General features: G+C 31.5%; 857 protein-coding genes, 15 tRNA genes, 9 rRNA genes, 1 other RNA gene and 2 riboswitches (2 of these 884 running past the window's edge). Of the genes, 394 read left to right on the top strand and 488 right to left on the bottom strand.

What is annotated here, in order from left to right; all coding sequences use genetic code 11:
- Positions 1-565, top strand: the 3' portion of a protein-coding gene (gene aroC / locus KQS_RS07035) for a chorismate synthase (RefSeq protein ID WP_014388501.1). Its footprint begins 497 nt before the window's first position; only the last 565 of its 1,062 coding nucleotides appear in the window; its start codon lies off the left edge, out of view; it ends in the stop codon at positions 563-565.
- A gap of 112 nt (positions 566-677) precedes the next feature.
- Here aroC and KQS_RS07030 read toward each other — a convergent pair.
- From KQS_RS07030 to porX, 5 genes are all read right to left on the bottom strand, one after another.
- Positions 678-752: transfer RNA gene (locus KQS_RS07030), tRNA-Val, on the bottom strand.
- Between the two features lie 83 nt (positions 753-835).
- Positions 836-1,222 carry a DUF4258 domain-containing protein gene (locus KQS_RS07025; RefSeq protein ID WP_014388500.1) on the bottom strand — a complete coding sequence of 129 codons (387 nt, stop codon included), beginning with the start codon at positions 1,220-1,222 and terminating at the stop codon, positions 836-838.
- A gap of 44 nt (positions 1,223-1,266) precedes the next feature.
- Positions 1,267-2,463 carry an alanine dehydrogenase gene (locus KQS_RS07020; RefSeq protein ID WP_014388499.1) on the bottom strand — a complete coding sequence of 399 codons (1,197 nt, stop codon included), beginning with the start codon at positions 2,461-2,463 and terminating at the stop codon, positions 1,267-1,269.
- Positions 2,464-2,517: 54 nt separating this feature from the next.
- Complete coding sequence (gene tsaE, locus KQS_RS07015; RefSeq protein WP_014388498.1) at positions 2,518-2,934, bottom strand: tRNA (adenosine(37)-N6)-threonylcarbamoyltransferase complex ATPase subunit type 1 TsaE; 417 nt, start codon at positions 2,932-2,934, stop codon at positions 2,518-2,520.
- 15 nt (positions 2,935-2,949) lie between these two features.
- Positions 2,950-4,530, bottom strand: a complete 1,581-nt coding sequence (gene porX, locus KQS_RS07010; RefSeq protein WP_014388497.1) for a T9SS response regulator signal transducer PorX — start codon at positions 4,528-4,530, stop codon at positions 2,950-2,952.
- A 99-nt stretch (positions 4,531-4,629) separates the two neighbouring features.
- Here porX and KQS_RS07005 point away from each other — a divergent pair, with 99 nt between their 5' ends.
- The 9 genes from KQS_RS07005 to KQS_RS06965 all read left to right on the top strand — a co-directional run bounded on the left by KQS_RS07005 (position 4,630) and on the right by KQS_RS06965 (position 12,510).
- Positions 4,630-5,856 (top strand): HD domain-containing protein, encoded by a 1,227-nt coding sequence (locus KQS_RS07005; RefSeq protein ID WP_014388496.1) that lies wholly within the window; start codon positions 4,630-4,632, stop codon positions 5,854-5,856.
- Positions 5,857-5,892: 36 nt separating this feature from the next.
- Complete coding sequence (lpxD, locus tag KQS_RS07000) at positions 5,893-6,909, top strand: UDP-3-O-(3-hydroxymyristoyl)glucosamine N-acyltransferase (RefSeq protein WP_014388495.1); 1,017 nt, start codon at positions 5,893-5,895, stop codon at positions 6,907-6,909.
- 14 nt (positions 6,910-6,923) lie between these two features.
- Positions 6,924-8,318, top strand: a complete 1,395-nt coding sequence (locus KQS_RS06995) for a bifunctional UDP-3-O-[3-hydroxymyristoyl] N-acetylglucosamine deacetylase/3-hydroxyacyl-ACP dehydratase (protein ID WP_014388494.1) — start codon at positions 6,924-6,926, stop codon at positions 8,316-8,318.
- Positions 8,319-8,320: 2 nt separating this feature from the next.
- Positions 8,321-9,109 carry an acyl-ACP--UDP-N-acetylglucosamine O-acyltransferase gene (lpxA, locus tag KQS_RS06990; RefSeq protein WP_014388493.1) on the top strand — a complete coding sequence of 263 codons (789 nt, stop codon included), beginning with the start codon at positions 8,321-8,323 and terminating at the stop codon, positions 9,107-9,109.
- Between the two features lie 31 nt (positions 9,110-9,140).
- On the top strand, positions 9,141-9,701 hold the full coding sequence (gene efp, locus KQS_RS06985; RefSeq protein ID WP_014388492.1) for an elongation factor P: 561 nt from the start codon (positions 9,141-9,143) through the stop codon (positions 9,699-9,701).
- 72 nt (positions 9,702-9,773) lie between these two features.
- A complete protein-coding gene (locus KQS_RS06980; protein ID WP_014388491.1) occupies positions 9,774-10,703 on the top strand; it encodes a UDP-3-O-(3-hydroxymyristoyl)glucosamine N-acyltransferase in 930 nt (309 codons plus the stop codon).
- On the top strand, positions 10,703-11,065 hold the full coding sequence (locus KQS_RS06975; RefSeq protein ID WP_014388490.1) for a hypothetical protein: 363 nt from the start codon (positions 10,703-10,705) through the stop codon (positions 11,063-11,065). The genes KQS_RS06980 and KQS_RS06975 overlap by 1 nt, the downstream gene beginning before the upstream one ends.
- Positions 11,066-11,139: 74 nt before the next feature.
- On the top strand, positions 11,140-12,012 hold the full coding sequence (gene sucD, locus KQS_RS06970) for a succinate--CoA ligase subunit alpha (protein ID WP_014388489.1): 873 nt from the start codon (positions 11,140-11,142) through the stop codon (positions 12,010-12,012).
- A gap of 72 nt (positions 12,013-12,084) precedes the next feature.
- Positions 12,085-12,510 (top strand): hypothetical protein, encoded by a 426-nt coding sequence (locus KQS_RS06965; protein WP_014388488.1) that lies wholly within the window; start codon positions 12,085-12,087, stop codon positions 12,508-12,510.
- 46 nt (positions 12,511-12,556) lie between these two features.
- Here the strand turns inward: KQS_RS06965 and KQS_RS06960 are convergent, their stop codons facing one another.
- Complete coding sequence (locus tag KQS_RS06960) at positions 12,557-13,759, bottom strand: cytochrome-c peroxidase (protein WP_014388487.1); 1,203 nt, start codon at positions 13,757-13,759, stop codon at positions 12,557-12,559.
- 170 nt (positions 13,760-13,929) lie between these two features.
- Between KQS_RS06960 and fabG the strand changes: the two genes are divergently transcribed.
- Together fabG and KQS_RS06950 are read left to right on the top strand one after the other, a co-directional pair.
- Entirely contained in the window at positions 13,930-14,676 is a 747-nt protein-coding gene (fabG, locus tag KQS_RS06955) for a 3-oxoacyl-[acyl-carrier-protein] reductase (protein ID WP_014388486.1), read from the top strand.
- 19 nt (positions 14,677-14,695) lie between these two features.
- Positions 14,696-16,723, top strand: a complete 2,028-nt coding sequence (locus tag KQS_RS06950) for a hypothetical protein (protein WP_014388485.1) — start codon at positions 14,696-14,698, stop codon at positions 16,721-16,723.
- 7 nt (positions 16,724-16,730) lie between these two features.
- Here the strand turns inward: KQS_RS06950 and KQS_RS06945 are convergent, their stop codons facing one another.
- The gene (locus tag KQS_RS06945; RefSeq protein WP_014388484.1) at positions 16,731-18,824 is read right to left on the bottom strand and encodes an LTA synthase family protein; all 2,094 of its coding nucleotides are present in this window, start codon (positions 18,822-18,824) and stop codon (positions 16,731-16,733) included.
- A gap of 72 nt (positions 18,825-18,896) precedes the next feature.
- On the opposite strand from KQS_RS06945, the gene KQS_RS06940 reads away from it, so the two are divergent.
- From KQS_RS06940 to KQS_RS06885, 12 genes are all read left to right on the top strand, one after another.
- Positions 18,897-19,397: a DUF2231 domain-containing protein gene (locus KQS_RS06940; protein WP_014388483.1), complete on the top strand. Its 501-nt coding sequence runs from the start codon at positions 18,897-18,899 to the stop codon at positions 19,395-19,397.
- 266 nt (positions 19,398-19,663) lie between these two features.
- On the top strand, positions 19,664-20,521 hold the full coding sequence (hisG, locus tag KQS_RS06935) for an ATP phosphoribosyltransferase (protein ID WP_014388482.1): 858 nt from the start codon (positions 19,664-19,666) through the stop codon (positions 20,519-20,521).
- 14 nt (positions 20,522-20,535) lie between these two features.
- On the top strand, positions 20,536-21,819 hold the full coding sequence (gene hisD / locus KQS_RS06930; protein WP_014388481.1) for a histidinol dehydrogenase: 1,284 nt from the start codon (positions 20,536-20,538) through the stop codon (positions 21,817-21,819).
- The gene (gene hisC / locus KQS_RS06925; protein ID WP_014388480.1) at positions 21,816-22,856 is read left to right on the top strand and encodes a histidinol-phosphate transaminase; all 1,041 of its coding nucleotides are present in this window, start codon (positions 21,816-21,818) and stop codon (positions 22,854-22,856) included. The genes hisD and hisC overlap by 4 nt, the downstream gene beginning before the upstream one ends.
- A complete protein-coding gene (gene hisB, locus KQS_RS06920) occupies positions 22,856-23,995 on the top strand; it encodes a bifunctional histidinol-phosphatase/imidazoleglycerol-phosphate dehydratase HisB (protein ID WP_014388479.1) in 1,140 nt (379 codons plus the stop codon). Before hisC ends, hisB begins: the two co-directional genes overlap by 1 nt.
- Positions 23,992-24,573 (top strand): imidazole glycerol phosphate synthase subunit HisH, encoded by a 582-nt coding sequence (gene hisH / locus KQS_RS06915; RefSeq protein ID WP_014388478.1) that lies wholly within the window; start codon positions 23,992-23,994, stop codon positions 24,571-24,573. Before hisB ends, hisH begins: the two co-directional genes overlap by 4 nt.
- Positions 24,574-24,575: 2 nt before the next feature.
- On the top strand, positions 24,576-25,298 hold the full coding sequence (gene hisA / locus KQS_RS06910) for a 1-(5-phosphoribosyl)-5-[(5-phosphoribosylamino)methylideneamino]imidazole-4-carboxamide isomerase (RefSeq protein ID WP_014388477.1): 723 nt from the start codon (positions 24,576-24,578) through the stop codon (positions 25,296-25,298).
- 43 nt (positions 25,299-25,341) lie between these two features.
- A complete protein-coding gene (gene hisF, locus KQS_RS06905; protein ID WP_014388476.1) occupies positions 25,342-26,097 on the top strand; it encodes an imidazole glycerol phosphate synthase subunit HisF in 756 nt (251 codons plus the stop codon).
- A 4-nt stretch (positions 26,098-26,101) separates the two neighbouring features.
- Positions 26,102-26,722 carry a bifunctional phosphoribosyl-AMP cyclohydrolase/phosphoribosyl-ATP diphosphatase HisIE gene (gene hisIE, locus KQS_RS06900; protein WP_014388475.1) on the top strand — a complete coding sequence of 207 codons (621 nt, stop codon included), beginning with the start codon at positions 26,102-26,104 and terminating at the stop codon, positions 26,720-26,722.
- 77 nt (positions 26,723-26,799) lie between these two features.
- Entirely contained in the window at positions 26,800-27,195 is a 396-nt protein-coding gene (locus tag KQS_RS06895) for an acyl-CoA thioesterase (protein ID WP_014388474.1), read from the top strand.
- Positions 27,196-27,322: 127 nt separating this feature from the next.
- A complete protein-coding gene (locus KQS_RS06890; RefSeq protein WP_014388473.1) occupies positions 27,323-28,339 on the top strand; it encodes a dipeptide epimerase in 1,017 nt (338 codons plus the stop codon).
- Between the two features lie 78 nt (positions 28,340-28,417).
- Complete coding sequence (locus tag KQS_RS06885; RefSeq protein ID WP_394332337.1) at positions 28,418-29,092, top strand: DUF2461 domain-containing protein; 675 nt, start codon at positions 28,418-28,420, stop codon at positions 29,090-29,092.
- An 82-nt stretch (positions 29,093-29,174) separates the two neighbouring features.
- On the opposite strand, the gene KQS_RS06880 is transcribed toward KQS_RS06885, so the two are convergent.
- Positions 29,175-29,567: a hypothetical protein gene (locus KQS_RS06880; protein WP_014388471.1), complete on the bottom strand. Its 393-nt coding sequence runs from the start codon at positions 29,565-29,567 to the stop codon at positions 29,175-29,177.
- A 32-nt stretch (positions 29,568-29,599) separates the two neighbouring features.
- Here KQS_RS06880 and KQS_RS06875 point away from each other — a divergent pair, with 32 nt between their 5' ends.
- Complete coding sequence (locus tag KQS_RS06875) at positions 29,600-30,010, top strand: NUDIX domain-containing protein (protein ID WP_014388470.1); 411 nt, start codon at positions 29,600-29,602, stop codon at positions 30,008-30,010.
- Here the strand turns inward: KQS_RS06875 and KQS_RS06870 are convergent.
- The 3 genes from KQS_RS06870 to KQS_RS06860 form a co-directional block, all read right to left on the bottom strand.
- Positions 30,000-31,250, bottom strand: a complete 1,251-nt coding sequence (locus KQS_RS06870; protein ID WP_014388469.1) for a mechanosensitive ion channel family protein — start codon at positions 31,248-31,250, stop codon at positions 30,000-30,002. The genes KQS_RS06875 and KQS_RS06870 overlap by 11 nt on opposite strands.
- 1 nt (position 31,251) lies before the next feature.
- Entirely contained in the window at positions 31,252-31,539 is a 288-nt protein-coding gene (locus KQS_RS06865; protein WP_014388468.1) for a DUF3817 domain-containing protein, read from the bottom strand.
- Between the two features lie 194 nt (positions 31,540-31,733).
- Complete coding sequence (locus tag KQS_RS06860) at positions 31,734-32,096, bottom strand: hypothetical protein (protein ID WP_014388467.1); 363 nt, start codon at positions 32,094-32,096, stop codon at positions 31,734-31,736.
- 181 nt (positions 32,097-32,277) lie between these two features.
- Between KQS_RS06860 and KQS_RS06855 the strand changes: the two genes are divergently transcribed.
- Together KQS_RS06855 and KQS_RS06850 are read left to right on the top strand one after the other, a co-directional pair.
- The gene (locus tag KQS_RS06855) at positions 32,278-34,191 is read left to right on the top strand and encodes a DUF294 nucleotidyltransferase-like domain-containing protein (protein ID WP_014388466.1); all 1,914 of its coding nucleotides are present in this window, start codon (positions 32,278-32,280) and stop codon (positions 34,189-34,191) included.
- A 3-nt stretch (positions 34,192-34,194) separates the two neighbouring features.
- Positions 34,195-34,788 carry a 3'-5' exonuclease gene (locus tag KQS_RS06850; protein ID WP_014388465.1) on the top strand — a complete coding sequence of 198 codons (594 nt, stop codon included), beginning with the start codon at positions 34,195-34,197 and terminating at the stop codon, positions 34,786-34,788.
- Positions 34,789-34,848: 60 nt separating this feature from the next.
- Here the strand turns inward: KQS_RS06850 and acs are convergent, their stop codons facing one another.
- The 10 genes from acs to KQS_RS06800 form a co-directional block, all read right to left on the bottom strand.
- The gene (acs, locus tag KQS_RS06845) at positions 34,849-36,756 is read right to left on the bottom strand and encodes an acetate--CoA ligase (RefSeq protein ID WP_014388464.1); all 1,908 of its coding nucleotides are present in this window, start codon (positions 36,754-36,756) and stop codon (positions 34,849-34,851) included.
- Positions 36,757-36,838: 82 nt separating this feature from the next.
- The gene (locus tag KQS_RS06840) at positions 36,839-38,731 is read right to left on the bottom strand and encodes an acetate--CoA ligase (protein WP_014388463.1); all 1,893 of its coding nucleotides are present in this window, start codon (positions 38,729-38,731) and stop codon (positions 36,839-36,841) included.
- A 27-nt stretch (positions 38,732-38,758) separates the two neighbouring features.
- Complete coding sequence (locus tag KQS_RS06835) at positions 38,759-39,127, bottom strand: response regulator transcription factor (protein ID WP_041252243.1); 369 nt, start codon at positions 39,125-39,127, stop codon at positions 38,759-38,761.
- A 14-nt stretch (positions 39,128-39,141) separates the two neighbouring features.
- Positions 39,142-41,829, bottom strand: coding sequence for an ATP-binding protein (locus KQS_RS06830; RefSeq protein WP_014388461.1), 2,688 nt, complete (start codon positions 41,827-41,829; stop codon positions 39,142-39,144).
- A gap of 345 nt (positions 41,830-42,174) precedes the next feature.
- Positions 42,175-42,390 (bottom strand): DUF6814 family protein, encoded by a 216-nt coding sequence (locus KQS_RS06825; protein ID WP_014388459.1) that lies wholly within the window; start codon positions 42,388-42,390, stop codon positions 42,175-42,177.
- A gap of 13 nt (positions 42,391-42,403) precedes the next feature.
- Entirely contained in the window at positions 42,404-43,942 is a 1,539-nt protein-coding gene (locus KQS_RS06820; RefSeq protein WP_014388458.1) for an MFS transporter, read from the bottom strand.
- 28 nt (positions 43,943-43,970) lie between these two features.
- Positions 43,971-45,347 (bottom strand): hypothetical protein, encoded by a 1,377-nt coding sequence (locus KQS_RS06815; RefSeq protein WP_014388457.1) that lies wholly within the window; start codon positions 45,345-45,347, stop codon positions 43,971-43,973.
- 99 nt (positions 45,348-45,446) lie between these two features.
- Complete coding sequence (locus KQS_RS06810) at positions 45,447-45,866, bottom strand: IS1/IS1595 family N-terminal zinc-binding domain-containing protein (RefSeq protein ID WP_014388456.1); 420 nt, start codon at positions 45,864-45,866, stop codon at positions 45,447-45,449.
- A gap of 280 nt (positions 45,867-46,146) precedes the next feature.
- Positions 46,147-46,785, bottom strand: coding sequence for an archaemetzincin (locus KQS_RS13985; protein WP_014388455.1), 639 nt, complete (start codon positions 46,783-46,785; stop codon positions 46,147-46,149).
- A 67-nt stretch (positions 46,786-46,852) separates the two neighbouring features.
- The gene (locus tag KQS_RS06800) at positions 46,853-48,829 is read right to left on the bottom strand and encodes an alpha-ketoacid dehydrogenase subunit alpha/beta (protein WP_014388454.1); all 1,977 of its coding nucleotides are present in this window, start codon (positions 48,827-48,829) and stop codon (positions 46,853-46,855) included.
- A gap of 191 nt (positions 48,830-49,020) precedes the next feature.
- On the opposite strand from KQS_RS06800, the gene KQS_RS06795 reads away from it, so the two are divergent.
- The 7 genes from KQS_RS06795 to KQS_RS06765 all read left to right on the top strand — a co-directional run bounded on the left by KQS_RS06795 (position 49,021) and on the right by KQS_RS06765 (position 53,883).
- Positions 49,021-49,974: an isopenicillin N synthase family dioxygenase gene (locus KQS_RS06795; protein ID WP_014388453.1), complete on the top strand. Its 954-nt coding sequence runs from the start codon at positions 49,021-49,023 to the stop codon at positions 49,972-49,974.
- Positions 49,975-50,057: 83 nt separating this feature from the next.
- The gene (locus KQS_RS06790) at positions 50,058-50,390 is read left to right on the top strand and encodes a translation initiation factor (protein WP_014388452.1); all 333 of its coding nucleotides are present in this window, start codon (positions 50,058-50,060) and stop codon (positions 50,388-50,390) included.
- Between the two features lie 50 nt (positions 50,391-50,440).
- Entirely contained in the window at positions 50,441-51,307 is an 867-nt protein-coding gene (locus tag KQS_RS06785) for a nucleoside phosphorylase (RefSeq protein WP_014388451.1), read from the top strand.
- Positions 51,308-51,544 (top strand): hypothetical protein, encoded by a 237-nt coding sequence (locus tag KQS_RS06780; protein WP_014388450.1) that lies wholly within the window; start codon positions 51,308-51,310, stop codon positions 51,542-51,544. It begins immediately after the preceding gene.
- Positions 51,541-52,086, top strand: a complete 546-nt coding sequence (locus KQS_RS06775; RefSeq protein ID WP_014388449.1) for a GNAT family N-acetyltransferase — start codon at positions 51,541-51,543, stop codon at positions 52,084-52,086. The genes KQS_RS06780 and KQS_RS06775 overlap by 4 nt, the downstream gene beginning before the upstream one ends.
- Complete coding sequence (locus tag KQS_RS06770) at positions 52,083-52,928, top strand: substrate-binding domain-containing protein (RefSeq protein ID WP_014388448.1); 846 nt, start codon at positions 52,083-52,085, stop codon at positions 52,926-52,928. The genes KQS_RS06775 and KQS_RS06770 overlap by 4 nt, the downstream gene beginning before the upstream one ends.
- A 25-nt stretch (positions 52,929-52,953) precedes the next feature.
- Positions 52,954-53,883 (top strand): transglutaminase-like domain-containing protein, encoded by a 930-nt coding sequence (locus KQS_RS06765; protein WP_041252032.1) that lies wholly within the window; start codon positions 52,954-52,956, stop codon positions 53,881-53,883.
- Here the strand turns inward: KQS_RS06765 and ung are convergent, their stop codons facing one another.
- Complete coding sequence (gene ung, locus KQS_RS06760; protein WP_014388446.1) at positions 53,884-54,555, bottom strand: uracil-DNA glycosylase; 672 nt, start codon at positions 54,553-54,555, stop codon at positions 53,884-53,886.
- A 66-nt stretch (positions 54,556-54,621) separates the two neighbouring features.
- On the opposite strand from ung, the gene KQS_RS06755 reads away from it, so the two are divergent.
- From KQS_RS06755 to KQS_RS14675, 4 genes are all read left to right on the top strand, one after another.
- Entirely contained in the window at positions 54,622-56,790 is a 2,169-nt protein-coding gene (locus KQS_RS06755; RefSeq protein ID WP_014388445.1) for an endonuclease MutS2, read from the top strand.
- A 57-nt stretch (positions 56,791-56,847) separates the two neighbouring features.
- Positions 56,848-57,258: a thiol-disulfide oxidoreductase DCC family protein gene (locus tag KQS_RS06750; RefSeq protein ID WP_014388444.1), complete on the top strand. Its 411-nt coding sequence runs from the start codon at positions 56,848-56,850 to the stop codon at positions 57,256-57,258.
- Positions 57,255-58,172, top strand: coding sequence for an SGNH/GDSL hydrolase family protein (locus tag KQS_RS06745; RefSeq protein WP_014388443.1), 918 nt, complete (start codon positions 57,255-57,257; stop codon positions 58,170-58,172). The genes KQS_RS06750 and KQS_RS06745 overlap by 4 nt, the downstream gene beginning before the upstream one ends.
- 63 nt (positions 58,173-58,235) lie before the next feature.
- Positions 58,236-58,370, top strand: a complete 135-nt coding sequence (locus KQS_RS14675; protein ID WP_014388442.1) for a hypothetical protein — start codon at positions 58,236-58,238, stop codon at positions 58,368-58,370.
- A 26-nt stretch (positions 58,371-58,396) separates the two neighbouring features.
- Here KQS_RS14675 and KQS_RS06740 read toward each other — a convergent pair whose 3' ends face one another.
- Positions 58,397-59,566, bottom strand: a complete 1,170-nt coding sequence (locus tag KQS_RS06740; protein WP_014388441.1) for a proline dehydrogenase family protein — start codon at positions 59,564-59,566, stop codon at positions 58,397-58,399.
- A gap of 98 nt (positions 59,567-59,664) precedes the next feature.
- Between KQS_RS06740 and aroB the strand changes: the two genes are divergently transcribed.
- From aroB to KQS_RS06715, 6 genes are all read left to right on the top strand, one after another.
- Positions 59,665-60,735 carry a 3-dehydroquinate synthase gene (aroB, locus tag KQS_RS06735; RefSeq protein WP_014388440.1) on the top strand — a complete coding sequence of 357 codons (1,071 nt, stop codon included), beginning with the start codon at positions 59,665-59,667 and terminating at the stop codon, positions 60,733-60,735.
- 54 nt (positions 60,736-60,789) lie between these two features.
- Positions 60,790-60,963 (top strand): hypothetical protein, encoded by a 174-nt coding sequence (locus tag KQS_RS14375; RefSeq protein WP_157868401.1) that lies wholly within the window; start codon positions 60,790-60,792, stop codon positions 60,961-60,963.
- Between the two features lie 56 nt (positions 60,964-61,019).
- Complete coding sequence (locus tag KQS_RS06730) at positions 61,020-62,426, top strand: type III PLP-dependent enzyme domain-containing protein (RefSeq protein WP_014388439.1); 1,407 nt, start codon at positions 61,020-61,022, stop codon at positions 62,424-62,426.
- Between the two features lie 52 nt (positions 62,427-62,478).
- Complete coding sequence (locus KQS_RS06725) at positions 62,479-63,453, top strand: deoxyhypusine synthase family protein (protein WP_014388438.1); 975 nt, start codon at positions 62,479-62,481, stop codon at positions 63,451-63,453.
- An 88-nt stretch (positions 63,454-63,541) separates the two neighbouring features.
- Positions 63,542-63,907, top strand: a complete 366-nt coding sequence (locus KQS_RS06720; protein WP_014388437.1) for a hypothetical protein — start codon at positions 63,542-63,544, stop codon at positions 63,905-63,907.
- A gap of 184 nt (positions 63,908-64,091) precedes the next feature.
- A complete protein-coding gene (locus KQS_RS06715) occupies positions 64,092-64,529 on the top strand; it encodes a hypothetical protein (protein WP_157868400.1) in 438 nt (145 codons plus the stop codon).
- Between the two features lies 1 nt (position 64,530).
- Here KQS_RS06715 and KQS_RS06710 read toward each other — a convergent pair whose 3' ends face one another.
- The 3 genes from KQS_RS06710 to KQS_RS06700 are packed head-to-tail and all read right to left on the bottom strand — an operon-like array spanning position 64,531 to position 66,751.
- Positions 64,531-65,040 carry a DinB family protein gene (locus KQS_RS06710; protein WP_014388435.1) on the bottom strand — a complete coding sequence of 170 codons (510 nt, stop codon included), beginning with the start codon at positions 65,038-65,040 and terminating at the stop codon, positions 64,531-64,533.
- A 52-nt stretch (positions 65,041-65,092) separates the two neighbouring features.
- Positions 65,093-65,572: an Lrp/AsnC family transcriptional regulator gene (locus tag KQS_RS06705; RefSeq protein WP_014388434.1), complete on the bottom strand. Its 480-nt coding sequence runs from the start codon at positions 65,570-65,572 to the stop codon at positions 65,093-65,095.
- Positions 65,573-65,596: 24 nt separating this feature from the next.
- Entirely contained in the window at positions 65,597-66,751 is a 1,155-nt protein-coding gene (locus KQS_RS06700; protein WP_014388433.1) for a M14 family metallopeptidase, read from the bottom strand.
- 278 nt (positions 66,752-67,029) lie between these two features.
- Here KQS_RS06700 and KQS_RS06695 point away from each other — a divergent pair, with 278 nt between their 5' ends.
- Entirely contained in the window at positions 67,030-67,488 is a 459-nt protein-coding gene (locus KQS_RS06695) for a helix-turn-helix domain-containing protein (RefSeq protein WP_014388432.1), read from the top strand.
- A 56-nt stretch (positions 67,489-67,544) separates the two neighbouring features.
- Here the strand turns inward: KQS_RS06695 and KQS_RS06690 are convergent, their stop codons facing one another.
- On the bottom strand, positions 67,545-68,561 hold the full coding sequence (locus tag KQS_RS06690; protein WP_014388431.1) for a hypothetical protein: 1,017 nt from the start codon (positions 68,559-68,561) through the stop codon (positions 67,545-67,547).
- 55 nt (positions 68,562-68,616) lie between these two features.
- Positions 68,617-69,174, bottom strand: coding sequence for a 1-acyl-sn-glycerol-3-phosphate acyltransferase (locus KQS_RS06685; RefSeq protein ID WP_014388430.1), 558 nt, complete (start codon positions 69,172-69,174; stop codon positions 68,617-68,619).
- Between the two features lie 55 nt (positions 69,175-69,229).
- Between KQS_RS06685 and KQS_RS06680 the strand changes: the two genes are divergently transcribed.
- Entirely contained in the window at positions 69,230-69,895 is a 666-nt protein-coding gene (locus tag KQS_RS06680; protein WP_014388429.1) for a spermidine synthase, read from the top strand.
- Positions 69,896-69,924: 29 nt separating this feature from the next.
- Positions 69,925-70,641, top strand: coding sequence for a potassium channel family protein (locus KQS_RS06675; protein WP_014388428.1), 717 nt, complete (start codon positions 69,925-69,927; stop codon positions 70,639-70,641).
- Here the strand turns inward: KQS_RS06675 and KQS_RS06670 are convergent.
- The 3 genes from KQS_RS06670 to KQS_RS06660 all read right to left on the bottom strand — a co-directional run bounded on the left by KQS_RS06670 (position 70,638) and on the right by KQS_RS06660 (position 73,885).
- Positions 70,638-71,612, bottom strand: a complete 975-nt coding sequence (locus KQS_RS06670) for a YitT family protein (RefSeq protein WP_014388427.1) — start codon at positions 71,610-71,612, stop codon at positions 70,638-70,640. The two genes, KQS_RS06675 and KQS_RS06670, sit on opposite strands and share 4 nt — an antisense overlap.
- Positions 71,613-71,695: 83 nt before the next feature.
- The gene (gene kdsB, locus KQS_RS06665) at positions 71,696-72,424 is read right to left on the bottom strand and encodes a 3-deoxy-manno-octulosonate cytidylyltransferase (RefSeq protein ID WP_014388426.1); all 729 of its coding nucleotides are present in this window, start codon (positions 72,422-72,424) and stop codon (positions 71,696-71,698) included.
- Positions 72,425-72,460: 36 nt separating this feature from the next.
- Positions 72,461-73,885, bottom strand: a complete 1,425-nt coding sequence (locus KQS_RS06660) for an ATP-dependent DNA helicase (protein WP_014388425.1) — start codon at positions 73,883-73,885, stop codon at positions 72,461-72,463.
- A gap of 88 nt (positions 73,886-73,973) precedes the next feature.
- On the opposite strand from KQS_RS06660, the gene KQS_RS06655 reads away from it, so the two are divergent.
- From KQS_RS06655 to KQS_RS06645, 3 genes are all read left to right on the top strand, one after another.
- Positions 73,974-74,777 (top strand): DUF3822 family protein, encoded by an 804-nt coding sequence (locus KQS_RS06655; RefSeq protein ID WP_014388424.1) that lies wholly within the window; start codon positions 73,974-73,976, stop codon positions 74,775-74,777.
- Positions 74,774-75,397, top strand: a complete 624-nt coding sequence (gene rsmD, locus KQS_RS06650; RefSeq protein WP_014388423.1) for a 16S rRNA (guanine(966)-N(2))-methyltransferase RsmD — start codon at positions 74,774-74,776, stop codon at positions 75,395-75,397. Before KQS_RS06655 ends, rsmD begins: the two co-directional genes overlap by 4 nt.
- 75 nt (positions 75,398-75,472) lie before the next feature.
- Entirely contained in the window at positions 75,473-75,862 is a 390-nt protein-coding gene (locus tag KQS_RS06645; protein WP_014388422.1) for a DUF1801 domain-containing protein, read from the top strand.
- Positions 75,863-76,235: 373 nt separating this feature from the next.
- Here the strand turns inward: KQS_RS06645 and KQS_RS06635 are convergent, their stop codons facing one another.
- The 7 genes from KQS_RS06635 to KQS_RS06605 all read right to left on the bottom strand — a co-directional run bounded on the left by KQS_RS06635 (position 76,236) and on the right by KQS_RS06605 (position 86,879).
- Complete coding sequence (locus KQS_RS06635; RefSeq protein WP_014388420.1) at positions 76,236-76,619, bottom strand: methylglyoxal synthase; 384 nt, start codon at positions 76,617-76,619, stop codon at positions 76,236-76,238.
- Positions 76,619-77,770, bottom strand: a complete 1,152-nt coding sequence (gene nhaA / locus KQS_RS06630) for a Na+/H+ antiporter NhaA (protein ID WP_014388419.1) — start codon at positions 77,768-77,770, stop codon at positions 76,619-76,621. The genes KQS_RS06635 and nhaA overlap by 1 nt, the downstream gene beginning before the upstream one ends.
- 49 nt (positions 77,771-77,819) lie before the next feature.
- Entirely contained in the window at positions 77,820-79,091 is a 1,272-nt protein-coding gene (locus KQS_RS06625; protein ID WP_014388418.1) for a TIGR00341 family protein, read from the bottom strand.
- A 103-nt stretch (positions 79,092-79,194) separates the two neighbouring features.
- Entirely contained in the window at positions 79,195-80,046 is an 852-nt protein-coding gene (locus KQS_RS06620) for a hypothetical protein (RefSeq protein WP_014388417.1), read from the bottom strand.
- A 110-nt stretch (positions 80,047-80,156) separates the two neighbouring features.
- Positions 80,157-81,167 (bottom strand): type I glyceraldehyde-3-phosphate dehydrogenase, encoded by a 1,011-nt coding sequence (gene gap / locus KQS_RS06615; RefSeq protein ID WP_014388416.1) that lies wholly within the window; start codon positions 81,165-81,167, stop codon positions 80,157-80,159.
- 22 nt (positions 81,168-81,189) lie between these two features.
- On the bottom strand, positions 81,190-82,176 hold the full coding sequence (gene pfkA, locus KQS_RS06610) for a 6-phosphofructokinase (RefSeq protein ID WP_014388415.1): 987 nt from the start codon (positions 82,174-82,176) through the stop codon (positions 81,190-81,192).
- Positions 82,177-82,316: 140 nt separating this feature from the next.
- Positions 82,317-86,879: a translocation/assembly module TamB domain-containing protein gene (locus KQS_RS06605; RefSeq protein WP_449404062.1), complete on the bottom strand. Its 4,563-nt coding sequence runs from the start codon at positions 86,877-86,879 to the stop codon at positions 82,317-82,319.
- Between the two features lie 47 nt (positions 86,880-86,926).
- Here KQS_RS06605 and tsaD point away from each other — a divergent pair, with 47 nt between their 5' ends.
- The 8 genes from tsaD (at position 86,927) to KQS_RS06565 (ending at position 93,996) form a co-directional block, all read left to right on the top strand.
- Entirely contained in the window at positions 86,927-87,952 is a 1,026-nt protein-coding gene (tsaD, locus tag KQS_RS06600; protein ID WP_014388413.1) for a tRNA (adenosine(37)-N6)-threonylcarbamoyltransferase complex transferase subunit TsaD, read from the top strand.
- Between the two features lie 76 nt (positions 87,953-88,028).
- Positions 88,029-88,658, top strand: a complete 630-nt coding sequence (locus tag KQS_RS06595) for a 16S rRNA (uracil(1498)-N(3))-methyltransferase (RefSeq protein ID WP_316929968.1) — start codon at positions 88,029-88,031, stop codon at positions 88,656-88,658.
- A 3-nt stretch (positions 88,659-88,661) separates the two neighbouring features.
- Positions 88,662-89,303 carry a DUF4159 domain-containing protein gene (locus KQS_RS06590; RefSeq protein ID WP_014388412.1) on the top strand — a complete coding sequence of 214 codons (642 nt, stop codon included), beginning with the start codon at positions 88,662-88,664 and terminating at the stop codon, positions 89,301-89,303.
- Complete coding sequence (locus KQS_RS06585; RefSeq protein ID WP_014388411.1) at positions 89,303-89,803, top strand: TrmH family RNA methyltransferase; 501 nt, start codon at positions 89,303-89,305, stop codon at positions 89,801-89,803. Before KQS_RS06590 ends, KQS_RS06585 begins: the two co-directional genes overlap by 1 nt.
- 294 nt (positions 89,804-90,097) lie before the next feature.
- Entirely contained in the window at positions 90,098-91,066 is a 969-nt protein-coding gene (locus tag KQS_RS06580) for a zinc metalloprotease (RefSeq protein ID WP_014388410.1), read from the top strand.
- Positions 91,067-91,153: 87 nt separating this feature from the next.
- Positions 91,154-92,242, top strand: coding sequence for an AI-2E family transporter (locus tag KQS_RS06575; protein ID WP_014388409.1), 1,089 nt, complete (start codon positions 91,154-91,156; stop codon positions 92,240-92,242).
- Positions 92,242-93,417, top strand: coding sequence for a THUMP-like domain-containing protein (locus tag KQS_RS06570; RefSeq protein WP_014388408.1), 1,176 nt, complete (start codon positions 92,242-92,244; stop codon positions 93,415-93,417). The genes KQS_RS06575 and KQS_RS06570 overlap by 1 nt, the downstream gene beginning before the upstream one ends.
- Before the next feature lie 3 nt (positions 93,418-93,420).
- Positions 93,421-93,996 (top strand): hypothetical protein, encoded by a 576-nt coding sequence (locus tag KQS_RS06565; RefSeq protein ID WP_014388407.1) that lies wholly within the window; start codon positions 93,421-93,423, stop codon positions 93,994-93,996.
- 36 nt (positions 93,997-94,032) lie between these two features.
- On the opposite strand, the gene KQS_RS06560 is transcribed toward KQS_RS06565, so the two are convergent.
- The 3 genes from KQS_RS06560 to KQS_RS06550 are packed head-to-tail and all read right to left on the bottom strand — an operon-like array spanning position 94,033 to position 97,522.
- Positions 94,033-94,923, bottom strand: coding sequence for a Ppx/GppA phosphatase family protein (locus KQS_RS06560; RefSeq protein ID WP_014388406.1), 891 nt, complete (start codon positions 94,921-94,923; stop codon positions 94,033-94,035).
- Positions 94,924-94,929: 6 nt separating this feature from the next.
- Complete coding sequence (ppk1, locus tag KQS_RS06555) at positions 94,930-97,026, bottom strand: polyphosphate kinase 1 (protein WP_014388405.1); 2,097 nt, start codon at positions 97,024-97,026, stop codon at positions 94,930-94,932.
- Positions 97,010-97,522 (bottom strand): SixA phosphatase family protein, encoded by a 513-nt coding sequence (locus KQS_RS06550; protein ID WP_014388404.1) that lies wholly within the window; start codon positions 97,520-97,522, stop codon positions 97,010-97,012. Before KQS_RS06550 ends, ppk1 begins: the two co-directional genes overlap by 17 nt.
- 323 nt (positions 97,523-97,845) lie before the next feature.
- Between KQS_RS06550 and KQS_RS14670 the strand changes: the two genes are divergently transcribed.
- The 4 genes from KQS_RS14670 (at position 97,846) to KQS_RS06530 (ending at position 108,100) form a co-directional block, all read left to right on the top strand.
- On the top strand, positions 97,846-101,628 hold the full coding sequence (locus KQS_RS14670; protein ID WP_014388403.1) for a PKD domain-containing protein: 3,783 nt from the start codon (positions 97,846-97,848) through the stop codon (positions 101,626-101,628).
- A 183-nt stretch (positions 101,629-101,811) separates the two neighbouring features.
- Complete coding sequence (locus KQS_RS06540) at positions 101,812-105,270, top strand: gliding motility-associated C-terminal domain-containing protein (RefSeq protein ID WP_014388402.1); 3,459 nt, start codon at positions 101,812-101,814, stop codon at positions 105,268-105,270.
- Positions 105,271-105,272: 2 nt separating this feature from the next.
- Positions 105,273-106,178 (top strand): PorP/SprF family type IX secretion system membrane protein, encoded by a 906-nt coding sequence (locus KQS_RS06535; protein WP_014388401.1) that lies wholly within the window; start codon positions 105,273-105,275, stop codon positions 106,176-106,178.
- Positions 106,179-106,189: 11 nt separating this feature from the next.
- Positions 106,190-108,100: an OmpA family protein gene (locus KQS_RS06530; protein WP_014388400.1), complete on the top strand. Its 1,911-nt coding sequence runs from the start codon at positions 106,190-106,192 to the stop codon at positions 108,098-108,100.
- Positions 108,101-108,152: 52 nt separating this feature from the next.
- Here KQS_RS06530 and KQS_RS06525 read toward each other — a convergent pair whose 3' ends face one another.
- The 22 genes from KQS_RS06525 to KQS_RS06420 all read right to left on the bottom strand — a co-directional run bounded on the left by KQS_RS06525 (position 108,153) and on the right by KQS_RS06420 (position 135,353).
- Positions 108,153-109,688 carry a YifB family Mg chelatase-like AAA ATPase gene (locus KQS_RS06525; protein ID WP_014388399.1) on the bottom strand — a complete coding sequence of 512 codons (1,536 nt, stop codon included), beginning with the start codon at positions 109,686-109,688 and terminating at the stop codon, positions 108,153-108,155.
- Positions 109,689-109,929: 241 nt separating this feature from the next.
- The gene (locus KQS_RS06520) at positions 109,930-111,954 is read right to left on the bottom strand and encodes a protein-disulfide reductase DsbD family protein (RefSeq protein WP_014388398.1); all 2,025 of its coding nucleotides are present in this window, start codon (positions 111,952-111,954) and stop codon (positions 109,930-109,932) included.
- The gene (gene tilS / locus KQS_RS06515) at positions 111,951-113,264 is read right to left on the bottom strand and encodes a tRNA lysidine(34) synthetase TilS (protein WP_316929967.1); all 1,314 of its coding nucleotides are present in this window, start codon (positions 113,262-113,264) and stop codon (positions 111,951-111,953) included. Before tilS ends, KQS_RS06520 begins: the two co-directional genes overlap by 4 nt.
- The gene (locus KQS_RS06510) at positions 113,248-114,555 is read right to left on the bottom strand and encodes an anthranilate synthase component I family protein (protein ID WP_014388396.1); all 1,308 of its coding nucleotides are present in this window, start codon (positions 114,553-114,555) and stop codon (positions 113,248-113,250) included. The genes tilS and KQS_RS06510 overlap by 17 nt, the downstream gene beginning before the upstream one ends.
- Before the next feature lie 2 nt (positions 114,556-114,557).
- Positions 114,558-114,971, bottom strand: coding sequence for a hypothetical protein (locus tag KQS_RS06505; RefSeq protein WP_041252030.1), 414 nt, complete (start codon positions 114,969-114,971; stop codon positions 114,558-114,560).
- Positions 114,972-114,982: 11 nt separating this feature from the next.
- A complete protein-coding gene (locus tag KQS_RS06500; RefSeq protein WP_014388394.1) occupies positions 114,983-115,927 on the bottom strand; it encodes an NAD(P)H-dependent flavin oxidoreductase in 945 nt (314 codons plus the stop codon).
- Between the two features lie 21 nt (positions 115,928-115,948).
- A complete protein-coding gene (locus KQS_RS06495; protein WP_014388393.1) occupies positions 115,949-117,568 on the bottom strand; it encodes a S8 family serine peptidase in 1,620 nt (539 codons plus the stop codon).
- 29 nt (positions 117,569-117,597) lie between these two features.
- On the bottom strand, positions 117,598-118,785 hold the full coding sequence (mnmA, locus tag KQS_RS06490) for a tRNA 2-thiouridine(34) synthase MnmA (RefSeq protein ID WP_014388392.1): 1,188 nt from the start codon (positions 118,783-118,785) through the stop codon (positions 117,598-117,600).
- 1 nt (position 118,786) lies between these two features.
- Positions 118,787-119,533 carry a toxin-antitoxin system YwqK family antitoxin gene (locus tag KQS_RS06485; RefSeq protein ID WP_014388391.1) on the bottom strand — a complete coding sequence of 249 codons (747 nt, stop codon included), beginning with the start codon at positions 119,531-119,533 and terminating at the stop codon, positions 118,787-118,789.
- A 24-nt stretch (positions 119,534-119,557) separates the two neighbouring features.
- Positions 119,558-120,376 carry a pyrroline-5-carboxylate reductase gene (proC, locus tag KQS_RS06480; protein WP_014388390.1) on the bottom strand — a complete coding sequence of 273 codons (819 nt, stop codon included), beginning with the start codon at positions 120,374-120,376 and terminating at the stop codon, positions 119,558-119,560.
- Positions 120,377-120,435: 59 nt separating this feature from the next.
- Positions 120,436-122,316: a membrane protein insertase YidC gene (gene yidC / locus KQS_RS06475; protein ID WP_014388389.1), complete on the bottom strand. Its 1,881-nt coding sequence runs from the start codon at positions 122,314-122,316 to the stop codon at positions 120,436-120,438.
- A 63-nt stretch (positions 122,317-122,379) separates the two neighbouring features.
- Entirely contained in the window at positions 122,380-123,987 is a 1,608-nt protein-coding gene (locus tag KQS_RS06470; protein WP_014388388.1) for a CTP synthase, read from the bottom strand.
- Between the two features lie 122 nt (positions 123,988-124,109).
- The gene (locus tag KQS_RS06465; protein WP_014388387.1) at positions 124,110-124,334 is read right to left on the bottom strand and encodes a DUF3820 family protein; all 225 of its coding nucleotides are present in this window, start codon (positions 124,332-124,334) and stop codon (positions 124,110-124,112) included.
- Between the two features lie 3 nt (positions 124,335-124,337).
- Positions 124,338-124,742, bottom strand: a complete 405-nt coding sequence (locus tag KQS_RS06460; protein ID WP_014388386.1) for an OsmC family protein — start codon at positions 124,740-124,742, stop codon at positions 124,338-124,340.
- A gap of 1 nt (position 124,743) precedes the next feature.
- Positions 124,744-126,666, bottom strand: coding sequence for a LysM peptidoglycan-binding domain-containing protein (locus KQS_RS06455; RefSeq protein WP_014388385.1), 1,923 nt, complete (start codon positions 126,664-126,666; stop codon positions 124,744-124,746).
- Between the two features lie 100 nt (positions 126,667-126,766).
- The gene (gene guaA / locus KQS_RS06450) at positions 126,767-128,296 is read right to left on the bottom strand and encodes a glutamine-hydrolyzing GMP synthase (RefSeq protein WP_014388384.1); all 1,530 of its coding nucleotides are present in this window, start codon (positions 128,294-128,296) and stop codon (positions 126,767-126,769) included.
- Between the two features lie 59 nt (positions 128,297-128,355).
- A complete protein-coding gene (locus KQS_RS06445) occupies positions 128,356-129,534 on the bottom strand; it encodes an AIR synthase related protein (RefSeq protein ID WP_014388383.1) in 1,179 nt (392 codons plus the stop codon).
- A 126-nt stretch (positions 129,535-129,660) separates the two neighbouring features.
- Positions 129,661-130,512: an OmpA family protein gene (locus KQS_RS06440; RefSeq protein ID WP_014388382.1), complete on the bottom strand. Its 852-nt coding sequence runs from the start codon at positions 130,510-130,512 to the stop codon at positions 129,661-129,663.
- Between the two features lie 40 nt (positions 130,513-130,552).
- Positions 130,553-131,314 carry an OmpA family protein gene (locus KQS_RS13980; protein ID WP_014388381.1) on the bottom strand — a complete coding sequence of 254 codons (762 nt, stop codon included), beginning with the start codon at positions 131,312-131,314 and terminating at the stop codon, positions 130,553-130,555.
- A gap of 56 nt (positions 131,315-131,370) precedes the next feature.
- Positions 131,371-132,222, bottom strand: a complete 852-nt coding sequence (locus tag KQS_RS06430) for an OmpA family protein (RefSeq protein ID WP_014388380.1) — start codon at positions 132,220-132,222, stop codon at positions 131,371-131,373.
- 4 nt (positions 132,223-132,226) lie between these two features.
- On the bottom strand, positions 132,227-133,039 hold the full coding sequence (locus KQS_RS06425) for an OmpA family protein (RefSeq protein WP_041252028.1): 813 nt from the start codon (positions 133,037-133,039) through the stop codon (positions 132,227-132,229).
- Between the two features lie 124 nt (positions 133,040-133,163).
- Positions 133,164-135,353, bottom strand: coding sequence for a glutamine synthetase III family protein (locus KQS_RS06420; RefSeq protein WP_014388378.1), 2,190 nt, complete (start codon positions 135,351-135,353; stop codon positions 133,164-133,166).
- Positions 135,354-135,474: 121 nt separating this feature from the next.
- Between KQS_RS06420 and KQS_RS06415 the strand changes: the two genes are divergently transcribed.
- From KQS_RS06415 to KQS_RS06385, 7 genes are all read left to right on the top strand, one after another.
- Positions 135,475-136,041 carry a DUF1543 domain-containing protein gene (locus KQS_RS06415; RefSeq protein WP_014388377.1) on the top strand — a complete coding sequence of 189 codons (567 nt, stop codon included), beginning with the start codon at positions 135,475-135,477 and terminating at the stop codon, positions 136,039-136,041.
- A 43-nt stretch (positions 136,042-136,084) separates the two neighbouring features.
- Positions 136,085-137,023 (top strand): TerC family protein, encoded by a 939-nt coding sequence (locus KQS_RS06410; protein ID WP_014388376.1) that lies wholly within the window; start codon positions 136,085-136,087, stop codon positions 137,021-137,023.
- A 9-nt stretch (positions 137,024-137,032) separates the two neighbouring features.
- Positions 137,033-137,611, top strand: coding sequence for a cob(I)yrinic acid a,c-diamide adenosyltransferase (locus KQS_RS06405; RefSeq protein ID WP_014388375.1), 579 nt, complete (start codon positions 137,033-137,035; stop codon positions 137,609-137,611).
- Between the two features lie 121 nt (positions 137,612-137,732).
- Complete coding sequence (locus tag KQS_RS06400) at positions 137,733-137,954, top strand: DUF2795 domain-containing protein (RefSeq protein ID WP_002986941.1); 222 nt, start codon at positions 137,733-137,735, stop codon at positions 137,952-137,954.
- Positions 137,955-138,058: 104 nt separating this feature from the next.
- A complete protein-coding gene (gene secA, locus KQS_RS06395; RefSeq protein ID WP_014388374.1) occupies positions 138,059-141,406 on the top strand; it encodes a preprotein translocase subunit SecA in 3,348 nt (1,115 codons plus the stop codon).
- A 74-nt stretch (positions 141,407-141,480) separates the two neighbouring features.
- On the top strand, positions 141,481-141,861 hold the full coding sequence (locus KQS_RS06390; RefSeq protein ID WP_014388373.1) for a hypothetical protein: 381 nt from the start codon (positions 141,481-141,483) through the stop codon (positions 141,859-141,861).
- A 30-nt stretch (positions 141,862-141,891) separates the two neighbouring features.
- The gene (locus KQS_RS06385) at positions 141,892-142,467 is read left to right on the top strand and encodes a hypothetical protein (RefSeq protein WP_014388372.1); all 576 of its coding nucleotides are present in this window, start codon (positions 141,892-141,894) and stop codon (positions 142,465-142,467) included.
- Positions 142,468-142,504: 37 nt separating this feature from the next.
- Here KQS_RS06385 and KQS_RS06380 read toward each other — a convergent pair whose 3' ends face one another.
- Positions 142,505-143,905: an FAD-binding oxidoreductase gene (locus KQS_RS06380; protein WP_014388371.1), complete on the bottom strand. Its 1,401-nt coding sequence runs from the start codon at positions 143,903-143,905 to the stop codon at positions 142,505-142,507.
- Between the two features lie 7 nt (positions 143,906-143,912).
- On the bottom strand, positions 143,913-144,818 hold the full coding sequence (locus KQS_RS06375) for an AEC family transporter (RefSeq protein ID WP_014388370.1): 906 nt from the start codon (positions 144,816-144,818) through the stop codon (positions 143,913-143,915).
- 75 nt (positions 144,819-144,893) lie between these two features.
- On the opposite strand from KQS_RS06375, the gene meaB reads away from it, so the two are divergent.
- Positions 144,894-145,979 carry a methylmalonyl Co-A mutase-associated GTPase MeaB gene (meaB, locus tag KQS_RS06370; RefSeq protein ID WP_014388369.1) on the top strand — a complete coding sequence of 362 codons (1,086 nt, stop codon included), beginning with the start codon at positions 144,894-144,896 and terminating at the stop codon, positions 145,977-145,979.
- Here the strand turns inward: meaB and KQS_RS06365 are convergent.
- On the bottom strand, positions 145,976-147,322 hold the full coding sequence (locus KQS_RS06365; RefSeq protein WP_014388368.1) for an ammonium transporter: 1,347 nt from the start codon (positions 147,320-147,322) through the stop codon (positions 145,976-145,978). The two genes, meaB and KQS_RS06365, sit on opposite strands and share 4 nt — an antisense overlap.
- 221 nt (positions 147,323-147,543) lie before the next feature.
- On the opposite strand from KQS_RS06365, the gene KQS_RS06360 reads away from it, so the two are divergent.
- A complete protein-coding gene (locus tag KQS_RS06360; RefSeq protein ID WP_014388367.1) occupies positions 147,544-147,987 on the top strand; it encodes a GreA/GreB family elongation factor in 444 nt (147 codons plus the stop codon).
- A 45-nt stretch (positions 147,988-148,032) separates the two neighbouring features.
- Here KQS_RS06360 and KQS_RS06355 read toward each other — a convergent pair whose 3' ends face one another.
- Positions 148,033-151,506 (bottom strand): methylmalonyl-CoA mutase family protein, encoded by a 3,474-nt coding sequence (locus KQS_RS06355; protein ID WP_014388366.1) that lies wholly within the window; start codon positions 151,504-151,506, stop codon positions 148,033-148,035.
- 200 nt (positions 151,507-151,706) lie between these two features.
- Here KQS_RS06355 and KQS_RS06350 point away from each other — a divergent pair, with 200 nt between their 5' ends.
- Both KQS_RS06350 and KQS_RS06345 read left to right on the top strand, forming a co-directional pair.
- Positions 151,707-152,210 carry a hypothetical protein gene (locus KQS_RS06350; RefSeq protein ID WP_014388365.1) on the top strand — a complete coding sequence of 168 codons (504 nt, stop codon included), beginning with the start codon at positions 151,707-151,709 and terminating at the stop codon, positions 152,208-152,210.
- A 59-nt stretch (positions 152,211-152,269) separates the two neighbouring features.
- The gene (locus tag KQS_RS06345; RefSeq protein WP_014388364.1) at positions 152,270-154,492 is read left to right on the top strand and encodes a TonB-dependent receptor plug domain-containing protein; all 2,223 of its coding nucleotides are present in this window, start codon (positions 152,270-152,272) and stop codon (positions 154,490-154,492) included.
- A 45-nt stretch (positions 154,493-154,537) separates the two neighbouring features.
- On the opposite strand, the gene KQS_RS06340 is transcribed toward KQS_RS06345, so the two are convergent.
- Both KQS_RS06340 and KQS_RS06335 read right to left on the bottom strand, forming a co-directional pair.
- Positions 154,538-155,572: an RluA family pseudouridine synthase gene (locus KQS_RS06340; protein WP_014388363.1), complete on the bottom strand. Its 1,035-nt coding sequence runs from the start codon at positions 155,570-155,572 to the stop codon at positions 154,538-154,540.
- A 5-nt stretch (positions 155,573-155,577) separates the two neighbouring features.
- The gene (locus KQS_RS06335) at positions 155,578-156,192 is read right to left on the bottom strand and encodes a PASTA domain-containing protein (protein ID WP_014388362.1); all 615 of its coding nucleotides are present in this window, start codon (positions 156,190-156,192) and stop codon (positions 155,578-155,580) included.
- A gap of 153 nt (positions 156,193-156,345) precedes the next feature.
- On the opposite strand from KQS_RS06335, the gene KQS_RS06330 reads away from it, so the two are divergent.
- From KQS_RS06330 to KQS_RS06315, 4 genes are read left to right on the top strand one after another with little or no spacing between them, the layout of a single operon-like run.
- On the top strand, positions 156,346-157,320 hold the full coding sequence (locus KQS_RS06330) for a D-alanine--D-alanine ligase (protein WP_014388361.1): 975 nt from the start codon (positions 156,346-156,348) through the stop codon (positions 157,318-157,320).
- Between the two features lie 3 nt (positions 157,321-157,323).
- The gene (locus KQS_RS06325; RefSeq protein ID WP_014388360.1) at positions 157,324-157,797 is read left to right on the top strand and encodes a hypothetical protein; all 474 of its coding nucleotides are present in this window, start codon (positions 157,324-157,326) and stop codon (positions 157,795-157,797) included.
- A complete protein-coding gene (gene coaD / locus KQS_RS06320; protein ID WP_014388359.1) occupies positions 157,794-158,249 on the top strand; it encodes a pantetheine-phosphate adenylyltransferase in 456 nt (151 codons plus the stop codon). Before KQS_RS06325 ends, coaD begins: the two co-directional genes overlap by 4 nt.
- 50 nt (positions 158,250-158,299) lie before the next feature.
- Positions 158,300-160,009 carry a M14 family zinc carboxypeptidase gene (locus KQS_RS06315; RefSeq protein WP_014388358.1) on the top strand — a complete coding sequence of 570 codons (1,710 nt, stop codon included), beginning with the start codon at positions 158,300-158,302 and terminating at the stop codon, positions 160,007-160,009.
- Here KQS_RS06315 and KQS_RS06310 read toward each other — a convergent pair.
- From KQS_RS06310 to KQS_RS06285, 6 genes are all read right to left on the bottom strand, one after another.
- Complete coding sequence (locus KQS_RS06310) at positions 160,001-160,855, bottom strand: patatin-like phospholipase family protein (RefSeq protein ID WP_014388357.1); 855 nt, start codon at positions 160,853-160,855, stop codon at positions 160,001-160,003. The two genes, KQS_RS06315 and KQS_RS06310, sit on opposite strands and share 9 nt — an antisense overlap.
- A gap of 79 nt (positions 160,856-160,934) precedes the next feature.
- Entirely contained in the window at positions 160,935-162,368 is a 1,434-nt protein-coding gene (locus KQS_RS06305; protein WP_014388356.1) for a TolC family protein, read from the bottom strand.
- Entirely contained in the window at positions 162,355-165,564 is a 3,210-nt protein-coding gene (locus KQS_RS06300; RefSeq protein WP_014388355.1) for an efflux RND transporter permease subunit, read from the bottom strand. Before KQS_RS06300 ends, KQS_RS06305 begins: the two co-directional genes overlap by 14 nt.
- A gap of 21 nt (positions 165,565-165,585) precedes the next feature.
- Positions 165,586-166,674, bottom strand: coding sequence for an efflux RND transporter periplasmic adaptor subunit (locus tag KQS_RS06295; protein ID WP_014388354.1), 1,089 nt, complete (start codon positions 166,672-166,674; stop codon positions 165,586-165,588).
- Between the two features lie 80 nt (positions 166,675-166,754).
- On the bottom strand, positions 166,755-167,153 hold the full coding sequence (locus KQS_RS06290) for a hypothetical protein (RefSeq protein ID WP_014388353.1): 399 nt from the start codon (positions 167,151-167,153) through the stop codon (positions 166,755-166,757).
- 99 nt (positions 167,154-167,252) lie between these two features.
- Positions 167,253-167,849 carry an NUDIX hydrolase gene (locus tag KQS_RS06285; protein ID WP_014388352.1) on the bottom strand — a complete coding sequence of 199 codons (597 nt, stop codon included), beginning with the start codon at positions 167,847-167,849 and terminating at the stop codon, positions 167,253-167,255.
- Between the two features lie 7 nt (positions 167,850-167,856).
- Here KQS_RS06285 and pyrE point away from each other — a divergent pair, with 7 nt between their 5' ends.
- The 4 genes from pyrE (at position 167,857) to KQS_RS06265 (ending at position 170,325) form a co-directional block, all read left to right on the top strand.
- Positions 167,857-168,507 carry an orotate phosphoribosyltransferase gene (pyrE, locus tag KQS_RS06280; protein WP_014388351.1) on the top strand — a complete coding sequence of 217 codons (651 nt, stop codon included), beginning with the start codon at positions 167,857-167,859 and terminating at the stop codon, positions 168,505-168,507.
- A 25-nt stretch (positions 168,508-168,532) separates the two neighbouring features.
- Entirely contained in the window at positions 168,533-168,925 is a 393-nt protein-coding gene (locus KQS_RS06275) for a hypothetical protein (RefSeq protein WP_014388350.1), read from the top strand.
- Positions 168,926-168,940: 15 nt separating this feature from the next.
- Entirely contained in the window at positions 168,941-169,792 is an 852-nt protein-coding gene (locus tag KQS_RS06270; RefSeq protein WP_014388349.1) for a hypothetical protein, read from the top strand.
- A gap of 65 nt (positions 169,793-169,857) precedes the next feature.
- Entirely contained in the window at positions 169,858-170,325 is a 468-nt protein-coding gene (locus KQS_RS06265; RefSeq protein ID WP_084642309.1) for a nuclear transport factor 2 family protein, read from the top strand.
- 4 nt (positions 170,326-170,329) lie between these two features.
- On the opposite strand, the gene KQS_RS06260 is transcribed toward KQS_RS06265, so the two are convergent.
- The 8 genes from KQS_RS06260 to KQS_RS06225 form a co-directional block, all read right to left on the bottom strand.
- On the bottom strand, positions 170,330-171,364 hold the full coding sequence (locus tag KQS_RS06260; RefSeq protein WP_014388347.1) for an o-succinylbenzoate synthase: 1,035 nt from the start codon (positions 171,362-171,364) through the stop codon (positions 170,330-170,332).
- A gap of 101 nt (positions 171,365-171,465) precedes the next feature.
- Positions 171,466-172,656 (bottom strand): tetratricopeptide repeat protein, encoded by a 1,191-nt coding sequence (locus KQS_RS06255; protein ID WP_014388346.1) that lies wholly within the window; start codon positions 172,654-172,656, stop codon positions 171,466-171,468.
- Between the two features lie 74 nt (positions 172,657-172,730).
- Positions 172,731-173,408, bottom strand: a complete 678-nt coding sequence (locus tag KQS_RS06250) for a metal-dependent hydrolase (RefSeq protein ID WP_014388345.1) — start codon at positions 173,406-173,408, stop codon at positions 172,731-172,733.
- A 10-nt stretch (positions 173,409-173,418) separates the two neighbouring features.
- Entirely contained in the window at positions 173,419-174,312 is an 894-nt protein-coding gene (menA, locus tag KQS_RS06245) for a 1,4-dihydroxy-2-naphthoate octaprenyltransferase (protein ID WP_014388344.1), read from the bottom strand.
- 3 nt (positions 174,313-174,315) lie between these two features.
- Positions 174,316-174,708 carry a hypothetical protein gene (locus KQS_RS06240; RefSeq protein ID WP_041252026.1) on the bottom strand — a complete coding sequence of 131 codons (393 nt, stop codon included), beginning with the start codon at positions 174,706-174,708 and terminating at the stop codon, positions 174,316-174,318.
- Positions 174,699-176,201, bottom strand: coding sequence for a PH domain-containing protein (locus KQS_RS06235; RefSeq protein ID WP_014388342.1), 1,503 nt, complete (start codon positions 176,199-176,201; stop codon positions 174,699-174,701). Before KQS_RS06235 ends, KQS_RS06240 begins: the two co-directional genes overlap by 10 nt.
- Positions 176,194-176,745: a PH domain-containing protein gene (locus tag KQS_RS06230; RefSeq protein WP_014388341.1), complete on the bottom strand. Its 552-nt coding sequence runs from the start codon at positions 176,743-176,745 to the stop codon at positions 176,194-176,196. The genes KQS_RS06235 and KQS_RS06230 overlap by 8 nt, the downstream gene beginning before the upstream one ends.
- A gap of 6 nt (positions 176,746-176,751) precedes the next feature.
- Positions 176,752-177,591: a 1,4-dihydroxy-2-naphthoyl-CoA synthase gene (locus KQS_RS06225; protein WP_014388340.1), complete on the bottom strand. Its 840-nt coding sequence runs from the start codon at positions 177,589-177,591 to the stop codon at positions 176,752-176,754.
- A 121-nt stretch (positions 177,592-177,712) separates the two neighbouring features.
- Between KQS_RS06225 and KQS_RS13975 the strand changes: the two genes are divergently transcribed.
- The 4 genes from KQS_RS13975 (at position 177,713) to KQS_RS06205 (ending at position 180,666) form a co-directional block, all read left to right on the top strand.
- Complete coding sequence (locus KQS_RS13975; protein WP_014388339.1) at positions 177,713-178,150, top strand: PH domain-containing protein; 438 nt, start codon at positions 177,713-177,715, stop codon at positions 178,148-178,150.
- Positions 178,151-178,172: 22 nt separating this feature from the next.
- Positions 178,173-179,372 (top strand): serine hydrolase domain-containing protein, encoded by a 1,200-nt coding sequence (locus KQS_RS06215; protein WP_014388338.1) that lies wholly within the window; start codon positions 178,173-178,175, stop codon positions 179,370-179,372.
- Between the two features lie 3 nt (positions 179,373-179,375).
- Positions 179,376-179,954: an HPP family protein gene (locus KQS_RS06210; RefSeq protein WP_014388337.1), complete on the top strand. Its 579-nt coding sequence runs from the start codon at positions 179,376-179,378 to the stop codon at positions 179,952-179,954.
- A 67-nt stretch (positions 179,955-180,021) separates the two neighbouring features.
- A complete protein-coding gene (locus KQS_RS06205; protein ID WP_014388336.1) occupies positions 180,022-180,666 on the top strand; it encodes a hypothetical protein in 645 nt (214 codons plus the stop codon).
- On the opposite strand, the gene KQS_RS06200 is transcribed toward KQS_RS06205, so the two are convergent.
- The 3 genes from KQS_RS06200 to KQS_RS06190 are packed head-to-tail and all read right to left on the bottom strand — an operon-like array spanning position 180,663 to position 184,059.
- Positions 180,663-181,490, bottom strand: coding sequence for a CvfB family protein (locus KQS_RS06200; RefSeq protein WP_014388335.1), 828 nt, complete (start codon positions 181,488-181,490; stop codon positions 180,663-180,665). The genes KQS_RS06205 and KQS_RS06200 overlap by 4 nt on opposite strands.
- Positions 181,491-181,494: 4 nt before the next feature.
- Entirely contained in the window at positions 181,495-183,732 is a 2,238-nt protein-coding gene (locus tag KQS_RS06195; protein WP_014388334.1) for a cation:proton antiporter, read from the bottom strand.
- A gap of 21 nt (positions 183,733-183,753) precedes the next feature.
- The gene (locus KQS_RS06190; RefSeq protein WP_014388333.1) at positions 183,754-184,059 is read right to left on the bottom strand and encodes a rhodanese-like domain-containing protein; all 306 of its coding nucleotides are present in this window, start codon (positions 184,057-184,059) and stop codon (positions 183,754-183,756) included.
- Positions 184,060-184,184: 125 nt separating this feature from the next.
- On the opposite strand from KQS_RS06190, the gene KQS_RS06185 reads away from it, so the two are divergent.
- Genes KQS_RS06185 through KQS_RS06175 form a run of 3 tightly spaced genes read left to right on the top strand, consistent with a single transcriptional unit; the run spans position 184,185 to position 185,865 of the window.
- Positions 184,185-184,637, top strand: a complete 453-nt coding sequence (locus KQS_RS06185; protein ID WP_014388332.1) for a MarR family winged helix-turn-helix transcriptional regulator — start codon at positions 184,185-184,187, stop codon at positions 184,635-184,637.
- Positions 184,638-184,646: 9 nt separating this feature from the next.
- A complete protein-coding gene (locus KQS_RS06180; RefSeq protein WP_014388331.1) occupies positions 184,647-185,279 on the top strand; it encodes an NAD(P)H-dependent oxidoreductase in 633 nt (210 codons plus the stop codon).
- 22 nt (positions 185,280-185,301) lie between these two features.
- Positions 185,302-185,865 (top strand): YceI family protein, encoded by a 564-nt coding sequence (locus KQS_RS06175; protein WP_014388330.1) that lies wholly within the window; start codon positions 185,302-185,304, stop codon positions 185,863-185,865.
- Between the two features lie 124 nt (positions 185,866-185,989).
- Here KQS_RS06175 and KQS_RS06170 read toward each other — a convergent pair.
- From KQS_RS06170 to KQS_RS06160, 3 genes are all read right to left on the bottom strand, one after another.
- A tRNA-Arg gene (locus KQS_RS06170) sits at positions 185,990-186,063 on the bottom strand.
- 41 nt (positions 186,064-186,104) lie between these two features.
- Positions 186,105-186,179: transfer RNA gene (locus tag KQS_RS06165), tRNA-Pro, on the bottom strand.
- 14 nt (positions 186,180-186,193) lie between these two features.
- A tRNA-Ser gene (locus tag KQS_RS06160) sits at positions 186,194-186,277 on the bottom strand.
- Between the two features lie 257 nt (positions 186,278-186,534).
- Between KQS_RS06160 and KQS_RS06155 the strand changes: the two genes are divergently transcribed.
- Complete coding sequence (locus tag KQS_RS06155) at positions 186,535-187,713, top strand: acetyl-CoA C-acyltransferase (protein WP_014388329.1); 1,179 nt, start codon at positions 186,535-186,537, stop codon at positions 187,711-187,713.
- A 64-nt stretch (positions 187,714-187,777) separates the two neighbouring features.
- A complete protein-coding gene (locus KQS_RS06150) occupies positions 187,778-188,539 on the top strand; it encodes a C40 family peptidase (RefSeq protein ID WP_014388328.1) in 762 nt (253 codons plus the stop codon).
- A 36-nt stretch (positions 188,540-188,575) separates the two neighbouring features.
- Here KQS_RS06150 and KQS_RS06145 read toward each other — a convergent pair whose 3' ends face one another.
- Both KQS_RS06145 and KQS_RS06140 read right to left on the bottom strand, forming a co-directional pair.
- Complete coding sequence (locus KQS_RS06145) at positions 188,576-189,016, bottom strand: hypothetical protein (RefSeq protein ID WP_014388327.1); 441 nt, start codon at positions 189,014-189,016, stop codon at positions 188,576-188,578.
- A 1-nt stretch (position 189,017) separates the two neighbouring features.
- Positions 189,018-189,512: a DUF4920 domain-containing protein gene (locus tag KQS_RS06140; RefSeq protein ID WP_014388326.1), complete on the bottom strand. Its 495-nt coding sequence runs from the start codon at positions 189,510-189,512 to the stop codon at positions 189,018-189,020.
- A 168-nt stretch (positions 189,513-189,680) separates the two neighbouring features.
- Between KQS_RS06140 and KQS_RS06135 the strand changes: the two genes are divergently transcribed.
- Positions 189,681-190,745 (top strand): branched-chain amino acid aminotransferase, encoded by a 1,065-nt coding sequence (locus KQS_RS06135; RefSeq protein ID WP_014388325.1) that lies wholly within the window; start codon positions 189,681-189,683, stop codon positions 190,743-190,745.
- Positions 190,746-190,799: 54 nt separating this feature from the next.
- Here the strand turns inward: KQS_RS06135 and KQS_RS06130 are convergent, their stop codons facing one another.
- Positions 190,800-191,183: a pyrophosphohydrolase domain-containing protein gene (locus KQS_RS06130; protein ID WP_014388324.1), complete on the bottom strand. Its 384-nt coding sequence runs from the start codon at positions 191,181-191,183 to the stop codon at positions 190,800-190,802.
- A 300-nt stretch (positions 191,184-191,483) separates the two neighbouring features.
- On the opposite strand from KQS_RS06130, the gene KQS_RS06120 reads away from it, so the two are divergent.
- Positions 191,484-192,566: a hypothetical protein gene (locus KQS_RS06120; RefSeq protein ID WP_014388322.1), complete on the top strand. Its 1,083-nt coding sequence runs from the start codon at positions 191,484-191,486 to the stop codon at positions 192,564-192,566.
- 2 nt (positions 192,567-192,568) lie between these two features.
- On the opposite strand, the gene KQS_RS06115 is transcribed toward KQS_RS06120, so the two are convergent.
- The 3 genes from KQS_RS06115 to KQS_RS06105 form a co-directional block, all read right to left on the bottom strand.
- The gene (locus KQS_RS06115) at positions 192,569-193,081 is read right to left on the bottom strand and encodes a hypothetical protein (protein ID WP_014388321.1); all 513 of its coding nucleotides are present in this window, start codon (positions 193,079-193,081) and stop codon (positions 192,569-192,571) included.
- 49 nt (positions 193,082-193,130) lie between these two features.
- Positions 193,131-193,436, bottom strand: coding sequence for a c-type cytochrome (locus tag KQS_RS13970; protein ID WP_014388320.1), 306 nt, complete (start codon positions 193,434-193,436; stop codon positions 193,131-193,133).
- A 93-nt stretch (positions 193,437-193,529) separates the two neighbouring features.
- The gene (locus KQS_RS06105; RefSeq protein WP_014388319.1) at positions 193,530-194,462 is read right to left on the bottom strand and encodes a peptidylprolyl isomerase; all 933 of its coding nucleotides are present in this window, start codon (positions 194,460-194,462) and stop codon (positions 193,530-193,532) included.
- Between the two features lie 238 nt (positions 194,463-194,700).
- Here KQS_RS06105 and KQS_RS06100 point away from each other — a divergent pair, with 238 nt between their 5' ends.
- On the top strand, positions 194,701-195,492 hold the full coding sequence (locus KQS_RS06100; RefSeq protein ID WP_014388318.1) for a class I SAM-dependent methyltransferase: 792 nt from the start codon (positions 194,701-194,703) through the stop codon (positions 195,490-195,492).
- Here the strand turns inward: KQS_RS06100 and KQS_RS06095 are convergent.
- Entirely contained in the window at positions 195,489-196,226 is a 738-nt protein-coding gene (locus tag KQS_RS06095; protein ID WP_014388317.1) for a hypothetical protein, read from the bottom strand. The two genes, KQS_RS06100 and KQS_RS06095, sit on opposite strands and share 4 nt — an antisense overlap.
- Positions 196,223-197,851 carry a class I SAM-dependent methyltransferase gene (locus tag KQS_RS06090; protein ID WP_242400780.1) on the bottom strand — a complete coding sequence of 543 codons (1,629 nt, stop codon included), beginning with the start codon at positions 197,849-197,851 and terminating at the stop codon, positions 196,223-196,225. Before KQS_RS06090 ends, KQS_RS06095 begins: the two co-directional genes overlap by 4 nt.
- A gap of 136 nt (positions 197,852-197,987) precedes the next feature.
- Here KQS_RS06090 and KQS_RS06085 point away from each other — a divergent pair, with 136 nt between their 5' ends.
- Positions 197,988-198,344, top strand: coding sequence for a DUF1569 domain-containing protein (locus tag KQS_RS06085; RefSeq protein WP_041252024.1), 357 nt, complete (start codon positions 197,988-197,990; stop codon positions 198,342-198,344).
- Positions 198,345-198,412: 68 nt separating this feature from the next.
- A complete protein-coding gene (gene trmD, locus KQS_RS06080; protein ID WP_014388315.1) occupies positions 198,413-199,090 on the top strand; it encodes a tRNA (guanosine(37)-N1)-methyltransferase TrmD in 678 nt (225 codons plus the stop codon).
- Positions 199,091-199,263: 173 nt separating this feature from the next.
- On the opposite strand, the gene KQS_RS06075 is transcribed toward trmD, so the two are convergent.
- Positions 199,264-200,880 carry an ABC-F family ATP-binding cassette domain-containing protein gene (locus tag KQS_RS06075; RefSeq protein WP_014388314.1) on the bottom strand — a complete coding sequence of 539 codons (1,617 nt, stop codon included), beginning with the start codon at positions 200,878-200,880 and terminating at the stop codon, positions 199,264-199,266.
- Positions 200,881-201,033: 153 nt separating this feature from the next.
- Here KQS_RS06075 and KQS_RS06070 point away from each other — a divergent pair, with 153 nt between their 5' ends.
- A complete protein-coding gene (locus KQS_RS06070) occupies positions 201,034-202,440 on the top strand; it encodes a TlpA family protein disulfide reductase (protein ID WP_014388313.1) in 1,407 nt (468 codons plus the stop codon).
- A 73-nt stretch (positions 202,441-202,513) separates the two neighbouring features.
- Here the strand turns inward: KQS_RS06070 and fsa are convergent, their stop codons facing one another.
- From fsa to KQS_RS06050, 4 genes are all read right to left on the bottom strand, one after another.
- Positions 202,514-203,170 carry a fructose-6-phosphate aldolase gene (gene fsa, locus KQS_RS06065; protein WP_014388312.1) on the bottom strand — a complete coding sequence of 219 codons (657 nt, stop codon included), beginning with the start codon at positions 203,168-203,170 and terminating at the stop codon, positions 202,514-202,516.
- Positions 203,171-203,261: 91 nt separating this feature from the next.
- Positions 203,262-204,065, bottom strand: coding sequence for an SDR family oxidoreductase (locus tag KQS_RS06060; RefSeq protein ID WP_014388311.1), 804 nt, complete (start codon positions 204,063-204,065; stop codon positions 203,262-203,264).
- Between the two features lie 3 nt (positions 204,066-204,068).
- Positions 204,069-204,947: a DUF3667 domain-containing protein gene (locus KQS_RS06055; protein WP_014388310.1), complete on the bottom strand. Its 879-nt coding sequence runs from the start codon at positions 204,945-204,947 to the stop codon at positions 204,069-204,071.
- Between the two features lie 82 nt (positions 204,948-205,029).
- Positions 205,030-205,893: an SDR family oxidoreductase gene (locus KQS_RS06050; protein WP_014388309.1), complete on the bottom strand. Its 864-nt coding sequence runs from the start codon at positions 205,891-205,893 to the stop codon at positions 205,030-205,032.
- Positions 205,894-206,007: 114 nt separating this feature from the next.
- Here KQS_RS06050 and KQS_RS06045 point away from each other — a divergent pair, with 114 nt between their 5' ends.
- The gene (locus tag KQS_RS06045) at positions 206,008-206,370 is read left to right on the top strand and encodes a winged helix-turn-helix transcriptional regulator (RefSeq protein WP_014388308.1); all 363 of its coding nucleotides are present in this window, start codon (positions 206,008-206,010) and stop codon (positions 206,368-206,370) included.
- A 5-nt stretch (positions 206,371-206,375) separates the two neighbouring features.
- Complete coding sequence (locus tag KQS_RS06040; protein WP_014388307.1) at positions 206,376-207,083, top strand: DsbA family oxidoreductase; 708 nt, start codon at positions 206,376-206,378, stop codon at positions 207,081-207,083.
- A gap of 155 nt (positions 207,084-207,238) precedes the next feature.
- On the opposite strand, the gene KQS_RS06035 is transcribed toward KQS_RS06040, so the two are convergent.
- The 19 genes from KQS_RS06035 to KQS_RS05945 form a co-directional block, all read right to left on the bottom strand.
- Positions 207,239-207,934 carry a hypothetical protein gene (locus tag KQS_RS06035; protein WP_014388306.1) on the bottom strand — a complete coding sequence of 232 codons (696 nt, stop codon included), beginning with the start codon at positions 207,932-207,934 and terminating at the stop codon, positions 207,239-207,241.
- A gap of 96 nt (positions 207,935-208,030) precedes the next feature.
- Positions 208,031-208,582, bottom strand: coding sequence for a hypothetical protein (locus KQS_RS06030; RefSeq protein ID WP_157868399.1), 552 nt, complete (start codon positions 208,580-208,582; stop codon positions 208,031-208,033).
- A gap of 438 nt (positions 208,583-209,020) precedes the next feature.
- Positions 209,021-209,608 carry a hypothetical protein gene (locus tag KQS_RS06025; RefSeq protein ID WP_014388304.1) on the bottom strand — a complete coding sequence of 196 codons (588 nt, stop codon included), beginning with the start codon at positions 209,606-209,608 and terminating at the stop codon, positions 209,021-209,023.
- Positions 209,609-209,765: 157 nt separating this feature from the next.
- Positions 209,766-210,257 carry a hypothetical protein gene (locus tag KQS_RS06020; protein ID WP_157868398.1) on the bottom strand — a complete coding sequence of 164 codons (492 nt, stop codon included), beginning with the start codon at positions 210,255-210,257 and terminating at the stop codon, positions 209,766-209,768.
- Between the two features lie 213 nt (positions 210,258-210,470).
- On the bottom strand, positions 210,471-210,995 hold the full coding sequence (locus KQS_RS06015; protein ID WP_014388302.1) for a hypothetical protein: 525 nt from the start codon (positions 210,993-210,995) through the stop codon (positions 210,471-210,473).
- 229 nt (positions 210,996-211,224) lie between these two features.
- Positions 211,225-212,271, bottom strand: a complete 1,047-nt coding sequence (locus KQS_RS06010) for a hypothetical protein (RefSeq protein WP_014388301.1) — start codon at positions 212,269-212,271, stop codon at positions 211,225-211,227.
- Between the two features lie 240 nt (positions 212,272-212,511).
- Entirely contained in the window at positions 212,512-213,129 is a 618-nt protein-coding gene (locus KQS_RS06005) for a hypothetical protein (RefSeq protein WP_014388300.1), read from the bottom strand.
- 219 nt (positions 213,130-213,348) lie between these two features.
- Positions 213,349-214,002 (bottom strand): DUF4253 domain-containing protein, encoded by a 654-nt coding sequence (locus KQS_RS06000; RefSeq protein ID WP_014388299.1) that lies wholly within the window; start codon positions 214,000-214,002, stop codon positions 213,349-213,351.
- A 261-nt stretch (positions 214,003-214,263) separates the two neighbouring features.
- Positions 214,264-214,836: a hypothetical protein gene (locus KQS_RS05995; RefSeq protein ID WP_014388298.1), complete on the bottom strand. Its 573-nt coding sequence runs from the start codon at positions 214,834-214,836 to the stop codon at positions 214,264-214,266.
- A gap of 269 nt (positions 214,837-215,105) precedes the next feature.
- Positions 215,106-215,405: a hypothetical protein gene (locus KQS_RS05990; protein WP_014388297.1), complete on the bottom strand. Its 300-nt coding sequence runs from the start codon at positions 215,403-215,405 to the stop codon at positions 215,106-215,108.
- 277 nt (positions 215,406-215,682) lie between these two features.
- The gene (locus tag KQS_RS05985) at positions 215,683-216,201 is read right to left on the bottom strand and encodes a hypothetical protein (protein ID WP_014388296.1); all 519 of its coding nucleotides are present in this window, start codon (positions 216,199-216,201) and stop codon (positions 215,683-215,685) included.
- A 389-nt stretch (positions 216,202-216,590) separates the two neighbouring features.
- Positions 216,591-217,775 (bottom strand): erythromycin esterase family protein, encoded by a 1,185-nt coding sequence (locus KQS_RS05980; protein WP_014388295.1) that lies wholly within the window; start codon positions 217,773-217,775, stop codon positions 216,591-216,593.
- A gap of 458 nt (positions 217,776-218,233) precedes the next feature.
- Positions 218,234-218,440, bottom strand: a complete 207-nt coding sequence (locus KQS_RS05975) for a hypothetical protein (RefSeq protein WP_014388294.1) — start codon at positions 218,438-218,440, stop codon at positions 218,234-218,236.
- Positions 218,430-218,735 (bottom strand): hypothetical protein, encoded by a 306-nt coding sequence (locus KQS_RS05970; RefSeq protein ID WP_014388293.1) that lies wholly within the window; start codon positions 218,733-218,735, stop codon positions 218,430-218,432. The genes KQS_RS05975 and KQS_RS05970 overlap by 11 nt, the downstream gene beginning before the upstream one ends.
- 258 nt (positions 218,736-218,993) lie before the next feature.
- On the bottom strand, positions 218,994-219,641 hold the full coding sequence (locus KQS_RS05965; RefSeq protein ID WP_157868397.1) for a hypothetical protein: 648 nt from the start codon (positions 219,639-219,641) through the stop codon (positions 218,994-218,996).
- Positions 219,642-219,890: 249 nt separating this feature from the next.
- Complete coding sequence (locus KQS_RS05960) at positions 219,891-221,516, bottom strand: WG repeat-containing protein (protein ID WP_014388291.1); 1,626 nt, start codon at positions 221,514-221,516, stop codon at positions 219,891-219,893.
- Between the two features lie 284 nt (positions 221,517-221,800).
- A complete protein-coding gene (locus KQS_RS05955) occupies positions 221,801-222,481 on the bottom strand; it encodes a hypothetical protein (RefSeq protein WP_014388290.1) in 681 nt (226 codons plus the stop codon).
- Between the two features lie 241 nt (positions 222,482-222,722).
- Positions 222,723-222,971, bottom strand: coding sequence for a hypothetical protein (locus KQS_RS05950; protein WP_014388289.1), 249 nt, complete (start codon positions 222,969-222,971; stop codon positions 222,723-222,725).
- Positions 222,958-223,653: a hypothetical protein gene (locus KQS_RS05945; protein ID WP_014388288.1), complete on the bottom strand. Its 696-nt coding sequence runs from the start codon at positions 223,651-223,653 to the stop codon at positions 222,958-222,960. Before KQS_RS05945 ends, KQS_RS05950 begins: the two co-directional genes overlap by 14 nt.
- A 156-nt stretch (positions 223,654-223,809) precedes the next feature.
- On the opposite strand from KQS_RS05945, the gene KQS_RS14665 reads away from it, so the two are divergent.
- Positions 223,810-223,935, top strand: a complete 126-nt coding sequence (locus tag KQS_RS14665; RefSeq protein ID WP_262487932.1) for a hypothetical protein — start codon at positions 223,810-223,812, stop codon at positions 223,933-223,935.
- Positions 223,936-224,019: 84 nt separating this feature from the next.
- Here the strand turns inward: KQS_RS14665 and KQS_RS05940 are convergent, their stop codons facing one another.
- From KQS_RS05940 to KQS_RS05830, 21 genes are all read right to left on the bottom strand, one after another.
- Positions 224,020-224,415, bottom strand: a complete 396-nt coding sequence (locus KQS_RS05940) for a hypothetical protein (protein WP_014388287.1) — start codon at positions 224,413-224,415, stop codon at positions 224,020-224,022.
- Positions 224,416-224,567: 152 nt separating this feature from the next.
- Positions 224,568-225,239 carry a hypothetical protein gene (locus tag KQS_RS05935; RefSeq protein WP_014388286.1) on the bottom strand — a complete coding sequence of 224 codons (672 nt, stop codon included), beginning with the start codon at positions 225,237-225,239 and terminating at the stop codon, positions 224,568-224,570.
- 684 nt (positions 225,240-225,923) lie between these two features.
- Positions 225,924-226,745, bottom strand: a complete 822-nt coding sequence (locus tag KQS_RS05930; RefSeq protein WP_014388285.1) for an alpha/beta hydrolase — start codon at positions 226,743-226,745, stop codon at positions 225,924-225,926.
- Between the two features lie 242 nt (positions 226,746-226,987).
- Positions 226,988-227,380 carry a DUF1398 domain-containing protein gene (locus KQS_RS05925; protein ID WP_242400779.1) on the bottom strand — a complete coding sequence of 131 codons (393 nt, stop codon included), beginning with the start codon at positions 227,378-227,380 and terminating at the stop codon, positions 226,988-226,990.
- Between the two features lie 287 nt (positions 227,381-227,667).
- A complete protein-coding gene (locus tag KQS_RS05920) occupies positions 227,668-228,468 on the bottom strand; it encodes an alpha/beta fold hydrolase (RefSeq protein ID WP_014388283.1) in 801 nt (266 codons plus the stop codon).
- A gap of 339 nt (positions 228,469-228,807) precedes the next feature.
- Positions 228,808-229,941: a transglutaminase-like domain-containing protein gene (locus KQS_RS05915; protein WP_014388282.1), complete on the bottom strand. Its 1,134-nt coding sequence runs from the start codon at positions 229,939-229,941 to the stop codon at positions 228,808-228,810.
- A 276-nt stretch (positions 229,942-230,217) separates the two neighbouring features.
- Positions 230,218-231,282, bottom strand: coding sequence for a ligand-binding sensor domain-containing protein (locus tag KQS_RS05910; protein WP_014388281.1), 1,065 nt, complete (start codon positions 231,280-231,282; stop codon positions 230,218-230,220).
- A gap of 235 nt (positions 231,283-231,517) precedes the next feature.
- Positions 231,518-231,934, bottom strand: coding sequence for a hypothetical protein (locus KQS_RS05905; RefSeq protein WP_014388280.1), 417 nt, complete (start codon positions 231,932-231,934; stop codon positions 231,518-231,520).
- Positions 231,935-232,244: 310 nt separating this feature from the next.
- Complete coding sequence (locus KQS_RS05900; protein ID WP_014388279.1) at positions 232,245-233,003, bottom strand: hypothetical protein; 759 nt, start codon at positions 233,001-233,003, stop codon at positions 232,245-232,247.
- 266 nt (positions 233,004-233,269) lie between these two features.
- Positions 233,270-233,866, bottom strand: a complete 597-nt coding sequence (locus KQS_RS05895) for a hypothetical protein (RefSeq protein ID WP_014388278.1) — start codon at positions 233,864-233,866, stop codon at positions 233,270-233,272.
- A 248-nt stretch (positions 233,867-234,114) separates the two neighbouring features.
- Positions 234,115-234,771, bottom strand: coding sequence for a hypothetical protein (locus KQS_RS05890; RefSeq protein ID WP_014388277.1), 657 nt, complete (start codon positions 234,769-234,771; stop codon positions 234,115-234,117).
- A gap of 465 nt (positions 234,772-235,236) precedes the next feature.
- Positions 235,237-236,235, bottom strand: a complete 999-nt coding sequence (locus KQS_RS05880) for a PD-(D/E)XK nuclease domain-containing protein (protein ID WP_014388276.1) — start codon at positions 236,233-236,235, stop codon at positions 235,237-235,239.
- Positions 236,232-236,681 (bottom strand): response regulator, encoded by a 450-nt coding sequence (locus KQS_RS05875; protein ID WP_014388275.1) that lies wholly within the window; start codon positions 236,679-236,681, stop codon positions 236,232-236,234. Before KQS_RS05875 ends, KQS_RS05880 begins: the two co-directional genes overlap by 4 nt.
- Positions 236,678-240,202, bottom strand: a complete 3,525-nt coding sequence (locus KQS_RS05870) for a hypothetical protein (RefSeq protein WP_014388274.1) — start codon at positions 240,200-240,202, stop codon at positions 236,678-236,680. The genes KQS_RS05875 and KQS_RS05870 overlap by 4 nt, the downstream gene beginning before the upstream one ends.
- 10 nt (positions 240,203-240,212) lie before the next feature.
- Positions 240,213-241,148 carry a BsuBI/PstI family type II restriction endonuclease gene (locus tag KQS_RS05865; RefSeq protein ID WP_014388273.1) on the bottom strand — a complete coding sequence of 312 codons (936 nt, stop codon included), beginning with the start codon at positions 241,146-241,148 and terminating at the stop codon, positions 240,213-240,215.
- A gap of 1 nt (position 241,149) precedes the next feature.
- Positions 241,150-242,748: an Eco57I restriction-modification methylase domain-containing protein gene (locus tag KQS_RS05860; protein ID WP_014388272.1), complete on the bottom strand. Its 1,599-nt coding sequence runs from the start codon at positions 242,746-242,748 to the stop codon at positions 241,150-241,152.
- Positions 242,741-243,064: a helix-turn-helix domain-containing protein gene (locus tag KQS_RS05855; protein ID WP_014388271.1), complete on the bottom strand. Its 324-nt coding sequence runs from the start codon at positions 243,062-243,064 to the stop codon at positions 242,741-242,743. The genes KQS_RS05860 and KQS_RS05855 overlap by 8 nt, the downstream gene beginning before the upstream one ends.
- Before the next feature lie 595 nt (positions 243,065-243,659).
- Positions 243,660-244,097: a hypothetical protein gene (locus tag KQS_RS05845; protein WP_014388269.1), complete on the bottom strand. Its 438-nt coding sequence runs from the start codon at positions 244,095-244,097 to the stop codon at positions 243,660-243,662.
- A 273-nt stretch (positions 244,098-244,370) separates the two neighbouring features.
- Positions 244,371-244,922 carry a hypothetical protein gene (locus KQS_RS05840; RefSeq protein WP_014388268.1) on the bottom strand — a complete coding sequence of 184 codons (552 nt, stop codon included), beginning with the start codon at positions 244,920-244,922 and terminating at the stop codon, positions 244,371-244,373.
- 477 nt (positions 244,923-245,399) lie between these two features.
- Complete coding sequence (locus KQS_RS05835; RefSeq protein ID WP_014388267.1) at positions 245,400-245,951, bottom strand: DUF6642 family protein; 552 nt, start codon at positions 245,949-245,951, stop codon at positions 245,400-245,402.
- The gene (locus tag KQS_RS05830; protein WP_014388266.1) at positions 245,952-247,220 is read right to left on the bottom strand and encodes a DUF2130 domain-containing protein; all 1,269 of its coding nucleotides are present in this window, start codon (positions 247,218-247,220) and stop codon (positions 245,952-245,954) included.
- Between the two features lie 215 nt (positions 247,221-247,435).
- Here KQS_RS05830 and KQS_RS05825 point away from each other — a divergent pair, with 215 nt between their 5' ends.
- On the top strand, positions 247,436-250,144 hold the full coding sequence (locus KQS_RS05825; RefSeq protein WP_014388265.1) for a DUF7619 domain-containing protein: 2,709 nt from the start codon (positions 247,436-247,438) through the stop codon (positions 250,142-250,144).
- 486 nt (positions 250,145-250,630) lie between these two features.
- A complete protein-coding gene (gene hemN / locus KQS_RS05815; protein WP_014388263.1) occupies positions 250,631-251,995 on the top strand; it encodes an oxygen-independent coproporphyrinogen III oxidase in 1,365 nt (454 codons plus the stop codon).
- Here hemN and KQS_RS14525 read toward each other — a convergent pair.
- The 13 genes from KQS_RS14525 to KQS_RS05740 form a co-directional block, all read right to left on the bottom strand.
- Positions 251,992-252,708, bottom strand: a complete 717-nt coding sequence (locus tag KQS_RS14525; RefSeq protein WP_193790210.1) for a hypothetical protein — start codon at positions 252,706-252,708, stop codon at positions 251,992-251,994. The genes hemN and KQS_RS14525 overlap by 4 nt on opposite strands.
- Positions 252,698-252,844 (bottom strand): hypothetical protein, encoded by a 147-nt coding sequence (locus KQS_RS14365; RefSeq protein WP_157868396.1) that lies wholly within the window; start codon positions 252,842-252,844, stop codon positions 252,698-252,700. The genes KQS_RS14525 and KQS_RS14365 overlap by 11 nt, the downstream gene beginning before the upstream one ends.
- A 14-nt stretch (positions 252,845-252,858) precedes the next feature.
- A complete protein-coding gene (ilvA, locus tag KQS_RS05790; RefSeq protein ID WP_084642283.1) occupies positions 252,859-254,142 on the bottom strand; it encodes a threonine ammonia-lyase IlvA in 1,284 nt (427 codons plus the stop codon).
- Positions 254,097-255,140: a ketol-acid reductoisomerase gene (ilvC, locus tag KQS_RS05785; RefSeq protein ID WP_014388259.1), complete on the bottom strand. Its 1,044-nt coding sequence runs from the start codon at positions 255,138-255,140 to the stop codon at positions 254,097-254,099. Before ilvC ends, ilvA begins: the two co-directional genes overlap by 46 nt.
- Positions 255,141-255,152: 12 nt before the next feature.
- Positions 255,153-255,740: an acetolactate synthase small subunit gene (gene ilvN / locus KQS_RS05780; RefSeq protein ID WP_014388258.1), complete on the bottom strand. Its 588-nt coding sequence runs from the start codon at positions 255,738-255,740 to the stop codon at positions 255,153-255,155.
- A gap of 62 nt (positions 255,741-255,802) precedes the next feature.
- On the bottom strand, positions 255,803-257,554 hold the full coding sequence (ilvB, locus tag KQS_RS05775) for a biosynthetic-type acetolactate synthase large subunit (RefSeq protein ID WP_014388257.1): 1,752 nt from the start codon (positions 257,552-257,554) through the stop codon (positions 255,803-255,805).
- Positions 257,555-257,558: 4 nt separating this feature from the next.
- Positions 257,559-259,232 carry a dihydroxy-acid dehydratase gene (ilvD, locus tag KQS_RS05770; RefSeq protein WP_014388256.1) on the bottom strand — a complete coding sequence of 558 codons (1,674 nt, stop codon included), beginning with the start codon at positions 259,230-259,232 and terminating at the stop codon, positions 257,559-257,561.
- A complete protein-coding gene (locus KQS_RS05765; RefSeq protein ID WP_014388255.1) occupies positions 259,232-260,119 on the bottom strand; it encodes a branched-chain amino acid transaminase in 888 nt (295 codons plus the stop codon). Before KQS_RS05765 ends, ilvD begins: the two co-directional genes overlap by 1 nt.
- A gap of 306 nt (positions 260,120-260,425) precedes the next feature.
- Positions 260,426-266,353 (bottom strand): T9SS type B sorting domain-containing protein, encoded by a 5,928-nt coding sequence (locus tag KQS_RS05760; RefSeq protein ID WP_014388254.1) that lies wholly within the window; start codon positions 266,351-266,353, stop codon positions 260,426-260,428.
- 382 nt (positions 266,354-266,735) lie between these two features.
- Positions 266,736-268,601, bottom strand: coding sequence for an OmpA family protein (locus KQS_RS05755; protein ID WP_014388253.1), 1,866 nt, complete (start codon positions 268,599-268,601; stop codon positions 266,736-266,738).
- Positions 268,602-268,622: 21 nt separating this feature from the next.
- The gene (locus KQS_RS05750) at positions 268,623-269,543 is read right to left on the bottom strand and encodes a PorP/SprF family type IX secretion system membrane protein (RefSeq protein ID WP_014387399.1); all 921 of its coding nucleotides are present in this window, start codon (positions 269,541-269,543) and stop codon (positions 268,623-268,625) included.
- Positions 269,544-269,606: 63 nt separating this feature from the next.
- Positions 269,607-274,115 (bottom strand): choice-of-anchor L domain-containing protein, encoded by a 4,509-nt coding sequence (locus KQS_RS05745; protein ID WP_014388252.1) that lies wholly within the window; start codon positions 274,113-274,115, stop codon positions 269,607-269,609.
- Positions 274,116-274,117: 2 nt separating this feature from the next.
- The gene (locus tag KQS_RS05740; protein ID WP_014388251.1) at positions 274,118-277,162 is read right to left on the bottom strand and encodes a T9SS type A sorting domain-containing protein; all 3,045 of its coding nucleotides are present in this window, start codon (positions 277,160-277,162) and stop codon (positions 274,118-274,120) included.
- 126 nt (positions 277,163-277,288) lie between these two features.
- On the opposite strand from KQS_RS05740, the gene KQS_RS05735 reads away from it, so the two are divergent.
- Positions 277,289-278,758, top strand: a complete 1,470-nt coding sequence (locus KQS_RS05735; protein ID WP_014388250.1) for a hypothetical protein — start codon at positions 277,289-277,291, stop codon at positions 278,756-278,758.
- 38 nt (positions 278,759-278,796) lie between these two features.
- Here KQS_RS05735 and KQS_RS05730 read toward each other — a convergent pair whose 3' ends face one another.
- The 8 genes from KQS_RS05730 to KQS_RS05700 all read right to left on the bottom strand — a co-directional run bounded on the left by KQS_RS05730 (position 278,797) and on the right by KQS_RS05700 (position 287,572).
- On the bottom strand, positions 278,797-279,498 hold the full coding sequence (locus KQS_RS05730) for a sulfite exporter TauE/SafE family protein (protein WP_014388249.1): 702 nt from the start codon (positions 279,496-279,498) through the stop codon (positions 278,797-278,799).
- A 123-nt stretch (positions 279,499-279,621) separates the two neighbouring features.
- Positions 279,622-280,068, bottom strand: a complete 447-nt coding sequence (locus KQS_RS05725) for a FixH family protein (RefSeq protein WP_014388248.1) — start codon at positions 280,066-280,068, stop codon at positions 279,622-279,624.
- A gap of 22 nt (positions 280,069-280,090) precedes the next feature.
- Positions 280,091-281,512 (bottom strand): cytochrome c oxidase accessory protein CcoG, encoded by a 1,422-nt coding sequence (gene ccoG / locus KQS_RS05720; RefSeq protein ID WP_014388247.1) that lies wholly within the window; start codon positions 281,510-281,512, stop codon positions 280,091-280,093.
- Between the two features lie 91 nt (positions 281,513-281,603).
- The gene (locus KQS_RS05715) at positions 281,604-282,551 is read right to left on the bottom strand and encodes a cbb3-type cytochrome c oxidase N-terminal domain-containing protein (RefSeq protein ID WP_014388246.1); all 948 of its coding nucleotides are present in this window, start codon (positions 282,549-282,551) and stop codon (positions 281,604-281,606) included.
- Positions 282,552-282,562: 11 nt separating this feature from the next.
- Positions 282,563-282,730 carry a cytochrome c oxidase subunit IV gene (locus KQS_RS14175; protein WP_014388245.1) on the bottom strand — a complete coding sequence of 56 codons (168 nt, stop codon included), beginning with the start codon at positions 282,728-282,730 and terminating at the stop codon, positions 282,563-282,565.
- A 5-nt stretch (positions 282,731-282,735) separates the two neighbouring features.
- Positions 282,736-284,913 carry a cytochrome-c oxidase, cbb3-type subunit I gene (gene ccoN, locus KQS_RS05710; protein ID WP_014388244.1) on the bottom strand — a complete coding sequence of 726 codons (2,178 nt, stop codon included), beginning with the start codon at positions 284,911-284,913 and terminating at the stop codon, positions 282,736-282,738.
- A 13-nt stretch (positions 284,914-284,926) separates the two neighbouring features.
- Complete coding sequence (ccoS, locus tag KQS_RS05705) at positions 284,927-285,097, bottom strand: cbb3-type cytochrome oxidase assembly protein CcoS (RefSeq protein WP_014388243.1); 171 nt, start codon at positions 285,095-285,097, stop codon at positions 284,927-284,929.
- An 84-nt stretch (positions 285,098-285,181) separates the two neighbouring features.
- Positions 285,182-287,572: a heavy metal translocating P-type ATPase gene (locus tag KQS_RS05700; protein WP_014388242.1), complete on the bottom strand. Its 2,391-nt coding sequence runs from the start codon at positions 287,570-287,572 to the stop codon at positions 285,182-285,184.
- 173 nt (positions 287,573-287,745) lie between these two features.
- On the opposite strand from KQS_RS05700, the gene KQS_RS05695 reads away from it, so the two are divergent.
- Positions 287,746-288,429: a Crp/Fnr family transcriptional regulator gene (locus tag KQS_RS05695; RefSeq protein WP_014388241.1), complete on the top strand. Its 684-nt coding sequence runs from the start codon at positions 287,746-287,748 to the stop codon at positions 288,427-288,429.
- A gap of 437 nt (positions 288,430-288,866) precedes the next feature.
- Here KQS_RS05695 and KQS_RS05690 read toward each other — a convergent pair whose 3' ends face one another.
- From KQS_RS05690 to clpB, 10 genes are all read right to left on the bottom strand, one after another.
- Positions 288,867-289,718: an aldose 1-epimerase family protein gene (locus KQS_RS05690; RefSeq protein ID WP_014388240.1), complete on the bottom strand. Its 852-nt coding sequence runs from the start codon at positions 289,716-289,718 to the stop codon at positions 288,867-288,869.
- 3 nt (positions 289,719-289,721) lie between these two features.
- Positions 289,722-291,239 carry a hypothetical protein gene (locus KQS_RS05685; RefSeq protein ID WP_014388239.1) on the bottom strand — a complete coding sequence of 506 codons (1,518 nt, stop codon included), beginning with the start codon at positions 291,237-291,239 and terminating at the stop codon, positions 289,722-289,724.
- A gap of 9 nt (positions 291,240-291,248) precedes the next feature.
- Positions 291,249-292,388, bottom strand: a complete 1,140-nt coding sequence (locus KQS_RS05680; protein WP_014388238.1) for an ABC transporter ATP-binding protein — start codon at positions 292,386-292,388, stop codon at positions 291,249-291,251.
- An 11-nt stretch (positions 292,389-292,399) separates the two neighbouring features.
- Positions 292,400-292,966, bottom strand: a complete 567-nt coding sequence (locus KQS_RS05675; RefSeq protein WP_014388237.1) for a GNAT family N-acetyltransferase — start codon at positions 292,964-292,966, stop codon at positions 292,400-292,402.
- 6 nt (positions 292,967-292,972) lie between these two features.
- The gene (locus tag KQS_RS05670; protein WP_014388236.1) at positions 292,973-293,581 is read right to left on the bottom strand and encodes a DUF2238 domain-containing protein; all 609 of its coding nucleotides are present in this window, start codon (positions 293,579-293,581) and stop codon (positions 292,973-292,975) included.
- 17 nt (positions 293,582-293,598) lie between these two features.
- Positions 293,599-295,173, bottom strand: coding sequence for a S41 family peptidase (locus tag KQS_RS05665; RefSeq protein ID WP_014388235.1), 1,575 nt, complete (start codon positions 295,171-295,173; stop codon positions 293,599-293,601).
- A gap of 62 nt (positions 295,174-295,235) precedes the next feature.
- A complete protein-coding gene (locus KQS_RS05660) occupies positions 295,236-296,030 on the bottom strand; it encodes a sulfite exporter TauE/SafE family protein (protein ID WP_014388234.1) in 795 nt (264 codons plus the stop codon).
- A gap of 2 nt (positions 296,031-296,032) precedes the next feature.
- Complete coding sequence (locus KQS_RS05655; RefSeq protein ID WP_014388233.1) at positions 296,033-296,539, bottom strand: DUF4199 domain-containing protein; 507 nt, start codon at positions 296,537-296,539, stop codon at positions 296,033-296,035.
- Positions 296,540-296,555: 16 nt separating this feature from the next.
- On the bottom strand, positions 296,556-297,395 hold the full coding sequence (locus tag KQS_RS05650) for an energy transducer TonB (protein ID WP_014388232.1): 840 nt from the start codon (positions 297,393-297,395) through the stop codon (positions 296,556-296,558).
- Positions 297,396-297,498: 103 nt separating this feature from the next.
- Positions 297,499-300,090, bottom strand: a complete 2,592-nt coding sequence (gene clpB / locus KQS_RS05645) for an ATP-dependent chaperone ClpB (RefSeq protein ID WP_014388231.1) — start codon at positions 300,088-300,090, stop codon at positions 297,499-297,501.
- 157 nt (positions 300,091-300,247) lie between these two features.
- Between clpB and ytxJ the strand changes: the two genes are divergently transcribed.
- Complete coding sequence (gene ytxJ / locus KQS_RS05640; RefSeq protein ID WP_014388230.1) at positions 300,248-300,634, top strand: bacillithiol system redox-active protein YtxJ; 387 nt, start codon at positions 300,248-300,250, stop codon at positions 300,632-300,634.
- Between the two features lie 44 nt (positions 300,635-300,678).
- Here the strand turns inward: ytxJ and KQS_RS05635 are convergent, their stop codons facing one another.
- From KQS_RS05635 to fahA, 4 genes are all read right to left on the bottom strand, one after another.
- A complete protein-coding gene (locus KQS_RS05635) occupies positions 300,679-302,673 on the bottom strand; it encodes an N-acetylmuramoyl-L-alanine amidase (RefSeq protein WP_014388229.1) in 1,995 nt (664 codons plus the stop codon).
- 5 nt (positions 302,674-302,678) lie between these two features.
- On the bottom strand, positions 302,679-303,539 hold the full coding sequence (locus KQS_RS05630; RefSeq protein WP_014388228.1) for a hypothetical protein: 861 nt from the start codon (positions 303,537-303,539) through the stop codon (positions 302,679-302,681).
- A gap of 134 nt (positions 303,540-303,673) precedes the next feature.
- Positions 303,674-304,855 carry a hypothetical protein gene (locus KQS_RS05625; protein WP_014388227.1) on the bottom strand — a complete coding sequence of 394 codons (1,182 nt, stop codon included), beginning with the start codon at positions 304,853-304,855 and terminating at the stop codon, positions 303,674-303,676.
- A 50-nt stretch (positions 304,856-304,905) separates the two neighbouring features.
- Positions 304,906-306,192, bottom strand: coding sequence for a fumarylacetoacetase (fahA, locus tag KQS_RS05620; protein WP_014388226.1), 1,287 nt, complete (start codon positions 306,190-306,192; stop codon positions 304,906-304,908).
- Between the two features lie 112 nt (positions 306,193-306,304).
- Here fahA and glyA point away from each other — a divergent pair, with 112 nt between their 5' ends.
- The 4 genes from glyA to KQS_RS05600 all read left to right on the top strand — a co-directional run bounded on the left by glyA (position 306,305) and on the right by KQS_RS05600 (position 310,916).
- On the top strand, positions 306,305-307,579 hold the full coding sequence (glyA, locus tag KQS_RS05615) for a serine hydroxymethyltransferase (RefSeq protein ID WP_014388225.1): 1,275 nt from the start codon (positions 306,305-306,307) through the stop codon (positions 307,577-307,579).
- 84 nt (positions 307,580-307,663) lie between these two features.
- Positions 307,664-308,251 (top strand): tRNA-(ms[2]io[6]A)-hydroxylase, encoded by a 588-nt coding sequence (miaE, locus tag KQS_RS05610; RefSeq protein ID WP_014388224.1) that lies wholly within the window; start codon positions 307,664-307,666, stop codon positions 308,249-308,251.
- A gap of 30 nt (positions 308,252-308,281) precedes the next feature.
- The gene (locus tag KQS_RS05605) at positions 308,282-310,498 is read left to right on the top strand and encodes a M20/M25/M40 family metallo-hydrolase (RefSeq protein WP_014388223.1); all 2,217 of its coding nucleotides are present in this window, start codon (positions 308,282-308,284) and stop codon (positions 310,496-310,498) included.
- Between the two features lie 37 nt (positions 310,499-310,535).
- A complete protein-coding gene (locus tag KQS_RS05600) occupies positions 310,536-310,916 on the top strand; it encodes a VOC family protein (protein WP_014388222.1) in 381 nt (126 codons plus the stop codon).
- 27 nt (positions 310,917-310,943) lie between these two features.
- On the opposite strand, the gene msrA is transcribed toward KQS_RS05600, so the two are convergent.
- A complete protein-coding gene (msrA, locus tag KQS_RS05595) occupies positions 310,944-311,591 on the bottom strand; it encodes a peptide-methionine (S)-S-oxide reductase MsrA (RefSeq protein WP_014388221.1) in 648 nt (215 codons plus the stop codon).
- A gap of 113 nt (positions 311,592-311,704) precedes the next feature.
- Here msrA and KQS_RS05590 point away from each other — a divergent pair, with 113 nt between their 5' ends.
- Both KQS_RS05590 and KQS_RS05585 read left to right on the top strand, forming a co-directional pair.
- Entirely contained in the window at positions 311,705-312,388 is a 684-nt protein-coding gene (locus KQS_RS05590; RefSeq protein WP_014388220.1) for an ABC transporter ATP-binding protein, read from the top strand.
- Positions 312,389-312,472: 84 nt separating this feature from the next.
- Entirely contained in the window at positions 312,473-313,237 is a 765-nt protein-coding gene (locus KQS_RS05585; protein ID WP_014388219.1) for a TIGR02757 family protein, read from the top strand.
- Positions 313,238-313,256: 19 nt separating this feature from the next.
- On the opposite strand, the gene KQS_RS05580 is transcribed toward KQS_RS05585, so the two are convergent.
- A tRNA-Ala gene (locus KQS_RS05580) sits at positions 313,257-313,330 on the bottom strand.
- Between the two features lie 96 nt (positions 313,331-313,426).
- Positions 313,427-314,620 carry an ADP-forming succinate--CoA ligase subunit beta gene (gene sucC / locus KQS_RS05575; protein WP_014388218.1) on the bottom strand — a complete coding sequence of 398 codons (1,194 nt, stop codon included), beginning with the start codon at positions 314,618-314,620 and terminating at the stop codon, positions 313,427-313,429.
- 210 nt (positions 314,621-314,830) lie between these two features.
- Here sucC and lysA point away from each other — a divergent pair, with 210 nt between their 5' ends.
- On the top strand, positions 314,831-316,036 hold the full coding sequence (gene lysA, locus KQS_RS05570) for a diaminopimelate decarboxylase (RefSeq protein ID WP_014388217.1): 1,206 nt from the start codon (positions 314,831-314,833) through the stop codon (positions 316,034-316,036).
- Between the two features lie 61 nt (positions 316,037-316,097).
- Here lysA and pafA read toward each other — a convergent pair whose 3' ends face one another.
- Positions 316,098-317,711, bottom strand: coding sequence for an alkaline phosphatase PafA (gene pafA, locus KQS_RS05565; RefSeq protein ID WP_014388216.1), 1,614 nt, complete (start codon positions 317,709-317,711; stop codon positions 316,098-316,100).
- Positions 317,712-317,718: 7 nt separating this feature from the next.
- The gene (locus KQS_RS05560) at positions 317,719-318,360 is read right to left on the bottom strand and encodes a protein-L-isoaspartate(D-aspartate) O-methyltransferase (protein WP_014388215.1); all 642 of its coding nucleotides are present in this window, start codon (positions 318,358-318,360) and stop codon (positions 317,719-317,721) included.
- A 133-nt stretch (positions 318,361-318,493) separates the two neighbouring features.
- Between KQS_RS05560 and KQS_RS05555 the strand changes: the two genes are divergently transcribed.
- The 7 genes from KQS_RS05555 (at position 318,494) to KQS_RS05520 (ending at position 325,879) form a co-directional block, all read left to right on the top strand.
- Complete coding sequence (locus KQS_RS05555; protein ID WP_014388214.1) at positions 318,494-319,459, top strand: Gfo/Idh/MocA family protein; 966 nt, start codon at positions 318,494-318,496, stop codon at positions 319,457-319,459.
- A 28-nt stretch (positions 319,460-319,487) separates the two neighbouring features.
- Entirely contained in the window at positions 319,488-320,378 is an 891-nt protein-coding gene (locus tag KQS_RS05550; RefSeq protein WP_014388213.1) for a 3-hydroxyacyl-CoA dehydrogenase family protein, read from the top strand.
- A 67-nt stretch (positions 320,379-320,445) separates the two neighbouring features.
- Complete coding sequence (locus tag KQS_RS05545; protein WP_014388212.1) at positions 320,446-321,666, top strand: DUF1015 domain-containing protein; 1,221 nt, start codon at positions 320,446-320,448, stop codon at positions 321,664-321,666.
- 295 nt (positions 321,667-321,961) lie between these two features.
- The gene (locus KQS_RS05535; RefSeq protein ID WP_014388210.1) at positions 321,962-322,654 is read left to right on the top strand and encodes a YggS family pyridoxal phosphate-dependent enzyme; all 693 of its coding nucleotides are present in this window, start codon (positions 321,962-321,964) and stop codon (positions 322,652-322,654) included.
- A 134-nt stretch (positions 322,655-322,788) separates the two neighbouring features.
- Positions 322,789-324,150: an exonuclease domain-containing protein gene (locus KQS_RS05530; RefSeq protein WP_014388209.1), complete on the top strand. Its 1,362-nt coding sequence runs from the start codon at positions 322,789-322,791 to the stop codon at positions 324,148-324,150.
- A 59-nt stretch (positions 324,151-324,209) separates the two neighbouring features.
- On the top strand, positions 324,210-325,145 hold the full coding sequence (gene miaA / locus KQS_RS05525; RefSeq protein WP_014388208.1) for a tRNA (adenosine(37)-N6)-dimethylallyltransferase MiaA: 936 nt from the start codon (positions 324,210-324,212) through the stop codon (positions 325,143-325,145).
- Complete coding sequence (locus KQS_RS05520) at positions 325,145-325,879, top strand: acyl-[acyl-carrier-protein] thioesterase (protein WP_014388207.1); 735 nt, start codon at positions 325,145-325,147, stop codon at positions 325,877-325,879. Before miaA ends, KQS_RS05520 begins: the two co-directional genes overlap by 1 nt.
- Before the next feature lie 43 nt (positions 325,880-325,922).
- Here KQS_RS05520 and KQS_RS05515 read toward each other — a convergent pair whose 3' ends face one another.
- On the bottom strand, positions 325,923-326,948 hold the full coding sequence (locus KQS_RS05515; RefSeq protein WP_014388206.1) for a threonine aldolase family protein: 1,026 nt from the start codon (positions 326,946-326,948) through the stop codon (positions 325,923-325,925).
- 46 nt (positions 326,949-326,994) lie between these two features.
- Between KQS_RS05515 and prfB the strand changes: the two genes are divergently transcribed.
- A protein-coding gene (gene prfB / locus KQS_RS05510; RefSeq protein WP_157868395.1) for a peptide chain release factor 2 occupies positions 326,995-328,093 on the top strand; the annotation gives its coding sequence in 2 pieces (ribosomal slippage) (positions 326,995-327,057 and positions 327,059-328,093; 1,098 coding nt in all).
- Positions 328,094-328,124: 31 nt separating this feature from the next.
- Here prfB and KQS_RS05505 read toward each other — a convergent pair.
- From KQS_RS05505 to rnpB, 4 genes are all read right to left on the bottom strand, one after another.
- A complete protein-coding gene (locus KQS_RS05505; RefSeq protein WP_014388204.1) occupies positions 328,125-329,321 on the bottom strand; it encodes a porin in 1,197 nt (398 codons plus the stop codon).
- A gap of 194 nt (positions 329,322-329,515) precedes the next feature.
- A complete protein-coding gene (locus KQS_RS05500) occupies positions 329,516-331,141 on the bottom strand; it encodes an inorganic phosphate transporter (RefSeq protein WP_014388203.1) in 1,626 nt (541 codons plus the stop codon).
- Positions 331,142-331,159: 18 nt separating this feature from the next.
- The gene (locus tag KQS_RS05495) at positions 331,160-331,804 is read right to left on the bottom strand and encodes a DUF47 domain-containing protein (protein WP_014388202.1); all 645 of its coding nucleotides are present in this window, start codon (positions 331,802-331,804) and stop codon (positions 331,160-331,162) included.
- A 111-nt stretch (positions 331,805-331,915) separates the two neighbouring features.
- Positions 331,916-332,233: RNase P RNA component class A (rnpB, locus tag KQS_RS14130), an RNA gene on the bottom strand.
- 94 nt (positions 332,234-332,327) lie between these two features.
- Between rnpB and dnaX the strand changes: the two genes are divergently transcribed.
- The 7 genes from dnaX (at position 332,328) to KQS_RS05450 (ending at position 342,560) form a co-directional block, all read left to right on the top strand.
- Positions 332,328-333,413 (top strand): DNA polymerase III subunit gamma/tau, encoded by a 1,086-nt coding sequence (dnaX, locus tag KQS_RS05485; RefSeq protein WP_014388201.1) that lies wholly within the window; start codon positions 332,328-332,330, stop codon positions 333,411-333,413.
- A 338-nt stretch (positions 333,414-333,751) separates the two neighbouring features.
- Complete coding sequence (locus KQS_RS14170) at positions 333,752-334,030, top strand: hypothetical protein (protein ID WP_157868394.1); 279 nt, start codon at positions 333,752-333,754, stop codon at positions 334,028-334,030.
- 19 nt (positions 334,031-334,049) lie between these two features.
- The gene (locus KQS_RS05475; protein ID WP_014388200.1) at positions 334,050-335,678 is read left to right on the top strand and encodes an acyl-CoA carboxylase subunit beta; all 1,629 of its coding nucleotides are present in this window, start codon (positions 334,050-334,052) and stop codon (positions 335,676-335,678) included.
- A 184-nt stretch (positions 335,679-335,862) separates the two neighbouring features.
- On the top strand, positions 335,863-336,513 hold the full coding sequence (locus KQS_RS05470) for a phage tail protein (RefSeq protein ID WP_014388199.1): 651 nt from the start codon (positions 335,863-335,865) through the stop codon (positions 336,511-336,513).
- Between the two features lie 71 nt (positions 336,514-336,584).
- Positions 336,585-340,340 carry a T9SS type A sorting domain-containing protein gene (locus KQS_RS13965; RefSeq protein ID WP_014388198.1) on the top strand — a complete coding sequence of 1,252 codons (3,756 nt, stop codon included), beginning with the start codon at positions 336,585-336,587 and terminating at the stop codon, positions 340,338-340,340.
- A 110-nt stretch (positions 340,341-340,450) separates the two neighbouring features.
- Complete coding sequence (locus KQS_RS05455; RefSeq protein WP_014388197.1) at positions 340,451-342,070, top strand: M1 family metallopeptidase; 1,620 nt, start codon at positions 340,451-340,453, stop codon at positions 342,068-342,070.
- 67 nt (positions 342,071-342,137) lie between these two features.
- Entirely contained in the window at positions 342,138-342,560 is a 423-nt protein-coding gene (locus KQS_RS05450) for a DoxX family protein (protein ID WP_014388196.1), read from the top strand.
- Positions 342,561-342,750: 190 nt separating this feature from the next.
- Here the strand turns inward: KQS_RS05450 and KQS_RS05445 are convergent, their stop codons facing one another.
- Complete coding sequence (locus KQS_RS05445; RefSeq protein WP_014388195.1) at positions 342,751-343,791, bottom strand: AMP-binding protein; 1,041 nt, start codon at positions 343,789-343,791, stop codon at positions 342,751-342,753.
- Positions 343,792-343,793: 2 nt separating this feature from the next.
- On the bottom strand, positions 343,794-344,693 hold the full coding sequence (locus tag KQS_RS05440; RefSeq protein ID WP_014388194.1) for a CPBP family intramembrane glutamic endopeptidase: 900 nt from the start codon (positions 344,691-344,693) through the stop codon (positions 343,794-343,796).
- 58 nt (positions 344,694-344,751) lie between these two features.
- Between KQS_RS05440 and arsC the strand changes: the two genes are divergently transcribed.
- Both arsC and KQS_RS05430 read left to right on the top strand, forming a co-directional pair.
- Positions 344,752-345,093 carry an arsenate reductase (glutaredoxin) gene (arsC, locus tag KQS_RS05435; protein WP_014388193.1) on the top strand — a complete coding sequence of 114 codons (342 nt, stop codon included), beginning with the start codon at positions 344,752-344,754 and terminating at the stop codon, positions 345,091-345,093.
- Positions 345,094-345,164: 71 nt separating this feature from the next.
- Positions 345,165-347,618 carry an outer membrane beta-barrel family protein gene (locus KQS_RS05430; RefSeq protein ID WP_014388192.1) on the top strand — a complete coding sequence of 818 codons (2,454 nt, stop codon included), beginning with the start codon at positions 345,165-345,167 and terminating at the stop codon, positions 347,616-347,618.
- Between the two features lie 59 nt (positions 347,619-347,677).
- On the opposite strand, the gene KQS_RS14505 is transcribed toward KQS_RS05430, so the two are convergent.
- Positions 347,678-347,848, bottom strand: coding sequence for a hypothetical protein (locus KQS_RS14505; RefSeq protein ID WP_014388191.1), 171 nt, complete (start codon positions 347,846-347,848; stop codon positions 347,678-347,680).
- 163 nt (positions 347,849-348,011) lie between these two features.
- Between KQS_RS14505 and KQS_RS05420 the strand changes: the two genes are divergently transcribed.
- Both KQS_RS05420 and ypfJ read left to right on the top strand, forming a co-directional pair.
- Positions 348,012-349,361, top strand: a complete 1,350-nt coding sequence (locus tag KQS_RS05420) for a DUF5723 family protein (RefSeq protein ID WP_014388190.1) — start codon at positions 348,012-348,014, stop codon at positions 349,359-349,361.
- A 26-nt stretch (positions 349,362-349,387) separates the two neighbouring features.
- Entirely contained in the window at positions 349,388-350,242 is an 855-nt protein-coding gene (gene ypfJ / locus KQS_RS05415; protein WP_014388189.1) for a KPN_02809 family neutral zinc metallopeptidase, read from the top strand.
- A 23-nt stretch (positions 350,243-350,265) separates the two neighbouring features.
- Here the strand turns inward: ypfJ and KQS_RS05410 are convergent, their stop codons facing one another.
- Positions 350,266-350,748: a glutathione peroxidase gene (locus KQS_RS05410; RefSeq protein WP_014388188.1), complete on the bottom strand. Its 483-nt coding sequence runs from the start codon at positions 350,746-350,748 to the stop codon at positions 350,266-350,268.
- Positions 350,749-350,805: 57 nt separating this feature from the next.
- Here KQS_RS05410 and KQS_RS05405 point away from each other — a divergent pair, with 57 nt between their 5' ends.
- The gene (locus KQS_RS05405) at positions 350,806-351,522 is read left to right on the top strand and encodes a DUF4197 domain-containing protein (RefSeq protein WP_014388187.1); all 717 of its coding nucleotides are present in this window, start codon (positions 350,806-350,808) and stop codon (positions 351,520-351,522) included.
- A gap of 161 nt (positions 351,523-351,683) precedes the next feature.
- Here KQS_RS05405 and KQS_RS05400 read toward each other — a convergent pair whose 3' ends face one another.
- Together KQS_RS05400 and pyrF are read right to left on the bottom strand one after the other, a co-directional pair.
- Entirely contained in the window at positions 351,684-352,490 is an 807-nt protein-coding gene (locus KQS_RS05400; protein WP_014388186.1) for an ABC transporter substrate-binding protein, read from the bottom strand.
- A 99-nt stretch (positions 352,491-352,589) separates the two neighbouring features.
- On the bottom strand, positions 352,590-353,417 hold the full coding sequence (pyrF, locus tag KQS_RS05395) for an orotidine-5'-phosphate decarboxylase (protein WP_014388185.1): 828 nt from the start codon (positions 353,415-353,417) through the stop codon (positions 352,590-352,592).
- A 127-nt stretch (positions 353,418-353,544) separates the two neighbouring features.
- On the opposite strand from pyrF, the gene KQS_RS05390 reads away from it, so the two are divergent.
- From KQS_RS05390 to can, 4 genes are read left to right on the top strand one after another with little or no spacing between them, the layout of a single operon-like run.
- A complete protein-coding gene (locus tag KQS_RS05390; RefSeq protein ID WP_014388184.1) occupies positions 353,545-353,841 on the top strand; it encodes a hypothetical protein in 297 nt (98 codons plus the stop codon).
- Between the two features lie 42 nt (positions 353,842-353,883).
- Positions 353,884-355,458, top strand: coding sequence for a SulP family inorganic anion transporter (locus KQS_RS05385; protein ID WP_014388183.1), 1,575 nt, complete (start codon positions 353,884-353,886; stop codon positions 355,456-355,458).
- A gap of 27 nt (positions 355,459-355,485) precedes the next feature.
- On the top strand, positions 355,486-356,169 hold the full coding sequence (locus KQS_RS05380; RefSeq protein WP_014388182.1) for a carbonic anhydrase family protein: 684 nt from the start codon (positions 355,486-355,488) through the stop codon (positions 356,167-356,169).
- A gap of 2 nt (positions 356,170-356,171) precedes the next feature.
- On the top strand, positions 356,172-356,807 hold the full coding sequence (gene can, locus KQS_RS05375; RefSeq protein ID WP_014388181.1) for a carbonate dehydratase: 636 nt from the start codon (positions 356,172-356,174) through the stop codon (positions 356,805-356,807).
- Here can and KQS_RS05370 read toward each other — a convergent pair.
- Together KQS_RS05370 and KQS_RS05365 are read right to left on the bottom strand one after the other, a co-directional pair.
- Positions 356,804-357,997: an LETM1-related biofilm-associated protein gene (locus KQS_RS05370; protein ID WP_014388180.1), complete on the bottom strand. Its 1,194-nt coding sequence runs from the start codon at positions 357,995-357,997 to the stop codon at positions 356,804-356,806. The two genes, can and KQS_RS05370, sit on opposite strands and share 4 nt — an antisense overlap.
- Position 357,998: 1 nt before the next feature.
- Positions 357,999-359,015, bottom strand: a complete 1,017-nt coding sequence (locus KQS_RS05365) for a DUF3810 domain-containing protein (RefSeq protein ID WP_242400778.1) — start codon at positions 359,013-359,015, stop codon at positions 357,999-358,001.
- Positions 359,016-359,172: 157 nt separating this feature from the next.
- Between KQS_RS05365 and KQS_RS05360 the strand changes: the two genes are divergently transcribed.
- The 7 genes from KQS_RS05360 (at position 359,173) to KQS_RS05330 (ending at position 367,781) form a co-directional block, all read left to right on the top strand.
- Entirely contained in the window at positions 359,173-360,633 is a 1,461-nt protein-coding gene (locus tag KQS_RS05360; protein ID WP_014388178.1) for an aminoacyl-histidine dipeptidase, read from the top strand.
- A gap of 234 nt (positions 360,634-360,867) precedes the next feature.
- Positions 360,868-361,437 (top strand): hypothetical protein, encoded by a 570-nt coding sequence (locus KQS_RS13960; RefSeq protein WP_014388115.1) that lies wholly within the window; start codon positions 360,868-360,870, stop codon positions 361,435-361,437.
- 176 nt (positions 361,438-361,613) lie between these two features.
- The gene (locus KQS_RS05350) at positions 361,614-363,383 is read left to right on the top strand and encodes a DUF4209 domain-containing protein (protein WP_014388177.1); all 1,770 of its coding nucleotides are present in this window, start codon (positions 361,614-361,616) and stop codon (positions 363,381-363,383) included.
- 183 nt (positions 363,384-363,566) lie between these two features.
- Positions 363,567-364,619 (top strand): ligand-binding sensor domain-containing protein, encoded by a 1,053-nt coding sequence (locus tag KQS_RS05345; protein ID WP_014388176.1) that lies wholly within the window; start codon positions 363,567-363,569, stop codon positions 364,617-364,619.
- A gap of 140 nt (positions 364,620-364,759) precedes the next feature.
- Positions 364,760-365,512: a phosphatase PAP2 family protein gene (locus KQS_RS05340; protein ID WP_041252008.1), complete on the top strand. Its 753-nt coding sequence runs from the start codon at positions 364,760-364,762 to the stop codon at positions 365,510-365,512.
- A gap of 91 nt (positions 365,513-365,603) precedes the next feature.
- Complete coding sequence (gene prfA, locus KQS_RS05335) at positions 365,604-366,677, top strand: peptide chain release factor 1 (RefSeq protein ID WP_014388174.1); 1,074 nt, start codon at positions 365,604-365,606, stop codon at positions 366,675-366,677.
- A gap of 171 nt (positions 366,678-366,848) precedes the next feature.
- The gene (locus tag KQS_RS05330) at positions 366,849-367,781 is read left to right on the top strand and encodes a LysR substrate-binding domain-containing protein (RefSeq protein WP_014388173.1); all 933 of its coding nucleotides are present in this window, start codon (positions 366,849-366,851) and stop codon (positions 367,779-367,781) included.
- Positions 367,782-367,842: 61 nt separating this feature from the next.
- Here KQS_RS05330 and KQS_RS05325 read toward each other — a convergent pair whose 3' ends face one another.
- The 6 genes from KQS_RS05325 to KQS_RS05300 all read right to left on the bottom strand — a co-directional run bounded on the left by KQS_RS05325 (position 367,843) and on the right by KQS_RS05300 (position 374,745).
- Positions 367,843-368,556, bottom strand: coding sequence for a LytR/AlgR family response regulator transcription factor (locus tag KQS_RS05325; RefSeq protein ID WP_014388172.1), 714 nt, complete (start codon positions 368,554-368,556; stop codon positions 367,843-367,845).
- Positions 368,546-369,388, bottom strand: coding sequence for a sensor histidine kinase (locus KQS_RS05320; RefSeq protein ID WP_162141185.1), 843 nt, complete (start codon positions 369,386-369,388; stop codon positions 368,546-368,548). Before KQS_RS05320 ends, KQS_RS05325 begins: the two co-directional genes overlap by 11 nt.
- A gap of 624 nt (positions 369,389-370,012) precedes the next feature.
- Positions 370,013-370,633 carry an L-threonylcarbamoyladenylate synthase gene (locus KQS_RS05315; RefSeq protein WP_014388170.1) on the bottom strand — a complete coding sequence of 207 codons (621 nt, stop codon included), beginning with the start codon at positions 370,631-370,633 and terminating at the stop codon, positions 370,013-370,015.
- A gap of 38 nt (positions 370,634-370,671) precedes the next feature.
- Positions 370,672-371,130: a hypothetical protein gene (locus KQS_RS05310; RefSeq protein WP_014388169.1), complete on the bottom strand. Its 459-nt coding sequence runs from the start codon at positions 371,128-371,130 to the stop codon at positions 370,672-370,674.
- 37 nt (positions 371,131-371,167) lie between these two features.
- The gene (locus tag KQS_RS05305; RefSeq protein WP_014388168.1) at positions 371,168-373,501 is read right to left on the bottom strand and encodes an ATP-dependent helicase; all 2,334 of its coding nucleotides are present in this window, start codon (positions 373,499-373,501) and stop codon (positions 371,168-371,170) included.
- Between the two features lie 47 nt (positions 373,502-373,548).
- Positions 373,549-374,745 (bottom strand): hypothetical protein, encoded by a 1,197-nt coding sequence (locus tag KQS_RS05300; protein WP_014388167.1) that lies wholly within the window; start codon positions 374,743-374,745, stop codon positions 373,549-373,551.
- Positions 374,746-374,850: 105 nt separating this feature from the next.
- Between KQS_RS05300 and KQS_RS05295 the strand changes: the two genes are divergently transcribed.
- Positions 374,851-375,375, top strand: a complete 525-nt coding sequence (locus tag KQS_RS05295) for a DUF7935 family protein (protein WP_014388166.1) — start codon at positions 374,851-374,853, stop codon at positions 375,373-375,375.
- Between the two features lie 59 nt (positions 375,376-375,434).
- Here the strand turns inward: KQS_RS05295 and KQS_RS05290 are convergent, their stop codons facing one another.
- Complete coding sequence (locus KQS_RS05290; protein ID WP_041252217.1) at positions 375,435-377,534, bottom strand: M1 family metallopeptidase; 2,100 nt, start codon at positions 377,532-377,534, stop codon at positions 375,435-375,437.
- A 121-nt stretch (positions 377,535-377,655) separates the two neighbouring features.
- Here KQS_RS05290 and KQS_RS05285 point away from each other — a divergent pair, with 121 nt between their 5' ends.
- The 5 genes from KQS_RS05285 (at position 377,656) to KQS_RS05265 (ending at position 384,076) form a co-directional block, all read left to right on the top strand.
- On the top strand, positions 377,656-378,372 hold the full coding sequence (locus KQS_RS05285) for a Dph6-related ATP pyrophosphatase (RefSeq protein ID WP_014388164.1): 717 nt from the start codon (positions 377,656-377,658) through the stop codon (positions 378,370-378,372).
- Positions 378,373-378,454: 82 nt separating this feature from the next.
- Positions 378,455-380,989 (top strand): DUF559 domain-containing protein, encoded by a 2,535-nt coding sequence (locus KQS_RS05280; RefSeq protein WP_014388163.1) that lies wholly within the window; start codon positions 378,455-378,457, stop codon positions 380,987-380,989.
- Positions 380,990-381,195: 206 nt separating this feature from the next.
- Positions 381,196-382,059, top strand: a complete 864-nt coding sequence (locus KQS_RS05275; protein WP_014388162.1) for a bestrophin family protein — start codon at positions 381,196-381,198, stop codon at positions 382,057-382,059.
- A 24-nt stretch (positions 382,060-382,083) separates the two neighbouring features.
- Entirely contained in the window at positions 382,084-383,091 is a 1,008-nt protein-coding gene (locus KQS_RS05270; RefSeq protein WP_014388161.1) for a proline iminopeptidase-family hydrolase, read from the top strand.
- 61 nt (positions 383,092-383,152) lie between these two features.
- On the top strand, positions 383,153-384,076 hold the full coding sequence (locus KQS_RS05265) for an AraC family transcriptional regulator (protein WP_014388160.1): 924 nt from the start codon (positions 383,153-383,155) through the stop codon (positions 384,074-384,076).
- Here the strand turns inward: KQS_RS05265 and KQS_RS05260 are convergent.
- From KQS_RS05260 to KQS_RS05250, 3 genes are all read right to left on the bottom strand, one after another.
- Complete coding sequence (locus KQS_RS05260) at positions 384,073-384,450, bottom strand: DUF779 domain-containing protein (protein ID WP_014388159.1); 378 nt, start codon at positions 384,448-384,450, stop codon at positions 384,073-384,075. The two genes, KQS_RS05265 and KQS_RS05260, sit on opposite strands and share 4 nt — an antisense overlap.
- A gap of 86 nt (positions 384,451-384,536) precedes the next feature.
- Positions 384,537-386,042, bottom strand: a complete 1,506-nt coding sequence (locus KQS_RS05255; protein ID WP_014388158.1) for an aldehyde dehydrogenase family protein — start codon at positions 386,040-386,042, stop codon at positions 384,537-384,539.
- A 231-nt stretch (positions 386,043-386,273) separates the two neighbouring features.
- Positions 386,274-388,223, bottom strand: a complete 1,950-nt coding sequence (locus tag KQS_RS05250; RefSeq protein WP_014388157.1) for a KUP/HAK/KT family potassium transporter — start codon at positions 388,221-388,223, stop codon at positions 386,274-386,276.
- A gap of 167 nt (positions 388,224-388,390) precedes the next feature.
- On the opposite strand from KQS_RS05250, the gene pheT reads away from it, so the two are divergent.
- On the top strand, positions 388,391-390,823 hold the full coding sequence (pheT, locus tag KQS_RS05245; protein ID WP_014388156.1) for a phenylalanine--tRNA ligase subunit beta: 2,433 nt from the start codon (positions 388,391-388,393) through the stop codon (positions 390,821-390,823).
- 75 nt (positions 390,824-390,898) lie between these two features.
- Here pheT and KQS_RS05240 read toward each other — a convergent pair whose 3' ends face one another.
- The 8 genes from KQS_RS05240 to KQS_RS05205 all read right to left on the bottom strand — a co-directional run bounded on the left by KQS_RS05240 (position 390,899) and on the right by KQS_RS05205 (position 401,096).
- Entirely contained in the window at positions 390,899-391,465 is a 567-nt protein-coding gene (locus KQS_RS05240; protein ID WP_014388155.1) for a fasciclin domain-containing protein, read from the bottom strand.
- Positions 391,466-391,588: 123 nt separating this feature from the next.
- A complete protein-coding gene (rpsA, locus tag KQS_RS05235; RefSeq protein WP_014388154.1) occupies positions 391,589-393,355 on the bottom strand; it encodes a 30S ribosomal protein S1 in 1,767 nt (588 codons plus the stop codon).
- A gap of 211 nt (positions 393,356-393,566) precedes the next feature.
- Entirely contained in the window at positions 393,567-394,256 is a 690-nt protein-coding gene (gene cmk, locus KQS_RS05230; RefSeq protein WP_014388153.1) for a (d)CMP kinase, read from the bottom strand.
- A 39-nt stretch (positions 394,257-394,295) separates the two neighbouring features.
- Complete coding sequence (porQ, locus tag KQS_RS05225) at positions 394,296-395,312, bottom strand: type IX secretion system protein PorQ (protein WP_014388152.1); 1,017 nt, start codon at positions 395,310-395,312, stop codon at positions 394,296-394,298.
- Positions 395,313-395,440: 128 nt separating this feature from the next.
- A complete protein-coding gene (lon, locus tag KQS_RS05220; protein WP_014388151.1) occupies positions 395,441-397,912 on the bottom strand; it encodes an endopeptidase La in 2,472 nt (823 codons plus the stop codon).
- Positions 397,913-398,102: 190 nt separating this feature from the next.
- Positions 398,103-398,897: a hypothetical protein gene (locus KQS_RS05215; protein WP_014388150.1), complete on the bottom strand. Its 795-nt coding sequence runs from the start codon at positions 398,895-398,897 to the stop codon at positions 398,103-398,105.
- A gap of 32 nt (positions 398,898-398,929) precedes the next feature.
- Positions 398,930-400,222, bottom strand: a complete 1,293-nt coding sequence (locus KQS_RS05210) for an MFS transporter (protein ID WP_014388149.1) — start codon at positions 400,220-400,222, stop codon at positions 398,930-398,932.
- A gap of 61 nt (positions 400,223-400,283) precedes the next feature.
- On the bottom strand, positions 400,284-401,096 hold the full coding sequence (locus tag KQS_RS05205; protein WP_014388148.1) for a M48 family metallopeptidase: 813 nt from the start codon (positions 401,094-401,096) through the stop codon (positions 400,284-400,286).
- A 133-nt stretch (positions 401,097-401,229) separates the two neighbouring features.
- On the opposite strand from KQS_RS05205, the gene KQS_RS05200 reads away from it, so the two are divergent.
- The 4 genes from KQS_RS05200 (at position 401,230) to msrB (ending at position 404,677) form a co-directional block, all read left to right on the top strand.
- Positions 401,230-402,090, top strand: a complete 861-nt coding sequence (locus KQS_RS05200; protein WP_014388147.1) for an alpha/beta fold hydrolase — start codon at positions 401,230-401,232, stop codon at positions 402,088-402,090.
- 58 nt (positions 402,091-402,148) lie between these two features.
- On the top strand, positions 402,149-402,997 hold the full coding sequence (locus tag KQS_RS05195; protein ID WP_014388146.1) for a transketolase: 849 nt from the start codon (positions 402,149-402,151) through the stop codon (positions 402,995-402,997).
- A 48-nt stretch (positions 402,998-403,045) separates the two neighbouring features.
- Entirely contained in the window at positions 403,046-403,999 is a 954-nt protein-coding gene (locus KQS_RS05190; protein ID WP_014388145.1) for a transketolase family protein, read from the top strand.
- A gap of 135 nt (positions 404,000-404,134) precedes the next feature.
- On the top strand, positions 404,135-404,677 hold the full coding sequence (gene msrB / locus KQS_RS05185; RefSeq protein ID WP_014388144.1) for a peptide-methionine (R)-S-oxide reductase MsrB: 543 nt from the start codon (positions 404,135-404,137) through the stop codon (positions 404,675-404,677).
- A gap of 74 nt (positions 404,678-404,751) precedes the next feature.
- On the opposite strand, the gene KQS_RS05180 is transcribed toward msrB, so the two are convergent.
- The gene (locus KQS_RS05180) at positions 404,752-405,462 is read right to left on the bottom strand and encodes a glycosyltransferase family 2 protein (protein ID WP_014388143.1); all 711 of its coding nucleotides are present in this window, start codon (positions 405,460-405,462) and stop codon (positions 404,752-404,754) included.
- Between the two features lie 67 nt (positions 405,463-405,529).
- On the opposite strand from KQS_RS05180, the gene KQS_RS05175 reads away from it, so the two are divergent.
- The gene (locus tag KQS_RS05175; protein ID WP_014388142.1) at positions 405,530-406,750 is read left to right on the top strand and encodes a hypothetical protein; all 1,221 of its coding nucleotides are present in this window, start codon (positions 405,530-405,532) and stop codon (positions 406,748-406,750) included.
- On the opposite strand, the gene KQS_RS05170 is transcribed toward KQS_RS05175, so the two are convergent.
- Both KQS_RS05170 and KQS_RS05165 read right to left on the bottom strand, forming a co-directional pair.
- A complete protein-coding gene (locus tag KQS_RS05170; RefSeq protein ID WP_157868392.1) occupies positions 406,710-407,954 on the bottom strand; it encodes an O-antigen translocase in 1,245 nt (414 codons plus the stop codon). The genes KQS_RS05175 and KQS_RS05170 overlap by 41 nt on opposite strands.
- A 56-nt stretch (positions 407,955-408,010) precedes the next feature.
- Positions 408,011-408,997, bottom strand: coding sequence for a GNAT family N-acetyltransferase (locus KQS_RS05165; protein ID WP_014388140.1), 987 nt, complete (start codon positions 408,995-408,997; stop codon positions 408,011-408,013).
- Positions 408,998-409,091: 94 nt separating this feature from the next.
- Between KQS_RS05165 and KQS_RS05160 the strand changes: the two genes are divergently transcribed.
- The 39 genes from KQS_RS05160 to KQS_RS05010 all read left to right on the top strand — a co-directional run bounded on the left by KQS_RS05160 (position 409,092) and on the right by KQS_RS05010 (position 448,551).
- Positions 409,092-410,861: a gliding motility-associated C-terminal domain-containing protein gene (locus KQS_RS05160; protein WP_014388139.1), complete on the top strand. Its 1,770-nt coding sequence runs from the start codon at positions 409,092-409,094 to the stop codon at positions 410,859-410,861.
- Position 410,862: 1 nt separating this feature from the next.
- The gene (locus KQS_RS05155; protein WP_014388138.1) at positions 410,863-411,804 is read left to right on the top strand and encodes a hypothetical protein; all 942 of its coding nucleotides are present in this window, start codon (positions 410,863-410,865) and stop codon (positions 411,802-411,804) included.
- A 44-nt stretch (positions 411,805-411,848) separates the two neighbouring features.
- Positions 411,849-414,872, top strand: coding sequence for an amidohydrolase family protein (locus tag KQS_RS05150; RefSeq protein ID WP_014388137.1), 3,024 nt, complete (start codon positions 411,849-411,851; stop codon positions 414,870-414,872).
- A 118-nt stretch (positions 414,873-414,990) separates the two neighbouring features.
- Positions 414,991-416,280, top strand: a complete 1,290-nt coding sequence (locus tag KQS_RS05145; RefSeq protein ID WP_014388136.1) for an amidohydrolase family protein — start codon at positions 414,991-414,993, stop codon at positions 416,278-416,280.
- A gap of 77 nt (positions 416,281-416,357) precedes the next feature.
- A complete protein-coding gene (locus tag KQS_RS05140) occupies positions 416,358-417,146 on the top strand; it encodes a TrmH family RNA methyltransferase (RefSeq protein ID WP_014388135.1) in 789 nt (262 codons plus the stop codon).
- A gap of 46 nt (positions 417,147-417,192) precedes the next feature.
- Positions 417,193-418,731 (top strand): serine hydrolase, encoded by a 1,539-nt coding sequence (locus KQS_RS05135; protein WP_014388134.1) that lies wholly within the window; start codon positions 417,193-417,195, stop codon positions 418,729-418,731.
- 93 nt (positions 418,732-418,824) lie between these two features.
- Positions 418,825-421,047 (top strand): RelA/SpoT family protein, encoded by a 2,223-nt coding sequence (locus KQS_RS05130; protein WP_014388133.1) that lies wholly within the window; start codon positions 418,825-418,827, stop codon positions 421,045-421,047.
- 97 nt (positions 421,048-421,144) lie between these two features.
- On the top strand, positions 421,145-421,582 hold the full coding sequence (locus tag KQS_RS05125) for a Fur family transcriptional regulator (protein ID WP_014388132.1): 438 nt from the start codon (positions 421,145-421,147) through the stop codon (positions 421,580-421,582).
- Positions 421,583-421,606: 24 nt separating this feature from the next.
- Complete coding sequence (locus KQS_RS05120; protein ID WP_014388131.1) at positions 421,607-422,878, top strand: adenylosuccinate synthase; 1,272 nt, start codon at positions 421,607-421,609, stop codon at positions 422,876-422,878.
- 143 nt (positions 422,879-423,021) lie between these two features.
- A complete protein-coding gene (locus tag KQS_RS05115; protein WP_014388130.1) occupies positions 423,022-425,343 on the top strand; it encodes a DUF7619 domain-containing protein in 2,322 nt (773 codons plus the stop codon).
- A 102-nt stretch (positions 425,344-425,445) separates the two neighbouring features.
- Positions 425,446-427,203 carry an OstA-like protein gene (locus tag KQS_RS05110; RefSeq protein ID WP_316929961.1) on the top strand — a complete coding sequence of 586 codons (1,758 nt, stop codon included), beginning with the start codon at positions 425,446-425,448 and terminating at the stop codon, positions 427,201-427,203.
- 38 nt (positions 427,204-427,241) lie between these two features.
- A complete protein-coding gene (locus KQS_RS05105; RefSeq protein ID WP_014388128.1) occupies positions 427,242-428,435 on the top strand; it encodes an aspartate aminotransferase family protein in 1,194 nt (397 codons plus the stop codon).
- A 162-nt stretch (positions 428,436-428,597) separates the two neighbouring features.
- A complete protein-coding gene (locus tag KQS_RS05100; RefSeq protein WP_014388127.1) occupies positions 428,598-429,992 on the top strand; it encodes a tetratricopeptide repeat protein in 1,395 nt (464 codons plus the stop codon).
- An 8-nt stretch (positions 429,993-430,000) separates the two neighbouring features.
- The gene (locus KQS_RS05095) at positions 430,001-430,645 is read left to right on the top strand and encodes a VTT domain-containing protein (RefSeq protein WP_014388126.1); all 645 of its coding nucleotides are present in this window, start codon (positions 430,001-430,003) and stop codon (positions 430,643-430,645) included.
- The gene (locus KQS_RS05090) at positions 430,642-431,073 is read left to right on the top strand and encodes a leucine-rich repeat domain-containing protein (protein ID WP_014388125.1); all 432 of its coding nucleotides are present in this window, start codon (positions 430,642-430,644) and stop codon (positions 431,071-431,073) included. Before KQS_RS05095 ends, KQS_RS05090 begins: the two co-directional genes overlap by 4 nt.
- A gap of 27 nt (positions 431,074-431,100) precedes the next feature.
- Entirely contained in the window at positions 431,101-431,859 is a 759-nt protein-coding gene (locus KQS_RS05085; protein WP_014388124.1) for a shikimate dehydrogenase family protein, read from the top strand.
- Positions 431,860-431,948: 89 nt separating this feature from the next.
- Complete coding sequence (locus KQS_RS05080; RefSeq protein WP_014388123.1) at positions 431,949-433,823, top strand: DUF349 domain-containing protein; 1,875 nt, start codon at positions 431,949-431,951, stop codon at positions 433,821-433,823.
- Positions 433,824-434,040: 217 nt separating this feature from the next.
- Positions 434,041-434,781, top strand: coding sequence for an HNH endonuclease (locus KQS_RS05075; RefSeq protein WP_014388122.1), 741 nt, complete (start codon positions 434,041-434,043; stop codon positions 434,779-434,781).
- A gap of 151 nt (positions 434,782-434,932) precedes the next feature.
- On the top strand, positions 434,933-435,409 hold the full coding sequence (locus tag KQS_RS05070; RefSeq protein WP_014388121.1) for a hypothetical protein: 477 nt from the start codon (positions 434,933-434,935) through the stop codon (positions 435,407-435,409).
- Between the two features lie 163 nt (positions 435,410-435,572).
- A complete protein-coding gene (locus KQS_RS05065) occupies positions 435,573-435,911 on the top strand; it encodes a hypothetical protein (RefSeq protein WP_014387421.1) in 339 nt (112 codons plus the stop codon).
- Positions 435,912-436,093: 182 nt separating this feature from the next.
- Positions 436,094-436,261: a hypothetical protein gene (locus KQS_RS14355; RefSeq protein WP_014387424.1), complete on the top strand. Its 168-nt coding sequence runs from the start codon at positions 436,094-436,096 to the stop codon at positions 436,259-436,261.
- 76 nt (positions 436,262-436,337) lie between these two features.
- Complete coding sequence (locus KQS_RS14350) at positions 436,338-436,487, top strand: hypothetical protein (RefSeq protein WP_157868379.1); 150 nt, start codon at positions 436,338-436,340, stop codon at positions 436,485-436,487.
- 162 nt (positions 436,488-436,649) lie between these two features.
- The gene (locus tag KQS_RS05060; protein ID WP_014388120.1) at positions 436,650-437,039 is read left to right on the top strand and encodes a hypothetical protein; all 390 of its coding nucleotides are present in this window, start codon (positions 436,650-436,652) and stop codon (positions 437,037-437,039) included.
- A 181-nt stretch (positions 437,040-437,220) separates the two neighbouring features.
- Entirely contained in the window at positions 437,221-438,684 is a 1,464-nt protein-coding gene (locus KQS_RS14345; protein WP_014387409.1) for a ligand-binding sensor domain-containing protein, read from the top strand.
- A 303-nt stretch (positions 438,685-438,987) separates the two neighbouring features.
- On the top strand, positions 438,988-439,440 hold the full coding sequence (locus tag KQS_RS05050) for a hypothetical protein (RefSeq protein WP_157868391.1): 453 nt from the start codon (positions 438,988-438,990) through the stop codon (positions 439,438-439,440).
- 184 nt (positions 439,441-439,624) lie between these two features.
- Positions 439,625-440,425: a hypothetical protein gene (locus KQS_RS05045; RefSeq protein ID WP_041251999.1), complete on the top strand. Its 801-nt coding sequence runs from the start codon at positions 439,625-439,627 to the stop codon at positions 440,423-440,425.
- Positions 440,426-440,611: 186 nt separating this feature from the next.
- Positions 440,612-441,283, top strand: a complete 672-nt coding sequence (locus KQS_RS05040) for a hypothetical protein (RefSeq protein ID WP_014388286.1) — start codon at positions 440,612-440,614, stop codon at positions 441,281-441,283.
- Between the two features lie 186 nt (positions 441,284-441,469).
- Positions 441,470-441,637, top strand: a complete 168-nt coding sequence (locus KQS_RS14340) for a hypothetical protein (protein ID WP_014387424.1) — start codon at positions 441,470-441,472, stop codon at positions 441,635-441,637.
- 76 nt (positions 441,638-441,713) lie between these two features.
- Positions 441,714-441,863: a hypothetical protein gene (locus KQS_RS14335; protein WP_157868379.1), complete on the top strand. Its 150-nt coding sequence runs from the start codon at positions 441,714-441,716 to the stop codon at positions 441,861-441,863.
- 165 nt (positions 441,864-442,028) lie between these two features.
- Positions 442,029-443,516, top strand: a complete 1,488-nt coding sequence (locus KQS_RS05035) for a hypothetical protein (RefSeq protein ID WP_014388117.1) — start codon at positions 442,029-442,031, stop codon at positions 443,514-443,516.
- Between the two features lie 163 nt (positions 443,517-443,679).
- Positions 443,680-444,210, top strand: a complete 531-nt coding sequence (locus KQS_RS05030) for a hypothetical protein (protein WP_014387423.1) — start codon at positions 443,680-443,682, stop codon at positions 444,208-444,210.
- 179 nt (positions 444,211-444,389) lie between these two features.
- Positions 444,390-444,557 carry a hypothetical protein gene (locus KQS_RS14330; RefSeq protein ID WP_014387424.1) on the top strand — a complete coding sequence of 56 codons (168 nt, stop codon included), beginning with the start codon at positions 444,390-444,392 and terminating at the stop codon, positions 444,555-444,557.
- Between the two features lie 76 nt (positions 444,558-444,633).
- Positions 444,634-444,783, top strand: a complete 150-nt coding sequence (locus KQS_RS14325) for a hypothetical protein (protein ID WP_157868379.1) — start codon at positions 444,634-444,636, stop codon at positions 444,781-444,783.
- 164 nt (positions 444,784-444,947) lie between these two features.
- Complete coding sequence (locus KQS_RS05025) at positions 444,948-445,658, top strand: hypothetical protein (protein WP_014387418.1); 711 nt, start codon at positions 444,948-444,950, stop codon at positions 445,656-445,658.
- 189 nt (positions 445,659-445,847) lie between these two features.
- On the top strand, positions 445,848-446,015 hold the full coding sequence (locus KQS_RS14320; protein WP_014387424.1) for a hypothetical protein: 168 nt from the start codon (positions 445,848-445,850) through the stop codon (positions 446,013-446,015).
- Between the two features lie 76 nt (positions 446,016-446,091).
- The gene (locus tag KQS_RS14315) at positions 446,092-446,241 is read left to right on the top strand and encodes a hypothetical protein (RefSeq protein ID WP_157868379.1); all 150 of its coding nucleotides are present in this window, start codon (positions 446,092-446,094) and stop codon (positions 446,239-446,241) included.
- Positions 446,242-446,415: 174 nt separating this feature from the next.
- On the top strand, positions 446,416-446,985 hold the full coding sequence (locus tag KQS_RS13950; protein WP_014388115.1) for a hypothetical protein: 570 nt from the start codon (positions 446,416-446,418) through the stop codon (positions 446,983-446,985).
- Between the two features lie 147 nt (positions 446,986-447,132).
- Positions 447,133-447,663 carry a hypothetical protein gene (locus tag KQS_RS05015; protein ID WP_014387423.1) on the top strand — a complete coding sequence of 177 codons (531 nt, stop codon included), beginning with the start codon at positions 447,133-447,135 and terminating at the stop codon, positions 447,661-447,663.
- A gap of 156 nt (positions 447,664-447,819) precedes the next feature.
- Positions 447,820-448,551 (top strand): hypothetical protein, encoded by a 732-nt coding sequence (locus tag KQS_RS05010; protein ID WP_014388114.1) that lies wholly within the window; start codon positions 447,820-447,822, stop codon positions 448,549-448,551.
- 51 nt (positions 448,552-448,602) lie between these two features.
- Here the strand turns inward: KQS_RS05010 and KQS_RS05005 are convergent, their stop codons facing one another.
- Positions 448,603-449,577 (bottom strand): IS110 family transposase, encoded by a 975-nt coding sequence (locus tag KQS_RS05005; protein ID WP_014388093.1) that lies wholly within the window; start codon positions 449,575-449,577, stop codon positions 448,603-448,605.
- A 385-nt stretch (positions 449,578-449,962) separates the two neighbouring features.
- Here KQS_RS05005 and KQS_RS05000 point away from each other — a divergent pair, with 385 nt between their 5' ends.
- The 5 genes from KQS_RS05000 (at position 449,963) to KQS_RS04980 (ending at position 453,459) form a co-directional block, all read left to right on the top strand.
- Positions 449,963-450,478: a hypothetical protein gene (locus KQS_RS05000; protein WP_014388113.1), complete on the top strand. Its 516-nt coding sequence runs from the start codon at positions 449,963-449,965 to the stop codon at positions 450,476-450,478.
- Between the two features lie 229 nt (positions 450,479-450,707).
- A riboswitch (Fluoride riboswitch) is annotated at positions 450,708-450,774 on the top strand.
- A 28-nt stretch (positions 450,775-450,802) separates the two neighbouring features.
- Entirely contained in the window at positions 450,803-452,110 is a 1,308-nt protein-coding gene (locus KQS_RS04995) for a voltage-gated chloride channel family protein (RefSeq protein ID WP_014388112.1), read from the top strand.
- 1 nt (position 452,111) lies between these two features.
- Positions 452,112-452,474 (top strand): DUF190 domain-containing protein, encoded by a 363-nt coding sequence (locus tag KQS_RS04990; RefSeq protein ID WP_014388111.1) that lies wholly within the window; start codon positions 452,112-452,114, stop codon positions 452,472-452,474.
- A complete protein-coding gene (locus KQS_RS04985; protein WP_014388110.1) occupies positions 452,468-453,037 on the top strand; it encodes a phosphatase PAP2 family protein in 570 nt (189 codons plus the stop codon). Before KQS_RS04990 ends, KQS_RS04985 begins: the two co-directional genes overlap by 7 nt.
- Entirely contained in the window at positions 453,037-453,459 is a 423-nt protein-coding gene (locus tag KQS_RS04980) for an EamA family transporter (RefSeq protein WP_014388109.1), read from the top strand. The genes KQS_RS04985 and KQS_RS04980 overlap by 1 nt, the downstream gene beginning before the upstream one ends.
- Positions 453,460-453,551: 92 nt before the next feature.
- On the opposite strand, the gene KQS_RS04975 is transcribed toward KQS_RS04980, so the two are convergent.
- Positions 453,552-454,526 carry an IS110 family transposase gene (locus KQS_RS04975; RefSeq protein ID WP_014388093.1) on the bottom strand — a complete coding sequence of 325 codons (975 nt, stop codon included), beginning with the start codon at positions 454,524-454,526 and terminating at the stop codon, positions 453,552-453,554.
- Positions 454,527-455,145: 619 nt separating this feature from the next.
- On the opposite strand from KQS_RS04975, the gene KQS_RS04970 reads away from it, so the two are divergent.
- The 15 genes from KQS_RS04970 to KQS_RS04890 all read left to right on the top strand — a co-directional run bounded on the left by KQS_RS04970 (position 455,146) and on the right by KQS_RS04890 (position 469,559).
- A complete protein-coding gene (locus KQS_RS04970; protein ID WP_014388108.1) occupies positions 455,146-455,829 on the top strand; it encodes a response regulator transcription factor in 684 nt (227 codons plus the stop codon).
- Positions 455,829-457,196 (top strand): HAMP domain-containing sensor histidine kinase, encoded by a 1,368-nt coding sequence (locus tag KQS_RS04965; protein ID WP_014388107.1) that lies wholly within the window; start codon positions 455,829-455,831, stop codon positions 457,194-457,196. Before KQS_RS04970 ends, KQS_RS04965 begins: the two co-directional genes overlap by 1 nt.
- A 103-nt stretch (positions 457,197-457,299) precedes the next feature.
- Entirely contained in the window at positions 457,300-458,559 is a 1,260-nt protein-coding gene (locus KQS_RS04960; RefSeq protein WP_014388106.1) for a TolC family protein, read from the top strand.
- On the top strand, positions 458,559-459,563 hold the full coding sequence (locus tag KQS_RS04955; protein WP_041252001.1) for an efflux RND transporter periplasmic adaptor subunit: 1,005 nt from the start codon (positions 458,559-458,561) through the stop codon (positions 459,561-459,563). Before KQS_RS04960 ends, KQS_RS04955 begins: the two co-directional genes overlap by 1 nt.
- Before the next feature lie 11 nt (positions 459,564-459,574).
- The gene (locus tag KQS_RS04950) at positions 459,575-459,874 is read left to right on the top strand and encodes a DUF190 domain-containing protein (RefSeq protein ID WP_014388104.1); all 300 of its coding nucleotides are present in this window, start codon (positions 459,575-459,577) and stop codon (positions 459,872-459,874) included.
- A 3-nt stretch (positions 459,875-459,877) separates the two neighbouring features.
- Complete coding sequence (locus tag KQS_RS04945; RefSeq protein WP_014388103.1) at positions 459,878-463,006, top strand: efflux RND transporter permease subunit; 3,129 nt, start codon at positions 459,878-459,880, stop codon at positions 463,004-463,006.
- A gap of 415 nt (positions 463,007-463,421) precedes the next feature.
- Complete coding sequence (locus KQS_RS04940; RefSeq protein WP_014388102.1) at positions 463,422-463,862, top strand: hypothetical protein; 441 nt, start codon at positions 463,422-463,424, stop codon at positions 463,860-463,862.
- Between the two features lie 196 nt (positions 463,863-464,058).
- Positions 464,059-465,099, top strand: coding sequence for a hypothetical protein (locus tag KQS_RS04930; RefSeq protein WP_014388101.1), 1,041 nt, complete (start codon positions 464,059-464,061; stop codon positions 465,097-465,099).
- 3 nt (positions 465,100-465,102) lie between these two features.
- Positions 465,103-465,531 (top strand): STAS-like domain-containing protein, encoded by a 429-nt coding sequence (locus tag KQS_RS04925; protein WP_014388100.1) that lies wholly within the window; start codon positions 465,103-465,105, stop codon positions 465,529-465,531.
- On the top strand, positions 465,507-466,007 hold the full coding sequence (locus KQS_RS04920) for a hypothetical protein (RefSeq protein ID WP_014388099.1): 501 nt from the start codon (positions 465,507-465,509) through the stop codon (positions 466,005-466,007). Before KQS_RS04925 ends, KQS_RS04920 begins: the two co-directional genes overlap by 25 nt.
- A 187-nt stretch (positions 466,008-466,194) precedes the next feature.
- Positions 466,195-466,995: a hypothetical protein gene (locus KQS_RS04915; protein WP_041251999.1), complete on the top strand. Its 801-nt coding sequence runs from the start codon at positions 466,195-466,197 to the stop codon at positions 466,993-466,995.
- A gap of 170 nt (positions 466,996-467,165) precedes the next feature.
- Positions 467,166-467,771, top strand: a complete 606-nt coding sequence (locus tag KQS_RS04910; RefSeq protein WP_014388097.1) for an ankyrin repeat domain-containing protein — start codon at positions 467,166-467,168, stop codon at positions 467,769-467,771.
- A gap of 175 nt (positions 467,772-467,946) precedes the next feature.
- Positions 467,947-468,285, top strand: a complete 339-nt coding sequence (locus KQS_RS04905) for a hypothetical protein (RefSeq protein WP_014387421.1) — start codon at positions 467,947-467,949, stop codon at positions 468,283-468,285.
- 167 nt (positions 468,286-468,452) lie between these two features.
- Complete coding sequence (locus KQS_RS04900) at positions 468,453-469,022, top strand: hypothetical protein (RefSeq protein WP_157868390.1); 570 nt, start codon at positions 468,453-468,455, stop codon at positions 469,020-469,022.
- Between the two features lie 192 nt (positions 469,023-469,214).
- Positions 469,215-469,559 (top strand): hypothetical protein, encoded by a 345-nt coding sequence (locus tag KQS_RS04890; RefSeq protein WP_014388094.1) that lies wholly within the window; start codon positions 469,215-469,217, stop codon positions 469,557-469,559.
- 54 nt (positions 469,560-469,613) lie between these two features.
- Here KQS_RS04890 and KQS_RS04885 read toward each other — a convergent pair whose 3' ends face one another.
- Positions 469,614-470,588 carry an IS110 family transposase gene (locus KQS_RS04885; RefSeq protein WP_014388093.1) on the bottom strand — a complete coding sequence of 325 codons (975 nt, stop codon included), beginning with the start codon at positions 470,586-470,588 and terminating at the stop codon, positions 469,614-469,616.
- A 361-nt stretch (positions 470,589-470,949) separates the two neighbouring features.
- Between KQS_RS04885 and KQS_RS04880 the strand changes: the two genes are divergently transcribed.
- The 3 genes from KQS_RS04880 to KQS_RS04870 all read left to right on the top strand — a co-directional run bounded on the left by KQS_RS04880 (position 470,950) and on the right by KQS_RS04870 (position 472,951).
- The gene (locus KQS_RS04880; RefSeq protein WP_014388092.1) at positions 470,950-471,312 is read left to right on the top strand and encodes a hypothetical protein; all 363 of its coding nucleotides are present in this window, start codon (positions 470,950-470,952) and stop codon (positions 471,310-471,312) included.
- A gap of 171 nt (positions 471,313-471,483) precedes the next feature.
- Positions 471,484-472,341 carry a hypothetical protein gene (locus KQS_RS14520; protein ID WP_193790208.1) on the top strand — a complete coding sequence of 286 codons (858 nt, stop codon included), beginning with the start codon at positions 471,484-471,486 and terminating at the stop codon, positions 472,339-472,341.
- 169 nt (positions 472,342-472,510) lie between these two features.
- On the top strand, positions 472,511-472,951 hold the full coding sequence (locus KQS_RS04870; protein WP_014388090.1) for a hypothetical protein: 441 nt from the start codon (positions 472,511-472,513) through the stop codon (positions 472,949-472,951).
- Between the two features lie 153 nt (positions 472,952-473,104).
- Here KQS_RS04870 and KQS_RS04865 read toward each other — a convergent pair whose 3' ends face one another.
- Entirely contained in the window at positions 473,105-474,100 is a 996-nt protein-coding gene (locus tag KQS_RS04865; RefSeq protein WP_014388089.1) for an IS110 family RNA-guided transposase, read from the bottom strand.
- A gap of 236 nt (positions 474,101-474,336) precedes the next feature.
- Between KQS_RS04865 and KQS_RS04860 the strand changes: the two genes are divergently transcribed.
- The 16 genes from KQS_RS04860 to KQS_RS04785 all read left to right on the top strand — a co-directional run bounded on the left by KQS_RS04860 (position 474,337) and on the right by KQS_RS04785 (position 486,646).
- Entirely contained in the window at positions 474,337-474,822 is a 486-nt protein-coding gene (locus tag KQS_RS04860) for a hypothetical protein (protein WP_014388088.1), read from the top strand.
- A gap of 168 nt (positions 474,823-474,990) precedes the next feature.
- Positions 474,991-475,395, top strand: a complete 405-nt coding sequence (locus KQS_RS04855) for a hypothetical protein (RefSeq protein ID WP_014388087.1) — start codon at positions 474,991-474,993, stop codon at positions 475,393-475,395.
- Positions 475,396-475,775: 380 nt separating this feature from the next.
- Complete coding sequence (locus KQS_RS04850) at positions 475,776-476,309, top strand: hypothetical protein (protein WP_157868389.1); 534 nt, start codon at positions 475,776-475,778, stop codon at positions 476,307-476,309.
- Positions 476,310-476,450: 141 nt separating this feature from the next.
- The gene (locus KQS_RS04845) at positions 476,451-477,080 is read left to right on the top strand and encodes a hypothetical protein (protein ID WP_014388085.1); all 630 of its coding nucleotides are present in this window, start codon (positions 476,451-476,453) and stop codon (positions 477,078-477,080) included.
- Between the two features lie 385 nt (positions 477,081-477,465).
- Positions 477,466-478,419: a Fic family protein gene (locus KQS_RS04840; RefSeq protein ID WP_014388084.1), complete on the top strand. Its 954-nt coding sequence runs from the start codon at positions 477,466-477,468 to the stop codon at positions 478,417-478,419.
- Positions 478,420-478,802: 383 nt separating this feature from the next.
- A complete protein-coding gene (locus tag KQS_RS04835; protein WP_014388083.1) occupies positions 478,803-479,183 on the top strand; it encodes a hypothetical protein in 381 nt (126 codons plus the stop codon).
- A gap of 128 nt (positions 479,184-479,311) precedes the next feature.
- Positions 479,312-479,761, top strand: a complete 450-nt coding sequence (locus tag KQS_RS04830) for a hypothetical protein (RefSeq protein ID WP_157868388.1) — start codon at positions 479,312-479,314, stop codon at positions 479,759-479,761.
- 224 nt (positions 479,762-479,985) lie between these two features.
- A complete protein-coding gene (locus KQS_RS04825; protein WP_014388081.1) occupies positions 479,986-481,284 on the top strand; it encodes a T9SS type A sorting domain-containing protein in 1,299 nt (432 codons plus the stop codon).
- 380 nt (positions 481,285-481,664) lie between these two features.
- Positions 481,665-482,288, top strand: a complete 624-nt coding sequence (locus KQS_RS04820) for a hypothetical protein (RefSeq protein ID WP_014388080.1) — start codon at positions 481,665-481,667, stop codon at positions 482,286-482,288.
- Positions 482,289-482,301: 13 nt separating this feature from the next.
- Positions 482,302-483,633, top strand: a complete 1,332-nt coding sequence (locus KQS_RS04815) for a 2TM domain-containing protein (RefSeq protein WP_014388079.1) — start codon at positions 482,302-482,304, stop codon at positions 483,631-483,633.
- A gap of 1 nt (position 483,634) precedes the next feature.
- Entirely contained in the window at positions 483,635-483,949 is a 315-nt protein-coding gene (locus KQS_RS04810; RefSeq protein WP_014388078.1) for a 2TM domain-containing protein, read from the top strand.
- A 2-nt stretch (positions 483,950-483,951) separates the two neighbouring features.
- Positions 483,952-484,254, top strand: a complete 303-nt coding sequence (locus KQS_RS04805) for a 2TM domain-containing protein (RefSeq protein ID WP_014388077.1) — start codon at positions 483,952-483,954, stop codon at positions 484,252-484,254.
- Positions 484,247-484,615 carry a 2TM domain-containing protein gene (locus KQS_RS04800; RefSeq protein WP_014388076.1) on the top strand — a complete coding sequence of 123 codons (369 nt, stop codon included), beginning with the start codon at positions 484,247-484,249 and terminating at the stop codon, positions 484,613-484,615. The genes KQS_RS04805 and KQS_RS04800 overlap by 8 nt, the downstream gene beginning before the upstream one ends.
- 126 nt (positions 484,616-484,741) lie before the next feature.
- Positions 484,742-485,497 (top strand): LytR/AlgR family response regulator transcription factor, encoded by a 756-nt coding sequence (locus KQS_RS04795; protein WP_014388075.1) that lies wholly within the window; start codon positions 484,742-484,744, stop codon positions 485,495-485,497.
- Between the two features lie 63 nt (positions 485,498-485,560).
- Entirely contained in the window at positions 485,561-486,043 is a 483-nt protein-coding gene (locus KQS_RS04790) for a TlpA family protein disulfide reductase (RefSeq protein ID WP_014388074.1), read from the top strand.
- A 3-nt stretch (positions 486,044-486,046) separates the two neighbouring features.
- A complete protein-coding gene (locus KQS_RS04785; protein ID WP_014388073.1) occupies positions 486,047-486,646 on the top strand; it encodes a thioredoxin family protein in 600 nt (199 codons plus the stop codon).
- 38 nt (positions 486,647-486,684) lie between these two features.
- On the opposite strand, the gene KQS_RS04780 is transcribed toward KQS_RS04785, so the two are convergent.
- The 3 genes from KQS_RS04780 to KQS_RS04770 form a co-directional block, all read right to left on the bottom strand.
- Complete coding sequence (locus KQS_RS04780) at positions 486,685-487,710, bottom strand: COX15/CtaA family protein (RefSeq protein ID WP_014388072.1); 1,026 nt, start codon at positions 487,708-487,710, stop codon at positions 486,685-486,687.
- A 71-nt stretch (positions 487,711-487,781) separates the two neighbouring features.
- Positions 487,782-489,197, bottom strand: coding sequence for a CCA tRNA nucleotidyltransferase (locus KQS_RS04775; RefSeq protein ID WP_014388071.1), 1,416 nt, complete (start codon positions 489,195-489,197; stop codon positions 487,782-487,784).
- A 68-nt stretch (positions 489,198-489,265) separates the two neighbouring features.
- Positions 489,266-489,832 (bottom strand): L-threonylcarbamoyladenylate synthase, encoded by a 567-nt coding sequence (locus tag KQS_RS04770; protein ID WP_014388070.1) that lies wholly within the window; start codon positions 489,830-489,832, stop codon positions 489,266-489,268.
- Positions 489,833-490,073: 241 nt separating this feature from the next.
- Here KQS_RS04770 and pseB point away from each other — a divergent pair, with 241 nt between their 5' ends.
- From pseB to KQS_RS04695, 15 genes are all read left to right on the top strand, one after another.
- Positions 490,074-490,946 (top strand): UDP-N-acetylglucosamine 4,6-dehydratase (inverting), encoded by an 873-nt coding sequence (gene pseB, locus KQS_RS04765; RefSeq protein WP_242400776.1) that lies wholly within the window; start codon positions 490,074-490,076, stop codon positions 490,944-490,946.
- A gap of 1 nt (position 490,947) precedes the next feature.
- Positions 490,948-492,138 carry a UDP-4-amino-4,6-dideoxy-N-acetyl-beta-L-altrosamine transaminase gene (pseC, locus tag KQS_RS04760; RefSeq protein WP_014388069.1) on the top strand — a complete coding sequence of 397 codons (1,191 nt, stop codon included), beginning with the start codon at positions 490,948-490,950 and terminating at the stop codon, positions 492,136-492,138.
- A gap of 80 nt (positions 492,139-492,218) precedes the next feature.
- Positions 492,219-493,157 carry a phytanoyl-CoA dioxygenase family protein gene (locus KQS_RS04755; protein ID WP_157868387.1) on the top strand — a complete coding sequence of 313 codons (939 nt, stop codon included), beginning with the start codon at positions 492,219-492,221 and terminating at the stop codon, positions 493,155-493,157.
- Complete coding sequence (gene pseF, locus KQS_RS04750; protein ID WP_014388067.1) at positions 493,158-493,859, top strand: pseudaminic acid cytidylyltransferase; 702 nt, start codon at positions 493,158-493,160, stop codon at positions 493,857-493,859.
- Positions 493,846-494,868: a GNAT family N-acetyltransferase gene (locus tag KQS_RS14165; RefSeq protein ID WP_014388066.1), complete on the top strand. Its 1,023-nt coding sequence runs from the start codon at positions 493,846-493,848 to the stop codon at positions 494,866-494,868. The genes pseF and KQS_RS14165 overlap by 14 nt, the downstream gene beginning before the upstream one ends.
- On the top strand, positions 494,855-495,880 hold the full coding sequence (gene pseI / locus KQS_RS04740; RefSeq protein ID WP_014388065.1) for a pseudaminic acid synthase: 1,026 nt from the start codon (positions 494,855-494,857) through the stop codon (positions 495,878-495,880). Before KQS_RS14165 ends, pseI begins: the two co-directional genes overlap by 14 nt.
- Positions 495,881-495,889: 9 nt before the next feature.
- The gene (locus KQS_RS04735) at positions 495,890-497,476 is read left to right on the top strand and encodes a hypothetical protein (RefSeq protein WP_041251993.1); all 1,587 of its coding nucleotides are present in this window, start codon (positions 495,890-495,892) and stop codon (positions 497,474-497,476) included.
- Positions 497,477-497,480: 4 nt separating this feature from the next.
- On the top strand, positions 497,481-498,458 hold the full coding sequence (locus KQS_RS04730; RefSeq protein ID WP_014388063.1) for a glycosyltransferase family protein: 978 nt from the start codon (positions 497,481-497,483) through the stop codon (positions 498,456-498,458).
- 7 nt (positions 498,459-498,465) lie between these two features.
- Positions 498,466-499,494 carry a glycosyltransferase family protein gene (locus KQS_RS04725; RefSeq protein ID WP_014388062.1) on the top strand — a complete coding sequence of 343 codons (1,029 nt, stop codon included), beginning with the start codon at positions 498,466-498,468 and terminating at the stop codon, positions 499,492-499,494.
- Complete coding sequence (locus KQS_RS04720) at positions 499,487-499,852, top strand: sugar 3,4-ketoisomerase (RefSeq protein WP_014388061.1); 366 nt, start codon at positions 499,487-499,489, stop codon at positions 499,850-499,852. Before KQS_RS04725 ends, KQS_RS04720 begins: the two co-directional genes overlap by 8 nt.
- Complete coding sequence (locus KQS_RS04715) at positions 499,836-500,945, top strand: DegT/DnrJ/EryC1/StrS family aminotransferase (RefSeq protein ID WP_014388060.1); 1,110 nt, start codon at positions 499,836-499,838, stop codon at positions 500,943-500,945. The genes KQS_RS04720 and KQS_RS04715 overlap by 17 nt, the downstream gene beginning before the upstream one ends.
- Before the next feature lie 10 nt (positions 500,946-500,955).
- The gene (gmd, locus tag KQS_RS04710; RefSeq protein ID WP_014388059.1) at positions 500,956-502,044 is read left to right on the top strand and encodes a GDP-mannose 4,6-dehydratase; all 1,089 of its coding nucleotides are present in this window, start codon (positions 500,956-500,958) and stop codon (positions 502,042-502,044) included.
- Positions 502,044-502,967: a GDP-L-fucose synthase family protein gene (locus KQS_RS04705; protein WP_014388058.1), complete on the top strand. Its 924-nt coding sequence runs from the start codon at positions 502,044-502,046 to the stop codon at positions 502,965-502,967. The genes gmd and KQS_RS04705 overlap by 1 nt, the downstream gene beginning before the upstream one ends.
- A gap of 1 nt (position 502,968) precedes the next feature.
- Positions 502,969-503,787, top strand: coding sequence for a glycosyltransferase family 2 protein (locus KQS_RS04700; RefSeq protein ID WP_014388057.1), 819 nt, complete (start codon positions 502,969-502,971; stop codon positions 503,785-503,787).
- Positions 503,784-504,689, top strand: coding sequence for a hypothetical protein (locus KQS_RS04695; RefSeq protein WP_014388056.1), 906 nt, complete (start codon positions 503,784-503,786; stop codon positions 504,687-504,689). The genes KQS_RS04700 and KQS_RS04695 overlap by 4 nt, the downstream gene beginning before the upstream one ends.
- On the opposite strand, the gene KQS_RS04690 is transcribed toward KQS_RS04695, so the two are convergent.
- Entirely contained in the window at positions 504,682-505,740 is a 1,059-nt protein-coding gene (locus KQS_RS04690) for a glycosyltransferase family 4 protein (protein ID WP_014388055.1), read from the bottom strand. The two genes, KQS_RS04695 and KQS_RS04690, sit on opposite strands and share 8 nt — an antisense overlap.
- Positions 505,741-505,812: 72 nt before the next feature.
- On the opposite strand from KQS_RS04690, the gene KQS_RS04685 reads away from it, so the two are divergent.
- Positions 505,813-506,577, top strand: coding sequence for a lipopolysaccharide kinase InaA family protein (locus KQS_RS04685; protein ID WP_014388054.1), 765 nt, complete (start codon positions 505,813-505,815; stop codon positions 506,575-506,577).
- A 24-nt stretch (positions 506,578-506,601) separates the two neighbouring features.
- Positions 506,602-507,417, top strand: coding sequence for a glycosyltransferase family 2 protein (locus KQS_RS04680; RefSeq protein ID WP_014388053.1), 816 nt, complete (start codon positions 506,602-506,604; stop codon positions 507,415-507,417).
- Between the two features lie 4 nt (positions 507,418-507,421).
- Here the strand turns inward: KQS_RS04680 and KQS_RS04675 are convergent, their stop codons facing one another.
- The gene (locus tag KQS_RS04675) at positions 507,422-508,486 is read right to left on the bottom strand and encodes a glycosyltransferase family 9 protein (protein ID WP_014388052.1); all 1,065 of its coding nucleotides are present in this window, start codon (positions 508,484-508,486) and stop codon (positions 507,422-507,424) included.
- 97 nt (positions 508,487-508,583) lie between these two features.
- Between KQS_RS04675 and KQS_RS04670 the strand changes: the two genes are divergently transcribed.
- Positions 508,584-509,345, top strand: coding sequence for a glycosyltransferase family 2 protein (locus KQS_RS04670; protein ID WP_014388051.1), 762 nt, complete (start codon positions 508,584-508,586; stop codon positions 509,343-509,345).
- On the opposite strand, the gene KQS_RS04665 is transcribed toward KQS_RS04670, so the two are convergent.
- From KQS_RS04665 to KQS_RS04655, 3 genes are all read right to left on the bottom strand, one after another.
- The gene (locus tag KQS_RS04665) at positions 509,331-511,205 is read right to left on the bottom strand and encodes an LTA synthase family protein (RefSeq protein WP_014388050.1); all 1,875 of its coding nucleotides are present in this window, start codon (positions 511,203-511,205) and stop codon (positions 509,331-509,333) included. The two genes, KQS_RS04670 and KQS_RS04665, sit on opposite strands and share 15 nt — an antisense overlap.
- 27 nt (positions 511,206-511,232) lie before the next feature.
- Positions 511,233-512,048, bottom strand: coding sequence for a 2,3,4,5-tetrahydropyridine-2,6-dicarboxylate N-succinyltransferase (locus tag KQS_RS04660; RefSeq protein WP_014388049.1), 816 nt, complete (start codon positions 512,046-512,048; stop codon positions 511,233-511,235).
- 111 nt (positions 512,049-512,159) lie between these two features.
- Entirely contained in the window at positions 512,160-513,062 is a 903-nt protein-coding gene (locus KQS_RS04655) for an FKBP-type peptidyl-prolyl cis-trans isomerase (protein ID WP_014388048.1), read from the bottom strand.
- Positions 513,063-513,150: 88 nt separating this feature from the next.
- On the opposite strand from KQS_RS04655, the gene KQS_RS04650 reads away from it, so the two are divergent.
- The 3 genes from KQS_RS04650 to KQS_RS04640 are packed head-to-tail and all read left to right on the top strand — an operon-like array spanning position 513,151 to position 514,610.
- Complete coding sequence (locus KQS_RS04650; RefSeq protein ID WP_014388047.1) at positions 513,151-513,537, top strand: RNA-binding S4 domain-containing protein; 387 nt, start codon at positions 513,151-513,153, stop codon at positions 513,535-513,537.
- The gene (locus KQS_RS04645) at positions 513,524-514,105 is read left to right on the top strand and encodes a class I SAM-dependent methyltransferase (protein WP_394332335.1); all 582 of its coding nucleotides are present in this window, start codon (positions 513,524-513,526) and stop codon (positions 514,103-514,105) included. The genes KQS_RS04650 and KQS_RS04645 overlap by 14 nt, the downstream gene beginning before the upstream one ends.
- Before the next feature lie 7 nt (positions 514,106-514,112).
- Positions 514,113-514,610: a phosphoribosyltransferase family protein gene (locus tag KQS_RS04640; RefSeq protein WP_014388045.1), complete on the top strand. Its 498-nt coding sequence runs from the start codon at positions 514,113-514,115 to the stop codon at positions 514,608-514,610.
- Here the strand turns inward: KQS_RS04640 and KQS_RS04635 are convergent.
- Entirely contained in the window at positions 514,602-515,120 is a 519-nt protein-coding gene (locus KQS_RS04635) for a shikimate kinase (RefSeq protein WP_014388044.1), read from the bottom strand. The genes KQS_RS04640 and KQS_RS04635 overlap by 9 nt on opposite strands.
- 205 nt (positions 515,121-515,325) lie before the next feature.
- On the opposite strand from KQS_RS04635, the gene KQS_RS04630 reads away from it, so the two are divergent.
- From KQS_RS04630 to KQS_RS04600, 7 genes are all read left to right on the top strand, one after another.
- Positions 515,326-515,398 (top strand) — tRNA-Lys (locus tag KQS_RS04630).
- Between the two features lie 28 nt (positions 515,399-515,426).
- Positions 515,427-515,499, top strand: a tRNA-Lys gene (locus KQS_RS04625).
- A gap of 39 nt (positions 515,500-515,538) precedes the next feature.
- Positions 515,539-515,620, top strand: a tRNA-Leu gene (locus KQS_RS04620).
- 110 nt (positions 515,621-515,730) lie between these two features.
- Positions 515,731-516,633, top strand: a complete 903-nt coding sequence (locus KQS_RS04615; protein ID WP_014388043.1) for a MerR family transcriptional regulator — start codon at positions 515,731-515,733, stop codon at positions 516,631-516,633.
- A 6-nt stretch (positions 516,634-516,639) separates the two neighbouring features.
- Complete coding sequence (locus KQS_RS04610; protein WP_014388042.1) at positions 516,640-518,103, top strand: phytoene desaturase family protein; 1,464 nt, start codon at positions 516,640-516,642, stop codon at positions 518,101-518,103.
- Positions 518,100-518,939: a phytoene/squalene synthase family protein gene (locus KQS_RS04605; RefSeq protein WP_014388041.1), complete on the top strand. Its 840-nt coding sequence runs from the start codon at positions 518,100-518,102 to the stop codon at positions 518,937-518,939. Before KQS_RS04610 ends, KQS_RS04605 begins: the two co-directional genes overlap by 4 nt.
- A 7-nt stretch (positions 518,940-518,946) precedes the next feature.
- Complete coding sequence (locus KQS_RS04600) at positions 518,947-519,393, top strand: sterol desaturase family protein (protein WP_041251991.1); 447 nt, start codon at positions 518,947-518,949, stop codon at positions 519,391-519,393.
- Between the two features lie 27 nt (positions 519,394-519,420).
- Here KQS_RS04600 and KQS_RS04595 read toward each other — a convergent pair whose 3' ends face one another.
- The 11 genes from KQS_RS04595 to KQS_RS04550 all read right to left on the bottom strand — a co-directional run bounded on the left by KQS_RS04595 (position 519,421) and on the right by KQS_RS04550 (position 528,558).
- Entirely contained in the window at positions 519,421-519,957 is a 537-nt protein-coding gene (locus KQS_RS04595) for a DUF4252 domain-containing protein (RefSeq protein ID WP_014388039.1), read from the bottom strand.
- 6 nt (positions 519,958-519,963) lie between these two features.
- A complete protein-coding gene (locus KQS_RS04590; RefSeq protein ID WP_014388038.1) occupies positions 519,964-520,485 on the bottom strand; it encodes a DUF4252 domain-containing protein in 522 nt (173 codons plus the stop codon).
- 140 nt (positions 520,486-520,625) lie between these two features.
- Positions 520,626-522,539, bottom strand: a complete 1,914-nt coding sequence (locus KQS_RS04585; RefSeq protein WP_014388037.1) for a TonB-dependent receptor plug domain-containing protein — start codon at positions 522,537-522,539, stop codon at positions 520,626-520,628.
- 80 nt (positions 522,540-522,619) lie between these two features.
- Positions 522,620-522,827: riboswitch (cobalamin riboswitch) on the bottom strand.
- A gap of 26 nt (positions 522,828-522,853) precedes the next feature.
- The gene (locus KQS_RS14660; RefSeq protein ID WP_262487931.1) at positions 522,854-522,982 is read right to left on the bottom strand and encodes a hypothetical protein; all 129 of its coding nucleotides are present in this window, start codon (positions 522,980-522,982) and stop codon (positions 522,854-522,856) included.
- 51 nt (positions 522,983-523,033) lie between these two features.
- Complete coding sequence (gene cobC / locus KQS_RS04580; protein ID WP_041251990.1) at positions 523,034-523,552, bottom strand: alpha-ribazole phosphatase; 519 nt, start codon at positions 523,550-523,552, stop codon at positions 523,034-523,036.
- On the bottom strand, positions 523,537-524,334 hold the full coding sequence (locus KQS_RS04575) for an adenosylcobinamide-GDP ribazoletransferase (protein ID WP_041251989.1): 798 nt from the start codon (positions 524,332-524,334) through the stop codon (positions 523,537-523,539). The genes cobC and KQS_RS04575 overlap by 16 nt, the downstream gene beginning before the upstream one ends.
- A 65-nt stretch (positions 524,335-524,399) precedes the next feature.
- The gene (locus KQS_RS04570; RefSeq protein WP_014388034.1) at positions 524,400-525,152 is read right to left on the bottom strand and encodes a hypothetical protein; all 753 of its coding nucleotides are present in this window, start codon (positions 525,150-525,152) and stop codon (positions 524,400-524,402) included.
- A 31-nt stretch (positions 525,153-525,183) separates the two neighbouring features.
- Positions 525,184-526,860, bottom strand: a complete 1,677-nt coding sequence (gene cobT / locus KQS_RS04565) for a nicotinate-nucleotide--dimethylbenzimidazole phosphoribosyltransferase (RefSeq protein ID WP_014388033.1) — start codon at positions 526,858-526,860, stop codon at positions 525,184-525,186.
- Positions 526,861-526,965: 105 nt separating this feature from the next.
- On the bottom strand, positions 526,966-527,610 hold the full coding sequence (locus KQS_RS04560) for a Dph6-related ATP pyrophosphatase (RefSeq protein WP_014388032.1): 645 nt from the start codon (positions 527,608-527,610) through the stop codon (positions 526,966-526,968).
- Positions 527,610-528,116: a bifunctional adenosylcobinamide kinase/adenosylcobinamide-phosphate guanylyltransferase gene (locus KQS_RS04555; protein WP_014388031.1), complete on the bottom strand. Its 507-nt coding sequence runs from the start codon at positions 528,114-528,116 to the stop codon at positions 527,610-527,612. The genes KQS_RS04560 and KQS_RS04555 overlap by 1 nt, the downstream gene beginning before the upstream one ends.
- A gap of 76 nt (positions 528,117-528,192) precedes the next feature.
- On the bottom strand, positions 528,193-528,558 hold the full coding sequence (locus KQS_RS04550; protein ID WP_014388030.1) for a cysteine-rich CWC family protein: 366 nt from the start codon (positions 528,556-528,558) through the stop codon (positions 528,193-528,195).
- A gap of 77 nt (positions 528,559-528,635) precedes the next feature.
- On the opposite strand from KQS_RS04550, the gene KQS_RS04545 reads away from it, so the two are divergent.
- The 6 genes from KQS_RS04545 to KQS_RS04530 all read left to right on the top strand — a co-directional run bounded on the left by KQS_RS04545 (position 528,636) and on the right by KQS_RS04530 (position 532,595).
- Positions 528,636-529,766 (top strand): ABC transporter substrate-binding protein, encoded by a 1,131-nt coding sequence (locus KQS_RS04545; protein ID WP_014388029.1) that lies wholly within the window; start codon positions 528,636-528,638, stop codon positions 529,764-529,766.
- Positions 529,767-530,795 carry an iron ABC transporter permease gene (locus KQS_RS04540; RefSeq protein ID WP_041251987.1) on the top strand — a complete coding sequence of 343 codons (1,029 nt, stop codon included), beginning with the start codon at positions 529,767-529,769 and terminating at the stop codon, positions 530,793-530,795. It begins immediately after the preceding gene.
- A 93-nt stretch (positions 530,796-530,888) separates the two neighbouring features.
- The gene (locus KQS_RS14590) at positions 530,889-530,999 is read left to right on the top strand and encodes a GxxExxY protein (RefSeq protein WP_242400775.1); all 111 of its coding nucleotides are present in this window, start codon (positions 530,889-530,891) and stop codon (positions 530,997-530,999) included.
- Between the two features lie 105 nt (positions 531,000-531,104).
- Positions 531,105-531,215, top strand: coding sequence for a GxxExxY protein (locus KQS_RS14585; RefSeq protein ID WP_162141184.1), 111 nt, complete (start codon positions 531,105-531,107; stop codon positions 531,213-531,215).
- Between the two features lie 104 nt (positions 531,216-531,319).
- Positions 531,320-531,730 carry a GxxExxY protein gene (locus KQS_RS04535; protein ID WP_014388027.1) on the top strand — a complete coding sequence of 137 codons (411 nt, stop codon included), beginning with the start codon at positions 531,320-531,322 and terminating at the stop codon, positions 531,728-531,730.
- Positions 531,731-531,815: 85 nt separating this feature from the next.
- Positions 531,816-532,595 carry an ABC transporter ATP-binding protein gene (locus KQS_RS04530; protein ID WP_014388026.1) on the top strand — a complete coding sequence of 260 codons (780 nt, stop codon included), beginning with the start codon at positions 531,816-531,818 and terminating at the stop codon, positions 532,593-532,595.
- Here the strand turns inward: KQS_RS04530 and KQS_RS04525 are convergent.
- On the bottom strand, positions 532,582-533,163 hold the full coding sequence (locus tag KQS_RS04525; protein WP_014388025.1) for a pseudouridine synthase: 582 nt from the start codon (positions 533,161-533,163) through the stop codon (positions 532,582-532,584). The genes KQS_RS04530 and KQS_RS04525 overlap by 14 nt on opposite strands.
- A 69-nt stretch (positions 533,164-533,232) precedes the next feature.
- On the opposite strand from KQS_RS04525, the gene rmuC reads away from it, so the two are divergent.
- Genes rmuC through KQS_RS04510 form a run of 3 tightly spaced genes read left to right on the top strand, consistent with a single transcriptional unit; the run spans position 533,233 to position 535,475 of the window.
- Positions 533,233-534,531 carry a DNA recombination protein RmuC gene (gene rmuC, locus KQS_RS04520; protein ID WP_014388024.1) on the top strand — a complete coding sequence of 433 codons (1,299 nt, stop codon included), beginning with the start codon at positions 533,233-533,235 and terminating at the stop codon, positions 534,529-534,531.
- 23 nt (positions 534,532-534,554) lie between these two features.
- Positions 534,555-534,932, top strand: coding sequence for a hypothetical protein (locus tag KQS_RS04515; RefSeq protein WP_014388023.1), 378 nt, complete (start codon positions 534,555-534,557; stop codon positions 534,930-534,932).
- Positions 534,933-535,475, top strand: a complete 543-nt coding sequence (locus tag KQS_RS04510) for an acyl-CoA thioesterase (RefSeq protein ID WP_014388022.1) — start codon at positions 534,933-534,935, stop codon at positions 535,473-535,475.
- Between the two features lie 340 nt (positions 535,476-535,815).
- Here the strand turns inward: KQS_RS04510 and KQS_RS04505 are convergent, their stop codons facing one another.
- Positions 535,816-536,766, bottom strand: coding sequence for an ion channel (locus KQS_RS04505; protein ID WP_014388021.1), 951 nt, complete (start codon positions 536,764-536,766; stop codon positions 535,816-535,818).
- A 216-nt stretch (positions 536,767-536,982) separates the two neighbouring features.
- Between KQS_RS04505 and KQS_RS04500 the strand changes: the two genes are divergently transcribed.
- On the top strand, positions 536,983-537,711 hold the full coding sequence (locus tag KQS_RS04500) for a DUF4412 domain-containing protein (RefSeq protein WP_014388020.1): 729 nt from the start codon (positions 536,983-536,985) through the stop codon (positions 537,709-537,711).
- A gap of 63 nt (positions 537,712-537,774) precedes the next feature.
- Here KQS_RS04500 and carB read toward each other — a convergent pair whose 3' ends face one another.
- Positions 537,775-540,630: a carbamoyl-phosphate synthase large subunit gene (gene carB / locus KQS_RS04495; protein ID WP_014388019.1), complete on the bottom strand. Its 2,856-nt coding sequence runs from the start codon at positions 540,628-540,630 to the stop codon at positions 537,775-537,777.
- A 106-nt stretch (positions 540,631-540,736) separates the two neighbouring features.
- The gene (gene rpmH / locus KQS_RS04490) at positions 540,737-540,898 is read right to left on the bottom strand and encodes a 50S ribosomal protein L34 (RefSeq protein ID WP_008464848.1); all 162 of its coding nucleotides are present in this window, start codon (positions 540,896-540,898) and stop codon (positions 540,737-540,739) included.
- Between the two features lie 166 nt (positions 540,899-541,064).
- Between rpmH and KQS_RS04485 the strand changes: the two genes are divergently transcribed.
- Positions 541,065-541,580, top strand: coding sequence for a hypothetical protein (locus KQS_RS04485; protein WP_014388018.1), 516 nt, complete (start codon positions 541,065-541,067; stop codon positions 541,578-541,580).
- Between the two features lie 797 nt (positions 541,581-542,377).
- On the opposite strand, the gene rrf (KQS_RS04480) is transcribed toward KQS_RS04485, so the two are convergent.
- The 5 genes from rrf (KQS_RS04480) to KQS_RS04460 all read right to left on the bottom strand — a co-directional run bounded on the left by rrf (KQS_RS04480) (position 542,378) and on the right by KQS_RS04460 (position 547,474).
- Positions 542,378-542,487: ribosomal RNA gene (gene rrf / locus KQS_RS04480) — 5S ribosomal RNA — on the bottom strand.
- A 140-nt stretch (positions 542,488-542,627) separates the two neighbouring features.
- Positions 542,628-545,505, bottom strand: a 23S ribosomal RNA gene (locus KQS_RS04475).
- 122 nt (positions 545,506-545,627) lie between these two features.
- A tRNA-Ala gene (locus tag KQS_RS04470) sits at positions 545,628-545,704 on the bottom strand.
- A gap of 90 nt (positions 545,705-545,794) precedes the next feature.
- Positions 545,795-545,868, bottom strand: a tRNA-Ile gene (locus tag KQS_RS04465).
- 90 nt (positions 545,869-545,958) lie between these two features.
- Positions 545,959-547,474, bottom strand: a 16S ribosomal RNA gene (locus KQS_RS04460).
- The 16S, 23S and 5S rRNA genes sit together here with 2 tRNA genes alongside, the layout of an rRNA operon.
- Positions 547,475-548,290: 816 nt before the next feature.
- Here KQS_RS04460 and thrS point away from each other — a divergent pair.
- The 6 genes from thrS to rlmF all read left to right on the top strand — a co-directional run bounded on the left by thrS (position 548,291) and on the right by rlmF (position 553,385).
- On the top strand, positions 548,291-550,231 hold the full coding sequence (gene thrS / locus KQS_RS04455; protein WP_014388017.1) for a threonine--tRNA ligase: 1,941 nt from the start codon (positions 548,291-548,293) through the stop codon (positions 550,229-550,231).
- 44 nt (positions 550,232-550,275) lie between these two features.
- Positions 550,276-550,827 carry a translation initiation factor IF-3 gene (gene infC, locus KQS_RS04450; RefSeq protein ID WP_084642275.1) on the top strand — a complete coding sequence of 184 codons (552 nt, stop codon included), beginning with the start codon at positions 550,276-550,278 and terminating at the stop codon, positions 550,825-550,827.
- A 66-nt stretch (positions 550,828-550,893) separates the two neighbouring features.
- Positions 550,894-551,091, top strand: a complete 198-nt coding sequence (gene rpmI / locus KQS_RS04445) for a 50S ribosomal protein L35 (RefSeq protein ID WP_014388015.1) — start codon at positions 550,894-550,896, stop codon at positions 551,089-551,091.
- Positions 551,092-551,244: 153 nt separating this feature from the next.
- Positions 551,245-551,589 (top strand): 50S ribosomal protein L20, encoded by a 345-nt coding sequence (gene rplT, locus KQS_RS04440; protein ID WP_014388014.1) that lies wholly within the window; start codon positions 551,245-551,247, stop codon positions 551,587-551,589.
- Positions 551,590-551,674: 85 nt separating this feature from the next.
- Positions 551,675-552,472 carry an HAD family hydrolase gene (locus tag KQS_RS04435; RefSeq protein WP_014388013.1) on the top strand — a complete coding sequence of 266 codons (798 nt, stop codon included), beginning with the start codon at positions 551,675-551,677 and terminating at the stop codon, positions 552,470-552,472.
- A gap of 28 nt (positions 552,473-552,500) precedes the next feature.
- Positions 552,501-553,385, top strand: coding sequence for a 23S rRNA (adenine(1618)-N(6))-methyltransferase RlmF (rlmF, locus tag KQS_RS04430; RefSeq protein ID WP_014388012.1), 885 nt, complete (start codon positions 552,501-552,503; stop codon positions 553,383-553,385).
- 212 nt (positions 553,386-553,597) lie between these two features.
- On the opposite strand, the gene KQS_RS04425 is transcribed toward rlmF, so the two are convergent.
- Positions 553,598-554,509, bottom strand: a complete 912-nt coding sequence (locus tag KQS_RS04425) for a glutaminase (RefSeq protein ID WP_014388011.1) — start codon at positions 554,507-554,509, stop codon at positions 553,598-553,600.
- Positions 554,509-555,702 (bottom strand): asparagine synthetase B, encoded by a 1,194-nt coding sequence (locus tag KQS_RS04420; protein WP_242400783.1) that lies wholly within the window; start codon positions 555,700-555,702, stop codon positions 554,509-554,511. Before KQS_RS04420 ends, KQS_RS04425 begins: the two co-directional genes overlap by 1 nt.
- A 224-nt stretch (positions 555,703-555,926) precedes the next feature.
- Here KQS_RS04420 and KQS_RS14655 point away from each other — a divergent pair, with 224 nt between their 5' ends.
- Positions 555,927-556,052, top strand: a complete 126-nt coding sequence (locus KQS_RS14655) for a hypothetical protein (protein WP_262487930.1) — start codon at positions 555,927-555,929, stop codon at positions 556,050-556,052.
- Between the two features lie 107 nt (positions 556,053-556,159).
- Here the strand turns inward: KQS_RS14655 and KQS_RS04415 are convergent, their stop codons facing one another.
- The 10 genes from KQS_RS04415 to tgt form a co-directional block, all read right to left on the bottom strand.
- On the bottom strand, positions 556,160-556,837 hold the full coding sequence (locus KQS_RS04415) for a response regulator transcription factor (protein WP_014388009.1): 678 nt from the start codon (positions 556,835-556,837) through the stop codon (positions 556,160-556,162).
- An 83-nt stretch (positions 556,838-556,920) separates the two neighbouring features.
- Entirely contained in the window at positions 556,921-557,238 is a 318-nt protein-coding gene (locus KQS_RS14580) for a sensor histidine kinase (protein ID WP_242400774.1), read from the bottom strand.
- Positions 557,239-557,328: 90 nt separating this feature from the next.
- Positions 557,329-557,640, bottom strand: coding sequence for a histidine kinase (locus tag KQS_RS14575; RefSeq protein WP_242400773.1), 312 nt, complete (start codon positions 557,638-557,640; stop codon positions 557,329-557,331).
- A gap of 1 nt (position 557,641) precedes the next feature.
- On the bottom strand, positions 557,642-558,070 hold the full coding sequence (locus tag KQS_RS04405; RefSeq protein ID WP_041251986.1) for a hypothetical protein: 429 nt from the start codon (positions 558,068-558,070) through the stop codon (positions 557,642-557,644).
- A gap of 217 nt (positions 558,071-558,287) precedes the next feature.
- On the bottom strand, positions 558,288-558,602 hold the full coding sequence (locus KQS_RS04400; protein ID WP_014388007.1) for a hypothetical protein: 315 nt from the start codon (positions 558,600-558,602) through the stop codon (positions 558,288-558,290).
- Positions 558,603-558,651: 49 nt separating this feature from the next.
- Complete coding sequence (gene dnaB / locus KQS_RS04395; protein WP_014388006.1) at positions 558,652-560,211, bottom strand: replicative DNA helicase; 1,560 nt, start codon at positions 560,209-560,211, stop codon at positions 558,652-558,654.
- A 145-nt stretch (positions 560,212-560,356) separates the two neighbouring features.
- Positions 560,357-561,310: an acetyl-CoA carboxylase carboxyltransferase subunit alpha gene (locus tag KQS_RS04390; RefSeq protein ID WP_014388005.1), complete on the bottom strand. Its 954-nt coding sequence runs from the start codon at positions 561,308-561,310 to the stop codon at positions 560,357-560,359.
- Between the two features lie 78 nt (positions 561,311-561,388).
- On the bottom strand, positions 561,389-562,309 hold the full coding sequence (locus tag KQS_RS04385) for a DMT family transporter (protein ID WP_014388004.1): 921 nt from the start codon (positions 562,307-562,309) through the stop codon (positions 561,389-561,391).
- Positions 562,296-563,372, bottom strand: coding sequence for an LptF/LptG family permease (locus KQS_RS04380; protein WP_014388003.1), 1,077 nt, complete (start codon positions 563,370-563,372; stop codon positions 562,296-562,298). The genes KQS_RS04385 and KQS_RS04380 overlap by 14 nt, the downstream gene beginning before the upstream one ends.
- A 43-nt stretch (positions 563,373-563,415) precedes the next feature.
- Positions 563,416-564,546, bottom strand: a complete 1,131-nt coding sequence (gene tgt / locus KQS_RS04375) for a tRNA guanosine(34) transglycosylase Tgt (RefSeq protein ID WP_014388002.1) — start codon at positions 564,544-564,546, stop codon at positions 563,416-563,418.
- Between the two features lie 221 nt (positions 564,547-564,767).
- Here tgt and rplS point away from each other — a divergent pair, with 221 nt between their 5' ends.
- The 9 genes from rplS (at position 564,768) to KQS_RS04330 (ending at position 574,528) form a co-directional block, all read left to right on the top strand.
- Positions 564,768-565,118, top strand: a complete 351-nt coding sequence (rplS, locus tag KQS_RS04370; RefSeq protein ID WP_014388001.1) for a 50S ribosomal protein L19 — start codon at positions 564,768-564,770, stop codon at positions 565,116-565,118.
- Positions 565,119-565,323: 205 nt separating this feature from the next.
- A complete protein-coding gene (locus tag KQS_RS04365; RefSeq protein WP_014388000.1) occupies positions 565,324-567,540 on the top strand; it encodes an NADP-dependent isocitrate dehydrogenase in 2,217 nt (738 codons plus the stop codon).
- Between the two features lie 120 nt (positions 567,541-567,660).
- A complete protein-coding gene (locus tag KQS_RS04360) occupies positions 567,661-570,042 on the top strand; it encodes a TonB-dependent receptor (RefSeq protein WP_014387999.1) in 2,382 nt (793 codons plus the stop codon).
- Positions 570,043-570,045: 3 nt separating this feature from the next.
- A complete protein-coding gene (locus KQS_RS04355) occupies positions 570,046-570,867 on the top strand; it encodes a DUF4249 domain-containing protein (RefSeq protein ID WP_014387998.1) in 822 nt (273 codons plus the stop codon).
- A gap of 115 nt (positions 570,868-570,982) precedes the next feature.
- Entirely contained in the window at positions 570,983-571,645 is a 663-nt protein-coding gene (locus KQS_RS04350) for a thiamine diphosphokinase (protein ID WP_014387997.1), read from the top strand.
- A gap of 96 nt (positions 571,646-571,741) precedes the next feature.
- Positions 571,742-572,164, top strand: a complete 423-nt coding sequence (locus KQS_RS04345; protein ID WP_014387996.1) for a thioredoxin family protein — start codon at positions 571,742-571,744, stop codon at positions 572,162-572,164.
- Entirely contained in the window at positions 572,164-573,084 is a 921-nt protein-coding gene (locus KQS_RS04340) for an FAD:protein FMN transferase (protein WP_014387995.1), read from the top strand. The genes KQS_RS04345 and KQS_RS04340 overlap by 1 nt, the downstream gene beginning before the upstream one ends.
- 2 nt (positions 573,085-573,086) lie before the next feature.
- Entirely contained in the window at positions 573,087-573,293 is a 207-nt protein-coding gene (locus KQS_RS04335; protein WP_014387994.1) for a DUF4266 domain-containing protein, read from the top strand.
- Positions 573,294-573,304: 11 nt separating this feature from the next.
- Positions 573,305-574,528, top strand: coding sequence for a DUF3570 domain-containing protein (locus tag KQS_RS04330; protein ID WP_014387993.1), 1,224 nt, complete (start codon positions 573,305-573,307; stop codon positions 574,526-574,528).
- Between the two features lie 74 nt (positions 574,529-574,602).
- Here the strand turns inward: KQS_RS04330 and KQS_RS04325 are convergent, their stop codons facing one another.
- Positions 574,603-575,472, bottom strand: coding sequence for a PPK2 family polyphosphate kinase (locus tag KQS_RS04325; protein WP_014387992.1), 870 nt, complete (start codon positions 575,470-575,472; stop codon positions 574,603-574,605).
- 132 nt (positions 575,473-575,604) lie between these two features.
- On the opposite strand from KQS_RS04325, the gene KQS_RS04320 reads away from it, so the two are divergent.
- The 4 genes from KQS_RS04320 (at position 575,605) to KQS_RS04305 (ending at position 580,413) form a co-directional block, all read left to right on the top strand.
- The gene (locus tag KQS_RS04320; RefSeq protein ID WP_014387991.1) at positions 575,605-576,426 is read left to right on the top strand and encodes a DUF6929 family protein; all 822 of its coding nucleotides are present in this window, start codon (positions 575,605-575,607) and stop codon (positions 576,424-576,426) included.
- Positions 576,427-576,610: 184 nt separating this feature from the next.
- Entirely contained in the window at positions 576,611-577,156 is a 546-nt protein-coding gene (locus KQS_RS04315; RefSeq protein WP_014387990.1) for an RNA polymerase sigma factor, read from the top strand.
- Positions 577,157-577,214: 58 nt separating this feature from the next.
- Complete coding sequence (locus KQS_RS04310) at positions 577,215-578,162, top strand: hypothetical protein (RefSeq protein WP_014387989.1); 948 nt, start codon at positions 577,215-577,217, stop codon at positions 578,160-578,162.
- A 28-nt stretch (positions 578,163-578,190) separates the two neighbouring features.
- Complete coding sequence (locus tag KQS_RS04305) at positions 578,191-580,413, top strand: VWA domain-containing protein (protein WP_014387988.1); 2,223 nt, start codon at positions 578,191-578,193, stop codon at positions 580,411-580,413.
- Between the two features lie 37 nt (positions 580,414-580,450).
- Here the strand turns inward: KQS_RS04305 and KQS_RS04300 are convergent, their stop codons facing one another.
- The 11 genes from KQS_RS04300 to KQS_RS04245 form a co-directional block, all read right to left on the bottom strand.
- Positions 580,451-582,637 (bottom strand): tetratricopeptide repeat-containing hybrid sensor histidine kinase/response regulator, encoded by a 2,187-nt coding sequence (locus KQS_RS04300; protein WP_014387987.1) that lies wholly within the window; start codon positions 582,635-582,637, stop codon positions 580,451-580,453.
- Between the two features lie 194 nt (positions 582,638-582,831).
- Positions 582,832-586,341, bottom strand: coding sequence for a T9SS type A sorting domain-containing protein (locus KQS_RS04295; RefSeq protein ID WP_014387986.1), 3,510 nt, complete (start codon positions 586,339-586,341; stop codon positions 582,832-582,834).
- A gap of 17 nt (positions 586,342-586,358) precedes the next feature.
- Positions 586,359-587,993, bottom strand: a complete 1,635-nt coding sequence (locus KQS_RS04290) for an ABC-F family ATP-binding cassette domain-containing protein (RefSeq protein WP_014387985.1) — start codon at positions 587,991-587,993, stop codon at positions 586,359-586,361.
- A 289-nt stretch (positions 587,994-588,282) separates the two neighbouring features.
- Positions 588,283-588,891, bottom strand: coding sequence for a DEAD/DEAH box helicase (locus KQS_RS04285; protein ID WP_014387984.1), 609 nt, complete (start codon positions 588,889-588,891; stop codon positions 588,283-588,285).
- A 125-nt stretch (positions 588,892-589,016) separates the two neighbouring features.
- The gene (locus KQS_RS04280; protein WP_014387983.1) at positions 589,017-590,180 is read right to left on the bottom strand and encodes a sigma-54-dependent transcriptional regulator; all 1,164 of its coding nucleotides are present in this window, start codon (positions 590,178-590,180) and stop codon (positions 589,017-589,019) included.
- A gap of 464 nt (positions 590,181-590,644) precedes the next feature.
- Positions 590,645-591,943: an ABC transporter permease gene (locus tag KQS_RS04270; protein ID WP_014387981.1), complete on the bottom strand. Its 1,299-nt coding sequence runs from the start codon at positions 591,941-591,943 to the stop codon at positions 590,645-590,647.
- A gap of 32 nt (positions 591,944-591,975) precedes the next feature.
- Complete coding sequence (locus KQS_RS04265) at positions 591,976-592,908, bottom strand: ABC transporter ATP-binding protein (RefSeq protein WP_014387980.1); 933 nt, start codon at positions 592,906-592,908, stop codon at positions 591,976-591,978.
- Between the two features lie 155 nt (positions 592,909-593,063).
- The gene (gene dnaJ / locus KQS_RS04260) at positions 593,064-594,188 is read right to left on the bottom strand and encodes a molecular chaperone DnaJ (RefSeq protein ID WP_014387979.1); all 1,125 of its coding nucleotides are present in this window, start codon (positions 594,186-594,188) and stop codon (positions 593,064-593,066) included.
- A 72-nt stretch (positions 594,189-594,260) separates the two neighbouring features.
- Positions 594,261-594,800, bottom strand: a complete 540-nt coding sequence (locus KQS_RS04255; RefSeq protein ID WP_014387978.1) for a nucleotide exchange factor GrpE — start codon at positions 594,798-594,800, stop codon at positions 594,261-594,263.
- Positions 594,801-595,001: 201 nt separating this feature from the next.
- A complete protein-coding gene (locus KQS_RS04250) occupies positions 595,002-595,907 on the bottom strand; it encodes a TIGR01777 family oxidoreductase (protein WP_014387977.1) in 906 nt (301 codons plus the stop codon).
- Between the two features lie 81 nt (positions 595,908-595,988).
- Positions 595,989-596,453 carry a DUF4442 domain-containing protein gene (locus KQS_RS04245; protein ID WP_014387976.1) on the bottom strand — a complete coding sequence of 155 codons (465 nt, stop codon included), beginning with the start codon at positions 596,451-596,453 and terminating at the stop codon, positions 595,989-595,991.
- A gap of 213 nt (positions 596,454-596,666) precedes the next feature.
- On the opposite strand from KQS_RS04245, the gene KQS_RS04240 reads away from it, so the two are divergent.
- From KQS_RS04240 to KQS_RS04220, 5 genes are all read left to right on the top strand, one after another.
- On the top strand, positions 596,667-596,996 hold the full coding sequence (locus KQS_RS04240; RefSeq protein WP_014387975.1) for a PadR family transcriptional regulator: 330 nt from the start codon (positions 596,667-596,669) through the stop codon (positions 596,994-596,996).
- Between the two features lie 6 nt (positions 596,997-597,002).
- Positions 597,003-598,733, top strand: coding sequence for a PspC domain-containing protein (locus KQS_RS04235; protein WP_014387974.1), 1,731 nt, complete (start codon positions 597,003-597,005; stop codon positions 598,731-598,733).
- A 243-nt stretch (positions 598,734-598,976) separates the two neighbouring features.
- The gene (locus tag KQS_RS04230) at positions 598,977-599,810 is read left to right on the top strand and encodes a GIN domain-containing protein (protein ID WP_014387973.1); all 834 of its coding nucleotides are present in this window, start codon (positions 598,977-598,979) and stop codon (positions 599,808-599,810) included.
- Complete coding sequence (locus KQS_RS04225) at positions 599,810-600,217, top strand: hypothetical protein (protein ID WP_014387972.1); 408 nt, start codon at positions 599,810-599,812, stop codon at positions 600,215-600,217. The genes KQS_RS04230 and KQS_RS04225 overlap by 1 nt, the downstream gene beginning before the upstream one ends.
- Before the next feature lie 61 nt (positions 600,218-600,278).
- A complete protein-coding gene (locus KQS_RS04220; protein WP_014387971.1) occupies positions 600,279-603,122 on the top strand; it encodes a GH92 family glycosyl hydrolase in 2,844 nt (947 codons plus the stop codon).
- 82 nt (positions 603,123-603,204) lie between these two features.
- On the opposite strand, the gene KQS_RS04215 is transcribed toward KQS_RS04220, so the two are convergent.
- From KQS_RS04215 to KQS_RS04205, 3 genes are all read right to left on the bottom strand, one after another.
- On the bottom strand, positions 603,205-603,462 hold the full coding sequence (locus tag KQS_RS04215) for a DUF6952 family protein (RefSeq protein WP_014387970.1): 258 nt from the start codon (positions 603,460-603,462) through the stop codon (positions 603,205-603,207).
- An 11-nt stretch (positions 603,463-603,473) separates the two neighbouring features.
- Complete coding sequence (locus KQS_RS04210; protein ID WP_014387969.1) at positions 603,474-603,782, bottom strand: thioredoxin family protein; 309 nt, start codon at positions 603,780-603,782, stop codon at positions 603,474-603,476.
- Positions 603,783-603,860: 78 nt separating this feature from the next.
- A complete protein-coding gene (locus KQS_RS04205; RefSeq protein ID WP_014387968.1) occupies positions 603,861-604,496 on the bottom strand; it encodes a peroxiredoxin in 636 nt (211 codons plus the stop codon).
- Between the two features lie 331 nt (positions 604,497-604,827).
- Between KQS_RS04205 and KQS_RS04200 the strand changes: the two genes are divergently transcribed.
- Positions 604,828-606,486 (top strand): amino acid permease, encoded by a 1,659-nt coding sequence (locus KQS_RS04200; RefSeq protein WP_014387967.1) that lies wholly within the window; start codon positions 604,828-604,830, stop codon positions 606,484-606,486.
- Between the two features lie 37 nt (positions 606,487-606,523).
- Here KQS_RS04200 and KQS_RS04195 read toward each other — a convergent pair whose 3' ends face one another.
- Together KQS_RS04195 and KQS_RS04190 are read right to left on the bottom strand one after the other, a co-directional pair.
- Positions 606,524-607,444, bottom strand: coding sequence for a DUF4349 domain-containing protein (locus tag KQS_RS04195; protein ID WP_014387966.1), 921 nt, complete (start codon positions 607,442-607,444; stop codon positions 606,524-606,526).
- Positions 607,445-607,579: 135 nt separating this feature from the next.
- Positions 607,580-610,123, bottom strand: coding sequence for an ATP-dependent Clp protease ATP-binding subunit (locus tag KQS_RS04190; RefSeq protein ID WP_014387965.1), 2,544 nt, complete (start codon positions 610,121-610,123; stop codon positions 607,580-607,582).
- A gap of 239 nt (positions 610,124-610,362) precedes the next feature.
- Here KQS_RS04190 and gyrA point away from each other — a divergent pair, with 239 nt between their 5' ends.
- Both gyrA and KQS_RS04180 read left to right on the top strand, forming a co-directional pair.
- Positions 610,363-612,906 carry a DNA gyrase subunit A gene (gene gyrA / locus KQS_RS04185; protein WP_014387964.1) on the top strand — a complete coding sequence of 848 codons (2,544 nt, stop codon included), beginning with the start codon at positions 610,363-610,365 and terminating at the stop codon, positions 612,904-612,906.
- A 48-nt stretch (positions 612,907-612,954) separates the two neighbouring features.
- Positions 612,955-614,034 (top strand): tetratricopeptide repeat protein, encoded by a 1,080-nt coding sequence (locus tag KQS_RS04180; protein WP_014387963.1) that lies wholly within the window; start codon positions 612,955-612,957, stop codon positions 614,032-614,034.
- A 212-nt stretch (positions 614,035-614,246) separates the two neighbouring features.
- Here the strand turns inward: KQS_RS04180 and arsB are convergent, their stop codons facing one another.
- The 6 genes from arsB to corA form a co-directional block, all read right to left on the bottom strand.
- Positions 614,247-615,275 (bottom strand): ACR3 family arsenite efflux transporter, encoded by a 1,029-nt coding sequence (gene arsB, locus KQS_RS04175; protein WP_014387962.1) that lies wholly within the window; start codon positions 615,273-615,275, stop codon positions 614,247-614,249.
- Positions 615,272-615,892 carry an arsenate-mycothiol transferase ArsC gene (locus KQS_RS04170; protein WP_014387961.1) on the bottom strand — a complete coding sequence of 207 codons (621 nt, stop codon included), beginning with the start codon at positions 615,890-615,892 and terminating at the stop codon, positions 615,272-615,274. The genes arsB and KQS_RS04170 overlap by 4 nt, the downstream gene beginning before the upstream one ends.
- Positions 615,885-616,511 (bottom strand): class I SAM-dependent methyltransferase, encoded by a 627-nt coding sequence (locus KQS_RS04165; RefSeq protein WP_014387960.1) that lies wholly within the window; start codon positions 616,509-616,511, stop codon positions 615,885-615,887. Before KQS_RS04165 ends, KQS_RS04170 begins: the two co-directional genes overlap by 8 nt.
- Positions 616,511-616,984, bottom strand: a complete 474-nt coding sequence (locus KQS_RS04160; protein ID WP_014387959.1) for a DUF6428 family protein — start codon at positions 616,982-616,984, stop codon at positions 616,511-616,513. The genes KQS_RS04165 and KQS_RS04160 overlap by 1 nt, the downstream gene beginning before the upstream one ends.
- A gap of 120 nt (positions 616,985-617,104) precedes the next feature.
- A complete protein-coding gene (locus KQS_RS04155; protein WP_014387958.1) occupies positions 617,105-617,428 on the bottom strand; it encodes an ArsR/SmtB family transcription factor in 324 nt (107 codons plus the stop codon).
- A 122-nt stretch (positions 617,429-617,550) separates the two neighbouring features.
- Positions 617,551-618,621 (bottom strand): magnesium/cobalt transporter CorA, encoded by a 1,071-nt coding sequence (gene corA / locus KQS_RS04150; RefSeq protein WP_014387957.1) that lies wholly within the window; start codon positions 618,619-618,621, stop codon positions 617,551-617,553.
- Between the two features lie 48 nt (positions 618,622-618,669).
- Between corA and hutI the strand changes: the two genes are divergently transcribed.
- Entirely contained in the window at positions 618,670-619,917 is a 1,248-nt protein-coding gene (gene hutI, locus KQS_RS04145; RefSeq protein ID WP_014387956.1) for an imidazolonepropionase, read from the top strand.
- Between the two features lie 347 nt (positions 619,918-620,264).
- Here the strand turns inward: hutI and KQS_RS04135 are convergent, their stop codons facing one another.
- The 3 genes from KQS_RS04135 to KQS_RS04125 form a co-directional block, all read right to left on the bottom strand.
- Positions 620,265-621,938 carry an RluA family pseudouridine synthase gene (locus KQS_RS04135; RefSeq protein WP_014387954.1) on the bottom strand — a complete coding sequence of 558 codons (1,674 nt, stop codon included), beginning with the start codon at positions 621,936-621,938 and terminating at the stop codon, positions 620,265-620,267.
- 247 nt (positions 621,939-622,185) lie between these two features.
- Positions 622,186-624,354, bottom strand: a complete 2,169-nt coding sequence (locus tag KQS_RS04130; protein WP_014387953.1) for a S9 family peptidase — start codon at positions 624,352-624,354, stop codon at positions 622,186-622,188.
- Between the two features lie 111 nt (positions 624,355-624,465).
- Positions 624,466-625,668, bottom strand: coding sequence for an aminotransferase class I/II-fold pyridoxal phosphate-dependent enzyme (locus KQS_RS04125; RefSeq protein ID WP_014387952.1), 1,203 nt, complete (start codon positions 625,666-625,668; stop codon positions 624,466-624,468).
- Between the two features lie 190 nt (positions 625,669-625,858).
- Between KQS_RS04125 and KQS_RS04120 the strand changes: the two genes are divergently transcribed.
- Positions 625,859-626,323, top strand: coding sequence for an Lrp/AsnC family transcriptional regulator (locus KQS_RS04120; protein ID WP_014387951.1), 465 nt, complete (start codon positions 625,859-625,861; stop codon positions 626,321-626,323).
- Positions 626,324-626,420: 97 nt separating this feature from the next.
- Positions 626,421-627,824, top strand: a complete 1,404-nt coding sequence (gene lpdA / locus KQS_RS04115) for a dihydrolipoyl dehydrogenase (RefSeq protein WP_014387950.1) — start codon at positions 626,421-626,423, stop codon at positions 627,822-627,824.
- Between the two features lie 51 nt (positions 627,825-627,875).
- Here lpdA and KQS_RS04110 read toward each other — a convergent pair whose 3' ends face one another.
- Entirely contained in the window at positions 627,876-628,262 is a 387-nt protein-coding gene (locus tag KQS_RS04110) for a DoxX family membrane protein (protein WP_014387949.1), read from the bottom strand.
- An 84-nt stretch (positions 628,263-628,346) separates the two neighbouring features.
- Here KQS_RS04110 and rimK point away from each other — a divergent pair, with 84 nt between their 5' ends.
- Genes rimK through KQS_RS04085 form a run of 5 tightly spaced genes read left to right on the top strand, consistent with a single transcriptional unit; the run spans position 628,347 to position 630,955 of the window.
- A complete protein-coding gene (gene rimK / locus KQS_RS04105) occupies positions 628,347-629,714 on the top strand; it encodes a 30S ribosomal protein S6--L-glutamate ligase (protein WP_014387948.1) in 1,368 nt (455 codons plus the stop codon).
- Entirely contained in the window at positions 629,711-630,220 is a 510-nt protein-coding gene (locus KQS_RS04100; RefSeq protein ID WP_014387947.1) for a DUF421 domain-containing protein, read from the top strand. The genes rimK and KQS_RS04100 overlap by 4 nt, the downstream gene beginning before the upstream one ends.
- Positions 630,221-630,406 (top strand): hypothetical protein, encoded by a 186-nt coding sequence (locus tag KQS_RS04095; RefSeq protein ID WP_014387946.1) that lies wholly within the window; start codon positions 630,221-630,223, stop codon positions 630,404-630,406.
- Positions 630,407-630,414: 8 nt separating this feature from the next.
- A complete protein-coding gene (locus KQS_RS14720; protein ID WP_014387945.1) occupies positions 630,415-630,603 on the top strand; it encodes a GldL-related protein in 189 nt (62 codons plus the stop codon).
- Positions 630,590-630,955: a DUF1304 domain-containing protein gene (locus KQS_RS04085; RefSeq protein ID WP_014387944.1), complete on the top strand. Its 366-nt coding sequence runs from the start codon at positions 630,590-630,592 to the stop codon at positions 630,953-630,955. Before KQS_RS14720 ends, KQS_RS04085 begins: the two co-directional genes overlap by 14 nt.
- 37 nt (positions 630,956-630,992) lie before the next feature.
- Here KQS_RS04085 and hutH read toward each other — a convergent pair whose 3' ends face one another.
- Positions 630,993-632,489 (bottom strand): histidine ammonia-lyase, encoded by a 1,497-nt coding sequence (gene hutH, locus KQS_RS04080; protein WP_014387943.1) that lies wholly within the window; start codon positions 632,487-632,489, stop codon positions 630,993-630,995.
- 166 nt (positions 632,490-632,655) lie between these two features.
- Here hutH and gcvT point away from each other — a divergent pair, with 166 nt between their 5' ends.
- Positions 632,656-633,738, top strand: a complete 1,083-nt coding sequence (gene gcvT / locus KQS_RS04075; RefSeq protein WP_014387942.1) for a glycine cleavage system aminomethyltransferase GcvT — start codon at positions 632,656-632,658, stop codon at positions 633,736-633,738.
- A 9-nt stretch (positions 633,739-633,747) separates the two neighbouring features.
- Here the strand turns inward: gcvT and KQS_RS04070 are convergent, their stop codons facing one another.
- Positions 633,748-634,635 carry a hypothetical protein gene (locus tag KQS_RS04070; protein ID WP_014387941.1) on the bottom strand — a complete coding sequence of 296 codons (888 nt, stop codon included), beginning with the start codon at positions 634,633-634,635 and terminating at the stop codon, positions 633,748-633,750.
- A gap of 53 nt (positions 634,636-634,688) precedes the next feature.
- Here KQS_RS04070 and KQS_RS04065 point away from each other — a divergent pair, with 53 nt between their 5' ends.
- The 4 genes from KQS_RS04065 (at position 634,689) to rlmH (ending at position 636,762) form a co-directional block, all read left to right on the top strand.
- Positions 634,689-635,048 (top strand): TM2 domain-containing protein, encoded by a 360-nt coding sequence (locus KQS_RS04065; protein ID WP_041251983.1) that lies wholly within the window; start codon positions 634,689-634,691, stop codon positions 635,046-635,048.
- Positions 635,049-635,057: 9 nt separating this feature from the next.
- Entirely contained in the window at positions 635,058-635,393 is a 336-nt protein-coding gene (locus KQS_RS04060; RefSeq protein ID WP_014387939.1) for a DUF2752 domain-containing protein, read from the top strand.
- A gap of 82 nt (positions 635,394-635,475) precedes the next feature.
- The gene (locus tag KQS_RS04055) at positions 635,476-636,186 is read left to right on the top strand and encodes a YebC/PmpR family DNA-binding transcriptional regulator (protein ID WP_014387938.1); all 711 of its coding nucleotides are present in this window, start codon (positions 635,476-635,478) and stop codon (positions 636,184-636,186) included.
- Between the two features lie 102 nt (positions 636,187-636,288).
- On the top strand, positions 636,289-636,762 hold the full coding sequence (gene rlmH / locus KQS_RS04050) for a 23S rRNA (pseudouridine(1915)-N(3))-methyltransferase RlmH (protein ID WP_014387937.1): 474 nt from the start codon (positions 636,289-636,291) through the stop codon (positions 636,760-636,762).
- A gap of 12 nt (positions 636,763-636,774) precedes the next feature.
- On the opposite strand, the gene folP is transcribed toward rlmH, so the two are convergent.
- Positions 636,775-637,602 (bottom strand): dihydropteroate synthase, encoded by an 828-nt coding sequence (folP, locus tag KQS_RS04045; protein WP_041251982.1) that lies wholly within the window; start codon positions 637,600-637,602, stop codon positions 636,775-636,777.
- A 45-nt stretch (positions 637,603-637,647) separates the two neighbouring features.
- Here folP and KQS_RS04040 point away from each other — a divergent pair, with 45 nt between their 5' ends.
- The 5 genes from KQS_RS04040 (at position 637,648) to KQS_RS04020 (ending at position 641,477) form a co-directional block, all read left to right on the top strand.
- Positions 637,648-638,187 (top strand): DUF1599 domain-containing protein, encoded by a 540-nt coding sequence (locus tag KQS_RS04040; RefSeq protein ID WP_014387935.1) that lies wholly within the window; start codon positions 637,648-637,650, stop codon positions 638,185-638,187.
- Positions 638,188-638,251: 64 nt separating this feature from the next.
- Positions 638,252-639,364: a TlpA family protein disulfide reductase gene (locus KQS_RS04035; RefSeq protein ID WP_014387934.1), complete on the top strand. Its 1,113-nt coding sequence runs from the start codon at positions 638,252-638,254 to the stop codon at positions 639,362-639,364.
- A gap of 28 nt (positions 639,365-639,392) precedes the next feature.
- Positions 639,393-639,884: a TlpA family protein disulfide reductase gene (locus KQS_RS04030; RefSeq protein WP_014387933.1), complete on the top strand. Its 492-nt coding sequence runs from the start codon at positions 639,393-639,395 to the stop codon at positions 639,882-639,884.
- A 2-nt stretch (positions 639,885-639,886) separates the two neighbouring features.
- Entirely contained in the window at positions 639,887-640,636 is a 750-nt protein-coding gene (gene tpiA, locus KQS_RS04025; protein WP_014387932.1) for a triose-phosphate isomerase, read from the top strand.
- A 67-nt stretch (positions 640,637-640,703) separates the two neighbouring features.
- Positions 640,704-641,477: a sulfite exporter TauE/SafE family protein gene (locus KQS_RS04020; RefSeq protein WP_014387931.1), complete on the top strand. Its 774-nt coding sequence runs from the start codon at positions 640,704-640,706 to the stop codon at positions 641,475-641,477.
- A gap of 30 nt (positions 641,478-641,507) precedes the next feature.
- On the opposite strand, the gene KQS_RS04015 is transcribed toward KQS_RS04020, so the two are convergent.
- Complete coding sequence (locus KQS_RS04015) at positions 641,508-642,083, bottom strand: dual specificity protein phosphatase family protein (protein WP_014387930.1); 576 nt, start codon at positions 642,081-642,083, stop codon at positions 641,508-641,510.
- 7 nt (positions 642,084-642,090) lie between these two features.
- On the bottom strand, positions 642,091-644,028 hold the full coding sequence (locus KQS_RS04010) for an LTA synthase family protein (protein WP_084642307.1): 1,938 nt from the start codon (positions 644,026-644,028) through the stop codon (positions 642,091-642,093).
- A 115-nt stretch (positions 644,029-644,143) separates the two neighbouring features.
- Here KQS_RS04010 and KQS_RS04005 point away from each other — a divergent pair, with 115 nt between their 5' ends.
- The 5 genes from KQS_RS04005 (at position 644,144) to KQS_RS03985 (ending at position 651,924) form a co-directional block, all read left to right on the top strand.
- Positions 644,144-645,925, top strand: coding sequence for an AMP-dependent synthetase/ligase (locus KQS_RS04005; RefSeq protein ID WP_014387928.1), 1,782 nt, complete (start codon positions 644,144-644,146; stop codon positions 645,923-645,925).
- Between the two features lie 135 nt (positions 645,926-646,060).
- Positions 646,061-646,501: a MarR family winged helix-turn-helix transcriptional regulator gene (locus KQS_RS04000; protein ID WP_014387927.1), complete on the top strand. Its 441-nt coding sequence runs from the start codon at positions 646,061-646,063 to the stop codon at positions 646,499-646,501.
- Positions 646,502-646,529: 28 nt separating this feature from the next.
- Positions 646,530-648,920 (top strand): 3-hydroxyacyl-CoA dehydrogenase/enoyl-CoA hydratase family protein, encoded by a 2,391-nt coding sequence (locus KQS_RS03995; RefSeq protein ID WP_014387926.1) that lies wholly within the window; start codon positions 646,530-646,532, stop codon positions 648,918-648,920.
- A gap of 2 nt (positions 648,921-648,922) precedes the next feature.
- A complete protein-coding gene (locus tag KQS_RS03990) occupies positions 648,923-650,104 on the top strand; it encodes an acetyl-CoA C-acyltransferase (RefSeq protein WP_014387925.1) in 1,182 nt (393 codons plus the stop codon).
- A 23-nt stretch (positions 650,105-650,127) separates the two neighbouring features.
- A complete protein-coding gene (locus tag KQS_RS03985) occupies positions 650,128-651,924 on the top strand; it encodes an acyl-CoA dehydrogenase family protein (RefSeq protein WP_014387924.1) in 1,797 nt (598 codons plus the stop codon).
- Positions 651,925-652,027: 103 nt separating this feature from the next.
- Here KQS_RS03985 and KQS_RS03980 read toward each other — a convergent pair whose 3' ends face one another.
- The 3 genes from KQS_RS03980 to KQS_RS03970 form a co-directional block, all read right to left on the bottom strand.
- Positions 652,028-658,633: a T9SS type B sorting domain-containing protein gene (locus tag KQS_RS03980; RefSeq protein ID WP_014387923.1), complete on the bottom strand. Its 6,606-nt coding sequence runs from the start codon at positions 658,631-658,633 to the stop codon at positions 652,028-652,030.
- Between the two features lie 8 nt (positions 658,634-658,641).
- Entirely contained in the window at positions 658,642-659,034 is a 393-nt protein-coding gene (locus KQS_RS03975) for a hypothetical protein (protein WP_014387922.1), read from the bottom strand.
- A gap of 179 nt (positions 659,035-659,213) precedes the next feature.
- On the bottom strand, positions 659,214-665,801 hold the full coding sequence (locus KQS_RS03970) for a PKD-like domain-containing protein (RefSeq protein ID WP_014387921.1): 6,588 nt from the start codon (positions 665,799-665,801) through the stop codon (positions 659,214-659,216).
- A gap of 158 nt (positions 665,802-665,959) precedes the next feature.
- Here KQS_RS03970 and folE point away from each other — a divergent pair, with 158 nt between their 5' ends.
- Positions 665,960-666,631 (top strand): GTP cyclohydrolase I FolE, encoded by a 672-nt coding sequence (gene folE / locus KQS_RS03965; RefSeq protein WP_014387920.1) that lies wholly within the window; start codon positions 665,960-665,962, stop codon positions 666,629-666,631.
- Positions 666,632-666,676: 45 nt separating this feature from the next.
- A complete protein-coding gene (gene cysS, locus KQS_RS03960) occupies positions 666,677-668,158 on the top strand; it encodes a cysteine--tRNA ligase (RefSeq protein ID WP_014387919.1) in 1,482 nt (493 codons plus the stop codon).
- A 141-nt stretch (positions 668,159-668,299) separates the two neighbouring features.
- Here cysS and KQS_RS03955 read toward each other — a convergent pair whose 3' ends face one another.
- Positions 668,300-668,917, bottom strand: a complete 618-nt coding sequence (locus tag KQS_RS03955; protein ID WP_014387918.1) for a hypothetical protein — start codon at positions 668,915-668,917, stop codon at positions 668,300-668,302.
- A gap of 152 nt (positions 668,918-669,069) precedes the next feature.
- On the opposite strand from KQS_RS03955, the gene yidD reads away from it, so the two are divergent.
- The 3 genes from yidD to KQS_RS03940 all read left to right on the top strand — a co-directional run bounded on the left by yidD (position 669,070) and on the right by KQS_RS03940 (position 671,234).
- Positions 669,070-669,297 (top strand): membrane protein insertion efficiency factor YidD, encoded by a 228-nt coding sequence (gene yidD, locus KQS_RS03950; RefSeq protein WP_014387917.1) that lies wholly within the window; start codon positions 669,070-669,072, stop codon positions 669,295-669,297.
- A 28-nt stretch (positions 669,298-669,325) separates the two neighbouring features.
- Positions 669,326-670,252: a prolipoprotein diacylglyceryl transferase gene (lgt, locus tag KQS_RS03945; RefSeq protein WP_014387916.1), complete on the top strand. Its 927-nt coding sequence runs from the start codon at positions 669,326-669,328 to the stop codon at positions 670,250-670,252.
- Positions 670,253-670,385: 133 nt separating this feature from the next.
- Positions 670,386-671,234, top strand: coding sequence for a dienelactone hydrolase family protein (locus KQS_RS03940; protein ID WP_014387915.1), 849 nt, complete (start codon positions 670,386-670,388; stop codon positions 671,232-671,234).
- 11 nt (positions 671,235-671,245) lie between these two features.
- On the opposite strand, the gene KQS_RS03935 is transcribed toward KQS_RS03940, so the two are convergent.
- Positions 671,246-671,698: a hypothetical protein gene (locus tag KQS_RS03935; RefSeq protein ID WP_014387914.1), complete on the bottom strand. Its 453-nt coding sequence runs from the start codon at positions 671,696-671,698 to the stop codon at positions 671,246-671,248.
- Positions 671,699-671,773: 75 nt separating this feature from the next.
- On the opposite strand from KQS_RS03935, the gene ruvX reads away from it, so the two are divergent.
- The 7 genes from ruvX to KQS_RS03900 all read left to right on the top strand — a co-directional run bounded on the left by ruvX (position 671,774) and on the right by KQS_RS03900 (position 677,551).
- Positions 671,774-672,190, top strand: a complete 417-nt coding sequence (gene ruvX / locus KQS_RS03930) for a Holliday junction resolvase RuvX (protein ID WP_014387913.1) — start codon at positions 671,774-671,776, stop codon at positions 672,188-672,190.
- 45 nt (positions 672,191-672,235) lie between these two features.
- Positions 672,236-672,823, top strand: coding sequence for a peptide deformylase (gene def / locus KQS_RS03925; RefSeq protein ID WP_014387912.1), 588 nt, complete (start codon positions 672,236-672,238; stop codon positions 672,821-672,823).
- 80 nt (positions 672,824-672,903) lie between these two features.
- The gene (locus KQS_RS03920; RefSeq protein WP_014387911.1) at positions 672,904-673,332 is read left to right on the top strand and encodes a DUF5606 family protein; all 429 of its coding nucleotides are present in this window, start codon (positions 672,904-672,906) and stop codon (positions 673,330-673,332) included.
- A gap of 220 nt (positions 673,333-673,552) precedes the next feature.
- On the top strand, positions 673,553-674,440 hold the full coding sequence (locus KQS_RS03915; protein ID WP_014387910.1) for a hypothetical protein: 888 nt from the start codon (positions 673,553-673,555) through the stop codon (positions 674,438-674,440).
- 91 nt (positions 674,441-674,531) lie between these two features.
- The gene (pepT, locus tag KQS_RS03910) at positions 674,532-675,770 is read left to right on the top strand and encodes a peptidase T (protein WP_014387909.1); all 1,239 of its coding nucleotides are present in this window, start codon (positions 674,532-674,534) and stop codon (positions 675,768-675,770) included.
- 144 nt (positions 675,771-675,914) lie between these two features.
- Complete coding sequence (locus KQS_RS03905; protein WP_014387908.1) at positions 675,915-676,580, top strand: response regulator; 666 nt, start codon at positions 675,915-675,917, stop codon at positions 676,578-676,580.
- Between the two features lie 269 nt (positions 676,581-676,849).
- Positions 676,850-677,551, top strand: a complete 702-nt coding sequence (locus KQS_RS03900) for a hypothetical protein (protein ID WP_014387907.1) — start codon at positions 676,850-676,852, stop codon at positions 677,549-677,551.
- 107 nt (positions 677,552-677,658) lie between these two features.
- Here the strand turns inward: KQS_RS03900 and yajC are convergent, their stop codons facing one another.
- From yajC to KQS_RS03880, 4 genes are all read right to left on the bottom strand, one after another.
- Positions 677,659-677,934: a preprotein translocase subunit YajC gene (gene yajC, locus KQS_RS03895; RefSeq protein WP_014387906.1), complete on the bottom strand. Its 276-nt coding sequence runs from the start codon at positions 677,932-677,934 to the stop codon at positions 677,659-677,661.
- Between the two features lie 3 nt (positions 677,935-677,937).
- Complete coding sequence (locus KQS_RS03890; protein WP_014387905.1) at positions 677,938-678,384, bottom strand: DUF1573 domain-containing protein; 447 nt, start codon at positions 678,382-678,384, stop codon at positions 677,938-677,940.
- Positions 678,385-678,395: 11 nt separating this feature from the next.
- Entirely contained in the window at positions 678,396-679,337 is a 942-nt protein-coding gene (nusB, locus tag KQS_RS03885; RefSeq protein WP_014387904.1) for a transcription antitermination factor NusB, read from the bottom strand.
- A gap of 81 nt (positions 679,338-679,418) precedes the next feature.
- Positions 679,419-680,525: a Glu/Leu/Phe/Val family dehydrogenase gene (locus tag KQS_RS03880; RefSeq protein WP_014387903.1), complete on the bottom strand. Its 1,107-nt coding sequence runs from the start codon at positions 680,523-680,525 to the stop codon at positions 679,419-679,421.
- A 176-nt stretch (positions 680,526-680,701) separates the two neighbouring features.
- Between KQS_RS03880 and KQS_RS03875 the strand changes: the two genes are divergently transcribed.
- Positions 680,702-682,462: an ABC transporter ATP-binding protein gene (locus tag KQS_RS03875; RefSeq protein WP_014387902.1), complete on the top strand. Its 1,761-nt coding sequence runs from the start codon at positions 680,702-680,704 to the stop codon at positions 682,460-682,462.
- Between the two features lie 70 nt (positions 682,463-682,532).
- A complete protein-coding gene (locus KQS_RS03870; protein WP_014387901.1) occupies positions 682,533-682,904 on the top strand; it encodes a PUR family DNA/RNA-binding protein in 372 nt (123 codons plus the stop codon).
- A 781-nt stretch (positions 682,905-683,685) separates the two neighbouring features.
- Here KQS_RS03870 and rrf (KQS_RS03865) read toward each other — a convergent pair.
- From rrf (KQS_RS03865) to KQS_RS03840, 6 genes are all read right to left on the bottom strand, one after another.
- Positions 683,686-683,795, bottom strand: a 5S ribosomal RNA gene (gene rrf, locus KQS_RS03865).
- Between the two features lie 140 nt (positions 683,796-683,935).
- A 23S ribosomal RNA gene (locus KQS_RS03860) occupies positions 683,936-686,813 on the bottom strand.
- A gap of 122 nt (positions 686,814-686,935) precedes the next feature.
- Positions 686,936-687,012 (bottom strand) — tRNA-Ala (locus KQS_RS03855).
- Positions 687,013-687,102: 90 nt separating this feature from the next.
- Positions 687,103-687,176, bottom strand: a tRNA-Ile gene (locus KQS_RS03850).
- Between the two features lie 90 nt (positions 687,177-687,266).
- Positions 687,267-688,782: ribosomal RNA gene (locus KQS_RS03845) — 16S ribosomal RNA — on the bottom strand.
- 696 nt (positions 688,783-689,478) lie between these two features.
- Positions 689,479-690,183 (bottom strand): DUF4294 domain-containing protein, encoded by a 705-nt coding sequence (locus tag KQS_RS03840; protein WP_014387900.1) that lies wholly within the window; start codon positions 690,181-690,183, stop codon positions 689,479-689,481.
- 87 nt (positions 690,184-690,270) lie between these two features.
- On the opposite strand from KQS_RS03840, the gene KQS_RS03835 reads away from it, so the two are divergent.
- Positions 690,271-691,362 (top strand): M42 family metallopeptidase, encoded by a 1,092-nt coding sequence (locus KQS_RS03835; protein WP_014387899.1) that lies wholly within the window; start codon positions 690,271-690,273, stop codon positions 691,360-691,362.
- Positions 691,363-691,434: 72 nt separating this feature from the next.
- Positions 691,435-691,797 (top strand): nuclear transport factor 2 family protein, encoded by a 363-nt coding sequence (locus KQS_RS03830; protein WP_014387898.1) that lies wholly within the window; start codon positions 691,435-691,437, stop codon positions 691,795-691,797.
- 71 nt (positions 691,798-691,868) lie between these two features.
- Here the strand turns inward: KQS_RS03830 and KQS_RS03825 are convergent, their stop codons facing one another.
- From KQS_RS03825 to KQS_RS03810, 4 genes are read right to left on the bottom strand one after another with little or no spacing between them, the layout of a single operon-like run.
- Positions 691,869-692,429 carry a chalcone isomerase family protein gene (locus KQS_RS03825; RefSeq protein WP_014387897.1) on the bottom strand — a complete coding sequence of 187 codons (561 nt, stop codon included), beginning with the start codon at positions 692,427-692,429 and terminating at the stop codon, positions 691,869-691,871.
- A 30-nt stretch (positions 692,430-692,459) separates the two neighbouring features.
- Complete coding sequence (locus KQS_RS03820; protein ID WP_014387896.1) at positions 692,460-693,380, bottom strand: YihY/virulence factor BrkB family protein; 921 nt, start codon at positions 693,378-693,380, stop codon at positions 692,460-692,462.
- Complete coding sequence (gene nadC / locus KQS_RS03815; RefSeq protein ID WP_014387895.1) at positions 693,380-694,237, bottom strand: carboxylating nicotinate-nucleotide diphosphorylase; 858 nt, start codon at positions 694,235-694,237, stop codon at positions 693,380-693,382. The genes KQS_RS03820 and nadC overlap by 1 nt, the downstream gene beginning before the upstream one ends.
- A 55-nt stretch (positions 694,238-694,292) precedes the next feature.
- Complete coding sequence (locus tag KQS_RS03810; protein WP_014387894.1) at positions 694,293-695,600, bottom strand: NAD(P)/FAD-dependent oxidoreductase; 1,308 nt, start codon at positions 695,598-695,600, stop codon at positions 694,293-694,295.
- A gap of 137 nt (positions 695,601-695,737) precedes the next feature.
- Here KQS_RS03810 and KQS_RS03805 point away from each other — a divergent pair, with 137 nt between their 5' ends.
- Positions 695,738-696,232 carry an RNA polymerase sigma factor gene (locus tag KQS_RS03805; RefSeq protein WP_014387893.1) on the top strand — a complete coding sequence of 165 codons (495 nt, stop codon included), beginning with the start codon at positions 695,738-695,740 and terminating at the stop codon, positions 696,230-696,232.
- A gap of 3 nt (positions 696,233-696,235) precedes the next feature.
- The gene (locus KQS_RS03800; RefSeq protein ID WP_014387892.1) at positions 696,236-696,853 is read left to right on the top strand and encodes a hypothetical protein; all 618 of its coding nucleotides are present in this window, start codon (positions 696,236-696,238) and stop codon (positions 696,851-696,853) included.
- A gap of 25 nt (positions 696,854-696,878) precedes the next feature.
- On the opposite strand, the gene KQS_RS03795 is transcribed toward KQS_RS03800, so the two are convergent.
- Positions 696,879-697,682 carry a lysophospholipid acyltransferase family protein gene (locus tag KQS_RS03795; RefSeq protein WP_014387891.1) on the bottom strand — a complete coding sequence of 268 codons (804 nt, stop codon included), beginning with the start codon at positions 697,680-697,682 and terminating at the stop codon, positions 696,879-696,881.
- 39 nt (positions 697,683-697,721) lie between these two features.
- Complete coding sequence (locus KQS_RS03790) at positions 697,722-698,366, bottom strand: NUDIX hydrolase (protein ID WP_014387890.1); 645 nt, start codon at positions 698,364-698,366, stop codon at positions 697,722-697,724.
- A gap of 41 nt (positions 698,367-698,407) precedes the next feature.
- Here KQS_RS03790 and KQS_RS03785 point away from each other — a divergent pair, with 41 nt between their 5' ends.
- On the top strand, positions 698,408-698,851 hold the full coding sequence (locus KQS_RS03785) for a DUF4268 domain-containing protein (RefSeq protein ID WP_014387889.1): 444 nt from the start codon (positions 698,408-698,410) through the stop codon (positions 698,849-698,851).
- Between the two features lie 202 nt (positions 698,852-699,053).
- Here the strand turns inward: KQS_RS03785 and KQS_RS03780 are convergent, their stop codons facing one another.
- From KQS_RS03780 to KQS_RS03770, 3 genes are all read right to left on the bottom strand, one after another.
- On the bottom strand, positions 699,054-699,605 hold the full coding sequence (locus KQS_RS03780) for a hypothetical protein (protein WP_014387888.1): 552 nt from the start codon (positions 699,603-699,605) through the stop codon (positions 699,054-699,056).
- A gap of 215 nt (positions 699,606-699,820) precedes the next feature.
- Positions 699,821-702,802: a protein translocase subunit SecDF gene (gene secDF / locus KQS_RS03775; protein ID WP_014387887.1), complete on the bottom strand. Its 2,982-nt coding sequence runs from the start codon at positions 702,800-702,802 to the stop codon at positions 699,821-699,823.
- 205 nt (positions 702,803-703,007) lie between these two features.
- Positions 703,008-704,267 (bottom strand): aminotransferase class I/II-fold pyridoxal phosphate-dependent enzyme, encoded by a 1,260-nt coding sequence (locus KQS_RS03770; protein ID WP_014387886.1) that lies wholly within the window; start codon positions 704,265-704,267, stop codon positions 703,008-703,010.
- Positions 704,268-704,467: 200 nt separating this feature from the next.
- Here KQS_RS03770 and KQS_RS03765 point away from each other — a divergent pair, with 200 nt between their 5' ends.
- Together KQS_RS03765 and guaB are read left to right on the top strand one after the other, a co-directional pair.
- Complete coding sequence (locus KQS_RS03765) at positions 704,468-705,331, top strand: hydroxymethylglutaryl-CoA lyase (protein ID WP_014387885.1); 864 nt, start codon at positions 704,468-704,470, stop codon at positions 705,329-705,331.
- Between the two features lie 62 nt (positions 705,332-705,393).
- Positions 705,394-706,866 carry an IMP dehydrogenase gene (guaB, locus tag KQS_RS03760; protein WP_014387884.1) on the top strand — a complete coding sequence of 491 codons (1,473 nt, stop codon included), beginning with the start codon at positions 705,394-705,396 and terminating at the stop codon, positions 706,864-706,866.
- Positions 706,867-706,918: 52 nt separating this feature from the next.
- On the opposite strand, the gene KQS_RS03755 is transcribed toward guaB, so the two are convergent.
- From KQS_RS03755 to KQS_RS03735, 5 genes are all read right to left on the bottom strand, one after another.
- Positions 706,919-707,689, bottom strand: coding sequence for a polysaccharide deacetylase family protein (locus KQS_RS03755; protein ID WP_014387883.1), 771 nt, complete (start codon positions 707,687-707,689; stop codon positions 706,919-706,921).
- Positions 707,690-707,792: 103 nt separating this feature from the next.
- Positions 707,793-709,136 carry an adenylosuccinate lyase gene (gene purB / locus KQS_RS03750; protein WP_014387882.1) on the bottom strand — a complete coding sequence of 448 codons (1,344 nt, stop codon included), beginning with the start codon at positions 709,134-709,136 and terminating at the stop codon, positions 707,793-707,795.
- Between the two features lie 77 nt (positions 709,137-709,213).
- Positions 709,214-709,870 (bottom strand): Sir2 family NAD-dependent protein deacetylase, encoded by a 657-nt coding sequence (locus tag KQS_RS03745; protein WP_242400772.1) that lies wholly within the window; start codon positions 709,868-709,870, stop codon positions 709,214-709,216.
- An 87-nt stretch (positions 709,871-709,957) separates the two neighbouring features.
- A complete protein-coding gene (locus KQS_RS03740; RefSeq protein ID WP_014387880.1) occupies positions 709,958-710,746 on the bottom strand; it encodes an anti-sigma factor in 789 nt (262 codons plus the stop codon).
- Positions 710,739-711,269 (bottom strand): RNA polymerase sigma factor, encoded by a 531-nt coding sequence (locus tag KQS_RS03735; RefSeq protein WP_014387879.1) that lies wholly within the window; start codon positions 711,267-711,269, stop codon positions 710,739-710,741. Before KQS_RS03735 ends, KQS_RS03740 begins: the two co-directional genes overlap by 8 nt.
- Before the next feature lie 45 nt (positions 711,270-711,314).
- Here KQS_RS03735 and KQS_RS03730 point away from each other — a divergent pair, with 45 nt between their 5' ends.
- Positions 711,315-711,986, top strand: a complete 672-nt coding sequence (locus KQS_RS03730; protein ID WP_014387878.1) for a TrmH family RNA methyltransferase — start codon at positions 711,315-711,317, stop codon at positions 711,984-711,986.
- On the opposite strand, the gene KQS_RS03725 is transcribed toward KQS_RS03730, so the two are convergent.
- The 3 genes from KQS_RS03725 to KQS_RS03715 all read right to left on the bottom strand — a co-directional run bounded on the left by KQS_RS03725 (position 711,976) and on the right by KQS_RS03715 (position 715,875).
- On the bottom strand, positions 711,976-713,121 hold the full coding sequence (locus tag KQS_RS03725) for a WG repeat-containing protein (protein ID WP_014387877.1): 1,146 nt from the start codon (positions 713,119-713,121) through the stop codon (positions 711,976-711,978). The genes KQS_RS03730 and KQS_RS03725 overlap by 11 nt on opposite strands.
- A 2-nt stretch (positions 713,122-713,123) precedes the next feature.
- Positions 713,124-713,891 carry a carboxypeptidase-like regulatory domain-containing protein gene (locus KQS_RS03720; RefSeq protein ID WP_014387876.1) on the bottom strand — a complete coding sequence of 256 codons (768 nt, stop codon included), beginning with the start codon at positions 713,889-713,891 and terminating at the stop codon, positions 713,124-713,126.
- Between the two features lie 103 nt (positions 713,892-713,994).
- Positions 713,995-715,875 (bottom strand): DEAD/DEAH box helicase, encoded by a 1,881-nt coding sequence (locus tag KQS_RS03715; RefSeq protein ID WP_014387875.1) that lies wholly within the window; start codon positions 715,873-715,875, stop codon positions 713,995-713,997.
- 228 nt (positions 715,876-716,103) lie between these two features.
- On the opposite strand from KQS_RS03715, the gene KQS_RS03710 reads away from it, so the two are divergent.
- The gene (locus KQS_RS03710) at positions 716,104-716,706 is read left to right on the top strand and encodes a trimeric intracellular cation channel family protein (protein ID WP_041251979.1); all 603 of its coding nucleotides are present in this window, start codon (positions 716,104-716,106) and stop codon (positions 716,704-716,706) included.
- Here KQS_RS03710 and KQS_RS03705 read toward each other — a convergent pair whose 3' ends face one another.
- From KQS_RS03705 to KQS_RS03695, 3 genes are all read right to left on the bottom strand, one after another.
- Positions 716,707-717,285, bottom strand: a complete 579-nt coding sequence (locus KQS_RS03705) for a non-canonical purine NTP diphosphatase (protein ID WP_014387873.1) — start codon at positions 717,283-717,285, stop codon at positions 716,707-716,709.
- 63 nt (positions 717,286-717,348) lie between these two features.
- Positions 717,349-717,639: a hypothetical protein gene (locus KQS_RS14310; RefSeq protein ID WP_157868386.1), complete on the bottom strand. Its 291-nt coding sequence runs from the start codon at positions 717,637-717,639 to the stop codon at positions 717,349-717,351.
- Between the two features lie 265 nt (positions 717,640-717,904).
- A complete protein-coding gene (locus KQS_RS03695) occupies positions 717,905-718,945 on the bottom strand; it encodes a quinone-dependent dihydroorotate dehydrogenase (RefSeq protein ID WP_014387871.1) in 1,041 nt (346 codons plus the stop codon).
- Positions 718,946-719,193: 248 nt separating this feature from the next.
- On the opposite strand from KQS_RS03695, the gene ygiD reads away from it, so the two are divergent.
- Complete coding sequence (gene ygiD, locus KQS_RS03690) at positions 719,194-720,024, top strand: 4,5-DOPA-extradiol-dioxygenase (protein ID WP_041252199.1); 831 nt, start codon at positions 719,194-719,196, stop codon at positions 720,022-720,024.
- A 97-nt stretch (positions 720,025-720,121) separates the two neighbouring features.
- Here the strand turns inward: ygiD and KQS_RS03685 are convergent, their stop codons facing one another.
- The gene (locus KQS_RS03685) at positions 720,122-720,517 is read right to left on the bottom strand and encodes an ExbD/TolR family protein (RefSeq protein ID WP_014387869.1); all 396 of its coding nucleotides are present in this window, start codon (positions 720,515-720,517) and stop codon (positions 720,122-720,124) included.
- On the bottom strand, positions 720,507-721,223 hold the full coding sequence (locus tag KQS_RS03680; RefSeq protein WP_014387868.1) for a MotA/TolQ/ExbB proton channel family protein: 717 nt from the start codon (positions 721,221-721,223) through the stop codon (positions 720,507-720,509). Before KQS_RS03680 ends, KQS_RS03685 begins: the two co-directional genes overlap by 11 nt.
- Before the next feature lie 125 nt (positions 721,224-721,348).
- On the opposite strand from KQS_RS03680, the gene KQS_RS03675 reads away from it, so the two are divergent.
- The 5 genes from KQS_RS03675 to KQS_RS03655 all read left to right on the top strand — a co-directional run bounded on the left by KQS_RS03675 (position 721,349) and on the right by KQS_RS03655 (position 725,710).
- The gene (locus tag KQS_RS03675; RefSeq protein ID WP_014387867.1) at positions 721,349-722,563 is read left to right on the top strand and encodes a bifunctional folylpolyglutamate synthase/dihydrofolate synthase; all 1,215 of its coding nucleotides are present in this window, start codon (positions 721,349-721,351) and stop codon (positions 722,561-722,563) included.
- 138 nt (positions 722,564-722,701) lie between these two features.
- Positions 722,702-722,776, top strand: a tRNA-Val gene (locus KQS_RS03670).
- A gap of 325 nt (positions 722,777-723,101) precedes the next feature.
- The gene (locus KQS_RS03665; protein ID WP_014387866.1) at positions 723,102-723,716 is read left to right on the top strand and encodes an outer membrane protein; all 615 of its coding nucleotides are present in this window, start codon (positions 723,102-723,104) and stop codon (positions 723,714-723,716) included.
- A gap of 92 nt (positions 723,717-723,808) precedes the next feature.
- Positions 723,809-724,582 (top strand): nucleoside triphosphate pyrophosphohydrolase, encoded by a 774-nt coding sequence (gene mazG / locus KQS_RS03660; RefSeq protein WP_014387865.1) that lies wholly within the window; start codon positions 723,809-723,811, stop codon positions 724,580-724,582.
- A gap of 57 nt (positions 724,583-724,639) precedes the next feature.
- The gene (locus tag KQS_RS03655; protein ID WP_014387864.1) at positions 724,640-725,710 is read left to right on the top strand and encodes a serine hydrolase domain-containing protein; all 1,071 of its coding nucleotides are present in this window, start codon (positions 724,640-724,642) and stop codon (positions 725,708-725,710) included.
- A gap of 41 nt (positions 725,711-725,751) precedes the next feature.
- Here the strand turns inward: KQS_RS03655 and KQS_RS03650 are convergent, their stop codons facing one another.
- From KQS_RS03650 to hisS, 6 genes are all read right to left on the bottom strand, one after another.
- Complete coding sequence (locus KQS_RS03650) at positions 725,752-726,909, bottom strand: FtsX-like permease family protein (protein WP_014387863.1); 1,158 nt, start codon at positions 726,907-726,909, stop codon at positions 725,752-725,754.
- Positions 726,910-726,939: 30 nt separating this feature from the next.
- On the bottom strand, positions 726,940-727,590 hold the full coding sequence (locus KQS_RS03645) for an ATP-binding cassette domain-containing protein (RefSeq protein ID WP_014387862.1): 651 nt from the start codon (positions 727,588-727,590) through the stop codon (positions 726,940-726,942).
- On the bottom strand, positions 727,583-729,061 hold the full coding sequence (locus tag KQS_RS03640) for a hypothetical protein (RefSeq protein ID WP_014387861.1): 1,479 nt from the start codon (positions 729,059-729,061) through the stop codon (positions 727,583-727,585). Before KQS_RS03640 ends, KQS_RS03645 begins: the two co-directional genes overlap by 8 nt.
- A 14-nt stretch (positions 729,062-729,075) precedes the next feature.
- Entirely contained in the window at positions 729,076-729,303 is a 228-nt protein-coding gene (locus KQS_RS03635; protein WP_014387860.1) for a hypothetical protein, read from the bottom strand.
- A gap of 44 nt (positions 729,304-729,347) precedes the next feature.
- Positions 729,348-730,706: an MATE family efflux transporter gene (locus KQS_RS03630; protein WP_014387859.1), complete on the bottom strand. Its 1,359-nt coding sequence runs from the start codon at positions 730,704-730,706 to the stop codon at positions 729,348-729,350.
- A gap of 63 nt (positions 730,707-730,769) precedes the next feature.
- Positions 730,770-732,140, bottom strand: a complete 1,371-nt coding sequence (hisS, locus tag KQS_RS03625) for a histidine--tRNA ligase (RefSeq protein WP_014387858.1) — start codon at positions 732,138-732,140, stop codon at positions 730,770-730,772.
- 263 nt (positions 732,141-732,403) lie between these two features.
- Between hisS and KQS_RS03620 the strand changes: the two genes are divergently transcribed.
- Positions 732,404-733,645, top strand: coding sequence for an ABC transporter permease (locus KQS_RS03620; protein ID WP_014387857.1), 1,242 nt, complete (start codon positions 732,404-732,406; stop codon positions 733,643-733,645).
- Between the two features lie 59 nt (positions 733,646-733,704).
- On the opposite strand, the gene prmC is transcribed toward KQS_RS03620, so the two are convergent.
- Both prmC and KQS_RS03610 read right to left on the bottom strand, forming a co-directional pair.
- On the bottom strand, positions 733,705-734,619 hold the full coding sequence (prmC, locus tag KQS_RS03615) for a peptide chain release factor N(5)-glutamine methyltransferase (protein WP_014387856.1): 915 nt from the start codon (positions 734,617-734,619) through the stop codon (positions 733,705-733,707).
- Between the two features lie 2 nt (positions 734,620-734,621).
- Positions 734,622-735,104 (bottom strand): GNAT family N-acetyltransferase, encoded by a 483-nt coding sequence (locus KQS_RS03610; RefSeq protein WP_014387855.1) that lies wholly within the window; start codon positions 735,102-735,104, stop codon positions 734,622-734,624.
- A 37-nt stretch (positions 735,105-735,141) separates the two neighbouring features.
- Between KQS_RS03610 and ribD the strand changes: the two genes are divergently transcribed.
- From ribD to KQS_RS03595, 3 genes are read left to right on the top strand one after another with little or no spacing between them, the layout of a single operon-like run.
- On the top strand, positions 735,142-736,182 hold the full coding sequence (gene ribD / locus KQS_RS03605) for a bifunctional diaminohydroxyphosphoribosylaminopyrimidine deaminase/5-amino-6-(5-phosphoribosylamino)uracil reductase RibD (RefSeq protein WP_014387854.1): 1,041 nt from the start codon (positions 735,142-735,144) through the stop codon (positions 736,180-736,182).
- Positions 736,179-736,775, top strand: coding sequence for an HAD-IA family hydrolase (locus KQS_RS03600; protein WP_014387853.1), 597 nt, complete (start codon positions 736,179-736,181; stop codon positions 736,773-736,775). Before ribD ends, KQS_RS03600 begins: the two co-directional genes overlap by 4 nt.
- Before the next feature lie 49 nt (positions 736,776-736,824).
- Complete coding sequence (locus KQS_RS03595) at positions 736,825-737,433, top strand: IMPACT family protein (protein ID WP_014387852.1); 609 nt, start codon at positions 736,825-736,827, stop codon at positions 737,431-737,433.
- On the opposite strand, the gene KQS_RS03590 is transcribed toward KQS_RS03595, so the two are convergent.
- Positions 737,428-737,829 carry an acyl-CoA thioesterase gene (locus KQS_RS03590; protein ID WP_014387851.1) on the bottom strand — a complete coding sequence of 134 codons (402 nt, stop codon included), beginning with the start codon at positions 737,827-737,829 and terminating at the stop codon, positions 737,428-737,430. The two genes, KQS_RS03595 and KQS_RS03590, sit on opposite strands and share 6 nt — an antisense overlap.
- Before the next feature lie 269 nt (positions 737,830-738,098).
- Here KQS_RS03590 and dnaA point away from each other — a divergent pair, with 269 nt between their 5' ends.
- Genes dnaA through KQS_RS03575 form a run of 3 tightly spaced genes read left to right on the top strand, consistent with a single transcriptional unit; the run spans position 738,099 to position 740,787 of the window.
- Positions 738,099-739,529 carry a chromosomal replication initiator protein DnaA gene (gene dnaA, locus KQS_RS03585; RefSeq protein WP_014387850.1) on the top strand — a complete coding sequence of 477 codons (1,431 nt, stop codon included), beginning with the start codon at positions 738,099-738,101 and terminating at the stop codon, positions 739,527-739,529.
- Entirely contained in the window at positions 739,529-739,987 is a 459-nt protein-coding gene (locus KQS_RS03580) for a low molecular weight protein-tyrosine-phosphatase (protein WP_014387849.1), read from the top strand. Before dnaA ends, KQS_RS03580 begins: the two co-directional genes overlap by 1 nt.
- Before the next feature lie 59 nt (positions 739,988-740,046).
- Positions 740,047-740,787 carry an SAM-dependent methyltransferase gene (locus tag KQS_RS03575; protein WP_014387848.1) on the top strand — a complete coding sequence of 247 codons (741 nt, stop codon included), beginning with the start codon at positions 740,047-740,049 and terminating at the stop codon, positions 740,785-740,787.
- Here the strand turns inward: KQS_RS03575 and KQS_RS03570 are convergent.
- From KQS_RS03570 to KQS_RS03550, 5 genes are all read right to left on the bottom strand, one after another.
- Entirely contained in the window at positions 740,784-741,416 is a 633-nt protein-coding gene (locus KQS_RS03570) for a hypothetical protein (RefSeq protein WP_014387847.1), read from the bottom strand. The genes KQS_RS03575 and KQS_RS03570 overlap by 4 nt on opposite strands.
- A 289-nt stretch (positions 741,417-741,705) precedes the next feature.
- Positions 741,706-742,740 (bottom strand): endolytic transglycosylase MltG, encoded by a 1,035-nt coding sequence (gene mltG, locus KQS_RS03565; protein ID WP_014387846.1) that lies wholly within the window; start codon positions 742,738-742,740, stop codon positions 741,706-741,708.
- Between the two features lie 3 nt (positions 742,741-742,743).
- The gene (locus KQS_RS03560) at positions 742,744-743,268 is read right to left on the bottom strand and encodes a GNAT family N-acetyltransferase (RefSeq protein ID WP_014387845.1); all 525 of its coding nucleotides are present in this window, start codon (positions 743,266-743,268) and stop codon (positions 742,744-742,746) included.
- On the bottom strand, positions 743,265-744,824 hold the full coding sequence (locus KQS_RS03555; protein WP_014387844.1) for an NAD(P)/FAD-dependent oxidoreductase: 1,560 nt from the start codon (positions 744,822-744,824) through the stop codon (positions 743,265-743,267). Before KQS_RS03555 ends, KQS_RS03560 begins: the two co-directional genes overlap by 4 nt.
- A gap of 65 nt (positions 744,825-744,889) precedes the next feature.
- The gene (locus KQS_RS03550; RefSeq protein WP_014387843.1) at positions 744,890-746,548 is read right to left on the bottom strand and encodes a GLPGLI family protein; all 1,659 of its coding nucleotides are present in this window, start codon (positions 746,546-746,548) and stop codon (positions 744,890-744,892) included.
- Between the two features lie 68 nt (positions 746,549-746,616).
- Between KQS_RS03550 and KQS_RS03545 the strand changes: the two genes are divergently transcribed.
- Positions 746,617-746,853 (top strand): hypothetical protein, encoded by a 237-nt coding sequence (locus tag KQS_RS03545; protein ID WP_014387842.1) that lies wholly within the window; start codon positions 746,617-746,619, stop codon positions 746,851-746,853.
- 44 nt (positions 746,854-746,897) lie between these two features.
- Here KQS_RS03545 and KQS_RS03540 read toward each other — a convergent pair whose 3' ends face one another.
- Complete coding sequence (locus tag KQS_RS03540) at positions 746,898-747,863, bottom strand: fasciclin domain-containing protein (protein WP_014387841.1); 966 nt, start codon at positions 747,861-747,863, stop codon at positions 746,898-746,900.
- A 230-nt stretch (positions 747,864-748,093) separates the two neighbouring features.
- On the bottom strand, positions 748,094-750,289 hold the full coding sequence (recQ, locus tag KQS_RS03535; protein ID WP_014387840.1) for a DNA helicase RecQ: 2,196 nt from the start codon (positions 750,287-750,289) through the stop codon (positions 748,094-748,096).
- 121 nt (positions 750,290-750,410) lie between these two features.
- On the opposite strand from recQ, the gene KQS_RS03530 reads away from it, so the two are divergent.
- The 5 genes from KQS_RS03530 to KQS_RS03510 all read left to right on the top strand — a co-directional run bounded on the left by KQS_RS03530 (position 750,411) and on the right by KQS_RS03510 (position 753,682).
- Complete coding sequence (locus tag KQS_RS03530) at positions 750,411-751,376, top strand: KpsF/GutQ family sugar-phosphate isomerase (protein WP_014387839.1); 966 nt, start codon at positions 750,411-750,413, stop codon at positions 751,374-751,376.
- Between the two features lie 4 nt (positions 751,377-751,380).
- Positions 751,381-752,202 carry a twin-arginine translocase subunit TatC gene (tatC, locus tag KQS_RS03525; RefSeq protein ID WP_014387838.1) on the top strand — a complete coding sequence of 274 codons (822 nt, stop codon included), beginning with the start codon at positions 751,381-751,383 and terminating at the stop codon, positions 752,200-752,202.
- Complete coding sequence (locus KQS_RS03520) at positions 752,199-752,555, top strand: carboxymuconolactone decarboxylase family protein (RefSeq protein WP_014387837.1); 357 nt, start codon at positions 752,199-752,201, stop codon at positions 752,553-752,555. The genes tatC and KQS_RS03520 overlap by 4 nt, the downstream gene beginning before the upstream one ends.
- Before the next feature lie 137 nt (positions 752,556-752,692).
- Positions 752,693-753,451 (top strand): LPS export ABC transporter ATP-binding protein, encoded by a 759-nt coding sequence (gene lptB / locus KQS_RS03515; protein WP_014387836.1) that lies wholly within the window; start codon positions 752,693-752,695, stop codon positions 753,449-753,451.
- 6 nt (positions 753,452-753,457) lie between these two features.
- Positions 753,458-753,682 carry a DUF5808 domain-containing protein gene (locus KQS_RS03510; RefSeq protein WP_014387835.1) on the top strand — a complete coding sequence of 75 codons (225 nt, stop codon included), beginning with the start codon at positions 753,458-753,460 and terminating at the stop codon, positions 753,680-753,682.
- Here the strand turns inward: KQS_RS03510 and KQS_RS03505 are convergent, their stop codons facing one another.
- Together KQS_RS03505 and KQS_RS03500 are read right to left on the bottom strand one after the other, a co-directional pair.
- Positions 753,683-754,540, bottom strand: coding sequence for a GH25 family lysozyme (locus KQS_RS03505; protein WP_014387834.1), 858 nt, complete (start codon positions 754,538-754,540; stop codon positions 753,683-753,685).
- On the bottom strand, positions 754,540-755,283 hold the full coding sequence (locus KQS_RS03500) for a CDP-alcohol phosphatidyltransferase family protein (protein WP_014387833.1): 744 nt from the start codon (positions 755,281-755,283) through the stop codon (positions 754,540-754,542). Before KQS_RS03500 ends, KQS_RS03505 begins: the two co-directional genes overlap by 1 nt.
- 108 nt (positions 755,284-755,391) lie before the next feature.
- On the opposite strand from KQS_RS03500, the gene KQS_RS03495 reads away from it, so the two are divergent.
- Positions 755,392-756,462: a putative type IX sorting system protein PorV2 gene (locus KQS_RS03495; RefSeq protein ID WP_014387832.1), complete on the top strand. Its 1,071-nt coding sequence runs from the start codon at positions 755,392-755,394 to the stop codon at positions 756,460-756,462.
- A 6-nt stretch (positions 756,463-756,468) separates the two neighbouring features.
- Positions 756,469-757,572, top strand: coding sequence for a lipoprotein N-acyltransferase Lnb domain-containing protein (locus tag KQS_RS03490; protein WP_014387831.1), 1,104 nt, complete (start codon positions 756,469-756,471; stop codon positions 757,570-757,572).
- Here KQS_RS03490 and KQS_RS03485 read toward each other — a convergent pair.
- From KQS_RS03485 to KQS_RS03450, 8 genes are all read right to left on the bottom strand, one after another.
- Positions 757,559-758,938 carry an exopolysaccharide biosynthesis polyprenyl glycosylphosphotransferase gene (locus KQS_RS03485; RefSeq protein WP_014387830.1) on the bottom strand — a complete coding sequence of 460 codons (1,380 nt, stop codon included), beginning with the start codon at positions 758,936-758,938 and terminating at the stop codon, positions 757,559-757,561. The genes KQS_RS03490 and KQS_RS03485 overlap by 14 nt on opposite strands.
- A 43-nt stretch (positions 758,939-758,981) precedes the next feature.
- Entirely contained in the window at positions 758,982-759,989 is a 1,008-nt protein-coding gene (locus KQS_RS03480; RefSeq protein ID WP_041251977.1) for a glycosyltransferase family 4 protein, read from the bottom strand.
- A complete protein-coding gene (locus tag KQS_RS03475) occupies positions 759,961-761,340 on the bottom strand; it encodes an O-antigen ligase family protein (protein WP_157868385.1) in 1,380 nt (459 codons plus the stop codon). Before KQS_RS03475 ends, KQS_RS03480 begins: the two co-directional genes overlap by 29 nt.
- 4 nt (positions 761,341-761,344) lie before the next feature.
- Positions 761,345-762,409 carry a glycosyltransferase gene (locus KQS_RS03470; RefSeq protein ID WP_014387827.1) on the bottom strand — a complete coding sequence of 355 codons (1,065 nt, stop codon included), beginning with the start codon at positions 762,407-762,409 and terminating at the stop codon, positions 761,345-761,347.
- Entirely contained in the window at positions 762,387-763,529 is a 1,143-nt protein-coding gene (locus KQS_RS03465; protein WP_014387826.1) for a glycosyltransferase, read from the bottom strand. The genes KQS_RS03470 and KQS_RS03465 overlap by 23 nt, the downstream gene beginning before the upstream one ends.
- Complete coding sequence (locus KQS_RS03460; RefSeq protein ID WP_014387825.1) at positions 763,529-764,530, bottom strand: glycosyltransferase family 2 protein; 1,002 nt, start codon at positions 764,528-764,530, stop codon at positions 763,529-763,531. Before KQS_RS03460 ends, KQS_RS03465 begins: the two co-directional genes overlap by 1 nt.
- A 6-nt stretch (positions 764,531-764,536) precedes the next feature.
- A complete protein-coding gene (locus KQS_RS03455; protein WP_242400771.1) occupies positions 764,537-765,232 on the bottom strand; it encodes a class I SAM-dependent methyltransferase in 696 nt (231 codons plus the stop codon).
- 167 nt (positions 765,233-765,399) lie between these two features.
- A complete protein-coding gene (locus KQS_RS03450; RefSeq protein WP_014387823.1) occupies positions 765,400-766,413 on the bottom strand; it encodes an exostosin domain-containing protein in 1,014 nt (337 codons plus the stop codon).
- An 88-nt stretch (positions 766,414-766,501) separates the two neighbouring features.
- Between KQS_RS03450 and KQS_RS03445 the strand changes: the two genes are divergently transcribed.
- Complete coding sequence (locus KQS_RS03445; RefSeq protein WP_014387822.1) at positions 766,502-768,427, top strand: tail fiber domain-containing protein; 1,926 nt, start codon at positions 766,502-766,504, stop codon at positions 768,425-768,427.
- Between the two features lie 33 nt (positions 768,428-768,460).
- Here KQS_RS03445 and KQS_RS03440 read toward each other — a convergent pair whose 3' ends face one another.
- The 20 genes from KQS_RS03440 to KQS_RS03345 form a co-directional block, all read right to left on the bottom strand.
- A complete protein-coding gene (locus KQS_RS03440; protein ID WP_014387821.1) occupies positions 768,461-769,990 on the bottom strand; it encodes a glycosyltransferase family 2 protein in 1,530 nt (509 codons plus the stop codon).
- Positions 769,983-771,143, bottom strand: coding sequence for a glycosyltransferase family 4 protein (locus KQS_RS03435; RefSeq protein WP_014387820.1), 1,161 nt, complete (start codon positions 771,141-771,143; stop codon positions 769,983-769,985). Before KQS_RS03435 ends, KQS_RS03440 begins: the two co-directional genes overlap by 8 nt.
- A gap of 12 nt (positions 771,144-771,155) precedes the next feature.
- A complete protein-coding gene (rffA, locus tag KQS_RS03430; RefSeq protein ID WP_014387819.1) occupies positions 771,156-772,280 on the bottom strand; it encodes a dTDP-4-amino-4,6-dideoxygalactose transaminase in 1,125 nt (374 codons plus the stop codon).
- Positions 772,281-772,282: 2 nt separating this feature from the next.
- The gene (locus tag KQS_RS03425) at positions 772,283-772,915 is read right to left on the bottom strand and encodes an acetyltransferase (RefSeq protein ID WP_014387818.1); all 633 of its coding nucleotides are present in this window, start codon (positions 772,913-772,915) and stop codon (positions 772,283-772,285) included.
- Positions 772,908-773,834: a glycosyltransferase family 2 protein gene (locus KQS_RS03420; protein ID WP_014387817.1), complete on the bottom strand. Its 927-nt coding sequence runs from the start codon at positions 773,832-773,834 to the stop codon at positions 772,908-772,910. The genes KQS_RS03425 and KQS_RS03420 overlap by 8 nt, the downstream gene beginning before the upstream one ends.
- A gap of 25 nt (positions 773,835-773,859) precedes the next feature.
- Positions 773,860-774,969: an ATP-grasp domain-containing protein gene (locus KQS_RS03415; protein ID WP_014387816.1), complete on the bottom strand. Its 1,110-nt coding sequence runs from the start codon at positions 774,967-774,969 to the stop codon at positions 773,860-773,862.
- Complete coding sequence (locus KQS_RS14715; RefSeq protein WP_394332334.1) at positions 774,969-775,736, bottom strand: hypothetical protein; 768 nt, start codon at positions 775,734-775,736, stop codon at positions 774,969-774,971. The genes KQS_RS03415 and KQS_RS14715 overlap by 1 nt, the downstream gene beginning before the upstream one ends.
- Before the next feature lie 498 nt (positions 775,737-776,234).
- Complete coding sequence (locus KQS_RS03405) at positions 776,235-777,104, bottom strand: hypothetical protein (protein ID WP_014387814.1); 870 nt, start codon at positions 777,102-777,104, stop codon at positions 776,235-776,237.
- Positions 777,104-777,979, bottom strand: a complete 876-nt coding sequence (locus KQS_RS03400) for a hypothetical protein (protein ID WP_014387813.1) — start codon at positions 777,977-777,979, stop codon at positions 777,104-777,106. Before KQS_RS03400 ends, KQS_RS03405 begins: the two co-directional genes overlap by 1 nt.
- Positions 777,979-779,412 carry an MBOAT family O-acyltransferase gene (locus tag KQS_RS03395; RefSeq protein WP_014387812.1) on the bottom strand — a complete coding sequence of 478 codons (1,434 nt, stop codon included), beginning with the start codon at positions 779,410-779,412 and terminating at the stop codon, positions 777,979-777,981. The genes KQS_RS03400 and KQS_RS03395 overlap by 1 nt, the downstream gene beginning before the upstream one ends.
- 3 nt (positions 779,413-779,415) lie before the next feature.
- Positions 779,416-780,798: a hypothetical protein gene (locus KQS_RS03390; RefSeq protein WP_014387811.1), complete on the bottom strand. Its 1,383-nt coding sequence runs from the start codon at positions 780,796-780,798 to the stop codon at positions 779,416-779,418.
- Positions 780,798-782,507 carry an asparagine synthase (glutamine-hydrolyzing) gene (gene asnB, locus KQS_RS03385; RefSeq protein WP_014387810.1) on the bottom strand — a complete coding sequence of 570 codons (1,710 nt, stop codon included), beginning with the start codon at positions 782,505-782,507 and terminating at the stop codon, positions 780,798-780,800. Before asnB ends, KQS_RS03390 begins: the two co-directional genes overlap by 1 nt.
- A complete protein-coding gene (locus KQS_RS03380) occupies positions 782,507-783,208 on the bottom strand; it encodes an acylneuraminate cytidylyltransferase family protein (RefSeq protein ID WP_014387809.1) in 702 nt (233 codons plus the stop codon). Before KQS_RS03380 ends, asnB begins: the two co-directional genes overlap by 1 nt.
- Positions 783,208-784,368, bottom strand: coding sequence for a UDP-N-acetylglucosamine 2-epimerase (gene neuC, locus KQS_RS03375; RefSeq protein WP_014387808.1), 1,161 nt, complete (start codon positions 784,366-784,368; stop codon positions 783,208-783,210). The genes KQS_RS03380 and neuC overlap by 1 nt, the downstream gene beginning before the upstream one ends.
- Positions 784,361-785,371 (bottom strand): N-acetylneuraminate synthase family protein, encoded by a 1,011-nt coding sequence (locus KQS_RS03370; RefSeq protein WP_014387807.1) that lies wholly within the window; start codon positions 785,369-785,371, stop codon positions 784,361-784,363. The genes neuC and KQS_RS03370 overlap by 8 nt, the downstream gene beginning before the upstream one ends.
- A 7-nt stretch (positions 785,372-785,378) precedes the next feature.
- Entirely contained in the window at positions 785,379-786,182 is an 804-nt protein-coding gene (locus KQS_RS03365) for a polysaccharide pyruvyl transferase family protein (RefSeq protein ID WP_014387806.1), read from the bottom strand.
- Between the two features lie 9 nt (positions 786,183-786,191).
- Positions 786,192-787,784 carry a hypothetical protein gene (locus KQS_RS03360; RefSeq protein ID WP_014387805.1) on the bottom strand — a complete coding sequence of 531 codons (1,593 nt, stop codon included), beginning with the start codon at positions 787,782-787,784 and terminating at the stop codon, positions 786,192-786,194.
- A 4-nt stretch (positions 787,785-787,788) separates the two neighbouring features.
- The gene (locus tag KQS_RS03355) at positions 787,789-788,412 is read right to left on the bottom strand and encodes a methyltransferase domain-containing protein (RefSeq protein WP_014387804.1); all 624 of its coding nucleotides are present in this window, start codon (positions 788,410-788,412) and stop codon (positions 787,789-787,791) included.
- Complete coding sequence (locus tag KQS_RS03350) at positions 788,413-789,483, bottom strand: glycosyltransferase family 2 protein (protein WP_014387803.1); 1,071 nt, start codon at positions 789,481-789,483, stop codon at positions 788,413-788,415.
- A gap of 1 nt (position 789,484) precedes the next feature.
- Positions 789,485-791,287, bottom strand: a complete 1,803-nt coding sequence (locus tag KQS_RS03345; protein ID WP_014387802.1) for an ABC transporter ATP-binding protein — start codon at positions 791,285-791,287, stop codon at positions 789,485-789,487.
- Positions 791,288-791,393: 106 nt separating this feature from the next.
- On the opposite strand from KQS_RS03345, the gene KQS_RS03340 reads away from it, so the two are divergent.
- Positions 791,394-792,128 carry a tyrosine-protein phosphatase gene (locus KQS_RS03340; RefSeq protein WP_014387801.1) on the top strand — a complete coding sequence of 245 codons (735 nt, stop codon included), beginning with the start codon at positions 791,394-791,396 and terminating at the stop codon, positions 792,126-792,128.
- Between the two features lie 84 nt (positions 792,129-792,212).
- On the opposite strand, the gene KQS_RS03335 is transcribed toward KQS_RS03340, so the two are convergent.
- From KQS_RS03335 to KQS_RS03225, 23 genes are all read right to left on the bottom strand, one after another.
- Positions 792,213-794,597, bottom strand: coding sequence for a GumC family protein (locus tag KQS_RS03335; RefSeq protein ID WP_014387800.1), 2,385 nt, complete (start codon positions 794,595-794,597; stop codon positions 792,213-792,215).
- Position 794,598: 1 nt separating this feature from the next.
- Positions 794,599-795,357, bottom strand: coding sequence for a polysaccharide biosynthesis/export family protein (locus KQS_RS03330; RefSeq protein ID WP_014387799.1), 759 nt, complete (start codon positions 795,355-795,357; stop codon positions 794,599-794,601).
- 52 nt (positions 795,358-795,409) lie between these two features.
- Entirely contained in the window at positions 795,410-797,353 is a 1,944-nt protein-coding gene (locus KQS_RS03325) for a polysaccharide biosynthesis protein (protein WP_014387798.1), read from the bottom strand.
- 50 nt (positions 797,354-797,403) lie between these two features.
- Positions 797,404-798,534: a DegT/DnrJ/EryC1/StrS family aminotransferase gene (locus KQS_RS03320; protein WP_014387797.1), complete on the bottom strand. Its 1,131-nt coding sequence runs from the start codon at positions 798,532-798,534 to the stop codon at positions 797,404-797,406.
- A complete protein-coding gene (locus KQS_RS03315; RefSeq protein WP_014387796.1) occupies positions 798,534-799,178 on the bottom strand; it encodes an acetyltransferase in 645 nt (214 codons plus the stop codon). The genes KQS_RS03320 and KQS_RS03315 overlap by 1 nt, the downstream gene beginning before the upstream one ends.
- 6 nt (positions 799,179-799,184) lie before the next feature.
- Positions 799,185-799,787, bottom strand: a complete 603-nt coding sequence (locus KQS_RS03310; protein WP_041251975.1) for a sugar transferase — start codon at positions 799,785-799,787, stop codon at positions 799,185-799,187.
- A 13-nt stretch (positions 799,788-799,800) separates the two neighbouring features.
- Complete coding sequence (locus KQS_RS03305; protein WP_157868384.1) at positions 799,801-801,006, bottom strand: glycosyltransferase family 4 protein; 1,206 nt, start codon at positions 801,004-801,006, stop codon at positions 799,801-799,803.
- 81 nt (positions 801,007-801,087) lie between these two features.
- Positions 801,088-802,224 carry a non-hydrolyzing UDP-N-acetylglucosamine 2-epimerase gene (wecB, locus tag KQS_RS03300; RefSeq protein ID WP_014387793.1) on the bottom strand — a complete coding sequence of 379 codons (1,137 nt, stop codon included), beginning with the start codon at positions 802,222-802,224 and terminating at the stop codon, positions 801,088-801,090.
- Positions 802,225-803,101: 877 nt separating this feature from the next.
- Positions 803,102-803,488, bottom strand: coding sequence for a GxxExxY protein (locus KQS_RS03295; protein WP_014387792.1), 387 nt, complete (start codon positions 803,486-803,488; stop codon positions 803,102-803,104).
- 119 nt (positions 803,489-803,607) lie between these two features.
- The gene (locus tag KQS_RS03290) at positions 803,608-804,726 is read right to left on the bottom strand and encodes a polysaccharide biosynthesis C-terminal domain-containing protein (protein ID WP_014387791.1); all 1,119 of its coding nucleotides are present in this window, start codon (positions 804,724-804,726) and stop codon (positions 803,608-803,610) included.
- On the bottom strand, positions 804,723-805,841 hold the full coding sequence (locus KQS_RS03285) for a glycosyltransferase (RefSeq protein ID WP_014387790.1): 1,119 nt from the start codon (positions 805,839-805,841) through the stop codon (positions 804,723-804,725). Before KQS_RS03285 ends, KQS_RS03290 begins: the two co-directional genes overlap by 4 nt.
- Entirely contained in the window at positions 805,838-807,106 is a 1,269-nt protein-coding gene (locus KQS_RS03280) for a hypothetical protein (protein ID WP_014387789.1), read from the bottom strand. The genes KQS_RS03285 and KQS_RS03280 overlap by 4 nt, the downstream gene beginning before the upstream one ends.
- On the bottom strand, positions 807,103-808,239 hold the full coding sequence (locus KQS_RS03275; RefSeq protein ID WP_014387788.1) for a glycosyltransferase family 4 protein: 1,137 nt from the start codon (positions 808,237-808,239) through the stop codon (positions 807,103-807,105). The genes KQS_RS03280 and KQS_RS03275 overlap by 4 nt, the downstream gene beginning before the upstream one ends.
- Positions 808,240-809,448: a glycosyltransferase family 4 protein gene (locus KQS_RS13945; protein WP_014387787.1), complete on the bottom strand. Its 1,209-nt coding sequence runs from the start codon at positions 809,446-809,448 to the stop codon at positions 808,240-808,242. It lies immediately after the preceding gene.
- Complete coding sequence (locus tag KQS_RS03265; RefSeq protein WP_041251974.1) at positions 809,432-810,181, bottom strand: FkbM family methyltransferase; 750 nt, start codon at positions 810,179-810,181, stop codon at positions 809,432-809,434. Before KQS_RS03265 ends, KQS_RS13945 begins: the two co-directional genes overlap by 17 nt.
- Complete coding sequence (locus tag KQS_RS03260) at positions 810,150-811,466, bottom strand: O-antigen translocase (RefSeq protein ID WP_014387785.1); 1,317 nt, start codon at positions 811,464-811,466, stop codon at positions 810,150-810,152. The genes KQS_RS03265 and KQS_RS03260 overlap by 32 nt, the downstream gene beginning before the upstream one ends.
- 10 nt (positions 811,467-811,476) lie before the next feature.
- Positions 811,477-812,763, bottom strand: coding sequence for a nucleotide sugar dehydrogenase (locus tag KQS_RS03255; protein ID WP_014387784.1), 1,287 nt, complete (start codon positions 812,761-812,763; stop codon positions 811,477-811,479).
- Between the two features lies 1 nt (position 812,764).
- Complete coding sequence (locus tag KQS_RS03250; protein ID WP_014387783.1) at positions 812,765-814,153, bottom strand: UDP-glucose 6-dehydrogenase; 1,389 nt, start codon at positions 814,151-814,153, stop codon at positions 812,765-812,767.
- 1 nt (position 814,154) lies between these two features.
- The gene (locus KQS_RS03245; protein WP_014387782.1) at positions 814,155-815,141 is read right to left on the bottom strand and encodes an SDR family oxidoreductase; all 987 of its coding nucleotides are present in this window, start codon (positions 815,139-815,141) and stop codon (positions 814,155-814,157) included.
- A gap of 1 nt (position 815,142) precedes the next feature.
- Positions 815,143-817,614 carry a polysaccharide biosynthesis tyrosine autokinase gene (locus KQS_RS03240; RefSeq protein WP_014387781.1) on the bottom strand — a complete coding sequence of 824 codons (2,472 nt, stop codon included), beginning with the start codon at positions 817,612-817,614 and terminating at the stop codon, positions 815,143-815,145.
- 2 nt (positions 817,615-817,616) lie between these two features.
- Complete coding sequence (locus tag KQS_RS03235; RefSeq protein WP_014387780.1) at positions 817,617-818,414, bottom strand: polysaccharide biosynthesis/export family protein; 798 nt, start codon at positions 818,412-818,414, stop codon at positions 817,617-817,619.
- Between the two features lie 54 nt (positions 818,415-818,468).
- Positions 818,469-819,089 carry a recombination mediator RecR gene (gene recR / locus KQS_RS03230; protein ID WP_014387779.1) on the bottom strand — a complete coding sequence of 207 codons (621 nt, stop codon included), beginning with the start codon at positions 819,087-819,089 and terminating at the stop codon, positions 818,469-818,471.
- Positions 819,090-819,160: 71 nt separating this feature from the next.
- Entirely contained in the window at positions 819,161-819,655 is a 495-nt protein-coding gene (locus KQS_RS03225) for a hypothetical protein (protein ID WP_014387778.1), read from the bottom strand.
- Between the two features lie 100 nt (positions 819,656-819,755).
- On the opposite strand from KQS_RS03225, the gene KQS_RS03220 reads away from it, so the two are divergent.
- Positions 819,756-821,261 carry a sodium:solute symporter gene (locus KQS_RS03220; RefSeq protein WP_041251973.1) on the top strand — a complete coding sequence of 502 codons (1,506 nt, stop codon included), beginning with the start codon at positions 819,756-819,758 and terminating at the stop codon, positions 821,259-821,261.
- Here the strand turns inward: KQS_RS03220 and KQS_RS03215 are convergent.
- Positions 821,248-821,604, bottom strand: coding sequence for a CoA-binding protein (locus KQS_RS03215; RefSeq protein WP_014387776.1), 357 nt, complete (start codon positions 821,602-821,604; stop codon positions 821,248-821,250). The two genes, KQS_RS03220 and KQS_RS03215, sit on opposite strands and share 14 nt — an antisense overlap.
- Positions 821,605-821,711: 107 nt before the next feature.
- Between KQS_RS03215 and KQS_RS03210 the strand changes: the two genes are divergently transcribed.
- Entirely contained in the window at positions 821,712-822,353 is a 642-nt protein-coding gene (locus KQS_RS03210; RefSeq protein ID WP_014387775.1) for a MarC family NAAT transporter, read from the top strand.
- Between the two features lie 58 nt (positions 822,354-822,411).
- On the opposite strand, the gene ctlX is transcribed toward KQS_RS03210, so the two are convergent.
- Both ctlX and KQS_RS03200 read right to left on the bottom strand, forming a co-directional pair.
- Positions 822,412-823,356 (bottom strand): citrulline utilization hydrolase CtlX, encoded by a 945-nt coding sequence (gene ctlX, locus KQS_RS03205; RefSeq protein WP_041251972.1) that lies wholly within the window; start codon positions 823,354-823,356, stop codon positions 822,412-822,414.
- A 15-nt stretch (positions 823,357-823,371) separates the two neighbouring features.
- Positions 823,372-824,286, bottom strand: coding sequence for a dimethylarginine dimethylaminohydrolase family protein (locus KQS_RS03200; protein WP_014387773.1), 915 nt, complete (start codon positions 824,284-824,286; stop codon positions 823,372-823,374).
- A 152-nt stretch (positions 824,287-824,438) separates the two neighbouring features.
- Between KQS_RS03200 and KQS_RS03195 the strand changes: the two genes are divergently transcribed.
- The gene (locus KQS_RS03195) at positions 824,439-824,888 is read left to right on the top strand and encodes a hypothetical protein (RefSeq protein WP_014387772.1); all 450 of its coding nucleotides are present in this window, start codon (positions 824,439-824,441) and stop codon (positions 824,886-824,888) included.
- A gap of 28 nt (positions 824,889-824,916) precedes the next feature.
- On the opposite strand, the gene KQS_RS03190 is transcribed toward KQS_RS03195, so the two are convergent.
- The 9 genes from KQS_RS03190 to porU form a co-directional block, all read right to left on the bottom strand.
- Positions 824,917-825,975 carry a mannose-1-phosphate guanylyltransferase gene (locus KQS_RS03190; RefSeq protein WP_014387771.1) on the bottom strand — a complete coding sequence of 353 codons (1,059 nt, stop codon included), beginning with the start codon at positions 825,973-825,975 and terminating at the stop codon, positions 824,917-824,919.
- 19 nt (positions 825,976-825,994) lie between these two features.
- Positions 825,995-826,597, bottom strand: coding sequence for a SprT-like domain-containing protein (locus KQS_RS03185; protein ID WP_014387770.1), 603 nt, complete (start codon positions 826,595-826,597; stop codon positions 825,995-825,997).
- Positions 826,597-827,286, bottom strand: coding sequence for an SDR family NAD(P)-dependent oxidoreductase (locus KQS_RS03180; RefSeq protein WP_014387769.1), 690 nt, complete (start codon positions 827,284-827,286; stop codon positions 826,597-826,599). Before KQS_RS03180 ends, KQS_RS03185 begins: the two co-directional genes overlap by 1 nt.
- Entirely contained in the window at positions 827,273-828,244 is a 972-nt protein-coding gene (locus KQS_RS03175) for a M20/M25/M40 family metallo-hydrolase (protein WP_014387768.1), read from the bottom strand. The genes KQS_RS03180 and KQS_RS03175 overlap by 14 nt, the downstream gene beginning before the upstream one ends.
- Positions 828,245-828,318: 74 nt before the next feature.
- Positions 828,319-829,929: a pyruvate dehydrogenase complex dihydrolipoamide acetyltransferase gene (locus KQS_RS03170; RefSeq protein WP_014387767.1), complete on the bottom strand. Its 1,611-nt coding sequence runs from the start codon at positions 829,927-829,929 to the stop codon at positions 828,319-828,321.
- A gap of 8 nt (positions 829,930-829,937) precedes the next feature.
- Positions 829,938-830,936, bottom strand: coding sequence for a pyruvate dehydrogenase (acetyl-transferring) E1 component subunit alpha (gene pdhA / locus KQS_RS03165; protein ID WP_014387766.1), 999 nt, complete (start codon positions 830,934-830,936; stop codon positions 829,938-829,940).
- Between the two features lie 135 nt (positions 830,937-831,071).
- Positions 831,072-831,554 carry a cytidine deaminase gene (cdd, locus tag KQS_RS03160; RefSeq protein ID WP_014387765.1) on the bottom strand — a complete coding sequence of 161 codons (483 nt, stop codon included), beginning with the start codon at positions 831,552-831,554 and terminating at the stop codon, positions 831,072-831,074.
- An 81-nt stretch (positions 831,555-831,635) separates the two neighbouring features.
- Positions 831,636-832,805, bottom strand: coding sequence for a type IX secretion system outer membrane channel protein PorV (gene porV, locus KQS_RS03155; protein ID WP_014387764.1), 1,170 nt, complete (start codon positions 832,803-832,805; stop codon positions 831,636-831,638).
- Between the two features lie 84 nt (positions 832,806-832,889).
- A complete protein-coding gene (gene porU / locus KQS_RS03150) occupies positions 832,890-836,810 on the bottom strand; it encodes a type IX secretion system sortase PorU (protein ID WP_014387763.1) in 3,921 nt (1,306 codons plus the stop codon).
- 190 nt (positions 836,811-837,000) lie between these two features.
- Between porU and gldJ the strand changes: the two genes are divergently transcribed.
- Both gldJ and KQS_RS03140 read left to right on the top strand, forming a co-directional pair.
- A complete protein-coding gene (gene gldJ, locus KQS_RS03145) occupies positions 837,001-838,710 on the top strand; it encodes a gliding motility lipoprotein GldJ (protein WP_014387762.1) in 1,710 nt (569 codons plus the stop codon).
- A 67-nt stretch (positions 838,711-838,777) separates the two neighbouring features.
- A complete protein-coding gene (locus tag KQS_RS03140) occupies positions 838,778-840,064 on the top strand; it encodes a UDP-N-acetylmuramoyl-tripeptide--D-alanyl-D-alanine ligase (RefSeq protein ID WP_014387761.1) in 1,287 nt (428 codons plus the stop codon).
- Between the two features lie 50 nt (positions 840,065-840,114).
- Here KQS_RS03140 and KQS_RS03135 read toward each other — a convergent pair whose 3' ends face one another.
- Positions 840,115-841,254 carry an acyl-CoA dehydrogenase gene (locus KQS_RS03135; RefSeq protein WP_014387760.1) on the bottom strand — a complete coding sequence of 380 codons (1,140 nt, stop codon included), beginning with the start codon at positions 841,252-841,254 and terminating at the stop codon, positions 840,115-840,117.
- 96 nt (positions 841,255-841,350) lie between these two features.
- Here KQS_RS03135 and KQS_RS03130 point away from each other — a divergent pair, with 96 nt between their 5' ends.
- Both KQS_RS03130 and KQS_RS03125 read left to right on the top strand, forming a co-directional pair.
- Positions 841,351-842,421 carry an anhydro-N-acetylmuramic acid kinase gene (locus KQS_RS03130; protein WP_014387759.1) on the top strand — a complete coding sequence of 357 codons (1,071 nt, stop codon included), beginning with the start codon at positions 841,351-841,353 and terminating at the stop codon, positions 842,419-842,421.
- A 68-nt stretch (positions 842,422-842,489) separates the two neighbouring features.
- Positions 842,490-843,716 (top strand): Glu/Leu/Phe/Val dehydrogenase dimerization domain-containing protein, encoded by a 1,227-nt coding sequence (locus KQS_RS03125; RefSeq protein ID WP_014387758.1) that lies wholly within the window; start codon positions 842,490-842,492, stop codon positions 843,714-843,716.
- Positions 843,717-843,789: 73 nt separating this feature from the next.
- Here the strand turns inward: KQS_RS03125 and rocD are convergent, their stop codons facing one another.
- From rocD to KQS_RS03110, 3 genes are all read right to left on the bottom strand, one after another.
- The gene (rocD, locus tag KQS_RS03120; RefSeq protein ID WP_014387757.1) at positions 843,790-845,034 is read right to left on the bottom strand and encodes an ornithine--oxo-acid transaminase; all 1,245 of its coding nucleotides are present in this window, start codon (positions 845,032-845,034) and stop codon (positions 843,790-843,792) included.
- Positions 845,035-845,127: 93 nt separating this feature from the next.
- Entirely contained in the window at positions 845,128-845,829 is a 702-nt protein-coding gene (locus KQS_RS03115) for a DUF1003 domain-containing protein (RefSeq protein WP_041252189.1), read from the bottom strand.
- Positions 845,830-845,833: 4 nt separating this feature from the next.
- Positions 845,834-846,379 carry a DUF1697 domain-containing protein gene (locus tag KQS_RS03110; protein ID WP_014387755.1) on the bottom strand — a complete coding sequence of 182 codons (546 nt, stop codon included), beginning with the start codon at positions 846,377-846,379 and terminating at the stop codon, positions 845,834-845,836.
- Between the two features lie 68 nt (positions 846,380-846,447).
- Here KQS_RS03110 and rlmD point away from each other — a divergent pair, with 68 nt between their 5' ends.
- From rlmD to KQS_RS03095, 3 genes are read left to right on the top strand one after another with little or no spacing between them, the layout of a single operon-like run.
- A complete protein-coding gene (gene rlmD, locus KQS_RS03105) occupies positions 846,448-847,860 on the top strand; it encodes a 23S rRNA (uracil(1939)-C(5))-methyltransferase RlmD (protein ID WP_014387754.1) in 1,413 nt (470 codons plus the stop codon).
- Positions 847,861-847,866: 6 nt separating this feature from the next.
- Positions 847,867-848,367, top strand: coding sequence for a DUF6452 family protein (locus KQS_RS03100; RefSeq protein ID WP_014387753.1), 501 nt, complete (start codon positions 847,867-847,869; stop codon positions 848,365-848,367).
- On the top strand, positions 848,339-849,049 hold the full coding sequence (locus KQS_RS03095) for a DUF6048 family protein (RefSeq protein WP_041252188.1): 711 nt from the start codon (positions 848,339-848,341) through the stop codon (positions 849,047-849,049). The genes KQS_RS03100 and KQS_RS03095 overlap by 29 nt, the downstream gene beginning before the upstream one ends.
- Before the next feature lie 24 nt (positions 849,050-849,073).
- Here KQS_RS03095 and KQS_RS03090 read toward each other — a convergent pair whose 3' ends face one another.
- From KQS_RS03090 to KQS_RS03080, 3 genes are read right to left on the bottom strand one after another with little or no spacing between them, the layout of a single operon-like run.
- Positions 849,074-849,310 (bottom strand): hypothetical protein, encoded by a 237-nt coding sequence (locus KQS_RS03090; RefSeq protein ID WP_014387751.1) that lies wholly within the window; start codon positions 849,308-849,310, stop codon positions 849,074-849,076.
- A gap of 2 nt (positions 849,311-849,312) precedes the next feature.
- The gene (locus tag KQS_RS03085) at positions 849,313-849,840 is read right to left on the bottom strand and encodes a hypothetical protein (protein WP_014387750.1); all 528 of its coding nucleotides are present in this window, start codon (positions 849,838-849,840) and stop codon (positions 849,313-849,315) included.
- Between the two features lie 38 nt (positions 849,841-849,878).
- Complete coding sequence (locus KQS_RS03080; RefSeq protein ID WP_014387749.1) at positions 849,879-851,048, bottom strand: THUMP domain-containing class I SAM-dependent RNA methyltransferase; 1,170 nt, start codon at positions 851,046-851,048, stop codon at positions 849,879-849,881.
- Positions 851,049-851,128: 80 nt separating this feature from the next.
- On the opposite strand from KQS_RS03080, the gene KQS_RS03075 reads away from it, so the two are divergent.
- From KQS_RS03075 to KQS_RS03065, 3 genes are all read left to right on the top strand, one after another.
- Positions 851,129-851,872, top strand: coding sequence for a class I SAM-dependent methyltransferase (locus KQS_RS03075; RefSeq protein ID WP_014387748.1), 744 nt, complete (start codon positions 851,129-851,131; stop codon positions 851,870-851,872).
- A 6-nt stretch (positions 851,873-851,878) separates the two neighbouring features.
- On the top strand, positions 851,879-852,595 hold the full coding sequence (locus tag KQS_RS03070) for a ZIP family metal transporter (protein WP_014387747.1): 717 nt from the start codon (positions 851,879-851,881) through the stop codon (positions 852,593-852,595).
- An 80-nt stretch (positions 852,596-852,675) separates the two neighbouring features.
- A complete protein-coding gene (locus tag KQS_RS03065) occupies positions 852,676-853,146 on the top strand; it encodes a Dps family protein (protein ID WP_014387746.1) in 471 nt (156 codons plus the stop codon).
- Positions 853,147-853,726: 580 nt separating this feature from the next.
- On the opposite strand, the gene rrf (KQS_RS03060) is transcribed toward KQS_RS03065, so the two are convergent.
- The 6 genes from rrf (KQS_RS03060) to KQS_RS03035 form a co-directional block, all read right to left on the bottom strand.
- Positions 853,727-853,836 (bottom strand): 5S ribosomal RNA (rrf, locus tag KQS_RS03060).
- Between the two features lie 141 nt (positions 853,837-853,977).
- Positions 853,978-856,855, bottom strand: a 23S ribosomal RNA gene (locus tag KQS_RS03055).
- A 122-nt stretch (positions 856,856-856,977) separates the two neighbouring features.
- Positions 856,978-857,054: transfer RNA gene (locus KQS_RS03050), tRNA-Ala, on the bottom strand.
- Positions 857,055-857,144: 90 nt separating this feature from the next.
- A tRNA-Ile gene (locus KQS_RS03045) sits at positions 857,145-857,218 on the bottom strand.
- A gap of 90 nt (positions 857,219-857,308) precedes the next feature.
- A 16S ribosomal RNA gene (locus tag KQS_RS03040) occupies positions 857,309-858,824 on the bottom strand.
- A gap of 708 nt (positions 858,825-859,532) precedes the next feature.
- Complete coding sequence (locus tag KQS_RS03035; protein WP_014387745.1) at positions 859,533-860,765, bottom strand: ABC transporter permease; 1,233 nt, start codon at positions 860,763-860,765, stop codon at positions 859,533-859,535.
- 13 nt (positions 860,766-860,778) lie between these two features.
- On the opposite strand from KQS_RS03035, the gene KQS_RS03030 reads away from it, so the two are divergent.
- Positions 860,779-862,044, top strand: a complete 1,266-nt coding sequence (locus KQS_RS03030; RefSeq protein ID WP_014387744.1) for an exo-beta-N-acetylmuramidase NamZ family protein — start codon at positions 860,779-860,781, stop codon at positions 862,042-862,044.
- Here the strand turns inward: KQS_RS03030 and KQS_RS03025 are convergent, their stop codons facing one another.
- A complete protein-coding gene (locus KQS_RS03025; protein ID WP_014387743.1) occupies positions 862,045-862,542 on the bottom strand; it encodes a YkgJ family cysteine cluster protein in 498 nt (165 codons plus the stop codon).
- A 90-nt stretch (positions 862,543-862,632) separates the two neighbouring features.
- Here KQS_RS03025 and KQS_RS03020 point away from each other — a divergent pair, with 90 nt between their 5' ends.
- Entirely contained in the window at positions 862,633-863,343 is a 711-nt protein-coding gene (locus KQS_RS03020) for a class I SAM-dependent methyltransferase (protein ID WP_014387742.1), read from the top strand.
- A gap of 62 nt (positions 863,344-863,405) precedes the next feature.
- Here the strand turns inward: KQS_RS03020 and KQS_RS03015 are convergent, their stop codons facing one another.
- The 7 genes from KQS_RS03015 to KQS_RS02980 form a co-directional block, all read right to left on the bottom strand.
- Complete coding sequence (locus tag KQS_RS03015) at positions 863,406-864,038, bottom strand: 7-carboxy-7-deazaguanine synthase QueE (protein ID WP_041251971.1); 633 nt, start codon at positions 864,036-864,038, stop codon at positions 863,406-863,408.
- 92 nt (positions 864,039-864,130) lie between these two features.
- On the bottom strand, positions 864,131-865,822 hold the full coding sequence (locus KQS_RS03010; protein WP_014387740.1) for a tetratricopeptide repeat protein: 1,692 nt from the start codon (positions 865,820-865,822) through the stop codon (positions 864,131-864,133).
- Between the two features lie 11 nt (positions 865,823-865,833).
- Positions 865,834-866,721, bottom strand: coding sequence for a PstS family phosphate ABC transporter substrate-binding protein (locus KQS_RS03005; RefSeq protein WP_014387739.1), 888 nt, complete (start codon positions 866,719-866,721; stop codon positions 865,834-865,836).
- Positions 866,722-867,148: 427 nt separating this feature from the next.
- A complete protein-coding gene (locus KQS_RS02995) occupies positions 867,149-867,991 on the bottom strand; it encodes an energy transducer TonB (protein ID WP_014387737.1) in 843 nt (280 codons plus the stop codon).
- 23 nt (positions 867,992-868,014) lie between these two features.
- Entirely contained in the window at positions 868,015-868,566 is a 552-nt protein-coding gene (locus tag KQS_RS02990) for an ExbD/TolR family protein (protein ID WP_014387736.1), read from the bottom strand.
- 20 nt (positions 868,567-868,586) lie between these two features.
- Entirely contained in the window at positions 868,587-869,216 is a 630-nt protein-coding gene (locus KQS_RS02985) for a biopolymer transporter ExbD (protein WP_041251970.1), read from the bottom strand.
- A 40-nt stretch (positions 869,217-869,256) separates the two neighbouring features.
- On the bottom strand, positions 869,257-870,087 hold the full coding sequence (locus tag KQS_RS02980; RefSeq protein ID WP_014387734.1) for a MotA/TolQ/ExbB proton channel family protein: 831 nt from the start codon (positions 870,085-870,087) through the stop codon (positions 869,257-869,259).
- Between the two features lie 215 nt (positions 870,088-870,302).
- On the opposite strand from KQS_RS02980, the gene KQS_RS02975 reads away from it, so the two are divergent.
- Genes KQS_RS02975 through KQS_RS02965 form a run of 3 tightly spaced genes read left to right on the top strand, consistent with a single transcriptional unit; the run spans position 870,303 to position 872,560 of the window.
- On the top strand, positions 870,303-871,814 hold the full coding sequence (locus tag KQS_RS02975) for a helicase HerA-like domain-containing protein (protein ID WP_014387733.1): 1,512 nt from the start codon (positions 870,303-870,305) through the stop codon (positions 871,812-871,814).
- On the top strand, positions 871,814-872,182 hold the full coding sequence (locus tag KQS_RS02970) for a DMT family protein (protein WP_014387732.1): 369 nt from the start codon (positions 871,814-871,816) through the stop codon (positions 872,180-872,182). Before KQS_RS02975 ends, KQS_RS02970 begins: the two co-directional genes overlap by 1 nt.
- A 12-nt stretch (positions 872,183-872,194) precedes the next feature.
- On the top strand, positions 872,195-872,560 hold the full coding sequence (locus KQS_RS02965) for a cupin domain-containing protein (RefSeq protein WP_014387731.1): 366 nt from the start codon (positions 872,195-872,197) through the stop codon (positions 872,558-872,560).
- A 26-nt stretch (positions 872,561-872,586) separates the two neighbouring features.
- Here the strand turns inward: KQS_RS02965 and KQS_RS02960 are convergent, their stop codons facing one another.
- The 40 genes from KQS_RS02960 to rpsL form a co-directional block, all read right to left on the bottom strand.
- Entirely contained in the window at positions 872,587-873,927 is a 1,341-nt protein-coding gene (locus KQS_RS02960) for an FAD-dependent oxidoreductase (RefSeq protein WP_014387730.1), read from the bottom strand.
- Positions 873,928-874,005: 78 nt separating this feature from the next.
- Positions 874,006-874,419, bottom strand: coding sequence for a glycine zipper family protein (locus tag KQS_RS02955; RefSeq protein ID WP_014387729.1), 414 nt, complete (start codon positions 874,417-874,419; stop codon positions 874,006-874,008).
- Between the two features lie 127 nt (positions 874,420-874,546).
- Entirely contained in the window at positions 874,547-875,626 is a 1,080-nt protein-coding gene (locus KQS_RS02950) for an agmatinase family protein (RefSeq protein ID WP_014387728.1), read from the bottom strand.
- A 13-nt stretch (positions 875,627-875,639) separates the two neighbouring features.
- Complete coding sequence (kynU, locus tag KQS_RS02945) at positions 875,640-876,929, bottom strand: kynureninase (protein ID WP_014387727.1); 1,290 nt, start codon at positions 876,927-876,929, stop codon at positions 875,640-875,642.
- Between the two features lie 124 nt (positions 876,930-877,053).
- On the bottom strand, positions 877,054-878,103 hold the full coding sequence (queA, locus tag KQS_RS02940; RefSeq protein ID WP_014387726.1) for a tRNA preQ1(34) S-adenosylmethionine ribosyltransferase-isomerase QueA: 1,050 nt from the start codon (positions 878,101-878,103) through the stop codon (positions 877,054-877,056).
- Positions 878,104-878,371: 268 nt separating this feature from the next.
- Positions 878,372-879,655 (bottom strand): citrate synthase, encoded by a 1,284-nt coding sequence (locus tag KQS_RS02935; RefSeq protein WP_014387725.1) that lies wholly within the window; start codon positions 879,653-879,655, stop codon positions 878,372-878,374.
- A 213-nt stretch (positions 879,656-879,868) separates the two neighbouring features.
- On the bottom strand, positions 879,869-881,161 hold the full coding sequence (gene eno / locus KQS_RS02930; RefSeq protein WP_014387724.1) for a phosphopyruvate hydratase: 1,293 nt from the start codon (positions 881,159-881,161) through the stop codon (positions 879,869-879,871).
- A 92-nt stretch (positions 881,162-881,253) separates the two neighbouring features.
- Positions 881,254-882,363, bottom strand: coding sequence for a glutamine-hydrolyzing carbamoyl-phosphate synthase small subunit (carA, locus tag KQS_RS02925; protein WP_014387723.1), 1,110 nt, complete (start codon positions 882,361-882,363; stop codon positions 881,254-881,256).
- Between the two features lie 104 nt (positions 882,364-882,467).
- Positions 882,468-882,956, bottom strand: coding sequence for a 50S ribosomal protein L17 (gene rplQ, locus KQS_RS02920; protein WP_014387722.1), 489 nt, complete (start codon positions 882,954-882,956; stop codon positions 882,468-882,470).
- 62 nt (positions 882,957-883,018) lie between these two features.
- The gene (locus KQS_RS02915) at positions 883,019-884,011 is read right to left on the bottom strand and encodes a DNA-directed RNA polymerase subunit alpha (RefSeq protein WP_014387721.1); all 993 of its coding nucleotides are present in this window, start codon (positions 884,009-884,011) and stop codon (positions 883,019-883,021) included.
- 17 nt (positions 884,012-884,028) lie between these two features.
- A complete protein-coding gene (gene rpsD / locus KQS_RS02910) occupies positions 884,029-884,634 on the bottom strand; it encodes a 30S ribosomal protein S4 (RefSeq protein ID WP_014387720.1) in 606 nt (201 codons plus the stop codon).
- Between the two features lie 87 nt (positions 884,635-884,721).
- On the bottom strand, positions 884,722-885,105 hold the full coding sequence (gene rpsK, locus KQS_RS02905) for a 30S ribosomal protein S11 (protein WP_014387719.1): 384 nt from the start codon (positions 885,103-885,105) through the stop codon (positions 884,722-884,724).
- A gap of 12 nt (positions 885,106-885,117) precedes the next feature.
- Positions 885,118-885,492 (bottom strand): 30S ribosomal protein S13, encoded by a 375-nt coding sequence (gene rpsM / locus KQS_RS02900; RefSeq protein ID WP_014387718.1) that lies wholly within the window; start codon positions 885,490-885,492, stop codon positions 885,118-885,120.
- Between the two features lie 2 nt (positions 885,493-885,494).
- Entirely contained in the window at positions 885,495-885,611 is a 117-nt protein-coding gene (gene ykgO / locus KQS_RS14160) for a type B 50S ribosomal protein L36 (protein WP_002987490.1), read from the bottom strand.
- 11 nt (positions 885,612-885,622) lie between these two features.
- Entirely contained in the window at positions 885,623-885,838 is a 216-nt protein-coding gene (gene infA, locus KQS_RS02895; protein WP_014387717.1) for a translation initiation factor IF-1, read from the bottom strand.
- Positions 885,839-885,842: 4 nt separating this feature from the next.
- Positions 885,843-887,189 (bottom strand): preprotein translocase subunit SecY, encoded by a 1,347-nt coding sequence (gene secY, locus KQS_RS02890; protein ID WP_014387716.1) that lies wholly within the window; start codon positions 887,187-887,189, stop codon positions 885,843-885,845.
- 13 nt (positions 887,190-887,202) lie between these two features.
- Positions 887,203-887,655: a 50S ribosomal protein L15 gene (rplO, locus tag KQS_RS02885; RefSeq protein ID WP_014387715.1), complete on the bottom strand. Its 453-nt coding sequence runs from the start codon at positions 887,653-887,655 to the stop codon at positions 887,203-887,205.
- Between the two features lie 11 nt (positions 887,656-887,666).
- Entirely contained in the window at positions 887,667-887,849 is a 183-nt protein-coding gene (gene rpmD, locus KQS_RS02880) for a 50S ribosomal protein L30 (RefSeq protein WP_014387714.1), read from the bottom strand.
- A gap of 14 nt (positions 887,850-887,863) precedes the next feature.
- Complete coding sequence (rpsE, locus tag KQS_RS02875; RefSeq protein WP_014387713.1) at positions 887,864-888,388, bottom strand: 30S ribosomal protein S5; 525 nt, start codon at positions 888,386-888,388, stop codon at positions 887,864-887,866.
- A gap of 7 nt (positions 888,389-888,395) precedes the next feature.
- Positions 888,396-888,746, bottom strand: coding sequence for a 50S ribosomal protein L18 (rplR, locus tag KQS_RS02870; protein ID WP_014387712.1), 351 nt, complete (start codon positions 888,744-888,746; stop codon positions 888,396-888,398).
- A gap of 11 nt (positions 888,747-888,757) precedes the next feature.
- On the bottom strand, positions 888,758-889,300 hold the full coding sequence (rplF, locus tag KQS_RS02865) for a 50S ribosomal protein L6 (RefSeq protein WP_014387711.1): 543 nt from the start codon (positions 889,298-889,300) through the stop codon (positions 888,758-888,760).
- Positions 889,301-889,316: 16 nt separating this feature from the next.
- On the bottom strand, positions 889,317-889,715 hold the full coding sequence (gene rpsH, locus KQS_RS02860; RefSeq protein ID WP_014387710.1) for a 30S ribosomal protein S8: 399 nt from the start codon (positions 889,713-889,715) through the stop codon (positions 889,317-889,319).
- 77 nt (positions 889,716-889,792) lie between these two features.
- Positions 889,793-890,062 (bottom strand): 30S ribosomal protein S14, encoded by a 270-nt coding sequence (gene rpsN / locus KQS_RS02855; RefSeq protein ID WP_014387709.1) that lies wholly within the window; start codon positions 890,060-890,062, stop codon positions 889,793-889,795.
- Positions 890,063-890,065: 3 nt separating this feature from the next.
- A complete protein-coding gene (gene rplE, locus KQS_RS02850) occupies positions 890,066-890,617 on the bottom strand; it encodes a 50S ribosomal protein L5 (protein WP_014387708.1) in 552 nt (183 codons plus the stop codon).
- 2 nt (positions 890,618-890,619) lie between these two features.
- Entirely contained in the window at positions 890,620-890,934 is a 315-nt protein-coding gene (gene rplX, locus KQS_RS02845) for a 50S ribosomal protein L24 (RefSeq protein WP_041251969.1), read from the bottom strand.
- A gap of 12 nt (positions 890,935-890,946) precedes the next feature.
- Entirely contained in the window at positions 890,947-891,315 is a 369-nt protein-coding gene (rplN, locus tag KQS_RS02840; RefSeq protein ID WP_007803649.1) for a 50S ribosomal protein L14, read from the bottom strand.
- A gap of 2 nt (positions 891,316-891,317) precedes the next feature.
- Positions 891,318-891,575: a 30S ribosomal protein S17 gene (gene rpsQ / locus KQS_RS02835; protein WP_014387706.1), complete on the bottom strand. Its 258-nt coding sequence runs from the start codon at positions 891,573-891,575 to the stop codon at positions 891,318-891,320.
- Positions 891,576-891,599: 24 nt separating this feature from the next.
- Positions 891,600-891,782 (bottom strand): 50S ribosomal protein L29, encoded by a 183-nt coding sequence (gene rpmC, locus KQS_RS02830; protein ID WP_014387705.1) that lies wholly within the window; start codon positions 891,780-891,782, stop codon positions 891,600-891,602.
- Between the two features lie 12 nt (positions 891,783-891,794).
- A complete protein-coding gene (rplP, locus tag KQS_RS02825; protein WP_014387704.1) occupies positions 891,795-892,214 on the bottom strand; it encodes a 50S ribosomal protein L16 in 420 nt (139 codons plus the stop codon).
- A gap of 20 nt (positions 892,215-892,234) precedes the next feature.
- Positions 892,235-892,966 carry a 30S ribosomal protein S3 gene (gene rpsC, locus KQS_RS02820; protein WP_014387703.1) on the bottom strand — a complete coding sequence of 244 codons (732 nt, stop codon included), beginning with the start codon at positions 892,964-892,966 and terminating at the stop codon, positions 892,235-892,237.
- Between the two features lie 11 nt (positions 892,967-892,977).
- Entirely contained in the window at positions 892,978-893,385 is a 408-nt protein-coding gene (gene rplV, locus KQS_RS02815) for a 50S ribosomal protein L22 (protein ID WP_014387702.1), read from the bottom strand.
- Between the two features lie 9 nt (positions 893,386-893,394).
- On the bottom strand, positions 893,395-893,673 hold the full coding sequence (gene rpsS / locus KQS_RS02810; protein WP_014387701.1) for a 30S ribosomal protein S19: 279 nt from the start codon (positions 893,671-893,673) through the stop codon (positions 893,395-893,397).
- Between the two features lie 12 nt (positions 893,674-893,685).
- The gene (gene rplB / locus KQS_RS02805) at positions 893,686-894,510 is read right to left on the bottom strand and encodes a 50S ribosomal protein L2 (protein WP_014387700.1); all 825 of its coding nucleotides are present in this window, start codon (positions 894,508-894,510) and stop codon (positions 893,686-893,688) included.
- 6 nt (positions 894,511-894,516) lie between these two features.
- Positions 894,517-894,807 carry a 50S ribosomal protein L23 gene (gene rplW, locus KQS_RS02800; RefSeq protein WP_014387699.1) on the bottom strand — a complete coding sequence of 97 codons (291 nt, stop codon included), beginning with the start codon at positions 894,805-894,807 and terminating at the stop codon, positions 894,517-894,519.
- Between the two features lie 8 nt (positions 894,808-894,815).
- Positions 894,816-895,445: a 50S ribosomal protein L4 gene (rplD, locus tag KQS_RS02795; protein ID WP_014387698.1), complete on the bottom strand. Its 630-nt coding sequence runs from the start codon at positions 895,443-895,445 to the stop codon at positions 894,816-894,818.
- Complete coding sequence (gene rplC, locus KQS_RS02790) at positions 895,445-896,062, bottom strand: 50S ribosomal protein L3 (RefSeq protein WP_014387697.1); 618 nt, start codon at positions 896,060-896,062, stop codon at positions 895,445-895,447. The genes rplD and rplC overlap by 1 nt, the downstream gene beginning before the upstream one ends.
- A 196-nt stretch (positions 896,063-896,258) precedes the next feature.
- Positions 896,259-896,564: a 30S ribosomal protein S10 gene (gene rpsJ / locus KQS_RS02785; RefSeq protein ID WP_014387696.1), complete on the bottom strand. Its 306-nt coding sequence runs from the start codon at positions 896,562-896,564 to the stop codon at positions 896,259-896,261.
- An 11-nt stretch (positions 896,565-896,575) separates the two neighbouring features.
- Positions 896,576-898,720: an elongation factor G gene (fusA, locus tag KQS_RS02780; protein ID WP_014387695.1), complete on the bottom strand. Its 2,145-nt coding sequence runs from the start codon at positions 898,718-898,720 to the stop codon at positions 896,576-896,578.
- Positions 898,721-898,731: 11 nt separating this feature from the next.
- Positions 898,732-899,208, bottom strand: coding sequence for a 30S ribosomal protein S7 (rpsG, locus tag KQS_RS02775; RefSeq protein ID WP_014387694.1), 477 nt, complete (start codon positions 899,206-899,208; stop codon positions 898,732-898,734).
- Between the two features lie 33 nt (positions 899,209-899,241).
- Complete coding sequence (rpsL, locus tag KQS_RS02770; RefSeq protein WP_014387693.1) at positions 899,242-899,625, bottom strand: 30S ribosomal protein S12; 384 nt, start codon at positions 899,623-899,625, stop codon at positions 899,242-899,244.
- A 226-nt stretch (positions 899,626-899,851) separates the two neighbouring features.
- On the opposite strand from rpsL, the gene KQS_RS02765 reads away from it, so the two are divergent.
- Entirely contained in the window at positions 899,852-901,510 is a 1,659-nt protein-coding gene (locus KQS_RS02765; RefSeq protein ID WP_014387692.1) for a BamA/TamA family outer membrane protein, read from the top strand.
- 63 nt (positions 901,511-901,573) lie between these two features.
- Positions 901,574-902,308: a 23S rRNA (guanosine(2251)-2'-O)-methyltransferase RlmB gene (gene rlmB, locus KQS_RS02760; protein WP_014387691.1), complete on the top strand. Its 735-nt coding sequence runs from the start codon at positions 901,574-901,576 to the stop codon at positions 902,306-902,308.
- Positions 902,309-902,366: 58 nt separating this feature from the next.
- Here rlmB and KQS_RS14305 read toward each other — a convergent pair whose 3' ends face one another.
- Genes KQS_RS14305 through KQS_RS02750 form a run of 3 tightly spaced genes read right to left on the bottom strand, consistent with a single transcriptional unit; the run spans position 902,367 to position 903,915 of the window.
- Entirely contained in the window at positions 902,367-902,543 is a 177-nt protein-coding gene (locus KQS_RS14305) for a hypothetical protein (protein WP_014387690.1), read from the bottom strand.
- Complete coding sequence (locus KQS_RS02755; RefSeq protein ID WP_014387689.1) at positions 902,536-903,093, bottom strand: hypothetical protein; 558 nt, start codon at positions 903,091-903,093, stop codon at positions 902,536-902,538. The genes KQS_RS14305 and KQS_RS02755 overlap by 8 nt, the downstream gene beginning before the upstream one ends.
- A gap of 36 nt (positions 903,094-903,129) precedes the next feature.
- Complete coding sequence (locus tag KQS_RS02750; RefSeq protein WP_014387688.1) at positions 903,130-903,915, bottom strand: rhomboid family intramembrane serine protease; 786 nt, start codon at positions 903,913-903,915, stop codon at positions 903,130-903,132.
- A 108-nt stretch (positions 903,916-904,023) separates the two neighbouring features.
- On the opposite strand from KQS_RS02750, the gene KQS_RS02745 reads away from it, so the two are divergent.
- Positions 904,024-905,301: a replication-associated recombination protein A gene (locus KQS_RS02745; protein WP_014387687.1), complete on the top strand. Its 1,278-nt coding sequence runs from the start codon at positions 904,024-904,026 to the stop codon at positions 905,299-905,301.
- A gap of 14 nt (positions 905,302-905,315) precedes the next feature.
- Here the strand turns inward: KQS_RS02745 and KQS_RS02740 are convergent, their stop codons facing one another.
- From KQS_RS02740 to radC, 6 genes are all read right to left on the bottom strand, one after another.
- The gene (locus KQS_RS02740) at positions 905,316-906,017 is read right to left on the bottom strand and encodes a hypothetical protein (protein ID WP_014387686.1); all 702 of its coding nucleotides are present in this window, start codon (positions 906,015-906,017) and stop codon (positions 905,316-905,318) included.
- A 2-nt stretch (positions 906,018-906,019) separates the two neighbouring features.
- Positions 906,020-906,703: a YjjG family noncanonical pyrimidine nucleotidase gene (locus tag KQS_RS02735; RefSeq protein WP_014387685.1), complete on the bottom strand. Its 684-nt coding sequence runs from the start codon at positions 906,701-906,703 to the stop codon at positions 906,020-906,022.
- A 2-nt stretch (positions 906,704-906,705) separates the two neighbouring features.
- Positions 906,706-907,194, bottom strand: a complete 489-nt coding sequence (locus KQS_RS02730; RefSeq protein WP_014387684.1) for a hypothetical protein — start codon at positions 907,192-907,194, stop codon at positions 906,706-906,708.
- A complete protein-coding gene (locus tag KQS_RS02725) occupies positions 907,187-908,485 on the bottom strand; it encodes an ABC transporter permease (protein ID WP_014387683.1) in 1,299 nt (432 codons plus the stop codon). The genes KQS_RS02730 and KQS_RS02725 overlap by 8 nt, the downstream gene beginning before the upstream one ends.
- Complete coding sequence (locus tag KQS_RS02720; RefSeq protein ID WP_014387682.1) at positions 908,482-909,111, bottom strand: ABC transporter ATP-binding protein; 630 nt, start codon at positions 909,109-909,111, stop codon at positions 908,482-908,484. Before KQS_RS02720 ends, KQS_RS02725 begins: the two co-directional genes overlap by 4 nt.
- A 76-nt stretch (positions 909,112-909,187) precedes the next feature.
- On the bottom strand, positions 909,188-909,871 hold the full coding sequence (gene radC / locus KQS_RS02715; RefSeq protein ID WP_014387681.1) for a RadC family protein: 684 nt from the start codon (positions 909,869-909,871) through the stop codon (positions 909,188-909,190).
- Positions 909,872-909,960: 89 nt separating this feature from the next.
- Here radC and KQS_RS02710 point away from each other — a divergent pair, with 89 nt between their 5' ends.
- Positions 909,961-910,611: a DUF1287 domain-containing protein gene (locus KQS_RS02710; protein ID WP_014387680.1), complete on the top strand. Its 651-nt coding sequence runs from the start codon at positions 909,961-909,963 to the stop codon at positions 910,609-910,611.
- 65 nt (positions 910,612-910,676) lie between these two features.
- Here the strand turns inward: KQS_RS02710 and KQS_RS02705 are convergent, their stop codons facing one another.
- The 7 genes from KQS_RS02705 to hpt all read right to left on the bottom strand — a co-directional run bounded on the left by KQS_RS02705 (position 910,677) and on the right by hpt (position 918,785).
- Positions 910,677-912,032: a UDP-N-acetylmuramate--L-alanine ligase gene (locus KQS_RS02705; RefSeq protein ID WP_014387679.1), complete on the bottom strand. Its 1,356-nt coding sequence runs from the start codon at positions 912,030-912,032 to the stop codon at positions 910,677-910,679.
- Positions 912,033-912,072: 40 nt separating this feature from the next.
- Positions 912,073-912,693: a tetratricopeptide repeat protein gene (locus KQS_RS02700; RefSeq protein WP_014387678.1), complete on the bottom strand. Its 621-nt coding sequence runs from the start codon at positions 912,691-912,693 to the stop codon at positions 912,073-912,075.
- Positions 912,694-912,850: 157 nt separating this feature from the next.
- Positions 912,851-915,001, bottom strand: coding sequence for a S46 family peptidase (locus KQS_RS02695; protein ID WP_014387677.1), 2,151 nt, complete (start codon positions 914,999-915,001; stop codon positions 912,851-912,853).
- Between the two features lie 156 nt (positions 915,002-915,157).
- Entirely contained in the window at positions 915,158-916,159 is a 1,002-nt protein-coding gene (gene obgE / locus KQS_RS02690) for a GTPase ObgE (RefSeq protein WP_014387676.1), read from the bottom strand.
- A gap of 177 nt (positions 916,160-916,336) precedes the next feature.
- The gene (locus KQS_RS02685) at positions 916,337-917,611 is read right to left on the bottom strand and encodes a hemolysin family protein (RefSeq protein ID WP_084642271.1); all 1,275 of its coding nucleotides are present in this window, start codon (positions 917,609-917,611) and stop codon (positions 916,337-916,339) included.
- Positions 917,612-917,643: 32 nt separating this feature from the next.
- Positions 917,644-918,216 carry an adenylate kinase gene (locus KQS_RS02680; RefSeq protein WP_014387674.1) on the bottom strand — a complete coding sequence of 191 codons (573 nt, stop codon included), beginning with the start codon at positions 918,214-918,216 and terminating at the stop codon, positions 917,644-917,646.
- A gap of 38 nt (positions 918,217-918,254) precedes the next feature.
- The gene (hpt, locus tag KQS_RS02675; RefSeq protein WP_014387673.1) at positions 918,255-918,785 is read right to left on the bottom strand and encodes a hypoxanthine phosphoribosyltransferase; all 531 of its coding nucleotides are present in this window, start codon (positions 918,783-918,785) and stop codon (positions 918,255-918,257) included.
- Between the two features lie 113 nt (positions 918,786-918,898).
- On the opposite strand from hpt, the gene KQS_RS02670 reads away from it, so the two are divergent.
- From KQS_RS02670 to KQS_RS02655, 4 genes are all read left to right on the top strand, one after another.
- Positions 918,899-919,441 (top strand): hypothetical protein, encoded by a 543-nt coding sequence (locus KQS_RS02670; RefSeq protein WP_014387672.1) that lies wholly within the window; start codon positions 918,899-918,901, stop codon positions 919,439-919,441.
- Between the two features lie 76 nt (positions 919,442-919,517).
- Positions 919,518-920,669 (top strand): 5-(carboxyamino)imidazole ribonucleotide synthase, encoded by a 1,152-nt coding sequence (locus KQS_RS02665; RefSeq protein WP_014387671.1) that lies wholly within the window; start codon positions 919,518-919,520, stop codon positions 920,667-920,669.
- Positions 920,670-921,031: 362 nt separating this feature from the next.
- The gene (purE, locus tag KQS_RS02660) at positions 921,032-921,514 is read left to right on the top strand and encodes a 5-(carboxyamino)imidazole ribonucleotide mutase (protein WP_014387669.1); all 483 of its coding nucleotides are present in this window, start codon (positions 921,032-921,034) and stop codon (positions 921,512-921,514) included.
- A 169-nt stretch (positions 921,515-921,683) separates the two neighbouring features.
- On the top strand, positions 921,684-922,746 hold the 5' portion of the coding sequence (locus tag KQS_RS02655; protein WP_014387668.1) for a M3 family metallopeptidase. The gene runs 962 nt beyond the window's last position; the window shows 1,063 of its 2,025 coding nt (coding positions 1-1,063); it begins with the start codon at positions 921,684-921,686; the stop codon falls past the right edge of the window.

Raw genomic sequence — 922,746 nt, 5'->3', positions numbered from 1 at the left:
AGATTTAGATTTTAATTTAATTGAAAGTAATCCAGTTAGATGTCCAGATATTATTACCGCTAATAAAATGGAAGAATTAATTGCTTCTGTTAAAAAAGAAGGTGATACTATTGGAGGTACTATAACTTGTGTTGTTCAAAATGTGCCTGTAGGTCTAGGCGAACCCATTTTTGACAAACTGCATGCTGAATTAGGTAAGGCAATGTTGTCAATTAATGCTGTTAAAGGTTTTGAGTATGGTTCAGGATTTGAAAGTGCAAAAATGAAAGGAAGTGAACATAATGATTTGTTTAATGAAGACGGAACGACTAAAACAAATTTTTCAGGAGGAATACAAGGTGGGATTTCTAATGGAATGGATATTTATTTTAAAGTTGCTTTTAAACCAGTGGCCACATTATTACAAAAACAAAATGTATTAACCAATAAAGGAGAAATCATTGAACAACAGGGAAAAGGCAGACACGATCCTTGTGTGGTTCCAAGAGCAGTTCCAATTGTTGAAGCATTAACTGCTATTGTATTAGTAGATAATTTTCTAAAGAATAAAGTAAATAGTTTATAATTATTATAATTCTTTAACTATTCAAAATTATAATATAATGTAGATTTTATTTTTATTCAATTTGCATTATTTTGTAATAAAAAAAAGCACCTCAATTGAGGTGCTTTTTTTGTGGGCGATAAGGGATTCGAACCCCTGACCCCCTCGGTGTAAACGAGGTGCTCTGAACCAGCTGAGCTAATCGCCCTTTATTTTGCAGTGCTTATTTCGTCATTGCGAGTGCAAATATACTACTGTTTTTTATATCTGCAAATTTTTTTAATAAAAATATTAATTAAATTTTATTTCTTCAAGTACGGCTTTGTTGCTGTAATTTATAATTGTTAATACAACTTTCTTGTTTTTAGGTAAATAGGTTTCAATAATGTATTTTTTACCTTTTTTATAAGAAACATTACTCTGTGAAAAATCAACATCTCCATTATCTAAAGCTTCGTTAATCTCGTTTATTGATGTAATTTTTTTGGCAAAAATACTATCAACAGCCGCGGAAGTCTGAAATGGTTTACTTTTAATATCTTTAATAACTCTACAGTTTGGAAAATAACAAAATTCTACACCTTTTGCTTTTGCTTTTGCTCCTAAAAACTCTCCAACAAAATAAAATCCAATCGTTAATCCAAGTAAGTAAAAAGCTAATCTGTATCTCAGTGACATAATTTATTTTTTTGCAAAGGTAAAACTAAATTAAATTGTTTTAGTTAAAACACTAATAAATTTATATCTCTATGTTCCAAATTGAACCAATCGGCAATTGGTTTATTGGTTAAAATTCCATGGTAATTGTAAATTCCATTTTTTAAACCTTTATTGCATCGTATAGCCGATTCAATTCCGCCATCTTCAGCGATGTGAATTAAAATAGGAGAGATGATATTGCTTATAGAAATACTTGCGGTTTTTGAATATCTTGAAGGTATATTAGGCACACAATAATGAATTACATTGTTTTTGATGAATGTTGGTCTTTCATGGGTAGTGACTTCTGAAGTTTCAAAACATCCACCGGTATCAATGCTTACATCTACAATAACAGCTCCTTTTTTCATGTGCTCTACCATGGTTTCAGAAACTACAATTGGAGTACGGTTTTTACCACGCATAGCCCCAATGGCAACATCACATCTTCTTAAGGCTTTTAATAAGGCTTTATCGTGAATGGTTGAAGTAAAAATTCGTTGATTTAATGTATTTTGTAAACGTCTTAATTTGGTTATTGAATTATCAAAAACTTTTACATTTGCTCCTAAGCTTAATGCAGTTCGAACGGCATATTCTGCAACTGTACCAGCACCTAATATTACAACTTCTGTAGGAGGAACTCCAGTTATATTTCCAAATAGTAGACCTTTTCCATCATTATTGTTAATCATTAATTCTGCCGCAATTAAAACAGAGGCAGTTCCGGCTATTTCACTTAATGATTTTACTGCGGGATATGAACCATCATCGTCTTTAATAAATTCAAAAGCAAGTGCGGTGATTTTTTTTGTACTTAATGCTTCAAAAAAGTCCTTTTTTTGTGTTTTTAATTGGATGGCGGATATCAATATTGCTTCATGGTTCATCATAGCAATCTCTTGTAAAGTAGGCGGTTCTACTTTTAAAATAATAGGGCAACTAAAAACTTTTGCAGTATCATTGGTTACTTCTGCTCCAGCTTCTGAATAATCTTTGTCGGAATAACTCGAATTGACTCCAGCGCCTGATTCTATCATAACTTGATGCCCGTGTGATACTAATGAACTTACGGCATCAGGCGTTAAACAAATCCTTCTCTCTTGATAGGAAGTTTCTTTAGGTATTCCAATAAAAAGCTGACTTTTATGTTTTTGCACCTCTAGTTTTTCTTCTTGAGGTAGTAATTGTTTAGCCGAAAAAGGACTGTAAATTGCCATATTAAACAAAATTTGAAGCCAAGTTAGTCAATTTTTACTTAAAAAGAAATCTGATTATTCATTTTTTAATACTAATTCTCTTTTTCCATTTGGTAATAAATTAATAATAATAGCAGCGTGGTCTAAAGGAATTAGATGTGGAATTTTCTCGGGCCATTCAATAAAACACCAATTACCAGAATAAAAGTATTCGTCAATTCCTATATCATAGGCTTCTAATTCATTGTTTATTCTGTATAAATCAAAATGGTAGATTGCTTCTCCTGTTTTTGATTCATATTCATTTACTAGAGAGAATGTTGGGCTACTTGAATTGTTAGTAACTCCTAATTGTTTTGCTAATTCTTTTATTAAAGTAGTTTTTCCAACACCCATATTGGCATGAAAAGTAATTACTTTTTTTAAATTAGAAGTGGCCAAAATTTCTTTAGCCACTTCACTTATTTCTTCTAAACTAAAAATTTTTGTCATTATTAATGATATATTTTATTTAGGATTCAAAACTATACAAGGAATAATCATCTCTTCTAATGAAATCCCTCCATGTTGGTAGGTATTTCTGTAATAACTCACATAGTGATTAAAATTATTTACATAAGCTAAGAAATAATCACTTTTAGCAAAAATAAAGGAACTTGTCATATTTATGGAAGGTAATCCAATTTTTTTAGGATCTTTAACGACATAAACATCTTTTTCTTCATACGTTAAGCTTCTTCCTGTTTTATAACGAAGATTTAAACTGGTATTTTTATCTCCTATTACTTTTGATGGGTTTTTACAATTAATTGTACCGTGGTCGGTTGTAATGATTAATTTAAAACCGTGTTGTTGTCCTAATTGAATCAATTCTAAAAGGGGGGAGTTTTTAAACCAACTTAAGGTTAAAGAACGATAGGCTTTGTCGTTTGAAGCTAATTCTTTCACTACATCCATTTCAGTTTTAGCATGTGAAATCATGTCTACAAAATTGTAAACAATAGTTGTTAAATCGTTGTTTTTTAATGATTTAAAATTCTCAACTAATTTTCTACCGTCTCGTTGATTGACAATTTTATAATATTCATGTTTAATGTTTAAACCTAATCGTTTTAATTGTTCAGTAAGGAAATCGGCTTCATGCAAGTTTTTTCCACCCTCATCGGTGTCGTTTTTCCAATATTGAGGGTATTTTTTTTCCATTTCTACTGGTAATAATCCGGAAAAAATGGCATTTCTAGCATATTGTGTAGCAGTTGGTAGTATTGAAAAATAACTTACTTCTTTTTCAGGTTTGTAATGATTGTAAACTATGTTTTCAAAAGCTTTCCACTGATCATAACGCAGGTTGTCAATAACTACAAACAAGATTGGCTTATCTTTTTTACGAATTTCTGGAGCAACTAATTCGCCAAATAATTTATGTGAAAGTATTGGTTTATCTGCTTTTTCTTCAGCTGAACCTTGACGAACAGATGTGTCAAACCAATCTTCATAATTACGCTCAATAAATTTTCCAAATTGTAAATTTGCTTCTGTTTTTTGACTCTCCAATATTGAAATCATATTTTGATCTTCAATATTTTCTAATTCAATTTCCCAATACAATAATTTTTTATACAATTCAATCCAATCCTCAAAAGAATTTACCATAGCTAAATCCATAGCTATTTTACGGAATTCTTTTTGATAATCTAAGGTTGTTTTTTCAGAAACTAAGCGAGAATGATCTAAGTTTTTCTTTAAACTTAAAAGAATTTGATTTGGATTTACAGGTTTAATTAAGTAATCTGCAATTTTACTTCCTATGGCTTCTTCCATGATGTATTCTTCCTCACTCTTAGTAATCATAATTACAGGTGTGGTCGATTTAAATTCTTTCATTTCAGAAAGCGTTTCTAAACCAGATAAACCAGGCATGTTCTCATCTAAAAAAACAATATCAAAGTTATGTTCTTTATATAAATCAATGGCGTCTTGTCCATTATTGCATGTTGTTACTTCATAATTTTTCTTTTCTAAAAAAAGAATGTGTGGCTTTAATAAATCAATTTCGTCGTCTACCCAAAGGATTTTAATTGTATTCATGGTTTTTATAATTTAATTAAGTGCAAGTTACTACAGTCAAACGTAAATTTTCTTAAAAATTGTGTAAAAGTTTTATATTTGTTTACAAAAAATAATCTTGTGAGCCAGATAAATAAACTTAAAATACTTAACGACCCAATTTATGGATTCGTAACTATTCCGAATACTTTAATTTATGATTTAATTCAACATCCTTATTTTCAACGATTAAGGCGTATTTCTCAAATGGGAATGTCGTATTTGGTTTATCCTGGCGCACATCATACCCGTTTCCATCATGCACTTGGATGTATGCATATTATGCAAAAAGCGGTTCAAACATTACGCTTTAAAGGGGTTTCGATTTCTAATGAAGAAGAAAATGCATTGTATGTTACGATTTTATTGCACGATATAGGGCATGGACCTTTTAGTCACGCGTTGGAACACAGTGTTATAGAAGTACATCATGAAGAACTTTCTTTGCTTTTTATGGAGCAATTAAATAAAGAATTTGATGGAAAATTAAGTTTAGCAATTCAAATTTTTAAAGGAGAGTACCACAGAAAATTCATGTTGCAATTGATATCTAGTCAATTAGACATGGATCGAATGGATTATTTGAAAAGAGATAGCTTTTATACGGGTGTAAACGAAGGAAATGTCAATAGTGAGCGTTTAATACAAATGTTAAATGTTAAGGATGATTTCTTAGTAATGGAGGAGAAAGGAATTTATTCTATTGAAAAATTTTTAATGGCCAGAAGATTAATGTATTGGCAGGCTTATTTGCATAAAACAAGTGTTGTGGCAGAATTAATTTTAACCAAAATATTAAAAAGAGCAAAAGAGTTGGTTGTAAAAGGGGAAGAATTATTTGGAAGCTCATTTTTAATAAACTTCATGAAAAATAAATTTGAATTACAAGATGTAAATAAAGAAGTTTTGGATCAATTTTCAAATTTAGATGATTATGATGTTCTTGGAGCAATTAAACAATGGCAATTTCATAATGATTTTGTATTGAGTAGTTTGTGTAAAATGCTTATCAATAGACATCTACTTAAAATTGAAATAACAGAAGATAAAATAGATAAAATCAAATACTTAGAATTAAAAGAAAAATATATTTCAGAATACAACTTGTTGGAAAAAGATATAGAGTATTTTGTTTTTAAAGGCAAACTTAAAAATGAAGCATACAGTAAATCAAGCGAGCCTATACGTATTTTGAAAAAAGATGGAACAATTGAAAATGTTGTAGAGGCATCGGACCAAATGCATTTAAAAGCATTGTCAAAACCTGTGACTAAATATTTTATTTGTTATCCAAAAGTAATTGATTAATTTAGAGTTTCATTTTATTTTTATATTTTTGCCGAGATGAAGTTTACAGCGCAACAAATTGCAGGCATTTTGGAAGGTGAAGTAATAGGTAACCCAAATGCTGAAGTATATAAATTAGCTAAAATTGAAGAAGGAACTCCGGGTTCATTAACCTTTTTAGCCAATCCAAAATATATAAATTACATTTATTCAACTGCAGCAACTATTGCTATAGTAAATAAATCTTTTGAACCAGAACAAGAAGTTTCAACTACACTTATTAAGGTAGACGATGCTTATAAGTCTTTTTCAAAATTATTGGAATATTACAACCAAATTAAATTAATGAAGTCCGGTATTGAACAACCTTCAGTTATTTCAGAAGGCACAACTTATGGGGACGATTTATATTTAGGAAGTTTTTGCTATGTTGGGCAAAACGTAAAAATTGGAAATAACGTAAAGATTTATCCTAATAGTTTTATTGGTGATAATGTTGAAATTGGTGATAATTGCATACTCTTTGCTGGAGTTCGTGTTTATTCAGAAACAGTTTTAGGTAAAAGTGTTACTATTCATTCTGGTACTGTAGTTGGTTCAGATGGTTTTGGATTTGCTCCACAAGAGGACGGTTCGTATAAAAAAGTTCCTCAAATTGGAAATGTAATTATAGAGGATGATGTAGAAATTGGTTCATGTTCTACAATCGACAGAGCCACTTTAGGTTCTACAATAATTAGAAAAGGAGTGAAGCTTGATAATCATATTCAAATTGCACACAATGTTGAAATTGGTGAAAATACGGTAATTGCCTCTCAAACGGGAATTGCGGGTTCAACAAAAGTTGGAAAAAATTGTATGATTGGAGGACAAGTAGGAATTGTTGGTCACATTACAATTGGTGATAATGTAAAAATACAAGCACAATCCGGAATTGCAAAAAGCTTAAAGGATGGGGAAGTAGTTCAAGGAAGTCCCGCTTTTAATTACGGTGATTTTGCAAAATCATTCGTGCATTTCAAAAATTTACCTTCAATAGTAAAAGATTTAGAAAATTTAAAAAAGGAAAAATAATTTATAAATAAACCATGGTCAAGCAAACTACCATAGCACAAGAAATTTCATTAACTGGTGTAGGATTACATACGGGACAAAATGTTGTTATGACTTTTAAACCAGCACCAGTAAATAACGGTATTACATTCGTAAGAGTTGATTTAGAAGGTCAACCTATTATTGAAGCAGACGCAAATTATGTAGTTAATACACAACGAGGCACTAATTTAGAAAAATTAGGTGTTATGATTCAAACTCCTGAGCATGTTTTAGCAGCAGTTGTTGGTTGTGATGTTGACAATGTTATCATTGAACTTAATGCGTCAGAATTACCAATTATGGATGGTTCTTCTAAATATTTTGTTGAAGCTCTAGAAAAAGTTGGTATAGTTGAACAAGAAGCACAAAGAAAAATATATGTTGTAAAAGATGTTATTTCTTATACAGATGAAGCAACTGGCAGTGAAATTACAGTAATTCCTAGTGATCACTATTGTGTAACTGCTATGGTCGATTTTGGTACTAAAGTTTTAGGTACTCAAAATGCAACTATGAAAAATATTGCTGAATTTAAAACGGAAATTGCAGATAGTAGAACTTTTAGTTTTTTACATGAATTAGAAGCTTTGTTAAATAATGGATTAATTAAAGGAGGTGATTTAAATAATGCAATTGTTTATGTTGATAAAGAAATTTCACCAGAAACAATGGAAAATTTGAAAAAAGCTTTTAATAAGGATGAAATTTCAGTAAAACCAAATGGAATTTTAGATAATCTTACTTTACATTATCCAAATGAAGCTGCTCGTCATAAATTATTAGACGTAATAGGAGATTTGTCGTTGATTGGAACTAGAATTCAAGGAAAAGTTATCGCAAATAAACCGGGTCATTTTGTAAATACTCAATTTGCAAAAAAAATAGCAAAAATTATTAAAATTGAAGAGCGTAACCAAGTTCCAACGTATGATTTAAATAAAGAACCATTGTTGGATATTCACGGGATTATGAATCTTTTACCTCATAGACCACCTTTTTTATTAGTAGATAAAATATTAGAATTGTCTGAAACACATGTTGTTGGTTTAAAAAATGTTACAATGAATGAACCATTCTTTGTTGGACATTTCCCTGGGGCTCCTGTAATGCCGGGTGTTTTGCAAATAGAGGCAATGGCTCAAACAGGCGGAATTTTAATTTTAAGTACGGTTCCAGATCCAGAAAATTATTTAACATACTTCATGAAAATTGATAATGTGAAGTTTAAAAATAAAGTTTTACCAGGAGATACATTAATTTTTAAATGTGATTTAATTTCGCCAATAAGAAGAGGTGTTTGTCACATGCAAGCGTATGCGTATGCTAATGGAAAATTAGTTTCAGAAGCAGAATTAATGGCTCAAATTGTAAAAGTTAAAAACGATTAATTATGAATCAACCTTTAGCATATGTTCATCCTGGTGCAAAAATTGCACGTAATGTTGTAATTGACCCATTTACAACTATTCACAGTAATGTAGAAATAGGAGAGGGTACTTGGATTGGATCCAATGTTACTATCATGGAAGGAGCAAGAATTGGTAAAAATTGTAATATTTTCCCTGGAGCTGTTATTTCAGCTGTACCTCAAGATTTAAAATTTGGAGGAGAAGAGTCCTTAGCTATTATTGGTGATAACACAACTATTAGAGAGTGTGTTACAATTAATCGCGGAACAGTAGCTTCTGGAAAAACAGTAATTGGTAAAAATTGTTTAATCATGGCTACGGCTCACATTGCACATGATTGTCATATTGGTGATAATGCTATTATTGTTAATGGCGTTGCTTTAGCTGGACACGTTACTGTTGGTGATTTTGCTGTAATTGGTGGTTTAGCTGCTGTACATCAATTTATTTCAATTGGCGATCATGCTATGATTTCTGGTGGAAGTTTAGTTAGAAAAGATGTACCTCCATTTACGAAAGCTGCAAAAGAACCACTTTCTTATGTTGGAATTAATTCAGTTGGTTTGAGAAGAAGAGGATTTTCAACAGAAAAAATTAGAGAAATTCAAGATATATACAGAATTTTGTATCAAAAAAATTATAATACCACGCAAGCTTTAAGTATTATTGAAGCAGAAATGGAAGCTACTCCTGAAAGAGATGATATCATTCAATTTATTAGAAATTCTTCTCGAGGTATTATGAAAGGTTATACAGGAAGTACACTATAATAGAAAATATTAAACTAAATAATTTTTAAAAATGGCTACAACAGCAGATATTAAAAACGGGTTATGTATTAAATTTAACCATGATATTTATAAAATTGTTGAATTCTTACACGTTAAACCTGGAAAAGGACCAGCTTTCGTTAGAACTAAATTAAAGTCTTTAACAAATGGAAAAGTGTTGGATAATACATTCTCAGCTGGTCACAAAATTGAAACAGTTCGTGTAGAAACACATACTTTTCAATATTTATATAATGAAGGTGTAGATTTTCATTTTATGAACACTGAAACATTTGAGCAAATTACCCTAAATAGAGATGTTCTAGATGCTCCGGATTTATTAAAAGAAGGAACTAATGTAATGGTACAAATCAACACTGAAACAGATATGCCTTTAGCAGTTGATATGCCTGCCAATATTATTTTAGAAGTAACTTATGCAGAACCAGGAGTAAAAGGTAATACAGCTACAAATGCTACTAAACCTGCAACTGTAGAAACTGGAGCAACAGTAAACGTTCCTTTATTTATTAATGAAGGTGATAAAATTAAAATTGATACTGCCACAGGTAAGTATATGGAAAGAGTATAATTTTGTACTTGTGAAATAGTGAATAGTTTTTAAAATTATTCACTATTTTATTTTGTACTCATAAAAATATAAATGAAGTTTTATAAAAAATATAGTTTAAAAGAAATCTCGGAAATAATTTCATGTAAATATATTGGAGATCCTAATTTTCCTGTTCTAGGTATGAATGAAATTCATGTGGTAGAACCTGGAGATATTGTATTTGTAGATCATCCAAAATATTATGATAAAGCTTTACAATCAGCCGCTACTATTGTTTTAATAAATAAAGAAGTTGAATGTCCAGAAGGAAAGGCTTTGCTGATTTCTGATGATCCTTTTAGAGACTTCAATAAATTAACACAATACTTTAGACCTTTTACAAATGCTGCTGTCTCAATTTCTTCAACAGCAACAATTGGAGAAGGAACCATTATTCAACCAAATTGTTTTATTGGTAATCATGTAGTTATTGGTAAAAATTGTATTATTCATTCAAATGTTTCTATTTATGACCATTGTGTTTTAGGTGATAATGTAATTATTCAAGCAGGGACAATTATAGGTGCAGATGCTTTTTATTATAAAAAACGTCCTGAAGGATTTGATCAATTATTATCTGGAGGTAGAGTAGTTATAGAGGATTGTGTTGGTATAGGTGCTCTCTGTACTATTGATAGAGGAGTTACAGGTGATACAACAATTGGTGAAGGTACTAAAATAGACAACCAAGTGCATGTTGGTCATGATACTTTAATTGGTAAAAAATGTTTAATAGCGGCTCAAACTGGTATTGCGGGTTGTGTAGTTATTGAAGATGAAGTTACTTTATGGGGACAGGTGGGAACAACTAGTGGCATCACAATTGGTGAAAAAGCTGTTGTTTTAGGTCAAACAGGTGTAACAAAATCAATAGAAGGAGGAAAAACGTACTTTGGAACTCCAATTGAAGAATCTAGAGAAAAATTAAAACAACTAGCAAATATTAAAAAAATTCCTGATATTATTGAAAAATTAAAGTAATGACAAATAAAGAAATTATCCTTGAAATTTATCAGAATGATGGATTAAGAAATCGTGATTTTTTAAATGAAGTGTTATTGCCACAATTTGAAATGGAATGGCAAAGCTCTTCTGATTTAACAATTCTTGATAAAAATCAAATATTAAACCTTGCAGATGAATTAAAAGGTAATTATGCAACTTCAAATATTGATATTAACTATCTAATTGAAGAAGAAAATAAAATTTGTATTGCTTATAAACATTTTGCTACAACAATTGAAAATACTAGGGATTTTCAATTAATTGCACGTTTTATTACAATTTGGGAGTTTGAAAATGGTAAAATTTTAAAAGGATATCAAATTAGCAAACCTACCTAAAAAAAAGATAGAAAAAATTAAAATATTTCTATCAAAAAACTTACTTTTGCTCAACATTAAAAAAAAATAACATCATGAGTGTTTTAGTTAATAAAAATTCAAAAATAATCGTTCAAGGTTTTACAGGAAGTGAAGGAACTTTCCACGCTTCTCAAATGATTGAATATGGAACAAACGTTGTAGGTGGTGTAACTCCAGGTAAAGGTGGTTCTACTCACTTAGATAGACCTGTATTTAACACTGTTAAAGATGCTGTAGTTCAAGCTGGTGCTGATACATCAATTATTTTTGTTCCACCTGCATTTGCAGCGGATGCTATTATGGAAGCTGCGGATGCTGGAATTAAAGTAATCATTTGTATTACAGAAGGTATTCCTGTAGCAGATATGATTAAAGCTTATGATTATATTAAAGGAAAAGACTGCCGTTTAGTAGGTCCTAACTGCCCAGGAGTAATCACTCCAGAAGAAGCTAAAGTTGGTATTATGCCAGGTTTCGTTTTCAAAAAAGGTACAGTTGGAATCGTTTCTAAATCAGGTACTTTAACATACGAAGCTGCTGATCAAGTTGTTCGTCAAGGATTCGGAATTACTACAGCTATTGGAATTGGTGGAGATCCAATTATTGGAACTACAACAAAAGAGGCAGTTGAATTATTAATGAACGACCCTGAAACTGAGCTAATTATCATGATTGGTGAAATCGGAGGACAATTAGAAGCGGATGCAGCTAAATGGATCAAAGCTGATGGTAATAAAAAACCAGTAGTTGGATTTATTGCAGGTGAAACTGCTCCTAAAGGTAGAACAATGGGTCACGCGGGTGCTATTGTTGGTGGTGCTGATGATACAGCAGAAGCTAAAAAACGCATCATGAGAGAAAACGGAATTCATGTTGTAGATTCTCCTGCTGAAATTGGTAAAAAAGTAAAAGAGATTTTAGGATAATAATCTTAAAAAAATAGTAATAGTAAAGCTCCATCAGTTTTCACTTGATGGAGCTTTTTAATTTTATAAAATATGTTTAAAGAATTAGAAAAATTTAAAAATAGCAATAGTTTTGGTTATACAACGAATGATAATTTGGAAATCGTTTGTAATGCTCCTGAAAATGCAGTCGGTGTGTTTTTAGTTTTTGATGTTAAGGACAATGAAAAAGAACTAATCATGGTAGGTTCAACTGGAACAGTGCAAAATAATGGTGAACTAAAGATTAAAAGTAATTTGTTTGATAAAATTGTAAATGGAAGTCAATTTACAAAATCGGCCAGAAAATTCTCATGGCCAACACAAATGAAGAAAGAAGATATTACACAATTAGAAGTAGTTTGGTATGTTACTTTTAATGATGAAATTAAATGTATTCCAACCTATATTGAAGGGTATTTGCTTCAAAATCATTTTGAAGAAAATGGTAAACTTCCAAGATGGAATGTAGCATTCTAAAATAAGTTACTAAAAAAAATCCCAATACTATGTATTGGGATTTTTTTTAATTTGGAAATGGATTGCTCCACTTTGCATTGGTATAAACGTCAGTTCCTGAGAGTGTTCTTAAGAAAGCAATTACCGCATCTACTTCATTCTGTGTTAAATTTAATTGTTGACCTACTCCGTTTGGTGTTAATCTTGGATCTAAATTGGTATTTCCCGGGGCAATTGTAATTGTGCCATAATGACCAATCGCAGCTTGTAAACTTGTAATGACTCCAGTATGCATGAGTTGTCCATTTAAAGTACCGTCATTTCTAACTAAATTTCTAAGAGATGGTGCTTTTGTATTGGTTACATCTATTCCTGTACCAGCAATTGTACCAATAATGCCATTATTTTTTGAATTTGGATCAATGTCAAATTCTGGTGCTCTATGACATCCAGCACAACCTAAGCCTCCGCCAGTTCTTGATCCACTTGCATTAAATGTTGGTGGGGTTAAAAAAAGATTTTTACCCTGATTTTCTTGTTGTGTGAAATTAGAAAAAGGTACACCATCATTTGGCGCTAAAGCTCTTCCTGTATCATATTTGGAGTCAAATGATTGTATACTTCTAATAAATTGAGCAAGTGCAGTTTGAATTTTAATTTCTGTAATTTCTTGATTGCCATAAGCAAATTGGAATAATTCTTTGTAATAATTTTTAGCACTTAACTTTACTAATAAATCATTAAAAGACAAATCACCATTTAAACCACTAAAGCCCATTTCTCCATGATCTTTAATAGGCATAGTTGTTTGTTGTTCTAAAGTTAAAGCTCTTTCATCCCAAAAAAAATGAGTTTCTGTAGCAAATCTAGAATTTACTAATCGCATAGAATGTCTTCCTGTAGTACCATTGACTCCTGTACTTGCTACCACATTATCTCCAAATGCAAACTCTTGTTTATGACATGAAGCACAAGAAATAGAATTGTTAGAAGATAAATTTTTGTCGTAAAATAAAACTCTTCCTAAGGTAGCTATTTTATCATTAATGCTATTTCCAGCAGAATTATCTTTTGTTATATAGCTTGGAATCGTTTGATTTGCATAATTGTACAAATGATCTAAGTCTAAATTAGTACCAAAAGTTGCTACTACATTGGGATAAGAATTAGAATATGATGAAGATGGAATTGATTCGTAATCGTCATCATTATTGCAACTAATAAATGCAATACAACATATCAATCCTAAGAGATTTGTTAGTTTTTTCATAAGGTAGAAATTAAGTTAGTTGTTAATAAGACTATAAAATTTAGAAAAGGTTTAAAAGTGCTTTTTAATTACTTTAAAATATTACTATATTTGACTTCATTTTAAACAAAACAAACAAAACCATAATTAGAGTTGTTTTAAATTACAACTTTTAAAATTTGATTATTATTATGAAATTATTAGAAGGAAAAGTAGCAATTATTACTGGCGCAAGTAGAGGTATTGGAAAAGGAATTGCTGAAGTTTTTGCTAAAAATGGTGCAAATGTTGCATTTACGTATAGTTCATCTGCTGAATCAGCTATGGCTTTAGAAAATGAATTAACAGCATTAGGCGTAAAAGCTAAAGGCTATAAATCAAATGCTGCTGATTTTAATGAAGCTCAAAAATTAGTTGACGATGTGATTGCTGAATTTGGTACGGTTGATATATTAATAAATAATGCGGGTGTTACTAAAGACAATTTGTTGATGCGTATGTCGGAAGAAGATTTTGATTCGGTTATTGATATTAACTTGAAATCAGTTTTTAATATGACAAAAGCTGTGCAAAAAATTATGTTGAAAAATAGAGCAGGTTCTATCATTAATATGAGTAGTGTGGTAGGGGTGAAAGGAAATGCAGGTCAAGCAAATTATGCTGCCTCTAAAGCAGGTATGATTGGATTTACTAAATCAATTGCATTAGAATTAGGTTCAAGAAATATTCGTTGTAATGCTATAGCACCTGGATTTATTGAAACAGAAATGACTGCCAAGTTAAATGAAGATGTCGTAAAAGGATGGAGAGAATCTATTCCATTGAAACGCGGTGGATCTCCTGAAGATATTGCAAATGTGTGTGTGTTTTTAGCATCAAACATGAGTGCCTATGTAACAGGACAAGTTCTTAATGTTGATGGCGGAATGTTAACCTAATTATAATTAAAAAAAACAAATGACAACAAGCACAGTACTATTACTTTTACTTTCAGTTTTAATTGCAAGTGCTGTTTCATTTTATCATTATTTATATAAAGCCGATAAACAATTGAAAATCAATTGGATATTGGCTTTATTGCGTTTTACATCAATTTTCTTATTGTTATTGCTGCTTATAAATCCTGTAATCTCCAGTAAATCCACGGAAATAAACAAAATTCCGTTAGCAATAGTAACAGATAATTCTTCTTCTATAAAAGAATTAAAAGCAGATCAAAAAGCATTGGAATTAACCCAAATTTTAAAGAATAATGCTGAATTGAAAAATAAGTTTGATATTCAACATTATTCATTTGATGCGGATTTTAATTCTAATACAAATCTAGATTTTAAAGGGAAACAATCCAATATTGATTTAGCGGCTCAAAATTTAAAACAATTAAATAAAAATATTTTCTATCCTGTAATTTTGTTATCAGATGGTAATCAAACGGTTGGAAATGATTATGTGTATAGTTTTCAAGAATCAGCTACAGTTTATCCAGTAGTTTTGGGTGATACTACAACTAATTTTGATATTAAGATAAATCAATTGAATGCCAATAAGTATGCCTTTTTAAAAAATAAATTTCCAGTTGAAGTTTTTGTACAATACAACGGTACTAAAAATGTTTCAGCAAACTTTATGATTGAAAAAGGAAATACAAAAGTTCATTCACAAACGATATCTTTTACAAATGCTTCTAAAGTGCAATCTTTTCAGGTATTATTAGAAGCCGATAAAGTTGGAATTCAAAAATATAAAGCATCCATTCGTTCTTCCAATCAAGAACAAAATTTGTATAATAATGTTAAGAATTTTGCAGTTGAAGTTATTGATCAAAGAAAAGAAATTGCAATTATTTCAGACATCACTCATCCAGATTTAAGTGCTCTAAAACGCGCTATTGAGTCTAATGAACAACGTAAAGTAACTTTTATTAAACCTAATGAAGTCAATGATTTACAAAAATACAATCTGTTGATTTTGTATCAACCAACAAGTTTGTTTAAATCAATAATTGATAAAAATAAAAATCTTAAAATAAATACTTTTATTATATCTGGACTTAGCACTGATTTTAATTTTTTAAATCAAATACAATCCGATTTAGATTTTAAAATGTCACAGCAAAAAGAAGATTTTAGTGCTACATTTGAATCTAATTTCAACTTATTTGCTCAAAAAGATATTCAATTTAGTAGTTTGCCTCCATTACAAAATAAATTTGGGAAAATCATCGAGAAGTCAAGCGTTGCAACATTATTGAAAGCGCAAGTAAATGGAGTGTCTTTTGAAAATCCAATTTTAACCTTTTCTGAAAAAGGAGCTAATAGAACAGCGTATTTATTAGGTGAGAATATTTGGAAATGGCGATTAGAAAGTCATCTAAACAATCAGTCATTTGAAGATTTTGATCAATTTATAGATAAAATAATTCAATATTTAGCAACTAATTCATCAAAAAAGTCACTTATTGTTGAACATGAAAGTTTTTATAATTCAGGTGAAACAATTGGTATCTTTGCTCAATATTTTAATAAAAATTATGAATTAGATGAAACTGCTAATTTATCTATTCAATTAATCAATAATAGAACAAAAAAAGTTAAAAATTACAGTTTTTCAAAAGCAAATCAAGGATTTGAAGTGAATTTTGACGGACTTGAACATGGAAATTATAGTTTTAAAGTAAAGGAAAATAACAGTAATGCTTCTTATTCAGGATCTTTTGAAGTATTAGATTTTGATGTAGAAAAGCAATTTGTTAATCCAGATAAAGAAAGATTAGAACAACTCGCACTTCAAAATAAAGGTCAGCTTTTCTTTCCTAATCAAATAGATCAACTAATTCAAAAATTAACTGAAAAAGGTACCTATTTACCTATTGAAAAATCGGTTGTAAAGACCACTCCTTTAATTGAATGGTTAACTTTGCTTATTTTATTAATTGCTTCTTTAGCCTCGGAATGGTTTGTTAGAAAGTATAATGGATTATTATAATTATTGATTATTTTGTTCCATGAATTGCTTGATATTTATGATTTTTAAGAAGTAAAGCAGCCTCTTCATAAAATGCAATTGTTTCAAATTCTAGTTTTTTATTAATTTTAGTATTTGCTAATTCATCAAAATGAATTTCATAATTTGAATTTGATTTAGGTTTCAAAACAAATTGTTTTACTCGTTTTACCGGTGAAATAATAGTTAAATAATTATCTTTTATATAGCCTAAATCCTGATATGTAGCAATAAATGCTCTTGGTGTATAAGTAGGATTAAAAATGTTTTCACCGAAAAATTTACTTCTATATTTAAAATTTAATAGACCTAAAGCTGTAGGCATTAAATCGATTTGCGACATAAGCGTATTACATTTTTGTGATTTTATGAAGCCTGGGGCGTAAATCATCGCTGGAATTCTATATTTTTCCAATGGTAATTCAACTTTTCCAGAACTTGATGCACAATGATCTGCAACAATTACGAAAACAGTATTTTTAAACCAAGGTTGTTTTTCAGCAAGTGCAAAAAATTGCTTCAAAGCATAATCGGTATATTTTACACCACCATTTCTTGATTTTGAATTTGCTGGAATATCAATTTTACCATCAGGATAGGTAAATGGCCTATGATTACTAACAGTCATCCAATGGTTAAAAAAAGGTTTTCCTGTTTGGTATTCAGCATTCATTACCTTAATTGCCTTTTTAGCCATATCTTCATCACAAACGCCCCAAATATTCGAAAAACTTATTTCGTTAGGTTTTAAACTGGATTTATCAACAATATCATAGCCATTACCCTTATAAAAATCTTGCATGTTATCAAAAAAGGCATCTCCACCATATAAGTATTTTATTTGATAACCTTTACTTTTAAATATACAACCCGTGCTGAATTTGTTTTTATTATCTTTTCTTTTCACAACACTTTCGCCTGGTGTTGGAGGTAAACATAAAGTTACTGCTTCTAAACCACGAACGGTTCGGTTACCTGTAGCATATAAATTGGTGAAAAATAAACTTTTATCTGCTAATTCATCTAAGAAAGGGGTGATGTTTTCAGTATTTCCATAGTGTTTCATAAATTCAGCACTCATGCTCTCAATAGTAATCAACACAACATTTTTATGTATTTCTTTTTCAGTGGGTTGAATATGAACGGTGTTTTGATTCAACTTGATATGTGTTGTGTTTTCAAAATTAGCTAATTCATTCTCAGGTAGGGTGTCATAAAATTTCATAAAATCTAATTCACTATTCATGAATGCTAAATAGAATTTATAAAGACCGTTACTTTGTAATTCATTAGTGAAAACATTGGAAGAATCTTCTTTTTTAGCAAGATTTGGAATGGTAAATAAAGCTAAAGCAATTAAAGCAAGTTGACCTAAAACAATGCTAATCTTAGCTTTTATATTAGGAATTTCATCTAAATATTTTTTAGATTTTTGAATAATAAAATAGGTAGATAAAACTGATACAATTCCAATTATTGAAAATAAAGGAACTACAGGATAAGATTCCATAATATTTCCAATTACGGTATTCGTGTATACTAAATAATCTACAGCAATAAAATTATACCGTACCCCAAATTCATTCCAAAAAAAGAACTCGCTTACAGCGTTTTGGATAATTAATAAAACAAATAGAAAAATGGTAAAAGAAAATAATACAAAACGAATTTTTTTTCTATTCTTTTCAAAAAATAATAATAGAGCAAACAAAATTGTTTTAAGTCCTACAAAAGCTAATCCTATTTCAGGAAGTACGCCACCATATTCACTTAAAATACTTTTTCCTGAAGCTATATAGAGTAGTGTACATACAAATATTCCTAAAATAAGGTATCCGTAGGGTTTTTTAAATTTTGAATCAGATATGAAAATTAAATATAACCACAATATAAAGCCAATAAGTACAAAGACAAATAAATCATTTAAAATTCCAAATGAAAAAATTTTTAGATAATCTACAAATGAAAAATGACTTTGTGTTATGGGATGAATTAATAAAATTACACGAGTTAGTAGACTTACAATTAAATAAAACAAGGCAATATTTTTATAAACAACGTGGTGTTTAAGTAAATTTTTCATAAATTTGATTAAATATATTCAAATATATTAAAAAAAGAATTATAATAATTTTAGAAACAATATAAATTAGCTATGAATGAAGCGCATATACACATGTTGGTAAACCATTTCCCTATCATTGGATTATTTTTTGGTTTGGGGTTAGTATTGTTTGGTTTAGTAAAAAAGAATTCAGTTTTAAAATCGGCCGCTTTTGTTATATTAATTATCTGTGTCATTTCTGGTCAATTAGCCATGATGACAGGGGATAAAGCTGAGCATTTTGTTGAAGATTTACCTGGTTTTTCGCATGAGGTTATTCATGAACATGAAGAAGCAGCAGAGGCATTTATGATTCCTATGTATATTTTAGGAGTTGCTTCAATTGTTGGATTATATGCTCAGTCAAAAAAGCTTTCTTTTGAAAAATGGATTTCCTATTTAGTTCTAGTTTTAGGAGTAGTTTGTGTATTTTTATCAAAAAATGCAGGTACAACAGGAGGAGAAATTCGTCACACTGAAATTCGTGAAAATGATTCAACGTTTTCTAATTCAAACACTTCCAATCAAGTAGAAGAAGAAAAAAATGAATAATTTTAAATAATTATAAAAAATATTTGTTTTTTAAATTCTAATTCAATTAAATTTGCAAAATCAAATAACAAAGAAAATATGTTTTTAAATCAATTACATCATCATCATCATTTATTCCACGCTCAAGCGAGGTAGTGATGCTATGATTGTAATCTAAATATAACTACTAACCCGTTTGAGTTCATCAGGCGGGTTTTTTATTTTAGTTAAGTTAATTTCTCCCTCCCGTCTGGTGTTTCTCAAATAAATTTAAAATTAAATTTAACATGAACACCTTAAAAATTGCTATTCAAAAATCGGGTCGACTTAATGAAGACAGCCTTAAAATTTTAAAAGATTGCGGAATTTCTGTGGATAATGGAAATGACCAATTGAAAGCAACCGCTTCAAATTTTCCATTGGAGATTTTATTTTTACGTAATTCGGATATTCCTCAATATTTAATTGATGGGGTGGCAGATATTGCTATTGTCGGAGATAATCTTTTAGTTGAAAAAGGAGGCGCTATTGAAGTTGTTGAAAAATTAGGTTTTTCAAAATGTAAAGTTTCGATAGCTGTTCCTAAAACAGTGAACTACAATTCAATTGAAGATTTAGATGGGAAGCGCATTGCTACTTCATACCCCAACACGGTTTTAAATTATTTTAAATCTAAAAATGTCAATGTAGAGATTCACCAAATATCAGGTTCAGTTGAAATTGCACCGAATATTGGTTTGTCAGATGCTATCGTAGATATTGTTTCTACAGGGAGCACGCTTTTTAAAAATAATTTAAAAGAAGTGGAAGTAATCTTGAAAAGTGAAGCAGTTCTAGCTGCATCTCCAAATTTATCAGAAGAGAAGAAAGTACTTTTGGATAAATTAATTTTCAGAATTCAATCGGTTTTAAAAGCAAGAAAATCAAAGTATATTTTGATGAATGTACCAAATGATAAAATTGCAGAAATTAGCTCAATTCTTCCCGTATTAAAAAGTCCGACGGTATTGCCTTTAGCAGAAGCAGGCTGGAGTAGTGTACATTCTGTAATTAATGACGATCAGTTTTGGGAAGTTATTGATCAATTAAAAAATGCAGGAGCCGAAGGAATATTAATTTGTCCAATTGAAAAAATGGTATTATAACAACACAATACATTATGAAAGTTTATCTAAACCCAAGTCAAAATGATTGGTCTGAATTACTTAAAAGACCAACAGATTCAATAGCTGATTTACAAAATACAGTTACGGATATTTTTAAAGAAGTTCAACAAAAAGGTGATAAAGCAGTAGATAAGTACACCTCTTTTTTTGATGGTGTAATTTTAAATTCAATTGAAGTAACGAGTGTTGAAATTCAAGAAGCTATTGAACAAGTACCCATTGAATTAAAAGAAGCAATTCAATTAGCCCAGTCAAATATTGAAAAATTTCACCAGGCACAAAAAACAGAAAAGGTTGCAGTTGAAACCGCTAAGGGTGTAATTTGTTGGCAAGAAAAAAGACCTATTCAGAAAATTGGATTGTATATTCCTGGAGGTTCGGCGCCTTTATTTTCAACCGTTTTAATGTTAGCGATTCCAGCTAAATTGGCGGGGTGTAAAGAGATTGTATTGTGTTCTCCTCCTAACAAAGAAGGCAAAATCAATCCGGCTATTTTATATGCGGCTCAATTATGTGGCGTGACTAAAATTTTTAAGGTTGGAGGCATTCAAGCAATAGCGGCATTGACATTTGGAACAAAAACAATTCCTCAAGTATCTAAAATATTTGGACCAGGAAATCAATATGTAACAGTAGCGAAACAAATAGCAACCAATTACGGTATCGCTATTGATATGCCAGCTGGTCCGTCTGAGTTATTGGTTTTAGCTGATGAAACGGCAAATGCTTCTTATATTGCTTCAGATTTATTGAGTCAGGCTGAACATGGTGCGGATAGTCAGGTGGTTTTAGTAACTACTGATTCAAATTTAATTTCAGCTGTTCAACAAGAAATTGAGCTACAAATTAAAAAGTTACCCCGTAAATCTATAGCTGAAAAAGCAATTTTGAATTCCCGCTTTATTTATTTCAAAGATAAAGAATCGGCTATGGAATTTGTGAATGAATATGCTCCTGAACACTTAATTATTGTTTCAAAAGAGGAAGATTTTTATTTAGATAATTTGCAAAATGCTGGTTCAGTATTTCTTGGTAATTATACTCCAGAAAGTGCAGGAGATTATGCTTCAGGTACAAATCATACATTACCTACGAATGGCTATGCTAAAAATTATAGTGGTGTAAATCTAGATAGTTTTATGAAAGCCATGACGTTTCAAAAAATTTCAAAAGAAGGCATACAAAATATTGGTAAAGCCATAGAAATAATGGCAGAAGCTGAAGGGCTTCAAGCGCACAAAAATGCCGTAACATTGCGATTAAAAGATTTAGTATGAGTTATAATATCCTGGATTTAGTCCGACCAAACATTAAAAAAATGCAACCTTATTCCTCTGCTCGTGATGAGTTTAAAGAGGGTAGTGAGTCGTTTATTTTTTTAGATGCCAATGAGTCGCCTGTCGATAATGGAATCAATAGATATCCAGATCCACAGCAAAAAAAGTTAAAAGAAGTAATTTCAAAAAGAAAAGGAATTGATAGCAATCAACTGTTGTTGGGTAATGGTAGTGATGAAGTATTAGACTTAATTTTTAGAGCATTTTGCGAGCCTAATATTGATAATGTCATTACGTTGCCACCGACTTATGGAATGTATGCAGTTTTAGCAAATTTGAACGCTGTTGAAAATAGAGAAGTGTTGCTCGATTCAAATTTTGAACCCAATGTTGACAGTATTTTGAAAACAATCGATGACCGAACTAAAATTGTCTTCCTATGTTCTCCAAATAACCCAACGGGAAATACATTTTCATCAGAGCGAATTGAAAAAATTCTATCTTCATTCGGTGGATTGGTTGTAATTGATGAAGCATATATAGATTTTTCAGAAAAGAAGAGTTGGTTGTCGGAATTAGAATTGTATCCCAATTTAATCATTTGCCAAACACTATCAAAAGCGTATGGGATGGCCGGATTACGAATTGGTAGTTTGTTTGCTTCTGCGGATATCATATCAATTCTGAACAAAATTAAACCGCCGTATAATATTAATGTTTTATCACAAGAAAAAGCATTTGAAGAATTGCTGAATATAAATAAATTAAAAAATACAATTATTAGTATTAAAGAAGAAAAAGAGAGATTAATTAAAGTATTACTTGAAGTTAATTTTGTGAAAAAAGTTTATCCATCTGACACCAATTATTTATTAGTTGAAGTCGATAATGCTCTAAAACGTTATGATCAATTGCTTAAAAATGGAATAGTGGTTCGTAACCGCTCTTCACAGCCCTTATGTAGCAATTGTTTGAGAATTTCAATTGGAACTTCAGAAGAAAATGACAAATTAATTCAAATTATAAAACAACTCTAATGGCACAAAAAATATTATTTATAGATCGAGACGGGACTTTAGTTTTAGAGCCTGAAAATTATCAATTGGATGATTTATCTAAAGTAGAATTTTACCCAAACGTATTTAATTGTCTGAATAAAATCGTAAATGAATTGGACTATGAATTAGTAATGGTTACTAATCAAGACGGTTTAGGAACAGTTAGTTTTCCAGAGGAAACTTTTTGGCCTACGCATAATTTTATTATAAAAGCTTTTGAAAATGAAGGTATTGTGTTTAAAGAGGTTTGTATTGACAAAAGTTTTCCTGAAGAATTAGCACCTACTCGAAAACCTAGAACGGGGATGTTAACGAATTATTTTGACAGTGATAAATATGATTTAGCAAATTCATTTGTAATTGGAGATCGAATGACAGATGTTGAATTGGCTAAAAATTTAGGTTTAAAAGCCATTTATATCAAAAATGATGCTCAATTAGGTATCAATGAATTAGCTAATGACAACACAACTTTAGAAGAGTCAATTGCCTTGCAAACCACCCAATGGCAAGATATATATGAATTTTTAAAATTAGAAAAGCGAAGTGCCACGATTCATCGCAAAACAAATGAAACGGATATTTTTATTTCATTACAATTAGATGGAACTGGAAAAAGTAGAATTGAAACAGGATTACCCTTTTTTAATCATATGTTAGACCAAATTGCGCGTCACGGTCAAATGGATTTAGAAATTAACGTTAAAGGCGATTTAGAAGTGGATGAACACCATACAATTGAAGATACTGCAATAGCTTTGGGTGAAGTATTTGCTTCTGCATTGGGAAATAAATTAGGTATTGAGCGTTATGGATTCTGTTTGCCTATGGATGATTGCTTAGCTCAAGTGGCGATTGACTTTGGGGGTAGAAATTGGTTGGTTTGGGAAGCCGTTTTTAAACGTGAAATGATTGGTCAATTGCCAACAGAAATGTTTTTTCACTTTTTCAAATCCTTTACAGATGGGGCTAAAGCGAATTTGAATATAAAAGCGGAAGGAACTAATGAACATCATAAAATTGAAGCTATTTTTAAAGCTTTTGCTAAAGCAATTAAAGTAGCCGTAAAAAGAGATCCAAACAAAATGATTTTACCAAGTACAAAAGGAATGTTATGAAAATTGCACTAATAGATTATGGTGCCGGTAATGTGCAAAGTGTGCTTTTTGCACTCGAACGTTTAGGGTATCAAGCAACAGTCACAGATGATCCAAATACAATTAAAAAAGCAGATAAAGTTATTTTTCCTGGTGTTGGAGAAGCGAGCAGTGCTATGCAAATGATTCATAATAAAAAATTAGATACAATTATTCCTGCCTTAACCCAACCTGTTTTAGGGATTTGTTTAGGAATGCAATTGCTTTGTAGCTCTTCGGAAGAAGGAAATGCAAAGGGATTAGGAATATTTGATATTCAAATTAAACGTTTTTCAAACCAATTGAAAGTGCCTCAAATGGGTTGGAATACGATTACTAATTTGAAGACAGAATTATTTAAAGGCATAAATGAAGAAGAATACATGTATTTGGTTCATAGTTATTATGCACCCGTCAATACGTATTGTATTGCAACTACGAATTACGGTATTAATTATGCCACAGCCATTCAAAAAGATAATTTCTATGGAGTACAATTTCACCCTGAGAAAAGCGGTAAAGCGGGTGAACAAATCTTGTTTAATTTTTTAACTATTTAACAATGAGAATTATACCTGCAATCGATATCATTGATGGAAAATGTGTACGATTATCTAAAGGAGATTATTCAACACAAAAAATATATAATGAAAACCCTTTAGAAGTAGCTAAAGAATTTGAAGCACACGGAATTCAATATTTGCATTTAGTGGATTTAGATGGGGCTAAATCCAACCGTATTATCAATTATAAAATTTTAGATCAAATAGCGACTAAAACAACTTTAAAAATTGATTTTGGCGGAGGATTAAAATCAGATGAAGATTTAAAAATTGCTTTTGAATGTGGTGCAAATCAAATTACGGGAGGTAGTATTGCAATTAAAAATCCGACTGTTTTTGAAAATTGGATTCAGAAATATGGTGCGGATAAAATTATTTTAGGTGCTGATGCAAATAATAAAAAAATAGCAATTTCAGGTTGGTTAGAAGAATCAACGCAAGAGGTTATTCCTTTTATTAAAAATTATCAAAGTAAAGGAATTGAATATGTTATCTGTACAGATATTGCTAAAGACGGCATGTTAGAAGGTCCGAGTTTTGATTTATATCAAGAAATTTTATCTGAAACAACTAATTGTAAATTGATTGCATCTGGAGGAATTTCAACATTTGATGAATTACCAAAATTAGCTGAGCTTGGTTGTGAAGGAACGATCATTGGTAAAGCAATTTACGAAGGAAGAATTAGTTTAAAACAACTAGAAAACTATATTATTAATTAAACCACCCTTGAAGGGTCTAACCCTTCAAGGGTAATTATTCCATATGCTTACAAAAAGAATAATCCCTTGCCTTGACATTAAAAACGGTCGAACCGTTAAAGGTGTCAACTTTTTAGAACTTCGAGATGCTGGAGATCCGGTAGAATTAGCCAAAAAATATGCCGATACTGGGGCTGATGAATTAGTCTTTTTAGATATTTCAGCAACCGAAGAACGCAGAAAAACATTAATTGATTTAGTTCGAAAAGTCGCTGCAAGTATTAACATACCTTTCACTGTTGGTGGGGGTATTTCTTCTGTTGAAGATGTTGATTTTTTACTGCGCAACGGTGCTGATAAAGTTTCCATTAATTCTTCTGCGGTACAAAATCCCGATTTAATTAATCAAATTGCAGCAAAATATGGAAGTCAATGTACAGTAGTTGCTGTGGACGCCAAAGAAATTAATGGAGAATGGATGGTGCATTTGGTTGGGGGTAAAGTTCCAACCGAAATTAAACTTTTTGATTGGGTTGTAGAAGTTGAAAAAAGAGGCGCAGGTGAAATTTTATTTACATCAATGAATAATGATGGTACTAAAAACGGATTTGCCAATGAAGCATTAGCTCAAATTTCACAATTGGTAAATATTCCCATTATTGCCAGTGGAGGCGCAGGAACCATGCAACATTTTGCAGATGCATTTACACATGGTAAAGCAGATGCCGCCTTAGCAGCTAGTGTTTTTCATTACAATGAAATTGCTATTCCAGATCTTAAACAGTTTTTAAAACAACAAAATATTGAAATTAGAATTTAAAAAAATGAATATAGATTTTACTAAAAATACGAATGGATTAATTCCTGCCATCATTCAAGATGTTGAAACTAAAAATGTCTTGATGTTGGGATACATGAATCAAGAAGCATTTGATACAACACTTTCAACCAATAAAGTTACATTTTTTAGCAGAACTAAAAACCGATTATGGACAAAAGGTGAGGAAAGTGGTAACTTTTTAAACCTAGTTTCTTTTGCTTTGGATTGTGATAATGATACGTTATTAATTCAAGTTAAGCCTGTCGGACCAACATGTCACAAAGGAACAGCTACGTGTTGGAACCAAAACAATAGTCAAAATTACGGATTCATCACAAAATTAGAAAATACGATTCGTGAACGTAAGGAACTTTCGGAATTAAGTTCTGACCTACGTCAGAATAACAATAGTTATGTAGTTTCTTTGTTTGAAAAAGGCATTAATAAAATTGCTCAAAAAGTGGGTGAAGAAGCAGTAGAAGTAGTTATTGAAGCTAAAGATTCTAATGATGATTTGTTTTTGTCTGAAAGTGCTGATTTGTTGTTTCACTATTTAATATTATTACAAGCCAAAGGCTATCAATTGAATGATGTGGTGAATGTATTGAAAAATAGAGAAAAGTAATAGTTGTATTAATAAAAGCAACTACTTAACCTTTCTAAGTTCTATGGTTTTTTATAATTTTATGAAAAATAAAAATTATGAGATTTCATACACGAAAATGGGTAAAACCAGAAGATTTAAATGCCAACGGAACACTTTTTGGAGGAAAATTATTGGCATGGATAGACGAAGAAGCAGCATTATATTCTATTGTACAGTTAGAAAATCCAAAAGTGGTTACTAAATACATGAGTGAAATTAATTTCATGAGTGCAGCTAAACAAGGCGATATAGTCGAAATTGGCATTGATGTTGTGAAGTTTGGAACTTCTTCATTAGTGCTTCGTTCAGAGGTTAGAAACATGATGACACGTGAAAAAATAATTACTATTGAAAATATTACAATGGTAAATTTAGACGAACAAGGCAAACCAAAACCACATGGAAAAACACAAATTGAATTTGTAGAAGATCGTTTAGGAAATGTTGAATAATTTTAAACATATAAGTAATTTAAGTTTTTTTCTTTTCTTTGTTAAGCTAACTTATATTGAACTTAAAAGTAGTTAAGGATATAACTACCTATAAATTTAGCTCATATGACTTATATGTTAAAAAAATATGCAAGTAAAACTTCATCATTACAACTTAAAGTTAAAAGACAATTTTAAAATCTCACGATTGTCTTTTGATGTCAAACCGTCTTTAATTGTTGAACTAATTAGTGATGGATTTTCGGGTTATGGTGAAGCGACTGAAAATGCTTATTATCATTTAGATACGTTTCAAATTGCGGAAGATATTCTCATAAATAAAGCGTTTATTGAATCACAGATAGGTTTGAAACCAGAAGAATTTTGGACTAATTTACAACCACTATTTAAAGATAATCTTTTTGCTTTATGCGCTTTAGATGAAGCGTACCACGATTTATATACTAAAAAATTAGGTGTAAAATTATACGAGTATTGGAAGCTTCAACCTAAAAATTTACCCTTAACGAATTACACAATTGGTATTGCAGAAATCCCGAAAATGATAGAGAAAATGAGGGCTATGCCTTGGCCTTTGTATAAAATCAAATTAGGTACAGCTGATGATATAGAAATAATTAAAGCCTTACGAAAAGAAACCAATGCTATTTTTCGTGTGGATGCTAATTGTGGTTGGACGGTTGAGGAAACCATTGAAAACTCGAAAATTTTTAAAGATTTAGGTGTCGAATTTATCGAACAACCTTTAAAAGCAGACGATTGGGAAGGTTGTAAGGATGTTATGAAACATTCGGTTTTACCCATTATTGCTGATGAAAGTTGTATTGAAGAAGAAGATGTTGTGAAATGTTTCAATCATTTTCATGGGGTAAATATTAAATTGATGAAATGTGGCGGATTAACACCTGGTTTGCGAATGATTAAAAAAGCAAAAGAATTAGGATTGAAAACTATGGTAGGCTGTATGACTGAATCTACAGTCGGAATTTCAGCCATTGCACATTTGTTGCCTTTATTAGATTTTGTGGATATGGATGGGGCTTTATTGTTGGAAAAAGATATTGCAACGGGTGTTTCCATTGATTTTGGAAAAACGATATATAGCAATGAAAATGGAACAGGAGCTAAATTAATGTGCCAATAAGTCAATTTGAATATGTAACCATAAAAAATAGTTGATTTTATAAAACTTAATGTAAATTTGTGTAAATCGTGTTAACAAATAACTATGCTTACAAATTCCACTTTCGAATACTTAGATTTATTAAAGAAAAATAACAATCGTGACTGGTTTACCGATAATAAAAAACGATTTGAGGTTGAAAATAAAAATGCAAAAAACTTTTTTACTGAGGTATTGGCTGATTTAGAGAAAATAGATAGTATTGAAAGGATGCAAGTTTTTAGAATTTATCGTGATGTTCGTTTTTCTAAAGATAAAACGCCTTATAAAACTCATTTTTCAGTCGGATTCACAAGAACTAAACCTTTGTTACGAGGTGGAATGTATTTACATATTGAAGATGGCGGTAGCTTTGTTGGTGGTGGTTTTTGGGAACCAAATAATGAAGATTTGTATCGTATTCGAAAAGAATTAGAATTAGATGCGTCTGATTTAAAAGAACTTTTGAATGATGAAAAATTCAAATTTTATTTTAAAAATGGATTAGAAGGGGAAGAATTGAAAACGGCACCTAAAAATTTTGATAAGAATCATCCGGATATTCATTTAATACGAAAAAAACAATTTTTACTAACGCGTCAATTTAGCAATAAAGAAGTTTTAGCGCCTCAATTTAAGGAAGAAGTTATTGCTACATTTGCAGCTATGCGTCCATTTTTCGATTATATGAGTGATGTGTTAACAACCGATTTAAATGGTGAAAGTCTTTATTAATTTACTTGTTGTCAGGTTTTAGTATCTAAATAAGATATTGAAAATATATAATTCATTTGAATTGAAACAAATCATACAAGGGTCATTGATTTAGTAACATAACCTGACTTTTCAGGCGTTCAATCAATAAATTCATCATTCTTTTGTTTAAATTAGATGAGTTTTTAATGTATTCTTGGTATTCCTCTACACTAAATAAACCAATAATCATTCCTTTCAACGAATTTCTAAATTTCAAGTCTTTTTGAATGGCATTTTCAATATATTTTTCTTTCTTTTCTGGACTAAGATCAAAGAAAGTATTTTTTTGTTTCGTTGCATAATTCTTAAAAACTTCAATTAATAATTCATTTTGAAGTTTAAGAATGGGTCTAAGTGTATTGTTTTGAAAATATTCTTCACTTAAAGATTCTATGTTTTCATTTCCAAAGCGAACTGTTTTCAGGGGCAGTAAAAATTGACTTCTCTCAATCATTTTTTTATTTTAAATTTACAAAAAAAATAGCCATGAGTACCTATACTTCAAAAATTTTTGTAACAGTTGATATATTAGTTATTAACAATGAAACGGAAGAAATTCTTTTAATTAAACGATTAAATGAACCCTTTAAAGATTGTTGGGCTTTACCAGGAGGTTTTGTAGATGAAAATGAAGATTTAGAAGCAGCAGCTCATCGAGAATTAAAAGAAGAAACCAACTTAGAAGTAGAAGAATTATACCAAATTGGTGCTTTTGGAACACCAGGAAGAGATCCAAGAGGACACATGATTTCAATAGCATATTTGGGTTACTCAAACGATACAGAAAATACTAAAGCAATGGATGATGCAAAAGAGTTAAAATGGTTTAATATCAATAATTTACCAAAATTAGCATTTGATCATAGAGAAATTATTGAAATGGCAATTACAGAGTAAAATCGTCTTGATTTTTGGCGGGTTGTAATTCAAATAATTCCAAATCAAAATATTTGATTGAGGCAATTACATGATCAAAAATGTCGGCCATTATATATTCGTAGTTTTCCCATTTTTTATCTTTACTAAAACAATAGATTTCTAATGGGATTCCTTTTTCAGTAGGTTGTAAATAACGTACCATCAACAACATATCTTTATTTATTCCAGGATGAGAAAGAATATATTGTTGAATATATTTTCTAAATAAACCAAGATTGGTAAGATTACGACCATTGATTGATAAAGACTTATCTATTTGGTTACTACTATTAAACTTGTCAATATCCTGTTTTCTCTTATCAATATAGGTTGAAATAAATTGAATTCGTTTTAAGTGTTCTAATTCCTCATCTTTTAAAAAACGTACCGATCCACCTTTAATTAAAATATGACGTTTAATTCTTCTACCATCAGAATTAATCATACCGCGCCAATTTCTAAAACTATCGGAAATTAGACTATACGTAGGAATTGTAGAAGTGGTATTATCAAAATTACGAACCTTTACTGTAGCTAAATTTATTTCTTCAACATCACCATCAGCGCCATATTTTTCAACGGTTATCCAATCGCCAATTCTAACCATATCATTTACAGTTACTTGAATACTTGCTACAAAACCAAGAATCGTATCTCTAAAAATTAAAATAATAACGGCAGAGACCGAACCAAAGGTGGTTAATAAAGTCGTTTTTGTAGTATCAAATAAAATTAAAATGAACGAAATGAAAGCATAAATCCACATCGTAATCATGATCACTTGAACATAACTGTCAATAGGTTTGTCTTTATATTTAGGTTGCAATTTTAAATAATCACGTAAAGCGTTTAAAATACTACGTAAAATTAAAATGGATAAAATAATGATATTGAATTTGACCAATTTTGTAAAAAGTGATTCCCAATACACAAATTTGTCTAATACTAGCGGCACTTTTTTACTAATGTAATACAAAGGAACCAAGTGCGCCATATACTTGGCGGTTTTGTTGGCAACCAAAAAATCATCAAAACTCGATTTCGTTCGAATAGCCACCACTGCCAAACACACAATTAATATTTTTTTAAAAACATAATCGAGTATATAAGCAATTATACCTAGAATGATTAAATTAACTACTAAATTTATATATAAAGATAGTGTTGGACTAACTTCTAAGTTTTTTAAAATGGGTTCAGCTATATCGTATAACTTCATGTTAATTTGTTGATTTTAAGTATTTTGAATCAATATAAAAAGTTCCAAAAGGAAGTAGGGAAGCCCCAAGAATGATTGCAAAGTCTTTTTTATTCCAGTTTTTTTCTTCTTTTAAAAGAAAAGCTAAAATTACATATAAAATAAATAACACACCATGAGCCATACCAATAGGTTTCAATAGTGTCTTATATAATTCTAGATTATTTGGTTTGATTATTAACATATTAGCTAATAAAACTAAATAAGAAACTCCTTCAAAAAGTGCGGTATATTTAAATATTTTTAACATATATTTTGGTTGAAATTATACTGCAAAAATAGGAAATACTTCAGTCTAAAACTAATTATGAATAGTTGGCAGTGCTTAAAATAGTGTTAAAAATAAAAAAGCCAATTGATCAATTTAACCAACTATCATTGAAAAGTAAGTAGATAAGTAGTTAAACTAATTAATTAGCTTAATATTATGTAAAATAGAAAATACTAAAAAGCTAAAAATGCTTTGTTGTATTCTCTTAAATCTAAGATGTTATTTTTCTTTTCTAAATCTAAAAGTAAAGAAATAAAATATTCAAAACTTTCTAGATCATTTGTTTCTGAAAAATTAAATTCTTTTTCTGAATCATCAATAGGTTCATCCATTGGAATTCCAATTAAAAATGCGCCATTAGTTTCTAAATGTTCATAAGCTAATCGTAATGCTTTAGTTAAAACCGGATTTTGATCATCAAATGAATATTCACGTAACTTTTTTAAATTTTCAATTGTAGAAGAACAATCAAATTTATCTAATAATAATTCTTTTTGAATTTTCTCAATTAACGAAAGTGCGTATTTATTTTTCAAAGTGTGTAATTTTAAGTTGCAAAAATAATTTAATATTTGTGTATTACCAACTTTTTAGCAAAATCTATTAAAGTATTTTGAACTATAATATACATTATGTAAAATAGAATATTTTTAAAAGTATTCTTCATCTATTTAATGAATTAATTGTATTTTTGATTTGTAATTTCTACTCTACATCATGAAGAATACTTTTGCAGAAAATATAGTTGACTTCTTAAAACAACATGACCCTTTTAAAAATATAGATTATTCAGATTTATTAGATATTGCTTCTCAATCTGAAATTATATATCTAGAAAAAAATAAAAGATTATTTAAGGTTAATGATGAATTGCATACTAATTTTTATATAGTTAATTCAGGTATAATTCATTTAACAAAAATTATAGATGCTCAAGAAACATTAATCACTAAATGTTATTCTGGTTCTATTTTTGGTTTGCGTCCCTTTTTTGCAAAAAATAATTATGCCTTAAACTCCATAGCAAACGAAGACGCGATTATTTATGCTATTCCTATTGCATTATTTAAACCAATATTATCTAAGTATGCTTCCGTTTTAGATTATTTTTTAGAACATTTTTCAGATCAATCAAAATCGACTGGCGAAAATTATCAAAATTTAAAATCTATTTCTGAAATTAATTCAGATTCAGAAACTACGGATTTCTCCTATTTTCAAGAATTAGAATATGATAAAAATCCATTATTAGTACCATTAACAACCACTATTTCAACAGTTGCCAAAAAAATGGTTGATGGTAATAAATCGTATGCTATTGTAACTAATAATGCCCGAATTACAGGATTAATTACAGATAGTGATTTTAGAAGAAAAATTGCTTTTGGTTTTATCAATTTAGATGCTGATATTACTACTATAATGCAAACTAAATTCACAATTGTTGATTCTTCAATTTCAGTTGCAGAAGCTCAATTATTATTATTAAAAAACGATACTGCTTTTCTTTGTGTAACTGAGGATGGTTCCGACAATTCAAGAATTAAAGGTATAATTTCTGAACGCGACATTATAAAATCGCAATCCAATAATCCTGGAGTTTTAATTGATGAAATTAGAAATTCAAGAGATTTTGAAGAATTAAAATATGTTCACTCCAAGTATTTGTTCATCATTCAAAATTCGTTCACAAAAAATATTCCTATTTTCCATATTAATAATACAGCAGGTGAAATTTTACATTCCATAATTCATCAATGTATAAAATTATCTATAGAGCAACACGGTACACCTCCTGCCCGTTTTGTTTGGCTTGCATTAGGAAGTCAAGGTAGAAAAGAGCAATTGGTTCTTAGCGATCAAGATAATATGATTGTATATGAAGATGTGGGGCCAGAAAAACATAGAGATGTTAAATTTTATTTTGTTCAATTGGCAAAAACGGTGATTCAAAAGATGGAATCATTAGGGTACAAACCGTGTCCAAATGAACATTTAGCGAGTAATATAAAATGGTGTAAATCAATGTCAGATTTTACAAGTATTTATACCAATTGGATAAAATCACCAGGAGAAAATATGTCCGATTTTAGTGGAATATTTTTTGATTTTGAATACATTTATGGTGAAAATAAAATAAAAGATAGCTTAGAAATTGCTATCTATCAAAGTTTGAGAAATAATAAATTGTTTTTTGATTACATTGGCAATCAATTATTGAAAACACCACAACCATTGTCTTTCTTTAAAAAGTTCAATTTAGATGAAAATGGTAGTACCAAAGACTTATTTAATTTAAAATTAAAAGGCATTCAGTTTTTTGTTGATGCTGCGCGAATTTTTGCTTTAAGTCATAATTTAAAAGGAATCAATAATACCTATTTACGATTTAAACAAATGGCAATAACTGATCTAAAAAATAAGGAATTATATTTAGATTTTGCCGAAAATTATCTTGAATTACAACGTTTTAGAGCACAAGAAGGAATATTGAATGATAATGATGGTTCTTATTTAAATACTTCTAAAATGAGTAAAATAGATAAAGAAGAATTAAAGAAAGCATTGCAAACAATTGATGAAATTGTTCGTTTAATAAAAGAAAAATATCAATTAACAAGATTTTCATAAAGAATGTTAGGCATTTCAAATATATTTAATAAAGATTATCCGGAATTTTGGAAAAAATATACAGAATCTTTCAAATTTAAAGCAACAAAATATGTTGTTATTAGTCTAGAAACTTCTGGTATTGATCCTGAGAAAGATGTAATTATGGCAATTGCAGCAACATCTGTAATTGGAAATCGAATTATTATCAAAGATTCATTTGAACTATTTATTCAACGAATCAATGAAAATTCTTCTGAACTTACCAATGAATTTATTACAGTCAATAAATTTGAAAAGATTTCTGAAAATGATGCCATTGTTACCTTATTAAATTATTTATCTAATTCAATTATAATAGGACATAGAGTTAATTTTGATATTGAAATGTTAGATAAATGTTTAAGTAGAATGAAGTTGGGTAAAATTAGAAATGAAGCTTATGATATTGAAGCTATGTTTAATAAGCTTCAAGAAACGAACGATAAAAGTTATTCCCTAGAACACATGGGAAAAGCATTAAAGATAAACCTGAGTGATAGAAATTCTGTATCAGATGATGCTTATTCCATTGCTTTACTTTTCCTTAAATTAAAAGATAAATTAGGAATTCAATAAAAAAGCCTACCAATTGGTAGGCTTTTTGTTTAAATAAACATAACCAAAAGTAAATTTAAACTAAATTTTACCTTCTTTAATTTCGTCAACAATTTCTGGATTAAGAAGCGTAGATGTATCTCCAAAGTTAGAGAAATCACCTTCAGCTATTTTTCTTAAAATTCTTCTCATGATTTTTCCAGAACGAGTTTTTGGTAAACCGTTAACAAACTGAATTTTATCTAATTTAGCAATAGGGCCTACTTGATCAGAAATTAGTTGATTAATTTCTTTTCTTAAGTTATCGTGATTACGGTATTCCCCACTTTCTTTTAAAATAACATAACCGTATAAGGCATTTCCTTTAATATCATGTGGGAATCCAACAATCGCACTTTCAGCAACAGCAGGGTGTTCATTTATTGCATCTTCAATTGGTGCAGTTCCTAAATTATGTCCTGATACAATGATTACATCATCAACTCTTCCTGTAATTCTATAATAACCAACTTCATCTCTTAAAGCTCCATCACCTGTAAAATATTTTCCTGGAAAAGCTTTAAAATAGGTGTCAATATATCTTTGATGATCGCCCCAAATGGTTCTAGCAATAGACGGCCATGGGAATTTAATACACAAACTACCCGTAACTTGATTACCTTCAATTTCATTTCGCAATTCGTCCATTAAAACAGGTTGAATTCCAGGTAAAGGTAATGATGCATAAGTAGGTTTTGTAGGTGTGATAAACGGCAGTGGTGAAACCATTATACCACCAGTTTCTGTTTGCCACCAAGTGTCTACTAAAGGACATCGCTTCCCTCCTACATGGTCGTTATACCAGTGCCATGCTTCTTCATTAATTGGCTCACCTACAGAACCAATCACTTTTAAAGAACTTAAAGGGAATTTTTGTACATAATCAATACTTTCTTTAGCTAATGCACGAATAGCAGTTGGTGCTGTATAAAATTGATTAACTTGATGTTTTTCAATTACTTCCCAAAATCTACTAAAATCAGGATATGATGGAACTCCTTCAAAAATTACAGTTGTAGCCCCATTTAAAAGCGGTCCATAAAGAATATATGAATGGCCAGTAATCCAACCGATATCAGCTGTACACCAATACACATCATTCTCTTCATAATTAAATACATTTTTAAATGTATACGCTGTATAAACCATGTATCCAGCGGTTGTATGAACCATTCCTTTTGGTTTACCTGTAGAACCCGAAGTATATAAAATAAACAGCGGGTCTTCAGCATCCATAATTTCTGCAACATTATTATCCATTGCAGCATCTAATAACGGTTGCGCCCAAATATCTCGTCCGTCTTTCATAGAAACATTTTCATTTGTACGCTTAACCACTAAAACTTTTTCTACAGAAGGACATTTTTCAAGTGCTTCATCAACAATACTTTTTAAATTTATTGTTTTATCTCCACGATAAGCACCGTCCGATGTAATGACCATTTTACAATCACTATCCGTAATTCTAGCCTCTAAAGCACCAGCTGAGAAACCTGCAAAAACAACAGAGTGAATGGCACCAATTCGAGCACATGCTAATACAGCAATAGCTAAATCGGGTATCATTGGTAAATAAATACAAACTCTATCACCTTTTTTTATTCCTAAATCTCTCAGAACATTTGCCATTTTTGAAACACGAACATACAATTCATTATATGAAATATGTTGTGCTGCTTCACTTGGATTATTTGGTTCAAAAATTATAGCTGTTTTATCCCCTCTTTTAGCTAAATGTCTATCAATACAGTTTTTAGTAATATTAACTTTTGCGTTTAGAAACCATTTAAATTGAGCTTCTTGCATATCGTATTCAAAAACTTTATCCCATCTTTGATACCAAACAAAGTTTTCATCAGCAATTCGATCCCAGAATTTTCTAGGTTCTCTTACTGATTTTTTATACATTTTAAAGTAATTTTCTAAATCCTTAACTTTATAGTAACTCATTTTGTTAATTTTTTAATAATGTAAATATAATCAAAGAAACAATTCAGTTTTTGAAAATCGTGCTAAATAGATATATATAAATCTATTTCTTTCCAAAACCATATTGCTCTAAATCTGTCTGAATTTCATCTATTATTGCTACATCATCAATAGTTGATGGAATCTGAAATTCGGTTTTATCAGCTATACTTCTCAATAATTTTCTTAAAATTTTACCTGAACGTGTTTTAGGCAAACGCTGTACGATAACAACATTACGTAAGCTTGCCACTGCTCCAATTTTTTCACGTACCAATTGTACTACTTCGTGTTCTAATTGAAAATGTTCCATTTCAATACCCGACTTAATAACAACAAAGGCTAAAGGAATTTGTCCTTTTAAATCATCATTGGCTCCAACTACAGCACATTCTGCAACACTTGGATGCGAAGCAACGATTTCTTCCATTTCTGCAGTAGATAATCGGTGTCCAGCAACGTTTATAACATCATCTACTCTACCCGTAATATAAATATAATCTTCTTCATCTTTAAAACCACCATCACCTGAGAAATAATAGCCTTCAAATTTATTTAAGTATCCAGATTTAAATCGTTCATTATCTTTCCATAAATCTAATAAAGTACCCGGAGGCAATGGTAATTTAATAACTACATATCCTTCTTCATTGGGTCCTAATTCTTGTCCGTTTTCACCTAGAATTCTAATATCATAACCTGCAACAGCTTTACCTGCTGAACCTGGTTTTACAGGTAAATATTCAACTCCCATCATGTTCGCTATCATTGGCCAACCTGATTCTGTTTGCCACCAATGATCTATAGCTGGCACAGGAATATGTTCATTGTACCATTCTAAAGTTGCAACATCACAGCGTTCACCTGCTAAAAATTGCGTTTTTAAACATGTTAAATCATATTGTTTAATAAAATCTCCATTTGGATCTTCTTTTTTAATAGCACGTATTGCAGTTGGTGCAGTAAACATGGTGCTTACTTTATGTTCTGAAATAATTCTCCAAAATGTAGAGGCATCTGGCGTTTTTATTGGTTTACCTTCAAACACGATGGTTGCATTTCTATTAATTAATGGTCCATACGTAATAAAACTATGTCCAACTACCCAACCAACATCAGAAGCTGCCCAGAAAACTTCATCGGGTTTAACACCATAAATATGCGTCATTGAAAACTTTAATGCCGTTACATAACCACCTGTATCTCTAACAATTCCTTTTGGTTTACCCGTTGTTCCAGAAGTGTATAAAACATATAATGGATGAGTAGCATTTACGGGTACACAAGGTATTTCTTCCGAACCGTATACTAAAGCGTCATAATCAATATCGTATTTTTTAAATGGTATCTTAGCTCCTAATTTTCTATTTAATATAACAACATTCTGTGGTTTATGTTCTGCTAATTCAATTGCTTCATCTACTAAAGGTTTATAAGCAATTAAACGTTCAACTTCTATACCCGATGATGCTGTTAAAATTACTTTAGGTTTACAATCATCAATTCTGATGGCTAACTCATGTGGTGCAAAACCACCAAAAACCACGGAATGCGTAACTCCAATTCGAGCACAAGCTAACATGGCAAATAAAGCTTGAGGAATCATGGGCATATAAATAACGGTTGTATCCCCTTTTTGCAACCCTAATGATTGTAACCCACCTGCTAATTTTGCAACTTCTGATTTTACTTCACTAAATGTAAATTTTCTTATTGTCTGTGTTACAGGGGAATCATAGATTAGGGCTATATTATCGCCAAAACCATCTTGTATATGTTTATCAATAGCTAAATAGCAGGCGTTTAACTCACCATCTTCAAACCATAATGGATAATCATTTTTGTCTTTAGATAAAATTATACTGGGTTTAGAAAACCATTCTATTTGTTGAGCTTGCTGTTCCCAAAAAGCTTGAGGATTTTCAATACTTTCGGTGTATATTTCATTATAATTCATAGTGTTTTTAATAGTTATATTATATTGTTAAATTTCTTCTAAAAGTTCATTTATTTTTTCTACTAATTTTTTAATAGAAAATGGTTTTGTCATATAGGCATTGGCACCTAAATTTATTCCTTTCTCGATATCACTTTCTTTATTTTTTGCTGAAAGGAAAACTATTTTACAGTGATTTAATTTTTCATTTTTTTTAATTTCAGTAATTGTAGCATATCCGTCTACATTAGGCATCATTACATCAAGAATGATAGCATCTGGGATTTCAGATTCTAAAATATCCAATGCTTCTTGTCCATCACGTGCAATAAAAACTTGAAAATTACTTTTCTTGAAAGTATATTCTAAAGACATGATGATATTGGGTTCGTCGTCAACTATTAAAATTTTCTTCATATTCATGGTTCTTACTATTCATTAATTGGGAGTGTAAAATAAAAACAAGCGCCTCCGTTTTTACTATTTTCAGCCCAAATTTTTCCTTTATGATGTTCTATGATTTGTTTACAAATGGCTAAACCTAAACCACTTCCGATTGGTTTTTTTATATTTTGATTACTAGATTGATAAAATTTATCAAAAATAACTTCGAAATCATTAGGGTGAATTCCTTTTCCGTTATCTTGAATTGAAGTTTGAATATAACCTTCTTTCTCTTTAATTTGTATAGTGATTAAACCTTCTAATTCAGGACAAAATTTTATTGCATTTGAAACTAAATTTGTAATTACTTGTATAATTCTTTCTTCATCGTAATAGGCATAAACGGGCCTGTTATTTTCTAGAAATAAAGTCACATTTTTGTTTTTCATTAATTGTTGAAGAGGCTCTATTGTTTTGTCTATAGTTTCAATTAAATTATATTTAGCGGGATGGATTTTTTGTTTTCCAGTTTCAAATTTTTCTAAATCCAATATTTTGTCAATTAAGCGATTCAACCGGTCTGATTCTGAAATAATATTTTGTAAAAATTGTTTTTTCATTTCATCAGGAATCTCGTCGTCATCGAATAAAATTTCGCTCGCAGCTCTAATTGCTGTAATTGGAGTCCTTAATTCATGTGTTACCGTATCTAAAAACTCATCTTTTTGCTTGTCTTTTAATACCAAAGTTTCATTTGCTTGCTGTAGTTGAGTTGTGATCTTTTTTAATTCATTTGAAGTTTCCGTTAACTTTTTATTTATAATGATATTTTCATTAGATTCTTCTAGAATTTTTAAGACCTCTGCAAGTGTAACTTTCTCTTCTTTAACAACACTAGAAATCAAAATTTTTGCTGATGCCGTACCAATATGTCCCGTTAATAAATTTTCAGCAAATTTTATTAATCTAGCATCAGCAAGTTCAGAATCAGTATCTACTTTATATTTTAAATTAAAAATTGTTAATGCTCTTTTTGTTCTTACTTCACCCAAAAATTTAATTAAAACTTTTTCTATATCACTAGTATAAGCTGTTCCTTTCCATACAAATGCATTTTCATGATTGTTACTATATTTATCAATATCAATGTACATTTCAGCATAATTTCTTTCTCGATAATTTCCTTTAAAACTTACAGATACACCAAAATAAATGATACAATTGAATAATAAACTCCAAAAAAAGGCGTGCGGAACAGGTTGTAGGTAGTCAAGGCCAAATAATTGAAAAGGTTTTAAAATTGAAATATTGAACAAACCATTGTTAATAAAATTTGTTTCAGTACTTGAAATTCCTATGGCATACGGAATAAGCAGCGTGTAACAACAAATAATTACTCCTACAATTAAACCCCATGTAGCTCCTTGTTTTGAACCTCTTCTCCAAAATAAAGCACCAAAAAATGAAGGCGCTAATTGCGCTATTATTGCAAAAGAGACTAATCCGATTGAAACTAAATTATAATTCAGAGCAAAATAGCGGTAAATTAGATAAGAAAGTACAATTAAAGTAAAAATTCCAATTCTTCTAATTTTTATAATTTGTTTATTATTAATTACTTGCACTTCATTACTTAATTTTCCAAGAAAAGTATAAGGAATTAATAAGTTATTACTCAACATGGTAGATAAACTTATACAAGCAACAATAATCATTGAGATTGCTGCTGAAAATCCACCCAAAAAAACAATAATTGTTAAAAATTTATTATTAAATAACTGTGGAATTAATAAGGAATAAGAATCAGCATTAACAGATTGACCTTCAAATAAAATATTACCTCCCCAAGCTATTGGAAATACGAAAATATTAAATAGCAATAGGTATAAAGGGAACAACCAAATTGCAGTTTTTAAATGTCTCTCTCTATTGTTTTCAACTACAGAAACTTGAAATTGTCTTGGTAACAAAAAAACAGCAAAAAGCGACATTAAAATTAAGAAAAACCAATTTATACCTTGACTTAATCCACCAATTTGGTTTCTTTCTTTAAAAAAAGGAAGTTTCGATGCTTTACTATAAATGTCTTCAAAGCCATCAAAAACAAAAAATGTTACATATATACCAATAAAAATAAAAAATACTAACTTTAAAATACTTTCTACTGCAACTGCTGTAACAATACCTCTTCTTTTTTCAGAGGCGTCTACATATTTTGAACCGTAATAAGAAGCAAACATGGCTAATGCTATCGAAACATAGGTAGTAGTGTCATCAAATATGTTAAAACTCGATTCTGTTTCAGATACTATATGAAATGATTCCGAAATTGCTTTTAATTGTAGTGCTATATAAGGTAAGATTGCAATTAAGCAAACAAGTGTCACTAAGGCGCCTAAAAATCTACTATTCCCATATCGCAAAGAAATAAAATCTGCAATACTTGAAATTTTGTTTACTGTAGAAATTCTAATAATTCTTCTAAGTATTATTATCCAAGCAGGAATAATAATTATGGGACCAAGATAAATGGGTAAATATTCTAATCCTGATTTTGCAGCTACTCCAATACTTCCATAATAAGTCCAAGCTGTACAATAAACTGCTAAAGATAATGAGTATACGTAAGGATTATTACTCCATTTAACATTTTCTTTTTTCTCTGACCAATGTGCAACAAAAAAAAGAAAACCTAAATAAATTAATAAAACTATTATTAGAGTAATACTATTCATAATATCTTTTCAAAATTAGATAGGAAAGAATAACTGAAAAAAACCAGATGGAAAACACATAAATATAAATTACTGGAATTCCGAAAATAAATGAAGACTGATCAAACAGTAAAATAATAGGCAAATTGAACCCTACCAAAAGGATAAATGAAAGCACTACTAATTTTTGCTGATGTCTTTTTTTCATTTTTAATAATTATCTATTGATTTTAAAATTAATTTCTTAAAAATATAACATTTATTTTAGATGTTAAAAAACATTTTGCTAAATTAATATAGTTATAGAAATAAAATAAAGCTCTTGAATTTCAAGAGCTTTACAGGTGTTATAAAAGTATTATTTACTTAATCTTCATATTCATCTGTTATTGCATAGTAACCGAAAATTGCTAATCCAGTAACGACTAATGGCAATAAAATGAAGAAGATAATGATTCCAAAAACTAGATCGTCTTGTTTACCAGAAGTTAATTTACTTCCAAAGATTCCAATACTAAAGTAGGCTACTGCAACAGCAAGTAAAATCCATACTACTCCTAAATATTTTTTTAATGCATTCATATCTTTAAGTTTATTATTCGTGTAATGTGTTAATTTTTCTATCAATGTATATCATACCAATTATAAATGATATACCAGCAATAATGATTGGATACCATAATCCTTCTAAATAAAACTCTGGATCTCCTGCATCTTTTGCTGTTGTAACAAAATAAGTTGAAATTGCAGGTAATAAACCACCAAAAATTCCATTTCCTACGTGATACGGTAAAGACATTGACGTGTATCTAATTTTTACTGGGAACATTTCAACTAAGAAAGCAGCAATTGGACCATACACCATAGTTACAAATATTACCTGAACAAATACTAAGAAAATTAGTAAAGCCATATCAGAAGAATTGATTTTTTTTGTAATTTTTGTTTCAATTTTTTCTTTTCCTTTCTCATCTAAGATAACTTTTCCGTTTTCTAAATGTACTGTTTTTACTTCTTCTAATAAAGTTCCGTCTGAATATTCTTTGTTAGTTGTGTAAATTGAATCAATTTTTGTTGCATCAATTTCTTTCATTGATGGTACCATTTTTGTTTTTTCAACAATCTCTGTTTTAAGAGTAACATCTGTAGTTTTGTACATCATTTTATAAATAGGTCTGTATAATAAAATAGCTACTAACATTCCCACCATCATGATGTTTTTTCTACCAATTTTATCACTTAACCAACCAAAAACTATGAAGAAAGGTGTTCCTAAAACTAAAGCAATTCCTAATAACGTTTCTACTTGTGAAGCATCTACCATTTGGACAGTTTTTAAGAAATTCATTGCATAGAATTGCCCTGTATACCAAACTACTCCTTGTCCCATAGTTGCTCCAAATAAAGCAAGTAAAACAAATTTTAAGTTGTATTTATTTCCAAAACTTTCTTTTAATGGATTGGTAGCTGTTTTACCTTCTGCTTTAGCTTTTGCAAATTCTGGCGATTCATGCATGTTTTTTCTGATTTGTACTGAAACAAATACCATTAAAATTGAAACCCAGAAAGGTACTCTCCATCCCCAATCATCAAACTGTTCTTTTGACAATAATGATTTAGTTGCAAGAATAACTAACAGAGACACAAATAAACCAACCGTTGCTGTAGTTTGAATCCATGCAGTCCAATATCCTTTTTCTCCTTTTGGAGCATGTTCAGCTACGTATGTGGCAGCACCACCATATTCACCTCCTAAAGCTAAACCTTGTAATAAACGTAATACTAATACTAAAACCGGTGCAGCATATCCAATAGTTTCATAACTAGGAACACAGCCAATTACAAAAGTGGCACCACCCATTAATAATAGTGTAACCATAAAGGTGTATTTTCTACCAATTAAGTCGCCTAATCTTCCAAAAAATAAAGCTCCAAATGGTCTAACTACGAATCCCGCAGCAAAAGTGGCTAATGTTGATAAAAATGCTGCTGTTGGATTGTCTGAAGGGAAAAATTTTGTAGATAAAACTACTGCTAAACTTCCAAAAATATAGAAGTCATACCATTCAATCATTGTTCCCATAGAGGAAGCAGAAATCACTTTCCAAATTCCTTTTTTATTGTTATCGCTCATAATTATATATTTAGTTTGTTTTTTGTTATTATAAATATACTTGTAATTGTAATAAGAATTCTCCTTTATAACCATCTATATTATCTACTGCAGTATAAATGGGTCTATTAGAATATTGTGCTGTTAATTTAGCATGATGACCATCTAAGAATAAGTTAGTTCCTAAATCAAATTGATTACTTCCAGTCTTTAATGCATCAAAATTTTTATTTGTATAAGCAACATAAGGTTGAATTCTTACTTTAGGTTTTTCATTTTTATTTGGTAATAAAAATCCGGCCTGAGTATACCAAATTGAACCAGTACCAATCATTGGTTGTAAATTTCCAGGACCTGCTAATGCTTTATTCCCTGTGAATGTTGGATCAACAACTCCTTCATTCATAATACCAATGTTTCTAAGATATTTTGGTCCAAAATCATAATTATAATAGACACTATAAGCAGTTAAAGCCATTTTCTTTTCTTTAGCTCCTAAAGGCATGTCTAAGAAAATATCTCCAGAAAATAAGTTTATAGGATGTTTTTCAACTACTCCGTTCACAGAAGTTTTAGTTGAACTTGGAGCAGTGTAGAACCCAGCACCTATATTAAAAACTTTTTTTGTACCTAAATAAGTCCCCACTTTAAAAGGCAAAAGGTTTGCTTCTTTGTCTAAGAATTGATATTCAACATATCCAGCTTTTGACCATCTTGCATTTCCATTGTTATCAACAGCTACAGCCGCAGATGCATCAGTTACATTAGTAGGTGCTATAGAAGTAGCAAAAGGTTTGTTTAAGCTGAATCGGTACTCTAATTTATTGTATTTTCCTTTGGCAAAAATACCAACCTGACGAGCAAATTGATCTGAATTATCAATTAAAGGCCAGTTGAAAATAGGTGCATCAATTGTTAAAAAATTTAAAGTTGAAGCCATAGTCATTCTAGACAATCCCATATAGTAATGTAGCCCACCTCCTATTGATAAACTAAAAGGTTTACCTTCTTTTGGCAAAACTACTGCATATTCATTCCATGCATCATGAAAAAACAAACCTGGTTTTTTTCCTGCACCGTAACCACCAGTCCCAGCAGTACCTGCAGCACCACCATTTGTAAAAGTTTGATTGTTGATACCGAAATGTGTTACAATCATGTAACGCGGCGATATTTGAGCATAAGCTAAAATTCTAAGTCTTCGTAATCCAATATCTTCTTGTGCAGATGCTGAAGCATCGCCAATCATTGTTCCTGGATTCATTTGTGAGGAGCGCATCCAAACTTGATTCCAAGCAATAAATCGGATGTACTTATTCCCTTCTGGATTAAGGTTTAATTTTAAACCACCACCATAGTCAGGAGATCCTTGACCAAAGGAGATTGCTGATAACAAAGATGCAGCAGCGATTAAAATTTTTTTCATAATGATTAATTTGGTTAGTAATCGATTTTCGTTTGACCAAATTCTAAAAAATCACAATTGAAAAAAATTGTTATATATATTTATGTTAAGTTATATAGATTAATCTTTAAAACGTTCCCATTTGATAAGCATAAATTTGTCACCCAATTCAGTGATAATCATACCTGCGCCTGATAATTGATCTTTGTTCTTTAAAAACTCAACCAATTCAGCATGCTTAAAAATTTTATAGGTTGGATGGTAATTTGGATGTGGTGGTTTTTTAATTTTAAATTCCTTTACCCAATTACTGATTGATACATGTGATACCCCTATAATTCGTTCAATTTCTCTATAACTTAATCCTTCTAAATACAACTGTAATGCCTTTGTAACATAGTAATCATCTATCTTTTTACCAAGTTTATTTACGGTAAAATAATAATTGCATTTTTTACACAAATAACGTTGTCGATCTTTAATGATTCCACTTTTTACAACAGTTGTATTTTGACATTTCGGGCAACTTAAAACATCCATATATATAAATTTTGCATAAATATACTAATTTAGCAACAATATACAAATATTATTCTTAATTATTATTCAATATTATTTTATATAATTAAAAAAAAAGTTTTATTTATTGAATAATATTTAATAATTAGTCTAATTTACTAAATCAACACATTAATAACATGCAATTTCAGCTATTTTTTTGATATATATGCAATGAACTTTAATTTTTCACATATTTTTATTGAATAAATAAAAAAAATAATTAAAAAATTAAGTTTGTATAATTATTATAGTATAAATTTTAATTTATTTTATTTTTACAAGACTTGCAAAGTGCTAAATTTTCATTATCAATTGTGGAGATTTTTTCTGCTGCAGCCGTCATAACACATTTTTTATTTGGACAATGAGGTAATCCTAAATTATGACCAAATTCATGAATGGTAACTTTCTTAAAACGTGTAAAGGCTAATTTTTTGTTTTTATGTTTTAATCTAAATGTTGAAATAATGGCACTATTTCCCGGTCTGTAAGCTAATCCCATAACACCAAAATCGGAATATTTCCATGTTGGTTTTTCAATATTCCCTTTTGTATCATGTTTTGTTGTAGAAATATCTGAATTGGTCACTCCCACTATATAATCAACATGAGAAGGAATTGTTCTATTTTGAAATCTAATAATGCTGTCAGCTCTATATCTTGGAGATTTTATAGAAATAAATGATTTTTTATCATGTTTAATTGGGGGTAAAACAATGGATTTACATCCATAAAAACTATCTAATGCTTGTGCTATTTTTTTAGTTTCTGCTATAGAAATATTTTCATAGGGTTGAATTCCAACAATTCTTTTTTTAAGAGTAGTTTTTACAGACTCATTTTTTGATGTACAAGATAAAAGTATAAGGATAAAAGTAAAGTAGAAGTTTGATTTCATTTGTTTGGTTTTAAAAAAAAAAGCATCAAATTTGATGCCTTTTTTAAATAATTTTATTTAAAAATTATTAATATGCCAATAATTCTTTCAATTCTTTTTCAAATCTTCCTTTAGGTAAATATTGGTCTTCTAGTGCTTTCATAAATGGAATTGCCGATTCAATACTACCCACTCTTTTTACAGGCGCATCTAAATATTCAAAACAATTTTCCATGATCATAGATGAAATATCACTTGCAATTCCACCAAATAAAGTATCTTCTTGTAAAATGATTACTCTATTTGTTTTCTTTACAGAAGCATAAATAGTTTCCCAGTCTAAAGGTTGTAATGATCTTAAATCAATTAAATCTGCTGAAATCTCCGGATTGTTTTTCAATGTTTCTAATGCCCAGTGTACACCTGCACCAAAAGAAATTATTGTTACTTCATTACCTTCATTTAAAACAGCTGCTTTTCCAAATGGTATAGTGTAATAATCTTTTGGTACCTCTTGATAAACACTTCTATAGAGTTGTTTGTGTTCAAAATACATTACAGGATTTGGGTCATTTATTGCTGTATTCAGTAAACCTTTTGCATCGTATGGAAAGGCCGGATAAACAACTTTTAATCCTGGGGTTTTAGTAAACCAAGCTTCATTAGTTTGCGAATGGAATGGTCCAGCTTGAGTTCCACCTCCACAAGGCATACGAACTACTACATCTGAATTCTCACCCCAGCGGTAGTGTTGTTTGGCTAATAAATTAACAATTGGATTAAATCCAGAAGATACAAAATCGGCAAACTGCATTTCTACAACAGCCTTATGTCCGTTAATCGATAATCCATTTGCTGCAGAAACAATAACACTTTCACAAATTGGCGTATTTCGAACTCTCTCTTTTCCAAATTTGTCAACAAAACCTTCTGTAATTTTAAAGGCTCCACCATATTCTGCAATATCTTGTCCCATAATTACTAAGTTTTCATGACGCTCCATAGACTGACTTAACGCCGATGAAATCGCATCTATAACTCGAATGTTTTCTGTTTCTTCTGAATGATTGAACGATTCAAATTCATAAGGTCTGTAAACATCATTTAATTCTTCATCTAAATTAGCCACTAATTCAGGTTCAGCTTGAGTAATAGCCCAATTTTCATCTATTTCTTTCTTAATTTCAGCACGAATTTCTTCATCCAATGCTTCTGATAGTACGGCTGTTAATTTTAAATAGTTTCTAAAATTTTCAATCGGATCTTTTTCAGCCCATACATCCATCAATTCTTGAGGAACATATTTGGTACCACTTGCTTCTTCATGACCACGCATTCTAAACGTTTTAAATTCTAATAAAACAGGACGTGGATTTTCTATCATGGAAGCTTTTAAAGCTTTAATTTTAGTGTAAACTTCTAAAATATTATTTCCGTCAATAATGTGACTTTCCATTCCATATCCAACACCTCTATCGGCTAAATTTTCACATTTATACTGCTCATTTGTAGGTGTTGATAAGCCATATCCATTATTTTCAATAACAAATAATACTGGTAAATCCCATACAGAAGCCACGTTCAAAGCTTCGTGAAAATCCCCTTCAGATGTTGCACCTTCACCAGTAAATACTGCCGTTACTTTGCCATTCTTCTTTAATTTATTGGCTAAAGCTATTCCATCAGCCACACCCATTTGCGGACCTAAATGGGAAATCATACCAATAATATTAAATTCTTGTGTTCCAAAGTGAAAACTTCGATCTCTTCCTTTAGTAAATCCCGATTTTTTTCCTTGCCATTGAGAAAATAAACGATGCAAAGGAATTTCTCTAGTTGTGAATACACCTAAATTTCTGTGCATGGGTAAAATATATTCATCTTTATCCAAAGCCGCAGTAATTCCAACAGAAATTGCCTCTTGACCTATACCTGAAAACCATTTTGAAACTTTACCTTGTCTCAAAAGGATTAACATTTTTTCTTCAATTAATCTTGGTTTAGTTAGTTTTTTATATAAACTAATTAATTCTTCGTTGCTTAAATTTTGTCGTTCAAAAATCATGAATGTTGTGGATTCTTTGTTTGTGCTCCAAAATTAATAAAAATAACATTTTAAACAGCTTTTGTTATAAATAGTTTCAATAGGGAAATGTTAAATGTTAATAACTTTTCAAAATATATAAAAAAAATATTCTATACATTTGTAATACAAAGTGATTGTAAACTTTGTAGTTATTAACAAATAATTTTTAAATGCAAAAAATTCCAAGTGTAGACTTGCGTGATTTCCTATCGGATGATCCGGTACGCAAACAAAAATTTGTAAATGAAATCGGGAAAGCTTATTCTGAAATAGGCTTTGTAGCATTAAAAGGTCATTTCTTAGATGACAAATTAGTTGAAAATTTGTATGCTGAAGTGCGTAATTTTTTCAATTTACCTTTAGAGGTAAAATCAAAGTATGAAATCCCTGGTATTGGCGGACAAAGAGGTTATGTTTCTTTTGGAAAAGAACATGCAAAAGGTCGTTCTGCTGGTGATTTAAAAGAATTCTGGCATTTTGGTCAGTATGTTTCAGAAGGTTCAAAATGGGCTGGTGAATATCCTGACAATGTGGAAGTAAAGGAATTACCTAATTTCAATTCTGTAGGTAAAGAAGCGTATCAAATGCTAGAAAAAACAGGAGTTTATGTATTAAGAGCTTTGGCTTTATACATTGGCTTAGATGAGTTTTATTTTGATAATTTTATCAAAGATGGAAACAGTATTTTAAGACCTATTCACTACCCTCCTATCACTGATGAGCCGAAAGATGGTGCTGTACGTGCAGCCGCTCATGGCGACATTAATTTAATTACTTTATTAATGGGGGCTCAAGGAAAAGGATTACAAGTACAAAATCATGATGGTGAATGGATTGATGCTATGGCAGAACCAGATGAATTAATGATTAATGTGGGTGATATGTTGTCTAGACATACCAATAACAAATTAAAATCTACGATCCATCAAGTAGTTAATCCACCAAGAGAATTGTGGGGAACTTCTCGTTTCTCTATTCCATTTTTTATGCATCCAGTAAGCGACATGTCGTTAAACTGTTTGCCTGAATGTATTGATGAAAATAATCCAAAGTTATATGAAGATATCACAGCTGGTGAATTCTTAACTGAAAGATTAATAGAATTAGGATTGATTAAAAAATAATAATACAATCTTTTTAACAGATTCCAAATTCCTGACATTTATGTTTTGGAATTTGGAATTTGTTTTTTGTAACTTTACACATTATGGATTTACAAGAACAACTTAAGAAACTTTTTCCAGATCATATACCCTCTAAAGAACCAGAAACTTCTGAAGAAATGGTTCATGAATTGTACATTCAAAAAGAGCCGATGATTTGTAAATATGAAAAACGAAATGGTAAGCCTACAACGATTATTTCTGGATATGAAGGTGAACCTGAAGATTTCAAACTTTTAGCCAAAGAAATTAAAACAAAATTTGCTGTTGGTGGAGGAATTAAAGACGGTGAAATTGTTTTACAAGGCGATTATAGAGAAAAAATTATGCAATTTTTAAAAGATAAAGGGTTTAAAACTAAACGAGTTGGCGGATAAACAACAACAGCACAACTGAAAACAAGTTCAATTTTTAAACAAACTAAATTATGATACAAAGTTCAGAATTAATATTAAACCCAGACGGAAGTGTTTATCACATCAATTTAAAACCAGAGCAAATTGCAAAAGATATCATTTTTGTTGGTGACCAAAATAGAGTTGAAAAAATCACAAAACATTTCGATTCTATCGAGTTTAATACTCAAAAACGTGAATTTAAAACGCAAACCGGTACTTATAAAGGGAAAAGAATTACAGTAATGTCTACGGGAATTGGTCCTGATAATATTGACATTGTTATGAATGAATTAGACGCTCTTGTCAATATCGATTTGAATACAAGAACAGTTAAAGATGAATTAACGTCTTTAAATATTGTACGTGTTGGAACTTCGGGGTCTTTACAAGCGGATATTCCAGTAGATTCAATGGTTATGAGTGCTTATGGATTGGGATTAGATAATATGTTACGTTCTTACCTTATTGATAGTATTTCTGAAAAAGAAATGGAAGAAGCTTTCATAGCTCAAACCAATTGGGATTTGAAAAAAGGGCGCCCTTATGTTATTGCTGGAAGTGATGCTTTAATTAAAAAATTTGAAAGTAATCAAATCTTTAAAGGTTTTACCGGAACTGCAGGTGGATTTTATGGTCCTCAAGGTCGTGTTTTACGTTTAAATATTCAAGATCCTGAATTAAATACCAAAATGGATGCTTTTAATTTTAATGGAACTAGAATGACTAATTTAGAAATGGAAACCGGAGCTATTTATGGTTTAGGGAAATTATTAGGACATCAATGTTTGTCGTTAAATGCAATTATTGCCAATAGAGCAAATGGTACATTTAGTGAAGATCCATATAAAACTGTCGATCAATTAATTGAATATACATTGATGAAGTTGGTTGAATAAATGGGGTATTTATTACAACAATTTGTTTATGGATTTGGTGGAGTTTTACGATGGCTATATTTTCAAATTTTGAATTTTCCATTAAATGATAAGTTTCAAAAAAATATAAATTATTATTTAGATATTGATTCAGATGAAAAAGACAATAATGGTTTTACTGTAAGAACTAAAAATGGTTTTACTTTTTTAATTACAATTTTTATACTTATAATTTATATTGAAAAAACTAACAAATGATTTTAAATATTGAAACACCACGATTAATACTTCGACCTTTGGAAATTTCTGATGCAGAAGCGATGTTTGCTATGGATAATAATCCGAATGTACATCAATATTTATGGCAAAATCCAACAAAGGATATTTCAGAAACAATTCAGATTATTGAATTTGTTCAAAAACAATATGTAGATAATGGTATAGGAAGATTTGCAACTGTATTGAAGGAAACCGGAGAATTTGTAGGTTGGACGGGTTTAAAATTTGTAACTGATCATGTAGAAAATGGAAATACTAATTTCTATGATTATGGCTATCGATTAAATGAAAAATTTTGGAATAAAGGAATTGCAACTGAAGCATCTTTAGCTTGGTTAAATTATGCTTTTCAAACAATGCGTATTGACGAACTTAATGCATACACACATGCTCAAAATGGTGCGTCTAATCAGGTATTAAATAAAGTTGGATTTAACTTTAAAGAAGAATATCCAGATAAAGAAGGCGTTATTTGGAAATGGTGGCAATTGTTACAATCAGATTATAAAAATAAAATATGAAAACAATCAGAATAGCTGGTGTTCCAGAGCATTTCAATTTACCTTGGCATTTGTGTATTGAAAGTGGCGAATTTGAAGAAGTTGGTTTGGATGTTCAATGGACTGATGTTCCTGAAGGTACTGGGAAAATGTGTCAAATGCTTCGAAATAATGAGACCGATTTAGCTATAATTTTAACAGAAGGTATTGTTAAAGACATTACTGATGGCAATGAGAGTAGTATTATTCAACAATATGTGCAATCTCCATTGATTTGGGGAATTCATGTTGATAAAAATGCTTCCTATTCCACTGTTTCAGATTTAGAAAATACTAAAGTGGCTATAAGTAGACCAGGCTCTGGTTCCCATTTAATGGCGGTTGTTAATGCCGAGAAACAAAATTGGAATACAGCAAATTTAGAATTTGAAATTGTGAATAATGTTGATGGGGCAATTGATGCACTTTCAACAGGAAAAGCGGCTTATTTCATGTGGGAAAAATTCACCACTAAACCATTGGTAGATAATGGAATATTTAAAAGAATTGGAGAATGCCCTACTCCATGGCCGTGTTTTGTAATTGCGGTTCGAAATGAATTCCTAGCTAACAATAAGACAATAGTTGAACAAATTTTAGACATAATTAATACTACAACTGAAGAATTTAAATTCATTCCAAGTATTGATCGAAATTTAGCGGAACGCTACGGCCAAAAGTTGGAAGATATTCAATTATGGTTATCTAAAACCCATTGGTCCCAAAAACAATTAGATGAAAAAACATTTAATGTAATTCAAAATCAACTTTTTAAATTAAATTTGATAAAAAATAAATTAGAATATGCAAAAGTGGTATCTTAATTGATACCTTTTTCTTTTTAAAAACATGAGTAAATTGCTAATGAAATTAAATCAATGGCAGACGACGATTTATGAAAATAAATGGTGGTCTACTGCTATTGTAATTGTACTTTCATTTTTAATTTCAATTCCGGTTTTTGTTTTTTTTAGGAAAAATATTTTTGATTTAAATTGGGAAATTCCAATTGATAAAATAGTACTTTTTTTGTTAATTTTTTCTGTTTTTTTCTATTTAGTTTATAAATTTAGAAAAAAATTAATACTTTCATTTTTAATTTATTTGTCTACTTTTATTATAGCATCACTTGAAGGTAATTATTCTTTTTTCAAGGTTGTTGATGCTTATAGAATAATCGTTTATAATGCAGATGATAATTATGAAAATGAAGCTGTAAAACCAAATACCTTGCTTCCGTTTCCAAATAAAAAACGGGTTGAAGAAAGTGTCGATTATTTGAATCCAAAAGTTAGAAATTTTGCTTTGTATTGTGTAAATAAACATTTTAAAAAAGAGGCTAAACTTCAACCAGAAAACAGAAAATATATTCAATATTTTGCTGTATTTACTGAAATTAATTCGAGATGGAATTATGTTAATGATCCTAAAACAGACGAATATTTTGCCAATGCTAGCGAAAGTTTAACTTATTTTTCAGGAGATTGTGATGATCATGCAATTTTAATGGCTGCAACAATAAAATCTATTGGTGGAACCATGCGTTTAATTCATACGGGACGACATATGTATCCTGAACTATTAATTGGAAAAGCCAAAGATTTAGAACAAGTAGTTTACATTATCAAAAACGAACTATTTAAAAATTTAACTAAAGGAAAAGTGTTGTTTATTCATAGAGATGAAGATGATAAAATTTGGCTTAACATGGATTATACCGCACATTACCCTGGTGGGCCATTTTTAGGTGAGGAAATTTTAGGAATTCTTAGATTATAATCACCATTCTATTTCGGGTTTTCCTTGTTTTTTAAGTATTTCGTTAGTCAGGTTAAAATGATTGTTACCAAACCACAACCCTCTATTAGCGCTTAAGGGTGATGGATGTCCACTTTCTAAAACAACATGTTTAGTCGTATCTATTAATTTTTTCTTTTTTTGAGCAAAACTTCCCCAAAGCAAAAAAATAATATCTTCTTTCTCCTTTGAAATGTATTCAATCACGCGATCAGTAAATTGTTGCCAAGGAATATGTTTATGACTATTTGCAAGATCTTTTCGAACCGTTAAAGTTGCATTCAACAATAAAACACCTTGTTTGGCCCAGTGTTCTAAATTTCCCGAAGTTGGAAAAAACACAGCGTTTTGTGAATTTTGAATTTCAATGAATATATTTTTTAAACTGGGAGGAATAGCAATTCCTTCGAGAACTGAAAAGGCTAATCCATGTGCCTCTCCTGTTCCATGATAAGGATCTTGCCCTAGTATGACAACTTTTAAATTAGATAAATCACATTGATGGAAGGCATTGAAAATTAATTCTTTTGGCGGAAAACAAATGTGATTTTCATATTCAGAAAGTACATTTTGTTCTATTTTTTTAAAATAATCTTTTGGGGTTTCTGTATCAAAAAATGATTTCCAAGAATTTTCAATGGTACAATCTAACATAAAAGTAGTTTCTTTATTTTTTACAAAGATAATTACTTTGTAAATTTGATTTTTATTTTATTAAAAATGATTGCTATAAACGAAAAGACCTTAAAAGATTTAGAATTTAATACCATTTTACAAACCATTTCAGAACGATGCAATACTGAACTTGGTAGTGAAAAAGCACTTCAAATTCAACCTTTTAAAAACAAAGAAGAATTACTTGCCGAATTAGACTATACCAACGAATATTTAGCTTCTTTTTCAAACAATAATGCTTTGCCTAACCACGGCTTTGAAACCATTACAAACGATTTGAAATTGTTAGCAATTGAAGATAGTTTTTTAGAATTAGCCAGTATTCGAAAAATCTATCAAATTAATAAAACGGCCAATCAATACATTCTATTTTTAAAAAAATTTAAAGAATATTACCCACAACTTTTTCAAAAATCACTTCAAATTGAATTTACAACTGTCATAGCTCGTGCCATTGATGAAGTAGTTGATAAGTATGGTGAGATTAAAGATGATGCTTCGCCAGATTTAGTAAATATTCGAAGAAATATTCAATTGGTTCGTGGTAAAATCAATCAGAGTTTCGGTATGGCATTGTCGCATTATAACGCACTAGGTTATTTGGATGAAATTAAAGAAACTATTGTTGATAATCGTAGAGTTTTAGCAGTTTCAGCCATGTATCGTAAAAAAGTAAAAGGTACTATTTTAGGTAATTCTAAAACAGGAAGTATTGCTTATATTGAGCCTGAAACGACTTTGAAATATTCTCGTGAATTAAATAATTTGGAATACGAAGAACGTGAAGAAATTATTAAGATTTTAAGAAATCTATCAACGTCTATTCGACCATTTGTCAGTACTTTAAATGAGTATCAAGATTTTTTAAGTGATATGGATGTCATTGCTTCTAAAGCAAAATATGCACATAAAATCAATGCGATTTTACCTGAAATCACTGAAGAAAAGCATTTGTTCTTTAGAGAAGCTTTCCATCCTATCCTCTATTTAAAAAACAAAGAAGAAGGAAAAGTAACTTATCCACAAACCATTGATTTAGATAATGAAAATCGCATAATTGTAATTTCCGGTCCCAATGCTGGGGGTAAAACCATATCTTTAAAAACAGTGGGATTATTACAATTGATGTTGCAATCCGGAATGTTAATTCCTGTTCATGAGCGAAGTACAACTTTCTTGTTCGATCGAATTTTAACAGATATAGGTGACAATCAATCCATAGAAAATCATTTAAGCACGTATAGCTATCGATTAAAAAATATGAATTACTTTTTGAAAAAATGTAATGCTAAAACCTTATTTTTAATTGATGAATTTGGAACCGGTTCTGATCCAGAATTGGGCGGTGCTTTGGCTGAAACATTTTTAGAGGAATTTTATGCCCGAGAGGCATTTGGTATTATTACAACACATTATACAAATTTAAAAATTTTAGCAAATGAATTGCCTTTTGCGAGTAATGCCAATATGTTATTTGATGAAAAATCACTGGAGCCCATGTTTAAATTACATTTAGGTCAACCAGGTAGTTCATTTACTTTTGAAGTTGCTCAGAAAAACGGAATTCCTTATGGATTGATTAATCGTGCAAAGAAGAAAATTGAAAATACAAAAGTTCGATTTGATAAAACCATTGCAACTTTACAAAAAGAACGTTCCAAATTAGAAAAAACTTCTACTATTTTAAAAGAAGAAGAATCTAAAGCTCGTGAGGAAAGTCAGAAAATGGAAAAAATCAATGCCAAAATTCAAGAAAAATTAGAACGCTATCAAGAAATGTATGATGCCAATCAGCGTTTGATTTATATGGGGCAAAAAATTGATGATATTTCGGAAAAATATTTTAACAATAAAGACAAAAAATCTTTAATTGGTGAATTTTTAAAGATGGTTGAAATTGAAAATTCAAAACGAAAAAAACTATCGGCTAAAGAGAAAAAACAAAAAGAAATTGTTGAAAAACAAGTAGAAGCTGAAGTGCAAGTTAAAGTAGAAGAAATCCGTAAAGAGAAAAAAGAAAAGAAAATAAAAGCTCAGAAAGCGGAAGAAAATAAACCAAAAGTTGTGTTGAAAGTGGGTGATAGAGTACGTATGAAAGACGGAAAATCGATTGGTACTATTGACAAAATTGAAAAAAACAAAGCAACCGTAAATTACGGAATATTTACTTCCAAAGTTGCACTTGAAGAATTAGAATGGATTCAGCCTCTGTAAAAAATTTAGAAATTGTTTTTTGAATTTGATTTTTAAACTTATAATGGATATTAAGTAATGGATTTTCCAAAGGATAAAAAAATAATACTGTTTGATGGTGTATGCAATTATTGCAATGCTAAAATTAATTTCATTATAAAACACGACAATAAAGATGTATTCCGATTTGTTGCGTTACAAAGTGATAAAGGAAAAGAAATTATAAAATATTTGGGGATTTCCAATACTATAGACAGTATTGTATTGTATGAACCTGGAGTTGCTTATTATATTAAATCTCAAGCCGTTTTTTCTATTTTAAAAGAACTCAAAACAGGCTATCAATGGGTGTTGCTTTTAAATTTTATTCCAAATTCAATTAAAGATTTGGTTTATGATTATATTGCAAGGAATAGATACAAATGGTATGGTAAAAAAGAGGCTTGTATGATTCCAAATGAAGAAATTAGAAATAAATTTTTGTCTTGAAAAATCAAGTAATTCGATATGTACAATTTCTTTTCATTCAAACTTTACCGTTTGTTGTATTTTTAATTCTATTTGAATTATTACTACGTTCAATACCCAATGATTACCAATTAAAAAGACAATACTTAATTAAAAATGCTTCTGAAATTGAAGTGTTGTATCTAGGAAATTCACATACGTTCTATGGTATTCGTCCAGAATATTGTTCTAAAAAAGCATATAATTTAGGCCATATTTCACAATCCTTAAATATAGACTATGCATTTCTGAAAAAATATGAGTCGAAATGGAAAAAATTAAAATATGTGATTATTCCGTTGGATTATTTTTCTTTATTTGAAGAGTTAAACCATTCAGACGAAGATTGGCGAATTAAAAACTACAAAATTTACCACCACTTATCTATAAGAAACAAATTTCAAGATAATTTTGAGTGTTTCAATGTTGATTTTAAATCCAATTGTAAACGAATAATAAAAAATTACCTATTACGTCAAAATGAAGTTACAGCAACTAAATTAGGATATGGAACGGCTTTTCAGTCAAGTTCAAATTTAGATTTAAAAACAACCGGAATTGAAGCTGCTAAACGACATTTTGCCCAATCTGATTCACTTTACAAAAACAATTATAAATCATTGATTGCTATTTTGAATTTTACAAGAAAATACAACATCAAGCCTATTTTAGTCTCTTTTCCAACCTACGCTACTTATTATCAAAATTTGGATAAAAACCAACTCTTGAAAACTATTCAAACGGCTTATAAATTAAAGACAAAATATTCTTCTTTACTTTACTTTAATTTGTTGGATTCAAATTACTTTACCAAAGAGGATTTTCATGATGGTGATCATTTAAATGAAATTGGAGCCAAAAAATTAACCCTATTTTTAAATATAGCCTTAAACTGATAATTGTCATAAAATAATCCTTAAATTAGATTTAAATTTGAATCAATTTTAAATCTAACTCCTATGAAAAATTTAATTGTGCCATTATATTCTTGGAGTAACGGTGCTATAATTATGACTATTGTTTTTGGTTTAGTAATACTAGCTTTAGTCGGTGCCGTTTTTTTTATGATGAATAACAATGAAAAAAAAGACTAAGCTTGGCTTAGTCTTTTTTGTTTAGATTATTTTAATTTTCTTCTATTTCTTTCTGAGATAATTAAGGATAACTCCCTACCCGTTTGCCCAGCTACAGAAGTATTTTCTTGTGCGCGTCTAATCAAATATGGCATAACGTCTCGTACGGGACCAAATGGTAAATATTTTGCAATATTATAACCTGCAGCGGCTAAATTATAACTTATATTATCACTCATACCATATAATTGGCCAAACCAAATTCTTGGATCGTTTTTTGCTAATCCTTTTTCGGCCATCAATTGCATGACTAAATAAGAACTGTCTTCATTATGTGTTCCAGCAAAAATAGCCATTGTATCAATATGTTCCATCATGTATGCAACTCCAGCATTAAAATTAGCATCGGTTGCTTGCTTTGATGGGCAAATTGGATTCTTGTATCCTTTTTCCTCTGCACGTTTAGCTTCTTTTTCCATGTAAGCTCCGCGAACTAATTTCATCCCAATATGAAATCCTTTTACTTTTGCCCTTTCGTGTAACCCTTTTAAATAATCTAAACGGTCCCAACGATACATTTGTAACGTATTAAAAATCAATGCTCTGTTAACATTGAATTTTTCCATCATTTTTTCAACTAAATCATCAGCAGCATCTTGCATCCATGATTCTTCAGCATCAATTAAAATGGTAACATCTTTATCATATGCGTATTGACATACTTTTTCAAAACGAGCCACTACTCTATTCCATTCGTTTTGTTCGGAAGAACTTAAAGGCAATTGAGCACCAATTTTTTCATATAAATCAATGCGTCCTAAACCAGTTGGTTTAAAAACTGCAAAAGGGATAGCCTGACTTTCTTTAGCAAAATCAATAGTTCTAATTGTCATTGCTAAAGCCGCGTCAAATTGCTCTTCTTCTTCTTTACCTTCAACAGAATAATCAAGAACAGAAGACACGCCTTTGGTGTACATTTTATCAACAACTTTAAGGCAGTCTTGTTCATTTACACCACCACAAAAATGATCAAAAACTGTTTTTCTAATCAATCCTTCCACAGGTAAATGTAAGCCAAGCGCGAAATTTGTTAATGAAGTACCTATTTTTACTAAAGTAGGATTGCCAATCATTTTAAATAAAAAATAAGCTCTATTTAACTCATTATCTGATTTTAAAATGAATGCATTTTCTGTATTATTAAATATTTTTTCCATGCAAAATAATAGCTTCTTTCGGAATGCAAATATACTTAATGAAACGCTGTTTTTTTGAATTATTTTGATTTATTTTGCATGAAATTTATAATTCTTCAATGAACGCAATTCAAGCAAATAATTATCAGATAGTTTTCAATGAAAATAGTTTTGAATATTTGAGTCAAATTTTAATTCCAACGAATTATTCAAAAGCTATTATTCTGGTTGACGAACACACCAATGAATATTGTTTACCCTCTTTTATTTCAAATATAGCTACAAAAGTAGAAATTGAAATCATTGAAATTGAAGCAGGTGAAGGAGTGAAAAACATTGCAACCTGTATTGAACTTTGGGAAACTTTAATTGAATTAGGTGCTGATAGAAAAAGTATTATTCTAAATTTAGGTGGAGGAGTCATTACTGACTTGGGAGGTTTTGTTGCTTGTACCTTTAAAAGAGGTATTGATTTCATTAATATACCTACTACTCTACTTTCTATGGTAGATGCATCTATAGGTGGAAAAAACGGCATTGATTTAGGTAAGTTGAAAAATCAAATTGGTATTATAAAAGAGCCGAAAGCGGTACTAATTAATTCTAGTTTTCTAAGTACTTTGCCAGCTAAAGAAATGCGTTCTGGATTGGCTGAAATGTTAAAACACGGTTTGATATTTGATAAAACTTATTGGGATAAATTTAAAAATATAAGTAACTTAAATACAGATGATTTAGACGATTTAATTAAACAATCTATTGTAATTAAAAATACTATAGTTTCACAAGATTTAACCGAAAATGGAATCCGAAAATCATTAAATTTTGGTCACACCTTAGGTCATGCAATTGAAAGCTATTTCCTTGAAAATGAAGAAAAAACAACTTTACTTCATGGTGAAGCAATTGCTGTTGGAATGATCTTAGAAAGCTATATTTCATTAGAATTAAATTTACTTACTAAAGAAGAATATGCTGAAATAAAGTATATCATTACTGATATTTTTGAAAAAATAGATTTTAATAATTCTGATATTGAAAAGATAATTGAACTGTTGATTTTTGACAAGAAAAATGAATTTGGAAAAGTTCAATTTGCATTATTAAACGGAATTGGAAATATTAAAATAGATCAAATTGTAGATAATTCATTGATTTACAAAGCATTTAATGATTACAAAAGGGTGTGATTTTTTTAAAAAAAGTAATTGAAATTCGTAATTTTATTTGTTAAATTTGCATCAATGAAAACAGCAAACACGAATACTTATATATTTAAAGAAACAGAACTTTCTTTTACTTGTAATTTCTCAAGTTTAATTAGGCCTTTTTCGTATTCACATTTCGTGGATTTGTTTACTATTTCAAAAGCTTACAACGAAAAATTACTGATTGTATTTGCAAATATTAGAGTTTGAAAATTACCTAGTAAAAACGGGTTTATTTTTTCTAACTTAAATAATTTTCAAAACAAATGAAAACAAATTATTTCGATTTAATTAATCAGACTTTTTATTTCCCTCAAGAAGAATTTACTTTAAATAAAGACAATTTACAATTTCACGGCATTGATTTAATGAAATTGGTTGAAGAATACGGTACTCCTCTAAAATTTACCTATTTACCTAAGATTTCACAAAATATAAATCGTGCTAAAATGTGGTTTCGTAATTCCATGGAAAAACATGGTTATGAAGCTAAATATTATTATTGCTACTGTACAAAAAGTTCGCATTTTGAATTTATTCTTAATGAGGCTTTAAAAAACAACATCCACATTGAAACTTCTTCTGCATTTGACATTAACATAGTTGAAAAATTAATGGAAAATGGTAAAATCAACAAAAATACTTTTGTAGTTTGTAATGGTTTTAAACGTGGCAAATATGTTGAAAATATTGCTCGTATCATTAATAACGGACATAAAAATACCATTCCTGTAATCGATAATTTTGAAGAATTAGATTTGTTACAAGAACAAATTGAAGGTAAATTTAAAATTGGTATTCGTATTGCAGCTGAAGAAGAACCAAAATTTGAGTTTTATACTTCAAGATTAGGAATTGGCTACAAAGACATTGTTCCCTTCTACAGAAAGCAAATTCAAGAAAATAAAAAAGTGGAACTAAAAATGCTTCACTTCTTTATTAATACTGGAATTCGAGATACCGCCTATTATTGGAACGAATTATTAAAATGTATGAAGGTATATATAGCTTTGAAAAAAGAATGTCCTTCATTAGATAGTTTAAATATTGGTGGAGGTTTTCCAATTAAGAGCTCGCTGGCTTTTGATTATGATTATGAATACATGATTGATGAGATCTTAAATCAAATCAAGATTGCTTGTGATGATGCTGAAATTGATGTACCTCATATTTTTACAGAATTTGGTTCTTATACCGTTGGTGAGTCTGGCGGTGCGGTATATCAAGTTTTATATCAGAAAAAACAAAATGATAGAGAAAACTGGAACATGATTGACTCGTCATTTATTACCACATTACCCGATACATGGGCCATTAACAAACGATTTGTTATGTTAGCTGTGAATCGCTGGAACGACACCTATGAACGCGTACTTTTAGGTGGTTTAACTTGTGATTCAGATGATTATTATAATTCTGAACAGCACATGAATGCCGTGTATTTACCAAAATACAATAAAGAGAAACCATTATATATAGGTTTCTTTAATACGGGTGCTTATCAAGAAACAATTGGTGGTTTTGGAGGGTTGCACCACTGCATTTTACCACAGCCTAAACATATTTTGATTGATAAGGACAAAAATGGTATAATTGCGACTGAAATATTTTCAGAAGAGCAGCAAGCAGAAGATGTATTAAATATTTTAGGATACAATAAAAATAAAGAATAATTGAGAAGCGGATTAATTCCGCTTTTTAAACGTAAATAAAAAACAAACAAAAATGAGTAAAGGACCAATTAGTCAATTCGTAGAAAAGCATTATTTACATTTTAATGCTGCTGCTTTAGTAGATGCTGCTAAAGGATATGAAGAACATTTATTAGATAATGGTAAAATGATGGTTACCCTGGCTGGTGCAATGTCTACTGCAGAATTAGGTAAATCATTAGCAGAAATGATTCGTCAAGATAAAATTCACATTATTTCTTGTACTGGTGCTAACCTAGAAGAAGATATTATGAATTTAGTAGCTCATAATTCTTATAAAAGAGTACCTAATTATAGAGATTTATCACCTCAAGAAGAATGGGATTTATTAGAAAATCACTATAATAGAGTAACAGATACTTGTATTCCAGAAGAAGAAGCATTTAGAAGACTACAATCGCATTTATTTGATATTTGGAATAATGCAGATTCAAAAGGAGAAAGATATTTTCCACATGAATTTATGTATCAAATGATCAATTCAGGAGTTTTAGAACAATATTACGAAATAGACCCTAAAGATTCTTGGATGGTAGCTGCAGCAGAAAAGAATTTACCAATTGTTGTTCCTGGATGGGAAGACAGTACTATGGGTAATATTTTTGCTTCTTATTGTATTAAAGGAGAGTTTAAAGCTACTACAATGAAAAGTGGAATTGAGTACATGATGTGGTTGGCTGATTGGTATAAAGAAAATTGTGCAGGAAAAGGTATTGGATTCTTCCAAATTGGTGGTGGTATCGCAGGTGACTTCCCTATTTGTGTTGTTCCAATGTTATATCAAGATATGGAGATGCACGATGTGCCGTTTTGGGCCTATTTCTGCCAGATTTCAGATTCAACTACAAGTTATGGATCTTATTCAGGTGCAGTGCCCAACGAAAAAATCACTTGGGGTAAATTAGACATAACTACTCCTAAATTTATTGTTGAGTCTGATGCTACAATAGTTGCCCCATTAATTTTTGCCTATATTTTAGGGTGGTAATTATGTAAAAAAATTAAAAGAAAAAAATTTGATTTTTAATTTTTCAATATTACATTTGACAAACTAAACTTGATTAAGCATAACCCAAATGAAAAGAGTAATTGTTGATTACGCCAAGCTAACAAACGAAATCTTAAGCCTTTTGGTTGAAAAATTCCCTGACGGATATGATGAGTCAGATATTATTCGATTTAAAAATGCTAAAAATGAGACTATTGAAGCGGTAGAAGTAAGAACTGAAGATACTATTTACTTGGTAAAAGTAAGTACTAAACTTTCTGATAGAATTGAAAACTATGATGAAGATGATGATTTCGATGCACCAGATGAAAGTTTAGATGCATTAAAAGAATTAGAAATCGACGACAATTCTGATGATGACGATGATGATAAAGTAGATTCAGATGTTGATAGTACTGAAGCTGACGAGGACGAAGACGAAGACGAAGATTAATTTTATAAAAAAACCTGTAATTAATTACAGGTTTTTTTTGTATATTTGATTTAATATTAGTTCACACAATTAAATTTACTTCTCTAAATACTATTTGTTTCACTTTCAATTTAGTATTATGAGTTTTACAAAATTTTCTTTTTCTGCTTTTTTACTTTCTTTTGTGTCTTATAAATTGTACTACATGCTAGTAAAATTTATTATCACTTATTTTTTATTAGAAAATACAAATTCAATCAATTTAGAATTTGAAGATTTTCCATTATTGCATAATACTTCTTTACAAGCTTGTGTTATAGGAGTAATTTTTATGTCTTTTCTATTTTTAATTAAGAATTATCAAATAAAACAAGAATTTTTTATTCAAGCACTAGAGATTCTATTTTTATCAAAAATTTCCGTTGGTATATTAGGATTTATCTATGCAAAATATCAAATCGAAAGTTCAATGGTTCAACTTCAAAAGAGTCAAGAAGTTTCCTATTGTTTACAGCAATTCTATAATTACAATTTAATTGGAGTAGTACTTGCGTTTTTTTTAATTTATGTAATTTTTAATACAATTAGAATTTCTTTTGTAAATAAATACGAAACAATAGATACACCAATAGCTAACAATTAAATCACAAATAACGCTCTTTAATTACATTTAGGTGATGTATTTCATGACCGGGTAAAATATAACCAATTGCTCTAACTGAAATTTCAGTATGATTTGCTACACCTATTTGTTGCAACATGTCTAAATCAAAACTTTTAAATAACATAATAGTAGCTTGTTTAACCAATTTATATTCTTCAATTAAATCGATAATAGCTCTATTTGAAGCATTCGCTTTAGCGGCAAAATCATTTTCATCATAACCTGGAAGCTGTGTTTTATCATTTCTGGCAAAACATAAAGCTCTATAGGTAAAAATTCTTTCTGTATCGATAATGTGTTGAAGAATATCTTTTGGTGTCCATTTCCCTTTTTCATATTGATAATCCAATTTTTCAGCAGTAATTGAATTAAAAAACGAAATTGTTTCATTCATTTGATTTTCTAATCCTTCTAAAATGGATTCAGCAGGATTTAACTTTATATAATAGCCGTAATATTCCGAGTATTCATATTCAAATAAATTTTTCATAAAATAAAAATTAAGAATAAAAAAAAGCCCTACAGAGAGCTTTTAAATTTTATTATAAATCTTTGAAGATTGTATGCATTAATCGTTTTTTATCGTTAATGCTTTCCTCTAACGAAATCATGGTTTCTGTTCTGTAAACGCCATCAATATCGTCAATTTGGAAGATAACTTCTTTAGCATGACTTGTATCTCTTGCTCTAATTTTACAAAAGATATTAAATTTTCCTGTTGTAACAGAAGCTACAGTTACAAATGGGATTTCATTAATACGTTCTAATACAAATTTAGTTTGCGATGTACTTTGTAAAAAGATACCCACGTAAGCAATAAATGAATAACCTAATTTTTCATAATCTAACGTCAACGATGAACCTTGAATGATTCCAGCGTCTTCCATTTTCTTAACTCTTACGTGAACAGTTCCGGCAGAAATCAATAGTTTTTTAGCAATATCAGTAAATGGGATTCGGGTATTATCAATTAACATGTCTAAAATTTGATGATCTACTTCATCTAAACGAAACTTACTCATAATAATCTATTTATATATATATATTTAATCAACTAACTTTCCATTAACAAATTGGTTTTCACCGATATAAAAATCAGCTTTTTCACCAATTTGCGGTACTTCACCATAAGATGAAGAAAACAATTCACCTAAACCATCGTATTCCCTATGTCCAAATAAAGATGATAGAATATCCACTTCATAAATTCGTGCTTCAAAATCTATACCATTATTTTTTAATACTTCAGTAAATTGTACTGCAAAGTTAATGTTTTTTTCTACATTATTCTCAATAATTTTCACATTTTTAAAAATAATATCAACAAAACATTTATTATTTTGAAAAATATTCAAATAATTTTCCAAAACATTCTTAACTACATCGTTTTCGTTAATGTGGTAAATTGCTGATTGTAAAGAAATAAAAACGTATTTTCTCACTATATCTCTTTCATAATCATCTTTAAAATGGCCGGCTTCAAATAAAATTGTAGGTATACCTTTGTTTGTGAAGTAATCTCCTGTACAATTTAAATTAAAAGTATCATCAAATCGTCCAATTTGACCAGGAATAAATTCCTCAAGATTTTTAACAATACCATTAATAACCTGCGCTGCTTTAATTCTAGTAGTATTAAACTCCCTAGATTCATTGTATGCAGCTGTTAAAAATGACATTGTAGCTGGCTTTTTAGTTTCAATTATTCCGAATATGGTTCGTTGATCATGAAGATTGAAACAAAAATCAGGTTTAAAGATTTCAACCAGATTTCTCAAAACTTTACTTTCCGCTTGAGAGCAATTTAGAGCATCACGATTTAAATCAACTTTATTAGCATTTTCTCGGGTGTATAATTGTGCACCATCTGGATTTAACATTGGAACTATAGCAAAAGTGAAATTGGAACATAAAAATTGGAAATAAGTAGTATCCTTATTACAATAGTTCAAAAAATCAATTAATCCTTTTGTAGTCGTTGATTCATTGCCATGCATTTGAGACCATATTAAAATCTTAGTTGTTCCATGACCAAAAGTTATACTAGAAATTTTATTCCCTAATTCTGATTTACCTATTTCTTGAATTGTAAATCCTTCATGTAATGTATTTAGAAATACTTCAATTTGTTCTAAAATTAAATACCTTCCTTTTATTGAATGGTATAAAAAATCATTGGCTAATTGTAAACTATTTTTCATGTTACAAATGTAAAAATAAATAAATTTACAAATGTAAATTAACAAATACTACATATCGATTACAATTGTAAACAAGAAATACCTACTAAGTATTACAAATGTTATAATGTAAGTTATTTAATTTTTAAAATATGCATTTTCAGTGTTTTATATTATTTTAATTGAAGCTTTTGTTTTAATTAATACTTCTTTATTTTAGAATTTACATTAATATAATTTAAGAATTAAGAAATATTTGTTACATTTGTAAACTAAAATAAATTAATAACAATTACATTATGCAATCAGAAGAATTTATTAAGAGATTAGAAAAGGTTTTTGACTATTATGGAATGTCTGCTTCTTCGTTTGCTGATAAAATTCAGGTACAACGTTCTAGTATTTCTCATCTCCTATCTGGTAGGAATAAACCAAGTTTAGATTTTATTTTAAAAATAGTGGAACATTTTTCAGAAGTTGATATCATGTGGTTATTAAAAGGCTATGGTGATTTTCCAAAAAATAACAATGAAAAAGACGTTACTACTACTCTATCATCGCCTGAAATTAATAACATAAAAACACCACTTCAACAAGATTTATTTACGACGGAACATGAATTTTCAAAAAATGAGCTGTTTAAAAATACTATTGAAACAAAACCAACAATGTCAAAAATAGAAAAAAATGAAAAAGAGAACGAAATTGAGCAGATTGTAGTATTTTATAAAGATGGTAGTTTTAAATTATATAAATAAAAAATCCCAGCTACAACCACAATAGCTGGGAAACCAAAACTAACTAAAAAATTAAATTACTTTCTTAGTAAATAAACAGAAGTAGCACCAGGCTCCATTCTTGTATTAATAGGAGTTGCATCTGCTGAAACAGTTGGTAAATTAAAAGTCAAAATTTTACCTCCGCCGTTTAATCTTTCTGCAACATAAATCTTGTCTGTTACACTATCATAAGCACAATCTACCGGATTACCTAATGTAGAATTTGCCCCAAAAATTCTTTTTTGACTGTTCATTGCAATTGTTCCATTGTTTGGAGTTCCAGCAATAATAACACTAAAGTTATTAATTACTACAATTCCACCATCTGTATCAGAAGTAGCACTTCCAACATCAGTCAAAACCATTCTGTCTTTTGTACTTGAATACGTTATACCATGTGTTCTAACTAATCCTTCAATAGTTACCCTTTTTGTTGGAGTTAAAGCACCATTCGGATTTGAGAAGAAATTATCATAAACAACTAAATCACTTGTTAAATCTACTATAGCATATAATTTGGTACCTTCAATATGAATCCCCCAAACTTTAAATCCTGTTGTATAGGTATTTAATAAAGTAAAACCAGTGGCTGTTTTTTGATATACGAGTAATTTATTAACATTACTATTTGCAGCATTTTGATCTTGCGTAACAATTACTTTATCTCCCATTACTGCAATTTCTCTTGCATTGTTAAAATCAGACGTACTTGAATATTTTAACATTAAATTGTCCATGTTAGTTGATACAGCATTTTTTAATCCTGTATATAATTCAAGACGGTTATTGGTTCTTGAAGCAATAATTAATTCATCTGTTTCACTATTATAGTATGAGCCATCTGCATCCATACTTTGAATAGTTAGTGATTTTGCAGTTGCAGTTGAGCTTAATAAATCTAAATAAGATACTTTTCCTGTAGTATTGCTTGTTGTAATAAGCTTGGCTTCTGGAGTTGGTGTAGGGTTAGACATCATCGTATCATCATCATCATTTGAACAAGAGGAAAGGATGATTGACAATAAAGTTAAAGAATAAAATAATTTTTTCATAATTCTAAGTTTATAGTTATACTGCCATTTACGACAAAACTTAGATTATGGTTTTTTATTTTTTTAATTTATAACTAAATTCTTTTTTCTTACCGATGACTCCTTCAAAATTTTTCTCTAATATTTTAACATCTTCCTCATAATTTGAAGTCGAGTAGAATGGTTCTGAAACAATAATAGTTTTTCTTCCCCAATCAAAAGCCACAGGTACAATTGGCACATTAGCTTTTTGTGCTATATAATAAAATCCAGATTTCCATTGTTCTACTTTTTTTCGAGTACCCTCCGGTGCAATAGCTAAACGAAAAGCTTCTTTTTGATGAAAAATCTTAGCAATAGAATCTACTTTATTTTCATTTTTTTGTCTATTTAAAGGCGTCCCTCCCATCCATGAAAAATAATAATTAAATGGGAAAATGAACAATTCTTTTTTACCAACCCAATTAATATCTATTCCTAAAACGCCACGAGTCATAACTCCTATAAAGAAATCATACCAACTTGTATGAGGTACTACAATAAACACACATTTTTTTAAATTTTTATCGAAAGTTCCTTCTTGTTTCCAGCCCAGTAAGGTAAAGAAAATAAATTGATATATTTTTTGTTTCATTTCTAGTAAATAAGTCGGTAAATTTAAATTATATTTACCAAGTTTCTCTTTTATTATGTTAAAAAAAATTCTTAGTTACTTTTATCCCATCACTATTTATAAAGAAAAATCCGCTTTAAGTGATGAATTAAAAATTATTTTATACAATGGTAATTATTTATTAGACACTACCAATACGAATTACTCCTACGGTAGCTTGCAAAAAGTATTAAAAAAAGGCTTACTAAAAATTGGCAAGACTCAAATTAAAGAAATGAGTGAAATACTACTTTTAGGAGTCGCTGGAGGAAGTGTTGTAAAAACGTTAGTTCAAGAATTTGAATTTAAAAATAGTATAACCGGAATTGAACTGGATGCTAATATCATTAGATTAGCTAATAAATATTTTGGATTAGATAAAATTACAAATTTTAATTGTATACTTGAAAATGCAGAAGATTTTATTGCCCATTCTAATCAAAATTTTGATTTAATAATTATAGATATTTTTGAAGATAAAAATATGCCCGAATTTTTATTTGATGAAACTTTTATTTCAAATTATAAAAAGTTGCTAAAGCCAAAGGGTTATATAATTTTTAATTTTATGTGGATTGGTAAAGAAAAAGCCACTAAAATACAACAATATCTATCTAACTTTAATGAAAATGATTTTATAGTTACGCACTTTAAAAACGTTGAACATTATAATGATTTATTTGTTATTCAAAAACTAAATTAAATTTTGTAATTTTATATAAATATTCCATAATGAAATCGTTTTTCAAGAAATTATTTTTAGGTAAAGTTTCTATCAATGACAAGAGAAGTCGTCATATAAGCCCTATTCAAAAAAGGATATTGAATATTCGTTCCATTTGGAATAATGATCATCAAGATGATAATGGAATTGAAAAATTATTTCGGTTGTTTTTAGCAATTTCACAATTACTATTTCCAGGAGTTTATATTAAACAATTAGCCAATAAATACGGTCCAGAATATCAAGATTTAGCCATGGATGGTTACATACTAATTAAACTGAGTTTACCCTATTTTATTTTAATCAATCATTGGCAAAACTATACTCCTTTAGTTGTTTTAATGACTTATTTTTTACTAGAAACTGCACTGTATATTCCGATGCTTATTTTTGCATCAGACATGTTATCGAGGCCTCGATCCTATAAACGTTCAATGATGATGTTGTTTTTAAACTATGTAGAAATTGTATCTGCTTTTGCTGTACTTTACACCTTAGGAGATAATATGAATAAACCATTTACACATTGGTTTGATGCAATTTATTTTAGCGTAATCACTTCAAATTCTTTAGGTTATGGCGATTTCCACCCAGTTAGTTTATTTGGAAAAGTGTTAGCCAGTATTCAAACGATGTTCTTTTTGTCTTTTTTAGTTTTGTTTATTAATTTCTTTTCAAATAATGTTAAAACCAAAGGTTATTTTGATCACGAAAACAATAATTAGTGTAAAGGTTTTTTCTTAATCATTCCGCCTTTTGTATCCTTTACGCTGTTCATAACAATAAAAGCATTGGGTTCAATTTTTTCAATTTCTGTATTCAAACGATTTAATTCTAAACGCGTTACAACAGTATATAATATGTCTGTTTCTTTAGTTTCACCACGTTTTCCGTATCCTTTTTTACCACTATAAACGGTTACACCTCGTCCCATTTTATCAATAATCATTTGTCTGATTTCTTCATTATTAGAAGATATAATTGTTACGCCAATATATTCATCAATACCTTCAACAATAAAATCTAACGTTTTAGATGCAGATAAATAAGTAATCATTGAATAAAGTGCCACTTCAATTCCTAGGAAGTAAGCTGCTGTAGAAAAGATAATTACATTAATAACAATTATAACATCACCAATTGTAGTCCCAAACTTTCTACTTAAATAAATAGCCAAAACTTCTGTTCCATCAATTACGGCACCACCTCTCACTGCAAAACCTATACCTGCTCCTAAAAAAAATCCTCCAAAAATGGCTACTAATAAATTGTCATTGGTAACATTTGGAAAAGTAACTGTTGCTAATACTACTGAAAGTCCAGCAATAGCTATTGCTGTTTTTATTGCAAATTTTTGACTAACAACTTTATAACCCATTAAAACAAAAGGAATATTTACTACGATTATTAAAATTGGTAATGGAATTTTTGTAATTGCAGAAACTAATAGAGAAATTCCTGTTGCACCCCCATCAATAAAATGATTGGTCAATAGAAAACCTTTAAAACCAAAAGCAGCTGAAAAAATACCCAACGTAATTAGAAAAAAATCTTTTCCAGCTCTTTTTACTAAAATCAATAAAATGCGATAGGCTTTAGCTAATTGATAATCAGAAATTTTTTTTGTATTTTGTTGAGTAGTTTTTTTATTTCTTAAAATGGTATGGGCTAATATGTTTTTTAAAAATGTTCTCATTTATTATTGATTTTGGCTTGGATTACAAGTTACAAAAACAATTTAAAAAGGGAAAATTTTATAAAGTATTAACGTTGATTTAACTATTTTAATAGTTGTCTGGCTTTTTCCAAATCTTCTAGAGTATCAATTCCTATACTTCCGTGGATAGTTTCAATCATTTTAATGCGTTTCCCGTATTCTAAATAGCGAAGTTGTTCTAATTTTTCAGAAGCTTCCAAAGACAACATTGGTAATCTATAAAAATCCATTAAAGCTTCTTTTCTAAAGGCATATATACCCACATGTTTCATGTAACGAACCCCTACATTTTTTTCTCTTGGATAAGGAATAACTGAGCGTGAAAAATATAAAGCAAATCCTTGTTGATCTACAATAACTTTAACATTATTAGGATTCGTAATTTCCTCTTCTTCTTTAATTTCAAACATTAATGAAGCTAAATCTATTTTCTTATCCGAATCTTGTTTAAAAGCTTCAATGATTTGCTTTAAAGGGGTTGCGTTAATAAATGGTTCATCACCTTGTACATTAATAACAATATCAACATCCATAAATTCAACAGCCTCAGCAATGCGGTCACTTCCACTCTCATGTTCTTTTTTACTCATTAGGGCTTTTCCCCCATTTGAGACAATATTTTCAAAAATTAAATCCGAATCGGTTACAACAAATACATCATCAAATAATTGTGTAGCTATTGCCGCTTCATACGTTCTTAAAATGACCGTTTTACCTCCTAAATCTTGCATTAATTTGGCAGGGAAACGAGTTGAAGCATAACGAGCGGGAATAACAGCGATGATTTTCATAACTAATAATTTTACACAAAAATATACTTTAAAAATTTAACTTTCAAAAAACTCGTCTTTAAATCCAATTAAATACAATTTGTCTTTTGCTCGTGTGATGGCTGTATACAACCAACGAATGTATTCAACATCAATACCGTCGGGCAAATAGGGTTGTTCTACAAAAACGGTTTGCCACTGCCCTCCCTGTGATTTATGACAAGTAATAGCATACGAAAATTTGACTTGTAAGGCATTAAAATAGGGATTTGCCTTTACTTTTTGTAATTTTTTGTATTGATAAGGTTCGTCTGCATAATCTAACAACACTTCATGATACAATCGGTTTGATTCATCGTAAGTTAATGAGGGGGATTCACTGGTTATAGTATCTAATAAAACTACCGTATCAAATGGTTCTTGATTGGGATAATCAATCATACGAACTGTTACTTCAGCAAATCGAAAACTGTACAATTCTTTGATTTTTCTTATGGCTAAAACTTCTATAATATCGCCATTAGCAATAAAACCAGCCTCTGATTTTTCGGATAACCAAAAATAATTATTCTTTACAACCATTAATAAATCGCCTGCTGTCAATTCGCTTTCTTTACCTAAAATTTTGGTTCTAATTTGTTGGTTGTATTGATTGGCTCTTTTGTTTGAACGTACAATAAAGGCGGTATCTTCTACACTATAATTATAATAGGCTTGATGAATAGCATCTTCTATTTCATAACCATCTTGTAAACGAATGATGTCTTTAAATTTCCCTAATTTAAATTCAAAACCTGGTATAAATTGTTTTTTTAATAACGATCGTAGTGCCGTTGCATTGTATAAAATTCCCGATTTTTCAGATTGGCGCATCACTTCATCTAATTCAATATGATGTACTTCTTTCTGATAATTGAGAGCCAAAGAATCTATCTCTAATGCCAGACTTATTGCAGAATTTACAGGAGGTAACTGCGCCGTATCACCAACTAAAATAATACGACAATTATGACCCGCATAAACATAAAACAATAAATCATCTAAAAGTGAACCATTTTCATACCGACTCATTTCATTTTGAGCATCTGAAATCATGGAAGCTTCATCAACTATAAAAACAGTATCTTTAAATTTATTAGCCTGCATTACAAAGCCCATGCCGCCATTTTTATTTTTTTTAGGAAAATAAATGCGTTTATGAATGGTAAAAGCGGGTTTGTCGGCGTAACTTGCCATTACTTTAGCGGCTCTTCCCGTTGGGGCTAATAAAACTGCTTTTTGACCGATTACATTCAAATAATTTACTAAAACTGAAATTAATGTTGTTTTACCTGTACCCGCATACCCTTTTAAAACAAAAATATCGTTATCACCAGAAAACAATAAATATTCTGTAATTTTTTGAAAGAAAATTTGCTGTTGTAACGTTGGTTCAAAAGGAAAATTATCTAAAAGAGTTTTATAAAATTGGGAAGGCGACATTAAATATAGTAAAGGATTAGTAATTCGAATTCAATTGAAATTTGAACATCAAACAAAATTATGTAAATTTGCTCAATAAACCTATTTCATGCATTTAGATATTACACAAAAAACATATAAAAAATTGAGTTTTGAAGTGGCTCCAACAGGCCTTTCATTTTGTGTAATTGATATGCTATCCCAACAAATAGTAGTCTATAAAAACTATGAAATAGATACTAAACAAGTAGTAGAAGAAGCACTTTGGAAAATTTTTGTTGAAAATCCAATTTTGGCCGAACGTTATGATGAAATTGTGGTGTTGCACAATTCTAATATAAATACATTTGTGCCTACTTCACTATTTGATCCAAATCATTTGGGCAGTTACATTCAATATGATTGTAAGGTATTTGAAACGGATTATTTTGCTTATGACTATTTAGATACTTATGAATTAAATAATGTTTTTATTCCTTATACAGAAATAAATAATTATCTTTTAGATCATTACGATACATTTGACTATAAAAATTGTAATTCCATTTTTGTAAAGAAAGCATTAGATTATTCAAAAAATAAAGATTTTAAGCAAGTTTGGGTACATTTTCAAAAGGACCGATTTGAAATTGTGGTAACTAAAAACCAACAATTATTGCTTTTCAACACCTTTTTGTATCAAACTTTAGAAGATTTTATTTATTACTTATTATTTACTTTTGAGCAATTACAATTAAATCCAGAAGTTGTTCCCCTACAATTTGTTGGAGCAATTTCTGAAGAAAACGAATTCTTTAAAATTGCTTACCGATACATAAGAAATTGTTCCATTTTAGATGTTGGACAGTTAGCAGCAACTTTAAAAGTTGAAGAAAAAGACATTTTACGTCATTTTATTTTATTTCATTCATGAGAATTATTTCTGGAAAATATAAAGGCAAACGCCTACAAGCTCCCAAGAACTTACCTGTTCGACCTACAACTGATATGGCTAAAGAAGCCTTATTCAATATTTTAAACAATCATTTTAATTTTCAAGAACTGAAAATATTAGATTTATTTACTGGTACAGGGAATATAAGTTATGAATTTGCTTCAAGAGGTGCAGCGCCTATTTTGTGTGTGGATGCCGATTTTGGATGTGTGAATTACATTAAAAAGATTTCATCCGAATTGGATTTTGATATTACAGCAATTAAAAGTGATGTATTTAAATTTCTTGAAAAGAACAACAGTACTTACGACATTATTTTTGCAGATCCTCCGTATCATTTAGATCAAAAAGATTTTGAAAAAATTGTTCATTTGGTTTTTGAAAGGCAGTTACTTGATGAAGTTGGTATGTTAATAATTGAGCATTCAAAAGACACCAAATTAGAACATTTAGATCATTGTGCATTTGCACGCAGTTATGGCGGAACTACTTTTACTTTTTTTGAATTAGAAGGCGCCGACGAAGATGTAGAAGATGACGAAGATGATTATGACGAAGACGATTGGAACGACGATGAATTAGAAGATGATAATGAATAATAGAATCCCGATTATTTCGGGATTTTTTTATTTTCAATTTCATTAAATTGTATATTTGATAATACATTATTTATTATGTTGGCAGAAATTCAAAATTATCATTCCACTTTTTCACTGGAAGAACAAGTGATTGCAGCTTTAATTTACCAAATTATTTCTAAAAACTTAATTGAAGCGGAACATAAAATTTGGCATCGTCATCCTGTTTGGTTTATAGAAGGAAATCCAATTGTGGGTTACAGTAAACAAAAGAAAGGAATTCGATTAATGTTTTGGAGTGGCGCTGATTTTGAAGAAAAAGATTTAAATATTTTAGGTGAGAAATTTAAAGATGCTTCTATATTTTACAATTCCTATTCAGAAATTAATGAAAATGATATTGTAAGATGGTTGGAAAAATCAAAGAAAATCCAATGGGATTATAAAAATTTAGTTAAACGCAAAGGTCAATTGGTTAGATTGTAATGAATCGTTTAAAGTTGTTTATTATAGGCTTTTTATTAACCTCTCTTTTTGGTTATACTGAATGGGGGAACAATCAATCCATGTTTATATTTCAAATGGAATTTGATTTGTTTTTTGGTTCAAAAGGTTCGATTAATAGTTTTACACATCCATTAATTGCAATACCGTTAATTGGACAACTTATTTTGCTATTTCAATTATTCTATAAGCATCCGAAAAAAACTTGGATTTCAATTGGTGCAAGTTGTATTGCTCTATTATTTTTACTTTTTTTTGCAATCGGATTGTTAACTATTAACTTTAAAATTTTAGGATCATCACTTCCTTACGTATTAATTTTTATACTTTTTATTTTAAAAATAAAACGCGTTAACTAATCCAAAGTCAATGCGTTGAGTAACAATTGAGCAGTTGCTTCATTGGTAGCTAAGGGAATATTATGAACATCACAAATTCGAATAAGCATATTAATATCCGGTTCATGTGGATGACTACTCATTGGATCTTTAAAAAAAAGGACCATTTTACATTTACCTTCAGCTACTCTTGCTGCAATTTGAGCATCGCCACCCAGAGGACCACTTAACATTTTTTTTACTTTAATTCCAGCAGCTTCAGCTTTTCCTCCAGTAGTTCCCGTTGCAATAATTTTAATATTTTCTTTATGTAAAATAGCTTGATTTTTATTCAAAAATTGAACTAAATCTGCTTTTTTACCATCGTGTGCAATAACTGCAATTTCAAATTTTTTATCCATTATTCTTCGGTATATTTTTGTTTTAAAATAGACTGTAAAAATACATATCCAATAAATCCTGCTATTAATGAGGATAATAAAATAATCAGTTTGGCTTGATTTATTATTACCTCATTTTCAAATGCTAAAAGTGTGATGAAAATTGACATGGTAAACCCGATTCCGCCTAAAAATCCAACACCAAAAATAGCTTTCCAATTTAATTCATCAGGTAATTTACAAATTCCTATTTTAACTGCTACAAGCGAGAGAAGAAATATTCCCACTGGTTTACCAATTATTAAACCAAATGCAATTCCAATGCTATAAGGTTCTTGAATCATTTGAATTAAAGAGCCCGACATGTGTATAGCCGTATTCGCCAAAGCAAAAATTGGTAAAATTAAAAATGCTACAGGTTTATGTAAAAAATGTTGTAATAGATAAGATGTAGACGACTCATCTCCTTTTCCATAAGGTATTGCAAAAGCTAAAAGTACGCCTGTAATGGTAGCATGTACACCAGAATTTAACATAAAATACCACATAGCTACACCTCCAATTAAATAAGGAATTAAATTTCTAATTTTAAACACTTTACCCATCACATATAACAGAACAAAAATACCTAATGATAAAAATAAATTCATCCAAACTAGATTTTTGGTATAAAAAAGGGCAATTACTAAAATAGCTCCTAAATCATCAATCACCGCCAAAGCCGTTAAAAAAACTTTTAAAGAAGTAGGAACTCTATTTCCTAATAATGATAAAATACCAAGAGCAAAAGCAATATCTGTAGCCATAGGGATTCCGGCACCAGATTGAGAAGGTGTTCCCAAATTGAAAAACAAATAAATTCCAGCAGGTACTAACATACCACCAATGGCAGCAAAAATAGGCAACAAGGCATCTTTAATGTTTGATAATTCTCCTTGATATATTTCACGTTCTAATTCTAAACCAATTAATAAAAAGAAAATAGTCATTAATCCGTCGTTAATCCAATATTCTAAAGGTTGTCCAGCTAAGGAAGTCATCCAAAAATGATGGTAGGCATCACCCAGAGAAGAGTTTGCAATTCCTAAAGACAATGCGGTACAACAAATTAGCAGTACCCCTCCTATCTTCTCACTGTGAAAAAAATCGTTAAATAGTTGAGTAATTTTCATAAATAATATTTTAAATGCTTATAACTAGTTTATACTTGTGGTGTTTAAATTATTGAATAATAAATTTTATAGTTTTTTTATCATACAAAGTAGAGATCCAGTTTTTAAATTTTTCAGTACTAAAAACACTTTGTTTTTTTGGGTCTAATTCAATAATACAAAGATACAATTTTTCTGTAGTATCCTTTTTCAGTAAGTTTCCTTTTGTCATTACAAAAGATTTTACTTCAGGAAACAACACTTGAATTTGTTTAAATACGGCTTCATTTTTTAAATTAAATTCTTGATCAAGAGTTATTTTATCTTGATATTCTTTTAAAAGCAAATCTGATGGGCTTGTTTCTTTACTATTTAATTCGTTTGATAATGAAAAACCTTCTTTAATAATTAGTTTTGAATTAATTAAGTTGTATTTATTTAAGTCTTTATTTAATTCAATAATTTTTAAACTGTCTATTTTTTTTCCACCAATTACCAACTCAATTAATTTATTTTTATAATCAATATTTTTAGATATTATAAAGTTATCATTCGTTTTAACTTCTTCTGAAATAAAAACATTAGCTTGTGATTTAAACTTAATTTCTTTAGTAAATTCATATCCAAAATAAATACTTGGTACTAATGTAATTAATACAATTAGCCCCATCCAATTGTGAACTTTCTTTTTAGTTGTAACATTTATGAATTCTTTATTAGGAAATTTTAAAAAACGAACAGTTAAAAAAGTAGATAATGCAATAAAAACTGTATTAATGAAAAACAAATAAAGTGCCCCTGAAAAAAAAGATAAATTTCCACTTGCTAACCCATAACCTGCAGTACAAAGTGGCGGCATCAATGCAGTTGCAATAGCAACACCAGGAATGACATTTCCTTTTAATTTACTAGAAGTTGCTAAGATACCAGCTAAACCACCAAAAAACGCAATTAAAACATCATATATATTTGGTGAAGTTCTTGCAAGTATTTCTGAGTGGGCTTCATTTAAAGGCGAAATATAAAAATAAAAAGTAGAAGTTATTAAACAAATTGATACAGCAAAAGCAAAATTATTAGCTGATTTTTTAAGCAATTTAAAATCATTAATACCCATTGCTAATCCTAAACCCATTATTGGCCCCATTAAAGGTGAGACTAACATAGCCCCTATGATTACTGCAGTTGAGTTAACATTTAATCCGAGTGATGCAATAAATATAGCAAAAATTAATATCCATAAATTAGTACCTTTAAAAACTACACCTTGTTCTATGGCAGTAATAACATTAGAATATTCTTCTTTTTCATGTAGTAAACTAAATCGATCTAAAAATTTCATTTGTAACAATTGTTTTTTTCAATTTACAAATAAAAAAAGCTAAAAACAAGTGAATAAATAAAAAAGCCTACTGCATTTAAAACAACAGGCTTAAATTTTGTTATTACTTATTGGCAATATGAAATTCTATCAAACCATCAATAGGTCTTCGCAATACATTACCAAGTGTAATTCCGTATTCTTTTAAAATAGATTCTAATTCATCTTTTAAATAAAAAGCAATGGAACCTATGAAATGAACTGGAACTTCTTTATAATTTTCAAATTGCATGATATAATTTTCAACAAAGGCAGTCATTTCTTCTCTTATAAAATCTTGAAAAAGAGCTTCTTCTTTATTTTTAATTAGAAATTCAGCAAATGTGGCTAAATATGCATTAGGATTAGGTTCTTTATAAAAGTTTTGCTTAATAACATCCGCATCTAAGTCGTATTCTTTTTCAAATTTTTCAGCTAATTTTTTTGGCATTTTATTAAAATAATAAGCCCTAATTAAATGTCTACCCAATCGATTTCCACTTGCATCATCCATAGCAATATAACCTAACGATTGCACTTTTTGATGTAACACATGCCCATCAAAATAACTACAATTGGAACCGGTACCTAAAATACAGACAATTGCTTGCTCGTTCTTTGGAGTTGTTGCAAATACGGCTGCGTAAGTATCTTCATATACAGAAACAATTGCATTTGTGAAATATTCTTGAAAAACCATCGTTAAAAAATTTTTCATTCGATCTGTTCCACAACCTGCTCCATAAAAGAATAAATGTGTTACCTTTTCTTTATTATGAGAAACATCAAATTTATCATTTAATCTAAAAAGGATTTCATCTTTTGTTAAAACCTCTGGATTTAAACCTAAAGTTTGTGTTGTAAATAGAACTTTTCCATTATCATCAATGGCAATCCAATCGGCTTTAGTAGAACCGCTATCAACTAATAGTTTCATTTGTAGTTATAAAGTTTATTTTTAGTTTTCGAATGTACTTCTATTTTTTTAAAACGTAAAAAAATAGCACTCAAAAACCAATCTTGAATGCTATAAAAAATAAATTTGAATTATTTTACTGAGTGAATATGAACTGCTAAATCAATTAATTTTGATGAATATCCGTATTCATTATCATACCATGAAACAAATTTAAAAAAGGTACTATTCAGGCCAATTCCAGCCCCTGCGTCTACTATCGATGTTCTTGAATCGGATACAAAGTCTTGCGAAACTACAGCATCTTCTGTGAAACCTAATATTCCTTTCATAGTTGTTTCAGAAGCTGATTTTAAAACCGACATCACTTCGTCATATGTAGTTTCTTTGCTTAATTTTACCGTCAAATCCACCACAGATACATCTGCAGTAGGAACACGCATAGACATACCCGTTAATTTTCCATTCAATTCAGGAATAACTTTTCCGACCGCTTTGGCAGCACCTGTAGTCGCTGGAATGATATTTATTAAAGCTGATCTACCTCCTCTAAAATCTTTTTTAGACGGACCATCTACCGTTAATTGAGTTGCCGTTGTTGCGTGAATTGTAGTCATTAATCCTTCAACTATTCCAAAATGATCATTAATTACTTTTGCCAAAGGTGCTAAACAATTGGTTGTACATGAAGCATTAGATACTATTGTATCTTCAGGTGTTACATTAGTATGATTTACTCCCATTACAAACATTGGCGCATCAGCAGAAGGTGCTGAAATAACCACTTTTTTAGCTCCTCCTTTTATATGTGCGTTAGCAGTTTCTAATGTTGTAAAAATACCAGTACATTCTGCAACGATATCAACATCAACAGCTGCGTCATCCCATTTAATTAATGTAGGGTCTTTTTCTGCAGTTACACGAATGTATTTATCGTTTACGTATAATTCCCCATCAATTACTTCAACTTTTCCATTAAATTTTCCGTGAACCGAATCATATTTTAACAAATAGGCTAAGTGGTCTACGGCTAATAAATCATTTATTGCTACTACTTCTACATTATCTCTATTAAACGTTTCTCTAAAAACAATTCTTCCAATTCTTCCGAAACCGTTTATTCCTAATTTTACTTTTGACATATTTTTATTTTTAGTTTGTTTATTAAATAGAGATGATATCAGAAACTTTAACCAGTTCTGCATCAACTCTTGATTGTCCTTTAATTGCTTGTTCTAAAGGAGTTAACACTACTTTATCAGCTAATAATCCTACCATATAATTTGTTTTTCCTTCTAGTAAAACTTCTACTGCTTTTACACCTAATCTAGAAGCTAAAACACGATCAAAACAAGAAGGAGCACCCCCTCTTTGCATGTGACCAAGAACTGAGACACGAACATCATAATCAGGCATATTTTCTTCTACATAATCTTTCAATTCAAAAACATTTTTCCCAATTTTATCTCCTTCAGCAACTACTACAATGGAAGATGTTTTTCCAGAATCTTTACTTTTCCTTAAGGATTCAACTAATCGATCTAGTCCTAAATTTTCTTCTGGAATTAAAATTTCTTCTGCTCCACCTCCAATTCCAGCATTCAAAGCAATATGTCCGGCATCTCTACCCATAACTTCTACAAAAAATAGTCGGTTATGCGAATTAGCCGTATCACGAATTTTATCAATTGCTTCTACAACAGTGTTTAAAGCCGTATCGTAACCTAAAGTATGAGAAGTACCATAAATATCATTATCAATAGTTCCTGGTATACCAATAATTGGAAATTGAAATTCATTATTAAAAATTTCTGCACCTGTAAATGTTCCATCACCTCCAATAACCACTAAAGCATCTACTCCACTTTCTTTTAAATGATTGTAGGCTTGTAGACGACCTTCTGTAGTCATAAAATCTTTAGAACGTGCTGATTTTAATATAGTCCCTCCTTTATTAATAATGTTTTTTACTGTACGCGGCCCCATTTCTTTGAAGTCACCTTCAATCATCCCTTGGTAACCTCTATAAATACCAATACATTCTACATTGTAATAGGCACAAGCTCTAACTACTGCACGAATAGCCGCATTCATTCCTGGAGCATCTCCACCAGAAGTTAAAACTCCTATTTTTTTGATTGTTGATGTCATAATAAATATTATTGTATTGTAAAATTAAGAAAGGAAATTATTAAAAAAGCTATTAAAATGTAAAACTTTTGCGAAATTCTCAGTTTCAAACGATTTCGTTGATAAAATTTATAAAAACAGCAAATAGAAGAGTCTGTTCACTATTCAATCTCAGGTACAATTGGCTTTTCTATTTTCTTTTTAGGTTCATTGTTTTGACGTTTTCTCGTCTCTTCAATGAAATTAATCATATCTGGTGATAGTTCAGAATCAGGCATATGATCCACAGGATTATCAGGATTATTACTTTTATTTTTTTGAGATTTAAATAATTTATGAAGTAATTCTTTAAAATCATCAAAATCTACACTATATGATAATCCTATTCCTTGAGTATATCCTGTATTTTGACCAATTGAGTAGTAATTCACATCATTTTCTTTATTGAAAACGTGCGCTGTTAAAGTACCATCGTCATTTAATTTTAATTCAACTTCTACATTACCTACTACATAAGATTGATTTACACCGCCAACTGGAACTCCTACATTTCCGTTGATACTCAGTTTATCATTGATTTGAGTAGATAAGGTAACTAAAGCTCTATCTGAAATTTCTCTTTGTCTGTCTCCCACTTGATAATCTACACCGAACTGCATTTTGTTTTCTCCATCCGATAAAACTTCACCAAATATACCTTTTGCTGTCTCTAAGAAAGAACCATACCACGCCGCTGTACTATTTGCTGTAACAAAATTCCCTGTAGCAAGTAATCCAAATGCTTGTCGTTGACGCGTATCCTTATCTTGTAAACGATAATCTATTTCACTCTTTAAAGAAGTTTGTACTGTTGGAAAATTAATATTAAAATCGGATTGTGGATTACTTAAATCTCCATTGATTGCAATTACAACTTCAGTTGGTACTTTTTTATTAATCGTTGAACTTTCTACTAATATTCCTGGGTTGGCTTGTGTAACATAAACTGCCTCCAAATCAAGTACTGCACCCATTGGATCACCATCCCAACGAATAGTCCCTCCTTTTTTAACTTTAAAATTTTTATTAATTAAATTTCCATATCGGAATAAATACTCCCCTTCTAAAACTTGGAAATCTCCCGTCATATTAAATTTACCAAGCGTGTTAATATTCATAAACATAGAACCCTCACCTATTCCTTTCATAGAATGTCCGGTTTCTCTATTTAATATAACTTCAATTTCAGCGTCTCTTGTGATATCGAAATCAAATTTTAAATCAATACCTTGATAAGTTTTAGTTGGTTTATTTCCTTTTTTAACACCAAATTTTTCTTCTTCAGTTAAAAAATGCAAATATGAATTATCTCCAACCGATTCTGAATCATTTACTGGGATTTTAATAGATGTTCCTTTGGCCGATTTACCTTCAGCATCAATTACTAAAGATTCTACAGGTCCACTTATAGTAGCAAATCCATCGAAATAGGCTTTTCCAAAATAATAGGCATCGTCTGAATCTTTTGTATCTAATACTAACAATCTTTTTGAAGCAATTTTTAGATTTAATTCCCAATCTTCAAATTTTTTGTGTTTGATAGTGCCACTTAATACGCCTCTAGTTTTTTCATTTACATCTTCAACATCAATATTTCTAAATATAAATTGCTCTTCAGTTAAATCAATAATTGAGTTTTTATCAAAATTGTAATCTACATTTAAATAAGGAACTTTTAAACCTGCGTTATTTAAATATAAAACACCATCAATTTCTGGATCTTCAAGAGGACCAACAATATTGGCTCTTCCGGAAGCAAAACCTCTTACATTATCAACAATACCTTTCAAAAATCCACCGATTGGTTGGATGTTAAAATTTTGAAAACCAGCATCGAGTGATAAAATAGGTTTTTTATTTACGAATTCAACAATTCCTGTAGTATAAAAAGTTTCATTTTCTTCATGTAATAGACTGGCATTAACATTAAATTTTCTAAAATTTTCGTCACCGGAAACATTTAATTTTAAATCACCTAATGCAACTTCATTAACAACTAAGCTATCTACTTTTAAGTCGGTAGATGGTTCAAAGAAATTGTTATTTTGTTTGTAATTTACAGTACCATTTACTTGACCTCCAAAAGTAAGATCTTCTAATTCAGGTGTTACTTTAGATAAGTCGACATTATCAAAAGTTAAAGTAAAATCTTTGAAAGTTGAATCTTTCATAACACCATGAAAATCAATATATTGATTATTATGAGATAACGTTAATTTATTAAAATTAAAATCTTTAAATTTCTTGTCAAATGTTATTTTATTGTCATCAGTATCGTTTTCATTAATAAACCATTGGTATTTTTTGAAAGTAATATCAGATTTTTTAAATCCAACAACCGATTGTTTGTTTTCGTCAATCGTGTGGTATAAATTCAAATCATACGTATCTTGTTTTTTAGTCCCTCCTTTAAATTCGGTACGTACAAAAAGAGTATCATTCATTGTCAGATTAATTAAATTAAAATCAGCAATGGTATACCCTTTCGTATTTATACTATCTAACTGTATATAGGTGTTGTAAAGTGGATTTTTATTATCAATATCGATATTGATATTATTAAATTTATTACCGAAAGCATCAATTAATGGTGATTTAAAATCAAATTGAAATAAACCCGCATCAGCATTAATTTTTCCTTTTGCTCTTGTGTTTTCAGCAATAACAACATCTGGATAAAATACTTCTAAAATTTTATTGTAAACTGTAAAATCAAATTCTAAAAATTGATTTTTTTGCAATTTATGTGGAGAATAATTGGCATATAAACTTCCAACAGCATTTTCCACAATTTTCTTAATTTGATTAATTTTATATTTTCCTACTACTTTTCCATTAATCATATCTGAAGAGGACAAATTGATAGTTCTTACATTTTCTTCATCAAATGTTGAAGAAATAAAAGCGTTGTCAAAATAATAGTTATCCTTTTGATTACTGTAAGATATATTTTCTAAATTAATTATTCCGGCTAAATCATCAAAGGAATTTCCTTTTGCTTGCATTTTAATATGACCTGAAAATACAGACAAAGAATCTTTTTTATAAAGATTTATTTTTCTCAAATTAGCATAGTCAATTTGAGCATCAAAATCATATTCTCGTTTCTTTTTACTTAAATCAATTAATCCATTAAAGGTCATTTTTAAGTTTGGATCATTACTATCAAAATACCCTTTAAAATAAGGCATTTTCATTGTTCCATCAATTTCAATATCTTTATAAGTATAATTATTATAACGAATTGCTCCTATTTTACCGATTAACTTTGTATTTAAATATTTTTTTGAAAAGCCTTTTCCTAGTACTTCCATATCAGCAGAAGTTTTTCCTAAATCTTTTTCATCAAGGAATGAACCCAAATCAAAATTATCTAAAACAAATTGACCTTCATAATCAGCTTGGTCAATTTTATGCATATTATTTAATACAAAATCAGCATCAACATGTCCTAGTTTAGAATACAAATTAACATTAGCATCAATCCATTTTTCAGTTAATTCAACATCACCTTTTAAATCAACCATACCTAACTTTTGCAATTGTTTAGGTAAATTTTTACCTAAAAGTCTTGGTAGTACTTTACTAACACTTTCTTGACTAGCTGAAAATCGATCAAAATTTCCTTTTAAATAAAATTCTTGATTTTCTCTACCAAAAATGTTTTTCAATTGAAGCTTACCTACAATTTCATTACCATTTAAATCATTTAATTTAAGATTTGTAAAAATAAGATTGTTTAAAGTTCCTTTAATATAAGAGTCAATGTAAAACTTTTGATTTTTACCAAATTCAGGATAAAAATAATTTAGATCGTTACTCGATATTTTACCTTCTTTAATATCTAAATTAAAAATAACTTTATTGTTAAAATCTTTAAAATCCTTTCTATCATATAATAATTCTGTTCTACCTTTAAATGAAGAATTTTCAGTTACCAACTCTAATTCATTTAATAAAATATTCTTTTTAGTGTATGTGAAATCAGTAGTTAAATTTTTCATTACCAAACCTCTGTGGTCCTTAAATGATAATTTATATGCATAGGCTGTTACATTCGAACCTTTGATATAAAAATCATCCAATTGACCATTTAAATTAGTAAAATCAATAACTTTAGGTGTTTTTAAATTTTCATCGATGTAACGAAATCTAGAATTATTCAATTGTATTGAATTTATTCTCATTCTAAATCTACCAGAGGATTTTTTTCCATCATCAAAAGCAGCAACAAAACGGTCTAGATTAGTGTCATTTTCACCTTTATACTGTTTTATTTTAAAATTTAATTCATCTGCTTGTAATGCTCCAAAAAAAGGATGCCCTTTTTCATATAGTTTAGAAAAACTTAAAATAGAAGTATTGATTCTTTTAAAATGAGCAAGCGTATCTTGATGATGATCTTTAATTAAAACTCCGTTTAGTTTTACCCCTCCAAATGGAGTAATAGCCACTCTTTCAACTTTAATATCGACACCAAAGTCTTCTTTTAATAAGTCAGTAGCATAGGCACCTAATCGAGTTTGAACAAATGGCAAAGAAAGTAAGATGCATAACAACAGAAGTAAAATAATTACTCCTAGTATGATACGAAATGCTATTTTTCTAACTTTTTTGATAGGCGAAAATTTAGTTTTTATTAAAAAGAATGTTTTTTTCTTGCTATTAGCAACAAAAATAAGCAATTTTGTAGGACATTACAAAGTAAGTATACCAAATTTCATGCCTATTTATGACAGAAAGTAAAAAAATATACACTTTAGCGATTGAAAGTTCGTGTGACGATACTTCAGCTGCAGTACTATGCAATGATAAAGTACTATCAAATATAGTAGCAAGACAAAGTGTACACGAGGAATATGGCGGAGTTGTTCCTGAATTAGCTTCAAGAGCGCATCAACAAAATATTGTACCAGTAGTAGATGTAGCGCTAAAAAAAGCAGGAATTACAAAAGACGATTTACATTGCATTGCTTTTACTCAAGGACCTGGGTTAATGGGCTCGCTCCTTGTTGGGGGAAGTTTTGCTAAATCGTTGAGTCAAGGTCTTCAAATTCCATTAATTGCTGTAAATCACATGAAAGCTCATATACTTGCGCATTTTATACAGGAAGAAGGCTTTGAAAAACCTAAATTTCCTTTTTTAGCAATGACTATATCGGGAGGCCATACACAAATTGTAAAAGTAACTAGTTTTTTTAACATGGAAATTATTGGTGAAACTACTGATGATGCCGTTGGTGAAGCTTTTGATAAAAGTGCTAAAATATTAGGTCTACCCTATCCAGGTGGCCCATTAATAGATAAATATGCTCAGGAAGGAAATCCCAAAACCTATTCATTTACCAAACCTAAAGTAGACGGTTTGAATTTTAGTTTTAGTGGATTAAAAACACAAATTTTATATTTTATTCAAAAAAATACAGCCTTAAACCCCAACTTTGTAGAAGAAAATAAGGCAGATATTTGTGCTTCAATTCAGTATACAATTATTGAAATTTTGATGGACAAAATAAAAATAGCTGTAAAAGAAACTGGAATCAATCAAGTTGCTATTGGCGGAGGAGTTTCTGCAAATTCAGGAATAAGAACAACTTTAAAAGAAGCTGAAAAAAAATATGGTTGGAAAACATTTATCCCTAAATTTGAATATACAACAGATAATGCTGCTATGATTGGAATTGTAGGCTATTACAATTTTTTAGAAAATAATTTTAGTGATACAAGTGTTGTTTCTAAAGCCAGAATAGAATTTTAATTATGCAATTATTTTACAATTCAGATATAAAAATTTCAGATAAAAACTTTTTTTTGATAAAGAAGAAAGTAAACATATTGTTAAAGTTTTACGTAAAAAAGAAGGTGATAATATTTACATAACTAATGGTTTAGGTAATTTATTTATATCCGAAATTGTTTTCGCGTCTGAAAAAAAATGTGAGGTTAAGATTATTGATATTAATACATTTGAGCCTACTCCTTATTATATTCATATTGCTGTAGCACCTACTAAAATGAATGATCGAATGGAATGGTTTTTAGAGAAAGCCACAGAAATTGGAATTCATGAAATTACACCCATACTCTGTGAGCATTCCGAGAGGAAAGTATATAAAATTGACAGAGCAGAAAAAATAATTCAATCTGCATTAAAACAATCCAATCAATATTTTTTACCAAAAATAAATGAGCCTGTACCGTTTTCTAATTTTGTAAAAACAGCCTTTGATGGGCAGAAATTTATTGCTCATTGCGAAGAAACAGCTAAAAGATCGTTTAAAAATGAAATTAAACTAAATTCAAAAATTTTAATATTAATTGGCCCAGAAGGAGATTTTAGTACAAAAGAAATTAATTTAGCAATAGAAAATAAGTTTGTTCCTGTTACTTTAGGCAATACTAGATTAAGAACAGAAACAGCTGCTTTAGTTGCCTGTCATACTGTTGCACTAACAAATGAATAAATCATGAAAAAGATTACTTTATTTGCATTGCTATTGTGTTTGAATTTAAATTATGCACAAGAAATAGCATTATTAAAATATAATGGAGGAGGTGATTGGTATGCTAACCCTACCTCTCTTCCTAATTTGGTTAAGTTTTGCAATCAAAATATTAACACTAAACTGAATCCTAAAATTGCTACTGTTGAACCAGGAAGTGCCGAACTATTTTTATATCCTTTTGTACATATGACAGGACATGGAAATGTAATTTTTAGTGCAAATGATATTCAAAACTTAAGAAACTATCTTACTTCTGGTGGTTTTTTACATATTGATGATAATTATGGAATGGATACATACATTAGGAAAGAAATTAAAAAATTATTTCCAGAAAACCCGTTGACTGAAATTCCGAAATCACACCCAATATTTCAAGGTCCTTATCCATTTACAAATGGATTACCTAAAATCCATGAACATGACAACAAACAACCGCAAGCCTTTGGAATATTTATAGAAGGAAGATTAGCATTATTATATACTTATGAATGTGATTTAGGTGATGGTTGGGAAAACCAAGAAGTTCATAACGATCCGATTTCTGTTAGAGAAAAAGCTTTAAAAATGGGTGCAAATATTATTAATTACGTATTCAAAAACTAATGCAATTACAGCACAACAATACCAACTTTGAAAAACAACAATTTCCTATAACTGTAATTTGTGATGGAATTTATTTTCAAGAAAATATAGGTTCTGTGTTTCGTTTGTGCGATGCATTTGGAGTAAAAGACATTGTGCTATCAGGTAAAAATTTAATATTTTCAGAACGTAAAATAAATAAAACTTCTAGGAGTACACATAAAACTGTTCCTTACACTATAATTTATGATAAAGAAAAATTAATTTCTTTTATCAAATCAAATTTCGAACAGATACTTGGAATCGAGATAACAAACAACAGTATACCGTTAAACAAATTTGAATTTGACTCTTCTAAAAAAACAGCTCTAATAATTGGTAGTGAAGTAGTTGGTATTTCAGATGAGCTATTAAATTGTTGTCAAAATACTATTCATATTCCAATGCACGGAATCAATAGCAGCATGAATGTCACCCATGCCCTTTCAATTGTTTTATACACATTTACGCAGAAATTTTAGAATTTTTCATCTGAAAATTCAATTTTGCATTTAAAATCTTATCTATTTTTTACGGTTTTATAACATAAACGTTACGGTTTATTATTTTTTTTACATTTTATTATATTATTTAAAAAAATATAACAAATTTTCTAATCCCTTGAAAAACAAGGAGTTTTAAAAGTTTTGTTTTATGATTTATATTCATATTATTGGTATATTTTTTAAATTATATTTAATTTTAACAATTGTATATTGAATATATCACAAAAAAATAGTAATATTGCTTTACTATTAACCAAACAATTTATTTAAATGAAAAAATTATTAATGACACTTGCTGTTGCAAGTTTGTTGATTTCTTGTAACAAAGAGGATTCAACTTCAGTTAATGAAAGTTCTAATCAAACAGCTTCATTAGCTGGACACAGAGGTTGTTATTCACATGAACATTTAGAAGAGCAACTAAAAGCTGATCCAACTTTAGCACAAAGAATGAACGACATTGAAGTTCACACTGCTAAGACGGCTGCAGCTATTGAAACTGGAAGAATTGTAAATGGAGTTTTAGAAATTCCAGTAGTTGTAAATGTATTATACAGAACTACTGCGGAAAATATTTCTCAAGCTCAAATTCAATCTCAAATTGATGTATTAAATAAAGACTTTAATGCTCAAAACTCTGATTATAACACTGCTAACAACCCTTATTCAAGTGTAAGAGCAAATGTTGGAATTCGTTTTGTTTTAGATGCAGTGTATAGAAAATCAACAACTAAAACTTCATGGGGTACAAATGATGCCATGAAAAAGTCTACTCAAGGAGGTTTAAATCCTACTTCTCCAACTACTAAATTAAACCTTTGGGTTTGTACAATTGGAGGTGGTATTTTAGGATATGCTCAATTCCCAGGTGGATCTTCGGCTACTGACGGTGTGGTTATCGATTCGAAATATTTTGGAACAACAGGTACTGCAACGTATCCATTTAACTTAGGAAGAACAGCTACACATGAAGTTGGACACTGGATGAATTTACGTCACATTTGGGGAGATGCAACTTGTGGATCTGACTTAGTTTCTGATACACCAGTTCACAATGCTGCAAACTACGGTGTTCCTGCTGTAGGTCACAGAAGTACTTGTACTGGTACTCCACTTGAAATGTATATGAACTATATGGACTATACAGATGACAGAGGAATGTACATGTTCTCTAACGGTCAAAAATCAAGAATGTTAGCTATTTTCCAAGTAGGAGGATCAAGAGCATCATTTAGATAAGATTTTTAAAAAAAATATTTTAACCCGATTAGCTAATTAATCGGGTTTTTTTATTCCTTTTTTTGTAAGTTTGAAATAAAATTATTTATGAGAAGTACCGAAATATCAAATGCCATATTAAGAACTATTTTTATTCTTATTGGTATAGCACTTGGATTGTATTTGATATATTCAATTTCAGCCATAATAATTTATGTTATTTGTGCTTTGTTACTCAGCTTTGTAGCACAACCTATTGCCGATTTTTTACAAAAACGCTTACGTTTTAAGCCATTATTAGCCATTACAACATCTTTAACATTTTTTGTACTACTTTCAGTTGGAATTTTAATGCTATTTATCCCTTTAATTTTAACTCAAAGCAAGAAATTATCTTTACTAGATGTCAATTCACTTGAAAAAAATTATTCGCTATTCATTATCAATATTGATAATTGGTTATTGTCTCACAATATTGATTACAATAAGTACATTGATATTCAAAAAATATCTGAATCATTAAATTTAAATTTCATTACTGATATTGTTAATTCAATTATTGGATCTATTGGTAATTTTGGAATGGCTTTATTTTCTACTTTTTTTATTGCCTTCTTTTTTATGAAAGACCAAGATCTTGTAACTAAAAATTTAAAGTTCATTTTACCTGCCAAACAAAAATGGCGCATTTTAGCATCGCTTTTAAAAATAAAAAATATGTTGGCTAAATATGCAATTGGTTTAGTAGTACAATTATTCATTGTATTTGTACTTTATTTAATTGTTTTATTAATTTTTAAAGTTGAAAACGCATTTATTATTGCATTTCTTGGAGCTATACTAAATATTGTTCCTTATGTTGGTCCAATTATTGCTTCAATAATGACGGCTTTTTTAACCATGTTAAGCACTATTAATCAAGATTTTAATACTGTAATTGTACCAACTACATTGTATGTTTTAATTGGATACATAATTGTTCAAGTTATTGATAACAATATTAGTCAGCCTATGATTGCTTCAAAAAGTACCAATTCACATCCGTTAGAAATTTTTATTGTTATTTCAATTGCTGGAATATTAATGGGAATAACAGGTATGATAATAGCAATTCCACTTTATACTTCAATTAAAGTTGTTCTTAAAGAATTTTTTCCAAAGAATAAGTTGATACATATTCTAACTAGAAGTTTATAATGAATAAAGAAATATTGTCACAAGAAATTCAGGAGTTTATTACTGTTTCTTTAGATACTAATATAGCGAAACTTGCCTTGTCAAAAAATCCATTTCCAAATGTAGAATGGAAAGAAATAATAAATCAAATTGTTTCAAAAAATAAATCTAAAAATAAATTACCAACTTGGTTCAATTGTGAAAACATCTATTATCCTCAAAGTATTTCTATTGAACAAACGTCTTCTGAACAAACCGCAAAATATAAATCTGATTTAATTACAGGTACTTCTATTATTGATTTAACAGGAGGATTTGGAGTAGATTGCTATTATTTTTCAAAATCATTCCATCAAGTTACACATTGTGAACTAAATGAAGAACTATCCAAAATTGTAGATTATAATTTTAAACGTTTAAATATTACAAACATTTTATGCGTATCCAAAAATAGTACTGATTTTTTAAACGAAAACAATACGTTTTATGATTACATATATATTGATCCAAGTAGGAGAAGCAACAGTAAAGGAAAAGTTTTTTTATTAAAAGATTGTTTGCCTAATGTACCTGAAAACTTAGAATTTTACTTTACTAAGACAAATCACATTCTTATTAAAACAGCTCCTATTCTTGACATTTCGGCCGGTATCAATGAATTATCGCATATTAAATCCATACACATAATAGCATTAGAAAATGAAGTAAAAGAACTCCTTTGGGTACTTGATAAAAATTATGCAGCCTCAATAGAGATAAAAGCTGTAAATATTCAAAAAGAAAAAACAGATATTCAAACATTTGAAATAGGAAAAACTAATGAAGCTCAATTTTCGTTACCTAAAAAATATATTTATGAACCAAATGCAGCTATTTTAAAATCAGGATGTGTCGATGATTTATGCAACCAATTGCATTTGGAAAAATTACAACAACATTCGCACTTATTTACAAGTAACGAATTAGTAGAATTCCCTGGTAGAAGATTTAAAATTGAAGAAATTTTACCTTTCCAAAAAGCAGAAATTAAAAAACACCTACAAGGTAAAAAAATGAATATTACAATACGAAATTTTCCTTTGACTGTTGAAGAAATCAGAAAGAAATATAAAATTTTAGATGGTGGTTCTATTTATTCCTTTTTTACAACTAATAGAAATGAAGAAAAAATTGTTTTAATTTGCACAAAACTTTAAAAAATGAAAAAGATATTTTTTTTATTCTTATTTATATCAAGTTTTTCATTTGCACAAAATAAGGATTGTGAATTTGAAATTAACGAAGAAACAGATTCTACTTATACCAAAGTATTACCTGAAAAATTTGTATATGAATCAGTTTTTGGTTCAACAACACGTTTCTTAAGTTTTAAATTGTACAATATAGATGGTGTTTTAGGTTTAAATATACAGTTCATACAAAAAAGCAGTAGTTTTTTAACTCCAACCTGCATTGATAAAAATACTAAAATATTTTTACAATTGTCAAACGGTAAAGAAGTTAAACTTATCAATGCGATTGATCAAGAAAATTGTACTACATTGAATTATGATCCTGAAACTAAAAACAATATTAGAGTTTTAAACGGATACTTCAATTTTACGAAAGAAAATTTTGAATTCCTCAAAACAGAAAAAGTATATTTGGTTAGAATTGTAACCATAACTGGTGAAGAAAATTTCATATTAAACCCAGAATTAAAATCAGAGATAAATAAAGAGACTTCTCAACCCGATAGTTTTTTTATTAAATACCTACCGTGTTTTGGAATATAAGAAAGGAATTCAAATTGAACTCCTTTTTAATTTTATTTAAATTGTATTATAATACATTGCTTTGACAATACCATCTGACAAACCAATCTTAGGAACGTAAATATTTTTAGCACCACTCCATCTCATAGCTCTAAGATAAATTGTAAGTGCTGGAATAATAACATCTGCACGATCGGTATTTAAACCTAATTCAGCTATTCGTTGCTCGTAGGTAAGTGCGTTTAAATAGTCAAACTGACTTTTTAAGTATTTGTAAGAAAGTGGCTTCTCTTGTGCTTTACCTGATAATTTAAACGTTTTATTGATATTTCCTCCGGAACCAATTAATATAATATTTTCAATTCCTTCTGTATTTAATTTTATCCATTTCTCAATTTCTTGCCAAACAATATCATTTACCATATTATTTAACAAACGAACGGTTCCATTTTTAAAAGATTTGGAAACAACCATTTTACCATTTGAGAAAAGAGAAAATTCTGTGCTTCCACCACCTACATCTACATAAAGATAATTCTCATTTGTTTTAATAAATTGATGCAAATCGGATGATGCGATAATGGCAGCTTCTTTCTTCCCATCGATAATATCAATTTTTATATCTGCTTTTTTCTTAATAATTTCTACAACTTCTTTACCGTTGTAGGCTTCTCGCATAGCAGAAGTAGCACATGCCATATATTTTTCAACTTTGTAAACTTTCATTAATAGTTTAAAAGCTTTCATAGCATCGACCATTCTTTCAATGTTTTCTTCCGAAATTTCACCCACTGTAAAGGCATCTTGTCCTAAGCGAATAGGTACTCTTATCAAAGCACTTTTATTAAATTGAGCTTCTTTATCTTTTTGTTCTACAATATTTGTTATGAGCAATCGCATGGCATTAGAACCAATATCAATTGCTGCATATTTTTTAATTTGAATCATGAAAATTTATATAATTTCTGAAATAACTTCAATTTTATTTTGATAGTATTTATACATTTCTTGTTGCGCTCTAAACATTTTTTCCTCTCCTCTTTTTCTATATTTATTTTCAAAATTTTGAGAATGAAATCTGGCTTTTACATTTGCTTTCCAATTAATTTCAAATGAATCAATTAAATTCTTTTTAATTTCTTCATCATAAATTGGACAGCTTACTTCTACCCTTGCATCTATATTTCTAGTCATAAAATCAGCCGAAGAAATAAAGACCTCTGGATTTGAATCGTTACAGAAGATATAAATTCGTGAATGTTCTAAATAATGATCTACAATACTTATTGCTTCTATATTTTCACTTAAACCTACAACACCAGGAATTAAACAACAAATTCCTCGAATCACCAATTGTATTTTTACACCGGCTTTACTTGCTTCATATAATTTATCAATCATTTTATAATCTGATAAACTATTCATTTTCAGTTTAATATAAGCTTCCCTACCTTCTTCAGCATTTTTAATTTCTCTATCAATTAATTTCATAAATCTACTTCTAGTATAATGCGGAGAAACTATTAAATGTTTGTATCGATGAACCCTGTAATTTACTTCAAAGAAATCAAAAACTTTTGAAGCATCTTTTAATATTCGATTATCACTTGTAAACAAAGTAACATCAGTATAAATTCGGGCCGAATTTTCATTAAAATTTCCAGTTGAAATAAAACCGTACCTCTTAACGACATCATTTTCAACTCTTTCAACTACACATAGTTTACTATGAACTTTCAATCCTTTTACTCCAAAAATCAAATGTATGCCTTCTTCTTGCATTTGCTGAGCATAAGAAATGTTACTTGCTTCGTCAAATCGGGCTTGTAATTCAATTTGAACAATAACTTTTTTACCATTTTTTGCGGCATTAATCAAGGAGCTCACAATTTGTGAATTACTAGCTAATCGATATAAAGTGATACTAATAGATTGAACATGTGGGTCAAGTGCTGCCTCTCTTAAAAATCGAATGACATAGGAAAAAGATTGGTATGGAGTATGCAAAAGATAATCTTTTTCACTGATACTTTTTAACATACTTCCTTCTAAACTTAGTCCCGGAATTGTTAACGGAACATTTTGTTTCTGCAGTAAATCATACCTGCCGAGATTTGGGAAATCCATATAATCTCGTCGATTATGATACCTTCCTCCTGGAATTATAGAATCAGTACTATCAATTTTCATTCGTGTTAAAAAGAACTCTAAGGTATCCTTGTCAATAGATTGATCATAAACAAAACGAACCGGTTCTCCTACCCTTCTTTCTTTGACACTATATGAAATTTTTTCGATAAAACTTTTACTTAAATCACTATCAAATTCTAATTGTGCATCTCTAGTAATTTTAATCATATGTGCAGAGATACTTTCGTATTCAAAAATATTAAAAATGCTGTGCAGATTATAGCGAATTACATCATCTAAAAGTATAATGTATTGTTTTTCATTTGATGAAGGTAAAACTACAAATCGATTAATTGTTTTTGGAATTTCAACAATTGCATATCTTATTTCTTTTGATGTTAAAAATTTAGATATGATATTGTTTGATGTAGGCTTCATAACCAATTTAACTGCTAAATAACCCGATGTATCCTTTATTAGAGGAAATTCATTTAAGTCATTTAACATGATGGTAACTAACGCAGGGCTTACTTTTTGATGAAAAAACTCTTTAATAAATGTTTTCTGTTCTTTATTAATTTGTTTTTCATTTATTATAAATATTCCTTCTCTTTCTAATTTTTTTTCAATGTCATTTAGGATTCGTAAACTTTCTGATTGTTGTTCAATTACAATTTCAGTTATATCTTTTAGTAATTGCTCAGCAGTAATATTACCTAGAATGTTTTTTGTATCAACACCTTCATGACTCATTCTTCTAATAGCAGCATATCTGACACGAAAAAATTCATCTAAATTGTTAGAAAAAATACCTAAAAAACGTAATCTATCTAATAACGGTACTGATTGATCTGCTGCTTCTTGTAATACTCGGGCATTAAATGTTAGCCAACTTTTCTCTCTATCAATGTATGTATTCATTTTTATTTTCAGCTCTTATTGATTTTGGAAAGAGCATATGTAATGTAGTACCTTTACTAATATCAGACCATTTTTGTTCCTGAAAACCTATTTGTACAACACCAGATGTAGGCACATTATCAATATTTCTATTTCCAAATTTATTCACAAATTTAGTAATTGCATCATTATGTCCAAAAAGAATAATAGTATCAATTCTATCCTCACAAGATTGAATTGATTGCAATAAATCTTTATAATCAAATGTATACAAATCCTCTCTAAAGATAATATTTTCTATTGGAAATACTAAATTTTGAGCAAAAATATATGAGGTTTCTTTAGTTCTTCTTGCTATACTACTCCAAACTATAAACTTTTTTGGAAGTATGTTTTGCATCGCTACTGATACTAATAAAGCATCTTGAATTCCTCTTTGAGAAATTGGTCTATCAATATCACTTAAAGGAAAATCCCAACTCGATTTTGCATGTCTTATTAAAAATAAATTTTTCATAGTTCAAGTAATTAACTGTTAAAATTTGATTTCTAAATTTATTAATAATTTTTAACTATTTAATCATCAATAATTTACACTTTGAAGATTTTAACTTACAGATGAACGATTTTTTATTCAAAAAGAAATTTAACTACTTAATTTTAACTCCCGAATCAATCATACTCCATTTATAAGCTACTTTTTCTAAAAAAGTTCAGTTTAATTTTTATTCAATCTCCAAATGATGTTTACATTAAATTTCTACCCCAAATTTAAGTAACTAACACATTTATTTTCAGGTATATTTTTTAACGGATTGTTAAATCTAACAAACAATGTACATGAAAACCAAAATTACCCCTTTAATTTTATCCTTATGTTTTTGGATAAGTTTTACTTATGGCCAATTCACGACGGATAAACCTGATTTAAGAAATTGTGGAAGTGCACCAAATTATTATTTGGACTACTTCAATTGTACTTCTAACAATTATACCTTAGATAATGTTTATTTGAGTATTTCTAGTTCTTCAGGAGTTCCAATTACTACCCCTTGTACTCCTCCAAATATTCAAAATGTATATTTATGGTTGAATTACACTTCAAATTCAAATAGTGCAATTCATCAAACAAGAATTTTTGCTGATATATTAGTAAAAGATCAAAATGGGAATTTAATTCAAACACTTCAAATTAATAGCTATTTAGGAGTGGTCAACCCAGGATCTGGATTAAGGCTATTGAATATTCCAGGTTTTCCCTCAGGTTTTCCTTGGACTTGTGGATATGAATTGTCTTTGTCTCGTATATTGATTGTTTGGAAAACTAATGGAAATACTGCTGACCCAGAACTTTCCTCTTATACTTGTAATACATTCAGTAAATCGCAATGTGAATTACCCAATAGTTTAATTGTATCTGCTCCTTTAGCTGTTCAATTCGATTACACTTATTGTACAACGGGTAGTACTACAACAGTAAACTTTGACGATGACACAAATGGAGGTAAGAAACCTTATTCCTATTTGTGGAACTTTGGCGATGGTACAACTTCTACTCAACAAAGCCCTTCTCATACTTATCCCTTTCCAGGCGGACCGTATACAGTCACTTTACAAGTTACCGATTCAAGTAGCCCGCCTCAAATTAGTACCAGTACTCAAACGATAACCCTTCCTGATCCAATTCAAATTACAGGATTAGTCAATTCTTCACCTTGTTCATCTGGAAATACGGGCTCAATTGATCTTTCAGTTTCAGGTGGTACACCTCCTTACACCTATTCATGGAGTAATGGTGCAACATCCCAAGATTTATCTAATCTTGCTAATGGTTCCTATACAGTAACTGTTACTGATAAATTTAATTGTACAGCTACTAAAACGTTTATAATCAATGGCGGTGATGTTACGCCACCTGTAGTAGTAGCTCCAAGTAATAAAATTATTGAAGGATGTTCAACTAATTCTATAGATGAAAATGGAAATTTAGCCTATTCATCATCTCTTATTACAATATCAGAAAGTCAATTTATTTCTGCCGGAGGTTCAATAAACGATACTTCTTCAATTGCATCTATAACGTATATTGATTCCGTTTCTGGTACTTGTCCAATAATAGTTTCAAGAGTTTATACTATAAAAGATGCTTGTAATAATACAACACAAGTTACGCAAACCTTCACCATTCAAGATACAACGGCACCAGCGATTGCCATTCAAGCGGCAAACCAAACTGTGGAATGTGATGGTAACGGCAATACAGCTGCATTAAATGCGTGGTTGGCTTCTAACGGTGGTGCTTCAGCTACGGATGCTTGTTCGAATGTGACTTGGACTAATAACTTTAGTTCGGTTTCAGATACGTGTGGTGCAACAGGTTCGGCTACTGTTACTTTTACAGCGACTGATAATTGTGGAAACAGTACTTCTTCTACTGCAACATTCACGATTCAAGATACAACGGCACCAGTGATTGCGATTCAAGCGGCGAATCAAACCGTAGAATGTGATGGTAATGGAAACACCACTGCTTTAAATGCTTGGTTGGCTTCTAACGGTGGTGCTTCAGCTACCGATGCCTGTTCGAATGTGACTTGGACGAATAATTTCTCTTCCGTTTCTGATACGTGTGGTGCTACGGGTTCGGCTACTGTTACTTTTACAGCAACTGACAATTGTGGAAATAGTTCGACTTCAACCGCTACTTTTACTATTCAAGATACAACGGCACCAGTAATTGCCATTCAAGCGGCGAATCAAACCGTAGAATGTGATGGTAATGGTAATACAACTGCATTAAATGCTTGGTTGGCTTCAAATGGTGGAGCTTCAGCTACCGATGCGTGTTCGAATGTGACTTGGACCAATAACTTTAGTTCGGTTTCAGATACGTGTGGTGCTACGGGTTCGGCTACTGTTACTTTTACAGCAACTGACAATTGTGGAAACAGTACTTCTACTACTGCTACATTTACGATTCAAGATACTACAGCGCCAGTGATTGCCATTCAAGCGGCAAATCAAACCGTGGAATGTGATGGTAATGGAAACTCAACTGCTTTGAATGCATGGTTGGCTTCTAACGGTGGTGCTTCAGCTACGGATGCTTGTTCGAATGTGACTTGGACGAATAACTTTACTTCACTTTCAGATACTTGCGGTGCTACGGGTTCGGCTACTGTAACTTTTACAGCGACTGATACTTGTGGAAACAGTACTTCTTCTACTGCTACATTCACTATTCAAGATACAACGGCGCCAGTCATTGCCATTCAAGCGGCGAATCAAACCGTAGAATGTGATGGTAATGGAAACTCAACTGCTTTGAATGCATGGTTGGCTTCTAACGGTGGTGCTTCAGCTACGGATGCTTGTTCGAATGTGACTTGGACGAATAACTTTACTTCACTTTCAGATACGTGTGGTGCTACGGGTTCGGCAACGGTAACTTTTACAGCAACTGACAATTGTGGAAACAGTACTTCTACTACTGCTACATTTACGATTCAAGATACTACAGCGCCAGTGATTGCCATTCAAGCGGCAAATCAAACCGTGGAATGTGATGGTAATGGAAACTCAACTGCTTTGAATGCATGGTTGGCTTCTAACGGTGGTGCTTCAGCTACGGATGCTTGTTCGAATGTGACTTGGACGAATAACTTTACTTCACTTTCAGATACGTGTGGTGCTACGGGTTCGGCAACGGTAACTTTTACAGCAACTGATACTTGTGGAAACAGTACTTCTACTACTGCTACATTTACGATTCAAGATACTACAGCGCCAGTGATTGCCATTCAAGCGGCAAATCAAACCGTGGAATGTGATGGTAATGGAAACTCAACTGCTTTGAATGCATGGTTGGCTTCTAACGGTGGTGCTTCAGCTACGGATGCTTGTTCGAATGTGACTTGGACGAATAACTTTACTTCACTTTCAGATACGTGTGGTGCTACGGGTTCGGCAACGGTAACTTTTACAGCAACTGATACTTGTGGAAACAGTACTTCTACTACTGCTACATTTACGATTCAAGATACTACAGCGCCAGTGATTGCCATTCAAGCGGCAAATCAAACCGTGGAATGTGATGGTAATGGAAACTCAACTGCTTTGAATGCATGGTTGGCTTCTAACGGTGGTGCTTCAGCTACGGATGCTTGTTCGAATGTGACTTGGACAAATAACTTTAGTTCACTTTCAGATACGTGTGGCGCTACGGGTTCGGCAACGGTAACTTTTACAGCGACTGATACTTGTGGAAACAGTTCTTCGTCAACTGCAACATTTACTATTCAAGATACAACGGCGCCAGTGATTGCCATTCAAGCGGCAAACCAAACCGTGGAATGTGATGGTAATGGAAACTCAACTGCTTTGAATGCATGGTTGGCTTCTAACGGTGGTGCTTCAGCTAGTGATGCGTGTTCTTCAGTGACTTGGACGAATAACTTTAATTCACTTTCGGATACGTGTGGTGCTACGGGTTCGGCAACCGTTACTTTTACAGCGACTGATAACTGCGGAAACAGTGCGTCTTCTACTGCAACATTCACTATTCAAGATACTACAGCGCCAGTCATTTGCGATTCAAGCGGCAAATCAAACTGTGGAATGTGATGGTAATGGAAACTCAACTGCCTTAAATGCTTGGTTGGCTTCTAACGGTGGGTGCTTCAGCTAGTGATGGGTGTTCAAATGTGACTTGGGAGAATAACTTTACTTCACTTTTCAGATACGTGTGGCGGTACGGGTTCGGCAACGGTAACTTTTACAGCGACTGATAATTGTGGAAACAGTTTTTTGTCAACCGCTACTTTTACCATTCAAGACACTACGGCACCCGTGATTGCTATTCAGGCTACAAACCAAACCGTGGAATGTGATGGTAATGGAAACTCAACTGCTTTGAATGCCTGGTTGGCTTCTAACGGTGGTGCTTCAGCTACCGATGCGTGTTCGAATGTGACTTGGACGAATAACTTTACTTCACTTTCAGATACGTGTGGTGCAACAGGTTCGGCAACCGTTACTTTTACAGCAACTGACAATTGTGGAAATAGTACTTCTTCAACTGCAACATTTACTATTCAAGATACAACGGCACCAGTAATTGCCATTCAAGCAGCGAATCAAACCGTAGAATGTGATGGTAACGGCAATACAACTGCGTTGAATGCATGGTTGGCTTCAAATGGTGGTGCTTCAGCTACGGATGCCTGTTCAAATGTGACTTGGACGAATAACTTCTCTTCCGTTTCTGATACGTGTGGTGCTACGGGTTCGGCTACTGTAACTTTTACAGCGACTGATACTTGTGGAAACAGTTCTTCGTCAACTGCAACATTTACGATTCAAGATACAACGGCACCAGTAATTGCCATTCAAGCGGCGAATCAAACCGTAGAATGTGATGGTAATGGCAATACAGCTGCATTAAATGCGTGGTTGGCTTCCAACGGTGGTGCTTCAGCTACCGATGCGTGTTCGAATGTGACTTGGACGAATAACTTTACTTCACTTTCAGATACTTGTGGTGCTACGGGTTCGGCAACGGTAACTTTTACAGCGACTGACAATTGTGGAAACAGTTCTTCGTCAACTGCAACATTTACTATTCAAGATACAACGGCACCAGTAATTGCGATTCAGGCTGCAAATCAAACCGTGGAATGTGATGGTAATGGAAACTCAACTGCTTTGAATGCATGGTTAGCTTCTAACGGTGGTGCTTCGGCTAGTGATACTTGTTCGAATGTGACTTGGACGAATAATTTTAGTTCACTTTCAGATACTTGCGGTGCTACGGGTTCGGCTACTGTAACTTTTACAGCGACTGATAATTGTGGAAATAGTACTTCTTCTACTGCAACATTTACGATTCAAGATACAACGGCACCCGTGATTGCTATTCAGGCTACAAACCAAACTGTAGAATGTGATGGTAACGGCAATACAGCTGCGTTGAATGCGTGGTTAGCTTCTAACGGTGGTGCTTCAGCTACCGATGCGTGTTCGAATGTGACTTGGACCAATAACTTTAGTTCGGTTTCAGATACGTGTGGTGCAACAGGTTCGGCAACCGTTACTTTTACAGCGACTGATACTTGTGGAAATAGTACTTCTTCTACTGCAACATTTACTATTCAAGATACAACGGCACCAGTGATTGCGATTCAGGCTGCAAATCAAACCGTGGAATGTGATGGTAATGGAAACTCAACTACTTTGAATGCATGGTTGGCTTCTAACGGTGGTGCTTCAGCTAGTGATGCGTGTTCTTCAGTGACTTGGACGAATAACTTTACTTCACTTTCAGATACTTGCGGTGCTACGGGTTCGGCTACTGTAACTTTTACAGCGACTGATTCATGTGGTAACAGTACTTCTTCTACTGCAACATTCACTATTCAAGATACAACTGCACCGGTAATTGCCATTCAAGCGGCTAATCAAACCGTAGAATGTGATGGTAATGGAAATACAACTGCCTTAAATGCCTGGTTGGCCTCTAACGGTGGTGCTTCAGCTAGTGATGCGTGTTCGAATGTGACTTGGACGAATAACTTTACTTCACTTTCAGATACTTGTGGCGCTACAGGTTCGGCTACTGTTACTTTTACAGCGACTGATACTTGTGGAAATAGTTCGACTTCAATCGCTACTTTTACCATTCAAGATACTACGGCACCCGTGATTGCCATTCAAGCGGCAAACCAAACTGTGGAATGTGATGGTAACGGCAATACAACAGCTTTGAATGCATGGTTAGCAGCTAACGGTGGTGCTTCAGCTTCTGATGTTTGTTCGAATGTGACATGGACGAATAATTTTAGTTCACTTTCAGATACTTGCGGTGCTACGGGTTCGGCTACTGTAACTTTTACAGCGACTGATTCATGTGGTAACAGTACTTCTTCTACTGCAACATTCACTATTCAAGATACAACTGCACCGGTAATTGCCATTCAAGCGGCTAATCAAACCGTAGAATGTGATGGTAATGGAAACTCAACTGCTTTGAATGCATGGTTGGCTTCTAACGGTGGTGCTTCAGCTACCGATGCGTGTTCTTCAGTGACTTGGACTAATAACTTTAGTTCCGTTTCTGATACGTGTGGTGCTACGGGTTCGGCTACTGTTACTTTTACAGCAACTGACAATTGCGGAAATAGTTCGACTTCAACCGCTACTTTTACTATTCAAGATACTACAGCGCCAGTGATTACATCGACATTACCTGAAAATATTAGTGTATCATGTGATGCTATTCCACAACCGGTTACTATGACATCATCTGATGCTTGTGACAATGAAATCTCTATAACAGTCAATGATGTAATCAACACTGAAGAATCAAATTGCGCAGGAAATTATATAATTTATAGAACTTGGACATTTGCAGATGATTGTCAAAATGTAACTACATATACACAAACAATAACAGTATTTGATACTTCCCCTCCTACTTTAGTTGGAGAAATCCAAACAGATATAAATGCAAATTGTGACGCCATTCCAACAGTTCCTAATTTACAATTTATAGATAATTGTTATGGAATTGGAACTATAACATTTAATGAAACAACCTCTATAATTTCAATTTATCAATACAATATTATAAGAGAGTGGATAGTATCCGATAATTGTGGAAATGAAGCTACATTTACACAAACAATACACGTTACTGTTGAACAACCATTTGATGCAATTCCTTATACTATATGTCAGGATGAAACACCAATAGATTTATTTACATTATTAAATGATAATGTCCCAATAACAGGTACATGGGTTGAAGATAATACATCCGGTGCATTAAATGGAAGTATATTTGATCCTTCAGGTTTAGTATTTGGATACTATACTATTAAATATATAGTAAATGTTGATGATGATAGTTGTCCTATGATTTTTGAAGTGTATATTCATGTCGATGATTGTGGAGTTTTAGCAAACTGTGAAATTAATGTCTATAACGCAGTATCACCCAATGGAGATGGTCTTAATGATGTTTTCATAATTGATGGAATTACATGTTATCCTAATAATACCGTTGAAATATACAACAGATGGGGTATTTTAGTTTATGACACTTCTGGATACAACAATAGCAGTATAGCATTTAAGGGATATTCTGAAAATAAATTAACAGTTGGTGATGCTAGATTACCAGGAGATACTTATTTTTATATTTTGAAATATAAAGACGCACAGAACAACTCATTTGAAAAAACAGGTTATTTATATTTAAAATACTAGCCATGAAAAAGTTAACAATTATATTATTCAGTCTATATTGTTTTGTAAGTACTGCTCAGCAAGATTCACAATTCACACAATATATGTATAACACCATTAATATAAATCCTGCTTATGCTGGTACAAGAGAAACTTTTAGTGCCTTTGTATTGCATAGAAATCAATGGGTTGGATTAGACGGTGCTCCAGTGACAAACACTGCTTCTATAAATACAAATGTAGGAGAAAGTAGATTAGGTTTTGGTTTATCATTTATTAACGATAATATTGGTCCCACACAAGAAAACGGAATTTCGGCAGATATTGCATACATCATCCCATTAAATGGTGATTATAAACTTTCATTTGGTGTAAAAGGAACTGCTAATTTATATAGTTTAGATGTAAATAAATTGAATATCTACCAAGCAAATGATCCAGAATTTCAAAGTTTAAATGGAAAATTATCTCCGAATATAGGAACTGGTGTTTATTATTATTCGGATAAATTTTATACAGGATTATCTGTTCCAAACTTTGTAAAAACTAAATATTATAATGATAATGAAATTTCAATTAATAAAAAATCAATACATTATTATTTCATTGCGGGTTATGTTTTTGATTTAAATGAGTCCGTTAAATTTAAACCATCATTTATTTCAAAGATTACGGATGGCGCACCATTCCAATTAGATGTTAATGCAAATTTTATGTTTAATGAAAAATTTGTTTTAGGCGGTTCTTATCGACTAGGTTCAGCAGTAAGTGCTTTAGCAGGATTTCAAATTTCAAACTCATGGTTTTTGGGTTATGGGTATGATTTAGAAACAACCAAATTATCAAAATATAATTCGGGATCTCATGAAATATTTTTGAGATATGAATTATTTAAAAACAACCGAATTTCAACACCACGTTTCTTCTAAAATTTAGTCCTATGAAAAAAGTTGTCTTACTATTGCTATTCGCTGTTACTTGTAGCCAAGCTCAACAAATACAGTTAAAAAAAGCAGATAAAAGTTATGATACTTATGCTTATGTGAACGCTATTGATGTATATGAAAAAGTAGTTAAAAAAGGATATGCTTCTGCTGATTTATATGAAAAATTAGGAAATTCTTATTATTTGAATGGCCAATATGAAAAAGCGGCACAATATTACAAAGCATTACTATCAATGGGGTCACCATCAGATAATGAAGTATATTTCAGATATTCACACTGCCTAAAAGCTTTAAATCAGTATGAAGAAGCCGATAAAATGATGGCCAACTATTTTGATGCAAATACTGAAAATTCTCAGAAAAAAGAATTAAAATATTATCTGAAAGAAATCAAAAATAATTCAAAAAACTATCTCATTAAAAGTACAGCTATCAATACAAGTTTTTCAGATTATAGTCCTTACTATTACAATAATCAGGTATTTTATACTTCTGCTATGGATTCCACAGCGGTTCGAAAATTAACACATAAATGGACGGGACAAAATTATACTGATATTTATGTGGCCAAAGTGAATAAGGATACTACTTTATCTTATGGTGGAAATTTCTCTAATAAAGTAAATACGAAATTTAATGAAGCTTCGGCTATTTTTACAAAAGACGGCAAAACTGCGTTTTTTACAAGAAATAACTTTTTAGATGGAAAAAAAGGAAAAAGTTCAGACAAAAGTACCTTTGTTAAAATATACAAAGCAACATTAGTTGATAATCAATGGGATAATATTACAGAACTTTCTTTTAATACTAATGAATCTAGTTTTGCACATCCGGCCTTATCGCCTGATGAAAAAACACTGTACTTTGCCTCTGATATGTCTGGTACAAATGGTTATTCTGATATTTATAAAGTTAAAATTAATCCTGATGGAAGCTTTGGTGTTCCTGAAAACCTTGGTACTACAATAAATACAAAAGGTAGAGAATCTTTCCCAAGTATTGATCAAAATGGCAACTTATATTTTGCTTCTGATGGACTTCTTGGTTTAGGTGGATTAGATTTATTTGTTGCTAAAGCTAAACCAGGTGGGACATTTGAAAAACCAATAAACTTAGGTGATAAAATCAATACTGCTTTTGATGATTTCGGAATGACATTTATTAATCCAACTACTGGCTTTTTTACATCTAATCGTGAAGGTGGTAAAGGATATGATGACATTTACTTCTTTAAAGAATTGATTTGTTCGCAAAAAGCAAATGGAATTGTATATGATGCTCAAACCAATCAACCATTACGTGCGGCACAAGTATTAATATTTGATGAGAACATGAAAGAAGTAAATAAATTAGAAACCACAGAAAATGGATTTTATGAATTTAGTATAGATTGTTCTAAAAAATATTACATCAGAGGAATAAAAGACGAATATGAACCGGCTGAAGTGAAACTAATATCAAATAATGAAAATGAAAAAACTTTCAAAAACGATATCTTTTTAAATAAAAAACAAATACCAGTTGATAAAGGAACTGATTTAGCTAAACTGTTTAATATCAGTAAAATATATTTTGATTTAGACAAATGGAATATTCGTCCGGATGCAGAAGTGCATTTACAAAAAGTGATTGAAGTTTTAAAACAATATCCATCCATGACAATTGATATTCGTTCTCACACAGACAGTAGACAAACTCATAAATACAACGAAATTTTGTCTGACAAAAGAGCAAAATCTACTTTAGAATACATGGTAAAAAACGGAATTGCCAGAGAACGCTTAACTGCTAAAGGCTATGGAGAAACCCAACTAATCAATGGTTGCGCGGATGGCGTGAAATGTTCTGAAGAAGAACACCAACAAAACCGTCGTAGTGAATTTATTATCACAAAAGTGGAGTAGTATTTTGCGATAGTAAGTTCTGAAAAGTCCCGATGTATTCGGGACTTTTTGTTTATCCTAACCATCCTTCTCGATCCAAGCTTCTGTACTGAATGGCTTCAGCAATATGATGAGATTGAATCGAATAACTTTGCTCTAAATCGGCAATAGTTCTTGAAACTTTTAATATTCTATCATAAGCACGTGCCGATAAATTTAATCGTTCCATCGCTGTTTTTAATAAATTCAAAGACATTTCATCTAGCGCACAATACTCCCGTATTAATTTACTGCTCATTTGTGCATTATAATGAATATGCTCAAAATCTTTATAACGTTCTGTTTGAATGATTCGAGCTTGTGTAACGCGTTTTCTTATCTCAACACTACTTTCTGCTTTTCTTGTTTCTGCTAATTTTTCAAACGGAACGGGTGTAACTTCAATATGAATATCAATTCTATCTAATAATGGTCCCGATATTTTATTCATGTAACGTTGCATCTCTGCTGGTGAGGTACTTATAGGTGCATCTGGATCATTGAAATACCCACCCGGACTTGGATTCATACTCGCCACTAACATAAATGAAGACGGATAAGTAATTGTAAATTTTGCTCTAGAAATCGTTACTTCTCTATCTTCCAAAGGCTGACGCATAACTTCTAATACTTCTCTTTTAAATTCTGGCAATTCATCTAAAAACAAGACACCATTATGAGCTAAGGAAATCTCACCTGGTTGTGGATAACTCCCCCCGCCTACTAATGAAACCGATGAAGCGGTATGATGTGGAGAACGAAAAGGCCGTTGCGTAAGCAATCCTGCTTCTTTTATTTTACCTGCTACAGAATGTATTTTAGTTGTCTCTAAGGCTTCTTGCATGGACATAGGGGGTAAAATACTGGGCAATCTTTTTGCAAGCATAGTTTTTCCAGCTCCTGGAGGGCCAATTAAAATTATATTATGACCACCCGCTGCAGCAATTTCCATACAACGTTTAATTGATTCCTGTCCTTTTACATCCGAAAAATCAAATTCAGGAAATTCCAAACTTTTATTAAACTCTTCTTTTGAATCAATTTTAGTTGGCTGAATTTCCTCTTTTCCTTCAAAAAAATTAATCACTTGAACAATATTTTCAACTCCATAAACGTCAAGTCCTTCAACTATTGCAGCTTCTTTAACATTTTGAAAAGGTAAAATAATCCCTTTGAAACCTTCTTCTTTAGCTTTTATTGCAATGGACAAAGCCCCTTTAATAGGCTGCAAACCACCATCTAATGATAATTCACCCATAATAATGTAATTATTAATTTCTTCTGACTTTAGTTGACCTGAAGCCGCTAAAATTCCAACAGCAATAGATAAATCATAGGCAGAACCTTCCTTTCTCAAATCGGCAGGAGCCATATTGATGATGATTTTTTTTCCGGGATAATGATAATTATTATTTTTAAGAGCAGCAGCAATTCTAAAACTACTTTCTTTTATGGCAGAATCTGGTAAACCTACCAAGTGGTAGCCGATTCCTTTTTCCATATTCACTTCTACTGTTATAGTAGTTGCATCCACACCAAAAACGGCGCTTCCAAAGACTTTTACTAACATGGCGTATACAATTTTAATGGCTTATAATACTGCAAATATATAATTTATTTTAAATAAACGACAATTTTTCTTATTTTTTTGAAGCAGGAATAAATAGCATTCATTCACGATCCTTCCCGCTGTTTGCGCTACACGGTAGCTTGCTTCCATCGGGGCTAAAAAAGAAATAGTACTTTTCAGAACAAAAAAACCTGTTCTATAAAGAACAGGTTGGATTGAAAATTAAAAATAACCTCCGTTTTTATTTTGAATTGGCCGCTTTAATTCCAGCTTCTAGCCAATTTTTATATTCTAGAATATCTGTTGTGTATGCAATTGGTTTAGAAACATCCTCTCCATTATTATTTAAAATAACATACAAGGGTTGGGCATTACTATTGTATCTCGTAATTTGAAAATCGGTCCATTTATTACCAATAGTAACGACTTCTTTACCAGTAGTTTTAGAAACATATTGTTTCTCTTTAGATAATTCCACTTTACGATCACAGTATAGAGAAATTAAAACTAATTTATCTTTAATCAGAGATAATATTTCTGGTTTTGACCATACTTTATCTTCCATTAATCTACAATTAGCACAATTATCACCCGTAAAATCTAATAATACAGGTTTGTTTACTTTTTTAGCATAAGCTAAACCTTCTTCATAATCTTCAAAAGCAATAATTCCATGTGGACCTAAATGTGCATGTTCTGGTAAATCTGATTTTGCCATACCTTGCGCATTGCCATGTATTCCTTGAGGAATTTCACTGTAAGTTGAAGGTGGTGTTAATCCACTTAATATCTTTAGAGGTGCACCCCATAAACCTGGAACCATATAAACAGTAAATGTTGTTACCAAAATTGCCATGATTAATCGACCTACTCCTATTTTATCTGCTTTTTCATAATCGTGTGGTAACATATATTTTCCAAAAAGATACAGTGCCCAAGCCGTAAAAATTGCAATCCAAATCGCAATGAATAATTCTCTTTCTAACAGATGTTTTTGATAAGCTAAATCGGCATTTGACAAGAATTTAAAAGCAAAAGCCAATTCTAAAAACCCTAATGAAACTTTCACCGTATTTAACCAACCACCCGATTTTGGCATCGAGTTTAACCAGCCAGGGAACATAGCAAATAACATAAAAGGTAGCGCTATGGCTAATGAAAATCCAAACATCCCAACAACAGGAGCAATTCCACCATTTCTAGAAGATTCTACTAAAAGTGTACCAACAATTGGACCTGTACATGAAAATGAAACCACCGCCAAGGCCAAAGCCATAAACACAATTCCGATTATCCCTCCCTTATCTGCTTGTGAATCTAACTTAGTTGCCCATGAACTTGGTAACATGATTTCAAAAGCACCTAAAAACGACATCGCAAAAACAACTAACAAAGCAAAAAATACTAAGTTAAATGTGGCACTAGTAGATAATTCATTTAATGCTTCAGCTCCAAAGATTGCAGTAATAATAGAACCTAAAAGAACATAAATTACTATAATTGACAATCCATAAACTATTGCATTTTTAATTCCAGCAGCTCTTGATTTACTTTGTTTTGTAAAAAAAGAAACCGTCATTGGAATCATTGGAAAGATACACGGCATTAATATTGCTGCAAATCCTCCCAAAAATGATAAAATAAAAATGGTCCAAAGACTTTTTTCTTCTTTAGCTTTTGAATCAACTGGAGTTGATTTTGCAGTCGTATCTGTCTCTTTTACCTCATTATTAACTGATGAATAATCTTTCACAGATGCAGAAGAATCCACTTTGGTACTTTCTTCTAATGTTTTTGCTACTTCTTCTGTTACTTTAATTTCAGGCAATTTAAAATTTAAATTCGCTTCAGTTTGTGTACATCGTCCATCAATACAAGCTTGACCTTGAACTGAAACAGGAATGGATTGAAGCTTTGGATTTAAAATTTTAATTCTTTGAGTAAAACTTGCTGTACCAGAAAAGAAATATTCATCAATTTCAAAAATATCATTAAAAGCTTTTTTATATTTACCTTCTTTGGTCTTTCCAACTAATTGATAATTTCCTTTTTGGTTTTTGTAATTAAATACCAAAGGCTGCGCTCCTCCATCTGGAGTAAATTGTGAATACAAATGCCATTCATCTTCAATGACAGCTGTAGTCACTAAATCTAATTCCGTTTCAGATACTTTAACAACTTTAGAAGACCATTTTACGGGTTCAACAATTTGCGCTTGAGTATATAACCCAACAAAAGCAGTTAAGATTAAAATTATTTTTTTCATTTTAAAAATTCAATTTTTATAGTAGTTTGTGTTGTTTCGTTTATTTTAAATCGGTCGTCTTGTCGATAACCAATTATCCAAATAATGTTGTTGTTACTTTCTAAAATCCAAGTGTTTTGCTTATCAAAAAGCGAAAATTTTTCATCTTTAAAAAACTTACTTACTTTTTTAGAACCGTTCATACCTAACGGATAAAAAACATCACCTTCTTTCCATTTTCTTACAATTAATGGAAATTGAATTTTATCAGCGTCAACAAATATACTATTCTTATTTTGTTCATTTATGTAACTTAGGTTACACAAAGTTAATTTTAACGGAAATTTAAGTTCTTCGTCGATTGAAGGAATGAAGTAAATAGCATCATTTGGTTTTGATATGCTACTCAAAATTAATTCATCTCTATTTTTAACCAAAATATGCGTTGGAGAATAAATTTGTTTTCCTGTTTGTGCTTGTATTAATTGATAAATATCCTTCCAAGCGGTAAATCCATATTCTTTTAACCATTGGTAAAGATAAAAGGTATAATCATTAATTTTACTTAATTCTGAAATTTTTATAAATTCTTTATTATCTTTTACTTGAATTAATTTATTTAATGTTTCAATTGAATATTTATTTACTATTTGTTCCGTAGTTTTTAAATGGATTAAAGTGTTTTTAAAAGATTCTAAAAAATTCGGATTTAATTCTTTCAAAACAGGTATTACCTGATGACGTATTTTGTTTCTAAAATATTTATCTGAGGCATTACTACTATCTTCTTTCCATTGTAAATTATTTTCAGTTGCATAATTTAAAATTGCTTCTCTTGAAAACGGTAATAAAACTCGAATAATATTATTGTTAATTGCAGGAATTCCTGTTAAACCCTCAATTCCTGTGCCTCTAGTGAAATTAATTAAAAAAGTTTCTACTTGATCATCTAAATGATGTCCCGTTAGTAAAAAATCAAAATTATTTTCTTTCATTACTAAATTAAACCAATCATAGCGTAATTCACGGGCAGCAAGTTGAATCGATAATTTATTTTGAATGGCGTATTCCTTGGTTGCAAATCTTTTTACAAAAAGGTGTATTTGATGTTCTTCACAATATGTTTTTACGAAATTTTCTTCCTCCTTACTTTCTTCTGCTCTGAGTTGAAAATTACAATGAGCAACACTAATGTTTAAATTAATTTTATCTAAAAGATGAAGTAAAACCATACTGTCTACTCCTCCACTTACCGCAATAAGTAAATTACTTTTCAACAGAAAAGGAAAATTGGATTCAATATGATCTTTAAAATTAATAAACATCTTCATTCGTTAAAACCTCAAACATGGCTTTCGCTTTGAGCAAACATTCTTTATATTCTTCTTCGGGAGTAGCTTTTGCTGTTATGGCACTTCCTACTGAAAAAGAAAGATATTCTGTTTTAGCATTGTATAAAATACTTCTTATCACCACATTAAAATCAAAATCGCCTGTAGGAGTAAAATACCCAACTGATCCACTGTATAAACCGCGCTTAGTTTCTTCCAACTCTTCTATAATTTTCATTGCAGAAATTTTGGGCGCACCGGTCATACTGCCCATAGGAAATGTAGTTCGTAATACTTCTATTGGTGAGGTTGTATTTTCAATAGTAGAAGTAATCGTAGAAATCATTTGATGCACTTGTTTGAAAGTATATACTTGACATAATTCTTCTACTCGAACACTACCTTTTTTTGCGGTATGCGACAAATCATTTCGAACTAAATCAACAATCATGATATTTTCAGATTGTTCTTTTATGTTATCTTTTAATTGTTTTTTTAATTTATCGTCTTCAATTACATCCGCACTTCTTTTTGCAGTTCCTTTTATCGGTTGGGATACAATAGTCGTATCTTTTTTTAACAAATAGCGTTCAGGTGAGGCCGAAAGTAAATAATGTTGATTATTTTTTAAATATACCGCAAAAGGTGGCGACGAAATGGCGTTTAATTTTTGAAAAGTTGAATACGAATCAATACGTGCATTTTCAGAAAAAAATTCCATACAAAAATTAGCTTCATAAATATCACCTCTGTGAATATTGGCTAACATTGAAGACACTTTTTCTAAATAACTTTCTTTAGAAATTCGTTGTTGTATCGTTAATTTTTCTGGTTTTTGTAATTGTATTTCCTGATGAATTATGGATTCAAAATCAGATTCTAATTCATCATCACATAAATGTAAATACTGAATTTCTAATTGGTTTTCATTTAGAAGGAAAATTTTTTTAGGCTGAAAGAAAAACAATTCTGGAAATTCTAATCCATCAAAATTTGCAGATGCTAATTGTTCAGTATCATTTTTTAAATCATAAGATAAATAGCCAAACAACCAATCCTTACATTTAGACTGGTATTGGTATAAATCTTCAAAAGCTTTTTCATAATCCGTTGTAATAGAGGTAAATGCTTCAACTGCAACAATTAAATCATAATTTTGATACAATTGATTAGTATTTTGATTTCTGTTACTATCAAGATACACCACTTCTCTGAACTGATTGGCCCAATACAAAAGTTGCTCTTTAAAAAGAGCAACATCTGAAATATATTTTGTTGTTTTAAATCGCAATGTTATTTATTTTCTCCTAAATAAACTAAATCATATTCTATCATCATTTCTTCATTAGCAATATAAATTTGCTTTCTTGAAGACCCATCTTTTGGTGCAACAATTGTTATAACTGTATCTAAACCTTCGTTATCTACACAAAAATAACGATTCGTTGTTTCTTTGTCTGTCTCTTTTTTATCTTCGTATTTATAGATATTATAGAGTTGTATAATTTCTGAATACACAACAAATCTATTTTTACTTCTATCCAAATTGATTAATAATTCGGTTGGCTGTGTTTTAGTCCATGCAGTCCATTCACCCGATTTTTTCTTTTGAGAAACTGAAAAACCAGTGGTTTTAAATTTATAAGTTTGTGCACTTCCAAACTGGAAAAAAAACATCATAACGATGATTGCTATTACTCTATTCATTTTCATTCAATTTAAAAAGTTAACTGACTCATTTCTTTTTTAGCTAATTCAAATTCTGAAATAACATTATTAATAATAGTTTCAACAGGTAAAATGTCGTGAATTAAACCTGCAATTTGTCCAATTTCTAATTCCCCTTCTACTAAATCTCCTTCAAACATACCACGTTTTGCTCGTGCTCTACCTAAAAGTGTTTTTAAATCATCTACTGTTGCACATTTTGAATATGCGTCTTGTACATCATTAAAAAATTTATTTTTAATTAAACGAACAGGGGCTAATTCTTTTAAAGTGACCAATGTATCTCCTTCATTTGTTTCCACTATTGTTTTTTTAAAAGCATCATGCGCACTAGATTCAGTCGAAGCCGCAAATCGACTTCCCATTTGCACACCATCTGCTCCTAATGTCATGGCGGCTAACATACCTTTACCGGTTGCTATACCACCCGCAGCAATTAAAGGTATACTTATGTTTTCTTTAACCATAGGAATTAAAGTTAATGTAGTGGTTTCTTCTCTCCCATTATGGCCACCAGCTTCAAAACCTTCAGCAACAACAGCATCTACACCAGCTTCTTGCGCCTTTAAAGCAAATTTAGAACTACTCACTACATGCACCACAGTTATGCCATGTTCTTTTAAAAAAGAGGTCCACGTTTTAGGATTTCCAGCTGAAGTAAAAACAATTTTAACGCCTTCTTCCACTAAAATGTTCATGATTTCTTCCACATTGGGATACAACATTGGAACATTTACACCAAAAGGTTTGTCTGTAGCTTTTTTACATTTTTGAATATGTTCTCTAAGTACATCTGGATACATTGATCCTGCACCTATTAAACCTAAACCACCAGCATTACTAACGGCACTTGCTAATTTGTATCCGCTATTCCAAATCATTCCGCCTTGAATAATTGGATATTGTATTCCAAATAATTGAGTAATTCTATTCATATTTTGTGAAACTCCTGTTTCTTATTTTTTAATTATTTTACCTTTAAAATTTTGTGTTGATTCAAAATTATAATAATATAAACCATTACTTAAATTTTGAACATCAATTGAATTATTTTCTTTGGTTAATCGTATTTCTAATATTATTTGTCCAAGTGCATTAAATAAACTCAATTTTCCTTCATTTATTGTTGACCCAAAATTAAATTTTAAATCATTTTCTACTGGATTAGCAACTAAAGTAAAATTAGATTCAGTAGTAAAACTTGTTGTATGCAATGCATTATTTAAAGCCAATTGAAAATCAGGTATTCCATATCCTTTTTGAGGTGTTGGAGTTGTGTATTGGTCTGCAGATTGTCTAATAAAATTAACGACTTGAGTTGCTGTTAATGTTGGAACAGCTGACCAAAATGTTGCTACCATTCCCGCCATAATTGGACCCGAAAAAGAAGTGCCATTAGCCGTAACAATAGTGCCTGAAGTATTTGAAACTGTTGCAGCCTGACCTTTTGCACAAACATCTGGTTTTACACGCCCATCATAAGAAGGTCCTATAGAACTAAAAGCAGCATAGGATTCATTACTTTGAACAGCACCAATGGTCAATGCCCCAAAAGCATCAGCAGGAGTTGCTATATGTGGTTCGGCTGTTGCCCCTGAATTACCTGCACTAACTACTACAACAATTCCTTTTGAAAAGGCCATATTAGCCCCACGAGAAGCAAAAGTTTTAGTTCCGATCATGTCATCATATTGATGGGAATAGTTGGGATTGTCGTAATCAAAATATCCTAAAGATGAATTAATTACATCTACTCCATAATAATCAGCTAATTCAGCTCCTTCTACCCAATACGATTCTTCAACTGGATTTTCAGAATTGACATCTTCAGTGATAAATAAGTAATAACTAGCATTGGGTGCAGTACCCACTAATTGTCCGTCAGCATAGCCACCCATGGTTGACAATACCATGGTGCCATGATTATGTCTTGTATAAATATTTGAATTACCGTCAGGAAAATTATACCCTCCTAATATTTGACTATTATTAATTAGATTTTGAAAAGGAGCAACTGAATTTACACCAATAAAACCAGAATCTAAAACAGCAATAATTTTTCCTTGACCCGTATAATTCTGTTGATGCAATAAATGTCCATTTAACATTTCAATTTGATTTGTAGAACCACCATAATTGTAATTAATCAATGCATCTAAATTTTTATTAACTGCTCCAACTCGAGTAGTACTTCCGCTTAATCTACCCCCAGGATTTAAAGAATGATTTGCAAAAGTAATATGATTTACAAAACTTAATCCAGTTAAGGCCTGAATATCTGCCTGCGTACCACGAATATGTAAAGCGTTTAACCATTTTGATTTTGCCATAACCGTAATTCCAGTTGAAGAGGCAATCTGAGAGATATAGGTTGGCTCAATTGGAACATCGGTGACATCAATTGAAATTCCTTGGGCTGTTCTACGATCAATTGAACGTTGGGTTAACATGGACAAGGGATTCGCTAAATAAGTTGCAGCATTTGGTTTATCATTAAAATATACCCAGGCATCTTCAATTTGAGCAAAGCCCAGTTGAATGATAAAAATAAAGAATAAAAAGAAGTTTTTTTTCATTGCTCTAATTTTTACCAAATATAGTAATTTTAAGAAATAACTCCACTACCTAATAATTCATCACCTTCATGCCAAGCCACAAATTGCCCTTCTGTTATAGCAGATTGTGGTTCCTCAAAACGAACATACATTCCATTATCAAATTGATATAAAGTCGCTTTTTGTAACGGTTGTCTGTATCTGATTCGAGCTAAAACTTCTTTAGATTCACCAGATTTTAATCGTAAATCCTCTCGAATCCAATGTACTTCTGAATTTTGTATGAACAAAGTCTTTTTGAATAATCCAGGATGATTATTTCCTTGACCAGTATAAATAATATTTTTTTCAACATCCGTTTCAATAACGAACAAAGGTTCTTTAGTACCGCCTACATTTAATCCTTTGCGTTGACCTTTTGTAAAATAATGTGCGCCTTGATGTTTCGCTTTAACAATTCCGTCTGAATTGGAATAATCTTTATTTTGCGCTTCATAAGCTAACTCACTTTCCAAATTTTCAAATCTTGGAATGGATTGGTTATATATGGCAGCATCAGCAGGAATTTCGATAATTACACCTTCTTTTGGCTGTAATTTTTGTTGTAAAAATTCAGGCAAACGAACTTTACCAATAAAACACAACCCTTGAGAATCTTTTTTCTCAGCTGTAATTAAATCAGCTTTTGCTGCAATTTCCCTAACTTCTGGTTTGGTTAATTCTCCAATAGGAAATAAGGCCTTACTTAATTGTTCTTGAGACAATTGACATAAAAAATACGATTGATCTTTATTATTATCTTTACCAGCTACTAATTGATGAACGGGTTTACCCTCAACTTCAATTGTGTTTTTTCTACAGTAATGTCCCGTTGCTACAAAATCTGCACCTAAAGAAAGAGCAATTTTCATAAACACATCAAATTTTATTTCACGGTTACAAAGCACATCTGGGTTAGGTGTTCTTCCTTTTTCATATTCATTGAACATATAATCTACAATACGTTCTTTATACTGTTCTGACAAATCAACGGTTTGAAAAGGGATACCTAATTTTTCAGCTACCAAAAGTGCATCGTTACTATCCTCTAACCAAGGACATTCATTAGAAATGGTCACGGTGTCATCATGCCAATTTTTCATGAATAAACCAATGACTTCATATCCTTGTTCTTTAAGTAAATAGGCAGCTACACTAGAATCAACCCCGCCTGATAAACCTACTACTACTCTTTGCATATTATTTTTTTCCTTCTTTTTGTGTATTTGCTAATGCTTTCATTCTTTTTTCTTCATACTTGGCTAATTCTTTTGAAAACTTTTCAGCCTTCACCTCTTTAACCACTTTTCCATTTTCATAAAATTTCCAATTACCAACCTTAGCTCCACCTTTATTATTTCCTTCATATAATTTTGATCCCGTTCCATCATAATACACCGCTTTTCCTTCAAGTTTATCATTAACGAAATTTAAATCTTCAATTAATTTTCCATTTTCATTATAGGTTTTACAAATACCATTTTTTAATCCGTCTTTATAGACTACTTCTTCAGCTAAAGTCTTATTTTTATAATAAACCTTTCTTGTTCCATTAAGTTTTCCTGCTTTATAGAATTCAATTGTCATTATATCTTTAGATTCTTTATGATAGTATTTCCATTCTCCTTCATATACCTTATTTACAACAAGACCTTCGCTAACTTTATTTCCTTTTTGATCGAAAACAACTGTATAACAAGAACCATCACCTTTTGAAAAATCGCGAGTTGCAATTACTGTTCCAGCTTTGGTATCATCAAAATATTTAAAAACACCTTTTTCCTTACCGTGTTCAAAAGTACCTTCGTATCGTGGACGTTTAGATTCATCATGATACCCTTTCCACACACCATGGCGTAAACCTTTTTCATCAAATTGATTGATTTTATCTTGAGCAAAAAGTGCACTCGAAAAAACGAAAAGAGTCAGTATTAAAAATTTCTTCATTTTGAATAAGTATAAATTTATTTCTTATTTAGTTGTATCAATAATTTTGCCAAGTTCGATGGCTCTGTCATTTGCTGCAAAAATAGCTTGTTCAATTGAGCTATTTAAATCAAAAGTATTAAAAATTGTTAAAGCGGCTTCAGTTGTACCTCCTTTTGAAGCCACTTTAGTGATCCATTCCTTATTTGACAATTTACTTCTGTTTTGCAATTGTGAAGAACCCATGAATGTTTGTTGTACTAAAAATTCAGCTTCCGACTTGGAAAAACCAATTTTTTGCGCTGCTTCAATCAGGGCGTTCATAAAGTAAAACACATAGGCTGGGCCACTTCCAGATATGGCAGTTGCCGCATTTAACATGTCTTCTTTTTCAATAAAAAGTGACTTTCCTGTGGTATTAATTAAATTTTGAATGATGAACAACTCTTTTCTATCAACTTCATTTGAAGCACAAAAAACCGTCATCCCTTGTCCGATTTGTGTCGGAATATTAGGCATTGAACGAACAATTTTTTCAATTCCCAATTGCGATTTCATTCTTTCCATTGAAATACCTGCCATAACCGACAAAACTAAATGATCCTTTGTTAAAAATGATTTCAATTCAAAAGCTAAAGCATCAAAATCTTGAGGCTTTACTGCAATAATAACGATATCTACTTCTAAAAATTGTTTAGTTGGACTATCAAAAAAATTTTCTTTTGGAATAGCGTATCTTTTTTCAACAGTTGCTAAAGTCCGAGTGAACACAAATACTTCATTCGGATTAACAAAACCAGAGCTAACAAAGCTCTTAGCATATGTTTGTCCCATGTTACCATATCCTATAATTGCAATTTTCATCAGTTGTAAAATTTTAAATTAAATAAAAAAACCTGTTCAAATGAACAGGTTTTTAGCAATTATTTTTTCTTTTGCGCAGCTTTTTGGGCTTCTGCCTGTTCCATCATTTCACGCATTTTCTTCTGAAATTTAGATTCAGATTTTGGTTTTGTTTTATTTTCTTGAATTTGAGCATGAATTTTATCATTATCAATAATATAGTACTTGATTACTAACATAATACCAATAGTAATTAAGTTAGACATAAAGTAATACAAACTCATTCCAGATCCATAACTATTAAAGAAGAACAACATCATAATAGGTGATACATAAATCATCACTTTCATGATTTTACCCATATCTGGCATACCTTCTTGTTGAGGCGCTTGCATTGCTTGATCTCCCGTTGTCATTTTCATATAGAAGAAAATCGCTAGGGAAGCAAGAATAGGAAATAAACTAACGTGATCACCATATAACGGAATATGGAAAGGTAATTTAAATATGCTATCATAAGATGATAAATCATCTGCCCACAAGAACGATTGTTGTCTTAAATCAAATAAAGCTGGGAAGAAATAAATCAATGCATACAATACAGGCATTTGTAACAATGCAGGAATACAACCTGCCATAGGATTCACGCCTGCTTTTGAATATAATGACATTGTTTCTTGCTGTCTTTTCATTGGATTATCTTTGAATTTCTCATTGATTTCAGCAATTTCAGGACGTAATACCTTCATTTTAGCCTGAGAAACAAACGATTTATAAGTAACAGGAGACAATACAATTTTTACCAAAACAGTAAGGAATATAATAGCTAAACCGTACGGTAAAAATCCAGATAACAATCCAAATACTGGAATAAATACATATTTATTAATCCAACCGAAGATACCCCAACCTAATGAAAATATTTCATCTAAGTTTTTATTGTAACCATTTAATATTTCATATTTAGCAGGACCATAATACATATTCATCGTATAAGATAAAGCTCCATTTTTAAATTCTAAAGGCATTTTAGCACTAAAGTTTTTTGTAAAAACAGTATCTTTTTTCTCATCATCTACTAAATTGTCCGATTTTAAATCAGCCGTTTTAAAAGGAGTATCCGTTAATAAGATAGAAGTAAACAAATGTTGTTTAAATGCAATATAACTCACATTTTCTACTTGTTCTTCATCATCTTTAGCTGCACTTAAATAATCATCTTTATCACCTTCATATTCGTAAACTAATTCAGTATATCTATTTTCATACGATACACTTTTTTCATTTCGGTAAGTTTTTAAATTCCACTCTAATTCAGAAGGTTTTGAAGTATTCAATACATTTTCTAATCCTTGTGTACGAATTGAAAAATCCAACATATATTGTTTTGGTTTCAAAACGTAACGATATTCTAAAAACTGATTGTCACCCGTTTTTAATTGCATCGTTAAAACTTGATTTTCACCTTCTTTACTTACTTTTGGCTCAAAATATAAATCCTTAGTATTTAATACTTTATTATCTTTAGTTGAAAGAACTAAGTTAAGATTAGCATTGTTTTTTTTAATTAATTGAACTAATTCTTTAGAACCTTTTTTAATTGCTTCAAATCCTAAAATGGTCGCTTCTTCAATATAACCACCTTTGTTAGCAATTTTTAAACTTAATACATCATTTTTAATTTCAGTAACATTTTCTTTTGCTGAAGGTAAAGTTGCTGCAAAGGCAAAAGCACCATATTTAGCTTTTAACTCTGGTGATGTTACAGAATCTGTTGAAGCAACAGAATTTGTAATGGATTGAGGTTTTTCTGTTTTAGCTGCTTTTTCTGCTAATTCTTTTTTCTTTTGTTCAGCTAATTCTTCTTTTGTGGGTTGATTGTTATACATCATCCACATTAAGATTCCAAAAATTAATGTAAATCCAATAAATGATTTAAAATCAAACTTTTTTTCTTCCATTTTTAGTGTTTCAAATATTTGCGTCTTCAGTTAGTCGCATTATTCTATCAAATGATACAATAATTACTTATTTTTAACAGCTGCACTTACCAATCCTACAAATAGTGGGTGTGGATTTACAACTGTACTTTTATATTCTGGGTGATATTGTACACCAATAAAAAACGGATGATTTGGCAATTCAATTACTTCAACTAAACCTGTATCTGGGTTTAATCCAGAAGCAACTAATCCTGCTGATTCCATTTCTTTTAGGTAATCACCATTAAATTCATAGCGATGACGGTGGCGTTCTAAAATAGCTGTTTTTCCATATATTTTGTGCGCTAACGTACTTTCCTTTAATTGACATTTCCATGCTCCTAAACGCATAGTTCCACCTTTGTCCGTAACTGTTTTTTGTTCTTCCATCAAACTAATTACAGGCGCAGCAGTTGACGCGTTCATTTCAGTTGAATTGGCATCTTTTAATCCCAATACATTTCTAGCAAATTCGATAACCGCCATTTGCATTCCTAAACAAATTCCTAAGAAAGGTAACTTGTTTTCTCTAGCATAACGAACCGTTTCTATTTTACCTTCGATTCCTCTTTCACCAAATCCAGGAGCCACCAAAACGGCATCTAAACCTTTTAATTTGTCTGCTACATTCGATTTATCCAAAAACTCAGAATGAATACTGACAACATTTACTTTTGTTTCTTGAGAAGCACCTGCATGAATAAAGGCTTCTAAAATAGACTTATACGAATCTTGTAACTCTACATATTTACCTACTAAACCAATATTTACTTCATGCTTAGGGTTTTTATGTTTATGTAAAAACTCATTCCATTGTTTTAAATCTGGAGCCGCCTTTTCAGGTAAATTTAATTTCTTTAAAGCTACCTTATCAAGACCTTCTTCTAACATTAAATTAGGAACGTCGTAAATGGTAGAAGCATCAATCGATTGGATAACCGCTTCTTTTTTCACATTACAGAATAATGCTAATTTTTGTCGTAAATCAGTAGACAATTCATGTTCTGTTCTACAAACTAAAATATCCGCTTTAATTCCACTCTCCATCAATGTTTTTACTGAATGCTGCGTAGGTTTCGTTTTTAATTCACCTGCAGCAGATAAATAAGGCACTAATGTTAAATGAATCACAATTCCATTATCTTCACCTAGTTCCCACAATAATTGACGAACCGATTCAATATAAGGCAACGATTCAATATCACCAACGGTACCACCAATTTCAGTAATTACAATATCATAATCGCCAGATTTACCTAGCAATTGCATTCTTTCTTTAATTTCATTGGTAATATGTGGAACCACTTGAACCGTTTTCCCTAAAAACTCGCCACGTCTTTCCTTTTCAATTACCGATAAATAAATTCGACCTGTTGTTACATTATTAGCTTGAGAAGTGGGTACATTTAAAAATCGTTCATAATGACCTAAATCTAAATCTGTTTCAGCGCCATCATCCGTTACATAACATTCTCCATGTTCGTAAGGATTCAATGTTCCTGGATCGACGTTAATATACGGGTCAAATTTTTGTATAGTTGCTCTATACCCTCTTGCTTGTAATAATTTTGCTAATGATGCTGCAATAATTCCTTTTCCTAAAGAAGAAGTTACACCACCAGTAACGAAAATATACTTGGTCTGATTCATTTTGTGTTGTTTATTTTAGTTGTGTGTTGTTGTGTTCTTTACAAAAAACGTGCAAAGATAATACTAATTAGTCAATGTGCCAATTAATAAACATGTCATTTACTTTTAATTTTTTGTAAACTTTAAGGACGAGGAAATTGATTGCGAATATTTCGAATTAAATCTTCTAACCCATTTAATTTTAATTCGTAGATCAGTTGTAATTGTTGACCTAATTCTCCTTTCGGAAAACCTTTATTTTTATACCAAACAATATATGGTTCGGGTAAGTCAATAAGAAAACGCCCTTCGAATTTTCCGAAAGGCATTTTGGTATGTGCTAGTTTAATCAGTTGTTCTTTTTCCAAGTTTTATTTCCAATTAAAACGTATATCTTTTTTAATATCGGGATGTAAACTATAAAAAACCGGACAAGTCATCGCTGTGCGTTCTAAAATGGTTTGCGTTTTTTCATCTACTGCAATTGACATGTTAAATGTAACCTGAATTTCGGTTATTCTTCTTGGATCCGTTCCCATAATCTTGGTTACTTCCGCCGTTGAATTAGAAAAATCAACATTCATTTCTCTTGCTTTTATTCCCATAACTGTAAACATACAGCTGGCTAAAGCATTAACTACTGTATCTGTAGGTGAAAACGCTTCTCCTTTCCCATTATTATCTAACGGAGCATCGGAAATAATTTCACTACCTGAATTGATATGTATAGAAGAAGTGCGTAATTCTCCTAAATATGTTACTTTTGATGTTGGCATTTTATTGAGCTTGTTTTATAGTTAAATCATCATTATAATACATCATGTAAACCCCTCTATTGTTATTATTTACATAATTAAACTGACTTTCAATTTGTTCGGTTTGAATCTCACTTATTGTATCTAAAAATCCATTGTCCTGACACATTCTTAAAATAGCATCAAAAGTTACATCAAAACCTCTTGTGGCATATTGATTAGGCATTACTTTGTTATCTTTACGATAAGCCATAGCAAAGTATTGGGCTTCTTTAGAGTCATTTTCTTTTATTGCTGATGGGTAAAGCAATTTTAAAGAAGCTAATTTTTTAACTGTAACATCTTCAAAATCAAAGGCATCATTAAATTCAGTAATAACCAGTTGAATATCAAATTCTTTTTTTAATGAAATTAAATTATTCACAACCGAAAGTACTTGCATAATTTTATCTGAATCTAAAATCACAAAATTCTTTTTACCTTTTACCAATTGCGTTTTGAATGTTGCAAAATCAAAGGTTCCTTTTTCATTAAAAGAAAACGATTTAATTCCAGTTGTTTTATTCGCTATGTAGGCACATAATGAAGTGCGCGCAGAAGAATGGATTGAAAAAATAGCATCGGATTTTGATTTCAAATAAGCTATTAATTCTTCACGTTGAATGTCTTCAGAAGGCATAGCATAAAAAACATTTTTACCCCCTTTACCAGCATCTTTCATTAAAGGAGAAATAATTGGAATATTTTTATCTGACAAAACTTCCCCGGCTGACTCAACAAATGCATTAGTAAAAGGTCCAATAACTACATCAACATTTGAAAAATTATTGTTTTTAATAATGGAAGTTACATTAGAGGAATATTTAGAAGATTCTGCATCATAAACTTTCACTTTTATGGGTAAACCCAACACTTTAGCCGAGTCAATAGCTTTTAAAGCACCCGCATAAAAATCTAAGGTAATGTTTAAAAATTTATCTGATTTTAAATATTCTAGTTTTGTTTTTGAAGAATCATTTTCAATTCTATTAATGTTAAAAGGCATCAACAAAACTAAATTACGTTCCTTCGTTTTATTTACCGTCGCTAACAGATTCAATTTTTTTTTTACCCCATTTACAGAATCACTCTGAATGGTTGCGTCTATTTCTTTTTTCTCAGGTAAGACTAGAATAGTACCCGAAGTTAATCCTTGTAATGCATTGGGGTTTCTTTTGGTTATTTCTTCAACTGAAATACCAAATTTTCTTGAAATTGCATATAAAGTTTCTCCTTGTTGTACGGTATAATTCATCGTTTTACCTGAATTAATCACAACATTTTCAGAAGTTGCGGTATTTGATTTAGGCAATGAAACATTTTTATTCAATCGGATTTGCATGCCAATTTCAAAGGCATTTTTGATATGTGGATTTAACTCTTCTAATTCAGCAATTGACACTCCAAATTTCTTTGAAACACTATATTTAGTTTCCTCAGCTTGAATGGTGTATAAAGAAGGTAAATCTTTTTTAACTGAAGTTAAGGTTTCAGTTGAAACATATTTCTTAACTGCAGAATAAGTTAACGATTGTCCAGCAGAAATACCGTCTTTTGCAGTTGGATTATTCTTCAATAATTCATCCACTGAAACATTTAATTTACGAGAAATTGAATAAAGTGTCTCTCCTTGCTGCACTACATATTCAAATTTATTTAAAACAGGTTTTGTAGCAATAGTATTAGAGCTAACATTCTTATTTGCAGAAGGAATTACTAAAACAGAATTTTCTTTTACCCCATCTTTCACCTCTGGATTTAATTTAATAAGATCTTCTGGAGTTACTTTATATTTTTTTGAAATACTATATAAAGTTTCTCCTTTAACAACCGTATGTTTCGCCTGAGCAAAACCAGCAATTCCTAAAGTAAATGTAAAAATTCCAGTAAAAAGTAATTTTCTCATAAATAAAAAATTAAAAAGGGCAATTTCGAAAATTCAATTCAAAAATACTAATTCTAAATTGAAAATTGATATTACCCTTAAATATATTAAAAATATTTTATTATTCCCACTCAATTGTTGCAGGTGGTTTAGAGCTAATATCGTATACCACTCTATTTACACCTTTAACTTTGTTGATAATTTCATTCGAAATTTTCATTAAAAATTCATAAGGTAAATGAACCCAATCAGCAGTCATTCCATCTGTAGACTCAACGGCTCTTAGCGCTACAACTTTTTCATAAGTACGCTCGTCGCCCATTACCCCTACACTGTTTACAGGTAATAAAATTGCTCCTGCTTGCCATACTTTATTGTATAAACCATGTTCTTTTAGACCGTTGATAAAAATAGCATCAACTTCTTGAAGAATACTCACTTTTTCTGGTGTAATATCACCTAAAATACGAATCGCTAATCCAGGACCTGGGAAAGGGTGACGACCTAATAATTCATCATCAATACCTAAAGTTTTACCAACTCTTCGCACTTCATCTTTAAACAACATACGTAACGGTTCTACCACTTGTAACTTCATAAAATCGGGTAAACCACCAACATTATGATGCGATTTTATTGTAGCAGAAGGACCTTTTACAGATATTGATTCAATTACATCTGGGTAAATAGTTCCTTGACCTAACCATTTCACATCAGTTAACAAATGGGCTTCATCATCAAATACTTCAATGAACACACGACCGATAATCTTGCGTTTCGTTTCAGGATCATCTTGTCCGGCTAATTCATTCAAAAAGCGTGCCGAAGCATCTACTCCTTTTACATTTAACCCCATTCCTTTGTATTGGTTTAAAACATTTTCAAATTCATTTTTACGTAATAAACCATTATTTACAAAAATACAATATAAGTTTTCTCCAATTGCTTTATTCAATAAAACTGCAGCTACTGTAGAATCAACTCCACCAGACAAACCTAACACTACTTTATCTGAACCTATTTTAGCTTTCATTTCAGCTACAATTTCGTCAACAAAAGCATTTGGTGTGAAATTTTGTTCTACTTCAGCAATTCGAACCAAGAAATTTTCTAACATTTGTTTACCGTCTTCCGAGTGGTAAACTTCTGGATGAAATTGAATCGCATAAGTAGTTTCACCTTCAATACGATACGCCGCATTTTCTACATCTTTAGTGCTGGCTAATTTAACACCATTAGTTGGTAATTTTTTGATGGTGTCTGAATGACTCATCCAAACTTGACTGTTAATATTTACTTGATCGAAAAATAATTCGTCGTCTTTAATAAAAGTCAAATTAGCACGACCGTATTCTCTAATATTTGATGGCGCCACTTCTCCACCTGAAAAATGGGCTAAATATTGTGCACCATAACAAACTGCTAGTAATGGTTTTTTACCTCTAATTTGAGATAAATCAGGGTGTGGAGCATCTTCAGCTCGCACAGAAAAAGGACTTCCAGAAAGAATTACAGCTTTGTAGCTTTCTAAATCTTCCGGAATATTATTATATGGGAAAATTTCACAAAAAATATTTAATTCTCTAACTCTTCTTGCAATTAATTGCGTGTATTGAGAACCAAAATCTAAAATTAAAACGTTGTGTTGCATTGTTTATTTATTTGGAATTAAATTTTTGAAATTGAATTCAAAAAATAACTCGTTGATGATTAATATTTAAAAGTTCCGTATTCACTAGTGATAGTCAACTCAGCCTTATCACTCGCTTCAACTCTACCTACGATTTGTGCGTCGATATTGAAAGATTTAGAAATTGCAATAATATCATTTGCAATATGAGCAGGAACATATAATTCCATTCTGTGTCCACAATTAAACACTTGGTACATTTCTTTCCAATCTGTTTTAGATTGTTCTTGAATTAATTGGAATAAAGGTGGAACTGGAAATAAATTATCTTTTATTACATGAACATTAGTTACAAAATGAAGTACTTTAGTTTGTGCCCCACCACTACAATGTACCATGCCATGTATCTCTTTAGAAGTATATTTTTCTAAAATTTTTTTAATTACCGGAGCGTAAGTTCTAGTTGGTGATAAAACCAATTGCCCTGCATCAATAGGACTATTTTCTACTTTATCCGTTAATGCAACTTGTCCAGAATACACTAAATCATTGGGAACAGAAACATCATAACTTTCGGGATACTTTTCAGCTAGGTATTTTGCAAAAACATCATGGCGAGCAGAAGTTAAACCATTACTTCCCATTCCACCATTATAAGACGATTCATAAGTAGCTTGTCCGAAAGATGCTAAACCAACAATTACATCTCCCGATTGAATATTGGCGTTATCGATAACATCTGAACGTTTCATTCGAGCTGTTACAGTAGAATCAACGATTATTGTTCTAACCAAATCCCCTACATCTGCAGTTTCACCACCTGTAGAATGAATCGTAACTCCATGTCTTTTTAGTTCAGTAATTAATTCTTCTGTACCATTAATGATTGCCGAAATTACTTCGGCTGGAATTAAATTTTTATTACGCCCGATGGTACTTGATAATAAAATATTATCGGTAGCACCTACACATAATAAATCATCAATATTCATGATTAAGGCATCTTGTGCAATTCCTTTCCAAACCGATAAATCACCCGTTTCTTTCCAATACATATAGGCTAAAGATGATTTTGTACCTGCTCCATCAGCATGCATAATCACACAATAGTTTTCATCATTTGTTAAGTAATCGGGGATAATTTTACAAAAGGCTTTAGGAAATAAACCTTTATCGATGTTTTTGATGGCATTATGTACATCTTCTTTCGATGCAGAAACACCTCTAAGGTTGTAACGTTGACTTGCTTCAGCGCTCATTATGTTGTGTTGTTGTTGTTTGCGCAAAAATATAAAAAAAATGTCAATTAGACAATATTATAAATATGTCCAAATGTCAATTTATTTAAAGTTAACCCATTAAAAAAATTACCTTGGTAAACTTTATTACTTTTGTAAAATCATGATTTCAACACGTCTGTTTGCAGCCGCTTGTTCTTCTGTAGCTTCTGGAATTGAAAATTTTGGTTTAGTAACTCCATAACCTTTAACCACCACTCTATCTTGTCTTATACTGTTCATTACCAATACACGACGCACTTGCTTAGCTCTTTCCAAAGACAAATTATTATGGTCTTTAGTTACACAACAAATATGCCCTTGAATTTCAATTCTTAAATTCGGATTTTTATCCATAATATAGATCAATTCATCAATGGATTTTTTTGAAATAGGCATAATTCCAAATGAATTTTTATAGAATTGAATTTCTGGTAAAACAATTAAGGTTCCGGGTTTCGACAAAGAAACTTTTTCTTCTAAGGTTGCTCCAACAGGAAAATGCATATCTACTTCTTCTATGGGAACAATTTCACCATTGGATTCAACTTTTGGTTTAATTCCTAAAATTTCATTTTCTTTTGCTAAATCTTTTTCTAAAAGATAATGAATTATTGCCTTTCTATTTTCCGCTTTAACTTTAGACTTTGCTCCTTTTTCTCCTAATGAAATACTTTTAAAATCTTCTCTAATTTTCACTTTTCCTTTAATCTGATTAAATATAAAAGTGACTCTTTTTTGTGAAAGCGTATCATTATAACCCGAAGTTCCCACTTCATCCGTCATACCTGTAATTGAAAGTATCTTAGAAGTCTTATTTTCAGCAATCCATTTGTTCAATTTAGCCAATTCTATTTTATTCAAATCTGATTTATTATTATCAAAATAAAATGCAATTTGTTCTTGACTGTAAAGTGTAGAAAGAATAAAAGAAAAGAATAAAAAGAAATAGGTTTTCATGAATTTGTTTTTTACAAATATAACTTAAAAAGTATGCCAATTATTTTTCGAGTATTAAAATTTCTATTCTTCTGTTGGCTTTTTTTTCATCTTCATTTTTTTCAGGAATTTTATATAGAGGTTTAGTCGCATCAAAACTTTTATACTTCAATCTTGATTTTTCTATTCCATTTGATACCAGATAATTATAGGTACTTAAGCATCGTTTTAAAGCAATTTCTTCTTCATCCTTTCCAGGTGTACAACAAATATGCCCTTGTATTTCAATCTTTAATTTTGGATTATCTTTTAGTACTTGAAGTAATTCTTCTCTAATTTCTTCGGATTCTGGATAAATTACATCTGAGCAATCATAGAAATTATAATTTTTTAACACTAATAAATCACCAATTTTAGCTTTCTTAATTTGATTTGCCAATTCATTTTTTTTAATCGGTGTACTTTGAATGATAAAATGAATTTCAACTTTTCGAGTCAAATTTAAAACCTTCTCTTTATTGAAATTTTCTCCTTTATAACTCACTTCAAAATTCTGATAAGGCATGGCTAATTTTATGAATCCGGCAATAAGATTGGCTCTTTTATTGGCTAAAGTATCATTATATATTTCAAAAGAACGCAAATCGCAAAACCCAATTACTTTTTGAATCTTTACATCTTTTACTCTAATTAAGTCGTTTAATTTTTTAAATTCAGTTGGACTTAAATCTGAGGAATTAGCTTCGTAATACAACGTTACTTTCCTTTGAGCATTACCAATTGAAAGAAATAATAATAAAAATGAAATAAAAAAAACTCTCATAAAACTATAAAGTTTATTTTGAGAGTTAGTATACTATTGATTAAAATTGTAACAACTTATTTTTCTAAAATTACAATTTCTACTCTTCGATTCATTAATGCTTCATAACCATTTTTTTCAGGAATTTTATATTTTGGACGAGAAGAACCAAAGCCTATATAATGCATTCTATCTTCTGAAATGCCTCTACTAATAAAATATTTCATAACCGATTTTGCTCGTTGTGATGATAATAAAATTTCGTCTTTAGGAATACAACAAATGTGTCCTTGAATCACTATTTTCATTTGAGGATTTTCATTTAATACTGTCAACCAATTATCTAATTCAATTTTGGCAGATTTCATTAGTTCAGCAGAATCAAACTGAAATTGTATATCTTCTAAAGTAAATAAAGTTCCAACAGGTGCTTTTTTTATTACCGCCTCTATTGCTAACTTAGGAGAAAAATTTAATTTCTCAACAGAAACAATAGTAATAGAATCTAATTTTTTTAGAACCGTTAAATCATTAATAATGAATTCTTCCAAGTGAAGTTTTGTTTTACTTAAAAAATAAATAGTCACTTTTCTATTTTCAGCATCTATAGAAGATGAAATTTTCGACTCTCCTAAACCTACTTTCTTAAAATCTGCTCTTACTTGAATTTTATTATTAATTTTCTGTACAATATAATCTACTCGCTTAACTGATAAAACTTCATTATAAGTTGTTGTTCCATTTGCATCTGCTTCTCCAATAATGGAAATAATTTTAGAATCAGTATTATTTTCAATCCATTTATTTAAAAGTGATACTTGCTCCTGTTCTAATTCAAATTTATCAGATTGAAAATAAAAAGAAACTTGTTCTTGAGCCAAAGAAAAATAAAAAGACAACCCAAAAAATATAAAAAACCGCAACTGCATACTCTTATTTTTCTAAAATCATAATTTCTACACGTCTGTTGGCTTTTCGTTCTTCTTCATTTTTTTCAGGTAAAGGAAAAATGGGTTTTGTAGCATCGAAACCTACATAAGTCATTCGATCTTCTGCTATACCACTATCCACTAAAAAATTATAAACGGCAATACAACGTCTAAGAGAAAACTCTTCTAAATCGCGACCAGGAGTACAACAAATATGCCCTTGAATTTCAACTTTCATGTTGGGATTTTTTTCCAACACTTCATATAAATCGACTAAAACAGGAATAGATTCAGGATAAAACTCATCACTTCTAACGTAAAAATTTAAATTACTTAAAAGTATTTTATCACCCACATTGGCATTTATAATTTTCTTTTGTAATTCTGAAGGATATTCATCTACAATTGGTTCTATTGTATGTATACTTAGGGGTTGCGGCTCAGCAACTACTTCTTCTTTTGTCACCGTTTCTTCTAAAGGAATAAATTTTTCATATTCAATTTCTACTCTTCTATTTTTCCAAAGAGCAGCATTTTGTTTGAAATCTTCCCCTTTTGAAACTACTGAAATTAAAGCTTTATCTTCAATTGGTAATTGGTCTAATATATTATTTGCTCTATTTAAACCTAGTTGGTAGTTATAGGCATTACTTGCTCTGAAATCGCAAAATCCTGTTACTTTTTTAAATACAACTTGATTATTTCTTAAAAAATTTTCTAATTGTTTTGATTGTTCAGGCGTTAAAACATATTTATCTGTATCGAAGTAAACAGCAAACTTCTCCTGAGAATAAGCAGTTGAAGTTAGTGCTAACATTAACAAAAAATAGCGCATAGTTGGTTTGGGTTTATAGCTGTCGAAAAATAGAACATTTTATTGTATTGACCAAAAAAAAAGCCTATCAATTACGATAGGCTTTCAAACTTTAAAGTAAAAATGATTATTTTACAAATAATAATTCTCTGTATTTCGTTAATGTCCACATTTCATCATCAACTAACAATTCTAATTTATCAGAATGTTCTCTAATGATTTCAAAATAAGGTTTAACTTTATCACAATAAGCTTCAGCCATTTTTTCAGCACTGTTTAAATTGTTTGCTTTTTTACGCTCTTCAATCATGGCATCAATATTTCTATTGATTCCTTCAATGTGTTCTGAAATTTCTTTAATTAAGCCAATTTGTTCTTTAGCAATTTTTTCAAAATCTTTTCCGAAAATTTCTTTCAAACCTTTCACGTTTTCGATCAACGTATTTTGGTATTTAATAGCCGTAGGAATTACGTGATTACGAGCAATATCACCTAAAACTCTACCTTCGATTTGGATTTTTTTAGTGTATTCTTCTAATTCAATTTCATAACGAGCTTCTACTTCCACATGATTCATTACACCTAATTCTTCGAACAACTTCACTGCTTCTTTTGAAACTTTTGCTTTCAAAGCTTTTGGAGTTGTTTTATGATTACTTAAACCACGTTTTTTAGCTTCTTTTTCCCACGCCTCACTATATCCATCTCCTTCGAATAAAATATTCTTCGTTTCTTTGATATATTCTCTTAAGATATTGAAAATTGCTTCGTCTTTTTTCAAATCTTTTTTCTCAACTAAAGCATCAACTTCTTTTTTGAAATCAATTAATTGTTTAGCCACAATAGAATTTAAAGTAGTCATTGAAACAGCACAATTTGCCGATGAACCAACTGCTCTAAATTCAAATTTATTACCTGTAAAAGCAAATGGAGAAGTTCTATTTCTGTCGGTATTATCTAATAAAACATCGGGTAATTTACCAACAACATTTAATTTTAAATCTGTTTTTTCTTTTGGAGATAACTTACCTTTAGTAACACCTTCTAATTCCGCCAACACTTTAGTCAATTGTTGCCCAATAAAAACAGAAATAATTGCTGGAGGTGCTTCATTAGCTCCTAAGCGATGATCATTACTCGCTGAAGCAATTGACGCTCTTAATAATTCCTCATAATTATTAACAGCTTTAATTGTATTAATAAAGAACGTTAAGAATTGTAAATTACTCATTGGCGTTTTACCTGGCGATAATAAATTAACTCCTGTATCCGTAGCTAAAGACCAGTTATTGTGTTTTCCAGATCCATTAACTCCTTTAAAAGGTTTTTCATGGAATAAAACTTTAAAATCATGACGTTCTGCTACTTTTTGCATAACATCCATCAATAAAGAGTTGTGATCTACTGCTAAATTTGTTTCTTCAAAAATAGGAGCTAATTCAAACTGACCTGGCGCTACTTCATTGTGACGTGTTTTTACAGGAATACCTAATAACATACACTCATACTCCAATTCTCTCATGTATTGTAAAACACGCGTTGGAATAGAACCAAAATAATGGTCATCCAACTGTTGTCCTTTAGAAGAAGTATGTCCTAATAACGTTCTTCCTGTAGCTAAAATATCTGGTCTTGAATTGGCTAAAGCTGCATCGACTAAGAAATATTCTTGTTCCCAACCTAACGTTGGCGTTACTTTTTTTACATTTTTATCAAAATATTTTGCAACTTCAGTAGCAGCCGCATCAATAGCACTTAAAGCTCTTAATAAAGGCGTTTTGTTATCTAAAGCTTCACCAGTATACGAAACAAAAACAGTTGGAATACACAAAGTACTACCAAAAATAAACGCTGGTGAGGTTGGATCCCAAGCAGTATAACCACGTGCTTCAAAAGTATTTCTAATTCCTCCATTTGGAAAAGAAGAAGCGTCTGGTTCTTGTTGCACTAATTGACTTCCACCAAATTTTTCAACTGGATCTGAACCATCGAAAGAGGTTTCAAAAAAAGCGTCATGCTTTTCAGCAGTTGTCCCAGTTAAAGGTTGGAACCAGTGTGTATAATGTGTCACATTTTTTGTCAATGCCCATTCTTTCATTCCCATGGCTACATAATCTGCAATTTTTCTATCGATTTTTGTCCCATGTTCAATTGCACTCTTAACGGCTTTGTATGCGTCTGGAGTTAAAAACTGTCGCATGGCTTTATCGTTAAAAACATTAGAACCAAAAATTTCAGATTTTTTGTTAGTTTCTTCGAACGAAACTGGTTTTCTACTACTTGCTTTTCCTAAAGCTTGAAAACGAAATGTTGACATAAAAGTTGTGTTTTTAAAATTATACCTCTAATTTTACACGACAAAAATACAAAAAAAATTAAAACATTTAACTTTACCCCCTATTTTTTTAGGGGTATCATTAAAATAATTTTAAATAACTATGAAAGAAATGAATTTGTTTATGATTCTAATCGGTTGTACCCCCAAAAATAGACTCATTGAACAGCATGATATGTTTTTTGGAATTGCAAATGAATTAAAAAACTTAATTCCTTCCATTAACAACTTTTGGCCAGAAGCTAATGGTGTTTTCCATATTGATTGTTGGAGAAAAGTAACTAGAGTTGGAAATTACAATATTGAAGTTATTGAAAAAACTAATTTTAAAAATAATTTTCAATTGTTCTTCATTAATCTTGGCGGGTATTTACCGAATGAATTTGAAGAATACCATCATAAACAATTAATCGTAGCTAAATCAAAAGCAGAAGCGATAAAAAAAGTCAAAGAAACTGAGTTTTATAAAAAATTTAGTTTCAAAGGAGCTCAATCGCATATTGATGATTATTATGGTGTTGCTGTAGATGAAATATTTAATGTTCAAGATATTCTATATCCCGAATTCAAAGAAAAATACCAACTAAAAATTACTGAAGCTACTGAAAACAAATTAGATAAAAATAATATAGGGTATTTAAATATTCAAAAAATGTTAAAGGAAAAATAAAATCATTTTTTAACCTTATATTTGTCGAAAAACAAATAATATCATGACTGTTTGGATAATATTTTTATGCGCTATTGCCATTTTTTTAGCTTTAGATTTAGGTGTATTTAACAAAAACCCACATGTTATTAGCTCTAAAGAAGCTTCTCAATGGACGGTACTTTGGGTTACATTATCATTCTTATTTTCTGGAGTTCTCTATTTATTATACAAACACGAATACATAGCAAATCCGACTAATTTAACTCCATACCAAGCTTCATTAAAATACATTACCGGATATTTAATTGAATTATCATTAAGTGCAGATAATATATTTGTTATAGCCATTATTTTTTCATCATTCAAAATTCCACAAAAATTTCAACATAGGGTTTTGTTTTGGGGAATTCTAGGTGCCATTTTCTTTAGAGGACTAATGATTTTCTTGGGAGTAGCACTAATTAATAAATTTGATTGGATTACTTATGTTTTTGGTGCATTTTTAATTTTTACTGCTTTAAAAATGTTATTCACAAACGAAGAAGAAGAATTCGACCCTAAAGATTCAAAAGTCTACAAATTAATTGGTAAAATTTTCCCAATTAAACATGAAATTCATGGACAAAAATTCTTCATTCGTGAACATGGAATTAATTATGTTACACCATTATTTATTGCTCTAATTGTTATTGAATTAATGGATGTTCTTTTTGCAGTTGATAGTGTACCTGCAATCTTAGCAATTACAGCTGATCCGTTTATTGTTTTTAGCTCAAATATATTTGCAATATTAGGTTTACGTTCCATGTATTTCTTCTTGGCAAATATGCTTGAAAAATTCAGTTATATTGAGTACAGTTTAATTGCAATTTTGACTTTTGTTGGCGTAAAAATGCTATTAGTTCATCATTTTAAATTCCCTGAGTGGGCTTCACTCGGATTTATAGCTGTTGCTTTAACTGCTGGTGTTTTAGTTTCTTTAAAAAAACAAGATAAATAATTGTATCCGATGAAAGTTTACACGAAAACAGGCGACAAAGGTACTACTTCATTATTTGGAGGCACACGAGTTCCAAAACACCATGTCCGTATTGAAAGCTATGGAACTGTTGATGAATTAAATTCTTATATTGGGTTAATTCGTGACCAAGATATTAATCCCGAATACAAAGCAATTCTTATTGAAATTCAAGATCGATTGTTCACCGTTGGCGCGATTATGGCAACTCCACCCGAAAAAGAAGTATTAAAAAATGGCCAACCACGATTAAATATTAATAGAATTTCAAATCAAGATATTGAATTATTAGAAACTCAAATTGATAGTATGGATGCGGAACTACCACCTATGACGCATTTTGTATTACCAGGCGGTCATACTACTGTGTCATATTGTCATGTAACCCGTTGTGTATGCAGACGCGCTGAACGTTTAGCTACCCATTTAAACGAGATTGAACCTATAGATGAACAGGTTTTAACCTATTTAAACCGACTTTCTGACTACTTATTTGTATTGGCACGAAAGTTGTCACATGATTTGCACGCTGAGGAAGTGAAGTGGATTCCTAGAAAAAACGAAAGCTAAATTTCTCAGTTTGAAATAATAAAATATACGTTCTTAAAAATAAATAAAAAATATTTCAAAAAAAACTTGACTTTTTGAGTTAAAAAATTATTTTTGCATAAAACTAAAAATCTAATTAAAGATGTATTGGACGTTAGAATTAGCATCCTATTTAAGTGATGCGCCTTGGCCAGCAACAAAAGACGAGTTAATCGACTATGCTATTAGAACAGGAGCTCCATTAGAAGTTGTAGAAAACTTGCAGTCTATCGAAGATGAAGGAGAAATCTACGAATCAATGGAAGAAATATGGCCAGATTATCCAACTGACGAAGACTATCTTTGGAACGAGGATGAATATTAAAAAAATAATAACACAACTAAAAAGTCTCCAAGTGAGACTTTTTTTTTGGTTAATTTTACAATTAAAAAATCACCCCACAAAGGGTAACCTATAAATAATAAATTATGAGTATTATAAATTCAATTTTAAAAATATTTGTTGGAGATAAATCTGCCAATGATATTAAAGCCATTCAGCCAATTGTAAATAAAATTAAATCATTTGAAGGTGCCTTACAACAGCTTTCAAATGATGATTTACGTGCAAAAACAACTTACTTTAAATCTAAAATTAAAGAAGCAAGAGCTGGTATTGATGCTAAAATTGAACAATTAAAAGTGGAAGCTGAAAATACAGCTGATATTGATGCAAGAGAAAATATTTATAATGAAATTGACAAGCTTGAAAAAGAAGCTTATGAAATTTCAGAAAAAGTATTGAATGAAATATTACCTGAAGCTTTTGCTGTTGTTAAAGAAACTGCTCGTCGTTTCAAAGAGAATTCAAATGTTGTAGTTACTGCAACTGCAAAAGACAGAGAATTTTCTGCTACAAAACCATACATTACCATTGAAGGAGATAATGCTATTTGGGCTAATTCTTGGGATGCTGCAGGAAAAGCTATTACTTGGGATATGATTCACTATGATGTACAGTTAATTGGTGGTATTGTATTACATCAAGGTAAAATTGCAGAAATGCAAACGGGTGAAGGTAAAACGTTAGTAGCAACTTTACCAATATACTTAAATGCATTAACGGGTAATGGTGTACACTTAGTTACGGTGAATGACTACTTAGCTCGACGTGACAGTACTTGGAAAGCACCTTTATTTGAATTCCATGGATTATCTGTTGACTGTATTGACAACCACCAACCTAACACAGAAGCAAGAAGAAAAGCGTATAATGCAGATATCACTTATGGTACAAATAATGAGTTTGGTTTCGATTACTTAAGAGACAATATGGCTCATTCACCAGAAGATTTAGTTCAAAGAAAACACAACTTTGCAATTGTAGATGAGGTGGATTCTGTATTAATTGATGATGCGCGTACACCATTAATTATTTCTGGTCCGGTTGCAGATGGTGATCGTCATGAATTTTTAGAATTAAAACCAAAAGTTGAAAACTTATTCAATTTACAAAAGAAAATAGCAACGGATTGTTTAACTGAAGCAAAACGTTTAATCAAAGAAGGAAACACTAAAGATGGTGGGTTCCAATTATTACGTTCACACAGAGCCTTACCTAAAAACAAAGCATTAATTAAGTTTTTATCAGAAGAAGGTGTAAAACAAATTCTTCAAAAAACAGAAAATCAATACATGCAAGACAATAGTCGTGAAATGCATAAAATTGATGAAGCACTTTACTTTGTAATTGAAGAAAAAAACAATCAAGTTGAATTAACAGATAATGGTATTAAATTCCTTTCACAAGATACAGATGAAAATTTCTTCGTTTTACCTGATATCGGAATGGAAATTGCAGCCATTGAAAAGCAAAATTTAGAAAAAGAAGCTGAAGCTGAATTAAAAGAAAGTTTATTCAGAGATTTCTCTGTTAAATCTGAAAGAATCCATACGTTAACACAATTATTAAAAGCATATGCCCTATTTGAAAAAGATACGGAATATGTAATTATGGATAATAAAATTTTAATTGTTGATGAACAAACAGGTCGTATTATGGACGGACGTCGTTATTCTGACGGTTTACATCAAGCAATAGAAGCAAAAGAAAATGTAAAAATTGAAGCTGCTACACAAACGTTTGCTACAATTACATTACAAAATTACTTCCGTATGTACAATAAATTAGGCGGTATGACAGGTACTGCTGTTACGGAAGCTGGTGAATTTTGGGAAATCTATAAATTAGATGTAGTTGAAATTCCAACCAACAAACCTATTTCTCGTATTGACCGTGATGATTTAATTTATCGTTCAGTACGTGAAAAATTCAATGCTGTTATAGAAGATGTTGTGAAATTATCCGAAGCAGGAAGACCTGTATTAATTGGAACAACTTCTGTAGAAATATCGGAATTATTAAGCCGTATGCTTAAAATGAGAGGTATTAACCACAATGTATTGAATGCAAAAATGCATAAGAGTGAAGCTGAAATTGTAGCAGAAGCAGGTAAACCAGGAGTGGTAACGATTGCAACAAATATGGCGGGTCGTGGAACCGATATCAAAATCTCTGAAGAAGTTCGTGCAGCGGGCGGTTTAGCTATTATTGGTACTGAACGTCACGATTCTCGTCGAGTTGACCGTCAGTTAAGAGGTCGTTCTGGTCGTCAAGGTGATGTAGGTAGTTCTCAATTCTACGTTTCATTAGAAGATAATTTAATGCGTTTATTCGGTTCTGAACGAGTAGCAAAAGTGATGGACAGAATGGGCTTGAAAGAAGGTGAAGTTATTCAACACTCGATGATGACTAAGTCAATTGAAAGAGCTCAAAAACGTGTAGAAGAAAACAATTTTGGTGTTCGTAAACGTTTATTAGAATATGATGATGTAATGAATTCTCAACGTGAAGTGGTTTACAAACGTCGTCGTCATGCTTTAGAAGGAGAGCGTTTAAAAGTAGATATTGTTAACATGATTTATGAAACATGTGAAGCAATTGTAGAAAATAATAAAACATTTAACGATTTTAAAAACTTTGAATTTGAATTAATCCGAATATTATCGATTAGTTCACCAGTAACTGAAGCAGAGTTTTCTAAATTAAATGTGAATCAAATTACTGCACAAGTATATCAAGCGGCTTATGCTTATTATGATGAAAAAGTAAAACGTGATGCTCACCAAGCTTTTCCAGTAATTAAAGATGTTTACGAAAATAATAACGGTCAATATGAACGTATTGTTGTGCCGTTTACGGACGGTATTAAAACATTGAATGTGGTAACTAATTTAGAAAAAGCTTATCAAACTGAAGGTAAATCGTTAATTACCGATTTTGAAAAGAATATTACATTAGCCATTGTAGATGAATCTTGGAAAAAACATTTACGTAAAATGGATGAATTAAAACAATCGGTTCAATTAGCAGTTCACGAACAAAAAGATCCATTATTGATTTATAAATTTGAAGCTTTTGAATTATTCAAAAAAATGATTATTCAAGTAAATAAAGATGTGATTTCATTCTTATTTAAAGGTGAATTACCATCTAACAACCCTTCAAATATACATGAAGCGCCTGCAGAAGAAGTACATGAACATTATATTGAGTCGAAAGAAGAATTTGGAGGAAATAATTCAACTTCATCTACTCAACCTCAAGTTCAAGAAAGACCTGCAGTAACTGAAACCATTGTACGTGATCAACCTAAAATCAATCGTAATGATAATGTAACAATTAAACACATTATGAGTGGTAAAAGTGAGACCATGAAATTCAAAAAAGCGGAGCCTATGCTAGCTTCTGGTGAATGGGTTTTAGTAAATGAATAAAAAAATTAAATTACTGATAAGATCCTCTGCAACTTTGTAGAGGATTTTTTTTATATTTACTCAATATAATTATAATGAATATACCAACCTATTTAGATTTTTTTAATTTAGCATTAGATAGTATTGCTGATAAAACATTTGCCAAACTTACATTAGCTAAAACAATTGGAAAACCTGAATTGCAAAATATATATGTAAGAATTACCAAAATTGAAAATGAATTCAAACTTTCGGTGATTTTTAAAATTTACAAAGATGGTTTACAAGAAATTGAAAAAACAGTGGAATTAAATGATTTAGCAAATGAATTAATTCCTTATATGAACAACCCTTTTATGTCAGCCATTTTATTTACAACTGAAAAAGACGTAGTTTTAAAATTAAATAAAAAACGAGTGGCAACTATCACAGAAATGAATCCCACTTTTAAAAATGCTGACCCTAATTTATTTTAAAAAAAATATATTCACTCAATAATAACAATTATGAAAAAACCAATTACTTTATTTTTAGTATTAGCAAGTTTTATTTTCGGATTTGCTCAAAATTTAAAAGCATTACAAACTGATGCTCAAATTATGTATGATAATGCTATTACATTAGATTTAGATAAAATTTTAGACCAAACCTATCCTAAAGTTTTTGAAATTGCTTCAAGAGAACAAATGAAAGATGTATTGAATGAAGCATTTAATAATGAGGCTATGACCATTAGATTGGTTAAAATAGATCCTAAATTTACTTTTGGAGAAATTAAAAAAATAGGAAATCAAACATTCTGTGTTTTTGAACACGAGAATAAAATGACAATGGCTTTTAAAGAAGATATGGGAGAGTCGGCAGAAATGATGTTAGAAATGATAAAAGAAAGTATGGGGGCTTCTGAAGCCACTTACGATGACAAAACTTTTACTTTCACTATACAAAAAAGAGCTAAAGTACTTGCTGTAAGCGATGAATTAACAAACAATACATGGAAATTTGTGAATATTGAGAAAGACGGTTCTTTAATTCAGATGTTATTCGATGAAACAATAATAAAACAGTTAGGTTTAAATTAAAATAAAATTAAAAAATGATTCCAATTGGAATCATTTTTTAGTTTATATTGTCAGGTAATATTTTTCCAGGATTCAAAATATTATTAGGATCAAAGAGTTGTTTAATCCCTTGCAACAAATTAAGCTGTACAGTATTAAAAGCGATATTCATGTAATTTTTCTGAACATAACCAATGCCATGTTCTCCAGATAATGTTCCTTTCAAACCAACCGTTAGTTCAAAAATTTCACGTATCCCTTTTGGTACTTCTGTTTTCCAATTTTCATCGGACATGTTTCCTTTAATGATATTTACATGTAAATTACCATCGCCTGCATGACCATAACAAACGGATTGAAAACCATATTTTGAACCTATTTCCTTAATACCTTTTAATAATACCGGTAATTCGTATCTTGGTACAACAGTATCTTCTTCTTTATAAATTGAATTCGCTTTAACTGCTTCGGCTACTCCCCTACGCATTTTCCACAATGCATTTTTTTGCTCTTCGGAATCTGCAAATAAAACTTCATCAATTTCAAATTGTTCAACAACTTCTAAAATTTTTTCAGCTTCTTGCATTAAAATTTCAGGGTAATTTCCATCTACTTCAATTAATAAATGAGCTTGGTGATTTTCTTTCACTTCTACGCTTATTCCATCTACATATTGCAACGACCAATCAATTGCATCTCGCTCCATAAACTCCAAAGCACTTGGAATAATTCCAGCTCTAAAAATGGCAGAAACCGCTTCGCAAGCTTGTTCCGCTTTAAAAAATGGAACTAATAATAAAACATTATGCTTATATAATGGAAGTAGTTTAAGTACAATCTTAGTAACAATTCCTAAAGTCCCTTCACTACCTACCATCAATTGGGTTAAATTATAAGCAGTTGAATTTTTTAACGTATTGGCTCCGGTCCAGATAATTTCACCATTGGGTAACACAACTTCTAAATTTAGCACGTAATCTTTAGTAACTCCATATTTTACTGCTCTGGCTCCACCCGAATTTTCAGCAATATTACCACCAATAAAGCAACTTCCCATGCTACTCGGATCAACAGGATAAAACAAGCCTTTTTCAGCTACTGTTTCTCTTAAAACTTGGGTAATTACTGCGGGTTCTGTTATCACTTGTAAATTTTTTTCATCAATTTCAATGATTCGATTTAACCGTTCCATTGAAAGTCCAATTCCTCCATGAATGGCTAAAGCTCCACCACTTAATCCCGTTTGTCCTCCAATGGGAACTACAGGAATTTTAAATTCATTTGCCAATTTCAATATGGAAGCAATTTCTTCAACAGAGGAGGGTTTAACAACTACATTGGGAGGAAAAATAAAATCTTCAGTTTCATCATGCCCATATTTTTTCAGATTTTCTTCATCTGTAAAAACATAGGATGTTCCTACTATTTCTTGTAGTTTTATTAGAATTGTTGTGTTCAAAATTTATTTATTTTAATATAAAATACCATAGTACTAAAGTAATAAAAGATAATGGAATTCCAATACCAACCATCATACTACTTAACTTGGGTTTTAATCCATAAGTCGACGCTAAAATTGCCCCAGTAATCATGGGAGCCATAGCCGATTCCATTATAGAAACATTAATAATTAATCCATTTGCACCCAAAATAACTTTATAAAACAAGTAAAAGAACAAGGGTGTGATTATTAATTTAAAGATAAGACCTAAAGATAAAAATTTCCAATGTTTACTTCTTTTTTCAATTTTTAATTGTAACCCAACTGCTACTAAAGCAATAGGTGAAACCGTAGCTGCAAGTCTTTGAAATACAGATTGTAACGATTCAGGAAAATCAACCTCAAAAATGTTTAAAATTACTGCCATAACAAACATGATAAACGGAGGAAAAAAGAATATTTTTTTGGCTATAATGGAAATTGACGGTTGTTCTTTAGAATACAACATGGCAACTAAAACACCTAATGTAGATAAAACTACAAAAGAACCTGGTTGATCTACAATAATTGCTGTTTCAATCGCCTCTTTTCCATACATAGCTTCTAATACTGGAAATCCAACAAAAGAGGTATTTCCTAATCCGGCAACAATAATAAGACAACCTGTTAGTTTATTGGACCATTTAAAAATTTTACCTAAGGCATAAAAAAACAAAAATGATATTAAAAATCCAATCCAGGCAATTCCGACTGGAAACAACAGAGATTCATCAATTTTTATTTTTGGAATATAGTACAATGCCATTGCAGGAATTGATACATTGAGCACAAATTGATTCAAAGCTAAATGTGCATTTTTTGGAAAACTATTTACATTTTGAAAAACAATTCCTAAAAGTAAGCACAAAAATAGCAGTATGATAGTATCCATATTTTGAGGAAAATTAGGCTCATAAAATAAAAGCCAATTTAAAAAAATTGTATTTTTACACAAATATATTGCCTTTTGGAACCAAAAAAAAATACATCCGCATTAAATGAAAGAGACGGTGTGACTCAACCTGAAACTCTGAGTACACAAGTTGCTAAATCAATTCAACAGTTTAGAAGAAAAACTATTTCTTCTGATGAATTGATTTCAAAGATTTTAAAAGGTGATAAGGTGGCATTGAGTAGGGCAATTACTTTAATTGAAAGCACCAATCCAACACATTTATCCAAAGCTAATGAAGTCATTAATGGTTGTCTACCACATGCCAATAATTCAATTCGTATTGGAATTACGGGTGTCCCGGGAGTTGGAAAAAGCACCTTCATTGAAGCGTTTGGAAAACATTTAACTTCATTAGGTAAAAAAGTAGCCGTTTTAGCTATTGATCCAAGTAGCTCGTTAAGTCATGGCAGTATTCTAGGAGATAAAACGAGAATGGAAGAATTAGTAAAAGATGAAAATGCTTATATTCGACCGAGTGCTTCTGGAGACAGTTTAGGTGGTGTTGCCAGAAAAACACGAGAAGCAATAATACTTTGTGAAGCCTGTGGTTTTGATACAATCATTATTGAAACCGTTGGTGTAGGCCAAAGTGAAACTGCAGTTCATAGTATGGTTGATTTTTTCTTATTATTAAAAATTGCAGGAGCTGGTGATGAATTACAAGGCATAAAAAGAGGAATTATGGAAATGGCGGATGCTATTGTAATTAATAAAGCTGATGGTGATAATATCAGAAAAGCTAATTTAGCCAAAGTAGAATTCAATCGAGCCTTACATTTATTTCCCTTAAAAAATTCGGGTTGGAATCCAAAAGTAACAACGTGTAGTGCAATAACAAAAGAAGGCATTGCTTCCATTTGGAATACTATTAACGAATATGAAATACTAACAAAATCAAATGATTATTTTAATCATAGACGTGAAGAACAAAATCAATATTGGATGTTAGAAACTATTAATGAACAATTAAAAAATCAATTTTACAATCATCCAGAGATAATTAAAGCTTTAGAAATTACCAAACAAAAAGTACTTACACATCAAATATCTCCTTTTACTGGTGCTATAGAGTTATTAGAACTATATAAAAAGCTTTAAAATTTTTCTCCATGTTGAGATAAATCAAGACCAACTATTTCTGATTCTACGGTAACGCGAATTGGAATTAAATAATTAGTAATTTTATATAATATAAAAGCACCAAAAAATGTAAAAACAGATACAAGAACTAATGCAATAATATGATGTAAAAACACCTCCCACCCTCCATGTAATAAACTTGCATCCTTACCATGAGCAAAAATAGCTGTTAAAATCATCCCCATGATTCCTCCTACTCCATGACAAGCAAAAACATCTAATGTATCATCAATTTGTTTTAATTTTGACCAATACATCATTTTGTTGGAAACTATTGCTCCAATAAAACCAAAGAAAATACTCTCTGGAACAGAAACATATCCTGCAGCAGGAGTTATTACAACTAACCCAACTACTGCACCAATACAGGCGCCTAACGCAGATACTCTTCTTCCATTTATGCGATCAAAAAATACCCATGTCATCATTGCTGAAGCAGAAGCAATTGTAGTAGTTGCAAAAGCCATAGCAGCTGTAGCGTTTGCTGCAAGAGCAGAACCAGCATTAAATCCAAACCAACCAAACCACAAGAGTCCAGTTCCTAAAATAACAAAAGGTATATTAGTTGGAATATGGTCTTTATGTTGTCTTTTGCCAAGTACTAAAACACCCGCTAAAGCAGCAAAACCTGCACTCATATGTACCACTGTGCCACCAGCAAAATCTTTAACTTTAAAATAAGAGGCCAATAATCCATCAGGATGCCAAACCATGTGACACAGCGGTGCATAAATAACTAAAGTAAATAAACTTATGAATAATAAGAAAGAAACAAAACGAATTCGCTCTGCTAAAGCTCCAGTAATTATAGCCGGAGTAATTATAGCAAATTTCATTTGGAATAAAGCAAATAAAATAAATGGAATCGACGATGCTAATGTTTTATGAGGAAATATTTCTACTGCATCAAAAAACATATAATCAAAAGGATTTCCTATAATTCCATATTCGTTACCATTTATTGTTATTCCAATACTTGTACCAAAAGATAAACTAAAACCTACAACAACCCAAATTATACTAATTACCCCTAAACAAATAAAACTTTTTAACATGGTTGATATTACATTTTTTTTTCCAACCATACCTCCATAAAAAAAAGCCAATCCTGGTGTCATTACTAAAACAAGACAAGAGGCCGTTAACAACCATGCAACATCTGCAACATTAATAGTATCAATTGAGTTAAATTCAAATTTATTTTCTGCAGCTTGATGTTTCCAAAATAGAGAAACAAAAGAAACAACAGCTATTACCCCAAAAAAAACATACCAATAGCTATCTTTTTTATTATTTTTCATAATACACCCCTATTTATTTTAGAGTAAAATTATAAAATAATACATTCTAAAAAACATTTACTTTTATTTTTACAGATAAATTAAAAAATAATGTCCAATAAAATGATAATAGAAATTAATGCAGTCAAATTTAAGAATCATTTATTTTTCAAAGTAATTATGATAATTCTCATATTGATAATTAAAAAATGAACGTAACTTTAACATATAAAAATCACTATATGAATAAGACAAATATTTTACAGCAAATTATAGCGGAACAAGATAAAACTATCAATAACTTATCTTCTTCTATAGAAAAATATAAAATGGCTTCAGATTTAGACGAAAATAACACTTTAGACCCTGAAGATTTTTCTCATCAAGGTGAAGCAATGGATATGAAAATGCGTTTGGAGCAATTATTAGTAAAGGAAACTAGAAACAAAGAGATAATTGAAAAATGTTTAAATCTTGATAATAAAGTAGTAGAATTAGGTGCTTTAGTTGATTTAGACATAAAGTATTTATTTGTTGGAGCTTCAACGCATACACTTAAAGCAGATGATAAAGAAATATATACAATTTCGGAAGATGCTCCAATATACCATTCTATAAAAGGAAAAAAAGTAGGTGATAAAATAGAGTTAGGAAATTTACACTTTGTTATAAAAGATATAAAATAAAAAGACCTTTCAAATGAAAGGTCTTTTTTATAATTAAAGATTTTTTTACATGTTTCTTCTATATTGTCCACCCACTTCAAATAAAGCTGAAGTAATTTGGCCTAACGAACACACTTTTGCAGCCTCCATTAATTTTTCAAAAATATTATGGTTTTGAATTGCTGCCTCTTGAATAATTGAGATTTGATTTTCAACTTCTTTAGCTTTAGCTTGATGTAAATTCTCTAAGGTTTTAATTTGGAATTGTTTCTCCTCTTCCGTTGCACGAATTACTTCTGCTGGAATCACTGTCGGAGAACCTTTTGAACTCAAGAATGTATTTACACCAATGATTGGGAATTCTCCTGTATGTTTCAAAGTTTCGTAATACAATGATTCTTCTTGAATTTTACTTCTTTGGTACATGGTTTCCATAGCACCCAAAACGCCTCCTCTTTCTGTGATTCTATCAAATTCAGCTAAAACCGCTTCTTCCACTAAATCGGTTAATTCTTCAATAATGAACGAACCTTGGATTGGATTTTCGTTTTTCGCTAAACCTAATTCTTTATTAATAATCAACTGAATGGCCATTGCACGACGCACTGATTCTTCTGTTGGAGTCGTAATTGCCTCATCATAAGCATTCGTATGTAACGAGTTACAGTTATCGTAAATCGCGTACAACGCTTGTAAAGTCGTACGAATATCATTGAAATCAATCTCTTGCGCGTGTAACGAACGACCAGAGGTTTGAATGTGATATTTCAACATTTGCGCTCTTTCGTTAGCTCCGTATTTGTTTTTCATGGCTTTTGCCCAAATCTTACGTGCTACACGACCGATTACAGCATATTCAGGATCAATTCCGTTTGAGAAGAAGAACGATAAATTCGGACCGAAGTCGTTGATGTTCATTCCTCTACTTAAATAATATTCCACATAAGTGAAACCATTAGCTAAAGTAAACGCTAACTGTGTTATTGGATTCGCTCCAGCTTCAGCAATATGATAACCTGAAATCGAAACCGAATAGAAGTTACGCACATTTTGCTTGATGAAATATTCTTGAACGTCTCCCATCAAACGCAACGCAAACTCCGTTGAGAAAATACAAGTGTTTTGTGCTTGATCTTCTTTTAAAATATCCGCTTGAACCGTTCCACGGACTTGTGCTAACGTCTTCACTTTGATATCTTGGTAAACATCCGCAGGCAATACTTGATCTCCCGTTACTCCTAAAAGCAATAAACCTAAACCATCATTTCCTTCTGGTAATTCACCATTATATCTTGGTCTTTCTAAACCTTTATCGTCGTATAGTTCTTTTTTCTTTTTCTCAACCTCTGCTTCTAAACCGTGTTCTTTGATGTATTTTTCACAGTTTTGGTCGATAGCAGCATTCATAAAAAATCCTAACAACATGGGTGCTGGACCGTTAATGGTCATAGAAACTGAAGTCGCAGGGTGACTCAAATCGAAACCTGAGTATAACTTTTTAGCATCGTCTAAACAACAAATAGAAACTCCCGCATTACCAATTTTTCCGTAAATATCAGGTCTGTGGTCTGGGTCATTTCCGTATAATGTTACCGAGTCAAAGGCGGTAGATAAACGTTTTGCTGGCATTCCCAAAGAAACATAATGGAAACGACGATTTGTTCTTTCTGGACCCCCTTCTCCTGCAAACATACGCGTTGGATCTTCTCCCTCACGCTTGAATGGATACAATCCAGATGCAAAAGGAAATTCTCCAGGTACGTTTTCTTGTAAATTCCATTTTAAGATATCACCCCAAGCTTGGTATTTAGGTAAGGCAACTTTTGGAATTTGAGAATGAGACAACGATTCGGTATGCGTTTCAATTTTGATTTCTTTATCACGAACTTTAAACGAATACACTGGATTTTTGTATTTGTTTACTTTTTCTTCCCAAGTCAACAAAATTTCCCAATTGTATGGGTCTAAATTCATTTTTACGCGGTCGAATTCTTTTAATAATAAGTCTAAGAAAACTGATTTATCTTTGTCATTCTGAACTTGTTTCAGAATCTCATCTTGATTTAACCCCGATTTAATTATCAAGCTATTTTCAATTGCTCGAGAATTTATATTTGCAACTGAACAAATCGTTTTGAAAATTCCGTATAATTTTTGCGCTACTTCTACTTGTGTTAGCGCCGTTTCATCGTATTTTCTGTTGTTTTCTGCAATTTCCGATAAATAACGCGTTCTGTGAGGAGGAATTACGAAGATTTTCTCGCTCATTTCACGTGTAATTTCGAAAGTCGATTGTAAATCCGCTCCCGTTTTGGCAACAATCTTATCCATGATAGATTTGTAAAGGGTATTCATACCAGGATCGTTGAATTGAGAAGCGATAGTGCCAAATACAGGCATTTTATCTGGATCTACATCCCATAAATTATGATTGCGTTGGTATTGTTTTTTCACATCACGAATGGCATCTAAAGCGCCACGTTTATCGAATTTATTTAACGCTACTAAATCCGCAAAATCTAACATATCGATTTTCTCTAACTGTGTTGCTGCACCGAATTCAGGTGTCATTACGTATAAAGAAACATCAGAGTGATCAAGAATTTCAGTATCGGATTGTCCAATTCCAGAAGTTTCTAGAATGATTAAATCATATTTTGCCGCTTTCAACACTTGAATCGCTTCCGCTACATATTTCGATAAGGCTAAATTCGATTGACGAGTTGCTAACGAACGCATGTAAACACGAGAATTGTTAATAGCATTCATACGAATTCTATCACCCAATAAAGCACCACCTGTTTTACGTTTTGATGGGTCAACCGAAATTAATCCGATAGTTTTTTCAGGGAAATCGATTAAGAAACGACGTACTAATTCATCTACTAATGATGATTTTCCAGCACCACCTGTTCCGGTGATACCTAAAACTGGAACAGCCCCCCCCGCCCCCGAAGGGGGAGCTACTAATGATTTCGTAAAAATTTCATAGAAATTATCAGGATTGTTTTCAGCAAGTGAAATTAATCGTGAAATTGTATTGACTTCTTTTTCTTTAAGATTTTCCACAATTTTGGAAGCTCCCCCATCGGGGGTTGGGGGGCAAAAATCGGATTTTTGAACTAAATCATTAATCATTCCTTGTAAACCTAATGCACGCCCGTCATCTGGAGAATAAATTTTAGTGATACCGTAAGCATGTAACTCTTCAATCTCAGAAGGAAGAATTACACCGCCACCGCCACCAAATATTTTAATATGTCCTGCTCCTTTTTCATTCAGCAAATCGTACATATATTTGAAATATTCGTTGTGACCTCCTTGGTAAGATGTCATCGCGATTGCATTTGCATCTTCTTGAATAGCAGTATTTACTACTTCTTCCACACTTCTATCATGTCCAAGGTGAATGACTTCAACGCCAGTAGCTTGAATAATTCTACGCATGATATTAATTGCAGCATCATGACCGTCAAATAAGGACGCGGCTGTTACAATTCGAACTTTATTTTTTGGTTGGTAAGGTTGTACTTGTTCCATTTTTAATTAGCGATAAAAAGTCATGCAATTTAGGGAATTATTAAAAAAAAGGAAAATTAAAAATGATTTTTAATGAATTCATTTAAAAAGTAAGTTTTTACAAAAAAATACTTAAAATATCAGAATAAATATTGAAGAAAAAATTAATCCACTACAAAAGATATTTTTTATATTTACACTACTAAATTTAGCTAATCAAAATGTCAAAAAAAATCACATTACTATTCCTTATATTAGTACTGTTAAGTAGTGTTATTGGCATTCATGTTATTCAATTATATAAAGTACATAAATCAAAAATTGATTTTATAGAAAACAACCCCAATATTAAAGTTCAATTTGAAGTAAACAAAATAGACTTTAGCAAATTTGTTTGGCTAAAAAAAAATAAAGAATTTAAATATAAAGGGAACCTGTATGACATAACTAAAATTATTGAAACCAAAAACGGTAAAAAATACATTTGTATTAATGACAGTTATGAAAAAAAAATTGAGCAGTTGTTTTACAAATTACACAAAGAAAAAAAGGAAAACAAAAAGAAACTCAATACTTACGGATATTACCTTCCTATTCTAATAACAAATCAAGATATTATAATTTTTAAAAGAAAGAAGACTAAAATTAGGTCATTAAATTCTCAACTTTCAACTATTTATTTAGACATCCCCTATTCTCCACCAAAAAACAATTTACTTTCTTAAACAAATAACTCAATTCGTATGAAATACGGAATTTGAAACTAACTTAATTTAAATTTAAAATGAAAGTAAAAATTATACTACTTGCCTTTATGGGAAGCATATCTTCATGGTCTCAAACCAAACAAGATACTATTAAAACTCAAAATATTGAAGAAATAAAGATTCACAGTGAAAAAATAAATGTGAATAAACAACAAAACTCCTCTCAAGTTGAAATTATCACGAAAGAAAAAATTGAATTTCAAAATTTTCAAAACACAGCTGATATGTTATCTAACAGTGGAGCACTATTTGTACAAAAATCTCAACAAGGTGGCGGTTCTCCCGTAATTAGAGGATTTGAAGCAAGTAGAGTCTTACTACTAGTAGATGGAGTAAGAATGAATAACCTAATTTTTAGAGCAGGACATTTACAAAATGTAATAACTGTTGATGAAAATTTATTGGAAAACACATTAATACAATATGGTCCAACCTCTACTTTGTATGGAAGTGATGCTTTAGGTGGAGCTGTAAATATGTTAACCAAAAAACCAACATTTGGAAGTGGTCTAAAAGGAAATGTAGTTACGAGATATTCTTCTGTTAACGAAGAAAAATCAGGTTACTTTGATTTTTCTTATGGTGGTAAAAATTGGGCTTCCTTAACTGCTTTTTCTTATAATGATTTTGGAGACATGAAAATGGGTAAAAAGAAAAATCACAACGGTGATTATTTTGGAGAACGAGTGTATTATGCAAATACGTATTTTGACCCAAATACCAATTTATATGTAAATGAAAATGTAGAAAATTCAGATAAATACACGCAAGTTGGTAGTGCCTATCAACAATGGAATTTCTTGCAAAAATTCATATATAAAACCAATAGTAATTGGAAACATTCAATTAATTTTCAATTTTCAAACAGTTCTAATATAGGAAGATACGACCGATTAACCGAACGTTCGGGTGGAAATATGACTTTTGCAGAATGGTACTATGGTCCACAGAAAAGAATTTTAGGAATTTATACTATAGAAAAAGAGGATTTCATTGGTAAAACCGATTTTAGAGTGGATGCCTCGTATCAAAAAGTTGAAGAAAGTAGACACGACAGAAGATTCTCAGGTAGTAACAAAGATAAAATTAGAAACCAAATGGAAGAGGTTGATGTATTTAGCATTAATGGTCAATTTGAATCAAAAGTTTGGAATGGAAATTTATACTATGGAATTGAGAACTACTATGAAACGTTAAATTCTACTGCCAATAGAGTTAACATCAATACCGGTGAAATTACTAGTGCTAATACACGATACCCAGATGGTGCTAATTCAATGATGAGAAATGATGCTTATGTATCGTTCAATAAAAAAATGGAAAAATGGAATTTTACGCTTGGAGGTCGTGTGGGATATACCCAGTTAAAAAGTGAACTAATTGATAATTCAACTTTCCAATTTCCTTTTACAACAATTGAACAAAATAATTTTACTTACAGTGCCAACGCTGGATTAGTATATAATACATCTGAAAATTTTATTTTGAAAACAAATATTGGAACTGGTTATAGAGCACCTAACATTGATGATTTAGCTAAGATTTTTGATACCAGTACAAATTCAATTTTAATTATTCCAAATAATGATTTAGGTCCTGAAAAAACTGTAACAACAGATTTTGGTTTTGTAGTAAAGTCGGCCGATAACAAACATAATATTGAAACCACCTACTATTATACTACGATCAAAAATGCCATTGTGACAAAAGAATTTTCATTAAATGGGCAAACTCAAATAGATAATGATAATGATGGGATTTCCAGTACTATTTTTGCAAATCAAAATGCTGGAAATGCTTTTATAACAGGATTTTCAACTTCATTAAAATCTACGTTGTATAAAAATTTAATTTTATCAGGAAATTTTAATTATACTTTAGGTCGTGTAATTGAAGACAATAATTCAAGAAGACCAATGGATCATATTCCTCCTTATTATGGAAAAATTGGTGTAAATTATAAACCTAATTGGGGAGAATTAGAAGCTTATATGTTGTTTAATGGTAAAAAGAGACTTAAAGATTATTCAACAAGTGGAGAAGATAATTTACAATATGCTCCTGCAAATGGCATGTATGCTTGGGAAACTTATAATTTTAAAGCTTCATCAAAAGACCTAGCGGGTTTCAGAATTTATGGTGGTGTTGAAAATATATTAGATACACAATACCGAGTTTTTGCTTCAGGTATTAATGCAGCCGGTCGAAACTTTTATGGCGGAGTAAAATATAGTTTTTAAACTAGCATAGATACAAAAAAGGGAAGTAAATGTACTTCCCTTTTTTTATTCTTCAATTTGTACTGCTTTAGAATAAGTTCTCCATTTTTCAATACAATCCACCATATCTTGTGGTATATCCGTGTTAAATCGTAAAAATTCGCCAGTTGTAGGATGTTCAAATCCCAGTGTTTTGGCGTGTAGGGCCTGACGTGGAAGTGTTTTAAAACAATTATCTACAAACTGTTTGTATTTAGTAAACGTTGTACCCTTTAAAATTTGGTCGCCACCATAACGTTCATCATTGAATAATGTATGTCCGATATATTTCATGTGCACACGAATTTGATGAGTGCGACCTGTTTCTAATTTACACGAAACCACTGTAACATAACCTAAACGTTCAATAACTTTATAATGAGTCACTGCAGGTTTCCCTTTTTCTCCATCAGGATAAACTGCCATCTGCATACGATTGGTTTGATGACGGTCAATGTTACCTTCAATCGTGCCTTCCTCCTCTTCAATATTTCCCCAAACAATAGCTACATATTCTCTTTCAGAAGTTTTTTCGGCAAATTGTTTAGTCAAATGGTTCATTGCATGTTCTGTTTTTGCCACAACTAACAAACCCGAAGTATCTTTATCAATTCGATGAACTAAACCTGGTCTTTCACTAGAATTCATCGGTAAATTATCAAAATGATAAGCCAAGGCATTTACTAAAGTGCCCGAGTAATTACCATGACCAGGATGCACTACCATTCCTGCTGGTTTGTTTACAACTAATACTTGTTCATCTTCATAAACAATATCAATTGGAATATTTTCCCCTTTTAATAGATGTTCATACGGAGGATGTTCTAGCATCACGCGTACTACATCATTTGGTTTGACTTTATAATTGGATTTAACCGCAACATCATTAACCAAGATGTTACCAGAATCAGCTGCTTTTTGAATCTTATTTCTAGTGGTATTATCAATGACATTCATTAAGAATTTATCAATTCGAAGCGATTGTTGACCTTTAGCTACTTCAAAACGATGATGTTCATATAATTCATCATCTAGCTCATTTTCATTTATAAACTCTTGCATTTCAATTAATTTGTTGCCGTTGTATCAATTAATTGTTGCGTCAATGAATCGGTTTCCTCTTCTTTGAACAATTCTTTTCCATCACCCAAAACAAAGTCAATAGTTGAATTTTTAAGAATTTTATCTCCTGCTTTTAATTTTTTACCATTTTGAGAAATTTCCAACACTACATCTTTAGCAATATTAGGAACATATTTAGATTTTCCTTCTACTAAACCTAATGCTCTAATGGTACTGGCAGCTTGACGGAAAGTTTTGTTAATTAAGTCGGGCATAGTTACAGTAGAAAAACCTCCGGCATTTAACTTCACATAAATTTTTCTGCCATCCTTAACTTTAGAATTCGGTTTCGGATCTTGTTCAACAATAGTATAAGGCGGAAATTCAGGTCTAAAATCAACAGTATCTAATAGAAAAACTTCCAATCCATCTTCATCTAATTTTTCTTCTGCTACTTCTAATTTCATTTTAGATAAATCGGGAACATTAATTTCCTCTCCATGATTCGTTCTAAAATCTAAGAATTTAATTAAGGCGAATAAAAAAACTACTGTTATTACAATGGCTAAAAACAATTGCTTGAAAAACGTTAAACTGGTTAGAAACTTACCTAAACTCATAAATTGATAATTTTAGCAAAAATACTAAATTTCTTTTTGGAATCAATGTTAATATATGGATAACGATAAAAATTCATTTTTAGTTTATTGCAATTTTCTTTTTTACACTAAACAATTTATAATAAATTTGTATAAACATTTAGTACAACTTCAATGACAAACGTAGCAATTATTATGGGAGGATATTCAAGCGAATATAAAATCTCTCTTACCAGTGGAAATGTAGTTTATAATCATTTAGATGCAACCAAATATAACGCTTATAGAATTCATATTTTTAAAGATAAATGGGTATATGTTGATAAAAATGAACAAGAATTTCCAATAAACAAAAATGATTTTTCGGTTGAAGTTCAAGGTTCTAAAATAACTTTTGATGTGGTTTTTAATGCCATTCATGGTACACCCGGTGAAGATGGATTAATGCAAGCGTACTTTGAATTATTGAATATTCCGCAAACTTCATGTGATTATTACCAAGCGGCGTTGACCTTTAATAAAAGAGATTTACTTTCTGTTTTAAAACCCTATGGAATTAAAACAGCTACTTCTTTTTACTTAAATAATGGGGATTCAATTGATATTACAAAAATAATTGAAACTGTTGGATTACCGTGTTTTGTTAAACCAAACAAATCGGGTTCAAGCTTTGGAATTTCAAAAGTAAAATCTATTGAAGATTTAGTTCCTGCTATTGAAAATGCTTACAAAGAAGATAATGAAATTATTATTGAAAGTTTCTTAGATGGTACAGAAGTTTCGGTTGGAGTTATCAATTTTAAAGGTCAAATCAAGGTTTTACCCATAACTGAAATTGTTTCTGAAAACGACTTTTTTGATTATGAAGCCAAGTATTTAGGTAAATCTCAAGAAATTACACCTGCTCGAATTTCAGCAGAAATCCAAGCTAAAGTGGAAGCGACGGCAAAAAAAGCCTATGAAGTTTTAAAAATGTCGGGGTTCTCTAGAAGTGAATTTATTATTGTAAATGGCGAACCACATATGTTAGAAATGAATACTATTCCTGGATTAACGACCGAAAGTATTCTTCCACAACAAGCTCGAGAAGCTGGAATTTCTTTAAATGAACTATTTGAAAACGCTATTGAGTTGGCTCTAAAAAAATAATTTATGAAAAAAACTATTTTTCTTCTATTTATTATATTTTTTTCAAATTCAATACATTCTCAATCTAAAATTATTAGTTCTGAAAAAATATTCTTTTTAAAAGAAAAGTATAAATGGGAAAATGATGACATATTACTAATAAACTTCTTTTTTCCTCAAGAAAATTGTTTTTACAATCAATATGAAAATTTACATAAAAGCTTAGACTGGTTTGAAAATAATATTTACTCTAAAATTGATTTAAATCAAATAAAAAAAATAAATGTTTTTACTGATAAATTTATAGCAAAAAACATGATAGATAACTCTACTTCTTTTGAAGATTTTAATGATTTTTTTAAAAACGATCTTTTAAAAGATTTTCAAAATTGTCATGCTATAATTGCAATTAATAAAAAAGGATATTTTGAATTTAAAGTAGGTGAATATTCAGAAAAAGACGTGAAAACAATTATTACAAAATTAAAAAAATTATGAAAAAAGCGATATTCCCCGGATCTTTTGATCCTATAACAAACGGACATTATGATATCATTAAACGAGGAGTTTCTCTTTTTGATGAAGTAATTGTAGCGATTGGCGTGAATGCCGATAAAAAATACATGTATTCTTTGGAAGATAGAAAACGTTTCATTGAAGAAGCTTTTAAAGATGAACCCAAAGTAAAAGTGATTACTTATACGGGTTTAACTATTGATTTATGTAAAAAAGAAAAAGCGGATTTTATTTTAAGAGGCTTACGCAATCCGGCCGATTTTGAATTCGAAAAAGCCATTGCACATACTAATAGAGTTATGTCAAAAATAGAAACGGTGTTTTTATTAACAGCTGCAAGAACATCTTTTATTTCCTCAAGTATTGTAAGGGATGTTCTTCGAAATGGTGGCGATATTTCACCCTTAGTTCCGGAATCAGTTTTAAAAAAATAATTGAATATTAACCTCAATTTTTGAGGTTTTTTTATTTATAACTTAAGTCTATGAAAAAAATTCTTTTCTTACTTCTCTCAAATATTTGTTTTTCTCAAACGGAATGGAAAACCACTTTTGAAAAAGGAAATGGAAATCAATCGGTTACCTATGAAGATTGTATTGCCTATTATCAAAAATTGGATGCATATTTTGAAACTATTCAAATGCAAGAAATGGGATTAACAGATAGTGGAAAACCGCTCCACCTCGTGATTTTCTCTGCTGATAAAGATTTTAATTTTAAATCGGGAAAAGCCAAAATTTTAATTAATAACGGAATTCATCCAGGTGAGCCGGATGGAATCGATGCCTCTATGTCGCTCTTACGTGATTTAGCAATGAATAAAATTAAAATTCCAAAAAACACCCAAATCATTGTAATTCCAGTATACAATGTTGGAGGTATGTTGAACCGAAGTGCCACTTCAAGAGCCAATCAAAATGGACCAGAAGAATATGGGTTTAGAGGAAATGCACGGAATTTTGACTTAAATCGGGATTTTATAAAATCAGATACCAAAAACTCCAGAAGTTTCCAACAGATTTTTCATTGGGTTCAACCCGATGTTTTTTTGGATAACCACGTTTCAAATGGTGCAGATTACCAATACACTTTCACTTGTATCGCTACACAACATGAACGTTTAGGTTCTATTTTAGGAAATTATTTTATCAATGAAATGTATCCAACTTTGGTAAAGGACATGCAAAAAAAGAAAATCGATGTGGTACCTTATGTAAATATACATGGGGCTAAACCCGATTTAGGATACGAACAATTTACCGATACACCAAGATATGCAACTGGCTACACTACTCTATTCCATACCCTTGGATTCGTTCCCGAAACACATATGTTGAAACCTTATAAAGACAGAGTTAAAGTTACCTATGAATTTATGGTTAGTGCCATTAACTATGTTGATTCTCATTCAAATTTAATTCAAAGCAAAAGAAAAGAAGCGGAAAAAGAATTTCAAGCAGGAATGGATTATCCTTTAGCATGGGCCATTGATTCTTCAAAAGTAAGTTCACTTAATTTTAAGGGTTATGAAGGAAAATTTAAACCGAGTGAGGTATCAGGTAAAGACCGTTTGTACTATGATCGTAATCAGCCGTTTACAAAACCAATTCCTTTTTATGGAAATTATAAACCAACTCAATTTATTAAAATTCCAAAGGCGTATATTGTTCCACAAGCACAATGGCCAATAGCAGAATTATTAAAATTGAATAATTTGCAGTTTTATCAATTAGAAAAAGATACGATCATTGAAGTTGAAAGTTATAAAATTCTTGAATATCAAACAGCTAAAACGGCATACGAAGGTCATTATGGACATTACAATACCAAAATTTCAAAAACAAGTCATAAACTAAAGTTTTTAAAAGGTGATTATGTATTTCCAACAGATCAATTCGGAGTTAAATACCTATTAGAAACTTTGGAACCAGAAGCCGTAGATTCTTTTTTCAATTGGAACTATTTTGATGCTATTTTACAACAAAAAGAGTATTTTTCAGCCTATGTATTTGAAGATATGGCAAAGGAAATTTTGAATCAAAATCCGGAATTAAAAGCAGAATTTGAACGTAAAAAAAATCAAGACAAAAGTTTTTCAGATAACGGAGCAGCTCAATTGGATTGGATATACAAACACTCTGTTTATTATGAAAAAGCCCATATGCACTATCCCGTTTATAGAATTTTAAACTAATATTTTAGACTCAATAGCTAGCATAGATTTGATTACAGCTTCTCTACCTATTTCTATAATTTCATTAGCTTTATAAAATTCAAAAATACCCGCACAAGTTCTTGGAATTTCAACTAGAACATCTGGCGGGTTTTTCTCCAATAACACATTAGACATATGATTTGTCATGGTCACTAAGGTAGTATTTATTAATGTAAAGTAATTAATTTTTTTATTTATATTTAACAATGCATCTTGCTCATTAGTAATGTTTTTTTCATTTAAAATACTCGAAAACACATCTACTTTTTCTGTTAATCCAGCATTTACATTGACTGCAATTATTACATCATTGGGTTTTCTAACTATATTGCTAATAGGAATATTGTTTACCACTCCGCCATCAACAAAAACAGAATTACCAACAGACAATGGAGTAAATATGGTAGGAATAGAAATAGAAGCTCTTATTGCTTGAAAAAGACTTCCGCAATCAAATACTACTTCCCTATTGTTTGCAATATCAAAAGCTGTTGCATTAAATATAATGGATAAATCTTCAATATTTACATCCGTAATAAATTCTTTAATTTCATTAAAAACTCGTTCTCCTTTTACTAAACCTTTGGATGAAAAACTAAAATCAATAAGTCTAAATATTTTTTGTTTATTAACTTTTAAAAGCCATTGCTTAAATTCTTCTAGTTTTCCAACTGCATATACTCCACCAATCAATGCCCCCATTGAAGTTCCTGAAATCGATTGAATAGTATATCCTTTTTTCAACAACTCTTCAATTACAGCGATATGGGCAATTCCTCTGGCACCACCTCCTGATAAAACCAATGATATTTCTTTGCTCTGCATGTTAGCTATTTTTTTACTAAATATAAAAAAAAAGTCGCCATTACTGACGACTTAATTTACTAACTCAGAAATTTTAACATTAATTCCAACCACCTCCTAAGGCTTTATATAAATTAACTACGGCTAACATTTGATTTTTTCTAGTTTCAATCAAAGCTGTTTTAGCTTCTAAAGCATCACGTTGTGTTAATAAAACTTCCATATAATCTGCTCTTGCTGATTGAAATAATTGATTTGCAATATCAATTGATTCATTTAAAGCTTTTACTTGATCCTCTTTCAATTTAAAAGATTGTTGTAAATTATCAATTTTAGACATTTGATTTACTACTTCAGTATAAGCATTTAAAATTGTTTGTTCATATTCAAAAACAGTTTGAATTTGTTTTGCAGATGCATTTTTATATTCAGCTTTTATTGCATTTCTGTTTACTAAAGGCATGATGGCATCACCAGCTAATGAATACAATAAAGAAGTTGGTGAATTCAATAAATATTTCGGATTAAAAGCTTCATAACCTACGCCCGCTTTTAAACCAAATGAAGGATAAAAATTGGCTTTTGCTACTTTTACATTCAATTTAGCCGCTTCCATTTCTAGCTGTGCTTTTTTGATATCAGGTCTATTTTCAAGAATATCAGCTGGTAAACCAACTTGAACTAATTTAGGTTGCATTTCTAAAAAATTAGCCGTACTTCTTATCACGGGTCTTGGTGTACGACCAACTAAAAAATTAATCTTATTTTCAGTTTCAACAATATCTTGTTTTAAATTGTAAATCTCACTTTGATTTTTTTGTACTTCTGCTTCAAAACGTTTTACCGCTAATTGAGTAGTTCTTGCAGATTCTTTCAATAATTTTACAATTTCTAAAGCATTTTTCTGAATTTCAATATTTTGTTCTAAATTTTTTAATTGGCTATCTAAAGCTATTAATTCAAAATAAGAACTTGAAATTTCAGCAACCAAATTAGTAACTAAGTAATTTTTTCCCTCTTGAGAAGCCATGAATTCCATTACTGCTACTTTCTTAGCATTACGTAATTTTTTCCAAACGTCTAATTCCCATGAACTATACAAACCAAATTTGTAATTGGTTAATGGCTCAGGAAATTTTTCCTCTTCTCTTATATTTAAATTCTCTTCAACGGCACCGTTTCTAGTATATTTTCCAACTTTATCTAAATCAGCACCTGCACCAAATCCAACACTAGGCAAATATTCACCAGTTTTAGCTTGTATTTCATTTTGAGACATAGCTACTTTTTGCATCAAAATGTTTAATTCTTTATTATTAACCAATGCAGAATCTATTAATTGTTGCAAATTTTTATCTTCAAAAAAATCTTTCCATTTAACTTTTGCATCGTTAGAAGTAGCCTTCGAGTTTGCAGTAAAACTCGAAGGTACATTCACTTGATTTTCTTTAATTGTAACTTTTGGAATTCCACATGAAAAAGCGATGAACAAACTTCCAAAGGCAATTGATTTTATTACATTATTTTTTTTCATTGTGTCCTGTATCTTTATTTTTATCTTTTTTGTGTTTATGATTATAGTCTACCTCTTCGGTTAAAGGTGTAAAATCTTCATGTTTAATCATTTTTCTACCTTCTGCCAATTTTCCAAAAATATAATACAATCCAGGGATTAATATCACACCGAAAATAGTTCCGAATAACATTCCTCCTAGAGCAGAAGTTCCAATTGTTCTATTTCCGATTGCTCCAGCACCTGTTGCTTTAACTAGAGGAATTAATCCTGCAATAAATGCAAATGAAGTCATTAAAATGGGTCTAAAACGCACTTTTGCTCCTTCAATTGCCGAATCTAAAATTGACATACCCTGCTGGTTTTTCTGAACGGCGTACTCTACAATTAATACGGCATTTTTACCTAATAATCCGACCAACATCACTAATCCAACTTGTGCATAAATATCATTCGCTAATCCGAACATTTTTAACAAGAAGAATGTTCCAAAAATACCCGCAGGAAGAGATAAAACAACGGCCATTGGTAAAATAAAACTTTCATACTGAGCGGCCAATACTAAATAAACGAAGATTAATACAATTCCGAAAATGATAATTCCTTCATTTCCTCTTCTTGCTTCATCAAAAGATAAACCTTCCCAATCCACATCGTACCCGTGAGGCAAATGTTTTTTAGCTACCTCTTGAATGGCTTTAATTGCTTCACCGGTAGTATAACCTTTGGCTGGTACTGCTCTAATTGCAGCAGAATTATATAAATTATAACGAGTAATTTCGTTTGGTCCTTGACGCTTTTTCAATGTCATAAAAGCAGAATAAGGTACCATTTCTCCTTTATCGTTTTTCACGTAATAGTTCAATAAATCACTGGCATATCTTCTAAATTCTGGCCCCGATTGCACATACACTTTAAAGAAATTATTAAAGCGAATAAATCCTTGTTCGTAAGTTGAACCAATTAATATATTCAAATTTTCCATAGCATTTCCAATAGAAACACCTTTTTGCATAGCTGCTTGATTGTCTATTACAATTTCATATTGCGGATAGTTAGCAGCATAAAATGTAAACAAACCTGTTAATTCCTTACGCTTACCTAATTCGCTCATAAATTCTTTATTGATGCGATCAAACTCATGGTAATCTTCCCCATTGGTTTTATCTAATAAACGAAGTGATAATCCTCCTGCTGCTCCATAACCTGGAACTGCTGGTGGTTCAAAATATTCTATAACCGCACCAAAATCTTTTGATTTTTCCTCTAATTCCTCTATAATTTCATGTACCGAATGTTCTCGATCTTCCCAAGGTTTTAAGTTAATCAAACAAGTACCCGCATTAGAACCACGACCTTCAGTTAATACTTCATAACCAGCTAATGAAGAAACCGATTGTATCCCTTCAACTTTCTTAGCAATGGCTTGTAATTTTCTAGCTACTGCATTGGTGTTTTCTAAAGTTGAGCCCGGAGGTGTTTGAATAATAGCATAAATCATACCTTGATCTTCACCAGGAATAAATCCGGCTGGTAATGTTTCATTTACAAAGAAAGTTCCCACTGCAAATCCACCTAAAACTAAGAAAGTAACTAATCTTCTATCAACAATTTTAGTTAAAATGTTAGTGTATCTACCCGTTAATTTTTCAAACCATCGGTTAAATGCATCAATAAATCTATTAATTGGCGTTTTCTTTCTTGGTTGTCCATGTGTATTTTTTAAAATCATAGCACATAATACCGGTGTTAATGTTAAGGCAACAATTCCAGATAACACAATTGAAGAAGCCATGGTAATAGAGAACTGTCTGTAGAACACACCAACCGGTCCGGTCATAAAGGCCACCGGAACAAAAACGGAGGTCATTAATAATGTAATTGCAACAACAGCTCCACCTATTTCTCCTAATACACGCTGCACTGCTTTATAAGGTCCAACATGGTCTTCTTCCATTTTTAGGTGGACCGCTTCCACGACGACGATGGCATCATCAACAACGATTCCAATGGCTAATACTAGGGCAAAAAGAGTAATTAAATTAATCGTTAATCCAAATGCTTTCATGAAGATAAACGCACCAATCAATGAAATTGGAACAGCAATAATTGGAATTAATGTAGAACGCCAATCACCTAAGAAAATAAACACTACTAGAGCAACTAAAACAAATGCTTCTCCTAAGGTATGAATTACTTTATCAATAGAGGCATCTAAGAAATTCGATACATCATAACTCACTTCATATTTCATACCTGGAGGGAATGAGCCTTTTAACTCCTCCATTTTATGCTTCACTTGTTCAATTACATCACTGGCGTTACTACCGTAAACTTGTTTTAATTGAATCGCTGCGGACGGATGTCCGTCTTTATTGGAATAGATATCAAAAAATTCACTTCCAAACTGAACTTTTCCAATATCCTTTAATTTAATAATTTCACCTTCAGAATTGGAACGAATGATTATGTTTTCATACTGCTCAGGTTTATTGTATCGTCCTTGGTACACCAAAACATATTCCAAAGATTGTGATTTAATACCTGTAGCTTGTCCTAAACGTCCTGGACGACCGATAATACTTTGCTCAGCCATGGCCTTCATCACTTCATCGACTGAAACTTTATAAGCACGCATACGGTCAGGATTTAACCAAACACGCATAGCATAGTTTCTATTTCCTAAAATTTGTGCTTGTGAAATACCGTTGATACGTTGAATTTCTGGAATAATATTAACATTCGCATAATTATATAAAAACTTCTCATCCGAGTTTTTATCATTACTATACAAGTTAATATACATCAACATACTTGGTTGCACTACATTAACAATTACACCTTCTAATTGAACTAAATGAGGTAAATTATTTATTACCTTATCCACACGGTTTTTTACATTTACAACCGCTTGATTAGGGTCAGTACCTAATTCAAAAACAACTTGGATTGTTGCTTCACCGGCAGATGTTGCATCGGAAACCATGTATTTCATTCCTGGAACTCCATTGATAGAACGTTCTAATGGAATTAAAGCTGATTTTACTAATACATCGGCACTTGCTCCAGGATACGCTAAAGTTACAATTACCCTTGGAGGTGCAATTTCAGGAAATTGAGATATAGGTAACGTTTTTATGGAAAGTAAACCCATAAATATAATGATTAACGATACAACGATCGCCATCACTGGTCGTTTGATAAAATTCTTAAACATAAAAATTGTTTTTAAAAGTGATTATTCCGCTTCTACTTCTAATGAATGGAAAACTTGTTTAGGGTCTTGATAATCAGGGTGAACTTTCTGACCATCCTTCACTTTTCTTAAACCGTCTAATAAAATTTTATCTTCTTTAGATAACCCTTTTTTCACAATAAATAAGTACGGTACTTCTTCTTCAGCAACCGTAATTTCTTTTTGATGAATTACGTTGTTTTTATCAAGTACAAATACATATTTTTTATCTAATACTTCAAATGTAGCTTTTTGAGGAATTAAGATGGCATTAGGATATTTATTTTTAACAATAATATTTCCAGTTTCACCGTGTCTTAATAATTTATTAGGATTAGGGAACGTTGCTCTAAAAGCAATATTACCTGTTTCGTTATTAAATTCACCTTCAATAGTTTCCACAATTCCTTCTTGATTAAAGATAGAACCATTTGCCATTTCTAAATGAACTTTTAATTTGTCTTTACTTGATTTATTGGTCATATAATTCAAGTATTCTGCTTCTGGCACATTAAAATACACCCACATTTTACTGTTATCAGAAAGGGTAGTTAATAATTCTCCTTCTTCCAACAAACTTCCTTCACGTACATGTAAATGATCCATAATACCTGTAAAAGGCGCTCTTACATCTGTAAAACCTAAATGTGTAGCTGATAATTGAACTTCAGCTCTTGCTTTATCTAATTTTGCTTTTGCTAAAGCCAATTCATTTTTAGATACTACATTTTTGTCAGCAAGTGCTTTTGTATTTTTATATTCAATCAATGCCGTTTCTGCTTCGGCTTTTGCTTTAGATAATTCTGCCTGATAAACATTAGGCATAATTTGAAACATTTTTTGTCCCTGAACAACAGTTTGCCCTTCATCTACAAATATTTTTTGCAAATAACCTTGTTCTAATGCACGTAACTCAATGTGCTTTACTGAGTGAATTTGACACACATATTTACGTTCAACTAAAGTATCTTGTTGAACTGGAGAAGTTACTAAATATTTTGCTGTTTCTTCTTTTTCTTCGTGTTTTGAACCACAACTAGATAATGCTAACACACTACCTAAGCTTAAAAGTAATACAATTCTTTTAGCCATAATAAGAGTATAAATTAATTAATTTTTGGAATAATTGAGTATTAGGAACATCCTAAAAAAACCGAAAATAAATTAATTTATCACAGCCTGTATACGCAGAATAAAACGTTAAAAGAGTGGATGGATGATAAATAGTTTGTAAAGAAACAATCTTTTAATCCATTTTTAAATGAATTAAAAAGATAATTACAACCATTAGCGTTTAGAAATTTTACAAAAAATGCTGAATCAAAAAAATTTAATTCAAAATCACTATCTTCAATTTCAGATTCATTGATTTCTACATTTTCATAATCTACCTCATAAACTAAGGAGCCAGGAGAAATGTAATGTTTTTGGTTAGAATTAACTTCTGAATGATGAACAACATAACGCGTAACAAAAGTACCCTCATTATGAATGGTTTTGGTATAAACACCAAAACAACTCATCATTGCTATGAATAGTAAAAAGAAATATTTATAATTCAATTTCTTCATTAATTCTTGTTATTCATCAATTAATTTAAATGTAATCAAAACTTGTAGCAAATGTAAATCTTTAAATTGGATAAATTTGTAAATGATTTGTTAATGAAGCTAAACTAATACTTCTTCAAATAATAATTTAATGTTTTCATAAGAGTTTTCAAGAGCTAAAGGAATTTCCTCTGGTTTTAACCAAGCTACTTTTTCAATACCTTCATCTTCTTGAGGTTGAGGAATACCGGTGAAATTAGTTTTCATTTTGTACCAATACGTAATTTTAAGCTTATACCTTCCATTACGTTTAAAAATATGATACGTTTTTTGCAGTTTATCTGTTATTATTAAACCCGTAACTCCAGTTTCTTCTTCAACTTCTCTGATGGCAGTATCTTCAATTTCTTCATTTTTTTCAATACCTCCTTTAGGCAAATCCCATTTTCCATTTCTAAAAATAAATAATACTTCCCCTTTCTGATTGTAAACCAACCCACCCCCTGCTTTGGCAACAGGTAATTTAGACTTTAATGTCTTCATGATTAATTTCTCATCCGGATGGTACAAATAGGCACTATCAATTTTATTCAAGAAAAGCTCTGAAATTACTTTTCTGAAATTAACCGTTTCTAACAAATAAATTCTAAAATTTGTTTCCTTTTGCACTTGATTTGTTAAAAAAAGTGGTTTTTCGTTCACAAAAACTTTATACATTTGCAGTATGATATTTAATGTTAACACAGCACAGCAAACAGCCGAATTGCTTTTACAAATAAACGCAATTAAACTGAATTCTAAAAATCCTTTTACATGGGCTTCGGGTTGGAAGTCACCAATTTATTGCGATAATCGTATAATCCTTTCATTTCCAGCAGTTAGAAATTATGTTAGAGATGAATTTGTGAAACACATTGAAGATAAATTTGGTCGACCTGATGTGATTGCCGGTGTAGCAACTGGAGCTATTGGTATTGGAATTTTAGTGGCTGAGGCCATGGGATTACCATTTGTATATGTTAGACCAGAGCCAAAAAAACACGGAAGACAAAATCAAGTGGAAGGTTTTTTACAAAAAGGACAAAATGTAGTAGTAGTTGAAGATTTAATTTCTACTGGAGGAAGTAGCTTATTAGCTGTTGAAGCATTAAGAAATGAAGGCGCTAATGTTAAAGGTATGGCCGCTATTTTTACTTATGGCTTCCCGATTTCAAAAGAAAAAATTGAAGAAGCAAATTTAGAAGTTTACACGTTAAGTAATTATGAAAATTTAATTCAGAAAGCGGTAGATAAAAAATATGTTTCTGAAGAAGAACTAGAAACTTTACAAGCTTGGAATTCGAATCCAGCGGAATGGGGAGCTACCCTATTATAATGTTTATAAATTAAAAAATAAAATAATGAACTTAGAAAGTCCAAAAGTACAAGTAGAAAAATCAGCCGCTTATTTATTTGAAGCATTAACTGATATTAAGAATTTTGAAAAATTAATGCCTGATAATATTGCTAAATTTGAAGTAATTGATGAAAATTGTTTCGAATTTGGATTAAAAGGTATGCCTGAAATAAAATTGGTTAAAAAAGAAGCAACTCCTCATTCAAAAGTAGTTTTAGGTGCCGCATCGAGTAAGTTACCCTTTACACTAACTGCTCAATTGGATACGGTAAGCGATGCTACGACTGACGTTCAATTGTTTTTTGAAGGTGATTTCAATCCAATGATGGCCATGATGGTTAAAGGGCCCATTGGAAAATTTATTGAGACTTTAGCATCTAATATGCATAAGTTATAATAATTTTAAAAGTTTATGACTAAATATTTATTTCACTTTTTTTTAATTTTAAGTTCTTCTTGCACACTTTCACAAGAGAAACCAATAGTTGAATTATATTTTGGAAAAACAAAGTATATTCCTGCAACAGTAGAATTAAACAATGGCAAAGTCATAATGGGTGAAGTGCAAGATTTTGATTCACCAAATTTGGTAAAAATTAATAATCCATTCGGATTTGAACCAAAAGAATTGGAACCTGAATTTAATTTAGATCGAAAAAAAATTAAATTTAGAACAAATGCTTCTGAAAAAGAAATTCAAATTTCTGCTGATTCTATTGATCAAATAAGCTATTTTGATAAAGAATTGAATGAAGTTAAGGAATTCAAACGTCTTCAAATATTGAAAACTAATAATAATGGAGAAATATACAACTCTGGAAAAAGCTTTTTCCTTCCATTAATAAAAAAAGATTCTATAAATTATTATGGATACAATGTAATTTTTGAAAACAGATATGTAAGAACCGTTTTTTATATGAACAATTCTAAAGACAATTTAGCTATTAATCCTCTTGATTTTAGTTTAGCTGACTTATTTAAAAAAGAAAGCACTTTACAAACTGAAATAATTAATATTTTAAAATACATCACTAAAGATTGCCCTGAATTTCATAAAAAAATTGAAGAAAAACCTGATGTTACAAAGGAAATGAAAAAGGATGCTCTTCAAAAATATAAAAAAATGGAATCGGATATAAAAGAAGGTAAAAAGAAACTGAAAACCAGTAAGGAAAAAATAGCTTTTGAAAGTGAAGTATATTCTAACTTCTATCTAACACCTTTTATGATAATAACCGAAGATTATAAAAATCTTTGTAAATAATGAAAAGCGACTTAATTGTCGCTTTTTTTGTGAGAAAAAATTATATATTTGAGAAAAGAGTAAAAATGAAAATACAATTCCAGATACTTTGGCTGTTTATCGTTTTAATTGGTTGCAAAAGTACGGTTCAATCCGATTTAAAATACCAAATTATAGATTCTAAATTACAACAAGAAATTGAGCAAATGGACGCCCAATTTTTTCAGGCTTATAACACTTGCGATATTGAAAAACAAGCTGCTATTTATTCAGACTCAATAGAATTTTTTCATGACAAAGGAGGGTTAATGACTTCAAAGAAGGCTCTTTTAGAAGGAACTAAAACAAATATTTGTGGAAAAGTTACTCGAATACTTATTCCTAATTCTATAGAAGTTTACCCCATACAAAATTATGGCGCTATTGAAATGGGGTATCACCGATTTTACAATAATCAAGAACCAACTGCTCCTTCAAAACCAAGTAAATTCATAATTGTTTGGAAAAAAGAACATGAAATCTGGAAAATAACCAAAGTGATTAGTTTACATTAGAAAATTAAAATGCAACTTCCCATTCCCTCTTATTATAATAAATTAATTCACCTTTTTCTATACGTAAAGGGCATTCGAAATTATTAGTATATAATCCGCCTGTTCCTAACCCTTGTGGCATATCACTTTTCAAAGTAAAAGTGAATTGAGCAATGGCATTCAAGCCAATATTACTTTCTAATGCCGAAGTAATCCACCACCCAATATTGCGTTCTTCCGCTATTCGAATCCACTCCAAACTTCCTTTTATACCACCAATCAAACTGGGTTTTAAAATTATATATTGGGGTTGAATAGTATCTAATAATGTCACTTTCTCTTCATAGGTAAAAACACCAATAAGTTCCTCGTCTAAAGCAATTGGAAACGGCGTTTTTTGACACAAATCAGACATTTCAGTTATTTGACCTGCTTTAATTGGTTGTTCTATACTATGTAACTTATACACATGAAGTTGAATAAGTTTATTTAAAGCTTCCGAAGAATGAAAAGCTCCATTTGCATCTACTCTAATTTCAATGGTTTTTTCATCAAAATGAGAACGAATATAAGCCAATAAATCTAATTCTTGCTGAAAATCAATAGCACCAATTTTTAACTTAATGCAGGTAAAACCTTGTTCTAATTTTTCTTCAATTTGTGCTTTCATGAATTCGGGAGAACCCATCCAAACCAAGCCATTAATTGAAATTGCTTTTTCTCCTTCTGTAAAAGCAGATGGATATAATTCAAATGGATTTTCGTTTTCGAGCGACAAAAAAGCCATTTCAACTCCAAATTGAATAGAAGGAAACTCAAGTAATGCCTTCCAAAGTTCCTCTTTACCTAAATGAATATTTTCACAGGTCCAACGTAATTTATCTTCATAATCTGGTCGATCATCAATGGAAAGCGTTCTTAATATTCCACACTCACCTATTCCTTTTTTACCGTCTTGTTCTAAAACAATAAACCAAGTTTCCTTTTCAGTTAAAACCCCACGTGAAGTCCCACTTGGACGTTTAAATTGTAAAATATATTTATGGTAAGTAGCTTTCATAATTTAATTTAACTGCAAGTGACTTTACAATGAACCAATTTTGAATAGTATATTAGAATTTTAAAGTTCCATTAATTAAAATTAAAACTTTACTAAATTAATTAATCAAGTATTCTTAAAATCTTTTTGAAATTTTGTGTTGGCAATCCAGCTTTTTCAAAACTTTCAAAATCAGATTTCGTGGCTTCAATCCAACTCACGTATTCAGAAATATTTTGGTTTTTATATTGCTCATGAATTTTTTTAGCATCCGAAACTCGATCAGTAAATAAATAAACATGAGCTAAATTTAATTGGTATCTAATTTCAGCTTTATTTAAAGAAATAGCTTTATTAAAATACGTTTCTGCTTTCGTAAACTGTTTCGTTTTAAGATACAAAGCGCCCATTTGAGAATAATCTAAATCCGTAGCTAATGCTTTATCAAAAACCAATTGTTGGTATTTATCAATAGCTTCTTTATCTTTATTATTCATCATTAACATTCTTATATCATAACGAATTTCTTTTAAATAGCTATTGGTTTGCTTCGATTGTTTAATAGCTTCTTCTTTAATTAATTCTATTGCTCTTGTTTTTTCCACAGGAAGCAATTGTTTAAATTCTGAGTATTTATATTTAGCAGCAAAACTTTCCATGAATTGAGCCAAAAATGCGTCAGGTTTGGGCGATTTTTTATACCAATCCAATCGTTCTCCTATTGCCATTAATTCCTTTTTGGTTTCCAAATTCCAACCTCTACTCATTTTGTAATCCACCCAAGCCACAACTTCTAATACAATTTTGGTTGACATGACCCAATTTTTATTTTCAAACGCAAACCAAATATTGGGCGCATGTTCTAAACAAGAAGTATTTTTTATAGAAATTACTTTACTATCCTTATTTATCGCTTCTTTAACACTGTAACAGGCTTTATCTACTTTACCATCTTTAAGAAATTGAGTACCTGCTTTTTCTGAAGTAAAAATTCCGTAAATACAAGTATCGTCACCTGAAACCGCATTAGTAAGCGTAATGGCTCCTGCCGTACCCTGACTGATTCCGGTTGGATCTGGAATAGCTTTTAAAACGGAAGCCAAGCTCGTTGTAATTTTTCCGTTTTCGTCGATGAGACTGATACGATATACAAATTCGGAAGTACCTTCAGGCAATTCATCTACTTTAACTAAGGTACGATTTCCTGAACCTAATTTAATTTCTTTTGTAAAAGCGCGTTCTTTATCCCAAAATCCATCTTTCTGAGCCAATGAAAATGTTGAAATAAATAAAAAGAATACTAGTTTTTTCATGTTCTAAATTAAGATCAATTGAAAGTATGTTCAATTGAAAATTTGTAATGTAATGTCAAATTTTATACCAATTTTTATAAATCAATACTTTGACCAATTTCTAATAACATTAAATCTTTTCCTTTTTCGAAAAATTTACGCTTGGCTTCTTCATGATCAATTTCAATGTATCCAAAAGTATCAAAATGGTATCCTAATACTTTATCACAAGCTACAAAATCAGACGCCACAATTGCATCTTCCACATCCATTGTAAAATTGCTTCCAATAGGTAAAATGGCTAAATCTAATGTTGTGCGTAAAGGAATTAATTTCATATCCATTGTTAAAGCAGTATCACCAGCAATGTAAATATTTTTATGTTCCCCTTCAATTACAAATCCTCCAGGTTGCCCCCCATAACTCCCATCTGGGAAAGATGAAGTATGAATGGCATTTACATATTTTACTGTTCCAAATTCAAAATCCCAGCTACCACCATGATTCATGGGATGGAATTGAAACCCCTTATTTCCATAGTATGAAGCAATTTCATAATTTGAAATGATAACCGCATCTGTTCTCTTGGCTATAACTTCTGCATCTAATATATGATCTTGATGCGCATGCGTAAGTAAAATATAATCTGCTTTAAGCTCATCAATATTGATGTGAGCAGCTTTTGGATTACCTGTAATAAATGGATCAACTAAAACATGTACATCATTAATTTGAATTCCTAAACAAGCGTGTCCGTAAAAAGTAATTTTCATAGTATAATTTTTAGATGTTGTTAATCAGTAAAGATACCCAAAATAGTAGACTTAATGCAAAAGTACTTAAAGCCACTTTTTTTAATTCAGGCTCAAAATCAGCATAATGTTGGGCCGATTTAATTTTTCTTAAATGAAATATAAGAGGAATATTAATGGCTAATATAGGAAATAACGGTACTCGTAACAACGTGCAAAATAACATAAAAGACAAAGATGCAACTAAAATAATCACTTCATGGTATTTTTTGGCCCAAGCTAAACCCTTTTTTACTACTAATGTATTTTTATTGGCTATTTTATCATTTTCAATATCACGCATATTGTTCAAATTTAAAACCGCAACACTTAAAAGACCTATAGCTATTGCTGGTAAAATTAATTTCCAATCCAATGTTTTGGTAAATAAAAAATTTGAACCTAAAACAGAAACCAATCCAAAAAAGATAAAAACAAACACATCACCAAAACCACTATATCCATAAGCATTTTTTCCGACTGTATATTTAATGGCTGCAGCAATAGACGCTAATCCTAAAACTAAGAACAATAAACTAAATAAAAAATGGTCTTGTCCAAAAGAAACAAAGATTAAACTGAGAGCTAATAGTAAAGAAATAAGCCCCGTGACAATCACGGCTTGTTTCATTTGTGCAGATGTAACTTCACCAGAAGCTACCAAACGTTTTTCTCCTACTCTATTGGCATCTGTACCTTTTACTCCATCGCCATAATCATTAGCAAAATTGGATAATATTTGAAAAGCTAAGGTTGTTAAAATTGCTAGTGTAAAAATGATTCCATCAAATTGATTTTGGTAATAAGCATAAGCACTTCCTACTAAAATTCCAGATACAGATAGTGGTAATGTTCGTAATCGTGCTGCTTGAATCCAGTTTTTCATAGTTTAAATAATAGTATAAATTAAAGACAAACCTGCAATTAATGAAATTAGAGAAGCTATTTTAAGATATATTGGTTTGAGTTTATTTGCTGCATTTCGAGAAAATGAATTATGTAATTTAATAGGCAAAAACATTATCAAAATTGCGGAAAAAATTAAAAAATAACCAATCCAATTAAAAAAATAATTATTATTAGTAAAATAATTTAAAAAGGCAAAACCAACAATACATCTTATGGATAATTCAAAAAAATTTATAAAAATGGTAGAACCAGCAAGTGCAATTATAGATTTTGTTTTTTCTGATTTAAAAAACATCATATAACTTGACCAGATAAGAAATATTCCAAATCCAATTAAGATAACTTTTGAAAAATAATGTAGTATTAAATCCATGATTTATTTGTTGTTTCTACTTGATATAACCAATAATTAACCAATTGTTTCATTTCAGAAAAATTAGCTGTTGAAAAATTAAGATTTCCACCTGCGGTAGATAAAGTTATTGAACCAATATTCGATTTTTTTTGCCAAAAATATTGATGAGTTGCAATGGTTTGAATTTTATGTGGTTCAATAATAATTGTATCAATATCCCAAGCTCCTTCTTGCTTTATGATATATTTATCTGATACAAATAATTTATAGTGCTTATATGATTTATAAACTAAAATTGAATTCAAAACAAGATAAATAAGACACAAAAAAATCCAATATATTCTTGAAACGAATTCAAATTTTTCATTCAAAATAAACGAAATAAGTATAGGAAATAGAATTAAAAAAAATGCATTTATAACTAATTTTCGAATATTTGGACTGAGTACTTGCCCTTTTATTGGATATTGATTGTAAATTAATTTTAAGATCGTTTCCGATTCTGATTCTGAACAAGCCGGAATTTGTAATTTATCTTTTTCATTTTCAAAACCATTAGACGCCTGATTAACTTCAATGGTCAAAACGTCTAATTTTCTTTGAAAATAATTCTGAGTTACTTTTAATTTTTGAACTTTATCAGGATTCATCAATGTATTTTTTGTATTAAATAATCCGAATTGCATTGATAATGAATCGTTATTTTTTACTATCGTAAAATCATAATATTTAACAATAGTTCTGACTAAATTTATAATTAAAATCACTGAAATTAATACAATTCCAACAAAAAACACGGCGGTAGCAATTGATAAATTTGAGAAAAACAATGCTACTTTTGATTCGTACAATTCGGTTTCTGCTGATAATTTATTTAAATTCTCAAAAGCAGAAGCAATAAAAAAAAGTAACAGTGATAAACTTTTGATGTAGTTTGAAGTTAATCCTATTTTTAACAAACTGCTTATACTCGCTTTAAAGAATGTAGAACTGTTCATTTCAACTTTCTCTGCTTCATTCTGTTGACTTTCTACTATTGAATCATTTTTAGTACTAACTTGAACTAACTTTTCTTTCAATAATAACGCTAATTCATGGTTCAGGGCATTTATCGTAACTTCTTTACTATCACTTCCGGCCGTATCGATTTCTAATTTATAAACACCAATAATTCGTTGCAAAATCGTTTGATTGATGGTTACTTGTTGAATTTTATTCAACTGAATGGCAATTTTAGATTTATTTAAAACACCCTTATTAATTACAAATTCATCCGTTTTATCATCAATATAAAAAGTAAAATTAAAATATTGTATAAAAGCATAGATTCCTACTAAAACAATCCCGATTACAATCGAAGTAAAAAAAATAAGTTTATTAGTTGCATTCAGTTTAACTATACTAATCAACAAAATAGGCCAAAAAGCGCGTACTAATTTTTGCAATGTATTTACAAACATTACAACCACACCTAATAACGATTGTTTTTGAGGTATAGAAAAATTATTCATTAGGATGATTATCAGTACTAAATTGTTGTTGTAAATTAATTTTACTTGAAACTAATTCTTTGATTTTAATAGCTTCTTCATCAAGTAATCCTGGAATTTTAATATCAGCACTATTTTCCCCAGCAGTATATAATTGTATTGTTGCTAAATTCAGTTTTCTAGAAATGAACCCTCTATGAATAGCAACATGTTGTACCCGGTTATAGGGTACAATTATAGTGTTTTCAGAAATAATGCCACTTCTATAAATTATATCGTGATTCCGAATTGCAAATCCTCTTTTCTTAAATCCGAGTTTAAGTAAAATAAAAGCAATACTAAAGAGTAAAATTAAGATTATAGGAACAAATACGACACTGTTTTTAAACATCGATAGATATGCAAACCATTCCAATCCGATATAAAAAAGTAAACTAACCGCTAGTACCAAAACTAAATTAAACACCAATACATTAAAATAGTTGCTTTGTAAAGGTGTAAAAATTACTTCTTCAAATTTTGGTAAACTTTCTAAATCTATAGATTCATTAGTGAATTTCTCCATAATATATTACGGAATGTATTTTTTATCAAAGTTAGGTTTACGTTTTTCTAAAAACGCATTTCTTCCTTCAATAGCTTCATCACTCATATAAGCCAAACGTGTAGCTTCCCCAGCAAATACTTGCTGACCTACCATACCATCATCTGTTAAATTCATGGCGAATTTTAGCATTTTAATTGAGATAGGCGATTTCTCTAGAATTTCTTGCGCCCACTGATAAGCTGTGTCTTCTAATTCATCATGAGGTATAACGGCGTTCACCATTCCCATATCAAACGCATCTTGTGCTGAATAATTTCTTCCTAAAAAGAAAATTTCTCTAGCCTTCTTTTGTCCCACTAATTTTGCCAAATACGCTGAACCATAGCCTCCATCAAAACTGGTTACATCGGCATCTGTTTGTTTAAAAATTGCATGTTCTTTACTCGCTAAAGTCAAGTCGCACACCACATGTAAACTGTGTCCGCCTCCTACAGCCCAACCATTTACAACAGCAATAACAACTTTTGGCGTAAAACGAATTAATCGTTGTACTTCTAAAATATTTAATCTATGGTACCCATCTTCACCTACATAACCTTGGTATCCTCTAGCTTTTTGATCCCCACCACTACAAAATGAATAAATTCCGTCTTTAGGAGAAGGACCTTCAGAAGACAAAAGAATAACCCCAATCGAAGTATCTTCATGTGCATCATGAAATGCATCTAATAATTCAGCCGTTGTTTTTGGTCGAAATGCATTTCTAACTTCTGGTCGATTAAATGCAATACGTGCTACACCATCACACTTTTTGTAAGTGATGTCACTATATTCCTTTGCTGTTACCCAATTAATTGTATCCATTTTTTCTAATTTGATAAAAAGTGTTAAATATGAATTACTTATGTTTTGAATTCAATTTTTATATTGAAGTTTGTAAAATTAATTGATTTTTTTGGTTTAACTTGCAATTAAAAGGCAAAAAATGAAGTACAAATCTGCTTATACAAATTTTTCATATATCGTATTTATAGCATTAGGAGCTCCTCTTAGTGCCTTAACATATATTTTTATTACGGAACCTAATGAAAGAAAAGAAGCATCAATAATTGGTTCATTTATACTGGTTTTAACTTGCTTTATAATTCATGCATTTAAAAATACATTTTATCAAATTGAAAATACAATCTTAAAATACAAATGTGGTGTTTTTCATGGAAAAATTGATATTCAAAAAATAAAGAAAATCGAAATTAATAATAGTATTTTTGTACAAGCGATTTTTAAATTAGGCTGGAGTCATAAAGGAATAATTATCACCTATAATAACTACGATGATTTATTTATTTCTCCTGAAAACAGAGATGAATTTATTGCTCATTTAAAAGGAATAAACCCAGAAATTAGAATACAAGAAAAATAATCAAACGACTACCCAAAAACGAATGAAATTTAACTACCTATATTTGCCCTTACTTTTATTAGTACTTGGATGTAATGAATCTAAAAACAGTAAAACATTTACTTTAAATAACAAAACACAAAAATCAGATAGTGAATTCTTTGTAGAATTTGAACCGTTATCCAAAAAATATGTTGATCAAAAGAAAAATGACATTGAATATTACTACACTAAACTAATTGGAACACCCGATTTTTATGGTCAGTTTTTAGTAGCTAAAAACGGAAAAGTTCTTTTTGAAGATTATAAAGGCTATGCCTACTATGAAAAAAAAGAAGAAAATCGAAAAGATAAACCGTTACATATTGCATCTGTAAGTAAAGTGTTAACTGCTGCGGTTGTTTTACGATTAGTTGATGAGGGAAAAATTGGATTAGACGATAAAGTTTCCAAGTATTTACCTAATTTTTATTTTGATGATATTACCGTTCGAATGCTTTTAAATCATAGAAGCGGACTTCGACACTATGGCTATTTTATTGAAACCGACGTTAAATGGGATCGTTCAAAACGAATTACCAATCAAGATATTTTAGATTTAATTAATTCGGGAAAAATTCATTTAGAATCTAAACCCGATACCCGATTTGCCTACTGCAATACCAATTATGCGTTACTAGCTTTAATTATTGAAAAAGTAACTAAATTACGATATCATGAAGCGATGGATAAGCTGTTGTTTAAACCATTAGGTATGAAAAACACGTTTGTTTTTGATTATGAAAAACACCATGATACTGTGAGTCAGACGTATAAAGCAAGTAAGTTGCGTTTAGCTTTTGATCATTTGGATTTAGTTTATGGTGATAAAAATATTTATTCAACGGCACGTGATTTATTAAAATTTGATTTAGCTACCTATTCTGATAAATTTTTCAGTCCGAAGTTGCGAAAGGAAATTTACAAAGGCTACAGTTATGAAGCTAAAGGAGAAAAAAATTATGGATTAGGTATTCGTTTACGCGAATGGAAAGAAGCTCCTACTCTTACCTATCATAATGGATGGTGGCATGGAAATACTTCTTCTTATATTACCATGAAAAATGATAAGCTTACAATCATTTGTTTGTCTAATAAAATGACACATAAAACCTATCAAACTAAAAAGTTTTTAGCTCTATTTAATCCAAAATACCCAATTAAACTCGACAATACAGAGGTTAGTAATGGGGCAAATGAATAATTAATGTCTAAAATTAAAAGAACAATTCGGATTTCAAAGTATGTAATTTATAAAGAAACATTTATCAATTATAAAGAATACTTTTGGTCTTTTATAGGATCATTTGTTGGAATTGGAAGTATCGGACTGATACAAACCTTCTTTTTTAATCAAATTGAAAACATTTTTTTAATAGGTTCATTTGGAGCATCGAGTGTTTTAATTTATGGCGCAATTCAAAGTCCTTTAGCACAACCGCGCAATTTAATTGGAGGCCACATTATTTCAGCCTGTATTGGCGTAACTATTTATAAATTGTTACCCGAAATAATTTGGATTACGGCTCCATTGGCTGTTTCATTATCAATCATTGCCATGCAATTTACAAAAACCCTTCATCCTCCAGGTGGTGCAACTGCATTAATTGCAATCATTGGAACAGAAAAAATAAAAGCATTGGGTTATTTATATGTACTATTTCCTGTTTTAAGTGGAAGTCTGATTTTATTGATTGTTGCCTTATTTTTTAATAATATTACCTCCTTCCGAAATTATCCAAAAGATAAATTTTTAAGGACCAGAATCTTGAAACGATTAAAATAAATTTAAATTTTAACATTTTATATTGAATTAAATTTTCATTATTCCGTTGTTATAAAAAATTCAATAAATGAAAATTACACTGCCTTTATTTTTACTTCTTTTTAATGTCACTTATAAAGAAATTAAATCTATTGTTATACAAAATAGAATTACCTATTCAAATTTATATACCACTTCAATCGAAAAAAAGAAAGTCATTGAAAAGGCACAACTAGAAATCAAAACTATTTTAATTGATCAAATCATTCCGAATTGGTACGGAACCAAATGGTCTTTTGAAGGACACACAGAAATCCCAAAATCGGGAAATATTGCCTGTGGGTATTTTGTATCAACAACATTAAGAGATGCTGGTTTTAAATTAAATAGATATAAACTCGCACAACTAAATCCTCTAGAAGTAGCAAAAATTATGAGTTGTGGCGAAACAATAACAACAATTAAAAACAGTTCACTTACCGAATTAAAAAAACATTTTTTAACGCTTAAAGATGGTATTTATTTCATTGGTCTTGATTTCCACGTAGGCTATATCCTTAAAGAACAACAAAATGTATATATAATACATTCTAATTATATCAATAAACAAGGAGTCGTTAAGGAAAATATCGAAAAATCAAAAGCTGCTTCGAGTACCACCTATTATATCGTTCCCATTTCAAACAATCAAAAATTGATAAAAAAATGGATCTTGAATCAATCGTTAAACTAATTCAATTGAATACCGTTTTCTTTAATTGATATTAATTTCTGTTTATACAAACTACCAATAGCCTTTTTAAAAGATTTTTTACTCATCTTTAAAACCGATTTTATTTCTTCCGGATGACTGTCATCATTTAAAGCTAAAAAACCGTTATTTTGTTGTAATGCTTGTAAAACACTTTGTGCTGAGGCATCAATTACTTCAACCCCTAATTTTTGAAAAGAAACATCAATTTTTCCGTCAGGGCGCACCAATTTAATGTATGCTTTTGTTTTATAACCTGGAGAAACAGTTTCAAAAACTTCATTTTTATACGCTAATCCACGGTATTTACCATTAATAATAACATTAATACCCACATCTGTAATATGAGAAACCATCACATCAACTTCTTGATTCTTTTCTAAATCAATTGTTTCTTGTTCTAAAAACTGATTGATTTTACTTGAAGCTACTAAACGGTTTGTTTTTTCATCCTCATATAAATACACTACATAACGTTTGTCTTTTTCCATTGGTCGTGCTTGTTCTTTAAACGGCACAAACAAATCTTTTTCTAAACCCCAATCCAAAAAAGCGCCAAATTTATTGGTATAATTTACTTTTAATACAGCAAATTGATTCAATGTAATATATGGTTTCAATGTGGTAGCAACGGGACGTTCTTCATGATCCAAATAGACAAAAACAGTAATGTCATCTCCAATATGAAAATCAGCAGGAACATATTTTTTAGGTAATAAAACTTCTTCGTTTTCATTTACTAAAAAAAGGCCAACTTTAGTATCTCTAGCAATTTTTAAGGTATGGTAAGTCCCAATTTGCAACATAAAATTATGGTTTAATAATTAAAAGTGATGGTGTATTATTTAACCAAACACTATTGGTATCGATTAGTTTTTTCCAACTATCCATACTCAAAATAAGTAAATCTTGTTCCTTCAAAAAATCTCTTTCAAGTTTTGATGAAGTAATTATTTTGACATTTTCATGAACTACTTTGTTATCTTCATTCATGACTTCATAAGTGTCAAAAATTGAAATTTTAGCCTCTGAACTTTTTTTCATTCGTTTGATGTATTCTAACAAGAATTGATCTTCTTTATTAAAAAGAATTACCGAAATATGATCTGTTTTGACTAAATTTTTATCTACAAAAACCCCTAATGGAACTTCTGTTTTATTGATAATTGCTTGCGTTTTATCATCAAAATAATTACTTTCAAACAATTTTTCTTTTCCTGTAAAAGTATTTAATAAATTTTCAGGATTTATGATTTTTGATGTTACACCTAAAATTTTTCCTAATAGTGTACCTTCATAAATAGAAGCCCCAATATTTAGTAAAACAAAATTAAAATCTCCTTTTTTAACTACATCAACAACATCAGCATCAATATCATTTGAAGCTTTAAAAACAGTATTAATTTTTCTGTTTAATTTATCTGCTTCTTTTAATGCCGGACGAAAACTTTCTTTTTCGTATTCCTCAATTTTGTATGGATTTATTTCATTCGTGGAAGAAATATACATAGCCGTTAATGACTGTTTTTCTTCTTCTTTACTCACAAAATTATTTGCCACTTTCAATAATGATTTCGCATCATCCGGATTTTCAAATGTAACCAAAACTTTATACTCTTTTGGCATTACAATTTGTGGAGCAAAATATTTTCTTCTTTTAAAAATAAAATCAATTAAATTTAATGCCGGTCCTGTCATAAAAGTAGTTGATAGAGCCATAATTACCATCATAGCAAATATTTTTGGAGACAAGACACCTAATTCTAATCCGATGTTTAATACCACTAACTCCATTAAACCTCTTGTATTCATTAAAGCTCCGAGTGTTAAACTGTCTCTCCAATTTTGTCCCACATATTTAGCCGTTAAAGTACTACTTAAAAATTTGGCTCCTACTGCTACCAATACAATTATACCAGTCATTTTCCATAAATACACATTGTTTAGCAAACCAATTTTTGTATTCAATCCCGTTACAACAAAGAATAAGGGTAGCATGATTACCAAAGAAACATCTTCCACTTTTTCGATAAAAATATGTCTGAATTTCATATTCTCAGGCATAATCACACCTGCTACAAAAGCACCAACTAAAGCATGAATGCCAATAATTTCCGTCAAATAAGATGAAATCAATAAGGTCAAAAAGAAAATTGCTACAACAGGTTTAGTAATTTTTTCAGCAGAATCGTATAATTCACCTATATGTTTTAAAAACGGACGAACCATTCCAAGCATAATTCCGATATAAACGATAGCCATTGCTATAATATACAATGAACTTGCTACCGAACCTGCTTTAACTATAGCGATTACACCAGCTAATAAACACCATGCAGTAATATCATCAATGGCTGCACAAGTAATTACTAACGAACCTAATTTGGTTTTATTCAAACCTCTTTCTTGAACAATTCGGGCTAAAACCGGAAAAGCGGCAATACTCATAGCAACTCCAAGAAAAAGTCCGAAAGACATAAAATGTACGCCATGAGGTGCAAATTCTTGATATAAAAAAAAGGCCAATCCTAGTCCAAGCGCATACGAAACAATGATACTGGTATGACTTATAATAAAGGCTTCTTTAACTTTAGTTCTTAAAATCTTTAAATCGAGTTCCATTCCTACCACAAACATGAATAGGATTAAACCAATCTGACTTAAAAACTTTAAATTTACAATTGATTCTTTTGGAAAAAGTGTACCAAATAATTCAGGAAAATAAGCCCCAAACAAAGAGGGCCCTAATGCAATTCCTGCCAACATTTCACCAATAACAGTAGGCTGACCAATTTTTCTGCATATCCAACCAAAAAAACGTGCCACTAAAATTATGGTAACAATTTGCGCTAATAAAATTGCAAGCGGATGAAATATATTGTGTTTTATTGATGAAATAAATTCTTGTAAATAATGATGTTTAACTTGAATTTCATTAGTTACTTTACCCAACTCAATTGTCTTTCCTACTTTCAATATATTGAATATAATTGTTGAAAAAAAGACTAATACAAAAATGTAAAAAATTGAGTTTTTAAATTTTTTCATGAATAAAACATCTATTTATTATTATTCAATAGGTCCCTCCCATTGCATAATTCCACCTATTAAATTATAAGTTTTCTCAAAACCTAATTGATTCATAATACTGCAAGCTTGAGCACTTCTCGCTCCTGATCTACAATATACATAATACGTTTTGTTTTTATCTAATTCTTCAACTTGATAAACAAATCCTTGTCCTTTATAAATATCAATATTAATAGAATTAGGAATTTTTCCAGAAGCTACTTCTTCCTCTGTTCGAACATCAAGAATTATTGCATCCTGATCTTTCAAAAAACCTTCCCACCAATCTTTTTGAGATAAATCCATTTTCTTAAATTTTGCTCAAATTTACAATAAGAAATAAGAATTAAAAAATTTAATAAAAAATTAACAACGTTTGTATATACAAATAAAAAATATGTCATACATTTGTACCTACAAATATCAAGGTGATGAAAATAGAAGATATAATAAAATCTACCTCTGAAATTGCTTTAGAAAAAAAGACAATATTAAACTTAATTTATACACAACACATCATATCAGATAAGTTTAGTGAGGTATTAAAAAAATTTGAATTGTCTTCAGAACAATATAATGTATTAAGAATATTGCGTGGGCAAAAAGGAAACCCTGCCAATATGTGTATGATACAAGAACGCATGATTGCCAAAACTAGTAATACGACTCGATTAGTTGATAAATTATTAGCAAAAGAAATGGTGACTCGAAATGTTTGCCCAGCAAATAAACGTAAAATGGAAGTAACTATTACTGAAAAAGGATTAAAAACATTAGAAATTTTAGATCCAATTGTCATAGAATTTGAAAATTTATATACAAAAAATCTAACCCAAGAGGAATTAGAAACATTAAATCAATTATTAGAAAAATTTAGAAATTAAAAATTTGTTATGAGTACATTTATTGAAAATCAAAATTGGCGTTATGCTACTAAAAAATTTGATGCTACTAAAAAAATATCAGATGAAAATATAGCTTTATTAAAAAAAGCAATACAATCGGCTGCATCATCATATGGACTTCAACCTTACAAAGTATTTTTTATTGAAAATCCAGAAGTAAGAGCGCAATTACAACCTGCAGCTTGGGGACAATCTCAAATTGTAGATGCTTCACATTTAATAGTTTTTGCAAGTATTAACAAACTAAACGAAGCTTATATTGACGCTTTTGTTCAAAATATGGCTACCACTAGAAACTTACAAGTAGCTGATTTAGAAGGATATGCTACTTTTATGAAAGGCGCTATATTAAATATGCCAGAAGACAAAATGGCAACATGGACTGCCAAACAAACTTATATTGCATTAGGTAATTTACTTGCAGCTGCTGCCGAATTAAAAATTGATGTAACTCCAATGGAAGGTTTTGAGCCAGAAAAATTCAACGAAATTTTAGGATTCAATGAAAGAGGATTACATGCTACTTTAGTTGCTCCAATTGGATACAGACATGCTGAAGATGCTTTACAATTTGCTGCAAAAGTTAGAAAATCAGAAGAAGAATTATTTGAAACAATTTAATTAATAACTAAATATTTATAAAATGAGAAATTTAAAATCAATCGCATTAGCGTTAGTGGCTTTAGTTACATTTACAACGACAGCACAAACTAAAAAAATTAATGTATCTAAAAGTACAATTAATTGGACAGGTAAAAAAGTAACAGGTGAACACACTGGAACTATCAATTTAAAAGAAGGTAATTTAGTATTCAAAAAAGGATTAGTTAAAGGTGGAACTTTCACTGTAGACATGACATCAATTAATACTACTGATTTAAAAGGTGAATGGAAAGATAAATTAGATGGTCACTTAAAAGCTGATGACTTCTTTGGTGTAGAAAAATTCAAAACAGCTACTTTAGTATTCAAAAACATTAGTACAAAGAACAAAAACAATTACACTGTAACAGCTGATTTAACAATAAAAGGTATTACTAAACCAGTAACTTTTGATTTAGTAGTAAACGGAACTACAGCTTCTGCTAATGTAAAAATTGACAGAACTAAATATGATATCAAATACGGATCAGGAAGCTTTTTCTCTGATTTAGGAGATAAAACAATCAACGACGAGTTTGAATTAAAAGTAAACTTAGCTTGGTAAAAAACGCTTAATTAAAATGCTATGAAGAAGAAAAAATCCCGATTAATCGGGATTTTTTTTGCTTTTAAAACAGTGTTTACAACAAATACAAAACAAAAAAGCCTAGCAAATGCTAGGCTTTTTGTGATCTCATCAGGATTCGAACCTGAGACCTACTGCTTAGAAGGCAGTTGCTCTATCCAGCTGAGCTATGAGACCTATTTTCTTTATTTTCAGCTAAATTGGGAACTGAAAACTTGTCGGGGTGGCAGGATTCGAACCTGCGACCTCCTGGTCCCAAACCAGGCGCGATAACCGGGCTACGCTACACCCCGTGTGAACAAAAAAGCGGAGAGACAGGGACTCGAACCCTGGCATCGGTTACCCGATGACAGATTAGCAATCTGCTCCGTTACCACTCCGGCACCTCTCCTAATATTTTTCTGCGAAAGAACTTATCTTTTTTGCGGTTGCAAATGTAGAACAAGATTCTATTATTTCCAACACTTTTTTTGTTTTTTTTACAACTTTTTTTTAAAAACTCTAGCTTTCAAACACATAGAACTAAATTTTTTTTTCATTTCTAGTCTATTTCAATAGCAGTATTAGTTTTTGATAGGCCAAAGATACATTTTTACTTTAAAATTCAACAATATTTCGTTACATTCGCAAAAAATAAATTCAAACACAATGAGCAAAAAAGTAGTTATAGTATCAGCTGTAAGAACTCCAATTGGAAGTTTTATGGGAGCTTTATCAACAGTACCCGCAACAAAATTAGGAGCTGCAGCTATTAAAGGTGCTTTAAATAAAATTAATTTAAATCCAGCATTAGTTGATGAAGTTTTAATGGGAAATGTTGTCCAAGCAGGAAACGGACAAGCCCCTGCTCGTCAGGCAGCATTATACGCTGGACTTTCAAATGAAGTAGCTTGTACAACCGTAAACAAAGTTTGCGCAAGTGGTATGAAAGCAGTTATGCAAGGCGCACAAGCTATTATGGCTGGTGATGCACAAATTGTAGTAGCTGGTGGTATGGAAAACATGAGCTTAATTCCTCACTATGTTCATTTAAGAAATGGTGTAAAATTTGGACCAACTTCAATGGTAGACGGAATGCAAAAAGATGGTTTAACGGATGCCTACGATAATAATGCCATGGGTGTTTGCGCCGATTTATGTGCATCTGAGTACAATATTACTCGTGAAGATCAAGATAATTTCGCTATTCAATCGTACCAGCGCTCAGCAGCAGCATGGGAAGCTAATAAATTTGATGCAGAAATTGTGCCTGTAGAAGTACCTCAAAGAAAAGGCGACCCAATTATTGTTACTAAAGACGAAGAGTTTACAAACGTAAAATTAGACCGTATCCCTACTTTACCAGCTGTATTTACTAAAGAAGGAACAGTTACTGCTGCTAACGCTTCAACGATTAATGATGGAGCTGCTGCATTAGTTTTAATGAGTGAAGAAAAAGCTGCTGAATTAGGTTTAAAACCTTTAGCATATATTAAATCTTATGCAGATGCAGCACAGGAACCAAAATGGTTTACAACTGCTCCTGCAAAAGCATTACCGAAAGCTTTAGACAAAGCTGGACTTTCTATTTCAGATATTGATTTCTTCGAATTTAATGAAGCATTTTCAGTTGTTGGATTAGCTAATGCTAAAATTTTAGGATTAGATAACAACAAAGTTAATGTTAACGGTGGTGCAGTTTCATTAGGTCATCCTCTAGGATGTTCAGGTGCAAGAATAATTGTAACCTTAATTAATGTATTAGAACAAAACAATGCAAAATTAGGAGCGGCTGCCATTTGTAATGGTGGTGGTGGAGCTTCTGCAATTGTAATTGAAAAAGCATAATATAAATTAACGATTGGTATTGTTTTCTTCTAATACCAATCGTTTCTTATTTAATTGAATAAAAATGTTTGGAATTTGTAATTTAGCTATTGTTCCTATAAGATTTGAAGCCAGTGACAGAAGTGAAATGGTTTCCCAATTGTTATTTGGAGATCACTTCAAAATAGTAGAATCCACACCAAAATGGATTCGTATTCAAACCGCATTTGATCACTATGAAGGTTGGATTGATAGTAAACAATACCAAGCATTATCTGAAACTCAATTTCAATTAATTGAAACCACAGCAAACATTTTAAACGGCGATTTAATTGATTTTGTTTCTTATGGTAATAATCAATTAATGCCAATTCCTTTAGGAAGTTCGGTATCATTTTTAGATATAAATGAAATCAACACTTCTAACTTTCAATTTGAAGGCATGAAGCTTTGTGGTGTGAAACCCAAAGAACAATTACTTAAAACTGCCTTTTTATATTTAAATGCACCCTATTTATGGGGAGGCAAAACACCTTTTGGTATCGATTGTTCTGGTTTTACGCAAATGGTGTACAAATTAAATGGTTATAAATTACTTCGCGATGCCTCACAACAAGCTACACAAGGTGAGCCCTTGAGTTTTATTGAAGAAAGTGAACCGGGTGATTTAGCCTTTTTCGATAATGACGAAGGTAATATAATACATGTAGGTATTATGATGGAGAACAATTACATTATTCATGCCTCTGGTAAAGTACGTATTGACCGTATTGATCATTTAGGAATTTATAATGTAGACACAGGTCGTCATACGCATAAATTAAGAGTCATTAAGAAATTGATATAAAAAAAGTGATAAATATTAACTTATCACTTTTAATTTTTACTTAATGTACAATTTTTTAATCCGCATTATTGGTCCGCCACATTTTACTTCATGGCAAGCAATGCATTGATCAACCATAGCATTGTAAGCTACTTTTGAATCTTTTGCAGTATAAATTTCAGATTGAGCTTTCAAAAACAATTGTGCATGTTCGTTAAAAAAAGCATCTCGCTCCTTCCCTTTCGTGAAAGTAGCTTTTTCAATTTTTAGAAAATATTCTGGAAATGTTCCTAGGGTATCTTTTGCAATAATTCGATCTCTTAAACGTTTGTTTTCCACATACATTTGCTCCATTAAGCCTGCCATTTCTGAAATTTCATACATCTGAAATTCTTCCTTAGGCTTTTCGCAAGACGCCTCTTTTTCTTTTTCGGACGTATTGGAATTACAACTTAAAAATAAAATTGAAAATGCTAAAACAGTTACTAATTTCTTCATCTTATTTTGCAATTAAAACCCCATGTGCTAAAAATTTCAATTCTTTCTTAGGCGCAGTAATACTATCGATTGCAGCTTGAGATTTACCTTCATCTTCTGCATAATGTTTTAACTCTGCAACAGGTGTTTCTTCTATAAAAGCTTTTCCTTCAACAACAACTTCTCTATTTTGTGCATTCATTGGAACAAAAAAACCGTAGTCTTTAAACTTAACAAATGCTTGCTGCTCATTCCCTAAATCTAAGGTCATCCAACAACCTTTATTTTGACAAATCTCATTGATTTTAGTTGAAAATTTCACGTTTAAAGTATCTCCAGATTTTAAAGTCTGGTATTTATTTAACATCTGCTCAGCAGTTAAAGCATTGTCTTTTGAAATGGAATCTCCAAATACAGCAAAAACTTTTTCAGGAGCTTTTTCTTTTATTTCTTCATTTTTTTTACCACATGCAGTCAATACTACTAATGCTAATAATGTAGCAATTTTTGTTTTCATCTTAAATAATTAATAAATTTTATAACACAAATGTACTTATTTTTTTGAATTTCTAATGATTTAGCAATGTTAATAATTATTCTAAATTTCGCAATAAAACAAACATTATTTTAGTAAATTTGTAAGGAACAAATAACATAACCAACCTTTGTTACATAATTTCAAACAATGAATAACACAATTAGCGACATTAAAATAACAAAATGTCAATCCTCTAAAATTAACGAAGTAGATTTTGAAAACCTAGTTTTTGGAAATATTTTTACTGACCACATGTTACTATGTGATTATAAAGATGGTGTATGGCAACAACCTGAAATTGTACCTTATGCACCTTTTTTAATGGATCCTTCATCTAAAGTTTTTCATTATGGTCAAGCTATTTTTGAAGGAATGAAAGCTTACAAAGATGCACATGATGATATTTGGTTATTTAGACCTGACCAAAATTTTGATCGTTTTAATAAAAGTGCTACACGTTTGGCAATGCCAGAAGTACCTGAAGAAGTATTTATTGGCGGATTAAAACAATTGATTCAATTAGAAAAAGACTGGGTAAAACACGGTAACGGCAGTGCTTTATACATAAGACCTTTTATGATTGCTACTGGTCATGGTGTAATTGCTGCTCCATCCACTGAATATAGATTCATGATAATTTTATCTCCTGCAAAATCATATTATTCTGGTGAAGTTAAAGTAATTATTGCAGAGCATTTCAGTAGAGCGGCTAATGGTGGTATAGGTGCTGCTAAAGCTGCAGGAAATTACTCTGGGCAATTTTATCCTACTAAATTAGCTAACGAAGAAGGATTCCAACAAATCATTTGGACGGATGATGCTACACATACCAAGCTAGAAGAAGCAGGAACCATGAATGTTTTCTTTAGAATTAATGACGTACTTTATACAGCTCCAACTTCTGAAAGAATTTTAGATGGTGTAACAAGAAAGTCAGTTATTGATTTAGCTAAGAGAGAAGGAATTCAAGTTGAAGTACGTTCAGTATTAGTAGATGAATTAGTACAAGCTGCTAAAGACGGAAGCTTAAAAGAAATATTTGGTGCCGGAACAGCAGCCGTAATTAATCCTATTGCTGGGTTCTCTTATAAAGGAGAGTACTTTGAATTACCAAAAATGGAAAATTCTTTTGCTCAAGAAATTAAAACCAAATTAACTGGTATTCAAACCAAAGAATTGGAAGATACTTTTGGTTGGACTGTTAAAGTATAAATACAATATGAATATTTATAAAAAGTTGCCTTATAATATCTAAGGCAACTTTTTTTATTTCAAAATTTCTTCAAAATTAGGCTTAAAATAATTAGGGCCTTTCATTACTTTACCATCTTCTCTATAAATCGGTTGTCCGTCTTCTCCTAATTTACTCATGTTGCTTCTTTGAATTTCATCAAAAACTTCTTCAATCTTATGTTGTAATCCATGTTCTAAAATAGTACCACACAATATATACAACATATCTCCAAGAGCATCTGCAATTTCAACCAAATCATTATTTTGAACTGCTTCTAAATATTCTTCGTTTTCTTCTTTCATCAAATTAAAACGTAACATGTTTTTTTGTTCTCCCAAACACGCTTTCATTTCATCACTTACTCCTAATCCGAAAGAAGTATGAAATAATTTAACTGCTTCTAATTGTTTTTGCATAATTCTCATTTTTTTAACCCTCTAAAATTATATTATAAATATGATAATCCTTAATTTTGCTATAAATTTTATCAACATGTTTTCAAAAGGCCAAACTATTTTTGCGATAGTATTTGCTATCTCTTTTATTATTACCATGTTCTTTATGTATCGGAAAGATGCTAACATCCATAAAAAAAATTATAAAGGTGTAAAATGGGTTTTATTAGGATTTTTATTGTTTATTTTGTTTTTATTTTTGATTAAAACAGTTATTAAAGAATAATTTTTTATAAATTTGGAGGAATCATCTCCCAAATTATGAAATTAGTAAAATATTTTGCGCTTTTATTCTTGCTATTTTTATTAGCCTTTGTAGTATTTGTAGCCACACAACCTGCCACTTATAAGATTACAAAATCTAAAGAAATAATTATGCCTCCTTCTCAAGTATTTGAATATGTAAACGATTATTCAAATTGGATTGATTGGCAACAGTTTGAAACATCTGAAGATTTTAAATACACCATTTCAAGTAATCCAATTGGAGAAAAAGCATATGTAAAATGGGATGATACTAATTTAATTGCAACAAAATTTGCTCATAAAGATTCAATTGCTCAGGATTACATCGAAAAGGACAACAAACAATCATTACACTGGAAATTTATTAAAGTTAAATCGGGAACTTTAGCTAATGTAACCATACAAGGAGAACTAAGCTTTAAAGAAAAGATTTATTCTGTATTAAACGGAGGAATTACTAGCTATGTTGGTCCACAAATTGAAGATGGGTTAACTAAAATAAACAATTACTTAGTAAACGAGTTAGGGAATTTTAAAATTGATGTTCATGGTTTAGTTGTTAGACCTGAAACTAATTTTATTGAACAAAAAGATTCTTGTCTAACTAAAGATTTCAATAAAAAATCAAAAACCTTACTTACTTCAATGAAATCTTTTATAAAAAATAATAATATCCAAACACTTGGTGTGCCTTTTGTCATCTTCCACAACAATCCCAACACAAGTTTTATCAAGTATTCTATGTGTGTTCCTGTAAAAGATGAAATTTTAACCACCCCAGAAAGTCAAATTCAAGGTAATCATTACGATGAATTTTTAGCAGTAAAAACAATTTTAAGAGGAGATTATTCACATACCAAACAAGCTTGGAGCAAAGCACGTCAGTTTATTTATAAAAATAAGTTTACTGAAGATAAAAACGGAACCTATATTGGTATTTACAAAAGAGCATTACCTGAAGTTAAAGAACCTTCTAAATGGGAAACCGAAATTTATATACCAGTAGTAAAAAGGAAACCTAAAAAAAGAATCGTTAACGATTCTACAAAAACAAATTCTGAAACGGCGCCAACAATTCCAGAAAATTCAATAAAATAATTTTAAATTTTAGTCAAAACAACTTCTACCATTTGGTTAGAAGTTTTGGGGCCAAATGTGCGTGCTTGTTTCTCTGCTTCAGTTGAACAAAGAATATATAAGTTTAAGCTACTTAAAGGAACAATCTGTGTTTGGTACTTCCCCTTAGTATCTTCAATTTTTATTTGATAATCTTCAATTGAAATCGTATTTCTCACTACCAAAAAATATTGATCCGTGGCATAAGGAAAATACCATCTTTGTTGATTATTTTCTAAAGTTATCTGATAATTTTGGGTAAATAGTAAAGGTAAATTGTTATTTACTAAACTAATTGCATTATTGGTATTCAAAACCTCATTACCGTCCAAATCAACTAAAGAAATTTTTAAATCTTTTACATTTACTTTCTGATTTTCTTCATGTGCATTTACTACCACATAGGAGGTAAAATCATATCCACAGTGCGGTACTCCAGTAATTTGACCAAAACTTACACTGGAAAATAAAATAAAAAAGACTACAATTTGTTTCATATAAAAAAGGCTCACAAAGAGTGAGCCAAAGTACTATAATATTTTAAAATTACATAGAAACATAAGCATAAATCTTTGCTCCTTGTTCAGGAGCTAAACGCGCTTTCTTAGTCATACGTTCAACAATAGGTTTCCATTCCTCAGCAGAAAAGTTTTTTGGATCATATAACTTATGACATTTTGCACAATTTGTTTCAAACAAAGCTTTTCCTTCCGCTTGTTCAGTACTCATTGTCATTTGCGATAAAACTTGTTCTTTTATAGGAGAAGTTGAAGTGGTAGCTTGCTTTGAAGCACAAGCAAATGCAAGCATAAATACTATAGCAATTGCTACTACAGATTGTATTTTTTTCATATTCTTAGTTTATTTTGGTAATCAAATGTAATAAAAAATCCCAAGAATAAATCTTGGGATTTTAATTTATTAAAGTTTTAATGAAAACGTCAATTATTTCACATCCATTAATTCCACATCAAACACTAAAGTAGCATTAGGAGGAATTACACCACCAGCCCCTCTTGAACCATAACCTAAATAAGAAGGGATAACAAAACGAGCTTTATCACCTACTTGTAACAAGGCAATACCTTCGTCCCAACCTTCAATCACTTGACCTACACCTAAAGTAAAATCAATCGGTTGTTTTCTTTTGTATGAAGAATCGAAAACCATACCGTTTTCTAAAGCTCCTTGATAGTGTACTGAAACCTTTTTCCCTTTTTCTGCTTGTTTACCACTACCCTTTTGAATAATTTGGTAACGTAATCCGCTTTCTGTTTTTTGGAAACCAGCCGCTAATTTTTCTAACGCTTCTTCAGCTAATCTTTTTTCTTCAGCTAAACGTTGTTCTCTAGAACCTTCAAATGTTCTAAATGCTTCAATTGCATTCCATTTTTCTGCCTCAGCACCAACTCTAACAATTTCAATACTTTCAATAGTATCACCTTGAGCTACTGCATCCACAACAGCCTGACCTTCTACAACATGACCAAAAACAGTATGCTTACCATCTAACCATGGTGTTTCTACGTGTGTAATGAAAAACTGAGAACCATTCGTTCCAGGACCTGCATTTGCCATAGACAACACACCCGGTTTGTCATGTCTTAATTCTGGATGAAACTCATCATCAAATTGATATCCTGGTCCGCCTACACCTGTTCCTTGAGGACATCCTCCTTGAATCATAAAATCGGGAATAACACGGTGGAATTTTAATCCATCATAATACGGTTTTCCCATTGGTTTGGCTTCATTATCTAATTGTCCTTCTGCTAAACCTACAAAGTTCCCAACAGTTCCAGGCGTTTTATCGTGCGTTAATTTTACTAAAATACTTCCTTTAGGTGTATTAAATTTAGCGTAAATACCGTCTTGCATACTATTTTTATTTTTTAAAGATGTGCAAATTTACTATTATTTTCGCTATTTTTGATTTTAAGAAGCAGAAAAAAATATTTTCCTATCACTACTTGTCCTGCTGTCCGCACTACACGGTAGTTTGCTTCCATCAGGGCTAAACTTGTCATTTAGTGCTTCGATTCAAATATTTTAAACATAATAAATTTATACCCAACCTGTTTTAAATACTTTCAGGTAGAACAAATAAAATCAAAACATGAACAACTACATCAATCTTAATAAAAACACTTGGAACAGCAAAGTGGACGTACATGTAACTTCAGATTTTTACAACAACAATGCTTTCCTAAATGGAGAAAACACTGTTCCTTTTACAGATATTCAAGCCTTAGGTGCTATTAATGGTAAAAGTATTTTGCATTTACAATGTCATTTTGGTCAAGATTCACTTTCTTTAGCTAGAATGGGCGCTAAAGTTACTGGAATTGATTTCTCTGATAAAGCCATTGCAGTTGCCCAAAATATGAATACACAACTTGGTTTAGATGCGCAATTTATTTGTTGTAATGTATACGATACTTTAGCTCATATTTCCGAACAATTTGATATAGTTTATACCAGTTACGGAACTATTGGATGGTTGCCGGATTTAGACCAATGGGCAAATGTTATAGCCCAAGCGTTGAAGCCTGGAGGTAAATTAGTTTTTTTTGAATTTCATCCTGTCGTTTGGATGTATGATACTAATTTCACTCATGTTCAATACAATTATTTCAAATCTGAACCAATAATTGAAGAAGAAACAGGTACTTATGCAGATAGATATGCCAATATTGATAATCAAACTATTACCTGGAACCACAGTTTAAGTGAAGTCATACAAGCGTTAATCAATCAAAAACTTCAAATAAATTGGTTTCAAGAATTTGATTATTCGCATTACGCTTGTTTCAACAATACTATCGAATTTGAACCTGGAAAATTCAGAATTCAATCTTTTGACAATAAAATTCCAATGATGTATGGATTGGTAGCCAGTAAGTATTAGTTTCTAAAAATTAAATAGAGAATTCCTCCAATAATAAAGCTCATACTATTCATCAGGAAACTCAAATAAAATGCTTTTGTTCTAGAAATTTTTGGCGAGATTAGTTTTAGTAACAATAGGGCTTCCAGAACCAAAACTACAGGTTCACCGAATAAATTTCCTGCACTAAAACCAATATAGTTGGCAGAAATGAGCCATAAAATGGGATGCGAAATACTATTAATTAAAACAACATACTTTACATTTGAAAGATCCATTTTATTTTTCTTAAAATAACTGAATGCCATGAGTAACTCAATAAACAGGGTACTAAAAAATGCCAAAAAGTAATTTCGTAAAGAGGTACCAAAAATGGGAGTAATATTTTCTACCCCATTTTGACGTACTTTCAATTTATGAAAAGAAGTATTTCCATTATCATAAAGAACTGGACTTACTAAAACTCTATCCTTAAAATGGAAAATAATTTTAAATGAATTGGGTACAAATCTGGTCATTTTCAAAAACCTAAACCCATCATAATAAAAACATTTACTACCTTCACAATCATATATGGTATCGTTAACAGAATCATCTTCGTAAATACAACCAATTTTAACCAACTGTAACGTATCTATATTTTCATATTCAACTTCAATATGTTCGTTGCTTTTGAAGGGTAATGCATCCGCAAAACTAAATTGAACAGTTAAGGCAATTAAAAAAATGGAAACTGTTGTTTTTAAATTCATCATCTACTTTTAATTACATGTAAACTCACCGTTGCTAAATCGGTATTCGGATATTTTTTAAAATATTCAGACTGTGAACATAATCCAATTCGATTTAAAACATCAATAAAATTATCAATCTCCACAATATATTGATCTGAGAAACCGTGTGTTGCATCATAAGCCGTTGCAGCAGTTTTTCCTAAATGATTGGCCACTAGGTTTGGATTAACGGTATGTAATTCAATTAATAACAATCCGTTTTTTTCTATATATGGCTTCCATTTTAAGAAATGTTGCTTTAAATTTTCTTGTACAATTTCAGAGGATAAAAATTGGCCTTTACTAGCATAAGCGCCTGAACTTAAACCATATTTTACTTCAGAAGTTGTAACTACTTCTTCCCAAATTCGGTTATGATCTAAAAACGTTCGTACATTTAATAAATCCCCTAATTCTATGGCGTAATTTTCTAATAAATCTTGTGCTAATTGACTAGGATCACTAATATCTCCCCAAATCACTTTAGCCCAAATATCTGCCGAAATTAAATTGGAACGGGTTACTTTTAAGGCAGCCGTGTTGTAATCTACACCTACTAAAAACAAGGGATAATCTTGCAAATGTTTTCCTCTCAACGTAAAACGCTCAATAACAGTATACAGGTGAATCAAAAAAGCACCATTTCCACATCCCATATCTAAAATCCCTTTGGGTTGTTGGTCTAAAGGTTGATTAAAAATGGAAAGTATAACAGAATCAATCGCCTTAAAATAAGTACTGTGTGCACCACCACTACCCCATACATTCATTTCTCTATTAACATGCTTTTCTGTTTCTAATAAGGTATACTCTTTAACTTCAGTTGCATTTCCAAACAACAATTTATCTAAGGATTGAAACATAGGTAAATAAGAAACCGTTACGCCATATGCGGTTGCTTTTTTTGCAAAAGACAAACCTAAATCTGTAAATTGATAATGTTTATTCTTTTCTGAAAACCAACCTAGCTGACTTAAAAATTCCAATATAGTTTCAAATAATTGTGGTTCTTTATGAAATTCTTCAGCTGTAAATGAACTTTCCATAAAATAGTTATGAAACATACCCGTCATACCTAAACCAACAATGATGGGACCAACAAAAAATCCTTCTAACATAAGTCTCAAATCCTCGGCATACGAACTGATTTCTTTTTTCAACTGATTTTGGATGTTTCTATATTCTGAAAATAAAAACTGTACTTCTTCTTTATGTGAGCTGTTCCAATGCACTGAAGTAAAAAAATCTGATTTTTTAAATCGAGCATAAACGGGTTGAATTAAAGTAACTAAACTTAAAAAAGGAAGCGTTTTTTCAGAATGTTTGAAAACGATTGCGTCTGGATTTTCACCCGACTGATACTTTAAAATACCCTGAGAAGCTAAACATCGTAAAGCAACATGCAAATACCCAACATTAGATTTTTTAAACTGCGCTACCTCATGTAATGTAAAGTTCTCATTTAACTTGATATAATCAATGATTCCATTTTCTTGTAAACAGCCTAAAATTGGAATGCATACAATTCCGTCTAAATGACGAAACAAAAGTTGTCTGTAATATTCTTCCATTTGTGCGTAGATTTTCTCAAATTTAATAAAAAACATGATCATTTTTTCATTTTTTAATACCTTTAACCAATAAAATAAAAATTATGAAATCTATTTTCAATTTATCCGACAATCAAGAAATTATAAAAAGAGTGCAACAATTAACGCCACACACGAAAGCTTTAGGGGTAAAATGAATGTAGATCAAATGTTACAACATTGCAATGATGCAGTTTTAGTGTCATTTAATGAAAAAGAACTTCATGTACCAGTTGCATTTCGAATTTTAGGAAGGCTATTAAAAAACATGGTTTTAAAAAAACCTGAATTTGATAAAAATAGTCCAACGGCAAAAGAATTCAAATACAATACAAATTTTGATTTCAATACTGTACAACAAGAGTTGATAAAAAATATAAGTCGTTTTCAGGAAGGCGAACAAGCTATTAAGTGCATCAAACATCCTTTTTGGGGTAAAATGAATTCAGAAGATTGGAATAATTTACATTGGAAACATTTAGATCATCATTTAAAACAATTTGGAGTATAATAAATTCTATTCATTTCTAGATAAAAATATATTGTTCCTTATCTTTGCCTTCTCGAAAAAAATATGCCATGAGAATAGATATCATCACCGTTTTACCCGATTTATTAAGAAGTCCGTTTGAAGGATCAATTATGAAACGTGCCATTCAAAAAGGATTAGTGGAAGTTCATTTTCATAACTTACGTGATTACAGTTCCAACAAACATAAAAATGTGGATGATTATCAATTTGGTGGGGGTGCCGGAATGGTTATGATGTGTGAACCCATTGATTTATGTATTTCCAAATTAAAAGAAGAACGAAAGTACGACGAAGTAATTTATATGACACCCGACGGAGAAACATTAAAACAAAAAATGGCCAATTCCATGTCGATGTTACAGAATATAATCATATTATGTGGCCACTATAAAGGTGTGGATCAAAGGGTACGAGATATGCATATTACTAAAGAAATTTCAATTGGAGATTATGTTTTAAGCGGTGGCGAAATTGGTGCTATTGTATTGTGTGATGCATTAATTCGTCTAATTCCTGGAGTTTTAAGTGATGAAACTTCGGCTTTAACAGACAGTTTTCAAGACAACTTACTGTCACATCCAATTTACACAAGACCTGCAGAATACAAAGGCTTAAAAGTTCCTGATATTTTATTAAGTGGTAATTTTCCTGAAATTGAAAAATGGCGCGAACAAAAAGCGTATGAACATACCTTGAACAGGCGTCCAGATCTATTGGAAGAATAAATTACTAATTACATGAAAGAGGTTTTATTTTTAATTGCAATTTTAGTTGGAGCTTTTTATGCAAATAAATATGGTACTAAAGCCAAAAAAGATATTGATGATTATTTCAAGACTAAAAATAAATAAAAAATCCCGGGTTGCTACTCGGGATTTTTTATTGTAAATTATTTAAATTAAGAATACATTTCTTTTCTCAATTCTTTAATTTTTGGATCTTCTAAATATTCATCAAACGTCATGTAACGATCAATACATCCTTTTGGAGTTAATTCTAAAATTCTATTTCCAACGGTTTGAGCAAATTCGTGGTCATGTGTAGTAAATAGAACCGAACCTTTAAAGTTTTTTAATGAATTATTAAAAGCTGTAATTGATTCTAAGTCAAGGTGATTGGTAGGTTCATCTAACATCAATACATTAGCTCTAATCATCATCATTCGAGATAACATACAACGCACTTTCTCACCTCCCGATAAAACATTACATTTTTTTAAGGCTTCTTCACCTGAGAAAATCATTTTACCTAAGAATCCACGAACATAAACTTCGTCTCTTTCTTCTTCGGTTTTAACCCATTGACGTAACCAATCAACTAAATTTAAATCACTTTTAAAGAAATCGTGATTTTCTACTGGCAAATAAGACTGAGAAGTTGTAATTCCCCATTCAACCGTACCAGCATCAGCTTGTAAATTATTATTTAATATTTCGTAAAAGGCTGTTGTAGCACGAGAGTCTTTTGAAAACACTACTACTTTATCGCCTTTAGCCATATTGATGTCAACATTTTTAAACAAAACTTCTCCATCAATTGAGGCCGCTAAATTTTGTACATTTAAAATTTGATCTCCAGCTTCTCTTTCTTGTTCAAAAATAATGGCTGGATATCTACGACTTGACGGTTTAATCTCATCAATATTTAATTTTTCAATCATTTTTTTACGAGAAGTTGCTTGTTTAGACTTCGCAACGTTCGCACTAAAACGACGAATAAATTCCTCTAATTCCGCTTTTTTCTCTTCCGCTTTCTTATTTTGTTGTGCTCGTTGACGCGCCGCTAATTGAGACGACTCATACCAAAACGTATAATTTCCTGAATAATGAGTAATTTTACCAAAATCAATATCGGAAATATGTGTACAAACCGCATCTAAAAAGTGACGGTCGTGCGATACAACTAAAACCGTATTTTCATAATTAGCTAAGAAATTTTCTAACCAACCAATAGTTTCAAAATCCAAGTCATTGGTAGGCTCGTCCATAATTAACACATCAGGATTACCAAATAAAGCTTGCGCTAATAACACACGAACTTTTAATTTTCCATCCATTTCACTCATTGGAGTATAATGAAACTCTGGACCAATTTCTAAATTTGATAATAAAGTAGCCGCATCACTTTCAGCGTTCCATCCATTCATTTCATCGAATTGCAATTGTAATTCACCAATTCTGTCTGCATTTTTATCATCATAATCGGCATACAAAGCATCCATTTCTTGCTTTACAGCATGCAATACTTTGTTACCCATTAAAACTGTTTCTAAAACCGTATAGTCATCAAACATATTGTGGTTCTGATTTAAAACCGACATACGTTTTCCTGGTTCAAGAATAACTCTTCCTGAAGTTGGATCAAAATCTCCTGAAAGTATTTTAAGAAATGTTGATTTTCCAGCACCATTGGCACCAATGATTCCGTAACAATTTCCTTGAGTAAAGGTCACGTTTACTTCATCAAATAATATTCTTTTCCCAAATTGAACGGATAAATTAGATACTGTTAGCATGTATTCAAATAGTTTTTTAAAATTGTGGCAAAATTAGCAATTTAGATTGAGTTTAACATTAATTTTTAGTATTATTATTTAATTTTTTAACGCTCTATTAACAATGCTAGTAAAAGGAAAGAAATATATTTGTTTCTGTAAATGAAGCCCCCTATGCAAAAAAAATACCCTTATATAATTTTATTGACCTTATCCTTTATTGCAACAAATTTAATATCCTGTAAGCAAGTATTTGAAGAACAAAATTATGTTGCCTATTTTGGTGGTGAAATTGAAAATCCAAAAACCAATTTTGTTGTTTTTATGAAAGATGACAAAGTTATTGATACTTTCTTCTTAGATAAAAACAATCGTTTTTTTCACAAATTCGATTCATTAACACCTGGACTATATAGTTTTAAACACGATCCTGAATACCAATATGTGTATTTTGAAAAGAACGATAGTTTAATGCTTCGTTTGAATACGGTAGATTTTGATAATTCCTTAATGTTTTGTGGTCGTGGAGATGAAAAAAATAATTTCTTAATGGAATTATACCTTCACAATGAAAATGACAGAAACAAAATGTATGATGTGTATACTAAAGATGTAGCCGAATTTGTAAAGAACATTGATTCGAGCTATAATAAAACAAAATCCTTATACCTTAAAAGAAAAGCTTTTATCAATTGGAGCGATGAATTTGATAAAATAGCTGCTTCAAGTGTTGAATTGAATCATGCTTATAAAAAAGAAGTTTATCCGTTTGCACATGAGTTTAGAACTGGAAAATCTATTAAAAATAAATTACCTGTAAACTATTACAATCATAGAAAAGCAATTAACTTAAATGATACCGCTTTAGTTAATTATTCTCCTTTTGTAAAATATATTACTGTACTTCTAAATAACATTGTACTTTCTGATGCTAAAAATATAGCAGATGAAATGAGTTTAGAAAACAATATTAAAAAGTTACAAATTGCAGATACTTTAATTAAAAATTTACATGTAAAAAATTTAGTAGTAAACAACATTGCCAATATGTATTTATTGACAGATCAGTGTACTGAAAACAATACTAAGTTTTTTCAATTATATTCTAAAATTTCTACTGATAAGAAATTAGAAGAAGAAGTAATGAAAACTTCTAAGAACATTCATAATTTACACAATCACTCACATCTTCCTGTTATTACTTTGTACGACACAAATGGTAATAAAGTTGATTTGAATAAGATTATTAAAAATAAAACGGTCTTGTACTTTTGGACAAAACAATCTGAATCACACGCCGTGCATTCACATAAAAAAGTTGATGAATTAAAGGCTAAATACCCTGACATTCAATTTATTTCAATCAATATAGGTAACACAAATACTGAGTGGCTTAATGAATTGAAAAAGAATAATTTTAATAATTCTTTAGAGTTATATTCTCCAAACTTTAAAGAAATAAAAGAAAAATGGGTAATTAACAAAATACACAGAACAATGATATTAAATGCTGATGGAAGTATTAACAATGCTTTTGTTAGTTTATTTGATATTAATTTTGAAAATCAATTGAATAAATAGGGTTAATTTTAGTTATTCAAAAAAAAACCACATGAGTAATGCATGTGGTTTTTTTATTTTATTTTTTTAGTACTTATTGATTTCCTTTAGCATAATCTGCTAAAAACTGTGCTAAACCAATATCTGTTAACGGGTGTTTTAATAATCCAGTGATAGAAGATAATGGCCCTGTCATAACATCTGCTCCAATTTTGGCACAATTTACAACATGCATAGTATGACGAACTGAAGCTGCTAAAATTTGTGTTTCAAAGGCATAATTATCATAAATCTGACGAATTTCATCAATAAGATTCAAACCGTCTGTTGAAATATCATCTAAACGACCTAAGAATGGAGATACATAAGTAGCACCTGCTTTTGCAGCTAATAACGCTTGACCAGCAGAAAAAACTAAAGTTACATTTGTTTTGATACCATTATCAGAGAAATATTTACATGCTTTAATTCCGTCTTTAGTCATTGGAATCTTAACAACAATTTGCTCATGTAATTCCGCTAACTCCTCACCTTCTTTAATCATTCCTTCGTAATCCGTTGCAATTACCTCAGCACTTACATCACCATCAACTATATTACATATATCCACATAGTGTTTTAAAATGTTGTTTTTACCTGTAATTCCTTCTTTAGCCATTAACGATGGATTTGTTGTTACTCCATCTAAAACACCTAATGCTTGTGCTTCTTTAATGTCGTTTAAGTTTGCTGTGTCAATAAAAAATTTCATTTGTCTTACTTTTATTTTTGTTTATGTGTTGTTTCTGCAAAAGTATGAAATCCATTTCAATTTCAATTACAAAAGTCAACTTCAAATTAAATTACAATTTATAATGATTCATGAGTATTTTTTCATAAACCGTGTCGGGTAAAATTCGTTTCAATACAATTGAAAATTTTTGCATAAATGCCCCAACTTTATAATGAACTTTTGGTTTTGGTGATTCAATAATTTTAGCAATAGCAACAGCCATATCTATTGGATCACTTCCGCTATTCACGTGTTCATTTACCATATCGAGCTGTGCTTGGTACACTTGCTCATAAGCTGAACCTTTTTGAACTGGAGCATGAAAACGACGACTGGCAATATCCGTTGCAAAATCACCTGGCGCTACATTCGTAATTTGAATTCCAAAGGCTTTGGTCTCCATGCGTATTGATTCTGTAATCAATTCTAAAGCTCCTTTAGAAGCCGAATAGATACTTCTAAAAGGTAATCCCATATAGCCTGCAATCGACGTTACATTAATAATTAGTCCACTTTTTTGTGAGCGCATAGCAGGCAATACCGCTTTCATTAACGCGATTGGACCAAATAAATTAGTGTCGAAATTATTTTTAATTTCTTCCATCGGAATTTCTTCTAAGGGACCTGTAATTCCAACACCTGCGTTATTAATTAGCACGTCTATTTTTCCTTCTAAACGAATTACTTCATCTATACAAAATTGAATAGAATTAGTGTTTCTAACATCTAATGCTAGTAGTTTTAACTTAGAATTTTGAACAGTTTCAGGATTTCTACTTGTACCATAAACCGTGTATCCTTTTTCTTGAAGAAATTCGCCAACCGCTTTTCCAATTCCAGAAGAACCGCCTGTAATTAATATAATTTTTGACATAAATTAGTTAATAAGAATAAATGAAAATAAGATAAGCATCGTGATAATTAGAATTATCAATGTAAAATTAATTACAAATAATAAGGTTGCTTTCCAAAAAGTAGTCCATTTACTTTCATGATACATTTGATAAATTGATTTGTAAAATAAAACTACAATGTATATAAATACAATTACATCAAATACATCATCAATTTGATGCAAACCTAATTTAACAAATAAATAATTTAACGTTCGTGCTATAAGCAACAGTAACAGTAAACTGGAAAAATAATGAAAGGTAAAAATACCGTGTTCAAAATACCACCACTTTTTTTTGTTATGAAATAACCAGGTTAAAAAAGCAAAAATGGGTAAATAAATAAACAACGCCTTAGGAAGTTGATGCTTAAATTGCTCGCGTAATTTATCCACTATCTCTTCTGGTGTATACTTTTTATTTAAATTATCTATTTTCTCTTGAAAAAAATAAAACTCATCATCTTTTTCAATTTCTAAATCCAAACGTGCTAATTTTTTATTTTGTTCAGAAGTCCTAATATTTAAACTTTCTTCTTCTTTAGAATCAACTTTGATTACTCCATAAAGAAGAAAAAAAACAAAATTGATAAAAATAAACAATTTTACTGGGGCGATAAATTTCTTTCTTTTACCTTCTAAATACGTTTTAGTTAATGTAACTGGAGAAAATAGCAAATATTTTATTGCTTTCCAAAACCCATTTTCATAATGAGTCAAATCTTCAATAAAATGAGTAAATAAATAATGAAAAGATTGCCTTGTTTCTACATTTTCTTGGCCACAATTCGGACAAAAACGAAGTAAGACTTCCTGTCCGCAATTTTCACAACTCGTATTAGTTCTTAAATGTCCGCCACTCATGAATTAAATTTTAGCGTAAAACTAACAAAAAAAGTTGAATTGGAATAAATAAAAAAGCTGTCTTTTCAGACAGCTTTAACCTTTAATTAAAGTAGGTTTTTTGTAGGTAAGCTTTTAAATCAGTAGGTTTTCTTCCTAAAATAGTTTGTAAATCTGAAAAAGGTGTATCAAAATCATTGTTTTTAATTCCGGCTGCAAAACCTAGAGACATTTGAACTATTGGTGTAGGCAAACCCATTCCTTCTAATGCCTCTTGAAATTCTTTTTCAGTTGGACTCACATAACTTACTTCTTTACCCGATAATTCACTTAAATAAGTAGCTACCTCTTGAAAAGAATACGCTGTTGTATTCGTCATTCTGTAAGTTTTATTTATATGCCCTTCTGAAATAAGTATGTTAGCTATCGCTTCTGCTAAATCTAAACGATCGGCAAACGTTACTTTCCCTTCACCTGCAGCAAAAAACACGCCTGTTTCTACCGGATTGGGACCAATAAACATAGGTAACACATCCGCATAAAGTGAATGTAGTAAAAAAGTATATGGAATGCCACTCGCTTTAATGTAAGCTTCCGTTTCATAATGATCTCCTAAAAACGGTTTCAAAGGGGATGTATCAATAGCATTCATCGAAACACCCGTATACAAAATATGTTTGACCCCATTTTTAACTGCTGCATCAACCACATTTTTATGTTGTCCTATTCGATCATTAAAATCATTAGACGAAATTAACACCACCGTATCAATTCCTTTTAAAGCTTCATTCAACAATTCTGGTTGGTGGTAATCTCCAATACGAATAGTAACTCCCTTTTCTTTCAAATCGTTTGCTTTTGCTGCATCTCTCACTAAAACAGCAACTTCTGAAAGTTTGTTTTTTTGTTCTAAAAATTGAACAATACCCTTACCTAATTGGCCTGTAGCGCCTGTAACTAATAGCATAATTTTTCTATTTATTTTTTTATTGAAACAAAGTTACGTATCTTTGCTATACAAAATATACTACTATACTAAAGTATATTACTATCCTTTTGTATACTTAAAATTCCCTTTCTTATGGAAATAGAAATCCCGACAATTAAAGCAGGTATTGGCTGCCCTATGAATTATGTTTTGGCTGTAAACGACACCTTAAATGTGATTAATGGAAAATGGAAACTTCCTATCATAGGCTCGTTGTTATTTGAAAAGAAACGTTTTACCGAAATTCAAAAAAACATTGGTAAAATAACACCAAGAATGTTGTCAAAAGAGTTGAAAGAATTAGAATTAAATGGTATTGTATTAAGAAAAGTATATGATTCTACACCTGTTATTGTAGAATATGAACTTTCTGATTCAGCAAAAAAATTAAATGAAGTATTAGACAAAATGGTGGAATGGGGAATGTTTCATCGACAACAAGAATTAAAAAAATAAATACTATGAATAAATTAAAATTAGATATTTGGTCGGATTTCTTATGTCCGTTTTGTTTTATTGGTAAACGAAATTTAGATAAAGCCTTGGTACAATTTGAGCATAAAGACGACTTACAACTCACTTGGCACAGCTTTCAATTGGCGCCTTACTTAAAGTACGACCCAACAATAGATGCGCATCAAGCGTTAGCGAATCATAAAAACATGGATTACATGCAAGCTAAACAATTGAATGAACAAGTGGCGCAAATGGCAAAACAAGCAGGTATTTCATTTAATTTAGACCAAATGAAATGGGCCAATAGTTATGATGCTCATCGTCTATTACAATATGCTAAACCAACACAATTGGTACATTCTTTAGAAGATCGTTTGTTTGAAGCGGTTTTTATAAATGGAGAAAACATTAGTGATAAAGATACTTTACTCAACATTGCTACTGAACTTGGTTTACCGCAAGACGAAGTAAAACAACTACTCCACTCAGATGCTTATGGTGAAGCTATAAATGAAGACATGCAATTAGGCGGACAATATGGTTTACGTGGTGTGCCTTTTTTTGTTGCCTTTAACAGTATTAGTTTTAATGGTGCTTTACCACCTGAAACTTTTTTAGAAGCTTTACATGATATACACTCTAAATGGAAAGCGTCTACTTTGGAACAAGCTAACTATACTGGAGAAAATTGTGATATAGAAGGGAACTGTTAATTCAGTTCCTTTATTAGAATTAAAATGAATGGAAGAACTATAAACCAACTACATCTTTTCTAACTTCATTGCGACATTTTTATCAAATTTAGTATCCAAATATTTAAAAAAATATTTATTCATTTGTAAAAATTTATTTAGCTTTTTGGAATATGTTATTTTAGATAATTCTTTATAAAAGTATCAAAATCAGGCAATTCTTTATTTTCATAAATTTCAACAAATTGAGAAAACTGAATATAACCATATTTGTAAGGATCAGAAGAAAGCTCTTCATAATGTTTGGTTAGATATTCTTTAAAATCTTCATTCTCAGGAACTGGATTTTGCAATTTAGAAAGGATTTTTTTTGCATAAAAATAACATTCTTCTAATTTGGCTTTATTGTTTGTTGTTCGCCAATATAAAATAGCAAAAACATTTGCATCATACTCACTGTCAAAAGCATTGTCAAAATTCTTACCAGTACTCATTGCAATGGAATGCCCCATTTCATGTACTACATAAAAACCATTGAAAAACAATCCAAAAACTTTTTTTCCTTCAATTTCTCCACCAGAAACTTCAGTGAAAAAATTCTTTTGAGGTTCAATTACTTCCTCCCAAAATGGAAGGTTAATTGAGTCATTATAAATATAAATTAAATAAGGTGTTGTGTTTTTAACAACAACATTATTAGTCAACTTAATGTCTTTATTTGCATTATGAATTTTAGTTTTCATTTGCTTAACAATTTTAGAAGCATCAGCAACTAAAGCTTTTTGGTCACTATATGTTGAAAACCATTTGTTTTGTGCATTAATCTGGAGAATAACTAATATAGTTAATACTACTGTTAAACTATTTTTCATACTATATTTAATTAAGATTTATTTCAAAAACAATTAAAAAAATAATTATTCATTTTAGATAACTAATTTAATAAAAAATTATACTTATTAAATTAATTAATAATTAAAAGATTTTAAAACAGTCAGTAATTCTTGAGCTTTACTACTTAATGATTCAGTCCAGAAAAAACATTGTTCGTTGTAATCCTCTTTATTTTTACAATAAACTTCTAACTTATTTGTTGAATAACCAATTGTAAAACTAATTTTAATTTCTTTGGTTTTGTAAACGTAAGAATTTGATTTTTTTAAATCAGTCCTTTTTGACATTTTTGGTTCTACATACGTTTCAAGATACTTAACTATTCCTTCTATTTCATCTACATCAATATATGAAATTTCAAAATATTTATAACCCCTACAATTAGTAGTCATTTCCACTTGAAGTGCTTGAACAACCTCATTTGTTTTTAAATCAGTTATTTCAATTGGAATAAATGAAACGGTTTCTCCATTTCCGGATAAAAGAAATGCAGTTGTATTCCAATCTTTTGCAATTTTAACAAGCGAAGCATTCTCCAAAAGTGTTCTAGCTTTAGTAGTTGTCGTATTTTGTGCAATAAGAAAACTGTTATTTAAAACCATGAAAAGTATTAGAATATTTTTCATTTTAAAGATTTAAAAATTAAAACTTAATATTTCTAGTAAAAATAAGATTTCTTACTGAAAATTGAGTTTATTCACTTAAATAGTTTAACTAGCTTCTGTTATAAAAACCTTTATTGAATTAAATGCTCTTTAATTCCAACCTGTTCCCATTTATCATTTTTATTCTTTTGAAATGTTATGGTAAATGTTGCAAAAAGTTCATTTGTATCTTCTCCAAGAAATATTGCTTTTTGCCAAGCATTTATTCTAATAAAAGCAAAATGATTATCTGAAGTGTATAAAGGTTCTGTGATTAAAAAGTAAAATCCTTTTTTATCAAAACTTTTAATAGTTTTATAATTTTTACCAGAAAGTTCTATTTTAGAAGATGATGTTAAACGTGCTTTTTTACTAAGTTCTACTTTCTCTTTTTCAATTTTTAATATTAAAAGTAAATATCTATAAAATTCGAATCGAGTTTATTAACTCTTTAAACATTTGTTGATTATCTTCACTCATTGGTTCCATAAAAGTAATATTAAAGTAATATTTCCCAACTGGTACAGAATAACAAATTGTTTTTATTTCAATGGTACCATCATTAACAGGGATTGAATATATAGATTCAAAACAAACACAATCTTTTCCATTTAGTTTAGTTACCTCAAGTTTATTTGTAAGTTTTAAATCAAAATAAATAGTCTTGATATGCTCAATGGATTTTTCAATCATCATCTTAAAACTATTTATTGATTTAGTTGGATTTTTATGTAAATTAACTTTTATCGTAGGAATAACTCCATTAACTGAATTAATAGGATATTTATAAAAAGTAACAATTTCAATTTTACCTTTACTTTTTTCAATTAAATAATCAATTTTTTCTTCTGATAGATTTATTTTCTCTTTAAAATTATTTATACTTTCATTTTTTTCTGCTTTAATCCAATTAACAGGTTCTTGAATACTAAAATTGAATTGCTCATCTTTAAATATTTTTTGAGCCAAAGAAATTGTACTAAATAATAGCAAAATAAAATACTTCATAGATGTTTTTTTAATATTGTAAAATGTTTTAATGGTTAACAAAATTTTATTTATTATTTTTTACTTAATACATTCAATATACTACCAAATATAAGAAATGTTTCTGCTTATAAAATCCTAAATCACAATTTCTTTAAATAGTTACTAAATGCCTTTTTTATAAAGGAGCATTAATCATAAAATCATGGAATTTTCCAGTATTTAAATTTATTTTTCCATAAAAGAAACAATTTCCACCTCCCAATACCATAACTTCTTTAGTTTTCCAATAATCATTATTAACTTGACAGAAACAATTTATATAAACTTCTTTTTCACCAGTTTTATTTATTATATAGGGAAAATATTGTCTTTTATAATTATTTAAATTTACTACTAAATTTGGCCATTTAGAGGGAAAATCTTTAAACATTTTCTTTAAATCTAAATTCATTTGTTTTACCGCTTTAGGAAGAATTTTATTTAAAGTTTCCACTTCATCATTTGTAAGATAAGTAGGTTTTATACCTTCTTGTTGAATTGTTTCTAAAATAACAATATAAATTTCCCCTTTAGAATTTTTAATAAATGTGTCTGATTTCTGAGTTCCTCTATCGTTACAACCTATCAATAAGAATAGTAATATTATTATTATCTTACTTTTAAACATTACTTTAGTTTTAAAATAGTTATTATACATTCTATTATTAATTAGTCTATAATTACGTAACAGATTATTTTTTTTCATCCGTTCGGCTTTCAACCTCGGGTCTGTTAAAGATAAAATTTCTTGTGGAAAGTAAACGTGTATTAACCGCAAAATTCGCACACGAGCGAAGCGATTAACAAAGGAAACTTGCCAAACTCCTGTTGTAAGTAGTTTTTATAATGTTTCTTTTAAAAATTTTCTGTAATTAAAACCAAAATTTTCTTGAATTTTATATTCCATATTTTCATCTGGAGGGTAAGCATCAAATTTTATTTCTGAATTTTTATTATTTAACCATTTTAAGAAGTCAATATACATTTCATTTTCTGCAACACTTAAAAAAGTAATTTTTTTGATTTTCCCATTTTCTATATATTTCAAAGAATTGTAATTATTCAAACTTTTGCGTGGATTTATATATGTCAATTTTTTTAAATCTGTGTATTTAATTTTTATTATTTTTTGTATGTTCGGATATTCAATTATAACTTCATCATCTTCAAAATAGATTTCAAGATATTTTTTTTTATCGTTTATGATTGAATAAAGAGTTAAGAAAAATATTGAAATTATTGATAATAAAGTAAAAATGAGGTTGTAATTTATTAATGCTATAAAAACACCAAATATAATAGCAATTATAATTGTCTGTAATTGATTGTTTTCGTAATTGATTGAAGTTGAACGGTATGTTTTCATAAAATTGTTTACAACGTCAGACTGTGAAAAACTTCACCGTCTATGAAATCAAATATAGTAAAAAGCTTGCAAGAAAGATATTTTATTGTTCCAAATAACTAATAAGTTTATCTACAACTAAAAAATAAACCTCGCTTAAAAGGGCTTAAACGAGGTCGGAATATTATATTTTTTGTCCCGATGCTTCGGGATATTTTAAAAAATGGTAGTTGTGCAACAGTTACCGCTGTTATGTGTGGATTTTATTTGTTGTTTGATTTAAAGTTTTAGTATATGCTTTGTAATTTCCATATGTTAAGTAAAAAAAGAACAAACCAAAAAATGAAAATAACCCAATACCAATATAATTATTTTGCAAATGAAGTCTGTTAACTTCTTCCAAATTAATCAAAGGTTTGTTTTGTTTATTCATTATTTGTTTAATTTGAATAACTGAAAAATTTAAATATTTATCCAATAAATTCAACTCCTTTTTTTTTGATATTTTTTTATCATAATCATCTTTGTTTAATCCAATAGTTATTATATCACCACTTTTAAATGTTTTGAGAAATTCATCATTATCAAAAATACCATCGTAATTTCGTCCTGAAATTTTAAATTCATAATTTGAAAAATCGGTTAATTGAATAACGAAATGATTTTTTCCTTTACGACCTTTTACTAGAGTTATTTCATTTTTCAATTTATTTGTAAAATAAACAAAATCGTTGTTTTCTATTTTTTTAAAATCATAAAAAAAACTTGAAAAATAAAATATCAATATTCCAACAATTCCACAAATTATAGAATATATAAAAAATTTTGGTTCTGATAATTTTGCGTTTAATTCTTCACTTACTCTCACTCTCTTTTCTATTTTAGAATAAAAACTATGAAAATTAGAGTATTCAGTATCAATTAAGGTTATTTTTTTGCCGTTTTTTAATATAAGGTAATACTCAGTCCAAGAATTGTATTTTCCATCAAAATGTTCAGAAAATTGAGTTATTATTTCAGAATAATTATATTTTTGAGTTTGAAAAAGTTTTTTGATTTCAAAATAATTTTCATAAACATAAATCTGTTTTTGGTTAACCAAATAATAAAAACAATAAAAAATAACTGAAACCAATACAAAAAATCCTAATAATTTAAGATTTTCTTCATAATTGTTTTTTGGTTGAAAATTATTATTTAATAAAAATATAAAGAATGAAAATAAAATTATTCCAAGGAAAATAATTATCCTATTTGTTAGACTTCTTTCAGATTTCGCAATTATTTTATTATTCATTTTTTAATTAATTCTTCTTATACGTGTAATTCGTTATAAAATCACACATAACGTCAGACTGTGAAAACACTTCACCGTCTTTTGACAAATATAATAAATAACTTATAAGAAAAATATAATTCTTAATTAGTTATAGCTACAACCTATCAAAGGAATTTTTGGTTATCCGATTTTTGGAAGTATTATGTTAAATTATTTTCTTTTGGAAGGTAGTCCAACAATTACCTTTGTTAGCTCTAGTTATTTTATAATTACAAGTGTTTGTTTATGTAAAACATCATATTTTTCCTCTGTGTCAAAATTATCAAAGATTGATGGCGTATAGTAATTCACATTTAATAAATCAGAAATTTCATTTTCACATGTGTCGTCAAATAGCAAAATTACTTTCTGATTTACTTGATAATCGTGCGTTGCTTTTCCGTTTGAATTCAAATATGATGCAACAATTAATCTTTCAAATAGACCATCAAATAATTCTCTGTCAGAATGAAATAAATGTTGTGCATCATACCAAATGAAATATCGATTTCGAGGTTGTGTTGTAAAATTGAGAATCACATCATAAACTGAATTCAAATTCCTTCCCGTTTCAAAACCCCAAGGTATTGTCCTGCATAGTTGATAAGCAAAATCGTCTATATTGTTTATATGTTTTCCAAATAATGGACAAACCTCAGAATCGCCAATTCTGCTTAGAAATTGTGTCAAATTTGTTCCAAACCAAATCAATGGATTATAGTCGCAAGTTTTATAGTTGTCCTTTGTTAGACAAATTATATTTGAACTGTTTACAAGTTCTTTGCTTGTTTCCAACCATTCATCATTTCCAATATAACCTGTTTCTATTCTTTGCATTGTCTTTCATAATTACCGCTAACATCAGACTATAAAAAACCTGACCGTATTTTAAACAAATATAATAAAAATCTTGCAAGAAAAATATAATTTTTAGATAGTTATAGCTACAACCTATCAAAGGAATTTTTGGTTATCCGATTTTTGGAAGAATTATGTTAAATTATTTTTTTGGGAAGGTGGTGCAACAGTTAGCATAATTGTACGTAGTATTTTTGTTTAATCCCACCACAACAAAATTCCTTTTTCTTCTTTTATGTATTCTTCTAAAGATTTCAAATCCCCAACTCCTTGGTCGACAGAATCTGGACAAAATTCATAAACCTCTTTTGCGAATTCAGTCATATTTTGAGGTAATTTATCGAATTCTATATGAACATAATCTAGACTACAACCAATAATTATTAGCCCATACTTTGATTTCCATTCGGATATTTTTTTTATTACATCCTTACTTTCTAAATCATAATTAATTCCGTCTGTTTTTCTATACCTTAATATATCTAATTCGTCATTACTTTTTATTATCCCAATATTTTTATTTCCGTTTTGACCCTCAATATAGAAAACAAGATAGCCTTTTTCTTTTAATTTAGATTTTTCTTTTTTAACAAAATTTATTGCATTATTTTCACTAGTTTCAGAAAAAATTCCATCAAAATATTCTTTATCTAGTTCTTCGCTAGTTTCAGAGTCAATTGCAGGTAATTGAGAAATTTTACTTTTTGTTTCTTTTTTTAATTCAAGAACTATTTCTTTATCAAAATCTAGTTTTAATATAAGTTCTTGTTCTGTTTTGGACAATTCAGTTTGGCTTGAACAGCAAAAAAACGAAAGTAATCCAATATTTAAAAATGCTGATTTAAAATTCATTTTATTATTTATTTACAATTTTTCTACAAAATATGCACAACGTCAGACTGTGAAAAAACTTCACCGTCTATGAAAACAAATATAGTAAAAAGCTTGCAAGTAAAATATTATATTGTTCCAAATAACTGTCAAGTTTAATCCTCAGCTTTAAAAAAAAACCTCGCTTAAAAGGGCTTAATCGAAGTCTGAATTTTATGCTTTTGAAACTATTTTTTAAAAAAGGCTAGTTGTGCAACAGTTACTGCTGTTATGCGTAGTTTTTTAATTATTTTTTTCCAAAAAAGCTTTTACCTCACTAAAATAATCCTCTCCATAAAATTTTAAAAATTCACCATTTGATTTTAGTATGTAAAAAGCTTGACAGTTTTCATGAAATGTAAAGATATTTGTAAAGAAAAAACCAGAATCTTTTTTAAAAAAGCTATCAGACGCATATAAGTCTGCAAAATAAGAATTCGGGTTATAAACAAAAAAGTCAATTGTATTATATTTTCTACTAATTTCATCGGAAATTCTCACTCGATTTCTTAAAACATGTACAACATTATTTTCAGAAGATGCTAGTAAAATACAATTTGGAGCTTTTTGATCATAATTTATTAATATATTTTGCTTGTCAGAAATAACTTTTCCTAATTCATTTTCTAGCAAGGTTTTCATTTCAGTATATTCTGACGCTGATAGTTTACCAGTTATTTTCTTTCTACTTTCTTTATACCTAGAATTAAATTCTTTATTAATTACCGTGGTATTATTGGTTGTGTTGGAAAATCCACAAGAATTTAGGAAAAATAGTGAAGTAAATATGAAAATAAATTTAAATAAAATTGTCATTTTTATACCGATTGTTTAAAATTACACATAACATCAAACAGTGAAAAAACTTCACCATCTTCCAAACAAATATAATAAAAAGCTTGCAAATAAGATACTTTGTTGTTCCAGATAATTGGCAAGTTTATTCTACAACTAAAAAATAAACCTCGCTTAAAAGGGCTTAAACGAAGTCTGAATTTTATGTTTTTAAAATTTTATTTTAAAAAATGGTAGTTGTGCAACAGTTTCCGTTGTTAGCAGCTGGCCTTAACTTTTTTAACAATAGTTTAAGGTTTGTATTTTTTTACAAACCCTTTAGCTTCACTTAGATTCCTTGGATAATTTACTCTTAAATAGACACCTTTTTCTATTTGTTCATAAACTGCTTGGAATTTAAAACCATTTTCAACTAATAGTTTTACCATTTCCCAACTTTTACTTTCTGATTTTTTAGGAGGCTTGAATTTATGATTTACCAGAATCATTTTTTTACCACATTGAGGACAATTAGATTCTGTTTGATTTTCATAATCATTTCCTTTGCTATATGAAGTTCTGCATTCTAAGCAGATATTTTTATATCCCATTTTTCGAATCAAATTTTCTACGGATTTTATACGCTCCGTTTGGTGGCTTGCTACTAACGTCAGCCTATAAAAAAACCTGACCGTCTATGAAAACAAATATAGTAAAAAGCTTGCAATTAAAATACTTTATTGCTCCAAATAAATGGCAAGTATATATACAATTTTAAAAAAAAACCTCGCTTAAAAGGGCTTAAACGAAGTCTGAATTTTATGTTTTTAAAATTTTATCTTAAAAAATGGTAGTTGTGCAACAGTTACTGCTGTTGTGCGTTCGGCTTTATTTGTCCTGTTTGTCAATATTTTCTAAAAATTTAATTGGATCTTCCAAAAAACTGTATGCATTTGAATTCTTAATACTATTTTTAATTTCTTCAAAGTCTGGTTTCATAAGTTTTCCTTTTCTGTCAAAGAATAGCCATTCATTTTCTACTCCTAACTCTATCATATTCTTCAAAAATTTTAAGTTCTTTTCTCTTAAATCAACTCGGAAAGAAAATTCTCTAATTGTCAAAGATTTTTCATCCAAATAGATTGAAGCGTCATTGTCAACTTCTTCAGAATAGGTCTTCCAATTTATGCTTGTTTTGTCGTTTCCCCAATTTGCTCTGTTAACAATCACGTCAATTTTCGTAATATAATCATCAGCTTTCATTTCGACTTCTTTCCAATAGATTTTAGCATCTGTTTCAAAATATCCTGTTTCCGTACTAACTCCAATTTCAGTTGGAATAAAGTCGTACTTATTTTCAATTCCTTGTTTCGGAATAATTCCTAAATAATATTGATATACTGCCATTTTGTTTCGGTTTTAAGCTGACTCACAACGTCAGACTGTGAAAAAACTTCACCGTCTTCCAAACAAATATAATAAAAAGCTTGCAAGTAAGAGTTATTTTTTAGCTATTTATACATTCCACCTATCCAAGGAATTTCGCGTCATCAGCTTCAAATGATAAGTTTAGAAGACAAAAATAATGATATGTTAAAACTTGTTTTTTTGAAAAAAAGAGGTTTGTTCACATTCTATAAAAACTCTATTGTAAGTTATTCAAATTCTAGAATTTTGTACAGGAACTAAAAAGCAAACCTCGCTTAAAAGGGCTTAAACGAGGTTGCAATTTTAGATTTATTATTATTTTTTAAATGGTAGTTGTGCAACAGTTACCGCTGTTATATGCTGTACTTTTATTTCCTCGGTATTGCTATTTCGTTTTCTTTGATATATAATAGACCATCAAAAACTTTTAACCACTTTCCGTTTTGATTTGTGTGTCCTAACATTATGCTATTAAATTTTTCTTCTATTTTTTTAGGGTTATTTATATTTATTTCATTAAAATCTATGAAGCCAAAATTATATTTTTGTTTGTCTAAATCAAATTCTAAAGATTCTTTTGGTGATATAATTTTTGTTTCTTCAATGCCTTTAAGATTATAAGGTATTTTTGAAAAACCTTTAGATGAAGTAGTTGCAATACTATATACTTTTTCAGAATATTTTTTCTTAACATGTTCGCCGAATACCTTTAATTTAGAATACATATTTGGGTCACCGTCCGCATAAGTCACTTCACTTAGGTTTGTTGCTCCATGAAAGTTAGCAAGCCAAACTATAATTTTAGCCTTTGGATTTCTTTCTTTAAAGTAGATTAAATTCCTAGCCATTTGATGGTCTCTAGTATTAACATAATAAGCTGTTTCTTCATCTTCATTACTAAAAGTATTAGGATTGAAATTCATCTTAACATGAGTAATAAGATTTTCTACCATTTGTGTGAAAAAGTTATCTTGGAAATGAATAAGTTCATTTTCTTTAATAAAATTTTCTAATTGTAATGTGATATAATCAAATTCTTCAATTGATAATTTTGATTTATTTGTGTTGATTTTTTCGAAAATTGGAGCTAATTTCAGCCATTCTTTTTTATTTAAAATTGCCCAATTACTTTTTTCTAGTTCATTTTTGATAAAACTAATGTTTATCATCGCAGTAATATTTTCGTAAGGTTCTATTCCTGCAAATGAAATTTTACTATTTTTAATAAAACTTTCAAAAGATATTAATTGTTTGGCTGGATTCCATGGATTCCAGAAGTTATACCATTCATTTTCAAAATTGTCAGGTAAATTATTTTTTAAAACATTTCGTCCATTAATAAATTCCATTTGAAGGAAATCCATGCCTTCCATAGCAATTGTATTAAACCCTTTTTCTTCAACCAAATATTTAACAATTTGAGTTTTAACTTCAAACGTTTTTCCTTCTCCATGAGCTGCTTCACCTAGAAGTATTATTTCTTTGTTGGCAATGTATTGATCTAGTTTTTTAAAATCAGTGGGAATTCCATTTTCAGATTTTAATTCTGTCATTTTATCGGAGAGTTCCGTTGTTATTTTTTTACTGCATGAGATGTAAAAAATTGCAATAAACAGGAAAGATATTTTTTTCATTTCGTTTTTTAATATAGCATACAACATCAGCCTATAAAAAAACCTGACTTTCTATGAAAACAAATATAATAAAAAGCTTGCAAATAAGAGTTATTTTTTAGCTATTTAAACATTCCACCTATCCAAGGAATTTCGCGTCATCAGCTTCAATTGATTTGTTTATAAAACAAAAATAATGTTTGGTGAAAACTTGTTTTTTTGAAAAAAAAAAGGTTTGTTCACAGTCTATAAAAACTCGATTTCAAGCTATTCAAATTCTAGAATTTTGAACTACAACTAAAAAACAAACCTCGCTAAAAAGGGCTTAAACGAAGTCTGAATTTTATGTTTTTAAAATTTTATTTTAAAAAATGGTAGTTGTGCAACAGTTACGACTGTTAGCGGTAGTTTTTTTTATACAGTTCTTTTATTTCTATTGTTTTATTCAAATCCATTTTCAGACCATTTTCGAGCAATCTATTTAAAATTCCCAAACAACCTTGATTTTTATTTTTTGCACCATCTAATAAATATTTTAAAATAAAATCTTGTTTTATTTTATCAAGTTTAAAGAACTTTTTTTCATCTCTTCCTTCATTTTGCATTTCCCAAAAAAGAAAAATAAATTGCCACACGTGCATTATCACAATTATGTTTATCTGCCATTATAATAGCAACAGGTAATAATTCATATTTTTCAAATGGAGTATTACCATAATGATCGACTAAATTTCCAAATGCTTTAGTATCTCCATTTTCAACACATCTTTTTTTAAGTTCTGCAACTCGTTCCAAACTGAAATAGCGTTGTCTATTTTCTTTTTTTAGAACTGTTTTATTAGGTGAATTGTTACAACTGATAATTAATGTAACTGTTAACAATATCAATAGTTTTTTCATTATTAGTTTTTTTCGTGTGTTGTGTAAAATTACCACTAACGTCAGCCTATAAAAAAACCTGACCGTCTATGAAAACAAATATAGTAAAAAGCTTGCAAGTAAAATACTTTATTGCTCCAAATAAATGGCAAGTATATATACAATTTTTAAAAAAAACCTCGCTTAAAACGGCTTAAACGAAGTCTGAATTTTATGTTTTTAAAATTTTATCTTAAAAAATGGTAGTTGTGCAACATTTACGGCTGTTACAAGACTTTTTTATTCCGAAGCCATTTTAAATTTCAAGCTAATATTTTCACTACTTTTTAACTTCTCTTTGATTAACATCTCTCCTTTGTAATTATATAAATACTTTTCTATAATTATACCGTTTGGAATATTTTTTCTTTTTTTCCAGATTTCATAAGCTGTTGAAAATGTTAGTAAAGGTTTCATGTCTGAAGATGTATCTATAACATAGACTTCTCTGCCGAGTTGTTTCTTTTGTTCTTTTTCTGGATTGTTGCTTTTCAACATAACACGCTTACACATTTTATTATTCAAAAGCGTGTCTTTTAATTCTATAAAATCATAATTATCAACCTGAAATTTATATGGATTACTGTATTTTCTCAATAGTTCTTTTTCCAACGTAATTTCTGAATTAGTTAAATTTTGATTGTTCATTTGACCTTTCCAGTAAACTCCGTTTTGATCCAAAAATGTAACTTCTTCCTTATTACCCGAAATATTATGATAAGAAGAATAATAGCTATTGTCTTGGTTGTTTATTAGGTAAGTAACATCATGGTTTTTCTTATGATTTTTTAAATCTATGTACTCATAAGTTAACCTACAATTGAAATTGTACTCATAAGTTTGAGATAGAAAAATCAAGCAGAATCCTATTTTTAGTAATTTCGTCATAAAATGTCTTGTAACGTCAGTCTGTGAAAAAACTTCACCATTCATGAACAAATATAGTAAAAAGCTTGCAAGTAAGATACTTTTTTATTCGAGCTTATTAGCAAATTTTTCAATAGCTAAAAAAAGCATACCTCGCTTAAAAGTGCTTAAACGAAGTCTGAATTTTATGTTTTTAAAATTTTATTTTAAAAAATGGTAGTTGTGCAACAGTTACCGCTGTTAGCAACAGTTTATATTAATTATTTTTCTCTAAAATTCACGAATTATGCCAAAAAGATTAATGTAATATTGTTTTTCGTTATTAATTAAAACTAACATAGTATCTGAAGAAATTGTTGATTCGTAACTAAAGTTATCATATTTTGGTGGCTGTATCTCCTCACCTCTAAAATCTAGCAAACCATATTTTTCTTTATGCTGAATTATAATCAAACCATTGTTAATTTTATACATCGGACTATCATATTTAGGATAAACGATGAAATCATTTTTGTTAGGATTGAAGGTACCCCAAAGTCCATTTTTTTTAACCCAAAAAAAGTTTTTATTTATGCTATGAACTTCAAAATCATAGTCGGCAATAATTAAATTAGTTTTTAAATCAATAATTTGACTTTTTCCAGACTTTACTAAAACAGCATAGTCTTTTTCTGCGACATTAGAATTCAAATTATTATATTTTTTGAAAAAGATATAATCTCTATAAATAAATATTTCATCATAAATAAAATCACTAATTGTTTTTCCAGTATTATCTATAATACCGTATTTTGAATTTTTACGAGCTTTATTGAATTGATTAAGTTCATAAAATTTTTCTTCAAAAATAATAGGGAATAATATTGAGCCGTTAAAACTTGCAATGCCATACAATCCGTTTTTTTTAATAGAAATAAAATTTTCTCTTACTCGAACTTCATCGTATTCAGTAGGAATGATTTCTTTAATATTTTGTAATGAAATTACACCACTACCATTAAAATCTTCTACTTCCGTATAGTGGTCATTTCCTAAATTATAAAATTGGTTTATGTGGTAATATGTTTTACTAATTTGTTTTCCTGTTTGATCACAAATATAAGAGCCATAATCTCCTATTATTATAAAACAAGAATCATTTACTACCTTTGTCCCACGATGTTGCAAAGGAACTATTATTTGATTTTTTTTATTGACAATGCCAAATTTTTCATTCTTTGAAACTGCAAAAAAATTAGTGCTATAAGAATACTCAATATCAGAATATTCAAATGGTAATATTGTTTGGTTTTGACTGTTTATGATACCTTTTAATTTATTTTTTTGTGCGATAAATAAATTTTTACTTGACGAATAGCTTTGTATTTTATTGTATTCTAAAGGAATTATAACTTTGCCTGTACTATCAATCACACCAAATTTAGCATCTTTGTAAACCTCTATGTGTTTATTACCTAGAAAAGTAATATCTTCATATTTTTCACTAATGGAATTACCTTTTTTATCTATTAATTCTTCAGTTCTTTTAAATATACCTGTTGTTTTGTCAAGTATAAATTGATTGAAATCGGGTGTAAAACCTATTCTGTTTTCCGTTTCTTTGATAACTTTAAAATCTTTATCAATAATAAAAAAATGGTTTTCAATGTTTTTGGCTAAATAAACGTCGTTATGTTTTACAAGAAACACAATTGTTTTAAAGAAATCTATTGTTTTTTGTGGTGCTTCAATGCACTCTAAGTATTTTACGATGTTGAACTGTAAAGGTGCATTACTAAAATTACCATTTTCACTTTGATGAATTAATTCAAGCAATTGATTGCATTTTTGGCCATAAACATTTACAAATGTTAATTGAAAAAATAAAAAAAATATTTTAATTGTTTTATATCTCATTTGTCATTTTTTTCTAATTGTTATAACTCAGCTATATTTTATCGGAATTGTTGCTAACGTCAGACTGTAAAAAAACTTCACCGTCTACAAAAACAAATATAATAAAAAGCTTGCAAGTAAGATACTTTGTTGTTCCAGATTATTGGTAAGTTTATCTACAACTAAAAAATAAACCTCGTTTAAATGTACTTAAACGAGGTTGTAATTTTATGTTTTTTGTCCCGATGCTTCGGGATATTTTAAAAAATGGTAGTTGTGCAACAGTTACCGCTGTTGTGTGTAGTTTATATTTTTTTATTAAATTCAAGTGTAAAATAATCATTTAGTATATTTTTCACCGATTCATAGGAATCAACATCAAAACCTTCTTTAATTGTACAATCAATTTCTTTGCCATTATAAAAAACTAATCTACGTCCATTATGTTCTAAATCTAGATAAGTTAATAAAGAATCTGAAGCTCTAGAAAACTCTAAAATCCACTTTTTTACTGATATAGAATCTTCAATCAATCTACTCATATCACTAGTTAAAGCAGTTAAATCAATTTCATAAACATCTTGTTCTGTCAGTTTCGAGATAGTAGAATCAAAACCACCAATTCTAATTTTTCCATCACCTAAATAAACCTGTTCAAAATGTTCTTTGAAATCTTCTAATAAATCCATTCTATACTCAAGTTCCCAACCTGGTAATGAAGCAATAATTTTAGGTTCAATTTCAAAAACTAAACTTGTTGTAAAGTAAATCTTTTGAAAATGTTCAATGATTTTGTTTCTTTCTAAATATTTATTTTGATAATCGTCAATTTTAAAATAATCTCCGTTTATATTGAAAAGTTCCCCGTTGATTAGCAGTTTTTGTGGAACTTTTTCATTACTCCAACTATTCTCAAATAACCAATTCAAAGAATTTGAAATTTTTTCTTTTTTTACGTAAGTTCTAATTGAATAATCTAGTCCCATTTTGTTTTTCTTAAATTACACACAACGTCAGACTGTGAAAAAACCTGACCGTCTATAAAAACAAATATAATAAAAAGCTTGCAATTAAGATACTTTGTTGTTCCAGATAATTGGTAAGTTTATCTACAACTAAAAAATAAACCTCGCTTAAAAGGGCTTAAACGAGGTCGGAATTTTATGTTTTTTGTCCCGATGCTTTGGGATATTTAAAAAAATGGTAGTTGTGCAACAGTTACCGCTGTTACCTGCTGGCACTATTCTCTTTTTGTGGATATTCAAAGGTTTTTGAATTTACTTTGATTAATTTAAATCCATATTCTAATTTGAAAAAGGCATTACCTAGTTGAATATATTTTTCTGGAAATGGACAAAAAATGGTTGAACCATCTGGTTGATTGTCCATTTCAGGGAAGCTTTTTTCTGCTTTTTCTAGAATATTCAGGATTTCTTTTACAGCTTCTTCTTTAGTAATTTTTTCAATTTTGCTCATTATATATTTTATTAAGTTCAATTCTCAAATTTGATGAAAAATCTTGTATTTTTAAAATATTTGAATACCTTCTTTTGTAACCTAATATGACTAATTTTTGTGAGGGAATTTGTATTGTCAGGTTTTCTATATTTATAATACTTTCTTCGTTATTAAATATATCGAGTAAAATATCAAAAACTAATTTGCCCTCGCATATGATAATTTTAGTGTTCGAATTTTTTATTATTTCTTTTGTCCAATTTATTGATTTTTCCCAAAATATTTTTTCGTCTTCTTTTGATAATATTTGACTACGGAAAAAGTCTATTTTCTTATCATCTTGGTCACAGTAATAAAATATATTAGTTTTCAGTACTTTATTTTGCTGATCTAATTTTTCAAGTAGTCCATCATATCCTGCAAGATCAAAAGCTTTTAGAGTTTGAGAAGCCAATGCGTAATTATTTATTTCACTATCTACATATTCCAATTTATCTAATGGTAAATAATATTTGACTTGTTCACCTTTTCCAGGATTTATGCCTAAAAACATAATGTCGGAATCAAAAGAAAGTTTACTAAAAAAGACTTTATAATTTAAGTTATCAAAAAATGCGTTGTATTTTACTTCTAAACTATTGTAGTAATTTGAGATTTCATTATACAAGTTTTCTAAAGCTAATTTTTTCATTTTATTCATATAAATTCTGTTTGGCGATGCTTGCAGGTAACGTCAGACTGTGAAAAAACTTCACCGTCTTCCATACAAATATAGTAAAAAGCTTGCAAATAAGAGTTTTTTTTTAGCTATTTATACATTCCACCTATCCAAGGAATTTCGCCTCATCAGCTTCAAATGATAAGTTTAGAAGACAAAATCACAGTTGCTACTCTTGTTCGTTTTATAGAAGCTTTTATTGTCCCAGATAACTGGCAAGTTTATTCTACAACTAAAAAACAAACCTCGCTTAAAAGTGCTTAAACGAGGTTGAAATTTTATGCTTTTGAAACTATTTTTTAAAAAAGGCTAGTTGTGCAACAGTTACGCCTGTTAGCACCAGTAGTTCTAGTTTCCGCTAAGTCGTGCATTAATCTTGTCCGCATACTTTGGCATTTCTTTGTCTAGGTATTCATTCCCTTTATCTGTCAAGCTTATTGATAGAATTTCATTACACGGATACCAGTAGGAAGGGTTGTTGAGCAATTCTTCGATTTCTCTTTTGTCAATTGTCGCAATTTTCTCTTCCAATTTAAAGTCCTTGTATTTTCCAAGTACTACCAAGTCCTCTTGAAGAATTTCTGTCAAAACAAGTCTTGCAACTTTATACTTGTCTTCAATAGTCAGGTCGAAACATCCCAGCTCCCAAGTCAACTCGTAAATACCTGGATTACCTTCTTCAGCATTCAGAAGAAATACCAGTTTCTCAATTTTCAAGTCTATATCTTCAAATCTTGTCGTCATTACTATTGGTGCTAACGTTCCGGCGCTTGGCGAGGTTGCGAACTTCGGAACCGATTATTTTCTGTTAAAGATAAAATTTCTTGCGAAATGTAAACGTGAATTTACTACAAAATTCGCAATCTTGCCAAACGCTTGTTATGCGACGTAATAATTTACCATCGGCAATTTGAACCTTCGCAATATATTCCACGACTTTTAGTTTTAATAAATCCATCGTTACTAATTTTTATTTCAACAGATTCTTTTCGGATTGGAAATTCATGATATTTCATAAGACGCAGTTCGAAACCATTTTGCAAATTCCTGTATTGGCTTCCTCTAATATCATCATCTAATATATAACCATAAGTTCTTGCTAAAAGCATTGCTTCTTCAAGATTGTCAATTGTCCCTAAAAAATCACGAAATTCTTCTTCGGTTTTTAAGTTGCTTATTTTGCCTTTATCAATTATCACAACATAATTACAACGAAAATTTGGATGCCCACCAAAGAAAATTCCAGAGTTATAGTTTGGTCTTGGCTTTTCATTTATTCTTTTTCTTAACAAAGAATCTCCGCCTTCTTTTAAAACAGTATATGTTTCAGAATTTGAGCTTTGATGATACGCAACGTATTGCCAATATTGATATTTTCGATTCGGGTTAATGTTTTTTGCTAAGCTGTCAAAATAATTTTCTTTTAAACTATAATCAATTTTCTGAAAATTCGGAGTTCCTGCTACGTCTTCAGTTTTCATTCCGACTTCTAATTTTTTTAGATTTTCACCTTCTTTTTTTTCGCACGAAATAAATAGGAGCAGAGTTAGGATGATTATATTTCTCATTTTAAACGGGTTTGAAATTATGACGCATAACTAATTTATACCCGAAACTTTCAGACTACTTTTATGCCCTATTGGCAAGATAGGCGAAAGGTTACAATTTAATTAATTAGTTTTTATTCTTGAAGCTAATTTAATACATTTTTTCATATATGCTCACTTTTTGTAGAAAAATTTGTGCGTATTTTCTCTTTTAACACTAAAATCAATTTTTTTTATACAAAACAAAAAATCTGAAATCCAAAAACAAGGGGAATTTTGAGGGGCTTTTTTAGGGGTTTTGTTCGAGTTTTGTTCGTACTTTGTTGCTACGTGGTTCGTAAAAAGGGGTATTTTTAGCAAGGTGATAGCAACGAGACTCGAACGAGACTCGAACAAAACCTTTCCTTGAACGTAAATAATTAAATTGCGATGGAAATAAAAAAAACGTGCTTCACAAGTAAAACACGTTTTTTAAATTTTTTGTTTAAGATAAACATAAATGAATATCGAAATTCGCCTTATTTCTTAAGTTTAAGACATTATTATGCTTTAATAAGGGTTTTGATTTATTCAAAGTATTTTAATCGGACAAACAGCCTTAAAATAGCTTTTGGATTCTGACTAAAATTAATCCTCTTTTTTCAATGAATTGAGTAACTAAATATCATAATTGTAGTAGCCTTATCACATCCGTATCCCCCACTCCTATTCAGCTGCGTCGTTGAGTGCATAAATAAGCGCTTTCTCTTTTGTGGCTCTAAATATGGTATGATGCTTTTCTTTAGGTTCGTCGGAATACTTCCATTGTAAGTTGGGCGTGTTTTCTGTCTTTAACACAGCGGCTAATGCTTTGGTATATTGCGCAATGTCTTCCGCATCAGAACCTGCAAACCAAAGTCTTTTAGGTGTTTTTGGAAATTGAGCTAAATGCTCCTGAGCTGTTTTTACTAGTTTATGATCATTCCACCAAAGTGACGGATCAAATGCGATGTAATTTGTAAACAAATCGGGGTGTATTAAAAACGTTTCCATTACAAAAAGTCCGGCTAAGGATTCACCGATGATGCTTCTTTCTGAAGTGGTTCGGTATCTTTTTTCAATTTCAGGAAAAAGTTCTTCTTTAATAAAAGTTCTAAACTTTTCAGATCCTCCCACTACTGGTGCAATTTCTTTGTCTGTTGCCACATCGGTGTAACCTGTTAAATCTCTTCTTCGTTGAGTGTTTTCAATACCTACTAATAGAACCGGTCGGATTTTCTTTTCTTGAATAAGTTTTGATAAGGTATTCGCAATATGCGGAAAGTCTTCATTAATTCCGCCATCGGCCATATACACCACAGGTAATGCCATTTTCAGCGTTGAATAATTTTCGGGTACCCAAACATTAATAACACGCGCTTCTCCTACTTGTTTGGATTGAAGTGTAAATGTATCATGAACAGGAATTGGGTCCTTTTGTTGACTCACTTTTGAACAACTTGTCAATGCAATTAAAACGAATAAAAGTTGTGCATATAAATTTTTCATGTCTTTCAATTAATTTTATGGTTTGTTCGTACTGGCGTTAGATAGACTAACACTCTTTGCTTAAGTATGATTGGACTTGTTTGCAAATATACCAATCAATACTTTGTCTTACTTTTTTTATTTTCAACCCGCATTTTGTAGTGCCAAAAAAATGTTGTTTACGTCATTATTTTACACAAACAAAAACTTTAAGTAATACAACCTAAAGTATTTATTTTTATGTATTTAATATAATAGTTGTATTATTCTGGGATTTGCTCAACCAAAACGACTTTACCTGCAAGATCAAAATACGTACAAGTCATTTGACTTAAACAAATTTCCCATTTTTCTATACCGGTTTCGGCGCACATACGTATGAATGTCAAGTAATCTGTTTTGCCTTGTTGATGCGCAATTAATTCTGATTTAAAAACTTCAAGATTGGGTACATCAGCAATTACTAACGGTTCGTATTTTGCTGGAACTGTAACCATGAAGTCACTCCCCCCATGATAGTCTGTATGCCCATCGGTTACATAGGCTTCATAATGGGTCACCCCCATTTGTTTAATTTCCTGAATATACGCTGGAAAATCTGCTCCTGACTTAACTTTTCCATGTGCTGTTTTGATTTGTTCAACGGTAAACATCATTTTATTTTTTTAGTGTTACACTTTCAAATGGTTTTGTCTTTTTATCCAAAAAAAATAGGCTATTTCAAACGTATAGCTGCAATACCCTTTTATATGATTGGAATACTGCAAAGGTGCACCCTTTAACAACTATAGCCTTGTAAAAAATCTTTTTTTTTTACCTCAACAGGTTCCATTTTTTTGTTTCACCTGTAAATCGTTTAACGTCTTTGATGAAATGGGCTTGATCAAAAAAATTGCTTTCATAACCTATCGCTGTTAGAGATTGTGAATCTGATTAATGTTTCTTACATTTTTTTATACATTTTTACTATTTCTTCAATAACGATTGTTGGATTTTTTTCCCAAACCTTATGGTCAGCGTTAGTAGCAATTACGAAATTATGATTAGGCATGGTTCCAAATTCTTTACAGCAATTTAACCACTTTTCTTTTTCATCTTCTCTAATCATGGGCTGTATATTTTCTGCCCTAATCATTGTTACAGGAGTTGTTGAATTTAAAAACTTGTCTTGCATGAATTCGGCCGTAAGTGAAAAATTTTTTAAAACATAAAACAAACCTGGTTTATAGTATTTAATCATTTTCCAATCTTCTTCACTTATAGTTTGAATAAATTCGTCCGACCATTTTTTAGTAAAAAAACAAGGGGTGGCTGTATCAACACAAACTACACCTTTAACCTTTTTAGGATTTCTATACGCAAAATAAGAAGCATAATACCCTCCAAAAGAATGGCAAACAAGGTATATTTTTTTTGAATAACCTAATTTCTTTAAGGCAATTTCTAAATCTTTAACTTCGTTTTGGAAACTAATTTTTGTTGTATCTATTTCACTTTTGCCTAAACCAGCCCTATCATAGTTGATTATAGTAGCTTTTGTTTTTTTGTAAATTTCGTTTGTTATTGATTGCCAAACATTACCATCGTCACCATTTCCTGATTCAAAAAGGATGGGAGTTCCTTTCCCTTTAATAATAGTAAAATGTAATTTATGATTTCCAACAGTTACTAACGTATCAATTGTTTGCGCATGCATAAAATTGAAAATTGTTGAAATAAAAAGAAGTATCCAAGTTCTATTCATTTGTTGAAGTGTTAAAATTTAATCTACCATTTAAAAAGACTATATGCGCTTGTATAAAAACCTTTCAAACACACGGATTTTGTATTGACTAATCTATTTAATCATTGTATTAGTATGCTAGATGCCTTATATATAACACATTCTTCAATTCCTATATTATATTGTCCCTATTTTAAAAGCAAATTCTCATCCTATTTATCTGTAAAACAAGCCTCTATTTAACAAATACAACAAAAAAACCGTCAGTAAAACGGTTTTAAAGAGCCTGACTTCTAAGCTTTTGGAATTATTCTGTATAAATGGATATCTACAATAGTTTCCTTTTTGTTGAGTAAACTTTTATTCTGGGATTGTCCAGAAAAGATTTGGGTTATTTGTTTTATAATACACAAATTTTACTCCTGTTGAATTATTTAATTGTTCTAACTTCTGTGGTGTTTGTTCTATACCATCCAATGGCAATAGTTCCACATAGGTTACTACTTTTCCGCTTTTCCAAGTTTCTGTATCGTATTCACTTATAAGTGGTGTTTGGAAGCGGTACAAATTTTTAGCCATATAATTTTCAAGATAATCTTCTTTGGACTGCAAAATTTCCCTATTCCAATTAGCGTCTGCATTAAGCACTAATGGTTGTCCTTTTATAAGTCTTTCCCTAACCTCTAATAATCCTAATAAATTACCTTTTTCATCCATAACATAAGCATCAAAAGTAGGATCAATCCAAATCCATTTTTTTAAATCTTTGCTATAAACCATAGTAATAACATGACAATCGTCAAACTCGGTTTCCTTAGGCATACAAGTTACATATCTTGAATTTATTCCCATTGATAAGTAACACTCATTTAAAATTGTTGCCAACATTCTACAATTTACTCCCCTACGTTCTACTTTACAAATTTTGATTAAATCTATTGCATTTTTTAACGTAGGATTAGTAGAACTACCGTCATGTTTTACAAGATTATGAACCCAATGCAGTAGATTAAAAATTTGTGAAAGCTCATTTCCTTTTCCAGCAATAGAATCTAACTTTAGGTCTTTCCTAATTTTTATTAAATTCGGGTCTTGTTTGGATTGATAGTTAAACTTAGGAATAAAACGATTATCTGAATAATTGTATTTTTCTGCGCCTTTCAATATGTCTAATCGGGAAGGTTTATATTTTATTTGTGTCCGTGCAGAATCCTTACCATTTAATAAAATAATAAAATCGTATTGCTTATTCGGTTCAATTGAAAAGGAAATAGAATCTATGTCTGTATAAAAAGTAACTTTTTTAGCAGAAGTTGTATAAACATCTAGTTTTTCTTCAGGTACAATTCGCCAAGCATTTTTTCTTAAGTTAGTATCTTCCTTAATATCTACGCTTGTGGAATTCGCTTTGATAATTGGTAATTTTTTCTGAGCAATGGCGGAAAATCCAACAAGAATTGCAAAAAGTACCGTAAAAAAATGGAGCTGTTTCATTATAACTAATTAATTTGTTATTTTAATTTAAAAGTCCAATTAGCCTAACCCCCTACTGTTAGAATAAAAAAACTTTATAAACTTTTAAACAAATATAAGTAAAAATTCACAAAAATATTTTATTATACTATTTAATTTCTAAACTTAATCGTTTAACTAATAAAAAAATTATCACTTAAAAGTATTGTAAAAGCGGTTAGATTTTAAGTGTTTTGTAGAATGATTTTATAAAATGAAGGCGGTATAACTCTCACGACTATTGTGAATTAGTATTGCTTAAAATTGCTTTTCAAATGTTGCACCATTAAATTTAAAAATAGTTCCATCAGCCATTCCAAAAAGCAAGTTGTTTTTGTTGTCTTTATAAATAGTCCAAATCATTGGTTTAGATGGATTGTTGCTAATTGTATAATTAGTTAACGTTTTACCGTCATATTTCCAAGCACCTGTATACAAATCTCCAAACCAAATATTACCTTCCGAATCTTCTTCAATAGTAAAAGGATGTTCAAGCGTACCTGGTAGTGATTTATTACCACCGCTTCTTGTACTAGTAGGATGAATTAAATTATTTTTTTCTGAAAAATTAAAGATGGAATTATCTTCCATCAGCAAAACGCCAATTCCATTATTCCCTATCCAAATTCGCCCTTTTGAATCGGCTAATACACTTCTTATATGCAATTGTTCATTATCCTTTAGCTTTAATTTTTGAGCATCAAAGATAGTTACCATTTTACCATCATAACAAAATAGTGCTGCATAAGTTGCAATCCAAACCTTACCCTCTTTGTCTTTTGAAATACCTGTAACACCATAAGAATTATAAAGATTTTTATTTTGCGGTTTTGGAAAAATCAAATAATTCATATTTACTCCATCAAAACGATTAATTCCTTCTTCCGGACCCGCATTAAACCACAAATTTCCTTTTGTATTATGCCAATCCAATAAAGGATTACTAGTTTTAGACGGATAATTAGTAAACTTCTCTTTATCGAATACACTTATTCCATTGGCAGTTCCAAACCAAATATTTCCATTCTCGTCTTCTTCTATTGAACGAATTTGATTATCAGATAAACCTTCATTTATAGTAAAGTATTCAAATGAGTTTCCGTCATAAAAACTTACGCCTTCTTTATGACTTCCCAACCAATAATTACCTTTACTGTCTTGAAAGATAGCACGTATTCCAGATGTAAATTTCAAGGTATCGGTTTTTGAAATCGCAAGCAACCCTGATTTATTTGGTTCTTTTTCAGTTGATTTATTTTCAACACAAGAAACGTTAAGAGACAATAAGAGTAGTAAAAAATTCAATTTTATTCTTTGGTTCATTTTAGTTTTGTAATATGACGTACAACGACAGCCGGTGAAAAAACTTCAAAAGTCTACAAACAAATATAAGTAAATTTCTTAACAACATTCTTTTACGCTACACAATTTCAAAGGTATACGTAATACTATTAAAAACAAACCGCTTTTTAATTGCTTTAAAAGAGGATTCTTTGGAAGTAGTATAATCAATTATTTTTTGGTGGGTGGTCAACGGCTTCGGCTCTTTAACGGTGTTTTAACTTTTAAATTTTTCCAATTCTATAACTTCATCAAACGCTGCTTTGAACTTTTTAGATAATTCAGAATCTTTAAATTTAACTATCGTATATGAACTGTCCCAAGCTGTTATTTCAAATACTGCATTTTCCACTTGAAACTTGTCATTTTCCCAAACTTGATTATTTCCTTCAACATGAGGAAAGTACTTTTTGTCCAATTTTGGTATTTCACTTTTTCTAACTGCAGAAATGACACCCCAAATGATTTGAATATCCGTTTCAATTATTCTTTTGAAATTTTCCGGACTAACAATTGAATAATTTTCTCGGAAATCAATTGGTAATTTTTCTTTTGAAAAATTAATTACATCCAAGTCAGACATTACCCAATTAAATTCAGAAATATCTATCCATGAATTTAATAGATTATTCAAGTTGGTGTGGCAATAAAGTTTTTGGGTACTTTTAATGATCCAATTCAAAATGTGTATTGTAAGTTGATGTTCTGAAAAATAGTATACAATATCAGCCTATGAAAAAACCTGACCGACTTCCAAACAAAAATAGTAAAAAGCTTGCAAGTAAGAGACTTTGTTGTTTTAAATAACAAGCAAGTTTATCTACAATTTTAAAAAACAAACCTCGCTTAAAAGTGCTTAAACGAGGTTGAAATTTTATGTTTTTGAAACTATTTTTAAAAAAGTCTAGTTGTGCAACAGTTAACGCTGTTGTGCGATGTTTTTTTTAAAAATCATAAGTTAATTCTATTGTATTATTTTGAGGAATGAATATTGAAATGTCTTCACTTGTATTTACACCATTTTTTCTTCTTAAAATTCTTATTACGTTGTTTTCTCCTTCTGCTACGAATACATTCAGTAAATTATTATTGTTAGTTGCTCGCCAATTTCCATATCCACTAAAACCTGTTGAATATTCTGAATTCAGAAAAGTATTTACTCCAATTTTAGGACCAAATGGATATAATGTTTGCACTTCAAAATAATCGTCAGATTGCAAAGGTGTAAAGTTGTTTAAATTTACTTTTATATAAGCTTTTTTTGGAATATAAAATGTTTTGTCAATAATTGTATCTCTATTTGTGATTGAAAAAATTGCAAATCCTATATCAGTTGTTGTATTACCTATTAAATTATTAGTTCTGATATATTTATTCACATCGATATTAGAGTCGTCAATATCAATATGGAAATAACCTCCTGTATTTCCAATTTCATTGTCTTTTATGAAAAAATTACTGTTGAAATTTCCATTTTGGTCTGATTTTGTATCAACCAATTTTCGAGAATAAAATGCCAATTCATTACTTTTAATATATTTCATCGAAACTTTGACATTTGGTACTGGTTCAGTATTTAAAGTTACAAAATTACCTTTTAGTATTGTACAGTTTCCTGTACACTGATCATTTGTATCGTCCTCAGTTTTGGAACAACTTGCAAATATGAACATCAAAGCAAAAATTCTAAATAGATTTTTCATATTAATTTTTTTAAGATTTTTATTCGTCCTTTTTTGGTCAAAATATCGCACAACGTCAGACTGTGAAAAAACTTCACCTTCTATGAAAACAAATATAGTAAAAAGCTTGCAAGTAAGATACTTATTAATATTCTATAACTAAAAAACAAACCTCGCTTAAAAGGGCTTAAACGAGGTTGTAATTTTATTTTTTTTGTCCCGATGCTTCGGGATATTTTAAAAAATGGTAGTTGTGCAACAATTACCGCTGTTGGCAGTAGTTGTTTTTATTTACCAAAATCTACTTTTTTTAGTTTTCCATTTTCATCTATTATGAAATCATAAGTTTCATAACTAAACACAACAAGTTCTGGTTTTTTTAAATTACATAAAATTCTAAATCTATTAATGATTTTATTATTTTTTGTAATATGAGTTTCCCAATTTGCTAATCTCAATGAAGTAAACTTTTCTTGTTTTTCAATCATTTTTTTTGCTTCAATAACTTTAATTGGTATATCTTCAAACTTAATTTGTCCAATTTCAAAACTATTATAAACTTCAGGTTCAATTTTTAATTTTAGTAAATGTTTTTGTTCTAGTGGATTTTCCAAATTTTGTTCCACTAAGGTTTGAGAATAAGTTTTATCATTTTCTTTAAAGTATATTGTCGCATCATGAAAAGTTGAAACTAATGTTGGCTCGAAAAAAGATGAATAAGTGTTTATTTTTAAATAATGAACTCTTTTTTTACTGCCAAAAGTTTCAATAATTTTTTGTTTAGTATTTTCTGTTCCATTATTAGTTTCTAAATTAAAATCTCGGTTACAAGAAACAAATATCAAATTTGAAATTATTGAAAGTATAAAAAAGATTTTTTTCATATATAGCTTGGTTTACAATTACTGCCAACGTCAGACTGTAAAAAAACTTCACCGTCTTGTAAACAAATATAATAAAAAGCTTGCAAATAAGATACTTTGTTGCTCTAAATAACAAGCAAGTTTATCTACATCTTTAAAAAACAAACCTCGCTTAAAAGTACTTAAACGAGGTCGAAAATTTATGTTAATTTAATTTTTATTTTAAAAATAGTAGTTGAACAATAGTTACGTGTGTTATACCTAGTTTTTTAACGGATATAAGTTTTTATTTCACTTTTTATAAGTTTTCCGCTTCCGTCATATGTTTTCTGTATCCAGTTTTTTCGTTTATAAAAATTTAGATAATATTCTGTCAACTTTCCTTTAGAATCATAACTCTCAACTCTAGTATATCTATCGAATTTGTCATAGTAGTATTTTGTAAATGAACCATTTTTTTCAAATTCTGTTTCCCAGATTGCTTTTCCTTTTGAGAAATAACCTTCTAATTTTTTTTCTCCATTTTCAAAGTAATCAACTTCATATCCATTACAAACTTTTTCGCATTTCAAATATTTCGAATAATTTGTTTTGGAATCATTGTCAGTTTCAAATAATATTTTAGGAATAGCTAAAGTGTCAATTACTTTTTTTGAATCTTGGAATTCCATTTTCTCTTCATAACTTCTTTCATATTTTCCATTTCTGATTGTCACGAACAATTCATATTTTCCAGGAGAAGGAATTAAAACCTTTGAATATTCAGAATAGAAAGATTCACTTGTTGTCAAATTCTGTAATTCAAATGAAATACTGTCTTTTGCAACGGCTGATTCACATTGGTTTTTAAAATGAAATTCAACTTCTATTTGAGCATCTGTCAATAGAAAACTGAATAAAAACGTGATGGTTAGCAGTTGTTTCATGAAAATTAAGCATAAAGTTAGACTGTAAAAAACTTCACCGTCTTGTAAACAAATATAATAAAAAGCTTGCAAGTTAGATACTTTGTTGCTCTAAATAACAAGCAAGTTTTCTATTACTAAAAACAAACCTCGCTTAAAAGTGCTTAAACGAGGTAGGAATTTTATGTTTTTTGTCCCGATGCTTCGGGATATTTTACAAAATGGTAGTTGTGCAACAGTTACCGCTGTTGTGCGCTGGCGTTCCTGTCGTCCGTGTCTCGCAACCCTTGTCAATATTGAGTTTTGAAACCAACTGTCCGAATGTTTTTGTGTCGGTTTGAGGGTTGGCGTTTTTAAAAATTTTAGAAGGGAAGGAGATTTTTAATTTTTTCTTTTCAGCGTGGGACAGGCATACTCTTTGGCAAGCTTTGGTTTGCGTGTTGGCTTGTGTGGCTTGCCAATGTGTATGACTTTGGAGGGCTGGCATTACTTTAATTTATTGTTCATTACTCTAATACAAACGATTGGTTCTTTGCTTTGTTGGCTAAATTCAGCTTCAATCTTGTGCTTATCTATTTCAACTCCATCTTCAACAAGTATCAAAAACAACAACGCTTTGACATTTGCGTTGTTACTATAAAATGATTTTAGACCTTCAAGAGTCTTTAAAGTATCGTTTTTCTTTCCAGTACTGTCAATATATTTTGCTTCAACGATTAAGGAATTGCCTTTTATGGAAAAGTCTGCATTTTTTGTGTTTCCATCAAAAACAACTGCAATGTTTTCCGCTTCAAGACTTGGCAACCAAGGTCGTAAGACCAAGTGTGTTAGATTTTGAAAATCGTATTCGCTAGATATTTTTATAGATCCGACATTAATATTTTTTGCTTTAGTTCCATTGGAAAACTTGCTAGGGACATCTAAAGATTTTTCAACAATTGTTGCAATATTATTTGCTATCTCCTTCCAACTAAAACCAATTAAAGTGTTTGGTAGGGAATTGTTTTCAAGGTAATCTATGACTATGTCAGATTGATTGGAAAATGAGGCACTGATAAACTGTTGTCTGATTTTAACTAAGTGAAAAATAATTGATTTCAATTGGTCTTCCCAATTAGATGAGTTTTCTTCATAGTCAATTAAATTCCACAACTTCTTACTAAAGTCCTGATGGTGTTCTTCTACTTGATCTTTATAACCAGAAATACCAACAATATGTATAGGGGGATGAATAGAAGGATTCATTTCTATATCATTAAGAAATCCTGTTGCATTTTTAGCATTGCTTTCACCAGTTTCTTCAATTGGAAGAACTAAATCTAATATCATTAAATCAAAATATTCTTGATAGAGTATTTTCTTTGCTTCCTTGACACATTTAGCTTGTACAATGTCTTTTTCAAGTATATCGTGATTATCAAGAATAGTATTAAATATCTTTTCTCGTTTTGTCTGTAAATCATCAACTATTAAAATGCGTATCATTTTTCAAATGTCTTTAGTAGTTGACAAATCTTGTCTTTCCAATCTTCATTTAATTGTGAGTAGAAAACGTAGCCAATATAGTTGTCTGAAAATTCTTTTTTTAATTCACTGTCAAGTTCTGTAATTTTAGTTCCATCATCAAAACTGCCGTGCATTGTTACTACAATAGCTTTAGTAGGGATGTCACGTAAATACATTTCCTTTAAAATATTTTTACCAGCTAACGGCATCCAATCACCACCACTATCTTCTGAAGAAATATCATAATTCGGCATACTAATGTCTAAAAGTAAAACATCATAGTTGCTATGATTTTTAATAAGCTCTTTTAAACCACTTATGTACGAATTTTTTGATTCTATTTGGCAATCGGAAAAATTTTCCACTACAAACTTATTGATTTGTGCTTGCTTTAATGGATGGTCTTCTATGAATAATATCTTCATTGCTTTAAATCTTTAATGTCAATGGAAAGTATAACTGAGAACAAGTTTTCATCTTCTGAAATACTTGTTTTGAGACATTGGTTTTTTGAACATCTCAAATCAGATGTTAATATTTTAAATGCCTTATGATAACCCGATTTACCTTCATTAAGCAGTTTGTCAGTATCAGGAGTGTTCCCATTCCAAATTGACCTTAGAGCTTCGATAGAATTTTTATCGGTGATTTCATTTTCAATAATGATTTTTAAATTATTTTCTTCTTCAAGTACAGCCGATATCTTACATTTTAATTCAAATGCATTTTCACTAGAATGCTTAATTATATTTTCTAGAAAGATTCTAATTAAGTCTGCAAAGTGAGTTTTGTATGTGCCTTTAAGATTACAGTCAAAATGTATTTCTCTTGTTAAGACCAGTCGCTTCTGCCAACTGCTTTTACTTGTATATTCTGCAACAATATTTATTAATTCAGAGAGTTTAAAGTCAGCGGCTTTAATTTCACTGCGTTTAAACCACCTACTAATTTTCTGAATTACAGTTTGTATTTCAGTAGAGCAATCTTTTATAGATTTTCTTATAGGCTCACTATTTTGTTCTCCTAATTGCTGAATTATTTGTCTTTCTAATTCATCAAAGTATGTGTTAAATTGATTTAGAATATCGTTTTGAATATTTTCTCTAATTAATTCTAAATTCTCGTCTGTCCTGTGCCAAAGGACTCCAAATATCCCTTGAACAAAGTCTTGAAAATTTTCACTTTTTATTGCTACAATTGAATGGTACCATAATTCAGTTTCATCAAATTCATAATTGAACCAACCTTCATCATTAATTTCTGGTCGATATACTTGAAGATGCTTCTTAATCAAGTCAAATATTACTCCGTCAATTTTACTTGCAAAATCACTTAATGTAATTTGAATTTGCTCCTTTTGAGATTGAGTAAAGTTATTATAAACAAAATCCCAATAATTGTTTCTACGGTATTTAGAACTATTCCCTTCTTTAAGTGTAATTAATTGATGGTTCTCGAAGATTGGACGAAGTTCTCCAACTAAAACACCGTGCCGTATTCTTGTACTTAAATATGCAACTATACCAAATTGGCTGTTAAGAAACTTGTCTTTCACTGCATTGAATAACTCCATATAAATATCGAATACAGGATTATTGGAATATTCAATTTTCTCCATCTCGGTATTTTCTTGCGAGGAGTAAGTTGTAAGTTTTCCACCTTCAAGCCATAGAAATTTTTTGTTTCCTGTAATTCCGGAAATAATTTCAAATCGTTCATAAATAGCTTGGAAATCTTGTAATTCATTTTCGATTATACCTTGCTCATTTACATAGATTTTACTTTCATCAAGGTCAATCAAGCCTTGTTGAATTACAAGAATGTTTTGAATATTTTTAATCTCAGAAACAATATTTTTATTGCCAGTATCTTTTTCTCTAATGAAATTGGCAATTGAAAGCCTTTCTTCTAATCTTTCTTTTGAATTTTCAATAAATGTAGAGTGCATTAATACTTTAGGGCTACAAGTGAACTCAAGGAAGTACATAAATTTCTTTTGGTCGAATTCACTTATTTTACTCAATAACTCCGAAGGCTTTTCTATTCCTAAGGATAAGTTGAATAACTCATATGCTAAGTGTGTTTCAACTTCCCCAGCATCTACAATTGTGTAAAATATTGGTAGGTTAATTCCCTTTTCTACGTTGCGAAACTTTTTTGAATGTATTTTATCTAGTAGTTCTCTAAATTCAATTTTGTCAATTATGTGATTGTTGTAAAAGAAACTATCTACAAACAAGTCGATACACTTATTAGGTTGGTCTAATTTTAGATAACACTGAAAAAGATTAACAATGGCAGTTTCTAAAATAGGAGCTGTATCCTTGTAATTATTGATTAGAAATTCCCATTCAATTGACGCATTTATGAAATCATTCTTTTCTTGGTATTTACGTGCAAGCTCAACCTTGAATTTCCCTTCAGGAATTTTCTTTTCATATTTTATTAAATAATCTAAGCCTTTTAATCTTTCGCTAAAAAACTCTACCGTAATAGAGCTTGGGAATTTTTCAGAAAGCATATTTAAGAAATTTTGCTTATCTAAATCTTCTGTAAATACGTCATATATAATTGGGTTCGCAATATTGTATGACAACCGTGAAAGCAACTTTCTTTCCTTTTTTCCCTGTGTTTGAAAATAAACGAAATCAGTTATCCCATAACTTAGTGAGCAACTCGTAATATTATTTGCTATTCTCAGCAAGTTAAGTGCTGCTTGGTCTGGGTTGGTTGTAACTGATATGATTTTGAATAAATCATTTAGTATTTCGTTTTGAACACTTTTTTTGTTTCCAACAGCATTAAAGCTCTTCTTCTGATATATTAATGACTTGATGTAAAGTACATATAAGTCAAATTGAGTTGGATTTGTAAGTAATAGTTTTTGAAGTTCCTTTTCTACAACATCATATAAACCACTAGTGTAATTGTCAATAATTTTGATTTCGTCTTGACTCTTTTTAATATCAAAGGCAGGAAAAAGGGTTTCACCTGAAAGCAGTTTGAGTTTATACAAAATGGGGTCATCTATCTTTCGAAGCAAATAATTAATACGGTTTTGAAGGTAACCTTTTAGTGCAATTTTTTTATCCTTTTCCTCATCCAAGTAACTAGAAACAGCAAGTAGATTTGTTAATATCTTTGTAATGTTTAAGTACCTATCTATGATACTGTGCTGAAAGTCAAGAGCAATTATTTCTCCATAATTATTGAAGTCAAGATGATTAAGAAAGGTAAGTTTAAATCTGTAATAGTTTTGGAATGCCTCTTTCGTATCACTCTCTTTGAGGTTGTTCAAAGAAATTTCTAAATCATTGAAATATCTATTAATTGAGAGTGAATGTTCTGCTCTTAGACTTAAATAATGAGCTAGATATTTGGTTATTCCTTCCGTATCATTTGATTCGTTGAATTGACTAAGAAATTCCTTGTTTTCAGACGCTTTCCCAGATAATTCTTTAAGAACGAAACGATTTTCTAAACTCCACAATGAATAGCAAATTTCATTTTCTATTTTCGTTAATTGTTTATCTGCATTTTCATAATCACCAATTAAAAGGTATGTTTCATAAGCCTCTTTGTACTTTAAAAAGAGATTTATCTCAAACTTATGTTGTCTAATGCCAATAAGCACTAGATTGAATTCGGATGCTAATTCTACAGGTGTTAGTCCTTTATCTGCGTATAGTCCAATTATAGGACGTTCGTTTAGTTTTCCAAGTTCAGAATAGCTTTTTGGCAAAGGATTGCCTATCAAAAGTTCTGTTCTCGTTTTATGAGTGTTTTTAGTAAGAAAATCAAACGCATTGCATAATTCAGGGTATATTAAACTTTGCTTTAGTTTAAAATAAGCAATATTGCGATTTTTCTTCTCTCCATTAATTTGAGAATAATTTGCCCTTGCATAAGCTTTACCTACCGATACGTATTTTTTTATTTTCTTCATTATTAAAATATTATCTCGGTCCCATAAATCGGTCTCCGTTAAAATGTATCATATGGTCAGGTACTTCCATTAGCCAAACCTCTGTTTCCCAAGCAATGTTGTTTGAGTGTTTTTTGAACTCTGTCATATCAGGGAATGCCGTTACGTAAACTTTTCCGACTTTACAGTTTTTCAAAAAATCTTCGAGTTCCAAAAGTCGTTTCGGAGAAACAGGGCCGTGGGATGTAACAGCTTCAATTAGAAACAACCACTTTCTTTTGTTGTCATAGATTACAACATCTGGCAATTTGCTATGTTGGTCAATCGGAATGCCTAAATCTTTTAAACCTTTCTCGTCAACAAACAAGTCTTTCTTGGCTGTGTCACCTAAGTATAAAAGCGTTCCGCCATTTGCAAAGCGTGGGGCAAATTGTTCCACTATTGCTGCTTGAACTTCATTGTGTTTCCCAGCGGATAGTTTTATTGTTTTACCGTTTTGAAGGGTGACGGGAATTTGATTTAGTTCTCTTTCTTTCAAATAGACCTCCGAAAGTTTACCAACTGTGTCAATGAAGTTTTTCAAGGCATTTTTCCAATTTCGTGTTTTGTATGTTTTTACGACTTCCAAAACTTCGGAAGTCAAAGCATAATGTGCTTTAGGGCTATTAACAGGCAGTGTTGGGTCGTCTGGATTGTAATCAACTACTCTTGCCTGTACAAATTGGTGAAGCACTTGCCTTCTAAATGTTTCTCGTGTATTTGGGGCGTATGATTTACCGTAATTTTCATTCACGAAAGTCATAATGCCTTTTGTAACTCCTAAACTTTGACGTGTTGCTTTAGCCCATTTGTCATTTTCTTTGATGTTGCAAATCGCTAAAAATGTCAAAGCCGCCATTTCGTTGTATTGTGCTGGCGGCAGTCCTAACGCTTTTAATATCTCTTGTGCTTCTTCTATTTTACTCATATCAGTTCATTATTACTTCCAATTCAAAAATCTCGTTGACAATACTGTTTACATTATTCATTGAGTAGTCATTGGAAAGTATGATTTTATTGCCTATTTCTTTGATGTTATTTAATGGTGGAAATCTCATTTCTCTTAATTCTGTTGCACTCACATTTACGTTACCATTGAAAATTTGAAAGTAAGTGTCAAACAATTCGCTGTTAAGCAAAGCACAAAGCCCAACTACTTCGTCTCTGTCTAAATGCCCATCTTTTCTGTATATGTAGTTTACTTTGTTTTCAACTCCGATATAATCCGATTTAGTATAGTTGCAGAAATAAGGTGCTGCGATTAATCTGCTCTTGTCGTCTTTAGTGCTAAATCGCCTTAAAAGAATATAGTTCTTGTTGGGTAACAACAAAGATTTTGAACTGTTTTCTATTCTTATGAATTGTCCTTTTTCCTTAAGTTGTTTTGGCCATTCCAAAATCATTTTGTTCACGTTGTGAAGCCAAAACAATGGGGCTAAAAATACAGTCCCGTTTTCGTACTTGTTTTGAATAAAATTTAACGCACGGAACGAAACAACAGGACCCGTTGAAATTTTTATATTGAAATCAGTCAAAACATTTTCCCAAGAAGAAACTAAACTCAAAATGCTTTCTTCTTTGTCGCTTGTAGGCAAATGCAAAATTTTCTCCTTTGAGTTAAGGTCAATGAGTTCCGAAGAATTGAAATATTTTATTGATGGCTCAAAAATGTCTTTAATTCCAGCACTTGAAGAAACAAGCACTTTCTTTTTTGAGTCTATTTCTTCTCTGATTGCTTTAATTACAACCGTTTCTTGTAAAACGCTATCACGATTGAAAGTGTCTTTTCGAGAATTGAATAAGTGTATCTTTTCAATCTGAACTGTATTGAAAAACAACTCTCTAAACGCTTTGAAATAGTTACCAGAAGCAAAACTTCTCGGTGTGATAAAAACTAGTTCGCCATTTTTAGAAAGTAGTTTAGAGGCAATTCCCATAAAAAATGAATAGATATTGGGTTGTCCGCTAACTAATTCTTGCGAAGCAATTACCCTTTTATCATCTTTAGAAAGCTTAAAATAGGGTGGGTTCGAAATGATGATGTCGAAATTTTTATCTACGCTCTTTGTTTCTTCAAACAAACTTGGAAGTCTATTTTCTTTAAGAACAGTTGCATTTTCTAAAACAAAATCAGTTGAATGAAGTATGAAGTTAAATTGTATTCCTTTATTTAAAAGCCACTCTTTTAGGTAATCAAGTGCTTTTTGTGAATATGGAATTAATTCAAGGTCGGTTTCATAAGCCACTAAGTCAATTTTCTTAATTCCGTTTTGTGATTCTATTAAATGCTCAACCAAAGCACAAGACAAAATTGCTGTTCCACAACCAGGGTCTAAAATTTTGATTCTTGTTTTTGAAAAGTCACAAAAGGATGCTAGAAGTCGAGCGATTGGAGTAGGAGTAAAAAATTGTCCGTTGACTTTCTTGTGCGTTGTTGTTACTTGTTGAGTGTAATAAATACCTAACCTGTCTGCAAAGTCACTAGGCAGTTCTTGTTTGAATGGTTCGATATTTATTGTTTTACTCATTTCGCAATGTTTTGATGTATGCTACTTTTTCTTCTGCTACTTTCAGAATATTCAAGTTTGCTTCTTCGTCTAAAATTTTGTAAGCAATCTGGTCACTTAAAAATTCTTCGAGCAATTCCTTCTCGTTAACTTCAAAAAAGTCAGCGATATTTTTGATTAAATGTTTTGTCGGCTGTCTTTGGTTACGCTCAATTTTAGCAAGTAGAGAAGGGTCAATTTCAATATTTGCAGCAACTTCTCTCAAAGTCATACCTGCAGTTTCTCTCAGTTGTCTGAGTTGCTCTCCAAATGTTGTATGTTTTTTCACGGTTGCCATTCAGGACAAATTTTGTCCAAAGATAAGAACTCTTTTTAAATGGACATAAAAAGTCCACAAAAAGTTTTACACATCTTTAGTCGAGCGTTGGAAAATTTTAGCTCTTTTGGTTTTGTGAAGGGTGGGCTTGTGTGTCGGGCAAAACCAAATGTGCTAAAATGTGCGGCTGGCAAGAAAAAATTATAAAATGCGGGGCGGCAAAATTTTAAAAACACTTGGGTCGGTTTGAGTGTCGGCTCGTTGATAACTGTCAGTTTGTTAAAGAACGCTTTTAAGTCTGTCCGCTTAAATTGTCAGCTTGCAAAATCTCCGTTTTTCAGTCGTCACTTTCAGGGTTGCACTGTCTTTTTACGCTTGGGCATAACGTCAGACTGTGAAAAAACTTCACCGTCTATAAAAACAAATATAGTAAAAAGCTTGCAAGTAAAATACTTTATTGTCCAAATAAATGGCAAGTATATATACAATTTTAAAAACAAACCTCGTTTAAATGTACTTAAACGAGGTTGTAATTTTATGTTTTTTGTCCCGATGCTTCGGGATATTTTAAAAAATGGTTGTGGTGCAACAGTTACTGCTGTTATGGGTAGCTCTTTTAAAAGAAAAATATTTTGATTACTGCACCAATTCCCAGAATAATTGGAAATATAACATCTAAGAAAAGTACACTTTTTTCAATTATTCTGACTTTTGTATAATTTAGTTTAAGTTTTTGAGGAACATACTCGTCATTTCGTTTTATCCTGATATCTGATATATTATGTTCTTCAATGAACTTCAAGTACTTTTTGTATTTTTCTCTCGTTCGTTCGTCACTATAACGTACTAATAAAGCAAAAATTTCAAAAATAATTACGTATCCGACCAAATGGGGAATAACATGAGCATCATTGATTGGAATTTTGAAGCCAATGAATTCAATATTTCCAGTTGAATTTTTTACTAATATTTTGAAACATATACCAGCGAAAGCTGTTATTAATATTGTTTTTCTTATTTGTTTTGTATCGCTAAATTCGAAATTGTCAATCATTGGTTAAACGTTTTGTTATTTTAGAATTACCCATAACGTCAGACTGTGAAAAAACTTCACCATCTTCCAAACAAATTTAGTAAAAAGCTTGCAAGTAAAATACTTTATTGTCCAAATAACTAGCAAGTTTATCTACAACTTTAAAAACAAGCCTCGTTTAAAAGCGCTTAAACGAGGTCTGAATTTTATGTTTTTGAAATTTTATTTTAAAAATGGTAGTTGTGCAATAGTTACCCATGTTAGTGGCTGCCCTTCCTTTTGTCATTGTTAGCCTTAAAGTATTTGTCGTTGGTTATTTATTAAATTGTTGTCTGCTGTAGTTTCTATAAAATGTATCAAGAACTTATTTATTTCTTTGAATGGCTGTTCATAGATATTTAGTGTTTCTGGATTTTTCCGTCCGTGGAATAAATTGTTTCTGAATCTGTGCACAATTAAAAAAACGGTCTTTGTCTTATCACATTTTGTCGGGTTGTTTGCAGTAAATGTCGTTTGGCAAAATGTATAATTACTTGGCTGTCCGTTTCGTTCAACTGTGTCAAGTCTTACGGTTGTGAAACGATTGTCCAACTGATTGTTCGGAAAATAACGCTCTTTAAAAAAGTTGAAAATTGTATTTAAACAATCGTCAGACAAGTTATTGTTTGAAATGTCAGAAAGGTCAAGTAGTCGCTTAGGGCTTAAATGTCTGTCGTCAGTAAAATAAGTGTGTTCAAATAAATTCCAAAGAAGTGAGAAATGAAGGACTGGTTTCAAGGCTTGCTCGTCCAATTGTGGTTTGGCAAAATAATTTTTGAGCCATTCAATTACAAAATTTTCATTCATATGTCTTGTCGTTTTAGGGTTGCCACTAACTAGTTTATACCCGAAACTTTCAAACTACTTTTATGCCCTATTGGCAAAATAGTAGAAAGTTTATAATTTAATTAATTTTTTATTCTTGAAGCTAATTTAATACATTTTTTCATATATCCTTACTTTTTGTAGAAAAATTTGTGCGTATTTTCTCTTTTAACACTAAAATCATTTTTTAATCCAAAACAAAAAATCTGAAATCCAAAAGTAAGGGGAATTTTGAGGGGCTTTTTTAGGGGTTTTGTTCGAGTTTTGTTCGTACTTTGTTGCTAAGTGGTTCGTAAAAAGGGTTGTTTTTAGCAAGGTGATAGCAACGAGACTCGAACGAGACTCGAACAAAACCTATCTTTTTTCCCTCCTATTCGCATTTAGCACTCAGGTACAAAAATACGGGTGAAGTGAGTAACTTCACACGTGTGTGTATGCATAAGTAAAATTGCAAAAAAATTAATAATACAAGCGGAAGCCCATGCTTTTGGCGAGGTTGTATTGTTTTTCAAATAATTCTTCTACCACATCTACTACGTCGTCGTATTCCTGACAAAGGGAGAAAAATAAATTATCTAAGACCGTACTTAAAATAGGCACTGGATTCACATACCCCGACAGGGCTTTGGCACCAGTAACGTCTAAGAAATATTGGAAGGTTTCTTCTTCTAAATCGAGCAACATCGTATTGGCAAAATGGATGATTTTACCTTTTAATTTTCCTTCAAAAAACTCGGCTATTTCTTCTAGCGAGTAGTAAAAATTATCGAGAACGATTTGGTTGTTTTTGCCTTCAAACACAAAGTACAACAATTGGTAATCTTTAAAATTGCGGTCTTCGTACAATAAATTTCCCAGTCGCTCTTCTAAGGACTCTAAATCGTCGCACACTTGATACACGTTGGTAATACCATAGCGCATGGTTAAATTTTCAAGCGCAGGCAAAATGAGACTTCTGCTCGGTACCTGAAGCTCTTTGACGTATTCTAAACAAAATAAATTGGATGCCATTTACAGTTCTTCTTCCAATAAATTAGTATCGTCTAACTCTAAGGCACGAACGGCTTGCACGGCATTTCCGGCAATACCGCGAATGTTGCCATACATGTTGGTGGTGTTTAGAATCACTTTTTCGATTTGTTTTTCGCGTTGCGACCAAATGCGTTGCATGGCACGTTTTTCACTCAGTAAGTCGGACTGCATTTGGCTGAATCCTTCTACAATTCCTTCAATTTGTAGGCGGAATTCGTTGCTGGTTAGGAAATCATACAACATCCCCATTTTGTCGCCTTTATTCTCTTGCGATTGCACTGCTTGACTGATTTGTATTAACGACTGACGCAATACGGCGCTGAGTCCTTTAAATTCTTCAAACGTACAAATCCAAATGCCGTCTTTCATGCCCATACGTTCCATATCGGACGGCATGACTTCGGTTACCAATACCCCAATATTGGCTTTTTTACTGCGGATATCGTTTTTAAACTTCTCAATCCAAGCCGGTTGAAAAGCCTTGGTTCGTTTACTTTCGTAATAGATAGAACCACAATTTTGTACTTCTCTGGTATTTACGATTTGCAAACAATCGGCACCCGTCGCCCCTTTTTTAATTTCCTCCAAAGTATCGAGTGGAAAGTTTTGCATGATGAATTCCTCAATGGCCAACTCCTGTACCTCCCCTTGCATTTGCATAGAGCCTTGCTCCTGCTTGCGTTTCATTTCTTCGGTCAGCTTTTTTTGGTCTTCTAATTGCTTGAGGAGTTCTTTAACTTTTAATTCGTTTTTTTCTTCTTCGAGCTTGCGTATTTTTTCCTTTTCCTGCACCAATTGATCGTTTAATTGTTTTTGTAATTGGGCTTCAATGGCTTCTTTCATTTCCAATTTTTCGCGGTTCAATTTGGCAATTTCCGCTTCCATTTTATTCAATTCCCGAAGTTTCTCCGATTTTTCGGTTAACTCCTTGTTCATTAAGGCAATACGCTCTTTATTTTCCTCTTCTAACTTAGCCTTTAATTTTTCGGCGATGTCTTTTTCGGCTTGCTTTTTTTCACGTTCTAGGCGTTCGGCAAACAATTCGTTTTCCTGACGTTTTTTCGCTTCAAATTCGGCTTTTGCTTTTTCAAGCGACTCGTTTTTAAGCGCTAATTCCTTTTCGTGAAGTGCTGCTTTGGATTGAAATTCTTTGCGTAAAGCATCTTCAATTTGGTGCTTTAAAATATCATTCACATCGATGGCGGTGCCGCAATTAGGACATTGTATTGTAGAAGAATTTGTGCTCATAGGAATTATAAAATCTAAAAAATCAAAAGTAAAAAATCTAGGTCAAAAAATAACGGCTTGTTCCAATTAATTCCATTTTTGATTTCGAATTCATAAATTAAAATTTCACAATTCCTACCCAATATGTTAAATATTTATTCAAATGATTAAATTTCAAAGAATTATAGTTGTTGTTAAATGTTTTTTCTTACTTTTATAACATCAAAACTATAACTATGAAAAAAATTACTTTATCTATTTTATCCACCTTATGCTTTGTGGTGACGTTGTGGTCGCAATGTACACCACCAACCAATTTGAGTGTTTCGAATGTTACAGGAACTACTGCAGTTGTGAGTTGGATGGATGCTAACAATGCCTTGAGTTTCAATATTCAAATAGCGGCTAATGGTACAACTATTGGCACTTCTATTATTGCCAGTTCAAGCCCATTTGTATTTACAGGATTAAATTGTGATACGACTTACACCGTTCAAGTTTCAACGAATTGTGACAATGCCGGTAACGTAAGTCCGTTTAGCTCTCCTATCACATTTACTACCTTACCTTGTACTACTACATTTGGTCAACCACAAGCCATGTCGAATTGCGTAACTAACAATGGAGTAGCTTGTTTTGATTTAAATTACAATACGCCTTATGTTTTAGGCAATGCCGATTCCTCTCAATATACAGTGAGCTATCATGCCACTCAAGCAGATGCAGTTGCCAATACCAATCCATTACCAAGTCCGTATTGTGTTGCACTAGGTAGCTATACTATTTTTGTTCGTATCACGAATAACTCAACAGGAGCTGCTGAACAAATCAGTGCTTTTACTATTCAAGCTACCAATTATGAAGTATTAGGGGAATTGCCACACATGACGCAATGTGACGATAACAATGACGGTCAAATTAGTTTTGATTTAACCACTACCCAAGCGTTATTAAGCACCACCAATACACTTTCGTATCATGGAAGCTTATCCGATGCTACTTACAATATCAATCCGATTGCTTTTCCTAACAATTTTATAGTATTTACTTCTTCAAGTTCGTCAACAGTATTCATTAGAGAACATTCTGGAACTGGTTGTGATCCTATTTACAGTAGAATACTTTTCACACAAGCAAATTGTAATTTAGCAACCAGTTGTATAAATGCTAATTCATTATGTAACTCAATAGGTGTACCGTTTGTAAATACCATAAATTTACCAACATCAGGTTCTGCAGGCTGTTTAGGATCTACACCTAATGCTACTTGGTTTTACTTACCTATCAGCCAATCTGGAAACATCAATTTACAAGTTTCACAAGGAAATAATGCACCAACATATAATAATTTAGATGTAGATTACATCATTTATGGTCCCTTTACCAGTCCAACAACAGGTTGTGCTTCGTATGGTCCTGCTAACATCGTGAGTTGTAGTTATTCGGCGGCTCCAGTGGAATATCCTACCATTACCAATGCACAAGTTGGACAGTATTATTTAATGATGGTTACTAATTTTTCGAACCAAGCCGGTTTTATTACCATCAATAGTTTACCCACTTCTACTGGGGTGATCAATTGTACTGGATTTACTTTTAATGCCTTTTTAGACGGTAATAATAATGGAATTAAAGACAGTGGAGAGCTTAATTTCCCATTAGGTGATTTCCATTATGAAAAAAATAATGATGGCGTTATTCATAATATTACTTCTCCAACTGGGACTACTTATGTATATGACAATGTTGCTACAAACTTGTACAATGTTAACTTTACCGTAAATCCTGTTTATGCAACTAATTACAATGTAAATCCGGCTTCCTATACAGGCATCAACCCTGGTGCTAGTATGGTTACCTATTATTTCCCAGTTACGGCTACATCAACGTATAATGATTTAGCTGTTACGGTTGTTCCCATGAATTTACCAAGACCCGGTTTTAATTATTTCAACAAAGTTGTGTATACTAATTTAAGTACGCAAACTGTGACGAATGGAACAGTTACGTTTACTAAACCGGGAGCGGTGAGTGTTACTGCTACTACACCTGCAACCACTGCTAATGCCACTGGATTTACCTATAACTTTACGAATTTAGCGCCGTTTGAAGTGCGTACTATCGATGTTACGATGTCGGTTCCTCCTATTCCTACAGTGAATGCCAATGATTATTTGGTGAGTAGTGCCTCTATTGAACCTTTAGCGGGAGATTTAGTGCCATCGAACAACACCAGTACGGTTAATCAAATTGTGGTGAATGCGTACGACCCGAACGACAAAATGGAATCGCACGGTCCGCAAATTGTTCATTCGACTTTTACATCAAACGATTACTTGTATTACACCATTCGTTTTGAAAATACAGGAAATGCATCTGCCATTAATATTCGTGTGAATGATGTATTGAACAGTCAATTGGACGAAACCACGTTACAAATGATTAGCTCAAGCCATCCTTATGTATTAGACCGTATTAGTACTAATTTAACTTGGAATTTCAACAATATTCAATTACCCGTTTCTGTTGCCAACACGATGATTGGAAAAGGCTATATCACTTTTAAAATTAAGCCTAAAGCGGGATATGCTGTTGGAGATATTATTCCGAATGCGGCTTCGATTTATTTTGATTATAATCCGGCGATTGTAACCAATACGTTTACGACTGAATTTGTTGCGTTTTTGGCTTCGCCAGCATTTGATACGGATTCCATTCGAATATATCCTAACCCAACTTCCGATATTTTAAATATAGAATTACTTAACAATCAAACAATACAATCATTGGTAATTTATGATCTTTTAGGTAATAAAATAGTAGCTAAAAACTATTTACAATCTCCATCTCAAATTAATATCAGTAATTTAGCCTCTGGAATTTTCCTTTTAGAGTTGACTGATACTAATAATCAAAAATTGATTCACAAAATTGTGAAGAAGTAAATGAAAAGCCCTTTAATTAGGGCTTTTTATATTTTAATTCAGTAATAATAAAATAAGTTGCTGATAGTTTTTAGAAACAAGTCAAGTAATCGTTACAGTAAACCATTGGGTTACTGGTGCTTCTGTTCCTCTTCTTTATATAGAAAATTGTCTGTTATACATTTTTTTGACTTTTAACGCGGTTTTCATCCCTGGCAACCTCACTTAACTTTACCTCACTAGCCATTGTTTTCTGTCTACCTACTTTCTTAGGTGCAATACTAAAAGAAAGATACGAGTAAGCAAGAAATTCAGTTTCAATGAGTACTTTAAGAAATCGTTGTGCGTTCCTTTCATTTATTTTATCAAAAATTGTACTCACGCGAAATACAAAATAAAAGAAAAACATCCATCCTAATAAACACTTGCAGACCAACCATTAACTCTTCATGACAATTATCATTTTTTATGTAGTCCTTCCCTTTTAATTTTGTTCAAATTTTAGGTATGAAAACGTCGTTAATTCAAAAATATAATGTTCCTGGGCCTCGCTATACGAGTTATCCAACCGTTCCTTATTGGGAAGAATCAAATTTTTCTGAAGCGCAATGGAAACGAGAGGTGCAACAAACCTTTTTTGCAACCAATAAAACTGAAGGAATAAGTTTGTATTTGCACTTGCCTTTTTGTGAAAGTTTGTGTACTTTTTGTGGATGCAACAAAAGAATTACTAAACGTCATGAAGTAGAAGAACCTTATATTATAGCTTTACTTAAAGAATGGAAAATGTACTGCGATGTATTTACAGAACGTCCGGTTATTAAAGAAATTCATTTAGGTGGTGGTACGCCTACCTTTTTTTCGACTAAAAATTTAAGCACGTTACTGAATGGTTTATTTGAATTAGCCGATGTAGCAGACGACTATGAATTTAGTTTTGAAGGACACCCTAACAATACCACTAAAGAACATTTACAAACGCTGTATGATTTAGGGTTTAGACGCGTATCGTTTGGGGTACAAGATTATAGTGCAACGGTTCAAGCGGCCATTCATCGCGTACAACCTTTTCATAATGTAGCTAAAGTAACGTTTTGGGCCAAAGAAATTGGCTATACTTCAGTGGGGCATGATTTAATTTTTGGATTGCCTTTTCAAACCTTAAACGATGTTAAAGACACCATATTAAAAACCAAATCCTTATTACCCGATCGCATTTCATTTTACAGTTATGCCCATGTGCCTTGGATTAAAGGCAACGGACAGCGAGGATTTAATGATGAAGACTTACCTCAAGACGACGAAAAAAGAGCATTGTATGAAGAGGGTAAAAAATTACTGATTGAAAATGGCTACCATGAAATTGGTATGGATCATTTTGCCTTAGTAAGCGATTCGATGTATACTTCATTTAAAAACAAAACCTTGCATCGAAATTTTATGGGATATACAGCTTCTAAAACCGATTTAATGATTGGGTTAGGCGTATCATCCATTAGCGATAGTTGGACCAGTTTTGCTCAAAATGTCAAAACATTAGAAGAATATTACACGCTAATTGAAGCCAATAAACTACCCGTATTTAGAGGCCATCATTTAACCAAAGAAGATTTAATCATTAGAAAACACATTTTAAATTTAATGTGTCATTTTGAAACTTCTTGGGACACTCCTGAACTTCAGTTTCCTGAAATAGACGAAGTTTTAGAAAGTTTACAAGAAATGAGAGAAGACGGTTTGTTAGAGTTAAACAATAAAACCTTATATGTAACAGAAAAAGGAAAAGCATTTGTTCGCAATTGTTGTATGGCTTTTGATTTACGTTTGCTTCGCAATAAACCCGAAACCGAATTGTTCTCTATGACGATTTAGGGGTAATTGATAATTGATAATTGATAATTGATAATTGATAATTGATAATTGATAATTGATAATTGATAATTGATAATTGATAATTGATAATTGATAATTGATAATTGATAATTGATAATTGATAATTGATAATTGATAATTGATAATTGATAATTGATAATTGATAATTGATAATTGATAATTGATATTTGATATTTGATAATTGATAATTGATATTTGATAATTGATATTTGATAATTGATATTTGATAATTGATAATTGATAATTGATAATTGATAATTGATAATTGATAATTGATAATTGATAATTGATAATTGATAATTGATAATTGATAATTGATAATTGATAATTGATAATTGATAATTGATAATTGATAATTGATAATTGATAATTGATAATTGATAATTGATATTTGATATTTGATATTTGATATTTGATAATTGATAATTGATAATAGATATTTGATATTTGATAATTGATAATTGATATTTGATATTTGATAATTGATAATTGATATTTGATAATTGATATTTGATATTTGATAATTGATATTTGATATTTGATAAAATTAAACCACCAACCAACAACCACCAACCAACAACCATCAACCACCAACCATCAACCATCAACCACCAACCATCAACCATCAACCACCAACCAACAACCATCAACCACCAACCACCAACCATCAACCACCAACCATCAACCACCAACCATCAACCCACAACCACCAACCAACAACCACCAACCAACAACCATCAACCACCAACCAACAACCACCAACCACCAACCATCAACCACCAACCACCAACCACCAACCAACAACCAACAACCAAAAACTACAAGCACATCAAAACAGAAAATCAAATCAGTAACCGCAATAAAGCTTCTTTTTCATTGAGGTATTGGTAGGCGAATCCCAATTGATTCATGTTGTGCATTAAAGGTTCTAAATCGCTTGGTTTCTTCATTTCAAGACCCACTACGACAGGACCAATTTCTCTATTATTTTTCTTAATGAATTGGAAATACGAAATATCATCTTCTTCACCTAACACCTGATTTACAAACGCTTTCAAGGCACCTGGTCGTTGAGGAAATTGAATAATAAAATAGTGTTTTAAGCCCTCATACAATAAAGAACGTTCTTTGATTTCCTCAGTACGTTCGATGTCGTTATTGCTACCACTAACCACACAAACGATGGTTTTCCCTTGAATTTCCTCTTGGTAAAAATCCAATGCGGCAATGGAAAGAGCTCCCGCTGGTTCTACTACTAAAGCTTCTTCATTATATAATTTTAAAATGGTAGAACACACTTTGCCTTCCGGTACCAATACCACATCCGATAATTTATCTTGGCAAATCTCATAATTGAGTCGCCCTACTTGTTGAACCGCCGCACCATCCACAAATTTATCAATCTGAGCAACACGCACAGGGCCTTTGGCTTGCAAAGCTTGCGTCATGGAGGGAGCCCCTTGAGGCTCTACTCCTATCAATTTCGTTTTGGGACTCAGCACTTGAAATACCGAGGCAATACCAGCTGCTAATCCGCCGCCGCCGATAGGTAAAAACACATAATCAATAGGTACAACAGACTGACTCAGAATTTCTAAGGCCGTTGTCCCTTGCCCTTCTATTACCTTAGGATCGTCAAACGGATGCACAAAAACCAACTGTTGCTCTTTTTGTATGCGTTGCGCTTCCTGAAATGCATCGTCAAAGGTATCCCCAGCCAAGATAATGTCTATCCATTCCTTTCCAAAAAGCTGCACCTGTTTTATCTTTTGCTTGGGTGTGGTTTTGGGCATCACAATTTTACCTACTATCCCTAACAAATGACAGGAATAAGCGACCCCTTGTGCATGATTTCCGGCACTGGCACATACAATGCCACGTTGACATTCCTCCGTAGATAAAGTAGCCATCTTGTTGTAAGCACCCCTAATTTTATAGGAGCGGACCAACTGCAAATCCTCTCTTTTTAAATATACCGAAGCCTTATAGTGTGCTGATAAATTCAAATTCAATTGCAAAGGGGTGGGTTGCAACACCGCAGCGAGGCGGTGTTGGGCTTCCTTAAAACCTTCGAGAGCAACTACAGTCGGGGACGTAGGGTGCGTACGGCTGCTCCAGCTTTCCATAATTCAGATTCACGTATTTCTGTTAATTCCATTTCTAATTTTTCTCGGTAGTCTTTTCTACTGCCTTCTTGTATTACACGAGCAGCTTCTCTTCCTGAAGCCACTTCTTCATATAATTCTTCAAAAACTGGCAATGAGGCGACTTTAAATTTGTTTTTCCAATCCAATGCTCCGCGTTGAGCAGTTACTGAAGTATTGGCAAACATCCAGTCCATCCCTTTTTCTGCTACCAACGGCATTAAACTTTGTGTCAATTCTTCCACCGTTTCATTAAACGCTTCCGAAGGAGAATGTCCGTTTTTACGCAGTACTTCATATTGTGCTTCAAACAATCCGGCTAAGGCCCCCATTAAGATTCCACGTTCCCCTGTTAAATCAGAGAAAACTTCTTTTTTGAAATCCGTCTCAAATAAATAACCCGAACCCACACCAATTCCAAGAGCAATGGCTTTTTCTAAAGCCCTACCCGTAGCATCTTGATACACCGCAATACTTGAATTGATGCCTTCTCCTTTCAAAAACAAACGACGTAATGATGTCCCCGATCCTTTAGGTGCTACTAAAATAACATCAATATCTTCTGGTGGAACTATACCCGTTTGCTCGTTAAATGTAATGCCGAAACCGTGAGAAAAATAAAGTGTTTTACCTGCCGTTAGGTATTTTTTCACTTTATTCCAAGCCTCAATTTGTCCAGCATCCGACAATAAATATTGAATAATTGTTGCATTATCACACGCCTCTTCGATATCAAATAAATTTTCATTTTCTACCCAACCGTCTTGTAGTGCTTTTTTCCAACTGGCACTTCCTTTACGTTGTCCTACAATCACATTGAACCCATTATCTCTTAGGTTTAATGATTGTCCAGGACCTTGCACACCATAACCAATAACGGCAATGGTTTCGTACTTTAGCGCATCTAGTGCTTTTTCTAATGGGAACTCCTCTCTTGTGATAACTTGTTCTTCTATACCTCCAAAATTAATTTTTGCCATAACGTGTAATTTTTACATTTGAAATATTGCTTCTTTTTGATTTAAATACTTATTACTTACTTGAGGAGGCGCTGGATGTTGCGCTTCCATTTCCTTTATTAAATTATGTATTCCCTTAGCCTCTTTTATAATGGCTACTCTAGAACTTTGTACAAATTCGATGAGTCCGTAAGGCTCCAATTCAATTAAAAAATTTTGAATTTCCTCGGCTTGACCCGTTACTTCGAAAATGGTATAATCCTGACGAATAACGATCGCTTTAGCACCAAAAGCACTTACTAATCGTTCTACTTTAACTTCTTTCATGACCACTTCGGTAGGCACTTTGAATAAGGCCAATTGTTGCCAAACGATTTCGTCATTTGTGTTACAAAAAACTTGAAAAACATCGACTATTTTTTGTAATTGCTTGACCAAATTTTTTACCACGGCTTCCGTTTCTTTCACCACAATCGTAAAACAATAAATGTGTTCCACTTCACTGGGCGAAGAATTTAAACTCTCAAGACTAATTTTTCTCCTAGAGAACAAGATGGCAATTTTATTAATCAGTCCGATGTGGTTTTCCGTATAAATGGTTAATGTATATTCTTTTTTCATATAAATTCTTTTAAGTTGGTTGGTCCATACAAGACCTATTTATGAAACTAGGTTGGCTCATTTTAGGATTCTATTTCTTCTTTGGTGAGTACAATTTCAGAAACCCCTTTTCCTTGAGGAACCATTGGAAACACATTGTCTTCATGCACTACGCCAATTTCTAATAAAAAAGATTCCGGATAAGCCAAAAGCTCTTGAATACTTTTACGTAATTCTTTCCTGTCTTGAATGCTCTTTCCAGCTATACCATACCCTTTTGCCACTTGAACAAAATCGGGGCTTTTTATATCGGTAAAAGAATAGCGTTTTTCATGAAACAATTCTTGCCATTGTCGGACCATACCTAAGAATTGATTGTTTAAAATGATTATTTTCACTTTAGATTTGAATTGCATAATCGTTCCTAACTCTTGTATATTCATTTGCGCTCCACCATCGCCCATGATTGCAATTACCGTTCGTTCGGGCGCACCATAACTCGCACCAATAGCAGCAGGTAAAGCAAAACCCATAGTTCCTAAACCACCACTGGTAATATTACTCCTCGTTTGCGTATAGTGCGCATAGCGACAAGTGACCATTTGGTGTTGGCCTACATCTGTTACCAAAACCGCCTCGCCTTTGGTCAGTTCATTCAAAAGTTGAATCACTTCCCCCATCGTGATTCCTCCTTCTGTCGGAAACAATTCTTTATGAATGAGGGTGTCGTATTCTTGCGCTTTTTTAGCTTCAAATTCTTCCAACCAAGCACCAAAACTACGTGCCTCAATAGCTTCAGTGAGTAACGGTAAGGTCGCTTTACAATCGCCCCAAACGGCAACTGTTGTGGCTACATTTTTATCAATTTCTGCCGGATCAATATCCAAATGAATAATTTTAGCTTGTTTGGCATATTTATCCAATCGCCCTGTTACTCGGTCGTCAAACCGCATCCCAACGGCAATGAGTACATCGCACGAATTGGTTAAATAATTGGGGGCCACATTGCCGTGCATACCGAGCATACCTACCGCTAACTCGTGCTGCGTAGGTATACCGCCCATTCCCATAATGGTCCAAGCGACAGGAGCACCCAATTTTTCAATGAAAGTTCGAAATTCAGTTTCCGCTTTACCAAGCAACACCCCTTGTCCAAAAATAACTAAGGGTTTTTGAGCTTGATTGATGAGTTGGGCTGCTTGTTCGATAGCTTCAAGTCGAATTGTAGGTTCTGGTTTATAACTTCGGATGTACGAACATGGTTGATAGCCTTTATATTCAAAAGATTGTAATTGAGCATTTTTTGTAATATCGATTAAAACGGGACCGGGACGACCACTTTTAGCTATATAAAAAGCTTTAGCTAAAACCGATGGAATTTCAGTAGCATCTGTGACTTGGTAGTTCCATTTGGTGATGGGTGTAGTAATGTTAACAATATCAGTTTCTTGAAAAGCATCGGTTCCTAATAAATGGGCAAATACCTGTCCGGTTATACATACTAACGGAGTAGAATCGATCATTGCATCCGCTAAGCCCGTTACAAGATTAGTAGCCCCTGGTCCACTCGTTGCAAATACCACACCCGTTTTACCACTTACCCGAGCCAATCCTTGAGCGGCATGTATGGCCCCTTGTTCGTGACGAACTAAGACATGTTCTACTTCCGATTTACAGTCGTACAACGCATCATATATTGGCATAATTGCGCCACCTGGATAACCAAAAATAGTAGCAACGCCCTCCTGAAGTAGTGCATCCATTACCGCTTGACTGCCTGAAAGCGTTCGAACCGTTGTTTTATTCTCTTCTATTGTTTGTACTTGTGTATTCATAGGTTTAAAGTAAATCGGTTATACATCCTTTTGACGCATCACTTACACATAATGCATATTTATATAGAACCCCTTGTTTTACTTTACAAGCAGGGGCAATAAATTGTTCTCTTCTCTTTTCGATTACCGCGGCATCAACCTTTAAATCGATGGTATTTGCAACGGCATCAATGGCAATGATATCGTCGTCTTCTACCAAAGCGATGAGTCCCCCGTCAAAGGCTTCTGGAGAGATATGTCCCACCACAAACCCGTGTGTACCTCCACTGAATCGACCATCAGTAATTAAAGCAACACTTTTACCTAATCCTGCGCCCATTAATGCGGAAGTCGGCTTTAACATTTCGGGCATCCCTGGTCCCCCTTTAGGACCTACATAACGAATGACGACTACATCTCCGGGTTTAATTTTTTTCTCTTCAATCCCTTTAATTAATTCGTTTTCCCCATCAAAAACCCGAGCAGGTCCGGTAAAATGTTCTCCTTCTTTACCCGTTATTTTAGCCACAGAACCCTTTTGGGCTAAATTGCCATATAAAATTTGTATGTGTCCATTCTTTTTTAGAGGTTGATGCAAAGGATAAATGATTTTTTGAGTAGTAAAATCCAAAGAAGGAAGAGATTGAACGTTCTCTGCTAGTGTTTTACCGGTCACTGTTAAACATTCCCCGTGCAAGCGTCCCTCTTCTAACAAATATTTCAACACCAACGGCACCCCACCCATTTCATGAAGATTTTGCATCAGGTAATGTCCGCCCGGTTTAAAATCGGCAATCAAAGGCGTTTGTGCGCTGATGCGCTGAAAATCATCAGGCGTGATTTTAACCCCCACACTATGCGCCATGGCAATAATATGCAGGACTGCATTCGTACTTCCCCCCAAAGCTATTAAAACCGTAATGGCATTTTCAAAAGCATTAAATGTCATAATATCACTAGGTTTAATGTTCTGTTCCAACAAGAGTTTCATGTAATGCGCCACCGATTGACATTCCTTGATTTTAGCTTCACTTACCGCAGGATTAGAACTGGAAAATGGCAAACTCATTCCCAATGCTTCCACGGCTATTGCCATAGTATTAGCGGTATACATTCCACCACATGCCCCTGCTCCAGGACAAGCATTTTTGATGATTCCTTTATAATCGTTATCAGAAATAGTACCTGCAATTTTTTCTCCTAGGGCTTCAAAAGCAGACACAATATTTAATTCTTGGTCTTTATATTTACCTGGTGCAATGGTTCCCCCATATACCATTATGGCTGGTCTATTGAGGCGCCCCATAGCAATAATAGATCCGGGCATATTTTTATCGCATCCGGGAAGCGCTACAATTCCGTCATAATAATGACCCGCCACGACACTTTCAATACTATCTGCAATGATTTCACGACTTACCAATGAATAACGCATACCGGCTGTTCCGTTGGTTATCCCGTCGCTTATACCAATGGTGTTGAATTGAAGTCCGACCATATTTTGCGCCATGAGTTCTTTCTTTACAATATGCGCCAAATGGTTCAGATGCATATTACACGTATTGCCGTCATAGCCCATAGAAGCCACCCCGACAAAAGGTTGGTTCAATTGTTCCTCTGTAAGTCCAATGCCATACAACATGGCTTGAGCCGCTGGTTGGGTTGGATCTTGCGTGATGATTTTACTGTAATGATTCATTATATATATACATTTTGGTATTCATTATGGGCCACTCTTCTTTTGTATTTCTTTTGAATTACTGCTCCTATGCTATCCTCCCATTCCATTGGAAAAACAAAGTCGTCCAATTGAGCTATACCGATAACTTCAGCTGCCGTACCACAGAAAAAAGCACTATCGGCTTGTTTTACTTCTTCTATTGTAAACAAACGTTCTAGTACTTGATAATCTAATTCTTTGGCAAGCTCTAAAACGGTTGCTCTAGTAATTCCTGCTAAAATATTACCTAGAGGAGCGGTGTATAACACTCCGTCTTTTTCCATAAAAAAGTTCGCTCCTGGGCCTTCAGCAACAAATCCGGCTGCATCGGTAAGTAACGCTTCGTCAAAACCATTATTTTTAGCTTCTGTGGTTGCAAGAATACTATTCGTATAATGTCCGACTACTTTTGCTTCCACAAAACAAGATTTGGGATTGGGACGTTGAAATGAAGACGTTCTAACTTTTAATAATTTATCTCCTAAATAATTCCCCCATTCCCAAGCCATAATAACCACATGTACTTGTGCCGTTGGAGTTAATGACATGTTATCCCCAAGATAGACTAAGGGTCTGATGTAGGCATCTTTTAAGCCATTTAATTCCAATACTTTATACGTAATCAACTCCAATTCTTTAGCCGTATAAGGCAAATCAATATGCATGACTTGAGCCGAATACTGCAATCTTTCATAATGTTCTTTAGCTTTAAAAATGCGCACTCCATCTGGCGTATCATAAGCTCTAATCCCTTCAAAAACGCCATTACCATAATGCATGGTTTGATTATACAAACTTGCTGTTGCCTGTTGGGCAGGTACATAAGCCCCATCTAAAAAAATAATTGTGTTTTCGTTGTAATACATGGTATGTGTATGTTTACTAGTTAAAAAAAAACCTTTCTCAATGCGTTCGAGAAAGGTGTGTTGTTTTTATATATAGCTACCTAACTCGTCAATTAGTACGAATAAAAATCTCAATGATACTACGAATTCTTGTTGCCATATAGGTAAGTTTTATCTTTTTATTTATTATATTATAAAATTGTTTTTCAAGACTTTAGATTAATTCAATTGCATTACAAATACAAGTAACCCAATAGAAAATAATGTATTTATTATTATTAAAATGATAGTAATTGTGTTTTGTTTATTATGCATAATCTTTTCCTTTTATCGCTTCATTGAGAAGTGTGATTTAAATACTTTTCTTTGTTCTTTTTCTGTAAATTCTACGGTAAACCAATAATCTGTTGAAGGCATTTGAGCTCCATTATACGTTCCGTCCCATCCACCATTTCGATCTAAAGGATTGATCTGTTTCAATAACTTTCCATAACGATCGAAAATATAAAGCACCGGTTGATGTTCTGATTCAAAACCTATAATATTCCAAGTGTCATTGTAACCGTCACCATTTGGAGTAAAGAATTTAGGATAATCAATCACTATTACTTCCTCTGTTAAAAAAGTACAACCTTCTTCATCTACTACAGTAACCACATGTACACCCGGTTCAACTCCTTCAAACACATTGGATGTTTGATAAGCTCCTTCATCTAATTGATACAACAAAGAACCCGTACCCAATTGATTTACAACAACCGTAATAGTTGCATTATCTGTAAAGGCTTCTGAAACTGATACCGTAAAGGAAGTAGCTGGATATACTTCAATAACAGTTGCTGTATCACTTCCAATACAACCAGTAGCTACATTTTTAACCACTACTTTATAAGTTCCTGCTAATTGTGCTAAATAATTGGGGCCTGTTGCACCCGCTATTGGAGTAGTACTACCGTTATAATACCATTCAAAAATATAACCACTGGCTGGAACACCACTCAGTAACCAATACCCTTGATAAGTTACTCCTGTTGTTTGATTTACACATATATGTCCGTCAATTAAATCTGGAGCTGGTAACGGATTAACATACACGATGTATTGTCGTGGGACACCGGAACAACCATTTAATTGAGGTGTAACTTCATAAATAACATAGCCTTGGGCATTTGTAAGCGTGGTTAACGTTTGTTGAATTAAAGACCCATTACCGTTACTAAAACCAGTAACATTATTATGTGAAACCACTGTCCAACTGAATTGCGTTCCTGCTAAAGAGGCAGCAACTGTAATATTTGTCATTCCTCCACTACAAATATATTGCGGTACCAATGTACCTATAATCTCTGGTTTTGGATTCACGGTTACACTAATTGAAACTGGTGTACCTAAACAACCATTATATACAGGAGTAATGGAATACGTAACCGTACCAGCTACCGGACCTGTGGTCGTCAGTATTTGATTAATGGTAGTACCAGAACCCGGTAACGCTCCTGAAACTCCTACTTGAGAAGAAACTATCCAGGTATAAGTAGTTGAAGCAATAGAACTTGTCATAGTTATATTGGTCATTTCACCAGAACAAATAGGATTGTTCAAAATGGTAGCCGTTACGACAGGAACTGGATTTATTGTAATCGAAATTTGAACAGGCATACCATAACAACCATTGGCCATTGGGGTTACTAAATACGTTACATATCCGGTTTGTAGACCATTGATTAAATCTAACTGTTGAACTATTGTAGTTCCACTTCCCGATTCAACAAATCCAATTCCAGAAGTACAATTTGATGCAACTACGTTCCATGTAAAAGTTGCTCCTGGAACATTACTTGTTAAGTTAAGTAACGTACTACTACCGTCACAATAGTTTGTTGCACCAGTAAATATTACAGTTGGCGGTGCATATACTTGAACAGTCATAGTAGTTGATGAAGCACATTGCCCTGCTGTTGGTGTAAACGTGTACGTCGTTGTTGCTGTATTATTTAAAGCTGGAGACCATGTTCCTGTGAATCCATTTGTCGATGTTGTAGGTAATGCCGATAAACTTCCTCCAGAACATATAGGTGCTACTGTTGTAAATGTAGGTGTAACTAAAGGTAATTGCGCTGCGTTACTAAAAGACGCTGAACTCGCTGAAGTACAACTGCCATTACTTGCCGTTACTGTATAAGATGTACCTGTAACCATGCCTGAGATAGCACCTCCTGCGCCTACGGTTGGACCTACTGGTGTAAATACATAGGTTTGACCTGCTACATAATTCGTTATACTTGAACTTCCTGCTGCCGAACAAGTTGCTGTTACACTGTTTATTGTTGGAACTGCTGGTGTAGCCAACTGTGCTGCGTTACTAAAAGGCACTGAACTTGCTGAGGTACAACTGCCGTTACTTGCCGTTACTGTATAAGATGTACCTGTTATCATGCCGGTAATAGCACCACCCGCTCCTACGGTTGGACCTACTGGCGTGAACACATAGGTCTGACCCACTACATAATTCGCAATGCTTGAACTTCCTACTGCCGAACATGTTGCTGCTGCAGTGTTTATTGTTGGAACTGCTGGTGTAGCCAACTGTGCTGCGTTACTAAAAGACGCTGAACTTGCTGAAGTACAACTTCCGTTACTTGCCGTTACTGTATAAGATGTACCTGTTATCATGCCTGAAATAGCACCCCCTGCGCCTACGGTTGGACCTACTGGAGTGAATACATAGGTTTGACCCACTACATAATTCGCAATGCTTGAACTTCCTGCTGCCGAACATGTTGCCGCAACAGTGTTTATTGTTGGAACCGCTGGTGTAACTAATTGTGCTGCGTTACTAAAAGACGCTGAACTTGCTGAGGTACAACTACCATTACTTGCCGTCACTGTATAAGAAGTACCTGTAATCATTCCTAAAATAGCACCCCCTGCGCCTACGGTTGGACCTGCTGGTGTGAATACATAGGTCTGACCCACTACATAATTCGCAATGCTTGAACTTCCTGCTGCCGAACAAGTTGCTGCTACACTGTTTATTGTTGGAACCGCTGGTGTAGCCAATTGCGCTGCGTTACTAAAAGGCACTGAACTGGTTGAAGTACAACTTCCGTTACTTGCCGTTACTGTATAAGAAGTACCAGCTATCATACCTGAAATAGCACCTCCTGCGCCTACGGTTGGACCTACTGGTGTGAATACATAGGCTTGACCTGCTACATAATTCGCGATGCTTGAACTTCCTGCTGCCGAACAAGTTGCTGCAACAGTGTTTATTGTTGGAACCGCTGGTGTAGCTAATTGCGCTGCGTTACTAAAAGGCACTGAACTAGTTGAAGTACAACTGCCGTTACTTGCCGTCACTGTATAAGATGTACCTGTTATCATGCCGGTAATAGCACCACCCGCGCCTACGGTTGGACCTGCTGGTGTGAATACATAGGTTTGACCCACTACATAATTCGCGATGCTTGAACTTCCTACTGCCGAACAAGTTGCCGCAACAGTGTTTATTGTTGGAATCGCTGGTGTAGCCAATTGCGCTGCATTACTAAATGACGCTGAACTCGCTGAAGTACAACTTCCGTTACTTGCCGTTACTGTATAAGATGTACCTGTTATCATGCCGGTAATAGCACCACCCGCTCCTACGGTTGGACCTGCTGGTGTGAATACATAGGTCTGACCCGCTACATAATTCGCGATGCTTGAACTTCCTGCTGCCGAACAAGTTGCCGCAACAGTGTTTATTGTTGGAACTGCTGGTGTAGCCAACTGTGCTGCGTTACTAAAAGACGCTGAACTCGCTGAGGTACAACTGCCGTTGCTTGCCGTTACTGTATAAGATGTACCTGTTATCATGCCGGTAATAGCACCACCCGCGCCTACGGTTGGACCTACTGGCGTGAACACATAGGTCTGACCCACTACATAATTCGCAATGCTTGAACTTCCTGCTGCCGAACAAGTTGCTGCTACACTGTTTATTGTTGGAACCGCTGGTGTAGCCAATTGCGCTGCATTACTAAAAGAGGCTGAACTCGCTGAAGTACAACTTCCGTTGCTAGCTGTTACTGTATAAGAAGTACCTGTTATCATACCTGAAATCGCACCTCCTGCGCCTACGGTTGGACCTGCTGGCGTGAACACATAGGTCTGACCCACTACATAATTCGCAATGCTTGAACTTCCTGCTGCCGAACAAGTTGCTGCTACACTGTTTATTGTTGGAACCGCTGGTGGAGTACAAACAGGAATTACATTGTAATACCCTAAACCTTGTAAATCGACACTAGAACAAAGTGCCGTATTCGTTACTTGTAATGTAAAACACAACACATAATTACCTGGTGTTAAATTATCCCATTCTGGATTAAATCCACTAGCTACAGGAGAAGCATTTGTTCTATTAGGGATAATTGGAGCACCCGCACACGCAGCTGCTGGTTTTAATTGATAGGTTATAACTTCTTCCGATGGAGTAGCACAACCACCAGGACTTGAAGAAGATAATTGTTTAAATCCTAATACTGTTGATCCAACAGGCACTGTAACAGGCACACAAATCGTAATATTTTGACCTGGATTCAAAGCTGGATTTCCTAATTGATCACCCGCTGCGTTAAGTGTTGTTGTAATATTCGTTTGGCCTAGAGTAACCGTTGGTACTGTAATTGATGAAACAGGGCATGTAGCTGTTGTACAGGAAGCACAAGAAGAATTAACAATTTCAATGGTAGTAGTAGCTGTACCACAAGAAGTTGGAACAGTTATAGTATAGATTCCTACACTACTTAAACTTGGATTAATTGCACCAGTAGTAGCGTTAATTGATAAACCTGTTGGTGTTGCTGTATAAGTTCCAGTTACAGGTCCGTTTGTAACCGTTACATTTTGAATTGTTGTATTTGAATTGCTGTAGGAAGGAGCACTGTACGCAATAGTTGTTGGAGTACTCCCATTTACAGTGATCGTAATATCCTTAGTACAACTCGTTGTACCATCAGATATAGTCGCACGATAAGTACGTGTAGAAGTTGGAGTTACCGTAGCTGAAGTAGACAATGAAGCAGAAGTAGCTACTACCGTTCCAGAAGATAAATCCGTTATGGTTAACGTAGTTGGATTGTATTTGATAATACTCACATCATCAATTCCCCAACTGTCTTGTGAACCTGTTGTTGATTGATGTTGGTACCAGCGAAATTTTGTAGCAGTTGTTTGAGCGGCTGCAGGGATGGGTACAGTAGTTCTGTTCCAATTATACACATAAGTACCTGCTCCAATATTGGCAGATGCTCCAACATTACTTTCTAAGCTAGGAAACATTAATTTCATGTTTACCCAAGTAGCGCCATTATTTGTTGAATATTGCACATATACACCTTCCTTATCATCATTTGCCTCACAGCCATTTCCTCCATTATCATCCGATGCCGCTCTAAAATCAAAACTTAACACTCCTCCATTACTCACATCAAAGTTTAACGATTCAAGGACACGAGGCGCCGCTACATTTTGCATCCAAGCATACGTTGAATTATCAGTTTTTTTTGTGGTATACAAACCATTTGGTTCACAACTTAAAACATTAGTAAAAATAATTCCGCCTGGAGTTGCGTTCCATCCTGTTCCGATGGTTCCTGAGTTAAAAGTATTTGACAATAAACCTGTACCGATAGCTCCAGTAGCAGTCAATGTGACACTATTACCCGAACATATTGTTGTTGGACTAGCAGTTATATCAACAGTACAACCTAATGAGGCATTAGTATAAGTAGATACATTTCCTACCCAACCCGAAGATTGAGAAGCAGATGCATTAGTAAATCGGAAAGTCAATGCTCCTGTGGAATTATTTGCACAAAAAATACCAGGCTTTAGTTCTGCTTGAACCACACCTCCTAAAGCAGGCTGTCCTGTATTATATGGAGTTCCAGCAGCATTATACGCTGTACTATAATTCCCTTTTAAGGTTCCTATATTTGTAGCAGCTGTAGTAGTGCCATCAAAAATATCTAAGGCTTCAAATGAACTAAAAGAAGTAAAATCAACACATACACTTTTCCCAGCTGGAGGCATCAAGGTAATCGTGTAACTCGTGTTTCCGTCATTACCGGCGGCACCACCTGCATCATAAAATATTTCACCACCCACCACATTAACCGTACCTGATTGGCTTATTAAAATATTTTGAGCTTTTATATTGATTACGAAACCTAATAATAGGATAGAAACAAAGATTGATTTACTATTCATTTTAGAATTATTTATACTTCCAAATTTAGATGAGTTAGCATTATAAAAAATAAAAAAAAACGATGTTTTTTGTATTTCAGTTTAGACATCTATACTACAGTTGTAAGCTATTGAAAACAAAAAAGGTATTGCATTTTTTTGCAATACCTTAAGTAACTATAACACAATAGTAATAACCAAACTACTATAACTAACTATTGTGAATTAACAATGAAAAAAAACTACTCTCTCTATTTTATCATCAGGTCAAAACTACAATTATTTCTCTATTCAAAAAATAAAAAAATATCATTTTTTTTGATTTCAGATTTAGATAGTAAATTCAAAAAAAACCAAAGTTGTAAAGTTCAACTTTGGTTTTACTGTGCTTAACTTAACTAATTTATTTTTTTACAATTAAGAACTCTGAACGTCTGTTTTGTGCATGTTCTTCTTCAGAACAGTTTGTGCAAGAAACTTTCGGTTCAGTTTCTCCCATACCTTTGCCTGAGATACGTTCTTTTGCAATACCTTTTGAGATGATGTATTGTACCGTAGCCTTAGCTCTTCGGTCGGATAATCTCAAATTGTAGCTGTCGCTTCCTCTGCTATCGGTGTGCGATTTTGCATAAATCACCATATTCGGATACTCGTTCATTACTTGTACTAACTTGTCTAACTCCTCAGCGCCTTGTGCTGTGATGTTCGACTTGTCGTACTCAAAGTAAATCGGTTGTAATATAACTTCTCTCTCGGTGATGATTGGCTTGATTGGGGTTAGATTTACTTCTATCACTTCGCTTCCGCCTTCACTCTGTTTCATCGTAGCACTTCCTGGCTCGTATCCACTTCTTGTTGCTGTTACGCCATAGCTTTGTTCACAAGCTAATCCGTATTTCGTTGCTCCTGATTCATCCGTTTCTTGTGTGCCAACAGCTTTGTTTTTAGCATCTGTTACCGTTACTTGTGCTCCAGCTAATAATTTACCTGTTTCTGCATCCATAACTTTCACTAAAGCATCCACACCACAAATCGGATCGGCTTGGAAAATATCGTCGTTCCCTTCTCTATTACTTGAGAAGTAACCTACCTTTTTCTCTTTATTGTAGCTAAACGCAAAGTCGTCTTTCTCCGTATTTACCGGAGCACCAACATTCTTGGTTTCTTTTGTAGTGGTGTTGTATGTAAACACATCATAGCCACCAAATCCTGGTTTACCGTTTGACGCAAAGAATAGCACATGGTCATCCGTGATATAAGGAAAACTCTCGTTCCCTTCTGAGTTGACTCCACTTCCAAGGTTCTCTGGTGTACCATAGCTATCGCCATCAACACTTACTTTCCAGATGTCTTCGCCACCCATACCGCCTGGCATGTCTGATGAAAAATACAACGTCTTACCGTCTTTGCTGATACTTGGGTTTCTAACCGAGTATTCTTTACTGTTAATAGGTAATGCTTTGGCATTTGTCCACTTATCCCCTTCCCCTTTTGTGGCTTTGTATAAGTAGATTTGTCCGTATTTTAATTTCTTTGTTTTATCCTTTTGGAATTCACTTTGGTTGAAGCTCTCACTACCGTAGTAAATCGTACTACCATCAGAGGTAATAGCCGCAGGGCCATCGTGCCATTTGGTATTCAACTCCACTACTTCCGTAGCTTGACTCAAACTTCCGTCTGTGTTTCTTGTTGCCTTATAAAGGTCTAAGTACGGTTGTTCATCCATACCGTTTTTCTTTCTTGCGGTGTTTCTAGCACTCGCAAAATAAACCTCATTGTTATTGGTTAACTGCGCACCAAAGTCGGCCTTATCACTACTCACATCCGATTTCTTGATGTTGTATAACTTACTTTGTTGTTGGAGTTGTTGCACCACATTAGGGTTATTGGTAAACGCTTTAGCTCGAGCATCGTTTGGCTGCATCTTGGCAAATTGGGCCATTTGTTTGTTACTCTCCTGCATGTTCCCTTCTGCTTTTAACATTTGGGCATAACGGTAATACACCTCCGCCTCTTGTGGGCGCTCCACGGCCTTAGCATACCACGTAACCGCTTCCTTAGTGTTAAAAACATTGTAGTAACAATCGCCAAGCTGTTTGTAAACATAAGCATCCGCTTTGCCTTTCTCTACTAATTTGGAATAAGCTTGGGCTGCATCAACATATTCTAAACGATCAAATAGCTTATCCGCGTCTTTTGTGTCCTTATTCTGTGCATAAATACTTGTTGTAAGCAATAATGCAACGGCTGATATATATAGTCTTCTCATGTCTGTTCTTCTTTGAATAGATTAAAAATAACGCGGTGAACGTGATACCTTCTTGCTGAAATTAACATCAAACAACAAGATAACCTCGTGTGATGCCGGGGTAGTCACCTTTAAATCCGATACAATATGATCGTAGGCATATCCTAATTTTAAACTCGGTGTAATAGCATAATTCACCATCGCTCCAAAACTGTCGTCTAAACGATACGTCGCGCCAATCTCAAACTTCTCCTTAAATAAAAAATTTGTCGATACATCCAACGAAGTAGGCGCATCAAACGCACTCTTCAACATGAAAAAAGGCTTGAACTTTAAACTCTCATTCAAATCAAAAACATAACCCCCTGTTAAAAAATAATGACTCACCTCACTACCATAACTCCTGCCATTAAAATCTAAATGCTGAGCCTTAACCATATTAGGAACAGACAAAGCCAAGTAGTACTTATTCGTATAATAAAATAATCCCGTACCAAAATTAAAATAACTATTACTAACATTCTTAGCAAATGAATCATCGTTAGGATCTGGTAAAGTAGGCGCAATCTCCGTAAAATAATCAACATTATGCAACGTTAAACCAGCCTTTAAACCTAAGGCTAATTTATGATCTCCTCCTAAATTCAATGTATAACTGAAATCACCATAAATATTGTTCTCCTCAACAGGACCAATCTTATCGTTAATAACCGATAAACCCATACCTACATTCTTCCCAACTGGAGCATGACCAAATAAAGTCGCAGTCGTAGGTGCATCCTCTATCTCAACCCACTGCTTTCTATACAACAAACCCATAGATAATGACTCCTTACTACCTGCATAAGCCGGATTCATAACACTCATATTATACATATACTGCGTATAATGAGGATCCTGCTGAGCAAACAAATCAGAACCAAAAACCGTTAATAGTAATACTACTAAATATATTTTTCTCATAACTTATTCTCTTATAAAATAAGCTACCCCCTATTCAAAAGGGTAGCTTACTGTACTACTTTATTAATTTTGTCTGTTTAAATATACCCAACCCGTTTTTGTTTTTCCATTTTTAAAGAAAATAACATAATAATAAGTGGCTGTTGGTAATTGATGTCCTTGGTCTGATTGACCATTCCATTCATTCAAATAATTTAACTTCTGGTACACTAAAGTGCCGTAACGATTAAAAATTTCTGCTTTTTCAACATTCAAATTACTCAAATCCCAAAAATCATTTTTACCATCATCATTAGGAGATACCCCTTTAGGAATGATACAATTAATATCATCAACTAAAATTTGCATACTGTTTACACATCCATTAACATTTACTTCAACTTCATAACTTCCTTCTTCTGTTACTTGTAATGTTGCTTGATTACCTATTACATTATTCAAACTGTCGTACCATGTATATGTTGCATTTGATGCCGAGGTATTTGCGTTTAAAATGTATTTTTCATCTTCACAACCAGCGTCAATTGTTATTGTTGGAAGTGATGGAACTGCCGATATTGTATAAACAACAGAAACATTAGACACACAAGTTGTTGAAGTATTTATAACTTCTATTGTATAAGTTCCAGGAGTTAAATTATCAAAAGTAGTAGACGATTGAAAAGCACCGCCGTTTAACGAATATTCAAAATTGGCACCTATTGGATTAGTCACTACAATCGTACCTGTAGGATTAGCACAAGTAGGTTGAACCGTTACTGTAGCTGTTGGAGTAGCAGGTAAAGCCAATTGCGCTGCGTTACTAAAAGAGGCTGAACTCGCTGAAGTACAACTGCCGTTACTTGCCGTTACTATATAAGAAGTACCTGTTATCATTCCTGAGATCGCACCTCCTGCGCCTACGGTTGGACCTACTGGTGTGAACACATAGGTTTGACCCGCTACATAATTCGCGATGCTTGAACTTCCTGCTGCCGAACAAGTTGCCGCAACAGTGTTTATTGTTGGAACCGCTGGTGTAGCCAATTGCGCTGCGTTACTAAATGACGCTGAACTTGCTGAGGTACAACTGCCGTTACTTGCCGTTACTGTATAAGATGTACCTGTTATCATGCCTGAGATAGCACCTCCTGCGCCTACGGTTGGACCTACTGGTGTGAATACATAGGTTTGACCCACTACATAATTCGCGATGCTTGAACTTCCTGCTGACGAACAAGTTGCCGCAACAGTGTTTATTGTTGGAACCGCTGGTGTAGCCAATTGTGCTGCGTTACTAAAAGGCACTGAACTGGTTGAAGTACAACTGCCATTACTTGCTGTTACTGTATAAGAAGTACCTGTTATCATTCCAGAGATAGCACCTCCTGCGCCTACGGTTGGACCTACTGGTGTGAATACATAGGTCTGACCTACTACATAATTCGCAATGCTTGAACTTCCTGCTGCCGAACATGTTGCCGCAACAGTGTTTATTGTTGGAACTGCTGGTGTAGCCAACTGTGCTGCGTTACTAAAAGGCACTGAACTGGTTGAAGTACAACTTCCGTTACTTGCCGTTACTGTATAAGAAGTACCCGTAATCATTCCAGAGATAGCACCACCCGCGCCTACGGTTGGACCTACTGGTGTGAATACATAGGTCTGACCTACTACATAATTCGCAATACTTGAACTTCCTGCTGCCGAACATGTTGCCGCAACAGTGTTTATTGTTGGAACTGCTGGTGTAGCCAACTGTGCTGCGTTACTAAAAGGCACTGAACTGGTTGAAGTACAACTTCCGTTACTTGCCGTTACTGTATAAGAAGTACCAGCTATCATACCTGAAATAGCACCTCCTGCGCCTACAGTAGGACCTACTGGTGTGAATACATAGGTTTGACCCACTACATAATTCGCGATGCTTGAACTTCCTGCTGACGAACAAGTTGCCGCAACAGTGTTTATTGTTGGAACCGCTGGTGTAGCCAATTGTGCTGCGTTACTAAAAGGCACTGAACTGGTTGAAGTACAACTGCCATTACTTGCTGTTACTGTATAAGAAGTACCTGTTATCATTCCAGAGATAGCACCTCCTGCGCCTACGGTTGGACCTACTGGTGTGAATACATAGGTCTGACCTACTACATAATTCGCAATGCTTGAACTTCCTGCTGCCGAACATGTTGCCGCAACAGTGTTTATTGTTGGAACTGCTGGTGTAGCCAACTGTGCTGCGTTACTAAAAGGCACTGAACTGGTTGAAGTACAACTTCCGTTACTTGCCGTTACTGTATAAGAAGTACCCGTAATCATTCCAGAGATAGCACCACCCGCGCCTACGGTTGGACCTACTGGTGTGAATACATAGGTCTGACCTACTACATAATTCGCAATACTTGAACTTCCTGCTGCCGAACATGTTGCCGCAACAGTGTTTATTGTTGGAACTGCTGGTGTAGCCAACTGTGCTGCGTTACTAAAAGGCACTGAACTCGCTGAAGTACAACTTCCGTTGCTAGCTGTTACTGTATAAGAAGTACCTGTTATCATACCTGAAATCGCACCTCCTGCGCCTACGGTTGGACCTGCTGGCGTGAACACATAGGTCTGACCCACTACATAATTCGCAATGCTTGAACTTCCTGCTGCCGAACAAGTTGCTGCTACACTGTTTATTGTTGGAACCGCTGGTGTAGCTAATTGTGCTGCGTTACTAAAAGACGCTGAACTTGCTGAGGTACAACTGCCATTACTTGCCGTTACTGTATAAGAAGTACCCGTAATCATTCCAGAGATAGCACCCCCTGCGCCTACGATTGGACCTGCTGGCGTGAACACATAGGTTTGACCCGCTACATAATTCGCAATGCTTGAACTTCCTGCTGCCGAACATGTTGCTGCAACAGTGTTTATTGTTGGAACCGCTGGTGTAGCCAACTGTGCTGCGTTACTAAAAGGCACTGAACTCGCTGAAGTACAACTGCCGTTACTTGCCGTTACTGTATAAGATGTACCTGTTATCATGCTGGTAATAGCACCACCTGCTCCTACGGTTGGACCTACTGGTGTAAAAACATAGGTTTGACCCGCTACATAATTCGCGATGCTTGAACTTCCTGCTGCCGAACAAGTTGCCGCAACAGTGTTTATTGTTGGAACCGCTGGTGTAGCCAACTGTGCTGCGTTACTAAAAGACGCTGAACTCGCTGAAGTACAACTTCCGTTACTTGCCGTTACTGTATAAGATGTACCTGTAATCATGCCTGAGATAGCACCTCCTGCGCCTACAGTTGGACCTGCTGGCGTGAACACATAGGTTTGACCTACTACATAATTTGCGATGCTTGAACTTCCTGCTGCCGAACAAGTTGCCGCAACAGTGTTTATTGTTGGAACCGCTGGTGTAGCTAAAACAGTAATTGTTACCTCATCAAAACAAGACAAATCAGATGCTGTCCATCTAAAAGTATTAGCCCCTAATGACAGACCAGAAACAGTTGCCGTTGGACTATTCACATTGGAAAAAGTACCTGTTCCTGAAACAACAGACCAAGTCCCTGTTGCGGGAGATGTTGCTGCCAATGAAGTAGATGTTACATTACATAAACTTTGATCCGGTCCGGCATTACATGTTAATTCCGTTGTAAAACTTCCCGCTTCAAGATAAACCACACTATCGTAAGTAGCATCATTCACATCAGTTATAATCAAACGAATATGATAGGTCTGACCAGGAGTTAAACCTGTTTGTGTTGCCGATAGAATACGAGTATTACCATTTAATTGTGTTCCATTAATAGTACCTAAAAATTCAGGAGTGGGTGTATTTTGAACCCATGCTCCATTAGCTGCTACACAATACGAGGCATTTTGAGGAGAGGCACTTGAACCCACCACACCATCATTAACAGAATTAATTGAAACTTCAGCACCATTAGCTAATCGTGCAATGTTTCTTGCATTATTTGTATAGCCTTGACCTCCGGCAATTCCAGGACCACTAATTAAAAATCCGAACTTATCATTATAAGAAGAACAATTATAATTAATATCCCCAGCCGAAGTACTACTATCATTATACTCTTCAGAACCGAAAATATACCTAAAGGTAACAGCATTTTGGACAGGTACAAAATCAAATTCTAATATAGCGGCATTAAAAAAGTTTTGAGCTCCAGCCAAAATATCTAAATCATTACTCACTGTGGGACAAGTTCCGCCTTGTCTAATTTCACCAGGAGTACAAGAAGTATAAGCCGTAGCCATTTGAGTAGCACCGGGATCAGCACCTAAAGTTAAAGGAATAGTAGAAGTAGTACCCGTTGTTAGAACCACTCCACTGGTAAACCCCATTTGAGTTAAAGTAGGTCCGGCAGTAGTAAAATACCCAACTTGGTACCGACCAGTATTATTATACACCCCAGAAAATTGTACATTTGAAATCGTTGTTCCACTTCCTGTTGGTACTAACACTCCATTTACCAACTGCGTGGGAGTATATAGCGTGTTATTGATTGTAAGTTGCGACCAGCTTTTGCTGAAAAAACAACAAACAAAAATTAAAAGTAATGTAGTTTTTAGTTTCATTGTTATTGAATTAGTATTTTGGTAGTTTTATTGGTTTTATTATGGGTATCAACAGTTACAAGATATACCCCTTGTGTTAAAACAAGTGCAGATTGTACATGAGTTGTATTGGTTTGAGGGTATTTTTCTAAAACTAATTTACCTTGCAAATCAAACACCTTTACAGAAGAAATAGGTGCGAATGATGTTACTTCGAGTTGATTTTGGTAAGCCAAAATATTTATACCTTCATTTACTTGGTTTACAATTTCCCTCTGTTTTGTTTTATAAATGATTTCAAATCTGTTTTTATCATCGGATGTTGGACAAAAAATATAAGCACCATCTTGTAAGTTTTGGTAAAAATTAAGTAATTTATCGTGAATATAAACTGCTTGATTTTCAAAGACACCTTCTTTTTGAGTCATACTAATTTGATAGTGACTTTTTTGAATAGAAGACTCATAAGCAATTGAAAGGGTATCCGTTTCAGAAAATGCTCCACGGCTTTGGATTACCAATTTTTCTTGACCTAATTTAGAATAAAACTTCAAAGTAGCTAAAGAATTAATTGGACCGTCATAAGCTTCATCAAAATCCAAAGATGATTCGGGTAAATAACCAATTAATTGTTCGTTATATCGACCACTTTCATCTGTTATTCTCAACCAATAACGATCTTTTGTAGAATTTGTGCTTGTTACAGCCTGAGAACGATAAAATTGATTATTACTTGGAATATCTTTAGTTCGTTGTGAATTTTTAAACGTAACCGTTCCGTTTACTTTTGGACGAACCATAAAACCTTGTGCAGAAGCGATATAACCATTAGGTAAAATTCCATTTGGAGATTGTGTTGAAGCTCCAGCTACACCCACTCCACCAGTTAAGTTGAAAGAAGCATAATCTGCTTGTTGGTACTCTCCACTACCAGGATAGGGTGTATTAGCCGACCACAAGTAAACAGTACCGTATATTTTATCTCTATTATCGTTATAAAAATTTTCAAATTTAATGGCACCAGGATATGGATTACCTAACAATGTAAAATTTCTGAAAGCATTATCATTCGTATCATAATACTTAATAGTAGCTGAATAATCTCCATTATTTGAAAGTCCGGAATAATTTAATTGAATATTTGTAGGTGTTAATCCCGCTGCCGTTTTCACTCGTGTAATAAATCCGGTTCCAACTGATGGTTCGCTTGATAAAAATTGCCAACCCAAATAGCTATGATCTATACCTGCGATACAAAAATCGGGATCCCAAAAATATTTTAAGTCGAAATTGGTAGCATAATTAGATAATACTGCATTTGCGATAGGCTTACTCCAATATATATAATCCCATCTTATTTTATTACCCGTATTTTTTGTAAAATTGATAGATGGAGTTACGATTGGCTCGTTATTCAAATCATTAGGATGATTTACTTGAACCAAATTTCCTTTAGAAGAAACATTGATAGTACCTGAATTAAAAATAGAATTCACAACGTACACATAAGTTCCATTTGTACCATCTACAATATCTAAAGTAACCCCCGATTTTACAGTCATTTGACAGGCGTTAATATTACCGTGAGTTAACGTATTATAATTAGCATTCAAAATAACATGTTCGTAAACTGTAGGAGCTGTTCCTCTTGACCAAGTAGCACCATTCCAACTATTCTCTGTTATACATGCCATTGTTGCCGAAGTTGTTCCACAAGCCCCGTCAAATCGATCATAACATCTTGTTACAGGTAAACCAACAGGTAAAACTGTAGAAGATTCGGTATAAACTCCAGTCATTTCAGGTTTAGAAATACTCACACCGCTACCGTCAGCTACAATATCGCCATTTGCCCCCAAACCGGCTTGTTGTTCAAACTTAATAAATGCTGCAGAAAAATCTTGATTATACAAATTTACTTGCGTACCGCTATAAACTGATAAAAACGAATTATTTCTAAAAATCACATTAAAAACTGGAGCATTAATTAGATCAAAAAACACATCTTCACCTTTATCTTGCGCATTATTATTTGCGAAAGAACAGGTTAGAAAAGTTAAATTACAAGTTGGACTATTTAAATTAACAACACTAACTGCACCTCCATCTGAACTTGCAGGTCCGGTTGAATTATTAGTGAAACTACAATTATTTACATTAATATTGGTTGTTGTACCATTAGTAGAAGCTTGCACTAAAATGGCACCTCCTCCTAAATTATTCCCTGCCCCAGCATTAGTTGTATTCCCATTGAAACAACAATTATTTATGTTAACCGTTCCATTTTGAATACAGATAGCTCCCCCAGCTGCCGCTTCATTATCATCAAAGGTTGTATTATTGATGGTTACATTTGCAGTATTCCCTATAATTAATATTCCACCACCTTGAATAGCCGAGACAATATTATTATTGATACTACAATTATCAAAAAGTACTGTTGAACCGTCAATTTTATAACCACCTCCATAATTTGCTGCTGCTACACGGTTACAAGGACTACCCGAATTTTTAATCGTTACACTAGTTGTAGTACCACTAATAAATACAGCACCCTGACCTGCACTTCCCACATTAGCATAGATTAACACTCGATTTAGTTCTATATTAGTTCCACTAGTAATTGCTAATGCTATTCCGTCAGTTGCAAGTGCAAAACGAGTTACTGTTAATTTCGATATTTTAACGTTATTTGCGGTAATGGTAGCCCAACGTTGCGTATTTAAGGCATTATCAAAAACAGTATTCCCTTCACCAGCACCAATAATTTGAACTTCTTTATTAATAGCCAATGAACGATTCAACGCACCACTGTAAGAACCCGTATCGACATAGATGATATCCCCATTATTTGCAATTGCTAATGCAGCATTAAGTGTTAATTTTGGTAAATTTGATGCAAGACCACTATTGGCATCATTTCCTATAGCACCACAATAGATATCTCCAGCTAAAGTAACATCAGCATTATTTACATAAATTGTAGCACTGAATGCAAATGAAGCAAAAAACATAGCGATACTATGAATAAAAGCATTTAGTTTGACTTTAATGTAGTGTTGTTTCATAGCCTTATCTTATTGATTACCTAATAATTATTTAATCATTTCTTAATTACATTTCAAAAATATTGATTCAGTAATGACTTTTTTTCATAAAAAACGATTAAATTTGGATTTCAGAATATTCATCTTATGATTATAGAAGAGACTAAAAAAATCATAGAATCATTATCTATGAATGAGAAACGCTATTTTAAGCTTTTTGTTAACAAAAATATTTTTGGGAATCAGAATAAATACTTAATGCTTTTCGATATTTTTAATAATTTCACAGATATAGATGAACAATTGTTAAAAAAACACATCAATGAACATCAATTTTCTGATAAAAACGTTTCTTATGATTTAAATTATTTAAACAAACTAATACTTCGTTCTTTAAATGAATTCCATTATGAGAAAACAGTGAGTTTGAAACTTCAAAATTTAATTAAATCAGTTGAAATTTTATTTTACAAAGGACTTTATGAAGAATGTCTTCGCATCATTCAAAAAGCAAAAAAGCTTAACAGTAAAAATGAAAATGAAATTTTGATGTTAGAACTTTTGAATTGGGAGAAAAAATGTATGGGCTATTCTAAAGGATTTCAAGGAGCCATGTCTGTTAATAAGAAAATTGACGAATATTTTAATTCGATTAAAAGAAACCGAACAATAGTAGACTTATACTATCACAGTTATTACCTTAAAAACAGTACCGGTAAAATTGCTTTAGAAAAAATTATTTCTGAGTTTGAACAAATAATACAACACCCTTTAATAGTAGACCATAAGGAACTATTAACCTCAACACAGCCTCGTATTTTTAAAGAGTTAATTTTTGCTAATTACTTTCATGTTTTACAACAAACGGCAAATGAATTAAAACATTTAGAAAAGGCAATAGAAATTTATGATGAGCAAGTTTTTTATAAACAAGAAAATCCATTGGATTATATTTCGGTTTACACACGAATAATTGATATTTACAAAAAAAGTGACGATGCAACTTTTTACAACAAAATTGAAGGCTTACGACAATTTGACTCTATTCTTGATTTCCAAAAAAATGTAGCTTTAGAACGCATATTTTTTCACACCTATCTTGCTGAATTGGAACATTTAGTTTATAACAATCAGTTTCAAGAAGGATTACAAATGATGCAACATATTGTCAAACAAATTAATACCAACAAATTTAATATTGAACCTTACTATTATATTGGTATGTATTATCAGTTTGCATGTATTACCTTAATCACTAAGAATTTATCACAGTCGTTAAAACATATTAATTATATTTTAAATGAATTTGATTTCAATGACCGACCGAATACGTTTATAAAAGCAGAGATTTTAAATATTATCATTCATTTTGAATTAAAAAATTACAAACTCGTACTTCATAATTTAAATTCATTTAAAAAGAAATATACCAAAACATTTAAAATAAATGCTCTAGAAAAGAAGATACTAAAATTAATAGAAGCTATATCAAACGATCCTTATCTAAAGAAAACCTCGATTGAATTTGCAAATTTACATAAGAAAATAGTGCAAATGGAAATAGAAAAAACAAATTCAAATTTGATCTATTTAAATTACATCTTATCAAAAAAATAATATGAAGATACTATAATATTAGTAGTTATTATGAAACATTAATGACAATTAGCGTCTGCTTGTACATGCAAATCTAAAGTACTTGGAGACATATAAGGAATATCTAATCCAAGTCCCCTTAAAATAAATAAGATTCCTATACAAACAATTATTATTGGAATAATGCGTTGAATTTGGCTTTTGAATTTAAATTTTGAAAATTGGGCTACATGAATAACAACAACCATTAGTGGAATTGTACCCATTCCAAATAATATCATGTATAAAATACTTAATGAAATTGAGTGCATTGCAATGGCACCAAACAAAGCGGCATATACCATTCCACAAGGTAAATACCCATTAAAAAGTCCGATTAAATAAAGTGATTTAAAACTTTTTCTTTTGAATTGTTGTCCTAATTGTTGTTTAACTTTTGAAACGAACAAATAAATTGGTTTAGAAAAATTATAGGCTGCCAGTTTTTTTTCTGGTACTAAAGCAATAACAATCATTAATACACCTACTAATATAGATAATTGTTGTTGCCATCCTGCTAAAAAGAAACCTTTTCCTAACAATCCGAAAACAAGTCCTAAAGAAGCATAGGCTGTTATTCTACCCAACTGATAAGTCATAATTTGAATCACCTTTTTTGCTGGATTATTTCGATCAATAGGAATCATCATAGCAATAGGACCACACATACCTACGCAGTGCAAACTACTGATTAATCCGAATATTAGAGCAGAATATAACATAGCATTTAAAATAGGTGAAGATAGATAAGTGAAGATAGAGAGGAAGAAAAAAATACCCTATGATTAAAACAAAGTTTTTAAACAATTTTGCTCCCTATCTACACTTACAAAAATAATCATTCATTAAAAATAGACTGTTTCTTTATTTAAATAATTTTTACCTTCGTAATTCCAATCTATAGAAATTTCCCAAAGACCGCCAGTCAGTTTGTTTTTAGGTATGAGCATTATTGGACTTGATAAAGATATCTTTGTGTCAAAATCCAACTTCTGGCTGGACGGTCTATATAGGGAAATAGTACCGTTTATTTGTTTAAAATTAAAATGAGGTGGAAAAGTTACTATTATTCCTTCTGACGATTTAGTAACCGTTAACTTTTCTTTTAACTCATTAGAATTGTTCTGCTTTTCTATATTATCTTGAACATTACGTTCTTGTTTATAATAATCATCTGCCACCAATTCATGGTCGTAAGCTGGATTAGTTTGCAGTTTAATAATGAAGAATAGTATGAAGCCTATAAATCCAGCAAAGCCTACTACTACTCCTGTTCCCCAGTTAAATTTCATGTTCTTGTTTTTTTTGGTTAGTTTAATTGAAAGCGCGAGGTCCTAAGAAATTGGTTGTAACCGTTTCAATTACTTTATTACCTTGACGTACTTCAATATTAATTTTTGTGTTATCGCTTTCTAACAAAGCAGCTGGAATTTCTACAAACAAAGTTCCTTGTGCTAAATCAGCTTTTTTTACATGAATCTCTTGATTACCTACTAATTTCAATATTCCTTGTTTAGGATTCACCACTTTAAATGTAATGTGTTCCAATGCTTCAGTTGACTTATTGATTACTTTAAAAGTGTACACATTACTGATGTTTTTACCTTTTTCTTCATACAATTGACCTGGTAATCGTAAAATGGTTGTATCCACATCTGTACGCAGTAAAATCATAGAAAACATTAGGATTAAAAGAATACTTAAAACAGCAATATATCCTTTCATACGAGTTGTTATTTTGAACTTTTCTTTTTTAACAATCTCATCTTCACTTGCATATCGAATTAAACCTTTAGGTAATCCAACTTTTTCCATCATGCTGTCACATTCATCAATACAAGCCGTACAATTTACACACTCTAATTGTGTACCATTACGAATATCAATAGCAGTAGGACAAACATTTACACATTGGTGACAATCAATACAATCACCCCAACCCGCACTTTGACGGTCCTCATTCTTTTTAAACTTAGCTCTTCCTTTATCCCCTTCACCTCTGACATGATCATAAGCTACAACAATAGTTTTATTATCTAAAAGTACGCCTTGTAATCTTCCATAAGGACAGGCAATGATACAAACTTGCTCTCTAAACCAAGTGAATACAAAATAGAATACACCCGTAAATAATAATAAAGCAATTAACGTACTTAAATTTGATAATGGACCTTCCTCCACCATTTGAATTAATGTATCACTCCCTATTAAATACGCTAAAAACACATTAGCAATTCCAAATGAAATTAAGAAAAAAATGAACCACTTTAAGAGTCTTTTTCTAATTTTTTCAGCATTCCATTCTTGATTATTTAATTTAATTTGGGCACCTCTATCCCCATCAATCCAATATTCAATTCTACGGAAAACCATTTCCATAAAAATGGTTTGTGGACAAAACCAACCACAAAATATGCGTCCGAATGCTACTGTAAATAGCGTTAACCCCACTACTCCAGCAATCATCATGACAACGAAAAGATAAAAATCTTGCGGCCAAAATGGAAATCCGAAGATGTTAAATCTTCTTTCTAAAACATTAAAAAGTAAAAACTGGTTACCATTAATTTTAATAAAAGGACTTGCAATTAAAAAAATTAACAACACATAGCTCACTAACTTTCTTTTGTCGTAGAATTTTCCAACGGGCTTTTTAGGAAAAATAAAATTTCGTTTTCCTTCTTTATCAATCGTTGCGATGGTATCTCTAAAACTTTCGTCTGGTAAATTTGACATAACAATATTTTTTTATTTAAACCAAAAGTAATTCAGTTGTTTTTGGTTTAAAAAAGGTTTTGGTAAAGCTACCAAAACCTTTTTTTATTTTTTATTTTTTTGCAGTAGAATCTACAGCTGTTGGAGCAGGAGTTTCTGTTGCAGGTGCAGCAGCTCCTTCTTCTTTCCATTCTTTAGCTTCAGGTTCTGTTGGTTTTGGGTCTTTAGGATTTGTTCCTTGTAAAGACAACACATAACTTGCTATTTTTTGAATATCGGATGGTTTGATCGATTCTTTCCAAGGCACCATTCCTTTTCCAGGACGACCACCTTCCATAATGGTGTTGAAAACATTTTTAATTCCACCACCTAATATCCATTTATTATCAGTTAAATTAGGTCCAATTGCACCACCAGCATCTGCTCTGTGACACGCTACACAGTTTGCATCAAATAAAGTTTTACCAGCAGCAATAGCACCTGCATCCGTTAAAAGCGTTACTTTTTCTTTATCCATTAAATCTGGAGCCGTTTTTTTGTATTCTTCTACTTTTGCATCAGCAATTTTCATTTCTGTAGTAAACTCTTCATCCTGAGTATAGTCGCCCATAATATGGAAACGAACTAAATAAACTAAAGCAAAAACAACAGTTGCATAAAAAAGACCTACCCACCACGGTGGCAACACATTGTCTAACTCTTTTATACCATCATAATCATGGTCTAACAACATATCCTTTTCTTCATTAATCGAACGAGAAGCTGTTAATTTACGCATCCAATTTTTAAACGCTTGTTGTTGCGCTAATGGTTTGTTTTTATCTGCCTCTAATTTCGCTTTCTCTTCTTCAGAAAGTAATTGATAAGAAACTTTATCTACTGAGTTAAGAACTACTTCAATGGCAATTAGCAAAAAGATAAATACCACATGAAATAATGCTACTACAGGATATTTCACCAAAGCTGGTCGGTCTCCTGAATCAATAAAATACTCCAATACTCCAAACATGATTACATAAAGTAATGGAATTCTAATATATACTGGGATTAATTTTCTCATTATAATAAATTTTAATCGTTAAAAGGTAATTCGCTCATTTCTTTTACTCGTTCTTTGCTATACGTTAATGCATAAACGGTATACCCTACAAAGATGGTAATGAAAATTACTAGAGAGATAATAGGAAAAATATCAACCCCATTAATCCCATCAAAATTATGTTTTACGAACTTTAACATGATGTTTATTTTTTAACTTTAATGTCTGTTCCTAATCGTTGTAAGTAAGCAATTAAAGCTACAATTTCTCTATCTTTCATTGGAACAAATTTTTCACCTGTTAACCTTGCTTTTTCTTTGCTTGCATCATACGCTTTCACAAATTTTGGATCACCTTTCAAACCTTCTTCAATTTCGGCTGATTGTTTTTCAATACTTGCTAATGCTCCATCAATATCTTCTTGAGTATAAGGTACTCCTAATTTAGCCATTACCGCCATTTTCTTTTGTACATCATCATGACTCATTGCTTTGTTGTCAAATAACCACTTATACGCTGGCATAATTGATCCTGTTGAAGTTGCTTGAGGGCTCCACATGTGGTTAAAATGCCAATTGTGATTGTATTTTCCTCCAACTCTCATTAAATCTGGACCTGTACGTTTAGAACCCCATAAGAATGGATGATCGTATACATATTCTCCTGATTTTGAATATTCACCATAACGTTTAACTTCAGAACGGAAAGGTCTAACTAATTGAGAGTGACAGTTGTTACAACCTTCACGGATATATAAATCTCTACCTTCTAATTCAAGTGGCGTATATGGTTTTACACTTGTAATAGTTGGAATATTTGATTTTACAATTAACATAGGAACAATTTGAATAATTCCCCCAATAGCAACTGCAATAGTAGTCAATACGATAAACTGAACTGGTTTTCTTTCTAACCAAGAGTGCCATTTTTCATTACGTAATCTGTATTTAGATATTGTAACTAAAGCCGGTGCTTCTGCTAATTCATCTTCAACTTTAGATCCAACTGAAACTGTTTTAATGATGTTATAAACCCCAACTAAAACTCCTGTTAAGTATAACACACCACCAACAGCACGCATGGCATACATTGGTAAAATTTGTGTTACAGTTTCCATGAATTGAGGATATACTAATGTACCATCTTCATTAAATTGTTTCCACATTTCTGCTTGAGTAAACCCAGCTACATACATTGGTAAAGCATACAATACAATACCTAACGTACCAATCCAGAAGTGGAAATTAGCTAATTTTTGAGAGAATAATTGTGTTTTTGTTATTCTAGGAATAATCCAATAAATCATACCAAATGTCATGAATCCATTCCAAGCTAAAGCACCTACGTGAACGTGAGCTACAACCCAATCAGTAAAGTGAGCAATAGCATTAACATTTTTCAATGATAACATAGGACCTTCAAAAGTTGCCATTCCATAACCTGTAATACCTACTACAAAGAATTTTAAAATAGCATCTGTTCTTACTTTATCCCAAACACCTCTTAATGTTAACAATCCATTAATCATACCACCCCAAGATGGAGCAATTAACATTACAGAAAACACAACTCCTAAATTTTGAGCCCAATCAGGTAATGTAGAATACAATAAGTGGTGAGGTCCAGCCCAGATATATAAGAAAATTAATGACCAAAAGTGAATAATTGACAATCTATAAGAGTAAACCGGACGGTTTGCTGCTTTTGGTAAATAATAATACATTAATCCTAAGAACGGAGTAGTTAAGAAGAACGCTACCGCATTGTGTCCGTACCACCATTGTACCAAGGCATCTTGAACACCTGCATAAGCAGAATAACTTTTTGTTAAAGACACTGGAATTTCTAAACTGTTTACAATGTGTAATAAAGCCACCGCTACAAATGTTGCAATGTAGAACCAAACCGCCACATAAATATGACGCTCTCTTCTTTTTATAATTGTACCAATCATGTTGATACCAAAAGCTACCCATACTAGGGCAATGGCAATATCAAACGGCCATTCTAATTCGGCATATTCTTTTGATGTAGTAATACCTAATGGTAAGGAAATGGCTGCTCCTACAATGATTAACTGCCAACCCCAGAAGTTCACTTGACTTAAAAAATCACTGAACATTCTCGCTTTTAATAAACGTTGCAAAGAGTAGTAAACTCCAGCAAATACTGCATTCCCAACAAATGCAAAAATTACTGCATTAGTATGCAATGGTCTTAGTCTACCGTAACTTAACCAAGGGATACCATCAGTTAAATTAGGAAATAAGTAAAATAAAGCAACAATAAGACCCACCAACATACCCACTACTCCAAAAAGTAATGAAGCATAGATAAAGTTACGAACTATCTTATTGTCATAACGAAATTGTTGTACTTCCATAGTTAGTTAATATTTAGTTTTTGTTTTTATTAGAATTATTTTTCACTTCGTCGTCAAATAACATACGCACCGATGGGGTGTAGTCATCGTCGTATTGACCGTTTTTCACTGCTAAAATGAAGATGATTAAGAAAGCTATTGCAATAACAATACTTACTGAAATTAGAAAATAAATAACACTCATACCTTAAATTTTAAACAAAGTTAGACTTACTCTATCAGGATAAATATGACTTTTGTCATACTCTTTAATTTTTGTTAAAAATGGTTAATTTTTGTTGATTTTACGACCATAAAACTTGCTCATAATTGTAACAAAACTTACAATTGTGATGGCACTCATAGGCATTATAATTGCGGCAAATAGTGGGGACAATTTTCCAGCTAACGCAAAAGTTAAACCGATTGCATTATACAAAAGCGAAAGACCAAAACTCATGTAAATCGTTTTCATTGAGTCTTTTGCATATCGTAAATATAAGAAAAGTTTTGAAAACTCCAAAGAATCCATAATACCATCACAAGCCGGCGAAAATACATTTACATTTTCAGAAATAGCAATACCAACATTACTTTGAGCTAATGCACCCGCATCGTTAAGTCCATCCCCAATCATCATTACATTTTTTCCTTCTTGCTGTAATTTTTCAATATAGGCTAACTTTTGTTCTGGTTTTTGATTAAAAATAAGCTCTGTATTTTCGGGTAAAATAGATTGCAGATAAGCTTTCTCTCCATCATTATCTCCACTCAATACTTTTACTTGATAATGATTTTTGGTCAAATCTTTAAATAATTGTTCTAAACCTTCTCTATATTGATGATTAAACAAATAATACCCTTTATAATGGTCATCGATTTTAATATTAACCTTGGTTTGTTTTAAATTATCTTTGGTTAAAGTTTCCCCCATCAAAGCATCGGAACCAATTTCAATTTTATGATTTTGAATTATTGCAATAATTCCTTTACCAATGATTTCTTCAAACTCTGTTAAGTTCTGTTTTTCAGTATTTGGTAAAAAATCATATAACTTTCTACTTAAAGGGTGGTTTGAATTTCTAATACAGTTTTTAACCCATTGTTCCTCTTCTGAAGTTAAAGAAGTACCCACAAATTCTATTTGCATCTTATTTGCAGATGTAATTGTTCCTGTTTTATCAAAAACAACCGTATCTACTTTAGCTAATTGCTCAACAACTAACGAATTTTTCAAATACATTTTGTTGTTACCCATAATTCGCAATACATTACCTAGTGTAAATGGCGCTGTTAATGCCAATGCGCAAGGACAGGCCACAATTAAAACAGCTGTAAAAACATTAAATGCAATATAAGTATCAATGAATAGCCAAAAAAGTAACGCTCCAAATGCCAACAACAATAATGCGGGGGTGAAATACTGACTTACTTTATCTGTTATGGATTTATGTTTTTGATCAATTTTCTTTTGAAACACATCATTACTCCATAATTGAGTTAAATAACTTTGTGATACAGAAAACAACACTTCCATTTCAATTACTCCTCCTATTTGTTTTCCTCCTGCAAATACTTTATCTCCCGACTTTTTTTCAATTGGATCCGCTTCTCCAGTAACAAAACTATAATCTAACGATGTTTTAGGCGAAATAAGAATTCCATCAACGGGTATGAGCTCTTGATTGCGGATTAACAATCGGTCTCCTTTCTCAATATCATACACTTGACACGGAACTTCTGAACCATCTGAAAGTATTTTAGTCACTGCAATAGGGAAATACGATTTATAATCACGTTCAAAAGATAAAAAATCATACGTTTTTTGTTGAAACAACTTACCTAACAACATGAAAAAAACCAATCCTGTTAGACTATCAAAAAAACCTTGACCGTAATCAAATACGATGTCAACTGTACTTCGTATAAACATTACAATAATACCAAGTGCTATAGGAATATCAATATTTAATACGCTTGAACGAATACTTTTATAGGCTGAAACGTAATAACCACTTGCTGAATAAAGAAAAGAAGGTAGGGATAAAAAGAAAATTAACCAACGGAAAAAAGGTTTATATTTTTCAATCCAAAATTCATCAACTTCAAAATATTCCGGAAAAGATAATAACATAATATTTCCAAAACAAAAGAAAGCTACACCTAACTTATAGATTAACGTTCTATCAATGTTATTTAATCCTGTTTCATAGTTTTCTAAACTAATGTAAGGCTCATAACCTATAGAAGCTAATAAGTAAACAATTTCTTTTAAATTAGTTTGTTCTGGCTGATAAGTTATACGGACTTTTTTCTGAGTAAAATTTACTTGCGATGCAATTATACCTTTTTGAAGCTTTTGGAGATTTTCCAAAATCCAAATACACGAGCTACAATGAATATGAGGTATGTACAATGAAACAATATGTGTTGTAGTTTCTTCAAATTCCAATAGTTTCGAACTAATTTTTTCATCGTCTAAAAATTCATATTTACCATTAATCTCTGGTGGTGTTGCTCCTGGTGAAGTTGCATAGTCGTAATAACATGTTAAGTCATTTTGACTAAAAATTTCATACACAGTTTTACAACCTACACAACAAAATGATTTTTCATCATACGTTATTTTTTCACTAGCAGTATATTCTTTACCACAGTGAAAGCAATTTTTATCGTCCATTTAATGCTCATTTTTTACCTGTAACAAAGGTCACACTCTACAAAAAAATAAAATATGATATTTGTCATACCTTTTGTACCTTTATGGTTTAGTAATAAAAATATTGTTTTTTTTTCAAAAATTAAAATTTATATTTTGATTAAATAGTTAATTTTGCAACACAATATATAATTATGAGTGCTAAATGTGAGCAATGTATCGTTAGAGAATTAAGTTCATTAAAAGCTTTAAATAAAGAGGAGCTTTTACGAATGGCTGAATGTAAATCATCTTACGAAGTAAAAAAAGGAGATCCTTTATTTGAAGAAGGAGAAATGCTTAATGGAATTTATTGCGTAAAAGATGGTGTGGCTAAAATGTCGAAATTAAGCGCCAATGGCAAGGACCAAATTGTTAAACTTGTAAAAAAAGGAGAACTTTTGGGTCAGCGTTCTTTAATTAGTGAAGAAGCGGCTAACTTAAGTGCTGTAGCAATAGAAGACATGCAAGTTTGTTTTATTCCAAAAGCCGAAGTATTAAAATTCTTTAATGAAAATAATCAATTTTCGTTGAACATGATGAAATCGGTTTGTGGTGATTTGCGTGAAGCAGACGATCATATGGTAGATATGGCACAAAAAACAGTAAAACAACGTTTGGCGCACACATTGTTACATTTAGAAAAAGATTTTGGCACTAATGAAGATGGAAGTTTAAAAATACAATTATCACGAGAAGAAATTGCGGGTATGATTGGAACTGCTACTGAAAGTTGTATTCGACTTTTGTCTGAATTTAACAAAGAAGGATTAATTGAATTAAGTGGCAAAAAAATCATTCTTGTAAATAAGAACATGTTACAGAAAATGAGTGAATAGAAATTGTAATTTAGAATCTGAAACAAGTTCAGATTGACAAATTACCAATTGACATGATTTAGAATCTGAAACAAGTTTAAATTGACAAATTACCAATTGCCGTGATTTAGAATCTGAAACAAGTTCAAATTGACAAAAATTACCGATTGACTTGAATTAGAATCTGAAACAAGTTCAGATTGACAAATTACCAATTGACATGAATTAGAATCTGAAAAAAGTTCAGATTGACAAATTACCAATTGACATGATTTAGAATCTGAAAAAAGTTCAGATTGACAAAAATTACCAATTGCCGTGAATTAGAATCTGAAACAAGATCAGATTGACAAATTACCAATTGACATGATTTAGAATCTGAAACAAGTTCAGATTGACAAAATACAGATTTACAAAGTAGTAATTAAAAAAATCTCCGACTTTGAGTCGGAGTTTTTTTATCTTAAAATCTCAATTCTTATTGCTCGTAAAAAATCCTCTCCCGCAGGCAAAAGCTGAATACCTTCTTTTTCTAGAATATTTCCATCATGAATCGTATTATCGGCAACACCACACCAGGGCTCAATACAAAGAAATGGAGCATTTGGTTTTGTCCAAATTCCTAAATACGGAAAATATTCGTAGGTGACTTTTAAAACGGGTACATCTAAATGCTGCAAGATTACTTCATCTGATTCTAACGATTCAAAGACCAAGGCATCGTTTTTAAATAAATCGTATTTTAAATCTAATTTTCCTGAATGACTTTCTACCACAGATGTTTCAAAATTAAAATTTTCATTCTCAAGATGATGCGTAATTAAAACATCCGGTTTATTAAATTGTAAACTGTAATCTGCAATATCACCTTCAATCGCAAAAGCAGGATGAGCACCAATAGAGAATGGCAGGGTTTCTTCAGATAAATTTCGAACAAAATATTCAATAATCAGTTCACTATCGATTAAAGTATAAGCTAAGAACAACTTAAAGTCGAAAGGAAAATTATATTTTGTTTCCGCATTAGACTCCAACTCAAAAACGACTTGATGTTCCGCTTTTAATTCATATTGAAATTCATAATTACGAGCAAAACCATGACGAGGCAACGTATATTCTTTTCCATTTAGCGTATAAACATCATTTTTTAAACGCCCCACTATAGGAAACAAAACAGGAGAAGTTTTATTCCAATAGTTTTCATCCACTTCCCAAATATAATTTACCTGGTTTTTTTCTAACGATACTAACTCTGCTCCTAAAGTATTTATAGTAGCAGTTAAAAATTTATTAGTTATAGTAATTAACATAAGCTATTCTTCTGGTATACCTTTCCAAGTTCTAATTCCTCTTGAAAAGAAAAATAATGCAATGATACAAACTATTAAATTAATGATAAACATGTTGAATATATTATCATTTAAAAATTTATAGAAAGGATCTAAGTAATAATCATAATTTTCAATCGAAGCATATTGATTCATCAATTTGTTTTTATAGTGCTCCATATATATGAAATAAATAATTGGAAGTATCGCAGAAAAAAACCATAGTGCTAAATTTACAACAACCTTACTAAAACGAATATTAGTTTTCGAAACAATAAGATTAATCAGCGTTAGTAATATACCAATAATAGTTAAAACAGAAAGGTACAAATAAGTCAATTCTTCCCTACCTATGGTTGAAATTAAACCGAAGACAATATTTAGTAAAACGGTAACTACTATAGCAATTAACCAGCTTTTGCCAGATGTAACTTTGAATGACAATAACAATAATGAAAATCCGAATGCGAAATATAAAATACCTATAGTAAATTCCAATGCTTCCCAAATGGAAGCATAACTATTTAATAGAATTAAATAATTATGATTTAAAATATTTTTTTCCACAAAATAATCCGAGTAAACACCATCGTTTTTAAATTCGTAATACTCATCAGGAGATGCAGACTCGTAATCGTTGTAATCTACATAGGTCGAATCATAATCTTTTGTATTAGGATTAGCATAATTAATTATCTTATATTTTTTAAAATTTGGATAATCATATACTTCTTTAAACCATTTTTCTACAGTAATATTGGTATATAATTTTGCATCATTGTGAATAGCTAAATATTCACTCATTAATTTCTTAACCTCAGTCTGATTGTTATTTGATAACCACTTTCGAATTGCTAATGTATTTAGTGAATCTTTTGCTCTATCATCGTACTTAAAATTGAATACTTTTCTATTTATAAGAGCAGTAGGTTCATACTGTTTGCCAAAATATTTTACATACTCTTTATAGACTATCTTTCTGTATTGAATTTGACCATTAATTGTTGTATCTGTAAATACGGATTTCGTAGAATCAATTTCTGGAGACTCAAAACTTCCGTTAATAAACATATCGGCCTTTGAGAGTATTTCAACTCTTCGTTTAACTTCATCTTCAGAAAAATAACTTCTTTTCTTAAGCGTTTGTCCAACCAAAACAGAGACATAAAAGGTAGAAAATACAACTACTATTATAAAAATTTGTAACCACTCATAAAAAAGTGCATTTTTACTTTTGGGGTAAAACGATTTAAAAGCATTATTCTTGAAATACTGAATTAACCAAACAATAAAAACAACTATAATAATTAATGTAATTATTATAAAAAAAGGAGCTTCTAATAAAGAGTCGTATTTTTTTGTAAAATCAATTGTTCCATCAAAATAGCCCGTAAAAAAACAAAATATATGAAGCAGAATTCCTAATGCCGCCATTGGAATAAACTTTGTATTCCATAGTAATGGGTATTTTAATAATATATTTTTCTGTAAATTTGATAACATAATAAGGACTTATTTAATAAAGAAACGTCGGGTTGAATGGGTAATATCTCTTAAATATTTAATGGTAATTTGTTGGTCAATTAATGCTTTCATAAATTGATTGATATCAACTGTTAATGGAAAAGTTGCAATTAATGTCCCACCATTTTGTTCTATGTTTTCGATGCCTAAACCTTCTAATTTTTGTTTGATACTTAAAAGCGGTTCATCCGATTCAAATTCAACTATAAAATGTTGCTCTATAGCATCTTCTGATTTCAAATTGCGTTGTTTTCCTTGTTTTAAAAACACCACTTGATTTGATGTTTTTTCAACCTCATACAATTGTTGGGAACTCAACACAATAGCTATTGGACGAAACGGAGAATTGGCAATATTTCTAAAATCATCTAATATGGTTTGTTGGGCTAAAATATCCAAATTTGCCAAGGGTTCATCAATTAATAAAATTTTTGGTTTTCGGAGTAACATTCGAGCCAATTCGAAGCGCATCTTATACCCTGAGGATAAACCCGACCAATTATAATTTCTATATTTTCTGAGCCCTAAACGAGTAATCACTAAATCGACTATTAAATTATTTTCTTCAGCAGAATAGCCGTAACAACTTGCTGCAAATTCTAAATTTTCATACATAGAACCGCGCCAAGTTTCTGTTCGTTGAGGTATATAAACTAATTTAGTTCGTAAATCATACCCATCATCATAAGAAAATTGATAGTTGATTTTACCTGATGAAGGTTCTAATTCTCTACAAATACTTCGCAACAATGTGGTTTTTCCATTACCATTTTCTCCAACTAAACCAATAATTTCACCCGATTTAATTTCTAATTGAATTGGACCTAGATTAAAATTTGAATTGTAATTCTTTTGTAAATTTTCAATGGAAATTATGGTTTGGTGTGGTTGTATTGTTTTAACAATTAAAACTTTATACAGGTCTTGTAGAAGTTGGTTCAATTTTTCTTTCACTTCTACTGAATTGGAGTTATGGTCGAACCAATTTAGAAAGGCAGTAGTCTGTTTATAAAACTGAATAGCTTCCGTATCTAGGGTAAAATCGATTATTCTTTTAATTACTTGTTGAAAATCATTGAGTTGTAGTAACTCTTGAACTTCATTAAATTGTTGTTGAAATAAATTCATTAATTAAACTATTACTTTTTACTTAAAAAATCTCTTTTTAAAATCCCATAATGAACGGAATCAATAAATATACCATTATAAAATTCATTTTCTTTAAAATGAGCTTCTTTCACAAAACCATTTTTTTCTAAAACTCGAGCAGAACCAATATTTTCAGGATCAATAACTGCATCAATAGAATGAAAATTTTGAACCGAAAAAGCATATTCTAGCATCGTATTTATCGCTTCGGTTACAAAACCTTTTCCTTCAAATTCAGGAAGAACCATATAACCAATTTCAGTTCGATGATTCTCAGGTTGAGTACGATAAAACCCCATAAAACCAATAAATTTACCTGTTTCTTTTTCTTCAACAGCCCAATTAATATCGGTATTCTCTGTTATTTTTTGATTCATAAAATGAATCATTGCAAGTGCTTGTTCTTCATTTTCTAAAATAGGTCGAGGAATGTATTTCATTCGTTCCTTGTCACTTCGCAATCGAAACACCTCTGGTGCATCAGAATCCATTAATTGTCGAAAATGCAAACGTGCTGAATTTAAAACAGGAAATGGATTAAAATTTATAGTTAACATATATACTTACTTTTTATTTAAGAAAGCTGAAATTGCTTTATCTTGAAATTTACTAAAAAAAACGAGCATTGAAATTGCTCCAACAGTAGCTAACAACATATCCGATTGAGTATCCCAAATATACCCTTGAGTACCTAGAAATGCATCACCGCCTTCACCTGTACAAATAGAAACCCACCATTCTATCCATTCATAAGCAGCGCTAATAGCCAAGCAAATGGATACAATAATAAAGTTAAAATAACTTTTATTAGAAATAACTTCTTTGCGAATAAATAATTCTCTAACAATCATAGCTGGAACAAATCCTTGAAAAAAATGTCCCACTTTATCATAATTGTTTCTGGTTTGATGAAATGTATCTTTAATCCAATCAAACAGTGGTACTTCTGCATAGGTGTAATGTCCGCCTAAAAACAAAACATAGCAATGAAGTAAAATAAAGAAATAGGTAAAATTGGTAAACGAAAACTTTTTAAAAGTAATCAGTAAAATTAGAAAACCAAGTAAAGCCGGTACAACTTCTAAAAACCAAGTAAAATATTCTTTGGGGTGAATTCCAGACAGCACCAATCCGAAGAAAAAAAGAACTATAAAAATTGATATTGGTTTCATTACTTGTGTTTTTGAAATTACTTATTAAAATTTTCTTGCAATAATTGTTTTACTTCTTTTTCTCTTTTGATATCGTCAATGATCCAATTTAACTCGGGATCTACTTTTTTTATACGATCTTCCACAGTAGGAATTATTACTTTATCTGGAAAAACGCCTCTTCCTTCAACATCTGATTTTTCAAATGCAGCGACCAAAGCAAGACCTACTCGCATATTCACTTTAGAATTAGGTAAAGTAACCAACGGCATTTGTGCAGCTACTGTGCCATTATACGCTCCTCCTGTTTCTTCACCTACAAAATAAGCACGATTTGTTCCTTTCAATTTTGAAGAAATAATACTGGATGCCGAAAAACTTCCCCCATTAATTAAAACATATAGTTTACCATCAAAATGATTGGGTTTGGGTTGACGTTCTTTGGAAAAACGGGTAGCATATAAATATTTATCCTCTTCTTTTCTAACCTTTAAATAGTTTATTGAATAATAAAATGGAGCGGCAATGATTTTTAATGTTTTAAAAATAATACCACCACCTTTAAAATAATCGACATGTAATTTACTTGTTCTTGATACTACTTCATAATCTTCAACAAATTTATACGGTTTATCTACCAAGAAACTATATAAGTAATCAATTTCCATCAACCTTCCACCTGGATTATTACGTAAATCAATTATTAAAGTTTTTGTATTTTGTTTTTTTAAAGAATCGAACGTTTCATTATAAAAGCTAGTAAAATCCCCATTTCTAAATCCTCTTATAGTTAACAACGCAACGGAACTATCTTGTTTTAAAAAAGTTAATTCTCGCATATTACTTTTCAAATCTTTATCGAAACCAACTTTTCTTTTTTCTAGTTCTTCTTTTCTTTTTTCTTTTTTAGAAAGTAGTACTTTTTTCTCATTTGTTCCAAACGTATCTCTTCTCACCACCAATAGAGTGTCTTTCTCCTTAAGTTTCAATTTTAATTGAATACTATCCTTAATTCCATTTTCATACGTATAAAAAGTTCCAAATTGTTTGCCTACAAAATGTGGAAAAAAAGTAGTATTGTATCCATCTGAAGCTAATCGCTTTGTGAATTTAGAAATAAGTTCTGATGCCGGTTGATTGTTAATTTCAATTACTTCATTAACCGAGGACCATTGGTTTCTGGATTTATCTTTAATTAAAAATAGTTTATGGTCAAATATTTCAAATTCTAATTGACTAAATGGTCCCTTTCCTTTCTTCTTTAAAGCAAGATTTTCTGTTTTGGTTAGTTTATTTAATGATGGTGAAATCCCTAAATGACCTTGACCAATAACTCGAGTAACTTCACTAAATTTAAAATAAAATTCTTTTCCCGTCATGGGTTGTTGAATAGACTTTTTTAAACTATCAAATTTATAATCTAACTTCTCTTTTGAAATATACCAATACAATTTAGGATGCAGTTTCTTTAATTTAGTATATCCATAATCAATGTCTTTTCTTAATTGATCCGGTTGAATTGGCTTTTGTAAAGATGCATTATATTCTTGAATCGATTGACAAGAAAAAGAAAGTAGAAAACTAGAAAGTAGAATTGAATTGAAAATTTTCATGTAAGTTGTATTATCTAACAAATCTAGGTAAATAAATTGATGAATAAAATAACTTACAAAAATTAACTATAAAAAACATCATATCCATAACGGAGTATCATAATACAAACCACCGCTAAAAACACTTTCCTAATAAATTGATTTCCTCTTAAGATAGCCATTTTAGTTCCTAAAATACTACCCGAAACATTGGCAACTGCCATAATTAAAGCTATTTCAATTATGTAATTTCCTTGTGATATAAACACATAAAGCGCCGATACATTAGTTACGCAATTTATTACTTTAGCATAGGCAGATGCTTCTAAAAATTCGAATCCCAAAAGAGCTACAAATCCTAGTACTAAAAAACTACCCGTGCCCGGTCCTAGGAATCCATCATAAAATCCGATTAAGATACCCAATAAAAAGCCGTAAAAATATTTTTTATTAGCTGTTAAATTCTTTGTTGAAAAACTACCAAAGTCTTTTTTGGTATAGGTATAAATAGCAATACCAATTAACATAAAAAAGATGAAAGGTTTTAAAAAATTAACATTAATCGTACTTACCAATTTTGCTCCAATGAAAGAAGCTATAAACGAACTAGTTGCGGTTATAAGTAAAAGTTTCCAATTAAATTTAATTCTTTTTGAATATTGAATGGCTGCAATACTTGTTCCCGATAAACCTGCTATTTTATTGGTTCCAAAAACAGTAGGAACAGCCGTATTGGGATAAGTAATCATTAAAGCAGGAAATTGAATGAGTCCACCTCCTCCAACTACGGCATCGATAAAACCGGCTAATAACGACAATAGTCCTAACGTAATTAGGACTATGGGATCATGTTGTGCAAAAAGTTCAAGAAGATCCATTCTTAACTTTTACTAGACATTCTATTTTGGACCAATGCGTTTAGTAAAGCTACAACCGTTCCAAAAGGTAAAATTTCTACATACGTCATTCCAATAATTCCAATTGGAGATTGATACACTTCTTTCATCCATTTAACCTCTTCAGTAACTTTTGCAACGTCTTCAGGTTTGGCATTTTTAAGCATCATATCTCCATAAATTTCCATAAAATTTGGAAAGAAATTGTAAAATATAACCAACCAAACCGCAACATAAATGGTTGAAATGATTACTGTCATTAAAAAACCTGCTTTAAAAGCCGCTCCAAAAGAAATTTGATTGGCATTGTTTTTTCTTATTTGAAACACACCATAAATCATGGTTCCAAATGCGAAAACCATACTTGTAAATCCAAGAATCATACTAGGTTGTTGTTCTGGATTTTGTTTCATAAAATAGGTGACTAAACACATAAATGCTGAAACAATTATGCCCCCTAATACGCCGAATTTTAAAATAGTTTTGTTCATATTTTTAAATTTTTATTTAATTTTCACCTGTAATAACCATTTTAATTGGTAAATTATAATAAATTGAAACTGATGTATTATCTTTTCGGGCAGGGCAAAAAATTGTAGTTTTCTGGATTCTTTGAAAGGCTTTATAAATTAACAAATCATAGTACAAACTACCTGTTGATCTTGGAAATCTTATAAAATCCAAACGTCCTTCTTTATCAATAATAAAAGTAATCATAACTGATAAACTTAAGGTGTTTTCTAAATACAAATCTGAAATATAATCTCTAATAACATTAGAAAATCGTTCTCTTAAAAAATTTTCAAAACATTTATTCTCCTCAGAACCACTTAAACCTTTGTCTTTACAATTTTGATGTGTTGGTAATAAAATATCACTATTCTCGGTATAACGTTCACAGACTTCAGAAGGTAGTGCATCAACTGAATTTGGACTACTTATTCTATCAATACTAACTTTTAGATACCAATTTCTTTTTAAATAAGCATCGTTAATTTTACTTTTAGTATCTGAGAAATACTGATTTAATTTTTCTAGTATTTTTTTGTCTTTATTATAATCAAAACTTAAATAAAAGTCATTTTGAACTTTATTTAAATCAGAAAATAATGCTTTTATTCCATTGTAAAAATCAATATTAGATGTATTTGAAACTTCAATTACAGAATCTTTTTCTATTTCAAATTTTGAATTTTGAACAATGAATTCTTGAATTTCATTAACCTTACTATTGTAATTTGAAAAATTATTTTTTTGAGATTCCGTTTTTAAATATTTGGAAAAATCCTCCGATTTTTGAGCAAGAAGTGTACTTGAAAATAAAATAATAAAAAGAGTTTTATACATACTTAATTTTTTTCAAATATATAAAAAAACCTAGATTACATTGCTGCAAACTAGGTTTTCAAAACTAAAAACTAATCAAACTATTTATTATACTTTCATATTTTTATTCTTGATTTCTAAAAACCAATTTATTATCAAAACAATCTAAGATAATGAAGCTGTCTGTTTTCACATTTCCGGCTAAAATTTCTTTAGACAATTGATTCAACACTTCTCTTTGAATGACACGTTTTACCGGTCGTGCTCCAAATTCTGGATCAAATCCTTTCATCGATAAATAATCCAATGCTTCAGGAGTTGCTTCCATAGTGATGTGTTGCTGCTCTAACATTTTAATTACACTTTTCAATTGTAAACCAACAATTTGTTTAATGTTATCATTGGTCAATGGCGTGAACATTACAATTTCATCAATACGATTAATAAACTCTGGTCGTACGGTTTGTTTTAACATACCCAAAACTTCAGTTTTAGCTGCTTCTGTTGCCGCTTCAAGACCACCTTTTAGATTTTCAAATTTTTCTTGAATAATATGACTTCCCATATTAGAGGTCATAATAATAATGGTGTTTTTAAAATCAGCCAAACGACCTTTATTATCTGTAAGTCGGCCTTCATCTAATACTTGTAATAAAATATTAAAGGTATCTGGATGTGCTTTTTCAATTTCATCTAATAAAACTACCGAATACGGTCTTCTTCTCACCGCTTCTGTTAATTGACCACCTTCATCATAACCAACGTATCCCGGAGGCGCACCAACTAAACGACTTACACTATGACGCTCTTGATATTCACTCATATCAATACGTGTAATGGCATTTTCATCGTCAAATAAATATTCCGCTAGAGCTTTGGCTAATTCCGTTTTTCCCACACCAGTTGTACCTAAGAACAAGAACGAACCTATAGGTTTTTTTGCGTCTTGTAATCCCGCTCTACTTCTACGTACGGCGTCTGAAATCGCTTCAATTGCTTCTTCTTGACCTACTACACGTTTGTGTAATTCATCTTCTAACTTCAATAACTTTTCGCGCTCACTTTGCAGCATTTTTGTAACCGGTATACCCGTCCATTTTGCTACCACTTCAGCAATATCATCATGAGTTACTTCTTCTTTAATTAAAGACTGTCCTTTTTGATTTTCTTGCAATTGGACTTGCAACACATCTAATTTTTCTTGTGCTTCTTTAATTTTTCCATAGCGAATCTCAGCCACTTTACCATAATCACCTTCACGTTCTGCACGTTCTGCTTCCAGTTTAAAATCTTCAATCTGTTGTTTTACACTCTGAATTCCTTCAACAACATCTTTTTCCGATTTCCATTTGGCAAAAATTTCATTGCGTTCTTCTTTCAAATTGGCTAAATCCAGATTCAATACTTTTAATTTTGTTTCATCATTTTCTCTTTTAATAGCTTCTATTTCAATTTCCAACTGCATAATTTTTCGATCCAAAACATCCAATTCTTCTGGTTTTGAATTAATTTCCATACGCAATTTAGACGCCGCTTCGTCCATTAAATCAATGGCTTTATCGGGTAAAAAACGATTGGTAATATAACGTTGCGACAACTCAACAGCAGCTATAATAGCATCGTCTTTAATTCGAACTTTATGGTGTGTTTCATATTTTTCCTTAATTCCACGAAGAATAGATATAGCACTTTCGGTATCAGGCTCTTCCACCATTACTTTTTGAAAACGACGTTCTAACGCTTTATCTTTTTCAAAATATTTTTGGTATTCGTCTAAAGTTGTAGCACCAATTGCTCTTAATTCACCACGCGCTAAAGCAGGTTTTAAAATATTAGCCGCATCCATAGCTCCTTCACCACCACCTGCACCAACAAGTGTATGTATCTCATCAATGAATAAAACAATTTCACCTTCTGCCGCTGTAACTTCTTTTACAACCGATTTTAAACGCTCTTCAAATTCACCTTTGTATTTAGCACCTGCAATCAATGCACCCATATCTAATGAATACACAATTTTATCTTTCAAATTTTCAGGTACATCGCCATCCACAATTCGGTGTGCTAATCCCTCTGCAATTGCAGTTTTACCTACTCCTGGCTCCCCAATTAACATGGGATTATTTTTACTTCTACGTGTTAAAATTTGTAATACACGTCGAATTTCTTCATCTCTCCCAATAACAGGGTCTAATTTACCTGTACGGGCTAATTCATTTAAATTTTTGGCATATTTGTTTAACGAATTATAAGTCTCTTCAGCAGAAGCTGAGGTAACTCGTTCTCCCTTTCTTATTTCTTTAATAGCACTTTCTAAGCCTTTCTCTGTTACCCCTTGATCTTTTAAAACTTGTGCAACTTTACTTTTCGATTTAAAAATGGCTAAAACCAAATGTTCAATTGAAACAAATTCATCGCTCATCTTTTTAGCAATTAGTTCTGCTTCATTTAACGTTGTACCTGCATCACGAGACAACATAATATCACCTCCTGAAACTTTTGGAAAACTTTCTAAGGTACTGTCTAATACCTTTTTAAAAATATCCACATTTACATTGACTTTTTTCAATATAAACGGAATTACATTTTCATCAACTTCTAATATACCTTTGAAAATGTGTTCATTTTCTAGTTGTTGATGTCCAAAGCTCTGTGCAATTTGTTGTGCTTGCTGAAGAGCTTCTTGTGATTTAATAGTTAGATTTTTGAAATTCATATTATTTTTTTCTTTAGTGTCGATTTTTAATAAAAAATAGTAACTTTGTTTAATTGTTGGCAATTTGTATTCCAAACGCAAAAACAAGACAAAAAGTCATTTTACCCCAAATTACAAGTATTAATAACGACAAAATGTCTTAAAAAAAGCACTTATTATGGGATTATTTGATGATTTATTTGGAAAAAATGACAATTTAAAGAGCAATTCTTCTTTAAATTGGAATTACCTTGAAGAAACAGATTTAAATCAAATTGATGAAACTTCATTTAAGAAACCCGTTGTATTATTTAAACATAGTACACGTTGTATTATCAGTAAGATGGCTTTAAAGGAATTTGAAAAGCAACATAGTATATCTTCTGATAAAATGGATTTATATTTATTAGACCTTTTAAATCACAGGCATATTTCAAATGAAATAGCTGAACGCTATGCCGTAACCCATCAATCACCACAAATATTGGTTATAAGTGAAGGTAAATGCATTTATCATAATTCACATGATGGTATCAATGCAAATCATTTAAAAGCTTTCGTATAAAAAAAAGCACTTTTGGATTTCAAAAGTGCTTTTTTAATTCTGGTTTATTTTTTCATAATTTGTTTTACAAACTCTTGACCGTTAATTTGTACGCGTAACCAATACAAAGCAGATGGCAAACTAGAAACATCAATACTTCTTTCTTCATTTAATGTTGCTTCTTTTACTAATCTACCATTTGAATCATAGATAGAGTATTGTATTGATTTTATATCATTATGATTCAATTCTAAGTTTAAAACACCATCTGTAGGATTAGGATACAAGCTTAAAGTTAAAATATCTTCTGAATTAACATCTTCTGAATTAATCCTAGCACTACAACTTGTTGCAGTTACTGAAAGCGTACCATTTGAATTATTCAAAGTTCCTGCAGTATTTTTAGCTTTTACATAATACGTATAAGTAGTACCTGCTGTAATTAAATAAGTATTTAAAAAGCTAGTACCCGTAACATCTGAGGCATATAAATTTCCGTTTCTATAAATATCATAGGACGTTGCATTTGGAGATGCAGTCCAAGTTAAATTTATAGCGCTGGTAGTTCCACTACAGGTTGGAGAAGCTGTTAAAGTAAACGCCCCTGGTGGACAAGTAATTGCAGTTACTGTTAAAGTACCATTAGAATTGTTGGTTGATCCAATAGTATTTTTTGCAGTAATTGAATACGTATAAGTTGTTCCAGGAGTAATATAAGTATTTAAAAACTGTGTCCCCGTTACATCAGCTGCATACAAGCTTCCATTTCTAAAAATATCATATGTCGTTGCATTTGCAGCTACCGTCCATGTTAGATTAACTCTACTAACATTTGCATTACATTCAGCAACTGCTGATAACGTAAATGCTCCTGGAACTGAACAATTTACCGCAGTAACAGAAAGAGTTCCATTTGAATTATTTGTTGCGCCGTTTGCATTTTTAGCTTTTACATAATAGGTGTAAGTTGTTCCTGCTGTAACGGCAGTGTTTGAATAAGTAGTACCCGTTAAATTTGCAGCATATACAGTTCCATTTCGATATAAATCATAAGAAGTGGCATTCGCGGCAGCTGTCCATGAAAGACTTACCCTTGAAGTTGTACCGTTACATTCAGGTGTGGCCGTTAAACTAAAACTTCCTGGAAGTGAACAATTTAATGCAGTTACATTCAAGGTACCATTTGAATTAGTAGTTTGAGTTGCACCTGCATTTTTAGCTTTTACATAATACGAATAGGCAGTTCCTGCTGTTACAGCTGTATTAGTATAAGTAGTACCCGTTAATCCTGCAGCATACACGTTTCCATTTCTATACAAATCATAAGAAGTAGCATTAGAAGAAGCTGTCCATGTTAACTTAACTTGTGTTGTTGTTCCGTTACACTCAGGAGTAGCTGTTAAAGTAAAAGTTCCTGGAGCAGGAGTTGTTGCACAGGTTTGATTTAAATTAGATTTTAACGAATTAAAATAAGATAATGCAAAGGTATCTCTCCAAGTTGAACTAGTTAATTTTGTAGCATCAGAAGAATCAACAAATCCTATTTCATTAAGACAACCCGTTGCAGAAGAATATCGTAATACACCTAAATGATAAGCTAAAAACGAATTATCTTCAACACATCTTCTATTATTCCATTGTCCGTTTGTTGACATATCGGTTTGAATCTTTTGAGCAAAAGCAATATCTGGAGCCGTATTTGTATCGTCTTGAGTACAATAAAAAGTTTCTGTACCTGTTCCACCTCCTGCATTACAATGTATACTTAAAATACGATCCGCATTCCAATTGTTGGCCATAGTTGCTCTTTGTGTAACCGATATCCAACTATTTAGATTGGTTGTTCTAGTCATGTAAACCGTCCAAGTACAACTGGCTTGAATTAAATTTCTCGTTCTCAATCCAACTTCCAAGGCCGTTTCAATTTCAGTTGCCGTTCTTCCATCTGGATTATCACTAGTTGTTGCGCCGTAACCATGACCTGGATCTACAACAATAATTTGGGCTTTTACATTTAATGTTGCAACTAAAACTGCAACGAATAATACTAACTTTTTCATCTTCATTACATTTTTAAATTAGCAATATATAAAGCACCCGATTTATCTTCAGCAAATAAAATCTTATTTTCGTTTATAAATGTGGGATACATTTCCAGAAAAACTTCAGTTGAAGTAATTTTTTTTACACTTCCTTTTTCAACATCAAACCATAATAAATCGGAATTAGAAACGGTATGTCCGTCTTCACTTTCATCAATAAAACCAATTAAATTTTTCCCATCTTTGGTCCAAGATGTTGCTAAACCAACGCCTATTTTCTTACCACTAGTTGCACCTTCAATCGGATAGATATAAAGATCTGCTCCCTTATGAACAGCCACTTTTGTTCCATCTGGTGAAAGTAGCGCATTGTAGAATTGTCCTTCATCATTTGTTACAATCCATTTACGATTTGAAACCAAGTCCTGTGCTTCTATTTTTAACGTAGTTAAATTGGTTGACACTACAATGTTACTTTTATCTGATGAAGTTTGACCATGATACGCTACTAATGCATTAGCTTCTAAATCAGGTCTTGCAATCAATTGTTTAGAAGATAGGGTATACGCATAGGATTTTGCTTGATAAAGAAATTCTTTTTCTTCTTTTTGTTTAAAATAAACTACATCATTGTTTAAATCCCATGAATATCCGTAGCCACTACCATCTCGATCTGTAACTTGAATCGTTTCATTAGTAACTAAATTTAAAATGTAAACTCCTTTTAAATGATGGCCGGTTAATAGTACTTTGGTTCCATCTGGAGAAACTAATGGATTGGTAAAAAACCCGTCTACTTCTACCCTTCTCATATTTTCTACTTTTTGAGAAAAAACAGTTTCAGAACTAGAAATAAACAAAATAAATAGTAAAATTTTTTTCATATTAATATGTTTATAGATTAATTTTCGTAAATATAATGTAATTATTTAAAAATTAAATAACTACGCACAAATTACAAAAAAAACGCAATTGATAAACAATTGCGTTTTAAATTTTTATTAAGAAAATATTTATTTTATCTTCTGAATTTATTTCCAGTTATAATTGCTTTTAATTTTGCTTTTAAATCTTCTCCTGAATCGTATACCATTTGTTCATTTGTTGGGAATGGAACGGCTCTACGATCAAAGAATTGAAAGTAATCTTGCTCACAAGCTCTTTTATCACCATTAAATGTTGCATAAACATAGTTAAAGACAAACTCGGAACTCAATGGGTAAGTATCAATAAGTTGTGAACTTCTGTTATCTAAAAACTCGACTTTAGCTGTAACTTGACAAACTTTATTTTGTGTAAATTCATAAATACTTGCGGTAACAGTTTTCATATTATCCACCATCACATTATTCCCATTTTGATCTTTCACAGGATTTCCGTTTGCATCTAATAAAACTTTTGTCCCATCTTTAACTTGTTTTTCTTTTACAAATTGTTTTTCACGAACTTGCTCAGGTGAAACTACGATAGTTCTAAAAGTAACAACCAATCCATAATCGTAATAAATATCTTTTTGTTTTTTATTATGATAAACCGTCCATTTATCGTTAATTCCGAATGTACTAAAGTCTAATAAATCTTCTTGTAAACGAGCAGGAATAATCATTTGGGTATCATTTTTAGTTGATACAAATACAAAATCAGTCCCTTTAAATTTGGCTTCATCCATCAGTGTACGAACATCTTTGTAATTTGGATTTAACTGATCTAAATAGGCTAAATCATCAAAAGCATCTCGGGCATCTAATTTATTTCTAGAAGTCATTAATTTTTTTGCATTAGCATATAAATAGACTGATAAATCATTTTTACTTGCAATAATTGAATCTGAATAATCGTCAAATGGAAAATAGGCATTTCTATTTTCATTAATTAATTTCAAAGGTAAAATAGCTTTTACTCGCTCTTGTCTAGAATGTAATTGTGTGTATAAATTATAAATACGTTCTAAATTAGACGGATTGTTTTCTTTAATCAACAACTTCAAATTATTTAAGTCGCGTTCCTTTGCTTTGGCAAATGCTTCCTCTAATAGATATACATATTCTTGGTTACCTTTTGAATTTTTATTCGTACGCAAACCATCTAATGCTCTATTAATAGCACCATCGTAGTCACCATTACTTAACAACGATTGTGTTTGTTTTACACCGCAAGAAATAAATAAAAAAGTAAAAAATAGTATTGTAATTTTTTTCATAGATTGTTCAAATTAAAATGAGTACTCTAAAAGTACTCATTTATTTTTTATTAAAATTTTAATTCGTAGGCAGGAAGTAATTTACTAGAAACTTCTCCAAAACCGATTCTCACTTGATCGTTTTGACAATAACCACGAATAATTACTGTATCATTATCATTGATAAACTTTCGCTCCGTTCCGTCTTTCATTTTCAATGGTTTTTGACCTCCCCAAGTTAACTCTAACATAGATCCAAATGAATCTTCTGTTGGACCTGATATTGTTCCACTACCCATCATATCTCCTGAGTTGACTCTACAACCATTAATTGTATGATGAGCTAATTGCTGACTCATAGTCCAATACATGTATTTAAAATTACTTCTAGAAACTACTGTTTCTTCAGAATTTTCAGGTTGAATAGAAACTTCTAAATTAATATCAAAAGCATGTTTACCAGTTTGTTGTAAATAAGGTAATGGCGTTGGATTTTGCTCTGGAGAATCACATCTAAATTCTTCTAAAGCATCCAAAGTTACAATCCATGGAGATATGCTTGAAGCAAAGTTTTTAGCTAAAAAAGGTCCAAGTGGCACATATTCCCATTTCTGAATATCACGAGCAGACCAATCATTAAACAAAACCATTCCAAAAATATACTCTTCCGCATCTTTAACCGATACGGGTTCACCCATTAAATTGGCATCTGTTGTAATAAAAGCTGTCTCCAACTCAAAATCAACCAATCTTGAAGGTCCAAAAACGGGTTGTGTTTCCCCATTAGGTAACGTTTGTCCGTATGGTCTATGAACTGGAATACCACTAGGTACAATAGTTGAACTTCTTCCGTGGTAGCCTACTGGAATATGCAACCAATTCGGCAACAAGGCATTCTCAGGATCACGGAACATTTTCCCAACATTAGTAGCATGTTCTTTACTGCTGTAAAAATCCGTATAATCCCCAATTTGTACTGGAAGCAACATCTCAACTTCATTAATATCAAAAATCACCACTTCTTTGTGAGAAGCATTATCGCGTAATTTTGGGTTGGAATCTAAAAAAATATCAGATAATCGGTTGCGAACTAAACGCCATGTTTTTTTTCCATCCGAAATAAAATCATTTAAGGAATCTTGCATGAACATATCATCCGTTAATTCAATTCCTTCAAAATAGCCTAACTGTTGTAAGGCCCCCATATCAATAGCATAATTTCCAATTCTAGTTCCAATGGTAATTACATCATCTTTAGTAATAAAAACCCCAAAAGGAATATTTTGAATAGGAAAATCGCTGTTATGTGGTACATCTAACCAAGATTTTCTACTTGGATCATTAGCATAATTTGGCATAAATATGTGGTTTGTTTTTTTTAATTAATATTAAGCAATCAAAATTAAACTATACATTCTATTTACCAAACATTTTTTGTATTTTTGGGCAAATTTTAATAAAAATACTGAAATGCAACGCGACGAACAAATTTTTGACCTTATCTTAGATGAACAAGACAGACAAATTCATGGTATTGAATTAATTGCCTCTGAAAACTTTGTAAGCGACCAAGTAATGGAAGCTCAAGGTTCATGTTTAACTAATAAATATGCTGAAGGATATCCTGGTAAAAGATATTATGGTGGCTGTGAAGTAGTTGATATTGTTGAACAAATTGCAATCGATAGAGCAAAAGCATTATTTGGAGCAGAATATGTAAATGTACAGCCGCATTCTGGTTCGCAAGCTAATACTGCTGTATTTGCTGCTTGTTTAAAACCTGGTGATAAAATATTAGGATTTGATTTATCGCATGGTGGACACTTAACTCATGGTTCTCCAGTTAATTTTTCAGGAAAATTATACCATCCTGTTTTCTATGGTGTAGATCAAGAAACTGGTGTTCTTAACTATGATAAAATTCAAGAAATAGCAACAAAAGAGCAACCTAAAATTATAATCGCAGGGGCTTCGGCTTATTCACGTGATATGGATTTTAAACGTTTCAGAGAAATTGCTGATTCAGTAGGAGCACTTTTATTGGCAGATATTTCACATCCGGCTGGATTAATCGCCAAAGGTTTGATGAACGACCCTATTCCTCATTGTCATATCGTTACCACAACGACTCATAAAACATTACGTGGTCCAAGAGGTGGTATGATTATGATGGGGAAAGATTTTCCTAATCCGTGGGGATTAACTACACCAAAAGGTGAAATTAGAATGATGTCTCATGTGTTAGACATGTCGGTTTTCCCTGGAAACCAAGGCGGACCTTTAATGCATGTTATTGCGGCTAAAGCGGTGGCTTTTGGAGAATGTTTAACCGATGAGTTTTTCCAATATGCTATGCAAGTGAAGAAAAACGCCCAAGCAATGGCGGCTGCATTTGTAAAAAGAGGATATAACATCATTTCAGGTGGTACAGATAATCACATGATGTTAATTGATTTAAGAAATAAAGGAATTTCAGGAAAAGAAGCAGAAAATGCCTTAGTAAAAGCTGAAATTACTGTGAACAAAAACATGGTTCCTTTCGATGATAAATCGCCATTTGTAACTTCTGGAATACGTGTTGGAACACCTGCTATAACTACTAGAGGTTTAGTTGAAGAAGATATGGAAACAGTTGTTGCTTTAATTGATAAAGTGTTAATGAACATCTCTGATGAAAATGTTTTAGAACAAGTAGCAGAAGAAGTAAATGAATTGATGGCTGAAAGACCAATGTTTACTTTTTAATTTCTACTTAAAATAGATAATTTAATCAAAGGTTTAATGCTTTCTCAGGAAACATTAAACCTTTTTTAAGCAAAATATATGTCAATGTTACGTTTACAATTACCTACCGACCCAAGATGGGTAAATATTGTAGAAAGCAATATCGGTGAAATATTAAGTGATCATGCTTGGTGTGAGCAAAAAGCAGCTACCAATGCAATTAATCTGATAATTAACAATTCAGAAAAAGAAGATTTGGTTTCGGCCATGTTGGAAATCTCTATTGAAGAAATGGAACATTTTAAAATGGTTCATGATTTAATCAAAGAACGTGGATTGGAATTTGAAAGAGAACGTAAAGACGACTATGTTAATGAATTGGCTCGATACATGAAAGACCATTTAGATGGAAGTCGGGAAGCAGGTTTAATCGAAAGGTTGTTATTTGCAGCCATGATTGAAGCCAGAAGTTGCGAACGTTTTAAAGTACTTTCAGAGAATATCAATGATGAAAAACTGGCCCAATTTTACAGAGATTTAATGGAAAGCGAAGCAAGTCATTACACTACTTTTATAGGCTTTGCTCGAAAATATGCTGAAAAAATAGATGTTGAAAAACGTTGGCAAGAGTGGCTGGATTTTGAAGCATCTGTTATCGCTAAATATGGAAAAAAAGAAACAATTCATGGTTAATTTTTATTAATTTATTAAAATCTACTACCAATGTTCGTAAAAAAAATTGCATTCATATCATTACTTTCTTTTGCTATTGTAAGTGTTGCTCAAGAAAGAAATTTAAAAAACATTAAAAAATTAACTTTTGGAGGTGATAATGCTGAAGCCTATTTTAGTCCTGATAGTAAAAACCTAACACTACAAGTTACCAATAAACAATTTGGAGTACAGTGTGACCAAATTTACTCGTTAGACCTAACCCAACCGATTACCGATTTCAATAATCTAAAATTGGTTTCAACAGGAAAAGGAAGAACTACTTGTTCCTATTTTATGCCCGATGGAAAACACATCATTTATGCTTCCACACACGCGGCGAATCAAGCTTGTCCTGCACCACCAAAACCGAAAGATGGTAAATATTTATGGCCTATATATTCTGAATTTGAAATATACATGGCCGATAATAAAGGCCAAATTGTTAAGCAATTAACCAATTCTCCGGGATACGATGCAGAAGCGGTAGTTTCTCCTGATGGAAAAAAAATTGCTTTTACCAGTATTCGAAGTGGCGACTTAGAAATCTGGACAATGGACATTGATGGAACCAATTTAAAACAAGTTACATCTGGATTAGGCTATGACGGTGGGTGTTTTTTCTCTCATGATAGTAAAAAATTAGTTTTTCGTTCTTCTCGTCCTAAAACAGCAGAAGAAATTAAAGAATATAAAGATTTATTAGCTGAAAATTTAGTTGCTCCTACAAACATGGAAATATATACCTGTAATGTTGATGGAAGCGATTTAAAACAAATCACTAATTTAGGAAAGGCCAATTGGGCACCTTTCTTCCACCCTTCTGATAAAAAAATCATTTTTTCGTCCAATCATCATGCGGTAAGAGGTTATGACTTCCAATTGTACATGATAAATATTGATGGTACTGGTTTAAAACAGATTACTTGGGAAAGTGAATTTAATGCTTTTCCCATGTTTTCACCCGATGGAAAAAAATTAGTATTTTCAAGTAACAGACAAGGCGCACCAAGAGAAACCAACGTTTTTATTGCTGATTGGGTTGATACTGATGAAGCTGAAAATATTCAAACACCTAACCTAAAGAAACACATTACTTATTTAGCTTCAGATGCCTTAGAAGGTAGATTAGTGGGTTCAAAAGGAGAAAAATTAGCCGCAACTTATATTGAACAAGAATTTAAAAAGTTAAAGCTTAAACCGTATAACAACAAATACATCCATCCTTTTACATATTCTTATAGAACTAATCCACACGATACAATTTCAAAAGGAGTTGAAATTAAAGGACATAATGTAATGGCTTATATTGATAATGGAGCTAAAAATACGATTGTAATTGGAGCACATTATGACCATTTAGGGTTTAATGAACATAATAATTCAACAAAGCCAAATTCTAAAGGTGAAATTCATAATGGCGCAGACGATAATAGTTCGGGAGTAGCGGGAGTTTTAGAATTAGCACGTCTGTATTCTCAAAATAAAAGAAAAGAAAAAGTAAATCTAATTTTTGCGCTATTTTCGGGTGAAGAAGACGGATTGATTGGTTCTAAAGACATGGCAGAAACGTTAAAAAATTATTTTCCAAATGTAATAACCATGATTAATATGGATATGATTGGACGTTTAGATGATAAAAAAAGTTTAATCGTGGGTGGAACAGGGACTTCACCTTTATTTCCAGATTTAGTAGAAAAAAATAAGCCTGCCGGATTTGGAATTACTCAAGAAACTACGGGGATTGGTCCATCTGATCATACTTCATTTTATTTAAAAGATATACCGGTTTTATTTTTATTCACAGGTACCCATCAAGATTATCATAAACCAAGTGATGACGAAGATAAAATAAATTACTATGGTGTAACTAATATTGTTAGTTATGTAAACAGATTGGTTGATGCCATTGCTGAATATGACAAGGTAGAATTTACTAAAACCAAAATTACTTCTGAAAAGAAAATGCCTAAATATAAAGTAACTTTAGGAATTATGCCTGATTATACTGACCATGGAGATGGTTTACATGTAGATGGTGTTACCGAAGGAAGACCTGCTCAATTAGCAGGAATAAAAGAAGGCGATGTAATTACCAAAATTGGTGACTGCGAAATAAAAGAAGTCTATTCTTATATGGATTGTTTAGGAAAAATCAATCTTGGTGATGTTAAAGAAGTGAATTTTATAAGAAACGGTAAACCCATGACTGTAAAAGTTACTTTCTAATAAAAAATTATTATATTTAAAACTTAAATTATAATAAATGAAAAAAGTAACTGGTATTGGTGGTATTTTCTTTAAATGTAAAGATACAAATGCTGTAAATGAATGGTATAAAAATCATTTAGGATTAGATACCACCCCTTACGGAGTAAGTTTTGAATGGCTTGACAAAGAGAACTCGGCTGTAAAAGGAACCACGCAATGGTCTCCTTTCGCTGAATCAACTAAGTATTTTGAACCTTCTTCCAAAGATTTCATGATTAACTATAGAGTTGAAAATTTAGTTGCTCTTGTTGAAGAACTTAAAAAAGAACAAGTAACTGTATTGGATGAAATTGCAACCTACGATTATGGAAAATTTGTCCATATTCTTGATTTAGAAGGCAATAAAATCCAATTATGGGAACCTGCAAATGAATAAAAAATTCCGACATTAACGTCGGATTTTTTATTTCAATTTACTAGCATAGTATTTTCGTAACTTATCTAATTTTGGCGAAATTACCATTCTACAATAACCTTGTTCTTGATTTTGGTTGTAATAGTTTTGATGGTAGTCTTCAGCTAAATAAAACGGTGCTGCAGGTTCTAATTGAGTAACTATTGGATTGGAATATAACTTTTCTTTTTCAATTAGTTGTATGTAATTTTCCGCCTGTTTCTTTTGCTCATCATTATGATAAAAAATAGCACTTCTGTATTGTGTTCCTTCATCTGCCCCTTGCCTATTTAATGTTGTAGGATCATGTGTAGCAAAAAATATTTCTAGTAAATCTTCATAAGCCACTTCTTTAGGATTAAAAGTAATTTGAATGGCTTCTGCATGACCAGTCGTTCCATTACACACTTCTCTGTAAGCCGGATTCTTAATAAATCCACCGGTATAACCCGAAACTACTTTTTGTACTCCTTTAACTTCTAAAAATATCGCTTCTGTACACCAAAAACAACCACCCGCAAATGTGGCAACCTGAACGGAATCATTCATAATAACTTTACTTTCTTTATTTTTTGATTTTACATTTTGTGCCTTTACCTCTTTATTTCCACAGGAAAAAAACAAAACAAATGCACTAATTGATAATACTATTTTCATCGCTTTTCTTTCAAAATTAGCATAAACATTTTAATTTTAATTACGTTTTAACTAATGTTTTAGATTTGTTTCTTAATTTATTTTTTCTTCGTTACTTTGTACAAATTGAAATTATGATTAGAGCAACAAATATCAACAAACACTATGGTGATTTACATGTTTTAAAAAATGTAAGTTTACAAATCAATAAAGGCGAAATCGTTGCTATTGTTGGTCCTTCTGGAGCTGGAAAAACTACTTTGCTTCAAATTTTAGGCACTTTAGATTTACCCAGTAAAAACGACAAACTTAACAGTCATTTAAACATACATAACCACGATATTTTTAAACTTAAAGACAAAGAATTGTCTAAATTTAGAAATTTAAATTTAGGATTCATCTTTCAATTTCATCAATTATTACCTGAGTTTACAGCTCTAGAAAATGTTTGCATCCCTGCCTTTATTGCAAATAAATCTAAGGAGGAAGTCGAAAAAGAAGCCATTCGTTTATTAAAATACTTAGGACTGGAAGACCGTATGCATCACAAACCAGGTGAACTTTCTGGTGGTCAACAACAACGTGTGGCGGTGGCAAGAGCCTTAATAAATAATCCGGCCGTCATTTTTGCTGATGAACCTTCAGGTAATTTAGATCATACGTCTGCAGAAAACTTACACCAATTGTTTTTTCAATTGCGTAATGAGTTTGGACAAACATTTGTAATTGTCACTCACAACGAAGAATTAGCCAATATGGCCGATAGAAAATTAGTCATGATGGATGGCATTTTACAAAATCAGGAGCAGACCATTTAGTTTTCATAACATATTTTCTTCCAGCTGTTTGCACTACACGGTAGTTTGCTTCCATCTGGGCTATATAAGACTTTTATTTATTCTATGACGCCATCCGAATTAAAAGAATTTTTAGATGAAAAAGTAGACCTTTACAACCATCCTACTTTTATTGAATCGGATCCCATTCAAATTCCGCATCGCTATACATTAAAAGAAGATAGAGAAATAGCTGGTTTTTTGGCTGCTACCATAGCTTGGGGGAATCGTAAAATGATTATTAATAGTGCCCATAAATTAATGGAAGCCCTAGGCAACAGTCCTTATGATTTTGTACTGAGCCATCACGATCACGATTTAAATCGTTTAGATACATTTGTTCATCGTACTTTTAATCATGAAGATGTCAAATACTTTATTAAGAGTTTAAAAAATATTTACCTACATCACAACGGATTAGAAGCCGTATTTGCAAAAAATACAACAACAACTTCTACACAAGAAGCCATATCAAAGTTCAAACACGTTTTTTTTGAAAAGCAACATTTACCAAGAACTACAAAACATGTATCTGATCCGTTAAACGGCTCTGCTGCAAAGCGAATCAACATGTTTTTACGTTGGATGGCCCGACAAGATGCAGCTGGAGTCGATTTTGGAATATGGAAAAGCATACCTATGTCGGCCTTATCCTGTCCGTTAGACGTACATTCAGGGAATGTAGCACGTAAGTTAGGAATATTAAATCGAAAACAAAACGATGCAAAAGCACTACAAGAATTGGATGAAAATCTGAGAAAATTAGATAAAAACGACCCCGTGAAATACGATTTTGCCTTATTTGGATTAGGCGTTTTTGAAGGGTTTTAATCGTAAAAAGTAAATTTAGTGGAGAATACCGGATTCGAACCGGTCGCCTCTACGCTGCCAGCGTAGCGCTCTAGCCAAATGAGCTAATCCCCCAAAACAGTTCAAATATAATTATTTTTTTTAAATTAATACTAAAAATAAAAAATCCCGACAATTGTCGGGATTCCTATTTATAAATAACTTGTCTTATTAAGATAAAGCTGCTTTTACTTGATCTGCTGCTTCTTGGAATTGAACCGCAGATAAAATTGGCATACCTGAATTATCAATTAATTCTTTTGCTACCTCAGCATTTGTTCCTTGTAAACGAACAATGATTGGCACTTTAATTGCATCACCCATATTTTTATAAGCATCAACAACACCTTGTGCAACACGGTCACAACGAACAATACCACCAAAGATGTTAATTAAAATTGCTTTTACATTTGGATCTTTTAAAATGATACGGAATGCTGTTTCAACACGTTTTGCATCTGCTGTTCCTCCTACGTCTAAGAAGTTTGCTGGTTCAAAACCTGCATATTTAATTAAGTCCATCGTAGCCATTGCTAAACCAGCACCATTAACCATACAACCTACAGTACCATCTAAATCAACATAATTTAATCCAGCTTCTTTAGCTTCTACTTCAATTGGTCTTTCTTCTGTAATATCACGCATTTCAGCTAAGTCAGCATGACGGTATAAAGCGTTGTCGTCTAAAGTAACTTTAGCATCAACAGCCATAATTTTATTATCTGAAGTTTTTAATACTGGATTAATTTCAAACATTGAAGAATCAGAACCAATATAAGCTTTGTATAAAGCATCAACAAATTTTGTCATTTCTTTAAAAGCTTCACCAGATAAACCTAAGTTGAAAGCAATTCTTCTAGCTTGGAAACCTTGTAATCCATAAGCTGGATCAATTTCTTCAGTAAAAATTTTATCTGGAGTATGTTCTGCCACTTCTTCAATATCCATTCCACCTTCAGTAGAATACATAATCATATTACGACCTGTTCCTCTGTTTAATAAAACAGACATATAGAACTCTTTTGTTTCAGATTCTCCTGGATAGTATACATCTTCAGCAACTAACACTTTGTGTACTCTTTTACCAGTTGGAGGTGTTTGAGGTGTAATCAAATCCATTCCAATAATTTGTCCAGCAATTTCTCTAACTTGGTCTAAGTTTTTTGCTAACTTAACTCCACCACCTTTTCCTCTTCCACCTGCGTGAATTTGTGCTTTGATTACATGCCAACCTGTACCAGTTTCAGCAGTTAATTGTTTAGCCTTTTCAACTGCTTCTTCAGCATTGTTTGCTACATGACCACGTTGCACACGTACTCCATAGCTAGCTAATATACTTTTACCTTGATATTCGTGTAAGTTCATAATATGTATGAGTTAATCTTGTTTATAAAGTGGCACAAAAATAACAAACTAATTTATAATTGACTAATATTTAATGATAAATTTAGGTAATTTGGTATAGTTTTTATTTGATATAAAATAATTTTATATAACATTTTGTTATTTTTTGTTATATTTTGTTGTTTTTTTATATAAATAAAATGTTAGGCAATATATTTGCAAAAAAAAATTATGCTTTATCAGGATTTAGTAAACTTAGGACAAGAATTTGGCACACCTTTGTATGTGTATGATGCAGAAAAAATTAGTAGTCAATACCACCGCTTAACCAAAGCTTTTAGTAAGGTAGAAAATTTTAAAATACATTATGCGGTTAAAGCACTTTCCAATGTATCCATTCTAAAATTTCTTAAAAATCTTGGAAGTGGATTAGATACAGTTTCTATACAAGAAGTACAACTGGGTTTACATGCTGGCTTTCAACCCAAAGACATAATTTACACACCCAATGGAGTTTCAATGCAGGAATTAGAAACTGTTGCTGCATTAGGAGTTCAAATTAATATAGACAATCTATCTATTTTAGAACAATTTGGAACAAAACATCCTGAAATTCCGGTTTGTATTCGTATTAATCCGCATGTAATGGCAGGTGGAAACGCTAATATTTCTGTTGGTCATATTGACAGTAAATTTGGAATTTCAATTCATCAATTACCTCATATTTTACGAATTATTGAAAACACAAAAATGCATATCAATGGCATCCATATGCATACAGGTTCTGATATATTAGATGTAGATGTGTTTTTATATGCCGCTGAAATTTTATTTGAAACCGCTAAACATTTCAAATCATTAGATTTTATTGATTTTGGTAGTGGATTTAAAGTTCCTTATAAAAAAGGGGATATTGAAACCAATGTAGAAGAATTTGGAAGAAAATTAACCAAACGTTTTTTAGCTTTTGAAAAAGAATACGGTCGAACGTTGACATTAGCTTTTGAACCTGGAAAATTCTTAGTGAGTGAGGCTGGATTTTTCTTAGCAAAAGTAAATGTTGTAAAACAAACAACTTCTACTGTTTTTGCTGGTATCGACACAGGATTTAATCATTTAATCAGACCCATGTTGTATGGTTCAGAACATTTCATTGAAAACATTTCTAATCCTAAAGGAAAAGAACGCTATTATTCTGTAGTGGGTTACATTTGTGAAACCGATACTTTTGCCAATAACAGAAGAATTCAAGAAATTCATGAGGGCGATATTTTATGTTTTAAAAATGCTGGAGCCTATTGTTTTTCTATGAGTTCCAATTATAATTCAAGAACCAAACCTGCAGAAGTATTATGGTATAATGGAAAAGGCCATTTAATACGTGAACGAGAAACTTTTGAAGATATTTTAAGAAATCAAGTTGTATTAGAAATCTAATTTCTATACTTTTTTTGTTTAGTTGTTTACAAAAAAAGCGCATCTCATTGATGCGCTTTTATTATTTTAATATTTCTTCTAATACCTCTGACTGTGTTCCATTTGGCATCGTAATTTTTAACTTTTGTGCCAATGTTGGAGCAATTTGAGTAATGTATTTCTTAGCATAACTTTCGCCTTTCTTTATTTTCCATCCATAAAATAAAACTGGTACATGTGTATCGTAAGAATACGGTGATCCATGAGTAGTTCCTGTTGCCGAATATTCAACATATGCAGGTTTTAACAATAAAATTAATTCTCCATTTTGTTTTGGATCATACCCTTTATTAATGGCCTGTAAATAATAATCTGTTGTTGAAGAAAGTTGAATTTGTTCTTCAGTATATACATTTTTAATGTACTTTTGAGCCAGTAAAAATTCTCTAACCGAACTTTTTACTTTTTCAAGATCAATATTCTTAAGCTTTAATTTGGCTTTGTCTAGAAACACATTATAGTTAGAATAATCTAATAAATAATTGTCTCCAAAAGTTTTTTCAATATATTCTTTAATGTCTTGTTGAATATTTTTAGAGTTCAAATTATTCACATCATATTTGTTGTCTTTCAAATAAGTTACATTTTCTGCACCGGCATGATCTGCAGTTAAAAACACTAAATACTTTCCTTTTCCAACAGTTGCATCTAAATAATTTAAAAAATCTGCAATAGTTGCATCTAAACGTAAATAGGTATCCTGTAATTCAACAGAACGAGGCCCTAAAACATGTCCAATGTAATCCGTTGAAGAAAAACTAACCGTTAAAAAATCAGTTGTCTCATCTTTACCTAACTCTTCAGCTACAATGGCACGTTTTGCAAAATCTACTAATAAATTATTCCCATACGGACTTGTTCTTAATACCCCAGCATCATTTGCTTCAAACATATCTTTCAAATTATAGGGAAAGAAAGGTGTCTTTTTAAATAATTTACCTTCGTAAGGGCTATTATCTGTTAAACTTTCATTGTATGTTTCTTTGGGTTTAAATAAATCCCAACCTTTTTCAATATAAGTCAAATAGTTTTTTTCTGCATTGAATTGAGTAGCCCAACTCGGTAATTCTTTTCCATAAAAAGTACTAGAAACAAATTCACCTGTTTTACTGTACCAAAAAGCCCAATTGGCAAAATGCCCAGCCGGAAGAATAGCCCCTCGATCTTTAATACTCATCCCTATGACTTTTCCTTTAAAATTAGTAGCCAATTTCAACTCATCAGTTATTGTTGTAGCTTGTAAATTTTTAGGTGACATTTTCCCTTCACTTTCCGTTCCATTACCTAACAATGTTACAGATTCATCTTCAGTACAATATACTTCTTTACTGGTTTCTTTATTGAACCATTCATTACCTACGATGCCATGAACAGCTGGTGTAGTTCCAGTAAAAACAGAAGCATGCCCAGGCGCAGTATACGTCGGCATATAATTATAATGGGCATTGTGAAAAGTATACCCTTGGTTCATTAAACGTTTAAAACCATTTTCTGAAAAATCATTTGAAAATCGATATAAATATTCCATTTTCATTTGATCTACTACAATACCTACTACCAATTTTGGTCGTTCTTGTGCAAATCCTAAAACAGTAAACAATGAGGCAATTGCAATATTTCGCATCTCTAATATCATTATATTTTTAGTTTTTATTTTCTAATAAAGGAACAAATCGAAATTCCCCAAATTCATGTTTTTCAAATTGCGTTTCATTCTTACGTATCAATAGTGTCATGATTTGTTCTTTATCTCCTAATGGAATTACCAACCTACCTCCTATTTTTAATTGAGCCATTAAAGGTTGCGGAATGATTGGTGCACCCGCCGTTACAATTATACTATCAAAAGGAGCAAATTGTGGCAAGCCTTTATAGCCATCTCCAAATGATAAATGTTTCGGACGAATATTTAATTTGGGAAGTAACAAGGACGTCGATTTAAACAATTCATTCTGACGTTCTACAGAATAAACTTTTGCACCCATGGTAACTAAAACAGCCGTTTGGTACCCACTTCCAGTTCCAATTTCCAATACATTATCTCCCTTTTTTACTTCTAACAACTGACTTTGAAAAGCTACCGTATAAGGTTGAGAAATCGTTTGTCCCGCCCCAATAGGAAACGCTTTATCTTGATAAGCAAAATCTTCAAAACTCGAATTCAAAAATAAATGTCGAGGAATCTTTCTTATGGCTTCCAATACATTCACATCGGTAATACCTTTGTCTTGTAATTGTTTAACCAATTGATTTCTTAGTCCTTGATGTTTATTTGTATCTTTCAATTTGCAGGCATTTTTAGTTTGGTAAAATTAAAGCTTAATAAACAAAATCCAAGTACGATTTTCTAAAAACTTTTAAAGTTTTACACTTCAAACTTTCAACTTTAATTGTATTTTTGTTCAAATTAATTTTTATATGCTGAAAGTTGGTGTTTTAGGTGCAGGTCACTTAGGAAAAATACATTTACGATTATTAAATCAATCTGAAAAATATGAATTAGTTGGCTTTTTTGATCCCTTTGAAGAAAATGCCCTAAAAGTTGCTGCTGAGTTTGGTTACACTAAATTCGATACGATGGAGGCTTTAATTGCAGCTGTAGATGTCGTTGATATTGTAACGCCTACCTTGCAACATTTTGAATGTGCCAAATTAGCTATTGAAGCTGGTAAACATATTTTTATTGAAAAACCAATTGCCAATACAGTTGAGGAAGCTGAAGCAATTATAGCCTTAGCAAATAAACATGGTGTAAAAGGACAAGTAGGTCATGTAGAGCGATTCAATCCTGCATTTACTGCCGTTAAGGATAAAATTAAAAATCCAATGTTTATTGAAACCCATCGATTAGCTGAATTTAATCCAAGAGGAACCGATGTACCTGTGGTATTGGATTTAATGATTCACGATATCGATGCTATTTTGAGTGTGGTGCGTTCGAAAGTGAAATCGGTAAATGCGAGTAGTGTTGCCGTAATTTCGGATTCTCCTGATATTACCAATGCCCGTATCGAATTTGAAAACGGCTGTGTGGCCAACATTACATCCAGTCGAATTTCAATGAAAAACATGAGAAAATCTCGTTTCTTTCAAAAAGACGCCTATATTTCTGTAGACTATTTAGATAAAGTATGTGAAGTTGTTCGAATGAAAGACGCCCCTGAAGTTCCGGGTGATTTTGATATGATTTTACAAAATGCAGAAGGAATAAAAAAACAAATCTATTTTGATAATCCTGGAGTGCAATTAAACAATGCTATTTTAGACGAATTGGAAACTTTTGCAGACGCCATCCAAACGAATACATCACCTATTGTAACCTTAGAGGATGGAACAGAAGCGTTAAGAGTAGCGTACATGATTATCGATTCAATGGAGAAATAAATATTTAAAACAAACACATAAACACGATATGAAAACAATCGCAGTAATTGGAGCTGGAACCATGGGAAATGGAATTGCGCACACTTTTGCACAATGTGGATTTCCAGTAAAATTAATTGATATTTCTGAAAAATCTTTAGAAAAAGGAATGGCAACTATAGCTACTAACTTAGACCGTATGGTTGCAAAAGGTAGCATAACAGAAGAAGACAAACATAAAACTATTGGCAACATTATTACCTACACAGACATTAAAGATGGCGTAGTTGGATGTGATTTAGTTATTGAAGCTGCCACTGAAAATGTACAATTAAAATTTAATATTTTTAAGCAATTAAGTGAAGTTTGCGACCATAATACGATTTTAGCAACCAATACTTCTTCAATTTCGATTACTCAAATTGCTGCAAATGTAGTGCATCCAGAGCGAGTAATTGGGATGCACTTTATGAATCCGGTGCCAATTATGAAATTAGTGGAAGTCATTAGAGGGTACAACACTTCTGATGAAGTAACTAAAATCATCATGGAATTGTCTTGTAAATTAGGTAAAATACCAACCGAAGTTAACGACTATCCTGGATTTGTAGCAAACCGAATTTTAATGCCAATGATTAACGAAGCTATTGAAACACTTTACAACGGTGTAGGTGGCGTTTATGAGATTGATACAGTTATGAAATTAGGAATGGCGCATCCAATGGGTCCGTTACAATTAGCTGATTTTATTGGATTGGACGTATGTTTATCTATCTTAAACGTAATGTATGACGGATTTAAAAATCCAAAGTATGCCCCATGTCCTTTGTTAGTTAATATGGTTATGGCTGGTAAACTAGGGGTTAAATCTGGTGAAGGCTTCTATGATTATTCAGAAAGTAAAAAAGCTGAAAAAGTTTCAAAACAATTTTCAAAATAAAGTGAAAAGTGATTAGTAATTAGTGAATAGCTAGTTACTAATCACTAATTACTAATCACTCAATTAAATGGCAAAAATCATTCCTTTTAAAGCGGTCCGACCAACAGCCGATAAAGTAGCATTAGTTACATGTAGAACTTATGATGATTACAGTTCAGCAGAGCTTGCCGCTTGGTTGAGTTTTAATCCGTATTCGTTTTTACATGTGATTAATCCGGCTTATGTGTATTCTCAAAAAATTACACTCGACAAACGTTTTAAAGGAGTTGCACATAAATACCAAGATTTTAAATCGGACGAAATATTAATTGAAGAAGATAAAGCGGTATTTTATCTGTATGAAATTCAGTCCAAAAATCAAAAATTTACAGGTATTATTGCCGGTACTTCAGTGATTGATTACCAAAATAATGTGATAAAAAAACACGAAGATACGTTGCAATACCGTGTAGAACTTTTTAAGGATTATTTACATCAAACCCATTTCAATACTGAACCGGTTTTAATTACCTATCCTGATAGTACTGAAATCAATACCTTTATTGCGTTACGAAAACAAAGTAAACCAATTTATGATTTTTCTACCACAAATAAAGAGCGACATATACTCTGGAAAATTGATACTCAAAGTGAAATCGATTGGTTAACCGAACATTTTGAAAAAATTCCGAATTTATACATTGCTGATGGACATCATCGTTCGGCATCTGCTGAATTATTATTTCAAGAAGACCAACATCTAGGCAATCCAAATTTAAATTTTTTCATGAGTTTTTTAATTGCAGAAAGTAATGTGAAAATTTATGAATTTAATCGGTTAATTCGCGATTTAAATGGCTTAAGTAAAGAAGTTTTTATTCAGAAATTAGCGGAAAATTTCATTATAAAAGTTAAAGACCAAGAACTTTGGAAACCCCAAAATAAATTTGAATTTGGCATGTATTTAGAGGGACGTTTTTATGCTTTATTTTATAAACATGAAAGCAATAGTGATACGAGTTTATTAGAAAATTTAGATGCACAAATTCTGTATGATAAAGTATTGCATCCTTTATTAGGTATTGAAGATTTACGAAACGACGAACGAATTGATTATATCTCAGGAAAGCAATCGGTTTCTGTAATTAAAGATTTGATAGATGAAGGTGAATTTGAAGTTGGGTTTATGCTCTACCCTTCCGATATTAATGAAATCAAAACTCTAGCTGACAATAATTTAATTATGCCTCCCAAATCAACTTATATTGAACCAAAATTCAGAAGTGGATTGGTAGTGTATGAGTTGTAAAAAATGATAAATATTATTATTTTATTACCCATTATAATTCAAATAATATTGGGTTCAATTGTAATAATAAAAAATAAATTTATTTCACTAAACAAGCTAACATTATTAAATTTAATACTTCAAATTCTATTAAGTATAATTTTAATTGTTTATAATAATAATTTAATTCAAAAAAGAGAAATAAGATGTTACAACCCAATGTTAGCTGTTTTTGGATTAATTATTATTTGCTTTATTTTTATAATTATTATATTTTTTATTCAACTAATTGTTAAATATTTTTACGACAAAAAAAATGTCAATAACTCAAAACCTAACTAACATAAAATCCCAACTCCCAGAAGGTGTTACCTTAGTTGCCGTTTCTAAAACGAAACCAATTTCCGATTTAATGGAAGCCTATAATGCAGGTCAACGAATTTTTGGTGAAAATTATGTACAAGAATTAGTAGATAAACACGAACAAATGCCTAAAGATATTGAATGGCATTTTATTGGGCATTTACAATCGCGTAAAGCGAAATTAATCGCACCATTTGTAAGTCTCATTCATGGTGTGGATAGTTTGAAATTGTTAGAAGAAATCAACAAACAAGCCCAAAAAAACAATCGAATTGTTGATTGTTTGCTTCAAGTGCATATTGCAGAAGAAGAAAGTAAATTTGGATTAAATGAACAAGAATTAGATGAGATTCTGAAACAAGTTCAGAATGACAATGAGAACTTTAAAAATATCCGAATCGTAGGTTTAATGGGAATGGCTACCTTCACTGATAATCTAAACCAGATTGAAAAAGAATTTAAACAGCTGAAAACGATTTTCGATAAATACAAACAAATTGATACGATGAACATTAAACTTCAATCGTTATCCATGGGTATGAGTGGCGATTATCAATTGGCTATTTCATGTGGAAGTACCATGGTTCGAATTGGAAGTAGTATCTTTGGCAATAGAAGCCCCCTAACCCCCAAAGGGGGAAATTAGAAATGGTGACTTTTTTTGTTTATATATTTGTACCAATAAAATGATTTCATACACATAGAAATAATTGAATTATTATGATTTCACAAAATTCTAGTATTAATTTTAAATATTCCCCCTTTGGGGGCTAGGGGGCCTTGTACGCAATACTCGACATAGAAACCACTGGTGGGCAATACAATCAAGAAGGTATTACCGAAATTGCTATTTATAAATTTGATGGCCATGATGTGGTAGATCAATTTATCAGTTTAGTCAATCCTGAAATACCTATTCAACCCTTTGTGGTAAAACTAACTGGTATTAATAATGCCATGTTACGAAGTGCGCCTAAGTTTTATGAAGTCGCCAAACGTATTATTGAAATTACTGAAGGTTGTGTAGTTGTTGCTCATAATGCTTCTTTTGATTACCGCATTTTACAAACAGAATTTCGTCGTTTAGGGTATGATTTCAAAAAACCAACGCTTTGTACGGTTGAATTATCTAAAAAAATCATTCCTGATTTACCATCGTATAGTTTAGGAAAATTGGTACGCTCTTTAGGAATTCCAATGGCCGACAGACACCGTGCAAGTGGTGATGCCATGGCAACAGTAAAACTCTTTAAAATGTTGTTGGCTAAGGACGTAGAAAAAGAAATCGTGAAGAGTTTTGTTAAGACCGAAATCAAAGCCGGTATGTCGCCCAAATTATTAGATATTGTAGAAAATTTACCTTCCAAAACGGGGATTTACTACATTCATAATGAAAAAGGGGATTTAATTTATATTGGAAAAAGTAAAAATATTAAAAAAAGAGTCAACCAACATTTTACTGGAACTTCTTCTAAAAGTAAAAAAATACAACGCGATGTTTTTGCGGTTACTTTTGAAGAAACAGGAAGTGAACTGATTGCGTTGTTAAAAGAAAGTGAAGAAATAAAAATAAACAAACCCGTTTACAACAGAGCACAACGAAAAAGTATATTTCAATGGGCACTTTATGCTTCGAAAGATGCATTGGGTTATCTTCGATTAAGTGTTGAAAAAGCAGATGGTCGGAAAAAAGAACTGACTTCCTTTACCTCATTAATGGAAGGTAAAAATGCTTTATTCCGAATTACGGAAAAATACCAATTATGTCAAAAACTAAATGGTTTGTATGAATCTAAAGCCGCTTGTTTTCAATACAAGATTAAAGAATGTAAAGGAGCCTGTGTTGAAAAAGAACCGGTAGAAGACTATAATTGCAGAGTGGAAGAATTCATGAAAAACATGCAATTTGAAAACGACAATATGGTTATTGTTGATAAAGGCAGAAGTATTGAAGAACGTAGTGCCGTTTTAATTGAAAATGGGGTTTATAAAGGGTATTGTTTTTTCGATTTAAATTACCAAATAACCAATGTAGAGGTACTAAAGAATATTATAATTCCGATGCAAAGTAATCGCGATACTAAAACGATTATTCAGTTGTACTTAAGAAAAAATAAAGTATTACGTATTCAGAAGTTTTAATGCAAGAAAAAGCTAAAACTTGAAACAACATCTGAATCCTGAAACTAAATATCTGAAACTTGAAACCAGAAATTAAAAATTATCTTATAACCATCATTGGTCCAACAGCTATTGGCAAAACAGCTTTAAGCATTACTTTGGCACAACATTTTGGTTGTTCTATACTTTCTTGTGATAGCCGTCAATTTTTCAAAGAAATGAAAATTGGTACCGCAGTTCCTTCCGAAGAAGAATTAGCCGCTGCACCACATTATTTCATTCAAAACAAATCGATTTTTGAATCGTATTCTGTGGGTGATTTTGAGCAAGAAGCCTTGACAAAATTAGACGAATTATTTCTACAAAATAATATCCAAATCATGGTGGGTGGTTCCGGTTTATATGTAGATGCTGTCTTAAAAGGATTTGATGAATTTCCAGCTATTGCTGCTTCTGTTAGAGAAGAAATCAATCAAAAATACGAAGATTTAGGAATCGAATTTCTACAAGAAAAATTGAAAGAATTAGACCCAGCCTATTATCAAAAAATAACTATTGAGAATCCACAAACACTTCAAAATCCACAACGAATGAAACGTTTTGTAGAAGTTTGTATGGGTAGTGGTCTTCCCTATTCCAGTTTTATTGGTAAACGCACCAACAAACGTAATTTCACACCTGTTATAATTGGTATAGAAGCAGAAAGAGAAATAATGTATGACCGAATAAATCAACGTGTCGATTTAATGGTAGCTGATGGTTTGATTGAAGAAGTAAAAAACCTACTTCCTCATCAAAATTTAAATGCCTTACAAACCGTTGGATACAGAGAACTTTTTGATTATTTCGACCAAAAAACATCATTAAATGAAGCAATAGAACAAATAAAAATGAATACCCGTCGCTTTGCAAAACGTCAAATGACTTGGTTCAAACGAACAGAAAATACCACTTGGTTTGATTATCTTTGTGATCGAAAAACTATCATTGACTATATAACTTCTAAATTAAAATAATGCCTGTATCACCCAACTTTACTTCACTATTTGAAGAAACACATAAAATCACATTTTTAAACTGCACCCCAACTGCTTATTTAAAATACACGGATTTATGCAATTTCTTTCAACTCACTGCGGGCACACATGCTGAATTGGGAGGAATTAGCTATGCTGATATGCAAGAACATCATCAAGCCTGGGTTTTGAGTAGAATGCGTGTTGAAATTTCTAAACTCCCCAAATGGCAAGATGAAGTTATGGTAAAAACTTGGATAAAATCGTTAGAAAATTCACGTTCCATTCGATGTTTAGAAATGTACGTTAATGATGAAAAAATTGCAGGATGTGAAACTTTTTGGGTAGTAATCAATACTAAAACAAGACGTCCAGAAAACTTAGCCTCTCCACACGAACATTTTGAAAAATTTGCTATTGACGCAACTAATAAAGGAACAACTAAAATAAACCTTCCATTACATACTGAAATTGTAGCAGAAAAAGTGGTTAAACTATCTGATATTGATATTATTAATCATGTTAATAATGTTAAATATCTAGAATGGTGTTTAGACACATTAGAACCCGAAATCATTCTTAATCAAAAAATTAAATCAATAGATATCAATTTTTTAAAAGAAGTTAATTTATTAGATATTGTTCAACTACATTCTAGAAAAAAAGATACTACTATTGATTTTTCAATCACAAAAAACGAAAAGATATGTTATGTCTTAGAAATACAACTCTAAATCAATACCATTTTGAACAAAAAAACAAAATAGAACCTGTGATTTACAATTCAATTTTCTGAATTACTTCTAATACATAATCGTGCATCACTTGTTTGTAATCTAAATGCGTTACAAATCGAAGTTTCCCTTGCCCCATATCACTGATATAAATATTTTTTTCTTTTAATTTATTCATGACCTGAGACGTTGTAAAAGGTTCTCGTACTGTAAAAATCACAATATTCGTTTCTACGAATTCTACTTTATTAACCCAAGATTTAGTCATAAGAACTTGTGCAATTTCTTTCGCTTTTTTATGATCTTCTTCTAATCTTGAAATATTATTTTGTAAGGCATACATACCCGCAGCCGCCAAGTAACCCGACTGACGCATTCCACCACCAAATATTTTTCGAATACGAAGTGCGCGTTTAATATCTTCTTTTGAACCAATTAAAACACTACCTACCGGTGCACCTAATCCTTTGGACAAACAAACGGATATTGTATCAAACAAGTCACCATAAATTTTTGGATGTTGCTTTTTAGCTACTAAGGCATTCCATAAACGAGCACCATCTAAATGATAACGCAATTTATGTTTTTGGCACACGGCTTTAATTTTTACTAACTCATCGTAATCATAACAAGCACCACCACCTTTATTTGTTGTATTTTCAATAGACACCAAAGACGATTTGGCTAAATGAATATTTTCTGGATCATTCACAGCTGCCTCCACTTGTTCAGCAGTTATCATTCCTCTATTTCCATCTAATAAAGCAAAAGACACCCCACTATTAACCGCAGCGCCTCCTCCTTCGTATAAATAAATATGCGACCATTTATCACAAATTACTTCATCACCAGGTTGGGTATTTAATTTAATAGCCACTTGATTGGCCATAGTTCCTGATGGAAAAAACAAAGCGGCCTCTTTTCCAAATAAATCGGCCAACGTTTCCTCTAATTCATTAACACTAGGATCTTGTTTAAACACATCATCACCAACTTTTGCATGAAACATATGTTGCAACATTTCTGCTGTTGGCTTAGTTACGGTATCACTAAATAAATTAATTTCCATAAATCGAATGAATAGAGTACTTTTGTGGGTGTAAAATTAAGAAAAAATGGTAAATATTGAACAAATTAAGGTCATTAATGATCGCCTGGTTGCGTTAAGGAGGTATCTTTGACGTTGATGCCAAACTAATTGAGATTACTAACGAAGAGGAAAAAACCTTTGCACCAGACTTTTGGAATAATCCAAAGCAGGCTGAAATTGTGGTAAAAAATCTTCGCTCGAAGAAAAAATGGGTTGACGATTACAATAAGTGCGTTGATTTAGCGGAAGAATTACAATTAACTTTTGAATTTTTCAAGGAAGGAGAAACCACTGAAGAGGAAGTTGATGCTATTTACGATTCAACTATTTCTCATATTGAAGATATTGAATTTAGAAACATGCTTTCAGAAGAAGGTGATAATCTAAGTGCTGTACTTCAAATTACAGCTGGTGCTGGTGGTACTGAGAGTTGTGATTGGGCAAGTATGTTAATGCGTATGTATTTAATGTGGGCCGAAAAACAAGGATATAAAGTAAAAGAATTGAACTTTCAAGAAGGAGATGTCGCTGGTGTTAAAACCGTAACTTTAGAAATTGAAGGCGATTTTGCATTTGGTTACTTAAAAGGAGAAAATGGGGTACATCGATTGGTTCGAATTTCACCGTTTGACAGTAATGCAAAACGTCATACATCTTTTGTTTCTGTCTATGTCTATCCATTGGTAGACGATACCATTGAAATTGAGATTAATCCATCTGACATTGAAATCACTACAGCCCGTTCTAGTGGTGCCGGTGGGCAAAATGTAAATAAAGTAGAAACTAAGGTTCAGTTATTTCACAAACCAACAGGTATTCAAATTCAATGTTCTGAAACACGTTCACAACACGACAACCGTGAAAGAGCCATGCAAATGTTACGTTCGCAATTATATGAAATTGAATTAAAGAAGAAAATGGAAATGCGTGCTGATATTGAAGCCAATAAAATGAAAATTGAGTGGGGATCACAAATTAGAAACTATGTCTTACATCCTTACAAATTAATTAAAGATGTACGTACCAGTTATGAATCGACCGATACAGATGGAGTTCTTAATGGGGAAATAGATGGTTTTCTAAAAGCGTATCTAATGATGATGGGACAACGCGAAGAAGAATAAAAAAAGGCACCAAATGGTGCCTTTTTGTATATTAAATTCCAACTTCTATTTGAAAGCGTATATACCAATTACCTTTTGTATCCCCATTATAGAAGTTCAAAGTATCATAATTAAATTCGGTCTGTAATTTAACATTATGATCCCAAATGTATTTTGTTAAACCTAAAGAATATTCTTTAGTATTAGGAGTCAATTGTTCAATATCTCTATGGGCTTTTTGAGTTGAAAATCTTCCAATAAACTCATATTTTGATTTAGTCATATAACTCAATTGATAATCGAAACCACTTCCAGTAAACACATAATTTGATTTCGTACCATCTGTACTATATGTAATAGGATCATTAGCTGTTCTACTCATATAACTAGACATTGCTGCCCAACCATTATATTTAAACATCGCATCTAACAATACCGATTTCATTGTTCTTTTTTCAAACAAAAAATCGCCTAATTGTCCGTTCGTTCTACGGGCATGGTTATTTTGATTAAAAGCACCCGACAACATTAATTTTGGCTTTTTCTCTCTTACAATATCTCCTTCAAAATAAGTACCGTCTTTTTCAAAAACCCCAAGTGGAAATAGTTCTAGTTTACCAGTTAATGAAACCCCATCGTCTGCTTTTTGCGTACTATTTCTTCCTTCTCCACCTGAAAATGCTCCTTTCAGTGAATAACTAAATTTTTCTTTTCGATCTTTAATATAATGAACTTGAAAACCAAAATCTCTATCAATGGTAAAACGAGCATTGTTAATTGTTCGATCTGTTAACTGAAGTGCTCCAGAAGAATTCACACGTTGTCTATTTCCTGGTAATTTAGTTTGACCAAAAATAAAACTTAACGATTTAGTTGGTTTATAAGCAACGAAGGCATCTCTAATAACATTTAGATTCTCACCCACTTTAGTTTCCCCAACATCACCAGGGGCAAAAGAAAGTTGAATACCATATAAAAATTTAGGATTCAATAAAAAACCATCAAATCGTAAACGTAAACGTCTAATTTGCCCATCATAGGCAAAATTTTCATCTTCATTTTTAAATCCAGTCATTCTTGATTGCATTCTGAATCTAATATTAACTTGATATAAACTATCTGGAGCAGTTAAACCAAGACCTTTTTTAAAAGTAAAATAAGGTAAAATCTGTTTTGTTGCATTGTCTTGCCCAAAAACCGAAAAGATTGTAAAAAAAACAAATAAATTAAGGTAAATAATTTTTTTCATTTTGTTGCGTTGTGTTTGTTAAGTTTGAGTTGTGTTATTATTTAGTTAGCGCAAAATTAATGTTAACAAAATCAAGAAAACAACATTTTGTATTAAGTAATCTTTATGCTTTTAAAATTCTATTAACTATTTCTTAACATTATAACATAAAAAAATCCCGACTTAAGTCGGGATTTTATACTGGTTTATTCTGATTAAATAAACAATTTAAATATATAATAGAATAGAGATGCTATTACAGCTGAAACTGGGATTGTTAAAATCCAAGCCCAAAGCAAGTTTATGGTTACTCCCCATCTTACTGCACTTAATCTTTTAGTAGCACCTACACCAATGATTGAACCTGTTATTGTATGTGTTGTAGAAACAGGTACACCCATTTGAGAAACTGTAAATAAAGTTAACGCACCTGCCGTTTCTGAACAAACACCTTCTAATGGGGTTACCTTTGTAATTTTAGAACCCATTGTTTTTACAATTTTCCAACCTCCCATTAATGTTCCTAAACCAATCATTAAATAACATCCAAAGGCAATCCAAGTTGGCATCGTGTTATGCGTTACTTTTGTTTCAATTTTATGTTTTTTCAATAAATCTCCTTTTTCATCTAAATATTTTTTGAATATTTTAGAATATCTATATTTCGGATTTATAGCTTTATCATTAAAAATCACTTCGTTAGTAACCACATCTTTAACCATTTTTTTATCTGAATAAACTTCCAGTGTAGTTAACTCTTTTGAAACTTTATCAAAATCATTAATATCAACTCCTTCTTTTGCTAAGTGTTGAATAAAAGGATTTGTCTTTGCAATTGAAGCATTTAATTTTTCATCATCAAATATTTTTGCTCCTGATGTTACATCAACAATGTTTTTGCCATCTAAATAAACGGTATCATTAGCGAAATGACCAACAGCCGGTTTAAACTTCTTAACTTTACCTTCTTGATTCGTATATTTAATTTGAAGTATTTCAGTTACTTTTAGGTAATCTTTAATTACTACCGGTGTTTCTGAATCATTTCCACTTCTATGTGTATTTGCATATACAATACAAGCTGCACAAATAATACCCATTACTTTCTGCGAATCAGCCCCACCATGCCCTAATGAAAAAGCAGCAGAAGATAATAATTGTAACTTTTTGTACATATTACCTTCTTTAGTATGCGAAGGTCTTTTCCCATTTATAATTTGATAAATAATATAAACCAAAATAAATAATGCTAAAAGAACTCCAATAATCCAAATCATGATTGGTTTAATATCTAAAGAATCTTTCAATCTGTACGTTGTGTAAACTGTAGCAATAGAAGCTAAAATTGAAATGGTTATTTTCTTAATAAAACTTCTTTGTATGGTAACCATTGCAATAAAGAAAGATATAATACCACCAATTACAGGAGCTAAGAAAATAAACATTACTGTCTTTAAAATTTCTTCTGAATTTAAAACTCCAAATCCTGCATGCGCAACTGCTGCACCTCCAAATCCACCAATTAATGTATGTGAAGAAGAAGACGGAATCCCTAACCACCATGTTAATAAATTCCAAGCTGTAGCCGCTAACAAACCAGCCAAAATAACCCAAAGATTAATTACTGAGCTGTCAACTGTTTTCGCTACAGTATTCCCAACACTCATGTCGAAAACCCAATAGGCAACAAAATTGAAAAATGCAGCCCAAATAACCGCTTGGGTTGGAGATAAAACTTTAGTAGAAACTACGGTTGCAATTGAATTGGCAGCATCGTGAAAACCATTTACCAAATCAAATAACAAAGCAATTACTATAATTACTATTAATAATGTAAACATAATATCTTATTAAATCGATTAAGAATGTTTTACTGCTACTGCTTCTAATACTCTAGCAACAGATTTACATTTATCAGAAACTTTATCTAAAGAAGCCAAAACATCTTTATATCTAATAATATTTTTTGCATCTGTTTCATTTTCAAAAATATCAGTTACTGCTTTTTCAAAAACTGAATCAGATTTTCTATCCAATTTGTTGATTTTTTTAACTGAATCAAAAATACCTTTAAAATTTTTCATCTCTTTCAATTCTTTTACCGATCTTGAAATATGATGACAAGCTTCTAAATTTATTTCTGTTAATTTTCTAATCGATTTAGTAATTTTTTCAACTTGATACATTCTAATTCTATTAGAAGCTTCTTGTAAATTACCCGATACATCTTCAATAGTAGTCATTAAAGCATGAATATCTTCTCTATCTAATGGAGTAATAAAGTTTTTACTCAATTCAATATTCATTTTATGTGAAATATTTTCAATAGCTTCTGCTAACTCATCCACTTTTTTATAATACGATTCTCTTTCATCTTTTGGTGCATTTAATGCATCATGTAATGATTCCGAAAGTTTTGTTAATTTATTTGTTGCTTGTTCAAATAAAGGAAAGAAAGTTTTGTCCTTAGGAGAGAAAAAATTTAAAATGTTTTTTAAAGCCATTTTCTTAGTTATTAAAATTTCGAGGCAAAATTAGTTTGTTAATGTTAAGTTAATGTTAAGCAAACAACAAAAGAAAATTAATTGTTAAAGAATTATTAACAAAAAGTAAATAAAAAATGCAGACCTGTAAGCCGGATTCTGTATTCCAATAAGATGGAATCCTTATCATTTATCTGGACTAATTGTTACCAATTAGCTCTATCTGCCTACCCCTCAGCAACGAACGAGTAGCCCTTAACTGCTGATATACATGGCATTTCACCGCATAGAGTTTACCTGGTTTCACTACAGCATTACCTGTACATACTTTCTGTTGCACTTGTCCTCTCTCGTCCCGAAAAACGAGATGACGGGCGTTACCCGCTATGCTACTCTGTGGTGTCCGGACTTTCCTCCCCGCCAAGGCGGGACGATAAGGCGGTCTGCACTGCAAAAATAGACAATTCAAATGAATATAAATTTACTTTTTAAAACTTTTGACTTTTAACTTTTTTAAATCTATATTTGCTATCGAGAATATACTATGGAACAATTTATTGTATCAGCCCGTAAATACAGACCCCAAACATTCAAGGATGTTATTGGGCAACAAGCTATTACAAATACTTTATTGAACGCCATAGAAAACAACCACTTAGCACAAGCATTACTTTTCACTGGCCCTAGAGGCGTTGGTAAAACCACTTGTGCGCGTATTTTAGCTCGAAAAATTAATCAGGTAGGATACGATAATCCAAATGAAGATTTCTCCTTCAATGTATTCGAATTAGATGCTGCTTCTAATAATGGAGTGGATGATATTCGTAGTATTATTGATCAAGTTAGAATACCTCCACAAACTGGAAATTATAAAGTATATATTATTGACGAGGTACACATGCTTTCTCAAGCCGCTTTTAATGCTTTCTTAAAGACATTAGAAGAACCGCCTCGACATGCTATTTTTATATTAGCTACTACTGAAAAACACAAAATATTACCCACTATTCTTTCTCGATGTCAAATTTTCGATTTTAAAAGAATCACTGTTAATGACACCAAAGAATATTTAATGGATATTGCGCAAAATCAAAATGTACAATATGAAGAAGAGGCCTTGCGTATCATCGCTCAAAAAGCTGATGGTGCCATGCGTGATGCCTTATCTATTTTTGATCGTGTGGTTTCTTTTTGTGGCAACAATTTAACACGTCAAGCAGTAGCTGAAAACTTAAATGTACTTGATTACGATTATTATATTAAAGTGACTGATTTAATTTTGGAAAACAAAATTCCGGAATTACTTCTAACGTATAACGACATTTTAGCTAAAGGTTTTGATGGACATCATTTTATAGCGGGATTGGCTTCACACTTCAGAGATTTATTAGTGTGTAAAAATCCTGCAACGCTATCCCTTTTGGAAGTTAGCGAACAAGTACAAGATTTATTCAAAAATCAGGCTCAAAAAGCAAGTCAAGAATTTTTATTGCAAGGAATAGAAATTGCCAATGAATGTGATTTGAAATTTAAAGTGAGTCAAAACCAACGATTATTTGTTGAATTAACTTTAATGCAACTGGCTTCATTAACACATGATGCCGAAAAAAAAAAGCTAAATTCTATATAATTCCATCTTCCATTGTAAATGGAAATAGAGTTGAAATTCCTGTAAAAGTTACATCTTCAGCCCCACAAAATGAAAAGACTGAAACCATACAGCCAATTCAAAAAATTGAAGAGAAGGTAGAACAAATCGTTCAAAAATCAACCATTCCTTCTGATAAAAAAAGAATTTCTCCCCTCTCTATTTCAGGTTTAAAATCTATAAAAGAAATAGAATTACAACAAAAAGCGAATGAAGAGGAAATTGGAGAACATCCTGTAGAAGAGTTTTCTCAAGAAGATTTAGAACAACATTGGAATGATTATGTTAACCTTCTAGACCAAAAAGGTAAAAAGATACTAATGTCTTACATGACCTTAAGTAAACCCATTAAAATGGGACACAATATTCTATTAGAATTCCCTAATCAAGGTTCCAAGGAAGATTTTGAAAGCAAATATGCCGAAGTGATTTCTTATTTAAAAACCAAATTAAAAAATTTTGATATAAAAATAAAAATCACCGTAATCGAAACTTTTAAACCTAAAGTACATTACACTAACGAAGATAAATTCAATCATTTTAAAGAATTAAATCCTACAATTGAACAATTTAGGAATCTATTTGAATTAGATATATAAAACAAACTAACAAACAACTATGGATATTAATTTTAACAAAAACGAAGACCACAACAAACTATTGGTTTCAGAGATGCTTCAAAAATTTGCTAAAGTAAAATTAGGAGGCGGACAAAAACGTATTGATAAATTACATGCAGAAGGAAAAATGACTGCTCGTGAACGAATTGACTATTTGTTAGACGAAAAAGCAAAAAGCATTGAAATTGGTGGTTTTGTTGGAGACGGAATGTATGAAGAACATGGGGGTTGTCCTTCAGGTGGTGTAGTAGTTAAAATTGGATACATTAAAGGTAAACAGTGTATCGTTGTTGCAAACGATGCAACTGTTAAAGCTGGAGCTTGGTTTCCTATTACAGGTAAAAAGAACTTAAGAGCTCAAGAAATTGCAATTGAAAACAGATTACCTATCATATATTTGGTTGATTCTGCTGGAGTTTATTTACCATTGCAAGACGAAATTTTCCCTGACAAAGAACATTTTGGACGTATTTTTAGAAACAATGCCATCATGAGTAGTATGGGAATTACCCAAATTGCTGCTGTTATGGGAAGTTGTGTGGCGGGTGGTGCTTACTTACCAATTATGAGCGATGAAGCCTTAATTGTCGACAAAACAGGAAGTATTTTTTTAGCAGGAAGTTATTTAGTAAAAGCTGCTATTGGAGAAAACATTGACAATGAAACGTTAGGTGGTGCAACTACTCATTGCGAAATTTCGGGCGTAACTGATTTTAAAGCTAAAAATGATAAAGACGCTTTAGATAGAATTAAAAATATCGTGAGCAAAATGGGCGATTTTGATAAGGCAGGCTTCAATCGTGAAAAACCTGTAAAACCAGCTTTAGAACAAAAAGACATTTACGGAATTTTACCAAAATCAAGAGCGGAACAATATGATATGATGGAAATCATCAAACGATTAGTTGATAATTCTGAATTTGATGAATACAAAGCAGGTTATGGTCAATCTATCATTACGGGTTATGCAAGAATAGATGGTTGGGCTGTTGGGATAGTGGCTAATCAACGATTAGTTTCTAAAACAAAAAAAGGAGAAATTCAATTTGGCGGGGTTATTTATTCCGATTCGGCAGATAAAGCTACACGTTTTATAGCGAATTGTAATCAAAAGAAAATACCATTAGTATTTTTACAAGATGTTACCGGATTTATGGTAGGAAGTAAATCGGAACACGGAGGAATTATCAAAGATGGCGCAAAAATGGTAAATGCTGTTTCTAATTCTGTTGTTCCTAAATTCACCGTTGTTATTGGTAATTCTTATGGCGCTGGAAATTATGCTATGTGTGGAAAAGCTTATGATCCTAGATTAATTTTTGCATGGCCAAGTGCCGAATTAGCCGTTATGGGTGGAGCGCAAGCAGCAAAAGTATTAATGCAAATTGAGGCGGCTTCATTAAAAGCAAAAGGTGAAATTGTTGATGAAGTAAAAGAAAAGGAATTATTTGATAAAATAAAGGCAAAATACGACGCTCAAGTTTCTCCTTATTATGCTGCTTCTCGCTTATGGACTGATGCAATAATTGATCCACTTGAAACAAGAACTTGGATTTCAATGGGTATTGAAGCAGCGAACCATGCACCTATTGAGAAAAAGTTTAATTTAGGGGTAATTCAAGTATAATTATTCGTTAATAATAAAATTTTAATTTAACCATTACTATACCTGTAATGGTTTTTTTATTTTAATCCAAAGAAAAATATGTTTCATACCTAAAATTAACTTCTTAATGGATATTAAAAAAAATTAACTTACAATAAAATTTAATTTTAACCTAAAGTTATTAACCAAATTAAATGTATAAATTATGGAAGAATTATTAGGAACAATTAAATTATTTGCAGGAAATTTTGCACCTCAAGGTTACTTTACATGTGAGGGACAAACTCTTCCAATTAGTCAGTATACTGCATTATTTTCTATTCTAGGAACAACTTATGGAGGCGATGGTATTACCACATTTAAGCTTCCTGATTTAAGAGGTGCGTTTCCTACTCAATGTACAAATATTTCAGGTGCGCATCCAGGTGGTACCTATTCATTAGGCCAAGTTGGTGGAAATCAATCTACAACAATTACTGCTGCTAATATGCCACCGCATACGCATAGCATTATTAAAGGTAGTGGATCAAATATTTCTGGAAGTATATCAGTAAATACCGTTTTACAAGCGAGTACAGGAAATGGTCAAAATGCTACCCCGTCTAATACCAATAATGCATTAGGAACAACAGTAGATGCAAATGGTGGTGAAGCACCTAAATTATATACTAATAGTGCTCCTAGTCAAAACCTAAATGGTATTAGTTCAACAGTAAATAGTAATTTAAATTTTGATCCAACAGGATTAACATTATCTCCTTGGGGTTCAGGTCCAGTTCCTATTCCTACGGTTCCCAATTTTGTTGCAATGCAATATATAATATGTTGGCAAGGTGTTTATCCTACAAGACCTTAAACTAAATTCGGATTATTTTAAAAAATAATCCGAATTTTTTTATAAATTTATACTAATTAAAAATAGTAACTATGTTTAAAAAATTACTTTTCTTTGGATTTTTAATGAGCTATCTTACCACAATAAAAGCTCAAACAACTTTAACTGCTGGTGACATGGCCATAGTTGGAATAAATTATGACGCCGTTCCCTATGAGATGGCCATTGTAAATTTAGTTCCATTAAGTGCAGGAACTGTTGTTCGTATAACTGATTATGCATTTGATGAAGCAACTGGAACTTTTAGTACTGTTTCAACTGCAAATACTTCGGAAGGATCAATTCAATGGACATTAACATCAGCAATGGCTGCTGGTACTGTTACCAAATTTACAATTAATGCAGCTTCTGGAACACCTGTAATTACTGGCCTTCCAGGTACTGTATCTGTTACAGGTTGGACAAATACATTAACAACTGCTTGCCCTTCACCTGCCGGAGGAGACAATTGGTTTATTTTCCAAGGCTCAAGTCCAACAAACGTCACAACTTATGTTTTTGCTTGGTGTAATCCATTTGCAACAACACACAACGGTGTACCTCAGATTGCAGGACAATTTTTAGTTTCTGGCTCAGGAGTTAATAACAATGGAAATTCATACCTTCCACCCTCTTTAACCTTAGGTACAAATGCTATCTCACTTAGTTACGATCCTAGTTTAAGTGGTTATCATGGAGACAATAATGTTTATATAGGTCCAAAAACAGGAACAAAAAGTAGTTTAATTTCTGCAATATCAACTATATCAAATTGGAATAGAAATGAAACAACAACCTATGATTTAAATCCAGGCGGTTCAAATTTCCCAGGTTCAAATCCAGTTTTCACTATATCAACTCCTAATAATTCACCAACTGATATTACATTAAGTTCAAGTTCAACAAATGAAAATGTTCCTGCTAATACTACAATTGGAAACTTTAGTTCTACCGATCCCGATGCAGGAAATACTTTTACCTATTCTTTAGTATCTGGAACTGGAAGTACTGATAATGCAGCATTTAATATTTCAAGTAATGCATTGCGAATTAATCTAAGTCCAGATTTTGAATTGCAAAACAGTTATTCAATTAGAGTTAGAACAACGGATCAAGGCGGATTATTTTTTGAAAAACAATTTACAATTACAATTATAAATCTATGTGATATTGTATTAAATCCTTTATCGCAAACTAATGTCGCATGTAATGGAGGTGCTTCAGGTGCAGCAATGGTAAATAATGCCACAGGTGGTTCAGGAGGGTATACCTATAATTGGACTCCTGGCAATCCATCAGGAGACGGAACAACATCTGTTACAGGCTTAACTGCTGGAACTTGGACATGTACCGTTACCGACTCAAGTGGATGTACTGCATCATATAATTTTACAATAACACAACCAACAGTATTAAATGCAACGGCTCAGTCGCAAACCAATGTTTCTTGTAATGGAGGTGCGAATGGTGCTGCTTCAATTAATACTCCAACTGGAGGTGCGGGTGGTTATACGTATAACTGGACTCCGGGCAACCCTACAGGTGACGGAACAACTTCTGTTACCGGTTTAACTGCAGGTCTCTGGACATGTACCGTTACAGATGCCAATGGATGTACGACGACAAGAAACTTTACGATTACTCAACCATCAACAATTAATGTAAACCCAGCTTCTCAAACCAATGTTTCTTGTAATGGTGGTAGCAATGGTGCGGCTTCAATAAATACTCCTACTGGTGGTACCGGAGGTTATACTTACAATTGGACTCCAGGTAATCCTTCAGGAGACGGAACAACTACTGTTACCGGTTTAACTGCAGGTACCTGGACGTGTACCGTTACTGATGCCAATGGTTGTACAAAATCAACAAATTTCACTATTACGCAACCACCTGCATTAAGTGTAACTGCTCTATTTCAAAATAATGTTTCTTGTAATGGAGGTTCGAATGGTGCTGCTTCAATTAATACTCCAACTGGAGGTGCTGGTGGTTATACTTATGATTGGACGCCAGGTAACCCTACGGGAGACGGAACAACTTCTGTTACAGGCTTAACTGCTGGAACTTGGACATGTACTATTACTGATGCTAATTCTTGTACAACTTCAGTGAACTTTACAATTACACAACCCACTGCGTTAATTGCAACGGCTCTGTCACAAACCAATGTTTCTTGTAATGGAGGTAGCAACGGTGCGGCTTCAATCAATATTCCAACTGGAGGTGCCGGTGGTTATACCTATAACTGGACACCAGGTAATCCAACAGGAGACGGAACAACTTCTGTTACGGGCTTAACTGCTGGAACTTGGACATGTACTATTACTGATGCTAATTCTTGTACAACTTCTGTGAACTTTACCATTACACAACCCACTGCGTTAAACGCAACGGCTCTGTCACAAACCAATATTTCTTGTAATGGTGGTAGCAACGGTGCGGCTTCAATCAATATTCCAACTGGAGGTGCAGGTGGTTATACTTACAATTGGACTCCTGGTAATCCAACAGGAGACGGAACAACTTCTGTTACAGGCTTAACTGCTGGAACTTGGACGTGTACCGTTACTGATGCCAATGGCTGTACAACTTCTGTGAACTTTACCATTACACAACCCACTGCGTTAATTGCATCGGCTCAGTCGCAAACCAATATTTCTTGTAATGGTGGTAGCAACGGTGCGGCTTCAATCAATATTCCAACTGGAGGTGCCGGTGGTTATACTTACGATTGGACACCAGGTAATCCAACAGGAGACGGAACAACTTCTGTTACGGGCTTAACTGCTGGAACTTGGACATGTACTATTACTGATGCTAATTCTTGTACAACTTCTGTGAACTTTACCATTACACAACCCACTGCGTTAATTGCAACGGCTCTGTCACAAACCAATATTTCTTGTAATGGTGGTAGCAACGGTGCGGCTTCAATCAATATTCCAACTGGAGGTGCGGGTGGTTATACTTACGATTGGACACCAGGTAATCCAACAGGAGACGGAACAACTTCTGTTACAGGCTTAACTGCTGGAACTTGGACATGTACTATTACTGATGCTAATTCTTGTACAACTTCAGTGAACTTTACCATTACACAACCCACTGCGTTAATTGCAACGGCTCTGTCACAAACCAATGTTTCTTGTAATGGTGGTAGCAACGGTGCGGCTTCAATCAATATTCCAACTGGAGGTGCAGGTGGTTATACTTACAATTGGACACCAGGTAATCCAACAGGAGACGGAACAACTTCTGTTACGGGCTTAACTGCTGGAACTTGGACATGTACTATTACTGATGCCAATGGCTGTACAACTTCAGTAAACTTTACAATCACAGAACCAGCTCCTCTTGATAATTCAGTAACATTAAATTCAGGAGTTTTACAAGCCAATTTATCTGGTGCGAGTTATCAATGGTATCAATGTCCAAATACTATTTTAACTGGAGAAACGAATCAAACATTCACACCAACTGTTGTTGGAGACTATAAAGTAGAAATAACATTGGGTGGATGTTCAACTTTTTCAACTTGTGTAACAGTTACAAGTTTAAGTATTGATAATTTTGTAAATTCTAATTTAAGTTTTTATCCAAATCCAACATCTGATATTTTATATTTAAAAAATAATCAAGTGATTGAAGATATTGAAGTTATTAACATGATTGGTCAACAAGTAATTCAATTGAAAAACACAACAAATGAACTACAACTTGATGTAACTTCACTTCCAAGTGCAACCTATTTTATAAAAATAAAAACAGGTGGATTATCAAAGTTGATTAAAATAATTAAAAAATAAAAAAGTAAATAACTAAAAAACGAGGATAAATTTCCTCGTTTTTTTTTGGACATTAGTAACAAAAATCTGAAAAAGTCTACTAATTCTTAAGATATTAGATATTTGAAAATATGAAAAAAATACTTTTAACTACATTACTTGTAGTAGGTTTTCAACAAATTGAAGCTCAAACAACAAGAAAAGACACTTTACAAGGTGGATTACGAGAGGAAAGAACTTGTTATGATGTACTTAGATATAATTTAGACCTAACGATCAATCCTTCAGAGAAAAGTATTAAAGGTTTTAATGAAATTGTATTTAAAATTGATGATGCAACTTCTAAGATTCAAGTGGATTTATTTGAAAACATGCAAATTGAATCAATAGTATGGAACACAAAAAAATTAAACTATAAAAGAGAATTTGATGCAGTATTCATAGAATTTCCTGAAGAATTAAAAAAAGGAACAATACAATCAATTCAGTTTAATTACAGTGGTAAGCCTAAAATTGCAAAAAATGCCCCTTGGGATGGAGGATTTGTTTTTAAAAAAGATACAAAAGGGAATCCATGGATTGGAGTAGCTGTTCAAGGCACTGGAGCGAGCTTATGGTATCCTTGCAAAGATTCACAAACCGATGAACCTGACAATGGAGCAAGTATAAAAGTAGCGGTTCCGAACGGTTTAATGAATGTTTCTAACGGACGATTTATGGGGTCTACAGATTTAAAAGATGGGTATACACGTTGGGATTGGGAAGTTAAAAACCCAATTAACAATTATGACATCACAGTGAATGTAGCCGATTATGTTCATATACACGACCATCATCAAGGATTGGATTTGGATTACTATGTATTGCGCGAAAATGAAGAAAAAGCCAAAAAACATTTTGATAATGATGTAAAACCTATGATGGACTGTTTTCAATCTAAATTTGGAAAATATCCATTTTGGGAGGATGGTTACAAATTAGTAGAAACTCCATATTTAGGAATGGAACATCAAAGTGCCGTAGCCTATGGAAATAAATATAAAAAAGGCTATATGGGTTATGATATTTCAGGTACAGGAGCCGGACTATTTTTTGATTACATTACCATACATGAAACGGGTCATGAATGGTTTGGAAATAGCATTACAAGCAAAGACATTGCTGATATGTGGATTCATGAAGGTTTTACTACGTATACAGAAACCGTTTTTATAGAGTGCATTAAAGGGTATGAAGAAGCACAAAAATATATAAATGGACAGTCTAAAAGTGTAAGCAACGACAAACCCATTATTGGACAATTTGGAGTAAATAGAGAAGGCAGTGGCGATATGTATTATAAAGGCGCATTAATGCTAAATACTATCAGACATATAATTAATGATGATTCAAAATGGTGGAAACTTTTATATTCTTACTCTGAAACTTTTAAAAAACAAATTATTGACACCAAAACAGTTTTAGATTATTTCAATAAAGAAACAGGATTAGATTTATCAAAAGTATTTGAACAATATTTAACTACAACTCAAATTCCAAAATTAAAATTAAGTAAAGAAGGTAAAAAACTTTCTTATCAATGGATAAATTGTGTAAATAATTTTAATATGCCAGTAGATATTTTTATCAAAGGTACAGAAACCAGAATCTATCCTACAACTACTTTACAAGAACTAAAAGTTGATAAAAAAATAAAAATTGAAGAAATTGAAGTAGCAACAAAACAGTTTTTTATTAAAGTTGAAAAATAGAAACGTTAATTTTTAACCATAACTCATTTATTTTTAGTAATTTAGATAAATTTAAATCTTTATTACTATGGCTACAGTTAGGGAATTAAACAAATGGGCAAATGCGCACACGACTATTTTTACAGATATTGTAAGAATAGCGTTAGGCGCATTTTTAATTTTTAAAGGTTACCAATTTGTAACACAAAAAAATTATTTACACGAAATCTTTAGTCATTTTAAGAACTTTGGTTCTGAAATGTTAATTATACACATTGTCGCTTTTGCACACATGGTTGGTGGTATTCTAATTGTTTTTGGACTTTTTACGAGAAGATCTGTACTCATTCAAATACCTATACTAGGCTATGCTTTTCTACTTAACTTTATCGAAACATTCAATTGGTCAAACACCCTACAAAGTGGAATTTGTTTATTACTTTGCTTATTCTTTGTCTATTTTGGCGGAGGTAAACATTCAGCAGATTACAACTTTAAAATGGAACAATAACTTAAATAAAATGTTAATTTTTTATATTTAATTTTGCTTATTAAATAATTTTATATAAATTTATAACTCTTTTCGACAACAACTTATAATAAGTCTCCTTTTATAAAGGAATTAATTTGAAGTCATTCTAGTAAAAAAATCCAAAAAAAAAGAATACCATTAATTAGGATTTTTGTTAGAATGACTTTTTTTATGGAAATAATTTAGCTTTTGTCAAATTCCTATTAATCTTACCATTGCCCGTTTCTACGAATTGGTCAACAAAATAAATCGCTTTTGGAATTTGATATTTAGAAAAATCATCAAACACATTATTTGAAATAGCAAAAGGAGTTCCTTCTACTATTAAAATGAGTTGCTCTCCTAGCCTTTCATCTAATTGAGAAGTAAAGAAAAATCGTTGATCTATTTTCAGACTCAATTTTTCTTCTAATTCTTCGGGGAAAATTTTAATTCCGCCAGAGTTTATTATATTATCAATTCTTCCTTTCAAAATAAATTGATTGTCGTTAATAATCTCTACACTATCATTTGTTATAATTTTTTCAGCATACAATAAGGGTGCCTCAATTACTAAACATTGTCTTTCATCAATACCAATTTTAATATTTGGCAATACACTGAAATAATCTTCTGAAATTTTCTTTAAAGCAATATGAGAAACGGTCTCAGTCATACCATAGGTCTCATAAACATTAGTGGAAACATCTTTTAGTTTAGCTGCTAATTTTGAATTTAATTTTGCGCCTCCAATAATTAAAATAGTAATTTGATTTAATTGTTCAAAAGAAGCTTCAATTTGCATGGGAACCATGGCAACAAAATTATACTGCTTATAAATTCCTGCCAAAGGCTGACTCGACGGCTCCACGTAATCTAACTTTAAACCTAATACCATTGCACGAACAAGCATCATTTTACCCGCAATATAATCAGCAGATAAACATAACAATGCAGAAGATTGGGCTTGAAGATTAAAAAAACTCCCCGTTGCTTTTGCTGAGGCTATCATGGCTGATTTTGGTATGTAAATTTGCTTGGGTGCACCTGTTGAACCAGACGTTTGAACAAAAATATACTCTTCGTTATTTAACCATTTAAGTAAAAAACTTCCAATACCTTTTTCAAAAAGTGTTCCGTTTTTATACAAATTATTAGCTTCAGCAATTAAATCAATATAATCAAAATTTTTGCCATTCAATTGAAAATCTGGATGAATAAAATGTTCCATTATTAATTATTTTCAAGTGGTTTAACTGCACCGAACAATTTATCTTTCCAATTATTCCATTTGTACTTTTTAGCAAAAATGAAAAGTAACAATGGAAATACAATGAAAACTGGCACTATAATTTGTACACCAGCTGCGGGTTCTGAAACATCTTTAAGAATGGAATTCGTTTGAAAAGCAGTCCAATCTGAAGTAACTAACAAAGCACCAACTAAATTATTAGCCGCATGAAAACCTAATGCTAATTCTAAACCTTCATCCATTAAAGTTACTATCCCTAAGAATAAACCTGTTCCAATATAATAAATCATTACAACCAAACCTAGTTTATCTACTTCAGGATTGGCAATATGCATGATTCCAAATAAAAAAGAAGTAACTAAAAAAGGGATCCATTTTGTTTTAGTAGCTAAACCTAATCCTTGTAGCATATGACCTCTAAATAAATATTCTTCAAAAGAAGTCTGCATTGGAATCAATACAAGTGCTAAAAAAAAGAAGGGAACAAATTTTTCTAAATTAAAATTCCAAACAAAATCATGTGGAGCTGCATAATATGAAATTAAAGTTGTTAAAACCGTAATTCCTGACCATAAAAAAAATGAAAATAAAATTCTATTCCAATCTATTTTAGCTCTAGAAGTAGTTAATAATCGGATGGAATTATTTTGAAAATATCGATTATACAACAATACTACTAAAAGTAAAAATGCTAACGGACTTACCAAAGCAACAAAAGTCATGTTAACCCCTAATAAATTTATATAATCTTTAATCATTGCATCGGTATCAATACCTCTGGACGACCAATAATTAATAAACATTAAAATACCAAATAAAATGGGTAATGGAAAATAAGTCCAAGCTTGTAATTTATATTTCTGTAATTGTTCTATATACATGTCTTTTTTTTAGAAGACTAAATTACAATTATTATTTTTGTAAAAAAATAGTTGAACTATGATTACAATTTACCATAACAATAGATGTTCAAAATCAAGAGAGGGTTTATGTTTCTTAGAGAATTTAAATCAGCCATTTGAAGTTGTTCTTTATCTAGAAGAGCATTTTGACTTTAACAAACTTTCACATTTAATTAACAAACTAGGCATTAAACCTATTGAATTAGTTAGGGTCAAAGAAAAAGATTGGATAGAAAATTTTAAAGGGAAAGAATGGACTGATACTGAAATTATTCAAGCCATGGTCGATTTTCCTAAATTAATTGAAAGACCAATTGTTGTAAACGGCAATAAAGCAATAATTGCACGACCAACAGAACGAATTAATGAAATTCTTTAATTCTTTAACATTCTTTTGGCATATTATTCTTTGTAGTCGAAATACTTTTGTATCGTAAATTAAATAATTATATGTCACTTAGAAATTTATTAAGTATTACCGCATTATTGTTTTGTACGAGCATTTTTGCTCAAGCTTCTTTAAAAAAAGTAATGGTTTCAGGAAAAGTAATTGATAAAATTACTTCACAACCCATGGAATATGTTACTGTAACTGTTATCAAAACTGATAATAATAAAATTGTAAATGGAATTTCAACAGATAAAAACGGAAATTTTAATTTCGAATTAAACGCTGGCATTTACAATTTTAAATTTGAGTATATGGGTTATAAAACTATTGAATTAACCCAACAAAATTTAACTACTGACAGCAATTTAGGCAACATTCAAATTGAAGAAGATGCTAAAGAAATTGAAGTGGTAGAAGTTAGAGCTGAAAAAACCACTGTAGAAATTAAATTAGATAAAAAAGTTTATAATCTTGGAAAAGATTTAATGGTTAAAGGTGGTACTGTTAGTGATGTCTTAGATAATATTCCATCGGTAACAGTAGATGCTGAAGGAACTATTAGTTTAAGAGGAAATGAAAATGTAAAAGTATTAATTGACGGAAAACCTTCAAATGCAGTAAGTGTAAACGATGCTTTGAAAATGTTACCTGCAGACGCTGTTGATAAGGTTGAAGTTATCACTAATCCATCTGCGAGATACGACGCGGAAGGTGGTGCTGGAATCCTTAATATTGTATTAAAAAAAGGAAAAACAAATGGTTTTAATGGCTCTTTAATGGCAACCACTGGTAATCCAGATAATCATGGCATCAATGGAACGTTAAACTACAAAACAGATAAATTCAATTTATTTACTACACAAGGCTATAATTATAGAAGTAATCCAGGATACAGTAAAGTTAACACTCGCTATTTAAATAGTGATAATTCAACAAATAGCTATATCGATGAAGATAGAGATAACTCTAGAATTAATAAAGGTTATAATGGTGGTTTTGGTTTTGATTGGTATTTAGATAAATCTACAACTTGGACAAATAGTGTAAATTATAGAAGAAATATTGGCGACAATGAAGAAGATGTAGACTTTAATAATTATGATGCAAATAGAAATTTCACATTCTATAGAAATCGTTTAAATAAAGAAGATCAAAAAGAAGAAAACATTGAATTCAATTCAAATTTAGTAAAAAACTTCAGCAAATCTGGACACAAATTAACGGTTGATGGTTCATTTTCAGAAAGTAAAAACTACAATAATTCAACTATTTTTGATAATTCAACTTTAAGTCCAATTACAAGTATTGACTTAACCAAAAACAATCAAAAACAAAGAAGAAATTTAATCCAAGCAGATTATGTATTACCTATAGGCGAAAAATTTCAATTTGAAGCTGGTTACCGTGGAAATTTTGTAAACCAAAACACCGATTATGCTGTTTTAAATGATGGTGTGGTTAATAATGCATTTACAAATGTTTTAGAATACGTTGAAAATGTTAATGCTTTATATACTCAATTTGGAATAAAATTAAACAAATTAAGTATGTTATATGGTTTACGTTTTGAAGATTCTGATATTGAAGTAAATCAAGTTACAAGCAATATTTATAAAAATAAAAAATACAACAACTTTTTCCCAAGTGCTTTCTTTACTTATGAGTTAACAGATAACACAAATTTATCCTTAAATTATAGCAAAAGAATTAACCGACCAAGAGGAAGACAATTAAATCCTTTTAATACTTTCTCAAGTAACATTAATATATTCAGAGGTAATCCTGATTTAAATCCAAATTTAACTGATGCAGTTGATTTAGGGTTTTTAACTAAATTAGGTAAATTTACATTAAGTACTTCAGCATATTACAATTACACTAAAAATTCGTTCCAAATGGTTCGTTTTGTAGAAGGATTAAATCCGGATGGAGTACCTATTACTACAACAAGTTTTGTAAATATCGGACAAGAAAACAGAACAGGTTTTGAATTTACATTAAATTATACTCCCTACAAATGGTGGCGTTTAAACAGTAACTTTAATGTATTTAGAGTTCAAACTAAAGGTGATTTTAATTATTCTTATTTTGATGCATTGAATAACTTAATTGAAAAAACTCAAAACTTTGACAATACTGCGTCTAGTTGGTTTGCTCGAATTAATTCAAAAATCACTTTGCCTGCTAAAATTGATTGGCAAACAAACGTTACTTATAACGGTCCTCAAAATAATGCTCAAGGTAGAGTAAAAGGAATTTTTGCAATGAATTTAGGATTTAGCAAAGATGTATTGAAAGATAAAGCAACCATTGCTTTAAATGCAAATGATGTATTCAATTCAAGAGTTAGACGTATGGAAACCTATATTCCTGGACAAATTGAATCAGATTCAGAAATGCAATGGAGAAGAAGACAAATTACATTATCGTTTACTTATCGATTTAATAAACAGAAAAACGAAAAAGAAAAACAACCTAAGCGTGACTCTGATGAAAACGGAGGCGAATTCTAAAAATAAAAAATCCCGATTAGTACTCAATCGGGATTTTTTTTTAAAAAACTGAAAAAAAACTATTTCTCTTCTTCAGCTAATCTTTTCTCTCTTCTCTCTTTTAATAGTTCCATGATAGCTCCTCCAACCCAATATTGAACGAAACCTACCAAAAAGAACATTAACCAAAAACCAATAGTTAAAATGGTTAAGAAAAGAATGAAACCTAAATACTGTTGAAATTCAAACATGTTTTCCGGAAATTATTTGTGAATTCTGTATCAAAGATAAGGCTATTATTTATTTTAGCAAGGTATATTTAAAAAAATTAATCAATAATTTTAAAATAATTCACTTCATTATGATTCAGTTTTGTAACTTTAATACGAAATTTGCAATAAAATATTATTAAATATGAAAAAGGGACTTATTCTAATTTTATTTTTTGTCATTATCCAAAGTATTGCACAAGAACATTTTACAGGAATTAACACCTCTAAAAGAAATGGTTTATTAAATGGTAATTTAAATCCGGCCGAACTAGCAAATATGGACCTGAAATTTGATATTTCAATTTTAAATACGAGTGTGAATTTTTCAAATAATAAATTAACTTTTAATGATTTACTAAAAGGTGAAAATTTAGAGAATAAATTTTTTACGGGTTCTGAGGCTGCTAATGTTAGAATCGATGGAATAATTCTAGGACCTGGATTAGCATATAAAAGAGGTAGTTGGGCCTTTGGATTAACTTCAGTTGCAAATATAAAAGCCAATTTAATCAATATAGATGTTGCTCTTGGTGATGCAATACAGAATGGAAATTTAAGTAATATAATTTCTTCAAACTCTATTTATTCCATAGAAAATCAAAGGATTAATGCAACTACTTGGGGTGAAATAAATTTATCTTCCGCTAGAAAAATAATTGAAATTGGAAACCATAGATTAAGTGGTGGATTTACCATAAAACTTTTATTCCCCGGAGCCTATGCGAATTTTTCAGCAGATAATCTTAAAGGTACAATCGTTAATACATTAGGAAATTTAGAACTTACAAATGCAACTGCTAACGTAAATCTAGCATATTCAGGTATTTTAGGCAAAGACTTCAATCAAAATGGTAATTTTTCAGATTTCTTTTCTCAAGGAATTAATGGAATTGGAACAGATTTTGGACTAACATATACTTTAAAAAAAACTGATTCCAATGAATATAAATTTAATGCCGGTTTATCCGTTAGAAATTTTGGAAGCATGACTTTTAAATCTGACAGCAATACATCTATAAATTACAATTTAAATGTTCAAAATGGTGAAAGTTTAGATTTAAATCAATTTGAAAATGTTACCAGTTTAGAACAATTAGAGGGCATACTTTCGGAACCTCAAAATGCACAATATTTTCAAAAAACAAAATCATCACAAAATTTTAAAGTAAAATTACCAACTACTTTAAACCTTTATGCTGATTATAATATTTGGAATAAATGGTATATATCTGGTTCTATAATGCAAAAAATTGTAGATGATTCTAAATTTAATTTTGCAACTACACAAAATACCTATACCTTGACACCAAAATTTTCAACTAAATTAGTAGATGTATATGCACCTCAAACAATAAATGAAATTTCAGGATATTCAAGTGGATTAGGATTCCGATTATCTGGATTTTTTATTGGTTCAAGCTCTATCGTAACGGCTTTATTAAACAATTCAAAACAAGCGGATGTGTATATAGGTGCAAGAATAGGACTTTAATTTCTAACTAAACAATTATTATAAATATGAAATGGGAAGATTATAGAAAAAGTGACAACGTTGAAGACCGAAGAGGAATGGGTGGAACGGGCAAAGCAATTCTTGGCGGTGGTGGATTAATAGGAATTATTGCTTTTTTATTAATGACTTTTGGTGGGGAACAAGGTCAACAAATTGGTACCATAATCAAACAAATGCAACCCACAGAACAAAGTGCACCAGCAAAAGAACTGACACCTGAGCAAAAAGAATTAGGAGAATTTGCAAATGCTGTATTTGCTATGAATGAAGATGTATGGACCAAAATTTTTGAAGAACAAGGTCTGGGTACTTTTGAAAAACCGCGAATGGTTTTATTCTCAGGAAGCGTTGAAACGGCATGTGGAAATGCTACTTCCGCTTCAGGACCATTTTACTGTCCTGGAGATAAAAAAGTATATATGGATTTAGATTTTTTTGAAGAATTAAAATCAAGATTTGGAGCTAAAGGTGGCGACTTTGCTATTGCTTATGTTATTGCTCATGAAGTTGGACATCATGTTCAAACACTTTTGGGTACCTCTGCTCAAGTGCGACAAAAACAACAAGAACTTAGTGAAGAAGAAGGAAATAAATTTTCAGTTTGTTTAGAATTACAAGCCGACTTTTATGCTGGCTTATGGGCACATTACATCAAAGATCGTTTATATATGGGCGATTATGAAGAAGCTATTGATGCTGCTCATGCTGTAGGCGATGATGCTATACAATCTAAAATGCAAGGCCATGTGCAACCTGAAAAATTTACTCACGGAACTTCAGAACAGAGAAAAAAATGGTTTAGACGTGGATTTGAAAGTGGCGACTTTAAAAAGCACAATACATTTGCCGAAGAATTATAAAAAAATCCCATAATGGGATTTTTTTATTTTAAATACTTTGATAAATAGTTATCAATGGTTTCAGGTTTAGTAATGGGAGAAAATCGTTTTAAAGGTTTTCCCGAGGGATTAATTAAAAACTTGGTAAAATTCCATTTTATGCTGTTGCCAAAAAAACTACCTAATTTTTTCTTTAAATAAACAAATAATGGATGGGCATTTGAACCATTTACATCAACTTTTGAAAACATAGAAAAAGAAACACCATAATTAAGTAAACAACCTTCTTGAATCGATTTTTCATCTCCAGGCTCTTGACCGCCAAATTGATTACAAGGAAATCCTAAAACAACAAGTCCTTTATCTTTATATTTTAAATATAATTTTTCTAACCCTTCATACTGAGGTGTTAAACCACATTGACTGGCGGTATTTACAATTAATACAAATTTACCTTTATAATCTTGCATTGAGATTGTTTTTCCCTGAATATTTTCAGCCGAAAAAGAATAAAAATCTTCACTCATTTTTAACTTCTACTAAGTTATTAATTTATATATTTACTTCGTAAAAGTAAAAAAAAAATGAGAAAAGTATTTGCAAGTTTAGCAATAGTTTGTACGTTATCAAGTTGTGCAGAAATGCAACAAGTAATAGACCAATTACCACAAGGAACCAATGGCGTTTTAAGTCAGGCTGAAATTGGAAACGGATTAAAAGAAGCTTTAAACAATGGAATCACCAAACAAGTTAGCAAATTAACGGCTACTGATGGTTTTTTCAAAAATCAAGCAGTTAAAATTTTATTACCAGAAGAATTACAAAAAGTTGATACTAAATTAAGACAAATTGGACTTTCAAGTTTAGCAGATGACGGATTAAAAATGATCAATAGAGCAGCAGAAGATGCGGTTAAAGAAGCTACTCCTATTTTTGTTGATGCCGTAAAACAAATGACGTTCACAGATGCAAAAAACATCTTAATGGGGGCAGATAATTCGGCTACTTCGTATTTACAAAACACCACTTCAAGTGCTTTATACACAAAATTCAATCCCGTTATCAAAAATTCATTTGCAAAAGTAGGTGCTGATAAAATTTGGAACCAAATTATAACTAAATACAACAGTATTCCATTAGTTAAAAAAGTCAATCCAGATTTAACGGATTACACTACTAATAAGGCTATGGAAGGAGTATTTAAAATGATTGCTGTAGAAGAAAAAGACATTAGGAATAATCTTAGTTCTCGAACTTCAGATTTATTGAAAAAAGTATTTGCATTACAAGACTTAAAATAAATCTAAAAAATTAGCAATCAATAACATATATATAACAATTAATTAACACAATCCTACTTAAAATAGTTCGATATTTGCACTGAGATAATTAATAGTTTTCTCGTTTGGTTAGGGTTAGTTTTAGTTAAAAAACAACTGGATTTCTGTCCAGTTGTTTTTTTTTATAACTTACTGTGCAATAATTTGAAATACTCAAAAGCTTTTAACAATCTAGTACCGTACCATGAAAACATTTCACCATCAACAAAAATGGTTTTTGCATGATGGGTATGCCTTCCTAATTCAAAAGCGTGTTCGTCTTTAAAAGGAAAAGGTTCTGAAGACAAGAATAAAATCTCAGGATCGCCTTGAATACGCATTTTTTGAAACACTATTTCGGGGTAACGCCCTTCATATTTGGGATTATTATCATAAATGTTTTCAAAGTGATTTAATTTCAATAACTCATTTATAAAAGTACCACCTCCTGCTACCATGTAGGGATTAGCCCATATAAAATAAGCTACTTTAAAAGTGGGTTTATTTTCTATAAAAATTTTAAAATCTTCCCAAGCAAAAACAATTTTATCTATCCATTTCTGTGCATTGGTTCGTTTATTAAAAATTAATCCAAAATCTTCAATCATTTTTAGATTATCTTCAATTGTTACTATATCAGTCACCCAAACTGGACAAATTCGTTCTAATTCCTTTACAATTTCAAGCGTATTTTCCTCTTTATTGGCAATAATTATATCCGGTTGTAAGGCTATAATTTTATCCAATTTAACTTGCTTCGTTCCTCCAACTATTGTTTTAGTAGATTTAAAATGAAATGGGTGAAAACAAAATTTAGTAATACCCGCAATTTGATCTTCCAAACCCAAATCATATAATAATTCCGTTTGAGAAGGCACTAATGAAACAATTCGCTTAGGCGTATTTTCAAAAACATGTACGGTTCCTAATTGATCTATAAATTGTTTCATATTGTTATATTTCTTAATTAATAATGGCAATTAACTTTTAACTTTCGACTTTCGACTTTCGACTTTCGACTTTCGACTTTTAACTTTAGACTTTAGACTTTAGACTTTAGACTTTAGACTCATTATAACTTCCATTTCTTGTTGTAACTTCAAAGCTTCTTCCCTCGCCTTTTCAGCAAAATCACTACCGTTCGAAGCATAAATAATCCCTCGTGAAGAATTAATCAACAAACCTACATTTTCATTCATACCATATTGGCATACTTCAGAAAGGCTACCGCCTTGTGCACCTACTCCAGGCACTAACAAGAAACTATCTGGAACAATTTTTCTTATTTCAGTAAAATATTCCGCCTTAGTTGCACCAACCACATACATCAAGTTTTGACTATTTTTCCAAGTTTTTGAAGTAGCTAAAACAACTTTATAAAGCTCCTTACCGTCTATACTTTTTGTTTGAAAATCAAATGCGCCCTCATTAGAAGTTAAAGCTAACATAATCGTATGTTTATTTTCAAAAGCTAAAAAGGGTTCAACGGAATCTTTTCCCATGTAGGGCGCTACGGTTACTGAATCAAAATTTAAATCATTAAAAAAAGCACGTGCATACATAGAAGAGGTATTTCCTATATCTCCTCTTTTAGCATCAGCAATTGTAAATATTTCTGGGTAATTTTTGTTTATGTAATTGATTGTTTTTTCAAGAGATTGCCAACCTTTAATTCCATAGGCCTCATAAAATGCCGTATTAGGTTTATAAGAAACACATAAATCATGTGTGGCATCAATAATAGCTTTGTTAAATTCAAATATAGGATCTTCAGTAGCAAGTAAAAAATCAGGAATTTTGTTTAAATCAACGTCTAAACCAATACACAAGAATGATTTTTTAATTTTAATTTGATCAATAAGTTGTTGTGTTGTCATGTCTTTTGTTTAGTTTGCAAAGGTAGGAAAACCATAAAAAATCATACTATATTTTTTTAACAAAAATTTGTACACACATAGCATGTTTTCCAGACAATTTTAATTAGATTTGCGCAAATTTATATCGTTGAATCAGTTTTTCAAACATATCATTATTCTGTTATTTGTAACGGCTCTATTCACACCTCCTGTGTTTGGAATCATTATGATTGACGAAGATGTAGAGCAATACACCGATGTAAATACCAATAATTTTTTTGAAGAAGAAATTAAATCCCATGATTTACAATTATTCAACAGAATTAACAATCTTAATGCAATTATAACAATTGAATTTAAAAAATTTAAATTCAATCTTGAAACTCCATTATTTTTTATTTCTAATTATTTAGATCATTTTTCACCACCTCCCGAGTTAACATAATTTTTACAGAATTAATTTCTTTTTAATTTAAAAATAAAATTTATGTTATCAACAAGAGATATTAAATCAGATGCCATATCCGGTTTAGTAGTATTTTTAGTTGCATTACCTCTATGTTTAGGTATTGCTTTGGGTTCAAAAGTAGACCCTATTTCAGGAATCATTTCAGGAATTATTGGAGGTATTGTTATTGGTTTTATCAGTAACTCAAATGTTTCCGTTAGTGGACCCGCCGCTGGATTAATTGCCATAGTAGTTACTTCTATTGAAACGCTAGGTTCTTTTCAAATCTTTTTATTAGCTGTCGTTTTAGCTGGAGTTATTCAATTAATTCTAGGGTATTTAAAATCAGGCAGCTTAGCAAATTTCATCCCAAATAGTGTAATTGAAGGTATGTTAGCCGGAATAGGCATAACCATCTTTTTAAAACAACTACCCCATGCCGTGGGATACGATAAAGATTTTGAAGGCGACGAAACTTTTATGCAACCTGATGGCGAAACTACATTTTCTGAAATTTTTAAAGCCTTAGATTATGTGAGTTTAGGTGCAATTTTAGTTTGTATAGTTTCAGTAGTGCTATTACTTGTATGGGACAAATATAAATTACAAAACAAAGTAAAATTTTTACCTGGCGCATTAGTTGCAGTAATTGTAAGTATTGTACTTAGTAGTTTATTTACAGGCACTTCTTTTGAAATAAATCAGGAACACCTTGTAAAACTTCCTACAAGTATTGAGGAAATAACAAAGGGCTTAAGTTCGCCTGATTTTTCAGCTTTTTTGAATTTAAAAATGTGGACCGTAGCATTTACCATCGCAATTGTAGCATCAATTGAAACGTTATTATGTGTGGAAGCTGCAGATAAATTAGACCCACAAAAAAGATACACCAATCCTAATTTAGAACTAAAAGCACAAGGAATTGGAAATATCTTAAGTGGATTAATTGGTGGATTACCCATGACATCTGTTGTTGTAAGAACTTCTGCAAATGTAAATGCCGGTGCAAAAACTAAATTATCAGCTATAATTCATGGTTTATTACTTTTAATTTGTGTAGTTACAATACCTACAATTTTAAACTTAATTCCTTATGCTACTTTAGCTGCAGTACTATTGCTAATAGGATATAAATTAGCTTCCCCTAAATTATTTAAAAAGTTTTATAGTTACGGATGGAATCAATTTTTACCGTTTATTATAACTGTAGTTGGAGTGGTTGGAATTGATTTATTAAAAGGTGTATTACTTGGTTTAGGTTCTTCAATTATTTTTATTTTACGTGAAAACTTAAGAAAAGCGTATATTTACAATAATGAAAAATTAGAAGATGGAACAATAATAAAATTACATTTAGCGCAAGAAGTATCTTTTTTAAACAAAGCCTCTATTAAAGAATCGTTGATGAATATTCCAGAAAATACGACGGTAATTGTAGATGCTAAAGAAACAGAACACATTGATTTAGATGTACTTGAAATTATTGAAGACTTTATAAAAATTCAATCCGTTGATAAAAACATCACGGTAATTTTAAAAGGTATAGATGAAAATTTTAAACTCAAATCAAACCAAAAAGAATACAATAATTTCACTATAAAACATAAAAAATAAAGACCTAAATATTTTATATTTACTAATATGAAAACACTAAACAAAGAATTACAGTCCTCAATAACACCTAGAAAAGCTTTAGATTTACTAAAAGAAGGCAATAATCGTTTCATAAATAATCTAAAAGCTCATAGAGATTTATTGGAGCAAGTCAACGATACTAGAGACGGACAGTGGCCCTTTGCAACAATATTAAGTTGTATCGATAGTAGAACTTCTGCTGAATTAATTTTCGATCAAGGTTTAGGAGATATATTTTCTGTAAGAATAGCGGGAAACATAGTAAATACAGATATTTTAGGCAGTATGGAATTTGCCTGTAAAGTGGCAGGTTCTAAACTAATTGTAGTGTTAGGTCACACAAAATGTGGTGCTATAAAGGGTGCTTGTGATCATGTAGAAATGGGTAATTTAACAGAACTTCTATCAAAAATACAACCCGCGGTTTATCAAGAAAAAACAACCCTAGAGAATAGAAATGCTTCTAATTCAACTTTTGTTGAAAATGTAGCTGAAATAAATGTAAAACGAAATGTTAAAAACATCATCGAAAGAAGTTTTGTCTTAGAACAGTTAATAGAGAGTGGACAGATTGGAATTGTAGGTGCCATTCACAATATTGATACTGGACAAGTAAACTTTTATGATGATGTAACTTTTATTAACGATGAAGAAAATAAAAACTTCTCGCTTAAAAATTTAAATTATTAAAAATGACCGAATTTTATAAAAAAATATTAGAAAATAACAAAAAATGGGTGGAAGATCAATTGCAAGTTGATCCTGATTTTTTTAACGATTTAGCTAAAGGTCAAAATCCTCCTTTGCTTTGGATTGGTTGTTCCGACAGTCGAGTACCACCAAATGAAATTACAGGCACCAAAGCTGGTGAAGTTTTTATTCACAGAAATATTGCCAACTTAGTGGTTCATACCGATATGAATATGCTCTCCGTTTTAGACTATGCAGTAAATGTGTTAAAAGTATCGCATGTTATAGTTTGCGGACATTATGGATGTGGTGGTGTTAAAGCGGCTATGGGAAATTCATCTGTAGGTATTATCGACAACTGGTTACGAAATATTAAAGATACTTACCGATTTTATCAAAATGAATTAGATGCCATTACAAATGAAGAAGATCGTTTTAATAAATTGGTGGAAATAAACGTGAAAGAACAAGTATTTAACTTAGCTAAAACATCAATTGTACAAAATGCTTGGGCTAATGGACAAAATTTGCATTTACATGGATGGGTTTATGGTTTAAACTCAGGATATGTAACTGATTTAGGTGTAAATTTTAGTTCAAATGAAGAATTAAAAGGAGTCTTTAAATTAGATATTTAATCTTCTAAATTTTCATTAAAAGCAGAAGGTAACAATTGAGGTATAAACTTAATTAATAGGGGCAATAACAAGCCTCCACCTGGAAGTAAAAAAATAGTTAATGAAGGCACCGATTTACAAATGTCTAAGAGCTGTTTTTTTACTTTCTTTTTTTCTTCAGTACTCAATTCTGAAGTAGTAGATTTACTTAATAATTTTACCAACTCTTTACTTTCAGACAATTCCTTAACCAACCGTTTTTTATTTCTAAAAATCAATTTTGAAATAGTATCTTGTGCATTCGTATATAAATGCTTCACTGGGTGTTTTGAATTAAAATAAGGAATATTTATTCGATATTTTTCAATAAACTTATCTATTTCTAAACCAGTATTTTGAATACTTTTATTTAATTTTAAAATTGAAATTATTTCAGTTGTAAATTCTATTTCAAAATCAGTTTTTACTCCATCACTCCACAAGGCCATCTCTGTAATATCAAGCAAATATAATTTTTGCAATTCATCTAAGTCTTCCTGCGCTAAATGAAGCAAAAATTGATCGTCTACTTCATTAGATAATTTTGAATACCGCAATGAATTTTCAAATAATTTCAAAAGCAATTCATCGTATTCTGTTCTATTTGATTTTATATGTAAAGCTAAAGTTATTAATGACATGCATTTTTGCTCTACATTCTTAAAAAATTTCAAATCAATTATTCCGTTTCTCAAATAAAAATCAAAGGCTAAAACATCTACAAATAACATGGCATTGGTAACCAAATGCGTGAAATTTTTAGAAACAATATTAATATTGGTTTGAATACGTTCGTTGATTAATGCCTCTAATTTTTGTGCAGAAGTACTTTCTGGAAGTAATTTATTAATGAAACTAAATTTGGCTTTTGAAATGGAGTTGTAAAATGCCAATACCTCTTCAACAAACAAATTACAATCGCTATTTTTATTTCTCAATCGAAACATTGAATACAAAGTAGTAAAAAAAGCTACTTTGGTTTTTTCTTCTTCATCCCATTGAGCATCATTAATTTTTGAATCTAAATGATAACTTACTACATAACCATAAATCAATCCACTTCTTTGGCATGCTTGATAAAATGCAAAATCAGTTTCGTAATCTGTAATCGATTCTGAATACTGATTGTTAAATTTTTCAATCCAACCAAATGTAGAAGGGTTAATTTCCATTTTAAATTACCTGCTTTTTTAAATTATAATTAAGCAAAAGCCCAACAAACTTACTGTAACTTTCCATTCCATCTTTTTGTTGATTCAACTTTAAAAAGTGGTCGTAAAAATACTCAAAAAAATCATTGATTGGAGTTTGATGTTGTTGCCAAAATCTTTTACTTTCTTTAAAATTCTGTAAAACACCTTTGTTGATTAACGATTTAAACGACAGACTACTTCCCTCTTTCATCATTTCTAAATTATACAAACAATAATTTAGAGCAAAACTGTAGGCCGAATATTGAAAGTACAAATCGTCGTGCGAAATAGCCGCCATAAATCCAATAAAATTACATTCACTTTCTGAAGCAATACCCATTTGATGCCCCATTTCATGTGAAATCGTTAAAGGTGAAGTATATTTTGGTTTTCGATCATTGACCTGAGCTTCATTGGTAAACGGGTTTAAATATCCTCCAAATCCCATATAACTCAATGGTAAACTCAATAAAGACGATTTTATACTCGAATTAGAATACTTAAAATCAGGAAAACGAGTAGTTAATTTATTATATCCTTTTGGAGCTAAGGCATACATTTCTGCTTCAGAATAGGCATAAAAAACGGCTTTTGTGGTATCCTTCTCAATTTGTTTTTGCAAGGCATTGGTTTTAACCACTAACTGATGTGTGAGTTGAAGCAATTGCTGGTAACTGTATTCTTTATCAATTTGTAATTTTTCATGCAACGGTGTTCGGTAATAATTGAATCCCCACAAAACATGAAACAAAAAATACAACACCGACAAAAAACGAAGTATGGTTAATCCGTTGGCTTTCCAATTTGTAAAAAAACCTTGTCTCGATTTCCAAATCCATTTTAAGATAAAAAATATCAGAAGAAAATAAAGCAAATCCCCAACAGAAAAAGGAATCCATCCCAGTAAAAATCGAAAACTTCTTGAAAGTACAGGATACAAACCCCTACTGTAATAGTTTTCAATAAAACCTGGAAAGAAAGCGAGAATCTTTACCAATAGAATTTGAAACAATAAAAAAACGGGCAAAAAATACTTCCTTTTCACGAAACAATTTTAAAAATGTAAATATAATTAGAAATTCATTTAGTAAAGAAATTAAACTTTGTAACTTTGGCAATCAAATACAACAATCACCAAATAAAATAGACTAAATATGAGTCAAGAAGTTAGAAATTTAGAACCCAAAGCACTTTGGAATAAATTTGCCGATTTAAATGCCGTACCTCGCCCTTCAAAAAAAGAAGAACGTGTTATTGCTTTTATGTTAGAATTTGGTCAAAAATTAGGATTAGAAACCCTAAAAGACGAAGTAGGCAACGTAATCATTAAAAAACCAGCAACAGCTGGAATGGAAAATCGTAAAACCATCGTTATGCAATCGCATTTAGATATGGTACACCAAAAAAATAACGATACCGTTTTTGATTTTGATACACAAGGGATTGAAATGTACGTGGATGGTGACTGGGTTCGTGCAAAAGGTACAACTCTAGGGGCTGACAACGGTTTAGGTGTAGCTACAATTATGGCCATTTTAGAAAGTAACGATATTCCTCACCCGGCCATTGAAGCCTTATTCACAATCGATGAAGAAACTGGAATGACTGGCGCTATGGGTTTAAAAGGAGGGTTATTAGAAGGTCAAATTCTTTTAAATCTAGATACTGAAGAAGACGATGAAATTGATATCGGTTGTGCCGGTGGTGTAGACGTTACTGCGGTTGCCGAATACGACGAAGAAGCCGTTGCAGATAATTCATTAGGATATAAAATCACGGTAAAAGGCTTAAACGGTGGTCATAGTGGAATGGACATCGACAAAGGTTTAGGAAATGCAAATAAAATCATGAACCGTTTGTTATTTAATGCTTATGAAGATTTTGGTTTACAAATAAGTACAATTAACGGAGGTAGTTTACGAAATGCTATTCCAAGAGAAAGCGTGGCACATGTTGCCGTTGCTGAAATGTATGATGCCGCTTTTAATGTAGACTTACAACAAACGATTGAAGAAATCAAAAAAGAGTTCGCTACAACCGAGCAAAACTTACAAATCATCATTGAAAAAGCAGACTTACCAGCAAAGGTAATGCCAGCTGCAGCGCAATTTTTCTTAACTCGTGCTTTATACACTGCGCACAATGGTGTGTATAGAATGAGTGCCGATTTTGATAATTTAGTAGAAACATCAAACAACATTGCCAAAGTAACTGTTGGAGGTGGCAACGTTCGCATTGAAAACTTAACCCGTTCTTCAGTGGAAACGTCTAAATTTGATTTAGCCAATGCTTTGCGTGCGGCTTATGAATTAATGGGTTGCGAAGTAACCTTCTCAGGAAGTTACCCAGGTTGGACACCAAATCCTAAATCAGAAATTTTAGATGTATTAACTTCGTTATACGAAAAACAAAACGGAAGCAAAGCCCATGTAGTAGCTTGCCATGCCGGATTAGAATGTGGGATTTTAGGAACCAATTACCCAGGAATGGACATGATTTCATTTGGACCTACCATCAAAGGAGCCCACAGTCCAGACGAAAGAGCTAGTATTTCTTCTGCTCAAAAATATTGGAAATTTGTATTGGAAATATTGAAGAACATTCCAGTAAAATAATAAAAATTAAATTCATTAGAAAGCCTGTTTCATTTTTGGAGCAGGCTTTTTTTATGAAACTAATTTAAGTTAGAAAAAAATTACAAAAAATAATTATCTTGTAGTAAAAAGTGGTATATTTGAAACTAAGAAACTTTCGCAAATAATGCTTAGTATAAATAAAAGTTGCTAGAGAGTTTCGCATATACACTAGTTGTGCGTCATTTTAGCCGAGCGAAACGTAAATAAACAAAAATGGAATTTCTCGAAAAATATCAAATCGAAATATATTTGGACGAAACTTATAGAAGCGGTTCGACTGACAACTTAAATACATACAATTTTGAATATTTTAATGAAACTGAAAATCAATTAACTACTCAAATTGGAATTAAATTATATGAAAACGGGAATATCAAATATAGCGCGATAGTCGGTTCAGATTGTGGAGCAACAACAGTTAACAAGAATTCAACAATAATTGAAGAAAATAGAATTTTAATTTGCTGTTCAAATACAATTTTTTGTTTGTCAAAACCAGAGTTAAAACTATTATGGAAAACGGTAGCAGATGAAATAACTTGCTTTGAAATTTTTAAGAAAGAAGATTTCTATATAGTTCACGGAGAAATAGAAATCACGAAATTAAATAATGAGGGTGAAATTCTTTGGCAAAAAAGTGGCGCAGATATATTTACAAATATGAACGAAAAAGACAACTTGGAAATTACCGAAAAATATATAATTGCTAAAGATTGGGAAAATCGAATCTATAAATTTGATTATGATGGTAATGAATTTACAGATATGCAACAATTTAAATAAAAAAACGTCGCACAACAGGCGTTTGGCAAGATTGCGAATTTTGTAGTAAATTCACGTTTACATTTCGCAAGAAATTTTATTTTTGATAGAAAATATTCGGTTCCGAAGTCCGCAACCTCGCCAAGCGCCGGAACGTTAGCTACAAGTTTATTGAAACTCACTATAAATTAAATTCTATGAATGATATACCAAATGAAATTACTGATTTTTATAATTCATTAGAAAACTTACAATCTTTAAATATTTGGAACATTCAAAAAGAATTAAAAAATTCTGAAAGAATAGAAAATTGGGATGATAAAGTAATAATTGAACGAAAGGTTCTCTCCTTTAACTTAAATAATGGACAACTTCTTTCAAACTCACAAATAACAGATTTAAATGGAAAAATAATTAACAATATTCATTTTTCTGAAATTGAAATTATATATCTAAAAAATCGCCTAAATACAACTTTAAACTTTTGGCTAAAATCAAGATATTCACATATTTTATGGCAAATTACAAAACATAAGGAGTTTGCAGAAAAAGCTATTGACAATTATATTGAAACTATTAAGACTATAAAAGCAAATGAAGTCAGAGAATTGTCAATTCTAGTATCTGCAATATTTTATATATCCAGAAAATCAAAAATAAAAATTGATGAATCTAAAGAATTAGCATCTGAACTAATTAATGAATTGCCTTATTGGTTAAAAGGTATAATCGTAAATGAAATACTTACTCAAAACTATTTTACAAAAAACGAGCTAGTTAACATTTCAGAAAAAATAATTAATTGGATAGAATTAGACAATCCAAATTCTCATTTCACCAATAAAAATAATTTAGAAATAGCTGTAAAACTTTTTGATAAAATACAAAAACCAAAAGAACCTATATATAAACTTCTAGCTAAAAATGAAGATTTGATATTAAATCAACATCCAAATGATGAGGATTTTGTAAAAATAACAACTATTGGAAATAAAGCTAGTTATTTAAAAAAAGCTAAGGATAAAAAAAACCTTGAAATTGTACTTAAAGAATATAATAGGTTAAAACAAAAGGTAAAATTAAAAAAAATCAGTATTCCTTTAGATGACAAAGGAACAAAGCTCTTTAATGATTATTTAAAAATCAAATCTGAAAGTATTTTAAAACTTCCAAACGAATCAATACTAGCATATTTTTCCGTTAATGAAGACATATTAGTAGATCCAATTCATAATACTAAAATAGCTGAAGATTCAATAAAAAAGTCTGTTTATCATTTATTTTCAACTACAACTTTTGATATAAACTCAAATCACAAAAATCTGAATGATAAGGAAAAATTAGAAAAACAAAAAATAGACAATTACATCATATCTCACAATATCCATTGTTATTCGTTATTCCTAAAAGTATTTGTTAATGGCGTAATTTGTGGAAAAATAAATTACTATAAAATCTATGAGTATCTAGAAGAGCATACTTGGTTTGGCGAAAAATTCAAAAGAAGTATTTCAACTGATCTTGATGATGATTCTACATGGTTATCAATGTTAGCTCCAGGAATTCATAATTTATTTTCGCAATTTGAATTATCAATATTAATGAATACAAATAAAATTAACAATTTTATACTTGCAATTGATTCGCTAACTTTAAAATTTGAGGGAGCATTGAGAGATTTTATAAGATTATCAGGAGGAAATACCACAAAGGATAATCAAGGAGAGTTAAAAGAACAACTTCTTGATGAACTGTTAGATAATCCAAAAATTAAAGAATATTTTTCTGTCAAAGACATTGAATTATTCAAAAATACATTTACAAACAAGGGAAGGAATATAAGAAATAATGTAGCACATTCGTTTATGGTGTTTTCGGATTACAATCTCCAAATTGCTCTCTTAATATTTTTCTGTATTTTACGTCTTAGCAAATATAAATTCAATGTAAAAAAAGCCTGCAGCTAATAAAGAACTTTGCTTAAAAACAAATAAAAAATGATTTAATTTTACTTTTAACCACAACGTTCGACTTTACGTTGGAAAATCTTATCTTAGCAGACAGTACGCAGTTCGCTGGAATCGCTACAGTCGGATAGCAACGAAACGCTGTACTTCACATTAGAGAAACCCAAAATAAAAAAAGTAAAATTGATTTACCTAATCTTCATATTGATCTTGAACTTTTCTTGTGCTGAAAAGAAATCAACAGAAAAAGCAATTAATCAACCTGAATTGGTAACCACTTCAAAAACCGATACCTTAAAATTTACTTCTGGAATTCGTGCTATTTTTCAAGACAGTAAAGGCAATTATTGGTTTGGCAGTCATAATGAAGGCGTAAGTTTTTATAATGGAAAATCATTTGAATACTTTACAGTAAATGAAGGTTTATCAGACAATCAAATCCGTTCAATCCAAGAAGACAAGAATGGGAAAATTTGGTTTGGAACAGCAAGAGGTGTCAGTGTGTATGACAAAGGAAAGTTTACTAATTATCCGTATATGAATAACAACCCATTATTTGATTGGAATAAAACCAATGGAGATTTATGGTTTAATGCGGGTGCGGAAGACGGAATAAATCGTTTTGATGGAATAAATATGAACTATTTGATTTTCCCAAAACCCCAAAATAAAAATGCTGATACTGCTGACAATACGTTCGGTGTTACGGGTATCTCAAAAGATAAAGACGGTAAAGTTTGGATTGCGACTTATGCAGCACTATTTAGCTATGATGGTAAAATGTTAAATATCTTTGATAAAGGAAAATTAAACCTAAAAGATAATGAGCGTCTGCATATAAGAAGTGTATTAGCAGATTCAAAAGGGCGAATTTGGATAGGAAATAATGGAATTGGTGTTTTACTTATGGAAGGTACTTCAACAATTAATTTTTCTGAAAAGCATCACTTAATTCATCCAACAAGTAAAAGAAATGGAAATAAGTCAGAACCAGGCACATTGGAACATCCTTTTGCTATTGAAGAAGATTCAGAAGGCAATATATGGTTTGGAGATTTATATACAGGAGCTTGGAAATATGACGGTAAAACTTTGACAAACTATTCAATTAGTGAAAAACTATCTAACCCAATGATTTGGACTATTTATAAAGACAACAAAAACAATTTACTTTTTGGAATAGCAGACGGTAATATATTTAAGTTTAACGGAAAGACATTTGAAAAGCAATTTTAGAGAGGTTTGTTTTTGAAAAACCATGCCACCAATTACTACTTTCAAAAGAAAAATAAGTTTCTTTTTTATTTCAATAATAAATTTACTTGATGCTAAAACTAATTTCTCTTACTTTTACATTTGTAAAATAATTTATTTTCATGTCTAAAAATAGCATTTTCTTACTTGCATTTTTCATGTGTTTTCAACTACATTCTCAAATACTTGAAAGAGATTCTATTGCTCCTAAAAATGTAAAAAATAAATTCAAAATCGCCCCTTTAATTATTCCAACAGCTTTGATTAGTTATGGAATAATTGGTTTGGAAAGTCACACCGTTCAAGACATCAATAGCTCAACTAAAACTGAATTAAAAGAACATATTGATAATAAATTTACAATTGATGACTTTTCTCAATACAGTCCTTTTGTATCTGTATATGCATTAAACGCTTTGGGTATTCAAGGCAAAAATTCATTTAAAGACCGAACAATAGTGTTGGGAACCGCTTATTTAATTATGGGAATAACAGTCAACGCCATTAAACATACTAGTCATGAATTAAGACCCGATGGGAGTTCCTATAATTCGTTTCCTTCGGGACATACGGCAACTGCTTTTATGGGCGCTGAATTTTTATACCAGGAATACAAGGAAAATTCAATTTGGTATGGAATTACGGGTTATGCTGTGGCTACAGGTACTGGTTTTTTTAGAATGTACAACGACCGACATTGGTTTAGCGATATTGCTACCGGAGCAGGAATTGGAATTTTAAGTACAAAAATTGCTTATTGGCTTCAACCGCATATTAAAAATTTACTTTTTAAAAAAGAATCCAATCTAAATGGAAGTATACTCCCTTATTTCAATGGAAAAGACTACGGCTTTGGAGCGCAAATCACATTTTAGCGCACATCTTTTCTAATACCAAAAGAAGGCAAATTTCCCTCTTGAAAAAATAAACAAAATAACTTATCTTTGCACTCCAAAATAAAATCTTATGTTAGAGAGATTACAATATGTAAAACAACGTTTTGATGAAGTATCGGATTTGATTATTCAACCCGATGTTATTGCTGATCAAAAACGTTATGTACAATTAAATAAAGAATACAAAGACTTAAAAGCCTTAGTTGAAAAACGTGAGGAGTATATTAATGTTGTTGGAAACATCCAAGAAGCCAAAGAAATCATTGAAGATGGTTCGGATGCTGAAATGGTTGAAATGGCTAAAATGCAATTGAGTGAAGCACAAGAACGTTTACCACAATTGGAAGATGAAATCAAATTTATGTTGATTCCTAAAGATCCAGAAGATGCTAAAAACGTTATGGTGGAAATCCGTGCTGGTACTGGTGGTGATGAAGCGTCATTATTTGCTGGAGATTTATACAAAATGTATACACGTTATTGCGAATCAAGAGGTTGGAGAACTTCGGTTGTTGACGTAAATGATGGAACTGCAGGTGGTTACAAAGAGGTAATTTTTGAAGTAACAGGTGAAGATGTTTATGGCACTTTAAAATTTGAAGCTGGTGTTCATCGTGTGCAACGTGTACCTCAAACGGAAACACAAGGACGTGTACATACTTCGGCAGCAACGGTGATGGTTTTACCTGAAGCGGAAGAGTTTGACGTTCAAATCGACATGAATGATGTGCGTATTGACTTCTTCTGTTCGTCAGGACCTGGAGGTCAGTCGGTAAATACAACAAAATCGGCTGTACGTATGACGCACATTCCAACTGGTTTAGTCGCGCAATGTCAGGATGAGAAATCGCAACATAAAAACAAAGACAAAGCCTTAACCGTTTTACGTTCACGTTTATATGAAATGGAATTAGCGAAAAAGCAAGAAGAAGATGCTAAAAAACGTAATTCGCAAGTAAGTTCAGGGGATCGTTCAGCAAAAATTAGAACGTATAACTTCCCACAAGGACGTGTAACCGATCACCGAATTGGAATGGATATTTTTGATATGGATGGTGTAATGAATGGTAAAATCCAAAAATTCATTGACGAATTACAATTAGTGGCTAATACAGAAAAATTAAAAGAAAGTGAAGTGTATTAATCTAGTACACAATTACTTCTTAATAAAATTACATAGAAATAGAGCCTCGAGAAATCGGGGCTTTTTTTATTGGTACTCAATTTAAAATCGATTCATTTTTAATTGTTTTTTAACACTTAAGTATAGATTATAAGAATACTTTTCAATATCTTTATCAAAAAAACTGATACCATGACGATTACGCAATTAATTTATGTTTTAGCCGTAGCGGAGCACAAGAATTTCACTTTAGCAGCAGAAAAATGTTTTGTAACACAACCGACCTTGAGTATGCAGATTCAGAAATTGGAAGAACAATTGGAAATTCAAATTTTCGATCGTTCTAAAAAGCCAATTGGATTAACCGATGTAGGTGAAAAAATTGTGGTACAAGCCAAAAACATTGTTAATGAAGCCAATCGTATCAAAGACATTGTAGACCAACAAAAAGGATTCATTGGAGGCGATTTCAAAATTGGTATTATTCCAACGATTATGCCTACTTTACTTCCTATGTTTTTGAATAATTTCATAAAGAAATATCCAAAAGTAAATGTAATTATTGAAGAGTTAACGACCAATGAAATCATCAATAAACTAAAAAATGGTCATTTGGACTGTGCCATTGCTGCCACTCCTTTAGATGAAGAAAAATTGAAGGAAATTGTATTGTATTACGAACCATTTGTAGCCTATGTACCGGAAAGCAGTCAGAATATTGGTAAAAAAGAAATTGAAGTCAGCGATTTAGATGTGGAAAAAATATTGTTATTACAAGACGGACATTGTTTTAGAAATAGCATTTTGAATTTATGTAAAGCATCACAATTAAACAAAGACCATCATTTTCATTTAGAAAGTGGCAGTTTTGAAACCCTTATCAAATTGAGTGATGAAGGTTTAGGTACCACACTTCTACCCTATTTACATACGATGGATTTGAATGAAAAAAGTAAGTCTAAACTAAAACCATTTGTTGATCCAAAACCCGCACGTGAAGTCAGTTTAATTTTCCCTAAAAATGAATTAAAAATTCACATCATTGAAGCTCTTAGAACTACAATTCAGGGGGTTGTGAGAGGTGCCATTGCATTTAGTAATGTAGAAATTATTAGCCCGAAATAGATTAAAGATTAAACATATAAGTCATATAAGTGAAATAAAAACTTATATGACTTATATGGTTTCAAAACCATTCTTTAAAATCTTTAAACCTTGCTCGACTAATTTTAGCATCATTTAGTTGTAATTCATATTTTAATTCAATAGTATCTTTATTTACCAAAGCAATAAATTCCTTATTGACAATCTTACTTCTATTGATTCTAAAAAACAGCTTTGAATTAAGCATTGTTTCAAGCTTTTCAAGTGATTTTGAAATTGGGTATTTTCGGCCTTCTTTAGTCATCAAATAAGTTGTATTAGTTTCACTAAAAAAACAAACAATATCTTCACACGACACTTTTTTTATTTTCCCACCAAAACTCACCAAAAAACTGGATTCAAAAGTAGAAGTATCCTTTATATCATTTTGAAAAATTAAAGCCATTTCATTTAAATTGACTATTGCATTTTTAAGATGTTCTGTATGTATTGGTTTCAATAAATAGGCTAATCCTTTTACTTCAAATGCTTTTATTGCATAAGTATCATATGCTGTAGTAAAAATAAGTTTTGAATTTGTTTTTACTACATTAAAAATTTCAAATGCTTCTCCGTCTGATAATCGAATATCAGAGAAAATAAAATCGGGATGAGAATTAGTATTTAACCATTCAATACTTTTTTTAACCGACTGAATTTGATTTAAAACTGTAATATTTTCTGCTTCTAACAATCGTTTCAATCGTTCCGAAGCAGGTATTTCATCTTCAATTATTAATGCCGTTTTAAGCTTCATAAGTTAAAATAGGTAAATGAATTTCAAAATATTTATCCGTCTGAATTACAATCACTTCTTTTTGTGTTAAGAGAAAATACCTCTTTTTAATATTATTTAGTCCAGCGTGATTTGATTGAACATTATCTTTAATGTGTTTGTTATTTTTTATTACCAAATAATCATTTTGAACTTTAATTTCTAGATGAACAGAATGTTGATCATCAATAATATTATGTTTAAACACATTATCAATAACTTCTTGTAATGAATGATTCAAAATATAGCCATGTAAACCATCTGAAAGTGATATTGTATAATTTAAATTTTCATGAAACTTGGCTTTGTTAACATTTAAATAATGTGAAATAAATTCAATTTCTTTTTCCAACGCAATAAAATCTTCTTTGTTTACTTCTAGGTAATACCTGTAAACAGAAGATAAATGATGGCCAAAATCAATTGCTTTTTTGGGGTTTTCTTCAATAAAACCTATCAAAGTATTCAAATTATTAAACAAAAAATGTGGATTGATTTGATTTTTTAAGTTTAAATATTCTTGAGAAACGATAAGTTTTTCAATATTTAATTTTCGATTATCATGAATAAGTTTATAAAAATAAAAAATACCTAAAACTAGAAAGAAAAAGAAAAAATTAAAAAAAATTGAACTAATGATTCTTGTATGTATAAAGTCCGTTTTTAGAAACGTTACAAAAAATAAAACAAAAGAAATAAAAAAAACTAAAATGATATTAATCGTAAATTTCAATTTTATTTTTTCAAAAGCTACTACTAGAACATGAACAATTAAAGTCCAACAAAACATGTTAAAAAAATCTTTTAGTATCATTTCCAAATAGGTTTCACTATTGAAAACCTTGTAAATATCTTTAACCGATAAAAACTGAATTAGTGCTAAAAAAAGAAATGATAAACTAAACAATAGTACATTAGTTTTTAAAGAATAATAAAACTGAAAAGTCAATTCTTTCTTAAACCATAATTCACTTATTAACAAATAAATCAATAAAATAAAACAACTAAAAAGTGATTGATAAACATTTATTTGAAAACTATTCAAATCATAATCTTTTAGAAATGTATCAAATAAAAATATCATATAAAAAAATGAAAAAATAAATGTTGATATAAAATTCAAAAGTAGAATACCTACTATGGACTTCCATTTAATTTTAATTCTCGCTTCTAATTTTGGAAGTTGAAAAATTAAATTAAAGGAAATAATGGACATCAATAATCCAATATACAGGTAGGCTTTAAAATTTATTTTGGAATACGATTCAATTTGAACTAAATCGAAAATTAAAAAAACTAAACAAGGAATTAACCAATAACCAAAAAATGACTTCAACTTTGCATTCATACAAATAGATTTAAAATTCAAGTCAAAAGTCATATTTTATAGAGGCGAAAAAAAAATTAATAGAGTGAATGGTTGATTTTTGATTGTGAATTAAAAAATATCCACATCTCCCTTCCCTTCTCTAACCACAACTGGTTCATAACCCGTTAAATCGATAATCGTTGAAGGAACATTTTCACCATAGCCCCCATCAATCACTAAATCGACTTTATTTTGCCATTTTTCGAAGATTAATTCTGGGTCGGTTGAATACTCAATCACCTCATCTTCATCGTGAATGGAAGAGGAAACAATTGGATTCCCAAGTACTTCTACTATTTGTCGGGCTATATTATTATCTGGCACACGAATACCCACCGTTTTTTTCTTACGGAATTCTTTAGGCAAATCATTATTTCCAGGAAGAATAAACGTGTATGGACCAGGTAAAGCTCGCTTTAAAATTTTAAATGTCGACGTATCAATTTGTCGCACGTAATCTGATAAATTACTTAAACTGGAACAAACAAAAGAAAAATTCGCTTTTTCTAATTTGATATCTTTTAATTTAGCCAATCGTTCTAAAGCACGAGAATTGGTAATATCACAACCAATGCCATAAACCGTATCGGTAGGATAAATAACTAAACCTCCGTTACGCAATACCTCAACTACTTTTTTTATAGCCGCTTCACTGGGTTTGTCTTCGTATATTTTTATAAATTCAGCCATAGTTAAATTTTCTCTAATTTAAAATCTTTCTTGTCTTATTAATTTGAAAGTTGGTTTAAACTATTAATATCATTAGGTAAAACATTTGTCACTTTCAATTTTTTTGAAAAACTATTAACTGAAACTGAAATAACTTTAGTATCACTATCAATTTTAACCTTGTGCTTTGGTTTAAATTTAAAAACATCCTTATATATCGTTTGAATCTCATAATCACCTAACGCTAAATCTACTATAAAAAATTCTCCATAATTTATTTGACCTAAATTAATATTATTAGCCACGATATTCATTTTTGTTGCCCAACCACATGTCGCAACTGGGCAATAATAACCAGAATTATGAAATAGAACTTTTCCATTTCCTAAATCTGAAATATCAACATTATCTAATTGGATATATTTTCTTGAAGATTGCATTGGCTTTAATGCACATGAATTTATTAAAAAAACCGTTAAAAATAATGCTACAGGCATTATAAATTTTATTCTTTTCATTACTTTTTATTTAATTTTTGATTTTTAAAATTCTAATTTACCCAATCACGTCAAGCTTTGCAAAACGTAACAATAACTTCTTTAACCCACCCACATCAAAACGAATTTCTGCTTTTTTATCGGCACCCACGCCTTCTAAATTTACAATTTCACCTTTACCAAAGCGTTCGTGCATAACAATAGCTCCAATTTTTAAATTACTGTCTATAGTAGTACTTTTTGAAGATGAGCTACTGGCATTAACCGGTTTTAATCTTCTAATATTAGCTGTAGAAATTGGTTCTTGACTCGTAATATAAGCGGGTGGTGTTCCTGCAACTGGTTTATTTAAACGTAATTTTGATTTATCTACATCCCCAAAAATGTCAATATCCATCATGGGTTTGTAACGATAATTGGTATCCATCGGATTCAAATAATCTAAATATCGATCGTCAATTTCTTCTATAAATCGAGATGGTTCACTGTCAACTAATTTACCCCAACGGTAACGCGATTGCGCATAGGTTAAATAGGCTTGGTGTTCGGCACGCGTTAGTGCAACATAAAACAAACGACGTTCTTCTTCTAACTCACTTCGGGTATTTAAACTCATAGCACTTGGAAATAAATCTTCCTCTAATCCTACAATGAACACATGCGGAAATTCTAATCCTTTTGCTAAGTGAATGGTCATTAAAGCCACGCGATCGTCATCGCCTGTATCGTTATCTAAATCGGTTGCTAGTGCTACATCTTCTAAAAATTCAGCCAAAGAACCACGTGCACCATCAATTTCTTTTTGTCCTTCTGTAAAATCTTTAATACCGTTTAATAACTCTTCAATATTTTCAATACGTGCAATACCTTCAGGTGTTCCGTCTTTTTTCAATTCTTGTACCAAACCGGTTTTCTTGGTCACATGATCAGTTAAATAAAACGCATCCTGATTTTCATTGATTACTTGAAAACTCTGAATCATCGTAACAAAATCTTGCAACTTTTGTTTGGTACCTGAATTTAGTTTTAAATCGATTTTATCGATGTGTTGCATCACTTCAAAAATCGAACGCTTATAATGATTGGCTGCTACCGTTAATTTTTCAACTGTGGTATCTCCAATTCCTCGGGCTGGATAATTGATAACACGTACTAAAGCCTCTTCATCTTTCGGATTAATAACCAATCGTAAATACGCCAAAACATCCTTAATTTCTTTACGTTGATAGAACGATAATCCTCCATAAATACGATAAGGAATATCGCGCTTACGCAAAGCATCTTCAATGGAACGCGATTGTGCATTTGTTCGATACAACACTGCAAAATGATTATTTGGCAATTGTTTTTGCATCTTTTGTTCAAAAATAGTGGAAGCCACAAAACGACCTTCCTCACTATCGGTTAAACTGCGATGTACTTTTATAGGCGGACCGTCTTCGTTATCGGTCCAAACAACTTTATCTAATTTGGTTTTATTTTTATCAATAACATTATTGGCCGCTTCCACAATATTTCGAGAGGAACGGTAATTCTGCTCCAAACGAAACATTTTTACTCCGTCATAATCTTTTTGGAAATTTAAAATATTGTTGATATTCGCACCGCGGAATGCATAGATACTTTGAGCATCGTCTCCTACTACACAAATATTTTGGAATCGATCCGACAAAGCTTTTACAATCAAGTATTGCGAATGGTTGGTATCTTGGTACTCATCCACTAAAATGTAACGAAAACGGTCTTGGTATTTAGCCAACACATCGGGAAAACGATTCAATAATTCATTGGTTTTCAACAATAAATCATCAAAATCCATGGCGCCCGATTTAAAACAACGCTCCACATAATTCTGGTAAATTTCCCCCATTCGCGGTTTCTTACTCATAGCATCCGCTTCTTGTAACTCAGGATTATTGAAATACGCTCTTACGGTTATGAGTGAGTTTTTATATTGTGAGATGCGCCCCAACACCTGCTTAGGTTTGTACACATCTTTATCCAATTGCATTTCCTTAATGATTTGCCCAATTAATCGAACCGAATCCTGTGTATCATAAATAGTGAAATTTGAAGGATATCCCAATTTCTCAGATTCTATACGAAGTATTTTTGCAAAAACGGAATGGAAAGTTCCCATCCATAGATTTTTGGCTTCATTATTTCCTACAATACTCGCAATACGATTTTTCATTTCACGAGCCGCCTTGTTTGTAAATGTTAAGGCCAAAATATTAAACGCATCTACGCCTTGGTGCATTAAATAAGCAATACGCATGGTTAACACCCTAGTTTTACCAGAACCCGCTCCGGCAATTACAATCATAGCGCCGTCTTTTTGTAAAACAGGTGCGCGTTGTGCTTCATTTAATTGGTCAATGTAATGCTGCATAAATTTTCTTTTTCATCAGGTCATGCAAAAATACATAAAAGGGCGGTTTAATCCATATTTTTTGGTTGGGATTGATTAATTTCTTGAATAATTTTTTTCTCTTCAGTAGTCAAGACTAAACCCGAGTTTTCTTCCCAATATTCGGTAATAATTTTATCTTTCTTATTGATTAACGATTTATCTTTAAATACGTCAATAGGATCATAAGGCACTAATTTTTTACTATGCTCGGTGGTGATGAGATAATTCGTTATTTCAATATCTTTTTTTAAACCCTTTTTGTTTTCAGCTTTAAATCCGATTTCTTCTTTAGAAGACAATAAAAAATAATATCCGTTATCTTGTTTATAGGTTGCTGTAAAATTTGATTTGAAAATACTTCCCTTTATGACTTTAAAATTGGTCACATCAGCAAAATATATTTTTTCTAAGGGTACCTCATATCCCATTTCAAAAATGATATTTTTCTTAAAATCATAAACAATTTTGTATTCAGGAAGAAATTCTTCGACTTCTGGTTTTGGCCGAATAACCATAATGTACCAATCGGGATTTTGCTTATGGGTCTTTATTTCATAATCAAATTTTTTCTTGGCTTTAGCATCCAATACCTTTTTTAAATAATTAAATTCATAATAATTTTTAACTATATCATTTAAATTATAACCCAAGGTCGTTCTATCAAAAAAATCATTGTCGGGTAAACCAATGGTTCGGTTTTGTTCAATCAATAAATCAATTTGAACATTATTCGGTTTTCCATTCAAACAAAAATTAACCAATCCGTCGTTATAAGATGTAAAATTCCCGTTGCTTTTATAAAATTCTCTAGAATATATCTTCAATCGAACCGGAAGAGTCAAATTTTCTTCTGATACTTCAACAAGCTTTTTTAATATGGTTTGTGGATGTTTATTCGTAATGATTAATTCTTCAATTTCTTGTGAAAAAGGCTGTAAATAAACAACCATTGGATTTTCTTTAATTTGGATGGATTGCAAAATTAAAACTTTATAATCGGGATGAGTAATCGTAATTTTTGACGGTTTTGCCAATTCAAATTTCACTATACCTTCTTCATTACTAAAATAATCTTGATTGTATTTGTTTATTGAAACCGAAGCATTAGAAATCACTTTATCGGTATCTTTATCTTTTATAATAAGGACAAAATCTTTTTTTTCACCCTTTTGTGAAAAGAGAAAAGAAAATGTAAAAAACAATAAATAAAAAAGTCTATTCATAAAAAAATTGTTTTATTACAGTGATTTTGAGGCTCTTTCAAAAATATAAAAAATCTTATTCAATAGTCGCATCAAAAAGTATATTTTTGTAAAAAAACTGAAATTATGGTTATTGAAGATAAATTATTAGAAATTGCCGCTTACACTATTCCGGCTTTAATTACAGGAGGAGTTGCATTTGTAATGTCACAACGCTTTTTTACGGCAGAAGAAAACCGTAGAAAATTTGAACTTTTACGTGAAAATCAAAAGCAATCTTTACCCATTCGTTTGCAAGCCTATGAAAGAATGGTTTTGTTTTTAGAACGAATCAATCCAGTTAATTTAATGATGCGTGTAGAGCCAGGAACATTAGATGCTCCAAGTTATGCAACTTTATTAATTCATAACATTCAAACCGAATACGAACATAATTTAACCCAACAAATTTACTTAACCGGTGAATGTTGGGAAGTAATCATGAAAACTAAAAATAGTATTGTAGCTCAATTAAGAACGGTTTCTATTGGTGGAGAAGTGCAAACAGGTGAAGAACTACGAAATAAATTTTTGATTGATGCTTCACAATCGGAATCATTAAGCGGTGTAGCTATCAGTTTTATTAAAGAAGAATTAAAGCACGTATTTTAAGTGCAATTTACTTTCATAATAAAAACAAAAACCTGATATGCAACTATCAGGTTTTTTGTTTACTGTTTCTCATTTAAAAATTTTAAATATAAATTCTTCATCGATTCATCGGAATTTAAAACCAGTTGTTCGACTTTTTGTCTATAGGTTATGTCTTTTAATAATTTACGAATAGTATTTCGAGCAAATGAGGTAAATTGCCACTTATGATGTTGTGTAGCCAAAAACAAACCTTCAATCACTTTTTCATTGAAAGGTTCTAACTCAAGTAAAACTTCTAAGGCATTTTGTCTAACAGAACTTTCAAAGTTTACATGTGTTAAAGCTAACAATTCGGTTAGTATTGTATTCCTTTCATATTCAGTTAATTCACCATAAAGAAAACCCAATTTCAACCAGGTTATTTTAAAGCTAAAATCATTATTTCCAACAATCGTTTTCGTTTTTTCTAAATAATCGTTGGCCTGTTCTGGAAAATTATTACATAAATGCACTAATGCAATTTCTTTGGTTTTATACGATGCATCATTTAAAAACGTTTCGTAATCTGATTTAAATTCGACCGGAATTTCCGCTATGGTTTCTGCAATTGCTTGTCGAACATATAAATTTTGCTTCATGCCAATTTCAATTAATTCCTTTTTCTTTTCAAAAGGAACCGAAGCCATTCGATAAAACAAATATTGTTTGATTGAAAAATAGGCATTAGAATTTAAAATTTCTTTGTAAGTCGAAACATCGGCTTTCTTTTTTACAATAGCTATATAATCAGCAACCGCTTTGTTTTTTTTCAGATACGTTTCAGCTAAATTCATATCAAAATCAGAAGATTCTAACCAACTCTTTTTAAATTTTTGTACATCATAAGTAGGAACAACTCGAACCACTTCATTCAAAAATTCCTCGGTAGAAACATTTTTAAATTGGTATTTTCTCAAATAATTTTTAACAATTTTTTGAAAATTATCACGCCCAATATCTTCTCGCATGGTATGTAATGCCCAAGCTCCTTTTTTATAAAATGATAACGAACTGGCTTTTTCATTTAAAACCGGAATCGTATCGGTTTTTGCTGCTTTTTTCAATTGCAAAGCATAATCATACAATTCATTATAGAAATAATCGTCACCAAACACATGCTGTTCGGCCAATAAGGCATAATAAGTGGCAAATCCTTCTTGTAACCAATGGTGTTTACCTGAAGTTGCCGTTACCACATCACCAAACCATTGATGAGCTAATTCATGTGCGTTGACATTAACATAATTTCGATCATTAAATCCAATGGAATCCACTACAAAATCTTGTGCAAAAATGGTAGAAGTGGTGTTCTCCATACCAGCATATAAAAAATCCCGAACCGGTACTTGTCGGTAAATTTGCCAAGGATACTTAAATTGAATTTCTTGTTCTAAAAAATCAAATATTTCTTTAGAATAACGGTAAGTAGGTTCAAATTTAGCTTCATCCCTAGTATCATACCATAACTCTATTGGTGTTCCTGATTTGCTTTTAAATTCTTTCTTATCAAATTTTCCAATGGCTAACATCACTAAATAAGAAGACATCGGTTTTTTCATTTTGAACTTCAATACAGAATTTTTTGGTTCATAAACAAATGCATAACCAGGCATTCGTTGTTTCTTTTTTTCTCGAATTTGTTTTCCGTTTGAAAAGCCAGTGTAAAAAGACCATCGATAATCAATTTCAAATTCAATATTAAAGATTACTTTCTCATTCACATCATCAAAACTGGGCAACCAATGACTGGTATATCGGCCTTGTCCTTGTGTCCAAATTTGAAAGTCATCAACAGAACCCACAAAATACAACGTCTGTTTTGGTGTACATTCATAAGTAAATTCAAGCGTATTTTTCCCTTTTTTATACCCTTCAAACAGAATAATCTCTTTGGAGTTGTACTTAAAATTAACTCGTTTTCCATTGATTTTCAATTCACCATTAATGTCCATATTTTTGGCATCAATTCGAATCGAATCGATTTCATTTTTGACTTTAAATTGGTAACGTATTGCTCCAGAAATTGATTTTGAATTAAAATCGGGCATAACTTTAGCCTCACATTGAACAAAATCGACAAATTTTGTTTGTTGTGAAAATGATAGTACAGAAAATAAAAGAAAAAATATAACTCTCATAATGGGTAAAAATCTGTCACGAATATAATCAATTTCAACTTTTTTGCAGTAGATATTCATGAATTATGAAGTATCTTCGCATTTTAGCCAAAAATAAGTTTTAATGTAAAAACCAACTAATTTGAAAAAGAACGCCTATTTTAATTGGAGCAGTGGAAAAGATTCTGCTTTAGCGCTTAATTATGCGCTACAATCAAATGAGTTTAACATACAATATTTGTTCACTAGTATTAATGGAGCATTTAATCGAGTTTCAATGCATGGTGTTCGAACAGAGTTAGTAGAACAACAAGCTAAAAAAATAGGCATTCCATTAATTAAAATGGAACTTCCAGAAATGCCTAGTATGGAAGACTATGAAAAAATAATGCTAGAAAAATTGCTCTTTTTTAAAGAAAAAGGAATTCAAGATACTCTTTTTGGGGATATATTTTTAGAAGATTTACGTAAATATAGAGAAGACAAATTACATTCTTTAGGAATCACCGCTCATTTTCCACTTTGGAAAAAAGATACTAAAGAAATGATTCTTGATTTTTTACAATTAGGCTTTAAAACAATTGTGGTTTGTGTAAATGAACAATTTTTAGACCAAAGTTTTGTGGGAAGAGTAATAGACGAACAGTTTTTAGCCGATTTACCTCCAAATGTCGATCCATGTGGGGAAAACGGAGAATTTCATACTTTTATTTTTGATGGTCCAATTTTTGATGAACCCGTAACTTTTGAAATTGGTGAAATTGTATATAAAACCTATCCAAAACCAAAGACAGAAGACAGTTGTACCGAAACGCCCAATGAATATGGATTTTATTTTTGTGATTTGATACCTATTTAAAATTTATAAAATATAATTTATCTTAAGAATTAAAGTTCTAAATTTGAAATCTAAACTATTTTAAATCGAATTTTAAAAAACGTTGAATCTACTAGAAACTCCCATAGAATATTTAAAAGGTGTTGGCCCACAACGAGGTGACTTACTTCGTAAGGAATTGAACATTCATAAATATGGTGATTTACTAAATCTGTATCCCAATCGATATATTGATAGAACCAGATATTATAAAATCAATCAACTCGTTAATAGTAATTCAGAAGTTCAACTAGTGGGTAAAATAATCCATATAAAAACGGTTGAACAAGGAAAAGGGAAATCGAGATTAGTTGCTACTTTTGTTGATGATACAGGACAAATGGAATTGGTTTGGTTTCAAGGCCAAAAGTGGATTAAAGAAAGTTTACAATTGAATGTTGTCTATGTAATTTTTGGTAAGATTACCAATTTCAATGGTACTTTTAATATGGCTCATCCTGAATTGGAGACATTAGATACCCACAAAGCCAGTTTACGAAGTGCCATGCAACCGGTGTATCCGAGTACTGAAAAATTAAATAATAAAGGCATTAATAGTAAAGTGATTTCCAAATTAATGCAACAATTATTTATTGAAACACAAGCATTATTTTCAGAAACATTACTTGATTCAATAATCAATGAATTGCACTTAATTCCGAAAAATGCTGCGCTTTTTAATGTGCATTTTCCAAAGAGTCAGGATTTATTAGCAAAAGCACAATTCCGATTAAAATTTGAAGAATTATTTTTCATTCAATTACAATTAATCACAAAAAACTTAATCCGAAAACATAAAATCAAAGGACATCCCTTTGAAAAAGTAGGTGAAAATTTTACTAATTTTTACAATCATCACCTGCCTTTCGACTTAACCAATGCTCAAAAACGTGTTTTAAAAGAAATACGAAATGATTTGGGTAGTCATGCGCAAATGAATCGTTTGTTACAAGGTGACGTGGGTTCAGGAAAAACCATCGTTGCATTGATGTGTATGCTTTTAGCAAAAGACAATGGTTTTCAAAGTTGTTTAATGGCCCCAACAGAAATCTTAGCCAACCAACATTTTCAAGGTATTACAGAATTAGCAACTGCACTTAATTTAAATATTAAGTTGTTAACAGGTTCTACTAAAACTGCCGAACGAAAAATCATTCATGAAGAACTTGAAAATGGTTCTTTGGATATTATTATCGGAACGCATGCTTTATTAGAAGACAAAGTTCAATTTCAAAACTTAGGTTTAGCCATTATTGATGAACAACACCGATTTGGGGTAGAACAAAGAAGCAAACTATGGGGAAAGGCCTCCCCTAACCCCTCCAGAAGAGGGGAAACGGAACGAGTAATACAAAAATACCGAACAGCACGTCCTTCAACCTATGCGCTTTTAAAAGAACTAAAGACTGAAAATAAAAAAAAAAGCACCCAAGCGGAAAATGTTCTTTGGGAATGTTTAAGAAATAAAAATCTCAAGTACAAATTCAGAAGACAGCATGTCATAGATATTTTCATTGCTGACTTTGTTTGTTTAGAAAAAAATCTAATCATTGAGGTTGACGGTGGTTACCACAATACTTTAGAACAAAGAGAAGCTGACGAATTACGAACTCAAATACTAAATGAAATTGGTTTTAAGGTAATTCGTTTTACTAATGAAGAAGTAATTAATACTACCGAAAATACACTAAAAAAAATAACCACAATCTTGGAAAGCCTCCCTTCTGGGGAGGTTGGAGGGGCTATTCCTCCTCATGTTTTAGTTATGACAGCTACACCAATTCCAAGAACATTAGCTATGAGTTTGTATGGAGATTTAGATATTTCTGTAATTGATGAATTACCCCCAGGTAGAAAACCAATACAAACGGTACATCGTTATGACGCCAATCGACTAAAAGTTTGGAAATTTTTAAAAGATGAAATAGCCAAAGGTCGTCAGGTTTACATCGTTTATCCATTAATACAAGAATCCGAAAAAATGGATTATAAAGATCTAATGGATGGTTATGAAAGTATTTCTAGAGATTTTCCATTACCACAGTATTCCATTTCTATTGTTCATGGGAAAATGAAACCGGCCGACAAAGAAGAAGAAATGAAACGTTTTGTGGAAGGAAAAACCAACATTATGATAGCAACTACGGTGATTGAAGTAGGTGTCAATGTGCCCAATGCTTCGGTAATGGTTATTGAAAGTGCGGAACGATTTGGTTTATCGCAATTGCATCAATTACGCGGTCGTGTAGGTCGTGGTGCCGAACAAAGTTATTGTATTTTAATGACCGGATTTAAATTGAGCGAAGATAGTAAAACAAGAATGGAAACGATGGTTCGAACCAATGACGGATTTGAAATTGCTGAAGTTGATTTGAAATTGCGTGGTCCTGGAGACATTATGGGAACCCAACAAAGTGGTGTTTTGAATTTACAAATTGCCGATTTAGTTAAAGATAGAGAACTTTTGCAAGTTGCACGACATATTGCCGTTCGGTTATTAAAAGAAGACCCAAGCATGAGCAAACCAGAACATGCTAAATTAAAAGAAGTCTTTCTAGAGCTGAGTAAAAAGAAAAACATTTGGAATTACATAAGTTAAATAGTAGCTTAAGTGTTTAATATAATTTAATTCATAATTCATAATTCATAATTCATAATTCATAATTCATAATTCATAATTCATAATTCATAATTCATAATTCATAATTCGTAATTCATAATTCATAATTCATAATTCATAATTCGTAATTCATAATTCATAATTCGTAATTCGTAATTCGTAATTCATAATTCATAATTAAATCAATGGTACAATACAACCCAAAAGACTGGATAACATTCATTTTTAAATTTCATAAGTCAGATACTTTCCGACAATTATTACCAATGATGTTCTTAATTGGGATATATTCGGGCGCAATCTGTTATTTTGAAATACACTATTTTAAATTAGGAGAAACCAGTCCTATTAAGAATATTTCTATCATGCATACCACAGTAGGCTTTGTATTGTCTTTATTATTAGCTTACCGAACCAATACAGCTTATGACCGTTGGTGGGAAGGAAGAAAATTATGGGGAAGTTTAGTTAATAATAGCAGAAATCTAGCCCTAAAACTTACAAGTATTTTAGAACATGAAAATGATAAAAACTATTTTAGAAAATTAATTCCGAGTTATGCTTCTGTTCTTTCTAAACATTTATCGAATGAAGAAGTAAGTAAAATGCTTTTTGAAGGTTTAGACTTGGAAATTGATCAAACCAAACACAAACCCAATCAAATTGCAAAAATGTTATTTAGCAAGGTGAATGATTTGTATAAAAGTAATAAAATTACAGGAGACCAATTGATCATCATTAACTCTGAAATTCAATCATTTACTGAAGTATGTGGCGCCTGTGAACGCATAAAAAACACCCCTATTCCCTATTCTTATAGTGCATTCATTAAGAAATTCATTTTCTTTTACATTATGACGTTACCCTTTAGTTTTGTTTTTAGTTTAGGCTATTATGTAATACCTGTAGTAGTCTTTATTTTTTATGTCTTAGCCAGTTTAGAACTTATTGCAGAAGAAATTGAAGATCCTTTTGGTGGTGATGAAAATGATTTACCTACGGCCAAAATTGCTTCTAATATTAAGAAACATGTGGAAGAGATTTTGTAATTTAGAAATTCTAAAACTTTATTTATGAAAAAAATTGCTTTACTAGTACTTATAGCATTTGGTCTACAAAGTTGCATCAAAGAGAATAATTCAACTTCAACGAAAGACTATTTCGCGCAGACTTCGGATAGCATTCAAAATGGTGGTGTAAAAGTAATTCCTATTCAAACCCCTAAAGGAACTTTTAATGTTTGGACCAAACGAATTGGAAATAATCCAAAAATTAAAGTCTTACTTTTAAATGGTGGTCCAGGTGCTACACATGAATATTTTGAATGTTTTGAAAACTATTTACCGGCAGAAGGCATCGAATTTATTTATTATGACCAATTGGGTTGTGGTAATTCCGACAATCCAAAAGATACGGCTATGTGGGATTTAGCACGATATGTAGAAGAAGTGGAACAAGTTCGAAAAGCCTTACACTTAGATAATACTAACTTTTATTTATTAGGTCATTCTTGGGGTGGTATTTTAGCGATGGAATATGCCCTAAAATACCAAGACCATATGAAAGGATTGGTCATTTCAAATATGATGGCCAGTTGTCCTGAATATGGTAAGTATGCCGAACATGTTTTGGCAAAACAATTCAATCCAGAAGTTTTAAAAGAAATAAGAGCCATTGAATCGAAAAAAGATTTTTCTAATCCAAGATACATGGAATTATTAACTCCCCATTTTTATGAAAAACATGTTTTACGTTTTCCTTCAAAAGATTGGCCAGAACCCGTAACGCGTTCGTTTGCAAAAATGAATCAGTCTTTATATGTAACCATGCAAGGACCAAGTGAATTTGGAATTTCAGGAAAATTAGAAAAATGGGACCGTAAAAATGATTTGAAAAAAATTAAAATTCCGACATTAAGTATTGGAGCAAAACACGATACAATGGATCCAAAACACATGGAAGAAATAGCTAAATTAGTTCAAAAAGGAACCTATTTATATTGTCCAAAAGGTAGTCATATGGCTTTTTATGACGATCAGAAAACCTATTTTAAAGGATTACTTTCATTCTTGAAAAAATAAGTTAAAAGCAACTAGAAATAGTTGCTTTTTTTGTATATTGCTTTGAAAATCTGTTATTAATATGCCTAATAAAGCACTCTTATTTACTCCACAATTAACTCATGAAAAATCACTAAAAACATTAGTTGAAAACAGAACCATTTTTTCATTAAATCATTGTGAACTTAATATTTTTGAAACGTATCAAGAATCTGAATTAGTTCCTTTAAAATTTAATGATTTAGTGGTTACAAGTATGTTGCGTGGTAAAAAAGTAATGCATTTATTTGAAGATCCAAGTTTTGACTATTTACCGGGAGAAACCGTAATTGTTCCTCAAAATACGGAAATGAAAATCGATTTTCCTGAAGCCTCAAAAGACAATCCTACTCAGTGTATTGCTTTAGCGATTGACAACAAAATTATAACAGATACCTTAGATTTTTTAAATGAAAAATACCCTAAAGTAGGGAAAGATAATCTTTGGAAATTAGACCATGAAAATTATTTTTTCTATAACAATGTTGAATTAGCTTCTACTATTAATAAATTGATTAAAGAATGTATGGGCAGTTCTTTAACGAAAGATGTTATTGCCGATTTAACACTTCAAGAATTAATTATTAGAATCATTCAAACACAAACCGTAAAACGATTTGACACTAACCATGTCATTGATTCTAACAGCCCCATAACACCATCTATTAATTTCATTAGAGAAAACATTAGAGAATCAATTAACCTAAAAGATTTAAGCGACAAAGCGTGTATGAGTACCACCTCCTTTTATCGTTATTTTAAACGTGAAATGGGTATGAGTCCAATAGAATATATTTTAAATGAAAAAATAAAATACGCTAAAAAATTATTGAGTAATCCAACTATTCAAATTAATGAAGTTTCGTATGCAACTGGATTTGAAGACTGCAATTATTTTATTCGAATTTTCAAAAAATACGAAGGTGTAACACCAAAACAATACCAATTAATGAATTACACGAGTTAATCTTCTCCAAATCGAGAAATTGGCTCTAATTGGTCTAATTCATCAGGAGAAAACAACGTATAATTTACTTTAAATGTCTTTCCATAAGGGGTTTCCAATGAAAAACCACCTGGTCCAAAACCGTCGACTACATCTAATTCAAAATGTGAAAATTTCCAATACTCGAATAAATCTTTATCAATCCAAAATTTAAAATCTTTTATTTGTCCGATACAAACATCTCCCGTTCTTAAATAAAAACCTCCCTCTTCAAAACATTGTGGTTGCGTACCTTCACAACATCCTCCTGCTTGATAAAACATCAACCTTCCAAATTTATCTTCAAGCATAGTTACTACTTCTAATGCCTTTGGTGTACTACTCAATCTTTTCATAAAAAATAATTTGATTAAACACAAACCGCAAATTTCCTAATTAAAGAAAATCTGCGGTTGAAAACTACCCCTTTAAATGAACAATTTTAAAAGAATCCTAACTTATTTTTATTATAAGAAATCAACATGTTTTTTGTTTGACGGTAATGATCTAACATCATTTTATGATTTTCTCTTCCAATACCCGATTGTTTATATCCTCCAAAAGGAGCACCTGCTGGATAAGCGTGGTATTGATTTACCCAAACTCTACCGGCATGAATTGCTCTTGGAACTTGGTACAATTCATGTGCATCTCGCGTCCAAACGCCTGCACCTAAACCATACATAGTATCATTAGCAATTGCAATAGCTTCTTCTGTAGTTTTAAAAGTAGTAACTGCTAAAACTGGACCAAAAATTTCTTCTTGGAAAATACGCATCTTGTTGTGTCCTTTGAATAAAGTAGGTTGAATGTAGTAACCCCCTTCTAAATCACCACCTAAATGATTTACATCACCACCACATAAAAGTTCCGCACCTTCTTCTTTACCTAATTTTATATATGAAAGAATTTTATCTTTTTGAATTTGAGAAGCTTGTGCACCCATCATTACCGTTGGATCAAATGGATTACCTGTTTTAATCGATTTAACTCGTTCAACTACTCTTTCAATAAATTTATCATAAATAGATTCATGAATTAATAAACGAGACGGACAAGTACAAACTTCACCTTGATTTAAAGCAAATAAAGCAACTCCTTCAAGGGCTTTGTCTAAGAATTCGTCATCCGCATCCATGACTGAAGGAAAGAAAATATTTGGTGATTTACCGCCTAATTCTAAAGTTACCGGAATAATATTTTCAGTAGCATACTGCATAACCATTCTTCCTGTAGCCGTTGAACCTGTAAAAGCGGCTTTCGCTACTTTTGGATTCGTGACTAAAGTTCTACCTAACTCTGCACCGAAACCATTCACAATATTTATAACTCCTGCCGGAAGTAAATCTTCAATTAATTCCATTAAAACCATAACAGAGATTGGAGTACTTTCAGCTGGCTTTAATACCACACAATTACCAGCGGCTAAAGCTGGGGCTAATTTCCAAACAGCCATTAAAATAGGAAAATTCCAAGGAATAATTTGAGCGACAACACCGATAGGTTCGTGTACAATAATAGAAACTGTATCTTTATCTAATTCACTTATAGAACCTTCTTCAGCTCTAATCACACTTGCAAAATACCTAAAATGATCAATCGCTAATGGAATGTCAGCAGCCATTGTTTCACGAATAGCTTTCCCATTATCTAATGTTTCTACAGCTGCAATATATTCTAAATTTGCTTCAATTCGATCTGCAATTTTATTTAATAAAATACTACGCTCCGTTTTTGACGTCTGACTCCAAGACTTAAATGCTTCATAAGCCGCATCTACAGCCATTTCAATATCTAATTTTGCAGAATGTCCTGCTTTTGCCATAAGTTTTCCATCAACTGGAGACAACACTTCAAAATATTGACCTGTTGATGGTGCAACCCATTTACCGTTAATATAGTTGTCGTATTTATCCTTTAGCTGTGGACGTTGAATTAAATTACTCATAATTTATTTAGTTTATTTGTTTTACTCAAAATTAGGAGTTCAATTCGGTAAATAGTAGCACAATTATTTCAACTAATAGCACAATTTTATCAATTCAATATTTTTAACACAGTTTAATTATATTAAACAAAAAAAAACTTATTTTTATTTACAATATCAGCAACAAAATAAGCCAAATACCATAAAAAAAGCAGCCTTTAAGCTGCTTTTGTGATTTTATAAATAGAAACATTAGTCTATTCTTCTTAATTTTATTTTTTTACTTTCAGAAATCATTAATGGGAAAGTCTCAATTGTAACCGAACTTGGATCCAATCCAAATGCTTTTTCTTCTGAAAGTCCCATTTTTTTCAATACATTATAAGCATCTAAAATTAGTTTTTCATAGAATGGCAATACATTGTCATAAGAGATAAATTTCTCAATCATAACAAATCTAAAATCTCCAATTATGTTATTTTTATGTAATGAAGTATACCTACTAATAACATCTACTTCACCTTTATCAACCATATCTTTAACTACCATTTTAAACATAGCACTTATTTTTGGTGCCACCCTAAATCCCAGTCTAAAGTCTATACGAATAACGTCGTCGTGGATAAATTCACAAACTCTATATTCCATAGTATAAGGTTCATCAACTACATGAACATGAACAAACCAATACACATCGGCACGTTTAGGTTGGTTATTTAAAATAGAATATAAAATTTTAGATTCAATTTCGTAACGATTATCTGCGCTTGTTAAATATACCAAATTAGTTGCATATTTAGGAACCGTTAAATCTTTACTTAAATCTTCCAGAACAGGTAAATAATTATCTAATTTCTCAAAAACAACATAACGATTTCTAATTTTTCTAGCAAAATACCAAACCATCATAATAGAGAATAAGATGGAAGCAATTATCAAAGTAATGAAACCTCCTTCATGGAATTTACCTAAACTAGAATATAAGAATGCTGATTCAATTACTACATAAGTTGAAATTACCAATAAAATTAAAAACTTATTATACCTTTTAATTATCATGTAATAATTCAACAAAGTAGTTGTCATTAACATGGTTAAAACAATAGCTAAACCATAAGCAGCCTCCATGTATTTTGCTTCTTCAAAATATAAAACGATAAAAATACATCCAGCCCATAACAACCAGTTAATAGAAGGAATATAAATTTGACCTTTTAAATCAGTAGGATATTTAATTTTAACTTTTGGCCAAAAATTCAATCGAATTGCCTCATTTATTAATGTAAATGAACCACTAATTAATGCCTGAGAAGCTACAACAGCAGCAGTTGTTGCAATACCAATACCTATTGGAACAAACCATTGTGGCATAATACCAAAAAATGGATTGTTAATACCTGCTTCCGCCAAAGTACTACCTTCATGATTAATTAACCATGCACCTTGACCTAAATAGTTTAAGATTAAAGCTAATTTAACAAAAATCCAGCTAATTCTTATGTTTTGTTTTCCACAATGTCCTAAATCAGAATATAAAGCTTCAGCACCTGTTGTACATAAAAATACTGCACCTAAATAAACAATACCTCCTTTTGTTGATAATAATTTATAAGCATAATAAGGATTTAAAGAAGATAAAATATCTAAATTTTCAAACATTTTAATAAATCCTAAAACAGCTAACATCCCAAACCATAACAACATTACTGGACCAAAAAATTTACCAATAAATTTAGTCCCAAATTGTTGAATAGCAAACAATAACGTTAAAATTACCAAAACTATAGGCATTGTTTCTATTTCTGGATTTAATGTTTTCAATCCTTCAATAGCAGAAGAAACCGAGATGGGTGGTGTAATAATTCCATCCGCTAATAACGTACTACCACCAATAATTGCAGGAAATAACAACCATTTTATTTTTGCTTTTCGGATTAAAGCATAAAGAGAAAAAATTCCACCTTCTCCATTATTATCCGCTTGTAGCGTTAAAATAACATATTTTACGGTTGTTTGTAAAGTAAGTGTCCAGAAAATACAAGAGATCGCACCTTTAATCACATCAGCATCTATAGCATGAGAACCAATAATTGCATTTAGTACATAAAGTGGAGAAGTACCAATATCTCCGTAAATAATTCCAAGTGTAACTAATAATCCAGCTGCAGACAATTTATGCAGTGAATGACCATTTTTTTCCATTTCAAAATTTAATAAACGAAATACAAAGTTACAAAATGCAAAGATTGGTTGTTAAATAAATCCTAAAAAAATTGTTTCAACTGTTTTTTCCTAACTTTTAAACCAAAAAAAAAGAATCAAATTTAAGTATAATCCATATCTTTGCAATCTTTAAAAAACGAATAAAAATGCGTATTTCATACAATTGGTTAAAACAATTTATTAAAATCGACTGGAAATCAGAAGAAGTATCAGCCTTATTAACAGATTTAGGTTTAGAAGTTGAAGCTGTTGAACCCTTTGAAAGTGTTAAAGGCGGTCTTCAAGGAATAGTTGTTGGTCATGTATTAACATGTGAAAAACATCCTGATGCAGATAAATTAAAAATTACAACTGTTGATTTAGGTGATGGTAATGCTCCTGTTCAAATTGTTTGTGGTGCAAGTAATGTAGCAGCGGGTCAAAAAGTACCTGTTGCCACTATTGGTACGAAATTATTTGACAAAGATGGCAACGCGTTTGAAATAAAAAAAGGAAAAATCAGAGGACAAGAAAGTCATGGAATGATTTGCGCCGAAGATGAAATAGGTCTAGGCGATAGTCATGACGGTATTATGGTACTAGCCGATGATTTAGCTCCTGGAACTCCAGCGAGTAAAGTTTTCAATATTGAAGTTGATGAAGTTTTTGAAATTGGCTTAACTCCCAATCGTGCTGATGCAATGAGTCATATGGGTGTTGCACGTGATTTAAGAGCAGGATTAATACAAAGTAATTTTAACACTGAATTAATCACACCATCTGTGAGCAAATTTAAGGTCGATAAAAGAACTTTAAAAATTGATGTAAAAGTTGAAGATTCTAAATTAGCTCCAAGATATGTAGGTGTAACTATTTCTGGTGTTAATGTAAAACCTTCTCCCAATTGGCTTCAAAATCGTTTAAAAGCAATTGGATTAACTCCAAAAAATAATATTGTAGACGTAACTAATTATGTATTACATGAATTAGGTCAGCCGTTACATGCATTTGATGCGAATAAAATTAAAGGAAATAAGGTTATAGTTAAGACTGTAGAAGCGGGTACTAAATTCACTACTTTAGATGAAGTTGAACGTACTTTACATGAAGAAGACTTGATGATTTGCGATGAATCTGGACCAATGTGTATTGCAGGTGTTTTTGGAGGACTGCATTCTAGTGTTTCTGAAAGCACTACAAATGTATTTTTAGAAAGTGCTTATTTTAATCCAGTATCTATTCGTAAAACTGCAAAAAGACATGGCTTAAGCACCGATGCTTCTTTCCGATTTGAAAGAGGAATTGATCCAGAAATTACTGCTTACGCCTTAAAAAGAGCTGCTCTATTAATTCAAGAAGTTGCGGGTGGAGAAATCACCTCTGACATCATTGATATTTATCCAAAGAAAATGGAAGATTTTAATGTGTTCTTAACTTTTGATAAAGTAAATAAATTAATTGGAGAAGAATTAAAAAAAGAAACAATTAAGAAAATATTAGCTTCTTTAGATATAAAAGTTAATAGTATTTCTGATGCAGGTTTGGGTTTAGTGATTCCATCTTACAGAGTAGACGTACAAAGAGAAGTAGATGTAATTGAGGAAATTTTACGTGTATATGGCTATAATAGCATTAAAATACCAAGTAAAATAAATGCTTCAGTAGCAAACTCTTCTAGGACAGAAGAATTTAAAGTACAAAATATCATTTCAAATCAATTGTGTGCTTTAGGATTTAATGAAATGATGGCTAATTCATTAACGACTTCATCTTACATCGGTATTTCTGAGCAAGTCAAAGAAGAGGAAACTGTTGCCATGTTAAACCCATTAAGTAACGATTTATCTGTTATGCGTCAATCGATGTTGTTTTCTTCATTAGAAGCGGTATCTTATAACATAAACAGAAGAAATACGGATTTAAAACTGTATGAATTTGGTAAAACGTATCATAAAATTGAAGGAGCGTTTGTTGAGAAAAAACACTTAACCCTTACAATTACTGGAAATGCACAAGCTGAAAATTGGAATTTTACGCAAAAACCAAGTGATTTCTTCTTATTCAAAGGCTATGTAATGAGTGTGTTATCTAAATTAAATTTGGATAAAAAAGTAAAAACAATTCCAGTTACTCACGACGTTTTTGCAGAAGGAATAGCTTTAGCAATCGGTGCCGAAATTATTGGTGAAATTGGTACAATTAAAAAATCAGTTTTAAAACATTTTGATGTAAAACAGGAAGTTTATTTTGCCGATTTGAATTGGGAAGCCATTCAAAAATACGTTTCAAATAAAATTAAATTAACCGAAATACCTAAATTTCCAGAAGTTAGAAGAGACTTAGCTTTGTTAGTTGATCAAAATATTACATTTGAACAATTATATGCTATTTCAAAACAAACGGAAAAATCGTTATTAAAAGAAATTAATTTATTTGATGTGTACGAAGGTAAAAACCTACCTGAAGGAAAAAAATCGTATGCCTTAAGTTTTATACTTCAAGACCCTTCAAAAACATTAACTGATACCCAAATTGATAAAATTATGAGTAAATTACAAAGTAATTTCGAATCGCAATTAGGTGCACTATTAAGAAGTTAATTTTTAAACTATATACAATAAAAAACCACGTTCAAAACTAGAACGTGGTTTTTTATTGTATGGTTAAGAAGAGGTTTACGATTTAGGAGTTAAAACAGTATCCACAACATGAATAACCCCATTTTTTTGATTCACGTCAGCAATAGTAACTTTTGCTGAAGAACCATTTTCATCCGTCACATAAACATCATTTCCTTTCATCCAAGCTGTTAATTTACCACCACTTACCGTTTTCAATTCTGCTTTACCATTTCCTTTTTTTATTGCTGCCATTAAATCTTTTGCATTCATTTTACCAGCTACAACATGATACGTCAAAATAGTTTGTAATAATTTTTTATTTTCTGGTTTTAATAAAGTTTCAACCGTACCAGCAGGTAACTTTTCGAAGGCTGAATTAACTGGAGCAAACACAGTAAAAGGCCCGTCAGATTGAAGTGTAGCAACTAAATCAGCAGCTTTTACTGCAGCAACTAAAGTGGTATGATCTTTAGAATTGACAGCATTTTCAACAATGTTTTTTGAGGGATACATTGGTGCTCCACCAACAGTTACTGTTTTTTCTTTTTGAGCAAATGCTTCTGTACTAGCAAATAATGTGAATGCTAAAGCTACAACTGATACAAATTTTCTTGTTTTCATAATACTATTATTTTATTGATTATATTTTTACTTACGGAAAAGTTTATGAGTTGGTTTTATAAAATAAAAAAAAATCCCAATCAAAAATGATTGGGATTTTAGTTTATTAAGAAAATTGGAAAATTATTTTTCTCCTTTTTCCATTTTAGCTTTTAATTCAGCTAAAGCATCGATATCTCCTAATGTAGATTTCTCAGCTTGAGTTGAAGTAGTAACTTTAGCCTCAGCCTCTTTAACTACTTTTTCCTCTTCTTCTCTGAAGATAGCTGTGTGAGAAGCAACAATTCTTTTGAATTCTTTATTGAACTCAATTACTTTGAATTCTGCAGTATCACCTTTTTTCAATTTTTTACCATCTTCTTTCTCTAAGTGACGTGTTGGAACAAAACCTTGTACATTATCACCAAAATCAACAGTTGCACCTTTGTCAACCATTTCAGTAACAGTACCATTATGAACAGTTCCTAATCCGAAGTTAGCTTCTACTTTATCCCAAGGGTTTTCAGTAGTTTGTTTATGACCTAAAGATAATTTTCTACCTTCAACATCTAATTCTAATACAACAACATCTAACTTATCACCTACATTTACAAATTCAGATGGGTGTTTGATTTTCTTAGTCCAAGATAAATCAGAGATGTACACTAAACCGTCAATTCCTTCTTCTAACTCAACGAAAATTCCGAAGTTAGTAAAGTTTCTAACGATACCTGTGTGTTTAGAACCTACAGGATATTTAGCAGTGATATCTGTCCAAGGATCAGTAGTCATTTGTTTGATACCTAAAGACATTTTTCTTTCTTCTCTATCTAAAGTTAAGATAACCGCTTCTACCTCATCACCAACTTTTACGAAGTCTTGAGCACTTCTTAAGTGAGTTGACCATGACATTTCAGAAACGTGGATTAATCCTTCAACACCTTCAGCTACTTCAATGAAAGCACCGTAATCAGCTAAAACAACTACTTTACCTTTTACTTTATCTCCAACTTTTAAGTTAGCATCTAAAGCATCCCAAGGATGAGCATTTAATTGTTTTAAACCTAATTGAATACGAGTTTTCTCATCATCAAAGTCTAAGATTACTACGTTTAATTTTTGGTCTAATTCTAAAACTTCAGATGGGTGGTTAATTCTTGACCAAGATAAGTCAGTGATGTGGATTAATCCGTCAACACCTCCTAAGTCAATGAATACACCATAAGAAGTAATGTTTTTAACAACACCTTCTAATACTTGACCTTTTTCTAACTGACCGATAATTTCTTTTTTCTGAACTTCGATATCAGCTTCGATTAACGCTTTGTGAGATACTACTACGTTTTTGAACTCATGGTTAATTTTAACCACTTTGAATTCCATAGTTTTGTTCACATATTGATCGTAATCACGGATAGGTTTAACATCGATTTGAGAACCTGGTAAGAATGCTTCAATACCAAATACGTCAACGATCATACCGCCTTTAGTTCTGCATTTAACGAAACCATTAACGATTTCTCCAGACTCGTTAGCAGCAATAACTCTATCCCATGCTTTGATTGTTCTAGCTTTTTTGTGAGATAATACTAATTGACCTGATTTATCTTCTCTAACGTCGATTAATACTTCTACTTTGTCACCCACTTTTAAGTTCGGGTTGTAACGGAACTCATTTAAAGAAATAGCACCTTCAGATTTAGCGTTAATATCAACGATAGCATCTCTATCTGTTAATCTTACCACTACACCTTCTACCACTTCTTCATCACCTGTAGAAATGAAAGTTTTAGTTACTAATTCTTCAAATTCTTGAAGATTTTTTTCGTCAATAGCATCAATTCCTTCTGCGTAATTATGCCAGTTAAATGAATTTAAGAACTCTTGTTGTTCTTTGTTAATTTCAGCCATGCTGATAATAAATTTGTATGCTGTGTTTGTTTGCGTTTTTGAAATACAGATTAAAACATCAGCAGTGTTTTTACTTAATTATTTGATTCCCAATTGAAAACGCTACTCTGTCAAAAGGTGTGCAAAGATAATCATTTTTTGTGATTTGCAAACATTTTTTTAAGTAAAAAGTACAGTATAAATTAAGGGTAACAACGATTAAAATCTGCGATTACTTACCTAGTTTTTCTTTAACCAATGTAATTACCACATCAAATTGTTCTTGTTTAGACATAGAAGAATTGTCTATTTCAATAGCATCATCAGCTTTTACTAAGGGAGAATCATCACGATGTGTGTCAATATAATCGCGTTCTTCTACATTTTGCAACACTTCTTCAAACGACACTTGTTGTCCTTTTTCAATTAATTCATCATAACGTCGTTGTGCTCGGGTTACAGATGAAGCCGTCATGAATAATTTCAATTCAGCATCAGGAAAAACAACTGTTCCAATATCCCTCCCATCCATAACAACTCCTTTGTCTTTTCCCATTGCCTGCTGTTGTTCGACTAATTTTGCTCGGACTTCTGAAATTTCGGCCACTTTACTTACTAATCGAGAAACTTCAATTGTACGAATTTGTTGTTCAACATTTTCACCATTAACATACATTTCTGCAAAACCTAATCCCTCATTAAAATTAAATTTTAGTGAAATTAACGGTAATTCTTTAATCAATCCTTCTTTATTTAAATGATTTTCAGAAACCAAATCATGTTGCATAGCATAATAAGTTATCCCTCTATACATAGCTCCCGTATCAACATAAACATAACCTAATTCTTTAGCTAGTTGCTTTGCTAATGTACTTTTTCCTGTAGACGAAAATCCATCTAACGCAATGGTAATTTTTTTCATAAAAAATAAAATTCTATAATATAATAAACTTCAACGATTCTATTGAAGATTGATTGTTACTCCAAATATACTTGAATTGGCTGCAACCGTGTATCGTGCATAAGAATAATCAATTCGAACGGTATTAAATCGTAAACTAAAACCAGCAGAAATACCCGAAAAATTTCGTTGGTCAATGATATTTAACTCTTGACCTCTTCTAAAATTATAACCCAATCGAATATTAAATGCTTTTTCCGGAAACAATTCCGCCCCCATAATTACATGTCGCAACGCATTATTAAAAAAGGATACTTTTTCTTCTGTAGTAGTGCCATCGAGTGACGATTCTGCTCTATTAGGATTGGAAAAAGCGATGTTCCATTGTTGCAAATTTTCTAACGTAACATGCCATCGAATAGGTACATTTTCCATCAATTGAGAAATTCCCGCATCTATTTCAAAGGGTAATTTTTCTCTAGTTGACTCATAAGGTTTTATTTGATAACCCATATTACGAAGTGATAATCCAAAATTGATATCATTTTTTTCATCTATATACAAAAATCCAATATCTGAAGCTACTCCAAATGAATTATAACTCTCTAAAGCAGAGGTAATAAATTTTACATTTGCACCAACGTACAAATTAGTCCAAGGCACATTATAAGAATAACCAAGAGACAAAGCTCCTTCAGTTCCAGTAAAAGAACCTGTTTTGTTACCCAATTCATCATAGCCATCAAAATTACCATAATTTATAAAATTTGCTCCAACATGTAAAGTTTGAACATGCCTGTCCCAAGTATAGGCATAAGCCGCTGTACCATAGGAAACTTCACCATAATAATTACTGTAATTAGTAGAAAGATGATTATCCATTTTTGGATTTATTGTAGCTGGATTATACATAGCTTGATTAACATCATAATCCACAATAGTAACTGTTTTACCTCCCATTGCAGCTTGTCTGGGAGATTGCACTAAGTTTAAAAATTGATATACTGATTGACCGCCTATTTGTGCATAAACAGGTGTTGCAATAACAATCAATAACCATGTAATTTTTCTTAGCATATTTTTATATACGTAATACAACGCAAATGCGAAGATAAAATTATAAATCTGATTGAAAAAATTTAGTTTTTGAGTTTCAAATTATTTATAAACAAAAAGACCAACTATGAAGTTGGTCTTTTCATCTGTTATTTAGATTCTTTTTTAACTTCAAAAAGAACTGGATTTTTTACTTTTTGATTGGTTATAGCAATATCAATTACTTCTTTCATAGAATCAACGTAATGAAACGTTAACCCTTCAATATAATTTGGATTAATTTCTTCTATATCGCGTTTGTTTTCTTTACAAAGAATAATTTCTTTAATATTGGCTCTTTTTGCTGCTAAAATTTTCTCTTTAATTCCACCCACAGGTAATACTTTACCTCTTAGTGTAATTTCTCCAGTCATGGCAATTGATTTTTTGACACGTTTTTGTGTAAAACTAGACACCATTGATGTCAACATCGCAATACCAGCACTTGGTCCGTCTTTAGGAGTAGCACCTTCAGGTACGTGAATATGAATATTGTAATTGGATAAAACCTCCGAATCAATTCCTAAAGAAGTGGCATTTGCTTTGATATATTCTAAAGCAATAGTAACCGACTCTTTCATAACAGTACCTAAGTTTCCTGTCATTGTCATTCCGCCTTTTCCTTTAGAAATCAATGATTCAATAAATAAGATATCACCTCCAACTGAAGTCCAAGCTAAACCTGTAACTACACCTGCAGTATCGTTATTTTCATATTTATCGCGTTCCATTCGAGGCGCTTTTAATACTTCTAAAATATCAGCATCCGTAACTTTTACATTATACGGTTCATCCATAGCAACTGATTTTGCTGCATGTCGAACCATTTCTGCTATTTTTTTATCTAAACCACGCACCCCTGATTCACGCGTATATCCAACAACAATTTTTTCTAATTGTTTTTTTCCAATTTGCAAATCTTTGTTCGTTAAACCATGTTCTTTTAATTGTTTTGGCACTAAATAATTTTTAGCGATTTCAATTTTTTCTTCAATGGTATACCCCGTCATGTTAATAATTTCCATTCTATCGCGCAGAGCAGGTTGAATAGTAGACAAACTATTAGAAGTGGCGATGAACATTACTTTTGATAAATCATATCCTAATTCTAAGAAATTATCATGAAAATCATTATTTTGTTCTGGATCCAACACTTCTAACAAAGCAGAAGAAGGATCTCCATTATGACTTACAGATAATTTATCAATTTCATCTAATACAAAAACCGGATTTGATGTTTTTGCTTTTTTTATCGATTGAATAATTCTACCTGGCATTGCCCCAATGTAGGTCTTTCTATGCCCACGAATTTCAGCCTCGTCTCGTAATCCACCTAAAGATATACGTACATACTCTCTACCTAAGGCTTCAGCTATAGACTTTCCAATGGATGTTTTACCAACTCCAGGAGGACCATACAAACACAGAATAGGAGATTTCATATCATTTCGAAGTTTCAAAACAGCTAAATGTTCAATGATACGCTTTTTTACATCTTCTAATCCGAAATGATCGCGATCTAAAATTTGTTTCGCTCGTTTTAAATCGAAATTATCTTTAGAAAATTCATTCCAAGGCAATTCAAGAAACAATTCTAAATAATTTCGTTGAATACCAAAATCTGGCGAATTTGGATTGGTACGTTGTAATTTAGAAATTTCTTTATCGTAATGTTCCGCGGTTTTAGCATCCCATTTTTTAGATTTCGCCTTTTTACGCATTTCTTCGATTTCCGCTTCATGAGAAACACCACCCAATTCTTCTTGGATTTGTTTCATTTGTTGTTGCAAGAAATATTCGCGTTGTTGTTGATCTAAATCAAAGCGAACTTTAGATTGAATATCGTTACGCAATTCAAGTTTTTGCAATTCTAGATTCATGTAACGCAACGTTTCTAATGCACGCTCTTTTAAATCTACAATTGAAAGTAATTGTTGTTTTTCTTCTACATTTAAATTCATGTTAGAAGACACAAAATTGATTAAAAAGGCACTACTTTCAATATTCTTTATTGCAAAAGAAGCTTCAGTTGGAATATTTGGACTTTCCTTAATGATTTGAAGAGACATCTCTTTTATTGATTCAACAATAGTTTCGAATTCTGAATCTTTTTTTTCAGGTCTTACCTCTTCATATGATTTGATTGTTGCTTTAAAATAAGGATCTTCTTGTGTAAATTCATCAATTTCGAAACGTTTTTTACCTTGTAGAATAACGGTAATATTTCCATCTGGCATTTTTAAAACACGCATGATTCGTGCAACAGTTCCAATATGATGAATTTCATTGTTTTTGGGATCTTCTACTGTTTCATCTTTTTGAGCAACTACCCCAATTACTTTAGAACCAGCATTGGCATCATTTAATAATTTAATAGATTTATCTCTTCCAGCAGTAATTGGTATTACAACTCCTGGAAACAAAACAGTGTTTCGTAATGGTAAAATAGGTAAGTCGGCTGGTAAAGCTTCATTGTTCATTTCTTCTTCATCTTCTGGCGTCATTAAAGGAATTAAATCTGCTTCATGATCCATTTCTTGAAGTGACAAATTGTCAAGCGTTAGAATTTTATGATTTGGCATGTGAATATATAAGTCATTATGTCATTAATACAATTTTGTAAAGTTACTTAATATAATTGTTAATTACTGTTAAAGTCAATAAAATCAACCTTTCAAGTAAAAATTACATATTAATAAGTCAAGATTTATGCCATAAAAAAAGTCAAACTCAATAGTTTGACTTTTTATTGTGTAATTTATAATTGAAAGATTAATTCAAAATATAATCTGTTAAAACAGATGTACTTGTTGTTCCAGCATTAACCGTTTCACTTTTTATTATCCCTACGTTTTTTGCAAACCAATAGGTTGTTGTAAGATTTGTTGCTGTTGGATTACCTGTAATAACTACAGTTTGAGCAATTGACAATTTAATTACATTTGTAAAAGTTTCACCATCAACAATTTCTGTTAATCCTGTACCCAAAATTGTTCCAACATAATTAGAATTCGTGGTAGCACTTGGTAAGGAAATACCACCTCCAGAATAACTAGTTGTTTGCGTATAACTTCCATTCCAAGTTTGACCCACTGATAAATAATCTTTTAATACTAAAAATTCGAAGTCACTTTGATTGGCTGTAATTCCACCACCAATATTTGCTGAAGAAGAATATACTTTAATATAATAATCTCCAGAACCTTTTCTCATACCCATAGCAGCAGTTCCAGAAACTTGAGTTCCTTGTCCTAAAATACTATTAAAATTATAATATGTGTAACCATTAAGTGAAGAAGTAGAAACAATTTTCATTTGTTGAGAAGCCGCCCCATTAGTAGAAAAAGACCAAGTATTATTTAGAGCTGCAGGCCAATAATCACCTGAAGAAGTGTTTCCGCCTCCGCCAGAATTACCACCTCCGCCAGAATTACCGCCTCCGCCAGAATTATTATTCGTTGAATTAGCCCCTAATAAAGATGAATCTAGAGGTTCATTTTCGCAAGAAATAAACGAAAAAGAAACTATTACTAAAAATAGTGAAATTAGATTTTTAAAATTTTTCATTTTTTTATTTAAGTTTTGAATGCCAAATATACTTATTTTTTTACATCCATTCGATAGAGTAATAAAAATCCTATTGCAAAAAATACAATTAAGAATAAAATAGCATTTTGCATTTTTCCAGTTATATCTGCAATAAAACCGTAGGTAAACATACCAATTACAATTCCTATTTTTTCTGCCACATCGTAGAAACTAAAAAAAGAAGTGGTATCGACTACATCTTGTGGTATTAATTTTGAATACGTAGATCTTGATAAAGACTGTATACCCCCCATTACAATACCAACCAAACTAGCAGCTATATAAAAATCAACGGGGGTGACCACAAAATAAGCATCGATACAAATTAAAATCCAAAGAAAATTAATAACCATTAGAACTTTAATATTTCCAAATTTAGCTGACGCTTTACTAGTTAAAAAAGCACCAACTACTGCAATGAGTTGAATTAATAATATACTGATAATCAAACCTGTTGTTCGTTCAGAATCACTACCCCATTGCACTTCTTTTTCTCCAAAATAGGCTGCTATAATCATCACTGTTTGTACGGCCATACTATAGATAAAAAAAGCCCCTAAATATCTTTTTAATTGTGTTAAGGTTTTAATTTGACTCCAAACTTTTTTTAATTCTCTAAATCCTTTAAAAACAACATCTTTATGCATTTTTTTCCCAGTCAATACATTGGGTAAATAGTTATAGGTGTACTGACTAAAACCTAACCACCATATACCTACCATCAAAAAAGAATAACGCATCATTTGCATTTTCAGTGTATCTGGTGCAAGCATAACCATAGCTAAATTTATAACAAGTAGTACAACACTACCGATATACCCCATGCTAAAACCTTTAGCACTGATAGCATCTTGTTGCTCGGGAAAAGCAATATCTGGCAGATAAGAATTATAAAAAACTAAACTTCCCCAAAAACCTATTAGGGCTAATACATAACACGTTAATCCAAAATATAAATATTCTAGATTAAAGAAATACAACAACATACATGAAATACTTCCCATATAACAAAAGAACTTCATGAAAAATTTTTTATTTCCTAAATAATCAGCAATTCCTGATAATATAGGTGATGTAAAAGCAATAATTAAAAATCCAAATGAAGTAATATAACTAATTATGGTTTCTCCAGTTTTATCCATACCAAAGAATGAAATGGTTTCGGAACCACTTTGTCTGAATAATTGTCCAAAAAACAGGGGGAAAATTGAAGATGAAATAACTAAGGCATATACTGAGTTTGCCCAATCATAAAAAGCCCACGCATTAAGCAGTTTACGACTTCCTTTTTTAAGTTTTTGCATAGTGTAAAATAAAAAAATCCCGATAGAAATCGGGATTCAAATATACTATTTTTATTAAAAATTACTTAAATGTAACTCCATATTTTGCAGCTTCAGCTTTAGCTTGAGGGATTAAAGCTTGTAAATCCTTAATACGTGTTTCATTACTAGGATGTGTACTCAAAATTTCAGGCGTTGAACTACTTCCCATTGCCGACATTCTTTCCCACAATTTTACAGCATTTTCAGGATTATAACCAGCAATAGCCATTAATGTTAAGCCAATCATATCAGCTTCACTTTCGTGTGCTCTACTAAATGGCAACATAGCACCAACATTAGAACCAACACCATAAGCTTGCATTATTAACTGTTGCGTTTGTTCACTTTGCCCTCCTACTGCAATTGCTGTCCCAGCAGCGCCTAATTGTTGTAATAAACCGGCACTCATTCTTTGTTGACCATGGTTTGCCAATGCGTGAGCAACTTCATGTCCCATTACTGCTGCAATTCCAGCATCATCTTTACAAACGGGTAAAATTCCAGTGTAAAAAACTATTTTTCCTCCTGGCATACACCAAGCATTTAATTCTTTACTGTCAACTAATTTGTATTCCCAAGCATAATCTTTTAAATAATCAGCATTACCATTAGCCGTTAAATATCGTTCTGCTGCAGTCTTAATTTTCATTCCAACATTTTCAATACGTTTAGCATCAGCAGTTCCAGTAATCACTTTATTTTCAGACAAAAATTGACTATATTGCTGAAAAGAAGATGGAAAAATTTGACTATTTGGCACTAATGCCATAGTATTTTTACCTGTAAACGGATTCTTTGCACAAGCAACAACTAATAATCCCAAAGCGGCACTAATTTTTAAAACTTTATTCATTGAAAACAGATTTTAATTTATTGATACAAATATACAACATTTAGAGCTGTAATAGTTATATAATTTTAAAATATCCTTACAAAACTTATACCAATTACTTAGCATTAATTCTTAATTTTGTCAAAAAAAAATCATGCCCAATAAGAAAAAACAAATTGATGCTAGAATTCCGAAGTCAATAATTAGAATTGCTAAAATTTTACATTTAATTTCTCCAGCATTAGCAGAAAAATTTGCTCGAAAATTATTTATTACACCTATAAAGTATCCCATTCCAAAACGTGAAATTCACATGGAAGAAGCTTCTATACAATCAACAATTCATATTCCAAACATTAAAAAAGACATCGTAGTTTATGAATATGGGCAATCAAACAAAAAGGTACTTTTAATACATGGTTGGTCTGGAAGAGGAACTCAATTGGTAAAAATTGCTGATGAGTTATTAGAAAACGGCTATTCAACTATAAGCTTTGATGCACCTGCTCATGGCAAATCAGGTTCAAAAACCACAATTATGATTGAATTCATTGAGTGCATCTTAGAATTAGAAAAAAAATTCGGGCCTTTTGAATTTGGTATAGCACATTCTTTAGGAGCTATGGCCTTATTGAATGCCGTTAAAAGAGGATTACAAATAAAGAAAGGTGTAATCATTGGAAGTGGAAATAGCGTGTTAGAAATTTTAGATGAGTTTGTACATAGAATTGGGCTTCCAAAATCAATTGCAGAAAAAATGAAACAATCATTTGAAAGTCAATATAAATTTGAAATGGAAAGCTTATCCGCTTATATTGCTGCAAAAGATGTACACATTCCAATTTTAGTTATACACGACAACCAAGATTATGATGTACCTGTACATGCAGCACATGCTATTGCTGAAAATTTAACAAATCATGAATTAATCATAACTAATGAATTAGGGCATAGAAAAATTTTAGGCGATAAAAGTGTTATCCATGCATTACTTTCATTTTTACTCCGTAAATAATTTTTAATCAAATTAGTTTTTCCAATTAATTCGAATTATTTTTGCAAAAATTTTTTTTATGACACAACAAATTTCTTATTTAGAAGACTTTACAACTCAAGTTAGAAGGGATATTTTAAGAATGGTACATGCAGTAAATTCTGGTCACCCAGGAGGTTCACTAGGATGTGCTGAATTTTTAGTAGTTCTTTACCAAAATTTAATGAAAAGAAACGAAGGATTTGATATGAATGGTATCAATGAAGACCTTTTCTTTTTATCAAACGGACATATTTCACCTGTTTTTTACAGTGTATTAGCAAGAAGTGGTTATTTTCCAGTTTCAGAATTAAGTACTTTTAGAAAATTAAATTCAAGATTACAAGGTCACCCTACCACTCATGAAGGATTAGAAGGAATTCGTATGGCTTCTGGATCTTTAGGACAAGGACTTTCTGTAGCCATTGGAGCAGCTCAGGCTAAAAAGTTAAATAACGATTCTAATTTAGTTTATGTATTAACTGGTGATGGAGAATTACAAGAAGGTCAAAACTGGGAAGCGATTATGTATGCTTCTGCAAAAAATGTAGATAATTTAATTGCTGTAGTAGATTATAATGGCCAACAAATTGATGGTTCTACTAATGATGTATTGTCTTTAGGAAATTTAAAAGCAAAATTTGAAGCTTTTGATTGGGATGTTTTAGAAATTAAAGAAGGAAATAACATTGAAGCAATTATTTCTGGCATGAATGAAGCTAAAGCAAAAACCGGTAATAAAAAACCTATTTGCGTTTTGTTACATACAATGATGGGTAATGGCGTTGACTTTATGATGCATACACACGCTTGGCATGGTAAAGCTCCAAATGATGAGCAATTAGCAAATGGTTTAGCTCAAAATCCAGAAACTTTAGGTGATTATTAATAGATTAATTAAAGTAATTTATTTAATTAATTTTGACAATACAACAAAATGAAAAAATACGAAAATCAAGGTAGTAAAGATACACGTTCAGGATTTGGTGCTGGAATGACCGAATTAGGACAAAAAAATGAAAATGTAGTAGCACTTTGTGCGGACTTAATTGGTTCATTAAAATTTGATGATTTCAAAAAAAATCATCCAGAGCGTTTTTTCCAAATTGGAATTGCTGAAGCTAACATGATTGGAATTGCAGCCGGATTAACTATTGGTGGCAAAATTCCGTTTACAGGTACTTTTGCCAACTTTTCAACTGGAAGAGTATACGACCAAATTCGTCAATCTGTTGCCTATTCTGATAAAAATGTAAAAATATGTGCTTCTCACGCAGGACTGACTTTAGGTGAAGATGGTGCAACACATCAAATTTTAGAAGACATCGGTTTAATGAAAATGTTACCGGGTATGACTGTTATTAATACTTGTGATTACAACCAAACAAAAGCGGCTACAATTGCATTAGCCAATCATCATGGTCCGGCTTACTTACGTTTTGGTCGTCCAGTAGTACCTAATTTTACACCTGCTGATGAACCTTTTGTAATTGGAAAAGCAATTGTATTAAATGAAGGTTCAGATGTGACTATTATTGCAACTGGGCATTTAGTTTGGGAAGCTTTAATTGCAGCAGAAAAATTAGAAGCAGAAGGCATTTCAGCAGAAGTAATCAACATTCACACTATTAAACCTTTAGATGAAGAAGCGATTTTAAAATCTGTGAAAAAAACAGGTTGTGTGGTAACTGCTGAAGAACATAACATAATTGGTGGTTTAGGAGAAAGCGTTTCTAGAACTTTAGTTGCTAATCATTTAGTACCTCAAGAATTTGTAGCAGTAAATGATAGTTTTGGAGAAAGTGGAACACCAGACCAATTAATGGAAAAATATGGTTTAAATAGTGCTTCAATAATTGAAAAAGCTAAAAAAGTTATAACTAGAAAATAATTTAGTTCAGCCAAATAAAAATAAAACCACGATTCAGTCGTGGTTTTTTTATTAACAACTGTTATAATTTTGCTAAAAAATAAAGGTTAAAAACCATGAACGTATTTTTTTCGTAACTTTAATAAAACAAATGCTATGAAAAAGATTTTGTTAAGTTGTTTGATGTTTACATTTTTCTCTTGTGAATCGCAAACCAAAAAAATAGAACAATCAAATTCAAAACAACCATTTAAAACAGAAGCACTTAAAGAAAGTGATTTAAACAAAGATATTCAAACTATGAAATTTGAAATTACAAAATCTGAAGAAGATTGGAAAAAACAATTATCGGCAGATGAATATGCTGTTTTAAGAGAAAAAGGAACGGAACGTCCGTATACTGGTGAATACGATAAGCATTTTGAAAAAGGACATTATGTTTGTGCTGCTTGTGAAAATCCCTTATTTACCTCTGAAACTAAATTTGATTCGCACTGTGGTTGGCCTTCTTTTGATGCTGCCATTAAAGGTTCTGTAATTTATGAAAAAGACACAAGTTATGGTATGCAACGTGTGGAAGTGATGTGTGCGAAATGTGGTGGACATTTAGGTCATGTTTTTGATGACGGACCAAGTAAAACTACGGGAATGCGATATTGTACAAATTCAGTCTCCATAAAATTTATACCTGAAAAATAGAATTATTTTAATTCTGGTTTGTAACGAAAAACACTGGTTCTTTTTTAGCCGGTGTTTTTCCATTTTAAAGCAATTTATTTAAATATTCCATATTTTAAAATACAATAGATAGCTCTAAATCCGTCTTTCCAATTAATTTTTTTTCCTTCTTCATAGGTTCTTCCGTAATAGGAAATCCCTACTTCATAAATTCTAATTTTTGGAACACGAGCAATTTTAATAGTTACTTCAGGTTCAAAACCAAAGCGGTTTTCTTTTAAAGCTATAGATTTCAAAATTTTTGCATCAAACAATTTATAACAAGTTTCCATATCTGTTAAATTCAAGTTGGAAAACATATTACATAAAAAAGTTAATATTTTATTTCCAATGGTATGCCAAAAAAACAAAACTCGATGTGCATTACCACCCATAAAACGGGAACCATAAACCACATCTGCATAACCCTCTAAAACAGGTTTCAATAAAATTTCATATTCATGAGGGTCGTATTCTAAATCTGCATCTTGTATAACGATATAATCACCTGTAGCTTCTTGTATTCCCACTCGTAACGCTTTTCCTTTCCCTTGATTTATGCCTTGTCGAATTAAACGCATATTTTCATTTGTATGCATTTGAATGTAATCCGCTATAACTTCAATCGAATGATCAGAAGAACCATCATCAACCAAAATTATTTCTTTAGTCATTTGATTGGGTAACACAACTGCTCTAATTTTATCTAAAATCTGATAAATAGTAGCTGCTTCATTATAAACGGGAATTATAATTGATAATGTCATTCGGCTAATTGCTTTGGTAGGACAAATTAAGTTTAAATAAATTACTTTAAAAAATTATATTTGTTCAATGAGAAAATATATAGTAAAAAATAAATTTGAATTCTTACTGGTTCTAATTGGAACTTTGTTACTATTGTTCTATTATTTTGCTTTTGAAATTTACAATCAACACCTTATTTATCCTGACACCGAGAGCTATATTTCAGCGGCGGATAGTTTGTATTTTCATGCGAGAGGTCATAATTTAAGACCATTAGTTTTAGCCGCAATTCATGGTTTCCCATTCTTGTTTACTTCAACAAAACAAGAGTTGATTCAGTTCAATATTTTAACTAATTATTTTTGTTTCATTCTTTCTGGAATTCTAATATACAAAATCTTAAGTTCCTATCTAAACAATAAATTGGCATTTTGGATAAGTTGTATTCACTTTTTAGCATTGGGAATTATTAGTAATGTATTTCACATGCTTTCAGAAACTATCTTTATTTTTTTTATTTTATTAAGCTTTTATTTTTTAAATCAATACCAAATTAAAAAGAAATATTCATTTCTTATCCTTTTTCTCAGTACGTTAAGTTTAAGTATATTAATTAGACCCGGTATTCAAATTTTAGCCCTATTTTTCATTTTTCTCTTTAGAAAAGAAATCTATTTTAACCTAAAGAACAATTGGAATTTTACATTAATGCTGTGTTGGAGCATCATTTGTATTCAAATGGCTGGAATTAAATATCAATTTGGCAACTTCACTATAAGTTATGTGGACGCTATTACGTATTATAGTTATTTAGGAAGTAAGGCCGAACTTTTAAAAAACAACACGCCCTATAATCAATTAGACAATCCTCGAACACTATACATTTATAGTTTAGATTATCCTGACCAAAAAAAAATTGCTACTCTCGACTTAAAAGAGCAAATACAAAACAATACTTTTAATTTAATCAAAGCTTATATAGATGACATTTATCACAACACTATTGACGAATCAATGGCAATAAAAGATTTAAATAATAACAAATCAAGCTTATATTTGATAGGCATTTGGATAAGTCGATTCCAAAATATTTTTTTTACAATTATCGGGGTATGCCTTAGTTTGTATTACCTTTTTATTAATAATACACGAAATAAATTAATCTCTATTTCCGGGATTTATATACTCTATATTGTTATGACTTCAGGAATGTCGTGTGCTCAAGGCGACCGCTTTCACATTGTTTTTTATCCAATTTCTTTGCTACTTATTGCATTTTATCTGAAGAAGAAAAAAGTAATTTCCTAAAATAAAAAATCAAAACAATTAAGTATATAAAATAAGTTAAAGAATACGCTTGAACAACGCCTATAATAGTATTTTTTTGCAATAAAAAGTGCGTTGAAAAGTATAAAATTAACAGTGAACTGATCTCTGTGATTATGAATATTTTGGTTTGTTTTTTAGCAATCAAGATATAACCAAATAATAAAGAAATTGCTTTTAAAAAATCTCCTAATAATTGCCAAAAAAACAAATGCTCCATAGACTTAAATTCAGGAGAAAATAGTATTTGAATGACAAAATCACGAATAAAAAACAAAGCAATTAAACCCAGACCAAAAATGGGAATTATGTAATACAAATAGGTTCTAACAATTTCTTTTTCTTCTTTAATTGAATTCTGTTGAGCTAATTTAGGCAAAAAATACAAAGAAATAATTGTTGAAATAAACAACAAATAGTACGAAGAAATACGCTGCAATCCTTCATAAACACCACTTACAAAAAGGCCTTCTTGATTGATAATTTCATTACGTATCTGTAATAGAATAAAAGAACCAATTACTCCAGAAATTAGCGCCATAAATGCGTATTCAGAAAAGTTTTTTATCAATTTAACATCAAAATTTTGAAAGGAAAAAACACCTTTAAAAAGATGATTTTTAGTAGAATAAAAAATCAGAATAAAACATAAAACAACTTGACCAATGAGTAAAGACAATAAGGCACCAATAGTGTTAAAAAAGATAATTAACCAAAGGGAAATACCAAGTGTCAGTACTCCTGAAATTAGCTGAACAAGAATTACGCTTTTATAATGGTGCAAACCATTTACTATCGAAATTATATAAACACTCCCAATGTAAAAAGGTAAAAGAAGCGCCATTAAATAAAATATATATTGGTAGAAATCTTGATCTTTCAAAATAGAATGTGTCAAAAAATCAACAGCAAAAATCAAGAATAAACTGAGTAGTAAGGTACTAAACAATACAATAATTCCAGAAGTAAAAACTATTTTTCTATATTCAATTGGATGGTCTTTGTGCTCAGAAATGTACTTTACTATTCCATTTTGAAAACCGAGTAGTGCTATATTTTCAATTAACCCTAAAAAACTTCTAAAGTTACCTAACAAACCCATGCCACTAGGCCCTACATACAATGCAATAGCTTTTGAAGTAAAAAATCCAAATAGTAATTTTAAAAAAACATGAATACTATTCAATGAGAAAATCTTGAATAAATAATTGTTTTTTATGTCTGAAAGTTTATACAACAAAATTATTTTTTAAAAATTACATGATTTAACAAGTATTCGTTTTTAGGTACTACAGAATAAAAATTATGCACATAAGTTCGAGCACCGAATCCTTCTTTCCAAAAATGTAACCCTTGATTTAATTTTGTCCCATACTCCTCATTCGAATTTCCAAAATCAAAATAAGCATAATCTTTAAATTCTTCTTGTAGTAAATGGTAAAATAAAAAATCTAGAGCTCCGTGTTGATTTTTATTACCAATACCCGAAATATATTGAACATGCACAACATTCCCATTTACAAAAACAGTAGCTCCTGCTAAAAGTTCCTCTTTTTGATAAACATTAAATTGTAAAATGTTTTTTGGAAATTTTTGCTTCAAATGATGAATTTCATCTAATGTATGTACAGGATTTAAACCATGTCTTTCTTTTAAATTTGGTATTAAAATATCATTCCAAAAATGAGTACAATCTTCAACTTTTTCCAGTTTTAATCCCAAGATTTGAGCTTTCTTTACCCCTTCTAATCTACTTTTATCAATTTGAAAACTGGATTTTAAAGCGATAGTTGCTGTAGAATCTACCCTAAATAAATTAGCTTTTACTAAATGCAAAAGATAATTTATTTCCTCAGACGGATTGGAACAATAAAAATTGGGAATCGGTTTTAAAATTAATTCCGATATAGATTGACGCTCCAGAAATTGCAATAGAGATTGAAATAAAATAATATATTTATCTAACTTAAGTGTATCGTCTATTATTATTCCACCATACGATAACCCTTGGTGTGAAAACAATTGATTACCAACAATATTTGCAGGTAATAATGCTCTTATTCTATTTTTATTATCAACTATAATTAATGAAAAATCTTGAAACCTCTCCTTGTGATATTCCATAAAATCACGATGAAATAAAAATGTTGCGTTTTTTGCTTTTGCAACAAAATCATTCCATTGAGAATAATATTCTGATTGATATTGTATTACTTTGTATTTTTCCATAAATTAAAACTTTGGAAAATTAGTAAAATTTATTACTTTGGTAAAATAATATTTGGGAAATATCAAGATGCGTATAAAACTACTTTTCCTTATTTTGTTTGTTCAACTTATTTGGTGCCAGCAAAACATTACATTATACAATCAATTTAATGGTCGTTATGACTTTACTTTTGTTGGAAACACTTTAAACTTAGAAGAAAATTCATTTCAAACATTTCCAGCAATTTTAACATCTTCTAGCGCTACACTCAATTTAAATTCTTCAGATGTTATAGAAAGTGCTTATTTATATTGGGCGGGTTGTGGTACTGGAGATTTTGATGTGCAATTAAACGGTACACCAATAACTGCAACGCGTACTTTTTCTAATATTTTATCTCAAGGCATTGATTTTAATTTTTTTAGTGCTTTTGCAGATGTAACAAGTATCGTTCAAACTCAAGGTAATGGAACCTATACCATTTCAGATTTAGATGTCTCTTCATTTATTAATCACCATTTTCAAAATAGAACAAATTTTGCTGGTTGGGCAATTGTTGTTGTTTATAAAAATAATGCCCTACCCTTAAATCAATTAAATATTTATGATGGATTACAAGTGGTATCTATTTTGCAAAATTTTTTAGATATTCCCCTAAATGCATTGAATGTGATAGATAATGCCGATGCCAAAATTGGTTTTGTGGCTTGGGAAGGAGATTCTGGAATAGACGTAAATGAAACATTACGCATCAATGGTAATATTATAAGTAATCCTCCATTGAATCCTGTTACTAATGCATTTAATGGTACTAATTCTGTAACGAACTCCAATCAACTTTACAATATGGATTTGGATATTTATAATATTCAAAATAATATTCAAATTGGAGATACTTCTGCACTAATACAATTAACGTCCGGACAAGATTATGTAATGGTAAATACCATAGTGACTAAACTAAATAGTCAATTGCCAGATGCAACTATAGAAATTCTTAATATAGAACCGGTCTCTTGTAATTCAAGGACAATTACTATTGATTTTGAAGCGTTTAATTTAAATTCTACTGATGATTTAGACCCTAACACTCCGATTACTTTTTATGCGGATGGAATTCCAGTTGGTACCACTTACACGCAAAATACAATTCCAATTGGAGGATCGGAAACAGGAAGTATTACGTTAACTATTCCAGCTTCAATCCCCTTATTATTTACATTACTTGCTGTAATTGATGACTCAGGTAACGGTACCGGAACTGTAACCGAAATTCTTGAAACAAATAACACGTTCTCAATGAGCGTTTCACTTATATCATCGCCTTCTTTTAATCAACCAGAAAACAATGTAAGTTGCAATCTAGGTTTAACTAAAGGTATTTTTGATTTTTCAAATTATGAAAATTCTATAAAAACCAATCCAATTCATGTTGTAACTTTTTATGAAAATGAAAGTGATGCCATTACCAATAGCAACTCAATTGTAAACACTTCAAATTATGAAGCAATCACAACTCCTAAAACTATTTGGGTGCGTATTGAAAACGAAAATGGATGCTATTCTGTAACTTCTTTTTTATTACTAACAAGAAACTGCCCTCCTGTAGTTTACAATGCCGTTTCTCCTAATAACGATGGTTTAAACGATACTTTTTTTATTAAAGGTTTACGAAATATTTTCATGAATTTTAATTTAGAAGTATATAACCGTTGGGGAAGATTACTTTGGTCAGGAAACAATAATAAACCCGATTGGGATTGTAAAGCAGAAAATGCAATTAATAATGAGTTGGTTCCAGGAGGTACCTACTATTATATACTTCATTTAAATGATCCAGATTATACAGAACCGTTAACAGGATATTTAGAGGTAAAATATTAAGATGAATTTAAAAAATATTGAAATACTTAATATTGTATTACTACTCATTGCTGGAATATTATCAATCTTAGCGCCTTTTGAACTTTTCCTATTTGTTTATGCTTTTTTAGGTCCACTTCACTATGTAACGGAAATTAATTGGTTACAGGATAGGCATTTTTATCTACATTCAAAAAAAGAAATTGTTTGGTTAGTACTTCCAATTATTGGAATTGGATTGGCAACGTATACTCATTATTTTAATGTATTAAAATTGTGGATTCCTTTTTTAATTTATACTGCTTTTTTGTCTGCCATTTATGGTACCAATAAAAACCAATCAAAAAAAGTACGATTTATATTTATTATACTATTGTTGATTGGATTTAGTTTAAATTTCATTTTTGAAAATAAATTTAAATTAATTTTCTCCTTATTTCTACCCACCTTAATTCATGTTTTTATTTTTACGGGGTTATTTTTACTTAGTGGTTTTCTAAAATCAAAAAGCAAATGGTCGTTTAGTACCTTAATTGTCTTTATGATAATGAGTCTCATCGTAAGCACAACTCATTTTAATACCTCTTTATTATTTGACGAAATAAAACCAATTTATCATTCGTTTGAAAAACTAAACATTGCCTTATTCTCTATTTGTAATAATGAAATAATTGATAGTCAAGATATTTATTTTTCAGATTTAGGAAGGAGAATTATGCAGTTTATTGCATTTACATACACCTATCATTATTTCAATTGGTTCTCTAAAACTTCTGTTATTCAATGGCATAAAACTTCAAAAATTAGAAGTATTGCTCTTATAGTAATTTGGATTACATCAATTTTCCTCTACCTTTTAAATTACCAACTAGGTTTGTATTGGTTGTATTTATTAAGCTTAACACATGTTATATTAGAATTCCCTTTAAATATAATAACGTTAAAAAACATCTTTAAAATTTAGAAATACGAATAGAATTACTAAATTTAGCACACTAATCAAAAACTATGAAACTTTTTAAAATTATTACATTTTTGTTAATTACTCAATGGAGTATTTCTCAAGAGTACTTTCCTAACAATGAAAGTATAAAACAAACCTACAAAAACTATGTAGCTATAACAAATGCTACCATTTACATTTCTTCAACTCAAAAAATTGACAATGCATCAATACTGATTAAAGAAGATAAAATCGTAGATATTGGAGCTGGAATTCCTATCCCAAAAGAAGCTACTAAAATTGATGCTACCGGCAAAACAATTTACGCCTCATTTATTGATGTTTTCACGGAATTTGGAATTAATAAACCACAGAAAAAAGGAGGTTTTAACCCTGCTCCACAATACAACTCAGAGAGAAATGGATACTATTGGAATGATCACATTCGCGCCGATTTTAATGCTTTTCAAAACTTAAATTACGACGATAAAACCGCTAAAGATTTACGCGAAGCAGGTTTTGGAACAGTAATTAGTCATTTAAATGATGGTCTAGTTGCGGGTACAGGGGTACTTTGGACTTTAAATGACAATGAATCAAATGCTACACGTATATTAAATAAAAAAATCTCACAACATTTCACATTTAATAGAAGTGCTTTTTCCAATCAGTCGTACCCATCCTCTTTAATGGGAAGTATGGCTACAATCCGTCAGTTTTATCATGACGCCAATTGGTATGCTCAAGGCGGATCAAAAACAAAAGATTTAACTTTAGAAGCTTTCAATGAAAATAAAAATTTGATTCAAATATTTAATGCGGGTGACAAATTAAATGTCTTACGCGCTGATAAAATTGGAGATGAATTTTCTATAAATTACCTAATCAAAGGAAGTGGAAATGAATTTGAACGTATTGATGATATTAAAAAAACTAAGGCAACTTTAATTATTCCAGTTAAATTTCCAGATGCCTATGATGTTTCAGATCCGCTATTAGCCAATCAAGTAAGCTTGGGTGATATGCGTTTTTGGACTCAAGCGCCCTATAATCTTAAAATTTTAGCGGATAACAACATCTCATTTGTATTAACTGCCAATGAATTAAAAAACCCGAAAGATTTATTAGCCAACCTAAGAAAGGCGGTTGCATTAGGTTTTTCAAAAGAAAAAGCATTAGCTTCACTTACAGAATTACCGGCTGCTATTCTAAAGCAAACGAATATTGGAAGCCTTAAGAAAAATAATTTAGCCAATTTTATCATAACTTCTGGAGATTTATTTGATGAAAAAACAACTATTATTGAAAATTGGGTTCAAGGAAACCGATACAGTATTGAAAAATTAAACCCAACTTCATTAAAAGGAACTTATGATTTAACTATCGCTAGTGAAAAATATGATTTATCTATTGAAGGCGAAGCGTTAAAACCCGAAGTTAAAATAAAACAAGGAAATTTAGAATTTGCTACAAAAACAACTTATAATGAGCCTTGGCTTAATTTAGTTATTCGTTCAAAAGATACAACAAAAACAACTTTTATTAGACTGAATGGTATTTTAAAAGACCAAGTAATTAGTGGAAATGGCTTTAATGAAAATGGAACTGAAATTACTTGGAGTGCATCTAAGAAAAACGAGGAAGTAAAAAAACAAGACGATTCTAAAAAAGAAGACATTAAAAAAACAACTCCAATGTCGGTTGTTACTTTTCCTAATATTGCTTTCGGTAATATTGAAAAACCAAAACAAGAGTCTATCCTTTTCAAAAATGCTACGGTTTGGACAGGAGAAAAAGAAGGTATTTTAAAAGAAACCGATGTACTTATTGAGAATGGTAAAATTGCCAAAATTGGAAAGAATTTATCGTATAGCGGTAAAACAATTGATGCTACAGGTAAACATTTAACAGCAGGAATAATTGATGAACACTCGCATATTGCTATTTCAAATGGTGTGAATGAAGGGGGGCAAAATTCATCAGCTGAAGTTACCATAGAAGATGTAGTTAATTCGGAAGATATTAATATCTATAGAAATTTAGCCGGAGGGGTTACTTCTGCCAATTTATTACATGGTTCTGCCAATCCAATTGGAGGAAGAGCGGCATTTATTAAATTAAAATGGGGATATTCACCAGAAGAAATGTTAGTAAAAGACGCACCAAAATACATCAAATTTGCCTTAGGTGAAAATGTTAAACAATCCAATTGGGGTGATTATTCAAGATTACGCTTTCCACAATCAAGAATGGGAGTAGAACAAGTTTATGAAGACTATTTTTCCAGAGCATTAGCTTATAAAAAAGAATGGAACGAGTATACTACAAATAAATCAAAATCAAAAATTAAACCGAGATATGATATTGAATTAGAAGTTTTGAATCAAATCTTAGAAAAGAAACGTTTCATAACGTGTCACTCTTACGTTCAGTCAGAAATCAATATGTTGATGAAAGTAGCAAATAAGTACGGCTTTAAAATTCAGACTTTTACTCACATCTTAGAAGGATACAAATTGGCTGATAAAATGGCTGCTCATGGTGTTGGAGGCTCTACATTTGCAGATTGGTGGGCCTACAAGTATGAAGTTAATGATGCTATTCCACATAATGCTGCTTTAATGAATAAAGAAGGTGTTACTGTTTCCATCAATTCAGATGATGCTGAAATGTCGAGACGTTTAAATCAGGAGGCAGCCAAAACAACAAAATATGGTAACATTTCTGAAGAAACAGCTTGGAACTTTGTAACCTTAAATCCGGCAAAATTACTTCAAGTAGATGATAAAGTAGGAAGTATAAAAGTGGGTAAAGATGCCGATGTTGTACTTTGGTCAGAAAATCCATTATCTGTTTATGCCAAAGTAGAGAAAACCATGGTTGATGGTATTCTTTTTTATGATTTAGAAAAAGAAAATCAAAAAAATGAAGCCGTTCAAAAAGAAAGAAATGAACTAATTAATTTGCTTCTTGATGCCAAAAACAAAGGAATGAAAACACAAGAACCAAAGAAAAAATCAACCGGACATTATCATTGTGATACATTAGGTGAAAAATGTAGAGTGTTCCATGCTAAATACACGAATTAAAATTTTGTAATTCATATAAAAATTTGAAAACTATTTTAAATCATATTTATTCTTCAAATTAAATTACAATAAAAATTAATTAAAAACTTATATGACTTACATGTTTAAATTTAAAAAAATGAAAAAACTAACATATATTTTAGCTATAACTTCATTAGTGAGTTTTGCGCAACAAACCCCTGCACCTAAACAAACAAAGTCAATTTTAATTTACGGCGGGATTGCACATCTGGGTAATGGAAAAATTCAAGAACAAGCACTTATCTCTATTCAAGACGGGAAGATTGCGAGTATTAGTGATGGTAAACTTGCAAAGCCTGCCAAACATGACCTCATGATTGATGCATCAGGAAAACATATTTATCCAGGGTTTATCGCTCCTAATTCTACCTTAGGATTAGTGGAAATTGATGCCGTAAGAGCATCCGATGATGAAAGCGAAGTAGGTACTTTTAATCCGCATATCAGAAGTATTATTGCCTATAATACAGAATCTAAAATTACAGAAACAGCTCGTCCAAACGGAGTTCTATTAGCACAAATAACACCGCGTGGTGGTCGAATTTCAGGTACTTCCTCTATTGTTCAATTAGATGCTTGGAATTGGGAAGATGCCCTAGTTAAAGAAAATGATGGAATTCATATGCGTTGGCCTAATTCGTACTCAAGAAGTGGCTGGTGGGCAGAACCAGGTGGCATTGAACCCAACAAAAAATACGACGAACAAGTAAAAGAGATTCAAGATTTTTTTACCAATTCATTTGCCTATTTATCTGCAAAACCTGCTATCAAAGACATTCCTTATGAAGCCATGAAAGGAATACAAGAAGGGACTAAAACTTTATACATTCAAGCAAATGGTCAAAAAGAAATTACAGATGCTATTTTATTTAAAAAGAAAAACAACATCCAAAAATTAGTTATTGTGGGCGGATACTACGCCTTTAAAGTAGCCGATTTAATTAAAGAAAATAATGTTTCTGTTTTATTAAGAAGGGTGCATGATTTACCAAATTCTGAAGATGAAGATGTAAACTTGCCCTATAAAAACGCTAAATTATTAGTTGATAAAGGAATTTTAGTCGGACTTGAAAATGCGGGAGACATGGAACGAATGCAAACTCGTAATTTACCTTTTTATGCCGGAACTTGTGCAGCATGGGGATTATCTAAAGAGCAAGCCTTACAATTAATTACTTCAAATACAGCAAAAATTTTGGGAATTGACGCCAATTATGGCACATTAGAAGCAGGAAAAAGTGCTACTTTGTTTATTTCGGAAGGTGATGCGTTAGATATGAAATCAAACCTATTGATTCATGCTTTTATTGACGGAAGAGAAATTAGTTTAGAATCACATCAAACAGAATTATACCAACGATATAAAAAGAAATACGAACAAAATTAAAAACAAGCCGCAAGAATCAAAAACTTGCGGCTTTTTTATTCCAATCAATTCAATACCTTTGTACTAAATAATGCCAAATGAAACAAATCACTTCCATTCAAAATCCATTTATCAAACATTTAGTTTTACTTCAAGAAAAAGCTAAAACTAGAAAACAATCGGGTACTTTTTTAATTGAAGGACAACGTGAAATTGATTTGGCTGTCAAAGGTGGCTATGAAATTGAAACCGTTTTGTATTTACCCGAAAAAATCTCTGAAAATGAAATTAGTCATTTCATTACTCCAACCGTAGAACGTATTGAAATTTCAAAAGAAGTTTATCAAAAACTTGCCTATCGAGATACTACTGAAGGTGTATTGGCTGTAGCAAAGACTAAATCTTTACAGATTTCTGATTTAAAATTATCAAAAAATCCATTAATCTTAGTGGCTGAAGGTTTAGAAAAGCCGGGTAATTTAGGTGCCGTTTTACGAACTGCCGATGCGGCAAATATTGACGCCGTTATCATAGCCAATCCAAAAAGTGATCTATACAATCCCAATATTGTTCGTTCTAGTGTAGGTTGTTTATTCACCCGTCAAATTGCTGTCACTTCTTCAGAAGAAGCCATTTCTTTTTTAAAAGAAAAAGGAATAAACATTTATTGTGCTACGCTTCAAGACTCAACCCAGTACCACACGCAGAATTACAACGAACCAACTGCATTAGTGGTGGGAACAGAAGCAACGGGAATCACTGAAATTTGGCGTAAAAACAGCACACAAAATATTATTATCCCCATGCAAGGTGTCATTGACTCTATGAATGTTTCTGTAGCTGCCGCCATTTTATTATTTGAAGCCAAAAGACAACGAGGTTTTTAATTGCAAGTAGATAAATCTGTTCCCTAACATAATAAACTATTTAATTATGAAAAAAATATTATTAGGTATTCTATTAACTTTGAATCAAATTGGATTCAGCCAAATAAATTCATCTGAAATTGATGCCTTAGCTGAAAAAGCAAGAACAACATTTAATGTGCCTGGAATTGCTATTGCCGTAATAAAAGATGGAAAAATAATTCATGAAAAAGGCTATGGTGAAAGTTCAATAGTTACAAAACAAAAAGTAAACGAACATACATTATTTGGTGTAGCTTCCAACAGTAAAGCGTTCACTGCAACCGCTTTAGCAATGTTAATCGATGAAGGAAAACTAAATTGGGAGGATAAAGTAATTAAGTACTTGCCTGATTTTAAAATGTATAACGACTATGTAACTAATGAATTTACTATCAAAGACTTATTAACGCATAGAAGTGGATTAGGACTTGGTGCTGGTGATTTAATGATATGGCCCGAAGGAAATAATTTTACACCTAAAGACATCATTCATAACCTAAGATACTTAAAACCCGTATCTTCATTTAGAACACAGTTTGACTATGATAATTTACTTTACATTGTGGCGGGTGAAATCATTAAAGAAATATCAGGATTAAGTTGGAGTGAATTTGTAGAAACAAGAATCATGAAACCGTTAAACATGAACCGAAGTGCAGGTTCTTTTGTCCGATTAAAAGACACTACTAATTTAGTAACGCCACATGTTCCAATCGATGGGAAATTAAAACCCATCGTACGATATAAAAACACCATAATGGATGCTGCTGGAGGAATTTATACTTCTGTTCACGATTTAAGTCAATGGGTTTTATTACAATTAAATAATGGAAAAATTAACGACAAATCACTTTTTAGTGAAAAACAACACAAAGAAATGTGGTCGTTACAAACCATAATTCCGGCAACCACTACTCCACCCTATAACACCCATTTTTCCGGATATGGATTGGGTTGGTTTTTATCAGATGTTAAAGGCTACAAACAAGTTACCCATACTGGAGGATTAGAAGGTATGGTAACACAGGTTACTTTAATTCCCGAATTAAATCTAGGAATAATTGTACTGACCAATCAACAATCGGGATCAGCGTTTTCAGCCATTACCAATACTATAAAAAACAGCTATTTACAACTACCCTATATTGATTATGTGTCAAAATATGGAGAAAGAGAAAAAAACCAACAAGCAGAGGCCGATACGACTACAGAGGAAGTTTGGAAAACCGTAGCATCCAATTTAAAAGATAAAAAAATCAACCCACGTTTTGATCAATTAGAAGGTTCCTATGAAGATGCTTGGTTGGGAGCTATAACATTAAAACTAGAAAAGAAAAAACTCATTTTTCAATCGGTTCGTTCTCCACAGCTTAAAGGCGAAGTTTTCTATGTAAAAAACAATACCTATGCGGTAAAATGGGATAATCGTTATTTTCATGCAGATGCTTTCATTGAAGTAACTTTCGACAGCAGTGGAAAGGCTAATAATTTGAAAATGAAAGCCATATCACCATTAACCGATTTTAGTTATGATTTTCATGACTTAGATTTCTTCAGAAAATAAATTTACAAAGTGTCTCAGGACACTTTTTTTTTATGGATTAATTTTTAAATTTTCGTAATATGTAGTATATTTAGGTTTTTGAAAGTAGAAGGTATGACAGAGATCGATTTAGAAGCTGAAAATAAAGCCATTGCACAAGAATATAAAGAATTACTTCGAATTAGTTATCAAACCTTAACCGATGATGACAAAAAAATAATTCGAAAAGCATTTGATGTGGCTGTAGATGCCCATAAAGAGCAAAGAAGAAAATCAGGAGAAGCCTACATTTTTCACCCTATTGCGGTTGCAAAAATTGTAGCTCGTGACATTGGACTTGGCTCAACAGCTATTGCAGCTGCCTTAATGCATGATGTAGTGGAAGATACCGAAATTACGGTTCAAGACATTGAGAAAATGTTTAATCCTAAAATTGCTCAAATTGTTGAAGGATTAACCAAAATTCCAAAAGTAAAACAAGACCAAGAAATATCCTTACAAGCGGAAAATTTCCGTAAAATGCTTCTCACGTTACATGATGATGTGCGTGTAATTCTAATAAAAATTGCAGACCGACTTCACAACATGCAAACCATGGATGGAATGGCCGATTATAAACAAGCCAAAATCGCCTCAGAAACCTTATATATTTATGCGCCATTAGCCCATCGATTAGGACTGTATAACATTAAAACGAAATTAGAAGACTTAGGCTTAAAATATACTGAACCCGAAGTTTACAACGACATTGTTAGTAAAATTAAAGAAACCAAAGAAGAACAAGACGCTTATATAAAATCAATTTCCGATATATTAAGTAATTCATTAAAAGAAGAAGGAATTGATTTCATCATTAAAGGGCGCCCTAAATCCATTTATTCTATTCGTAGAAAAATGAAAGCTCAAGGGGTAACTTTTGATGAAGTGTACGATAAATTTGCGCTTCGAATTATTTACAAATCAAATGAACATGATGAAAAGTTCTTGGCTTGGAAAATATATTCCGTGATCACAGACCATTACCGCCCAAGTCCAAGCCGACTACGCGATTGGATTTCTTCACCAAAATCATCCGGTTACGAAGCCCTTCACGTTACTGTCATGGGACCACTAGGAAGATGGGTTGAAATTCAGGTGCGCAGTGAGCGTATGGATGAAATTGCTGAAAAAGGCTATGCTGCTCACTACAAATACAAAAATAATGCTGATGCTGAGGAACATGGACTTGAGATTTGGTTAAACCAATTGAAAGAAGCTCTTGAAAATGCCAATACTAATGCAGTTGATTTTGTTGAAGACTTTAAATTAAATTTATATGCCAAAGAAATTTATGTCTTTACCCCAAAAGGCGAAATCAAATCGCTTCCAAAAGGAGCAACAACTTTAGACTTTGCGTTTAGTATTCATTCTGAAATTGGTGTAAAAACAAGAGGAACACGAGTTAATGGCAAATTAGTACCTTTAAATCATGTTTTAAATAGTGGTGATCAAGTAGAAATTATCACTTCGGCCAATCAAAAACCAAATGCACAATGGTTGGATTATGTGACTACATCTCGAGCAAAAAATAAAATCAAAAATGTTTTAAATGAAAACATTAAGAAAATTGCCGAGGATGGAAAAGAAGTCTTAATTCGAAAATTACGCCATTTAAAAATCAATTTCAACGAAAACACATTAAATGAACTTGTTAATTTCTTTAAACTGCAAACAAGCTTAGACTTATTTTATAGAGTAGGTGTTGGTGCCATTGAAAACCAACAACTAAAAGATTTTGCCGCTCAAAAAAGTAATACACTGGTAAATTTCTTCAAAAAAACCATTACGCGAAAACAAAATCTTGATGAAGAAAAAATTCAAAAACATGAAATCAGTAAAAAATACGATTTATTAGTTTTTGGAGTGGAGCAAAATAAATTAGATTATAAATTATCACCTTGTTGTAATCCAATACCAGGCGACCATGTATTTGGCTTTGTTACCATAAATGAAGGCATAAAAGTGCATCGAACCGATTGTCCTAATGCTATAAGCATGCAATCTAATTTTGCTTATCGAATTATTCCTGCCAAATGGATTGATTCGAGTCAAGAAGAATTTAAAGCTACATTAAAAATTACTGGCATGGATATACTTGGATTAACCAATGAATTGACCAAAGTTATTTCCAACATTATGCATGTAAACATACAAAGTATTAGTTTGAGTTCTGAAGCAGGAATTTTTTACGGACAAGTAACGGTCGTAGTACAAAACAACAATATTCTTAAAAAATTAATCGAAAGTATTAAAAAAGTAGACGGCGTAGATAAAGTGACGCGTGTTTACAATGCTTAATAATTCGATGTTTATAAAATAGTTAAAAAAACTAATTTTAGTAAGTGTAAAGTAGCAACAAAAAACTATCTTTGCACTTATTTCATTTTAATTCCAGATGGATAACGAAAAAAATCAAGAAATAGTTAAAAACGTATTCACTAAATACTTAGAAGAAAAAGGGCATCGTAAAACGCCTGAACGTTATGCAATTCTTCAAGAAATTTATGAAAATCAAGAGCATTTTGATATCGAATCTTTGTATATCAAAATGAAAAATAAAAACTACCGTGTCAGTAGAGCAACATTATACAATACAATTGAATTATTGTTAGAATGTAAATTGGTTAGAAGACATCAATTTGGTCAAAATCAAGCGCACTACGAAAAATCTTATTTCGACAAACAACACGACCATATTATTTTAACGGATACGGGTGAAGTAATTGAATTTTGCGACCCACGTATTCAACAAATAAAACAAACGATGGAAGAAATGTTTGGGATTAAAATTGACAATCACTCCCTATATTTTTACGGAACAAAAAACAACTAAAATAATAACAACAACACAACAACAATGGCTGTAGACTTACTACTTGGATTACAATGGGGCGATGAAGGAAAAGGAAAAATCGTCGATGTACTAACTTCTAAATACGATATTATTGCCCGTTTTCAAGGCGGACCTAATGCTGGACACACACTTGAATTTGACGGAATTAAACATGTTTTAAGAACCATTCCTTCTGGAATTTTTCACAAAAACAATGTTAACATCATCGGAAATGGTGTGGTAATGGACCCTGTAGTTTTTCAAAAAGAAATTGAAGGTTTAGCTAAATTCAATTTAGACATCAAATCTAAATTATTATTGTCTAGAAAAGCCCATTTAATTTTACCCACACACCGTTTGTTAGATGCCGCTTCAGAAGCAGCTAAAGGAAAAGCAAAAATTGGTTCTACTTTGAAAGGGATTGGTCCAACGTATATGGACAAAACAGGTAGAAATGGTTTACGTATTGGCGACATTGAATTAGCAGATTTTCAAGATAGATACCGTGCATTAGCCGATAAGCATGAAGAAATGATTAAATTCTATGACGTAGAGTTGCAATACAACTTACCCGAAATGGAAGAGGAATTCTTCACTGCTATAGAAAACCTAAAAAAATTACAGTTTATTGATTCGGAAGAATTTTTAAATAAAGCCTTAAAAGAAGGAAAAACAATTTTAGCCGAAGGCGCACAAGGATCTTTATTAGATGTTGACTTTGGAACGTATCCATTTGTAACCTCGTCTAACACGACTGCTGCTGGTGCTTGTACAGGTTTAGGAATTGCACCCAACCGCGTGAAAGAAGTATTCGGAATTTTCAAAGCCTATACTACTCGTGTAGGTAGTGGCCCCTTCCCTACTGAATTATTTGACGAAGATGGCGCAACCATGGCTAAAGTAGGAAACGAATTTGGTTCGGTTACAGGAAGAGCACGTCGTTGTGGCTGGTTAGATTTAGTAGCTTTAAAATATGCTGTACAAATCAATGGCGTTACCGAATTATACATGATGAAAGGCGATGTACTTTCTGGCTTCTCAACATTACAAGTTTGTTCGGCTTATAAATACAAAGGCGAAATATTAAACCACTTCCCGTATAACATTGAGCCAGAAAATGTGGAACCTATTTATACAGAAATGAAAGGTTGGCAAGCCGATTTAACAGGTATGACAACATATGAAGAACTACCATCAGAATTAAAAGCCTACATTGAATTCATCGAAAAAGAAGTAGAAGTACCTATTAAAGTAGTTTCTGTTGGCCCAGACCGAACACAAACTATTACAAGATAAAATTTAAAATCCCAACTTCGGTTGGGATTTTTTTTTCTTAATTTTTTTCTTGATTTACAGTAGTTATTTTTTATTTTTAAAAAAACAATAATTTTCTCACGCAACCTTTTGCGTGTATAATCATCTTGAAAGAAATATAATTTATGAAAAACTACTATTTAATTGTAATGTTAGTACTTGGACTTATTGGAAAAGCTCAAATTATTAATTTTACAGACGCCAATTTTAAAGCGAAGTTATTAGCATCTAGCTCAAGTAATTCAATAGCTCAAAATTCAAATTATGTAAATTTTAAAATTGATGCTAATAATAATGGAGAAATTGAAGTCAGTGAAGCTCAACAAGTGTATAAGTTAAATGTATCAAATTCTTCAATTTCTAACTTAACGGGAGTTTATAATTTTAGTAATTTATCAGAATTTAATTTTGAAAACAATACTATTACCTTTGTGGATTTTTCTAGCCTCGGTAATTTAAAATATATTTATGGTAGTAATAATTCATTAAATTCTATCAATATTAGCGGATTGTCTATTCTAACTTATTTGAGTTTACAAAATAATCAATTGACAAATGTTAGTTTAAATAATTGTAGTGGGTTACAATATTGTTACTTAAATAATAATGTAATTAATAATATTAGTTTTTTAAACAATACCAATTTAGTTCATTTTGATTGTAGTTTTAATAATTTAAGCCAATTATTGCTAAATAATATGCCACAATTACAAACATTATATTGTAATAATAATTCATTGACTACGCTTAATTTAAATACGCTAAACAATCTGATAACTTTGAATTGTAATTTTAATTTATTGAATAGTATTATTTTTTCAGATAACAATAAAATTGTAGATTTGAAATGTAGAAATAATAACTTTATAAGTTTAGATTTAAATAATACAACTAGTCTTACTTCTTTGGATTGTAGTAGTAATAGCATGTTACAATCAATTTTTATCAAAAATGGCAGAAATGTTTCTTTGACTTTATCTAATTTACCTAACTTAGAATATATATGTACTGGAGAAAATCAAATTAGTTTTATTCAAATACAAGTTTCTATAAATTATCCAAATTGTCAAGTTAACTCCTATTGTACTTTTACACCAGGGGGACAATTTTACACCATTCAAGGTCAGCATAAATTTGATGATGAAAATAATGGTTGTGATAATAATGATGTCTTTATTCCTAATTTAAAATTTAATATTTCTGATGGAACAACTTCTGGTTCGATTATTTCAAATTATAGTGGTATTTATAGTATTCCAGTTCAAGCTGGTAATCATACAATTACACCTGTTTTAGATAACCCAACTTATTTTAACGCATCTCCATCAAATGTTGTGGTAAATTTCCCAACACAATCGAGTCCATATACTCAAGATTTTTGTATAACACCAAATGGAATAAAACACGATGTAGAAGTTTCAATTATCCCAATAAATCCTGCAAGACCTGGTTTTGATGTGAAATATAAAATTATCTTTAAAAACAAAGGTAATCAAACGGAAAGTGGAACTGTAAATCTACAGTTTGATGATACTGTATTAGATTTAGTTTCTGTAAATCCAACATTTTCAACACAAACTTTAAATAATTTAAATTGGACATATAGCAACTTACAGCCTTTTGAAACCAGAGAAATAATTGTAACATTTAATGTTAATTCTCCTTTAGAAACTCCCGCTGTAAACGCAGGTGATTTCTTAATCTATACGGCTCAAATTACACAACTAGGTACTGATGAAATGATCAGTGATAATAGTTTCGGATTAAAACAATTGGTTGTAAATTCTTATGATCCTAATGATAAAACGTGTCTACAAGGGAATTTTGTAGGTCCAGATAAAATTGGAGAATATGTACATTATACAATTCGTTTCGAAAATACAGGAACTTATCCTGCACAAAATATTGTGGTTAAAGACATGATTGATACTTCTAAATTTGATGTTTCAACTTTGGTACCATTGACCGCTAGCCACAATTTTTTTACAAGAATTTCAGGAAATAAAGTAGAATTCATTTTTGAAAACATCAATTTACCTTTTAATGATGCTAACAATGATGGGTATATTGCTTTCAAGATTAAAACAAAACCAACTTTAGTTCTTGGAGACACTTTTAGTAATTCAGCAAATATTTATTTTGATTATAACTTCCCTATTACAACCAATACCTACACAACAACAATTGCTGCATTAAGTAATCCAAGTTTTGAATTTGATAACTATTTTAATTTATATCCAAACCCAACTTCAAATGAATTGACTATTCATTTAAAACAAGCTATTGAAATCAATTCTATTCAGATATACAACACAATCGGTCAATTTGTGCAAGTTCAAACTGGAAATGCATCAAAAGTGGATGTTTCTAATTTAAAAACAGGTAATTATTTCATAAAAATCAATACAAGCTCGGGATATTCTACTACACAATTCATTAAAAATTAAATTATCTATCCCAACTTCGGTTGGGATTTTTATTTTATAAAAAAATCTTAACAACATTCAGGTATGCTACATTTTACTTAAATTTGACGAAAATTCGAAAAATTGAAAAAATATATACTATCATTTGTAAGCTGTTTAATTTTAAGCTTTTCATTTGCTCAAGGTAAAATTCTTGAAAAAGATATGTTGAATACCAATTCAAATTCAACCAATCAAAAAGGAAAAATTAACCTTATTCATTCTGATTTTATTGATCGAAATGAAACAGAAGTACCGGGTGCAATCGTTTATGCTGGTAACATTCAAGTGGAACATAATGGTGCAAACATTTTTTGTAACAAAGCCTATTATTTTCACGAAGAAGAATACATAAAAGCTTTTGGAAATGTTCGAATTACTCAGGGCGATACAATCAATATGACTAGCCAATATGCAGAATATGACGGAAAAACAGAAAGGGCTTTTGCAACAGGAAATGTGCAAATGTCTTCACCCGATTCTCAATTGGTAACAGATACTATAAGATTAGATAGAAAAATACAACAAGCCTATTACAACAGTTATGGAACGATTACAAATAAAGATAATATTTTAAAAAGTAAATCGGGGCGTTATTATATTAACCAAAAAAAATACGCTTTTAAAACTGCAGTAACGGTAGTAAATCCAAAAAGTACTATTAAAACGAATAACTTAGATTTTTATGACAATTCAGGCCATGCCTACGTATATGGTCCTTCAACAATTATTAGCAAGACCGATACAATTAATACAACCAATGGATTTTACGACACTAAAAATCATGTAGCCAAACTCAAAGGAAAATCGAATATCAAATACAACAATAGAACGATTGAAGGTGATTTGATTGACTACGACCGAAAGAAAAATTTTGCTTTTGCAAAAAATAATGTCAAAATAACCGATACAGTCAATAACATGATTGCGCGCGGACATTATGCTGAAATATACAGGAACATTGGTGGTACAAAAAAAGATTCAATGTTTATTACTAAAAAAGCTTTAGTTTCTACATTAGTAGATAAAAAAACGAATGATAGTTTACATTTACACGGTAAAAGAATATTAGTAACCGGAGCGCCTGAAGATCGAACTATTAGAGCTTTTAACAACGTTCGATTTATAAAATCTGACATGAGTGGAAAATGTGATTCCATTCATTCAAACAATAAAAATGCTCTAACTAAATTAATTGGCAGACCTGTAATTTGGAGTCAAGATAGCCAAATGACAGGCGATGAAATTCATTTAATTGGAAATAATAAAACCGAACAATTAGACTCTTTAAAAGTATTAAACAATGCTTTTTTAATACAAAAAGACACCATAGGTAATGGCTTTAATCAGGTAAAAGGGCAATTCTTGTATGGTAAATTGAAAGATAATAAACTCTACGAAGTAGATTTGGTTAAAAACACCGAAAAAATCTATTATATGTATGATGAAAACAATGATTTAGTAGGTATAGACAAAGGCGTTTCTAGTAAAATTAATATGAAATTAGAAAACAACCAAATAGTAGAAATTACCTCTTTTGTAAATCCCGAAAGCGAAACCTATCCAGAAGAAAAATATCCAGAAAATGCTCGAAAATTAAGAGGTTTTATTTGGAGAAATGACGAAAAAATAAAATCGAAAGAAGATATTTTTCCACCAGAGGAATTAGCACTTGATGAAAAAGTCCAGGAAGACAAAAAGAAAAATGAAAAAGCAGAAGCTAAACCTATGGATGTTCTTAAGGAAACATTGAACTACGATAAAAACAAGAAGAAAGACGATAAAAAAGTTTCTGAAAAACAATCAACTAAAAAAGAAACGACTAAGAAAGTGAAAAAATAAATTTACTTTACTTAAAAAACAATAATACCTTATTTTTCATGTTAACCGATTTTTTTAAATACCAAGCACAAACTTCACCTCATCCGTTAGCCATGGAAATTTCTCATGCAAAAGGAAGTTACATTTATGATACAAAAGGCACAAAGTATTTAGATTTTGTTGCAGGTGTTTCAGCATGTACTTTAGGACACCAACACCCAAGAGTTAATGATGCTATAAAAAATCAGTTAGACAAATATGCACATGTCATGGTGTATGGAGAATATGCCCAACATCCGGCAACAGAATTATGTAAATTATTGGCTCAAAATATGCCTTCAACACTGAACAAAACTTATTTGGTTAATTCAGGAACGGAAGCAACAGAAGGAGCTTTAAAATTGGCGCGTAGAGTAACAGGAAGAAGTCAATTAATTTCATGTTTCAATGCTTATCACGGTAATACAATGGGAAGCATGAGTGTCATGGGATTTGAAGAACGAAAACAAATATTCCGACCGTTAATTCCCGATGTGGACTTTATTACCTTTAACAATGAAGCCGATTTAGAAAAAATCACGACCAAAACTGCCGGAATTATTCTTGAATCAATTCAAGGAGGAGCCGGATTTATTCAACCTGAAAACGATTTTTTAATCAAAGTCAGAAAGCGTTGCAATGAAGTGGGTGCCTTACTTATTATTGATGAAATTCAACCCGGATTTGGTCGAACTGGTAAATTATTTGGCTTTGAAAATTACGGAATTGTACCCGATATTGTTATTATGGGAAAAGGAATGGGCGGAGGAATGCCCGTTGGTGCTTTTACGGCATCGGCAGAAATGATGGATTTATTAAGCCACGACCCTAAACTAGGACATATTACAACATTTGGTGGACATCCCGTAATTGCAGCAGCGTGTTTAGCAACACTACAAGAAGTTTTAGAAACTACCTTAATGGCTGAAACTTTAGAAAAAGAAAAGTTATTCAGAGAATTATTAGTTCATCCGTTAATTACAGAAGTTCGAGGAAAAGGATTAATGTTAGCCGCTATGACAGAAAGTCCGGATATTACTACTGAAATTATTTTGCGTTGTCATCATCGAGGTCTAATTCTATTTTGGTTATTGTTTGAAGGAAAAGCCATTCGCATTACTCCTCCTCTTACTGTTTCAAATCAGGAAATAGAAGAAGGATGTCAACTATTGCTTGAGGTAATGGATGAAGTGCAAAAAGAATACCGATTGTAATTAAAACAAAATCAATATTTCAACCCAACTTTTATTTTTTTAAAAAAGTTTTATACTATCCCTCAATTTGTTAATTAAATTGTTCAAAACAATTAGTTGGCAAGGAAATTGTACTGTTATTAATGCGTAATTTTATTAATGTAAACTAATAAACTCATTGCTATGAATATGAGTCATGATGAAGAAGATAACAGCCTATCCTTGTCTAAATTCGAATCCATGTTAAAAACCAACAAAGTTTTTTTCTTTGATTCAGAAGAATTTGAAGACATTATCCTGCATTATATGGATACAGGCCGAATGAATTTAGCCAAAAGAGCACTTAAATTAGGTTTAGAACAACATCCAAAATCTACAGGTTTAAAGCTCGTTCAGGTTGAAATGTTGGTTTATGAAGATAAATTAGAACATGCCGAAAAATTGTTGAATGAATTATATGCCATTGAGCCAACCAATGAAGAAATATACATTCAGCGTGCCAATATTTGTTCAAAAAGAGATCAGCACGATAAAGCCATTGAAAACTTATTTTTAGCCTTAAAATATACTGAAGATGAAGCAGATGTTTATTCCATGATTGGAATGGAATATCTTTTCATGGACAATTTAGAATTAGCCAAAGAAAACTTCATCAAATGTTTAGAATTAGATGAAGAAGACTATTCTGCACTTTACAATGTGGTTTATTGTTTTGATTTCCTAGATCAAAATGAAGAAGCCATTAAGTATTTAGATAAGTTTATTGATAAAAACCCTTATAGTGAAGTAGCTTGGCATCAATTAGGACGTCAATATTATGCATTAAAAAATTACGAAAAAGCGGTTTGGGCATTTGACTATGCTTGTTTAATTGACGAAGGATTTTTAGGTGCCTTTTTAGAAAAAGCAAAATCATTAGAAAAACTAGGTAACTATCAAGGAGCTATTGATTGTTATACCATTACAATGGAACTTGATGACCCAACATCATTTGCGTTATTGCGAATTGGAAAATGCTATGAAAGGTTAGGTAACAATGAAGAAGCACTAAACTTCTATTTAAAAACAGTACATGAAGACCCACTTTTAGATAAAGCTTGGATTGCATTAACCGATTTTTATCTGCGCCAAAAAAATTATCAAAAAGCCCTATATTACGCTAATAAAGCCTTGGGAATTGACAATGAAAATGCATTATATTGGAGACGTTATGCTACTATTAATCAGTTCCTAAATTTCTTTGAAGAAGCTGAAGTTGGTTATCGAAAAGCTTTTGAATTAGGTAATGATGAATTGGATAATTTTTTATGTTGGAGTGATGTTTTATACCTTTTAGGAGAAACTGAAGCAGCCATTGAAATTTTAAATAAAGGAAGTGAAACTCATGTGAAAGAAACTGAAATCTACTATAGATTGGTAGGGCTACACATGACACTTTCTGAAACAGACATAGCTTTACACTTTTTACAAATTGCCTTATCCTACGAACCACAAAAAAATTATATTTTGAAAGATTTATTTCCTTATGTTTGGGATAATGAATTGATTCAACGCACCATAAATAACAATAACCTATAAGCCTCAAAATGGAAATTATCGATTTTTTATTGCATTTTTTAAAAGACCCTTTAACCGTTATTAACCAATTAATTGATCAGTATAACACCTTAATTTACGTCATCTTATTTTTAGTTGTATTTGTAGAAACAGGCTTTGTTATCATGCCGCTATTACCAGGAGATTCCATGCTTTTTGCTATTGGAGTTATTGCAGCTACAACAGGAAAATTAAGTATTGCCATCATTATTCCTTTACTAATAATTGCAGCGCTATTAGGCGATAATTTAAACTATTTTGTAGGGCATAAATTTGGTGAATTTATAAAAGAAAAAAAGAAAATCCTTTTTCTTAAAAAAGAATACATTACTAAAACAGAAGAATTCTTTGAAAAAAACGGAGGAAAAGCAGTTATTTTAGCTCGATTTGTTCCTATAGTCAGAACCATTGCTCCTTTCGTTGCAGGTGCTGGAAGCATGAAATACAAAACCTACATTGTAAACTGTATCGCTGGTGCATTTATCTGGGTAATTTCTATCACATTTCTAGGGTATTTTTTAGGACAAATCGACCTTGTTAAAAATAATTTTGAAAAAGTTGTATTAGGGATTGTAATAGTTTCCATTGCTCCCATTTTTATAAAAATGTTTCAGGCAAAACTAAAAAAGGGATGAAACAACTTATTTTCTTACTCCTACTATCCTTCAGCTCTTTATCTTTTGCACAATGTGTAAAATGTACTTCATTAGAAGAAGCAACAAAAGAACCGTTGAAAGTTAAATCATTGCAATTAAACAGTTATTTAACTGAGGAAGAAATCAGTGATTTCCCGAAAGAAATTGAAAAAATGACAAACCTAGAAATTCTTTATTTTACCGATTTTGAAATCACCGAAATACCCGATTTCATAGGTAATTTAAGAGAATTAAAAAGTATAAGTTTTTCTGGAACAACAATTAAAAGTTTACCTTCTTCCCTACTAAATTTGAAAAAATTAAAAGAATTAATCCTTTTTAACACTTCAATTCCTAACGAATTTTTAGTTAATTTTGAGAAACAATTGAAGGTAGACATTCCTTCATGCAAAATACTATTTGAATAAAATTACAACTATTTTTATTTGCATATTATGAAGAAAAAGAAAATCAAAAAACAAAGACAATTTGGACTGATTGGTAGAAACATCAGCTATTCTTTTTCAAAAAAATATTTTACAGATAAGTTTGAACAAAACTTTTTTGACAATTGTAACTATGCAAATTACGATTTAGAATCGCTACGTGAATTTCCAAAATTAATAGAAAATACAAAAGGGTTAGTGGGTTTAAATGTAACCATTCCTTATAAAGAAGCAATACTGCCCTATTTGGATAAAATTTCTAAAAAGGCAAAAAAAATTGGAGCAGTAAATTGCATTACGGTTTCAAAAAAGAAAAAATTAAAAGGATACAACACCGATTATTATGGATTTAAAAAATCCTTACAACCATTACTAAAAAAACACCACACAAAAGCGCTCATTTTAGGAACAGGTGGTGCCAGTAAAGCCGTGGCTTTTGCACTGAAAAAACTAAATATTGAATTCGATTTTGTATCCAGAAATCCTAACGAATATGAGTTCAGTTATGAGGATTTAAATGCAGAAGTATTTTCAGAATACACTATCATCGTTAATACCACACCTGTAGGCACTTATCCAAACATAAACGATTGTCCATCATTAGATTATACATTATTTACTGCACAACATATAGCTTTTGATTTAATTTACAACCCTGAAAAAACAACCTTCCTAAAGAAAGCAAAAGCACATGGTGCTACCATTAAAAACGGATACGAAATGCTTGTTTTTCAGGCAGAAAAAGGCTGGGAAATCTGGAATAAATAACATTTTATCGCTAAATTCTAGTAAACTCTTTGAATTTTCAATACGCTTTAGTATCTTCGAAGCATTAATAAACCTTAAACATCCCAAAAATGTTAGAAGAAATGAATGATAACCTGCCGCAAGCAGACGGACAAAACAGTATCGAGCCAATTGAAAATGTTGTAGAAATTTCTGCTGAAGAAGCAATGGAAAATCACTTAGCAGAAGCTAGTGAAAATGGCTCAATTCATGAAAATATTGAAATTCCTGCCAAAAATTATGAGGCGCTTTCAATGGAAGAATTAGTTGACGAACTTTCTACTTTATTAGCACACGATAAAATAGCTGCAATTAAAAATCACGTAGAAGAAGTACGTAAATCTTTCATGGATAAATTTCATCATTTTATTGATGAAAAACGTAAGGAATTTTATGAACAGAATGATGGTACTGCAGAATTTGAATATCATTCTCCATTAAAAGTAAAATTTGACCATATTTTTGACGAATATAAAGCACGTAGAACAAAGCATTTCAATCAAATTCAAAACCAATTAAAAGCAAATTTTGTAGAACGTACAAATTTAATTGAAGAATTAAAAGCGTTGATTGACAATGGTGAAAGCAACATGTCGGATATGTTCAAAAAATTCAATGACATTCGTGATCGTTGGAAAAAAGCGGGTGCCATTCCAAAAGACAAATACAATTTAATTTGGAACAACTTTCATTTTCATACCGATCGTTTTTACGAATTAGTACATTTAGACAAAGAAGTTCGAGATGCTGATTTTAAAAATAACTTAGAACAAAAATTAAATATTATTGCTAAATCAAAACAACTTTTACAGGAAACCGATTTAACCAAAGCCTTCCGTGAATTACAATTATTGCACCGTGTTTGGAAAGAAGAAATTGGACCTGTTGATAAAGAACATAGAGAACGAATTTGGGCAGAATTTAGCGAAGTAACAAAACAAATGCACGACAAACGTGAACAAATGTTAGCACAAGCTAGAGAAAGAGAATTACAAAATTTAGCACAAAAAAACACTATCATTGCTCAAATATATCAATTAAGTCAAGAAACGGTATCAACACATTCCGATTGGCAAAAACAAATAGCTAAAATGGAAGCTTTTCGACAAGATTTTTTCAACACAGGCAGAGTTCCTGCTGAAGCCACAGAAGAAACTTGGAACAACTTTAAATTAGCCGTTCGTAATTTTAATGCTACTAAGAATTCATTCTACAAAGACATAAAAAACGAGCAACAACATAATTTAGAACGCAAATTGGCGTTAATTGAAAAAGCAAAATCTTTTACAGAGACCAATGATTTTGAGACAGCCACTCCAATAATGAAACAAATTCAAGAGGACTGGAAAAAAATTGGGCACGTACCTCGTAAAAATTCAGATGAGATTTGGGCAGAATTCAAACAAATATGTAACGCCTACTTTGATCGATTACACGATTCAAGAAAAGGTGAAATTGAAGCAGAAGTGGCAGCATTTGAAAGAAAAAAAGAGTATTTAGAAAACTTAAAAACTTTCGAATTAGTTGGTGAACACAAAACCGACTTAGATGCTATAAAAGGACATATTGCCGCTTGGAAAGAATTGGGTAAAGTACCACAAAACAGACGTCATATTGAAGGCAAGTTTAATAAAATACTAGATGCTTTATTTGAAAAACTAAGTCTATCGAAAAAAGATTCAGAAATGATGAAATTTGCCAATCGCTTAGACCAACTTTCAGAAGGTAATGACCAACGAGCTTTAGTAAATGAGCAATTATTTATTCGAAGAAAAATTGACGAACTACAAAGTGAAATCATTCAGTTAGAAAATAACATTCAGTTCATCAGCAATGCGAAAAGTGACAATCCATTTATAAAAGAAGTTCACAAAAGCATTGATAGAAATAAAGAAGAATTAAAACTTTGGAAAGAAAAACTAAAAAAACTAAACAATTTAGCATAATAAAAAAAGACTACTGAGGTAGTCTTTTTTTTATGCTATTACTTAGAAAAAAAATAATTAATTCTTACAAAACAAATAAAATGATTTGTATATTTGAGTACAAAAAAATGCAAAAACTTTCGCCTATCTTGCCAATATGGTACAAAAGTAGTCAGAAAGCTTCGCATATATACTAGTTAGGTGCAAGTATAGCGAAACGTTAAGACGACAGTAGAAAATGGCAATATCGGACAGAACAAGAAAAAGCTTATGGGCAAAATCAGGTAACAGGTGTTCCATCTGTAAGACCGAGTTGTTTTCTAGCAAACAAGACACCGAAGAATTTAATATAGGTGAAGAATGTCACATAATCAGTAGTAAGACAAATGGTCCAAGACATAAACCAAATATCGAAGACTACGACTTATTTGACAATCTTATTCTATTGTGTCGAAACCATCATCGTGAAATTGACGAACTAACAGACACTTACACGGAAGAACTTTTAAGATATATTAAACTCAATCACGAAAATTGGGTGCAATCCACAATTAACAACGCAATAAATTCAGACAAAAAAACAAAACCCAAGTTCTTAACTCGAATTACTTCGGGAAAAGAACTACTGAACATTATTGCTGACTCACACGGTTATAGGACTGACTATGATGAAGTGGATAATGAAGAAGATGCAAAATATATCGGAGGCGTTTTACAAGATTTGGTAGACTATGGTGACATAAGTGGAATGGTTGAAACTTACTATAAAGTTCAAATGGGATTTTCACTTAAAAAACTGTTAGGCGACCTTGAAGAAAAAGGATATTATCTATTTGGAGAACGAAACGTTGAACGAATAAAATATGAAAATGGGAAAACAGACAAATGGTCAGTTGCTACAATAGTAATTAAGAAAAAGGACAGTTCGGAAATAATAAAAGTTGACTTGAACGAAAAAGAAAAAAATACCAGCACCTAACAGCAGTTTGGCAAAATGGCGGGTTCAGTGCTAAATTCAACGGCAGTTCTTTTATTGAACTTTTGTGATAAACTGAACATTTGTGCTAAAAATCCGCCACTTCGCCAAGCTGCAAACCGTTACCTGCCATTTGACAAAAACGCTCGAAAATATGGAAATTGAATTTTTTGAAACTAAAAATTATACAGAGTTGATTCCTTCAAATTTATTAGATGACGAATTATGTAAAAAAATTGGAGAAAAAGTAACAATTATGTGGTTTTTTAAAATACCTTCTGAAAGAGAAGTTGTAGAAAAAGGTGCTGAAATGGAACAACCTATAATTATTAGTTCTACAAATGAGTTTTCCGACAAATTAAATGAGTCTTTTTTTGATACTCTTGCCGAAAAATTTGATTATATCTATGACTATGATTTCAACCAAACTTACCAATTATTTTTTAGACTTAATCCAATATCACCACCAAAATATAACACAAGAATGAGTTGGTGGGATTCGAACATAATATGTATGGAATTTGTTGAAGCAAAATGGAAAATTGTAAATAATAAAATTTGGTATTATAGAGAGTTATTTAATGAAGATATACTCAAATTTGGAGAAGTGAAAATAAAAAACGGCAGGTAACAGGCGTTTGGCAAGATTGCGAATTTTGTAGTAAATTCACGTTAATTTCTCGCAAGAAATTTTATCTTTGATAGAAAATAATCGGTTCCGAACTTCGCAACCTCGCCAAGCGCCGGAACGTTAGCGGTAATTTTAAGAGACACTTCTGAAAAAAGAAAATACTATGAAACTAAAAATTTATATTCCTTTGATTATTATCATGATATTATTTTCTTCCTGTGACGAAAAGTTGAAAATAAAAGTAACTGAAAATAAAGATATCAAAATTGAACGTTACACAATAAGTACAATTACAAGTGGTCATAGATTTTGTGATATTACTAATAAACGATGGAACAAAACAGAAAGAATTTATGAAGCTGATTGGGGAGCAGGAACTGACAGTCTGTATATAAAAAATGATTCAATTCTGATTAAGGCTGACATAGAAAATGCTGTAATTTACGATTTAGCGGCAATAAAATTTGGCTACAAAATAGTTTTAATTGATATCGAAAAATAAAAACTTCCGCTAACAGGCGTTTGGCAAGATTGCGAATTTTGTAGTAAATTCAAGTTTATATTTCGCAAGAAATTTTATCTTTAGCAGAAAATAATCGGTTCCGTAGCTCGCAACCTCGCCAAGCGCCGGAACGTTAACTGCAAGCTACAATCTTTGCGCTTAAACCAATCGAATTATTAAATATGGATAACGAAAATCATAAACTTCCTGAAGGTTGGACTGAAACAAAAATTTCAGAAAATCTATATGTAACTCATATTCCACAAAAGCATATAGACGAATGGAAAGTTCAACGGTGGAAAAAAAATAAAGTCACAGAAATTCTCAAAAAAAGAAGGCTTCATTATTAAGCCAGATGGACGATCTGGAACAATTTATTACGTTGAAAAAGAAAGATTATGTGAAATTGAATTCGAAATTTCTGGAGTGAGTCAATTCGACATACTTATTTATTTTGATTCTTTAAATAAATGGTCGCTACCAAATAATACCGAAATGCTTATCTCTGAAAAAAATGACATCAGAAAGGAATTAATTATTTGGCTTGAAAAAGAAAAAATTAGAGCCGAATTATAAAGCCAGCAGTTAACAGGCGTTTGGCAAGATTGCGAATTTTGTAGTAAATTCACGTTTATTTCTCGCAAGAAATTTTATCTTTAACAGAAAATAATCGGTTCCGAACTTCGCAACCTCGCCAAGCGCCGGAACGTTACAGGCAATATTAAAACCCACGTTAAAATGAGAACTTTTGCATTTTTAGCCTTTGGAATTCTATTAATCTCATGTAGAAACTCAAATGGAGATTTGAAAACCCAAAACGAGAAAAAAGAACAGAAAAATATTAGCGCTGAACAGTTAGCTGGAAAGTGGTACTTGAATAAATGGACTTATTACCATACTTTAGTTTTTAATGAGCATAGCATTTATGTTGATAATCATATCGATAGTGTTTTCTTTTTAAAATTTAGACTTTCACATGATACTTTAATAACTTGGTCTGACAATCCCAAAAAGGTTTCGAAAAATAGAATTTTAAAAGTTTCCAAAGACACGCTGATTTTTGAAGAGTTTTTGAATATTAAACACAAAATTGGTTACTCTAAAACTGAAAGAGAGTTTGAGAATTAAATACTGCCTGTAACAGCCGTTTCTCGCAATTGCGAATTTTGTGGTAAGTACACGTTCACGTTTCGCAAGAATTTTTATCTTTAACAGAAAATAATTCGTTCCGAAGTTCGCAACTGACGAGAAGCGGCGGAACGTTACCAGCAATATTATCTCAACAGAAACTTTAAAAAATAATTATCAAGTGAAAAAAACAATCTTAATTTTATTGACTACCTATTTCTCTTTCAATTTAAATGCTCAAAATTTGTTTCCTATAAAATTGGAAAACTGCAAAGCAGACAAATTTTGTCTTGACTGCGGTGATACTAAAGCAACATATAAAGAGAAAGATTTTGAAAAATTACAAGAACGATTAAACGAATCACTAAACCTTAAAGGTGTTAGTGGTACAGTTAAGTTTCAAGTTTTGGTTGATTCAAAAGGTAAAGGTTGTGTACTTAGTTATAATGATAAATCAAAAAGCCAAATTTCTTTAAGAATCATAGAAGAGTTAAATAATTTCAATAAATGGGTTCCGGCAATAACCAAAAATAAGAAAGAGGAGAAAGTATCAATTAATTTAATTTTTACCGTAAAGGATAATAAATTATCTGGTAAAATTGAAAGAGTTGACATGGAAGCCTTTGAAAAATCATTTGACAAACCAAATAGCCCAGAAATATTTAACAAAGACTACACCTACAAAAATGAAAATATAAAAAATTATAAAATGACCGTTTGGAATACCAAGAATTCTAAACTTTCAGACAATTCACTTGATAATATTTCTTTTGACAAAGACGGATTACTTTGGTTGGTCGTAGATAAAGGCGTTCAATCATTTAATGGTTCCGAATTTATCAATCTTGAAGCAAACAACACAAATACTAAAGTTACAGAAAGTTATTTCGCTATTGGAGTAGATAATAACAATACAAAATGGTTTGACGGATTACAAAGTATTTATAGTTATGATAAAACTTGGAATAAACATGATATCAATGAAATTGGAATTGATGGTGCATATGACATAATTAATAACCCAAAAACAGAAGAACTCTTCTTTTGTTCAGACAAAGGATTAACTATTTTCTCAAAAGGAAAATGGAAAACTATAAATAAAGAAATAGTAAAAGAATTGCCTTCAAATAGGGTGTACTATGCTAAAAAAGACTCAAAAAATAGAATCTGGATTGGAACATTTAGTGGATCAATAATGATTGATGAAAAAGGTAAAGCAACAAACTTCGAAAATACATCAACGGTACTGAAAGGAAAATGTATAACTTCAATGGATGAAGATGAAAATGGAAATATTTATTTTTCTCTTTATGAATTTGGAGATAAAAATGCGGGACAAGTAAACAGGGATGAAGGTATTGCAATATATTATACAAATGGAGCTTTCAAACAATTTACAACATCAAATTCAGGAATGCCTTTTAATCATACCAATTGTGTTCTTTACGACAAAATTGAAAAAGTTCTATGGATATCAACCGACAGAGCTGGTTTGGTAAGATATGACTTAAATAATAATTGGGAGAATTATCATAATGAAAATTCTGAAATCCCAACATCTTATATCTCTACTATGACTTTCGACAAAAATGGAAACCTATTTTTAGCAACTCGACAAGGATTGGTGAAAATTGAAAGAAAATAAATACTGCTGGTAACAGGCGTTTGGCAAGATTGCGAATTTTGTGGTAAATTCACGTTTATCTCTCGCAAGAAATTTTATCTTTGATAGAAAATAATCGGTTCCGAAGTTCGCAACCTCGCCAAGCGCCGGAACGTTAGCAGTAATACTCTCTCGGATCGCAAAAAAAATAAAAATTATAAAAGAATGACAATTACTAATAGAATCATATTCAAAATACATTTTTACATTTTGAGCTTTGTCATCTTAAATTATTTATTGCAATTAATAACGAATTTCGGAATAAATAGAAACTTAATTTTCATTTTGAAAATACTGATTTATGTTAGCGGAAGTATATTATTTTTTCTCAACAGAAATCCATTTAAAAAAATCTCAGTATACTATTTCTATTACTTACTATCAATTCTAATAGGAATTTTATTTTGGATTTTTGGTGGAATATTTTTAGCAATATTATCTTCACTATTTCTAAAACCTATTTATCCAAAAGAAATTAAATATCAGAAAGAAAATTTAAAAGTTTACTCATCTTTTAATGGATTTTTTGCAGCTTGTTGCGAATATGAAATAACAGAAAACAAACTGTTTATATTTGAAAAGTATTATGGTAAAATTAAACTAGACGGACAATTGGAATCTGACAAAAGTGACTTAAAGATTATTAATAATCAAGTTCAATATAAACACAAAGTAATGAACTTTAACGGAGAAACTAAAATTGAAGCCGACACAATTGAAAAGATTGAAATTGAATAAAAGTACTACTGCTAACAGGCGTTTGGCAAGATTGCGAATTTTGTGGTAATTACACGTTTACATTTCGCAAGAAATTTTATCTTTAACAGAAAATAATCAGTTCCGTAGTTCGCAACCTCGCCAAGCGCCGGAACGTTACCTGCAACCTTAGACAACTGCACATTAAGGCAAACAAAATATAAAAATGAAGTTTAAAAAACACATAGCAACAATAATTTTCCTTTTAATGACATCTATTTCTTTTGGACAAACTCAACTACTTAAAAAGTATGACTTTGACAAAGGAGGTTACTATCTAATTGGTGTTCGTTCTGAAAGTGACCGCAATGGTCTTGCAGACAGCCTAGGTGAATTTTACACTGACGACATTAGGATTTTGAACGCAATAAAAAAGGAATGGACATTTAAAAAACCAAGTCCGAAATATGCCTGCGGTTATCATTATGAAGTGGTAATTTGCAAAAATGGATTAGAATTAGAGAGTTTTTCAATCAACCTGAATTGTAACGAAATAGTAAGCGACAACGGCTATTTCTATTTTGAAACTCGACAGCTGAGAATGTTTAAAGACAGTTTCAAGAAACCTTTTAGAAAACAAGAAAAATTCACTTCGCTGACAGATGCGAGAAATTACAGGAAAAATATACTGAACGACACTACCCTTATATTGACACCCACTCCCACTTGGACAAAATATGAAGGGACGTTTGAATTCACTTATGTCTGTCCAAAAGGAAGTAAAGACTGTCTTGACAATGAAGAGAAGTTGCTAAAAAAATTGACGGAAGAAATAAAATTAAAATATCCTGGTGAAGAATTTGAACTTGAAGGCAGAGGCGGTTCAAGTTCAGACTTATTTGTAGAAGTAAAATGCAATAAAACGCTTGCAGACAAATTCTGTTTATATAAAAGAGATTTAGAGTTTGACAAATGGGAACCCTACAATTTGTGGTTTTATACATTTTGGACAGTTAGACAAAAATGACATAATGAAAAACACAGAAGAAAAGGCAGCAGGTAACAGGCGCTTGGCAAAAAAGCGGGTTCAGTGCTTATATGAAGTTATGTGCTTCGTATCAATTGCATTGCTTACAGACAGTTTTGTGCTTCGAAATCCGCTTCTTCGCCAAGCGCCGGAACGTTATGCGTCATAATTTCAAACCCGTTTAAAATGAGAAATATAATCATCCTAACTCTGCTCCTATTTATTTCGTGCGAAAAAAAAGAAGGTGAAAATCTAAAAAAATTAGAAGTCGGAATGAAAACTGAAGACGTAGCAGGAACTCCGAATTTTCAGAAAATTGATTATAGTTTAAAAGAAAATTATTTTGACAGCTTAGCAAAAAACATTAACCCGAATCGAAAATATCAATATTGGCAATACGTTGCGTATCATCAAAGCTCAAATTCTGAAACATATACTGTTTTAAAAGAAGGCGGAGATTCTTTGTTAAGAAAAAGAATAAATGAAAAGCCAAGACCAAACTATAACTCTGGAATTTTCTTTGGTGGGCATCCAAATTTTCGTTGTAATTATGTTGTGATAATTGATAAAGGCAAAATAAGCAACTTAAAAACCGAAGAAGAATTTCGTGATTTTTTAGGGACAATTGACAATCTTGAAGAAGCAATGCTTTTAGCAAGAACTTATGGTTATATATTAGATGATGATATTAGAGGAAGCCAATACAGGAATTTGCAAAATGGTTTCGAACTGCGTCTTATGAAATATCATGAATTTCCAATCCGAAAAGAATCTGTTGAAATAAAAATTAGTAACGATGGATTTATTAAAACTAAAAGTCGTGGAATATATTGCGAAGGTTCAAATTGCCGATGGTAAATTATTACGTCGCATAACAAGCGTTTGGCAAGATTGCGAATTTTGTAGTAAATTCACGTTTACATTTCGCAAGAAATTTTATCTTTAACAGAAAATAATCGGTTCCGAAGTTCGCAACCTCGCCAAGCGCCGGAACGTTAACTGCAAGCTACAATCTTTGCGCTTAAACCAATCGAATTATTAAATATGGATAACGAAAATCATAAACTTCCTGAAGGTTGGACTGAAACAAAAATTTCAGAAAATCTATATGTAACTCATATTCCACAAAAGCATATAGACGAATGGAAAGTTCAACGGTGGAAAAAAAATAAAGTCACAGAAATTCTCAAAAAAAGAAGGCTTCATTATTAAGCCAGATGGACGATCTGGAACAATTTATTACGTTGAAAAAGAAAGATTATGTGAAATTGAATTCGAAATTTCTGGAGTGAGTCAATTCGACATACTTATTTATTTTGATTCTTTAAATAAATGGTCGCTACCAAATAATACCGAAATGCTTATCTCTGAAAAAAATGACATCAGAAAGGAATTAATTATTTGGCTTGAAAAAGAAAAAATTAGAGCCGAATTATAAAGCCAGCAGTTAACAGGCGTTTGGCAAGATTGCGAATTTTGTAGTAAATTCACGTTTATTTCTCGCAAGAAATTTTATCTTTAACAGAAAATAATCGGTTCCGAACTTCGCAACCTCGCCAAGCGCCGGAACGTTAGCACCAATTGTAAAACGACACCGTAACCAATGACAGTAATCATAATCATAGCAGTAGTTGGACTACTAATTTACTTCGGGACAAGAAAAAAATCCGAACAGACTTTTATTGACAACAAACAAAGTTCTAACACTTCAACTCCAAGCGGTCAGACAAATTCAACTCGACAAAAATTCCAATCTAAAATTTCAGACCTACCATTTCCCGACAGAATAGACGCAATTGTTTGGCACATTAAAGCAATTGACAAAGGACTTGCAAATAATGACTTAGACCTTGCAAACCTTTCTTACGCAAAACTTATTGAGAGTATCAGACAACAGAATGTAACAGAAAACGGAATCTTTGATGACCATTTGCAAACAATCAGAAAAGAATATGACGAATTTAGAGCATACTATGGACTTGAATATCCACAACAATTTTTACCACCTTCCCAAAGACAAAAAACACAATCCGCTTCAACAATTCAAAATAGTCCAAAGCCTACCGTTACAAGTAACAATTCAAAATTAAAAACACTTTTATCTGAGTTAGGCTCAAAAGGACACGCTGAATATCCACTTTTAAGAAAAGAGTACGCAGTAACTTCAGGAATGCCTTACACAGACTTTTCAGGTTGGGTAATTGAGCAACTCAAAGCGAAAGACTACAACTCTCTTTACGCATTTGTAAAAGAGTATTATTTAGGCAAGGACAGCGACACATACAGCGAGCAAGAACTCAAAAAGACATTTGAAAAGTTTTTGACCAAAAATTTTAAAGCATTATTCAGCAACATTGATGAACAAGCAATTTTTGAAATTCAAGCGTTTTTTATTCTTAAACGTGGCATTGACGACTTTAACAGAGAATTTTGGATAGCAGAAGACAAAGAAGCTGAATTGCTTTGCAAAATTTTAAGTGTCTATTCTTTTGAAATAGTTCCAAACTCATTTGAGCCTCTGATTAAGAAAGCAAATAAATTTCTGCGTGAAATGCGAAAAGACGTTGAGTTTTGGAAAGATTATAAAAACTACAAAATAGAAGAACTACAAAACGAATACAAACTTGAAACAACAAACGGTTTAGAAAAAAAACTCAAACAAATTAACGCAGGAGAAAGACTTCACTTCTTCGACTTTGCAACTGTTTATTCTTATAGAAAATTTTGGAATGGTGACAGTTCTTACAAAACAAGAAGTTTCGGTATTAACGAGTTAGACAGCGTAAAGAAAATTTCAGAATTAGGGATTTTTGACAGCGTAAATGACATTAACGCTATACCCGAAATCACAAGTAAAGGAGAACTTAAAGAGACAGCAGAAAAAGCAGGATTTGAAATCAAGAAATCGTGGACAATGGACAAGATTTTTGAAAACCTTATGAAAAGTGAACAAGGACAAGGCTTCCTTCAAGAGTTTGTAAAGGGTAAAAGTATTTTAGCATTTAAAGACGAATACCGAAATGACTTGACAATTATTTTCAAACACCAAGAAAAAATTAAACGGACAGTTGACCTAATAACAATGATGTAATGACGACAGAAAAAGAACAACTGGTGCTAACAGCGATTTGGCGTAATGGCGGGTTCAGTGCTTCGTATGACAGTTTTGTGGTAGGTTCAAGTGCAGTTCTTCGATTGAACTTTTGTGCTAAAAATCCGCCACTACGCCAAGCCGCAAAACGTTACCAGCAATTATGAAAAAACTGCATCTAATAATATTAATTTTTACTTTCAACTTTGGTTTATCACAAACCAATGTAGAAATTGATTCATTGCTGAATGAAATTGCAAAAATCGAAAACTCGAAAGAAATCATCAATACGAACGAAGGAAAAAAAATTATTGGATATGGCTGGAAATTATTGCCGAAATTATCTGAATTTTTTACTGACAAAACCGAAACTAATGTGAAGTCGGAATGTGTTGGCCGAAACTTAACTAAAGGTGAAATTGCAATAATCTTAGCCGACAGAATTGAAGGAATGCCTTATGCGCAAATCACTGGAATACAAAATTGTTTAGCTACATTTTGCGAAAAGAATATGAACTTCATAGAATATTATGTAGATTTTATAAAGAGTGACGGAATTGAAAAGTTTCAAGCAAAATATAACGAATGGTTAAAAAGCGACGCTAATATTGAATGGAAACCAATTTTTGACTTAAAATCAGTAAGTGAAAGAAAAAAAATAATCAAAGAGAAAAGAAAAGCTAAACAAAAATAACTGCTGGTAACAAGCGTTTGGCAAGATTGCGAATTTTGTAGTAAATACACATTTATTTCTCGCAAGAAATTTTATCTTTAACAGAAAATAATCGGTCCCGAAGCTCGCAACCTCGCCAAGCGCCGGAACGTTAACTGCAAGCTACAATCTTTGCGCTTAAACCAATCGAATTATTAAATATGGATAACGAAAATCATAAACTTCCTGAAGGTTGGACTGAAACAAAAATTTCAGAAAATCTATATGTAACTCATATTCCACAAAAGCATATAGACGAATGGAAAGTTCAACGGTGGAAAAAAAATAAAGTCACAGAAATTCTCAAAAAAAGAAGGCTTCATTATTAAGCCAGATGGACGATCTGGAACAATTTATTACGTTGAAAAAGAAAGATTATGTGAAATTGAATTCGAAATTTCTGGAGTGAGTCAATTCGACATACTTATTTATTTTGATTCTTTAAATAAATGGTCGCTACCAAATAATACCGAAATGCTTATCTCTGAAAAAAATGACATCAGAAAGGAATTAATTATTTGGCTTGAAAAAGAAAAAATTAGAGCCGAATTATAAAGCCAGCAGTTAACAGGCGTTTGGCAAGATTGCGAATTTTGTAGTAAATTCACGTTTATTTCTCGCAAGAAATTTTATCTTTAACAGAAAATAATCGGTTCCGAACTTCGCAACCTCGCCAAGCGCCGGAACGTTATGTGCTACTTTAAAACGACAGAAACAAAATGATAAGTCCTTCTGACAAAGAATATAGACAAACGAAACAAATTATGCTTGGAAAAGAGAATTTGAATCCAGAATTCAAACCTCTTGCTGACTTTATTGATAAAACATTTGGAGTTAGGACAATCAATATTGTGTATGACACAATTGATAGAGGGACAAGACCAAGAATTGGAATTTATTTTGAACATTATCACGAAAAGCAAAGCTTCAACGAAAACAATGGTCATGTGAATTTTGACAGCAAGAAACAGAAGTTAATTGCGGATAAATTCAAGCAGTCAATTAACGAGCAAGGTCTTATTAAAAATAAAAGACTTTTTGATTTATGGACTAAATCCGAAAAAAGTAAATATCAAACGGACAAAATATTAGTCTATTTTAGTGCATTTGAGCCGATTGCAAAAAATGAAGCAAATCAAAACATTACACAAGACCAAATTGAGCAACTTAAGGCAGAATTAAATTGTGAAGACCTTTGGGAAATTTCAAAATGCTTTTCAGGAACTACTTTCTTTTTATACACAGACGAACAAGTCAAAAGTTACGAAAACAGTGAAACTATAAAAGTTTGGGCTGACAAATATTTTGATATATTAGAAACTTATAATGAGTTTGGGTATTTCAAAAGAGAAAAGTTCAATATTCTCTTAGATAGTAAAGAAAACTTTGATAAAAATTATGAAAGTAATTGGTATTATTATTATAAATGATAATAAAAGCAGCACATAACAGCGGTTACAAGTAATGGCTAGTTCAGGAATATTCCGAAAATTCTCCGAATTTTCTAAAATAAGTTTATATTTGTTATGGCTTGGTAATGGTTTTCGCCACTACTTGTAGCCGCAAAACGTTAACTGCAAGCTACAATCTTTGCGCTTAAACCAATCGAATTATTAAATATGGATAACGAAAATCATAAACTTCCTGAAGGTTGGACTGAAACAAAAATTTCAGAAAATCTATATGTAACTCATATTCCACAAAAGCATATAGACGAATGGAAAGTTCAACGGTGGAAAAAAAATAAAGTCACAGAAATTCTCAAAAAAAGAAGGCTTCATTATTAAGCCAGATGGACGATCTGGAACAATTTATTACGTTGAAAAAGAAAGATTATGTGAAATTGAATTCGAAATTTCTGGAGTGAGTCAATTCGACATACTTATTTATTTTGATTCTTTAAATAAATGGTCGCTACCAAATAATACCGAAATGCTTATCTCTGAAAAAAATGACATCAGAAAGGAATTAATTATTTGGCTTGAAAAAGAAAAAATTAGAGCCGAATTATAAAGCCAGCAGTTAACAGGCGTTTGGCAAGATTGCGAATTTTGTAGTAAATTCACGTTTATTTCTCGCAAGAAATTTTATCTTTAACAGAAAATAATCGGTTCCGAACTTCGCAACCTCGCCAAGCGCCGGAACGTTGTGCGTCATTTTAGCCGAGCGAAACGTAAATAAACAAAAATGGAATTTCTCGAAAAATATCAAATCGAAATATATTTGGACGAAACTTATAGAAGCGGTTCGACTGACAACTTAAATACATACAATTTTGAATATTTTAATGAAACTGAAAATCAATTAACTACTCAAATTGGAATTAAATTATATGAAAACGGGAATATCAAATATAGCGCGATAGTCGGTTCAGATTGTGGAGCAACAACAGTTAACAAGAATTCAACAATAATTGAAGAAAATAGAATTTTAATTTGCTGTTCAAATACAATTTTTTGTTTGTCAAAACCAGAGTTAAAACTATTATGGAAAACGGTAGCAGATGAAATAACTTGCTTTGAAATTTTTAAGAAAGAAGATTTCTATATAGTTCACGGAGAAATAGAAATCACGAAATTAAATAATGAGGGTGAAATTCTTTGGCAAAAAAGTGGCGCAGATATATTTACAAATATGAACGAAAAAGACAACTTGGAAATTACCGAAAAATATATAATTGCTAAAGATTGGGAAAATCGAATCTATAAATTTGATTATGATGGTAATGAATTTACAGATATGCAACAATTTAAATAAAAAAACGTCGCACAACAGGCGTTTGGCAAGATTGCGAATTTTGTAGTAAATTCACGTTTACATTTCGCAAGAAATTTTATTTTTGATAGAAAATATTCGGTTCCGAAGTCCGCAACCTCGCCAAGCGCCGGAACGTTACCAGCAATTATGAAAAAACTGCATCTAATAATATTAATTTTTACTTTCAACTTTGGTTTATCACAAACCAATGTAGAAATTGATTCATTGCTGAATGAAATTGCAAAAATCGAAAACTCGAAAGAAATCATCAATACGAACGAAGGAAAAAAAATTATTGGATATGGCTGGAAATTATTGCCGAAATTATCTGAATTTTTTACTGACAAAACCGAAACTAATGTGAAGTCGGAATGTGTTGGCCGAAACTTAACTAAAGGTGAAATTGCAATAATCTTAGCCGACAGAATTGAAGGAATGCCTTATGCGCAAATCACTGGAATACAAAATTGTTTAGCTACATTTTGCGAAAAGAATATGAACTTCATAGAATATTATGTAGATTTTATAAAGAGTGACGGAATTGAAAAGTTTCAAGCAAAATATAACGAATGGTTAAAAAGCGACGCTAATATTGAATGGAAACCAATTTTTGACTTAAAATCAGTAAGTGAAAGAAAAAAAATAATCAAAGAGAAAAGAAAAGCTAAACAAAAATAACTGCTGGTAACAAGCGTTTGGCAAGATTGCGAATTTTGTAGTAAATACACATTTATTTCTCGCAAGAAATTTTATCTTTAACAGAAAATAATCGGTCCCGAAGCTCGCAACCTCGCCAAGCGCCGGAACGTTGGCAGTAATTATAAAATCCCGAAAATGAAGAAATTTACGTTTTTAATATTTATTATTTTTAATCTTAACGCATTTTGTCAGAACAATCTAAAAATAGAAATTGACAATCCAGAACCAAGAGTTGGAGAAAGTGTTCTGTTTTCAATAAATATTGATTTTTTAAAAGACAACATACAAGAAAAATTAGGTTCCGAAATAGAATTGACACGTTCGACTTCTGTTCACGGTATGCAATCTGATGATTTTGAAAGAGTAATAGTATTTAATAAAGTTGGTTTAAATAAAGTTGGTCCATTTGAATTTGAATTTAACGGAAAAAAATATGTTACAAACCAAATTGAGATTAATGTTCAGCCTAAAATTGTACTTGAGGAAAGCTTAATGGTTAGAATTGCAGAGCTTAATGGTCAAAAATATATTGTTATAGAACAATTAGTTAAAAATATAGCAAAAACTGAACGAAATGAATTTGGCGAAATGACAACTTATTTAGGAGGTTTAGCTCCTGATAATTTTGAATTTGCAAAGCTGAATGAAGAAATTAAAAGAAGTATCGAACTTGACGATTTGAATACGTCAAGCGAAACCTTAACACCCGAAAATTCAAAATATGGAGAAATTGGCTTTTCATATTCAAGAATTAGATATAGAATAAATTTTAGTGAGGATTTTAAAGATGAATACATATTAACTGAAAAAGATTTTATAAACTTGCCGAAAAATTACAAACTAAAACCAATAATCATAAAAAAATAACTACTGCCAACAAAGAACTGTGCTTAAAAACAAATAAAAAATGATTTAATTTTAGTTTTTAACTATTAGTTTACTTCTGTAGTTTTCATTGTACTCTACTCCAGATTTTGCAATAGCAAAGGCTTGTTTTAAAAGCTTATTGCATACTGCTATTAAGGCCAATTTCTTGCTTTTACCTTTGTTAACTATGCGCTCATAAAGTTCTCTACATGCTTTGTTACATTTACAAGCCGTAAAACTACACATAAATAATAAATTTCTTAGCTTGGAATTACCCACTTTACTTATCCTAACCTTACCTTTTATACTACTTCCTGATTGCCTAATCACTGGTGTTAACCCACAAAATGAACACAATTGAGAACTATCCTCAAAGCGTTTAAATCCATCTGTTAAAACTAATAGCATCATTGCAGTCTTACGACCAATACCTGGAATACTCTCAACTTTAGTCAACATCTCTTGTTGTTCTGATTTGACCAAAACCAACAACTCTGCTTCTAGTAAACCAATCTCTTTTTGTAAATGTTTTAGACTCTTCTTCAAAGAACTAACCACTATTTTACAAGGATTACCCAATACCCCCTCTGCTTGTATTTTATTCTTTAAAGCAGCACTTTGCTTAGTATAAGTATCTAATAATCGTAACATCTGTAAACATTGCGTCTGGTATTTTGAATAACCAAACCATAAGGAAAGCTCTTGTTGCTGACCATACAAACAAATCATCTTAGCATCTGATTTATCTGTCTTTACTCTACTCAGCTTCATTTGAATAAAGCGCTTTATCGATAACGGATTTTCTACCGACACAGCAATATGATGATCTACTAAAAAATATGCCAATTGATAATGATAATAACCCGTAGCTTCCATCACACAATGTGAAGTGGCATCCAACAATTTCAAAAACTTTAAAAAGTCTTTTAAATTGTTAGAGAATTGATAATAATTACCAGAACAATCTACAACATCAAATGTGTCTTTACTGATGTCAATACCAAATGTTTTTTTATCTTTACTCATAAGAAAATGTTTTGAGAAAGGACAAACTACTTGTGTTTCATCACCTTAAAATCGAGATTAAATCTCACAGAACTGTTCGAAATATAAGTAGAAAAGAGAGGGGATTATCACTGTTGACGGAATCTAAAGTTCCTGCGGTTATCGTAAACCTTACTCCTCTCTTTTGTTCTTTCTGATTTATTCTTTAAATTTATAAATTGTAAACTTAAGGCGGTTTCAAGAAATGGCGAGGCACGGGATTTATTTGAAATCGGAAAGGTATTTAATTTAAAGTTTTGGTTATATTTGTGAAGGGTTGGTCTTGGTTAATCGCCACTTCTTGAAGCCGCGAAACGTTAGTAGAAAGCTTGGGATAACAAAGAAGAATCATTTAAAAACAAAAATTATGTTTGAATTAATTTGGGGAATATTTAATGGCTTTTTACTTATTTATTTTATTGTAATATGCTTTAAATCAGTAAAAATAATTAAAGAAAAGATTGGAGTCTTTGCATCCCTGATTTTTGTTATAGGCTTATTATCATTTATGTCAAAACCAAATGAAAAAAATTTAGCCGATAAAAATATTGATTTTCTTAACCAATCAAATCCTAAAAAAGCTTTTGATGGTAATTCTTTTTTTCAAGAAATTAAATTAGAGGATAATTTAACTTCAGATATAGGATTATCAATTCTTGTTGGTGAAAAAGAAAATGAACTTATAATTCTAAATGCAAATTGTAGTAGAGCTGGATTCATAAGTGGAACTAATTGGAATGTTGAGAATATTGATATCGATAAAGAGAAAGACAAAAACTATTGTAATTACATCGTGAATGGAATTATGGAATGGAAAATACTCGGAATTACAATTTATTCAGAGCATAAACTATTTAATGGAAAAGCAATTTTAAAAAAATAAAGCCTTCTACTAACAGCGGTTTGCTTCAATGGCTACCTTCCGGATTTTCCTACGGAAAATCCGCTGCTGAATGGAATGTTTTGTTATATTTGTAATGGCTTGGTGTTTGTGCAACGCCACTGAGAGCAAGCCGCAGAACGTTATGTGCAACCCTACCAAACTGACCGCTAACACAAAAAACCGACAATTAATAGACTGAAATTGAAAATAAATTTATATCTTTGCGACAGACAAAAAAGGAAATGGTGTTCTTCCTTACCCAACCGCTTTAAAAAGCTGATGACGCCTGATTAATTTAAGTGTAACAATTTAATCAGGTAAATTATGTCTAAAAATAAACAAAAGTCTATCAGTAATAAATTAGTTTTTCAAGCTAAATTTTTTTTTAGAAATTATCCTTCACTTCCGTATATTCTTAAATGGACATTAATTTGTTCTTTTATTGGCGTTTTAATTGGTTCTGCTTCGGCAGGATTTTTACAATCATTAAATTGGGCAACCGATTTTAGAGAAAATCATTTATGGCTCATTGCATTATTACCAATTGGTGGTTTTTTTATCGGATTACTTTATTATTACTATGGTAAAGATGCGGAAGCTGGAAATAATTTACTGATTGATACCATTCACGAACCTAAACAAGTTATTCCGTTACGAATGGCTCCGTTTGTTTATATTGGTACGATTGCAACGCATTTTTTTGGCGGTTCGGCAGGACGTGAAGGAACAGCCTTACAAATGGCAGGTTCTATTGCCGACCAATTCAGTAAACCGTTTAAACTTTCGGCATCTGACAGAAAGATTTTAATTATTTCAGCAGTTGCAGGTGGTTTTGGTTCTGTATTTGGGACACCGCTTGCAGGTGCAGTTTTTGCTATTGAGTTTTTTCTTATCGGTCGTATTAGATACAATGCACTTTTCCCAGCATTCATAACTGCTATCATTGCCGATATTGTAACCAAACTTTGGCAAACGCCACACACACATTATCACATCAATTCAATTCCCGATATTTCTTTTATCAATATTATTTATGCTATTGTTACTGGAATATTTTTTGGCTTGTGTGCTTCCACTTTTAGCAAAGTCATTCATAAGACAGGTAACATTTTCAAATCAAATATTTCTTATCCACCATTGCGACCTTTTGTGGGAGGTATTATTGTAGCTTTTGCGGTTTGGGCAATCGGAACAACAAAATATATTGGTTTAGGTATTCCTACCATTGTTCAATCTTTTGACCAGCAATTACCAGCTTATGACTTTGCTATAAAAATGGCTTTAACTATCATCACGCTTTCGGCAGGTTTTAAAGGTGGAGAAGTTACACCGTTATTTTTTATTGGTGCAACATTAGGTAACGCATTAAGTCTTTTTATTCCATTGCCAACTGGGCTTTTGGCAGGAATGGGATTTGTAGCGGTATTTGCAGGAGCGACCAATACGCCTATTGCGTGTAGCATTATGGCGATTGAACTTTTTGGTGCAGAATGTGGCGTTTATGTTGCAATTGCTTGTGTGGTTTCTTACTTACTTTCAGGACATAACAGTATTTACGGAAGACAAATGATTGGAGAAGCCAAACATCAACGATACGCAAATCACGAAGGAAAACGATTAAATGAACTTTAAAATGAACAATATGAATGTTGAAAATATCAGTGTGTTGAAAATTTATTTTCGCTATGGACAAAAAGCAAAAAATTTAAGTTTTTGGCAAAAACTGTGGAACAACAATTTAGGGCAACAATTGCTAAAAAAAGCAAAAGAAATGAATATTAAACAAGCCAATATTTTCACAGCAAAAGCAGGTTATTTAGACAACGAAAAAATAAGTTATAATATTTCAGAAATTCCACCAAGCAAAAACCCTGTTTGTTTAGAACTTATAGACCAACACGAAAAACTGAAATCGTTTATTGAACAAAACCAAGAAAATCTAAAAGAAGTGAAAATAATTGTGCTTAACTCTAATAATGAAATAATAAAATGTTAGAACAATTAAAAAACATAGATACCGAATTGTTCCTTTTTCTTAACGGAAAACACAACACTTTTTTTGACCCAATTATGTATTGGGCAAGTGATAAACTATTTTGGTTACCATTTTATTTATTTATTGCAATTGTTATTATTCGTGAATACAAAAAGAAAAGTGTTTACATATTTAGTGCTATCGCTTTATTAATTACAATTTGCGACCAAACAGCCTCAAATTTGATTAAAAACTTAGTGAAAAGACTTCGTCCATCTCACGAACCTAATTTAGAGCCATTTATACATTTGAGCCAAGCAGGAAAAGGTGGCGAATATGGGTTTATTTCTTCCCATTCTGCAAACGCTTTTGGATTAGCCACATTTCTTATTTTGCTTTTACCATCAAAATACAATTGGTTAAAATTTGTCTTAATTTTTTGGGCGTTTTTGGTTGCGTATAGCAGAATTTACAATGGTGTTCATTATCCGTCTGATGTAATTGTAGCAATGTTGTTGGGTATTTCTTACGGCTTTTTAATGCGATTTGTACTTTTAAAAATTAAACCTTTCAAACAGCTTTAATGAAACAATATCAAATTTTCGCAATAATATCAATGATATTCGCAGGTTTAACTTCCGTAATCGCAAAAGCAGGACTGAAAAATGTTGCTTCCGATACAGGTTTGGCTGTCAGAACATCTTTTGTTTTTTTCCTTATTTGGCTCAACATTTTAGTATTCAACAACACCAACGATTTTGCAAACCTTACAAAAAGAGATATAGCCTTACTCGCAGTTTCAGGATTTACAACAACCATTTCTTGGATATTTTATTACAGAGCAATGAAAGTCGGTAACGTTTCAGAAATAGCATTGATTGATAAAGGAAGCATTATAATAACAATTGCTCTTTCATTTATATTTCTAAATGAACAATTTACTTGGAAAATTGCAGTTGGTGGACTTTTAATTATTGCAGGAATACTCATTTTGACATTAAAATAAAAGCACGAAAACAAATAATAACAAAATGACAAAAAAAAGGGCAGCACATAACAAAGAACTGTGCTTAAAAACAAATAAAAAATGATTTAATTTTAGTTTTTAACTATTAGTTTACTTCTGTAGTTTTCATTGTACTCTACTCCAGATTTTGCAATAGCAAAGGCTTGTTTTAAAAGCTTATTGCATACTGCTATTAAGGCCAATTTCTTGCTTTTACCTTTGTTAACTATGCGCTCATAAAGTTCTCTACATGCTTTGTTACATTTACAAGCCGTAAAACTACACATAAATAATAAATTTCTTAGCTTGGAATTACCCACTTTACTTATCCTAACCTTACCTTTTATACTACTTCCTGATTGCCTAATCACTGGTGTTAACCCACAAAATGAACACAATTGAGAACTATCCTCAAAGCGTTTAAATCCATCTGTTAAAACTAATAGCATCATTGCAGTCTTACGACCAATACCTGGAATACTCTCAACTTTAGTCAACATCTCTTGTTGTTCTGATTTGACCAAAACCAACAACTCTGCTTCTAGTAAACCAATCTCTTTTTGTAAATGTTTTAGACTCTTCTTCAAAGAACTAACCACTATTTTACAAGGATTACCCAATACCCCCTCTGCTTGTATTTTATTCTTTAAAGCAGCACTTTGCTTAGTATAAGTATCTAATAATCGTAACATCTGTAAACATTGCGTCTGGTATTTTGAATAACCAAACCATAAGGAAAGCTCTTGTTGCTGACCATACAAACAAATCATCTTAGCATCTGATTTATCTGTCTTTACTCTACTCAGCTTCATTTGAATAAAGCGCTTTATCGATAACGGATTTTCTACCGACACAGCAATATGATGATCTACTAAAAAATATGCCAATTGATAATGATAATAACCCGTAGCTTCCATCACACAATGTGAAGTGGCATCCAACAATTTCAAAAACTTTAAAAAGTCTTTTAAATTGTTAGAGAATTGATAATAATTACCAGAACAATCTACAACATCAAATGTGTCTTTACTGATGTCAATACCAAATGTTTTTTTATCTTTACTCATAAGAAAATGTTTTGAGAAAGGACAAACTACTTGTGTTTCATCACCTTAAAATCGAGATTAAATCTCACAGAACTGTTCGAAATATAAGTAGAAAAGAGAGGGGATTATCACTGTTGACGGAATCTAAAGTTCCTGCGGTTATCGTAAACCTTACTCCTCTCTTTTGTTCTTTCTGATTTATTCTTTAAATTTATAAATTGTAAACTTAAGGCGGTTTTGCAAAAGCGGGGGTGCAGTGCTTCGGTTGACAGTTTTTTCGTATAATTGAAGTGCGGTTCTCCGACTGAACGGTAGTGCGTAAAATCCCCGCCTTCGCAAAGCCGCAAAACGTTACCAGCAAGCGTAGAACGACCGACACGAACCGAAATAAACGCCTAAAACACGGCTGACAATTTCGCTGTAATCTGACACAAACCGACTTGACTTTATCGACACTCAAGCCGACACAAATGGTTTTAAAAATTTTTCCCACCGCACAAAAAAAATGAAGTTTTTATGCCAGCCCGCATTGGCACATTTGGTTTTGCCCCTACCCACAAGCCGACACACAGGCAAAACCAAAAGAGCCAATTTTGCCAACGCACATAATGACCGTTAAGATTGAAAATGTAACTTTGTAATGATGAATGTTTTAATTATAGAAGACGATACAAGAATTGCTGAACTTATCCAAAGAGGACTGCAAGAACAAGGTTTTGTTCCGACATTGGCGTATGACGGACTTTCGGGAAAGAAACTGGCTTTACAAAACGACTATGACTTAATAATTACCGACATCATTTTGCCGAAAATGGATGGACTTGATTTGTGCAAAGAAATACGGCAAACCAAACCTGACACGCCAATTATTATGCTGACCGCTCTTGGCACAACGGATGACAAAGTGGAAGGTTTTGATGCAGGAGCAGACGACTACCTTGTAAAACCTTTTGAAATGCGTGAATTATTAGTTCGAATCCGTGCATTGCTGAAGCGACAAAGCAAAACAACAAACAATACAGGCAATACACTTAAATATGCCGACCTTGAAATGAATTTGCATACAAAAATTGTAAGGCGAAATGGCCTTGAAATTAATCTTACTCCAAAGGAATTTAATCTTTTGGAATATATGCTGCAAAATCCAGAGAGGGTTTTATCAAGAGTAGAAATTGCCGAAAAGGTTTGGGACACACATTTTGACACTGGCACTAATTTCATTGATGTTTACATCAATTATTTAAGAAAGAAAATTGAAAAGGATTTTGACAAAAAACTCATTCATACCAAATCGGGTATGGGCTTTATTTTGAAAGTGGAATAATGAAAATCAGAACACGGCTTACCATATTATTCACACTCATTACTGCTACTATATTATTAGCATTTGCTTCTGTAATTTATATTTCGGCAAAGGAAAACCGTGAAAAAGAATTTTACTCATTGCTAAAAAAAGAAGCACTGACGAAAGCAAACCTGTTTTTCGATGCAAAGGTAGAAACCAAAACCCTTCAAGACATTTATAAAAACAATCGGCAGATTTTAAATGAAGTTGAAGTTGCCATTTACGACAGCAGTTTCAATTTGCTTTATCACGATGCAGTTGATATTGACTATGTAAAGGAAACACCTGAAATGATAGACGAGATTTATCATAAGGGAGAAAAGCAATTTTATCAGGAAAAATGGCAGGTAATTGGTTTGCGTTATGAATATGAAAACAAAAACTACATTATTACTGCAACTGCCATAGACCAATACGGCTATAATAAATTAGACAGCTTGCTGAAAAACAGCATTATTGTTTTTGTCATTTCTATTTTATTCATCTACATAGCAGGACGTTTTTTTTCCAAAAGAGCTTTTGACCCCGTAAAGGAAATGACCGAGAAAGCAAAGGTAATTTCAGCTACCAATTTGGACTTCCGTTTGAACAGCAACGGCAGTAAAGACGAACTTTCAGAACTGGCAAACACATTCAATGAAATGTTGAGCCGATTGGAAAATTCATTTGATGCTCAAAAGAATTTTGTTTCCAACATTTCCCACGAATTACGGACACCGCTTGCGGCAATTATTACCGAATTGGAACTATCCATCAACAAAGAAAAGAATATAATAGAATATAAATCTACTATTCAAAACGCTTTAGGTGATGCAAAAAAATTAGTCCGCCTTTCAAACAGTTTGTTGGATTTGGCAAAAGCCAGTTATGACCCAACTGAAATTTCATTTAAACAAATTCGCATTGATGAAATTTTATTGGATGCGAGACAACAAGTTCAACAAGTAAATCCTGATTACAAAATTGACATTGTATTTGAAAACGAGTTTGAAAACGACAATCAGATTACGGTAAATGGAAACGAATATCTTTTGAAAGTGGCTTTTGCCAATTTGTTTGAAAACGGTTGTAAATTTTCTAAGGATAAACAAAGCAGTGTTTCCATTGGCTTTGAAAAAGAAAAAATCCAACTTCAATTTAGCGACAAAGGAATAGGTATTTCAGAAGATGATTTAAAAAACATTTTCACTCCCTTCTATCGTGGCGAAAACAAACAATTTGCAGACGGAAACGGTATTGGACTTTCACTAACTCAAAAGATAATTTATTTACATAAAGGCAGTATTTCCGTTCAATCCAAACAACACCAGGGAACAACATTTACCGTTGAGTTACAGACCGTTTAACTCACTCTAATAAAATTCTAATTTTTTTCTATCGGTTCTCTAACAGTCATCTTTAATAAGTTAGTGGACTTTTGCACCCGAATAATGATTTCAATTCGGTGTAATGAAGTGTATTTTAAAATTCGTTTTCGGTGTTCTTTTATATTCTTTGCTATACAATCCTGTATATGCACAGACCAATTACACTTTGCAAAAGGCACTGCAAACTGCAAGGGCGAACAATCCCTACCTTAAAACCGAACAATTAAACATCGGTATTGCTCAAACTGATATTATTACTGCTAAACTTCGCCCAAACCCGATTTTGAACAATCAATCTTTGCAGTTAATGCAACCTTCGCAATTTCCTGCAAGCACGGATTGGTATAACGGACAAAACAGGCAGGTTTGGTGGCAATTGACCAAACCCTTTCAAGTAGCAGGACAACGAAAATACAAAATTGATGTTGCCAACAAGAATGTTTCGTTTGCTGAAAAAAATTATTCAGAAACCGAAAGACATATTTTTTCGGAAGTAGCCTCAAAATGGCTGGAAGTATGGACGGCACAAAAGCAATTGGAAATTATCCAAATTGCTAAAAGCAACATTGATAGCTTGGTTTTAACAAACCAAATCCGTTACAAAAATCAGGTCATTACACAAACCGATTTGTTCCGCACCGAACTTTTATCAAAGCAATATGCCATTCAATACAAAACAGCTTTGCAAGAGGTTATCAACCGCCAAAATGAATTGAAATTCTTGTTAGGTGTTCAGGAAGATTTAAGTATTGATGCGAATGATAATTTTTTGTTTACAATGCATCAAAGCATTGACAGTTTGCTCAAACAATCATTACAAAACAGAAGCGATATACAAACTGTGAAATCTTTGATTGATGTTTCAAACAGCAATATAAAATTGCAAAAATCGCTTGCCTTTCCACAACCTGAATTAGGTTTTATTTGGAACCCGCAAAATACCATTCCCTATTTCGGAATTTATGCCACCGTTGATTTGCCCTTTTTCAACCGCAATCAGGGAGAAATCAAAAAATCCTATCTGTTGAAAGACCAAGCCGAAACACAATTGTTTACCATTCAGACACAAATCCAAACGGAAATTTCGGTTGCTTTCGCTAACTACCAACTACAACAGCAAAACCTTGAAAGTTTTAATATGCTTTTGCAACAATCGCAAACCATTTTGGATAATGTAAAATACGCTTATTTAAAGGGTGGAACTACAATCATAGATTTTCTGGAAGCACAACGCAGTTGGTTGGAAACACAACAACAATACTATGATGCAATGCAAGCATACAGACAAAGCTACATTCAATTGCTTTACGCAACAGGTTTAATCAATCAATTGGCATTATGATGAAAAATTTAGTTTACATATTCTCATTTCTCTTTTTGCTCTCCGCTTGTGGAGGAAAAGAAAAGAAAGTATCGGAAAAACAAACTACCCCGACTGTTAGCAATAACGGAACAACAATTTCTTTTCCTGATGCTGAAAGTATTGCGTTTTTCAAAACCGAAAAAATCAGCAGCAGAAACATCGAAGCAGAATTAAACGCTCCGGGTAAGATTGCAGCGACAGTTTTACCATCGGGCGAAGGTGCTTCGCAAAACATTATTTTGTTTGATAATTCTGAACTGGCTGGAAATTACACGCAGTTAATACAACATCAAATCAATATCAGTCAAATTCAGAATATCAACATCAAACAAAAACAATTGGAATTAGGGCGAACCAAAGATTTACACTTGCACGGTGCAGCTACAGGGCAGGATTTACTGAATGCTCAAACCGCTTTATCAATGGAGCAAACCAATCTTGCCAACGAGAAAGCCGCTTTAATTGAGCACGAAACCAAATTGAAATCAGGAGGATTTAATCCTGAAGTTTTACGCAAGGCAAAAGCAGGAACTGCTTTTATCATTTGTGATATTCCCGAAAATCAAATCAGTAAAATCAAAGAAGGACAATCTTGCAACATCACTTTTACAGCATTTCCAAACGAAAAATTTACTGGAAAAATTGATGCTATTGCCGATATGGTGGACAATGCCACACGAATGGTAAAAGTGAGAATTTCAGTAAACAACGCAACAAGTAAATTGAAATCGGGAATGTTTGCTAATATTTCTTTTGGTTTGAGTGAAGGAAACTTTATCAGTATTAGCGAAAATTCGTTGGTAACTGTTCAGGGTAAAAATTATGTGTTCGTAAAAAAATCATCTACTGAATTTGAAAGGAAAGAAATCCAAACAGGGCAACAGATTGGCGATAAAATAATTGTGTTTAGCGGACTTAATAATGGAGAAGAAATCGCCATTGAAGGAGTAATGCAATTAAAAGGATTATCATTCGGTTACTAAAATTTATTTCAATGATACAAGCACAAATCTACATTGACAAAGACGAACTGAAAGGGACAAAACCCTTGCATCAGTTCATTATGCAATTGCTGATTGATAATGGAATTGCGGGAGCAACTTCATTTGTCGGTCATTCAGGTTTTGGCAGACATCATCGTTTGAAACAACCTGCACAACAATTTTCATTTGATGAAACACCAATGCTCATCGTATTTATAGATGAAGACAAAAAAGTAAAAGTAGCATTAACCGAATTAAGAAAGCAATACAGAGGTGGGTTTATAGTAACTCACATTGTTGAGCAATGGTAAATTATGATTAAAAATCTTCTCATATTTTCTCTCAAAAATCGCTGGTTGGTCGTGGCGATTAGTTTTGCATTAATGGCAGTCGGCTATTATTGTTTTACACAACTAAAAATTGAAGCATATCCTGACATAGCAGATACCAATGTAATTATCGTTGCTCAATATCAAGGTCGTGCAGCCGAAGAAGTGGAACAACAAGTGACCGTTCCTATTGAAAGAGCTTTACAAAACACACCTAATGTTTTAGACAGAAGAAGCAGAACGATTTTTGGTTTATCGGTTGTGCAACTCACGTTCAAAGACGGAACAGACGATTATTTCGCTCGCCAACAAGTGATGGAGCGTTTGGCAACAGCCGAACTGCCCGATGGCGTATCGCCTGAATTGGCTCCACTTTCAACAGCCGTTGGCGAAATTTTCCGTTATGTGGTGGAAGCACCGCCAAACTTTTCGCCCATTCAGTTAAGAGATTTACAAGACTGGGTAATTAAACCTTATTTGTTGCAAACAGCAGGTATTGCCGATATTACCACTTTTGGCGGACCGCTCAAACAATTTCATATTCTCACTTATCCCGACAAATTACGCAAATACAATCTTACACTTTCTGATGTAGAAAATGCGATAGTTGCGAACAATCAAAACACAGGCGGAAACATCATTGAGAGAGGTGGACAAGGTTTTGCCGTGCGTGGTTTAGGTGCAATAAAAAATGAAACCGACATTGAAAACATTGTATTAAAATCTGAAAACGGAGTTCCAGTTTTTATCCGTGATGTGGCAAGCGTTGAAATTGCACCGCCACAGCCAAGCGGAGTTTTGGGTTACACTGTTACAGATGACAGCGTAAATGTTAACAACGGAGTAGAAGGAATTATTTTGCTTCGCAGATACGAAAACCCAAGCGAAGTTTTAGCAGAACTTAAACAACGTATTGAAGATTTACAGGAACACGAATTGCCCGAAGGTGTAAAAATCAGAACACTTTACGACCGAAGTTTTTTGATTGACCATTCTTTACACACAGTAGGAAAAACTTTGTTTGAAGGCGTTAGCATTGTGATTATCATTCTGATTTTCTTTTTAGGAAGTGCAAGAAGTGCCTTGGTCGTGGCTTTGACTATTCCTTTCTCATTGCTTTTTGCCTTTATCATTATGCGATTTACAGGTATTCCTGCTAATCTACTTTCATTAGGTGCGATTGATTTTGGTATCATCGTGGATGGTGCGGTAGTAATGGCTGAACATCTCATTCGGAAATACCGAACGGCAACACCCGAAGAAAAGGAAAATGGAATTGTTCATATTACCTTGCTTTCTGCACAGGAAGTAGGGAGGGAAATTTTCTTTTCGGTAACGATTATCATTTTGGCATATATGCCCATTCTTTTAATGACAAGAGTGGAAGGCAAACTGTTTTCGCCTATGGCTTTGACATTGGCGTTTGCAGTTATCGGTTCAATGATTGCTGCTTTAACTTTTATTCCAGTTTTGATTTCATTTGTTTACAACAAAGCAATTTCAAACCCAGACAAACCTTTTAAAGAACATCGAAATAAAGTCCTTGAATTTGTAGAAAACATTTATGGTAAACTAATTTCAAGAATTTTAAAACACTATAAAAAAACTGTTTTTATCGGGTTTGGAATAGTATTGTTGCTTATTTCATTCGGTTTGAAATTAGGAACAGAGTTTTTGCCCGAATTAGATGAGGGTTCTATCTTTCTTCGAGGCAATTTCCCAGCGGGAATTACCATTCAGGAAAATGCCAAGTATGCACCAAAAATCAGAAGCATTATTTCCAAATATCCTCAAATTGCTTTTGTCATTACACAAACAGGACGAAATGATGACGGCACAGATCCATTTCCTGCCAATCGAAATGAAATTTTAATCGGGTTGAAAGATTATCATTTGTGGAGTGATACTATTTCAAAAAAGGAATTGGTAAAACAAATACGAACAGAATTAGAAAAAGAATTGCCGAGTGTAAAATTTACATCGGGGCAACCCATCATTGACCAGGTAATGGAAATCGTAACAGGAAGTGCTGCCGACCTTGCTGTTTCTATTGTAGGCGATGATTTGGTAATGATGCGAAGCAAGGCTGACAGTATTGCCAACATTGTAAAAGCAATGCAGGGAAGCGAAGGCGTGAATATTGAACAGGAAGGAACACAAGAGCAACTTGCCATAAAAATAAACCGTGAATATGCCGCTCGTTACGGCATTAATGTTTCTGACATTCAGAATATGATTGAAGCAGCTATTGGTGGTAAAAATATTTCGGTGTTGTATGACGGAACAAAACGTTATGATATTGTTATTCGCTACTTACCACAGTTTAGAAATAACATTGATGAAATTAAAAAACTATTAGTTTCTTCTGCCAATGGTGCATTAATTCCAATGGAACAATTAGCCGAAATTAATTTTGTGGAAGGACAAACCAATATTTACCGTTACAACAACAAAAGAATGGTAACGGTAAGAACGAACATAAGAGGCAGAGACCAAGGCGGTTTTGTGAAAGAACTGCAAAAGAAGATTGAAAATGAAATTCGCATTCCGAAAGGGTATGAAATAGTATATGGCGGGCAGTATGAAAATCTTGAAAGAGCAGGAAAGCAATTGGCATTGACAATTCCGCTGACTTTGATAATGGTTTTTGTTTTTCTCTTTATGCTTTACAAAAATTTCAAGCATACATTGATAACAACAAGCTGTGTATTGTTTGCTCTTGCAGGTGGAATTATTGCTTTACTCATTCGTGGATATTATTTCAATGTTTCCGCAGGAGTTGGTTTTGTTTCCATTTTCGGAATTTCAGTAATGGCTGGAGTATTATTAGTATCTGCATTAAACAGGGCAACATTTAGCAATTTAATTTCACAGACGCTCATCAACCAGACATCTAAGGAACAATTACGAGCAATACTTTCTATCCTTGTTTTAGCCATTTTAGGACTTGTTCCTGCTGCTATCTCAAGTGGTATTGGCTCTGACGTCCAAAGACCTTTGGCAACTGTTATTATTGGAGGACTGACAAGCACCTTAATTTTTGCACCGATACTAATACCGCCATTGTATTGGTGGATAAATAAGAATGGAAATAATCATAGGAAAAAAGAATAGCAACCGCACAGGGTCAAGCACATTTGCAATTCGCACAAGCCAACGCACAGACCAAAAATTGCAAAAGAGCTTGCCCCTTTTCCACCTTGACAAAAACTTCAATTTTTTTTCTTCCTTCCCTTCTAAAATTTTTTAAAACCGCTACCGCACAACCGACACATAAAGAAATAAACTCAGACCTAACAACGACAGCGAAACCCTTTACAGACCTGACTTATAAGACACGGACGACAGAACGCCAGCTGGTAACAGCGTGTTGCCGCAATGCGGGGTGACGTGCTTCGTAGGACAGGAAATCGTATATTTGAACCGTAGTGCTTCGATTGAACATTTGTGCTGAAAATCCCGCACTGCGGCAACACGCCAACCGTTGTGTGCAATAGCTTCCGAAACTGCAGAAATAAAATCCAGAATTATGAAACCAAAAATAATGTATATAGAAAATAAAACTGAAAGACATAGTGGTTTAGCATGGATTGGTATTGCTGAATTTTCAAAATCTGGACAGACAGTTTACTTTGACAATAAAGCATTAAAAAAGCTCAAAACAACAGGAATTAGTGGAAATCACTATAACATAGAAACTGGAGAAGAATATTGGATTTCTGGAGTTAAGAAAAATGGAGAAGATAGACATTGGGCTGGTGGCGGAAAAATAATGCTTGATAAAAATTGCATTGAAGAATATTTAAAAATAATCAATGCAGAAAATATTGACGATAAAAAATATATCATTGTTGAAATTAGAAAAACTGATAAAAGCAGATTTAACGAAATTGAAAACGCTGAATTGGAATTTGAAAATGATAGTCGCGAAGCAATGTATTGGGATAATAACCGTAAAAAGTTACTCTAAATTGCTACAGCACACAACAGGCGTTTGGCAAGATTGCGAATTTTTGTAGTAAATACACGTTTACATTTCGCAAGAAATTTTATCTTTAACAGAAAATAATCAGTTCCGAAGCTCGCAACCTCGCCAAGCGCCGGAACGTTAGGCACAAGTTTACTTGACGACTGAAATACATTCATATATAAAAAGAAAATTTTGAATGAAAAAAATTTACACAACAGAAAAATATAGACGATATAATTTAACCAAGAGCCGAAAAGGGGTAAAAAAAAGGAAAAAAGTATATAGACCTAACTATACTTCCTATAAGGATGCAATATCAAATATTAAAGATAAAGTTGTAGCTCCTGAAGACTTTAGACTTATAGAAAATACTGAAAAATGTTTAAAATTCTTTAGAGATATTAGAAGCAAAGAGTTTTTAACCAATATAAAAGGGGAAAAATCAGTTGAATTTACATTAGAAAAAGTTATTGAAATCGACTATGGTACAATTAGTATTTTAACTGCCATTAGTGATGATTTAAAATATAAAAACATCAATTTTAGGGGAAATTTGCCACCAAACGAAAAAAGTAGAGAATTTGTAATCGAATCTGGATTTTTAAATCATATGTTTGATTCACGTGGTAATAAAATTACAGTTAAGTCTAAATCTGATTTGATTTTTTTTGAAAAAGGTTCAGGTAAACTATTAGAAAAAGACAATAAGAAAATAAGTGAAATGGTTAAAAGTGCTATTTTACATTTAACAGGTGAATCAAAACATTGCCTTCCCGTAAAAACTTTAATATTGGAAATATGTGGAAACTCAATAGAATGGGGAAATACTTCAAAAAAACAATGGCTATTTGGTTTAAAATATGATGAAAACAAAGTTATTTTTACAGTAACTGATGTTGGTTTAGGAATTTTAAAAACCCTAAGAAAAAAGAACTTTCAGAAAATTAATGATGCTTTTACATTCAAAAGTCCTATGGAAATATTGATAGGAGCATTTCAAAAAAAATATAATTCAAGTACTATGGAAGAGAATAGAAATAAAGGCTTACCTTCAGTGAGATTGAACTATGAAATTGGTAATATCAAGAAACTAATAGTATTAACAAATGATGTAATTTTGCACTATGATAATCAGTTAAATTCAAAAACATTCAAAAAAGGTACACCTCGCTATAAAGGGACTTTTTATCAGTGGGAAATGGATTTGGATTGTGTTAAAAATATTTATAAAACATAAGAAATGGAAATTAGTATATTAGAAAATTTTAGTGAATATCCTGGTTTAAGGCATTGTAAAATAAGTGATAAATCAGGTGAAGAATTTTATCATTCAGTCTTAAATGAGAAATTTTATGAAGTGTTTTCAAATGATGAAAAATTAATTGTTGATTTAGATAATACAGGTGGTTATGCTTCTTCATTTCTTGACGAAGCATTTGGAAATCTTGTATTTGATTTTACTTTGGAAAAAGTAAAAAATAAGATAGAAATCATATCAACTCAAGAACCTCATTGGAAAGATATGATTTTAGACAAGACATTTAAAGAATGGGAAAACAGAAGATTACAAAAAGTAAATCCTGTAGTTACTTTAACACACAAACCTTGGTATCGTTTAGTTGAAAATAATTTAATAAAAGATGTATGGGAATCACCTGTTGTTGTGTAACTGAACCAATGTTTGATACTGCAAATTATATTGATATTATTGCAATAATAGTTAATGTGATACTCACAGTTTGGATTGTATTTGTGATTCAAGATAGATCAAACAATAAAAGAATTTTAAAAGATCATTATATTAATGAAATTAAAGAGTTAAAAAATGATTACAAAACATATTTAACAAATCTGTATAATTGTAAAGTTTCACCTAAGAACATTATTCCTTGGTTTAAACTTATGAATATAAAGGTTACTGATATTATGGAAGAAATCAACAGTATCTATAAAATAGATAAAGACACCTTAGGTCCTTATCAAAATGAATTAAGAGATTTATTAACAGACAATGAAGATTTCAACAATCAGTTTAATGATGAAAAATTAAATTTATCTTCTACTTCAAAAAATTCATTGATTAAATTTCAACAAGAGAAAAACAAACTTTTTAATCAAATTATATTAAAAATCAACAATTCTTAGAAAAAAACCTGTGCCTAACAGGCGTTTGGCAAGATTGCGAATTTTGTAGTAAATACACGTTTATTTCTCGCAAGAAATTTTATCTTTGATAGAAAATAATCGGTTCCAAAGTTCGCAACCTCGCCAAGCGCTGGGACGTTACCTGCAACCTTAGACAACTGCACATTAAGGCAAACAAAATATAAAAATGAAGTTTAAAAAACACATAGCAACAATAATTTTCCTTTTAATGACATCTATTTCTTTTGGACAAACTCAACTACTTAAAAAGTATGACTTTGACAAAGGAGGTTACTATCTAATTGGTGTTCGTTCTGAAAGTGACCGCAATGGTCTTGCAGACAGCCTAGGTGAATTTTACACTGACGACATTAGGATTTTGAACGCAATAAAAAAGGAATGGACATTTAAAAAACCAAGTCCGAAATATGCCTGCGGTTATCATTATGAAGTGGTAATTTGCAAAAATGGATTAGAATTAGAGAGTTTTTCAATCAACCTGAATTGTAACGAAATAGTAAGCGACAACGGCTATTTCTATTTTGAAACTCGACAGCTGAGAATGTTTAAAGACAGTTTCAAGAAACCTTTTAGAAAACAAGAAAAATTCACTTCGCTGACAGATGCGAGAAATTACAGGAAAAATATACTGAACGACACTACCCTTATATTGACACCCACTCCCACTTGGACAAAATATGAAGGGACGTTTGAATTCACTTATGTCTGTCCAAAAGGAAGTAAAGACTGTCTTGACAATGAAGAGAAGTTGCTAAAAAAATTGACGGAAGAAATAAAATTAAAATATCCTGGTGAAGAATTTGAACTTGAAGGCAGAGGCGGTTCAAGTTCAGACTTATTTGTAGAAGTAAAATGCAATAAAACGCTTGCAGACAAATTCTGTTTATATAAAAGAGATTTAGAGTTTGACAAATGGGAACCCTACAATTTGTGGTTTTATACATTTTGGACAGTTAGACAAAAATGACATAATGAAAAACACAGAAGAAAAGGCAGCAGGTAACAGGCGCTTGGCAAAAAAGCGGGTTCAGTGCTTATATGAAGTTATGTGCTTCGTATCAATTGCATTGCTTACAGACAGTTTTGTGCTTCGAAATCCGCTTCTTCGCCAAGCGCCGGAACGTTAGGCGTAATAAAATGACAAGACAAATAGTAATAGCAATTTTTCTGGTATTGACGACAATCAGTTGTTCAGACAAATCAGACGAATCCGTTAGAAGTCAAGACGACAACGAATTTATCGAAGCGCTGACTTATCATCATGAATTTAAAGTCTCTGCAATAATTGATGATTTTGCTAAGAACAAATCAATTGACAAAAAAATCAAGACTGAACGGGTGGCTCAAACCACCAATTACTGGACACCGCTTTGTTATGCTTGCTTCATCGGAAACTCTAAAGCGGTAAAATTACTTATTGAAAAAGGAGCAAATGTAAATTACAAAGACAGTAATGGTCAGACGCCACTAATTTTGGCATCAATAACAGGTAACATTGAGGAAATCGCACTTTTACTAAAAGCAGGTGCAGACATCAACGGAGTTGATATGAATAATAGCTCAGCATTAATTCACGCATCAGCAGAGGGCAATTTATTGACAGTAAAATATTTGGTCGACCAAGGATGCGAGCTGGAACCTAAAAATGGCGGACAAAATGCTCTTGACTTCGCAATATTCTATCAACATCAACAGGTAATTGACTATTTGACTGAAAAGGGACTTAAAAAATCAGGGACATAATTACTACGCCTAACACGGGCTTTGCGTTAGTGGGCGGACAGTGCGAATATAAACATTTAAGCAATTAATAAACGTTAGTGCTGGCAAACAGTTTACGGTTTCAAAAGCCCACCAACGCAAAGCCCGAAACCGTTAGCGGTAATTTTAAGAGACACTTCTGAAAAAAGAAAATACTATGAAACTAAAAATTTATATTCCTTTGATTATTATCATGATATTATTTTCTTCCTGTGACGAAAAGTTGAAAATAAAAGTAACTGAAAATAAAGATATCAAAATTGAACGTTACACAATAAGTACAATTACAAGTGGTCATAGATTTTGTGATATTACTAATAAACGATGGAACAAAACAGAAAGAATTTATGAAGCTGATTGGGGAGCAGGAACTGACAGTCTGTATATAAAAAATGATTCAATTCTGATTAAGGCTGACATAGAAAATGCTGTAATTTACGATTTAGCGGCAATAAAATTTGGCTACAAAATAGTTTTAATTGATATCGAAAAATAAAAACTTCCGCTAACAGGCGTTTGGCAAGATTGCGAATTTTGTAGTAAATTCAAGTTTATATTTCGCAAGAAATTTTATCTTTAGCAGAAAATAATCGGTTCCGTAGCTCGCAACCTCGCCAAGCGCCGGAACGTTATGTGCAACCCTAACAGACGACACTACTAACATTGACAGACACAAAAAAATATGAAATATTGGAAGCATTGCCGACTTACGTACCAATGTATATTCCTGTGACTGAAAATGACGAGACATTTTATTCAGAAGGTTTTCCAGTTCGCTTTTACAAATCTGACGGAACAGACTGGGTTGCTAATTTTAAACCAGGTTGGACAGACTTAAAAGAAATAATTGAATTTGAAAACTCAGAAAAACTATTAGTAATAGCTTGTGGAACTTGTTATTTAATGAACCCAGACGACACAAAGCCAATTGAAGTTTTCGGGGTTGGTTATTCTGAAGTTTTTAAAGCAAGCAATGACAGATTTGTATTGCAAGACCAAACCGACCTGACAATTATTGAGCCTGATGGAAATCATTGGGATACTGAAAGAATTTCGTGGGACGGATTATCCGAAATAAAAGTTGAGAATAATTTGGTATCAGGACTTGCATATAATCCTATGCACGATTCTGACGAATGGGTTGAATTCAAATATGACCTTGACTCAAAAACATTGACTGGAGGAAGTTACTATTCGTTTGAGAACAAAAAACCTTGGTGGAAAATATGGTGACGGACAGAAGGGCAGCACATAACAGCACCTACCCAAAAGGCGGGGTGTCGTATTCCAAAGAAAGTTTTGTAATCAAAGAAAGTTTAATTTTTCAAAACAAGTTTTGTGGTAAAAGTCCCGCCCTTCAGGTAGCTGCAAAACGTTATGTGCAAGCATACCAAAATTGCGTAAAACCAATCTCATAAACATTAAATGAAAAAAATCATAGCCGTAGTAATTTCAGTTCTTTTAATATTTTATTTTTTAAACCACTTTTTTACCAAATCCATGATTGTCGGCACTTATGTTAGTAACGACAATGCTAGAATTGACGGACCGAATAAAGGTGATACTTTAATACTTCTTGAAAATAATACCTTTAGAAGTCAAACTTGGGGAAAGGGCACTTACAAACTAGAAGGATCTTCAATTACTATCAATTACAATTATGAATTAGGAAAAGCTTCATATCAAATGGGAGTTCGCAGAAATTCCTCTTTGCAACCGAAATTAGTTTTTGACTTCGATTTGGAATCTTGTTTTGAAAAAGTTGATTAATGCCTGCACATAACAAAGAACTGTGCTTAAAAACAAATAAAAAATGATTTAATTTTAGTTTTTAACTATTAGTTTACTTCTGTAGTTTTCATTGTACTCTACTCCAGATTTTGCAATAGCAAAGGCTTGTTTTAAAAGCTTATTGCATACTGCTATTAAGGCCAATTTCTTGCTTTTACCTTTGTTAACTATGCGCTCATAAAGTTCTCTACATGCTTTGTTACATTTACAAGCCGTAAAACTACACATAAATAATAAATTTCTTAGCTTGGAATTACCCACTTTACTTATCCTAACCTTACCTTTTATACTACTTCCTGATTGCCTAATCACTGGTGTTAACCCACAAAATGAACACAATTGAGAACTATCCTCAAAGCGTTTAAATCCATCTGTTAAAACTAATAGCATCATTGCAGTCTTACGACCAATACCTGGAATACTCTCAACTTTAGTCAACATCTCTTGTTGTTCTGATTTGACCAAAACCAACAACTCTGCTTCTAGTAAACCAATCTCTTTTTGTAAATGTTTTAGACTCTTCTTCAAAGAACTAACCACTATTTTACAAGGATTACCCAATACCCCCTCTGCTTGTATTTTATTCTTTAAAGCAGCACTTTGCTTAGTATAAGTATCTAATAATCGTAACATCTGTAAACATTGCGTCTGGTATTTTGAATAACCAAACCATAAGGAAAGCTCTTGTTGCTGACCATACAAACAAATCATCTTAGCATCTGATTTATCTGTCTTTACTCTACTCAGCTTCATTTGAATAAAGCGCTTTATCGATAACGGATTTTCTACCGACACAGCAATATGATGATCTACTAAAAAATATGCCAATTGATAATGATAATAACCCGTAGCTTCCATCACACAATGTGAAGTGGCATCCAACAATTTCAAAAACTTTAAAAAGTCTTTTAAATTGTTAGAGAATTGATAATAATTACCAGAACAATCTACAACATCAAATGTGTCTTTACTGATGTCAATACCAAATGTTTTTTTATCTTTACTCATAAGAAAATGTTTTGAGAAAGGACAAACTACTTGTGTTTCATCACCTTAAAATCGAGATTAAATCTCACAGAACTGTTCGAAATATAAGTAGAAAAGAGAGGGGATTATCACTGTTGACGGAATCTAAAGTTCCTGCGGTTATCGTAAACCTTACTCCTCTCTTTTGTTCTTTCTGATTTATTCTTTAAATTTATAAATTGTAAACTTAAGGCGGTTTGGCACAATAGCTACATTCATCTTTACAACAACGTTCGATTTTCGCTGGAAAATCTTATCTTAGCAAGAAAATATACGTTCACGCAGCCGCTACTGCGCCAAGCCGCAAATCGTTAGCAGTAACCTTATTCCAACATTGTGTAAAATGGAGAAATTAAAATTTACTTTACTTAGTTTGTGTTTTGTGTTGTTTTCTTGCAAAAACGATATGAAATTTGAAAAATCAGGTTGGAATCAAAAAGGTGATTTAAATAGTTACAAGAATAGAGAAAATATGCTTGAAGACTTAACTAACAACCACAAACTAAAAGGAATATCATATTCAAAAGTAATTGATTTACTAGGCTTGCCTGAAAATTATTCCGATGAAAAATTCAACACATTGTCATATAATATTGTAACCGAATATGGAAATGATATTGACCCAGTATATATTAAAATTTTGGAAATAAAATTGACGAAAGACAGTATTGTCGAAAATTATAAAATAGTCGAAATCGAAAATTAAAGGCTACTGCTAACAGGCGTTTGGCAAGATTGCGAATTTTGTAGTAAATTCACGTTTACATTTCGCAAGAAATTTTATCTTTGATAGAAAATAATCGGTTCCGAAGTTCGCAACCTCGCCAAGCGCCGGAACGTTGGCAGTAGTTTTAAAAAACAGACAATAATGAAAATAATGACAAGACTAACAAGCATTTTATTCGTTCTGACTTTATGGACGACAACCGTAAACGGACAAGATTTTTTTGAAGATGGAAGTATGAAACTAACAGAAGTTTCTACCGACAAAAAATATGGTTACGAACCTAATCATAAGACCTCGATTAAAGTAGGAAAAATTGAAAATGAACAAGCCTATTTGAAAGCATTACGTGGACCTAATGGTGAAGCTGTTCAATTTAGACGTGTGTCAAGTTGTTGTGAATTCAAAAGCAAATCAGCGGCTTTTGGTAAAGGACTATTGGACAAATATGAAGTTTATTATCAAGGACTTAAAGAGCCGAGTATTTTATACGTTAACGGATATGACTATGAAAGTCCAAAAGCACCTTTTGGTTTTACATTTGTCACAGCTGACAAAATAGAAAAACCAACAATTTTTCCAGCGGACAGTATATTGAAAGTTAGCTTTTGCAATGCACAGACACAATATGCAGTAGGAAAAGAGTTCTTACTAAAAGAAAAAATTGGAGAAAAACCAGAACCCGATACAAATCCAATCTTTGAAGGCGGACTTGAAGAATTGAAAAAATATTTTGCTGACAAGCCATTGCCAGATGAACGAGTTAAAGATGCAGTTTTTAGAGTTGCTATTGCATTTGTTGTTGACTGTAATGGTAAAGCGGGAAATTTTATGATTATAACAAAAGGGAAAGGACTTGCAGAAACTTTTGCAAACCAGGTTTTAGAGAGAGTAAACAGTATGCCGCAAAATTGGAAATCCGCAACTAAAAACGGAGAAAATGTAGATTGCTATCAAGTTCTATCATTCACTGTAACAGGTGGACAACTTGACAAAGTATCATACAGATGACGAAAGGAAGAAAAACTTCTGCCAACAGCCGTTTGCCGCAATGGGGGCTGACGTGGTTAATCCAAGTGCAGTGCTTCTATCAACATTTGTACTTGGTTGACAGTGAAGTGCTCCGAAATCCCCCACTGCGGCAAGCGGCAAAACGTTAGGCGTCATTCAGAAAAACGTTATGGAGAAAAACCTTAAGAATAGAATAAATAAATTTGCTGAAAGGTTCAACTACAATGTGGTTTATCAAAAAGAAGATTTGGTTTTGACAAATTATAAGCAAGTAATTAGAATCCGAGAGGAAAAAAAATCTAAAAACTTACTTAGTATTGAGATGAATGAAAATGAAAAGACGATAGTAATACCTGAAGAATTCATTTTTGAAATACTTTATAAATTTTTTCATCGAACTTCAGAATTTGACATTGAATTGAATCCGGGAAAAGTTTTGAACATACAAGACTTTTGTGAGATTGAGTACCTTTCAAAAGATTGGCTCGAAAAAGCGAGAGAGAAAAAATCATCTGGTGGAAACAGAATTTTATTTGAATTTTATAACGACTATTTAATTCTCGTAGATGATTTAAATTATTTTAAAACGAATATATTGATAATGGATTAGAACGTCGCCTAACAGGCGTTTGGCAAGATTGCGAATTTTGAAGTAAAATCACGTTTACATTTCGCAAGAAATTTTATCTTTAACAGAAAATAATCGGTTCCGTAGCTCGCAACCTCGCCAAGCGCCGGAACGTCCAAGATCAAATCCAAATTTTTAAGCTAAAAATTTATTCATTTCTACATAAGGCGTTCTTCTGTTAACAGTTGCGAATATTCTCGATACTATTTTGTTTCTAATTATGTTTAAAACTACCATTTTTGGTTTCCCTTCTTCTACTCTTTTTTGGTAATATATTTTAAGCTCTTTATCGTGCTGAATGGCACTTATAGCTGACATAGACAACAAACTCTTCATCTTTCGATCACTTATGGGATGGATTTTATTTCTTCCATGTATGCTCGTTCCAGATTGGTATGGATAAGGAACCAAACCGCAATAGGCTGCAAACTGCCGTGAGCTCTCAAACCGTGTATAGTTGTGTGTATGTAACAACATCTGAACAGCTAGAACCATTCCTACACCTTTAACAGTTTTAGAAAGTTTATAACTGGTAATCATTGTGTTATCTTGTTTTATAAGCTCATTCATGGCTTTTTCTGTTGATGTAATTTGCTTTTCTAAATAAGCTATATTCTCTTTTAAGATCCCAACTGAAACATCATTTACTTGGTCTAAAACTATGTCAATCATACCTTTCAAAAGATTTTTACTTGCCGTTTGTTGTTTTATTAATTGTTCCCGTAAACTCATCATACGTTGTAACTCTATTAATTTTTTGGCTGGTGGAACCGACGGAATTAACTCATCACGTCTAAGCCATGCATAATTAGCTATTTCCCATGCATCAGCTTTGTCGCTTTTGCCTCGTTTTAAACCCATAGACCTCTTGATTTCTATAGCGTTAATACAACAATAAGCATGCTTGTTTTCATAAAGAAAATAACTCAACATTAAACAATACCATCCAGTATGCTCAAAGCAAAATAGACTTTGATCTAAATTGATTTTCTGTTTCATTAGCCAAGTAATAATTTGTTTAAATCCTTTTGTATCATTACTAAACTGCTTATGAATATTGGTAGTTCTTACCATGACATCCAAGGTTAATTTTGATACATCAATACCAATGGTTTCTGTTACTTTTTTCATACATTTGTTTTTAAGTTAAATAAATCCTTGCTGTGCTATCGCCTTTAACGGGTCTAAAAACCCAACATTCCAAGTAGTACTTGCAAGTCCGAAGAGGGAAACAGGTCTTATGCGGCTTATAGGTCATTACCCTAAGAAACGTTTTAGTTCACCTGTTTCCTATTCGGAAAATTAGCTATTTATTTATTAATGCAAACTAAAGGCGGAACGTTAGTGGCGATTTTCACAAAAACGATATGAAGAACATATTTATTATATTACTTTTTCTCCAATACACAGGATATTCTCAAAATATCAGTTTGGATGAAATTCTCTTTATGAAAAGCGAAAACTTAGACAGCGTTAGGAATTTACTAACCAAAAAAGGTTGGTTTGTTTTTTCTGAATTACAGCCGACCAAAAATGAATCTGGAATATTTGTCTTCGCCGTAAAAAACGAATGGAAAGATAAAAATATGGATTTTTCCACAAATGAATCTTTTGTAGAATATCATTTTACTCTAAAATCACATGTAGATAAAATTAATTATAAAACTGGATCAAAAAAAAATTATAAAAATCTTGTAAAAAGACTTAGAGAACTAAATTATAAACCAATTTTAAAAAAATCCTCTGAAACAATTTACAGTGATGGAAAAAATACAGTCACAATTGAAGTTATTAATAATGCAAGAGTAAAAAATTTCTATGTTATAACTTTGATAAATAAATCGACAGTCTAAAACAAAACCGCCACTAACAGCAGTTACAAGAAATTGCTAAGCATGGGATTTATCAGAAATGATAATTGTTGAAACAAAGTTTTGACTATATTAGTAATTGTCAGTGAATGAAGTACGCAACTTCTTGTAGCTGCCAAACGTTAGCAGTAACTTTAAAGAACCGTAGAAATGAAGAACAGAATCTTATTTGACAATTACTACATATATCTTATAGCTTTTGCTCTTTCATCAGTTTTCAAATATCTGCTGACTGGAAAAAATAATTTTGTTCAGTTTTTTATAATTGTTGCTTTACTTTGGCTTTATGAATCGCTTTCGGAGAAAAAAAAATATCTCTCAAACTTAAAAATGGATGAAGAGATAATTGAATTAGAGTACTTTGATTCTTTCTTAAAAGAAAGGAAAATTAGAATAGATAAACAAAATATAACTAGTATAAATTACATCAAAAACACTAGGCTTTGGAATAAATTTGATTGTCTACAAATTATCGAAAAAGAAAACTCAAAAGACATAAATTTTAAGATTTTTGACAAAAAAATGCAGGAAAGTGTCCAAAAAATAATCACTTAAAATAAAAGCTACTGCTAATAGCTAGAGTTTCGTTGGGCTTGCAAAGCCAACAATGAAACTCCTGTTGAACGGAACCGATTACTGTCTATCCACTATGGGGATTTTGATATGATTTTATAAAGATTTACAAGAGAATTTAGTTTTCTCTTTTTTCTTTGAAGTATATTCATTGGTTTTTTAGGGTGTTTACTTCTTGGATATTCAATCAATGATTTCATCTTCTTAGCTACTCATTTGAAGCTGATGACATGAAATTCCTTGAATAGGTGCATGAATAAACATAAGAAAAACCAACTTATCATACAAATATTATACTATATTTGTTTTGAAAATTGTGGGTTTTTTCACAGTCTGACGTTGCCAGTAATTTGAAAAAAATCGTGAAATCATTATATTTTTTGCTAATAATTAGCATTTTTACTTCTTGTGCGAGTTTAAAATCGGACAAATTTGTTGACGGACAAATTGAATTAACAAAACAAAATCTGAATTTAATAAACGGAATATATACTCGAAATCCTATAAACCAATCTGAAAAATGGAAAGGAGATTTATTTTGGAATTTCTATACGAGAGAATATAATGTTGGAGCAGACAGTTTGTGCGCTGTAGAATTAAAAGTAATTGACGTAAGACATTTGAACGTGACTATAATGAAAAACGATAGTATAATAATGTCCAAAGTTTTGAAAGGAAAAATAAAGAATGGTTACTTTGAAATGAAACGAAGAGTATTCTTTATCCCAACTATTTATTTAAACGTTTTTAGAACGACTAAATTTAGGATTGGATTATTAGAAAATGATAATTTGACAACTGACTATAAGCAATTAGCTTGGGGAACTGGATTTGTAGTAATACCATTCATTGACAACGAAAAAGAACCTGATTTTGAATATAAAAAACTGAATTAAAAGAAATAAAAACTGCTGGCAACAATGGCAAAAGTAATTGCTTGTTCTCGGCTACTTCTGAAAATCCTCGCAATTACTCATAGCCGAGACCGTTGTGCGTCACTTTCGTGCGACGGAGAACGAACAGAAAATATAACTTAAATGAGAGAATCATTAAAAAAACTATTTGCATTTTTCCTTTTTTCAATATGTTTTATAGCAATTATTATTAGAATCTATTATTTTTTCTATTACAAAGAATTAAGAGAAATTAAAAGTCAATTGAAAGAAATTGAGAATGTAGAAGTTTTAAATGTTTGGGGAAGTGATGATGTAAATCTTGAAGAAATTTCTGCAAGATTAAAAATAAAAAATAAATTTGAAATAGTTTTAGTTGGTTTAAGCAAAGATGTTAATCAATATCCAAAAAGTATTCGAATTTCAGAAATAAATGGTTATTCATTTACTACATATAATTGTCATAAAACCATAGGAATTGGATATTCAATTGATATCGGTTCGGAAAGTAATATTGGAAAGCTGATTGGAATTAAAATGAATAATCCAAAAGATGTTGTAGAAAACATTGAAAAAATAATTGTAGTTATTGAAAAGTTAAAAAAATATCCAGAGCTTAATTATTTTGAAAATAAATATTCTGAAAACTATTTATCAATAAGAAAACTGAAAAAAGAAGATAAAGATGCAATGAATAATTTATTTGATGTTGAAAAGGAATTTAAATTTGCGGAAAAATGGAAATGGAAAAACAAGAAATGTTGCAATGAATAAAAAATAGTATCAAAAGCATAAAATTTCAAACTCGTTTAAGCACTTTTAAGCGAGGTTAATTTTTAAGTTGTAGTTCAAAATTCTAGAATTTGAATAGCTTACATTCGAGTTTTTATAGACTGTAAAAAAAACTATTTTTTTCAAAAAAACAAGTTTTCACCAAGCATTATTTTCGTTTTATAAACGAATTAGTTGAAGCTGATAACGCGAAATTCCTTGGATAGGTGGAATGTATAAATCGCTAAAAAAACAACTCTTATTTGCAAGCTTTTTACTATATTTGTTTTGAAGACGGTGAAGTTTTTTCACAGTCTGACGTTAGCACCAATAATTTTGAACGTTTACGAAAAAAAACTATCTTTGATAATATCAAATGATAGTATCAATGAAACCGCCTTACGACATTACCCCGAAAATTCTAAAACTGATAAGCTCAATTTCAGAAAAAATTGGAGAAGTAAACGCTAATTATCTAAGTAAACAGTCTCCGGAACTCCGAAAACAGAATAGAATTAAAACAATATATTCTTCGCTACAAATTGAAGGTAATACATTAACTGAAGAACAGATTACAGCTTTAATTGAAAACAAAAGAGTAATCGGACCAGAAAAAGATGTATTAGAAGTTTTAAATGCAATTAAAGTTTATGAAAAATTAGATGAATACAAATTTTCATCTGATAAAAGTTTTTTAAAAGCGCATCTTCAATTAATGAATGGGTTAATTGAAAGTGCTGGAAAATATAGAAAACAAGGCGTTGGAATAGTTAAAGGAACAAAAGTTGAACACATCGCGCCACCTTATGAGAATGTACCTCATTTAATGAAAAATTTATTTGAATATCTTAAGGATTCGGATGAATTAACATTAATAAAAAGTTGTGTATTTCATTACGAAATGGAATTTATTCATCCTTTTTTAGATGGAAATGGAAGAATGGGAAGATTATGGCAAACTCTGATTCTAATGACTGAATATCCAGTTTTTGAGTTTTTGCCATTCGAAACATTAATTAATAAAACCCAGGATGAATATTATAAATCATTGGCTATAAGCGATAAGTTAGGAAAGTCAACATATTTTATTGAATATATGCTTGGTGTTATCGAAAAGTCACTTGAAAGCTTGCTTAACTACAACAATAGAGTTTTGAAAGATATTGATCGGCTAGAGTATTTTTTGAACTTAGGAATTAAAGAGTTTAATAGAAAAGATTATATGAACATATTCAAAGAATTGTCATCAGCAACTGCTAGTAGAGATTTAAAAAAGGGAATTGAACTCAATATGTTTGAAAGTGTTGGTAATTTAAACCAAACAAAATATATTGTGAAATAATTACTGTTGCAAACAACGGTAACTGTTGCACAACTACCATTTTATAAAATAAAATTTCAAAAACATAAAATTCCGACCTCGTTTCAACACTTTTAAGCGAGGTTTATTTTTTAGTTGTAGTTCAAAATTCTAGAATTTGAATAGCTTACCATCGAGTTTTTATAGACTGTAAGAAAAACTCTTTTTTTCAAAAAAACAAGTTTCACCAAGTATTATTTTCGCTTTATAAACGAATTAGTTGAAGCTGATAACGCGAAATTCCTTGGATAGGTAGCCTATATAAATATCCAAAAAGCACAACTTATTTGCAAGCTTTTTACTATATTTGTTTTGAAGACGGTGAAGTTTTTCACAGTCTGACGTTGTAGACAATTTCTTAAACCATGATTTCAAAAGAACTAAACGATTATCTAAACGAAAGAATAACTATTGACATATTCAAAAATGGAATTCGTGGAGAAGTTTCAGATTATGAAAGTTTGCTGAAAAAGAAAGGAGCGACAATTAACTTGTATTATGACGATTTGGAAAAAGTTTACTTGGAAAATAGTACCGTGGTAAAGTTACTTGAAGAAACAATTTCTGGAAATCTAACGAATATTGAGTTAGCTTACATCTGTGATTGCTTAACGCTAGCGGAAAATATAGAATTCCAAAATGAACAGGTTCAAGATATTATTTTTAAAGTTGCCGATCCAGAAATTAATGGAGGATTTAAAACCGAAAAGGAACTGAAAAGTTTGCTGGCAAATTTTTACGCCTAAAGAAACTGCCTATAACAAAAAACTGTGCTTAAAACCAATATATAATCACGTTACATTTTTCTCTGAAAAATCTTATCTTAGCAAGAAATAATGTGTTCCCTTTAGGAAAATTAGTTGTTTATTTAATAATGCAAACTAAAGGCAAATCGTTAACGGCAATACTAAAACTAACTTCATTAAAAATGACCGATAAAATTGATAATTTTAACGATATAGCTCCAAATATTTTTAAAATATTAATTGATGATTTTGGCTATAGTTTAAAAGAAATTACTACACATTATATTAATAATGAGAAATGGTCTACTCATCATATATATGTAAATAATTCTTTAAACTTAAAAATTGTAGTTAAGCAAGAACCTTATTATACTGACTACGGCTTCTCATTTTTTATTTACCAAATTAAAACTGAACAATACGACATTCTATATAACGTTCCACACGAAAAACAAGATAAAGAAGATAAATTTCTACTCAAAGTATATGAAAATATGTTTTCAAATAAAGAAATTTTAGATATCATCAACGGTAAAAAATGGAAAGGACAGAAAGATCCTTTTCCAGCAAAAAATTGAAAATACTGCAGCTAGCAGCTTTTTTCATAATTATACATTTTGTAGTAAAATTTATATTTAATTTTAATAAGAAATAGTATCTTAGCAAAAAAAAAGCTGTTTCGAATTTCGCAAGCTTTCTAAGTGCCGTAACTTAAGACGAAATATTTAAAAATCAAACGATTAGTAGAAACAAAAATAACAACAATTCATTTAAATATTTTTAAAAATTCTAATAATCAAAAATGAGAAAATATTTCTTAATACTCCTAATTTTTCCATTATTATCAAGCTCTCAAATTATTAATTTTTCTGATATAAATCTAAAAACTAAACTATTACAAGCCAGCGTAAATAGTTCAATAGCATACGATGTAAATTACAATCAAATCAAAATTGATGTAAATAATAATAATGAAATTGAAATTAATGAAGCATTATTAGTTTACGCTCTTAATATTTCGAATAGTAATATTAATAATTTAAATGGGTTAGAATCTTTCAACAATATGATTGATTTAAATTGTAGTACTAATAATATTACAAGTTTTAATTTTAATTTATTTCCAAATCTCTTATATTTTAAAGGAAATGATAATCTTATAACTTCATTATCAATAAATAATCACAACACTATTGATACAATTCTACTTGCTAATAATAATCTTACTAGTACAGTTGTATCCAATTGCAGTAATTTATGGGAACTTAATTGTTCCAATAACAATCTTACCTCTATAAATATAGCAAACTTACCAACGCTGTTCAACTTAAATTTAAACAATAATCAACTAGCAAATGTTAACTTATCCAATTTTCAAAATTTGAATTATGTATATTTCAACAATAATGTATTAACTACATTAACATTTAATAATTGTCCAAATATTTTAATAGTAAATTGTTCAAACAATTTATTAACTCAATTAAACTTTAGTAATTTAACATTATTAAATAGTATTTATTGTTTTGATAACCAATTAAACACAATAAATATTTCAGGGTGTACAAGTTTAAAAAATCTATTTAGCGCAAATAATAATTTAGTATCTATAGATGCCTCAACCTGCTCATCTCTAGATATATTAGATTGTCAAAATAATCAATTAACCAATATAAATGTAAAAAATAATTCAAATGAAACTTCGTATGGAATATGTGGAAATCCAAATTTAAACAACGTTTGTATTGATAACAATTTGGAAGAAATAAATCAAATGACGTCTCAAGTGTCAATTTGCGGATACCCTAATGTACTTATAAATCCGAATTGTACTCTTAGTGTAAATTCAGTTAATATGACATTAACATTTGAAATATTCCCTAATCCAACTCAAGACATTCTTAATATAAACACTAATTCACACAATTCAATTAAATCTGTCAAAATTTACAATACTGTCGGACAGTTGGTATTCACAAAAATAAGTTATATCGAAGAAAACATGGTAGAATTGGATATAGCATCACTAAGTCCGGGCGTATATCTTACATTAATCGATTCAGAACATGGAGTATTAATAGAAAAGATAATAAAAAATTAATACATCTCCCAACACACATTGAGCACTATTACAAATTCTATAGTAAATACTCGTTTACAATTCGCAAGAAAGTTTATCTTAATCGAAATCATTTGAAAAATCATTGAAGTTGATTTTTACAAAACGCACTAGCATTTTGAATGTTAAATCTACTAAAAACAAAACGCTTCTAATTCTTTTCAAAGATTCCCCTAGTCTATCGTATTGTTGAAATTTTACAATTATTTAAAGGATTTTATTCAAATAAGGTAACATCTCTACAATTCATCCTTAAAAAATTACAGTTCGGTAGTAAATGATTTTTTTATACGTGTTGATGCTGCAACTTTGTTTCATCAAAATAAAACAACTGATAATTTATAACTTAAAAAATCAACACTATGACAAAATTAATTTCAACTTTCGTATTCTTTGTAGCTACTTTAGTGGCTCATGCACAATCTTCTTATGAAAAAGGAATGGCAAATGGTTTAACTTTATGGAAAGCGGGTAAAAACGCGGAAGCGATTGCGCAATTTGAACGCATTGCTTCTGTTGAAAAAAACAACTGGTTACCCAACTATTACATTACAATTATTACTACTTTTTCGGCATTTGGCGAACAAGATAAGAACAAAATGAAATCGTTACTTGAAGCTGCACAAAAAACTCAAAATATTCTAAATGCTTTGGAACCAAATAATCCGGAAGTATTAGTTTCTCAAGCTATGATTCATACTGCTTGGATTGTTTTTGATCCAATGACTTATGGGCAACAATTGTATGGTGAAGTTATTGGACTATATGAAAAAGCTGCAGCCATAGCGCCTACTAATCCAAGAGTTGTGTTTAATAAAGCTAGTTTTGAAAAAGGTGGAGCTGAATATTTTGGCACAGATACAACACCCATGTGTGAAAAAATGAAAAAGTCTATTGAATTATTTGCTACTTTTAAACCAGAAACACCATTTCATCCAACATGGGGTGTAGAAAGAGCTAAACAAGAAGCAGCGAATTGCAACTAATATTATTATAATCATGAACGTATACAGTAAAGAATTTCCAAAAGCAACATACATCAGTTTAAGTGTATTTGGTGTGATTCTAATCATACAATTTATAACAGGTACACCCCTTGAATTGAATGCTAAATTATTGTATCAATTCTTATTTACCATGCTTTATGGATATGCTTTATATTATGCCAATACGTTCTTATTTATTCAACTCGATCATTACTTTAATGAAGACCGATTTTCAAAAAAAAGAATTCTAATAGGTTTTGTTCTTTCTTTTTTATTATCGCTATTTGTTATTTTCTTATTAAGAATGTTTGAAGATATAGGTGTAGAAGGAAAATCTTTTGAAGACTATATTCAAAATGAAAAACCAGCGAATTATTTAGTAGCCTCTATTTTTACACTCTTTATATCATTAATTATTCATGCTGTTTACTTTTATAAATCGTATCAAGAAAATCGGGTTAAAGAACAAAAGATAATTGCAGGCACTGCTTCAGCACAGTTTGAAAGCTTAAAAAATCAAATCGACCCCCATTTTCTTTTCAACAGCTTAAATGTTTTAAGTTCCTTGATAGAAGAAAATCCAGATGCGGCTCAGAAGTTTACTACTTCCCTATCGAAAGTTTATCGTTATGTGTTAGAACAAAAAGATAAAGAATTAGTATCGGTAGAAGAAGAATTAAATTTTGCAAAAACGTACATGAATTTACTGAAAATGCGATTTGAAAACAGCATCACTTTTGAATTGCCTTCAAATTTTGAAAACGAGGAAGCAAAAGTAGTGCCCTTATCGCTTCAATTACTTTTAGAAAATTGTATTAAACACAATGTGGTTAGTGAACAAAAACCACTACATATAAAAATAAAGGTAGAAGACAATCAACTTGTAGTTTCAAATAATTTACAAAAGAAAGAAACCTTGTCTGATAGAAAAGGAGTTGGTTTACAAAATATTGTCAATAGATACGCCATACTAACTAAACGTCATGTTTTAGTGGAGGAAAATGAAACCTCATTTCATGTATTTCTACCTATTTTAACTAAACAAATAACAAAAATGGAAACACAATTTATATATAATGAAAAAGTTGCTTACGAAAAAGCAAAAGAGCGTGTAACACAATTAAAAGGTTTTTATGGTAATTTATTATCCTATTGTATTGTGATTCCTGTATTAATAATAATCAATGTAATAACCTCAGATTTTCAATGGTTTTGGTTTCCTTTATTAGGCTGGGGATTAGGATTAACTTTTCATGCTTTTGAAACCTTTGGATTTGGCAAAAGATGGGAAGAGAAAAAAATTCAAGAGTATCTTAGTAAATATGACAATCAAAATTGGAAGTAACATGGAAACACAAGAAAATAATTCAACCTATGCAGAAGCTGTTTCTAAAGTAAAATCGCTAAAAAGATTTTATATAAAGATTATCGTTTATTGTGCGGCTGTTATCCTCTATTTTTTAAAAAATTATACGGAAGCTCCTTTAAATTTTTGGCCATTAAATTGGTTGACAGAAACGGTACTTTTAATTTGGAGTTTTATTATGGGATTGGAAGTATTAGACTTTGTATTTAAACGGTACATTTTTTCCTCTAAATGGGAAGAAAAAAAGATTAAAACACTATTAAATAAAGAAGTTAAGAATCAAAATTGGAAGTAACTATGGAACCGACAAAATTTAATGATCATGAAAAATATAGAGAAGCCAAAAAACAAGTTCAAGAATTAAAAGGATTTTATATTCATCTTTTTTTCTATTTGGCTTTAACACTCTATTTCATTTATCTAAACCTTACCTATTCACCTCAACATATTTGGTTTTATTGGCCGATGTTAGGATGGGGAATTGGACTTTTCTTTCATGCAAGTAAAGTATTTAATTTCTTTCCTTTCTTAGATAAAAAATGGGAAGAAAAAAAGATTCAAGAATATATGAACCAAACAAAAAACAATCAAAATGAATAATACTGTAGATAAATTAAACAGTTTAAATAAACGCGAATTTAGACGATTTGTTCCATCAAATGATGAAGAATTAAAATACTATGAAGCCTTAAAAAAAGTAAAGCGTATTAAAGGTTTTTATACCCACGCAATTGTATTTGTGGTGATTAACATTTTTATAATTATTGCGAATATTAATGAATTAAAAGAAGGTGAAAGCTATTTTCAATTGAAAAATTTCTATACCCTATTGTTTTGGGGAATGGGATTAATAGCACATGGTTTATCTGTTTTCTTACCTGATTTCATGCTGGGAAAAAACTGGGAAGAACGAAAAATTAAAGAATTAATGGAAAAAGAAAAGGCAAACAAGTGGGAATAATTTAACTAATTTTAAATTTGGAATATAGAATCTATGAAATCGCCATAAACAACAAGTTTGCGTAAGCAAACACCAATAAATAAAAGCGATAACCTATATGACTGCTAAAAATAAAAATTTACATAAATGAATATAATCATCATTGAAGACGAAAAACCAGCCGCACGATTGTTACAACGTAAAGTTGAAAAATTGGGATTAGCAATCACTTGCATGCTCCATTCTGTTGAAGAAGCTGTAGAATGGTTTCAAAACAATACACATCCCGATTTAATTTTTCTCGATATTCAATTATCAGATGGTTTGTCATTTGAAATTTTTGAAACTATTTCTATAAATAGTGCCATCATTTTTACCACAGCTTATGATGAATATGCCTTGCGCGCATTTAAATTAAACAGTATTGATTATTTATTAAAACCAATAGATGAAGACGAATTAGAAACTGCCATTTCAAAATTTAAAAAACAAGTTCAAAAAAATACCACTGCATCATTAGATTTAGAACTGATAAAAAAAATGTTGGTCCCACAATCCGAAAAAGAATATAAAAAACGATTTTCGGTTAAAATTGGACAACAATTAAAAGTTATTCCGATTGAAGAAATTGAGTGTATATATAGTGAAAACAAAGGGACTTACCTACACACTAAAGAAAACAGGAATTATTTATTAGATACTTCGTTAGAGGTTATTGAAAATGAATTGAATCCGAAAGATTTTTTTAGAATTAGCCGAAAATACATTATTCCACTTACTGCTATTAAAGAGATTCAGGTGTATACCAATTCACGATTAAAAATAATTTTACCTACCTATAAAGAAGACGAAGTTATTGTAGCTCGTGAACGAGTGAGTGACTTTAAAGATTGGATTGGGTAATTTAAAGTATTGTTAAAAATAACACTTCAAAAAAATATCTCATTAACTTTGAAAAAAAAGGTGATGAGATATTTTATTTATACGGTATTTTTTTCTTTGTTTATATGCACTACAAGTGAGGCACAAGAATTAAAAACTTTTAAAACTTATGAAGAATTAAATCAATATTTATCAGAACCAAAAGACAAACCTCTTGTCGTAAACTTTTGGGCAACTTGGTGTGCGCCTTGTGTTAAAGAATTACCTTATTTTGAGGAATTGCACCAAAAAAACAGTGAAGTAACTGTAATAACGGTGAGTCTTGACTTTGAAAAGCAAGTAGAGAGCAAACTGATTCCTTTTTTAAAGAAAAAGAAATATACTTTTATAACAACTTATATGGCAGACCATGATTATAATAATTGGTTACATTTAATTGATCCTAATTGGTCGGGGTCTATTCCGGCTACCTTAATTATTAACAAGAACAAACGCACATTCATTGAACAAGAATTTGCTTCTTTTGATGAGTTAAATAAGTATGTAAATCAAACTATAAATAATTAAATTATGTTAAAGAAAATTGGATTTTTAGTATTATTTGTTGGGGCTTTAATGAGTTTTGACAAACCTAGCTCAGGGTATCAAGTGGGCGATACGGCGACTGATTTCAAATTAAAATCGGTAGACAATAAGTATTATAGTATGGCTGATTATAAAGATGCCAAAGGATTTATTGTGGTTTTCACTTGCAACCATTGTCCGTTTGCAGTAAAATATGAAGACCGAATTATTGACCTAGCTAAAAAATACAAATCAAAAGGTTATGTTCTTCTAGCAATAAACCCGAATGATCCAGTTGCCCAACCCGACGATAGTTTTGAAAAAATGCAAGTGCGTGCCAAAGAGAAAAAATTTAGTTTCCCGTATTTATTTGATGAGGGACAAAAAATTTATCCACAATACGGAGCAACAAAAACACCACATGTTTTTTTATTGGATAAAAATAGAGTTGTAAAATATATTGGAGCCATTGACGACAATGTGGAAGATGCCAAAGCAGTTAAAGAACATTATTTAGAAAATGCCATTGCAGCACTAGAAAAAGGTCAAGAACCGAATCCGAGTACAACAAAAGCGATTGGATGTTCAATAAAAGTTAAGAAATAAAAAAAACGGAAACTTAAGTTTCCGTTTTTTTTTATCTATTATTTACTCAATCGATGTAAAGTAAACACTGTTGCCGACAATAAAAAGAATGCCATAATTTGATGTGCTAATCCTAACCAAATTGGCACAGCATACAATAGGGTAAATACCCCTAAAAGAAATTGAACAAAAACAAAGGCTAAAAGAATTTTAACTCCATTGCTTTGCGTGGTATGTAACACAAACTTTCTACTTTTTACAAATAACAAAATAATCATTCCAACTACTACATAAGCAAAAGTTCTGTGAATAAATTGGACACCACTTTTTCCTTCAGTAAATGACTTGAATAATGTGGATTGCTCTAATGTAATACTTTCATGAAAAAATTGTCCATCGCTCATTAAAGGCCAATGATTATGAACTAATCCGGCGTTTAATCCAGCAACAAATCCACCATAAATAATTTGGATAAGTAAAACAACTAATGCAATTCGAGCAATTTTTCTTAATTCAACTATAGGTTGGTTGCGTTCAGGATAAATTAAGTCTAGCGCCACCCATAGTGTGTAAGCAAAAGTTATAAAGGCAAAAGTTAAGTGAATGGCCAATCTAAAATGACTTACATCTGGATTATCTTTCAATCCACTAGCAACCATAAACCAACCTAAAAATCCTTGAAAAGCCCCCATTCCAAGTAAAATTAGACTTTTATTAATAGTTGGCTTATCTAATTTTTTTCGAATTAAAAAATACATAAAGGGAATGATAAATACCACACCAATTATTCTACCGATGAAACGGTGAAACCATTCCCAAAAGAAAATCGATTTATAATCTTCTAATGTAAATCCGCCTTCTTTAAATTGATTTATTTTAATGTATTCAGGATACTTTTTATATTCATTAAATGCTTCCATCCATTTCTCTTCACTGGTAGGAGGAAAAGTATCATGAATTAAATGCCAATCCGTCATGGATAATCCCGAATTTGTTAAGCGCGTAATGCCACCCACGGTTACCATGATGAACAATAAGGCACAACCAGAAAGTAGCCAAATAATAATAGAGGTATTTGTTTTCATTTGTATCGTTTTCTTTGATGTTGCAAAATTACATAGCGAACTTGATTCTTTTACTTCAACAAATTATAAATTTATATTTTTTCTAAACCCATTTTTTTTGCTTTAGCCAAAACAAAATCATAGGCCGATTGATATTCATTGGGTATTTCGCCTTCTAAAATGGCTTCTTTTACCGCTTCTTTAAGAACACCAATTTCTCTACAAGGTTTCAATCCAAACAATTCCATAATTTCTTCCCCAGAAATAGGAGGTTGAAATACTCTTACCCTATCCTTTTCCTCTACCTCAATAATTTTTTCTCTTACAATTTTAAAGTTATTGTGGTATTTCTGAAACTTTTTAGGGTTTTTAGTGGTGATGTCAGCTTCACATAAAATCATTAATTCTTCAACATCTTCACCAGCATCAAAAACCAAACGACGAACGGCCGAATCCGTAACAATATCTTGCGCAAGTACAATGGGTCTTGAACTCATCATAACCATTTTTTGCACAAATTTCATTTTTTGATTCAATGGCATATGCAATCGTTCAAAAATTTTCTTAACCATTTTACCACCTAAAAATTCATGTCCGTGGAATGTCCAACCTTGCTTTTTATGAAATTTTTTAGTGGGAGCTTTACCAATATCATGCAATAAAGCGGCCCATCGCAACCATAGGTTCGTTGTGTTTGGACAAATATTATCAACCACTTCTAAGGTGTGGTAAAAATTATTTTTATGCGTATGTCCTTCTACTTCCTCTACATTATTTAAAGCCGTTAATTCAGGAAGTAATAATTCTAGTAACCCCGTGTTAAATAAATGTAAAAAACCTATAGAAGGTTGACTCGATGCTAAAATTTTATTTAATTCATCAACAATGCGTTCCCCTGAAATAATTTTAATTCGGTCTTTATTTCTAGTAATAGCAGCGAGAGAATCAGTCTCAATTTTAAAATTCAATTGTGTTGCAAAACGAATGGCTCGCATCATTCGAAGTGGGTCATCTGAATACGTAATATCAGCGTCTAACGGTGTTTTAATGATCTTATTTTGTAAATCCTCCACCCCATTAAAAGGATCAACCAATTCACCAAACTTCTCTTGATTCAAAGAAAAAGCCATCGCATTGATGGTAAAATCTCTGCGCTCTTGATCATCTTTCAATGTACCATTTTCTACAACCGGCTTTCTACTTTCAAAGTTGTAACTTTCTTTACGTGCTCCTACGAATTCAATATCCATATCATCATAACGAAGCATGGCCGTCCCATAATTCTTAAAAACTTGCACTTTAGGTTGATGAGGAATTAATTGAGAAACTTTCAATGCCAACTCAATACCACTTCCAACTGCCACGATATCAATATCTTTTTTATGGTCTCTTTGAAGTAATATATCACGAACAAAACCACCAATTACATAGCACTCCAAGTTTAATTCTTGCGCGGCTTGAGAGATGATTGTAAATATTTTATGCTCTAAATGTTTTTTATAATTCATATTTAAATTGGTCAATGTACCAATGCGCCAATAATTAAAAATAGTTTAAGACCTATTGACTCTCGGTCTTATTTTCGGATAATCTTCACTTGACTATCTAAGGTTAATTTAATAATCGTAGAAGGTTTATCACATATTTTTTCGTGGTGCAAATTTACAACATAGTCCACACCCTTTATAATTTCAGGACTAATTTCTTTAAAAGATTTTGGAGTGGGTTCACCAGAAATATTAGCAGATGTTGAAACTAAAGGTTTTTTCATTCGTTCCATTAGTTTATAACAAAAGGGTTCTTTAACTAACCGAACACCAATGGAATGATCTGAGGCAATAATATTTGGAGCAATTCCTTTAGGATTGTCTAAAATTAATGTAGTTGGTTTAGTAGCAAAATCCCAGAGTTGCCAAGCAGTTTCAGGGATGTCTTTGAACATATTATACAACATTTTTTCGCCATTTACTAAACATATCATGCTTTTAGATTCTTCTCTCTGTTTTAAGGCATATATTTTTTGTACAGCTTCAGGATTTGATGCATCACAACCTATTCCCCAAACTGTATCTGTAGGGTACAAAATAATTCCTCCATTTTTAATGACTTCAAAGGCGTTATGTACTTCTGTGTTAATGTCCATATCAATAATTTTTACAAAAATACTTTATACAATATTTAAGTACAAGAATACAAACACTTTTTTACAAATAGTTATTATATTTGCATTTACAAAATTTAAATCATGTTAAATAATAAATCGATATTAATAACCGGTGGAACTGGATCACTTGGTAAAGAATTAACAAAAACAATTTTAAAAAAATTGGCCAGATGTAAAACGTTTAGTTATCTACTCTAGAGACGAACAAAAACAATTCCAAATGGCTCAAGAATTTCCTGAAAGTAAATATCCTGCAATTAGATATTTCATTGGAGATGTTAGAGATTTAGATCGATTAAAAAGAGCATTAAATGATGTTGACTATGTAATTCATGCAGCGGCAATGAAACATGTTCACATTGCAGAATACAATCCGGATGAATGTGTTAAAACAAACATTGGTGGGGCTGAAAATGTCATCAAAGCTTGTTTATCATCAAATGTAACTAAAGTTGTAGCGCTTTCAACGGACAAAGCTTGTGCTCCAATTAATTTATATGGTGCAACAAAACTTACTTCAGATAAATTATTTATTGCTGCAAACAATATTAAAGGAAAACAAAACATTAAGTTTTCAGTAGTTCGATATGGAAATGTTATGGGGTCAAATGGTTCTGTAATCCCTTTCTTCATGAATAAAAGAAATGAAGGGGTATTACCTATTACTGATCCTAACATGACACGATTCAACATTTCTCTTCAAGGCGGAGTTGACATGGTATTACATGCTTTAGACAAAGCTTGGGGTGGTGAATTATTCGTTCCTAAAATCCCATCTTATAAAATTACGGATGTGGCTGAAGCAATTGGACCTAATTGTAAACAAGAAATTGTGGGAATTAGACCGGGAGAAAAAATTCATGAAGAAATGATTACTGCATCCGATTCATTTACAACGTATGATCTAGGTAAGTACTATGTAATTCTTCCACAAGTGACTAATTGGAAATTAGAAGAATATATCAAAGAATTTAATGCTACCAAAGTTCCTGTAGGCTTTTATTACAATTCAGGTGATAATACAGAATGGGAAACAGTGGAATCATTAAGAGGCTTAATTAAAGAACATTTATATCCAGATTTCAAAATTTAGTATGATTCCATACGGAAAACAAAATATAACTGACGAAGACATACTTGCGGTTACCAAAGCTTTAAAAGGCGATTATTTAACTCAAGGACCAACAATTCTTGAGTTTGAAGAAAAATTTGCAAGTTATGTTGAAGCAAAATATGCAGTAGCTGTTTCTAATGGAACAGCTGCTCTTCATTTATGCGCAATGGCTTTAGGAGTAAATAATTCTTCTAAAGTAATCACCACTCCTATTACGTTTGCTGCTTCTGCAAATTGCATCAAATATTGTGGTGGTGAAGTTGTTTTTTCAGATATCGATGCTGAAACTTATTTGATTGCTATTGAAAAAGTTAAACAATTAATTGAAAGCAATCCAAAAGGCACTTTTTCTGGTATTATCCCTGTTGATTTTGCTGGAAGAGCTGTCAATCTTGAAGAATTAAAAAAAATTGCAGATGAGCATGATTTATGGATTATAGAAGATGCTTGTCATGCACCTGGTGGCTTTTTTATTGATAGTAATAATCAAAAACAATTATGTGGTAATGGAAAATTTGCTGATTTAGCAATTTTTTCTTTTCATCCGGTAAAACATATTGCTACGGGTGAAGGGGGTATGATTACAACAAATAACAAAGAATTATACCACAAGCTTCTAGAATTAAGAAGTCATGGAATTACCCGAAATTCAGAAATTTTCACCAACTCATTGGATTTTGCCAATGGAACTACCAATCATAATGGAACGTATCCTGGTTGGTATATGGAAATGCAAAGTTTAGGTTATAATTATAGATTTACTGACTTTCAAGCTGCTCTAGGAATTTCTCAATTATCTCGAGCTGAAGAAGGAATAAGTAAAAGAAGAGCCATTGCGGAACGTTATACCACTGCGTTTAAAGAACAATCATTTATTAAAGGTTTCTCTAATTTAATTGAAGGACATGCTTATCATTTGTATATTATTGAGGTGGAAGACCGATTAGCATTATACAATTTTTTAAGAGAAAAAAACATTTATTGCCAAATACATTATATTCCCTGTCATTTAATGCCTTATTACAAAGAACAAGGTTACAAAGAAGGCGATTTTATTAATGCTGAAGCGTATTATAAAAAATGTATTAGCTTACCAATGTTTCCAACGTTAACAGAGGATGAACAAAATTTTATAATTGATTCAATATTTAATTTTTTCAACAATAAATAAATCAATCTAATATGCTATCTTTTTTTAATAAAAAAATTAGACGATCTACAAAAGTTTTCAATAAAACATTTGAAGAATTCATGCAAACTGGAGTTACGCCACAAGAGGGCCATACTGCATTAATTGATTTATTTTGTAGAACAAACGGCAAATTTAATGATACAATTAATAATAAAATTATTAAATCAGCTCCAAAAACAAATCCAACTAGTACAAGTAAATTGTGGAATTCAATTGACCTTAATTATTCAAATGAATTAAATAATAAATTGGAAAAAAATGGATATGTAGATTTTAAAGAGTCTTTGCCAAAAGAATTGGTTGATAAAATTTACAATTTCGCTTTAAAAAACGAAACGAGAATGGCACCAAATTATGATAAAAAAGTGCTATTTGACCCAACCAATTTTCAATCTGAAATATATCGATTTGATGCAAATGATTTAGCAAATTCAATTGAAATCCAAGAATTAATCATGGATCCATTTTTAATTGATGTAGCTAGAAAATATTTAAAAAGTGAGCCTATTTTCGACTTCCCTGCCATGTGGTGGAGTACTTCATTTTTAAAAGAAGCATCGGCTGAAGCTGCACAATTATATCATTTTGATTTAGACCGAATAAAATGGCTTAAAATATTTTTTTACATTACAGATGTAAACGAAAATACAGGTCCGCATTGTTATATTGAAGGTTCTCATATTTCAGGAACAAAACCGAAAGAAATACTTAAAAAAGGATATGCTAGAATTCAGGATGAAGAACTAGAAAAATATTATCCTAAAGATAAATTTAAAACTATATGTGCTCCTGCAGGCTCAATTTTTGCAGGAGATACAAAATGCTGGCACAAAGGAACACCTTTAAAAGAAGGAGTTAGACTTGTTTTAGAATTTGAATACACAACTTCTTTATTTGGTGCAAATTATGATAAATTCATAATGAAAAATTACACCCCAGAGTTCAAAGAGTTTTGTAAAAACAATTCCTATTATTCTTCAAATTTTATTTTTGAATAGATGTCCAAAAATATTGCTATTATTCCAGCTCGTGGAGGAAGTAAGAGAATCCCAAGAAAAAACATCAAAAACTTTCTAGGTAAACCTATCATCGCTTACCCCATTGAAATTTTAAAAAGAAGTAATTTATTCGATGAAATAATTATTTCAACTGATGATGAAGAAATTGCAAAAATAGCAATTGAATATGGGGCTAAAGTACCTTTTCTTCGTTCGAATAAAAACAGTGATGATTTTGCTACAACTGCAGATGTTTTACTCGAAGTTATAGAAAAATTAGAAGAAAACGGACAAGTATTTGATAACGCCATCTGTGTGTATCCCTGTAGTCCATTTTTAACAGAGGACTTGTTAATAGAAAGTTTTAAAAAAATTGAAAATTCAAAATTAGATTGTGTTTTTCCAATTGTAAAATACGGACATCCAATTCAAAGGGCTTTAAAAGTAACTAATGAATTAATTGCTCCTTATTTTGAGGAAAATAATAGTGTGCGAACTCAGGATTTAACAGCTGCATTTCATGATGCGGGTATGTTTTATACATTTAATATTAAAACATTTAAAATCACAAAATCTCTCAGAACTAAAAATACACTAGGTATTGAAATAGAAGAACATTTGACTCAGGATATAGACAATATAATCGACTGGAAATTAGCCGAATTAAAATATAAAATGTTTTTTTTAAATGAGGAATTATAAATGCCTTTCAATTCAGACTTTTCAAAATTCAGACTTTCATATTGAACCAATTCGAGAGGAAGACAAGTATGCAATTTTGAAAATTAGAAACGAACAAATTTTTCATTTACGTCAACCAAAACCACTAACGGTAGTAGATCAAGAAAATTATTTTTCTAATGTAGTTGCTAAATTATTTGAACAAGATTATCCCAATCAATTATTGTTTTCATTTTTTTATAAAAAGGAATTTGTTGGATACGGTGGTTTAGTTCACATCAACTGGATTGATAAAAATGCAGAAATATCTTTTATCATGAAAACGGAGTTGGAAAAAGACTATTTCTCCATATTTTGGATTAATTATTTACACTTAATTGAAAAAGTAGCATTTAATGAACTGCGTTTACATAAAATTTTCACTTATGCTTTTGACTTGAGGCCTCATTTATATACTGCTTTAGAACAAGCAAAATTTAAGGAAGAAGCGAGATTAAAAGAACATTGCTTGTTTAATGGGAACTATTATGATGTTGTTTTTCATTCCAAAATAAATGATACTATCTACTTTAGAAAAGCAACGGATTTAGATGTCGACCAATATTTTGAATGGGCCAATGATGAATTGGTTCGAAATTTTTCATACCAAACAGCAACCATTTCGTATGAATCTCATGTAAATTGGTTTACATCAAAATTAAATGATAGTAATTGTTACTTGTTTATTTTTGAAAATGATATCAAACAAAATATTGGACAAATTAGAATTCAAAAAAATAACAATCAAGCTGTAATAGGAATTTCGATTGATAAAAATCACAGAGGAAAAAATTATGCCTATAAAATGATTAAATTAGCTTCTGAAAATTTTTTAATTGAAAATCCAGATTGCCCTATAGAAGCCTATATTAAAACAAATAATAAAAGTTCTGTAGCTGCTTTTGAAAAAGCGGGATATTCATTTAAAGAAAAATTGATGTATCAGAACATAGAAAGTTACCTTTATACGTTATCAAATGAAAATAAATAATTTCCAAATAAATCAAAACTCACCGGTTTTCATCATTGCTGAATTATCTGCCAATCACAATGGGAGTTTAGAAACTGCTCTTGAAACAGTAAGAGCAGCCAAAAGAGCGGGGGCTGATTGTATTAAATTACAAACCTATACTGCAGACACTATTACTTTAGACTCAAACAAACCCGATTTTATTATCAATGGAACTATTTGGGAAGGTAGAAAATTACATGATTTGTATCAAGAAGCTTACACACCTTGGGATTGGCATCAGGCAATTTTTGATGAAGCTAAAAAAGAAGGTTTAATCTGCTTTTCCTCCCCTTTTGATAAATCAGCAGTCGATTTTTTAGAAGATTTAAATACACCTGCCTATAAAATTGCCTCTTTTGAAATAACTGATATTCCTTTAATTGAATATGTTGCCTCAAAAGGAAAACCAATAATAATTTCTACAGGAATTGCAGAAAAAGAAGATATTGAATTAGCCATAGAAACCTGCCGAAAAGTAGGTAATAACGATATTGCATTATTAAAATGTACTTCTAGTTATCCAGCGCCTATTGAAGAAGCGAATTTGATCATGATACAAGATTTTTCAAAACTATTCAATGTTATCCCTGGCCTTTCCGATCATACTATAGGCGCTACAGTACCTGTTGTTGCTACTGCTTTAGGTGCTAAAATTATCGAAAAACATTTTATTTTAGATCGAAGTATTGGAGGTCCAGATGCTTCTTTTTCAATGAATGAAATGGAATTTACAGAAATGGTACAAGCGGTTAGAAATGCTGAAAAAGCAATTGGAACGGTCAACTATGAATTAACCGAAAAACAAGCCAGTGGTAAAGCATTTGCCAGATCGCTTTATGTTGCTGAAGACATCCAAATTGGAGAACTATTCACAGAAAAAAACATACGCTCTGTTCGACCTGGATTTGGGCTTCATCCTAAATTTTTACCTGAAATATTAGGGACAAAAGCAACAAAAAATTACTCAAAAGGCGACCGATTTTCATTATAATAAATGAATATGATAAATTATATTAAAAAGAAAATAGCCAAAAAAAAGGCAAAATACCAACAACGAAACTTTACATCTGCAAAAAAACAGTTTGCAAATGACTTAACTTATTTTATTCCTAATACACCTAATGAAAATACAGGGATTGTTTTAATTCAATTAGTTAAAGATTATGAATATTTAGTCAAGTTATTAGCTTCTGCAAAAGCAATTGCCGAGGATAAAAATCTTAAAATAAATTTTTATGATGTTTCTTGGACGGCGCATATTGGATGGGGAAAATTTAGAAAAAAAACCTCATTTTTTAAATCAAAACCTGTATTAGAAAAAGTAATAGGGAAATTAAACTCCGAAGTTATTTTTTATTGTGAAGATGTATTTGAAAATCAAAATTTAATAAAAAGTAAATTAACTGAAATATTAAAAAATTTAAATTCACCGGAAGATTTACTAAAATTAAAATTTGAATCAATAGAAGTTGGCGATTTAATTTACGATACTTATTTGAGATATTTTCATCAAGTTGATGTAAAAGAAATAAATAATGAAATCGAAAAAATCATAGAAATTGCGCTTAATATCTATTATAATTTTAAAGAGACCCTGAGTAAACATCCTATTAAAGCATTAGTAAATACCTATACTACCTATATAGAACATGGCATCACCGCAAGAATTTGTTTAGAGGAAGGTATTGATGTTTATACTGTAGGTTCCTTTTCCTATCGTATTCAAAAAATCACTAAAGATTTTCCCTATCATCAAATCAATCATACTTTATTTTCACCCAATAAAGATATTAAATCAGCTCAACTTAAAACAGCTGAAAACATTATTACATCACGATTTACAGGTAAAATTGATGCTGCTACAAGTTATATGAGAGCATCAGCCTTTAAAATTCAAGCTTTAAATGAAGATGTTAAAAAATTATTTGAGATAAATAAACGTAATATCATTATTTATCCGCATTGTTTTTATGATTCTCAACACATTAATAGACAATTACTTTATCCAAATTTATATCAATATTTAGAACAACTTTTACAAAATTTAATTTCAATCGAAAATACTTCTGTTTTTATTAAACCACATCCAAATGGTATCGAAGGAACGAAAGAAAAAACAATAGATTTAGTGAAAAGTTTTAATGTTGCACACTTTCATATCTTAGATGAAACTGTTTCAAACAACAATATTATTGATTTAAAACCAGACTTAATTTGTACTTATAGAGGAACAGTGGGGCTAGAAATGGCCTATTTCAATATTCCAACAGTAGCTTTAAATGATAATATGTATGTTAATTTTAATTTTGTACATACCTGTAATAGTATTGAAGAATATTATGCCATTGTAAAAGGAGAAAAAGAAACTTCTATTAATTTCGATAAAAATCAAATTTATAGTTTTTACTACCAGGCGTATTTAGATAAATTGGCTACGTTTGATGACACTGAAATTATGAAACTTTTACATTCATTTAATGGAGCTACTTATAATGATAACTACTTAACTCATTTAAAATCAAATAATTTTAATTATTCTGAATTATTTGCTAGTTATTTAAATGGATATAACTTAACAAAGAACTAATTTTATGAGTTTAGCACCCATTCTTTTATTCACTTACAATCGTCCCGAGCACACCCAAGCGGTTTTAGATTCTTTGTCAAAAAATAAAGAAGCTATTGATAGTGTTTTGTATATTTTTTGTGATGGCTTAAAAGAGAATAGTTCTGAAGAGAATAAAAGTAAAAACAAATTAGTTCAACAAATTATTTCATCGGAAAACCGATTTAAAGAAGTTAAAATAACAATACAAACAAAAAACAAAGGTTTAGCCCGTTCAATAATTGATGGTTTAAATACTGTTTTCTTGGAACATGAAAAATTAATTGTACTTGAAGATGATTTAATTCTTTCGCCCTTCTTTTTAGCTTATATGAATGATTCATTAAACAGGTACAAAGATTTTAAAAATGTAGGAGAAATTGGTTCATGTAATTTCTTTGCCTGTGGAAAAGAATTTCCTACTTATTTTTTCACAAATATGCCCGATACTTGGGGATGGGGAACCTGGAAAGACCGTTGGAATAAATTTAATGAAGATGCGGTATTTTTATACAAAGAATTAGAAAAAAACAATAAAATGCACGCATTTAACACTTATGGTGCTTATGACATGGAAGGCATGTTGAAAGATCAAATTTTTGGAAAAGTAGATTCTTGGGCTATAAGATGGCAAGCAGTGATGGTTTTAAATAATTGGCTTTGCTTGTACCCTAACCCATCTTATTCAAATCATATTGAGTCAATTAATGCTACTCATGCAAAAATTAATATGGTTCCACCGTTACAAAATAATGAACCTACATTTGAAACCATTGAAATAAAAGAACTTAAAAATGTAACCGAAGCCATGCAATTAGGCTACTCAGGTAAAGGTGACTATTTTGGAAAGCTTAGTAAAAAGTATCTCAAAAAGAAAACAAAAAAAATTTTAAAATCAGTACTTTTGTTCCCTCTTCCTTATGGAATTGTAGCTTTTTTCAAGAAAAACAAACCTAAAAAATAAGATTTCAATGCTATATTTAACTACATATTTTGATAAAAATTATTTATCTAGAGGTCTTGTTCTTTATAATTCATTAAAAAAATACAATCAAGAATTTGAATTGTACATTTTGTGTTTAGACGATTTTACACATGATTATTTCTTAAAAAATAAAAACACCTACAAAGAAATTAAATTGCTTAAATTAAATGAAATAGAAGAAAATGATGTTCATTTGAAAGAAGCTAAATCTAATAGAAGTAGAATTGAATATTATTTTACTCTAAGTCCTTGTTTACCACTTTTTTTATTAAAAAAGTACAACCTACCCCATATTTGTTCATTAGATGCTGATATATTATTTTTAGATGACCCTAAAAAAATATTTGACAAATTAAACGATTACTCTATAATTGTTACACCACATAAATTTTCAAAAGAGTTATTACATTTAGAAAAATACGGTATTTTCAATGTAAGTTTTCAAATATTTAAAAATAATTCAATCGGATTAGAATGTCTAAATGAGTGGAAAAAAGATTGTATCAATTGGTGTGGTGATGAATTTGACGAAAAGAATGACCGTTTTGCAGATCAAAAATACTTAGATAAATGGAGTAATTTATTTCCAAATGAATTATACAGTTTAAATGATAACACAACCGGTTTAGCACCTTGGAATATAAATAATTATACTATTTCCAAAAAAAATGATGAATTTTACTCCAATAATGAAAAAATAATATTTTATCATTTTCATCATTTCAAGATATTATCAAAAAAATGGGCTACAAATGGATTTAATGAATATAAAGTAAATTCTCAATCTAATCTTGATTTATTATATTTGTATTATTGGAACTTAATTGAAAACAAAAACAATAATTTAGGAATCAATCAAGACAATTCCACACGATACAAATCAAATTCATTGGTAGCTACTTTATTAAAAGAAAAAATAGTATTTAATAGAGTAAATGAAAATAGGATTAAAAAAATCAACTATGGTTTTATACCTAAGTTTATTCGAAAATTAATAATAAAAATATATGCCTAAGCTTATACATATCCATTCCTTTCATGAAAAAAGAGGCTCATTAAGTGTTTTAGAAAAAAACATTCCTTTTGATATAAAAAGAGTGTTTTACATTTATAATGTTGATGACTCCGTTAGAGGAAAACATAGACATCATAAAACAATTCAAGCAGCAATATGTATACATGGTTCATGTAAAATAGGAAATGACAATGGCAATGAAATTGAAGAATTTGTATTAGATCATCCAGAAAAATGTTTGTTTTTATATCCTGAAGATTATCATTGGATGTATGAATTCTCAAAAGATGCGGTATTATTAGTTTTAGCATCTGAATATTATGACCCTAAAGACTATATTTATGAACCATACAGATAAAATTGCTTACGAAAATCTAAATAAACTGAATAAAGAATTTGAATTGGAATTTAAAGAAAAGTTCCATTCATTCTTAGCAAGTGGTTGGTATGTATTAGGAAATGAAGTAAAAACTTTTGAAGACAATTTTGCCTCATATTGTGGTGCTAAATATTGTGTAGGAGTAGCTAATGGATTAGATGCACTTCAGTTAGGTTTAGTTGCCTTTGATTTTCCTCCAGGTTCTGAAATTTTAGTACCTTCCAACACGTATATTGCCAGTATATTAGCGATAATTAATGCGGGACATATTCCTGTTTTAGTTGAACCTAACAGTAATACTTACAATATTGATGAAAAACTAATTGAAGAAAAAATTACTTCAAAAACAAAAGCAATAATGGTGGTTCATTTATACGGACAAATCGCTCAAATGGATGCTATCGAAGCTATTGCTGAAAACTATAATTTAGAAATAATTGAAGACTGTGCTCAGGCACACGGTGCATCGTTTAAAGGTAAAAAAGCAGGAACATTTGGTAATATTGGAGCTTTTAGTTTTTACCCAACAAAAAATCTAGGTGCTCTAGGTGATGCTGGTGCCATAATTACTTCTAATGAAGTTTTATTTGAAAAATTAAAAGCATTAAGAAATTACGGGTCTGAAAAAAAATATTACAATAAATACACCGGTTTAAATTCAAGATTAGACGAAATTCAAGCTGCTTTTTTAAATGTTAAACTTCCTCATTTAGATAAAATTACATTACATAAAAGAAAAATTGCTGAAATTTATCAAAACAAATTAACTGATAAAGTAATCAAACCCGTAGAAATTACAAATGGATATCATGTTTATCATATCTACAACATTAGAACTAACAAAAGAGATGAATTAAAAGAATATTTAGTAGAAAATAACATTCATACTGAAATTCATTACCCGGTTTCACCAAATCATCAAGAAGGATATCAAAACTATTTTAAGGGAATGAAATTTCCAATAAGTGAGGAGATTCATAAAACTACATTAAGTTTACCAATATCATATGCCACAACAATCGAAGAGGCAGAACGCGTAATAGAAAAAATAAATTGTTTTTTTAACAATTAAACAAATTAAAATGAAAACAGCATTAATCACAGGAGTTACTGGTCAAGACGGAGCTTATTTAGCTGAACTTTTACTTTCAAAAGGATACATGGTTCATGGAATTAAAAGAAGAAGTTCATTATTCAATACACAAAGAATTGATCACATATACGAAGATCCACATATTGAAAATCAACATTTTAAATTACATTATGGAGATTTGAGTGATTCTACCAATCTTATTAGAATTATTCAAGAAACACAACCAGATGAAATTTATAATTTAGGTGCCATGAGTCATGTAAAAGTGAGCTTTGACACACCTGAATACACCGCAAACGCAGATGGAATTGGAACATTACGTATTTTAGAAGCAGTACGTCTTTTAGGATTAACCAAAAAAACTAAAATTTATCAAGCTTCTACTTCTGAATTGTATGGTTTAGTTCAGGAAGTTCCTCAAAAAGAAACAACGCCTTTTTACCCGCGTTCTCCCTATGCTGTTGCAAAAATGTACGCTTATTGGATAACCGTAAATTATAGAGAAGCCTATGATATGTTTGCTTGTAATGGAATATTATTTAATCATGAAAGTCCGTTGAGAGGTGAAACCTTTGTTACTAGAAAAATAACAAGAGGAATTGCTCAAATGGCATTAGGATTACAAGATTCCTTATTTATGGGTAATATCGATGCTAAACGTGACTGGGGACATGCTAAAGATTATGTTGAAGCCATGTGGCTCATCTTACAACAAGATAAACCTGAGGATTTTGTAATATCAACTGGAGTTACTACTACTGTTCGCGATTTTATAATTATGGCTTTTAAAGAAGTAGGTGTAGAACTGGAATTTAAAGGCGAAGGTGTTGATGAAGTAGGAATCGTAAAATCTATTTCAAATTCAGAATTTGAGTTTAAAGTGGGGCAAAAAGTAATTCAAATTGATCCAACGTATTTTAGACCAACTGAAGTTGATTTGCTTATTGGTGATAATACAAAAGCTAAAACTAAATTAGGGTGGTCACCAAAATATACACTTGAAATGTTAGTAAAAGAAATGATGGCTGCAGATGTTGATTTATTTAAAAAAGAAAAACTGATTAAGAATTTCAACTAATGAATAAAGATTCAAAAATATATGTTGCTGGCCATAGAGGTATGGTAGGAAGTGCTATTGTTGCTAATTTAATTGAAAAAGGTTTTACAAATATTATTACCAAAACTTCAAATGAGTTAGATTTAACAAATCAGATTGCCGTTGCAAATTTCTTTGCTGATGAACAACCTGAATATGTTTTTCTTGCAGCAGCCAAAGTGGGTGGAATTGTAGCAAATAATACCTATAGAGCCCAATTTATTTATGAAAACATGATGATTCAGAATAATGTAATTCATCACAGTTATTTGAATAATGTTAAAAAATTAATGTTTTTAGGTTCTTCGTGTATCTATCCAAAATTGGCGCCACAACCTTTAAAAGAAGAATATCTTTTAACAGGTTTACTTGAAGAAACTAATGAACCTTATGCGATTGCAAAAATTGCAGGTATAAAAATGTGCGATGCGTACAGAGATCAATATGGTTGCAATTTCATTTCTGTAATGCCAACGAATTTGTATGGTTTCAATGATAATTATGATCTACAAAATTCGCATGTACTTCCAGCGTTATTAAGAAAATTTCATGAAGCCAAATTGAACAATGAAGAAAAAGTAGAAGTTTGGGGAACTGGAACGCCTTTGAGAGAATTTTTACATGCAACCGATATGGCCGATGCCTGCGTGTTTTTAATGGAAAATTATAATGACCGTGGATTTGTCAATATTGGTTCAGGAAAAGAAATTTCAATTAAAGATTTAGCACTTCTAGTTAAAGATATAGTAGGTTTTAAAGGCACTATTTATTTTAATACTGAAAAACCAGATGGTACTCCAAGAAAATTAATGGATGTTTCCAAATTAAAAAATTTAGGTTGGGAATATAAAATTTCTTTAAAAGAAGGAATTGAAAACGTATATAAAACCAAATTCAATTCTTAAAATGAGTAAAATTTCGGTAATAACTGTTAATTATAACAACGATCTTGGTTTAAAAGAAACCATTGATAGTGTAATTTCTCAAACGTACAATAATTTTGAATTTTTAATTATTGACGGAGGAAGTAAAGACAATTCCTATAATATAATTAAAGAATACGAAGACAAAATAACGTATTGGGTTTCTGAATCAGACAAAGGAGTTTATTCAGCAATGAACAAAGGTATTTTAAAAGCATCTGGAGATTACATTATTTTTATGAATAGTGGAGATGTTTTTAACGATGAAAATGTTTTAAAATCAGTTGTTCCAAAATTTGACACTAATGCCTATTTTATCTACGGTAATAATTTTAAGAAAAAAGAAAATTCAAAAAGATTAAAAACCTATCCTGAAAAATTAAACTTTTCTTTTTTTTATACAAGTTCATTAAACCATCAAGCTACTTTTATAAGTAAAAAGGCTTTTACAGAATTATTTTTATATGATGAAAATAAAAAAATAGTGGCCGATTGGGAATTATTTATTGTGGGCATATGTAAAGAAAATTTACCCTACCAATACATCAATGAAACTATTTGTGTATATGATTTTACAGGTATGTCATCTAATGGGAAATATCAAGCTATTACAGATTCAGAAAAAAAAGAAACTCTTGAAAAGTACTTTCCCGCTTTTGTAGAGGACTATCAACAGGTTGCACTTTTAAATTCTAAAAGAATACAACAAGTAATTCATATACAAAAATCACCATTAATTTGGAAATTGATGAAATGGACTATAAGTTTGTTTCTATTGTTTACTCCAAAAATGAAAAAATGAAAAAAATACACGTAGGTTTCTTACTTTCATACGATTATTTAAAACTAAAAATAGCTATTCCTCTAGTTTATGAATATGCCGATAGAATTTTCATTGCACAAGATGAAAATTTTACTACTTGGAATGGTAATAAATTTCAAGTTGAAGACGATTTCTTTCTATGGCTAAAACAAATTGATACAAAAAATAAAATTGAACTATATAAAGACAATTTTTATATTCCTGAACTGACTGCCATTCAAAATGATACTCGCGAAAGACACATGTTATCTATGAAAATGGGAATTGGAAATTGGTTAATTCAAATCGATAGTGACGAATACATACCCGACTTTAAAGGTTTCGTAAACCAATTAAGAAAATACGATCACTATTTAGATAATCCTAAAAAAACACCTGTTCAAATTTCAGGATTTCATGTTGATATTTATAAATATCTTGATGATGGTTTATTGTATGTTACTAATACCTGTAAAGTATTATTAGCTACTAACTACCCTAATTATAAATTAGCTCGACAAAGTTATGAGCGTGTTATATATGTAAATACTTTAGTATTTCATGAATCATTAGCTAGAACTGAAGAAGAGTTACAATTTAAATTAAAAAACTGGGGGCACAATCATGAACTGAACACAGAATTTTTAACGAAATGGAAATCAGCATCAAAAGATAATTACAAAGAAATTAAAAATGTATTTTATTTAAATCCAAAACAATGGAAATCATTAGGTTATTTACCTACCAAAGATTTTTTTGAAGTAAACAAAAACATCAAAAAAATTGATATCCAACAGATTACTCCACTATATTTATTTTTTAAAAATTTTGGACAATGGTTTAAATATAAATTTACAAAACCTAAAAAACAAAATTTAAATTTTGAAGATTACATTAAATAGTATACAATTTCAAATATTCACGAGCTGCTTTATTCCAATCGAAAAAGGCAGCTCTTTCTTTTATTTTTAATTCCAAAGCAGACTTGTTTAAGTTATAATAATTCAATTGACTCAAAACTTCATTTTTCATATATTCTGGAGAAAAATTATCCCAATAAAAAGCAGCATCACCACCCACTTCTGGTAATGAAGTTTTTGTTGATAAAAAAACAGGTTTTCCAAAATACATGGCTTCAATTGGAGGTAAACCAAAACCTTCACGAATAGAAGGAAATAAAAAAGCTTCACAATTTTTCATATAAAATTGTTTTGCTGTATCTGAAATTTTTCCCGTTAAAAAAACATTCGAAAGATGTTCTTTTTCAATTAGGTTTCGAATAAAATTACCGTATTCTTTATCATTATTGCCTGAAATAATTAAATTATACTCTGGCATATATTTCATCATTAATACAATTGAATGAAAATTTTTTCTCTCAATAAAATCACCTAAACTAAAGAAAAATGGTTTATCTACGGGAATACTTGAAACAAAATTTGAACAATCCAGATCAGTAATAATAGGATTACCATTGTAAATTATTTTCTCATCTACTTTAGGCACATTAAAATACTGATGCGTTTGTTCCTTAGCAAAATTAGATATATAGGTTATTACATCAGCTCTATTTAATTTTTCAATAAATAATTTATTTTTCGGATGACTCATATCAGAGGAATGCTCCTCAACAAAATTCACATCATGTATAGTAAGAATATATTTTTTTGGCTTCGTACCCGGTTCAATTTTAGTATTTTGATTCAGACTATGCCATACATCATACTTAGTTCTTATCCTAAATAATTTATGACGTTGTAAACTAGTATATTTTTTGTACGTAAAAATAGATGGAAACTCATTTTCTAACTCAGAAGGATTTGGTGTATTAAGCGTAATAGTTAAATTTGATAAATTTTGATTAGCAATTGCTTTAATTAATTCATAATTAAAAGTGCCTAAACCACCTGCTCTATTTTTTATATTATGAGATTCTAAAAATACTTTTACCATTGTTTTTTTTGTAAAATTATCCAATAAATTGGAATTATAAAAAACTATACCTAATTTTGATTAAAAAGAAAAATGAACAACAAATTTAATCCTAATTTTATTTCTTATAAAGACACTATCAATAGTTGCATTTTAAATTTTTTTACTACCGGAAAAATGCTATCGGATGGGAAACGAAATAAAATTAAAATTTTTGAATTTGATACTGTTACTTTAAATATTAAATCTTTTAAAAAACCGAATTTACTAAACCAAATCGTTTACCGTTATTTAAGAAAATCAAAAGCACAACGTTCATTTGAATATGCAACTTTATTAGAAAAATACCACATAGGAACGCCCACTCCAATTGCCTTTTATGAAAATACATCCTTTTTTGGTTTGAAAGACAGTTATTACGTGTGCAAACATTTAAATAATGTAGTTGAATTTAGGGAAATTGTAGAAAATGAAAACTTTGAAAATAGAGATGAAATCATTCGTCAATTTACAAGATTTACATGTAATATGCATGAACAAGGAGTAGAATTTTTAGACCATTCGCCTGGAAATACACTAATTAAAAAAAATGATGACAATACCTATTCTTTTTTCTTAGTTGATTTAAATCGAATGAAGTTTCATAAATCATTAGATTTTACTACTAGAATGAAAAATCTTTCAAAGATTACTCATAAAAAAGACATGATTGTAACAATGAGTAACGAATATGCACTAATAACTGGTGAAGATGAAAAAGTAATATATGAAACTATGTGGAAATTTACAGCTGATTTCCAATCCTATTTTCACAGAAAAAAAAGAATAAAAAAGAAATTAAAATTCTGGAAAAAATAGTATTTTCACACCTTAAATTATTGAATGGAATTATCTGTAATTATAACTACCTATAACAAAGAAATCTGGCTTCAAAAAGTTCTTGAAGGTTATGCTAATCAAAGTGAGCAAAACTTTGAAGTAATTATTGCAGACGATGGATCAAATTCAAATACAAAACATATAATTGATTCTTTTCAGAATAGATTCATACATCCTATTCAACATATTTGGCAAGAAGATAATGGTTTTCAAAAATGTAAAATTTTAAATAAAGCCATCTTAAAATCAACAACCGATTATCTTTTATTCACTGACGGTGATTGTATACCACGATTCGATTTTGTTGCTCAACATTTAAAAAATAAAGAAAAGGGATATTTCTTATCTGGTGGCTATTTTAAGTTGCCAATGAGTGTCTCAGAAAAAATTTCATTAAATGATATAAAAAATCAAAATTGTTTTTCAATTTCATGGCTTATTAAAAATAATGTTTCAAAAAGTTTTAAGCTAACTAAGTTAACGCGAAATATTTTATTTGCAAAACTTATGAATTGTATAACACCTACCAAAAAAACTTTTAATGGACACAATACTTCTTGCTACAAAGAAGATATATTAGCGGTTAATGGATTTAATGAAGAAATGCAATATGGAGGTTTAGATAGAGAACTTGGTGAACGATTACTTAATAATGGTTTAAAATCTAAACAAATTCGTTACAGTGCCATTTGTATCCATTTAGAACATGAACGAATTTATGCTTCAATTGAAAATTGGAAAAAAAATAACGAAATCAGAAATTATAATCAAAAACATAAAATAACTAAAATAGAAAAAGGTATTTCTCAATACCTTTAACTCATTAACTAATCTTATTTATAAAGTCCTTTAATTTTTCTTTTATTAAATCAATAGGATAGGCATCAAAATATTTAAAAGTATGTTCTTTAATATATTTTTCATCGTGCTCTTCATAAATTTCAGGCTTTAAATCTTTCAAATGAATTGACACATTTTTTTCATCTTCAAAAATTTGCCAAGTTTCTTTATCTACACTAGGCGAAAACAATGAAAATGTTGGAACTGCCAATGCTTTTGCCATATTTACCGCACCACCCTCATTACCAATTAATGCATCACATTGCGACAGTAATCCTAAAAACGATCGTAAATCTTGCGCATATAAATCAAAATAAATACGCTTTTGAGTTTCAGGATTACATAAATCATAAATTCTTTTGGCATCATTGATCTGCTTTGGGATGTAATTAAACAGTAAATTTGCATCTGTTTCTTTCACAACAAAATCTAATAATTCAGCCATTTTCTCAAATGGATAAGTTTTATACCATTCACTTCCTAAAATACCAATCATGTAAACCGGTTTGTCTTTTTTTAGTGGAAATTTAGATACTAATTCTTGAGCTGCTACAACTTCATCATCAGCTAAAAAAATTACAGGTTTATAATCCTTTATTTCATGTTTAATTAATGGAGATAATAATCTTAACCTGTTGATAATAGCTAAACCTATATCAGATTGCGTACCGTTTTTTAATCGTTCAATATTATAATTATAAAACAAACTCGAATACCCTTTTTTATACGATATTTTATAGTTTGCACCTGAAAAAAAAGTAATTAAATTTGTTTCTAATTTACTGTAAGCATCAATTACAACATCATATTTAGCAGCTCTAATCTTAAAAATAAATTGAAATAAAGAAAAATAATTTTTCCTTACTTTTTCCTCTAATACAATAACATTAGAAATATTTGGATTGTTTTTTAATACATCAACACAATTAGAATAACACATGTAATCTATTTGTGCATTAGGAAACTCTTTTTTTAAATTATTTGATAAAATTGTTGATGTTAAAACATCGCCAATTCTTTTTTGTTGTATAACTAAGATTTTTTCCATTTAATTACTCTTATATGTTGCGAAAATACATAACTCATTTTATTTATTTACATTTTAAGATTAAATAAAATAATTACTTTTGTAAAAAATAACAATTATGGCAATTAGCGGTTTAGTCATCACTTTTAATGAGGAAAAAAATATTGGGAAATGTATTGATGCTTTGTTCAAAGTTTGCGATGAAGTAATTATTGTTGATTCATTAAGTAGTGACAATACTGTTAAAATAGCAGAAGAAAAAGGTGCTAAAGTTATTTTACAAAAATTTTTAGGTGACGGTCCTCAACGCACACACGGCTTGCCTTATTGTAAAAATGATTGGATTCTAAATTTAGATGCAGACGAATTTTTAGATAAAGACGCTGAAGCATTTATTAAACAAGAAAAATACCTTCAAGGAAATTACGATGCATTTTCATTTAGAGTGAAAAATTATTTAAAAGACGAGTTAATCGATTTTTCAGGCTGGTATCCAGACCATAAAGTTCGATTTTTTAATAAAAAAACTGCGAAACCATCTGCTGCAAAAGTTCATCAAAAAATAGAAACAACTAATGAAAAAAAAGTAGCTGTTCATATTTTACATTATGGTTGGGATTCTTTTGAACAAATTATAGCAAAGAAAAATCAGTACTCTACATGGCACGCCCAACAACTTTTTGACCAAGGTAAAAGAGTAAATAGTTTTAAACCTGTTATTAACGGATTAACAGCATTTATACGATGCTATTTTTTCAAAAAAGGAATATTTAATGGAATAGATGGAATTACTATTGCGTTGATTCAAGGTTTCTTTTCTCACATGAAATATTCTAAATTATTGAAATTACAAAGAGAAGAAAAATTATTGAAGCGTTAACTTATTGTTGATCATTCTATCGTTAAACGATTGAACATAAGCTTTTATAAATCGTTCCATTTTTAATTTAACCTTAACTTCGCTTTCATTTTGGATTAAATTATTTTTCAATAATTCATCTTTTTTAAAATTATACAATCCAATAGATTGTTTTCCATCAAAAGCTAAATAGTAATCATTACTAATATAATGATAAATATTGTCTAAATAATAAACTACAAAATCCCTTTTATCATTATACGATTTGCCATAAGAAATCATTTTAGAAGGCAAATTCAAATAATCTAAAATAGAAGGCATGATGTCAATCTGTTGAAAATTTTTCATTGATTTTTTTACTATTGAGGGATTAGACGGATCAAATAGCAAAATAGGAATTCGAAATTTACCAACATTTGTGCTAAATTTATCTTCTGTTGGTTCAGAAGAAGTATGGTCTGCAGTAAGTACAAAAACGGTATTTTTAAACCAAGGTTGTTTTTCAGCAGATTTAAAAAATTGCTGTAAGGCATAATCTGTATAAGCAATACTTTCTTGAATTTTTGTTTTACCTTTTGGAAATTTATTTATGTACTTTGCTGGTATTGTATAAGGATTATGAGATGAAATTGTAAAAATGGTTGTAAAAAACGGTTGTTTAAATGTGGTCATTTTTTTTGAAAAAAACTGCATAAATTCTTCATCAAAAATACCCCAACTACCATCAAATGCTTCTGGTCCTACATATTCATTCTTTCCAAAATAACTATCAAAACCAGCAACATTACAATATTGATCAAAATTTTGACTTCCATTAAATGCCCCATGAAAAAAAGCAGTATAATAGCCGTGTTCTTTTAATAATTTTGGCATTCCGTAAACTTTATTAACAGCGTAACTCGACGTTATTAAAGAATGGTTCATTAAACTTGGAATACTGGATAATGTGGAAGGTACCGCATCTATTGATAGTTTACCATTGGCAAATCCATTTTCAAAAAACAATGATTTTTCGATTAATGAATCAAAAAATGGTGTTTGACCGTGCTGTACATTTTCTCTACCAAAACTTTCTAAAATTATAACAACTACATTTTTCTTATTTGCGATAGAATCTGATTTTAAAACTGTTATAGGATTAAAAACACGGTTCAATTCTTCTTCTGAATAAAATTTTGGAATTTCTAAAGTTTCTTTTTTACCAATTGTTTTTAAAATACAAAATGGAGTATTTAAAACTAAAGCAGATTGCGTTGTATTTCCATATTTTACAGCGTCTACAATTTTTAAAGGTTTTGTTTGAACCCCTCCTCTTGCGAATAAAAAAACAAAAGCAAGTAAAAATACACTCAAAAAAGACTGTTTCCCAATATGATTTGTTGTTTCAATATCTTTCGAAAAATGCTTTGCATCAGGAATAATTTTCCAAAAAATGTAACCTAATCCAATTGCTAATAATGGTTGGTACCAAAACTCCTTAAGAAATGAAATTAAAAGCCCTCCAATTTCATTTTCCATTCCACTTGCCGTAATTAATCCAAATGTACTTCGCCTTCCTGTGAACTTAAAATACTCAAAATCAACAAAATTTGTTAAAATAAAAATAAAATTAACAATAAAAAATCCTCTTTTAAGCGCTAATTGATATCTTTTTGAATACTTAAATTTTCCTGGTAAAAAGTGTAAAAGTGCAAATAACAAATTAATATAGGCAATAGCAGATAAATCAAAATGCAATCCCCCTAAAAAAGTTACAAAATTGAATTCTTTAAACGAACCGTAGTTAAAATAAAGAAATAATAATCTACAAACTTGATATAGAAATAGAACAATAAAAAATCGTTTAAAAAAAAGTAATACCAGTTTATTAAAGTTTTGCATATTAAGTTTGTAGATTATATAGATAGATTATACTGCAACATTATATTCTCTTAACGCATCATTAAGAGAAGTTTTTAAATCCGTTGATGGTTTTCTTTGTCCGATGATTAAAGCACATGGAACTTGATATTCTCCTGCAGCAAATTTTTTTGTATAACTTCCCGGAATTACTACTGAACGAGCAGGAACAACTCCTTTATATTCAATCGGTTCATTACCAGTTACATCAATAATTTTAGTAGAACCTGTTAATACTACATTTGCACCTAAAACCGCTTCTTTCTCAACTCTTACTCCTTCTACAACAATACATCTAGAACCAATAAAAGCACCATCTTCAATAATTACAGGAGCAGCTTGTAAAGGTTCTAAAACACCTCCTATACCTACACCTCCACTTAAATGCACATCTTTACCAATTTGAGCACAACTTCCAACTGTTGCCCAAGTGTCAACCATAGTCCCCGAATCAACGTAAGCTCCAATATTTACATAAGAAGGCATCATAATTACACCAGATGCAATATAAGCGCCATGACGAGCAACCGCATTTGGCACAACGCGAATACCTTTTTCAGCATAATTTCTTTTCAAAGGCATTTTATCATGATATTCAAATATTCCTGCTTCCCATGTTTCCATTTTTTGAATTGGGAAGTACATTACAACTGCCTTTTTTACCCATTCATTCACCTGCCAACCTGATTCAGTTGGTTCAGCAACTCTTAATTTCCCGTTATCAATTAATTCAATAACCTCTCTAATAACCTTTTGAGTAGTTTCTTCTTGTAACAAAGCTCTATTATCCCAAGCTTGTTCTATGATTGATTGTAAATTATCCATTTGTATTGTTATTTTTTTGCAAAGATACTATTAACTTGTAGATTTTTATCGTTAGAAATAAAAAAGTCCTGAAAATTTCAGGACTTAAAATATAGTAGTTGTTATTTTATTTTAATCATTTTGACAAGCCGGATTCAAATGTATCGGTTTTCCATTTGTACTTCCAGGACAAACTGGAATAGTTGAATATACATAATGGCTTGAATTAACTCCTGTAATGAGCGTAGCACTCGTTGTAGCTAGTTCAACTTTTGTTAGTACACCATCATTATCATCATCAATATCTAAATAATCTTTTACTCCATCCCCATCCGAATCTAAATAACTGCTTGGATAATTTGGCCCATATTCATCTTTAGATAAAATCTTATCTGCATCATGATCTTTGTATCTTAAATTCATTAATTTAAAATTAAAAATAATAGGTGTATACGCTTCAACAGTACCGGCACTTGCATTAAAATAGGCTAAACCAGAAGGGATAAACATTACACCTGCTCCAAAATCATTAAACGTAAATGTACCGTCGCCATTTGCAACATAGGTACCAATTTTAAATTCGGGCATAATTTCTCTCCAACCTTGAATTAAATCTTCTAATTCAAACCAAACTGGATTAGGAGCCGAATCAAAAGAAGTTAAATTCGTTTTATGACCTTTGTATGAAGTATAAACAGAATCTAATCTTGTTGGACGTTCTCCAACACCTTCTCTAAGTTTGATATAATAAAGCTTATAAGCTATATCATTTTGATTAATTATTTTAAATTCTAAATCTGTTCTATCACTAATAGGTGTCCCCGGATTTGTACTTGTAATTTCTTCAAAAGTTACATTATAATTTGCATCAACATTCATTTTATGAGTATCCATAAATTGTTCAATCTCTGCTATATCTTCTGCATAAACATCACTAAATGGTCTAATTTCTTCACCAGCTGGATCATCTTTAGGACAACCAACTAATAAAAACAATATTGGTAATACAAGAAGTAACTTATAATTAAATTTCATTTTCATAATTTTTTATTCATAAATATTGGGTGCAAGATACGATTTTCATTTATTTTTGTACAAACATTAACATTGATTTTTAATTTCTATGCGAATTGATAAATATTTATGGTGTGTTCGCTATTTTAAAACACGTGGATTAGCTGCTGATGCTATAAAAAAAGGGCATGTTTCAGTTAATGGACAAGTAGCGAAAGCCTCAAGAGAAGTATTTGCTACAGATAAAATTATATTAAGAAAAGATCAAATAAATTATGAAATGCAAGTTTTAGATCTGCCACCGAATCGTGTTGGAGCAAAACTTGTTGATATTTATAGAAAAGACACCACACCAAAAGAAGCTTTCGAACATTTAGAAATGCTCAAATTGACAAAAGAATATTATCGTGCAAAAGGCACAGGTAGACCAACAAAAAAAGACCGAAGAGATTTGGACGACTATGTAAGCGACGAAGATTTTTATGATGAAATTTAATAAAGAATATTGGGAAAACAGATATGAGAACAATGAAACGGGTTGGGCTATTGGAAAGATTTCAACACCGATTAAAGAATATATTGATCAAATATCAAATAAAAACTTAAAAATATTAATTCCAGGCGCGGGTAATGGCTTTGAATTTGATTATTTAATTGAAAAAGGATTTAAAAATGTGTATGTCGTTGATATAGCATCACAACCATTGAAAGAAATCGCACTTCGACACCCAAATTATGAATCGCATCTAATTGAGAATGATTTTTTTGAATTAGATGACAAATTCGATTTAATTTTAGAGCAAACTTTCTTTTGTGCGTTAGACCCCGAATTGAGGAATCAATATGCTACTAAAATGTACAATCTTTTAAATACAAATGGAAAAATTGCCGGACTATTATTTAATTTTCCATTAACAAATGAAGGCCCACCATTTGGAGGCTCAGAAGAAGAATATAGCACTACTTTTAAAAGCCAATTTAAAATTAAAACATTAGAAAATTGTTATAACTCAATTAAACCAAGAGAAAATAGAGAATTGTTTTTTATTTTTGAAGCTAAATAACCTAAACATGACACACAACATCATTCTAAATAACCAAGAAATTCAACATAAAACAAAGAGAATTGCTTATCAAATTTACGAAACCTTTTCCAATGAAGATGAGATCGTAATTGCCGGCATTTCAAACAGCGGATTTATTTTTGCTCAAAAAATTGCAGCGCAATTAGCGTTGATAAGCGACTTAAAGATTAAAATTTGTGAAGTTGAAGTAAACAAGCAACACCCAAATTTACCTATAAAAACGAGTTTAAAACCAGAAGAATACACTAATGCTAACTTGGTTTTAGTAGACGATGTTTTAAAATCAGGTAGCACTCTAATATACACAATTAAACACTTTCTGGATGTTCCTATTAAAAAATTTAAAACAGCAGTTTTAATAGACCGAAATCATAAAAATTATCCGGTAAAAGCAGATTTCAAAGGATTATCCTTATCTACTTCTTTACAAGAACATGTTCAAGTTGTTTTTGAAGAAAAGGACTCCTACGCATACTTAAGCTAATTTAGCTGCTATTTCATCAACTAAGTCGTCAATTGTTTTGTTATCAACAATAACAACGTGATTGACTTGATGATAATAAAAACTTCTATCAAATAAATGTTTAGCAATAAATTCCTCCAACTCTTCATTGGTTTTATTTGCTAACAATGGTCTGTTTTCTTTTTCTAAATTTAATCTTGAAGCCAATTCTTTAATACTCCCCTTCAAATAAAAAGATGTTATAGTCTCTTTTTGGTAAATTTTATAATTATCATAATAGCATGGAGTACCTCCACCTAATGCCAAAACAAAGTCATTCTGATTCGATATAAATTCACGAAGTAACTCATTTTCTTTTTTTCTAAAAAACAATTCACCTTTAGTATCAAAAATACTTTTAATTGGTAACCCAACATTTTCTTCAATCAGTTGATCTAAATCATAAAATGATAGGTTCATTTTATTTGCTAATTCTAAACCAATAGTTGATTTACCAGAGCCCATATAACCTATTAATACAATCTTTCTCATGCCTCTTTTCTTTTCAACCAAAGGTAAAAAAATAACTCCATTAGAAATTTTTAAAAAAAATAAAAAAAACTTTTTAGAATAAATCACTTAAAACTAACAGGTTATATTTTTAATTTAAAAAAAAGTAAAATATTTCTAAAAAATAGGTTGTAAAATAAATTTAAGGTTGTATATTTGCACCCGCAATCAGGAAATGATTTTTAAAGACTCCGTAGCTCAGCTGGTAGAGCACATCACTTTTAATGATGGGGTCCTGGGTTCGAATCCCAGCGGGGTCACAATTTAATTTTCAGTTTCTTTTGCTACGACTCCGTAGCTCAGCTGGTAGAGCACATCACTTTTAATGATGGGGTCCTGGGTTCGAATCCCAGCGGGGTCACTAAAAAAGTTAAGCAATCGCTTAACTTTTTTTGTTTTAGGCCATGTGGAGGAATTGGTAGACTCGCCATCTTGAGGGGGTGGTGTCGCAAGACGTATGGGTTCGAGTCCCATCATGGTCACTTCTTCAAATTTTTTATCTCCCTAATTCTTACCCATTTTAAAAAAAAAATCATTTTTAAGTAATATTTCATTTTATTTTGTATTTTTGTTTAAACTTTTACAAAAAAGAATGAACAATATTAAAACGGTTTTTAGTATTAAAGATTTAGAAAATCTTTCAGGAATCAAAGCACATACTATTCGTATTTGGGAAAAAAGATACAATTTATTGGAACCCATGCGAACAGATACTAATATTCGTTTGTACAATGTAGAAAATTTACAAAAACTATTGAATGTTGTTCTGTTAACTCAATTTGGTTACAAAATTTCTAAGATAAGTAAACTTTCAATAGAGGAAATTGAAAAAAGTGTTGTTAAAATTCAAAACGAAAAAACCATTAATGATCATGCATTAAGTGCACTTAAAATGGCAATGCTTCATTTTGACCAAGCACTTTTCATGAAAACCTACAATGAATTAATTGCAGAGAAAGATTTTTCGCAAGTATTTATTGAAACTTTCATACCTTTACTAAATGAGATTGGTATTTTGTGGACAGCCAACACAATTACACCTGCACACGAACATTTTATTGCGTATTTGATTAAACAAAAGATATTAGTTCAAATCGAAAAACATCTTTTTTTAAATTCGAAAGAAAACAAACAAACCTACGTCCTTTACCTACCATCAAACGAGGTACATGATTTAGGTTTACTGTTTCTTCAATATATACTTGTAGCTAAAGGGAATCATGTAATCTATTTGGGAAGAGATTTACCTATTGAAGATGTGGCTGAATTAAACAATCATTTTGAAAAAATAACCTACATCTCCTATTGGACAGTAGCGCCAACTGAAGATGAAATTCCAGAATATTTAAATCACTTTTCAACTAAAGTATTAACTAACAATGAGTCTAGACTTTTACTATTTGGAAGAAAAACAGAAGCCATAAAAGACTTAAAAGATGAAAAAATTAAAGTTTATGAAAACGTATCTTCATTCATTTCTGAACTAGAAAATTAAATTGCTATGAAAAAGAAAATTCACATTATTGGTTCAGGTTTTTCATCTTTGTCTGCGGCTTGCTATCTAGCAAAACAAGGACATGATGTAACTATTTTTGAAAAAAATGACACCATAGGAGGACGAGCTCGACAATTAAAGAAAGAAGGCTTTGTGTTTGATATTGGTCCAACTTGGTATTGGATGCCCGATGTTTTTGAACGTTTTTTTGCTGACTTTAATAAAAAGCCATCCGATTATTATTCCTTAATTAAACTTAAACCCGCCTATCAAGTATATTTTGGAAAAAATGATTCGCTAACAATATCAGATAATTTAGACGATATTATTACTACATTCGAAAATATTGAAACAGGTTCAGGACAACAATTACAATCTTTTATGAATACGGCAAAATCCAATTATGATATTGCTATTAAAGATTTAGTTTACAATCCAGGTGAAACAATAACAGAATTAATAACACTAGAAACAGCTAAGAGAGTCAATCAATTTTTCAGCACCATTTCTAAAGATGTTAGAAAAAAGTTTAAAAACAAAAAATTAATTCAAACACTTGAATTTCCAGTACTATTTTTAGGCGCTAAACCATCAAATACACCTTCATTCTATAGTTTTATGAATTATGCCGATTTTGGCTTAGGTACTTGGCATCCGAAAAACGGTATGTATAGTGTTATTGAAGGAATTCAAAAACTCGCAGAAGAATTGGGCGTTACAATACGTACCAATCAAAATGTTGAAAAGATACTTGTAGAACATAATCAAACCAAAGGGATTGTTGTAAATGGTGAAAGTAAAAGTTGTGATGTAGTTGTAAGCGGAGCTGATTATCATTTTACAGAAACCTTATTTGAAAAACAACACAGACAATACTCTGAAGACTATTGGGATTCTAAAACTTACGCTCCTTCTTCTCTATTGTTTTATGTTGGATTCGATTGTAAGATAAAAAATGTGGAGCACCATACATTGTTTTTTGATACTGATTTCGATGTACATGCAAAAGATATATATGACAATCCAAAATGGCCTGATGAACCATTATTTTATGCTAGCTTCCCGTCAAAAACAGACAATTCAGCCGCTCCGGAAGGAAAAGAAGCTGGTATATTTTTAATTCCCTTAGCGCCAGATTTAAAAGACACGCCTGAATTAAGAGAACTCTATTTTAATAAAATTATTTCGCGTTTTGAAAATTTAACGGAGCAAAATATAAAAGATAAAATTATCTTTAAAGAATCATTTTGTGTAAATGATTTTAAAGAACAATATAATTCATACAAAGGAAATGCCTATGGATTGGCCAATACTTTATTACAAACTGCTTTTTTAAGACCAAAATTAAAAAGTAAAAAAGTTAAGAAAATGTATTTTACAGGACAATTAACGGTTCCTGGACCTGGCGTACCTCCATCATTAATTTCTGGAAAATTAGTTGCTAACCTGATAAAAAAATATGAACTATGAAAGCCTTATTTGATTCTGTTTCTTTTGACTGCAGTACAAAAGTAACCAAAGCCTACAGTACTTCGTTTTCAACGGCTGTTAAAATGCTTGGTCCATCAATTAGACAAGACATATATAATATATATGGATTTGTTCGTTTTGCTGATGAAATTGTTGATAGCTTTCATGATTTCAATAAAGAAGAGCTATTATTAAAATTTGAAAGAGATTTAAAAGAAGCCTTATTCGATAAGATAAGTTTAAATCCAATTTTAAATTCTTTTCAACATACTGTAAATAAATATGAAATTGATTATGAATTAATTGAAGCATTCATGAAAAGCATGAAACAAGATTTAATTCAAAATGAATATGAGACTCGTGAAGATTATGAAGCATACATTTATGGAAGTGCAGATGTAGTAGGCTTGATGTGTTTACAAGTTTTTGTTAATGGCGATAAAAAGAAATATGAAGAATTAAAAGCAGGCGCTATGCGATTAGGTTCGGCTTTTCAAAAAGTAAATTTCTTACGTGATTTGAAAGATGATTTTGAAAAATTAAACCGATCATATTTTCCAAATACCGATTTGAATTATTTGAATGAACATTCAAAAAAAGAAATCATAGAAGACATTGAAAATGATTTTGAAGTAGCTTTTGAGTCCATTAAAAAATTACCTATTGAAGCTCGTTTTGGGGTTTACACTGCGTATCGCTATTACAAACGTCTTTTGAAAAAGTTAAAAAACACACCTTCTACAGAAATTAAAAACACCCGAATTAGAGTTCCTGATTATCAAAAAATAGAACTTTTAGCTCGTTGTTATGTAAAATATCGTTTAAATTTGTTATAAAAAAATTATGGGATTATATATTTTGGTTTTCGTTTTAACTTTTTGCCTTATGGAATTTATGGCATGGTTTACACATAAATATGTTATGCACGGATTTTTATGGTATTTACATGCTGATCATCATAAGAAAGATCATGATTCTTGGTTTGAAAGAAATGATGCTTTTTTCATTTTTTATGCCGTTGTAAGTATGATATTCTTTTTTTTATGGCAAAATAATATTTTAGAAATCGGATTAGCTATAGGTATAGGTATATTTGCTTATGGTTTAGCTTATTTTTTAGTACATGATATTTTCATCCATCAGCGTTTTAAACTTTTTAGAAACGCCAATTCAAAATATGGAAGAGCCGTAAGAAGAGCACATAAAATGCATCATAAACATGTAGGTAAAGAAGATGGCGAATGTTTTGGCATGTTATTATTTCCTCTAAAATATTACAAAAACGCATAAAAAAAGTGACTTTTTAAGTCACTTTTTTTATTTCTTATTCACAAAATTCAATACTGGTTTTAATTGTTCTGTATCTATTTTTGATTTTTGAAGTATACTTAAAAATTCCATTGCCTGTTCAGGTTTCATATTATTCCCTAAAACTCTTATAACAGTAAAACCTAATTCCTTTTGGTTTCCAAACAAAACCAATTCATCTATTTCCTTTTCATCGCCAACTAACATTATCGATGCATTATGTCCTTTACCATTTAACTTAACCAATGTTTCAAATGTTGAGTCTTTTAATATTTCTTTTACTTCTGCTACTTCTTTATTGTATGCCGCTTCAGATTTACCCTCTTTTTTATAAGCCAAAATATTTACTTTATCAAAAGATTCTAAAGCTTGCTTTTCAGAAGCTGTCAATTGTTTTTGATCAATATTTAAAATAGATGATGAAACATCTACAGTCATAAAATCTTTCTTATCAGCACTTTTAACAAAATACTTTTGAAGTGACTGCTTTTCTTCTCCACAACTAATAAATGCTAATGCAATTAAGGATAAAAAAATCTTTTTCATACACTTCTATTTTTTATCTAATTTATTTAAAGCATCACTAACAGGTAACTTTAATTTTTCAGCAATCAAAGCAATTTCTGATAATGGAAAATCTCCTTTAATTGACAAGACAGATGTTTTATATCCATTAAAATTTCCATTAACTGTAATTAAAACTTCTTTTAAATTAGTTTCGCTTGCATCAGATTTACCGTAAACTTTAACAGCATTCCCTTCATAAGTTGTACTCGCAACTTGCGCTAAACCATTAGTTTTTGCTATTAAGGCTGCAGAAGCATTTAAATCATTTGACAATTTTGGTTTTGCTGTAGAATAAGCTTCTAAATTGTCTAATTTTTTTAATAAATTTAAGTAACGTTGTGCTTCTGCATCTTTAGCATCCACTTTTACTTTACTCATTAAATCAAACATTTTTTTGGTAACGGTAATACTTTCAATTCCGTCTTTTCCATCATATTTGGCTAATTCACTTTGAGCCATTAATAATGAAGAAACAAATAAGGCTATAAAAACAATAATTTTTTTCATCTGTAACTAATTTTCTATTTATGTATAATAATCAAATTCTATTCCAAAATATTGGTATTACAAAATTACAATTTGTTACAAAGAAAAAAGGTTTTGAAAAATAAATATCTCAAAACCTTTTAAACGTATGAAAAAATAAATTAGAACTTTAAATTTAAACCTACTTTAAAATTTCTTCCTCTTGATGTAAAACCAACAGTCTCAACAAAATCTTCGTTAAAAATATTTTGAACTGCACCAAATAAGTTTAGGTTTGGTAAAAGTTGAAAATTAATTCCGGAATGGAATAAATAATACGCCGGAATTTGTTTATTTACAGTTGAAAAGGAAATACTATCGTAAAAAGCTACATTTCTATGGTTTATAAATTGGTATTGTGCATTCCAAGAAATTTTCTTTGTAATATCAAACGCTATACTAGCATTAGCTCTGTGTTTAGCTACAAATAATGCAATTTTTTCATCGTTTTCAACAAAAGTATAATTACCCGATAAAGATAATTTTTCTAAAGGTTTAAAAGTTATATTAGTTTCAAATCCTTTAGATTTGTTGACACCTGACACATTTTGATATTGTCCCCATGGAGGTAAAAACAAGTTGGTAAAAACAATAGAGTTATCTTGTTCTCTGAAAAAAGCAGCAGATGAAAGAATTACTTTATTATTTAAAAAGCGTTTTTCAAATCCAACTTCAGAAGTTAAATTCTCTTGTGGAGTTAAGGCTAAATTCCCGTATGGAGAATATACTTGATATAATGAAGGAGAAACTACAGCTGAACCAACAGAACCAAATAATTTTAAATTAATTTTTTCAAAAGTGAAGCTTGGATTAAAGTTCCAAATTAAATAATTATTGTATACGCTATGATTCATAAATCTAACACCTGCATTTAAATTCAATCCAAATTCTGAATTATATACAGCTGTAACATAAGGGTCTATAGAGTTTGATTTTGAAATATTTCCTGTAATATCCCCATAAGGTGTAAATTGATTCATATCAAAAAACTGAAACTGAACCCCTGTAACAACATATAAAGTATTTAAAATGCTATATTTATTGAAAGCGTCAACATTTACATTTCTTGATTTAAAATCCGAAGTAGAAAATCCATTCCAAGCATCAAATGAATGAAACGTTCGTTCTAACAAACCAAAAGCGGAATTAATTTTAAACTCTCCTTTTGTATATTTATATAAAGAACTAAAACCGGCTCTGAACTGTTCACTTTTTTGAAAATTTAATGAATTATCTGTAAAAGAACCATCATCATAGGTTGATTTTAATTTATCATAATTTGCAAAAAAATCTAACTGTAATCGACTCGAAACTTTGTAACCAAATTGCTGATTTAAATTTAATCTCGAAAATGAATCCTCTTCAAAATCTGCACCAACTGCTTCACTTAAACCTTTAACTTCAGTACTGTTTAATGAAGTTAAAAAAGAAAATTTTCCTTTTGTTCCATTAATTGAAAATCCTTGATTAGCTTCTTGTCCACTGTATTTTTTAGTCTCAGCAGTATTTTGTGTTCCTAAATTTACATAAGCTGAACCTGAGATTTTATCTTTATCAGCTTTTTTCAACGATATATTTATAACCGCTGCGGCTGCATTTGGACCATATAATACTGAAGAAGCACCTTTTAAAATTTCAATGCTTTCCACTTGATCTACAGGTAATAATCTTAAATCATAGGTTGTTGTAATACTGGATGCATCTACAATGGGATTTCCATCAATTAAAATTAAAACCTGACTTGTGCTTCCACCTCTAACAAATAAATCAATATTCTTCCCAGCATTTCCTTGATTTCCAACCACCTCAACTCCTGCTAATTGACTTAAAACAGTAGCAACACTTTGTCCTTTTCTTTGTTCTAACTCTTTTTCAGTGATTTTTTCAATACTTCTACCAGACTTTGACTTGTTTTGAGAAAACTTTGTGTCCGTAATTACCACTTCTTCAATCTGTTTAGACTCTTGTTCTTGTGCAGATACAATACAAGACATTAAAGTTGCAATTACAGAAATTGCAATAATTCTTTTTTTCATTTTTTAAATTAAATAATTAAATAAAAAAGGGAGAAAAGTATAGATTTTACCCATACCCAAACTTTTATTCCCGAAAGTTTGATATTCGTTTGAAATAGGCAGGTTTCCTGGCTTGCGTCTTGTTATTGGTCTTCCCATCTCGTAGTTAATAAAGAGACAGTGACTTAGTAGTAATAACAAGCTGAATAGCTTACAGTTGCGGGTACAGCTCAGGTTTCACACCTGATTCCCTTTTAATCAAACTTTTGAAAAATTCAGAAGTTTGAACCATAATTCGAGTGCAAAATTAAAAAGTTTTTAATAAAACGCAAGTTTTATTGCTTTTCTTCTTCATCTTTATCTTTTTTAGACAATTTGATAGCTAACCAAATAAATCCAATTAAAAAATGAAGAATAATGATTCCGGCAATAATATTGATAAAAGTATTTGAAGAATCTCTCATGAGTTTTATTTCAAATTTCTGAAATTATATTCAAAAGAACTGTAATGTATGTTACATTTGAATTTTTATAACTTCTCCGTAATGTACATTGTTTGAAAAGGCATTTTGCAATGGTAATTGCTGTTCATAACATAAAAAACTTCGAATAACCCCTGCATGAGTTACAATAGCTATTTTTGAATGTGAAGTAACCTTTAAATCTTGAATAAAATCAAGTATTCTTGCATATAATTCTTGAAATGATTCGCCATTTGGAACTTGAACCTCAACAAAATTTTTCATCCAAGGATTGATTTCTTCTGTTGGAATCTCATCCCAATTTTTTAATTCCCAATTTCCAAAATTCATTTCCATTAGACGTTCATCAAAAATAATAGCATTTGAAATAAATTCAGCCATTTTTTTACACCGAAGTAGCGGACTTGAATACACGATGACATCAGATGGAAGTTGCTTTTTTATTTCCTCAAAAATAGTTAAATAAGGCTCTCTAATATCTACATCGGCCTGACCGTAGCATATTCCTTTATCACAAACCGTTTCTGTATGACGGACTAAATACACTTCCATAAAGCAATAATTGATAAGTAAATGGTCACCTCTGCCACTTGTTGCACCGCACCCAAACAATCGCCAGTATACCCGCCAATCCATTTTTTAAAATAACGAATGGCGAAAAAACGAAATACAATTAAAGGTATTAGGATAAAAATATATTTCCAATTTGAATAGGCTATAAACATTAACGGTACTAGTCCAAAAAGAAAGGCTCCAAAAATTTCTTTCCACGTATTTTGCTTGGCAATAGGCTTACTTTTCGATAATTCATCTTCACGAACATAATCTGTGGTAAAAATAATAGATATGGCTGTTAATCGGCTTAACGCATGAACCATAATGAAAGTCATCAAACATTCTATAAGAATTAATGTATCGTTTAAATCTGTATCAATAACTTTTTTAATTGCAAAAAACTTCACTGCAAACAACAATACTAATCCTATCGCACCATAGGCACCGATAGCGCTGTCTTTCATTATTTTTAGGATTTTTTCTTTGGTCCAACCACCACCAAATCCGTCACAAACATCAGCAAAACCGTCTTCATGAAAAGCACCTGTTGTTAAAACATTCGCAACTAAAGAGAATAAAACAGCTAATTCTTCTGATTCAAATAATTTATAAGTTCCAAAAAAAACTACTGCAGCAATTAAACCAACAATCCAGCCAATCAAAGGAAAATATCTGGTAGCTTTGTTTAAATACGTTGGATCATGCGTGATGTTTTTCGGACAAGGAATTCTTGTGTAAAACATCAAAGCTGTAAAAAATATGTTGAGTTGTTTTTTCATGTTTATTTTAGGAATAAGGGAAAAGTATTAAGTTTTTTTTACTTTTTACTTAGCTCTTTTTACTTTTAATATTGAATTTTATTTAATTTTAAAGTATCATTTGCAATCCATTTTTTGTCTATTAATGTGTATTCTACATCAAAATTCTCAATCTCTTTATATCTTTTTCCGTTTCTAGAAATGCCTTTTTTGTATTCATAATGAAATAGTAAAGAATTTGGTTTTGTTTCAATTTTGGAATCTAAAACACAAGCTTTAAGTTTATTTTTCGCAAAATAACATGTACCATTGAATAAGCCTTTAATTATTGGATTTAAATCATCTTGAGGAATTACTTCTTTAAAAATGTATAATTGAGTCGCACAAAAAGCAGAACCAGTTCCACAACTTTTTAAATAAAAATAGTCATTAATTTTGCCAAAACCATCTAAGTGATTATTCCAACAGCAAAGATAAAAACCATTTACATACCTTTCACTTTTTACAATTTTACCATTTGAATCAACTTCCAAAATAAATTGACATGGAGAAGTTTTGTTTAATATATCTTTTAGAAACAAAATAAAATTTGAGCTATTTTCTTTTTTGTAAAATTTACCCAAAGTATCATTCTTATTTATAGATTCTATTGGAATATCGATTGTATCATTCTTTTTTACCTCCAAAAGATATTTTTTCCCAACTTTAAAAGAAACAAAACCAGAATCACCTTTCAAAATAGTTTCGTCTTGAAGCATTCTTTTGTTTTCGGTTGATACAAATGACAAAACAAGCACTACTACAATCGGTAATAAAATTTTAAGTTTACTTACATTCATTAAAATTTCTTTTTACATTTTACTTTACTCTTTATTTATTACTAACTCCAGCACTTTCAAAAGTAGCCATTTCATTTATAAAAGTCAAAGCCGATTGAATAATAGGGAATGCAACAGCACATCCACTTCCCTCACCCAATCGCATATTTAAAGACAAAATGGGTTCTACTTGTAAATAATTCAATAAATCGATATGTGCTTTTTCTTCCGAACAATGTGAAAAAATAGCATTTTGTTTAATGGCTGAATTCTTCTGATAGGCGATCAAAAATGCAACTGTAGAAATAAATCCATCGACCAAAATCAGCATTTTATTTTGATACGCTTGCAACATTCCGCCTGACATTTGTAAAATTTCAAAACCACCGAAATAACGAATTAAATTGTCTAAATTATTTTCTCCCTTGTACGTAGCAATCGCTTGTGATAAAATTTCGATTTTATTTTTTAATTTCTCATCCATAACTCCTGTTCCTTTTCCAATACAATCCTGAATTGGAATGTTTGTCAACACACTCATTAAAACCGAAGCAGTTGATGTATTTCCGATACCCATTTCACCAAAGCCAATACAATTACTACCGCTTTTATAAATTTCATTAACCACCTCAGCACCGTATTGAAAACACAAATTTAGTTCATCCTGACTCATTGCGGAAGTCATTAAAAACGACTGTGTTCCTTTAGCCACTTTTTTATTGATGATAGATGTATTCGTTGGGAAATCGTAATTTACACCAGCATCTACAATTTTTAAATCGAGATTATTTTGTTTACAAAAAACCGAAATTGCTGCACCTCCTTTTAAAAACGTTTCCACCATTTGTCGTGTAACTTCTTGTGGATAGGCACTCACATCATGATTCGCAATTCCGTGATCAGCAGCAAAAACAACAATTGTTGGATTAATAATATTTGGCGCTTCCGATTGAAACACTAAACCCATTTGCAAGGCTAATTTCTCTAAAATGCCCAATGAACCTAATGGTTTTGTTTTCTGATTGATTTTATCAATCAATTTTTCTTTTAAATCAGATGAATTAGAATGCAACACCGCAAAATTCTCTAATTCTAAATGATTGACAGGCGTAAAATTTTTAATTGTAGTTACAAATGGTTTTTCTAATTTTTGTTTCCAATTCAATTGTTGCAACATTGGTTGTTTACCATAATCAGTGGCCGGTTTTCCGATACAGAAATATCCAAGCGGTTCGATATAATCAGGTAAATTTAATAGCTTTTTAAAATGATGGTAATTGATAATCGAAACCCAACCCATAGAATAACCTTGTTCGGTTAATGACAACCAAATATTTTGTGCCGCACAAACCGAACTAAATTTAACAGCTTCGTTACTGCCCACCGTTCCAATCGTAAATTGATCTAAAACCGAACGATCATAAGCAATCACCAAGCCAATTGGCGCTTCTTCTATGGCTTCTAATTTTAATGCTAAATACGATTTTTTTTGCGATTCAGAATCCGTTTGATCGGCCGATTTTTTATGATACGAAGTAAATAATTCTTTGACTTGTTTTTTAATATCTGAGGATTCGATAATATAATAACGCGTGGCATCTGTTAAACCAACAGAAGGCGCTTTATGTCCGGCTTGAAGCGCTTTTTCTAATACTTCAACAGGAACCTCATCATTAGTAAAATGACGGGTATCTCTTCTGGAATCAATAATTTCGTATAATGACTTCATTATTTTAATTCTTTTAATTGCTCTCGATACATTCCGATTCCTACTTCATCGGAACACTTGAACTGCTTAACCAATTCGCATTTCATGCTCGGGTGATGAAATGGTTTAATCTTCCCAAATTAAAAAACAATACTTATCGTACGTTTTCTTGGTGTATTTTGGGAGTTGTATTTGTTCTTTAAAAATTGGACAATTGACAACTAACGTATGATATTCGCCATTTTCACCACAGGGATCGATTCCTTTTTTTTGTAATTCGAGTGCTAATTCTTTAGTTACGATTTGACCTAAATAAGATTCGCCCATTTCTAAATTACACGAAACAATCATGGTTTCTATTCCTGCATCAATCATTTGAAAAACCAGATCGACTCTATCTTGTTGCCATAAAGGTAAAAAAGCTTTTAAATTAGCTGCATTACAAACTTTTTCCTCCCAAGCTCTATGTGGTTCTAAATCGATATCACCAAAAACAACACCTTCAATTTGATATTTTTCTTTGATATCAAGCAATGTTGAAATATAGTTTTTTTCATATTCAGACCAAGTTGCAGGAATTGCTACTAAGGGAACTTGCATTTGTTTTGCCTGTTGTTGTAATATTGATAATGGAATTCCATGTGAACGAGAAACTTTTCCATTTTCATTCATCATATTCAACAAAACTGTTGGTTGTAAACCTTGTTCTACTGATTTCATTAAAGCATAACAACTGTCTTTTCCACCACTCCAAGAACTTAAAACTTTCATTATTTTACTTGCATTGGTAAACCAGAAACCATAAACGTCACTTTTTCTGCTTTTTTCGCGATAAACTGATTCACCCAACCTTGTAATTCCACGAATTTTCTACCGATATGCGTTTCGGCATGCACTCCCATTCCAATTTCATTGGTAATGATAATAATTGTAGAATCTTCAATTAAAGAAAGCTTTTCAATTTCGGCTTTAGCCAAATCTAAAGAAAGTTCCACATCATTTTTCGTATCCACAAAAAAGTTCGTCAACCATAATGTAACACAATCAACAACCGCAACTTTTCCTTTAAAATCAATTTGTGATAAGTTTTTTTCTTCTTCAACATTAATCCAATTTTCCTTTCTTTCATTCTGATGTCGGTCGATTCTTTTCTGAAAATCGCCATCCCATTTTCGGGCTGTTGCCACATACATTGGGTTTTGAGAAAGTTCTAAGGCTAAATTTTGCGCATAACTACTTTTTCCTGAACGTTCGCCACCTGTTACTAAATATATCATATTTTAAAATTTCAATGTCAATATTAAAAGCCAAATATCAAGTGATTCAACTTTTTACTTGGCTCTTTTTACTTAATCAATTATACGGACAATGTCTGCAACCGTTTCCGCAACACGAGCCTCGTTTTAAATGAAACCATTTGGTAAAAACATACTTTTCATTTTCCATATAATAATCTATATTCTCTATGAAATGAGTCGTTTTAGGTAAATCTTTAGCTTTGTTTTCTAAAGCATTTTCTGGAGTGATTGTTGCCACATATTCTTCAATTTTAGAAATGGTAGCCTTTTTTAAACAACTCGGACACAAACAATCTGAAATTCCATCTAAAGTAAAAATTGGCGGTAACTCATTACACCAACATTTTTGGGATTCAGATTCATTTCCACAACCAAAAGATTCATTACAAACCGTGCAGTATTTTAGTCTAATTGAATTCACCCTGTAAAGATACTGTTTTTAAGAATTTCAAAAATTAAAGCCTCATTTTTTTTATACATTTGCAAAAACATCCATTAATGAAAAGCATTCGATTTTTATTTTTTAGCTTTTTTTGCTTTATACTATTTAATTGCAAAGAAAATAATTCCACTTTAGAAAATAGTATAAAGAAAAATTCTATAACCCACGCCAAGAGTTTATCCATTGAAGAAGGGGAAGATTTCACAGTAGTAAAAGTAACCAATCCTTGGCCTAATGCTAAAGAAACTTTTACGTATGTATTAAGAAAAAACAAAAGTAAAATACCGTCTAATCTTTCACAATTTCCAGTTATTGATGTACCCTTAAAATCATCTATAGTAACTTCAACAACTATTATTCCTTTTTTAGAACAATTGGGTGTAGAAGAAAAATTAATTGGATTTCCGCATACCGATTACATTTCTTCAGAAAAAACCCGAACCTTAATTGAAAAAGGTAAAATTGCAAATGTGGGTCAAAACGAAAATTTAAATATTGAAAAAATCATAGAATTAAATCCAGATGTACTCGTATCCTTTTGTGTAGATAATGTAAATCCGACGTTGAAGAATTTAGAAAAAAACGGCATCAAAATTATTATTCAAGCCGATTGGATGGAACAAACGCCACTAGGCAAAGCAGAGTGGATTAAATTGTATGGCGCTTTATTCAGCAAAGAAAAAGAAGCGAATGACATTTTTAATTCAATTGAAAAAAATTATAAGAAAGCTTTATCTATCATAAAAAACGAAAAAAAGAAACCTAGTATTTTACTTGGCTCCTTGTATCAAGACCAATGGTTTGTTCCGAATGGAAAAAGTTGGTTGGCCTATTACATGAAAGACGCCAAAAGCAATTATTTATGGCAACATACAGAAGGTACAGGAAGTACACCTTTAAGTTTTGAAAAAGTACTTGAAGTAGCCCATGCTGCAGATAAATGGATTACAAGTGGATTTTCTTCCTTAAACGAAATGAAAAACGCAAATCCAAATTATGCTGCATTTGACGCATTTAAAAAAGGCGAAGTGTATAGTTTTGAGGTAAAAAAAGGAAAAACAGGTGGCGTAATTTATTATGAACAAAGTCCGTCGAGACCTGATTTAGTTTTACAAGATTTTATCAAAATTCTTCATCCTGAACTAATGAAAGATTATGAATTTACTTTTGCTACAAAAATTAACTAAGTGAAAAAACCATATAAAAATAGCTCGTTATTTCTTGTATTACTTTTGGTTTTACTGTTTGCTTTTTTAGCCAATTTAGCATTAGGCAATGTATTAATTCCATGGAGTGATGTGTGCGAAATATTATTCAATCAAACACATGAAAAACAAACTTGGAGTTACATCGTGCTTAATTATCGATTTCCAAAAGCCTTTGTTGCCATAGTAACGGGAATGGGATTAAGTTTATCCGGTTTAATTATGCAAACCTTGTTTCGTAATCCATTAGCCGGACCTTATGTGTTGGGCTTAAGTTCGGGAGCCAGTTTAGGAGTCGCGATGGTTATTATGGGTTCTTTTTTACTTCCAGATTTTATTGCTCCACTAATAGTGAATGATTTTGGAATATTAATTGGCGCATTTTCAGGAAGCTTATTGGTTTTACTACTGGTTTTCTTTGTGGCTTCCAAAATAAAAGATACCATGTCGATATTGATAGTTGGATTAATGTTTAGTAGTTTAACTAGTGCTATTATTAATGTATTAACTTCTTTTTCGAGCGCTGAACAATTACAAAAATTCACCTTTTGGACCTTAGGTAGTTTAGGAAATTTAACTTCATTTCAAGTATATTTATTATCTGCAATTATTGGCTTAGGCATTGTAATAAGCTTCACAATTATTAAACCCTTAGACGGATTATTATTAGGAGAAAATTATGCCCGAAGTTTAGGAATATCAATTAAAAGAACCAGAAATATAAGCATTATTGCAACAAGTATATTAGCCGGAACCATTACCGCTTTTGTTGGTCCCATTGCTTTTATTGGTTTAGCTATACCCCATGTTTCAAAACTAATTTTTCAAACGAGTAATCATAAAACTTTGTTTATTGCCACCTTGCTTTTAGGAGCGATAACCATGTTGGTTTGTGATACCCTATCACAAATGCCGAATCAAAATTTTACGATTCCAATCAATGCTATAACTTCAATATTAGGAGCGCCGGTAGTTATTTGGTTGATTATTAGAAAAAAAGGAATTAGATAATTTTTCTTAAACCACATAGGCACATAGTTTTATTTTTGTAAATAAAAGGCGCTACGCTTAAAATAAATCACACAATAAATACAATCAAAAAATATGATAACACAAAATTATATTAATCAATTAACTTTTGATGTAATAGAGACAACTATTGAAGTTAATAATATTCTTGGTAAAGATTTATTAGAAAGTGTTTATAATAAATAAAGGAGTTCGATATTTTTCTTAAACCACATAGGCACATAGTTTTATTTTTGTAAATAAAAGGCGCTACGCTTAAAATAAATCACATAATAAATACAATCAAAAAATATGATAACACAAAATTATATTAATCAATTAACTTTTGATGTAATAGAGACAACTATTGAAGTTAATAATATTCTTGGTAAAGATTTATTAGAAAGTGTTTATCATAAATAAAGGAGTTCGATATTTTTTTTAACCTCATAGGCACATAGTTTTATTTTTGTAAATAAAAGGTGCTTCACTTAAATTAAATCACATAGTAAATACAATCAAAAAATATGATAACACAAAATTATATTAATCATTTAACTTATGATGTAATAGGGGCAGCTATTGAAGTTCATAAAATTCTCGGTAAAGGTTTATTTGAAAGTGTTTATCATAAATGTATGATTGAAGAATTAAAATTGAGAAAGATAAATTTTAAAACAGAATTTAAAATTCCAATTGATTACAAAGGAGTTAATTTAGATTTAGATTTTAGATGCGATTTATTTATTGAAAATATTCTTGTAGTAGAATTAAAAGCTGTCAATGAAATTTTACCAATACACGATGCACAACTATTAACTTATATGAAATTATTATCTGCTCCAAAAGGACTATTGCTTAATTTTAATAGTAATAATATTTTTCGTGAAGGTCAAAAAACTTTGGTTAACGAACATTTTAAAAACTTACCAAAATAACTTATGTTTATTATTTAAAGTGAAGCGCCTTTATAAAAATAAAATTAACTATGTACCTATGTGGTTCAATTAAAAAAACTAACTAATGAAAACCTTCATATTAAAAACCAAAAATCTAACCATCGGATACGCTTCTAAAAAGGGTAAAATCGATATTGCTTCTAATATTAATATTGAATTAGAAGTTGGAAAATTGATTACATTAATTGGTGGAAACGGCATTGGTAAATCGACCTTATTAAAAACTATTACTTCTATCATTCCAGCTTTATCTGGCGAAGTATATCTTTCGGATAAAAAAATTGAAACATTTTCAACTGAATTATTATCGCAATACTTAAGCATAGTTACCACAGAAAAACTACCTGCAAGTAACTTAACAGTTTCTGAATTAATTGCCTTGGGCAGGCATCCCTATACCAACTGGATTGGAAATTTAACAGAAAACGATTTAAACCACATTCAAAATGCAATAAACGCAACGAATATTAGCCATTTACAATATAAAAAATACAGCGAAATTAGTGATGGCCAGTTACAAAAAGTAATGATAGCAAGAGCCTTAGCACAAGATACTCCACTAATTATTTTAGATGAACCCACCACACATTTGGATTTATTTCATAAAGTATCGGTATTTAAATTACTAAAACAATTAGCGAATGAAAACAACAAATGTATTTTATTTTCAACCCATGATATTGACTTGGCGATTCAATTAAGCGATGAAATGATTGTCATGACTGAAGATTTCTGTGTTCAAGATCAACCGTGTAATTTAATTGAAAAAGGGGTATTTGATTCGTTATTTAAAGATGAACACATTGTTTTTGATAAAACTTATGGAAAGTTTATTGTGAAATAGAATCAAAAGAAATTTCAATTACATCTCCTGAATTTAATCCGGCCAAAGTAAAATCACCAACCCGAACCCGAACTAATCGCAAGGTAGGAAAACCTACTGCTGCAGTCATTTTTCGAATTTGGCGGTATTTACCTTCCGTGACAGTAATAGAAACCCAACTGGTTGGTCCATGACGTTCATCTCGAATTCTTCTTCCTTCGCCAATGTAATCAGGTAAATTGTAAATCAATCTTGCTTCGCAGGGTTTAGTAGTATAGCGAATTCCCTTAAAACCAATTTCAACACCTTGTTTTAATTGTTCGACGGCTTCATCAGTTATTGTTCCATCCACTTGAGCATAATATTCTTTTTCAATGGTTTTACTTCGTACTAATTCACTCATCCTACCATCTGTTGTGAGCAACAATAACCCTTCAGAATCTTCATCCAAACGCCCTATTGCCATTGTTCCTTCTGGAAAATCATACAATTCACCCAATTTCTTTTTAGTTCGTTTTTTTTCGTAAATAAATTGACTCAAATAGCCATGAGGCTTATGTAAAGCAAAATGTTGGTGAATTTTTTCCATGAAACAAAATTACATTTATTCCATAAAATAGAGAAGAATTGATTAAATTTACTTTCAAATAAATCAATGATGTCAGCAACAATAATTTTAGTATTCGCCGTATTTTTAGCTTTAGCAATAGGAATTTTTATTGGAAAGCAACTTTTTCAATCATCTTGTAAAACACGTATTTCTGTTTTAGAAAAACAACTTGAACTCAATGAAAAAGAACATCTTAATGCCAAATCACAACTGGTAACACTACAATTAGAAAAAGAAGAACTCACAATTTTATTAGCAAAAAAAGAAAATGATTTTGACAATTTATTAGAACGGTCAAAAGAGCAAAAAAAAGAAATATCTGATTTACAAGAAAAATTTACCCTTGAGTTTGAAAATTTAGCACAAAAAATTTTAGAAGAGAAAACTTCAAAGTTCACAGCACAAAACCAAGAAAACCTTAAAAATATACTAACTCCACTTCAAGAAAAAATTCAATTATTTGAAAAGAAAGTTGATGATTCACAAAAGGAAACTTACGGGTATCATACAGCTTTAAAAGAACAATTACAACATTTAAAAGATCAGAATTTTAAAATCACAAAAGAAACCGAAAATTTAACCAAAGCCTTAAAAGGTGATAATAAAATGCAAGGCAATTGGGGTGAATTAATTTTAGAACGCGTATTAGAAAAATCTGGATTAGAAAAAGGACGAGAATACGAGGTTCAATCCAGTTTTACCAATGAAGAAGGAAATCGTGTGCAACCCGATGTAATTATTAATCTACCCGATGGTAAAAAAATGATTGTTGATGCAAAAGTTTCCCTAACTGCTTATGAAAAATATTGCAATGCAGAAGATAATGTAGAAAAAAATGAATTTTTAAAAGAACATTTAAATTCATTAAAAAGACATATCGAGCAACTCAGTTCAAAAAATTATTACGATATTTACCACATGGAAAGTCCGGACTTTGTTTTGCTTTTCATTCCAATAGAGCCTGCATTCGCATTGGCCTTACAAGAAGACAATTTACTTTACAACAAAGCTTTTGAAAAGAATATTGTTATTGTAACACCAGCAACCTTATTGGCTACATTACGAACCATTGACAGCATGTGGACCAATCAAAAGCAACAAGAAAATGCAGTTGAAATTGCCCGTCAAGCAGGAGCATTGTACGATAAATTTGAAGGATTAATTTCCGATTTACATAGAATTGGCAAGAAAATGGATGAAGCAAAAAATGAATATGGAAACGCCATGAATAAGTTGGTAGAAGGAAAAGGAAACTTAGTATCCAGTGTTGAAAAATTAAAAAAAATGGGCGCTAAAGCGAAAAAAACGTTGCCAGAAAATATAGTTAATAAAGCAGATAACAATTAAATAATATAAAAACTTATATACCTATGAATATAGCTCGAAAAATTTTAATTTATTTCTTATTGTTAACCACATTAAGTTTAATTGGTTATACTTTATTTATTTACAATTTTACATTAAGTAATGGCGTTAGAAGTGGCGTTTTATCTAAATTTAGTCATAAGGGAATTATTTTTAAAACATGGGAAGGTGAATTAAATGAAGGATTTGGTGCCACGCGTTTTTTCCCATTTTCAGTTCAAGATAGTGAAGAAAAAGTAATTGAAGATTTAAAGAAATACCAAGGTGAATATGTTAAATTAGAATATAAAGAACGTATAAAAACGTTACCTTGGTGGGGTGATACTCATTATTTTATTATTAGTGTTACACCTGAGAAATCGCCTTATATTAATTCAAAATAAATGGAACATACAAATACTGTAAAGGCTTCAAAAATTACATTAACAGAGTTAATGCTACCATCACATTCTAATTTCAGTGGGAAAATTCATGGAGGTTATTTATTGAGTTTAATGGATCAAATTGCCTTTGCTTGTGCCTCTAAATACTCAGGATGTTATTGTGTTACAGCCTCTGTAGATACTGTTAATTTTTTAAATCCGGTTGAAATTGGTGAATTAGTGACTCTAAAAGCTTCAGTAAACTACGTAGGAAGTACATCAATGATTGTAGGCATCCGAGTAACTTCACAAAATATTCAAACGGGTAAAATTAAACATACCAATTCCAGTTATTTTACTATGGTTGCAAAAGACGCAGACGGTAATAATGTAAAAGTTCCACGTTTAATTTTGTCTAATATGGAAGAAGTGAGAAGGTTCTATGAAGGTATTAAAAGAAATGAGCAACGAAAAAATATGCAGGAACATGAAACAACTTTTGACTACACTACTCCTGAAGCACTAGAGAACTTAAAAAAATATAATGTTATTATTGATTTATAACTATTAAACTCTAACGTAGATTGCTGTAGCTTTCATTTTTATGTTTAGATGTGCCATTAAAGACATCTATTTCTTTCTTTTTAACTTTTCGGAATAATCTAAAGTTACTCTTTCATCGGGATAAGTTGCTTATCTACTTTTTTGTTGACTTGAAATTCAATAAAAAATCAAGAAGCATATTCACATAATATATTTTCAGCTATTTAAAAAGATTGTGTTTCCCTATAATCTTAAAACTCTTTTTATAGCTTTTCAAAAAAATAAACTTATTGAAAGTCCTAGTTTAAAAGAATCAAGTGAGATCAATTCTATTCTCGAATTCTTAAATTCAACTCCTTTTTTAAAATTTTTCGTAATTGCTTAACTTTTCTATGTCTAAAATTGTCTTTGTGTTTTGATTATTCCTAGTAAACATAGGAATAAATTTTGCATTAAAAATCAGTTCTTTGAAAGTATATGAAGTACGTCTAACTACAGTTGTACTAAACATATCATCAAAAGCTTTAAAAAATACTAAAATTTCTCCCGTTATAGATTTATAATCTTCTTCAGTCAAATTAAAAAGTGGACTTTCTGATGTAATTGGATGAACTAGAGTCCAACTTAATGGCAGCGTATTAATTTTATCTATTTCTAATTCTAAAGTATAAAATTTATTTACTAAGATACCATTTTCTTCAATATTTAAAGCCAACATAATTTTAGCTTCTGCATCCATTAAATTAGTATTTTTATATGGAGCCAAACGAATCATTAAAGCCATTCCTTCTTTGTAAGGTGCAATTAATCCATTCGAAGCAAATTTCAAAAATGCCTTTGGCCGACTAAATCTTCCATAAAATAATCCAGTCGCAATAGCAAAACTAAGTAAACCTAATAAAGCTTCGACAGCTGCTACAAAACTTGTAATAAAACCAGAAGGACTTACATGCCCATATCCTACAGTTGTGAATGTTTGCACGCTAAAGAAAAAAGCCTGTCCAAACTTATCTATTGAAGATGTTGAAGTTACACCAACTAAATGTTCAACTCCGATAATAGAATAAATACTTGCAAATACCAAATTAACAATAAAATAAAACAACAAAATGATAAAAAAGAACTTCCATCTAGGAATATTAATCATGGTGTGGTACCAACTAATACTTTCAAAAAAACCAACACCAACTTTTTCAACATTGGCATTGCCGTTTTTATTAACAAATCTGCCACCAAAACTACTTGAATTAACACCAAAACCAGTATTAATTTCAGCCTTTGCTTTTTTATTTATTTTTTTAAATATTGCCATATAAAAAATCCCTTATGAGCAATGTAAAATTATAAATAATTAGCCATTCAACTACTATTTTTTAAGTTATTCATTAAAAAAAACATATAAAGATATCAATATAAGTAGCGTTTACAATTACTCTTAAAACTCAAGTAAATAATTACTAAAAAAGTTTTATTAGATTGTAACTTTTTATTAAAATGATTTACTAATATTGTAATAAAAATATATTTCATGAAAAACTTAAAAAGAATAGCTCTTGCATTATCATTATTTGTTGCATTAGGAGCTACAGCACAAAAAAAAGGAAAAACTTCAAAAACTACTCCTAAGAAAGAGACTTTGGCTCCAAAAGCAATCACTAAGGGTACAGTTACTTATGAAATGGAACTACCCGATAATGAAGAAGCTGCTGCAATGGGAACTAGTGTTATAAAAATTGCTTTTGATGGAACTACTCAAGCTACTCAAATTGAAATGATGGGTGGAATGATGAATATTAAAACTATTGCTCCTGTTAATAGTCCGAAAGATACTAGAATGTTAATGGATATGATGGGTAAAAAATTTGAACTTATTAATTTACCAGAAGAACAATTAACAAAAAGTCCGGGTGCTAATTTTAATAATTTAGAAAATGCTGTTTCAATTTCTTATGACAAAAACGATGTAAAAGATATTGCAGGTTACAAATGTCACAAAGCAGAAATTAAAATGGAAGACGGAAATACAAATGTATTTTACGTGACTGAATTAATCTCTCAAGCGCAAAAAACAAATGAAAATGCAAAAGTAAAATTAGTTGGATTCCCTATGGAAATGACAATGACAACTCCGCAAGGTAAAGCTATTGTTAAAGCAACAGAATTCAAAACTGAAATTCCAGCTGGATCATTTGAAGTTCCTGCAGATTACAAAAAAGTAACTCAAGAGCAATTACAAGAAGAATTAGGAGGTTTCTAATTTTTTAAATTGATAACAATAAAAAATCCCGATTATTCATCGGGATTTTTTGCTTTATTTTAATTACTTTGTTAAGTACATTTTCCTTCTAGAATACAAATCATAGAATTGATCATCTTTTAGATCATCAATAAACAAGATACTTTCTCCTGTTGATTTCATTTCTGGACCTAAAGCTTTATTCACATTTGGAAATTTATTAAAAGAGAAAACAGGCTGTTTAATGGCATATCCTTTTAATTGCGGATTAAAAGTAAAATCAGTTACCTTCTTCTCACCTAACATCACTTTAGTAGCATAATTTACATACGGCTCATTATACGCTTTTGCAATAAATGGAACTGTACGAGATGCTCTTGGGTTAGCTTCAATGATATACACAATATCATCTTTAATTGCGAACTGAATATTAATTAGACCAACAGTCTTAAGCGCAATTGCAATTTTTTTGGTATGCTCTTTTATTTGTTGCATTACAAATTCGCCTAAATTGAAAGGTGGCAACGTTGCATTACTATCACCTGAGTGCACACCACACGGCTCAATATGCTCCATAATACCAATTATATAAACATTGCCTTCCGCATCACATATTGCATCAGCTTCAGCTTCAATTGCACCATCTAAATAATGATCCAATAACAATTTATTATTTGGTATATGTTTTAATATTTCAATAACATGCTCCTCTAATTCTTGTTTATTAATCACAATTTTCATTCCCTGGCCTCCTAAAACATAAGAAGGTCGTACTAACAATGGAAAATCTAGTGAATCGGCAAGAGCAACTGCTTCCTCAGCATTCTCAGCTACTCCAAATTTAGGGAAAGGAATATTTAATTCTGTAAGTAATTCTGAAAAACGACCTCTATCTTCAGCTAAATCTAGAGCGTCATAAGAAGTTCCAATAATTTTTATACCATATTTAGCTAATTTTTCAGCCAATTTTAGTGCTGTTTGTCCCCCTAACTGAACAATAACCCCTTCAGGTTTTTCATGTTGAATAATATCATAAATGTGCTCCCAAAAAACAGGTTCGAAATATAATTTGTCTGCTGTATCAAAATCGGTTGAAACAGTTTCAGGATTACAGTTAATCATAATTGTTTCATAGCCACATTCTTTTGCTGCTAAAACACCATGAACACAAGAATAGTCAAATTCAATTCCTTGTCCAATTCTGTTGGGACCAGAGCCTAATACAACTATTTTCTTTTTATCTGAAACAATACTTTCATTAGCAGTATATTTAGTTCCATCTGCCTTTTCAATTTCAGCTTCAAAAGTTGAATAATAGTACGGCGTTTGCGCTTTAAACTCAGCAGCACAAGTATCTACTAATTTATATACTCTTTTAATTCCTTGCTCGTCGCGTAATTTATGAACCTGACTTTCCAAACAACCCATCATATGTGCAATTTGACGATCGCCATATCCTTTTTGTTTTGCTTCTAATAATAACTCTTTAGGTAAAGTTGCAACTGTGTATTTGGAAATTTCTTTTTCAAGGTGGAATAATTCTTCGTATTGTTTTAAGAACCACATATCTATTCTTGTGATTTCATGAATTCTACTTAATGGAATACCCATAGCAATAGCATCATAAATTACAAAAACTCTATCCCAGCTAGCGTGAGTTAATTTCTCAATAATCTGTTCATAATTCTTATACCCTTTACCATCTGCTCCTAAACCATTTCTTTTAATTTCTAATGATTGTGTAGCCTTATGTAAAGCTTCTTGGAATGAACGTCCAATTCCCATTACTTCTCCTACAGATTTCATTTGTAACCCAAGTGTTCTATCCGCACCTTCAAATTTATCAAAATTCCAACGCGGTATTTTAACAATAACATAGTCTAGAGTTGGTTCAAATAATGCAGAAGTAGATTTAGTAATTTGATTAGATAATTCATCTAAAGTATAGCCTAAAGCTAATTTAGATGCGATTTTTGCAATAGGATATCCTGTTGCTTTCGATGCTAAAGCAGAAGAACGCGACACACGCGGATTAATTTCAATAGCAACAATATCTTCTTTCTCATCGGGAGAAACAGCAAATTGCACATTACAACCACCCGCAAAATTTCCAATACTACGCATCATTTTAATTGCCATATCACGCATTCGTTGGAAAGTTGTATCAGATAATGTCATTGCAGGTGCTACAGTAATACTATCCCCTGTATGAATTCCCATTGGATCCATATTTTCAATTGTACAGATAATAACAACATTGTCATTTTTATCTCGTAACAACTCTAATTCATATTCTTTCCAACCCAATAAGGCTTTATCAATCAAAACTTCATGTATAGGCGAAGCTTCTAAACCACGAGTTAAAAGTTCATCAAAATCTTCTTTTTTGTAAACAAAAGCTGCTCCTGTTCCTCCTAAAGTAAAAGAAGGACGAATAACCAAAGGAAATCCAAACTCTTGGGCAATTTCTTTCCCTTTTAAAAAGGAATTTGCTGTTTTAGCTGGAGCTTGAGGTATATCAATAGTATTTAAAAGTTCTTTAAATTTATCTCTATCTTCTGTAATATGAATGGCATTAATATCTACCCCTATAATCTTTACATTAAAATCTTTCCAAATTCCCTTTTCATCTGCTTCAATACATAAGTTTAATGCAGTTTGTCCGCCCATTGTTGGTAAAACAGCATCAATAGTAGGATGAGCTTTAAGAATTTCAATAATTGATTTAGTCGTAAGTGGTTTTAAATAAACATGATCCGCCATACTTGGGTCGGTCATAATAGTTGCTGGATTAGAATTAATTAAAATAACTTCTAATCCTTCTTCTCTTAATGATCGTGCAGCTTGAGAACCAGAGTAATCAAACTCACAAGCTTGTCCAATAATAATTGGACCTGAACCGATAATTAAAACGGAATTAATCGAATTGTCTTTAGGCATGTTGTTGTGTTGTTGTATGTTATGGAAATTATTGTCTTTCAAATATAAAAAAAAGGTGTTACTTAAAAAATAGTAACACCTTGGTATTTTGCTTGGTAAAAGAACATTATTTTTTATGTCTAGGTTCGCTAGATACAGTTAATTTGTGTCTTCCTTTAGCTCTTCTACGAGCAAGCACTTTTCTTCCGTTAGCAGAAGCCATTCTATCCATGAAACCGTGCTTATTTCTTCTTTTTCTTTTTGATGGTTGAAATGTTCTCTTACTCATTGCTTGTATTTTTAAATTCTATAAATAAAATCAGTTTAATTGTTTTTTTGATTTTCTAATTCCGAAAACCGAGTGCAAATATACAAAGACTTTTTTCATTTACAAGTACTTTTTTAAAAATATTTTTAATAGAATTTAGTACATTTGCAAACTAAATAACAAACCTATGTTTAATAAAAATATAAAATTAGTTGTTGCTGCTGCAATTATAGCTTTTGCTGTATATCAATTTACTGAAAATAATATCGGAAATGGTATATTTTTAATTCTTTTATCCTCACTATTCGTTTTATTATACTTTAAAAATGAAATTTTGGTACTAGCTTTTTTACAATTAAGGAAGCAAAATATGGAAGGGGCAAAAAAATATTTAGATAAAATTAAAAATCCAGAAACTGCTTTAATTAAAAAACAACAAGGCTACTTTAATTATCTTAATGGTATTTTAGTATCACAATCTAACCTTAATTTAGCAGAAAAATACTTCAAAAAAGCAATTGAACTTGGATTAAGTATGGATCAAGATTTAGCATTAGCAAAATTACAATTAGCAGGAATTGCTGCTTCTAAAAGAAGAAAAATTGAAGCTGAAAAATTACTTAATGAAGCTAAAAAATTAGACAAACATAATATGCTAAAAGATCAAATTGTTATGTTAAAGCAACAATTAAAAAGAATTTAAATTGTAAAATTCATTTTTTATCATTTTTTTGAAATTTTATCATTTATAACAACATTTTTAAATTAGTAAACTTAGTTTAATCTACTTTTTTAAAAAAAGAAGTATTTACAGAAAGAACATAAGAAACTAGATCTACTACTAGTTTTACGGACGTTGATTTCGACGATATTTAATAAAAAATACAATAATAAAAACCATAAGCTTGAACCCTGTTCAGGCTTTTTTTATGCAACTATTCTATTGTTTATTTAAGTTAATTTGGCCCCTTTTTGTTGTGTATGTGTATGAGATACAATTAGCATTCGCGTGGCAGAAATAAGATATTTTAAATGACGTTTTGATTAGATTATTTGAGATTGATACAAAAAAAAAGAGGTCACTCTTGTTAGAATAATCTCTTAAAGAAGGCGGCGACCTACTCTCCCATCTCGTCCTTTAAGACGAGACAGTACCATTGACATTTGACAATACAAGGAGCATGCCTTGAAGATTTATGCTACAAGAGCTTTTACGCTATTGTATTTGTTCGTATTTAAAAAGATTGAGATTAATCCAAAAAAAAATCCAGACGAAAAACATATAGTTTTTGTCTGGATTAAAGAAGGCGGCGACCTACTCTCTCATCTCGTCCTTTGAGACGAGACAGTACCATTGACATTTGACAACACAAAAGAGCATGCATTGAAGATTTATGCTACAAGAGCTTTAGCTTTAATGTATTTGTTAGTATTTAAAAAGATTGAGATTGATACAAAAAAAAATCCAGACGAAAAACATATAGTTTTTGTCTGGATTAAAGAAGGCGGCGACCTACTCTCCCACAGTAATGCAGTACCATTGGCGCAGTCGGGCTTAACTTCTCTGTTCGGAAAGGGAAGAGGTGAGCCCCGACGCAATAACCACCTTAATGTTTTGTTATGTTTACTCCATTAGTTTGGTTAACCATAACAGTCTCGTTACTACGAACGAAACAAATATTTTAACATATTGAGATAGAATTCAAACTTTTAAAAGAAGTTGCTTGCTCCGATTACTCGGAGCAAGTTGTACAATAAGCTTACGGGTTATTAGTACTACTCGGCTATGACATTACTGCCTTTACACCTATAGCCTATCAACGTGGTCATCTTCCACGACCCTTAAAAGAAATCTCATCTTGTGGTGGGTTTCGCGCTTATATGCTTTCAGCGCTTATCCCTTCCGAACGTAGCTACTCAGCAGTGCCCCTGGCGAGACAACTGATACACTAGAGGTTCGTCCAACTCGGTCCTCTCGTACTAGAGTCAGATCCACTCAAATTTCTAACGCCCACAGTAGATAGAGACCGAACTGTCTCACGACGTTCTGAACCCAGCTCGCGTGCCACTTTAATGGGCGAACAGCCCAACCCTTGGGACCTTCTCCAGCCCCAGGATGTGACGAGCCGACATCGAGGTGCCAAACCCCCCCGTCGATATGAGCTCTTGGGGGAGATCAGCCTGTTATCCCCGGCGTACCTTTTATCCTTTGAGCGATGGCCCTTCCATGCGGAACCACCGGATCACTATGCTCTACTTTCGTACCTGATCGACCTGTATGTCTCTCAGTCAAGCTCCCTTATGCCATTGCACTCTACGCACGGTTACCAAGCGTGCTGAGGGAACCTTTAGAAGCCTCCGTTACTCTTTTGGAGGCGACCACCCCAGTCAAACTACCCACCAAGCAATGTCCCCCGCACTGCGGGGTTAGGCCTCAGACAAGCAAAGGGTGGTATTTCAACAATGACTCCAGAACTCCTAGCGAAGCCCCTTCATAGTCTCCCACCTATCCTACACATCACGTGTCCAAGGTCAATACTAAGCTATAGTAAAGGTGCACAGGGTCTTTTCGTCCCACTGCGGGTAATCGGCATCTTCACCGATACTACAATTTCACCGAGCTCATGGCTGAGACAGTGTCCAGATCGTTACACCATTCGTGCAGGTCGGAACTTACCCGACAAGGAATTTCGCTACCTTAGGACCGTTATAGTTACGGCCGCCGTTTACTGGGGCTTCAATTCAATGCTTCTCCGAAGATAACATCTCCTCTTAACCTTCCAGCACCGGGCAGGTGTCAGGCCCTATACTTCATCTTACGATTTTGCAGAGCCCTGTGTTTTTGATAAACAGTCGCCTGGACCTCTTCACTGCGGCCAGCTTGCGCTGGCGACCTTTCTCCCGAAGTTACAGGTCTATTTTGCCTAATTCCTTAGCCATGAATCTCTCGAGCACCTTAGGATTCTCTCCTCAACTACCTGTGTCGGTTTACGGTACGGGTACTGTTAATCTAAGTTTAGAGGTTTTTCTTGGAAGCCCTTAGGTACACTATCACTTCAGCCGAAGCCTCCGTGTACTATCGCATTTCACCAAACTCTACGGATTTGCCTATAGAGCCTATAGCTAGGTGCTTTAACGAACTATTCCGTCAGTTCGCGGTACTTTCATCACTCCGTCACCCCATCACAATTAACAGTAGTACGGGAATATTAACCCGTTGGCCATCGACTGCTCCTTTCGGATATGCCTTAGGACCCGACTAACCCTCAGCTGATTAGCATAGCTGAGGAAACCTTAGTTTTTCGGTGTGCGGGTTTCTCGCCCGCATTATCGTTACTTATGCCTACATTTGCTTTTCTAACCAGTCCAGCATAGCTCACGCTACACCTTCAACCCTGTTAGAATGCTCCCCTACCACTGATATTACTATCAATCCATAGCTTCGGTAGTATGCTTATGCCCGATTATTATCCATGCTCGACCGCTCGACTAGTGAGCTGTTACGCACTCTTTAAATGAATGGCTGCTTCCAAGCCAACATCCTAGCTGTCTGGGCAGTCAAACCTCGTTTTTTCAACTTAGCATACATTTGGGGACCTTAGCTGATGGTCTGGGTTCTTTCCCTCTCGGACATGGACCTTAGCACCCATGCCCTCACTGTATAGAAACATTTATTAGCATTCGGAGTTTGTCAGGAATTGGTAGGCGGTGAAGCCCCCGCATCCAATCAGTAGCTCTACCTCTAATAAACTTAACTACACGCTGCCCCTAAAGGCATTTCGGGGAGTACGAGCTATTTCCGAGTTTGATTGGCCTTTCACCCCTACCCACAGGTCATCCGAAGACTTTTCAACGTCAACCGGTTCGGACCTCCACTATGTGTTACCACAGCTTCATCCTGCCCATGGGTAGATCACACGGTTTCGCGTCTACCATTACTGACTATAGCGCCCTATTCAGACTCGCTTTCGCTACGGATCCATGTCTTAAACACTTATCCTCGCCAGCAACGGTAACTCGTAGGCTCATTATGCAAAAGGCACGCCGTCATTCGCCTGGGCGAACTCCGACCGCTTGTAAGCGTATGGTTTCAGGATCTATTTCACTCCGTTATTCACGGTTCTTTTCACCTTTCCTTCACAGTACTGGTTCACTATCGGTCTCTCAGGAGTATTTAGCCTTACCGGATGGTCCCGGCAGATTCAGACAGGGTTTCACGTGCCCCGCCCTACTCAGGATACCACTATCAATAACTTCCATTACCTATACAGGACTATCACCTTGTATCGTTAACCTTTCCAGGTTATTCTAGTTCTGTTAGCATCAAATCTCGTGGTCCTACAACCCCAGAATTGCCGTAACAACTCTGGTTTGGGCTAATGCGCTTTCGCTCGCCACTACTCACGCAATCACTTTTGTTTTCTTTTCCTCCGCCTACTTAGATGTTTCAGTTCAGCGGGTTCGCTCACCTATCGGTGTACTATGTCTTCAACATAGTGGGTTGCCCCATTCGGAAATTTGCGGATCAATTCGTATGTGCCGATCCCCGCAACTTATCGCAGCTTATCACGTCCTTCATCGCCTCTGAGAGCCTAGGCATCCCCCATACGCCCTTATTTTGCTTATTGTTTTCTTTTGGTCTTACTTATTACTAAGTAAAACTGTGTCTTTCTACTTGTTTGTATATTATCTCAATATGTCAATGAACTTTAATTAATTAATAATTATCAATTAATAATTATCAATTATTTGGTGGAGAATATCGGAGTCGAACCGATGACCTCCTGCGTGCAAGGCAGGCGCTCTAGCCAGCTGAGCTAATCCCCCGTTTTCGTAGTATCAGTTAACAGTTATCAGTTAACAGTAACTTTAACGGTTAGCTTACCTCTAGAATTTCCTTTTTTTTAGTTAAATGAGTAGTCCCGGGCAGACTCGAACTGCCGACCCCTACATTATCAGTGTAGTACTCTAACCAGCTGAGCTACGAGACTCTGTATTTAACCTAATTTTTTGAACTAACAGCAAGAGTAATACTCTATCTTTTTACTTTTTAACCTAACACCTATATCTTATGTCTCTAGAAAGGAGGTGTTCCAGCCGCACCTTCCGGTACGGCTACCTTGTTACGACTTAGCCCCAGTTACTAGTTTTACCCTAGGCAGCTCCTTACGGTCACCGACTTCAGGTACCCCCAGCTTCCATGGCTTGACGGGCGGTGTGTACAAGGCCCGGGAACGTATTCACCGGATCATGGCTGATATCCGATTACTAGCGATTCCAGCTTCATAGAGTCGAGTTGCAGACTCCAATCCGAACTGAGACCAGTTTTGAAGATTCGCTCCTTATCGCTAAGTGGCTGCTCTCTGTACTGGCCATTGTAGCACGTGTGTGGCCCAGGACGTAAGGGCCGTGATGATTTGACGTCATCCCCACCTTCCTCACGGTTTACACCGGCAGTCTCGTTAGAGTTCCCGACATGACTCGCTGGCAACTAACGACAGGGGTTGCGCTCGTTATAGGACTTAACCTGACACCTCACGGCACGAGCTGACGACAACCATGCAGCACCTTGAAAGTGGTCCGAAGAAGGCCTAGTTTCCTAAGCTGTCCACTCCCATTTAAGCCCTGGTAAGGTTCCTCGCGTATCATCGAATTAAACCACATGCTCCACCGCTTGTGCGGGCCCCCGTCAATTCCTTTGAGTTTCACACTTGCGTGCGTACTCCCCAGGTGGGATACTTATCACTTTCGCTTAGCCACTCAGATTGCTCCGAACAGCTAGTATCCATCGTTTACGGCGTGGACTACCAGGGTATCTAATCCTGTTCGCTCCCCACGCTTTCGTCCATCAGCGTCAATAAATTGTTAGTAACCTGCCTTCGCAATTGGTATTCCATGTAATATCTAAGCATTTCACCGCTACACTACATATTCTAGTTACTTCACAATTATTCAAGTCTAACAGTATCAATGGCAGTTTGATCGTTGAGCGACCAGATTTCACCACTGACTTATTAAACCGCCTACGGACCCTTTAAACCCAATGATTCCGGATAACGCTCGCATCCTCCGTATTACCGCGGCTGCTGGCACGGAGTTAGCCGATGCTTATTCATACAGTACCGTCAAGCTCCCACACGTGAGAGGGTTTCTTCCTGTATAAAAGCAGTTTACAATCCATAGGACCGTCTTCCTGCACGCGGCATGGCTGGTTCAGTCTTGCGACCATTGACCAATATTCCTCACTGCTGCCTCCCGTAGGAGTCTGGTCCGTGTCTCAGTACCAGTGTGGGGGATCTCCCTCTCAGGACCCCTACCCATCATAGCCTTGGTATGCCGTTACCATACCAACTAGCTAATGGGACGCATGCTCATCTTGTACCGTTGGAACTTTAGTAAAAAAGTGATGCCACTTCTAAACACCATGGGGTATTAATCCAAATTTCTCTGGGCTATCCCCCTGTACAAGGTAGATTGCATACGCGTTACGCACCCGTGCGCCGGTCTCAAGTTAGCAAGCTAACTCTACCCCTCGACTTGCATGTGTTAGGCCTGCCGCTAGCGTTCATCCTGAGCCAGGATCAAACTCTTCATCGTAGATTTTTAATATTTTTCGACGATATATTTTTTGCTAGGTCTAATTTCGTATACTCGAAAAAGTCTTACTCTTATTCTTGTATGCTGTCAATCCAATATGTCTATGAACTTAATCTCTTATTCTTATCACTAACCTATCTCAGTTAGCGGGTGCAAAAGTAAAAACTTTATTTTAAACAACCAAAATAATTTTAAACTTTTTTTGAAGAAATTTTAAATTATTTTAAAACCATTTTTTTTATAAAGAACTTCGCTATCGCTAGCAACTTTTGCGGGGCGCAAAGATACAATCTTTATTTCCTATTATCCAAAAGTTTTTTTAACTTTTTTCTAATTTATTTTAGTATCGTTTCAATGAGCGTGCTTGTTGTAAGCGGGTGCAAAAGTAGTAACTTATTCTATACTTCCAAACCTTTTTAAACCTTTTTTTTAATCTTTTTTCCTAAACCCTTAAAACCAACACATTACCATACAAAGTTTTTTTTTGCATTTGGTCGGAGGTTATATGTTAGATGTTAGATGTTGGGTGTTGGATGCAAAAAAAATCAATTCTGAATGCAGGAACCAAAATAGCCCTGGGTGAAACAACAGCTTGTTTACTCCTATATACTACAAACAAAAAATCCTGAAACGCGACCCAAGAAGCGCTTGCAGGATTTTATTGCTTTGTTTTATAGAAGTAAACAACTAGCGTGGAACACAGGATGAGCTGCTAAAAAAAATACCTATATATAATATGCAATTTTATACCTATATATATATTGTATGTAAAAACGCTTTGTTCTATATTTGCACTTTGTTAAATAAAAATATAAAATGATTAAAATTACTTTACCCGATGGTTCGGTGAAGGAGTTTGCACCAGGTGTAACTCCTATGGATGTTGCTAAGAGTATTAGCGAAGGTTTGGCTCGAAATGTAATTTCAGCTTCTTACAATACTGTAACAATTGAAACATCGACCGAGTTGACCACGGATGGTAATCTTGTTTTATACACTTGGAATGATAAAGAGGGTAAGAAAGCATTTTGGCATTCTACTTCACACGTAATGGCGCAAGCATTAGAAGAATTATACCCAGGAATTAAATTAACATTAGGACCTGCTATTGATAATGGCTTTTATTATGACGTAGATTTTGGTGATCAAAAAATAACGGAAGCTGATTTTAAAAGAGTTGAAGATCGTGTTTTAGAAATTTCTAGAGAAAAGCACGAATTTAAAATGCGTCCTGTTTCTAAAGCCGAAGCTTTATCAATTTACAAGGACAATGAATATAAGACAGAATTAATATCAAACTTAGAAGATGGCACAATTACTTTTTGTGATCATTCTAACTTTTTTGATTTATGTAGAGGCGGTCACATTCCAAACACAAGCATCATTAAAGCTATGAAAATTTTATCTGTTGCGGGTGCGTATTGGAGAGGTGATGAAAAAAACAAACAGTTAACTCGTGTTTATGGTATTTCATTCCCAAAACAAAAAGATTTAACCGATTACTTAGAATTATTAGAAGAAGCTAAAAGACGTGATCATAGAAAATTAGGAAAAGAATTAGATTTATTCCATTTTTCACAACGTGTGGGTCAAGGTTTACCGCTATGGTTACCAAAAGGTGCCGCTTTACGTGATCGTTTAGAGCAATTTTTGAAAAAGGCTCAGAAAAAAGCAGGATATGAACAAGTTGTTTCGCCACATATAGGACAAAAAGAATTGTATGTGACTTCTGGTCATTATGCTAAATATGGAGCCGATAGTTTTCAGCCCATTCATACACCTGCTGAAGGAGAAGAGTTTTTATTAAAACCTATGAATTGTCCGCATCACTGCGAAATTTATAACGCAAAACCTTGGTCATACAAAGATTTACCGAAACGTTATGCTGAATTTGGAACAGTTTACCGATATGAACAATCTGGAGAGCTACATGGATTAACACGTGTAAGAGGTTTTACTCAAGATGACGCACACTTATTTTGTACACCCGATCAATTAGACGAAGAATTTAAAAACGTAATTGATTTAGTATTGTATGTGTTTGGCTCATTAGGATTTGAGAATTTTACTGCTCAAATTTCATTAAGAGATCCAGAGAAGCCAGAAAAATACATTGGATCGGATGAAAACTGGGAAAAAGCTGAAAATGCGATTATTAATGCTGCAAAAGAAAAAGGTCTTAATACCGTTGTAGAATATGGAGAGGCTGCATTTTATGGTCCGAAATTAGACTTCATGGTAAAAGATGCATTAGGAAGAAGTTGGCAATTAGGAACTATTCAAGTGGATTACAACTTACCTGAGCGTTTTGACTTAACATACAAAGGAAGTGACAACGAATTACACCGACCAGTTATGATTCATAGAGCCCCATTTGGTTCTATGGAACGATTTATTGCCATTTTATTAGAGCATACTGGTGGAAATTTCCCACTTTGGTTGATGCCTGAGCAGGCTATTATCCTGTCTTTGAGTGAGAAATATGAAAATTATGCAAAAAAAGTTTTAGATTTGCTAGAAAATCACGAAATTCGCGCCCTAATTGACAACCGAAACGAAACAATTGGTAAGAAAATTAGAGAAGCGGAAGTGAAAAAGTTCCCGTTTATGTTGATTGTAGGAGAAGAAGAAGAGAAAAACGGAACCATTTCTGTACGTCGCCACGGTCAAGACGGTAAAGGAAATGAAAGCATGACCATTGAACAATTTGCTGCTTTAGTTAATGAAGAAGTAAATAAAACATTAAAACAATTTTAAGTTTAACCACCTATTTATAGGTATAAAATTTTAGAGCCATAGCAATAAGAAACAACAGAGGTTATCAACCTCGCGTAGAGAAAAAGGATGCACACCGAATTAACAATAATATTCGTGTGCCGGAAGTACGTCTTGTGGGTGACAACGTAGAACCAGGAATTTTTAAGACATCAGAAGCATTAAAAATGGCTGATGAACTAGAATTAGATTTAGTTGAGATTTCTCCTAACGCTGAACCACCAGTTTGTAAAATTATTGATTACGGAAAGTTTCTTTACGAACAAAAGAGACGTGATAAAGAATTAAAAGCTAAATCAACGCAAATCACAGTTAAAGAGATTCGTTTTGGTCCTCAAACTGATGAGCATGATTATGAATTTAAAAAGAAAAATGCCGTTAAGTTTTTACAAGACGGTGCTAAATTAAAAGCTTTTGTATTCTTTAAAGGACGTTCTATTATTTATAAAGAACAAGGACAAATATTATTATTACGTTTAGCTCAAGATTTAGAAGAATATGGTAAAGTGGAAGCCTTACCTGTTTTGGAAGGAAAGCGTATGATAATGTATATTGCTCCTAAGAAAAAAGGAAAATAAGTTCTTGAAAGAGCACTTAGTATTTAAAATAAAGTAAGTAAGATAAATACAAATACCTAGGAAAAGATGCCTAAAATGAAAACTAAATCTGGAGCTAAAAAACGCTTTGTTGTTACAGGTTCTGGAAAAATCAAAAGAAAGCACGCTTACAAAAGTCACATCTTAACAAAGAAGTCTAAAAAGCGTAAATTAGCATTAACACATGCTGGATTAGTACATAGTGCTGACGAAAGAAGTGTAAAAGAACAATTAAGAATGATGTAATTGTTTAAAATAGTGAAAGTGCCATACAATCATTGTTTGGATAACACGAATAACTATTTGGTTTAAATTATTTTATTAACCCTGGAGTAGGCTACTAAAAATTAAAGTAAAAAGTGTAGAAATACCGCCTCACTACAAAAAAAAGATTAAGAAATGCCAAGATCAGTAAATCATGTAGCTTCAAGAGCTCGTAGAAAAAAAGTATTGAAACTTGCCAAAGGATACTTTGGAAGACGTAAAAACGTTTGGACTGTAGCTAAGAATGCAGTTGAAAAAGCGTTAAGCTATGCTTACCGCGACAGAAAGCAAAAAAAGAGAAATTTCCGTGCATTATGGATTATGCGTATTAACGCTGGTGCTCGTTTACACGGTATGAGTTATTCTCAATTTATGGGTAAATTAAAAGCTAATAATATCGAATTAAACCGTAAGGTTTTAGCTGATTTAGCTATGAATCACCCTGAAGCATTCGCTGCTATCGTAAATCAAGTGAAGTAATAAACGTTTAACTTATTTATCTTACTTACCATAATATGAAATCCCGACAGAGTCGGGATTTTTTATTTACCATTTTAAATTTAAAATGAAATTGAACAACATTAAATTAATAGTATCTGATATGGATGGTACTTTGTTAAATTCAAAGCATCAGTTACCTAGTAATTTTGAAGATATTTATAAACTTTTAGAAGCCCAAAACATCAAATTTGTAGCAGCCAGTGGTCGTCAATATTACAGCATTATTGACAAGTTTGAACATTTTACTAATAACATTACTATAGTTGCAGAAAATGGTGCCTATATCAAATCAAATACATCTGAAATTGCGGTTCATAAAATCCCTAAAGCTAAATTAAATTCAATCATTTCATTTATCCGAACTATACCAAATACATATCTCGTTTTATGTGGAAAAAAACAAGCCTATATTGAACAACATGATGCCGCTTTTGTTTCTTTCTTTAAAGAATTTTATAACGCTTATCAAATTGTTGATGCTGTTTTATGTATGGAAGACGATTTTTTTAAAATTGCCTTATACAATCCTAATGGTGCTGAAGAAAATATTTATCCTTTTTTAAATCCGTTTAAAACAGCATTTCAAATTAAAGTATCTGGTTATTATTGGGTAGATGTTATGCAATTAAATATAAATAAAGGTACGGCTTTAGAACAACTGCAAACTATTTGGCATATTTCAAAAGAGGAAACTCTTGTTTTTGGTGACTATTTAAATGACTTAGAATTATTTAAACAAGCAACTTATTCGGTGGCAATGGAAAATGCCCACTCTGCTATTAAAGGTTTAGCTTCTTATCAAACCAAAAGTAATGATGAAAATGGCGTAGTTGATTTTATTCAAAAAAATATTTTAGAATAACTTAATTTTGTAAAACAAATATCAAATCATGACAAAAACCTTGCATCCTAGAAACAAACACAATTCATCCTATGATTTTCAGAAATTAATTGAGGTTTATCCTGAATTGAAATCTTTTGTTTTTGTCAACTCCTATGGAAATGAAAGTGTTGATTTTGCAAATCCTGAGGCCGTAAGAGCTTTAAACAAAGCCATATTAAAACAGGATTACCAGATTAATCATTACGAATTACCCAAAACAAATTTAGTTCCGCCAATTCCCGGAAGAGCCGATTACATTCATTATGTTGCAGATTTATTAGCAAAAGGAATTAATGGAACTTTACCTACTGGAAGTGGAATAAAAATATTAGACATTGGAACAGGAGCAAATTGCATCTACCCTATTATTGGACATCAAACCTATGGATGGACATTTGTTGGTACTGAAATTGATAAACCTGCTAAAATCACGGCAGAAAAAATTATACATTCCAATGAACTGCAAAAAGCCATCACCATACGTTTTCAAGACAATAAACGAAATATATTAAAAAACATCATTCAAGAAAATGAAAAATTTGATTGTATTATATGCAATCCACCCTTTCATGATTCTAGAGAAGCTGCAACCCAAGGCACTAAACGAAAATTAAAAAATTTAGGTCAAGCTGTTGAAGAAAAACCAGTTCTTAATTTCGGTGGACAAAATAATGAATTATGGTGTGAAGGTGGCGAAAAAGCATTTATTACCAACTTTATTTATGAAAGTAAGCACTTCAAAAATCAAATAAAATGGTTTACAACATTGGTTTCAAAAAAAGATCACTTAAAAGAATTTTTTCGTATTTTGAAAAAATTAGATGCGAAATTTGAAACCATAGAAATGCATCAAGGGAATAAAATTACACGTATTTTAGCATGGCAATTTTAATTCATCATAATATTAATTACATTTAATACTACACATAAAATTACCAAAACTATAATAATGAAAAGTCGGGTAGTTTTCATTTTCATACTATTTTGATTATTTCTTATATTTTGGGTAATTAAAAGTATTGAAATAAATAAGATGAAAAGTTATTTTGTGATTAAATGCAATTTAATGTATACGAATGGAAATTTGTAAAGAATTGACTTATATTAAAATATTGACATACCTGTTTCGGTAGTTAATTGTTCTAAGGCAAACATGCCTAATTCTGAATTTCCTTTTTCATTTAATCGAGGAGACCAACAGGCAATAGCGAATTGTTTTGGCAATAAGGCAGCAATTCCACCACCAATTCCACTTTTACCAGGCAATCCTACACGATAGGTAAACTCACCCGATTCGTCATAAAATCCGCAAGTTTGCATTAAAGCATTTAATCGTTTCACTTGACTTGTTGTTAGTATTTGATTGCCTTTTTTTGTTTTTCCTTCGTTAGCAAAAATAAAAAACGCATGGGCTAATTCTTTACAGGTCATTTCAATAGAGCATTGGTGAAAATAAAAATCTAACACCACATCTACCTCATTTTGAATATTTCCAAATGATTTTAGGAAATTAGCTAATGCCGCATTTCTAAATCCAGTTTCTTTTTCAGATTGAGCAACTTTTAAATTAAAATCTATCGTTTCAAATCCGGAAATGGTTCTGATAAAATGCAACAAATCTTCTTTAGGATTTTGAAGTACTGTAACTAAAATATCAGCAATTACTAAAGCTCCGGCATTAATAAATGGATTTCTTGGAATTCCTTTTTCAAATTCTAATTGCACTAAGGAATTAAATGGATTTCCCGAAGGTTCTACGCCAACTCGATTCCATATTTCCTCACCACATTTAGAAAATGCTAGTGCTACAGTTAATGCTTTTGAAACCGATTGAATAGAAAACTTTTCGTTAGAATTCCCAACACCTATTTCTTCTCCATTTATTGTTGTTAAGTGTATTCCAAATTTATCTGGGTGTACTTTTGCCAATTCTGGAATAGAAGTTGACACCACTCCCATTTTAGGAAAATCTTTAGAATTAATATATATTTTATCTAAAACGGTTCGATAGTTCATTATGTTTTTAATTTTTTCTTTTTAGCTGCAGGGAATAAAACATTATTTAATATTAATCGGTATCCTGGTGAATTAGGATGTAAGTCTAGAACAGTAGGAGCATCTCCCACTCTATGTTGGTAATCTTCTGGATCGTGACCTCCATAATAAGTAAACATACCTTTTCCTTTTGTCCCGTGAATGTATCGCGCTTCCCCATTAATTTTACATTCACCCATTACTAGCACATTCGATTTTATTTTTTCAGCTCTAAAAGCAGTAGTTTGTCCCATAAAACCTTTTACTAATTGTGTATGATTTTGACATAACATTGTGGGAATTGGGTCCCATTTTGCAGAATATTCCATCAACGTAAAATAATCATTTTCCATTTTCATTGCGCCTTTACCATGTTCTTCTGTCGTGTCTATGTCTGAAAACTCATAAACCATTGGATTTCTTTCAAGAATATAATCTTTAAATGCAAACGTATTGTTGTAATCAATCTTACTTTGATAATTGGCATCACTATTATCTCCGTCAAACATAGGTTCACAAATATCTACACCTTCTGCGGACAAAGCAATATCAAAACTATCTGTTGCTGAACACATGGCAAACATGAAACCACCACCAATTACGTAATCTCTTATTTTAATAGCAACTGCTCGTTTTTCTTCAGCTACTTTAGAAAATCCAAGTTTTGCAGCTAAAGCTTCTGCTTCTTTTTTTTGTTCAATATACCAAGGTGCATTTCGGTAAGCTCCAAAAAATTTCCCATACTGACCTGTAAAATCTTCATGATGTAAATGCAACCATTCATACATTAGTAATTGGTCACTTAATACTTCTTCATCATATATTTCTGTATAGGGAATTTCAGCATAGGTTAAGACCATAGTTACTGCATCATCCCAAGGTTGTTTTCCTTTAGGTGTATATACAGCGATTTTAGGTGCTTTTTCAAGTAATACAGTTTCAGTATTTTGAGACGGACTAGCAATTTCTTCAAGAATTGAAGTAGCTGTTGCATCTGAAATAACTTCAAAGGTTACACTTCTAATTTGACATTCTTTTCGAACTTCATCTGCATCTGGCATAAGAAAAGCACCGCCACGATAGTTTAACAACCAATTTACTTTATATCCTTTTGTTAAAGCCCAATATGTTATACCATAAGCTTTTAAATGATTTTGCTGCCCTTCAGCTTCCATAGGAATAAGAACAGAAGACGCCTTAACAAAATTAATTGCTACTAAAAAAAGTATTAAAATTTTACAACTCGATTTTGAAAAATTCATGGAATAAATAATATCTAACAAATTTAAACAAAAAAGCTTAGAATATTAATACACGTAAAAATACCTATATAAAAAATCAGGTAAATATACTCTACTGTAGGTAGAAATTAGTTTATAATTTAGTAAAAAATAATATTATGAATATTTATCCAATGTTTGAGAAAAGAGAAATGAATCAATTAAGAAGATTTGGAATAATACTATTAATTGCAACAATATGTGTTTATCTAATTTTAGCCATTAGATTTTTACTGCAATTTTAAACTTATCTATGCCTCGTCCAAATGAATACTACAACCATTTTTGGTTAGTTTCTTTTATGTTCTGTTTCGATTTTTTTTTCTGAATTACAATAGTTGAATTTATTTTATTATAAATTCAATTCGTCAACATTAAATATTTTATTTTGAATTGCATAAACAACTAAACCCGCTATATTTTTTGTTTTTGTCTTTTCTAATAAATTATTTCTATGCCCTTCGACTGTTCTTGAGCTAATAGATAAAATATCTGCAATTTCTGCCGAAGTATATTGTTGACAAATTAATTGAAGAATTTCAACTTCTCTAGGTGTTAAAAATTCTCCATCCAAATCTGTTTTTAAGGGTTGCTTTCCAGACACTATATCTGTGTGAATCACTTTCATTACATAATCACTATAATAAAAACCCTTATTTGCAACTTCATTAATAGTAAAAACAACCTCTTCAGGTGAAGCATTTTTCACAATATAGGAACATGCTCCAACTTGAATCATGTTTGAAATAAAAGAAGGAGTATTGTAACTAGTTAAGGCTATAACTTTAATATTTGAATGATTTTCATGAATTATTTTAGTTGTTTCCACTCCATTTAATAAGGGCATTTTTAAATCCATCATAATAATATCTGGTTTATCACCATTATTAGTAAGATAATTTATCAATTCCTGACCATTTGAAGCTTCGAAAATGATTTGGAAATTAGGCTCTCTTTGCAAAATAAATGAAATCCCTTTTCTAAATAAAACTTCATCATCGACCAAAACAATTTTAATCATAGTATTCATGAGAAAAACTTAATTTAAATTTCATTCCTTTATTAGGACTTGAAATAATGTTGTACTTTCCATTAATAATTGTTACTCTACTTTCAATATTTGAAAGTCCAATACCTTTTTTTAAATCCAATTTTATTCAAATCAATTCCGCGTCCATTATCAGAGTATTCTATAATAAAATTTTTATTTTCTTCTGCAAAGAAAATAGAAATTTCTTTAGATTCACCATGTTTTATGGAATTATTTATGAGTTCCTGAATGATTCTAAATATATGTAATTGGTTGTCAATATTAACATCACTTAATGACAAGTTTTTTAATTTATTAGAATAAGAAACTTTTACACTTTTTGAAGTATTACATTCGAAAACAAGTTCTTCAATTCCTGCGTGTAATCCAAACTTTTCCAATACAGGTGGCAATAAATCATGTGCAATTCTTCTTGAATTTTCTAGGGCTTTCTTAGTTAAATCAATTATATTTTGTGTAATTTCAGTTATTTAACTTTCACTTAAATTTGGTGTTCTTAATAAATGAGTATTAAGTGAAACAATGTTTAATTTTGAGCTAATATCGTCATGCAAATCTTGAGCAATTCTTTTACGTTCTTCTTCCTGTGTTGCTATTATCGATTGTAAAATAGATTTTTGATATTCAACTTCTAAGCTCTTTTTTTCTACTTCTACTTTAACTATTTTTTTTCTAGAAAAGTAAAAGAACAAAATAAGCGTAATGAAAATACTAAAAAAAGCAAAAAGTATTGCCAAAAATGCTTGAATGATTTGTTCTACAGCTAAATGAGTTACATACATATTATTGTTTATTATCTTTATATAGTTGAACAACAAAGAAAACAGAAGATACAACCACAGTTGTATTGCCTACATACTTAAAAATTACATTTAACAACCTATTAAATTGAGACATATATGTATTTTCAATTGAAATACTGTGTAGTGGCCATGTAAGATTTTCAACAAAAGAAAAAATTAAAAATATAAGCATCCCAATATTTGCATAATACAACTCTTGCCGCTCTTCATAATCGTTATACAAATAAATAGTTGAATATACTATTAATGGAAAAACGGTCAAATAAATATCAAAATAATGAAATTTAAAAAAATCATCTGGAAAAAACAGATATTTAAGGAGTAAAAATAAATTAACAACAATAGAAATAACATCTACTAAATTTCTCCATTTATTTACTTTAAATGAATTAGAATAAAAAAAACTCAATAAACTAAATTGTACAAGAAATATAATATTTATGAAAAAATGATTATAAATTCTAAACCATTTATATAACTCTGTACTAATCCAATCTAATAAAACAAAAACAAAAAGATATAAAGCAAAAATCTTATAAGCTCTACTTCTATTCCTAGAGCTTATAAGATAACATACTGCTACTATAAATGATAGTAAAAAAAAATAGTACTTCGTTTTCAATAGCTTATGGATTATAAAGAGGACTTGATGTATCACAATTTTCTGGACAAGGGCTTGTTCCAGAATAAATAAATTGATTGTTATTGTTATCAATCAAATCATTTCCATTTGAATCAACTGCTACAATCATTAAACGTTGTATACCTCCAGAATCAACTCCCATGTAGGCTCTAATACTAGCCATATCGGGTGTTTCAATTAAACCATTTAACACTTCTAATGGAATTTGATGCGCTTTTGCTAAATCTTTCGGTGGTGCTGTTTGCCAAGAGCGTCCCCAACTCTCAGCATCGGATAAATCAATAATGTAATTAGGCATAATTTTTTTATTTTTTAGGTTTTTATAAATGTAATAAAAAAATTAAAAATTAAAAAGGAACATCGTTATCTAAATCAAAATTCTGGTTCATTGCACTTCCAAATGCGTCATTTGGAGAAGGCAAATTAGGTGTTGCAAAAGGATTAGGTTGAGAATCTAAATTCATTTTTGATGGTAATTCATCAAATGTAGAACCAAATTCATCTAAATTATCAAACTTACCGTATTGACCTAAGAATTTTAATCGAATATTATCTAAACTACCATTTCTGTGTTTTGCCACAATGAATTCAGCCTGATTTGTTGTTGGTGAGCCTTCTTCATCGTCCCATTGTTCTATTTTATAATATTCTGGTCGATAGATAAACGATACAATATCTGCATCTTGTTCAATAGCACCCGATTCACGTAAATCAGACAATAGAGGCCTTTTACTTGAACCACGTGTTTCCACGGCACGAGACAACTGTGAAAGTGCAATTACAGGTACATCAAGCTCTTTAGCTAATGCTTTTAAGTTTCTAGAAATAGTTGAAATTTCTTGCTCACGATTTCCACCACCTTTAGAACCACCACCGGCTGACATTAATTGAAGATAATCAATTACAATCAGTCTAATTCCATGTTGTGAAACGAGACGTCTTGCTTTTGCTCTTAAATCGAAAATGGATAAAGAAGGAGTATCGTCTATATATAAAGGAGCTTTTTCAAGATCTTTAACTTTAACATTTAACTGTTCCCATTCATGCGGCTCTAAATTTCCTTTTCTCAATTTCTCTGAAGAAAGCCCTGTTTCACTTGAAATTAAACGAGTGATTAACTGTACAGAAGACATCTCAAGAGAAAATAAAGCCACGGGGGCATTACCATCAATAGCAATATTTCTGGCCATTGATAATACAAAGGCCGTTTTACCCATACCGGGACGTGCGGCAATAATAATTAAATCAGACGGTTGCCAACCAGATGTTAATTCGTCTAATTTTCTAAAACCTGTTGGTATACCTGATAAACCTTCTCGATTTGAAATTTCTTCAATTCTATGTTTTGCTTGAGTAACCAAACTTTGAGCCGTTTCATATCCCTTCTTTAAATTTCCTTGAGTTACTTCATAAAGATTAGCTTCAGCTTTATCTAATAAATCAAAAACATCCATGGTTTCATCGTAACAATCTTCAATTAGATTGCTAGAAATTCCAATTAATGTACGCTGAATATACTTTTGAAGAATAATACGCGCGTGAAAATTAATATGAGCGGATGAAGCAATTTTTTGGGTTAGTTGAATTAAATATAAATCACCACCAGCTAATTCTAACTTACCATTTCTTTTTAATTGAGCAGAAACCGTTAATAAATCAATAGGTTGAGGAGGTGAATTATGAAACAACTGCACAATAGCTTCAAAAATATATTTATGTGCATCTTTATAAAAAGCTTCTGGATGAAGAATATCAATTACTTCATCTGTACCTTTTTTATCAATCATCATAGCACCTAAAACTGCTTCTTCAACATCAACAGCTTGAGGTGGTAACTTTCCTTTTTCTAAATTAATTATGGTAGTTTTATCAACTTTTATCGGGTTAATATTTAATGATTTTTCCATAAAGCGAAGATAAACTTTTTTAAAGATGAATGTCGATTATTTTATTAAACGCAAATGTTGACAACTCATTGCATTATGTTAATATGTCAAAAAAAACCGTCCTGTCAAAGGATTTCAACAGGACGGTTAATATATGTAATTTCAATTATTCTTGAAATTGACCCATTTTACTGTATTTATCCATTCTTTGTGCTACTAATTCAGCTGTTGATAAATCTTTTAATTCTTCAAAAGCTTTCATAACGTATTCTTTAACATTTTTGAAAGTTGTATCTCTATCAAAATGTGCACCTCCAAGTGGTTCTGGAATAATATCATCAATTAAATTTTGTTCTTTCATATCAAAAGAAGTCAATTTTAAGGCTTCGGCAGCTTGTGCTTTATAATCCCAACTTCTCCACAAAATAGAGGAACATGATTCTGGCGAAATAACTGAATACCATGTATTCTCTAACATAAATACCTTGTTACCAACACCAATTCCTAATGCTCCACCTGAAGCACCTTCTCCAATAATTACAGAAATGATAGGCGTTTTTAAGCGAGCCATTTCAAATATATTTCTAGCAATTGCTTCTCCTTGACCTCTTTCTTCCGCTTCTAAACCTGGATATGCCCCTGGAGTATCGATCAATGTTAATACAGGAATATTAAACTTTTCTGCCATTTTCATTAATCGCAGCGCTTTTCTATAACCTTCTGGATTTGCCATACCAAAATTTCTCAATTGACGCATTTTAGTATTAATTCCTTTTTGCTGACCAATAATCATAAATGATTGACCGTTGATTTTACCTAAACCACCAACCATAGCTTTATCATCTTTAAAACTTCTATCTCCAAAAAGTTCTAAAAAAGTACCATCTGTCAAATTTGTTATGTGTTCTAAGGTATAAGGTCTATTAGGATGACGAGACATTTGAACTCTTTGCCATGCAGTTAAGTTCCCGTAAATTTGTTTTTTTGTCTCTTCTAATTTTAATTCAATCTGTTTACAAGTATCACTTACGTCAACATCAGATTCTTGTCCAATTAATTGACATTTATCTAATTGATCTTCAAGCTCTTTTATTGGTAATTCAAAATCTAAATATTCCATAAAAGTTATATTGTTTAATTCGTTTGTATGACAAAGATATAATTTTAATATGATTTGGTATAGTTTTAAAAAAACAAACTAAGTATTTTTTTTAGAATTCCTAATTAATCCATTCAAAATCACGGTAATAAGGATTATTGCTGCACCTATATAAAATCCGACTCCCATTTGTTCTTTATCTTCAAATAATAAAATTGCCAAAGCAATTCCATAAACAGGTTCTAGATTAATAGTTAACATAACCGTGTAGGGCGACAGATATTTCATAACTCCTACAGAAGCAATAAATGCATAAGCGGTACAAATGGAAGCTAAAATAAAAAGCCACAACAAATCATTTAACGATAATTTAAAAAAATTAAAGCTAAAGTCACCATTAAACAGCAATATCAATGAAAAAAACAATACCCCGCCTAACAGTTCATAAAAAGAAATAACTGTTGAATGAATTCTTTTAGCAAACTGACCGTTAATAACCGAAAACAAAGCCGACAGAAATGCAGATGTTAAAGCTGTTAATACACCTAACATTGTTCCTGATAAATTTGAATTCACACTATTTTTAATAAAATCTGGTTCTGACGCATCAATTACAAAGTACAACCCAATTAACACGACTAAACCAAAAAGAATTTCGTACCAAACCATTTTGGTTCTAAAAATAATAGGTTCCAAAAGGGAAGCAAAAAAAGCTCCTGTAGACAAACAAGCTAATGTGATTGAAATATTAGAAATTTTAATAGCTTTAAAAAAAGTAAACCAATGAAGCGCAATTATCAACCCTGACAATAAAAGTAAAAAAATATCTTTATAGGATAATTTTAAAGATTCCTTCTTGAATTGAATATAAAAATAAATTAGAACAACAGCAATTAACATCCTCCACCAAACTAATGGCAAAGCATCTAAGGATATTAAAGCACCAAGTATAGCTGTAAATCCCCAAATAAATACAATTAAATGCAGATGTAAATAATGCTTTAAATTACCTTTTGGCATTTTTTAATAGATAATAAGCTAAAATTCCGAATAACACATTAGGTAACCAAACAGCTACTAATGGAGGAATACTAGATTTTTCAGCTAGATTAACAAAAATTTTATCGAAGAAAATAAATGCAAAAGCAATACAAATACCAATTGCCAAATTTATTCCCATACCACCTCTTCTTTTCATGGCTGAAACCGAAACTGCAATAATAGTTAATATAAATGCAGATATTGGATTGCTAAAACGCTTATACAATACAACTAAATAAACATCTACTTTTGAATTTCCCCTACTTTTTTCTCTTTCAATAAAATTATACAATTCAAAAACATCCATAGTTTCACCTACATAAATTGTAGGAGTTAAATCATTAGGTTCTATATTATATTTTACGACCTTTTGTTCATATTTTTCAAAAGTATCATCATGTTTACCTACATTTCTCTTTATATATCCGAATAATGTATAATCTTTTGTTCTTTCATTATACTTCATTCTATTAGCTGTAATTTTATATACTAACTTATTGTCTTTAAATTTCTCATATACAAAATCAAATCCTGTCTTAGACAATACATTAAAGTTCGCTAAATAAATATATTCATCTTTAGATAATTGTTTAAAAATATCCGTATTTTCAACATTCTCTTTATTTTTAGTTAAATAAGTATACCTAAAGTTCCAATATTTTTCACTTGCTTTAGGTAAAATAAAAAAACCCATAACTAAAACTACAAAAGAAATAATAGATGCACCTATTAAATAAGGTCTTAAGAAACGAGTAAAAGAAATTCCCGAACTTAAAATAGCAATAATTTCAGTGTTATTTGCTAGCTTTGAGGTGAACCAAATTATAGATAAAAACAGAAAAATAGGAAATAATAAATTTGCAAAGTATACTGTAAATCCACCATAATATACCGCTACATCTTTTAATGCCACTTTATGCTCAATCATACGATTGATTTTTTCAGAGACATCAATGATTATCCCAATAGGGATAAACATGATAATCATCACAGTAAATGTTACCAAATAACGTTTTAAGATGTACCAATCTATTATTTTCATTTGTTTATTTAATCATTAAAACAATTAACAAATAGTTTTTAAATTACAAGCGTTGCGCCATTTGCACTACCATTTTTTCTTTCCACTCTCTAAATGTCCCCGCTAAAATTTGTCTTCTGGCTTCACGAACCAACCACATATAAAATCCTAAATTATGTATAGTTGCAATTTGTTTACCTAAATATTCATTGGCCGCAAATAAGTGTCTTAAATAAGCTTTAGAATATTCTAAATCTACAAAAGTATGCCCCATTTCATCAATAGGTGAAAAATCTGCTTCCCATTTTTTATTTTTAATGTTGATAATACCGTTAGCAGTAAACAACATTCCATTTCTAGCATTTCTAGTTGGCATTACACAATCAAACATATCAATTCCTAAAGCAATATTTTCTAAAATATTAATAGGCGTTCCCACCCCCATTAAATACCTTGGTTTATCTTCAGGTAAAATAGCCGTTACTACTTCTGTCATGGCATACATTTCTTCCGCAGGTTCACCAACTGATAAACCGCCAATAGCGTTTCCTTCTGCCCCTACACTAGCAATATATTCAGCTGATTGTTGACGTAAATCTTTATAGGTACTTCCTTGAACAATAGGAAAAAAAGCTTGTGAATACCCGTATTTAAAAGGCAATTTATCTAAATGCGCAATACATCTATCCAACCAACGATGCGTCATGTGCATAGATCTTTTCGCATAACGATAATCGCAAGGATAAGGTGTACACTCATCAAAAGCCATAATAATATCAGCTCCAATAGTTCTTTGAATTTCCATTACATTTTCAGGAGAAAAGAAATGATACGAACCATCAATATGCGATTTAAACTTCACTCCTTCTTCTTTAATTTTTCTATTAGAAGACAATGAATATACTTGATAGCCTCCAGAATCAGTTAAGATATTTCTATCCCAATTCATGAATTTATGCAAACCACCTGCCTTTTCTAAAATATCGGTTTGAGGTCTTAAGTATAAATGGTAGGTATTTCCTAAAATAATATCGGGATTTATATCTTGCTTTAATTCTCTTTGATGCACTCCTTTAACAGAAGCAACTGTTCCAACAGGCATAAAAATAGGCGTTTCAATAACTCCGTGATCTGTTGTTACAACACCTGCTCTTGCTTTACTTTTGGGATCTTTCTTTAGTAAATCAAACTTCATATTTTCAAATTAATGGGCAAATATAATTCAAAAGTTAGAAGTTAGAAGTGCGATTTTGAAAGTTTTTGGAAAATTTACCATAAAATTAACGGATGAAATTTATTTTATACAAACAATGTTTTGTGATTTCATAAAAAAGATATAATTTTGCACCCACATTTGACCAACCTCTGGCGAAAGACGTGTATGTTGCTCAGGTTTAATTATTTATATTTTTAACTATGTCAAATTTAGTTGATTTCGTTCAAAACGAATTTGTTGCAAAAAAAGATTTCCCTCAATTCAACGCTGGTGATACAATTACTGTATACTACGAAATTAAAGAGGGTGAAAAAACAAGAACTCAGTTCTTTAAAGGTGTAGTAATCCAAAAAAGAGGAACTGGTTTAACTGAAACTTTTACAATTAGAAAAATGTCTGGTGCTGTAGGTGTAGAGCGTATCTTCCCTGTTAACATGCCAGCTTTACAATCGATTGAAGTAAACCAAAGAGGTAAAGTTCGTAGAGCTCGTATCTTCTACTTCAGAGAACTTACTGGTAAAAAAGCAAAAATCAAACAAAGAAGAGCTTAATTCTCTTTTTTCAAGAAATAAAAAATCCCGAGATACTCGGGATTTTTTTATATCCATAATTTTGAACTTAAAATTTTAAGAAAATCATTTTTTTTCAAGATTATTTTATCAATTCCTTAATAATCAATTTTGAAGAAGTAATTTTTTAACAAACTTCTTAAATTTATTATATTTGCTAAACAAACACAAACAAACAAAATACATCATGTCTAATTCAAAAATAATTTATACCCTTACGGATGAAGCACCTATGCTTGCCACACATTCGTTACTACCAATCATTCAAGCTTATACTAAAACAGCTGGAATTAAAGTTGAAACAAGAGATATTTCATTAGCAGGAAGAATTTTAGCTAACTTCTCAGAATATTTAAAAGAAGAACAAAAAATTAATGATGCGTTAGCTGAACTTGGGCAATTAGCCACTACTCCTGAAGCAAATATTATTAAATTACCAAACATTTCAGCATCAGTAATTCAATTAAAAGAAGCAATTGCTGAATTACAAAAACATGGTTTTGCTGTTCCCAATTACCCAGAAGAACCTCAAAACGATACTGAAAAAGAAATTAAAACTAAATATTCTAAAGTTTTAGGCTCAGCTGTAAATCCAGTTTTACGAGAAGGTAACTCTGACCGAAGAGCTCCTAAAGCTGTTAAAAACTATGCAAAAGTTAATCCGCATAGAATGGGAACTTGGGCAAATGACAGCAAAACTGAAGTAGCCCATATGAATGCCGGTGATTTCTACGGCACAGAAAATTCAACAACCTTAGCCAATGCCTGTAAATATAAAATTGTTTTTACTGATATAAGTGGTTCAAAAACTGTATTAAAAGATTACGCAGACTTAAAAGCTGGTGAAGTTATCGATACTTCAGTTATGAAATTAAAGGCGTTAAAACAATTTGTTAGCGCAACTATTGCTGATGCAAAAGCAAAAAACGTAATGCTTTCTGCGCATTTAAAAGCAACTATGATGAAAGTTTCTGATCCAATAATTTTTGGTGCAATTGTTGAAACTTTCTTTGCTGATGTTTACTCTAAATATGCAGAATTATTTAAATCTTTAGATATTAATCCAAATAACGGTTTACAAGATTTATACAATAAAATTTCAGGTATTCCTCAAGAAGCAGAAATCAAACAAGCTATTGCGGATGCATTAGCCAATGGGCCAAGAGTAGCTATGGTTAATTCTGATAAAGGTATTACGAACTTCCATGTTTCATCAGATGTTATTGTTGATGCGTCAATGGCAGCATTAGCAAGAAGTGGTGGGAAAATGTGGAATGCAGAAGGAAAAGAAGAAGACACTATTGCAATTATTCCAGATCGTTCTTATGCCGGATTTTATTCCGCATGTATCGATGATATGAAGAAAAATGGGGCATTAGATCCAACTAAAATTGGTTCAGTTCCTAATGTTGGTTTAATGGCTCAAAAAGCAGAAGAATATGGTTCACACGACAAAACATTCCAATTAAATGCAAATGGTGTTGTAACTGTTGAAGACGAAAACGGAACTGTATTATTAGCACAAAATGTAGAAGCTGGCGATATTTTTAGAATGTGTCAAACAAAAGATGCACCTATTCAAGATTGGGTAAAATTAGCGGTAAATAGAGCGCGTTTATCTAACACACCAGCTATTTTCTGGTTAGACAAAGACAGAGCACACGATAGAGAAATAATCAAAAAAGTTGAATTATATTTAAAAGATCACGATACAACAGGTTTAGACATTCGCATTATGGATGTTAAAGACGCTATGACGGAAACGTTACGTATCATCCGTGAAGGAAAAGATGTAATTTCTGTTTCTGGAAATGTATTGCGTGATTACTTAACCGATTTATTCCCTATTTTAGAATTAGGAACTTCTGCAAAAATGTTATCTATTGTTCCATTAATGAACGGAGGTGGATTATTTGAAACGGGGGCTGGTGGTTCTGCTCCAAAGCATGTGGAACAATTTGTTGAAGAAGGGTATTTACGTTGGGATTCTTTAGGGGAATTTTTAGCCTTACAAGCTTCTTTAGAACATTTGGCACAAACACAAAATAATGCAAAAGCGCAAGTTTTAGCCGATACATTAGATGAAGCCAATGCTAAATTCTTAGCTAATGATAAATCACCTGCTCGTAAAGTAGGCGAAATTGACAACAGAGGTTCACACTTCTATTTGGCTTTATATTGGGCTCAAGCATTAGCTGAACAATCAAAAGATGCTGATTTAAAAGCTATTTTTAGTCCAATTGCTGAAGAGATGACTTCTAATGAGGCTAAAATTGACGCAGAATTAATCGCAGCTCAAGGTAAAGCTCAAGAAATTGGTGGATATTACCAACCTAATGAAGTTTTAACTACTAATGCCATGCGTCCAAGTACAACTTTAAATGCAATTATAGCTAAATTATAATCAATTATTATTAAATAAATTGAAGCGGTTCTTAAAAGGAACCGCTTTTTTATTAACCCACTCTTAACAGTTGTTTCGTAACAAAAGTCTGAAATTTGCGTCTAAAAAATAAAACTTTACATGTCACAAAATAATTTTTTACAAACACTTGTATTACTTCTTTTCACGCAATTCATTTTGGCTCAAGAAAAGTATACGTTAAGTGGTACGATTAGAGAAATTAAAGGAAATGAAACCGTAATTGGAGCTTCAATTCAAATTAGCAATTCCAATTTCAACAGAACTATTCAAACTAATGAATACGGCTATTATTCAATTTCAATTCCAAAAGGTGATTATCAAATTCTAATTCAAACTCTTGGCTTTGAACCAATTTCTGAAAAAATAAGTCTACAATCTAATTTAAAAAAAGATTTTTTATTAGCAGAAAAAAGCAAGGAAATTGAAGAAGTGGTGGTTCAAACCAACAGCAAGAGTCTAAAAATAGACAAACCCGAAATGAGTGTCAACAAACTGACCATTTCTCAAATTAAACAGATGCCTGCTATATTGGGTGAAGTTGATGTTATTCGTTCAATATTAACATTACCTGGTGTAACCAATGCAGGAGAAGGACAATCGGGATTTAATGTTCGAGGTGGTTCAGCGGATCAAAATTTAATTTTATTAGACGAAGCTACTATTTACAATTCGTCACACTTATTCGGTTTCTTTTCTGTTTTTAATGCCGATGCTATTAAAGATTTGAAGTTGTATAAAGGTGGTATTCCTGCCCGATATGGTGGTAGAGTTGCTTCTGTATTAGATATTTACCAAAAAGAAGGAAACAGCAATAAATTTAGCATGAATGGGGGAATTGGTTTAATTTCAAGTAGGTTATTAGCTGAAGGTCCTATTGTTAAAGACAAAAGCTCCTTTTTAATAGCTGGAAGAAGTAGCTATGCTCATTTATTCTTAAAATTGACTGACAATAAAAACTCTGCTTATTTTTATGATTTAAATACTAAATTGAATTATAAAATAAATGAAAACAACAACTTGTATTTATCAGGGTATTTTGGTAGAGATGTGTTTAGTCTTAACAAGCAGTTTATAAACACCTATGGAAATGCTGTTTTGAATTTACGTTGGAACCACTTGTATTCCGAAAAACTATTTACCAATATGTCGTTCATATACAGTGATTATTATTATGGTTTAACGTTAGATTTTATCGGATTTAATTGGGATAGCGGCATCAAAAACTACAATTTTAAATACGATTTTAAACATTATTTAACCGATAAGTTTAAATTATTTTATGGTACAAATGCTATTTATTACGATTTTAACCCGGGAAAAATTGAACCAACCGACAGTGAATCGGGCATCAATCCTAAACAGTTAGCAAAAAAATATGCCTTTGAACCTTCATTTTATATTGATGCTGAACAAAAAATATCAGACAAATTAGCTGTAAATTACGGAATTAGATACAGTTTATTTTATCGTTTAGGTCAAGAAACCATTAACATTTACGAAAACAATCAAGCCGTAATTTACAATGAAGATTTAAAGATTTATGAAAAAGCAACCCCAATTGACACCAAATACTACGGTAAAAATGAAGTCATTGCCAATTTTAATAATTGGGAACCACGAATAGCTGTTGCTTATACTGTCAATACAAACACATCAATCAAAGCCAGCTATAATAGAATGTCGCAATATTTGCATTTAATTTCAAATACCCAATCTCCTACACCACTTGATGTTTGGACTCCAAGTGATAATTTCCTTAAACCTCAACTTCTGGATCAATTTGCTGTTGGTTATTTTAAAAACATAAAAAATGGCGACTATACTTTAGAAGTTGAAACCTTTTATAAAAAAGTTAAAAATCGATTAGATTATATTGATGGTGCCGATTTAATTGCCAATGAAGCAATAGAACAAGTTTTATTAACGAGTAAATCAAGAGCTTATGGCTTTGAATTTATGGCCAAAAAGAATGTAGGCAAATTAACGGGATGGGCTTCCTATACGCTTTCGCGCTCAGAACAACAAACTCCAGGCAGGACACCCGGTGAAATTGGAATTAATAATGGAGAATGGTACAAAACGGGTTGGAATAAAACACATAATTTGTCGGTTACAGGAGCTTACAAATTAAATGAGAAATGGAGCTTTGGAGGAATTTTTGCCTTACAAACAGGGCAACCTGTAACATTTCCAACAGGACAATACCAATACCAAGGAATAAATGTACCTGTTTATGGTAATAGAAATGAAAATGTATTACCAACCTACCACCGATTTGATGTATCTGCTACTTTAACACCAAGAAAAAACAACAATAGAAATTGGAAAGGAGAATGGGTATTTAGCATTTATAATTTATACAATAGAAAAAATGCCGCATCTATTAATTTTAGACAAAATCAAGACAGCGGTAACAACGAAGCCGTTCGATTGTCTATTTTTGGAATTGTTCCTAGTGTTACGTATAACTTTAAATTTTAAATCATGCAAAAGCTAATTCAATACCTACTTATATTTCAAAGTTTTACTTTTTTAAGTTGTGAAGACGTAATTGAAGTAGATTTAAATAATTCTGCTCCAAAACTAGTAATTGACGCTTCTATTAAATGGCAAAAAGGAACGGCAGGAAACGAGCAAGTAATCCGTTTAACCACTACAGGAGATTATTATCAAAACACGGTACCGGTAGTAAATGGAGCGGTGGTTACTGTTACTGATTCTAATGGAGTGGTATTTACTTTTATTGAAAATTCAGGAACAGGAAATTATGTATGTACTAATTTTAATCCTGTTCTAAATGAAACTTACACACTACATGTTACCGCGCTAGGTCAAACGTATACGGCAACAGACAAACTCTATCCTGTTCCACAAATCACAACAGTTGAACAACGAAATGATGGCGGTTTTGTGGGAGAAGATATTGAACTTAAATTCAATTTTCAAGATAATGCAACTGAAGAAAATTTCTACTTAGAACAATATAATGTTCCATTTCGACCTTTTCCTTTGTATGGCGTTTTTAATGATGAATTCACCAACGGAAATAACATGTTTTCTTTAATTTTTGATGAAGATTTTGAAGCGGGACAAAACATCACTTTTACTTTACATGGAATATCTGAAGGCTATCATAATTACATGAATATACTTATTGGTATTTCCGGTGGTTTAAGCAATGGACCGTTTAGCACACCACCCGCCACAGTTAGAGGAAACATTATCAATCAAACCAATCAGGAAGACTATCCTTTAGGTTATTTCAGACTTTCTGAAGTGGATGTTAGAAATTATACGATTCAATAAAATTTTGTTTCAAGTTTCAGGTTTATAGTTTACATTTGATAACAATTTTCAAGAAATAGGCTTTAGTGCTTCATCGTTCTTGAAACCTGAAACCTGAAACTAAAAAAATCTTAAAATGTCATCACACCACATTGTACGCGACGATCAAGAACCGGCATTAATTATAGCTAATGGTGCTTCTTGTAGTGAAGAGTTATTAGGACAATTATTAGAATGGTCACCTTATGTAATTGTATTGGATAGTGCCATTGAGCGTGTATTTGAATTAGGAATTAAAGTAGATGTTTTATTAGGGGATTTTGACAGGGCTTTTGATGCTCATGACTATAAAAACAAACAATATCCTTTAGAAATAGTTTATGCGCCTGACCAAAATAAAACCGACTTAGAAAAAGCCTTTGATTTTTTAATTGAAAAAGGACATAAAGCTGTTAATGTGATTTGGGCAACCGGAAAAAGAGCCGATCATACATTAGTTAATTTAACTACTATTTGTAACTATAAAGAACAGTTGAAAATTGTCCTTTTTGATGACTATTCTAAAATTTTTCTTTTACCCAATCAATTCAAAAAATGGTACAATAAAAACACAATTATTTCATTAATACCTATTGGAAAAGTTGAAGGTATTTATTCTGAAAATTTATTTTACCCTTTAAACAATCATACATTAGAGTTAGGCATAAGAACTGGAAGTAGCAATCATGTAACTAAAGATGGACTTGTAACAATTACACATGAAAAAGGAAATTTGTTATTAATTGAAAGCTTCGAATAAATCAATATTTAGATTTATTACAAACTATTCATTATGTAATATTTGTTACAATAACTTTTAAAAAAAACGTTAGGTTTACATTAAAATTGAACAACAATGAAAAAGTTAATTGCGCTATTGCTATTAGTATCTAGTTTTGGATTTGCTCAACAAACGGAATCTTTTGCACAAAAACTAGAAAAAGCTAAAACAGAACACAAAAAAGTTTTACTTTATTTTTCGGGTTCGGATTGGTGTGCTCCTTGTATAAAATTTAAAAAATTTATTGTAAATACCGAAGAATTTAAAAACTTTGCTACCGAAAATTTAGTACTTTATAATGCCGATTTTCCGAGACAATCAAAAAATAAATTAGCCAAAGAAATTGAAAAGGAAAATGAAGCTTTAGCAGAAAAATACAATTCCAGAGGACAATTCCCGTTAATTTTATTATTAGATGAAAATGGAAATATTGTAAAAAAATGGGAAGAATATCCTAAAGAAACGGTTCAAGAATTCATTGAAAAATTGAAAAGCTAATGATTTATAAAAAGAATCTGAAATTGATGGGAAATCGATTTGAGATTTCTGTTGTAAGTGATAATGAAAATTGGGCTTATGAAAAAATTGATTTAGCCATTACTGAAATCCAACGCATTGAAAAATTACTCACTACATTTTCAAATGAAAGCGTAACTTATCAAATAAACGAAAATGCTGGAATTCAACCTGTTCAAGTTCCAAAAGAAGTTTATGATTTAATTTTTCGTTGTCAAATGCTTTCTAAAATGACACAAGGTGCATTCGATATTAGCTATGGAAGTATTGATAAACGATTTTGGAATTTCGACCTCAACATGAAAGAATTACCCAATAAAGAAGAAGCAAAAAAAGCAGTTGAACTCATTAATTATCAAAACATTAAATTAAATCCTAACGACTCTAGTGTATTCTTAAAATTAAAAGGTATGCGCATTGGATTTGGAGGAATTGGTAAAGGCTATGCCGCTGAAAGAGCAAAAATAATTTTAAAAGAAAACGGGGTTACCAGTGGAATTGTCAATGCCGCAGGAGATTTAACTACTTGGGGCTATCAAGAAAATGGTGAAGCATGGACTATTGGAATTGCTGATCCAAATAAAAAAGAAGCACTATTTTCAACGTTTAAGATTACTAACACTTCCGTGGCTACCTCAGGTAACTATGAAAAGTTTGTCCTCATTGGAGGAAAAAAATATTCCCATACCATAGATCCCAAAACAGGGTATCCAATAACCGGAATTAAAAGTGTAACAATTATTGCAGAAAATGCAGAAATCGCAGATGCCTTAGCTACTCCAGTAACCGTAATGGGTATTGAGGTGGGATTGGACTTCATTAATCAATTGCCTAATATCGGATGTATCATTATAGACGATTTTGACAACATATACCATTCAAAAAATATTAAAATTTCCTAATCATGAAAAAATTAGTAGCCGTATTCGCTTTAATTGCTTTGGCAAGTTGTTCCGAAGTAAAAGAATACCAAAAATCAAAAATTAACGACTCCGATATGGAGTTAAGCGCTCGTAAATCTGAAAAATTTGAAAATACTTTTATGTTGTATCGTGAAGCTAGTTCAGGTGCCAACGGCGGTAAAACAGGTGGTGGTTGTGGATGTAATTAAATAAATGAAGCATGAAAAAAAGAATAATTACGGCTGCTTTTTTAGCCTTCATTTTTGGAAATAAAGCAAATGCACAAGAAACCAAAACGGATTCTTCTGCTTATAAGAAAACAAAATTAAAAATTGAAGAAGTTAATTTCATCTCGAGTTATTATACGCAAGACGGGAATAATTCTGCCGTAACAGGTGGAGTTGGAACTGAAAAATTAACAGATGTTGCAACTACATTAGACATAAAAGTATCCAGACGAGATAAGAAAAATAGAAAACAATTGTATGGATTTGAATTAGGAGTAGATTCGTATACTTCTGCTTCTTCAGATAAAATTGATCCAAACACGGTGACTTCTGCTTCGTATCAAGATGTTCGTGTATATCCTTCATTAAATTTCAGTTCAGAAAATGAAGAAAAAAGACAAATCTTTTCTTCTGGAGTTTCGGCATCAGCAGAATATGATTATTTCTCTTTAGGGGCTAATTTGGGTTATACCAAATATTCTAAAAATAAAAACACGGAGTTCAATGTAAAAGGTATGGCCTTTTTTGACACTTGGAAAGTGATATTACCTATTGAATTACGAAATAATCCCGATCCTAATTACAAACAAGGCGATATGAAACCGCGAACGTCCTATAATTTAGGCTTCACGTTATCACAAGTCATGAATCGTAATTTTCAAATGGCATTCTTGTTGGATTTAGGCTATCAAGAAGGATTGTTAGCTACCAAATTCAACCGCGTCTACTTTAATGATAGTCCTTTGAATTCTGCATTAGCCACTGTAAAATCTGAAAACTTACCCGATACACGATTTAAAATACCAATAGGAATGCGTGCCAATTATTTCTTAGGTGACCACCTCATCTTAAGAGCCTTTTATCGTTATTATTGGGACAATTGGAATATTAATTCACACACCATAAGTTTAGAACCAACGATTAAACTATCGGCGTTTTCATCATTATCGATCCCTTATCGTTATTATGTTCAAACCAAAGCCGATTACTTTCAGCCCATATTTCAACATAATTTAGCGGATGAATACTTTACCAGTGATTATGATTTATCGGCCTTTTCAAGTAATATGATTGGTTTAGGATACAAAATCGTGGATCATAATAAAGGTTTATTCAATGTAAAAAGAATCAACAGTTTAGAACTTAGATATGGTTATTATAATCGAAATAATGGATTAAGTTCGCATATTGTCACATTAGCAATGAAGTTTAAGTAAAAACCAAAAGGCGATTTCAACTTGAAATCGCCTTTAATTTTTATTGACATATTGACACAATAAGAATTAACACATTAACCTAATTGCTGCTTATACAACTCAAAATTCGCTTTGTCTTTTTCGGTTAATTCGGGTTCCTTAACTGGAAATTTTTGTAATTCTTCCCACATAATTCTCGCCACTAAATAACGTGCCATTTCTTTGTCATCAGACGGTATTACAAACCAAGGCGCTGTTTCATTGGAAGTTCTATTCAAAATTTCTTCGTAATACTTCATGTAATCGTCCCAACACTCACGCTCTTTTAAATCACCTGCCGAAAACTTCCATTGGTGCTCGGTTTGCTCTAAACGTTTTAACAGTCGCTTACGTTGTTCCTCTTTACTCATATAAAAGAAAAATTTCAACACAATAGTTCCGTTTTGAGCGATATGCTTTTCAAAATTAGTTATTTGCTCGAATCGGTTTTCCCAAAATTGCGGGGTAATGTCTTCTACCTTTTCAATACCCGGTAAATTTTCATTCAAAATATATTCTGGATGCACTCGGGTAACCAACAAATTTTCATAATGCGTTCTATTAAAAACGGCAAACTTCCCTTTTTCTGGTAAAGCCAAATAATGACGCCACAAATAATCGTGTTCTAATTCGGTAGAATTTGGCGTTTTAAAACTGTGTACCACTACCCCACGCGGATTAAATTCTTTAAAAACTTCACGAATTAAGCTGTCTTTTCCACTCGTATCCATCCCTTGCAAACCAATCAGAACTCCATAGCGGTTGTGCGCATACATCACATCTTGCCATTCGCTTAACTTGTTACGAAGTTTATCAAGTTCTTCTTCTTTTTTATCATCATCCCAATCCCAATCAATTTCGGTTGCATAATCTGATAATTTTATTGGTTTCGTAATTTTATAATCTTCTAATCTGAATTTTTCCATAATTTTGCGACTTTAATTTGAAGCTATTTCCTGCTGTCCGCTGTATTTTTTTAATGACTTCGTATGCCTCAGTCATCAAAAAAGATGCCGCTTCCATCAGGGCTAGAGCCTTCATTTTCATAAGTAAATATAATGGAAAAAATTCAACTTACCGAATTCAAAAAAATAAAAGGGATTAGTGCCGCATCCGGATTATTATTTAGTAAAGATGTTATTTTTATAATTTCAGATAACAGTTCGTTTTTGTATCAGTATGTCATCGATAAAGATTTGGTATTAAAATTTCCATTAGTTAAAGATGCCAAAGAAAACATCGTTAAAAAGGATAAACCCGACTTAGAAGCCATTACTTCCTTTGGGAATCAATTATTTTTATTGGGCTCTGGTTCAACAGATAAACGCAATACCATGTTTACACTCGATTTAACCAATGACCAATTACAAACCAATGATTTGTCGCAACTGTATACTTTTTTAAGAGAAATTGCAAAATTAGAATCGGACGAATTAAATATTGAAGGGGCTATTTGTGCAGACAAAACCATGTATTTATTTCAACGCGGTAACGGACAAAACAGCAAAAACGGAATTTTCATTGTACCCGATAGTCAAGAACGTCCCATTCAATATTTCCCGGTTACCTTACCTTCATTAGACGGAATCGAAACCACATTTACTGACGCAATTTTGGTGGATAATCATATTTATTTTTTAGCAACAGCCGAAAATACTACATCAACCTATGAAGATGGAGAAATATTGGGAAGTATAATAGGAAAAATTAATTTCCAAACTTTTGAATTGGAAGACGTGGTTGTACTTTCAGAACATCAAAAATTTGAAGGATTGACATTATTTGAACAAAAAGAAAATACCATTAGCTTTTTACTTTGTGAAGACACAGATAAAGAAGTAGATTATTCGGTTCTATACCATTTAATCATCAAGAATTAAGCTCTATCGTACAACAAAACGCTAATATTATTTCTATATTTATACTCGTAAGTCTAACCGCTTGCGATTTTTTTTTGAAAAAAATTAAATCTAGTTCCAACCTTTTAATAAAAAATGGCATCTTTAGTATAAAGAGAAGTGAATTGGTCATTTCAACCTGAAACTCGAAACTTGAAACAACTAAATGATAGACAAACAACTTATACAAGCCTGTAAAAAGCAACAGCGGGATGCGCAGCGACAAGTATATGAATTACTAGTCAAAAAATTGTATTTCACCTGCTCGAGGTATTTAAAAAAGGAAGAAGAAATTGAGGAAGCCATGGCCGATGCTTTTTTTACCATTTTCACTAAGATAGAGCAATTAAAAGAAGAAAATGCATTTGAAGGTTGGGCAAAAAAAATTGCGGTTAATCAATGCTTAATGCAATTGAAGAAAAAAGTAAACTTCAATTTATACTTAGAAGATGTAGCATTTCAGGCCCAACCTTTAACAGAGGAAATGGCTGATTTAGAGGAAGAAGATTTATTAAATCTATTGAATTATTTACCAGATGGTTGTAAAACTGTTTTCAGTTTATTTGTCATTGAAGGTTTTGGTCATAAAGAAATTGCAGAGCAATTAAACATTTCAGAAGGCACCTCAAAATCACAATTAAACGTTGCTAAAACTAAGTTAAAAGAACTAGTAAACAAATTATATTATCAAAGAGCGAATACAAGTAACTAGTGAATAGAAATTAGTAAAGAGTAAAGTGATAAATATTGAACTTGAAACGAAAATTAAAATGAATACAGAAGATAAAATATATAAAAAAATACAAAACGCTTCCTTAAATGGTGAAAAAGACTTTCCTGCCATGGATAAGTTATGGAACCGTGTAGAAGAAAAACTAGACAATCAAGTAGTTGTTCAAAAGAAAAACACATGGCAAAAAATTGCCGTAGCAGCTTCAATTGCATTAGTTGGTGCACTACTTTACATATTTGCTTTAAAAGAAGAAAATGTTTCTAACCCTACAATTTCAACTCCTGACAAAACAAATGAAAGTATTGTTTCTAAAGATTCGGTTCAAAATATAATTGATGAAGCAAAAGAAAATGTTGTATTTGAGAATACTAAAAAAGCGAAATTCAATGCAACTATAATTAGTTCTCCCAATGTAAATTTAGAAGTAAGTGCTAGTAGTAATGAAGAAGCAATTGAAGTTCCAAAAATGAATTTTCAATCTACTAAAGATGATAATTTGAATTTAAAAAATAACATCTATAATTATTCCAATATGGCTTCCACAAATAACAACTATGTTATGAAAGGCAAAGTTTTTGATGCTATTGGAGTGAATAATACTAGAAATTTCAATTATGAATTTAAAGAAGCGGATAAAAAAACAGAACTTGTTACCCCGCCTCTTTTAGTAGTTGATGGAAAAGCGGTGAAAAATAATTTTTCTAATGATGACCTAGAAGCAGCAAGTGATCAAGTGAAAGAAAATGAAGAAGTTGAAACTGTTGTGGTATTAAAAGAACCATTATACATCATAAATGGTGTAGAATATTCAGAAGAATCATTATTTGGTAAAAATCCAACGAGTCCGTACGCTCCTTTAGACAAACAAAAAATAAAATCAGTAGAAGTTTTACAAGCTCCAGAAGCCCTTTCAAGATACGGCGAAAAAGGGAAAAAAGGTATTGTAATTATTACCACTAAAAACGGCAAGCCTGTAAAAAAATAGATCAACCAACTTTTTAAAATTATTTATCATGAAAAACATTCAAACCTTTTCATTAGTCCTTGCTATGCTTATATGCAACCTAAGTTTTAGCATCACAAAAAACAGTAATTCAATAACTTACAATCTTTCACAAGAAAAAACCATAACTGGAATGGTTATTTCTGATGGAACTGGTTTACCAGGGGCGTCTATTGTTATTGTAGGAACCAAACAAGGCACCACCACAGATGAGAACGGAAAATATTCATTAAAGTGTAAAGTTGGTGATGTATTAGAGTGTAGTTTCATAGGTATGACCTCTCAACGTGCAACGGTAGGAAGCCAAAACTTTATCAACTTCACTATGGCTGGTAATTCGCAATTAATTGAATGTGTTGTAGTAACTGGGATGGGGATTGAAAGAAATGAAAATGATTATGAAACCTTTAAAAGAAAAGATATTACCCAAGCTGCAAATCCTAATGCAATTCAGGCATTATCAGGAAAAGTATCTGGTTTACAAATCAATACAACGACTAATGGTGTAAATTCAGATACAAGAATTGTATTAAGAGGAAATAGAAGTATTAATGCTCCAATTGGAAATGTGATGGACAGTAATTACCCTAAAGAAATTGCTAATATACAAGACAAATTTAGCAACAACAAACCTCTATTTATAGTTGATAATCAAACCGTTCAAGAAGAAACATTTAAATTAATTAATCCAGAAGACATTGTTAACGTGAATGTTATTAAAGACCAAGATGCAATTAAATTGTATGGAGAAAAAGGTAAAAATGGCGTTATACAAATTTCAAGCAATGGAAAAATAAAATGGGATAAAATAAATTCAACATTAGATCCCAATTCAGAAGATTATGAAGCATTTATTGAAAATCCATTTGAAAGCCCAAATACCGCTCCACTTTCAACTTTTTCAATAGATGTGGACAATGCCTCTTACACTAATATCAGACGTTTTATCAATAACGGACAAAAAGTACCCAAAGATGCTGTGCGTGTGGAAGAAATGATTAACTTTTTTAAATACCAATATCCACAACCAATAGGCGAGACACCTTTTTCTATCAACACTGAATATGGAAGTTGCCCTTGGAATGAAAAACACCAATTGGTTAAAATAGGATTACAAGGAAAAGACATTCCAACGGTAAGTTTGCCTAATTCTAACTTTGTATTTCTTATTGATGTTTCTGGATCTATGAGTGATCAAAATAAATTACCCTTAGTAAAAGAATCTTTAAAAATATTAACCCATCAGTTACGTGAAGAAGACAAAATAAGTATTGTAGTTTATGCTGGAGCGGCTGGTTTGGTGTTACCTCCTACTTCGGGGAAAGAAAAAGAAAAAATAATTAATTCATTGGAAACTTTAAGTGCTGGTGGAAGCACAGCCGGTGGTGAAGGTATAAAATTAGCTTATAAAGTTGCCGAAGAAAATTTTATTAAAAACGGAAATAATCGGGTAATTATTGCAACAGATGGAGATTTCAATGTGGGCATGTCATCCAATCAAGATATGGAAACTTTAATTGAAGAAAAACGAAAAAGTGGGGTTTTCTTAACTTGTTTAGGCTATGGAATGGGTAATTACAAAGACAGTAAGTTAGAAACTTTAGCAGATAAAGGGAATGGAAACTATGCATATATTGACAATATACAAGAGGCCAACAGATTTTTAGTTAAAGAATTTAAAGGAAGTATGTTCGCTATTGCAAAAGATGTAAAAATTCAAATTGAATTTAATCCGAAACACGTTCAAAGTTATCGCCTGATTGGATATGAAAACAGAAAATTAAAAGCCGAAGATTTCACAAATGATGCTATTGACGCCGGAGAATTAGGAAGTGGACATACTGTCACTGCTTTGTATGAAATAATACCTACGGGTGTAACCAGTAAATTTTATGAAACTCCAATTGATTTAAAATATAAAGCCTTTGAACCTAAAACTGAAAAATATACCAATGAATTGGCAACCATAAAATTCAGATATAAAAAACCAGATGGTACTAAAAGCATTGAAATCATTCAAACTATTGAAAACATCAAATTACCCATAGACAACTGTAGTGAAGATTTCAAATTCAGTACTGCAGTGGCGTGGTTTGGATTAAAAATTAGAGATTCTAAATTATTGGACAATAAAAACACAGATGCTATCGTTAGATTAGCAAATGAAGGAAAAGCGTTTGACAAAGACGGCTACCGAGCAGAATTTATTAGATTAGTTGAGGCATTGAAGTAGGTAGTTTAATTAACCCGGTTTTTGGAGATGGACCGGGTTAATTTATATATTTTGAGATGATTAATTGTAAATCATGGTATTCAAAAGGTTTTACTAACACATCGGTTAAACCATTACTATTATCTTTTATATCTTTTAAAATATTTTCTTTATCAGAGGCTGTAAGTGCTATTATCGGAATTGTAATACCTAATGCTCTTAACTTCGTTGTCGCATCAATTCCATTCAATTCTGGCATATTAATGTCCATTAAAATTAAATCAAATTTTTCATTCGTTGCACAATTTACTGCCTCAATTCCATTTTCCACTATTTTACAATAATGATGATTTTTTTCTAATAATTTCTTAGTTACCATTTGATTGATTTTGTTATCTTCTGCTACTAAAATTTTTAATGGTTTTAGATGATCCAAATGGTAATTACTTAATTGATGTAATTCTAGATTGGAATCTATATTTAAATAAGGAAGCAGTATTGTAAAATTACTACCTTTATTAATTTCACTAGTTAATGAAATACTACCTTTAAACAAATCAACCAATCTTTTCACTATAGATAAGCCCAAACCAGTACCTTTATATTGTTCTTGTAAATGCACATCTACTTGTACAAATTTTTCAAATATTTTATCTAAAAATTCTTTTGGAATTCCAATTCCATTGTCAATTACCTGCAACTGAATGCATTGATTCGTGTTTTTCTCAATCAAATCAAGTTTAATTTCAACTTTTCCATGATGTGTAAATTTCAATGCATTACTCACTAGATTGATTAATATTTGAGAAAAACGAGTTAAATCGGTTTTAATATATTTTGGAAAATCCTCAGATATTGAAACTATTAATTCATTACAATTAGATTTTGCTATGACATTCATAGAATCATTAATATGATTAATTTCTTTTCGAATATCAATTAATTCATAATTAAATTCAATATCATTATCTTCAATTTTATAAACATTTAATACATCATTGATTAAGGTTAAAAGATAATTAGATGAAAATTTCAAAGCATTAAAATAGGGGCTATCTTTGATTTCTTTATGTTCAGACTCTAAAATTTGCGCCATTCCAATTACACCATATAAGGGTGTTCTTAATTCATGACTTACATTCGACAAAAATTGAGATTTTAATTTGGTAGCTTCTTCTGTTTTTTCTTGTGCCAACTTTAATTGCTCATTATTTTCAAATAGTTTACTATTAAGTTCTTTATAATTTACATAACCTTTAAAAATAAATATTAAGAACACAATTAATATAGCCAAAAATATTAATACTATTGTAGTAAATCGTCGGGCTTCACTTATCTTTTGCTCTTGAATTTTTTTGTCTGTTTCAATTTGCTGTACTTTCAATTTATTCTCTAATGCCTCCAAATCGCCACCTGCTTTTCTAAATTCAAATTTTCGTTCCTGATTGAACAAAATATCTTGTAAACTATCGTGCTTTTTTAAATAGTTTAATGATTTAACAGCGTCATTTTTCTTTTCATAAAATTTAGAAACTAATAAATAAATATCGGATTGATGAGCTTTATGTATAGCTAAATTCAAATATTTAAAATCGTTAATACATTTCAAATAATAATATTCCGCTTTTTTAAAATCATGATTCATTTCATAATAATTGCCCATTAAGGAATAAAAGGACATGCCGATTTCATAATCGGTTGGTTGAATTTTTTGTTGTACTAAAGTCAAAAAATTAAATGCTTCTTGATATTGTTTGAGCTCAAGATAAACATCTGCTAAGTTAATTTCTGAGAATGCTACATCTATAGGAGTATCCACTCGTTTTGAAATTTCATAACACTTCTTATAGAAATAAAGCCCTTTTATAGCATCTTTAAATTTAAAATAATAGAGATTTCCCATATTATTATAAATGTAATTGCGTAAGGTATCATTTTTAGCAATATTAGCATACTTTAAACCCGAATTATAATATTGAGCAGATTTTTTTAAATCGCCAAATTCTTCAAAATTAAGTCCAATAATATTGTAAGCTACTGCAGCAAGAGCGGGTCTGTTTTTTTGTAATGAATAATCTAAAAGCTTTTGAGAGTAATATAATGATTCACTACACTTAAAATCGTTTAAATTTTTTAATGCTTTGGTATAAAGAGTACGTGCCAATTTATCTTTATCACTGATACCTTGTGAAAAGACAATTTGAAGGACGAATAGCAAAAAAACGATTAATTTACTTTTTTTCATTGGTTTAACTAAATTATAGATTTTTTTCAAACTAATTCTATAATTAGTATTGTTATTTTGTTATTATTTATTCTAAATACAAGATAATCATATAAACAACATAAAAAAAGCTCCGAAAAAGGAGCTTTAAATATTTAATAATTATTGTTTTTATTTTTCTATTTCTTTTAAGCTTGTTAACTTTTTAAGCTTTACTAATCAATAATTATTTTACTTGAAAATTGTTTGTTTTCACTTTGAATTTTTATAAAATAAATACCAGACATTAAATTCAAATTTAATTCTACTTCTTTACTATTAAAATAATTATTTTCAAAAACTAGTTTACCAAGCGTATTATATATCTTAATAGTATAAGTACTTAATTGATTTTCAAAATCTATTTTAAACTTTCCATTTGATGGATTTGGATAGATGTTTAGATTATTTAAGGTATAATCATCAATTTTTAAAATATTAGAATTAAATAATATAACACCATCATTTTCTTTACATTTTACAATACAAGCATAATTACTATCACCGCTAGAAATGTTATGTATCATTCCAAAATCAACATTTTGATTAGCTGAAGCAGTTAAATGTCTGGTTAAAAAATAATAGTCATCTTGATCTTTATTAAAGCATTTAACTGGTCCAGAAGTGCTTGAATTCGTATTTAAACCAGAATTTGAAACAACTTTTAATAGTTCACCATCCAAACTATATTTAAGAATTAAATAATTATTTTTATCATGAGTAATATTTTGAACAGTATTATTTATTGTTTGTAATGGAACATTAATTATTGTAGAACTAGAAGTATAATATGCAATCAAAGATAATATATTATTTTCTCTAATTATTTTTGAGCCATTTCCATTTATTTTAACATCGGTAGTTCTAATCCATTCACAAATACCATTAGTATTAATTTTAGCAAAATAAAACGATCCATTAATAGTTTGTGTAGTTGAACCATCACTATTATCAAAAATATGAGTATAAGAATAAATTTGATTTGGTTTACATTCATTTTCACCTACAACATAAATATTTCCAAAATCATCAACAGTTAAGTCATTTATTATAGTACTATCAGTTGGGTCATAAACTGCAGTGTTTTGAGTTCTAGTTCTTATTGCCCATATACAATTACCATTACTATCGTATTTTGCAAGGCCAGACTTACCACCATAAGTACCATTTCCTAATACTTGTTTATTAAGGCCGTTAAAAGAATAGTATGTTGTTGTAGATTCAGATGAGTTTGTTAAGTATATATTATTATTTAAATCAAACTCTAAATCATATATCATTGCAGCATTGGTAAAATTAATTTTAATTTCATTTTCCCAAATTATATTTGCATTAAAATCAAATTTAATTAATCCAAAATTTGAATCATTTACAGCAATAGTATTACCTATATTTTGCAACAATAAACCATTTTTATAAATAGGAATATTTGAATAACTTGTGTATTGGTCTTTGATTCTAGTGGTTGCAATAAAATATTGATTAGTGTTTATATGTAAACTTTCAAAAAGAACATTATTATTTTGAAGTATCCAAATTAATTTACCTTTAGGGTCTAGTTTAATTAAAAAATATTTTCCTAAACCATTATTTAAATTTATTTTATCTCCATTATTATCATAAAAATAACCACTTCCTATACCTGAAATGTAGATATTGTTCAAATTATCAATAACAATTGATTTAAAAAAATCACCATCTGTTGTAATATTTGTATATACCATCCATTTTAAAATTCCTTTCTTATCATGTTTTGCTAAAAACCCTCCATTTCCATTTAAAATGAAATTTTTACCAATACGAGATTTAAAAACAGAATTTTTATAAGCTCCACAATTTAAATATCCATCTGAAGTTAATTTAGTATCCCAAATTTCTCTATTTGAAATATTAAAATCAGTAATAGTATAACCTAAAATAAAACTAGTATCATTAACACTATTATTATCAACAATTTGTACACTTTCATCAGTTTTTACATCTATACACCCATTAATTGAAGTTGCTTCTAATGAAACTGTTGTAAGTCCTATATTAGGAAAGCTAATTTGAACATTTTCAGCATTTGAATTTTGAATTTGTGAATTTAATTCAAATTGCCAATCATAGCTGTTTGCCTCTTGACTATGATTAATAAAATTAATATTTTCAGCAATGTTAGCATTAATTAAGTTTGAATGAAAAGCTGCATTAGTTTCTTCAACAGTTATTAAAAAATTTGCATCAAATCGTTTCATACAATTTGCTAATGTACTAACTGCCTCTATATAATAATCTCCTGTAAGATCTATTAAACTTGAATTTAGAACTATGGCACCACCATTTCCTTCAGGGCTTTCGCCAAAATTTGAACTTGGAAATCCATTTTTTCTTAAAACATATTTTACATTAGTTTCAGAATCATTTATTATTATTTGTATCGCTTCAGCTTTGCACAAAATAGTGTTACTAACAGTAATTGGTTTATTTATAGCAGGTATATTTACAATGTTAATATTTTTTGTAACAATACTTACTTCATTAAAATTATTAATTACTTCTAATTTTATTTCATATTGTCCTGGTGAATTAAACACTTTAGTAAACCCTGTTAAATTTGTACTTTGTAATACGTTATCTATATACCATTTGGAATTATTCCCTGATCCTACAATTGCTGAAAACTGAACAGTTCCATTGACACATGTACCAATTGCATTCATAGCTATGTATGGCTTTGTAGAACCTCCATAATTTGAAGTTTTTAATAATAACCCATTATTACCACATGCATAAACTTCATTATTTACAGTTTGAAACCAAAATTCATTAATACTAAAATTAGAAGAACTTGGTTGCCATTCTAAACAATTATTTACATATTTATAAATTCCATTTGTAGTGCCAACAAAAATTGAATTTTTATAAGTAACGGCATTAGCATTTAATGGTAAATTAAAATTATTAATTGATCCATTTATCCCACTACTATTAAATTCAACATAATTAAATTTATTTCCCCCCGCTATATATGCTAATGATGAAACTTCACATATGTCTTTAACTTCAATAGAACTATTTTGAACACCTCCAAAATCAGAAAGACCATTCCCAAATACAGTTGCAGTCCAAACTTTATTACTACTTCCATATGCAACTCTACTATTATAACTAGAAATGGATAGTAGATCTTCAGTTGTATTTGTAATAACTTCAATCACTGAACCTGTACTTGTAAAACTCAACATCAAACCATTATTTCCAACTGCATAACTCTGATCATAACTGTTTACACATTCAATTTTATTTAATTTTGTTCCACTTGAGCCATGATAAATCAATTGATAATTCATGGTTGGAATATTTATTTTAAAAATAACAGCTTTATTTTCTGAAATAGTTTGGCCACAGGCATATACAATTCCTGTATTACTAGTATTTGTTTTTGAACCATAACAATGTGTAAACTTTGTATCTTCAAAAATAGTAGAAGATGGATTAGTTGGCATATGTAACTCTGTCCAACTTGAACTTCCAATGCCACCATTAGTAGTGTAATAAATACCATTTTCACCGGAAACTATTCCATTTTCTTGAAAAAAAACAACACCATTTAAGTTATCATTAATTCCAGTATTTAAATTTACCCACTGTGAAAAAGATTTCAAGCTTATAAACAAAAACAGTATTGAATTTAAAATTTTCATGTTTTATAAATCATTTTTTATTTTTCAATTTCTTTTAAGTTTTCCATTTTCTTATGTGCTAAGAACCCTTTAATATCTTCAAAATGTTCTTTGACACGTTTATTTCCAAACTCAAATACTTTTTCGGCTAATCCATCCAAGAAATCACGGTCATGCGATACTAAAATTAAAGTACCATCAAAATCTTTTAAGGCCTCTTTAATGATATCTTTCGTTTTCATATCTAAGTGATTGGTAGGCTCATCCAGAATTAAAACATTTACTGGTTCTAACAATAATTTAATCATAGCCAATCGCGTTCGTTCGCCTCCCGATAATACTTTTACTTTTTTCTGAATATCATCACCGCTAAACATGAATGCACCTAAAAGGTCTTTAATTTTCGTACGAACATCACCAACGGCTACTCGATCTATCGTATCAAAAACAGTGGCTTCACCATCTAATAAGGCCGCTTGATTTTGAGCAAAATAACCAATCATAGCATTATGACCTATTTCTACTTTGCCCCCATCATAGTCAATTTCGCCCATAATAGCTTTAATCATGGTAGATTTACCTTCTCCATTTTTACCAACAAACGCCACTTTTTGTCCACGTTCAATTACTAAATTGGCATCATTAAATACCACATGATCGCCATATTTCTTAGTCATTTCTGAAACCACCACAGGGTATTGACCAGAACGCGGTGAAGGAGGAAATTTCAATTTTAATGCCGAAGTATCCACTTCATCTACCTCAACTAACACCAATTTTTCTAACATTCGGACACGAGATTGCACTTGTTCTGTTTTTGAAAACGTTCCTCTAAATCGTTCAATAAAAGCTTTGTTTTCTGCAATGAACTTTTGTTGCTCGTCGTAGGCTTTTTGCTGGTGAATTCTTCTATCTTGACGCAAAACTAAATAATCCGAATACTTCGCTTTATAATCATAAATTCTACCCATAGTGACTTCTATGGTTCGATTGGTAATATTATCAACAAAAGCTCTATCGTGGGAAATTACCATAACCGCTTTGGCTTGATTGATTAAAAACTCCTCTAACCACTGAATACTATCCATATCCAAGTGATTTGTTGGCTCATCTAGTAAAATTAAATCAGGTTTTTTCAATAAGATTTTAGCCAATTCAATACGCATACGCCAACCTCCAGAAAATTCCGAAGTTAAACGGTCAAAATCTTCTCTTTCAAAACCTAAACCTTTTAATACTTTTTCAACTTCAGCATCATAATTTACCTCTTCAATAGAATAATATTTATCTGAAAGTTCCGAAACGCGTTCGATTAACTTCATGTATTCATCACTTTCATAATCCGTACGAACCGTTAATTGTTCGTTGATTTCATCCATTTCTTTTTTCATGTTTAACACATCGGCAAAAGCTTTTGATGTTTCTTCACGAACGGTGCACTTATCTTCTGTTAATAAATGCTGCGGTAAATAGGCAATTACAGCATCACTTGGCGCTGAAATTCCACCACGTGTTGGCTTATTTGCCCCTGCAACAATTTTTAATAAAGTAGATTTTCCTGCTCCATTTTTACCCATTAAGGCAATTTTATCATTTTCATTTATTGCGAAAGTTACCTCGCTAAACAAAGTAGTACCGCCAAATTCTACGGCAATATCATTAACTGTAATCATTTTTTTTAGATAAAAGTTTAAAGGATAAAGTTTAAAGTTTTAAGGACTTATACCTTCAAGATTTTGAAGGCGTAAAGATAATTTAAAATTAGAAGTTAGAAACTAGAAACTAGAAAATTTACTTCATGTTTTAATTTTAATAATGTTGTATCATCTTTATAGAAAGAATTGAATTGATTCTAATGATAGAAACATTGATGGATTGAAATGAAAAATAAAGTATTAAAATTAAGAAGTAAATAAATTACTTATAGTATTGCTATAGATTTTGAAATTGCTCTTAAATAACTTATTCCATTTCATAAAAAGTAGGCTCTTCCATCATTTGGAAGGCCATAGACTCAACACGTTCGGTAATTTGTGAACAAAACAATACTTGTTGTGTTTTAATACTGTCAGCTAAACGTTTAATTTTTGCATCTAATCGTGCTCTAAAAATTATATCAGCATCATCAACTACAAAAATTTTTAATTGATTTACATCATAACCTGCTGTCGCAAACATGTCATTCATTCGGATAGGTGTACCAATTAAAATATCAACCCCAACAGAAATCATGTTTTTATCGTAGTCTAAATCCGATTTATCATGAACGGCATAAACTCGTAAATCGGTATATTTTGCTAATTCTTTAAAAAGTTCTTCTAATGCTAAAACTTTTTCTTTGGTTTCAGTAATTACAACTGCTCTAGGTGCAATTAGAACGGCTTTTTCTAGTTTTTGAATAACCGACAAAGCAATTAAAGTGGTTTTACCCGAACCTACTTCCGATTGAATGACTAAATCGATGCCACTTTTAATTGGACCAAAACAACTTTCTTGAACTTCAGTAGGTTCAAGAAAATTTTTCTCAATCAAGGCTTTCTGTAAATTCGGATTTATTTTTTTTAACTGCATTGGTTTATTCTATAATTTGGTGCAAAGATACACAAATCTAATCTGTCAAACTGAACTTGTTTCAGGTTCTAAAATAAAATTCTACTGGATTAGAAATTCTGAAACAAGTTTAACATGACAATTTTTTATTTACTTGCAAACAAAGCAACATCCGTTTCTGAAATTTCTTGTCCGCCTAGAATAATTAAACGTTCCACTACATTTCTTAATTCACGAATATTCCCCGTCCAATCATACTCTTGTAACATTTTAACAGCCTGAGCACTAAATGTCTTTTTAGCACTCCCCTGCTCGTCTGCAATTTTAGCTGCAAAATGTTCTAATAACGACGGAATATCCTCTCTTCGATCATTTAAAGCTGGTACTTTAATTAAAATTACGGCCAAACGGTGGTACAAATCTTCACGAAAACGACCTTCTTCAATTTCTTTTTTCAAATCTTTATTGGTCGCTGCAACCACACGTACATCCACTTTAATATCTTTATCGGCTCCTACACGTTGAATTAAATTCTCTTGCAAAGCACGTAAAACTTTAGCTTGAGCGGGCAAACTCATATCGCCAATTTCGTCTAAGAAAATGGTACCTCCATGAGCGGCTTCAAACTTACCAGCTCTATCTTTTACTGCTGATGTAAATGCCCCTTTTACGTGTCCAAATAACTCACTTTCAATCAATTCAGATGGAATAGCGGCGCAATTCACCTCAATAATAGGCTGAGACGAACGATTACTTTTTTCATGTAATTGATGCGCCACTAACTCTTTACCAGTTCCATTTGGACCTGTAATTAAAACACGAGCATCGGTTGCGGCTACTTTATCAATCATGGTTTTAATGTGCATAATAGCCTCACTTTCCCCAATCATTTCATAGTTTTTAGAAACTTTCTTTTTAAGAATTTTATTTTCTACAACTAATTGTTTTTTATCCAGGGCATTTCGAACCGTATTCAATAAACGATTTAAATCTGGTGGTTTAGATATGTAATCAAAAGCCCCTAAACGCATGGTATTCACGGCCGTTTCTAAATCACCATGACCAGAAATCATAACCATTGGAATTTCGGGTTTGATTTTCTTAACAGCTTCAAGAACTTCCACACCATCCATTTTTGGCATTTTGATATCGCATAGAATCAAATCAAAATCTTCATTTTTTACTTTATCAATCCCCATCAATCCATCCTCAGCCTCTTCAACAACATAGGACTCATTTTCTTCTGATAATATTTTGTTAAGCACTCTTCTAATTGGTGCTTCATCTTCGATAATTAGAATTTTTGGCATTTACTATTTTTTATAATGTTATACAATTCATGAATTACAAATACTTTGCCATTTTAAAAACTTAAGTAAATGAGTAATCCAATGAATAAAAAAAAGATAAATTTCATGGCTTCAATTTGTTTAAATCGTAAAATAAATTCAGGATTTAATGCATTTTTTTTGAACTCATTAAGGTAAAATTTATAATAAAAAAACAATGAAAAAATGAACAACACTAGAAAAAGAACTAAATAAATATATGTTCCAATCTCTGAATCAATTGAAGCCTTTAAAACCATTAAAATTGGAAACATTAACAGAAAAAAAAGGTACTTTTTACTAATTTCACTCTTTATTTTTTGGTATTGATTTCTCTCTTTTTCAGTTAATTTCAATTCTGCCTTGTTTAAAATATAATTACCAATAAAAAACGGTATAAATGTTAAAATTGGAATAATAATAAAAGAATATTCTCCTAGCATAACTTAATACTTTAACCATTTAACCAATTCTTTCCACGTTGGTTTTTTACCATGCATAAGAATTCCGACACGATAAATTTTGGCAGCTGCCCAAACGACCAACATAAAAGTACCAAATAATAATACAATGGACAAAATGAGTTGCCATGCAGGCACTCCAAATGGAATTCGCATTAACATGACAATCGGTGAAGTTAAAGGAATAATAGAAAACACCGTTGCAACAGTTCCGTGTGGGTCATTAATAACTGTAAAGAATCCAATGTAAACCCCTAACATTAAAGGCATAATAATAGGCAATAAAAATTGTTGTGAGTCGGTCTCAGAATCAACAGCCGCACCAATAGCCGCATAAAAAGAACTATATAAAAAATAACCACCTATGAAATAAATAATAAAACAGGTAATTAAAGTTGCAATCGGTAAATTTTGAATTTCCAATAAATAACTTTTAAAGTCATTCATTTTTTCTGCATGTTTGGCAGCTTCTGCAACTTGTCCTGCACTTCCACCCGCTTCCATTCCCAAATAAGAAGACGCCATAAAAAACAACACACCTCCAACAATTGCCCAAATTAAAAATTGTAAAATTCCCGCTAAAGAAGTACCAATAATTTTACCCATCATTAATTGAAAAGGTTTCACAGATGAAATTACTATTTCAATAATTCGATTGGTTTTTTCTTCAATTACACTTCGCATTACAAAGTTTCCGTAAATGATAATAAACATCATGATTAAATAACCAAACAAACCTCCAATAGCTACTTTAATTTCATTCAACCCCTTTAAACTTTCATCTCCAGAGTATTTAGCTAACTTTAAATCTGATTTTACCTTTGCATCTTCAATTTTTTTACTGTCTATTCCCGAAACTTTAAAATTTTCTTGAGTTAAAGTCGAATCGATAACATCTTCAATATTGGAAATAAATTCGATACTTGGACTGTCTTCAGAAATGTATTCTACTTTATCTTTTATTTCTTGAATATTATTTACCTTTGGTACAAACAACATCCCTTCATAACTTGCTTTTGCAGTATCTTTTGCTGTTTTAAAAGGTAACGACGATAAATCTATATATAATGTATGTTTATCATTTTTAAAGTGATTTTTTAACAGCCCCGCTTGGTCGTATACTGCAATTTTTGTTATCGAATCTTTATTCATGTTTGACAAATAGCCTATCAAAAAAGCCATTCCTACAAACAATAAAGGGCTTAAAAAAGTCATTACTATGAATGATTTATTACGCACTTTTGCAAAAAATTCTCTTTGTATAATTAAGTTTAACTTGTTCATAATTGATGTTTCTAAATTGCTTTTACAATAAATTAAATAGCTAATTCTCCGCTTACTGTTTGAATAAATATATCATTCACACTCGGAATTTTTTCAGCAAAATGCGTTACTTGTCCAAATTGGAAAAGCGTTTGTAATAAATCATTCGTTGGATGACTACCCAAATTTACCTCTAATTTCAAATCATCATTAAGCGATTTAAAACTCGTTTGTCCGATTGTGAATTTTTGAGACAATTGGTACATTAATCCTTCAATATTATTGGTCATAATACCAATTTGGAACGTATTTGTTCTAAATTGTCGTTTCACTTCGGAAAGTTTTCCTTCAATAAGTTTATTTGATTTATGAATCAGCGCAATATGATCACACATTTCTTCAACACTTTCCATACGGTGGGTAGAAAAAATAATGGATGTTCCTTGCTTGTTTAATTCAATAATTTCATCCTTAATCAAATTGGCATTTACTGGGTCAAAACCAGAAAAAGGTTCGTCTAAAATTAATAATTTTGGTTTATGTAAAACGGTAACAATAAATTGCACTTTTTGTGCCATACCTTTAGACAACTCTTGAATTTTTTTATCCCACCATACTTGAATTTCAAATTTTTCGAACCAATATTTTAATTGTGCTTTCGCTTCTGCTTTAGACATGCCTTTTAACTGTGCCAAATACAAACATTGTTCACCTACTTTCATGGTTTTATACAACCCTCTTTCTTCAGGCATATATCCAATTATAGCAACATGATTCGGGTTTAATCTTTCTCCATCCAACCAAATTTCACCTGAATCAGGCAATGTAATTTGATTTATGATTCGGATTAAGGAAGTTTTTCCAGCCCCATTTGGCCCTAACAATCCGTAAATACTACCTTGAGGAACATTTAATGACACACTGTTTAATGCAGTATAATCACCGTATTGTTTCACAACATTTTTAACTTCTAAAATATTGTTCATATAAAGTATCGTTTTTTCTAATTAGATGACAAGTTACGAAATTTGTTACAATAAAAAACCCATCCTTTATTGCTAAGGGATGGGAAAAATTGCTATGAAAAAGAAAATTCACTTTCCTAAAAAAGTGAAGTTCAAATGTATATATTTTTTATTAATTATGAAAACATATCTTTAACTTTTTCAAAAAATGATTTTTCAGACTTCTCCGGCTTAGGAATAAAGTTCTCATCTGTAATCATTTTTTCAAAAAATTGTTTTTGTTCTTTGTTCAATGTTTTAGGTGTCCAAACATTTACGTGTACTAATAAATCACCATTCCCATAAGAATTTAAGCTAGGTATACCTTTCCCTTTTAAACGTAAAATTTTACCTGATTGAATTCCTTCTTCTAATTTAATACGTACTTTTCCATTAACTGTATCAATTTCTTTTGAAACTCCAAGTGCAGCTTCAGCAAAACTAATGTATAAATCGAAATGCAAATTTTCGCCTTCACGCTTCAAAAACTCATGTTCAATTTCTTCAATGGCTACAATTAAATCTCCAGGAATACTGTTTTTACCAGGAGCGTCATTTCCTTTACCTGAAACTTTTAACTGCATTCCATCTACAACACCTGCAGGAATTTTGATTGACACTGTATCTTCCTCAGTAATCATTCCTTGAGCATCTGCATTAGCAGGTTTAGAATCAATCATTTGACCTGCTCCATGACACGAATGACAGGTAGTTGCCGTTTGCATTCTACCTAAAATAGTATTAGTCACCTTTAAAACCTGACCACTTCCATTACAAGTTGAACATGTTTTATAAGTAACTCCAGCAGCTTGAACTTTGCGTTTAACTTTTACTTTTTTCTCTACACCATTAGCAATTTCTTCTAAAGTCAACTTAACTTTGATACGCAAATTACTTCCTTTCATTCTGCGTTGACCGCCGCCGCCTCCGCTGAAGCCTCCTCCGAAACCTCCTCCGAATGCGCTTCCAAAAATATCTCCAAATTGGCTGAATATATCATCCATATTCATATGATGACCACCATAGCCACCGCCATTTTCAAAAGCCGCATGACCATACTGATCGTATCTTGCTTTCTTATCTGCATCACTCAATACTTCATAAGCTTCTGCACATAATTTGAAATTCTCTTCAGCTTCTTTATCTCCTGGATTTTTATCCGGATGGTATTGAATCGCTTTCTTTCGATAAGCTTTTTTGATTTCTTCTGGAGAAGCACCCTTGCTAATTCCTAATATCTCGTAAAAATCTTTTTTGCTCATATATCCTTTGTTTCAGGTTTCAAGCTTTCTTGTTTCAGGTTTTAATACTTGAAACTTGGAACTTGAAACAATTTAATTACCAATTACTACTTTAGGGAAACGAATTATTTTATCTCCTAATTTATATCCTTTTTCAATTACATCAACAATCTTACCTTTCAAGTCTTCTGTTGGAGCGGGAATTTGTGTAATTGCTTCAGCAAAATCAGCATTAAAATCATCACCCGCTTTAATTTCAACTAATTCTAATCCTTTAGCTGTTAATGTCGATTTTAATTTATCGTGAATTAATTCTACACCTTTAACCAAAGCTTCATCTTCAGATTTTGAAATTTGATTCCAAGCTCTGTCAAAATCATCTAAAACAGGTAACATTGCTTGTAATACTTCTTGACCAGCAGTTTTAAACAATTCAATTCTTTCTTTTGAAGTTCGCTTTTTATAATTTTCAAACTCAGCAAACAATCTAAGAAACTTATCTTTTTCTTGTGCCAATTGTTCTTGCAACTGTTCTTCAACTGACATTTCTGGTTGATTTATTGCCTGGTTATCTGCAATATTTTCATCCTGAATGTTATCTTTTTCTATATTTTCAGTATTTTCTTGGCTCATATTATTAAATTTTATTTGAAATATAAGTTTGCAAAAGTATTGCCAATATTTTTAAAATGACACATTGTCAGCTATAATTTTAATATTTTTTTAAGAGTTTTAGCTTTTCAATTGAGTAATTTTGAAAAGTTAAGTTTATTTATTTCATCTTAATTACAATACAAAATGAAAAGTGCTATCCTTATTGAATAGCACTTTTTTTTATTGCAGCAACTTTAGTAGTGCTTTATCAAGTGAAGCGTACTTAAATTGAAATCCTCGATCTAGTAATTTCATGCAACTTACATGTTGACTTGAAGTAATTATTTGGTGCATTTCGCCTAAAATTAATTTTAAAACAAATGTTGGGACATTCGGCATAAAGAATGGCTTGTGAAGCGCTTTTGCCATTGTACGTAACATTTCTTTGTTTGTAACAGGATAAGGTGCTACACCATTAAATACACCTTCTAGTTGATTTGAAATTAAATAATAAAAAATTGAAATTAAATCATCAATATGGATCCAACTTTGGTATTGGTTTCCAGTTCCTAATGCAGAACCAATTCCTAATTTAATTGGCTTAATTAACTCAACAAAAGCACCACCGTTTTTTGACAGTACAATCCCAATTCTCACCTTTGTTACTTTAACACCTAATTTCGAAAATACATCTACATGTTCCTCCCATTTCCTCACAATTTCACCTAAAAATTCTGGTTCATTTATGGGATCATCTTCATGATATATTTTATCATAACTACTTTCATAACCGCCAATAGCAGAAGCAGAAATTATTTGTTTAACTTCATGATTTATTTTTTCTAATGAAGAAAACAATAACTGAGAAGTTTTAACTCTACTATTTAATAGTTCTTCTTTATAAGATGGTGTCCATTTTTTTGAAATGGTAGCGCCAGCTAAATGAACAATAACTTCTACCGCTTCAAAAGCTTTTAAATCAATTTCACCTGTATCCGGATTCCAATAAAATCCATTCACATTTGATTGACTTTTAACTTTAGATTTTGAAGTAGTTAAATAATTGACCTTATGTCCTTGTTGAAGTACAAAACGCATCAACTCCTGCCCAACTAATCCTGTAGCTCCTGTAATTAATAGTGTCATTTTCAAGCTTTTTTATTCAAATTTACAAAACATATAAGCTTGTAATGTATTTATTAACTAACCTTAACATTTGTTAGTTCTTTATTTACTTTTAGACCTAACTTTAATTGTCCATTCAAATTGCATTTCAGAAACTTGTTCGCCTTTTTCATTAACACCAATAGATGTTAACCATATTGTTTGGCCTTCATTTGTAGCAATTGCTTTTTGAATAGTGTCTTTAATTATATTTCCTTGATTGCAGGTAAAAGTAATTCTTCCAGTAGCTTTCTTTGTAAATACAGCTTTATTTTGCGCTACTAACATTGAAATATTTTCCTTGCTCTCTTGTATTTGATACATTACTAAGGCACCAGTAGTAAATTCTGCAGCCATTGCTTGAACAGCAAAATACATAGAATTAAAAGGATTTTGATTGAACCAACGGTGTTTAACAGTAGCCACACATTTTTCTGAAGTAATTTCTTTTGCACGAACACCTGACCAATACGCAGATGGTAATTTAAAAAAGTTAAATAAATTTAATTTTGAGGGTGTAAACTTCATAATTCCTTTGTTTTTGTAAAGATAAACAAATTTTATTATGCGTACATACATTTTTCAAATTGTTAATTTTTTGTTAAATATTAGTACTATGTAATACAATGTACTTGTTTTTAGCCATATATTTGCATAAGAAAATAACTTACTAAGGATAGTAACTTGTTTTCGATCATCAATCATCAATCAAAAACGAATAGTAATTTAAAAAAATCATGTATGAACATTGAAAACACAAAAGCACAAATGCGAAAAGGTGTTTTAGAGTTTTGCATCTTATCAGTTTTAAAAGAAAAAGATGCTTACACTTCTGAAATATTAGACACCTTAAAAAGCGCAAAATTACTAGTTGTTGAGGGTACTGTTTATCCTTTATTAACTAGATTAAAAAACGACGGATTACTTACCTACAGATGGGAAGAATCCACATCGGGACCACCTAGAAAGTACTATGGTTTAACCGAAGAAGGAAAAGATTTTTTACAAGAATTAAGCGGCACCTGGAAAGAATTATCAGACGCTGTTAACATAATCACCAATCAAAACTAACGAATCATGAATAAGACAACGAGTATAAATTTAGGCGGTTTTTTCTTCCACATTGATGAAGACGCTTATAATAAGTTAAGCAGTTATTTACAAGCTGTTAAACGTTCATTATCTCCTGAAGGAAGAGATGAAATTATCAAAGACATTGAAAGCAGGATTGCAGAATTAGCACAAGAAAAATTGGGAACTACTAAACAAGTAATAAGTTTAGCCGATGTTGATGCAATTATTTCAATTATGGGGCAACCTGAAGATTATAAAATTGATGATAACGAACCTACAAAAGCAACTTATCAATCAACTCAGGATTACACCTATTATACGTCAAAAAAATTGTATCGTGATAAAGACAATGCACTTTTAGGAGGAGTAATTGCAGGATTAAGTCATTATTTTGGTGTTGAAGCAATATGGTTACGTATTATTTTTATTCTATCCATGTTCTTAAGTTTTGGAACAACAGTAGTAGTGTATTTTTTACTTTGGATTTTATTACCAGAAGCCATTACAACTTCACAAAAATTGGAAATGAAGGGCCAACCCATTACAATTTCAAATATTGAGAAAAAAGTAAAGGAAGGTTTTAATGAAATCACAGACAAAATCAATAATTTAGACCATCAAAAAATTGCAGATAATGCCAAATATGGTGCACAAAAAATTGGTTCAACAGCTGGTGATATCATTTCAGAACTCTTTAAAGGAATAGGAAAAGCTGTTGGATTCTTTATTTTATTATTTGCTACGATAGCATTTTTAGGGGTAATTGTTGCATCTGTAATTTTAGTATTTTCTTCATCATTACCGGAAGTTTTATTACAAGACAACATACATACACCATTTAATTTTGATGTTCCTCTATGGGCACAAGGGTTATTATTCTTATCCGCATTTGGAATTCCATTATTCTTTTTTGTCTTATTAGGTTTAAAGTTACTAATTCCTAATACTCGTTCTATTGGAAATTACGCTAAATTTAGCTTGTTAGCCATTTGGATTTTCTCTTTAATCAGTTTAACAGTTGTAGGCATTCGTTACGCTACTGAATTGAGTCATGATGGAAAAGTAGTGAAAAAAGAAGTATTACCAATAACAACAAATGATACTTTAGAAGTTAAATTTGTAAACAACGAATATTTTTCTAAAAGAGTGGATCACCGTTCAGATTTGAGAATAATGCAAGATTCTACTAAAAATGAAATCATTTATTCTAATAATGTATACTTACATTTAAAAACAACAGACAAAGCACAACCTTTTGTAATTGTTGAAAAAACGGCACAAGGACGCAATTTTGACGAAGCAAATACAAGAGCAGAAAAAATTAAATATAATTTTAAATTTGTTGGTAATCAATTAATCTTAGACAATTATTTCACTACCGAATCCAGTGCTAAATTTAGAAATCAACAAGTACATGTTTACCTGTATTTACCTGAAGGCATAACTTATTATCCAAATAAAAATGTAGAGAACTTCTTAAATGATTACAATTCTGACTTTGAATATTATTATGGCCCAGAAGGCTATAAATATAAAGTAAGTAAAGGTGAATTAGATTGTTTAAATTGTCCAGATGAGAACGAAAATGAGGCAGAAATTGAAACTGTTTCAAGTGAGTTAGGAAATGGAAATGTAGTTAAAACAACCACTATTAAAGATAGTATTGAAAAAGTATCCGTAAAGGTAAATGGTAAAGAAATCATCAATACCGAAGTAATCAAATCTAAACATTAATTTTTTAACAAATATTTATCTATTTGATTAAATATTGAAAAATAATTTTTTGTAAATTTACACTTCATTATTTTGAAAAAATAAAACAACTATAAAAATTAAAGTATGATACAGTTCATTGTAAAAATAATTGAGTACACTATACAATTAGTTGTTCAATTTATAGAAAGCATATTTTAGATAAAAAACATCAGCTATAGCTGATGTTTTTTTTTATATTTGTCCCAATTATTAACCCATAATATGAAAAGAATTATCCTAATTTGCACACTACTTTTAAGTGTTGTAGCATGTTTTGCTCAAAAGAAAGAAAAAATAAAAGGTTCTAAAATTGTAACGCTAACTATAAAAGATTTAGAATCTTTTCAAAATGTAGAAGTTGAAGATAATCTTGAAGTTTATTTTGTTAAAGCTGAAAAAACATCTCTTGAAATTGAAGCAGATGACAATCTACACGATGCTGTAAGTTATAATGTTTTAGGTAACACCTTAAAAATAAGCGCTTTAAAAGAAGTTTCTTCTGCTAAAAAATTTGCTGTTAGAATTAATTACAACGACAGTTTAAAAACGATTACAGGTAGAAATGAAAGTAAATTACATGCGTTGGCTGAATTAACTTTAGAGGATATAACTGTGAAAAATTTTGACAAATCTCAGTCTTTTTTAAATGTTAAAGCCGAAAAATTTACCTTACAATTAACGGATAAAGCTGAGGCTGAAATTAATGTTAAAGCAGACAATTCTACTATTGAACTTACTAAAGATGCCGAATTAAAAGCCTTAATCAACTCATCAAATGCTAAAATCGATTTATACCAAAAAGGTAATGCTGAAATCGAAGGTGATGCCCAATCAGCTAAAATTAGATTAGACAATAATGCTCAATTAACTGCTCGTAAATTCACCGTAAAAGATATTGATCTTACTACAGAAAGTTATACAAAAGCTTCTGTAAACGCAACTAAAACCATAGCCATTTCAGCATCAGGAAAATCTGAAATTGAATTATTAGGCGAACCTAAAGTGGACTTGCGAATTTTTACTCAAAGTGCAATTTTATATAAAAAAGAAAAATAATGAAGAAAGATATTATCATACCAAAATCGGAGGGTGTTCATGTAGTAGCAATCCATGAATGGAACGATGATTTTATGGAAAAAACTTGGTATGCTTATTTAATTAATGAAACGGAATATAAATTAGAAATGGCCATTGTTGTTTCTAGAGCCTATGGAATCATTAACGGGGAAGAAAGAAAAACGGGTACTTTTCGACATGCCTTTAATGAAGTGGAAGCAAATTCTTCTGTTAAAATTGAATTATTAGAGAATAATGTGTTGCAATTAAATAATGAATTTATGCTCACCTATTTCCTTGATGGAAAGTTATACGACAAAAAATTTACGTTTAGAAGCAATACGATTAACGAAAAAGCTACAGTTGAATTACCCGTTGTGAATCAACGTGGTATACTTGCAAATTAATTCATAAAAATATTGTTTTTTTCATAAGGTTTGTGGAATTTTACGCAAACAACTACTAAACATGAAAAAAACAATATTTTTTTTACTTTTCGCTTTTGCAGTTTCTGCGCAGCAAACCCAATTTTCAAAATATGTAAATCCATTTATAGGAACTGGAGGACATGGACATACGTTTCCTGGAGCCACCGTACCTTATGGCATGGTGCAACTTTCTCCTGATACTAGAATTGACGGAAGTTGGGATGGCTGTTCGGGTTATCATTATGACGACAGCATCATTTATGGATTTTCTCATACCCATTTAAACGGGACGGGCTGTTCGGATTATGGCGACATTATGCTGATGCCAACCATGGGAAAACCTTCTTTTAATCCAAAAGAATACAGTTCAAATTTCAAACATGGAAACGAAAAAGCCAGTGCTGGATTTTACAGTGTAAAGCTTGATAAACATAATATAGATGTCCGATTAACCTCTTCAACACGTGTTGGCTTTCATGAATATACGTTTAACGAAGCTGGACAAGCCAATATCATTCTCGATTTAAATCACAGAGATAAATTATTAGAAGGAAGAATCCGAATCATTGACAATAAAACAATAGAAGTTTTACGAAGAAGTGAAGCTTGGGCCAAAGACCAATATGTGTATGCACGAATTGAGTTTAATATGCCTTTCAAAAAAAGTTCTTTAATCTCAACTAAAAAAGAAGGGTTAATTGATATTACAGAAAATAATGCCGCAGTATTTTCAAAAAAAGTCAAAAAAGGAGAAAAAATTCTAGTCAAAGTTTCCTTATCACCTACTTCATATGAAGGAGCAAAACTCAATTCATCAGAAATCAACCATTGGAATTTTGAACAAACAAAAAAAGAAGCTGAGGCACTTTGGAACAAAGAATTGGCAAAAATTGAAGTTTCTTCAGAAAACAAAGACCAATTAGCCATTTTCTACACAGCTTTATACCACACAATGATGCAACCTAATATTGCGCAAGATGTAGACGGAAAATACCGTGGTCGTGACAACAAAATCCATGTAGCCGAAGGATTTAATTATTATTCGGTTTTTTCATTGTGGGATACGTTTAGAGCAGCTCATCCTTTATATACGTTAATCGATAAAAAACGTACTGCTGATTACATCAATACCTTTATTAAACAATACGAACAAGGGGGACGATTACCCGTTTGGGAATTGGCTTCTAATGAAACCGATTGTATGATAGGATACCATTCCGTTTCTGTGATTGCCGATGCTATGGCTAAAGGCATAAAAGGGTTTGATTATGAAAAAGCTTTTGAGGCAGCAAAACATTCGGCAATGTTAGATCATTTGGGATTAGAAGCTTATAAAAGACAAGGCTTTATTTCCATGGACGACGAACATGAAAGTGTTTCTAAAACGGTAGAATATGCCTATGACGATTGGTGTATAGCACAAATGGCTCAAATTTTGAACAAAAAAGAGGATTACGAATACTTCATAAAGCGTTCTCAATCTTGGAAGAATATATTTGATTGGGAAACAGGTTTCATGCGTCCGAAGAAAAATGGCGGTTGGGACAAACCATTTGATCCTAGAGAAGTAAACAATAATTTTACAGAAGGCAACTCATGGCATTATTCCTTTTTTGTTCCACAAGACATTCCAGGCATGATTGAAGCTTATGGTGGAAAAGAAAAATTTGAAGCCAAATTAGATGAAATGTTTAGTGCCGAAAGTAAAACAACTGGTAGAGAACAAGTAGATGTTACGGGCTTAATCGGACAATATGCGCATGGCAACGAACCGAGTCACCACATGGCGTATTTGTACAATTATATTGGTAAACCAGAAAAAACCAATAAGATGGTACATTACATCTTAACTGAATTTTATAAAAACACCCCCGATGGTTTAATTGGTAACGAAGACTGCGGACAAATGAGTGCTTGGTATGTGTTGAGTGCAATGGGAATTTATGATGTGACTCCAGGTGAAATGGGCTGGGATTATGTCCTACCTATATTTAAGGAAGTTAAACTTAATTTAGAAGATAAAAAAGTACGTGTTTTAAATGAAAAAACAAATAAATCTACATATCAATGGTTAGATACCTATTTAGAAGAACACTCATATAAATATCCGGATTTTGATGTAGCAAAGGCTGTGAAAGAGGAAGACTTAATTAAAGATATTATTCCTGTCCCAACTATCCAAGCGGCAAGTAGAGCCTTTAAAAATGAGTTACAAATTGAAATCAAATCACAAAATCCAAAAGATGTGATTTATTATGAAGTTAAAAACTTAAATCAAAAAGATGGTGATCAAATTTATTTAGCGTATTCAAAACCTTTTATTATTAAAGAATCTTCAATAGTTTTAGCTTATGTTTTAAATAACGGTCAAAAGAGTTACACCATCTCTGCTACCTTCTTTAAAAAACCAAACAACTACACCATCGACATAAAATCTACTTACAATCCGCAATACCATGCCGGTGGTCCTGAAGGTTTATTAGACGGTATTCACGGAACTGAAAATTGGCGCAAAGGTGATTGGCAAGGGTATCAAACACAAGATTTTGAAGCAATTATTGATTTACAAAAAGCGATGCCAATTACCTCAATCAAGGCTAGTTTTTTACAAGATCAACGTTCGTGGATTTTACTTCCTAAACAAGTAGAATACTATATTTCTAATGATAATAAAACTTTTGAATTGGTTGAAATCATTACGCACAACATCGATCCAAAACTAGATCAAAATATAGTACATTCTTTCGATTCAAATAAAAAATTCGCTGAAGCGCGCTATGTAAAAGTCATTGCACGTAATTTTGGAAAACTACCCGAATGGCACATTGGTCATCCTTATAACGGAGAAGCATTCATTTTCATTGATGAAATTATTGTCAAATAGACTATGAGATTACATAGAATTAAAAACCCTCAAAAAGTAATAACAATTTGAGGGTTTTCAATAGTATTTTAGAAAGAGTTTTTTATTTGTCTATTGAACCTAAAACACGTTTCATGAAATCATTCATGGCCGTTTTTTTGTCTTTACCTGCTTTGATTTCTTTCTGTACCTCTAAAGCACCATACATATTAGAAATCAATTCAGCAATAACATCCAATTCTTCATCTTTAAGAGACTCTAATTCAGTTAAATGTTCTAATACTGCTATTGTTTCAACTAAATAGTCTTGATCATTTTCTTCAATAAATTGCGTTAAATGTTTTATTACTGGTAATTTCATAAGAATAGAATTTATTGAATTTCAGCTACCAATTCAGCTAATACTTCAGCCTTGTTTGTTTGTGTTTGATTAACTAATTGCCCATTTTTAAAAGCAGCAAAAGTAGGTAAATTATCAACCTTAGCTAATTTTCTTGATTCTGGAAATTGTTCTGCATCAACAACAACAAAAGTCATTCCTTCATTTTCTGAAGCTAATTTTTTAAATTTAGGTTTCATAATACGGCAATTACCACACCATGAAGCCGAAAATTGAACCATAACTTTTTCATTATTGGCTACAATTTCTTGTAAGTTGTCTTGTTCTATTTCTGTAAACATAATTTTTTTAATTTTTTAGACAATTTGTCAATGTGCCAATTAGTGTTTAATTGACACATTGAAAATTGACACATTATTTTAGTGAGATGCTAAATATTCAGCTGTACTAGATCTATCCGCTTTCATTGCATCTTTACCTTCTTCCCAGTTAGCTGGACATACTTCACCTTTAGTTTGAACGTGTGTATACGCATCGATTAAGCGTAAGTACTCGTTTACGTTTCTACCTAACGGCATGTGGTTTACACTTTCGTGGAAAATTACACCCGTTTCATCAACTAAGTAAGTTGCACGATAGGTAACATTTGAACCTTCGATTAAATAATCACCTGTTTCTTCATTGAATACTTCTTCAGCTTCTAAAATACCTAAAGCTGTAGATAAGTTTCTTGTTGTATCTGCTAATAGAGGGTACGTTACTCCTTCAATTCCACCATTATTTTTTGCAGTATTTAACCATGCAAAGTGAACTTCATTGGTGTCACAAGAAGCACCAATTACAATAGTGTTTCTTTTTTCAAATTCACCTAAAGCCGCTTGAAAAGCATGTAATTCTGTTGGACAAACAAAAGTGAAATCTTTTGGATACCAAAATAATAAAACTTTTTTGTTGTTTTTTGTTGCTTCTTCTAAAACGTTAATTCTTAAGTTGTCACCCATTTCAGAGATAGCGTCAACTGTGATGTTCGGGAATTTTTTTCCTACTAATGCCATGTTTACTTATTTTATGATTATGATTTATATTTTATTTCGATGCAAAATTACCCAAAAAAATATCTATTTCAATATATTTTTATTATAATTATTTATATGTTGATAAATTATAGCTATCGATATTTTATAATATAAAGTTAAGCAATTGAGTTTAAAAAGTCTATGATAAATGTTAGTTTATTGTGTTATTATTTTATTAATTATTTGTTGGTAAATTAATAACTCAATTTTAATTGAAAGTGTTTCCTTTTAGCATAATAATTATATATTTGCTTTTCCTATACTTTTCTTAGGATAAAACTAAAAACTTACTAAAATTAACAAACTATTCATGAATATTTTTAGAAAAAAATCAATAGCTACTATTTTAAAACAAGGAGGAGATGGGGAACATTCTGGGTTAAATAAGGTTTTGAATGTTAGGGATTTAACCTTGTTTGGGATTGCTGCAGTTATAGGTGGTGGAACATTCAGTGCAATTGGAAATGCTTGTTTTGCAGGTGGTCCAGGTGTTATTTTGTTGTATATCATTTGTGCTATAGCTTGTGGATTTACTGCCATGTGTTATGCTGAATTCGCCTCTCGTGTTCCGGTTTCAGGTAGTGCATATACCTATGCATATGTATCTTTTGGTGAATTGTTTGCATGGATTATAGGTTGGGCCCTGATTATGGAATACTCAATTGGTAATATTTACATTGCCTTTTCTTGGAGTGGTTATTTTACTAATTTACTGGAAACATTTGGACTTCATTTGCCAGACTGGTTAACTATAAATTATCAATCTGCACATGCTGCATTTGAAGCAAACAAAGCAGGTGAAGGATTAACAGCTTGGACTACCGCTCCTATGATTGGGAATTTACGAATCATTTTTGATTTACCGGCTGTTTTAATAAATGTTATTATCACTTATTTAGTTTACAGAGGGGCTCAAGAATCAAAAAATGTTAGTAATGCTATGGTAATCATTAAAATGGCTATCATACTACTGGTAATAATTGTTGGTTGTTTTTATATAGAAATTGATAATTGGACGCCTTTTATGCCAAATGGTTTTGGAGGAGTTATGGCTGGAGTTTCTGCTGTTTTTTATGCCTACATTGGTTTTGATGCCGTATCAACACTAGCGGAAGAATGTAAAAATCCACAACAAGATTTACCTAAAGGAATGATTTATTCCTTAATTGCTTGTACGGTTGTATATATTATTTTGGCTTTGGTTCTAACGGGAATGGTCTCTTACGAAATGTTGGGCGTAAGTGATCCATTAGCTGAAATTTTTGCTATTAAAGGCATCAAATGGATGTTGTTTATTGTGTCTATAGCAGCAGTAGTTGCGATGACAAGTGTATTATTGGTTTTCCAAATGGGGCAACCTCGTATTTGGATGACCATGAGTAGAGACGGTTTAATGCCAAGTCGATTTTCTAAAATTCATCCGAAATATAAAACTCCGAGTTACGCAACCATTGTAACAGGTATTGTTGTTGGATTACCAATATTTTTTACAGATGAAACCTTGGTGCTTGACTTTACAAGTATTGGAACTTTGTTTGCTTTTGTTTTAGTTTGTGGAGGTGTATTGGTTTTATCGCCTCAAAGTGAAGAAGAAATGGCGCAAAGTAAAGGGAAATTTAGAATTCCTTATATCAATTCTAAGTTTGTATTTCCATCGATGTACTTGTGTTCATTGATTTTAATTCATTATTTATTTCCGACGTATTTTGTAGATTTATTTGATTTTAGTGATGCTAAAATAGCAATAAATTTACCGTTAATTATTTTCTATATTTTATGTTTTGTATTATCGGGATTATCATTCATTAAAAATTTCTCTTTAATTCCACTTTTAGGTTTAGTATCGTGTTGTTATTTACTAACAGGTATGACCGTTTCTAACTGGGTGTGGTTTTTTGGATGGTTATTAATTGGTTTAGTGGTGTATTTCTCATTCGGATATAAAAACAGTAAACTGAATAAAGCTTAGTCAATAACTATAAACGCCACTAAATAGTGGCGTTTTTTTATTCTTTTCTTTTTAATTTATTTCTAAAATAGAATACAATTGCTGCGAATAGAATTAAGGGCCAAATTTGGATTAAAAAAGAAAGGATGTTTTCTAGTAAAATCCAACCCGATTGTAGACTGTCTAGGATTTGTATTCCTATATGTGGTCTAAATGCAGTACTGTTTTTTGAATTGGCAATAACTTCGTTTTTAGTTTGCTCATTTTGATACAATTCAATGGTTATGGTGCTAAAATTTATTTGATCTTCTAATGCTAATTTTTCTACATAATTTTCATCAATTGAAGATTCTTTTGCTCCTAATTGTTGCTCTGATTCGGTTATGTCTTTTAATTTTTTTCCTTTGGTTTTGATTGCATTTTCAATTCGTTGTGCTTGTTTTTTTCCACGTTTAGAAGCGAGATCTTTCGATAATAATTGAAATTGTACATCATCAGCTTTTATAACTCTATAATCTAAAAATTGTACTTCGGAAGTTAAACTGCGCAATAAGGTGTCGAGTTTAATATTTGGAACTCGAAGTAAAAGTATATTATTTACTTCAAATTGTGTCGAAATTAAAGTGCTGTCTTGACTAATTTTTGTTTCGTCTTTGTTAATGATGGTACTTCTTAATTCGGATAAAGTTACAAATCCACCTACTTTTTTAGTCAGACTTTCAATCTTATATGTAGATTCCGTTACACTTTTTACTTTAAATTTTAAATCGGCTGTTTGAATGAATTGTCGTTTGGAGTTTTTGTCAACTTCAGCCGCAATTGACGACATAGATTTTTCTTCTACTGCTGCTGAATCAGTAGCTACAGTTTTTAAATCCATTGCTGAAACACCAGGTGTTTCCTCTGCTTTTTTATTGCAAGCAAATAAAGTTAGGATAAGTAAGGCAAAAGTGCCCAACCCAATTACAGTTTTTTTCATAAAATTTTGTTTAAAAAGGTTAATACAAATTGATTGGTAGGTAGTTTTACTTCATAAACAAAATTTCAGTCAAAGGTTCATTAATTAAACTTAACTAAAAACTGTGCCAAAAAAATGATTCATAAAAAAAACCTGCTAATTAGCAGGTTTTTCAGTTTTCTCTATTTTAATAGTTAACTCTTGAGCGGTTTCATCTAAATCCATAAAGATGGTATCGCCTTGATTTATTTTGGAAGTAATAATTTCTTCCGCCAAAGCATCTTCAACATATTTTTGTATGGCTCTTTTCAAAGGTCGAGCTCCAAATTGCTTATCAAATCCTTTTTCGGCTATAAAATCTTTTGCTTTTTCAGACAATGTTAAATCATAACCTAAATCTTTGATACGAGCGACTAATTTAGCCATTTCAATATCAATGATTTTATCAATATCATGTTTTTCTAAAGCATTAAATACAATAACATCGTCAATTCTATTCAAAAACTCTGGTGCAAAAGCCTTTTTCAAAGCATTTTCGATGACTGATTTATTGTGTTCTTCTGTTTGAGCTACTTTTGCTGATGTTCCAAATCCAACACCTTGTCCAAAGTCTTTTAATTGACGCGCGCCAATATTAGAAGTCATAATAATTATTGTATTTCTAAAATCAATTTTACGACCTAAACTATCAGTTAAATGTCCATCATCCAATACTTGTAACAACATATTAAACACATCAGGGTGTGCTTTTTCAATTTCATCTAAAAGTACAACACAATACGGTTTTCTTCTTACTTTTTCAGTTAATTGTCCACCTTCTTCATAACCTACATACCCTGGAGGCGCACCAACTAATCTTGAAATAGCAAATTTTTCCATGTATTCACTCATATCGATACGCACTAAAGCATCTTCAGAATCGAATAATTCCTTTGCTAATACTTTTGCTAATTGTGTTTTTCCAACACCTGTTGAACCTAAGAAAATAAATGAACCAATAGGTTTGTTAGGATCTTTTAATCCAGCTCTATTTCTTTGAATCGATTTTGCTATTTTTTGAACAGCTTCATCTTGTCCAATTACTTTTCCTTTAATTAAATCTGGAAGTTTTGCTAATTTATTACTTTCTGTTTGAGCAATACGATTCACAGGAATTCCAGTCATCATAGAAACTACATCCGCGACATTATCTTCCGTTACTGTAACCCTATTGTTTTTAGAATCTTCTTCCCATTTTTCTTGCGCAATAGCTAAATCTTTTTCAATTTTTTTCTCATCATCTCGAAGTTTAGCGGCTTCTTCAAACTTTTGTTTTTTAACTACTGAGTTTTTTAGTTCTCTAACTTCTTCCAATTGCTTTTCAAGTTCCAAAATTTGTTTTGGCACTTCAATATTTGTGATGTGAACTCTTGAGCCTGCTTCATCTAAAGCATCAATTGCCTTATCTGGTAAAAAACGATCTGTCATGTAACGACTGGTTAATTTCACACAAGCTTCAATGGCTTCTGGTGTAAAAATTACATTGTGGTGATCTTCGTATTTACCTTTAATATTGTTTAGTATCGTAATCGTTTCTTCCACCGTAGTTGGCTCCACAATTACTTTTTGGAATCGTCTTTCTAACGCCCCATCTTTTTCAATGTATTGACGGTATTCGTCTAATGTTGTAGCACCGATACATTGAATTTCCCCTCTTGCTAATGCTGGTTTAAACATGTTAGAAGCATCTAGCGATCCTGTAGCGCCACCAGCACCAACAATAGTGTGGATTTCATCAATAAAAAGGATGATATCGTCATTTTTTTCCAATTCATTCATTACCGCTTTCATGCGTTCTTCAAATTGTCCTCGGTATTTAGTTCCAGCAACTAAAGACGCTAAATCAAGCGTAACTACACGTTTATTGAAAAGAATACGCGATACTTTTTTCTTAACAATCATTAAAGCTAAGCCTTCAGCAATTGCAGATTTACCCACTCCTGGTTCTCCAATTAATAATGGATTGTTTTTCTTTCTTCGACTTAAAATTTGAGAAACACGCTCAATTTCTTTTTCACGTCCAACAACAGGATCCAACTTCCCTTCTTCTGCCAATTCAGTTAAATCTCTACCAAAATTATCTAATACTGGAGTTTTTGATTTTTTTGTTGTTTTATTACCACTATTACTCGATGAACTCATTCCACTATCTTTAAATCCTTCATCTCCCGAGTCGTCAAATGATTCTGCTCGAGGTGTATTTTTTAGTATATCTTCGTTTTCGCTCATATTCATATACAGTTCTTTTACGTTATCATAATTAATTTTAAGTTTATTCAACAATTTTGTAGTAGGGTCATTATCGTTTTTTAAAATACATAACAACAATAAAGCCGTACTAATTGAAGTCGTATTGAATAATTTGGCTTCTAAAAAAGTATATTTTAAAGCTCTTTCAGCTTGTCTTGTTAAGTGTAAATTCTTTTTATCATTACTGACAGTGCTAGTTGGATTTGCCGGACTAAGAATCTCAACTTTTTTACGTAATACATCAAAGTTAATCTGCATTGAATTCAGTATATCCATTGCACTTCCATTTCCATCTCTAAGCAAACCAAGTATAAGATGCTCTGTACCTATAAAATCATGACCTAAACGCAATGCTTCTTCTTTACTATAAAAAATAACATCTTTAACTCTAGGTGAAAAATTATCTTCCATAAATCATTTAATCTCTTGTAAAAATACTAATTTAAGTAAGTATCTGCAACTATTGTGCTAACTTTTGCTAATTGACAAAAAAAAATCGAAATATGAAAATTTGACAGCTTTTTATTTATTAAAAAAACAGGCTCAAATTGTTGATAAATATTTCAATTTTATTGATTTTTTTTCTTCTTAAAAGTCCAAAATATTGTATATTGGCACGTTTTATAAATCGAGTAAAATTTTAATAATATATGTCAGACGGAGAAAAGTTAATTCCTATTAACATTGAAGACGAAATGAAGTCAGCCTACATCGATTATTCGATGTCGGTTATTGTATCAAGGGCACTTCCAGATGTAAGAGACGGTTTAAAACCAGTACACAGAAGGGTGTTATATGGGATGTATGAGTTAGGCGTTCTTTCAAATAGAGCTTACAAGAAATCAGCCAGAATTGTTGGGGAAGTTTTAGGTAAGTACCACCCTCACGGAGATTCATCTGTTTATGATGCCATGGTACGTATGGCTCAAGAATGGAGTTTACGATATTTAATGGTAGACGGTCAAGGTAACTTTGGTTCAGTAGACGGGGATAGCCCAGCAGCTATGCGTTATACCGAAGCCAGAATGCAAAAGATATCTGAAGAAATGTTAGCCGATATTGAAAAAGAAACGGTTGATTTTCAATTGAACTTTGACGACTCGTTAGAAGAGCCTAAAGTATTGCCAACAAAAGTTCCTAATTTATTGATTAATGGAGCTTCGGGTATTGCTGTAGGTATGGCAACCAATATGCCTCCGCACAATTTAACGGAAGTAGTAGATGGTACCTTAGCCTACATAGATAATAATGAAATTGAAATTGACGATTTAATTAAAATAGTTAAAGCTCCAGATTTCCCAACAGGTGGTATTATATATGGTTATGAAGGGGTAAAAGAAGCGTTCAAAACCGGTAGAGGTAGAATTGTAATGCGTGCCAAAGCTGGTTTTGAAGAAGTAAATGGACGCGAATCTATTATAGTTACTGAAATTCCTTATCAAGTGAATAAAGCCGAAATGATCAAAAAAACGGCTGATTTAGTTAACGAGAAAAAAATCGAAGGTATTTCAACTATTCGTGATGAATCTGACAGAAACGGGATGCGTATCGTTTATGAATTAAAACGTGATGCAGTACCAAATGTTGTTTTAAATACACTTTATAAATATACACAATTACAATCTTCTTTCAGTGTTAACAACATTGCATTAGTTAACGGAAGACCTCAAATGTTGAATCTAAAAGATTTGATTCATTATTTTGTGGAGCACCGTCATGATGTGGTAGTTAGAAGAGCGCAATTTGATTTAAGAAAAGCCGAAGAGCGCGCGCACATCTTAGAAGGTTTAATCATTGCTTCTGATAATATAGATGAAGTAATTGCGTTAATTAGAGGCTCTAAAGATGGCGATGAAGCTAGAGCAAAATTAATTGAACGTTTCAAATTATCTGAAATTCAAGCACGTGCGATTGTTGAAATGCGTTTACGTCAATTAACAGGTCTAGAACAAGACAAGTTAAGAGCAGAATATGAAGAAATCATGAAATTAATTGCAAGTTTAAAAGAATTATTAGCTAGTAAAGAGCTAAGAATGCAATTAATCAAAGATGAGTTAACTGAAATTAGAGATAAATACGGAGATGCACGTCGTTCTCAAATTGAATATTCTGGTGGCGATGTGAGTATTGAAGATTTAATTGCCGATGAAAATGTAGTCATTACAATTTCACATGCGGGTTACATTAAACGTACTTCATTATCAGAATATAAAACACAAAACAGAGGTGGTGTAGGACAAAAAGGATCAGCAACACGTGATCAAGATTTCTTAGAGCATTTGTTTGTAGCAACAAACCACCAATATTTATTATTCTTTACACAAAAAGGAAAATGTTTCTGGATGCGTGTGTTCGAAATTCCTGAAGGAAGTAAAGCTAGTAAAGGTAGAGCTATTCAAAACTTAATCAATATTGAACAAGACGATAAAGTTAAAGCGTTTATCTGTACACAAGACTTAAAAGACGAAGAATACATCAATAGCCATTATGTAATCATGGCAACGAAACAAGGTCAAGTTAAGAAAACGCCTTTAGAACAATATTCTCGTCCACGTCAAAACGGAATTAACGCTATTACAATTAAAGAAGACGATGAATTAATCGGAGCAAAATTAACAACTGGAAATAGCCAAGTTTTGATTGCAGTTAAATCAGGTAAATTAGTTCGTTTCGAGGAAGAAAAAACACGTCCAATGGGTAGAACCGCTTCTGGTGTTAGAGGTATAACACTTGCCGATGACAAAGATGAAGTTATTGGATTAGTGTCTATCGATAAAGATCATGTTAATGATTCTCAAATCTTAGTAGTTACGGAAAATGGTTACGGTAAACGTACTAAAGTAGTTGACGAAGATGGAGAAGATGTATACCGTATCACAAATCGTGGTGGAAAAGGTGTGAAAACATTAAACATCACCGATAAAACAGGTCAATTGATTTCGATTAACGATGTTACGGATGAAGATGATTTAATGATCATCAACAAATCGGGTCTAACCATTCGAATGAAAGTTTCAGACTTACGTATCATGGGTAGAGCAACGCAAGGTGTTCGTTTAATTAACATCAAAGGCAACGATTCTATTGCAGCGGTAACAAAAGTAATGCGTGAAGATGAAGAAGAAACTATCGATGATATAGAAAACGATGGCACGGATTTGGATAGCACTCCAGATTCTGAAACTCAAGAATAAAAATTTTAAGCCCAATTCAGTTTGGGCTTTTTTAAAATAAAACAACAAATGAAAAAATTTATTTTAAGTGTAGCACTATTAACTGCAATGGCTACATTCGCTCAAAAAGACGAATTAAAAAACTTAAAAAAGCTTTATGCTAAAGATGCTTTAACTACCGAAGAATTCAATCAATTCAAGGGAGCTTTATTAAAATTAGAAAGCGTTGCTGCTACAGATGAAGACAAAACTTCGGTTACTTTTTATAAAGCCATGTCTCCTCTATTAGAATTATCAACTTTTGGACAACAGCCTACACCCGCTCAAATTGCCAGAGTAATGAATCCAACCACTTTAAAAAATTTGGTTCAAGGATTAAAATACACTTTAGATTTTGAAGCTAAATCAGGTAAAAAAGTATATACCGACGATATTAAAGAAACTTTAACTTGGTTCATGCCAATGTTGCAACAATCAGCTACAACATTAAATAGCATGAAAAAATACAAAGAAGCAGGTGATATTTTTTACAGTATGTATCAGTTGGACAATTCAGATGTTGCTAATTTAGAAAACGCTGCAATTTTAGCTGTTCAAGCAGGTGATTATAACTTGGGAGATAAATTATACAGAGAAATTCAGTCTGTAGGTTTTGCTGGTACAGGCACAAAAAAGTTTCAAACAAATGAAGTTGAAGTAGCTAAATTATTAGCCGCTATTGCATTAGAAACAAAAAATTACGAACAAGCGAAGAAAGATTATGCCGCTTATATTAAATTAAATCCAAGTGATTTAGAAGCACAAATCAATGAAGCTAATTGTTATTATCATACAAATGATTTAACTACTTATAAAAGTAAAATTGCTTCAATATTAGATAAAAACCCTAATAATGCAGCTTTACAATATAATGTCGGCTATTTAATGATTTCTGATGATGCTAAAATCGTAGAGGAAATTAATGCCAATTTAAAAGACGATAAAAAATATAAGGAACTTACAAATAAACGTAAAGATTTATTTAGAGCAGCTTTACCTTATTTTGAAAAAGCCCATCAGTTAGATGTTAACAATACTGATACTAAAGAAATCTTAAAAGTGACTTACGACATTTTAGGTATGAAAGATAAAGCAGCTATGATTAAATAGTACAAATCCTCAACTTCGGTTGGGGATTTTTTTTATAACCTATTTTAAAAAGATTGACTAATTATGTAGCCCCAAGTAGTAGTTAAAAAACTCGCTATCTCAAAAGTAGTACAACAAAGCCATTGAGTAATTATGAACAGTTGAAATAGCAAAACAGCATAAATTCAAAAAATAAAATTAAGTCAACCCAATTTAAATTAGTTCACAAAATTTTAAAAATACTTACTTTTCAACCAAAACGCTACATTTACTAAAATTATTAACGCCGGAACTTCCACTAAAGGTCCGATAACACCTGCAAAAGCTTGTCCGCTATTAATTCCGAATACACCGATGGAAACTGCTATTGCCAATTCAAAATTGTTTCCAGAAGCAGTAAACGATAATGCAACTGTGTCTCTATAATCAGCTCCAATTTTCTTAGCAACAAAGAACATCAAGAAAAACATTATAGCGAAGTAAACCATCAATGGAATAGCAATTCTAACCACATCTAATGGTAAATCCACAATCATTTCTCCTTTTAAGCTGAACATGACAACAATGGTAAAAAGTAGCGCTATCAAAGTAATTGGTGAAACAAATGGAATGAATTTCTGATTGAAAAATTTATCTCCCAAATACTTTTTAATCGCAAAACGACTCATTACAGCTAATACAAACGGAATCCCTAAATAAATCCCAACCGTTTTAGCAATTTCTGCAACGGTAATAGTTAATTCTAATCCTTGAATACCAAACAAAGGCAATAATATTGCTAAATAAAAATAGGCATACAAACTGAAAAAAAACACTTGTAATAAACTATTGATTCCGATTAAACCCGCGGTTAATTCTCTATTTCCTTCAGCTAGTTCATTCCAAACAATTACCATGGCAATACAAGGCGCAATTCCGATGATAATTAACCCCGTCATGTATTCTGGATAGTCTTTTAAGAAGAACGTTGCCAATAAAAACATTAAAAACGGCCCTACAATCCAAGTGATAAAAAACGAAGCGGATAGCAACTTTGGCTTTTCCAACATTTGAGGCACTTTTGAAAAATCGATTTTAGTTAAGGGCGGATACATCATTAATATCAAACCAATTGCTAATGGAATATTCGTTGTTCCAGAGGAAAAAGAATTGATAAAATCAGCTGAATTGGGAATAAAATAACCTATTCCTACTCCAACTACCATCGCTAAGAAAATCCATAAAGTTAAATAGCGGTCTAAAAATCCTAATCTTTTTTTCATTTATAGTATTTTTTAATTTGTGAGAATACATAATGCATTTCAGATGCAATTTGTAAACTACGTTCTGCATATTTTTCATTCATTACATCCGTTCCGTCAAAAGCTTTTGGATCGTCATATTTGATTGGAAATCGTACTTCTGCACCAAAAACCATCGGACAACCTTCATCGGCATTATTGCAGGTCATGATGGCGCCAAAGTTGCTTTTCGGATTAAAAGGATCGAAATACGCTTTGGAAAAACAAATGATGGGATGTTGATTGTCCTCAAACTTCACCGCATAAACGGGATTTTTTCCTTCACTTAATTGCTGAATTTGAAATCCTTGGTTTACTAAGGTTTCTCCAACTTTAGGAAACATCGCTGTAGTTTCTGTCCCACCCGAATAACAAAATACATGCTTGATTCCGAAATGAAACGCCATGGTTTGTGCCCAAATTTGGGATAAATGACTTCTTCTTGAATTATGCGTACAAATGAAGTTCAATCGGATTTCTTCGTTTAAATCGACTTTAGATTGTATATATTCAACTAAAACGTCTAACATTTCTTTTCTTTCTTCAGATACTGCAACTGTTGCAATTTGATTTATTTTTTCTTGTAACGTATCAAACATAAGGCATAAACTTGTTTTTTTTAAATTCACAAAATATAAAATTCTGAGTCGTGTTAAAAGGAGTGTGATGATCTTCTTTAAAGCATTTTACCTTTTCAAATCCTAAAAAAACGTTTTCAAAACGCTCTTCAGAATATTGTTTTATTCCCAATCCACTACATTTTAAAGGCCCCTTGTCTGAAAAAGTCCCCATAAACAATAAGGCATTTTCTGAAGTAAATTCTTTGGCCTTTTGCACATATAAAGCAACCTCTTCCGGATTTATTAAAAAATGAAAACTGGCTCTATCATGCCAAACATCAAATTTTTCAGTAGTCTTAAAATTCAAAATATCCGACACTATAAATGTCACCTCTTTTCCTTTTTCACCTAATCTTTCTTTCAAACGAAGAATTGCATTTTCAGAAATATCCAATACTGTAATATTTTTATATCCTAACTGCAATAATTCATCAACCAGAAAACTATCTCCTCCACCAACTTCAATGATTTTGGCCTCTTTTGCAATAGCATTATCCACAAAAAAAGCAACCGAAGTTTTAGGATTCGGCTGGTACCAACTCACCTCATTTTGGGCTTTCGTTTCAAAAACTTTTTCCCAATGCGCTTTTTTATCCATTAACAACAACCCGAATTAGGTGTACAACAACTCGTTTTTGCTTGTAATTCTTTCAAAGAAACTTTCATTTTCTCTTCTGGAATTCCACAATGATCACTCGCTAAACAGGTGGTTTGAGTTCCAATTAACGCAAAATTACCAGCAAAAAAATCCAATTTAAATTTACCAATTGTCGTTTCCATTTGGTATTCCACTAGCACCTCAGCATCTTCCCCACCCTGTTTTTCAATAATCGAAGTAATAATTTTTAAAAATTTCTCCGAGGTCAATCGATGTTCCACATCACCCGCATACCACAATTGAAACGTAAAATAATTTTCTTCACGAAAAGTATTTCCACAATCCGTATATTTTTTAGCAATAAAACCCATTTCTGTAATATGAAAATGAGAAGGCACCAAACTTCCGTCGGGCAAAACAAAATTTAATTCTTTTAAATCTTGCAATTGATAAATTAATTCAGATAATAACATATAATTTTATTTTTTAGAAAAAGACATTTATAATTTCAGCACATTTAACTTCGGGTTTTCCGCAGTACACGGTACTTTGCTTCAACCCCGTTTACAAAAGACGCCTTGTTTTTCAATTCACTAACAACATTTATTTTCTAACTTAATAGAAACCCCCATAAAATAACGGCCAATTTTTGAAAACGTATCTTTATTTAAACAATAACAAATCGATTTTCCTTCAACCGTACCTTGAATGATTCCAGCACTTTTCAATTCTTTTAAATGTTGCGAAATGGTCGCTTGTGCCAAGGGCAATTCATTTACAATATCATTACAGATACAAGTATCTACTTTCAATAAATATTGCACTATAGCCACCCTTGCCGGATGCGCCATCGCCTTCATTAAATTCGCTAACTCATTCTGCTCCTGCGTAAAAGCATCTGATTTTGTAATCCCCATATCGTTATATTTATATATTGCAATATTACGATAATAATCCGAATAAAAAAACAATTCCCACAAAAAAAAACGCTTGCGGGAAATATTTTAAATTCTTTAATAAATTACTAAAGAAGTGGGTATTAATACCATTTCCGTTTTTTGAAATAGATAATCATTCCAATTAAAAGCAAAAACATAACTGCAATTATAATAAAATAACCATACTTCCAGTGCAGTTCCGGCATATTATCAAAGTTCATTCCATAGACGCCCACTATAAATGTCAACGGCATAAAAAACACCGAAACCACAGTAAGGGTTTTCATGACTTCATTCATCTTATGACTTTGCATAGAAAAATAAAAACTAGAAGCAGCTTCTAACGAATACAAATCGGCATCAATTTGATCTAATAATTCTAAACATTTTTGATGTAAACGTGCAAAGAAGGAATAATTTTCAGGTGCAATAGCATTGAAAACATCATCGTCTTTCATACTTTTAATCGAATATAAAGAATCACGCAAAGGAACTATAGAACGGCGTAAAAAATTTAGGTTATCTCTGTGTATTTCAATATCTTCCAATATTTTTTGAGAAGTAGTAGTCTTGGCTAAATCAATAATTTGGTCAATTTTATGTTCTTCATTCTCTATCGTAATGTAAAAATTTTCCATTACCGCATCGAGCAACAAATACAATAAATAATCTACTTTTTTATCACGAACTATACCAGCATGTTGACGTAAACGTTCCCTGATGTGTGTGAAAAAATCACTCGATTTCTCTTGAAAGGAAAACAAAAAACCATCTCGTAAAATGAAACTAATTTGTTCCATATCAATGGAATTGGAATTTCGTACTGGTAAAATGGACTTAATATTAAAGAACAACGTATGATGGTATTCGTCTATTTTGGAACGCTTTAGAATATTTAAAATATCACTTAAAATAAAATCATCAATCTGAAATTTCGCACCTAATTCTTTTACCAAATGAATATCATTCAACCCATGAAGGTTCAACCAATTATTTTTATTTTGCTCTAAATGCTTATCAATCTGACCAATATGAATGTCTTGATACTCCGATAAAGACTCCGTATCGTAAACAAACAATTGCATTTCGGGCTTAGTCTCTTTATGATTTCCCGTATATTCCAAAAGTGTAGGCACTACTTTTCTTCCTTTTTTATACAACAACTTTCGCACTTCGATTAAAATATTTACTTTTATGCTTTACAAATATAACGAAAACGAATGCAAACACTACTTACTCATATCAAACAATTACTTCAAGTACGAGACACACCAATTCATAAAGTATCTGGGGCTGAAATGGCCAATTTACCATTACTTGAAAACGCCTATTTACTTCTTGAAAATGATGTAATTATGGATTATGGTAAGATGGAAAATGCTCCATCTTTAGAAGGGATGAATGTGGTTGATTGTTCTGGTAAAATTGTATTACCAAGTTTTTGTGATAGTCATACACATATTGTTTATGCAGGCAATCGTAGTGGTGAATTTGTAGATCGAATTAATGGCCTATCTTACGAAGAAATTGCAAATCGCGGCGGTGGCATATTAAATTCGGCTAAAAAATTAAACGAAACTTCTGAAGAAGAAATATATGAACAATCTAAAAAAAGATTGGAAGAGGTTATTTCACAAGGAACGGGTGCAGTAGAAATTAAATCGGGCTATGGTTTAACGGTTGAAGGGGAACTGAAAATGTTACGTGTTATTAAACGATTAAAAGAAAATTATCCTGTTGCTATAAAAGCTACTTTTCTTGGCGCCCATGCTTTTCCTATGGAATACAAAGAAAACCATCAAGCCTATATCGATTTAATCATTTCTGAAATGCTACCTGCCATCGCTAAAGAGAATTTAGCTGATTACATCGATGCCTTTTTAGAAACAGGTTATTTTAGTGTAGAGGAAACCATTCAAATCATGGAAGCCGGTAAGAAATATGGTTTAACACCTAAAATTCATGTCAATCAATTTACAGCCATTGGAGGTATAAAGGCTTGTGTAGATCATGGAGCGTTAAGCGTGGATCATTTAGAATTGGTTACAGAAGACGATATAGAAGCTTTAAAGAACTCGGATTGTATTCCTGTGGCTTTACCAAGTTGTTCTTATTTTATAAGTATTCCTTACACTCCGGCGCGCCAACTATTAAATGCTGGTTTACCTTTAGCTTTAGCTTCTGATTTTAATCCAGGCACAACCCCATCTGGAAATATGCATTTTGTGGTAGCGACCGCTTGTATAAAAATGAAAATGACACCTGAAGAAGCTATTAATGCGGCTACTATCAACGGGGCTTACGCCATGGATTTAAGTGACACACACGGCAGTATCACTCGTGGTAAAAAAGCGAATTTTATCCTAACAAAACCTTTACACTCTTATTATGAAATTCCGTATTGCTTTGCTACAAATTTGATTGAGAGTGTGTGGTTGGAGGGGAAAAAATTTGGTACGCAGATTTAACGGATTAAACGGATGAAAACAAAATTAACCTTATACATAGTCTTATTAATTTCAACTATAGTTGGTTTGTTTTATCTTCTATCTGTTTCTTTTTTGATGTATTTTGGAAAAACTCAGAAAATTGATGTTGATTCTGAAATTGATGATCAATTGACAATTAACTATTTGCTGATTTTTGCTTTATTAATTATCCTAATATCCTGTATATATAAAATATGGAAACTTAAAAACAACCACAACGTTTGTCTCTCTGAAAGAGTCTAAAATATTTTTTTGAGATGCTTTCAGCATGACAAACTGTGTGTAAAACTTTGTGTCTTTGTATCCTTGCGTCTTTGCGGTAAAACCTAAAAATCCGCTTCTACTAAAATCTCCATACGTTTTCCAGAAACTGGATGATCAAACTGAATCCACTCCGCATGTAAATGCAAACGATTGGCTTTGGTTCCGTATAAATCATCACCTACTATTGGTGCGTTCAAACCCAATTCATGAGAAGCATGCATGCGCAATTGGTGCGTTCTGCCTGTTATAGGGTAAAAATGAATACGGGTTTGTTTGTTTTTTATGGAAAGAACTTCAAAATGGGTTTGAGCAGGCTTGCCGTGTTCATAACACACCAATTGTCGTGGTCTATCATTTAAATCTACGCGTAATGGCAAATCAATAAAACCGGATGGTTGTTTAACAATCCCGTCCAATAAAGCTACATATCTCTTTTTGATAGTGCGATGGATGAACTGACTTTGCAATTTCACATAAGTCGGTTCATCTTTGGCAATTAGCATTATTCCAGACGTAGACATATCCAAGCGATGAACAATTATAGGACCTGTTGCTTCTGGATACTTTTCTTTAATTCGATGGTAAACGGAATCGGTAATAGTTTTACCTGGGACCGATAAAAACTCTATGGGTTTATTAATTACCAACATCACCTCATCTTCATAAACAATTTCGATATCTCTACCGTGAGCCTGATTTTCAATAAGCGGATTTTCATCCATAAGTAAACCATGCAACATATGTCCCATCAATATAGGTTCACATTTTCTTCGGCAAGCCGGGTAAAATTGTTTATGCTTACGCACCTCAGATTTCGGAGATTGCCCCCACCAAAACTCAGCCATTGCAATGGGTTTTAATTGGTGTTCAAAGGCATAATGCAATAACTTTGGCGCGGCACACTCCCCTGCTCCAGCGGGAGGATTATCGTCAAATATTTCGCCTAAACTTTTTGTTTTTCCTTCAACATTTAAGAAAGCGTATTCTGCAAACAACAACTTTTGTAAAGCTGCTGATTTCTGTTTACGCAATTCCTTTAAATCATTTATTTCTTGAATATATTGATCATACTTCCCTTTTAATTCCTGCAAACGATAGTCAAAATACTTAGTCATGTTTTTCAACAAAACTTTTTCTTTGATACTTTCATTACTCCAACTCACTTCCATAATATGATAAAGTAAGGGTTGGTTTGCTCTATCGAAGGTAGCGCGTTGTTCGTTTCGAATTTGTTTTTGAGATTGTATTTTCTCTTTTTGTTCAGCAATACAAGTAGCCGCAAGTGCCGTTTCTCTCTCGAATTTTTGTTGACATGCTAAAAATTCTGGAGCTTGCTCTAAGCTTTCTATTTTTTCAGTTATAGCGCTGATGACGTCTTCCTCTTTACGAAAAAAACCATTTTCGTCTAGCATATCAAAAACAGTTGGTACAAAATAAGGCAGATGATTCACTCCAGCTAGTTTACCTGAAAAAGCCCATAAATAACCGATTGCACCGTGTTGATTTTGACACACCAAAACCCCAAACATTTTTCCAATGATTAATCCTTCCTGTCCTTCTTTTAATCCAAAATTATGCTCAAAATCGGTTTGGTTTTCAAGATATTCTTGTAATTCTTGCGCTGCGATTAAACTCAGTTCATGAGGTTGATAATAAAACGGAAACGTGAATTTTTCAGGTAAAGTAATTCCTGATATGTTGGTTTTAAATGATTGAAAAAGTAGGGGTGTTTGCATGAGGCAAAGATAAAATTTAATATCAAAACAACAGCAATTGTCTACTTAATTCGATAGTGCGTGAGGGATAGAGCGGTTTGTTTGAGCACGCCCGAAGGGATGCGAGTAGCGAAAGCCCGACACTAGGAAAAAATGAGTTAACAAACGACATTTTTTCCTTGTGGCACGCCCATAAAAAAATCCGCCTACTTTTTAGTAAACGGATTTCTTAAAATATATGTAATCAAATTAACATTGACTAATTGACTTATTTCTTCAAATGTGTATCGAAATAATCAGCGATTTTTGCATACATATGAATACGATCTCTACCACTTACATTGTGTTCATGGTTTGGATACAAAAAGTAATCCACTTGTTTACCGGCCTTAATGCAAGCTTCAATAAAGTTCATACTGTGTTGTTGTACCACTACAGGATCTTGAGCCCCATGAATGATTAACAATCTTCCTTTTAAGTTCTTAGCTTTATCTAACAAGGATGTTTTAGCGTATCCTTCCGGATTTTCTTGCGGTGTATCCATATAACGCTCTCCGTACATAATTTCGTAATATTTCCAATCGATAACCGGTCCGCCCGCAACACCTACTTTAAAGGTATCAGCTTGAGCTGTCATCAATGAAGTAGACATAAATCCGCCAAAACTCCATCCAAAAACGCCAATTTTATCAGCATCTACAAATGCTTTTGATTTTAAGAATTTTATCCCTTCCATTTGATCAGCCATTTCATTTACCCCAAGTTGACGGTGATTTACTTCACAAAATTTCTTTCCACGAGCGTCACTACCTCTGTTATCCATGGTAAATACCACATACCCTTGTTGCGCCATATAAATATCGAAATACCCTGCACCCGACAACCATTTGTTAGTGACCAATTGCGCATGAGACCCTCCGTACAAATAAACCATTACAGGATATTTTTTAGTAGCATCAAAATTTGCAGGATAAATGATTCTTCCGTTTAAAGGTGTTTTACCGTCGGCAGAAGTTAAAGTGACCAATTCAATTTTAGGTAAATCAATTTTCCCTGCAAAAGGATTATCTGCTTTAACTAAAGTAGTATTTGCCATTTTGTTTTTAACATTCAAAATAGAAATTTCATTAGGTGTAGTTGCATTACTGTACTGGTCTAAAATCATGGTCCCGTCAGAAGAAACCGAAGCATTGTGCGTACCCGAAACTGTTGTTAATTGGAACGTTTTTCCTGATTTTAAATCAACTTGATACAATTGACGGTCTAATCCATTATTTGCAGTTCCGATATAATTAATTTTTGAATTAGTCGCATCAAACCCAAGTAAATCGGTCACCACCACATCCTTATATCCTAAGTTTTTAATTAACTTCCCATCGGTTGAATATAAATACATTTGGTTATATCCGTAAAAATCCGTTTGATAAATGAACTGATTGGGATTGTTTGGCACAAACGTAATCGCATGTTGTGGTTCTACCCAAGTTGTTGCCTTTTCTTCAAACAAAGTTTTTACGAAAACACCTGTTGAAGCATTATATTTATTGAATTTTAAATGATTTTGTTCACGGTTTAAAACACCAATAAAGATAAACTTCCCTGTTGGTTCCCAAGAAACCATAGTTAGATATTGTTCTTTAGGTTCACCGGTTTGAATCGTTACTTTTTTACCCGAAGCTACATCGTAAACAACTACCGTTACATTTTCACTAGTCATACCCGCCATAGGGTATTTAATGTCTTTATTTACGGCTTCACGTTCATTCCAATTCGTTAGTGGATAATTAGCCACCATAGTTTCGTCTTTACGGTAATAAGCCAATTGGGTTCCCGTTTCATTCCACCACATTCCTTTATCAATACCAAATTCTTGACGGTGCACATAACCCGATCCATTAACAATTCCAGAATTTTCATCGTTAGTAACTGCAATTGTTTTTCCATCAGCTAAGGTAATCTGAATATTATTTCCTTTTAACCAAGCTACCTGATTATTAGAGGCAAAAGTTGCTTCTGAACCGTCATTTGGATACGCAACAGCTTTGGTGATTTGCTTTGTTTCAACATCAAATATAATGTTGTAATTTTTATTTTTTCCTGCTAGTTCTGTTTCAAAAGTATTTTTAGATTTCCAATGAACCATAGGAAACGAACGTAAGGTAAATTCATCTCCTGAAATTTTAGTCTTAAGAGCCGATTCTAATTCAGCCTTAGATACCAAAGTAGCTTCTGTCCAATTAGTAGAAGCACTTTTTTCCATTAAATTAGAAAAGTCTGCACTTAGGTAAGTGATTGCTTTAGAATCTTTTCTCCATTGAGACGCGGATAATGTTTTTGAAGCATATTTTCTTGGCCCCATTACTGTTTCTTCTATTGTCAATTTTTGAGCAAAAGCAATACTTCCAATTAAAAGAAAACTAAAAACGTATTTTTTCATTATAAAATTACTAGTGTTAATGCACAATTAGTGTTGAATAATGCAAATTTGTTACAAAAAAAATCCGATTCATTACTGAATCGGACAGTCCAAACTACTACATCAAATGTTTTATAAAATACCTAACTCGTTCATACAAGCTTTCATCATTTGATAAGTGCGTTCAATATCATTATCTAAACCAATTGACATTCTGATTAATCCATCTGTTAATCCCATTTCTTTTTGTTCTTCTAATGGAATTTCAGAAGAGGTAGAAGTCCCTGGTGCACTAAACAACGTTTTATAAAATCCTAAACTTACGGCCAAATACCCAAGATTTTTATTTTGCATTAATTCCATCAACTCGTTTGCTTTGTCTAACGAACCAACATCAATTGTCATCATACCTCCAAAACCATATTCCGGATTAATCATTCCTTTATATAAATTATGACTAGGATGACTTTCTAATCCTGGATACACCACTTTTAGTCCGTCTTGTTCAAACTTTTGTGATAAATACATGGCATTATGACTGTGTTGTTTCATACGAATATGTAACGTTCTTAAATTTTTCAATATACTTGCTGAACGTAAACTATCCATTGTTGGACCTAACAACATACTGGCCCCATTATTCACATTTCTTAAATCATCAATAAATTGTTGGGTACCACAAATTACACCTCCAACAGTATCACTACTACCGTTGATGAATTTAGTTAAACTATGAATAACAACATCAGCACCTAATTGAACAGGCGCAACAGATAAAGGTGAAAAAGTATTATCAACAACTAATTTAATATTGTGTTTTTTGGCCAACTTAGCTAAACTTTCGATATCGGCTACTTCTAATAAAGGATTACTAACCGTTTCACAGTACAATACTTTTGTATTTGGAGTAATGGCAGCTTCCACTACATCTAATTTTGTAATATCTACAAAAGTGGTAGAAATATTAAATTTAGGAGTAAAATTTTTCAAAAACGCATACGTTCCACCATAAATAGTTCTGCTGGAAACAATATGATCACCAGCACCACATAATTGCAACAATACCGGTGTTATTGCGCCCATTCCTGAAGCAGCTACATTTGCAGCTTCTGTTCCTTCCATAGCGGCTAATGCCTGACCCAAGTATAAATTCATTGGAGAAGAATGTCTAGAATACAAGTAACATCCTTCTGCATTACCTTCAAAGGTATCAAACATGGTTTTGGCTGACAAAAAGGTGTAGGTTGAACTATCAGAAATAGAAGGATTTACTCCTCCGAATTCACCAAAATATTGCAAATCTTGTATCTTATCTGCGGGGTTAAATTGTGACATAAAAAAAGTTTAAAGTTTGTGTTATTTTTTTCAAATTTCTTACTTTGTATATTATTTTTCAATACTTGGTTTGTTTTTTAGTTTATTTTTCTTTCTATTTAACTTTTAACAGAATTTTAATCTTGAAATAAAAAAAATATTAATTTTTTTTAGTTATTTTTACGGACGAAAACTACAAACCACAACAACAATGAACTTAGACATTATTGACAAAAAACTGCTTGAACTTTTGCAAGCAGATGCAAAAATGACAACCAAAGAGTTGTCGTTAAAGTTAAATCTTTCTGTTACTGCTGTATATGAAAGAATTAAAAAACTAGAACGTGAAGGACTAATTAACAAGTATGTTGCATTATTAGACCGAAACAAAATCGAAAAAGGATTTGTGGCGCTTTGCCATGTTAAATTGGTAAAACACAACAAAGAAATCATTAATGAATTCGAAGCCGAGGTAGTCAATCTACCTGAGGTTTTAGAATGCTTCCATGTGAGTGGAGATTACGACTACATTCTTAAAATTTGTGTAAAAGATATGGAAACGTATCGTGATTTTATGGTAAATAAATTAACTTCATTAAAACACATTGGAAGTTCACACAGTACTTTTATGATTGGAGAAGTTAAAAACACAACTTCATACAAATTCAGTTATTAAGTATATTATTTTACCAAATTTACATAAGGTTATTAATTTAAAAAACTTTACTTTTGTATTTTAAATTATCAACAAACATTTAACTACATATATTATTATGAGTCAATTTGATGTAACCATTATTGGTTCAGGGCCTGGAGGATACGTTTCAGCTATCCGATGCGCACAATTAGGTTTCAAAACTGCAATTATAGAAAAATACCCTACTTTAGGTGGAACTTGCTTAAACGTAGGTTGTATTCCCTCAAAAGCTTTGTTAGCTTCTTCTCATCATTATGAAGAATTGCAACATTTTGCAGATCACGGAATTGAGGTTTCGGGTGATGTAAAAGTAAACTTAACTAAAATGATTGAACGTAAACAAGCCGTGGTTGATCAGACTAGTGGTGGTGTTAAGTTCTTAATGGATAAAAACAATGTTACTGTATTTGAAGGTGTAGGATCATTTGAAAGTGCTACTTCAGTAAAAATCACAAAAAATGATGGTTCTACTGAAATAATTGAATCAAAAAATATTATTATAGCTACAGGTTCAAAACCTTCCTCTTTACCTTTTATTACAATAGACAAAGAAAGAATTATTACTTCTACCGAAGCATTGAAATTAAAAGAAGTTCCTAAACACCTTGTAATCATTGGAGGTGGGGTTATCGGAATTGAATTAGGTCAAGTTTATTTAAGATTAGGCGCTCAAGTTTCAGTTGTTGAATTCATGGATAGAATTATACCTGGAATGGACGCTGCTTTGTCTAAAGAATTGACTAAAGTATTGAAAAAACAAGGCATGAAATTCTACACTTCGCACAAAGTTCAATCGGTGGAAAGAAACGGTGATGCTGTAGTTGTGAAGGCTGAAAATGCAAAAGGCGAAATCATTACTTTAGAGGGTGATTATTCTTTAGTATCAGTTGGAAGAAAACCATACACAGAAGGATTAAATGCAGAGAAAGCTGGAGTTAAATTAACAGACAGAGGTCAGGTTGAAGTGAACGACCATTTACAAACTTCTGTTTCAAATATTTATGCAATTGGTGATGTTGTTCGTGGTGCTATGTTAGCCCACAAAGCTGAAGAAGAAGGTGTATTAGTTGCTGAATATTTAGCGGGTCAAAAACCTCATATTGATTACAACTTAATACCTGGTGTTGTTTACACTTGGCCAGAAGTTGCCGCTGTTGGTAAAACAGAAGAACAATTAAAAGAAGCTGGTGTAGCTTACAAAGCTGGAAGTTTCCCTTTTAGAGCTTTAGGTAGAGCAAGAGCTGGAGGTGATATTGATGGATTTGTTAAGATATTAGCCGATGCAAAAACCGACGAAGTATTAGGTGTTCATATGATTGGTGCTCGTTGTGCCGATTTAATCGCTGAGGCTGTGACTGCTATGGAATTTAGAGCCAGTGCTGAAGACATTTCAAGAATGTCACATGCACATCCTACTTTTGCCGAAGCAATTAAAGAAGCGGCTTTAGCAGCTACTGGAAACAGAGCTTTACATGTTTAAAATATTTTAAACCAAATAAAAAAGCCCAACTAGTAAGTTGGGCTTTTTGCTTTATTTAGTATTCCATTCAAATAAATGTTTATAACTATTCCAGTTCGCATAAAGTAAAAACACATTAGCAATCAACACTGCCGCAGCCATTAGTATATCTGATTTAGAAACCACTACATGAATTAAAAAAATATTAATAGAAATAGGCATAAGCAACACCACTCCTAATTTATCAAATTTACCTGTTACTAAAGTTAATCCAGCGAATAATTCTACTATTTTCGCAACCGGGAAAATATATTTAGACGCCACAAAACCAGCCATCAAAATAGCCATATCACCAGTCGGCTGCGGTTGATTACCTCCTAAATTAAAGAAATATCTAATGGACGCAAAAAGCATCATGGCTCCTAAAAGCAATCTTACAATTAATGTAGCAATTTTCATAATTCTAAATTTATTTTTGGTTAATTATTTTAAAGATAGTAAAAAATAAAAAAATGTAGTATTTTAGATTTAAAATTACATCCCATGCAAGACAAAACACTTATAGGAAGCGAAGAATGGTGTGCTTTCCCACAACTTGGAATTCCTGCTATCAAAGCAAGAATCGACTCAGGAGCTAAAACATCTGCCTTACATGCTATTAACATAAAGATATTTCAAAAAAACAATGTAGATTGGTTGCGTTTTGATATCAATCCAATTCAAAACAATTCAAAATCGATCATTCATTGTGAAGCCCAACTAATTGACCAAAGAATTGTAAAAAGTTCAAGTGGAACCAGAGAAAAAAGGTATGTAATTAGAACGGAATTGAAACTTGGCGAACATAATTTTACCATAGAATTAACTTTGACTAATCGAGATTCTATGGGATATAGAATGTTGTTGGGAAGAGAAGCCATGGTTGGCCGATTAATTGTTGATCCCGAAAGAAGATTTGAACTTGGACAACCTAGTTCAGAAAGTTTAAAGGAATACTACTATAATGATTTTAAAAAGAAAGGTCTTAAAATTGGATTGTTAGCCAGCAATCCAGAACTTTATAGCAACAAAAGAATAATTGAAGCTGGAGAAATGCGTGGCCACGAAATGCATTTTTTAAACTTGAAATATTGCTATATGAAATTGAGTGCCTCAAATCCGGAAATTCATTATAGAGGCGGTTTAGTTTTAAATGATTTTGATGCTATTATCCCTAGAATTAGACCTAGTATGACCTATTATGGTTGTGCATTAACCCGACAATTTGAAGCTCTAAAAGTTTTTGCATTAAATAGCGCTTCAGCCATTACACAATCTAGAGATAAATTATATTCTTTACAATTGCTTTTAAATAATGGAATTGACATTCCAACTACTGGTTTTGCTAATTCACCGCTAGATACTGATGATTTAATTAAAATGGTAGGTGGCTCGCCTTTAATTGTAAAACTACTCGAAGGTACTCAAGGAAAAGGTGTAGTTTTAGCTGAAACAAAAAAAGCAGCTGAATCGGTAATCAATGCATTTAAGAGTTTAAACGCCAATATTCTCGTTCAAGAATTCATCAAAGAAGCTAACGGAAAAGACTTGCGTTTATTTGTTGTAGACGGAAAGGTAGTGGCGGCCATGCAACGAGAAGCTGCTCCGGGTGAATTTAGAGCTAATATTCATATGGGAGGTTCCGCTTCTATTGTAAAAGTGACTTCCGAAGAAAAGAAAATTGCCATTAGAGCAGCAAAAGCAATGAATTTAAGAGTAGCAGGTGTTGATATTATACGTTCGAGTAAAGGCCCGTTATTATTGGAAGTAAATTCTTCGCCAGGACTAGAAGGAATTGAAGGGGCAACTCAAAAAGATATTGCAGGAGAAATGATCAAGGCCATTGAAAAGAATTTTAAATTCCATTCATGAATCCTTATGTAGACATTATACTTAGAAGTGGTGCCGTTTATTTATTCATGGTACTCGCGTTGCGTATTTTTGGAAAAAGAGAATTATCTCAATTAAATTCTGCCGATATTGTCTTAATTTTATTGATCAGTAATTCGGTTCAAAATGCTATGGTTGGCAGTAATACATCACTCGAAGGAGGAATTCTTGCTGCATTTGTTCTTTTTTTAATGAATTATTTGCTAAAAAGTTTCATAAACAAATCTAAATTCATAAAAGAATTGGTTTTAAGCAAACCCCAGATTTTAATTCACGATGGAAAAGTTGAATACAAAACACTAGCAAAATTAGGCATCACTTCCGACGATTTAGACGAAGCAATTAGAGAACATGGTGTTGAAAACCACAAAAATGTAAAATTAGCGATGTTTGAAATCGATGGAAACATTAGTATAATTACGGGTGAAAATGATTTAAAACAAACACATCATAAACGAAAAATTCACAAAACACTGAACGAATTATAAATGGATAAATTTACCAAAACTTCATTAATAATTATCATTATTGCAAGTACATTGATGATTTTAGGTGCTTATTTAAAAACACAAAAACTGCCAATTGCAAATTACATCATGGGAATTTCATTTGTTATTGAGATTGTTATTGGTGGCATGTTATTACTTCACATTATCAAAATAAAAAATAAATAAATTTTATAATGAAAGTATTTTTAGTACCATTGATTTTTTTTCTTGTTGGATTGGCAATTACTATAATTGGCAGTTTATTTAAGTTAATGCATTGGCCGGGTGCGAATTCCATACTCATTACAGGAACTCTACTTGAAGTACTAGCAATAGTTTTTTTAATTTACCTTTTAATAAAAAAAAGCAATGGAAATAACTAGTAAAATTATTGTAGGAGGTGTCGCCCTTTTACACCTTTATATCCTTTGGCTAGAAATGTTTGCTTGGACAACTACAGGAAAAAAAGTATTTAAAACTTTTCCAAAAGATTTGTTTGAACCAACCAAGGCTATGGCTGCCAATCAAGGTTTGTATAACGGATTTTTAGCCGCCGGATTAATTTGGTCGTTAGTAATCTCAGATGAAATTTGGAGTAAAAATATTGCTTTATTTTTCTTGAGCTGCGTTTTTGTAGCCGGATTATATGGTGCTTATTCTGCTTCAAAACGAATATTATTGGTTCAAGCCTTACCCGCTTTATTAGGAATAATTGCAATTCTATTAAAAATTTAAAAACAAAAAAGCCTTTAGAAATCTAAAGGCTGTTTTCTTATTCTTCCACTTGAAAACTTTTCAAGAAGTGGATTGATTTTTCAATATCATAATGTAAAATTCGATCTTCATCTACAAAAGGAACTTCATCTCGATACGCTTTAACAAACATCTCAATAAATTCACTTGACCTTAAAGGTCTTCTGAATTCTAAAGCTTGCGTTGCATTAAACAGTTCAATAGCTAAAATACGTTCCACATTTTCAACAATTTTAAACGTCTTTGTCGCTCCATTTGCTCCCATACTCACATGATCTTCTTGTCCGTTACTCGAAACAATGCTATCAATACTCGCAGGTGTGGCCAATTGTTTATTCTGACTTACAATACTAGCAGCAGTATATTGCGGAATCATAAATCCGGAATTTAACCCTGGATCACTCACTAAAAAAGCTGGCAATTCTCTTAATCCCGATATCAATTGATACGTTCTTCTTTCTGAAATATTTCCTAATTCAGCTAATGCAATTCCTAAATAATCCAGCGCCAAAGCTAACGGTTGTCCATGAAAATTCCCTCCTGACACAATAATATCTTCACCAACAAAAATATTCGGATTATCGGTAACTGAATTAATTTCAGTAGTAAATACTTTTTTAACAAAGTCAATGGTATCCTTCGTAGCGCCATGAACTTGCGGAATACAACGGAAGGAATACGGATCTTGAACGTGTTTTTTTGATTGAGCGATGATTTCACTTCCCTCTAAAAATTCTAACATTCGAGCTGCAGTAGTTACTTGACCTTTGTGCGGTCGAACCAAATGAATTAAATCCGTAAATGGCTCTTTTCGACCATCAAATCCTTCTAAAGAAACCGCACCAATTAAATCGGCCAAATACGCTAATTTTTGAGCTTGAATTAAATTATACACGCCATAAGCATTCATAAACTGTGTACCGTTTAACAAGGCCAATCCTTCTTTTGATTTTAAAGTAATCGGTTTTAAATTTAATTTACCTAAAACTTTATGTGCCGGCTGACGGAATCCATCATAATACACCTCCCCTTCAGCAATTAAAGGTAAACATAAATGAGCCAAAGGAGATAAATCTCCCGAAGCCCCTAAAGAACCTTGTGTATAAACTACGGGCAAAATATCAAGGTTATAAAAATCGAGTAAGCGTTCAACAGTTTCCACTTGCACTCCCGAATTTCCATAACTTAGGGATTGTATTTTCAGAAACAACATGATTTTCACTATATCGTGTGGCACTTCTTCTCCTGTACCACAGGCATGTGATTTCATTAAGTTTTCTTGTAATTTAGATAAATTCTCATTGGAGATTTTTACATTACACAACGAACCAAAACCTGTATTAATCCCATAAATAGGTTCGCTTTGCGTTTGCATTTTATCATCTAAATACTGACGGCACTTCGCTATATTAACTTTTGCTTCTTCTGAAAGCGCTAGTTTTTTCCCTTGAAAAACAATTTCGTTTACCTCCTCAATTGTTAATAATGATGAACTTATATAATGTGTATGTTCCATTTTTTTATGAATAAGTTGCCAAAATTCAACAAAATCATTTAAAAATACAACAATTGTTAATAAGAAACTTCCATTTTTAAATGATTAACAATATTTATCCAATTTGTGACCCCTTTTTTAAGAAATTTGCATAAATTAGCCACTCAAAATTTATAGTTCAATTAAAATGAAAAATACAGCACTAACAGCAGTTCACGAAAAATTAGGAGCAAAAATGGTTCCATTTGCAGGTTACAATATGCCTTTACAATACGAAGGAGTAAATGTAGAACATGAAACCGTAAGAAATGGCGTTGGCGTTTTTGATGTATCGCACATGGGTGAATTTTTCCTTAAAGGTGAAAATGCGTTAGCTCTTATACAGAAAGTGACTTCAAACGATGCTTCAAAATTAGTCGATGGGAAAGCACAATATTCTTGTTTACCTAATAATGAAGGAGGAATTGTTGATGATTTAATTGTATACAAAATTGCGGACAATCACTACATGTTAGTGGTAAACGCCTCTAATATTGAAAAAGATTGGAATTGGATTGCTCAACACAACGACTTAGGAGTTGAAATGATTAACAACTCTGATGCGTATTCTTTATTAGCCATTCAAGGTCCGAAAGCAGCTGAAGCAATGCAATCATTAACAGCTATTGATTTAACAAATATGGGATATTACACATTCCAAATTGGTGAATTTGCAGGAATAAAAGACGTTATTATTTCAGCAACTGGTTATACAGGTTCTGGTGGTTTCGAGATTTATTTCAAAAACGAAGATGCAGAAACGGTTTGGAACAAAGTATTTGAAGCTGGTGCAGCTTTTGGAATTAAACCAATTGGATTAGCTGCTCGTGATACTTTACGCTTGGAAATGGGCTTCTGTTTATACGGAAACGACATCAACGATACAACTTCTCCTTTAGAAGCAGGTTTAGGATGGATTACAAAATTCGACAAAGAATTTACCAATTCTGATAATTTAAAAAAGCAAAAAGAAGCTGGTGTAACTCGTAAATTAGTCGGATTTGAATTAATCGAAAGAGGGATTCCTCGTCATGATTACGAAATTGCAGATGCTAATGGAAATGTAGTAGGAATCGTAACTTCGGGTACACAATCACCTTCTTTAGGCAAAGCTATTGGCATGGGATATGTTCCAACAGAATTAGCAGCAGTTGATTCAGAAATTTATATTCGAATCAGAAATAAAGACATTAAAGCAAAAGTGGTGAAAATGCCATTTTATAAGAAATAAAAAAAGAGCCTATGGCTCTTTTTTTATAATAGTTATTGACGCTTCTTCTTCCTTATTTAAGGTTGCTAAAAGTTCAAAACTACGCTCTTTATCAATAAATTCAAGTTTTGCTGTATTAGGCTTAATTTTACCTTCATTTAAAGCAACAATTTTAAACACATCATTCGCAGAACCTAATTTTATAGTGAGAACTTTTTTTGTATTGGAAACTAAATAATCACTCAAAATTAATTTCCCATTATGAAACAAATTAATTCGGTCTCCGTCTTCTTGTCCATTGTCCCAAATTTCAATTTTAGCAGTGGAAGACTCCCAAAAAACATTTAAATTTTGATTTTTAGATAATTTATTAATTTTTAAACTATCTAACATTTTAACAGTATTATATTTTTGTTTTGAAGATTCATCTATCTTTTTTGACTTTTGAATCTTTTTATTGACTTTAGTAACAAGATTATAAATTTTATTACTTCCTATAAGTTGCAAAGTACCATCAATGCATTTGGTCTTATTTTTAAATAATCCTTTAAAATCACCTTCTAATTTACTTGTATTTTGAACTAATTTAACTTTACCAGAAAAATTCACAAAACAAAAAGCGCTTTCGGAAAATTTAGATTTAGTATATAGAATTTCGTTTTCTTTAAATTCAAATACTTTCGTTTTTTTATTGTAAGTTCCTTTAATTATATTCTTCGTTTCATTTGCTCCATCAAGATCTGTAATTGAATACCCATTGATAATACCTTTGTTTTCACCAAAAACCAACCTGTAAGTTATTACCGACTTATCATTGCCATTTAGTTTAATAATTCCATAAAACTCATAATTGGTTTGAGCTTCTGCAACATTAAAGATAAAATGTAAAAGAAATATTAAAATTTTTAGTTTATTCATTTGTTAATTTAGTTAGAATTAATATTTTTGCTACAAACTAAAACATTTTTATTATGAAAATCAAATTATTTTTAACCCTTTTAATGTTCGTATTCGGAGCTTTAACAGTTTCTTATGCTTCTTTCCCTGTTGAGAGAACAACAACAAACAACACAACTGTTATAGAAAATCAAAAAGACGAATTTACTTCACCAGCTGCTGCTGCAGAAGGAAAAAGCCAAGTTATTGCTTTAATTTTATGTCTTGTTGTAGGTGGTATAGGAATCCACAGATTTTATTTAGGTTACACTTGGCAAGGTATTGTTCAATTGTTAACTCTTGGTGGATGTGGCATTTGGTCTCTTATTGATTTAATCAGAATTATTACTGGAGACTTACAACCTAAAAACGGAAGTTATACTAAAACACTATAATAATTAATAATGAGTTTAGTCCGTAAACTACTTTTTTACATCACAAATATTATAACTATTATAGCACCAATAGCTTTATTGTTTTTTCCTATAGATTTTTTCGACAAAGGTGAAAGCATTTGTTTATCAGTGCAATTGGCTGGAATAGAATGTTATGCTTGTGGTTTAACAAAAGCTATTATGCATCTTTTACATTTTGACTTTAATGGTGCTTGGAATTTTAATAAATTATCTTTTATCGTATTTCCAATGATGGGAGTGCTTTGGGTAAAAGCTATTTATGATATACAAGGTAAAAGGATGCCGGGATTTATTGGCAAACTAACTTATCCAAAAGAGGCTTAGGCCTCTTTTTTTATTTCTTAATATTTCTTAAATTTGCAATCAATATTTAAGATTTGTTATACAAACATAAACTCATATAGAAATGGGAAGAGCATTTGAATTTAGAAAAGCCCGTAAAATGAAGCGTTGGGGCGCTATGGCAAAAACATTTACTAAAATTGGTAAAGACATTGTAATGGCAGTTAAAGAAGGCGGTCCAAATCCTGAAACAAACTCGCGTTTACGTGCCGTAATACAAAATGCAAAGGCAGCTAACATGCCTAAAGACAATATTGAAAGAGCAATAAAAAAAGCATCTGACAAAGATACTGCTAACTATAAAGAAGTTTTATTTGAAGGCTATGCTCCACATGGGATTGCTATTTTAATTGAAACTGCAACCGACAATAACAACAGAACGGTTGCTAATATTAGAAGTTATTTCAACAAATGTAATGGAACTCTAGGCACACAGGGTTCGGTTGAATTTATGTTTGACCATACGTGTAACTTCCGTATTCCGGCAGAAGGTCAAGATGTAGAAGAGTTAGAATTAGAAATGATTGACTTTGGGGTAGAAGAAATTTTTGCTGATGAAGACGGTATTGTAATGTATGCGCCTTTTGAAAGTTTTGGATCCATTCAAAAAGAATTAGAAAACAGAGGCTTAGAGATTTTATCTTCTGGATTTGATCGTATTGCACAAGTAACCAAAGAATTAACTCCTGAGCAAGTTGCTGATGTGGAGAAGTTATTAGAAAAAATAGAGGAAGACGATGATGTAATGAACGTTTTCCATACCATGGCAGAATAATAATTCAGAAATTAGAATTTAGAAAAATGCAGAATTTAATTATATGTTCTGCATTTTTATTTTAAAAATTTCTGAATTCATATTTCTAAATTCTAAATTAAAATGAACATTAAACTTATTGCAATAGGTAAAACCGATAATAAGAATCTACAAGCTTTAATAGATGAATACACCAAACGATTGGGATTTTATGTAAAATTTGAATTAGATATCATTCCGGATATCAAGAATGTAAAAAACTTATCAGAAAGTGAACAAAAAATCAAAGAAGGACAATTGATTTTATCAAAATTATCCCCAACCGACCAATTGATTGTTTTAGATGAAAATGGGAAGGAATTCAATAGTGTTGGTTTTTCCGATTTTTTACAGAAGAAAATGAATTCTGGAATTAAAACATTAGCTTTTGTTATTGGTGGCCCTTATGGATTTTCGGAAGAAGTGTATCAAAAAGCACAAGGCAAAGTTTCCTTATCGCAAATGACATTTTCCCATCAAATGGTGCGTTTATTTGTGATTGAACAAATTTATAGAAGCTTTACTATTTTAAACAATGAGCCGTATCATCATAGTTAATAAGGCAATTATCTAATTGCCAAATTGGCTAATTAATTTCACGCACTCCACCGCTTCTTTCACATCGTGAACACGTAAAATAGAAGCCCCTTTTTGCAAACAAAAGGCATGCAAAAAAGTTGTTCCATTTAACGCCTTATCCGGTGTAGTTTGCAAGGTTTTATATATCATTGATTTTCTCGATATTCCTGCTAAAATTGGTAATCCTGTCATTTGCAACAATTCCATTTTATGTAATAATTCAAAATTTTGTTCAGTTGTTTTAGCAAAACCAAATCCAGGATCGATAATGATATCATTCAAACCAAAACTTCGTGCCAAAGCACAACGTTCAGAAAAATAAAAATTAATATCTTTAATAATATCGTTATAATCTGTTAATGTTTGCATGGTTTGAGGTGTGCCTCGCATATGCATCATAATGTAGGGAACTTGCAATTTTGCTACTGTAGGAATCATATTCTCATCTAACATTCCCGCTGAAATATCATTAATCATCGCCGCACCCGCTTCTATGGCTTTTTGAGCTACATCACTTCGAAAAGTATCAATAGAAATTAAAATATCTGAAAATTTTTCAACCAAAATTTCAACAATGGGTACTACCCTATTCAATTCTTCTTCCACAGAAACAAATGCAGCTCCTGGCCGACTTGAATAACCTCCTAAGTCAATAAAATCAGCCCCTTCATCCAACATCTTTTCTACTTTTTGAACCACTTCATCGGCATTTTTTAGCGTACCCCCATCAAAAAAAGAATCGGGAGTCACATTTAAAATCCCCATTACCTTTGGTGTTGATAAATCGATAAGTCTTCCTTTGCAGTTTATTGTTGACATACTATTTTTTACTTATATTTGGTGATTACAAATATAACGCAAATAATGACGAATACCTCTGAACAATTTGATAAAGTAATTGCGATTTGTCGCGATTTATTCTCAAAAAAAGCACATGATTACGGAACAGCTTGGCGCGTTTTACGTTTGCCTTCTTTAACGGATCAAATTTTCATTAAAGCACAACGCATTAGAAGTTTACAAGAAAACGATGTAAGAAAAGTAGATGAAGACGAAGCTTCTGAATTCATCGGTATTATTAATTATTGTTTAATGGCTTTAATTCAGATGGATAAAGGCGTGGCAACTCAACCCGATTTATCAGCGGAGGAAGCCATTCAGCTATATTATGAAAAAGTAGCGCTTACAAAAAAATTAATGGAAGATAAAAATCATGATTATGGAGAAGCATGGCGCGATATGCGAGTGAGTTCATTGACCGATTTAATTATTCAAAAATTATTACGAGTAAAACAAATAGAAGACAATAAAGGAAAAACTTTAGTTTCTGAAGGAATTGATGCGAATTACCAAGACATGATTAATTATTCGGTTTTTGCATTAATATTAATGAAGCGATTTTAATAACAAGTCATTAACATAGAAACTCAAAAAGCCTTTTTACATTTGTGAAAATCAAAAGTAAACTATGAAGAAAGAAACACAAATTTGGACTATAAGAATTGTTGTTGCAGTATTATTTTTAGTATCAGCATTAGCAAAAATCGCTAAAGGTTGGATACCCGAATTTCCATTTATCGATTTTTCACCCAATTTTGCTATTTCTACATTTGAAGTAAAACAATTATATCCACTTGGTTTTTCTGAAGGAATAGCCCCTTACTTTTCAAGAACTTTAATTGGAATTGAATTTGCTTTAGGCTTTTTATTACTTCATAATCATTATTTAAAAAAGATTACTATACCGGCAACCATAGCCCTTTTGGGTATTTTTATTTTACATTTAAGTTACGAAACTTTTGTTAGCGGAAATGTTGGTAATTGTGGTTGTTTTGGGGAATTATTACCGATGACTCCCGTTGAAGCCATCATTAAAAACATTATTGCTATTGGTTTATTAGTTTGGTTATGGAAATTACTTGCTCCAGATGCTAAATCAAATTTCTGGATATTAACAACCGTTACTTTAGGTTGCATTTTAGGAATTTTCATGTTAGCACCTATGAGAGCGAGTTCACTTGGAAGCACAACAAACAATATCAATTTTAACACAATAAATACATCAATTGACACTTCATTTGTAGCCAATGACAGTAATGCGACTAAAGAAACATCAACAGAAGTAAAAGACACCATAAAAACAAAAAGTGTTATTGAAGAAACAATAAAGGCAGCTGAACCAAAGCCAACAAAATCGGGTTATGCCGAGTATTATGCTGACATTGATAAGGGTAAAAAAATATTTTGCTTCTTTGTTCCTGGATGTGAACATTGTAGAGAAACTGCGAAAGAATTAAATGCCATGCGTAAAAAATATAAAGATTTCCCTGAAGTTCGAATTATTTTTATGGATGAAGAAGCTGAAAAAATTCCGGAATTCTTCCAATTTGTTGGACATCAATTCCCTTATAAAATTATCGACATTATTCCGTTTTGGACAAAATTAGGATCAGGTAAAGATACCCCTGGTGTAGTGTATTTATGGAATGGAAATGTGATGAAATTCTATGACGGCATTGCGGAAAAAGCTTTTAACAAAAAAGAATTTGAAAAATTAGTAAACCAACCGTATAAAAAATAACAATTATAAATCATTAATTTCAAAAGTTATGAAAAAAATCATTGCTGCTTTTGCACTTATTATTTCATTAGGTTCTTGCCAAGCTCAAGAAACAGAATTTTCAAAAAAATCATTAGAATCCAAATTTAAAGATTTAGAAAATAAAGAAATCAACTTTCAACAAATTTTAGAAAAACACAAAGGAAAAACAATTTTTATTGAAGTTTGGGCTTCATGGTGTTCTGATTGTATTAAAGCAATGCCAACAGTAAAAGAATTACATGATGTTTATGGTTCAGATATTGTTTTTGTTAACTTATCTTGTGATAAAACTTATGAATCTTGGTTAGCAGGAATTGAAAAACACCAAGTAAAAGGGGAACATTATTTAGTTCCTGATGGAATGAAAGGCAAGTTTGGAAAATCAATTGGATTAGATTGGATTCCAAGATATATGATTGTAGACAAAACAGGAAAAATTGCCTTATACAAGGCTATTGAACCAACAGATTCTAAAATAGAAGAAACATTAAATAAGTAATAATGAGAAAAAATATAGTTGCCGGTAACTGGAAAATGAATAAAGATTACTCTCAAGCCATTGAGTTAATTAATCAAATCAAAGCAGGTAAACCAAATACAACTACAGAAGTTATTTTAGCTACTCCATTTCCTTATTTAGCAAAGGCAGTGGAATTAGTAGCAGGTACTGATATTAAGATTGCAGCTCAAAATATGCACCAAGCAGAAGGTGGTGCTTTTACAGGAGAAGTAGCCGCAAACATGTTAACCAGCATTGGTGTAAATACTGTAATTCTTGGACACAGTGAAAGAAGAGCCTATTTTCATGAAACGGATGCTTTATTAGCAAATAAAGTCGATACGGCTTTAAAACATGAAATGACTGTAATTTTCTGTTTTGGTGAAGAATTAAAAGACCGTCAAGACAACAATCATTTTAATATTGTTGAATACCAATTACGAGACGGCTTATTTCATATTGAAAAAGAAAATTGGAAAAATATAGTATTAGCATACGAACCTGTTTGGGCAATAGGAACTGGAGAAACAGCTAGTCCTGAACAAGCACAAGAAATGCACGCTTTTATTAGAAATTTAGTAGATAAAGTATTTGGAAATGAAGTCGCAGAAAATGTAACCATTCTATATGGAGGCAGTGTAAAACCAGATAATGCTAAAGAAATTTTCTCTAAACCTGATGTTGATGGAGGCTTAATTGGTGGAGCATCCTTACAAGCAAATGATTTCTTTGGAATTATAAACGGAATATAAATCTTAGAACTCAGAATTTAAAAATTTTATAGTTCTGAATTCTAAATTCAACTTTCATAATTCAAAAATGGAATATATTATAATCCCTATAGTTGCATTACTAGCCTCTGCTCTAACCTTTTTTTCAGGATTTGGGCTAGGAACAATATTATTGCCAGCTTTTGGATTGTTCTTTCCAATTGAAATTGCTATTGCTTTAACCGCAATTGTCCATTTTTTAAATAATATTTTTAAATTAGGATTGGTTTTTAAAAACATAGATAAAAAAGTAGTGTTGGGCTTTGGAGTACCAGCACTGCTTTTTTCATTTTTAGGTGCAAAAACACTACAACACCTCAACTTTCCTTATAATTTTATAAAATACCAAATCGGTGAAAACGTTTTTGAAACCAATATGGTTAAACTTATCATAGCTGTGGTTTTTCTCTTTTTTGCATTATTTGAATTAATCCCTAAATTAAAAAACCTAGAATTCGATAAAAAATATGTTATGCTTGGCGGAATCTTGAGTGGTTTTTTTGGTGGATTATCCGGACATCAAGGTGCCTTAAGAAGTGCTTTTTTAACTAAAGTTGGATTATCAAAAGAAGCTTTTATTGCAACAGGTGTGGCTATAGCCTGTTTGATCGATCTTTCTCGATTGAGCGTGTATAGTCGTCAAATTACACAATATCACAATCAAATTGATTTCAATTTAATTGTAATTGCCACTTTATCAGCTTTTGTAGGTGTGTATTTTGGAACTAAATGGGTTAAAAAAGTAACTATTGCTACCATTCAAAATATTGTAGCTGTGATGTTAATTTTATTTGCGGTTGTATTGGGAATGGGAATTATTTAAATGAATTAATTCATTTTTAAGAAACATATTTTATTTAACCGAATCTTTTCTTTTGATGTACGTATGTAAAAAATCACCTTTAGGTTTTCCTAAATCGAAAGCACTCCATTTGGTTAAAAAACGAGTACTTGTTCGGGCTTTGTCACGATCCCAATTTTCATATTCAATTCGATAGATGGCCGAGTATATCTCTGCTCTTCCTACACCATGATAACAATGAATTAAGACAGGATAATTATCTGTATTATCCATAATCTTAAAAAAATAATCCAAATTCTTTTTTGCAGGGACTTGATCGGAACCATTATTAAAATAATTCACCCCAGGTATTTTTGCAATTGCTTCTTTTTCAGCAGTAAGTTCAGCAGGAACTTCTGGATTGTTTACATCATCTCCAGTACCTGGAAATCGTAAATCCACCACACTTTTAATATTGTATTTTTTAATGTAATCTGGCAACTCATCAGGAGGTATAACGCCACTTTTATAAACTTTCCCTTCTGTAATTGTTTCTAAATTATGATTAATTTTATAATCATACACATACGATTTTCCAAAAATCAAAGCAGCTAAAACAACTATTGCAATTATTATTTTTTTCCACATAATACGTTTACTTTGAGGTTAATTTTTTATCAATGATTCTATTAAAATAATCCTGTATAAAAGCTTTACAAGCTAATTCAATATCATTCATTTCTTTATTTCTTTTTCCAATTAGATTTTTTGTCAGTTCCTTATCATTTACACTATAAAACCCAACAGCATTTTTACCATCAAACATACAAATGTAATTTCCTTTCATAAACTGATACATATTAGTATTGTAATTGATTAAAAAGGGAGCTTGCTCTTTTTTGGTATTTACAAGACTTCTACCCCAACTTCTAAAAGGTTTATTGTAACCAATTAAATCCAAAATAGTTGGATAAATATCTATATGTTGTGCAATTTCGTTATTTACACCTTTTAAATTACTCTTTGGTTTAAAAATTAAAATAGGAACTGCATTTCTATTAATTATTTTATTATAAAATTCATCCCCATAAAACACTTGATTACAATGATCTGCTGTTATTATAAAAATTGTATTATTGTACCAGGGTTGTTTTTTAGCTGCTTCAAAAAACTTCTTAAAAGCATAATCAGTATAACCAACACATTGATGCATTGGCAAATCTCCTTTAGGAAATTTACCTTCATATTTCTTCGGAATCACATAAGGTTCATGCGATGAAACGGTAAATATTGTTGAGAAAAAGGGTTGTTTCTTTTTACTTATCGTCTGATTCATATATTGCATAAACGGTTCGTCCCAAATTCCCCATGAACCATCAAAATCTTTATCATTCCCATATTCTGTCATTCCGTAATAATGATCAAATCCAAGAATATTTGCATAACCTAAAAAACCCATTGAACCATTTGGAGCCCCATGAAAAAAAGAAGTGTCATATCCCTCCGATTTTAAACATGAAACTAACGATTCTATTTTTTGCTTTGCATAAGGCGAAGAAGTGAATGCATCTTTAAAACTTGGTATACCTGAAATAATAGAAGACATTCCATGAATAGATTTGTAACCATTAGCATAGGCGTTAGTAAAAATCAAACTACTACTAGCCAAAGAATCAAGAAAAGGTGTATAACCTTTATAACCTTTAATGCCAATATTTTTATTAAATGAACCTACATATTCTTTAGCTAAGCTTTCCGTGATAATTAAAACAATATTCGGTTTTGTACTTTCATTGTTAGCATAGAATTTAATTGGTTTAAAATTTGATTCAATAACAGCATCTGGAATATTAAATTCTGTTTTCTTAAAAGAAGTTACTCCTAAAGTTCTTAAAAAAGTGAATGTTGAATTCAATACGATGTCAGCATGCTGAGTTTTAGAAACATGTCGATTGGCATCAACTAAGTTGATAGGACGTGTACTTTTTTTAAAATCGCCTCTTATTCCACCAACACTTATAGTCGCAATAATTAGAACTCCTACAATTGAAGAAACAATATATTTTATTTTAGAATGTTCTGTTAAATTATGTTTAACTTTAACTTTTTTGTACAAAAATACCCAAAGAAATGCAACAACAAAAAAGAGTAAAAACACATCCCAATAAGTATAAAAAAACCTAAAAAACATTCCGAATTTAGATTTTTCATGTTTAAAAACGTCCCAAGCCGCTAAAGTTAATCTAGAAAAATTGTATTTATAGTAAATAAAATCAACAAAATTTAAAGCATAAAAAAGTAAATTCGTTGAAAAATAAACATAAAAAAGAAAGTTTTGATACTTAGGTTTTGTGTTAAAAAACAAGGGTAAAATTGAGAGTAAAATAAACAATCCATTTACATATAAAATGGCAGTTGTATCAAAAGCTAACCCATGATATGAAAGCCTTAAAAATTCTGAAAATGAATCAACTGCAACAATATCTTGATTATAAAAATAGAATAAAATTCGTGCTAAAAAATAAAAAATATAAACTAGAAAAATTCGATAAAATAATGCCACATATTCCTCTAATCTCAGGAAAGATTTCATACCCATTTTGAATAAATTTATAACAAAAATAACAATTAATTTTTTCAAAAAATGTAATTTTATAATTATCTAATCATTTTTTTAATAAATTGCAATTCCAAAAAAACATAAAATTATGTCAAATATCACCAGACTTTTTGATTTCCCTTACTATCAATTAGAAAAATACAATTTACCCGATGCTTTAGTTACAAAATATGGAAACGAATGGGTTAAAACATCAACCGAAGAATATTTGAACAAAGCTAATGCTATTTCAAGAGCATTTTTAAGACTTAACATTCAAAAAAATGACAAAGTAGCCATTATTTCGTCAACCAATAGAACAGAGTGGCATATTTTTGATATTGGTATATTACAAACAGGAGCTCAAACAGTTCCAATTTATCCAACAATTGCCGCTGAAGACTATGAATATATTTTAAATCATTCGGAATCTAAATATTGTATTGTTTCAGATTTAGAAGTATATAATAAATTAACTTCTGTAAAGGCAAACATCCCCAACCTAGTCGCTATTTACACATTTGATTCTATTCCAGGAGCAAAAAATTGGAAAGAATTGTTAGAATTAGGTGCAGACAATTCAAATCAATCAGAAGTTGAGGCTCGAAAAGACGCTATTAACACTACTGATTTAGCAACCATTATTTATACTTCTGGTACAACGGGAAGACCAAAAGGTGTAATGTTGACTCATCAAAATATTGTATCAGATGTTTTAATGTCGGCAGAAAGAGTACCTTTCACACCTGGAAGTTATAGAGCATTAAGCTTTCTTCCTATTTGCCATATCTTCGAAAGAATGATTTTGTATTTGTACCAATATTTTGGTGTGTCGGTTTATTTTGCTGAAAGTATTGATAAAATTTCAGACAATTTAAAAGAAGTACAACCGAATGTTATGACAGTAGTACCTCGACTTTTAGAAAAAGTATACGACAAAATTATGGCTAAAGGTCATGATTTAACTGGCATTAAAAAGAAATTATTTTTCTGGGCTACAGGATTAGGAGTTCAATACAAACCTTACAGTGAAAACGGGTTTCTTTATGAATTCCAATTAAAAATAGCACGAAAATTAATTTTCTCTAAATGGCAAGAGGCATTAGGAGGAGAATTAAAGTTGTTAGTATCAGGAAGTGCTGCATTACAACAGCGATTAACAAAAACTTTTACTGCTGCTGGAATTCCAGTAATGGAAGGCTATGGTTTAACAGAGACATCGCCTGTAATATCAGTTAATGATATGAGAAATAATGGATTTAGAGTGGGTACCGTTGGAAAAGTTTTAAATGGTGTAGAAGTTAAAATAGCTGAAGATGGTGAGATTTTATGTAAAGGACCAAATGTAATGATAGGCTATTATAAAGATGAAGAACAAACCAATCAAGCTTTAAAAGATGGTTATTTCCACACTGGGGATATTGGTGAATTTGATTCTGAAGGATTTTTACGAATCACAGACCGTAAAAAAGAAATGTTTAAAACATCTGGTGGAAAGTATGTGGCTCCTCAGTTATTAGAAAACACCTTTAAACAATCCCTATTTATTGAACAAATTATGGTAATTGGGGAAGGTGAAAAAATGCCTGCTGCATTTATACAACCTAGCTTTGATTTCCTAAAAGATTGGGCAATAAAACACCCTGACGTTAAATTAGGTGAAACCAATGAAGAAATCATATCAAATCCTATAATTATAAAACGTATACAAGAAGAAATTGACTATTATAACAAAAAGTTTGGAAACTGGGAACAGGTTAAACGTTTTGAATTAACACCTGATATTTGGTCTATTGAGCAGGGACATTTAACTCCAACTATGAAATTAAAAAGAAAAATAATTTTAGAAAAATATAAAAACTTATATCAAAAAATATATGGTCATGAATAAAAAAGTCCGCTTTTGAAGCGGACTTTTTTGTATTTAAATGTTAAAAAAACATTAATAATGAAAAAAAACATAAAAAATACTATGCATGCATAGTATTTTTTTTTTATATTTGAAAAATCAAACAAACAAAACTAAATGAAAGATAAAACTATAGATTATGCATTACGCGCAACTTGGCAGGCTGTAGCGAGGATGTATAATGAAGAAGCAACTAAATATGGCGCCACAATGGCTACAGGTTTTGCTTTATTAAGTATTGACCGTGAAAATGGCACACCTTCTACTTCTTTAGGCCCAAGAATGGGGATGGAAGCTACAAGTTTAACCAGAACATTAAAATCTATGGAAGATAGAGGTCTGATTACACGAAAGAAGAATCCTTCTGATGGACGCGGTGTTTTATTGTTTTTAACAAAAGAGGGCAAAGAAAAAAGAGAATTATCTAAAGAAACAGTATTGCGATTTAATGAAACTGTAAAATCACATATAACTGAAGAACAACTACAACACTTTATGGAAGTTGCAGAAGTTATAAATGATCTTATTAATGATAAAAAAATTTTTAACGAAGATTAACTAACTAAATAAAAAAACAAACAAATAGATGAAACGTACTATTAAAAAAGTTGCTGTCATCGGGTCTGGAATTATGGGTAGCGGAATTGCTTGCCACTTTGCCAATATAGGAGTGGAAGTTCTTCTTTTAGACATTGTACCAAATGCGCTTACAGAGACTGAAGAAAAAAAGGGGCTTACGTTAGATAACAAATCCGTAAGAAACAGAATAGTGAATGAACATTTAACCAATGCACTAAAATCTAAACCCTCACCTATTTATCATCCTAGTTTTGCTTCAAGAATTACTACTGGAAATACTACAGATGATATGGCACAAATTGCAACTTGTGATTGGATTATTGAAGTTGTAGTTGAAAGATTAGACATTAAAAAAATTGTTTTTGAACAAATTGACAAATTTAGAAAACCAGGTACATTAGTAACATCAAATACTTCCGGAATTCCAATTCATTTTATGAGCGAAGGAAGAAGTGAAGATTTCCAACAACACTTCTGTGGTACACACTTCTTCAACCCAGCGCGTTACTTAAAATTATTCGAAATCATTCCTGGTCCAAAAACATCAACAGAAGTATTGGATTTCTTAAATGGATATGGTGAAAAATTCTTAGGAAAAACTTCAGTTGTAGCAAAAGACACTCCTGCATTTATTGGTAACCGAATCGGAATCTTCGGAATCATGAGTTTATTCCACCAAGTTAAAGAAATGGGATTAACCATTGAAGAAGTAGATAAATTAACCGGACCAGTTATTGGCAGACCAAAATCAGCCACTTTCAGAACGGTTGATGTAGTAGGATTGGATACATTAGTACATGTTGCCAATGGAATTTATGACAACTGCCCTACTGATGAAGCACATAATTTATTTAAATTACCAGATTTCATCAATAAAATGATGGAAAACAAATGGTTAGGAAGTAAAACAGGTCAAGGCTTTTATAAAAAAGAAGGAAAAGACATTCTTTCATTAGATTTAGATACGTTAGAATACCGTCCTAACAAAAAAGCTTCTTTCCAAACTTTAGAATTAACAAAAACAATCGACAAACCAATCGATAGATTCAAAGTTTTAGTAAAAGGAAAAGACAAGGCAGGTGATTTTTACAGAAAGAATTTTGCTGCTATGTTCGCTTATTGCTCTAATAGAATTCCTGAAATTACAGATGCATTCTACAAAATTGACGATGCCATGAAAGCCGGATTTGGATGGGAAAATGGTCCATTTGAAATTTGGGATGCTATTGGAGTTGAAAAAGGAATTGAAATTATGAAAGCCGAAGGTTATGAACCAGCGACTTGGGTTAATGAAATGTTAGCTGCTGGAAACACCTCTTTTTATTCAGTAAAAGACGGTGCTACTTACTTCTACGCTATTTCTTCAAAAACTGCAGAAAAAATTCCAGGACAAGATGCTTTTATTATTCTTAATAACATCAGAGAAAATAAAAAAATATGGAACAATAGCGATAGTATTATTACTGATTTAGGTGATGGAATTATCAATTTGGAATTTACTTCAAAAATGAATTCAATTGGTGCTGGAGTTCTTCAAGGAATTAACAAAGCCATAGATATCGCTGAAAAAGAATACAATGGATTAGTAATAGGAAACCAAGGAACCAATTACTCTGTAGGAGCTAATTTAGCTATGATCTTCATGATGGCGGTCGAACAAGAATACGACGAGTTAAATGCAGCCATTAAAATGTTCCAAAACACTATGATGCGTTGTCGTTATTCTTCTATCCCTGTAATTGCAGCTCCACACGGTATGACTTTAGGTGGTGGATGTGAATTAACTATGCATGCAGACAAAGCAGTAGCCGCAGCAGAAACATACATTGGATTAGTTGAATTTGGTGTTGGATTGATTCCAGGCGGTGGTGGTTCTAAAGAAATGGCTTTAAGAGCAGCTGATACCTTTAGAAAAAATGATGTTGAGTTAAATGTTTTACAAGAATATTTCTTAACAGTGGGTATGGCTAAAGTGGCAACATCTGCCTATGAGGCTTATGATTTAGGTATCTTACAAAAACATAAAGATATCGTTGTTGTCAATAGAGACCGTCAAATTGCAACTGCAAAACAAGTGGCACTTCAAATGGCCGAACAAGGCTACACACAACCTACTGCTAGAAAAGATATTAAAGTATTAGGAAAACAAGCTTTAGGTATGTTCTTAGTTGGTACAGACCAAATGGAGGCTGGTAAATATATTTCTGAACACGATAAAAAAATTGCTAATAAGTTAGCTTATGTAATGGCTGGAGGTGATTTATCAGAATCCACATTAGTGTCTGAACAATATTTATTAGACCTTGAGCGTGAAGCTTTCTTGTCTTTAACCGCAGAGAGAAAAACTTTGGAAAGAATCCAATTTATGTTAACTAAAGGAAAACCACTAAGAAACTAAAAATGAAAACAGCATATATTGTTAAAGGATATCGAACAGCCGTTGGAAAAGCACCAAAAGGATTGTTCCGTTTCAAAAGACCAGATGAATTGGCTGCTGAAACAATCGAATTTATGATGTCGCAATTACCGGAGTTTGATAAAGCTCGAATTGACGATGTTATGGTTGGAAATGCCATGCCTGAAGCCGAACAAGGTTTAAATGTAGGTCGTTTAATTTCATTAATGGGATTAAAAGTAAATGATGTACCGGGAGTAACCGTAAATAGATATTGTGCTTCTGGATTAGAAACTATCGCAATGGCAACAGCTAAAATTCAATCAGGAATGGCAGATTGTATTATTGCAGGTGGAGCAGAAAGTATGAGTTATATACCAATGGGTGGCTATAAACCAACACCTGATTATAAGGTAGCTGCTGCCGGACATGAAGATTATTATTGGGGAATGGGATTAACAGCTGAAGCAGTTGCTAATCAATTTAATGTATCTCGTGCAGATCAAGACGAATTTGCTTATCAATCGCACATGAAAGCTTTAAAAGCTCAGGCTGAAGGCAAATTTGATAACCAAATAGTTCCTATTACTGTTGAACAAACTTTTATTAACGAGAAAGGTAAAAAAGAAACAAAAACCTATACAGTAGCCAAAGATGAAGGTCCAAGAGCAGGTACTTCTATTGAAGCTTTATCAGGTTTAAAACCTGTTTTTGCAGCAGATGGAAGTGTTACAGCGGGGAATTCTTCTCAAATGAGTGATGGTGCTGCTTTTGTAATGGTTATGAGCGAAGAAATGGTTAAAGAATTAAACTTACAACCAATTGCTCGTATGGTAAGTTATGCCGCTTCTGGTGTTGAACCAAGAATCATGGGAATTGGACCTGTAAAAGCTATTCCTAAAGCCTTAGCTCAAGCCAAATTAAATCAAAATCAAATTGATCTAATAGAGTTAAATGAAGCTTTTGCTGCACAATCGTTAGCCGTTATTAGAGAGTTAAATTTAAATCCGGAAATCATTAATGTTAATGGAGGGGCTATTGCTTTAGGCCACCCTCTAGGCTGTACTGGTGCTAAATTATCTGTACAATTATTTGATGAAATGAAAATTAGAGGTGCTAAATATGGAATGGTTTCTATGTGTGTAGGAACTGGACAAGGAGCTGCTGGAATTTTCGAATTAATTTAAAAAACCAACTTAAACAAAATAGTATGAAAGATATCACAAGAGGAGGACAATTCCTAGTAAAAGAAACAAAATGTGAAGACATTTTCACACCAGAAGATTTTAATGAAGAACAAATTATGATGCGTGATTCTGTAAAAGAATTCGTTGACAAAGAATTATGGCCTCATAAAGATAAATTTGAAAAGAAAGATTATGCTTACACTGAAGAGTGTATGCGTAAAGCAGGTGAACTTGGGTTTTTAGGTGTAGCTGTTCCAGAAGCTTACGGAGGTTTAGGAATGGGATTCATCAATACGATGTTAGTATGTGACTATATTTCTGGAGCTACAGGTTCTTTTTCAACTGCATTTGGTGCGCATACAGGTATTGGTACTATGCCTATTACTTTATATGGTACAGAAGAACAAAAATTAAAATATGTACCAAAATTAGCTTCAGGTGAATGGTTTGGTTCATATTGTTTAACGGAACCAGGCGCAGGATCAGATGCTAATTCAGGTAAAACTAAAGCGGTACTTTCTGCAGACGGAACACATTATTTAATCTCTGGTCAAAAAATGTGGATATCTAATGCAGGATTCTGTAATTTAATGATTGTTTTTGCAAGAATCGAAGATGATAAAAATATCACTGGATTTATTGTTGAATACGATCCGAACAATAATAATGGAATTACTTTAGGTGAAGAAGAGCATAAATTAGGTATCCGTGCTAGTTCTACTCGTCAGGTATTCTTTAATGAAACTAAAGTTCCTGTAGAAAATATGTTAGCTGGTCGTGGTGAAGGATTCAAAATTGCCATGAACGCACTTAATGTTGGCCGTATTAAATTAGCTGCAGCGTGTTTAGAAGCACAAAGACGTACCGTAACTGGTGCAGTTAAGTATGCTAATGAAAGAGTACAATTTAAAACACCTATTGCTAATTTTGGAGCAATTCAAGCTAAATTAGCTGAAATGGCAACCAATACTTATGCTGGTGAAAGTGCTTCATACAGAGCAGCAGGTAGTATCCAAGAAAGAATTGAATCGAGAATTGCTGAAGGAAATACACACCAAGAAGCTGAATTAAAAGGGGTAGAAGAATTTGCTATTGAATGTTCTATCTTAAAAGTTGCTGTTTCAGAAGACGTTCAAAATTGTACCGATGAAGGTATCCAAATTTTTGGAGGTATGGGATTCTCAGAAGATACTCCTATGGAATCTGCATGGAGAGATGCTCGTATCGCTAGAATTTACGAAGGAACTAACGAAATTAATCGTATGTTATCTGTAGGGATGCTAGTTAAAAAAGCAATGAAAGGTCATGTAGATTTATTAGGACCTGCAATGGCAGTTGCGGAAGAATTAATGGGAATTCCTTCATTTGACACACCAGATTATACCGAATTATTTGCTGAAGAAAAAGAAATGATTGCTAAATTGAAAAAAGCATTCTTAATGGTGGCAGGGGCTGCTGTTCAAAAATTTGGACCAGACTTAGAGTCACACCAACAATTGTTAATGGCAGCTGCAGATATGTTAATTGAAATTTACATGGCTGAAAGTACTATTTTAAGAGTTGAAAAATTAGCTAAAAAAGTAGGTGAATCTCAAGCACAAGAACAAATTGCAATGGCGCAGTTATATTTATATCATGCAGTTGATATTGTATCTCAAAAAGGAAAAGAAGGAATTGTTTCTTTTGCTGAAGGAGACGAACAACGCATGATGTTAATGGGATTACGTCGTTATACGAAATATGTAAATATGCCAAATGTAGTGGCTTTAAGAGAAAAAATTGCTGCAAAATTAATTACTGAAAACCAGTATGCTTTCTAGTAGCAATGTTTTGGTTTAGTTTGTTTGAAAAAAAAACCACGCTTAATGCGTGGTTTTTTTATTTAAATGATTAACTATAAATTAGGTACTAAGTTTTTATTTTTTATCTCTTCATAGAGAAGTGTGCTTTGAATACTTTTCTTTGATCATTTTCTGTAAATTCTACGGTAAACCAATAATCAGTTGAAGGTAACTGTGCTCCATTATAAGTACCATCCCAACCTCCATTTAAATCTAATGGATTTATTTGTTTTATCAATTTTCCATATCTATCAAAGATGTATAAAATTGGATTATTTTCAGGTTTAAATCCAACAATATTCCATGTATCATTGTATCCATCTCCATTTGGAGTAAAATATTTAGGATAATCAATTACAATCACTTCTTTTGTTAAATAAGTACAACCTTCTGCATCTAAAACTGTAACTAAATGTACTCCTGGCTCTACTCCTTCAAATACATTCGAACTTTGATATGCACCTTCATCTAATTGATACAATAAATTACCTGTTCCAGGTTGATTAACTGTAATAGTAATTGTTGCATTATCTGTAAATGCTTCTGAAACAACTACATTAAATGCTGTTGCTGGATATACTGAAATTACTGTTGCTGTATCAGTTCCTTCGCAACCTGTAGCAATATTTTTCACAATTACTGTATACGTACCTGGCTGTTCGGCAAAATAATTAGGCCCTGTTGCTCCTGCAATTGGAATTGAACTACCATTAAAATACCATTCGAATAAATAACCACTTGCTGCAATACCAGTTTCTAACCAGTATCCTTGATATGTCACTCCAGTTGATTGATTTACACATATATGTCCATCACTTAATTCTGGCGCTGGCAATGGGTTAACATAAACAATATATTGTCTTGGTATTCCTGAACAACCATTTAAAGTTGGTGTAACTTCATAAATTACAAAACCTTGAGTAGTATTAGTCGAAGTAAGAGTTTGTTGAATTGTATTTCCAGTCCCATTACTATAACCCGAAACATTTGAATAAGATACTACAGTCCAACTAAATTGTGTTCCTGTCAATGAAGCCGCAACCGTAATATTTGTTGTCTCTCCACTACAAATATATTGTGGAACTAAAGTACCTATTATCTCTGGTCTAGGATTAACAGTAATTGTAACTGACTCTTGATTCCCTTGACATCCATTTACAGTTGGAGTAATCAAATATGTAACACTTCCTGAAGCAATTGGACTTGTTGTAGTTAAAATTTGATTAATTGAACTACCTGATCCTGGTAATGCTCCTATCACTCCAATTTGAGAAGTAACTATCCAAGAATATGTTGTTGCTGCTATTGTACTATTCATATTTATATGAACTGTTTCACCAGAACATATTGGATTGTTTTGAACAGTAACAGTCATCGTTGGTATTGGATTTACAGTAACTGAAATCGATACAGGAGTTCCGTAACATCCATTTGCAAATGGGGTCACTAAATAAGTCACATATCCTACTTGTAATGGATCTATTAAATCTAAATGCTGATTTATAACATTTCCACTACTTGGTTCTACAAAACCAACTCCAGTTGTAACATTAGATGATACAACATTCCAAGTGAAACTTGTTCCTGGAACCGAACCTGTTAAATTCAGTAAACTTGAATTACCATCACAATAAGTAGTTGATCCTGTATAAGTAACCACAGGTAATCCATATACTGTTACACTTGTTGTTGCAGTATAAGAAGGACATGCAGTAGTTGAAGCTAAAGTATAAGTAACAGTATACACACCTGGATTACTTAAACTTAGATTAATCTCCCCGTTAGTTGCATTAATATGTAATCCTGATGGGGCTGAAAACACACCACCTAAGTCACCAGTTATTACAACATTTTTAATACCTGTGTCTTGCACACAATACGGTTGTCCAGTGTAACTAATTGTTGCAAATAACGGAGTCCCAACAACTATAGTTCCTGTAGCCGTAGCATTTGGTAAACAGCCACCACTAGTTGTAACGGTATAGTTAAATGTTCCTGATACTGTTGGTGTACCACTAATAGTAAACACTCCTGCAGCATAACTGCCGGTTACTCCTGCTGGTAATCCGGTTACTGTAGCACCTGTAGCGTTACTTACGGAATATGTAATATTCGTAATCGCTACATTCTGACAAACCGTTTGATTCGTCGTTGCTGCTGCACTTGTTAAGGCAATCGCTGATAATGGCGTTACAGTGATAGTTCCTGTTGCCGTAGCATTTGGTAAACAGCCACCACTAGTTGTAACGGTATAGTTAAATGTTCCTGATACTGTTGGTGTACCACTAATAGTAAACACTCCTGCTGCATAACTGCCAGTTACTCCTGCTGGTAATCCGGTTACTGTAGCACCTGTAGCGTTACTTACGGAATATGTAATATTCGTAATCGCTACATTCTGACAAACCGTTTGATTCGTCGTTGCTGCTGCACTTGTTAAGGCAATCGCTGATAATGGCGTTACAGTGATCGTTCCTGTTGCCGTAGCATTTGGTAAACAACCACCACTAGTTGTAACGGTATAATTAAATGTTCCTGATACTGTTGGTGTACCACTAATAGTAAACACTCCTGCTGCATAACTGCCGGTTACTCCTGCTGGTAATCCGGTTACCGTAGCACCTGTAGCATTACTTACGGAATACGTAATATTCGCAATCGCTACATTCTGACAAACCGTTTGATTCGTCGTTGCTGCTGCACTTGTTAAGGCAATCGCTGATAATGGCGTTACAGTGATCGTTCCTGTTGCCGTAGCATTTGGTAAACAGCTACCACTAGTTGTAACGGTATAGTTAAATGTTCCTGATACTGTTGGTGTACCACTAATAGTAAATACTCCTGCAGCATAACTGCCAGTTACTCCTGCTGGTAATCCGGTTACTGTAGCACCTGTAGCGTTACTTACGGAATATGTAATATTCGTAATCGCTACATTCTGACAAACCGTTTGATTCGTCGTTGCTGCTGCACTTGTTAAGGCAATCGCTGATAATGGCGTTACAGTGATCGTTCCTGTTGCCGTAGCATTTGGTAAACAGCCACCACTAGTTGTAACGGTATAATTAAATGTTCCTGATACTGTTGGTGTACCACTAATAGTAAACACTCCTGCTGCATAACTGCCGGTTACTCCTGCTGGTAATCCGGTTACCGTAGCACCTGTAGCATTACTTACGGAATACGTAATATTCGCAATCGCTACATTCTGACAAACCGTTTGATTCGTCGTTGCTGCTGCACTTGTTAAGGCAATCGCTGATAATGGCGTTACAGTGATCGTTCCTGTTGCCGTAGCATTTGGTAAACAACCACCACTAGTTGTAACGGTATAGTTAAATGTTCCTGATACTGTTGGTGTACCACTAATAGTAAACACTCCTGCTGCATAACTGCCGGTTACTCCTGCTGGTAATCCGGTTACCGTAGCACCTGTAGCGTTACTTACGGAATATGTAATATTCGTAATCGCTACATTCTGACAAACCGTTTGATTCGTCGTTGCTGCTGCACTTGTTAAGGCAATCGCTGATAATGGCGTTACAGTGATCGTTCCTGTAGCCGTAGCATTTGGTAAACAGCCACCACTAGTTGTAACGGTATAATTAAATGTTCCTGATACTGTTGGTGTACCACTAATAGTAAACACTCCTGCTGCATAACTGCCGGTTACTCCTGCTGGTAATCCGGTTACTGTAGCACCTGTCGCATTACTTACTGCATATGTAATATTTGTAATCGCTACATTCTGACAAACCGTTTGATTCGTCGTTGCTGCTGCACTTGTTAAGGCAATCGCTGATAATGGCGTTACAGTGATAGTTCCTGTTGCCGTAGCATTTGGTAAACAACCACCACTAGTTGTAACGGTATAGTTAAATGTTCCTGATACTGTTGGTGTACCACTAATAGTAAACACTCCTGCTGCATAACTGCCGGTTACTCCTGCTGGTAATCCGGTTACTGTAGCACCTGTAGCATTACTTACGGAATATGTAATATTCGTAATCGCTACATTCTGACAAACCGTTTGATTCGTCGTTGCTGCTGCACTTGTTAAAGAAATTGCAGAAGCTGGGGTAATATTAACAACACTTGAAGTAGTTAATGTTGCCGAACAAGCAGGTAATGTTAATGTATACTGAGCCCCATCAACCCAAACAATTCCACCATTTCTATTAACAGATATTTGATTTGATGTCGAACCCATCGTAAAGTTAACATATTGTAAAACATCGTTTGGTGCAGCATTAAAATTAGTTGTTGCAACTCCATCCGTAATACTCACATCACCTGCATTTGTATCTCTAGCAATACTTATAGTTACAACAGTTCCAGTTGGCACAACATGGTTCAATGTTAAATTCAATGATGTATTTGTACCATCAACTGATGCACAATTTGTTGCATTTGCAGCAGAACCAACAGCAGATAAAGCACCTACCGCATTTGCAGGTAAATTTCCACCTGTTGCATTAGTTACATTTCCAATTATTGGCGCTGGTGTTAAAGATATAGATGTAGCATTAAAAGTAGTTGTAGCAACAACCCCTGTTACAGTAACTGTTGCAGTTCCAGAAGCATTTAATGTTACTGTTTGCGGTGCTCCTCCATTAATATTATAGGTAACAATAGCATTAGGTGTTCCTGTTAAAGTATAAATTGCATTTCCTGAAGAACAAATCGGATTATTATTTGTTATTGAAGTTAATACAGGAACAGTATTAACTATAATTGTACCATATTGAGATAAATTTGGAGTACAACCAATTGTAGTTACTGTATAATTGTAAACTCCTGCAGTTGTTGGCGTTCCTGAAATTGTCAATACATTTCCAACAACATTAAAATTAACTCCAGCTGGTAATCCAGAAACGGTAACTCCAGTAGCGCTTCCTCCAAAAGTATAAACAATATTATTTATAGCTGTTCCTCTACAAATCGTTTGACTTTCAGTTGCAGCTGCACTTGTAAGAGTTAACGAACATGTTGGACAAGCGGCAACATTAACAGTTACATTTCTTGTATAATTACATCCAAATTCATCAACAGCAGTCAAAGTATATACATACGACCCAGAAGTTGGAAATGGTCCTACAGTTATGTTATTAGTCAATTGATTACCAATACAAGTACCAAGAGTTGGACAAGAATCCGGGCCTGGATCTGTAACTGTAGTGGTAGTGGTTGTTTGAGCAGGAACCGCAGGTCCAGAACCTGAATGTGACCAATTTACTGAGGCGATATCTGGAGTTACTGATTCAGCATTTGCAAAACAAGATCCTGGAAAAGTTAAAGACCAACCTGTAATAGTCCCATCATCAAATCCAATATTATCAGTTATTTGTAAGGTCCAAACACCATTTAAAGTAGCTCCATTCAAAGTGGTAAACGGATTAGTAGAATTATATGTTTGAGGAATGTAATTATTACCTGCTTCACAAGCTCCAGTATAACTACAAGTTCCATTAGCAGGAGCAGTTGTTGTTACACCCGCAGCAGTCCAAGCTACTCCTCCTGAATTTACAACAGTATAAGTTGCCGTACATCCTGGTACACCATCATCAGCAGGATTAGCACATAATCCAAAATCAGTACCACCACCATGTTGATCATACATTAATACACTTTCACCTGAAGGTGCTATTAAAACAATATCTAAATCTCCGGAATATGTATGCTCTAAATTAAAACTTACTGTAGGATAACAAGAAGGAGACATGGTTGCACCTGCCGGAAAAGCACCCGTAAAATCTAAAGTCGTTGTATAACTTGCACCACTACCATCAGGCAAGGCTATTGCAGAGCCAGACACAGATAGAGGACCGGTACTCATATTTTGAGAAGTTACGATTCCATTTAATGTTGCTGAGTTTCCACAACTAATATTAACAGGACCAGTTGTTGTACCTGTAAAATTAGGAGGAGGTAATACTCTTACAACCCTAGTCATTGAATTCGTACTTTTACAACCTAAGGGGTCTATATCATAATTATTATTTCTAACGGCTAATTTTACAGTATAAATACCTGGACCTGGAAACGTATGATTTGTTGTAGGCGTTAAAGTATTAGTAGAAGTACCATCTCCCCAAATCCATTCATATCTAGATATTGAAAAACCACCGGGTGCAGTAGATGTTGATGCATCAAAAGCCACATTCAATGACCCTGGATTATTAGAAGTAGAAGGACAAATATTTATTGGAGTTGTCGATGTTAAACTCGCAATGGGATTTGTACACGGTGTAACACATGATATTGTAGCTGACCAACCAGCATTTCTTACTGTACCATTTGAAATAAATTGAAATGAAATACATCCGTCAGGACTGGTAGAAGTTAAAGTAGTTACACCAAGTGTACCACACAAACGATCATTATTTGTTCCTACAGCACCAACAGAATTTGCATACCAAACATCTAAATAGTCTGTACAAGTTCCGCTTCCTCCTTCAGTAACAAAAGATGTAAAAGTTACTCTAATTTTATCTCCAGGTGTAGATGGACAAAATGTTATGGTACTATTTTGGTTATTACCATAATTCCCACCACCACCATCATCTACAAAAGTTCCACTACATGTACTAATTGTTCCGTTCGCGCCATTATTCATTGTATACGTTTGCGCAAATAAATTAGCGTAGGTTACAAACAAAAAAACTGCTAAAAAATATTTTTTCATCATAACAATTATTATTTAATTGATAAAAGTTTTTCAGTTAATTTTATATCAAACATATAGATATACCATAGTTCATCTACCGTATAGATATATTTAACTTTATCACTTAATGAAACAAAATATTTATTAGCATTTAGATAATAATAGTATTCATCATTCTTTAGTTTTTCTAAATACTCCCATTCTTCATTAGTAAATTTTTTCAAAAAATTTGAGGCTTTTTCTTTATTCAAAACATTAGAATTAAGTTTTTCCGAATAATCAATTTTTTGAAAAGATTTTTCTTGAAAAACTGTTTTTGGAGGTAAGTTAAATTGTTCAATTTTACTATTGTTTTGCCCATTAACACTAGTAATTATTAAATAAACAAATAAACTTAAATGAAAAGTAATTTTTTTACCCATAGTACCTTTTTTAAATAGATTTTTCTTAATTTTTAACTTAAAATTGAGTATTAAGTTCAGAAATTTAATATTTATTTAACAATAGGCAAAATTTTTATCGGTTTTTTTTAAATTTTTATCGAATAAAAAAGCCCGAATTCAATGAATTCGGGCTTTAACAATTGTTTAATATTTTGCAATTATCTCTTTAATGAAAAATGTGCTTTAAATTGTTTTTGTTGTTCGTTTTCTGTGTAATCAACCGAGAACCAATAGTCTGTTGAAGGTAAGTCTTGTCCATTAAATTTTCCATCCCATCCTTCTCCTAGTGGATCTATTTGCTTGATTAATTTTCCATAGCGGTCAAATATATAAATTTTTGCGTTATGTTGTGCATTTAATCCAACAATATTCCATCTATCATTATAACCATCACCATTTGGCGTAAAATAATTCATATAATCTATTACTAAAACAGTATCCTCTAAATAGGTACATCCCTCTAAATCTCCTACTGCAACAACATGTTCGCCTGCCTCAACATTTGTAAATACATTCGAATCTTGCCATGCTCCCCCATCTAACGAATACACCAAATTCCCTGATCCCGGCTGTGTAACTGTTACGGTAATCGTTGCATTCCCCGTGAAAGCATCTGTTACTGTTGTTACAAATGAAGTCGCAGGATATACAATAGTAACATTCGCCGTTGCTGTTCCTTCACAGTTAGTAACTATATCTCTTACTTCAACCGTATAAGTACCCGCTTGATCAGCTGTGTAATTTGGACCTGTTGCTCCTGCAATCGGAGTAGTACTACCATTAAAGAACCATTCAAAAACATGACCCGCTGCTGGAACTCCTGATTGTAATGTATACGTTTGATAAGTTGTTCCTGTTGATTGATTCACACAAATATGACCATCCTCTAAATCAGGTGTAGGTGCCGGATTTACCAACACAGTATAATAAACCGTAGTACCACTACATCCATTCAAACTCGGCGTTACAGCATAAGTAACGGAACCTTGAACATTACCCGTTACAGACAATGTTTGTGCAATAACAGAACCAGAACCAGCACTCATTCCTGAAACTCCTGAATAAGACGAAATAACCCAATCAAATGTTGTACCTGGCAATGATGCGCCTAATACAATATTGGTTGCTGTTCCACTACATATAGGTAATTGTGGTAAAACCCCAAATATCTCTGACCTTGGACTAACTGTAATAACTATCGTTTGTGGCAGACCAACACATCCATTCTTAACAGGAGTAACTTGATAAGTAACCGTACCTGAAGCAACTGGACTTGTTGTTGTAATTACTTGGTTAATTGAAGAACCTGTCCCTGATGTAGCTCCCGTAACAATTGCACCTGTTTGATTTGTTATCACCCAGTTAAATGTAGTACCTGTAATATTACTTACTGAATTAATCTGTACCATCTCCCCTGAACAGATTGAATCATCTACAGCTGTTACTACAACATCTGGAATCGGATTCACTTGTATTGCAACTGATATAGGATCTCCATAACAATTGTTTGCAAAAGGTAATACCGTATAAGTTACCGAACCTGTATTAACTGCATTAAGTAAATTTAAACTTTGAGAAATAGTACTTCCTGAACCTGGCTGAACTGTTGCTGTATCTAAATTTGAAGAAGCAACATTCCATGTAAATGTCGTCCCTGGAATAGTACTATTTAATGTTATTGCAGTTGTATCACCATCACAATAAGTCAAATTACCTGTAAAACTAGCAACCGGTTTGGGTGTCACATTTACTTGAACAGTAATCGATGGACCTGAACAACCATTAGCTGTTGGAGTAATGGTATAAATCACAAATCCATTTGAAATACCTGTAGCAGTTAATGTTTGAACTATGGATGATCCCGAACCGTTTGTAGCACCACTTACTCCTGATTGCGTAGTAACAACCCAATTAAATGTTGTGCCTGCAACAGTACTAAATAAATTAATGTTACTACTTGTTCCAGAACAAATGGTCTCTCCTACTGGATTAGATGTAGCAACTGGTATTGGGTTAACAACAACCGTAGCGCTACCTGTTAAGGTATTACTACACGCTGGAACAGTACCACTTACTATACTCACCAATTGATAAACTGAATTTGAAGTTAAAACTGGAGTAGTCAAAATAAGCGTTCCAGAAGCTGGAATAACCGCCGTTTGATTCAAACCTCCATTAACCGTATAAGTTACCGTTGCATTTGGTGTACCAGTAATAGTAACCGTACCCGATGTATTTTGACAAATTGTACTTCCTGTTATACCCGCTGTTGGTAATGGCAACACATTTACTGTAACCGTACCTGATAATGGTGTAACACAACCATTAGCAACACTAACTAAAGTATAAATTGATGAGTTCGTTAATGCTGGCGTAGTCAACGTAGCCGAACCCGAACTATTTAAAACAATCGTTTGGTTCGCTCCATTATTAACTGTATAAGTTATCGTAGCATTTGCACTACCTGTAAATGTAATTGTTGATGTACCTCCTGAACAAATAGTAGCTGGCGAAACAGCAATAGTTGCTGTTGGTAAAGACGTAATGGTAACAGTAGTAGTTGCTGGAACCGAAGCACATCCCGCACTTGCTGGAATTGTATAAGTAATCGTATAAGTACCCGGTACACTCGTACTTGGTGTTATAGCTCCCGTTGTAGCATCTAATGTTAAACCTGCTGTAGAAACAAAAGTTCCTCCTGTATAAGCATTAGTTCCTGTTAACGTTACCGCTTGAGGCGCTGTACTATTATTACAGAATGGTGTACCTGCATAAGATATTGTAGCCGTAGGCGCTCCTGTTATGGTAACAGTAGTAGTCACTGGAACCGAAGCACATCCTACACTTGCTGGAATTGTATAAGTAACCGTATAAGTACCCGGTACACTCGTACTTGGAACAATCGCTCCCGTTGTAGCATCTAATGTTAAACCTGCTGTAGAAGTAAAGGTTCCTCCTGTATAAGCATTAGTTCCTGTTAACGTTACCGCTTGTGATGCTGTAACTGTTGTACAATAAGGTGTACCCGCATAAGAGATACTTGCCGTTGGTGCAGCTGTTACAGTAACAGTAGTAGTTGCTGGAACCGAAGCACATCCCGCACTTGCTGGAATTGTATAAGTAATCGTATAAGTACCCGGTACACTCGTACTTGGTGTTATAGCTCCCGTTGTAGCATCTAATGTTAAACCTGCTGTAGAAACAAAAGTTCCTCCTGTATAAGCATTAGTTCCTGTTAACGTTACCGCTTGAGGCGCTGTACTATTATTACAGAATGGTGTACCTGCATAAGATATTGTAGCCGTAGGCGCTCCTGTTATGGTAACAGTAGTAGTCACCGGAACCGAAGCACATCCTGCACTTGCTGGAATTGTATAAGTAACCGTATAAGTACCCGGTACACTCGTACTTGGAACAATAGCTCCCGTTGTAGCATCTAATGTTAAACCTGCTGTAGAAGTAAAGGTTCCTCCTGTGTAAGCATTAGTTCCTGTTAACGTTACCGCTTGTGATGCTGTAACCGTTGTACAATAAGGTGTACCCGCATAAGAGATACTTGCCGTTGGTGCAGCTGTTACAGTAACAGTAGTAGTTGCTGGAACCGAAGCACATCCCGCACTTGCTGGAATTGTATAAGTAATCGTATAAGTACCCGGTACACTCGTACTTGGTGTTATAGCTCCCGTTGTAGCATCTAATGTTAAACCTGCTGTAGAAACAAAAGTTCCTCCTGTATAAGCATTAGTTCCTGTTAACGTTACCGCTTGAGGCGCTGTACTATTATTACAGAATGGTGTACCTGCATAAGATATTGTAGCCGTAGGCGTTCCTGTTATGGTAACAGTAGTAGTCACTGGAACCGAAGCACATCCTGCACTTGCTGGAATTGTATAAGTAACCGTATAAGTACCCGGTACACTCGTACTTGGAACAATAGCTCCCGTTGTAGCATCTAATGTTAAACCTGCTGTAGAAGTAAAGGTTCCTCCTGTGTAAGCATTAGTTCCTGTTAACGTTACCGCTTGTGATGCTGTAACCGTTGTACAATAAGGTGTACCCGCATAAGAGATACTTGCCGTTGGTGCAGCTGTTACAGTAACAGTAGTAGTTGCTGGAACCGAAGCACATCCCGCACTTGCTGGAATTGTATAAGTAATCGTATAAGTACCCGGTACACTCGTACTTGGTGTTATAGCTCCCGTTGTAGCATCTAATGTTAAACCTGCTGTAGAAACAAAAGTTCCTCCTGTATAAGCATTAGTTCCTGTTAACGTTACCGCTTGAGGCGCTGTACTATTATTACAGAATGGTGTACCTGCATAAGATATTGTAGCCGTAGGCGCTCCTGTTATGGTAACAGTAGTAGTCACTGGAACCGAAGCACATCCTGCACTTGCTGGAATTGTATAAGTAACCGTATAAGTACCCGGTACACTCGTACTTGGAACAATCGCTCCCGTTGTAGCATCTAATGTTAAACCTGCTGTAGAAGTAAAGGTTCCTCCTGTGTAAGCATTAGTTCCTGTTAACGTTACCGCTTGTGATGCTGTAACCGTTGTACAATAAGGCGTACCCGCATAAGAGATACTTGCCGTTGGCGCAGCTGTTACAGTAACAGTAGTCGGTGTTGGAATAGTAGGACAAGCCCCTACTCCATTTGGAAGATAAGTTATTGTATAAGTACCTGGTAAACTCGTACTTGGTGTTATAACACCTGTAGTTGAATTTATTGTTAAACCAACAGGAACAGCTGTATAATTAGACGCGCCTGTAGCACCAACTAACGTTGGAGCATAAGTCGAAACATCTGAAGTACACAACGGTGTAGTATATGAAATCGTTGATGTAGTAGGTGAAGCAACTGTAACTGTTGTGGTATATCCTGCTGCTGCACATCCACCGCACGCAGGATAATTAATCGTAACTGTATAAGTACCAGGCAAACTTAATGCCGGTGTAATTACCCCAGTTGTAGCATCAATAAACAAACCTGCTGGTGTAGCTGAATACGTAGGAACATTTGAAGCACAAGATCCAGAACCAGCTGTAGTCGTTGTAAATATTGGCGCATAAGTTGAAGCATCTGTTGTACAAAAATCAGACGGCGAATAAGACAATGTCCCCACAACTTGCTGAGACACTGTAATCGTAACACTACCCGATTGTGGATTGGTACAACCAGGAGGTGTAATTGAAGCATTAATCAAACTATACGTAGTCGTTACTGTTGGACTAACCGAAACAACTGAAGTCCCCGCAGAATCAATTGTAGTCGTGAAATTTGAAGTACCATCTGTGTAAGTAATCAAAGCACCTGGAGTACCTGTAAATGTTAAATTCGTTGAACCACCATTACAAATACTAGCCGTACCCGAAATAGTCACTGTAGGCTGTGAAACAACCTGCAATTGAAAAGATGTCGTTGTAAAATTCGCAGCATTTGACGACTCTTCCAAACGAATATAAATAGTCTGTGGATTAACAGTATTTGTAAATGAATTGGTCGGCGAAATCGCATTTAAATCACCATTTGCATCCGATAACGAAGTATGGTAAGTAACATTATAGTTCGCCGGATTATTTGAACCTAAAGCAATGGGCGTTTGTGGATCTAAATTAAAGGTAGCAAAACCATCATTACTAGAATCATCACAAACTACTAAATTAGGAGGAGTAACTACAGCACATGCAACTTGTAAAAGTTGAAAATGAACCTCTTCGCGACATCCCGTCCCTACTGCAATATTTTCACCTCCAAAATAAATTGTCTGACCTGGTGTTCCTGGATATGCACCCCATTGAGCAGAAGGAATCATGTTTGTATTGTTAATCGCATCTGCTTGAGTTAAATAAAATCCATAATTTTCAAAATCTCCAGGAGATCCATTTGTAATAATATTAATAACTGAATTTAAATTAAAAACAATTGGTGAAACATAATTACAAATAGTAATATCTGGAGGTGTTGTCATTGTTGAAGAACTTGTGTAAACAATATCAACACTATCTGTAGCAGCATCAGAACAACCCGGTCTTGTAACAACAACAGACCAAGTACCTGCTTGATTTACATTAATCGTTTGAGTAGTATATGCCGGTTGTAACACCCCATTTAAATACCATTGGTAAACTGGAGTACCCGGAGTTGTTGGCGGACTTAAAAATGTAGCCGTTAAATTTTTAGAAGCTGGACAAGTTATAATATCAGGACCAAGAGTTACACCACAAACCACATCACAAGATAAAGAACCACCTCCACCTGTTTGATTAATTGTGTATGTACCTTGATTTTGATTAAAATTTGTAACCAACAAAATATATACTTGACCAATTTGTGCATTGCTAATATTAACAATTTCAGTAGCTGAAGCTGAATAACTACAATCTACAACATTGTTTGGTCCTGTATAACCTGGTGAATACCCAAACAAACTACCACATGCGGTATCATGGGAAGCAAATGGCCCCCATAAACAAAAATCCACATCTCCATTTGTTTGAGAAAGTGTAAAATCCATATTACCAGCAGTACCTACTGTCCACACAAACCAAGCTGGGTGGGGTGTTGAACCTAAACAATTTACACCACCATAACCTGCAGCATTTCCTGGGCTGGTTGTGTTATTTGAGTTATTATAAGGCCCTCCCTGTCCGGAACACATAGGATCTGCACCAGCACAGTTAAGCCCCTGAGAGTATGTAATAGCACTTATAAAAAACGCTATTAGTAGAGTAATTTTTCTCATTTTGTTAATTTATAGTTTTTTTTTGTAATTATAGTTTAATTAGCAAATTTAATAAAATATATTATTTTACCATTATTTTTATGTTAAATTACTTTACCTTATGATTTTGAAGTTAAATCAATTATCTTTGCGAAAAAATTGCACTCAAAAAATAAAAGATGAGCATTAATAACGAAATTTTAGATGAAATGGGCGATAATCATATTGCCACTAACGCTGAAACTCCACTAAGAGCTGATGCTTTCAATATTTCTGACGAGGAAAAAATTGAATCTATAAAAAAAGATGTAGAAAATATTTTAACAACTTTAGGCATGGACTTAACAGATGATAGTCTAAAAGGAACACCTAACAGAGTTGCTAAAATGTTTGTTAAAGAAATTTTTGGAGGATTAAACCCTAATAAAAAACCTAGTTCTTCTACTTTTGACAATAAGTATAAGTATGGAGAAATGTTAGTTGAAAAAAACATTGTTGTATATTCTACTTGTGAGCATCACCTATTACCTATTGTTGGAAGAGCACATGTAGCCTATATTTCTAATGGTTCTGTTGTTGGACTTTCTAAAATGAATAGAATTGTAGATTATTATGCAAAAAGACCTCAAGTACAAGAAAGACTAACAATTCAAATTGTAAAAGAGTTACAAAGCGTTTTAAATACTGAAGATGTAGCATGTGTTATTGATGCCAAACACTTGTGTGTTAATTCAAGAGGAATTAGAGACATTGAAAGCAGTACAGTAACATCAGAATTTGGCGGCAAATTCAAAGATGAAAAAGTAAGAAGAGAATTCTTAGATTATATAAAATTAGATACACAATTTTAAACATTTACATACAAAATTAAACACCTATCAAAGTAAATTATACCAATGGAACTTTATAAGCAACATCAATTAAAAATATACAATTCACTTTCAGGAGAAAAAGAAGTTTTTAAACCAATTCATGATGGAAAAGTTGGAATGTATGTTTGTGGGCCAACGGTTTACAGTTATGTTCATTTAGGTAATGTTCGAACATTTTTATCTTTCGATATGGTATTTAGATACTTAAACCATTTAGGTTACAAAGTTAGGTATGTAAGAAACATAACAGATGCTGGACATTTAACAGACGATGGAGATGTTAATAACGATCGATTTGTAAAACAATCAAGATTAGAAAAGTTAGAACCTATGGAAATTGTACAAAAGTATACAGTATATTTTCATAAAGTAATGGAACTTTTCAATGCATTTCCACCTACAATTGAACCCACAGCAACTGGACACATAGTTGAACAAATTGAACTGACTCAAAAACTAATTGAAAACGGATTAGCTTATGAAAGCAATGGCTCTGTATATTTTAATGTTTTTGAATACAATAAACGTGGATTAAATTATGGCGAATTGAGCAATAGAAATATTGATGAATTATTTGCCAATACAAGAGATCTTGACGGTCAAAACGAAAAGAAAAATCCGCAAGATTTTGCCTTATGGAAAAAAGCATCTCCCGAACATATAATGAGATGGAATTCTCCTTGGGGAGAAGGATTTCCTGGCTGGCACTTAGAATGTACCGCAATGAGTACCAAATATCTAGGTGAAAAATTTGACATTCATGGAGGAGGATTAGATTTAAAATTTCCTCATCACGAATGTGAAGTAGCACAAGGCAAAGGCTGCAATCATGAAAGCCCTGTAAATTATTGGATGCACGCTAACATGCTTACCATGAATGGTCTTCGAATGAGTAAATCTACAGGGAATTTTGTTTTACCAATGGAATTAATCGAAGGTACTAATTCAATTTTTGAAAAAGAATTTCATCCTTCAGTAATTCGTTTTTGTTTTTTACAAGCACATTATAGAGGCGTACTCGACATTTCAAATGATGCTTTAATAGCAAGTGAAAAAGGATATAATAGATTAATGGAAGCCATTGAATTATTACCTAATTTACAACCAAGTCAAAATTCTACATTCAATGTTCCGGAATGGAAAAAAACTTGTTATGACGCAATGAATGATGATTTTAATACGACTATTTTAATTGCACAATTATTTGAAGCTGTGCGTATCATCAATTTAATTAATGATAAAAAAGAAACATTAACAGCCGAAGATTTAGCAGTTTTTTCCAAAACTATTCACAATTTTACTTTTGATGTTTTAGGATTAGCTTCTAAGAAAGAAAGTAGTCAAAACGCAAATAAACTTGATGCCGTATTAGAAATGTTAATTCAAATGAGAAATGAAGCCAGAGCAAATAAAAATTGGTCTTTATCAGATGAAATTAGAGACAATCTTGCAGCACTTGGTATTCAATTAAAAGATGGTAAAGAAGGTACAACCTTTAACTATTAAAAATAATTTATTCTTATAAAATAAAAAGCCACTCCTTACAGAGTGGCTTTTTCCTAACCAAAAATTAAACTAGAACTTGAGTAAACATTTACACTTAAGTGAAATTTAATCTGCTCTTATTAATTTACTTTTATATTTTACTTAGAATAAGAATTTTACACCTACTCTTAATCCACCTACACTTCTAGATCCTGTTAAATCAAATGGATTAGCATTAAAGCTTACGTTAGTAGTTTTATCACCTACATTTGGATCAATTGTACTAGTAGTAAAATTAACTAATGAGAAAGATGTTTCAACTGTCATCCATTTATTAACAATAAAGTCAAAACCTGGCGCTAAGTCTACTCCTATTGAAGTTGTTTTGTCATCAGATATTTTATCTTTTCCAAAAGTCATAGGTAATGAAGCTTGACCGAATAAGAAAAATTTACCTCCAATTCCCCAATATTTTCTAACTAAAGGCTGAATAATGAAAGCAGAAGTCTCTCCTGTTGTAGTAGTAGTTCCTGCTAAAGTTGTTTCTTCTTTTCCATTAATAACACCAACACCTAAACCTATAGTTGTTGTTGGAGCAACAAAATAACCAACTACTGGAATAATAGCATTAGATGTAGTTTTTACAGTACCATTATCATTTGAACCAAAAGACAATTGACCTGCAGCCCACCAAGTTCCTTCTAAACCTTTATTCTCTTCTTGTGCATTTGATGTTAAACTAAATAATGCAATACCAGCTAATAATAATAATTTTTTCATTTTTCTGTTTGTTTTAAATTAACAGGACAAATTTAGGTTGGCATTAGTCAATAAAAACTGATTTATATCATAGTTTAAAATTTATTTTAACCTTAAAATTTCACTTTATTTTAACCTTTTTATACCTATATTTGCCAAAAAGTCAGCAATAAATGCTTTTAAAAAAAATAGCTATTTTCCCTTTTAAACTACTAATTCGGTTTTATCAATTAGTGATTTCGCCTTTGACTCCTGCCGCTTGTAGATTTGAACCTACTTGTTCAACTTATTCCATTCAAGCATTAGAAAAACATGGCTTAATTAAAGGCGGATGGCTTGCGATTAAAAGAATTGTTAGCTGTCATCCTTGGGGAAAAAGCGGTTATAACCCTGTACCCTAAATTTTTAATTAATTATAAAATATAAAATATGATTTGGAATCCAACAGAAGGAATTGATTTAGGTTTTTTCATGATTCGTTTTTATAGCCTTACATGGGTAGCAGCTTTTGCTTTCGGATGGTACATTATGAAGTACATTTTCATTAGAGAAAATGAATCAATAGAAAAACTAGACAAACTATTTGTTTATACTATAGTTGCAACGATGCTTGGTGCCCGATTAGGACATGTTCTATTTTATCAATCCGAATTATTCACTCAAGATCCTTTAAGCATATTATTACCAATAAGTACACAAAATGGAATTCATTTTACTGGATTTAGTGGATTAGCCAGTCATGGTGCTGCAATTGCAATCATCATTACTATGTATTACATCAAAGAAAAAGTTTTAAAAAGACCTTTACTTTGGATTTTAGATAGAATTGTTATTCCAGTTTCATTTGGAGCAATTTTCATTCGTCTAGGAAATTTTTTTAACTCTGAAATATTTGGCAAACCAACATCAGCAGATAGTTTTTTAGCGATGAAATTCATCAAAGGAGAAGATTGGTTAGGTACAAGAGAAGTAATAAAAGCAACAAATATTCAAGATGCTGCACAAGCTTATAATGCAATAGAAAAAGATGTACAGTTTAAAAACATTTTAGATACAATTCCGTATAGGTATCCTGCACAATTATATGAAGCAATATTATATGTACCTGTTTTTATTATACTTATGTATTTATATTGGAAAACAGATGCTAGAAACAAATCAGGTTTGTTATTTGGTTTATTTTTAGTATTATTATGGTCAATACGATTTGGTGTAGAGTTTGTTAAAGAAAGTCAAGGCGGATTTGAAGAATATCCACTGTTTAACGCATTGTCTACTGGTCAATGGTTAAGTATACCATTCATTATCTTAGGTTTTTATTTTATTTACCAATCACAAAAACCAAAAAAAAATTAATTGAAAAACCTGCATAGTGCAGGTTTTTTTAATCAATTATACTTATTGAACCATAAATTTTTACTTTATTAAACGCTGTATTTACAATTGTAATTGATTTAAATTCGTGATCGAAAAAGAAAAAAAAATTGTTATGAAAAAGATTTTACTACTAGTATCGCTTTTATCATTAAGCACTATTTATTCACAATCATGTTGTCAACTTGCCTTTTCATCAAACGATGGGAACATGTCTAGTTTTACTTCAGATCAAAAATTTATTGCTTCTCATGCCAATCCTAATTTTTATATTCATGAAAGTTCAGTTGGAGGCAAAATGATTACTTTCCCAACTTCTGATGGAAAAACAGCCAATGGTTATGTAATAATGGCCAACAAAAAAACAAATGATTGGTTATTTGTTTACCAAGAATGGTGGGGATTAAATGATCATATTAAAAAACAAAGTGATGTTTTTTATAATGAATTAAAAGGCAAAGTTAATGTTTTGGCAATTGACATGTATGATGGAAAAGTAGCTACAAAATCAGAAGATGCTGCAAAATACATGCAAGGTACTGATGAAAGAAGATTAGAAACTATAGTGTCAGGAGCACTTTCATTTGTGGGTAAAAAAGCAAAAATAGCTTCTATTGGATGGTGTTTTGGTGGTGGATGGTCTTTAAAATCAGCCATTATGAGTAAAAAACAAGCCATAGGTGCTGTTATGTATTATGGAATGCCTGTTAAAGATGTAGAAAAATTAAAAAATTTAAATTGTGATGTGCTCGGATTATTTGCAACTGAGAATTGGATTTCAAAAGAAATTATTGAAGAATTTGCTGCTAATATGAAAATTGCAAATAAAATTTTAAATTATAAAATTTTCGAATCTGAACATGCTTTTGCAAATCCAAGTAATCCAAAATATAACGAAAAAGATGCTTCAGAAGCGAACAAAATGGCAATTGAATATTTAAAAGGAAAATTTAAAATAAAATAAAAGTTTTCTTTTTACTCCTTTACTAATTGCGCTTTTTCCACTGTTAAACCAACTCCTATAATATTAGGTACAAATCCATAAGTTGATTTGGGGATAAATTGTATTTTGTAAACACCTTTTTCTAATTTAAGATTTTCTCTAATTGGAAATTTTACATCACAAATATCCCCAATACAATCAGCTACTGATAAATCGACAGCAATAGTAGCTTTTTCAATCGATCCATTAGGTTTTGTAATTTCTAATTCAATTGGAAATGTTTTCATTTCAGTTCCAAAAACATTACTAATATTTAAATAAACACTATAATTAGCTTCTTCCTCAATAGTAAATTCATGTTTTTGAACCAAAGAACAAAGCCATCGTTTATCTTCTGGTAAATTTTCAAATGAATGGTAGATTTGATTTTTATTACAGGAAAGCACTATAAAAAACATTAGGAATAAATAGTGAATTTTTCTCATAAAAGATAAGATTAAGTGAATTATATAACGATTTAAATGATGTAAAATTGTATTTTTGCTTACTATTTTAAAAATATGGGAAGAATACTATCTATTGACTACGGCCAAAAAAGAACAGGAATTGCGGTTACTGATGAAATGCAAATTATTGCAAGTGGTTTAACTACAATTGAAACGCCAGTCATATTTGATTTCTTAACCAACTATTTTTCGAAAGAAAAAGTAGACAAAGTAATTATTGGGGAACCAAAACAAATGGATGGTTCACCATCGGAAAGTGCTATATATATTGAAAAGTTTTGTGAAAATTTTCAAAACAAATTCCCTAATTTACCTTTGGTAAAAGTAGATGAACGTTTTACCTCAAAAATGGCATTTCAAACTATGATTGATAGTGGCTTAAAGAAAAAACAGCGCCAAAACAAAGCACTTATTGATGAGATTGCTGCAACAATTATATTACAAGATTTTTTAAACAGAAATATACCTTAAAAAACAAGTAAAATTCATATTTTTGCACTTTCAAAATGAAAGAATATGATTTTACAAATATATGGATATGGTGAAGCGGTATTGAGAAAAATTGGAGAAGAAATTACTCCAGAATACCCAAACCTTAAAGAAACTATCGCAAATATGTATGACACAATGTATCATGCCTGTGGTGTTGGCTTGGCTGCACCCCAAGTAGGATTAGCAATACGATTATTTATTGTTGACACTACTCCATTTGCAGATAGCGATGAAGTTTCTAAAGAAGAAGCAGAACAATTAAAAGATTTTAGAAGAACTTTTATTAATGCTACAATTGTTAAAGAAGAAGGTGAAATTTGGGGATTTAATGAAGGTTGTTTAAGTATTCCAGATGTTCGTGAAGATGTTTTTCGTCATGAAAAAATTACTATTGAATATTTCGATGAAAATTTTGAAAAGAAAACCGAAGTATTTGACGGTCTGATTGCCAGAGTAATTCAACATGAATACGACCATATTGAAGGTGTTTTATTTACCGATCACTTATCTGCATTAAGAAAAAAAATGATTGGAAAAAAATTACAAAATATTATGGAAGGAAAAGCTAGACCTGATTATAAAATGAAATTTGCTAATCTCAAAATTAAATAATTTAGCACTATTTTAAAAAATTACTTTTGCATATTACATATAAAAAAATATATTTGCCAACCTAAAAAATAAAAAACACAATGAGCTTTCAAAAAATATTAGCTATATCTGGGAAACCAGGTTTATTTGAATTAAAAATTCAAACACGTACAGGATTTGTTGCTGAATCATTAGTTGATGGAAAAAAAGTAACAGTGGGAATGAGAAGTAACGTTAGTTTATTATCAGAAATTGCAGTTTATACTTACACAGAAGAAGTACGTTTAGCAGAGGTTTTCAAAGCTATCGCAACTAAAGAAAATGATGGATTAGCGTTATCTCATAAAGAAAGTGATGCAGCATTAAGAGACTATTTTAGAGAAATTTTACCCGAATTTGATGAAGACCGAGTTTATACTTCAGACATTAAAAAAATAGTAAACTGGTACAATTTACTTCAACCTAAGGGTTATGTAACGGTTGAGGCATTATCTGCAGAACCAAAAGAAGAAGCTCCAGCAGCAGAATAAATACAAGTCCCGATACCTATCGGGATTTTTTTTTACTAGGAGCACACAATATATTTTCATAACACATCTCCACGGGCTATCCACAGTACAAGGTACTTGCTCCTATCCCGGCTATACTTGACATTCTTATTTCATAAATCATATAATTTCGGCTTAATTCTTGTTAGTATTTTTTTAATCAAACAATATTTTATACATTTATTCGTTGAAAACAATATCCATGAAAGTACAAAACGAAAATAAAAACAACGAAAAAAAATCAATTGCAATTGCATTATTCATTTATATGACAATAATTGCAATAATGTTCTTTATTCGATTTTGGCCACCTTATGGAAAAACTGAAGCTTTAATTGCAAAAGGTGGCGGTGGTGGCGGTGCTACAGTTAATTTTGGCGATAGTGATTTAGGTAAAGGAGACGATTACTTAAGTGAAACACTGGAAGTAAAAATGCAAGAAACTTCCAAAGCTACACCAGAAGAAAATGTACCCGATGAAATTTTAACGCAAGATAATGTAGGTGCGGAAGTAAAAACGCCGCCTAAAACAAACATAACAACAAAAAACAAACCCAAAGACACAAAACCTGTAGAAAATACTACACCAGTAAAAAAAACAAATTCTGCGCTAACTAACATGCTTAAGGGCAAAAACAAAGGTGGTGATGGTGATGACAATGTGGGCGGAAACAAAGGAAAATCAAATGGCGATTTAAACTCAAATAGCTATTATGGCAATGGGGGTTCTGGTGGCGGAACTGGTGGCGGAAACGGTACCGGAAATGGTACTGGAAATGGAAGCGGTAACGGATCAGGAAGTGGTAGTGGTTCTGGCGGAGGTGCAAGTTATAATTTAGCTGGAAGAAGACCTGCAAGAATACCAGAGGTAGGCAATTCATGTAACTCATTTGGAAAAGTTGTAATAGAAGTAATAGTTGATAAAGCAGGAAATACTATTAGCGCCTCAAATGGCAAAGGAACAAAAGCCGATGCTTGTCTTATAGCATTAGCACGTCAGTATGCATTGAAAACAAAATGGCAAGCTAGCGATACCGCTGCAGACAAACAAATAGGTACCATTACATATAATTTCAAAAACACCGACTAAAATTTATTCCCATTAATAACTTTATTGATTTTAGAATTACTATTTGCAACAAAAGACTTTCACTATATTTGCATAGCTAAAATTTAAAACTATGCAACATATAATAGACAGATTTATTAGTTATGTTACTATCGACACAGAATCTGATCCCAACTCAACAACAACTCCAAGTACAGCTAAACAATGGAATTTAGCTAACAAACTAGCTGAAGAATTAAAACAAATTGGCCTAACAGATGTATCCATTGATGATAAATCTTATGTAATGGGAACACTTCCAAGCAACGTAAAGCATGATGTTCCTACGATTGGCTTTGTTTCCCATTTCGATACTACTCCAGATTTTACAGGAGCAAATGTAAAACCTCAAATCGTTAAAAATTATGATGGTAATGATATTATTCTAAACAAAGAAAAAAACATTATCTTATCACCTTCTTATTTTAAAGATTTACTTTTATACAAAGGTCAAACACTTATTACAACAGACGGCACAACACTTTTAGGTGCAGATGATAAGGCTGGAATTACCGAAATTATGACAGCAATGGAATATTTGGTGCAACATCCAGAAATTAAACATGGTGCCATTAAAGTTTGTTTCACTCCAGATGAAGAAATTGGAAGAGGTGCTGATCATTTTGATGTTGAAAAATTTGGTGCTGATTGGGCTTATACTATGGACGGAAGTCAGATTGGAGAATTAGAATATGAAAATTTCAATGCTGCTGGAGTTAAAATAACATTTAAAGGAAAAAGTGTACATCCTGGTTATGCAAAAGGAAAAATGATTAATTCAATGCTTCTTGCAAATAAATTTATCTCTAAATTACCAAAAGACGAAACTCCAGAAACAACTCGTGGCTATGAAGGATTTTATCATGTTACTGGTATTTCTGGAAGTATTGAAGACACTAAAGTAGAATTAATTATACGCGATCACAACCGTAAAAAATTTAATGCAAGAAAAAAATATGTAGAGGAAGTTATTGCTAAATTTAATAAAAAATACAAAAAGCAATTTGGAGAAGATATAGCTATTTTAGAAATAAAAGATCAATATTACAATATGCGAGAAAAAATTGAACCCGTAATGCATATTGTAAAAATTGCTGAACAAGCCATGTTAGATTTAGGTATTAAACCATTAATCAAACCAATTAGAGGTGGTACTGATGGTTCTAGATTATCCTTCATGGGACTTCCTTGTCCAAACATTTTTGCAGGAGGCCATAATTTCCATGGCAAATATGAATATGTCCCTGTTGAAAGTATGCAAAAAGCTATTGATGTGATTATCAGGATAGCTGAGTTAACCGCATTAAAATAACAAATAAAGAGCATCCAAATTGGATGCTTTTTTTATTAATAAAATGCTAAATTACCTTAAATAAAGAAATATTTTCTTACTTTAGCAGAGTGTAAATAACTGAAGCGAAATTTATATTCAATTTTTTTATTTACATATTGAACTATGTTAGAGGATAAAACTATTTTTATTGTTGAAGACCATCCAATACTTGTTGATGGATATATAAATTTAATATCAACAATTGACAACAATACATTAAACAATTTTATTATAGCAAATAATTGTGAAGAAGCTTACTTTACAATAGAGATGAATAAATCAAAAAAAATTGATTTTGCAATAATAGATTTGAATTTACCCTGTTTTGAAAAGCAAAATTTATATGACGGCGTTGATATTGCAAATTTGATTAGAAAATATTTTACCAATTGTAAAATTATAATCTTATCCATGTCTTCCTCTCCTTTGGATATTCATAGATTATTATCAAGTTGCAAGCCTGAAGCTATAATTGCAAAAAGTGATATTGATTATAAAAACTTTATTACAATATTTAAAAAAATAGAAAAAGGACAAAACTATTTCAGTTCAACCATAAATAGTTCCATCAAAAAAATTATGGAAATTAATTTTAATTTGGATTTCACTGATTTGCAAATTATAAAATTTATTTTAACCGGTATAAAAAGCAATAAAATTCCTGAACTGTTAAATGTCTCATCAAGTACCATTGTTAAAAGAAAAGCGGCAATTAAAAATTATTTTTTACAGGATAACGGTTCGGATAAAGAATTAATAACCGAATTAAAAAAACTAAAATTAATTTAAACCGTAATTTTTTTTAAAAATTATAGTAAATAACTTAGCAAATACTAAATTAACTTTGACCTAGTTATTTACACTACATTCTAAAAAACATTTACCCACGTTCTTACAATATTTTAGAGTAGTAGGTTTTTTTGTGGTAAAGAAGAGGTTATGTATATCATAGCCTCTTTTTTTTTTATTATGCCGTAAAAAGTACATTTATATATAGTAATTATTTATGATACAATGAATCTAAATTTACATTATAGAAATCTAAATCATAAATACGTATGAAAAATTTAATTACTAAAAGAACATTACTATTAATTTTCACAAGCGTTATTTTTCAAATAACAAATGCGCAAGTAGGTATTAGTACTACCTCTCCAGAAGGAGCATTAGATATTGTTTCTACTACAGGAGGTTTGGTCCCTCCTAGAATGAATCAAACTGAAAGAGATGCTCTTGTTTCCACTATGACGCCAAAAAGTGCTGTTATTTTCAATACCACATCCAACAATTTAGAAATAAATACAGGAACAAACCTAGCCCCAATTTGGAGTACAATTTCAACAAAAAATGCAACTAACGGATCTAGTATTGCCAAAATTATATATACAGCTTCTGCTGGTGATAGCTCCAAAACAATTACTATTGATGACCTTACATTTAGATTTTCTACAGGGATATTGGGCAGTACACGACCTCAAGTTTGCTTAGCAAATGCAGCTAATAAAACTATTTATTCAGGAACTTGTAAACAATTAGATCCAAGTGTAACAACATTTTTAGATTATTCACTGACATTTACAACGGGAAACTATAATGTTTTTCAAAATTTAACAGCATTAGGAACCCCCTTATTATTAGGTGAATTATCAACAACAATGATTGTAGATGTTACAGCCAATAAGTTTTACAGAGTTACATTCTATGTGAATGGTCCAACATTATCGGATAAAAACTTTGTTATAATAGCAGAATCTTTTTAAATCTAATATGTTCAAGAATCTCAAAACAATTAACTGAAATCTAGATAAAAACAAAAAAACAGCTAATAAGCTGTTTTTTTTGTTTTTATTTGTTGACAATAAAAATATTATTTTTTTTCATTTAATTTAATTGTCAAATCAGCTGCAATTGCATTTTTTTCCATTTTAATTTTTCCAGACATAGTTTCTAAAACTATTGTTGTTTCAGCTATTTCTGCAATTTTTCCGTGAATTCCAGCTTTAGTAATAACTTTATCTCCAACTTTTAAATTTGCTTCAAAAGTTTTTTCTTGCTTAATTCTTTTTCTTTGAGGCATAATGATTAGGAAATAAAAAACTGCTATCATTAAACCTAATTGAATAAATATCATTCCGTCTTTCATAGTTTATTTGTTTGTTTTAATATTCGCTTTAATTTTTACTACTTCAACCAAATTATCTGTATTACATCTAATATTGATAGATTTTTGTACAATTCCATTCTTCCCGTTAGAGTCAAATTTAACTTTAATTGGTGTAGATTCTCCAGGCTTAATTGCTTCCTTTGTAACTTCTGGTACAGTACATCCACATGAACCGTGCGCATCAATTACATATAAATCATTATTACCTGTATTTTTCATTATAAATTCAGTTTCAACAATTTCACCTTGGTTTATTTCACCAAAATCATGTTCCATTTTATCAAATGAAACTGTTGTTGATTTTTCACTTAATTCTTTTTGTCTTTTCTCAATAATCTGCGGGTCTTGATCAATAGTCATTTCACTATTTGATTTTTTACAACCCATAAAAAATGTACTTAAAATTAAAAAAGTGGCTAATTTTCTCATTTTAATATAAATTATAATAAACCTCTACCTGATTTTTTTATTTTATCATTTGCTTGGAATTCTTTAACCAAATTATCTAAAATTCCATTGATAAAGATACTACTTTTTGGAGTAGAATATTCTTTTGCTATTTCTAAATATTCATTTAAAGTTACTTTAACTGGAACCGATGGAAATTTCAATAATTCACATATTGCCATTTTTAGAATTATAGTATCTATTTCAGCAATTCTTTCAGTATCCCAATTAGGGGTTTTATTTTCATATTCTTTTGCAAATTCCAATTCATTTAAAACTGTTTTTCTAAATAAATTTCGAACAAATTCTTTATCATCTTCATCTTTAAATACACGAGGCAAATCTATAGAACTATCAATTGATTTTAAAGACTTAATTTGTTTACTGATTAAAGTGTTTATTACAGGAATATCGTCTACCCAGGTAATTTTATAATCTTCAAGATAATCATACAATTTATCATTAGGAGCAATTACTTGTGTAAACAAATCTGAAATAAAATAAATATCATCTTCAAAAGTTGAAGATGGAGTAGACATATATTTTGTATAAACTTCCGATTCTTTTATAGCATCTAAAAGAAACAAAATAGTATCATCATTTAATTTCCAATTGTTAATTTTTCTGAATTCTAATTTATCATGGAATTGATCATGTTTTTCTAAAATTTTAAAAAACTGATTATTGATAAATTTCAAATTTGGATTTCGTTCTTGAGGTGTAGCCAAATGCTTTTTCGCAACTCTATCTAAATACTCTTGTTCTTTGATTTTTAATTCTTCAAAAATTGATAAAACCAATAGATACAAATCTTGTGCATTATCGATACTTTGCATTAAGAATTTTTCTTGTTGATCTAATGAGTCGGTTTGATGTTGATGCATTGCATAAATTGTTTGCATCACTTTTACTCTAAAATGTCTTCTGTTAAGCATGACTAAGAACTTATTTTTAAAATTAATCCCGTTGAATAAAACATTCAACGGGACAAAATTACAATTTTTTATTGAAAAGAATTAGCCGTTTTGTAATTCTTTTTTTCTATCATCAATTCTTTGTTGTGCAATAGAAAATGCAGCTTGATGAGTAGTGATCGCATTTTTTTCAGCAAAATCAAATATTTCTAATGCCGTATTATAAATATTTTCAGTTTTTTCCATAACCTGAGCTTTAGTTAAATGTGCAATCTCAGAATACACATTAATAACACCACCAGCATTAATTAAAAAATCAGGAGCATATAAAATACCTCTTTCTTTTAATAATTTACCGTGTATTACTTCATTAGCCAACTGATTATTAGCTGCACCAGCAATAACTTTTGCTTGAATTTTATTTACAGTATCATCATTAATAGTTGCACCTAAAGCACAAGGAGCATAAATATCGACATCTAAGCTATATAAATCATCACCTGTATAAATTTTAGCGCCATATTTAGAACCTACTTCATGTAATCTAGCTTCATTAATATCAGAAATAGTAACTAAAGCGCCACTTTCTGTTAAATGTTTAACTAAAGACTCACCCACATGTCCAGTTCCTTGAACTAAAACTTTTTTACCTTCTAAATTATCTGAGCCAAATTTGTATTTTGCAGCCGCTTTCATCCCCATAAACACACCATAAGCAGTCACAGGAGAAGGATTACCAGAACCACCTCTTTCTACCGAGATACCCGCAACATGTTTTGTTACATTATTAACAATATCCATGTCTCTAGTTTCCATACCTACATCTTCTGCAGTGATATACTTTCCAGATAATGAATCAACAAATTGACCAAATCTTGTCATCAATTCATCTGTTTTTTGTGTTTTAGCATCTCCAATAATTACGGCTTTACCTCCACCTAAATTTAAACCAGAAATAGAATTTTTATAGGTCATTCCTCTAGACAAACGTAACACATCATTTAATGCTTCCCATTCGTTTGTATAATTCCACATCCTTGTTCCTCCTAATGCTGGTCCAAGAACTGTATTATGAACACCAATAATTGCTTTTAAACCTGTATCTTTGTCGTAACAAAAAACTACTTGCTCATGTCCGTCAAAAGAAATTTGACCAAATACCGGATCTACTTTGTGTAGTTCACTTGGTTTTACTATATCTGCTGTCATGGGTAATTTTGATTTTTTTTCAATGATTAGAGACAAAAATATACATAATTTTTAATTATTCTCTATTTTTTAAGTTATTTTTAATAATTCTCTAACACTTTAATTTTGCATTAAATAAATTTTTTTAGGATTTTTACAAAATAAAAATTAATTAACTCTCTATTTTATAAAATTAAATGAAAGAATTACAATATTTAAATAAATATTTTCTAAAATATAAATATCGATTTTTACTAGGAATCATTATTACTATAGTAGCACAAATCTTTTCACTTTTTACTCCAGAGTTAGTTGGAAATTCAATAAAAACTATAGAAATTTTCATAAAATCGAATGGCCAAAACAGCGATTATCTTAAATCTAATTTACTAAAAAACATAGGTTTAATAATCTTGTGTACTTTAATTGCAGGATTCCTCACCTTTTTAATGCGACAAACCTTAATTGTGATGTCACGCTTTGTAGAATTTGATTTAAAAAACGAGATTTTTTTACATTATGAAGCTCTTTCGCAAAATTTTTACAAAAAAAATAGAACTGGCGACTTAATGAACCGCATTAGTGAAGATGTTGGAAAAGTAAGAATGTATGTAGGCCCCGCAGTAATGTACACCATTAATACAATTATTCGATTTGCTGCAATAATCATAAGTATGTCCAGTATCAATTGGAAACTAACTTTATACTCATTAGCACCTTTACCAATACTTTCGTACAGCATTTTCATATTAAGTAAAGAAATCAACAAAAAAAGTACAAATTACCAACAGAATTTATCAAAATTATCTTCATTTACTCAAGAATTCTTTTCGGGAATACGAGTAATAAAAGCCTATGCGTTAGAACAAAAAAGAAATGAAGAGTTTAAAACTTTATCTAACGATAGTAAAACAAAAAACTTAGCCTTATCAAAAACGAATGCACTATTTGGCCCGTTGATGGTATTTCTTATTGGATTAAGTTACTTGATAGTCATCCTTGTTGGAGGAAAAATGTATATCAATGAAGAAATAAAAGATTTAGGAGTTATTGCACAATTTTTACTTTATATAGGAATGTTAGTGTGGCCAGTAGCTTCATTTGGTTGGGTATCCTCATTGGTTCAAGAAGCAGAGGCTTCACAAAAAAGAATAAATGAATTTTTAAAAGAAAAACCAGAAATTAAAAATGAAGGAAGCATTACTTCATCAATTAAGGGGCAAATTGAATTTAAAAATGTAAGTTATACTTATGAAGACACAAATATTCAAGCGTTAAAAAATATAAATTTTAAAATAGATTCTGGTAAAACATTAGCAATTTTAGGCAAAACAGGTTCTGGCAAATCAACCATATTAAATTTAATAACCCGAATACATGATATTGAATCAGGTGAAATTACAATTGACAACAACACCATCAAATCAATTGAATTAGTTCATCTAAGAAATAACATCAGCATTGTACCCCAAGATCCATTTTTATTTTCTGATACAATTAAAAACAATATACTATTCGGAAAAAGTAATGCCTTAGATGAAGAAATAATAGAAGTTGCTAAAATAGCATCCGTACACGAAAACATTGCTAATTTCACTAATAAATATGAAACAATGCTTGGTGAAAGAGGAATTACATTATCAGGTGGTCAAAAACAAAGAATATCAATTGCGAGAGCAATACTTAAACAAGCTCCAATTTTATTATTAGATGATTGCTTAAGTGCTGTTGATACGGAAACTGAAGAAAAAATCCTTTCAAATTTCAAAAATATATTTAAAAATAAAACTACTATAATTGTAACACATAGGGCTTCTTCTGCCAAAAATGCAGATCAAATAATAATTCTTGATGAAGGCAATATAATACAACAAGGAACTCATAATGAACTAATAAACAAAGAAGGTTACTATAAAGAATTGTTTTTAAAACAACTTTCTGAAAAAGAAATTGCCTAAAATATTGTTTAATAATTTTTTTTTTATCATTTTTGGTGTGTTAACCCAAACAAAAATTGTAAGAAGGATTATGAATGACAAAGAAATGTTAGAAAAAGATATTTTTTCTAAGGTATTAAGAGCAGGAAGAAGAACTTATTTCTTCGATGTTAGAGCTACTAAAGCTGATGATTATTACATCACAATTACAGAAAGTAAAAAATTCACAGAAGAGGACGGTTCATACCACTTCAAAAAACACAAAATTTACTTATACAAAGAAGATTTTGCATCTTTCAAAGAAATTTTAGATGAAATGACAGATTATGTTATTAATCAAAAGGGAGAAGAAGTTATCTCTGAAAGACATCAAAAAGATTTCAAAAAAGAAGTATTTACAGAAAGAACAGAAGAAACTAGATCTACTAATAGTTTTACGGACGTTGATTTCGACGATATTTAATAAAAAATACAATAATAAAAACCATAAGCTTGAACCCTGTTCAGGCTTTTTTTATGCAGCAGCCTTAGGGTAATTTGGTTCCGTTTTTCGTTGTGTGTGGTATTGGTGTTTCACCTAGGCTGTAATGAGTATATCTATAGGATATTTACCCCTTTTTGATTAGGGTATTTGAGGTATATAACAAATAAAGTCACACTTGAAAGAATTATCTCTTAAAGAAGGTGTCTCGTTATTTGAGACGAGACATTTGACAATACAAGGAGCATGCCTTGAAGATTTATGCTACTAGAGCTTTTACGCTATTGTATTTGTTAGTATTTAAAAAGATTGAGATTGATACAAAAAAAAAAAAAAGAGGTCACACTTGAAAGAATGTTCTCTCTTAAAGAAGGCGGCGACCTACTCTCCCATCTCGTCCTTTGAGACGAGACAGTACCATTGACATTTGACAACACAAAAGAGCATGCCTTGAAGATTTATGCTACAAGAGTTTTAGCTTTAATGTATTTGTTCGTATTCTAAAAAATTGAGATTGATCCAAAAAAAATCCAGACGAAAAACATATAGTTTTTGTCTGGATTAAAGAAGGCGGCGAACTACTCTCCCATCTCGTCCTTTGAGACGAGACAGTACCATTGACATTTGACAACACAAAAGAGCATGCCTTGAAGATTTATGCTACAAGACCTTTAGCTTTAATGTATTTGTTCGTATTCTAAAAAATTGAGATTGATACAAAAAAAAATCCAGACGAAAAACATATAGTTTTTGTCTGGATTAAAGAAGGCGGCGACCTACTCTCCCACAGTAATGCAGTACCATTGGCGCAGTCGGGCTTAACTTCTCTGTTCGGAAAGGGAAGAGGTGAGCCCCGACGCAATAACCACCTTAATGTTTTGTTATGTTTAATCAATTACTTTTGTTAATCATAACAGTCTCGTTACTACGAACGAAACAAATATTTTAACATATTGAGATAATAGTCACACTAGTAAAAGAAGTTGCTTGCTCCGATTGCTCGGAGCAAGACGTACAATAAGCTTACGGGTTATTAGTACTACTCGGCTATGACATTACTGCCTTTACACCTATAGCCTATCAACGTGGTCATCTTCCACGACCCTTAAAAGAAATCTCATCTTGTGGTGGGTTTCGCGCTTATATGCTTTCAGCGCTTATCCCTTCCGAACGTAGCTACTCAGCAGTGCCCCTGGCGAGACAACTGATACACTAGAGGTTCGTCCAACTCGGTCCTCTCGTACTAGAGTCAGATCCACTCAAATTTCTAACGCCCACAGTAGATAGAGACCGAACTGTCTCACGACGTTCTGAACCCAGCTCGCGTGCCACTTTAATGGGCGAACAGCCCAACCCTTGGGACCTTCTCCAGCCCCAGGATGTGACGAGCCGACATCGAGGTGCCAAACCCCCCCGTCGATATGAGCTCTTGGGGGAGATCAGCCTGTTATCCCCGGCGTACCTTTTATCCTTTGAGCGATGGCCCTTCCATGCGGAACCACCGGATCACTATGCTCTACTTTCGTACCTGATCGACCTGTATGTCTCTCAGTCAAGCTCCCTTATGCCATTGCACTCTACGCACGGTTACCAAGCGTGCTGAGGGAACCTTTAGAAGCCTCCGTTACTCTTTTGGAGGCGACCACCCCAGTCAAACTACCCACCAAGCAATGTCCCCCGCACTGCGGGGTTAGGCCTCAGACAAGCAAAGGGTGGTATTTCAACAATGACTCCAGAACTCCTAGCGAAGCCCCTTCATAGTCTCCCACCTATCCTACACATCACGTGTCCAAGGTCAATACTAAGCTATAGTAAAGGTGCACAGGGTCTTTTCGTCCCACTGCGGGTAATCGGCATCTTCACCGATACTACAATTTCACCGAGCTCATGGCTGAGACAGTGTCCAGATCGTTACACCATTCGTGCAGGTCGGAACTTACCCGACAAGGAATTTCGCTACCTTAGGACCGTTATAGTTACGGCCGCCGTTTACTGGGGCTTCAATTCAATGCTTCTCCGAAGATAACATCTCCTCTTAACCTTCCAGCACCGGGCAGGTGTCAGGCCCTATACTTCATCTTACGATTTTGCAGAGCCCTGTGTTTTTGATAAACAGTCGCCTGGACCTCTTCACTGCGGCCAGCTTGCGCTGGCGACCTTTCTCCCGAAGTTACAGGTCTATTTTGCCTAATTCCTTAGCCATGAATCTCTCGAGCACCTTAGGATTCTCTCCTCAACTACCTGTGTCGGTTTACGGTACGGGTACTGTTAATCTAAGTTTAGAGGTTTTTCTTGGAAGCCCTTAGGTACACTATCACTTCAGCCGAAGCCTCCGTGTACTATCGCATTTCACCAAACTCTACGGATTTGCCTATAGAGCCTATAGCTAGGTGCTTTAACGAACTATTCCGTCAGTTCGCGGTACTTTCATCACTCCGTCACCCCATCACAATTAACAGTAGTACGGGAATATTAACCCGTTGGCCATCGACTGCTCCTTTCGGATATGCCTTAGGACCCGACTAACCCTCAGCTGATTAGCATAGCTGAGGAAACCTTAGTTTTTCGGTGTGCGGGTTTCTCGCCCGCATTATCGTTACTTATGCCTACATTTGCTTTTCTAACCAGTCCAGCATAGCTCACGCTACACCTTCAACCCTGTTAGAATGCTCCCCTACCACTGATATTACTATCAATCCATAGCTTCGGTAGTATACTTATGCCCGATTATTATCCATGCTCGACCGCTCGACTAGTGAGCTGTTACGCACTCTTTAAATGAATGGCTGCTTCCAAGCCAACATCCTAGCTGTCTGGGCAGTCAAACCTCGTTTTTTCAACTTAGCATACATTTGGGGACCTTAGCTGATGGTCTGGGTTCTTTCCCTCTCGGACATGGACCTTAGCACCCATGCCCTCACTGTATAGAAACATTTATTAGCATTCGGAGTTTGTCAGGAATTGGTAGGCGGTGAAGCCCCCGCATCCAATCAGTAGCTCTACCTCTAATAAACTTAACTACACGCTGCCCCTAAAGGCATTTCGGGGAGTACGAGCTATTTCCGAGTTTGATTGGCCTTTCACCCCTACCCACAGGTCATCCGAAGACTTTTCAACGTCAACCGGTTCGGACCTCCACTATGTGTTACCACAGCTTCATCCTGCCCATGGGTAGATCACACGGTTTCGCGTCTACCATTACTGACTATAGCGCCCTATTCAGACTCGCTTTCGCTACGGATCCATGTCTTAAACACTTATCCTCGCCAGCAACGGTAACTCGTAGGCTCATTATGCAAAAGGCACGCCGTCATTCGCCTGGGCGAACTCCGACCGCTTGTAAGCGTATGGTTTCAGGATCTATTTCACTCCGTTATTCACGGTTCTTTTCACCTTTCCTTCACAGTACTGGTTCACTATCGGTCTCTCAGGAGTATTTAGCCTTACCGGATGGTCCCGGCAGATTCAGACAGGGTTTCACGTGCCCCGCCCTACTCAGGATACCACTATCAATAACTTCCATTACCTATACAGGACTATCACCTTGTATCGTTAACCTTTCCAGGTTATTCTAGTTCTGTTAGCATCAAATCTCGTGGTCCTACAACCCCAGAATTGCCGTAACAACTCTGGTTTGGGCTAATGCGCTTTCGCTCGCCACTACTCACGCAATCACTTTTGTTTTCTTTTCCTCCGCCTACTTAGATGTTTCAGTTCAGCGGGTTCGCTCACCTATCGGTGTACTATGTCTTCAACATAGTGGGTTGCCCCATTCGGAAATTTGCGGATCAATTCGTATGTGCCGATCCCCGCAACTTATCGCAGCTTATCACGTCCTTCATCGCCTCTGAGAGCCTAGGCATCCCCCATACGCCCTTATTTTGCTTATTGTTTTCTTTTGGTCTTACTTATTACTAAGTAAAACTGTGTCTTTCTACTTGTTTGTATATTATCTCAATATGTCAATGAACTTTAATTAATTAATAATTATCAATTAATAATTATCAATTATTTGGTGGAGAATATCGGAGTCGAACCGATGACCTCCTGCGTGCAAGGCAGGCGCTCTAGCCAGCTGAGCTAATCCCCCGTTTTCGTAGTATCAGTTAACAGTTATCAGTTAACAGTAACTTTAACGGTTAGCTTACCTCTAGAATTTCCTTTTTTTTAGTTAAATGAGTAGTCCCGGGCAGACTCGAACTGCCGACCCCTACATTATCAGTGTAGTACTCTAACCAGCTGAGCTACGAGACTCTGTATTTAACCTAATTTTTTGAACTAACAGCAAGAGTAATACTCTATCTTTTTACTTTTTAACCTAACACCTATATCTTATGTCTCTAGAAAGGAGGTGTTCCAGCCGCACCTTCCGGTACGGCTACCTTGTTACGACTTAGCCCCAGTTACTAGTTTTACCCTAGGCAGCTCCTTACGGTCACCGACTTCAGGTACCCCCAGCTTCCATGGCTTGACGGGCGGTGTGTACAAGGCCCGGGAACGTATTCACCGGATCATGGCTGATATCCGATTACTAGCGATTCCAGCTTCATAGAGTCGAGTTGCAGACTCCAATCCGAACTGAGACCAGTTTTGAAGATTCGCTCCTTATCGCTAAGTGGCTGCTCTCTGTACTGGCCATTGTAGCACGTGTGTGGCCCAGGACGTAAGGGCCGTGATGATTTGACGTCATCCCCACCTTCCTCACGGTTTACACCGGCAGTCTCGTTAGAGTTCCCGACATGACTCGCTGGCAACTAACGACAGGGGTTGCGCTCGTTATAGGACTTAACCTGACACCTCACGGCACGAGCTGACGACAACCATGCAGCACCTTGAAAGTGGTCCGAAGAAGGCCTAGTTTCCTAAGCTGTCCACTCCCATTTAAGCCCTGGTAAGGTTCCTCGCGTATCATCGAATTAAACCACATGCTCCACCGCTTGTGCGGGCCCCCGTCAATTCCTTTGAGTTTCACACTTGCGTGCGTACTCCCCAGGTGGGATACTTATCACTTTCGCTTAGCCACTCAGATTGCTCCGAACAGCTAGTATCCATCGTTTACGGCGTGGACTACCAGGGTATCTAATCCTGTTCGCTCCCCACGCTTTCGTCCATCAGCGTCAATAAATTGTTAGTAACCTGCCTTCGCAATTGGTATTCCATGTAATATCTAAGCATTTCACCGCTACACTACATATTCTAGTTACTTCACAATTATTCAAGTCTAACAGTATCAATGGCAGTTTGATCGTTGAGCGACCAGATTTCACCACTGACTTATTAAACCGCCTACGGACCCTTTAAACCCAATGATTCCGGATAACGCTCGCATCCTCCGTATTACCGCGGCTGCTGGCACGGAGTTAGCCGATGCTTATTCATACAGTACCGTCAAGCTCCCACACGTGAGAGGGTTTCTTCCTGTATAAAAGCAGTTTACAATCCATAGGACCGTCTTCCTGCACGCGGCATGGCTGGTTCAGTCTTGCGACCATTGACCAATATTCCTCACTGCTGCCTCCCGTAGGAGTCTGGTCCGTGTCTCAGTACCAGTGTGGGGGATCTCCCTCTCAGGACCCCTACCCATCATAGCCTTGGTATGCCGTTACCATACCAACTAGCTAATGGGACGCATGCTCATCTTGTACCGTTGGAACTTTAGTAAAAAAGTGATGCCACTTCTAAACACCATGGGGTATTAATCCAAATTTCTCTGGGCTATCCCCCTGTACAAGGTAGATTGCATACGCGTTACGCACCCGTGCGCCGGTCTCAAGTTAGCAAGCTAACTCTACCCCTCGACTTGCATGTGTTAGGCCTGCCGCTAGCGTTCATCCTGAGCCAGGATCAAACTCTTCATCGTAGATTTTTAATATTTTTCGACGATATATTTTTTGCTAGGTCTAATTTCGTATACTCGAAAAAGTCTTACTCTTATTCTTGTATGCTGTCAATCCAATATGTCTATGAACTTATTCTCTTATTCTTAATCACTAACCTCTCTCAGTTAGCGGGTGCAAAAGTAAAAACTTTATTTTAAACAACCAAAATAATTTTAAACTTTTTTTGAAGAAATTTTAAATTATTTTAAAACCATTTTTTTATAAAGAACTTCGCTATCTCTAGCAACTTTTGCGGGGCGCAAAGATACAATCTTTATTTCCTATTATCCAAAAGTTTTTTTAACTTTTTTCTAATTTATTTTAGTATCGTTTCAATGAGCGTGCTTGTTGTAAGCGGGTGCAAAAGTAGTAACTTATTCCGTACTTCCAAACCTTTTTACAATCTTTTTTTAATTTATTTTTCTATCCACTTAAAACCAAGAAGTTACATTTCAAAGTTTTTTTTAAACCATTGGTCGGATGTTGGATGTTAGGTGTTGGATGCAAAAAAAATCAATTCTGAATGCAGGAACCAAAATAGCCCTGGGTGAAACAACAGCTTGTTTGCTCCTATATACTACAAACAAAAATCCTGCCGTGCGACACTAGAAGCACATGCAGGATTTATTGTTTGTTTTATAGAAGTAAACAACTCGCGTGGAACACAGGATGAGCTGCTAATCATTTACCTTTGCTTTTTCGGCTTGAACTTTAGCTCTATTCTTTTGAATCCAGTTTTCTGTTAATTCATCTTCGTTTATTGGTTTTGCCGCAGGTTGCTTAACTAATTTGCCTTCTGCAAAACATTTTATTAAAAACGTTTCGATATAATAATCTTCTGGAACTTCCATTGGATTGTATTCTTTCTTCAAATTGATATTAAATAATTGAGCAGTTTTGTTCGACCAAAACGCCTTCCACCCACTTTTGTAATCTTTTATTAAATCGAAAGTCGTAATTCCTGTTTGTCGGTGAATGAGCTTTACCAAAATTTGACCTTGTTTTTGTGACAACTTTTTTAATTTAGGCTCAAATTCGTCATTTAAATACTTTTCGGCAATTTTAAAATATTTCTTTCTTTCTTTTTCTGTTTTTAATTTTGCCATTGTTGAATTGATCTGCACTAATTTTTCTGCCGTTAACTTAGCATAAGGGTAGACCACACGAACTCTTTTTTGAAGTAACTTTAATTGTTCTTTTTCTTCTTTGGTTAATTTAATAGAATATTCGTCTGAAACCATCACTTCTTCAATTACTATCTCTTTGATTGTGTCGGAATCTTGAATGTATTCAATAGTATCTGAGATACCCGAATTATTTTGGGCAAATGAAAAAGAACCGCCAAGTGTAATGAAAAATAAAACTATAAAATATCGTTGCATACTACCTATTATATATATGTGTCAAAATTATTAAATTTATTAGCAACTCTAATGCCAAATTTTTAAATTAGCAAAAAAATAATTGAAATGAGTAAAAGTATTTTAAAAGAGCAATCAATACAATTTTTAGAGCAGTATTTAAATAATGCATCTCCAACAGGATATGAAAGTGAAGGTCAAAAAATTTGGATGGATTATTTAAAACCTTATGTGGACACATTTATAACTGACATTTATGGTACAGCTGTTGGTGTAATTAATCCGGATGCACCTTATAAAGTAGTAATTGAAGGACATAGCGATGAAATTTCGTGGTATGTAAATTATATTACTGAAGATGGTTTAATTTATGTCATTAGAAATGGTGGAAGCGACCATCAGATTGCGCCATCGAAACGTGTTAATATTCACACTAAAAAAGGAATTGTACGTGGGGTCTTTGGATGGCCAGCTATTCATACAAGAGGTAGAAGTGGAAAAGCGGAAGAAACACCTAAAATTGAAAACATTTTTATTGACTGTGGTTGTTCTTCTAAAAAAGAAGTGGAAGAATTGGGGGTTCATGTAGGTTGTGTGATTACATATCCTGATGAATTTGAAATTTTAAATAAAAACAAATTCATTTGTAGAGCCATTGATAATCGTATGGGTGGTTTTATGATTGCAGAAGTTGCCCGACTTTTACATGAAAATAAAAAGAAATTACCATTTGGATTGTACATCGTAAATTCGGTTCAGGAAGAAATTGGTTTAAGAGGTGCTGAAATGATTACACAAACCATTAAGCCAAATGTTGCAATTGTAACTGACGTTTGTCATGACACCACTACACCAATGATTGATAAAAAAATTGAAGGTGATTTAAAAATGGGGAACGGTCCAGTAATTGCCTATGCGCCTGCGGTTCAAAATAATTTAAGAGATTTAATTGTAACTACTGCGGAAGAAAAAAAGATTCCATTTCAAAGACATGCCACATCTCGTGTGACTGGAACCGACACGGATGCATTTGCATATAGTAATGGTGGTGTACCGAGTGCTTTAATCTCTTTACCTTTGAGATACATGCATACTACTGTTGAAATGGTTCATAGGGATGATGTTGAAAATGTAATTCAATTGATTTATGAATCGTTATTAAGAATTGAAAACAATCACGATTTTTCATATTTTAAATAGCAATAAAAAAACCAAGTTCTGCTTGGTTTTTTTATTTGATTAAGATGAAATTACTCCAATAAAAAATAAAAAATGATTGCACAACAAAACGAATCGATTGCATTAAAATGGTTTGAAGCATTTAACCAACATAATTTAGAAGACTTATTAAGCTTGTACGACGACCACGCAGAACACTTTAGTCCGAAATTGAAAATCAGAAAACCTGAAACCGAGGGATTAATTAAAGGTAAAAACGAATTACGCATTTGGTGGAAAGATGCTTTTGACCGATTACCAACTTTACATTATAAAGTTACTTCATTAACAGCAAATAGCGAAAGAGTATTTATGGAATACATCCGTCAAGTTGAAAATGAAGAAGATATGTTAGTTGCTGAAGTTTTGGATATAAAAGACGGTAAAATTATTTTTTCAAGAGTCTATCATGGCTAACTAAAATAGTATGCATAAAAAAAATCCCGACTTACATCGGGATTTACTATTTTTTTTTTAGATTTTAAGTATTATTTTCCTAACATTCCTGCTTTTAAATCATCATCTGCTGGTTTGTTACACAACCAAATTCCGAATAATGCTTTTTTAAAATCAAGTCCGTCTATACTTCCTTTTTTTGTACCGTTTTTATATACGACTACCCCATCTTCAGGAGTATAACCAATAATAAATACATCACCTTTATTGATTTTTTCTTTAAAGAAACCTTTAAACTTATCAATTTTAGCTTTTAAAGGAGCTGTTTTTTTATTCGTAGAATTTTCAAAACCTTCATTTATTGCACTAATCATTTTTTCTGAAGTAATCATACCAGAAATAATGTTTAATTTAATTGCCATACTTTCATTAGCATTCATTATTGCATTACCATCAGATGATTTTTTGGTTACATAAAGTGAACCAACATATAAATCCATAAAGAATTTTTCTCTTACACCAGCCCCATTAAGCGTTAAACTTTTACCTTCTATTGATAGTTTATTATCAACTTTTACACCAGAAACTGTTGTTTGAGCTTGAGAAATTAGTGTCGAACAAACGACAAGTAATGTTAAAATGATTCTTTTCATATTTAATTTTTTAAGTTAAGTTTTGCTAAGTTAATTATTTTTTTGTTTTAATTTATAAATAAAAGCATTTAGTTCAAATCCTAATAGCAATAAAATACAATTTATCCACACATAAAACATCATAACAAGAAGTGTACCAATAGAACCGTACAACTCGTTATAACGAGCAAATTTTTCAACGTAAATTCCAAAAATATAAGACGACACTAAAAACAAGACCGTAGTCATTATAGAGCCATGGTTGAAAAAATGAATACTTCTAGTTTCTTTTGTTCCAAATTTATAAATTAATGAAGTAATGGTTAAAATCATTAACAATACAAATCCATACCTACTCCATTCAAGAATTGAAATACTGTTTGACACAAAATCTTGAAGTTTAATTTGTTGCACTAATATTTCAACTATAACAATTGTTGCTACTGTTAGAAGCAATAAAAATGCAATAATTAAAGACAATCCAATAGCAACAGCATATTGCCTAAAATACCCTCTTTTTTTACTTATGTTAGAAGACATTTCAAAACCATCTAGCAAGGCATTAATACCATTAGACATTAAAAAAACAGACAATAAAAATCCAGATGAAAGTAGCCCTTTATAGCTATTACTCATTATATCTTTAAGTATTGAAGCAATAGCATCGTACGTATTGGGCGGTACACTTTGTGCAACAAATTCTAGAAAATCATCTTGGAAATGTTCTAATGGTATAAATGGGATTAAATTTAAAATAAATAAAGCGAAAGGAAACAAAGCCATAAAGAAACTAAATGCTATGGCACTTGCTCTATAAGTAAAAGCATCTTTAATTAAACCAATAAAATAGTGCTTTATCAAATCATATAATGAAATACCTTGCAATGTTTCAAATGTTATGCTTCTTAAAAAAGCCAACACTTGTTTAATTATTGGTAAATTTTTAATTTCTTCTTTACTTATTTGAATCATTATATTGCTTTTAAGCTTAAATCCATATTATAAATTGAATGTGTTAAAGCGCCTGAAGAAATAAAATTCACTCCACATTCTGCATATTTTCGAATAGTATTTTCGTTGATATTTCCAGAAGATTCTGTTAAACATTGGTTACCAATTATTTCAACTGCTTTTTTTGTAGTTTCAAAATCAAAATTATCTAACAAGATTCTGTAAACACCTCCAGCTGATAAAATTTGTTGCACTTCCTCCAAATTTCTAGCTTCTACAATTATTTTTAAATCGCGATTATTCGCTTTCAAATATTCTTTTGTTTTTTGAATAGCCTGTGGAATACCCCCTGCAAAATCATTATGATTATCTTTTAACATAATCATATCATACAAAGCAAAACGGTGGTTTTCTCCTCCTCCAATTTTAACCGCCCATTTTTCACAAGCTCTAAATCCGGGTGTCGTTTTTCTAGTATCTAATACTTTAGTTGCCGTTCCGTCTAATAATTTCACATAACTTTTAGTCTTTGTTGCAATGGCACTCATACGTTGCATACTATTTAACACTAAACGCTCTGCTTTTAAAATTGATTGTGAACTTCCTTCCACATGAAAAACAACATCTCCATGTTTAACCTCGGTTCCATCTTCTATAAAAGTATCTACTTTCAGTTCAGCATCTACATAATTAAAAACCATTTTTGCAAATTCTACACCTGCAATAACACCTGTATCTTTGACTAACAATTTGGCTTTTCCTTTAGCATCAGCAGGAATACAAGCTAATGAGCTGTGATCACCATCGCCAACATCTTCACGAATAGAATTGGCAATAATTAGTTCTAATTCTTTTTGAAATTGTTCTTTTGAAATCATTTTATTTTTTCCTTTAAGGATATGTATTTTATAAAAATTAATTTTAGCAATTTAACTAAATTTCATCAGTGGTGAAACTTTGTTGCATAGCTTTGCGTTTGTAAGGTCTTATTATTAAACGTGCTTCTCTATCAAAACGTATGTAATTATATACCCAATTTAAAAAAACTACGGCTTTATTTTTAAATCCAATCAAAGAAATCAAATGTACAAACATCCAAACAAACCACGCAAAAACACCATTAAAATGATATTTAGGTAAATCAACCACAGCTTTATTTCGTCCGATGGTAGCCATTGACCCTTTATCATTATATTCAAACGGCTTTAAAGGCTCATTTTTTCGTAATTTAATTAAATTTTCTGCTAGTAAAACACCTTGTTGAATGGCTACTTGTGCCATTTGTGGATGTCCTTGTGGATATTTTTCAGTTTCCATTATGGCTATATCTCCAATAGCAAAGATATTTTCATATCCTTTAACTTTATTAAATTCATCAACTTTTATACGATCAATACGTTCAAAAATTGCATCTTTATTTAATCCAGAAATTAATTTACCTTGTACCCCAGCCGTCCAAATCACGGTAGAAGTATTAAAACTCAAGTTGCCATTGGTAGTTACAACATGGCCATCGTAACCTGTAACTCGCACATTTTTATAAATGGATACTCCAAGACTTTTTAAAAATTTCTCAGATGCTTCAGAGGATTTTTCGGTCATGGTATTTAAAATTCGATCACCACTTTGAATTAAATTAATTTGCATTTTATCAATATTCAAATCGGGATAATCTTTAGGTAAAATAGCTTTCTTCATTTCAGCTAATGCTCCTGCTAATTCAACACCTGTAGGACCACCACCAACTAAAACAAAATTCATTAAATTCTCTCTTTCAATTTCGTCATCGGCTAGTAATGCTTGTTCAAAATTTTCAAGAATATAGCTTCTTAAATTTAAAGATTGAGGAATAGTTTTCATAGACATACTATTTCGTTCAATTTCTTTATTTCCGAAATAATTTGTTTTGGTTCCTGTAGCAATAATTAAATAGTCATAATGCAAATCGCCAATATCAGAGAGTATTAAATTTTGTTTAGCATCAATTTCCTTAACATCTGCCAATCTAAAATAGAAATTATCATATTCTTGAATTACTTTTCGAATGGGATATGCAATAGAATCGGGTTCAAGACCTCCAGTAGCGACTTGATACAACAAAGGTTGAAACGTATGATAATTATGTTTATCTAATAAAACGACTTGATATTTTTTATTTCTTAATTTTTTTGCAATTGATATACCAGCAAAACCACCACCAATAATAACAATTCTTTTATACGGAGAACTAGGAATGTTCATTTTTATATAAGTTTAAACACAAATTTACTATTTTTTATCTTCAGAAAATAGTTTTAGCAATAGAGTTTCACTAAAAAAAATAGTATTAATTTTATTGTTAGTGTAACAAAAATTACTCCAACACTACTTATGTAAATATGAATACAGCCTCAGAAGAAAGCTTTGTTAAACAACTGAAAGAAAATCAGAATATTATCCACAAAATTTGTAGATTATATACTTCTGACGAGGATTCTCATAATGATTTGTTCCAAGAAATAACTATTCAGTTATGGAAAGCTTATCCGCAATTTAGAGGAGATTCTAAATTTACTACATGGGCTTACAGAGTAGGATTAAACACTGCTATTACACTTTATAGAAAAAAGAAACGAAGTTTAGAAACCACTCCTTTTGATTCAGAATTTCATCGTATGAAAGATGATGAATATAATTTTGAAGAAGAAGAACAATTAAAATTAATGTATAAAGCTATTGAAGAATTAAATGACATCGAAAAAGCATTAATTTTTTTATACTTAGAAGACAAAGATTATACTGAAATTTCGGAAACCTTAGGTATTAGTGAAGTTAATGCTCGTGTTAAAATGAACAGAATCAAAGGAAAATTGAAAAAAATATTAAATCCGTAACTTATGGATGAATTAGAATTATTAAAAAGAGATTGGAAGAAAAAAGAACAGCAATTTAAACAAGTTTCTGAAAAAGAAATCTATGGCATGTTGCATCAAAGTTCGTCTTCCATAGTTAAATGGATATTTATCATAAGCATAGTTGAATTTCTAATCTTTAGATTATTAGACATTACCTTGTTTTATGACGAAGCATTCATTAATCGATTAAAAAGTTACCATATTTATGATATAGAAAAAATTGCAACTGGGGTCAACTTTGTTGTTCTAATTGGATTTATATTTTATTTTTATAAGAACTTGAAAAACATTTCGGCTACTTCATCTGTAAAAAAATTAATGAAAGACATTATTGAAACTAGACGAATTGTAAAATATTATGTTTGGTATAATTTGGCTATTGCTTTTATTACTGGAATAATCATTATGTTTTCCCAATTAAAATATGATTCCAATTTGAGTCCTTTATTTGAAAAATACCAAACGATAGTCATTTTAGCAGGATTTCTTATCATATTACTTTTAGTAGGACTGTTTTATTTATTCTACAAATTGCTCTATGGGTTCCTTTTAAAGCGATTACAGAATAATTATAAAGAATTAAAAAAAATAGATTTATAAAAAAAGCGCTTTTAAAGCGCTTTTTTTAATATTTCCATTGACGTTCTCTGTCTAAACTTTTTTGTTCCTCTAAAGCTTCTTGTGGAATAACTTTTAAAAAAGAAGGATGTTGTTCTATTGCATATTCTATCTTTTCAACAATTTGTTCTATTGTTTCATTCTCATAATCAAACTGCAAGGGTTCCTTAATTTCCATTGTTTGTAAAATTCCTTTTTTCTTTACAAACAAACCTTTTCGATCAAAAGACCTTCTAAAACCATCGATAACAATGGGAACAACAATGGGTTTGTGTTGCATTATGATATGAGCAGTTCCTTTTCTAACTGGTTTAAAAGAACGTGTAGTTCCTTGCGGAAAAGTAATTACCCACCCATCTTCTAAAGCAAGTTTAATATTTTCAGTATCATTTGGATTTACATCTCTTTTTACATCCTGACCTTTAGCACGCCAAGTACGTTCAACAGTAATAGCACCTGCATAGGCCAAAATTCTTGGTAAAAAACCTTCTTGCATGGTTTCCTTTGCCGCTACATAATATAAGTTTAATTTAGGATTCCATAAGTACCCAACATTCTTAATATTGTCTTCTCTTCCTTTTAAGGCAGCATTGAAAACATGAAACATAGCAACTACATCTGCAAAATAAGTTTGATGATTGGAAATAAATAACACATTTGTATCAGGCAAATTTCTTAAAATTTCTGATCCTTCAATTTGCAATTGATTAAAACCTCTATAGCGCTGATGTGTCAATACACCTGCTATACGAATTAACCATTTTTTTAGAAATAATATATGACCGAACGGATTTCTTTTAAATAATCCCATGATTTTATTATTGAAAAGGGCGTCAAATATACTAAAAATTCAAGAGTTAGTTGCATTTTTAAGTAACTCTTTTAACTCACTCAACATCATTGCAGTAGCTCCCCAAACTACGTATTTTTCAATTTGAAATGCAGGTACTTGAATATCTGTTGCATAGGATGTTGTCATTTTAGTTTGAATAATTGTTTCATCATCCAACAATTGCTCTATAGGGAATTCCAATACCTTTTTAACTTCCTCTGGATTCGGAGTAAAATTTAGATTTTCTTGAGAAAAACCTAAATAAGGCGAAACTAAAAAATTACTCGGTGGGATATAAATTTTACTAAAAGGCCGTATGATTTGGACTTTATTTCGTTCAACTCCAACTTCTTCTTCTGTTTCACGTAATGCAGTATGTTCTAAATTTAAATCTTCTACTTCTTCTTTTCCACCAGGAAAACTAATTTGAGAAGAATGAACACCTGGATAGGTATTACGAACGATTAAAGCCAAATGCGCCAAATGATTTTTAGGATAAACCAATATAAGTACCGCTGCATTTTTAGGATTTTTATCTAAGTAATAATCTTCGTTAAGATAAGTAATTCGTTCCAAAGGAGCCATTTTTATATGCGCATCTGTGGCTAACAACTTTTCTTTTTCTATTTTTGGCAAAAATTCTATGAAGGCATCAAATTTCATGGCTGTTGTACTTTTTATAAAGTTAATAAAAATTATTTAAAATGTTTAGTAAGGAAGAAGCGTTACAATTAAAAAAAGAGTTTTGGGCAACTTTTGGCAATGAATATCCAAGAAAATGGTTGTTATATAACACAAAAATCAAAGATGTTAGTTTTAAATTTTATGTAGATAATAAAAAGGCGCAAGTTCTTTTAGAAATAGAACCTAAAGATGAAGAAAAAAGAAAGATATATTATGAAAAAGTCGAATCTTTAAAAGATATTTTACTAGAAGAATTTATACCAGAAGCGATCTTTGAACGCAATTTTTATTTAGAAAATGGTAAAGTGGTGAGTCGAATTTGGGTTGAATTAAATGGTGTGAGCATGAATAGAAAAACCGATTGGGAAACCATTTTTACATTCTTTTATGACCAAATGGATGCCTTTGAACGATTTTTCTATGAACACGAAGATTATATTAGAGATTTAGAAATTAATACTTAATTGAAATTCAATACTCACAGATCACAAATCTAGGTGTACGAGTGTTCTTTTTCCTCACTTTGTAAGCACAGCTTGAAAATCTGTACTATCGACTTGTAATACTCTCGGATTGTAGATACACACGAACGGGTATTGGCTCAAAGTCGGGAGACTTTGCGCATCGGGTTTTAATTAGAACTCTTAGAATAGCTGGGAGTATTTTCTAGTTTTTAATATTTACTAAATTACCGTTTATAATTTTAAAATTATTTTCCACAGTTAAAGTAGTAAATTCATTACCTGGTTTTGGATCCAATCCATTAGGTACATTTTTATATATAGATCTTATATAAAATATCCCATTTATATATTCAGTTTTAGTAGTATTACCTATAGAATACTCCTCTACTTTTATAATTGATGTAACTTTATTTAATTTATTATCATACAAACCAAACAGATATTTATAATCCAAATTTTCAATTACTTTTATCCCTATTAACCAATAATCATCTGAAATTTTATATTTACCTGAATAATAATATCTTAATGATATTCCTCTTTCAGAATAAAACATTTCATTCTTAATTAAAGGTAAATATGATTCAACTTCTTGATTTAAAATTTCCTTTCCAACTTCCTTTCTAAAGTTTTGTACAATATTTACCTCTAAATTATTTATTTCATTGAAACTCCCTAAAAATGTATGATTATTTTGACTTTGACAAGATGTAGTTAATAAAAATAAAATAATAAAAAAAATGTTCTTTTTCATAATCTATAATAATTAATAATTAGGCTTAACTTCTGTAAATGTATAACGTAAAGAACTTTCCGCTGCGCAAAGTCTTTTCCATAATCATACATGTTAAGCCCAAGTTTTTCTTGCATTTCTTTACCGTTGTATTTATACTTTTACATAACTAATAACTAATATAAAAAAAGTCCCGAAAAATTTCGGGACTTTTTTATATTAGTTTACAAATTGAATTAAACGTTGTGCTCTTCTTCAATGTGTTTTTTATCATCCGATGAAATAGTATCAACTAAAACTGGCGTTGCAATAAATAATGAAGAATATGTACCAATAACAATACCTACCAACATTGCAAAGATAAATCCTCTAATTGAGTCTCCACCAAATACAAACATAATAGCTAATACTAAAATCATCGTTAATGATGTATTTAAAGTACGAGATAAAGTTGTATTAATTGAATCATTTACTATCTTATTAAAACTTCCGTGATGAGAAGCACCTCCTAAGAATTCACGTACTCTATCAAATACAATTACAGTATCATTCATTGAATAACCAATAACTGTTAAAATAGCCGCGATAAAGTGTTGGTCAATCTCCATGTGGAAAGGCATGTATTTGTATAACAATGAATATACCCCTAATACAAAGATTACATCGTGAGCTACTGCTGCAATTGCGCCTAATGAATATTGGTATCTACGGAACGAAACAACTAAATACAAACACACTACTAACATCGCACCAATAACGGCCCAATATGCATTTGTTTTAATATCCTCAGCTACTGCTGGACCAACTTTAACCGCTTGAACTACTCCAATATTTTTTCCTTCATTAGTATTGATAAATTCTTCATAAGAAATTTCTTTAGCATAGAATTTTTTCAATGCCGCATATAATTTCTCATTTACTTCTTTATCTACAGTTGCATTTTCCTCTTGGATTTTATATTTAGTCGTAATTTTTAATTGAGAAGAATTTCCAAAAGTTTTAGCTTCAGCACTTTCAAATACTTCTTTTGATGCTAATACTTCTTTAACCTCTTCAGGATTTACAGGTTTATCAAATTTCACTTGGAATGTTCTACCTCCAACAAAATCGATACCTTGGTCAAATCCATTAAAATAGAAAGACACACAACTTACAATCACAACAATAGTTGAGAAAGCATATGATATTTTTTTAATTTTTAAGAAATCAAAATTAAATCCTGTAAACCAGTTTTTAGTCATTTCAGTAGCAAACATCAATGATCTTCCTTTCTGAATATCTCTATCAATAAAGAATCTAGCAATGAAGATTGATGTAAACAACGAAGTAAAAATACCAATTAATAAGGTTGTTGCGAAACCTTTAATTGGACCGTTACCAAAAATGAATAAGATAAGTCCAGTTAAAACGTGAGTAACGTTTGCATCGATAATAGAACGCATAGCACCTTTCCAACCGAAAGCAGCAATAACTGCATTTTCTAATGTTTTACCTTCACGTAATTCTTCTTTTGCTCTTTCATAAATAATAATATTGGCATCAACAGCAGTACCCATTGTTAATACGATTCCAGCAATACCTGGTAATGTTAACACGAATCCTCCAGGGAAACTTGCCATAGCACCGAAGATCAAAATTAAGTTTACAGCTAAAGCAACATTAGCGTACCAACCTGCTCTACCATAATATATTACCATCCATAATGACACTAATAACAATCCGATTAAAGAAGATAAGATACCATTATCAATAGCTTCTTGTCCTAAAGACGGCCCTACTACTTCAGACTGAACAATTTCAGCTTTAGCAGGTAATTTACCAGCTCTTAGAACGTTAGCTAAGTCTTTTGTTTCTTCAATAGTAAAGTTTCCTGAAATTTCAGATTGACCACCTGAAATTGCACCTTTACTAACTCCAGGAGCAGAATATACTTGATTATCTAAAACAATTGCAATTGCATTACCTTGTTTAGATACATTTCCTGTAATTTCTTCCCATTTTCTGGCTCCCGTTGGGTTCATTTGCATGCTTACCGCAGGTTTACCAAATTGGTCGTACGTATCTTTTGCTTCAACGATTACACCTCCACTTAATGGTGGCACACCGTCTGAAGTTCCTTTTAACACATATAATTCTGTAAAATCAGGAGTTTTACTTGATGTTTTACCCCATGCAAAACGAGCGTTAGCCACAGGTAATAAAGCTCTAATATCTGCTCTATTTAAATAAGAATTTACTTTTGCAGTATCTTTCACATTAAATACAGCTACATAAGGTGCACCTTGTTGACCAGGCATTACAATTTTGCTAAATAATGGACCCAAGTCTTGAGTACCTTTTTTAGCATCTTTCTTATTATCTGTTAATAAATCTTCAACTTTTGTAGTTTTATTTTCTTTAACAGCAGTTGTATCAGCAGTAGTAGTAGCCGATTTAGTTTCTGTTTTCTTTAATGCATCATTTGCCGCTACAAAGAAATTACCTAACTCTTCTACTTTATACGTTTCCCAAAACTCTAACTGAGCTGTAGATTGTAATAAGTTTTTAATACGGTCAATATCTTTTGCACCTGGTAATTCTACTAAGATTCTTCCAGACTCCCCTAATTTTTGAATATTTGGCTGAACAACACCGAACTTATCGATACGTTCTCTTAATACTCCATACGCACTTTCTACAGATTCCGCTACTTTTTTTCTAAGAACAACTTTTACTTGATCGTCAGTCATTCCTAAATTAATATCTCCCTCTAAGTTTCTATTATAGAAAACCTCATTTGAAGCTAATTTTAACGTTCCATTAGATTCTGCTTCGAAAGCATCAAAAAATGCATCTAAATACGTTTGATTTCCTTGTTGCTCTTTTGAAGCTCTGTCTAAAGCTCTGTTAAAAGTAGGATTTTTAGAATCATTAGCTAAACCTTTCAAGATATCTTTCACAGATACTTGTAAGATTACGTTAATTCCTCCTTCAAGATCTAGACCTTTGTTGATCTGTTTTTCTCTTACTTCATTGTAGGTAAATTTTGTGAAACCTAAGTTCATCACATCTGTTTTACCAATTGAATCCAAATACGCTAATTCTTTTTTAGTATCACCTTTCGCATGAGCTTTAGCATCTTCTGCAATTCCATTCGCTACAAAAGTGAATGATAATTGATAAACACTTACCAATGTGAAGATAATAGCAAAGAATTTAATTAGTCCTTTGTTCTGCATTATAGTTAATATTTAGTTATTTTTTTTAAAAACGGACAAATATATAATTTCAAATAGGATAAAACAATTTTATTTTTAGTTATCCTACGTTTTTTTTAAACATATTTAATTTTATTCACAACAACTTTCAACAATCTATTGAAATTCAACCAAATAAAAAATGCGTCTAAAGTAGACGCATTTTAAGTTATTATCTTTTTTCTTATTAAGAAACATTTTCAACATTAGCTTCTGCTAAGGCTTTATACGTTCCGTTAACCAATTTCTCTCTAATTGCTTCGAATGCTGCTAACGTTTCATCAATATCTGCAATTGTATGTGAAGCAGTAGGAATCATTCTTAACAAAATAATACCTTTTGGAATAACGGGATAAACAACAATTGATAAGAAAATATTATAATTTTCTCTCAAATCATTCACCATAACCATTGCTTCTGGAATTGAACCTTCAAGGTACACAGGAGTTACACAAGTATTAGTATCACCAATATTAAATCCTTTAGATTTTAATCCATTTTGTAAATAATTTACATTTTCCCAAAGTTTATCTTTCAACTCTGGCATTGTACGCAACATTTCTAAACGTTTCAATGCACCAACCGTCATAATCATTGGTAACGATTTAGCAAACATTTGCGAACGTAAATTATATTTTAAATAATCAATAACGTCTTTATCAGCAGCTACAAAAGCACCAATACTAGCCATTGATTTAGCGAAAGTTGAAAAATAAACATCGATTCCGTCTTGACAACCTTGTTCTTCACCAGCACCTGCACCAGTTTTCCCTAAAGTACCAAATCCATGTGCATCATCAACTAATAAACGGAAATTGTATTTTTCTTTTAAAGCAACAATTTCTTTTAATTTTCCTTGTTGCCCTCTCATACCGAATACCCCTTCTGTAATTACTAAAATACCACCGCCTAATTCTTCTGCCATTTTAGTTGCGCGCTGCAAGTTCTTTTCTAAACTTTCAATATCGTTATGTTTGTATGTAAATCGTTTACCCATATGTAAACGCACACCATCAATAATACATCCATGACCATCAACATCATATACAATTACATCATTTTTAGTTACTAAAGCATCAATAATTGAAACCATTCCTTGGTAACCAAAGTTTAACAAATAAGCCGCTTCTTTTTGCACAAAACTTGCTAACTCATTTTGTAATTGCTCATGTAAATCTGTATGACCACTCATCATTCGCGCTCCCATAGGATAAGCTGCACCATATTGAGCTGCCGCTTCTGCATCAACCTTTCTAACTTCAGGATGATTTGCTAATCCTAAATAGTCATTAATACTCCAATTTAAAATTTCTTTTCCATGAAATTTCATTCTTGGCCCTAATTCACCCTCTAATTTAGGGAACACATAATATCCTTCTGCTTGTGAAGCCCATTTTCCTAAAGGCCCTTTATTTTGTTGAATTCTTTCAAATAAATCTTTTACCATGATTCTATTCTTAAATGTGCGACAAAAGTATAAATAAAATTGAGTTTTTTATAATTTTTTTTCCGATTATCCTAACAGTCATTTATTTAGGTTAGAGTTGAAGTTAAAACTATAAAATAATCAAAAAAGAAGGTAGTTTTTTATAGATTATTAAAAAAACACTCTTGTAAAAAACAAAGTTTTCTTTATCTTTGACCTCCATGAAGCCGATAAAAATAATAGAATGTCCAAGAGATGCCATGCAAGGCATTAAAACTTTTATTCCTACAGAAAAAAAAGTACAATACATCCAATCTTTATTGAGAGTGGGTTTTGATACTATTGATTTTGGAAGTTTTGTATCTGCTAAAGCAATTCCTCAAATGCAAGATACAGCTGAAGTTTTGGCACAATTAGATTTATCTCAAACCAAAAGTAAATTATTGGCTATTATAGCTAATACACAAGGTGCAATTAATGCATCAGTTCATAAAGAAATTCAATATTTAGGTTTTCCTTTTTCAATATCTGAAAATTTTCAGATGCGAAACACGCACAAAACAATTGCTGAATCTTTATTTACCTTACAAGAAATTTTAGAAATTGCAGACAAATCCAACAAAGAAGTAGTTACCTATATTTCAATGGGATTTGGAAATCCTTATGGAGATCCTTATAGCGTTGAAATCGTGGGTGAATGGACAGAAAAGTTAGCCAATATGGGGGTGAAAATTTTATCACTTTCAGACACAATTGGGTCTTCAACGCCAGAAATTATAGACTATTTATTTAGTAATTTAATTCCGAAATATCCAGAAATTGAATTTGGCGCTCATCTTCATACTACTCCAGACACATGGTTTGAAAAAGTAGATGCAGCTTATAAAGCAGGTTGCACGCGTTTTGATGGTGCAATTAAAGGATACGGTGGATGTCCGATGGCAAAAGACGATTTAACTGGTAATATGCCAACTGAGAAACTTCTTTCTTATTTTACCGCTCAGAAAGCAGAAACTAACTGTCACGCAATAAGTTTTGAAAGCGCTTATAATGAAGCCTTGAAGATTTTTAATTTTTACCATTAATAATTTCAATTTATAACTATTTTTTTAGTAAATTTGCACGCAATTTAATTACAAATTGCACCATGAAAGCACACACAACTAAAATAATTGGTGAAGGTCTAACTTACGATGACGTTTTATTAGTTCCCAATTATTCTGAAATACTTCCTAGAGAAGTTTCCATTCAATCAAAATTCAGTAAAAATATCACATTAAATGTTCCTGTTGTTTCAGCTGCTATGGACACGGTAACAGAAAGTGCTATGGCAATCGCTATGGCTCAAGAGGGAGGAATTGGTGTTTTACACAAAAACATGACCATTGAACAACAGGCTGCAGAAGTTAGAAAAGTAAAACGTGCTGAAAGCGGAATGATAATCGACCCTGTTACATTACCTTTAACGGCCAATGTTGGTGATGCAAAAGCAGCCATGAAAGAATTTAGCATTGGTGGTATTCCTGTGGTAGACAACACAGGTGCTCTAAAGGGAATTGTTACTAATCGGGATTTACGATTTGAAAAAAACAATACAAGAATTATTACCGAAGTAATGACTTCTGACAATCTTGTTACCGCTCCTGAAGGCACTACTTTAAGTCAAGCCGAAGAAATTTTACAAGAAAATAAAATTGAAAAACTTCCTGTTGTTGACGCTAATTTCAAATTAATCGGATTAATTACATTTAGAGATATTACAAAATTAACGCAGAAACCAAACGCTAACAAAGATAAATTTGGACGGTTACGTGTTGCTGCAGCTATTGGTGTAACTGCAGACGCTATTCAGCGTGCTGAAGCTTTGGTTAACGCAGGTGTTGACGCGGTTATAATTGATACTGCACACGGACACACAAAAGGTGTAGTTGATGTATTAAAACAAGTAAAATCAAATTTTCCACAAATTGATGTGGTAGTTGGAAACATTGCCACACCAGAAGCGGCTTTATACTTAGTTGAAAACGGTGCTGATGCAGTAAAAGTTGGTATTGGACCAGGTTCTATTTGTACCACACGTGTCGTTGCAGGTGTTGGGTTCCCTCAATTTTCTGCTGTATTAGAAGTAGCGGCTGCTTTACAAGGTACAGGAATACCGGTAATTGCAGACGGTGGTGTACGTTATACTGGTGATATTCCAAAAGCATTAGCGGCAGGTGCTTATTCAGTTATGTTAGGTTCCATGTTAGCCGGAACTAAAGAATCTCCTGGAGAAACCATCATTTTTGAAGGAAGAAAATTCAAATCATACAGAGGAATGGGTTCAGTTGAAGCTATGAAAGAAGGTTCGAAAGACAGGTATTTTCAAGATGTTGAAGATGATGTGAAAAAATTAGTTCCAGAAGGAATTGTAGGACGTGTACCTTACAAAGGCGAACTTAATGAAAGCATGCAACAATTTATTGGAGGTTTAAGAGCTGGAATGGGCTATTGTGGTGCTAAAGACATACCAACATTACAAGCTACTGGCCGATTTGTTAGAATTACATCAAGCGGGATTAGTGAAAGTCACCCTCATAATGTAACCATTACCAAAGAAGCACCAAATTATTCTAGATAATTATTACAATTTTAAAGTTATAATAAGAAATCCGTTCAATGAACGGATTTCTTTATTTCTTATTTAAAGGCAAGTATTGATGCAATTCCGATAAAGTATAAAATTGCATATTATTCTCTTTAACATATTTACAAATTGTTTCTATCGTTTTATAATCCACTTGATAAGAACCCGTGACTTTTTGGACAGGTTTATGCGCATAAAGAATCACTATTTTATTATTTCTTTTTGCATAATTCAATATTTTCAAAAAGAAATCTAAATCATAATGTTGGTAACTATTATCTATTCCTAAACCTGTTACAGTTTTACTATTTCCAGAAAAGAAACAAGTATTATCCTTCATTCTTTTTGAAGTACTATAGGTTCTTCTCAACATTTTAAAATGCTTATACAAAGCTTTATCAATTCCGGGAGTATTTGCTCCAAAAGGATAAGCAAATGAATTTAAAAGCAACCCATTTTTTCTAAATGCATTTTCCATAGGAATAATTTCGTTTTTCAAATAAGGTGCTAAACCTTTTTTAGAAACATACATCCTTGCATTTTCATGTTCGTATCCATGACCTGCAATTTCATTCCCTTTCGCTTGCATTTTTTTTAATTGACCAATTTCTTTTGCATTTAAAGAATCGATATAACAAACACAAAAAGTTGCTTTCCAATTGTATTTATGCATCGCAGCATCTAAGTCGTACCATTCTTGCACATAATCATCATCAAATGTAATAACAACTCCAGCTTTATAGGCAGGTGCTATTTTTTTTTCAGTTGAACAAGAAACAATAATAAATATTGAAAAATACAATAGGATTTTATTCATTTAATTATCTATTTTTTTCAAAAATATAAACATATAATAAATAATACAAAAAACCCGATAATTTAAAAATTCATCGGGTTAAAAAAATATTATTTATTAAATATTAAATTCCTAAATAATTACTTGGCGTAATTTGCTTTAATTCAATTTTAATAGTTTCAGAAACATTTAAGGTTTCTATAAAAGCATGAATAGATTCTTTATTTATTACAGTATTCGTTCTTGTTAAATCCTTCAAAGCTTCATAAGGATTTGGATACGCTTCTCTTCTTAAAATTGTTTGTATTGCCTCTGCAACAACAGCCCAATTTTTCTCTAAATCTTCTGCAAATTTAGCCTCATTCAACAATAATTTATTTAATCCTTTCAAAGTAGCTTCTAATCCAATAATGGTATGACCAATTGGTACACCTACATTTCTTAAAACCGTACTATCCGTTAAATCTCTTTGTAAACGAGATATAGGTAATTTTGCTGCCAAGTGTTCAAAAATAGCATTGGCTATTCCTAAATTTCCTTCGCTATTTTCAAAATCAATTGGATTTACTTTATGAGGCATAGCCGAAGAGCCAATTTCTCCAGCTTTAATTTTCTGTTTGAAATAATCCATAGAAACATACGTCCAAATATCTCTATCCAAATCAATTAAAATAGTATTTATACGTTTTAAAGCATCAAAAAATGCAGCAAAATGATCGTAATGTTCAATTTGTGTTGTTGGAAATGAATGTCGTAATCCTAGAGTATTTTCAACAAATTTAGTCCCAAACACTTTCCATTCAATAGCTGGATAAGCCACTTTATGTGCATTATAATTCCCCGTTGCGCCACCAAATTTAGCAGCAAAAGGTACATTAAACAACAATCGCATTTGCTCTTCAATTCGTTCTACGAACACTCCAATTTCCTTACCTAAACGTGTTGGAGATGCGGGTTGTCCATGCGTTCTAGCTAACATAGGAACATCAGCCCATTCAACAGACAATTCTTTTAATTTTTGAATAACAGCAACTAAACTTGGCAAGTATACATTTTCAAAAGCTTCTTTAGTAGAAAGAGGAATTGCTGTATTATTAATATCTTGAGAAGTTAATCCAAAATGAATAAATTCTTTATGAGCAGACAATCCTAAATCATCAAATTTCTTTTTAATGAAATATTCAACAGCTTTAACATCATGGTTGGTTGTTTTCTCAGTTTTTTTAATCCAAAGTGCATCTTCCGTAGAAAAGTTTTTATAAATAGCACGTAAATCTTCAAATAAATCTGCCTTTACACCTGACAATTGAGGTAAAGGTAATTCACATAAAGCGATAAAATATTCTACTTCTACTAAAACGCGGTATTTAATTAACGCTTCTTCCGAAAAATAGGGAGCTAATGAAACCGTTTTACTTCTATAACGACCATCAATAGGTGAAATAGCATTTAATTCAGTTAGTTGCATGTGTGTTGTTTATTTTTTTAAAGGTGCAAATTTAGCAAATAGTGTCCACTAAATAGTATTTAGACTTGAGTTTTTTATTATTTTTTTCCAAGCAAATTTTGTTTCACCAACGCCAAACCTTCACTAGCTTTCATTGCCATAACATGAACCCTTTTTTTATCTAAGCTATCAATTGCAGGATGCGGATCAATATAGATAATTGGAACATTAGCTTTAGGATACTCCATTAAACTTGCTGCCGGATAAACTTGTAAAGAAGTTCCAATAATCAACATTATATCTGCGGAAGCGGCTATTTTAACAGCTTCTTCAAATTTTGGAACTGCTTCTCCAAACCACACTATTGCAGGGCGAAGTTGCTCTCCCTGATTATTTTGTTGACCGATAGTAACATCATCTTCCCAATGAATATTCTCTTGCTCAGAAAATTCACCTCTTACTTTAGTTAACTCACCGTGCAGATGTAAAATATGACTAGAACCAGCTCTTTCATGCAAATTATCTACATTTTGAGTAATAATTTGTACGTCAAAATGAGATTCTAATTCTGCTAAAATTTGGTGTCCCAGATTAGGGTATACCTCTTTTAATTGAGCTCTTCGTTTATTGTAAAAATCCAAGACTAAAGCTGGATTTTTTTTCCATCCCTGAGGAGATGCCACTTCCATGATATCGTGGTTTTCCCACAAACCATTCGAATCTCTAAATGTTGAAATTCCACTTTCGGCGCTCATTCCTGCGCCTGTTAAAACTACAATTTTCTTCATGCTTCCAAACAGAAAAAGCACCCTTGTAGAGTGCTTTAGTATTTCAATTAATTTTTAAACCTTTCCTAAAGTGTATAATTGTTCCAATGTTGGTGACTTACTTCCGCCTTCTGGCTCAAGTGTAATACCAAAGGCTTCTGCGTTTTCTGCATTATCCACTTTAAACATTTTCAATGTACTTGAATCTGCTGTATAGTTATCTAATGTACCTATGCTGGTAGGCGTCAAAGGTGATAATTTTAAAGCCCATACCTGATACACTTTTCCTTTTGGCGGTGCTGGTAAACCTGAAACATCAACATAAACCTCTTTAGTTTGTTTGTTATAATATGCTTTTGCACTTGAGGTTGGAGAAACCGCTTGTCCGGCTAATGCAACTTGAACATTATTATTATCTCTAACAACATTTAATAACGTTTCTGCTTCTTTAGATTTAATTTCTAACGTTACAACAGATTCTTGCATTTTAGTTTTTTCTACGCTTAATTGGTTAATTGTTTCATTAGAATCATTTAACTTCTTAAACTGCCATCCCATACCTAAGACAAAAACTGCGGCTGCTGCCCATCCCATATATTGCTTCCATGAGTTTTGAGCGGACATATCAATGGTCTTGTGCTTTTCAATGAGCTGTTTTCTAATTTTTTCATAATTAGCAGCTGATAAATAAGGCGCTGCACTTTGTGATAAATTAATAACCGCTTTTTCAATTGAAAATACTTCTTCTGCAACTTCAGGGAATTGTTTCATATACTGCTCCACTTCCGCTATTTCATTTTCGGGAAGCGAACCATAAACATACAATTCCAAAATACCTGAGTCAATAATTTCTCTACTAGTCATTGATCATCATTCTTAATTCGTTCATACAATTTCTATTTTGAGTTTTTACTGTTCCTAAAGGAATTGCTAACTCTTCTGACGCTTCTTGCTGTGTATATCCTTTAAAGAATAATAAATCAATTATTTGGATACATTTGGGTTTTAGTTTATTAATAAACGTTCGTATTCCAATTGCATCTATCTTATTGACTTCCTTTGCATTGTCATCAAGTATATGTACGAAATTATCGGAAGATAAGTTTTTCTGACTGTTGTTAAATCCTTTAGAACGCAATCTGTCTATGGTTGCATTTCGGGCGATATTCAACATCCAGGTGTAAAACCTTCCCTTAGAATCGTTGTAAGAGTCAATGTTTTTCCATATTTTTACAAAAACTTCTTGAAGTAAATCTTCAGCTTCTTCTTTATCTTTTATAAGATTAAAGATAACACCATACAAACTCTTTGAATAATTATCATAGAGCAAGGTGAAGGACCTGTCGTCCTTTTTTAATAATAATGGCAGTAATTCTTCTTGTTTCATGCAATTTAGTTTGTGTTAAAGATAAGTAAATTATACTATAAAAAAATGAAAAACAGATTTGAAAAAGAAAAATTACTTGAATATTTAGAAGGTTTTATCACTGAAAACAGAAAAAATGGTTTTCTTAAAGTTTTGAAAAACAGAACAAAACACCTTACTATTGCTATGGAAGATGTGTATCAATTACATAACACGAGTGCGGTAATGCGTAGCTGTGAAGTTTTTGGCGTACAAGAATTACATGTTATTGAACAACGATTTGGAAAACGAATCGACAAAGAAATTGCTTTAGGCGCTGAAAAATGGGTAGATATTAACCGCTTTTCTACGATTCAAAATTGTATTGACGATTTAAAAAATAAAGGTTATCAAATTATTGCCACAACACCACACAACGATTCATGCCTATTAGACGCATTTGATATTACACAAAAATCAGCGATTTTCTTTGGTACTGAAAAATTAGGCTTATCAGAAGAAGTGATGCAACAAGCCGATGGTTTTTTAAAAATCCCAATGGTAGGTTTTACAGAAAGTTTGAATATTTCAGTCTCTGCAGCCATTGTCATACAAGATTTAACTAATAGAATTAGAAAATCTTCAATTGAATGGCAATTGACCGAGGAGGAACTCTTAGATAAACGATTAGATTGGACCAGAAAATCAATCAAAGATATAGCCTATATTGAAAGTAGGTATTACGAATCTAATCCTTAAAATATTCAATACCGTTTTCCCCAACAAAACCATATCCTTTTGAAGTTTGAACTTGAATTAGTGAAAAATTCCAAGCGTCGTTTACTTGAAAATTTTGTTTATCAATAACTTTTAAATATTTTGGTTCAACGGTTGGATAAATTGTGTTTTTAATTTTGAAACCTATTTTCCTTTCTTGTTCGATTAAAAACAAATTTAATGAAGAATCAAACACTACTGAATCATATTTTATCGGCAAATAAACTTGATTATTTTCTTTAAGCACTCCCCATTTAGAATTTAGTTTTACTTTAAACAACAAAGCAGCTGCATCTTCACCTTCTAATGCAACAAATTCATATTTTGGCTCAATTAGCAATTCTTTTTTAGCCAAAGAATACACGCCTAATCTATCTTTAGAATTTCCCACAATAGCTATACCTTCATACTCATTTATCTCAACAAACGCATATTGCTTACTCAACATACTTTGTATTTCTTTAATTTTATTTTCAGAAAAATAGGTTGAGCCAACCATTTCCTTTAGGCCAACTACCATATCTTGACCATCTTCAATTTTTACATTGTCAAAAAACTTCTGAACTTTATCATTTTTGATTGCTTCCCAAGCAAATAACGTTTTACGATTTATCATTTCTTCACCAATCGGATAGATTTCATCAAACTGAATAGGTATAACTAGTTTTTTCTTTTCATTTAACAATCCACATTTCTGATCCAAGTACACATAATAACTGGCATTAGCAGCAACAACAACCTCATCATATAAGCAAGGTACTTTTTCAACTAACTCTCGAACAATCCCTAACTTCCCTTTTTTATAAACCTCAACATACCTTACATCAAATGGTTTTAGTTTAATAGAATCGTACTTATTTAGTATAGGAACTACCAACTGATTATTCTCATTAACTACAAATTTATTATTCCCTTTTCGAACTACGAACGCGGCTTTTTTGAAAAAACCATCGTAACGCACATCATGAATAGTATCTAAATAAGGCTTTACAATAACTTTACCTAAAGTATCACAAAACCCCCATGCTTTTCCATCTCTATAGGGAATTAAAGGTGTTTGAGAAAAAACGTTTGATACAAAAAAAAGTGCAACAATTGAGAAAAACCTTAGCAACATTATTATTTCCCTTTTAAAACTTGATAATCAGAATAAGCTGTTGCTAATGCATCTAAAACTTGTAAATCACTAGCCGAATCAATAAACACTTTTGAATAATTACATTTTTCTAAAATTTTTGCAATTTCAGCTTTATCCATTTGCAACAACATTGAAATTGCCTCTCTATCGGTTTGTTGACTTAATAATTTTTTGAAATTTTCATCTTTTTTAATTTCCATTAATCTATCCATGTCTTTTTGTTTACCATTAAAAAGAGAATAAACTAAATCAACAGGATTTGTCAATGAATTAAGAATATTTTGAGTTGCTTTCGGTGCTTTCATTCCTGGTTCATAACCTAAGTTTAAACCTGCTATATTAAACCTATAATTTTCATTCACAGGTATTAATTTTGTATCAATCTCTAAGTAACCAGTTAATAAAATTTCTGATATTAAAACAGGCTCAATTTCATTCACCTTATCATATAAAGTAATTTGTTTATTTTTTAAATTTAACCAAGTATTTGTAATGTCAATTTTAGCATATTCATAAGATATGTGAGAAAAGAATAACACATCATTTGGACTCACAACTATCTCAAAAAATCCATTTTCATCTGAAACCGAAGTAATAGATTTTGTTTTATTTATAATGGTAACTCCGGTAATAGAATTTTTTGAAACACTATTTACAATCTTAGCTTTTATCTTTACAGCCAAAGTATCATTTTGACCTTTTACAGCAAATGAAACAAACAAAAATAAAATATAGATTAGGTTTTTCATTGGAAACTTATTAGTAAAAACAAAAGTATTTATTTTTATGAAATACAAATTCAAACTTAACATAAGATTATAAAAAAATCCCGAAAAATTCGGGATTTAAATATTAACTTCTTCTAGAACGCTTTGCTTTATCAAACATGGCCTTTGAATCTCCTCCAGAACTTCTTCTTTCCGATCTTCCTTCACCTCTTCTTCCTCCATCTCTAGAATCTGAACGTCTTTCACTTCCACCGTCTCTTCTTGAACGTCCTTCTCCTCTTGGTGCACCACCTTCTCTTCTAAAACCACCGTCACGACTTCCACCGTCTCGTCCGCCTTCTCTTCTACCAGAGAATCCACCTTCACGTTTTCTGTCTCTTCCTCCATGATCTCTTCTATTTTGGTTTTTTGCACCATCATTTTTAGAAATCTCTACATTGATTTTTCTTCCATTATGCTGAATATTATTTAAAACAGACATTACTTTATCTGCTAATTCAGCATCAGTATTAAAGAATGAGAATCCTTCTTTTACATCTACTTTAAAGATGTCATCACGACCAACTTCTAATGTATCTCTCAAGAAGTCTTTCAATTCCATCCATTCAAATCCGTCTCTCGCTCCAATATTAATAAAGTAACGAACCGCACCTGAAGTAGGAACCTCTCCGCCTTTACCTGGAATTTGAGTTAAATCTTTCGATTTTTTATAATAGTTTAAGAATCGGTTAAATTCAACAGAAACAACTCTTTTAATTAACTCTTCCTTATCTAAATCACCTAAAATATCAAAGATAGCCGGTAAATACGAATCAATTGCATGATCTGTTTCTGTATCTTTAATTTTATTAGCTAAGTGTAATAATTGAATTTCACAGATTTCCATTCCAGAAGGAATTGGTTTTTCTTCGAACTTCGTTTTAATGATTCTTTCAATAGCGTGAATTTTTCTAATTTCACTTTTAGTAATAATCACAAAAGAAGTACCCGATTTCCCTGCACGACCTGTACGACCTGAACGGTGCGTATACGTTTCAATTTCATCTGGCAATTGGTAATTAATAACATGTGTTACATTATCAACATCAATTCCACGTGCCGCAACATCAGTAGCAACTAACATTTGAATTTGACGACCACGGAATGATTTCATTACTGCATCACGTTGTGCTTGAGACAAGTCGCCATGTAAAGCTGCAGCATTATATCCGTCTTCAATTAATTTTTCAGAAATAGCTTGTGTATCTCTTTTCGTTCTACAAAATACTACTGAGAAAATGTCTGGATTCGCATCAGCTAATCTTTTCAACGCTTCATAACGATCGCGTGCATTAACTAAATAATATTCGTGAGAAATATTGGCTGAACTTGAATTTTTGTGTCCAACTGTAATTTCTTGTGGTTTGTTCATGAATTCTTTTGCAATTCTTGCTACTTCTTGTGGCATTGTTGCTGAGAATAACCATGTGTTTTTGTCTCTAGGAGTGTCCGATAAGATACTTGTTATATCTTCATAGAACCCCATGTTTAACATTTCGTCCGCCTCATCAAGAACACAGATGTTGATGTTTTTAATATTCACCATACCTCTGTTAATCATATCCTGCATTCTACCTGGAGTAGCCACAATAATTTGGGCTCCTCGCTTTACGTCACGTGCTTGATCATTAATACTCGCACCACCGTAAACCGCAACGGTATATAAACCGTCAATGTATTTCGAGTATAATTTAATCTCGTTTGTAATTTGCAAACACAATTCTCTCGTTGGAGAAAGAATTAAAGCTTGTGTTTGTTTGTTGAAAGGATCAATTTTTTGGATTAATGGAAAACCAAAAGCTGCGGTTTTTCCTGTTCCTGTTTGGGCAAGAGCGACGATGTCTGTGTCTTCTTCCAATAATAGTGGGATTGCTTTCTCCTGTACTTCTGACGGGGTTTCGAATCCTAAATCACCTATTGCTTTTAACAAAGATTCGTTTAACCCTAATTGCTCAAATTTATTCATTCTGTATTTTTAAATTGGCTGCAAAGGTACGCTTAATATATGGATTTTACTAATTATTCCCAATTATTTCCATTTTACAGCTTAATAATCAGATGTTTACAACAACATCTCGATGAGAATTAGAAAATTTTCACCAAAGAATCAATCGTTATTCTTATTAAACTATAGAAATTAAACAATTAAACGCAACAATAATCAAGAATGATTCCTAATTTTGTAAATAAAAAAATGTTTCATCTTCTTGATATCATTGGCACACTGTTTTTTGCAATATCGGGTGTTTTAACTGGACTAAATAAAAAATTAGATGCTTTTGGCGTATTTGTTATTGCTTTTGTAACTGCTCTTGGAGGTGGAACGCTAAGAGATATATTAATTGGCAAAACACCTGTTGGTTGGATGATTGACACACAATATATTTATATTGTCCTTTTTGGTGTTTTAATTTCAGTACTGTTTAGAAAAAAACTTGACCAATTAAGAGTGTCATTATTTCTTTTTGACACTATTGGTTTAGGAATTTTTACAATAATAGGAATTGAAAAAGGAATATCAAAAGAACTCGACCCAATGATTTGTATCGCATTAGGAACTATGACAGCTAGTTTTGGTGGTGTTATAAGAGACATTTTATGCAACGAAATCCCAATTTTGTTTCGAAAAGAAATTTATGCAACAATATGCATTATTGGCGGAGGTTTGTATTTCTTTTTAAAACAATTGAATTTAAACCAAGACCTACTATATCTTTTAACTTCCTCTTTTATTATTACATTGCGTTTACTAGCTGTCTATTATAAATGGAGTTTACCACAACTTTATAAAGAGTAATTACATCATTCTTTTTAAAAAATTGACTAACTTTTCTACAGCTTTTCCTCGATGACTAATAGTCGCTTTTTGCTGCATGGACATTTCTGCAAAAGTAACATCAAAACCTTCTGGTTGAAAAATAGGGTCGTAACCAAAACCTTCATTCCCTCTTTTTACTGGAGTTATTGTTCCTTTTACTATTCCTTCAAACAAGAAATGCTCACTTCCAAAATTAAGAGCTATTACAGTTTTAAATTGAGCGCTTCTATTGGTTTTATTTTCTAATTTCTGAAGAACCAAAGCCATATTATCGTCTGCATTTTTCTGTTCGCCTGCATAACGTGCAGAATACACACCGGGTTCCCCTTGTAACGCATCAATCTCTAAACCCGTGTCATCAGCAAAACAAGAGAGTCCATATTTATCATAAACGTATTGTGCTTTTAATATTGCATTTCCTTCAATAGTTTCAGCGGTTTCAGGAATATCTTCTGTACAACCAATGTCTTCTAAAGAAACAATTTCAAATTTATCTCCAATTAATTGCTGAATTTCAGCAATTTTATTTTTATTATTTGACGCAAAGACTAGTTTCATGGTTTTCTTTTTTATTGGCACGCGGATTTTAAAGGATTAAATGGATTTTTTAATGAAAATGTATTATTTTATGTTTTGCAATATTGCGAGTTCGTTTTTTTTATTTCGTCCAAATGAAACTATAGAAGTTCTTTTATTTAAATCGCAAACACTATTTACATAAACTCTACTTCCTTTTATTAAAACAGTAATTTGTTCTCCCCAACTTCCAGATGTTAGTTTTGGATTTGTTACAAACAAAAAATAATTACTTTTTTTTACTTTTAATTTCCAATTTAAGTTAACAGCTAAACTTTCTATTTTCTGAATTAAAACTTCATATGAAAAATTTGTTTGAACACTTTTCAATTTCAATTTACTTTTTTGAAGAAAATAACCAAATAGACTTATAGAAAAAGAAACTATAAGAATTATTATAAATCTTTCATTTTTAAAATCAAATGGTTTATTAATTGATATTAAAATTATAAGAAAAGGCATAGAAAAAAATAAAATCGAAATCCAAAATTGATCAATTATATTTAAAAATGATAACTTTAATTCTCCGCTTAAAATACTTTCATTGATTTTTTTAACAGTCATAATAATCGTTAAAAATTGTTATTGATTTTTGTATTCTCTATTGCAATTGTAAAATCTTCTTATTAATATCTTTTATTAATTGCGGCCCTTCGTAAATAAATCCAGTATACAACTGTACTAAACTAGCCCCAGCATTTAACTTTTCAATAGCATCTTCTGCTGTATGTATACCACCAACTCCAATAATCGGAAAAGCATGATTACTTTTTTCTGCTAAAAAACGAATGACTTCAGTAGAACGTTTCGTTAATGGTTTACCAGACAATCCACCCGCTTCAATTTTGTTAACCGATTGCAAGCCATCTCTAGATAATGTCGTATTAGTAGCAATAACTCCAGCTATTTTTGTATCATTTACAATCGCAATGATATCCAACAACTGCTCATTGGTTAAATCGGGAGCAATTTTTAATAAAATGGGTTTTCCCTTCGACAAGCTCAGGGTGACCGTTTTTTGATTATTTAAATCTTGTAACGCTTGTAATAATTTTGTTAGCGGTTCTCTATCCTGCAATTCTCTTAAACCAGGCGTGTTAGGTGAACTTACATTTACAACGAAATAATCAACATAATCGTATAATGCATTAAAACAAATTACGTAATCATCCGTTGCATTTTCATTTGGTGTAACTTTGTTTTTTCCAATATTCCCGCCAATTAAAACGTGTCCGTTGTTTTTCTTTAATCGCTCTACAGCCTCTAAAACACCACCGTTGTTAAAACCCATTCGATTAATTATTCCGCTGTCTTCTTGCAAACGAAACAATCGTTTTTTTGGATTTCCGTCTTGTGCTTTTGGGGTTAATGTACCAATTTCTATAAATCCAAAACCTAAATTTGACAATTCTTTGTACAATTTAGCATCTTTATCAAAACCAGCCGCTAACCCAACCGGATTTTTAAACTTTAAACCAAAAACTTCTCGTTCCAGACGCTTATCTTCGAATTGATAAAACGAATTAAAAATGGAAGAAACAATCGGAATTTTATTAATTACTCTTAAGGCTGAAAAGGTAAAATAATGCACTTTTTCTGGATCGAAACAGAAAAGTAATGGACGAATAAGTAATTTATACATGTTGTTGTGTTGTTTGCACAAAGTTAAAAAATTATTAGTTATAGCTAGCACATTACAAAATGAAATTCTTTTCTTATCAGACACATTTTAATAACAAAAAAATGAGTACACTAAAAATTTAATACTATTTAACAGATTTCTAAAAAACAATTCATACATTTGTATATACAAATATCAATTAAAAATTGATAAAAATGAACAGAAAACAATTTTTAGGAATTTTAGGTTTAGCACCACTTTTTTATGCTATGAAAAATTTAAATCAACTTTACAACTATAAAGATCAATTACCCAATACAGAAAAAATGCCTGTCTTGTTTTTAGGACACGGAAGCCCTATGAATGCCATTGAAGAAAATGAGTTTGTGGCAGGATTTAGAACCATTGCCAAAACCATCCCTACTCCAACAGCTATTTTATGTATTTCTGCACATTGGTACACCAAAGGAACGAAAGTAACCGCTATGGAGCTACCGCAAACGATTCATGATTTTGGTGGATTTCCAAAAGAGCTTTTCGAAGTTCAATATCCAGCTAAAGGTTCACCTGAATTGGCTCAATTCACTAAAGAACTTTTACTGCCTACAGAAGTAGAATTAAATCACGATTGGGGACTAGATCATGGTGCTTGGAGTGTAATTAAACATTTGTATCCAGAAGCGAATATTCCAGTAATCCAAATGAGTATTGATTACAGTTTAGCTCCAGAAAAACATTTTGAATTGGCTCAAAAACTACAAGCGTTACGAAACAAAGGCATTTTAATTATAGGTAGCGGTAATATTATTCATAATTTACGAATGGTAGATTGGGCTAATTTCAACAAAGACAATCACGGCTACGATTGGGCCAAAGAAGCCCATACTGATTTTAATAAGTATATGTTAGAAGGGGATTTTAAATCGTTGATTAACTATCAAAACCACAGTACAGCATGGAATTTAGCCATACCCACACCCGATCATTATTTACCTTTACTATATGCTTTAGGTTTGAAAAACAACAATGAAGAATTACAGTTGTTTAATGATAAGTTTGTAGCCGGTTCGTTGAGTATGACTTCGGTTAAGATTGGGTAAATTCTTTTGTCATTCTGAATTTATTTCAGAATCTCAATAACAATTGATTCCGAATTAAAGGAATCTGAAACAAGTTCAGAAAGACAAAAAAGCTCTATTATTTCGGATTCGTTGCAATTACAAATTTCATGTTGTTCTTTACACCTATTTGTAAAACATCAACCAAATCTTGTACTTGCAAATTAAACGGAATTCGAACCACAACGGTTTGTTCTTTATCATTGCCTACTTTTGCCAGTAATTCTTTTTCTAATTCTTCAAAAGCGACAGGTTGTTTATCAATAAAGTATTGTTTTTCTTCCGTTACCGAAATACTCACATGTTGTTTATTCGTTTTCTCATTTACTTTCGATTTTGGCAACGTCATTTTAATCACATTTGGATTTGCCAACGTGGAAATAATCAAAAAGAACAACAACAAAAAGAACATGATGTCACTCATTGAGGACGCATGAACTTCTGCATGAAAACGTTTATTTCTTTTAATTGCCATGGTTCGGTCTTTGAATAATATTTACAAATTCTAACACTTGCTTTTGAACATTTAACATAAAATGATCAATTTTCCCATTTAATAAATGGTAACCGGCATAAGCAAAAAGTCCCACGATAAGTCCAGCACCTGACGAAATCATTTTTTCATATAATCCACCAGAAATATTACCAATACTAATATTTTCCGTGATCGAAATACTATAGAAAATTTTAATTACCCCACCAATTGTTCCTACGAAACCTAAAGTAGGCGCCATACCTGCAATTAAACCTAAATGCCCTAAACGTTTTTCCATTTCGCCTAGTTCAATTTGCGCTTGGCGCTCCATATTCGATTCAATTTCAGATATAGGACGACCAATAGTCATAATACCTTCTCTTACTACTCTTGCATTGGCATTATCCAATCGTTCGGCAGCCCCTAAAGCTAATTCTATATTACCATTATTTAAATGGGTACGCACTTCTTTCAATAAAAAATTATCAGTTTTAGTCGTTTTACTAATATACATAGTACGTTCTACAATAACATAAATAGTATAAAACAATAAAATTGCAATTGGGATAATAAAGAATCCCCCTTTAAAAATAAATTCTAAAACAGAAATTTCAGTATTTTGTTTGGCTGTTTCTGCTGCATTGGCAACCTGATTTGCCGCATTCGCTAAAGTATCAACTGTGGCTTGTAAAAAAAATCCAATCATAAAACGAATAAGTTAATATTTATATTCAAATTTGCACTAAAGATACATTTTTCTATAAATAGTAAAACTAAAATTTTATTAAATTATTATATTGTATTCCTATAAAATTAAACATTTACTCTTTTATGACCTATACAGAAACCTTAAATTGGCTTTATAATCAGTTACCTATGTTTCAAAATGTAGGGGCTACTGCTTATAAAAAAGATTTAACCAATACCATCGCTTTAACCAATTATTTAAGCAATCCCGAAACCCAATTTAAATCCATACATGTCGCGGGAACAAATGGCAAAGGCTCTACTTCAAGCATGTTGGCATCTGTATTTATGGAAGCCCGTTATAAAGTTGGACTATACACCTCTCCACACCTAAAAGATTTCAGAGAACGAATTACCATAAATGGCAGACCAATTAGCAAAGCATATGTTCAAAAATTTGTACTTCAGAACAAAAGTTTTTTTGAGAGTCATCATTTAAGTTTTTTTGAAATGACGGTTGGATTAGCTTTTCAATATTTTGCAGAAAAGAAAGTTGATATTGCACTAATAGAAGTAGGAATGGGTGGAAGATTAGATTCTACCAATATCATTACTCCTTTAGTATCCGTAATCACCAACATTGGATTTGATCACATGCAATTTTTGGGCTCTACCTTAGATGCAATTGCGAGTGAAAAAGCAGGGATAATTAAACCAAATATTCCAGTAGTGATAGGTGAATACACTAAAGAGACTAAAATGGTGTTTATTGAAAAAGCAAAAAAATGTTCTAGTGAAATCGTTTTTGCACAAGATAAAAACATACCAGATTACCCTTCGGAACTAAAAGGTGACTACCAAATAAAAAATAAAAAAACCGTTGTAGCCACCTGTGAAATTGCAAAAAAACATTTCCATATCACGAATGAACATATTAAAAATGGAATAAAAAATGTAGTAACTAATACAGGTTTAAAAGGCCGATGGCAAATTTTACAAACAAATCCAAAAATCATTTGTGACACTGCCCATAACAGTCATGGCTTAAAAATAGTATTACAGCAATTAGAAAGAGAAGCCCCATCACATTTACATATCGTTTTAGGTGTAGTAAATGATAAAGATTTAGAGAGTATACTCCCTTTATTCCCTAAAAATGCCACCTATTATTTTTGCAAGCCAAAAGTACAACGAGGCTTAGACGAAAAAGTTCTTCAAAAAGAAGCTTTAAAATACAATTTAATTGGAAAAGCGTATTCTTCAGTATTGAAAGCTAAAAATGCAGCACTAAAAACAGCATCAAAAGAAGATATTATCTATATAGGAGGAAGTACATTTGTAGTAGCGGAACTAATTTAAAAAAAAATTAAATTTTATTTTTCTGACTACGAGCAACTTAAAAATTAATTTACATTTTTTTAAAAATAATGCTTGCAAATATGAAAAACCGCTGTATATTTGCACTCGTAATAATGAAACAAACACTATTACAAACAAGGGCGATTAGCTCAGCTGGTTCAGAGCACCTCGTTTACACCGAGGGGGTCAGGGGTTCGAATCCCTTATCGCCCACAAAATTTAAACACTTCAAATGAAGTGTTTTTTTTTGCCTAAACATTTCCTTGTTAAATTTCCCAACAACCTTTACACAAGAAATCGCTCTTATTTTATAAACACAAAGCCAAAAGGAGTATTTAATACTTTGTTAATAACTCTTGAGCTTAAAAATGTTAATTTTCACAAAATAACAGTAAAAACAACACTTTTCTAACATTTTGAAAATCAATAGAGTTATGCTTTTACTGTTAAAAAAAATGTTAACAACTTCATTTTTTTTGTATTTTATATTAAAAAAACGATATATCTTTGCTCCATAACTTTAAAAATTAAATTAAGTATGAAAAAAGTTTTATTATCTGCTGTAGCTTTAGTAGCTTTTACTTTTGCTAACGCTCAAGAAGAAAAACCAGCTGGAAATGGTTTTTCAAAAGGTGATGCATTCGTTTCTGGTGCTTTAACTTTAGGTTCTTCAAAAACAGGAGATTTCAAAGCTAATGCTTTCGAAATCGCTCCAAAAGTAGGTTACTTTGTAAGTGAAAACATTGCTGTTGGTGCTTCTGTTGGTTATTCATCTTTAAAATATGACAACGGAGTTGCTGATGCTACTAACTCAGGTTTAGCTTTAGGAGCTTTTGGTCGTTACTATTTTACACCAGCAAATCAATTTTCATTATTTGCACAGTTAGGATTTGATTACAACACTTTAGATTCTGAATTTGATGCTAATTCAGGTACTGTTTATCCTGACACTTTCAAAACTAAAGAAATTGGTTTAGGTTTAAGCGCTGGTTTAAACTACTTCGTATCATCTAATTTCTCTATCGAGGCTGGTGTAGCTGTTTTAGGTTACACTTCTAACGATAACGGAGGAAATGGTGCTGATAAAACGAATACTTTTGCATTCGGTGGTGACTGGAGAGCAGTTACTTTCGGTGTAAACTACAAATTCTAATTAAAAGAATTTTAATAAATCAAAACCCTGCACTTGCAGGGTTTTTTTTTGCTTATTAATTAAGTACATTTGTTTAATCAATATGCTTAACCATGCACACAAGAGAAGAACAGCTTGCCGCTTTCAGCAGACTTTTAGACATCATGGACGATTTACGAGAAAAATGCCCATGGGATAAAAAACAAACCTTAGAAAGCTTACGTCATCTAACCATAGAAGAAACTTATGAATTAGGCGATGCTATTTTAGATCATGATTTAGTAGAAGTTAAGAAAGAACTAGGCGATTTACTTTTACACATTGTTTTCTACGCTAAAATTGGAAGTGAAACTAATGACTTTGACATTGCTGATGTTGCCCATAGTATTTGCGATAAACTAATTAATCGACACCCACATATTTATGGAGATGTGGTGGTTGAAAACGAGGAACAAGTCAAACAAAATTGGGAGAAGTTAAAACTCAAAGAAGGAAAAAAATCAGTTTTAGAAGGTGTTCCTAGAAGTTTACCGGCACTAGTTAAAGCAAGTCGCATACAAGATAAAGTTAAAGGCGTAGGATTTGATTGGGAAGAACCACATCAAGTTTGGGAAAAAGTACAAGAGGAATTAAATGAATTACAAGTTGAAGTTTTAAATCAAAATCAGGATAAAATTGAAGCTGAATTTGGAGATGTTTTATTCTCAATGATTAATTATGCACGTTTTCTAAAAATTAATCCCGAAGATGCGTTAGAACGCACGAATAAAAAATTCATTAAAAGATTTCAATATTTAGAAAGCAAAGCTACTGAAATAGGAAAACCGTTAAGCGAAATGACATTAGCTGAAATGGATGTATTTTGGGAAGAAGCCAAAAAAATATAACAGCAATCAATTAAACCATTATCCATTATTTTCGTCTAATACAGAAAAACGATACTTATGAAAATAAAAAATCTACTACTTTTTTGTACTTCTGCGCTATTTTTATGTTGCAGCAATGATGATTCAAGTGAAAATAACGTTACTGAAGAAGCAATGTATTTTCCACCAATTGGTTCAACTACTTGGGAAACAAAAACTCCTGAAAGTTTAAATTGGAATACAGCTAATATTCAACAATTATACGATTATTTAGAACTAAAAAACAGCAGAAGTTTTATGGTGCTTCACAATGGTAAAATTGTACTTGAAAAATATTTTGGCACCCATACCGCTACTTCACCTTGGTATTGGGCAAGTGCTGGTAAAACTCTAACTTCTACGGTAACTGGAATAGCAGAACAAGAAGGTTTAATTAACATTAATAATAAAGTTTCGGATTACTTAGGAACGGGTTGGACTTCTGCTCCTTTAGCAAAAGAAAATCTTATAACCTGCAAGCATTTATTAACAATGACTTCTGGCTTAGATGATTCGTTGGGCGACAATGTAGCTCCAGCAAATTTACAATATGTTGCAGATGCTGGTACAAGATGGGCGTATCATAATGTGTATGTAAAATTACAAGATGTGGTTGCTAATGCTGCTGGACAAACCTGGAGTGCTTATTTTAACACCAAACTAAGAGATAAAATTGGTATGACAGGAACATGGATTCAAGACGGCGATTTAAGCGTGTACTGGAGTACTACAAGAAGTATGGCGCGTTTTGGACTATTAGCATTAGCTAATGGAAAATGGGACGGAAATCAAATTATAAATCCTACTTATTTCAACTCAGCCACGCATACTTCGCAAAACATCAATTTAGCATATGGCTATTTATGGTGGATCAATGGTGAAAGTACTTATCATATGCCTCAAACGCAATTAACATTTAACGGCAGTCTTATTCCTAATGCTCCAGCCGATATGTATTGTGCTTTAGGGAAAAATGACCAAAAAATATATGTGGTACCAAGTAAAAAATTAGTTATAATTCGTATGGGCGATGCGGCAGACACATCGAATTGGGCGATGTCTGGTTTTGATAATGATTTATGGGGAAAAATAAATTTAGTTATCAATTAAACAAAAAAGGCTTTACTGTGTGTGGTAAAGCCTTTTTTGTTTTAAAATTTCCAAGATTTAAGCAGCCAATTATAAATCAATGAATTTACAATAAAATAAACTGCAAGAGGTATTATAACTATTGCCGACCATAATTCAACTGCAATAGTAGAAGAAAGCATATTATTAGCAATTGCAGCCTGAGCAAAATAATATTGTAGTACAGACAACAGCAATAGACAAATTACAATGGTAATAGCAATAGAAATACTAAATTTTCTACTGATTTGATTGACCATTTTTTTAGGAGAATATCCTAAAGAATACTTTATGGAAACCTCGTCTTTTTGCTCTAAAAACTGTATTTTGATGCTATTAATAATCATAAAAATACACAAAAGAAAAATAAAAAGTCCGATACAAGCAATTGCTTTTAATACTAAAAATAATTTCCCTTTTATTTTAGCTGAACGCAATGATTCTTGATTAGATTCATATCCCTTTTCATTCATTTTTGAAATTAAATCTTGATCTGAAGCATCGTTAACTTTAACTAAGATTCTGGAAAAAACGGCAGCTTGTTCCGCAGTTTTTCTCTGTGTATTATTTAATGAATCTAAAAAAGACTTTGGCACTAAAACAGAATGAATCCTATCAGAAAGTCCTACCAACCTTCCTTTGTACTTTAAATTCTTTTCTTTTAATGTTAGATTGATATTTACTTCTATTTTCTTAGCAAATTCTTCTGTTATTTGTGGCAAACCTTGATTTAGTGCAAAACCATAGTTGTAAAGATTTAAATATTCCCTAGAAATTATGATAGGAATAGTATTTTCTTGCACTTTAAATTCTGATAAATCTTGCACATCAATCGCATCATTATCAATGGCTTCCAAATACATATCCGTATAAAACGGAATAAAACTTCCACCGTCTGCCGAAACTTTAAAATCATTAGAAAGTATAGGATACACCTTTTTTACGCCATTCCACTTTTCAATTTCTTGAATATTCTCTTTATTAAAACCTAACAATTCTTTTCTACCAATATTATCAGGAGTAATTGTTTTTGATAAGGTTAACCAATAATTAGAATCACTATTTTTCTTACCAAGCAAATCATTAGCATTAAAATACAATTGGATACAACTTAACATTAAAACAAATGATAAGAATAAACCAAGGTATAAGAAGAGTGATTTTACTACACTTTTTTTCATAAACAATTTAGATTATAACAACTTATATAATTACAAGTGCATTGTTTTACAACTATGTTGAAAGGAGAATTCATTCAATTCAAAAAAAACAATTGCTTTACCCTGTTCTTGGGCTACAGATTGAATTAGATTAAAAGCATTCCTTTTATTTTCAACATCTAAATGACTAAAACATTCATCAAAAAGTAGAAAATTTGCTGGATTTATTAAACTTCTTACGATTGCTGCACGTTGTCTTTCGCCATAGGAACAATTCATTGCCTTCTTATCCAACAATTGAGTTATACCAAGTTTATTTGAATAATCGTTAATTAAATCAAGATATTGCGCTTCATTTTTATCAAATATTCTTAATAAGATATTTTCTTTTAAAGTTAATTCTGGAATTAATCTAACATCTTGAAAAAGCAATTGAACGCCGTTTTTTCTATGTGCGACTAATTGTTCAATTGACAATGATTTTATTGAAACAGCATCGTATAAAATAGCTCCTTCATATTGAAAATGATTTCCCAATATAGCACTAGCCAATGTTGACTTTCCACTTCCAGAAGGAGCGATAATTAAATAACTATCGCCCTTTTGAAAAGTTATATTTTGATTCCAAATTTGAGATGCTAAACGATCGTTTTTTGGAATAAAATACTTGGGATAAACATTTTGAATGGTAATACTATTCATATCCCATTAAATAACTGATTGCATTTTTATCTTTTTTATCAAAAGAAATAATTACTTGTCCAGAGGCATTTCCATCGTTCATTTTTGATTCAGAAACAACACTTACAATTTTAGCCTTGCTAGGTGCATTCGCTTTTGACATAGCCAAATTAAGTTCTTCACCACTAGTCCATGAATAAGAGGTTATACCCGATTTTTCATCCAACTTTTTATTTTCAGCTGTTTTCTTATTTTGCAATAACTCAATAGATTTTGGATCGTTTGCTAAAACAAATAAATCTTTATTAGTGTAAAAAATATTATCTTTCAAAGAATAATCTCCTCTAAATTGATCCACAATCTTAGTTCCTTTTGCACCATTTTTTCCTAATACAAAAGCAAAATTTGGAGTTACTTTCTCATATGTATAATCTAAGAATTCATCATACACTTGCTGTTTCACATCACCAAAAGAAACAAACGCATAATCCCCTGTGAAACCATTTACAATTTCTTCTAAAGAAATATCACGAGAAGCTAAAACATTATTTATAGTTGCCTCAAAACCAGCTTCTTTTATAAAATATTTCACAAAATCCAAACTGATATAACCAATCATAAACGATTTTGCTTTATCAACATCTATAGATTTAAGAATTTCATAATTTATGTTTTTATCTTTATAATATTTCTTAACAATTTCTTTCATTTCATCATTAAAATACGTTTCAGAATTTGCTACAATTTGTCCTTCTTCAAAATTCACATTCATAGCAAAACCAGATCCAAGTAACAACTTATTGATGGCCAGCGTTTCAATATAACCTTTTGAAGCTAAAGAGACAAAACCATGTATATTAAACCAAGCGCTTGAGTCCATGTCTTTTTTTAACGACTGATCAATTTGATTCAATAACTCTTCATTTTCTGTTTTTTTTCTATCCCAAAACTCTTTATAAAAAGCTTCCGAAACATTTTCTGGCGCTCGATTATAAACCCCATAAGAGGAATTTATTGGGTTTTCCATCGTAGTTGACATGACTAACATATCGTCTTTAACTGTTCCAATTAACGTTTCTCCTGCATAAAGGAAGCTTTTACCATCAATTTTAACTTTACGATCTACGATTTTAGAAAAATTAGTTTGAAATAAATTTTTATCTGCAATCCATAAAACAAAAGAAGAAACCAGTTTATTTTTATCTGAATCAACAATTATGTAGGCTGGTTTATCAATATCAATTCCATTTTTCTCTGCATTTAATAACAATTCTGCTTTCTCCTTTTCTTTTTCAGAAAATTTTAATCTAGTAGAATCTTTAAGCATTTTTTCAATTGGAAATTTCTTTTCAAAATTTTCAAGATTAAGTTTAACTACAGCAAGTGTATTATCTGTTGTAATATCTAATAAATCGTCGTTTCCATTACTATTACATGAAATAAATAAAAACGAAACCAATAGTGCTAATAATTTGTAAATAGATTTTTTCATTTATATATAATTAATTATTCAACATAACGTTCCATTTCGCGATCATAAAATTCACCTGCCAATGTAATTAAATGCTCCATTTCTGATTCAATTTCTCTTTCGTCTTCTTCTTCAAACTCTTCTAAAAACTCTACTGAATCATCTTTTAAATTGATTAAAAAACGAGGATAATCCAAGTGGATAATAAAAATATCATCTGGAAAGTCGGTATTATCACCGATTAAAAATTTTGGTAATTCCATAAAAATTTTGTTAGTAAATTAAAAATTGCTTGTTATTAAATGCATTATAATCTTTTTCTCAATAAATATTTAAAGCGTAAATATAGTAAAATTGCTGCAGCAGCCAAACCTGCTAATAAACCAATCCAAATTCCTACCGCTTTTAATTCGGTGTACAATCCCAAATAGATTGAAACTGGAAATCCAACAACCCAATAAGCAATAAAAGTAATCACAGCTGGAATTTTCACATCTTGCATACCTCTTAATGCACCTAAAACAACCACTTGCATACCATCAAACAACTGAAAAAACGCAGCAATTAATAATAATTTTGAAGCAATAGCGACTACTTCAGCTGTGTCTTTTACTTGATGGGCGACCTCTACATTTACAAATTGTTTAGGTAAAAATTCATTAAACAACATAAAAACAACTGCGAAAACAATCTCGATAAGTATAGCCATTAAGAATATAGAATGTGCTACAACATTTAATTTGGGATAATCTTCCAATCCTTTTTGATTAGCCACTCGAACCATAGCGGTTACACTTAATCCCATGGCAAACATAAATGTTAATGAAGCCAAACTGAGTGCAATTTGATTGGCTGCCTGACTGGTTGTACCTATCATTCCCGACAACCAAATAGCCCCTGTGAATAATGCAACTTCAAAAAACATTTGCATGGAAGAAGGAATTCCTAACGCTATTATTTTATTAGACATTCTTTTTTCAAAGGATTGCCAACCAAATAGGTTGAAAAAGGGTTTAAATTTTTCTTTCTTACTTAAAATATAATGCATGTACAGCACCATGAATATACGTGCAATTAATGTTCCGATAGCTGAACCAACAATTCCTAATTTTGGAAAACCGAATAAACCAAAAACTAAGACAATATTTAACACCACATTAATGATATTTCCAATGATAGTAGCATACATAGAATACTTTGTTTCACTCATTCCATCTGCAAATTGTTTATAGGCTTGAAAAACTACCAAGGGCACCAATGAAAAGCCAACAATATCTAAAAAAGGTCGGGCTAATTTTACCACAGCTGCGGGTTGATTCATGAAGTTCAACAAAGGTTTAGCAAAAAACAACAAAAAGAATAATGCAAAACCTAAAATAGTACATAAAATTAATCCATTCTGAAAAGCAGTTCTTCCTTTTTCAATATCTTTTTGTGAATCATATTCTGCAATTATTGGTGTAATAGCTGTTGAGAATCCAATTCCAAACGACATACCTATAAAAATAAAACTATTACCTAATGAAACAGCAGCTAATTCAGTAGAACCTAATTGCCCTACAATAATATTATCAACTACACTCACTAAAGTATGTCCAACCATTCCAGCAATTACTGGAAGTGCCAATTTAAAATTGTATCGAAATTCTTTAAAATACTTATTCATAAGCTATAAAAAAACACATAGACCGAAATAATCAGCCTATGTGTTGATTATTATTTTTTTCAATTATTGTAAAGCCGCTGTTAACGCTGCCAAATGTACGATTTGTTCTTCTCTTGTATGATTGTTTTTCAATTTAAACGTGCGATTTGCAATTTCTTCAGCACCTACAAAAATAACAAATGGAATACCTTTTTTTTCTGCATATTTAAATTGTTTATCCAATTTAGCTTTATCAGGGAATAATTCCACTCGAACACCAGCTGATCTTAATTGTGCCATAGCTTGCATAGCATATAACGCTTCATGGTCTCCAAAGTTTATAAATAACGCTTGTGGCTTGGTAGTCACCGTTTCAGGAAACAAACCTAATTCCTCAAGAACTAAATAAATACGATCCAATCCAAAGGAAATTCCCACGCCACTCATATTTTTCAAACCAAAAATACCCGTTAAATCGTCGTATCTTCCACCGCCACCAATGGAACCCATAGCCACACCTGCAGGAGCAGCTACTTCAAATATTGCACCCGTGTAATAATTTAATCCACGAGCTAGGGTAACATCTAAATCAAAATGAGCCGATTGCAAGCCTAACGTATCAATGGCATTACAAATAAATTGCAATTCCTCTACTCCTTTTGTTCCTTCCTCCGAAGTTTTAAGTAAAGCACCAAGTTTTTCTATTTTTTCAGCAATGGTACCTGTAAAATTAAATAAGGGTTGTACTTTTTCAATAGCCGTTTCTGAAATACCTTTTTCAAGCATTTCTTTCTTTACGCCGTCTTCACCAATTTTATCTAATTTATCTAAGGCAACTGTAAAATCAATTAACTTATCTGAAGCGCCAATTACTTCAGCGATTCCAGATAAAATTTTACGATTGTTAATTTTAATAGTTACCCCTTTTAATCCTAATTGTGAAAATACCGTATCATACAACTGAACCAATTCCACTTCTTGCCAAAGTGAATTACTTCCTACCACATCCGCATCACATTGATAAAATTCTCTGAAACGACCCTTTTGCGGACGATCAGCACGCCAAACAGGCTGAATTTGATACCGCTTAAAAGGAAATTCTAACTCGTTTTGATGTTGCACCACATACCGAGCAAAAGGCACTGTTAAATCATATCGCAAGGCTTTTTCAGAGATTTTAGGTGTTAATTTTTTGGTGTTTTTATCTGCTAAAATTTGGTCTTCTACTTTTTCCAAATATTCTCCAGAATTTAAAATTTTAAAAATTAAACGATCTCCTTCTTCTCCATATTTTCCCATTAACGTTTCTGAATTTTCAAAGGTGGGTGTTTCAATAGGTTGAAAACCAAATTTTTCAAAATTCGATTTTATAATAGAAAAAATATAATTTCTTTTCGCAACTTCTGTTGACGAAAAATCACGTGTCCCTTTTGGTATACTTGGTTTTTGAGCCATAGTTTAATGTGTCAATAAGGCAATGAGCCAATTATCATTTTTTTGAATTGCAAATATCTTATTTTTAAATAACAATAGCAATATCAATTACAACATCAATTACAATAGCAATTACAATAGCAATTACAACAGCAATTTTCAAATTCAATAAGAATTACTAAAATGAACTAAAAGAGAAATTTGCCTTTCTAGTTTTTATTTTCTTACTTCTAAATAAAACTCTTAAAGTGTAACAAAAAAATAGTTTTTACTACCAATTGGTCATGATTGGATTATTTAAAGAAAATACAAGAATTGCATTAAGTTCAATTCGCACTCAAATTTTAAGAACAGTATTAACGGTTATTATTATTGCGATTGGTATTATGGCCTTAGTGGGTATTTTAACCGTAGTTTCTGCATTGGACAACACTTTATTAAAGAACTTTGCGTCGATGGGGTCTAATACTTTTTCGATTAGTCAATATGATTTTTCTTCGCAAATTAATCGCAATGATGCACAAGACAAAATCAATCCAATTATAAGTTATCCACAAGCTAAAGAATTTCAAAAAAAATTCGATTTTCCTTTCACCACTACATCTGTTTCATTTAATGCTGTAGCTAATGCAGAAGTAAAGTATGAAAACAAAAAAACGGACCCTGAAATTTCTGTTTTAGGAATTGATGAAAATTATATTCCTAACAAAGGACTGGAACTTTCAAAAGGAAGAAATTTAAATTCATTTGATGTAGACAATAACAATTATGTTTGTGTGGTAGGTTCTAACTTTGAAAAAGGTTTGTTTGATGGTGTAAACCCTATTGATAAAACACTTTCAATTAGAGGCGCAAAATTTAAAGTTATAGGTTTATTGAAAGAAAAAGGCGCCACCTTTGGTAACAATCAGGATTTACGGATTATGATTCCGGCTCAGATTGCACGATCTATTTTTTCTGCACCCAACATTAATTATGATATTGATATAAAAGTAAATAATGAAGCCCTTTTAAACCAGGCAGTTGATCAAGCTACGTTAACCATGCGTAGAGTTCGAAAATTAAATCCGATAGAAGAGGATAATTTTGGTATAAAACGAAGTGACGATTTAATTCAGCGTATTATGGATAATACCAAAACTTTGAGTATTGCAGCTTGGGTTATTGGTATCATCACTATTTTTGGATCTTCTATTGCCTTAATGAACATTATGTTAGTTTCTGTTTCCGAGCGAACAAGAGAAATTGGTATAAGAAAATCATTAGGCGCTACAAGAAGTACCATTGCTTGGCAATTTTTCACCGAAACATTTGTTATTAGTCAACTAGGTGGAATTCTAGGAATTATTCTTGGAATATTACTCGGATCTGGAATTGCTATAGCTATTGGATTTGAATTTACCATTCCATGGATGGCCATGACAGCCGCTTTCATAACTACTTTAGTGGTAACCATTTTTTCAGGCTTATATCCTGCTATAAAAGCTTCAAAACTAGATCCTGTGGAAGCATTGAGGTATGAGTAGTTAGTGGTTAGTGATTAGTCAAAATTACTTTTTACTTTTTACTTTTTACTTTTTACTTTTCACAAACCACAACGAATCATGCGGTCATTACCCATAAAATCTTTACGTAATTGAATGTTTTTAAAACCCAGATTTTCTAATAATTCAATCGTCTCTTTTCCCAAATATTGATTAATCTCAAAAAATAAATATCCATCTGGAGAAAGGCTTTTTTGGGCTAATTGGGCAATTTTTCGATAAAATAACAAAGCATCGTTATCATCTACAAATAAAGCCAAATGTGGTTCGTATTCCAACACATTGTTCTTTATTTCAACTTTTTCTAAATTTCGAACATAAGGCGGATTAGAAACAATGACATCGAAAAGAAGATTTGAAGATTCTTTAATTTGAAGATTTGAAGATTTCAAAATATCGCGATGAATGAAATTTACTTGTACTTCATTATCTAATGCATTTTTTTGGGCTATTTCAATCGCTTTTTCAGAAACATCCATAGTATAAACAGTTGCCGTTGGAATTTCATGTTTTAAGGCAATCGGTATACAGCCAGAACCGGTTCCTATGTCTAAAATATTCCAATTTTGACTTTCTTCATTTAACTTTTGACTTTCGACTTTTGACTTTTGACTTTCGACTTTTGACTTTCGACTTTCAATAATCCATTCCACTAATTCTTCTGTCTCTGGACGCGGAATTAAAGTATGTTCATTCACTTCAAATCGCAGACCATAAAACCAAGCTTCACCGGTAATATATTGAATGGGTTTTTCTTTCTTTAATTCTAAAATTACAGACTCCCATTTAACCAAATCTTCCGCAGAAACCTCAAAATCAGGACGTAATGAAAGATCGATTCGTTTCAATTGATGTAAATAGTCTATAAGAATTAGAAAAAAGGAATCAATTTCTGATTCTTCATGAATTCCTTTTAATTCAGTAAAAAAATGAGATTTTAAATTGCTAATTGTCATTATTACAATTCTTTAATCATAAACACATCGCAACTTCCATGACCAGTACATCCCAAAGGAGCATCTGTATATTGAAAGCCGACTTTTTTGTATAATTTTTGAGCTGCTGTCATAAACGGAAGAGTTTCAAGATAACATTGATCAAAGCCAGCCTCCTTTGCAAAAGACAAACATTTTTCAATTAAAACTTGTGCAATACCTTTTCCTCTTAATTCTGGAGCAAAATACATTTTTTGTAACTCACAAATATTAGCATCATTACCCGCCAAAGGTGCAATACCCGAACCGCCCAAAACTTCACCTGCTACTTCAACCACATAATAAACTTCATTAGCACCAATATATACATCTGACAAACAATCTAATATAGGATCAGCGTAAGCCGTTCCTTCCTTAGGAGCATCTAATTCGTGAAAAATAGCACGTATAATTTGAGCCATTTTAGCATTATCTTTTTCTTCTATTCTTCGTATTGTGTAATCCATTTGCAAAAATAAAGTGTAAAAGTACTAATTTTGCTAGATGAATACACATGAAATTTACATGAATCGTTGCATTCAATTAGCTAAGAATGGTTTGGGAACCACTTATCCAAATCCATTAGTAGGCAGTGTTATTGTACATAACAATAAAATAATTGGAGAAGGTTGGCACAGAAAAGCAGGAGCACCTCATGCGGAAGTAAATGCCATAGCTTCGGTAAAAGACAAATCTTTATTAAAAGAAGCGACCATTTATGTCAGTTTAGAGCCCTGTAGTCATTTCGGAAAAACGCCACCTTGTTGTGACTTAATCATTGAAAAAGAAATTCCTAATGTTGTAGTTGGCACGGTAGATCCATTTTCAGAAGTTTCAGGAAGCGGCATACAACGATTAAAAGCATCAGGCAAAAATGTACTCGTAGGTATATTAGAAAAAGAATGTCAAGAATTAAACAAACGTTTTTTCACCTTTCATACTAAAAAACGTCCGTACATCATTTTAAAATGGGCAGAAAGCAAAGATGGTTGTATTGCACCATTAACTAAAAACAAAAAAGAGCCCGTTTGGATAACAAATGTTTATTCAAGACAATTAGTACATAAATGGAGAACTGAAGAACAAGGCATTTTAGTGGGTACACAAACTGTACTGGACGATAATCCAAGTTTAGATGCTAGAGATTGGAAAGGCAATAATCCTACTAGAATAACTTTTGATAAATTTAACAAAATACCCGATACTTTTTTCATTAAAAACCACAAACAGCCAACAATTTTATTTACAGAATGCAAAAAAAATAACAATTCTGAAAATTGTATTTATGAAAATAGTATCTTTGATAAATCCCAAATTACCGAAACACTCAAAAAATTACACAGTTATAACATCCAATCTGTAATTGTTGAAGGTGGTGCCAAAACGCTTCAAGCCTTTATCAATGAAGGATTATGGGATGAAGCTCGAATTTTTATTGGTGACATTAATTTAGGTAATGGCATCAAAGCACCTGAGTTCTTCTTTAAAAGCAAAGAAGAATTTTTTATCGGTAGTGACCAATTAAAAATCTACAAACAAGTATGATTGAAACAATTATTTTTGATTTCGGGGATATTTTCATCAATTTAGATCACCAGGCTACACAATTAGAATTACAAAAATTAGGATTAAAAGAATGGAATGAAGAGTTACAACAATTAAACCTTAAATACGAAACAGGCAAAATTGATGAATTAACATTCCTACAAGGTATCCAAAAACACATACCAAACGCTGATTTACTTGACATTAGAGCAGCTTGGAATGCCATATTATTAGATTTTCCTTTAAAAAGATTGGAATTTCTACAAATGCTCTCTTCAAAATACAAATTATTTCTATTAAGTAATACTGATGCTACCCATATTGAAAAATTTGAGCATAAAGTGGGTATGTCTTTTGCAAGAGAATTTTATAGTTGTTTTGAAAAAGTATATTTTTCTTTTGAATTTGGCTTCAGAAAACCTGATGAAAATGCTTTTAAATTTGTAATTAACAATCATAACCTAATACCTAAAAAAACACTTTTTGTTGATGATAAATTAGACAATATTGAAGCTGCGAAAAAACTCGAATTAAATACTTGGCATTTACAAGTAGGAAAAGAAGAAGTAACAGATTTGTTTAATAAAATCTAATTTTTGAATATTTGCAATGAAAAATTAATTCTCAGCAAAAAAATTCAAATTGAAAGACACTTACAAAACAATAGAAAACCCAGTAAAAGATATTCTTTTTAAAGAGAAAAACAGCAAATTTATTGGTTTTGCTTATCCGATTCAAAGTGAAGATGATGTCAAAATTTATTTGGATGAATTAAAAAAAGAACATTTTTCAGCTCGTCATTGGTGTTATGCTTATCAATTAGGAACTGAAACAACACGTTTTAGAGCAAATGATGATGGTGAACCTAGTAATAGTGCTGGAATGCCAATTTATGGTCAAATTCAATCTTTTGAAGTTACCAATATCTTAATTGTAGTTGTTCGCTATTTTGGCGGCATAAAACTTGGTGTTGGCGGTTTAATTTCAGCCTATAAAACTGCCGCACAAATGACATTAGAAGAAGCTACAATTGTAGAAAAAACAATTGACAAACACTTTCTGATTACTTTTGATTATAAAAACATGAACAAAGTAATGCGAATCATCAAAGAAAAAAATTTAGATATCATAAATCAGAAAATGGAATTAAATTGCGCAATTGAAATTGCAACTAGAAAAAAAAATGCCGAACAAATATTCGACATTTTTACAAATCTTTATGAAATAGAAATCAAAGAAAAAGAATTATAAATTGATCAATTTCTCCGTTACATAAGTTGGCGGAACAATTGGTCGACCCGATTTCATATCAACAAAAACTAGTACTGAACTACCCGTTGTTAATAACTCTTCTTTTTCATTATAAATTTCATAATCAAATTCTATCTTAACCGAAGTTTGACTTTTAAAAATTGTTTTAACGGTTAATAAATCATCATAACGAGCTGGTTTCTTGTAATTCATTTGCAAAGAAACCACGGGTAACATTACACCATTTTCTTCCATCCACTTATAAGAAACACCTAAATTTCGCAACCATTCTACACGTCCCATTTCAAAATATTGTGCATAATTACCATGATACACTACTCCCATTTGATCTGTCTCTGCATACCTAACTCTAACTTGAAATTGATACTCTTTCATTTACTTTTAAAATTAACTTTTATTTTACATATAATTGATTTTCAATTAATTAAATCAATAGCTCTTTATAATATTTTTTCACCCCTTGCGAAGCCCTTATTTACCTTTTACAACAAATATTTTTAAAAATCAAGAGGTGTTCTATTTTTTTTTACAAAAATTTGTTCACATATTTGCCTTCCCAAGTTAAGAACAAAATTAAAGTTTTTTTAACATTGTTCAATCTCCAATCTTACAAGAAAAGACAACTAAAAAAAATGTAAAAAAATATGAATAAAGCAGCGAAATCTGTATGGACTAATTGCCTCTCATTTATAAAAGACAATATTCAGGACCAAGCCTTTAAGACTTGGTTTGAACCTATTGTGGCAATTAATCTTACCGAAGATAATGCGTTGCACATTCAAGTTCCTAGTAAATTCTTTTACGAGTGGCTTGAAGAACATTATGTTACCATTTTAAAAACAGCATTAACAAAAGAACTTGGAAATCAAGCAAAGTTAGTGTACAAAATTAAAATGGAAAACACTTATGGTAATAAATTACCTTTTACAGAACAAATTCCAAGTTCACAGCGTTCTTCAGTTAAAACTCAGGAAATAGACGTACCTATTGTTAATAAGAATCCAGAATTAAAAAATCCATTCATCATCCCTGGAATTAGAAACGTAAAAATTGAATCTCAATTAAATTCTAATTACAGCTTTGATAATTTTTTAGAAGGAGACTCTAATCGATTAGCTAGAAGTGCGGGTATGGCTGTAGCCAACAAACCCGGAGGAACTTCTTTTAATCCTTTATTAATTTTTGGTGGCGTTGGATTAGGGAAAACACACTTAGCTCATGCTATTGGTGTAGAAATTAAAGATAAATTTCCAGAAAAAACTGTTTTATATATTTCTGCCGAAATTTTCACACAACAATATATTGAATCTGTAAAAAAGAATACACGTAACGACTTTATTCATTTTTATCAGTTAATTGATGTATTAATTATTGATGATGTTCAATTTTTATCTGGAAAAGCGGGAACACAAGATGTTTTTTTCCACATATTCAATTACTTACATCAAAATGGAAAACAAGTAATTTTAACTTCTGACAAGGCACCTGTTGACATGCAAGATATTGAACAACGCTTGCTATCTCGTTTTAAATGGGGCTTATCAGCAGAATTACACCAACCTGATTACGAAACCAGAATCTCTATTCTGAAAAACATTTTGTATAGAGACGGTGTTGAAATGCCAGATGAAATTGTAGAATATGTTGCCAAACATATAAAATCTAATGTACGTGAATTGGAAGGCGCTATTATTTCTTTAATCGCACAATCATCTTTCAATAAGCGTGAGGTAACTATTGAACTTGCAAAACAAGTAGTAGAGAAATTCGTTAAAAATATTAAACGTGAAATCTCTATTGATTACATACAGAAAGTTGTTTCAGATTATTTCCAAATAGATACTGAAACTTTAAAATCAAAAACTAGAAAACGTCATATTGTTCAAGCGCGACAATTAGCGATGTTCTTTGCCAAAAAATTCACCAAAGCATCATTAGCAAATATTGGAAATCAAATTGGCGATAGAGATCATGCTACGGTATTACATGCTTGTAAAACTGTAGACAATTTAGTTACAACAGACAAACAGTTTAGAAAATTTGTTGACGATATTAACAAAAAACTAAGCGTATAATGCCCGTAAAAATATTAATGGTTTGTCTCGGCAATATTTGTCGGTCTCCTTTAGCTGAAGGTATTTTACAAAGTAAAATTTCTAAAACTATTTGCATTGTGGATAGTGCAGGTACAGCTAATTATCATGTTGGAGAAGCACCCGACAAAAGATCTATTGCAACAGCCAAAAAGAATGGAATAGACATAAGCAACCAGAAATGTAGACAAATTAAACGTTCCGATTTTGAAACTTTTGATTATATCTATGTTATGGATAAAAATAATTACAAGAATGTAATCGCAATTGCTCCAAACAAGGAAGCTGAATTGAAAGTGCAACTAATTCTTAACGAATTGCATCCTTCAATGGATTTAGAAGTTCCAGACCCTTACTATGGCGGAATTGATGGTTTCGAAGAAGTTTTTAAAATGCTCGATGACGCTTGTAATATGATTGTTCAAAAAATTAATAAATAGAAAATGTCCTGCTTCGGTGGGACTTTTTTTTAGTATTTTTGCAGCAAACAAACATTATTATGTCAACAAATACAACAACATTAGGAAAATTATATTTAATTCCTTGTACTCTTTCAAACCCAGGAGAAATAGAAGTTAATCCTTTTGATGTTTTACCAACACAAGTAAAAAATTGTATTGATCAATTGGATCATTTTATTGTAGAACATAGTAAATCGGCTCGTAAATTTATAAAAAGCATAGCTCCAGATAAGAAACAAGCCGATTTGGTGTTGTTTGAACTGAATAAACATACACAAGCAAATGCTATTAAAGAAATGATTCAGCCTTTATTACAAGGTAAAAATATGGGAATCGTTAGTGAAGCGGGTTGTCCAGGCATTGCTGACCCAGGAGCTGTTATTGTGGATCTTGCACACAAAAAAAACATACAAGTTATTCCTTTAGTTGGGCCAAGTTCAATACTACTGGCTTTAATGGGAAGTGGAATGAATGGTCAAAGTTTTGCATTTAATGGGTATTTACCCATTGATAAAAATGATAAAAAAACAGCTTTAAAAAATTTGGAAAAACTTTCTTCAGAAAAAAATCAGGCCCAATTATTTATGGAAACGCCTTATAGAAATAATAAATTTTTAGAGGATATTTTAAATACACTTAATGCCCATACTAAACTTTGTATTGCATGCGACATTACACTACCGACAGAATTTATTAAAACCAAAACAGTAAACGACTGGAAAAAAAACAAGGTCGATTTACACAACCGACCTTGCATTTTTGTAATCCAAAAAGATTAAATTTTTGCGAATCTATCCGCTTTAATCACCGATGTATCAAAACCTCTAAAGCGTTTTAAATACGATCGAACTGAAGTTCCAAAACCATCCTTAAACCCATTGCGTCCTTTGGTTTTAAGAAATGTTTTTACAGAACTTGCACCTCCTAAGTGTGCGGCAGCTAATAAGCCAGATTCTGTAATTTCAATTCCGTTAATAATTTTTCCGGAATATTTTCTAATTTCTTTTCTCAATTCCCATTTATTAATACTTAAAAGTGCTTCAAAAGCCCTTTCTTGTAATTCGGGATTGTTTAAAAACGATTTAAAATCGTGGACACCTACATTTCGTAAAGTACTTCTTCCAAATTGGTACTTACCCATGTAACCGAAAGCATTAACCAAATCATACAATCCTGCTGATTCTTTTACTGCCAATGCTTGCTTGAATCCGACAAATGTTTTCCCTGTAAAAGGAATGGCAACATTGCTACGTTCAGATTCATCTTTTGTTGGAACGTTATAGTGATAAACTTCATTTTCAGTAATATGAAAACTATCAATTGTTGCGCGGTCAAAAGCTCTAAATCCAGAACTCACTACGACCAATAAAGCTAACGTTACTCCAAAAGCAATGATATCTTTTCTCATGTAATAATTTTTCTCAAACGGGTGAATCTAAAAAATTCACTTAAAATTCAAGTTTTTTAAAACGTGTAAAAAAACAAAGAACTACCATTTGAATTAGCGGGGGCAAATATACAAAAAAATAATTAACCTTGAAAATCAACATGTTAATGATTTCTTAATGAAATTTTGTTTCATCGATACAGCGCTAAAATCAACTGACCAACAGTAGTTTATGTTGATAAGATGTGAATAAAAAAAATCCGTATTTCTGAATTAAATACGGATTTTAAATAAAATAGTTAGTTAATAGTTATCTTTTATAGCCTTGCTTTGAAACCCATTCTGAATATTTTTTGGCAATAACCATATGTTCTTCATACGTTTCAGCAAATTCATGATATCCAAATTTTTCAACACTTGCACAGAAATACAAATAATTATGCTTTTCGGGATTTAAAACCGCATCGATTGCACTTACATCTGGCATAAAAATAGGTCCTGGAGGTAAGCCTTTAATTCTATATGTATTGTAGGGTGAATTTACTTTTAAATCATTAAACGTAACCACTTTAATTTGTTGGTTCCAATCCCCAGACTCTCTTTTAACTGCATAAATTACCGTTGGATCGGCTTGTAAAGGCATGTTATCCTTTAATCTATTTAAATAAACTCCTGCTACTTTAGGACGCTCATCCGCGTGTGCAGTTTCTTTATGCACAATGGAAGCTAATGTATAAACCTCCGCTGGTGTTAAATTTTGTTCTTTTGCTTTTCCTAATCTTGTTTCCGTCCAAAATCTTTTATATTCCTTAGCAAACTTTTCAGCTAATTCCTCTGCAGTAACATCCCAATAAAATTCATAGGTATTTGGAATAAAGTAAGTCAATAATGTTTCTTTTGTTAAATTATTTTCCTTTAAAAATTGCTCATTTTCAAAAACTGCTTTTAATTTATCTACACTTGGTTCTACTTGAGAAGCAATGCGTTCAAACAATTTATCTACACTTTCTTGATTGTTAAACGCTAATTTAACTGGAACCGGCAAACGTAACGAACGTACAATTGAAAAACTACTCATTCCCTTTTTCAAAAGAAATTTACCTGATTTTACATTTTCCATGTACCCTCTTTTACTAGCAACCCAATCGATTTTGTCTTGATTAGCAACATAAGGCGCAATAATTTTCTTTACTGCTTCATAATTAGAACCGGTTGGCACATAAACAAATACTTCCTCTTCTTGGAATTTTGTATTACTTGTAAAAGCTTTATTGACAACGTATCCGCCAAATAAAATCCCTACTAATAAAACTACAACTACAATTTTTGTAACTACTTTTTTCATTCTTTATGGGTTGTTTATTAATTGGAATAATACTTCGTCAACAAATTGACCATTAATTTTATTCCATTGTTTTTTTATTCCTATTTTTTGGAAGCCAAATTTAGTAAAAAGCTTAATACTAGCTTCGTTATTAATGCTAATATTTGCATAAAGTTGATGCAATTGTAAATGTGAAAATGAATAGGTAATTAACTGCTGTAAAACCTCTGAACCTAATCCATTGCCTCTTGATGCTTCTTGAATCACAATTCCAACACCCGCTCTACTATTTTTAAAATCAAAATCAAACAAATCTACTAATCCAATTAACTGATTGGACTTTTTATCTTCAATGGCTAACCTTAACTGTTTGGCTTCATAGATATCTTGGTGTGCATTTTCCAAATATTGTTTTAACACCCATTTACTGTACGGCGTTTGAGTATGACTGACTTCCCAAATCAACTCATCATTTTCAATTTCATATAAAAATGTTAAATCTTCAGGTTCTAAAGCCCTCAAATCAATATTTTCTCCTTTTAAAATCATCCAATTGCTTCTTTAATTTTTAACGCGCATTTTTCTCCATCTATAGCTGCAGAAATGATTCCGCCGGCATAACCCGCTCCTTCACCACAGGGATAAAGTCCTTTTATTTGTAGGTGTTCTAAAGTATAATTATCTCTTGGAATTCGAACAGGAGAAGACGTTCTACTTTCTGGAGCATGCAATATTGCTTCATTAGTAAAATAACCTTTCATTGATTTTCCAAACTGTACAAAACCTTCGCGCATAGTTTGTGTTAAAAACCCTGGAAACACTTCACCAAATTCCACACTTTGTGTACCCGGAACATAAGAAGTCTTGGGAATACTAGATGAAATTTTTGATTGCGAAAAATCAACCATACGCTGTGCTGGAACTTGTTGTGTACTTCCTGCTAAGCGCCATGCCCGTTGTTCAATATCTTTTTGAAATTCCATTCCTGCCAAAGGTCCAAACTGAGCAAACGGCTTAAAATCTTCCAATCTTAATTCAACAACAATTCCAGAATTTGCCGTAGCTTGATCTCGTTTTGAAGGCGACCAACCATTCGTTACTACTTCCCCATTCGCTGTAGCACAAGGTGCAATAACTCCACCTGGACACATACAAAAAGAGTACATTCCTCTTCCTCCAATTTGTTTTACTATACTATACGGTGCAGGTGGTAAATACGCTCCTCTAAAATCGCAAGAATATTGGATAGAATCAATTAATTGTTGAGGATGTTCCGCTCGAACTCCTAAAGCAAAAGGTTTAGCTTCAATCAGTACTTCTTTTCGATGCAATAATTCAAAAATATCACGAGCAGAATGTCCTGTAGCTAATATCAATTTTGAAGCATGAATGGTAGAACCGTCTTGAATTTGAACTCCTTGAACTTCATTATTCTTTATCAAAATATCTGTAACTCGAGTTTCAAACAGTACTTTTCCACCGTGCTCTATAATTTTTTCTCTTATATCTTGAATAATTTGCGGCAATTTATTAGTACCAATATGCGGATGAGCTTCCACCATAATATCTGGAGTGGCACCAAATGCTACTAACAATTGCAGAATTCGATCTACATCGCCTCTCTTTTTTGAGCGCGTATATAATTTACCATCAGAGTACGTTCCTGCCCCACCTTCTCCAAAGCAATAATTTGAATCTTCATTAACAATTCCATCTCTGTTAATTGCTTTTAAATCACGTCTTCTTCCACGAACATCTTTCCCTCTTTCAAGAACAATTGGTTTTAATCCCAATTCAATTAACTGCAAGGCTGCGAAAAGTCCGGCCGGACCTGCCCCTACTACAATCACTTCTTGAGCATTTTCTACATTAGGATAATTAGGCAATTCAACTTTGTTAACTACTAACGGCTCTCCCGTTAGGAAAACATGCAGTTTTAAATTAAATTTTATAGTTCGTTGACGCGCATCAATAGAACGTTTGATAACCACGATCTTTTGAATGTCTTGAACTGGAACCTGAATTAACTTAGCAATATGAGGATACAATTGCTCATCATGATGAGCAACTTCTGGAGAAACTTGAACCAATAATTCACGTGGCATGTACAAACAATTTAGTATGCAAAAATAGACAAAATTGTTGGTTATTTGAAATGAGACAATTTGTACTATTCGCCTAGTAATATTCCTGAAACATTCCAAGCACTGAAACTTCCGCCTTCGGATTGACCTTGTGGAATTTTCACCTGAAACGTATAATCTCCAGCAGGCAAATCACCTAAATCAATATAAGTTGGGGTAGTAACCATTCCTGGACACCAATTGGCTCTACTATAATCGGAAGAAGACAAGCCGTTTGGAAAATTCCCTGAAGCTGGATTGAATTGACGATAGGATCCACAATCTTGTCGCCAAGGCGTAAATTGAAAAACTTCTTTACCATTCATAAAAAGGGTATTTTTTTTAGGCACAAATTCATCTCCATTTTCCCAACCGCCGTGACCTGTTGTGATGTATCTTAGTTTAACATTTTTCAATGGTTGTTCTAATTTAACCTGCACTTCCAATCCTTTAGCAACATCAAACATAGTTCCATATTCTTGTCCGCCCATTTCCATTACATTAGTTGTATTAAATAACGGAATCATTTTTTGGAGTTTCGATGGTACATCTTCAGGATGCAACGTAATATTCATAGAAATTTTATGCCCTCCTTTATCATAATTACCAATAAATACCCCAATCCAAACTTCTTGATTGGCATACTGTTGTAAAACATCGGTAATCTCCTGACGATAAAACACTTGTTCTTCCCAATTTTTATCTTTTAGTTGAATATGATTATATTGTTTAATTCCAAATGGAGTAAAAAAGCGCATCAATTCGGTTAAAGGTTCATAAGAAGTTGTGGCCACTACCCCTTGGTATTTTTTACCATTGCCGTTTTCATAAATAGGTAACACTTCTTTCCCTTTTTCCAACCCACTTAAAAAAGTTTGCTTAGACGATTGAACAGGAATGATAAAAACAGAGCCAGTACGATCATAAGCATCACCATTAGATTGTTCAATTAAATCTAAAAACACCAATTGGTTTTTGGTTTCACTTGGAACTTTTATTTTTCGTAAGGCAACAGTTCCATTCACTAATTTTAATATAGAATCTGTTGATTTAACATCAGATGAAAAATTAATAATTTCATCTTTAAAAATTGGGATGGTTGTAAAACGACTTTTCCAAAGTAAATCTTTATATGTTAATACATCTACATTATTTTTGGTTGTATTCGTTATATCCGTTTTGAGTTTCACTTTTTTTATTGAAATGGCTTGAGTTGTACTGTTTCCATTCCTGGTTATTTCTAATACCAACCCTAAATTAATTCCTAATAGCGACGGACTCGCTTTTACCGGAATTTGATTCGTGTACCAAATTTCAATTGTGTTAGAATTTATAATTGTTTTTGCTTTTTTACAGCTGTACCCAAGAATTTTTTTAGTATCAGGCAACAATTCAAGTTGTTGTTTTTGAATCGCTTCTTTGTCTTCATAACTAACTACTTGGTTATTTTTTAATGATGCCACTTGAGTGAAACTTAAATCAGTTGTATTGACAATGGTTTTTTCAAATGGAACAGTTGCGCTGTTATTTTGGATTTTTTCTGTAGAAAGCAAAGCATAAGTTGAAGTAGCAATGACTTTTATTAAATCTTGATTATCTATGATTTTACCATTTGAACTTCTTTGGTAAGTGATTTCAAAAGCTGTATTTTGACCTATTGTAAAAAGTGATATAAGGAAAAAAAAATTAAATAGGATATACTTCATTTTAGCAGTAATTTTGTTGTGTAAAATAGTTAGTTAAAAGTATTCAAAAATATAAAAAACCTTTTAAGATGAATAAGAAAATAAAACTTATATGGGATTTTAGGGGTGCAACTGCTGCAAAAACAGCCGAACATCATGAAATTCATTTAAAAGAATTTATTCAAACAGAAAACTATAGTTTAAATATAACTGGATTTGAAATAGTAAACGAAATGTATGCTTTGGCTTATTTAGTAGTGGAAGAAAATGATATGATAAAATTCCGAGATCTATTAAAACCTCATAGAGGAGAATATTATGAATAAAAAAAGCCATCATTACGATGGCTTAAACTAAATAAATACTTCAACTAATTTAAAACTGGAACTATAACTTTATCTAGTACATGTATAACGCCATTGGCACATTGTACATCTGTAGCTACAATATTACTCACACGATTATTAGCATCAGTAATTTTAGGACCGTTTGTTAAACCAATTGTAAAGTTTTGTCCTTGAAATGTGGTTACTGACATATTATTGGTTAAGTTGGACGATAAAACATTAGCTCCTGCAACAACATGATATTTCAATGTGTTTTCTAAAACATTAGTAGGAACATCGTTTAAAGTTGCCCATCCAAACTCAGTTAATAAATTTGAAAAGGCTGTATTTGTTGGGGCAAAAACAGTGAAAGGAGAAGAAGCCGTACCAGACAATATACCTACAAAATCAGGCATATCATTTCTAGTTAGAGCTGCTACTAAAGATGTAAAGTTAGCATTTGCTGTTGCATGTGTTACTATCGTTGGTAATCCAATAACTGCATTCACCTGATGAATAACACCATTTGAAGCATCAATGTCAGCTGCTGTAACCGTTGAAACACCATTTAATTTAACACCACTTGTAGTATTTACATACATACTTAGTGTATTTGTTGCTGAAGCACTTCCTTTACCTAGTGTCTTTACATAACCAGTAGATAACTCATTTGAAAACAACTCATCATTAATAACATGATTTAATAAAATTTCTTTTAATACAGGTACAGGAACTGCATCAACTGAACTAAATCCGTTGGCTGCCAAGAAGGTATTAAATGCTTCATTTGTTGGAGCAAAAACGGTAAAATTACCTGATCCGCTAAGAGTTGCTGTTAATCCAGCTCTGTTTAATGCAGATACAAGAATTGAAAAATTTGGATTAGACGAAGCAATACTTGCCACAGATTGCTGGTTTACAATTGGAGTTGAATCATCATCTCCGTCACAACTCATTAAGACTGTTGAAAGAACTAGCCCTAAAATTTTTAATTTAATGTTTCTTTTCATAATTCAATTTTTTTTATATTAATTTTGTTTAAACAAATTTAAAAAACGTTAAACATAAAAAATTTGAATTGCTGAAAATTTAATAGATTTTTATTTTTTGTTTAAGCCGTTCTTCTTCCAAAAAACGAGAAAGTAAGCATAAATAATTATAAAAAACAAAACACCCAATCAAGTTCAAATCGTAAAAGTTAAACAAGATTGGGTGTTTTGAATATTAAAATGTTTATTTTTTAATTCGCTACTTCACTAATAAATTTAATTCGCATTAAACGAAGTTCTTCAGTATCGTAATCACCATCAAATTCTTTCAGTGCATCTTCAATTCGGTCTGTTTCAGATTCCATGAAATAATCGTGAATTTCTTCCTGTTGGTCTTCATCTAAAATATCATCCAACCAATAGGTAATATTAAGTTTAGTTCCTGAATAAACAATTTGCTCCATCTCTTTCAACAAATCATCCATACTTAATCCTTTTGCAGCTGCAATATCATCTAAAGCCAATTTTCTATCAACGTTTTGAATGATGTATAATTTTAAACCAGAATTAGCTCCTGTAGACTTTACAACCAAATCATCCGGACGGATAATGTCATTATCTTCAACATAACGCGCAATTAAATCCACGAATGCTTTACCATATTTTTTAGCTTTACCTTCGCCAACACCATGCACATTACTTAATTCGTCAATGGTGATTGGATATTTTAACGACATATCTTCGAGAGAAGGATCTTGAAAAACTACAAAAGGAGGCACCCCATGTTTTTTTGCTTCTTTTTTGCGCAAATCTTTTAACATTGCCATTAAAGCTTCATCTGCTGTTCCTGAAGATTTAGAAGCGGAAACAATAGTATCATCCTCTTCTTCGTTGAATTCATGATCTTCTGTCATCATAAAAGAGTATGGTTTTTTAATGAAATTTTCACCTGTAGATGACAATTTCAACACACCATAACTTTCAATATCTTTTGTAATAAAACCAGCAACTAAAACTTGTCGTATTAATGCCATCCAATATTTTTCGTCGTGAGAAGTTCCTGCTCCAAAACAAGACAAAGTATCAATTTTTTGTGCTTTTATTATAGCATTCACTTTACCTACTAAAGCCAAAATAACTTCTTTCGGTTTGTAGAGTTGCTTGGTAGCACGAATTACTTCTAATAAAGTAACCACTTCGTTTTTGGCTTCTACTTTCTTTTTTGGATTTCTAACATTATCATCCATGTCGGCCCCTTCCCCATTTACTTCATCGAATTCTTCTCCAAAATAATGCAATAAATATTTTCTACGAGACATTGAAGTTTCGGCATACGCCACTACTTCTTGTAATAAAGCATAACCAATTTCTTGTTCGGCAACAGGCTTTCCTGCCATGAACTTTTCTAATTTTTCAATATCTTTATAAGAGTAATACGCTAAACAATGCCCTTCTCCTCCATCTCGACCAGCGCGACCAGTTTCTTGATAATAACTTTCTAATGATTTAGGAATATCGTGGTGAATTACAAAGCGTACATCAGGCTTATCGATACCCATTCCAAAAGCAATAGTCGCCACAACCACTTCAACATCTTCCATTAAAAACATATCCTGATGTTTCGCTCGAGTCTTGGCATCTAATCCTGCATGATAAGGAACCGCCGAAATACCATTTACCTGAAGTACTTGGGCAATTTCTTCTACTTTTTTTCTACTCAAACAATATATTACACCAGATTTTCCTTTGTGTTGTTTAATAAAACGAATAATATCTGCTTCAACATTTTTAGTTTTAGGGCGTACTTCGTAATATAAATTTGGTCTATTAAACGATGCTTTAAATACGTTTGCATCGGGCATATCTAAATTTTTCAAGATATCTTCTTGCACCTTTGGAGTAGCAGTTGCCGTTAAACCTATAATTGGCACATCGCCTAATTGTCGAATTATATTTCTTAAGTTTCTATATTCAGGTCTGAAATCATGACCCCATTCCGAAATACAGTGTGCTTCATCAATAGCCACAAAAGAAAGTTTTACTTCATTTAAAAACTGAATATATTCTTCTTTGGTTAAAGATTCTGGAGCAACATACAACAATTTCGTTTTACCCGAAACTATGTCGGCCTTAACCTGATTAATCTCAGTTTTAGTTAAAGAAGAATTTAAAACGTGGGCTACACCCATTTCCGAACCTAAACTTCGAATGGCATCAACTTGATTTTTCATCAAGGCAATTAAAGGAGAAACCACAATTGCCGTTCCTTCCAATACTAATGCAGGCAACTGGTAACACAATGATTTACCCCCTCCTGTTGGCATAATAACAAAAGTATTATGACCTGATATGATACTTGTAACAACTTGTTCTTGTAACCCTTTGAACTGGTTAAATCCGAAGTATTTTTTTAATTCTTTGTACAAATCAATCTCGTGTTCTCTCATGTAAAAAAATGCTAGATTTTATTAACAAATTTAATTCGAAATTTTTTATTTGATTTTACCTAAATTTGCAAACATAAAGATACTACTATTCTTGAAAAATAAAAATATAATTATTTGAATTTTGAACACAGCTGAAACAATACTACTAAATGCAAAAAAATCAATACTTTCTCAAAGTGAAAGCATTGCCAAATTAATAGACTTTTTAAACGAAGATTTTATAAAAACAGTTGAACTAATCTACAACAGTAAGGGCAGATTAGTTGTAACGGGGATTGGAAAAAGTGCCATAATTGCTCAAAAAATTGTTGCAACTTTAAATTCTACAGGTACGCCTTCGCTTTTTTTACATGCTGCTGAAGCCATTCATGGAGATTTAGGCATGGTACAACCTGGCGATGTTGTAATTTGTATTTCAAAAAGTGGAAACAGTCCAGAAATAAAAGTATTGGCTCCTATAATCAAAAATTTTGGAAATACTTTAATAGGAATGACCGCTAATGAACAGTCTTTTTTAGCTCAAGAATCGGACTTCGTTTTATTAGCCTATGTTGATGCAGAATCTTGTCCTAATGGATTAGCACCAACAAACAGTACTACAGCTCAATTAGTTTTGGGAGATGCACTGGCTGTTTGCTTAATGCAGATGAGAAATTTTAGCAGTGAAGATTTTGCCAAATACCATCCAGGAGGCGCTTTAGGTAAAAAATTATTACTGCGTGTAAAAGATATGTTAGACACTACACACACACCACAAGTGAGTCCAGAAGCGAGTATTAAAAAAGTCATCATGGAAATCTCAGAAAAAAGATTGGGTGTAACTGCAGTAATTGAGCATAATAAAGTAATTGGTATCATAACCGATGGAGATATTAGAAGAATGCTAAACGATAGAGATTCGTTTGCTGATTTATGCGCAAAGGATATCATGACAAAAAACCCAAAGCATATTTCTTCTAACCTATTAGTTTCTGAAGCGTTGGACGTATTAGAAAACAATAAAATCACACAGTTAGTGGTATTAGACAACGAAGAATACAAAGGAATTTTACATTTACACGATATATTAAAAGAAGGAATAGTATAAACCAATGGCAAAACAAAAAAAAAATGTAAATGAAATGTCTTTCTTAGACCATTTAGAAGAATTTAGATGGTTATTAGTAAGATGCTCTGCTGGGATATTAATTGGTGCTTGTATCGCAGGTTACTTTAATGAATTCATTTTTAAGGAAATATTATTTGGTCCAATGAATGGAAAATTTGTTACCTATGAATTTTTCTGTGAATTGGCTCAAAAATATGATTTAGACCGAAGTTTTTGCAATACTACATTAAACTTTTCTGTTCAAAACACCGAAATTGAGGGACAGCTTTCATTATTAGTTTGGACTTGTATTACAGCCGGATTAATCATCAGCTTTCCCTATATTTTATTGCAATTTTGGAATTTTATAAGTCCTGCCTTATATAAAAATGAAAAGAAAAATGCCATTAAATTCATAGTTGTATCTTCCTTACTATTTTTTATTGGTGTTGCATTTGGATATTTTGTTTTAACGCCACTATCCTTAAACTTTTTATCTAACTTTTCAGTTTCAGAATATATTAAAAACGACATTAATGTTAACTCCTATATTGGGACTGTAAAAACAACTTCTTTAGCTACAGGACTAGTATTTGAATTACCAATTATTATTTATTTCTTATCCACTATTGGACTTGTAACACCCAAATTCCTGAGAGAATACAGAAAATGGGCATTAGTAATTATTTTAATCTTGGCTGCAATTGTTACGCCACCAGATGTAATTAGTCAAGTAATTGTTACTATTCCTTTAGTAATTTTATATGAAATAAGTATTTTCATTAGTGCAGCAGTTCAAAAAAAAGATAAAAACAAAACAACATGAGTAATTTAGTAAAAGAATTTAATGATTACCGTTCTAAAATGAACGAAAAATTATTAGCAGATGACAATAAAGTAATTAAAAGAATATTCAATTTAGACACTAATGCCTATATGGAAGGCGCATTAGATGTAAAAACAAAAGAATTATTAGGATTAGTTGCATCTGCTGTTTTAAGATGTGATGATTGCATTAAATACCATTTAGAAACTGCCTATAAAAATGGGGTTTCTAAAACCGAAATGATGGAAGCTATGAGTATTGCAACTTTAGTTGGTGGAACTATTGTTATTCCACATTTAAGAAGAGCTTATGAATTTTGGGAAGCTTTAGAAAACGAGAAAATTGGTGAATAAAAAAATTAGTTAATGTAAACAAACCGCAAATAGTTAAATAAAAAATAATAAAATTCGACCTTAAATTAATTTTATTATTTTTACGAATTATTGAAACATTGCCTAATTGCCTAATTGAATATTGACACATTATTATAATGAAATTAAGAGCAGAAAATTTAATCAAAACTTATAAAAAAAGAACGGTTGTAAAAGGAATTTCAGTTGAAGTAAACCAAGGTGAAATTGTGGGACTACTGGGTCCAAATGGCGCTGGAAAAACAACTTCTTTTTACATGATTGTAGGCTTAGTAAAACCAAATAGTGGAAATATATTTTTAGATGATACAAACATCACCGATTTCCCGATGTATAAACGCGCACAACATGGAATTGGTTATTTAGCTCAGGAAGCTTCGGTATTTAGAAAATTAAGTATTGAAGATAATATTATGTCGGTTTTACAATTGACCAATTTATCCAAGCAAGAACAAGAAGCCAAAATGGAGAGTTTAATTGAAGAATTTTCTCTTGGTCATATTAGAACCAACAGAGGCGATTTACTTTCTGGTGGTGAAAGAAGAAGAACAGAAATTGCACGATGTTTAGCTACAGATCCTAAATTTATTCTTTTAGATGAGCCTTTTGCTGGGGTTGACCCAGTTGCAGTGGAAGACATCCAACGTATTGTTGCCCAATTAAAAAATAAAAATATTGGTATATTAATTACGGACCACAACGTACAAGAAACACTTGCCATTACTGATAAAACGTATTTGATGTTTGAAGGAGGAATTTTAAAAGCAGGAGTTCCTGAAGATTTAGCAGCTGATGAAATGGTTAGAAAAGTGTACTTAGGTCAGAATTTTGAATTAAGAAGAACTAAAATAGATTTTAATGCCCCAAAAAAAGTATAAATCATCATGAAAAATCCTTCTGAAGAACAATTAGAACAATGGCATAAAGACCCAAACAATTGGAAATTGGGATTATTTTATTACAATCCAGATGATGAGCGATTATTTCCTCCTAAGCGAATGAAATGGGCTGGATGGACCGTTAATTTTGCAAATCCAAAATCTATTGTTGCATTTGTAGTACTTGTTATTGTATTACTATTATTTGTATACCGAAAACAAGTATTTTAATTATTTTTTCAAACAAACTCGTTTTAATTTTTCCACATCGCCATTAAACACGTTAACATCAACCAATTCATCAATACCGTGTAATTCTGCTTTTTCTGTAAATTGCCAAAGCAAATAATTAGGCTCTATATTTTCTTTCCAAGGATTATAATTTGCAATCCAAAATTCATAATCAGGGAAATCCTTTTGCAAAAAATCTTCAAAATATTTTTCTGGAGAATAAATTATAGGCTTTATTCCATAATGTTTTTCTACAAGAGTTAGCCAATTTTGCAAACCTTCTTTTAAGCGCTCCATAGATTGTCCTTTAGGCATTTTTTCAATATCTAAAATTGGAGGTAATTGCCCTTTTCTTAATTTAACTGTAGCTATAAAATTATTGGCTTGCTCAGTTGAATTTTCATCGGGTCTATAATAATGATAAGCTCCTTGTATATAAGGTGTTTTAGTCAACGAAACCCAATTCTCTTTAAATTTTATATCTCTTTTTTTACTTCCTGCAGTTGCTCTAACAATTACAAATTTAATTTCAAAAAGTTCCTCTTTAGCTTCTAAATTATCCCAATCAATTTCACCTTGATATTGAGAAATATCAATACCAAATGTTTTTCCTTTATGAGCTAGGACTACATCTTTAATTCTTTGATCTTCAAATTTTCTTTCAGCCTCCGATAATTGCGCATGATTCGATTTGAATCCCAAATAATACAACACATAATCTTTTTTTTGGTAAACAAAAATAATAAGAATTAGAGCTAAAAAAAGCCCAACTATCCATTTCATGGAAGTTGGACCTAGTATAGCATTTGATTTTTTCTTCTTTGGAGTATATCTTCTTTTTGAAGTAGATGCTGCCATTAAACCTTATTCAAAAATTTATTATTAACTACAGATAACAATACGTATAACAAAATCACTAAAGGAATTGCCAAGAACTGCAAACTAACTAACAGTACAGCAGCTAAGCCTAAGAATATGATTTGAATTTTACTCTTTTCCCAAGTAAATGCTTTTGCTTTAAGAGAAAACAAAGGTATTTCTGCATTTAACAAAAAGGCACTCAAGAAAGCAATAATAACCAATACAAACGGATTAGATAAGAATTCAAATATGAAACCATCCCCTCCTGTTTCTTCTAAAATAATTGGCAACGAACAAATCCAAAGTGCATTTGCTGGTGTTGGCAATCCAATAAAAGAGTCGGTTTGTCTTTCATCCACATTAAAATTTGCTAACCTATAACACGAACCCAATGTAATTAAAAAACCTAAATAAGGAACAACACCCATATAATAAGTATCTTCTGTTAAGGTATACTGCGCTTGATTTTCTTGAATATCACCCAACATTTTATACACAATTAACCCAGGAACTACGCCACTTGTAACCATATCCGCTAAGGAATCCAATTGCAAACCAATAGGACTTTGCGCATTTAAAGCTCTTGCTAAAAAACCATCCCAAAAGTCAAAAAATATTCCTAAACAAACTAAAGAAAAAGCTTCTGCATAATTACCATTAAAAGCGTGTATTAATGCGCATAAGCCCGCAAATAGATTTAACAATGTTAACGTGTTTGGAATGTGTTTTTTTATACTCATATTTGAAATATATTGTATTTTAAAGAACAAATGTAAACAATAAAATGCAAGAAATTGAGTTTAATACATAAGAATTTATGATATTTGTACGAAGAACAAAATTGGCCTGTGAAAAAGAGTCTTTTACTAGTAATAGCTTTATGTAGTTGGATATCATATGGACAAACCATAAGGAAATATTCCAATGAATTCATGAATATTGGTGTAGATGCTGCAGCTCTAGGGATGAGTAATGCCGTAACAGCACATACTTCAGATGTTAACTCAAGCTATTGGAATCCAGCAGGTTTATTAAAGCTTGAAGACAAGCAACTCAGCCTTATGCATGCTAATTATTTTGCGAATATTGCACAATATGATTATGCTGCCTTTGCAATGCCAATTGACGATAGAAGCGCATGGGGACTTTCGTTGATTCGTTTTGGCGTAGATGACATCCTCAACACCACACAATTAATTGACAACCAAGGAAATATTGATTACAACAGAATTTCATTGTTTTCCACTGCCGATTATGCCGTGACTTTTTCTTACGCCAGAGCTTTACCGCTAGAAGGTTTTAACTATGGAGTAAATGCAAAAGTAATACGACGAATTATTGGAGATTTTGCTTCTTCTTGGGGATTTGGATTTGATTTGGGCGCACAATATGAAACTAGAGACGAATGGAAATTTGGTGTAATGCTTAGAGACATAACTACAACTTACAACACCTGGTCTATTAATGAGGAAGAATACGAAAAAATTAAAAATGCAGTTCCAGGACAAAACCAAGAACTTCCAGAAACTTCTGAAATAACTTTACCAAAAGCCCAGTTGGGTATTTCTAAAAAGTTTGAATTCCATTACGATTATACTTTAGTTGCAGCCACTAATCTAAATATGCAATTTGCACAAACCAACGATATACTATCTACAAGTGTTGTGAGTATTGATCCTGCCATTGGTTTTGAATTTGGTTATATTGATTTAGCTTTTTTAAGAGCAGGTGTTGGAAATTTTCAACAAATTACTCAGATTGACAATACCAATAAATTAAGTTTTCAGCCAAATATTGGAATTGGATTTAAATATAAAGGCATACAAGTTGATTATGCTTTAACCGATTTAGGTAACCAAAGTGCCGCTCTATATTCCAATGTTTTTTCTTTAAAAGTTGATTTTAGTATCTTTAGATAATACACCATGTATAAAAAAATATTTTTTAGTTTATCATTATTCTTTTCCAATTTTATTTTTAGTCAATTACTGCTATCAGACAATGCAAAAGTCAGCATTATAACCTGTGGAACTGCTCCTGTTTCTTATGCTATGTACGGGCATACTGGTATTCGAATTCAAGACAACACCAAAGGAATAGACCAAGTATTTAATTATGGTGCATTTGATTTTACTACTCCAAATTTTGCCTTACGTTTTATAAAAGGGGATTTACAATATTTTGTAACAAGTGAAAATTATTTAAATTTCGAATACAATTACAAAATGGACAATCGTTCTATATATGAACAAGAATTAAATTTAAATGCAGCTCAAAAACAACAACTTTTTAATGAATTAAACAACAGCTTATATTCAGAGGAACGTTTTTATACTTATAAATTTATTGACCGAAATTGTACGACAATGGTAGTTGACAAAATCAATAAAATTTTAGGTAGCGAAACTATCAAACAACCGAAAAATAACAAATCGTATCGAGATATTCTTTACCCCTATATGACGGACTTTTACCAAAAATTGGGAATTCAGATTATTTTCGGAACCAAAGTTGATCAAGCAGCAACTCGTTTGTTTTTACCTTTTGAACTAAAAAAAGCATTAGAAAATAACAAATCGATTAGTAAACCAAGTGTTACTCTTTTTGAAGCAAGCGAAACTACAGCGCCAACCAATTATTTCAATTCATTTTACTCTCTTTTTGCTATAATGGCATTACTTATTCTAACGAGTAAAAAATGGATGCAACTCACTTACTTTACTCTAGCAGGTGTATTGGGAATATTTTTTAGTGTTGTCGGACTTTATTCTTTCCATGAAGAAGTACTTTGGAATTATAATATCCTTTTATTTAACCCTTTATTACTAATTTTTGGATGGTATTATTTTAAAAACAAACTAGAAAAAACCGTGCTTTTTGGTCAAATCAACATCGTGTTTACTAGCTTGTATCTTGTATATATATTAAATAAAATTCATTTGAGTATTGTTTTTCCAATAATCGCTTTACAATTATTTTGGCTAATTAAAATTACATTAGATTCCAAAAAGAGGATTATTGACCTTTAAGATATATAATAGTCCCCATTGTTTTTACTGTAATATTTACATCCAAAAACAAACTGCGGTGCTTAATATAATACAAGTCGTATTGTAATTTCATTAAACTATCTTCAATACTTTCTCCATAAGGGTAATTAATTTGAGCCCAACCTGTTAAACCCGGTTTAACAGCATGTCTTGTATGATAAAGTGGAATTTGTTCTGCAATCTGTTTAACAAAAACTTCTCTTTCTGGTCTAGGTCCTATAACAGACATTTCCCCTTTTAAAACATTTATAAATTGTGGAAATTCATCTAATCTAGTTTTTCTTAACCATTTACCTAATGGTGTAATACGCGTATCGTTAGTTTTTGCAAACACAGCACCATCTTTTTCAGCATTAACGACCATCGTTCTTAGTTTCACAATTTGAAACTTTCTTCCATTTTTCCCTACACGCTCTTGTTTATAAAAAAGAGGACCTTTATTCCAAAAATAATTTAAAATAGCAATGAAAGGAAGTAAAAGCAATAAAAATAACAATCCTATTAGTGAAGAGAATACATCAAATACTCGAACAAAGAATTCATACAAACGATTTTTGTCATTCTTCGTATACGGAAAATATTTGTTTAATTCTTTATCCTTTAAATGTAATGGAATTCGACTTGTAATATCCTCATACACTTCTTCATATTGTTTAATAGGTATGCCTGCATCGGCAATTTCCAATAATTTATTATAAATTTCTAAAGAATTACTTTTTGAGCCATCAGCTACAACAAATTCTGAAACAAAAACATTTTTTAAGAATAAATCAACTTGTGAAATTGACAATTCATTTATTGTAGTATCTAAATTTTTTTCATCAACTGGAATAAAACAAAGTACTTGAATATGAGGATCAGCACGCATTAAATCATTAGCCAAACGATCCACTTCTTTACTTTTACATACTAAAACCAATTTTTTTATGAATCTTTTTGAGGCCAAAAAATAAACATAAATAAACCTCCAAATTAACAATGCCATCAATACAACTCCAAAAAAGACAATGATCTCAATCCTTTTATTTGGGAAAACTGGAGTCAATAAAGGCGTTAATAAAAAAGCAGTTGAAACAAAAATTGAAGTAAGTATTAAACTTTTTGTTACTCTAAGTCGGTAACTTGCTACTTGCAAATTGTACATTTCAAATATCGTCCCAAAAATAGTTATGTAAATAGCTAAAACCGGAATCCAGTATATATTTTTTTCTAAATGGGCAAAATATTTAAAATCTGTTAAAGAAGAAACAATAAAAATACAAGCAACAATAAATAATATATCGAAAGTTCTAAGCAAAATTTTTCGCTCAGAAATTTCAAAATGTATTTTTCTTTTGGTTTGCATTTTTAATAGACATTTTTTATAAATATAAGTTAAAAATAAACAATTACGCTAATAATTTTAACCATTTCTGTTGAATAATTTCAGCATCCATAGCCTCAACCAACATTCTCGCCTCATTTACAACAGATTGAGTAGTAACCGTATCTATTAAAATATTTTCAATCGTTTTTACCATCATAGCAACATCAGCATCTGTTACTAAGAATCCGTTTTTATTATTTTCAATTAAATAAGGAATTCCTCCTACATTAGTTGATACAATTGGTAATCCTAGCGCCATTGCTTCTAACAAACTAACGGGCATATTATCCACATGTGTAGTATTTATAAACACATCATGTTCTTTGGCTAAACTTATCCATTCACTTTTTGTCAATTTACCCGTAAAATTAACGCTAAGATTCAAATCACGAGCCAATTTTTCTACTTCACTAAAAGTACCATCCTTGTCAGGACCAACCATTGTGAGTTGAGCACTTGGATGTTTCTCTTTTAATTTTTGTAAAACTGATACTGCCATTTTCGGATTATAAATTTCAGCAAAAGCCCTTACCCATAATAATTTAGGCTGAAACGTATTTCTTTTTTTAAACGGATATTGCTCGATGTGAACAAAATTAGGAATATATGCTACATTTTGAAATCCAGCTTCATGAAACTTAACAAAAAGATAATTTGACGGTGCAACATTAATAAAAGCATTTTTAAAAATTAATTTTGATAAAAAAGTTGATTGCTTTAATCGTTCTGGCAAATTACCACCATGTAATATTGGGATATACTTAAGATTTAAAAGTCTACACAATTGACTTACCAACAATAAATAATAAAAACTGAGTGTACTGTATGAATCTATGAGTACATAATCCGAATTTTTGTGTTTTAAAACGCTTAAACCCATGTCAAAAATTCGTAAAATGAAATTTTTCTTATCAGACACTGAAACAACAGACAAGCCTCCGGATTGCAACAAAGGTGTTAATGTTTCTATAGTTGTTAAATTAATGCCATGTTTGGAAAGTTTATTCCCTATGTACAGGATTTTGTTCAATTGATTCTGAATTAGTATTAGTAGGTAGGTATATATTCAATAAAGCTAATGCATAAACCACACTTGAAGCCACAATTCTGGTTGCAGCATGGTTGATGGTTAATCCCCAAAAAATTAAAAAAGAAAAAAAGAAAATGTGATAAAAATTTCTATCTCTATAATATTTTATAATGGGCACAAATATTAAAAATAATAAAATAAAAAGTCCAAAAACCCCATGTTCAGACAACAACCTTGTCGGTTCTGAATGGGCTTGAGCACCCATCGTTACACTTCCCTCGCCCCGAATCATACCTCCAATTCCAGGTCCAACACCAAAAACAGGATTTTCTATGAATAAATCAAAATCATTCGACATAATATCTTCTCTACCTGACATTGAAGATTCTTTTAATCTTCCTGCCGCATCTTTATTAGAATAACGGTTTACAATCATCCCATTGGTAGATACCGATGCGTAAATCCAAACTATCGTTAAAGTAACAATTAAACCGAATAGAACTAGCAAATAATTAGTTCGGGCTTTATTATTTAATATTTTAAAAACTTTAAAATTAAAAAAAGTGAACATTACAAAAAAAGTAATCATCCCTCCTCTTGAGAAAGTTAATAACCCTCTATACAGGAAAATAGCAAAAATTCCTAAAAAAACATATTTAAGAATTTTATCTTTAACTTCCGTTAAAAAAGCTACATAATAGACAAAACATCCTAAACCCAAAATGGTAGAAATCTGATTAGGACCAAATCCTCCAGAAGCAGCAAAATTTGAAGACGTATTGTACTGAATTAATTGCTTAAAATCAGATGGAGTATATAGAATAACTAAAAAAAGAATCGTTAATAAAGGACCTGTTAAAATTTTTAATCGTTTGATTAAATCCTCCAATGTTATGAATTTACCGTAGCAATACAAAGATGCTGCAACTAATGAAAAGGGGCCTAGTAAGTTGAATAATATTTTTTTTCTCACATCAATTTGAAAGAAAAAGGTATTTACTGTCAAATAAATTCCGGGGACAAATAATATCAATATTAAAAAATAAGGCCAAGCTTTTAAACTAATTTTTTTAAATCCGAATCCTAAAATACTAAAATAAATTACTGCATATTTACCTATATCAAAAAATGCACCATCAGATTTCATTCTAAATATCATTTCAAAACCAATAGTATAAATTAGTAAACTTAATACTTCAAAATTTTGATCTTTATTCCTTATTACCCAAATAGTTCCTAAAAGTAAATATAGGGGCATTAAAAGAAATACGACACTTGAAAAATTATGAATTACAAATGCCATAAATAAATGAAATAGTAAATATAAATATGTATTTAAAGATTGATTCAAAATTTTATTTATTATAAATATTGATTAGTTCTATTGCAATTTGATTTTTAGAAAATCGGTCTAAAACTAGTGTACTCAAATTTGTTTTTAACAATTCCAATTGTTTTTGATTGGACAACAACAAATTTAAAGAATTTGAAATATCTTTTTCATCATTAGGATTAAAACTTATACAATGTTCATTATCACGCAATCCTGCAATTTTAATTGTATTTGACAACAAAACTGCTAATTTAGCCATTCCGTATTCTACAATTGTAACGGGAAATCCTTCATAAAAAGAAGCCAATACACCAATTTCAGCCTGACTTAGTACATATGGAATATCTTCACACGAACCGTAGAGAAATACAGCTTCACTTAATTGATTGGATTCAATATATTTTTTAATGGTATCAAAATAGTCATCATCAAAAAATTTACCTACGAAATGCAGCGTCCAACCTTTATCTATTCCTACACTTAAATGAAATCCTTTTAATAAATTTAAATGATTTTTAGGTTCTTTTAAATTAGCTAACATGACAATTCGTTTTCCGTCTTCCCCTTTAAGTTTCGTTTTTTCTACTACATTTTCTGCAAGTGAAAAATTAGGCAAAAAATAAACTTCTTCGCAATTAAGCTTTCGAATGGACCATTGCTTTAATGCTTCATTTACGGATACTATTGCTTTAAAAAAATAAGATGCAAAAAATAAAAAATAAAAATGTTTATTGTCTTTAGCTCTATTTCCATAATGATCATGCCAAATAATTTTAATTTTAGGCAGTACTATTTTTGTTAGAATTGCCAATAAGAAAGTAGTCGAGTGTGCATGAATTATTTCAATATTATTTGTTCTTAAGAACGATCTAAATTTAAAAATGGCTTTTACATCAAAAATACTTTTTCTATCAATAAAAAAGTAAGTCACGTTATTGGCAACTTTATTCTTTAGTTGTCCTTCTTTTCTTGAAGCTACAAGATAAGAATTGACATTGGGTATTTCTGACATCAAATTAGCAATGTTAACTGCCATCCTTTCAGCCCCACCAGCCTCTAAACTATCAATTAACTGAACTACTCTCATTATATAGAATCATTTTTTTTATTTCTTCTTCAAAATAATCAGTAGTAAATTGTTGAGACCAATTAATTGCATTTTCACACATGTCAAAATAATCAGATTCATTGGTCATTAAAGATGTAATCAACTGAACATCGGATGCTTGATCTAAACTCAACAACTTTCCTCTAGTCCCATTTCCAATCATATAATTCACACAAGAAACATTTGTTGTTAAGGGTAAACATCCCCAAAACATTGCTTCTGCAACCACTTTAGGCCAACCTTCACTTTTAGATGCTAGAAGTAAAAAATGACTCTCTTTATAAGCTTTTTCAACAACATCTTTAGCTTGATTTCCTTTTAAAAAAATAGTATCCTGGAGATTATTTTGAAAGATATAATTTTCCAAAGCATTTTTTTCAATTCCATCTCCAAAAATAGTCAAACACACATCGTAACCTTGCTTTTTAAGAAGATGTAGTAACTGAACAGCATATAATGGTCTTTTACCTTCCGACAAAGTACCTACAAACATAAATTGAATAGTTGCATTTAATTTTCTAGGTTCTATATATTTTCTTTGAGAATTTGAATAAGTTGCTGTAAAAAAAGGTTTAATATTTGAACTCATACCTTGCCATTCACCATAAACTAAAACTTTCATGTTTTTAGTTAAAAATGTATTATTTAAAATCCATTTTTGAATTTTATAGCTCCAAGGTTGTTTACTTTTTGGATCCCAATTTCCGGCATATTTTGCAGTTTTTGGCTTTGATGGAAAAAATATTTGAACCAAACATCCTAAAAGACCAATATTCCCTGGACAACGTAAGTGAATATGATCACTTTTTTTACAAGCTTTATAAATTATACGAAAGTTTTTTGGTAAACTAAAAATTGTTTTAGCTATAGCTTTTATTGATTTTAAGTTAAAAGCTTGTAATTCATTAAAAACAATAGTTGATTTTTGATAATTTATATAAATTGGATTTAATTGAGAATGCTGGGCTTTTGGTGCAACCAATTCCACTTCATCAACATAGTTAAACCAAATATTCATTTCATTAATATAAGGTGCATAACCATAGAATTGATGGTTCACTTCTATATGTTCTACATGAGTAATAACACAAAACTTCATTATGAAACTATTTTTGGTTTTTTAACAAACAGTTTAATATAGGCAGCTATCCTTCCAATAAATTCAGTAAAAGCCGCTTGTTTATTTGGAGTAGAAATTACATTTCCTAATCGAATAAATGCTAATAACAGAGTGATTAAATGCCATTTTACCTTTGCTTTAAACGAAGGCTTGGGATGTCTTACTCTCCATACATACCAACCGTTCCAAACCACCATTCTTCCATAATTGTATTGGTTTGGCCTTCCTGAAGGATGATGATGATGTTCTAATTTTGCTTTTGTATTGACAAACAGTTTTCCTATTCTTGAAATTCTAAAGGTAAAATCTGCATCTTCATACAAACCATAACCATCAAAAAAAGTAGAAAATTTATGCTCATCGAGAACTTTTTTTCTAAAAGAAGACACCCCCCCCATAAACTGTTCTACTTCATAAATTTTATCGGTTGGTGGCAAATACGAAACACTTCGTCCATGTGAAAATTCAGGCAAGAAACCTGGATTTTTATCTGCTCCTAAACCAAGTCGTTTCCTAAGGACATTACGTTTATCTTCTTTTCTTATATAACCATCATTAACATAATAAGAAGCATCAGTTACTTTATTAGCCTCTAATTTTTCCCAATGAACTTCATTGGTAATATAGCCTCCAACACCTAGTGCTTCTGGATGTTTATGGTATGTATCTAATAATTCTTGAAAATAATTTGCAGTTAAAATAGTATCATCGTCTAAAAAGCAAACAATTTCACTAGTAGCTACTACTTTTTGAATACCAAAATTTCGTTGTTTGGTTAATCCTCTATTTTCACCATCAACATTATAGTATTCTATATTTTTAAATTGATTTTTTTCAAAAAAATCGTTTGTCTTTGAATTCAAAGATGCGTCAACTATAATAATTTGTTCAGGATACACGGTTTGTTTAGCTATCGAATGCATTAAAGTTGCAATAGCTTCATCTCTATTATAGGTACAAATTATTAAAGAAAAATTCATTTACAATTAGTTCTTTTTCATTAACATGGTTACATGCATGCATGAATATAAAACTTTATCTGAAGTTTTTGACTGCTCCCAATCCTGATTATGCCATTTTCTCCCAATTTCATTTAATTTATTTTGAGATAAAGGCAAGAAATTCATAATTGCCATCCACTTAGATTTTCCTAACACACCTCTTCTATCCAGAATTGTAAATGCCTTTTTATATTGCTCAACTGTTTTTCTAGTAAATGGCCATTCCCATTCAGCATCGGACTGAAATGGTCTGTATAAAGTTCGAATTAATTTTATTGGCCAACTAGTTTCTAATGGGTCGTAACTTACAATAAGCCCACCCACTTTCAATTTTTCGTTTAGTTTATCAATTAAAATAGTAGTATTAGGGAAATGATGTAAAACACCATAAGCATATATAATATCAAAATCTTTCTCCGAAAACTCATCTGTTAAAAAATCAACTGCTACAGCTTTTGCAGTAGGAATATTTTTTAATCTTTCATTTAATTTAGCAATTGCCACATCACTTAAGTCAATTCCAATATATTCTTGAGCATTTTCTGCTAAATAGAGAGATAAATAATTTCCAGCAAAACAACCTAAATCTAATACTTTTTTATTTGACAAATCTCCTAACCATTCCTTATGTAACTGATAGGCTTGATCTTGAACGCCTATAGATTTTCTTATTCTATTCAAAAGCCCATTTCTTATTTTGGCCCAAATTTTAGTGAAAAAATTTTGCTTAATATTGTTATAAAATTCCTTCTGTTTTTTATTTGTTTCAATTATTTCTTCAGCAGTTTTCATAAGCTCAGGATAAATTTGCTGTAAATATAGTAATATTTACAGAAGTGATTAAAATACTATTTTTGAGATTGTGCTAAATGGTAGAAATAATCTACTTTATTAAGCAAGTTTAGAGCTAAATTTCTGTTAGCTATTTGAATTTCTTGCAATTCAGCTTCAGATTTAGAATTATAAAAAGCTAAAACGTCTTTTTCAACATTAGCTTTTGTGGTAAAAACACAATGCTTATCCCATTGGATAAAATTCTCTAAAGGCAATTTAGCATCGGTTGCAATAAAAACGGGAATTCTACCCATAACTAATGTTTCATAAAATCGAACGGAGAAATTACCTGCACCTCTAATGCAAATCGTAAAAAGATTTTGAGCAATATTTTCAAAAAACTGGTATGTGGTTATTCTTATTTCTTCTTCAGTTCTTGCACCTGCTCTATATTTATCTCGATAAATAAAATTACAATTCAATTTATTTGAAGATTCAATTTTTTTCAACAACTTATAGCGAGTTAAACCAGATGCATAGAACGGTTGATAATCGCCCACACTTTTATTCCAAAGATACTTTACATTAAAATACCAATTTATCCCCAATTCCTTTAAAAACTCTTTGAAATCATTATTTGCATTACCCACAAATCCAATAGAAGGTTTATCCGTTTTATTTAAAACTTCAAATTCAAAATCTAAGCAATACGTATAAGGATCAGTCACAAATGAGGGCAAAATTTCATTATTTGCATCTAATTTTGATTGCAAACCTCCCAATCTAAAAATAGTAATATCCTTTCGGTACGACAGACCTCTATCACCACCTGTATACCCCCAAACACGTTTACCGTTCAGCAAACAAGAATTAATAAAATCATTTAGTTCTTGTTCCCTTTTATTTTCAATAAAATAATTAATGGTTAAGGGGATTATGGCAATATCTGCCTTTTGAATCTCATCAACTACTTCAAATAAATGAGTTGCTTTAGCATCTTTTAGATAAACTAAATCTAGAAATAATGGAAACAGTACTTTTCTATTATTCTCGGTAAAATAGCTCTTTTGAGTATAAATTTTAATCATATTAAAAATATTAATACAAAAATAATCAATAAAATCAACGATAAAAAGAAGTTTTTTCTTATTTTTAAGAAATTTTAAACTTAATATTATGAAAAAAAATTTAATTACAGGACTTCTTTTAATGTCAAGTTACTTAATTATTTCTCAAAACTACTCAGAACCTTTTACTGCTGGAAATGGTGGAACAAACAATGTTTTTATAGGTGAGTATTCTGGAGCTGCCAATACTAGCTTAGATAATGTAGCTATTGGTTTTAGTGCATTAAAATCCAACAACTCAACCTATGGAACTTACAATACAGCCATTGGTTCTAATTCACAGCTTAATAACATTTCAGGAGGTTACAATGTTTCCTTGGGTTATGGAACACTATTAAATCTAAAAATCGGGAGTAATAATACTGCTATAGGACATGAATCTCTATACAACTTAGGAAATAATTCAAATGGTGAAGTAATTTTTAATAATCAACAATTAAATACTGCTTTAGGGTTTAGAAGTGCTAAAAATTTAATTTCGGGAAATGGTAATTCAATAGTTGGAGCATGGTCAATGTCAAATTTAAAAATTGGCAATAACAATACAATTTTAGGTGGATCAGCAATGTCAGCAGCAATTGAAGCTTATGATAATGTAGTAATTGGAGGTAGTTCGTTATATTCTAACCCTTCAGCAATAAACAATACAATAGTAGGTCATTATTCATATGTATATTCAACTGGAAATTACAATATAGGATTAGGTAATAGAAATGGTAATGATAATACAACTGGTAATAATAATATTACTATTGGTAATAATTCATCTGCAAAAAATGGAGATAGAAATATTTTAATTGGAAATTCAACAACAACTACTTCTTTTGGCTCTAACACAAATCAGTATAATATACTAAACATTGGAAATGTAATTTTTGGTCAAAATATTAACAATTTAAATAGTGTGAATGGTTCAGGTAGTATGCCTGGTAGAATTGGAATTAGAACAAGTACCCCTCAAAACACATTAGAAATCACAAGTGAAATACAAAATACTTCAGGTTTAAGATTTACTAATTTAACTAATTTAAGCCCAACTATTTTAAATCCATCTAGTAAAGTACTGTCAGTTAATAATTTAGGAGATGTAATATTAGTTGATGATAAAATAGGAAATTTAAATGCAGTAACTTCAAGTTGTGCCAATTCAAATTTTGTACCTAAAGTTGATCCAACAAACAATTTAAATTTAATTTGCAGTCAAATATTTGACAATGGAACAAGTGTAGGCATTGGTACTGGAGCACAACCAAATAGCTATTTTGATTATTCTTTTTCAACTTTACCACCATTTTCAGGCGGTTCAGTACCTATTTCAGGAACGGTTAAATTAGATGTAAATGGAATAATAAGAACAACTGGTATATTTGCAACTTCTGATAAAAAATTCAAAAAAAATATTGAAAACATAAATAGAGCTCTTGAAACTGTACAACTACTTGATGGTAAAACCTATTCATGGAATAAAGAATCAAAAAAAGAAATGAATTTTGATGATAATTTACATAGTGGATTTATTGCACAAGATTTAGAAAAAGTATTACCTCATTTAGTAAATACAAATTATAATGGAGAAAAATCAGTAAATTATATTGAAGTGATTCCTTATTTAGTAGAAGCTATTAAAGAGCAGCAAAATCAAATTTTAGAATTGAAACAAATTATTGAAGAATGGACAGAATCTAAAAAATCAAATTCCATAGAAGAAATTAAAACTTCAAAATTTATTACAATTGCGCCAAATCCTTCTAACAATGAAATGTTAATTAAAATTTCAAATTACAATGAGGTAACAAATCTTGAACTAGTAGTTTATAGCTTAAATGGTGAAAAAATTAGCAGTAATAGGCTTAATACAACATTAAAATCGATAGAAAAGAAATTCTATAAAGATGATTACGGTACTGGTACATTTATTTTAAATTTAGTTGCAAATGGAAAAATAATTGATAGCAAAAAGATAATTTTTAAATAATCCACAAAAAGAGAGACTTTACAGGCTCTCTTTTTATTTCACTAATATTTTTTTTGCCCAAATTTCACTTGCTTCCCATTGTAGTTTTACTTTTTTAAGGGTACTATAAAATTTTAGTTTTGATTTCAATAATTTATTATAAAAATATAAAGTTTTGTAACTCAGCAACTGCTCTTTTGTTTTATATTTTAAGAAATTGAGCAAAATAGTTGGTGAAGGATTTGGTATAATTTCGTCATTAGACCAAGGTAAAACCGGTTTGATTCTAAAACCGCCAACTGGAGCTTTTAAATGTAGAATTATTGGCTCAGGCAAATACACAACATCTAATCCTTGATTTCTTATTTGCATACCAAAATCAAAATCTTCCCCAAAACAAAATTCATAATTCATATCATATTTACAGTTTTTTAAAATTTCTGTTTTTACTATTGAAGCGCCAGAACCGAAAATCTCAGTTTGGTGTATATTATTAAACGTTGAAACTTGACCTTTTTGTAGACAATTTAAATTAACCGCATTAAAATTATGAGATAAAATATTCAAAAAAGATTTTTCTAAAAAATCATTTGAAATACGAATATCGTCGTCAGCCATAAAAACCCAATCATTAGAAATATATTCAAGACCAATATTTCTAGCATTACACGCTCCTAATTGATGTGTAAATTTTAATACTATTTCAAACGGCCAAGGTTCATTGAATAAATAATCAAGTTCAGACTCTGAATTTAAAATACCATTTTGCTCAATTATAATTACTTTTTTGGGTTTTAATGTTTGTTCACTTAAATCTATTAAAAAATCTTTAAGAAATTTTTTTCTACCTAATGTAGGAATAAGAACATCTACAGTCACCTTTTGATAATCAATTTCAAAACATTTTGAAGTACTTACATTATTAAAATAAAATTTCCTTTTTTTAATAAACAACGAAAACAGTAAAGGAGCTAAATTAAATTTTCTTTTATAGATTAATTGACAATAAAACAATATTATTATCCAATGTACTTTATAGTTTTGTTTTACAAATTTATATAATTGAAAATTATTAAGTTTTTTTTCCTTAAATTGTTTGTCTCCATTCAATAATAATTTTGGTTCCCTTCTACAAAACAATCCATTCTTAATTAATTGAATTCCTAAAGAGTGTAAAAAATAATTAGGTGAATCATTTAATTCAATATCTTTAATTGAAATTCTATTTATTAATGATGCTTTAACTAATCCAATATCTCCGCTAATCATCCAAGAAAAACTTGATACTTCTTTCGGAATTCTAAATAAACTATTTTGATCAATAAATCCAATATCATTAGTTAAATATAAATCATTATTATTACTTGCAAATACAATCTCTTTATCATTAATATCAATAGTTTGTAATATATTCCAATTAAAATTAGGAACTATACGATTATCGATCCATACTATTTTTTCATTAGGATTTTTATTTGCTATATAAAATAAAACTTTTGAGAATTTTTTAGAAGGAACATCAATTAAAGTCTCATTTAAAAAAACTTTTACAACATGTTTAGTATTATGTATAATTTTAATCATGTTTAATTATTTCATTATAGTATTCAATATGTGATTGAGCAATTTTTTGAATATTAAATTCTTGTTCAATCGTACTTCTTGCATGCTTACTTAATTCAATTCTCTTTTCAGTAGAATTGATCAAATTTACAATTTCATTAGCGTATAATTGATGTTCCTTAGGATTGATTAAGACACCGTCTTTATGATTTGATATGATTTCACTCGCCCATCCAATATTTGAAGCTACAATTGCTTTTTCCATTGCCATTGCTTCTAACCAAGAAACAGGTAATGCTTCTGCAAAAGTTGGAAAAACACAAATTGTTGCTGATGCTATTTTATTTTTCATCTCATGATAAGGAATGACACCATGATAGTTAACTTTTTCTAAAGCATTATGAGTAAAAAGTTCCTGCATCATCTGCCATGTAGAAGAATTACCAGAAATAATATCTGGAGAATCTTTCCCAATTAAGTGCAATTCTATAGTTTGATTTTGCTCATGGACTAAATTAAAAATATGTGGCAATTCTAACAAACCTTTTTTCCTAATCAAGGTTCCGAAATACAAAACAACTATTTTTCCAGAACTATATTCATTTGTAGAATGATTTGCATTAAATTGATTGCTATCAATTCCGTTGGGTAGTATTTTAAAAGGAATTTCTAGATTGAACAATTGATTGGTTAGATTAGCAGTAAATTTACTAACTGAAATAAAACCATTAGCGTGTTGCAGTGCTCTTTTTTCAAGAAATATATTCCACCTTTTTACAGGTCTTTTGTCTAAATAACAAAAATAAGTATCACTTCCATGCAATTTAATAACAATTGGACATTTTTTAGGTTTAATAAAAGAAGTAATTCCAGTCCAATCTGGTGCTTCTACCACATCAATTAAACCTTCAAAATGTAATTGATTAATATTTTTTTCTATTTTTTTTTGAGTAAAGTACCAAGAGAGACCTTTAAACTTAATATTTTTAATTTGATGAACAATTATTTTTCCGTCATTAAAAATAGCATCGCTTTTTTGACCATATACAATAACCCTTACTTCATGATCTAAACTCGTTAAAGCATTTGCAAGTGTTTTTATACTTGTACCAATTCCTCCCGCATTTCCAGTTTTTTCATGAGGATATTCAGATGTTAAAAAAGCAATTTTCATTTCGTTTCTATTTTAAAATTTCAAAACTTCTTGAATAACCTTTTCAACCTCTAATTCATAAAATAATGGCAATCGCAACAATCTATTGGTAAAAGCATCACTGTTTACTAATTCTCTACCATCGTGTTTTTCATTGTAATAGGGACTAGAATGTAAACTTATGTAATGAAAAACTGCATGAACACCTTCTTGGTTTAAATGTTTAATTAACGCTGTTCTTTGTTCAAGTGATTCGCAAACCACATAAAACATATGTGCATTATTACATGAAAACGGTTCTACTTCAATTAATTTTATATTTTTACTCTTAGACCAATTTACTAATTGATCATAATAAGTATTCCAAAGATTTAATCTTTTTTGTTGAATAGCATCTAAATTTTCGATTTGCGCCCAAAGAAAAGCAGCAATAATTTCTGAAGGTAAAAAAGAAGAACCTGTATCTACCCAACCGTATTTATTTACTTCTCCTCTAAAAAATTCAGCTCTATTCGTTCCTTTTTCCCAGATAATTTCTGCGCGATGTATAAATCTTTCGTCGTTTATAGCCAATAGTCCGCCCTCACCAGCAATAATATTTTTTGTTTCATGAAAAGAAAATGCCGCTAAGTGACCAATACTTCCTAGTGCTTTTTTTTCTCCATTTTTTGAAATAAAATAATTATCGATAGCTTGAGCAGCATCTTCAATTACAAGTAGATTATATTTTTCAGCTAATGCCATTATTTTGTCCATATCACAAGCAACTCCTGCGTAATGAACTGGAACAATGGCTCTGGTTTTGGAAGTTATTAAAGCTTCTAATTTTGCTACATCCATATTAGGGTTACTTTCACATGAATCTGCAAAAACTATTTTTGCACCTTGTCTTACAAAAGCAATTGCTGTAGAAACAAAAGTAAAACTTGGGATTATTACTTCATCTCCTTCTTTTATGTTTGCTAGTATTGCACACATTTCAAGTGCATCTGTACAAGATGTCGTTAGCAATGCTTTTTTAAATCCATATTTTTTCTCAAAAAAATCTTGGCACAATTGAGTGTATTTTCCGTTTCCAGAAATTTTACCCGTTTTTACTGCATCCTCAATATAAAACGTTTCTTTACCAGTTAAGTAGGGTTTATTAAATGGGATCATAATTATCTAATTTTTCGAACAGGATTACCGGCATAAAAAGCTTTATTTTCTAGTGAGTGAATAACAACACTCCCAGCTCCAATTTTTATAGAATTACTAATTTTAATTGAATCAACTATTGTTGCATTTGTTCCTATAAAACAACATTCTCCAATAGTTACAAATCCAGAAATTGCGACTCTAGGAGCTAAAAAAGAATGTTCTTGAATAATAGAATCATGTGCAACTGTTACAGACAAATTAAGCAACGTATTTGATTTTATTTGCACACCTTTATCAATTACACAATTGGGATAAATTACCGTTCCTGGTTCAATTATCGCTGTTGCATCAATCCAACATGTTGAGTGTATAATTGTTGCAAATGGTATTTGATCTTTGAATTTAAAAAAATATTCTTTTTTTTTCTCTAAATGATTATAACCAATGGCTATTATTAATGCGTCAAATAATTTATTTGTATATGCTTCAAATATAGCATTAGATTTACCTATAATTGGAAATTGTGTATCTGAATTTAATTCAGCAAAATCATCAAAAAATACAACACTATCAAAATGAGAATCACTTACCGCTAAATGCGCAATTTGATTCCCTAACTCTCCCGCTCCAAGTACAGCTAAAATCTTATTCATAAATTTTTTTAATTATACTATTGGGTCTTCCCTGAACTTGATTAAAAATTTTATACAAGTAAATACCAATTATTCCCAAAAATGTGGAAATTATTCCTAATATCAAAACATTTACAGCCACAATTGAAGTCCAACCTAATTGAACTTCCTCTTGATGAATAATTTTTTGTATAATTAAATATATCAAAAATAAAATAGACGAGAAAGTAATTGTTAACCCAAAGTAAAACAACCATTCCAAAGGTTTACCTGAAAAAGAAGTAACGGCATGAAGCATTAATTGTAATTTTCTTTTTAAAGTATAGGTACTTGCTCCTTTCCTTACGCCTTTTTTAACTGGAACACCTTTTTGATTAAATCCTACCCAATAAAACATTCCACCTAAAAACAAATTAGCATCGTTTAATTCCAGTAATTTATCAACATATTGTTTGGTCATCAAACGTTCGGTTAGTATATTATGTGGAATTTTAGTATCTGATAATTTATTAATAACGTTCCAAAAGATACTTCCGAATTGCTTTTCGAGAAAACCTCCTTTTCTAACTTCTTGAAATCCATAAACAACATCAATAGAATTATCTTCATTGATTATTTTATAAAAATCAATCAAAATACTTGGTGGTGTTTCTAAATCATTATCGATTAAAAAAATTAAATCGCCCTTAGCATGAGACAATCCGGCTTGCATGGCATAATGATGTCCAAAATTTCTACTTAAATCTAAAATTTTTATTTGTGGAATTTCTTTTTTTCTTTCGATTAAATAAGCTAAAGAATCATCTGGAGATCCGTCATTTACAAACAGTAATTCAAATTCAGCTATTTTTATGTCGTGAATTGCTTTTTGAATTTCATCAATAAAAGTATCTAAAAATGGTTTAGATTTATATAAGGTAGAAACTACAGATAATTGCATACTCTTTTTTAAACAAATATATTAATTATATCAAATTAACCCGTTGATTTGATTGGTATATTAAATAGCCAGAACGATCATTACTATTTTGCAAGAATTGTAAATCTTCATTTTGTATTAATTTTTCAACATCAAATTCATTACTTTTTTTAAAATAAGGCAAAATACATTCTGTTTCTTTACTTAAAAAATAAACTCCTGAAAAATTTTGATGGCTGATAACGGGCTTTTCAAAAGTACCAAGTGCAATAGCTATAACACCTTTTACAAAATCGTATCCAGTTGATAATTGTACTAAATGTGAACCTATAAAATCACCTCCCATTCTGGCACCAACTTCAATTACAACCACCTCGCCATTAGCATTGATTTTAAATTCTGAATGACTAGCTCCGTATTTTATATCTAAAACATTGAGACATTTTATCGTTTCTTCTTTTATCTTTTTTTGAATATCAGCCGTTAAATTACTTGGTTGATGATGAGCCAACTCTACAAAATGTGGTGCTGAAGTTGTAGTCTTATCGGTAATTGCTAAAATATAATGTTCTCCATTCCAAGAAATAGTTTCAACACTTACTTCAACGCCATCAATAAATTCTTCAATTATAGCTTCTTTTGAAAATGATTCACTAATTGCGTACTCAATAGCATCATTTAATAAATTTTCATCCACAACTTTTGAAACACCTCGACTTCCTGAACGATCTGCGGGTTTTACAATTAGTGGATATTGAAAAGTTTTAATTTTTTCTTGAGTGCTTTTAATTTTTTGAAATTTAGGAATAGAACAATTATAACGTTCAAAGATTTCACGCATAGCTCCTTTATTTGTTGAAACCATACTAGAAAATACAGAATTAGCTACTAATCCTAATTCATTTGCCACATAAGAAATAGTTGGAACTGCCATATCCGTTGCAATTGTTGTAATTCCGTCTATTCCAATAATTGAACATTGCTTTAAAATGGCCTGCTTATCTAAAATTGAAATTGGATAAAAATAATTTGCTACTTCTTTACAAACTGCACCTTCTGGCCATGCAAAACAATGCGTTTCAATACCCATTTCATTTGCTTTTTGCACTAGAGGTAATTGCAAATAACTTGCTCCTATTATGGCTAGTTTTTTCATTAAATTAGAGTAATTAAACTTTTTAAATTTGCTAATGTTATAAAAATTAAATTTAGTGACAACACTAAATAATACTTATTTTCATTAAATTTTCTGTCTTTTAAAATTACAAGAAACGACAGTGGAATTAAAACTTCATAACCTGCAAACCATCTGTATTCAACAAAAGTTAAAGTTAAGAAAGCTATTGATGCGCAAAAAATATAAAATGCATAGACTGAAAAGTACTTTCTATCCATTTTTTTCTCTTTAAAAAAGTCAAGAATTGGATAAAAAATCACTAAAAATAAAAAACCGAAAAAACGAATTTCCCTAATCATTATATGACCTATATTGTAAGCTGTAATTTTAATGGCTAATATTGGATCTTTGGTAATAAATTCAAAAAAACTCTTAGGTAACGATGCATCGCCATTTTGATCAACATATGTTTGAACTTCCTCAAATTTTGTATTTTTCCAAATGGCATCTCTATGCATGTTTTCTTTTCCTAGTTCAATTTTTTTAAGACCCAAGTAATTTCTTTGTATCCAATTTACAGAATACCCACTCGGACTTTTGTCTTCAAAACTTAATTTATGTTTTTCTACAATTGAAGGAAAATGAAAAACAAATACAACAATTAAAGCTACTAATGGAGTAACTACTAATTGTTTGATAGAATTTTTATTTAAAATAAAATGGACAACACAAAACAACATATATATCGGGACAATGAAAATCCCCGAAGCTCGGGTTGAAAATATCAAACCAATTATTAATCCCAATAGTATATTCTTTTTTAAGGAATATTCATTATTTAAAAAACCAAAAATGATATAAAAAAAGAACACTATTAAAACCCCTAAAAAAATATCATTGTTACCCGTAGCAAAATAATTTGAGTTTATTAAGTAGAAAAAAAATACAAGGCATACATGACTAACCAATAGAGTATTTTTAGATTTAAACTTTTTTAAGATTTTAAACGACAATATAATTATAAGCAAGTGAGAAATACTATTGACACAAAAAATTGAAATTACTATATCTTTAGTTAACAAATAAAAAGGATAGATAACTAAGTTATATAAAATACTAGTCCCTTCTGATACACTTTTATAATAGCCGTTTTGATAAAATTCTAAAAACTTGCCTCTATAATTATCGCCATCATGTAAAAAAAAATTTTTCTTATAATTATAGTAATAAATTAATAGAATATAAATTAATGAGAATACTATTAAGGACCAATTATATAGTTTTTTATAAAAATTAACCTTCATCTAGAACATTTTATTAATTATATAATTAGTAAATTTTCTTGCTCCTTCCTCATTCATGTGTCCACACGATGAAAAATATTTATCTTCGTTTATCACATTTTCCAAATTATATATTTCAGGATACAATTGAATTACTTGATTAAAATATTCACTATTCTTTGTATTAGAACACATGGGTGTTGTTACTGTTATTAATTCTACATGATACTTTTTACAGATTTGTTTAATTAATTCGTAGCTTTTATTCCTTTTGGGTTTATAACTCGTTAAATCGTATTCCATATTTTTTCCTACACCTGAAAGAGCATAAAAACCACCATTAGCTAAAAAACTGGTTTTTCGTTTATAAAAAGAAAAGAACATTTCTCTAAAACCTATTTTAGCCTCATATTTAATATATCTGTAAAAAGGTATGTTTTTTAATTCAAAAGCATTGGGAATTGTATCATAATAACTCGATACTAATTTTTCTGAATTTAAATAAGGCAAAAATGAAGCTCTTGTTCCATCTGAAAAACCATCCGAATTAATATTTAAATCTACCTCAACGATAGCTTTTTTGGTTTTAAAACCTTTTTCAAAAAACAATTGTAAAAACAAAGCTGTTTCTTGTAAACGCGAACCACTCATACCGTAATTGTAGGTTTTAATTCCTTTCTTTTCAAACAAATCCGTCACAAAATGATTGTTAGCTCTGGAAGAACCTAAAATAATTAAATCATATTGTTCAGGTTTTCCATTTAAAACATATCGTATTTTATTCCGTTGCGATTCACTTTTATACACACTAGTATAAATAAAATCTAAAGCAAAAGCCGAAACAACAACAATTCCTAAAATAATTAAAATATGTCTTAAAAAGTAGTTCATTATAATTTCAATTCCTTAATTATAAATTGCGTATACATTCTAGCACCTGCATCATTTAAATGGCCACATGAAGAAAAATAGTTATCATCATGCACTACATTTTCAAAATTATGTATTTCGGGATAGAGTTGGTTCACTTTTTCAAAATAATCAAGACCTTTTGTGTTTTCACACATAGGTGTCATGACTAATATTAATTGGATGTTATTTTGAGCACACAACTTTTTCACATCTTCTAGATATCGGTTTCGAATGGGTTTTAAGGTAGAAATATCATTCTTCATTTTACCCGATTTTGTTGTTAATAAAGGATAATACCCTTTATTATGAAGCACGTTTGTTGGTTCATTTTTCAACACTTTCAAAACTTCTCTTAAACCTATTTTGTTATCAAACTTTATGTATCGATAAAAAGGCAAATAATACAATTGAAAATAATCTTCTTGAGATTTTATGTGTTCTGTAATAGTGGCATCGCCGTGCATATAAGGCATAAATCTTGCCGTTGTACCTTCATCTCTATTTTCATTACAAACACTTAAATCGGCTTCTAACAATAAGGTTTTAATTTTAAATTGATTATCCAACATTTTTTTGAGCATCAAATCTGTTTCAAAGAAATGTGAACCACTCATACCATAATTAAAAGCTTTTAATCCTTTTTTCTCAAACAATTCAGTCACAAAATGATTATTAGCCCGTGAAGTACCCATAATAACAACATCATAATTTTTGTTCTTAGAATGCATTACATGCTCCACTTTATTTCGACTAGAAGAAGTAGACAACACCTTCGTATAAGCAACATCTAACAACAATGAAGCTAGGAACAAAATGAATAAAGTTATGAGTAGATGTAAACCGAATTTTTTCATTAAAACTGAAAGTATATAAATTCTTTATAATCTGAATACACCCCAAGTGCAAACAGTGCCAACATACAAATAAAAACCTTTATCCATTCGTATTTACCAGAAATAGGCTCTATTTTATATTTGTTTTTCCATTCAAATAAAACAAACGCAATAACCAATACTAATAATTCAGGTGTATAACGTTCAATACTTAAATATTGGGAACCAAAATCTAAATTAGTGAACATTCGTTTAATGTAATTTAAAGCGTCAGTTATAGTATTTGCTCTAAAGAAAATCCAAGCTAAAGTGGCCAAACAAAAAGTGGTAAACACATTAAACAAAATTTGTAACCCCTTCCAATTCCATTTAAAATCAATGGGTTCTAGGTTACTTCTATTTTTATTCAATAACAATAAGGGTAAAAAATACAAAGCATTAATGAATCCCCAAACAATAAAAGTCCAATTGGCCCCGTGCCAAAAACCACTAACTAAGAAAATAATAAACGTATTTCGAACTTGCATCCATTTTCCACCTTTACTTCCTCCTAAAGGAATATACAAATAATCACGGAACCAAGAAGAAAGTGAAATATGCCAACGTCGCCAAAACTCCGCTATATCTCTAGAAAAATAAGGATAATCAAAATTCTTCAATAAATCAATTCCGAATAGTTTAGAAGTACCCAATGCAATATCAGAATACCCACTAAAGTCGCCATAAATTTGGAAAGCAAAATACACTGCTCCTACTATTAATGACAATGTATTCATCTGTTCATAGTCGTTAAATACTGCATTAGCATACATGGCACACGAATCGGCAATAACCACTTTTTTAACTAATCCCCATAAAATTTGATAGGTTCCTTCTTTAGCTTTTTCAAAATTAAACGTGCGTTTTACTTTTACTTGAGGCAATAAATGTGTAGCGCGTTCTATTGGACCTGCAACTAACAACGGAAAGTAACTAACAAAAAGGGAATAATCTACAAAATTATATTCTGCTTGAATACGTTTTTTATAAACATCAATTACATAAGACAAACCATGAAACGTATAAAAGGAAATTCCAACTGGTAAAACTAATTTCAACAAATAAGGATGTGCTTTTAATCCAAAGCCATTTAAAAATTCAGCAAAAGATTGAGCAAAAAAGTCGTAGTATTTAAAAACACCTAAAAAACCTAAATTGATCCCTACACTTAGCCAGAACCAAAATTTAGCTTCACCTTCTGATTTACTTTTTTCAATTTTTATACCCGAGACATAATCTAAAAGAGTTGAAAAAATCAAAAGAAACAAAAAGCGCCAATCCCAACAAGCATAAAAATAATAACTAGCGAAAATCAGTAATGCATTTTGCCATGATTTATTTTTATTAAAAACAAACCAGTATAGTATAAAAACTATTGGCAAAAATATAGCGAAATCTAATGAGTTAAAAAACATATATTATATAAGAGTATTTATAGCATTCCAAATTCTTTCAGATGCTTTATCAGCAGGCTGTTCCGTAATTTTTTCAAACCATTTAAAAGCATCTTCTGAACAATTTTTATTCAAATTTTCTTCAATTAATTTTTCATAATTGGAAGGTGAATTAACCCAAACAACTGCATTTTTATTAGGCATAGAACGAAAATGAACAAAATTATAAATCTTTTTTACAGACCAATCAAAAATCAATTTATTGGGCACATCATAATTGATATAAAAACAAGGTTTATTGAACACAGCAAAATCAAAAACCATAGACGAACCTAAATTGATGACCAATTCGGAATGTTTTATGGTATTAATTAAAACCTGATTATCTTTTATTGTTGGCAAAACCGTATTCCAACCTTCACCTATTTTTATCCAAGCGGGATTAACTGGAACAATTACATCTTTAAATTCCTGTAAAACCGCATCATATCTTGTAGAAAAATCAACAGGGCAACGTCTGAAAATAAGACCTAAATTATGTCCTTTTTTATTCAAAGCCTTAACAGCCAAAGCCACATCTCTTAGATACTTTTCATCATCGGGACAAGTGGTGATGTCGTCTCCTGAGTAACAAATGTATTTTTTATTACTGTCTAACTTGTTTTCATTAAAAAAAACTTCTTTTTCTTGGTATAAGTTTTGATCAAAATGAGCCTCAAACTGAGGTGTTCCTGTAATTAGAATTTGATTAGAATTAATTTCGGGATGGTAATGCATTAATTCATTTTTCATATGCTCACTCCAAACAAAATAATAATCAGTTTGAACTACCATAGTTGCTTTAGGCAAATTATCCCAAGAAAATATAAAGGTCGCGGTATGTATATTCAAATCTTTAGCTGCTAATAAGGGTGCAACCGCAATAATTGGGCGTTGATTGGTACAAAAAATAAAATCTGGTTTTTCTTTTTCTAAAGTTGCTTTACAATTTTTGTAATACGTTGTTTTCCTTTCTAAAGAATTTATTAGATTTCTTAATTTTAAAATTCCTTTTTGATTAGAAAAACTTGAATTTAAAAAAGTTACAATACTATTTTTAATTCTATTTTTTAGACCTTTCTTAGAAGCAGGAAATCGATATGTATCATAAACCGCATCTTGTTCCTCTTTTTTATTCTTTGTTAGAGAAGCTTGAATTAATCCATTTTTTAGTACATCGGTTAACGAATGAATTACAGGTTTATTGAATTTTATTTCCTTATAATTTAAATCAGATAGATTAAAAGGCGTGTTATTCCAAAACGAAATATCATAAAATTGTTTTCCAATTTCATAAAATTTAGAGTAGGCAAAATTCCTAAGTCCAACACCATCAGGCAATAACACAAAAACTTTCTTCTTTTTCATTACTTCAAGGCAACCAAATTAATCCATTGCCAAATATAGAAACTATTATCTTGATTTCCATTAGTATATTCTTTCCAAATTTGAAGCACTTTTTTCTTATCAATAAATTCAAAATCTCCAAAAGAATTTATTTGATCAAAAACAAAATTTTGCAAGTCATTAGCTATCCATTCCCTTTGAGGGGTTTGCAGAGGTCTTTTTGGTGCTAAAGCAACCTTATCTGAAATTAATTCTTGACTAATTTGGCGCAACATCCATTTAGTATTGCCTTGATTATATTTTACTTCATCTTTTTGTGCAAAAGCTAATTCTACTAATCTATAATCTAAAAATGGTTCTCTTAATTCTGTTCCATGCAACATACTTATTCGATCATTGAAGCGTAAAGCCCTTGGAATTTTGGTATAAAAAATATCCCTGTATTGCATATTTTGCATAGAAGATTCAAAAGGTTTTTCATAATGTTCTTTTTCAGCCAACAATGCAAAATCAGCATCTAATACTTCAGGACGAACGGGACTAGAATTGATACCTTGAATTATGTTGTTCGATTGATTATGATAATAATCGTAACCCGCCCAAGCTTCATCCATACCTTGTCCGTCTAAAACAACTTTTATACCCTTAGATGCTGCTTCTTTAAACAACAGACTGTAAGCTAGCGTAGGAAATCCACCAAAAGGTTCGTCTTGAACTTGACTCACTTCCTCAATTAAATTCGGAACAATTTTAGCTTCCAATAAAACTTTATTAAGGTGATATGGCTTATTTTCTAACAAGGCTTCCACCCAAGGTAGTTCATCATAATTAGAATCATTACAATAAAATGTAAAAGCTTCCATCTTTTTAGAGGAAGGTAAATTTTTATGAATTAAAGCAATTAAAGTAGAAGAATCCAATCCGCCACTCACATTCATTCCCAAAGGCACATCTGCTCTAAATCGCAGTTGAATAGCCTCATTTAACAATTGAGAATATTGCTCTTTTAATGTTAATTCATCTAAAATTGTCGTGTTTTTAATATTTTGTACAAAATCATACCATTGCACAACATCGAAATTTAAGATGGATTGTGTATTAATAACAGCAAAATGACCAGCTGGCAATTGGTAAATGTCATCCCAAAAAGTTTCATGAGGCAAACCATAAGTACCAAAAGTCAAATAATTTGCCCAGACTTTATTGTTTCTTTTTTTGTTTACTCCAAAAGCCCAAATGGATTTAATTTCACTAGCAAAAACCAATGAATTTTCTTTTTTATAGAAATAAAATGGTTTGACTCCAAATCGATCCCGAGCAATAAAAAGTTCTTGCTTTATACGATCCCAAATAGCAATTGAAAACATCCCATTGAATTTTTCCAAACACGTTGTTCCCCAATGAATGTAGGCATTTAACAACACTTCGGTATCAGACTGCGTATGAAAGGTAAAATGAGGTACTAATTCTTTTTTAATTTCTAAATAATTATAAATTTCTCCATTAAACACCACCATATAATTACCACATGAACTCCTCATTGGTTGGTTAGCCTCTGAAGACAAATCGATAATACTTAAGCGATTATGCCCTAAACTACAACTGTCATCGTGCCATTGTTGTTCAGCATCAGGACCTCTATGCGATTGGGCTTTAAGCATGTTATTTAAACGTACTTTTCTATCTTCAACTTGAAGATTTTGGGAAAATATTCCAACTATTCCACACATTATAACCTATCTTTAATCCAATTTAATTTAGCTTCAGCTAACTCCCAATCTTTCAGAGTATCAATATTTACATAAAATTCAGGGTCATTTTCAATAAAACCCAATTTAGTTCCATAAAAACTTCCTGATTTAATTACTGATGTCTTGGTAATATAAATAGATCCATCTCTAAAATAAGCTGGTGGCAATTCTTGTCTTCTTTTAATTATTTCTTTTTCACCTGTTGCGATTTTAAGCATACCATTATTATCTGGCTCAAAAACCCAATGCGGATTAAACTCATGAGGAACAGGTAAGACACTTACTAAAGCATCAACATCTTCATTTATAAATTTTTGAATTGCAACATCTAAAAAACCATTACTTCTAAAAGGAGTAGTAGGTTGTAATAAACAAACTGCATCATAAAATTCACCTTGAGATTCTAGAAACTCAATGGCATGTTGCACTACTTCAATACTCGAAGAAGTATCTGTTGCCAACTCACTAGGTCTAACAAAAGGCACTTCTATTTGAAATTCATGCGCTATCTTTAAAATTGATGCATCATCTGATGAAATAATTGTTTTAGAAAGTAAATTAGACTTTTTTGCTGCATTGGAGGTATATGCAAGTAAAGGCATATTACCAAGTAATTTTATATTTTTACCTGGCACACCTTTTGAGCCACCGCGTGCAGTAATAATTCCTAAAATTTTCATTAATACATTATTGTTTTATGAAACAGTAAAGGTACTTCATAAAGTAAATCAGCAATTTGCTTACCAGCGTCTCCTCCACCATAAACATTTGAACTATTTTTAATTGAAGAAATTCTATTCAGTATTGCATTCTTTATTGCAACAATATCATAGTTAACATCTATAACATTTTCACCTCTATCTCTTCTATTTTGTCGAGAACCAATATTTACTACTGGCACACCCAAATAGGCACATTCTCTTATTCCTACACTTGAATTACCAATTAAACAATCTGCATGATTTAATAAATGTAAAAAATCTTTACCTTCCATATTTTTAAAGAAATGCACATTGGGTAATTGATGTGTTTCTCTAAATGCTCTAATTCCGGTTGATGTTCCGTCTGCCCCTGCATCTACATTAGGCCAAAACCACAATGTTGGTTTGTTCAATTCATAAACAGCTTGCAAGGTAGCTTCAATATGTTTTCTTGAATCTTGATACTCATTAGTAACAGGATGCTGCATTACTACTAAATAACCGTTTTTTAAATCAGGCTTAGCTCCTACACCTCCATACTTTTCATAAGGATCAAAAGGTAATTGAACACTATTTTCTTTAACTTGTTTAGCTAAATCAATAGACGGACAACCTGTATTAAAAACAAAATTAGCATCCTCACCTAATTTTATCACCCTTTCTTTTGCGCTTTCAGAAGCAACAAAATGATAATCTGCTAATTTAGTAATTGAATGGCGAACTTTTTCATCAATATTTCCAGTTACTTCCCCACCCTGAATATGCGCTAATGGAATATTCATATATGAAGCCGCAATTGCAGTCGCCATGGTTTCAAAACGGTCTGCAACTGTCACCACTATATCTGGTTTTAAATTATCAAAAACAGTAGACAATTCTAGAATTCCAATACCAGTTGTTTTTGCAGCAGCAGTCAGATTTTCTCCTTCCAACACATTAAAAACTTTTGCAGCAATATTAAATCCGTCTTTTTCAATAAAATTTACTGCAGATCCATACCTATCTAATAAGGCCGAAGCAGCAATAATTAATTGCAATTCCAACGACGAATGCATTTGAATTGCTTCTAATACTGTTTTAACACGACTATAAGAAGGTCGGGCTGTAATGACAACTGCTATTTTTCTTTTATTATTCATTGATTACATCATTTTCATTCAAAAAATCCCATTGAGCTAAATTTCTTGAAATTTTTTTCCCTATTATTTTTTCAAAATTTACTGCATCAATACCCAAACCTTTAGGTTTTTTTGCTTCTAAATCTTCAAACTTTAAAACATGTCCCGCAGGTAAATCTTTATTCACTGAAAGAGATTTTTCAAATATAGATTTTAATTCTGAAAATTGGGCATTATTATTTTTGTCAATTGGATTTTTTAGAGCAGTAGCAATAGCATTACAGTCTTGAACCAATTGTTCTATTTCTTCAATAGTTAAAGAAGATTTAGCATCTGGACCAAACATCTTTTTATTAAAAACTACATGAAATTCAAGAATTTCTGCACCTAAGGCTACAGCAGCTACATTAGTTGCAATTTTAGACGAATGGTCAGAAAATCCAACTTTTACTTGATATCTATCTTTAAGTTCATTGATTACATTTAACCCAAATTGTTCTGGATGTGTAGGATACGAAGTAGTGCATTGTAAAATTGAAAAAGTTACATTTCTTTGTTTTAAAAAAGCTACAGTGCAGTCTAATTCAGAAAAATTACTCATTCCTGATGAAATGATAATTGGTTTCTTTGTTTTTGCAATTTTTTCAAGCAATAATAAATTATTTACTTCACCAGAACCTATTTTATAATATTTAACCCCAATTTCTTCTAGCCAATCAACTGCTAAATTACTGAACGGTGAACAAATAAAATCTAAACCCACCTCATCACAATGTTTTTTTATGCCTTTCCACTGGTCTAAAGTAAATTCCATTCGCTTCCAATAATCAAAACGAGTTGCGTCTTCATATGAAAACTTCACTCGAAATGGTTCATGCGAACTACTTTCAGCTGCTGCAATATGCATTTGAAATTTTACCGCATGCACACCTGTAGTTGCAAGAGCATCAATATAAGAATGTAATATACCTAAACTACCTTCATGTGCTTGTCCAATTTCTGCAATGTAATAGGGGTTAGTCATATTTAAATTAGTTTTTAAATGGGCAATTTTTAATTAAATTTAACTTAATGTTTTCCACTAAATTTTGATTAGGCAAAGTTGTAACTTTTTCGAAAACTTCTGCTAAATTATCAATTTGAATAACATTTGGTTTATACATTGGAATATTAACCGATTCAAAATAGTCTTGGTATTTGATATCATCTCCAAATACATTTTCAGAAAATTTTTGCCACACTGCTGGAATTCTATAAGCATGAGCTAAAATAATTCCATGTAAAGACGAAGAAATAATTTTTTCACACTGTAAAAATTCATCTGTTGTAGATTCAATTGAATTCGTCATTAAATCAATAACCTTAATTTCAGGTTTATCTTTAAATAACTCTTTTACCATTGAATAATCGACATAATGAGGTACTATTCCAATTTTATATTTTTTTTGAATGGTTGGAAAATAATAATCTGGCAACAATAGTGCTGGATCACCATAAACTTCAGGCACAACATACCCTAATTCCATCAACCTTTTCCTTGTTTGAGGACCTCTTACTGCTACAATTTTTTTAGGTTGCTTTACATATTGATCTTTAGTGATTATACCACTCCCCCAAACTATACATTTGTGGTTAACTTGACCTAATATACTTCCTATAGTAACATATATTGGACTTATGAAATCTAACAATGAAAATTTATTTGGTTTGGTAAATAAAACCTTTTTCCCGGAAATTTTCTCTACCAAATATTTACCTAATAAGTCTCCATAATTTTCCTTAGCTTTATTATGAAAAACCCTTTCATTCCACCAAAACAATCTAATTTTATCCATAAAACTATATCAAATTTCCTTAGGTTTTAAAAGTATATAATCATTTGTAAAGCTACGATTATAACCTAATTTTATTAACTCATTTTCAAAATAAGACAACTTGTATTTATCAACTTCAACTGGAACTAAAATCACAACAGGTTGTTTATTTTTAAAATAATTTTCTTTTAAAAAATTAAATTCTTCTTTATTATTTAACTTCATTGGAAAGCTTTTAAATAAAGATTTTGAATTGTTTACTAAATAATTAAATATATGTGCATTACTACCATATATTAGTACATTATTTCCTTTTTTGACTTCTGAATTATTGATTAAAAGCACTTCATTTATAAAGTTATTTCTATGTGAAGTGGTTCTAATAGGTGCTAAATTTTCAATTTCTAATTTTGTATTTAATTTAGTGAAGTTTTCATCCATAAATTTAATTTTAAATTTTTCAAAAATTAGAAATGGAACTAAGATTAAAATCAAAAAAAAGAAATATTTCTTATATTTTAATTGAGATTGAAAGTAAATAAAACTAAAAAAAACAATAACTATACCACTGTATTTTAATCCAGAATTAGATCCTGCACAGGGTAAGAATTGAAATAAAATTAGACTTAATACGATTATTTTTTTTGATGTTATTGTAAATAACGGATTTTCAGATTTAAATTCTAAACTTAAAAAAGCTATAATTATTGCTCCAAAAAACAACGCAATTTTGGTATTAAAACCAGATAGAAATACGAATTTGAGGAATAATACAAAAGGAAAAACACTTAATATAAGAACTACATATCTTAACTTCTTATTGTTTTCACTTTTCATGTACATCCAATACAACACAACTAAAACAATTAAATATTTACAGATTTTAAAAAAATGATTCATATAATTGTTTAGTAAATGTACTAAGCCATGATCTTCATTGGTAACTTTTAATGATTCATTTATTGCAACTAAATAATTTTGAAAAGATGTATAGTTTAATAAAATTAAAATTGTAAATAAAACGCTGAATACTAGTACAAACGTTAGCAGCTGCTTTAACTTTAATTTATAATGAGATCCAGAAATTAAAATTAGAAAACAGACTATAGGAATAATTAAAACATTGGGCATGCGTGAAGCCACTGCTAATACCGAAAACAAACTAAAAAATAGTAAATTAGTAGTTGTTGCTTGAAATATAAATTTGATAAAATATACTAAAGCATATGTTATAAATAGAAACGAGAATGTATCATAACCTAATAAATTCCAATTCAATAATGAAATACAAAAATTAAGAATTAAACTAAAAAAAATGAATTTGTATTTATTTTCTTTTGATTCGATTAAAAGAAAAGGCGCATATAAAATAAGTTGATAAATAATAACATTCAGCACCCTAAATCCTATAACACTTTTACCAAATAATAAAAACCAAAAATATCCAATTTTATAGGACAAAAATGCCATTACATAAGGATCATTGGTAATCATTCTATTGATGTGGTAAAACCCATCTTGCAAATCAATTCCGAAGTAAATAAAGAACAATGAATAACATAAATTAAACAATACAATTAATGTAACAAAAAAATATCTGTATTGTATAAAAATTTTTTTCATAGAATTATTGTTCTCTAACTAAATTAAAAATAGATTGATTATTCCACAATTGATAATTTTTAACAGTATAACCAAAACCTGAGAAAATAGCTTCCAATTCAGATTTAGTATAATCACTCAACCATCCATTTTTTTCTCTTGATAGAGTAATAATATCCGAACAACAATAAGAACAGATTATATGATTAATAGATGCATTACTCAATTGGTCAATTACATTTTCTATATTATAAACATATTCAAGAACGCCGCTAAAAACAGCTGTATCAAATTGTTTTAAATTAACAGTTATTGGTTCATTTAAATCACACACTACCGTTTCTTCATATCTTTTAACAATATCTGAAGGTGTATAGGTTACCGTTTTGGGTAAAATTGATTTCATGTGCATTACTCCAGCCCCAAACTCAATTACATTAGCATCGGAAGGAATGAAATCAGCCATAATTGCTGTTCTTTCATTCCAATTTGTGAACAATTCTTCATTTTTTTGCCATCTATTTACATCCGATTTACGTGCTTCTTTTAATGCAATTGTGTTAGATTCAATTTCATTGATGCGTTGTTGATTAACTTTTGAACCAACTAATTTATTTTTTAAAATTTTTACTATTTCAATTAATTTCATTTAAAGGACAATTATAAGTTTTAGTATTTGTTTATTTCTATCAAAAAACAAATTATAAGGGTTATTTCTATAATTCATAATAATAGTTTCAATCAACATATTATTAACATCTTCTAAGCTGTAAAACACCAAATGCTTTTTTTTCAACTTTCTTTTTAATTTATTTTTTAAAGAATTAAGTTGAGGATGATGTACAAAGTTAAATTCAACACATACGTTTTTAAAATTTGAAATAGAACCATTTAAAAAAGATTTAATTTCATTAACTTCGTTAGTAATACTAATTTTTCTACTAGGTTTTTCTAATTTTAAATATTCTTTATCGTTAGGTTCCAATCCAAAAACAAAATCCTTATTTGATTGTATTATATTATTCTTTTTACTAAACAATAAATACGCACTATTAATCTGTTCTAATTTTGAGTGAAAAGGAGCTAAACTATCTTTACTCCTATAGGTTTTAGGGTGCCATTGGTGCAACATTAAAATTGAAGAATCAAAATAGTTAACTTCATATCCTGAATTGACAAATCTAAAATGAACATCTGTATCTTCTGAACCCCAACCATGATAATACTCATCATATCCATTAATTGCCATTAATTTTTCTCTATTATAAAGCGTCATTCCAGTCGCTTCATGATTGGAGTAATGATTTATTTTATAATCATTGAATGGTTTAATTAATTTCGATTCCACTTCATTAAGGTAGCCCACTTTAAAATAAATGGCTCCATTTTCATTTTTATACTTGTACAAGGTTGAAATAAAATCTTCATGATACATCATATCAATATCCCCAATAAAAACATATTCTGTTGTAATTTTATTTAACACAATATTAATTGCTCGAGACTTATTCCATAATTGTCCTTTAACTGGATAAGAGAATAAATTTAGAAAATCATAATTTATAGAAAGTTCTTTCAACCCAGTTGAATAATTAGCATCACTTCCATAATCAATCAAATACAATTGAAATTCTTTATTTTTTTGCAATTGTAATGAATCTAAACATTTTTTTACAATGTTTAAGTCTCTATTTCTATATGTAATAATAATTGCTATCAAATTATAATTCTTGTGTTTTTACCATGTTAGCAAATGTAGTGGATTGCGATAATAATTCATTAAAACTTCCACTGGCTTCAATTGTACCATTATTCAACAAATAAATAGTATCTACGTTTTTAATTGTTGATAATCTATGAGCAATAATTATAATAGTTACAGAACCTTTAAGAGCATCAATACTTTGTTGAATTATTTTTTCCGTTTCTGTATCAAGCGCTGAAGTTGCTTCATCTAAAACTAATATCTCATTTTCTTTATATAATTCACGAGCTATTGATAATCGTTGTCTTTGTCCTCCCGACATTAAAACGCCATTATCTCCTAAAATAAGATCTTCTTTATCATTAAAATTATTGATGAATTCAGTCAAATCTACTTTTTCGATAATTTCATAAAATCGAGTTAGATTTTTTTCATTTTTTTCATCCCAAAAAGTCACATTATTAAATAATGTATCATTAAAAACCACTACTTCCTGAGTTATTAATCCAACTTTTCCCCTATAAGATTCAATATTATATTCCTTTAATGAAACCCCATCAATAGAAATACTACCATTAGTAGGTTCTAACAAACCAATTAGTAAGTTTATTAAAGTTGTTTTTCCTGAACCACTTCGACCAACAAAAGCTACTGAACTATTAGCAGGAATTGTTAAACTAACTTGATTTAAAATTATTTGTTCGTTATTATAAGAATAAGATAAATCCTTTACATTAATTGTAGCATCAATAGATTTAAATAATTTCCCTTCAATTATTTCTTGTTGACTTAAAAATTCTTTTTTTACTTCCTTAATAAAACGAATAGAACCAACGTATTTTAAAAACCCTGTCCAATTGGTTTGTACAGTCATTAAGCTACTAAAAGTTCGATATAATAAAATTAAAATTAATAAAATTGAAGCAATATCACCGTTAAAATAATTAATATGTAAAAATATAGCACCTACTAAAAACAATACAAGAAGCGGTTCCCTTAAAGATAAACTTAAACCACTAATAAAACCTAATTTCATTTGATTATCTTCAATATCATGCATGACATTTTCAATCATCTTTTTGTGGTCTTTAGCTCTATTTGTTGCTTTTAAATATTTAAAATTTGTAATGTGTTGCAGCACCAAACTCATAAAATGATTGTTCTTATTAGATATAGAAAAAGAAATATTTTCTGAATTTACATATACTTTTCTAAATATTAAATTTGATACAATTCCTCCAAAAATTACTATTATAGAAAACTTCGGATTGACAAATAAAGATAGTATTAAATAGACAATTACAAAAATTGCATTTTGAAAAACCGATATATATTGTGTATAACCAAAAACAACATTATCACATTCTTTAGTTATACTATTTTGAATTTTTCCTAAATCTGTTTTTACAAATTTGGAATACCTCAGATGTGAAATTAAATTTAACTGCTCTGATCTTATATTCTTAACAAAAAAGGATATTAAAAACACACGATAATGCACATCCAAATACCTAAAAACACCTTTCAAAATAAAAAACACCAACATTACTAAAAGTAAATAATTGATTGTGTTCGGAATATTTAAAAAATGTAGAAAATCTTGAACATGTTTAGAATACTCATCAATTTGTCCGCCTTCAGTTTTATTTTTATCAGATGTATTCAATAAAGGAATAAAGATAGAAATACTCAAAGCATCTAATAAACTTACAAGAAAACTAAAAAGTATGACAACAAGTAATTTAATTTTTAAATACCCATAAAAAAATGTAAAGTATTTAAAACTAGATTGAATTGTATTCAGAATTTTATTTAACATTTACTTGTTCTTATTAATATAAATTAGGCATCAAATGTACTGATTTTTATTAACTAGAATAAGAATAAATAATAAGTAATAATTACATTTGCAGAAATTTTTTGATATGCTTTCCATTTTCAAATCGAAACCCGAGTTAGTAAATTTAATCCCAAATGATTTTGTGGATATTCATTCTCATATATTACCTGGAATTGATGATGGAGCAAAAAACATTAACGACAGTAATTATTTATTAAATTCTATGAAGAATATGGGGTTTAAAAAAGTAATTACAACACCTCATACCATGAAGAATGTGTGGAACAACACATCCGAAACCATACAAAACAGTCGTAAAATCATTGAAACAGAATTAGCCGAATTACATCAAACACTAAATTTGCAAGCTGCTTCAGAATATTTTATAGACGAACATTTCGTAGAATTATTTAAAACCCAACCGCTGTTAACTTTAAAAGACAATTACGTTTTGGTAGAAATGTCCTATTTGAATCCGCCTATTCCTTTACATGAATATTTATTTGAATTACAATTAGCAGGCTACCAACCTATATTAGCCCATCCTGAAAGATATGTTTATTACCACCACAATTTTAATGATTATGAAAAACTAAAAAAAATGGGGTGTTATTTTCAAGTAAATTTACTTTCAACAGTTGGCTACTATGGCAAAGATGTTGCAATTGCCGCAGATAAACTTCTGCAAGCAGATATGATTAATTTTGCAGGATCAGACATTCACCACAAACAACATATTGATTCTTTTAAAAGAAAAACGGTTATTAAAAGCAACAAACAACTAGAAAAAGTTATTGAAAACAATCAGTTTTTCAAGTAGTAATTTAAAAAACAACATATTATTTTTTTCAGTTCTAGAAGATAAAATCTTGAAATAAATTTTTCAACTAACTACTTTACAGCATTATTTAAAAGTAAAAATAGATTTTATTCGTTGCAACAGTGAAGGTTTTTCAACTTCAACTCCATAACCGTAGCCGTAACCGTAACCATAGCCGTAGCCATAGCCTTTTTGAGTAACGGTGTCATTAATTAAAATTGACATATTAGGCAATTTTGACTCTCTATACAATTGTTGCGGTAATTTCAACATACGCTTGTCTAAATAATTTGCACGAGCAACATAAATAAAAGCATCTGCTAAATGAGCAACAATTAAGGTATCTGTTACCAAACTTACAGGAGCTGTATCAACAATTATATAGTCGTATCTTTCTTTTAATTCTTCAAAAAGTGCAGTTACTTTTTTACTCATAAGCAACTCCGCAGGATTAGGCGGAATTACACCCGCAGGTAAAACATCAAAATGAGTATAATTATCAATTTTTACGATATACTCATCAATAGTAACATTTTTAGATGATGATAAATAATTTGTCAATCCTAAATTGGGTAATTTTAAATAACTATCAATTTTAGGATTTCGAATATCTAATCCTATAAGCAAAACCTTTTTATCGGATAAAGCAATTGTTGAAGCTAAATTAACCGAGATAAATGTTTTCCCTTCTTTTGGAAATGTAGAAGTTAAAAATATTGTTTTAGCTTTATCATCTGCAACATCCTTTAATAAAAATTCTAAATTCGTTCTAACAATTCGGATTGCTTCTGCCGTACTGGTTCTACTGCTAACATGAATTAATTCATTAGGTGTTTCACTTTTAGGCACATCACCTAAGAACGGAATTGTTGTTGCTTTTTCAATATCCAATCTCGATTTTAGTTTTGTATCTAAAAAATGGATAAGATAAATAATGCCAAATGGTATCAAAAATCCTAAAACAATTGCAATTAAATACACAACCATTTTATTAGGAGAAACCGGATTGGAAGAAGCCGTTGCTTCATCTATTACTTTAGCATTAGGCTCAGTTACAGCTAATGAGATGGCTGTTTCTTCTCGCTTTTGTAATAAATACAAGTACAAAGCTTCCTTTACTTGTTGTTGTCTGGCTATAACTCTAAACTCTTTTTCTTGAGTAGGAATTTGAGAAATTCTTCCTTCTACCAATGCATTTTGTTTAGCTAAATCATTTTTCTTTATTAACAAAGAACGTTTTAATTGTTGTAAACTTGCATCAACTGTACTGCGTAAAGAAGCAATTTTTTTATCAATAGCTAATACCATTGCATTTTTTTCACCAGCTGTTTTAAGTAATCTATTACGTTCTAAAACTAAGTTATTATACTGATTAATAACATCTGATGCATCAACATCACTTGTTAAAATATTAGCTGGTAATAAATTTTCATTCTTTGCATTTTTAAGATAATCCATCATAGTATTAACTACCTTAAGTTGCGTTTCTGTTTCTATTTCACGTTTTTCAAATTCACTTGCATTTTCTAAAAATAATCCAGCTTCTGATGTTATATCTGTCACACGATTTGTTCGTTTAAAAGTCTCAGCGTCTTTTTCAACTCCTTCCAATTCGCCAGAAATTAAACGCAAACGTTGTTCAATAAATTTAGAAGTATTTTCAGCAATAAAATTTTTTCCTTCAATTGCATCTTGATTATAATTTTTAACCAACGTATTTAAAAAATCTTTTGCTCTAAAATGAATAGGATCAATGAAGTTTAACTCAATAACACTAGTATTTTTACTCAATGCTAATACTTTTAGCCTAGAACGGTAATTATCGGTCACACCTTCAATAGGCAACACTTGTACTTTTATAGAAAATGTATCCCAAGTGCGTTCTTTTTCTAACTTGTTTTTAATTACGGTGCAGTATCCTTCTAAATATTTTATATTTTCACCATACTTAAAAGTACCTAAATTAGTAGTCCCATCAAAGAAATTGAAAGTTGATGACGAAACAGATTCTACTCTTAATTGATGAAATTCATTGTAAAATTTTGGATTTTGTTTATAGAATAAAACTTTTATTGGACAGTTATAATATATCTCTCCATCTTTAATCCTACCTTCATTGATATAGGAAATATTCAAACCGAGATCGTTAACTGTTTTCTTAATTAATGTTCTTGATTTTATGACTTCAATTTCATTATCAACATTACTTTTCACATTTTTCAACATTCCTAAATCTTGAAAAGCAGATAATTCCGAGGCCAAACCTCCTTTTCTTTCATCCTTCACCAATATTGAAGCGGTTGCGCTATATTGTGGTACAGAATATCTTATATATAAAAATGCCAATGCTAGTGAAAATACTATCCCAATAGCAAACCAATGCCATTTGATTAAATATTTATCTAATTGCTCTCTAATATTCAGACTTTGATCTAAATCTTCATCAAAATTTTGACTATATTTTTGCATCTTACTTCAAAGTTAAAGCTAAAATTGTCACTACTAATGACAATGCTGAAATACCAACCGTTAAATTAGGTCCAATCACGGATGAGTTGACCCTTGTTTTATTTGGTTCAACATAAATTACATCATTTTGCGACAAATAATAATACGGAGAATTTACAAAGTCAGTTTTAGTTATATCAATTTTTTGATACGTCTTAACTCCGTCTTTTTCTCTTATTACTAAAATATCATTTCTTTTTCCATAAATAGTCAAATCACCAGCTAAAGCTAATGCTTCAACTAACGTAACTCTTTCGCTATTTATTGGATACACACCTGGTTTATTTACTTCTCCTAAAACTGATATTTTGAAATTCAATAAACGTAAATTAACTATAGGGTCTTTGATATGATCCTTCAATAAAGACTTAATTTTTTCTACCGCCTGAATTCTTGTTAATCCAGCTAGTTTAATAGAACCCAACATAGGAAATTCTATGGTACCATTTTGATCAATCAAAAAAGCTTGCTGTCTTTCTTGGGCAATTGAATTTTCAGAAGTTCCTTGATAAACTACTGATTTTAAATTATAAGGAGCAGCAACTTCAGGATTTTCGGAAGAAACGATAATCAACAATTGATCATCTGCTTGCAAAGTCGACTCAAATTTTATATCGTTATTTAGTTTGCCTGTATTTTGCAGATAAGCAATGTTTTTTGAAGAATTACATGAAGTAATCAACAAAAAAGTTAAAAATATTCCGAAAATTCTACTAACCATAAATGCGTTTTTTTACAAATATAATTTTTTATAACTATAAATCAAGTTTTTGTTAATTATCTAACGATTGATATTCCGAATTTAAGCTAACAAATTCAGGCACAATAATTTTCATTTTAGCGACTACTTCGTGAGGTTTTTTATCTTTTGCTATCTCAATTAATTCATCAATTTCAGTACTTATCGAAATATAATCCTCTAGTTCATCCTTAGCAATCATAATTTTTTCGTGATGCGTCGGAAGCGTTTTGGCAGCATCGTTTAACAACTCTTCGTAGAGTTTTTCACCTGGCCTTAATCCAACTACTTTAATTTCTATATCCTCGTTAGGAACATAACCTGCTAATCGAATCATTTTTTCGGCTAAATCGATAATTTTAACGGGTTTACCCATATCAAATATATAAATTTCACCACCATTTCCCATAGCACCTGCTTCTAATACTAACTGACAAGCTTCTGGAATAGTCATAAAATACCGAATGATATCTGGATGCGTTATAGTCAAAGGTCCACCCTCATTAATTTGCTTTGTAAATAAAGGAACTACAGAGCCGTTTGAACCCAAAACATTTCCAAACCGAGTAGTTATAAATTTAGTGGAAGACTCTTTCATTTGCTCTAAATAGGCTGAAAGAGATTGCACATACTTTTCTGCAATTCGTTTACTAGCTCCCATTACATTACTTGGATTCACCGCTTTATCGGTTGAAACCATTACAAAACGTTCCACTTTAAATTTAACGGCTAAATCAGCCATATTTTTAGTTCCTAAAACATTGGTATAAATTGCTTGAGTTGGATTCTCTTCCATTAAAGGAACATGTTTGTAAGCAGCGGCGTGAAAAACAAATTGAGGTTGGTATTTTTCGAATATCTTTCTCATTTGTTCTTTATCTCTAACATCGGCAATCAATGAAACAATTTCAATTGCAATTACTTTTTCTAATTCTAAAACTAATTGATATAAAGGGGTTTCTGCTTGATCTAAAACCAGAATTTTTCTCGGTTTAAACGCTAAAACTTGTCTAACAATTTCACTTCCTATTGACCCTGCAGCACCAGTTATAAGGACAATTTTATCAGTTAATTGATTGGATATTTTTGTGTTATCTAACACAATTGGTTTTCGATCTAATAAATCTAAAATTTCAAAAGTTTTAATACTTTTTGTTATACGCTTTTGATTATTCCAATCGGCAACAACTGGCACTGTTAGTAATTTTATATTGTGTTCTAAACATTGATCAACAATCAACAATTGCAACTTGTTTGGAATATTTCGATCTGCGATTATTAAATTTTTTGCGTTTAATGCATCTAAAATCTTAACAATTGATTTATCATGCGATAGAATTGGCACATCTAATATCGTTTTGGTTGCCTTGTTTTTGTATTTATCAACAAATCCTACTAATCTATATTTTCGGGGTTGTTCTGCATTAATTGCATTTGCCAGAGCTATTGCATGACTATCAGTTCCATAAATCACTACTTTTTGATAACTGGATACCTGACTCGCTTCGATGTATACTTGATAAATTATTTTTACCGCAATCCTAAATGATAATAAAAATATAAATGAGATTAAAAATGTTAACACTAAAGCCGGCATTAAAAATATTTTAGATCCCACCCAATAAAAATGAGCATAATTCAATATGGCTAAGGCAAGAAAAGTGCTAAATGTGGATTTAAAAAGATTAAAACCATCATTTAAAGTAGAATGTCTTATGATACCTGCATAAGATTTAAACACAAAAAAGAAAAATATTTGTGTAAATACTATGATAAAAGTTCGCTGAAAAACTGATGCTGTATCATAATACTTAAATGTTAAATTGGAAACAATTAGATAGGTTACCAAATTAGCAAAAAGCACTATAGCAATATCTATAGAAAAAATAACCCATCGAGGTAAATAACCTAAATTGAGAAACTTATTCTTCAAAAAAGAAGAACTAACGGATTGATTATTGCTAGTATTTTCGGGCACTTATAAAAAATTGGGAAACAAATTTAACAAATTTACTTAGTAATCTAGAATTAAAGTTTAAAGAAATCTTTTAATACATTTTGAATTCTTAAAAACTCCTCCTCTTTTAAATTTGACCCTGAAGGCAAGCACAATCCTTTATCGAATAAAGATTCTGAAACATTTGTTCCATAATAGGGTACATTTTGAAAAATCGGTTGTAAATGCATCGGTTTCCAAAGTGGTCTTGTTTCAATATTTTCTGCTTCAAATGCTAAACGTAAGGCTTCTCTTTTTTCATAAGATTCTAACACTATTGCTGTTAACCAATGATTGGAATAGAATGCATTATTAGGTTCATGCAACACGACTACATCATTCATAGATTTAAAAAAATCCATATAAAATTGATGGGCTTTTCGTCTTAATTGCACATGTGCATCTAAAACTTCCATTTGTCCACGCCCAATACCAGCACAAATATTACTCATTCGGTAATTATATCCAATATGTGAATGTTGGTAATGAGGGGCATTATCTCTGGCTTGTGTAGAAAGAAACACGGCTTTATCTTTAACTTCTTTAGACTTAGTTACCAAAGCGCCTCCGCCTGAAGTTGTGATAATTTTATTCCCGTTAAAGGACAAAATAGACATAGTTCCAAAAGTTCCGCATTTTTGACCTTTATATGAGCTCCCTAAGGCTTCAGCACTATCTTCAATTACAGGAATATCATATTTAGTGGCAATAGCCATGATTTCATCCATTTTTGCTGGCATTCCATACAAATGAACCGGAATAATAGCCTTCGGCTTTTTACCTTTAGCCATTCGGTCTTCAATCGCTTGTTCTAAGGCAATAGGACACATGTTCCAAGTATCCTTTTCACTATCAATAAAAACGGGGGTTGCTCCTAGATATGCAATTGGATTTGCAGAAGCTGCAAAAGTCATGGATTGACAAATCACTTCATCTCCAGCTTCTACACCCAGCATAATTAAAGCTAAATGTAGCGCTGCTGTCCCTGAACTTAACGCACCAACAAAAACATCTTCATTCAAATACTTTTCTAAATCTTGTTCAAAACCATTTACATTTGGACCAAGTGGTGCGACCCAATTGCTATCAAAAGCTTCTTGAACATATTTTTGTTCATTTCCTCCCATATGTGGCGAAGAAAGCCATATTTTTTCTTGTTGCATTACGAATGAAATTTAATTGGTTTTGCTGGTATCCCAACAGCCGTACAATTAGCAGGTAGTGCTTTTGACACCACTGCTCCTGCACCCACAGTTGTATTATTTCCTATTTCTAATTGGTTGATAATTTTAGCTCCTGTTCCTACATATACGCCTTCGCCTAATCGTACTTCACCAGAAACATTTACGCCCGGCATCAACGAAACAAAATTATCTAAAATAGTATCATGACCAATGGTACAAGCCAAATTTAAGGTTACAAAATCATGAATAGAAATATTACACGTTATAATGTTACCCGCACAAATAACGGTTCCTTTACCAATAGAAACTGCATCATTTCCTATAATTACAGAAGGATGAATTAAAGTATCAAAGGACAATAATGGATTTGTCAACATGGTAACCACGTTTTTTTTATAAACCGGATTTCCTAAAGCGAGAACTACCACTAATGGCTCGTTAACTGCATTTAAATCCGCAACGTTTCCAAGAACAGGAAAACCATTTACTAGAGTACCAACTTCTTTTCCATCGTCATAAAATCCAACAAAAGTGTATGTAGGACGAACAGCATTGATTTGGTCTACAAGCATTTTAACTTCTCTTCCAAATCCTCCAGCACCAATAATTACAAGTTTTTTCATAGCAGGTTAATATTGTCCTTGAAAAGGTTCTATGGTGGCTGCATTTTCAGCATTTATACCTTCTCTAATAAGTACTTTTTTAATCGTCAAAAATATAATTTTTATGTCTAACCCAAAAGAAATATGGTCTACATAATACACATCTAATTCAAATTTTTTATCCCAAGAAATAGCATTTCTACCGTTGACTTGTGCCCAACCTGTAATACCTGGTTTTACTTCGTGTCGACGATTTTGAAATTCATTGTATAAGTGGACATAATCGGTCAATAAAGGTCTCGGTCCAATTAAGCTCATATCGCCTTTGATTACATTAAGTAACTGAGGAATTTCATCTAAAGAAGTTTTTCTAACAAATTTACCAACTGCAGTTAGTCGTTCCGAATCATGTAATAACTTACCTGAAGCATCTTTTTTATCATTCATCGTTTTGAACTTGATAATAGAAAACACTTTACAGTTTTTTCCTGGACGACGTTGTACAAAAAATGGTTTTCCTTGATTAGCAAAAAACAACAAAATAGTAACCAATAGAAAAACAGGCAATAAGACAATAAATCCTAACACCGCCAATAGAAAATCTAAAATTGGTTTTATTATTTTATACACTTTACTCTTTTCTTTAATTGATTCTTTTATCTATTACCTCATAACTATGTTTCGGTGTAACATTATTTACAAAATAACGATACCCATTTTCGCCCATTTCATTACAAAGTTGCGGATTTGTACGCAATAAATCAATTTTTTCTTTGATTAGATTTGGTTTATTAGATGGCGCCCAAGCTCCTGCTTTAACTTCATCCTGAATATGGATTCCATAATCTGTATTTTCATCAATTGCAGCTAAAATTGGAATTTTTGCATTGAAATAACTTAACGATTTAGACGGTATATTTGGAATGGTAAAATCTTCATGTAAGCTTATTAATCCGCAATCCGCAACAGAAATTATATTTTGATAATCCTCTCTTGGTAATGAATTTTTAATAACTACATTTTTAAGATTTTTTTCACGAACTAAGCTTTCAATTTTAGTTTTCTCAGTTCCTTGTCCTACGATAAAAAATAACACTTTATCATCAGGTTGATGCAATTCAGCAACAGCCAAAATATTTTCTAATTTCTGCGGTAAACCTATATTTCCTCCAAAAATAATAACGAAATTATCATCAAAATTGTACTTCTTTCTCAAAGCTATTTTGTCTCCATCAAACTGTGGTATTTCCTTTTGCCAATTGGGCAGTAAATGTAACTTTTCTTTTTTTACATTTGGATTATGACGCACAACATAATCAATGTTTCCTTGCGACATACAACCAATTTCATCCGCGACATCATACAACAACTGTTCTTTTTTTCTGAAGAAATTGTAAAACAAGCCTCCTTTTTTTAGCAAGCCTAAATCTACTGCATTTTGCGGAAAAATATCTCTTAAAATCAAATACAACTTCGAGTGGTATTTCTTTTTCAACCAACTTGCCACATCAACCAAACTAATTGGTGGTGTTGGCATGATGATTAAATCTAACGAATCAGATTTGAAATATTTTTTAATTGCTTTTTTATATTGATAGGGCAACAAAACATTTGCAATACCTTTTTTTATTGGATTTACATTCAATAAGGGTAATGTTTTCACACGAATTACAGAAATTCCTTCTTCATTTATCAATCCGACTTCAGAATCATTCACAGCCGGCGCCACTATAAAAACTTCATGGCCTTGGTCGCGAAATTCTTCCATTAAATCGGTGTATAAATTACTCGATTTTGGAATTTTGGGATAGGCTAAAGCCAAGAAAAGGATTTTACTATTTTGTTTCACGCAGATTGAAAGGATTTAAAGAATTCTTTTATTTTTTACTTAGCTCTTACTCAACTTATTACTTTTTCTGAATGCTAAAAATTACTTCTTACTCCAAACTACTCGATTTACATAATCCGTATAGCTTAATATGATTCGGACCATTTTCTCTGAAACATTTGGCATGGAATAATCCGCTACAGGTCGGAAATTACGTTCTTCACCCGTTTTTTGCGTTTGCAATTGAACCAAACCTTGCATGATACGCTCTGGTGAAAGTCCAACCATCATAACCGATGCTTCTTCCATTGCCTCAGGTCGTTCATGTGCTTGACGAATATTAAGTGCTGGAAAATTCAAAATTGAAGATTCTTCTGAAATAGTACCACTATCCGATAAAACTGCTAAAGCGTGCATCTGCAATGCATTATAATCATTAAATCCCATAGGTTTTAAGAACTGAATATCTTCATGCATTTGAAGGTTAGACGCTTCAATTTTGTTTCTTGTTCTTGGGTGCGTACTTACAATAATAGGATACTTATATTTTTCCGCAATCTGGTTTAAGCTTTCCATTAAACCAAAAAAATTTGCATCATTATTTATATTTTCCTCACGGTGAGAAGAAACTACAAAATACTTTCCTTTTTCCAACTTCAATCTTGATAATACATCTGAAGCTTTGATTGAAGGCAAGTAATGATGTAACACTTCAAACATAGGTGAACCCGTTTTAATAATTCGATCCGCTGGCAAGCCTTCACGAAGTAAATATTCACGAGCAATATCGCTATAGGTTAAATTTACATCCGAGATATGATCTACAATTTTTCGATTAGTTTCCTCAGGGACACGCTGGTCGAAACAACGGTTACCTGCTTCCATATGGAAAATAGGAATTTGACGTTTCTTGGCAGGAATGGCGCACAAACAACTATTGGTATCACCTAAAACCAAGAAAGCATCGGGATTTACTTCTTCTAACAACGGATCTATTTTTACTAAAATTTGACCCACCGTTTCTGTTGCTGTTTTACCTGCAGCGTTTAAAAAATAATCGGGTTTACGAATCCCTAAATCATCAAAAAAGATTTGATTCAGTTCGTAATCATAATTTTGACCCGTATGAACTAATATATGTTCAATAGCATCTGAAGCGTCTAATGCTGCCATTACTCTAGATAATCGAATAATTTCTGGACGTGTCCCTACTACTGTTATAAGTTTTAATTTTTTCATTTTTATATTATTTCACGCAGATTGAAAGGATTTATGGATTCTTCACTTTGCGTATAATCTAATCTTAATGTTTAATAAAACATTTATATATCTCTTTTTTCAAATTTATTTATTTCACGCAGTTTGAAAGGATTTAAAGATTCTTCACTTTGCGTATAATCTAATCTTAATGCTCAATAAAACATTTATATATCTCTTTTTTCAAATTTATTTATTTCACGCAGATTGAAAGGATTTATGGATTCTTCACTTTGCGTATAATCTAATCTTAATGTTTAATAAAACATTTATATATCTCTTTTTTCAAATTTATTTATTTCACGCAGTTTGAAAGGATTTAAAGATTCTTCACTTTGCGTATAATCTAATCTTAATGCTCAATAAAACATTTATATATCTCTTTTTTCAAATTTATTTATTTCACGCAGTTTGAAAGGATTTATGGATTCTTCACTTTGCGTATAATCTAATCTTAATGTTTAATAAAACATTTATATATCTCTTTTTTCAAATTTATTTATTTCACGCAGTTTGAAAGGATTTAAAGATTCTTCACTTTGCGTATAATCTAATCTTAATGCTCAATAAAACATTTATATATATCTTTTTCAAATTTATTTATTTCACGCAGTTTGAAAGGATTTAAAGATTCTTCACTTTGCGTATAATCTAATCTTAATGTTTAATAAAACATTTATATATCTCTTTTTCAATTTTATTTATTTCACGCAGTTTGAAAGGATTTAAAGATTCTTCACTTTGCGTATAATCTAATCTTAATGTTTAATAAAACATTTATATATATCTTTTTCAATTTTATTTATTTCACGCAGTTTGAAAGGATTTAAAGATTCTTCACTTTGCGTATAATCTAATCTTAATGCTCAATAAAATTGTTTACAATTCGTTTGGTGCTCAAATTTATATTATCAGTATTAAAATTCACTAATATACCAATAGGAATATCTGATAATTTCAAATAGGTAATTACTTGTTTATAATGAACTTTGGATAATTCTTCTACTGATTTAAGCTCAATTAATATGCAATCTTCAACTAAAATATCTATTTTAAAAGCAACATCCAAAAGAACATCATCATAATGAACCGCTAATTCAACTTGATTTTTGGCTTTTAATCCAGCTTTATTTAATTCATAAAGTAAAGCAGCTTCATAAACAGATTCAAATAAACCTGGACCTAAATTATTATAAACATTAAAAATGCAACCTCTAATTTTATATGTAATATCGTTTTCGTCCATATATTTAATTTCAAACTATTTTATTGGCATATATTCATTTCTATTCTCTAAATTTTAAATAACAAAAAAACTTAATCAAAATTCCTTTTATTTCTTTCAATCCGCGTGAAATTTAAATCTTACACTTCTACAAAATAAGTATCTGCATCATTTGGATCAAAAAACTCATTAATCCAAAAATTGGTATACAATACCTCATCACCTATATTTTTAATATTATGCGTGTACCAAATTGGCATATCAACATAGGCGGGTTCGTCGCCATTTAATTCGAAATTTAGTACTTCATTGGTTCCAATTCGTCGCAATTGAATTAAAGCTTTCCCTTTAATTACAGCAAAACGTTCGATTTTACGAGTATGAAAATGATTCCCTCTTGTAATTCCAGGTTTTGTGGTTGAAAACGAAACTTGTCCGCCAACTTCTAATCTTATTATTTCTACAAAACTTCCTCTATCATCTGTATGTTGAACTAATTTTACAGGAAAATGAGTAGCATGATTAATATAATTTCTAAAAGTATTGAATAATTTAATATCTAAACTTGATGTTAATTCAGGAATACTTCCTTTTTCTTGATAAGTCGATTTGAAATGTTCTAATTTTTGTAATACTTCCGAAACTTTTAATTCGGCTTCAAAAGGGACTTCTATTTTTTCATCAAAATTTGCTTCCTTAATTTTTGAAATTATAAATTTAGAAACATCATCCACATAAACTAATTTCAAGAATCCATCCACATTAATTTTGGGAGTTTCATTATTGGCTAATTGATGACAAAAAGTAGCCACAACAGAATTATAAAAAGGTTTTCCGAAAGAACCAAAAACGTTTGGAATAACCAATCCAGTAAACAAAGCATTATTTGATTTTGCCCATTCACTTAACAGTAATCTTGCTTCTTTTTTAGATTTACCATAGTATTCATCTCTATCCTCATGTATTGTTGAAGAATAAATCACATGAGGCTTTACCTGTGTTCTTTCTAAAGCAGCTACCAATGCTTTAGCGATATCGATATTGGTTTGATAAACAACATTTAAATCGTCTAAACGATTTAAGCCAGCGAAAGTTACAATTACATCACAAGATTGTACAAAAGCATCTAAATCATCTGCATTTGAAAACAAACTACGTTTCCCTTCTACTTCTACAAATTCTTCTGTGAATAATGTTAAATATCTAGACAATGCATTTCCAAGGAATCCATTTCTTCCTAAAATACCAACTCTTTTCATTCTGATTCGGTTAAAATTTTCAAATATTTTTTGGCTCTGATTTGGGATGAGTCAAACGTTTTTAATTGTTCTTTTCCCAAATTTACTAATTGACTTTGCAATTTGGGATTAGATGCCAAATCTACAATTTTATTAGCAATATCAATAGGATTAACTGGATTAAAATAAGTGGCTGCATCTCCACATATTCCCTTTGCAAACGGTAAATTGGAGGTAAGTATTGGTTTTCCCATATACATAGCTTCACAATACGAAGCAGAAAAACATTCTAGCAAAGTTGGCAGAAAAAGAAAATCGACCTGTTGATACAAATAGGGACACTGTTTTATAGCGACCTTACCTAGAAATGTTATTGAATTATTCAGTTCGTCTTCTTCAGTTATTCCAAATTCCGTTCTATCAATAGTTAGAAAAAAATGAAATGAAAAATCAGGAAAATTTTGTTTAAGAATTGGGATTACTTTTTTTATTATGGCTAAATTTTTATGCGGATAATTAGCAGAAATGGTTAGTAATTTGATGGTTTCCTTTGGTAATTCAAGCTTCAAACTTCGGTCCCATTTCAATTCATTCTCAAAAATTTGATTATAATAATTTGTAACAGTATATACGGGTTGTGTAACTTTTTTTGCTAAAATCTTAGTAACATCTGGATTTTCAGTAATAAGCCCTTCGTTATTGTTTCTAAAATCGAACATATGGAAAAACTCCATGGCATTCAATTTCATTTTTTGAAAAAAAGTCAATTGATCAAAATACGGTGAATCTTTGTAAATGTAATCTGGTTTTGCAAAACCACAAATATGCTTTGCTTTGGGTTGCCAATAGGTGGGCCCAAATACAGAAAAAACAACATCTGGATTGTATTTAAATTCAATTGCATCTAAAAACTTATCTTCACCAAAAATAGCTTTCCAAGCAGAAGGTTTAATTGAATAATGAATAAAAATAAAATTCTGAGGAAAATCAGTTTCATTAATTTGATATTTTAAAAAATCGGAAAGTACAACAATAAATTGATGTTCCGTATTAGAAACTATCTCATACAAAAATGAATGTGCAACTTGCAAACCTCCACCGACTTTTAAATTGGAACAATTAATTAAAATCTTCATAATGTTGCTACTGGTTTTTTAATGAAATAAAGTATCATAATTGGCAAATAATTCAAAAAAGGAAACAAAACCAGCGAAATCATTCCATCACGCCACACCTGAAAAAGTACCATATTAAACAACAAAAGCAATAAGAAACCTTTGTGTTGTATAGGCAAATTAGCATATTTATTATACAAAAAAGAATACCATCTTCCAATGAGAAAAGAAATCACAAAAACTCCAATATATCTGAAGTTAGCATAAGATTCCCCGCTAATCAAAGAAATTTGTCCCATTTCTCCAAAGTCTCTTCCGGTAATCGAAATTTTATGTTGCCATTCATTCAGTGCAGGTTTATCGGCCCACAAACTTCTTGGTACAAAAAAGAAGAAAATGGGCTTATAAGTATCTCCCCAAAACTGTACCCCTTTAACATCGATGGCACCAATCATACCAGCACTTTGCTCAATAAAAGACATATCTCCCGATTCTCCTTCTTTAAACTCTTCATAGGAATCTTTTAGTACTTCAGTAAATTCCAATTTACCAGTTTCTTGAAACGATTTACCCACTTCTTTAAGTGGAAAACTAAACAGTATAAAAACAAATCCTATTACATAATATTTTAAGGGAGGCAATTTCAAATTCAATTGTTTCAAATAAATCATTAAAACAAACAAAGAAGCTAGAACTACTCGAAATCTATTTTCTCCTTGTAAAGAATAGAAGATTAATAATATAAAAAAATAGGTCAAATATATTTTTTTAAAACCTTTTTCATACAAGAGAACTATAGCAGAAATAATTCCGAGTCCAGTCATCATATTAGAAAAAGTAGAGTATTCTTCCGCCTCAAGATCTCGATCAGCAATAGATCGATAAGTAACAATCCCAATAAGACCTAAAATAAAAACTACAATCATGTACTTATCTACCCATTTTTGTCTTCCTTCTTTCATGAATTCAAATTGTTTTAAAAGTGCATTTCCAGACTTTTTAAAATTCAATGTAAATACACTGAACCCAATAAAAAAGGCTACTAAGGATACATCAGCAAGAATTATAGCTTTATCAATTTCTTCCAATGTTATATATGTGGAATACCATTTATTGGAAATAATTTTCGCACCTTGAAAAAATATTTGAACCCCTCTAAAAGTCACAAAAAACACATGAAAACACCAGTAAATAAGAGCAGAATTTAGAATATTCAATTGCTTTTCTTTTACTAAAAACAGAAAAAGAAGAAGAACAATAAAAATATCTAAATAAATCGCCATCATATTTTTTCCACTTGATTTAAAAAATGCTCACAAACCTGTTGAATATCGAAATGTGTTTTAACATTTTCAAACGACAGCGCACCCATTTCTATGGTAGAAGCAGTAGCCATTTTTAAAAATACTAATTCAAACGTTTCAAAATCGAAATCATTCAGGACAAATCCATTATTCCCAACAACTATTTCATTACAATTACCAGCAAATTGCGTGGTAATTATTGGCAAATGCGCATAACTTGCTTCAATCAAAGTTAATGGATTTGGATCATTTTTTGTGTTTAAAATAAAAATAGTTGAACTAAATAACAATTCTCGAACTGCTTCTTTAGGTTGATTTCCTAAAAAATGAATAGTAGTATCATCTTCATTATCAGCAATTAATGCATCTTTCAAAGAACCTTCTCCTACAAAAACTAAATGATAACCGAATTTATTTTCTAATTTACGCCAATGTTGAATTAATTCTTTAATCCCTTTTCGATCTTCAATTTGAGCCACTTGAATAAGTAATTTTGCATCCTTTGGAATAGAATACTTACTTTTTATAATAGCTGAATCTGCTTCAGACCACGAAGTTGGCTTTGTAAAAAAATCACCATCAACTGTATTTGGCAGTAAAATAATTGGTTTTCTTTCTAATCCAAGTAATTGAAACAAATACGATTCACTTCTTTGGTTGGGCACTGCAAAGGCGTCAAATTTATTTTGAATAAATTTTCTCACTACAGGAACAATTCCAGCGGCATGTAACCTACTTCCATCATGCCCTTCACTCCAAAATATTTTTTTATATTTTTTATTACAAAATGAATTAAAAAGCAAACTATAGATTACGGTAGGCATATTCCATGAACCTGCATACAAAATAACATCCGGATTAAATTGTTTTGTTTTTTTTAAAATACTTGGGTTAAAATGCACATATAATCCAGCAACACTTTTATGAAATCCTTTTACTATTTCATAGTCAAATTGCTGCTCGTTTAAATCAATACTCCAATGTCTGTCTGGTTCACTAGCAGCAGCATAAAGCACTTTTAAGCAGCCATTTCTTTGAGTCAATACACGATTAATCACATTAAAAAATGCGATACGATAGGGCGTTGGAATATTAGTTATAATTAATAACTTCATTTAATTTAAATGTTTTAAACTTGTTACCAAATCATTTCTAAACTTTTGCCAGGTAAATTGTTTGGCTTTTTCGTGAGCGTTTTTTCCCATGGTGTTTACCAAAGAAAAATCGTTTTGTAATTTTTCTAAATACGTTTTTAGTGCCAAAACATTTCTTATTGGCGTGATAAAACCATCTTTGCCGTTTTCAATAATATCTTGTGCAGCGGTATGTTCAGTAGCAATAACTGGAATTCCAGTTGCCATTGCTTCTAAAATTACTTGTCCGAAACCTTCTAAAATGGATGGCAAAACAAAACAATGTGCTTCGTGTAAAGCATCTTGTAATTTTTCATGCGGAATATCTACCCGAACATCAATAGGAAAATTATAATTTTGAATTAAAGAATTGTCATAAATTCCACGAGTAACAATAATTAATTCAACCTTTTTTAACTGATTTAGTGCATCAAGTAAATACGTGATTCCTTTTCTTTGATTTAGACTTCCAATAAAAATTACTTTAAACGTTTCTGATTGTTTTCTTTCCGAAAAAGTAAATTTTGAAGTATCCACTCCGTAGGGAATGACCGTAATTTTTTCATCTGAAATTCCTTTAAAAACCAGTGATTTCTTTGTTAATGAACTCGCACAAAGAAAATAAGTAGCTAATTGAACTTCATTTGATAAAATTTTTAATTCGTTTTCAGACAAAGAAAATTCATATTCTTGACGAAGTGTTTTGATTGATTTTGGATTCAATTGCATTTCCTCCAGAAACAATTCTTTTACGAAATCGGCTTGTGGATGAAATTGAAATAGTATTTTAGGTTCAATTGGATTATTTTGAAAAGCAGCTGCAGCACACGTATTAACTGCTATAACTGGGACCTTATATTTTACACTTAAATTTTTAGCTTTTTCTCCTAATAGTTGCCCTTTTTTAACATCGAATTTTATGTTTTTTGTCAAACTAAATAAAACTTGATAAAAAAAAGCCAAATAAGAAACGGTTACATAATTGGATGGTAAGCCAGTTTTAAAACGTTTGTTTATTTGTGATTGAAACCCTAATAAATTAATTAGTTTTTTGAACCAATTCTTATCATAAGGAAAATAGGTTTCAGTTACTAAAGCATACAACATACCTGCTTCATACAAAGCCAAAGCTACTTGGTAATCGTCTCTTTTACCTGCGTGAACGACAATGTATTTATCTTTTGAAATCAATTTTATTATTTTTAGCTACAATATTAGATCCATATTCCTCAATAATCTCGTACCCCAATTTAAGTATTTTATTTTTTAAATCGGGCACTGTTATTAAAGCTCCTTCAATTTCTATTGGATGCAATTCCATAATTAATAAGGGACAGTTTTGAAAATTCAATTCAGAAAGCACAAAATACTCTGCACCTTCAATATCACAAACTAAAACAAACGTATCCGGAAAATCATATTTACTAATCAAATCTTTAAGTGATGCTAATTGTGAATCTGATTGATTAGACTTTGTAATTTTCCCTCTTGTATTATCCTCTCCAGGTATAAATTCATAACCTTGTGCACCTATTATTTCATTGCAAACTCGTGCATTTAAAATTCCATTAATTTTAAAATTTTGCTCAATAATAGGAATAAATCTTGAATCCGCCTCAAATGAAATTACTTGAGCTTTCGGATTGGATTTTGCTAAGGTTGAAGATACAACTCCAATACTAGCACCAAATTCAACGATTGTGCCCTCATAATTTTGTAAATATTTAGAAATGAATCTTATTTCTGCACTTTCATAGGTTTTAAAGAATAATGAAGCTGCAATTCTTCTTTTAATATTAAAATTCGAAATTTCAATTATTAAATCATGAAAAGGAATTTTATTCGAATACAATAATGCAATAATTTTTCCAGTTAATTCATTTACCAATAATTTAGCAAGAATGACTTTTAGTTTCAAAAACATAAATAGTTTTTTTATAAGTAATGTATAAAATTAAACAATAAAATGAAGTATAAATTGGATAAGACCAAATTATATCAGACAGAGTAGTTGAAATACTTATCAAGTAAAAATTCAATAGATAATAGAACAATGCAGATACACTTTCAAATATAATCATATAACTAGTTTTATCTCTGCTTAATAAAACCATTGAAAAAAGCATTCTAATAATTAAGAATATATCGCCTAAAACTTGAACATGCAATATATCACTAATCGGCAAAAACTTTTTTGACAAAACAATTGGAATAATAATATCTTTTAATAAAAGTAACATTAGACCAGCAATTACAGTAGCACTAACAAATATTTTAAGTGCAAAGTTCACTTCTTTAACTACCTCTTTATTATCTGAAATCCCGCTAATTTTAGGAAAAAAATAAACTCCTATTGTGGTTGAAATTAGTAACAAATACATACTTGAAACTCTATTTGTACCTTCCCAAATACCTGCTGTTTCAATTCCTAAATGATCAATTAATAAATTTCGAACTAAAATTTGTGCAAGAGGAAAACAAAAAGCACTAATAATTACATACAATGAGAAATGACCTAGCTTTTTTAAAATTTCCTTATCTACCAATAAACGTACTTGAGTTTTCCATTGAATAATTTTACTATAATATAAACTTACAAAGAAAATGAGTGTTTGTGCTAAAATATAAGCTAACAGTGCACCTTCAACTTTATAAAAATAAACTAATGACACTGTTAGAAAAACACTTAGTACACTTGCAATACTTTGTATTTTAATGTACTTTTTAAATTCATACAAGCCACTTAAAACAGAAACTATAAAATTGTTGATTGCGATTAATGGTGTGGAAAATGCAATTACAAACAGTAACCATTTGTATTGTATAGCATTAAAAATAAAAAGTGTAAAGGTATTTTGAAATAGTAGTATTCCTAGTACTGTTAAAGTTGAAAACAGTAAAATTATAGTAAAAGATGTTGCGTATACTTTTTTTAAATTAACTGAATCGTCTTTGTACTGTCCCGTTAATTTTACAATTCCCGTTCCAGTAGCTCCTGAGCAGACCTGAATTAGAATTGTCATAAAATTGGTTAACTGACCCAACATTGCAACCCCTGCTGGTCCGGTTATAACGGCTAATACTTTTGCAGAAATAAAAGTAGCACCAATTTTTATCAATGTAGCTATTGAGGTTAAGGACGAAATTTTAACTAAAGGAGAACTAAGTACTACTTTAGATTTTTCTTTAATTTGTTTTGGGGTTAACATTTAAAAAAAATTACAATCTTCCGTCTACTTCTGTTTTCAAGAAACCTTTCACATCATAAATCACATTCGTTTCTTTTAAGATACTGGTGGTATCAATCTCTAAAAATTCATTATGAGCCACTCCTAAAATTAATGCATCAAATTTAGATTTTGAATCAAGTTCAGAAGAACAATCAATACCATACTCATGCTTTACTTCTTCTGGTTTTGCCCAAGGGTCATAGATAGTAATATTGATACCGTATTCTTTTAAAGCATGAACGATATCAACAATTTTTGTATTTCGAACATCTGGGCAATTTTCTTTAAAAGTAATTCCTAAAAGCAACACTTCAGCTTTGTGTAAAACAATTTCTTTTTTAATCATTAGCTTTACCACTTCCGAAGCTACGTATTCGCCCATACTGTCATTCATACGACGTCCTGCCAAAATTATTTCAGGATGATATCCTGCTTCCATTGCTTTTTGAGCTAAATAATAAGGATCAACGCCTATACAATGCCCGCCCACCAAACCAGGTTTAAAAGGAAGAAAATTCCATTTTGTTCCTGCGGCTTCTAACACTGCTTGTGTATCAATTTCTAAAATATTAAAAATTTTTGCTAATTCATTAACGAATGCAATATTAATATCGCGTTGTGAATTTTCGATAACTTTTGCAGCTTCTGCTACTTTAATAGATGGTGCTAAATGCGTACCAGCAGTAATTACACTTTTGTATAAAGCATCAACTTTTAATCCAACTTCTGGAGTTGAACCTGCGGTAACTTTCAATATTTTTTCTACAGTATGTTCTTTATCACCTGGATTAATTCTTTCAGGAGAATACCCAGCGAAAAAGTCAACATTAAACTTTAATCCTGATAATTTTTCTAAAACAGGCACACATTCCTCTTCTGTAACACCAGGATAAACGGTTGATTCGTAAATAACTGTATCTCCTTTTTTCAACACTTTTGCAACAGTTTCACTTGCTTTGTAAAGTGGCGTTAAATCGGGTTTATTATGTTTGTCAACTGGCGTTGGAACTGTTACAATATAATAATTACAATCGGCAATATCTTCTAAATTATCAGAACAATACAAATAATTAGTTGTTAGAGTTGAATTATGAGTTTTCAAAACTGATTGTAACAATTCCTGATCTACTTCTAAAGTTAAATCAATACCTTGATTTAATTCCGAAATTCTTTGTTTGTTAATATCAAATCCGATAACAGGATACTTAGTAGCAAATAATCTTGCTAATGGTAACCCCACATAACCTAATCCGATGATTGCAATTTTAATTTTCATATTATTTTCCAATACCTTGATATACAAATCCAATTTTTTCTAATTCCTCTCCATTTAAAATATTTCTACCGTCAAAAATGAAAGCTGGTTTCAACATCGAATCGTATATTTTTTGCCAATCATAGGTTTTAAATTCATCCCATTCTGTTAGTACTGCAATAGCATGGGCATTATTACAAGCATTATAAGCATTATCAAATACTTGAACACCTTTTTTATTTTCTTCTTCTGTTCTTGTATTTAGATAATTTAAATCGAATTGAATTTGACTTTCTCCTACTTTTGGATCAAAAACGGCAATATTTGCTTGTTCGTTTAATAAATCGTCTGCAACATAAATTGCAGCAGATTCACGCGTATCATTAGTATCTTTTTTGAAAGCCCAACCTAAAAAAGCGATTTTTTTTCCAGACACAGTGTTATACAAAGTACTAACAATTTTTTTTGCAAATCGTCTTTTTTGATGATCGTTCATGACAATAACTTGTTCCCAATAATCAGCAACTTCATTTAAACCATAGGATTTTGCTATATAAACTAAGTTTAGTATATCTTTTTGAAAACAAGAACCACCAAAACCTACAGAAGCTTTTAAAAATTTAGGTCCAATTCTACTATCCAATCCAATGGCTTTAGAAACTTCATTTACGTTTGCTCCTGTCTTTTCACACAATTCACTCATGGCATTGATAGAAGAAACTCGTTGTGCCAAAAAAGCATTAGCAGTTAATTTAGACAGTTCTGATGACCAAACATTTGTTGTTAAGATATTGGCCGGATTTACCCAATTAGCGTAAACATCAACTAACTGTTGAATTGCTTTTTGTCCTTCAGGTGTAGTATCACCCCCAATTAAAACTCTATCAGGTGCAAACAAATCTTCAATTGCAGTACCTTCAGCTAAAAACTCTGGATTTGATAAAATTTGGAAATTTACACCATTACCTGTATTATCTAAAATATCTTTAATTGCACTTGCGGTACGTACCGGCAAAGTAGATTTTTCAACTACAATTTTATCTGTTTTAGCTATACGAGCAATTTGACGTGCACATAATTCGATGTATTTCAAATCAGCCGCCATACCTTTTCCAACGCCATACGTTTTAGTTGGAGTATTAACAGAGATAAAAATCATTTCAGCTTCATCAATTGCTTTATCAACATCTGTAGAAAAAAACAAATTTCTTCCTCTAGCTTCAGCAACAACTGCATCTAAACCTGGTTCATAAACAGGTAATAAACTCAAGTCTGAATGATTCCAAGCGTTAATTCTATCTTGATTTAAATCGACAACCGTAACCTTAATATGCGGACATTTTTGGGCAATTACTGCCATTGTTGGGCCACCAACATAACCTGCTCCGATACAACAAATATTTTTAATCATTTTATTTTAAATTTTCCCAATACCATTTAATTGCTTCTTTTAATCCTTCTTTAACAGAATACTTAGGTTGGTATCCTAATAATTCTTTCCCTTTGGAAATATCTGCTAATGAATGAGGAATATCCCCACTTCTGTTGGGACCATAAGCAACCGAAATTTGTTCAATTTCAGGATCAAATTGTATTAAATTTTCTTTTATATATTGAATTAATTCATTTAGAGTTGTTCGCTCTCCAAAAGCAGTATTATAAACTTGATTAATTGCGTTTGGATTTTGAGTTTGCAAAGCTAATTCATTCATTTGAATTACATTATCAATGTATGTAAAATCTCTTGAAAAATTTCCATCTCCATTAATAATAGGACTTTCATGATTAATGAATAATGAAATAAACTTTGGTATTACCGCTGCGTAAGCACCATTTGGATTTTGGTTTCTACCAAATACATTAAAATAGCGCAATCCAATAGTTTCCATTCCATACGTTTTACTAAATACATCAGCATATAATTCGTTAACGTATTTTGTAATAGCATAAGGAGATAATGGTTTACCTATAACATTTTCTATTTTGGGTAATTTTTCTGAATCCCCATAAGTAGAAGAACTTGCTGCATACACAAATCTTTTTACTTTAGCATCTCTTGAAGCAACAAGCATGTTTAGAAAACCAGAAATATTTACATCGTTAGAAGTAATAGGGTCATTAATAGACCGAGGCACACTTCCTAAAGCTGCTTGATGCAATACATAATCTACATTTTCAACTGCTTTTTGACAAGTTTCAAAATTACGTATATCTCCTTCAATCAATTTAAAATTTGAATTCTTTAAAAAAGGTTCAATATTATTTTTAAATCCCGTTGAAAAATTATCTAAACAAATAATTTGATTTTGATTATTTAAAAAATAGTCACACAAATTAGAACCGATGAAACCAGCGCCACCAGTGATTAGAATTTTTTTATTTTTAATATTTTGTACCAAATTATGCTTTCTTTGAACCTTTAAACAAACTCATTACTCGTTCTTTCATTGTTTTAGGTCTTCTATCTTCTTCGTAATAAGTCCCATAACCGTAGCCATATGCGCCATAGCCGTAGCCATAGCCGTAGCCATAACCATATTTTGCTTTATTTTGGAAACCATTAAAAATTATACTAATATTTTTTAATTCGCCTCTCAAATGTTTCTCGTTAACTACAGACAGCATTCCTTTATTTGTATACGCTTGTCGAACCACATATAATGTTGCATCGGCATAATGTGATAATTCCAATGCATCAGACACCAAACCAACTGGAGGAGTATCTAAAATAATATATTCATATTTAGTTTTTAGTTCTTCAATTAATTCTCCCATTGCCTCACTCATTAATAATTCAGAAGGATTTGGAGGAATTGGTCCTGAGGTAATTAAATCTAAATGCGGTATATGAGAATTATAGATTATTTCATCTACTGTTTTTTGTCCGACTAAATAATTTACAACACCAAATGAATTGTCAATTTTAAAATCACCAAAAATTTTCGGCTTTCTCAAATCCAATCCAACAATTACTGTTTTCTTTTCACTCAAAGCAAAAACAGTGGCTAAATTAATAGAACAAAAAGATTTCCCTTCACCACTGATCGATGAGGTTAACATAAGAATTTTAGTGCCTTCAACATTTTGCTTTTTAGACAAAAATTGCAATGAAGAACGAATAGCTCTAAAAGATTCTGCCAATGGTGATTTAGGTTTTTCAAATACTGATAAATTGTTTTCAGTATTCTTTTTACCAACTACACCAATAATAGGTATCTTAGTTAAATTTAGAATATCTTGAGTTGTATTGATATTATTATCTGCAAGAATTATAATTAACACGTATAAAAATGGCAAAAAGAACCCAACGATTATTGCTAAAACATAATTAATTGAGCGTTTTGGTCCTTTAAAACCGCCACCAACATCTTTTGCAGAATCAATAAAATCGATATCTGAAATATTAGCTGCTTTTACAATATCAGCTTCGTTTCTTCTCTCTAAAAGTGTACTAAATATTTTTTCTTTTAAATCGTATTTTCGTGTGATATTAATTAAATCTTGCTGTTGTTCAGGCAACATTCTAATAGAACCTTCAGCTTCATTTATCCTTCCATTAACTGCTCTTAAATCTATTGCTAAAGCACTTTTAAAACTTTCAATATTATTCAAAAGAACTCTTTTTATAGATTCCATTTGAACATCAAGATCAGCATAAAGTTTTGGATTTTTATAACTAAAAGACTTATCTGAACGCTCAATTGACAATTGAATCAATTTACTTACATTAGCAATAATATTTGGATCATCAATACCAGCTACTGCAGGAGCAGGTAATTTAGCATATTCAGTATTTTTCTCTAGATACGTTTTTAAATGATTACAGTAAGCTAGTTTTCTTTTAATATTTTCTTGCTCTATATCTAAACTTGAAATTTCATCTGAAATTTTTTCGCCGCCAGATTCTAATTCATATACATTTATATTTTTTTTGAATCTTTTGAGATCGGCTTCTGAAGCTTTTAATTGCCCCTCCATTACCTGTAATGTACTGTCAATAAAGTTTATTGTGTTAACTGCAAATAAATTTTTACTTCTTAATTCATTTTCTTTTAACAATTCAACTGTCGTATTTAAGTATTCTACTAACCTTGCTTTGTTTGACCCTTGTAATTCTAACTTTATTACCGAAAGCGCTTTAGTATCCGCATCTACATAAATAGAGCGATACCCAGCAACTGTTCCATTGAAGTCATCAAATCGCAGATAATTTTCTTGTCCTGGAGTTACTGGAATTTCAGAATTTAAATCGAATTGACCTTTAAAGAAAGGGAGATCAACTACCTCATTAAATCTAAATTTTCTTTTAAAAATTTTAGCCGGAGCTTTTATTGAAGAAATAGAATTGTCGAAATAATGATACAACATAACATCTGTTTTTCCATCAAAATCAACTTCCATTTCAAATTCTCTACTAGAAAGAGGAATAATTTTTATTAAATGACCTGCAATTTGGCCTCTCTTTTTATCGATAGTTACTTTATAGGGTAAAGTTCCATAAACATCTTCAAAAAAGTAGTCGCCTTTTTTTAGATATTTAATGTAATACTGCAACCTATCTACTACATGCTCGTTATGAGTTCTGGATTTTAAGGTCGTGATTATCGTTTGAACCTTATCTGAAGTTCCTCCCCAATTAAATATTAAACTGGTATTGTTGGTAAATAATGGATTGTTTTCTTCTTTAACAACAATAGAAGATTCCATTCCGTAAATACTTTCTTTTCTAATATTAACTTGATAAGCCCAAATTAAAGCGATAGAAATAGAAATGAAAAACAATTTCCAATACCCTAATAACTTAACAAAAAAGGCCTTGGGATCAAAACTAGACTGATAATTTAATATCTTAATATCTTTAGCATCAAACATTTCTATAAACTTTTAATAAGTAAATAAGTAGTCGTAATTACTCCAAATAATGACAAAACAGTTGTTAATGTTTGAAGACCATTCGTACCAACACCTACATTCTTTTGCTTCAAAGGCTTTACATAAATAAAGTCGTTGGGTTTTATATAAAAATAAGGTGAATTAATTACTTTAGCATCGTTCAAATTAAGAGTTTCAGACTGATAGCCCCCTGGTATTTTTCGCATAATCATTACGTTTCTCTTATCGCCTGTATCTTTAATATCTCCTGCGTTTGCAAGTGCCTCTAAAATAGTTACTTTATCTTGATAAATAATTTTCGTTCCAGTATTTGAAACTTCGCCATTTACTGTATATCTAATACCTGCGATTTTTACCGTTACGTATGGATTGGTTTCTTTATATAAATATTCCTGAACTAACTTAGTTTCAATTAATTTCGAAATTTCATCAATGGTTTGGCCTTGAACATTTAAGTTGCCAATTATAGGGATACGAATATTACCATAATCATCAACTTGATAACCTTCAAAATAATTCATTTGCTCACTTACCGTTGACTGACTTTCATTTTGAGATTTATTAAAAATACTTACCAAATTTTGGTCTAATGCTTTGATTTTTATAATTAAAATATCATTTACTTGAACCCTGTAAGGTTTATAGGCTTCAGCATTTATTTCAATTTCAGACACTTTGTCTTTATTTTTTTCCAAATACAAAGTATCTCTGTAGGGAACACAAGATGTAAGGAACTGAAAAACAACGAATATAAACAATATCTTTTTTAATAGTTTCATTTCAAAAATTGTATAAGTTTACAAATATACTTTTTCCAAGTTAATTTAAAAAAATTACATTGATTTTATTGAAGATTCAAAAGGAATTCGATGCATTAAACTTCTTCCTAAAGTAACCTCATCAGCATATTCTAATTCATCTCCAACAGAAATACCACGAGCTATAGTGGAAATTTTCACATTTAACTCTTTGATCTGTTTGTAAATATAAAAATTAGTCGTATCGCCTTCCATTGTGGAACTTAAAGCAAAAATCAATTCATCTACCAACTCATTTTTTACTTTATCAATCAATGAAGCAATATTTAATTGGCTAGGCCCAATGCCATCAATTGGAGAAATTTTTCCTCCCAGAACATGATAAACTCCTTTAAAAATATTTGTATTTTCGATAGCCATGACATCTCTCACGTCTTCCACCACACAAATTATTCTTTTGTCTCTGGTTTCATTATTACAAATTTCACATATTTCAACATCAGAAATATTATGACATGATTTGCAATAAATGATTTCATTTCTCATTCGCAATAATGCTTCTGTTAAGTGTAGTGTTTGTTCAGAAGGTTGTTTAAGTAAATGTAAAACCAAACGCAAAGCAGTTCTTTTACCAATACCTGGCAACATTGCTATTTCATTCACTGCATTTTCAAGTAATTTTGACGAAAATTCCATGTGACAAATGTACTAAAAAAGTAAAACCTACCTGCAAAAACAGATAGGTTTAAAATTAAGAATTCATTAATTTATTGAACAATTTTAGCTGATAATATCGCTTTTCTTGCTTCTTTACTAAATTTTTCTTTTGCTGATAACTCATACATAGATGTAATCATTATACAAGTATCTTCCGTTGCTTTTTTTACTAAAATTTCCATAAAAATTTCTTTACCTGTATCGTCAGTCATTATACCCGTAAAATAAATCACTTTAGTTCCTGCTTCTTCAAACTCCCCTTTTTTAGTATTTTTTAAGTCTTCTGGTTGTGATTCGCTATCTAATTCTGCTTTCATTTCTGAGTACTTTTGTGGCACTTCCATAGCCATAATAACTGCTTTAGGCGTATCTGAATAATACATATTCCCTTCATTCATGGGATATAAACTTTTATTGAATTTCATATCGATAGCAACCTGAGTCATTTCTTCTTCAACAGCATCATCTTCTTGAGCAAAAACAGCAGTAGTAAAGAATATAAACGATACAAAAAGTAACATTTTTTGCTTTAATAATTTTTTCATAATTAAGATTTTTGTTTTTTACATTATTTATTTGACCAAAAGTAATTAAATATATTTACCAATTACATTATTCTTCTATTTTTGTAAAAAAAATAATTTTATGCAACCAAGTACTATACTATTGTTCTTTATATCTTACTTTATCGTATTGTTTTTTTTATCTTATTTTATGAGTAAAAAAGACGGCGGAAGTAATGATGCTTTTTTTAAAGCCAACAAACAATCACCATGGTATTTGGTTGCATTTGGTATGATTGGAACTGCACTTTCTGGAGTAACATTCATCTCTGTTCCGGGAGAAGTTGGTGCTGAAGCTGGTCAACAATTTAAGTATTTTCAATTTGTTATTGGAAATGCAATTGGTTTTATTATAGTGGCTACAGTTCTTTTACCCTTATATTATAGAATGAACTTAACTTCAATTTATGGTTACATTGAACAAAGGTTAGGTTATTATAGCTACAAAACAGCTTCTTTTATATTTTTACTCAGTAGAACTATCGGTTCCGCTTTTCGTTTGTATTTAGTTGTAATTGTTTTGCAACATTTTGTGTTTGATTTTTTTAATATCCCTTTTGCTTTTACAGTTCTATTAAGTCTTGGTTTAATTTTCGCTTACACTTATAAAGGTGGATTAAAAACGATTATTGTTACAGACACCTTACAGACATTTTTCTTAGTTGGTTCCGTATTTTTTACTATTTATTTTATTTGTAACAATTTAGATTTGGGTATTGTTGAAGCTTTTGAAACAGTAAAAAACAGCAATTACTCAAAAATATTTTTCTTTGATGATTTTATTACTAACAAATTTCACTTTGTTAAACAACTCTTAGGCGGAATGTTTGTAACCATAACGATGGTTGGACTGGATCAGGATTTGATGCAAAAGAATTTAAGTTGTAAAAACATTAAAGAAGCTCAAAAAAACATGTTTACTTTCACAGGGATATTTGTTGTAATTAATTTGTTTTTCTTGAGTGTTGGTGCATTACTTTATATATACGCTAACAAATATGGGATAGAGATACCAACTGAATTAGTTAACGGAAAAACCATCACAAGAACCGATTATTTATTCCCTGAAATTGCTTTTAACCATTTTTCAATTATACCGGCAGTTGTTTTTTTACTAGGTTTAACTGCTGCAACTTTTGCTACAACAGATTCGGCACTAACTGCATTAACGACTTCTTTTTGCATTGACTTTTTGGGAATGGAGAAAAAAGAAGAAACCAAGCATACGGTAAGAACTAGACATATGGTTCATTTGGCTTTTTCCTTCATCATGTTTTTAGTTATAATCCTTTTTAAAGCAATAAATGACCAATCTGTTGTCACTATGATTTTTGTTTTAGCCAGTTATACTTATGGGCCTTTATTGGGATTATTTGCTTTTGGATTATTTATGAAAAGCAAAAATGTAAATGATAAATTTGTACCTTATATTTGTTTAATTTCTCCGTTATTAACTTTTATAATTAGTAAAAACTCAAGTCTGTTATTTGGAAATTATGTGTTTGACAATGAACTAATTATTTTAAATGGATTGATTACATTTATTGGACTTTTAGTCATTAGTAAATCAAAAACTAATATTGGTTAGTCGCCAAAAGTACTAAAGTACATGCCACTTCGTATTGGATATTATTTTTCTCCAAAATAGAATAAAATTCAGGATTTTCAGTACCTGGATTAAAAATTACTCTCCTAGGATGTAATGAAACTATATACTCATAATATTCTTGTTGAACTTTTGGATTAATATACAAGGTAACAGTATCAATACCTTTAAATGGCAGTTTTTCTGTTTCAATTATCACATCTAAAGCCATTCCAGGTTTCACGCCAATTGCTACAACTTGATGACTTTTATCTACCAAACTATGAATGGCTTTATAAGCATAACGTTCTTTATTTGTGGTTGCTCCTATAACTAATGTTTTCATCTTAAAATATGTTTCTTTAAAATTACTAAATCTTTTTTAATTTACATTTATTTAATTCTAATTTAAATTTTATCTTTGGATTACTAGATACTTTTACATCAAAAACAATGGATATTTTTATTTATTTAGCCGTAGCCTTATTTTCTGTTTTGAACCCTATTGGAACCATTCCTATTTTTGTTGGACTTACTCAAGGATATACCAAAAATGAAAGAAGTAGTGTTGCACTAACCGCTTCAATTAATGTTTGTATTATATTATTAATTTCTTTTTTTGTTGGTCAATATGTTTTAACTTTTTTTGGAATTACAATAACAGCTTTGAGAATAGCTGGTGGAATTATTATAACGAATTCTGGATTTTCGTTATTAAATGGAAAATTTAGTAAAAACAAAGGAATTAATAAAAAAGTAGAAAAAGAGATTCAAGAAAGGCAACATATTGCACTAACTCCTTTAGCTATGCCAATGCTTGCTGGTCCGGGTTCAATTTCATTATTAATTGCATATTACAAAGAATTAGAAACAACCGATAACGCTATTACTACTGTAGAAATTTTAAGTGCAGTTGGAGCAATGCTGGCAGTTGCATTATTAATATTCATTATATTGAGAAGTGCCCATTACTTAGCCAATATTTTAGGGTCATCGGGAATTGTAGCAATTTCCAGAATTATAGGATTCTTAACCATAGCCATTGGAATTCAATACATAATTAGTGCTATTCTTTCAATCGTTAGAGGAATTTAATTTCCTGTAAATAAAAAAAATCCCAATTTCTAAATATGAACTTGGGATTTTTATTTTTTTATTCATTATCGGCAGTAGGTAAAAAGACTTCAGCCATCATACAACGAGCGCTTCCTCCTCCACAAGCTTCAATGATATCCAAACTAGCATGTAAAATTTCGCAATGCTTTTCAATTTTCACAATCTGCTCCTTCGTTAAAGCCTGATAAGCCGAATTGCTCATTACCAAATATCGCTTATCTTCTGCTCCACGAACTTGCAACATATTACCTGCAAAGTTATTCACTTGATCTTCTGTTATTAAAATAATTTCTTTGCCGTCTGATTTTAGATTTTCCAATACCATCTTTCGCTCTTGTTTATCATCTATACAATCTGCGCAAATAACAGCGAAAGTTTCCGCAATACACATCATTACATTTGTATGATAAATATGCTTTCTTTCTCCATTTACTGTTTGAAAAGCTTCAAAGATTACGGGGCTCATATCGAAATCTTCGCAAAATTCAATAAACAATTCTTCGTCGGCTCTTGGCGATAATGCGCAATAAGCTTTATTATTTTCTCTATCCAAAATAATACTTCCAGTACCTTCTAAGAAAATATTATCTTCTTCGGCTGAAGTATAATCCATAATTTCAGAAATTTCAAAACCTGCATCTTCAAGAATATCTAACACATCTTCTCTTCGTTCTAATCTTCTATTTTCAGCAAACATTGGATATAAAACGACATCACCAGTTTCATGAAATGAAATCCAATTATTTGGGAAGACACTATCAGGTGTGTCAGGTACTTTTGTATCTTGAACCACAACTACATTGATTCCAACGCTTTTTAACTTTTCTACAAATGCGTCAAATTCTTGTTGCGCTTTAAAATTAACGGTTTCAGGAGTCAAATTATCCAATACCTTTTGGTAATAATTATTCACTGCTGTTTGTTCATTCATCCTAAAAGCAATAGGACGAATCATTAATATGGTATTTGTTGTCTGTCTCATTTTAATCAAGTTAATTTAATCTCTTATCAAAGGCAATGTTGAACATCGTAACAAACCTTCTTGTTTTGCAATTTCTGCATAAGGAATTTCTTCCACAGTAAACCCTTGTTCTCTTAACCAAGTATTTAATCTTGTAAAGTTTTTTTCTGAAACAACTACATCTGGTGCGATAGAAAACACATTAGAATTCATATGATACATTTCTTCACGTTCAATATGAAATAAATTTTCTTTACCAAATAAGTTCACTAGAAACATATAATCAGCTTCTTCACGGAATCCACTTTTATAAATTATCCCTTTATTTGTCCCTACTGGTTGAAAACAACAATCTAAATGTAAAGCGTTATCTCTAGGTTCTATTTTAGATTTCACTAAATCAAACTCCTTTACAATTTTATTTGGGAACAATTCTTTTATAAAGTTAACTCCATCCATATTTGTTCTTGCCGTGATATAATCTTTGTAATCAGACCCTTTATAAGTACCTATAAAAATATAATCATTCCACGGCATAACATCGCCTCCTTCAATATGTACATTATCTGGTGGTCGAACTACTTTATTAGGATCAATCTGATCAATAACATATTGTATAGCTTCTAATTCTCTCTCTCGATCAGGAAGGATATTCGCTTTTATAAAAATATCATCAATTACAAATCCAATGTCTCTAGAAAATATTTGATTATAATTCTCTATAATTTCAGGACGATACACTTGTACATCATATTTTTGAAATACCTGATTAAAAGCTTCCATTTCTTTAACCATATCAGCTTCTACAGGATACGTTCCTGCTTTAATATGTTCTAAAGATTTTGGGTCATACGCTTCTTCAATTTTAGGAGTAGGTCCATTATTGATTGCCGTTCCTAATATTACTGCTCTTAATCTTGAGGTTTCGTTTTTTACATTTAACTGTAACATAAAGTTAGTTTTTGGCAAATATAAATAAATGATGTGAAAAGAAAATATTTAAAATTTTATCATTTAATCATTTATTAATAGAAATAAACAATTTTTAATCTTATATTTTCTTAAATTTGATAAAAAATCAATAACAATTAAACAATTAAATTATGGGATTATCAAATTTTTTTAGTTCATTATTTGGAAAGGCAAAAAAAACTGCCGAAACGGCATCAGAAAATGTAGCTGAATTTGCTGACCAAGCAATGGATAAAGCAACAGAAGTTGTAGCAGAAGTTAAAGAAAAAGTTGAGGATGTTGTTGAAACTGCATCTGCAAAATTAGAAGAAATGCACGTTTCGGAAAAAGTTAGTCAATTTGTTGATAATGCAAAAGATAAAGTTTCAGAAGCTACAGATTGGGTTGAGGAAAAAGCGCATGTGGCAAAAGAAAAATTAGGAGAAGTTGTTGAAACCGTAGAAGCGAAAATTGATGAATTAAAAGAAGACAAAAAAGAAGAAGCGAAACAAGTTGTCAATGAAGCTGAAGCAACCGCAGAAAACATTGAAAACAAGACAAACAATATTGTAGATTCAAATGAAGAATCAGTTAATGAATAAAAAAATGCGGTTTTAAAACCGCATTTTTTTATTTGTTTATTTTTTCAACAATTTTCTTAATGTCTTGCTCTTTTTCTTTTGGATAAATTAACAGCACATCATCCTTATCGACAATAATAAAATTGGAAACTCCGTCAATAACGACTAATTTTTTACCTGATGTTCTAATGATATTATCCGAAGCATTTTCTAAAACAACAGTTGCATTTACAACGGCATTGTTATTGGCATCTTTATCTAATTTTTCATGCAAAGAGCCCCAAGTTCCTAGATCATTCCAATCAAAAGTAGCTGGCAACACAAATACATTATTGGCTTTTTCTAAAATAGCATAATCTACAGAGATATTCTCTGCATGTGAATAATTATCAATGATAAACTGTTTTTCATCTGAAGTATTAAGAAATGAATATCCAGATTGAAACAAATTAAACATTTCAGAATTAAACATTTCATACGCTTTCAAAATTGCATTTACATTCCATACAAAAATACCTGCATTCCATAAAAAATTTCTACTTTGAATAAATTTTCTAGCTGTAGCGTAATCCGGTTTTTCTCTAAATTGCACGACTTGTTTAATAGGTCGAACATCTAATTTATCATATTCAATATAACCATATCCTGTATTAGGAAATGTTGGTAAAATTCCAATAGTCATTAATGAATCTTTCTGCTCACAATATTGAAAAGAACGCTCCAAATTTGCCACAAACTGCACTTCGTCTTCTATCCAATGATCACTTGGAGCAACTACCATAATGGCATTAGGATTCATTTTTTTAATTTTTAATGATGCATATAAAATACACGGAGCTGTATTACGCATTACAGGCTCCAGAACAATTTGTTCAGGTTTAATAAATGGCAATTGTTCTAATGTAATTTCACTATAACGCTCATTTGTTAAAATTAAAATATTTTCTTGAGGAACAATTTGAGTTAAACGACTCACTGTTTTTTGAATTAATGTTTCACCCGTTCCTAACATATCGTGAAATTGTTTAGGAAAATCGACTGTACTTACTGGCCAAAAACGAGAACCAACTCCTCCAGCCATTACTATAGCGTAATAATTTTTATTCATTCTTTTCGTTTTCAAATAATTAGTTGGTAATTAATTCAACTTCTGCATTGGGTTGAAACAAAAACACCCTACCAGTCAAAACTTCTATACATTCATAACGTTTTACCCGAAGTGCAATTTTTTTGAATACTTTACCATTATCAATTCTGAACTGACTTCCATAAGGAATTTCAAAGATATAATTTTTCTCCGTATTCCGTTCATCAAATTGTTTTAGCGCTAAAGCTAAAGTAGCATCCGTATCACTACTTGCCTTAGGATTCTTAAAATGTCGAGCCAACAAAGGCAACAAGTTATGAGGGAAAATTTCTGGTCGAATAAAAGGAATCATTAAGCGTTGAAAGGTATATTTCCATTCAGCACCATGTGGTAAAATAGTTCTCCCATATTTTTCAAACGCTACCAAATGTGCAATTTCATGAATTAAGGTGATTAAAAACCGGTATTTATTCAAACTAGCATTTACTGTAATTTGATGCGAACCGTCTGGTCGGCGTCTGTAATCTCCATGTCGTGTTTGTCGTTCATTCACAATTTTCAAATGCACATGATTGGCTTTGATTAATTCAAAACAAGGATGCACTGCATGTTCGGGTAAGTATTTTAAAAGAATTTCTTGCATCAAGGCGTAGTTGAACTCACTTGTAACACTTTACCATTATAGTATTTATTCCCAGTTAAAGCAAAATTTGCTATGTATTCTGCCATTCCTTTTGCAGAAATAGGTGCTTCATAACCAGGAAATGCTTCTTGTAACATCTCTGTTTGAACCGACCCTAAAGCTAAAACATTAAAAGCAACTCCTTGTTCTTTATACTCTTCGGCCAATAATTCAGAAAGCGTTATAACAGCACCTTTACTAGAACTATAAGCCGCTAAACCTGCAAATTTCATACTACCTTGAATGCCTCCCATAGAACTTATTGTAACCACATGACTTCCTTTCTTCATATAAGGAATACATATTTTAGTTAACTCCGCCACAGCGAAAACATTGACTTTATAAACTTGTTCAAATTCAACTGCAGTTATTTGTTCAAAAGGTTTATGCAATAAAGAACCCGCATTATGAATAACACAATCTACTTTATTATCCCAAACTGTATGGATAAATTTTTCAACTTGATTTAATTGTTCGAAATCTGAAATATCGATTGCTAAACAAGAAATATTTTCATTATCAATTAAAGTTTGAGGTGTTTTTCTAGAAAGGGCTAATACTTGGTGTCCTTCATGGGCTAAAAGCAAGGCTAATTCATAACCAATACCTCTTGAAGTTCCTGTTATAATAATATTTTTATTTTGTTTCATTTAGTTTAATTTCTTTAGTTGGTGCATTTATCATCTTTTCCAAAACGGGAATTGTTTTATTAATTACATGAGTAATATGAGGAATATTCATCTGATCAAATTCATCGTCTGGTTGATGGTAAAATTTAAAATTCTCAAAATCGAAAGTAGAAACTGTTTGTGCTGGTACATCAAATTCATAATAAAAAGGATAATTATCAGACGCTCTAAACAAACCATATTTTGTTTCTGCTGGAATGTATCCGATTAATTTCTCACCAGCATATTCATTCATTTTCATTGCCATATTACTTTTACCAAAACCAGTTATATAAAGTAACATATCTTTATTCATCATAGGCACTCCAATCATTTCATAGTTAAACATGAAATACAAATCCATATTTTGTTTTTTCAATTTAGCAGCTAAATGCTTGGAACCCAACAAACCTTTTTCTTCTGCTGAAAAGAAAACAAATAACAAACTTCTTTTATTGGATTTAGTGGCTGCAAAATATTTTACCACTTCCGAAACAGCAGTGGTTCCAGCAGCATTATCATTAGCGCCATTAGCAATTGCATCACCATTGACAACATCATCCCCTTTTAATTGGCCGATATGATCATAATGCGCTCCAATGATTACAAATTCATTTTTTAAATTGGGATCATTACCTTCTAAATAGCCCACAATATTATAGGCTGGCCATTGAAAATTATTCAATGTATCTTTGTATGTTTTAAAATAAGGCGGCACATTATTTTCTTTAAAGATAGTCTCTAAAAAAGTCGCTACATTTTCCATTTGTTTGGTTCCTGCTTCTCTACCTAAATTTTCATCTGAAGTTAAAAACTTTAAAGTACTTGAAACTTTTTCTTCTTTAGCAAAATTTGATTGATCAATTGGATTTATTACTTTCTTTGAAGAAGTACAAGAAATTAAAAATAACACTGATGTTAAAAAAAGTATTCTTTTCATAGTTATGTTTTTTGTAAAAATAAAAAATCCTAAGGAATACGCCTTAGGATTTATAAAATATTTAGAATAATTTCTTATGCTAACATGGTAACTGGATTTTCCATAAACGCTTTAAACGTTTGTAAGAATTGAGCACCAGTAGCCCCATCAACCGTTCTGTGATCACAAGCCAATGTTACTGTCATAGTATTACCAACTACAATTTGACCGTTTTTAACCACAGGTTTTTCCACAATTGCACCAACAGATAAAATAGCAGAATTAGGTTGATTAATGATGGAAGTAAAAGATTGGATTCCGAACATTCCTAAATTAGAAATTGTAAATGTACTTCCTTCCATTTCGGCAGGCTGAATTTTTTTAGCTTTCGCTCTTCCGGCCATGTCTTTAACATTTGCTCCAATTTGAGACAGGCTCATTAAATCGGTAAATTTCAATACTGGTACTACTAAACCATCTTCAACAGCCACGGCAACACCAATATTTACATGATGATTAATCACCATAGCATCTTCTCTCCATTGAGAATTCACCTGTGGATGTTTTTTCAATGCCATAGCACTTGCCTTGATAACCATATCATTAAATGATACTTTAGTATCTGGCAATCCATTAATCATATTTCTTGAAGCGATAGCATTATCCATATCTAACTCAATAGTTAAATAATAATGTGGCGCTGTAAATTTAGACTCTGACAATCTTCTCGCAATGGTTTTACGCATTTGCGAATTTTTAATTTCTTCCTGGAATACTTCACCAGCTGGAACAAATGGCTTAACGGCAGCAACTGATGATGTAGCTTCAGCAATTGCTTGAGCTGGACTTGCAGAAGTTGGATTAAACCCTTCAACATCAGCTTTAGTAATTCTACCATTTTCTCCTGTTCCTTTAACTTGAGCTAAATTAATCCCTTTATCTTGAGCAATTTTTTTAGCCAAAGGAGAAGCAAAAATTCTTCCATTAGATGCAGTAGAATTTGCGTTTGAAACTGAAGCTGTTTCCATTTTCACTTCAGGCGCAACAGTTTCTTTTGGTGCTTCTTGTGAGCCGCCTGCTTTAAAGTTAGCTACAATAGCACTAACATCTGCACCTGCCGGACCTAAAACCGCCAAAATACTATCAACTGGAGCAGAACCACCTTCTTCAACACCAATGTACAACAAAGTACCCGCATTGAATGATTCAAATTCCATGGTCGCTTTATCGGTTTCAATTTCAGCAATAATATCACCTTCTTTAACCGCATCACCTACTTTCTTCAACCAAGTTGCCACTGTTCCTGTTGTCATTGTATCAGACAAACGAGGCATCGTCACCACTTTTACTCCTGCTGGAATTTCAACTGGAGCAGAAACGGTAGCTGTAGTTTCTTTCAATTCCTCTTGAACCGGTGCTGTTGTAGACGCAGTAGCACCTCCCGCAAGCAATGCAGTAATATCTTCACCTTGTTGCCCAACAATAGCTAATAATGAATCAACAGGTGCTGATTGTCCTTCTTGGATTCCTATATGTAAAAGAACGCCATCATAGAATGATTCAAATTCCATGGTAGCTTTATCTGTTTCAATTTCAGCTAATATATCACCCGATTTAATTGTATCTCCCACTTTTTTTAACCATGCCGCTACAACTCCTTCAGTCATAGTATCACTTAAACGGGGCATTGTAATAATTTGTGCCATAGTTTTAATTATAATTTATGTGGTAAAAATGGATAATCTTTTTGATCGTAAACTACATCATACATTACAGATAAGTCTGGGAATGGAGATTCTTCAGCAAATTTTTCACATTCTGCTACTAAATCTACTACTCTTTGATCTATTGCTTCAATTTCTGCATCAGTTGCATATCCTTCTTTTTTGATGATATCTAACACTTGCGTAATTGGGTCAATTTTTTTGTATTCTTCAACTTCTTCTTTGGTTCTATAGTGTTGCGCATCTGACATAGAATGACCTCTGTAACGGTATGTTTTCATCTCTAAGAAAGTTGGTCCTTCACCGCGTCTAGCTCTTTCCATCGCTTCATGCATCGCTTCTGCCACTTTAATAGGATTCATACCATCAACGGGGCCACAAGGCATTTCATATCCTAAACCTAATTTCCAAATATCCGTATGATTTGCAGTACGTTCTACTGAAGTACCCATAGCATAACCATTGTTTTCACAAATAAAAACCACAGGTAATTTCCAGTTCATAGCCATATTAAAAGCTTCATGTAAAGAACCTTGACGTGCAGCACCATCACCAAAATAGGTCAATGTTACCCCACCTGTTTCAAAATATTTATCTGCAAATGCCATACCTGCACCTACTGGGATTTGTGCTCCAACGATACCATGACCTCCATAGAAACCATGTTCTTTAGAGAAAATATGCATTGAACCTCCTAAACCTTTAGAAGTACCTGTCGCTTTTCCTAATAATTCAGCCATTACAGCTTTAGGATCCACTCCCATTCCAATAGGTTGCACGTGATTTCTGTAAGCAGTAATCATTTTATCTTTAGATAAATCCATTGCATGTAAAGCTCCTGCCAACACTGCTTCTTGTCCATTATATAAATGAAGAAATCCTCTTACTTTTTGTTGAATGTATAAAGCAGCTAATTTATCTTCGAACTTTCTCCAAAATTGCATATCTTCATACCACTTTAGGTATACTTCTTTGGTAATTGGTTTCATTTGTTTCTGTTTAATTTGTTTGTTTTGTAAAATTTACGAATGACAAAAATACTACTTACACTTTTATTGCAAAAATTTAAAAGCACCAATTTTTAAATTTTTATCAAAATATAACATTTTTTTCTAACGAAAACGTTATAGACTTGCCTTATCAAACATAAATGGCAATAGATTTTTCAAAGAATCTGATTTATAAATTTGTCCTTTTGCACCCATAAAATAAATTTCAATTGGCAAATCTTGTTTAATTTCATACTCAGCTATTGATTGCCTACATGATCCACAAGGCGGAATTGGTGTTTCAGATTCTCTATTAACAGGAGTAGCAGAAATAAACAATTTCAAAATTTTGTTATCCGGATAATTAGCTCCAGCATAAAAAATCACAACTCGTTCAGCACACAACCCTGAAGGATAAGCGGCATTTTCTTGATTAGAACCCTCTAATACTACCTCATTATCAAGCTTGATAGCAGCTCCAACTTGAAAATTAGAATAAGGAGCGTACGCTTTTTTTCTAGCTTCTATAGCTTTTAGCATTAATTGTTTATCCTCTAAAGATAACGCATCAATAGAATCAATTACAGTTAATTTTGTTTCTACTTTAACTTCTTTCATGTTTTTTTAGTTCTTTTTAAGGGAAAAAAAATCCAAATTCAAAAAAATGAATTTGGATTAAATTTTTACTTTATATTATTTCTATAAATCATCGTATGAATCTCCGAAATTGAATGTTAATGAGAATCGCAATGTATTTTCCAGCGGGTTTTTAACTTTTGAAGCAGAGAATAAATAAGAAACATCAATTTTAACAATGTTATACTTAAACCCAGCTCCTAGTGTTAAATACTTTCTAGCTCCCTTCGTTGCACTTTCATTAAAGTACCCTGTTCTTAATGCAAATGAATCTTGGTACCAATATTCTGCTCCTAACGCCCAAGTAAATTCTTTTAACTCTTCACTAAAGCCATCTGGTGCATCGCCGAAAGATTTAAAAATTCCTTCAACCCAACCAATTTTTCTATAATTTTCATTATTAATTGCCGCATCATTTGCATCTACTGTACCATCATTATTTAAATCGGTTACCGACTGTGGTGTTGGAACTAATAATTTAGTTGTTTCACCAATTACACTTACTTTACTGTATTCATCAAAAATAAAATCAAAACTACCTCCTAATCTTAAATTAGCCGGTAAAAAGTTTTCATTTAATTGATCGTTATCATAAGAAATTTTAGGACCTAGATTTTGCAAATTAAATCCAAAACGATATTTACCATTAAAACTATCGAAAGCAACTTCTTCTGATTGATAAAAACCTGAAATATCAACAGCAAAAGTTGAAGCTGCTTTTGCATCTGTATTGCTATCTGGAATTTTTAAGTTAGATCGTATATATCTACCAGCAACACCCATTGCAAATGTTTCACTTAATTTTAATGAATACGAACCATCTAAAGCTAATTCGTTTGGATTTACAACTACACCTGGATCTGTAGCATTTTGTCTTAATTCGATATCACCTAAACCAAAATATCTAAGACTTCCTGCAAAAGCACTACGGTCATTAATTCTATTGTAATAGGTTATTTGGCCAAGCGAAATATCGTTTGCAATACTAGTTAAATAAGGAGTATAACTTAATGAAAACCCTTGTTTTCTTGACGAAAACGCATATTTTGAAGGGTTATATTGCTGAGAATACGCATCTGCCGATGACGCTACTCCCATATCAGCCATACCAGCAGAACGAGCATCTGCAGCGATTAATAAAAAAGGAACGCCTGTAGTTATTACTCTATTTTCTTGCGCTGTAGCGGTTTGAAAAACCACCAAAAGTGTTACTAATTTTAATAAATTTTTCATCTGTTTAGATTAGTTAATTATAGTCAGATGTATTTTTTGTCAATAGGCTTATAATTTTTGCAAGCCAACAAATATACAATTTTATTACAGTATTACAAGTTTTTCTATTTTTTCTACTTTTTTACCCGTGACCGTAGACTTTACAGTCAATTTGTAAACATACACGCCTTTCCCAATTTTATCTCCAAAATCATCTTTTCCATCCCATTTAATCTCACGTGATAAAAAACCATTCGTTGCAACACTTTGATTTATTGTTTTTACCAATTTTCCTGTTATTGTTAAAATTTGAACCTGCACATCTAATGGCTCAAATGGGCGATTATGATTAAACCAAAATTCGGTATAATTCACAAAAGGATTTGGATAATTAAGCACGTGGTCTAAAGTTAATTCTTCATTACTTACCACTAAAAATTGAATTTCAGCAGTTATTAAATTATTATAAACATCCCATGCTTTAAACAAAATAGTATGCAATCCAGGAGCTAAATTTCTAAAAGGATAAGTAACTTTACCTTTGGTATAGTCGTTATTTTCCGTCTCATAATAATCATTGAGGACATAAGGATTATTCTCATCACCATCTAAAATTGCAACTATATCATGCCCAATTCCGCTAGCTGTATTTATACCATGCTCATCCTCTAAAAACGCTAAAAATATTGGCGAATCGTTGGTAATACCTCCACTAACAAAGTTCGTATCGTTCATATACAACTTAACTTTTGGAGGTGTAGTATCTGAAGGTGCTGCAATATTTACGCCACCTACTTTTATTTGATTAGTATAACCTGTTTGATCTTCTAGCGTAGGCTGATTTCTTTTTGCATAAAAACTCACCCTTCCATTTCCTACAGGTATTTGTATATCTTGTGGCACAACAAAACTAAATTCAAACATCCCATTAACTACAGAAGCATTTCCTCTAAAAATAACTTCACCAAGTGTATCAAAATTCAGAACAATCAAATTACCATATATTGGAGTTGGAGGAGAAGTCGATGTATTATAACCTATTATTTCTCTAACCCCATCATTTGCTAAAGTTGTTCTTAAAATATTTTTATCAAATACTTGTACAGCTAAATCTCCATTATAGGTTGTTATTAAATTATCGTTTTGATCAACAACTTGCCCAGTTAATTTTACTAAAGAGAGCGCTTGTAATGTTAGAGCAGTTGTAGCTATAGGTTCATCATTTAATTTTGTCAATACCACTTTTGGCTTTGGAATTGCTAATTTTAATGCAGGGTCACCAATATAAAAAACAACCCTTCTGTTTGTAGAACCCGGCAATATTTTTGCTCTTCTCAACGCTTCAGAAACTGTTAAATACTGATTGTTTTCCATTAAAAACAAATAATCATACACATCTTCATTTACCTGAATACCCGTAGACTGCCCAATTTGCCTTGTAGTTGCTAATAAAGAAATAGCTCCTCCAGCTTTGTTCCAATACATATATTCTCCACCCGTTGGCCTATCAGGATCATCAAATCGAGTAAACTCACAAGTAATTGTAATAAATAAAGGATATTTGTACCTATTATTTAAAACTTGCGCATCAGCTTTTTCAAAAATTCTTTCAATTGCAAAACTTTCCTCATTTCCATGTCCGTAATAATTTAGAACCAAGGCGCCAATCCCTATAGATTCGATAAAATCCTTTTTAGCAGAAGGATATCTTTCCCCACCTGCATTTACTTCTTGAACATAAGCATCAATTAGAATTTTCTTTGAGTTAAAAAAAGGATTTTGCAAGTTAACCTGATCTGCCAATTCATTTAAATCTTTTTGCAATTCCCAATCCCCAGGTTTTGAAATATCGGGATCATCTGCATAATAGACCAAATTATTTCTCCATCTGCCATACGATTTTTCATCATGATATTCATACACCTTATTAACCATTTCTGCAGCCTGATCAGTTGAAGACACCAACATTCTTCCCACAGCAACATCTAATCCATCATTAGAGCCTTGCATATCACCCTCATTGTCATCTAACAAGACAAAAAAATCATCTGACATAAATGATGAAAATAAAGAAAAATTTGTAATATTATTTGGACTCAATGAATTAGTAGGATAAAATCCGTGAAAAATCGGCACTATATTGTTGTTATTTCTAATTCTATTTTTATAATCATAAGAAGCATCCCCGAATAAATTTAAGTATTTCACTCTATTAGTAGGAGAAGATGCGTTGTTATAGACATATTTCACAAAATTTCTAATGGCCGCAACATCTTGTTTTCCACCTCCAAATTCTAAATATATAGATTCAGTCGTAACCACTTTTGTTTTTAAACCTGAATAATTTCTGTGAAAATTCGCTAAATTTTCGGCTTGACCTACTAAAAAACTTGGCGTAATTATTAAATAATCTATATCTTGAAAAACACCCTGATTATTTAAAAATATTGTTCCTTTTAAATTTTGATTTGCAATTTTAGTAGTACTTTCTTTTTCAGGTGTATATAAATTAGCGACATCAACAGCTACAAACTTTTTAGCAGTTCCTAAGTTTAATTTAAACGACAAACTACTTGAAGAATTGTCTATTTTTGCTACATTATAAATATCAGTTATATCCCAAATTGCTTGAATTGAACTTGCATTTGAAATAGTAAATTGTCCAACTCCAATATTTGAAGTAACCAAACTATTTGAAAAACTAAATTGTTTTCCATATCCTTTCAAATCAGCATTGTATTTTAGAGTAATGTAATCTAAAAAACCTTTTGAAGACGGCACCCCTCCATTATTATAATTTATATTTATCGCAACATTTGAATTTGTTGGAATAAAATTTTGATTCAATATATTTTCATACCCTAAAACTCCCGCACCTGAACTCAAAGAACCCATTGGAACTGTAGCTATATCTACTCCATTTGCTTTAACTTTAAAAGAAGTATTACCAAATGAAATAGAGCTAAAATTAATAAAAAGATTTACTTGACTTCCTGAAATATAATTAGGCAATGCGAAATCAAATGTTTGATCGTTATCAATATCAAAACCTTCACCAAACCATCTTCTTCCAATTTTACCAGGATTCACCAAATCTTGTTCATGAAAAACATAACCATCATAAGTAGTCATATTTAAAGTAGCAGCACCTGATGGTTGAACAAAGTTTGAAATTCTTTTTCCATTTGCACCTCCATAAGTAACATAGTAATATGCTTTGTCGGCAAACAAATTCACATGCGTTAAACTCTCTGTATTCCAATTATCAACACCTTCTGCATAAAATAAAATATAATCCCCATCGTTAAAAACACCATCATCTTCTCCAACAAACTGAATAGCATTTTCTTCTAAATCGAATGGATAATAAACATCATTACGCAGTGGCAACATTCTTCCACCATTTCCATAAATCTTAATTGTTTTAGGATCTGCGTTTACATCTACGCCTAAATCATTTAAAAAAGATTTAGAAATTTTATACACACCCGATTTTTGAACATAAAATCTAAACCAATTTCCAGAAGACAAAACAGAATTTTGCACCGTCATAACCTGATTATTAACCGTGTTTCTAGCCGTTGGGTTTTGAGTATATGTGTATGAAAACGTTATTTTTTTTACTCTTTTGTAACCAACACCCTCCTTAATTATAGGATTAAAATTAACAAACATCATAGGTTGATTACGTGCAAACGAAGAAGTCAACTTAAAATCAATAGTACTTTTAATTTGAGCAACAGACAAATCACCCAAACTAGAACCATCAACAGACTCGTATGATACATTTTCAATTTGAAAATTCACCTCTGAAACGAGTGCATCAACAAAAAAGGAGCTAGAATATTTTAAACTTCTCGAAGAAGGATCAAAATGAAAATTTTGTTTTTGAAACTGTGGAATATCAAATCGAAAATTATCAATTGTATAATCACTTTTAGAAGTCCAATCCAGACTAATTTCTTTTGTCAATTGAGCAAAGGAATTAACAAATACAAATAGGAATAATAAATATATCTTTTTCATCAGCATAATAAACGCAAATTAAAATAATTTATTATAATAGCTAAAATTTTATATAAAAAAACAATAAATAATTGAATCTTTACGTTATGTACGAAGTTAGTTAAAAAAATGTTTAATTTTTTTTATTTTTATGTTGCATATTAATCCTTTATTATTATCTTGCGGCACTAAAATTATTACCTACTAAAGTATGAAAGTTAACAAAATTATGGCTTTAAAATTGTTAGTGGCACTGTCATTAACAATAGGTTTTACAAGTTGTAGCAAAAAAGGAAGCACTAAAGGTGGTTCAACTGCAACTGGTTGGAAAATCAACGACAAAAAAGGTGGTTTCCAATACAATACTAAATTTAAGCAACAAGAAACTCCTCCAGGAATGGTATCTGTTGAAGGCGGAACGTTCACTATGGGAAAAGTTGAGGATGATGTAATGCACGATTGGAATAACACTCCAAATAAACAGCACGTTCAATCCTTCTTTATGGATGAAACTGAGGTAACTAACATTATGTATGCTGAATACTTATTTTGGTTAAAAGCTGTTTACCCTCCTACAGAAGAAAACTACAAACATATTTATAACGGAGCAATTCCTGATACATTAGTTTGGAGAAATCGTTTAGGTTATAATGAAACTATGACGAACAACTACTTAAGACATCCTGCTTATGCAGACTACCCAGTAGTTGGCGTAAATTGGATCCAAGCAACAGAATTTTGTGATTGGAGAACAAACCGTGTTAACGAAAATATCTTAGAAAGAGAAGGGTATTTAAAGAAAGACAACAAAGTTAATTTAGGTAAAAATGTAACTGCAGACTCTAACTTTGATACAGAAACTTATATTAATTCGCCATCAAAAACTTTTGGAGGTAACGGTGAAATCGTTCTAAAGAAAGAAATGGGTAAAGGAGGAAGAAGAGAAGTTGCTGATTCTGTAAAAAATGTTTATGCACAAAGAAGTTCTGGTATCATTTTACCTGAATACAGACTTCCTACAGAAGCTGAATGGGAATATGCTGCTTTAGCTTTAGTTGGAAATAGAGAATATAATATTTACAAAGGACAGAAAAAATATCCTTGGAAAGGACAATATACACGTTCTGGAAAAAGACAATACAGAGGTGATCAATTAGCCAACTTCAAACAAGGAAAAGGAGATTACGGCGGTATCGCAGGTTGGTCAGATGACGGTGCTGATATCACTAACAAAGTTAAATCTTATGCTCCAAATGATTTTGGTTTATATGATATGGCTGGAAATGTTGCAGAATGGGTTGCAGACGTATACAGACCAATTGTTGATGACGAAGCAAATGACTTCAACTACTACAGAGGTAACGTTTACATGAAAAATAAAATTGGTGAAGACGGAACTGTTGAAATTATTACAAGTGAAAATATCAAATATGACACTTTAAGTAATGGTAAAATTATGGCTAGAAATTTCCCTGGTCAAATTGCACAAGTTCCTGTAGATGAAAATGAGACTTACTTGAGACAAAACTTCTCTACTTCAGATAATAAAAACTATAGAGATGGTGATAGACAATCTTCAAGATATTTTGACTTTGGTACTTCTGAAGAAGAAACTACAAGTAAAAAAGAAGATCCAGTAAAAAGAATGTACCAATCTCCTATGCACAAAATTGATGTAGACAGCATCGGTTCAATGTCTAAAAAATATGACAAATCAGACAAGAGAACTACATTGATTGACGATAATGTAAGAGTATACAAAGGAGGATCTTGGAGAGATAGAGCTTATTGGTTAGACCCAGCTTCTAGAAGATACTTCCCTCAGGATATGGCAACAGACTACATTGGATTTAGATGTGCAATGTCTAAAGTTGGACCAAAATCTAACAAAAAGACTCCAAGAGGAAACGTTAAAAAATAATTTTAGTACTTTATAATAATTTTAAAAAGCCCTTTACTATTAAAGGGCTTTTTTTTATTTTAGCACTATGAATATAGAAAAATTACATCGTTACTTTTTAGAAACTACAGGAGTAACTACTGATACAAGAAAAATAGAAAAAAACAATTTCTACATAGCTTTAAAAGGAGCTAACTTCGATGGAAACACCTTTGCAGAAACAGCAATTAAACAAGGTGCGAAATACGCTCTAATTGATCAAGAAAAATACCAATTAAATGAAAATTACATTTTAGTAGAAGATTGTTTAAAAGCATTACAAGATTTAGCCCACTATCACAGAAACTATTTAAAAAACATAAAGATTATTGGACTTACAGGTAGTAACGGCAAAACTACAACTAAAGAACTTATTCATGCAGTATTAAGTCAAAAATTCAACACGGTTGCCACAAAAGGAAACCTAAACAATCATATAGGCGTACCTTTAACCTTATTATCTTTTAATGATAAAACTGAAATAGGCATTGTTGAAATGGGTGCTAATCATCAAAAAGAAATTGAATTTCTATCATCAATTGCTGAACCTGATTTTGGGTATATCACGAATTTTGGGAAAGCCCACTTAGAAGGATTTGGAGGCGTAGAAGGAGTTATTAAAGGTAAAAGCGAATTGTATCAATATTTAGAAAAAAACAACAAAAAAGCAGTTATCAATTTAGAAGACACCATTCAAGTTGAAAATAGTAAATTATTGAACTCCATTTCTTTTGGTATAAACAAAGAAAATGCTTTTGTAAATATAACGAATGTAGAAGCTAATCCAATGGTTAAAATTTCTTTTAACCAAACCACCATTCAATCGCATTTAATTGGACTATATAACGCCAACAATATCAATGCAGCTATTACTATTGGAAAATTGTTTGAAGTTTCAGATGAACAAATTAAAACAGGAATAGAAGGCTATATTCCTGAGAACAATCGTTCGCAATTATTAACTAAAAATGGATACGAAATCATACTAGATGCCTACAACGCCAACCCAAGTAGTATGCAAGCTGCTTTAACTAATTTTTTCCAATTAGAACAAAACCCAAAAACTGCCGTACTTGCAGACATGTTTGAATTGGGAGAGGAAAGTAAAAATGAGCATCATAAATTAGTAGATTTATGTAGTAATGAGGATACCATATCATTTTATTTAATTGGCAAAGATTTTTATTCAAACAAAATTCAACAATCTAATTTGCATTTCTTTGAGACCTTTGAAGATTTTAAAGAAGCCATTAAGAACAACAACCTAACAAAAGGTCTTTTATTAATTAAAGGATCCAGAGGAATGAGTCTAGAAAGAACATTAGATTATCTATAAATAAAAAAAGGGCAACTGAGTAAGTTGCCCTTTTTTATACTTGAAACTAGTTATTTAACTAAACCTCTAGAAATTACAATTCTTTGAATTTCAGATGTTCCTTCATAAATTTGAGTAATTTTAGAATCTCTCATCATTCGTTCCACATGATATTCTGCTACATATCCATTACCACCGTGAATTTGAACTGCATCATTTGCAACTTCTAAAGCCACTTCTGAAGCGTATAATTTAGCCATAGCTCCTGAATGCGCAATATCTAAACCTTGGTCTTTTTCTACTGCTGCTTTATGAACCAACAATCGAGCCGCAGTTGTTTTAACATGCATATCTGCTAATTTAAAAGCAATCGCTTGATGTTGGAAAATTGGTTTGCCAAAAGCCACACGTTCTTGAGCATATTTTAATGCTAATTCATATGAACCTTGAGCAATTCCCAATGCTTGAGACGCAATACCAATTCTACCCCCATTTAAAGTAGACATAGCAAATGCAAAACCAAAGCCGTCTTCACCAATTCTATTTTCTTTAGGTACTTTTACATCATTAAACAATAATGTATGTGTATCAGAACCACGAATACCCATTTTTTTCTCCTTAGGCCCAACTTCAAAACCAGGCATTCCTTTTTCTACAATAAGTACATTAATTCCTTTATGTCCTTTTGAAGCATCAGTTTGTGCAATAACTAAATAAGTAGAAGCCGTACCCCCATTTGTAATCCAGTTTTTAGTTCCATTAACTAAATAATGATCACCCATGTCAATTGCAGTTGTTCTTTGAGAAGTAGCATCAGAACCTGCTTCAGGCTCAGACAAACAAAATGCACCAATCACCTCACCTTTTGCAAGTGGAGTTAAATATTTAACTTTTTGTTCTTCTGTACCATATTTTTCTAAACCAGCACACACTAAAGAATTGTTAACAGACATGATAACTGCAGCAGAAGCATCTACTTTAGCAATTTCTTCCATAGCTAACACATAAGAAACGCTATCTAAACCAGCACCACCATATTTTGGATCAACCATCATACCTAAAAATCCAAGTTCTCCCATTTTCTTTACTTGTTCTGCGGGAAAAATTGAATGTTCATCTCTTTCTATTACGCCAGGCAATAATTCAGTTTGAGCAAAATCTCTTGCTGCTTGCTGAATCATTAAATGCTCCTCAGTTAAATTAAAATCCATAATATAAAATTAAGTTAGTTGTTATTTTTATAAAAAATGTTTCCAAATGTAGGCAATAATTATGAAATTTTCAATAACAATTTGTAATTTTAACCCATGTTTAAAGCGCGCTATAACGTTATAGGAGTAATGTCGGGAACTTCGCTAGATGGAGTCGATTTAGCACATATTATTTTTGATGTTTCCAATGAAAAATGGTCGTATAAAATAGAACAATGTACAACCATCCCCTATTCCGATATTTGGGTTAATGAATTAAAAAATGGAATAAATTATTCCAATTCTGAATTACAGACATTAAACACCAATTACACCGAATTATTAGGAGAAACAATAAAAAACTTTATTGAAATTCACCACATTTCAAACTTGGATTTTATTTGTTCCCACGGACACACAATATTACATCAACCTCAAAAGGGATTGACATTACAAATTGGAAATCTACCTGAGATTGCGAATATTACCAAACAAAAAGTAGTGTGTGATTTCCGTGTTCAGGATGTAAAGTTAGGCGGACAAGGCGCACCATTGGTTCCAATTGGAGATAGAATTTTGTTCTCCGATTATGACTTTTGTTTAAATTTAGGTGGATTTTCAAACATTTCCTTTGAAGTAAACAAACAACGAATTGCCTTTGACATTTCACCCGTAAATACTGTTTTAAATTTTCACGCAAATACACTCGGACTAGAATATGACAATAAAGGCAACATTTCTGCTTCTGGAAATTTAAACACCGAGTTATTTACTGAATTAAACAACTTAGCATTCTATCAAAAAACTTTTCCAAAATCATTAGGTTTTGAATTTGTCAAAGAAACGATACTTCCTATGATAGAACGTTTTCAAATTTCTACGGAAGACAAAATGCGAACTTTTACAGAACATATTGCGTATCAAATTGGAAAAGTATTGGACTCAAAAACGGGCAAATTACTAGTTTCTGGAGGCGGAGTGTATAACGATTTTTTAATTGAAAGAATGAAAAGTCATCTTCCAACGATTGAAATAATTATACCTGACGAAAAAACAATCCAATTCAAAGAAGCTTTAATATTTGGACTTTTAGGGGTTTTAAAAGTAAGAAATGAAATAAACACACTGGCTAGTGTAACAGGTGCTTGTCACGATCACAGCAGCGGTAAAATATTTACACCCAACTAATTTTTAGATTCATATATTTAAAATTATATTTGCACATTAAACAAACACACTTAACAAAAAACTAACAAATGAAAGATTTATTAAAGAAATTCGAAGATAAAGAACCTGAAATTGTATTCAATTGGAAAGATCCTGAAACAGAAGCTGAAGGATGGACTGTAATTAATTCATTAAGAGGTGGTGCTGCAGGTGGTGGAACTAGAATGAGAAAAGGTTTAGACCAAAATGAGGTTTTGTCTTTAGCTAAAACAATGGAGGTAAAATTCTCAGTATCAGGACCAGCAATTGGCGGTGCCAAATCGGGAATTAACTTTGACCCAGCCGATCCACGTAAAAAAGGAGTATTAGAAAGATGGTACAAAGCCGTTTCTCCATTATTAAAAAACTATTATGGGACTGGTGGTGATTTAAATGTTGATGAAATCCATGAAGTAATCCCTATGACCGAAGATTGTGGTGTTTGGCATCCGCAAGAAGGTGTTTTTAATGGTCATTTTAAACCAACAGAAGCAGATAAAATTAATAGAATTGGACAATTACGTCAAGGTGTAATTAAAGTTATTGAAAATCCGGCTTATTCACCAGATGTACTAAAAAAATATACTGTTGCAGACATGATAACTGGCTTTGGAGTTGCAGAAGCTGTAAAACATTTTTATTCTATTTATGGTGGAGATGTTGCAGGCAAAAAAGCAATTGTTCAAGGTTTTGGAAATGTGGGGTCTGCTGCAGCGTACTATTTAGCAAAAATGGGAGCTAAAGTTATTGGTATTATCGATAGAGATGGAGGCGTTTTAAACGAAAACGGATTCTCTTTTGAGGAAATTACGGCTTTATTTTTAGCAAAAGACGGTAATAAATTAGTAGCTGATACCATGATTCCGTTTGAAGAGATAAACGATAAAATCTGGAAAATGGGTGCTCAAATTTTCACTCCATGTGCAGCTTCAAGATTAGTTACTAAAGAACAAGTTGATAATATGATTAACGCTGGATTAGAAGTAATTTCTTGTGGGGCAAATGTACCTTTTGCAGATAAAGAAATTTTCTTTGGTCCAATTATGGAAGACACCGATTCTAAAGTAAGTTTAATTCCTGACTTTATTTCAAATTGTGGTATGGCTCGCGTTTTTGCTTATTTCATGGAGAAAAAAGTACAAATGACAGACGAAGCTATTTTTAACGATTCATCTGAAATTATCAAAAAAGCAATTCAAAAAACATACGACTTAAGTTCTGATAAGAAAAATATCAGTGCGCGTGCTTTTGAAATTGCACTAAAACAATTAGTATAAATTATTAGTTTTATAAAATAAAAAAAGTTGTAAGTAAAACTTACAACTTTTTTTTATAATTACACGTTAACTTTTATTTCTCAAACTCTTTTAAAGTAGTGATAATTATAGCTACACAAGCTCTTAGTTGCTCTTCATTCATAACTAATGGTGGAGCAAAACGAATAATATTACCATGTGTTGGTTTTGCTAATAAGCCATTTTCTGCCAACTTCATACAAATATTCCAAGCGGTATCACTTTCTTCAGTATCATTAATTACTACTGCATTTAATAACCCTTTACCTCTAACCAAAGTAGCAACCGTTGAATTTTGAATATAAGCAGTTAATTCTGCTCTAAAAATTTGTCCTAAACGGTCCGCATTATCAGCCAATTGCTCATCTTTAACCACATCTAAAGCAGCCATAGCAACTGCTGCAGCAATAGGATTTCCACCAAAAGTAGAACCATGTTGACCTGGTTTTATCACATTCATAATAGCATCATTAGCTAAAACCGCGGAAACGGGATACACCCCTCCAGAAATTGCTTTTCCTAAAATTAAAACATCAGGTTGTACATTTTCATGATGCACAGCCAATAATTTACCTGTTCTTGCAATACCTGTTTGCACTTCGTCTGCTATAAACAATACATTATATTTTTCGCAAAGCGCTTTAGCTTGAGCTAAATATCCTTCAGAAGGCACATAAACTCCCGCTTCGCCTTGAATTGGCTCTACTAAAAACCCAGCAATATTTGGTGAAGAAGCCAATGCATTTTCTAAAGCTTGAATATCATCGTAAGGAATACGAATGAAGCCTTCCGTATATGGTCCAAAATTCTTTCTTGCATTTTCATCATTTGAAAATGAAATAATGGTAGTTGTTCTTCCATGGAAATTGTTTTCACAAACAATAATTTGCGCTTGTTTTTCGGCAATTCCTTTTTTCTCATACGCCCATTTTCTACAAATTTTAACCGCAGTTTCCACTGCTTCAGCACCTGTATTCATTGGCAATACCTTATCAAAACCGAAATATTCAGTTACGTATTTTTCATAAACACCTAACTTATCGTTATAGAATGCACGAGAAGTTAAAGTAAGTGTTTGTGCTTGTTCAATCATTGCTCCAACAATTTTTGGATGACAATGTCCTTGATTTACTGCCGAATAAGCAGAAAGAAAATCAAAATATTTTTTCCCTTCTACATCCCAAACATAAACTCCTTCCCCTTTACTTAAAACAACAGGAAGTGGATGGTAATTGTGTGCACCGAATTTATCTTCTAATGCAATAGCTTCAGCCGAACTTAATTTTTCTAAAACTGACATGATTTGTTGATTGTTATTGATTTATAAAATCGCAATTCCTTCTTTTTGGCGAGAAATCAACCTTTGATTTACAAAATTATAAAATTTTGACATTTATTTTTTAATTCTTTCTAAAATATCATTCATCATTTCAATTTGAACCTTTTGAATTTCAATTAATTCTTGTTGTTGATGCATAATTAAATGATCTAATTTTTCATGCAACATTCTTATTTCTAATTCAGATTTTAAATTGATCATAAAATCCTTTTTTGCTCTTTCCCTATCTTTTTCTTCCTGTCTGTTTTGACTCATCATAATAACTGGAGCTTGAAGAGCAGCAATACAGGATAAAATTAAATTCAATAAAATGAAGGGATACGGATCAAATCCTTTATTGGTTAAAACCAAAACATTAATCAAAATCCAAGTAAACAAGAATCCCATAAACGAAATAATAAACGTCCAACTTCCACCAAAATCGGCTACTTTATCGGCAATTACTTGTCCAAAAGTTCTATTGTCCTCTGATTCTTCAATTTCAGAAACTAACGATTTTTCATCTTTCAGAGACTGAACCACTTTTCGTTCAATCGTAGAAATATCATAAATTTCTCTTTGCAAATAATCAGATATATAATGCTCCCTAAACTCATTTAATTCTGAAAGTGCTATTTCAGATTTTGAATTAAATGTTGGATATTCCTTTTTAATTAAAGATAAGATAGGCTCTCTTACAATACTTCCTTCTATCCTTTCATGAATAGGAAATTCTTTATTTGAGATCGCACTAACAAAAGTAGATTTAGTTGACATGTTTTTATTTTTCATTATACATTTCTAGCAATTTTGAAACGGTATTCCAATTTCTAATGGTAGCAATAACATTTAATTTCTTTTCAATGTATTTTTGATCTAAACGTGTTTTACCGGCACCAATCGCATATTTTATAAAGATACGATTTTTATCAATAGAAGCTTCATCAGGTTTAAACTGACTTATTTTCAACTCATTAATTGCTGAAGGCTGAAATTCTTTAGAGAGAAAGGCCACATATAATTTTTTTTCATCCACCTCCTTCTCTTTTAAATAAGGATTAGCAGAAAAACATTGTTCGATGTCTTGTTTTGAAACAACAACTATTGGCACATCTAAACCCAATTGTTTGAATAATTCTTGCTTGATGGCAAAACCCACAGAAGCGCCATGTTCCTCCTCAGAATCAATAAAAACATTGCCCGATTGAATGTAGGTACGTACATTTTGAAATCCCATATTTTCCAATAGAGATTTTAAAACATCCATTTTTATCATATTGTGTCCTGAAACATTAATGCCTCGTAATAAAGCTAAGTGTGTATACATTGTATTAAATTTGATATAAAAATAAAATAATTATACCATATAAAACGAACAATCCTTATTTTTGCTTCATGGGAAGAAAGAAAACAGACAAAATCGTATTCGAAAACGTAGAAATCCTTGATGCAGGTGCAAAAGGTGTATCAGTTGCTAAGGCTCCTGATGGAAAAGTAATTTTTATTCCGAATGTTGTTCCAGGTGATGTTGCCGACATTCAAACCTTCAAAAAAAGAAAAGCGTATTATGAAGGTAAAGCCATTAAAACCCATCAATTTTCAGAACATCGTGTAGAACCTGTGTGCGAACATTTTGGCGTGTGTGGAGGGTGCAAATGGCAGAACATGAAATACAGCCAACAATTGTTTTACAAAAATCAAGAAGTTTATAATAATTTAAAACGTATTGGAAAAATTGATTTACCTGAATTTGAACCTATTTTAGGTTCTGAAAAACAATTTTTCTATAGAAATAAAATGGAATTCGGATTTTCATCTTCGCGATGGATGACCGATGCCGAAATACAATCGGGTGAAGATTTAGACAATAAAAACGCAGTCGGTTTTCATATTCCAAGAATGTGGGATAAAATATTAGACATCAAAAAATGTCACTTACAACAAGATCCTTCAAACGCGATAAGAAATGAAATAAGACGTTTTGCAAATGAAAATAATTTATCGTTCTATAATCCTAGAAATCATGAGGGATTATTAAGAACTTTAATGATTAGAACGGCATCAACGGGTGAAATCATGGTACTTATTCAATTCTTTGAAAAAGACAAAAATGGAATTGACTTAATGATGAATTTTTTAGCCGAACGTTTTCCAGAAATTACTTCCTTACAATATGTAATTAATCAGAAATTAAACGATACCTTATACGATCAAGATATTATTCTTTTTAAAGGAAGAGATTATATTTTGGAAGAAATGGAAGGTTTACATTTTAGTATAAATGCCAAATCGTTTTATCAAACGAATTCAGAACAAGCGTATGAATTATATTCCATCACCAGAGATTTTGCTGGATTAACTGGTGAAGAATTGGTGTATGATTTATATACTGGGACAGGAACCATTGCACAATTTGTGTCTAAAAAAGCAAAAAAGGTAATTGGTGTAGAAGCCGTACCTGAAGCTATTGCCGATGCTAAAGAAAATGCAAAACGTAACAACATTACCAATTGTGAATTCTTTGTTGGAGATATGAAAAATGTATTTAATGATGAATTCATAGCCACGCATGGCCAACCTGACGTTATTATTACCGACCCTCCAAGAGATGGTATGCACAAAGACGTAGTGGAGCAAATTTTAAAAGTTGCGCCAAAAAAAGTAGTATATGTAAGTTGTAACTCGGCGACACAAGCCAGAGATTTAGCTTTAATGGATGAAATGTACAAAGTAACACGAGTAAGACCTGTTGACATGTTTCCACAAACGCATCATGTTGAAAATGTAGTTTTATTAGAACGCAAATAGTTTACTATGAAAAAGATAATTATTATTTTATCCTTGACATTTCTATTTTCTGGATGTGAAAAAGACGATGTTTGTGATCCAAATTCAACACAAACTACTCCTAAAGTAGTTATTGAATTTTATGATGCTACTGCCACTACTGAAACAGTAAAAAACGTGACCAATTTACGTGTAATTGCTCCAAATTTTACCAATGGATTTGATTTTAGTGGAACTAGTAAAATAGAAGTACCGTTGAAAACATTTCAGGATAATTCCATTTTAAATTTTATCCAAAGTGGTAGTGATACCGACACTACTAATGATAATCTAGATGAAATTACATTCAACTACACAAGAAAAGAAACTTATATATCAAGAGCTTGTGGTTATAAAACTACTTATACTTTGGACACTACAAATCCAGTTGTTATAACTCCAGATGCGTCCAATTGGATTCAAAATATTGTTGTTGTTCAACCTAATATAGAAAATGAAAATGAAACACATATCAAAATCTATTTTTAGTCTTATCTTGATACTAAGTGTTTCCTTTTCTACACTTGCTCAAGACAAAAAACAAAAAACGGATACTGTAAAGATTCCTCAACGTTACGGATTACGCGTTGGTATTGATTTACATAGATTAACTAAATCCTTTTATGATAAAAATTATAAAGGAATAGAATTAGTTGGAGATTATCGATTAACGAATAAATTCTATGTAGCAGGAGAACTTGGAAATGAAGAAAAAACAAAAAATGATGACCAATTAAATTACACTACAAAAGGGACGTATTTTAAAGTAGGTTTTGATTATAATGCCTATGAAAATTGGTTAGATATGGAAAACATGATTTACATTGGTATGCGAGGCGGGTTTTCAACCTTTAGCCAAACTTTAAATAGCTACAACATTTACGAACCAGGAAGTTATTATGGTGAAAACACAATAAATTCAGGCGAAAAATGGAGTGGTTTATCAGCAAGTTGGATTGAAGTTGTAAGTGGATTAAAAGCAGAAGTTTTGAATAATTTATATGTCGGTTTTTCCGTTCGTCTCAATTATTTAATTTCGAATAAGGAACCGGATGGTTTTGCTAATTTACAAATTCCAGGCTTTAACAAAACCTATGAAAACAGCAAATTTGGAGCAGGATTTAATTACACTATTAGTTATTTTATACCACTTTATAAATCTAAAAAATAAAAAATGCCTCAATTGAGGCATTTTTTATTTTTTAATTTCTTTAACTCCTTTTGTAAACATCCATGACATAAATAGTTTTTCTCCTTCAGAGGTTCTGATAGCTTTGAATTTTGGCGACAATAAAGTTGCTACTATAAATGCTGCTAATGGAATTTGCCAACTCTTAAAATTAGCGTATTCAGCAAATAAATATCTTGCAGGAAAAAATATAATTGCGAAACCAATAAAATTAAATAGTAATGCTTTTGTTTGTTTTGACATGTTTATTCTTCTTTAAGTGTAAAAATAATATTTTCAAAATCTTTTTTAAATTTCTCTTTATTTTCTAGCAATGTCCAACTCATAACTTGATAAAAAGATGTTGGTGTTTCAACCAGTCCCATTACATAATATAAATTCAACTCTAATTCTTTATCTCTTAAGCTACATTCATTATAAAGAATAGTATAATTTCCAATTGTTTTCTTTTTAGGAGTTCCTAATTTTCTATTTGAATAATTTTCGCCTACGCCTAAATCTTTAAAAACCACATCATAAAATTCATCAATCCCTTCATAATTTATTTCAGAAAGTTTCAAGTTTTCTTTCGAATCTTCGATTACAATTGTATAAACTTCTTTAACAGGATTTTGAAATTCTAAACAAGCATCATCGTTTAATCCTGAAGTTCTAGTCATATAATCAGGAACAGATAATTTTACAACATGTCCTGTTTGATATTCTACCATTTTTGTTTGTCCAATTACAAATTGAGCTAGTAACAGAACTGTTAGTAATTTAATTTTTTTCATCTTTTTTTGGTTTATTATTTTCTACTAGTTATTTTTTTCTATACTGATTGAGTTGGCGAAGAAAATTTTGCACGTTTACTCCCCTCATACATTTCATATTTAACCAATCGTGCTTCTAATTTACCATTAAACAACTTAATTTTTCTCGAAGGACGTAAACCTACAAATTTTAAGGCTTCTAAATTTGAAGTAATAAACCACGCATTTGTATTAGGATATTTTTGTTTCAAGGTATCACCTATCTCCCGATAAAAACGTTCCATCTGAATATCTAATCGTTCACCATAAGGCGGGTTAAATACCATATGTAAAGGCCCTTGAACTTCTTTTTTCGATTCAAAGAAATCTTCTTGTTCAATTTTTACATATTCATCTAAATTGGCATTGATTAAATTATCCTTTGCTTTTCGAACAGCACTTGGCGCTTTATCGTAACCAGTAATTGTATAATGAAATTCTTTTGTTTTCTTTAACAAAGATTCCAAAATAGTATCAAATAATTCACTGTCCCAATCTTGCCACTTTTCAAAAGCAAATTCTTTTCTATTAATATTAGCCGGTATATTGCACGCAATCATAGTTGCTTCAGCTAAAATAGTCCCGCTACCACACATTGGGTCTAAAAAATGAGCATTGCCATCCCAACCCGACAACAATAAAATACCTGCCGCTAATACCTCATTAATTGGCGCTATATTAGTAGCAGTTCTGTACCCTCTATGATGTAAAGAAGCACCTGAAGTATCGAGAGAAACCGTACATAAATCTCTATCAATATGAATATGAATTCTCAAATCCGGATGATCTTTATCAATATTAGGCCTACTACCTGTTTGTTCTCTAAATTGGTCAACAATAGCATCTTTAACTTTTAGCGCTACAAACTGGCTATGTGTAAACGCTTCAGAATATAACGTTGTTTCAATTACAAATGATTGATTATTGTTTAAATAAGTTGACCAATCTATCTTTTGAATTCCGTCATATAACCCTTTTTCATTAAATACTTTAAAAGAATGAATAGGTTTTAATATTTTTAAAGCTGTTCGTAGGGCTAAATTTGCTTTATACATAAAACCTTTATCCCCAGAAAAGCTAACCATTCGTGTTCCTTTTTGAACATTTTGTGCGCCTAACTGATGCAATTCTTTTTCCAATACTTCTTCAAAACCAAAAAAAGTTTTGGCTACCATCTTAAAATTCTCCATTGAGATTTGTTCTAATATCTTACTATATATTCTGCAAAAATAGACTAAATTTGTCGTTCCTAATATTATATTTAAAATAAATGTCAAACATCCTTCAAACAGAAAATAAAGATTGGTTTAGTGAATGGTTCAACACCCCTTATTATCATATTTTATACAAAGATAGAAATGATGAGGAAGCACAATTATTCATGGATAATTTAACCCATTACTTAAACTTACCTGAAGATGCCAAAATTTTAGATTTAGCCTGTGGAAAAGGAAGACATTCCATTTATTTAAATAATTTAGGATATCAAGTAACCGGTGTAGACATATCAAGCAATAGTATTAAAATTGCTAATCAATCAGCAAATGAAAAATTACACTTTCATGTACATGATATGCGTGAGCCTTTAGAACAAGAATACGATGCCATTTTTAACTTGTTCACTAGTTTTGGTTATTTCGATCAAGATATTGATAATATTAAAACGCTTCAAGCTATTAAAAACAGTTTAAATGAATATGGCTTTGGTGTCATCGACTTTTTAAATGCAGACTACATCATTGCCAATTTAGTTCCAGAAGAAACTAAAACAGTTGATGGAATAGATTTTCACATAAAAAGATATGTTGAAAATAAAAAAATCATAAAAGAAATAAAATTTTCAGACAAGGGTCAGGATTTTCACTTCCAAGAAAAAGTAGCGGCTTTAACTTTAGAAGACTTTGAACAAATGATGGAAGCCTGTGACATTAATCTTTTAGATATTTTTGGTGATTATAAGCTTCATAAATTTTACAAAAACCAATCGGAAAGATTGATTATGATTTTTAAATAACATTCAATGAATTATTTAGTTTACATATTTCCTTTTTTTGCTGTTCTTCTAGGCTATGTATTAGCATTTTATTTTACACCAAAAAACAAAAAACAAATAAAACTATTACTAGCTTTTAGTGGATCATTTTTATTATCATTAACAGTGATGCATTTATTACCTGGAATCTATCTTTCAGAACTAAATGAACATTCCCATTCAGACTCTCACGAACATATACATTCCTCTATTGGTATTTTTATTATGCTTGGAATTATATTTCAAATAATATTAGAGTATTTCTCCAAAGGTGCAGAACATGGACATGTACATGGACATGATAAAATGAATCACATCCCTTGGTTATTATTCTTCAGTTTATGCATACATGCCATATTAGAAGGAATACCAATTAACAAAGACAATCATTTAGCCTATGGTATTGCCATCCATCATTTTCCTATTGCAATGATATTGACAATATTTTTTAAAAATGCCCAATTAAATTCAAAAGCAATTTTTTCTTTTATGATAACATTTGCCTTAATGACACCATTAGGTACATTATTAGCAGCACATTTATCAATTTTTGAACCTATTGAAAAACAATTAGTCGGATTTGTAATAGGTATTCTATTTCATATTTCATCGACAATTATCTTTGAAACCAGCGAAGGTCATAAATTTAATTTAGCAAAATTATTAGCTATTATTTTTGGTATAATAATAGCCACATTTATGTAACTATAAGCAAATATTATAATTATATAAAACTATAACACTAATTGTTTTATAACTTTACATTAATTTTAAAAGTACTAGTTATGAAAGCAAATCAAATAGGTATAAACACACAAAAAGCTGAAACATTAGCAAAAGAATTAAATATTTTATTGGCGAATTATTCCCTATTTTATCAAAATGTTAGAGGATGTCATTGGAATATAAAAGGTAATAAATTTTTTGAATTACACGTCAAATTCGAAGAATTATACAATGACTTAATTATAAAAATTGATGATATAGCAGAAAGAATACTTACACTTGGTTTTAACCCAGATCATCAATTTTCCAATTATTTAGAAGTCTCAACTATAAAAGAACTTAAAGAGACTTCAAAAGATACTACTTCAATAGAATCAATTGTTAATTCCTTTTCCATTTTAATTACATTACAACGCGATATATTAAAATTAGCACAAGAAACTGAAGACGAAGGAACGGCATCATTAATGAGTGATAATATACGTGAACAAGAAAAATTAATTTGGATGTACAATTCGTACTTGGGATAAATTAAATTTCTTTAACCATAAGCTTGAACCCTGTTCAGGCTTTTTTTATGTAGCAGCCTTAGGGTAATTTGGTTCCGTTTTTCCTTGTGTGTGGTATTGGTGTTTCACCTAGGCTGTAATGAGTATATCTATAGGATATTTACCCCTTTTTGATTAGGGTATTTGAGGTATATAACAAATAAAGTCACACTTGAAAGAATAATCTCTCTTAAAGAAGGTGTCTCGTTATTTGAGACGAGACATTTGACAACACAAAAGAGCATGCCTTGAAGATTTATGCTACAAGACCTTTTACGCTATTGTATTTGTTAGTATTTAAAAAGATTGAGATTGATACAAAAAAAAATCCAGACGAAAAACATATAGTTTTTGTCTGGATTAAAGAAGGCGGCGACCTACTCTCCCATCTCGTCCTTTAAGACGAGACAGTACCATTGACATTTGACAACACAAAAGAGCATGCCTTGAAGATTTATGCTACAAGAGCTTTAGCTTTAATGTATTTGTTCGTATTCTAAAAAATTGAGATTGATACAAAAAAAAATCCAGACGAAAAACATATAGTTTTTGTCTGGATTAAAGAAGGCGGCGACCTACTCTCCCACAGTAATGCAGTACCATTGGCGCAGTCGGGCTTAACTTCTCTGTTCGGAAAGGGAAGAGGTGAGCCCCGACGCAATAACCACCTTAATGTTTTGTTATGTTTAATCAATTACTTTTGTTAATCATAACAGTCTCGTTACTACGAACGAAACAAATATTTTAACATATTGAGATAATAGTCACACTAGTAAAAGAAGTTGCTTGCTCCCGATTGCTCGGAGCAAGACGTACAATAAGCTTACGGGTTATTAGTACTACTCGGCTATGACATTACTGCCTTTACACCTATAGCCTATCAACGTGGTCATCTTCCACGACCCTTAAAAGAAATCTCATCTTGTGGTGGGTTTCGCGCTTATATGCTTTCAGCGCTTATCCCTTCCGAACGTAGCTACTCAGCAGTGCCCCTGGCGAGACAACTGATACACTAGAGGTTCGTCCAACTCGGTCCTCTCGTACTAGAGTCAGATCCACTCAAATTTCTAACGCCCACAGTAGATAGAGACCGAACTGTCTCACGACGTTCTGAACCCAGCTCGCGTGCCACTTTAATGGGCGAACAGCCCAACCCTTGGGACCTTCTCCAGCCCCAGGATGTGACGAGCCGACATCGAGGTGCCAAACCCCCCCGTCGATATGAGCTCTTGGGGGAGATCAGCCTGTTATCCCCGGCGTACCTTTTATCCTTTGAGCGATGGCCCTTCCATGCGGAACCACCGGATCACTATGCTCTACTTTCGTACCTGATCGACCTGTATGTCTCTCAGTCAAGCTCCCTTATGCCATTGCACTCTACGCACGGTTACCAAGCGTGCTGAGGGAACCTTTAGAAGCCTCCGTTACTCTTTTGGAGGCGACCACCCCAGTCAAACTACCCACCAAGCAATGTCCCCCGCACTGCGGGGTTAGGCCTCAGACAAGCAAAGGGTGGTATTTCAACAATGACTCCAGAACTCCTAGCGAAGCCCCTTCATAGTCTCCCACCTATCCTACACATCACGTGTCCAAGGTCAATACTAAGCTATAGTAAAGGTGCACAGGGTCTTTTCGTCCCACTGCGGGTAATCGGCATCTTCACCGATACTACAATTTCACCGAGCTCATGGCTGAGACAGTGTCCAGATCGTTACACCATTCGTGCAGGTCGGAACTTACCCGACAAGGAATTTCGCTACCTTAGGACCGTTATAGTTACGGCCGCCGTTTACTGGGGCTTCAATTCAATGCTTCTCCGAAGATAACATCTCCTCTTAACCTTCCAGCACCGGGCAGGTGTCAGGCCCTATACTTCATCTTACGATTTTGCAGAGCCCTGTGTTTTTGATAAACAGTCGCCTGGACCTCTTCACTGCGGCCAGCTTGCGCTGGCGACCTTTCTCCCGAAGTTACAGGTCTATTTTGCCTAATTCCTTAGCCATGAATCTCTCGAGCACCTTAGGATTCTCTCCTCAACTACCTGTGTCGGTTTACGGTACGGGTACTGTTAATCTAAGTTTAGAGGTTTTTCTTGGAAGCCCTTAGGTACACTATCACTTCAGCCGAAGCCTCCGTGTACTATCGCATTTCACCAAACTCTACGGATTTGCCTATAGAGCCTATAGCTAGGTGCTTTAACGAACTATTCCGTCAGTTCGCGGTACTTTCATCACTCCGTCACCCCATCACAATTAACAGTAGTACGGGAATATTAACCCGTTGGCCATCGACTGCTCCTTTCGGATATGCCTTAGGACCCGACTAACCCTCAGCTGATTAGCATAGCTGAGGAAACCTTAGTTTTTCGGTGTGCGGGTTTCTCGCCCGCATTATCGTTACTTATGCCTACATTTGCTTTTCTAACCAGTCCAGCATAGCTCACGCTACACCTTCAACCCTGTTAGAATGCTCCCCTACCACTGATATTACTATCAATCCATAGCTTCGGTAGTATACTTATGCCCGATTATTATCCATGCTCGACCGCTCGACTAGTGAGCTGTTACGCACTCTTTAAATGAATGGCTGCTTCCAAGCCAACATCCTAGCTGTCTGGGCAGTCAAACCTCGTTTTTTCAACTTAGCATACATTTGGGGACCTTAGCTGATGGTCTGGGTTCTTTCCCTCTCGGACATGGACCTTAGCACCCATGCCCTCACTGTATAGAAACATTTATTAGCATTCGGAGTTTGTCAGGAATTGGTAGGCGGTGAAGCCCCCGCATCCAATCAGTAGCTCTACCTCTAATAAACTTAACTACACGCTGCCCCTAAAGGCATTTCGGGGAGTACGAGCTATTTCCGAGTTTGATTGGCCTTTCACCCCTACCCACAGGTCATCCGAAGACTTTTCAACGTCAACCGGTTCGGACCTCCACTATGTGTTACCACAGCTTCATCCTGCCCATGGGTAGATCACACGGTTTCGCGTCTACCATTACTGACTATAGCGCCCTATTCAGACTCGCTTTCGCTACGGATCCATGTCTTAAACACTTATCCTCGCCAGCAACGGTAACTCGTAGGCTCATTATGCAAAAGGCACGCCGTCATTCGCCTGGGCGAACTCCGACCGCTTGTAAGCGTATGGTTTCAGGATCTATTTCACTCCGTTATTCACGGTTCTTTTCACCTTTCCTTCACAGTACTGGTTCACTATCGGTCTCTCAGGAGTATTTAGCCTTACCGGATGGTCCCGGCAGATTCAGACAGGGTTTCACGTGCCCCGCCCTACTCAGGATACCACTATCAATAACTTCCATTACCTATACAGGACTATCACCTTGTATCGTTAACCTTTCCAGGTTATTCTAGTTCTGTTAGCATCAAATCTCGTGGTCCTACAACCCCAGAATTGCCGTAACAACTCTGGTTTGGGCTAATGCGCTTTCGCTCGCCACTACTCACGCAATCACTTTTGTTTTCTTTTCCTCCGCCTACTTAGATGTTTCAGTTCAGCGGGTTCGCTCACCTATCGGTGTACTATGTCTTCAACATAGTGGGTTGCCCCATTCGGAAATTTGCGGATCAATTCGTATGTGCCGATCCCCGCAACTTATCGCAGCTTATCACGTCCTTCATCGCCTCTGAGAGCCTAGGCATCCCCCATACGCCCTTATTTTGCTTATTGTTTTCTTTTGGTCTTACTTATTACTAAGTAAAACTGTGTCTTTCTACTTGTTTGTATATTATCTCAATATGTCAATGAACTTTAATTAATTAATAATTATCAATTAATAATTATCAATTATTTGGTGGAGAATATCGGAGTCGAACCGATGACCTCCTGCGTGCAAGGCAGGCGCTCTAGCCAGCTGAGCTAATCCCCCGTTTTCGTAGTATCAGTTAACAGTTATCAGTTAACAGTAACTTTAACGGTTAGCTTACCTCTAGAATTTCCTTTTTTTTAGTTAAATGAGTAGTCCCGGGCAGACTCGAACTGCCGACCCCTACATTATCAGTGTAGTACTCTAACCAGCTGAGCTACGAGACTCTGTATTTAACCTAATTTTTTGAACTAACAGCAAGAGTAATACTCTATCTTTTTACTTTTTAACCTAACACCTATATCTTATGTCTCTAGAAAGGAGGTGTTCCAGCCGCACCTTCCGGTACGGCTACCTTGTTACGACTTAGCCCCAGTTACTAGTTTTACCCTAGGCAGCTCCTTACGGTCACCGACTTCAGGTACCCCCAGCTTCCATGGCTTGACGGGCGGTGTGTACAAGGCCCGGGAACGTATTCACCGGATCATGGCTGATATCCGATTACTAGCGATTCCAGCTTCATAGAGTCGAGTTGCAGACTCCAATCCGAACTGAGACCAGTTTTGAAGATTCGCTCCTTATCGCTAAGTGGCTGCTCTCTGTACTGGCCATTGTAGCACGTGTGTGGCCCAGGACGTAAGGGCCGTGATGATTTGACGTCATCCCCACCTTCCTCACGGTTTACACCGGCAGTCTCGTTAGAGTTCCCGACATGACTCGCTGGCAACTAACGACAGGGGTTGCGCTCGTTATAGGACTTAACCTGACACCTCACGGCACGAGCTGACGACAACCATGCAGCACCTTGAAAGTGGTCCGAAGAAGGCCTAGTTTCCTAAGCTGTCCACTCCCATTTAAGCCCTGGTAAGGTTCCTCGCGTATCATCGAATTAAACCACATGCTCCACCGCTTGTGCGGGCCCCCGTCAATTCCTTTGAGTTTCACACTTGCGTGCGTACTCCCCAGGTGGGATACTTATCACTTTCGCTTAGCCACTCAGATTGCTCCGAACAGCTAGTATCCATCGTTTACGGCGTGGACTACCAGGGTATCTAATCCTGTTCGCTCCCCACGCTTTCGTCCATCAGCGTCAATAAATTGTTAGTAACCTGCCTTCGCAATTGGTATTCCATGTAATATCTAAGCATTTCACCGCTACACTACATATTCTAGTTACTTCACAATTATTCAAGTCTAACAGTATCAATGGCAGTTTGATCGTTGAGCGACCAGATTTCACCACTGACTTATTAAACCGCCTACGGACCCTTTAAACCCAATGATTCCGGATAACGCTCGCATCCTCCGTATTACCGCGGCTGCTGGCACGGAGTTAGCCGATGCTTATTCATACAGTACCGTCAAGCTCCCACACGTGAGAGGGTTTCTTCCTGTATAAAAGCAGTTTACAATCCATAGGACCGTCTTCCTGCACGCGGCATGGCTGGTTCAGTCTTGCGACCATTGACCAATATTCCTCACTGCTGCCTCCCGTAGGAGTCTGGTCCGTGTCTCAGTACCAGTGTGGGGGATCTCCCTCTCAGGACCCCTACCCATCATAGCCTTGGTATGCCGTTACCATACCAACTAGCTAATGGGACGCATGCTCATCTTGTACCGTTGGAACTTTAGTAAAAAAGTGATGCCACTTCTAAACACCATGGGGTATTAATCCAAATTTCTCTGGGCTATCCCCCTGTACAAGGTAGATTGCATACGCGTTACGCACCCGTGCGCCGGTCTCAAGTTAGCAAGCTAACTCTACCCCTCGACTTGCATGTGTTAGGCCTGCCGCTAGCGTTCATCCTGAGCCAGGATCAAACTCTTCATCGTAGATTTTTAATATTTTTCGACGATATATTTTTTGCTAGGTCTAATTTCGTATACTCGAAAAAGTCTTACTCTTATTCTTGTATGCTGTCAATCCAATATGTCTATGAACTTATTCTCTTATTCTTAATCACTAACCTCTCTCAGTTAGCGGGTGCAAAAGTAAAAACTTTATTTTAAACAACCAAAATAATTTTAAACTTTTTTTGAAGAAATTTTAAATTATTTTAAAACCATTTTTTTATAAAGAACTTCGCTATCTCTAGCAACTTTTGCGGGGCGCAAAGATACAATCTTTATTTCCTATTATCCAAAAGTTTTTTTAACTTTTTTCTAATTTATTTTAGTATCGTTTCAATGAGCGTGCTTGTTGTAAGCGGGTGCAAAAGTAGTAACTTATTCCGTACTTCCAAACCTTTTTACAATCTTTTTTTAATTTATTTTTCTATCCACTTAAAACCAAGAAGTTACATTTCAAAGTTTTTTTTGCATTTGGTCGGAGGTTAGATGTTAGATGTTAGATGTTGGGTGTTGGATGCAAAAAAAATCAATTCTGAATGCAGGAACCAAAATAGCCCTGGGTGAAACAACAGCTTGTTTGCTCCTATATACTACAAACAAAAATCCTGCCGTGCGACATTAGAAGCACATGCAGGATTTATTGTTTGTTTTATAGAAGTAAACAACTAGCGTGGAACACAGGAGTAGCTACTAATCAAATTTTAATGCTTTTACTGGTGATACTTTAGTAATTATATAAGAAGGAATAATCAATACCAAACCACATATTATAACTGTTCCTATATTCAATAGTATAATATAAAACCAATTGATATCTACAGGTGCTACATTTACATAGTAACTTTCTGGGTTTAGCTTTACAATTCCGAAATATCTTTGCACATACAATAGTACTAACGCAATTCCGTTCCCCCACAACAATCCTCTTCCTATTAGATATACCGCATTATAAATAAATATTTTTCTAATGGTCCAATTGTTCGCTCCAATAGCTTTTAACAATCCTATTAACTGTGTACGTTCTAAAATTAGAACTAACAATGCCACGACCATATTTATGGTTGCTACAACAATCATTATAATTAATATAACGATAATATTAAAATCAAATAATTTCAACCATTCGAATATACTGTAATATTTTTGCGAAATGGGTGTACTATTATAGGTAGGCGGAATAGTTCTATAAACGTGTTCTGCAATTTCGTCGAGCTTATCAAAATCATCAATAAAAACTTCATAAGCGCCAATTTGATTTTTGGTCCATTTATTTATTCGCTGAACATGTTCAATATTTCCAATAACATAATTAGCATCAAAATCTTGAAATCCTGAATTGTATATTCCGGCAATTTTAAATTTACGAACACTTGGCAACTTACCCTGTTCCTTCATGAAGAAGGTATTAAAACGGTCTCCTACTTTTAAATGCAACCTATTGGCTAAGTATTTTGAAATTAAAACTTCATTTATATCCTCTTCACTAAACTTAGGAAGTCTACCTTCTACAAGAAATTCATTTAAATTTTTCCAATCATATTTAGTATCAACGCCTTTAAAAATTATCCCTTCAAACGCTGAAGCTGTTCGAATTAAACCTGCTTTTGTTGCAATTGGCTGAACATGACTTACATGTTCAATTTTTTTGAGTTGTTGAATAGGGAAAGAAGTTTCTGATAAGGGTTCTACCGCTACCTGCGATTGATTATCGTCAAAATTTGAAATAATAATTTGACCATTAAAAGCCGAAATTTTTTCTCTAATTTTTTTTTGCAACCCAATTCCTGTTGCTACGGACATGATCATCATTAAAATACTTAATGCAATTGCCAGTATCGCAATTTTTATAATTGGAGAAGAAACACTACTTTTATAGCTTTTAGCGTCAATGAGTCTTTTGGCGATAAAAAATTCTAAATTCAATCTATTATTATTTATGAAGTTCGATTTTACAAAACAATTAGGTTTCAAAATTACGTTTTTATTTTTTGGTTTGCTATTATTTTCTTGTTCAAGTTCCACAAAAACACTTTCGACTTCAGAAGTAAAACAAAAATCTAGTACAACTACAGAATTGAAACCGATAGGCAAAATCATTGTTGGAGCTGAACGATTTGAACACTATTTATTTGATTTAAAAAACAAGAACGTTGGCATCGTTACAAATCAGACTGGGGTAATTCCTGTATACAACCACACAAACAACACTACTTCCTATAAACATGTTGTCGATTTTTTAATTGAAAGTCAGGTTAAAGTTACTAAAATTTATGCTCCAGAGCACGGTTTTAGAGGAACTGCCGATGCCGGTGAATTAATTGTTGATGGAAAAGACACAAAAACTGGATTACCAATTGTTTCGTTATACGGAGCTAACAAAAAGCCAAAACCTGAACATGTAACAGATATTAATGTAATGATTTTTGACATTCAAGATGTAGGTGCACGTTTTTACACTTACATTTCGACGTTACATTATGTAATGGAAGCTTGTGCAGAAAACAATATTGAATTAGTTGTTTTTGACAGACCTAATCCGAATGGAACTATTATAGACGGACCAATTTTAGAAAAAGAATATTCTAGTTTTGTGGGTATGCATCCTATCCCTGTATTACACGGCATGACTATAGGAGAATATGCAAAAATGATCAACGGTGAAGGTTGGTTAAAAGGCGGCATAAAGTGTAACTTAAAAGTTGTTCCTTGTTACAACTACAAAAGAGAATACCCGTATAGTTTACCTATAAAACCATCACCCAATTTACCAAACGACCAAGCTATTAATTTATATGCAAGTTTATGTTTATTTGAAGGAACCAATGTAAGCGTTGGTCGAGGAACAGAAAAACAATTTCAAATTTATGGATCGCCTTTTTTAAAAGAAATGAAATTTGAATTTACACCGGTTCCCAACTTTGGAGCAAAAGAACCATTACACCAAGACAAAAAATGTTTTGGAGAAGATTTAACCAAAATAAAAAAAGTAACGCGATTAGAATTAAAATGGTTGATCAATGCCTACAATCACACGGAAGATAAATCCACTTTTTTCAATGAATTTTTCTATAAGCTTGCTGGAACAAAGCAATTAAAGGAACAAATTGAAAAAGGCATGACAGAAATTGAAATTAGAAATTCATGGCTTTCTGGTTTAACCAATTTCAAAAATATGCGAAAAAAATATTTGATCTATAATTGATTATAGTGGCATTTTCTTTTTCATTTCTTCCACAATATTATAGGCGGCTGGACAAATTGCGACATTTTTTATGGTCAAATTTGCTATTTGTTGAAATTTTTGACGGTCGGTGTGTGGGAATTCGCGACAAGCTTTAGGTCGCACATCATAAATCATGCAATAATTTTCGGCATCTAAAAATGTACACGGCACCTGTTGCAATACATAATCCTGGTCTTCATCAATTCGTAAATACTGCTCAATAAACTGTTGTGGCTTTTGTCTAAAATGTTTTGCAATTCGTTCTATATCTGCCGAAGTAAAAAGTGGTCCAGTCGTTTTACAACAATTAGCACATTCCAAGCAATTGGTTTTTTTAAATTCGGCATCATGCAAATCCTGCATCACATAATCTAAATTTTTAGGTGTTTTCTTTTTTAACTTATCGAAATACTTTTTGTTTTCGTTATGCTTATCTTTGGCCAGTTTTTGTATTTCGTTTAAAGATGGTTTTAACATAAAAAGCTAGATTTAGAACTACAAAGTTACAACAATAACTTTATTAACCTTAAATTAGAGGTCGATTACTTAATTTCTCAAAACAACAAAATGAAAGATTTATTTGGACAAGCCCTTCTCGATTACCAAACTAACCATTCCCCTGAAAACATACTTACAGAAACCAATATTTCGGAAGAAGATGAAATGGATGTTGCTTATTTATTCCGTTCATATAAAGAAATGCCCAAATTAGAACAAAAGGCATTACAACTTTCGAAAGGCAAAATATTAGATGTTGGATGTGGCGCTGGAAGTCATGCCTTATACTTACAAGAAAAAGGATTAGATGTTACCGCCATTGACCTTTCAAAAAAAGCTATAGAAACCTGTCAATTAAGAGGTATAAAAAACACATTTAACTGTAATGTTTTAGATTTGAATATACATCAAGACGACAAGTACGATACTATTTTGCTTTTAATGAATGGTACTGGAATTTTTGGTAAATTAAACCAAATATCAAAATATTTAACCCATTTAAAATCATTGTTAAACGAAGGTGGACAAATTTTAATTGACAGTTCCGATTTGATATATATGTATGATCAAGACGAAGATGGCGCTTATGAAGTTCCTGCAACAGGGTATTATGGCGAATTGACTTTTACTATTTCCTACAAAGGACAAACGGAAGAACCTTTTGATTGGTTGTATTTAGACTACAACACGCTACAAAATGCGTGTCATGCACATGGCATGAACTGTGAATTAATTGAAGAAGGCGAACATTTTGATTATTTAGCAAGACTAACTTTATAAAAGAAAAAAGCCAAATTCTTATTGTGATACGAATTTGGCTTTTTTATATACCTTATTTTAGTTTAAGGAATATTTAAATATTTATGTGTTTGTAATGAAACTCTCCATTTGGGATTATTCATTACATAGTCTACAATTAAAGGAGTCATCTCTTCTTTTTTACTCCATTCGGGTTGAAGAAACAAAATGGCCTTTGGGTTTACCTTTGTAGCTTGCTCTTCAGCAAACATAAAATCGTGTTTATTATGAATAATTACTTTCAATTCATCTGCCAATTCAAAGGCACTTTGTGTGGGCAATTTCGTTTTTTTAGGTGACAAACAAAACCAATCCCAACTTCCTGTAACCTCATATGCCCCTGACGTTTCAATGTGCACTCTTAAATTTTCTTCTTTTAATGCATTTGTCAAAGGCAACATATTCCATGATAACGGTTCACCACCAGTAACAACAACAGTTTCTGCATATTGCTTTGCGTTACTCACGATAGTTGAAATTTCTGTAGGCGGATGCAAATCAGCATTCCAACTTTCTTTAACATCACACCAATGACAACCCACATCACAACCACCCACTCTAATAAAATAAGCTGCTGTTCCAGTATAAAAACCTTCGCCTTGTATTGTATAAAATTCTTCCATTAAAGGAAGCATTTCCCCTTTATCAACGGCTAATTGTATTTCTTTTTGTAACATTCTTTTAAAAATAGTCTGCAAAGATACATCAAAGTTAAACATAAAAAAAGCTGGTAGTAATTTACCAGCTTAAAATTTTATGTTTTATAAATTTACTTCTTTAACACTTGTAAAGATTGTGTTATGTAAGCATCTGTAGGATTTAATTTTTTAGCTTCTTCAAAAGCTGCAATTGCTTTTACTTTATCTGTAGCTGCATAACTAGATCCAATAAATGTATAGGCTTCTAATAAATTCTTTTTAACTGCATCTTTAGACAATTCAGCTTCACCTTTTGCTACTACAGTTTTAACATATCCTTCATAATCACCCAATGCAGTTTTTTTAGATTCCTCTGTGTCAATAACACGATTTAATTTACCTTTATTTAAATACGCATCTTGTGTTGTTGGAGAATTTTTAATTACTTCTGCAAACGCTGAATTTGCTTTTTCAAATTCAGGTTTCATTGCTAATTTTTGTTCAGCAGTTTTATCAATTGAAGAAATAAAGATAGACTGACCATAATAGTAATTATCTAATGTATACGTTTTTGATTCTTTATTTTTCAACGCTAATTCAAATAATTTAGCCGCTTCATAATAAGCTTTTTGTTTATACATTTTTACACCTAACTCACTAAATTCACCTGACAATTTATGATCTAATTCAGCTGCTTTTTGTAAATCAACTAATGCTTCATTAAACTTAGTTGGATTAGTAAGCACACCATTTGCATCAACAGCATAAGATAATTTTGCTTTTGCTAAACCTAAGTAGTCTCTACCTTTGATTTTTTTAGGATCCGTTTTAGAGAAAAAATCATTAAATGCTTTAATAGCTGCTTCATTTTTTCCAGTTTCTAAAGACGCATATCCTAAATATCTATAAATTCTTGGGTTTACTTTATCCATTTTTTGAATAGCTAAAGCTTCTGCTTCAAGCGCTTTCCAATCTTTTGTAATAATTAAGAAATCGGCATAACGCATTCTTGAATCTACAGAAGAATCCGTTAAACTCATATATTTTCTGTATGACTCTAATGCTTTAACTGTATTTTCATTATATTTTTTTAAGTCAGAATAGCCCCAAGCAAAATAGGTTTCAGCTAATTCTCTGTGAGCTGGACCATAGTTCGGATTGATTGCTATAACTTCATTAATTGCTTTAATTGATTCAGGATACGCTTTTGCATTACGGGTAATCATAGCTAATTGTAATTTAGCACGCAATAATGTATTATCCAAATCATAGGCATTTCGATAAGCTGCATAAGCATCGTTCGTATTTTTATTACCTAACTGTGCATCACCAAGTGTTAATTGAGCTAAAGCTGATTTTGGATCACTTGCCACAGCTTTTTTTGCTGCTTCCACTGCTTTTGGATAATCCGGATGCTCTAAGTTCATATATGCTTTAGCAATATAAATTTGTTCTTCCGTATCTTTTTTCTTAGCACTTTGTAATGCTGTAGCAATATTTGTTGCCGCACTTGTTTTATTTCCATTAAGAAAATCAACATGTGCCAATCCAATTAAATTTAAATGACCTGCATCTTTAGCAGCTCTACCTTTTTCAAAATAAATCTTAGCAGAATCTTGTTTATCTAAATCCAAATAAACTTGACCCAAGTAAAAATAGTTTTTACCTTTATCAGGAGAAGCATTAATCATACTTTTTAATGATTTTCTTGCTTCAGAATATTTTTCTGCATCAATAGTTTTCTTAACTTGTTCTAAATCTTGTGCGTTTACTAAACTTGCACTCAACATTACAACCGCACTTGCTAATACAACTTTTTTCATTTTATTTTAGTTTATATTTTTTTTCTAATTTTTAGTTCTCTTGTTGGAATGATTTCAGGCAACAAACCTGATTTCAAAATTATTCTTTGACCAACATTACCTGCTACAAATGAAGCAAATCCCATGCCTAAACCAGTTTTACCTTGATAATTTAACAAATATATTTTACGAGACAATGGATATTCATTTAAGGCAAGACTTGATTGTGAAGGTTTTACTAATTTATTTTTAGCTATTTCTAAGCTTAAAACTTTAACATTTTTAAGCAAATTTTCAGTTTCAACATCTACATCGGTTATCCAATTCACACCTACAAATCCAATTGCGTTAGCATTTTGGGATACAAATTTAATAACTTCTAAATTATTATTTAATGCTGCAACATTAGTTTTTGGTAAACTTTTTACATTGGTTTTTTCCATTAAAAATCGCAAAGTACTCGAATTAGCATTATCAAATACCAATTGATTATTTGAAGACGAACCATTTAAAACAGACGATAATTCATTCAATGAAGTAGAAGTTTTATTATTTTCTTTATTTACAATTACTGCAATACCATCTGTTGCAATAGGTGTCACTTTTCCTAAAATTGTTTTAGATTTAAAAAACTTAATTTCGTTATCATTCAATTTTCTAGACAACACAAAATAGTTGGCTTTCCCTTCAATTATTGCCTTACTAATTTCATTTTCAGATTTGCCAATTAAATTTACTTTAGCATAGCTGTATTGACTTTCAAACACTGCTTTCTGCTCTTGCATTATTGGCATAAGTGTTTCATCAACCCAAACATCTAATTTACCTGTTGTAATGGTTTCATCAACTTCTTTAGAAGATTTATTACAAGAAACAAAAACAAACAAAACAGTTATTACAATAACTAAAAGTCTTTTCATTATTTATATTATTAAAATTCATTAAGATAAAGCAATTTTTATAGAAAATTAACCTAATTAAACAACAATTTAATTTTCATTATATTATTTAGTTTAATGCCTAAAGCTTAACACTAAATTTAAATAGTTGATGAACAAAAATCTACAATTCCGTTTACTGTTACATTTACCTTACACAAAAAAGAATCTATCTATTCATCTTTATAAGAAGAATTAAACCTATAAAACCTAAAAAAGGCATAAACTATTAAAACAATTCCAAAAGCTAATCTATTAGAATAAGGCACAGTTACTGGCATTGCCTTCCAAATAATAAAAATACCTGCTATTATTAGGTAGGCTAAAATCATAAATAGTCCTAAAACAAACAGAAATCGCTGTTTAGGCGATTTCTGCTTAAAATTATTGAATAGATTATTCATCATAATTAATCTGCTGAAATGTTGAACTTTAATGGGAAGTTATAATAAACTTTTACATTTCTTCCGTTCATAACTCCAGCTTTCCATTTTGGAGATTTCTTGATTTGTTGGATTGCCTTGTCTGCTAATTTAAAACCTTTTGGACTTTCCTCTAAAATTTCAAAATTACCTAAAGAACCATCTTCCATTACCACGAATCTCACTCTAACTGAACCATTAATTGATTCCTCAATATCTCCAAGACTTCCTAATAATCCATTTTGAACTTTCGTTCTGAAAGCATTAATACCACCTGGTGGTTCAGGATTAACCTCAACAGAAGTAAATACTTGAGAATAATCAGTGTTATCAGCAGCAACGTTAACATCACTTGCTAGTCCATCTAAAGGTATACCTGCATCAGCATCGTTTGAACCTTTAACGTCACTAGCTCCTGTTTTTTTATCTTTCAAATCATCTACAGTAGGTGGTGGTGTTTCAACCGTTTGTTTATCAACAACAACTGGTGGTACCATTTTAACAACATCTACGATTGATTTTGTTTGTTTAACAGGTTCTGCTTTTTGTTCGATGATTTTTTTAGGCTCATCTTTTTTAGGCTCAACAATTTTCTTTAATTCAACCTTTGTTATTTTTTCTTTTTCTTCTTCTTCAGAAGCTTTATCTAAATAACTTTTGATTAATGGATAAGAAACAGCAGAACCAAAAAATAACGCTCCTAAAATTAATGCAAAAATTGTAGTTTTAGGATTTGTTTGTCTTAATTCATACGCACCATAACTTTTGTTACGCCCTTCGAAAACTGTATTTAACCAGCTATCGTGGAATAAGTTTATTTTAGAACTCATAGTATATCATTTAAAAGTTAGGGTTATTTAATTCCTTTATCTTCAAGCATTTTTAAATCTTCAGGAGTAGTATCTACAATAGCATAAACTTTAGTTTTAGTAATTGCCATTTCATCTAAGATATCTACTAAATTTTTATAATTTGAAGATTTACTTGCTTTGATTAACACTGTAAGTGTTTCTTTCTCAGGATCTGCAACTCGAGCTTTAACTTCTTGTTGTTGTGCTAAAATTGCTTTTCTGATACCTTTACCACCATAATTTTCAACTAAAGGACCTTTTAAAGGTTCTTTTGTTTGTCCAATATAATAAACTAATTTATTATTTTTTCCCAAAACTACCGTTAAAGTTCTCCAAGCTGGTGTTTCAGGTGGTTTCTCATCTTTTATATCTTGATCTTTATCTGGTAAGGCTAAATCCATAGATTGTGGCTTAGACAATGTAGTTGTCAAGATAAAGAATGTGATTAACAAGAAAGCCAAGTCAACCATCGCTGTTAAGTCAACCCCAGGGTTCGACTTTTTACTTCTTACCTTGCCGCCTTTATCGCCGCCGCCGGTATTTAATTCTGCCATGTTATTTCTTTATTTTCTAATTAAAAATCTTCACTTCTTAATCCTGTAACTAAATAAAAGTTGTTCACTTCTTGCTTTTGCATCATGTCTAACACTTTTTTTACTGTAGGATATTTTTCTTTTCCATCTGCTTTTATAGCAAATTTCAAATCCTTAGTTCTTAATTCAACTAATGCTTCACGAGAAGAAAGAACCCAGTCCCCTAACTGACTTTTCTTAGTAGAATCGGCAGGTGTTTCATAAGGGATACCTTTTTGTAAACCTTCTTTATTTCTTTCAGCTCCCGGAAGAGCGATTAGTGATTTTAACTCGTCTAAAGGCACCCCGAATCCATCGATTAGTGCAAATTTAGATTTTTCATCTTCTGAAAATTCCATCCCATATTTATCAGCCATAATTTCAAGAGTTTTAACTCGTAAATCTCTATCTGTCATACTAAAAAACACAGCGCTATCTCCAATAGTAATTGTTGCTAAATCATGCTCAGGCAATTTTGCTTGAACTGTTGAAGCAGGAGTATCTACTGGTTTTGGCTCAGGAACTTTTGCAGTTGATGTCATGATAAAAAAGGACAATAATAAGAACGCAACGTCACACATAGCCGTCATGTCTATTTTTGTACTTTTTTTAGATATTTTAACCTTTGCCATCTTAAATTTATATTTTAACTTAGTACTATATTATTGAAAATTAGTTGCTCCCTTTAGCTCTTTTATAAGCTTGAGAAATAGCAAAACCAGCTTCGTCAATAAAGTAAGTTAAAGTATCAATTTTTGATGTAAAGTAGTTGTAAGCAATAATTGCTAAAGTAGAAGTTGAGATACCTGTAGCTGTGTTGATTAACGCTTCAGAAATACCGTTTGCTAACTGAGCTTGATCAGGAGTTCCTGCAGTTGCTAAACCAGCGAACGCTTTAATCATACCAGATACTGTTCCTAATAATCCTAATAACGTACCAATTGATACTAATGTAGATAAAATTGTTAAGTTTTTCTCTAACATTGGCATTTCTAATGAAGTAGCTTGTTCAACTTCTTTAGTAATATTTTCAGTAGCTTTTTCTACATCTAATCCATCTTTTCTTACTTGCTCTGATTTCAATAATCCAGCTTTAACAACATTTGCAACTGAACCTTGTTGTGCATCACATGAAGCGATAGCTCCTTGAACATCTCCAGATTTGATTTGCCCTAATACGTTTTTAACAAATTTCTCTAAATCACCTTTCCCAGCTGCTTTGTTGATAACAAAGAATCTTTCAATTGAGAAAACTAACGTCATTAATAATAACCCCATTAACGCAGGTACAATCATACCACCTTTATAAACCATTCCTAAATAGTTCCCTGGTAGTGGGTGACCATTCTCAGGATCTCCACCCTCAAAATTCGCAGATGCTCCCATAACGAATTTCCACACTAGAAATCCAATTACTAAACATACTAAAATTGTAGCTGCAGCAAAAATACTTGCTCCTTTGTTTTCTTTGTTCTCTCCAGAAACTTTTAAATCCTGTGCCATTTTCTTAATTTTTAGTTTAAAATTGATTAATAATTTATTTAATTTGAATTATGTTTGGACGCAAATTTATATGAAATAGACTTTAAAAAAAAACTAAATCTATAAAAATTAACGTTAAGATAATTTTACTAACAAACATTATACCAAAAATTGCATTATTCAAATTTTTTTTTAAATTTAAATTATAAATCTTTGTAATCAATAATTTCTTAAAAATGACAACAGAAAATTTCATATCTACTATAAAAGAAGGTTACACTTCAAAAGGTGATTTTATTACACTTGGCGCCGGAATACTTAATGGAGAAACTATTGCAGAGACACAAATAGCTATTCCTTTAAAAACCTTAAACCGACACGGCTTAATTGCTGGTGCAACCGGAACAGGTAAAACCAAAACCATTCAAGTACTCTCTGAACAACTTTCAAAAAAAGGCATCCCTGTTTTAATGATGGATATTAAAGGTGATTTCAGTGGAATTGCGGCTATGGGAGAAGAAAAACCTTTTATTACGGAAAGACATCAAAAAATAAATATTCCTTTTAAACCACAACAATTCCCAGTTGAACTCTATACTATTTCCGAACAAAACGGGGTGCGTTTAAGAGCTACTGTTTCGGAATTTGGACCTGTTTTATTTTCTCGAATTTTAGATTTGAACGAAACACAGGCTGGAGTGGTATCTATTGTTTTTAAATATTGTAAAGACAATGAAATTCCTCTTTTAGACTTAAAAGATTTCAAAAAGGTTTTGAATTTTGCTACAGAAGAAGGTAAAGAAGAATTTGAAGCAGAATACGGAAGAATTTCTACTGCCTCAACAGGTTCAATTTTAAGAAAAGTTATTGAATTAGAAGAACAAGGCGCTCATTTATTTTTTGGTGAATTATCGTTCGATATTAATGACTTTCTTCGTATTGATGAAAACGGACAAGGATTTGTAAACATCATTCGTTTAACTGACATACAAGACAAACCAAAATTATTTTCCACTTTTATGTTGTGTCTTTTATCTGAGATTTACAACAAAATGCCTGAAAAAGGAGACGCTGAACAACCCGAATTTGTATTGTTTATTGATGAAGCGCATTTGATTTTTAACGAAGCAAGCAACACACTTTTAGACCAAATTGAAACTATTGTAAAATTAATCCGCTCAAAAGGAATTGGTATCTATTTCATAACACAAAATCCTCAAGATGTTCCTAGCGGAGTTTTAGCACAATTGGGTTTAAAAATTCAACATGCTTTAAGAGCTTTTACTGCAAATGATAGAAAAGCAATAAAAATGACTGCTGAAAATTATCCTGATTCTGAATTTTATGATGCTGACGAATTATTGACACAACTTGGTATTGGAGAAGCATTTGTTACAGCTTTAAACGAAAAAGGTATACCCACTCCTTTAGTAGCAACAATGATGCGCGCACCCGAAAGTCGAATGGATGTTTTAACACCAGAAGAAATAGAAGAATCAATATCAAAATCAAAACTTTATAAGAAATATAAAGACACCATTGAGAAGGAAAGTGCGGCTGAAATTTTAGCGAAAAGAATTGAAAAAATTCAAGAAGAACAAGCAGAAATTGAAGAACAAAAAGCCGAAGAAAAAGAAGAAAAACAAAGCAGTACAAGACAAAATCCAATCATCAAATTTTTAACAAGCGCTGCTTTTATTTCGGGCTTATTTAGGGTAATCATGATGTTATTTAAGAAAAAAAGATAATGAAAAGTCTACTAACCATTGGCCTATTGATTCTTTCAAATGTATTTATGACATTAGCTTGGTATGGGCATTTAAAATTTAAAGAGTTAAAATGGTTTGAAAATGCTGGATTAATTACTATAATTCTGATTAGTTGGGGTTTAGCACTTTTCGAATATTGTTTTCAAGTACCGGCAAACAAAATTGGATTTCAAGGGAATGGCGGTCCTTTTTCGTTAATGCAACTAAAAGTTATACAAGAAGTAATTACACTGGTCGTTTTTGTTATTTTTTCCCTTCTTTTTTTCAAAAATGAGAGTTTTAAATGGAACCATGCCGTTGGCTTTTGTTTTTTGATATTAGCTGTATATTTTATTTTTAAAAAATAAATTCAAAAATTTATGAAAAAATATTTTATTCAAAACAATCCTTTTGTAGTTCCAACTACAGATGGAAAATTAATTGAAGAGCATCATGGCTTAGCCACTACAAAAAATAAAGAACTATCAATTGCACATATGATAGCACCTCCAGGTTGGAGTGAGCCTTTTCAAACACCAGAATTTGATGAATATACTTATATTATAAAAGGCAAAAAACAATTTATCATTGAAAATGAAAAAATAATTCTTGAAGCAGGTCAATCGATAAAAATTGAAAAGAACACTCGAGTACAATATTCTAATCCTTTTGACGAAGCTTGTGAGTATATAGCAATTTGCACGCCTTCTTTTAGTATGGATTTAGTTCACAGAGAAGAAAAATAAGAAAAGTGACTTAATAGTCACTTTTCTTATTTTAACAAATCTAAGATTCTATGTTCTATTACTTCTGTATCCCAAATTTCCTCGATAGATTCCATACTCAGGATTTCTTCCATGATCTTGTTCTGTTTGTCGCCTTCAGCTAAAGCTTCTGAATAAGGCTGATGACTAAACGTTACGCGAGAGTAGAGAGGAATCCATTTATCGGGATGTTTTTCTGAAAACCATTTTTCAATTTTCTTTTGCAATAAAAATTTCTTGTCCGCCGTTTTTGCACTCATCTCCATAAAATTACGGTACGACAATTCAGCGATGGCATCTGCATTTGGTTTTCTTGAATTTTCATAATCATTCAATAAATTAGCCCAATCATCGCCGTATTTTTCCATCATTTGTTCTAATACGGTAATATCTTCAAAACCAGCATTCATCCCATGTCCATAAAAAGGCACAATAGCATGACAAGCATCACCAATTAAAGCTACCTTATCACTATACGTCCAAGGAAAACATTTCATGGTAACCAAATAACTGGTTGGATTTTTGAAGAAATCTTCGACTAAATTTGGAATCACTTCTTTTGTATCTGGAAAATGTTCTGCAAAGAAATCTACCAATTGCTCTTTCGTTTGTAAAGACTCAAATGAATTTTCACCATCATGTGGCATAAACAAAGTACAAGTAAAACTACCGTCTAAATTTGCCAACGCCATTAACATGTAATTACCTCTTGGCCAAATATGTAAAGAACCCTTATCTAGTTTATGAGAACCATCAGGATTTGCGGGAATATTTAACTCTTTATATCCTATATTTAAGAATTCTTGTGAATAATTAAACATACTTTGACGTTGCATTCTATGTCTTATTCGAGAAAAAGCACCATCTGCTCCGAAAACCAAATCGTATTTAAGTTCCGTCCATTCTCCACGTTCTTCTTCTCCCATATGCAGTGTTGCATCCGAAAGAGTTACATCCCATATCTTACTTTCAAAGAAAAACTCGACACCCGCTTTTTCAGCTAAATCCACCATTTTTTTGTTTAGTAAGCCACGAGAAATAGAATAAATCACTTCACCATCTTTACCATAAAACTGATTTGTAACCGTATCTACCCCGGTATGAATTGCTCTTTTTTCGACTGGAATTCCGATACCTAAAATTTCATCTTCTAACCCAACATCTTGTAAAGCTTTGATTCCTCTTTGAGACAATACAAGATTAATAGAGCGACCTGAAAAATTAATTTTTCTAATATCTGGACTTCTATCAAATATATGAACGGTGTGCCCTCTTCTTTTTAAATAAATCCCTAATAGCGTTCCAACTAATCCGGAACCAACTATTGCGATTTTTTTTGATGTTTGCATTATTTCTAAATCTATATATGCAAATTTATCCTTTTTAAGATTAAGACGCGTACATATTTAAGTATTTTTTTTATTGAATTAGTTCTTTTTTCTATCATCTAAAACAGCACCAGTACCTGCACCAACTGCTGCACCTGCGACCCCACCAATAAGTGCTCCTTGCCCTTTTTTTTCACTGACTACAGCACCTGTAACGGCACCTACTCCAGCCCCAATTAATGCCCCTTTTACTGCACCACTCATTTTTTTCTTTTGAGGAGTAGCTTGAGTTTGTGTTACTGTTTCTTTATTATTTACTACAACAACTTCTTTTGAAGGCTCTTCTTTTACTTGTTGCATGGAATCAATCACTCTTTGCTTCTCCATGGCTAGTTTCATAGAATCGATAATTTGTTGTTCTCTTGAAGCCGTTTTTTCTTGTTTTGGCATTTTAAAATCTTTACATGAAAGAACTAACAATGCGCTTGCTGTAATTAACATTAACTTTTTCATAATCCTACTTTATATTTAATTCATATTTTACAAAGTAACTACCGTTTAGCTATAATGCTATTACATGATTTTTAGAAAAAATTACATGAATACAATAAAAAAAGCGAACCGAAGTTCGCTTGATTATTTAAAATTGGATTTTATTACCCACTTGCATTTTATTGTTTTTGGCTAGAACACCACACATATGAAACAACATTCTGGCACCTACATTACCATCCCAATCACCCTCTTCCCCTGGAGCTACTTCTACAAGATCAAAACCAATGATTTCTTTTCCAGAATCGGCTAATAAATTGAACAAATAAGTAGCTTGTTCAAATGCAAAACCTCCTGGAACTGGCGTACCAGTATTTGGACAATACCATGGATACATTCCGTCAATATCAAAAGAAATACATACTTTTTGAGGCAATTGTGCAATGATGTCTTCACACTGTTGTTTCCACGTTGCCCCTTCAAATTGAGCTTTTTTCAAATCAGAATCCGTATAAACTGTAACCCTTCCTTTTGATTGTTTAACAACATCCACTTCTTGTTCGCAAAAATCTCTAATTCCAACTTGAACAATTTTTGAAACCTGTGGCAATTGTAAAGTATTATACATGATAGAAGCATGAGAATAAGTAAACCCTTCATATGCAATACGCAAATCCATATGTGCGTCTAAATGTAAGATACCGAAATTATCGTGAACTGCTGCTAAAGCTTCATAATACCCTAATGGAGTACTGTGATCACCACCCAACAACACTACTTTTTTCCCTTTATTTTGCCAATGCTGAATTCTTGCTTTTACTTCAGAATGCAAGTCTCTACACACCTTATTTATCTTATCTAGATCAGCTTGTAATACAGGAAAAGTAGCCACATCCTCGCCATTTTCAAGTGCTTCAATAATAGGCTGTGCTAAATCTTTATATTTTTCAGAATTTTTTTTCCAATGCTCTGGCGCCTCATCCATATAGATACCTAATTTCCATAACTCGGGAAAATCTTGGTGTAACAAATCTACTTGAAATGAAGCATCTAAAATTGCATCTGGCCCTTCTGATGCGCCAGCTCCATAACTTACCGTTACTTCCCAAGGCACAGGTACTACAATAATTTCGCTTTCTTCTGCAGTAAAAGGCAATCCAAACACAGTCGCATCTGCCAATCCAGGTTGTGAAGGATCAAAATTTTCAATCTTTTGTTGCTTAGTCATTTTCTAAAATGTCTTATTTGTTAATGAGTTTTTTTAATATTTGTCCAAAATCATACATATCTTCAAACGAAGTATAGAAAGGTACAGGAGCCAAACGAATAACATTAGGTTCTCTCCAATCCGTGATAACACCATTACTCATTAATGCATTAAATAATTCCCTTCCTTGTCCATGTAAATAAACTGATAATTGACAACCTCTTTCCTCTTGATTAGCCGGAGTAATCACCTCGAATTCGGCACTTTCCACTTCTTTATCAATTTCATGTAAAATAAACTCAAGGTATGATGTAATTAAATTTCTTTTTTTAATGAGTTTATCCATTCCAACTTCATCAAACATTTCTACTGAAGCCAAATAAGGAGCCAAAGACAAAACAGGCAAGTTACTTATTTGCCAACCATTTGCGCCTTCTACCGGATCAAAAGATGGTTCCATTAAAAAACGACGTTCTTTATTATGCCCATACCATCCAGCAAAACGAGATAATTCTTTATTTGCATGATGCTTTTCATGCACAAAATATCCAGAAGCATTACCAGGTCCGGAATTCATATATTTATAACTACACCATGCTGCAAAATCAACTTCCCAATTATGCAATTGCAATTCAATATTTCCTGCCGCATGAGCTAAATCCCAGCCTACGAGTGCGCCTTGATCGTGACCCGCTTTTGTTATGGTTTTCATATCAAAAACTTGTCCTGTATAATAATTAACCCCTCCAATTAAAACTAAGGCCAATTCATCACCTACTTCGTTAATTTTTGCAATTACATCTTCGTGATGAATATTTAATTCCCCTTCTCTTCTTTTTACTTCAACAATAGCCTCTTTTGGATCAAAGCCCAAATTTTTTGCATGAAACGCCACTTGAGATTGCAGCATATATTGATCAGAAGGAAAAGCTTTTTCTTCGCAAAGTATTTTAAATCTGTTTTTTGTGGGTTGATAGAACGAAACCATCAATAAGTGAAGGTTAACCGTTAACGTGTTCATGACACCCACTTCAGAAGCTTTTGCACCTACAATTTTACTTAAAGGTTCACAGAATCTTTCGTGGTAATCCCACCAAGGTTTATCAGAGAAAAAATGACCTTCCACAGCTAGATTGGCCCAATCATTCATAACTTCATCAACATAAGCTTTAGTTCTTTTTGGTTGAAGTCCTAGAGAATTACCCGTAAAGTAAATCACATTTTTCCCGTTATGCTGCGGAAATATAAATTCGTTTTTATAATGCGCTAATTCGTCTTGAGTGTCTAATTGCTGAGCAAATTCGCGTGAATTAATAAAGTTCATAATGTTTGTTTTTTGGATTTGTAAAAGTATTGAAAAGTTATGAATGATAAAATTTCAATTTCACAAAGTTGCATAAAATAAAAAATCTCACCATTACGATGAGATTTTTATGATCTTTATATTATTAGATGATTAACATCGCATCTCCATACGAATAGAAACGATATTTCTCCTCGATTGCTTCTTTATATGCCTTCATCATTAAATCATGACCACAAAAAGCAGAAATCATCATTAACAAAGTTGACTTTGGTGTATGAAAATTAGTAACCATACAATCGGCTATACTAAAATCGTAAGGAGGATAAATAAATTTATTAGTCCAACCCACATAAGGATTTAAAGTCTTCATTGATGAAACCGAACTTTCCATGGCACGCATTGAAGTAGTTCCTATACAACACACTTTTTTCTTATTTGCTTTAGCTTTATTTACAATATCACACGCTTCTTGTGTTACGTACATTTCTTCAGAATCCATTTTGTGTTTTGATAAATCCTCCACTTCAACAGGATTGAAAGTACCTAAACCGACATGTAAAGTTACTTCTGCAAAGTTAATTCCTTTGATTTCTAAACGTTTCATTAAATGTTTAGAGAAGTGTAACCCAGCAGTTGGAGCCGCAACAGCACCTTCTTCTTTAGCATAAATAGTTTGGTAACGTTCTGCATCTTCTGGAGTTACCTCACGATTAATATATTTAGGAATTGGAGTTTCCCCTAATTCTACTAATTTTTGACGAAATTCTTCGTATGAACCATCATATAAAAAACGTAATGTTCTTCCGCGAGAAGTGGTATTATCAATAACTTCAGCCACTAATGAATCGTCGTCTCCGAAATATAATTTATTTCCAATTCTAATTTTACGAGCAGGATCAACTAAAACATCCCATAAACGTTGTTCTGCATTCAATTCTCTTAATAAGAAAACTTCAATACGTGCACCTGTTTTTTCTTTATTTCCATACAAACGCGCAGGAAATACTTTTGTATTATTCAACACCATTACATCCCCATCATCGAAATAATCGATAATATCCTTAAACATTTTGTGTTCGATAGTACCTGTTTTTCTGTTTACTACCATTAAACGAGATTCGTCTCTGTTTTCTGAAGGAAATTCAGCCAACAATTCATCAGGTAGATTAAAATTAAAATTAGATAATTTCATATAAAATTGTATTTAGAAATTAGCCCATTGACTAGCTTTGGGTCAAAAATTTTAGAATTATTCTAAAATCAGCTTGCAAATATACAATCTGAAAATAGGGGTTGTCAAGTAAAAAGAGATTTATTTTTAAAAACGTGGGTTCTAGCCCAGATAGGAACGGCATCTTTTTAAAAAATTAATCTCATTTAGAGTTAATTTTTTAAAAAATAGAGTGGATAGCTGGAAATAGCTCCAAAAAAAAAGCCCCGAAATCCGAGGCTTTAAATTATTATCTTTTATCCATTTCAACAAATGAACGTAAAGGATAACCCGTATATACTTGACGTGGTCTTCCGATAGGTTCTTTGTTAACACGCATTTCTTTCCATTGTGCAATCCAACCCGGTAAGCGTCCGATAGCGAAAAGAACTGTAAACATATCTGTAGGAATTCCTAAAGCACGGTAAATAATACCAGAATAGAAGTCTACGTTAGGATATAATTTTCTATCTACGAAATAAGGATCAACTAAAGCTGCTTCTTCTAATTGTTTAGCGATGTTTAAGATTGGATCATTAACTCCTAATTCAGCCAAAACTTCATCCGCTGCTTTTTTAATGATTTTTGCTCTAGGATCGAAATTTTTGTAAACTCTGTGTCCGAATCCCATTAAACGGAATGGATCGTCTTTATCTTTTGCTCTTGCTAAAGCTTTTTGTGCATCACCACCATCTTTTTGGATTTGCTCTAACATTTCTAATACGGCTTGGTTAGCTCCACCATGTAATGGTCCCCATAGAGCAGAAACTCCAGCAGAAATAGAGGCAAACAATCCAGCATGAGATGAACCAACGATTCTAACAGTTGAAGTAGAACAGTTTTGTTCGTGATCAGCATGTAAGATAAATAATTTATCTAATGCGTTGATTACTGTTTTATTTGTAGCGTAAGGTCCAGTAGGTAATTCAAACATTAAGCGCATGAAGTTTTCTACATAACCTTTAGTATTATCATAGTAATTTAATGGGTAACCCATCATTTTTCTGTATGTCCAAGTTGCAATTACAAGGAATTTCCCCATTGTTTTACAAATGGCTTCATACATTTCTTTTTCGTTTTCTACATTAACTACTTTTGGATTGAAAGCAGTTAACGCACTTGTTAGTGAAGACAAAACACCCATTGGATGCGCGGTTTTAGGGAAACCATCAATGATGTTTTTCATTTCTTCATTAACTAAAGTATACTTTCTGATGTCATTTTCGAATTGTTCCAATTGTTGTTTTGTTGGCAATTCACCAAAAATGATTAAGTAAGATACTTCTAAGAAATCTGCTTTATCAGCTAATTCTTCAATTGCATATCCTCTATATCTCAAAATACCTTCTTCACCATCTAAGAAAGTAATTTCACTTTTACAAGAACCTGAGTTTTTATACCCCGGGTCAATTGTAATAGCGCCAGTTGCAGCACGCAACTTTTCAATATCAATAGCCACTTCATTTTCAGATCCTACAATTACAGGAAATTCAAATTTAGCACCATCTAACTCTAATATTGCTGTTTTTGACATGTGATTAAATATATATTTTTATGAATAATATTGTTTTCTGCGAATTTAACAAATTAATCTTAAAATTTAAAATTATTAAATAGATAAATTGCTATATTGATATATATAAAATCTATTGATTTTCTTAACTTTTTATTAATATGGCAAAATAATAAACCTAAAAAAGCCGATAAAAAAATTACCGGCTTGAATAACTGTTTTATAACTATTTTATTATTTAACTTTAAAAGCTTTTTCTTGAGGGAAATAAGCTACCTCTGCTAATTCTTCCTCAATACGTAATAATTGATTGTATTTTGCCATTCGATCAGAACGAGAAGCAGAACCTGTTTTAATTTGACCACAATTTAATGCGACAGCTAAATCAGCGATTGTATTATCTTCTGTTTCACCCGAACGATGCGACATCACTGAAGTATAACCGGCATTATGAGCCATATTTACAGCAGCAATTGTTTCAGACAAAGTACCAATTTGATTTACTTTAATCAAGATGGAATTTGCAATTCCTTGTTCGATTCCTTTAGACAAACGCTCTACATTAGTAACAAATAAATCATCACCTACTAATTGCACTTTAGAACCAATTTTTTCTGTTAATAATTTCCAACCGTTCCAATCGTCTTCATACATTCCGTCCTCGATTGAAATAATTGGATATTTTCTTGATAATTCAGCTAAATATTCGGCTTGTTCTTCTGAAGTTCTAACTTTTCCTGTTGCACCTTCAAATTTTGTATAATCGTATTTTCCATCCACATAAAATTCAGAAGCTGCACAATCTAATGCAATCATAATATCCTCTCCAAAAGTATAGCCAGCCTTTTCAACAGCTAATTTAATTGAATCTAAAGCATCTTCCGTACCTCCGGCTAAATTAGGCGCAAAACCACCTTCATCTCCAACTGCAGTAGATAAATTTCTATCGTGCAATACTTTTTTTAGATTATGGAAAATTTCAGTACCCATTTGCATGGCATGCGTAAATGATTTTGCTTTTACAGGCATAATCATAAACTCTTGGAAAGCAATCGGTGCATCTGAATGTGAACCACCGTTAATAATATTCATCATAGGAACTGGTAAAGTATTACCAGAAACACCACCCACGTATCTATAAAGTGGCATTCCTAATTCATTAGCCGCTGCTTTAGCCACAGCTAACGAAACACCTAAAATGGCATTAGCCCCTAAATTTGATTTGTTAGAAGTACCATCTAATTCAATCATCATTTTATCGATAGCATTTTGCTCAAAAACTGACATTCCAACCAATTCTGAAGCAATAGTTGTATTTACATTTTCTATCGCTTTAAAAACACCTTTACCCATGTAAGCTTTACCACCGTCGCGTAATTCTACCGCTTCATGTTCACCTGTAGAAGCACCACTTGGAACGGCTGCTCTTCCTAAAACACCATTTTCTGTAATAACATCTACTTCTACCGTTGGATTTCCTCTTGAATCTAATATCTGTCTTGCATGAACTTTAATAATAATACTCATATTTTTCATTTTTAAATTTATGATATTCACAAAATTAGCGATTCCTTTTTACGAAACTTAAAATGCGAATAATTTTTATAAACTATAACGTTTTAGTTTTTTGATGCTTTAATATTTTCGATAAATTGGTCAAATAAATAACTTGAATCATGCGGACCAGGACTAGCTTCTGGATGGTATTGAACAGAAAAACAATTTTTTGATTTCATACGCATACCCGCAACAGTACCATCATTTAAATGAACATGAGTTAATTCAAAGTCAGGATGTTGATCTAATTCTTCACGAACTACTGCAAAACCATGATTTTGAGAAGTTATTTCACCTTTACCTGTAATTAAGTTTTTAACAGGGTGATTGATCCCTCTATGCCCATTAAACATTTTATAAGTAGAGATGCCATTAGCCAGTGCAATGACTTGATGACCTAAACAGATGCCAAACAAAGGATGGTTTTCATTTAAAATTTGACGTGCAACTTCTTGTGCACTATGAAGTGGATCTGGATCACCAGGACCATTAGATAAGAAGAAACCATCTGGATTAAAAGATCTTAAATCTTCAAAAGTGGCATCGTATGGAAAAACTTTAATATAACAATCTCTTTTAGCAAGATTTCTTAAAATATTTGTTTTTATACCTAAATCAAGTGCTGAAATTTTGTAGGTTGCCTTTTCATCGCCATAGAAATACGGTTCCTTTGTTGATACTTTTGAAGCCAATTCAAGACCTTTCATATCGGGCATAGCATCTAATTTTGCTTTTAATTCTTCGATTGGTGTTCCGTCAGTACAAATCACACCATTCATTGCACCGTTGTCACGAATGTAACTAACTAACGCTCTGGTATCAACATCTGAAATAACTACTAAATTTTGTTTTTGTAAATAATCAAAAAGACTTTCAGAAGCATCGGGACGTGAATAATTAAAACTAAAGTTTTTACATACTAAACCAGAAATTTTAACACTATTGGATTCAACTTCATTTTCATTTACACCATAATTACCAATATGTGCATTGGTAGTAACCATTATTTGTCCGTAATACGAAGGATCTGTAAAAATCTCTTGATAACCTGTTGTTCCTGTATTGAAGGCAATTTCGCCAAATGTAGTTCCTGAAATTCCGATTGATTTACCATAAAAAATGGTACCATCTTTTAAAAGCAAAATTGCTTGAGGTCTGTTATTATATTTCATGTTGTGTTGTTGAGTGTTGCAAAGTTAAATATTAATTACTAGATATAAAAAAAGGATAAACAATATGTTTATCCTTTTTTATATTTAAAGCACTATTTTCATGATTATTCAGTAGCTTCAGAATTTTCATTAGAGTCAGCTGCAGGAGCTTCTGCAGCAGGTGCATCAGCTTTTTTAGTAGCTCTACTTCTACGAGTTGTTTTCTTAGCTTCTTTTTTAGTAGCGTTATATAATGTATTAAAATCTACTAATTCAATCATTGCCATATCAGCGTTATCTCCTAAACGGTTACCCAATTTAATAATACGAGTATAACCTCCTGGACGATCACCAACTTTAGCAGCTACTTCTCTGAATAACTCAGTAACAGCATATTTGTTTCTTAAATAAGAGAAAACAATACGACGGTTGTGAGTAGTATCCTCTTTTGATTTAGTTACTAAAGGCTCAACAAATTGTTTTAAAGCTTTAGCTTTAGCAACAGTAGTGTTAATACGTTTGTGCTCGATTAACGAACAAGCCATATTAGCTAACATAGCTTTTCTATGTCCTGTTTGTCTACTTAAATGATTTACTTTTTTTCCGTGTCTCATGACGTAATTATTTAGCCTTCATCTTGCATCAATCCACTTTGGAGAGCAAAATATGAAGTAATTTATTCTTTATCTAATTTGTATTTTGACAAATCCATTCCGAAAGTTAAACCTTTAACTGCAACTAATTCATCTAATTCAGTTAATGATTTTTTACCAAAGTTACGGAACTTCATTAAGTCATTTTTATTGAAAGATACTAAATCTCCAAGTGTATCAACTTCAGCCGCTTTTAAACAATTTAAAGCTCTAACTGACAAGTCCATATCTACAAGTTTAGTTTTTAACAACTGTCTCATGTGTAAAGACTCTTCGTCATACGACTCAGTTTGAGCAATTTCATCAGCCTCCAATGTAATTCTTTCATCTGAGAATAACATAAAATGATGAATTAGAGTTTTAGCAGCTTCTGTTAATGCATCTTTTGGGTGAATTGAACCATCAGTGATGATTTCAAAAACTAATTTTTCATAATCAGTTTTTTGTTCAACACGATAGTTTTCAATTGAATACTTAACGTTCTTTACAGGAGTATAAATAGAATCTGTAAAGATTGTACCAATTGGTGCATTTTGCTTTTTATTTTCTTCAGCAGGAACATAACCTCTACCTTTTTCGATAGTAAGTTCCATATTGATATTAGTTTTGTTATCAAGATTACAAATAACTAATTCAGGGTTTAACACTTGGAATCCAGAAATAAATTTCTGGAAGTCCCCTGCAGTTATTTGATCTTTACCAGATAAAGAAATTGATACAGACTCATTATCAATATCTTCAATTTGACGTTTAAAACGTACTTGTTTAAGATTTAAGATAATTTCTGTAACATCCTCTACTACTCCAGCGATTGTTGAAAATTCATGTTCAACACCTTCAATTTTAACTGAAGTAATAGCAAAACCTTCAAGTGAAGAAAGTAAAACTCTTCTTAGTGCGTTACCAACAGTCAATCCATAACCAGGTTCCAAAGGTCTAAATTCAAATTTACCTTCGAAATCCGTAGAATCGATCATGATAACTTTATCGGGCTTTTGAAAATTAAATATTGCCATATTTCGACTAATGTCTATTATTTGTTATACAACTCAACGATTAGTTGCTCTTTAATATTTTCTGGAATTTGAAGTCTTTGAGGTACAGCAACAAAAGTACCTTCTTTAGTATCATTATTCCAAGTAATCCACTCATATACAGTAGATGAATTAGCTAAAGAACGCTCAATTGCCTCAAGAGATTTTGATTTTTCACGAACTGCAACTTTATCACCTGGTTTTAATTGGTAAGAAGGAATATTTACAACTTCACCATTAACAGTAATGTGTCTGTGAGAAACCAACTGACGAGCACCTCTACGAGATGGAGCTATACCCATTCTGTAAACAACGTTATCTAAACGTGATTCACATAATTGTAAAAGGATTTCACCTGTTACACCAGATGCAGCAGAAGCTTTTTCAAATAAGTTTCTGAATTGACGCTCTAAAATACCATAAGTATATTTAGCTTTTTGCTTTTCCATTAACTGAACAGCATATTCAGATTTTTTACCTCTTCTTTTTGCTAAACCATGTTGACCTGGAGGGTAATTTCTTTTTTCGAATGATCTATCTTCACCGAAAATAGCTTCGCCGAATTTACGAGCGATTTTTGTTTTTGGACCAGTATATCTTGCCATTTCTAAAATTTAAAATAAGGTAGGGATTATGAATTAAGGTCTTTCCTTCGATAATCTAATTCCTACCTTTGTTATACTTAATAATTATTAAACTCTTCTTCTCTTTGGAGGACGACATCCGTTGTGAGGCATTGGAGTTACATCAATGATTTCAGTAACTTCAATTCCACCATTATGAATTGATCTGATTGCAGATTCTCTTCCGTTTCCAGGACCTTTAACGTAAACTTTTACTTTTTTAAGCCCAGCTTCAAGAGCTACTTTTGCACAATCTTCAGCTGCCATTTGAGCTGCATACGGAGTATTCTTTTTTGAACCTCTGAAGCCCATTTTACCTGCAGAAGACCAAGAAATTACTTCACCTTTCTTGTTTGTTAAAGAAATGATGATGTTATTAAAAGTAGCGTTAATATGCGCTTCTCCAGAAGACTCAACGATAACTTTACGTTTTTTTGTAGTTGCCTTAGCCATATTACTTACTTATTATTTAGTTGCTTTTTTCTTGTTAGCAACAGTTTTTCTTTTACCTTTTCTTGTTCTCGAGTTATTCTTAGTTCTTTGTCCTCTTAAAGGCAATCCAGCTCTATGACGGATTCCTCTTTGACAACCGATATCCATTAAACGTTTGATGTTTAATTGAATTTCAGAACGTAATTCACCTTCGATTTTGAATGAACCAACAGCTTCACGGATTGCTCCAATTTCGTCGTCATTCCAATCAGATACTTTTTTATCTTGGCTTACTTGAGCTTTTTCTAAAATCTCAGTAGCTCTGCTTTTTCCAATACCAAAAATGTATGTTAAAGCAATAATTCCTCTTTTGTTCTTAGGTATATCTACCCCTGCAATTCTTGCCATAATTATCCTTGTCTTTGTTTAAATCTAGGATTCTTTTTATTAATAACGTATAATCTACCTTTTCTACGCACGATAATACATTCTGCGCTTCTTTTTTTAACTGATGCTCTTACTTTCATTTTAATAGCCTTTAGTATCTATAAGTAATTCTAGCTTTGGATAAGTCATAAGGGCTCATTTCAAGTTTAACCTTGTCTCCGGGTAACAATTTAATGTAATGCATTCGCATTTTACCAGAGATATGAGCAATTACAACGTGTCCGTTTTCTAACTCTACACGGAACATAGCATTTGACAATGCTTCTACAATTGTTCCGTCTTGTTCTATTGCTGATTGTTTTGCCATATTATTAAGCTACAGCTTTTCTATTTTTACCACTTTTCATTAAACCATCATAATGTCTATTTAACAAATATGAATTAATTTGTTGAATAGTATCGATTGCAACTCCAACCATAATGATTAACGAAGTACCTCCATAAAAATAAGCCCATGCCCCTTGAACATTTAATAAACCGTGAATAATAGCAGGGAACACTGCAATTAAAGCAAGGAATAAAGATCCTGGGAATGTGATTAAAGACATTAACTTATCAAGAAAATCTCCAGTTTCAGCACCAGGTTTAACACCAGGAATGAAACCACCACTTCTTTTTAAGTCATCTGCCATTTTATTTGTTGGCACCGTAATGGCGGTGTAAAAATACGTAAAAATTATAATTAATAAAGCAAAAACTATATTATAAACTAATCCGAATGGATCTTTAAACATATTTGAGATGCTTAAAGCCGCGTCAGACTTTGATAATCCAGCGATTGCAGCAGGTATAAACATAATTGCTTGAGCAAAAATGATTGGCATTACACCAGCAGAATTTAATTTTAAAGGGATAAATTGTCTGTTATCTCCTAAAGAATCAACTTCAAAATCACCAGAAACAGATCTTCTAGCATATTGAACCTGTACTTTTCTTAATGCCATTACTAATAAAATACAAGCTATTATTACTAATAACCATATAATAATTTCAATAACAATCTTCATTAAACCACCATTATTTTGAGATACTGAAGATGCAATTTCTTGCATAAATGCTTCAGGCATTCTTGCTAATATCCCCACCATGATTAATAATGAAATTCCATTTCCAATTCCTTTTTCTGTAATTCTTTCACCAAGCCACATTGCAAAAATTGTACCTGTAACTATGATTAATACAGAACTGAATAAAGGGAAGAAACTAAAGAAATCGCTATTGAATGCATCTCCTGGTAAAGTATTTTTTAAGTTATAAATATAACCAGGACCTTGTACTAGGGTAATACCTATTGTTAACCAACGAGTAATTTGATTCAATTTCTTTCTACCACTTTCACCATCTTTTTGTAGTTTTTGTAAATAAGGTATAGCAATACCCATTAATTGTACTACAATAGATGCAGAAATGTATGGCATGATACCCAACGCAAAAATAGACGCTTCAGAAAAAGCACCTCCTGTAAATACGTTGATTAACCAACCAATACCACCTTCTGTTTGGTTAGTAAGATTTTGTAGTTTAGTTGCATCGATACCTGGTAAAGTTACTTGTGAACCAAAACGGTACACAAGTAAAATTACTAGAGTCACTAAAATTTTATTTTTTAGTTCTTCGATTTTCCAAACATTGACTAATGAATCTATAAATTTCTTCATCTTGTTTTAAGAATTATAAAGTTACTGCTTCACCTCCAGCAGCTTCGATAGCGGCTTTTGCTGATGCTGTAAATTTGTGAGCACTTACTTTTAGTTTAGCTTTTAGCTCACCTCTTCCTAAAATCTTAACCAAGCTATTTTTAGTAGCTAAACGATAATCAACTAATACTGCAAAATCTACAGTATCTGTTACAATACCATTATCAACTAAATTTTGTAAAGTATCTAAGTTTACACCTTGATATTCTACTCTATTGATATTTTTGAAACCAAATTTTGGAACTCTTCTTTGTAACGGCATTTGACCTCCTTCAAAACCAATTTTCTTTGAGTAACCAGAACGAGATTTAGCTCCTTTGTGACCTCTTGTAGAAGTACCACCTTTTCCAGAACCTTGTCCTCTACCTACTCTTTTGTTTTGGTTATGAGTTGACCCTTCAGCCGGTTGTAAGTTACTTAAATTCATAACTATTCGTGTTATTTAGTTTCTTCAACAGAAACTAAGTGTTTAACTTTATTTACCATTCCAAGGATAGCAGGATTTGCATCATGCTCAACAACTTGCCCCATTCTTCTTAAACCTAAAGCAACTAATGTTTTCTTTTGGTCTGCAGGACAGTTGATTTTACTTCTTACTTGTTTTACTAAAATTTTTGCCATGATTCCTTGTATTATTAACCTTTGAATACTTTGTCTAATGATACACCTCTTTGCTTAGCAACAGTTGCAGCACTTCTCATTTGTAATAAAGCATCAAAAGTTGCTTTCACTACATTGTGAGGATTAGATGAACCTTGAGATTTAGATAATACATCATGAACACCAACTGATTCTAATACCGCACGTACAGCACCACCAGCAATTACTCCAGTACCGTGAGATGCAGGCATTAAAAATACTCTAGCCCCACCAAATTTACCTTTTTGCTCATGAGGAACTGAATGTCCACTTAATGGAATTCTAACTAAATTTTTCTTAGCATCTTCTACTGCTTTAGCAATAGCTTCAGATACATCTTTAGATTTTCCTAAACCATGACCAACTACTCCATGCTCATCACCTACTACAACGATAGCAGAGAATCCAAATGCTCTACCTCCTTTAGTAACTTTAGTAACACGATTAACACTTACCAAACGATCTTTTAATTCAAGACCAGCTGGTTTTACTAGTTCTACGTTTTTATAATTGTGATACATATCCTAATTAGAATTTAAGTCCAGCTTCTCTAGCTCCTTCAGCTAATGATTTAACACGTCCGTGGTATAAATTTCCACCTCTATCAAAAGAGATAGTTGTGATACCAGCTTGTAGAGCTTTTTCAGCTATCAATTTACCAACTGCATTAGCAGTTTCAGTTTTAGTACCTTTAGCAACACCTTTATCTCTTGATGAAGCTGCAACTAAAGTAACACCGTTTACATCATCTATGATTTGCGCATAGATTTCTTTATTACTTCTAAAAACAGAAAGTCTAGGTTGAGCAGCAGTTCCGCTTACAATCTTTCTGATTCTGAACTGTATTCTTTGTCTTCTTTCAGATTTTGTTAATGACATAACTTTAATTTTTAAGCTGATTTACCTGCTTTTCTTCTTAATTCTTCACCAACAAACTTAACTCCTTTTCCTTTGTAAGGTTCAGGTTTACGGAAAGATCTGATTTTAGCAGATACTTGACCTAATAATTGTTTGTCGAATGAAGTTAACTTCACTATCGGATTTTTACCTTTTTCTGAAATTGTTTCCACTTTAACTTCAGGAACGATTTCTAATACGATGTTATGAGAGTAACCTAAAGCTAAGTCTAATTTTTGACCAGCATTAGAAGCTCTATAACCAACTCCTACTAATTCTAATTCCTTTGTGAAACCTTCAGAAACACCAACAATCATATTGTTGATTAATGCACGGTACAATCCGTGTTTCGCTCTTTCAGTTTTATAATCAGATGAACGTTCAACGATAACTTGATTATCTTCAATTTTAACTGTTACATCAGAAAATTCCTGAGAAAGCTCGCCTAATTTTCCTTTTACTGTAACTACAGCATCTTTCACTTCTACAGTTACTCCTGCTGGAATTGCAATTGGATTTTTACCTATTCTTGACATTCGCTTGCTCTTTTTATTAGTATACGTAACAAATTACTTCACCACCAACATTTAATTGTTTAGCTTGTTTACCTGTCATTACTCCTTTTGAAGTAGAAACAATAGCAATACCTAAACCATTTAAGATTCTTGGGATGTTTGTTGAACTTGCATATTTACGTAAACCTGGTTTACTAATTCTTTGGATATCTTTGATTACTGACTCTTTAGTGTCTTTGTCATACTTAAGAGCGATTTTGATTGTACCTTGAACAGTACTATCTTCAAACTTGTAACTTAAGATATATCCTTGATCGAATAAAATCTTAGTGATTTCTTTTTTAAGATTAGAAGCTGGAATTTCAACCACTTTATGGTTTGCTCTCACAGCATTTCTGATTCTTGTTAAAAAATCTGCAATAGGATCTGTATACATAATGTATGAAATTGTGATTATGGTTTTCGATAGGCACTCGCCTATCGAACCTTTAATCGTTAATATTTAATTTTATCTTACCAGCTTGCTTTTTTCACACCAGGTATTAAACCTTGGTTAGCCATTTCACGGAAAGTAACACGTGAAATACCAAACTGACGCATATAACCTCTAGGTCTTCCTGTTAATTTACAACGATTGTGTACTCTAACTGGACAAGAATTTTTAGGTAATTTTTGTAAACCTTCGAAATCACCAGCTTCTTTCAAAGCTTTTCTTTTCTCAGCATACTTTTCAACTAATGCAATTCTTTTCACCTCACGGGCTTTCATTGATTCTTTAGCCATAACTTAATTCTTTTTAAAAGGTAATCCTAATTCTGCTAATAATGATTTTGCCTCTTTGTCTGTGTTTGCAGAAGTTACAAAAGTAATATCAAAACCAGCAATTTTATTAACTTTATCAATATCAATTTCAGGGAAAATGATTTGCTCTAAAACTCCTAAGTTATAATTACCTCTTCCGTCAAAACCAGTAGACTTGATACCACCGAAATCTCTAACACGTGGTAAAGCTGAAGTGATAAGTCTATCTAAAAACTCATACATTCTTTCACCTCTAAGAGTAACTTTAGCACCAATTGGCATTCCTTTTCTTAATTTAAAAGACGCAACGTCTTTCTTAGAAATAGTAGGAACTGCTTTTTGACCTGTAATTTTAGTTAACTCTTCAACAGCGTAATCAACTAATTTTTTATCAGAAACAGCAGCACCAACACCACGGCTAATAACAATCTTTTCTAATTTTGGAACTTGCATTACATTTTTGTAACCAAATTCTTCTTTCAAAGCAGAGATTACTCTACTTTTATATTCTTCCTTTAGTCTAGGTACGTATGCCATAACTATAATACTTGATTAGATTTTTTTGAAAATCTTACTTTCTTATCTCCTTCAGTTCTAAATCCAACTTTAGTAGTTGCTTTAGTTTTAGCATCAACTAACTGAACATTAGAAATATGAATAGGAGCTTCTTTTTTCACAATACCACCTTGAGGATTTTGTGCACTTGGTTTCGTATGTTTTGAAATCATGTTCACACCTTCAACAACGGCTTTATTTTTATCACGAAGAACGCGTAATACTTTACCTTCTTGTCCTTTGTGGTCACCAGCAATAACTCTTACTAGATCACCTGATTTAATTTTTAACTTCATCACGTCTATTTAGAATTAAAGCACTTCAGGTGCTAATGATACAATTTTCATGAATTGTTTTTCACGAAGTTCTCTTGCAACTGGACCAAAAACACGAGTACCTCTCATTTCACCAGCAGCATTTAATAACACACATGCGTTGTCATCAAATCTGATGTATGAACCATCGGCTCTTCTCACTTCTTTTTTGGTACGTACAACAACTGCAGTTGATACCGCTCCTTTTTTCACGTTTCCGTTTGGAGTAGCATCTTTAATTGAAACTACAATTTTATCACCAACAGAGGCATAACGACGTTTCGTTCCTCCTAAAACACGGATCGTAAGTACTTCTTTCGCTCCAGTGTTATCTGCTACTTTTAATCTTGATTCTTGTTGTACCATAATTACTTCGCTCTTTCAATGATTTCAACTAATCTCCAACATTTAGTTTTAGATAAAGGTCTAGTTTCCATGATCTTTACTGTATCACCAATGTTACAATCATTTTTTTCGTCGTGTGCAACGTATTTTTTAGTTTTTAACACGAACTTACCATATAAAGGGTGTTTTACTCTCTTAGTTTCAGAAACAACAATAGACTTGTCCATTTTGTTGCTAGTAACTACACCAACTCTTTCTTTTCTTAAATTTCTATTTTCCATCTTTCAGTAGAATACAATTGATAACTATCGTTTGCTTAATTCTGTAGCAACTCTAGCTACTTCTCTTCTTAATGATCTTAATTGAAGCGGATTTGCGATTGGAGAAATGGTATGAGCCATTGTTAACTCCGAATAACTCTTCTTTAATTCACCAAGCTTGTTTTGTAACTCAGCTACTGATAGATTTGATAAATCTGATTTTTTCATAATGTTTCTTTATTATGCTTCGAAATCTCTAGCAACTACAAACTTAGTTTTAACAGGAAGCTTTTGAGCAGCTAAACGTAATGCTTCTTTAGCGATTGCTAATGGCACACCACCAACTTCAAACATGATTCTTCCTGGTTTTACAACTGCAGCCCAATATTCAACTGCACCTTTACCTTTACCCATACGTACCTCTAAAGGCTTTTTAGTAATTGGCTTGTCTGGGAAAATCTTAATCCATAATTGACCTTCTCTCTTCATGTAACGAGTTGCAGCGATACGAGCAGCCTCGATTTGACGTGAAGTAATGAAAGCAGAATCTAAAGATTTTATTCCAAACATACCATTAGAAAGTACGTGACCTCTTTGAGAGATCCCTTTCATTTTACCCTTCTGTACCTTACGGTATTTTGTTCTTTTAGGTTGTAACATTTCTCTTTAATTTAAAATAATTACTTTCTTTTGCGTTGGTTTGGTTTACCATTCCCTTTTGGAGAAGAAGATCCTGTAGATTTAGGTCCTTTTTTGTCCATACCTACTAACGGAGAAAGATCTCTTTTTCCGTAAACTTCACCTTTCATTATCCATACTTTAATACCCATTCTACCATAAGTAGTATGTGCTTCAGCTAATGAATAATCAATATCAGCTCTGAAAGTTGATAATGGAATTCTACCTTCTTTGAAGTGCTCTGAACGTGCCATTTCAGCACCATTTAAACGACCAGAAATCATAACTTTGATTCCTTCTGCATTCATTCTCATTGCAGCAGCCATAGCCATTTTAATAGCTCTTCTGTAAGAAATACGACTTTCGATTTGACGAGCGATAGAATTACCTACTAAATAAGCATCTAACTCAGGTCTTTTGATTTCGAAAATGTTGATTTGAATTTCCTTATCAGTGATTTTCTTAAGTTCTTCTTTTAACTTGTCTACCTCTTGACCACCTTTTCCGATAATGATACCAGGTCTAGCAGTAGTGATAGTAACGGTTACAAGTTTTAAAGTTCTCTCGATAATTATTTTTGATACACTAGCTTTTGCTAAACGAGCGTGGATGTACTTTCTGATTTTAGCGTCTTCAGCGATTTTATCACCGTAGTCGTTACCACCATACCAGTTAGAATCCCATCCTCTGATGATACCAAGTCTGTTACCTATTGGATTTGTCTTTTGTCCCATACTGTTTATAATTAGCTTTGTGTGTTATTATTTGCTCCTAAAACTACAGTTACGTGGTTTGAGCGTTTTCTAATTCTGTGTGCACGACCTTGAGGAGCTGGACGTAATCTTTTTAACATCATACCTCCGTCTACTCTGATCTCTTTTACAATTAAGCCTGCCTCTTCTAAATTAGCATCAGCATTTTTAGCTTGCCAGTTAGCGATAGCTGATAACACTAATTTCTCTAATTTTCTAGAAGCTTCTTTTTGACTGAATCTTAATATATTAAGAGCATTTTCTACTTTCTGACCTCTTACTAAGTCTGCAACTAAGCGCATTTTTCTTGGTGAAGAAGGGCAGTTATTTAACTTAGCAAAAGCGATTTGCTTATTAGCTTCTTTTCTTTGCTCTGCTGCTTCTCTTTTACGAACTCCCATGACTTCTTATTATTTTTTACCTTTATTTTTTGCACCAGCGTGACCTCTAAAAGATCTAGTTGGCGAAAATTCTCCTAACTTATGACCTACCATGTTTTCAGTAATGTATACTGGAACAAACTGGCGACCATTGTGAACAGCGATTGTTTGACCTACAAAATCTGGAATAATCATTGATGCTCTTGACCAAGTCTTAACCACATTTTTGTTTCCACCTGCGATATTTTCCTGTACCTTTTTCTCTAATTTATAGTGAACGAAAGGACCTTTCTTTAATGAACGTGCCATGTTTTACTTAAATTATTTCTTTCTACGTTCTACAATATACTTGTTGCTCGGATTAGCTTTTGCACGAGTTCTATAACCCTTAGCTGGTAAACCTTTTCTTGAACGTGGGTGACCTCCTGAAGAACGTCCTTCACCACCTCCCATTGGGTGATCAACTGGGTTCATCGCTACTGGTCTTGTTCTCGGTCTTCTACCTAACCATCTAGATCTACCTGCTTTACCTGAAACTACTAATTGGTGGTCTGAGTTAGACACAGCTCCGATTGTAGCCATACAAGTTAATAAAATCAATCTAGTTTCTCCTGAAGGCATTTTGATAGTAGCATATTTACCATCTCTTGCCATTAACTGAGCAAATGTACCTGCTGAACGAGCAATAATAGCACCTTGTCCAGGTCTTAACTCAATACATGAAATAACTGTTCCTAGAGGAATTTTGCTTAAAGGCATTGCATTTCCAATTTCTGGAGCTGCATTTTCACCTGAAACCACAGTTTGTCCTACTTTTAAACCGTTTTGCGCAATGATGTATGTCTTAGCACCATCTGCATAAGCTAATAATGAAATAAAAGCTGAACGATTTGGATCGTATTCAATCGTTTTAACAACAGCTGGAACTCCAACTTTGTTTCTTTTAAAATCAATAATACGATATTTTTGTTTGTGACCACCACCTGTATAACGCATGGTCATCTTTCCTTGACTATTTCTACCTCCAGAAGATTTTTTCGGAGCAATTAATGAACGCTCCGGCTTATCAGTTGTAATAGTGTCAAAGCTATTTACAACTCTAAAACGCTGCCCTGGGGTAATAGGTTTTAATTTTCTAACTGACATTTTCTATTAGATATTAGTATAAAAATCTATTGTTTCACCTTCTTTAACTTCAACAATTGCTTTTTTGTAAGCATTTGTTTTTCCACTGATTAAACCACTTTTAGTATATTTAACAGTTCTATCTGCTCTGTAGTTCATAGTATTTACAGCAACAACAGTTACACCATAAGAAGCTTCAATTGCTTTCTTAATTTCAACTTTGTTTGCCTTTTTAGCCACTACAAAACCGAAACGGTTAAAAATTTCACCATCTTTAGTGATTTTCTCAGTTATGATAGGTTTGATAATAACGCTCATAATCTAAATTATTTACTTAAATTAGCTTCAATTCCTTCTACTGCACCTTCTAATAACACTAAGCTATTATTATTCAAAATAGTATAAGTACTTAATTCTGAATTAGTTACAACAGATGATGATTTTAAATTACGTGACGACAAATATACATTATTATTTGCAGCACCCAACACGAATAAAGATTTTTTGTTGTCTAAACCTAAAGCTTTCAATACGTTAATGAAATTTTTAGTGTTTGGAGCATCAAAAGTAAAATCTTCTACTACTACTAGATTATTCTCTTTCGCTTTTAGTGATAAAGCAGATTTACGAGCTAATCTTTTTAAATTCTTATTTAATTTGAATGAATAATTTCTTGGTCTTGGACCAAAAATTCTTCCCCCACCTACAAATACAGGTGATTTAACACTTCCTGCACGAGCCGTTCCAGTACCTTTTTGTTTTTTAATTTTTCTAGTACTTCCTGCTACTTCATTTCTCTCTTTAGCTTTGTGCGTTCCTTGTCTTTGGTTAGCCAAGTATTGCTTAACATCTAAATAGATTGCATGGTTGTTAGGCTCAATAGCGAAAACAGAGTCAGAAAGTTGAACTTTACGACCTGTATCTTTTCCGTTGATATCTAAAACTTTTACTTCCATTACTTCTGAATGATTACATAAGAGTTTTTGTGACCTGGAACACATCCTTTAACAACTAAAAGATTTTTATCAGCAACCACTTTTAAAACTCTAAGGTTTTGAACTGTTACATTTTCTCCTCCTGTTCTACCGGCCATTCTCATACCTTTGAACACTCTTGATGGATAAGATGACGCACCTACAGATCCTGGCGCTCTTAAACGGTTATGTTGTCCGTGAGTTGCTTGTCCAACTCCTCCGAACCCATGACGTTTAACAACCCCTTGGAATCCTTTACCTTTAGATACACCTAACACATCCACAAATTCTCCTTCAGCGAATAAATCAACATTGATTACATCACCTAATTTGTACTCTGTTTCAAATCCTTGGAATTCAACAACTTTCTTCTTAGCAACCGTTCCTGCTTTAGCAAAGTGACCTGCTTCAGCTTTAACTGTGTGCTTTTCAGTTTTGTCATCGAAACCAAGTTGCAGAGCTTCATACCCGTCAACCTCATTGGTTCTGACTTGGGTAACAACGCATGGTCCAGCCTCAATAACAGTACATGGAATATTCTTTCCATTTTCGTCAAAGATACTAGTCATACCGATTTTTCTTCCGATTAACCCAGACATAAAAACTTATTAATTAATTAAACATTGATACTCAATGGCATAAGTAGCCATTTTTTCGAGCGTGCAAATATAGAAATTAAAAAGTTATTAACAAAACAAATTTGCTAACTTTTTTAAAAACAATTATTTATTCGCAAATGACAATAAAAAAACCGAGCATTTGCGCTCGGTTTTAATTTTATATAAAGCTAGAAACTTAAACTTTGATTTCTACTTCAACCCCACTAGGTAATTCTAATTTCATTAAAGCATCGATAGTTTTAGAAGAAGAAGAATAGATATCTAATAATCTCTTGTAAGAACTTAATTCGAATTGCTCTCTTGATTTTTTGTTTACGTGTGGAGAACGTAATACTGTGAAAATTCTTTTGTGCGTAGGTAACGGAATAGGACCAGTTACAACTGCACCTGTACTTTTTACAGTTTTAACGATTTTCTCAGCTGATTTATCAACTAAGTTATGATCGTATGACTTTAATTTTATTCTAATTTTTTGACTCATCTTGTTAAAAATTAAGCGTTACCTTTTGCTTTTTTAATTACCTCTTCTGAAATGTTAGAAGGTGTTTGCTCATAGTGAGAGAACTCCATTGTTGAAGTTGCACGACCTGAAGACAATGTTCTTAATGTAGTTACATAACCAAACATTTCTGATAAAGGTACGTGAGCTTTGATCACTTTAGATCCTGAACGGTCACCCATATCATTCACTTGTCCTCTTCTTCTATTTAAGTCACCTACGATATCACCCATATTTTCTTCTGGAGTGATCACTTCTAATTTCATGATAGGTTCTAAGATTACAGCTCCAGCAGCTTTAGCTACTTCTTTGTAACCTAATTTAGCAGCTAATTCGAAAGATAATGCATCCGAGTCAACTGGGTGGTAAGAACCATCTAATAAAGTAACTTTTAAACTATCAACTGCATAACCAGCTAAAGGACCAGATTTCATTGCTTCTTTGAATCCTTTTTCAACAGCAGGAATGTATTCTCTTGGTACGTTACCACCTTTTACTTCGTTAGCAAATTGTAACCCTACAAATCCTTCATCTGCTGGCTCTAAACGGAATACGATATCCCCAAATTTACCACGACCTCCAGATTGTTTCTTATATACTTCTCTGTGTTCTGCAGTTCTTGTGAAAGCTTCTTTGTACTCAACTTGTGGCTCCCCTTGGTTAACCTCAACTTTGAATTCACGTTTCATACGATCTACCAAGATATCTAAGTGTAACTCACCCATACCCGAGATGATTGTTTGACCTGAAGCCTCATCTGTTCTTACAGTAAACGTTGGATCTTCTTCAGCTAATTTTGCTAAAGCCATACCCATTTTATCTACGTCCGCTTTAGTTTTTGGCTCAATAGCTATACCAATTACTGGATCAGGGAATTTCATTGACTCAAGGATAATTGGGTGTTTTTCATCACACATAGTATCCCCAGTTTTAATATCTTTAAATCCAACTGCTGCACCAATATCTCCTGCCTCAATATATTCGATAGGATTTTGTTTATTCGCGTGCATTTGGTAGATACGAGAAATACGCTCTTTGTTTCCAGAACGAGTATTTAAGATGTAAGAACCTGCATCTAAACGACCAGAATAAGCACGGAAGAAAGCTAAACGACCAACATAAGGGTCAGTAGCAATTTTAAATGCTAAAGCAGCAAACGGCTCTTTTACATCTGGTTTACGTAAAATTTTCTTTTGATCTTCTTCTAATAAATCTGCATCATCAGGGTGAATACCTTCGATACCTTCTTTATCTAAAGGAGATGGTAAATATTTACAAACTGCATCTAACATGAACTGAACTCCTTTGTTTTTGAATGAAGATCCACATAACATTGGAATGATAGCCATATCAATTGTAGCAGCACGTAAAGCTGTATTGATTTCGTCTTCAGTAATTGAATTCTCATCCTCCATATATTTCTCAAGTAAATTTTCATCATAAGATGCAATTTCCTCGATTAATTGAGAACGGTATTGTTTTACTTCATCTAACATATCAGCTGGAATCTCAACGATGTCAAAAGTAGCTCCTTGCGTTTCATCATGCCATACAATAGCTTGATTTTTGATTAAGTCAACCACACCTTTGAAATCCATTTCCTCACCAATTGGTAATACAATTGGCACCGCATTAGATTTCAACATGTCTTTAACTTGCTGACAAACTGCTAAGAAGTTAGATCCTTGACGGTCCATCTTGTTAACAAATCCCATACGAGGAACTCTGTATTGGTCAGCCAATCTCCAGTTCGTTTCAGACTGTGGCTCAACTCCGTCTACTGCAGAGAATAAGAACACTAATCCGTCTAATACACGTAATGAACGGTTTACCTCTACAGTAAAGTCAACGTGTCCTGGAGTATCGATAATGTTAAAGTGGTATCCTTGAGTTTCAGGTAAATTTTTACCTTGCTCAGTTGGGAAGTTCCAAGTACAAGTTGTAGCAGCAGAAGTAATTGTAATACCTCTTTCTTGCTCTTGCGCCATCCAGTCCATTGTTGCAGCACCGTCGTGAACTTCACCGATTTTGTGTGACTTACCAGTGTAGTATAAAATACGCTCAGTAGTCGTAGTCTTACCAGCATCAATGTGAGCGGCAATACCAATATTTCTTGTAAATTTTAAATCTCTAGCCATTTCTTTATGAATTAAAATCTAAAGTGAGAGAATGCTTTGTTAGCCTCTGCCATTTTGTGAGTATCCATTCTTTTCTTCACAGCAGCACCTTCTTCTTTAGCAGCAGCTAAAATTTCTGAAGCTAATTTACCAGCTGTAGATTTCTCATTTCTTTTTCTTGCATAAAGAATCATCCATTTCATTGCCATAGAAATTTTTCTATCTGGACGAATTTGCATTGGAATTTGGAATGTAGCTCCACCTACACGGCGAGAACGTACTTCTACGTGAGGCATAACGTTAGTTAATGCATCTTTCCAAATTTCTAAAGCTGATTTCTCAGCATCTTGCTTTTTAGACTCAACGATATCTAATGCATCGTAGAATACTTTGAAAGCAACTGATTTTTTACCATCCCACATTAAGTTATTAACGAAACGTGTAACTAATTGATCATTAAATTTTGGATCTGGTAAAAGAGGTCTTTTTTTGGCCTGTCTTTTTCTCATTTCTTTTCTTTTTTAGTTTACGTTAAACATTAATTATTTTGCAGCAACTTTAGGACGTTTTGCACCATACTTAGATCTTCTTTGTGTACGGTCTTTAACTCCTGCTGTGTCTAACGCACCACGAACGATGTGGTATCTAACTCCTGGTAAATCTTTTACCCTTCCACCTCTAACTAATACTATCGAGTGCTCTTGTAAATTGTGTCCTTCACCCGGGATGTAAGCATTCACCTCATTACCATTTGTTAAACGTACCCTTGCAACTTTACGCATTGCAGAGTTTGGTTTTTTTGGCGTAGTAGTGTAAACACGCGTACAAACCCCTCTTCTTTGAGGACAAGAATCTAAAGCAGCCGATTTGCTCTTCTTAGTTATTTTGGCTCTTCCAGTTCTTACTAATTGTTGAATTGTTGGCATAATTACTAATAAATTAATACTTGTTTTAATTACCCTATTTTAGGGGATGCAAAATTAGAAATTATTTTTTACAATCCAAATGAAATTTAATTATTTTATTTTGAGGTAGTTAATTTGTTAATTTTTAACTCTTTTAGCCTAACTTTAAATTAACTCAACTCCCCTTAGAAACTATATATAACAACATTACGCAATTAAAAACCACAAAATACGTTATATTTACTGCATGAATTGGAAAGGGTTTATTTTTCTTTTTATTACTTCAATTAGTTGGAGTCAAAACTTTTATCTAAAAGTAGAAGGTTCTTCCTTAACTGAAACAAAAGTTTTAGACAGCATTGGCTATACTAAAAAGCACAGCAATGTTCAATCCATTATAGACGAAAATAAATCTTTAGGAAACAAAATAACTCAAGCTGGATTTTTAGCCTCGCAATTAGTAAAAAACGAAAAAACAAACGATTCAACATTTGTGTTTTACTATACCCTTGGAACGAAAACTCAAAATCTAATGATCAAAACCGATTTACTTTCTGAAGATATAAAATCTATTCTAGGAATAAGTGAAAATAAAACAGTTCTTATTTCAGAAACCGAATCGTTTTTAAACACACAATTGGCTATTTTGGAACGAAAAGGTTACGCCTTAGCTAAATTGCATTTAGAAAACTTTACTCAAGTAAACCAACAACTTCAGGCTTTTTTAATTGTTGATTTAAACAGTGTTCGAAAAATCAATTCGCTTGTTTTTAAAGGTTATGATAATTTCCCGAAAGGGGTAAAAAAAGTATACGAACGTAAATACAAACAAAAACCTTTTAATCAGGAATTGGTCAAAAACATCAATCGCGATTTCAATACTTTGCCATTTGTGAATCAAACGAAATATCCGGAAGTATTATTAACTAAAGATTCCACACAGATATATGTGTACCTAGAAAAAAGAAAAAACAACAGTTTTGATGGATTTATCGGTTTTGGAACTAATGAAGAAAAACAGAAACTCCAATTCAACGGCTATTTAGACTTGAATTTGTTTAACAATTTAAATTCGGGCGAACGCTTTAATTTATATTGGAAAAACGACGGCAACAAACAAAGCACCTTTAATGTCAATTTAGATTTGGCTTATGTTTTTAAATCACCTTTAGCTTTGAAAGGTAATTTAAAAATCTTTAAACAAGACACCATTTTTCAAAACAGCAGTTTCGATTTTGACTTAGGATATATGATTCGATACAACACAAAAATCTTTTTAGGAATTAAAGACAATACTTCAGAAGCCATTCAAAAAATTTCTGCTGCCTTAATAAAAGATTTAAAATCGACGTTTTATACCACAACTTTTGAACACCGAAGAACCAATTATGAAAACGACTTGTTTCCGGAACAGTTTTACATAGCAACTAAATTTGGATTAGGTAACCGAACGACTGGAGGTGAAAAAGCGAATCAGTTTTTTGGACAAATTCAAGCTTTACAACTTTTACCCTTGAACCCTAAAAACTACATTCATTTAAAATCGGATGTGTATTATTTACAAAGTCCGGATTATTACACCAACGAATTGTATCGCTTTGGAGGAATACAATCTATTAGAGGATTTAACGAAAACAGTTTACAAGGTAATATTTTTGGCGGTTTGTTTGCCGAATACCGATATGTGGTAGCCTCCAATTTATATTTACACACCATTACCGATTTTGGTTATTTCCAAGACAAAGCTAATACAACTTCTTCTAATTTATATGGTTTAGGATTTGGAATAGGTTTATTAAACAAAGGCGGAATATTTAATTTGGTATATGCTAATGGATCCTCAAGTGGCCAAGCCATTAAACTATCTAATTCTATTGTACAGGTAAGTTTTAAAACCACTTTTTAAACCTAGATTAAAAAACTTTACACTTTCAACTTCAAACATTAAACTTTACTTTATCTTTGCAGCATGAAGAACGACAATCAAATATTCGGAATTAGAGCCATAATTGAAGCTATTCAATCAGGAACAGTTATTGACAAAGTATTTATTCACAAAGAAGCACAAGGCGAATTGATGCGTGAATTAAACAAAGTGATTAAAGCTAAAAACATTAATTACAGTTATGTTCCGGTTGAAAAATTAAACCGAATGACTTCTATGAATCACCAAGGAGCAGTGGCTACTATCTCACCGATTGGTTTCATTGACTTAGAAGAATTGATTGAATCGACTTTGGCTAAAAAAGAAAATCCGTTGTTTTTAATTTTAGATCAATTGTCGGATGCTCGTAATTTTGGTGCGATAATTAGAACAGCAGAATGTACGGGGGTTGATGGCATCATCATTCAAAAACAAGGAAGTGCGCCAGTAAATGGCGATACGGTAAAAACTTCGGCTGGAGCCGTGTTTAATGTTCCTATTTGTAAAGTAGATCATATTAAAGACGCTATTTTTCATTTACAAGGCAGTGGAATTAAAACGGTTGCTGCTACTGAAAAAACAGACAACAACATTTATGACATTGACTTTTCTGCACCGGTTGCCATTATTATGGGAAATGAAGAACGAGGTGTGAATCCGTCTGTATTAAAGATTGTTGACGAAAAAGCCAAACTACCTATGTATGGAACCATAGAATCATTAAATGTTTCAGTGGCTTGCGGGGCTTTTTTATATGAAGCGGTAAGACAAAGGTTGTAGTTTAATGTTCAGCAACAAGTTAAGACATAGATATTTCAGAATTAAAACAAACTAAAACCTAATTCCTTTTTTTCTTTTTAAAATTTAATTTGAGCGCTTGTATTTCATTTTGTTTTTCATCTTCAGTAAGATTTGAACAAATTGTAATTGCTTGAATTTTTTCTTTTAATTCTTTTTCTAATACTTTTAGAAATTGAGCTTTTGCTTGTTTAGAAATAAAAACACTTTTATTCATTAAAAAAATCTGCTACTATTATTCTACAATTGTACTCGTTATTCTTTTGAACAAATTCTAAAATAGGTTTAATATCTTTAAAGATAGCTTTACCAATAGCATGATTATATAACAAAATGACCGTTTTTTTATTAGATACGACGAACTCCTCTCCAATTGAATTCTTATATGAATAATTTAATAACGGAATTTCATTTTTCTGATAACACTTTAAGGGATAAACAGCCTCATTTTGAAGTGAAAACAGCACCTGTTGACAACCATGTGAAGCATCTGAAATATTTTTAAACCAATATTTTGAATTTTCATTTTTAATTACTCCATAAAAATAGTAATATTTTTGCCTTGTTATTTGATATAGAAATTGATTTCTTTCTTTTTGATCATTAATTACTGGAAAATAAATTACGTTTGCATCAATGCCTTTTCTTTCAAAAAGTTTCAAATAATATTCTTTGGATTTACTTTCTTTATTAACCCCATTTGCTAATTCGACAATAGTTGAACAAGAAACATTAACTATAAAGAAAAAAACAAGAGCGTATTTCATTTTTAATTTCAAAAATATAAGAATTTATTTTATAAATCAATTTTTCCCGCCCAAAAATTCATAAATCACACGAATGGATGATGTGAAATATCCTTCAACTTCGGGTTTAGGTTCTTCAACAATTTCTGGTTTTGGCGGATTAATGAAATTTCCTTTTGCATCAAATTGTTTAAAAAAGGGCGCCTGACTTGGGTCGAAATCGGGATGTTCCCAATCGTAATATATTGGTTTTTCAAATTGTGGTGTTTTAAACATAATACTAAACAAAACACCAACTACAAAACCGGCAAAGTGCGCTTCCCATGAAATTCCTTCTTTTGCAACGTGTTCACTTGGAAACATAAACCACAAAATTCCGCCATATAAAATAACAATGGTAAGCGATAAAGCTACCAGACGGAAATATTTGGTCATAATTCCTTTAAAAAACATAAAACTTACCAAACAATAAATCAATCCACTTGCACCAATATGGTAACTGTTTCTACCCAATAACCACGTTCCTAGTCCAGAAAACAAAATCCCGAGTAACAATACATTCCAAAATTGCTTACGATAGAAATAACGCAACGCCATAATTAAGAAAAAAGCGGGAAACGTATTGTTGAGTAAATGTTTGAAATCACCGTGAATAAAAACATGAAAAGGTATCCCTCGCAATCCTTTTATTGTTTTAGGTAAAATTCCGAATTCATATAACTGTGGATACCATTTGAAATCAACATAAAAACCAATCCACATGAACAATACTAAAGCCAATGGAATACTTATCACTGATGGTGAAAAATAAAAATTTTTATCTATAGATGAATGTGTGTGCATTGTTAATTTATGTCAAAAGTAAAGCCAACTTTAGTTTTACGCTATTTTGTCAGATTTACGTTAGAACATAAAAATATTAAATACATTTGTAATAGAAAACCAAAAATCATGAATATCCCATTAGCAGAACGCATTCGTCCCAAAAACTTACAAGAATACATCAGTCAAACCCATTTGGTAGGTGAAAACGGTTCTTTAACGCAACAAATTGCCCGTGGTGTTATTCCTAGTTTAATACTTTGGGGACCTCCAGGCACTGGAAAAACGACTTTAGCTCAAATTATGGCTCAAGAAAGTAATCGTCCTTTCTATGAATTAAGTGCTATTAACAGTGGAGTAAAAGACATTCGTGAAGTTTTAGATAAAGCAAAAAATAGTGGTGGAATGTTCACTACAAAAAATCCCATTTTATTTATTGATGAAATTCACCGTTTTAGCAAATCACAACAAGATTCCTTATTAGCAGCAGTTGAAAAAGGCTGGATTACCTTAATTGGCGCTACTACTGAAAATCCGAGTTTTGAAGTCATACCCGCTTTATTGTCAAGATGTCAGGTTTATATTTTAAATGCGTTTACTAAAGAAGATTTAGAAGCTATTTTACATAGAGCAATTGCAACCGATGAAATTCTTAAAACTAAACATATCGACCTTCAAGAAACAGAAGCTTTACTTCGATTGTCGGGTGGAGATGGAAGAAAGTTGTTGAATGTTTTTGAATTAATTATAAATGCATCTGAAACGGACAATATTGTTATTACTAATGAAAAAGTAATGCAATTGGTTCAAAAAAACACGGTGTTATATGACAAAACTGGAGAACAACATTATGATATTGTTTCCGCTTTTATAAAATCTATTCGAGGTAGTGATCCAAACGGCGCGGTTTATTGGTTGGCTCGGATGATTGAAGGTGGTGAAGACGTAAAATTTATTGCCCGACGCATGTTAATATTAGCGAGTGAAGATATTGGAAATGCCAATCCAACTGCTTTGATTATGGCTAACAACACCTTTCAGGCAGTTACTACTATTGGTTATCCAGAGAGTAGAATAATCTTAAGCCAATGCGCCATTTACTTAGCCACTTCTGCTAAAAGCAATGCCAGCTATATGGCAATTGGTAAAGCACAACAAGTTGTAAAACAAACAGGAGATTTACCTGTTCCTTTACATTTGCGAAACGCGCCAACAAAATTAATGAAAGAATTGGGTTATGGTGAAGAGTATAAATACGCACATGATTACCCTAACAATTTTGCCAATCAAGAATTTCTTCCAGAAGATATAAGTGAAACTAAATTTTTTGAACCTGGGGAAAATGCTCGTGAAAAGGAATTGCGTCAGTTTTTAAAAAACCGTTGGAAAGATAAATACAACTATTAAAAAAAAGAGTTTGTTTAAAAAACAAACTCTTCATTAACTAATTTATCATTATCGTAATATTCAAGATACCATTTATTATCTTTTTTATAGAACACTCCTTTTTTACCAAACTTATCCGCAATAAAAACATCTTGAACAGATGTTCTGTAAATCTGCAACACTACCTTTGGAGTAGCGTCTAAAATTGCAAAACCGTTTTGTATTTCTAAAAACTTATATTTAACATTAATAGAATTTGAAGCTACAGTAGTTTCATTTTTTTTACTAATTTCAGTACTATTTTGTTCAGGTATTTTTTTAAGTGAACTTTTAGAAGCCATATATTTTTGAACTTCCGGAGCTAACATTTTTATAGTTTCAATATAACCTGTTTGAGAACTTTTATCTTTAGACTTCACTTCAATGCTTTCAAACAAAATTTTATTTTGACAATCTTTAAAAACAAATTTCAACTTAGTTGCAAAAACATTACTATTGTCAATTAAATCAGCTTTTAGAGCATTGCAACTGTTTTGTGCAATTTCAATTGGCAACTCTTCATCATCAAAATACACATCGAAATAAGACATTAATATCCCTTTAAACATATTATTTATATTATAAGAGTCTTTTTCGCTTTGAAAATTATATTGATGACTTATCAATATAGCTTGTTTTGTTTGTGCGGAAATAAAAACTGCAAAAAACAGCGTTAATATAGTAATTACTTTTTTCATTTTTAAAATATATTTTTTAATTCAATTAATTTTGAAATCTCTATAACTGATGAAACCGTTTCTATTTTTTCAGGATTAAAGTAAATAGCTTGCATTCCAAAATCTAATGCCCCAAGCACATCTGCTTCCCAACTATCTCCAATCATAATACTTTCTTCCTTTTTTGCGTTGGATTGGTTCAATGCAAATTCAAAAATGGATTGATGTGGCTTTTTACTCCCAGCCATTTCGGAATTTGTTATGGTGTGAAAATAAGCAATTAAGTTAGAATTAATCATTTTACTCTCTTGTACATGGGCAAATCCATTTGTTATAATATGCAAATTATATTTAGTATGCAAATAATCTAAAGTTTCAAGAGTACCTTCAATTAAATGATTATTTAATGGCAAATAGTGAATAAAGTCATCCGAAAATTGATGAATGACATTCTCTGAAAGCGAGTACTTTAATCGTGTAAAAGAATCATGTAACCTTCCAAAACGCAATTCTTGATGTGAAATTTTATTCACTTGGTATAATTTCCAATACTCTTGATTGATCGGATTGTATACATTCATAAAATCCTCAATAGGAATTGGAATTTGATTTTCTTCAAAAATTCGTTCAAAAGCTAAAGCTGAATTTTTTTCAAAATCCCAAAGCGTATGATCTAAATCAAAAAAAATATGCTTAATATTTTTCAAAACTATCTTCCCGCTACAATTTCTACTTGTTCCATATTATAAATCCAATTTTCCACATCGGTTTCATTATATTTAAAAGTTCCTTTAACAGTCAAGTAGGTATCTGTTTTTAATTTAGGTGTTGCTCCTTTAAATTTCAATCCTACGATTGTTTCTGGACCTGATTTTCCACAAAAAAAACAAGCGGCAAACACATTTTTACTTAAGGCATAATTCTTATTGTCAATAGGAACTATAAAACCACTAATAACGACTTGCTTACTTTGCAATTTTTTCAACTTTGTATTTACTAATGGGAACTCAACTTCGCCATAAGAAGCATGCTTTTTTCTCACGTATTTGATTTCGCCTAATAATTTCCAAGTTAAAGTATCTGCAGCTACCACAGTTTTAGTAATTGAAGTACTAGTTTTAACTTCTGCTTTATTTTGAAAACTGAATAAAAATACGCCTACAATTAAGGCCATTACAAATTTTAATGAATTATGCATTTGATAGTGTTTTTGAAATATTTAATGTATATGCTTTAACGGCAGGAATCAATGCAGCCACAAAACCAACTAAAAGAGTCAATCCGAAAAGCACACCTTCTTTTTCCCAAATAATTTCCATTGGATTAAACCCTAATTTAAAATCGGATTCTGATGCTTTTGACAACCAAACCAATCCTAATCTACCTAAAATTGTGCCAAAGAAGTAACCCACAATACATAAAAGCATACTTTCTGATAGTACCACAAATAATAACTGTAAACGGTGTGCTCCATTAACGCGCATTAAAGCAAATTCAGCTTTTCTTTCTTTTAAAGTGTTAAATAGTGCTATAAAAATTGAAATTCCAGAAATCAACATGATTCCGAATGCTAAATAACTTAAGGCATTTAATCCTACGCCAAACAACTCAAACAATCGATTCATTTGATACGTTGGTAAAGCTGCTTGCATTTTAGTATTTTGAGCAATCAATCTTGGCCAAACAAAAACCCCCATTTTATTTCTAAATTCAACTAAAACCGAGGTAATTTCCATACCTGGTTCATCTATTGTTAAATCAGTTTCTTCATGTTGATGATTACAAGCCTCTGTATGCACATGTTGGTGTTCATCACCTTCTTCATGCACATGTCCTTCTTCACCATGAGCTGGATTTTCAACACTAGTATTTTCTTCAAGATGATGCATTTGCCATACTGAAGGAATATTCGATAAAATTAAATTATCAATTACTTTTCCCGTTGGTTTAGTTATTCCTACAACGACATATTCTCCATGTTCATGTACTTCACCTTCTGCAGCACTACCATGAGTACCTTTGAATTTATCCCCAATTTTTAAATTTAACTTAGTTGCAACTTCTGCCCCAACTACTACTTCGAAATTTTTTTCAAACGATTTACCAGTTGCAAATTTAGCTTGGAACTTATCTAAATAATCTGTAGTTGTTCCAACAATTTTGTAACCAAGATAATTGTCTCCAAACGCCAAAGGAATAGCTTTTTTCACATAGGGATGACGCATCCAAACCTTAGCAGAATCATAACTAATATTACCAGTTGGGTCATCTACTTGATATACTGAAGACAAAACCAATTGCAAAGGACTACCTTGTGCACCCAGTACAACATCAACTCCGTCTAAATTACTTTGGTATTTTTCTTCAAATTGTTTTTCAACTAAAATTAAAACTGTAATAATCGCTACACTGGCTGTAAGTAATAAAATACTCAATATGGTATTTAATGGTTTAAACCAAATGTTTTTCCATGCTAATTTTCCAATCATACCATTGTTATTTGGTTAGTAAATCGTTGTTTAATTCTTGAATCATGTGTTACTATTATTAATGCTGCATGGTATTCTTTGGAAAGTGATTCCAGCAAATTAATTACTTTTTCAGCATTACTATCATCTAAACTAGACGTTGGCTCATCTGCTAATAACACTTTGGGTTCATTCATTAAGGCACGAGCAATAGAGACACGTTGTTGTTGTCCAATACTTAATTGAGAGGGCAACTTATTAGCCTGTTCTACTATATCTAATTTCGCTAACAAATCTTTTGCCCGTTTTGAATGTTTTTTTCCTGTTGCTAACCAACTTGCCATTTCTAAATTTTCTAAAACCGTTAAAGCAGCAATGAAATGTGATTTTTGAAAAACTACTCCAATATGTTTTCCTCTATAGTTATCTCCTTTACTTTCAGATAAACCAACAATATTTTTCCCATCAATTATAATTTCTCCGGAATTTGGTTTTAACAAACCTGCCAAAATATGCAGATATGTAGTTTTCCCTTTCCCTGAATTACCCGTTACCAAAATAGTATTACCTGCCTGACAAAAGATATCAGGCATATGAAACACTTGATCTTTTTGATAGGAGAAAGTGATGTTTTTTGTACTAATCATAGTCTATTTTTCATTGGAGTTGCAAGATACTAAAACGAAACAAAATAATTCTTAAAAGAAATTTAAAATTAAGCTATTAAAAAATGCCTTCGTCTTGAAAACTCAAATATCCATGCTCAGTAATGATAACATGATCAAGAATTTGAACATCTACTGTAGCTCCTGCACTTTTTAACTTTTGCGTAATTAGTTTATCTGGTTCACTTGCTTGTAGTTTACCTGAAGGATGATTATGACACAAAATAGCTGCAACGGCATGGTACTCAATAGCAGTTTTTAAAACCAACCGCGTATCTACAACGGTACCTGTTAACCCACCTTTACTAACTTGTGTTTTATGAACAATTTTATTTGAATTATTAAGATAAAGCACCCAAAATTCTTCATGAGGCAATTCACCAATTATGGGCTGCATAATTTCAAATACCGCTTTACTAGATGTGATTTGTTTTAATTGAGTTGACTCCACTGCCCTTCTTCTTCTTCCCAATTCAAGCGCTGCTACAATCGACAGCGCTTTAGCTTCCCCTATTCCCTTAAATTGCATTAATTGAGTTACAGATAATTTTCCTAACTGGTTGAGATTATTATCAACTGATTTTAATATACGTTGACACAATTGAACAGCACTTTCATTTCGAGAACCAGATCCAATGAGAATAGCAAGTAATTCGGAATCAGACAAGGCTACTTTGCCTTTAAGAAGTAATTTTTCACGTGGGCGATCGTCTTCGGCCCACTGATTAATTGGCGTGTACATAACTATTTTTTTTGGCGTTTAATAATTCAAAAATAAAAAATATTTACAAAACTACATACTAATACTACAATTTATTTCGTTATTTAAACATGAACAAAATACTAATCCTAGTCTTAACGGAACTTCTATTTACACTTTCTTATCAAAAAGAAAGCACAACTCCTTTTCAAAATATTTTTCAAGATCCTAGTATTGAGAAACTTAAAAATCCGAAAACTATTCAAGAAAAATTATCCAATGCTGCACTTTCCATAATTGATCCAGAGGTGGTATATACTCCCGATTATGTTTGTATAAAATATCCTAACGGAGATGTACCTGCTAAAACAGGCGTGTGTACAGATGTAGTTATTCGTGCTTATCGAAAACTTGGCATTGATTTACAGAAAGAAGTACACGAAGATATGAAAGCTCATTTTGAATCATATCCGAATTTAAAAAAATGGGGATTAAAAACAACCGATACCAATATTGATCATCGACGTGTTCCGAATTTAGAAGTCTTTTTTGAAAGAAAAGGAAAAAAAATACAAGTATCTAATAATGCCAATGATTACAAAACAGGTGAACTAGTTACTTGGATAATTGGAGACAAGCTACCCCATATTGGTATTATTACGCACATTAAATCAAAAGATGGAAAACGCCCAATGATTGTTCACAATGTGGGAAATGGGCAAGTTTTAGAAGATTGTTTGTTTAGTTGGAAAATTGTGGGACATTATAAATACGGCAATTAGACAATTAGTCAATATACCAATTAAATCTAGAGTAAAATTGACACATTGTCTAATTGCCATATTGACTAATTGATTAATTCTTTCACTTCATCAAAATTCAACCCTCCATAATTTCCAGAACTCATTAATAACAAGGCTGAATTATCTAAATTTTGGTTGAATAAAAAGTTTTTAAATTCGATTGGATTGGTGTAAATTATTAAATCTTCTCTTTGGAACGATTGAGCAATTTGGTCATAAGTTACTTCTTCCAAACGTTTAATTTTTACTGCATCGGGTGAATAAAAAACAACAGCTACATCGGCTGCATCTAATGCCCCTTGATATTCTTTTAAGAACTCGGCATTTAAACTGCTATAGGTATGCAATTCTAAACAAGCAATTAACTTCCTATCCGGATATTGTGCTTTCACCGCTTTTGTAGTAGCTGAAACTTTACTTGGCGAATGCGCAAAATCTTTATAAGCAACTTTATTACTAGATTCAGCAATTTTTTCTAATCGTTTACTTGCGCCTTTAAAACTAGCAATAGCTTCATAAAATTCGGCTTCATCTACACCCATACACTGACACACCCATTTAGCACCTGCTAAATTACTTAGGTTATGTGCACCGAACACTTCAATTGGCATAGGTCCATCAGGAGTGTCTAACAAAGTAGTTCCTTGAGCAACTTCATAAGAGGGTGTATGATATGGAATTTTTCGAATGGGATTTTCACTTCTTTCAGCGACCAATTTCACATTAGCATCTTCTTCGTTGTAAATTAAAATACCTCCATTAGTAATTTTATTGACAAAAATATCGAATTGTTCTACATAGTTATCGAAGGTTGGAAATACATTAATGTGATCCCAAGCTATACCTGAAATTAAAGCAATATTAGGTTGGTACAAATGGAATTTTGGTCGTAAATCTATTGGAGAAGTTAAATACTCATCCCCTTCTAACACAATAAAATCATTTGTTTCAGTTAAATGCACCATAGTATCGAAACCTTCTAACTGAGCTCCCACCATATAATCCACTTCTATAGCATGGTAATGCATTACGTGCAAAATCATAGAAGTTATAGTTGTTTTACCATGCGAACCACCAATTACAACACGAGTCTTGTTTTTAGATTGTTCGTATAAAAATTCAGGATAAGAATAAATTTTCAGTCCTAATTCTTGAGCTTTTAACAATTCTGGATTATCTGCTTTTGCATGCATACCTAAAATTACAGCTTCAATATCTGAAGTGATTTTTTCTGGAAACCATCCTTCAACATCTGGTAACAAACCATGCTTTTGCAATCTCGATTTTGATGGCTCAAATATGGCATCATCACTTCCTGTTACTTGATATCCTTTATGATGCAGCGCTAAAGCTAAATTATGCATAGCGGCACCACCAATTGCTATAAAATGTGTTCTCATCTTGTAATTTCTATAATCCGTAAATATTTATTTATGGAAGTTATTTTGTATACTCTTCTTTTAATTGTTGTGCTTTGACTTTATCTTTTAATTTATTTAAATATAAATCATATAATTTTTCAAAAGTAGTTTTTGAATTCCCTAATCTGTGAGCAGCTACATATAAAGGTTCGGCTTTTTTATATCTTTTAAAATATATTTCGATATATCCATGAGCCAAATAACCGTCTATTCTTGAAATCAACAAAAGTTCATCTGCATACTTTTTTGCTTTAGCTTCGCTTCCTCCAATAATTGCTGGTAATTCTAAATACAACATCACCAAAGCCCATCTGGCATCAATATGTTTTTTATCCAATTTTGCGGCAGTTAAAAAGGCTTCTTCAATATCATCAATCATACCTAATGCTTTCATTTTATTTACATTTTTTGCCTTCATACCTAATGCACCACCATATTTGTATTGAAAATCGGCATTCGTTGGAACTTTTTTCTTCAATTTTTCATAATAGTAAATAGCCTCATCCCATTTTTTTTGATAACCAGCAATATCACCTAAATACTCTAGTGCTTTTAAATCATTTGGATTAGCTTTTAAATGCGCTTCAAATAAAGATTTTGACTCATTAAATTTTTTATCATTAAAAAGTTTAATAGCCATATCAAGGTTACTTTGGCAATATGATGCAACCGAAAAAAATATAAAAAAAAGTAATATGCGCATGATCTAAATTTGATTTCAAAAGTACACAAATATAAACTAAAGAAAAAACCCTCTAAGAAAACTTAGAGGGTTTTAAAGATTTTTTACGAATTAACTATTTAACAATTGTCATTTCATCAACAATATGTTTAGCTCCTGAGAAATTCTCAATCACCCATAATACGTAACGAATATCAACGTTTATTGTTCTTTGTAATTTTTTATCAAAGATTACGTCACCAGCCATAGCTTCAATGTTTCCATCAAATGCTAAACCAATTAGCTCACCTTTACCATTTAATACTGGAGAACCTGAATTACCACCAGTAATATCATTATCTGTTAAGAAACAAACGTGTAAAGAACCGTCTTTATCTGCATAACGACCAAATTCTTTCTTAGCGTTCATTTCTAATACTTTAGTAGGCAAATCAAATTCTAAATCTCCTTTTTTGTATTTTTTAACCTGACCCGCTAAAGTAGTATAGTTGTTAATTGTTGCATCATTTCGTTTATCTGCCGGTAAAGATCTTACTTTTCCGTATGTTAAACGTAATGTAGAGTTTGCATCTGGATATTTAATTTCACCAATTTTTGACTCACGTAATCCTTGAACTAATTTTCTATATGCCGCACCAAAATCATTTTGAGCTTTAGCAATTTCATCTGATTTTGAATTAAAGTGTGTTAACAAGTCATTAGATAAAACATTTAATGGATCATTTGCTAACATCGTTTCACTCGGTAAATCTAAGAATGCTCTGATTCTATCTTTTGAAGTGAAAATACTTAAATCAAATAAGGCATTCACATATTTAGTAAAATCGCCATTATTCTCTTTTGCTAATTTATCAACTGAAGGCGCAATAGCATATCCTGTTGATTTTGAGGCGTATAATTTTAATTGAGCCGCTAAGATATCTTTTTCAGCTGGTAGGTATAATTCTTTATACATTTCATCTACCATTTCTAAGATTCCTGGAGCCATTTGTGCTCTCTTCGTTGCGTCTGCTTTAGCATATGCTTCTAATTGTCTTCCTAATGAACGGCTAATTGTTCCAAAAGCTGAAGTTCTAAATAATTGTTGTAAATAATTATCATGACGTGACTTTTCATTAGTCAACTTATAATAGTTATTGATTGTTGCTACAACATTACCATATTTTTCTTTGTTTTCTGGTTTATTTGCCCATTTATCAAATTTTGCTTCTTGAGCTGCTTTAGCTTTTGCTGTTTGGAATTTAGTTAAAGCATCAATCATACCTTGACGGTTTTTCCAGTAATTAGCTACTCCTGCAAATTTTGAAGCATAAATTAAGTTTAAAGCATCAGATTGAACCATGTATTTTTTCATTTGGTCCATTCCCGTTTTAGATCCTTCTACCCAAGCTGGATAAGCAAATTTCACGTTTTGCTCAATTCCACCAGCTGGCATCCATCGATTTGTTCTACCTGGATACCCTAAAATCATAGCGAAATCATTTTCTTTTACTCCACCTAAGTTAACTGGTAAGTGATGTTTCGGTTTTAAAGGCACATTGTTTGGAGAATATTCTGCTGGATTTCCATTTGCGTCTGCATAGATTCTGAACATAGAGAAATCGGCAGTATGACGTGGCCATTCCCAGTTGTCAGTATCACCACCAAATTTACCTAAACTTTCAGGAGGTGTTCCTACTAAACGAACATCTTTATAATCTTGGTAAACAAAATAGTAAAATTCATTACCTTGGAAAAACGAACGAACTGAAACAGTATATTTACCTCCTTCGTTATTTTCTTTTTCAATTTTAGCAATTTCAGCATTGATTGCTTTTTCTCTTTCAGCTTCAGTCATTTTATCATTAACAACAGCCAAAATTCTTTTAGAACAATCGTCCATTCTAACGAAGAAACGAACAAATAAACTAGAAGGTTTTAATTCCTCTGTTCTATTTTTTGCCCAAAATCCATTCTTTAAGTGGTTTTTTTCAGCTGTAGACAATTCAGCAATTGCATCATATCCACAGTGGTGATTGGTTAACACTAAACCATCTTTAGAAATTAATTCTGCAGTACAACCGCCATTAAACTGCACAATTGCATCTTTTAAACTGTGGTGGTTAATGCTGTAAATCTCTTCAGCCGTTAACTGAAGCCCCATTTTTTGCATATCTCTGTGGTTCAATCTTTCAATGAACATTAAGAACCACATCCCTTCATCTGCCTTTACTGTTGCTGGTAGCAAAGTAATTGCTGCGATTAAGGATACAATAAATTTTTTCATAATATAACTAGTAATTTTGTTTTAATGATGCGAATATAATTCAAAAAATACGATTTCTTCAAAAAACACAGCTGGAATTATACTTGAAAAATAATTTTTAACGTTTGCTTATTCATTTAACAAAAAAAAAGCACCTAAAAAAGGTGCTTTTAATTTTTATTGATTTAACATTTTCCACAATTTATCTTTCAATTGTTGTAAGTTCTGTTGGGAAATAGATGAAATCATCATGTATTCCATTCCTTTAAAATCTTGATCCAACTGGTCTTTCATTTCTGCTTGCAATTCGTCATCTAACATATCGCATTTTGAAATCACAATTAATCGATCTTTATCTAACATTTCAGGATTATACCTTCTCAGCTCGTCAATTAAAATATCGTATTCTTTTTTAATATCTTCAGTATCGGCAGGAATTAAAAACAACAATGTTGAATTCCTTTCAATATGACGCAAAAAATAATGTCCTAAACCTTTGCCTTCTGCTGCACCTTCAATAATTCCAGGAATATCCGCTATAACAAAAGATTGAAAATCACGATACGCTACAATGCCCAAATTTGGTTTTAAGGTTGTAAAAGGATAGTCGGCAATTTTTGGTTTCGCTGATGTTAAGACCGATAATAAAGTTGACTTACCCGCATTAGGAAATCCAACCAAACCAACATCGGCCAACACTTTTAATTCTAATATAATATCTACTTCTTCTCCAGATAACCCAGGTTGAGCATATCGAGGAGTTTGATTAGTTGCACTTCTAAAATGCCAGTTTCCTAATCCTCCTTTTCCGCCTTTAGCCAGTATTTTGGTTTCATCGTGTTCGGTAATTTCGAACAAAACCTCACCTGTTTCTTTATCTTTAACAACGGTACCTAGTGGCACTTCGATAAATTTATCTTCGCCATCAGCACCAGTACTACGGCTACTTCCACCATCACCTCCATGACCAGCTTTGACATGACGCAAAAATTTCAAGTGAAATAACGTCCAAAGATTTTTATTTCCTTTTAAAATTACGTGACCTCCACGACCACCGTCACCTCCATCTGGCCCACCTTTTTCAATAAATTTTTCTCTATGTAAATGAGAAGAACCTTTCCCTCCTTTACCAGAAGCAGCATATATTTTTACGTAATCTACAAAGTTCCCTTCAGTCATTTTACTTAAAAAGTTTAAAGTTTGAAGTCCGATTTTTTAAATTTCACAACTTCAACTTAGGTTATTATTTTTTATTCAGCTGGCAAAGATACAATTTTTAAGCTATCTATAAAAGAAAGAACAGCTTAGAATGGTAAACCATTCTAAGCTGTCTTTAATATTTAATTGTAAACGTACTTACTCTTTAATAGCTGAAACCAAAACTTTATCAATCTTCACACCGTCCATATCAATCACTTCGAATTCTAATTTATTCCAGATTAACTTTTCTCCTTGTTTTGGGATATCGCCTAATTCTGTTAAAATTAACCCGCTAACAGTTGTTACTTCATAATCATTTAACAAATCATCCAAATCAAAATACGTTAAGAAATCATGCAATGAGTAATGTCCGTCAACCAACCAAGTTCCATCTTCACGCGCTACAAGCTGAAATTCTTCATCATAAAAATCAGCAGCATCTCCCACTAAAGCTTCCAAAATATCATTTAAGGTAATAATTCCTTGGAACATCCCGTGTTCATCTGTAACTAAAGCATAATGTACTTTTGATTTTTTAAAATTCTCTAATGCTTTGTAAGCTGATGTATTTTCTATGAAATAAACCGGATCTTGTTTTATTTCAACTAAATTAAAATCGCCTTTTTCAAGATTAGCAAATAAATCCTTCAACAAAACTACCCCAACAACTTCATCTAAATTTTCATTACATAAAGGATATATTGAGTGTAATTCTCCCAATACTTTTTCTTTTATTTCATCAAAAGTATCATCGAGAGATAAATATACTACCCCTTTTCTGTGGGTCATTAACGAATTTACTTTTCGGTCTCCAATATGAAACACACGTTCCACAATATCTTGTTCAATTTCTTGAACTTCACCTACTTCAGTACCTTCTTTGATGATGGCTTTAATTTCTTCTTCGGTTACTTTCCCATCAGCGGTAGGTTTAATTTTTAATACATCTAAAATTAAATCCGTTGAAGCAGTTAATAACCAAACAAAGGGTGCCGTTACTGTTGATACAATTCTCATAGGAACCGCAACTGCTTTTGCAATACCTTCTGGATAATTCAACCCTATTCGTTTAGGCAACAATTCACCTAAAACTAAGGAAAAGAAAGTCAAAGTAACAACCACAACACCTACAGCAATTGAATGTGCGTAAGGTTGAGTAATTTCATATCCCTCAAAAAACAACTTTACATCTTCTGTAACTTTATCTCCTGAGTAAATACCCGTTAAAATCCCAATCAACGTGATACCAATCTGTACCGTTGACAAAAATTTATTAGGTGAATTGGCTAAATCTAAAGCCGTTTTTGCACTCGTATTGCCTTTTTTGGCAGCGGTTTCTAACCTGTTCTTTCTTGCCGATATGAGTGCAATTTCTGACATGGAAAACAATCCATTTAACAGTATCAGCAAGAAGATTATGACTATTTCCAATCTTTAAAAAAATTAATTAAAAACGAAGATAATTATAATTTATCAATTATTAAACTTAATCTTTCAGTAATTTCTTCAATCGCACCAATACCATTAACAGCATGATATTTGTTTTGCGCCTTATAAAATTCAATTAATGGTGCTGTTTTTTCGTTATATTCTTGGTATCTGTTTCTAATTTTTTCTTCATCTTGATCATCCGGACGTCCTGACGTTTTACCTCTTTCCAACAAACGTTGTACTAAAATTTCATCATCAGCATCTAAAGCGATAGTTGCTGTAACAGCTTGTCCTTTAGAAACTAAAAAAGCATCTAACGCTTCTGCCTGCGCAATAGTTCTTGGGAAGCCATCAAATAAAAATCCAGCTGAATTGGGATTTTTTTCCACTTCACTTTGTAACATTTGAATCGTTACAGAATCTGGCACTAAATCACCTTTATCCATATAAGTTTTTGCCAATTGACCTAATTCTGTTTCATTCTTGATATTAAATCTAAAAATGTCACCAGTAGATAAATGTGTTAAATTATATTTTTCTTTTAAAAATTCTGCTTGAGTACCTTTTCCTGCTCCTGGTTTCCCAAATAAAACGATGTTAATCATTGTGTTTTGTTGTAAGTTATAAAGTTAAATGTTGTTTTTTATTCTGAAAGTTGGTAAACGTCTTTTAAATTTCTTCCTAAACCATCATAATCCAATCCAAATCCAACAATAAATTTATTTGGAATTCGAATACCCACATAATCAATTTTAATATCTTTTGTATACGCTTCTGGTTTAAAGAACAAGGTAGCAATTTTACAATGTTTTACTTTTTGCGCTTTAAACATTTTTTTTAATTCTTCTACAGTATTCCCAGTATCTACAATATCTTCCAAAATCACTACGGTTCTTCCTTCTAAATTTTGGTTAATCCCTATGAGTTGTTTCACCTCATTAGTTGTAGCTGTCCCTTCATATGAAGCCATTTTAACAAAACTCACTTCACAAGGCGAATCATAATTTTTAATTACATCTGAAACTACCATAAAAGCACCATTTAATACCCCAACAAATACTGGGACCTCATCACAATGATCATCTTCTATTTGTTTTGTCATGTTTTTAATGGCAAATTGAATTTCTTCATGAGTAATGAATACTTCAAATTTTTTGTCGTGTAATTGTATCATGTTGTTTAGAAAAATAAACGGCAAATTTACAAAGTATTCAGGATTAAGTATCAAGAATTGTATTTTTTTTGCAAAATAGATATATTTACCAATAACTCTTAACAAATTAAAGTGTGACAACTAGCAAAACTCCTTTTTATTTACAGCTTGAAAAAAGCAATGCTCATAGACAAGATCGAGATAGCAATAGAGATTTAGCACTCCAAAATCAAGATGTTTTACAAGAACTTATTGATTTAAGTTTTACTATTTCAGACAAAAACCACTTTAAGGCTTGTTGGGCTTTAGAATTAGTTCTAGAAAAAGAACTGGATTTAATCATTCCTTACTTAGAAAAATTCTGTTCCCATTTATCTTTATATAAAAACAGTTCTGCGTTACGCTCAATTTCAAAAATTTGTCAATTTATTTCAGAATCAAAAACAATTCTTTTAACCGAAAATCAAGAAAATCAATTGATTGAATCGAGTTTAGATTGGCTTATTAGTAATGAAAAAGTAGCCACAAAAGCCTATGCCATGCGAACATTATATAACTTTGGCAAAAAACACCAGTGGATCCATGAGGAACTAAAAATTATTTTACCACAAGATTACCACAAACATTCCCCAGCTTATAAAGCCTGCGCGAAAGACATTTTGAAAAGACTTCAATAACTTTTTAAATTTATTATCTTTGCACCACAATATTAATTTTAGGATATAATCCATTCTAAAACAACAACACAACAACATGAACTATTTTTCCTCTGATTTTAAATTAGGTATTTTAGGTGGTGGACAATTAGGCAAAATGCTTTTAAACGACACCCGCAAATTTGACATTCAAACCTTAGTATTAGACCCAAGTGAAGAGGCACCATCAAGAATGAGCTGCAATGCTTTTTACAGAGGCAATTTAAATGATTTTGACACGGTTTATCAATTTGGTAAAATGTGTCATGTTATCACTATTGAAATTGAAAATGTCAATTTAGAAGCTTTAGAAAAATTAGAAGAGGAAGGACATTTGGTTTATCCTTCTCCAAAAACGCTTCGATTAATCAAAAACAAGGGGCGTCAAAAAGATTTTTATGTTGAAAATAATATTCCTACTTCAAAACATCAACGTTTTGTAGACATCAAAGATTTACAAAACGCTTTAGATAAAGATGAATTGGATTTTCCATTTGTTTGGAAATCAGCCGAAGGGGGCTATGATGGTAATGGCGTAAAAATAGTTCGTTCTGCACTAGATTTATACAATTTACCTGAAGTAGAATGTCTTGCTGAAGCTTTAGTTCCTTTTAAAAATGAATTAGCAGTAATTGTAGCTCGAAATGCCAAAGGCGATATTAAGACCTATCCTGTTGTTGAAATGGAATTTCATCCAGAGGCCAATCAAGTCGAATATGTTATTTGTCCTGCCCGTATTGATAAAAAAGTCGCTGAAAAAGCAAGAGCAGTTGCCTTAAATGTTTCAAAAGCCTTTAATCATGTTGGTCTTTTAGCTGTAGAAATGTTTCAAACGGAAGACGACGAAATTGTGGTGAATGAAGTTGCACCTAGACCTCATAATTCTGGTCATTATAGTATTGAAGCAAGTTATACTTCACAATTTGAAAATCACATTAGAGCCATTCTAAATTTACCTTTAGGAAACACGGACAGTAAAGTAGCAGGAATTATGGTGAACTTAGTGGGTGAAGAAGGATACACAGGACAAGTGGTTTATGAAAATATAGAAAAAATTATGGCATTTGACGGTGTTACTCCACATATATATGGTAAAAGAGAAACAAGACCATTCCGTAAAATGGGACATGTAACGATTGTTAATGAAGATATGGCTGAAGCAAGAAAAATTGCGGAAGAAGTTAAAAATAGTATTCGAGTGATTTCTTAATGTGTCAATTTGAAAATGTGTCAATTTGAAAATGATAAAAAAGATTTTAAGTATTATTTTTTATTCGACAATTACATTTTGTGTTTTGTCATTTATATCATTTCTATTTTCTTTGGCTTATAATTCTATAAATAGAACTTCTCCTAATTTAAAAATTGGATTTCCGCTAAATTATTATAATCAACTAGCAGTCAGTGATAATTGTAATGGAATTGATTTATTACACGGTTCAAATATTAAAAATTTCATTTTAAACTACATAATTTGTGTTACAGCAATTTTAATTATTAAGTATAAATCTAACATAAAAACCCTACTCACCCCTAGTAGGAATTCCCCCTTTGGGGGTTAGGGGGCTAATTATGAAAGTAGCCATAATCATGGGAAGCATATCGGATATGCATGTAATGCAAGAAGCTATCGATATTTTAAATAGTTTTAATATTTCTATTGAAGTAGATATAGTATCTGCTCACAGAACACCTGAAAAATTAGTAGATTTTAGTAAAAACGCACACGAAAGAGGTATTTCTGTAATCATTGCCGGTGCTGGTGGTGCCGCTCACTTACCAGGTATGGTGGCAAGTATGAGTCCACTTCCTGTTATTGGCGTTCCAGTAAAATCGAGCAATTCCATTGATGGATGGGATTCTGTTTTATCAATTCTACAAATGCCAGGTGGCGTTCCAGTGGCAACAGTTGCCTTAAACGGTGCAAAAAACGCAGGTATTTTGGCAGCACAGATAATCGGTAGCCATGACAGTACGGTTTTAAATAAAATTGTGGCGTATAAAGAAAGTTTAAAAGAGGCTGTTTTAAAAGCTTCTAAAAATTTAGAGATTTAAAACAAAAAACCCCGATAAAAATCGGGGCAAAAATCTATTCACAATTAAGTGACAACTATAAAAAAAATTCTCTTTTGGGGAAAAAGGGATGAAAATTTATCATTAAGATGATAATTCTCATTCATTTCGTCGACAAATATATACACTTTATCGATAAAAACAAAGTTTTATGGAAATTTTTTTAAAAAAATTTGAAAATAAATTCAATACCGCTCCGTTTAGTAAGATAAGTCTCTCTGATTATAAAAAAGCCTTTAAAGAAACTATAAAAATGGCTAAAAATGAAATAGATACAATTATTTCAAATCAAGAAGATGCTACTTTTGAAAACACAATTGAAGCTTTAGACTTTGCTGGTGAACAATTAGATCGTTTATCTAGTATTTTTTTCAATCTAAATTCAGCAGAAACTTCAGATGAAATGCAAAAAATAGCACAAGAAGTTACTCCTTTATTAACAGAATTTCAAAACGATATTGCTTTAAATGAAGAGTTATTTAAACGTGTCAAATTGGTTTATGATCAAAAAGAAAGTTTAGCATTAAATACGGAACAAGCTACATTACTAGATAAAAAATACAAAGGTTTTACCAGAAATGGTGCTCTATTAGCTGAAGAGCAAAAAAATAGACTTAGAGTAATTGATACCGAATTAGCCCAATTGAGTTTAACTTTTGGTGAAAATGTTTTAGCTGAAACAAACAATTACCAATTGCACATCACAAATGAAGAAGATTTAAAAGGTCTTCCTGAAGGCGCAAAAGAAATGGCTGCTAGTTTAGCCAAGTCAAAAAATGAAGAAGGCTGGATTTTTACATTAGATTTCCCGAGTTACATTCCTTTTGTAACTTATGTAGAAAACAGAAATTTAAGAAAAGAGTTGAATATTGCTTATGGCAAAAAAGCATTTCAACAAAATGAATACAATAACGAAGAAATTGTAAAAAAAATAGTGGCACTTCGACACGAACGTGCTAATTTATTAGGTTATAAGACCCATGCTCATTTTGTATTAGAAGAACGCATGGCTCAAAATCCTGAAAAAGTTTTATTGTTTTTAAACGATTTATTAGCTAAAGCAAAACCAGCGGCTGAAAGAGAATTTGCTCAATTAACCAATTTTGCAAAAGAATTAGATGGCATTGAACAATTAGAAAAATGGGATGGTGCTTATTATTCTGAAAAATTAAAACAAAAATTATTCAGTTTGGATGATGAGTTATTAAAACCGT

The organism is Flavobacterium indicum GPTSA100-9 = DSM 17447 (assembly GCF_000455605.1).
Lineage (GTDB): Bacteria > Bacteroidota > Bacteroidia > Flavobacteriales > Flavobacteriaceae > Flavobacterium > Flavobacterium indicum.
Note: the sequence above shows the minus strand (reverse complement) of the source record. Positions and strands in the feature narration are given on the sequence as shown.

Bases quoted from the DNA above. Each gene is read 5' to 3' on its own strand.
- KQS_RS05255 (WP_014388158.1), bottom strand. From the start codon at position 386,042: ATGAGTAATTTAATTCAACGTCCACAGCTAAAGGATAAATACGACAAC.
- lpxD (WP_014388495.1), top strand. From the start codon at position 5,893: ATGAAGTTTACAGCGCAACAAATTGCAGGCATTTTGGAAGGTGAAGTA.
- KQS_RS06670 (WP_014388427.1), bottom strand. From the start codon at position 71,612: ATGAGAACATTTTTAAAAAACATATTAGCCCATACCATTTTAAGAAAT.
- KQS_RS06995 (WP_014388494.1), top strand. From the start codon at position 6,924: ATGGTCAAGCAAACTACCATAGCACAAGAAATTTCATTAACTGGTGTA.
- KQS_RS03405 (WP_014387814.1), bottom strand. From the start codon at position 777,104: ATGAACTACTTTTTAAGACATATTTTAATTATTTTAGGAATTGTTGTT.
- KQS_RS03465 (WP_014387826.1), bottom strand. From the start codon at position 763,529: ATGAAGTTTTGTGTTATTACTCATGTAGAACATATAGAAGTGAACCAT.
- KQS_RS03330 (WP_014387799.1), bottom strand. From the start codon at position 795,357: ATGGTTAGTAGAATTTTCGGAATATTTTTAACTTTTTTGTTGATTACT.
- KQS_RS04030 (WP_014387933.1), top strand. From the start codon at position 639,393: ATGAAAAAAATCATTGCTGCTTTTGCACTTATTATTTCATTAGGTTCT.
- KQS_RS04055 (WP_014387938.1), top strand. From the start codon at position 635,476: ATGGGAAGAGCATTTGAATTTAGAAAAGCCCGTAAAATGAAGCGTTGG.
- KQS_RS05870 (WP_014388274.1), bottom strand. From the start codon at position 240,202: ATGAAGAAAATAAAAAAATACGTATCGGTAGGTAAAGCTTATGCAAGG.
- rffA (WP_014387819.1), bottom strand. From the start codon at position 772,280: ATGATCCCATTTAATAAACCCTACTTAACTGGTAAAGAAACGTTTTAT.
- KQS_RS03555 (WP_014387844.1), bottom strand. From the start codon at position 744,824: ATGCCACGTGAATTATTGGTTCAAGTTTCTCCAGAAGTTGCTCATCAT.
- KQS_RS06045 (WP_014388308.1), top strand. From the start codon at position 206,008: ATGGAAATAGAAATCCCGACAATTAAAGCAGGTATTGGCTGCCCTATG.
- KQS_RS05045 (WP_041251999.1), top strand. From the start codon at position 439,625: ATGAAGTTTAAAAAACACATAGCAACAATAATTTTCCTTTTAATGACA.
- rplV (WP_014387702.1), bottom strand. From the start codon at position 893,385: ATGGGAGTTCGTAAAAGAGAAGCAGCAGAGCAAAGAAAAGAAGCTAAT.
- KQS_RS05025 (WP_014387418.1), top strand. From the start codon at position 444,948: ATGATAAGTCCTTCTGACAAAGAATATAGACAAACGAAACAAATTATG.
- KQS_RS05685 (WP_014388239.1), bottom strand. From the start codon at position 291,239: ATGTTATCAAATTTACAGAAAAATATATTATTAAAATACCCATTACTA.
- KQS_RS04785 (WP_014388073.1), top strand. From the start codon at position 486,047: ATGTTAAAGAAAATTGGATTTTTAGTATTATTTGTTGGGGCTTTAATG.
- infA (WP_014387717.1), bottom strand. From the start codon at position 885,838: ATGGCAAAACAATCAGCAATAGAACAAGACGGAACAATTGTAGAAGCA.
- KQS_RS06440 (WP_014388382.1), bottom strand. From the start codon at position 130,512: ATGAAAACCTATTTCTTTTTATTCTTTTCTTTTATTCTTTCTACACTT.
- KQS_RS05910 (WP_014388281.1), bottom strand. From the start codon at position 231,282: ATGAACCAAAGAATAAAATTGAATTTTTTACTACTCTTATTGTCTCTT.
- ctlX (WP_041251972.1), bottom strand. From the start codon at position 823,356: ATGAGACAGACAACAAATACCATATTAATGATTCGTCCTATTGCTTTT.
- KQS_RS06355 (WP_014388366.1), bottom strand. From the start codon at position 151,506: ATGGAACAAGTACAACCTTACCAACCAAAAAATAAAGTTCGAATTGTA.
- fsa (WP_014388312.1), bottom strand. From the start codon at position 203,170: ATGAAATTTTTTATTGACACAGCAAACTTAAACGACATTAAAGAAGCA.
- purB (WP_014387882.1), bottom strand. From the start codon at position 709,136: ATGCAACTAACTGAATTAAATGCTATTTCACCTATTGATGGTCGTTAT.
- pdhA (WP_014387766.1), bottom strand. From the start codon at position 830,936: ATGAAACCAATTACCAAAGAAGTATACCTAAAGTGGTATGAAGATATG.
- recR (WP_014387779.1), bottom strand. From the start codon at position 819,089: ATGGAATTTTCGTCAAAATTACTTGAAAATGCAGTGAATGAAATAGCA.
- KQS_RS05300 (WP_014388167.1), bottom strand. From the start codon at position 374,745: ATGAATAGACTTTTTTATTTATTGTTTTTTACATTTTCTTTTCTCTTT.
- KQS_RS04525 (WP_014388025.1), bottom strand. From the start codon at position 533,163: ATGGAAAAAATTCACCAACATTTTGCTTTACATAAGCCTCATGGCTAT.
- KQS_RS04650 (WP_014388047.1), top strand. From the start codon at position 513,151: ATGCGAATTGATAAATATTTATGGTGTGTTCGCTATTTTAAAACACGT.
- KQS_RS14660 (WP_262487931.1), bottom strand. From the start codon at position 522,982: ATGAGAGATTCTTCAAATACTTTTATCAATATTATTGCCGGAATCATT.
- guaB (WP_014387884.1), top strand. From the start codon at position 705,394: ATGAAAGCACACACAACTAAAATAATTGGTGAAGGTCTAACTTACGAT.
- porQ (WP_014388152.1), bottom strand. From the start codon at position 395,312: ATGCTAAGAAAAATTACATGGTTATTGATTGTTATTGCAACACCTGTT.
- KQS_RS05135 (WP_014388134.1), top strand. From the start codon at position 417,193: ATGAAAAAAATATTATTAGGTATTCTATTAACTTTGAATCAAATTGGA.
- KQS_RS06410 (WP_014388376.1), top strand. From the start codon at position 136,085: ATGACTGTTTGGATAATATTTTTATGCGCTATTGCCATTTTTTTAGCT.
- KQS_RS06725 (WP_014388438.1), top strand. From the start codon at position 62,479: ATGAGTAAAGGACCAATTAGTCAATTCGTAGAAAAGCATTATTTACAT.
- KQS_RS05655 (WP_014388233.1), bottom strand. From the start codon at position 296,539: ATGAACAAAACTATTTTAAAATTCGGCGTATTAGGGGGCATAATTGTT.
- KQS_RS04665 (WP_014388050.1), bottom strand. From the start codon at position 511,205: ATGCAAAACTTTAATAAACTGGTATTACTTTTTTTTAAACGATTTTTT.
- KQS_RS05660 (WP_014388234.1), bottom strand. From the start codon at position 296,030: ATGGATCTTCTTGAACTTTTTGCACAACATGATCCCATAGTCCTAATT.
- KQS_RS06870 (WP_014388469.1), bottom strand. From the start codon at position 31,250: ATGAAGTTATACGATATAGCTGAACCCATTTTAAAAAACTTAGAAGTT.
- KQS_RS03380 (WP_014387809.1), bottom strand. From the start codon at position 783,208: ATGAAAATTTTAGGAATTATTACTGCACGCGGTGGCTCAAAAGGTGTG.
- KQS_RS04950 (WP_014388104.1), top strand. From the start codon at position 459,575: ATGATACAAGCACAAATCTACATTGACAAAGACGAACTGAAAGGGACA.
- KQS_RS04345 (WP_014387996.1), top strand. From the start codon at position 571,742: ATGAAAAAGTTAATTGCGCTATTGCTATTAGTATCTAGTTTTGGATTT.
- arsB (WP_014387962.1), bottom strand. From the start codon at position 615,275: ATGAAAAAAAGATTAGGATTTTTAGACCGCTATTTAACTTTATGGATT.
- KQS_RS06430 (WP_014388380.1), bottom strand. From the start codon at position 132,222: ATGCAGTTGCGGTTTTTTATATTTTTTGGGTTGTCTTTTTATTTTTCT.
- KQS_RS04225 (WP_014387972.1), top strand. From the start codon at position 599,810: ATGAAGAAAGATATTATCATACCAAAATCGGAGGGTGTTCATGTAGTA.
- KQS_RS04995 (WP_014388112.1), top strand. From the start codon at position 450,803: ATGTCTAAAAATAAACAAAAGTCTATCAGTAATAAATTAGTTTTTCAA.
- rplR (WP_014387712.1), bottom strand. From the start codon at position 888,746: ATGTCATTAACAAAATCTGAAAGAAGACAAAGAATACAGTTCAGAATC.
- KQS_RS02745 (WP_014387687.1), top strand. From the start codon at position 904,024: ATGAATATCCCATTAGCAGAACGCATTCGTCCCAAAAACTTACAAGAA.
- KQS_RS03545 (WP_014387842.1), top strand. From the start codon at position 746,617: ATGAATAAGAAAATAAAACTTATATGGGATTTTAGGGGTGCAACTGCT.
- KQS_RS04280 (WP_014387983.1), bottom strand. From the start codon at position 590,180: ATGCCAAAAATTCTAATTATCGAAGATGAAGCACCAATTAGAAGAGTG.
- KQS_RS02970 (WP_014387732.1), top strand. From the start codon at position 871,814: ATGAAAAGTCTACTAACCATTGGCCTATTGATTCTTTCAAATGTATTT.
- ruvX (WP_014387913.1), top strand. From the start codon at position 671,774: ATGGGAAGAATACTATCTATTGACTACGGCCAAAAAAGAACAGGAATT.
- ykgO (WP_002987490.1), bottom strand. From the start codon at position 885,611: ATGAAAGTAAGAGCATCAGTTAAAAAAAGAAGCGCAGAATGTATTATC.
- hutI (WP_014387956.1), top strand. From the start codon at position 618,670: ATGCAAACACTACTTACTCATATCAAACAATTACTTCAAGTACGAGAC.
- KQS_RS02915 (WP_014387721.1), bottom strand. From the start codon at position 884,011: ATGGCAATATTTAATTTTCAAAAGCCCGATAAAGTTATCATGATCGAT.
- KQS_RS03220 (WP_041251973.1), top strand. From the start codon at position 819,756: ATGCAACCAAGTACTATACTATTGTTCTTTATATCTTACTTTATCGTA.
- mnmA (WP_014388392.1), bottom strand. From the start codon at position 118,785: ATGCAAAGAGTAGTAGTAGGTTTATCAGGCGGGGTTGATTCTAGTGTA.
- hisD (WP_014388481.1), top strand. From the start codon at position 20,536: ATGAAAGTTTATCTAAACCCAAGTCAAAATGATTGGTCTGAATTACTT.
- KQS_RS04365 (WP_014388000.1), top strand. From the start codon at position 565,324: ATGTCTAATTCAAAAATAATTTATACCCTTACGGATGAAGCACCTATG.
- KQS_RS05605 (WP_014388223.1), top strand. From the start codon at position 308,282: ATGTTCGTAAAAAAAATTGCATTCATATCATTACTTTCTTTTGCTATT.
- KQS_RS04240 (WP_014387975.1), top strand. From the start codon at position 596,667: ATGAACATTGAAAACACAAAAGCACAAATGCGAAAAGGTGTTTTAGAG.
- KQS_RS05370 (WP_014388180.1), bottom strand. From the start codon at position 357,997: ATGGAAATTAACCCTTCTACATTTGGTTGGATTGAAAAATTTAACAAT.
- KQS_RS03130 (WP_014387759.1), top strand. From the start codon at position 841,351: ATGTTTAAAGCGCGCTATAACGTTATAGGAGTAATGTCGGGAACTTCG.
- KQS_RS04085 (WP_014387944.1), top strand. From the start codon at position 630,590: ATGGAAATAACTAGTAAAATTATTGTAGGAGGTGTCGCCCTTTTACAC.
- KQS_RS03640 (WP_014387861.1), bottom strand. From the start codon at position 729,061: ATGAAAAAATCTATTTACAAATTATTAGCACTATTGGTTTCGTTTTTA.
- pseC (WP_014388069.1), top strand. From the start codon at position 490,948: ATGATTCCATACGGAAAACAAAATATAACTGACGAAGACATACTTGCG.
- KQS_RS05115 (WP_014388130.1), top strand. From the start codon at position 423,022: ATGAAAAACTACTATTTAATTGTAATGTTAGTACTTGGACTTATTGGA.
- KQS_RS06580 (WP_014388410.1), top strand. From the start codon at position 90,098: ATGAAAAAATTATTAATGACACTTGCTGTTGCAAGTTTGTTGATTTCT.
- KQS_RS03355 (WP_014387804.1), bottom strand. From the start codon at position 788,412: ATGAAATTAATTGAAATAGTAAAAATTTTAAAAAATAAATTAGTTGGT.
- KQS_RS06680 (WP_014388429.1), top strand. From the start codon at position 69,230: ATGTTAAAAAAAATTCTTAGTTACTTTTATCCCATCACTATTTATAAA.
- KQS_RS05250 (WP_014388157.1), bottom strand. From the start codon at position 388,223: ATGGAAAAAAATGGTCATTCACTGCATAAATTGTCTGCAGCTGGATTA.
- KQS_RS03610 (WP_014387855.1), bottom strand. From the start codon at position 735,104: ATGGATTACACAATACGAAGAATAGAAGAAAAAGATAATGCTAAAATG.
- coaD (WP_014388359.1), top strand. From the start codon at position 157,794: ATGAAAAAAGCGATATTCCCCGGATCTTTTGATCCTATAACAAACGGA.
- ytxJ (WP_014388230.1), top strand. From the start codon at position 300,248: ATGGGATTATTTGATGATTTATTTGGAAAAAATGACAATTTAAAGAGC.
- KQS_RS04435 (WP_014388013.1), top strand. From the start codon at position 551,675: ATGAAATTGAACAACATTAAATTAATAGTATCTGATATGGATGGTACT.
- lpxA (WP_014388493.1), top strand. From the start codon at position 8,321: ATGAATCAACCTTTAGCATATGTTCATCCTGGTGCAAAAATTGCACGT.
- KQS_RS04725 (WP_014388062.1), top strand. From the start codon at position 498,466: ATGCTATATTTAACTACATATTTTGATAAAAATTATTTATCTAGAGGT.
- KQS_RS03135 (WP_014387760.1), bottom strand. From the start codon at position 841,254: ATGGATTTTAATTTAACTGAGGAGCATTTAATGATTCAGCAAGCAGCA.
- KQS_RS04250 (WP_014387977.1), bottom strand. From the start codon at position 595,907: ATGACACTATTAATTACAGGAGCTACAGGATTAGTTGGGCAGGAGTTG.
- KQS_RS04135 (WP_014387954.1), bottom strand. From the start codon at position 621,938: ATGCAAACACCCCTACTTTTTCAATCATTTAAAACCAACATATCAGGA.
- secDF (WP_014387887.1), bottom strand. From the start codon at position 702,802: ATGCAGAACAAAGGACTAATTAAATTCTTTGCTATTATCTTCACATTG.
- KQS_RS02740 (WP_014387686.1), bottom strand. From the start codon at position 906,017: ATGAAAAAAGTAATTACTATATTAACGCTGTTTTTTGCAGTTTTTATT.
- KQS_RS03445 (WP_014387822.1), top strand. From the start codon at position 766,502: ATGAAAAAAAATTTAATTACAGGACTTCTTTTAATGTCAAGTTACTTA.
- KQS_RS06660 (WP_014388425.1), bottom strand. From the start codon at position 73,885: ATGTCGCCTTCCCAATTTTATAAAACTCTTTTAGATAATTTTCCTTTT.
- KQS_RS06620 (WP_014388417.1), bottom strand. From the start codon at position 80,046: ATGAAACTATTAGTTGATAGCGGTTCTACTAAAGCCGATTGGATTGCC.
- KQS_RS13970 (WP_014388320.1), bottom strand. From the start codon at position 193,436: ATGAAAAAAATACAATCTGTAGTAGCAATTGCTATAGTATTTATGCTT.
- KQS_RS05900 (WP_014388279.1), bottom strand. From the start codon at position 233,003: ATGAAAAATCTATTTAGAATTTTTGCTTTGATGTTCATATTTGCAAGT.
- KQS_RS14585 (WP_162141184.1), top strand. From the start codon at position 531,105: ATGATAACACAAAATTATATTAATCAATTAACTTTTGATGTAATAGAG.
- KQS_RS05275 (WP_014388162.1), top strand. From the start codon at position 381,196: ATGGTACAATACAACCCAAAAGACTGGATAACATTCATTTTTAAATTT.
- KQS_RS06230 (WP_014388341.1), bottom strand. From the start codon at position 176,745: ATGGAGAAATTCACTAATGAATCTATAGATTTAGAAAGTTTACCAAAA.
- KQS_RS06470 (WP_014388388.1), bottom strand. From the start codon at position 123,987: ATGAATCAGACCAAGTATATTTTCGTTACTGGTGGTGTAACTTCTTCT.
- KQS_RS03095 (WP_041252188.1), top strand. From the start codon at position 848,339: ATGAAACACATATCAAAATCTATTTTTAGTCTTATCTTGATACTAAGT.
- KQS_RS06325 (WP_014388360.1), top strand. From the start codon at position 157,324: ATGAAAAAAACTATTTTTCTTCTATTTATTATATTTTTTTCAAATTCA.
- KQS_RS04805 (WP_014388077.1), top strand. From the start codon at position 483,952: ATGGAACCGACAAAATTTAATGATCATGAAAAATATAGAGAAGCCAAA.
- KQS_RS04335 (WP_014387994.1), top strand. From the start codon at position 573,087: ATGAAAAAATTAGTAGCCGTATTCGCTTTAATTGCTTTGGCAAGTTGT.
- KQS_RS03020 (WP_014387742.1), top strand. From the start codon at position 862,633: ATGAAAGATTTATTTGGACAAGCCCTTCTCGATTACCAAACTAACCAT.
- acs (WP_014388464.1), bottom strand. From the start codon at position 36,756: ATGAGTTACTATAAAGTTAAGGATTTAGAAAATTACTTTAAAATGTAT.
- KQS_RS02975 (WP_014387733.1), top strand. From the start codon at position 870,303: ATGACAACAGAAAATTTCATATCTACTATAAAAGAAGGTTACACTTCA.
- KQS_RS03900 (WP_014387907.1), top strand. From the start codon at position 676,850: ATGAAAAATTTAATTACTAAAAGAACATTACTATTAATTTTCACAAGC.
- secY (WP_014387716.1), bottom strand. From the start codon at position 887,189: ATGAAGAAATTTATAGATTCATTAGTCAATGTTTGGAAAATCGAAGAA.
- KQS_RS05315 (WP_014388170.1), bottom strand. From the start codon at position 370,633: ATGGCTGAATTTATAAAAATATACGAAGACAAACCCAGTGAAGCGGCT.
- KQS_RS03190 (WP_014387771.1), bottom strand. From the start codon at position 825,975: ATGAATAAAAATTATTACGCTATAGTAATGGCTGGAGGAGTTGGTTCT.
- KQS_RS03170 (WP_014387767.1), bottom strand. From the start codon at position 829,929: ATGGCACAAATTATTACAATGCCCCGTTTAAGTGATACTATGACTGAA.
- KQS_RS03580 (WP_014387849.1), top strand. From the start codon at position 739,529: ATGCCCGTAAAAATATTAATGGTTTGTCTCGGCAATATTTGTCGGTCT.
- KQS_RS05990 (WP_014388297.1), bottom strand. From the start codon at position 215,405: ATGGGATATAAAAATATCTGCTTAGAATGCAGAACTTCATATAGCAAA.
- KQS_RS04195 (WP_014387966.1), bottom strand. From the start codon at position 607,444: ATGAAAAAAACTGTAATTGGGTTGGGCACTTTTGCCTTACTTATCCTA.
- KQS_RS05760 (WP_014388254.1), bottom strand. From the start codon at position 266,353: ATGAATAGTAAATCAATCTTTGTTTCTATCCTATTATTAGGTTTCGTA.
- KQS_RS06305 (WP_014388356.1), bottom strand. From the start codon at position 162,368: ATGAAAAAAAATAATGTAATAAAATCAATTGCCTTTGGAAGTTTGTTC.
- KQS_RS06345 (WP_014388364.1), top strand. From the start codon at position 152,270: ATGAAAGTAAAAATTATACTACTTGCCTTTATGGGAAGCATATCTTCA.
- KQS_RS06290 (WP_014388353.1), bottom strand. From the start codon at position 167,153: ATGAAGAAATTGAATTATAAATATTTCTTTTTACTATTCATAGCAATG.
- KQS_RS03295 (WP_014387792.1), bottom strand. From the start codon at position 803,488: ATGGACGAAAACGATATTACATATAAAATTAGAGGTTGCATTTTTAAT.
- KQS_RS06590 (WP_014388412.1), top strand. From the start codon at position 88,662: ATGAAAAAGATTACTTTATTTGCATTGCTATTGTGTTTGAATTTAAAT.
- KQS_RS04845 (WP_014388085.1), top strand. From the start codon at position 476,451: ATGAGAGAATCATTAAAAAAACTATTTGCATTTTTCCTTTTTTCAATA.
- KQS_RS06360 (WP_014388367.1), top strand. From the start codon at position 147,544: ATGAATAAGACAAATATTTTACAGCAAATTATAGCGGAACAAGATAAA.
- aroB (WP_014388440.1), top strand. From the start codon at position 59,665: ATGAACGCAATTCAAGCAAATAATTATCAGATAGTTTTCAATGAAAAT.
- trmD (WP_014388315.1), top strand. From the start codon at position 198,413: ATGAGAATAGATATCATCACCGTTTTACCCGATTTATTAAGAAGTCCG.
- pepT (WP_014387909.1), top strand. From the start codon at position 674,532: ATGCAACATATAATAGACAGATTTATTAGTTATGTTACTATCGACACA.
- KQS_RS03275 (WP_014387788.1), bottom strand. From the start codon at position 808,239: ATGAAGTTATTAATTATAACTAATATTCCAACGCCCTATCGTATCGCA.
- KQS_RS05840 (WP_014388268.1), bottom strand. From the start codon at position 244,922: ATGAATGAAAATTTTGTAATTGAATGGCTCAAAAATTATTTTGCCAAA.
- KQS_RS06695 (WP_014388432.1), top strand. From the start codon at position 67,030: ATGCAATCAGAAGAATTTATTAAGAGATTAGAAAAGGTTTTTGACTAT.
- KQS_RS03360 (WP_014387805.1), bottom strand. From the start codon at position 787,784: ATGAAAAAAATTTTTATACAATACAGATATTTTTTTGTTACATTAATT.
- KQS_RS06945 (WP_014388484.1), bottom strand. From the start codon at position 18,824: ATGAAAAATTTACTTAAACACCACGTTGTTTATAAAAATATTGCCTTG.
- KQS_RS04835 (WP_014388083.1), top strand. From the start codon at position 478,803: ATGATTTCAAAAGAACTAAACGATTATCTAAACGAAAGAATAACTATT.
- KQS_RS06350 (WP_014388365.1), top strand. From the start codon at position 151,707: ATGTCAAAAAAAATCACATTACTATTCCTTATATTAGTACTGTTAAGT.
- KQS_RS04035 (WP_014387934.1), top strand. From the start codon at position 638,252: ATGAAGAAAGAAACACAAATTTGGACTATAAGAATTGTTGTTGCAGTA.
- KQS_RS02990 (WP_014387736.1), bottom strand. From the start codon at position 868,566: ATGGCAGAATTAAATACCGGCGGCGGCGATAAAGGCGGCAAGGTAAGA.
- rpsN (WP_014387709.1), bottom strand. From the start codon at position 890,062: ATGGCTAAAGAATCAATGAAAGCCCGTGAGGTGAAAAGAATTGCATTA.
- KQS_RS04685 (WP_014388054.1), top strand. From the start codon at position 505,813: ATGAACAACAAATTTAATCCTAATTTTATTTCTTATAAAGACACTATC.
- efp (WP_014388492.1), top strand. From the start codon at position 9,141: ATGGCTACAACAGCAGATATTAAAAACGGGTTATGTATTAAATTTAAC.
- KQS_RS06100 (WP_014388318.1), top strand. From the start codon at position 194,701: ATGAACAACTACATCAATCTTAATAAAAACACTTGGAACAGCAAAGTG.
- KQS_RS04310 (WP_014387989.1), top strand. From the start codon at position 577,215: ATGAATACAGAAGATAAAATATATAAAAAAATACAAAACGCTTCCTTA.
- KQS_RS03345 (WP_014387802.1), bottom strand. From the start codon at position 791,287: ATGTTAAATAAAATTCTGAATACAATTCAATCTAGTTTTAAATACTTT.
- secA (WP_014388374.1), top strand. From the start codon at position 138,059: ATGAGTATTATAAATTCAATTTTAAAAATATTTGTTGGAGATAAATCT.
- KQS_RS03370 (WP_014387807.1), bottom strand. From the start codon at position 785,371: ATGACTAACCCCTATTACATTGCAGAAATTGGACAAGCACATGAAGGT.
- KQS_RS14665 (WP_262487932.1), top strand. From the start codon at position 223,810: ATGATAAGTTTAGAAGACAAAATCACAGTTGCTACTCTTGTTCGTTTT.
- rpsJ (WP_014387696.1), bottom strand. From the start codon at position 896,564: ATGAGTCAAAAAATTAGAATAAAATTAAAGTCATACGATCATAACTTA.
- carA (WP_014387723.1), bottom strand. From the start codon at position 882,363: ATGAAATATAATAACAGACCTCAAGCAATTTTGCTTTTAAAAGATGGT.
- KQS_RS05965 (WP_157868397.1), bottom strand. From the start codon at position 219,641: ATGACGAAATTACTAAAAATAGGATTCTGCTTGATTTTTCTATCTCAA.
- KQS_RS03890 (WP_014387905.1), bottom strand. From the start codon at position 678,384: ATGAGAAAATTAGCCACTTTTTTAATTTTAAGTACATTTTTTATGGGT.
- KQS_RS02755 (WP_014387689.1), bottom strand. From the start codon at position 903,093: ATGAAATACGCTCTTGTTTTTTTCTTTATAGTTAATGTTTCTTGTTCA.
- KQS_RS04505 (WP_014388021.1), bottom strand. From the start codon at position 536,766: ATGGCAATATTTAAAAAAATAAATAAAAAAGCAAAGGCTGAAATTAAT.
- lptB (WP_014387836.1), top strand. From the start codon at position 752,693: ATGAAATTAAGAGCAGAAAATTTAATCAAAACTTATAAAAAAAGAACG.
- KQS_RS05700 (WP_014388242.1), bottom strand. From the start codon at position 287,572: ATGGACGATAAAAATTGCTTTCACTGTGGTAAAGAATATACTGCTAGT.
- KQS_RS06155 (WP_014388329.1), top strand. From the start codon at position 186,535: ATGAGCAAAAAAGTAGTTATAGTATCAGCTGTAAGAACTCCAATTGGA.
- KQS_RS04960 (WP_014388106.1), top strand. From the start codon at position 457,300: ATGAAGTGTATTTTAAAATTCGTTTTCGGTGTTCTTTTATATTCTTTG.
- KQS_RS03500 (WP_014387833.1), bottom strand. From the start codon at position 755,283: ATGAGTATAAAAAAACACATTCCAAACACGTTAACATTGTTAAATCTA.
- rplO (WP_014387715.1), bottom strand. From the start codon at position 887,655: ATGAATTTAAGTAACTTACAACCGGCTGAAGGGTCAACTCATAACCAA.
- KQS_RS04775 (WP_014388071.1), bottom strand. From the start codon at position 489,197: ATGAATTATAAAAAACATTTAGAGCATAAAATATTTACAATCATCTCT.
- KQS_RS06340 (WP_014388363.1), bottom strand. From the start codon at position 155,572: ATGCAAGAGTTTATAAATGAAAATGAGCTAGATGATGAATTATATGAA.
- KQS_RS05270 (WP_014388161.1), top strand. From the start codon at position 382,084: ATGAAAAAAATTGCTTTACTAGTACTTATAGCATTTGGTCTACAAAGT.
- tpiA (WP_014387932.1), top strand. From the start codon at position 639,887: ATGAGAAAAAATATAGTTGCCGGTAACTGGAAAATGAATAAAGATTAC.
- KQS_RS06645 (WP_014388422.1), top strand. From the start codon at position 75,473: ATGTTGGCAGAAATTCAAAATTATCATTCCACTTTTTCACTGGAAGAA.
- KQS_RS02720 (WP_014387682.1), bottom strand. From the start codon at position 909,111: ATGATTAGTACAAAAAACATCACTTTCTCCTATCAAAAAGATCAAGTG.
- KQS_RS03180 (WP_014387769.1), bottom strand. From the start codon at position 827,286: ATGAAACAAAATAAAAATATTATTATAACAGGAACTTCAAGAGGTATT.
- KQS_RS05755 (WP_014388253.1), bottom strand. From the start codon at position 268,601: ATGAGAAGACTATATATATCAGCCGTTGCATTATTGCTTACAACAAGT.
- KQS_RS05340 (WP_041252008.1), top strand. From the start codon at position 364,760: ATGTCTAAAAATAGCATTTTCTTACTTGCATTTTTCATGTGTTTTCAA.
- KQS_RS05210 (WP_014388149.1), bottom strand. From the start codon at position 400,222: ATGCAAAAACTTAAAAAAGGAAGTCGTAAACTGCTTAATGCGTGGGCT.
- KQS_RS14505 (WP_014388191.1), bottom strand. From the start codon at position 347,848: ATGTTTGAATTTCAACAGTATTTAGGTTTCATTCTTTTCTTAACCATT.
- KQS_RS05865 (WP_014388273.1), bottom strand. From the start codon at position 241,148: ATGAGTAAAATAGAAGAAGCACAAGAGATATTAAAAGCGTTAGGACTG.
- KQS_RS06310 (WP_014388357.1), bottom strand. From the start codon at position 160,855: ATGCAGAGCAAAGAAATATCATTGGTTTTATCAGGAGGTGGTGCCAGA.
- KQS_RS06895 (WP_014388474.1), top strand. From the start codon at position 26,800: ATGAGATTTCATACACGAAAATGGGTAAAACCAGAAGATTTAAATGCC.
- KQS_RS06810 (WP_014388456.1), bottom strand. From the start codon at position 45,866: ATGGATGTTTTAAGTTGCCCGAAATGTCAAAATACAACTGTTGTAAAA.
- porU (WP_014387763.1), bottom strand. From the start codon at position 836,810: ATGAAAAAGATATATTTATTATTCCTATTTGTATTTGTTAATTCCTTT.
- fahA (WP_014388226.1), bottom strand. From the start codon at position 306,192: ATGCCAAATTATGCTAATGATCCAAGTAGAAAATCTTGGTTAGATGTA.
- nhaA (WP_014388419.1), bottom strand. From the start codon at position 77,770: ATGAAAATTACTCAACTATTTAACGATTTTTTTCACAGTGAGAAGATA.
- KQS_RS03810 (WP_014387894.1), bottom strand. From the start codon at position 695,600: ATGAACATTCCTAGTTCTCCGTATAAAAGAATTGTTATTATTGGTGGT.
- rpmI (WP_014388015.1), top strand. From the start codon at position 550,894: ATGCCTAAAATGAAAACTAAATCTGGAGCTAAAAAACGCTTTGTTGTT.
- gap (WP_014388416.1), bottom strand. From the start codon at position 81,167: ATGTCAAAAGTAAAATTAGGAATAAACGGTTTCGGAAGAATTGGAAGA.
- KQS_RS02705 (WP_014387679.1), bottom strand. From the start codon at position 912,032: ATGAGAACACATTTTATAGCAATTGGTGGTGCCGCTATGCATAATTTA.
- KQS_RS04615 (WP_014388043.1), top strand. From the start codon at position 515,731: ATGAACAATATTAAAACGGTTTTTAGTATTAAAGATTTAGAAAATCTT.
- KQS_RS06020 (WP_157868398.1), bottom strand. From the start codon at position 210,257: ATGTTTAAAAGTAAGATAATAATAATATTACTATTCTTATTGATAGGT.
- KQS_RS03980 (WP_014387923.1), bottom strand. From the start codon at position 658,633: ATGATGAAAAAATATTTTTTAGCAGTTTTTTTGTTTGTAACCTACGCT.
- cysS (WP_014387919.1), top strand. From the start codon at position 666,677: ATGGAACTTTATAAGCAACATCAATTAAAAATATACAATTCACTTTCA.
- KQS_RS02960 (WP_014387730.1), bottom strand. From the start codon at position 873,927: ATGCAAACATCAAAAAAAATCGCAATAGTTGGTTCCGGATTAGTTGGA.
- KQS_RS04015 (WP_014387930.1), bottom strand. From the start codon at position 642,083: ATGTGGAAAAAAATAATAATTGCAATAGTTGTTTTAGCTGCTTTGATT.
- KQS_RS04010 (WP_084642307.1), bottom strand. From the start codon at position 644,028: ATGAAATCTTTCCTGAGATTAGAGGAATATGTGGCATTATTTTATCGA.
- miaE (WP_014388224.1), top strand. From the start codon at position 307,664: ATGTTACGTTTACAATTACCTACCGACCCAAGATGGGTAAATATTGTA.
- yidC (WP_014388389.1), bottom strand. From the start codon at position 122,316: ATGGAAGAAAAAAAGTTTGATTTTAAATCATTTATTGGATTTACATTA.
- KQS_RS04705 (WP_014388058.1), top strand. From the start codon at position 502,044: ATGAATAAAGATTCAAAAATATATGTTGCTGGCCATAGAGGTATGGTA.
- KQS_RS04920 (WP_014388099.1), top strand. From the start codon at position 465,507: ATGGGAATCACCTGTTGTTGTGTAACTGAACCAATGTTTGATACTGCA.
- KQS_RS06265 (WP_084642309.1), top strand. From the start codon at position 169,858: ATGAAAATACAATTCCAGATACTTTGGCTGTTTATCGTTTTAATTGGT.
- KQS_RS04670 (WP_014388051.1), top strand. From the start codon at position 508,584: ATGGCAATTAGCGGTTTAGTCATCACTTTTAATGAGGAAAAAAATATT.
- KQS_RS06120 (WP_014388322.1), top strand. From the start codon at position 191,484: ATGAAATTAGTAAAATATTTTGCGCTTTTATTCTTGCTATTTTTATTA.
- yidD (WP_014387917.1), top strand. From the start codon at position 669,070: ATGCTTTTAAAAAAAATAGCTATTTTCCCTTTTAAACTACTAATTCGG.
- ilvD (WP_014388256.1), bottom strand. From the start codon at position 259,232: ATGAATCATTACAGTAAAATCATCACGCAAGATCCAACCCAACCAGCG.
- KQS_RS03420 (WP_014387817.1), bottom strand. From the start codon at position 773,834: ATGCAATTATCTGTAGTTTCTACCTTATATAAATCTAAACCATTTTTA.
- ilvC (WP_014388259.1), bottom strand. From the start codon at position 255,140: ATGGCAAAAATTAATTTTGGAGGTATAGAAGAACAAGTTATCACAAGA.
- KQS_RS14720 (WP_014387945.1), top strand. From the start codon at position 630,415: ATGAAAGTATTTTTAGTACCATTGATTTTTTTTCTTGTTGGATTGGCA.
- KQS_RS04110 (WP_014387949.1), bottom strand. From the start codon at position 628,262: ATGAAAATTGCTACATTAATTGTAAGATTGCTTTTAGGAGCCATGATG.
- KQS_RS06975 (WP_014388490.1), top strand. From the start codon at position 10,703: ATGACAAATAAAGAAATTATCCTTGAAATTTATCAGAATGATGGATTA.
- KQS_RS06840 (WP_014388463.1), bottom strand. From the start codon at position 38,731: ATGAATTATAATGAAATATACACCGAAAGTATTGAAAATCCTCAAGCT.
- rpsG (WP_014387694.1), bottom strand. From the start codon at position 899,208: ATGAGAAAAAGACAGGCCAAAAAAAGACCTCTTTTACCAGATCCAAAA.
- KQS_RS03015 (WP_041251971.1), bottom strand. From the start codon at position 864,038: ATGTTACAAAAAGAAATACAATTAGCCGTTGATAAAGGGGAAATGCTT.
- KQS_RS02965 (WP_014387731.1), top strand. From the start codon at position 872,195: ATGAAAAAATATTTTATTCAAAACAATCCTTTTGTAGTTCCAACTACA.
- tatC (WP_014387838.1), top strand. From the start codon at position 751,381: ATGGCAAAACAAAAAAAAAATGTAAATGAAATGTCTTTCTTAGACCAT.
- KQS_RS06175 (WP_014388330.1), top strand. From the start codon at position 185,302: ATGAGAAATTTAAAATCAATCGCATTAGCGTTAGTGGCTTTAGTTACA.
- rimK (WP_014387948.1), top strand. From the start codon at position 628,347: ATGCAAGACAAAACACTTATAGGAAGCGAAGAATGGTGTGCTTTCCCA.
- KQS_RS06560 (WP_014388406.1), bottom strand. From the start codon at position 94,923: ATGATTCAAATTAAAAAATATGCAGCAATTGATATTGGTTCTAATGCC.
- KQS_RS13980 (WP_014388381.1), bottom strand. From the start codon at position 131,314: ATGAGAGTTTTTTTTATTTCATTTTTATTATTATTTCTTTCAATTGGT.
- KQS_RS03830 (WP_014387898.1), top strand. From the start codon at position 691,435: ATGATTGCACAACAAAACGAATCGATTGCATTAAAATGGTTTGAAGCA.
- KQS_RS03725 (WP_014387877.1), bottom strand. From the start codon at position 713,121: ATGTTGCTAAGGTTTTTCTCAATTGTTGCACTTTTTTTTGTATCAAAC.
- KQS_RS05950 (WP_014388289.1), bottom strand. From the start codon at position 222,971: ATGAGCAAAATTGAAAAAATTACTAAAGAAGAAGCTGTAAAAGAAATC.
- KQS_RS06790 (WP_014388452.1), top strand. From the start codon at position 50,058: ATGGATTTACAAGAACAACTTAAGAAACTTTTTCCAGATCATATACCC.
- tsaD (WP_014388413.1), top strand. From the start codon at position 86,927: ATGACAGAAAGTAAAAAAATATACACTTTAGCGATTGAAAGTTCGTGT.
- KQS_RS05445 (WP_014388195.1), bottom strand. From the start codon at position 343,791: ATGGAACATTTTATTCATCCAGATTTTCAATTGAATGGCAAAAATTTT.
- KQS_RS06295 (WP_014388354.1), bottom strand. From the start codon at position 166,674: ATGGCTAAAAGAATTGTATTACTTTTAAGCTTAGGTAGTGTGTTAGCA.
- KQS_RS03995 (WP_014387926.1), top strand. From the start codon at position 646,530: ATGAAACGTACTATTAAAAAAGTTGCTGTCATCGGGTCTGGAATTATG.
- KQS_RS04660 (WP_014388049.1), bottom strand. From the start codon at position 512,048: ATGGATAATTTACAATCAATCATAGAACAAGCTTGGGATAATAGAGCT.
- KQS_RS04880 (WP_014388092.1), top strand. From the start codon at position 470,950: ATGGAGAAATTAAAATTTACTTTACTTAGTTTGTGTTTTGTGTTGTTT.
- KQS_RS04790 (WP_014388074.1), top strand. From the start codon at position 485,561: ATGAGATATTTTATTTATACGGTATTTTTTTCTTTGTTTATATGCACT.
- KQS_RS04700 (WP_014388057.1), top strand. From the start codon at position 502,969: ATGAGTAAAATTTCGGTAATAACTGTTAATTATAACAACGATCTTGGT.
- KQS_RS04350 (WP_014387997.1), top strand. From the start codon at position 570,983: ATGTCATCACACCACATTGTACGCGACGATCAAGAACCGGCATTAATT.
- KQS_RS02680 (WP_014387674.1), bottom strand. From the start codon at position 918,216: ATGATTAACATCGTTTTATTTGGGAAACCAGGAGCAGGAAAAGGTACT.
- KQS_RS05405 (WP_014388187.1), top strand. From the start codon at position 350,806: ATGAGAAAAGTATTTGCAAGTTTAGCAATAGTTTGTACGTTATCAAGT.
- KQS_RS06710 (WP_014388435.1), bottom strand. From the start codon at position 65,040: ATGAAAAATTTATTTGAATATGAATACTCGGAATATTACGGCTATTAT.
- rplE (WP_014387708.1), bottom strand. From the start codon at position 890,617: ATGGCATACGTACCTAGACTAAAGGAAGAATATAAAAGTAGAGTAATC.
- queA (WP_014387726.1), bottom strand. From the start codon at position 878,103: ATGAAATTATCTAATTTTAATTTTAATCTACCTGATGAATTGTTGGCT.
- KQS_RS14340 (WP_014387424.1), top strand. From the start codon at position 441,470: ATGGATAACGAAAATCATAAACTTCCTGAAGGTTGGACTGAAACAAAA.
- KQS_RS05475 (WP_014388200.1), top strand. From the start codon at position 334,050: ATGGATATTAATTTTAACAAAAACGAAGACCACAACAAACTATTGGTT.
- KQS_RS03175 (WP_014387768.1), bottom strand. From the start codon at position 828,244: ATGAAAAGAATACTTTTTTTAACATCAGTGTTATTTTTAATTTCTTGT.
- KQS_RS05455 (WP_014388197.1), top strand. From the start codon at position 340,451: ATGAAAAAAATACTTTTAACTACATTACTTGTAGTAGGTTTTCAACAA.
- rplS (WP_014388001.1), top strand. From the start codon at position 564,768: ATGTCAAATTTAGTTGATTTCGTTCAAAACGAATTTGTTGCAAAAAAA.
- KQS_RS06875 (WP_014388470.1), top strand. From the start codon at position 29,600: ATGAGTACCTATACTTCAAAAATTTTTGTAACAGTTGATATATTAGTT.
- KQS_RS03600 (WP_014387853.1), top strand. From the start codon at position 736,179: ATGATTGAAACAATTATTTTTGATTTCGGGGATATTTTCATCAATTTA.
- KQS_RS04795 (WP_014388075.1), top strand. From the start codon at position 484,742: ATGAATATAATCATCATTGAAGACGAAAAACCAGCCGCACGATTGTTA.
- KQS_RS05005 (WP_014388093.1), bottom strand. From the start codon at position 449,577: ATGAGTAAAGATAAAAAAACATTTGGTATTGACATCAGTAAAGACACA.
- KQS_RS05105 (WP_014388128.1), top strand. From the start codon at position 427,242: ATGTTAACCGATTTTTTTAAATACCAAGCACAAACTTCACCTCATCCG.
- KQS_RS05860 (WP_014388272.1), bottom strand. From the start codon at position 242,748: ATGAGTAAAACAATAAATATCGAACCATTCAAACAAGAACTGCCTAGT.
- KQS_RS04990 (WP_014388111.1), top strand. From the start codon at position 452,112: ATGAACAATATGAATGTTGAAAATATCAGTGTGTTGAAAATTTATTTT.
- rplN (WP_007803649.1), bottom strand. From the start codon at position 891,315: ATGGTACAACAAGAATCAAGATTAAAAGTAGCAGATAACACTGGAGCG.
- KQS_RS06215 (WP_014388338.1), top strand. From the start codon at position 178,173: ATGAAATTTAACTACCTATATTTGCCCTTACTTTTATTAGTACTTGGA.
- KQS_RS06455 (WP_014388385.1), bottom strand. From the start codon at position 126,666: ATGAGAAAATTACTTTTTACTGGAATTTTTACATTTACTTTAGGAATT.
- KQS_RS04255 (WP_014387978.1), bottom strand. From the start codon at position 594,800: ATGAGCCAAGAAAATACTGAAAATATAGAAAAAGATAACATTCAGGAT.
- KQS_RS05675 (WP_014388237.1), bottom strand. From the start codon at position 292,966: ATGTTAACTATAAATTTTAATCCATTTCCTGTTTTAAATTCAGCACGT.
- KQS_RS02710 (WP_014387680.1), top strand. From the start codon at position 909,961: ATGAACAAAATACTAATCCTAGTCTTAACGGAACTTCTATTTACACTT.
- hisC (WP_014388480.1), top strand. From the start codon at position 21,816: ATGAGTTATAATATCCTGGATTTAGTCCGACCAAACATTAAAAAAATG.
- pyrF (WP_014388185.1), bottom strand. From the start codon at position 353,417: ATGACAACACAACAACTTATTGATCAAATTAAAATTAAAAAATCATTC.
- KQS_RS05895 (WP_014388278.1), bottom strand. From the start codon at position 233,866: ATGAAAAAAATCTTTTTTATACTTTCAATAATTTCAAATTTGATATTT.
- KQS_RS05260 (WP_014388159.1), bottom strand. From the start codon at position 384,450: ATGAAAAGATTGAGTAGTACACCAAAGGCATTAGAAGTAGTAACTATG.
- folP (WP_041251982.1), bottom strand. From the start codon at position 637,602: ATGTCAACAATAAACTGCAAAGGAAGACTTATCGATTTATCAACACCA.
- KQS_RS04220 (WP_014387971.1), top strand. From the start codon at position 600,279: ATGAAAAAAACAATATTTTTTTTACTTTTCGCTTTTGCAGTTTCTGCG.
- KQS_RS06095 (WP_014388317.1), bottom strand. From the start codon at position 196,226: ATGATGAATTTAAAAACAACAGTTTCCATTTTTTTAATTGCCTTAACT.
- KQS_RS03395 (WP_014387812.1), bottom strand. From the start codon at position 779,412: ATGTTTTTTAACTCATTAGATTTCGCTATATTTTTGCCAATAGTTTTT.
- kynU (WP_014387727.1), bottom strand. From the start codon at position 876,929: ATGAACTTTATTAATTCACGCGAATTTGCTCAGCAATTAGACACTCAA.
- KQS_RS06755 (WP_014388445.1), top strand. From the start codon at position 54,622: ATGATTGCTATAAACGAAAAGACCTTAAAAGATTTAGAATTTAATACC.
- ypfJ (WP_014388189.1), top strand. From the start codon at position 349,388: ATGAAATGGGAAGATTATAGAAAAAGTGACAACGTTGAAGACCGAAGA.
- KQS_RS04610 (WP_014388042.1), top strand. From the start codon at position 516,640: ATGAAAAAGAAAATTCACATTATTGGTTCAGGTTTTTCATCTTTGTCT.
- hisIE (WP_014388475.1), top strand. From the start codon at position 26,102: ATGAATATAGATTTTACTAAAAATACGAATGGATTAATTCCTGCCATC.
- KQS_RS05830 (WP_014388266.1), bottom strand. From the start codon at position 247,220: ATGAGCACAAATTCTTCTACAATACAATGTCCTAATTGCGGCACCGCC.
- KQS_RS03520 (WP_014387837.1), top strand. From the start codon at position 752,199: ATGAGTAATTTAGTAAAAGAATTTAATGATTACCGTTCTAAAATGAAC.
- KQS_RS04165 (WP_014387960.1), bottom strand. From the start codon at position 616,511: ATGGATAAAAAAGCGCATTGGGAAAAAGTTTTTGAAACGAAAGCCCAA.
- def (WP_014387912.1), top strand. From the start codon at position 672,236: ATGATTTTACAAATATATGGATATGGTGAAGCGGTATTGAGAAAAATT.
- lgt (WP_014387916.1), top strand. From the start codon at position 669,326: ATGATTTGGAATCCAACAGAAGGAATTGATTTAGGTTTTTTCATGATT.
- KQS_RS03630 (WP_014387859.1), bottom strand. From the start codon at position 730,706: ATGAATAAGTATTTTAAAGAATTTCGATACAATTTTAAATTGGCACTT.
- KQS_RS06765 (WP_041252032.1), top strand. From the start codon at position 52,954: ATGAGTAAATTGCTAATGAAATTAAATCAATGGCAGACGACGATTTAT.
- KQS_RS03540 (WP_014387841.1), bottom strand. From the start codon at position 747,863: ATGAAAAGAAACATTAAATTAAAAATTTTAGGGCTAGTTCTTTCAACA.
- KQS_RS05145 (WP_014388136.1), top strand. From the start codon at position 414,991: ATGAAAAAACTAACATATATTTTAGCTATAACTTCATTAGTGAGTTTT.
- KQS_RS03955 (WP_014387918.1), bottom strand. From the start codon at position 668,917: ATGAAAAAATTATTATTATTAGCTGGTATTGCATTATTTAGTTTAACA.
- KQS_RS06425 (WP_041252028.1), bottom strand. From the start codon at position 133,039: ATGTTAGCACTAACTTCAACTGCTTATTCTCAGGAGAAGTTTGCTGTT.
- KQS_RS05935 (WP_014388286.1), bottom strand. From the start codon at position 225,239: ATGAGAAATATAATCATCCTAACTCTGCTCCTATTTATTTCGTGCGAA.
- KQS_RS04885 (WP_014388093.1), bottom strand. From the start codon at position 470,588: ATGAGTAAAGATAAAAAAACATTTGGTATTGACATCAGTAAAGACACA.
- KQS_RS05180 (WP_014388143.1), bottom strand. From the start codon at position 405,462: ATGACATTATCAATTATAATTCCCGTTTATAATGAAGCAGCTACTATT.
- KQS_RS05500 (WP_014388203.1), bottom strand. From the start codon at position 331,141: ATGTTTACATTATTAATAGTAATTATAGTAATTGCTTTGTTATTTGAT.
- obgE (WP_014387676.1), bottom strand. From the start codon at position 916,159: ATGACTGAAGGGAACTTTGTAGATTACGTAAAAATATATGCTGCTTCT.
- KQS_RS06740 (WP_014388441.1), bottom strand. From the start codon at position 59,566: ATGGAAAAAATATTTAATAATACAGAAAATGCATTCATTTTAAAATCA.
- KQS_RS03235 (WP_014387780.1), bottom strand. From the start codon at position 818,414: ATGAAACTATTAAAAAAGATATTGTTTATATTCGTTGTTTTTCAGTTC.
- ilvA (WP_084642283.1), bottom strand. From the start codon at position 254,142: ATGGAAAGCTGGAGCAGCCGTACGCACCCTACGTCCCCGACTGTAGTT.
- KQS_RS06775 (WP_014388449.1), top strand. From the start codon at position 51,541: ATGATTTTAAATATTGAAACACCACGATTAATACTTCGACCTTTGGAA.
- ilvN (WP_014388258.1), bottom strand. From the start codon at position 255,740: ATGAAAAAAGAATATACATTAACCATTTATACGGAAAACCACATCGGA.
- KQS_RS05835 (WP_014388267.1), bottom strand. From the start codon at position 245,951: ATGGCATCCAATTTATTTTGTTTAGAATACGTCAAAGAGCTTCAGGTA.
- hisH (WP_014388478.1), top strand. From the start codon at position 23,992: ATGAAAATTGCACTAATAGATTATGGTGCCGGTAATGTGCAAAGTGTG.
- KQS_RS03450 (WP_014387823.1), bottom strand. From the start codon at position 766,413: ATGATTAAAATTTATACTCAAAAGAGCTATTTTACCGAGAATAATAGA.
- KQS_RS05215 (WP_014388150.1), bottom strand. From the start codon at position 398,897: ATGAAAAATTTTAAAAATCTAATTTCACTATTTTTAGTAATAGTTTCT.
- KQS_RS06415 (WP_014388377.1), top strand. From the start codon at position 135,475: ATGAAAGAAATGAATTTGTTTATGATTCTAATCGGTTGTACCCCCAAA.
- KQS_RS04270 (WP_014387981.1), bottom strand. From the start codon at position 591,943: ATGAACAAGTTAAACTTAATTATACAAAGAGAATTTTTTGCAAAAGTG.
- KQS_RS05205 (WP_014388148.1), bottom strand. From the start codon at position 401,096: ATGAATAAAGTTTTAAAAATTAGTGCCGCTTTGGGATTATTAGTTGTT.
- KQS_RS06010 (WP_014388301.1), bottom strand. From the start codon at position 212,271: ATGAATAATAAAATAATTGCGAAATCTGAAAGAAGTCTAACAAATAGG.
- KQS_RS04300 (WP_014387987.1), bottom strand. From the start codon at position 582,637: ATGAAAAAAAGTAAATTAATCGTTTTTTTGCTATTCGTCCTTCAAATT.
- KQS_RS04130 (WP_014387953.1), bottom strand. From the start codon at position 624,354: ATGAAAAAATACGTTTTTAGTTTTCTTTTAATTGGAAGTATTGCTTTT.
- KQS_RS04910 (WP_014388097.1), top strand. From the start codon at position 467,166: ATGACAAGACAAATAGTAATAGCAATTTTTCTGGTATTGACGACAATC.
- KQS_RS05515 (WP_014388206.1), bottom strand. From the start codon at position 326,948: ATGGAAATTAATTTATTTAGTGATACCGTAACTAAGCCAACAGCAGAA.
- KQS_RS03680 (WP_014387868.1), bottom strand. From the start codon at position 721,223: ATGATTGGATTTTTTTTACAAGCCACAGTTGATACTTTAGCGAATGCG.
- KQS_RS04040 (WP_014387935.1), top strand. From the start codon at position 637,648: ATGACGAATACCTCTGAACAATTTGATAAAGTAATTGCGATTTGTCGC.
- KQS_RS05430 (WP_014388192.1), top strand. From the start codon at position 345,165: ATGTCACTTAGAAATTTATTAAGTATTACCGCATTATTGTTTTGTACG.
- KQS_RS04515 (WP_014388023.1), top strand. From the start codon at position 534,555: ATGAATATAGCTCGAAAAATTTTAATTTATTTCTTATTGTTAACCACA.
- KQS_RS06965 (WP_014388488.1), top strand. From the start codon at position 12,085: ATGTTTAAAGAATTAGAAAAATTTAAAAATAGCAATAGTTTTGGTTAT.
- KQS_RS05200 (WP_014388147.1), top strand. From the start codon at position 401,230: ATGCCCAATAAGAAAAAACAAATTGATGCTAGAATTCCGAAGTCAATA.
- KQS_RS06060 (WP_014388311.1), bottom strand. From the start codon at position 204,065: ATGTCAAAAATTATATTAATTACAGGCGGTTCTTCTGGAATTGGAAAA.
- KQS_RS05715 (WP_014388246.1), bottom strand. From the start codon at position 282,551: ATGAGAAAATTAATCCCAGTATATATTAGAATTCCATTACTTTATGTA.
- KQS_RS03090 (WP_014387751.1), bottom strand. From the start codon at position 849,310: ATGTCAAAACAAACAAAAGCATTACTATTTAATTTTATTGGTTTCGCA.
- KQS_RS05450 (WP_014388196.1), top strand. From the start codon at position 342,138: ATGGCTACAGTTAGGGAATTAAACAAATGGGCAAATGCGCACACGACT.
- KQS_RS05625 (WP_014388227.1), bottom strand. From the start codon at position 304,855: ATGAAAAAAATTACAATACTATTTTTTACTTTTTTATTTATTTCTTGC.
- KQS_RS04120 (WP_014387951.1), top strand. From the start codon at position 625,859: ATGAACTTAGACATTATTGACAAAAAACTGCTTGAACTTTTGCAAGCA.
- radC (WP_014387681.1), bottom strand. From the start codon at position 909,871: ATGTACACGCCAATTAATCAGTGGGCCGAAGACGATCGCCCACGTGAA.
- KQS_RS02950 (WP_014387728.1), bottom strand. From the start codon at position 875,626: ATGACTAAGCAACAAAAGATTGAAAATTTTGATCCTTCACAACCTGGA.
- rpsC (WP_014387703.1), bottom strand. From the start codon at position 892,966: ATGGGACAAAAGACAAATCCAATAGGTAACAGACTTGGTATCATCAGA.
- pafA (WP_014388216.1), bottom strand. From the start codon at position 317,711: ATGATATTAGAGATGCGAAATATTGCAATTGCCTCATTGTTTACTGTT.
- KQS_RS03880 (WP_014387903.1), bottom strand. From the start codon at position 680,525: ATGACAGCAGATATAGTAAAACCAAGTGAACTACACAAAGTAGATCCG.
- KQS_RS03490 (WP_014387831.1), top strand. From the start codon at position 756,469: ATGTATAAAAAAATATTTTTTAGTTTATCATTATTCTTTTCCAATTTT.
- KQS_RS06625 (WP_014388418.1), bottom strand. From the start codon at position 79,091: ATGAAATTTTTAGATCGATTTAGTTTACTACATGAAAAAGAAGAATAT.
- KQS_RS05010 (WP_014388114.1), top strand. From the start codon at position 447,820: ATGAAGAAATTTACGTTTTTAATATTTATTATTTTTAATCTTAACGCA.
- KQS_RS05130 (WP_014388133.1), top strand. From the start codon at position 418,825: ATGACAGAGATCGATTTAGAAGCTGAAAATAAAGCCATTGCACAAGAA.
- KQS_RS06785 (WP_014388451.1), top strand. From the start codon at position 50,441: ATGATACAAAGTTCAGAATTAATATTAAACCCAGACGGAAGTGTTTAT.
- KQS_RS06015 (WP_014388302.1), bottom strand. From the start codon at position 210,995: ATGAAAACATACCGTTCAACTTCAATCAATTACGAAAACAATCAATTA.
- lpdA (WP_014387950.1), top strand. From the start codon at position 626,421: ATGAGTCAATTTGATGTAACCATTATTGGTTCAGGGCCTGGAGGATAC.
- KQS_RS03400 (WP_014387813.1), bottom strand. From the start codon at position 777,979: ATGAAAAAATTCGGTTTACATCTACTCATAACTTTATTCATTTTGTTC.
- KQS_RS03560 (WP_014387845.1), bottom strand. From the start codon at position 743,268: ATGATTTTAAAAGGAGAAAATATTGATTTGAGGGCTTTAGAACCTGAA.
- KQS_RS04385 (WP_014388004.1), bottom strand. From the start codon at position 562,309: ATGCCAAAAGGTAATTTAAAGCATTATTTACATCTGCATTTAATTGTA.
- KQS_RS05420 (WP_014388190.1), top strand. From the start codon at position 348,012: ATGAAAAAGGGACTTATTCTAATTTTATTTTTTGTCATTATCCAAAGT.
- KQS_RS06495 (WP_014388393.1), bottom strand. From the start codon at position 117,568: ATGAAAAAAAACTTCTTTTTATTCTTTATTTTTATCATTCAACTGGGC.
- KQS_RS05175 (WP_014388142.1), top strand. From the start codon at position 405,530: ATGAGAAAATATATAGTAAAAAATAAATTTGAATTCTTACTGGTTCTA.
- KQS_RS03320 (WP_014387797.1), bottom strand. From the start codon at position 798,534: ATGCAACAAGAAAAAATATGGCTTTCTTCGCCACATATGGGAGGAAAT.
- ung (WP_014388446.1), bottom strand. From the start codon at position 54,555: ATGTTAGATTGTACCATTGAAAATTCTTGGAAATCATTTTTTGATACA.
- KQS_RS04290 (WP_014387985.1), bottom strand. From the start codon at position 587,993: ATGATTACAGTTAATGATATTGCCGTAGAATTTGGCGGTACTACTTTG.
- KQS_RS03730 (WP_014387878.1), top strand. From the start codon at position 711,315: ATGAAAAACAGATTTGAAAAAGAAAAATTACTTGAATATTTAGAAGGT.
- KQS_RS03550 (WP_014387843.1), bottom strand. From the start codon at position 746,548: ATGAAGTATATCCTATTTAATTTTTTTTTCCTTATATCACTTTTTACA.
- KQS_RS03935 (WP_014387914.1), bottom strand. From the start codon at position 671,698: ATGAGAAAAATTCACTATTTATTCCTAATGTTTTTTATAGTGCTTTCC.
- KQS_RS04545 (WP_014388029.1), top strand. From the start codon at position 528,636: ATGAAAAGCATTCGATTTTTATTTTTTAGCTTTTTTTGCTTTATACTA.
- KQS_RS04585 (WP_014388037.1), bottom strand. From the start codon at position 522,539: ATGAAAAAAAGAATTATTGCAATTTCTGTAATTGCAACTTTAATGTCT.
- KQS_RS04235 (WP_014387974.1), top strand. From the start codon at position 597,003: ATGAATAAGACAACGAGTATAAATTTAGGCGGTTTTTTCTTCCACATT.
- KQS_RS05015 (WP_014387423.1), top strand. From the start codon at position 447,133: ATGAAAAAACTGCATCTAATAATATTAATTTTTACTTTCAACTTTGGT.
- KQS_RS04840 (WP_014388084.1), top strand. From the start codon at position 477,466: ATGAAACCGCCTTACGACATTACCCCGAAAATTCTAAAACTGATAAGC.
- KQS_RS06375 (WP_014388370.1), bottom strand. From the start codon at position 144,818: ATGGATACTATCATACTGCTATTTTTGTGCTTACTTTTAGGAATTGTT.
- rpmC (WP_014387705.1), bottom strand. From the start codon at position 891,782: ATGAAAAAATCAGATTTATCAAATCTATCAGTAGCTGAGTTACAAAAC.
- KQS_RS03765 (WP_014387885.1), top strand. From the start codon at position 704,468: ATGAAGCCGATAAAAATAATAGAATGTCCAAGAGATGCCATGCAAGGC.
- KQS_RS03745 (WP_242400772.1), bottom strand. From the start codon at position 709,870: ATGAGCGCCGAAAGTGGAATTTCAACATTTAGAGATTCGAATGGTTTG.
- KQS_RS05100 (WP_014388127.1), top strand. From the start codon at position 428,598: ATGAATATGAGTCATGATGAAGAAGATAACAGCCTATCCTTGTCTAAA.
- rpsH (WP_014387710.1), bottom strand. From the start codon at position 889,715: ATGTATACAGATCCTATTGCAGATTTTTTAACAAGAATCAGAAATGCT.
- KQS_RS05030 (WP_014387423.1), top strand. From the start codon at position 443,680: ATGAAAAAACTGCATCTAATAATATTAATTTTTACTTTCAACTTTGGT.
- nadC (WP_014387895.1), bottom strand. From the start codon at position 694,237: ATGATTTCAAAAGAACAATTTCAAAAAGAATTAGAACTAATTATTGCC.
- KQS_RS02955 (WP_014387729.1), bottom strand. From the start codon at position 874,419: ATGAAAAAGTTAATGTTAATTACAGCAAGCGCATTGTTAGTTCTTTCA.
- pyrE (WP_014388351.1), top strand. From the start codon at position 167,857: ATGATATTTAATGTTAACACAGCACAGCAAACAGCCGAATTGCTTTTA.
- KQS_RS06780 (WP_014388450.1), top strand. From the start codon at position 51,308: ATGGGGTATTTATTACAACAATTTGTTTATGGATTTGGTGGAGTTTTA.
- KQS_RS06865 (WP_014388468.1), bottom strand. From the start codon at position 31,539: ATGTTAAAAATATTTAAATATACCGCACTTTTTGAAGGAGTTTCTTAT.
- KQS_RS04005 (WP_014387928.1), top strand. From the start codon at position 644,144: ATGTCAAATATCACCAGACTTTTTGATTTCCCTTACTATCAATTAGAA.
- KQS_RS06570 (WP_014388408.1), top strand. From the start codon at position 92,242: ATGAATAAAGAAATATTGTCACAAGAAATTCAGGAGTTTATTACTGTT.
- KQS_RS06185 (WP_014388332.1), top strand. From the start codon at position 184,185: ATGAAAATAGAAGATATAATAAAATCTACCTCTGAAATTGCTTTAGAA.
- KQS_RS05150 (WP_014388137.1), top strand. From the start codon at position 411,849: ATGAAACTTTTTAAAATTATTACATTTTTGTTAATTACTCAATGGAGT.
- KQS_RS03575 (WP_014387848.1), top strand. From the start codon at position 740,047: ATGTCAACAAATACAACAACATTAGGAAAATTATATTTAATTCCTTGT.
- KQS_RS02765 (WP_014387692.1), top strand. From the start codon at position 899,852: ATGAATTGGAAAGGGTTTATTTTTCTTTTTATTACTTCAATTAGTTGG.
- KQS_RS04245 (WP_014387976.1), bottom strand. From the start codon at position 596,453: ATGAAGTTTACACCCTCAAAATTAAATTTATTTAACTTTTTTAAATTA.
- KQS_RS05630 (WP_014388228.1), bottom strand. From the start codon at position 303,539: ATGAAAAAAATTTTACTATTTATTTTGTTTATTTCTAGTTCTGAAACT.
- KQS_RS03010 (WP_014387740.1), bottom strand. From the start codon at position 865,822: ATGAAAAAAGTTGTATTAGCAAGTGCGGTTGTAATGTTGAGTGCAAGT.
- KQS_RS04720 (WP_014388061.1), top strand. From the start codon at position 499,487: ATGCCTAAGCTTATACATATCCATTCCTTTCATGAAAAAAGAGGCTCA.
- KQS_RS05665 (WP_014388235.1), bottom strand. From the start codon at position 295,173: ATGAAAATTTTCAATTCAATTCTACTTTCTAGTTTTCTACTTTCTTTT.
- KQS_RS03085 (WP_014387750.1), bottom strand. From the start codon at position 849,840: ATGAAAAAAATTAAATTACTAACAGTTCTGTTACTAGCTCAATTTGTA.
- KQS_RS03470 (WP_014387827.1), bottom strand. From the start codon at position 762,409: ATGAGAGTAGTTCAGTTAATTGATAGTTTAGAGGCTGGTGGGGCTGAA.
- KQS_RS03705 (WP_014387873.1), bottom strand. From the start codon at position 717,285: ATGAAACTAGTCTTTGCGTCAAATAATAAAAATAAAATTGCTGAAATT.
- KQS_RS02995 (WP_014387737.1), bottom strand. From the start codon at position 867,991: ATGAGTTCTAAAATAAACTTATTCCACGATAGCTGGTTAAATACAGTT.
- KQS_RS03440 (WP_014387821.1), bottom strand. From the start codon at position 769,990: ATGATTAAAATTATACATAATACTAAACATGTTGTAAAAGTTTTTTTA.
- KQS_RS04125 (WP_014387952.1), bottom strand. From the start codon at position 625,668: ATGTCACAATTTAACCCCGCAGATAAGATACAAGATTTGCAATATTTT.
- KQS_RS03080 (WP_014387749.1), bottom strand. From the start codon at position 851,048: ATGGAGAATTTTAAGATGGTAGCCAAAACTTTTTTTGGTTTTGAAGAA.
- KQS_RS04215 (WP_014387970.1), bottom strand. From the start codon at position 603,462: ATGAAATTACCAGTAATAAAACATTTAACGCAATTTATTGAAGAAAAT.
- KQS_RS04535 (WP_014388027.1), top strand. From the start codon at position 531,320: ATGATAACACAAAATTATATTAATCATTTAACTTATGATGTAATAGGG.
- KQS_RS05140 (WP_014388135.1), top strand. From the start codon at position 416,358: ATGAAACAAATCACTTCCATTCAAAATCCATTTATCAAACATTTAGTT.
- KQS_RS06635 (WP_014388420.1), bottom strand. From the start codon at position 76,619: ATGGATAAAAAATTTGAAATTGCAGTTATTGCACACGATGGTAAAAAA.
- KQS_RS03785 (WP_014387889.1), top strand. From the start codon at position 698,408: ATGTTTAGTAAGGAAGAAGCGTTACAATTAAAAAAAGAGTTTTGGGCA.
- KQS_RS06950 (WP_014388485.1), top strand. From the start codon at position 14,696: ATGACAACAAGCACAGTACTATTACTTTTACTTTCAGTTTTAATTGCA.
- KQS_RS13965 (WP_014388198.1), top strand. From the start codon at position 336,585: ATGTTTAAAAAATTACTTTTCTTTGGATTTTTAATGAGCTATCTTACC.
- KQS_RS05555 (WP_014388214.1), top strand. From the start codon at position 318,494: ATGCTGAAAGTTGGTGTTTTAGGTGCAGGTCACTTAGGAAAAATACAT.
- KQS_RS02665 (WP_014387671.1), top strand. From the start codon at position 919,518: ATGAACTATTTTTCCTCTGATTTTAAATTAGGTATTTTAGGTGGTGGA.
- KQS_RS03435 (WP_014387820.1), bottom strand. From the start codon at position 771,143: ATGAAAATTGCTTTTTTAACATCTGAATATCCTCATGAAAAAACTGGA.
- KQS_RS06675 (WP_014388428.1), top strand. From the start codon at position 69,925: ATGAAATCGTTTTTCAAGAAATTATTTTTAGGTAAAGTTTCTATCAAT.
- KQS_RS05305 (WP_014388168.1), bottom strand. From the start codon at position 373,501: ATGCAGCATTACATTGACCAATTAAATGAAGCACAACGCGCACCTGTT.
- KQS_RS03210 (WP_014387775.1), top strand. From the start codon at position 821,712: ATGGATATTTTTATTTATTTAGCCGTAGCCTTATTTTCTGTTTTGAAC.
- KQS_RS06090 (WP_242400780.1), bottom strand. From the start codon at position 197,851: ATGTTTTTTATTAAATTTGAGAAAATCTACGCACAAATGGAAGAATAT.
- thrS (WP_014388017.1), top strand. From the start codon at position 548,291: ATGATTAAAATTACTTTACCCGATGGTTCGGTGAAGGAGTTTGCACCA.
- KQS_RS03260 (WP_014387785.1), bottom strand. From the start codon at position 811,466: ATGTTAACCCCAAAACAAATTAAAGAAAAATCTAAAGTAGTACTTAGT.
- sucC (WP_014388218.1), bottom strand. From the start codon at position 314,620: ATGAACTTACACGAATATCAAGGTAAAAGTATATTAGCTAGCTATGGA.
- KQS_RS02725 (WP_014387683.1), bottom strand. From the start codon at position 908,485: ATGATTGGAAAATTAGCATGGAAAAACATTTGGTTTAAACCATTAAAT.
- KQS_RS06190 (WP_014388333.1), bottom strand. From the start codon at position 184,059: ATGGATTTATCTCAAAAAGATTGGTGGGAAGGTTTTTTGAAAGATCAG.
- KQS_RS03340 (WP_014387801.1), top strand. From the start codon at position 791,394: ATGCTTTCCATTTTCAAATCGAAACCCGAGTTAGTAAATTTAATCCCA.
- KQS_RS05190 (WP_014388145.1), top strand. From the start codon at position 403,046: ATGAAAAAATACGAAAATCAAGGTAGTAAAGATACACGTTCAGGATTT.
- KQS_RS02730 (WP_014387684.1), bottom strand. From the start codon at position 907,194: ATGCATAATTCATTAAAATTTGTAATGGCCTTAATTGTAGGCGTATTT.
- KQS_RS04755 (WP_157868387.1), top strand. From the start codon at position 492,219: ATGCAAACTGGAGTTACGCCACAAGAGGGCCATACTGCATTAATTGAT.
- KQS_RS06030 (WP_157868399.1), bottom strand. From the start codon at position 208,582: ATGAAAAATATTCTAATACTTTTCATGGTTTTAAATAACAGTTTTCTT.
- KQS_RS04265 (WP_014387980.1), bottom strand. From the start codon at position 592,908: ATGAACAATATTTTAGAAGTTAAAAATGTTGTGAAACAATACGGTGAT.
- pseF (WP_014388067.1), top strand. From the start codon at position 493,158: ATGTCCAAAAATATTGCTATTATTCCAGCTCGTGGAGGAAGTAAGAGA.
- KQS_RS04305 (WP_014387988.1), top strand. From the start codon at position 578,191: ATGAAAAACATTCAAACCTTTTCATTAGTCCTTGCTATGCTTATATGC.
- KQS_RS06275 (WP_014388350.1), top strand. From the start codon at position 168,533: ATGAACTTAGAAAGTCCAAAAGTACAAGTAGAAAAATCAGCCGCTTAT.
- fusA (WP_014387695.1), bottom strand. From the start codon at position 898,720: ATGGCTAGAGATTTAAAATTTACAAGAAATATTGGTATTGCCGCTCAC.
- KQS_RS05745 (WP_014388252.1), bottom strand. From the start codon at position 274,115: ATGAAACTAAAAACTACATTACTTTTAATTTTTGTTTGTTGTTTTTTC.
- KQS_RS03485 (WP_014387830.1), bottom strand. From the start codon at position 758,938: ATGCAAACCAAAAGAAAAATACATTTTGAAATTTCTGAGCGAAAAATT.
- kdsB (WP_014388426.1), bottom strand. From the start codon at position 72,424: ATGAAAATCATCGCTGTTATTCCCGCTCGTTATGCTTCAACTCGTTTC.
- KQS_RS04815 (WP_014388079.1), top strand. From the start codon at position 482,302: ATGAACGTATACAGTAAAGAATTTCCAAAAGCAACATACATCAGTTTA.
- hisB (WP_014388479.1), top strand. From the start codon at position 22,856: ATGGCACAAAAAATATTATTTATAGATCGAGACGGGACTTTAGTTTTA.
- KQS_RS05585 (WP_014388219.1), top strand. From the start codon at position 312,473: ATGACGCCATCCGAATTAAAAGAATTTTTAGATGAAAAAGTAGACCTT.
- KQS_RS06040 (WP_014388307.1), top strand. From the start codon at position 206,376: ATGAATAAATTAAAATTAGATATTTGGTCGGATTTCTTATGTCCGTTT.
- KQS_RS06330 (WP_014388361.1), top strand. From the start codon at position 156,346: ATGACAAACGTAGCAATTATTATGGGAGGATATTCAAGCGAATATAAA.
- mltG (WP_014387846.1), bottom strand. From the start codon at position 742,740: ATGAAAAAAGTAGTTACAAAAATTGTAGTTGTAGTTTTATTAGTAGGG.
- KQS_RS06250 (WP_014388345.1), bottom strand. From the start codon at position 173,408: ATGAAAATTACTTTTTACGGACACGCTTGTTTAGGAATTCAAATTAAT.
- pheT (WP_014388156.1), top strand. From the start codon at position 388,391: ATGCGTATTTCATACAATTGGTTAAAACAATTTATTAAAATCGACTGG.
- KQS_RS03335 (WP_014387800.1), bottom strand. From the start codon at position 794,597: ATGCAAAAATATAGTCAAAATTTTGATGAAGATTTAGATCAAAGTCTG.
- KQS_RS05195 (WP_014388146.1), top strand. From the start codon at position 402,149: ATGACACAACAAATTTCTTATTTAGAAGACTTTACAACTCAAGTTAGA.
- rlmD (WP_014387754.1), top strand. From the start codon at position 846,448: ATGGGAAGAAAGAAAACAGACAAAATCGTATTCGAAAACGTAGAAATC.
- KQS_RS04590 (WP_014388038.1), bottom strand. From the start codon at position 520,485: ATGAAAAAAATTATTGTTTTTATAGCCTTATTTGTTTCTTCATTATTA.
- rplT (WP_014388014.1), top strand. From the start codon at position 551,245: ATGCCAAGATCAGTAAATCATGTAGCTTCAAGAGCTCGTAGAAAAAAA.
- KQS_RS05080 (WP_014388123.1), top strand. From the start codon at position 431,949: ATGTTAGAAGAAATGAATGATAACCTGCCGCAAGCAGACGGACAAAAC.
- KQS_RS06685 (WP_014388430.1), bottom strand. From the start codon at position 69,174: ATGAAACAAAAAATATATCAATTTATTTTCTTTACCTTACTGGGCTGG.
- KQS_RS03365 (WP_014387806.1), bottom strand. From the start codon at position 786,182: ATGGATAAAATTAGATTGTTTTGGTGGAATGAAAGGGTTTTTCATAAT.
- gyrA (WP_014387964.1), top strand. From the start codon at position 610,363: ATGTCAGACGGAGAAAAGTTAATTCCTATTAACATTGAAGACGAAATG.
- KQS_RS05320 (WP_162141185.1), bottom strand. From the start codon at position 369,388: ATGATACTAAAAGATTTTTTTAACATGTTTTGTTGGACTTTAATTGTT.
- KQS_RS03970 (WP_014387921.1), bottom strand. From the start codon at position 665,801: ATGAGAAAAATTACTCTACTAATAGCGTTTTTTATAAGTGCTATTACA.
- KQS_RS03265 (WP_041251974.1), bottom strand. From the start codon at position 810,181: ATGTTTTTGAAACTAAAAGTCATTCTTGCTAAATTATTGGTAAATGAA.
- cobC (WP_041251990.1), bottom strand. From the start codon at position 523,552: ATGGAAGTGTATTTAGTCCGTCATACAGAAACGGTTTGTGATAAAGGA.
- KQS_RS03735 (WP_014387879.1), bottom strand. From the start codon at position 711,269: ATGAAACAAGAAGAATTACTGCCATTATTATTAAAAAAGGACGACAGG.
- KQS_RS03425 (WP_014387818.1), bottom strand. From the start codon at position 772,915: ATGAATAAGATTTTAGCTGTACTTGGAGCGGGAGAGTTAGGGAATCAA.
- KQS_RS04600 (WP_041251991.1), top strand. From the start codon at position 518,947: ATGGGATTATATATTTTGGTTTTCGTTTTAACTTTTTGCCTTATGGAA.
- menA (WP_014388344.1), bottom strand. From the start codon at position 174,312: ATGAAAAACTGGATTCAAGCAGCACGATTACGAACATTACCACTATCT.
- KQS_RS06105 (WP_014388319.1), bottom strand. From the start codon at position 194,462: ATGCAAGACGGTATTTACGCTAAATTTAATACACCTAAAGGAAGTATT.
- sucD (WP_014388489.1), top strand. From the start codon at position 11,140: ATGAGTGTTTTAGTTAATAAAAATTCAAAAATAATCGTTCAAGGTTTT.
- KQS_RS04905 (WP_014387421.1), top strand. From the start codon at position 467,947: ATGAAACTAAAAATTTATATTCCTTTGATTATTATCATGATATTATTT.
- rocD (WP_014387757.1), bottom strand. From the start codon at position 845,034: ATGTCAGTTTTAGAAAAATTAAGTTCGGCTGAAGCTATTGCATTAGAA.
- rlmF (WP_014388012.1), top strand. From the start codon at position 552,501: ATGACAAAAACCTTGCATCCTAGAAACAAACACAATTCATCCTATGAT.
- KQS_RS06445 (WP_014388383.1), bottom strand. From the start codon at position 129,534: ATGAGCGCTGAAGCAAGTCAACGTTACAACCTTAGAGGTGTTTCTGCA.
- KQS_RS04890 (WP_014388094.1), top strand. From the start codon at position 469,215: ATGAAAAAAATCATAGCCGTAGTAATTTCAGTTCTTTTAATATTTTAT.
- KQS_RS04325 (WP_014387992.1), bottom strand. From the start codon at position 575,472: ATGGAAAAATTCAGATTAGAAGATTATAAAATTACGAAACCAATAAAA.
- KQS_RS04605 (WP_014388041.1), top strand. From the start codon at position 518,100: ATGAAAGCCTTATTTGATTCTGTTTCTTTTGACTGCAGTACAAAAGTA.
- KQS_RS07025 (WP_014388500.1), bottom strand. From the start codon at position 1,222: ATGTCACTGAGATACAGATTAGCTTTTTACTTACTTGGATTAACGATT.
- KQS_RS06270 (WP_014388349.1), top strand. From the start codon at position 168,941: ATGACTAAATATTTATTTCACTTTTTTTTAATTTTAAGTTCTTCTTGC.
- KQS_RS04355 (WP_014387998.1), top strand. From the start codon at position 570,046: ATGCAAAAGCTAATTCAATACCTACTTATATTTCAAAGTTTTACTTTT.
- KQS_RS06130 (WP_014388324.1), bottom strand. From the start codon at position 191,183: ATGCAAAAACAATTAGAAGCAGTTAAATTATTTCATACTTCTTTCGGA.
- KQS_RS05070 (WP_014388121.1), top strand. From the start codon at position 434,933: ATGGAAATTGAATTTTTTGAAACTAAAAATTATACAGAGTTGATTCCT.
- KQS_RS05740 (WP_014388251.1), bottom strand. From the start codon at position 277,162: ATGAAACAACACTACATTAAAGTCAAACTAAATGCTTTTATTCATAGT.
- KQS_RS14355 (WP_014387424.1), top strand. From the start codon at position 436,094: ATGGATAACGAAAATCATAAACTTCCTGAAGGTTGGACTGAAACAAAA.
- KQS_RS05550 (WP_014388213.1), top strand. From the start codon at position 319,488: ATGAAAACAATCGCAGTAATTGGAGCTGGAACCATGGGAAATGGAATT.
- KQS_RS04870 (WP_014388090.1), top strand. From the start codon at position 472,511: ATGGAGAAAAACCTTAAGAATAGAATAAATAAATTTGCTGAAAGGTTC.
- KQS_RS04820 (WP_014388080.1), top strand. From the start codon at position 481,665: ATGACAAAATTAATTTCAACTTTCGTATTCTTTGTAGCTACTTTAGTG.
- KQS_RS05750 (WP_014387399.1), bottom strand. From the start codon at position 269,543: ATGAGAAAAATATATTTAGTAGTATTACTATTAACGGTTTTTGGTTCT.
- KQS_RS03185 (WP_014387770.1), bottom strand. From the start codon at position 826,597: ATGCAAGAAATTCTTTTAAAATACTTACCCGAACATGCAGTGCATCCT.
- carB (WP_014388019.1), bottom strand. From the start codon at position 540,630: ATGCCTAAAGACAATTCGATTAATTCCGTTTTAATTATCGGTTCAGGT.
- KQS_RS03645 (WP_014387862.1), bottom strand. From the start codon at position 727,590: ATGAATAGTATTACCATTCAAAATGTTTATCCCAAGTATTTTATTCCA.
- KQS_RS03590 (WP_014387851.1), bottom strand. From the start codon at position 737,829: ATGAAAGAGTATCAATTTCAAGTTAGAGTTAGGTATGCAGAGACAGAT.
- KQS_RS04070 (WP_014387941.1), bottom strand. From the start codon at position 634,635: ATGAATAAACTAAAAATTTTAATATTTCTTTTACATTTTATCTTTAAT.
- rpmD (WP_014387714.1), bottom strand. From the start codon at position 887,849: ATGGCAAAAATTTTAGTAAAACAAGTAAGAAGTAAAATCAACTGTCCT.
- KQS_RS04415 (WP_014388009.1), bottom strand. From the start codon at position 556,837: ATGAATACTATGATTAAAATTGTTTTGGTCGATGATGAAGTTTTATTT.
- KQS_RS03780 (WP_014387888.1), bottom strand. From the start codon at position 699,605: ATGAAAAAGAACATTTTTTTTATTATTTTATTTTTATTAACTACATCT.
- KQS_RS14575 (WP_242400773.1), bottom strand. From the start codon at position 557,640: ATGTATGTAACTCATTTAGCTGTAGAACAAATCATTCAAGCATTTTTG.
- KQS_RS03715 (WP_014387875.1), bottom strand. From the start codon at position 715,875: ATGAATAAATTTGAGCAATTAGGGTTAAACGAATCTTTGTTAAAAGCA.
- KQS_RS05535 (WP_014388210.1), top strand. From the start codon at position 321,962: ATGTCAATAACTCAAAACCTAACTAACATAAAATCCCAACTCCCAGAA.
- KQS_RS05155 (WP_014388138.1), top strand. From the start codon at position 410,863: ATGAATTTAAAAAATATTGAAATACTTAATATTGTATTACTACTCATT.
- KQS_RS05980 (WP_014388295.1), bottom strand. From the start codon at position 217,775: ATGACAGAATTAAAATCTGAAAATGGAATTCCCACTGATTTTAAAAAA.
- rlmH (WP_014387937.1), top strand. From the start codon at position 636,289: ATGAACATTAAACTTATTGCAATAGGTAAAACCGATAATAAGAATCTA.
- KQS_RS06770 (WP_014388448.1), top strand. From the start codon at position 52,083: ATGAAAACAATCAGAATAGCTGGTGTTCCAGAGCATTTCAATTTACCT.
- hisF (WP_014388476.1), top strand. From the start codon at position 25,342: ATGCTTACAAAAAGAATAATCCCTTGCCTTGACATTAAAAACGGTCGA.
- KQS_RS03790 (WP_014387890.1), bottom strand. From the start codon at position 698,366: ATGAAATTTGATGCCTTCATAGAATTTTTGCCAAAAATAGAAAAAGAA.
- rplP (WP_014387704.1), bottom strand. From the start codon at position 892,214: ATGTTACAACCTAAAAGAACAAAATACCGTAAGGTACAGAAGGGTAAA.
- KQS_RS03695 (WP_014387871.1), bottom strand. From the start codon at position 718,945: ATGTATAAATTACTTATTCGTCCATTACTTTTCTGTTTCGATCCAGAA.
- guaA (WP_014388384.1), bottom strand. From the start codon at position 128,296: ATGCAACACAACGTTTTAATTTTAGATTTTGGTTCTCAATACACGCAA.
- KQS_RS04930 (WP_014388101.1), top strand. From the start codon at position 464,059: ATGAAAAAAATTTACACAACAGAAAAATATAGACGATATAATTTAACC.
- arsC (WP_014388193.1), top strand. From the start codon at position 344,752: ATGATTACAATTTACCATAACAATAGATGTTCAAAATCAAGAGAGGGT.
- KQS_RS04500 (WP_014388020.1), top strand. From the start codon at position 536,983: ATGAAAAACTTAAAAAGAATAGCTCTTGCATTATCATTATTTGTTGCA.
- KQS_RS03635 (WP_014387860.1), bottom strand. From the start codon at position 729,303: ATGGAATTACCAAAATTTTTAATCGGTGATAATACCGACTTTCCAGAT.
- KQS_RS05545 (WP_014388212.1), top strand. From the start codon at position 320,446: ATGGCAAAAATCATTCCTTTTAAAGCGGTCCGACCAACAGCCGATAAA.
- KQS_RS05240 (WP_014388155.1), bottom strand. From the start codon at position 391,465: ATGAAAACAAGAAAATTTGTATCAGTTGTAGCTTTAGCATTCACATTA.
- gmd (WP_014388059.1), top strand. From the start codon at position 500,956: ATGAAAACAGCATTAATCACAGGAGTTACTGGTCAAGACGGAGCTTAT.
- ilvB (WP_014388257.1), bottom strand. From the start codon at position 257,554: ATGAATACACAAGTACAAACAATAGAAGAGAATAAAACAACGGTTCGA.
- KQS_RS03115 (WP_041252189.1), bottom strand. From the start codon at position 845,829: ATGTCAACTAAATCTACTTTTGTTAGTGCGATCTCAAATAAAGAATTT.
- KQS_RS03030 (WP_014387744.1), top strand. From the start codon at position 860,779: ATGAAGTTCGATTTTACAAAACAATTAGGTTTCAAAATTACGTTTTTA.
- hpt (WP_014387673.1), bottom strand. From the start codon at position 918,785: ATGATACAATTACACGACAAAAAATTTGAAGTATTCATTACTCATGAA.
- proC (WP_014388390.1), bottom strand. From the start codon at position 120,376: ATGAAAATTGCAATTATAGGATATGGTAACATGGGACAAACATATGCT.
- KQS_RS04770 (WP_014388070.1), bottom strand. From the start codon at position 489,832: ATGGACATTAACACAGAAGTACATAACGCCTTTGAAGTCATTAAAAAT.
- KQS_RS03620 (WP_014387857.1), top strand. From the start codon at position 732,404: ATGATTGGATTATTTAAAGAAAATACAAGAATTGCATTAAGTTCAATT.
- ppk1 (WP_014388405.1), bottom strand. From the start codon at position 97,026: ATGAATACATACATTGATAGAGAGAAAAGTTGGCTAACATTTAATGCC.
- KQS_RS06005 (WP_014388300.1), bottom strand. From the start codon at position 213,129: ATGCAAAGAATAGAAACAGGTTATATTGGAAATGATGAATGGTTGGAA.
- KQS_RS04360 (WP_014387999.1), top strand. From the start codon at position 567,661: ATGTCACAAAATAATTTTTTACAAACACTTGTATTACTTCTTTTCACG.
- KQS_RS05470 (WP_014388199.1), top strand. From the start codon at position 335,863: ATGGAAGAATTATTAGGAACAATTAAATTATTTGCAGGAAATTTTGCA.
- KQS_RS03140 (WP_014387761.1), top strand. From the start codon at position 838,778: ATGAATATAGAAAAATTACATCGTTACTTTTTAGAAACTACAGGAGTA.
- rpmH (WP_008464848.1), bottom strand. From the start codon at position 540,898: ATGAGTAAGAGAACATTTCAACCATCAAAAAGAAAAAGAAGAAATAAG.
- KQS_RS06500 (WP_014388394.1), bottom strand. From the start codon at position 115,927: ATGAATAGAATTACTCAATTATTTGGAATACAATATCCAATTATTCAA.
- KQS_RS05960 (WP_014388291.1), bottom strand. From the start codon at position 221,516: ATGAGATATAAAACAATTAAAATATTTTTTTTATTTTTTCAATTAACA.
- KQS_RS02750 (WP_014387688.1), bottom strand. From the start codon at position 903,915: ATGCACACACATTCATCTATAGATAAAAATTTTTATTTTTCACCATCA.
- KQS_RS05085 (WP_014388124.1), top strand. From the start codon at position 431,101: ATGAAGAAAAAGAAAATCAAAAAACAAAGACAATTTGGACTGATTGGT.
- KQS_RS05600 (WP_014388222.1), top strand. From the start codon at position 310,536: ATGAAAAAAGTAACTGGTATTGGTGGTATTTTCTTTAAATGTAAAGAT.
- KQS_RS06940 (WP_014388483.1), top strand. From the start codon at position 18,897: ATGAATGAAGCGCATATACACATGTTGGTAAACCATTTCCCTATCATT.
- KQS_RS03720 (WP_014387876.1), bottom strand. From the start codon at position 713,891: ATGAAAAACCTAATCTATATTTTATTTTTGTTTGTTTCATTTGCTGTA.
- KQS_RS04970 (WP_014388108.1), top strand. From the start codon at position 455,146: ATGATGAATGTTTTAATTATAGAAGACGATACAAGAATTGCTGAACTT.
- KQS_RS06535 (WP_014388401.1), top strand. From the start codon at position 105,273: ATGAAAAAGTTAACAATTATATTATTCAGTCTATATTGTTTTGTAAGT.
- KQS_RS04800 (WP_014388076.1), top strand. From the start codon at position 484,247: ATGAATAATACTGTAGATAAATTAAACAGTTTAAATAAACGCGAATTT.
- KQS_RS03665 (WP_014387866.1), top strand. From the start codon at position 723,102: ATGAAAAAAGTTTTATTATCTGCTGTAGCTTTAGTAGCTTTTACTTTT.
- KQS_RS04955 (WP_041252001.1), top strand. From the start codon at position 458,559: ATGAAAAATTTAGTTTACATATTCTCATTTCTCTTTTTGCTCTCCGCT.
- KQS_RS05855 (WP_014388271.1), bottom strand. From the start codon at position 243,064: ATGGCAACCGTGAAAAAACATACAACATTTGGAGAGCAACTCAGACAA.
- KQS_RS06180 (WP_014388331.1), top strand. From the start codon at position 184,647: ATGAGTACATTTATTGAAAATCAAAATTGGCGTTATGCTACTAAAAAA.
- KQS_RS06730 (WP_014388439.1), top strand. From the start codon at position 61,020: ATGAAAACAAATTATTTCGATTTAATTAATCAGACTTTTTATTTCCCT.
- KQS_RS06050 (WP_014388309.1), bottom strand. From the start codon at position 205,893: ATGCTATTAGTTACAGGCGCTACAGGCCAATTAGGTAAGGGTATTGTT.
- KQS_RS03835 (WP_014387899.1), top strand. From the start codon at position 690,271: ATGAGTAAAAGTATTTTAAAAGAGCAATCAATACAATTTTTAGAGCAG.
- KQS_RS05165 (WP_014388140.1), bottom strand. From the start codon at position 408,997: ATGGAAAAATACAAAGTAATACAATATCAATCAGAATATTATTCTCAA.
- hemN (WP_014388263.1), top strand. From the start codon at position 250,631: ATGAAAACGTCGTTAATTCAAAAATATAATGTTCCTGGGCCTCGCTAT.
- KQS_RS03825 (WP_014387897.1), bottom strand. From the start codon at position 692,429: ATGAAAAGAATCATTTTAACATTACTTGTCGTTTGTTCGACACTAATT.
- KQS_RS05410 (WP_014388188.1), bottom strand. From the start codon at position 350,748: ATGAGTGAAGATTTTTATTCTTTTTCGGCTGAAAATATTCAGGGAAAA.
- hutH (WP_014387943.1), bottom strand. From the start codon at position 632,489: ATGGAACATACACATTATATAAGTTCATCATTATTAACAATTGAGGAG.
- KQS_RS06145 (WP_014388327.1), bottom strand. From the start codon at position 189,016: ATGAAGAAATTAGTAACTGTTTTAGCATTTTCAATTTTATTTTTAAGT.
- pseB (WP_242400776.1), top strand. From the start codon at position 490,074: ATGGCTCAAGAATTTCCTGAAAGTAAATATCCTGCAATTAGATATTTC.
- KQS_RS05725 (WP_014388248.1), bottom strand. From the start codon at position 280,068: ATGAAATTTAACTGGGGAACAGGAGTAGTAGTAGGCTTTGCTGGATTT.
- KQS_RS07020 (WP_014388499.1), bottom strand. From the start codon at position 2,463: ATGGCAATTTACAGTCCTTTTTCGGCTAAACAATTACTACCTCAAGAA.
- KQS_RS06460 (WP_014388386.1), bottom strand. From the start codon at position 124,742: ATGCCAACATCAAAAGTAACATATTTAGGAGAATTACGCACTTCTTCT.
- KQS_RS06485 (WP_014388391.1), bottom strand. From the start codon at position 119,533: ATGAAGAAATTTTTAATACTGACTCTTTTCGTTTTTTCGAGTGCACTT.
- rplB (WP_014387700.1), bottom strand. From the start codon at position 894,510: ATGTCAGTTAGAAAATTAAAACCTATTACCCCAGGGCAGCGTTTTAGA.
- KQS_RS14330 (WP_014387424.1), top strand. From the start codon at position 444,390: ATGGATAACGAAAATCATAAACTTCCTGAAGGTTGGACTGAAACAAAA.
- KQS_RS04330 (WP_014387993.1), top strand. From the start codon at position 573,305: ATGAAAAAAAGAATAATTACGGCTGCTTTTTTAGCCTTCATTTTTGGA.
- rplQ (WP_014387722.1), bottom strand. From the start codon at position 882,956: ATGAGACACGGAAAAAAAGTAAATCATTTAAGTAGACAAACAGGACAT.
- KQS_RS06750 (WP_014388444.1), top strand. From the start codon at position 56,848: ATGGATTTTCCAAAGGATAAAAAAATAATACTGTTTGATGGTGTATGC.
- KQS_RS05125 (WP_014388132.1), top strand. From the start codon at position 421,145: ATGGATAACGAAAAAAATCAAGAAATAGTTAAAAACGTATTCACTAAA.
- gcvT (WP_014387942.1), top strand. From the start codon at position 632,656: ATGAAAAATACAGCACTAACAGCAGTTCACGAAAAATTAGGAGCAAAA.
- clpB (WP_014388231.1), bottom strand. From the start codon at position 300,090: ATGAATTTCAAAAATCTAACTATTAAATCACAAGAAGCTCTTCAGCAA.
- KQS_RS03255 (WP_014387784.1), bottom strand. From the start codon at position 812,763: ATGAAAATTAAAATTGCAATCATCGGATTAGGTTATGTGGGGTTACCA.
- eno (WP_014387724.1), bottom strand. From the start codon at position 881,161: ATGAGTATTATTATTAAAGTTCATGCAAGACAGATATTAGATTCAAGA.
- KQS_RS04690 (WP_014388055.1), bottom strand. From the start codon at position 505,740: ATGGTAAAAGTATTTTTAGAATCTCATAATATAAAAAATAGAGCAGGT.
- rpsA (WP_014388154.1), bottom strand. From the start codon at position 393,355: ATGGCTGAAATTAACAAAGAACAACAAGAGTTCTTAAATTCATTTAAC.
- KQS_RS06530 (WP_014388400.1), top strand. From the start codon at position 106,190: ATGAAAAAAGTTGTCTTACTATTGCTATTCGCTGTTACTTGTAGCCAA.
- KQS_RS03390 (WP_014387811.1), bottom strand. From the start codon at position 780,798: ATGAAAAAGAAGAAAGTTTTTGTGTTATTGCCTGATGGTGTTGGACTT.
- KQS_RS05065 (WP_014387421.1), top strand. From the start codon at position 435,573: ATGAAACTAAAAATTTATATTCCTTTGATTATTATCATGATATTATTT.
- KQS_RS14175 (WP_014388245.1), bottom strand. From the start codon at position 282,730: ATGTTAAAGTTCGTAAAACATAATTTTGATGGGATTAATGGGGTTGAT.
- KQS_RS03675 (WP_014387867.1), top strand. From the start codon at position 721,349: ATGACCTATACAGAAACCTTAAATTGGCTTTATAATCAGTTACCTATG.
- KQS_RS05325 (WP_014388172.1), bottom strand. From the start codon at position 368,556: ATGAAGCTTAAAACGGCATTAATAATTGAAGATGAAATACCTGCTTCG.
- KQS_RS05940 (WP_014388287.1), bottom strand. From the start codon at position 224,415: ATGACGACAAGATTTGAAGATATAGACTTGAAAATTGAGAAACTGGTA.
- KQS_RS05400 (WP_014388186.1), bottom strand. From the start codon at position 352,490: ATGAAACAATTTATAGATCAATTAGGAACCGTACATGTTTTTGAAAAT.
- KQS_RS04210 (WP_014387969.1), bottom strand. From the start codon at position 603,782: ATGTTTACAGAAATAGAACAAGACAACTTACAAGAAATTGTAGCCAAT.
- KQS_RS05265 (WP_014388160.1), top strand. From the start codon at position 383,153: ATGCCTAATAAAGCACTCTTATTTACTCCACAATTAACTCATGAAAAA.
- KQS_RS04855 (WP_014388087.1), top strand. From the start codon at position 474,991: ATGAAGAACAGAATCTTATTTGACAATTACTACATATATCTTATAGCT.
- KQS_RS05735 (WP_014388250.1), top strand. From the start codon at position 277,289: ATGATTATAGAAGAGACTAAAAAAATCATAGAATCATTATCTATGAAT.
- rpsL (WP_014387693.1), bottom strand. From the start codon at position 899,625: ATGCCAACAATTCAACAATTAGTAAGAACTGGAAGAGCCAAAATAACT.
- KQS_RS06835 (WP_041252243.1), bottom strand. From the start codon at position 39,127: ATGAAGAAAATTTTAATAGTTGACGACGAACCCAATATCATCATGTCT.
- KQS_RS03315 (WP_014387796.1), bottom strand. From the start codon at position 799,178: ATGAAAAAACTTGTAATTATTGGTGCTGGAGGATTTGGAAGAGAAGTT.
- KQS_RS06300 (WP_014388355.1), bottom strand. From the start codon at position 165,564: ATGTTTAAGAATTTTATCAAACGACCAGTGATGGCGATCGTTGTATCG.
- KQS_RS04655 (WP_014388048.1), bottom strand. From the start codon at position 513,062: ATGAAATTTAATTATAAGTTACTTCTTGTATTACCAATATTGTTTTTA.
- rpsK (WP_014387719.1), bottom strand. From the start codon at position 885,105: ATGGCTAAGGCAACTACAAAAAAACGTAAAGTTATCGTTGAGTCTTCT.
- KQS_RS03250 (WP_014387783.1), bottom strand. From the start codon at position 814,153: ATGATTAAAAATATTTGTTGTATCGGAGCAGGTTATGTTGGTGGCCCA.
- KQS_RS04160 (WP_014387959.1), bottom strand. From the start codon at position 616,984: ATGTTATTATCTGAATTAATTTATCAATTGCAAGATTTAAAAGAATTA.
- KQS_RS05690 (WP_014388240.1), bottom strand. From the start codon at position 289,718: ATGTTAATTACTATAACTAATAAATTTTTAACTGCTACTATAAATACT.
- KQS_RS06850 (WP_014388465.1), top strand. From the start codon at position 34,195: ATGTTAGGCATTTCAAATATATTTAATAAAGATTATCCGGAATTTTGG.
- tsaE (WP_014388498.1), bottom strand. From the start codon at position 2,934: ATGACAAAAATTTTTAGTTTAGAAGAAATAAGTGAAGTGGCTAAAGAA.
- KQS_RS03005 (WP_014387739.1), bottom strand. From the start codon at position 866,721: ATGAAAAGACTTTTAGTTATTGTAATAACTGTTTTGTTTGTTTTTGTT.
- KQS_RS04555 (WP_014388031.1), bottom strand. From the start codon at position 528,116: ATGATATATTTAGTAACAGGTGGCGAACGTTCAGGAAAAAGTAGTTAT.
- dnaB (WP_014388006.1), bottom strand. From the start codon at position 560,211: ATGGAAAAATCATTAAATATTAACCCGATAAAAGTTGATAAAACTACC.
- KQS_RS03225 (WP_014387778.1), bottom strand. From the start codon at position 819,655: ATGAAAAAATTATTAAAGCAAAAAATGTTACTTTTTGTATCGTTTATA.
- KQS_RS05090 (WP_014388125.1), top strand. From the start codon at position 430,642: ATGAAACAACTTATTTTCTTACTCCTACTATCCTTCAGCTCTTTATCT.
- KQS_RS06035 (WP_014388306.1), bottom strand. From the start codon at position 207,934: ATGAAAAATAGTTTAACAGTAGTATTAACTATATTAGTTATTCTCCAG.
- KQS_RS04205 (WP_014387968.1), bottom strand. From the start codon at position 604,496: ATGGCATTAGTAGGAAAAAAATTCCCGAACATCACAGTTGACGCTATC.
- dnaX (WP_014388201.1), top strand. From the start codon at position 332,328: ATGGAACAATTTATTGTATCAGCCCGTAAATACAGACCCCAAACATTC.
- KQS_RS04065 (WP_041251983.1), top strand. From the start codon at position 634,689: ATGAAAATCAAATTATTTTTAACCCTTTTAATGTTCGTATTCGGAGCT.
- KQS_RS06655 (WP_014388424.1), top strand. From the start codon at position 73,974: ATGCATTTAGATATTACACAAAAAACATATAAAAAATTGAGTTTTGAA.
- KQS_RS05915 (WP_014388282.1), bottom strand. From the start codon at position 229,941: ATGAAACAGCTCCATTTTTTTACGGTACTTTTTGCAATTCTTGTTGGA.
- purE (WP_014387669.1), top strand. From the start codon at position 921,032: ATGAAAGTAGCCATAATCATGGGAAGCATATCGGATATGCATGTAATG.
- KQS_RS05520 (WP_014388207.1), top strand. From the start codon at position 325,145: ATGCCTGTATCACCCAACTTTACTTCACTATTTGAAGAAACACATAAA.
- KQS_RS05380 (WP_014388182.1), top strand. From the start codon at position 355,486: ATGAAAACACTAAACAAAGAATTACAGTCCTCAATAACACCTAGAAAA.
- KQS_RS06260 (WP_014388347.1), bottom strand. From the start codon at position 171,364: ATGAAAGCTACTTACCATAAATATATTTTACAATTTAAACGTCCAAGT.
- KQS_RS06520 (WP_014388398.1), bottom strand. From the start codon at position 111,954: ATGAAAAAAATAATTTTAATCTTAACTGCTTTTGTTGGGTTATATACT.
- dnaA (WP_014387850.1), top strand. From the start codon at position 738,099: ATGAATAAAGCAGCGAAATCTGTATGGACTAATTGCCTCTCATTTATA.
- KQS_RS05060 (WP_014388120.1), top strand. From the start codon at position 436,650: ATGAGAACTTTTGCATTTTTAGCCTTTGGAATTCTATTAATCTCATGT.
- KQS_RS14590 (WP_242400775.1), top strand. From the start codon at position 530,889: ATGATAACACAAAATTATATTAATCAATTAACTTTTGATGTAATAGAG.
- KQS_RS04570 (WP_014388034.1), bottom strand. From the start codon at position 525,152: ATGAATGTAAGTAAACTTAAAATTTTATTACCGATTGTAGTAGTGCTT.
- KQS_RS06825 (WP_014388459.1), bottom strand. From the start codon at position 42,390: ATGAATGCATTAAAAAAATATTTAGGAGTAGTATGGATTTTACTTGCT.
- KQS_RS06240 (WP_041252026.1), bottom strand. From the start codon at position 174,708: ATGGATTTAATACTACATTATTTTTCAAAAGTTATCTTAATTGGATTT.
- KQS_RS04925 (WP_014388100.1), top strand. From the start codon at position 465,103: ATGGAAATTAGTATATTAGAAAATTTTAGTGAATATCCTGGTTTAAGG.
- cmk (WP_014388153.1), bottom strand. From the start codon at position 394,256: ATGAAAAAAATTACCATTGCGTTAGATGGATTTTCGTCTACAGGAAAA.
- KQS_RS13960 (WP_014388115.1), top strand. From the start codon at position 360,868: ATGGAATTTCTCGAAAAATATCAAATCGAAATATATTTGGACGAAACT.
- hisG (WP_014388482.1), top strand. From the start codon at position 19,664: ATGAACACCTTAAAAATTGCTATTCAAAAATCGGGTCGACTTAATGAA.
- yajC (WP_014387906.1), bottom strand. From the start codon at position 677,934: ATGAAAGACGGAATGATATTTATTCAATTAGGTTTAATGATAGCAGTT.
- msrB (WP_014388144.1), top strand. From the start codon at position 404,135: ATGAAAAAGATTTTGTTAAGTTGTTTGATGTTTACATTTTTCTCTTGT.
- KQS_RS04810 (WP_014388078.1), top strand. From the start codon at position 483,635: ATGGAAACACAAGAAAATAATTCAACCTATGCAGAAGCTGTTTCTAAA.
- prfA (WP_014388174.1), top strand. From the start codon at position 365,604: ATGTTAGAGAGATTACAATATGTAAAACAACGTTTTGATGAAGTATCG.
- KQS_RS03070 (WP_014387747.1), top strand. From the start codon at position 851,879: ATGAATTATTTAGTTTACATATTTCCTTTTTTTGCTGTTCTTCTAGGC.
- KQS_RS04190 (WP_014387965.1), bottom strand. From the start codon at position 610,123: ATGGAAGATAATTTTTCACCTAGAGTTAAAGATGTTATTTTTTATAGT.
- KQS_RS04100 (WP_014387947.1), top strand. From the start codon at position 629,711: ATGAATCCTTATGTAGACATTATACTTAGAAGTGGTGCCGTTTATTTA.
- KQS_RS03100 (WP_014387753.1), top strand. From the start codon at position 847,867: ATGAAAAAGATAATTATTATTTTATCCTTGACATTTCTATTTTCTGGA.
- KQS_RS04945 (WP_014388103.1), top strand. From the start codon at position 459,878: ATGATTAAAAATCTTCTCATATTTTCTCTCAAAAATCGCTGGTTGGTC.
- porV (WP_014387764.1), bottom strand. From the start codon at position 832,805: ATGAAAAATTTATTAAAATTAGTAACACTTTTGGTGGTTTTTCAAACC.
- KQS_RS04200 (WP_014387967.1), top strand. From the start codon at position 604,828: ATGAATATTTTTAGAAAAAAATCAATAGCTACTATTTTAAAACAAGGA.
- KQS_RS03125 (WP_014387758.1), top strand. From the start codon at position 842,490: ATGAAAGATTTATTAAAGAAATTCGAAGATAAAGAACCTGAAATTGTA.
- KQS_RS06690 (WP_014388431.1), bottom strand. From the start codon at position 68,561: ATGAAAAAATTATTTTATTCTTTAACTTTATTGTCAATCATCCTTTCC.
- rlmB (WP_014387691.1), top strand. From the start codon at position 901,574: ATGAAGAACGACAATCAAATATTCGGAATTAGAGCCATAATTGAAGCT.
- KQS_RS05730 (WP_014388249.1), bottom strand. From the start codon at position 279,498: ATGTTATATTCTGCTCTAATATTCGGATTAATCAGTAGTTTGCACTGC.
- KQS_RS03110 (WP_014387755.1), bottom strand. From the start codon at position 846,379: ATGTATACACACTTAGCTTTATTACGAGGCATTAATGTTTCAGGACAC.
- KQS_RS04285 (WP_014387984.1), bottom strand. From the start codon at position 588,891: ATGCAGTTAAAAAAAATAAATCCGAATTTACAGAAAGCCTTGATTGAG.
- KQS_RS04060 (WP_014387939.1), top strand. From the start codon at position 635,058: ATGAGTTTAGTCCGTAAACTACTTTTTTACATCACAAATATTATAACT.
- rpsE (WP_014387713.1), bottom strand. From the start codon at position 888,388: ATGTATCACAATTATAAAAACGTAGAACTAGTAAAACCAGCTGGTCTT.
- KQS_RS04400 (WP_014388007.1), bottom strand. From the start codon at position 558,602: ATGCCTAATTACATTATTGATTTATCCGATGCTGAGAGTTGGGGACGC.
- KQS_RS06075 (WP_014388314.1), bottom strand. From the start codon at position 200,880: ATGCTAACAGTATCTAATTTATCCGTTCAATTTGGGAAAAGAATATTA.
- KQS_RS03650 (WP_014387863.1), bottom strand. From the start codon at position 726,909: ATGAAAAAAAGTGTAGTAAAATCACTCTTCTTATACCTTGGTTTATTC.
- KQS_RS05635 (WP_014388229.1), bottom strand. From the start codon at position 302,673: ATGAAAAAGTTAGTATTATTCGTTGCAGTTTTAGTTGCAACATTAAAT.
- KQS_RS05845 (WP_014388269.1), bottom strand. From the start codon at position 244,097: ATGATTGACAATTTCGAATTTAGCGATACAAAACAAATAAGAAAAACA.
- KQS_RS06150 (WP_014388328.1), top strand. From the start codon at position 187,778: ATGTTTGGAATTTGTAATTTAGCTATTGTTCCTATAAGATTTGAAGCC.
- KQS_RS03875 (WP_014387902.1), top strand. From the start codon at position 680,702: ATGAAAGAATTACAATATTTAAATAAATATTTTCTAAAATATAAATAT.
- dnaJ (WP_014387979.1), bottom strand. From the start codon at position 594,188: ATGAGCAAAAAAGATTTTTACGAGATATTAGGAATTAGCAAGGGTGCT.
- KQS_RS02700 (WP_014387678.1), bottom strand. From the start codon at position 912,693: ATGGCTATTAAACTTTTTAATGATAAAAAATTTAATGAGTCAAAATCT.
- KQS_RS04985 (WP_014388110.1), top strand. From the start codon at position 452,468: ATGTTAGAACAATTAAAAAACATAGATACCGAATTGTTCCTTTTTCTT.
- KQS_RS04020 (WP_014387931.1), top strand. From the start codon at position 640,704: ATGGAATATATTATAATCCCTATAGTTGCATTACTAGCCTCTGCTCTA.
- KQS_RS05095 (WP_014388126.1), top strand. From the start codon at position 430,001: ATGGAAATTATCGATTTTTTATTGCATTTTTTAAAAGACCCTTTAACC.
- KQS_RS14655 (WP_262487930.1), top strand. From the start codon at position 555,927: ATGAATATTTATCCAATGTTTGAGAAAAGAGAAATGAATCAATTAAGA.
- KQS_RS03710 (WP_041251979.1), top strand. From the start codon at position 716,104: ATGTTTCATCTTCTTGATATCATTGGCACACTGTTTTTTGCAATATCG.
- KQS_RS03990 (WP_014387925.1), top strand. From the start codon at position 648,923: ATGAAAACAGCATATATTGTTAAAGGATATCGAACAGCCGTTGGAAAA.
- KQS_RS03460 (WP_014387825.1), bottom strand. From the start codon at position 764,530: ATGAATTTTTCTTTAATAATTTGTACCTATAATAGAGATGAAGCTATT.
- KQS_RS03215 (WP_014387776.1), bottom strand. From the start codon at position 821,604: ATGAAAACATTAGTTATAGGAGCAACCACAAATAAAGAACGTTATGCT.
- KQS_RS03795 (WP_014387891.1), bottom strand. From the start codon at position 697,682: ATGGGATTATTTAAAAGAAATCCGTTCGGTCATATATTATTTCTAAAA.
- KQS_RS06365 (WP_014388368.1), bottom strand. From the start codon at position 147,322: ATGAAAAATAATAAAAAAGATAGCTATTGGTATGTTTTTTTTGGGGTA.
- KQS_RS06135 (WP_014388325.1), top strand. From the start codon at position 189,681: ATGAATAACACAATTAGCGACATTAAAATAACAAAATGTCAATCCTCT.
- KQS_RS04295 (WP_014387986.1), bottom strand. From the start codon at position 586,341: ATGAAAATTTTAAATTCAATACTGTTTTTGTTTATAAGCTTGAAATCT.
- KQS_RS06025 (WP_014388304.1), bottom strand. From the start codon at position 209,608: ATGAAGTATTTTATTTTGCTATTATTTAGTACAATTTCTTTGGCTCAA.
- KQS_RS06565 (WP_014388407.1), top strand. From the start codon at position 93,421: ATGAAAAAGATATTTTTTTTATTCTTATTTATATCAAGTTTTTCATTT.
- hisA (WP_014388477.1), top strand. From the start codon at position 24,576: ATGAGAATTATACCTGCAATCGATATCATTGATGGAAAATGTGTACGA.
- KQS_RS04965 (WP_014388107.1), top strand. From the start codon at position 455,829: ATGAAAATCAGAACACGGCTTACCATATTATTCACACTCATTACTGCT.
- KQS_RS06585 (WP_014388411.1), top strand. From the start codon at position 89,303: ATGCAATTACAGCACAACAATACCAACTTTGAAAAACAACAATTTCCT.
- porX (WP_014388497.1), bottom strand. From the start codon at position 4,530: ATGAATACAATTAAAATCCTTTGGGTAGACGACGAAATTGATTTATTA.
- KQS_RS04575 (WP_041251989.1), bottom strand. From the start codon at position 524,334: ATGAAAAAACAACTCAACATATTTTTTACAGCTTTGATGTTTTACACA.
- KQS_RS04940 (WP_014388102.1), top strand. From the start codon at position 463,422: ATGAAACCAAAAATAATGTATATAGAAAATAAAACTGAAAGACATAGT.
- KQS_RS04645 (WP_394332335.1), top strand. From the start codon at position 513,524: ATGATGAAATTTAATAAAGAATATTGGGAAAACAGATATGAGAACAAT.
- KQS_RS03915 (WP_014387910.1), top strand. From the start codon at position 673,553: ATGAAAGTACAAAACGAAAATAAAAACAACGAAAAAAAATCAATTGCA.
- pseI (WP_014388065.1), top strand. From the start codon at position 494,855: ATGAAAATAAATAATTTCCAAATAAATCAAAACTCACCGGTTTTCATC.
- KQS_RS13975 (WP_014388339.1), top strand. From the start codon at position 177,713: ATGAAGTACAAATCTGCTTATACAAATTTTTCATATATCGTATTTATA.
- KQS_RS05495 (WP_014388202.1), bottom strand. From the start codon at position 331,804: ATGGCTTTAAAAAACATTTTAAATTTTTTCTCTCCTAAGGACAAAACT.
- KQS_RS05330 (WP_014388173.1), top strand. From the start codon at position 366,849: ATGACGATTACGCAATTAATTTATGTTTTAGCCGTAGCGGAGCACAAG.
- KQS_RS04825 (WP_014388081.1), top strand. From the start codon at position 479,986: ATGAGAAAATATTTCTTAATACTCCTAATTTTTCCATTATTATCAAGC.
- KQS_RS06315 (WP_014388358.1), top strand. From the start codon at position 158,300: ATGAAAAAAATTCTTTTCTTACTTCTCTCAAATATTTGTTTTTCTCAA.
- rplF (WP_014387711.1), bottom strand. From the start codon at position 889,300: ATGTCAAGAATAGGTAAAAATCCAATTGCAATTCCAGCAGGAGTAACT.
- KQS_RS05890 (WP_014388277.1), bottom strand. From the start codon at position 234,771: ATGAAACAACTGCTAACCATCACGTTTTTATTCAGTTTTCTATTGACA.
- hisS (WP_014387858.1), bottom strand. From the start codon at position 732,140: ATGGCTCAAAAACCAAGTATACCAAAAGGGACACGTGATTTTTCGTCA.
- KQS_RS14375 (WP_157868401.1), top strand. From the start codon at position 60,790: ATGAAAACAGCAAACACGAATACTTATATATTTAAAGAAACAGAACTT.
- KQS_RS05120 (WP_014388131.1), top strand. From the start codon at position 421,607: ATGGCTGTAGACTTACTACTTGGATTACAATGGGGCGATGAAGGAAAA.
- KQS_RS06720 (WP_014388437.1), top strand. From the start codon at position 63,542: ATGAAAAGAGTAATTGTTGATTACGCCAAGCTAACAAACGAAATCTTA.
- asnB (WP_014387810.1), bottom strand. From the start codon at position 782,507: ATGTGTGGAATAGTTGGAATATTTTCCCAAAATCTTCAAGTTGAAGAT.
- rplD (WP_014387698.1), bottom strand. From the start codon at position 895,445: ATGGAAGTAAAAGTTTTAGATATCAACGGAAAAGATACAGGTCGTAAA.
- KQS_RS05075 (WP_014388122.1), top strand. From the start codon at position 434,041: ATGGCAATATCGGACAGAACAAGAAAAAGCTTATGGGCAAAATCAGGT.
- KQS_RS06235 (WP_014388342.1), bottom strand. From the start codon at position 176,201: ATGAATAATTTTTCTATACCTCAAAAACAATCGTTATTAGGTGTGGTT.
- KQS_RS03075 (WP_014387748.1), top strand. From the start codon at position 851,129: ATGTCAAACATCCTTCAAACAGAAAATAAAGATTGGTTTAGTGAATGG.
- cdd (WP_014387765.1), bottom strand. From the start codon at position 831,554: ATGAAAGAAGTTAAAGTAGAAACAAAATTAACTGTAATTGATTCTATT.
- KQS_RS04180 (WP_014387963.1), top strand. From the start codon at position 612,955: ATGAAAAAATTTATTTTAAGTGTAGCACTATTAACTGCAATGGCTACA.
- KQS_RS05440 (WP_014388194.1), bottom strand. From the start codon at position 344,693: ATGTATATAGAACAATTACAGAAATATAAATTACAAGCTTGGACTTAT.
- KQS_RS05695 (WP_014388241.1), top strand. From the start codon at position 287,746: ATGAGTGCTAAATGTGAGCAATGTATCGTTAGAGAATTAAGTTCATTA.
- KQS_RS04975 (WP_014388093.1), bottom strand. From the start codon at position 454,526: ATGAGTAAAGATAAAAAAACATTTGGTATTGACATCAGTAAAGACACA.
- KQS_RS04095 (WP_014387946.1), top strand. From the start codon at position 630,221: ATGGATAAATTTACCAAAACTTCATTAATAATTATCATTATTGCAAGT.
- KQS_RS06420 (WP_014388378.1), bottom strand. From the start codon at position 135,353: ATGTCAACATTTCGTTTTCAAGCTTTAGGAAAAGCAAGTAGTAGAAAA.
- KQS_RS05360 (WP_014388178.1), top strand. From the start codon at position 359,173: ATGAGTCAAGAAGTTAGAAATTTAGAACCCAAAGCACTTTGGAATAAA.
- KQS_RS06705 (WP_014388434.1), bottom strand. From the start codon at position 65,572: ATGAGTAAGTTTCGTTTAGATGAAGTAGATCATCAAATTTTAGACATG.
- KQS_RS06085 (WP_041252024.1), top strand. From the start codon at position 197,988: ATGAATGTAGATCAAATGTTACAACATTGCAATGATGCAGTTTTAGTG.
- KQS_RS06200 (WP_014388335.1), bottom strand. From the start codon at position 181,490: ATGTTGCAAATTGGGACTTACCATACCTTAAAAATTGCTAGAGATACT.
- fabG (WP_014388486.1), top strand. From the start codon at position 13,930: ATGAAATTATTAGAAGGAAAAGTAGCAATTATTACTGGCGCAAGTAGA.
- KQS_RS06890 (WP_014388473.1), top strand. From the start codon at position 27,323: ATGCAAGTAAAACTTCATCATTACAACTTAAAGTTAAAAGACAATTTT.
- KQS_RS06115 (WP_014388321.1), bottom strand. From the start codon at position 193,081: ATGAAACAAATTGTAGTCTTTTTTATTTTATTTTCCAGTGTAAGTTTT.
- KQS_RS06800 (WP_014388454.1), bottom strand. From the start codon at position 48,829: ATGATTTTTGAACGACAAAATTTAAGCAACGAAGAATTAATTAGTTTA.
- KQS_RS04865 (WP_014388089.1), bottom strand. From the start codon at position 474,100: ATGAAAAAAGTAACAGAAACCATTGGTATTGATGTATCAAAATTAACC.
- KQS_RS03570 (WP_014387847.1), bottom strand. From the start codon at position 741,416: ATGAGAAAAGATATCATTGCTTTTGGAGTAACGTTAGCTTTATTGGTC.
- KQS_RS03240 (WP_014387781.1), bottom strand. From the start codon at position 817,614: ATGTTTGATGCTAAAGATATTAAGATATTAAATTATCAGTCTAGTTTT.
- KQS_RS03285 (WP_014387790.1), bottom strand. From the start codon at position 805,841: ATGAAGATTTTAATTAATTGTTCCAATTTAAAAGTCGGTGGAGGTTTG.
- KQS_RS06070 (WP_014388313.1), top strand. From the start codon at position 201,034: ATGCAAAAAAAATACCCTTATATAATTTTATTGACCTTATCCTTTATT.
- KQS_RS04640 (WP_014388045.1), top strand. From the start codon at position 514,113: ATGACACACAACATCATTCTAAATAACCAAGAAATTCAACATAAAACA.
- KQS_RS04715 (WP_014388060.1), top strand. From the start codon at position 499,836: ATGAACCATACAGATAAAATTGCTTACGAAAATCTAAATAAACTGAAT.
- KQS_RS06210 (WP_014388337.1), top strand. From the start codon at position 179,376: ATGTCTAAAATTAAAAGAACAATTCGGATTTCAAAGTATGTAATTTAT.
- KQS_RS06140 (WP_014388326.1), bottom strand. From the start codon at position 189,512: ATGAAAACAAAAATTGCTACATTATTAGCATTAGTAGTATTGACTGCA.
- KQS_RS06255 (WP_014388346.1), bottom strand. From the start codon at position 172,656: ATGAAAAAACTAGTATTCTTTTTATTTATTTCAACATTTTCATTGGCT.
- KQS_RS05930 (WP_014388285.1), bottom strand. From the start codon at position 226,745: ATGAAAAATTTATATGCACAACTTTTATTCGTTTTAATTGCATTGACA.
- KQS_RS04315 (WP_014387990.1), top strand. From the start codon at position 576,611: ATGATAGACAAACAACTTATACAAGCCTGTAAAAAGCAACAGCGGGAT.
- KQS_RS04695 (WP_014388056.1), top strand. From the start codon at position 503,784: ATGAAAAAAATACACGTAGGTTTCTTACTTTCATACGATTATTTAAAA.
- tgt (WP_014388002.1), bottom strand. From the start codon at position 564,546: ATGAAGTTTGATTTACTAAAGAAAGATCCCAAAAGTAAAGCAAGAGCA.
- KQS_RS06820 (WP_014388458.1), bottom strand. From the start codon at position 43,942: ATGAGCGATAACAATAAAAAAGGAATTTGGAAAGTGATTTCTGCTTCC.
- KQS_RS06285 (WP_014388352.1), bottom strand. From the start codon at position 167,849: ATGTATAAAGTTTTTGTGAACGAAAAACCACTTTTTTTAACAAATCAA.
- KQS_RS05880 (WP_014388276.1), bottom strand. From the start codon at position 236,235: ATGATACGCATTTTAATAGTTGATGATTTACAGACAAAACGAGAAAAG.
- KQS_RS02695 (WP_014387677.1), bottom strand. From the start codon at position 915,001: ATGAAAAAATTTATTGTATCCTTAATCGCAGCAATTACTTTGCTACCA.
- KQS_RS05385 (WP_014388183.1), top strand. From the start codon at position 353,884: ATGTTATCAACAAGAGATATTAAATCAGATGCCATATCCGGTTTAGTA.
- KQS_RS06855 (WP_014388466.1), top strand. From the start codon at position 32,278: ATGAAGAATACTTTTGCAGAAAATATAGTTGACTTCTTAAAACAACAT.
- KQS_RS03685 (WP_014387869.1), bottom strand. From the start codon at position 720,517: ATGGCAATTAAAAGAAATAAACGTTTTCATGCAGAAGTTCATGCGTCC.
- KQS_RS05920 (WP_014388283.1), bottom strand. From the start codon at position 228,468: ATGAATAGAACTTGGATACTTCTTTTTATTTCAACAATTTTCAATTTT.
- KQS_RS05925 (WP_242400779.1), bottom strand. From the start codon at position 227,380: ATGATGTTTACCGTTGAACAAATCAAAACAGCACATGGAAAAGTTAAG.
- KQS_RS06400 (WP_002986941.1), top strand. From the start codon at position 137,733: ATGTATTGGACGTTAGAATTAGCATCCTATTTAAGTGATGCGCCTTGG.
- KQS_RS03290 (WP_014387791.1), bottom strand. From the start codon at position 804,726: ATGAAAAGAGTTGGTATTTTAGGAAGAAATGGATTCCTTGGAAATGCA.
- KQS_RS05290 (WP_041252217.1), bottom strand. From the start codon at position 377,534: ATGAGAGTTATATTTTTTCTTTTATTTTCTGTACTATCATTTTCACAA.
- KQS_RS02985 (WP_041251970.1), bottom strand. From the start codon at position 869,216: ATGGCAAAGGTTAAAATATCTAAAAAAAGTACAAAAATAGACATGACG.
- KQS_RS05875 (WP_014388275.1), bottom strand. From the start codon at position 236,681: ATGAAGATATTATTCATAGAAGACCATCCATTAAAGCAAGCACAAATC.
- KQS_RS04980 (WP_014388109.1), top strand. From the start codon at position 453,037: ATGAAACAATATCAAATTTTCGCAATAATATCAATGATATTCGCAGGT.
- KQS_RS06960 (WP_014388487.1), bottom strand. From the start codon at position 13,759: ATGAAAAAACTAACAAATCTCTTAGGATTGATATGTTGTATTGCATTT.
- KQS_RS06225 (WP_014388340.1), bottom strand. From the start codon at position 177,591: ATGGATACAATTAATTGGGTAACAGCAAAGGAATATAGTGACATCACT.
- KQS_RS04780 (WP_014388072.1), bottom strand. From the start codon at position 487,710: ATGAAAACAAATACCTCTATTATTATTTGGCTACTTTCTGGTTGTGCC.
- KQS_RS05970 (WP_014388293.1), bottom strand. From the start codon at position 218,735: ATGAAAAAACTATTGATATTGTTAACAGTTACATTAATTATCAGTTGT.
- prmC (WP_014387856.1), bottom strand. From the start codon at position 734,619: ATGACAATTAGCAATTTAAAATCTCATTTTTTTACTGAATTAAAAGGA.
- pfkA (WP_014388415.1), bottom strand. From the start codon at position 82,176: ATGACATCAACAATCAAAAAAATAGGAGTTTTAACTTCTGGTGGAGAT.
- rplW (WP_014387699.1), bottom strand. From the start codon at position 894,807: ATGAGCGTTATTATCAAACCTATCATAACTGAGAAAATCACTAAAGAT.
- KQS_RS05035 (WP_014388117.1), top strand. From the start codon at position 442,029: ATGACAGTAATCATAATCATAGCAGTAGTTGGACTACTAATTTACTTC.
- KQS_RS05505 (WP_014388204.1), bottom strand. From the start codon at position 329,321: ATGAAAAAAATTATTTACCTTAATTTATTTGTTTTTTTTACAATCTTT.
- KQS_RS06505 (WP_041252030.1), bottom strand. From the start codon at position 114,971: ATGAATAGAGTAATAGCAATCATCGTTATGATGTTTTTTTTCCAGTTT.
- KQS_RS04735 (WP_041251993.1), top strand. From the start codon at position 495,890: ATGATAAATTATATTAAAAAGAAAATAGCCAAAAAAAAGGCAAAATAC.
- gldJ (WP_014387762.1), top strand. From the start codon at position 837,001: ATGAAAGTTAACAAAATTATGGCTTTAAAATTGTTAGTGGCACTGTCA.
- KQS_RS13950 (WP_014388115.1), top strand. From the start codon at position 446,416: ATGGAATTTCTCGAAAAATATCAAATCGAAATATATTTGGACGAAACT.
- KQS_RS14320 (WP_014387424.1), top strand. From the start codon at position 445,848: ATGGATAACGAAAATCATAAACTTCCTGAAGGTTGGACTGAAACAAAA.
- ccoN (WP_014388244.1), bottom strand. From the start codon at position 284,913: ATGGAAGTACAACAATTTCGTTATGACAATAAGATAGTTCGTAACTTT.
- KQS_RS13985 (WP_014388455.1), bottom strand. From the start codon at position 46,785: ATGAAATCAAACTTCTACTTTACTTTTATCCTTATACTTTTATCTTGT.
- KQS_RS06385 (WP_014388372.1), top strand. From the start codon at position 141,892: ATGAAAAAACCAATTACTTTATTTTTAGTATTAGCAAGTTTTATTTTC.
- KQS_RS04510 (WP_014388022.1), top strand. From the start codon at position 534,933: ATGGAACATACAAATACTGTAAAGGCTTCAAAAATTACATTAACAGAG.
- KQS_RS03740 (WP_014387880.1), bottom strand. From the start codon at position 710,746: ATGACTAGTAGAGAAATTATTGACTCAGGTATTTTGGAATTGTATGTT.
- KQS_RS05590 (WP_014388220.1), top strand. From the start codon at position 311,705: ATGATTAGAGCAACAAATATCAACAAACACTATGGTGATTTACATGTT.
- KQS_RS06550 (WP_014388404.1), bottom strand. From the start codon at position 97,522: ATGAAAAATTTATTTTTAATAAGACATGCAAAATCGAGTTGGGATTTT.
- KQS_RS06700 (WP_014388433.1), bottom strand. From the start codon at position 66,751: ATGAAAAATAGTTTACAATTAGCCAATGATTTTTTATACCATTCAATA.
- KQS_RS05765 (WP_014388255.1), bottom strand. From the start codon at position 260,119: ATGTATTACAACGAAAACACAATTATTTTTTTAGATGGGGCTTATGTA.
- KQS_RS05975 (WP_014388294.1), bottom strand. From the start codon at position 218,440: ATGCAAAATGAAGGAAGAGATGAAAAAAAGTTCTTTAAACTTGATAAA.
- KQS_RS04170 (WP_014387961.1), bottom strand. From the start codon at position 615,892: ATGTTTGATACGTTACAAGAAAAAATAAATCAAATTGCAACAGTTGCA.
- KQS_RS04915 (WP_041251999.1), top strand. From the start codon at position 466,195: ATGAAGTTTAAAAAACACATAGCAACAATAATTTTCCTTTTAATGACA.
- tilS (WP_316929967.1), bottom strand. From the start codon at position 113,264: ATGAAGATGTTTATTAATTTTAAAGATCATATTGAATCCAATTTTCCT.
- lon (WP_014388151.1), bottom strand. From the start codon at position 397,912: ATGCCAAATCATAAAATTCTAACGCTTGACAATTTGTCACTTCAAGAA.
- KQS_RS03800 (WP_014387892.1), top strand. From the start codon at position 696,236: ATGGATGAATTAGAATTATTAAAAAGAGATTGGAAGAAAAAAGAACAG.
- KQS_RS03025 (WP_014387743.1), bottom strand. From the start codon at position 862,542: ATGTTAAAACCATCTTTAAACGAAATACAAAAACTGGCCAAAGATAAG.
- rpsD (WP_014387720.1), bottom strand. From the start codon at position 884,634: ATGGCAAGATATACTGGTCCAAAAACAAAAATCGCTCGTAAATTCGGC.
- KQS_RS03870 (WP_014387901.1), top strand. From the start codon at position 682,533: ATGAATGACAAAGAAATGTTAGAAAAAGATATTTTTTCTAAGGTATTA.
- KQS_RS05945 (WP_014388288.1), bottom strand. From the start codon at position 223,653: ATGAATAAAATGAAAAAATTAGCTTTAGAAAACTTGTATAATGAAATC.
- KQS_RS06405 (WP_014388375.1), top strand. From the start codon at position 137,033: ATGAAAGTTTACACGAAAACAGGCGACAAAGGTACTACTTCATTATTT.
- nusB (WP_014387904.1), bottom strand. From the start codon at position 679,337: ATGCTTAACAGAAGACATTTTAGAGTAAAAGTGATGCAAACAATTTAT.
- KQS_RS06815 (WP_014388457.1), bottom strand. From the start codon at position 45,347: ATGAAAAAAATTTTAATCGCTGCTGCATCTTTGTTATCAGCAATCTCC.
- KQS_RS06715 (WP_157868400.1), top strand. From the start codon at position 64,092: ATGCTAGTAAAATTTATTATCACTTATTTTTTATTAGAAAATACAAAT.
- KQS_RS04425 (WP_014388011.1), bottom strand. From the start codon at position 554,509: ATGAACTATCGAACCGTTTTAGATAAAATATATATTAATTCTAAAGAT.
- KQS_RS06830 (WP_014388461.1), bottom strand. From the start codon at position 41,829: ATGAATAGTATTACTCTAATAATAGTTTTATTAATTTATTTAGGTTTT.
- can (WP_014388181.1), top strand. From the start codon at position 356,172: ATGACCGAATTTTATAAAAAAATATTAGAAAATAACAAAAAATGGGTG.
- recQ (WP_014387840.1), bottom strand. From the start codon at position 750,289: ATGAGAGAACACGAGATTGATTTGTACAAAGAATTAAAAAAATACTTC.
- KQS_RS05985 (WP_014388296.1), bottom strand. From the start codon at position 216,201: ATGGCAGTATATCAATATTATTTAGGAATTATTCCGAAACAAGGAATT.
- glyA (WP_014388225.1), top strand. From the start codon at position 306,305: ATGCAACGCGACGAACAAATTTTTGACCTTATCTTAGATGAACAAGAC.
- KQS_RS04595 (WP_014388039.1), bottom strand. From the start codon at position 519,957: ATGAAAAAGATTTTTTTATCCTTAATTGCATTAGCATTTATTAGTTGT.
- msrA (WP_014388221.1), bottom strand. From the start codon at position 311,591: ATGAAAATAGTATTATCAATTAGTGCATTTGTTTTGTTTTTTTCCTGT.
- KQS_RS04230 (WP_014387973.1), top strand. From the start codon at position 598,977: ATGAAAAGAATTATCCTAATTTGCACACTACTTTTAAGTGTTGTAGCA.
- KQS_RS05040 (WP_014388286.1), top strand. From the start codon at position 440,612: ATGAGAAATATAATCATCCTAACTCTGCTCCTATTTATTTCGTGCGAA.
- KQS_RS04530 (WP_014388026.1), top strand. From the start codon at position 531,816: ATGAAAACCTTCATATTAAAAACCAAAAATCTAACCATCGGATACGCT.
- rmuC (WP_014388024.1), top strand. From the start codon at position 533,233: ATGTCAGCAACAATAATTTTAGTATTCGCCGTATTTTTAGCTTTAGCA.
- KQS_RS14675 (WP_014388442.1), top strand. From the start codon at position 58,236: ATGAAAAATTTAATTGTGCCATTATATTCTTGGAGTAACGGTGCTATA.
- KQS_RS06795 (WP_014388453.1), top strand. From the start codon at position 49,021: ATGCAAAAAATTCCAAGTGTAGACTTGCGTGATTTCCTATCGGATGAT.
- KQS_RS06335 (WP_014388362.1), bottom strand. From the start codon at position 156,192: ATGAGTTTAGGTAAGTTTCTAACCAGTTTAACGTTTTTCAAGCAATTG.
- KQS_RS04380 (WP_014388003.1), bottom strand. From the start codon at position 563,372: ATGAAAATAATAGATTGGTACATCTTAAAACGTTATTTGGTAACATTT.
- KQS_RS06880 (WP_014388471.1), bottom strand. From the start codon at position 29,567: ATGATTGAGAGAAGTCAATTTTTACTGCCCCTGAAAACAGTTCGCTTT.
- KQS_RS03510 (WP_014387835.1), top strand. From the start codon at position 753,458: ATGAAAAATCCTTCTGAAGAACAATTAGAACAATGGCATAAAGACCCA.
- KQS_RS05825 (WP_014388265.1), top strand. From the start codon at position 247,436: ATGAAAAAAATTACTTTATCTATTTTATCCACCTTATGCTTTGTGGTG.
- wecB (WP_014387793.1), bottom strand. From the start codon at position 802,224: ATGAAAAAATTAAAACTTATAACAGTAGTAGGGACACGTCCAGAAATT.
- KQS_RS03200 (WP_014387773.1), bottom strand. From the start codon at position 824,286: ATGTTACAGTTAAATGTAAAAAACGAAACCTCAAGATTAAGAGCAGTA.
- KQS_RS03655 (WP_014387864.1), top strand. From the start codon at position 724,640: ATGAAAATAAAAAATCTACTACTTTTTTGTACTTCTGCGCTATTTTTA.
- KQS_RS04560 (WP_014388032.1), bottom strand. From the start codon at position 527,610: ATGAAAGTTTTAAGTTCTTGGAGTGGTGGAAAAGACAGTTGTTATGCT.
- KQS_RS03805 (WP_014387893.1), top strand. From the start codon at position 695,738: ATGAATACAGCCTCAGAAGAAAGCTTTGTTAAACAACTGAAAGAAAAT.
- KQS_RS04320 (WP_014387991.1), top strand. From the start codon at position 575,605: ATGGAAAAAATTCAACTTACCGAATTCAAAAAAATAAAAGGGATTAGT.
- KQS_RS03195 (WP_014387772.1), top strand. From the start codon at position 824,439: ATGGGATTATCAAATTTTTTTAGTTCATTATTTGGAAAGGCAAAAAAA.
- KQS_RS06205 (WP_014388336.1), top strand. From the start codon at position 180,022: ATGAAAATTACACTGCCTTTATTTTTACTTCTTTTTAATGTCACTTAT.
- cobT (WP_014388033.1), bottom strand. From the start codon at position 526,860: ATGAAGTCATTATACGAAATTATTGATTCCAGAAGAGATACCCGTCAT.
- KQS_RS14670 (WP_014388403.1), top strand. From the start codon at position 97,846: ATGAAAACCAAAATTACCCCTTTAATTTTATCCTTATGTTTTTGGATA.
- KQS_RS06575 (WP_014388409.1), top strand. From the start codon at position 91,154: ATGAGAAGTACCGAAATATCAAATGCCATATTAAGAACTATTTTTATT.
- rpsS (WP_014387701.1), bottom strand. From the start codon at position 893,673: ATGGCACGTTCATTAAAGAAAGGTCCTTTCGTTCACTATAAATTAGAG.
- KQS_RS05650 (WP_014388232.1), bottom strand. From the start codon at position 297,395: ATGTATAAAACTCTTTTTATTATTTTATTTTCAAGTACACTTCTTGCT.
- rsmD (WP_014388423.1), top strand. From the start codon at position 74,774: ATGAGAATTATTTCTGGAAAATATAAAGGCAAACGCCTACAAGCTCCC.
- ccoS (WP_014388243.1), bottom strand. From the start codon at position 285,097: ATGAGTGTTATTTATTTTCTAATTTCAGTAAGTATTGTTATTGCAATA.
- KQS_RS06055 (WP_014388310.1), bottom strand. From the start codon at position 204,947: ATGAGTGGCGGACATTTAAGAACTAATACGAGTTGTGAAAATTGCGGA.
- KQS_RS04830 (WP_157868388.1), top strand. From the start codon at position 479,312: ATGCAAACTAAAGGCAAATCGTTAACGGCAATACTAAAACTAACTTCA.
- KQS_RS03940 (WP_014387915.1), top strand. From the start codon at position 670,386: ATGAAAAAGATTTTACTACTAGTATCGCTTTTATCATTAAGCACTATT.
- KQS_RS03840 (WP_014387900.1), bottom strand. From the start codon at position 690,183: ATGCAACGATATTTTATAGTTTTATTTTTCATTACACTTGGCGGTTCT.
- KQS_RS03985 (WP_014387924.1), top strand. From the start codon at position 650,128: ATGAAAGATATCACAAGAGGAGGACAATTCCTAGTAAAAGAAACAAAA.
- KQS_RS03065 (WP_014387746.1), top strand. From the start codon at position 852,676: ATGAAAGCAAATCAAATAGGTATAAACACACAAAAAGCTGAAACATTA.
- KQS_RS06980 (WP_014388491.1), top strand. From the start codon at position 9,774: ATGAAGTTTTATAAAAAATATAGTTTAAAAGAAATCTCGGAAATAATT.
- rplC (WP_014387697.1), bottom strand. From the start codon at position 896,062: ATGTCTGGGTTAATCGGAAGAAAAATCGGTATGACTAGTATCTTTGAC.
- KQS_RS04675 (WP_014388052.1), bottom strand. From the start codon at position 508,486: ATGGAAAAAATCTTAGTTATACAACAAAAAAGAATTGGCGATGTTTTA.
- KQS_RS02935 (WP_014387725.1), bottom strand. From the start codon at position 879,655: ATGTCAAAAACAGCAATATTAGAGTTAGATGGTGCTAAATTTGAATTT.
- KQS_RS03975 (WP_014387922.1), bottom strand. From the start codon at position 659,034: ATGGGTAAAAAAATTACTTTTCATTTAAGTTTATTTGTTTATTTAATA.
- KQS_RS04420 (WP_242400783.1), bottom strand. From the start codon at position 555,702: ATGGAAGCTGAAGGGCAGCAAAATCATTTAAAAGCTTATGGTATAACA.
- KQS_RS06000 (WP_014388299.1), bottom strand. From the start codon at position 214,002: ATGAATTTTAAATCAGCATTTTTAAATATTGGATTACTTTCGTTTTTT.
- KQS_RS04680 (WP_014388053.1), top strand. From the start codon at position 506,602: ATGGAATTATCTGTAATTATAACTACCTATAACAAAGAAATCTGGCTT.
- KQS_RS03505 (WP_014387834.1), bottom strand. From the start codon at position 754,540: ATGGCAGCATCTACTTCAAAAAGAAGATATACTCCAAAGAAGAAAAAA.
- KQS_RS14305 (WP_014387690.1), bottom strand. From the start codon at position 902,543: ATGAATAAAAGTGTTTTTATTTCTAAACAAGCAAAAGCTCAATTTCTA.
- KQS_RS03770 (WP_014387886.1), bottom strand. From the start codon at position 704,267: ATGGTAAAAGATTTATTTGAAAGAATTCAACAAAATAAAGGGCCTTTA.
- KQS_RS04000 (WP_014387927.1), top strand. From the start codon at position 646,061: ATGAAAGATAAAACTATAGATTATGCATTACGCGCAACTTGGCAGGCT.
- KQS_RS05310 (WP_014388169.1), bottom strand. From the start codon at position 371,130: ATGAAAAGAATAAAATTTATAATGCCTGTAGCATTATTTTTAACGGTT.
- KQS_RS04730 (WP_014388063.1), top strand. From the start codon at position 497,481: ATGAGTTTAGCACCCATTCTTTTATTCACTTACAATCGTCCCGAGCAC.
- KQS_RS04635 (WP_014388044.1), bottom strand. From the start codon at position 515,120: ATGAGAAAGATTGTATTAATAGGTTATATGGGCTCTGGTAAATCAACT.
- KQS_RS02980 (WP_014387734.1), bottom strand. From the start codon at position 870,087: ATGGCACAGGATTTAAAAGTTTCTGGAGAGAACAAAGAAAACAAAGGA.
- KQS_RS04390 (WP_014388005.1), bottom strand. From the start codon at position 561,310: ATGGAATATTTAGATTTTGAATTACCAATAAAAGAGCTTGAAGATCAA.
- KQS_RS05670 (WP_014388236.1), bottom strand. From the start codon at position 293,581: ATGAAACCAATATCAATTTTTATAGTTCTTTTTTTCTTCGGATTGGTG.
- KQS_RS04340 (WP_014387995.1), top strand. From the start codon at position 572,164: ATGATTTATAAAAAGAATCTGAAATTGATGGGAAATCGATTTGAGATT.
- KQS_RS06195 (WP_014388334.1), bottom strand. From the start codon at position 183,732: ATGAAAAAATTTAAAAACTCAATTTTTTACATTTTTGTATTAGTCTTT.
- mazG (WP_014387865.1), top strand. From the start codon at position 723,809: ATGCACACAAGAGAAGAACAGCTTGCCGCTTTCAGCAGACTTTTAGAC.
- lysA (WP_014388217.1), top strand. From the start codon at position 314,831: ATGCTTTATCAGGATTTAGTAAACTTAGGACAAGAATTTGGCACACCT.
- folE (WP_014387920.1), top strand. From the start codon at position 665,960: ATGAGCATTAATAACGAAATTTTAGATGAAATGGGCGATAATCATATT.
- KQS_RS05000 (WP_014388113.1), top strand. From the start codon at position 449,963: ATGTTTGAATTAATTTGGGGAATATTTAATGGCTTTTTACTTATTTAT.
- KQS_RS03820 (WP_014387896.1), bottom strand. From the start codon at position 693,380: ATGATTCAAATAAGTAAAGAAGAAATTAAAAATTTACCAATAATTAAA.
- KQS_RS03280 (WP_014387789.1), bottom strand. From the start codon at position 807,106: ATGATGGCGATTTATTTAGATATTTTTATTGTTCTTCTTCTTTTTCTG.
- KQS_RS03415 (WP_014387816.1), bottom strand. From the start codon at position 774,969: ATGAAAAAACTAGCCATAATAGGAGCAAGTTATTTGCAATTACCTCTA.
- ccoG (WP_014388247.1), bottom strand. From the start codon at position 281,512: ATGTCAAATTTACCAGACGAAAGTTTTAGAGATACCATCGCAACGATT.
- KQS_RS14165 (WP_014388066.1), top strand. From the start codon at position 493,846: ATGAGGAATTATAAATGCCTTTCAATTCAGACTTTTCAAAATTCAGAC.
- KQS_RS05680 (WP_014388238.1), bottom strand. From the start codon at position 292,388: ATGAATTTATTTCAACAACAATTTAATGAAGTTCAAGAGTTACTACAA.
- ygiD (WP_041252199.1), top strand. From the start codon at position 719,194: ATGAAAAATTTAAATCAACTTTACAACTATAAAGATCAATTACCCAAT.
- KQS_RS06525 (WP_014388399.1), bottom strand. From the start codon at position 109,688: ATGTTAGTAAAAGTCTTTGGAAGCGCCGTTTTTGGTGTGGATGCAACT.
- KQS_RS05995 (WP_014388298.1), bottom strand. From the start codon at position 214,836: ATGACAATTTTATTTAAATTTATTTTCATATTTACTTCACTATTTTTC.
- KQS_RS04155 (WP_014387958.1), bottom strand. From the start codon at position 617,428: ATGGGGATTACAAAATCAGATGCTTTTACGCAGGAGCAGAATGAGTTA.
- KQS_RS14520 (WP_193790208.1), top strand. From the start codon at position 471,484: ATGACAAGACTAACAAGCATTTTATTCGTTCTGACTTTATGGACGACA.
- KQS_RS14170 (WP_157868394.1), top strand. From the start codon at position 333,752: ATGTCTTACATGACCTTAAGTAAACCCATTAAAATGGGACACAATATT.
- KQS_RS03920 (WP_014387911.1), top strand. From the start codon at position 672,904: ATGAGCTTTCAAAAAATATTAGCTATATCTGGGAAACCAGGTTTATTT.
- neuC (WP_014387808.1), bottom strand. From the start codon at position 784,368: ATGAATAATAAAAGAAAAATAGCAGTTGTCATTACAGCCCGACCTTCT.
- KQS_RS04860 (WP_014388088.1), top strand. From the start codon at position 474,337: ATGAAGAACATATTTATTATATTACTTTTTCTCCAATACACAGGATAT.
- KQS_RS03905 (WP_014387908.1), top strand. From the start codon at position 675,915: ATGTTAGAGGATAAAACTATTTTTATTGTTGAAGACCATCCAATACTT.
- KQS_RS04485 (WP_014388018.1), top strand. From the start codon at position 541,065: ATGTTTAATAAAAATATAAAATTAGTTGTTGCTGCTGCAATTATAGCT.
- rpsQ (WP_014387706.1), bottom strand. From the start codon at position 891,575: ATGGAAAATAGAAATTTAAGAAAAGAAAGAGTTGGTGTAGTTACTAGC.
- KQS_RS05295 (WP_014388166.1), top strand. From the start codon at position 374,851: ATGGTTATTGAAGATAAATTATTAGAAATTGCCGCTTACACTATTCCG.
- KQS_RS03755 (WP_014387883.1), bottom strand. From the start codon at position 707,689: ATGAATAAAATCCTATTGTATTTTTCAATATTTATTATTGTTTCTTGT.
- KQS_RS05350 (WP_014388177.1), top strand. From the start codon at position 361,614: ATGAATGATATACCAAATGAAATTACTGATTTTTATAATTCATTAGAA.
- ribD (WP_014387854.1), top strand. From the start codon at position 735,142: ATGAATACACATGAAATTTACATGAATCGTTGCATTCAATTAGCTAAG.
- rpsM (WP_014387718.1), bottom strand. From the start codon at position 885,492: ATGGCAAGAATTGCAGGGGTAGATATACCTAAGAACAAAAGAGGAATT.
- KQS_RS05955 (WP_014388290.1), bottom strand. From the start codon at position 222,481: ATGGGACTAGATTATTCAATTAGAACTTACGTAAAAAAAGAAAAAATT.
- KQS_RS06390 (WP_014388373.1), top strand. From the start codon at position 141,481: ATGAATATACCAACCTATTTAGATTTTTTTAATTTAGCATTAGATAGT.